Source organism: Pedobacter heparinus DSM 2366, from assembly GCF_000023825.1.
Classification (GTDB): Bacteria; Bacteroidota; Bacteroidia; order Sphingobacteriales; family Sphingobacteriaceae; genus Pedobacter; species Pedobacter heparinus.
The window spans coordinates 173,015-1,095,760 of the sequence record NC_013061.1; the positions used below are offsets into that span (position 1 = coordinate 173,015).

At 42.1% G+C, this 922,746-nt stretch carries 788 protein-coding genes, 8 tRNA genes and 1 pseudogene (1 of these 797 running past the window's edge); 516 read left to right on the forward strand and 281 right to left on the reverse strand.

Annotated features, from left to right (window positions below; all coding sequences use genetic code 11):
• The 3 genes in view from PHEP_RS00730 to PHEP_RS21395 are tightly spaced (at most 48 nt apart) and all read right to left on the reverse strand, a layout consistent with a single transcriptional unit that may run on beyond the window.
• Positions 1-671: the 5' portion of a glycosyltransferase family protein gene (locus PHEP_RS00730; protein ID WP_012780324.1), read on the reverse strand. The gene continues 286 nt to the left of window position 1, outside the view; 671 of the gene's 957 nt are visible here — the first part of the coding sequence; it begins with the start codon at positions 669-671; its stop codon lies off the left edge, out of view.
• Between the two features lie 7 nt (positions 672-678).
• Positions 679-1,530: an alpha-1,2-fucosyltransferase gene (locus tag PHEP_RS00735; RefSeq protein WP_012780325.1), complete on the reverse strand. Its 852-nt coding sequence runs from the start codon at positions 1,528-1,530 to the stop codon at positions 679-681.
• Positions 1,531-1,578: 48 nt separating this feature from the next.
• A complete protein-coding gene (locus PHEP_RS21395; protein ID WP_012780326.1) occupies positions 1,579-2,595 on the reverse strand; it encodes a glycosyltransferase family 2 protein in 1,017 nt (338 codons plus the stop codon).
• 48 nt (positions 2,596-2,643) lie between these two features.
• On the opposite strand from PHEP_RS21395, the gene PHEP_RS00745 reads away from it, so the two are divergent.
• A complete protein-coding gene (locus PHEP_RS00745) occupies positions 2,644-3,786 on the forward strand; it encodes a glycosyltransferase (RefSeq protein WP_012780327.1) in 1,143 nt (380 codons plus the stop codon).
• Here the strand turns inward: PHEP_RS00745 and PHEP_RS00750 are convergent.
• The 4 genes from PHEP_RS00750 to PHEP_RS00765 are packed head-to-tail and all read right to left on the reverse strand — an operon-like array spanning position 3,783 to position 8,720.
• Complete coding sequence (locus PHEP_RS00750; RefSeq protein WP_012780328.1) at positions 3,783-4,745, reverse strand: glycosyltransferase family 10 domain-containing protein; 963 nt, start codon at positions 4,743-4,745, stop codon at positions 3,783-3,785. The two genes, PHEP_RS00745 and PHEP_RS00750, sit on opposite strands and share 4 nt — an antisense overlap.
• Positions 4,746-4,766: 21 nt before the next feature.
• Positions 4,767-5,717, reverse strand: coding sequence for a glycosyltransferase (locus PHEP_RS00755; protein WP_012780329.1), 951 nt, complete (start codon positions 5,715-5,717; stop codon positions 4,767-4,769).
• Complete coding sequence (locus tag PHEP_RS00760; RefSeq protein ID WP_012780330.1) at positions 5,714-6,877, reverse strand: glycosyltransferase; 1,164 nt, start codon at positions 6,875-6,877, stop codon at positions 5,714-5,716. The genes PHEP_RS00755 and PHEP_RS00760 overlap by 4 nt, the downstream gene beginning before the upstream one ends.
• A 1-nt stretch (position 6,878) precedes the next feature.
• Complete coding sequence (locus PHEP_RS00765; RefSeq protein WP_012780331.1) at positions 6,879-8,720, reverse strand: ABC transporter ATP-binding protein; 1,842 nt, start codon at positions 8,718-8,720, stop codon at positions 6,879-6,881.
• A 131-nt stretch (positions 8,721-8,851) separates the two neighbouring features.
• Here PHEP_RS00765 and meaB point away from each other — a divergent pair, with 131 nt between their 5' ends.
• The 6 genes from meaB to recG all read left to right on the forward strand — a co-directional run bounded on the left by meaB (position 8,852) and on the right by recG (position 15,111).
• A complete protein-coding gene (gene meaB, locus PHEP_RS00770) occupies positions 8,852-9,742 on the forward strand; it encodes a methylmalonyl Co-A mutase-associated GTPase MeaB (protein ID WP_012780332.1) in 891 nt (296 codons plus the stop codon).
• 360 nt (positions 9,743-10,102) lie between these two features.
• Entirely contained in the window at positions 10,103-11,440 is a 1,338-nt protein-coding gene (locus PHEP_RS00775) for an OmpA family protein (RefSeq protein WP_012780333.1), read from the forward strand.
• Between the two features lie 79 nt (positions 11,441-11,519).
• Positions 11,520-11,660 (forward strand): DUF6728 family protein, encoded by a 141-nt coding sequence (locus PHEP_RS22125; protein ID WP_012780334.1) that lies wholly within the window; start codon positions 11,520-11,522, stop codon positions 11,658-11,660.
• 44 nt (positions 11,661-11,704) lie between these two features.
• Entirely contained in the window at positions 11,705-12,085 is a 381-nt protein-coding gene (locus PHEP_RS00780) for a RidA family protein (RefSeq protein ID WP_012780335.1), read from the forward strand.
• A 4-nt stretch (positions 12,086-12,089) separates the two neighbouring features.
• Entirely contained in the window at positions 12,090-13,001 is a 912-nt protein-coding gene (locus PHEP_RS00785) for an EamA family transporter (protein ID WP_012780336.1), read from the forward strand.
• A 4-nt stretch (positions 13,002-13,005) separates the two neighbouring features.
• Positions 13,006-15,111, forward strand: coding sequence for an ATP-dependent DNA helicase RecG (gene recG, locus PHEP_RS00790; protein ID WP_012780337.1), 2,106 nt, complete (start codon positions 13,006-13,008; stop codon positions 15,109-15,111).
• On the opposite strand, the gene PHEP_RS00795 is transcribed toward recG, so the two are convergent.
• Complete coding sequence (locus PHEP_RS00795; RefSeq protein WP_012780338.1) at positions 15,112-16,344, reverse strand: serine hydrolase domain-containing protein; 1,233 nt, start codon at positions 16,342-16,344, stop codon at positions 15,112-15,114. It abuts the gene before it with no gap.
• Between the two features lie 163 nt (positions 16,345-16,507).
• Here PHEP_RS00795 and fumC point away from each other — a divergent pair, with 163 nt between their 5' ends.
• The 7 genes from fumC to PHEP_RS00830 all read left to right on the forward strand — a co-directional run bounded on the left by fumC (position 16,508) and on the right by PHEP_RS00830 (position 23,344).
• Positions 16,508-17,905 carry a class II fumarate hydratase gene (gene fumC, locus PHEP_RS00800; RefSeq protein ID WP_012780339.1) on the forward strand — a complete coding sequence of 466 codons (1,398 nt, stop codon included), beginning with the start codon at positions 16,508-16,510 and terminating at the stop codon, positions 17,903-17,905.
• 19 nt (positions 17,906-17,924) lie between these two features.
• The gene (locus tag PHEP_RS00805; protein WP_036675370.1) at positions 17,925-18,419 is read left to right on the forward strand and encodes a hypothetical protein; all 495 of its coding nucleotides are present in this window, start codon (positions 17,925-17,927) and stop codon (positions 18,417-18,419) included.
• Positions 18,420-18,441: 22 nt separating this feature from the next.
• Positions 18,442-19,248, forward strand: a complete 807-nt coding sequence (locus PHEP_RS00810) for a S1/P1 nuclease (RefSeq protein WP_012780341.1) — start codon at positions 18,442-18,444, stop codon at positions 19,246-19,248.
• 2 nt (positions 19,249-19,250) lie between these two features.
• Positions 19,251-19,688 (forward strand): low molecular weight protein-tyrosine-phosphatase, encoded by a 438-nt coding sequence (locus tag PHEP_RS00815; RefSeq protein WP_012780342.1) that lies wholly within the window; start codon positions 19,251-19,253, stop codon positions 19,686-19,688.
• Between the two features lie 22 nt (positions 19,689-19,710).
• Complete coding sequence (locus PHEP_RS00820; RefSeq protein ID WP_238326525.1) at positions 19,711-20,268, forward strand: DUF1543 domain-containing protein; 558 nt, start codon at positions 19,711-19,713, stop codon at positions 20,266-20,268.
• 59 nt (positions 20,269-20,327) lie between these two features.
• Complete coding sequence (locus PHEP_RS00825) at positions 20,328-21,002, forward strand: tetratricopeptide repeat protein (protein WP_143715676.1); 675 nt, start codon at positions 20,328-20,330, stop codon at positions 21,000-21,002.
• Positions 21,003-21,163: 161 nt separating this feature from the next.
• A complete protein-coding gene (locus PHEP_RS00830) occupies positions 21,164-23,344 on the forward strand; it encodes a carboxy terminal-processing peptidase (RefSeq protein ID WP_012780345.1) in 2,181 nt (726 codons plus the stop codon).
• 76 nt (positions 23,345-23,420) lie between these two features.
• On the opposite strand, the gene PHEP_RS00835 is transcribed toward PHEP_RS00830, so the two are convergent.
• Positions 23,421-24,359: an SPFH domain-containing protein gene (locus PHEP_RS00835; RefSeq protein WP_012780346.1), complete on the reverse strand. Its 939-nt coding sequence runs from the start codon at positions 24,357-24,359 to the stop codon at positions 23,421-23,423.
• A 138-nt stretch (positions 24,360-24,497) separates the two neighbouring features.
• Here PHEP_RS00835 and PHEP_RS00840 point away from each other — a divergent pair, with 138 nt between their 5' ends.
• On the forward strand, positions 24,498-24,683 hold the full coding sequence (locus PHEP_RS00840; protein WP_012780347.1) for a hypothetical protein: 186 nt from the start codon (positions 24,498-24,500) through the stop codon (positions 24,681-24,683).
• Here the strand turns inward: PHEP_RS00840 and PHEP_RS00845 are convergent.
• The gene (locus tag PHEP_RS00845; RefSeq protein ID WP_012780348.1) at positions 24,680-25,789 is read right to left on the reverse strand and encodes a CapA family protein; all 1,110 of its coding nucleotides are present in this window, start codon (positions 25,787-25,789) and stop codon (positions 24,680-24,682) included. The two genes, PHEP_RS00840 and PHEP_RS00845, sit on opposite strands and share 4 nt — an antisense overlap.
• Before the next feature lie 105 nt (positions 25,790-25,894).
• Complete coding sequence (locus PHEP_RS00850; protein WP_012780349.1) at positions 25,895-26,449, reverse strand: C40 family peptidase; 555 nt, start codon at positions 26,447-26,449, stop codon at positions 25,895-25,897.
• A gap of 391 nt (positions 26,450-26,840) precedes the next feature.
• Between PHEP_RS00850 and pdhA the strand changes: the two genes are divergently transcribed.
• The 3 genes from pdhA (at position 26,841) to hisS (ending at position 30,998) form a co-directional block, all read left to right on the forward strand.
• A complete protein-coding gene (pdhA, locus tag PHEP_RS00855; protein WP_012780350.1) occupies positions 26,841-27,836 on the forward strand; it encodes a pyruvate dehydrogenase (acetyl-transferring) E1 component subunit alpha in 996 nt (331 codons plus the stop codon).
• Positions 27,837-27,867: 31 nt separating this feature from the next.
• Positions 27,868-29,523: a pyruvate dehydrogenase complex dihydrolipoamide acetyltransferase gene (locus tag PHEP_RS00860; protein ID WP_012780351.1), complete on the forward strand. Its 1,656-nt coding sequence runs from the start codon at positions 27,868-27,870 to the stop codon at positions 29,521-29,523.
• Between the two features lie 86 nt (positions 29,524-29,609).
• Entirely contained in the window at positions 29,610-30,998 is a 1,389-nt protein-coding gene (gene hisS, locus PHEP_RS00865; RefSeq protein WP_012780352.1) for a histidine--tRNA ligase, read from the forward strand.
• A gap of 15 nt (positions 30,999-31,013) precedes the next feature.
• Here the strand turns inward: hisS and PHEP_RS00870 are convergent, their stop codons facing one another.
• On the reverse strand, positions 31,014-31,406 hold the full coding sequence (locus PHEP_RS00870; RefSeq protein WP_012780353.1) for a response regulator transcription factor: 393 nt from the start codon (positions 31,404-31,406) through the stop codon (positions 31,014-31,016).
• A gap of 214 nt (positions 31,407-31,620) precedes the next feature.
• On the opposite strand from PHEP_RS00870, the gene PHEP_RS00875 reads away from it, so the two are divergent.
• The 3 genes from PHEP_RS00875 to PHEP_RS00885 all read left to right on the forward strand — a co-directional run bounded on the left by PHEP_RS00875 (position 31,621) and on the right by PHEP_RS00885 (position 35,538).
• On the forward strand, positions 31,621-31,959 hold the full coding sequence (locus tag PHEP_RS00875; protein ID WP_143715677.1) for a hypothetical protein: 339 nt from the start codon (positions 31,621-31,623) through the stop codon (positions 31,957-31,959).
• 162 nt (positions 31,960-32,121) lie between these two features.
• Positions 32,122-34,413, forward strand: coding sequence for a TonB-dependent receptor (locus PHEP_RS00880; RefSeq protein ID WP_012780355.1), 2,292 nt, complete (start codon positions 32,122-32,124; stop codon positions 34,411-34,413).
• 135 nt (positions 34,414-34,548) lie between these two features.
• Complete coding sequence (locus PHEP_RS00885; RefSeq protein ID WP_012780356.1) at positions 34,549-35,538, forward strand: alpha/beta fold hydrolase; 990 nt, start codon at positions 34,549-34,551, stop codon at positions 35,536-35,538.
• Here PHEP_RS00885 and PHEP_RS00890 read toward each other — a convergent pair whose 3' ends face one another.
• Positions 35,539-36,321 carry a M90 family metallopeptidase gene (locus PHEP_RS00890; RefSeq protein WP_012780357.1) on the reverse strand — a complete coding sequence of 261 codons (783 nt, stop codon included), beginning with the start codon at positions 36,319-36,321 and terminating at the stop codon, positions 35,539-35,541.
• A 2-nt stretch (positions 36,322-36,323) separates the two neighbouring features.
• Complete coding sequence (locus PHEP_RS00895) at positions 36,324-37,337, reverse strand: Gfo/Idh/MocA family oxidoreductase (protein WP_012780358.1); 1,014 nt, start codon at positions 37,335-37,337, stop codon at positions 36,324-36,326.
• A gap of 79 nt (positions 37,338-37,416) precedes the next feature.
• On the opposite strand from PHEP_RS00895, the gene PHEP_RS00900 reads away from it, so the two are divergent.
• Positions 37,417-37,758 (forward strand): hypothetical protein, encoded by a 342-nt coding sequence (locus PHEP_RS00900; protein WP_012780359.1) that lies wholly within the window; start codon positions 37,417-37,419, stop codon positions 37,756-37,758.
• Between the two features lie 81 nt (positions 37,759-37,839).
• On the opposite strand, the gene PHEP_RS00905 is transcribed toward PHEP_RS00900, so the two are convergent.
• The 7 genes from PHEP_RS00905 to PHEP_RS00935 form a co-directional block, all read right to left on the reverse strand.
• On the reverse strand, positions 37,840-38,520 hold the full coding sequence (locus PHEP_RS00905; RefSeq protein WP_081436868.1) for a YiaD family glycine zipper/OmpA-like lipoprotein: 681 nt from the start codon (positions 38,518-38,520) through the stop codon (positions 37,840-37,842).
• 165 nt (positions 38,521-38,685) lie between these two features.
• The gene (locus PHEP_RS00910; protein WP_012780361.1) at positions 38,686-39,384 is read right to left on the reverse strand and encodes an ABC transporter ATP-binding protein; all 699 of its coding nucleotides are present in this window, start codon (positions 39,382-39,384) and stop codon (positions 38,686-38,688) included.
• A gap of 7 nt (positions 39,385-39,391) precedes the next feature.
• Positions 39,392-40,864 (reverse strand): DUF5687 family protein, encoded by a 1,473-nt coding sequence (locus tag PHEP_RS00915; protein ID WP_012780362.1) that lies wholly within the window; start codon positions 40,862-40,864, stop codon positions 39,392-39,394.
• Position 40,865: 1 nt separating this feature from the next.
• On the reverse strand, positions 40,866-42,146 hold the full coding sequence (locus PHEP_RS00920; protein WP_012780363.1) for a replication-associated recombination protein A: 1,281 nt from the start codon (positions 42,144-42,146) through the stop codon (positions 40,866-40,868).
• 51 nt (positions 42,147-42,197) lie between these two features.
• Positions 42,198-43,454 carry a DEAD/DEAH box helicase gene (locus PHEP_RS00925; RefSeq protein ID WP_012780364.1) on the reverse strand — a complete coding sequence of 419 codons (1,257 nt, stop codon included), beginning with the start codon at positions 43,452-43,454 and terminating at the stop codon, positions 42,198-42,200.
• 50 nt (positions 43,455-43,504) lie between these two features.
• Positions 43,505-44,263, reverse strand: a complete 759-nt coding sequence (locus PHEP_RS00930; protein ID WP_012780365.1) for a DUF4197 domain-containing protein — start codon at positions 44,261-44,263, stop codon at positions 43,505-43,507.
• Positions 44,264-44,268: 5 nt separating this feature from the next.
• Positions 44,269-46,137, reverse strand: coding sequence for a vWA domain-containing protein (locus PHEP_RS00935; protein ID WP_036675060.1), 1,869 nt, complete (start codon positions 46,135-46,137; stop codon positions 44,269-44,271).
• Between the two features lie 128 nt (positions 46,138-46,265).
• Here PHEP_RS00935 and PHEP_RS00940 point away from each other — a divergent pair, with 128 nt between their 5' ends.
• Both PHEP_RS00940 and PHEP_RS00945 read left to right on the forward strand, forming a co-directional pair.
• Positions 46,266-46,844, forward strand: coding sequence for an RNA polymerase sigma factor (locus PHEP_RS00940; protein ID WP_012780367.1), 579 nt, complete (start codon positions 46,266-46,268; stop codon positions 46,842-46,844).
• On the forward strand, positions 46,837-48,150 hold the full coding sequence (locus tag PHEP_RS00945) for an energy transducer TonB (RefSeq protein ID WP_012780368.1): 1,314 nt from the start codon (positions 46,837-46,839) through the stop codon (positions 48,148-48,150). The genes PHEP_RS00940 and PHEP_RS00945 overlap by 8 nt, the downstream gene beginning before the upstream one ends.
• Here the strand turns inward: PHEP_RS00945 and PHEP_RS00950 are convergent.
• From PHEP_RS00950 to PHEP_RS00980, 7 genes are all read right to left on the reverse strand, one after another.
• Positions 48,147-49,157 carry an inorganic phosphate transporter gene (locus tag PHEP_RS00950; RefSeq protein WP_012780369.1) on the reverse strand — a complete coding sequence of 337 codons (1,011 nt, stop codon included), beginning with the start codon at positions 49,155-49,157 and terminating at the stop codon, positions 48,147-48,149. The two genes, PHEP_RS00945 and PHEP_RS00950, sit on opposite strands and share 4 nt — an antisense overlap.
• A gap of 12 nt (positions 49,158-49,169) precedes the next feature.
• Positions 49,170-49,811 (reverse strand): DUF47 domain-containing protein, encoded by a 642-nt coding sequence (locus PHEP_RS00955; protein WP_012780370.1) that lies wholly within the window; start codon positions 49,809-49,811, stop codon positions 49,170-49,172.
• A gap of 87 nt (positions 49,812-49,898) precedes the next feature.
• Entirely contained in the window at positions 49,899-50,924 is a 1,026-nt protein-coding gene (locus tag PHEP_RS00960; RefSeq protein ID WP_012780371.1) for a sensor histidine kinase, read from the reverse strand.
• A gap of 58 nt (positions 50,925-50,982) precedes the next feature.
• Positions 50,983-51,747 carry a TIGR03915 family putative DNA repair protein gene (locus PHEP_RS00965; RefSeq protein ID WP_012780372.1) on the reverse strand — a complete coding sequence of 255 codons (765 nt, stop codon included), beginning with the start codon at positions 51,745-51,747 and terminating at the stop codon, positions 50,983-50,985.
• Between the two features lie 3 nt (positions 51,748-51,750).
• Positions 51,751-53,007: a putative DNA modification/repair radical SAM protein gene (locus tag PHEP_RS00970; RefSeq protein WP_012780373.1), complete on the reverse strand. Its 1,257-nt coding sequence runs from the start codon at positions 53,005-53,007 to the stop codon at positions 51,751-51,753.
• 55 nt (positions 53,008-53,062) lie between these two features.
• A complete protein-coding gene (locus tag PHEP_RS00975; RefSeq protein WP_012780374.1) occupies positions 53,063-53,698 on the reverse strand; it encodes an HD domain-containing protein in 636 nt (211 codons plus the stop codon).
• 12 nt (positions 53,699-53,710) lie between these two features.
• Complete coding sequence (locus PHEP_RS00980; RefSeq protein WP_012780375.1) at positions 53,711-54,898, reverse strand: THUMP domain-containing class I SAM-dependent RNA methyltransferase; 1,188 nt, start codon at positions 54,896-54,898, stop codon at positions 53,711-53,713.
• Positions 54,899-54,970: 72 nt separating this feature from the next.
• Here PHEP_RS00980 and PHEP_RS00985 point away from each other — a divergent pair, with 72 nt between their 5' ends.
• The 4 genes from PHEP_RS00985 to PHEP_RS01000 all read left to right on the forward strand — a co-directional run bounded on the left by PHEP_RS00985 (position 54,971) and on the right by PHEP_RS01000 (position 59,709).
• The gene (locus tag PHEP_RS00985; RefSeq protein ID WP_012780376.1) at positions 54,971-55,339 is read left to right on the forward strand and encodes a DUF3127 domain-containing protein; all 369 of its coding nucleotides are present in this window, start codon (positions 54,971-54,973) and stop codon (positions 55,337-55,339) included.
• Between the two features lie 132 nt (positions 55,340-55,471).
• Positions 55,472-55,849, forward strand: a complete 378-nt coding sequence (locus PHEP_RS00990) for a nuclear transport factor 2 family protein (protein WP_012780377.1) — start codon at positions 55,472-55,474, stop codon at positions 55,847-55,849.
• Between the two features lie 237 nt (positions 55,850-56,086).
• On the forward strand, positions 56,087-58,519 hold the full coding sequence (locus PHEP_RS00995) for a TonB-dependent receptor (RefSeq protein ID WP_012780378.1): 2,433 nt from the start codon (positions 56,087-56,089) through the stop codon (positions 58,517-58,519).
• 5 nt (positions 58,520-58,524) lie between these two features.
• Complete coding sequence (locus PHEP_RS01000) at positions 58,525-59,709, forward strand: PepSY-associated TM helix domain-containing protein (RefSeq protein WP_012780379.1); 1,185 nt, start codon at positions 58,525-58,527, stop codon at positions 59,707-59,709.
• Here the strand turns inward: PHEP_RS01000 and PHEP_RS01005 are convergent.
• Positions 59,702-60,409, reverse strand: a complete 708-nt coding sequence (locus tag PHEP_RS01005) for a hypothetical protein (RefSeq protein ID WP_036675069.1) — start codon at positions 60,407-60,409, stop codon at positions 59,702-59,704. The two genes, PHEP_RS01000 and PHEP_RS01005, sit on opposite strands and share 8 nt — an antisense overlap.
• Positions 60,410-60,543: 134 nt before the next feature.
• On the opposite strand from PHEP_RS01005, the gene PHEP_RS01010 reads away from it, so the two are divergent.
• The gene (locus tag PHEP_RS01010; protein ID WP_012780381.1) at positions 60,544-62,388 is read left to right on the forward strand and encodes a sensor histidine kinase; all 1,845 of its coding nucleotides are present in this window, start codon (positions 60,544-60,546) and stop codon (positions 62,386-62,388) included.
• A complete protein-coding gene (locus PHEP_RS01015) occupies positions 62,385-63,080 on the forward strand; it encodes a response regulator transcription factor (protein ID WP_012780382.1) in 696 nt (231 codons plus the stop codon). Before PHEP_RS01010 ends, PHEP_RS01015 begins: the two co-directional genes overlap by 4 nt.
• Here PHEP_RS01015 and PHEP_RS01020 read toward each other — a convergent pair.
• Both PHEP_RS01020 and PHEP_RS01025 read right to left on the reverse strand, forming a co-directional pair.
• Positions 63,077-63,847 carry a GLPGLI family protein gene (locus tag PHEP_RS01020; RefSeq protein WP_012780383.1) on the reverse strand — a complete coding sequence of 257 codons (771 nt, stop codon included), beginning with the start codon at positions 63,845-63,847 and terminating at the stop codon, positions 63,077-63,079. The genes PHEP_RS01015 and PHEP_RS01020 overlap by 4 nt on opposite strands.
• 5 nt (positions 63,848-63,852) lie before the next feature.
• Entirely contained in the window at positions 63,853-66,645 is a 2,793-nt protein-coding gene (locus PHEP_RS01025) for an outer membrane beta-barrel family protein (protein WP_012780384.1), read from the reverse strand.
• A gap of 159 nt (positions 66,646-66,804) precedes the next feature.
• Between PHEP_RS01025 and PHEP_RS01030 the strand changes: the two genes are divergently transcribed.
• Together PHEP_RS01030 and PHEP_RS01035 are read left to right on the forward strand one after the other, a co-directional pair.
• On the forward strand, positions 66,805-68,622 hold the full coding sequence (locus tag PHEP_RS01030; protein WP_012780385.1) for a DUF4153 domain-containing protein: 1,818 nt from the start codon (positions 66,805-66,807) through the stop codon (positions 68,620-68,622).
• Between the two features lie 23 nt (positions 68,623-68,645).
• On the forward strand, positions 68,646-70,940 hold the full coding sequence (locus tag PHEP_RS01035; protein WP_012780386.1) for a helix-turn-helix domain-containing protein: 2,295 nt from the start codon (positions 68,646-68,648) through the stop codon (positions 70,938-70,940).
• Between the two features lie 19 nt (positions 70,941-70,959).
• Here the strand turns inward: PHEP_RS01035 and dapF are convergent, their stop codons facing one another.
• Positions 70,960-71,745, reverse strand: a complete 786-nt coding sequence (dapF, locus tag PHEP_RS01040) for a diaminopimelate epimerase (RefSeq protein ID WP_012780387.1) — start codon at positions 71,743-71,745, stop codon at positions 70,960-70,962.
• 150 nt (positions 71,746-71,895) lie between these two features.
• On the opposite strand from dapF, the gene PHEP_RS01045 reads away from it, so the two are divergent.
• The 4 genes from PHEP_RS01045 to PHEP_RS01060 all read left to right on the forward strand — a co-directional run bounded on the left by PHEP_RS01045 (position 71,896) and on the right by PHEP_RS01060 (position 77,253).
• On the forward strand, positions 71,896-73,449 hold the full coding sequence (locus tag PHEP_RS01045) for a trypsin-like peptidase domain-containing protein (RefSeq protein ID WP_012780388.1): 1,554 nt from the start codon (positions 71,896-71,898) through the stop codon (positions 73,447-73,449).
• A gap of 347 nt (positions 73,450-73,796) precedes the next feature.
• Complete coding sequence (locus tag PHEP_RS01050) at positions 73,797-74,477, forward strand: succinate dehydrogenase cytochrome b subunit (RefSeq protein WP_036675072.1); 681 nt, start codon at positions 73,797-73,799, stop codon at positions 74,475-74,477.
• 16 nt (positions 74,478-74,493) lie between these two features.
• On the forward strand, positions 74,494-76,473 hold the full coding sequence (locus PHEP_RS01055) for a fumarate reductase/succinate dehydrogenase flavoprotein subunit (protein ID WP_012780390.1): 1,980 nt from the start codon (positions 74,494-74,496) through the stop codon (positions 76,471-76,473).
• Positions 76,474-76,482: 9 nt separating this feature from the next.
• Positions 76,483-77,253: a succinate dehydrogenase/fumarate reductase iron-sulfur subunit gene (locus PHEP_RS01060; protein WP_012780391.1), complete on the forward strand. Its 771-nt coding sequence runs from the start codon at positions 76,483-76,485 to the stop codon at positions 77,251-77,253.
• 83 nt (positions 77,254-77,336) lie between these two features.
• Here the strand turns inward: PHEP_RS01060 and PHEP_RS01065 are convergent, their stop codons facing one another.
• From PHEP_RS01065 to PHEP_RS22130, 3 genes are all read right to left on the reverse strand, one after another.
• The gene (locus tag PHEP_RS01065) at positions 77,337-79,343 is read right to left on the reverse strand and encodes a M56 family metallopeptidase (protein WP_012780392.1); all 2,007 of its coding nucleotides are present in this window, start codon (positions 79,341-79,343) and stop codon (positions 77,337-77,339) included.
• Positions 79,340-79,717, reverse strand: coding sequence for a BlaI/MecI/CopY family transcriptional regulator (locus PHEP_RS01070; RefSeq protein WP_012780393.1), 378 nt, complete (start codon positions 79,715-79,717; stop codon positions 79,340-79,342). Before PHEP_RS01070 ends, PHEP_RS01065 begins: the two co-directional genes overlap by 4 nt.
• A 288-nt stretch (positions 79,718-80,005) precedes the next feature.
• The gene (locus PHEP_RS22130; protein WP_012780394.1) at positions 80,006-80,179 is read right to left on the reverse strand and encodes a hypothetical protein; all 174 of its coding nucleotides are present in this window, start codon (positions 80,177-80,179) and stop codon (positions 80,006-80,008) included.
• A 298-nt stretch (positions 80,180-80,477) separates the two neighbouring features.
• On the opposite strand from PHEP_RS22130, the gene PHEP_RS01075 reads away from it, so the two are divergent.
• Together PHEP_RS01075 and PHEP_RS01080 are read left to right on the forward strand one after the other, a co-directional pair.
• Positions 80,478-81,512: a sensor histidine kinase gene (locus PHEP_RS01075; RefSeq protein WP_012780395.1), complete on the forward strand. Its 1,035-nt coding sequence runs from the start codon at positions 80,478-80,480 to the stop codon at positions 81,510-81,512.
• Entirely contained in the window at positions 81,509-82,261 is a 753-nt protein-coding gene (locus PHEP_RS01080) for a LytR/AlgR family response regulator transcription factor (RefSeq protein WP_012780396.1), read from the forward strand. The genes PHEP_RS01075 and PHEP_RS01080 overlap by 4 nt, the downstream gene beginning before the upstream one ends.
• Positions 82,262-82,265: 4 nt before the next feature.
• On the opposite strand, the gene PHEP_RS01085 is transcribed toward PHEP_RS01080, so the two are convergent.
• The 5 genes from PHEP_RS01085 to PHEP_RS01105 form a co-directional block, all read right to left on the reverse strand.
• Positions 82,266-83,015 carry a lysophospholipid acyltransferase family protein gene (locus tag PHEP_RS01085; protein ID WP_012780397.1) on the reverse strand — a complete coding sequence of 250 codons (750 nt, stop codon included), beginning with the start codon at positions 83,013-83,015 and terminating at the stop codon, positions 82,266-82,268.
• A 2-nt stretch (positions 83,016-83,017) separates the two neighbouring features.
• Positions 83,018-83,572 carry an NUDIX domain-containing protein gene (locus PHEP_RS01090; RefSeq protein WP_012780398.1) on the reverse strand — a complete coding sequence of 185 codons (555 nt, stop codon included), beginning with the start codon at positions 83,570-83,572 and terminating at the stop codon, positions 83,018-83,020.
• Between the two features lie 33 nt (positions 83,573-83,605).
• The gene (locus tag PHEP_RS01095) at positions 83,606-86,020 is read right to left on the reverse strand and encodes a TonB-dependent receptor (RefSeq protein WP_012780399.1); all 2,415 of its coding nucleotides are present in this window, start codon (positions 86,018-86,020) and stop codon (positions 83,606-83,608) included.
• A gap of 22 nt (positions 86,021-86,042) precedes the next feature.
• Complete coding sequence (locus PHEP_RS01100) at positions 86,043-88,535, reverse strand: TonB-dependent receptor (protein WP_012780400.1); 2,493 nt, start codon at positions 88,533-88,535, stop codon at positions 86,043-86,045.
• Positions 88,536-88,661: 126 nt separating this feature from the next.
• Positions 88,662-88,943: an ATP-dependent Clp protease adaptor ClpS gene (locus PHEP_RS01105; RefSeq protein WP_012780401.1), complete on the reverse strand. Its 282-nt coding sequence runs from the start codon at positions 88,941-88,943 to the stop codon at positions 88,662-88,664.
• 80 nt (positions 88,944-89,023) lie between these two features.
• Here PHEP_RS01105 and PHEP_RS01110 point away from each other — a divergent pair, with 80 nt between their 5' ends.
• Complete coding sequence (locus PHEP_RS01110) at positions 89,024-90,070, forward strand: 3-oxoacyl-ACP synthase III family protein (RefSeq protein WP_012780402.1); 1,047 nt, start codon at positions 89,024-89,026, stop codon at positions 90,068-90,070.
• Positions 90,071-90,073: 3 nt separating this feature from the next.
• Here the strand turns inward: PHEP_RS01110 and PHEP_RS01115 are convergent, their stop codons facing one another.
• The 4 genes from PHEP_RS01115 to dcd form a co-directional block, all read right to left on the reverse strand.
• On the reverse strand, positions 90,074-90,949 hold the full coding sequence (locus PHEP_RS01115) for an SDR family oxidoreductase (RefSeq protein ID WP_012780403.1): 876 nt from the start codon (positions 90,947-90,949) through the stop codon (positions 90,074-90,076).
• Between the two features lie 4 nt (positions 90,950-90,953).
• Positions 90,954-91,715, reverse strand: coding sequence for an enoyl-CoA hydratase/isomerase family protein (locus PHEP_RS01120; protein ID WP_012780404.1), 762 nt, complete (start codon positions 91,713-91,715; stop codon positions 90,954-90,956).
• A gap of 8 nt (positions 91,716-91,723) precedes the next feature.
• Positions 91,724-94,417, reverse strand: coding sequence for a TonB-dependent receptor plug domain-containing protein (locus PHEP_RS01125; RefSeq protein ID WP_012780405.1), 2,694 nt, complete (start codon positions 94,415-94,417; stop codon positions 91,724-91,726).
• 79 nt (positions 94,418-94,496) lie between these two features.
• Positions 94,497-95,033 (reverse strand): dCTP deaminase, encoded by a 537-nt coding sequence (gene dcd, locus PHEP_RS01130; protein ID WP_036675075.1) that lies wholly within the window; start codon positions 95,031-95,033, stop codon positions 94,497-94,499.
• 68 nt (positions 95,034-95,101) lie between these two features.
• On the opposite strand from dcd, the gene PHEP_RS01135 reads away from it, so the two are divergent.
• The 4 genes from PHEP_RS01135 to PHEP_RS01150 all read left to right on the forward strand — a co-directional run bounded on the left by PHEP_RS01135 (position 95,102) and on the right by PHEP_RS01150 (position 97,369).
• Positions 95,102-95,743, forward strand: a complete 642-nt coding sequence (locus tag PHEP_RS01135; RefSeq protein WP_012780407.1) for a 4'-phosphopantetheinyl transferase family protein — start codon at positions 95,102-95,104, stop codon at positions 95,741-95,743.
• A gap of 10 nt (positions 95,744-95,753) precedes the next feature.
• Positions 95,754-96,449 (forward strand): lipoyl(octanoyl) transferase LipB, encoded by a 696-nt coding sequence (gene lipB / locus PHEP_RS01140; protein ID WP_012780408.1) that lies wholly within the window; start codon positions 95,754-95,756, stop codon positions 96,447-96,449.
• A gap of 83 nt (positions 96,450-96,532) precedes the next feature.
• Positions 96,533-97,018, forward strand: a complete 486-nt coding sequence (locus tag PHEP_RS01145) for a DUF5684 domain-containing protein (RefSeq protein ID WP_012780409.1) — start codon at positions 96,533-96,535, stop codon at positions 97,016-97,018.
• 6 nt (positions 97,019-97,024) lie between these two features.
• Complete coding sequence (locus PHEP_RS01150; RefSeq protein ID WP_012780410.1) at positions 97,025-97,369, forward strand: DUF2752 domain-containing protein; 345 nt, start codon at positions 97,025-97,027, stop codon at positions 97,367-97,369.
• Positions 97,370-97,399: 30 nt separating this feature from the next.
• Here the strand turns inward: PHEP_RS01150 and PHEP_RS01155 are convergent, their stop codons facing one another.
• Positions 97,400-98,143, reverse strand: a complete 744-nt coding sequence (locus PHEP_RS01155) for an RDD family protein (RefSeq protein ID WP_012780411.1) — start codon at positions 98,141-98,143, stop codon at positions 97,400-97,402.
• 91 nt (positions 98,144-98,234) lie between these two features.
• Between PHEP_RS01155 and PHEP_RS01160 the strand changes: the two genes are divergently transcribed.
• Genes PHEP_RS01160 through PHEP_RS01185 form a run of 6 tightly spaced genes read left to right on the forward strand, consistent with a single transcriptional unit; the run spans position 98,235 to position 104,318 of the window.
• Positions 98,235-99,191 carry a stage II sporulation protein M gene (locus PHEP_RS01160; RefSeq protein ID WP_012780412.1) on the forward strand — a complete coding sequence of 319 codons (957 nt, stop codon included), beginning with the start codon at positions 98,235-98,237 and terminating at the stop codon, positions 99,189-99,191.
• Positions 99,188-100,072, forward strand: a complete 885-nt coding sequence (locus tag PHEP_RS01165; protein WP_012780413.1) for a glycerophosphoryl diester phosphodiesterase membrane domain-containing protein — start codon at positions 99,188-99,190, stop codon at positions 100,070-100,072. The genes PHEP_RS01160 and PHEP_RS01165 overlap by 4 nt, the downstream gene beginning before the upstream one ends.
• Positions 100,073-100,074: 2 nt before the next feature.
• Entirely contained in the window at positions 100,075-100,800 is a 726-nt protein-coding gene (locus PHEP_RS01170; RefSeq protein ID WP_012780414.1) for a DUF4129 domain-containing protein, read from the forward strand.
• Positions 100,797-101,978, forward strand: a complete 1,182-nt coding sequence (locus PHEP_RS01175) for a DUF4350 domain-containing protein (RefSeq protein ID WP_012780415.1) — start codon at positions 100,797-100,799, stop codon at positions 101,976-101,978. The genes PHEP_RS01170 and PHEP_RS01175 overlap by 4 nt, the downstream gene beginning before the upstream one ends.
• Before the next feature lie 3 nt (positions 101,979-101,981).
• Positions 101,982-102,959, forward strand: coding sequence for an AAA family ATPase (locus PHEP_RS01180; RefSeq protein WP_012780416.1), 978 nt, complete (start codon positions 101,982-101,984; stop codon positions 102,957-102,959).
• A gap of 12 nt (positions 102,960-102,971) precedes the next feature.
• Positions 102,972-104,318, forward strand: a complete 1,347-nt coding sequence (locus tag PHEP_RS01185) for a DUF58 domain-containing protein (RefSeq protein ID WP_012780417.1) — start codon at positions 102,972-102,974, stop codon at positions 104,316-104,318.
• Here PHEP_RS01185 and PHEP_RS01190 read toward each other — a convergent pair.
• The 11 genes from PHEP_RS01190 to miaB form a co-directional block, all read right to left on the reverse strand.
• On the reverse strand, positions 104,315-105,742 hold the full coding sequence (locus PHEP_RS01190) for an L-serine ammonia-lyase (RefSeq protein WP_012780418.1): 1,428 nt from the start codon (positions 105,740-105,742) through the stop codon (positions 104,315-104,317). The two genes, PHEP_RS01185 and PHEP_RS01190, sit on opposite strands and share 4 nt — an antisense overlap.
• A gap of 57 nt (positions 105,743-105,799) precedes the next feature.
• Positions 105,800-106,456 (reverse strand): MgtC/SapB family protein, encoded by a 657-nt coding sequence (locus PHEP_RS01195; RefSeq protein ID WP_012780419.1) that lies wholly within the window; start codon positions 106,454-106,456, stop codon positions 105,800-105,802.
• 55 nt (positions 106,457-106,511) lie between these two features.
• On the reverse strand, positions 106,512-107,540 hold the full coding sequence (locus tag PHEP_RS01200; protein WP_012780420.1) for a PorP/SprF family type IX secretion system membrane protein: 1,029 nt from the start codon (positions 107,538-107,540) through the stop codon (positions 106,512-106,514).
• Between the two features lie 2 nt (positions 107,541-107,542).
• Positions 107,543-113,326 (reverse strand): PKD domain-containing protein, encoded by a 5,784-nt coding sequence (locus PHEP_RS01205; protein ID WP_238326547.1) that lies wholly within the window; start codon positions 113,324-113,326, stop codon positions 107,543-107,545.
• A 311-nt stretch (positions 113,327-113,637) separates the two neighbouring features.
• The gene (gene groL, locus PHEP_RS01210) at positions 113,638-115,281 is read right to left on the reverse strand and encodes a chaperonin GroEL (protein ID WP_012780422.1); all 1,644 of its coding nucleotides are present in this window, start codon (positions 115,279-115,281) and stop codon (positions 113,638-113,640) included.
• A gap of 43 nt (positions 115,282-115,324) precedes the next feature.
• The gene (locus PHEP_RS01215; RefSeq protein WP_012780423.1) at positions 115,325-115,615 is read right to left on the reverse strand and encodes a co-chaperone GroES; all 291 of its coding nucleotides are present in this window, start codon (positions 115,613-115,615) and stop codon (positions 115,325-115,327) included.
• A 211-nt stretch (positions 115,616-115,826) separates the two neighbouring features.
• Positions 115,827-116,171 carry a preprotein translocase subunit SecG gene (secG, locus tag PHEP_RS01220; protein ID WP_012780424.1) on the reverse strand — a complete coding sequence of 115 codons (345 nt, stop codon included), beginning with the start codon at positions 116,169-116,171 and terminating at the stop codon, positions 115,827-115,829.
• A gap of 14 nt (positions 116,172-116,185) precedes the next feature.
• Positions 116,186-117,292 (reverse strand): hypothetical protein, encoded by a 1,107-nt coding sequence (locus tag PHEP_RS01225; protein WP_012780425.1) that lies wholly within the window; start codon positions 117,290-117,292, stop codon positions 116,186-116,188.
• A gap of 31 nt (positions 117,293-117,323) precedes the next feature.
• The gene (locus PHEP_RS01230) at positions 117,324-117,827 is read right to left on the reverse strand and encodes an LptE family protein (protein ID WP_012780426.1); all 504 of its coding nucleotides are present in this window, start codon (positions 117,825-117,827) and stop codon (positions 117,324-117,326) included.
• A 2-nt stretch (positions 117,828-117,829) separates the two neighbouring features.
• Positions 117,830-119,065: a sigma-54 interaction domain-containing protein gene (locus PHEP_RS01235; RefSeq protein ID WP_012780427.1), complete on the reverse strand. Its 1,236-nt coding sequence runs from the start codon at positions 119,063-119,065 to the stop codon at positions 117,830-117,832.
• 77 nt (positions 119,066-119,142) lie between these two features.
• On the reverse strand, positions 119,143-120,600 hold the full coding sequence (miaB, locus tag PHEP_RS01240; RefSeq protein ID WP_012780428.1) for a tRNA (N6-isopentenyl adenosine(37)-C2)-methylthiotransferase MiaB: 1,458 nt from the start codon (positions 120,598-120,600) through the stop codon (positions 119,143-119,145).
• Positions 120,601-120,796: 196 nt separating this feature from the next.
• Between miaB and PHEP_RS01250 the strand changes: the two genes are divergently transcribed.
• The 9 genes from PHEP_RS01250 (at position 120,797) to PHEP_RS01290 (ending at position 131,443) form a co-directional block, all read left to right on the forward strand.
• Positions 120,797-121,804, forward strand: a complete 1,008-nt coding sequence (locus PHEP_RS01250) for a hypothetical protein (RefSeq protein ID WP_012780429.1) — start codon at positions 120,797-120,799, stop codon at positions 121,802-121,804.
• Positions 121,788-122,171, forward strand: coding sequence for a sugar 3,4-ketoisomerase (locus tag PHEP_RS01255; protein WP_012780430.1), 384 nt, complete (start codon positions 121,788-121,790; stop codon positions 122,169-122,171). Before PHEP_RS01250 ends, PHEP_RS01255 begins: the two co-directional genes overlap by 17 nt.
• Positions 122,172-122,317: 146 nt before the next feature.
• Positions 122,318-122,800: a CHRD domain-containing protein gene (locus PHEP_RS01260; RefSeq protein WP_012780431.1), complete on the forward strand. Its 483-nt coding sequence runs from the start codon at positions 122,318-122,320 to the stop codon at positions 122,798-122,800.
• Positions 122,801-122,808: 8 nt separating this feature from the next.
• On the forward strand, positions 122,809-123,417 hold the full coding sequence (locus PHEP_RS01265; RefSeq protein ID WP_012780432.1) for an RNA polymerase sigma factor: 609 nt from the start codon (positions 122,809-122,811) through the stop codon (positions 123,415-123,417).
• A 10-nt stretch (positions 123,418-123,427) separates the two neighbouring features.
• Positions 123,428-124,423, forward strand: a complete 996-nt coding sequence (locus PHEP_RS01270) for a FecR family protein (protein ID WP_012780433.1) — start codon at positions 123,428-123,430, stop codon at positions 124,421-124,423.
• Positions 124,404-126,962 carry a TonB-dependent receptor gene (locus PHEP_RS01275; protein ID WP_012780434.1) on the forward strand — a complete coding sequence of 853 codons (2,559 nt, stop codon included), beginning with the start codon at positions 124,404-124,406 and terminating at the stop codon, positions 126,960-126,962. The genes PHEP_RS01270 and PHEP_RS01275 overlap by 20 nt, the downstream gene beginning before the upstream one ends.
• 1 nt (position 126,963) lies before the next feature.
• A complete protein-coding gene (locus PHEP_RS01280; protein ID WP_012780435.1) occupies positions 126,964-127,800 on the forward strand; it encodes a DUF4249 domain-containing protein in 837 nt (278 codons plus the stop codon).
• 49 nt (positions 127,801-127,849) lie between these two features.
• Positions 127,850-129,616, forward strand: coding sequence for an AsmA family protein (locus tag PHEP_RS01285; RefSeq protein WP_012780436.1), 1,767 nt, complete (start codon positions 127,850-127,852; stop codon positions 129,614-129,616).
• A gap of 36 nt (positions 129,617-129,652) precedes the next feature.
• Positions 129,653-131,443, forward strand: a complete 1,791-nt coding sequence (locus tag PHEP_RS01290; protein WP_012780437.1) for a hypothetical protein — start codon at positions 129,653-129,655, stop codon at positions 131,441-131,443.
• A 49-nt stretch (positions 131,444-131,492) separates the two neighbouring features.
• On the opposite strand, the gene PHEP_RS01295 is transcribed toward PHEP_RS01290, so the two are convergent.
• From PHEP_RS01295 to PHEP_RS01310, 4 genes are all read right to left on the reverse strand, one after another.
• Positions 131,493-132,557, reverse strand: a complete 1,065-nt coding sequence (locus PHEP_RS01295) for a branched-chain amino acid aminotransferase (protein WP_012780438.1) — start codon at positions 132,555-132,557, stop codon at positions 131,493-131,495.
• A gap of 76 nt (positions 132,558-132,633) precedes the next feature.
• The gene (locus tag PHEP_RS01300) at positions 132,634-133,602 is read right to left on the reverse strand and encodes a tryptophan 2,3-dioxygenase family protein (RefSeq protein ID WP_012780439.1); all 969 of its coding nucleotides are present in this window, start codon (positions 133,600-133,602) and stop codon (positions 132,634-132,636) included.
• A gap of 49 nt (positions 133,603-133,651) precedes the next feature.
• Positions 133,652-134,950, reverse strand: a complete 1,299-nt coding sequence (locus PHEP_RS01305) for an HAD-IB family phosphatase (protein ID WP_012780440.1) — start codon at positions 134,948-134,950, stop codon at positions 133,652-133,654.
• A gap of 66 nt (positions 134,951-135,016) precedes the next feature.
• Complete coding sequence (locus PHEP_RS01310) at positions 135,017-135,979, reverse strand: NAD-dependent epimerase/dehydratase family protein (RefSeq protein ID WP_012780441.1); 963 nt, start codon at positions 135,977-135,979, stop codon at positions 135,017-135,019.
• A 75-nt stretch (positions 135,980-136,054) separates the two neighbouring features.
• On the opposite strand from PHEP_RS01310, the gene PHEP_RS01315 reads away from it, so the two are divergent.
• From PHEP_RS01315 to PHEP_RS01330, 4 genes are all read left to right on the forward strand, one after another.
• Positions 136,055-137,236, forward strand: coding sequence for a formimidoylglutamase (locus tag PHEP_RS01315; RefSeq protein WP_012780442.1), 1,182 nt, complete (start codon positions 136,055-136,057; stop codon positions 137,234-137,236).
• Positions 137,237-137,331: 95 nt separating this feature from the next.
• On the forward strand, positions 137,332-138,459 hold the full coding sequence (locus PHEP_RS01320; RefSeq protein ID WP_012780443.1) for a TlpA disulfide reductase family protein: 1,128 nt from the start codon (positions 137,332-137,334) through the stop codon (positions 138,457-138,459).
• Positions 138,460-138,616: 157 nt separating this feature from the next.
• A complete protein-coding gene (locus PHEP_RS01325; RefSeq protein ID WP_012780444.1) occupies positions 138,617-139,111 on the forward strand; it encodes a hypothetical protein in 495 nt (164 codons plus the stop codon).
• 74 nt (positions 139,112-139,185) lie between these two features.
• On the forward strand, positions 139,186-139,413 hold the full coding sequence (locus PHEP_RS01330) for a sigma factor-like helix-turn-helix DNA-binding protein (RefSeq protein WP_049772196.1): 228 nt from the start codon (positions 139,186-139,188) through the stop codon (positions 139,411-139,413).
• A gap of 74 nt (positions 139,414-139,487) precedes the next feature.
• Here PHEP_RS01330 and purD read toward each other — a convergent pair whose 3' ends face one another.
• The 3 genes from purD to PHEP_RS01345 form a co-directional block, all read right to left on the reverse strand.
• Positions 139,488-140,762, reverse strand: coding sequence for a phosphoribosylamine--glycine ligase (purD, locus tag PHEP_RS01335; protein WP_012780445.1), 1,275 nt, complete (start codon positions 140,760-140,762; stop codon positions 139,488-139,490).
• A gap of 276 nt (positions 140,763-141,038) precedes the next feature.
• Entirely contained in the window at positions 141,039-141,974 is a 936-nt protein-coding gene (locus PHEP_RS01340; RefSeq protein ID WP_012780446.1) for a YeiH family protein, read from the reverse strand.
• Between the two features lie 80 nt (positions 141,975-142,054).
• Positions 142,055-142,945, reverse strand: a complete 891-nt coding sequence (locus PHEP_RS01345; RefSeq protein WP_036675382.1) for a LysR family transcriptional regulator — start codon at positions 142,943-142,945, stop codon at positions 142,055-142,057.
• Positions 142,946-143,110: 165 nt separating this feature from the next.
• On the opposite strand from PHEP_RS01345, the gene PHEP_RS01350 reads away from it, so the two are divergent.
• The 9 genes from PHEP_RS01350 to PHEP_RS01390 all read left to right on the forward strand — a co-directional run bounded on the left by PHEP_RS01350 (position 143,111) and on the right by PHEP_RS01390 (position 153,709).
• Positions 143,111-143,410, forward strand: coding sequence for a hypothetical protein (locus PHEP_RS01350; protein WP_012780448.1), 300 nt, complete (start codon positions 143,111-143,113; stop codon positions 143,408-143,410).
• Positions 143,411-143,565: 155 nt separating this feature from the next.
• Complete coding sequence (secA, locus tag PHEP_RS01355) at positions 143,566-146,874, forward strand: preprotein translocase subunit SecA (RefSeq protein ID WP_012780449.1); 3,309 nt, start codon at positions 143,566-143,568, stop codon at positions 146,872-146,874.
• A 64-nt stretch (positions 146,875-146,938) separates the two neighbouring features.
• Positions 146,939-147,388 (forward strand): SPOR domain-containing protein, encoded by a 450-nt coding sequence (locus PHEP_RS01360; protein ID WP_238326526.1) that lies wholly within the window; start codon positions 146,939-146,941, stop codon positions 147,386-147,388.
• Positions 147,385-148,572: a M20 metallopeptidase family protein gene (locus PHEP_RS01365; RefSeq protein ID WP_012780451.1), complete on the forward strand. Its 1,188-nt coding sequence runs from the start codon at positions 147,385-147,387 to the stop codon at positions 148,570-148,572. The genes PHEP_RS01360 and PHEP_RS01365 overlap by 4 nt, the downstream gene beginning before the upstream one ends.
• Positions 148,573-148,586: 14 nt before the next feature.
• A complete protein-coding gene (locus tag PHEP_RS01370; RefSeq protein WP_012780452.1) occupies positions 148,587-149,534 on the forward strand; it encodes a hypothetical protein in 948 nt (315 codons plus the stop codon).
• 41 nt (positions 149,535-149,575) lie between these two features.
• Entirely contained in the window at positions 149,576-150,238 is a 663-nt protein-coding gene (locus PHEP_RS01375) for an SGNH/GDSL hydrolase family protein (protein ID WP_012780453.1), read from the forward strand.
• A 50-nt stretch (positions 150,239-150,288) separates the two neighbouring features.
• Complete coding sequence (dnaG, locus tag PHEP_RS01380; protein ID WP_012780454.1) at positions 150,289-152,271, forward strand: DNA primase; 1,983 nt, start codon at positions 150,289-150,291, stop codon at positions 152,269-152,271.
• Complete coding sequence (locus PHEP_RS01385) at positions 152,272-152,634, forward strand: YraN family protein (RefSeq protein ID WP_012780455.1); 363 nt, start codon at positions 152,272-152,274, stop codon at positions 152,632-152,634.
• The gene (locus PHEP_RS01390; RefSeq protein ID WP_012780456.1) at positions 152,615-153,709 is read left to right on the forward strand and encodes a glutaminyl-peptide cyclotransferase; all 1,095 of its coding nucleotides are present in this window, start codon (positions 152,615-152,617) and stop codon (positions 153,707-153,709) included. The genes PHEP_RS01385 and PHEP_RS01390 overlap by 20 nt, the downstream gene beginning before the upstream one ends.
• Positions 153,710-153,751: 42 nt before the next feature.
• On the opposite strand, the gene PHEP_RS01395 is transcribed toward PHEP_RS01390, so the two are convergent.
• Together PHEP_RS01395 and pgi are read right to left on the reverse strand one after the other, a co-directional pair.
• Positions 153,752-154,282, reverse strand: coding sequence for a DUF4251 domain-containing protein (locus tag PHEP_RS01395; RefSeq protein ID WP_012780457.1), 531 nt, complete (start codon positions 154,280-154,282; stop codon positions 153,752-153,754).
• A gap of 106 nt (positions 154,283-154,388) precedes the next feature.
• Positions 154,389-156,035, reverse strand: coding sequence for a glucose-6-phosphate isomerase (gene pgi, locus PHEP_RS01400; protein ID WP_012780458.1), 1,647 nt, complete (start codon positions 156,033-156,035; stop codon positions 154,389-154,391).
• Between the two features lie 59 nt (positions 156,036-156,094).
• Between pgi and PHEP_RS01405 the strand changes: the two genes are divergently transcribed.
• From PHEP_RS01405 to PHEP_RS01415, 3 genes are all read left to right on the forward strand, one after another.
• The gene (locus PHEP_RS01405) at positions 156,095-156,598 is read left to right on the forward strand and encodes a hypothetical protein (RefSeq protein ID WP_012780459.1); all 504 of its coding nucleotides are present in this window, start codon (positions 156,095-156,097) and stop codon (positions 156,596-156,598) included.
• 103 nt (positions 156,599-156,701) lie between these two features.
• Positions 156,702-157,776 (forward strand): peptide chain release factor 2 gene (gene prfB, locus PHEP_RS01410; protein WP_012780460.1). Its coding sequence is split into 2 segments (ribosomal slippage): positions 156,702-156,761 and positions 156,763-157,776, totalling 1,074 coding nucleotides; the frame shifts between segments, so codons are not numbered across the junction.
• 1 nt (position 157,777) lies between these two features.
• A complete protein-coding gene (locus PHEP_RS01415) occupies positions 157,778-158,689 on the forward strand; it encodes an alpha/beta hydrolase (RefSeq protein ID WP_012780461.1) in 912 nt (303 codons plus the stop codon).
• Here PHEP_RS01415 and PHEP_RS01420 read toward each other — a convergent pair.
• On the reverse strand, positions 158,684-159,553 hold the full coding sequence (locus PHEP_RS01420; protein ID WP_012780462.1) for a transglutaminase-like domain-containing protein: 870 nt from the start codon (positions 159,551-159,553) through the stop codon (positions 158,684-158,686). The two genes, PHEP_RS01415 and PHEP_RS01420, sit on opposite strands and share 6 nt — an antisense overlap.
• A 17-nt stretch (positions 159,554-159,570) precedes the next feature.
• Between PHEP_RS01420 and PHEP_RS01425 the strand changes: the two genes are divergently transcribed.
• Positions 159,571-160,371 carry an O-methyltransferase gene (locus PHEP_RS01425; protein WP_012780463.1) on the forward strand — a complete coding sequence of 267 codons (801 nt, stop codon included), beginning with the start codon at positions 159,571-159,573 and terminating at the stop codon, positions 160,369-160,371.
• Positions 160,372-160,394: 23 nt separating this feature from the next.
• Here PHEP_RS01425 and PHEP_RS01430 read toward each other — a convergent pair whose 3' ends face one another.
• Positions 160,395-161,525, reverse strand: a complete 1,131-nt coding sequence (locus tag PHEP_RS01430) for a BamA/TamA family outer membrane protein (RefSeq protein ID WP_012780464.1) — start codon at positions 161,523-161,525, stop codon at positions 160,395-160,397.
• 112 nt (positions 161,526-161,637) lie between these two features.
• Here PHEP_RS01430 and PHEP_RS01435 point away from each other — a divergent pair, with 112 nt between their 5' ends.
• From PHEP_RS01435 to PHEP_RS01560, 26 genes are all read left to right on the forward strand, one after another.
• On the forward strand, positions 161,638-162,618 hold the full coding sequence (locus tag PHEP_RS01435) for a deoxyhypusine synthase family protein (protein WP_012780465.1): 981 nt from the start codon (positions 161,638-161,640) through the stop codon (positions 162,616-162,618).
• 253 nt (positions 162,619-162,871) lie between these two features.
• A complete protein-coding gene (locus tag PHEP_RS01440; protein WP_036675085.1) occupies positions 162,872-164,170 on the forward strand; it encodes a c-type cytochrome in 1,299 nt (432 codons plus the stop codon).
• A gap of 46 nt (positions 164,171-164,216) precedes the next feature.
• Complete coding sequence (locus tag PHEP_RS01445) at positions 164,217-167,297, forward strand: TAT-variant-translocated molybdopterin oxidoreductase (protein WP_012780467.1); 3,081 nt, start codon at positions 164,217-164,219, stop codon at positions 167,295-167,297.
• Between the two features lie 35 nt (positions 167,298-167,332).
• Positions 167,333-168,805, forward strand: coding sequence for an NrfD/PsrC family molybdoenzyme membrane anchor subunit (gene nrfD, locus PHEP_RS01450; protein WP_012780468.1), 1,473 nt, complete (start codon positions 167,333-167,335; stop codon positions 168,803-168,805).
• Positions 168,806-168,807: 2 nt separating this feature from the next.
• On the forward strand, positions 168,808-169,344 hold the full coding sequence (locus tag PHEP_RS01455; RefSeq protein ID WP_012780469.1) for a DUF3341 domain-containing protein: 537 nt from the start codon (positions 168,808-168,810) through the stop codon (positions 169,342-169,344).
• Complete coding sequence (locus PHEP_RS01460) at positions 169,328-169,942, forward strand: c-type cytochrome (RefSeq protein WP_012780470.1); 615 nt, start codon at positions 169,328-169,330, stop codon at positions 169,940-169,942. Before PHEP_RS01455 ends, PHEP_RS01460 begins: the two co-directional genes overlap by 17 nt.
• A 15-nt stretch (positions 169,943-169,957) precedes the next feature.
• Positions 169,958-171,172, forward strand: a complete 1,215-nt coding sequence (locus tag PHEP_RS01465; RefSeq protein ID WP_012780471.1) for a hypothetical protein — start codon at positions 169,958-169,960, stop codon at positions 171,170-171,172.
• A 68-nt stretch (positions 171,173-171,240) separates the two neighbouring features.
• Complete coding sequence (locus PHEP_RS01470) at positions 171,241-172,467, forward strand: cytochrome c oxidase subunit II (RefSeq protein WP_012780472.1); 1,227 nt, start codon at positions 171,241-171,243, stop codon at positions 172,465-172,467.
• A 20-nt stretch (positions 172,468-172,487) separates the two neighbouring features.
• Entirely contained in the window at positions 172,488-174,377 is a 1,890-nt protein-coding gene (locus PHEP_RS01475) for a cytochrome c oxidase subunit I (RefSeq protein ID WP_012780473.1), read from the forward strand.
• A gap of 86 nt (positions 174,378-174,463) precedes the next feature.
• A complete protein-coding gene (locus tag PHEP_RS01480) occupies positions 174,464-175,528 on the forward strand; it encodes a COX15/CtaA family protein (protein WP_012780474.1) in 1,065 nt (354 codons plus the stop codon).
• Between the two features lie 11 nt (positions 175,529-175,539).
• A complete protein-coding gene (gene cyoE / locus PHEP_RS01485; RefSeq protein ID WP_012780475.1) occupies positions 175,540-176,442 on the forward strand; it encodes a heme o synthase in 903 nt (300 codons plus the stop codon).
• 6 nt (positions 176,443-176,448) lie between these two features.
• Positions 176,449-177,039, forward strand: coding sequence for a cytochrome c oxidase subunit 3 (locus tag PHEP_RS01490; RefSeq protein WP_012780476.1), 591 nt, complete (start codon positions 176,449-176,451; stop codon positions 177,037-177,039).
• 30 nt (positions 177,040-177,069) lie between these two features.
• Entirely contained in the window at positions 177,070-177,777 is a 708-nt protein-coding gene (locus PHEP_RS01495; RefSeq protein WP_012780477.1) for a cytochrome c oxidase subunit 3, read from the forward strand.
• A 20-nt stretch (positions 177,778-177,797) separates the two neighbouring features.
• Positions 177,798-178,157 (forward strand): cytochrome C oxidase subunit IV family protein, encoded by a 360-nt coding sequence (locus PHEP_RS01500; protein ID WP_012780478.1) that lies wholly within the window; start codon positions 177,798-177,800, stop codon positions 178,155-178,157.
• A gap of 77 nt (positions 178,158-178,234) precedes the next feature.
• Positions 178,235-178,864 carry an SCO family protein gene (locus PHEP_RS01505; protein ID WP_238326527.1) on the forward strand — a complete coding sequence of 210 codons (630 nt, stop codon included), beginning with the start codon at positions 178,235-178,237 and terminating at the stop codon, positions 178,862-178,864.
• A gap of 12 nt (positions 178,865-178,876) precedes the next feature.
• A complete protein-coding gene (locus PHEP_RS01510) occupies positions 178,877-179,413 on the forward strand; it encodes a DUF420 domain-containing protein (RefSeq protein ID WP_012780480.1) in 537 nt (178 codons plus the stop codon).
• A gap of 141 nt (positions 179,414-179,554) precedes the next feature.
• Entirely contained in the window at positions 179,555-180,166 is a 612-nt protein-coding gene (locus tag PHEP_RS01515) for an RNA polymerase sigma factor (RefSeq protein ID WP_012780481.1), read from the forward strand.
• Positions 180,167-180,246: 80 nt separating this feature from the next.
• Entirely contained in the window at positions 180,247-181,407 is a 1,161-nt protein-coding gene (locus tag PHEP_RS01520) for a FecR family protein (RefSeq protein WP_012780482.1), read from the forward strand.
• A gap of 299 nt (positions 181,408-181,706) precedes the next feature.
• Positions 181,707-185,267 carry a SusC/RagA family TonB-linked outer membrane protein gene (locus tag PHEP_RS01525; RefSeq protein ID WP_036675386.1) on the forward strand — a complete coding sequence of 1,187 codons (3,561 nt, stop codon included), beginning with the start codon at positions 181,707-181,709 and terminating at the stop codon, positions 185,265-185,267.
• 32 nt (positions 185,268-185,299) lie between these two features.
• Complete coding sequence (locus PHEP_RS01530; protein WP_012780484.1) at positions 185,300-186,745, forward strand: RagB/SusD family nutrient uptake outer membrane protein; 1,446 nt, start codon at positions 185,300-185,302, stop codon at positions 186,743-186,745.
• Positions 186,746-186,762: 17 nt separating this feature from the next.
• Positions 186,763-188,160, forward strand: a complete 1,398-nt coding sequence (locus tag PHEP_RS21400) for a putative zinc-binding metallopeptidase (protein ID WP_012780485.1) — start codon at positions 186,763-186,765, stop codon at positions 188,158-188,160.
• A 25-nt stretch (positions 188,161-188,185) separates the two neighbouring features.
• Entirely contained in the window at positions 188,186-189,514 is a 1,329-nt protein-coding gene (locus tag PHEP_RS21405) for a DUF4302 domain-containing protein (protein ID WP_049772198.1), read from the forward strand.
• A gap of 215 nt (positions 189,515-189,729) precedes the next feature.
• Positions 189,730-190,914, forward strand: coding sequence for an MFS transporter (locus PHEP_RS01545; protein ID WP_012780487.1), 1,185 nt, complete (start codon positions 189,730-189,732; stop codon positions 190,912-190,914).
• A gap of 326 nt (positions 190,915-191,240) precedes the next feature.
• Positions 191,241-191,939, forward strand: a complete 699-nt coding sequence (locus PHEP_RS01550; RefSeq protein WP_012780488.1) for a type 1 glutamine amidotransferase domain-containing protein — start codon at positions 191,241-191,243, stop codon at positions 191,937-191,939.
• A 5-nt stretch (positions 191,940-191,944) separates the two neighbouring features.
• Positions 191,945-192,883, forward strand: coding sequence for an NAD-dependent epimerase/dehydratase family protein (locus PHEP_RS01555; protein WP_012780489.1), 939 nt, complete (start codon positions 191,945-191,947; stop codon positions 192,881-192,883).
• A 15-nt stretch (positions 192,884-192,898) separates the two neighbouring features.
• Positions 192,899-193,834, forward strand: a complete 936-nt coding sequence (locus PHEP_RS01560; protein ID WP_012780490.1) for a helix-turn-helix domain-containing protein — start codon at positions 192,899-192,901, stop codon at positions 193,832-193,834.
• 238 nt (positions 193,835-194,072) lie between these two features.
• Here PHEP_RS01560 and PHEP_RS01565 read toward each other — a convergent pair whose 3' ends face one another.
• The 4 genes from PHEP_RS01565 to PHEP_RS01580 form a co-directional block, all read right to left on the reverse strand.
• Complete coding sequence (locus PHEP_RS01565) at positions 194,073-194,828, reverse strand: methylated-DNA--[protein]-cysteine S-methyltransferase (protein WP_012780491.1); 756 nt, start codon at positions 194,826-194,828, stop codon at positions 194,073-194,075.
• Between the two features lie 48 nt (positions 194,829-194,876).
• On the reverse strand, positions 194,877-195,305 hold the full coding sequence (locus tag PHEP_RS01570) for a 2OG-Fe(II) oxygenase (protein ID WP_012780492.1): 429 nt from the start codon (positions 195,303-195,305) through the stop codon (positions 194,877-194,879).
• Positions 195,306-195,333: 28 nt separating this feature from the next.
• Positions 195,334-196,035, reverse strand: a complete 702-nt coding sequence (locus PHEP_RS01575) for a DUF1349 domain-containing protein (RefSeq protein ID WP_012780493.1) — start codon at positions 196,033-196,035, stop codon at positions 195,334-195,336.
• A 119-nt stretch (positions 196,036-196,154) separates the two neighbouring features.
• Positions 196,155-196,616 (reverse strand): ester cyclase, encoded by a 462-nt coding sequence (locus tag PHEP_RS01580; RefSeq protein ID WP_012780494.1) that lies wholly within the window; start codon positions 196,614-196,616, stop codon positions 196,155-196,157.
• A 170-nt stretch (positions 196,617-196,786) separates the two neighbouring features.
• On the opposite strand from PHEP_RS01580, the gene PHEP_RS01585 reads away from it, so the two are divergent.
• Positions 196,787-197,692 (forward strand): DNA-3-methyladenine glycosylase family protein, encoded by a 906-nt coding sequence (locus tag PHEP_RS01585; protein ID WP_012780495.1) that lies wholly within the window; start codon positions 196,787-196,789, stop codon positions 197,690-197,692.
• Between the two features lie 63 nt (positions 197,693-197,755).
• Here PHEP_RS01585 and PHEP_RS01590 read toward each other — a convergent pair whose 3' ends face one another.
• Complete coding sequence (locus tag PHEP_RS01590) at positions 197,756-198,469, reverse strand: 2OG-Fe(II) oxygenase (RefSeq protein WP_036675395.1); 714 nt, start codon at positions 198,467-198,469, stop codon at positions 197,756-197,758.
• A 91-nt stretch (positions 198,470-198,560) separates the two neighbouring features.
• Positions 198,561-198,752: a nuclear transport factor 2 family protein gene (locus PHEP_RS01595; RefSeq protein ID WP_012780497.1), complete on the reverse strand. Its 192-nt coding sequence runs from the start codon at positions 198,750-198,752 to the stop codon at positions 198,561-198,563.
• A 69-nt stretch (positions 198,753-198,821) separates the two neighbouring features.
• On the opposite strand from PHEP_RS01595, the gene PHEP_RS01600 reads away from it, so the two are divergent.
• The 27 genes from PHEP_RS01600 (at position 198,822) to PHEP_RS01730 (ending at position 235,987) form a co-directional block, all read left to right on the forward strand.
• The gene (locus tag PHEP_RS01600; RefSeq protein WP_012780498.1) at positions 198,822-199,577 is read left to right on the forward strand and encodes a HEAT repeat domain-containing protein; all 756 of its coding nucleotides are present in this window, start codon (positions 198,822-198,824) and stop codon (positions 199,575-199,577) included.
• A 75-nt stretch (positions 199,578-199,652) separates the two neighbouring features.
• On the forward strand, positions 199,653-199,907 hold the full coding sequence (locus tag PHEP_RS01605; RefSeq protein WP_012780499.1) for a hypothetical protein: 255 nt from the start codon (positions 199,653-199,655) through the stop codon (positions 199,905-199,907).
• The gene (locus tag PHEP_RS01610; protein ID WP_012780500.1) at positions 199,891-200,289 is read left to right on the forward strand and encodes a DUF983 domain-containing protein; all 399 of its coding nucleotides are present in this window, start codon (positions 199,891-199,893) and stop codon (positions 200,287-200,289) included. Before PHEP_RS01605 ends, PHEP_RS01610 begins: the two co-directional genes overlap by 17 nt.
• Positions 200,286-200,948, forward strand: a complete 663-nt coding sequence (locus tag PHEP_RS01615; RefSeq protein ID WP_012780501.1) for a DUF2461 domain-containing protein — start codon at positions 200,286-200,288, stop codon at positions 200,946-200,948. Before PHEP_RS01610 ends, PHEP_RS01615 begins: the two co-directional genes overlap by 4 nt.
• Before the next feature lie 20 nt (positions 200,949-200,968).
• Positions 200,969-201,811, forward strand: coding sequence for an OmpA/MotB family protein (locus PHEP_RS01620; protein WP_012780502.1), 843 nt, complete (start codon positions 200,969-200,971; stop codon positions 201,809-201,811).
• A gap of 109 nt (positions 201,812-201,920) precedes the next feature.
• On the forward strand, positions 201,921-202,499 hold the full coding sequence (locus PHEP_RS01625; protein ID WP_012780503.1) for a sigma-70 family RNA polymerase sigma factor: 579 nt from the start codon (positions 201,921-201,923) through the stop codon (positions 202,497-202,499).
• Positions 202,500-202,579: 80 nt separating this feature from the next.
• Positions 202,580-203,746 (forward strand): FecR family protein, encoded by a 1,167-nt coding sequence (locus PHEP_RS01630; protein ID WP_012780504.1) that lies wholly within the window; start codon positions 202,580-202,582, stop codon positions 203,744-203,746.
• A gap of 180 nt (positions 203,747-203,926) precedes the next feature.
• Positions 203,927-207,244 carry a SusC/RagA family TonB-linked outer membrane protein gene (locus PHEP_RS01635; RefSeq protein WP_202901283.1) on the forward strand — a complete coding sequence of 1,106 codons (3,318 nt, stop codon included), beginning with the start codon at positions 203,927-203,929 and terminating at the stop codon, positions 207,242-207,244.
• 29 nt (positions 207,245-207,273) lie between these two features.
• Positions 207,274-208,875, forward strand: a complete 1,602-nt coding sequence (locus PHEP_RS01640) for a SusD/RagB family nutrient-binding outer membrane lipoprotein (protein WP_036675091.1) — start codon at positions 207,274-207,276, stop codon at positions 208,873-208,875.
• Positions 208,876-208,899: 24 nt separating this feature from the next.
• Positions 208,900-211,098 carry an FG-GAP repeat domain-containing protein gene (locus tag PHEP_RS01645; protein ID WP_012780507.1) on the forward strand — a complete coding sequence of 733 codons (2,199 nt, stop codon included), beginning with the start codon at positions 208,900-208,902 and terminating at the stop codon, positions 211,096-211,098.
• 221 nt (positions 211,099-211,319) lie between these two features.
• Complete coding sequence (locus PHEP_RS01650) at positions 211,320-214,337, forward strand: heparinase II/III domain-containing protein (RefSeq protein WP_012780508.1); 3,018 nt, start codon at positions 211,320-211,322, stop codon at positions 214,335-214,337.
• A gap of 169 nt (positions 214,338-214,506) precedes the next feature.
• Positions 214,507-216,624: a PVC-type heme-binding CxxCH protein gene (locus PHEP_RS01655; protein ID WP_012780509.1), complete on the forward strand. Its 2,118-nt coding sequence runs from the start codon at positions 214,507-214,509 to the stop codon at positions 216,622-216,624.
• A 26-nt stretch (positions 216,625-216,650) separates the two neighbouring features.
• On the forward strand, positions 216,651-217,085 hold the full coding sequence (locus PHEP_RS01660; protein WP_012780510.1) for a high-potential iron-sulfur protein: 435 nt from the start codon (positions 216,651-216,653) through the stop codon (positions 217,083-217,085).
• A gap of 17 nt (positions 217,086-217,102) precedes the next feature.
• The gene (locus tag PHEP_RS01665; protein ID WP_012780511.1) at positions 217,103-218,332 is read left to right on the forward strand and encodes a RidA family protein; all 1,230 of its coding nucleotides are present in this window, start codon (positions 217,103-217,105) and stop codon (positions 218,330-218,332) included.
• Complete coding sequence (locus tag PHEP_RS01670; protein ID WP_036675093.1) at positions 218,323-219,471, forward strand: plastocyanin/azurin family copper-binding protein; 1,149 nt, start codon at positions 218,323-218,325, stop codon at positions 219,469-219,471. The genes PHEP_RS01665 and PHEP_RS01670 overlap by 10 nt, the downstream gene beginning before the upstream one ends.
• Positions 219,472-219,475: 4 nt before the next feature.
• Positions 219,476-220,984, forward strand: a complete 1,509-nt coding sequence (locus PHEP_RS01675; protein WP_012780513.1) for a PQQ-dependent sugar dehydrogenase — start codon at positions 219,476-219,478, stop codon at positions 220,982-220,984.
• Positions 220,981-221,907, forward strand: a complete 927-nt coding sequence (locus PHEP_RS01680; RefSeq protein ID WP_238326529.1) for an amidohydrolase family protein — start codon at positions 220,981-220,983, stop codon at positions 221,905-221,907. The genes PHEP_RS01675 and PHEP_RS01680 overlap by 4 nt, the downstream gene beginning before the upstream one ends.
• Before the next feature lie 15 nt (positions 221,908-221,922).
• Positions 221,923-222,858: an amidohydrolase family protein gene (locus tag PHEP_RS01685; RefSeq protein ID WP_012780515.1), complete on the forward strand. Its 936-nt coding sequence runs from the start codon at positions 221,923-221,925 to the stop codon at positions 222,856-222,858.
• Between the two features lie 16 nt (positions 222,859-222,874).
• Complete coding sequence (locus tag PHEP_RS01690) at positions 222,875-223,849, forward strand: amidohydrolase family protein (protein ID WP_012780516.1); 975 nt, start codon at positions 222,875-222,877, stop codon at positions 223,847-223,849.
• The gene (locus PHEP_RS01695; protein WP_012780517.1) at positions 223,839-224,645 is read left to right on the forward strand and encodes an amidohydrolase family protein; all 807 of its coding nucleotides are present in this window, start codon (positions 223,839-223,841) and stop codon (positions 224,643-224,645) included. The genes PHEP_RS01690 and PHEP_RS01695 overlap by 11 nt, the downstream gene beginning before the upstream one ends.
• A 51-nt stretch (positions 224,646-224,696) precedes the next feature.
• Positions 224,697-226,841 carry a hypothetical protein gene (locus PHEP_RS01700; protein WP_012780518.1) on the forward strand — a complete coding sequence of 715 codons (2,145 nt, stop codon included), beginning with the start codon at positions 224,697-224,699 and terminating at the stop codon, positions 226,839-226,841.
• Between the two features lie 173 nt (positions 226,842-227,014).
• Positions 227,015-228,160 (forward strand): alpha/beta fold hydrolase, encoded by a 1,146-nt coding sequence (locus PHEP_RS01705; RefSeq protein ID WP_012780519.1) that lies wholly within the window; start codon positions 227,015-227,017, stop codon positions 228,158-228,160.
• Positions 228,161-228,369: 209 nt separating this feature from the next.
• A complete protein-coding gene (locus PHEP_RS01710; protein ID WP_238326530.1) occupies positions 228,370-231,540 on the forward strand; it encodes a SusC/RagA family TonB-linked outer membrane protein in 3,171 nt (1,056 codons plus the stop codon).
• A gap of 23 nt (positions 231,541-231,563) precedes the next feature.
• The gene (locus PHEP_RS01715) at positions 231,564-233,402 is read left to right on the forward strand and encodes a RagB/SusD family nutrient uptake outer membrane protein (protein ID WP_012780521.1); all 1,839 of its coding nucleotides are present in this window, start codon (positions 231,564-231,566) and stop codon (positions 233,400-233,402) included.
• A 20-nt stretch (positions 233,403-233,422) separates the two neighbouring features.
• Positions 233,423-234,421 (forward strand): DUF5017 domain-containing protein, encoded by a 999-nt coding sequence (locus PHEP_RS01720; RefSeq protein WP_162141679.1) that lies wholly within the window; start codon positions 233,423-233,425, stop codon positions 234,419-234,421.
• An 11-nt stretch (positions 234,422-234,432) separates the two neighbouring features.
• The gene (locus PHEP_RS01725; RefSeq protein ID WP_012780523.1) at positions 234,433-235,248 is read left to right on the forward strand and encodes a DUF4397 domain-containing protein; all 816 of its coding nucleotides are present in this window, start codon (positions 234,433-234,435) and stop codon (positions 235,246-235,248) included.
• A 271-nt stretch (positions 235,249-235,519) separates the two neighbouring features.
• Positions 235,520-235,987, forward strand: coding sequence for a hypothetical protein (locus PHEP_RS01730; RefSeq protein ID WP_012780524.1), 468 nt, complete (start codon positions 235,520-235,522; stop codon positions 235,985-235,987).
• Positions 235,988-236,109: 122 nt separating this feature from the next.
• On the opposite strand, the gene PHEP_RS21410 is transcribed toward PHEP_RS01730, so the two are convergent.
• Entirely contained in the window at positions 236,110-236,748 is a 639-nt protein-coding gene (locus PHEP_RS21410; RefSeq protein WP_012780525.1) for a DUF6266 family protein, read from the reverse strand.
• 461 nt (positions 236,749-237,209) lie between these two features.
• On the opposite strand from PHEP_RS21410, the gene PHEP_RS01740 reads away from it, so the two are divergent.
• Both PHEP_RS01740 and PHEP_RS01745 read left to right on the forward strand, forming a co-directional pair.
• The gene (locus PHEP_RS01740; RefSeq protein ID WP_012780526.1) at positions 237,210-238,262 is read left to right on the forward strand and encodes a Gfo/Idh/MocA family protein; all 1,053 of its coding nucleotides are present in this window, start codon (positions 237,210-237,212) and stop codon (positions 238,260-238,262) included.
• 42 nt (positions 238,263-238,304) lie between these two features.
• Positions 238,305-239,774 (forward strand): sodium:solute symporter family protein, encoded by a 1,470-nt coding sequence (locus PHEP_RS01745; RefSeq protein WP_012780527.1) that lies wholly within the window; start codon positions 238,305-238,307, stop codon positions 239,772-239,774.
• A gap of 55 nt (positions 239,775-239,829) precedes the next feature.
• Here PHEP_RS01745 and PHEP_RS01750 read toward each other — a convergent pair whose 3' ends face one another.
• On the reverse strand, positions 239,830-241,791 hold the full coding sequence (locus PHEP_RS01750; RefSeq protein ID WP_012780528.1) for an NHL repeat-containing protein: 1,962 nt from the start codon (positions 241,789-241,791) through the stop codon (positions 239,830-239,832).
• Between the two features lie 253 nt (positions 241,792-242,044).
• On the opposite strand from PHEP_RS01750, the gene PHEP_RS01755 reads away from it, so the two are divergent.
• Genes PHEP_RS01755 through nagA (PHEP_RS01795) form a run of 9 tightly spaced genes read left to right on the forward strand, consistent with a single transcriptional unit; the run spans position 242,045 to position 253,808 of the window.
• A complete protein-coding gene (locus PHEP_RS01755; protein ID WP_012780529.1) occupies positions 242,045-243,412 on the forward strand; it encodes a DegT/DnrJ/EryC1/StrS family aminotransferase in 1,368 nt (455 codons plus the stop codon).
• Between the two features lie 28 nt (positions 243,413-243,440).
• Positions 243,441-244,832 (forward strand): hypothetical protein, encoded by a 1,392-nt coding sequence (locus PHEP_RS01760; protein ID WP_012780530.1) that lies wholly within the window; start codon positions 243,441-243,443, stop codon positions 244,830-244,832.
• Between the two features lie 21 nt (positions 244,833-244,853).
• The gene (locus tag PHEP_RS01765) at positions 244,854-246,266 is read left to right on the forward strand and encodes a DegT/DnrJ/EryC1/StrS family aminotransferase (protein ID WP_036675411.1); all 1,413 of its coding nucleotides are present in this window, start codon (positions 244,854-244,856) and stop codon (positions 246,264-246,266) included.
• Between the two features lie 3 nt (positions 246,267-246,269).
• On the forward strand, positions 246,270-247,658 hold the full coding sequence (locus PHEP_RS01770; RefSeq protein ID WP_012780532.1) for a neutral/alkaline non-lysosomal ceramidase N-terminal domain-containing protein: 1,389 nt from the start codon (positions 246,270-246,272) through the stop codon (positions 247,656-247,658).
• A 6-nt stretch (positions 247,659-247,664) separates the two neighbouring features.
• A complete protein-coding gene (locus PHEP_RS01775; protein WP_012780533.1) occupies positions 247,665-248,672 on the forward strand; it encodes an amidohydrolase family protein in 1,008 nt (335 codons plus the stop codon).
• Between the two features lie 39 nt (positions 248,673-248,711).
• The gene (locus tag PHEP_RS01780; protein ID WP_012780534.1) at positions 248,712-250,013 is read left to right on the forward strand and encodes an NHL repeat-containing protein; all 1,302 of its coding nucleotides are present in this window, start codon (positions 248,712-248,714) and stop codon (positions 250,011-250,013) included.
• Between the two features lie 3 nt (positions 250,014-250,016).
• Positions 250,017-252,155, forward strand: coding sequence for a PVC-type heme-binding CxxCH protein (locus PHEP_RS01785; RefSeq protein ID WP_012780535.1), 2,139 nt, complete (start codon positions 250,017-250,019; stop codon positions 252,153-252,155).
• A gap of 23 nt (positions 252,156-252,178) precedes the next feature.
• Positions 252,179-252,595 (forward strand): high-potential iron-sulfur protein, encoded by a 417-nt coding sequence (locus PHEP_RS21415; protein ID WP_012780536.1) that lies wholly within the window; start codon positions 252,179-252,181, stop codon positions 252,593-252,595.
• A gap of 22 nt (positions 252,596-252,617) precedes the next feature.
• Positions 252,618-253,808: an N-acetylglucosamine-6-phosphate deacetylase gene (gene nagA, locus PHEP_RS01795; protein ID WP_012780537.1), complete on the forward strand. Its 1,191-nt coding sequence runs from the start codon at positions 252,618-252,620 to the stop codon at positions 253,806-253,808.
• A gap of 10 nt (positions 253,809-253,818) precedes the next feature.
• Here nagA (PHEP_RS01795) and rfbC read toward each other — a convergent pair whose 3' ends face one another.
• Genes rfbC through PHEP_RS01810 form a run of 3 tightly spaced genes read right to left on the reverse strand, consistent with a single transcriptional unit; the run spans position 253,819 to position 256,508 of the window.
• On the reverse strand, positions 253,819-254,373 hold the full coding sequence (gene rfbC / locus PHEP_RS01800) for a dTDP-4-dehydrorhamnose 3,5-epimerase (protein ID WP_012780538.1): 555 nt from the start codon (positions 254,371-254,373) through the stop codon (positions 253,819-253,821).
• Between the two features lie 8 nt (positions 254,374-254,381).
• Positions 254,382-254,684, reverse strand: a complete 303-nt coding sequence (locus tag PHEP_RS01805) for a DUF4286 family protein (RefSeq protein ID WP_012780539.1) — start codon at positions 254,682-254,684, stop codon at positions 254,382-254,384.
• A gap of 15 nt (positions 254,685-254,699) precedes the next feature.
• A complete protein-coding gene (locus tag PHEP_RS01810) occupies positions 254,700-256,508 on the reverse strand; it encodes a tetratricopeptide repeat protein (protein WP_012780540.1) in 1,809 nt (602 codons plus the stop codon).
• Positions 256,509-256,572: 64 nt separating this feature from the next.
• Here PHEP_RS01810 and PHEP_RS01815 point away from each other — a divergent pair, with 64 nt between their 5' ends.
• From PHEP_RS01815 to PHEP_RS01830, 4 genes are all read left to right on the forward strand, one after another.
• Positions 256,573-258,078, forward strand: coding sequence for a PAS domain-containing protein (locus PHEP_RS01815; protein ID WP_012780541.1), 1,506 nt, complete (start codon positions 256,573-256,575; stop codon positions 258,076-258,078).
• A 146-nt stretch (positions 258,079-258,224) separates the two neighbouring features.
• Positions 258,225-260,123, forward strand: a complete 1,899-nt coding sequence (locus PHEP_RS01820) for a S9 family peptidase (RefSeq protein WP_012780542.1) — start codon at positions 258,225-258,227, stop codon at positions 260,121-260,123.
• Between the two features lie 11 nt (positions 260,124-260,134).
• Positions 260,135-261,802: a sensor histidine kinase gene (locus PHEP_RS01825; protein ID WP_012780543.1), complete on the forward strand. Its 1,668-nt coding sequence runs from the start codon at positions 260,135-260,137 to the stop codon at positions 261,800-261,802.
• Between the two features lie 4 nt (positions 261,803-261,806).
• Complete coding sequence (locus PHEP_RS01830) at positions 261,807-262,496, forward strand: response regulator transcription factor (protein WP_036675418.1); 690 nt, start codon at positions 261,807-261,809, stop codon at positions 262,494-262,496.
• Here PHEP_RS01830 and PHEP_RS01835 read toward each other — a convergent pair.
• From PHEP_RS01835 to PHEP_RS01870, 8 genes are all read right to left on the reverse strand, one after another.
• A complete protein-coding gene (locus PHEP_RS01835; protein WP_012780545.1) occupies positions 262,493-263,374 on the reverse strand; it encodes a UbiA prenyltransferase family protein in 882 nt (293 codons plus the stop codon). The genes PHEP_RS01830 and PHEP_RS01835 overlap by 4 nt on opposite strands.
• 17 nt (positions 263,375-263,391) lie before the next feature.
• Positions 263,392-264,651: a metallophosphoesterase gene (locus PHEP_RS01840; RefSeq protein WP_012780546.1), complete on the reverse strand. Its 1,260-nt coding sequence runs from the start codon at positions 264,649-264,651 to the stop codon at positions 263,392-263,394.
• 21 nt (positions 264,652-264,672) lie between these two features.
• Positions 264,673-266,166, reverse strand: coding sequence for a sigma 54-interacting transcriptional regulator (locus PHEP_RS01845; protein ID WP_012780547.1), 1,494 nt, complete (start codon positions 266,164-266,166; stop codon positions 264,673-264,675).
• A complete protein-coding gene (locus PHEP_RS01850; protein WP_012780548.1) occupies positions 266,166-267,263 on the reverse strand; it encodes a vWA domain-containing protein in 1,098 nt (365 codons plus the stop codon). The genes PHEP_RS01845 and PHEP_RS01850 overlap by 1 nt, the downstream gene beginning before the upstream one ends.
• Positions 267,264-267,344: 81 nt before the next feature.
• Positions 267,345-268,226, reverse strand: coding sequence for a cupin-like domain-containing protein (locus PHEP_RS01855; protein WP_012780549.1), 882 nt, complete (start codon positions 268,224-268,226; stop codon positions 267,345-267,347).
• An 84-nt stretch (positions 268,227-268,310) separates the two neighbouring features.
• Positions 268,311-269,192, reverse strand: a complete 882-nt coding sequence (locus PHEP_RS01860) for a cupin-like domain-containing protein (protein WP_012780550.1) — start codon at positions 269,190-269,192, stop codon at positions 268,311-268,313.
• 175 nt (positions 269,193-269,367) lie between these two features.
• Positions 269,368-269,919: a fasciclin domain-containing protein gene (locus tag PHEP_RS01865; protein ID WP_012780551.1), complete on the reverse strand. Its 552-nt coding sequence runs from the start codon at positions 269,917-269,919 to the stop codon at positions 269,368-269,370.
• 85 nt (positions 269,920-270,004) lie between these two features.
• Positions 270,005-272,107: an alpha-amylase family protein gene (locus PHEP_RS01870; protein ID WP_012780552.1), complete on the reverse strand. Its 2,103-nt coding sequence runs from the start codon at positions 272,105-272,107 to the stop codon at positions 270,005-270,007.
• 121 nt (positions 272,108-272,228) lie between these two features.
• Between PHEP_RS01870 and PHEP_RS01875 the strand changes: the two genes are divergently transcribed.
• From PHEP_RS01875 to PHEP_RS01885, 3 genes are read left to right on the forward strand one after another with little or no spacing between them, the layout of a single operon-like run.
• Positions 272,229-274,223, forward strand: coding sequence for a DUF1800 domain-containing protein (locus PHEP_RS01875; protein WP_012780553.1), 1,995 nt, complete (start codon positions 272,229-272,231; stop codon positions 274,221-274,223).
• 18 nt (positions 274,224-274,241) lie between these two features.
• Entirely contained in the window at positions 274,242-275,510 is a 1,269-nt protein-coding gene (locus tag PHEP_RS01880) for a DUF1501 domain-containing protein (RefSeq protein WP_012780554.1), read from the forward strand.
• A 39-nt stretch (positions 275,511-275,549) separates the two neighbouring features.
• On the forward strand, positions 275,550-276,686 hold the full coding sequence (locus tag PHEP_RS01885; RefSeq protein ID WP_238326531.1) for a formylglycine-generating enzyme family protein: 1,137 nt from the start codon (positions 275,550-275,552) through the stop codon (positions 276,684-276,686).
• 4 nt (positions 276,687-276,690) lie between these two features.
• Here the strand turns inward: PHEP_RS01885 and PHEP_RS01890 are convergent, their stop codons facing one another.
• The gene (locus PHEP_RS01890; RefSeq protein ID WP_012780556.1) at positions 276,691-277,479 is read right to left on the reverse strand and encodes an SDR family oxidoreductase; all 789 of its coding nucleotides are present in this window, start codon (positions 277,477-277,479) and stop codon (positions 276,691-276,693) included.
• A 17-nt stretch (positions 277,480-277,496) separates the two neighbouring features.
• A complete protein-coding gene (gene hemW, locus PHEP_RS01895; protein ID WP_012780557.1) occupies positions 277,497-278,636 on the reverse strand; it encodes a radical SAM family heme chaperone HemW in 1,140 nt (379 codons plus the stop codon).
• A gap of 122 nt (positions 278,637-278,758) precedes the next feature.
• On the opposite strand from hemW, the gene PHEP_RS01900 reads away from it, so the two are divergent.
• The 6 genes from PHEP_RS01900 (at position 278,759) to porN (ending at position 285,404) form a co-directional block, all read left to right on the forward strand.
• On the forward strand, positions 278,759-279,745 hold the full coding sequence (locus PHEP_RS01900; RefSeq protein WP_012780558.1) for a DUF4271 domain-containing protein: 987 nt from the start codon (positions 278,759-278,761) through the stop codon (positions 279,743-279,745).
• An 18-nt stretch (positions 279,746-279,763) separates the two neighbouring features.
• Entirely contained in the window at positions 279,764-280,534 is a 771-nt protein-coding gene (locus tag PHEP_RS01905) for a uroporphyrinogen-III synthase (protein ID WP_012780559.1), read from the forward strand.
• Between the two features lie 169 nt (positions 280,535-280,703).
• Positions 280,704-282,071 (forward strand): T9SS ring complex lipoprotein PorK/GldK, encoded by a 1,368-nt coding sequence (porK, locus tag PHEP_RS01910; protein WP_012780560.1) that lies wholly within the window; start codon positions 280,704-280,706, stop codon positions 282,069-282,071.
• Positions 282,072-282,112: 41 nt separating this feature from the next.
• Positions 282,113-282,922, forward strand: a complete 810-nt coding sequence (gene porL / locus PHEP_RS01915; RefSeq protein WP_012780561.1) for a type IX secretion system motor protein PorL/GldL — start codon at positions 282,113-282,115, stop codon at positions 282,920-282,922.
• Positions 282,923-282,968: 46 nt separating this feature from the next.
• Positions 282,969-284,510: a type IX secretion system motor protein PorM/GldM gene (porM, locus tag PHEP_RS01920; RefSeq protein WP_012780562.1), complete on the forward strand. Its 1,542-nt coding sequence runs from the start codon at positions 282,969-282,971 to the stop codon at positions 284,508-284,510.
• Between the two features lie 6 nt (positions 284,511-284,516).
• A complete protein-coding gene (gene porN, locus PHEP_RS01925; RefSeq protein WP_012780563.1) occupies positions 284,517-285,404 on the forward strand; it encodes a type IX secretion system ring subunit PorN/GldN in 888 nt (295 codons plus the stop codon).
• Between the two features lie 53 nt (positions 285,405-285,457).
• On the opposite strand, the gene uvrC is transcribed toward porN, so the two are convergent.
• From uvrC to porW, 3 genes are read right to left on the reverse strand one after another with little or no spacing between them, the layout of a single operon-like run.
• A complete protein-coding gene (uvrC, locus tag PHEP_RS01930; RefSeq protein WP_012780564.1) occupies positions 285,458-287,254 on the reverse strand; it encodes an excinuclease ABC subunit UvrC in 1,797 nt (598 codons plus the stop codon).
• Positions 287,255-287,278: 24 nt separating this feature from the next.
• Positions 287,279-289,501, reverse strand: a complete 2,223-nt coding sequence (locus PHEP_RS01935) for a penicillin-binding protein 1A (RefSeq protein ID WP_012780565.1) — start codon at positions 289,499-289,501, stop codon at positions 287,279-287,281.
• Between the two features lies 1 nt (position 289,502).
• Entirely contained in the window at positions 289,503-292,268 is a 2,766-nt protein-coding gene (porW, locus tag PHEP_RS01940) for a type IX secretion system periplasmic lipoprotein PorW/SprE (RefSeq protein ID WP_012780566.1), read from the reverse strand.
• A 102-nt stretch (positions 292,269-292,370) separates the two neighbouring features.
• On the opposite strand from porW, the gene PHEP_RS01945 reads away from it, so the two are divergent.
• From PHEP_RS01945 to PHEP_RS01990, 10 genes are all read left to right on the forward strand, one after another.
• Positions 292,371-292,595, forward strand: a complete 225-nt coding sequence (locus PHEP_RS01945; RefSeq protein ID WP_012780567.1) for an AtpZ/AtpI family protein — start codon at positions 292,371-292,373, stop codon at positions 292,593-292,595.
• 47 nt (positions 292,596-292,642) lie between these two features.
• Entirely contained in the window at positions 292,643-293,029 is a 387-nt protein-coding gene (locus PHEP_RS01950) for a hypothetical protein (RefSeq protein WP_012780568.1), read from the forward strand.
• A 17-nt stretch (positions 293,030-293,046) separates the two neighbouring features.
• Positions 293,047-294,168 carry a F0F1 ATP synthase subunit A gene (gene atpB, locus PHEP_RS01955; protein ID WP_012780569.1) on the forward strand — a complete coding sequence of 374 codons (1,122 nt, stop codon included), beginning with the start codon at positions 293,047-293,049 and terminating at the stop codon, positions 294,166-294,168.
• Between the two features lie 42 nt (positions 294,169-294,210).
• On the forward strand, positions 294,211-294,423 hold the full coding sequence (gene atpE / locus PHEP_RS01960; protein ID WP_012780570.1) for an ATP synthase F0 subunit C: 213 nt from the start codon (positions 294,211-294,213) through the stop codon (positions 294,421-294,423).
• An 87-nt stretch (positions 294,424-294,510) separates the two neighbouring features.
• Complete coding sequence (gene atpF / locus PHEP_RS01965; protein ID WP_012780571.1) at positions 294,511-295,008, forward strand: F0F1 ATP synthase subunit B; 498 nt, start codon at positions 294,511-294,513, stop codon at positions 295,006-295,008.
• Positions 295,009-295,042: 34 nt separating this feature from the next.
• Entirely contained in the window at positions 295,043-295,591 is a 549-nt protein-coding gene (gene atpH, locus PHEP_RS01970) for an ATP synthase F1 subunit delta (protein ID WP_012780572.1), read from the forward strand.
• Between the two features lie 58 nt (positions 295,592-295,649).
• Positions 295,650-297,224: a F0F1 ATP synthase subunit alpha gene (gene atpA, locus PHEP_RS01975; protein WP_012780573.1), complete on the forward strand. Its 1,575-nt coding sequence runs from the start codon at positions 295,650-295,652 to the stop codon at positions 297,222-297,224.
• A gap of 74 nt (positions 297,225-297,298) precedes the next feature.
• Complete coding sequence (gene atpG, locus PHEP_RS01980) at positions 297,299-298,180, forward strand: ATP synthase F1 subunit gamma (RefSeq protein WP_012780574.1); 882 nt, start codon at positions 297,299-297,301, stop codon at positions 298,178-298,180.
• A gap of 160 nt (positions 298,181-298,340) precedes the next feature.
• Entirely contained in the window at positions 298,341-298,556 is a 216-nt protein-coding gene (locus PHEP_RS01985; protein ID WP_012780575.1) for a hypothetical protein, read from the forward strand.
• Positions 298,557-298,697: 141 nt separating this feature from the next.
• Positions 298,698-299,540, forward strand: coding sequence for a DUF4349 domain-containing protein (locus tag PHEP_RS01990; protein WP_012780576.1), 843 nt, complete (start codon positions 298,698-298,700; stop codon positions 299,538-299,540).
• Between the two features lie 11 nt (positions 299,541-299,551).
• Here PHEP_RS01990 and ruvC read toward each other — a convergent pair whose 3' ends face one another.
• Positions 299,552-300,115 carry a crossover junction endodeoxyribonuclease RuvC gene (ruvC, locus tag PHEP_RS01995; RefSeq protein ID WP_012780577.1) on the reverse strand — a complete coding sequence of 188 codons (564 nt, stop codon included), beginning with the start codon at positions 300,113-300,115 and terminating at the stop codon, positions 299,552-299,554.
• Between the two features lie 42 nt (positions 300,116-300,157).
• On the opposite strand from ruvC, the gene PHEP_RS02000 reads away from it, so the two are divergent.
• Genes PHEP_RS02000 through PHEP_RS02030 form a run of 7 tightly spaced genes read left to right on the forward strand, consistent with a single transcriptional unit; the run spans position 300,158 to position 307,078 of the window.
• Complete coding sequence (locus PHEP_RS02000; protein WP_012780578.1) at positions 300,158-301,135, forward strand: hypothetical protein; 978 nt, start codon at positions 300,158-300,160, stop codon at positions 301,133-301,135.
• Between the two features lie 34 nt (positions 301,136-301,169).
• The gene (locus PHEP_RS02005) at positions 301,170-302,249 is read left to right on the forward strand and encodes a glycosyltransferase family 2 protein (protein ID WP_012780579.1); all 1,080 of its coding nucleotides are present in this window, start codon (positions 301,170-301,172) and stop codon (positions 302,247-302,249) included.
• Positions 302,249-303,340: an ABC transporter permease gene (locus PHEP_RS02010; RefSeq protein WP_012780580.1), complete on the forward strand. Its 1,092-nt coding sequence runs from the start codon at positions 302,249-302,251 to the stop codon at positions 303,338-303,340. The genes PHEP_RS02005 and PHEP_RS02010 overlap by 1 nt, the downstream gene beginning before the upstream one ends.
• 29 nt (positions 303,341-303,369) lie before the next feature.
• Complete coding sequence (locus PHEP_RS02015; RefSeq protein ID WP_012780581.1) at positions 303,370-303,981, forward strand: ribonuclease HII; 612 nt, start codon at positions 303,370-303,372, stop codon at positions 303,979-303,981.
• Between the two features lie 17 nt (positions 303,982-303,998).
• Positions 303,999-305,201, forward strand: coding sequence for a glycosyltransferase family 4 protein (locus PHEP_RS02020; RefSeq protein WP_012780582.1), 1,203 nt, complete (start codon positions 303,999-304,001; stop codon positions 305,199-305,201).
• A 41-nt stretch (positions 305,202-305,242) separates the two neighbouring features.
• The gene (gene gcvT, locus PHEP_RS02025; protein WP_012780583.1) at positions 305,243-306,322 is read left to right on the forward strand and encodes a glycine cleavage system aminomethyltransferase GcvT; all 1,080 of its coding nucleotides are present in this window, start codon (positions 305,243-305,245) and stop codon (positions 306,320-306,322) included.
• A gap of 36 nt (positions 306,323-306,358) precedes the next feature.
• Positions 306,359-307,078 carry a 2-phosphosulfolactate phosphatase gene (locus PHEP_RS02030; RefSeq protein WP_012780584.1) on the forward strand — a complete coding sequence of 240 codons (720 nt, stop codon included), beginning with the start codon at positions 306,359-306,361 and terminating at the stop codon, positions 307,076-307,078.
• On the opposite strand, the gene PHEP_RS02035 is transcribed toward PHEP_RS02030, so the two are convergent.
• Positions 307,067-307,837, reverse strand: a complete 771-nt coding sequence (locus tag PHEP_RS02035; RefSeq protein ID WP_012780585.1) for a patatin-like phospholipase family protein — start codon at positions 307,835-307,837, stop codon at positions 307,067-307,069. The two genes, PHEP_RS02030 and PHEP_RS02035, sit on opposite strands and share 12 nt — an antisense overlap.
• 5 nt (positions 307,838-307,842) lie before the next feature.
• On the reverse strand, positions 307,843-308,871 hold the full coding sequence (gldB, locus tag PHEP_RS02040) for a gliding motility lipoprotein GldB (protein ID WP_012780586.1): 1,029 nt from the start codon (positions 308,869-308,871) through the stop codon (positions 307,843-307,845).
• Between the two features lie 43 nt (positions 308,872-308,914).
• Between gldB and PHEP_RS02045 the strand changes: the two genes are divergently transcribed.
• Together PHEP_RS02045 and PHEP_RS02050 are read left to right on the forward strand one after the other, a co-directional pair.
• Positions 308,915-309,568 (forward strand): porin family protein, encoded by a 654-nt coding sequence (locus PHEP_RS02045; protein ID WP_012780587.1) that lies wholly within the window; start codon positions 308,915-308,917, stop codon positions 309,566-309,568.
• Between the two features lie 39 nt (positions 309,569-309,607).
• The gene (locus tag PHEP_RS02050; protein WP_012780588.1) at positions 309,608-311,248 is read left to right on the forward strand and encodes an NAD+ synthase; all 1,641 of its coding nucleotides are present in this window, start codon (positions 309,608-309,610) and stop codon (positions 311,246-311,248) included.
• Here PHEP_RS02050 and lnt read toward each other — a convergent pair.
• From lnt to rsmI, 3 genes are read right to left on the reverse strand one after another with little or no spacing between them, the layout of a single operon-like run.
• Positions 311,245-312,864: an apolipoprotein N-acyltransferase gene (gene lnt, locus PHEP_RS02055; protein ID WP_012780589.1), complete on the reverse strand. Its 1,620-nt coding sequence runs from the start codon at positions 312,862-312,864 to the stop codon at positions 311,245-311,247. The genes PHEP_RS02050 and lnt overlap by 4 nt on opposite strands.
• A gap of 10 nt (positions 312,865-312,874) precedes the next feature.
• Positions 312,875-313,516 carry a PH domain-containing protein gene (locus tag PHEP_RS02060; RefSeq protein ID WP_012780590.1) on the reverse strand — a complete coding sequence of 214 codons (642 nt, stop codon included), beginning with the start codon at positions 313,514-313,516 and terminating at the stop codon, positions 312,875-312,877.
• Positions 313,517-313,564: 48 nt separating this feature from the next.
• Complete coding sequence (rsmI, locus tag PHEP_RS02065; protein WP_012780591.1) at positions 313,565-314,284, reverse strand: 16S rRNA (cytidine(1402)-2'-O)-methyltransferase; 720 nt, start codon at positions 314,282-314,284, stop codon at positions 313,565-313,567.
• A 42-nt stretch (positions 314,285-314,326) separates the two neighbouring features.
• Between rsmI and serS the strand changes: the two genes are divergently transcribed.
• Entirely contained in the window at positions 314,327-315,598 is a 1,272-nt protein-coding gene (gene serS / locus PHEP_RS02070) for a serine--tRNA ligase (RefSeq protein WP_012780592.1), read from the forward strand.
• An 85-nt stretch (positions 315,599-315,683) separates the two neighbouring features.
• Here the strand turns inward: serS and PHEP_RS02075 are convergent, their stop codons facing one another.
• From PHEP_RS02075 to PHEP_RS02100, 6 genes are all read right to left on the reverse strand, one after another.
• Positions 315,684-315,998, reverse strand: coding sequence for a hypothetical protein (locus tag PHEP_RS02075; protein WP_036675425.1), 315 nt, complete (start codon positions 315,996-315,998; stop codon positions 315,684-315,686).
• A 150-nt stretch (positions 315,999-316,148) separates the two neighbouring features.
• Entirely contained in the window at positions 316,149-316,856 is a 708-nt protein-coding gene (locus PHEP_RS02080; protein WP_012780594.1) for an SIMPL domain-containing protein, read from the reverse strand.
• Positions 316,857-316,939: 83 nt separating this feature from the next.
• Positions 316,940-317,542: a lipoprotein signal peptidase gene (locus tag PHEP_RS02085; protein WP_012780595.1), complete on the reverse strand. Its 603-nt coding sequence runs from the start codon at positions 317,540-317,542 to the stop codon at positions 316,940-316,942.
• Positions 317,542-317,922, reverse strand: coding sequence for a TraR/DksA family transcriptional regulator (locus tag PHEP_RS02090; protein WP_012780596.1), 381 nt, complete (start codon positions 317,920-317,922; stop codon positions 317,542-317,544). Before PHEP_RS02090 ends, PHEP_RS02085 begins: the two co-directional genes overlap by 1 nt.
• A 5-nt stretch (positions 317,923-317,927) precedes the next feature.
• Entirely contained in the window at positions 317,928-321,317 is a 3,390-nt protein-coding gene (gene ileS, locus PHEP_RS02095; RefSeq protein ID WP_012780597.1) for an isoleucine--tRNA ligase, read from the reverse strand.
• 90 nt (positions 321,318-321,407) lie between these two features.
• Positions 321,408-321,941: an NADPH-dependent FMN reductase gene (locus tag PHEP_RS02100; RefSeq protein ID WP_012780598.1), complete on the reverse strand. Its 534-nt coding sequence runs from the start codon at positions 321,939-321,941 to the stop codon at positions 321,408-321,410.
• 279 nt (positions 321,942-322,220) lie between these two features.
• Between PHEP_RS02100 and PHEP_RS02105 the strand changes: the two genes are divergently transcribed.
• Positions 322,221-323,348: a D-TA family PLP-dependent enzyme gene (locus PHEP_RS02105; protein WP_012780599.1), complete on the forward strand. Its 1,128-nt coding sequence runs from the start codon at positions 322,221-322,223 to the stop codon at positions 323,346-323,348.
• On the opposite strand, the gene PHEP_RS02110 is transcribed toward PHEP_RS02105, so the two are convergent.
• The gene (locus tag PHEP_RS02110; protein ID WP_012780600.1) at positions 323,341-323,883 is read right to left on the reverse strand and encodes a hypothetical protein; all 543 of its coding nucleotides are present in this window, start codon (positions 323,881-323,883) and stop codon (positions 323,341-323,343) included. The genes PHEP_RS02105 and PHEP_RS02110 overlap by 8 nt on opposite strands.
• Before the next feature lie 3 nt (positions 323,884-323,886).
• Positions 323,887-324,363 (reverse strand): RNA polymerase sigma factor, encoded by a 477-nt coding sequence (locus tag PHEP_RS02115; RefSeq protein ID WP_036675429.1) that lies wholly within the window; start codon positions 324,361-324,363, stop codon positions 323,887-323,889.
• Positions 324,364-324,515: 152 nt separating this feature from the next.
• Here PHEP_RS02115 and PHEP_RS02120 point away from each other — a divergent pair, with 152 nt between their 5' ends.
• On the forward strand, positions 324,516-324,782 hold the full coding sequence (locus PHEP_RS02120) for a hypothetical protein (RefSeq protein WP_012780602.1): 267 nt from the start codon (positions 324,516-324,518) through the stop codon (positions 324,780-324,782).
• A 13-nt stretch (positions 324,783-324,795) separates the two neighbouring features.
• On the opposite strand, the gene PHEP_RS02125 is transcribed toward PHEP_RS02120, so the two are convergent.
• From PHEP_RS02125 to PHEP_RS02155, 7 genes are read right to left on the reverse strand one after another with little or no spacing between them, the layout of a single operon-like run.
• Positions 324,796-326,148: an alkaline phosphatase family protein gene (locus PHEP_RS02125; RefSeq protein ID WP_012780603.1), complete on the reverse strand. Its 1,353-nt coding sequence runs from the start codon at positions 326,146-326,148 to the stop codon at positions 324,796-324,798.
• Position 326,149: 1 nt separating this feature from the next.
• A complete protein-coding gene (gene eboE, locus PHEP_RS02130) occupies positions 326,150-327,349 on the reverse strand; it encodes a metabolite traffic protein EboE (protein ID WP_012780604.1) in 1,200 nt (399 codons plus the stop codon).
• Positions 327,339-328,523 carry a 3-dehydroquinate synthase gene (locus PHEP_RS02135; RefSeq protein WP_012780605.1) on the reverse strand — a complete coding sequence of 395 codons (1,185 nt, stop codon included), beginning with the start codon at positions 328,521-328,523 and terminating at the stop codon, positions 327,339-327,341. Before PHEP_RS02135 ends, eboE begins: the two co-directional genes overlap by 11 nt.
• 18 nt (positions 328,524-328,541) lie before the next feature.
• A complete protein-coding gene (gene eboC, locus PHEP_RS02140; RefSeq protein WP_012780606.1) occupies positions 328,542-329,420 on the reverse strand; it encodes a UbiA-like protein EboC in 879 nt (292 codons plus the stop codon).
• Between the two features lies 1 nt (position 329,421).
• Positions 329,422-330,408 carry a TatD family hydrolase gene (locus tag PHEP_RS02145; protein ID WP_012780607.1) on the reverse strand — a complete coding sequence of 329 codons (987 nt, stop codon included), beginning with the start codon at positions 330,406-330,408 and terminating at the stop codon, positions 329,422-329,424.
• Between the two features lie 2 nt (positions 330,409-330,410).
• Complete coding sequence (locus PHEP_RS02150; RefSeq protein ID WP_012780608.1) at positions 330,411-331,121, reverse strand: EboA domain-containing protein; 711 nt, start codon at positions 331,119-331,121, stop codon at positions 330,411-330,413.
• A gap of 10 nt (positions 331,122-331,131) precedes the next feature.
• The gene (locus tag PHEP_RS02155) at positions 331,132-331,500 is read right to left on the reverse strand and encodes a transmembrane 220 family protein (protein WP_012780609.1); all 369 of its coding nucleotides are present in this window, start codon (positions 331,498-331,500) and stop codon (positions 331,132-331,134) included.
• 119 nt (positions 331,501-331,619) lie between these two features.
• On the opposite strand from PHEP_RS02155, the gene PHEP_RS02160 reads away from it, so the two are divergent.
• Entirely contained in the window at positions 331,620-335,006 is a 3,387-nt protein-coding gene (locus tag PHEP_RS02160; RefSeq protein ID WP_238326533.1) for a DEAD/DEAH box helicase, read from the forward strand.
• A 102-nt stretch (positions 335,007-335,108) separates the two neighbouring features.
• On the forward strand, positions 335,109-336,965 hold the full coding sequence (locus PHEP_RS02165) for a beta-N-acetylhexosaminidase (protein ID WP_012780611.1): 1,857 nt from the start codon (positions 335,109-335,111) through the stop codon (positions 336,963-336,965).
• Here PHEP_RS02165 and PHEP_RS02170 read toward each other — a convergent pair whose 3' ends face one another.
• The 9 genes from PHEP_RS02170 to PHEP_RS02210 all read right to left on the reverse strand — a co-directional run bounded on the left by PHEP_RS02170 (position 336,966) and on the right by PHEP_RS02210 (position 352,357).
• Positions 336,966-338,885 carry an ATP-dependent DNA helicase gene (locus PHEP_RS02170; protein WP_012780612.1) on the reverse strand — a complete coding sequence of 640 codons (1,920 nt, stop codon included), beginning with the start codon at positions 338,883-338,885 and terminating at the stop codon, positions 336,966-336,968.
• A gap of 99 nt (positions 338,886-338,984) precedes the next feature.
• Entirely contained in the window at positions 338,985-340,544 is a 1,560-nt protein-coding gene (locus tag PHEP_RS02175) for a calcineurin-like phosphoesterase C-terminal domain-containing protein (RefSeq protein ID WP_012780613.1), read from the reverse strand.
• Positions 340,545-340,602: 58 nt separating this feature from the next.
• Positions 340,603-342,360, reverse strand: coding sequence for an NHL repeat-containing protein (locus PHEP_RS02180; RefSeq protein ID WP_012780614.1), 1,758 nt, complete (start codon positions 342,358-342,360; stop codon positions 340,603-340,605).
• A gap of 5 nt (positions 342,361-342,365) precedes the next feature.
• Positions 342,366-345,185 (reverse strand): M16 family metallopeptidase, encoded by a 2,820-nt coding sequence (locus tag PHEP_RS02185; protein WP_036675102.1) that lies wholly within the window; start codon positions 345,183-345,185, stop codon positions 342,366-342,368.
• An 11-nt stretch (positions 345,186-345,196) separates the two neighbouring features.
• Positions 345,197-345,664 carry a hypothetical protein gene (locus PHEP_RS02190; RefSeq protein ID WP_012780616.1) on the reverse strand — a complete coding sequence of 156 codons (468 nt, stop codon included), beginning with the start codon at positions 345,662-345,664 and terminating at the stop codon, positions 345,197-345,199.
• 10 nt (positions 345,665-345,674) lie between these two features.
• Positions 345,675-347,135, reverse strand: coding sequence for a RagB/SusD family nutrient uptake outer membrane protein (locus PHEP_RS02195; protein ID WP_012780617.1), 1,461 nt, complete (start codon positions 347,133-347,135; stop codon positions 345,675-345,677).
• Positions 347,136-347,137: 2 nt separating this feature from the next.
• Positions 347,138-350,326: a SusC/RagA family TonB-linked outer membrane protein gene (locus PHEP_RS02200; protein WP_012780618.1), complete on the reverse strand. Its 3,189-nt coding sequence runs from the start codon at positions 350,324-350,326 to the stop codon at positions 347,138-347,140.
• Between the two features lie 240 nt (positions 350,327-350,566).
• Positions 350,567-351,739, reverse strand: coding sequence for a FecR family protein (locus tag PHEP_RS02205; RefSeq protein ID WP_012780619.1), 1,173 nt, complete (start codon positions 351,737-351,739; stop codon positions 350,567-350,569).
• Positions 351,740-351,808: 69 nt separating this feature from the next.
• Complete coding sequence (locus PHEP_RS02210; protein ID WP_012780620.1) at positions 351,809-352,357, reverse strand: RNA polymerase sigma-70 factor; 549 nt, start codon at positions 352,355-352,357, stop codon at positions 351,809-351,811.
• A gap of 304 nt (positions 352,358-352,661) precedes the next feature.
• Between PHEP_RS02210 and PHEP_RS02215 the strand changes: the two genes are divergently transcribed.
• The 5 genes from PHEP_RS02215 to PHEP_RS02235 all read left to right on the forward strand — a co-directional run bounded on the left by PHEP_RS02215 (position 352,662) and on the right by PHEP_RS02235 (position 360,240).
• Positions 352,662-353,336, forward strand: a complete 675-nt coding sequence (locus tag PHEP_RS02215) for a DUF6266 family protein (RefSeq protein WP_143715680.1) — start codon at positions 352,662-352,664, stop codon at positions 353,334-353,336.
• A 323-nt stretch (positions 353,337-353,659) separates the two neighbouring features.
• Positions 353,660-356,791 (forward strand): SusC/RagA family TonB-linked outer membrane protein, encoded by a 3,132-nt coding sequence (locus PHEP_RS02220; RefSeq protein WP_012780622.1) that lies wholly within the window; start codon positions 353,660-353,662, stop codon positions 356,789-356,791.
• Between the two features lie 12 nt (positions 356,792-356,803).
• Positions 356,804-358,396 carry a RagB/SusD family nutrient uptake outer membrane protein gene (locus PHEP_RS02225; protein WP_012780623.1) on the forward strand — a complete coding sequence of 531 codons (1,593 nt, stop codon included), beginning with the start codon at positions 356,804-356,806 and terminating at the stop codon, positions 358,394-358,396.
• Between the two features lie 54 nt (positions 358,397-358,450).
• Positions 358,451-359,152 (forward strand): fasciclin domain-containing protein, encoded by a 702-nt coding sequence (locus tag PHEP_RS02230; protein WP_012780624.1) that lies wholly within the window; start codon positions 358,451-358,453, stop codon positions 359,150-359,152.
• A 2-nt stretch (positions 359,153-359,154) separates the two neighbouring features.
• The gene (locus PHEP_RS02235) at positions 359,155-360,240 is read left to right on the forward strand and encodes a hypothetical protein (RefSeq protein ID WP_012780625.1); all 1,086 of its coding nucleotides are present in this window, start codon (positions 359,155-359,157) and stop codon (positions 360,238-360,240) included.
• A gap of 84 nt (positions 360,241-360,324) precedes the next feature.
• Here PHEP_RS02235 and PHEP_RS02240 read toward each other — a convergent pair whose 3' ends face one another.
• From PHEP_RS02240 to PHEP_RS02255, 4 genes are read right to left on the reverse strand one after another with little or no spacing between them, the layout of a single operon-like run.
• Positions 360,325-361,557, reverse strand: a complete 1,233-nt coding sequence (locus tag PHEP_RS02240; protein WP_012780626.1) for a glycoside hydrolase family 88/105 protein — start codon at positions 361,555-361,557, stop codon at positions 360,325-360,327.
• The gene (locus tag PHEP_RS02245; protein ID WP_012780627.1) at positions 361,557-362,006 is read right to left on the reverse strand and encodes a c-type cytochrome; all 450 of its coding nucleotides are present in this window, start codon (positions 362,004-362,006) and stop codon (positions 361,557-361,559) included. The genes PHEP_RS02240 and PHEP_RS02245 overlap by 1 nt, the downstream gene beginning before the upstream one ends.
• Before the next feature lie 6 nt (positions 362,007-362,012).
• The gene (locus PHEP_RS02250) at positions 362,013-363,296 is read right to left on the reverse strand and encodes a PQQ-dependent sugar dehydrogenase (protein ID WP_012780628.1); all 1,284 of its coding nucleotides are present in this window, start codon (positions 363,294-363,296) and stop codon (positions 362,013-362,015) included.
• Positions 363,297-363,346: 50 nt separating this feature from the next.
• Positions 363,347-364,492: a glycoside hydrolase family 88/105 protein gene (locus PHEP_RS02255; protein WP_012780629.1), complete on the reverse strand. Its 1,146-nt coding sequence runs from the start codon at positions 364,490-364,492 to the stop codon at positions 363,347-363,349.
• A gap of 281 nt (positions 364,493-364,773) precedes the next feature.
• On the opposite strand from PHEP_RS02255, the gene PHEP_RS02260 reads away from it, so the two are divergent.
• The 6 genes from PHEP_RS02260 to PHEP_RS02285 all read left to right on the forward strand — a co-directional run bounded on the left by PHEP_RS02260 (position 364,774) and on the right by PHEP_RS02285 (position 372,549).
• Positions 364,774-365,595, forward strand: coding sequence for an NHL repeat-containing protein (locus PHEP_RS02260; RefSeq protein ID WP_012780630.1), 822 nt, complete (start codon positions 364,774-364,776; stop codon positions 365,593-365,595).
• A gap of 148 nt (positions 365,596-365,743) precedes the next feature.
• Entirely contained in the window at positions 365,744-368,278 is a 2,535-nt protein-coding gene (locus PHEP_RS02265) for a phosphocholine-specific phospholipase C (protein ID WP_012780631.1), read from the forward strand.
• A gap of 60 nt (positions 368,279-368,338) precedes the next feature.
• Positions 368,339-368,815 (forward strand): OsmC family protein, encoded by a 477-nt coding sequence (locus PHEP_RS02270; protein WP_012780632.1) that lies wholly within the window; start codon positions 368,339-368,341, stop codon positions 368,813-368,815.
• Positions 368,816-368,958: 143 nt separating this feature from the next.
• Positions 368,959-370,221, forward strand: a complete 1,263-nt coding sequence (locus PHEP_RS02275; protein ID WP_036675106.1) for an MFS transporter — start codon at positions 368,959-368,961, stop codon at positions 370,219-370,221.
• 19 nt (positions 370,222-370,240) lie between these two features.
• Positions 370,241-371,635: an FAD-dependent oxidoreductase gene (locus PHEP_RS02280; RefSeq protein WP_036675438.1), complete on the forward strand. Its 1,395-nt coding sequence runs from the start codon at positions 370,241-370,243 to the stop codon at positions 371,633-371,635.
• Positions 371,636-371,637: 2 nt separating this feature from the next.
• Positions 371,638-372,549 carry an endonuclease/exonuclease/phosphatase family protein gene (locus PHEP_RS02285; protein WP_012780635.1) on the forward strand — a complete coding sequence of 304 codons (912 nt, stop codon included), beginning with the start codon at positions 371,638-371,640 and terminating at the stop codon, positions 372,547-372,549.
• A 66-nt stretch (positions 372,550-372,615) separates the two neighbouring features.
• On the opposite strand, the gene PHEP_RS02290 is transcribed toward PHEP_RS02285, so the two are convergent.
• From PHEP_RS02290 to PHEP_RS02305, 4 genes are all read right to left on the reverse strand, one after another.
• Positions 372,616-372,690: transfer RNA gene (locus PHEP_RS02290), tRNA-Val, on the reverse strand.
• A gap of 48 nt (positions 372,691-372,738) precedes the next feature.
• Positions 372,739-372,813: transfer RNA gene (locus PHEP_RS02295), tRNA-Val, on the reverse strand.
• Between the two features lie 125 nt (positions 372,814-372,938).
• The gene (gene recO / locus PHEP_RS02300; RefSeq protein ID WP_012780636.1) at positions 372,939-373,664 is read right to left on the reverse strand and encodes a DNA repair protein RecO; all 726 of its coding nucleotides are present in this window, start codon (positions 373,662-373,664) and stop codon (positions 372,939-372,941) included.
• Positions 373,654-374,013: a diacylglycerol kinase family protein gene (locus tag PHEP_RS02305; RefSeq protein ID WP_012780637.1), complete on the reverse strand. Its 360-nt coding sequence runs from the start codon at positions 374,011-374,013 to the stop codon at positions 373,654-373,656. The genes recO and PHEP_RS02305 overlap by 11 nt, the downstream gene beginning before the upstream one ends.
• A 95-nt stretch (positions 374,014-374,108) precedes the next feature.
• On the opposite strand from PHEP_RS02305, the gene rlmF reads away from it, so the two are divergent.
• On the forward strand, positions 374,109-375,053 hold the full coding sequence (gene rlmF, locus PHEP_RS02310) for a 23S rRNA (adenine(1618)-N(6))-methyltransferase RlmF (protein ID WP_012780638.1): 945 nt from the start codon (positions 374,109-374,111) through the stop codon (positions 375,051-375,053).
• On the opposite strand, the gene PHEP_RS02315 is transcribed toward rlmF, so the two are convergent.
• Positions 375,050-376,336: a DUF2130 domain-containing protein gene (locus tag PHEP_RS02315; protein WP_036675108.1), complete on the reverse strand. Its 1,287-nt coding sequence runs from the start codon at positions 376,334-376,336 to the stop codon at positions 375,050-375,052. The genes rlmF and PHEP_RS02315 overlap by 4 nt on opposite strands.
• 51 nt (positions 376,337-376,387) lie before the next feature.
• Positions 376,388-377,050 (reverse strand): metal-dependent transcriptional regulator, encoded by a 663-nt coding sequence (locus tag PHEP_RS02320; RefSeq protein ID WP_012780640.1) that lies wholly within the window; start codon positions 377,048-377,050, stop codon positions 376,388-376,390.
• 122 nt (positions 377,051-377,172) lie between these two features.
• On the opposite strand from PHEP_RS02320, the gene PHEP_RS02325 reads away from it, so the two are divergent.
• On the forward strand, positions 377,173-379,419 hold the full coding sequence (locus PHEP_RS02325) for a TonB-dependent receptor (protein ID WP_012780641.1): 2,247 nt from the start codon (positions 377,173-377,175) through the stop codon (positions 379,417-379,419).
• Positions 379,420-379,455: 36 nt separating this feature from the next.
• The gene (locus tag PHEP_RS02330; protein ID WP_012780642.1) at positions 379,456-380,598 is read left to right on the forward strand and encodes a putative sensor domain DACNV-containing protein; all 1,143 of its coding nucleotides are present in this window, start codon (positions 379,456-379,458) and stop codon (positions 380,596-380,598) included.
• A 3-nt stretch (positions 380,599-380,601) separates the two neighbouring features.
• On the opposite strand, the gene PHEP_RS22135 is transcribed toward PHEP_RS02330, so the two are convergent.
• Positions 380,602-380,760 (reverse strand): hypothetical protein, encoded by a 159-nt coding sequence (locus PHEP_RS22135; RefSeq protein ID WP_012780643.1) that lies wholly within the window; start codon positions 380,758-380,760, stop codon positions 380,602-380,604.
• 234 nt (positions 380,761-380,994) lie between these two features.
• Between PHEP_RS22135 and PHEP_RS02335 the strand changes: the two genes are divergently transcribed.
• Positions 380,995-381,351 carry a PadR family transcriptional regulator gene (locus PHEP_RS02335; RefSeq protein ID WP_012780644.1) on the forward strand — a complete coding sequence of 119 codons (357 nt, stop codon included), beginning with the start codon at positions 380,995-380,997 and terminating at the stop codon, positions 381,349-381,351.
• Between the two features lie 7 nt (positions 381,352-381,358).
• Positions 381,359-382,906: a PspC domain-containing protein gene (locus PHEP_RS02340; protein ID WP_012780645.1), complete on the forward strand. Its 1,548-nt coding sequence runs from the start codon at positions 381,359-381,361 to the stop codon at positions 382,904-382,906.
• On the opposite strand, the gene PHEP_RS02345 is transcribed toward PHEP_RS02340, so the two are convergent.
• On the reverse strand, positions 382,907-385,633 hold the full coding sequence (locus PHEP_RS02345) for a hypothetical protein (RefSeq protein WP_012780646.1): 2,727 nt from the start codon (positions 385,631-385,633) through the stop codon (positions 382,907-382,909). It lies immediately after the preceding gene.
• Between the two features lie 231 nt (positions 385,634-385,864).
• Here PHEP_RS02345 and PHEP_RS02350 point away from each other — a divergent pair, with 231 nt between their 5' ends.
• Positions 385,865-387,070, forward strand: coding sequence for an OmpP1/FadL family transporter (locus PHEP_RS02350; RefSeq protein ID WP_012780647.1), 1,206 nt, complete (start codon positions 385,865-385,867; stop codon positions 387,068-387,070).
• A gap of 18 nt (positions 387,071-387,088) precedes the next feature.
• Positions 387,089-388,375: an SGNH/GDSL hydrolase family protein gene (locus tag PHEP_RS02355; protein ID WP_012780648.1), complete on the forward strand. Its 1,287-nt coding sequence runs from the start codon at positions 387,089-387,091 to the stop codon at positions 388,373-388,375.
• A 55-nt stretch (positions 388,376-388,430) separates the two neighbouring features.
• On the opposite strand, the gene PHEP_RS02360 is transcribed toward PHEP_RS02355, so the two are convergent.
• Positions 388,431-389,585 carry a polysaccharide lyase family 20 protein gene (locus tag PHEP_RS02360; RefSeq protein WP_012780649.1) on the reverse strand — a complete coding sequence of 385 codons (1,155 nt, stop codon included), beginning with the start codon at positions 389,583-389,585 and terminating at the stop codon, positions 388,431-388,433.
• Positions 389,586-389,911: 326 nt separating this feature from the next.
• On the opposite strand from PHEP_RS02360, the gene PHEP_RS02370 reads away from it, so the two are divergent.
• Positions 389,912-392,071, forward strand: a complete 2,160-nt coding sequence (locus PHEP_RS02370) for an ATP-binding response regulator (RefSeq protein WP_012780650.1) — start codon at positions 389,912-389,914, stop codon at positions 392,069-392,071.
• 77 nt (positions 392,072-392,148) lie between these two features.
• Here the strand turns inward: PHEP_RS02370 and PHEP_RS02375 are convergent, their stop codons facing one another.
• The 3 genes from PHEP_RS02375 to msrA all read right to left on the reverse strand — a co-directional run bounded on the left by PHEP_RS02375 (position 392,149) and on the right by msrA (position 396,040).
• Positions 392,149-394,728, reverse strand: coding sequence for a TonB-dependent receptor (locus PHEP_RS02375; protein ID WP_036675440.1), 2,580 nt, complete (start codon positions 394,726-394,728; stop codon positions 392,149-392,151).
• A gap of 343 nt (positions 394,729-395,071) precedes the next feature.
• On the reverse strand, positions 395,072-395,338 hold the full coding sequence (locus PHEP_RS02380; RefSeq protein WP_012780652.1) for a 4a-hydroxytetrahydrobiopterin dehydratase: 267 nt from the start codon (positions 395,336-395,338) through the stop codon (positions 395,072-395,074).
• 102 nt (positions 395,339-395,440) lie between these two features.
• Positions 395,441-396,040, reverse strand: a complete 600-nt coding sequence (gene msrA / locus PHEP_RS02385; protein WP_081436869.1) for a peptide-methionine (S)-S-oxide reductase MsrA — start codon at positions 396,038-396,040, stop codon at positions 395,441-395,443.
• Positions 396,041-396,289: 249 nt separating this feature from the next.
• Here msrA and PHEP_RS02390 point away from each other — a divergent pair, with 249 nt between their 5' ends.
• Together PHEP_RS02390 and PHEP_RS02395 are read left to right on the forward strand one after the other, a co-directional pair.
• Complete coding sequence (locus tag PHEP_RS02390; RefSeq protein WP_012780654.1) at positions 396,290-397,252, forward strand: isopenicillin N synthase family dioxygenase; 963 nt, start codon at positions 396,290-396,292, stop codon at positions 397,250-397,252.
• A gap of 3 nt (positions 397,253-397,255) precedes the next feature.
• Positions 397,256-399,091 carry an ABC transporter ATP-binding protein gene (locus tag PHEP_RS02395; protein WP_012780655.1) on the forward strand — a complete coding sequence of 612 codons (1,836 nt, stop codon included), beginning with the start codon at positions 397,256-397,258 and terminating at the stop codon, positions 399,089-399,091.
• A 9-nt stretch (positions 399,092-399,100) separates the two neighbouring features.
• On the opposite strand, the gene PHEP_RS02400 is transcribed toward PHEP_RS02395, so the two are convergent.
• Together PHEP_RS02400 and PHEP_RS02405 are read right to left on the reverse strand one after the other, a co-directional pair.
• Positions 399,101-400,912 (reverse strand): serine hydrolase domain-containing protein, encoded by a 1,812-nt coding sequence (locus PHEP_RS02400; protein WP_012780656.1) that lies wholly within the window; start codon positions 400,910-400,912, stop codon positions 399,101-399,103.
• Complete coding sequence (locus tag PHEP_RS02405) at positions 400,899-402,533, reverse strand: amidohydrolase (protein ID WP_012780657.1); 1,635 nt, start codon at positions 402,531-402,533, stop codon at positions 400,899-400,901. Before PHEP_RS02405 ends, PHEP_RS02400 begins: the two co-directional genes overlap by 14 nt.
• Positions 402,534-402,686: 153 nt before the next feature.
• Between PHEP_RS02405 and mutL the strand changes: the two genes are divergently transcribed.
• From mutL to PHEP_RS02440, 7 genes are all read left to right on the forward strand, one after another.
• Positions 402,687-404,558 carry a DNA mismatch repair endonuclease MutL gene (mutL, locus tag PHEP_RS02410; RefSeq protein ID WP_012780658.1) on the forward strand — a complete coding sequence of 624 codons (1,872 nt, stop codon included), beginning with the start codon at positions 402,687-402,689 and terminating at the stop codon, positions 404,556-404,558.
• 6 nt (positions 404,559-404,564) lie between these two features.
• Positions 404,565-405,290 carry a rhomboid family intramembrane serine protease gene (locus PHEP_RS02415; protein WP_012780659.1) on the forward strand — a complete coding sequence of 242 codons (726 nt, stop codon included), beginning with the start codon at positions 404,565-404,567 and terminating at the stop codon, positions 405,288-405,290.
• Positions 405,283-406,143: a rhomboid family intramembrane serine protease gene (locus tag PHEP_RS02420; protein ID WP_012780660.1), complete on the forward strand. Its 861-nt coding sequence runs from the start codon at positions 405,283-405,285 to the stop codon at positions 406,141-406,143. The genes PHEP_RS02415 and PHEP_RS02420 overlap by 8 nt, the downstream gene beginning before the upstream one ends.
• Positions 406,143-407,255 (forward strand): endonuclease/exonuclease/phosphatase family protein, encoded by a 1,113-nt coding sequence (locus PHEP_RS02425; protein ID WP_012780661.1) that lies wholly within the window; start codon positions 406,143-406,145, stop codon positions 407,253-407,255. Before PHEP_RS02420 ends, PHEP_RS02425 begins: the two co-directional genes overlap by 1 nt.
• A gap of 18 nt (positions 407,256-407,273) precedes the next feature.
• Complete coding sequence (gene cysS, locus PHEP_RS02430; RefSeq protein WP_012780662.1) at positions 407,274-408,734, forward strand: cysteine--tRNA ligase; 1,461 nt, start codon at positions 407,274-407,276, stop codon at positions 408,732-408,734.
• A 76-nt stretch (positions 408,735-408,810) separates the two neighbouring features.
• Entirely contained in the window at positions 408,811-409,671 is an 861-nt protein-coding gene (locus PHEP_RS02435) for a YybH family protein (RefSeq protein WP_012780663.1), read from the forward strand.
• A 101-nt stretch (positions 409,672-409,772) separates the two neighbouring features.
• Entirely contained in the window at positions 409,773-410,654 is an 882-nt protein-coding gene (locus PHEP_RS02440) for a glycerophosphodiester phosphodiesterase family protein (protein WP_012780664.1), read from the forward strand.
• Between the two features lie 8 nt (positions 410,655-410,662).
• Here the strand turns inward: PHEP_RS02440 and PHEP_RS02445 are convergent, their stop codons facing one another.
• The 3 genes from PHEP_RS02445 to PHEP_RS02455 form a co-directional block, all read right to left on the reverse strand.
• Positions 410,663-411,625, reverse strand: coding sequence for an AAA family ATPase (locus tag PHEP_RS02445; RefSeq protein WP_012780665.1), 963 nt, complete (start codon positions 411,623-411,625; stop codon positions 410,663-410,665).
• A 6-nt stretch (positions 411,626-411,631) separates the two neighbouring features.
• Entirely contained in the window at positions 411,632-412,999 is a 1,368-nt protein-coding gene (locus tag PHEP_RS02450; protein WP_012780666.1) for a peptidylprolyl isomerase, read from the reverse strand.
• Positions 413,000-413,063: 64 nt separating this feature from the next.
• On the reverse strand, positions 413,064-413,657 hold the full coding sequence (locus tag PHEP_RS02455; RefSeq protein WP_012780667.1) for a hypothetical protein: 594 nt from the start codon (positions 413,655-413,657) through the stop codon (positions 413,064-413,066).
• 105 nt (positions 413,658-413,762) lie between these two features.
• Between PHEP_RS02455 and PHEP_RS02460 the strand changes: the two genes are divergently transcribed.
• Positions 413,763-414,269: a hypothetical protein gene (locus tag PHEP_RS02460; protein WP_012780668.1), complete on the forward strand. Its 507-nt coding sequence runs from the start codon at positions 413,763-413,765 to the stop codon at positions 414,267-414,269.
• Complete coding sequence (gene rdgB, locus PHEP_RS02465) at positions 414,269-414,847, forward strand: RdgB/HAM1 family non-canonical purine NTP pyrophosphatase (protein WP_012780669.1); 579 nt, start codon at positions 414,269-414,271, stop codon at positions 414,845-414,847. Before PHEP_RS02460 ends, rdgB begins: the two co-directional genes overlap by 1 nt.
• Here rdgB and PHEP_RS02470 read toward each other — a convergent pair.
• Positions 414,822-417,125 (reverse strand): OstA-like protein, encoded by a 2,304-nt coding sequence (locus tag PHEP_RS02470; protein WP_012780670.1) that lies wholly within the window; start codon positions 417,123-417,125, stop codon positions 414,822-414,824. The genes rdgB and PHEP_RS02470 overlap by 26 nt on opposite strands.
• Positions 417,126-417,190: 65 nt before the next feature.
• On the opposite strand from PHEP_RS02470, the gene tilS reads away from it, so the two are divergent.
• From tilS to bshA, 3 genes are all read left to right on the forward strand, one after another.
• The gene (gene tilS / locus PHEP_RS02475; protein ID WP_012780671.1) at positions 417,191-418,588 is read left to right on the forward strand and encodes a tRNA lysidine(34) synthetase TilS; all 1,398 of its coding nucleotides are present in this window, start codon (positions 417,191-417,193) and stop codon (positions 418,586-418,588) included.
• A gap of 29 nt (positions 418,589-418,617) precedes the next feature.
• Positions 418,618-419,100: a hypothetical protein gene (locus tag PHEP_RS02480; RefSeq protein ID WP_012780672.1), complete on the forward strand. Its 483-nt coding sequence runs from the start codon at positions 418,618-418,620 to the stop codon at positions 419,098-419,100.
• 112 nt (positions 419,101-419,212) lie between these two features.
• Positions 419,213-420,358: an N-acetyl-alpha-D-glucosaminyl L-malate synthase BshA gene (bshA, locus tag PHEP_RS02485; protein ID WP_012780673.1), complete on the forward strand. Its 1,146-nt coding sequence runs from the start codon at positions 419,213-419,215 to the stop codon at positions 420,356-420,358.
• Positions 420,359-420,367: 9 nt separating this feature from the next.
• Here the strand turns inward: bshA and PHEP_RS02490 are convergent, their stop codons facing one another.
• Both PHEP_RS02490 and PHEP_RS02495 read right to left on the reverse strand, forming a co-directional pair.
• Complete coding sequence (locus tag PHEP_RS02490) at positions 420,368-421,486, reverse strand: lactonase family protein (RefSeq protein WP_012780674.1); 1,119 nt, start codon at positions 421,484-421,486, stop codon at positions 420,368-420,370.
• A gap of 6 nt (positions 421,487-421,492) precedes the next feature.
• Positions 421,493-422,911, reverse strand: a complete 1,419-nt coding sequence (locus PHEP_RS02495; RefSeq protein ID WP_012780675.1) for a pseudouridine synthase — start codon at positions 422,909-422,911, stop codon at positions 421,493-421,495.
• Between the two features lie 567 nt (positions 422,912-423,478).
• Here PHEP_RS02495 and PHEP_RS02500 point away from each other — a divergent pair.
• From PHEP_RS02500 to PHEP_RS02525, 6 genes are all read left to right on the forward strand, one after another.
• The gene (locus PHEP_RS02500) at positions 423,479-424,273 is read left to right on the forward strand and encodes a lytic transglycosylase domain-containing protein (RefSeq protein WP_183873742.1); all 795 of its coding nucleotides are present in this window, start codon (positions 423,479-423,481) and stop codon (positions 424,271-424,273) included.
• Positions 424,274-424,428: 155 nt separating this feature from the next.
• Positions 424,429-425,682, forward strand: coding sequence for a sialidase (locus tag PHEP_RS02505; protein WP_012780677.1), 1,254 nt, complete (start codon positions 424,429-424,431; stop codon positions 425,680-425,682).
• 732 nt (positions 425,683-426,414) lie between these two features.
• Entirely contained in the window at positions 426,415-429,675 is a 3,261-nt protein-coding gene (locus PHEP_RS02510; protein ID WP_012780678.1) for a SusC/RagA family TonB-linked outer membrane protein, read from the forward strand.
• 13 nt (positions 429,676-429,688) lie between these two features.
• Positions 429,689-431,695, forward strand: a complete 2,007-nt coding sequence (locus tag PHEP_RS02515; protein ID WP_222831136.1) for a RagB/SusD family nutrient uptake outer membrane protein — start codon at positions 429,689-429,691, stop codon at positions 431,693-431,695.
• On the forward strand, positions 431,692-432,987 hold the full coding sequence (locus PHEP_RS02520; protein ID WP_012780680.1) for a DUF4959 domain-containing protein: 1,296 nt from the start codon (positions 431,692-431,694) through the stop codon (positions 432,985-432,987). Before PHEP_RS02515 ends, PHEP_RS02520 begins: the two co-directional genes overlap by 4 nt.
• A gap of 22 nt (positions 432,988-433,009) precedes the next feature.
• The gene (locus PHEP_RS02525; RefSeq protein ID WP_036675450.1) at positions 433,010-434,446 is read left to right on the forward strand and encodes a DUF4998 domain-containing protein; all 1,437 of its coding nucleotides are present in this window, start codon (positions 433,010-433,012) and stop codon (positions 434,444-434,446) included.
• Positions 434,447-434,602: 156 nt separating this feature from the next.
• Here PHEP_RS02525 and PHEP_RS02530 read toward each other — a convergent pair whose 3' ends face one another.
• Positions 434,603-438,607, reverse strand: coding sequence for a hybrid sensor histidine kinase/response regulator transcription factor (locus PHEP_RS02530; protein ID WP_012780682.1), 4,005 nt, complete (start codon positions 438,605-438,607; stop codon positions 434,603-434,605).
• A 529-nt stretch (positions 438,608-439,136) separates the two neighbouring features.
• Here PHEP_RS02530 and PHEP_RS02535 point away from each other — a divergent pair.
• From PHEP_RS02535 to PHEP_RS02555, 5 genes are all read left to right on the forward strand, one after another.
• Positions 439,137-440,225 (forward strand): glycoside hydrolase family 2 TIM barrel-domain containing protein, encoded by a 1,089-nt coding sequence (locus PHEP_RS02535; protein WP_012780683.1) that lies wholly within the window; start codon positions 439,137-439,139, stop codon positions 440,223-440,225.
• 36 nt (positions 440,226-440,261) lie between these two features.
• Complete coding sequence (locus PHEP_RS02540) at positions 440,262-441,275, forward strand: glycoside hydrolase family 43 protein (protein ID WP_012780684.1); 1,014 nt, start codon at positions 440,262-440,264, stop codon at positions 441,273-441,275.
• Positions 441,276-441,353: 78 nt separating this feature from the next.
• Complete coding sequence (locus tag PHEP_RS02545; RefSeq protein WP_012780685.1) at positions 441,354-442,406, forward strand: 2Fe-2S iron-sulfur cluster-binding protein; 1,053 nt, start codon at positions 441,354-441,356, stop codon at positions 442,404-442,406.
• Between the two features lie 103 nt (positions 442,407-442,509).
• A complete protein-coding gene (gene uvrA, locus PHEP_RS02550) occupies positions 442,510-445,353 on the forward strand; it encodes an excinuclease ABC subunit UvrA (protein WP_012780686.1) in 2,844 nt (947 codons plus the stop codon).
• Between the two features lie 10 nt (positions 445,354-445,363).
• On the forward strand, positions 445,364-446,308 hold the full coding sequence (locus PHEP_RS02555; protein ID WP_012780687.1) for an NAD(P)H-hydrate dehydratase: 945 nt from the start codon (positions 445,364-445,366) through the stop codon (positions 446,306-446,308).
• On the opposite strand, the gene PHEP_RS02560 is transcribed toward PHEP_RS02555, so the two are convergent.
• From PHEP_RS02560 to PHEP_RS02575, 4 genes are all read right to left on the reverse strand, one after another.
• On the reverse strand, positions 446,305-447,189 hold the full coding sequence (locus PHEP_RS02560; protein ID WP_012780688.1) for an anti-sigma factor: 885 nt from the start codon (positions 447,187-447,189) through the stop codon (positions 446,305-446,307). The genes PHEP_RS02555 and PHEP_RS02560 overlap by 4 nt on opposite strands.
• Before the next feature lies 1 nt (position 447,190).
• Positions 447,191-447,742, reverse strand: a complete 552-nt coding sequence (locus PHEP_RS02565; protein ID WP_012780689.1) for an RNA polymerase sigma factor — start codon at positions 447,740-447,742, stop codon at positions 447,191-447,193.
• Positions 447,743-447,792: 50 nt separating this feature from the next.
• Positions 447,793-448,671 (reverse strand): lipoyl synthase, encoded by an 879-nt coding sequence (lipA, locus tag PHEP_RS02570; protein WP_012780690.1) that lies wholly within the window; start codon positions 448,669-448,671, stop codon positions 447,793-447,795.
• A gap of 70 nt (positions 448,672-448,741) precedes the next feature.
• Entirely contained in the window at positions 448,742-449,161 is a 420-nt protein-coding gene (locus PHEP_RS02575; protein ID WP_012780691.1) for an META domain-containing protein, read from the reverse strand.
• Positions 449,162-449,252: 91 nt separating this feature from the next.
• Between PHEP_RS02575 and PHEP_RS02580 the strand changes: the two genes are divergently transcribed.
• From PHEP_RS02580 to PHEP_RS02630, 11 genes are all read left to right on the forward strand, one after another.
• Positions 449,253-449,657 (forward strand): OsmC family protein, encoded by a 405-nt coding sequence (locus PHEP_RS02580; RefSeq protein WP_012780692.1) that lies wholly within the window; start codon positions 449,253-449,255, stop codon positions 449,655-449,657.
• 171 nt (positions 449,658-449,828) lie between these two features.
• Entirely contained in the window at positions 449,829-450,014 is a 186-nt protein-coding gene (locus tag PHEP_RS02585) for a hypothetical protein (protein ID WP_012780693.1), read from the forward strand.
• Positions 450,015-450,229: 215 nt separating this feature from the next.
• Positions 450,230-453,469, forward strand: coding sequence for a SusC/RagA family TonB-linked outer membrane protein (locus tag PHEP_RS02590; RefSeq protein WP_012780694.1), 3,240 nt, complete (start codon positions 450,230-450,232; stop codon positions 453,467-453,469).
• Positions 453,470-453,505: 36 nt separating this feature from the next.
• On the forward strand, positions 453,506-454,924 hold the full coding sequence (locus tag PHEP_RS02595; protein ID WP_036675455.1) for a RagB/SusD family nutrient uptake outer membrane protein: 1,419 nt from the start codon (positions 453,506-453,508) through the stop codon (positions 454,922-454,924).
• Between the two features lie 13 nt (positions 454,925-454,937).
• Positions 454,938-456,782: a sialidase family protein gene (locus PHEP_RS02600; protein WP_012780696.1), complete on the forward strand. Its 1,845-nt coding sequence runs from the start codon at positions 454,938-454,940 to the stop codon at positions 456,780-456,782.
• Between the two features lie 133 nt (positions 456,783-456,915).
• The gene (locus tag PHEP_RS02605; protein ID WP_012780697.1) at positions 456,916-457,932 is read left to right on the forward strand and encodes a LacI family DNA-binding transcriptional regulator; all 1,017 of its coding nucleotides are present in this window, start codon (positions 456,916-456,918) and stop codon (positions 457,930-457,932) included.
• A gap of 22 nt (positions 457,933-457,954) precedes the next feature.
• Positions 457,955-459,106 (forward strand): iron-containing alcohol dehydrogenase, encoded by a 1,152-nt coding sequence (locus tag PHEP_RS02610; protein WP_012780698.1) that lies wholly within the window; start codon positions 457,955-457,957, stop codon positions 459,104-459,106.
• The gene (locus PHEP_RS02615; protein WP_012780699.1) at positions 459,107-460,045 is read left to right on the forward strand and encodes a dihydrodipicolinate synthase family protein; all 939 of its coding nucleotides are present in this window, start codon (positions 459,107-459,109) and stop codon (positions 460,043-460,045) included. It abuts the gene before it with no gap.
• Complete coding sequence (gene pdxA / locus PHEP_RS02620) at positions 460,032-461,066, forward strand: 4-hydroxythreonine-4-phosphate dehydrogenase PdxA (RefSeq protein ID WP_012780700.1); 1,035 nt, start codon at positions 460,032-460,034, stop codon at positions 461,064-461,066. The genes PHEP_RS02615 and pdxA overlap by 14 nt, the downstream gene beginning before the upstream one ends.
• Positions 461,067-461,077: 11 nt before the next feature.
• On the forward strand, positions 461,078-462,244 hold the full coding sequence (locus tag PHEP_RS02625) for a four-carbon acid sugar kinase family protein (RefSeq protein WP_012780701.1): 1,167 nt from the start codon (positions 461,078-461,080) through the stop codon (positions 462,242-462,244).
• Between the two features lie 29 nt (positions 462,245-462,273).
• Entirely contained in the window at positions 462,274-463,842 is a 1,569-nt protein-coding gene (locus tag PHEP_RS02630; RefSeq protein ID WP_012780702.1) for a sodium:solute symporter family protein, read from the forward strand.
• Here PHEP_RS02630 and ytxJ read toward each other — a convergent pair whose 3' ends face one another.
• Positions 463,843-464,178, reverse strand: a complete 336-nt coding sequence (ytxJ, locus tag PHEP_RS02635; protein ID WP_012780703.1) for a bacillithiol system redox-active protein YtxJ — start codon at positions 464,176-464,178, stop codon at positions 463,843-463,845. It lies immediately after the preceding gene.
• Between the two features lie 211 nt (positions 464,179-464,389).
• Complete coding sequence (ribH, locus tag PHEP_RS02640) at positions 464,390-464,881, reverse strand: 6,7-dimethyl-8-ribityllumazine synthase (RefSeq protein WP_012780704.1); 492 nt, start codon at positions 464,879-464,881, stop codon at positions 464,390-464,392.
• Positions 464,882-464,999: 118 nt separating this feature from the next.
• Here ribH and PHEP_RS02645 point away from each other — a divergent pair, with 118 nt between their 5' ends.
• From PHEP_RS02645 to PHEP_RS02655, 3 genes are all read left to right on the forward strand, one after another.
• Positions 465,000-465,461, forward strand: a complete 462-nt coding sequence (locus PHEP_RS02645; RefSeq protein WP_012780705.1) for a redoxin domain-containing protein — start codon at positions 465,000-465,002, stop codon at positions 465,459-465,461.
• 1 nt (position 465,462) lies between these two features.
• Entirely contained in the window at positions 465,463-465,984 is a 522-nt protein-coding gene (locus PHEP_RS02650) for a DsbA family protein (protein WP_012780706.1), read from the forward strand.
• A 98-nt stretch (positions 465,985-466,082) separates the two neighbouring features.
• On the forward strand, positions 466,083-466,274 hold the full coding sequence (locus tag PHEP_RS02655) for a cold-shock protein (RefSeq protein ID WP_012780707.1): 192 nt from the start codon (positions 466,083-466,085) through the stop codon (positions 466,272-466,274).
• A gap of 52 nt (positions 466,275-466,326) precedes the next feature.
• Here the strand turns inward: PHEP_RS02655 and PHEP_RS02660 are convergent, their stop codons facing one another.
• From PHEP_RS02660 to PHEP_RS02670, 3 genes are all read right to left on the reverse strand, one after another.
• A complete protein-coding gene (locus PHEP_RS02660; RefSeq protein WP_012780708.1) occupies positions 466,327-467,010 on the reverse strand; it encodes a Sir2 family NAD-dependent protein deacetylase in 684 nt (227 codons plus the stop codon).
• A gap of 28 nt (positions 467,011-467,038) precedes the next feature.
• Positions 467,039-467,281 carry a hypothetical protein gene (locus PHEP_RS02665; protein WP_012780709.1) on the reverse strand — a complete coding sequence of 81 codons (243 nt, stop codon included), beginning with the start codon at positions 467,279-467,281 and terminating at the stop codon, positions 467,039-467,041.
• 126 nt (positions 467,282-467,407) lie between these two features.
• Positions 467,408-468,079: a tetratricopeptide repeat protein gene (locus PHEP_RS02670; RefSeq protein WP_012780710.1), complete on the reverse strand. Its 672-nt coding sequence runs from the start codon at positions 468,077-468,079 to the stop codon at positions 467,408-467,410.
• A gap of 159 nt (positions 468,080-468,238) precedes the next feature.
• Here PHEP_RS02670 and recF point away from each other — a divergent pair, with 159 nt between their 5' ends.
• Both recF and PHEP_RS02680 read left to right on the forward strand, forming a co-directional pair.
• Positions 468,239-469,342 (forward strand): DNA replication/repair protein RecF, encoded by a 1,104-nt coding sequence (gene recF / locus PHEP_RS02675; RefSeq protein ID WP_012780711.1) that lies wholly within the window; start codon positions 468,239-468,241, stop codon positions 469,340-469,342.
• Positions 469,335-469,625: a DciA family protein gene (locus tag PHEP_RS02680; protein WP_012780712.1), complete on the forward strand. Its 291-nt coding sequence runs from the start codon at positions 469,335-469,337 to the stop codon at positions 469,623-469,625. The genes recF and PHEP_RS02680 overlap by 8 nt, the downstream gene beginning before the upstream one ends.
• A gap of 7 nt (positions 469,626-469,632) precedes the next feature.
• Here the strand turns inward: PHEP_RS02680 and PHEP_RS22140 are convergent, their stop codons facing one another.
• From PHEP_RS22140 to PHEP_RS02695, 3 genes are all read right to left on the reverse strand, one after another.
• A complete protein-coding gene (locus PHEP_RS22140) occupies positions 469,633-469,806 on the reverse strand; it encodes a hypothetical protein (protein ID WP_012780713.1) in 174 nt (57 codons plus the stop codon).
• Between the two features lie 50 nt (positions 469,807-469,856).
• Complete coding sequence (locus tag PHEP_RS02690) at positions 469,857-470,609, reverse strand: BamJ family beta-barrel-assembly machinery protein (protein ID WP_012780714.1); 753 nt, start codon at positions 470,607-470,609, stop codon at positions 469,857-469,859.
• 105 nt (positions 470,610-470,714) lie between these two features.
• Positions 470,715-471,134, reverse strand: a complete 420-nt coding sequence (locus tag PHEP_RS02695; RefSeq protein ID WP_012780715.1) for a nucleoside-diphosphate kinase — start codon at positions 471,132-471,134, stop codon at positions 470,715-470,717.
• A gap of 151 nt (positions 471,135-471,285) precedes the next feature.
• Here PHEP_RS02695 and PHEP_RS02700 point away from each other — a divergent pair, with 151 nt between their 5' ends.
• From PHEP_RS02700 to PHEP_RS02720, 5 genes are all read left to right on the forward strand, one after another.
• Positions 471,286-472,296 (forward strand): DHH family phosphoesterase, encoded by a 1,011-nt coding sequence (locus tag PHEP_RS02700; protein WP_012780716.1) that lies wholly within the window; start codon positions 471,286-471,288, stop codon positions 472,294-472,296.
• Positions 472,297-472,345: 49 nt separating this feature from the next.
• Complete coding sequence (locus PHEP_RS02705) at positions 472,346-473,356, forward strand: FKBP-type peptidyl-prolyl cis-trans isomerase (protein ID WP_012780717.1); 1,011 nt, start codon at positions 472,346-472,348, stop codon at positions 473,354-473,356.
• A 110-nt stretch (positions 473,357-473,466) separates the two neighbouring features.
• Complete coding sequence (locus tag PHEP_RS02710; RefSeq protein WP_012780718.1) at positions 473,467-474,234, forward strand: TatD family hydrolase; 768 nt, start codon at positions 473,467-473,469, stop codon at positions 474,232-474,234.
• Between the two features lie 2 nt (positions 474,235-474,236).
• The gene (locus tag PHEP_RS02715) at positions 474,237-475,256 is read left to right on the forward strand and encodes an asparaginase (RefSeq protein ID WP_012780719.1); all 1,020 of its coding nucleotides are present in this window, start codon (positions 474,237-474,239) and stop codon (positions 475,254-475,256) included.
• A gap of 95 nt (positions 475,257-475,351) precedes the next feature.
• The gene (locus PHEP_RS02720; protein WP_012780720.1) at positions 475,352-476,767 is read left to right on the forward strand and encodes an MBL fold metallo-hydrolase; all 1,416 of its coding nucleotides are present in this window, start codon (positions 475,352-475,354) and stop codon (positions 476,765-476,767) included.
• Here the strand turns inward: PHEP_RS02720 and PHEP_RS02725 are convergent.
• Positions 476,764-477,756: an alpha/beta hydrolase gene (locus PHEP_RS02725; protein ID WP_012780721.1), complete on the reverse strand. Its 993-nt coding sequence runs from the start codon at positions 477,754-477,756 to the stop codon at positions 476,764-476,766. The genes PHEP_RS02720 and PHEP_RS02725 overlap by 4 nt on opposite strands.
• Positions 477,757-477,829: 73 nt before the next feature.
• Here PHEP_RS02725 and PHEP_RS02730 point away from each other — a divergent pair, with 73 nt between their 5' ends.
• From PHEP_RS02730 to PHEP_RS22470, 17 genes and pseudogenes are all read left to right on the forward strand, one after another.
• On the forward strand, positions 477,830-478,801 hold the full coding sequence (locus tag PHEP_RS02730) for a polyprenyl synthetase family protein (RefSeq protein WP_012780722.1): 972 nt from the start codon (positions 477,830-477,832) through the stop codon (positions 478,799-478,801).
• A gap of 704 nt (positions 478,802-479,505) precedes the next feature.
• Positions 479,506-480,012, forward strand: coding sequence for a UpxY family transcription antiterminator (locus PHEP_RS02735; protein WP_012780723.1), 507 nt, complete (start codon positions 479,506-479,508; stop codon positions 480,010-480,012).
• A gap of 441 nt (positions 480,013-480,453) precedes the next feature.
• Complete coding sequence (locus tag PHEP_RS02740) at positions 480,454-481,689, forward strand: glycosyltransferase (protein ID WP_162141680.1); 1,236 nt, start codon at positions 480,454-480,456, stop codon at positions 481,687-481,689.
• Positions 481,673-482,251 (forward strand): hypothetical protein, encoded by a 579-nt coding sequence (locus PHEP_RS02745; protein WP_012780725.1) that lies wholly within the window; start codon positions 481,673-481,675, stop codon positions 482,249-482,251. Before PHEP_RS02740 ends, PHEP_RS02745 begins: the two co-directional genes overlap by 17 nt.
• Positions 482,244-483,371 carry a DegT/DnrJ/EryC1/StrS family aminotransferase gene (locus PHEP_RS02750; protein WP_012780726.1) on the forward strand — a complete coding sequence of 376 codons (1,128 nt, stop codon included), beginning with the start codon at positions 482,244-482,246 and terminating at the stop codon, positions 483,369-483,371. The genes PHEP_RS02745 and PHEP_RS02750 overlap by 8 nt, the downstream gene beginning before the upstream one ends.
• Positions 483,368-483,949 carry an acyltransferase gene (locus PHEP_RS02755; protein ID WP_012780727.1) on the forward strand — a complete coding sequence of 194 codons (582 nt, stop codon included), beginning with the start codon at positions 483,368-483,370 and terminating at the stop codon, positions 483,947-483,949. Before PHEP_RS02750 ends, PHEP_RS02755 begins: the two co-directional genes overlap by 4 nt.
• Entirely contained in the window at positions 483,949-484,965 is a 1,017-nt protein-coding gene (locus PHEP_RS02760) for a Gfo/Idh/MocA family protein (protein WP_012780728.1), read from the forward strand. The genes PHEP_RS02755 and PHEP_RS02760 overlap by 1 nt, the downstream gene beginning before the upstream one ends.
• A gap of 668 nt (positions 484,966-485,633) precedes the next feature.
• On the forward strand, positions 485,634-488,105 hold the full coding sequence (locus tag PHEP_RS02775; protein ID WP_012780730.1) for an alpha-2-macroglobulin family protein: 2,472 nt from the start codon (positions 485,634-485,636) through the stop codon (positions 488,103-488,105).
• Between the two features lie 33 nt (positions 488,106-488,138).
• Positions 488,139-489,368 carry a lanthionine synthetase C family protein gene (locus tag PHEP_RS02780; RefSeq protein WP_012780731.1) on the forward strand — a complete coding sequence of 410 codons (1,230 nt, stop codon included), beginning with the start codon at positions 488,139-488,141 and terminating at the stop codon, positions 489,366-489,368.
• Complete coding sequence (locus tag PHEP_RS02785) at positions 489,369-491,642, forward strand: lantibiotic dehydratase family protein (protein WP_012780732.1); 2,274 nt, start codon at positions 489,369-489,371, stop codon at positions 491,640-491,642.
• Positions 491,635-492,588: a thiopeptide-type bacteriocin biosynthesis protein gene (locus PHEP_RS02790; protein ID WP_012780733.1), complete on the forward strand. Its 954-nt coding sequence runs from the start codon at positions 491,635-491,637 to the stop codon at positions 492,586-492,588. Before PHEP_RS02785 ends, PHEP_RS02790 begins: the two co-directional genes overlap by 8 nt.
• Before the next feature lie 67 nt (positions 492,589-492,655).
• Positions 492,656-494,833, forward strand: a complete 2,178-nt coding sequence (locus PHEP_RS02795) for a peptidase domain-containing ABC transporter (RefSeq protein ID WP_012780734.1) — start codon at positions 492,656-492,658, stop codon at positions 494,831-494,833.
• 186 nt (positions 494,834-495,019) lie between these two features.
• Positions 495,020-496,186 carry an HlyD family secretion protein gene (locus tag PHEP_RS02800; RefSeq protein ID WP_238326534.1) on the forward strand — a complete coding sequence of 389 codons (1,167 nt, stop codon included), beginning with the start codon at positions 495,020-495,022 and terminating at the stop codon, positions 496,184-496,186.
• The gene (locus PHEP_RS02805; RefSeq protein ID WP_081436831.1) at positions 496,186-497,301 is read left to right on the forward strand and encodes a glycosyltransferase family 2 protein; all 1,116 of its coding nucleotides are present in this window, start codon (positions 496,186-496,188) and stop codon (positions 497,299-497,301) included. The genes PHEP_RS02800 and PHEP_RS02805 overlap by 1 nt, the downstream gene beginning before the upstream one ends.
• A 2-nt stretch (positions 497,302-497,303) precedes the next feature.
• Entirely contained in the window at positions 497,304-498,182 is an 879-nt protein-coding gene (locus PHEP_RS02810; RefSeq protein WP_012780737.1) for a hypothetical protein, read from the forward strand.
• Between the two features lie 74 nt (positions 498,183-498,256).
• A complete protein-coding gene (locus PHEP_RS02815) occupies positions 498,257-499,375 on the forward strand; it encodes a hypothetical protein (protein ID WP_012780738.1) in 1,119 nt (372 codons plus the stop codon).
• Between the two features lie 82 nt (positions 499,376-499,457).
• Positions 499,458-499,616, forward strand: a pseudogene (locus tag PHEP_RS22470) (hypothetical protein); the annotation flags it as partial.
• A gap of 211 nt (positions 499,617-499,827) precedes the next feature.
• Here PHEP_RS22470 and PHEP_RS02820 read toward each other — a convergent pair.
• From PHEP_RS02820 to PHEP_RS02840, 5 genes are all read right to left on the reverse strand, one after another.
• On the reverse strand, positions 499,828-500,724 hold the full coding sequence (locus tag PHEP_RS02820; protein ID WP_012780739.1) for a BT_3044 domain-containing protein: 897 nt from the start codon (positions 500,722-500,724) through the stop codon (positions 499,828-499,830).
• A 22-nt stretch (positions 500,725-500,746) separates the two neighbouring features.
• Positions 500,747-502,768, reverse strand: coding sequence for a RagB/SusD family nutrient uptake outer membrane protein (locus PHEP_RS02825; protein WP_012780740.1), 2,022 nt, complete (start codon positions 502,766-502,768; stop codon positions 500,747-500,749).
• Between the two features lie 21 nt (positions 502,769-502,789).
• The gene (locus tag PHEP_RS02830; protein WP_012780741.1) at positions 502,790-505,921 is read right to left on the reverse strand and encodes a SusC/RagA family TonB-linked outer membrane protein; all 3,132 of its coding nucleotides are present in this window, start codon (positions 505,919-505,921) and stop codon (positions 502,790-502,792) included.
• A 104-nt stretch (positions 505,922-506,025) separates the two neighbouring features.
• The gene (locus tag PHEP_RS02835) at positions 506,026-507,387 is read right to left on the reverse strand and encodes an IPT/TIG domain-containing protein (protein ID WP_012780742.1); all 1,362 of its coding nucleotides are present in this window, start codon (positions 507,385-507,387) and stop codon (positions 506,026-506,028) included.
• A gap of 326 nt (positions 507,388-507,713) precedes the next feature.
• A complete protein-coding gene (locus PHEP_RS02840) occupies positions 507,714-508,478 on the reverse strand; it encodes a DeoR/GlpR family DNA-binding transcription regulator (protein WP_012780743.1) in 765 nt (254 codons plus the stop codon).
• A gap of 191 nt (positions 508,479-508,669) precedes the next feature.
• Here PHEP_RS02840 and PHEP_RS02845 point away from each other — a divergent pair, with 191 nt between their 5' ends.
• The 10 genes from PHEP_RS02845 (at position 508,670) to PHEP_RS02890 (ending at position 523,236) form a co-directional block, all read left to right on the forward strand.
• Positions 508,670-510,280, forward strand: coding sequence for a glycerol-3-phosphate dehydrogenase/oxidase (locus PHEP_RS02845; protein WP_012780744.1), 1,611 nt, complete (start codon positions 508,670-508,672; stop codon positions 510,278-510,280).
• A gap of 276 nt (positions 510,281-510,556) precedes the next feature.
• Positions 510,557-513,823, forward strand: coding sequence for a SusC/RagA family TonB-linked outer membrane protein (locus PHEP_RS02850; RefSeq protein WP_012780745.1), 3,267 nt, complete (start codon positions 510,557-510,559; stop codon positions 513,821-513,823).
• Between the two features lie 11 nt (positions 513,824-513,834).
• A complete protein-coding gene (locus PHEP_RS02855) occupies positions 513,835-515,403 on the forward strand; it encodes a SusD/RagB family nutrient-binding outer membrane lipoprotein (protein ID WP_012780746.1) in 1,569 nt (522 codons plus the stop codon).
• A gap of 27 nt (positions 515,404-515,430) precedes the next feature.
• Positions 515,431-517,011: a DUF5689 domain-containing protein gene (locus tag PHEP_RS02860; RefSeq protein WP_036675126.1), complete on the forward strand. Its 1,581-nt coding sequence runs from the start codon at positions 515,431-515,433 to the stop codon at positions 517,009-517,011.
• A 183-nt stretch (positions 517,012-517,194) separates the two neighbouring features.
• Positions 517,195-517,683: a hypothetical protein gene (locus PHEP_RS02865; RefSeq protein ID WP_012780748.1), complete on the forward strand. Its 489-nt coding sequence runs from the start codon at positions 517,195-517,197 to the stop codon at positions 517,681-517,683.
• A gap of 107 nt (positions 517,684-517,790) precedes the next feature.
• Entirely contained in the window at positions 517,791-519,203 is a 1,413-nt protein-coding gene (locus PHEP_RS02870) for a calcineurin-like phosphoesterase C-terminal domain-containing protein (RefSeq protein ID WP_012780749.1), read from the forward strand.
• A gap of 44 nt (positions 519,204-519,247) precedes the next feature.
• Positions 519,248-520,216 carry a DUF6528 family protein gene (locus PHEP_RS02875; protein ID WP_012780750.1) on the forward strand — a complete coding sequence of 323 codons (969 nt, stop codon included), beginning with the start codon at positions 519,248-519,250 and terminating at the stop codon, positions 520,214-520,216.
• The gene (locus tag PHEP_RS02880) at positions 520,216-521,118 is read left to right on the forward strand and encodes a glycerophosphodiester phosphodiesterase family protein (protein ID WP_012780751.1); all 903 of its coding nucleotides are present in this window, start codon (positions 520,216-520,218) and stop codon (positions 521,116-521,118) included. The genes PHEP_RS02875 and PHEP_RS02880 overlap by 1 nt, the downstream gene beginning before the upstream one ends.
• 50 nt (positions 521,119-521,168) lie before the next feature.
• Complete coding sequence (gene glpT / locus PHEP_RS02885; RefSeq protein ID WP_012780752.1) at positions 521,169-522,515, forward strand: glycerol-3-phosphate transporter; 1,347 nt, start codon at positions 521,169-521,171, stop codon at positions 522,513-522,515.
• A gap of 34 nt (positions 522,516-522,549) precedes the next feature.
• Positions 522,550-523,236 carry a GDSL-type esterase/lipase family protein gene (locus tag PHEP_RS02890; protein ID WP_012780753.1) on the forward strand — a complete coding sequence of 229 codons (687 nt, stop codon included), beginning with the start codon at positions 522,550-522,552 and terminating at the stop codon, positions 523,234-523,236.
• Positions 523,237-523,246: 10 nt separating this feature from the next.
• Here PHEP_RS02890 and PHEP_RS02895 read toward each other — a convergent pair whose 3' ends face one another.
• The gene (locus PHEP_RS02895) at positions 523,247-524,383 is read right to left on the reverse strand and encodes a fatty acid desaturase family protein (protein ID WP_012780754.1); all 1,137 of its coding nucleotides are present in this window, start codon (positions 524,381-524,383) and stop codon (positions 523,247-523,249) included.
• Between the two features lie 273 nt (positions 524,384-524,656).
• On the opposite strand from PHEP_RS02895, the gene PHEP_RS02900 reads away from it, so the two are divergent.
• On the forward strand, positions 524,657-525,619 hold the full coding sequence (locus PHEP_RS02900) for an acetyl-CoA carboxylase carboxyltransferase subunit alpha (RefSeq protein ID WP_012780755.1): 963 nt from the start codon (positions 524,657-524,659) through the stop codon (positions 525,617-525,619).
• Between the two features lie 371 nt (positions 525,620-525,990).
• Here the strand turns inward: PHEP_RS02900 and PHEP_RS02905 are convergent, their stop codons facing one another.
• Entirely contained in the window at positions 525,991-529,020 is a 3,030-nt protein-coding gene (locus PHEP_RS02905; RefSeq protein ID WP_012780756.1) for a glycosyltransferase family 117 protein, read from the reverse strand.
• A gap of 770 nt (positions 529,021-529,790) precedes the next feature.
• Between PHEP_RS02905 and PHEP_RS02920 the strand changes: the two genes are divergently transcribed.
• The 3 genes from PHEP_RS02920 to pth all read left to right on the forward strand — a co-directional run bounded on the left by PHEP_RS02920 (position 529,791) and on the right by pth (position 532,069).
• Complete coding sequence (locus PHEP_RS02920) at positions 529,791-530,732, forward strand: ribose-phosphate pyrophosphokinase (RefSeq protein WP_012780757.1); 942 nt, start codon at positions 529,791-529,793, stop codon at positions 530,730-530,732.
• 61 nt (positions 530,733-530,793) lie between these two features.
• The gene (locus PHEP_RS02925; protein ID WP_012780758.1) at positions 530,794-531,372 is read left to right on the forward strand and encodes a 50S ribosomal protein L25/general stress protein Ctc; all 579 of its coding nucleotides are present in this window, start codon (positions 530,794-530,796) and stop codon (positions 531,370-531,372) included.
• 136 nt (positions 531,373-531,508) lie between these two features.
• On the forward strand, positions 531,509-532,069 hold the full coding sequence (gene pth / locus PHEP_RS02930; protein WP_012780759.1) for an aminoacyl-tRNA hydrolase: 561 nt from the start codon (positions 531,509-531,511) through the stop codon (positions 532,067-532,069).
• On the opposite strand, the gene PHEP_RS02935 is transcribed toward pth, so the two are convergent.
• The 5 genes from PHEP_RS02935 to PHEP_RS02955 are packed head-to-tail and all read right to left on the reverse strand — an operon-like array spanning position 532,059 to position 540,235.
• Positions 532,059-533,645 (reverse strand): response regulator, encoded by a 1,587-nt coding sequence (locus PHEP_RS02935; protein WP_012780760.1) that lies wholly within the window; start codon positions 533,643-533,645, stop codon positions 532,059-532,061. The genes pth and PHEP_RS02935 overlap by 11 nt on opposite strands.
• A 28-nt stretch (positions 533,646-533,673) precedes the next feature.
• Complete coding sequence (locus PHEP_RS02940) at positions 533,674-534,498, reverse strand: CheR family methyltransferase (protein WP_012780761.1); 825 nt, start codon at positions 534,496-534,498, stop codon at positions 533,674-533,676.
• Between the two features lies 1 nt (position 534,499).
• Entirely contained in the window at positions 534,500-537,985 is a 3,486-nt protein-coding gene (locus PHEP_RS02945; RefSeq protein ID WP_012780762.1) for a hybrid sensor histidine kinase/response regulator, read from the reverse strand.
• 43 nt (positions 537,986-538,028) lie between these two features.
• Complete coding sequence (locus PHEP_RS02950; RefSeq protein ID WP_012780763.1) at positions 538,029-538,712, reverse strand: LytR/AlgR family response regulator transcription factor; 684 nt, start codon at positions 538,710-538,712, stop codon at positions 538,029-538,031.
• A gap of 8 nt (positions 538,713-538,720) precedes the next feature.
• Positions 538,721-540,235 carry a sensor histidine kinase gene (locus PHEP_RS02955; protein ID WP_012780764.1) on the reverse strand — a complete coding sequence of 505 codons (1,515 nt, stop codon included), beginning with the start codon at positions 540,233-540,235 and terminating at the stop codon, positions 538,721-538,723.
• Between the two features lie 65 nt (positions 540,236-540,300).
• Here PHEP_RS02955 and PHEP_RS02960 point away from each other — a divergent pair, with 65 nt between their 5' ends.
• The gene (locus PHEP_RS02960; RefSeq protein WP_238326535.1) at positions 540,301-540,696 is read left to right on the forward strand and encodes an arsenate reductase; all 396 of its coding nucleotides are present in this window, start codon (positions 540,301-540,303) and stop codon (positions 540,694-540,696) included.
• Positions 540,697-540,763: 67 nt separating this feature from the next.
• Complete coding sequence (locus tag PHEP_RS02965; RefSeq protein WP_012780766.1) at positions 540,764-541,495, forward strand: hypothetical protein; 732 nt, start codon at positions 540,764-540,766, stop codon at positions 541,493-541,495.
• Positions 541,496-541,618: 123 nt separating this feature from the next.
• Here PHEP_RS02965 and PHEP_RS02970 read toward each other — a convergent pair whose 3' ends face one another.
• Entirely contained in the window at positions 541,619-542,254 is a 636-nt protein-coding gene (locus tag PHEP_RS02970) for a hypothetical protein (protein ID WP_012780767.1), read from the reverse strand.
• Between the two features lie 55 nt (positions 542,255-542,309).
• Between PHEP_RS02970 and PHEP_RS02975 the strand changes: the two genes are divergently transcribed.
• The 6 genes from PHEP_RS02975 to rpsJ all read left to right on the forward strand — a co-directional run bounded on the left by PHEP_RS02975 (position 542,310) and on the right by rpsJ (position 547,222).
• Positions 542,310-542,531: a VF530 family protein gene (locus tag PHEP_RS02975; RefSeq protein ID WP_012780768.1), complete on the forward strand. Its 222-nt coding sequence runs from the start codon at positions 542,310-542,312 to the stop codon at positions 542,529-542,531.
• Positions 542,532-542,560: 29 nt separating this feature from the next.
• Positions 542,561-543,688 carry an acyloxyacyl hydrolase gene (locus PHEP_RS02980; RefSeq protein WP_162141681.1) on the forward strand — a complete coding sequence of 376 codons (1,128 nt, stop codon included), beginning with the start codon at positions 542,561-542,563 and terminating at the stop codon, positions 543,686-543,688.
• A gap of 134 nt (positions 543,689-543,822) precedes the next feature.
• Positions 543,823-544,236 carry a 30S ribosomal protein S12 gene (gene rpsL, locus PHEP_RS02985; RefSeq protein ID WP_012780770.1) on the forward strand — a complete coding sequence of 138 codons (414 nt, stop codon included), beginning with the start codon at positions 543,823-543,825 and terminating at the stop codon, positions 544,234-544,236.
• Between the two features lie 16 nt (positions 544,237-544,252).
• Entirely contained in the window at positions 544,253-544,720 is a 468-nt protein-coding gene (gene rpsG, locus PHEP_RS02990) for a 30S ribosomal protein S7 (RefSeq protein WP_012780771.1), read from the forward strand.
• A 17-nt stretch (positions 544,721-544,737) separates the two neighbouring features.
• On the forward strand, positions 544,738-546,852 hold the full coding sequence (gene fusA / locus PHEP_RS02995) for an elongation factor G (protein WP_012780772.1): 2,115 nt from the start codon (positions 544,738-544,740) through the stop codon (positions 546,850-546,852).
• Between the two features lie 64 nt (positions 546,853-546,916).
• Complete coding sequence (gene rpsJ / locus PHEP_RS03000) at positions 546,917-547,222, forward strand: 30S ribosomal protein S10 (RefSeq protein ID WP_008244591.1); 306 nt, start codon at positions 546,917-546,919, stop codon at positions 547,220-547,222.
• Between the two features lie 66 nt (positions 547,223-547,288).
• Here rpsJ and PHEP_RS03005 read toward each other — a convergent pair whose 3' ends face one another.
• Complete coding sequence (locus tag PHEP_RS03005) at positions 547,289-547,897, reverse strand: hypothetical protein (protein WP_012780773.1); 609 nt, start codon at positions 547,895-547,897, stop codon at positions 547,289-547,291.
• An 81-nt stretch (positions 547,898-547,978) separates the two neighbouring features.
• On the opposite strand from PHEP_RS03005, the gene PHEP_RS03010 reads away from it, so the two are divergent.
• From PHEP_RS03010 to rplQ, 31 genes are all read left to right on the forward strand, one after another.
• The gene (locus tag PHEP_RS03010) at positions 547,979-548,815 is read left to right on the forward strand and encodes a sulfite exporter TauE/SafE family protein (RefSeq protein ID WP_012780774.1); all 837 of its coding nucleotides are present in this window, start codon (positions 547,979-547,981) and stop codon (positions 548,813-548,815) included.
• A complete protein-coding gene (locus tag PHEP_RS03015; RefSeq protein ID WP_012780775.1) occupies positions 548,812-549,207 on the forward strand; it encodes a DUF1634 domain-containing protein in 396 nt (131 codons plus the stop codon). Before PHEP_RS03010 ends, PHEP_RS03015 begins: the two co-directional genes overlap by 4 nt.
• Positions 549,208-549,389: 182 nt before the next feature.
• Positions 549,390-550,007: a 50S ribosomal protein L3 gene (gene rplC / locus PHEP_RS03020; RefSeq protein WP_012780776.1), complete on the forward strand. Its 618-nt coding sequence runs from the start codon at positions 549,390-549,392 to the stop codon at positions 550,005-550,007.
• A 4-nt stretch (positions 550,008-550,011) separates the two neighbouring features.
• On the forward strand, positions 550,012-550,641 hold the full coding sequence (rplD, locus tag PHEP_RS03025; RefSeq protein ID WP_012780777.1) for a 50S ribosomal protein L4: 630 nt from the start codon (positions 550,012-550,014) through the stop codon (positions 550,639-550,641).
• 1 nt (position 550,642) lies between these two features.
• On the forward strand, positions 550,643-550,933 hold the full coding sequence (gene rplW / locus PHEP_RS03030; protein WP_012780778.1) for a 50S ribosomal protein L23: 291 nt from the start codon (positions 550,643-550,645) through the stop codon (positions 550,931-550,933).
• Positions 550,934-550,957: 24 nt separating this feature from the next.
• On the forward strand, positions 550,958-551,782 hold the full coding sequence (gene rplB / locus PHEP_RS03035; protein ID WP_012780779.1) for a 50S ribosomal protein L2: 825 nt from the start codon (positions 550,958-550,960) through the stop codon (positions 551,780-551,782).
• Positions 551,782-552,048 (forward strand): 30S ribosomal protein S19, encoded by a 267-nt coding sequence (rpsS, locus tag PHEP_RS03040; protein ID WP_008244581.1) that lies wholly within the window; start codon positions 551,782-551,784, stop codon positions 552,046-552,048. The genes rplB and rpsS overlap by 1 nt, the downstream gene beginning before the upstream one ends.
• 7 nt (positions 552,049-552,055) lie before the next feature.
• Positions 552,056-552,418, forward strand: a complete 363-nt coding sequence (gene rplV / locus PHEP_RS03045) for a 50S ribosomal protein L22 (RefSeq protein ID WP_012780780.1) — start codon at positions 552,056-552,058, stop codon at positions 552,416-552,418.
• A 5-nt stretch (positions 552,419-552,423) separates the two neighbouring features.
• Positions 552,424-553,281, forward strand: a complete 858-nt coding sequence (rpsC, locus tag PHEP_RS03050) for a 30S ribosomal protein S3 (protein WP_012780781.1) — start codon at positions 552,424-552,426, stop codon at positions 553,279-553,281.
• A gap of 38 nt (positions 553,282-553,319) precedes the next feature.
• Complete coding sequence (rplP, locus tag PHEP_RS03055; RefSeq protein ID WP_008244578.1) at positions 553,320-553,742, forward strand: 50S ribosomal protein L16; 423 nt, start codon at positions 553,320-553,322, stop codon at positions 553,740-553,742.
• Positions 553,743-553,814: 72 nt separating this feature from the next.
• Positions 553,815-554,024 (forward strand): 50S ribosomal protein L29, encoded by a 210-nt coding sequence (gene rpmC / locus PHEP_RS03060; protein WP_012780782.1) that lies wholly within the window; start codon positions 553,815-553,817, stop codon positions 554,022-554,024.
• Between the two features lie 13 nt (positions 554,025-554,037).
• A complete protein-coding gene (gene rpsQ / locus PHEP_RS03065; RefSeq protein WP_012780783.1) occupies positions 554,038-554,292 on the forward strand; it encodes a 30S ribosomal protein S17 in 255 nt (84 codons plus the stop codon).
• A 1-nt stretch (position 554,293) separates the two neighbouring features.
• Positions 554,294-554,662, forward strand: a complete 369-nt coding sequence (gene rplN, locus PHEP_RS03070; protein WP_008244575.1) for a 50S ribosomal protein L14 — start codon at positions 554,294-554,296, stop codon at positions 554,660-554,662.
• Position 554,663: 1 nt separating this feature from the next.
• Positions 554,664-555,002: a 50S ribosomal protein L24 gene (gene rplX / locus PHEP_RS03075; RefSeq protein ID WP_012780784.1), complete on the forward strand. Its 339-nt coding sequence runs from the start codon at positions 554,664-554,666 to the stop codon at positions 555,000-555,002.
• The gene (rplE, locus tag PHEP_RS03080; RefSeq protein ID WP_012780785.1) at positions 555,002-555,568 is read left to right on the forward strand and encodes a 50S ribosomal protein L5; all 567 of its coding nucleotides are present in this window, start codon (positions 555,002-555,004) and stop codon (positions 555,566-555,568) included. Before rplX ends, rplE begins: the two co-directional genes overlap by 1 nt.
• The gene (gene rpsN / locus PHEP_RS03085) at positions 555,568-555,837 is read left to right on the forward strand and encodes a 30S ribosomal protein S14 (protein WP_012780786.1); all 270 of its coding nucleotides are present in this window, start codon (positions 555,568-555,570) and stop codon (positions 555,835-555,837) included. Before rplE ends, rpsN begins: the two co-directional genes overlap by 1 nt.
• 111 nt (positions 555,838-555,948) lie before the next feature.
• Positions 555,949-556,347 carry a 30S ribosomal protein S8 gene (rpsH, locus tag PHEP_RS03090; RefSeq protein WP_012780787.1) on the forward strand — a complete coding sequence of 133 codons (399 nt, stop codon included), beginning with the start codon at positions 555,949-555,951 and terminating at the stop codon, positions 556,345-556,347.
• A gap of 18 nt (positions 556,348-556,365) precedes the next feature.
• Positions 556,366-556,923 (forward strand): 50S ribosomal protein L6, encoded by a 558-nt coding sequence (gene rplF, locus PHEP_RS03095; RefSeq protein WP_012780788.1) that lies wholly within the window; start codon positions 556,366-556,368, stop codon positions 556,921-556,923.
• A gap of 5 nt (positions 556,924-556,928) precedes the next feature.
• The gene (gene rplR / locus PHEP_RS03100; protein ID WP_012780789.1) at positions 556,929-557,282 is read left to right on the forward strand and encodes a 50S ribosomal protein L18; all 354 of its coding nucleotides are present in this window, start codon (positions 556,929-556,931) and stop codon (positions 557,280-557,282) included.
• An 18-nt stretch (positions 557,283-557,300) separates the two neighbouring features.
• On the forward strand, positions 557,301-557,819 hold the full coding sequence (rpsE, locus tag PHEP_RS03105; RefSeq protein ID WP_008244566.1) for a 30S ribosomal protein S5: 519 nt from the start codon (positions 557,301-557,303) through the stop codon (positions 557,817-557,819).
• A 4-nt stretch (positions 557,820-557,823) separates the two neighbouring features.
• A complete protein-coding gene (gene rpmD / locus PHEP_RS03110) occupies positions 557,824-558,003 on the forward strand; it encodes a 50S ribosomal protein L30 (RefSeq protein WP_012780790.1) in 180 nt (59 codons plus the stop codon).
• 115 nt (positions 558,004-558,118) lie between these two features.
• A complete protein-coding gene (gene rplO / locus PHEP_RS03115; RefSeq protein WP_012780791.1) occupies positions 558,119-558,565 on the forward strand; it encodes a 50S ribosomal protein L15 in 447 nt (148 codons plus the stop codon).
• A 3-nt stretch (positions 558,566-558,568) separates the two neighbouring features.
• On the forward strand, positions 558,569-559,903 hold the full coding sequence (gene secY / locus PHEP_RS03120) for a preprotein translocase subunit SecY (protein ID WP_012780792.1): 1,335 nt from the start codon (positions 558,569-558,571) through the stop codon (positions 559,901-559,903).
• An 8-nt stretch (positions 559,904-559,911) separates the two neighbouring features.
• On the forward strand, positions 559,912-560,700 hold the full coding sequence (map, locus tag PHEP_RS03125; RefSeq protein ID WP_012780793.1) for a type I methionyl aminopeptidase: 789 nt from the start codon (positions 559,912-559,914) through the stop codon (positions 560,698-560,700).
• Between the two features lie 67 nt (positions 560,701-560,767).
• Positions 560,768-560,986, forward strand: coding sequence for a translation initiation factor IF-1 (infA, locus tag PHEP_RS03130; protein WP_008244555.1), 219 nt, complete (start codon positions 560,768-560,770; stop codon positions 560,984-560,986).
• 1 nt (position 560,987) lies between these two features.
• Complete coding sequence (gene ykgO, locus PHEP_RS21865; protein WP_008244551.1) at positions 560,988-561,104, forward strand: type B 50S ribosomal protein L36; 117 nt, start codon at positions 560,988-560,990, stop codon at positions 561,102-561,104.
• 112 nt (positions 561,105-561,216) lie between these two features.
• Positions 561,217-561,594 carry a 30S ribosomal protein S13 gene (rpsM, locus tag PHEP_RS03135; protein ID WP_012780794.1) on the forward strand — a complete coding sequence of 126 codons (378 nt, stop codon included), beginning with the start codon at positions 561,217-561,219 and terminating at the stop codon, positions 561,592-561,594.
• A 21-nt stretch (positions 561,595-561,615) separates the two neighbouring features.
• The gene (rpsK, locus tag PHEP_RS03140; protein WP_012780795.1) at positions 561,616-562,005 is read left to right on the forward strand and encodes a 30S ribosomal protein S11; all 390 of its coding nucleotides are present in this window, start codon (positions 561,616-561,618) and stop codon (positions 562,003-562,005) included.
• A 65-nt stretch (positions 562,006-562,070) separates the two neighbouring features.
• Positions 562,071-562,679, forward strand: coding sequence for a 30S ribosomal protein S4 (rpsD, locus tag PHEP_RS03145; RefSeq protein ID WP_012780796.1), 609 nt, complete (start codon positions 562,071-562,073; stop codon positions 562,677-562,679).
• Positions 562,680-562,756: 77 nt separating this feature from the next.
• Complete coding sequence (locus tag PHEP_RS03150) at positions 562,757-563,749, forward strand: DNA-directed RNA polymerase subunit alpha (RefSeq protein ID WP_012780797.1); 993 nt, start codon at positions 562,757-562,759, stop codon at positions 563,747-563,749.
• Positions 563,750-563,839: 90 nt separating this feature from the next.
• A complete protein-coding gene (rplQ, locus tag PHEP_RS03155) occupies positions 563,840-564,391 on the forward strand; it encodes a 50S ribosomal protein L17 (protein ID WP_012780798.1) in 552 nt (183 codons plus the stop codon).
• A 59-nt stretch (positions 564,392-564,450) separates the two neighbouring features.
• Here the strand turns inward: rplQ and PHEP_RS03160 are convergent, their stop codons facing one another.
• Positions 564,451-565,005 carry a 2'-5' RNA ligase family protein gene (locus PHEP_RS03160; RefSeq protein ID WP_012780799.1) on the reverse strand — a complete coding sequence of 185 codons (555 nt, stop codon included), beginning with the start codon at positions 565,003-565,005 and terminating at the stop codon, positions 564,451-564,453.
• 57 nt (positions 565,006-565,062) lie between these two features.
• On the opposite strand from PHEP_RS03160, the gene PHEP_RS03165 reads away from it, so the two are divergent.
• Together PHEP_RS03165 and dnaK are read left to right on the forward strand one after the other, a co-directional pair.
• The gene (locus tag PHEP_RS03165) at positions 565,063-566,277 is read left to right on the forward strand and encodes a class I SAM-dependent methyltransferase (protein WP_012780800.1); all 1,215 of its coding nucleotides are present in this window, start codon (positions 565,063-565,065) and stop codon (positions 566,275-566,277) included.
• 165 nt (positions 566,278-566,442) lie between these two features.
• A complete protein-coding gene (gene dnaK / locus PHEP_RS03170; protein WP_012780801.1) occupies positions 566,443-568,362 on the forward strand; it encodes a molecular chaperone DnaK in 1,920 nt (639 codons plus the stop codon).
• Positions 568,363-568,433: 71 nt separating this feature from the next.
• Here the strand turns inward: dnaK and PHEP_RS03175 are convergent, their stop codons facing one another.
• The 7 genes from PHEP_RS03175 to PHEP_RS03205 form a co-directional block, all read right to left on the reverse strand.
• Positions 568,434-569,336: a nucleotidyltransferase family protein gene (locus tag PHEP_RS03175; RefSeq protein WP_012780802.1), complete on the reverse strand. Its 903-nt coding sequence runs from the start codon at positions 569,334-569,336 to the stop codon at positions 568,434-568,436.
• A gap of 98 nt (positions 569,337-569,434) precedes the next feature.
• Positions 569,435-570,976 carry a helicase HerA-like domain-containing protein gene (locus tag PHEP_RS03180; protein ID WP_012780803.1) on the reverse strand — a complete coding sequence of 514 codons (1,542 nt, stop codon included), beginning with the start codon at positions 570,974-570,976 and terminating at the stop codon, positions 569,435-569,437.
• A gap of 48 nt (positions 570,977-571,024) precedes the next feature.
• On the reverse strand, positions 571,025-572,140 hold the full coding sequence (locus PHEP_RS03185) for a M42 family metallopeptidase (protein ID WP_012780804.1): 1,116 nt from the start codon (positions 572,138-572,140) through the stop codon (positions 571,025-571,027).
• A 51-nt stretch (positions 572,141-572,191) separates the two neighbouring features.
• Positions 572,192-572,611 (reverse strand): GNAT family N-acetyltransferase, encoded by a 420-nt coding sequence (locus PHEP_RS03190; protein WP_012780805.1) that lies wholly within the window; start codon positions 572,609-572,611, stop codon positions 572,192-572,194.
• A 2-nt stretch (positions 572,612-572,613) separates the two neighbouring features.
• Complete coding sequence (locus PHEP_RS03195) at positions 572,614-573,777, reverse strand: MFS transporter (RefSeq protein WP_012780806.1); 1,164 nt, start codon at positions 573,775-573,777, stop codon at positions 572,614-572,616.
• The gene (locus tag PHEP_RS03200) at positions 573,777-575,318 is read right to left on the reverse strand and encodes an acyl-CoA carboxylase subunit beta (protein WP_012780807.1); all 1,542 of its coding nucleotides are present in this window, start codon (positions 575,316-575,318) and stop codon (positions 573,777-573,779) included. Before PHEP_RS03200 ends, PHEP_RS03195 begins: the two co-directional genes overlap by 1 nt.
• Positions 575,319-575,353: 35 nt before the next feature.
• Positions 575,354-576,586, reverse strand: a complete 1,233-nt coding sequence (locus PHEP_RS03205) for a porin family protein (RefSeq protein WP_012780808.1) — start codon at positions 576,584-576,586, stop codon at positions 575,354-575,356.
• Positions 576,587-576,787: 201 nt separating this feature from the next.
• Between PHEP_RS03205 and PHEP_RS03210 the strand changes: the two genes are divergently transcribed.
• The 3 genes from PHEP_RS03210 to PHEP_RS03220 all read left to right on the forward strand — a co-directional run bounded on the left by PHEP_RS03210 (position 576,788) and on the right by PHEP_RS03220 (position 579,491).
• Positions 576,788-577,126 carry a hypothetical protein gene (locus PHEP_RS03210; RefSeq protein WP_012780809.1) on the forward strand — a complete coding sequence of 113 codons (339 nt, stop codon included), beginning with the start codon at positions 576,788-576,790 and terminating at the stop codon, positions 577,124-577,126.
• An 82-nt stretch (positions 577,127-577,208) separates the two neighbouring features.
• The gene (locus PHEP_RS03215) at positions 577,209-578,813 is read left to right on the forward strand and encodes a SulP family inorganic anion transporter (protein ID WP_012780810.1); all 1,605 of its coding nucleotides are present in this window, start codon (positions 577,209-577,211) and stop codon (positions 578,811-578,813) included.
• Between the two features lie 6 nt (positions 578,814-578,819).
• Positions 578,820-579,491, forward strand: a complete 672-nt coding sequence (locus tag PHEP_RS03220; RefSeq protein WP_012780811.1) for a carbonic anhydrase — start codon at positions 578,820-578,822, stop codon at positions 579,489-579,491.
• Between the two features lie 107 nt (positions 579,492-579,598).
• On the opposite strand, the gene pruA is transcribed toward PHEP_RS03220, so the two are convergent.
• Positions 579,599-581,236: an L-glutamate gamma-semialdehyde dehydrogenase gene (gene pruA / locus PHEP_RS03225; RefSeq protein ID WP_012780812.1), complete on the reverse strand. Its 1,638-nt coding sequence runs from the start codon at positions 581,234-581,236 to the stop codon at positions 579,599-579,601.
• A 78-nt stretch (positions 581,237-581,314) separates the two neighbouring features.
• Here pruA and lpxK point away from each other — a divergent pair, with 78 nt between their 5' ends.
• The 3 genes from lpxK to PHEP_RS03240 are packed head-to-tail and all read left to right on the forward strand — an operon-like array spanning position 581,315 to position 585,178.
• Positions 581,315-582,376: a tetraacyldisaccharide 4'-kinase gene (gene lpxK / locus PHEP_RS03230; protein ID WP_012780813.1), complete on the forward strand. Its 1,062-nt coding sequence runs from the start codon at positions 581,315-581,317 to the stop codon at positions 582,374-582,376.
• Positions 582,348-583,163, forward strand: a complete 816-nt coding sequence (locus PHEP_RS03235; RefSeq protein WP_012780814.1) for a purine-nucleoside phosphorylase — start codon at positions 582,348-582,350, stop codon at positions 583,161-583,163. Before lpxK ends, PHEP_RS03235 begins: the two co-directional genes overlap by 29 nt.
• Positions 583,163-585,178, forward strand: a complete 2,016-nt coding sequence (locus PHEP_RS03240; RefSeq protein ID WP_012780815.1) for a putative porin — start codon at positions 583,163-583,165, stop codon at positions 585,176-585,178. Before PHEP_RS03235 ends, PHEP_RS03240 begins: the two co-directional genes overlap by 1 nt.
• Here PHEP_RS03240 and PHEP_RS03245 read toward each other — a convergent pair.
• From PHEP_RS03245 to PHEP_RS03255, 3 genes are all read right to left on the reverse strand, one after another.
• Positions 585,175-586,437, reverse strand: a complete 1,263-nt coding sequence (locus PHEP_RS03245; RefSeq protein ID WP_012780816.1) for a hypothetical protein — start codon at positions 586,435-586,437, stop codon at positions 585,175-585,177. The two genes, PHEP_RS03240 and PHEP_RS03245, sit on opposite strands and share 4 nt — an antisense overlap.
• A gap of 76 nt (positions 586,438-586,513) precedes the next feature.
• Complete coding sequence (locus PHEP_RS03250; RefSeq protein ID WP_012780817.1) at positions 586,514-586,978, reverse strand: NUDIX hydrolase; 465 nt, start codon at positions 586,976-586,978, stop codon at positions 586,514-586,516.
• Entirely contained in the window at positions 586,975-587,208 is a 234-nt protein-coding gene (locus PHEP_RS03255) for a hypothetical protein (protein ID WP_036675470.1), read from the reverse strand. The genes PHEP_RS03250 and PHEP_RS03255 overlap by 4 nt, the downstream gene beginning before the upstream one ends.
• 181 nt (positions 587,209-587,389) lie before the next feature.
• On the opposite strand from PHEP_RS03255, the gene PHEP_RS03260 reads away from it, so the two are divergent.
• The 3 genes from PHEP_RS03260 to PHEP_RS03270 all read left to right on the forward strand — a co-directional run bounded on the left by PHEP_RS03260 (position 587,390) and on the right by PHEP_RS03270 (position 589,151).
• Positions 587,390-588,037 (forward strand): DUF4136 domain-containing protein, encoded by a 648-nt coding sequence (locus tag PHEP_RS03260; protein WP_143715682.1) that lies wholly within the window; start codon positions 587,390-587,392, stop codon positions 588,035-588,037.
• 138 nt (positions 588,038-588,175) lie between these two features.
• Positions 588,176-588,613 (forward strand): peptidylprolyl isomerase, encoded by a 438-nt coding sequence (locus tag PHEP_RS03265; protein WP_012780820.1) that lies wholly within the window; start codon positions 588,176-588,178, stop codon positions 588,611-588,613.
• A 1-nt stretch (position 588,614) separates the two neighbouring features.
• Complete coding sequence (locus tag PHEP_RS03270) at positions 588,615-589,151, forward strand: DUF5606 family protein (RefSeq protein WP_012780821.1); 537 nt, start codon at positions 588,615-588,617, stop codon at positions 589,149-589,151.
• A 69-nt stretch (positions 589,152-589,220) separates the two neighbouring features.
• Here the strand turns inward: PHEP_RS03270 and PHEP_RS22390 are convergent, their stop codons facing one another.
• A complete protein-coding gene (locus tag PHEP_RS22390; protein ID WP_012780822.1) occupies positions 589,221-589,349 on the reverse strand; it encodes a hypothetical protein in 129 nt (42 codons plus the stop codon).
• 59 nt (positions 589,350-589,408) lie between these two features.
• Positions 589,409-589,882, reverse strand: a complete 474-nt coding sequence (gene rlmH / locus PHEP_RS03275; RefSeq protein ID WP_012780823.1) for a 23S rRNA (pseudouridine(1915)-N(3))-methyltransferase RlmH — start codon at positions 589,880-589,882, stop codon at positions 589,409-589,411.
• Between the two features lie 103 nt (positions 589,883-589,985).
• Between rlmH and PHEP_RS03280 the strand changes: the two genes are divergently transcribed.
• From PHEP_RS03280 to PHEP_RS03290, 3 genes are read left to right on the forward strand one after another with little or no spacing between them, the layout of a single operon-like run.
• Positions 589,986-591,800, forward strand: coding sequence for a MutS-related protein (locus PHEP_RS03280; RefSeq protein ID WP_012780824.1), 1,815 nt, complete (start codon positions 589,986-589,988; stop codon positions 591,798-591,800).
• A gap of 37 nt (positions 591,801-591,837) precedes the next feature.
• Entirely contained in the window at positions 591,838-593,175 is a 1,338-nt protein-coding gene (locus tag PHEP_RS03285) for a GH1 family beta-glucosidase (RefSeq protein WP_012780825.1), read from the forward strand.
• Positions 593,176-593,213: 38 nt separating this feature from the next.
• The gene (locus tag PHEP_RS03290) at positions 593,214-593,627 is read left to right on the forward strand and encodes a putative signal transducing protein (RefSeq protein ID WP_012780826.1); all 414 of its coding nucleotides are present in this window, start codon (positions 593,214-593,216) and stop codon (positions 593,625-593,627) included.
• 55 nt (positions 593,628-593,682) lie between these two features.
• On the opposite strand, the gene PHEP_RS03295 is transcribed toward PHEP_RS03290, so the two are convergent.
• From PHEP_RS03295 to PHEP_RS03305, 3 genes are all read right to left on the reverse strand, one after another.
• Complete coding sequence (locus PHEP_RS03295) at positions 593,683-594,210, reverse strand: DUF3575 domain-containing protein (RefSeq protein ID WP_012780827.1); 528 nt, start codon at positions 594,208-594,210, stop codon at positions 593,683-593,685.
• Positions 594,211-594,355: 145 nt separating this feature from the next.
• The gene (locus PHEP_RS03300) at positions 594,356-596,632 is read right to left on the reverse strand and encodes an aconitate hydratase (protein ID WP_012780828.1); all 2,277 of its coding nucleotides are present in this window, start codon (positions 596,630-596,632) and stop codon (positions 594,356-594,358) included.
• A gap of 294 nt (positions 596,633-596,926) precedes the next feature.
• Entirely contained in the window at positions 596,927-597,544 is a 618-nt protein-coding gene (locus tag PHEP_RS03305) for a polysaccharide deacetylase family protein (protein WP_012780829.1), read from the reverse strand.
• Positions 597,545-597,589: 45 nt separating this feature from the next.
• Between PHEP_RS03305 and PHEP_RS03310 the strand changes: the two genes are divergently transcribed.
• From PHEP_RS03310 to PHEP_RS03325, 4 genes are all read left to right on the forward strand, one after another.
• Positions 597,590-599,041 carry a TolC family protein gene (locus PHEP_RS03310; protein WP_012780830.1) on the forward strand — a complete coding sequence of 484 codons (1,452 nt, stop codon included), beginning with the start codon at positions 597,590-597,592 and terminating at the stop codon, positions 599,039-599,041.
• A 36-nt stretch (positions 599,042-599,077) separates the two neighbouring features.
• Positions 599,078-600,439 carry an efflux RND transporter periplasmic adaptor subunit gene (locus PHEP_RS03315; RefSeq protein WP_012780831.1) on the forward strand — a complete coding sequence of 454 codons (1,362 nt, stop codon included), beginning with the start codon at positions 599,078-599,080 and terminating at the stop codon, positions 600,437-600,439.
• A gap of 75 nt (positions 600,440-600,514) precedes the next feature.
• A complete protein-coding gene (locus tag PHEP_RS03320; protein ID WP_012780832.1) occupies positions 600,515-601,513 on the forward strand; it encodes an NAD(P)H-dependent glycerol-3-phosphate dehydrogenase in 999 nt (332 codons plus the stop codon).
• 46 nt (positions 601,514-601,559) lie between these two features.
• The gene (locus PHEP_RS03325) at positions 601,560-601,913 is read left to right on the forward strand and encodes a hypothetical protein (protein WP_012780833.1); all 354 of its coding nucleotides are present in this window, start codon (positions 601,560-601,562) and stop codon (positions 601,911-601,913) included.
• Positions 601,914-601,970: 57 nt separating this feature from the next.
• Here PHEP_RS03325 and PHEP_RS03330 read toward each other — a convergent pair whose 3' ends face one another.
• Both PHEP_RS03330 and PHEP_RS03335 read right to left on the reverse strand, forming a co-directional pair.
• A complete protein-coding gene (locus PHEP_RS03330; RefSeq protein ID WP_012780834.1) occupies positions 601,971-603,848 on the reverse strand; it encodes a DEAD/DEAH box helicase in 1,878 nt (625 codons plus the stop codon).
• An 84-nt stretch (positions 603,849-603,932) separates the two neighbouring features.
• Positions 603,933-604,397, reverse strand: a complete 465-nt coding sequence (locus tag PHEP_RS03335; protein ID WP_012780835.1) for a DUF4293 domain-containing protein — start codon at positions 604,395-604,397, stop codon at positions 603,933-603,935.
• Between the two features lie 89 nt (positions 604,398-604,486).
• On the opposite strand from PHEP_RS03335, the gene truA reads away from it, so the two are divergent.
• Both truA and PHEP_RS03345 read left to right on the forward strand, forming a co-directional pair.
• Complete coding sequence (gene truA, locus PHEP_RS03340) at positions 604,487-605,272, forward strand: tRNA pseudouridine(38-40) synthase TruA (RefSeq protein WP_012780836.1); 786 nt, start codon at positions 604,487-604,489, stop codon at positions 605,270-605,272.
• A gap of 1 nt (position 605,273) precedes the next feature.
• Positions 605,274-607,040, forward strand: a complete 1,767-nt coding sequence (locus PHEP_RS03345) for an ABC transporter ATP-binding protein (RefSeq protein ID WP_012780837.1) — start codon at positions 605,274-605,276, stop codon at positions 607,038-607,040.
• Between the two features lie 6 nt (positions 607,041-607,046).
• Here the strand turns inward: PHEP_RS03345 and PHEP_RS03350 are convergent, their stop codons facing one another.
• Complete coding sequence (locus PHEP_RS03350; RefSeq protein ID WP_012780838.1) at positions 607,047-607,406, reverse strand: DUF4180 domain-containing protein; 360 nt, start codon at positions 607,404-607,406, stop codon at positions 607,047-607,049.
• A 133-nt stretch (positions 607,407-607,539) separates the two neighbouring features.
• On the opposite strand from PHEP_RS03350, the gene PHEP_RS03355 reads away from it, so the two are divergent.
• From PHEP_RS03355 to PHEP_RS03365, 3 genes are all read left to right on the forward strand, one after another.
• Complete coding sequence (locus PHEP_RS03355) at positions 607,540-608,982, forward strand: L,D-transpeptidase family protein (RefSeq protein WP_049772203.1); 1,443 nt, start codon at positions 607,540-607,542, stop codon at positions 608,980-608,982.
• 50 nt (positions 608,983-609,032) lie between these two features.
• Complete coding sequence (locus PHEP_RS03360) at positions 609,033-609,392, forward strand: hypothetical protein (protein WP_143715683.1); 360 nt, start codon at positions 609,033-609,035, stop codon at positions 609,390-609,392.
• A gap of 77 nt (positions 609,393-609,469) precedes the next feature.
• Positions 609,470-609,670, forward strand: a complete 201-nt coding sequence (locus PHEP_RS03365; RefSeq protein ID WP_036675136.1) for a hypothetical protein — start codon at positions 609,470-609,472, stop codon at positions 609,668-609,670.
• 3 nt (positions 609,671-609,673) lie between these two features.
• Here PHEP_RS03365 and PHEP_RS03370 read toward each other — a convergent pair whose 3' ends face one another.
• Positions 609,674-610,087, reverse strand: coding sequence for an OsmC family protein (locus tag PHEP_RS03370; RefSeq protein WP_012780842.1), 414 nt, complete (start codon positions 610,085-610,087; stop codon positions 609,674-609,676).
• Positions 610,088-610,441: 354 nt separating this feature from the next.
• Between PHEP_RS03370 and PHEP_RS03375 the strand changes: the two genes are divergently transcribed.
• The 3 genes from PHEP_RS03375 (at position 610,442) to PHEP_RS03385 (ending at position 615,107) form a co-directional block, all read left to right on the forward strand.
• Positions 610,442-613,672: a bifunctional glycoside hydrolase family 9 protein/polysaccharide deacetylase gene (locus tag PHEP_RS03375; RefSeq protein WP_012780843.1), complete on the forward strand. Its 3,231-nt coding sequence runs from the start codon at positions 610,442-610,444 to the stop codon at positions 613,670-613,672.
• Positions 613,673-613,722: 50 nt separating this feature from the next.
• On the forward strand, positions 613,723-614,505 hold the full coding sequence (locus tag PHEP_RS03380) for an AraC family transcriptional regulator (RefSeq protein WP_012780844.1): 783 nt from the start codon (positions 613,723-613,725) through the stop codon (positions 614,503-614,505).
• A gap of 65 nt (positions 614,506-614,570) precedes the next feature.
• Positions 614,571-615,107 (forward strand): dihydrofolate reductase family protein, encoded by a 537-nt coding sequence (locus PHEP_RS03385; RefSeq protein ID WP_012780845.1) that lies wholly within the window; start codon positions 614,571-614,573, stop codon positions 615,105-615,107.
• Here the strand turns inward: PHEP_RS03385 and PHEP_RS03390 are convergent, their stop codons facing one another.
• The gene (locus PHEP_RS03390; protein ID WP_012780846.1) at positions 615,108-615,851 is read right to left on the reverse strand and encodes a DeoR/GlpR family DNA-binding transcription regulator; all 744 of its coding nucleotides are present in this window, start codon (positions 615,849-615,851) and stop codon (positions 615,108-615,110) included.
• Positions 615,852-616,032: 181 nt separating this feature from the next.
• Here PHEP_RS03390 and PHEP_RS03395 point away from each other — a divergent pair, with 181 nt between their 5' ends.
• Genes PHEP_RS03395 through PHEP_RS03405 form a run of 3 tightly spaced genes read left to right on the forward strand, consistent with a single transcriptional unit; the run spans position 616,033 to position 618,934 of the window.
• Positions 616,033-617,010 (forward strand): ROK family protein, encoded by a 978-nt coding sequence (locus tag PHEP_RS03395; protein ID WP_012780847.1) that lies wholly within the window; start codon positions 616,033-616,035, stop codon positions 617,008-617,010.
• Complete coding sequence (locus PHEP_RS03400) at positions 617,000-618,154, forward strand: MFS transporter (RefSeq protein WP_012780848.1); 1,155 nt, start codon at positions 617,000-617,002, stop codon at positions 618,152-618,154. Before PHEP_RS03395 ends, PHEP_RS03400 begins: the two co-directional genes overlap by 11 nt.
• A gap of 18 nt (positions 618,155-618,172) precedes the next feature.
• Positions 618,173-618,934, forward strand: a complete 762-nt coding sequence (locus PHEP_RS03405; RefSeq protein WP_012780849.1) for a sugar isomerase domain-containing protein — start codon at positions 618,173-618,175, stop codon at positions 618,932-618,934.
• A 13-nt stretch (positions 618,935-618,947) separates the two neighbouring features.
• Here the strand turns inward: PHEP_RS03405 and PHEP_RS03410 are convergent, their stop codons facing one another.
• Positions 618,948-619,691, reverse strand: a complete 744-nt coding sequence (locus PHEP_RS03410) for a DeoR/GlpR family DNA-binding transcription regulator (RefSeq protein ID WP_012780850.1) — start codon at positions 619,689-619,691, stop codon at positions 618,948-618,950.
• Positions 619,692-619,862: 171 nt separating this feature from the next.
• Between PHEP_RS03410 and PHEP_RS03415 the strand changes: the two genes are divergently transcribed.
• Positions 619,863-620,306 (forward strand): hypothetical protein, encoded by a 444-nt coding sequence (locus PHEP_RS03415; protein WP_012780851.1) that lies wholly within the window; start codon positions 619,863-619,865, stop codon positions 620,304-620,306.
• 205 nt (positions 620,307-620,511) lie between these two features.
• Complete coding sequence (locus PHEP_RS03420) at positions 620,512-621,198, forward strand: substrate-binding periplasmic protein (RefSeq protein ID WP_012780852.1); 687 nt, start codon at positions 620,512-620,514, stop codon at positions 621,196-621,198.
• Here the strand turns inward: PHEP_RS03420 and PHEP_RS03425 are convergent.
• The gene (locus tag PHEP_RS03425) at positions 621,195-621,623 is read right to left on the reverse strand and encodes a hypothetical protein (RefSeq protein ID WP_012780853.1); all 429 of its coding nucleotides are present in this window, start codon (positions 621,621-621,623) and stop codon (positions 621,195-621,197) included. The two genes, PHEP_RS03420 and PHEP_RS03425, sit on opposite strands and share 4 nt — an antisense overlap.
• Before the next feature lie 181 nt (positions 621,624-621,804).
• On the opposite strand from PHEP_RS03425, the gene sucD reads away from it, so the two are divergent.
• Entirely contained in the window at positions 621,805-622,677 is an 873-nt protein-coding gene (sucD, locus tag PHEP_RS03430) for a succinate--CoA ligase subunit alpha (RefSeq protein ID WP_012780854.1), read from the forward strand.
• Positions 622,678-622,714: 37 nt separating this feature from the next.
• Here sucD and PHEP_RS03435 read toward each other — a convergent pair whose 3' ends face one another.
• Positions 622,715-623,380 (reverse strand): glycosyltransferase family 32 protein, encoded by a 666-nt coding sequence (locus PHEP_RS03435; RefSeq protein ID WP_012780855.1) that lies wholly within the window; start codon positions 623,378-623,380, stop codon positions 622,715-622,717.
• A gap of 124 nt (positions 623,381-623,504) precedes the next feature.
• Here PHEP_RS03435 and PHEP_RS03440 point away from each other — a divergent pair, with 124 nt between their 5' ends.
• The 8 genes from PHEP_RS03440 (at position 623,505) to fabG (ending at position 631,578) form a co-directional block, all read left to right on the forward strand.
• Positions 623,505-623,984 (forward strand): methionine-R-sulfoxide reductase, encoded by a 480-nt coding sequence (locus PHEP_RS03440; protein WP_012780856.1) that lies wholly within the window; start codon positions 623,505-623,507, stop codon positions 623,982-623,984.
• Between the two features lie 136 nt (positions 623,985-624,120).
• On the forward strand, positions 624,121-624,528 hold the full coding sequence (locus PHEP_RS03445; RefSeq protein ID WP_012780857.1) for a septal ring lytic transglycosylase RlpA family protein: 408 nt from the start codon (positions 624,121-624,123) through the stop codon (positions 624,526-624,528).
• A gap of 386 nt (positions 624,529-624,914) precedes the next feature.
• Entirely contained in the window at positions 624,915-625,889 is a 975-nt protein-coding gene (locus PHEP_RS03450) for a ribonucleoside-diphosphate reductase small subunit (protein WP_012780858.1), read from the forward strand.
• Positions 625,890-625,994: 105 nt separating this feature from the next.
• Entirely contained in the window at positions 625,995-628,373 is a 2,379-nt protein-coding gene (locus PHEP_RS03455; protein WP_012780859.1) for a ribonucleoside-diphosphate reductase subunit alpha, read from the forward strand.
• Positions 628,374-628,483: 110 nt separating this feature from the next.
• Positions 628,484-628,687 carry a cysteine-rich CWC family protein gene (locus PHEP_RS03460; RefSeq protein ID WP_012780860.1) on the forward strand — a complete coding sequence of 68 codons (204 nt, stop codon included), beginning with the start codon at positions 628,484-628,486 and terminating at the stop codon, positions 628,685-628,687.
• Positions 628,688-628,772: 85 nt separating this feature from the next.
• Complete coding sequence (locus PHEP_RS03465) at positions 628,773-629,648, forward strand: carbon-nitrogen hydrolase (protein WP_012780861.1); 876 nt, start codon at positions 628,773-628,775, stop codon at positions 629,646-629,648.
• 95 nt (positions 629,649-629,743) lie between these two features.
• Positions 629,744-630,793 (forward strand): agmatine deiminase family protein, encoded by a 1,050-nt coding sequence (locus PHEP_RS03470; protein WP_012780862.1) that lies wholly within the window; start codon positions 629,744-629,746, stop codon positions 630,791-630,793.
• A gap of 41 nt (positions 630,794-630,834) precedes the next feature.
• On the forward strand, positions 630,835-631,578 hold the full coding sequence (gene fabG, locus PHEP_RS03475; RefSeq protein WP_012780863.1) for a 3-oxoacyl-[acyl-carrier-protein] reductase: 744 nt from the start codon (positions 630,835-630,837) through the stop codon (positions 631,576-631,578).
• A gap of 3 nt (positions 631,579-631,581) precedes the next feature.
• Here fabG and PHEP_RS03480 read toward each other — a convergent pair whose 3' ends face one another.
• Positions 631,582-632,316, reverse strand: a complete 735-nt coding sequence (locus PHEP_RS03480; RefSeq protein ID WP_012780864.1) for a L,D-transpeptidase family protein — start codon at positions 632,314-632,316, stop codon at positions 631,582-631,584.
• 82 nt (positions 632,317-632,398) lie between these two features.
• On the opposite strand from PHEP_RS03480, the gene PHEP_RS03485 reads away from it, so the two are divergent.
• Positions 632,399-634,486: a hypothetical protein gene (locus PHEP_RS03485; protein ID WP_012780865.1), complete on the forward strand. Its 2,088-nt coding sequence runs from the start codon at positions 632,399-632,401 to the stop codon at positions 634,484-634,486.
• Positions 634,487-634,498: 12 nt separating this feature from the next.
• The gene (locus tag PHEP_RS03490; RefSeq protein WP_012780866.1) at positions 634,499-635,110 is read left to right on the forward strand and encodes a trimeric intracellular cation channel family protein; all 612 of its coding nucleotides are present in this window, start codon (positions 634,499-634,501) and stop codon (positions 635,108-635,110) included.
• On the opposite strand, the gene PHEP_RS03495 is transcribed toward PHEP_RS03490, so the two are convergent.
• From PHEP_RS03495 to carA, 7 genes are all read right to left on the reverse strand, one after another.
• Positions 635,107-635,406, reverse strand: coding sequence for an FtsB family cell division protein (locus PHEP_RS03495; RefSeq protein ID WP_012780867.1), 300 nt, complete (start codon positions 635,404-635,406; stop codon positions 635,107-635,109). The genes PHEP_RS03490 and PHEP_RS03495 overlap by 4 nt on opposite strands.
• A 49-nt stretch (positions 635,407-635,455) precedes the next feature.
• Positions 635,456-635,644 carry a hypothetical protein gene (locus PHEP_RS03500; protein ID WP_012780868.1) on the reverse strand — a complete coding sequence of 63 codons (189 nt, stop codon included), beginning with the start codon at positions 635,642-635,644 and terminating at the stop codon, positions 635,456-635,458.
• A gap of 89 nt (positions 635,645-635,733) precedes the next feature.
• Positions 635,734-637,029, reverse strand: coding sequence for a phosphopyruvate hydratase (gene eno / locus PHEP_RS03505; RefSeq protein ID WP_012780869.1), 1,296 nt, complete (start codon positions 637,027-637,029; stop codon positions 635,734-635,736).
• A 148-nt stretch (positions 637,030-637,177) separates the two neighbouring features.
• Positions 637,178-637,870, reverse strand: coding sequence for an aquaporin Z (aqpZ, locus tag PHEP_RS03510; protein ID WP_012780870.1), 693 nt, complete (start codon positions 637,868-637,870; stop codon positions 637,178-637,180).
• Positions 637,871-638,031: 161 nt separating this feature from the next.
• Positions 638,032-639,123: an ABC transporter permease gene (locus PHEP_RS03515; protein ID WP_012780871.1), complete on the reverse strand. Its 1,092-nt coding sequence runs from the start codon at positions 639,121-639,123 to the stop codon at positions 638,032-638,034.
• Positions 639,124-639,129: 6 nt separating this feature from the next.
• Positions 639,130-639,900, reverse strand: coding sequence for an ABC transporter ATP-binding protein (locus tag PHEP_RS03520; protein WP_012780872.1), 771 nt, complete (start codon positions 639,898-639,900; stop codon positions 639,130-639,132).
• Between the two features lie 97 nt (positions 639,901-639,997).
• Positions 639,998-641,110 carry a glutamine-hydrolyzing carbamoyl-phosphate synthase small subunit gene (carA, locus tag PHEP_RS03525; protein WP_012780873.1) on the reverse strand — a complete coding sequence of 371 codons (1,113 nt, stop codon included), beginning with the start codon at positions 641,108-641,110 and terminating at the stop codon, positions 639,998-640,000.
• Between the two features lie 252 nt (positions 641,111-641,362).
• Between carA and panB the strand changes: the two genes are divergently transcribed.
• From panB to PHEP_RS03595, 14 genes are all read left to right on the forward strand, one after another.
• Positions 641,363-642,178: a 3-methyl-2-oxobutanoate hydroxymethyltransferase gene (gene panB, locus PHEP_RS03530; protein WP_012780874.1), complete on the forward strand. Its 816-nt coding sequence runs from the start codon at positions 641,363-641,365 to the stop codon at positions 642,176-642,178.
• The gene (locus tag PHEP_RS03535; RefSeq protein ID WP_012780875.1) at positions 642,178-642,864 is read left to right on the forward strand and encodes an RluA family pseudouridine synthase; all 687 of its coding nucleotides are present in this window, start codon (positions 642,178-642,180) and stop codon (positions 642,862-642,864) included. Before panB ends, PHEP_RS03535 begins: the two co-directional genes overlap by 1 nt.
• A gap of 344 nt (positions 642,865-643,208) precedes the next feature.
• Positions 643,209-643,835: an RNA polymerase sigma factor gene (locus PHEP_RS03540; protein ID WP_012780876.1), complete on the forward strand. Its 627-nt coding sequence runs from the start codon at positions 643,209-643,211 to the stop codon at positions 643,833-643,835.
• A 106-nt stretch (positions 643,836-643,941) separates the two neighbouring features.
• On the forward strand, positions 643,942-645,138 hold the full coding sequence (locus PHEP_RS03545; protein ID WP_012780877.1) for a FecR family protein: 1,197 nt from the start codon (positions 643,942-643,944) through the stop codon (positions 645,136-645,138).
• Positions 645,139-645,329: 191 nt separating this feature from the next.
• Positions 645,330-648,794: a SusC/RagA family TonB-linked outer membrane protein gene (locus PHEP_RS03550; protein ID WP_238326536.1), complete on the forward strand. Its 3,465-nt coding sequence runs from the start codon at positions 645,330-645,332 to the stop codon at positions 648,792-648,794.
• A gap of 12 nt (positions 648,795-648,806) precedes the next feature.
• Positions 648,807-650,735, forward strand: coding sequence for a RagB/SusD family nutrient uptake outer membrane protein (locus PHEP_RS03555; RefSeq protein ID WP_012780879.1), 1,929 nt, complete (start codon positions 648,807-648,809; stop codon positions 650,733-650,735).
• Positions 650,736-650,764: 29 nt separating this feature from the next.
• Positions 650,765-652,012 carry a DUF4959 domain-containing protein gene (locus tag PHEP_RS03560; RefSeq protein WP_012780880.1) on the forward strand — a complete coding sequence of 416 codons (1,248 nt, stop codon included), beginning with the start codon at positions 650,765-650,767 and terminating at the stop codon, positions 652,010-652,012.
• Positions 652,013-652,109: 97 nt separating this feature from the next.
• Positions 652,110-653,300: a DUF4998 domain-containing protein gene (locus tag PHEP_RS03565; RefSeq protein WP_238326537.1), complete on the forward strand. Its 1,191-nt coding sequence runs from the start codon at positions 652,110-652,112 to the stop codon at positions 653,298-653,300.
• Positions 653,301-653,463: 163 nt separating this feature from the next.
• On the forward strand, positions 653,464-654,918 hold the full coding sequence (locus PHEP_RS21420) for a DUF4998 domain-containing protein (RefSeq protein WP_012780882.1): 1,455 nt from the start codon (positions 653,464-653,466) through the stop codon (positions 654,916-654,918).
• Between the two features lie 62 nt (positions 654,919-654,980).
• The gene (locus PHEP_RS03575; protein WP_143715685.1) at positions 654,981-656,558 is read left to right on the forward strand and encodes a putative Ig domain-containing protein; all 1,578 of its coding nucleotides are present in this window, start codon (positions 654,981-654,983) and stop codon (positions 656,556-656,558) included.
• Positions 656,559-656,560: 2 nt separating this feature from the next.
• The gene (locus PHEP_RS03580; RefSeq protein ID WP_012780884.1) at positions 656,561-657,034 is read left to right on the forward strand and encodes a hypothetical protein; all 474 of its coding nucleotides are present in this window, start codon (positions 656,561-656,563) and stop codon (positions 657,032-657,034) included.
• Complete coding sequence (locus PHEP_RS03585) at positions 657,031-658,710, forward strand: glycoside hydrolase family 28 protein (RefSeq protein WP_012780885.1); 1,680 nt, start codon at positions 657,031-657,033, stop codon at positions 658,708-658,710. Before PHEP_RS03580 ends, PHEP_RS03585 begins: the two co-directional genes overlap by 4 nt.
• A 3-nt stretch (positions 658,711-658,713) precedes the next feature.
• Entirely contained in the window at positions 658,714-659,241 is a 528-nt protein-coding gene (locus PHEP_RS03590; RefSeq protein WP_012780886.1) for a hypothetical protein, read from the forward strand.
• Positions 659,207-661,570, forward strand: coding sequence for a carboxypeptidase-like regulatory domain-containing protein (locus PHEP_RS03595; protein WP_012780887.1), 2,364 nt, complete (start codon positions 659,207-659,209; stop codon positions 661,568-661,570). Before PHEP_RS03590 ends, PHEP_RS03595 begins: the two co-directional genes overlap by 35 nt.
• Positions 661,571-661,573: 3 nt before the next feature.
• Here PHEP_RS03595 and PHEP_RS03600 read toward each other — a convergent pair whose 3' ends face one another.
• The 3 genes from PHEP_RS03600 to PHEP_RS03610 form a co-directional block, all read right to left on the reverse strand.
• Entirely contained in the window at positions 661,574-662,068 is a 495-nt protein-coding gene (locus PHEP_RS03600) for a hypothetical protein (protein ID WP_036675142.1), read from the reverse strand.
• A 55-nt stretch (positions 662,069-662,123) separates the two neighbouring features.
• Positions 662,124-662,963 (reverse strand): bifunctional helix-turn-helix domain-containing protein/methylated-DNA--[protein]-cysteine S-methyltransferase, encoded by an 840-nt coding sequence (locus PHEP_RS03605; protein WP_012780889.1) that lies wholly within the window; start codon positions 662,961-662,963, stop codon positions 662,124-662,126.
• An 83-nt stretch (positions 662,964-663,046) separates the two neighbouring features.
• Positions 663,047-663,889, reverse strand: coding sequence for a TlpA family protein disulfide reductase (locus PHEP_RS03610; protein ID WP_012780890.1), 843 nt, complete (start codon positions 663,887-663,889; stop codon positions 663,047-663,049).
• A 258-nt stretch (positions 663,890-664,147) separates the two neighbouring features.
• Here PHEP_RS03610 and PHEP_RS03615 point away from each other — a divergent pair, with 258 nt between their 5' ends.
• The 5 genes from PHEP_RS03615 to PHEP_RS03635 all read left to right on the forward strand — a co-directional run bounded on the left by PHEP_RS03615 (position 664,148) and on the right by PHEP_RS03635 (position 673,542).
• Positions 664,148-664,735: an RNA polymerase sigma factor gene (locus PHEP_RS03615; RefSeq protein ID WP_012780891.1), complete on the forward strand. Its 588-nt coding sequence runs from the start codon at positions 664,148-664,150 to the stop codon at positions 664,733-664,735.
• Positions 664,736-664,810: 75 nt separating this feature from the next.
• Positions 664,811-665,986: a FecR family protein gene (locus tag PHEP_RS03620; RefSeq protein ID WP_012780892.1), complete on the forward strand. Its 1,176-nt coding sequence runs from the start codon at positions 664,811-664,813 to the stop codon at positions 665,984-665,986.
• Positions 665,987-666,172: 186 nt separating this feature from the next.
• The gene (locus PHEP_RS03625; protein WP_051145290.1) at positions 666,173-669,541 is read left to right on the forward strand and encodes a TonB-dependent receptor; all 3,369 of its coding nucleotides are present in this window, start codon (positions 666,173-666,175) and stop codon (positions 669,539-669,541) included.
• An 18-nt stretch (positions 669,542-669,559) separates the two neighbouring features.
• A complete protein-coding gene (locus PHEP_RS03630; protein WP_012780894.1) occupies positions 669,560-670,906 on the forward strand; it encodes a RagB/SusD family nutrient uptake outer membrane protein in 1,347 nt (448 codons plus the stop codon).
• A 47-nt stretch (positions 670,907-670,953) separates the two neighbouring features.
• Entirely contained in the window at positions 670,954-673,542 is a 2,589-nt protein-coding gene (locus tag PHEP_RS03635) for a zinc-dependent metalloprotease (RefSeq protein ID WP_012780895.1), read from the forward strand.
• Between the two features lie 298 nt (positions 673,543-673,840).
• Here the strand turns inward: PHEP_RS03635 and PHEP_RS03640 are convergent, their stop codons facing one another.
• Both PHEP_RS03640 and PHEP_RS03645 read right to left on the reverse strand, forming a co-directional pair.
• Entirely contained in the window at positions 673,841-676,156 is a 2,316-nt protein-coding gene (locus PHEP_RS03640; protein ID WP_012780896.1) for a tetratricopeptide repeat protein, read from the reverse strand.
• Complete coding sequence (locus PHEP_RS03645) at positions 676,086-677,129, reverse strand: hypothetical protein (RefSeq protein WP_143715686.1); 1,044 nt, start codon at positions 677,127-677,129, stop codon at positions 676,086-676,088. Before PHEP_RS03645 ends, PHEP_RS03640 begins: the two co-directional genes overlap by 71 nt.
• 118 nt (positions 677,130-677,247) lie before the next feature.
• On the opposite strand from PHEP_RS03645, the gene PHEP_RS03650 reads away from it, so the two are divergent.
• A complete protein-coding gene (locus PHEP_RS03650; protein ID WP_012780898.1) occupies positions 677,248-677,832 on the forward strand; it encodes an HPP family protein in 585 nt (194 codons plus the stop codon).
• An 8-nt stretch (positions 677,833-677,840) separates the two neighbouring features.
• Here PHEP_RS03650 and PHEP_RS03655 read toward each other — a convergent pair whose 3' ends face one another.
• The 3 genes from PHEP_RS03655 to PHEP_RS03665 all read right to left on the reverse strand — a co-directional run bounded on the left by PHEP_RS03655 (position 677,841) and on the right by PHEP_RS03665 (position 683,482).
• Entirely contained in the window at positions 677,841-678,578 is a 738-nt protein-coding gene (locus PHEP_RS03655; protein WP_012780899.1) for a ThuA domain-containing protein, read from the reverse strand.
• Between the two features lie 73 nt (positions 678,579-678,651).
• On the reverse strand, positions 678,652-680,718 hold the full coding sequence (locus PHEP_RS03660) for a TonB-dependent receptor (protein WP_012780900.1): 2,067 nt from the start codon (positions 680,716-680,718) through the stop codon (positions 678,652-678,654).
• 49 nt (positions 680,719-680,767) lie between these two features.
• Positions 680,768-683,482 carry a TonB-dependent receptor gene (locus PHEP_RS03665; RefSeq protein WP_012780901.1) on the reverse strand — a complete coding sequence of 905 codons (2,715 nt, stop codon included), beginning with the start codon at positions 683,480-683,482 and terminating at the stop codon, positions 680,768-680,770.
• 174 nt (positions 683,483-683,656) lie between these two features.
• Between PHEP_RS03665 and PHEP_RS03670 the strand changes: the two genes are divergently transcribed.
• Together PHEP_RS03670 and PHEP_RS03675 are read left to right on the forward strand one after the other, a co-directional pair.
• Entirely contained in the window at positions 683,657-685,876 is a 2,220-nt protein-coding gene (locus PHEP_RS03670) for an NADP-dependent isocitrate dehydrogenase (protein WP_012780902.1), read from the forward strand.
• 125 nt (positions 685,877-686,001) lie between these two features.
• Positions 686,002-686,424: a hypothetical protein gene (locus PHEP_RS03675; protein WP_012780903.1), complete on the forward strand. Its 423-nt coding sequence runs from the start codon at positions 686,002-686,004 to the stop codon at positions 686,422-686,424.
• A gap of 36 nt (positions 686,425-686,460) precedes the next feature.
• On the opposite strand, the gene PHEP_RS03680 is transcribed toward PHEP_RS03675, so the two are convergent.
• Positions 686,461-688,269 (reverse strand): DNA polymerase III subunit gamma/tau, encoded by a 1,809-nt coding sequence (locus PHEP_RS03680; protein WP_012780904.1) that lies wholly within the window; start codon positions 688,267-688,269, stop codon positions 686,461-686,463.
• 93 nt (positions 688,270-688,362) lie between these two features.
• Entirely contained in the window at positions 688,363-689,235 is an 873-nt protein-coding gene (locus PHEP_RS03685; protein ID WP_012780905.1) for an AraC family transcriptional regulator, read from the reverse strand.
• 165 nt (positions 689,236-689,400) lie between these two features.
• Between PHEP_RS03685 and PHEP_RS03690 the strand changes: the two genes are divergently transcribed.
• From PHEP_RS03690 to mtgA, 5 genes are all read left to right on the forward strand, one after another.
• Entirely contained in the window at positions 689,401-689,994 is a 594-nt protein-coding gene (locus PHEP_RS03690; RefSeq protein ID WP_012780906.1) for a hypothetical protein, read from the forward strand.
• A gap of 159 nt (positions 689,995-690,153) precedes the next feature.
• Positions 690,154-690,513, forward strand: a complete 360-nt coding sequence (gene rpsF, locus PHEP_RS03695) for a 30S ribosomal protein S6 (RefSeq protein WP_012780907.1) — start codon at positions 690,154-690,156, stop codon at positions 690,511-690,513.
• Positions 690,513-690,776, forward strand: a complete 264-nt coding sequence (gene rpsR / locus PHEP_RS03700) for a 30S ribosomal protein S18 (RefSeq protein ID WP_012780908.1) — start codon at positions 690,513-690,515, stop codon at positions 690,774-690,776. The genes rpsF and rpsR overlap by 1 nt, the downstream gene beginning before the upstream one ends.
• 10 nt (positions 690,777-690,786) lie before the next feature.
• Positions 690,787-691,230, forward strand: coding sequence for a 50S ribosomal protein L9 (gene rplI, locus PHEP_RS03705; protein ID WP_012780909.1), 444 nt, complete (start codon positions 690,787-690,789; stop codon positions 691,228-691,230).
• Between the two features lie 149 nt (positions 691,231-691,379).
• Positions 691,380-692,045: a monofunctional biosynthetic peptidoglycan transglycosylase gene (gene mtgA / locus PHEP_RS03710; RefSeq protein ID WP_012780910.1), complete on the forward strand. Its 666-nt coding sequence runs from the start codon at positions 691,380-691,382 to the stop codon at positions 692,043-692,045.
• Here mtgA and PHEP_RS03715 read toward each other — a convergent pair whose 3' ends face one another.
• Complete coding sequence (locus PHEP_RS03715) at positions 692,046-692,525, reverse strand: hypothetical protein (protein WP_012780911.1); 480 nt, start codon at positions 692,523-692,525, stop codon at positions 692,046-692,048.
• A gap of 50 nt (positions 692,526-692,575) precedes the next feature.
• On the opposite strand from PHEP_RS03715, the gene PHEP_RS03720 reads away from it, so the two are divergent.
• Complete coding sequence (locus PHEP_RS03720; RefSeq protein ID WP_012780912.1) at positions 692,576-693,055, forward strand: hypothetical protein; 480 nt, start codon at positions 692,576-692,578, stop codon at positions 693,053-693,055.
• Here the strand turns inward: PHEP_RS03720 and PHEP_RS03725 are convergent.
• The 3 genes from PHEP_RS03725 to PHEP_RS03735 are packed head-to-tail and all read right to left on the reverse strand — an operon-like array spanning position 693,021 to position 695,918.
• A complete protein-coding gene (locus PHEP_RS03725) occupies positions 693,021-693,818 on the reverse strand; it encodes an MBL fold metallo-hydrolase (protein ID WP_012780913.1) in 798 nt (265 codons plus the stop codon). The two genes, PHEP_RS03720 and PHEP_RS03725, sit on opposite strands and share 35 nt — an antisense overlap.
• A complete protein-coding gene (locus PHEP_RS03730) occupies positions 693,808-694,608 on the reverse strand; it encodes a (Fe-S)-binding protein (protein WP_012780914.1) in 801 nt (266 codons plus the stop codon). The genes PHEP_RS03725 and PHEP_RS03730 overlap by 11 nt, the downstream gene beginning before the upstream one ends.
• A gap of 32 nt (positions 694,609-694,640) precedes the next feature.
• Positions 694,641-695,918: a 4Fe-4S dicluster domain-containing protein gene (locus tag PHEP_RS03735; protein ID WP_012780915.1), complete on the reverse strand. Its 1,278-nt coding sequence runs from the start codon at positions 695,916-695,918 to the stop codon at positions 694,641-694,643.
• Positions 695,919-696,129: 211 nt separating this feature from the next.
• Here PHEP_RS03735 and PHEP_RS03740 point away from each other — a divergent pair.
• The 3 genes from PHEP_RS03740 to PHEP_RS03750 all read left to right on the forward strand — a co-directional run bounded on the left by PHEP_RS03740 (position 696,130) and on the right by PHEP_RS03750 (position 698,022).
• A tRNA-Phe gene (locus PHEP_RS03740) sits at positions 696,130-696,202 on the forward strand.
• Positions 696,203-696,346: 144 nt separating this feature from the next.
• Positions 696,347-696,913: a hypothetical protein gene (locus PHEP_RS03745; RefSeq protein ID WP_012780916.1), complete on the forward strand. Its 567-nt coding sequence runs from the start codon at positions 696,347-696,349 to the stop codon at positions 696,911-696,913.
• A 20-nt stretch (positions 696,914-696,933) separates the two neighbouring features.
• A complete protein-coding gene (locus PHEP_RS03750) occupies positions 696,934-698,022 on the forward strand; it encodes a hypothetical protein (RefSeq protein WP_012780917.1) in 1,089 nt (362 codons plus the stop codon).
• 13 nt (positions 698,023-698,035) lie between these two features.
• Here the strand turns inward: PHEP_RS03750 and PHEP_RS03755 are convergent, their stop codons facing one another.
• From PHEP_RS03755 to PHEP_RS03770, 4 genes are all read right to left on the reverse strand, one after another.
• Entirely contained in the window at positions 698,036-698,773 is a 738-nt protein-coding gene (locus PHEP_RS03755; protein ID WP_012780918.1) for a hypothetical protein, read from the reverse strand.
• A 1-nt stretch (position 698,774) separates the two neighbouring features.
• A complete protein-coding gene (locus PHEP_RS03760) occupies positions 698,775-699,974 on the reverse strand; it encodes a hypothetical protein (protein WP_012780919.1) in 1,200 nt (399 codons plus the stop codon).
• A gap of 202 nt (positions 699,975-700,176) precedes the next feature.
• Positions 700,177-700,887: an SMUG2 DNA glycosylase family protein gene (locus PHEP_RS03765; protein ID WP_012780920.1), complete on the reverse strand. Its 711-nt coding sequence runs from the start codon at positions 700,885-700,887 to the stop codon at positions 700,177-700,179.
• 6 nt (positions 700,888-700,893) lie between these two features.
• Complete coding sequence (locus PHEP_RS03770; protein ID WP_012780921.1) at positions 700,894-701,625, reverse strand: GntR family transcriptional regulator; 732 nt, start codon at positions 701,623-701,625, stop codon at positions 700,894-700,896.
• A gap of 326 nt (positions 701,626-701,951) precedes the next feature.
• Between PHEP_RS03770 and PHEP_RS03775 the strand changes: the two genes are divergently transcribed.
• The 11 genes from PHEP_RS03775 (at position 701,952) to PHEP_RS03825 (ending at position 722,003) form a co-directional block, all read left to right on the forward strand.
• Positions 701,952-705,068: a SusC/RagA family TonB-linked outer membrane protein gene (locus PHEP_RS03775; RefSeq protein WP_012780922.1), complete on the forward strand. Its 3,117-nt coding sequence runs from the start codon at positions 701,952-701,954 to the stop codon at positions 705,066-705,068.
• Positions 705,069-705,085: 17 nt separating this feature from the next.
• Positions 705,086-706,570, forward strand: a complete 1,485-nt coding sequence (locus tag PHEP_RS03780; RefSeq protein WP_012780923.1) for a RagB/SusD family nutrient uptake outer membrane protein — start codon at positions 705,086-705,088, stop codon at positions 706,568-706,570.
• A gap of 39 nt (positions 706,571-706,609) precedes the next feature.
• Complete coding sequence (locus tag PHEP_RS03785) at positions 706,610-708,373, forward strand: class I mannose-6-phosphate isomerase (RefSeq protein ID WP_012780924.1); 1,764 nt, start codon at positions 706,610-706,612, stop codon at positions 708,371-708,373.
• Positions 708,374-708,383: 10 nt separating this feature from the next.
• Positions 708,384-709,748 carry a sugar porter family MFS transporter gene (locus PHEP_RS03790; protein WP_036675146.1) on the forward strand — a complete coding sequence of 455 codons (1,365 nt, stop codon included), beginning with the start codon at positions 708,384-708,386 and terminating at the stop codon, positions 709,746-709,748.
• Between the two features lie 25 nt (positions 709,749-709,773).
• Complete coding sequence (locus PHEP_RS03795) at positions 709,774-710,568, forward strand: lipocalin family protein (RefSeq protein WP_012780926.1); 795 nt, start codon at positions 709,774-709,776, stop codon at positions 710,566-710,568.
• A 17-nt stretch (positions 710,569-710,585) separates the two neighbouring features.
• Positions 710,586-711,788, forward strand: a complete 1,203-nt coding sequence (locus PHEP_RS03800) for a DUF4185 domain-containing protein (RefSeq protein WP_162141682.1) — start codon at positions 710,586-710,588, stop codon at positions 711,786-711,788.
• A gap of 4 nt (positions 711,789-711,792) precedes the next feature.
• Positions 711,793-713,766, forward strand: a complete 1,974-nt coding sequence (locus tag PHEP_RS03805) for a sialate O-acetylesterase (protein WP_012780928.1) — start codon at positions 711,793-711,795, stop codon at positions 713,764-713,766.
• A gap of 11 nt (positions 713,767-713,777) precedes the next feature.
• Complete coding sequence (locus PHEP_RS03810) at positions 713,778-716,483, forward strand: GH92 family glycosyl hydrolase (protein WP_012780929.1); 2,706 nt, start codon at positions 713,778-713,780, stop codon at positions 716,481-716,483.
• A 104-nt stretch (positions 716,484-716,587) separates the two neighbouring features.
• Positions 716,588-718,522 carry an ATP-binding protein gene (locus tag PHEP_RS03815; protein WP_036675148.1) on the forward strand — a complete coding sequence of 645 codons (1,935 nt, stop codon included), beginning with the start codon at positions 716,588-716,590 and terminating at the stop codon, positions 718,520-718,522.
• A 44-nt stretch (positions 718,523-718,566) separates the two neighbouring features.
• Positions 718,567-720,918: a TonB-dependent receptor gene (locus PHEP_RS03820; protein WP_012780931.1), complete on the forward strand. Its 2,352-nt coding sequence runs from the start codon at positions 718,567-718,569 to the stop codon at positions 720,916-720,918.
• Between the two features lie 2 nt (positions 720,919-720,920).
• On the forward strand, positions 720,921-722,003 hold the full coding sequence (locus PHEP_RS03825; RefSeq protein ID WP_012780932.1) for a PepSY-associated TM helix domain-containing protein: 1,083 nt from the start codon (positions 720,921-720,923) through the stop codon (positions 722,001-722,003).
• Here PHEP_RS03825 and PHEP_RS03830 read toward each other — a convergent pair.
• Both PHEP_RS03830 and PHEP_RS03835 read right to left on the reverse strand, forming a co-directional pair.
• Positions 721,996-722,991 carry a metallophosphoesterase family protein gene (locus PHEP_RS03830; RefSeq protein WP_012780933.1) on the reverse strand — a complete coding sequence of 332 codons (996 nt, stop codon included), beginning with the start codon at positions 722,989-722,991 and terminating at the stop codon, positions 721,996-721,998. The genes PHEP_RS03825 and PHEP_RS03830 overlap by 8 nt on opposite strands.
• Positions 722,992-723,024: 33 nt before the next feature.
• The gene (locus tag PHEP_RS03835) at positions 723,025-723,522 is read right to left on the reverse strand and encodes a DinB family protein (RefSeq protein ID WP_012780934.1); all 498 of its coding nucleotides are present in this window, start codon (positions 723,520-723,522) and stop codon (positions 723,025-723,027) included.
• 77 nt (positions 723,523-723,599) lie between these two features.
• Between PHEP_RS03835 and PHEP_RS03840 the strand changes: the two genes are divergently transcribed.
• Together PHEP_RS03840 and PHEP_RS03845 are read left to right on the forward strand one after the other, a co-directional pair.
• Complete coding sequence (locus PHEP_RS03840; protein ID WP_036675150.1) at positions 723,600-724,742, forward strand: universal stress protein; 1,143 nt, start codon at positions 723,600-723,602, stop codon at positions 724,740-724,742.
• Positions 724,743-724,836: 94 nt separating this feature from the next.
• Complete coding sequence (locus PHEP_RS03845) at positions 724,837-726,015, forward strand: putative glycoside hydrolase (protein WP_012780936.1); 1,179 nt, start codon at positions 724,837-724,839, stop codon at positions 726,013-726,015.
• 27 nt (positions 726,016-726,042) lie between these two features.
• Here PHEP_RS03845 and PHEP_RS03850 read toward each other — a convergent pair whose 3' ends face one another.
• Positions 726,043-726,819 carry a rhamnogalacturonan acetylesterase gene (locus tag PHEP_RS03850; protein WP_012780937.1) on the reverse strand — a complete coding sequence of 259 codons (777 nt, stop codon included), beginning with the start codon at positions 726,817-726,819 and terminating at the stop codon, positions 726,043-726,045.
• A gap of 217 nt (positions 726,820-727,036) precedes the next feature.
• On the opposite strand from PHEP_RS03850, the gene PHEP_RS03855 reads away from it, so the two are divergent.
• Genes PHEP_RS03855 through PHEP_RS03870 form a run of 4 tightly spaced genes read left to right on the forward strand, consistent with a single transcriptional unit; the run spans position 727,037 to position 737,114 of the window.
• Positions 727,037-730,279 carry a SusC/RagA family TonB-linked outer membrane protein gene (locus PHEP_RS03855; RefSeq protein ID WP_012780938.1) on the forward strand — a complete coding sequence of 1,081 codons (3,243 nt, stop codon included), beginning with the start codon at positions 727,037-727,039 and terminating at the stop codon, positions 730,277-730,279.
• 17 nt (positions 730,280-730,296) lie between these two features.
• Entirely contained in the window at positions 730,297-732,072 is a 1,776-nt protein-coding gene (locus PHEP_RS03860; protein WP_012780939.1) for a RagB/SusD family nutrient uptake outer membrane protein, read from the forward strand.
• Positions 732,062-735,133 (forward strand): T9SS type A sorting domain-containing protein, encoded by a 3,072-nt coding sequence (locus tag PHEP_RS03865; protein ID WP_012780940.1) that lies wholly within the window; start codon positions 732,062-732,064, stop codon positions 735,131-735,133. Before PHEP_RS03860 ends, PHEP_RS03865 begins: the two co-directional genes overlap by 11 nt.
• Before the next feature lie 49 nt (positions 735,134-735,182).
• Positions 735,183-737,114 carry a DUF1800 domain-containing protein gene (locus tag PHEP_RS03870; RefSeq protein ID WP_012780941.1) on the forward strand — a complete coding sequence of 644 codons (1,932 nt, stop codon included), beginning with the start codon at positions 735,183-735,185 and terminating at the stop codon, positions 737,112-737,114.
• Between the two features lie 48 nt (positions 737,115-737,162).
• On the opposite strand, the gene PHEP_RS03875 is transcribed toward PHEP_RS03870, so the two are convergent.
• Complete coding sequence (locus PHEP_RS03875; protein ID WP_036675500.1) at positions 737,163-737,900, reverse strand: glucosamine-6-phosphate deaminase; 738 nt, start codon at positions 737,898-737,900, stop codon at positions 737,163-737,165.
• 41 nt (positions 737,901-737,941) lie between these two features.
• Positions 737,942-739,366, reverse strand: coding sequence for a Gfo/Idh/MocA family protein (locus PHEP_RS03880; protein WP_012780943.1), 1,425 nt, complete (start codon positions 739,364-739,366; stop codon positions 737,942-737,944).
• A 200-nt stretch (positions 739,367-739,566) separates the two neighbouring features.
• Here PHEP_RS03880 and PHEP_RS03885 point away from each other — a divergent pair, with 200 nt between their 5' ends.
• The 3 genes from PHEP_RS03885 to nagA (PHEP_RS03895) are packed head-to-tail and all read left to right on the forward strand — an operon-like array spanning position 739,567 to position 743,321.
• Positions 739,567-740,892, forward strand: coding sequence for a sugar MFS transporter (locus PHEP_RS03885; RefSeq protein ID WP_012780944.1), 1,326 nt, complete (start codon positions 739,567-739,569; stop codon positions 740,890-740,892).
• A gap of 13 nt (positions 740,893-740,905) precedes the next feature.
• Positions 740,906-742,126, forward strand: coding sequence for a Gfo/Idh/MocA family protein (locus PHEP_RS03890; protein ID WP_012780945.1), 1,221 nt, complete (start codon positions 740,906-740,908; stop codon positions 742,124-742,126).
• A gap of 7 nt (positions 742,127-742,133) precedes the next feature.
• A complete protein-coding gene (gene nagA / locus PHEP_RS03895; RefSeq protein ID WP_012780946.1) occupies positions 742,134-743,321 on the forward strand; it encodes an N-acetylglucosamine-6-phosphate deacetylase in 1,188 nt (395 codons plus the stop codon).
• Here the strand turns inward: nagA (PHEP_RS03895) and PHEP_RS03900 are convergent.
• The 3 genes from PHEP_RS03900 to PHEP_RS03910 all read right to left on the reverse strand — a co-directional run bounded on the left by PHEP_RS03900 (position 743,318) and on the right by PHEP_RS03910 (position 745,417).
• The gene (locus PHEP_RS03900) at positions 743,318-744,346 is read right to left on the reverse strand and encodes a LacI family DNA-binding transcriptional regulator (protein WP_012780947.1); all 1,029 of its coding nucleotides are present in this window, start codon (positions 744,344-744,346) and stop codon (positions 743,318-743,320) included. The two genes, nagA (PHEP_RS03895) and PHEP_RS03900, sit on opposite strands and share 4 nt — an antisense overlap.
• A gap of 252 nt (positions 744,347-744,598) precedes the next feature.
• Positions 744,599-744,868, reverse strand: coding sequence for a hypothetical protein (locus PHEP_RS03905; protein ID WP_012780948.1), 270 nt, complete (start codon positions 744,866-744,868; stop codon positions 744,599-744,601).
• Positions 744,869-744,898: 30 nt separating this feature from the next.
• A complete protein-coding gene (locus PHEP_RS03910) occupies positions 744,899-745,417 on the reverse strand; it encodes a methylated-DNA--[protein]-cysteine S-methyltransferase (RefSeq protein ID WP_012780949.1) in 519 nt (172 codons plus the stop codon).
• A 164-nt stretch (positions 745,418-745,581) separates the two neighbouring features.
• On the opposite strand from PHEP_RS03910, the gene PHEP_RS03915 reads away from it, so the two are divergent.
• The 13 genes from PHEP_RS03915 (at position 745,582) to PHEP_RS03975 (ending at position 770,901) form a co-directional block, all read left to right on the forward strand.
• Positions 745,582-746,226, forward strand: a complete 645-nt coding sequence (locus tag PHEP_RS03915; protein WP_012780950.1) for a peptidase M16 family protein — start codon at positions 745,582-745,584, stop codon at positions 746,224-746,226.
• Between the two features lie 143 nt (positions 746,227-746,369).
• Positions 746,370-750,494 carry a hybrid sensor histidine kinase/response regulator transcription factor gene (locus tag PHEP_RS03920; RefSeq protein WP_012780951.1) on the forward strand — a complete coding sequence of 1,375 codons (4,125 nt, stop codon included), beginning with the start codon at positions 746,370-746,372 and terminating at the stop codon, positions 750,492-750,494.
• 65 nt (positions 750,495-750,559) lie between these two features.
• A complete protein-coding gene (locus PHEP_RS03925) occupies positions 750,560-753,652 on the forward strand; it encodes a chondroitinase family polysaccharide lyase (protein ID WP_012780952.1) in 3,093 nt (1,030 codons plus the stop codon).
• Complete coding sequence (locus PHEP_RS03930; protein ID WP_012780953.1) at positions 753,649-755,067, forward strand: sulfatase; 1,419 nt, start codon at positions 753,649-753,651, stop codon at positions 755,065-755,067. Before PHEP_RS03925 ends, PHEP_RS03930 begins: the two co-directional genes overlap by 4 nt.
• Positions 755,068-755,083: 16 nt before the next feature.
• Entirely contained in the window at positions 755,084-757,186 is a 2,103-nt protein-coding gene (gene cslA / locus PHEP_RS03935) for a chondroitinase-AC (protein ID WP_012780954.1), read from the forward strand.
• 133 nt (positions 757,187-757,319) lie between these two features.
• Positions 757,320-760,436 (forward strand): SusC/RagA family TonB-linked outer membrane protein, encoded by a 3,117-nt coding sequence (locus tag PHEP_RS03940; protein WP_143715687.1) that lies wholly within the window; start codon positions 757,320-757,322, stop codon positions 760,434-760,436.
• An 18-nt stretch (positions 760,437-760,454) separates the two neighbouring features.
• The gene (locus PHEP_RS03945) at positions 760,455-762,266 is read left to right on the forward strand and encodes a RagB/SusD family nutrient uptake outer membrane protein (protein WP_012780956.1); all 1,812 of its coding nucleotides are present in this window, start codon (positions 760,455-760,457) and stop codon (positions 762,264-762,266) included.
• 19 nt (positions 762,267-762,285) lie between these two features.
• On the forward strand, positions 762,286-763,806 hold the full coding sequence (cslB, locus tag PHEP_RS03950; protein WP_012780957.1) for a chondroitinase-B: 1,521 nt from the start codon (positions 762,286-762,288) through the stop codon (positions 763,804-763,806).
• A 44-nt stretch (positions 763,807-763,850) separates the two neighbouring features.
• Positions 763,851-765,122 (forward strand): glycoside hydrolase family 88 protein, encoded by a 1,272-nt coding sequence (locus tag PHEP_RS03955; RefSeq protein WP_012780958.1) that lies wholly within the window; start codon positions 763,851-763,853, stop codon positions 765,120-765,122.
• 231 nt (positions 765,123-765,353) lie between these two features.
• The gene (locus PHEP_RS03960; RefSeq protein WP_012780959.1) at positions 765,354-766,544 is read left to right on the forward strand and encodes a GAF domain-containing sensor histidine kinase; all 1,191 of its coding nucleotides are present in this window, start codon (positions 765,354-765,356) and stop codon (positions 766,542-766,544) included.
• Positions 766,545-766,557: 13 nt separating this feature from the next.
• Positions 766,558-767,901, forward strand: coding sequence for a putative sensor domain DACNV-containing protein (locus PHEP_RS03965; RefSeq protein ID WP_012780960.1), 1,344 nt, complete (start codon positions 766,558-766,560; stop codon positions 767,899-767,901).
• Positions 767,902-768,036: 135 nt separating this feature from the next.
• The gene (locus PHEP_RS03970; RefSeq protein ID WP_012780961.1) at positions 768,037-768,399 is read left to right on the forward strand and encodes a response regulator transcription factor; all 363 of its coding nucleotides are present in this window, start codon (positions 768,037-768,039) and stop codon (positions 768,397-768,399) included.
• A gap of 96 nt (positions 768,400-768,495) precedes the next feature.
• On the forward strand, positions 768,496-770,901 hold the full coding sequence (locus PHEP_RS03975; protein ID WP_012780962.1) for a glycoside hydrolase family 3 N-terminal domain-containing protein: 2,406 nt from the start codon (positions 768,496-768,498) through the stop codon (positions 770,899-770,901).
• 122 nt (positions 770,902-771,023) lie between these two features.
• Here PHEP_RS03975 and PHEP_RS03980 read toward each other — a convergent pair whose 3' ends face one another.
• The 3 genes from PHEP_RS03980 to PHEP_RS03990 are packed head-to-tail and all read right to left on the reverse strand — an operon-like array spanning position 771,024 to position 773,600.
• On the reverse strand, positions 771,024-772,010 hold the full coding sequence (locus tag PHEP_RS03980; protein ID WP_012780963.1) for an MlaD family protein: 987 nt from the start codon (positions 772,008-772,010) through the stop codon (positions 771,024-771,026).
• A 3-nt stretch (positions 772,011-772,013) separates the two neighbouring features.
• A complete protein-coding gene (locus PHEP_RS03985; protein ID WP_012780964.1) occupies positions 772,014-772,781 on the reverse strand; it encodes an ABC transporter ATP-binding protein in 768 nt (255 codons plus the stop codon).
• 9 nt (positions 772,782-772,790) lie between these two features.
• Positions 772,791-773,600: an MlaE family ABC transporter permease gene (locus tag PHEP_RS03990; protein ID WP_012780965.1), complete on the reverse strand. Its 810-nt coding sequence runs from the start codon at positions 773,598-773,600 to the stop codon at positions 772,791-772,793.
• A gap of 168 nt (positions 773,601-773,768) precedes the next feature.
• On the opposite strand from PHEP_RS03990, the gene PHEP_RS03995 reads away from it, so the two are divergent.
• The 3 genes from PHEP_RS03995 to PHEP_RS04005 all read left to right on the forward strand — a co-directional run bounded on the left by PHEP_RS03995 (position 773,769) and on the right by PHEP_RS04005 (position 775,549).
• Complete coding sequence (locus PHEP_RS03995) at positions 773,769-774,458, forward strand: class I SAM-dependent methyltransferase (RefSeq protein WP_012780966.1); 690 nt, start codon at positions 773,769-773,771, stop codon at positions 774,456-774,458.
• 91 nt (positions 774,459-774,549) lie between these two features.
• Positions 774,550-774,915, forward strand: coding sequence for a hypothetical protein (locus PHEP_RS04000; protein WP_012780967.1), 366 nt, complete (start codon positions 774,550-774,552; stop codon positions 774,913-774,915).
• A gap of 103 nt (positions 774,916-775,018) precedes the next feature.
• Complete coding sequence (locus PHEP_RS04005; RefSeq protein ID WP_012780968.1) at positions 775,019-775,549, forward strand: ferritin; 531 nt, start codon at positions 775,019-775,021, stop codon at positions 775,547-775,549.
• A gap of 205 nt (positions 775,550-775,754) precedes the next feature.
• On the opposite strand, the gene PHEP_RS04010 is transcribed toward PHEP_RS04005, so the two are convergent.
• Together PHEP_RS04010 and PHEP_RS04015 are read right to left on the reverse strand one after the other, a co-directional pair.
• Positions 775,755-776,876, reverse strand: coding sequence for a lipid II:glycine glycyltransferase FemX (locus PHEP_RS04010; protein WP_012780969.1), 1,122 nt, complete (start codon positions 776,874-776,876; stop codon positions 775,755-775,757).
• Between the two features lie 56 nt (positions 776,877-776,932).
• On the reverse strand, positions 776,933-777,514 hold the full coding sequence (locus PHEP_RS04015; RefSeq protein WP_012780970.1) for a thymidine kinase: 582 nt from the start codon (positions 777,512-777,514) through the stop codon (positions 776,933-776,935).
• A gap of 98 nt (positions 777,515-777,612) precedes the next feature.
• On the opposite strand from PHEP_RS04015, the gene PHEP_RS04020 reads away from it, so the two are divergent.
• Positions 777,613-778,596 carry a hypothetical protein gene (locus tag PHEP_RS04020; RefSeq protein WP_012780971.1) on the forward strand — a complete coding sequence of 328 codons (984 nt, stop codon included), beginning with the start codon at positions 777,613-777,615 and terminating at the stop codon, positions 778,594-778,596.
• On the opposite strand, the gene rodA is transcribed toward PHEP_RS04020, so the two are convergent.
• The 7 genes from rodA to purN form a co-directional block, all read right to left on the reverse strand.
• Positions 778,589-779,854, reverse strand: coding sequence for a rod shape-determining protein RodA (rodA, locus tag PHEP_RS04025; RefSeq protein WP_012780972.1), 1,266 nt, complete (start codon positions 779,852-779,854; stop codon positions 778,589-778,591). The genes PHEP_RS04020 and rodA overlap by 8 nt on opposite strands.
• Positions 779,851-781,797: a penicillin-binding protein 2 gene (mrdA, locus tag PHEP_RS04030; RefSeq protein ID WP_012780973.1), complete on the reverse strand. Its 1,947-nt coding sequence runs from the start codon at positions 781,795-781,797 to the stop codon at positions 779,851-779,853. The genes rodA and mrdA overlap by 4 nt, the downstream gene beginning before the upstream one ends.
• On the reverse strand, positions 781,797-782,312 hold the full coding sequence (locus tag PHEP_RS04035; protein ID WP_012780974.1) for a hypothetical protein: 516 nt from the start codon (positions 782,310-782,312) through the stop codon (positions 781,797-781,799). Before PHEP_RS04035 ends, mrdA begins: the two co-directional genes overlap by 1 nt.
• Positions 782,305-783,141, reverse strand: coding sequence for a rod shape-determining protein MreC (gene mreC, locus PHEP_RS04040; protein ID WP_012780975.1), 837 nt, complete (start codon positions 783,139-783,141; stop codon positions 782,305-782,307). Before mreC ends, PHEP_RS04035 begins: the two co-directional genes overlap by 8 nt.
• A gap of 45 nt (positions 783,142-783,186) precedes the next feature.
• Positions 783,187-784,209: a rod shape-determining protein gene (locus PHEP_RS04045; protein WP_012780976.1), complete on the reverse strand. Its 1,023-nt coding sequence runs from the start codon at positions 784,207-784,209 to the stop codon at positions 783,187-783,189.
• An 87-nt stretch (positions 784,210-784,296) separates the two neighbouring features.
• A complete protein-coding gene (gene purH / locus PHEP_RS04050; protein ID WP_012780977.1) occupies positions 784,297-785,823 on the reverse strand; it encodes a bifunctional phosphoribosylaminoimidazolecarboxamide formyltransferase/IMP cyclohydrolase in 1,527 nt (508 codons plus the stop codon).
• Between the two features lie 39 nt (positions 785,824-785,862).
• A complete protein-coding gene (gene purN / locus PHEP_RS04055; protein WP_012780978.1) occupies positions 785,863-786,441 on the reverse strand; it encodes a phosphoribosylglycinamide formyltransferase in 579 nt (192 codons plus the stop codon).
• A 254-nt stretch (positions 786,442-786,695) separates the two neighbouring features.
• Between purN and PHEP_RS04060 the strand changes: the two genes are divergently transcribed.
• A complete protein-coding gene (locus PHEP_RS04060) occupies positions 786,696-787,433 on the forward strand; it encodes a ThuA domain-containing protein (RefSeq protein ID WP_012780979.1) in 738 nt (245 codons plus the stop codon).
• A 183-nt stretch (positions 787,434-787,616) separates the two neighbouring features.
• Entirely contained in the window at positions 787,617-787,841 is a 225-nt protein-coding gene (locus PHEP_RS04065) for a hypothetical protein (protein ID WP_012780980.1), read from the forward strand.
• Between the two features lie 144 nt (positions 787,842-787,985).
• Here the strand turns inward: PHEP_RS04065 and PHEP_RS04070 are convergent, their stop codons facing one another.
• The gene (locus PHEP_RS04070) at positions 787,986-790,346 is read right to left on the reverse strand and encodes a glycoside hydrolase family 95 protein (RefSeq protein ID WP_012780981.1); all 2,361 of its coding nucleotides are present in this window, start codon (positions 790,344-790,346) and stop codon (positions 787,986-787,988) included.
• Positions 790,347-790,602: 256 nt separating this feature from the next.
• Between PHEP_RS04070 and PHEP_RS04075 the strand changes: the two genes are divergently transcribed.
• The 19 genes from PHEP_RS04075 to PHEP_RS04165 all read left to right on the forward strand — a co-directional run bounded on the left by PHEP_RS04075 (position 790,603) and on the right by PHEP_RS04165 (position 811,314).
• Positions 790,603-791,343, forward strand: coding sequence for a superoxide dismutase (locus PHEP_RS04075; RefSeq protein WP_012780982.1), 741 nt, complete (start codon positions 790,603-790,605; stop codon positions 791,341-791,343).
• 235 nt (positions 791,344-791,578) lie between these two features.
• Positions 791,579-792,166 carry a GIN domain-containing protein gene (locus tag PHEP_RS04080; RefSeq protein WP_012780983.1) on the forward strand — a complete coding sequence of 196 codons (588 nt, stop codon included), beginning with the start codon at positions 791,579-791,581 and terminating at the stop codon, positions 792,164-792,166.
• Between the two features lie 165 nt (positions 792,167-792,331).
• Positions 792,332-794,782: a TonB-dependent receptor gene (locus PHEP_RS04085; RefSeq protein WP_012780984.1), complete on the forward strand. Its 2,451-nt coding sequence runs from the start codon at positions 792,332-792,334 to the stop codon at positions 794,780-794,782.
• 38 nt (positions 794,783-794,820) lie between these two features.
• Positions 794,821-796,002 carry a PepSY-associated TM helix domain-containing protein gene (locus PHEP_RS04090; protein ID WP_012780985.1) on the forward strand — a complete coding sequence of 394 codons (1,182 nt, stop codon included), beginning with the start codon at positions 794,821-794,823 and terminating at the stop codon, positions 796,000-796,002.
• Positions 795,986-796,168: a hypothetical protein gene (locus PHEP_RS04095; RefSeq protein WP_012780986.1), complete on the forward strand. Its 183-nt coding sequence runs from the start codon at positions 795,986-795,988 to the stop codon at positions 796,166-796,168. Before PHEP_RS04090 ends, PHEP_RS04095 begins: the two co-directional genes overlap by 17 nt.
• A 141-nt stretch (positions 796,169-796,309) precedes the next feature.
• Positions 796,310-796,564, forward strand: coding sequence for a 30S ribosomal protein S20 (gene rpsT, locus PHEP_RS04100; RefSeq protein WP_012780987.1), 255 nt, complete (start codon positions 796,310-796,312; stop codon positions 796,562-796,564).
• A gap of 71 nt (positions 796,565-796,635) precedes the next feature.
• Positions 796,636-797,334, forward strand: coding sequence for a RadC family protein (gene radC, locus PHEP_RS04105; RefSeq protein WP_012780988.1), 699 nt, complete (start codon positions 796,636-796,638; stop codon positions 797,332-797,334).
• A gap of 23 nt (positions 797,335-797,357) precedes the next feature.
• Positions 797,358-798,203 carry an endonuclease/exonuclease/phosphatase family protein gene (locus PHEP_RS04110; protein WP_012780989.1) on the forward strand — a complete coding sequence of 282 codons (846 nt, stop codon included), beginning with the start codon at positions 797,358-797,360 and terminating at the stop codon, positions 798,201-798,203.
• Positions 798,204-798,215: 12 nt separating this feature from the next.
• Complete coding sequence (locus PHEP_RS04115) at positions 798,216-798,950, forward strand: prolipoprotein diacylglyceryl transferase (RefSeq protein WP_012780990.1); 735 nt, start codon at positions 798,216-798,218, stop codon at positions 798,948-798,950.
• Positions 798,947-800,338, forward strand: coding sequence for a radical SAM protein (locus tag PHEP_RS04120; protein ID WP_012780991.1), 1,392 nt, complete (start codon positions 798,947-798,949; stop codon positions 800,336-800,338). Before PHEP_RS04115 ends, PHEP_RS04120 begins: the two co-directional genes overlap by 4 nt.
• Positions 800,339-800,351: 13 nt before the next feature.
• A complete protein-coding gene (locus PHEP_RS04125; RefSeq protein WP_012780992.1) occupies positions 800,352-800,555 on the forward strand; it encodes a hypothetical protein in 204 nt (67 codons plus the stop codon).
• A 51-nt stretch (positions 800,556-800,606) separates the two neighbouring features.
• Positions 800,607-803,006 (forward strand): phenylalanine--tRNA ligase subunit beta, encoded by a 2,400-nt coding sequence (gene pheT, locus PHEP_RS04130; RefSeq protein WP_012780993.1) that lies wholly within the window; start codon positions 800,607-800,609, stop codon positions 803,004-803,006.
• Between the two features lie 11 nt (positions 803,007-803,017).
• On the forward strand, positions 803,018-803,308 hold the full coding sequence (locus PHEP_RS04135) for a hypothetical protein (RefSeq protein WP_012780994.1): 291 nt from the start codon (positions 803,018-803,020) through the stop codon (positions 803,306-803,308).
• 32 nt (positions 803,309-803,340) lie between these two features.
• Positions 803,341-803,631 carry a cell division protein ZapA gene (locus PHEP_RS04140; RefSeq protein WP_012780995.1) on the forward strand — a complete coding sequence of 97 codons (291 nt, stop codon included), beginning with the start codon at positions 803,341-803,343 and terminating at the stop codon, positions 803,629-803,631.
• A gap of 313 nt (positions 803,632-803,944) precedes the next feature.
• A complete protein-coding gene (rny, locus tag PHEP_RS04145) occupies positions 803,945-805,498 on the forward strand; it encodes a ribonuclease Y (RefSeq protein WP_012780996.1) in 1,554 nt (517 codons plus the stop codon).
• Positions 805,499-805,585: 87 nt separating this feature from the next.
• The gene (locus PHEP_RS04150; RefSeq protein ID WP_012780997.1) at positions 805,586-806,113 is read left to right on the forward strand and encodes an Mpo1 family 2-hydroxy fatty acid dioxygenase; all 528 of its coding nucleotides are present in this window, start codon (positions 805,586-805,588) and stop codon (positions 806,111-806,113) included.
• A gap of 112 nt (positions 806,114-806,225) precedes the next feature.
• Positions 806,226-809,027, forward strand: a complete 2,802-nt coding sequence (locus PHEP_RS04155) for a TonB-dependent receptor (RefSeq protein ID WP_012780998.1) — start codon at positions 806,226-806,228, stop codon at positions 809,025-809,027.
• Positions 809,028-809,085: 58 nt separating this feature from the next.
• On the forward strand, positions 809,086-810,585 hold the full coding sequence (locus tag PHEP_RS04160; RefSeq protein ID WP_012780999.1) for a hypothetical protein: 1,500 nt from the start codon (positions 809,086-809,088) through the stop codon (positions 810,583-810,585).
• A 195-nt stretch (positions 810,586-810,780) separates the two neighbouring features.
• Positions 810,781-811,314, forward strand: a complete 534-nt coding sequence (locus tag PHEP_RS04165; RefSeq protein WP_012781000.1) for a hypothetical protein — start codon at positions 810,781-810,783, stop codon at positions 811,312-811,314.
• Positions 811,315-811,337: 23 nt separating this feature from the next.
• Here the strand turns inward: PHEP_RS04165 and PHEP_RS04170 are convergent, their stop codons facing one another.
• Both PHEP_RS04170 and PHEP_RS04175 read right to left on the reverse strand, forming a co-directional pair.
• Positions 811,338-812,543 (reverse strand): hypothetical protein, encoded by a 1,206-nt coding sequence (locus tag PHEP_RS04170; RefSeq protein WP_012781001.1) that lies wholly within the window; start codon positions 812,541-812,543, stop codon positions 811,338-811,340.
• Positions 812,544-812,810: 267 nt separating this feature from the next.
• Complete coding sequence (locus PHEP_RS04175; protein WP_012781002.1) at positions 812,811-814,562, reverse strand: lysophospholipid acyltransferase family protein; 1,752 nt, start codon at positions 814,560-814,562, stop codon at positions 812,811-812,813.
• 167 nt (positions 814,563-814,729) lie between these two features.
• On the opposite strand from PHEP_RS04175, the gene PHEP_RS04180 reads away from it, so the two are divergent.
• From PHEP_RS04180 to PHEP_RS04190, 3 genes are all read left to right on the forward strand, one after another.
• Positions 814,730-815,629 (forward strand): ComEA family DNA-binding protein, encoded by a 900-nt coding sequence (locus tag PHEP_RS04180; protein WP_012781003.1) that lies wholly within the window; start codon positions 814,730-814,732, stop codon positions 815,627-815,629.
• 2 nt (positions 815,630-815,631) lie between these two features.
• Positions 815,632-816,159 carry an adenine phosphoribosyltransferase gene (locus PHEP_RS04185; RefSeq protein WP_012781004.1) on the forward strand — a complete coding sequence of 176 codons (528 nt, stop codon included), beginning with the start codon at positions 815,632-815,634 and terminating at the stop codon, positions 816,157-816,159.
• Between the two features lie 212 nt (positions 816,160-816,371).
• Positions 816,372-817,544: an acyl-CoA dehydrogenase family protein gene (locus tag PHEP_RS04190; protein WP_012781005.1), complete on the forward strand. Its 1,173-nt coding sequence runs from the start codon at positions 816,372-816,374 to the stop codon at positions 817,542-817,544.
• Between the two features lie 74 nt (positions 817,545-817,618).
• Here the strand turns inward: PHEP_RS04190 and PHEP_RS04195 are convergent, their stop codons facing one another.
• Positions 817,619-817,990, reverse strand: a complete 372-nt coding sequence (locus PHEP_RS04195; RefSeq protein ID WP_012781006.1) for a hypothetical protein — start codon at positions 817,988-817,990, stop codon at positions 817,619-817,621.
• 153 nt (positions 817,991-818,143) lie between these two features.
• Here PHEP_RS04195 and rpsU point away from each other — a divergent pair, with 153 nt between their 5' ends.
• The 18 genes from rpsU (at position 818,144) to PHEP_RS04285 (ending at position 833,495) form a co-directional block, all read left to right on the forward strand.
• A complete protein-coding gene (gene rpsU / locus PHEP_RS04200) occupies positions 818,144-818,338 on the forward strand; it encodes a 30S ribosomal protein S21 (RefSeq protein ID WP_012781007.1) in 195 nt (64 codons plus the stop codon).
• A gap of 124 nt (positions 818,339-818,462) precedes the next feature.
• Positions 818,463-819,347 (forward strand): tyrosine-type recombinase/integrase, encoded by an 885-nt coding sequence (locus PHEP_RS04205; RefSeq protein WP_012781008.1) that lies wholly within the window; start codon positions 818,463-818,465, stop codon positions 819,345-819,347.
• Between the two features lie 14 nt (positions 819,348-819,361).
• Positions 819,362-819,709 carry a ribosome hibernation-promoting factor, HPF/YfiA family gene (gene hpf / locus PHEP_RS04210; protein ID WP_012781009.1) on the forward strand — a complete coding sequence of 116 codons (348 nt, stop codon included), beginning with the start codon at positions 819,362-819,364 and terminating at the stop codon, positions 819,707-819,709.
• A 207-nt stretch (positions 819,710-819,916) separates the two neighbouring features.
• Positions 819,917-819,989, forward strand: a tRNA-Thr gene (locus PHEP_RS04215).
• Positions 819,990-820,026: 37 nt separating this feature from the next.
• Positions 820,027-820,109 (forward strand) — tRNA-Tyr (locus tag PHEP_RS04220).
• A 10-nt stretch (positions 820,110-820,119) separates the two neighbouring features.
• Positions 820,120-820,192 (forward strand) — tRNA-Gly (locus PHEP_RS04225).
• Positions 820,193-820,234: 42 nt separating this feature from the next.
• Positions 820,235-820,306: transfer RNA gene (locus PHEP_RS04230), tRNA-Thr, on the forward strand.
• A 121-nt stretch (positions 820,307-820,427) separates the two neighbouring features.
• The gene (gene tuf, locus PHEP_RS04235; protein WP_012781010.1) at positions 820,428-821,615 is read left to right on the forward strand and encodes an elongation factor Tu; all 1,188 of its coding nucleotides are present in this window, start codon (positions 820,428-820,430) and stop codon (positions 821,613-821,615) included.
• A 112-nt stretch (positions 821,616-821,727) separates the two neighbouring features.
• A tRNA-Trp gene (locus PHEP_RS04240) sits at positions 821,728-821,798 on the forward strand.
• A gap of 13 nt (positions 821,799-821,811) precedes the next feature.
• A complete protein-coding gene (secE, locus tag PHEP_RS04245; protein WP_012781011.1) occupies positions 821,812-822,009 on the forward strand; it encodes a preprotein translocase subunit SecE in 198 nt (65 codons plus the stop codon).
• A 9-nt stretch (positions 822,010-822,018) separates the two neighbouring features.
• Positions 822,019-822,561: a transcription termination/antitermination protein NusG gene (nusG, locus tag PHEP_RS04250; RefSeq protein WP_012781012.1), complete on the forward strand. Its 543-nt coding sequence runs from the start codon at positions 822,019-822,021 to the stop codon at positions 822,559-822,561.
• A 64-nt stretch (positions 822,562-822,625) separates the two neighbouring features.
• On the forward strand, positions 822,626-823,069 hold the full coding sequence (gene rplK, locus PHEP_RS04255) for a 50S ribosomal protein L11 (RefSeq protein WP_008243137.1): 444 nt from the start codon (positions 822,626-822,628) through the stop codon (positions 823,067-823,069).
• Between the two features lie 23 nt (positions 823,070-823,092).
• Positions 823,093-823,791, forward strand: a complete 699-nt coding sequence (gene rplA, locus PHEP_RS04260; RefSeq protein ID WP_012781013.1) for a 50S ribosomal protein L1 — start codon at positions 823,093-823,095, stop codon at positions 823,789-823,791.
• Positions 823,792-823,793: 2 nt separating this feature from the next.
• Complete coding sequence (rplJ, locus tag PHEP_RS04265) at positions 823,794-824,315, forward strand: 50S ribosomal protein L10 (protein ID WP_012781014.1); 522 nt, start codon at positions 823,794-823,796, stop codon at positions 824,313-824,315.
• 62 nt (positions 824,316-824,377) lie between these two features.
• Positions 824,378-824,752: a 50S ribosomal protein L7/L12 gene (gene rplL / locus PHEP_RS04270; protein WP_008243131.1), complete on the forward strand. Its 375-nt coding sequence runs from the start codon at positions 824,378-824,380 to the stop codon at positions 824,750-824,752.
• Positions 824,753-824,906: 154 nt separating this feature from the next.
• Positions 824,907-828,710 (forward strand): DNA-directed RNA polymerase subunit beta, encoded by a 3,804-nt coding sequence (rpoB, locus tag PHEP_RS04275; protein WP_012781015.1) that lies wholly within the window; start codon positions 824,907-824,909, stop codon positions 828,708-828,710.
• Between the two features lie 92 nt (positions 828,711-828,802).
• Positions 828,803-833,089, forward strand: a complete 4,287-nt coding sequence (gene rpoC, locus PHEP_RS04280; RefSeq protein WP_012781016.1) for a DNA-directed RNA polymerase subunit beta' — start codon at positions 828,803-828,805, stop codon at positions 833,087-833,089.
• Positions 833,090-833,180: 91 nt separating this feature from the next.
• The gene (locus PHEP_RS04285) at positions 833,181-833,495 is read left to right on the forward strand and encodes a DUF3467 domain-containing protein (RefSeq protein WP_012781017.1); all 315 of its coding nucleotides are present in this window, start codon (positions 833,181-833,183) and stop codon (positions 833,493-833,495) included.
• Here the strand turns inward: PHEP_RS04285 and miaA are convergent.
• From miaA to PHEP_RS04320, 7 genes are read right to left on the reverse strand one after another with little or no spacing between them, the layout of a single operon-like run.
• Positions 833,492-834,409, reverse strand: coding sequence for a tRNA (adenosine(37)-N6)-dimethylallyltransferase MiaA (gene miaA, locus PHEP_RS04290; protein WP_012781018.1), 918 nt, complete (start codon positions 834,407-834,409; stop codon positions 833,492-833,494). The genes PHEP_RS04285 and miaA overlap by 4 nt on opposite strands.
• Complete coding sequence (locus PHEP_RS04295; protein ID WP_012781019.1) at positions 834,409-835,059, reverse strand: IS1096 element passenger TnpR family protein; 651 nt, start codon at positions 835,057-835,059, stop codon at positions 834,409-834,411. The genes miaA and PHEP_RS04295 overlap by 1 nt, the downstream gene beginning before the upstream one ends.
• A gap of 57 nt (positions 835,060-835,116) precedes the next feature.
• Positions 835,117-836,523, reverse strand: a complete 1,407-nt coding sequence (locus PHEP_RS04300) for a CCA tRNA nucleotidyltransferase (RefSeq protein WP_012781020.1) — start codon at positions 836,521-836,523, stop codon at positions 835,117-835,119.
• Positions 836,524-836,549: 26 nt separating this feature from the next.
• Positions 836,550-837,116: an L-threonylcarbamoyladenylate synthase gene (locus tag PHEP_RS04305; RefSeq protein WP_012781021.1), complete on the reverse strand. Its 567-nt coding sequence runs from the start codon at positions 837,114-837,116 to the stop codon at positions 836,550-836,552.
• A 30-nt stretch (positions 837,117-837,146) separates the two neighbouring features.
• On the reverse strand, positions 837,147-838,193 hold the full coding sequence (locus tag PHEP_RS04310) for a glycosyltransferase family 4 protein (RefSeq protein ID WP_012781022.1): 1,047 nt from the start codon (positions 838,191-838,193) through the stop codon (positions 837,147-837,149).
• A 19-nt stretch (positions 838,194-838,212) separates the two neighbouring features.
• The gene (locus tag PHEP_RS04315; RefSeq protein WP_012781023.1) at positions 838,213-839,349 is read right to left on the reverse strand and encodes a glycosyltransferase family 4 protein; all 1,137 of its coding nucleotides are present in this window, start codon (positions 839,347-839,349) and stop codon (positions 838,213-838,215) included.
• Positions 839,350-839,353: 4 nt separating this feature from the next.
• Positions 839,354-840,172 (reverse strand): 2,3,4,5-tetrahydropyridine-2,6-dicarboxylate N-succinyltransferase, encoded by an 819-nt coding sequence (locus PHEP_RS04320; RefSeq protein ID WP_012781024.1) that lies wholly within the window; start codon positions 840,170-840,172, stop codon positions 839,354-839,356.
• A gap of 74 nt (positions 840,173-840,246) precedes the next feature.
• On the opposite strand from PHEP_RS04320, the gene PHEP_RS04325 reads away from it, so the two are divergent.
• Positions 840,247-840,645, forward strand: coding sequence for an RNA-binding S4 domain-containing protein (locus PHEP_RS04325; RefSeq protein ID WP_012781025.1), 399 nt, complete (start codon positions 840,247-840,249; stop codon positions 840,643-840,645).
• A 10-nt stretch (positions 840,646-840,655) separates the two neighbouring features.
• Here the strand turns inward: PHEP_RS04325 and PHEP_RS04330 are convergent, their stop codons facing one another.
• The gene (locus tag PHEP_RS04330) at positions 840,656-841,138 is read right to left on the reverse strand and encodes a nucleoside deaminase (RefSeq protein ID WP_012781026.1); all 483 of its coding nucleotides are present in this window, start codon (positions 841,136-841,138) and stop codon (positions 840,656-840,658) included.
• Positions 841,139-841,204: 66 nt separating this feature from the next.
• Entirely contained in the window at positions 841,205-841,792 is a 588-nt protein-coding gene (locus PHEP_RS04335; protein ID WP_012781027.1) for an OmpH/Skp family outer membrane protein, read from the reverse strand.
• Positions 841,793-842,036: 244 nt separating this feature from the next.
• Here PHEP_RS04335 and gyrB point away from each other — a divergent pair, with 244 nt between their 5' ends.
• The gene (gene gyrB / locus PHEP_RS04340) at positions 842,037-843,995 is read left to right on the forward strand and encodes a DNA topoisomerase (ATP-hydrolyzing) subunit B (RefSeq protein ID WP_012781028.1); all 1,959 of its coding nucleotides are present in this window, start codon (positions 842,037-842,039) and stop codon (positions 843,993-843,995) included.
• A 53-nt stretch (positions 843,996-844,048) separates the two neighbouring features.
• On the opposite strand, the gene PHEP_RS04345 is transcribed toward gyrB, so the two are convergent.
• Positions 844,049-844,474 (reverse strand): retropepsin-like aspartic protease, encoded by a 426-nt coding sequence (locus PHEP_RS04345; protein ID WP_012781029.1) that lies wholly within the window; start codon positions 844,472-844,474, stop codon positions 844,049-844,051.
• Positions 844,475-844,481: 7 nt separating this feature from the next.
• A complete protein-coding gene (gene mdh / locus PHEP_RS04350; RefSeq protein WP_012781030.1) occupies positions 844,482-845,420 on the reverse strand; it encodes a malate dehydrogenase in 939 nt (312 codons plus the stop codon).
• Positions 845,421-845,571: 151 nt separating this feature from the next.
• On the opposite strand from mdh, the gene PHEP_RS04355 reads away from it, so the two are divergent.
• From PHEP_RS04355 to PHEP_RS04370, 4 genes are all read left to right on the forward strand, one after another.
• Positions 845,572-846,057 carry a lipocalin family protein gene (locus PHEP_RS04355; protein ID WP_012781031.1) on the forward strand — a complete coding sequence of 162 codons (486 nt, stop codon included), beginning with the start codon at positions 845,572-845,574 and terminating at the stop codon, positions 846,055-846,057.
• Positions 846,058-846,125: 68 nt separating this feature from the next.
• Positions 846,126-850,556: a DNA polymerase III subunit alpha gene (gene dnaE / locus PHEP_RS04360; protein ID WP_012781032.1), complete on the forward strand. Its 4,431-nt coding sequence runs from the start codon at positions 846,126-846,128 to the stop codon at positions 850,554-850,556.
• A 123-nt stretch (positions 850,557-850,679) separates the two neighbouring features.
• Positions 850,680-850,997: a thioredoxin gene (gene trxA, locus PHEP_RS04365; protein ID WP_012781033.1), complete on the forward strand. Its 318-nt coding sequence runs from the start codon at positions 850,680-850,682 to the stop codon at positions 850,995-850,997.
• Positions 850,998-851,013: 16 nt separating this feature from the next.
• Entirely contained in the window at positions 851,014-851,982 is a 969-nt protein-coding gene (locus PHEP_RS04370) for a DUF58 domain-containing protein (protein ID WP_012781034.1), read from the forward strand.
• On the opposite strand, the gene PHEP_RS04375 is transcribed toward PHEP_RS04370, so the two are convergent.
• The 6 genes from PHEP_RS04375 to PHEP_RS04400 are packed head-to-tail and all read right to left on the reverse strand — an operon-like array spanning position 851,979 to position 856,574.
• On the reverse strand, positions 851,979-853,166 hold the full coding sequence (locus PHEP_RS04375) for an aspartate aminotransferase family protein (protein ID WP_012781035.1): 1,188 nt from the start codon (positions 853,164-853,166) through the stop codon (positions 851,979-851,981). The two genes, PHEP_RS04370 and PHEP_RS04375, sit on opposite strands and share 4 nt — an antisense overlap.
• Before the next feature lie 18 nt (positions 853,167-853,184).
• Positions 853,185-853,637, reverse strand: coding sequence for a hypothetical protein (locus tag PHEP_RS04380; RefSeq protein ID WP_012781036.1), 453 nt, complete (start codon positions 853,635-853,637; stop codon positions 853,185-853,187).
• 10 nt (positions 853,638-853,647) lie between these two features.
• On the reverse strand, positions 853,648-854,130 hold the full coding sequence (locus PHEP_RS04385; protein ID WP_012781037.1) for a hypothetical protein: 483 nt from the start codon (positions 854,128-854,130) through the stop codon (positions 853,648-853,650).
• A 34-nt stretch (positions 854,131-854,164) separates the two neighbouring features.
• A complete protein-coding gene (locus PHEP_RS04390) occupies positions 854,165-854,725 on the reverse strand; it encodes an RNA polymerase sigma factor (protein WP_012781038.1) in 561 nt (186 codons plus the stop codon).
• A 20-nt stretch (positions 854,726-854,745) separates the two neighbouring features.
• Positions 854,746-855,705, reverse strand: a complete 960-nt coding sequence (locus PHEP_RS04395; RefSeq protein WP_012781039.1) for a transketolase family protein — start codon at positions 855,703-855,705, stop codon at positions 854,746-854,748.
• A 2-nt stretch (positions 855,706-855,707) separates the two neighbouring features.
• Positions 855,708-856,574, reverse strand: coding sequence for a transketolase (locus PHEP_RS04400; protein ID WP_262495149.1), 867 nt, complete (start codon positions 856,572-856,574; stop codon positions 855,708-855,710).
• 225 nt (positions 856,575-856,799) lie between these two features.
• Here PHEP_RS04400 and PHEP_RS04405 point away from each other — a divergent pair, with 225 nt between their 5' ends.
• Complete coding sequence (locus PHEP_RS04405) at positions 856,800-858,089, forward strand: sugar MFS transporter (protein ID WP_012781041.1); 1,290 nt, start codon at positions 856,800-856,802, stop codon at positions 858,087-858,089.
• Positions 858,090-858,274: 185 nt separating this feature from the next.
• A complete protein-coding gene (locus PHEP_RS04410) occupies positions 858,275-859,780 on the forward strand; it encodes a response regulator (protein ID WP_162141683.1) in 1,506 nt (501 codons plus the stop codon).
• On the opposite strand, the gene xth is transcribed toward PHEP_RS04410, so the two are convergent.
• The 6 genes from xth to PHEP_RS04440 form a co-directional block, all read right to left on the reverse strand.
• On the reverse strand, positions 859,768-860,562 hold the full coding sequence (gene xth, locus PHEP_RS04415; RefSeq protein ID WP_012781043.1) for an exodeoxyribonuclease III: 795 nt from the start codon (positions 860,560-860,562) through the stop codon (positions 859,768-859,770). The two genes, PHEP_RS04410 and xth, sit on opposite strands and share 13 nt — an antisense overlap.
• Positions 860,563-860,584: 22 nt before the next feature.
• Positions 860,585-861,136, reverse strand: a complete 552-nt coding sequence (locus PHEP_RS04420) for a dihydrofolate reductase family protein (protein ID WP_012781044.1) — start codon at positions 861,134-861,136, stop codon at positions 860,585-860,587.
• Between the two features lie 222 nt (positions 861,137-861,358).
• Positions 861,359-861,817: a thioredoxin-dependent thiol peroxidase gene (bcp, locus tag PHEP_RS04425; RefSeq protein WP_012781046.1), complete on the reverse strand. Its 459-nt coding sequence runs from the start codon at positions 861,815-861,817 to the stop codon at positions 861,359-861,361.
• 5 nt (positions 861,818-861,822) lie between these two features.
• The gene (locus tag PHEP_RS04430; RefSeq protein ID WP_012781047.1) at positions 861,823-863,547 is read right to left on the reverse strand and encodes a M23 family metallopeptidase; all 1,725 of its coding nucleotides are present in this window, start codon (positions 863,545-863,547) and stop codon (positions 861,823-861,825) included.
• Between the two features lie 7 nt (positions 863,548-863,554).
• Positions 863,555-864,166 carry a fumarylacetoacetate hydrolase family protein gene (locus tag PHEP_RS04435; RefSeq protein WP_012781048.1) on the reverse strand — a complete coding sequence of 204 codons (612 nt, stop codon included), beginning with the start codon at positions 864,164-864,166 and terminating at the stop codon, positions 863,555-863,557.
• A gap of 70 nt (positions 864,167-864,236) precedes the next feature.
• On the reverse strand, positions 864,237-864,752 hold the full coding sequence (locus tag PHEP_RS04440; RefSeq protein ID WP_143715689.1) for a T9SS type A sorting domain-containing protein: 516 nt from the start codon (positions 864,750-864,752) through the stop codon (positions 864,237-864,239).
• Between the two features lie 272 nt (positions 864,753-865,024).
• Here PHEP_RS04440 and PHEP_RS04445 point away from each other — a divergent pair, with 272 nt between their 5' ends.
• A complete protein-coding gene (locus PHEP_RS04445; RefSeq protein WP_012781050.1) occupies positions 865,025-866,977 on the forward strand; it encodes a KUP/HAK/KT family potassium transporter in 1,953 nt (650 codons plus the stop codon).
• Between the two features lie 109 nt (positions 866,978-867,086).
• Here PHEP_RS04445 and PHEP_RS04450 read toward each other — a convergent pair whose 3' ends face one another.
• Both PHEP_RS04450 and PHEP_RS04455 read right to left on the reverse strand, forming a co-directional pair.
• Positions 867,087-867,638, reverse strand: coding sequence for a PD-(D/E)XK nuclease family transposase (locus PHEP_RS04450; protein WP_012781051.1), 552 nt, complete (start codon positions 867,636-867,638; stop codon positions 867,087-867,089).
• A 112-nt stretch (positions 867,639-867,750) separates the two neighbouring features.
• Positions 867,751-868,683 (reverse strand): Rpn family recombination-promoting nuclease/putative transposase, encoded by a 933-nt coding sequence (locus tag PHEP_RS04455; RefSeq protein ID WP_012781052.1) that lies wholly within the window; start codon positions 868,681-868,683, stop codon positions 867,751-867,753.
• A 284-nt stretch (positions 868,684-868,967) separates the two neighbouring features.
• On the opposite strand from PHEP_RS04455, the gene PHEP_RS21425 reads away from it, so the two are divergent.
• Positions 868,968-869,771 carry a formylglycine-generating enzyme family protein gene (locus PHEP_RS21425; RefSeq protein ID WP_012781053.1) on the forward strand — a complete coding sequence of 268 codons (804 nt, stop codon included), beginning with the start codon at positions 868,968-868,970 and terminating at the stop codon, positions 869,769-869,771.
• 154 nt (positions 869,772-869,925) lie between these two features.
• Here the strand turns inward: PHEP_RS21425 and PHEP_RS04465 are convergent, their stop codons facing one another.
• Together PHEP_RS04465 and PHEP_RS04470 are read right to left on the reverse strand one after the other, a co-directional pair.
• On the reverse strand, positions 869,926-870,759 hold the full coding sequence (locus PHEP_RS04465; RefSeq protein ID WP_012781055.1) for an NAD-dependent epimerase/dehydratase family protein: 834 nt from the start codon (positions 870,757-870,759) through the stop codon (positions 869,926-869,928).
• Positions 870,760-870,822: 63 nt separating this feature from the next.
• Complete coding sequence (locus tag PHEP_RS04470) at positions 870,823-871,674, reverse strand: helix-turn-helix domain-containing protein (protein WP_012781056.1); 852 nt, start codon at positions 871,672-871,674, stop codon at positions 870,823-870,825.
• Positions 871,675-872,247: 573 nt separating this feature from the next.
• Here PHEP_RS04470 and PHEP_RS04475 point away from each other — a divergent pair.
• Positions 872,248-875,175 (forward strand): AAA domain-containing protein, encoded by a 2,928-nt coding sequence (locus PHEP_RS04475; protein WP_012781059.1) that lies wholly within the window; start codon positions 872,248-872,250, stop codon positions 875,173-875,175.
• Between the two features lie 50 nt (positions 875,176-875,225).
• Here the strand turns inward: PHEP_RS04475 and PHEP_RS04480 are convergent, their stop codons facing one another.
• Entirely contained in the window at positions 875,226-875,471 is a 246-nt protein-coding gene (locus PHEP_RS04480; RefSeq protein ID WP_012781060.1) for a hypothetical protein, read from the reverse strand.
• Positions 875,472-875,562: 91 nt separating this feature from the next.
• Positions 875,563-875,862, reverse strand: a complete 300-nt coding sequence (locus tag PHEP_RS04485; RefSeq protein ID WP_012781061.1) for a GIY-YIG nuclease family protein — start codon at positions 875,860-875,862, stop codon at positions 875,563-875,565.
• A gap of 454 nt (positions 875,863-876,316) precedes the next feature.
• Here PHEP_RS04485 and PHEP_RS04490 point away from each other — a divergent pair, with 454 nt between their 5' ends.
• Positions 876,317-876,739, forward strand: a complete 423-nt coding sequence (locus PHEP_RS04490) for a hypothetical protein (RefSeq protein ID WP_012781062.1) — start codon at positions 876,317-876,319, stop codon at positions 876,737-876,739.
• Between the two features lie 38 nt (positions 876,740-876,777).
• On the opposite strand, the gene PHEP_RS04495 is transcribed toward PHEP_RS04490, so the two are convergent.
• Together PHEP_RS04495 and PHEP_RS04500 are read right to left on the reverse strand one after the other, a co-directional pair.
• Positions 876,778-877,242: a hypothetical protein gene (locus PHEP_RS04495; RefSeq protein WP_012781063.1), complete on the reverse strand. Its 465-nt coding sequence runs from the start codon at positions 877,240-877,242 to the stop codon at positions 876,778-876,780.
• 555 nt (positions 877,243-877,797) lie between these two features.
• Positions 877,798-878,649: an Rpn family recombination-promoting nuclease/putative transposase gene (locus PHEP_RS04500; protein ID WP_012781064.1), complete on the reverse strand. Its 852-nt coding sequence runs from the start codon at positions 878,647-878,649 to the stop codon at positions 877,798-877,800.
• Between the two features lie 249 nt (positions 878,650-878,898).
• On the opposite strand from PHEP_RS04500, the gene PHEP_RS04505 reads away from it, so the two are divergent.
• The 18 genes from PHEP_RS04505 (at position 878,899) to PHEP_RS04590 (ending at position 899,257) form a co-directional block, all read left to right on the forward strand.
• Entirely contained in the window at positions 878,899-879,189 is a 291-nt protein-coding gene (locus tag PHEP_RS04505) for a hypothetical protein (protein WP_012781065.1), read from the forward strand.
• A gap of 8 nt (positions 879,190-879,197) precedes the next feature.
• Entirely contained in the window at positions 879,198-879,764 is a 567-nt protein-coding gene (locus tag PHEP_RS04510; RefSeq protein WP_012781066.1) for a GNAT family N-acetyltransferase, read from the forward strand.
• A gap of 178 nt (positions 879,765-879,942) precedes the next feature.
• On the forward strand, positions 879,943-883,362 hold the full coding sequence (locus PHEP_RS04515; RefSeq protein ID WP_012781067.1) for a T9SS type B sorting domain-containing protein: 3,420 nt from the start codon (positions 879,943-879,945) through the stop codon (positions 883,360-883,362).
• Between the two features lie 255 nt (positions 883,363-883,617).
• Entirely contained in the window at positions 883,618-884,187 is a 570-nt protein-coding gene (locus PHEP_RS04520; protein ID WP_012781068.1) for an RNA polymerase sigma-70 factor, read from the forward strand.
• A 157-nt stretch (positions 884,188-884,344) separates the two neighbouring features.
• The gene (locus PHEP_RS04525) at positions 884,345-885,388 is read left to right on the forward strand and encodes a Fic family protein (protein WP_012781069.1); all 1,044 of its coding nucleotides are present in this window, start codon (positions 884,345-884,347) and stop codon (positions 885,386-885,388) included.
• A 136-nt stretch (positions 885,389-885,524) separates the two neighbouring features.
• Positions 885,525-886,688 (forward strand): FecR family protein, encoded by a 1,164-nt coding sequence (locus PHEP_RS04530; RefSeq protein ID WP_012781070.1) that lies wholly within the window; start codon positions 885,525-885,527, stop codon positions 886,686-886,688.
• 294 nt (positions 886,689-886,982) lie between these two features.
• A complete protein-coding gene (locus PHEP_RS04535) occupies positions 886,983-890,528 on the forward strand; it encodes a SusC/RagA family TonB-linked outer membrane protein (RefSeq protein ID WP_012781071.1) in 3,546 nt (1,181 codons plus the stop codon).
• Positions 890,529-890,532: 4 nt separating this feature from the next.
• Entirely contained in the window at positions 890,533-891,933 is a 1,401-nt protein-coding gene (locus tag PHEP_RS04540) for a RagB/SusD family nutrient uptake outer membrane protein (protein WP_012781072.1), read from the forward strand.
• A 79-nt stretch (positions 891,934-892,012) separates the two neighbouring features.
• Positions 892,013-893,236 (forward strand): TlpA family protein disulfide reductase, encoded by a 1,224-nt coding sequence (locus PHEP_RS04545; protein ID WP_012781073.1) that lies wholly within the window; start codon positions 892,013-892,015, stop codon positions 893,234-893,236.
• A gap of 11 nt (positions 893,237-893,247) precedes the next feature.
• Positions 893,248-894,465: a TlpA disulfide reductase family protein gene (locus PHEP_RS04550; protein ID WP_012781074.1), complete on the forward strand. Its 1,218-nt coding sequence runs from the start codon at positions 893,248-893,250 to the stop codon at positions 894,463-894,465.
• Position 894,466: 1 nt separating this feature from the next.
• Positions 894,467-895,198 carry a DUF4397 domain-containing protein gene (locus PHEP_RS04555; protein WP_012781075.1) on the forward strand — a complete coding sequence of 244 codons (732 nt, stop codon included), beginning with the start codon at positions 894,467-894,469 and terminating at the stop codon, positions 895,196-895,198.
• Between the two features lie 27 nt (positions 895,199-895,225).
• Positions 895,226-895,681, forward strand: coding sequence for a MauE/DoxX family redox-associated membrane protein (locus PHEP_RS04560; protein ID WP_012781076.1), 456 nt, complete (start codon positions 895,226-895,228; stop codon positions 895,679-895,681).
• Between the two features lie 49 nt (positions 895,682-895,730).
• Complete coding sequence (locus PHEP_RS04565) at positions 895,731-896,168, forward strand: hypothetical protein (protein ID WP_012781077.1); 438 nt, start codon at positions 895,731-895,733, stop codon at positions 896,166-896,168.
• Between the two features lie 4 nt (positions 896,169-896,172).
• A complete protein-coding gene (locus PHEP_RS04570; protein WP_012781078.1) occupies positions 896,173-897,225 on the forward strand; it encodes a hypothetical protein in 1,053 nt (350 codons plus the stop codon).
• Between the two features lie 242 nt (positions 897,226-897,467).
• On the forward strand, positions 897,468-898,085 hold the full coding sequence (locus PHEP_RS04575; protein ID WP_012781079.1) for a hypothetical protein: 618 nt from the start codon (positions 897,468-897,470) through the stop codon (positions 898,083-898,085).
• On the forward strand, positions 898,066-898,386 hold the full coding sequence (locus tag PHEP_RS04580) for a helix-turn-helix domain-containing protein (protein WP_012781080.1): 321 nt from the start codon (positions 898,066-898,068) through the stop codon (positions 898,384-898,386). Before PHEP_RS04575 ends, PHEP_RS04580 begins: the two co-directional genes overlap by 20 nt.
• Before the next feature lie 145 nt (positions 898,387-898,531).
• Positions 898,532-898,834, forward strand: a complete 303-nt coding sequence (locus PHEP_RS04585) for a hypothetical protein (protein ID WP_012781081.1) — start codon at positions 898,532-898,534, stop codon at positions 898,832-898,834.
• Positions 898,835-899,257 carry a hypothetical protein gene (locus tag PHEP_RS04590; protein ID WP_012781082.1) on the forward strand — a complete coding sequence of 141 codons (423 nt, stop codon included), beginning with the start codon at positions 898,835-898,837 and terminating at the stop codon, positions 899,255-899,257.
• 80 nt (positions 899,258-899,337) lie between these two features.
• On the opposite strand, the gene PHEP_RS22475 is transcribed toward PHEP_RS04590, so the two are convergent.
• Positions 899,338-899,571 carry a KilA-N domain-containing protein gene (locus PHEP_RS22475; RefSeq protein ID WP_012781083.1) on the reverse strand — a complete coding sequence of 78 codons (234 nt, stop codon included), beginning with the start codon at positions 899,569-899,571 and terminating at the stop codon, positions 899,338-899,340.
• A 226-nt stretch (positions 899,572-899,797) separates the two neighbouring features.
• On the opposite strand from PHEP_RS22475, the gene PHEP_RS04600 reads away from it, so the two are divergent.
• The 22 genes from PHEP_RS04600 (at position 899,798) to PHEP_RS04705 (ending at position 921,688) form a co-directional block, all read left to right on the forward strand.
• The gene (locus PHEP_RS04600; protein ID WP_012781084.1) at positions 899,798-900,460 is read left to right on the forward strand and encodes a cyclic nucleotide-binding domain-containing protein; all 663 of its coding nucleotides are present in this window, start codon (positions 899,798-899,800) and stop codon (positions 900,458-900,460) included.
• A gap of 85 nt (positions 900,461-900,545) precedes the next feature.
• On the forward strand, positions 900,546-901,127 hold the full coding sequence (locus PHEP_RS04605) for a MauE/DoxX family redox-associated membrane protein (RefSeq protein ID WP_012781085.1): 582 nt from the start codon (positions 900,546-900,548) through the stop codon (positions 901,125-901,127).
• 83 nt (positions 901,128-901,210) lie between these two features.
• Complete coding sequence (locus PHEP_RS04610; protein WP_012781086.1) at positions 901,211-901,471, forward strand: hypothetical protein; 261 nt, start codon at positions 901,211-901,213, stop codon at positions 901,469-901,471.
• A gap of 82 nt (positions 901,472-901,553) precedes the next feature.
• A complete protein-coding gene (locus tag PHEP_RS04615) occupies positions 901,554-902,600 on the forward strand; it encodes a hypothetical protein (RefSeq protein ID WP_012781087.1) in 1,047 nt (348 codons plus the stop codon).
• 206 nt (positions 902,601-902,806) lie between these two features.
• Positions 902,807-903,448: a DUF6266 family protein gene (locus PHEP_RS04620; RefSeq protein ID WP_012781088.1), complete on the forward strand. Its 642-nt coding sequence runs from the start codon at positions 902,807-902,809 to the stop codon at positions 903,446-903,448.
• Positions 903,445-904,302 (forward strand): hypothetical protein, encoded by an 858-nt coding sequence (locus PHEP_RS04625; protein ID WP_012781089.1) that lies wholly within the window; start codon positions 903,445-903,447, stop codon positions 904,300-904,302. Before PHEP_RS04620 ends, PHEP_RS04625 begins: the two co-directional genes overlap by 4 nt.
• 226 nt (positions 904,303-904,528) lie before the next feature.
• Positions 904,529-905,176, forward strand: coding sequence for a DUF6266 family protein (locus tag PHEP_RS04630; RefSeq protein ID WP_012781090.1), 648 nt, complete (start codon positions 904,529-904,531; stop codon positions 905,174-905,176).
• Positions 905,177-905,336: 160 nt separating this feature from the next.
• A complete protein-coding gene (locus tag PHEP_RS04635; protein WP_012781091.1) occupies positions 905,337-905,729 on the forward strand; it encodes a hypothetical protein in 393 nt (130 codons plus the stop codon).
• On the forward strand, positions 905,648-906,163 hold the full coding sequence (locus PHEP_RS04640; RefSeq protein WP_036675170.1) for a C40 family peptidase: 516 nt from the start codon (positions 905,648-905,650) through the stop codon (positions 906,161-906,163). The genes PHEP_RS04635 and PHEP_RS04640 overlap by 82 nt, the downstream gene beginning before the upstream one ends.
• Positions 906,164-906,398: 235 nt before the next feature.
• Positions 906,399-907,409 carry a hypothetical protein gene (locus tag PHEP_RS04645; protein ID WP_012781093.1) on the forward strand — a complete coding sequence of 337 codons (1,011 nt, stop codon included), beginning with the start codon at positions 906,399-906,401 and terminating at the stop codon, positions 907,407-907,409.
• Positions 907,410-907,418: 9 nt separating this feature from the next.
• Complete coding sequence (locus PHEP_RS04650; RefSeq protein WP_012781094.1) at positions 907,419-907,751, forward strand: nucleotide pyrophosphohydrolase; 333 nt, start codon at positions 907,419-907,421, stop codon at positions 907,749-907,751.
• 132 nt (positions 907,752-907,883) lie between these two features.
• Positions 907,884-909,791: a DUF2075 domain-containing protein gene (locus tag PHEP_RS04655; RefSeq protein ID WP_012781095.1), complete on the forward strand. Its 1,908-nt coding sequence runs from the start codon at positions 907,884-907,886 to the stop codon at positions 909,789-909,791.
• Positions 909,788-910,210 (forward strand): very short patch repair endonuclease, encoded by a 423-nt coding sequence (locus PHEP_RS04660; protein WP_012781096.1) that lies wholly within the window; start codon positions 909,788-909,790, stop codon positions 910,208-910,210. Before PHEP_RS04655 ends, PHEP_RS04660 begins: the two co-directional genes overlap by 4 nt.
• Before the next feature lie 159 nt (positions 910,211-910,369).
• Positions 910,370-911,794 (forward strand): DNA cytosine methyltransferase, encoded by a 1,425-nt coding sequence (locus PHEP_RS04665; protein ID WP_012781097.1) that lies wholly within the window; start codon positions 910,370-910,372, stop codon positions 911,792-911,794.
• Between the two features lie 2 nt (positions 911,795-911,796).
• Positions 911,797-912,849 carry a DNA cytosine methyltransferase gene (locus PHEP_RS04670; protein WP_012781098.1) on the forward strand — a complete coding sequence of 351 codons (1,053 nt, stop codon included), beginning with the start codon at positions 911,797-911,799 and terminating at the stop codon, positions 912,847-912,849.
• A gap of 1 nt (position 912,850) precedes the next feature.
• Positions 912,851-913,966, forward strand: coding sequence for an HNH endonuclease (locus PHEP_RS21430; protein WP_012781099.1), 1,116 nt, complete (start codon positions 912,851-912,853; stop codon positions 913,964-913,966).
• 8 nt (positions 913,967-913,974) lie between these two features.
• The gene (locus PHEP_RS04680) at positions 913,975-915,435 is read left to right on the forward strand and encodes an ATP-binding protein (protein WP_012781100.1); all 1,461 of its coding nucleotides are present in this window, start codon (positions 913,975-913,977) and stop codon (positions 915,433-915,435) included.
• Positions 915,436-915,440: 5 nt separating this feature from the next.
• On the forward strand, positions 915,441-917,111 hold the full coding sequence (locus PHEP_RS22395; protein ID WP_012781101.1) for a Z1 domain-containing protein: 1,671 nt from the start codon (positions 915,441-915,443) through the stop codon (positions 917,109-917,111).
• Between the two features lie 25 nt (positions 917,112-917,136).
• Positions 917,137-918,192, forward strand: coding sequence for a Z1 domain-containing protein (locus tag PHEP_RS22400; RefSeq protein ID WP_262495150.1), 1,056 nt, complete (start codon positions 917,137-917,139; stop codon positions 918,190-918,192).
• The gene (locus PHEP_RS04695; protein WP_012781103.1) at positions 918,185-919,186 is read left to right on the forward strand and encodes a PD-(D/E)XK motif protein; all 1,002 of its coding nucleotides are present in this window, start codon (positions 918,185-918,187) and stop codon (positions 919,184-919,186) included. The genes PHEP_RS22400 and PHEP_RS04695 overlap by 8 nt, the downstream gene beginning before the upstream one ends.
• A 1-nt stretch (position 919,187) precedes the next feature.
• Positions 919,188-921,206: an AIPR family protein gene (locus PHEP_RS04700; RefSeq protein ID WP_012781104.1), complete on the forward strand. Its 2,019-nt coding sequence runs from the start codon at positions 919,188-919,190 to the stop codon at positions 921,204-921,206.
• A complete protein-coding gene (locus PHEP_RS04705; protein WP_012781105.1) occupies positions 921,206-921,688 on the forward strand; it encodes a DUF6266 family protein in 483 nt (160 codons plus the stop codon). Before PHEP_RS04700 ends, PHEP_RS04705 begins: the two co-directional genes overlap by 1 nt.
• 18 nt (positions 921,689-921,706) lie before the next feature.
• Here PHEP_RS04705 and PHEP_RS04710 read toward each other — a convergent pair whose 3' ends face one another.
• Complete coding sequence (locus PHEP_RS04710; RefSeq protein ID WP_012781106.1) at positions 921,707-922,597, reverse strand: winged helix-turn-helix domain-containing protein; 891 nt, start codon at positions 922,595-922,597, stop codon at positions 921,707-921,709.
• Positions 922,598-922,746 lie beyond the last annotated feature (149 nt).

Sequence of the window (922,746 nt, forward strand, 5' to 3'; positions counted from 1 at the left end):
TTTGGGGTGATGTAAGAACGGCTGTATAATTTTTTTGTTTCCGCTGTTTCTGGGTTGATCATGTTGTGCTCAGTATATTCCAGGTGGTTCTTAAACTCCTTTTTTAAAGGTAAAATAACGGAGTTATAAGTGCTGAGCCTATGGCTGACATTCCCGATCCAGAGGAAATCGAATTCTGGATTCAACATGGGTTCGGTAAACCTTGTTTTATCCGCGCAATGCAGCAACTGGATTACCTTAAGCCCCAGCTCCTTTTGATAGCCAGAGAAAAATTGCTCATTAATGAGCTCCTCGTGCTGAGACCAGATTAATATATTATGCCGGGAACTGTATTTATTCAATACACTTTTTGTCTTTTCAAGTATGGTGTCAATTTGTGGCTCATAATTGCAGGGTGAGTAGAACGATCCCCAAAGTACAAGCGCTGTCGGTTTGAGTGTATTTAAAGGGAGGTAGGGGATATTATCAACTGAGGTGAATATGATATCCGGACTGAAAGCAATAAGCTTAACTTTTTCTGCGGGCCAGAAAGAATTTTCCAACTTGGCAATGTCGAAAAACTTAAAAGAATCACCCCGCTCTATAAATGCATTTTTAAAACCATTGGCTACTGTTTTTGCAGCGTAACCCCATTTGTTGTCTGTTTGATAGATATAAGCGATTTTTTTCATTAAATTATTATAAGCTGATCCAACCTTGAGGAAATGACATGCGGACATTTATATCCTTGTCATTTGTCCATTTTTCAGGAGCAATGACAATTTTATCCGGATTGGGATTTAGCCATGCTGCCCACCAGCTAAAACTGCTGTTTGCAACAATATGATGTTTGCAGCTACTCATTAGCTGCATGTCGATATAACTTGATGTTCCTTTATTCCAGGATATAAAGCTACAATCCTGGAGCTTAAGGTTAGCGATACACCAGTCGATATCATCGGAGAAAATAAAGAATCTGGCGGCGTTGACTTTGGATGTAATGTAGTTGATCGCTGTCTGGTAATACTCGGGGCCGCACAGGCCACCAAGTAAAGGGTCTTTTATGTAGTCGCCCCTTCTGATGTGGAGGGATATGCTGTTACTGAGTTTAGTCTGATCTAAAACCTCCTGGTTTTGTGCGGACAGGGGAGCCCTGAACTGAAAATCTTTTCTCAGGTCATCTGCTATGTGCTCAAAATATTGAAAATTTTGCCAGTATCCCCAATAGTAAGCGCTTTTGGGATTGTTTAACAGAGATGGATCGAAAGAAAATAGTTTTTTTTCTTCTATATAGGTATTTCGCAGGTTGAGGATTCTTCTAAGCTTTCTGTACAACCATTTTTTGTTGTAAAAAAGATCACTTGTAAAAGAGGAGACGCTGTTTACTTTTATATTGAAGATATGTTCCAGTTCAAAGCCATTGTGAAGTGTATATTCCTGGTAACCTTGTAAATCTGCCTTAACATGGGGGAATCTGTGTTGCAAGGATTTATAGAATGCGTATTGAAACATCTGGTTGCCCAGTCCACCCAGAAATCTGATAATTTTCATTGAACAAGCCTCTCGATTTTTTTTCTGTTTTTAAGTTTGCCGAACATTTTATTTGGATAAACGACCAATTCCTTTAATGGAAAGCTTAAATGCTTTTCTAAGTTGACGCGAAGTTACAAAAGACCAGCTAAAAAGATGTTTGTTTAATAATAATGGAAGGGCATTCATTTTAGCTTTTTTGGTGTAAATAATTTTGAACCAGTAATTAAACAACATTTTTTCGAAAGGGATGATGGGATATTTGTTTAATGCCCGGTTTGCGTACTTTAATTTGGTAAACAGGTAAAGATAATCAGAAAGGTCTGAATTATAGCTCCACATCAGGATGCTGTATAAGGCATCTGTAAGCCTTTTTTCGGGTTGGATCTGTAAGTTGGTCAGTTGTATTTTTTTGATCTCATAGAGTTTGGTCCAGCTTGTATCGGCATGAAGTACGGAAGTATTACTCTCGTGGTCCCTGTATTTAACCAGCACTTCGTCCAGGTTATCAACAGGATATTTTTCTGCAATGCGAATAAACAGCTCGTAATCTTCTGCCGGTGCAAAATCTTTATAGCCATGTAGTTCCTTTAGTACAGTGGTTTTATACATCACTGTGGAATTTACATAGGTATTGATAAAGAGGAGCGTCATTTTGATGTGCTCGTTTCCGGTTGGCACAATTAGGCGGTTGTCATCCAGTAACTTTCCATCTTTATCAATTACTTTACCATGCCCGCCGCATAAAGCATAGCCTGGATTTTCCTGCAGAAAACGATATTGAAGCTCGAGCCGGTTGGGGAGGGCGATGTCATCGCTGTCCAATATGGCCAGGTATTCGCCCCTTGCTTCCTTTAAGGCAACATTCCTGGTATAGACCAGGCCACGGTTTTTATCATTGTGGACCAACCTAATGCGGGAATCATTAAATTCAAGAACAAGCTGAACGGTCTCATCTGTTGATCCGTCATTGACAATTAATAACTCAAAATCTGTAAAAGTTTGGCTTAAAATACTTTTTATTGATTCATTTATATAATTTGCCGCATTGTAAGCAGCCATAAAAACGGTTATTTTTGGGGCCATATGGGCAAAGATAGTGTTAGCGTTGCACATTAGGGAATTTGGTATGATATGAAGAAAAGGATATTGTTTATTACCCAGGATCTTGGGAGGACCGGATCGGAAATGGTGTTGTGGTATTTGCTGATCAACCTGGACCGGGAGAAATATGAAGTTTCGGTTTTTTGCCTGAGAAAGGGGGCACTATATGACCTCCTGCCAGACTATATAGAAAAAAATATCCTGTATAAATCCAGCCCGGATTGGTCTGACCGTGCGTTCAGGCGCTTGATTAAGCTGTTCGGCGTACACCCTTTAACTTACCAGTTAAAGAGGATCCAGCAACGCTTTAAGGCAGATGTATGGTATGTAAATACCATTGCGGTTCCTGAGGTACTGGAGATCCCTAAACCTGAAGGAGTAAAAATGATTACCCATATCCATGAATATTTATATGCTTTTAGTGAAATTAAGGCGAAGACCCTGCAAAGGGCAATGGATTATTCCGATGCATGGATCGGCTGTTCTGATATGGTATGTGCAAAACTGGTTGACCTGAAGCAGCAGAATGTGTCCCTGCAATATAGTTTTGTGGATACGGAAACCATTCATACGGATCCGTTGAAAATTGCTGCCATTAAGGAAAAGCTGGGGATTTTACCTGGAGACCAGGTCTGGGTGGTTTCCGGGGGCACGAAATACATGAAAGGTCTGGACCAGGTTTTACCTATCCTGGAGCATTTTAAAGCGGAGCCGGTAAAGATCATCTGGCTTGGGGCACAGGTAAGTAATGCGCTGGAGTTATATGTAAGAACCGTTGCGGAGGAAAAATATCCGGGCAGGCTGTTGTTTGCCGGGGCTTTAGCTGCAGATTATTACAACTATATGTCTGCTGCAACTGGTTTGCTGCTGTTGTCGAGGGAAGAGACATTTTCATTGGTGATGATCGAGGCAGCTTATCTCGGCCTGCCCATCGTTGCTTTTGATATCGGTATTGCCAGTGCGTTTATACAAAAGGACATGGGAACTGTGGCCAAAAACCGTAACCTGGATGAATTGATCCTGGGCATGGAAAAAGTTCATGAGGGGGCTGGCTATAGTAAAGTAAGCTTAAGGAATGCAGCAATGGCCTATAGTGCAAAGCAGCAGCTCCCGCTTTATGAGCAGTTATTGGCTAAGGTCATCGCGCAGCTTACTGCTGAAAACCAGGACTAAAGGTTTTTGCTAAGCAGCCGTTGAATTTTTGACTCTAAGCTGTCAAACTGATGGATGATGTATTCTGCAGCATGTGGTTGAAACTTAGGCTGGCTGAGGAACTCCTGGTATAATTTTGGATTGCGGTGCAGTTCTTCTACCTGTTTATTTAGGCCGGCCAGGCTGTCTGGGCCATTGTAGAACAGGATCGCACCTTTATTGAGTACATCTGGTTCGGGATTGTTGTTGCTGCCCCAATAAATGGGAATGGTATTGTTTTTTATGGCCTCAAAAACTTTTTCGGTTACGTAGCCAGTTTCGTTTGAGTTTTCGGGACAGATGTTAAATTTATAATGGCCAATAAATCGTCCTTTATCATCGTTAAATACTGTTTTAAGCGCGGGAGTGTTGTTCATGTATTTGCCCCCGCTGTCTACCTGGTCAATTTTACTGAGGCTATTGAACAGAATGGTCCTGATTTTTCCATCGTCGTGGCTGCAGACTAAGGAAGTGAACTTTTTGTCTTCATCTTTGCAGATATCCCTGTTCACGAAATTTGATATCATGGTCCGGATCAGCTGGCTATCGGTTTCTGAATGGAACATATGTTCCATCCAGTAGGGAAAGCGTTGGTAATGTTCATGATCTATGTAATCAAATCCTATGGCGATATCGGCAATGTGTTTGCAATGGTCTTTGTATTCCCGGTAGCGCATGACATTCTCTCCGGTATAGAATAGTTTGATACGGCTCTTACTTTTTTTGATCAGTTCCTTTGGGCCGAAAACTGAACTGATGAGCAGGGAGTTCTCTGCCGTTAGCAGATGCGAGAACTGACGTTTAAGACGTCTGTAATGCCAGATCTTTTCTGCGTCGTTTGTCCAGCAGTTTAAGATCTCGATATGGTTTTCATCAGGAAGATAAGTATAGGGTATTGGTTTTTGGAGTCCGAGGAATTTGAACAGCGATTTTAATTTCATGAACGTTTAGGATCAGGGATGTTATTTTTTAAACAGCTTTTTTTTCAGTTTTTTAAAAAATGATTTTTTTTGTGACTGGTTGTTGGCTGTATAGTAATTAGGCATTTTGATGTAGTGTTCATATTCATTTGCCTTTAATACTTTGTGGTATTCCTCCAGCAAAGGTTTCACATCCGGGCGCATTTCCGGGGTAAATAAGGTCCATTTAGAAATGTTTAGCGGGTGGTTATAATCCCAGCCGCTAAAGTGAAAGAAAGATAGCGGGGTGGTACCGTTTACCATAAATATGCCTTCTTTTTGTGAGATGGTCCTTTCATGTAAATTCCAGTAGGCCACATTTAAGCCTGTATTTTGCTCGACATGCGCATTTTTAAAATACAGGGGAACAAAGTTTAGCCACAGCTGCTCGCCATAGTAGCCCCTTTTAAAATCATAAATGCAGTCGAGCACGGATCTTTCCCTGTGCCAGTTTATGAATGCATCAACCTGTGCCGATTTTTTCAACTTGAAAAAACCACCATTGTATAACCCTGCATTTAAAACTTCGAGTTCCTGCCTTTTCATTTCAACAGGGGGAGGAGATGAAAAGTGTGGTGTAAGGATAATTTCATGTTCATTGATCACGTTTTCTGGCAGGCGGCCAAAGAAGAGCATGTCGGAATCACCAAATATCACCTGATCGATTTCCTTTTTATCGAGAAAATGGCGCGCAAACAATATTTTGGAACTGTTTGCCAGTTGCATAGGGTTATAGTTTTGGGTAATGAAGCCAAATTCTTCTGCCTGCAGTTCATGCAGCTGAAGAATGGGATATTTACGCATCAGTTTATTTTTAGCTATGGCATCAGGTGTTAAGTAATCTGTAAGGCAAATGCAGACCTCGAATTCTGGATGCTGCTGTTTTACAGAATCGATCAGCGAAACGGCAAAGGGCAGGTAATTGGTTGTCGCAATGGTGAAAAATAAGGTCATAAAAATAGCTGGTCTAGTTTCTGATAACGGGCTTCCTGTTCGTAATCTGATTCAAATGCCTGTTTTGCATAAACAGACTGCTGCCGATAGATTTCAGGTTGTTCCAGCAGGGTAATGATGTGCCTGCTGAATTCTTTTGGATTATCGCTCACCAGGCAGCCGTTATTGGTTTTATTGATCAGGCCGTCTACCCCCCTGGTGTTGCATACTACAGGCAGGTGATGGGATAGGGCCTCAATCACTTTAATTTTTGTTCCCGTACCTGAAAGCATCGGACATATCGCGATTTTTGCCTGATGATAGCAGGTGTCCAGCTCGGTTGCAAAAGGGATAAGGGTAATGTTATTGTAATTCCCTTTAATAAAAGCAGTAACCTGTCCGATGATACAGATGTTTATAGTTTTTGGAAGCAGAGGGTACACTTGCGTCATGAACCAGTTTGCGGCCTCTATGTTATGCGGGTTTTTACTGGCCACATAGATAAGATCGAACTTCCGTTCTGCTACCGGAACTGGACTGGCCTCTGACTTTTTGATCATCATTGGGGCCAGGGCGATTTCAGTTTTACAGAACTGACTGAAAAGATATTGTTCTTCAACAGAGATGGCCAGTACTTTATCAAACAGGGACAGCCTCCTGATCTCTTCCTGAAAGGAAGCACCTATAGGATATTTTTCCTGATGCTGGGCAGTTAAAAAATCGTGGGTGTCTAATAGGGTTGTTGCTTTTCCGAGGTTTGGGTTATTTTCTATCAGGGATGACCAGCTTGCATAGTTGATGAAGATGTAATCGTATTGGTTTTGCCGGAGTATTTTATTGAAAGCCCGTTTTAGGCGAATGCTAACCAACTCCGGAAAGTTTAGCGGGAACAAGCCCCACTTTTTCTGATAGAAAAAATTAGGCAGTTTGTAACAGAAGAAGTAGTAAAGCAGATTCTTTTTAGGAGCCTTTCTGGGCAGCACCCAGGTTTGACTGGCGAGCCCGCTGTTTTCAAATTCCCGGATGTCCGTTTCGTTCCATTCCCCCCAGTAGTACTCGCTTACAAAGTGGACCTGAAAACCCCTGGATTTAAAATAATCCAGGAAGCTTAATGCCCGGATTTTGTTGCCGGCATTTTTTTTTAAAGGATTATCGGGCATGAAAAACAAAATCTTTTTCATCTTATTCTTCAAAGGTCTGCATATCTATCAGCCTTCTGTACAGGCCGTCATTTTTCATCAGTTCGTTATGAGCACCCTGTTCTACCACAGTGCCTTTATCTAAAACAATGATCAGATCTGCATTTTGTATTGTTGATAAGCGATGTGCAATGATCAAAGAGGTGCGGTTTTCCATGAGTTTGTAGAGGGCATCCTGTACCAGTTTTTCCGATTCCGTATCCAATGCCGATGTAGCTTCATCTAAAAGCATGATAGGTGGATTGCCCAATACGGCCCTGGCAATACAGATCCTTTGTTTTTGCCCGCCTGATAAGCGGATGCCGCGGTCGCCTATAAAGGTTTCATAACCATTTTCCGTATCGAGGATAAAATCGTGCGCGTTGGCAATTTTGGCTGCACGGGTAACTTCTTCTAAAGTAGCGTCTGGTTTCGCGAAAGCAATATTATTGAAAATGGTATCATTAAACAGGATCGATTCCTGGTTAACAAAGCCCATTAGTCCTCTTAAAGAATTGGTATTTACGTTGCTGATGCTGACATCATCTATATAGATATCACCTTGCTGGGGCTCAATAAAGCGCGGCAACAGATCCATTAAGGTAGATTTTCCGCCTCCGGAAGGGCCAACAAGGGCAACCGTTTTACCTTTAGGGATTTCTATGTTCACGTGGTTCAATACCCTGCGTTCGCCATAAGCAAAGGATACATCGGCAAATTTAATGGCTTTTTCAAAAGACTTTAAAACAATGGCATCTGGTTTATCTACCATTTCGGGCCTGGTATCGATGAGGTCTAATACACGTTTGCCCGCCGCGAGTCCGGTATGTATGGCACTAAAAGCATCAGATAGTGCTTTTGCCGGACGTGTAACCTGCGAGAATATGGCGATATAGGCTATAAATTCGGAGGAGGTTAGGGAAGACTGTCCTGTTAATACCATGGACCCCCCAAAATAGACAATCCCTGCCACCATCATTACACCCAGAAATTCGGATACCGGCGAGGCGAGTTGCTGTCTGCGTACCATTTTTCTGGTAATGTTGGAGTAATTTACATTCTCCTGATGAAACCGCTCTTTTACATATTCAGTTGCATTAAAAGCTTTCACGATCTTAATGCCCGACAGGGCCTCATCCAGATAGCCCAGCATGGTGGCAAAAGTTTCGTGTGCTTTGGTAGCCTGCTGCCGCAAACGTTTTACGATTTTGGCTATAATGAGGCCTGATATGGGGATAACAAGTAATGAAAACAAGGTGAGTTTTACAGAAATGGCAAAAAGAAATATGATGTATACAATTAGTGTTACGGGTTCTTTAAATACAACCTGTAAAGTGTTGGTCACCGTAAACTGCACTACCTGTACATCTGAGGAGACTTTAGAGATGATATCACCTTTACGCTGGCTGTTAAAATAACCAATATGAAGGTTCATCACATTGTTAAATACAGATTTTCTTAAGCTTAACAAAGTATGGACACGAAGGTCTTCCATGATCCTGTTGGAAAAGTATTTAAAGACATTAGAGAGCAATACCGAAATCACAATGACAATGCACACAAACTTTAAGGCCCCCTGAGGTCCGTAGTTGGTGACATAATAATTTGTCTCTTCCCTGAAACGGGCCATGATGTCCCACCAGTCCTTATCTTGAACGCCAACCGGATGAATTGCTTTGGCACTAGCTACAACGGCCTGACTATTAAATAAGGTATCTAATAGGGGAACCAGTAAAGCCAGGTTTAATGTATTAAACAGGATATACAAGAGGGTGGTGATGACATAGGGGATAGCAAATTTTTCAATTGGCCTTGCATATGCTAATAATCTGAAATAGTCTTTCATTTAAGAATTTGAAATTTTTCAAAGGTAAGGATTTACAACCATGTTTAAAATACGGGCATAATGCGCACTTTCTCTACACTATTGGAGCGCTACAAAATAAATTTTGTTTATTTGTGCATACTCAATCCGGAATGAATACCCTTAAGTCACTTATTACAGAAATTGGGCGTGGGAGCTTTAATGCTTTGGCGAGGGCGATTACGCTTGTAGAAAATGACATTGCTCCGGCCGCTGAATTATTGAGGACCATAAACACAGACACAAAGGTTCCGGTAATTGGGATAACCGGTCCTCCGGGTGCCGGAAAAAGTACCCTTGTTAATGCAGTAACTGCAGCGCTTGTTAAGCAGGGCAAAAAGGTAGCGATCCTGGCCATCGACCCGACATCGCCCTTTAATTTTGGGTCTTTACTGGGCGACAGGATCAGGATGGCCCAGCTGTTTAACCATCCTGGGGTTTATATCCGATCGCTGGCTACCCGTGGTGCATTGGGGGGGATTTCAGCAAAAACCATTGAAATTGTGGATGTGCTGAAAGCCGGGGGATTTGATCTTATCCTCGTGGAAACGGTGGGCGTCGGACAATCGGAGGTAGAGATTGCCGGACTTGCAGATAAAACGATTGTAGTACTTGTTCCCGAATCGGGGGATGAGATCCAGCAGATCAAATCGGGATTGATGGAGATTGCACAGGGCTTTGTGGTGAATAAGGCAGACCGGGAGGGGGCCGATACTTATGCGAACAACCTGAAAAAACTGGTCCACCATCAGCAAAATCAGATTCCTGTTTTTAAAACGGTGGCCGACAAAGCGCAGGGGATTGCCGAGTTATGTGAATGGTTGTTGCAGCCCGCGTTAAGGGATAATGAGCGTAAATCTTATTTGCTGACAGAAAAGGCTTTTAAAATTATACAGCATTACCGCATGGCAGATGTGGACCGTAAACAGTTGCATGGAAAAATCAGGGAGGCTTTGAAAGATCCTGGATTTAATATCTATCGTTTTACTGATAACTGGGTATAAGAACAGGCAGAGTGTAGCATTTAAATTAATGACCTGTCTTAAAAACAGGACTTCAGTGTCTGCTGCATTAGGACATTAAATAAAATATTTTGGCATTTAATTACTTTTTAAGAAACCAATAATTGTACTTTATACACGATTTACGCCTGAAATGCTTTTTTAATGCGGTATGAAAAAATATTTTTTGGGGTTTAAATACTGTTTAGATGGCCTGTTATCGTTAAATGAGCTTATTTATTTATAATTTAGAAGTTTGGAACGGAGTTTGTGTAAGTGTTTTGAGAATTTAAAAATTTGTTTAATTTTGCTACACAAAAAAATTATACAATTAAAATTTGTTTAACCTTAAAAAAGAAAATTATGAATTATTCTACTTTAAAAAAGGGTCTAGCAGCTTCTTTTGTAGCATTAATAGGAGTAACAACTCTTGCTAATGCTCAGGACGCTTCGACTTCTTCTTCTTCAGCCAAGGTATTTGGTGGAAGAGGTCAGTACAGGACGTGGTCTTTAGGTGTTAACGGTGGTGTTTTATCTCCATTTGTTGCTATCGGCGGATCAAACGACTTTACTAACTTCGACGTTAACTTAGGTTACGGTATCTCATTGAGAAAACAATTGGGTCATGCATTTGGCTTAGAAGGTAACGTTTTCCGTGGAAAAGTTTCCGGTACTAACAAAGATGCTCCAGGTGGTGCAGTAAATGGTATCAGAGAATTCGAAACTGAATTGGCTTATGCTACTGACTTAAGAGGTGTTGTTAATGTGGCAACTGTTGACTTTTTACGTCGCGAAAACTCAGTTAACTTCTTCGTAACTGCTGGTTATGGTGTTGCTGCTTACAGAACTGCATTAAACGGTGCTGACATCAAAAACTTACCAGAAAACAAAGGTGATAACGGAGACAAAAAATACATCAAAGAAGCTTATATCCCAGTTGGTGCTGGTATTAAATTCAAAGTTTCTGAGCGTGTATCATTTAACTTAGGTTATACCATGCACTTTATCGACGGAGATAACTTTGACGGAGTTTACGCTAAAGCAACTTCTAAAGATAAATTCTCTTACGGATATGCTGGTTTAGAATTCTCTTTAGGATCTAAATCTAAACCGAACCTGGATTGGGTTAACCCATTGGCTTTAATGTATGATGAATTGAAAGATCCTTCATTACGTCAGGAAGTTGAAGCTTTGAAAAACCGTGTGTCTAACATTGAAAAATCTGTTGAAGATTTGAAAAAAGACAGCGATGGTGACGGTGTAGCTGATCAGTTTGATAAATGCCCAGGTACTCCGGCTGGTACTGCTGTTGATGGTTCAGGATGTCCTCTACCTAAAGCACCAGAGCCTACTGTAAAAGACCAAAGCACTTTAACTGGTTTTGAAACTATCCAGTTTGAATTTAACTCTTCAGTTTTAAAAACTGATTCTTACCCTACTTTAGATAAATTATCTTCAGTATTGCGTGAAAACGGTGGTAAAGTAACTGTAAAAGGTTATGCTTCAAGCGAAGGTACTGCTGCATACAACCTGAAATTATCTAAAGACAGAGCAAATTCTGTTAAAACTTACTTAGTGAACTCTGGCGTTAATGCTAGTCAGGTTGTAACTAAAGGTTATGGTGAAGCTAATCCAATTGCTTCTAACGATACTGAAGAAGGTCGTATCCAAAACCGTCGTGTTGAATCATCTAGAAACTAATTATTTCTAAATAAAATACGAAAAAAAGAGGGCTTCAATTTTGAAGCCCTCTTTTTTTTATTTATACCTTTGTATAAGTATGTACCTATTCAGAAAAAAAGACCCGAACAGGCCGGTAAACACTAATATCAAAATTATGCACATCATTAATGCAACAGCCATTATTGTGTTTATTGCAGGTATTTTATGGAAGCTGATTGATTGGTTTCTTTTAGGCTGATTTCTAAAAAAGCATAGCATACACTGATTTATAACTGCATAAAAATGAAGAAGATTATCAATACCACAAATGCCCCGGCACCGATAGGCCCCTACAATCAGGCGGTAATTGCCAATGGTTTTTTGTTCCTGTCCGGCCAGGTCGCCATCAATCCTGCCACAGGAGAATTAACCCAGTCTTCTATTGTTGAAGAAACGAACCAGGTGATGAGGAATATCAAAGCGGTATTGCTGGAAGCTGGTTATGGCTTTGAAGATGTGGTTAAGACAACTATCTTTTTGTCAGACATGGGGCTGTTTGCTGAAGTGAATGATGTATATGGTTCTTATTTCGAAACTGATTTCCCTGCACGGGAAACCGTAGCCGTAAAAGGCCTTCCCAAAGGTGTGAACGTAGAAATTTCAATGACAGCATTTAAAGGCTAAGCCCTTGCAACCATCGAACTTTAGGTATTTTTTTGCGGGTATTCTGTCTTTTGCAATCTGGGGCTTTTTCTCTATCCCTTTACGAAACCTGAAAGCTTTTCCTTCGGAAGAAATTCTGTATTACCGTATTTTTACCTCAGTCATTTTCATTTGGCTGGCCATTTTTATCTTCAGAAAAAAACAGCTAAGGACTGATCTGGTCTATTTCAAATCTCTTAAATTAAAAGGAAAACGAAATGTTTTATTGCAGCTTGTTGTTTCCACTTTATTACTGACGGGGAATTGGTATACTTATATTTATGCAGTAAATAATGTCAGCCTGCAATCGGCTGCCTTTGCTTATATGGTTTGTCCGCTCATTACGGCCTTCGGCGGATTTATCATTTTAAAAGAAAAACTTTCAGGCTTAAAACTCATCTCGCTGGGAATTGCCTTACTAAGTATCCTGCTGCTGGCAACAGGTTCTTTGGTAGAGGTATCGTGGTCTGTAATCATTGCCTCGCTATATGCATTTTATCTGATTATACAACGTAAAATGCAGTACCTGGATAAACTAAATGTGCTTGCAGTTCAGATAGGCCTGGCTGTTTTGCTGATGCTGCCTTTGTATCTTGCCCGGCATGCCGGATTTCCGCAATCGTTGTGGTTTTGGGAAAATATTACGGTAATAGCTGTTTTCTTCACCATTATTCCGTTGTTCATGAGCCTTTATGCTTTAATTGGAATCCCCTCGTCAACACTGGGTATTATCATTTATATCAATCCAATTATCGCCTTTGCAATAGCTATTTTTTATTTTGGGGAGCAGGTTAATGCACATCGGCTGTTTGGTTATACATTGCTCCTGGCATCAGTATTGGTATTTAATTGGGTCATCATAAAAGATATTCTTACATTTAAGATAAAAAAAACATAGAGCCTTGTTTGCATCTACCTTAGATACGACTATAGAATTTTTAAAGGGCGTAGGGCCCAGGCGTGCAGAGCTTTTACAGAAGGAGCTAGGTATCTTTACCTATGGACAGCTGCTCAATTATTTCCCTTTCAGGTATATTGACAGGACAAGGTTTTATAAGGTCAATGAACTGGATCCTGAGCTCCCTTACGTGCAGATTTTGGGAAGAATTACCGCTAAGGAACAGATTGGGGAAAAACACAAAAAACGTATTGTAGCAAAACTGACGGATGAGACGGGCTCAATTGAACTGGTATGGTTCCAAAGTTTAAAATGGGTTGATGAGCACATCGTAAAAGGCAAGGTTTACATTGTATTTGGTAAGCCTACTGTTTTTAATGGAAGCTTTAGCATTTCACATCCTGATCTTGAAAACTATCCGCGACCGGCCACAGTTACAGGGAATTTAAGGCTGCAACCGGTTTATAATTCGACAGAGAAATTAAAGAAATCTTTTTTGGATAGCAAGGGCATCCAGAAACTTCAGGCCTTGTTACTGGAGCAACATCTTCATGAAGTTAAAGAAACCATACCTCCTTATATCCTTCAAAAATATCAGATGATTTTGAGGAAGGAAGCAATCTTAAACATTCATTTTCCCAAAGATGTGGCGAGCTTAAAAAAGGCAGAGAGCCGATTGAAATTTGAAGAATTGTTCTTTATCCAGTTGCAGTTGCTGCATAATAAGCAACTTAGGGAACTGAAATTTAAAGGGCACCTGTTTGATAAAGTTGGTGAAGGGGTGAATACATTTTACAGGGAAATACTTCCTTTTAAACTAACCAATGCACAGAAACGTGTAATCAAAGAAATCAGACTGGATACACAGCGTGGGATACAGATGAACAGACTGGTGCAGGGGGATGTAGGAAGCGGGAAAACTGTAGTAGCCCTGATGAGCATGCTGCTGGCCAGCGACAATGGTTATCAGGCCTGTATGATGGCCCCTACGGAGATTTTGGCCCGGCAGCATTATGAATCTATCATTTCCCTGTTAAAAGACCGTCTGGTTAAGGTGGCCATCCTTACAGGAAGTTCAACTAAGAAACAGAGAACACAACTACATGCGGCGCTTGAGGCTGGTGAAATTAATATACTGGTGGGCACACATGCCCTGATTGAGGATAAGGTGGTGTTTAAAAGTCTGGGAATGGTGGTGATTGATGAGCAACACCGTTTTGGAGTGGAGCAAAGGGCCAGGCTCTGGCGTAAAAATGCGATACCGCCACATATTCTGGTCATGACGGCTACCCCCATTCCGCGAACATTGGCCATGACGATGTATGGCGATCTGGATGTATCGGTAATTGATGAGCTGCCCGCCGGAAGAAAACCGATTGAAACCCGGCACCTGTATGAAGGACAACGGCTGAGGATGTTTGGTTTTATGAAGCAGGAGATCGCAAAAGGCAGGCAGGTATATGTGGTTTATCCATTGATCAAGGAAAGTGAAAAACTGGATCTGTTGCATTTGGAAGCTGGGATAGAGCAGATGGGCTACCAGTTCCCGCGTCCTGACTATCAGATCAGTATTGTGCATGGTAAAATGAGCAATGCTGATAAGCAGTATGAAATGCAGCAGTTTATAAACGGGAAAAGCCAGATTATGGTGGCTACTACCGTAATAGAAGTTGGGGTAAATGTTCCGAATGCATCGGTGATGATCATTGAGAATGCCGAACGTTTTGGGCTTTCGCAATTGCACCAGCTGAGAGGGCGTGTGGGCAGAGGTGCAGCACAGTCGTTCTGTATCCTGATGTCGGGAAATAAATTAAGTGCCGACGGGAAGCTGCGTCTGGAAACAATGGTTAAAACCAATAATGGTTTTGAAATATCAGAGATTGACCTGCAATTGCGCGGACCGGGCGACATTACCGGTACACAACAGAGTGGGGTACTGGAACTAAAGCTGGCCGATCTGGCCAAAGATCAGCTCATTTTACAGGAGGCCCGAAATACGGTTATTGAAGTACTTGCCGCAGACCCGCATCTGGAGTTGCCCGAAAACAGCTTGCTGAAAACCTATTTGTCAAAAAGAAGAACCGGCATTGCCTTCGATAAGATCTCCTGATCAATCTTCATCACTGCCAGGTAAAGACCCGGATCCTGAATAAGCTCCCTTGCGAATAATTGGCATTTTAAGATATTTGTACAGTTCATCAAGATGCATCAGGCTGCCATTGGTTAAATTGCCTAAAAAGATAACCACAATGTTCTTTTGCACATCCCGCACATAAATGTGCCTGAAACCATGCCACCAGCCGGTATGGTATACTACCTTTCTGCCGTTTTCGCCATCAAACATCCTCCAGCCATAGCCATAATTGAAATGTCCGTTTACAGCCTTGTTGCGCCCTTTATAGGCAGAATCAATGCTTTTCTGAGTAAGTAAGCGGCCGTTTTTTAAATACTTATCATATAAGACCAGATCGTGTAAAGTACTGTAAATGCCCTTATCGCCCACCGGCCCGTCTAAAAAGTTTTGGGCTACAGAATAGCGCCAGGTACGGTCGTGGCCCACAACATCCACCGGAATTTTCTCATATTCTGTTGTTGAATAAACATGCGTGTGTTTAAGCCCTGCAGGTTTAAACACATGCTCCATCATGTATTGGGAAAAGCGTTGGCCGGTTACCTTTTCTATAATAGCGCCCAGCACCATAAAGTTGGAGTTGTTGTAGTGGAAACGGTTGTTGGGTTTGGTATAGGGGTTTGGCTTTTTATCGGCAATAATTTCCATGACTTCCTGGTTGGATACCCCTTTTTTCATGTTGCGTTTTTCCTTGCGCCAGATGTCATCAATAAAATAAACATAATTCATCATTCCGCTGCGGTGCGACAACAGCAGTTCTATGGTGATGCCATCATAAGGAAAGTTGGGATAGAATTTTTTTACGTCGTCTGTTAGCTTCAATTTTCCGGCTTCAACCAATTGCATAACGGCCACGCCGGTGAAGGTTTTGGTAATGGATGCCAGTTCAAATTCGGAGTTTATTTTCAGGCTGTCGCGGTGCAGGTAATCTGCCCAGCCGATTGCTTTTTCGTAGAGGATCTTTCCATCCTTTGCAACCAGCATATTTCCGTTGAAACCATATTTTTTATGCAGGTTCTGTACAAAGTCGGCAATCCATTTATCGCCTTTGGCCGGATTATATACCAGTAAAAGACTATCGGCCTTATCATCTTCTGCAACTCTTACTTTTTTATCAGCATCTGCTTTTTTCGCTTTTTCTTCGGGCGATGAACAAGATGAGAAGAATAAAATGGTTAGGGAAAGGGCTAGAGTTAACAGACGAGACTTCATGAAGAATTGCAATACAGGTTAAAAAGTCGAAAAATAAGGATTTTTAACCCTTTTAACGCAAAAGAGTTTTAAACATTATGTCATTTGTATTTATTAATTACATAAATAGAATCCATTGAGAGACAAAAACCTTAAATTTGTGACAACAAAAAAAGTAGAACAGATGAATTTTAGAACCGAACACGATACGATGGGTGAAGTGCAGGTGCCTGCTGATAAATATTGGGGTGCTCAAACTGAACGTTCAAGAAATAACTTTAAGATTGGTCCGGAGGCCTCCATGCCTAAAGAGATCATCCATGCCTTTGGATATTTGAAAAAAGCGGCTGCATTGGCCAATACTGAACTGGCGGTTTTGACATCAGATAAGGCAGATTTAATTGCCAGGGCCTGTGATGAAGTCATTGCAGGAAGTTTGGATGATCAGTTCCCATTGGTGATCTGGCAAACGGGTTCAGGTACACAAAGTAACATGAATGCCAATGAGGTGATTGCTTACCGGGCGCATGTGCTAAATGGTGGATCACTGGCTGACGAGAAGAAAGTGCTGCACCCCAATGATGATGTGAATAAATCTCAATCTTCCAATGATACTTATCCAACAGCGATGCACATTGCAGCGTATAAGCAAGCTGTGGAAGTTACCCTTCCGGGACTGGAGAAGTTGCACCAAACACTTGTTGCAAAGTCTGAAGAATTTGCCCATATAGTTAAAACCGGCCGTACCCATTTTATGGATGCAACGCCGTTAACACTGGGACAGGAGTTTTCTGGTTATGCCCAGCAGGTAAGCAATGGTATCAGGGCGGTTAAAAATGCCTTGGTTATGATTACTGAACTGGCTTTAGGCGGTACTGCAGTTGGTACAGGTTTAAATACACCTAAAGGCTACGATGTTTTGGTGGCTAAAAAAATAGCTGAACTGACAGGTTTGCCATTTGTGACTGCGCCCAACAAATTTGAGGCTTTAGCTGCACATGATGCGATGGTGGAGCTTTCGGGTGCTTACAAACGTGTTGCAGTTTCTTTGATGAAAGTGGCGAATGATGTCAGGATGCTGAGCTCTGGCCCGCGTTCTGGAATAGGGGAAATCATTATTCCTGATAATGAGCCCGGATCGTCTATTATGCCAGGGAAAGTTAATCCTACACAGCCGGAAGCCCTCACTATGGTTTGTGCACAGGTTATTGGAAATGATGTTGCGGTAAGTATTGGTGGGGCTACCGGTCATTTTGAACTGAATGTTTTTAAACCGGTAATTGCAGCTAATGTTTTACAATCGGGGCGCCTGATTGGTGACGCCTGCGTTTCGTTTAATGACCATTGTGCCGCGGGGATTCAGCCAAATCTGCCTGAAATTAAAAAACACCTGCAAAACTCTTTGATGCTGGTTACGGCCCTAAACCCTCATGTAGGATATGAAAATGCTGCAAAAATTGCAAAGAAAGCACATAAAGAAAATAAAACTTTAAGGGATGCCGCCGTAGAGCTGGGGCTGTTGACAGGTGAACAATTTGATGCCTGGGTTCGTCCGGAAGATATGGTAGGCAGTTTAAAATAATAGTTTTAGCTGGATGGATATGCTGAGACTGGTATTTTATCTGTTGCTTATTGTATGTGTTTCTGCTGCCTGCAGAAGGCTGCCAGATGTGCAGGGAAAAGGGGAAGCTTTTTTACAGGGGATATGGAACCAGGATAGTGTTCCAAATTCAACCAAGCTGTTAAATTATACACAGCATAAATTTAAGTTTACCTGTGATTCCTTTTATGTTGACCTGACTACACACTCTAAAGTAAATTACTATGCAGATTCCTGTTTTAACGGCGGAATATGGAAAGAGTACGCTAAGGGGGTGTACGCTGTAAGGGGGGATAGTTTATTTTTGGAAGGGACCTATACCAAAGCGAATTATAAACAGAAAATATCCGGCTGTTACCAGATTGGCCGGTATATCAGAACTTTTTATATCAAATCAGCCACAGCCGAAGAATTACAACTGGAAAGCATCAATGACCAACGCGAGTGTGACCTGGTTTTAAAGGAACGGATCGTTTGTGTGCCCAAGGAATTGTAATAAAATTAATAATTATATACCAATGAAAAATTATACAGTTACTAAGGTGGGTAAGGCCCTGCTGATCCTTGCCCTTGTTGTATATCTGCCGTTAAATGCTGCTGCCTGGGGCATGCTGGGACATCGCATTGTAGGTCAGATTGCAGAAGGCTATTTGAGCAATAAGGCAAAAAAAGGTATAAAAGATGTGCTGGGAAATGAGAGTTTGGCAATGGCCAGTAACTGGGGCGATTTTATAAAATCGGACCCTGCTTATGATTATCTATACAACTGGCATTTTGTAAACCTGCCGGCAGGTTTGGATAAGCAGGGCGTTTTTGACCAGCTGGATAAAGAAACATCACCCAATGTATACAATAAGATCCCGGAAATGGCCGCTGTGTTAAAGAACAGACAAAGCACTGCAGAGGAGAAAAGGCTGGCCATGCGGTTACTGATCCATTTGGTGGGCGACTTAAACCAGCCGATGCATACGGCAAGAAAGGAAGACCTCGGGGGCAATAAAGTTTTTGTGACCTGGTTTGGTGAAAAATCTAACCTGCACAGGGTTTGGGATGAAGGACTGATTGAGTACCAGCAACTGAGCTACACAGAATACGCAAATGCAATTAATTATCCTTCCAACGATCAGCTGAACAGCTGGAGAAACAATTCCTTGAAAGATTTCGTTTATGGATCCTATCAGGCATGTAACCGGATCTATGCCGATATCAAGCCGGAGGAAAGGCTGAGTTATAAGTATAATTTTGAATTTGTAGGGTTGCTGAACGAACAGCTTTTAAAGGGTGGAATCTGTCTGGCCAATATGCTAAACGATATTTATAAATAGAAATGAAGTTATTGATGGTTTGCCTGGGTAACATCTGCCGTTCGCCGCTGGCAGAGGGCATCATGAGACATTTGGCGGATGAACAGCAACTGGGCTGGGAAATCTCTTCGGCAGGGACCGGCGACTGGCATGTCAACCAGCCGGCCGACAGGAGAAGTATTGCAGTGGCTAAAAAGTTTGGATATGATATTTCAGCGCAAAGGGCCAGGCATTTCAATGCGAAGATGTTTGATGAATTTGACCATATCCTGGTTATGGATCGTCAAAATTTAAGAGATGTGCTGCAACTTGCTTCAAACGACCGGCAGCGTAAGAAGGTGAGATTGTTTTTAACAGATGACCTTGAGGTTACAGATCCGTATTATGACGATAACTTGTTTGAGCCGGTGTTTTTAGGTATAGAAGAACGGTGTAAACAACTCATAAAAGAGATAAAGTAAGGAATACGGAATGGTGAATATAATGGAACCTAAGCTTTTTATGGTTTTGCTGGGCTGTAAACCAGAGGGAAGGCATACGGAACAACACGATGTGTTTTTTGGAATAGGTCATTCTCTTGCAGAATTAAAACAGGATATGATCGGTTTTTGGCCGGAAGCCAAGGCTAAGCTACATATTGATGCCTGGAGGGAAGTAACTGCAGTTGCTGGCCACCAGCTAAAAATAGTGCCTGCAAACAAGCAAAATGACCAGCATGCGGCTAAACTTTTTTTCATCAACCTGGGTGGATACAAAAAAGGGGAATTTGATGAGCTGCATTATAAGATGCTGATCGTGGCGGATGACCTTGCCGGCGCTACCAGGACAGCGAAAGATACTGCTTTTTATAAGCATACTGGTTTTGAAGGGGCAGTTTCCCATATTGATGATAAATACGGCGTCGATGTTGATGATGTTTTTGAAATTGCGGATGTGCTTCCGGTAAGTGTTAAACATAAATTCAGTGTGCAGATTATGCCTTTTTCTGCCGCAGTAGAAGACGGGATGCAGCTCGGTTATATGCCCTTAAGTAAGGTTTAAACGGAATGCTTTTGATTTAGTTTACAGCCGTTTACTTAAAATTGTTATATCTTTATCGAATGAACAAAACTTGTTTAATGTTGATCTGCCTGTTTTTTTCGGTTCAGGCAATGTCTCAGAGCAATACTTTTTTGTCGCAACAGCCTCCTAGCGGTGCAGTGAACATCGTTGTTTCCAATCTGGAAGAAAATGATGGCGATGATTATTTTGCAGAGGCAGAGAAGAATGAGCGGCGGGGAGATTTAAATGATGCCATTACCTTGTTCGGTAAAGCCGCATTTGAGTACAACAGTTCTAAAAAGTTTACACAATATGGCTCTGCCCTGCTGAGACTGGCCAATGTTCATTTTTTACTGGCACATTATTCGGAAGCAGAGCAGGTTACCTTAAATGTAGCGCTTAAAAACTATTCAAAGATTGGCAGTAAAACCGGGCAGATGGAATCGTATGGCCAGCTGGGGAGAATATATTTTGCTGCCAATAAGCTTACGCAATCTTTATGGTTTTATACCCAGCAGGGTATTCTTGCACAGCAAATCGGAAATAATAATGCTTATATAGATTCCATATTGGGTTTGGCACAGGTTAAAACAAAGAAAAAAGAATATACACTTGCAGCAAGAGACCTGAACAGGGCTGAACTTTTGGCCAGGTCTTCAAGTCTGACCAGGTTCAAGACCCAGATCCGAGAAGCAAGGGCCCAGATTCCGGCTAAAGCAATGGCAAAGAAATAGTTGATTATGCCAAATAAATTGTAACAGAAATAGTTTTTTTGTATTATTGATGCTTAAGTAATTGACTACTTTCGGTATGTTTACAGAAAAGAGACAGTAATAATACTGTCTCTTTTCTGTTTATTTCTGAAATTGGTATCATATTAGTGCGAAATATAAAAATGGATTTTAAAATAGTAAAAGAGATGTTGAAAAAGATATTACTGGTAACGTTTACTGCCGCTGTTCTTGCATGTCATGCTGCACCTAAACCTCAGCCAATGGTTCAGGGGGTAAACAATATCCTGCCTGATGAAAAGCAGGCTTTGGTTTGTAAAGAAATAGTGGGGTTGATTGAGAACTACAATTACAAAAAGATCAAGGTGAACGATTCTATCTCTTCGCTTGTTTTAGACAAATACATTAAGGCACTGGATCCTTATAAATATTATTTCCTGGCAGCTGATATTAAGGAATTTGAAAAATTCAGGTATACACTTGACGACGATTTTCGGAATGGGGAATTAAGTGCGCCATTTTATATTTTTAATGTTTATTTAAAACGCTATAATGAATTTATAAATTATGCATTTACCCAGATCAAGGCAAAGCAAAATTTTAATTCGACTGAGACCTATGTATATGACCGTGAGAAAATGCCGTGGACCACTTCTAAGGCAACGCTCGATGATCTATGGAGGAAACGTGTAAAATATGAACTGGTAAACCTCAAAATTGCCGGAACACCTGAGGACAAAAATGTAGAAACCTTAACAAAACGTTACGAGGCACTTAAATCGCAGGCATCCAAACTAAATAATCAGGACGTTTTTCAAACCATTATGGATGCGTTTACGGAGACCATTGATCCGCATACCAACTATTTTAACCCGGCAAATGCACAACAGTTTAATGAAGATATGGCCCGTTCTTTTGAGGGTATCGGGGCAAGGCTGCAACTGGAAAATGAGATACTTAAGATTGCCGAGGTTATTCCTGGCGGCCCGGCGTTTAAAAGCAAATTGCTAAGTGCTGGCGATAGGATCATCGGTGTTGCGCAAGGTTCTGGTGAATTTGAAGATATCATTGGCTGGAGAATAGAAAACTCGGTTTCTAAAATTAAAGGACCTAAAGGCACCAAGGTCCGTTTAAAGATTATTCCGGTAGGTATGGAAATGTCGTCCAAGCCAGTAATCATAGAGCTGGTGAGAGAGAAGATCGTAATGGAAGATCAGTCGGCCAAAAAGAAAGTCCAAACCATCGAATCAAATGGCAGGCCATATAAAATAGGTATCATTACTGTACCTGCTTTCTATGCTGATTTTAAAGCTGCAAATGCAGGCGATCCTAATTATAAAAGTACCACACGGGATGTAAAACTGCTGATCGATACTTTAAAGAATAAAGATAAGGTAGATGCCATTGTAATGGACCTTCGGGCAAATGGTGGTGGCTCTTTGGTAGAAGCTATAGACCTTACCGGTCTGTTTATTGACAAAGGCCCGGTGGTACAGGTAAAAGATCTGAGGAACAATATAGAAGTTAATGAGGATACTAACCCTGGCGTGGCCTGGAGCGGGCCTTTTGGTGTAATGGTTGACCGTTTAAGCGCTTCAGCATCAGAAATTTTTGCCGGGGCCATTCAGGATTACGGAAGAGGGATCATCATGGGGACCCAAACTTATGGTAAAGGTACCGTACAGTCGTCGATAGACATGAATAAGCTGGTGAACCCTTCCATGTTGCAAAGACTTGCAGCCCTTGTAGGCAAGAATGCCGGGCTCACAGGAACAAATAAGGAAGGTGTTCAGCTGGGACAGATCAATCTTACCATGGCTAAATTTTACCGTGTAACGGGAAGCAGCACCCAGCATAAAGGCGTGATGCCGGATATTGAGTTCCCATCTATCTATCCGATGGATAAAATTGGTGAAGATACAGAACCTTCGGCCTTACCATGGGATGAGGTCAAACGGTCTAACTTTACAACGGTTGCGAACTTGGCACCAGTTAAACCGGAACTTATTGCATGGCATAAAGCACGGATGGCAAAGTCGCTCGACTATAAAATAATGGAACAGGATATCGCGGATGCCAAAAAACGCGAGGGGGAAGTTTCGGTTTCTTTAAATGAAGTGAAACTGAAGGCAGAAAGAGATAGTCTGGAAGCAAAAAATTTGGCCAAGCTAAATTCCTTAAGGGCTTCAAGAGGATTGGCGCCAATGAAAAAGGGCGAGAAAATCAAGAAAGAGGATAATTTCGATTTTATACTGGATGAAAGCTTAAGGATAATGACCGATTTTATGCAGGTTACTGATCCGGCAAGTAAAGGATTGGTAAAGAATCAGGGTGCTTTAAATTAGCAAGCCCATTTAAAACGAAATCCATTAAAAAAGGGGATCCAGATTCTGGATCCCCTTTTTTAATGTGGCTTATGGTTTATTTGCCTGACTTGTTTTGGGTCTCTTTTTGCATCTGCATAGCCATCATTTCTTTCATAGTACGGTTCATGCCTTCTGTAGAGCCATCAAGGAAGATGACGTTGCCTTCACTGTTCTCTGCAAATTGTTTAATGGATTCTGTCCACATGGTAAACAGGATTACAGAAATATCAAGATTTGCCTCTTCCATTTCCTGCGCAGCTTTTGTCATGCCATGTGCAACTTCGGCCCTGAATAAGGCAATACCCTGTCCACGTAACTGTGCGGCTTCACGTTCAGCGGCAGCAGCAATTTTAATGGCGTTTCCGTCTGCTTCTGCACCTTTTGTTTTGGTGATCAGCAAAGCCTGCCCTTCATTCTCTGCGGCGGCTTTTAAATTATTAGAAGCAACCACCCGGCTCATAGAGCGCATGATCTCTTCGTCGAAGGTAATGTCGTTCAGTTGCAGGTCTTGCAGGTGATAGCCCCAGGTTTCCAGTACCTGATCAATCTGATGCTTCACGTGTTCTACAATCTCATTGCGTTGCGCCAGTACATTGGCTTGCTTTTGTGTAGCTACATAAGCCCTGATCGAACCTTCTATGGTGCGGATGAGTGCCTGCATTAGATTGGTTGAATCGACGAATTTAAAGGCCACGTTTTTAATGGTCTCTTCATCGTGATTGATAACAGAATAGAGCAGCATGGCCTTAAAATATACATTGGCCTGGTCCTGTGTAACCGCCTGAAAGGACAATTCGACCGACCTGTTTTGTATAGATATGCGGGAATGGATAGCTTCTATTAATGGAATTTTTAAACTAAGGCCCGGACTAAGTAATCTCCTGTATTTGCCAAAAATTGTAATTACTGCAATTGTTCCCTGTTTAACCGTAACAAAAGAACTGAGCAGGATAACCACTGCGACGAAAAGAAAAATGTAAAATGAATAAGCCATAAGATTGTTTAATAGTGAATAGATCCTTCAAGATACGAACATTTCCTGGCCATCTAAAGATTAATTGTTCAATAGGGGTATTATTCTATATGCGGGCACAGATATTGCATACAATAACTGAACTAAATTTTAAACGTTATGAATGTTAAGCGGACTTTTGGAACAATCCTTACCATATTGGGTATAATTGGCCTTATTTATGCAGGTTGGGGCTTTGTGAAACATAGTTTACAAAGCCGTGAACTGGTAGTTGCCGGTATAATCGGTATTATTTTTTTTGTGTCTGGTATTGGCCTGGTTAAAAATACAAAGGACGAGTCCTAGTTTTTCTTCAATCCGATATGTCCTGATCCGGAAAAAAGTAAACTGTGATCAGGAAAGTCGGTATTTGTTAAGAATCTGATCTTTTTGAAAGCACCCTGAGCAGGGTCTAATGTTAAACGGTTTATTTTGTCCTGTTTTACCGAAACAATATCTGCATACAGAAAATCACCATTCGCATTTATTTTAAGTTGTAACAGCGGCGCCATGCCATTGGGCCCTTTAAGGCTAAACATACCATAAGTACAAAAGTTGCCTAAGCTATAGGCAATAAATTTGTTCTTGTAAACTTCAACGGCACGGGTTACATGAGGCCCATGGCCCAACACCACATCTGCACCGGCATCGATTACAGCGTGTGCAAAAGCATAAACGTCAGCCCTGTTCTCGCCATAAAATATCTCCTTTTTTTTGGGTACATGTTCAAATCTGGCTCCCTCTGCGCCACCATGAAAGGAAACAATAACAATATCAGCCTGCTCTTTTAACCTGGCAACCAATTGTTTGGCGCTATCGGTTTGGTTAATAGAGACTGTGTTTTCATTTGGCGCAAAGGCACAAAAAGCATATTTTACACTGTCTTTTTCAAACAGGCTTGAAGGATGGGACTGAAGGCCGGCATAATGGATGTTCAGCGAATCTAAAATTGCAGTGGTACGTGTCCTGCCCTTTAGACCAAAATCCCCAACATGGTTGTTTGCTATGCTTAAAAGGTTAAATCCTGCATTTTTAATGATGCCAGCATAGCGTTCTGGCATTCTGAAGGCAAAACAGCTGTTGCTGTTCGGATCTTTGCATTTGGTGGATTTACCATTGTCAAGCAGGCAGCCCTCCAGATTGCCAAAAATGATATCACCTTGCAACAGGCTGTCTACAGCTTTAAAGCTGGTTTTTGCATCATCAGGGGGTAATCCGGATTTATCGGGATATGCAGATCCAATCATGATATCGCCAACAGCAACAATTGATATGGTATCTTTCTTCGGGATCAAAGGGGTGTCAATAGCAACCTGATGAAGCGGAGCACTTGTGGTATTGCTTGCGCAGCTTAAGCTGAGCAGGGCGATGGTAGCGGTTAGCAGTAGCAGGGGTATGACTTGAAATTTCATTCAATTTTGGTAGGGTTTATTGCGGGCTGCAATATGCGGGGTTATAAAAAAGTCCTTCTAAAATATTTTAGAAGGACCAGTATTGTTGATGTTGGGGGGCAAAGGTTATTCCTGGATCAGGTCTTCTTTAACTTCATCCAGTATCCTGCCGCCTTTATAAAAATATCTTGAGTAATAAGGTTCATTCAAATTGCTGATGACCACCCCTCTGCTGGATGAGGCATGGGCAAAACGATTGTCGCCAAGGTAGATCCCTATATGGGTAATGCTCCTGCTTTTTATTTTAAAAAATACCAGGTCGCCCTCTTTCAGTTCGTCTTTCGGCAATGGATCAACCATGCTAAAGATATCCCTTGAATTGCGCAATATGGTAGTGTTGAAAACTTTGTCGTAGATCGCTTTGGTAAATGCCGAACAGTCTATTCCTTTCTGTGTATTTCCACCAAATCTGTAAGGTGTGCCAATCCATTCGTAAATGAATTTATACAGTTTTACATTAGAAGTTGCGTCTACAGCAACACCCATAACCTGTGAAAAATACTGGGAAGCTAAATTGTCAGGATCTGCTAATTTATTGGTCTCTTTTGTTTTTGTTTGTGCTTTAACAGCCGTTAAACTGCACAAACCAATGAGGGAAGAAAACAGAAACTTTTTTATCATGTTATACTGTTAAGTTTGGGTATGAATCACTTACACTTAAACGTACACCACTAGGGCTTATTGTTAGGATGTCAAAACTATGTATTTTACAAATGTTATCCAAATGTAATATATATAATTCCAAAAGTTATTAACATTTTTGGCATAGTACTGTGTTTTTTTGTACCATATAAGTTTCGGTGAGTTCTGATTTAAGTGCAACTTATGATGGTTTATGAACAATATGTTTGCTTTAAATTTGCTGAGATGTGTATAAGTGCTAATATTGACGGGGTTAGCTTAAATGTTTGTCGCTGTAAATTCTGTACGCTTAGTGTGCATTTTACATCAATTACTTCGATATATTGCAATAAAAAAGTAGATTTGCTCTCGTAAAAAAATCAATACCCAAATGAGTGCAGTAGAAATAAATAAAGATACCTATCTGAAGTGGTTTGAGTCGATGTTGCTGATGCGCAAGTTCGAAGAAAAAACCGGTCAACTTTATGGACAACAAAAAATCCGTGGTTTTTGTCATTTATACATCGGTCAGGAAGCGGTGGTAGCCGGGGCTATTTCTGCGATGCAGCAAGGAGACTCCATGATCACTACCTACCGCGACCATGCGCATGCACTGGCCCTGGGCGTAAGTGCAGATAGCATTATGGCAGAAATGTATGGTAAAGCTACCGGTGTCTCTAAAGGTAAGGGGGGCTCTATGCACATGTTTAGCAAAGCACATCATTTTTATGGCGGACATGCAATTGTTGGTGGACAGATTCCTCTGGGTGCAGGGATTGCATTTGCTGAAAAATATAAAGGCACTGATAATGTAAACATTTGCTATATGGGCGATGGGGCTGTTCGTCAGGGTGCTTTAAACGAAGCGTTCAATATGGCCATGCTTTGGAAACTTCCTGTAGTATTTGTTTGTGAAAACAATTTTTACGCAATGGGAACTTCTGTGGAGCGTACTACAAACATGACTGATATTTACAAAATAGGTTTGGGTTTTGACATGCCTTGTGCTCCGGTTGATGGTATGGATCCTGTTGCGGTTCACAATGCAATGGACGAAGCCATTCAGCGCGCAAGAGCTGGTGAAGGTCCTACATTCCTGGAAATGAGAACGTACAGATACCGTGGCCATTCTATGTCTGACCCGGCTAAATACCGTACAAAAGACGAATTGGAAGAGTATAAAGCCAAAGATCCTATTGAAACGGTAAGAGAAGTTATCCTGAAAGAGAAATATGCGGACCAGGCCTGGATTGAAGAAATCGAAAATAAAGTAAAAGAGATTGTTGACCAGTCTGTGAAATTCGCGGAAGAGTCTCCATGGCCGGATGCATCAGAATTGTATACTGATGTTTATGTACAGCAGGATTATCCATACGTAAAAGATTAATTAAGAACGCATTTCAATAGATATTATTAGTATGGCTGAAATAGTTAGAATGCCCAAAATGAGTGATACCATGACCGAAGGGGTGATGGCTAAGTGGCATAAAAAAGTTGGCGATAAAGTAAAAAGCGGTGATGTAATGGCCGAAGTGGAAACCGATAAGGCTACTATGGATTTAGAATCATACTGGGATGGTACCATTTTATACATTGGTGTAGAAGAGGGAAAAGCTGTTCCGGTTGATGCCATTATTGCAGTAGTAGGTAAGGAAGGCGAAGATTATAAAGCTGCACTGGCAGCAGAAGAAGGTGCTGCTCCAGTACCAGCCAAAGAGGAGAAAGCTGCTGAGCCATCATCAGAAAAACCTGCTGAAGATGGTTCTGGTACAACAGCTGGGTTATCGGAAGCTGAGCTTACTGCAAAAGGGGTTACCGTTATCCGCATGCCTTTATTAAGTGATACCATGACTGAAGGCGTGATTGCTGAATGGCATAAAAAAGTAGGTGATAAAGTAAAAGACGATGATATCCTTGCTGATGTAGAGACCGATAAGGCCACTATGGAAGTGATGGGTTATGCTACCGGAACTTTATTGCATATTGGTGTAGAAAAAGGACAGGCTGCCAAAGTAAATGGTATTATTGCCATTGTTGGCCCGGAAGGAACTGACATTAGTGGAATCCTGAGCCAGGGCGATGCGCCTGCCAAACCTGCCGCAGATGCAAAATCTGATGCGCCTGTTGCAGAAAAAGCTGTTGCTGAAGTAAAAGAAGAGACTCCTGTAGCCTCTGGTAGTGGAGAACGTTTAAAAGCATCGCCGCTGGCTAAACGGATTGCCAAAGATAAAGGTATTGATCTGGCCCAGGTTGCAGGTAGTGCTGATGGTGGCAGGATCATTAAAAAAGATATAGAAAACTTTAAACCTGCGGCAGCCCCGGCAAATACAGCATCTTCATCAGCTCCGGCTGCAGAGAAAGCCGCACCGGTTATTCCTCAATATGTAGGTGAAGAAAAATATACAGAGAAACCAGTCTCGCAAATGCGTAAGGTGATTGCCAAACGTTTGGCAGAAAGCCTGTTTACTGCCCCTCATTTTTACCTGAACATCAGTATTGATATGGACAATGCCATATCAGCCCGTACTGCAATCAATGCGGTGGCTCCCGTGAAGATTTCTTTCAATGACATTGTCATTAAAGCAGTTGCCGTTGCATTGAAACAACATCCTGCCGTTAACTCTTCATGGGGCGGAGATAAGATCCGTTTCAATGAGCATACGAACATTGGTGTGGCCATGGCTGTAGAAGATGGTTTACTGGTTCCTGTAGTTCGTTTTGCTGATGGCAAATCGTTGTCTCATATCTCTGCTGAGGTTAAGGCATATGGGCAGAAAGCAAAAGCTAAAAAACTACAACCGTCAGACTGGGAAGGTTCTACCTTTACCGTTTCTAACCTGGGTATGTTTGGTATTGATGAATTTACATCAATCATTAACTCTCCGGATGGTGCGATCCTATCTGTAGGTGCTATACAGCAGGTACCTGTGGTTAAAAACGGAGCGGTTGTTCCTGGTAACATCATGAAGCTAAGTTTAGGCTGCGATCACCGTGTGGTTGATGGGGCTACAGGTGCCGCGTTCCTGCAAACGCTTAAAGGCTTGCTGGAAGAGCCAATAAGATTATTGGTTTAAGCCAGACCCGAAAATAATAAGAAGGTTGTCTGCCCATAGTGCAGACAACCTTTTTTTATGCCCGTTTGTTTTGTACTTTTGCGCTCATGTCGAATATCAAACCCTCTTTAGCAAAAGGAACCAGAGATTTTTCTCCTCAGGAAATGGTTAAGCGCAACTTTATTTTTGATACAGTTAAAACTGTTTTTAAGAAATATGGCTATGCTGAGATACAAACCCCCTCAATGGAAAACCTTTCTACCTTAACTGGTAAGTATGGGGATGAGGGTGATAAGCTGATATTTAAGATCCTGAACAGCGGAGATTATCTGGCAAAAGTGAAGCCCGATTTGCTAACCAATGCCAATTCAAATGCCATACTTCCATCCATCAGTGAGAAGGCCCTGAGGTATGACCTTACGGTACCTTTTGCGCGGTATGTGGTCATGCACCAGAACGATATATCCCTGCCCTTTAAGCGGTTCCAGGTGCAGCCGGTATGGCGTGCCGACAGGCCACAGAAAGGACGGTACAGAGAATTCTATCAGTGCGATGTGGATGTTGTAGGTTCTGATAGTTTATTAAACGAAGCAGAATTTATATTGATTTACCAGGAAGCACTGACCGGTCTGGGTTTAAAAAACTTTACCATAAAGATCAACAACCGTAAAATATTGTCGGGGATTGCTGAAGTTGTAGGTAAGCCGGAGCTCATTATTGACATGACGGTAGCCATAGATAAGCTGGATAAAATAGGGCTTGACGGTGTGGTTAAAGAACTGCTGGAACGTGGTTTTACCGATGCAGACATAGAAAGGTTAAAACCGGTTATTTTATTGCAGGGTAGCAATACAGAGAAACTGGAAAGCCTGAAAAAGGTATTGTCTGCATCGGCAGCCGGACTTAAGGGCATTGAAGAGATAGAAACTGTTTTTGATTATGTAAACAGTATGCTTAAAGCTGAACCTGCCATAAAGCCTGATGTTGAACTGGACATTACCCTTGCCCGGGGGTTAAATTATTATACCGGTTGTATTTTTGAAGTGAAAACCAATGAGGTGGCTATGGGTAGTATAGGTGGCGGTGGCAGGTATGATGACCTTACCGGTATGTTTGGTTTAAAAGGTTTGACCGGTGTTGGGGTTTCATTTGGTGCCGACAGGATTTATGATGTATTACAGGAACTCAATCTTTTTCCTGAATCGACCGTTGCAGGTACAAAAGTGCTGATCAGTAATTTTGATAAGGAAGCGGAAGAGTATGCACTGCCGGTCTTACAGCAATTGCGCAGCGCAAATATTGCTGCCGAACTTTATCCTTCTTCAGCTAAGCTTAAAAAACAAATGAGCTATGCCGATGATAAGCATATTCCCTATGTGATGCTGATCGGCAGTGATGAAATGGAAAGCGGGATGCTGACACTGAAAGATATGCAGAGCGGACAGCAGCAAAAACTGACGGCCGAATCCATTGTCGAATTGCTGAAAAAGGATTAGTACTTATTTAACGGTTTAATAGGTTTTTCCGGCAAGTATCCCTTCAATCCTGTCCAGGAGATCATCTATGTCAAAAGGTTTTGGTAAAAAGCCATTGGGTTTGTATTCACCATGCTGGATGTTCTGGGCGGTATATTTTGCAGAAATCATCAGCACTGGTATGTTCTCAGTGGCAGGGTTGGTCCTGATCTCTTTTAATAAAGTCCTGCCATCACCATCCGGTAACATAATGTCTAAAATGATCAGGTCTGGCCTCGACTCGTTGATGTGCATCATCATATCCACGCTCTTATTTAATCCATTTACTTTATAGGACTCGCTTTGAAGGATTAATGTAATGACATCTAGTATGGCATGATTGTCTTCAATCACAAGAATTTTTTTATATGTTACTGTTTTTTTTTTCAAAGCGGGCAGTTTTTTGATTTACAAATATACCAATAGATTGATTTGTTTATGTATTATTTGCTTTTTGTAAACAAAAATATCCAATAATTTTTATGATCACGCTATCTATAAGCCAGGATTCTTTAATCATAGGTTTGTAATATTAAGATGAGCTTTGTGCAGGCGGTATCATATTGGTTTTGTTATCTTCCGGAATTCAGTAGTTTTGCCTGACTTGAGAAAAAAACATTTACATATTCATCGGATATTGTCGGTATTGCTGCTGTGGGTTTTTGCCATTGCACTTACGCCCTTTAGCGTATTCCACAACCACCACGACGATGAACCTCAGTGTGTTCCCCACGAAAAAACCTGCACACATAAAATACATATTGGCAGTCATAAAGAAGAGTGTCTGATCTGTGCAGCCCATTTCGAAAAAAATTATACCACAACACAGCAGTATTTTCAGGTATACCTTGTTAATAAAGCGGTAGCCCAGTACTTTGTAACAGCCGGTGGCTTTTACACCGAATTGATAGGGCAGTCGCTTCGCGGGCCTCCTCTGGCCTAAATTTACCAAAACAGGTGTTTATCTGTTTTGTGATTCAACATAATGGGCAGCATTCATTTGCCTGTGCCAATCGTATCAACAATTTTTAATGGTTAATAATAACCTTTATCGGTTCAGGATAAGGTCATTGTTTTCCGTCACACCATAAAAAATTATATTCCAATGAAAAGAGTATATCTTTTGCTATTCCTATATTTATTTATACCAGCTGCAGGCTTTGCTGCAGAACTTGCCCAATTTAAAGGGAAGGTGCTTGATGCGGCTAACCAGGCCCCACTTGCAGGAGCAACCATTTATATTACCGACCTTAAAGCCATTACGACTACCAATGCCCAGGGCGAATTTGTATTAAAGAACATCCCTGCAAAGGGGCGGTTCTTGCTGGAAGCACGATTTGTAGGTTACAAAACCTATGCTGCTGTGATTGACCTGGGGAGTCAAAAGGAGCTGACCATCTCATTATCTCCTTCTATCATAGAAAGTGCCGAGGTAGTGATCACCGGGTCCCCATTTAGTTCAAATAACAAGACCAACAGCTTATCGGTGGTTTCGGTAGGTAAGAACAAGCTGGCGCAGTCAGGAGGTACCAATCTTGTAGATGCGATTGCCAGAATACCAGGGGTTTCGCAGGTAAGTACGGGAGGGGCAATATCCAAGCCTGTCATCCGTGGACTGGGCTATAACCGCGTACTGACCATGGTGGATGGTGCAAGAGAAGAAGCCCAGCAATGGGGGGATGAGCACGGTATTGAGGTAGACCAGTTTTCGGCGGCAAGGATTGAGATTTTAAAAGGCCCAGCAAGTTTGTTATATGGTTCTGATGCCTTAGGGGGTGTAATCAACGTAATTGATGACCTTGTGCCGGCACCCGGTGTGCGCAATGGCGAGTTTACTTCGGCGTACAGCACCAATAATGGTCTTAGTGCCTCATCCCTGATGCTTCAGGGCAATGAAAATGGTTTCGTATACCGCGGCCGTGCGTCTTATAAAAATGCCTATGGTTTTGGCTATAAGGGGGCAACTGTACCCAATTCCGGCTTTAATGAACTTAACTTTAACGGGATGCTGGGGCTAAACAAAAGCTGGGGTTATTCCCATTTAACCTTTTCACGCTTTCATACCAATATCGGACTGGTAGAAAACGGGCCAGATGACCATGGAAATTATTTAAATGAGGATGGGGAAGTCATCTCAGCCGACGAAGCAAAAGAAAGAAGGCTGGGTCTGCCTTTTCAAAACATTAATCACTACCGGGCAGCCTTAAACAGCAATTTTATTCTTGGAAAAGGGCAGCTTAAAACCGTTTTTGCCTTTCAGCAAAACATCAGAAAAGAGTTTGAAGAAAGTATACAGGAGCCTGGATTGAACCTGGACCTTAAATCGTATACTTATGATATTAAGTATTACTTTCCCAACCTTGGGAAATGGGAGCCCGCATTTGGTGTCCAGGGGATGTATCAGGACAATGTTAACCATGGTGACGAGTTTCTTATCCCTGACTATAATAGCAATAACATTGGTGCTTTTGTGTACCTGAAGCGGAACTTTGATAAGGGGGCCATTAATATCGGGGCAAGATATGACTATAAAAAAGTGGATGGAAAAGATTTGAATTTTAACGGGGAGGAGGTTTTTGGTGGTTTCAGTAATGAATTTTCAAATGTATCAGGATCCCTTGGCTTCGCTTATGAAATTGCTAAAAACCTGGTGCTTAAAGGCAATGCAGGTTCTGGTTTCAGGGCGCCAAACATTGCAGAACTTGGGGCCAATGGCCGGCATGAGGGTACCTTCAGGTATGAAATAGGCAATAGTAAATTAAAACAGGAAACCAGTGTACAATTTGATCTTGGCCTGGAGTATAATGCGGAGAGTGTGACATTTGGATTAAATGCTTACGCCAACCGCATATTCAACTATATCTATCCGGGTAATTTTAATGATGAAACCATTCCTTTCGACAATAATGGCAGCATAGAAACATTGCCGGTTTACCGTTACGTACAAACGAACGCTGATTTGGTAGGTGGAGAGGCTTCAGTGGATTTTCACCTCGTAAAGTCGCTGCATTTTGAAAACTCCTTTTCTTATACCAGGGGTGTAAACCGGGCTACTGATACTGCCCTGCCCTTTATTCCTGCTGCCAGCATCAACAACGAAATCCGTATTGAACCGAACATTAAAGGTCTTGCTGATAGCTATATTAAGGTTGGCCTAACCAATACCTTTAAACAGGCCCGTTTTGATAGTTTTGAAACCCAGACCAATGGTTATACACTGCTTGATGCGGGGTTAGGAACCAGTATCAAAACTGCCAGAGGTAAACTTAACCTTTGGGTAACCGGACAGAACCTGTTAAATAAAGAATATTACAATCATTTGAGCAGGTATAAAATCGCCAATATTTACAACCCGGGGCGTAATGTCACTTTTGGTATCAGTGTGCCATTTTTATAAGCATTAAACTTTTTCCATGCAGTCTAAACCATCTACATGGTTTAGACTGTAATTTTTAAGCCAGGGGTAATGGGGTTTTGTAAATAATGCTTAAGTTTAGAAATCACTATCTTTGATTATTTTCAGAAACCTATTATGTTAAAAAAAATAGCATTGCCCATTTTTATACTTTGCTGCACAGCCTTAACGGCATTGGCACAAAAAACGGACACTTTATCCATCACTTTGGAAAATGTCAAATACGCCTATCCTGTAAAATATTTTCCGATAACAACAGAAGGACAGGATGTACGCATGGCTTATATGGATATTGCTCCAACCCAGCTGGCCAATGGACGTACTGTAATGCTTTTTCATGGTAAGAACTTTGGAGGATATTACTGGACGGAAGTTATAAAATCGCTGACCAGCAGGGGCTTCAGGGTGGTTGTGCCAGACCAGATCGGTTTTGGTAAATCGTCCAAACCCTTTATACATTACAGTTTCCATCAGATGGCCGCCTGGAACAAGGCATTGCTGGATGCGTTGGGCATTCAGAAGGCAAGTATCCTGGGACATTCCATGGGAGGCATGCTGGCCACTCGTTTTGCGCTGATGTATCCTGAACAAACCGAAAAGCTGCTCCTCGAAAACCCGATAGGATTAGAAGATTATCGTAGGTTTATACCGTATGTGACTACGGAGGAACAATATAAATCGGAGCTGAAAACTACGGCTGAAAGCGTTCGCAAGTATTATCAGAGTTCTTATTTTACCTTGTGGAAACCGGAATATGAAGAACTGGTACGTATAGCCGGTGGTGTTACGTATAGTGCAGATTTTCCACGCTGGGCAAAAGTTGCGGCCATGACGTTTACGATGATCTATGAGCAGCCAGTGGTATATGAGTTTATCAATATAAAGGTACCCACCGTGCTGTTTATTGGTAAAGAAGATAGAACTATAGTAGGCAAAGGGCTGCTTAGTCCGGATCAACAGGCTTTATACGGACAATACAGGTTTTTGGGCAAACAAACTGCAGCTAAAATTCCGGGTGCCAAAATTATTGAATTTGACGGTTGCGGCCATATCCCACATATAGAAATCCCTACTGAGTTTACTGTAGCCCTGCTGGGCAGTTTATAGCTATCTCTTTGCAGGGTCCTGCGAAAAAGTTTCCATCAGCAGGGCATACAGTCCGGGGTGTTTGTCCCTTAACTGTTTAGGCTTTTCAAAGAAATATTCTGATACAACTGCAAAAAATTCAGCTTCATTGGTAAGGGCATAAGGATTGATATCTGACCTGCCCTTTTCTATTTGCTGCATTTCCTGATGGATCATTTTTAACCAGGGCAGGGTATATTCATGCCGCATTAAGTTTTCGGGAACTCCGTCTGTTGCACCATCTGATTTGTCCAGCAGATGCACAAACTCATGTATGGCCGTATTTTCTTTATCTTCTGGATTGGAAAATCCCCGTAACAAAGCCGATTTAGACAAAATCATCTGTCCGTTCATGTAGCCTTCTCCTACCATACCTAAAATATTTCTTTCTCCTCCCTCAAATTGAAAATCCTTATTAAAGGTATCCGGATATAACAATACACTGCTCAGGTTTTTATATTTCCAGTCTGGAAATCCAAATACCGGTATTACGGCGCTCGAGGCTACCAACAGCCTGTCAACCTGGTCAACATTCACACCAACGCCCTCCAGCCTTATATCACTTAAAAAGGTGGCGACCTTATTTTCAAAAATGAACTTTTCGGCTGGCTGTAATTGCCGGTAAAAATGGACATGTGCTAAAAGCAGACTGCGATCGGTTGCACTAAGCGCAGCAGGAGCTTTTCCGGCTTTTGAATTGCCCCTTAAAATAAAATATAAAACGATGATCAGTAAAGGGATCAGGATAAATAATATCGTATCCATGCCTAGGCCTCCAGTATCTCCAGCTGTGTGATGATCTGCTCTTCAGTTATTGGATATGCCTTATCGTTGATCAGTGATTGGTATACGGCCTCAAAGAGGCCCATATAATTGCCGTTATCAGAATCGATATAACTCACATGGGGCTTGCCCTGCTCATCCATGATGGTTAAGCGGCCTTTACTATCCGGACTTTCTATACCAAAAGCAGGGTTGCTTATTTTCATTCCTTTCAGCAGCTGTTCTTCCTGAACATCTGAACGGCCTTTTACATAAGATCCTTTAGCACCATGCAACACGAAGGCTTTCTGCGGATCTGCAACCAGTAAACTGGCAGTCAGAAATACATTAAGGTCGTTCGGATAAGTCAGATGGATCATAAAATAATCATCTACCTGGGTGTTTTTGCGGTGTTTGCCAAGAACCTTATTAAAAGACAGGGGCTTGCCAAACAGGCTAATGGCCTGATCCAGCAAATGGGGTCCAAGATCATACACTAGTCCACTCGCGGGATGTGGTTCTTCCTTAAAAGTTTTTGGCCCTATGGCACTTCTGTAACGATCGTAGCGGTAATGAACCTCATTGAGCTGGCCCAGCTGTCCGCTTTCTACCACCTTTTGTATAGCTGTGCAGTCGCTGTCCCACCTCCGGTTATGGTAAACAAATATTTTCCTGCCCAGGGTTCTGGCCAGTTCAAATAGTTCTTTTGCTTCTGCTGAAGTCGCTGTAAAGGGCTTTTCTACAAGTACATGTTTTCCGGCCTGGAGACACTTGCGTGTATAATCTGCATGTGTAAAATTGGGTGTGTTTACAATGACCAGTTCTATTTCCTGATCCGCGATCAGCTCTTCAAAAGTAGCATAGCTTTTTACACCGGGATAATCTGCTGCGGCTTTTTTTTGGTTGCGTTCCAGGACTGCATGAAATTTAAAACCAGGATGCCCATCAATAAATGGTGCATGAAATACTTTACCCGACATACCAAAGGCCAGTAAGCCTGTTACAATTGCTTTTTCCATAGGGATAAAATTAGCAATAAGGATTCAATTGGCATTCATTTATTCGCATAAGCTGTACTGCTAATTGTATCTTTGTGTTATGAAACCATCAGAAACATATGCAAAATGGAAAATTTTGCAACAGAAAATAGCGGAAGAGTTTGACGCTGATGAACCTGATTTAAAGGTCGTCCTGTTTTTGATAGGCGTACAGGAGCTTGGAAAAGGACCTGGCAAATACAGCAAACGTCAGAAAGAAGAGCTGATGCACATTGCTACCTGTCGCTTATTAAGCGAAATGGGATTTTATGAGCTGGAAGGATTGGATCAGGATGGCTGGCCACATTGGAAACTGGTTAAGCCGGTTCCTTCTTTTGCCATGATGGAGCAGGAACTGCTGCTGAAATCACTGGCCATACATTACTTTGAAGAAATCTATTGATCTATCTCATAAAATCTAAAAAACCCGAAGTACATTGTACAACGGGTTTTCGCTTTTATAGGTAGATGTAAATGTGCTGAATTATTTTCCTTGTTGCTGAGCTTCTTTTTTCAACTGATCGTTCGCAACAATCACCACTTCAACCCTACGGTTAGCAGCCCTTCCGGCTTCAGTTGAATTGTCTTCAATTGGTTCAGAAAAACCTTTCCCGATGGTGATCAAGCGGGATGACGGAACACCCTGTGATACTGCATAGGCTTTAACTGCTGCTGCTCTTCTTTCAGATAAGCCCATGTTATATGCCTCAGTACCTTTATTATCAGTATGTCCAATTACTTTAATATCTGTTCCCGGATACTGATTTAATGACCCGGCTAGAGATTTGATATTTGTTTTAGCTTGTGCTGTTAAATCAGATTTGTCAAAACCAAATAAAATACCACTGTCAAATTTAACAATGATACCTTCACCTTCGCGGATTACTTCTGCATTGGGGATGGCATTTTGTATTTCAGCAGCCTGTTTATCCATTCTTTTACCGATAAACCCACCAGCTGTACCACCAACAGCAGCACCAATAATAGCACCTACTGCAGTGTTGCCAGCTTTTTTACCAATGATTGCGCCAAGTACACCACCGGCAGCGGCACCAATACCTGCTCCTTTTTGTGTTTTTGTTAAACTATCGCAACCTTGAAATGCCATGGCACCAAGGGCTAATGCTATACTAAATGTTGCTATTTTAAATTTTGAAGTCATCATAATTACTATCATTTGTTTAGGACGAAGATAAATCAAACCTAATGCCAAGTTTTTATGTTTCCTGATTTTATTGACGATATCCTCAAATGCTGTATAAAATATCCTTACCAAAGGTGGAGACGGACGAGGGTCATGGTAGTGTGACTATAATTCTATACAATAAATTTATTCGGAGAAGTAGGCTTCCAATGCTTTTAAGGTGTTTTCATCCTTATTGAAGTCTTTAATGACCAGACCTTTTTCCAAAAGGATGATCCTGTCACATACATCGGTCACATGATTCAGGTCATGGCTGGAAATCAGGGTGCTGATCTGATGTTGTTGTTTGAGTGATTTGATCAGGGTTTTAAGCCTGATCTGAGTGGTTGGGTCCAGATTGGCAAAAGGTTCATCAAGAACCAGCAATTCGGGGTTTTGCATCAGCGCAGCGGCAATGCCCACCTTATTTTGGTTCCCTTTGGAAAAATCCCTGATGTACTTGCCCTTATTCAGGATTTCTCCGTTAAAAAATTCTTCATACCGCTGCAGGTACTCATATACATGTGCGGCAGTCAGGTTGTGCAGGCTTCCAATGAACACGAAGTATTCCTCAGGTGTCAGGTAATCGATCAAAAAGCCCTCGTCCAGAAAAGAAGCGGTATAGTTTTTCCAGGCATCGCTTTGCATTACGTTTTCCCCTTTGGACAAGACTGATCCGGCAGTCGGACGGATCAGGTCCAATATCATCCTGAACAATGTGGTTTTGCCGGCACCATTGTTCCCTACCAGTCCTATTGTTTCCCCCTGTCCAATCTGCAAATGCGTAATGTTTACAACCGTTGTGCCGTCGTAAACCTTTTTTAAATCCTTTATCTCTAAAATCATAATTATGCTATGCTCTAAATCCTTCGGCTATCTTATACCTTTGCTGTTCAAATTTTCTGGTGATGAAATTAACCCAGTAACCACGCATTAAAATCATCATTAAGCCGAACGCCGAAACCAGGATTAAGCCCAGATAGGGTTTGCCCAGCAGGCCAAAAGGCAAGTAAATTAAAATGGGGGTTAAGGCATAAGGAAACATCAGCAGCCATTGATTGGCACTTATGCCCTGATAATTAAAGGTGGCGCTTTTGTTAATGTCTATCCTTTTATAATTGAAATTGGCCAGGTAAAGTACCATTACAGTTCCGAAGCCTACATTGTACAGATAGGCAGTTAAATGCAGCAATAATAATTTTGGGCTCAGAAAACCATAAAAACTGGCCAGTAATGTAATCAGGGTGCAGGCTATAGTAAAGAGTAAAAATTTAGCCTTTATAAAATCTCTAAAATTGACCTTATTACTTAGTAAGCCATCAAAATGCGCACTTTGCCAGGCAAACATAAACTGTCCGTACATGAGGATAGAAATGCCCGTCATAAATATGGCACCAAACATCATCTGTCCAAAGGCATTTGCTGCAATCACCTCCTGCTTATAAAAGAGAAACCCGTACAGCAGAAAAAGGAAACCCATAAAAAAGGATACACGGGAGCGCTTATGTCGTAAAATCAGTTTCAGTTCTAAAGCAGCAAGTTCTCCTGTCCTGCCAAAACGGTTTAAAAAAGGATAATCTGTACTTACTTTTTTCTCATTGTCACTACCCAGTTCTTCTACATATAAATTGCGGCCCAGATAGTGGCTGTTCATCTTAAATATCAGGATGGCGGCGATGCTGAAAACCAGGGCGCTAAGGGGTTGGCCGACAATTATCCTGAATACGGCATCAGAGCCCTTCATGATAGAGATCACTTTATAGTACTCAAGTACGGCGAAACCTGCAATGATTAACAATCCTGCAATGGTGTAAAATAAGTTAGTGATGGATTTCCGTTTAATATACAGCACAAAATAATTGTTAAACACCGCAATTGAAAGTATGGAAACCAGATACATGAGGGTTACAAAACCCCCATACTGAGCTGATATTTTTGTAAAGCAGAAAGGCAGGAACAAGAGGAAAGGCCATAGGTTGAAGGCCGAAAACAGGGCCTTAATGTTTAAAAAGCCGATAATTTTGTTTTTGGGAATTTTAAGGTGCAGATAGGGGATGACACTGAGTGTTGGCAGTTCCTGTAACTGAAAACGCATGACAAGATCAAAAGCAAAGTAGTATAAAATTATTCCGTTAAAGCTTTTGATGATGTCCTGGTGTGGGAATAGCTGCAGCAGAAAATGAGCCATTCCGAAACCTAAACCTACAGCTACGGCCAGAAAATAAAGGATAAAAAAGATGAGTACAATTTGTGTTGCCAGGCTGCCTTTACGGTTTCTGGAGCGCCAGAAAGCCTTCCACTGGTGATTTAAAAAGGTAGTCAGCATATCAATAATTGTATTTGTTTTTCCAGTTCTTCCGCAGTTGTTCCCTCAGCTTATCTTCTGCAGGATTTTTTCCGGGCTCATATAATTTGGTGCCACTTAGTGGTTCCGGTAAATATTCCTGGGCTTCAAAGTTCCCCTCATAGCTATGGGCGTATTTATAGTCTTTACCATAACCAATGTTTTTCATCAGTTTGGTAGGCGCATTGCGGATGTGCAGGGGTACAGGCAGGTTGCCGGTTTGTTTTACCAGGGCCTGGGCATTATTTATGGCTTCGTAAGCCGCATTGCTCTTCACAGAAGCCGCCATATAGGTTACTGCCTGTGAAAGTATGATCCGGGCTTCCGGATAACCGATCACATTAACTGCCTGGAAACAATTGTTTGCCAGTAATAAAGCATTTGGATTGGCATTGCCAATGTCTTCAGATGCAAGTATCAATAGCCTGCGGGCAATAAACAGCGGGTCTTCACCGCCTTCTATCATTCTGGCCAGCCAGTAAACAGCTGCATTGGGGTCGCTTCCCCGTATAGATTTGATAAATGCAGAGATGATGTCGTAATGCTGTTCTCCGGCTTTGTCATACAGGGCCAGGTTTTGCTGTGCATGGGCCAAAACGTTTTCATTGGTCAGCACAATCTTAGTCCCTCCAATTCCGTTAACGGCAATCTCCAGCACATTGAGCAGCTTTCTGGCATCTCCGCCTGATAAGCGGATCAGGGCCTCATGTTCCTTTATTGTGATTTTCTTTTCCTTAAGGAGTACGTCCTGCTTTATGGCTGTTTGCAGTAATCCCGACAGTTCTTCTTCGTTCAGGGCTTTTAGAATATATACCTGGCACCTGGAAAGCAAGGCCGAGATGACTTCAAAAGAAGGATTTTCTGTAGTAGCACCAATTAAAGTGACCAGGCCTCGTTCTACGGCACCCAGCAGGCTGTCCTGCTGCGACTTACTGAACCTGTGAATCTCATCAATAAAAAGAATGGGCAAACCCATCAGGCTGTCTTTGAGCAGTGCAGCCCGGTCTATCACGTCCCTGATGTCCTTAACCCCCGAATTGATGGCGCTCAGGTTAAAAAAAGGCCGGTCCAATGTTTGTGAAATGATATAGGCAAGGGTTGTTTTGCCTACACCCGGAGGTCCCCAGAATATCATTGAAGGCAATTGCCCGCTTTGTATGGCCTTTCTTAATACGGCATCCGGTCCTACTAAATGTTGTTGCCCTACATATTCGTCCAGGTTTTGTGGGCGCATACGTTCGGCTAAAGGAGGGAGGTTTTGCATAAAAGTAAAGATACTAAAAAAAGTAGCAAAGAAAATCCTTCTTTGATCTGCTTAGGCTCCGCCTTCTTTAGAACTTGCTTTGGGTTTTTTATTCCAGAATTTACGTTTTGGCTTACCCGATCCTGATTTTTGTGCTGCTGGTTTTGGCTTTGCATGGCGTTCAGTGGTTGCCTCTGGTATTGCCACAAGGTGCTCCGGCAAAGGAATCCTGTCAATCTCCTTTTCTATCAGTTTTTCAATACTGACCAGCTTACGCTTGTCCCGGCTATTTACCAGGGTTATGGCAGTTCCTTTGGTTGCAGCCCTGGCGGTACGCCCAATGCGGTGCACATAATCTTCTGCATCATGGGGCACGTCAAAATTCACGACCAGATCTATACCTTCCACATCAATCCCCCTGCTCAATACATCCGTACCAATCAGGATGGGCAATTGCTTGTTTTTAAACTTCAGTAAAATGCTTTCTCTTTCACTTTGTCCGAGGTCAGAATGAAATGCTTCCGCTTTAAGGCCCAGGGTACGGAATACCTTGCCCAGGTTTTTTACTTTTTCTTTGGTAGAGGCAAAAATAATGATGCTCTTATATTCACCTGTTTTTAACACATCAGTTAGCAAGGGTACTTTTTGTTCATCATGAACAAAATAGATCTGCTGTAATATGCCTTCTGCGGGTTTAGACAAAGCAATGTTAATTTGTTCAGGATGCTTCAGCAGTGTTGCTGCCAGTTTTCTGATCTTCGGCGGCATGGTAGCCGAAAACATTACAGTTTGCCTTACCTGAGGCAGGTAGCTTACTATGCGCATAATGTCATCGTAAAAGCCCATGTCCAGCATTCTGTCTGCCTCGTCCAGCACCAGGTGCTGTAACTGATCCAGCTTTAATACTCCTGATGAAAGGTGGGAAATCAAACGCCCGGGAGTGGCGATAATGAGGTCTACACCTTCCCGCATCGACCTTTTTTGCTGTTCATAGGCAATGCCGTCGCCACCACCATAAACCGTTAACGAGCTGATGTTGGTAAAATAAGACAGGGCTTCTACCTGCAGGTCTATCTGCTGGGCAAGCTCCCTTGTCGGGGCCAGTATCAGGGTATTGTTATGCCGGTTTTCCGTTTCCACAATCATATTCATGATCGGCAAAAGGTAGGCACCCGTTTTTCCGGTTCCTGTTTGTGCACAGGCAATTAAATCTTTCTTATTTAAAATAAGCGGAATAGCCTGCTGCTGGATTGGGGTTGCGTTGCGAAACCCCATGGCTAATAACCCTTCCAGTAATTCGGGGTTAAAATTAAAATCTTTGAAATCCAATATACTTCTATGTTGTTAGTATTTACCGTATAAAAGTAATCTTTTTTATTCTATTTATTCTTATCCGCGTAACCAAACACTTTCTGAAGCAAGGAAGATGACCTTGCACCCAGATTATCCCTTATTTTAAGCTCTTCCTGGGCCACCTGTATAAACATACCATCAATTGCTTTTTGGGCAACATATTCCGAAAGGTCTGTATTCACCGGCTTCATCAGGGGTATTTTATTGTATTGGCCGGCGGCCTGGCCCCAATATTTGGTAGCCCCTACATTGGCCAGACTGGTGGTGATCACCGGTTTAAACTTCTCCATCAGCTGAGCCGTGGTTACCCTTTTAAAATAATTGGTTGCGGCATCTTTACTGCCCAGCAATATATTGGTGGCATCGGTAATGGTCATTTGTTTAATGGCCGAAATAAAGATGGGTTTAGCTTCTTTGGCGGCGCTTTCGGCTGCACGGTTTAAGCTTACGATCACATTGTCGGCCAGTTTACCCATGCCTATGCTGCGCAGCGTTTTTTCAACTTTCTGGGCTTCCGGCGGAAAGAGGATCTTTACCGCCATATTGCCCAGAAAGCCGTCTTTTGCCGAAAGGAGGTCGGCCCCCCTGGAGGTACCTATTTCCAGTGCTTCTTTAATGCCCATCCCAATTTCCAGTGCGCTGGGTGTGCCCGTTGTAGCGGTTGTACCACTGCCTTTTCCAGTTACCTGTTTTAAAATATTGCCTATTTTAATCTGGCTCTGGGCTTGCAGGACAGGAAATGTTAACCCTGCCGTTAAAGCCAGGTAAAGAAACTTCTTTTTCATCAGTGTTATTTTTTGGCTGAAGATAGCAATTCTTCTGCCATTAATTTTGCCGACTTAGCCAGTTTTATAAATTCTGAGCGATAACCTTCTTTGTCTTTTCCCTTCGCATTTTCTGCAATGCCGATCAACTGGCCATAAGAAGCGTCCTGTTTAAATTCTGATTGCCTGAGCAGCATCCCGAATTCTGCAACGGCTGCTGCAAACCTGAAATTGTTACTGGTATGACTAAAAGGGGCCGACTGGTCAATCACTGCTTTCGAGATCAGTTTACTCGTATGGCCATCCGGGGTTTTATAACGCAGTTTTACCGTCAGCATTTCAGCACTCCCATTGCCCCTAACCGGGGTTTTATTGAACTGATATTTTAGTTTATCTACAGAATCCAGGAAACTGCTTTTGATACCAGCAGGTATGATTTCATACAAGGCCGTTACGGTATGGCCCGAGCCCATTTCACCGGCATCCTTTTTATCGTCATTAAAATCCCTGTCCTGCAGCAACCTGTTTTCGTAACCTATTAAACGGTAGGCCTGTACTTTGTCCGGATTAAATTCCAGCTGGAGTTTCACATCTTTGGCAATGGTAAATAAGGTGCCCCCAAATTCGTTGATCAGTACTTTTCTGGCTTCACTGATGTTATCAATATAAGCGTAATTGCCATTGCCCTTATCGGCCAGTGTTTCCATTTTGCTGTCTTTCATATTTCCCATGCCATAGCCCAGCACAGTTAAGAACACACCTGATTTGCGTTTTTCTTCAATCAGGCTTTCCATATCCTTATCACTGGATGCGCCCACATTAAAATCGCCATCTGTAGCCAGGATAATCCTGTTGTTGCCGCCTTTAATAAAATTATCTGTAGCTACCTGATAGGCCAGCTGAATGCCTGCGCCACCGGCGGTTGAACCTCCGGCGCTTAATTTATTTAATGCTTCTTTAATTTTTGTTTTTTCATTACCGGGTGTAGAAGGCAGTACCAGCCCTGAATTTCCGGCATACACCACAATGGCTACTTTATCCTCAGGACGCAGCTGCTCCGTCAGCAGCTTAAATGAAGCGATCAGCAGCGGAAGCTTATTGGGCTGGTTCATTGATCCGGATACATCTATCAGAAAAACCAGATTGGATGCAGGCAGGTTATCTGTTGGTATTTTCTTTCCCTGCAGGCCAATCTGTACCAGTTTGTGGTTTGCATTCCAGGGTGCATCTGCAATTTCTGTTACAATATTTACGGGGTCATTTCCTTTGGGCTGCGGATATTCATAGTCGAAATAATTGATCATTTCTTCAATCCTTACCGCATCTTTAGGTGGCATACCCCCATTGTTGATGAAACGGCGTACATTGCTGTAGGAAGCCGCGTCCACATCAACAGCAAAAGTAGAAAGCGGGTTTTTGCCGGGGTTCCTGAATCCGTTCTCACTAATGCCGGCATAACTTTCTGTATTTCGTTCAGGCCCTACCCAAATTCCTGAAGCCATGCCGCGTATCATGACATTTGCAGGGGCAGCGCCAACAATTTCACTTTTTTTCATCGTACCATAGCCCACTGCAACTACTTCATTCAAACTTTGGACGCTATGTTCCATTACTACATTCAGGCTGGAAAACTTCCCGATTTTTACCCTAAGTGTTTTATAACCGATATAAGAGAAGCTTAAGCTTTCTGCATCCTCTGCTACAGAAATGGAATACCGCCCATCTTTGTCGGTCCGGGTATAGGTTTTACCTGTGGGCAAACTTACCATTACACCCGGCAGTCCTTTGCCATCGGCTTTATCAGTTACCTTTCCGGTAATGGTCTTTACTGCGGCAAAGCTTTCCTGGAAACCCATTACCATCAGCATCAATAGAGGTAGCAATAATTTTTTCATAATCGTTTGTTTTTGGATATGATGTCAGCTTTGCAGAATTTCCATACCTTGTCGAAAAATATTTTTATACTTGAGCAGTTTTGCTGGTTTAATTGTATAGTTTAATGAAATCAATGTTTTAGTAAGCCTTGAAGTTTATAAAGAATAACGCCCGGATACAGGAGCAGGACGATGCTGCTTTAATTGCACGCTATAAAAGCGGAAGCGATCTGGAGGCTTTGGGCGCGCTTTATAACAAGTATATGCACCTGGTATTCGGGGTGTGCTTAAATTATCTGAAAGACGAGGAGCAAAGCAAGGATGCTGTGATGCAGATTTTTGAGGAACTGGTGGTAAAGCTGAAAATACATGAGGTGCAGAACTTTAAAAGCTGGCTGCATGTGCTTACCCGGAACCATTGTTTAATGGCTTTAAGGAAACAATCAAAACATACTACCGTTTCAATTGAGGATACTTTTGTGGAAAACACAGATTTTGTGCATCTTGATATGGATGATACAAAAGAGAGGAAGCTTACCGTTATGGAAAAGTGTATGGAAACACTTCCGGAAGAGCAGCGTTTAAGTGTAGACCTGTTTTATCTGCAGGAAAAATGCTATAAGGAAGTGGCCGATATTACTGGTTATGATATGCTTAAAGTAAAAAGTTATATCCAGAATGGAAAAAGAAATCTTAAAATTTGTATAGAAAAGAAGAGCAGTGAATAAGGATTGGTTAGATATAGGGATTTTAGAGGATTACCTTGATGGTAAACTGGATGCTAAAACCATGAACAGGGTGGAGCGTGAAGCGCTTGATGACCCTTTTGTGGCCGAGGCCCTTGCCGGTTTAAGCGAATCGCCCAGGCGCTCCCTGCAATCCATTTCCCTGCTCCAGAAACAATTGCACGAAAGGATTGCCCAGCAGCAGACAGTAAAAAAGACATCAGTGGTTACCTGGCAGCGTTTAAGCATAGCTGCTGCAGCAGCGGTAATGTTTATTGCGGTCAGTATCATGTTCTGGATGAGGGAAAACAACCATCAGAAAGAACTTGCCGGACGCGCTAAAAAAGTGGAAGTGAACATTGCGCCTCTGGACAGTATTAAGGCCGCGGCTCCTGTTGTTGCAGCAGCACCGGTGGTAGCATCTGCTGATAAAATTAAAGAAAAAGAGCTGGATAAGGCGATAAAAGCAGCTAAAACGAACAGCTATGCCGTAAGGGCAAAAGCCGAAAAAACAATAGCGCCGGAAGTAGCCCCGGCTGCTGCCCCCCCTCAGTTAAATGATGTGGTTATCGTTGGCTATAACACGCAGAAAAAAAGCGATTTGGTTGGTGCAATTTCCAGGGTTTCCCCAGCCCCTGCCAATGTATGGCGTGGAAAGGTAGTTGCTCAGGACGATGGTAAACCACTGCCTGGTGTTTCTGTAAAGCTGGAAGGGACAAACCTTGCTGCAGTAACAGATGTAAACGGAGAATTTAAGATCAGTGCAGATACCTCGGTAAAAGCAGGCATGATCCGTGCAGATTATATAGGTTTTAAGCGGACAGAAGCCCTGGCCACATTGAATCAGCCGCTCAATCTGGCCCTGGTACCGGACAATTCTACGCTGAATGAAACGGTAGTTGTAGGCTATGGCACCAGGAAGAAAAAAGAAGGCATCACCGATACTGCCAACATCAGCAAAGCTCTTGCCGGCCGGGTTGCAGGTGTCAATGCCCCTAAGGAAATCCGGATCAGAGGGATGAACAGCCTGCCCAAAACAGTGACTATGGTTTCCAGCCCTGTTGATGGCTGGGATAAGCTTTTTGCCTATATTAAAGCAAACAACAGTTTTGCCCATGCAGAAAAGACCGGACAGCGTGTTGAACTGAGTTTCAGGATTGCTAAAGACGGGAGCCCTACGGACGTGAAGATCGTTAAAGGGGCAGATTCAAAATATGAAGAAGAAGCCATCCGGCTGATCATCAATGGCCCTAAATGGGAAAGGCCAAAGAAATCGGGAAGCAGGATGACTTTCCAGATAGATTTCTAAAAGAAGAGGTGGATGATGCTGAAAACGATAGCCGCCAATGTAGCAGATACAGGGATAGTCAAGACCCATGCCCATAATAAACTTACGGTTACGCCCCATCTTACTGCAGATACCCTTTTTAACAGGCCAACACCTACAATAGAGCCGGTAATGGTATGTGTGGTAGAAACCGGGATACCAAAATGTTCGGTAATCCCTAAGGTTACCGCACCTGCAGATTCAGCAGCCACACCTTCAAAAGCATTTACTTTGGTAATTTTTGAACCCATGGTTTTCACAATTTTCCAGCCGCCGCTCATGGTACCCAGCGCAATTGCTGCGTAACAGGAAATCGGGATCCATTCTGGCATAGGGTCGCCTGTATTCAATACATTAGAGGCAACCATAGATACGTAAATGATCCCCATTACTTTCTGGGCATCATTACCACCATGGGTAAAGCTCAGTGCTGCCGAAGAGATCAGCTGTAAACGTTTAAACCATTTCTCGGCTACAGAAGGCCGGGCATTTTTTGAAATGTGTAAAATAATGATCGAAATGATCACCGAGATGACCATACCGATAACCGGTGCCAGTACAATAAAGGCGACTACCTTTAAGATTGGTGCAAGGTTAATGGCCGACATGATGCCTGCGCCCATTGAGGCCGCCTTAGCCATACCTGCTCCTGCAAAACCGCCGATAAGTGTATGTGAAGAACTGGAAGGGATACCAAACCACCAGGTAAAAAGGTTCCAGGTAATGGCCGCCAGAAGTCCGGCCAGGATAACCTCCAGGGTAATAAAGTTCTCTACAACAGTTTTGGCAATGGTATTGGCAACTTTATGGTCGGTAAAATAAAAATATGCAGCAAAGTTGAATACTGCCGCCCATAGTACGGCCTGAAAAGGCGACAATACTTTTGTAGATACAATGGTTGCAATAGAGTTTGCCGCGTCGTGAAAGCCGTTTATATAATCGAAGGCGATGGCCAGAACGATTACAACAACCAATAAGGTAGTTACCATTTTTTTGTATGTTTAAGCGTTCTTTACCAAAATAGATTCCAGCACATTTGCTGCATCTTCACATTTATCTGTAGCCAGTTCTAAAGTCTGCAGTACCTCTTTCTGTTTGATCAGCTCAATGGCATTGGTCTCAAACTCAAACAATCGGGCAATGGCAAGGTTACATACATAATCAGCCTGGTTTTCTCCGCTGTTGATGCGTACGCAGGCATCAGCAATTACACGGATGTTTTTAAAGCTCCTTAGTTCTTTAATGGCTTTTTCAAGGTCAGTGCACATTTCTACCAGCAATTCTGCCAGTTTGATCATGGCATCACCAATGTTGGTTACATTGTACAATTCTATATTGCTGGCCGATGCGTGGATATAATCTGCAATATCATCTACTGCGCTGGCCAGGGCATGGATATCCTCCCTGTCAAAAGGTGTAATGAAATTTTTACTCAATTCAAGGAAAATGGAGTGGGTAATGTCGTCGCCAACATGCTCCAAACGTTCCACTTCTTTAATGTGTTCTTTCCTTTTCTCCATATCAGTTGCACTAAGCGCAAGCAATAATGCCTGGGAAATCTTTAATACATTGCTTCCTGCCTGTTCAAATAAAGGCTGAAATTTCTTGTCTTTCGGGGTAAAGAACTTAAAAATGCTATTCATATTAATATTAAAATATGATGCAAAAGTATAAGAGTAATGTTAAGTTAGTGTTAAGTGTTAAGTTTATTTTAATTTAGCGCCTTGTTGTTAACCAATCTTTTCCAGGGTAAAGGCAAAGGTAGTCCCTATCTGCAGGGTACTCCGTACAGATATAATTTGCTCATGGGCCTCAAGAATATGTTTTACAATGGCCAGGCCCAGTCCGGTACCACCTTCCTCCCTTGATCTGTGCGAATCGATCCTGTAAAAACGCTCAAAAAGTCGCGACAGGTGTTTTTCATCTATACCGATACCATCATCAGTTACTTCTATCAGGTACTGATCGTGCAGTTCAAAGATCTTAATGGCAGTTGAGCCATATTCCTTTCCGTATTTTAATGAATTGTGGATCAGGTTGATCAGTACCTGTCTGATTTTTTCACGGTCTGCCCTTACAAAGGCAGGGTGGGTATATTTGTCTTTAAAAGAAAGGGTAATGTTCCTTTTACGGGCTGTATCTTCCAGACCGTCCATTACTTCCCGGGCAAGTGGCACGAAGTCGAACTTCTCATAATTGATGGGAATTTCCCCTGTTTCCAGCTTGGAAATAGAATCCAGGTCGGTAATCAGGTAGCTCAGCCGCTCTACATTCTTTTCTGCCTTATCCAAAAATTTAGCAGCCATCTCGGGGTCTTCCGTCAGGCAGTCCTGCAAAGTTTCGATATAACCCTGTATGGCAAACAGTGGGGTCTTAAATTCATGCGATACATTGGATAAAAACTCACGTCTGAACTGTTCCTGTTTTTTCAGCACTTCAATCTCACGTTTTTTAGCACCCGCCCATTCTTTTACTTCCTGTTCCACATCATTGATGGGGTCAGAACTTACATACTCGCCCAATGCATCTTTAAGGTCCTTACCCAGTTTCAGGTTATGGATCATCTTATAGATGAGCACTATTTTTGAATAGATATATTTCTCCAGCAGATAATAAAAAACAATAAAACTGGTGATAAAAGTTACCACAAAGGAAACCAGCATAAAATACCAGCTTTGCTGGAAATAGAAATTAACCAATCCGATAGACAGGCCCACTGCAAAGGCAGCAATTAACACCAAAACACTTAACTTCATCCTATTAATTTTATGGTAAGACAGCTGTCTATGCCAGGACCAATTTACAAGATAAATTCTATATGCTGATCTTTTCTGTGAGATATTTCCAATATCTTTTTGGTACATGCTGCACGTGTAGTTTCGTGTTTTTTCTGGCCGTAATATTGGTACTTTTGAAATAGTCTTTCCAGAGAACCGCATACAATGGTTCTTTTTCAGCTTGTATTTCAGTACATGGTTTTTGCAGTCTTCTTTCTGCTTCTGGTTCCAGGTAAATTTCTTCAACCCTTTCCAGGTTATAAAACAACCCGTAATGACGCTTTAAGTCGTAAATGACCCATTGCTGATCTGCATACCTGTGCTTAAAATGGCTCATAATTAAAGGCAGGACATTAAAGTCGGGGTCTATGCCGCAATAAAATATCCCATCTGCAGCATGTTGGAAACGGATAAAAGCCTCCATTCTGTGTTTTTCACGTTCTACCTTTTTCGCGGTTTGCGCTACATGAAGTACATACGCATTGCCGTAATTGCCTTCAGCTCCCGGCCCACTGCTAAAAATATAACAGGCAAATTCAAACAGGTAGCCGTAAGCCTCCGGCAGTTCAGCAAGAAAAGTGCAGTAAAATCTGCGCATCCATGCCTTGTCCAGTTTCTTTTGCAGACCTTTCCATACCCTGTCGGCCTTTTTACTGTCGTTATGTACAGCAAATACCTTGCTGAAAGCATCTGGCTGATGGTAATGTTCCAGTTTAAGTAAAACTTTTCCGGGCTTTCTTTCAAACCACTCATAAACTGCACAAAGCAGGCCTTCCAGGCTCCCATCTATCAGGTATATCATGGTTTAAAACAGGATCAGTTGCTGAACATCGTGCTTTAAATATTTGCTCTGGCTTTCTGCCAGGATAAACGTTTTGATCTGGGTTCCCTGATAATCTTTGAGCTGATAAGGTGTGTCTGCACAGGTGATGAAATGTTTTGCCCTGTTGTAAGCTACGCCTATTTTTTTGAGCTGGTCAATCCTTAATTTCCCGAATTTGCGCGCCTGTACAATTTTTTTCGCAGAGCTTACACCGATTCCGGGGATGCGCAGGATCATTTTATAGGCGGCCACATTAATGTCTACCGGAAAATACTGCAGGTTCCTTAATGCCCAGCTTAACTTTGGGTCAATGTCAATATCCAGGTGAGGGTTCGCCTCGTTGAGCAATTCATTCACATGAAATCCATAGAATCGCATCAGCCAGTCGGTTTGGTACAACCTGTTTTCACGGATCAGCGGTGGCTGGGAACCAAGCACAGGCAGCCTGTTGTCGTTGCTGATGGGGATATAGCCGGAGTAATAAACACGTTTCAGCGAAAAATCCTTGTAAAATGCAGCTGCAGTATGCATAATGTCCTTATCCGTTTCCGGAGTCGCCCCTATGACCATTTGCGTACTCTGCCCTGCAGGAACAAATGTTGGCGTACTTTTGAAGAGTTTCTTTTCGTCTTTTAACTGGATGAGCTGGCGCTGGACAACAGCAAGTGGTTTTTTTACCTCTTCATGATTTTTTTCAGGAGCCAGCAGTTTCAGTCCGCTTTCTGTTGGCATTTCCAGGTTAATGCTCATCCGGTCGGCATACAGGCCCGCTTCCCTGATCAGTTCTTCACTGGCACCAGGAATTGTTTTCAGGTGTATGTAACCATTAAAGCGTTCCTCCAGGCGAAGTTTTTTTACCACCCTGAGCAGACGCTCCATGGTGAAGTCTGCATTTTTAAAGATACCTGAACTTAAAAAAAGACCTTCTATAAAGTTGCGCCTGTAAAAGTTGATGGTCAATGATACTACCTCTTCTACCGTAAATGCTGCCCGCTCAATGTCATTGCTTTTGCGCGAAACGCAAAATGCACAATCAAAAATGCAGTGATTGGTCAGCAGGATCTTCAAGAGAGAAACACAGCGCCCATCCTCGGTATAGGTATGGCAAATACCGGAGGCATGGCTGTCTCCTAAGCCCTTATTGTCGTTTTTCCTGGTCCCACCGCTTGAAGAACATGAAACATCATATTTGGCCGCGTCGGCAAGTATGTTCAGCTTTTCCCTGATCCGTTCAGACATAATACTATAATTTACTAACAAATATAGTGATTATGCTAATTATATTAGTTTTTATTTAAACTTCCAAATAAAACTGATCCAGGTAGGCCAGCATAAAATCATGGCGCTGCCGGGCCATTTTTTTACCTTCCCCTGTTTTCATGAGGTCTTTTAACAGCAGCAGTTTTTCGTAAAAATGGTTGATGGTAGGGGCAGTTGTATTTTTATACTCCTCCTTGCTCATGTTTAGCTTAGGCTTAATTTCCGGGTCATATAAAACCCTGTTCTTATAGCCGCCATAGGTAAAAGCCCGGGCAATACCTATGGCACCAATGGCGTCCAGGCGGTCGGCATCCTGTACCACATCCAGTTCTTTAGACTGGAAGGTAACCAGGCCAAGGCTGGTCTTATAGCTCAGGTTCCTGATGATCTGTTGTACATGCTCAATAATTGCGGGTTCCAGGCCAATGCTCTTCATAAAGTCGCCAGCTATCCTTGGGCCAATTTCTTCATCACCGTTGTTAAACTTTGCATCTGCAATATCATGCAGCAGGGCAGCAAGGGCAACTACCAGTGCATCTGCTTTTTCGATGGCATTGATGTGTATTGCATTTTTATATACCCGCTCGATGTGAAACCAATCGTGCCCGGCTTCAGCATTGGCCAATGTTTTTTTAACAAATGTTATGGTCTGGTCAATCGTTGTATCCATTGGTATTTTGTATTAAGCTTTAACCGGACGCTCCTCTTCAGGTCTGCGGCTACCGTCGTACAGTTCGTACTCCAGCATACGGCAATCCAGCTTTCCATTATAAAACTCTACTTTACGGTCGGCCTTTAAGCCTATCTTTTTAGCCAGATCAGGGTTGCCGGTAAAAATATAGCCAGAATACCCCTTGCAATGCTGCTTCATAAAATCGCCCATGCGTTTATAGGTAGCTTCCAGCTTGGAATGCACGCCTAAACGTTCACCGTATTCGGGGTTAAATACGACTACGCCTTTTCCACCTTCGGGTACCGGTGTTTCGGCAAAATCGCAGACTTCAAAAGTGATCAGTGTATCTACACCAGCTGTTTTGGCATTTTTACGGCTGATGTCGACTGCATCATCCGATAAATCTGTAGCAATGATCTGCAGGTCCGTATTTTTAATTACCTGGTCCTTTAAAATTCTCCGCTCTGCAAAAAATACCTGTTCATCATAGCCTATAATGTGCATAAAGCCATAGTTCATGCGGAACAGGCCGGGCCGGCGGTTGGTCGCAATTAAAGCGGCCTCAATGGCAAGGGTTCCGGAACCGCACATTGGATTTACGAAAGGTGATTTCTGGTCCCACCTGGTACTCAGCACTACGGCTGCGGCAAGCGCTTCCAGCATGGGGGCCTTACCAGGGATTTTTCGGTAGCCATGTTTGGCTAAGGTCTCGCCCGAGGTATCCAGAAATATATCGGCCTCACTGTCTTTCCAGTACAAATGGACCACTGTTTTATTGGCATCAGAGCCCGAATTGGGGCGGATGCCTTTTTTTTCTTTAATGCGGTCAACAATCGCATCCTTCACTTTTAAGTTTGCAAAAAGCGGGGTAGTGATGGTGGGGTTATCCACATTGGAGGTTACTGAAAAATAACCCGAAAAATCAATCAGTTCTTCCCATGGCATATCCAGCAGCTCACGGTACAGCTCTTCCGGGTTATTGGCTTTAAAGCTGTTTAAGCTATACAAAATCTGGCTGGCACACCTCAGGTTTAAATTGAGCTTAATGCATTCGGTAAGGGTAATGTTCAATTCCAGGCCAGTTGGAAAATCCCTGACAATGGTATAGCCAAGGGCCTTAACCTCATCCAGAAGATAAGGCGAGAGCCTTTTGTTACAGGTAATGATAACCTTGCTTTTTGTGTGGAAAACTTGCATAATTTATTCTGCGAAGTTATCAATAAAAATATAGAGATTTGAACTTCGTAGTAGAATAAAAGAGTATTTGTTATGGAAATAAAAGGAAAAGTGCATGAAATTGGTGCATTACAGCAGGTGAGTGAAACTTTTAAAAAAAGAGACCTGATTATAGAGTATGCAGAAAACCCAACTTATCCTGAATACATCAGGTTTGAGGCTTTACAAGATAAAACCGCTTTATTTGACAGCTTAAAACAAGGCGATGATGTTGAGGTTTCATTCAATTTACGCGGACGTCCATGGACGGATAAAACCGGCAAAACTTCTTACTTTAACAGTTTGGTAGTATGGCGTATCAACGCACTTACAAACAGTGCAGCGGCAGCAACTACTCCAGCATATGCACCTCCGGCCGATCTGAACAGCGCACCGGGCGAGGAAGATGATCTTCCTTTTTAAGAGCTTTTTTAAATAAACAAATTGAACAATTTGCCGGAAATACCTTCCGGCATTTTTTTTGGCTTTATTTTTAAAAATAGTATTATTACACCTATAACAGCCTGTATCCATAATGGCATAAACAGAAAAATCATGGATAATAAACTAACAGAAAATAGCATCCTGGAACAGGAAAACAAGCTTCATAGTGCAATCAAAAATGGCAATATCACCGCGCTTGATCAGTTGCTGCATGATGACCTTTTGTTCATTCTCCCAAGCGGGGAAACAATAACCAAGGAGATGGATCTGAATACTTATCGCAATGGAGCATTAAAGGTTGACGAACTTCTACCTGATATTGAAAAGCTAAACATTATCGATGATATGGCGGTGATCACATTGAGCATTAAATTGAGTGGAAAGTTTAATGATGTACCGTTTGAAGCTAGCTATCGTTATATCAGGGTTTGGAAAAAATTTGGTGATGGGATTAAAGTAATAGGTGGAAGCGGAATTGCTATAAGATAATATGTCTATTCCTAAAATCTGTCTTGCTTCGGCCTGCTGCGTATTTTGCTCGTAGCTTGCGCACACCTGGCTCATAAAAAGGGTGCTTTTTACGAACAAGGTACAACCAAGGTATTGAGCAGCTGATAGCAAGGTGGCAGGTAAATCCTTTATTTAGAATAATTAAAAATAATTTGCATTGTAATGTTCCTTTTACATAGATTTGCTGCTGTTTAGAATCAGTCCAAACAATGTAATATGAAAAGAACTCTACACCTCTTAAATTTTTGCGCGCTCTTTTTGCTTTGTTCACTTACAGCCGATGCCCAGCAGACAGCTACAATTAAAGGAAAGATAGTAACTGCTGAAGGAAAACCGGCCGAAGGGATTTCTGTTAAGCTGAAAGGCAGAAAGCTTGGAGATGCCACCAATGGAAAAGGTGAATATAAGATTAGTAATGTGGCACCTGGTGATTACACCATACAAGTGTCGGCAATCGGGCTTTCCTATCAGGAAAAAAGGATCAGTATAGGAGCCGGGGAAGAACTGCAACAGAATTTTTCGCTGAATGAAACCAATGCCCGCCTTAATGAAGTAAACATTTCTGAAGGGCGTAAAAATAAATTTGCAGCCAGAAAAAGTGAAACGGTAGCTAAAATGCCTTTAAGAAACCTGGAGAACCCACAGGTGTATACCAGTATTTCAAAAGAACTGCTTGCCGATCAGCTGGTGACCAATTTTAACGATGCTTTGAAGAATTCGCCCGGGCTGGATAAATTATGGACCTCAACCGGTCGTGGTGGTGATGGGGCTGCTTATTATTCCTTACGTGGTTTTACCATACAGCCAACTATGGTTAACGGGGTGGCCGGTTTAACCAATGGTGACCTGGACCCTGCTGGTATTGAAAAAATTGAAGTGATCAAAGGTCCTTCGGGGGCACTGTTTGGGGGTACTTTAACCAGTTTTGGTGGTTTGATCAATATCATTACCAAAAAGCCACTCGATACTTTAGGCGGATCAATAAGTTATACAGCTGGTAATTTTGGCCTGAGCCGTCTTACGGCTGATGTATACGGCCCTGTAAATAAAGACAAAACCCTGCTTGCCCGTTTTAATACCGCTTATCATACGCAAAACAGTTTTCAGGATGCAGGTTTCAGAAAGTCGTTTTACTTTGCTCCGGCAATTGAATACCATGCTACAGATAAGCTGACCTTAAACCTGGATGCTGAGTTTTACAGCTATGAAGGCACCAACCCCTTAATGGTGTTTTTGAACAGGGGCAGGCAATTGATTGCACGTACACCGGAGGAGTTGAACTTCGATTGGAACCGCTCTTTTACGGCTAATGACATTACGGTTAAAACACCTGCCGTGAATATCCGTGGAAAGGCAAGCTATAAAATAAATGACCAATGGGTTTCGGAAACGAATTTATCGCGCAGTTACCGCCAGTCTGATGGCTATTATCAATATGTGATGTTTCTGGGTGCTACAGATACTGACCTGAGCAGGCTGGCCGCTTATCAGAACTCGACCAGTACGGCCATTGCCGCACAGCAGAATTTTATCGGCGACTTTAAAATCGGTAACTTAAGGAACCGCCTGGTAATTGGTTTAGACTTTTTGAGCCAGCACAACATCAATAACAATTCTCCTTATGTGACTTATGATGTGCTGCAGACCAATGACCTTACCTCGCTCAATGCCAATTATTCCAAGTTCAACCGTTCGGGACTGATTACCAAAATAGCAGCCAGTACCGGAGCATCTTCAAAAAGCAGCAATGTGATGAATGTGTATAGTGTATATGCATCCGATGTATTGAATATAACCGAACAGTTACTGGCAATGGCCAGCTTAAGGGTAGACCGTTTCCATAACCAGGGGACAGACAATTACGTTGCCGCTACAAATACTGGTGCTTACCTGCAAACAGCGTTTTCACCTAAATTTGGCCTGGTTTACCAGGTTGTGCCTGATCAGGTGTCTGTTTTTGCGAATTATATGAACGGGTTTAAAAATTCCGGGAATGCCATAGTACTGAGGAATGGTGTTTTCGAAGATAGTGCCCTTAAACCGCAACAAGCTAACCAGATTGAGGCTGGTGTAAAATTAGATGTATTCAGCAACAGGTTAAGCCTTACGGCCACCTATTATGATATTGCTGTAGACAATATGCCACTTAGCTTAACTGCTTCAGATAATGGCACATCACGTAATTATACCGTACAGGATGGTACCCAAAAAAGCAAAGGCTATGAATTTGACCTTACCGCCAATCCTGCAGAAGGCTTTAATGTAGTGCTGGGCTATAGCCATAACGATAGTAAAATGACCAAAGCCAGCCCAACTATTGAAGGGAGAAGACCGGTAAGTGCGGGGCCGGAAGACCTGGTTAACTTTTGGTTGAGTTATACAGTGCCTTATGGCGTGCTGAATGGTTTTGGTGCAGGTTTTGGTGGTAACTACGCCGGCAAAAATATAATTACCAGTACCACAACCACAGGCGATTTTACATTGCCTGCCTATACTGTATTGAATGCTTCCTTATTTTATAACATGCAGAAATTCCGTATTGGCTTAAAAATGGACAACCTGACCGATAAGCAATATTTTAAAGGCTGGACAACGGTAGAGGTGCAGCAACCAAGAAGCTTTCTTGCCAATATTTCCTTCAAATTTTAATTGGTGTGCTTGCTGCAAAAAAAAATAAAAAACCAAAAAGCCGGACCAGAAAGGTAGCCGGCTTTTTGCACCTCTGGCTCGGACTGGCTTCGGGGCTTGTGGTTTTTATTCTGGGGGTTACGGGCTGTCTCTATGTTTTTCAGAAAGAGATCTCTGATGTCATATACAGCGATCAGTTGTATGTAAAGCCACCCAAAAATGCCGTTGCCCTGCCGCTTACCCAATTGAAACAGATTGCAGAAAAAGCTTTGAATAGTCCGAATGTAACTGCAACCACTTATGCCGACCCCGAAAAAGCCTGGGAGTTTATGTATTATAAAGCAGGGAACGATAGGGCCTTAACTTTTTTTGGTACAGTAGAAGCCTATAAATCAGCTTTCATCAATCCCTATACAGGTCAGGTAACGGGTATCATGGATTATGAGAAGAATTTTTTTGTCATTGTCAAATATCTGCACTGGAGCCTGTTGTTGAATACCCAATACGGACAGCCTGTAGTAGGCTACAGCACCCTTGTTTTTGTAATAATGCTGATTACAGGAATGATTTTATGGTGGCCTAAAAACCTGAAGAGGAACAATCTCAATAAGAGTTTTAAAGTTAAGTGGAAGGCTAAGTTTAAACGACTCAATTATGACCTGCATAATGTGCCCGGTTTTTATGCCATGCTGATTACACTGGTGCTGGCACTTACCGGAATGGTATGGGCCATGAAATGGTTCCAGACCCTAGTCTATGTAGTGGCTTCACAATCTATAACACCTCCAAAACCAAACCGTTTAAGTTCTGATTCTACAGCTGTGGCCATAAAGGAACCTTTGAATATTGCTTTTGAAACCGCAAGGAAACAATTTCCGGATGCAAAAAGAATTGCCCTGTCTGCCCCAGACGGGAACAGTAAAGCCGCTGTGATCCGTGCTTTTGGCTACCGCGGCAAAGAAAACTATTACGATGTGGATGCCCTGCAGTTTGACCAGTTTACCGGGAAACTGCTTGGCCGTGAAAACTTTAAGGACAAGAACAATGGCGAAAAGCTCATCCGCATGAACTATGACATCCATGTAGGGGCGGTATTGGGCCTGCCAGGGAAAATACTGGCCTTTTTTGCCAGCTTAATTGCCGCCAGTTTACCCATTACCGGCTTTATCATCTGGTGGGGGCGTGGTAAAAAGAAAAAAGCCGCTATTTAGTATTCTTGCGCCAAACCTCGTAAATCTTAGCCCCTTTACTGCTCAGACCGCTATGGTGCCAGTCGCCATTTTCCAGCTTTCCATCAAATACCAGTGCTGCGCCTACACGACTGTTGTCGCGAGAAAAGAATTCAATGTTTTCGGTGTATTTGCCATCCTTAAAGGTATAGGAGCCACCACCGGTACCCGAGAACTGCTTCTTTGCAGGATCAATAGCCACCCATTGAAACTTAGTGCCAGTCAGCATTTTATAGGTCTGCCTGGTGCCTGTTTGGTGGAGAGGGGTAATTTTTCCGTCATCAGCCATGCGGCCCGTAATGCGCCAAAGTCCGGCAAGCGGAGCCTTGCTGTCGTCTACACGGTCAAAACTCACCTGGCCTTCCGGAACATCCAGCGACAGCTCGTTTGCTGTAAGGTTAAAGGGGATATCGGTTATTTTACCCACCTTAGTAGAATCGGCACTGTTAAATAAGGAAGTGCAGACCAGCTTGCTGCCCTTTGTTTCATAGTTGCCGCCCTGGGTCATGATAAACTGTTTTCCCTGGTATACAGTGTGAAAATAAAAGCCGTCGCTAAACAGCAGCTGGTGTGTTTTATTGCCTTCGCTCAGTTGCCAGGCCCCATTAACAGCTGTGGTTTGTGCGTTTAATTTGGAAAATGCAGTGCTACAGATCAGTACAGTAAACAACAATAATTTCATGGTCTTTGGGCCATCGCTTTTAATACTGGGGCAAAAGGCATTATAAATATAACAATTAAGCATCAGGAGCGTGTTAAAATTTGTTAAATTAAGGACTTATGTGTATCCGCTTCTTTATTTTTGATGAATAGTAAATGAAAAAAAGGAGCCTTTGGCTAATTACCGGACTCATGACCGTAGCATTGCTCGGTGTGTTTGTAATGCAATTGTATTACATCAGGCAGGCCTATAACCTAAATTCCCAGCTATTTGAACAGGATGTGAACCAGGCATTAAATGCGGTGGTTACCAAAGTACAAAAACGCAATGCAGCCTTGCACATCAGCAGGAAGGACAGGCAAATGGAGCTGGAAAGGAAGGCCGAGGTGCAGGACCAGGCCAAACAGCTGGTAGAATATAAGGACCGCTTTAAAGAAGAAGCGCAAAAGCGCGTACTGGAACGGCAGCGGCTCATTGTAGCCGACCTGAACCAGACCGATCTTGAGATCAGAAAGTCATACGCCAATCCCATCCTGATCTCTGAAGATGAATTTCGTGCTGCCTCCGATCTGGGTAATCCCAATAAATCGCCGGTGCATGTAGACGTAAATGTAGGGCTTGATGCTTTTGGAAATGTAGTTGCCGGACAGATCAAATCGACCTTTGTACAGGAAAGACCGAAGCTTTTTAATGTAGCGCAGACTAAACTGCCAGATAGTATCCATTACCTGGCAGTTGATCCCGGTACCGGGAAAAATGTGCTGATCAGTGTAAGAACAGTGAGTGCTGAACTGGAAAGGAAATTTATCCTGGAAGATAACCTGGCCAAAAGGAAGTACGATGAAGGCTTGAAAAGGTTGATGTCCGATACCATTCCAATGAAGCCGGGGGCCGATATCCTGTTGCAGGACGTGGCCAAGGAGATGCGCGATGCCAATGTGCCGCTGAGTAAAATGATTGCTAAAGATGTGCTGGATACCCTCATCAAGAAGGAGCTGCTGAACAGGAACATTACACTCAAATATGATTTCTGGGTAGGCCTGGCACAAAAGGATTCCCTGGTGTATCGGAAAGCGGCCAACACAACCGGAGAATTATTACCTAAAAATACCTATAAAGCAACACTTTTTAATTCTGTGATTCGCGATCCGGGTATGTTATACCTGTATTTTCCAAATAAAAACTCACTCATATTTGCTAATCTAAGTGTAACGATGGCCTCTTCTGCGGGATTGTTGTTGGTGCTGATCTTCATTTTTGCCTATACCATTTACACCATTCTGAGGCAGAAAAAGATTTCTGAAATGAAGACGGACTTTATCAACAACATGACCCATGAATTTAAAACACCCGTAGCCACCATTATGATTGCCAGTGAGGCCCTTAAGGATCCGGAGATTGTAGCGGATAAAAGCCGCATCAGCAGGCTCGCCGGAATTATCTATGATGAGAATGTACGTTTGGGTAACCACATAGAAAGGGTGCTGAGCATTGCACGACTGGAAAAGAAAGAGTTAAAACTGGAGCATAAGGAAGTGAATATCCACGACCTGATCACGGCGGTGGTAGACAGCATGAACCTGCAGCTGCAAAAGAAAAATGCCCGGGTAACCTTAAACCTGGAAGCCCTTCAGCCAGTTATTTTGGGTGATGAGCTGCACCTGTCCAATGTATTTTATAATCTGGTAGACAATGCCAATAAATACAGTTCGGAAAATCCTAAAATTACCATCACCACCAGGAATACTGACAAAGCATTGCACATTGAAATTGCCGATGAAGGTATTGGCATGACCAAAGAACACAGCAAACGTATTTTTGACCAGTTTTATAGGGTGCCAACCGGTAACCTGCACGATGTAAAAGGTTTTGGCCTTGGGCTTAACTATGTGCAGGACATCATCGAGCAAATGAACGGCTCTATAAAAGTACAGAGTGAAAAAGATAAAGGAACTACCTTTGAAATCAATTTACCGCTAAACCATAACCACAGCAAATGAAAAGAATACTATTGGTAGAAGATGATCCCAATCTTGGATTGCTCTTACAGGATTACCTTCAATTAAAGGGCAAGTTTGATGTGGTGCTATGTGCAGATGGGGAAGAAGGCCTCAAAGCATTTAGCAAACAGGAATTCGACCTTTGCATCCTGGATGTCATGATGCCCAAAAAGGATGGTTTTACCCTGGGCAAAGAAATCAGGAAGATCAATCAGGAGGTGCCCATTATTTTTGCTACGGCCAAGGCCATGATGGAAGATAAGGCATCGGCCTATGATCTGGGCGGTGATGATTACATCACCAAGCCCTTCAGGATTGAGGAGCTGCTGCTGCGGATCAATGCATTGTTAAAAAGGGTAGCTGTAAAAGAACACACTGATCCGGGACCCGCACAAACACAATTTCAGATCGGAGATTATACTTTCGATTATACCACACAGCTGATCCATTATGATGGGCTGCAGCAAAAATTATCTACCAAGGAGGCCGAGCTGCTGCGCCTGCTTTGCCTTAAGAAGAATGCCGTGCTTACCCGTGAAGAAGCATTGCTGAGCATTTGGCATGATGACAATTATTTTAACGGGCGCAGCATGGACGTGTTTTTAAGCAAACTGAGGAAATACCTTCGAGAAGATCCTAAAGTCGAGATCTTAAACGTCCATGGCAAAGGTTATAAGCTGCTGGTAAATTAAAGGAACAGCGTTTTTAATGCATACTTTCCCCAATTACCCGATTTTGCTGCAAAAGTGCTTACCGCCTCCTGAAGACCTTTCCGGTCTTTGGGCTTCCCTTTAACAGGGGGCTTAAGCTCATTGCCGGTAACCGGCCGGTCTGTTACTTTTGTGGCAAACCAGGTTACATGTTCATGGGGCATGGCCAGGCCAAGTATCATCCCCGGTAAACCGTTAAAAGACTCGGGGCCACCTGAAACCGGGATTTTATCGGTATAAAAAGCAACAATATAGATAGAGTCGGCAACAATTGCATTTGCCCGCCGGCATTCGTAACCTGCAATGTTGCGCATTTCTCCGGTCAATTTCCAGTTGATCTTTCTGACCGTATCTTTCAGCAGAAAGGTCTCTTCAAAAAATTTTTTTTGTGAGGTAAACAAACCTGTTGTCAGATCGGTATAGGTAATGTTGTCTTGTGTACCAAAAGGGATCTGGATAAAGTTGCTCCCGGCAGTTTCGTTGGCAATGGGGCTAAAAAGTGTTTGATTCCCGGCGAAATATAAGGTACTGTTTAGTTTTTTAAACTGTGGCTGGGTTCTTTTGTAATTTTCATAAGCATCAGAAAGGTAGCTGTTGCTTTGGTTTCCTACCATCTTTTTTAAAATGGCATGGGTATTTACAGAACGCTCAAATTCGATTACGCCCTGGTTGGTAAACCTTACGTTTTGTGCCTGTATGGGTCCTATGGCCAGTAACAGGTAAATAATTAGTGCAGGTATGTGTTTCATAATGCTTATTTGTTAACTGATCCGCCCATTTTATTAAAATCCCAGATTACAGAGAACATAAAGTACCGCCGTATAGTGGTATAACTGTTCTGGATGATCCTGTTGCTCCAGGCACTTCTGCTCTGGCCGGTATTCTGGTTCAGCAAATCGTTGCCTTTAATTTCCAGTGTCAGGTTCTCCTCCTTAAAGAATTTTTTGCGGATGGACGCGTTCCAGATGGTGCGTTCAAAATTGTTGTCAAATGAGGCCGTTGCTGCTGTAAACTGATAATCGGCATCGGTGTTCAGCTGAAATTTAGCCGGCAGGAACAGGGTAAACCCGGCCCTGGAGTTTAAGTTCCAGCCATTGTTGTTCACCTGTTGTTGTAAAGAGGACTGGCTGGTATTGTAACCCGGCTCGATCCGGATGTTGAAGCTGTATTTTTTTGCGTCCCATCTGGATACAGAAAAGCTGCCCGAAAAGTTATAAGACTCAGCCTCGTTCAGGGCTTTGTTGATGTAATTGTAGGCTGTATTGCCATAGGCGTTTAGACCAAGGCCTATCCTGAGGTCCAGCGATTTGATTTTCCGGTCGCCACCAAAATAAAAATTGAAGTTCTTGGGCATCTTGCTACTCAGGTTGATGGATTGATAAGTGTTTTTACCGGCAGCATCAGTGGTCATATTGCTTACTATGGCATTGCTGGTAAAACCAAAGGAGGCACCGATATAAAGGCCTTGTTCGCTGAGCACTTTATAAGAATTGTAATTCAGGTTAAAGCGGTTTGAAAATGATGGGTTCAGGTCTTTGTTACCTATGGTAATGTTTAAGGGGTCGGTGTTTACGCGTATGGGCTGTATATCGCTTAGCTGGGGCTGGGTATTGTTGCCGTTGTAGGCGAAACGAAATGTAGCCTGCTGCGAAATCTTGAGCAGGTAGGATGCCTGTGGGCTCCAGTTGATGAAATTCCGGTCAAAGTTCCGGTCATGATAAACATCATATTGGTTAAACCGTACTGCAGTTGCCTTTGTGCCAAAGTTGATGGTGGTCTTGTTTTGTTTGTAATTAAAAACTGCACCCAGCTGATTGGTAAGCTGGTTAAGTTCGTAATCGTTACTGTATAAGGTATCCAGGAGGTTATACCTTCCACTGCCTGCCTGGTTAAAAGACTTCCTGTCGGATGTCCCATTATTAAAGCCCAGGCCATAATTAAACACCAGGGCAAGGCTTTTGGAAAGCGGTTCTGTGTAGGTGAGGTTGGTATTTAATACCGAGTTTATCCCATCATTGGTCTTGTACTGGTTGATGTGGCTGACACTGTCCTGCCCGCCTGTTTCATTAAAAAAGGTATTTACAGAATTTAAAAAGCCGGCACTGGAGTTTTTGGTGAGGGAATAGCTCATGTTTGCTGAAAAAGTGCGGCGGGGTTTTTTAAATTTTAAGGTATATAAAGCACTCATGTTAAAGAGCTGATCTTTCCCATCATTGCTCAGGTTCCTTTCGCTGGTGTTGAGCAGGCCTATGCCTGCTTTTGTGCTGCTGGAATTAAATTCGGAGTTTGTTTCAGAATTTTTGAGTGTGCCATCTACGGATATTTTTAAGGTAGATACAGAATCAAGGTTGGCAAAATAACTGAGGTCCAGCTTTTGCCTGAAAATGTAATTGTCAAAGTTCTGATCGGAATTGCTGTTTAAGATCCCATCAGGCAGGTTGTTCTGGGTAAGCGTATTTTTGGTGCCCTTTACCCCCAGCGATCCTATTTTATAATTGGTGTTGAGGCTTTGTTTGTCCTTATTCCATTTGGTGTCATAATGCAGTCCACCAGTGCGTGCCAGAGGGATACCTTCATTGTTGTACCGTCCGTCATAAGATTCCAGCTCATCACCACGGCCCCCCATTGTAATCATCATGCCGCCATCATCACTAAACTCTACTGTTGTACCCGAATTGTATTTTCTGCTGTCCTGCCAGCTAAGTCCGGTTTTTCCGGTATTGGCCAGCGTACTGTAGACCGAGAATTTTTGTTTGGCCTTAAAAACATTGAACATGCCCTGCAAACCGTAAAAGTCATCCGTTCCTGCGCCGGCATCTATTTTTCCAAAGTATCCTTTTTTCTTGTCTTCCTTTAGCTTCAGGTTAATGGTCTTTTCGGTTTTGTCGTCATCTATACCAGTAAATACGGCCTGGTCGCTTTTTTTATCGTAAAGCTGTACTTTATCTACCATATCGGCCCGCAGGTTCTTTGTTACCAGGGTCGGGTCATCCCCAAAAAATTCATCCCCATCCACCAAAACTTTAGTCACCGTTTGCCCCTGGGCCGTAATTTTCCCGTCTTTGTCTACCTGTATGCCGGGCAGTTGCTGTAAAAGGTCTTCTACCCTTGCATTGGGCCGTACGGTAAAACTACCTGCATTAAATTCGGTCGTGTCCCCCTTCATTTTGATGGCGGCTATTTTTCCTTTGATGATCACATCATTCAGCAAAGTTGATTTCAGGATCATGTTCAGGCTGCCAAAGTCTTTAATTGCATGCGCGGTATCCAAGGTAAAATCTTCGGCATAGTCGGCATATCCGGGGTAGGTAACCAGTAAAATAAATTTACCGGGACGCAGCGTTGCTAAGGAAAAATTACCTTCAGCATCGGCCCTGCCAAACTTTACCAGGGTAGAATCTTGTTGGTTTAATACCGTAATAGTGGTGTTCACCAGTTTATAGGTGGCCATACTATCTGTAACAGAACCTTTAACAGCGTAACCTTGCTGGGCAGAAACTTTCAGAACAAGGCATAAGAATAGGGCAATCAGAGCAATTAATTTCATTTGGCTAGGTGTGGTTTAATCTAAAGTTATAACTAAAACTTTAGTAATAGAAATTTTTTTTTGTTAATTTTTGTTAATTTTTTTGTAATCCTGTCCTTAGCTTAAATATTGTTACTTTTATAAAAGACAATAGTTAACCGCTTTTATCTATTTATCCTCATGAAACTCAAATTGCCTTCTGTACATTCCTTATGGTTAAGTTTCCTTAGGGTCATATCCCGGTTTCCTTTACAGGTGTTACTCTCTATAACAGCTACACTGGCCTGGTGCATTGTGGTAAACCCTACCCGGGCCGTTAAACCTATAGAAGAGCAGCTGATAGAGTTTATTGCCATATGCAACCTGGGCTTGACCTTATTGCTGGCTGCCGATCTGTATGCCGAGGTAAACCATTATAGCCGGGCAAAGCAATGGGGATTGCGTTTGCTGATGGTCCTGATTTGTACCGGCCTGTACTTTTTACTGAACCCGTATTTTTACCTGGCCGATACTTACCGTATTGCCCTGCTGGCTTTTGCCTTTCACCTGCTGGTCGCTTTTGCCCCTTTTATCAGGCATGGCAATTTAAATGGTTTCTGGCAGTATAATAAATCACTTTTCCTGAGGTTTCTTACCGCTGCCCTGTATGCAGCCGTACTTTTTGCAGGGCTGGCCATTGCGCTGGTGGCTATCGACGGCCTGTTTAGTGTAAAGATTGGCTGGCAAACTTATATGCGGTTGTTTGCTGTCGTAACCGCCGGGTTTATGACCATTTTTTTCCTGGCTGGTGTGCCTGAAAGTTTTGAAGGGCCCGATACTGAAGAAACCTATCCTAAAGGCCTTAAAATATTTACCCAATATGTGCTGATTCCATTAATGACCATTTATCTGGCCATTTTACTGGTATACGAGATCAAGATCATTTTTTTGTGGGAATTGCCTAAAGGCCTGGTCTCTACGCTGATCCTCGGTTATGCCGTATTTGGCATTTTATCATTGCTGCTCATTTATCCCATTAAGGAAAAGGAGGGCAACGGCTGGATGAAATTATTTTCCAGGTTCTTTTACGTGATGATGGTGCCCCTGGTGGTATTGCTTTTACTGGCAGTGTGGAAAAGGGTAGGCAATTATGGCATTACCGAATCCAGGTATATCCTGATCATCCTGGCGGTATGGCTTACTTTTATTACGGCTTATTTCCTGGTCAGCAAAAAGCAGAACATCAAAATTATTCCGGTAAGCCTTTGTATCCTGGCACTGCTAACTACTTACGGGCCACAGAGTGCTTTTTCGGTCTCTGAATATTCTCAGCTGGCCCGCTTAAAAAAGCTGATGGCCTCTAAGGTTAAAAAAGATACAGACCAGCGTGCATCGGTTGTGCGTTACCTGGTAGAGCGGCATGGCCTGAGTGCTTTACAGCCTTTTACCCGGGTAGACTTAAGGGCACTGGAAAGTAAAATGGAACTGAAAGCGGGAAGCCAATCGCGCTATACTTTAAAAAGTGATAAAACGGATACCGCATTTGCACTGCTGAAGATTACAGACAATAGCTACAGCACAAACATAGACAACCGGCATTTTGCACCCGAAACAGAAAACCTGGTACAGGTTAAAGGTTATGATTATGTAATTGCAGTTGAAAATTATACCGACAAACAGACCTTTAAAATAAACAACATCAATCTGGAGCTTGAAAAGGTGAGGCAGTATGGTAACCTGAGGTTGAAGGTAGGGACAGCACCTGCAGTTGAATTTGATGTCAGAAAAATGGCCAAAACTGCGGTTGCCTTATATAAGGCCGGCAAATTAAAAGGCAAACCAGACGATACAGGTTATGCTTACCTGCCGCAGGACAGCCTTTCTTTAACGCATCAGCTGGGCAATATGGAAATTAAACTTTGCATCACTTCCCTCAATAGTTCCCTCAATACAGGTGATGAGGAAGACTTTACAAGATGGCTAAATTACAATGGTTACCTGCTGATTGGGTTAAAGTAGTCAATTCTTGTTAGCTTTGCAGTATGCTGAATTCAGAAAATGCCAACCCTGCGGAGCTTGCGGCCAGATTTGTAAACTATACTTCCAAACACATTTTCCTGACCGGAAAAGCGGGCACAGGCAAAACTACTTTTTTGAGGCATTTAATTGAACTTACCCATAAAAAAGCGGTAATAGCTGCACCCACAGGTATTGCGGCCATCAATGCAAGCGGGGTAACCATCCATTCTTTATTCCAGCTTCCCTTTGGGGCTTATTTGCCCAAACAACCGGCAGCAGAGGGCAACCATTACAACCAGCAGTACAATACGCCGAAATCTATTGTCAGGCATTTAAATATGACAGCTGCCAAGCGTAAGGTGCTGGTAGATATGGAATTGCTCATCATTGATGAGGTGAGCATGCTAAGGGCCGATCTGCTGGATGCGATAGATATGGTGTTGCGCTACATCAGAAGGAACAACAGCGCCAGCTTTGGTGGGGTACAGGTCTTGTTTATTGGCGACCTGCACCAGCTGCCACCCGTGGTAAAATCGAACGAGTGGACCCTGCTTGGGCAGTTTTACAACAGCGCCTATTTTTTTGATGCACATGCCCTGCAGCAGCAGCCACCTGTTTATATAGAGCTGGAAAAGATTTACAGGCAGGCCGACGATGTATTTATCCGTTTGCTGAACAACTTACGCAACAATGAAGTCAGCCCCCAGGATGTTGCCTTACTGGAAAAATATTATAAAGCTGATTTTAAGCCGGCTATTGCCGATAAATACATTACGCTCACCACCCATAACCATAAAGCCGATACCTTAAATAAACAAAGCCTGGAAGAACTGGATAGTCCGTCCTATCTTTATATGGCCAGGGTTGATGATGAATTTAGCGAATATGCTTACCCCGCAGAGCATATCCTGGAACTAAAAAAGGGCGCACAGGTGATGTTCATCAAAAACGATCCAACGGGTGAGCAGCGCTTTTTTAACGGTAAGATAGCTACGGTAATTTCCCTGACGCCTGACAGGATTGAGGTGCAGACGGAAGGTAACAACGAAAAGATTGTAGTTGAAAAATATAAATGGGAGAACATCAGGTATACTACTGATAAGGTGAGCGGCGAGATCAAAGAAGAGCTGATCGGTACCTTTACCCAATATCCGCTTAAACTGGCCTGGGCAATTACGGTGCACAAAAGTCAGGGCCTTACTTTCGACAAGGCCATTATCGACATAGGCAATGCCTTTGCACCTGGTCAGATCTATGTGGCCCTGTCGCGGTTACGTTCGCTGAACGGGCTGGTGCTCACTTCCCAGATCTCGGGTTCAGGCATCCGGCAGGACCAGAATGTTTCTTTTTTCTCCAGGCATAAACAGGAGCATTCGGTACTGGAAAACCAGATTGTACAGGAAAGTGAAAACTTTTTAAGGTCATACCTGCTGCAGTGTTTCGACCTGACTCCCCTGGATAATTATGTATATGAGCATGTCCATTCCTATACCAAAGACATCAACAAATCGGCCAAGCAAAAGCATGTAAAATGGGCTGCACAATTGCTAAAGGACCTGTCTGAAGTAAAGGTACATTCCAGTAAGTTTTTGGCACAAATCCAAAGGCTGTACCAGGATAAATCGGAAAGGGGGCTACAAACCCTGCTGGAAAGGACTACCGCTGCCGAAAATTATTTTAAACCCCTGCTTGCGGCGTTTTCAAAAAGAATATTTGAACGCATGGAACTGGTAAAACAGGACAAGCAGGTGGTGGCTTATTTAACTGAACTGCTTGAAATGGAAGCCCTGTTTTACGAACAGCTCAAAAAGATCCGTAAAGCTACCGCTCTATTGAACGCCACCATTAGCGGTAAAGAATTTACGAAACAGGATGTAAATGCCCTGCTGAGTCAGGCTGAAAGAGCAGCCCAGATGGAAACGGTTTTTGCTATGCCCGGCAAGCTGGACTTTACCGATAAAAAAACAAAGGCTAAATCGGCCGCCAAATCGAAAGCCCCTAAAAAGGAAAAAGAACCCAAAACAGATACCAAAGAACTGTCGCTCGCCCTGCTAAAGGAGGGAAAGACCATTGCCGAAATTGCCGAAGAACGCAAAATGGTTGCCGGTACCATAGAAGGCCACCTGGCCCATTATGTAGCTAAACAGGAAATATCAGCAAAAGAAATTATAGGGGCCAGAAAGTTGGAAGAGATCCTCGCCGCCATAAAAAAACTGCAAACCATACAGATGAACCCGATTAGGGAGCTGCTGGGCAGGGATTATTCTTTTGGCGAGATCAAGATCGGGATTGCTGCGCACCTGGCTGAAAGGGAATAGGAAGACTGTCTTAAAGGTCTTACCAGTTCAGCTCGCCTTCAAACACTTTTTCGGCAGGGCCACATAAAAACACATTTGTAAACTGCCGGCCATTGTAATCAAATTCTACACTTAAATCGCCGCCCAGCACCTTAACAGGTGTTTTGAGGTGTCCGCTTTGCTGTTTGTGCAGGGCCATAGATAAAGCTACTGCTGTAACTCCTGTACCGCAGGCATAGGTTTCATCCTCTACGCCACGTTCAAAGGTGCGTACAAACAGATGGTCGCCTTTGTCTTCTACAAAGTTTACATTGATGCCCTCTTTTTTATAGGTCTCATTGTTGCGTATAGCCTTGCCTTCATGGTAAACATCATAAGTAGCCAGGTTTTCCATGCGGGCAACATAATGTGGAGATCCGGTGTTCAGCACATAAGCTTCTCCATCCCTGCCGATGGTGTCAATATCTATCATCTGCAGCTCTACCCAGTTGCCCTCAGCTGAAATTTTGGCATAGTGCGGGCCATCTACTGCCAAAAAGTTAGTTTCTTTGTCAATGATACCCAGGTGTTTGGCAAAAGCTACAATGCACCTGCCCCCGTTGCCACACATACTGCCCGGCCTGCCGTCTGAGTTAAAATAAAGCATCTCAAAATCATAATCAGGATGGCTGGTCAGAAACATCAGCCCGTCTCCGCCGACACCAAAACGTCTGTCGCATATTTTTTTAACCCATTCATAATCAATATCTTTGATTGGACTTGCACTGTGGTCAATCAGGATAAAATCGTTTCCTGCGCCCTGGTATTTGAAGAAATGGATGTTCATTGGAGTGATATACGGGTATTTAACATTTTTTAACAGTATTCATGACTGTTTACAGATGCAAATATCGGTGATATGGTATTAAATTTGAATAAATCATTGAAAAAAGAATATTAACGATTTTTTAACAGATAAATTTAAACTGATATATAAATGAAAAGGATAGGATTAATAGCGTTGGCTGCATTTATAGGTGGTGCGGCTGCAATTGGTGGCTATAAATTATTAGAGACCAAAAATAGTGAGATGTTATCTTTTGCCGACCAGCAAAAGGTGCTTTTTGCAAATAACCCCAAAATTTCTTCAGCAGGTGCTGTTGATTTTGTAGAAGCTGCAGCATCAGTTTCTCCGGCGGTAGTTCACATTAAAACTTCGTACGGTAGTAATTCTTCCGAAGGGCAGGCAAGGTCCTCTTCTCCTTTTGATATGTTTGACGATCTGTTTGGTGGTGGCGGTGGCCGCCGAATGCAGCGTATGCCAAGGGCAGCTTCTGGTTCGGGAGTTATTTTAACCCCTGATGGTTATATTGTAACCAACAACCACGTGGTAGACAATGCAGATAAAATTGAAGTGATCTTGTCCAACAAACGGAAAGTAAGTGCCAAAGTGATCGGTAAAGACCCGAATACGGACCTTGCCCTGATTAAAGTTGAGGCCAATGACCTGCCCGTAGTAAAAATGGGTAACTCTGATAATGTTCAGATCGGTGAATGGGTACTTGCAGTAGGTTTCCCGCTTGATCTGCAAACTACGGTTACTGCAGGTATTGTAAGTGCAAAAGCAAGAAGTATTGGCATTTTGGGCAGACAACAACAAGGCCTGACAGAAGAAGAGTATGAAGAATACCGCAGAACCGGTAAAGCACCGGAAAGGGCAAATACCAGTATAGAATCTTATATCCAGACCGATGCGGCCATTAATCCTGGAAACAGTGGTGGTGCATTGGTAAATACCAACGGAGAGCTGATCGGGATCAATGCAGCAATTGCTTCGCAAACCGGTACCAATGAAGGATATGGCTTCGCTATTCCAATTAACCTGGCTAAAAAGATCCTTGATGATTTTAGAAAATATGGTAGTGTGAAACGTGGTTATATAGGTGTTTCCTTTGTTCCACTTGATGCAGATAATGCTGACAAACTGAAAGTGAACGATATCAATGGACTTTATGTAAGTGAAGTACTGCCAAATGGTGGTGGTGCTGCTGCGGGGATTAAAAAAGGAGATATCATTAAAAAAGTTGAGGGCGTGGAAGTTTTTGACTCTCCAGACCTTCAGGAAAGAATAGGCCGTTTGAGTCCTGGCGATAAAGTTCAGTTGACCTTGTTAAGAGACGGTGCCTTAAAAGATGTTAAGGTTACTTTGAAAGGTGATAACAGTGTAGGCCTGAATACTTCAAAACTGGCTGAAAAATCAACCGGTACAAGCCTGAGTAAGTTAGGGGCTTCTTTTGAACCTGCCTCTGCGCAACTTAAAGCACGTTATGGGGTGAAAAATGGAGTTGTAGTGAGCGATATCGAAGCAGGTAAACTGTTCGATTCATGGGAGATCCCTAAAGGCGTATTGATCACCGCTGTGAACGGTACACCGGTAAACAGTGCTAAAGATGTGGAAAGCGCTCTGCCAAGATCAAGAAACGGTATGACTACCATTTCAGGGGTTGGCCCTCAGGGTAGGTTTACCTATTCACTGACGAACGGAAGATAATTTAAATTCATTTTTGTGAAGAGCTGCATCGTGCATAACGGTGCAGCTCTTTTTTGTATTTAGCTGTATGACAGTTGCCATTATCCAGACTTTTTCTGTAGTTTTTCCTGCCCGAGCAAGAGAATAGCAAGACAATAGCAAGAGGAAAGCAAGACAATTTTATAATGGTGTCTTACTTCAGGAAGGTTTAGGCAGCTCAAAAGACAACAGGAGATTTGCCTGATTTTCAATTATCATTGAATTGTAAAGTTAGAATGTTTCTAAATAGCTGATTTGTGCTTGGAATTAACCGATTAATTCTTTTATTAAATACTTTTGCACATAACAGAAATAAAATAAACAATCTAATGGCAAGTTTCGGAAACGCTTTTTCCTCATCAATAGGAAAAAAATTAATAATGGGCATAACGGGCCTGTTTCTCATTTCATTTCTTTTAGTGCATTGTTTTCTCAATTCGCTGATTTTTGTTAATGATGGTGGCTTAACCTTTAACATGGGCGCACATTTTATGGGCACGAACTGGTTAATCCGGTCGATGGAAGTGGTGTTGTTTGCCGGTTTGCTGGCACACATTTTCCAGGGATTCAGACTTACTTTTCAAAACCAGGCAGCAAGGCCGGTTAAGTATGCGGTAAACAATGGTGCAGCAAACAGCAAGTGGTATTCCCGTTCTATGGGTTTACTGGGTACTTTATTGCTGATCTTCCTGATCGTCCACATTTCTAAGTTTTGGGTGATGTCCCGTTTTACAGGCATCCCAACTGTAGATGCAAATGGTAACCATGATCTGTTCGCAGTAATGGTAGAGACCTTTAAAAACCCATTGTTGGTGCTGCTTTATGTACTGGCTATGGTTTCACTGGCTTACCACTTGTTACATGGTTTTGCTTCGGCTTTCCAGACACTGGGATGGAACCATAAGAAGTATACCCCAATTATCAAATCATTGGGTGTTTGGTATTCGATTATCATTTCCCTGCTTTTTGCTGCCATGCCGGTAGCAATGTACCTGGGCCTTATTAAATAATTTTAGCATAAAAGACATGTCAGATTTGAATTCAAACATACCAGAGGGAGAATTAACCACAAAGTGGACTAAGTATAAGTCTTCTGTGCCTTTGGTTAACCCGTCAAATAAAAGAACGATAGAGGTGATCATTGTTGGCTCAGGTTTAGCAGGTGCTTCGGCAGCGGCAACACTGGCTGAAATGGGTTATAAAGTGAAGTGTTTCTGCTTCCAGGATTCACCACGCAGAGCACATTCCATTGCAGCACAGGGTGGTATCAATGCAGCAAAGAACTACCAGAACGACGGCGACAGTGTATACCGTTTGTTTTATGATACCATTAAAGGCGGCGATTACCGTGCACGCGAAGCCAACGTACACCGTTTGGCAGAAGTGAGTGCAAACATTATAGATCAGTGTGTGGCACAGGGTGTTCCGTTGGCCAGGGAGTACGGTGGTTTGCTGGACAACCGCTCTTTTGGGGGTACACAGGTGCAAAGAACATTTTATGCAGCCGGACAAACCGGTCAGCAATTGCTGTTGGGTGCATATTCTGCTTTGGAGCGCCAGATCGGTATGGGTAAGGTAGAAATGTTTACCCGTCATGAAATGCTGGAAGTAGTAAAAATTGATGGTAAAGCACGTGGTATCATTGCCCGGAACCTGATCACAGGTGAAATTGAGCGTCATTTCGGCCACGCTGTAGTATTGGGAACAGGTGGTTACGGAAACGTTTTTTACCTGTCTACAAATGCTATGGGCAGTAATGTAACCGCAGCCTGGAAAGCACATAAACAGGGGGCTTATTTTGCCAATCCCTGCTATACACAAATCCACCCTACCTGTATCCCGGTTTCGGGCGACCATCAGAGTAAGCTTACGCTGATGTCTGAATCACTGCGGAATGATGGCAGGATTTGGGTGCCGAAGAAAAAAGATGATCTGCGCAAGGCTTCTGAAATCCCTGAAGATGAAAGGGATTATTACCTGGAGCGCAGATACCCTGCTTTTGGTAACCTGGTACCGCGCGATGTAGCTTCAAGAGCGGCAAAAGAACGCTGCGATGCGGGTTATGGTGTGGGCGCGTCTAAACTGGCTGTATACCTCGATTTTAAAGCCAATACAGAACGTTATGGTCGTATTGAGGCTGCTAAGGCCGGAAACCACAATCCTGATAAGGAAACCTGTATGCGTCTGGGTACTGAGGTGATCAAGGCAAAATATGGTAACCTGTTTGATATGTATGCACAGATCACAGGCGAAAATCCTTACGAAACACCGATGCGGATCTATCCTGCAGTGCATTATACCATGGGCGGACTTTGGGTAGATTATAACCTGATGACCAATGTACCGGGGCTGTATTGCACAGGTGAGGCTAATTTCTCTGACCATGGTGCCAACCGCTTGGGGGCCTCGGCATTGATGCAGGGACTGGCAGATGGTTATTTTGTATTGCCTTATACCATTGGGGCATATTTATCGAAAGAGATCTCTGTGAAGGCCATTCCTACAGATCACCCGGCTTTTGTCGAAGCCGAGGCAAGGGCAAAAGGTATTCTGGATACGCTGATCAACATCAAAGGGACAAAATCGGTAGATCATTTCCATAAACGCCTGGGTCACATCATGTGGGAAAAATGCGGTATGGCCCGTAACGAAAAGGGATTGAAGGAAGCGATTGAAGAGATCAGAGCATTGCGTGCCGAGTTCTGGAGAGATGTTCGCGTGCCGGGATCGGTTGATGAGCTGAATACGGAACTGGAAAAGGCAGGCCGTGTAGCCGATTTTATAGAACTGGGTGAGTTGATGTGCATAGATGCATTAAACCGCAACGAAAGCTGCGGCGGCCATTTCCGCGAAGAATATCAAACGGAAGAAGGTGAGGCACTGCGTGACGATGAGCATTATGCTTACGTTGCCGCCTGGGAATTTAAGGAAGGAGTAAACTTTGAACTGCATAAAGAAGAGTTGAAGTTTGAAAATATTAAAGTAGCACAAAGAAGTTATAAATAGTACAATATCATGAGTACAGGAAATATGAACTTAACGCTGAAAGTTTGGCGTCAGAAAAATAACAAGACCAAAGGTGCTTTGGTGGATTATAAGGTGTCTGATATTTCGCCTGATATGTCTTTTTTAGAGATGTTCGATGTGCTGAACGAGCAGCTGATCAATAAAGGCGAGGAGCCTATTGTATTTGATCACGATTGCCGTGAAGGTATCTGCGGAATGTGTTCGATGTTCATTAACGGCAGGCCGCATGGACCAAAGGACCTGGTAACAACCTGCCAGTTGCACATGCGTTCGTTTAAGGATGGCGATACAATTGTGGTTGAGCCATGGAGGGCAAAGGCTTTCCCGGTAATCAAAGACTTAACGGTAGACAGAACGGCATTTGACAGGGTAATTGCTGCAGGTGGTTTCATCTCGGTAAATACCGGTAATGCACAGGATGCGAATAACCTGCCGATCCCTAAAATTCAGGCTGATGCTGCTTTTGAGGCTGCGGCCTGCATTGGCTGTGGTGCCTGTGTGGCGACCTGCAAAAATGCATCGGCCATGTTGTTTGTTTCTGCAAAGGTTTCTCAGCTGGCACAATTGCCTCAGGGACAACCGGAACGTTACCGCAGGGTACAAAGTATGGTTGCGCAGATGGATGCCGAAGGTTTTGGTAACTGTACCAATACAGGAGCTTGTGAGGCAGAATGTCCTAAAGGCATATCTTTAGAGAACATTGCGCGTATGAATAGAGATTTTTATTCGGCAAAATTTGTATCTGAGGAAGATATTTAATAGTTTTATACAACGAGACAAGGTATTACACAAAGAAACCCGGCCACATTATGGCCGGGTTTCTTTGTGTAATAGCGCGCTTTTTATTCGCCTGTCTTTTTATTCGTTGCAGGGGTTTTGGTGGCTTTGCCTGCTTTTGTGGTAATGCTAATGACACCGTTTGCAGCTCTGGCACCATATAGTGCTGTTCCTTTTGCATCTTTAAAAACACTGATGGATTCAATATCATCTGGATTCATGTAAGAAAGATCTGATTTGTCCTGTATTTTACCATCTATTACAACAAGTGGTGAATTTGCGGCATTGTCACCAAATTTCATCTGGCCGCCATTGGCATCTTTGAAGATAATGCCGCTATTGTTCCCGATTAAATTGACTGCCGGGACCTGGGTAGCTCCATTGTTTAGCGTGAAGCTGATGGGGATATTGTATTTAACACGTACTGCTTTGCCGTTCTTCATCCCTGGTGTCCATTTCGGCGATTCTTTCAATACCCTTATGGCTTCTTCATCTGTGCCGCTTCCCAGTTTTCTTTCCACTTTAAAGTCACTTAGGGTGCCATCCCTTTCTACAATAAAGGATAAAAACACTTTGCCCTGAATGTTGTTCTTTTGTGCTTCTGCAGGATAGCGGATCGCTTTTTTCAGGTAGGCATAGAAATTCTGCATACCACCCTCGAATCCCGGTTGTTTGTCGATGGACACGAAATCATAGACCTTGTCTTCATTCTCTGTCTCAGAACCGCCATAAGCTACCACCATGATGTCATTTAATGGGGTATAGTCCTTTGGGGCTGCTGTATTTTCATTTATTTTAGGGGTATTGGTATCACTGAGGATATACTTGATCTTTATACTGTAATTTCCATCCATTGTGCCTTTATACATCGGAAATGCGGTGATGGTTCTCATGGCCTCAAGGTCACAGCCTCCGCCTAATTTTGCTGCGATACCTATATTTTCGAGCTGGCCATCTGCTATGGTAAATTTAATGATGGTGCTGCCCTGTATTTTTTGTTGCCGGGCAATTGAGGGATAGCGTATAATTGTTTTAATGAACTTGTAAAAATTGTTCCAGTCGGGCGTTGCTGCTGTTTGCACAGGTTTTTCGGCAGCTGGCACAAGGACAATTTCCTGAGGTGTTTTTTTAGCGGTTTTCACCCTTTCAGTTACAGCCTGTTGCAGTACGGGGGTTACCACTTCTTTAACCACCTCAACCGGATTGTTTAGGGGGATCTCGTTTGCAATTTGCTGGATCTGGACATTGTTGCGGATGGTGGCCGACGACATGATGAGTGCGAGGGCTAGAAGCGGTACAAACATACCATATTTTAAAATGGCTGTTTTTCTGGATCTTTGTTTATGGAGCATAAATATTCTCTTTTTGATCAATGACTTACTAAAAAAACTATTGGTTAGTTTGCTGGCAGGTACGCCGAAGGCACTGCTGAGCAATAACAGGGCATAAGCTTTTTTATCGCCCTGAAAGGTAGCTGCTGCTTCATCGGCCAGGTACTCGTGGATATTCTTTAAGGAACGTTTGTAAAAATAGACGACCGGATTGAACCAGGTAAATATGCCCAGCAGCTCGAAAAACAATACATCGGCACTGTGCAGCTGGCGGATATGTACTTCTTCGTGTTTGTGGATGGTTTGCAGCTGGGGCAAATTGTTATCGATCCTTTTCTGGCCAAAAAAAGAAAATGCTGTACCCGGGCCTGTTTTTTTCAGAAGTTTTCCTACGGTAAGCAATTGCCAGATCAGTTTACCCGTAAAAAACAGGATGCCTGCCAGGTAAAGGATCACGATAAGGTTGCCGGGGCTATAGCTTTCAGGCTTTTGGGGCGCCACAATTACCTGGGTCATCAGACTGTTCAGCTGGTCTACCCCAACGTAGAGCGGTTGGGCAACAGGCTGCGTGGCAAACCATTCGAACCTTAAAAAGGGAATGGCCAGGGAAAGTAAACCCGCAGCAAGCAGGTAAATCCTGTTGAGGAGGAAATAAGTTTCTTTGTCTAACAATACCTTATAGCAGCCATAAAATACAATTAAGTAGATGTTGACCTGCAGGATGTAATGTGCTGTGCTCATCGTGGTCTGTTTTTAATTTTATTGATCATTTTAAGGATCTCGTCCACATCGCTCAGGTCGAGCTTTTCTTCTTTTACAAAGAAGGAGAACATGCTTTCTACAGAATTTTCGAAATAATTATCGAGCAGCTTTTCAGTAGCGTGGCGTTTGTAATCTTCTCTGCTGATGAGGGGGTAATACTGGTGCGACTTGCCGAAGGCTTCATGCCCGATGAAACCTTTGGTTTCCAGGATCCGGATAATGGTAGATACGGTGTTATAGGCAGGTTTTGGTTCGGGTAAATAATCCATTACATCTTTAACGAAACCTTTTTCTATTTGCCAGATGATCTGCATGAGCTGTTCTTCGGCTTTGGTGAGGTCTTTGATTTCCATATTAAGTTTTGTTTACACGTTTGTAACCATTAGTTGTTCCGGGTAATGCGTAATTTCCGGTATAACTAAGGATTTAGTATAAACGTATAACTAATATTTTAGTTTTCAAAATTTTTTACAAAAAAAGAATTGGGCGCTGCTTTAACCGCGCAGATCTGCCAGAGAAATTTAAGGGCATAAAAAATGGCGGCATCCACCGCCAGATTTTATTATTAACTAAACTAAATTGCGATTTTTGGGGTTTGCTTTGAACAGGCAAACAAGTGGAGCGTGAAGGTATACTTTTTCTTATTTAGAGAAAGGGTTCAATATTTTAATAAATGCACCTTTTATAGCCGGGGCCTTAGCTGCCAGGTCTTCATGCTGGCTTTCTGTACTGCCTGCGGCAAATGTCAGTAACATCATGATAAAGACCGGCACAAGCAGGAGTAAGAATGGCGATGTATTTGCTAACTTTTTCATAGTTGTATATTTATTCTTTAAGCCTTTGTTTTAAGCCGGCTTTAATGGCTGTTTGTAATGATGAAACAAATAGAATGATTTTTAAAATGCTGTTAAAATGTTTTAGACCAATTGTATTTTATCTTAGATAAACGGTTAAAATGAATAGTTTTGTGGATGATTGGTTTGTTTGGCCAGTTGGTAGAAGAAAAACGCCCGTTGGTCGAAAGCGAATGTTTTAAAACAATTAGATTGATGTAATTTGAAAGCCGGGTTTGGACGGTGGAAGGTTAAAATGAAATAGAAAAGCGCGTATTAAATGAAAAGCAGGGGCCCCTTAGTTGTACATCTTTTTTTCTGGTTAATTATACTATCCATATTGCTTTGGGATACTTTTAGCGGTCACCAAACACCGTCGAGGTATGAAGTTGCGGTTAAACTGGGGTATTTTGCCATTATCAACCTTTCTATATTTTACATCAACTATACACTGCTCATCCCCATTCTTGTTGAACAAAAAAAGAAGTATGGCCTGTATATCCTTTCTATCTTTTTGCTGATTGCGGTAATGGTGATCATCAAAACGGTGGTGGCCAGTTTAAACAGTGATTTCTTTTTAACCTATTTTAGCCAGGATTCGGGTAAGATCGAATACTACGAGATCACGAAGTACGTCGTGTTCGCTATTTTTGTATCCGGCTTTTTTGTGGTGGTGAGTGCTTTACTGAAGTTTGCGGTCGACTGGTTTGGGAGCGAACGGGTGCAGCGCGACCTGCTTAGCGAAAAACGGGATATGGAACTGCAGTTTTTGAAATCGCAGTTGAACCCGCACTTTCTGTTCAACTCTTTAAACAACATTTATTCGCTGGCTTATCAGAAATCGGATAAAACAGCAGATGCAATATTGAAACTTTCGGAGATCATGCGCTACATGATCTATGAGAGTAATGACAGCTGGGTATCCTTAAGTAAGGAAATTGCTTATGTGCAAAGTTTTATTGAACTGCAGAAACTGAGGTTTAAAGATGGTGCCGCGGTAGAGTTTACCATAAACGGTGAGATTGATGACCAGCCGGTGGTGCCCCTCATCCTGATCTCTTTTGTGGAGAATGCATTTAAACATGGGGTTGCCAACGACCCCAGCGATCCCATCCGCATCAATATTATAGCCAATCAGAAAATATTGCATTTCAGCATTACCAATAAAAAGAACAAACATAACAAAGACCAGATGGGTGGGGTTGGCCTGAACAATGTTGAGCGACGGTTACAGTTGCTCTATCCCGAGCGATATAAATTAAATATCGTAAATTCGGCTACTCATTATACCAGTGAATTAATGTTAGATATATGACAAAGTTAAAGTGTATTGCAGTTGATGACGAGCCTTTGGCATTAGACATTATAGAAGACTACGTTTCTAAAGTGCCTTTTCTGGAGCTGATCAAACGCACGGAAAATGCGATAGAGGCCTTACAGATGGTGCAGGCAGGTGGGGTTGACCTGGTGTTTCTGGATATACAGATGCCGGAGCTGACAGGGATCCAGTTTTTGAAGATCGCAAATGGCAAGTCCAATTATATTTTTACAACGGCTTATTCCCAGTATGCCCTGGAAAGCTACGACCTGAATGTTTCTGATTATCTGTTGAAGCCCATTGCATTCGACCGTTTTTATAAGGCGGTAGAGAAAGTGCACAACCAGCTGAAGGTAGGACAACCAGCTGAAAACGCTATTCAGCCACTTTTAACACCTGCAACGGCAGTGGCCCCTGCCAATCCCATACAGGATTTTATTTTTGTAAAAACGGAGCATAAAATCCAAAAGATTGAGCTGGACAATATCCTGTACATAGAAGGGTTGAAAGATTACATTTCTATTTTTACTAAGACCGAGCGCGTAATCACTTTACAGAACATGAAAAAGATGGACGAGACCCTGCCTAAGGGCCAATTTATCAGGGTGCATAAATCGTATATCATTGCCCTGGATAAAATTGAAAGCATTGAACGCAGCAGGATTTCTATAGGTGAAAAGGTAATTCCTATCGGGGATACCTACAGGGATGAGTTTTTCCGGCACATCGACAATAAAAATATCTAAGTAGCTATTCAGCAGGTTTTACTTGGTTCAGCTTTGATCTGATCGCGTTTTCAGCTTCCAGCACAATTTCTTCAGGATTTTTATTGGTGATGTCCAGCGGTTTCAATACCGTCCATCGTAGTTTTTCGCCAAAGCTTAGGGGGTAGGTGCCATATTGTACCAGTTTCCAGGAGTTTTCGATGGCAACAGGTACGATGAGTGCATGGGGCACAACTTTTAAGAGTGTGGCAATGCCGCCAACCTGAAAGTTTTTCATTTGTCCGTCTTTTGCGCGGGTACCCTCGGCAAAGATCATGGCCGACCAGTTATGTTCTTTCATCCTGCGGCCAAGTTTGATCAGTTCCGAAACAGCCTGTTTACTGTCTTTACGGTCGATATTGGCCCCGCCACCATATTTCAGGTTGTAAGAAATGGAGGGGATACCCTTCGTAAGTTCAATTTTTGAGATGAACTTGACATGATATTTCCTGAGGAACCAGATGAGCCCGGGGATGTCGTACATGCTCTGATGGTTGGCTACAAAGATAATGGGCTGATCTGTGGGCAGCTGCTGTTGGTTTAGGAAGGTAATGGATGAACCCAGCAGCAGATCGCTGTAGGTAAGGAAAAAGTTAAGCAGGTCTACTGCCGCCTTGTGTGCCCTATACCCAAAAAAACGGTAACAGATCCATTGTATGGGATGAAAGATGACCAGCACCAGTCCAAAAAAGATATAAAACAGGGGGCTGAAAATATAGCCTAAAAACTTATTCATAATTATAAATGACCTTCCTGAATCAATATTTTAGTTTTTAAAATAGCGGCTACACTGATACTGTCGGTAATTTCTCCGTTTAGTACCATTTGGTAAGCCTCATCAAAAGGGAGTTTGCGGATGCTCAGCTGTTCAGTCTCTTCTGGGGCCGACTCGCCCTGACTTAGGCCCCTTGCTATGTAAATAATGGCAAGTTCATTGCTTACAGAATTGGAGAGGTGCATACGCTGGACCTCTATCCAATCGCTGGCCCGCAGGCCGGTTTCCTCTATCAGTTCACGCTGTGCACTTTCCAGCGGATCGGATTCCAGTGGTCCCCCACCTTCTGGGATTTCCCAGCTGTAAGCTTTCAGTGGAAAACGGTACTGGCCTACCAGCCAGGTATTGTGGTCTTCATCGAGCACCATAATACCGATGGCATAATTTTTAAAATGGACCTCGCCATATATGCCTTTGCCGCCTGAAGGGTTGATCACGTTGTGCTCTGTTAAGCCGATCCAGTTGTTCTCGTAAATCTTGTGGCTGTCTATCGTTACCCAGGGATTGCTGTTTTCCATGGCTGCAATATACAAAATTCTGATTTTAGTGGCCTAATCTGCTTTAGGCGGAGTAGGCACTTTTTTAATTTTTGTAAAGCGGTAATTCAGACTGATGGTAACGTTGCTGGTATTGCTTTCGGAAAAGCTTTGTAACCTGAAATTACTGCCTTCACTAAATAAGGTGTAGTTACGTTTTCCAAAAGGATCGCTAAGGCTGATGCGGGTGCTGAGCCTGTTTTTAAGGAACATTTTTCGGGCAGCCATGGCAGAGCTTACCGAACCTTTGGCCCGACCCTGGGCGTTTACATTGTTGGCATAGTTTACATTGGCTTCGAAAGCGGTTTTTAGGGGCAGTTGCATAGACAAGCCTACAGCACTGCGTACACTTAAACCCTTCCGGTTTAAGGCCGAATTTAAAGTGGAGGTATAACTGCTTTGTGTAAGTGTTAAATTGGCATTGGCCGAGAGTTTTTTGTTTGGCCGGTAGTTTCCGATCAGGAATAGGCCGAAAATGTTATTGGAGCCTACGTTGTAAAAGGTGGTTTCTGATTTGGCTACCCCATTTACAACACTCACTGCGCGGTAACGTTCGATGACGCCGTTGCTGGTAGAATAAGACAGGCGGGGGGTAAATGACCATTTTTCGCCAAAAGCCCCAAAGCTGATGTCCATCTGGTGGGTATAAGCAGGGATAAGATCAGGGTTGCCATAAGAGACATTTAAGGTGTCGTTGTCGTTGATCTGCGGGTTTAAGGTATTCTCTCTAGGCCGGTTGATCCTGACGCTGTAAGTAGCCCCGATATTGTATCTTTTTTTAAAAAAATGGTTAACAGAAATGGTTGGGAACAGGCTTAGGTAAGGGTTGATGTGGTAACTGCTGCCGGTAGAAAGATCGAAGTTGACATCTGTTAGTTCGGCTCTCAGACCTGTTTTAACGCCAATACCCTTTCCCCTGTAATTGTAGGAGGCGTATCCGGCAAGAATACCTTCATTGTATAAAAACTCATTGGTCAGCTTCTCGGCAACCACATATTGCTGCGCATCAAAATCAAAATCCCGGACCAGCATGTCGTTGTTGTTTTTCCTGTAACTGTACATGATCCCGGCTTCCAGCTGATCACGTTTTTTAAAAACAGGGCGGTCGTAATCGAGGTTAATGGTAAGGCCGTTATTGCCGATACCAGTGGTATTTTCGCGTAGCGAAGGCTTGGCGGTTACGGGCAGGGTGTAATGCTGGTCCAGCAAACGCAGGTTGTCGTTATCATTGTTGTTAAAGGTTAAGCCCAGGGTCAGCTTTTCACCGCTTTCTGTTGCTTTCAGGCTATAATCGGCATTAAAAACAAAATTATGACTGGTTCCGTCACCTGTACTTAGCTGGTTACGTACACGTCTCAGGTCGAGTTCTTCACTTAAAAAATTGAAATCTGTACCGGCCCTGCTGCTGCTGCTGTTGGTATTGAAATTGGTATTTACACGAAAGTTTTGCTGCGGACTAATGTCCCAGTCGAGTGCCGCCCTGAAATTACCGCCATTGCTGTTACTTTTGCTATTGCTATAATTGTCGTAATAAAAAGTAGTGTCTTTAACCAGGTCAAAGTTTTCGCGGTAGCTGTGCGAACTGCTTCGGCCTATATTGCTTCTGTAGGCCGCACCTCCGCTTAAAGAATAGTTTTTACTGCGGTAGGAAGCGTTTGAGTTCATATTGGTATTGCCTTGCAGACCAGCTGTTATACCGGCATTGCCATTAAAACCAATGGCAAAACCCTTTTTCATCACAATATTGATGATGCCTTCCCCATCGCCTGAGTACCTGGCCGGTGGGTTGGTCATGACTTCTATTTTTTCAATCGCATCAGAAGGCAGCACGTTTAACAGGTCGGCAATATTGGAAGTCATGTAATCCGAAGGTTTGCCATCGATGAAGATGCGGGTAGCGCGTTTTCCGGAAATGCTGGCATTGCCGTCAATATCGACCTGCACCATAGGGACATTTTTGAGGATATCGGTAGCGGTGCTTCCTTCGGCGAGGATAGATTTATCTACGTTATAGGTGATCTGATCTGCCGAAAACTCTATCACCGGCTTTTCGGCGGTAATGGTAACCTCGCTTAAGTTGTTCTGGTCGCTGCCCAGTTTTAAGGTGCCCAGGTTACGTTCAAAATCTTTTTCGGTAAGGATAACCTCGTTTACGGTTAGGCTGGCGAAGCCAACAAAGCTTACCTTTACCTTATAGGTACCGTATTTTAGGGCATTAAATTTAAAAATACCATTTTCGTCTGTTGCGGTGGTTACCAAAGGGTGTTCAGAACCGGTTTCATAAACGGCTATTACGGCCGAAGGTATGGGCAGACCACCCACTTCTTCCACCACCTTTCCGGTAATTACCCCCTTTTCGGTAAAGGCATATCCATTCAGAGAAACAAGGCCGAGAAGGAGGCTGAAAATTAAAAATGCGTATTTTTTCAATGTCTGGTCTGGCTATTGGTGGCTAAAAGGACTCTTCATCCGAACGCATTTCCTGCTGGTCAGATTTTTTGGTCTTTTTAAAGTTAAAATCATTTTTACCAAAACGGTAAGCATAAGTTAAACTGGCCATGGTGCCCTGCATGTAGCGCCTGAAATCGGTAATGGCATTGTTGGCACCCGTGGTCATGCTCCACCGGCGGGTGTTAAATACGTCCCTTACATTCAGGCTTAAAGAGGATTTTTTGTTTTTAAAGTCGTACCGTGCTCCTGCATCTACTGCATACATGGCATTTCTTCTGCCCTGGGCCATGATCTCCCTTGAACGATAATCGCCTTTTACCTGCATGGTGATGTTGTATGGAAGGATAAAATTATTGGTCAGGTTGGCATTCCAGCTAAAACCAGAGTTGTCTACAATCCCAAACTGGGGTACGCCATCAAGCTTGCGCTGGTATAGATTTACGTTTCCGGTAAAGTTCCAGGCTTTGGCAGCATCAACCCTGGCAATAAGTTCCAGGCCGCTCGACAATTCCCGGGTTAAGTTCCGGGGGGTGACGATGGTAATCCCGTTTTCATCAGCCTCTGTCCGTATGCGTTGGATTACATCGTTGGTCTGGCGCATATAGGCAGTAGAAATAAAGGTAATCTTTTTCCAGTATTTACTGTAGCTCAATTCATAAGCATGTACATCTTCAGGTTTCAGGTTGGGATTACCCTGGCGCCAGATCAATGGGTCTGAGACATCCAGAAAAGGATTGGTATCCCATCCCCGGGGCCTGTTTACCCTGCGGCTGTAACTGAGCTGGAGCTGCTGATCGGCATTGAATTTCTGAGTAAGGAAAATACTTGGGTACAGCCTTTTATAAGCTACCTTTCCGGGAACATAACTCAAATTCCCTGCATTGTCGTACCTGCCCAAACGGGTGTCGAGTGTGGCATCTTCGCCCCTTAAACCTATCTGGTAGCCGAAGTTTTTTACCTGGTTCTGGAAATTGACATACAGGGCATGCACCTGGTCTTTGCTGTTAAATTCGTTGGTCAGTGCAAAATTGATGTCATATTCATCGTTAAGGTGGTTAAAGTTAGTAGAAAAGGTATTGTTGTCGGCATATCGGATCTGGCTGCGGTAGCCGGCCTCAATTTTTCCTGCTTTACCAACAGGCAGGGTATAATCGGTCTGGATGTTATAACTCCTGTTTGTCCCCTTTCCATCATTGATCTGGATAGCGGGCAGCAAATTGACGTCAGAACCATTGATGTTGTAAACATCGGTCTGGTAATTCTGGTAATTGTCGTTGGTCCCGTCCGAAAAGCTGAAGTTAAAGGTAAGCTCTTCCTTGGGTTTCTTAAATTTCTGAACAAAATCCAGGCTAAGGTCGTAGCTCCCACCTGATCCCGAATTGGAATTGTTTCTTCTGCTCAGTTCAAGCGGGTTTTTTGAAGCGTTTAATTTATCGATGTTTAAAAACTCATTCCTGTCGTTGTCACGGATGTTAAACCCGCCGGTAAAGCTGAGGATACTTTTTGGGGCAAGGTAATAATCCAGCCCGGCCTTAAAATTATGGCCTTTATCCAATGATTTTGAATCGGTACTTTGATTGGCAAAAGCAGTGGGAAAGCTTGGGTTTAAATACTGGATATTGCTGTAGCCACCACCCAGGCGGTTTCCGTAACGATAGCTGTAGTTGCCATAAATGTTAACCTTATTGTTCTGAAAGCTGAGACTGGTATTTGCATTGTAATTGTCGCGGTTGCCTGCAGTGAGTGCTACAGAGCCGTTTAGTCCAAGCTTTTTATTTTTCTTTAAAACGATATTGATGATGCCCGATTGTCCTTCTGCATCGTATTTTGCGGAAGGGTTGGTAATCAGCTCTACACTTTCAATGGAACTGGCAGGTATAGATTGCAGGATCTGTGCAACGTTGCCACCGGCAATCATGGAAGGTTTGCCATCTATTAAAACTTTAACGCCGGTTGAACCCCTGAGGCTCACATTTCCATCAATATCCGATTGAACAGAAGGTACGTTCTGCAATAGGTCTGAAGCCGACCCGCCCTCACTTACCAAGCTCTGGTCAACAGAAAAAACCTTTTTATCAATACCAAGCTGCATGGTACTTTTCTGTGCTGTAATGGCCACTTCCTTTAGTGCTGTGCCTTTGGCCGTTTTCATTTTTATGGTGCCCAAGTTAATTTCCCTGTGTGCATCGGTGATGGCAACAGAATCTCTTACCATGGTCTGATAACCCACATAGCTTACCTTAAATGTGAAAGCGCCTTTAGGCAGTGCGGTCATGTTCAGGTTCCCGTTGGCATCGGTCTGCATGCCCTTTACCACTGCTTTGGTTTTACGGTTGATGATCATTGCCGAGGCAAAAGGGATGGTTTCACCGGTTTGGGCGTCCACAACTTTGGCGGTTATTTTACCATCACTGGCAGACTGGGCATTAAGGGTTATGGTGGCAGAACAAAAGGCAAGCGTTAAAAGCAGAACTTTGTAAAAGTAATTGGTCATTAATTGGTGTTTATTTGTTTGTGTGTTTAGGTAGGACAAATAAACGACTACGAAGTTTAAAAAACGCGGCGTAACTATTTTATTACAGGTCTTTCTGTCTTGTGTTACTGCCAAATGCGCGCGAGGTTAGTCGACCGTTACAGTAAGTCCTTCCTGCTGTAATATTTTCCGGTAAACTTCCATTTCCGTAAAGGAGCCTTCCAGTACGGCACATTTTCCTTTGTTGTGTACTTCCCAGGCAATTTTTTCTGCCTGATGCTCAGAGTAGTCGAGGTATTTCATCATACAATGGATGACATGATCAAAAGTATTTACGTCATCATTCCAAAGGATTAAACGGTGAATGGTTTTTAACGAAGTGAGTATTTCTTCTAACGTAAATGTTTCTTCTTTTGTTTCTGTCGACATCCTGCAAAAATAAGCTAATTTCAAAATAATGTTGCAGTTAAAGTTATTTTTGCTTAAAATTAATCGTAAAGCCAAGGATTATGCAGCGTTCAAAGATTGCGGGGATAGGTTATTATGTACCCAAAAATGTTTATACCAATAAAGATCTATCGCGTTTTATGGATACCAGTGATGAATGGATACAGGAACGCACCGGAATCAAAGAACGCAGGTTTGCCGACCGGCTGGAAGAGACGACCACGACCATGGGCGTGGAAGCAGCCAAAATTGCGATTGATAGGGCAGGTATTACAGCTCAGGATATCGATTTTATCCTGTTTGCCACGCTTACTCCAGATTATTATTTTCCGGGATGCGGCGTATTGCTGCAGCGGGAAATGAAAATGAAAGAAGTTGGGGCGCTGGATATCCGGAACCAATGTTCGGGCTTTCTGTATGCGCTTTCTGTTGCCGATCAGTTCATTAAAACGGGTATGTACAAAAACATATTGGTGGTAGGCAGCGAAAAGCATTCTTTTGCGATGGATTTTGAAACACGCAGTCGTAATGTGTCAGTCATATTTGGAGATGGCGCAGGTGCAGTGGTTTTGCAGCCCACACAAGAAGAAGGACAGGGTATTTTGAGTACACATTTGCATAGTGATGGTGCAGATGCAGAACTGCTGGCCATGTTTTATCCGGGGGCGAGCGCCAATAAATGGCTGAAGGATAAACCCGGTTATCCGGATCAGGAGCTTGGGGGACTTTTTTTAACCAGGGAACAATTGGAAGGCGGTGCCGCACTGCCTTATATGGACGGGCCGGCGGTATTTAAAAAAGCCGTGGTCAAATTTCCGGAAGTGATCAATGAAGCATTAACTGCCAATCATTTAACAGCGGGAGATATTGACCTGCTGGTTCCGCATCAGGCTAATTTACGCATCAGTCAATATGTACAGCAGTTATTGGGACTGCCGGATGATAAGGTTTTCAATAACATCCAGAAGTATGGCAATACTACCGCGGCATCGGTTCCTATTGCTTTATGTGAAGCCTGGGAAGCCGGAAAAATTAAAGATGGCGACCTGGTTTGTCTGGCTGCATTTGGTTCTGGCTTTACCTGGGCCAGTGCTTTGATCAGGTGGTGAGGATCAGCTCCCTTTAGCCGATCGTGTCATTTGTTCAAAAGCGTCCCACATTTCATTGGGTACTGCCTCCAGACCATTAAACTGACCCGCGCCCTGCAGCCATTCGCCTCCGTCTATGCTGATCACTTCACCATTGATATAGCCGGCAAAGTCGCTGATCAGAAAGGCAGCAAGGTTGGCCAGTTCCTGGTGTTCACCAACCCGTTTCAGGGGCACCCGGTTTTTGAAATCAAACTTTTTGGCCAGATCGCCGGGCAGTAAACGCTCCCAGGCACCTTTTGTAGGGAAGGGGCCTGGTGCTATGGCATTGGTACGGATGCCATATTTACCCCATTCAACAGCCAGCGAACGGGTCATGGCCAGTACGCCCCCTTTTGCACAGGCCGAAGGCACTACGTAAGCCGATCCGGTAAAGGCATAAGTGGTTACAATATTCAGTACACTTGCGGCTTGTTTCTCTTTTATCCAATGTTTGCCAAAAGCAAGGGTACAGTTTACAGAACCTTTAAGTACAATATCGATGATGCTGGAAAAGGCATTTGCCGATAGCCGTTCTGTAGGGGAAATGAAGTTGCCGGCTGCATTATTTAAAAGGCTGTTTACACTGCCAAAAGTTTTAAGTGTTTCTGACAGCACGTTTTCTACCTGGTCGTAATCGCGTACATCACAGGCTACCGCCAGCACTTTGCCCCCGGTTTCCTGTTCCATTTCTGCAGCTGTTTTTTGCAGCACTTCCTGTTTGCGGCTGGTGATGACCAGGTTGGCCCCCAGTTTCAGGAAATAAGTGCCCATGGCCCTGCCTAGGCCTGTGCCGCCGCCCGTGATCACTATGGTTTTACCTTTTAAGGCATCATCTCTTAACATCGGTTCGTTAAACATGCGCTTATTTTTTTTGCAGGTTATCAATAATTGTTTTCAGGATATTTCTTGTAGTAGGTGCCCACCATTGCTTCAGCATCTTTTGCAGGGCTTCCGACTGGTCGGCACCGGTTGATGCAATTAGCCCCTGTCTGATGTTGAGCTTACTCTGTTCCCAGGTATTGCGCTCCATGGCCATATACTTCCTGATCTTTCGCTCTGCCGCGGTTAAAATACCGGCAGGATTGACCAGCTCATCTACCAGGCCAATCTGCAAAGCTTCATCCGGACTAAAGAGTTTCCCCTCCAGTAAGCTCCGCGACGCATTGGCCTGGCCCAGCCAGAACGCGTACAGGTTAAAAATGCTGTTGGGTACAATAATGCCTACAGGCACTTCATTCAGGCCAATGATATAGTTACCCTCTGCCATGATCCTGTAATCACAAGCCAGGGCAATTACACAGCCACCGGCAGGGCTATGGCCGTTAACGGCAGCTACCAAAGGTTTTTTAAAGGCCGTAATGGCTGCAGTGAAATTCAAAAACAAGTGCCAGAAAGATTCGGCCTCTGCTTCATTATAGTTGTAAAGTTCAATCAGGTCCAGGCCTGCAGAAAAGAAATTTTCTTTTCCGGTGATGATTACACCTGCAATATTGGGGTCTCCGGCTATATTGTGCAGCATGTCGCTCAGTTCGGTGATCATTTCCCGGTTAAGGGCATTGGATTTACCTCTGTCTAACGTAATGATGCTTAAATGGTCTTTTATCGTAACTTTTATGGTGTTCATGCGCTTGTTTATTTTACTTCGTAGGTATACACTGCCCTTGCCAGGTGTCCCATCATATCTATTCCTTCTATCACAACGCGGTATGTTCCGGCTTCGTCTGTATTGAAGTAATTAAATGTTGCTTTTCCGTTAACATCTGTTACCACATGAGGGTTCCAGTATACGGTGCTCCTCAGGTCGGGCCTGTTATCTGGTGTGGCCGCATCATATTTAGGAGAGTAAAATTCCCTGATGAGGTGATAACCCCTGGGTGAATAGGTAATGATACCGGGCGTAAAGGTAGATCCGGTGAAGCCTCCCCCTCTTTTGGTAGTGATGATGAGCACACCACCGCCGCCGCGGGAGCCATATATGGCCGTGTTGCCAATCGATTTTAAAACCTCTACACTTTCCACATCACTTGGCACAATGTTGTCCAGGAAATCGGCCTCCACATTCATGCCATCTAATATAATCTGCATCGGGGCCCTTCCCCCACTTCTGGTGAGGTAAGGAACGCCCATTTCAAAGATCAGTCCGGCTACACGTCCCTGCAGGCACTGGGAAAGTGTGGCGCAGTTCTCCAGCATTTTGGCAGTGAACACAAAATCTGCCCTGCCCGAACCGTTCAGGTTGGATGAATTTGGTGCGGGGTTCTTCTTTTCCACAATATTGACCTCATTGAGCATAATGCTTCGTTCCAGTACCCCACGTTTGGTAAGCTCATCAAAGTAACTGTTACTTTTTTGAAGGTAGCCTTGCAGGGCCTCATTTACATTTACTTCAATATCGCCGGTATTTTTGTTTTTGGTAACGATCTGTCCGGGAAGAATATCCAGCTTGATGTCCACATCCTTTTTGTTTTTAGCAGTCCGGGCCTGTACAATAAACTTGGTGCTGTCGGTAAAGATCAGCTTGTCAAAATTAAACCTACCCTGGGCATCTGTTAAAGTATCGATGGCAAAAAAACCTCCGGAAGAAGAGAACAGTGATACCTTACTGTTTGGAATGGGCTTACCCCCATAGCTGGTAATGACCCCACTGATGGCCAGTGATTTTTCGGGCTGATAACGGATGATGGGTGGGGTGTTGGCGATGATATTTTTCCACAGGATCCTTCGCCAGCCTTGTGTAAGCATCAGGTTGTCCAGGGCCTGTGCGGTTTTTTCGTCACTATTGAGGAAATAATAATTGGGATCTTCAATGTACCCGATCAGGTCGGAAGTAAGGAGTAAACTGCTCAGGATGTTGGTCTCATTTTCAGGGTCAGGTTTTACCGAGGCTGTATTGGTAACGGCAACAGAAAAACTTCCCTGCAAGGGTTTGTCGCTAAATTTACCCAGCAGGTTCAGCTCTACTTTTTCCCTTTTGGCATAAGTTGGTTTTAAATTTTGAAGGGTAGCATTGATCCGGTCTTCTATGTTGTTTACAAACGCAAGTCTTTCGCATACCGGGTTATTGGCCCCATTAAACAGGGTAAACTGCACGATGCCGGAAGGGAGTTCTTTTTTAGGGATGCTGGCCGTAATGATCTGTTTTTGTGTAGGGGTCCTGGTCACAAAATATACATTGCCACTATTCTGGGCCACCAGTTTTAACTCATTTGTACCTACCAGATCAGCTGTCATCAATATTTTTACAGCAATTTTTTCGGGGTTGCTGTTGTTTACAGTCAACACATATCCGCTGGGCAGGGCTTTAGGCAGGTTAAAAATTTGTTCTGAACCGTCTTTGAACTTTACTTTGGCCGTGTATGTTTTGCCAGGCTGCGGATTGACCACAAAGCTGCCCATGCCGAGGTGCAGGCTTTCAAAATGGTTTACTTCAGTACCGTCATTATCAACAATAGCCCCGCTAACCTCTTCTCCAAGGCCGGCAGCATTTACAGCTTTTAGGGCCACCTTATTGGGCAAAGATTCGATCAGGTTGCCTCCTTCAGGGAAAAACTGTACGTCTACAGCATTTGAAGTGGCTTTTATAGGGATACTTTTTGTTATTTTCTGTTTGCCTGGCAGGGTGATGGTTGCCAGGATCTTGCCCGATTTGTACAATGCCGGCTGCGTGTTTAAATAGCTGATGCTTATTTCGCCCTGGTTGTCTGTAGTGGCTTTCCCTTTGGCCAGGTTCCTGAAGTTGAGCTGAATTTCATAGCTTACATCACTGTTGGCATAAGGGAGCCCTTTCTTGTCTGTAAATTTGATGCTGGCACTTACTTTTTCTGCGGTGTTCTCTTTACTGTAAGTATACTGGGTATTGGTAAAAACCCTGTTTGCCCAGGAGTTTCCTATTTTTATGGTTTTGTCAAAGAAGAACTCCGGGCCTGCATTTCTCATCCACTGGGTATAGGCCCTTATCCTGTAATTGCCTTCGGTAAGGGTGTCCGGCAGTTTAAAATCCCCCCAGGTGATTCCGCCGTCCATAGGCAGTTTTAGCTGGCTCTTTATGGAATCCTTTTCGTTGATCAGTTCAACATACAGGGCCTTGCTGATATTGGAAGGGGCCGAGGTTTGGGTATTGATGACATAAGCCTTAAACCAGATGTCATCGCCAATGGCATAATAAGGTTTATCCAAATGCAGATGTACCTTTTCCTGTGCATACTGTTTGTTGTAATCCTGTAATCTTTTAAGTAGGTCGTTAAAAGGGTCCTCGGCCAGTTTATAGGCAAAAGAAAGGCAGGTTCCAAGGATGAATATCCCTGGCAGGATGAATTTGAATTTCATAATGTGAGCATATATAACAAAGCCTCAATATACAAATATTGAGGCTAATTTTAATAATTTAAAAACAGCGGTCAGCACGCTAAAATTTATTCTTCCACATCATACTTTCTACAGGTTTGGTGGTTTTATTGTTGTATTTAGCATTGCTTTTGGTGTTGTACAGTGTTCCTATGCTCCCCTCAACCATAAAATAAATGAGCTGGCCTATGGGCATGCCTGCATATATGCGTACGGGCTGGGCACAGGAAATTTCCAGCGTCCAGGTGTTGCAAAAGCCGACATCACCTTTTCCGGCAGTGGCATGGATGTCTATCCCTAAACGTCCGGTACTCGATTTGCCTTCTAAAAAAGGGATATGGGCATGTGTTTCGGTATATTCGAGTGTTACACCCAGGTATAAAGTGCCGGGCTGAAGTACGTATCCTTCTTTGGGGATTTCAAAATGTTCGACCTTGTTGTGTGCTTTTGCATCGAGTACCCTGTCTTTATATGTAGCAAGATATTTACCTAAATGTACGTCATAAGAGTTGGTACCAAGGCAGTCCGGATTAAAAGGCTCGATGATTATGGTGCCTTTATCTATTTCTTCAAGAATTCGTTTGTCAGACAGGATCATTATTATATAGTATTTGGACGAAATTATGATTAATTTAAGATACTTTTGCATTGTTTTCTAAAATAGAGATGCCTGTAGTTTTTAATAAAAATATTGACGAGGATACCATACTTGCTGTATGGAAAATTGAGGAAAGTGAAGAACAGCTGCGATCGGGCTTACAACTGAAACAGCATGAGCTGGATTTTATTTCTTCATTAAATAATGGCAAACGCCTGTTGCACTGGTTAAGTACGCGTGTGTTGTTAAGGACAATGCTCAATACCGCAGAATATATTGACTGCAGGATGGACGACCACGGTAAGCCTTATTTGCCCGATTTTAATTATCATATTTCTTTAAGTCATTCTTACGATTATGCGGCGGTAATTATCGGCAAGACCAAAAAGGTTGGTGTAGATATTGAGCTGATCAAACATAAGATCAGGAGTATCAGGCATAAATTCCTGTCCGATGTGGAACTTGCACAAAAACAGATCGGGGACAATATCAATGGTTTATATGTTTGCTGGTGCGCCAAGGAAGCCATTTATAAGTGGAACGGCAGGAGAGGCCTGGAGTTTAAGCAGGACATCCATATTAAACCATTCAGGTTAAAAAATGAGGGGAAATTAAATGCGCTGGTTGATTTACCGGAAGGCAGTGCCGAACTTACGGTTCATTATTTAAAAATGGGTGATGGGTATATGCTGGGCTATGTAGTAGCGTAATTTTCGCAAAATGAACAAGAAAGTTGAATTTACAGACTGGGGCCTTATAGATTATCAGGAGGCCTGGAACAGGCAGGAAGCTGTTTTTGAGGCTACTGTTACTTTAAAAACACAGAACCGGACCAACCGTACCCAGCTGGAGACACCCAATTACCTTATTTTTTGTGAGCATCCGCATGTGTATACCCTGGGTAAAAGCGGGCACCAGGAAAATCTGTTGCTGGATGAGCAGGGACTGGCCGGGAAAAATGCTACTTATTATAAGATTAACCGGGGTGGCGATATTACCTATCATGGGCCCGGACAAATAGTGGGTTACCCGATTCTTGACCTCGATAACTTTTTTACCGATATACACCTGTACCTGCGGACGCTTGAAGAAGCGGTGATATTGACACTGGCCGATTTTGGTATTGCAGCCGGGCGCTATGCCGGTTTTACCGGGGTATGGCTGGATGCTGATAAGGAGAAGGCGCGTAAGATCTGTGCAATGGGAGTAAGGTGCAGCCGCTGGGTAACCATGCATGGCTTTGCCTTTAATGTAAATGCCGACCTGGACTACTTTAAAAATATCGTTCCCTGTGGTATTGACGACAAGGATGTGACCTCTATGCAGCGCGAGTTGGGGTATGTGCTTGATATGGAGTTGGTTAAAGACAGGTTAAAACTTCATATCGCCAGCCTGTTTAAAATGGAAATGAAATAGGATTATTCGAAAAAACATTCTTCCGCTGTTCTTGTTTTTTGTAATTAGTACTATATTTATAATAAACTACTAAAAAACAAACTATGGATTACAACTCAGAGTACGCGGCAGCTGGTGCCGGAATTGGAGCCGGCATGATTATTTTTTGGCTGGCAGTTATGGTGCTGGTATATGCATCGTTATGGAAAATCTTTGTAAAAGCCGGAAAACCTGGCTGGGCAGCCATTATTCCAATTTATAATGCCATTATTTTAATTGAAATTGTAGGCAAGCCTACCATCTGGATACTTTGGCTGCTCATACCATGCGTAAATATCGTATTTGGCATTTGGCTGACGAACTTATTGAGCAAAAGCTTTGGCAAAACTGAAGGTTATACAGTAGGCCTCATTTTGCTGCCTATTGTGTTTTATCCTTTGCTTGGTTTTGGTGATGCCAGGTATTTAGGCCCATCGGCAGCCGAAGCACAACAAGGCTTCAATAATCCGAACAACCCTTTTGGCGTAAACAACCCGTTTAACGATCCTAAAGATCCGTTCAATCAGCCACCAACCACACCAAACGCTTAATTGCTGGTGATTAAAATATACATCATTTCCGTCTGGTCTTATTTATTGGATCAGGCGGATGTTTTTTTTCTGCCCTGTCCGTTTAAAGCACTTACCGGGTTTGATTGCCCGGGCTGCGGTTTCCAGCGTGCTGTTCTGGCGCTTTTAAAAGGTAACCTGCCGGAGAGCTTTCAGTTGTACCCGCCCGCCATTCCCATATTGATTACCCTTGCAGTGGCCTTATCTGCGCGGTACCTGAGCAAAAAAAACAATCCACTGCTTATTAAAACCTTGTTTTTAATTACCGGCAGTATCATTATAGGGAGTTATTTGTTTAAAATTCTCTATCCGCATATGCATTATCCTACTTAACAGCCTGCATGTAAAACGTATGCAGCTTAGCTATTGTACCAATGAGGTTTGATAGTTGTAATCTTTAACCACCGTTTTTAAGAAAGTCATTTCATTCATACCTTCAGGACGTTCTACCGACAGAAGCGATGCTACTTTTGCCGACATGGCGTAGATCAGATCGGCATTAAAGGTTTTGTAATAGGTGTCTATGACCTCATGGATCAGTTCAACGTCCCTGTCGTTCAGCTGGCTGGTGTTGTTGAACACCGGTGTATATTCTTCTTCAACAGGATGGAAGGCAATGTGGTTAAAGTTTGTGTGCGGCACAGTTTTGATGACTGTAGTACCTGCTACCATATCTCCTATTCTTTGTTTGTTCTGCGATACTGCAATACAGATTAAGCCGGCCATTTGTGCGGTAAGGGTAAAATCGACCAGTCTGAACAACCAGCGGATAAAGTACTGGCCTATACTGGCCTGACTGCCATCCAGACTGATCACTTTAATTTTCATCAGCCTCTTTCCGATGCTTTGTCCGTTCATAAAGATCTCGCAGATCAGGTCGTAAAATACATAAGCACCGAAGTAAATGCCAATCAGTATAAAAAATATATATGGTGAACCGCCTATGACACCAGAAAGACCACCAACAAGTGCAAGCAGTACAAATATCAGATATAAACCAATAAACAGGCCCAAATCTATCAGCGCTGCGGCTATTCTTTCTCCTAAACCGGCAACGGGGTAATCGATATCGACATGCTGGCTGGTATTTACTTTAATGGTATCCATAAGTTCAAATATAATACTGATGTTCAATTAATTCTTGTAAAATTGTTTTTTGTGGTTATTTTAACAGAAAATTACATTCTTACCAAAATTTATGAGAGAGGCGTTGTTTGTTAAGCAGAATTCAGGAAAATGGAGATCCTATGAGCAGCAGCAGACCGCCAGTCCGGATGAACTTGCAGAACGTTTTATCGACATTACGAACGATCTGGCCTATGCCAAAACATTTTATCCCCAATCTAAAACCACGGCCTACCTTAATGGCCTGGCCTCAGTTTTACATCAATCCATTTATAAAAATAAAAAAGAAGATACCAACCGGTTCCTCACCTTCTGGAAGTTTGAACTGCCCTTATTGTTCCATACTTACCGGAGACAACTTCTTTATTCGCTGATCTTTTTTCTGGTCTTCTGTGCTATTGGTGTGCTTTCGGCAAAGTATGACGATACTTTTGTAAGGCTTATACTTGGTGATGGGTACGTGAACATGACCAATGAAAATATTGCAAAAGGAGATCCCTTTGGCGTATATAAACAACAGGGGCCTGTAGAGATGTTTTTTAAGATAGCAGCCAATAATACTTATGTTGCATTGCTGATGTTTGTAAGCGGCATATTTTTTTGTATCGGCCCTGTTTTCTTTATGCTGAAGAACGGTATCATGATCGGTTCATTTGAATATTATTTTTTCAGCAAGGGCCTGGGAATGGAATCTATACTGGTGATCTGGATCCATGGCACTTTAGAAATCTCAGCCATCATTATAGCAGGGGGGGCAGGTCTGGTACTTGGACATGGCTTGTTGTTCCCTAAAACCTACACCCGATTTGAAGCCTTTAAAAACAGTGCAAAGGACGGTACCAAGATCGCTTTAGGCCTGGTACCTATCATTCTCTTGGCTGCTTTTTTTGAGGGTTTTGTTACCCGTTATACCAATATGCCCGCATGGTTAAGCATCAGTATCTTAGCTGGGTCGCTGTTGTTTATCGTCTGGTACGTAATTATATATCCATCAAAAATTTTTAAACGCAATCAATTCAGCCAAGCATGACAGAAAAACTGGAATTTAAGAAACTAAGAGAATTTGGAGAGATCATCAATGATACCTTTCTGTTTATAAAACAGAATTTTAAACCCTTGTTAAAAGTGTTTGTTTACTTCTGTGGATTCTTTATCATTGCCGGTACTGTTACTGCGGTCATGCAGCAAATGGAGGTAAAACAGGTGGCGTTTGGAAATGCCGGAGGGGGCAATCCATTTGGTGTTAGCAGGGTTACGCAATTGTTTACCATTAATTATCTGCTGGTATTTGTATTTTCAATGGCCAGTTACACGTCCATTTATGTTGCGGTATTGAGTTATATAGCTTTATATATGCAAAAAGGGAAAGTAGCCCCCACACCCGATGAGGTATGGGCTTACTTTAAGTATTACTTTTTCCGTGTTTTTTTTAGCAGTATAGGAATCACTTTCTTTTTTGTCTTTTGTTTCCTGCTCTGCCTGGTGCCTGGTATTTATGTATTCCCGGCGATGTCGCTCTTCTTTCCTGTCATGGTACTTGAAAACAAGGGTTTCACCGATTCTTTCAGCCGTTCGTTTCAGTTGCTGAAAGAACAGTGGTGGGTAACTGCCGGAGCCATTCTGATCATTTATGTGATCACTTATGCCAGCATGTCGCTGGCCTCCATGCCGGCCATCCTTTTAACCATGGTCAGTGTATTTACCAAGGGGGCGAATGGATTGAGCAATACGGTTATCATTCTTTCATCTGTGATACAGCACCTGTGTTATGTATTTTTGATCGTGCCGGTAATTGGCTGTACACTGTGTTATTTTAACCTGGCTGAAAGGCAGGAGAGTGCAGGCCTGATGGACCGCATTAACCAGCTGGGCGAAAAGAAAGATGATTTTAAAGGCTTAGAAGAGTACTGACCATGCGAAAGGCGCTTGTTGTACTTTTACTTTGCTGTTTAACTTTGCCGGTCTTTGCCAGTGTTCCGGCTGCAAAAGATCCGGTACAGCCTGCAAGGCTTATAAACGACAGCACCAACTTAAAGGTTAGGCGCTTTGACCTGCAGCAGATGGATGCCTACAGGGCACAAAAAGCCTTCAGGTACGATGATGTTGCGCCGTTACATGAAGGGTTGTGGGAAAAGTTCTGGAGATGGGTGTGGCGACAGATCAACGACCTGATCAGTAATAAATATTCGGGTGGGTTTTTAAAATACCTGCTCATTGCTGGAGTGGTGGCCATCTTTGTTTTTGTAATTGTAAAAATGCTGGGGCTCGACCTCAGGATATTTGCCGGTAAACCTAAAGTTGTTGAAGTGCCTTATACGGAATCGGCCGATAACATTCATGAGATCAATTTTAATGAAGAAATAGAAAGGGCAATTGCGGCTGCCAATTACCGGCTGGCAGTGCGCCTGTTTTACCTGTATTCTTTAAAACGGCTGGATGAAAGTGCACTGATCAGCTGGCTGCCTGAAAAAACAAACCAAACCTATATTGCTGAACTTGCCGACCCCGAAAAAAGGCAACAATTTAGCCGGCTTACCACGCAGTTTGAATACATCTGGTACGGAGAGTTTTTTATAGATAAGGAAACCTTTGGCTATGTTAAAGGAGATTTTGACCGGTTTAATGGTAAGGGCACATGAAAGGATTAAAGTTATATCTGATTGGCGGTGCTCTGGCAATGGTATTGTACCTGCTTGCACAATATTATAAGCCTAAGCCAACAGACTGGACCCCCAGCTATTTAAAAGAAGATAAAATCCCCTTTGGTCTTTATATTTTGTTTCATGAAGTGGAACGGTTGTTCCCTGATACGAAAGTAAAGACCACAAGATTGCCGGCCTATAATACATTAAAAGGGAAGCATTTTAAAAATACGGCCTACCTGTTTATCGCTGGCGAGGTAAAATTTACCAGTTACGATTACCGGGAACTTGTGCAGTACATGAAGGATGGGAATGACGTATTTATTGCTGCTTTTAATTTAAACAGGGCATTGAGCGACAGGCTGAAGATCAGGATCAGCTCTTCATTGAATTATACCAAAGAAAAAAGCACCCCGGTAAATTTTGTAAACCCTGTACTGAAAGGTCATCCAGACTATGTGTTTGATAAAGGCCTGGGCGACCAGTATTTTAGCAAAATAGATACCTTGAAAGCTACTGTACTGGGAAGGAATGCCAGGGGGGAGGTTAATTTTGTAAAATATACCTTTGGTAAAGGTGGACTCTATTTATTGCCGAACCCGCAACTGCTGAGCAATTACAATTTGCTGAACCTGCGGGGCGCGGAATATGCGGCCAGGGCATTGTCTTACCTGCCTGCTCCGGAAACCCTGATCTGGGATGAGAACAATACCCGCGGCAGTACCGATGATAGTGATATCCTACGTGTACTGTTTAAACACACTCCTTTGCGCTGGGCGTATTACCTGGCCTTAACAGGTTTGCTGGTATTTGTTTTTTTTGAAATGAAACGCAGGCAACGCATCATCCCGATAGTAAGCCCTTTAAAGAACAGCTCGGTCGACTTTGTCCGCGTGGTGGGCAAGGTATATTACCAGCAGCGTGACAACAGGGACATTGCCCGTAAAAAGATCAGCTATTTCCTGGAACACATCAGGGCAGCTTACCGGTTAAAAACAACGGTGCTAGATAAAGAATTTGTAAATGCATTGGCGGTTAAATCGGGGCTTACTGAAATTGCCGTTCAGGAGCTGTTTATCCTTATTAAAAGCCTTGAAAATGCCCCTATGGTGAATGATCAGCAGCTCATTGAGCTCAACAAATCAATAGAAAAATTTTATAAACAAGCCCAATAAATTATGGAAGCGGAAATGTTTAACCAAAGAACCGATCTTAGCGAGCTGAATACAGCAGTAGAACAAATCAGAACAACGCTGGGCAATATTATTGTGGGTCAGAAAGACACCATAGATTTTTTAATTGCCGCCTTACTGGCCGATGGGCATGTATTGCTGGAGGGTGTACCGGGCGTGGCCAAGACTTTAAGTGCCAAACTGATTGCTAAAAGTATTGATGCCTCTTTTTCCCGTATCCAGTTTACGCCCGACCTGATGCCCTCGGATGTGCTTGGGACTTCGGTGTTTGACCCCCGGTCGGCCACCTTCGAATACAGAAAAGGCCCTGTTTTTGGTCATATTGTATTGGTTGATGAGATTAACCGTGCCCCGGCAAAAACACAATCGGCCTTGTTTGAGGTGATGGAAGAGCGACAGGTGACAGTAGACGGGCATACTTATCTGATGGATGAGCCTTTTATAGTACTGGCCACCCAGAACCCTATAGAGCAGGAAGGAACTTACCGCCTGCCAGAAGCGCAGCTTGACCGTTTTTTGTTTAAAATAGAAGTAAAGTATCCGAGCCTGGAAGAAGAAACGGCTATTTTATTGAACCAGCACCAGCGTAAACTGGAGGATGAGCTGGCAGCAGTTAAAGCTGTGCTAAGCATAGACCGGATCAAATCCTGCCGGGCGCTGATCAAAGCGCTGCATGTTGAACCTAAGCTGATAGAATACATAGCAAAGATCACCCATGAAACGCGGAACAACAAATCGCTTTACCTGGGGGCCTCTCCGCGGGCCTCTCTGGCCATGGTAAATGGGGCCAAAGCTTTTGCGGCCATGCAGGGCCGTGATTTTGTGACCCCCGAGGATGTGATAAAAGTGGCTGCACCTGTGCTTGCGCACCGCATTATGCTTACGCCGGATAAAGAGATGGAGGGGCTTACCACCAGTGATGTAGTTGCCCAGATCATTCAAAAAATAGAAGTACCCAGGTAAAACATCAGGATCTTGAGAAACCTTTTAAAAAAATACTATACAGACCTGTTTCTGAGCAAAAGATTTTTTGCCGGCATTGGCCTGTGCGTAAGCCTGTTCCTGTTTTCGTTTTTTCTGCCCTGGCTGGCTGATCTGGCCTACCTGTGTTTTTGGATATTTGCAGCACTGGTACTGGTAGATGGCCTGCTGCTGTACCAGCCTAAAAAGACGGTGTTTGTGCGGAGGGACCTTCCGGAAAGGTTAAGCAACGGGGATGACAATGAGCTGCACATTTATCTGGAGAATTTCTATGCTTTTGGTATCCGGGCCGGACTTATTGACGAAATCCCTTATCAGTTCCAAAAAAGGGATCTGTGGTTTAAAAGCTATCTTAAATCGGGTACACAGAAAACCATCACCTATACTTTAAGACCAACAAAAAGGGGTGAGTATATTTTTGGGCAGCTAAGGCTGTATGTTCAATCGCCTGTTGGCCTTGTGGTACGCAGGTTCAATATCGGATCGGAAGTTACCGTTCCGGTTTATCCTTCTTTTTTACAGCTGCGCAAATACGAACTGATGGCTATATCGCACCGGTTAAATGAAATTGGGATCAAAAAGATCAGGCGTATAGGGCATAGCATGGAATTTGACCAGGTAAAGAATTATGTGCAGGGCGACGATTACCGTACAGTGAACTGGAAGGCAACAGCCAGGAAGGGCGAGCTGATGGTGAACACTTTTACCGATGAAAAATCGCAGCATGTATATTGTATCATCGATAAATCGAGATCCATGAAAATGCCTTTTGAAGGATTGAGCCTGCTGGATTATGCGATTAATGCAAGCCTTATCCTTTCCAATGTGGCCCTGGTAAAGGAAGACAAGGCAGGCCTGATCACGATAGCTGAAAAAACAGGAAGTGTGGTACCTGCAGATCGCAGACCGGCGCAGCTTGGTAAAATAATGGCTATTTTATACAAAGAAAAAACGCGGTACCTGGAAATGAATATGGAAGCGTTATATACCACGGTGCGCAGCGTATTGAAGCAGCGTAGCCTGGTTGTTTTTTTTACCAATTTCGAAAGTATGTCTGCCTTAAACCGGCAGCTTCCCTATTTAAAGCGTGTGGCAAAATTTCACCTGCTGCTCATTGTGTTTTTTGAAAATACAGAACTTAAAACCTTAACAGAAAAACCTGTGCAGGATGTAGAGGACATATACATTCAAACTATAGCAGCTAAATTTGCTTACGAAAAAAAGCTGATGGTTAAGGAACTGGCCAAACATGGGATACTGAGTATCCTTACCCCGCCCGAAAAATTAACCATAAATGTAGTGAACCGTTACCTGTCTATTAAGGCGCAGCAAAAAATCTAGCATTCCGGTAAACTGATAGGGATGTTTGTCGCCAGGCCTCCATCAGATGTTTCCTTGTATTTGGAGTTCATGTCCAATGCCGTTTCCCACATGGTATTTACTACAGCATCAAGACTAACCTTGGCTTTATCCGGGTTGCTTTGTAAAGCCAGCTGACTGGCTGTTATAGCTTTAATGGCACCCATGGTATTTCTTTCAATACATGGGATCTGGACCAGCCCGCCTATAGGGTCGCAGGTTAGGCCCAGGTGGTGTTCCATAGCAATCTCGGCAGCCATCAATACCTGTCGTTGTGAGCCACCCACACACTCTGTTAAAGCTGCTGCCGCCATGGCCGAAGATACGCCGATCTCTGCCTGGCAGCCACCCATCGCTGCCGATATGGTGGCGCCTTTTTTAAAGATGCTGCCTATTTCTGAAGCGCAGGTTATAAACTGGATAATCTTCTCCTCTGTAAAACCATCACAAAAGGTGATGTAATATTGAAGCACGGCAGGTATAACCCCGGCGGCACCGTTGGTTGGGGCTGTTACCACCCGGCCAAAAGAAGCATTTTCTTCATTTACCGCCAGCGCAAAACAGCTTACCCAATCTAAAGTATAATTAAAACCATTGCCCCCGGCCCTGATGGCCATTACCCAGCTGGTATAATCGGTATAGGCACTGTCGCCCATCAGTCTTTTATTTAAAGCAGCAGCCCTTCTGGCCACATTTAATCCGCCGGGCAAAAAGCCTGAGGTATGGCAGCCCCTGTAAATACAGTCTTTCATCACAGTGTAATGCTGCAAAATGCCCTTGAGGGTTTCCTCTTCCCTGCGCCAGGCCAGCTCATTTTCCATCACAATTTCTGATACCTTTAAGCCGGTAGACAGGCACCAGTGCAGCAATTCGCTCGCCTTTTCTATCGGAAAGGGCAGGTCTACCTGTTCCTTTTCATTACCTGTATCACCTTCTTTTACCACAAAGCCACCGCCTATCGAATAATAGGTTTCTGAAAAAGCTTTGCCATCGTTGAGGAAGGCCTGGAAAGTAACCGCATTGGGATGGAAAGGCAGGCTTTCGGAGAAAAGAAAGATCATGTCTTCGTTGTAATCAAAGCTGATCAGCTTTTCCCCGGCAAGGGACAATAGCTGATCTTTTTTTATTGCTGCAATGGCAGGGCCGATGGCATTTACATCATAGGTAACCGGATCGGCACCGGTAAGTCCAAGTAATGTAGCTATATCGGTACCATGGCCTATTCCGGTCTTGGCCAGGGAGCCATATAAAAGCACTTTTACCTGCAGTACCTGTGCCAGCAGCTCTTTTTGTTTAAGTGATGCCGTAAATTGCTGTGCTGCCCTCCAGGGTCCCAGCGTATGTGAACTTGATGGGCCTATGCCAATTTTAAAAATGTCGAATACCGAGATCTGTTCCCTTTGCATACTACAAAGCTAATACAGTTTCATGATATTGTTTATATGTTGCTTAAGTGGTGCCGACTAAAAATCAAAAGCAATGATATTTTTGTCCTGAAGCATTCGGTCTACAAAGGTTTTATGGTTTTTGGGACTGCCAATGGCGATCCATGTACCGCTAATGATGCCGTTTGCGAGTTCTTGTTTTCCCCGGGATAGCTTTAGCTTAGAGGTCTTGATGTCTTCTTCATACTTTTCCAGACTTTCGCCTTCATAGCGTTTTACAATGCGGTATATCCTTTTGGTGAAGCGGCGTTCGGCCATTTCTTCCAGAAAAGGGAAGATGAGTAAAGCGAGCAGTACAACCAGTGTTACGCCTACGGCCTGTTCATAAAAGCCCGAACCTATGGCCATACCAATGGCGGCAACTATCCAGATGACGCAGGCGGTAGTAAGGCCTTTGACCTGGTTGTCCTCTTTAAAGATAACACCGGCACCCAGAAAACCAATTCCGGTAACAATATTGGAAGCGATGCGGTCGTGACTGCTTAAACCTATTTTAATGGACAGGATGGTAAAAAGAGTAGAACCCAGGCCAATCATGATCATGGTTTTTAACCCCGCCTGTTTGCTTCGGAATTCCCGTTCTGCGCCAATAAGGCCACAAAGCAGGGTAGCCATTAAAAACTTGTTTACCTCACTTTGTGTAAGGAAGTGGTTGCTGTCAAGAATGTTCTCCATAACTGTTTAAATGATCTAATATAACAAAGATTTCCTTTGGATTGTTATTCGGTCATCAATAGAAATCGTAACACCTGAGGCCGTTAAATTTGTTATAACCGGAACTGTTGGGGAAATATTTTTCGTAGCCAATGCTGGCTTCAGTAGTACCACTGGTATTGGTATAGTTGATTTTTGAGGTAGTGGCATCATGGCTTATGCCCAGTCTTAGCTTTTCGCCATTCCTGTTGCCTTTAAAGAGGTCGAATATGAGGGAAACTACAATGGCATCCGGCCCACCCTGGCTGGCACTACGGTACCAGAGGCCGGTATTTAAGCCTCTGTATTTGAACTGGGCGCCTGCGCTGATAGAGCTTGAACTGGCCTGTTTATAGTAAACCACAGAAGGGATAAGAGAAGCACCTTCATCCTGGTTATAATCGTAATAGGGACTTAGGGGAATCTTATAACTGGCATTTGCAGTGATCCGCATGGGTAGTTTGGCCACTGTACCGCTAAAAGACTCATCGGGCTTGTTGATGTGGTGAACGGCAAGGCCGACCATTAAATTCCTGAATACGATATTGGTACCAGCGGCGGCATCAAAAAAGAATTTACTGTCCTGATCAGGGGGCTGTGCTGCGGATACACTTCCGGGAATATAGCCCAGGCGCATGTCAATCTGGTCGGCAAATACGAGCTTGCTCCAATCGATCTGCCTGTTGGTAAAGCCGGCCTGTATACCAAATGAGGCTACGAAATCGTCGCCGCCTACGCTGTAGGAATAAGTAGCGGCAGCATTATTTTTAACCAGATAAGCGGTTCCCTCGCTGCTGCGGGTAAACATGAGGCCTACACCGCCTGCAAACTTAGAGATGTTGAGGTCGGCCGAAGCGGTAATGTACGACAGATCGCCACTCAGTCCAGTCCACTGGTTTCTGTAAATGAGGTTCATCCTGATATCGCCTTCAAACTGCCCGGTTAATGAGGGGTTCAGGTAAATAGGCGCATTAAAAAACTGGGAATAGATGTGGTCCTGTCCTAAAGCCCCAAGGCTTACCAGCATGATTAACAACACAATTATAGGTCTTTTTCTCCCGCGCATAGCTATCTGATTAAATGTATTGGTCCTGTTCGTTTAGGTACAGATTTGTCGTAGGTCATGCCTTTCCATTCTGTTCCATTGATCATTTGCACATCTATTTTCCAGAAGTAAACTCCCTGAGGCATAGGTTGCCCTTTAAATGTGCCATCCCAGCCTTCGGCAGGCCGGCCTTCTTCCAGCTTGGTTGTTTCCCATAACAGTTGCCCCCATTTGTTAAAGATGCTGAAGCGCCAGTTAGCGATTCCCGATCCTTTGGCGCGGAACTCCCGCAGCTCCGGACGTGTATCGCCCGGTATAAAAGAATTAGGTACAAATAAATAGCCCGGAACACCTTTAATGGTTACATTTTTAAAAGTAGTGGTAAAGCAGCCCTGCTGGTTGGTTACCTTGAGTGTCACTTTATAGGTGCCTGTATCCAGGTAGGTATGGCTCGGGTTTCTTAGTGCCGAACTGGTGCCATCGCCAAAATCCCATTCCCAGATGGTAGGGGTATTGGTACTCTGATCTTCGAAATTAAAGGTATAATCCGGAATGCTGATCAGGGTAGAAGGGTTGACATTAAAGGCGGCAACAGGAGGTTGTACGATGTGGATGAAGTTGGTTTTGGTAACCGTCATTGGGCAGCCCAGGTTGTTTACAGCTGTAAGCGTCACGGTATAGTATTCCTGGCTGCCGGTATAGACATGGGTTGGTTCAACTTCTGTAGAAGTTGGAGAACCGTCTCCAAAATCCCATAGATAGCTAACCCCGTTTTGAGTGTTGTTTGTAAATTTAACGGCAAGGCCGGTACAACCTAATTTGTTTACTGCATCGAAATCAGCAATTGGCTGGGGCAGAACAGTAACGGTTTCTGTAGTAGAGATTTCTGAGCAACTGTTGTAGGCGGTCATTGTGATGGTGAATGTGCCTGGCATAGTATACACATGGGGAACCCTGCCGGTGGTTAGCACAGTCTGGATTGGACTGCCATCGCCAAAATCAAATGTAAACCGGGATGCACCAATAGAGTTGTTGTCAAAATTGACGGTATGTGGTGCGCAGCCTTCTTTTTCATTGGCATCAACTACCAGTTCAGGCGTAATGTTTTGCGGAGCAACACGGATATTGTACGCACGGATATCGGTACCACATTCGTTTACAACTGTTAACGTGGCCCTGAAGGTAGTGGTTACCGTGGTATTGTAGGTATGTTGTACAGGAGATTTATCCGGTCGCTGTATAACAGGGCTGCCATCGCCGAAATCATAAAAATAAGTAGTACCTGCACCACCCGGAGAAGTATTAGTAAAGTTGACAAGCATAGGTGAACAACCATCTGTTCTGCTTGGTGAAAATATGGCTACGGGCTTTGCTTTTACAAGTACGGTTGAAGTAACGGAATTACTTCCGCAAGAAGTAGTAGCGGTTAAGGTTACCACATAAGTCGTGTCTTTTCCGGTTGCTTCAGCCTGGTAGGTTACAGTGCCCGGATTGGCTTGCGTTGAGCTCGTGCCATTGCCAAAATCCCATGAAAATGTTGCTCCTGCAGTAAGGTCAGAAGTGTTTACAAAATTTACAGGTAATGGTCCGCAGCCTTCGGTGGTGTTTTGTGTAAATGATGCCGGTACAGCCTGGTTGGTACTAAATACATGACTGAATTCATCCTGAGAACAACCCAGGCTACTGGTTACCACCAGTCTGATCGTCACTGATTCATTACTGTTCTGAATGGTGTAAACAGGGAATGTTGTGCCGGTTCCAATAACTGTAGTATTCGCGTACCAAGTGTAAGTCGCATTCCTATCTACATAATGCACTACTGTGACAGGGAGGGTAAAAGGAACACAACCCTTGTCGTTTGTCCAGGTAAATTCGGCTTTTGCATTCGGGTTAACGGTTATTTTAACTGTATTACTAGGAACTTGCAGGGACCCGCAGGCAAGGGTGCTGGCATTACGCCTGTAAAAAGTGGTTGTGGTAAGGGCTGTTGGCTGATAATCTATGTCATTGGCACCCCCAATGTTTGTCCATACCGTTCCATCCGGACTGGATTGCCACTGATAGGTAAATGTTCCGCCGCCACCTGTTGGTGCAGGGCCAGTAAGTAATGCAGGTGTAGTGCCACTACAGATAATTTGGTCTGCGGAGATGTTATTGCCTGTTATTGCGGGTTGAACAACAATGGAATATTCATTGCTGGTAGAAGTACAACCCCCGCTAGTTACGATTCTCCTGAAGCTGACCGTTCCAGGCGTAGTGAGGGTAATGATCAGGTCTTTGTCGGTTGCATTATTTATAAGATTCCAGGGCCCTGTATCTACTTTAATTTCCCAGGAATAGGTGTAATTAGTTCCATCGCCGCCCGTTGGTGCACTGCCATTAAGGAGTACTTCCTGGCCGTTACAAACCACAGCACTGGTACTGCTAATGTTCTGGACAATTGGTGGATTGTTTCTTATGGTAACGTCGTCAAAAGTTGGCCCGCATGGCGCATTGCCTGTTATAGTCCATACGAAACGATAAGTTTGACCTGGTGTTAATCCAGTTACAGTGGTTTTGGGATTAGCAGGATCGGTTATGACTGCAATTGGACTGCCAGAGGCATGTGTCCATACCCCTGTTTCACCTGCAGCAGGAGTATTTCCATCCAATGTAGCAGTCGGCTCATTACACAGCACCTGGTCTGCACCTGCAGTTGCAATGGTGGATGCGGGGGATACTGTGATGGTTGTTCCGGTAGAATTTTCTACTGTACAACCGCCATTTTGAACAACAGCCCTAAATTGTGTAGAAACGGTAAGGTTATTAAAGGTATAGGTCGTAGTAGTATTATTTCCTGCAATCGGGATCCAGGTATTGCCATCCAGACTGCTTTCCCATCTGATCACATTGCCAATATTTCCACTCAGGGAAATGGTTCCGGTATTGTTATTGGCGCAAACTATTGTTGGGGTTCCAGCTGTAGTTCCTGGTATGGTGGGTTCGTTAACGGTAATGGTAACTTCGTCAAATGTCGGGCTGCAGGCACTTGTGGCATCAATTGTCCACCTGAAGGTATAGCTATTTCCAGGGCTTAGGCCGTTAACCACTGTAGTAGGGCTATTGGGATTAGCAAAGGTAACACCTGAGGCATTGGCTGATACGGGTGTCCATGTTCCTGTGCCAACATTAGCCGTATTTCCTTCCATCGTATAGCTGGTAGTAGCACAAATACTTTTATCAGCCCCTGCATTGGCAACTGTTAATGCGGGATCTACATTTACGGTAACAGAAACCGGTGTACCTGGGCATCCCGTAGCGGAGAATGGTGTGATGGTATAAGTTACTGAACCTTGGGTGGTACTGTTATTAATTAGTATATCATCGATTATACTGTTTGCTGTTTGCGTATTTACACTGTTATTTCCTGTAATATTACCAGTAACGGAACTTGTCCAGGTATATCTGGTATTTAGTAAATTAGAGCTTAATGTGATAGCTGAAGATTCATTACTGCAAATTGTTGACTTGGCAGCTATTGCTGTCAGAACAGGCCTTGGAGTTATCGTAACAGTGAAAGTATATGGCACACCGGAGCAGCCGTTACTAAGTGGAGTAATAGTATAGATTACAACTGCATTCGCTGTAGCACTATTGTTGATAATGACATCCGTAATTGCAGTTCCGGATCCAGGAAGTTGACCCGTGGCATTTCCATCTGGATTACTCACTGTCCAACTATATGTACTGCCGACGACAGTTGAAGCAGGGGTGTGGGAAACAGTATTGCCTGTACAGATCTGTTGAGTTGCATTTGTACCGGTGTTGTTCGGCCGGATGTTGACCACTAGTGGGAATTCAACCCTTGCACATGCACCTTGCAAACCAGTATTTACTCTTAATATTATTGTTGTTGTACCAGCATTTCTTTCGGCAATGCTAGGCGTATAAGTCGTTGTCAAATTCCCCGTTGCAGGTGAAAAACTGCCGCCGTTACCTACCCATTCAAATGAAGCATATGCCCCACCAGTAATGCTTCCCTGCAGATTAATTACCCCATCATAACAGATAGGATTTGCATTGGTGACAACATTAGGGACTGGTGAAGGAGAGAAAGTGATAAGTTGGAAATCATCAGTTTGTCCACAGCTATTAACGTGTACGACCTTTATTCTGTAGGTTTTAAACTGGTTGAATTTAATAATTGGAAATTTGGTGTGCAAATCAGTACCGCCCTCAAAACTAAAGTCTCCAGGCGCAAGAGCGCTACCATCGCTTTCCGTAACAGACCAGGTATATGTAGTAGCCAAGTCCTGTTGTGTTCCTGTAAGAATGGTTCTTGTAGGACCGGTATTATTGTCAAAGGTAAAAGTGTTTAAGGCACATAATGTTACATTATCGGATAATGTGGCAACCGGAGCTCCGTCTGCCAATACAATTTGCTGTGGTATCTGTGTTCTTACAGTTCCACAAGATGCAGTCTGAATTTCCAGAATGATGGTATAGGTTCCCGGATTATTAAACTTGAAAATAGGATTTTTATCTCCTTGATTTGTAATTTGTACACCTGCTGGGCCATTTACAATCCAGTTGTAAGCGTTGTTTGCATTACAAATGTTATCTATAACAGAGAGGTCCCTTGCCTGAATGGTAAATGGTGCACATCCTGTTTGTGGAGCCCCATTGAAATCAAACGCTGGCTGTGGAGGATCCTGAATACAGATTTGCTGCGTTATGGCGGCACCTTCACAAGAGCCACTTGTTACCGACTCCAATTTTACATCATGAACTCCATGGGTAGGAAAAGTATGAACTAAATTGGTAGATCTTGGTACGCCTGCCAGAACAATTTGTCCGTCAACATACCAGTTGTAAGTCACATTATTATTGCTGCAGACCTGTGAATTGGATCCGGGGTCTTGTCCCAATATCGAGTTGTTCACAAAAGTTACTGGCCTGCCCGTACAAGCAGCAGCGGGGTGGGAAAATTTATTTACGGGTTTATCAACAACTCTAACATAAGTTGATATGGCTCCGCCAACTTGTCCGCAAGGACTTACAACAGAGATGTTAATGCCAAAGACGTTATAAACTGTCCCCCCTCCTGTACTATAGGGGGGATTTCCACAAGAAGATCTCAAATATTCATGTTGAACTGATCCCGATTTTAAATCGCAAAATGTATAAGTATCTGTAACGCCATCTCCCCACATTATTTGGTAGGTATTACCAGGGTAGTTATTTTGGATGCCGGTTGGACCGTTTACATCTACACCATACTGGAGAAAACCTCCAGGTAAACAAACAAATGCATTTGATCCTGAAGTGGAAAAGTTGTTAAATACATTATTATTTATAACCATGTAAGCTCTTGTCCCAATAGTACCATCGGGCATTTGAGCCTTTATACTTACTGTATAATGAGCGAATGAAGCAGTAAAGGATTGTATGGCGGTAGTGAAAGTTAGATTTGCATCAATTGAACCACTCAGTTCATTTTTAATCGTACCGGTTACCGTACTCGTAGCTGTGGATTGGTTCGTGAAGTTAAAAACAGCATTGGGCCTGCCCGGACAATAACCAAATATGTAAGGGGCGGTTATCACTGGTGCTGAACTTACCGCGGCAGTAATAGCTGTACCTGTCTTAATTTCAAAAGTATTTGATTCAGCAATAGGTGTTAGAACGGGACTAGTCGTTTTAATTCTAAGCTTGTAACCTGTTCCTGGTAATGTTCCTTGAGGTATTGTCCCATTTATAAATGTAGTATAAAAACCAGTATAACTTCCAATTGTACTAAGTTCTACTCCTGCAGGTGATACTAACACCAAATCAAACTGATTGTCACGATTGATACAGGTTGTCGGATTTATACTAAAAGTTGCCGCAATACTCGATCCTGGTGTATAAGGTCCAGCGTCAACCGTTCCAATCGTTATCTGAGAAAAAGCCTCAGATATTTGAAGAAATAGGAGAGCAAATGTAAAAAAGAGTAAACGTTTTACCATATATACAGGATGCTGTATAAAAGTAAATAATTTTTTGCTCTAATTAATTATATTGTAGTAAAACGGTCTAAAATAAAAAAGCCACAGGAATTTTCCTGTGACTTTCTTTATATTCAATGAAGGGGTGAAACTTACATCATACCACCCATGCCGCCGCCGCCCATTGGAGGCATACCAGCACCACCGGCAGGAGCTTCTTCAGGATCGTCAGCCAATACAACTTCAGTTGTTAACAGCATAGCTGCAATTGAAGCTGCGTTTTCAAGTGCTACACGACCAACTTTAGTCGGATCGATTACACCAGCTGCAATTAAGTTTTCATAAACGTCGGTACGTGCATTGTAGCCAAAGTCGGCTTTACCTTCTTTAACTTTTTGCACTACGATAGATCCTTCGATACCAGCATTCTGGCAGATCTGACGTAAAGGCTCTTCGATAGCACGACGAATGATCTGGATACCAGTAGTTTCATCATCGTTAGATCCTTTCATGCCTTCCAATGCCTCAATAGCACGGATGAAAGCCACACCACCACCTGCTACAATACCTTCTTCAACCGCTGCGCGGGTTGCATGTAAAGCATCATCAACACGGTCTTTTTTCTCTTTCATCTCTACTTCAGAAGCAGCACCAACATAAAGAACAGCAACACCACCAGCTAATTTAGCCAAACGCTCCTGTAACTTTTCTTTGTCGTAATCAGATGTAGTGGTCTCAATCTGAGCCTTGATCTGGTTCACACGGGCTTTAATGTCTTCCGACTGACCAGCACCGTTGATTACAGTAGTATTGTCTTTATCAACAACAACTTTCTCAGCAGTACCTAAGTAAGTAAGGTCAGCATTTTCTAATTTATAACCTCTTTCTTCAGAAATAACAGTACCACCAGTTAAGATAGCAATGTCTTCCAGCATAGCTTTTCTGCGGTCGCCAAAACCTGGAGCTTTAACAGCAACAACTTTCAGTGAGCCACGGATTTTGTTTACTACCAATGTAGCCAGGGCCTCACCGTCTAAATCTTCAGCAATGATCAATAAAGGCTTACCAGTCTGAACTTGTTTTTCCAGAACAGGCAGCAATTCTTTCATGTTGCTGATCTTTTTGTCATAGATCAAAATGTAAGGGTTTTCTAATTCCGCTTCCATTTTATCGGCATTGGTTACAAAGTAAGGAGATAAGTAACCACGGTCAAACTGCATACCTTCAACTGTTTTAACTTCAGTTTCAGTACCTTTTGCTTCTTCAACAGTAATTACACCATCTTTACCAACTTTGCCCATTGCTTCTGCAATTAAAGCACCAATAACCTCATCATTGTTAGCTGAAATAGAAGCTACCTGTTTGATCTTGTTGTTGTCTTCACCTACAGTTTGCGACTGGGCTTTCAGGTTTTCAACAATGGCAGTAACTGCTTTGTCGATACCACGTTTCAAATCCATTGGATTTGCACCGGCAGCCACGTTTTTAATGCCAGCAGTAACAATTGCCTGTGCCAATACAGTTGCCGTAGTTGTTCCGTCACCTGCAATGTCTGCAGTTTTAGAAGCTACTTCTTTAACCATCTGGGCACCCATATTTTCAATCGGGTCTTTCAACTCAATTTCTTTTGCTACAGTTACACCATCTTTAGTAATTGCAGGTGAACCAAATTTTTTATCGATAATTACGTTGCGGCCTTTAGGACCTAAAGTTACTTTTACTGCATTGGCCAACGTATCAACACCTCTTTTCAGGGCATCGCGGGCTTCTACATTATATTTTACTTGTTTTGCCATTTCTTAAATGTGATTAAGTTTTAATGTTTAAATGTTACTCCAATTATCCTACGATAGCGTAGATGTCGCTTTCGCGCATGATCAAATAGTCTTTACCGTCAATAGGAAGTTCTGTGCCGCCATATTTGCCATAAAGCACTACATCGCCCACTTTAACTGCTGGTTTCTTACCTTCTGAATCTTCTTCCGAAACCGAAACAACAGTTCCTTTTGATGGTTTTTCTTTTGCAGTGTCAGGGATATAGATTCCTGAAGCTGTTTTTTCTTCTGCCGCAGCAGGTTCAACAATAACTCTGTTTGCTGTACCTGAAATTGGTTTAAGGTTTAAAGCCATAACTTGATATTAATTTATTTTTTAAGTTAAAATTTAAATTCGTATTGTACGTCAGTAATTACATCAGTTTTTATGCCAATGCAATTAGGGTTGACAAATTTGCACTGCATTGTCAGCTAACAGATTTTGTTAAAGTGTTTTTGTGTCAGAGTGGCAGAACATAAAAAAGCCCGGTACACTGTACCGGGCTTTTCTCTATAACCTTTAAGGTCTATTTCTTTGTGGTATCTGTAGCAACAGGAGCAGCAGCTGGTGCCGTTCTGTTTCCTATCGGAGATGGTGTTGGGGTTTTGTCCAGGTGTTCCTGGATTTTTGATGCGCCGCCGGTAGATGAACCTCCCGATTTTGCAATTGTGGTAATAGATAAGGTGATCACAACAATTAAAGTTAATAAAACCCAGGTGCCTTTTTCCAGTACATCACCTGTACGTTGAACACCAAACATATTGCTGCCCGCACCACCGGTAGCCAGACCACCACCTTTAGGATTTTGTACCAAAACAAACAGCCCTAAAGCAACACAAACAATGATCAATAAAATAATTAAAAAAAGCATAATATGTTATGTTGTTAAATTTTCTTTTCTATAGATTGGATAAGGTCGGCAAAGTAACGGCTTTTTTCTGGAAACTTCAAACTTAATTTTTCGTAGGTCTCAATTGCCTTGTCATAAAGCATCTGCTCGATATAAATTTTAGCTAAGGTTTCAGATACCAGATCGTTATGGTCTTCTGCACTTTTCTTGGCCTTGTTCTCATTGTCGATCTGCTCCGGTTTTGGCGGGCTGATCTGCGGATCATTTTTAATAAAGCTTTCTATAATTTCAGCGCCCTTGGTTGGCTTCCTGAAACCTTCGGTGGTATAGCCTTCTTCTTCCTCAAAAGGACTTTGTATATGAAATATATGTTCTACATACTGATGTTGCAGTTCACTGGGCCTGTGTTGCCTGTTATGTTGCTCAGGCTCCTCAGTTTCCTTTTTTTTTGGCGAGGCATAAGGCTGGAAGATCTGCTGATGCTCTTTCCTGGTCTTGGCCAGCCACCATAAAAAAGTATAAGGCAGCTGATCATCATCATATTTGCTGATCACCACAGGCTCTTCCTGTTTTAACGGTGCGGTCTGCTGTTCCGTCACAGGTGTCGGGCTTTCTTCTTCAGAGGCTTCTACAGTGAAATTATCCTGGAAAGCAAAGAAATCAGACGATACAATGTTTTCGATCACAAAATCATCTTCCGGCTTTAAAGGGGTATCATTTTGCCCAAATTCTTTAATGTTTACCTCTCCGATTTCTTCAAAAACCTCCTGTTCGTCCGCATTGCTCAATTTATTTTCTGATTCAGCAGGCACCTCATCAATCACATCCACATCAATCGGCTCCGGCTGTATACCTGCCAGGTCAACAAAAGGTACCGGCTGAAGATCGGTTTGCAGCAATTCTTCGGGGGCATAAAGCAGATTATAGAGCAGCTGCCCATTGGTGTATAAGGCTGCGGTGGCCAGGTTGTTGTTTTGTTCCGGACCTTCAAGTGTTGCTTTGGCCAGCAACAGGTGCAGGGGCTGGAAATAAGGATAGCGTGCTGTTAAATCCTTTAACAGGGCCTCATTTTCCCGGGTTACCTTTTCAGGTGCCGCAAGTAATACTGCCAGTTGTTGTTTAATGTCTAATTCCTGCTCCACGTTGCTAAGTTAATAATTGAAACGCCAAATTCTACCAATTTGCAAATGCACGGTTAAAAATGTCTTCAGTGAGCTGTGCGGTTACGTCTTTGATCAGCCCCTGTTCTATGCTCTGCAGGCTTTGTCCCTGTAGTTTAAAGTCTTTAAAGCGTTCAAAAGACTCCTCAAAACTCAATTTAGGGTTAAGGTTATTGGTGTACTTTACATTTACCCTGATGCTGAGCCTGTTGGCACCTGCTGTTGGTGCGTTGTTGTCCTGTATGGCAACCGGGCTTATGGAGTAACCCGAAATGTTGCCCGAAAAAACGGCATGGGCATCATTCTGTGTAATGCTCAGGCTGGTCTGGTTTCTGATCCTTGTTTTCAGCTCCTCTGTAAACTGTGAACTTAAATAAGGGACAACCAAAGGTGCGTTGTTTTCAAAAACAAGGACGTTAACGGTTTTCATCTCTGCCGGAATGGAAGCCCCGTTCAGCGCTATTTTACACCCGCTAAGTACGAAAGGTAAAAGCAACAGTATCAATACTTTTTTCATCACTAGTTTAAGTTCAGTTCCTTAATTTTCCTGTATAATGTACGTTCCGAGATACCCAGCTCCTGTGCAGCAAATTTGCGCTTGCCCTTGTGCTTTTTTAAAGCTTTTTTGATCAGGTCTGATTCTTTGTCGATCAGCGACAATGATTCTTCAACTTCCTCTGCATCCTGCGTATAGTTATATTCTGAGGGGGAGTTTTGTAAAGGGTTTTTAATGGTCAGGGTCGCCTCATGGTTCATTGTCTGGTCCACATCCTGGTAAAGCTGATTGATGTAATGTGGATTGTCGGCAATCACATGAGAGGTATTGCCCCCGCTTTGTATAATTTCAGCAACCAGTTTTTTCAGTTCCATCATGTCCTTTTTCATGTCAAAAAGCACCTTGTAAAGAATATCCCGTTCAGAAAAATCATCTTTACTGCCACCATTGCTGATCGCCATTGGCAGATTGCTCCCGCTTTCATTAGGGATATAGTTCAGCAGGGCTGCTGCGGTTACGTTCCGGTCTTTTTCAAGCACGCAGATCTGTTCGGCTATATTTTTCAGCTGCCTTACGTTTCCGGGCCAGCTGTAATTGCTCAGCATCTGTATGGCATCCGGCTCCAGCTGTATACCCGGACTTCTATACTTATCGCTAAAGTCGGCAGAAAACTTTCTGAACAGCAGGTAAATGTCTTCTTTACGTTCATGCAGTGCAGGGATCCGCAAAGGAACCGTGTTTAGCCTGTAGTAAAGGTCTTCACGGAACTTACCCGATTTTACCCTGTTGTATACATCTACGTTGGTGGCTGCAATGATCCGTACATCTGTTTTTTGTACTTTTGACGATCCTACCCTCAGGTATTCGCCACTTTCTAATATCCTGAGTAAACGCGCCTGGGTGCCTAATGGCAATTCTGCCACTTCATCTAAAAAGATCGTACCTCCATTGGCCACCTCAAAATAACCCTTACGGGCTTCATGAGCACCGGTAAAAGAACCTTTTTCATGACCAAACAATTCCGAGCCTATGGTTCCTTCCGGTATGGCACCGCAGTTTACGGCAATAAATGCCCCATGTTTCCGGGTGCTCATCTGATGGATAATATGAGAGAAAACCTCTTTACCACTACCACTTTCGCCGGTAATCAATACAGACATATCGGTTGGTGCAACCTGTCTGGCTATATCTATTGCCCGGTTCAGCAGCGGAGAGCCTCCTATAATCCCGAAACGGTTTTTAATGTCCTGTATATCCATTTATTATATACTTTCTTCCTTGTTTTTTGTTCCGTCATTGTGTTAAGCTTCAGCAACGAAGCAATGACGGAGGTTAATTAAACTGCTGCCTCTTCTTGTACCACTACAGTTCCAAGAAGTGTTGCAGAGGTACAACGGTCAATATGCACATTTACATATTGCCCGGCTTTAATTCCTGCAGTAGCAGGGAAAACAACCATTGCATTCTGATCATTTCTGCCACAGAAATCCCTGTCAGATTTTTTAGAGGTACCTTCTACCAAAATCTTAACAGTTTTTCCAACAAATTGTTGCAAACGGAACAAAGAAGTTTCCTGTTGTTTAGCTAAAATTTCTGCCAGCCTGCGTTTTTTTACTTCTTCAGGAACATCGTCCTCCAGTTTTCTGGCGGCCAGTGTTCCTGGTCTTTCCGAATAGCTGAAAGTAAAGGCAAAATCATAGCCCACATAGTCCATGATACTGAGTGTTTCCTGGTGTTCTTCTTCTGTTTCCGTACAGAATCCGGCAATGATATCCGAAGAAATGGCACAATCAGGTATAATCTGTCTGATGGCATCTATCCTGTTGATGTACCATTCTCGTGTATAAGTCCGGTTCATCAGTTCCAGTACCCGTGTACTGCCCGATTGTACCGGCAGGTGGATATAGTTACAAATGTTTTCGTATTTGGCAATGGTGTATAACACCTCGTCTGTAATGTCTTTAGGGTGTGAGGTAGAAAACCTGACCCGGAGTTCAGGACTGATCAGTGCAACTTTTTCCAGCAGCTGGGCAAAGTTCACTTCAATTTCCTGCGCTTCCCTGTTTTCATCAGTAGCGGCACCCTTCCATTTGTAAGAGTCTACATTCTGTCCCAGCAGAGTCACTTCTTTATAACCACGGTCAAATAAGTCCTGCGCTTCGGCAAGTATAGAGTGTGGGTCACGGCTTCTTTCACGGCCCCTTGTAAAAGGCACCACGCAAAAGGAACACATGTTGTCGCAACCCCGCATAATTGAAATAAAGGCCGTAATGCCATTTCCGTTCAAGCGGACCGGACTGATGTCTGCATAAGTTTCCTCACGTGATAAAAGGACATTAATGGCCTTATGACCGCTTTCAACTTCATTCAGCAATTGCGGAAGTTCGCGGTAAGCATCAGGGCCAACCACCACATCCACCAGTTTTTCTTCTTCCAGAAATTTAGATTTCAGGCGTTCGGCCATACAGCCCAGTACCCCAACAATAAGCTTTGGGTTTCTGCGCTTCTCTGCGCCAAACTGCGACAGCCTGTTGCGTACCCTTTGTTCTGCGTTTTCCCGGATTGAACAGGTATTAATGAACACCACATCCGCTTCTTTATAGTCGCCCGTAGTTTCAAATCCCTGGTCTAATAAAATCGATGCAACAATTTCACTGTCCGCAAAATTCATCTGGCAACCGTAACTTTCAATATACAGCTTCCTGCCATTGCGCACTAAAGGTGCCGCTGTAACCAAAGCCTCTCCTTGTCGTGCTTCATCGTGTTTCTTATCTGTCAGCTGTAAATCAATCATAAATATTAAACTTTTATGGGGCTTCAAAAATACGGAATAATATTTATAAATGACAAATTGGCAGAAATATTAATTACAATAGAATTGAGCCGGTCCTTTAAAAATTCTGAATCGTATAGGACTTTTTTAATAAAGCATTGTCTTGTAGCAAAAGGAATAATTAAAAAGGGTTTTTACTTGGTTAATTTATTGGTGTATGCTTAAATTTTGCACTTTATTTAATTCTGCTTATTTATCACGTGGTCTGGCCATGTACAATTCACTGGAGCAGCATTGCGACGATTTTCACCTGTATATTGTTGCGTTTGATGAAGATTGTTATGATGCACTTCTGGCACTTCAGCTAAGTCATGCAAGTGTTATCGCGCTAAAGGACTTCGAAAATGAAGCACTGCTGGCTGTAAAAATGGGCAGGACACCAACAGAATACTGCTGGACCTGTTCTTCATCTGCCATCAAGTATTGTATAGAGACCTACCAGCTTGACCATTGCACTTATGTAGATGCAGACCTGTTGTTTTTTAACAATCCCAAGGTTTTATATGATGAAATGGGGGATAAATCAGTCCTGATTACAAAACACAGGTTTACCCCATGCTTTGACCAGTCGGCAACCAGCGGGGTCTATTGTGTACAATACCTTACTTTTAAGAACACCCTGGAGGGCATGACCGCGCTGAACTGGTGGGTTGATGCCTGTCTGGAATGGTGTTTTTGCAGAATGGAAGATAATAAATTTGGTGATCAGAAATACCTGGACGACTGGACAGCAAGATTTAAGGGGGTGCATGAACTGAAACACCTTGGTGGTGGAGTAGCGCCATGGAATGTGCAGCAGTATGCCTTTAAACGTGTAGCAGGCAAAATACGCGGGACAGAGTTTTTTAGCAACAATAATTTTGACCTCGTTTTTTACCATTATCACGCCTTTGCCTATACCTGGAACAACAGTTACAGGTTAACCAATGAGATCTATCCCCTGAACAGAAATCAGATCAGGCACATTTACAAACCTTATGTGCTGGCACTCCTAAAGGCAGAAAAGACAATCGGAGCATTGGGTGAACATGTAAGGGCATACAAAAGAACTGAAGAAGGAATATGGATCAACCGGGTGATTGGCCGCTGGGCGGTATTCTTCCTCAAAGGTTTTTACAAACAGTATTATTCTAAACGCTTTTTTCAATATGGCATCTTTAATTAACTTAAAAACATTTACGGATAAGCGTGGCAACCTTACCGTTATCGAAAGGGCTGTACCTTTTGATATCAAAAGGATCTTTTACATTTACGGGGTGGATGATTCTGAACGCGGTGGCCACCGCCATCATAAAACGATACAGGCCGCCATTTGTATTCGTGGTAATTGTACCATTTATAACGACAATGGCCGGGATGAATGCACTTTTGTGCTGGATTCGCCCGACAAATGTCTGCTCATCCGGCCGGAAGACTGGCATACCATGTACGATTTCAGTGAAGATGCCATTTTAATGGTATTGGCTTCAGAATATTTTGACGCAAATGATTACATCAGCACACCTTATGTTTATCAATACAGCAGAGTATGAATACGATCATCATCATTAAAGACCAGGCTAAAAGGGGGCCTTACCCATATCAGTGCACATTCTGGGTAAAGGTTTAACCAGTCTGTTTTAACTAGGCATAAAAAAAGCTTAGAATTTAGTATTTTAGTCCTGGTTAAAATACTAAGATGAGCAAAAATATAACAGGTGGACTTGAATGGAAAGTTATAGCGGTGTGTATACTGTTGTGTGGACTGGGTTGTAAAAAAATAGACGGTATAGCGGATACGAAGATCAAACCCCCTGTCAGAACTTATGTAGTAACAGCAAGAATTGATAAAAAAGGCACCAATAGCAATTCTGAAGGTACAGCGGTACTTAAAGGCACTTATGATGAAGGTACGAAAGCGTTAAGCTATACCTTGGAATACAAAGATCTGGTGCCGCAGGTCATCACCCTTAGAAGCGGAGCTAAAGGGTCGGTTGGAACTTTGATACAGGAAATTTATAAAAAAAGCACTGAAAAAGAGGCTTCATTGCCTATAAAGGGGGGCTTTACATTGAGTCCTTTACAGGAACGTAATTTATTGAAAGGGCAATGGTTTGTTGCTATAGGCACTTTAACGTTAAATCCTGAAATTTCGGGCATACTTACACTAAAGCAAAAATAAGAGCAATAATGGAAAGGGAGTATGCGCGTCTTAATGAAGAAGATCAAAAGCTGGTTAACGCAATTGTGCAGCGCGATAAAAAGCTGTTTGAAGTGCTCTATAAAAAATATTATCAGCAGTTATTTGCTGTGGCCTACCGCTATGTAGGCCAGGCAGAAATTGCAGAAGAGATTGTTCATGATGTGTTTATAACTATATGGAATAAAGCAGATCAGTTAAATATTCAACATTCAATGAAAAGTTATTTGTTTAAATCGATCGTAAATTCATCCCTGAACTTTATTAAAAAAGAGAAGGTCCAGGCAGAAAAACAGCAGGTATATATGGCCATAGTAGATAAAGAAACTGCTGATGAACCGGATACGGATAGGGAGGAAGCACTGCTTAAAGACCTTGCACAGGCACTGGAACTGCTGCCCGATAAATGCAGACAAGTGATGTACCTGAGCCGTTTCGGGAAACTGAAACAACAGGAGATTGCCACACAGATGAACATCTCCATTAAAACAGTGAAAAATCACCTCACTTACGGTTTTCAAAAGTTAAGGGAACAGCTTGAGAAACGAAAACATATTGCAATTGTGCTGTTCCTGCTTTTAAACATTTTAACGCCTTAAAACTCTCCTTATGAAGCAATTTGAAACTAATGAAGAATTGATATACGCCCTGATCATTGATGATCTGGATGGATCAATTACAGCCGAAAATAAGCTGCTCCTGGAACAATGGAGAACCGCTGATGCGGACCATGAAAAAACTTATCAGGATTTTCTAGATGTACAGACAGGTATGGATAAACTGTACAAAAAAAACGGATATGACCCACAGGAATCCTGGAAATCGCTGGATAAAAAAATAACCCTGCTGGAGGATGACCGTTTTGCAGCGGTTAAACCCTTGCGCCATAAGGGTATATGGTATAAAGTTGCGGCCGCTGTGCTGCTTATTTGTGGATTGGGGTATTATTTTATAGTACAAAACGGGTATGTGGTGATCTCGACCGCCGGGAATGCGGCAATAACCCGTATTGTTTTGCCCGATGGCACAGAAGTAAACCTCAATGCAGCAACAAAAATAAGGTACAATAAAAATAATTTTGCAGGCGACAGAAAGCTCGAACTGTTAACCGGAGAAGTATTTATTCATGTGGTAAGCCATACTTCATCCCGTTTCAGGGTTGATTTAGGGGACATTGAAGCCGAAGATATTGGCACAAGTTTTAATGTGATCAGAAATGATGATAAAATAGCTGTAGTTGTTGAAGAAGGAAAAGTGGCTTTAAAGCACCTGGATTTAAACCGGGAAATCCTGTTAACTGCCGGAAAACTTGGTGTATATGATACAAAAAGAAAAATGCTGGTTGCGGCCGATAATTTAAATGTAAACTATAAAGCCTGGGTAGATAAGGATTTTATTTTTCAGGAAGTTCCGGTGGATCAGGTTGCAGAGCAGCTGGAAAAGGTATATCAGATCCCTATCGATATCAAAGGAGCGCTGAAAGATAGAAAGTTAACAGCAAGGTTACATTATCAAACTTTAGATAGTGCACTTGCCGTAATTTCCGCATCTTTGCAATGCAAAGTAATAAAGGAAAAGGACACTTATGTTTTATCGGATAATTAGACAGCAATCTTTTTTACCTGTTCTTTTTTTATTTGTATTATCCGGACAAAGCCTGTTTGCACAACAAAAGAACCTGCTTGCAAGTAAGGTGACGATAAGTTTACCAGCAGATTCGCTGATTAAAAACCTGCTGAGGCTGGAGCTCAAAACCAGGAACAACTTTGCCTTCGACCCGGATCAGCTGCGATCCATAAAAATACCTGAACAGTTTTTTGTACAAACAGCCTTAAGCACTGTCCTTGAAAAAATATTATCAGGTACCAACCTGGTTTTTAGCCAGATTGGGAACGATATTGTAATTGCCCCAAAAAAAGGGGTAATATGGACGATTCACGGACATGTACGCGATAAATCAAGCGGGGAAGAACTGATGGGGGCAACCCTGCAGATCCAGGCCCTGGAGGTCGGGGTAAACACCAATCAATATGGGTTCTATTCTATTTCGGTTCCCGAAGGTGATTACCTGATAAAGGTTTCCAATCCCGGGTACCTGGATTTTGAAAAACGGGTTAAATTAAATGGAAACCGGCAGGAAGAGATAGAATTGCTGCTTAAAGAACGTCAGCTGGAAGAAGTGGTCATCCGGCAATCCATCATTACCCCCAATCCGATATTGCGGAATGAACTGAACTTTGCCGCAAAACAACTGAACAATACACCTTATTATGCCGGTGAGACTGACGTAATGAAACGGCTGCAAATGGAAAATGGTATCAAAGCGCTAACGGAAGGCAGCTCGGGCTTGTTTGTTAGGGGTGGCAATGCCGACCAGAACCTGATCCTGCTGGATGAAGCCATTGTGTATAATCCTTCCCATTTGTATGGACTGGTTTCTGTTTTTAATGCCGATGCAGTTAATAATTTACAGGTTTACAGAGATTATATGCCAGCCAACTATGGGGGACGGCTTTCATCAGTAATTGTAAACAGGATGGCCGAAGGGAACAGTAAAGAATTTCATTTAAATGGGGGCATTAACCTGATGTCGGCCAGGTTGGCTGTTGAAGGACCAATTGTAAAGGACAAAGGCTCATTCATTGTAGCCTACCGCCGCAGCTTGCTGGATGTTTTTCACAGTAAGTTTAAACTGTTTAACCCAAACTCTGTTTATTACGACATCAATGCCAAGGCAAACTATAAGCTAAACAGAGACAACAGCGTATTTTATTCCGTATACCTGGGTAAGGACCACCTGCTTTCAGAGAATTCATATACAAACAACTGGGGAAATTTAACTTCTACACTGCGCTGGAACCATGTTTTTAGTTCAAGAGTGTTTTTAAATGTTTCTGCCATTTACAGCAATTACAGCAATCTCCTGGATTTGAACGCCGATACCCTGTCGCAGAAAAGCCAGTGGAGTACCGGTGTAAAAGACCTTACCCTGAAAGCCGATTATACCTATTACAGAACGCCCTCAAATCAGATCAAGTTTGGACTCTCGGGTATTTATCATCAGTTCTCGCCCGGCGAAATGTTCAATCAGGAAGCTTTTGAGTTTAATATATCCCGGGACAAATCGTTTGAATCCGCACTTTATTATTCCCAGCAGATTTCTCTGAGCAAGTTGTTCGAGCTGAATTATGGCCTCCGCCTTGGCTTTTTCAGGAATTCGGAAGAAAAGCGGAATATTTTTGATGCGGAGGGAAACAGGCTGAAGAAGTATGACCATAAATTTTTTGTTAAGCCAGAGCCAAGGGTCAACATCAGTTATCTCCCCACAGCAAACCAGCGTTTTTTTGTAACTTACAACCTCAATTATCAATACCTGCAACTGATCCAGAACAGTACACTGGCCTTTTCTTCACTTGAACCATGGGTGCCGGCATCGGCAAATATCAAGCCGCAACGCTCCAATCATTTTGCACTGGGCTATCGCTACTCTCCGGCCAATTATCTCTTTTCCATCAGTGTTTACTATAAGAAACTGGACAATCAGCTGGACCTGATAGGTCATGCGCAGATCATCAGGAATCCTGAAGTGAGAGATCAGCTCAGGGCAGGTACATCCAACGCTTATGGAGTAGAAGTGGAGATGAATAAAACTGCAGGTAAATTTTCAGGGACTTTAGCTTACAGCTATTCCAGGGTATACCGGAAAATCTCCGATATTAATTTCGGAGAACGGTTTGTAGCCAATTATGATATCCCCCATGAACTAAAACTAACGGCCAGGTACGAGTTTAACAACAGCCTCTCCGTCCAGTCGTTCTTTACCTATTCTACCGGCAGACCGCTTACCTTGCCCGTGGGCTATTATCAGCATGATGGCTTAAATGTGCCGATTTTTGAAGGAAGAAATACTTCCCGTTTCCCCGATTTTAGCCGCCTGGATGTTTCGGCCCAGTACCGCTTACAAAGCCACTTATCGGGGCGCCGCTCCCTGCAGCATACCATTTCAATAGGTGCATATAATTTATATAACCGAAAAAATCCCTTATATTACCATTTAAACTCCTCTTCGTTTGAGTCGAAGGGAAGTACAATTGAATATGGGTTCGGTTTTTATCCCTGGGTTGCCTATAGCTTTAAAATTTAATATGAAGGGTTTCAGGAATTATTTGGCTGTGCTGCTGTGTTTGCTGGTTCTTGCCGGTTGCAAGAAGATTGCAATGGATGATTCGTTCTTAAAACCCCGCAGGGTTTACGACCTGGCAGTTGAAGGAGGTTTTAATACCCTTGGCACAGCGCAGTACATCAGGCTGACCAAGCCGGCCTTGCATCCGGATTCTATACCAAAACCTATCGTAAAAGCCTCTGTTGTGGTGAATGATGGAAAAACAGATATTGTGTTCAGGGAAACCACTACACCCGGGGTTTATCAGGGCACCAACAGAAATGACCCTAACTATAACAATGCCTATACTTTAACCATTAAATACAACGGTAAAACCTATACAGCCGTAGATACACTAAGGCAGGTAGTGAATATTGTAGACGATTTTCTACCATTGTCTACCCACCTGCAAGCCGATAAGACCATACAGGGAACTATTCCTAAACATACATTTGGGTACCTTAATCCCAACAAATGGTTCATTGCTTACCAGGATATCCCTTTGTGGAACCCTGCAAAATTTGATCAGACCAAATACTATAGCTATACGCATCTTCTGGGCTCACCAAATTCGCTGTATCCGCTGAATAACCTCAAAAGGACCTTCACAGTAGGCCAGGAAGATTTTATCACCATTTATAAGATCTCACTTTCAGAAAATTATGCCCGGTATCTATATTCTGTATTTATGGAAACCGACTGGAGCGGGTTATTTTCCAGTGTACCGGTTAATGTGGAAGGTAATATATCGGGTAATGCACAGGGATATTTTTCTGTAAGTGATGTAGATGCCAGGCGATACAAGGCCAAAGAACTGTAGATTTAAACTTTGTGGCCCTGGTGTTGTTATTATTTTATAATTTAATCGCATGACAGATCATAAATCCGGAAAAAATAAAGTTTGGAAATGGATAGCAGGTATTTTAGCTGTACTCATTATTGCGGGGACAGGAACTGCCTTGTACCTGAATGCAAAATGGAAACCCATCCTATCACAGAAATTAAAAGATGCGGTCTTTAACCGTAGTTATAAACTGTATAAGCTTGATTTTAATGACATCAGCTTTAACCTGCTTACAGGAAGTGCTGCACTACATGAAGTGTCGCTAAGCCCCGACACGGCCGTTTACCGTCAACTGAAAGCCCTGGGCCTTGCCCCGGCAAATATTTTTCAGGTAAAGCTGAAAAAACTGCAGTTAAACAGGATTGCACTTTTAACAGCCTACTTTAAAAGAAAGATCGAAATGAATGCGGTAATACTGGAAAAGCCCTCTATCAATATGATCCATTACCAGGTAAAAAAAAGGCCGGAACTGGAAAAGGAAGCGCCAACACTGTATGAAATGATTTCCAACCGTGTCCGGTCTGTTGATGTGAAAGCCATCAGGATCATTGATGCTGATTTTGACTACATCAATGGGGAAAGTTCAAAAAAGATGCATTCTGTTAAACATTTAAGTATTCAGGTAAAGCATTTTCTGCTCGATTCCCTGTCGCAGTTTGATACTACCCGCTATTGTTATGCAAAAGACATCGGTTTTGAACTAACCGGTTACCGGGCTTTAAGCAAAGATAAAATGTATACCATGAAGGTAGATACCGTAAAGGGCTCCACGGCAGATCAATCCATCTCGGTTACCGGTTTTCAAATGATCCCTATGTATACGGATCTTCAATTCTCCCGTAAATATACTTACGGCAAAGATCGTTACGACCTTAAATTCAATAAGATCAGTCTTGAAGGGGTAGATCTTGTCCGACTGAATACTGAGGGCAGCATCCGGGCAAAATCTTTAAAGATTGGCCCCGCAAAAGTAAATATCTTTGTAAACAGGGAGATGCCACCGCCACCAGGCTTGGATAAAGTGAGAAATTTCCCACATATGGCGCTAAAACGTCTTTCGGTACCTGCAAGTATAGACACAGTGCAGTTAACCAATATCGACGTGGCTTATACAGAATATAATCCCATCAGTCAGAAAAGAGGGACTGTTTATTTTCAAAACCTGGCTGGCAATATCCGGAACCTTACGAACGATTCCCTGCAGCTGGTTAAAAATAACCATGCGATAGCCAACCTGGAGGCCTTAGTCATGAAGATCAGTAAAATAGCGGTTCAGATAGACTTTAACCTGACTGATAAAAATGCTGCCTTTCATTACAAAGGAAATGTAGGCCCGATGGATATGAAGGTGTTAAACCCGATGGCCAAAGATATGGGCCTGGTCGAGATTGAAAGCGGGCAGATGCAAAGCGCTGCTTTTGATATATATGCAAATGCAAAAGGTTCTTCCGGTAAGGTAAATTTCCTTTACAAGGATTTGAAGATCAAACTGCTTAAGGAAGGTGAAGATGGCGAGCCTGCCAAGAAAAAAGGCCTGCTTTCCTTCCTGGCCAATAGCTTATTGATAAAAAATGACAATCCTTCAAAGGGCGAAGCGCCCCGGACAGCAAAGGTCACTTTTCAAAGAACGCCGGCAGCTTCTTTTTTTAACCTGATGTGGAAAAGCTTTTTTATAGGTATGCGCGAAATTGTGGGCATTGGGGCCGTTCCGGTAAAAACGCCTGAACAGGCGATGGAAAAAGTAAAAGACAAGAAAAAGGAACGCCGGGAAAAAAAAGCAAAAAGAAACTGATAAAAATGTATATTAGGCTAAACTACCTTATTGTCTATGGTCTTGAAAGTCAGCAAGAAATACATGATACTAAAATGGTTTGCCGCGGCAATACTTTTTAGTGCCTTAATGTTAGGGGCAATAACCTGGTACCTTAGTATCAAGCTTAAGCCCATTCTTACTGCAGAAATTCAGGAACTGGTGGTAAAATCAACAGATAGCCTGTACCACATAGAGTTCTCTTCTATCAGTACCAATGTTTTAACCGGTATATCTGCCCTGGAGGATGTAAAGATCAGTCCGGATACCAATATCTACCATAAGCTTATTAATCTAAAGCGTGCACCCAATAACCTGTATAAAATAAAGCTTAAAAAGCTTGCGGTAAGAAATTTTCACGCTTACCGGATGTGGCGCCATAAGAAGCTGAACATCGACCTTTTGCTGTTTGATAATCCTTGTGTAGTGATGACCAACAGGCAGTTCGACTTTAATGAAGATAAGCTCCCTCAACCAAAAAAATCACCTTATGATTATATCTCCAAATACCTTAAAGAGCTCCGCATCCAGACAGTGGAATTTAAAAATGCGAGTTTTAAATATGTAGATAACAATGCTGCCAGGCCGGTAATAGATTCTGTTGCCAATCTGAACGTAACCCTGAAAGACTGGCTGATAGACGCCCATTCTGCTACAGATAAAAGCCGGCTTTATCTGCTGAAAGATGTACTGATCAATTTAAACAATTACAATTTTGCTACACCAGATAGCTTATACTACCTGAACCTCAACTATCTCGATTTTTCTGCCTCTTCAGGCAAGCTAAACATTAAAAGCTTTAACCTCAGCCCGCGTTATGAAGAAATGAAATTTGCTGATACAGCCGGCAATGCAAAAGAGCGGTATAGCATCCAGATGAGCAATATCAATTTAACAGGTATTGATTTGCCCCTGTATATCTTAAAACAGGAACTTTTTGCAAAAGAAATGAATATTGCAAATGGAACGCTGTCGGTGCTGAGCAACAACGCTTTCCCTAAAAAGCTGACAGTGAAAACAGGGCAGGACCCGCATCAGCTGTTACAAAAATTAAACGGACAGCTCTGCATAGAAAAATTAAACCTAAGCAATGTGGATATCAGTTATGCCGAGTTTAACCCGAACAGCGGACATAAAGGGGTCATCACATTTGAACAAACCTCCGGTACGGTTACCAATGTAACCAATGTTGAAAAGACAAAGGCCAAAAATCCGCTGATGGTGGCCGACTTAACTTCTTATTTAATGGGATCAGGTAAACTGGAAGTGAACTTTAAGTTTAACCTGAATGCTGCAGACGGGGCTTTCTCTTATTCTGGCGTACTTTCTAATATGGATGGCAGGACACTGAACCGCATGACCAAACCACTGGGGATGGTAAGGGTGAACAGTGGTGACATTAAAAAGCTTGAATTTAATATCGATGCAAACGATGAGCAGGCAAAAGGTAAGGTAAGATTTGCGTATAATGATTTATCAGTGGCTTTGCTTAAACGCGTAAAAGGGGAAGACCGATTGGTAAAACAGGGACTGATGTCTTTCCTGGCCAATGCGCTGATTATGAATTCAGATAATCCCAATGCTGCAGGTGTATTTGTGAGTGCCCCGGTAAGTTATACCCGTGTTAAAACGGCTTCTTTTTTCAACTTTATCTGGAAAACTCTTTTTCAGGGTGTCAAATACAGTGTAGGGCTTACACCTGAAAAAGAAAAAAAAGTAAAGGATCAGATCGCTAAATTCGGAAAGATGAAGATGGACAGGGAAGAGCGGATCAAAAGAAGAGCGGCACGCTTAAAAGGAAATAAATAAAGGATACCCGATAGGGTACCCTTTATTTATTTATTTTTTGCGATGCCAATTACACTACCCAGTTCCAGCCAAACTCATCCGGAGCCAGACCATAACGGATATCGTTTAACGTTTTGGCGATACCTGCAGAAATGGTACGGGTTGCAGGATCAGATAACTTATAAGTTTTACCCTGGTAGCCAATTTCACCTATTGGGGTAACTGTTGCGGCAGTACCTGCTGCAAAAGCATCAGTCAGGCTTCCGTTTTCAATTCCTGCAATTACTTCTTTTACACTTACCCGTCTTTCTTCTACTTCAATACCGGCTTTTTTGGCCAGCTGAATAATAGTATCCCGGGTTACCCCGTCTAAAACTGTACTCCTTACAGATGGGGTAACCAGTTTACCATTGATCACAAAGATCAGGTTTGCTGTTCCGGCCTCTTCAATAAATTCATGTGTAGCTGCATCTGTCCAGATCAGTTGGTCAAATCCCTCTTTCTGTGCCTCGGCAAAAGGGTATAAAGAACGGGCATAGTTTCCGGCAGTTTTGGCATAACCAACACCACCATCATCTGCACGGGTATATTCAGTTTCAATCTTTACTTTTAAAGCCTTGCTGTAATACGCCCCTGTTGGGGTAGTTAATAACGCGAAAATATACTTATCTGATGGTTTAACGCCCAAATAGGGGTCGGTAGCAAACATTACCGGACGGATGTATAAAGAGTAGCCATCCTGTGCAGGGATCCATTTTTCATCAATATCAATTAAAGCAGCAATCCCCTGCATGAAAATCTCTTTAGGAATCTCGGGCATAGACATACGTACTGCCGATTTATTAAAGCGTTCAAAGTTTTTCTCCGGTCTGAAGACACTGATTTTGCCATTGGCCTGACGATAAGCTTTCATCCCTTCAAAAATCGCCTGTCCGTAATGCAGCGCAGAAATTGCCGGGCTCATTGGAATAGGACCGTAAGGAACGACCTGCAGATTACCCCAGGTTCCGTTATCAAATTCCGCAATAAACATATGGTCAGAAAATACCTTCCCAAATGGCAACTGAGAAAAATCAGTTACCGTAAGCCTGCTCTGTTCGGCCTTAGTGATCGTCATATCAAGTGTATCATTCATTGTAATAGTAATTACCTGCTGCAAATTTACGATAAATATCTATGTTGTAGGTAAGGCAAAGGCAAATATTTAAGTGTTAACCCTTTAATTCTTTTAGTACAGCAAGTACCCAGCCCTTGCCCCATTCTTCCATTTGTTCAGTCGTCCACAAAAAGGGGTAGAAAATCCTTTTCTGAAAACGCGGTGGCAAGTATTGTTGCCAGTTGGTCCCACCGGTTGCGGCAATATCCACAGGATCACGTTCCAGGTACCTCACTGCCGATTTGTAATGCGATAAGGGCCATTCTACATTTACATAAAGGTCCAGTTTCCTCAGTTCAGCAGCAAGCGCGGCAAGTGCGGTCGCATCTGCGTTCGGAGCCGCCAGCTGATGGTATAGGGCCGAGAAGTTGCTTTCCTTCCGGTCTTTGATCAGTTGTAAAAACTGAGTAGCATATTTGCTGATAAACTGTTTCAGCGTAAGCGTCTGTTTTCCGCTGGCCAGTTCAGTTGCCCCAAACTTCCAGTAAATGTATTCAAACTGTTCTTCAATGCTGGCATTTGCCAGTTCTGTTCTTTTGCTTTTATCAATCAGGCGGTTAAAATCTGTGGCGCAGATCTCGATCATGCGGTACTGGGCCGACTGAAAGCCACTGGCGGGTAAAAGCGACATGCGGAATTTCAAAAACTGGTCCTTTTCCATACCGTTTACCATCACGTCGAATGAGGTTGTCAGGGCATGGAAATACGCATTGATGCGTTTTACCCTTTGAGTAAAGAAATCAAGGGTTAAAGCAGGATGTGCTGCAATTTGTTTACACTCGTGCAGGGAAAGCTTAAAATACAGCTCTGTGATCTGGTGGTACATGATGAAGATCTCTTCGTCCGGAAAAGGGGTTTTCGGGCTTTGTAAACTCAGCAAAGTATCCAGATGGATGTAATCCCAATAGGTCAGGAAATCTGCATACAACAGTCCGTCCAGATAGGCGGACATATCCTGGCCCATAGCCGCATACTTTTCCTGCAGCCGGTCTAATTTCTCCTTTATTTGTGGTGTAAGTTCCAATTTAATAAGTTAGTTTAACTCAAAGGTAAACAAAGGAACATTACCGCTGTTAATAAAGTACCCGGAATTTTATGGTATGCTCAATCTTTTTGAGCGATTTAAACAACTGCTTGTCGTATTGCGCATTGATGTCGGTAATCACATAGCCAATGCTTGGATTGGTCATCAGGAACTGCCCCACAATATTAATGTCATGTTTCGCAAAAATGGTATTTACCTTGGCCATAATGCCCGGTACATTTTTGTGGATGTGTATCAAACGGTGCGATTTATCAATCCTTGGCAACTGTAAATTAGGGAAATTGCTGCTCAGGTATGTAGTGCCGGTATTCATGAAATCAATCATCCTTTTAGGGATGAAGTTCAGGTTACGCGGGTTGTGCTTCACATCATCAAATACAACAATGCCCTGTTCGGTACAGGTACTGATGTCCACTTTTCCTTTTGCATTGCCCAGATAGCCCAGGGTTTTCAGCTTTACCGCCCTTTTTAATTGTTCCAGCCCCAGTTTTTCTCCATCTGCAAGCAGCATCATGTGTACATCAGCTACATATTTTTCTTCAAAAGTAGTCTTGTGGCGGATAGAAAAGCCGTCCTTTTTCAACAGATCGATACTCTGCGGGTCCACATCCCCGATCACCAGGCATAAAATCCTGTTTTTTGGATAAGAGATTGCCCTTGGCAGGTTATTTACATATAAAAACTCATCAAAGCTCGGTGTAACATGGTCGGCTTTTTTGACAATGCTTTCTCTTGAAATATTTTCTGTAAAGGCATAAAATTTCTTGATCAGACCACTTTCACGCAGCTGAAAATCCGAATACCCATCGCCAATACCATAAAGGTCGCCCTCCAGGTTCATTTGCTGCATCAGTTTAACCTTTCCACCTTCTTCACTTAAAGGGTTCGAATGGTCGTAATCTATAATTTTGCCGTCTCCTGTAGTTACAAAAGTGTTGGCATAAATGTTCTCTTTTTTGATGTGGTACTGGCTCACCACAGGGGTGATAAATTCTTTAAAGCCACCGGAAACGATCAATACCTCATCGGCATGTTTCTTAAAAAATGCGGCATTACGTGAAAATGAAGCCGATACTTTTTTCTTCAATACTTTGATCAGCTGTTTTAAATGGTCTTCCGTGGCTTCCAGCAGTTTTACCCTTTGGGCCAGGCTCTCCCCAAAAGAAAGCTTACCTTCCATAGCCAGGTTGGTATAATCTTCAATTTTCTGGAAAATGACCTCTTTTTCAGGGTGTTTTTTCAGGGAAATACGGGCCAGCTCATCTAAAGCTTCAACTTGTGTAAAGGTGCTGTCAAAATCAATGATGTAAAAATTCTTTTGCTTCATCCTTGTAGGAGTAATGATATTTTTAGGTGGTTTCAGGTTGTCAATAACCGGTCAAAGATATAAAATTCAATACTGCTGTTTACAGATTTCTTCAATACTTTGTTGCAATGGCTTAAAGTTGATGCCAATTGCCTTTTTTATCTTTTCGTTGCTGTATAAACTTTCATTTAAACTGCTGCGGGCAGCATCATTGGTTAAAGAAGCTGGTTTCCCGGTAAAGAGCGAGGCCAGCCAGGCTGCCCGCCAGGCAATACCCAGCATCCAGGGCCTGGCTTCTTTTGCAGGGGCTTTAATGCCATAAGCCTTGGCGATTTCAGCAAACAGCTGTTTATAATGGTAATTTTCTGATGAGATCGTGAACCGTTCGGCAGTTTCGCTGCTGTTCATCAGGGCAATCATGCTTTTTGCCACGTCTTCCACATCAACAAGTCCGGTAGCACCTCTGGTATAAAAGGATAAGCCATCCTTTACCAGTTTAAAAATGGCACCGCTACCCTTAAAACCCGCTCCTGCACCAATAATTACCGATGGGTTTACAATTACCGCATCCAGCCCTTCTGCAATACCCCGCCATACTTCCATTTCTCCTTCGTATTTAGAAATGGCATACGTGTGCGACTTCGCATCATAGGCCCAGAAATCTTTTTCGGTAATCAGGGCCCCCTTTTTAGCTTCGCCCAATGCGGCCACCGAACTCACATGCAGCAGTCTTGCCCCATAAGCAGCACAAAGGTTTACCACATTGCTGGTCCCTTCAATGTTAACGTGTAAAAGTTTTTGTTTGTCTTTAGGATTAAATGAAACCAGGGCTGCACAATGATATACCTGCTTAATCCCTGCATAAGCATCTTCCAGATCAGAAATGTTGTTGATGTCGGCAATAACCCATTCAACAAGGTCATTCTGCCTGATTAAATCAGGGATAACGGAACCCTCCCGTTTCAATGCCCTGACCTTTATGCCCTGCCTGCACAGCTGGCTTATCAATTCTGAACCTAAAAAACCAGTGGCACCGGTAACCAATATCATTTCATTTTTTTTAGGATGTTCATTAAAATATGCGCTCAAAAATAGATATTTGATGTCATACATTTATACTAAGATATGTCTTTATCAGATTTTTTTTCTCCGGTCAGTCCTGACAAATTTACGCCAAAACAGGGATTTTATACCAGTCAGCTAGGTTTAAAGGCAGGGTTTTTTACCGATAAATTTCCAGACCTGGAAGACAAACAATATGACATTGCAATTTTTGGGGTGCAGGACGACCGCGCTGCGGTAAACAATGAGGGCTGTGCACTTGCACCTGATTATTTCAGGAGCCAGTTTTACGGCTTAAACGAAGGACCGTTTACGTCCAGGATCATTGATCTTGGAAATATCAGGGCCGGGGCCTCCATTTCAGATACCTACGTGGCAGTAAAGACTGTAGTAGCTGAGCTGATTAAACTTGACATTCTGCCGGTAATTATCGGCGGGGGGCAAGACCTTACGTACGCCCAGTACCTGGCTTATGAGCACCTGGAACAAAAGGTAGATCTGGTGGTGGTAGATAGCAAATTCGACCTGGATGAGGAAGATCAGGAAGGATTAACTGCCAAATCAGATACTTATTTAAACAAAATCCTGTTACATCAGCCCAATTACCTTTTCAATTTCAGCAATATTGGTTACCAAACCTATTTTGTAAACCAGGATAGCCTGAAGGTGATGAGCAAACTTTATTTTGATGCCCATCGTTTGGGTGAGTTTGCCAGTGACATCACTTTAACCGAGCCGATCATCCGCAATGCCAGCATGATCAGTTTTGACATCGGTGCCATCCGCTCTTCAGATGCCGGCGCAAATGCCAATGCCAGCCCAAATGGTTTTTACGGCGAACAGGCCTGCGCCATTAGTCGTTATGCGGGCATGAGCGATAAGCTGACTTCAATAGGTTTCTATGAATTTAATCCGGCATTTGATCAGAACGGACAAACGGCCATGCTCCTGGCTCAAATGGTCTGGTATTTTGTAGATGGCTATTATAACCGTAAAAAGGATTTTCCGCTGAGCCCGAAATCACAATACCTGATTTACAGGGCCAGCTTAAACGATGGCTCTGCAGAAATGCTCTTTGTGAAAAGCAAAAAATCAGACCGCTGGTGGATGCAGGTGCCCTATCCTGCGGGAATTTCCAAAAATGAACGTTACCACCTGGTGCCTTGCCGTTACGACGACTATACTACGGCTGTGAATGGGGAAATGCCCGATCTGTGGTGGCGGACCTTTCAAAAGCTACTATAATATTACATTCATCCTTACGTTATAATTTTGGTCTATTAGTACATTTGGCCCGGAATAACCAAACTTTAACTTATTTTTTAATAAAAACTAAAATTATGAAGAAGATCGTTCTGATCGCAGCCTGCCTGTTGCCAGTAGCTGTTATGGCGCAGGAAAAGTTTACAATAAATGGCAAGGTAGGTAATCTGGGAGCCCCTGCAAAAGCCTATTTATATTATGGCCCCCGTGCTAACCCTGTTGTAGATTCTGCAGCAATTGTTGGCGGTAAATTTATGTTTACCGGCCCAATATCCGGAATAACGCAGGCTACTGTGGTCATCAGACACGACCTGGCAGCGCCCTCGCGTACCGTCGCCCCTGATGGTTATGCTTTGTTTCTTGAACCTAAAGTACTGGAGCTGGTATCGGCTACCGATTCAATAAAACACGCTGTGGTTAAAGGCTCAAAAGTAAATGATGACAATGCAAAGTTTAAAGCGCTGACCAAATCCGTAAACGAAAAGAACGCTGCTTTGATGGCCGAATACCGTAGTAAAACGGAAACCGAGCGTAATGATGAAGCCTATATGAAAACAGTGATGAGCCGTGACGAGGCCAACAGAAAAGAGATGGAAACGCTGAGCAAGCAATTCTACACTGCAAACCGGGATTCTTATATTGGTCTGCTTGCTTTTCAGGGGACTGTTAATGTGGATAAGGACCTTAGCGGGGCAGAAGCAGAGCTCAATAAATTTTCTCCTGCTATAAAAGCTACAGAGCTTGGTAAAAGTATAGCAAAGACTATCCAGTCGGCAAAAAGTACGGGTGTTGGACAAATGGCAATGGATTTTACACAGAATGATGTGAATGATAAGCCGGTTAAATTGTCTGATTTCCGTGGAAAATATGTATTGGTAGATTTCTGGGCTTCATGGTGCGGACCATGCCGTGCGGAAAATCCTAACGTGGTAAAAGCTTATACAACTTATAAAGACAAGAATTTTACAGTTTTGGGTGTTTCTTTAGATCAGCCTGGTAAAAAGGATGCCTGGCTGCAAGCGATTGAGAAAGATGGCTTAAACTGGACTCAGTTGTCAGATTTAAAAGGATGGAGCAATGAGGTCGCTGTTCAATATGGTGTTCGGTCTATCCCTGCAAATTACCTGATTGACCCTAGCGGGAAGATCATTGCTAAGAATGTAAGGGGTGAAGAGCTGCAGAAAAAACTTGCAGAGGTATTGTAAATAAGCTGATTTACTTTTTAGTCAAATAAAAGCGGTTAAGGCACAGTGCTTAACCGCTTTTTTTGTCGGCATTGGCCCCCTAAAATGGCGTTATAACACCCTGTTTGTTAGCATATATGTAGTTAACTTTAATTGTTCATTATTAAAACAAAAGATTATGGAAACTAAAACAGTTAGCAGCAAAATGCATGCGCTGGTGATCTTGTATGACATGCATACAGATTTTTTTATCAGGGCTTTGGACGGTATTTCTGATGAAGATGCACACAGCCGCTTAAATACAAAAGCCAACCACATTGCCTGGCTTACGGGAAGTTTGGTACAGCAGCGATATGAAATGGCCAAAGACTTTGGTATTAAGCAGCAGCAAAGTGCGGATGAATTGTTTAAGAACCATAAAGGCATTCAGGATGATGTGACCTATCCTCCGCTGGAAGTATTCAAAAAAGACTGGAAAAGCATTAGCCCACTTTTGAGGGATGCGCTGGTCGGTGCTACCGAAGAAAAGCTGGCCACTATGGTCGAAATGCCTGGGATGGAATACAGTTTATATGAATTTCTTACTTTTTTGATCTACAGAGAAGCAAATTGTATAGGACAGATAGCATTGTGGAGGCGTTTATTGGGGTATGAGGCCTTGAAATATGAGTAAATAGCGCATTTGGTATATTTTTTGTTAATATTTTGATGGGTTAGATAAGGTACAAACATTTACTAATTCTCTCTATGGCAACAAAATCTACCGATTTGAAAAAAGAGCTTTATCCTTCCCAGGATGAATGCTGCCCCGTATTTATTAAATACTTTGAAGGCTACAATTACAGGGAAATTGCAGAAGCCTTAAATTTGCCACTCACTACGGTAAAGGAAAGGCTTAAAACGCATAAAAGAAGGTTGAGGGTCAGTTTAAAATTGTTTGCCCGGCATTTCAGGGCTGCTATGCAGGAACTATAAATACAAAGAGGGCCAATTTATACCGGCCCTCTTTGTGTTTATATTCCAAAATAAATCCTGTTTTCGGAGAGAACTTAGGAGATCAGGTCAAATCCTATATCTTCCCTGAAATATTTGCCATCAAAATAAATGCGTGCCGCATCAGCAGTTGCTGACTGCAAAGCTTCAAACTGACTGTCCTGCAAACTGGAAACGGCGAGTACGCGGCCCCCATTGGTTTTGATCACACCACCTTCCAGGGCAGTTCCGGCATGGAACACCAGCGACTGGCGTACATTTTCGATGCCAGTGATGGTTTTGCCCTTTTCATATTCGCCAGGATAACCCCCGGCAACAATCATTACAGTAGCGGCATTTTTATCACTGATGTTTAATTTATAATCTTTTAATTTTTTCTTTGAGGCCGCAATAAAAAGATCTACCAGGTCATTTTCTATCCTTGGGATCACACTTTCCGTTTCAGGGTCGCCCATGCGGCAGTTGTACTCTATTACCAGTGGTTTTTCGTTTACCTTGATCAATCCGAAAAAGATGAAACCGGTATAATCAATTTGGTCTTTCTTTAAGCCATTGATGGTTGGGATGATGATGTCGCGTTCTATCTCGGCTAAAAAAGCTTTGCTGGCAAAAGGTACCGGAGATACAGAACCCATGCCGCCCGTATTCAGGCCGGTATCCCCCTGTCCGATGCGTTTGTAATCTTTCGCCTCCGGCAGGATCACATAATTGTCCCCATCGGTAAGTACAAATACCGAAAGCTCTATGCCGCTTAAAAATTCTTCTATTACAACGGTCGTCCCTGCGTCGCCAAACTTGCCGCTCAGCATCAGTTTCAGTTCCTCCTGGGCTTCGGCAGTATTGTCTAAAATCAGTACCCCTTTGCCGGCTGCAAGTCCGTCTGCCTTTAAAACAACAGGCAGGGCATGCGATTGCAAATAGACCAGTCCTTCCTCCAGTGTTTCCTTTGTAAAAGAGCGTGAAGCGGCAGTAGGAATTCCATGACGGGCCATAAACTGCTTTGAGAAATCTTTACTGCCCTCAAGGATCGCACCTTCTTTTTTAGGACCGATAACCGGGATGCCGGCCAGTTCCTCATCTGCTATAAAAAAATCGTGGATTCCATTCACAAGCGGCTCTTCAGGGCCAACTACCACCAGGCTTATATTTTCTTTAAGTACCAGTGCCTTAACAGCCTCAAAGTTATTGGGGTTAATGTTTACATTTTTACCGTAAGCATTGGTGCCGCCATTACCTGGCGCGATAAACAGTTGTGAGCATTGCGAAGATTGACTGATCTTCCAGGCAAAAGCACTTTCTCTGCCACCGGAACCTAATAGTAAAATGTTCATCTATGTTTGATTTGTTGTTTTAATTGTAGGATGGAATCTCCATCCCCGGCAAATATACCGCTTTAGCTAAATATACACAGTGAAAAATGACCATTCTCTTCACAAGCTGTGATAAGCTGCCATGAAGAAGGACAATAAAAATAAAAACCTGTATCTCTGTTTCCTTTTCCCTGGTAATTTTTTGAATTTAACCTGCCTGAGCAAGAGGATAGCAAGACAATAGCAAGAGGAAAGCAAGAGAAAAGCAAGACAATTTTATAGTGGACCGGCTGCTGATCAGGCTAATGTTAGGATTGCATAAAGACTCACAATTGATATGATTATCCATAAGGCAGCTCCCTGGACCAGCGGACTAAGACCTACACTTTTCAGGGTTTTAAAAGAAAGCCCCGAACCAATGAGGAATAGTGTTAAGCTTAATCCTGCCTTAGCTAAGGTAATCAGGTAGTGACTGTTTTTTGCGATAAATGGAATGTAAGTGCTGGCTATTACGGCTAGTACAAACAAGCCGATAAAATAGGGTATCTGCACTTTACTTTTTTCTGTTTTAAAAAGATAGGCCGTTACAATGGATACTGGGATGATCCATAATGCACGGGCAAGTTTAACGGTTGTCGCAATTTCCAGGGCCTGATCGCCATATTTGCTGGCTGCCCCTACAACAGAGCTGGTGTCGTGTATGGCTATAGCACACCAAAGACCAAATTGCTGCTGCGATAGCTGAAACCAGTGACCTATGGCCGGAAAAAGGAACAAGGCCAGGGAATTGAGGATAAATACCGTACCCAGTGCCACAGAAATCTGTTTTTCACTGGCTTTTATTACCGGAGATAATGCGGCAATGGCACTTCCTCCGCAGATGGCTGTGCCTGCTGAAATGAGTGAGGATGTTTTAAGGTCTATGTTGAGCCGCCTGCCTATAAAATAACCTAAGGTTAAAACGCCGAATATAGACGCGATGGTAAATAGCAGACCTTCTTTGCCTGCCCGAACGGCGCTAAAGGCATTCATGCCAAAACCAAGACCAATAACAGATATTTTAAGCAGGATATGGGTCGCCTTTTGGCTGGTTTGAGGGTAAGGGTGTTCCAGCACCTGCGCCAGTACAAGGCCAATTAACAGGGCTGCGGGTGCCGAAGTGGTTAAGGCTACCGCCGCTGCAATAAAAAAGATGACTTTAGGGAGTAAAAGGTTAGGTTGCTGACTTTCCATGGATAATTGTTGTATTTCTACTACAAAACTAGTTGGTAGTCTGCCCGGATGCTTATTCCCGTTATTTATCTATCATTACTTCAGGTTATAATGATTTTGGCAAAACGCATTAATTTCTCTGCCAGAGGATCTGGCTGGCCTTGTAAATGAATAAAGTAGAAACTCCTGGTTATATTGAGGCCTTTAACCTCTATCAATCTAAGTTCTCCGTTTAACAGTTCCTTTCCAATGGAATGTATCGATAAAAAAGCCAGGGCAGTGGAATGCATCAGGTAAGATTTAATACTTTCTGTATTGCCAAGTTGGATTTCAACCGGAAGATCGGCAATTTTAAGACCAACCGCCCTTAAGGCATGGTCAATTACCTGTCGTGTACCGGAACCTTGTTCGCGTACTACAAAGCGATAGTCGGTAAGCATGGCCGGGTCAATTTCTGCTGTTTTGGCCAGCGGATGGCTTTTGTTGCAGACCAGTACAATTTCATCCTTAATAAAATCAGAATAACTGATCTTCTGGTTTTTTGAACGTCCTTCTACCAGGCCGAGTTCGATTTCCTTGTCAATCAAGGCTTTTTCAATCTGTTCCGTGTTTCCTGTAACCAGCTGTATTTCTATGTCATTGAATTTCTTTTTGAAACCTGCAAGAATGGGTGCAATCAGGTATTGCGATATGGTGGTGCTGGCGCCAAGGTGCAGTGCTCCGGTGTGCTTCTGCAGCAGGGCATTCATGTCAAAATCTATAGCCCTGTAAACGGACAAAAGTGTTTCAGTGTGGTTCAATAAGATCAGTCCGGCTGGGGTAAGCTGTATTTTGTTTCCATTACGGTCAAAAAGCTTGCTGTTGTACTGTTGTTCCAGTTCGCGGATATGTTTGGTAACCGCTGGCTGGCTAATGTACAGTTCCTCGGCAGCTTTGGTAAAACTGAGTCTTTTGGCTACGGTATAAAAAACATTTAAGCGAAAATCGGCCATAGGCATTTTGGTATTTACAGCAATTTGAGGGCAATATCTGCAATATTTATGCTAATTTTAAGGTTTGTCAGGAGAATTTAACAGCGGGAGATTTCTTTATGTAAAAGATTAAATTTAGCTTTGGACCCTGAAGTATTGCATGTTAAAAGATTTTTGCTGCTGTAAATGAGACATATTGTTACTTTATCGTTAGTGTTTTTTAGTCTGACCCACCTTGCAAAGGCGGAGCGGATGGAGAGCCTGCGTGTGGTTACAAGGTATTGCAATAGCCAGCAGTCAGACAAGAAAACAGCTGCAATAAGGTTAGCCCAGCCAGACGATCAGCACCATCCTTTCTTTTTATCTTACAGCGCCTTAACGGCTATAGGTTTATTACCCGAAAGGCATATAGAGAAACATAGGATGAACAGCTATGTGATCGTTGACCTTACTATAAAGGAGCAGACCAAAAACAATAGCCCCTAAGCCCTGATCTTTAAAATACACCCCGGCTTTCATCAAAATACGCCCGTATTTTATAGGGTTAGCCATCTACAACTGCCATTGTGGCTTATTGAACTATATGGCCTGGTTGTTGTAATTTGATCATTTTAAAAAAAATATAAACACAAAAACATTATATGTTAGGATTTTTAACCAAGGTATTTGGAAGCAAATCAGAAAGAGATATCAAGGCTTTACAGCCTATAGTTGTCAAGATAAACCAGGAATACGAGAAACTGTCGGCATTGAGCAATGACGAACTGCGTAATAAAACAGTATATTTTAAAGATGTTATTGCCAAAGCTTTAGCAGAAATTGATGGCAAGATCGGTGGCCTGAAGGCAGATGCCGAGAGCCAGGATTTATCTTTGCCGGAAAAAACGGCTTTATATGATCAGATTGATGCTTTGATCAAAGACCGTGACAAGGAACTGGAAGTGGTTTTACAGGAGATCTTACCGCAGGCATTTGCTGTGGTGAAGGAAACTTCGAGACGTTTTTCTGAAAATGATACGCTGGAGGTTACGGCTACACAGTTTGACCGTAATTACGCGGCACGTAAGAAAAATGTAGAGATCAAAGGCGATAAGGCCTATTGGGCCAACCGCTGGGAAGCTGCCGGTGTGGAAGTATTGTGGAACATGGTGCATTACGATGTACAGCTGATAGGTGGTATGGTTTTGCACAGCGGTAAAATTGCCGAGATGGCAACTGGTGAGGGTAAAACTTTGGTAAGTACTTTACCTGCTTACCTGAATGCTTTGGCCGGACAAGGGGTGCACATTGTAACGGTGAACGATTACCTTGCCCGTCGTGACTCGGAGTGGAATGGTCCGCTGTTTGAGTTCCATGGCATTTCTGTAGATTGCATTGATAAGCATGAACCCAATTCGCAGGAGCGCAGGGACGCCTATCTGGCCGATATTACTTATGGCACGAATAACGAGTTTGGTTTCGATTATCTGCGTGATAACATGTCGCAAACCCCTGACCAGCTGGTACAGCGCAAGCTGCATTTTGCAATGGTGGATGAGGTCGATTCCGTTTTAATTGATGATGCCCGTACGCCTTTGATCATTTCGGGGCCTGTTCCTTTTGGTGACCAGCATGAGTTTCATGAGCTGAAACCAAGAATAGAACGTTTGGTTGCTGCACAGAAGGAATATGTGACGCGTGCCCTGAATGAGGCGAAGAAACTGATCAATGAAGGTAAAGCCGGAACCGAAGAAGGTGAAGGTGGTTTGGCCTTATTGCGTGCACATCGTGGCTTACCTAAAAATAAAGCATTGATCAAGTTTTTAAGTGAGGGCAGCGTGAAGCAGACCTTATTGAAAACGGAAAACCATTATATGGCCGATCAGTCTAAAAACATGCCTAAGGTTGATGCCGAGCTGTTTTTCTATATTGATGAGAAAAACAACCAGGTGGAGCTGACCGAGAAAGGTATTGAGCTGATTACCAAATCGGGTGAAGACCCGCATTTCTTTGTTTTACCTGATGTGGGTACAGAGATTGCAGATATTGAAAAATCGGCTTTGAGCAGTGAAGAAAAAATTGCACAGAAAGATGCTTTGATGCGCGATTATTCGATTAAAGCAGAGCGCATCCACTCTGTGAACCAGTTGCTGAAAGCCTATACCTTATTTGAGATTGATGTGGAATACATCATTGATGAAGGAAAGATCAAGATTGTAGATGAGCAGACCGGCCGTATTATGGATGGCCGCCGTTATTCGGATGGCTTGCACCAGGCGATTGAGGCGAAAGAGAATGTGAAGGTAGAAGATGCTTCACAGACTTATGCTACGGTTACTTTGCAGAACTTTTTCAGGATGTACCACAAGCTTTGTGGTATGACGGGTACTGCCACTACTGAAGCGGGGGAGTTCTGGTCGATCTATAAACTGGATGTGGTAGAGATCCCTACGAACAGGGTGATCTCGAGAAAAGACCATCAGGATTATGTATACCGTACCATCCGTGAAAAATACAATGCAGTAGCAGAAGAAATTGTTTCGCTTACCCAGGCGGGCAGACCGGTACTGGTAGGTACTACTTCGGTAGAGATTTCGGAATTACTGAGCCGGATGCTGAAGCTGCGCGGCATTAAGCACAATGTACTGAATGCGAAGATGCACCAGAAAGAAGCCGATATTGTGGCCGAAGCCGGACAGGCGGGCCAGGTAACGATTGCCACCAACATGGCTGGTCGTGGTACGGATATTAAATTAGGCCCGGGTGTTAAAGAAGCCGGTGGTTTGGCCATCGTGGGTACAGAAAGGCATGAGTCGCGACGTGTAGACAGACAGTTACGTGGCCGTGCCGGTCGCCAGGGAGATCCGGGTTCGTCACAGTTCTTCGTATCGCTTGAGGATAACCTGATGCGTTTATTCGGATCGGAAAGGATTTCTAACATCATGGTGAAAATGGGCATTGAGGATGGAGAAGTGATCCAGCATTCGATGATTACCAAATCTATTGAGCGGGCACAGAAAAAAGTGGAAGAGAATAACTTTGGTATCCGTAAGCGTTTGCTGGAATATGACGATGTGATGAACTCACAGCGTTCGGTGATTTATGCGAAACGGAGAAATGCCTTGTTTGGCGACCGTTTGGATGTAGACATGAGCAATATGACTTTTGATGTTGCCGAGGATATTGTGACCGAATACAAAGAAGAAGGCAATTATGAAGGCTTTAAGCTGGAGGTGATCAAAAACTTTTCGGCCGATACAGCTATAGATGAGGCGGAGTTTACTTCGAAAGGCATCCATCATTTAACCGATAAGCTGTTTGAAGAAGTGACTGCATTTTATGCCAGGAAATCGGATGCCATCATTGCCCAGGCGATGCCGGTACTGAACCAGGTTTATGCAGAGCGTGGTGAGCAGATTGAACAGATTGTTGTACCATTTACGGATGGTTTGCGCAGCATACAGGTTCCTGTTGGCTTGAAAAAGGCAATAGATAACGGTGGGCGTGAGATCAATAAATCATTTGAGAAAACGATAGTGCTGGCGCTGATCGACGAATCGTGGAAAGAGCACCTTCGTGAGATGGATGAATTGAAGCAATCGGTACAGAATGCGGTTTACGAGCAGAAAGATCCCCTGATCATTTACAAGATGGAAGCCTTTAACCTGTTCAAAAACATGCTGAATGCAGTGAACAAAGAGGTGGTAAGCTTCTTGTATAAAGGGGGCATCCCGGTGCAGACAGATCCTAATGATGTGCGGGAAGCGCAGGCACCAAGATCTGCACCAAGCAGGTTAAAAATGTCTAAACCAGAATTCGGACAGCAAGGCAGCAGTGCAGATGTGATGGAAGATACACGTGAGCTTGCTCCGCAGCAGCCTATCCGTAAGGAAGTTACTGTGGGCAGGAACGAGCCTTGTCCGTGTGGCAGTGGCAAGAAATTCAAAAACTGTCACGGTGCAGGATTGTAATTTGTAATAAACATATAGAATGCCGAGTTTTGTAAAAAAAATTCGGCATTCTTTTTTTATCCTCATGAAGAAATTATTTACTGGCCTGTTGTGTTGTTTTTCTGTTGCGGTATTTGCCCAGACAAAGGGTGTTGTTGCAGTAGTTAAAGACCCTATGATAGACAGTTTAATTGCCAAACGTATTGAACTCAATACAAAAGCGGCCGTTGCCACACCGGCAGCAAGTACGGGAAAAGTGGGAACTGCCATTGTTTCGCAAATGGGCTACCGGGTGCAGGTTTTTTACGGATCTGACAGACGGGAAGTTTTTAATGAACAGAGCAGGTTCAATTCAGATTTTCCGGAATACAATACCTACATTACATATAAGCAACCCAATTATTATTTACGGGTGGGCGATTTTAGAACACGGTTGGAGGCCCAGCACTTTATGAACGAGCTGAAACCCATGTACCCTACTTTATTTATTTTCAGGGAAAAGATCAATGCACCTAATTTAGAACCACATCAATGATAACCAAAGACAAGATACAGGCACTTTCAGGTAATATATTTGAACAGGTTGTTGGCTACCGCCAGCATTTACATGCCAATCCGGAACTTTCTTTTAAAGAATACCAGACTTCAGCTTTTGTGAAAGGCATTTTGACGGACTGGGGCATTCCATTTACAGAAATGGCTGATACGGGTGTTGTGGGGTTGATCAAAGGTGAACTGGCTTCGGATAAGATCATCGCCCTGCGTGCCGATATGGACGCATTGCCGATAATAGAGGCAAACGATAAACCTTATGCGTCTAAGAACCCAGGTGTGATGCATGCCTGCGGACATGATGTGCACACCTCTTCTTTGCTGGGAACGGCGCATATTTTAAATCAGTTAAAGTCGGAATTTGGGGGTACAGTAAAACTGATCTTCCAGCCTGCTGAAGAGATTTTACCGGGTGGTGCAAGCATTATGATCAAGGAGGGCGTGTTGGAAAACCCCAAGCCGCAGCACATTATCGGCCAGCATGTGATGCCACTGATTGATGCCGGTAAGGTAGGTTTCCGTTCGGGCATTTATATGGCCTCTACAGATGAGCTGTATGTAACGGTACGAGGCAAAGGCGGACATGGTGCGCAGCCACATCAGAATATAGATCCTGTACTGATCGCTTCGCATATTATTGTGGCTTTGCAGCAGATTGTAAGCAGAAATGCAGATCCACGTTTGCCTTCGGTACTTTCCTTTGGTAAGGTAATTGCCAATGGGGCAACGAACATCATCCCGAATGAGGTAAAACTGGAAGGGACTTTCAGGACATTGAATGAGGACTGGCGCAAGGAAGCGAAGCGCCTGATGAAAAAGATGGCTGAAGGTATTGCGGAAAGCATGGGCGGGAGCTGTGAGTTTACCATTATGGATGGCTACCCCTACCTGATCAATGAAGAAAAGGTAACGGCCAATACGCGCGCTTTTGCAGAAGATTACCTGGGCAAAGAGAATGTACTTGACCTGGACATCTGGATGGCGGCAGAGGATTTTGCCTATTATTCGCAGGTTACAGATGCCTGCTTTTACCGTTTGGGTACAGGGAACAAAGAAAAGGATACCTGTTATTCGGTGCATACGCCGAATTTTGATATAGACGAGGATGCACTGAAGGTATCTACTGGTCTGATGGCTTATGTAGCCCTGAAACAACTGGGCAATTAATTTAAATCGTTGCTATGAAGAAAATACTCTTGCTGATCCTGTTTATGGGGCCCTTTTTGAAGGGCTTTACGCAAGAGATCCCACGTTTTAATCCCGATACGATCAGGACCATCCAGCTGGATTCGGCAGTAAATATTACTACGCAGAAATTTGGTGTGGAGACCTTTATCAATGCGATCATTACAGATAAAAGTTTTTATCAGGCTTTCAGGAACATGAAACGCTATAACTTTATTGCTGAAAACCGTATTTATACCTACGATAAAAAAAATAAGGTAGAGGGCCGTATTTACCGCAAGATCAGGCACAATGGCGAAGGGCCCGATAAAATGGTATTTCTGGCCAGACAGGATACGGGAAAGGTGTATAAAAAGAATGGCAAATACCAGCTGTATACCATTGAAATGTTTGATTACATTTTTATGAACGCTTATCAAACCGACTTTGTAGCAGAACCGGAGATGGGCGAAGGAAAAGCCGGTGATAAAAATGAGAGTTATAAGGATAAACTGAAAACCTTGATTTTTGCGCCGGGAAGGCCGATTAAAGGCCTGCCCTTTATTGGCAGCAAAACCCAGATATTTACAGCCAATATGCGCCAGTATTACGATTATACTTATCATAGTGGTACTTACCTGGACTCGATACCTGTTTACCGTTTTAAAGTTACCCTGAAGAAGGATCTGAGTAACAGCACCAAAGATGGCCTGATGATCAAAGAGCTGACCACCATTTTTGACAAACGTAATTTTGAGATCCTGGGCCGGTATGTGGATATGAAATACAGCAATATGCTGTTCGATTTTGATGTGCAGATGAATATTGAGACCAGCTATTTTGGGGAAGATAAGCTGCCTACCAAAATTGCTTATCAGGGCAACTGGGACTATCCCTTTAAGAAAGAAGAACGGGCAAGCTTCCTGATTGTACAGAAAGACTATACACTTGGAAAGGGCAGGTAATTTTTTAACTTAGTTGTGCTAAATACAAACATACAAATAGGATGAAAAGAATTAAATTGTTATTGCTGCTGCCGGTTCTGATGATGGTACTGCTGTTTTCTGCCATGAATTACAAACCCAAAAAGGTGATCTTTTTTGGGGATTCCATTACTCAGGCAGGTGTGAAGCCCGGTGGCTACGTTGATCTGATAAAAAAGGATCTGGACCCGGCAAAGTACGAAGTAATTGGAGCGGGCATTGGCGGAAATAAGGTGTACGACCTGTACCTGAGGATGGAAGAGGACGTGTTGAATAAAAAACCAGACCTGGTGGTGATCTATATAGGGGTAAACGATGTATGGCATAAGCTGCAGCATAGAACGGGAACTGACTATCCAAAGTTCATTCAGTTTTACCAGGCCCTGATCAATAAGATGCAGGCTAAGGGAATAAAAGTTGTGCTTTGTACGCCAGCGGTAATTGGAGAGAAAAAAGCAGGGGCCAACGAAATGGATGCGGAACTGGATAAATATGCTGGTGCAATAAGGGAGCTGGCAGCTAAAAACAACCTGCCAATGGCTGATCTGAGGAAAATATTTACAGGTTATGACCAGGAAAACAATCCGGAAAATGCAGAGAAAGGCATTTTAACAACAGATGGGGTGCATTTAAATGAAAAAGGCAACCGTACACTGGCAGACACTTTGCTGCCACTTATAAAATAATAAATTAAAATTGCTGAAGGCAAGGTAAAGCAGGATAGGGAAAAGTAGAAATGATTAACCAGGATACCATAAACAAGATAATGGACACCGCCAGGATTGAAGAGGTGGTGGGCGATTTTGTTGCGTTAAAAAAGAGGGGTACCAGTTTAATCGGGAATTGTCCGTTCCACAATGAGAAAACCCCATCTTTTAATGTTTCGGTAACTAAAGGGATTTATAAGTGTTTCGGTTGTGGTAAGGGTGGAGATGCGGTCCATTTTATTATGGACCATGAGAAGTATTCCTATCCGGAAGCACTGAAATACCTGGCCCAGAAGTACAATATTGAAGTTGAGGAGACGGTACAGTCGCCCCAGAACATTGAGGCCCAGAATGCCCGTGAAAGTCTGTACATTGTATCAGAATACGCGGCTGGTTATTTTGCGAACGAACTTTGGACCGGCAATGATGGCCGTGCCATAGGCTTAAGTTATTTTAAGGAGCGGGGCTTCAGGGAAGATATCCTAAAGAAATTTCAGCTGGGTTACTCGCCCGATGTATGGGATGCGCTGATCCAGAATGCAGTAGGTGCCGGGCATAAAGAAGAATACCTGGAAAAAACCGGGCTTGCGATCAGGAATGATAAGGGTAAGCTGTACGACCGTTTCAGAGGGCGTGTGATGTTCCCGATCCACAACTTTACCGGCAGGGTAATCGGTTTTGGTGGAAGGACATTAAAGACGGATAAAAATGTTCCTAAATATGTAAACTCTCCGGAGAGTGACATTTACCATAAGTCCAACGTGCTTTATGGTTTGTACCATGCCAAAAAAGCGATCAGGGATCAGGATAACTGCTATCTGGTAGAAGGTTATGCAGATGTGCTGGCCGTGCACCAGGCAGGAATTGAGAATGTGGTGGCTTCTTCCGGTACTTCTTTAACCACGGAACAGATCCGGCTGATCGGACGGTTTACAGAAAATGTAACGATTTTGTATGATGGGGATGCTGCCGGCATCAAAGCTTCGCTGCGCGGACTGGATATGATCCTGGAAGAGGGGCTGAACGTGAAAGTGGTACTTTTTCCGGATGGGCACGATCCGGACTCGTACATGCACCATGTAGGCTCCGGAGAATTTAAGCAGTATATAGAAGGTAACCGCAGGGACTTTATTTTATATAAAGCTACGATTTTACTGAAAGAAGCCGGTACCGACCCCATAAAAAGGGCTGGGATTATCAGGGACATTATAGAGAGTATTGCGAAGATACCAGATGACATTAAGGCCGCTGTATTTATACGTGAATGCAGTAGCTTATTGCAGGTTGAAGAAAGGATCTTGCTTTCAGAGCTCAATAAAATGAGAGCGGCAAAGCTTAAGAAAGCTTCAGGAGGCAGCTCAAGTCCGCAATCACAATCTTTTCAGCAGCACCAGCAGGCACAGCAGCATGCAGAGGGGCCACCTGATAATCTTTTTGAAAATCCGGGCCCTTATGAAGATCCGGGTCCGGAAACTGCAGCAAGCAATGATCTCATTCAGGAACAGGAAATCGTTCGACTGCTGCTGGCTTATGGGCATGAACTGGTAAACTGGGACGGCATAGACAATATGTACATTGGTTCGTTCATTATACAGAACCTGACAGACGTGGTATTTGAAGACCAGCTTTGCAGCGGCATCATAGAGAATTACAGGGAAGAAATCGAGAACGGGCATTTGCCTGTTGCCAGCCAGTTTATCAAAAGTCCGGACCGTAATATTGCTGAACTGGCGATTACACTATCCACATCCCCTTATATATTAAGTGAGAACTGGGAAAATAAGCATAACATTTATGTAAGGGACGAGACCGTAAACCTGAAGGCAACGATTTTGGGCGGCTTGTTTCACCTGAAAAAAACGAAAATTGCCGGTATCCTTTCGGCAATTTCCAAAGAAATAAAAACAGAAACAGATCCGGTGAACCTGGAAATCCTGATGCAAAGGTTTGTATTGATGAAGGGCGTTGAGCGTGAGATTTCCAAGCACCTGGGCATCACAATTTTAAAATAGATGGCTACACATAACGACCTGGGCTGGCGTGGAGAACAAATTGCCGTTGAATACCTGGAAAACCTGGGTTACCGTATTTTAAACAGAAACTGGAAATGTGCCAGAGCGGAGGTAGATGTGATTGCAGATCAGGAAGGAAAGCTCATTTTTGTAGAAGTAAAGACCCGGAGCTCTACAGATTATGGCCAGCCTGAAGAATTTGTAAGTTATAAAAAGGAACGGCAGCTGGAGTTTGCTTCATCAGCTTATATTGAAATGAGGAACCATCAGGGAGAGATTCGTTTTGATATTATTGCAATTGTTTTTGAAAATAAAGACATTTATAAAATTAATCATATAGAAGATGCATTTTGGCCAAGTTAAAAATACCATAGGCAGGGCGGCACTGCCGTTTTGTTTGCTGTTTAGTTTATTGTTTGTGATCGCCTGTAAGGACAGCGCAACTGTACCGGGAATTGCGTTTAAATTTCCTGAGCAGGGCCAGTCGTTCGGACTTGGCGAGGACGTAAAGATTGGACTGGATGTTCCTGAAGGGACAACTATCACCTCTGCTACCTATTTGCTGGACGGCAAAGCAGTGGCCACAAAGCCCAATGGCGAAGCGGTTTCTGTAAATACCAAGGGGCTTTCATTAGGCTACAAGCTGATTACAGCAGTAGTGGACAATGGCAGTAAAAAAGATACGCTGACGATTAATATAGAACTTAAATCGGCCCTGAAGCCTGAACTGTATGGTTACCAGGTGGTAAAGACCTTGCCGCATGATACTTCGGCCTATACCCAGGGCCTGGAATATCATAATGGCCGGTTTCTGGAAAGTACAGGTCAGGAGCAGCATTCGACCTTACGCTGGGTTGATGTTGCATCAGGAAAAGTATTACAGCAGATCAAACTGGAAGACCAGTACTTTGGTGAAGGCTCGAGTCTGGTTGGGGATAAAGTGGTCATGCTGACCTGGCAAAATAAGCTGGGTTTGATATTTGATGCAAAATCATTTAAACAATTGTCTACTTTCCCTTATCAGTCCAGCATGGAGGGGTGGGGCTTGTGTTTTGATGGAATTCAGCTGATCAAATCAGATGGCACGAATAGACTCTGGTTCCTGAATAAAGATACCTATAAGGAAGAACGTTCGATAGAAGTTTATGACAACAATGGCCCTGTAGATTCGTTGAACGAGCTGGAATACATAGATGGTAAGATCTATGCGAACGTGTATACCAAGAATATCATTGTAGTGATTGATCCTGAATCAGGAGTAATTGAAAAACAGATTGATTTTTCAGGTCTGCTGCCTGCAGATTATTTTAAAACCGATGACGAGCGGGGGAACAATGTGCTGAACGGAATTGCCTGGGACAAGGCAGGTAAACGCTTGTTTGTGACGGGGAAAAAATGGCCACATCTGTTTGAGGTGAAGCTGGTTCCTAAGAAATAAGTATAAAAAAAGCCCTGCCAACCGGCAGGGCTTTTTTTATACTTATTTCTTTTTCTCTTTAGGCTCAGTAAGGTAGCCGTTAAAAGATATGGGCTGCCTGTTGTTGCTGTTCACGCTCAGGGTTGCATAACCGTTCTGGGAGACATTCAGAACCATTGACTGTGTGTCTTTAGCGTCTTTTGGAGTAATGGTAATGACCCAGGATCCTTTTTTCTTCTTGTCGGCCTTATATTTAAAATCTTTGGATTTAAATTTAATGCCCGAATCGTCGGGGTTCATGGATGCGGTATAAGCTCTGCCATAGTAAGGCAGGTAAGCTTCTATACTGTCTTTGGTTACAACCAGCTGGTATTGTGAGCCGGTAAGCTGTATCATCCCCGAGCCATTTCCGCCGGGCATTCTGCTCATTACCCTGTTCACATCGGCATTGGCCATTGGCATGGCAGAACTTGCGTTAAATACATAGTGCTGCGCATTGATGATCTTAATCGTTGTTTCCTTATCGGTTTGTGCATATAGCTGCGTTGTAATCAGTAGGGCGGCAAATGCCAGCATGTTTTTAATTGTTTTCATCAGCGTATCATTTTAGTTTTTTAACTATTTTAATGTTATGATGCGAACATCAGCTGTTTTCCATAAACAACATACCTAAAGATAAGAAAATCAAGGGATAATTTCTTTACCTCCAGCTTTTATATTGATTGATCAGTCCGTTTGTTGAGCCATCATGTGAGGCTACTTCATTATCATTGTCCAGTTCAGGCAATATGCTCTTGGCCAGTTGTTTGCCCAATTCTACACCCCACTGGTCGAAGCTAAAGATATTCCAGATGATACCCTGTACAAATATCTTGTGTTCGTATAGGGCAATGAGGCTACCCAGACTAAAAGGTGTAACCTTTTTCAGCAGAATAGAGTTGGTTGGCCTGTTTCCTTCAAACACTTTAAAGGGAGCCAGTTTTTCAATTTCTTCGGCTGTTTTACCTTCTTTTTTAAGCTCTGCAACAACTTCCTCCTTGGTTTTACCATTCATTAAAGCTTCGGTTTGTGCGAAGAAATTGGATAAAAGAATCGGATGGTGGTTGCCAATGGGGTTTAAGCTTTGTGCCGGTGCAATAAAGTCGCATGGGATAATTCGGGTACCCTGGTGGATGAGCTGGTAAAATGCATGCTGGCCGTTGGTGCCGGGTTCGCCCCAGATGACCGGACCTGTTTCGTAGGTCACATCATGACCGTTACGGTCTACATGTTTGCCATTGCTTTCCATATCGCCCTGCTGGAAATAAGCCGCAAAGCGGTGCATATACTGGTCGTAAGGCAAAATGGCCTGGGTTTCTGCATCAAAGAAATTGATGTACCATATCCCTATTAAAGCCAGTATAACAGGAATGTTGATCTCGAATTCAGCATTTTCGAAATGTTCATCGGCTGCATGCGCACCTGCCAGGAGCTGTTTAAAATTGTCGTAACCCACACTCAGTGCGATAGGGAGTCCGATGGCGCTCCATAAAGAGTACCTGCCGCCTACCCAGTCCCAAAACTCAAACATGTTATCGGTGTCGATACCGAAAGCAGAAACGTCTTTGGCGTTGGTAGATAAGGCGGCGAAGTGTTTGGCAATGTCTTCTTTTTTAGCGCCATTTGCCAGAAACCAGTCGCGCGCTGTATTGGCATTGGTCATGGTTTCCTGGGTAGTAAAAGTTTTGGAGGCGATGAGGAACAATGTAGTTTCCGGATCAACCTTTTTAAGTGTTTCTGCAATGTGAGTGCCGTCGATATTGGAAACGAAATGCATGTTCAGGTGGTTCTTGTAGGCGCGCAGTGCTTCTGTAACCATTACCGGCCCCAGGTCTGAACCGCCTATGCCAATATTGACCACATCGGTAATGGCCTTTCCGGTATATCCTTTCCAGCTACCTGAAATAATCTGGTTGCTGAATTTTTCCATTTTATCGAGCACAGCATAGACTTCAGGCATCACATCTTTGCCATTTACCAGGATCTCTTTGTTGCGCTGATTGCGCAAAGCAATGTGGAGTACCGGCCGGCCTTCTGTCTGGTTGATCTCTTCACCGCTGAACATGGCCTTAATGGCTTCATCAAGTTTACATTCGCGGGCCAGCTGGATGAGCAGCGCAAGGGTGGTGTCATCAATCCTGTTTTTGGAATAATCGACAAGGATCTCCTCAAATAAAAGAGAAAACTTCTCAAAGCGGGATTCATCTTCAGCAAAAAGTTCTTTCAGGTTTTTTTTATTGATGTCGATGAAGTGATCGGCAAGGTATTTATACGCAGAGGTTTCGGTAAAATTTATTGTAGGAAGCATAATAATAATGTTATATTTATTCAGCGATACAAGATAGTAAAACCTTTAAAAAAACACCTATGTTAGAAAATTTAAATCAACTCGTAAAAGAAAACGTTCAGGACGCTATTGTGAACAATAGTGCAGTGCCTGACGAACAAAATGAAGCCGCTATCAGTGCAGCTTCGGGGTCCATAATTGATGCACTTAAACAACAATTATCTTCAGGGAATATTGGCAGTTTGGTGGATGCATTTAAGGGGGGGAATGCAGAGGGGAGTGCTGTTGCCCAGGAGGCTACATCTGGCTTTTCTGATAAACTGGCTGCAATGGGTATCAATATGGATACAGCAAAAAGCATAGCCGCATCTGTTATTCCTTCAATTGTAGGTAAATTTGTGAACAAGACAAATGATCCGGGCGATAGTTCTTTCAATATCCAGGATGTAATTTCGAAGGTCTCAGGGCCGGATGGGAAATTTGACCTTTCGGATGTGACCAGAATGTTTACAGAAAAGACAGATGTAAACGGAGATGGTAAGGATGATGGTATTATTGATAAATTAAAGGGACTTTTTAGCTAGGGTAACAGCATATTTTTTTTAAAAAAGGCTATTTAATGTTATTAAGTGGCCTTTTGTATTTTGTACTTATGGATACTTGTATAAAATAATTAAGTTTGTGCTTATGACAAAAGAACAAATTCAGGATTTAAGGGACAGAGTAGCGTCGCTGAGGAGGTACCTTTGACGTCGAGAACCGATTAGAAGATATACGTATTGAGCAGGAGCTTACCCTGCAGCCAAATTTTTGGGATGACCCGAAAAAGGCGGAGCAGCATATAGCAGAAATCAATTCAAAAAAGGTATGGACTGATGCCTGGCAGCAGGCAAACAGTTTGCTGGAGGATACACTGGTGCTTTTTGACTTTTTGCAGAGCGGAGACGCAACGGAGGAAGAAATGCAGGAACAGTACGATGCTTGTTTGAAAGCGATAGAAGACCTCGAGCTCAAAAATATGCTGAAGAGCAAGGAGGACCAGTTGCCTGCGGTGATGCAGATCACTGCCGGAGCAGGCGGAACGGAGAGTTGCGACTGGGCTTACATGCTGATGCGGATGTACATGATGTGGGGCGAAAAGAACGGCTATAAAATTACGGAACAGGATTACCAGGAAGGTGAGATTGCCGGTGTCAAATCGGTTACGCTACAGTTTTCGGGCGATTTTGCCTATGGCTATTTAAAAGGAGAGAATGGTGTACACCGGCTGGTGAGGATTTCCCCATTTGATTCGAATGCCAGGAGACATACTTCTTTTGCTTCGGTGTATGTTTATCCTTTAGTGGATGATACGATAGAAATAGAAGTGAAAGACTCGGAGATTGAGTTTGAGACCTTCAGGTCTGGCGGGGCAGGCGGACAGAACGTAAACAAAGTGGAGACTGCTGTACGGCTGTACCATAAGCCATCGGGGATCATCATAAAAAACCAGGAGTCCAGGTCACAGTTACAAAACAAGGAAAATGCCATCCGTTTATTGAAATCGCAGCTTTACGAAGCGGAAATGCGTAAGCGGATGGAAGCGACAGCGTTAATAGAGGGAAATAAGAAGAAAATAGAATGGGGATCGCAGATCAGGAGCTATGTGCTGGATGACAGGAGGGTAAAAGATCACCGGACAAATTTCCAGTCTTCCAATCCACAGGCAGTTTTGGACGGGGAGCTGAACGACTTTTTGAAAGCATATTTAATGGAATTTTAAAATGAAATATTTAAGTGGATTATTCATGACAGTATTGATGTCGGCCGGAAGCCTGATGGCCCAGGAAGTATTACCAGTTTATCCGGGCGCTGTTCCTGGTGCAAAACCTACACCTGCTACTTACCAGGAAACTACGGTAATGCGTGAAGGGCGGGGCGCAAGCATTACAAAAGTTTCGGTACCTACGCTTACGGTATACCGGGCGGCTAAAGAAAAAGCAAATGGCACGGCGGTGATTATTTGTCCGGGTGGTGGGTATTCGGGACTGGCCATAGGCCATGAGGGTTATCCGGTTGCAGAACGGTTTGCGGCAATTGGCGTAACGGCTTTTGTGCTGAAATACCGTTTGCCAAGCGATGAGATTATGACCGACCGCTCTGTTGGACCTTTGCAGGATGTAGAGCAGGCGATATACCATGTAAGGAAGGATGCTGCAAAATGGGGGATTAACCCGGCGAAGATAGGCGTTATGGGCTTTTCGGCAGGTGGGCACCTGGCCTCGAGCTTAACGGTACATTATAAAGACCTGAAAATTGAAAATAAAGAAGGGTTGAGCTTACGTCCGGACTTTTCTGTTTTAATATATCCGGTAATTTCATTTACAGAATCGGAGCATAAAGGTTCTGCCCAGAACCTGGCAGGTACTGATGCGAAGCTGCGTGAGTATTTTTCTAATGACAAATATGTAAATGCAGAAACCCCGCCTACATTTTTAATCCATGCCAACGACGATAAGACGGTTCCGGTGCAGAACAGCATTTTGTTTAACCAGGCTTTGGTGAAGGCCAATGTAAAAGCGGAAATGCATATTTATCAGGCAGGCGGACATGGTTTTGGCCTGAACAACAAGACTACGGCAGAAGATTGGTTTAAAACCCTTGAAAACTGGATGCGGGGCAATAAGTTTTTATAGGTTATCGCTGCTCAGGATATTCTGCAGTTGTTTTAATTCTTCTACTTTTTCTGCAGAACCAAGGTTTTCGTAGGCAGATACCAGGTTGCGTATAATCCGCCTGATGATCTCTACATTGCTGCAGGGGGCGTAAAAGCCGGGCAAGGGCTCAAGATTAAGCTGACGCAGGAACTGGTCTACATCATGCTTGCCAAAAATGGCACCCTTATTAAAGGCATTGATATAAAAAAGCACGCCAAATTCATGTTCTTCGCGTTTGCTTTCGTCGATATAACCCAATATAAAGTGTTGGGGCAGGTTTACACCATAAACCGGGATGTCGAGTTTTTGGGCAAGTGTGGCATAAATAATAGCCAGCGAGATCTGGTTGCCTTTTTTGCTTTCGAGTACCTGGCTGATATAGGAGTTTTGGGGGTCGTGATGGTTTTTGGTGTTTCCGCTGAAGCCATATACACTGTAAAACACATGGTTAATAAGTTTGATCTTTTCAATTGAACTCATTTCATATTGGAGGCCCAGCCAGATTTCCCTTTTGATCTCTTCTATCTGCAGAATAACTTTTTGTTCGTCCAGATCAGGATACTGGTAGCGGTTAATGACCATTGCACCCTGTAAAAGATCGAAAGCCCCGCTCTGGTACCATAGGTTAAGGTCTTCTTTTACACTGCGAAACTGGATTTTGTGTACAATGTTTTCTATGCGTTCCTGTAGGAGGGTATCTAAAGAATGTTCCCATTCGTTTTCCAAATAATCGACTACCTCGGTTCCATACTCCAGCAGGCGTTTTTCAACATGCTCGTAAATTTCCAGATCAGGATCATCCAGTAATTTGACCAGTGCGCTTATTTCTTTACTATTTTCCATTAAACATGCAAATTTGAATGCCTATTTTTGCGGCTATGGTTTTTAATTTTATCAGTGATTATTTAAAGCACCGTTTTACTGCCAAAAGCAGACATGGTACCCATTCCCCATTTGTATACAAACTTACTGATGAGGTAATTTACGATTTTAAGTCCAAAACTGATTACAAAAGTATTGAAGCGCAGCGAAAAAAACTTTTCAATGACGGTTCATTGATCACAGTGACCGATTTGGGGGCGGGTTCCCATCTGAACAAGAACAGGACGAAGAAGGTAAAACAGATTGCTAAAAATGCATTGAAGCGTCCGCGGCTGGCCCAGCTGATCTATCGTTTGGCTAAAGACGTTAAGCCTGCCAGCGTTATAGAATTGGGTACCTGCCTGGGTATAACCACTGCATATTTAAGTAGGGCTTGTCCCGATGCAGCGCTGATCACGATTGAAGGTTGCCCGGAGACAGCTAAAGTAGCCTATCGTAATTTTCAGGAACTGGGACTGGATAATGTAGAACTGCTGGTAGGGAATTTTGATACTTTACTGCCAGGTGTAATTGCCGGGCAGCAAAAGCTGGATTTCGTTTACATAGACGGCAACCATAGAAAAGAGGCTACATTAAATTATTTCAGCTGGTGTTTGCCTAAAGTTCATGAAGGTTCGTTGCTTATCTTTGACGACATCTATTGGAGCAAGGGTATGAAGGAAGCCTGGGAAGAGATAAAAAACCATCCCGATGTTACAGTAACTATAGATTTGTTTTGGATAGGGTTGGTTTACTTTAGGAAGGGCCAGGTTAAAGAGCATTTTAAAATTAAGTTTTAAAAAGCAGCTATCCGGGCGAAGCCTTAAAAGGCCTCTGCCAGGCTGATGTAAAATCCGGTCTGGCGTTTTTCGTTAGGGCGTTTCTCACCGATTCCATAATCAAGGCGCACACTAAGACCTTTTTCGGGGTCAAAGAAATAGCGGCCACCTGCACCATAGGAAGGTTTAAAGTTTCTGACTTCGAAACCCCCGTTTTCAAATACCTGTCCGCCGCCACCAAAAACTACTGCACCAAAGCGGTTGTTGTACCGGTACCTGAGTTCGGCCTGTGCGGCCAGGAGGTTCCTGTCGCGGTAACGGCCGGTATAATAACCCCGCATCATTTCGTCGTTACCCATTTGTGGCAATAAGTAGAAAGGCGTGTTTTTACCCTGGATGGTATGAAAAAGTCCGTTTACACCGATCACAAATTTTGGGGAGAGCGACCAGAAACTGCGGACATTAGCTTTAATGAGGCTGCCGGTAAAATTTTCTTTGCCCCAAAAATCCGGTGCGTATTGAAAAGAAACTTTTGCCGTCATCCCTTTTGTGGTGTAATTGTTAGAATTCCTGGTATCATAGGTTTGGGAAATGCCTGCATAAACTACAGAGCCGCCTGTTTTGTGCAGGATAGCCTGATCGGTGGTAAATATACCGCCGACCTCTTTATCGGTAAAATGATAATTTTCAAATCCGAGGGAAAAGCCGGTATACATTGCCGGCCAAAACCTTTTTTCGGCTTCCAGAACCACCTTTACAAAACCCTGTACCAGCCTGTCTTTATTTGCTTCATCTGTTTCGTTACCTATGCCATAAAAATTAAAGGGCATCTGTTTGAAGCGGATTTCTGAAATGTAATGATGTGTATTATTTTTGGTCCAGATATCGCCTTTTAAGGATACATTATACTGGCCTTTGGTAGATGCTGACACTACACCTGAGAAATTGGAGCTGCGATTGCTGAGGTCCTTTCTGTCTAAATAAGTAGAATAAAGGAGGCCGGCACCAAATTCAACACCTATTTCCTGGCTGTACCTGAAAATTGGTACAGGCATAAAGCTGGGCCTTCTTGAAGAGTCTGTTTTATTGGATAAATAACGTTCTATCAGTTTTTTTTGTGCGAATGCATTTGCAGTGATCAGTACAAAAAGGGTACAAATTGAAAGTTTCTTCATCGGCCTAAAATAGGGGAAAGGATTTAATTACCGGTGTCTTTATCAACTTTAAGGCCAAATGGCTTTAAATAATAATATTTATCTATTTTTGCGGCTACAAAATTAGATCAAGATGAGTACAACAAGAGGACCGATATCTCAGTTTATGGAGCGCAATTATCTCCATTTTAATGCGGCAGCCATGATGGATGCAGCAAAAGGATATGAAACACATTTGGATGAGGGTGGTAAAATGATGATTACCCTTGCAGGGGCGATGAGCACGGCGGAGCTGGGTATTTCGCTGGCAGAAATGATCCGTCAGGATAAAGTTTCGATCATTTCATGCACCGGGGCCAACCTTGAAGAGGACATCATGAACCTTGTTGCACATTCACATTATAAGCGCGTGCCGAATTACCGCGACCTGAGTCCGCAGGACGAGTGGGACCTGTTGGAAAACCATTACAACCGGGTTACGGATACCTGTATTCCTGAAGAAGAAGCTTTTCGCAGGCTACAAAAACACATTTATAAGATCTGGAAAGATGCAGATGCTGCCGGTGAACGGTACTTTCCCCATGAGTTTATGTATAAAATGTTGTTGAGCGGCGACCTGGAGCAATATTATGAAATTGATCCTAAAAATTCATGGATGCTGGCTGCAGCAGAAAAAAACCTGCCTATTGTAGTACCGGGTTGGGAAGATTCGACGATGGGAAATATTTTTGCTTCGTACACCATGAAAGGGGAAATTAAGGCGACCACAATGAAAAGTGGTATTGAATATATGGGCTGGCTGGCCAACTGGTATATTGCGAACAGTGCGGGTAAAGGAATAGGCTTTTTTCAGATTGGTGGTGGTATAGCAGGTGATTTTCCGATCTGTGTTGTGCCTATGCTTTATCAGGATATGGAAATGGAGAACATTCCTTTCTGGAGTTATTTCTGCCAGATCTCGGATTCGACTACTTCTTATGGATCTTATTCAGGAGCAGTGCCGAACGAGAAGATTACCTGGGGTAAGCTGGACATCCACACCCCTAAATTTATTGTAGAATCGGATGCTACAATAGTGGCACCACTGATATTTGCATGGATATTAAAAATGTAATTTAAAATAACAAATCCGGCGGAAAGATGTTGCCGGGAGAAGGTCACTAATTTTTATAAAAAATTGGTGATTTTCTTTGTTTAAAGCATTAAAATGACATTATTTAGATTGATTATAAATTGTATTTACTGTCATTTCTTTGTCATTGGTACGTTAATAAATTTTACTTTTGTGGACGTTTTGGTGAAGGACTCAAGTTTAAACATCAATTACGTTTATAAAGTTTTTTAAAAAATAGCATAAAATACTCATTATGAGGGATATCTCATTGATCATTAGAAGAGTTTGGAAGTCGGCGTTCATGTTTACGGCTCTATCTGTTTTAATCGTTTCTGCAACACAAGCGCAAGATGTAGTGGAGGGAAGAAAAATATTTAAAGATAAATGTGCTTCTTGTCACCAATTAGACCGCAACAGTACAGGCCCTGCTTTAACACCTAAGCTGAATGAGCTGGATGAAGCCTTTGCCATTAAATGGATCAGGAACTGGAAAGCCCTGGTTGACGCTGGTGATAAAACTGCGATTGAGGCTGCGAAGTTCTCTCCGGCAGAAATGACCACTTTCCCAACTTTGACTGATGAGCAGATCAAAAGTGTGATTGCCTATGCAAAAGCAGGCGAGCCTAAAAAAGCAGAAGATCCAAATGCAGCGAAGGCCAGTGCGGGTTCCGATGAGGTTTCTAACTTCTCTATTGCAGGTATTGCTTTAATTATCCTGATCTCTATAGCCGTATTGGTTGTTTTAGGCCGTGCAGTGAAAATGCTGGAGCGTTTAATTCTTCAGAAACAAGGTGTTGAAATTGTTGAAGAAGACAATGTTTCCTTCAGCGTGGGTGTCCGCAGGTTGTTTAAAAACAAAAAATTCATTTTGTTCTTTATCCTGTGCATTGTTATTGCCTTAGGTTCATTTGGATGGATGGGGATGTGGAATACCGGTGTGCATACCGGGTACCAGCCGGTTCAGCCGATCAAGTTCTCTCATGAGCTGCATGCCGGGGTGAACCAGATTGACTGTCAGTATTGCCACGCAGGTGCATTTAAATCTAAGAATGCAACAATTCCTTCGGTGAATGTTTGTATGAACTGTCACAAATCAGTACAGGCTACTGAAAAATATAACGGGGAGATCTCTCCTGAGATCCAAAAGATCTATACAGCTATTGGTTATGACCCAAGTACACTGACTTACGACAAATCGAAAGAAAAACCAGTAGAGTGGGTTCGTGTACACAACTTGCCTGACTTTGCTTATTTCAACCACTCACAACACGTTGTGGTTGGTGAGGAAGCGATAAGAAAAGAAAAAGGTTTACAGCCAAATGAGCCGGTATGTTTTGCTTGTCACGGACCGGTTGACACGATGGAAGAGATTTACCAGTATTCTCCGCTGACGATGAAATGGTGTATCAACTGCCATAAAGATGCTGAGATCTCGGGTAAAGACAATGCTTTCTATACCAAAGTGATTGAAGCCCATGAGAAAATCAAAAAAGGGGAAAAAATTACGCCTGCATTGTTAGGTGGATTAGAGTGTGGTAAGTGCCACTATTAATAGAGTTTAATAACAAAGAACGTTCGATAACAGTAATATAGCTTAAATGGAAAGCAATAAAAAATACTGGAAAGGCTTAGAAGAGTATAACAACACTCCGGATTTTGTTGAAAACAACAAAAACGAATTTGCTGAGCCCCTTCCAATAGAAGATGTTTTAAATGAAGCAGGGTTAAGTACAGTAACTCCACGCCGCGACTTTTTAAAGGCTTTAGGCTTTGGGTTAGGTGCGGTAACACTTGCAGCTTGTCAGACCGCCCCTGTTCATAAGGCAATTCCTTATGTGATTAAACCTGAAGAGGTTGTGCCGGGTATCCCTAACTATTATGTGTCAAGTTTTAACGGGCAGCCTGTACTGGTAAAAACCAGGGAAGGAAGACCTATTAAAATAGAGGCAAATCCTAATGCAGGTGTATTTAACTGTGGAACTGATGCACAGGCACAGGCTTCTGTACTGGATCTGTATGATGTATCTAAACTAAAATCGCCTTTATTAAAAGAGAACGAAACTACCTGGGCAAAAGTAGATGAGTTTGTAAAAGGAGAATTAAATAAAGCACAGGCTTCGGGTAAAAAGATCAGGATTGTTTCTTCTTCTGTAAACAGTCCGTCTACCAAGGCTGTTATTGCTGATTTTGCTGCTGCTTATCCGAATACGAAACATGTACAGTACGATGCAGTTTCTTATACAGGTATCATTAAAGCGAATGAAAGTACTTTTGGTAAAGCAGTTGTTCCAAAATATAAATTTGATAAAGCTGATCTGATCGTAAGTTTTGGGGCAGACTTTTTAGGTACCTGGATCAGTGGAGAGGAATTTACGGCCCAGTATGTATCCAACAGGAACCATACTTCGTTGAAAAACGGTAAAATGTCGCGCCACTTCCAGTTTGAGGCAGGGATGAGCCTGACAGGTACCAATGCAGATACCAGGGTTCCGGTAAAATTATCGGAAGAGGGACCTGCACTGATTACCTTATACAATGCAATTACAGGGAGTAATTTAGCAGGAGCAGCGCTTCCTAACAATGTTACTGCCGATAAGGCGCTTAAATTAGTTGCGAAAGAATTACTGCAAAATAAAGGAAAAGCACTGGTTGTTTCCGGTTCGAATGATATATCTACCCAGATTCTGGTAAATGCGATCAATTCGGCAATCGGCAGCTACGGTACCACTATCGATCTGGATAATCCGAATAAGCGTTATGCAGGTAATGATGCCGAATTTGCTGAGTTCATTAATGAAATGAACAAGGGCGAGATTGCTGCGGTATTTTTCCTGGACAGCAATCCTGTTTATGATGTAGCAAATAGCAAAGCGTTTACTGAGGCTTTGGCTAAGGTTGCTTTAAAAGTATCTTTCTCTGACCGTAAAGATGAGACTTCAACTTTATGTGATGTGATTGCGATCAATCATAATTACCTGGAAGCATGGGGTGATGCCAATATATACGAAGGATACTATTCTATCGTACAGCCTACAATTAACCCGGTATTTAACTCGCGCCAGGCAGAAGAAAGCTTGTTAACCTGGTCTGATGCCCCTGTTAAAGAATACTATCAATATGTACGCAATAACTGGGAAAAAAACATACTGCCTACTTTTGGTAAAGGATGGAAAGAGGTATTGCAAGCAGGTGTGTTTGCTGCTGCAGAGAAACCTGCAGGTGCATATAGCGTAGGTTTATCGCTTGATGCAGCCGCTGCAGCTATCGTAAATAACAGTAAGGCACTGGCTAAGAACAAAGTAGAGTTACAGGTATACGAAAGTATCCCGATGCGTGACGGTAAACATGCAAATAATGCATTTTTACAGGAATTGCCAGATCCGGTTTCTAAAGTAACCTGGGACAATTACATTGCCCTGGCACCTAAATATGCTGAAAAGCTGGGTTATAAAGAGTTTGACATTGTTACTGTAAAAGGTGAAAATGGTTATACAATTGAATTGCCTGTGCTGATCCAGCCCGGACAAGCTATGGGTACTGCATCTATTGCTTTAGGCTATGGACGTACTAAGGTGGGTAAGGCTGGTGATAACGTTGGAAAAAATGCTTTCCCGTTTGTAAGCCTGGTTAACGGGACTTCAAAGTACACCACCACGGTAGAGCTTTCGGGAACGGGAAGAAGAGAAGAGCTTGCACAAACACAAACGCACTATTCTTTTGAAGGCAGGAATGTAATCCGCGAGGCTACATTTGCAGAATATAAAAAGAATCCGGCAGCTGGTTCAGGTAATGACCACGCTAAACATAAAACTTACGATTTATGGGATAAATACGAGAAACCAGGCAACAACTGGGTGATGGCAATCGATCTGAATGCTTGTACAGGTTGTGGTTCTTGTATTGTTGCCTGTAACGTAGAAAATAACATTCCGGTTGTAGGCAAAGACGAAGTACGCAGACGCAGGGAAATGCACTGGATCCGTATTGACCGTTACTACAGCTTCAACCAGGAAGGTGATGCCCATGCGGAGCATGCAGCACCTGGTCATGGTAATGGTATTAATGCCGTAACTAAAGAAAAAGAGATTGCGCACCTGGACGAGAACCAGATGAACAATGTTTCTGTTGTACATCAGCCGATGCTTTGTCAGCATTGCGACCATGCACCATGTGAAACAGTTTGTCCGGTACTGGCAACGGTACACTCATCGGATGGTTTGAACCACATGGCTTATAACCGTTGCGTAGGTACCCGTTACTGTGCAAACAACTGTCCATATAAAGTACGTCGTTTCAACTGGTTCAACTACTGGAACGATTCACGTTTTGACAATTACCTGAACAATGAATTTACACAGCTGGTGCTTAACCCTGATGTAACTACACGTTCAAGAGGTGTGATGGAAAAATGTTCGATGTGTATCCAGCGTATCCAGGCTGGTAAACTGCAGGCCAAAATTGAAAAACGTCCGTTGAAAGATGGCGACATCAAAATGGCATGTCAGCAGGCTTGTTCGGCAAATGCCATCATATTTGGTGATTCCAATGATCCGGAATCGGAAGTTTCCAAAGCATTACGTAGTGAGCGCATTTACTATGTTTTAGAGGAGATCAACGTTCAGCCGGGAATCGGTTATATGACGAAAATTAGAAATACAGATACAACAGTACAAGCGTGAGAGCGCGTAAGCTGATATTAAAAGAAATATAAATTATGTCAGGACATAACGAATCAATATTAAGAGAACCATTAATCACCGGCAAGGATATCACGTATGCAAAGATTACGGATGATATTTTAATGCCGGTTGAGAACAAGCCAAACAGGGCATGGTGGATAGGATTTACCGTAGCACTTTGCGGAGCCTTACTATGGGTGGTAGCTGTGAGCTATACCTTCTGGTTTGGTATAGGTGCCTGGGGATTAAATAAAACAGTTGGATGGGCATGGGACATCACCGGCTTCGTATGGTGGGTAGGTATTGGTCACGCAGGAACGCTGATCTCTGCAGTACTGTTGCTTTTCCGTCAGAACTGGCGTAACTCCATTAACCGTTCGGCAGAGGCGATGACGATCTTCGCCGTTATTTGTGCCGCAACCTATGTAGTTTCCCACATGGGAAGGCCATGGCTGGCTTACTGGGTATTGCCATTACCAAATCAGTTCGGTTCATTATGGGTTAACTTTAACTCTCCGCTGGTTTGGGATATGTTTGCGATCTCTACTTACTTCTCGGTATCACTGTTGTTCTGGTATACAGGTTTACTGCCTGATATCGCGACGATCCGTGACCGTGCAACAGGCGTAAAGAGAAAAGTTTATTCTATATTGTCATTTGGATGGGCAGGAAACGTAAAGACATGGCAACGCTTTGAGGCTGTATCTTTGATTCTGGCCGGTATTTCTACACCACTGGTACTTTCGGTACACACGATTGTATCGATGGACTTTGCAACCTCGGTAATCCCGGGATGGCATACTACGATCTTCCCTCCATATTTTGTGGCCGGGGCGATCTTCTCCGGATTTGCTATGGTACTGACGCTGTTACTGGTAGCACGTAAAGTATTGGGCCTGGAGAACTACATCACCATGTTCCACATTGAGTCGATGAACAAGATCATCATCTTAACGGGATCTATTGTAGGTGTGGCTTATTTAACAGAGTTCTTTATTGCCTGGTATTCAGGTTCAGAATATGAACAATATGCATTCATCAACCGTTCGACCGGTCCTTACTGGTGGGCATACTGGATGATGATGACCTGTAACGTGATCTCTCCGCAGTTGTTATGGTTTAAAAAGATCCGTACCAGCATCCCGGCTACCTGGATTTTGTCTATTGTAGTAAACATCGGTATGTGGTTTGAGCGTTTTGTAATTATCGTGACTTCATTACACCGTGATTATATCCCTTCAAGCTGGGCCATGTTCTATCCGTCGTGGGTAGATGTGAGTGTCTTTGTAGGATCGATAGGAGTATTCTTTACCTTGTTCTTATTGTTCCTGCGGGTTTTACCTTCAATTGCAATTGCAGAGGTTAAATTGCTGCTGAAGAGTGCAAGTGAGCAGGCTAAACTGGAGCAGATTAAAGGTGGACATTTAGATAAAGAACATGTATCGGAATACGTGGAGTCTTTAGAAAAATTTGATAGTGTTAAACAAGAAGAATACGCAAAAATATAACAATGAATAATATCAAATATATTTTAGGCAGTTTTGGTGATCCTGATGAAATGATGCATGGCATCGAAAAGCTGCAGGAAAACAACATTAAGATACATGATGTTTATACACCAATGCCTATACACGGCATAGAAGCTAAATTAGGGGTTAAACGTTCAAGGCTAGATATTGCTGCATTCTTTTTTGGAATAACAGGAACCTGTACCATGCTTACGTTTGTATATTTTGCAGCTGCTTACGACTGGCCGATCAATATTGGTGGTAAGCCACATTTTGCCCTGCCGGATTTTATTCCGATTACATTTGAGCTAACCATATTATTTTGTGCTTTTGGTTTGGTAGGCTCTTACTACGCATCGACACATTTATTTCCTGGAAGAGCACCGAGGGTGATGGATTTAAGGGCAACTGATGACAGGTTCATCATTGCGATTGATGCAAAAGAAAATACCGAGCACAGTAAGATAGATGATTTATTAAAGCAAGCGGGTGCTTTGGAAGTAAAGCATAATGAAAGGAAGTATGTTAGCTATGAATAAGAATAAAGTAGTTTTAGCCTCATTTTGTATTCTTGCAGGTGCTGTTATGTTCACAGCATGTAAGGATAAAAGAAGTACAGGTTTAGAATACGCCAGAAACATGTATGATCCGATTGCGCTTAATCCGGACCAGCCAGTTTCTACTACGAATGACTATTTAAAAAGTTTTAAAGGTCAGACTGCCCAGACGCCACCGGCAAATACTACTCCGGTAGGGTTTGATCGGTATGATGACTACCCGAATACCAAGGAAGGTTATGAAGCGGCCGGAGCCAATCTGGTTAATCCTCTTCCTGCGACAGCAGCAAATCTGGAATCAGGTAAACACTATTTCAAAGTATTTTGTTCTCCATGTCATGGTGAGCAGGGCGATGGACAAGGTCACCTGGTTAAAATTGAAAAGTTCAATGGTGTTCCTTCTTATCATGGTGATGCAGCTTCTTCACGTGGCGGTCTGATGAAAGATTTAACAGCAGGAAAAATTTATCATACAATTGAGTATGGTTTAAATAATATGGGATCACATGCCTCTCAGCTATCTCCTGAAGAAAGGTGGAAAGTAGTGATGTATGTTCAACAATTACAAAAAATACAATAGAAAAGCACAATATAAATGGGAACTCACAATTATAATTTAACTGAGCAGTTTGAGTTTACAGGTAAAGCCAAAACTTTAAGCATCGTTGCTATTGTAATAGGTATAGCAGCTATAGGTTATGGTTTTTCGGCAGAGGCGCTTCATGAGCGTACTTTTGCCAACTTGTTGCTGATGGCTTATTACTTTGCATGTGTATGCATGTCGGGAGCATTTTTCCTGGCTGTTCAATTTGTAGCACAGGCGGGTTGGTCTGCTTCTATACTACGTGTACCTCAGGCCATGGCCAGAGTTTTACCTATAGCCGTAATCATCTTATTGGTGGTAATGGGCTTAGGTTTATATACACATAATTTGTACCATCACTGGCATGCTGATGGATTAACAGATGTCAATAGTCCGAACTATGATAAACTGATTGACGGTAAGTCGGCTTTCTTAAACGTGCCTTTCTTTATGGCGCGCCAGGTGATCTTCCTGGGGGTTTATTCGATATTTGCCATGTTGCTATCCAAGTTATCTGCAAACGAAGATCTGGAAGGCGGTTTGAATGCTTACAGAAAAAGCTTCAAATATTCATGTATTTTCCTGGTAATTTATGGATTTACTACACCAATATTTGCTTTTGATACCGTAATGTCTTTAGAGGCACACTGGTTCTCGACCATGTTTGGCTGGTACAATTTTGCTGCCATGTGGGTAAGCAGTCTGGCTACCATAGCGATCATTATCATCCTGTTGAGAAAAGCAGGTTATATGAGCTGGGTAAACAACAGTCACCTGCACAATTTAGGACAGTTTATATTCGGTTTCTCTATTTTCTGGACCTATGTATGGTTTGCACAGTTCCTGTTGATTTACTATGCCAACATGCCTGAAGAGACTGTGTATTTTTACAAAAGGTTTGAGCACTATGAGTTCTGGTTTTACCTGAACCTGATCCTGAACTTTTTAGCGCCTGTATTGCTGTTGATGGATAGGGACAATAAAAGACAGGAGAATATTTTACTTACCGTATCGATAGTTGTTTTATGCGGTCACTGGGTTGATTATTATCAGATGATTATGCCAGGAACAGTGGAAGAACACCATGGGTTTGGTATAATAGAAGTGGGTACTGCAATAGGTTTTGTAGGTTTGTTTACTTTTACTGTTTTAAATGCGTTGAGTAAGAAACCATTGATTGCAAAGAACCATCCGTTTTTACAAGAGAGTTTAAATCATCACTTGTAGCAGGCGGCTTTATAGCGTATAATAAATAATAGTATAAATAGAAGTACATCGTTACTACTTTTAAGGAAATGAGTTTAAGAAAATTTATAAGTAACAAAACAATAGCGGCACTGGCAGTAATCATGACTGCATTTGCAAATACCAGCGCATTTGCCCAGGCTGCAGCTGCTGAGACCGCTAAGAAGCCCGTAGATATGGGACCGGTTTATAAATCGGCAATATTTTATGCCATGGCCTTCCTGCTGCTATGTTTATTCATAGCTATTATCGGAAAGGCATTAAAGGTATATGAGTTGACCAGAGCGGCTCAGGATAAACCTAAAGGCATCAACTGGAATGCAGTTAACGGAGTACTTTTTGCATTGTTCCTGATTGTAGGTTTATATGGTGTATATTGGGAATATACGGTTCATGGCAATATGATCCTCCCTGATGCAGCATCAGAACATGGTGAGAAGATTGATCAGATGTTTAACATTACGCTGATCCTTACCACCATCGTTTTTATCGCTACACATATTCTTTTATTTGGTTTTGCTTATATCTACAAACACAGTGGTAAAAGAAAAGCTTACTATTATCCACACAACAATACTTTAGAACGTGTATGGACAATTATTCCTGCACTGGTATTAACAGTACTGGTATTGATGGGCTTCCTTACCTGGAGATCAATCTTTTATAAGATTGAAGATCCGAACAACAAGCCCATCAGTATTGAGATTACTTCTTCACAGTTTGCATGGGCGATCCGTTATCCGGGAGCAGATGGAATTGTTGGTTTAAAGAACTACAAGCTGATCAATTCTATCAATGCATTGGGTATTGACTTTAAAGATAAGAACAACCTTGATGATCAGTCGGCCGATGAAATGGTAATTCCTGTGAATAAACCAGTTCGTTTAATCCTGACGAGTAAGGACGTGATCCACAGTTTTTACATGCCGCATTTCAGGGTTCAGTTGAACACTGTTCCGGGTATGACCTCATATTTTGAGTTTACGCCAACCATTACTACAGAAGAAATGAAGGCTAAGACCAATGACCCGACTTTCAAATATTTGTTCTTATGTAACAAGATTTGTGGTGATGGTCACTATAAAATGCAAAAGGAAGTTAAGGTGGTTTCTATGGCTGAATATGAGGCATGGGTGAAAAAACAACCTGCTTATTTAACTGACGATTTGAGGAAAGAATTTAACCTGCCCGTAGCAGCACCTGTTACTGCACCGGCAGATACAGCAGCAAAGGATACATCTGCAGTTAAAACCAATCAATTAGCTTTAAAAAATTAATAATACTGGAATAGCACATTATGTCAACTATATCATTACACGATACACATAACCACGATAACCATGATGATCATGGGCATCACAAAGAGACCTTCTTAACGAAGTATGTCTTTAGTCAGGATCATAAAATGATTGCCAAGCAGTTCCTGATAACGGGTATTATTATGGCTGTTATTGCGATGGGCCTTTCGATTCTGTTCCGTTTGCAACTGGCCTGGCCTGATAAAGACTTCCCTATTCTGGAGACTTTCTTAGGAAAATGGGCTGAGGGTGGACGTATTAAACCCGACTTTTATCTTGCATTGGTTACCATACATGGTACCATTATGGTATTCTTTGTACTGACAGCAGGATTAAGTGGTACTTTCAGTAATTTATTAATTCCGCTTCAGATTGGTGCAAGGGATATGGCCTCGCCCTTCCTGAACATGCTTTCTTACTGGTTCTTCTTCATGGCCTGTGTGATCATGATGAGTTCATTCTTTATACAAACCGGACCAGCGAGTGCCGGATGGACAGTTTATCCGCCATTATCTGCCTTGCCAACTGCGATTAGCGGCTCAGGTTTAGGGATGACACTCTGGTTGATCAGTATGGTGCTTTTTGTGGCTTCATCTTTAATGGGTGGTATCAATTATGTAAGTACGATATTGAACATGCGTACCAAGGGGATGGACCTTTGGAAAATGCCTCTGACGATCTGGGCATTCTTCCTGACAGCTGTGCTGGGTATTTTATCTTTCCCTGTATTGGTTGCGGGTGTGGTTTTATTGATCTTCGACAGGAGTTTCGGTACCAGTTTCTACCTTTCTGATATCGTTATGGGTACGCAGATCCTTCCCAATGAAGGGGGATCACCAATTTTATGGCAGCATTTGTTCTGGTTCCTGGGGCACCCTGAGGTATACATCGTAATTATGCCGGCCATGGGATTGTCTTCAGAGATCATGTCTGTAAATGCAAGAAAACCAATTTTTGGTTACCATGCGATGATCTATTCCCTGATCGGTATTACCATCTTATCATTTATCGTATGGGGACACCATATGTTTGTAACGGGAATGAATCCGCTGCTTGGTGGTGTATTTATGATCACTACACTGATCATTGCAGTGCCGTCGGCAGTGAAGACCTTTAACTGGCTGGCCACCTTATGGAGGGGTAACATCAGGTTTACACCTGCCATGTTGTTTGCCATTGGTATGGTTTCTTTCTTTATTTCAGGTGGTTTAACAGGTATTTTCCTGGGTAATGCTTCCCTGGATATCAACCTTCACGATACTTATTTTGTTGTGGCCCACTTCCACCTGGTAATGGGATCAGCAGCTATCTTTGGTATGCTTGCGGGTGTGTATCATTATTTCCCTAAGATGTTTGGAAGGATGATGAGCAAAAAATTAGGTTATCTGCATTTCTGGATTACTTTTGCCTGTGCTTACCTGGTATTCTTCCCATTGCACTTTTTAGGATTGGATGGGGTTCCGCGTCGTTATTATGCATTTACTGAGTTTGAATTTATGCACAAATGGGTTACAGTGAACATTTTGGTGACCTGGTCGGCCATTATCGCTGCACTGGCTCAGGTAGCTTTCTTATTTAACTTCTTCTATTCTATCTTTAAAGGTAAAGTAGCTACCCAGAATCCTTGGGGAGCAAATACTTTAGAGTGGACTACCCCGGTGGAGCGTCTGCATGGTAACTGGCCAGGAGAGATCCCAACAGTTTACCGCTGGCCTTACGATTATAGCAAGCCAGGAGCGGAGGAAGACTTTATTCCTCAAACTGTTCCTTTCTCGCAAACAATGAACTCAAATATGCCGCATGATTTTGAAGGCAACAGCGAGTCGGAACGCATACAAAGGGAATGGGAAGCAAAGAACACTCCTGAAGATGCGCCAAAATTAGATTAATACGTAGTATCTATATACAATGGGGTATCTGCAGTAGGTAAATACTTACAACAGGTACCTCATTTTTTTTTAATCAGACACATACCATGGTTCCTAAATCTGAAACGAGATTTATCAGGCTAAACCTTATCACAATAGTTGTAACCTTACTGCTTATTTTAGCTGGTGGTATAGTACGCAGCACTGGCTCTGGTATGGGCTGTCCCGACTGGCCGAAATGTTTTGACCAGTATGTCCCACCCACTTCTGCATCACAGCTTCCGCACGATTATAAAGAGAAATATGTAGCAGAGCGCGTTGCTAAAAATGAACGCTTTGCGAAGACGCTGGATAAGATGGGAAAAGGACACCTGGCCGACAGCATCAGACATGATGAATCTATTCTGATGCCGGAAACGTTTAATGCGGCGAAAACCTGGACAGAGTATATTAACAGGTTGATGGGTGCAACAACAGGTTTGCTGTTATTGGGGCTTGTAGTGTATTCATTTACTTACAGGAGCAGGGCCAGAAGGATCATTGTGCTCAGTCTGCTGAATCTGGTAGTTGTTGGTTTTCAGGCCTGGCTGGGTTCTATTGTAGTATCTACCAATCTGATGCCATGGATTGTAACTGTACATATGCTGCTTGCCCTGGTTATTTTAGGGATATTGGTTTATACCTATAATTATGCACGGGAGCTGGACAGGCAGGCCATCATGATTATGGGCAAGCTGGTTTGGCTTAAAGCGCTGATTTTTGGGGCCATAGTGTTAAGTGTGGTCCAGATTGTATTGGGTACAGAGGTTAGGGAAGCCATAGATGCAATAGCCAAACAGCTGATGTATAACAACAGGGCCAGCTGGGTTGCTAAAGTGGGGGATGTATTTTCTTACCACCGTGACCTGGCTATGCTGGTACTGATCTTGAATATTATTGTTTATAAAATAGTAAAAGATAAGTTTAGCGGTAAGGCTACGGCATTGCGGGTTGGTGGGGCTGTTGGGATAGTTTTGATCATTCAGATTGTAACCGGACTATTATTGTCTAACTTTGCGCTGCCGCCTTACGCACAGGCGATGCATATTTTATTTTCGACACTTTTATTTAGCTTACAATATTATTTGTATTTGTTGGTTTACAGAACAAATACCTATAACCAACAGGATTAATTATATATAAATTGAAACATTTTTTTTCAGATTTCTCTAAACTCATCAAATTCAGGCTCACCTTTCTGGTGGTGTTCTCTGCATCAATTACTTTTTTAATTGGTCAGAAGGCGCAGATCTATAGGGGGGAACTGGATGGGATTAACTGGATGAACTGGCTGATATTGGTTGCAGGAGGGTTTTTAGTGACGGGGGCAGCGAACTGTTTTAATGAGATCATAGAAAAGGATCTGGATAAATTGATGACCCGGACTAAAGACAGGCCTATGCCTGCAGGTCGTATGACTACCGGACAAGGCCTGGTACTGGGTTTAATTATGGGTATGCTGGGCACCTGGCTTTTGGGTAAACTTAATCTGGAGACAGGGATCTTGTCTGTATTCTCTATCCTGTTATATGCTTTTGCTTACACGCCTTTAAAGCGTAAATCGCCGGTAGCTGTATTTGTTGGCGCTATACCAGGCGCATTGCCGCCTTTACTTGGCTATCTGGCCTCATTTGGCAATGCCACACATTTTGTACCGATGGACTATACGATAGCAGGCATTTTGTTTCTGGTGCAGTTTGTATGGCAATTCCCACATTTCTGGGCAATTGCATGGGTGCTTGATGACGACTATAGCAAGGCCGGTTTCCGGCTTTTGCCAACTACCAAAAGGGATAAGACAAGTGCTTTTATTACTTTTTTAAGTACGTTGATATTGATTCCGGTAAGTTTGCTGCCAACGTTTTATGGCTTTGGTGGCTATTATATCGGAGGGGTTTCATTGATGGCAAGCCTTGTTTTTGCATGGCTTGGTTTTAAATTGTGGGTAAAACTGGATCTGGCGAGTGCAAGGAAGGTGATGTTTTGTTCCTTTTTTTACCTGCCCCTGGTACAGTTGGTTTTATTATTTGATTTTTTAGCTAAATAGATTTAAATGGTACATACACTGAAAGAGCAAGATTTAAAGATGGGAACGGAATTTAATGCAAAGCCAAAAAAATTCGTTCTTTGGTTATTTGTTGTCTCGTCGACCATTATGTTTGGTGGATGGACGAGTTATTATATCGTGTTCTCTGCCTCGAAGGGCAAAGGGCATGGATTGGTATTGCCCGATGTTTTTATATACAGTACTGCGGTATTGGTGGCCAGCAGCATCTGTCTTTTTTTAGCCTCTAGGGCCTTAAAAGTAGGGAATACGGGTAGTCAGAAGTTATTTTTATGGGCAACAATGGCTTTAGGCTGTGTGTTTGCCTATCTGCAGTTTGATGCCTGGAGCGTCTTGTTCCATACCGGTGCAGCCATGGTGAACAACAATGCGGCCATTTCTATGATCTATATTGTGTCTGGCTTTCACCTGTTGCACATTTTTGCGGGTTTATGTATTGTATTGAATGCCCTGATCGGGGCTTATAAAGAGATGTCTTTAGAGCAGCGCAAGTACCGGATGGAAATCGCTTCTATATTTTGGCATTTTATAGATATATTATGGATATATCTGTATGTTTTTTTACTTTTGAACAGTTAGAATTTTTAACAAACTATTACTATTTACAAAATGAGTTCATTATCACAATTAGATCAGGTAAAAACCACTCCATGGAGCGGAGGCCGCTCGCCGTGGTCTGTAGAGTACGGCAAAATAATGATGTGGTTTTTTCTGGTTTCTGATGCATTCACATTTTCGTCATTACTGATCTATTACGGAGCGCAGCGCTTTAGTAAGTTTACCTGGCCAGATCCGGATCTGGTTTTTCAATCCATTCCGGGTATAACCGACAGTGGTGCACCACTTGTATTCGTGGGTCTGATGACTTTCATCCTGATCATGAGCTCTGTAACAATGGTACTGGCAGTTGAGGCCGGGCACAGACGTTCTAAAAAAGAAGTGATCTGGTGGATGGTGGCAACCATTATAGGTGGTTTAATGTTCCTTGGCTGTCAGGCTGCTGAATGGACGCATTTATTCCACGAAGGTTTTGGATGGGGTAAAATTCCTCCTATGGAGACTTTGCACCACCTGTTTACCGGTGAAGTATCTACGGTATCTGCACTGCAGTTCTCAAACCTGTTTTTCACAATAACCGGATTTCACGGATTTCACGTATTTAGTGGGGTGATCATTAACATCATCATTTTATGTATGACCATTAATGGTTCATTTGAAAAACGCGGTCACTACCTGATGGTTGAAAAAGTTGGTTTATACTGGCACTTTGTAGACCTTGTTTGGGTATTTGTGTTCACCTTCTTCTATTTAGTTTAATTTTTCTCAATCAAGATATTATGTCAGAATTACATAACGAACACGCACATAACGAACATGCACACGGGGAGCATGCAGGTTTAGACAAAAAGAAAATTTGGCAGGTATTTGGAATTCTGCTGGCCATTACTGTAATTGAGTTTATCATTGCCTTATGGGCAATTCCAGGCGGACATATGCCTCAGCATATCGGTAATTATGTTTATATCGCTTTAACTTTATTAAAGGCCTTTTATATAGTTGCTTATTTTATGCACCTTAAATACGAGAAGGTTGGGCTTCAGGTTTCACTGACTGTCGTTTTTATTTTTATCTTTTACTTTATTGTATTGATGCTAATTGAAGGCGGATACTTACACCTGCATATGCCCTTGGTTTAATGAAGGCAGCTTCCATAAAGAAAATTTTAATCCTGGTCACCATATTAGCGGTACCAGGATTTTTATATAATTTACTAGTGGAAAAGGGTAAGAACCGTTATAAGCCACTGCCTTTTTTTGGGCCTAAAGAAGTGGCTTCAACATTCCACTCTGTACGGGGGAAACAGGTGCCGGATACCGTTTATCACCAGGTGGGTGATTTTAAACTGCTGAACCAAAATGCGGACACCATAACGGTAAAGCAATACGATGGCAAAATAGTTGTGCTAAACCTTTTTTACACCCAAGGCGATACCTATAGTGTTAATGTAGCAAACAAAGCCATGAAAGCTTTTGAAACAACTTACCATAAAAATAAAGTTGTGAATTTTGTAGGCTTAAGCATTGATCCGAAAAACGATACGCCTGAGGTTCTGAACAAATACGCTACTGTACTTGCTGCAAAACCCGGAAAATGGGATTTACTTACCGGAGACAGCACAACCATATATAACCTGATCAACAAGGGCTTATTTATAGATGCCCATAAGGAAGTTGTAAACGGCCTGCCGAAATTTGTATACAGCAATATGTTTGTTTTGCTGGATTATCAGCACCGGATCAGGGGGTATTATGAAGCCAGCAGCCAGGAAGCCCTGGCCAAACTGGATGATGAGATCAAGGTATTGATTACCGAAGAATTAAGAAACAATGAGGACGGAAGATAGTGTGTATTAAATATGACAGCAAATAACAATTCAGTTGAACAGAAATATAATAAATGGATCATTTTGTTATCTATTGTTATCCCGGTAGCCGTAGCGGTATTGTTCTATGTTAAAATCCCCAATGCAAGCCCTTTGCCCTTTTTGCCCCCAATTTATGCGACCATAAATGGCATTACCGCGGTATTGCTGGTGATGGCCGTAATGGCGGTTAAGAAGGGAAAACGGAAACTGCATGAGAACTTAATGAAGCTTGCCATTGGCTGTTCGTTATTGTTCCTGGTCATGTATATCGCTTATCACATGACCACCCCATCTACAAAGTTTGGCGGAGAAGGTACCATCAAATATGTTTATTATTTTGTTCTACTGACACACATACTTTTATCTATTGTCATCATACCCCTGGTGCTGATCACTTATGTAAGGGCTTTGGCCGAACGTTTTGATAAGCATAAAAAAATTGCAAAGATCACTTTTCCACTCTGGTTGTATGTTGCAGTTACTGGTGTTGTAGTATACCTGATGATCTCTCCTTATTATAATTTTTAGGCCTGGCTGTTTTTTAATACACATTGAAATGGTTTTTAGCTGGCACATGCCGGCTTTTTTCAAAATATTACTAAATTGCGTTTATAAGGGGGATTGTCTGTTGATTTCTTCCGCTATCGTATTAACGAAATAATAAGACTCATGGCTGCCCGCGGTGTAATTTATGATTTAGCAGGCGAGCAACAATTGTTGCAACAGATTGCCATGGGTAACGAAACTGCTTTTAAACTGATTTTTGAAACTTACCGGTCCCGCGTCTTTACATTTGTAGTCAATTTTATCCATTCTACAGCAGATGCGGAAGAGATTGTTCAGGATACCTTTCTTAGCCTCTGGCAAAATAGAGACAGCCTGGTAAAAGTAGAGCATCCCAGAAATTACATTTATACGGTAGTTCGCAATAAAACTTTACGTTACCTGAGTAACGTTGCCCGCGACGAAAAAATGTTAAAAGTTGTTTGGGCAAATATGCAGGTAGAGGTTAACCCTACCGAAGAGGCCCTGTTAATGAGAGAAAGCAGGGCGCTGATAGACAAGGCGCTTTCTACACTGCCTGCGCAAAAACAACAAGTATTCAGGATGTGCCGGGAAGAGGGGATGAGCCACGAGGACATTGCGCTTGAAATGGGCCTGTCCAAAAGCAGGATAAAAAATATCATGGTAGAAGTATTGCGGTATATAAAAATATTTCTCAATCAAAATTCAGCGATTCCAGCCATCATTCTGGCCTTTTATCTTTTTTTTATAAAATAATTCAATTCCAGGCGGTCCTTTAAGCCCTTCTATGTAACTATACTATATAACCCACACCAATAGCGGGTTATATATTCTTGATGAACAGAACAAAAGAGCAGTTTGAAAAGCTGTTAAATAAATACATTGATAAATCCTGCAGCCTTGAAGAACTTAAGGAGCTGTTTTCCTATATGGAGCTTCCGGAATACGAAGAACGTCTGAAAATCATCATGGATGAAAACTATACAAGCCTGGTGCCGGGAACTGCTGCTGAGCAGGTAGACTGGGAGGAGATGTTTGCTACGATTACAGGTACTTCGACACCTAAAAAAGTAAGACCATTATGGGCAGTAATGATTCCGGTGGCCGCCGCTGTTTTGCTCATTTTGTCTGTCGGCATTTTGATATGGGGCAACCAGGGACAAGTTAAAGATAGCAGTGGGGCCCCTGCGGCAAAGCTAAAAAAGGATATTGCCCCTGGTGGAAACAGAGCTGTTTTAAAACTGGCTGATGGAACAGAAATTGTATTGGACGGGCATGCAACAGGTGTGCTGGCCAATGAGGGTAAAACTAAGATCAGTAAAACAAAAGATGGAATGCTGCTGTACGATGCAAGTGGAACGGATGGTACTGAAAGTTCAGTTAATATCAATACCTTAAGTACGCCAAGTGGCGGACAGTATATGCTGATTTTGCCAGACCGTACCAGAGTTTGGTTAAATGCGGAGTCTGCCATATCCTATCCCTCGGTTTTTTCTGGTACTGAAAGAACGGTTACTTTAACCGGAGAAGCATATTTTGAAGTTACTAAGGATAAGCAGCATCCCTTTAAAGTTAAGACAGGAGCTGCAGAAATAAAGGTCTTAGGTACGCATTTTAATATCATGTCTTACGCTGATGAAGGACAGACCCAGATTTCTTTGGCTGAAGGATCTGTTCGTGTAGAGCTGGGTAAGGCTGCCCAGATTTTGTTTCCTGGCCAGCAGGCGTTGATTAAACCGGGGACTACACATATTGCTTTAAAGCAGGTTGACATTGATGAGGTGACCGACTGGAAGAATGGTTTGTTCCAGTTTGACAATACTCCTATTGAACAGGTGATGCGGCAGATTAAAAGGTGGTACAATGTGGATATCGTATACGAGGGCATTAAGCCTGATCTGTATATAACCGGAATGGTTTCAAGAAGTAATAATGTCTCGAAGATCCTGGAGCTGATAGCTGAAACCGGAGGAGTGAATTTCGAGATAGGCGATTAACAGATTATTGTTAAAACTAACAAAAGGAGGTAACGATGAGGAGATAAGTACTTAATCCCAACATTTACAGGTTAACCAAAAATAACCTTTCCGGATTGCGCTCCGGAAAGGCCTGAAATCCTGCTTGGCGGCAGGTTATAGGGTTACCCTTATTTAATCGTGTCAATCAACTAAACACCTTAACCCTACATTTCAAATATATGAATGATTATTCACATTCAATAACGGGCTTTATTGCTCATTTCTTTTCTGGTTTTGACCGAAAAAGAACAGTCATTGGAATAAAAAAACTGATCCTGATGATGAAATTAACTGCTATTGTTATTCTGGCCCTGACCTTCCAGGCAACAGCCTCCAGCTTTGCCCAGAAAGTCAGTATCTCAAAACGTGGGGCCAGTTTAAAAGAACTATTTAAAGAAATACGCCGGCAAACCGGTTACGATTTCATTTATAACAATGAAGTCATTGAACGCGCAGGAACCGTGAGCGTTCAGGTAAAAGAAAAAGACGTTTCTGAAGTGCTGATAAATGTATTCAGTTTAAAACGCCTTTCTTTTGCTATTGAAGACAAAAATATTATCGTAAAAGTAAGAGATGCAGCTCCCGAAAGGATCATTAACGGTAAAATTGTGGCTGAAGAAGATGGCTTGCCATTGCCAGGCGTATCCATTAAAGTTAAAGGCTCCACAAAATCGACTTCAACCAATTCGAACGGGGAATTTTCCATAAGTGTAAATGAAGGAGATGTGCTGTTGGTATCAATGATTGGTTACGTTATGCAGGAAATCAGTACCAATGGGAAAAACAATGTTAATGTACGTTTACGGCAGGATACCAAAGCCTTATCTGAAGTGGTGGTTACGGGTTTTCAGAACATCAATAAAAAACTATTTACGGGATCGGCTACAACCATCACCGGTACAGATGTAAAGCAGGATGGTGTGATAGACATTAGCCGGATGCTGGAAGGTAAAGTTGCCGGTGTTTCGGTACAAAACGTATCGGGAACTTTTGGTACGGCACCAAAAATCCGTGTACGTGGAGCAACTTCTATATCAGGAGAAAATAAACCATTGTGGGTTATTGACGGGGTAGTACTGGAGGATGTGGTGAACATTTCCAATGACCAGCTATCCAGTGGGGATGCGACTACGTTATTGGGCTCATCAGTAGCAGGGATCAATGCGGACGACATAGAAAGCTTTAATATTTTGAAAGATGCATCTGCTACAGCTTTGTATGGTGCCAGGGCTATGAATGGCGTAGTGGTAATTACGACTAAAAAAGGTCGTTCAGGAAATACACAGGTTAGTTACAGCGGTAACTTTTCTTCTTTTTTGAAGCCGAGCTATAATTCCTTCAACATCATGAACTCTGCTGATCAGATGTCGCTTTATGCAGAGATTTACCGTAAAGGCGGGTTCTCTCCCAATATAGTGAATGATATGAATGGTGGTGTATTTGCTAAAATGTACCAGAAAATTAACGCCTATGATGCCAGTTTGGGTAAATTCGGTGTTGAAAACACACCCGAAGGTCGCTCAGCCTATTTAAAAAGATACGCCTTAGCCAATACAGACTGGTTTGATGTGCTTTTTAAAAACTCATTTGTTCAGGAACATTCAGTGAGCATTTCATCCGGATCAGAAAAATCTCAGCATTATTTTTCTGTAGGTTATTACGACGACAAAGGCTGGACCCTTGCCGATCAGGCCAAACGTTATACTATGAATTTAAGAGGTAACTACACACTTTCTCCTAAATTGAGCGTAGGGATATTGGGAACAGGAGCTTTAAGGAAACAGCGGGCTCCTGGAACACTTGGCCGTACCAGTAATGTGGTAGAAGGAAAATATACCAGAGATTTTGATATCAATCCTTTTAGCTATGCCTTAAATACCAGCAGAACATTAACACCTTACGATGAGCAGGGTAATTTGGAATATTTTACCCGCAACTATGCGCCTTTCAACATTATTCAGGAATTGGACAACAACTATATTGACCTGGATATGATGGATATGAAATTGCAGGGCGAACTAAATTACAAATTCATTAAGAACTTCGAATTTAAGTCGGTTGCTGCGCTGCGTTATGTTAAAACCACACGCGAACATAAAATAACCGAATATTCAAATATGGCAAATGCCTATAGGTTTATGCCCAATTCAACTATTGCAAACAACAATATATTTTTATATGACGACCCGGATCAGCCACAGCTGATCGACAAAGAAAGTGTTTTGCCGCAGGGTGGTTTTTACAACAGGAATGACGATAACCTGATGAGTTATGACATCAGGAACCAGGTTGACTGGAAGCAAAAATTTGGCAAGCACGATGTTGGTGCGTTTATCGGACAACAAACCAAATTTGCTGATCGTCAGAATAGTTTCAGCAATGGATATGGGTATCAATATGACAAGGGAGGTGTACCATTTACGGATTACCGGATCATTAAGATGTTGTTGGAAGGGAACTACAACTATTATGGGATGAATAGGTTCTACGATCGGTATGCTGCGTTTTTCCTAAATGCCAATTATGCTTACGACTCCAAATATATATTTAACGGAACAGTAAGATATGATGGCAGTAACCGCATGGGCGAATCTGCTACAGCCAGATGGCTGCCTACCTGGACATTAAGTGCAGCGTGGAATGTTGATCAGGAAGATTTTATAAAGCAAATAGAACAGGTCAGTTATTTAAAATTGCGTGGTGGCTATGGCTTAACTGCCAGTCTGGGGGATGCAACCAATTCTTCCGTGGTGCTTAAAAACAGTACGACCCTTCGTCCAAGATTATCGGAAGTTGAACCCCGGATTGTGTTAGATGCTTTAGAAAACTCACAGCTTACCTGGGAAAAACAATATGAAGCCAATGTTGGTCTTGATGTAGGTTTGTTCCAAAGCCGTTTAAACTTTAGTGTTGATTATTATAACCGTAAAGGTTTTGATCTGATTGGCGATGTGATCACTTCCGGAATTGGTGGTGAGGCAACCAAAACAGCCAACTTTGCGGATATGAAATCTCATGGTATAGAATTTACATTGGGCGGATCGCCTGTTAAGACTACGGATTTCAGCTGGTCGTCAAATTTAACTTTTGGATATAATAAAAATAAGATCACCAGCTTAAAAAGTAAGCCAAGGATTTACGATTTAATTATCTCAGAAGGTGGAGCACTGGAAGGAGGACCGGTAAGAGGCTTGTACTCTATTGATTTTAAAGGCTTAAATGGTCTGGGTGTACCTACATTTATTAATGAAAATGGTACGTTGAGCACAAATGTATATGTTCAAAGTACCACTCCTCTATATTTAAAATATGAAGGACCTGTAGACCCGTTGTACACGGGTGGTTGGACCAATACTTTCAGGTATAGAGATTTTACCTTCAACTTTTTTGTTTCCTATCAGGCAGGTAATAAAATAAGGTTAAACAATGTATTCTCTGCCCGATATGATGATAGTGATGCCTTGCCAAGGGAGTTTTTAGACCGATGGACCTTGCCACTGGATGAGAATGTGACCAATGTTCCTTCCATTGCGGATTATCTGGTTAGAAAAGATATCAACGGAACCTATCCTTATACTGCTTATAATTACTCTACTGACCGTGTTGCAGATGGTTCTTTTGTCCGCCTTAAACAGGTGTCTATGATGTATAGCTTACCAAAAAAATACAGTGATGCCATTGGTGTAGGGTCTATGTCGTTAAAACTGCAGGGAAATAATATCTGGTTGCTGTATGCCGATAAAAAGCTAAAAGGCCAGGATCCTGAGTTTTTTGGATCCGGTGGTGTGGCACTGCCTATACCGAAGCAATTGACTTTATCATTAAAAGTTGGTTTCTAATCATTAACCCATCATATTAAATAGAATTAGAGATGAAAAAATATACGATATACTTCTTCCTTTTCATGGCCATTGCCGGTGTTGGATGTAATAAATATCTTGATCATGCTCCTGATGATCGTACCAAATTAAATACGCCCACTAAAGTTGCTGAGCTATTGGTTACTGCTTATCCACGAGGTAATGCTGTTTTATTGTCCGAATCTATGTCCGATATTCCGGCATTTGTGAGTGCCCTTGGAATAGACTTCCCGGTAAACCAGAATGGCTATTACTGGAAGGATGTAGAGGCTGTTGATCAGGATAGCCCAACATATTACTGGAACGCTTGTTACACTGCAATTGCAACGGCCAATCAGGCCTTGGATGCAATTGAAAAAGCCTCGGATCCCCAGCAATATGCTGCGCAAAAAGGTGAGGCCCTGGTTGCAAGGGCGTATGCACATTTTATGCTGGTAACGTTTTTCTCGAAATGTTATGACCCTGCAACAGCAGAAACCGATCCCGGTATTCCTTACGTCACCACGCCGGAATCGGTTGTTTTTAAAAGCTACGAGCGTAAAACAGTGGCTTATACTTATCAGCAAATTGAAAAGGATCTGTTGGAGGGTATTCCACTGATACAGGATAAATACACGGTTCCTGCTTACCATTTTACCCGTAAGGCCGCCTATGCTTTTGCCTGCCGGTATTATCTGTTTAAAAAAAATATGGACAAAGTGATTGAGTATGCCAACCTTACCTTTCCGGCAAATAATTTTGCAGATAATGTAAGGCCATGGAAATCTTATGCTGCCTACAATGTCCAGGAATTGGAAACGGCTTATATGAATGCTGGTAATCCTGGCAACCTCTTGATCGGGGAAACTGTCTCGCGTTTGGCCAGAAACTATAAAAGGCCGATATATTCGATCAGCCAGAACCGTTTAAGGATCATATTGGCACCTGTAGGGGTAACATTTACTGCATTACCTATTTATTCCAACAGCTCAACCTATTATTACCTGATCAAATTTGCTGAACATTTTGTGCGTACCAGCATCAATGCTTCCAGTGGCACCGGCTATACTATGGTACCTTTGTTAACCACCGAAGAGGTTTTGTTAAACCGTGCTGAGGCTTATATTGTACAGGGTAAATATACAGAGGCGCTGGCGGATATGAATACAATGATCAGTACCCGCGTAACTGCCTATAGCCCGTCTGCAAATGACTTAACCGAAGCAAAAATAAAAAGCTATTATGCCAATGTAACCACTGATACCAAGCAGGCCTATATCAATGCGCTACTGGATATTAAAAAAGCTGAATTTGTACATGAAGGGATGCGCTGGCTGGATATTTTAAGACATAAATTACCGGTAGTTCACCGTGATGCCGCTGGTAACGAATTTAATTTAGCTGCCGAGGATAAACGGAAAGTATTGCAGATCCCTTCACAGGTTACTTTATCAGGTGTTGAACAAAATCCACGTTAACGAATAAATCAAATAACATGAAAAACTTTATATATACACTGGGTATTTTTTCTCTTCTGGGCTTAACGATAAGCTGTAAAAAGAGTGAGAACCTGGATAAGGAAATTGTTGGCCTTGGGGGCGACACCTGGGTGCAGGGAGCACTTGATCAATGGTTGTATACTAACTTTACGCAGCCTTTTAACATGTCTGTTAAATACAGATGGGATGGTACGGAATATGATCCTGCAAAGACGCTAACACCACCAAAAGTTGAAAGGGTTCAACCCTTAATGGAAATGGTAAAAGCAGTCTGGATTGATCCATATGTATCGGAAAGTAATATGGATTTCATCAGAAAATACGGCCCAAAAAACTATGTGCTGGTAGGGAGTTTACAATATAATGTAGGTGGTACAGTAACTTTAGGGGAAGCAGAAGGAGGGGTAAAAGTAACCCTGTTTAATGTCAATAACTTCTCAAAAACCAACAGGGAGGTTTCTCAGCGGGTACTTAAAACCATCCATCATGAGTTTACGCATATTTTAAACCAAACCATTAGCTATCAGAAAGAATTTCCGCAGGTTACACCTGCAGGTTATACTGCCGACTGGAACAATACTACGCTGGTAAATGCCAATAATGCGGGATACATTACCCAGTATTCCCAGGCTTCACCAAATGAAGATTTTGCAGAAATGACATCAGTTATGCTGACAGAAGGAAAATCCTCTTACGATGCAATTGTAAACAGTATTGTAGTCCCTAAGCTCGATTCTATTCCCGATCCGGCCAATCCACCCTTCATCATTGTCAGGGAATTACCAAATACGGCTGCCCAGGCGGCCCTCAGGAAAAAAGAGCAATTTGTAGTTTCTTATTTCAAAAGCAGTTACGGAATTGAATTCGCCCGTTTGCAAAACAAAGTAAACTATGCTTTGGCAGCAAATGCACCTTCTGATTTAGCTACATTATTCGGTAACCGCAAAAAGTATACTTCAATTTCTGTCGATCCTGACAATGTTCCTGGCATGTCGGCAAATTTTATGTCTACCTGGGCAACAACTAAAACAGGTCTTGCAGCGGTTGGTGGTCAAGGCAGGGTATTAAATAATTTTGTGCTGTTTTTTTATCCCAGAGCTGGTGAACTGGTGTTGCGTATCAACTATGCCAATTCAACCGGTGTACTGGCCGCAAACTTTGTGTATAAGGTAGCTTATAACGCAAACAATCAGTTAACCCTGACTTATTTAAGGCGGGATGGAAATGCTGAGGTGATTGCACCGGGAGTGGTTGCATTAACCAATTACCTTACTTCAGGTAGTTTCGCGGTCAGCTGGCGTTATGATGCCAATTTCCTTGAATTCGGACAGTGGACAAAAGTTTCAGATCCTACTTCATCGTTTTTCGGGAATTTAGGTGTAATAAAATATTAGTCGTACATAACTAAAGCTAATGAAGATGAAAAAAATTTTAACATATATATTCCTGTTAACCGCTCTGATGTACGGTTGTAAAAAGGATAACGATCCGATTTTAGAGGATCCTGATACAAGACTTAGTGCCGAACTGGAAAAAGACCAGGCTTTATTGCTGTCTGCAAACGATGGCTGGCTGGCCACCATCTATCCCAAAGGGGGAAAGGGTTTTTCTTTCTATTTTAAATTTGCTGCAGATGGTAAGGTAACCATGCTGTCAGATTTTAACACCACTACCGCAGGAACCTCTGCCGAAAGTAGTTACAGACTTAAAGCCTTGCAACGGCCAACGTTGATTTTTGATGGCTATAACTATATTCATTTGCCGGCCGACCCAAATTCAGCAGTTAGTGGCGGTAGCAGCACGGCATTGGGCCTGACTTCTGATTTTGAGTTTGCATTTACCGGGCAGGCCGGGGATACAGTCAAATTTGAGGGGACATTTAATAAGAATTATATGTCTATGGTAAAATTGTCAAATGCCCAGGCACAGACGATTTTAGCTGGCGGATTAAAAAAGATGATCGATGATGCCAATGCAGCGGTAACAGGAAAGATCCTGTTCATCATGCTGGATAATAAGCAAATCCCTGTGTCACTTAGTGTTGCCGGCAAATCCGTTTCTATTGCCGGACAGACCAGTTCTGCCTTTGCTTTCGGTTTGAATGAACTGACGCTGAAAAACCCACTTAAATTTGGATCCTATAGCTTCGATAAAGTTTACTGGGAGCCTACAGACAAGTATTTTTACTTTTTAAACGGAAATGCAAAGGTTAAAATCGAGATTTCACCTGCACCGCTTCCATTGGAAACTACGCCTGCATTACATACCGTTTTGGGTACCCGCTGGACATCTATGCAAATAAATGTTGCCAATTTATCTGAGCTATCAGCCGACTTTCTGGCTAAATACAATGCAGCCAATACGTCCCTGGGTACTTTGCCTACCAATGGTGCACCAGGAGGAAGATATATAGAATACATCACCCTGTTGTTTAACCCTAATGGTACCGTCACGTTCCAGATCAGGTATAGAAATCCGGCGTCTCCATCCAGTTTCTTTAATGCAGATTTTATTTATAATATGGCGCTGGATGCGAACACAGGAATTGCGAAGTTTACCCTGGCAGCTACGCCAGCAGGGAATGCAAGTACCATCAGAACGTATGTTACTGCATTAACTGATTATTTTGCAGGTGCTAATTTTAAGATTGCTTACATCGCAGCAGGTGCTCCTTCGGGCGCAACTGTTGGCGGATTCTTAAATCAGAACAATCCCGCATCTTTCTTTTATGGGGTGTTGCAGCAATAACTGCTAATTAAAAATGGTAATAACGCGCTTAGCCAATAATAAAGCCCCGATTTGCATAGGGGCTTTATTATGAGAAAAAACTTATATATTCAGCCCATAGCTTTTTATGATTTAAATAGGTTTCAATGTCTTTAAATCGTTATTGTTAAAGATTGCAGACAGGCGAATAGATGCCTTGGTATTTACTTTTAAATAAGTGAGGAATTTATTACAAAATGAAAAAGAAACTTCTACTGGTTGTTATATATCTTGCTTTCGTCAGCCTTGGTTTACCTGATTCGCTATTAGGCCCAGCATGGCCGGCTATGTTTCGGGATTTACATGTTCCAATCCACTTTGCGGGCATCTTATTTATGATTATCGCTGGTGGTACTGTTATTTCCAGTTTGTTTAGTGGTCGTATTATAGACCATTTTGGGGTAGCTGCTGTTACTACTTTCAGTGTATTAATGACAGCGATAGCTTTATTGGGTTTTTCCCAATCTCAGCACTTTATATACTTGTGTTTACTTGCTATACCTCTTGGCCTTGGTGCCGGTTGTGTGGATGCCGCGCTTAATAATTATGTAGCACTGCACTATAAAGCAAAGCACATGAACTGGTTACATTGTTTTTGGGGTATTGGCGCAGCAATAGGTCCGATTATTATGTCAAAATATCTGGCGTTAGGCGGATCATGGTCAGAAGGTTATTTGAGCGTTGGCTGGATACAAATTGTACTTGTCGTAATATTGTTTATAAGTACACCACTTTGGATTAAAAACATTGAAGAAAACCCAACCAAAGAAGGAATAGTGAGTAAATTATCGTTTAAAAAATTAATCAGTATTCCCGGGCTTAAACAAGCTTTGATTGTCTTTTTTTGTTATTGCACTATTGAAGCAACTTTCGGGTTATGGGGAGCAAGTTATCTTGTTTTTATTCGAAACTTTGAGCCTGAAGAAGCGGCTAAATTGGTTTCTTTATATTATGCCGGAATTACCATAGGCCGTTTTGTTTCTGGCTTTATGACCGAAAGAATAAGCAACCGACAATTGGTTTATACCGGGCAAGCAATTATCGCTCTTGGCCTGATTATAATCTTTTTGCCTTTCAAGAATGCATTACTACCTGGCTTTTTTCTCGTTGGTTTAGGCTGTGCACCTATCTTTCCAGGCTTACTGCATGAAACGCCCCGTAATTTTGGCGAAAAATATTCGCAGTCGATTATGGGAATACAAATGGCAAGTGCTTATATCGGTATCATGTTGATGCCTCTGCTGTTTGGAGAATTGGCAGGCCATGTTGGCTATGGCTTTTTGCTGTGGTTTATCGTAATGGTTTTGATAATCATGTTTTATATGACTAACCGCCTAAATAAGACCGTACAAAACAAGGAAAACAGTATAATTGATCGATGAGGCCAAGGATAAAATATTTGATGCTTCCAAATCCATTAACGATATAGCCCAATGAGTTGGGTTTCAAATATCAGCAACACTTTACCAGGCTTTAAGCAAAAAAACAGGATGATACCAAATGAATACAGGAGTATGAATTAAGTATGTGCTATTGATTTTTCTGTGTTTTCTTCTTCATTTTGTAACAACCCGTCTAGTGCTTCAATTAAGCTGTATTTGTGTTTTTTAGTATTGGGCAAGTCAGAGATTTTGTTACAAAGTCCCGTAATTGGGTTACATCGGTCTTAATTTTCATTCAGACCTTTGTAGTACTAAAAAGTGTCAATATGCGTATTTTGAGGATTTTAATCGTTGTAACCAATATCAATATATATGAAAGCGGCAAATTACGAACAGGTTTGTGGCTGGGTGAACTTACGCACATTTACCACGAAGCAATAACCAATGGATACGAAGTAACCATCGCCAGCCCAAATGGTGGCAATGTACCGGTAGACCCTGAAAGCCTGAAACGTTTTACGCTTGATAAAATCTCCAGACGATATTGGGAAGATTCCTCATTTCGGAAATTGCTAAAAAACAGCAAAAGTTTAGCAAAAGTGTCGGGGCAACAATTCGATTGTGTGTACTTAGCAGGCGGACACGGAACCATGTATGACTTCCCGAACAACACTACTTTACAGAACATTATCAGAACGCATTACGAAACGGGCAAAATTGTTTCGGCAATCTGTCACGGGGTTGGCGGACTATTAAACGTCAAATTATCAAACGGAGAATATTTAATCAGAGATAGGACTATCACAGGTTTTAACTGGTTTGAGGAAAGTTTAGCCAAACGTAAAAAGGAAGTACCGTTTAGCCTTGAAGCCGAATTGAAAAAACGGACTTCAAACTATAAAAAAGCACTTATCCCGATGACCTCTAAAGTTATTGTGGACGGGAATATAATAACCGGACAAAATCCTTTTAGTTCAAAAGAGATGGCTAAAGTTATAATAGATGAATTGAAGAATAAAAGATAAACAATATGCAAACGATATTAGGTGCAAATGGACAGATTGGTGAAGAACTGGCACGGGAATTAAAAAGAAGCTATACTTCTGACATTAGGATTGTAAGCCGCAATGCTAAAAAAGTAAATGATACCGATACAGTTTTTTCGGCAGACCTTTCTATTAGGGAAAAAGCCATTGAAGCTGTAAAAGGTAGTGAAATCGCTTACTTCACTTTGGGGCTTCCGATAAGTTCTGAATTGTGGGAGCATCAATTTCCGTTAATTACCCAAAACGTGATCGATGCCTGTAAAATCCATGGTACAAAACTGGTATTTTTTGACAATACCTATATGTACCCGCAAGATGACCGTGTACTTACGGAACAAACGCCTTTCGCTCCTGTGGGCAGGAAAGGTAAAGTAAGAAAAGCAATGGCAGAAATGGTTTTAAGGGAAATGCAGACAGGCCGGCTGGAAGCCGTGATTTGCCGTGCACCGGAGTTTTACGGTCCCGGCAAAACACAGAGCATTACCAATACCTTACTTTTCAATAACATCAAAGAGGGGAAAAAATTGAAAGTACCGCTAAGCGATACCAAAAAAAGAAGTTTGATTTGGACACCCGATGCAAGCAGGGCAACGGCCTTAATTGGCAATACACCCGATGCCTTCGGACAAACCTGGCATCTGCCTGTGGATGAAAGCCATCCTACCTACAAAGAATTTATTGAATTGGCTGCCAATGTGTACAAGAAAGGACTGAAGCACGCTGTTATGCCGAAGTTCCTTTTTAAGATAGGCTCGCTTTTTAGTAAAAGGACAAAGGAACTGTTGGAGCTATTGCCAAGATACGAACACAATAATGTGTTTGACGACACAAAATTCAGAAGTCGTTTTCCTGATTTTGCGGTAAGTACGTACAGAGAAGGTATAGAACAGATTAGGGACGAACAGCTTTCATTACAAAAATAAATTGATAATTTAGTGATGTATAAATCTGAAAATCAACAAATGAAAGCCCCGGCAAAAGTTTCGTCGATAAGTGCATTGCATCAGTTTTTAGGATTAGCGAAACCGTCCAATCCTCTGATAAGCCTGTTTAATTTCGACGATGTAATATTGGAACCTGAAACGATTTTGAGTGCAATTACAACCGAATTTTATGTAGTTGCTTTAAAGAAAGATTGTGCGGGAGGAAAATGTAAATACGGACAGCAATATTATGATTTTGATGAAGGGATTATGTACTTTATTGCTCCGCATCAAGTGTTACAATTTGAAGATGTATTACTCAATGGTGTAAAAGGTTTTGTTTTGGTGATACACCCTGATTTTTTTCACGGCTATCCCTTGGCATCTGAAATCAGAAACTACGGCTATTTCTCGTATGTGAGCAATGAAGCTCTGCACCTCTCCGAGAAAGAAGAAAAATCCATAATGCACATTGTAGAAAATATCAGCAAGGAGATAGATGCCAATATGGATGCTTATACACAAGATCTGTTGGTGTCGAATATTGATTTGTTGCTGAAATATTGCGACCGTTTTTATAACCGTCAGTTTTTGACAAGGAAGAAAGCCAACAACGATTTGTTGACAAAACTGGAAGCCTTACTGGACGGGTATTTTAAAAACGATGTATTACCTGATAAAGGCATTCCTACAGTCAATTTCGTTGCAAGCAAATTAAATTTAAGCCCCAATTATCTTAGTGATATGCTAAGGGTGAATACAGGGCAGACAACACAACAACACATTCAGAACCGTGTCATCGAAAAAGCAAAAGAACTGTTATCAACTACTTCTTTGTCCGTGTCAGAAATAGCCTATCAGTTAGGTTTTGAACATTCACAATCTTTTCATCGCCTGTTCAAAAACAGGACTGCTGTTTCGCCCCTGGAGTTTAGACAATCCTTTAACTGATTGAAAGGATACAACAGTAAACGGGTTCCTTCATATTGTTTACTGTTACAGCAAATATTCAAAATGAAAATCTGTTAAATTTAAGAATTCAAACGGATTAATCATTTAACTGTAAAACGCGATTTATTTTTGGTGTTTTTGATTAAGAGTTTAGGTTTAACAAGATAAAACACATCTAATAGAAAAGCCCGTGCAATTTCCTGCACAGGCTTTCATATCAATTGAAAAAATTATCGGTTTAAATGTGATGTTGCAGGGCGGCTTCCCAACCAATGATTGCATGCTTACGAACTGACCCCCAATGATACTGACCAATTTCGCCAGTAGATTTAATCACCCGATGGCAAGGAATAAGGAATGCGACAGGGTTGTTTCCAACAGCGGTTCCTACTGCCCTTGATGCACCATCGTGACCTGTATTAGCAGCCAGATCACCATACGTTGTAAATCCGCCAGTCGGTACTTTAAGTAAAGTTTCCCATACCTTAATCTGGAAGTCTGTTCCTTTCAGGTGCAGCTTTATTTCATCCAGCCTGCTCCAGTCCTGTGTGAAGACAAATAAAGCATTCTGCTGCATCCTGTCAACCATTTGGACATACTTTGCGTTCGGGAAATTAGCTTTAAGCGCATCCAGTGCCATCTCACGTCCATTATCAACAAACATCATGTGGCACACGCCTTTTGCAGTAGCAGCTACAAGCATTTCACCAAAAGGACTATCGGCAAATGAGAAATTGATTGTTAATGCTTCCCCGCCATTTTTAAATTCTCCGGGCGACATCCCCTCCACTTTGATAAAAAGGTCATGCAGTCTGCTTGTACTGGATAGACCAGCTTCATATGCTGCATCAAACAAACTCATTCTTGTCGTTTTCAGCATATTTTTTACGTGTTCCGTAGTAAGGTATTGTAAGAACTGTTTGGGTGTTACACTTGCCCAATTCTGAAACATTCTTTGAAAGTGAAACGGGCTAAGGTGTACATGCTCTGCCACATCTTCCAGTTTGGGTTGCGACCGCTTTAATTGTCCTGAAAGTGATGTTTATCCGGGGCTTAGTAATGGAAATCCACCTGCACCATACCCAAGAATTAATGCGGTAGCTTTCTCTTGCCCGTTCTGCTTACATTGGTTAATAAACTCTTTATGTATTTCAGGATAACGGGTCTTTATTTTCAACACCTCAAACCATTTATTGGCAACAGGGGCGAGATAAGTATAAAAATTCTCTCTTAATTCCGTCAGAATGTTAGGCAGCGGATAATTGAAATATTTGTACACACCTTTGCCAAAACGATAACGTTCCATAACGACAGTTTTTCTGTACCGGTATTCTTCTTTAAATTCATGAAGCAGTTCTGCACATTCTTTATCGTTGATAAGGTCAGGGACAATTGCAAATCCTTTCCTGCTCAATTCATCAAGAATTACATCCCATTTTTTTGTCTTTAATCTTTGTTCTATGGTATTCATGACTACTATAATTAAAAATTGAAATTGTTTATTGATCTTCTGCTATATTGCGAATACTAAGGTTCTCAAATGAAGCATCGAAGCCTGATGACATTGGAGAGTCTGCCATTAAGCCTACCTGTGCAGACTTATAACCTGCTGGCATATTTAAAATACGGACCGTTTCGTATGCCCGTCCGTTGGTGGAACATTTTAAGCGAAGCACTCCGTTGTTACAGCTTACCTGTAACCATATCTTATTATCGTTGGAATGGAGCAGAGAAGTAGAATAATCTATATGGGTTGCATCACTGGCATAAACGGTATTGAGGCGCAGCACATTCGTTTCTTTGATTATGTACAGCTTTATCCAATTCGATTGCGATAACTTAATAAGCAAGCCAGCGTTCCCGTTTTTCCAGTCGTCTGTTAGCATTACTGTTGTCTGTGCCGTGAAATTGCCAGCTATATTCCGGTAGTAGGAATGAGAATATGGAAAGTCAAAATCAAATTCGTGACTATCTCCCCAAAGGTATTTTGCACTATTGGTACGCATGGTAACCGATTTTCCCTTGACTGTATAGGTTTCCGGTTTGTTTTCCCAATACATAGTAGTGTCCTGCCTAAAAGCAATGTTTGGTTGATTTTTCAAATTGAGCCCCGGGGCTTGTCCAAAGGAAAACTGCGCCAAAGAACATACTGCGGTAAAAGCTATAATGACCGCAAAGTGTCTAGAAAATATTGTGTACATAATGCTGTGTTTTTCTTGATTAATTCAATGGTACTATTGTAAAACAGTAGTTTAAATTTTTGAATGGCGGCATAAAAAAGGCCGGACTTTGCCCGACCTTTCTTTCACAAAAACTTTCCTTAGACAGTTTTCATCAAACCCAATTGAGTTAAAGCAGTAACACCATCATCAAGACCAATTTCTTCAACGATTTTTCCGTCTACCACTTTCAGTACCGTTGTTCCTGTGAAGTGCATTTTCCTTCCGGTTGCTTCGGGCAGTGAACCTGCAAGGAAATCGCCAAAGGCAATACCGGTATGGGTTCCGCCACCTTCCCATTGACCAACCACATAGTCTCCTTCAGCAATCAGGTCTGCAGTACCCCAAAAATTCAAGTCAGGGAATGCAGCACGGAAGTCCGTCATGAACGCCTTAATATCTTCACGACCGTTACGTGGCTCATGCAATGAATATTTTAACAGCATATCTGGTGCAGCAATTTCATCAACAATTGAAAGATCAACTGTTTCTCCCCAGAAGTGTGTAAACCAACGTACAACTACTTCTTTGTTCAGTTCTTCTTTTGATTTCTGATTTTCCATTTTTTTTAAAATTTTAGATTGTTTAAAAGTTTTTTACTCGTTTGATAATCTAAAATTAGCTTGCCTCTATGTCGTATGAAATCCGTTTCTTGCGGTTTTAAATCGACTTTTTTTAAAATAATAGCAAATTTCGGATTGTTTATTTCAGAGATAGACTATTGCTTTGGAGTATGGAGAATAAAAAGGTAGAAATCCCCGTATCGGGTTTGTTTAGTAAAGCGGAATGCCTATGGTTTTTAAGCCGTGATTTTGATGATTGCATGTACAGCGTTTTTGAAGACAGGGTTCGGCGGGGCTTTAGGCAGGGTAGCGGAATAATGATAGTGGACATTTACCCGATGTCAGATAAACTGATCTTAGAGTGGCTTAACATTTCCCCTTCGGCTGAAGATATAACGGCTGTAGTGCAGTTCGTTTCTGAATGGTTCGATTTGAATACCGACCTGATACCTTTTTATAAGACCATTGCAGCAGACAGACGGATCTCCTACATGGCAGAGGATTTTGCCGGATTAAGATTTATTGGAATGCCTGATTTCTTTGAGGCATTGGCATGGTGCATCATCGGTCAGCAAATCAATTTGTCCTTTGCCTACAAAGTAAAACGCAGGCTGGTAGAACGATATGGAACGTGTACCCAATTTGATGGCCAAAAATATTATTTGTTTCCTGGGCCCGAAATAATAGCGAAAGCAAGCATCAGCGACCTGCGGGAGCTTCAATTTTCCGAAAAGAAAGCCGAGTATATTATTGCCATAGCGGAAGCCTTTTTGAACGGTATGTTGAATAAAGAATTGCTACAACGGCTTCCAGATCTGGAAAGCCGGATAAAATTTCTGACCAATATAAGAGGCATTGGACAATGGACGGCTAATTACGCCTTGATGAAAAGCCTGAAAGAACCTGCCTGTATTCCTTACGGGGATGCCGGTCTTTTAAACGCATTACTCAATCACGGTATCATCAAATCAAAAGACAATAAGCCTGCAATAGCCAAATTCTTTAAGGCATTTGAGGGCTGGCAGTCGTATATTGTATTCTATCTGTGGCGAGCCCTATCTAAACCCAAAGAATGATATAGAATAAAAGCCGGAGCGACGCACTTTACTTCAGGCATTTTGCTGGCTTAATCTTGTTTGTTAGCTAAGCCCATCATGGAAGATGATACCAAGACTATGCCTGTTGCCCTCATGGAGCGGACTAACGCCATGTTTCATGTTCACCCGGTAATAACCTTTAGTGCCCTTCACCGGGCGGAAGTTCGTAGTGAAAATAACCATATCGCCACGATCAGGTTTTAATACATTTGCCTTAGATTGCGCACGGGGTATTTGTTCGGTTATCACAAATTCACCACCTGTATAATCCTGACCAGCCTGGTCAAGCATAAAAACCATTTGCATCGGGAAGAAAATCTCACCGTACAAATCCTGGTGCAGCGTATTAAAGCCACCCTTACCATATTTTAGGATTAGGACGGTAGGTTTTTCCTGCCCGTGTTCCCTGCAAAGTTCCTTCATCGCTTGATGGGTAGCGGGGAATTTTTTGTCGATGTTCAGTTCCTGCATCCACTGGTTGGCAACGGGCGCTATTTCGGCGTACACTTTTTCCCGCATGGTGGTAATCAGTTCGGGCAGTGGGTACTGAAAGTATTTGTACTCACCCAGACCAAAACGATAACGTTCCATACTGATTGTTTTACGGTAGGTGTCGTCTGCATCGTATTCCGCAATCAGCGCATCGCATTCCTCTTCATTCAACACATCCCGGACAATAACAAAACCCTTATCATGCAACTCCTTTGTAATTTCCTGCCAGTCCTTAACAGCTAACCGTGCTTCTATATTTCCCATAATCATGATTTTTAATGGTATAAAATTAGCTTTAAGGCATCGGGTAGGAAATCCGAAACTTGCGGTATTTATTACCTGTTCTCAATCCAATCTACCAACAGAGCTTGCGCCCTGAAAAAAAACATTGGCCGTTAAGCTTTACAAACTTGTCGTGGTAACGAATGGTGGCGACCATAAATTTTTGTCTGCCATCCTCGATGGTTAAATGATGGGCCATACAATAAGCGATACCTGTTGCAAGGTCGCCATTTAACGCTACCGAACTTTGTCCGTTAAAGTGCATGGTAGCGTTGATTTCAACTTTAATACCAAAGGCAATCTAAGGATAGAAAAAAACTTATATATTCAGCATATGGCTTTTTACGATTTAAATAAACAGGAGCGCTTAAACGTTGTGGCTGAAATTAGCAACAACATGCTTATTGAACTGGGTACAGCAGATTTGAAAAATACAATTCAATATTTTTCAGACGAGGATACCTATATCAGAAAATCGGCCTATTTATCTCTTGGTAAAATATACCTGGCTAAACCCATTCTTCGACCTAAAATAATAAGCAGCCTGGAAAAACTTCTTCCATCAACAGATTATAAAATCCGGCAAACGGTGATCAATGCGGCAGGAGAGATCGGTAAAACGTATTTTGAAAGTGTTCAGCATTTTTTTGATAGGGGTTTGTTCGATGAACACCATTCACCACGCAATGCCGTGATTGGTTCCATAAAAAAAATGGGAGAAGTAAACCCAGTTCCTGTGCTTGGATGGGCAAGGCTGTATTTGCAGCATGAAGATAAAGAGATCCGAAGAGAAATCTGCCATGGTATAGAACTGAGGGGACGCAAATATCCCGGAGACATTTTACCGCTGCTGCAGGAGCTGCAACATGACAAAACAGCAAGAGTCAGGAATACGCTGGTACATGTAATTGGGCAGATAGCTTATAAAAAGGGTTGTATTCAAACTGTAGTTGAACACCTTAAACAATGGGAAAACAAACAGCTTGTAACAGCTGCACTGGAAGAAATTATTGATGTTCATGACCGTTATAAGGACTTTGCTGTTTTAACACAGGAGCAGGCCAGACAGTATATTGAAGATAATTTTTAAATTTCTTCGGAGTGGGGAGAGGCAGCCTATAGCCAGGCCCTACCAAAGCTGCTAAACTTTCCTTATCTTTGCCCTATGAAAAGGATTGCATTTGTCTTCATTTTTATAGTGCTATCAGCAATAGCAGTAAGCAATACAGCCAATGCGCAATGTGCCATGTGTACGGTTAGTGCCGAACAAAGTGTTAAAAATGGCAATACCCAGGGTAAAGGATTAAATTCCGGCATACTCTATCTGTTAGCGATCCCTTACCTTTTAATTACCGGGATTGGAATATTATGGTATGTAAAATATCGTAAAAAGTCGGTAAGCTATGCAGAAAACATCTAAACTATATGCCATAGTACACGGCAAATGTCCTCAATGCCGCCGTGGCGATATCTTTACCGGAAGTTTATACGGTTTCAATGTACAGCGTACCAATACGGTTTGCCCGCATTGCGGACAGCGGTTTGAAATAGAACCCGGATATTTTTATGCCGCAATGTATGTGAGCTATGCGATGAACTGCGCAGAGATGATAGCCCTTGGCGTGGCCACTTATGTATTATCAGGCGGAAACCTTGAATTTGAATCGTTGTGGTTATACCTCACTGTAATTTTTACAGGATGTTTACTTTTGGCACCTTTTAACTATCGCTATTCACGGGTGATTTTATTACATTGGCTTTCTCCAAAAATAAAGTATAACGCCTATTACGATAAGCCATGATTAAGCAAGAAACACTCGCTTTTATAACCGACGTAGCCCAGAATAACAACCGGGAATGGTTTGCTGAGCACAAAGAAAGATATGAAGTTGCCAAAGCTGATGTGCTGTCTTTTGTTGAGCAGCTCATACCGAGGCTGGCGGCAGTAGATCCAGCTTTTTCTATAGATACCCCTGCTAAAAAATGTTTACTGCGCATTTACAGGGATGTGCGTTTCAGCAAAAATAAGGATCCCTATAAAAATAACTTTGGGATTTCATTTAACGTTAAAGGCAATGATATACATGGTCCGGGTTATTACCTGCACATACAGCCTGGCGAATGTTTTTTTGCTGCCGGATTTTGGATGCCGGAAGCTGCTATCCTGAAAAAGATAAGAGAAGAAATTGATTACAATGCTACCGAGTTTCTGGACATCATCAATGACAAAAGCTTTCAAAGTATCTATCACCTAAGCAAAGAGGATACCCTTAAAAATGCACCTAAAGGCTATGAAACAGATCATCCCCAAATCGAATTTTTACGGTTGAAGAGCTTTATCGCGATTTACCCTTTAAAAGATGAAGACTTTTTAAAACCGGGAATCGTTGATAAGTTGAAAACTGCTTTTGAAAGTGTTTATCCATTTCTCTTATTTTTGAGGAAAGCTGTTGACCAGTAAAGTTTATTATACACACACAAATGAAGAAAATCCTTTTATTTTTATTTGCCGGATTACTGGCCAGTGCTTTCAGTTCCTGCGTGATCCTTTCTCCGAAAAAATACAAGTCTCTGCTGGCCAAACAGGATTCCCTGAACAAGGGCTGGAATGAGTCGCAATTGATGAACGAAAACCTGGAAGGCCTGATTGCTAAACTCAGAAAAGATACTACTGGACTGAGCAGTGCGCTAAACGACATGAAGAGCAGGTATTCAGAAATGGACAACAACTATTCAAAATTACGCAGCAACAGCTCTACTGAGATCAACAAGCTGTCTGCCGATCTGAAAAAACGTGAGCAACGGCTAAAAGAAGTAGAAGAAATTTTGCGGAAGCGCGATGAAGCTACCAATAAGCTCAAAGAGAAACTACAGCAGGCCCTGCTTGGATTTACCCAGAGTGGTTTAACTGTAGAAATCAAGAATGGCAAGGTGTATGTGTCCTTAACCGATAAGCTATTGTTCCCTTCGGGAAGTATCATTATAGATGAAAAAGGTAAGCAGGCCTTAACGCAGCTGGCCGATGTATTGAAGCAACAGCCGGAAATAAATATTGCGGTTGAAGGGCATACGGACTCACAAAAGATTACCAACCTGGGGCAGATCAAGGACAACTGGGACCTGAGTGTGTTAAGGTCTACTTCGGTGGTGCGGTTCCTGACCGAGATCTGTAAAGTACAGCCGGTAAGGATGACTGCTACAGGCAAGGGAGAGTTTCAGCCATTGGGACCAAATACCAGCGCCGAAAGCCGCAGTAAAAACAGGAGAATTGAGATTGTACTTTCTCCGAAACTGGATGAATTGTACGACCTGATCAAGCAGTAAGAACAGCATTGATTTATAGAAATGAGCCGGTAGAGCAGAAATGCTTTTACCGGCTCATTTTTGTTTTATTTAATTTGTTTTTATATATTCGGGTACGTAACCAATCAACATGACCAGATCTACCTATGCTGATTTAAGTGACAGGCAATTGCTTGATTTATTACAGGAAGGTAATGAACGGGCCCTGTCTGAAATATATGAGCGCTACTGGTCTAAATTATATTTACAGGCTTACAATGTCATCCGGGACCGGCAGGTTTCAGAAGATATTGTCCAGGAAGTAATTGTACAGCTATGGGTAAAGCGTTCGGTAAACCAAATCGATTGTTTAAAGGCTTACCTGTACACTTGTGTCAAATATCAGGTCTTTAAAGCATTACCGCTGGTAAAACACAGACCTGTAATCTATCCTGATCACTTTTCTTTTGTGAACGACACAGATAGCCCGCTGATTACCAAAGATATTCAGCGATTATTGGACGAAGCAATAGCAAACTTACCTTTAAAATGCCGTAACGTATTTAACCTGAGCAGAAAGGACCACCTTTCTACCAAGGAAGTGGCCATGCGTTTGGGGATTACCCCAAAAACAGTTGAAAACCAGCTGACAATTGCATTAAGGCGCATCAGGTTTGCATTAGATAAAGTGCTGTTACTTGCCCTGGTAATTGGTAGCATCAGGCTGTAACAATTTCCTCAACCAATTTAAAATATTTTAAATCTCTTTTGGGGGTACAGACCATTATTTAGTACTTACAGTAATTAACCATGAACAGAACCGAATTTGAACATTTAGCGAAAGAATATCTGGAGGGTAGTATTAGCCCAGGAGACGAAAAACGTTTGCTTGCTTATTATGATGCCATACAGCAAAAGGATATGGACTGGGACGAGGAAGAAATGGGTCCGCAGCAACAGCTGAAAATGGAACTGTACCAGAAAGTGCTGGAGGATATTGCCCGACATGAGGAATTAAAGCCTGCAGGCAAACCAGGCCTTGTCCGGTTGAACTGGATTGCTGTAGCTGCCGTACTTGCGGTGGCATCGATGACCTTCTTTTTTTATGTTAAAAAAGCATCATTGCCTCCCGTTAAACATGTTAGTGCTGGTATAGAGGATGTATTGCCAGGAGGGAACAAGGCCGTTCTGACACTGGCCGATGGCTCTGAAGTAAGCCTTGACGATACCGAAGATGGCGTGGTAACCACCCAGGGGAATATCATTGTAGATAAAAATAAGGATGGACAACTGATTTATCGTGTCCGATCAGCAGGAGGAAACAGCGCCGAGGCGAAACCGGTTTACAATACCATCCGGACACCTCATGGTGGCCAATATCAGCTGGTGCTATCAGACCAGACAAAAGTATGGCTCAATGCAGGTTCGTCTATTAAGTTCCCTACGGTCTTTATAGGTAATGAAAGGTGTGTAACGGTTAAAGGTGAAGCATATTTTGAAGTTGCCAAAGATAAACGAAGGCCTTTCAAAGTGTTTAGTGCGCAACAGCAGATAGAAGTATTGGGCACCCATTTTAATGTGAATGCTTATGAAGATGAGGCAGAGGTAAAAACTACCTTGCTTGAAGGGGCTGTAAAGATAGTTTATGGCAATTTAAGTCGTGTGATTAAACCCGGACAGCAGGCCCGTTTATTGGAAGAAACCGGCAAAATGGAGTTGGCCGAGGTGGACATAGAAGAGGCCGTTTCGTGGAAAAACGGATATTTTATGTTCGACAATGAAGACATCCATAGCGTTATGCGCAAAATATCGCGCTGGTATGATGTAGAGGTAGTCTTTTTAAATAATCAGATCAGCGAAAGGTTTGGGGGTACGGTTTCAAAATTCGAAAACGTATCGCAGGTGCTTAAAATATTAGAAGTAACAGGAACTATTCATTTTAAAATTGATGGAAGGAGAATAATCGTTATGCAATAAAAAAAAATACCTATAAAATCGGGACAAAAAACAGGGGCGGTTGGAACGCCCCTGTAAAATTGAGCTCCCATTAAATAAAGCAAGCATTAATCACAACTCAAATTATTCAAATGTATGAAATTTTATCTATTACACTTATCGGGTGAAAGGTTGCCCGTATACCATAAATTTCTTTTAGTGATGAAACTTACAATGATTTTACTTCTGGCCGCAATAATGCATGTAAACGCTACCGGTTATGCTCAAAAAATCACTTTGCTAAAAAAAGATGCACCACTTGTACAGGTACTGAAGGCCATCAGGCAGCAGAGCGGCTATAACTTTGTATATAATCAGAAAAGTTTAAAGATTGCGAAGAACGTTAATATAAATGTAACAGACATTGATATTGAAGAAGCGCTTAAATTAAGTTTTGCCAACCAGCCCTTTACTTACGAAGTACTGATGAACACGGTAATTATTAAGCCGCTTAAAAGGGAAAGTCTGGTCATAGCCGATATCAGGATAACGGGAACGGTTACCGATGCAAACGGAGGGCCTTTGCCTGGTGTAAGTATCAAAGTAAAAGGAAGTACCGCAGGTGTTTCGACCGACCCTTCGGGTAAATATCAGCTCAATGCTCCGGCAAGTGGAACGCTTATATTCTCTTTTGTTGGGTTCATTACAAAGGAAATTGCTATAAATAACCAGAGTACCATCAATGTGAAGATGGAAGAAAGTTCGGGTGAATTGACGGAAGTGGTGGTTACTGCCCTGGGATTGACCCGTCAGAAAAAAACACTCACTTACAGTACCCAGAGTGTAAGTACGAAAGAACTTTCGCAAAGCCGGGACCTGAATGTGGTGAATGCCCTGCAGGGTAAGGTTGCCGGATTAAACATCGGATCGGGCTCCAGCGGGGTAGGTGCTGCAGCCAGGGTGATCCTGAGGGGTAACCGATCTATAAATGGCAATAGTCAGCCCCTGTATGTTATTGACGGGGTACCGGTGCGGGGGAACCCGGCCGACCTTAACCCGGACAACATTGCAGCCATTAACGTGCTTAAAGGTGCAAACGCCGCAGCATTATATGGTAGCGCGGGACAAAATGGAGTAATTATTATAGAGACCAAAAAGGGCAGGCAGGGTGAAAAGTCTGTTGATATTAGCCTGAACGCTACCTATATGGGCCAGGAACCTATCCAGTCAATTCCTTTTCAATATCAGTACGGACAGGGGGCGGGCGGCATTTACAACCGTTCGTCTGAGGAATCCTGGGGCCCTGCGCTTGATGGAAAAATGGTAGCTACCTGGTCGCAAGACCCGGCAAAGGCTGGCACTACTTATCCTTTTCTTGGGCAGAAAAATGTAAGGGAAGGCATTTTCCAGACCGGTCATAATTCGGCAACCAATCTATCTGTGGCCACTTCGGGCGAAAAAACACAGACTGCTTTTAACTATACTTATACGGATGCTACAGGCATTATTCCGAACAATGCTTTGCAGCGGCATAACCTAACAGTTAGGATGACCAATCAGCTGTCAAAAAGATTAAGTCTGGACAGCAAGCTTGATTATGCAAAACAAAATATTGACAACAGACTGGATGAAGGGGAGTCGAGCTACAACCCCATCCGTCAGATTTATACCATGCCCCCAAATATACGACAGGAGGACGTTGAAGATTTTGAATATGTTGATCCTTCTCTGGGTGTTACCAAACAGGATTACTGGGCACCTGGATCGGTTACCAGCGCCAACCCTTACTGGGCCTTATACCGCAATTTAAGATACAATAAATCGGATAGGGTAATTGCGCTGACCTCGCTTTCCTATCTTTTTACCGATGACCTTAAGCTGATGCTTAGGGGGTCTTATGATGGTGAATCTGTAGGTAATGAAGAGAAATCCTATTACGGTACCTACCGTGACCCGCTGGGGCGCTATGCTTTAGGTGCAGGAAATTCACAGCAGGCTATCGGTGATTTTCTGCTCAGTTATACAAAAAAATTCAGTGCCGACTGGTCGGTACAGGCTAATTTTGGCGGCGAGATCAGAAATAACAAAAGCAGTTCAGTTACCGCTTCAACAGGAGCGGGCATGAATGTTCCCAACCTGTTTGCGCTGAGTAACACCAGTTTGCCTACTGCCGTTAACACGTTAAGTAAATTTGAAACGCAATCGCTCTATACCAATGCACAATTTGGCTGGAAAGATGTTTTATTTTTAGATGTTAGTGCACGTAACGACTGGAATTCCACACTTCCGGCAAATAACAGGTCTTACTTCTATCCTTCGGCAGGTGTAAGTGCCATTATTTCCGAAATGGTAAAATTGCCCCAGGCCATTTCTTACCTGAAGTTAAGAGGGTCCTGGGCACAGGTAGGTAATGGGGCACAACCTTATCAGTTGCAACGTTATGGATCCGGACTGGCAGGTGGTCCGCTGGGTTATATCCTGTTGAATTCTGTATTGCCAAATACCGAGCTTAAGCCTGAAAGGACCACTTCAACCGAGATTGGCTTGGAAATGAGCATGTTTAGCAGCAGGATTGGCCTGGACCTTACTTTGTATAAAACCAATACAAATGATCAGCTGTTCCCGCAGGCCTTACCTGTAGGCTCAGGCGCGGCCAGCTTTTTTACCAACGGTGGTGATGTACAAAATAAAGGTATAGAAGTCATTTTAAATACAACGCCTGTAAAAACCGGGAATTTTACCTGGAACCTGAACTTTAATTATGCGGTGAACGAAAATATTGTAAAGAAATTATCAAAAGACCTTCCCAGATTGGTTGTTGGCAGCGACTCTTACATGCGTGAATTTGTTTTAGAGGAAGGAAAACCTTTTGGATTGATCTATGGCAAGGGTTATCTGCGCAATGCTCAGGGAAATGTACTGGTTGGTACCAACGGCCTGCCGCAGTTTACCGCAGGACGAACGGTATTACTGGGTAATATCAATCCGAAATGGACCGGCGGACTGTCGACTTCCCTGTCTTATAAAAACTGGACTGCCAATTTTGTGATCTCCCATAAACAGGGCGGAGTGGTAGCTTCATTTACAGATGCCATATTGTATGGCAACGGACTTGTTGAAGAAACATTACAGGGCCGTGAAGGCGGACTGATCTTCGGGCAGAATATTTTTACGGGCATTACTGCTGTAAAAGCAGCCGATGGTACACCCAATGACATTAAGGTAAACGCAGAGACCTTATGGAAAGGAATGGGATCGAGAACTGCACCTGTGGGAGAGGTTTTTACTAGAAGTGCCACCAATACCCGTTTAAGGGAAATGAGCATTGGTTACAAGCTGCCGCAATCTTTATTTAAACGTCTGCCATTTTCTGCAGTAGAAATTTCTGTAGTAGGCCGTAACCTTTTCTTTTTATACAGAGAGGATTCAAATATAGATCCTGATTTTACTCAGGGCATAGAAACCATCTCTGAAGGCTTCCAATCGTTCGCGCCACCTACTACACGTTCCTTTGGTGCAAACCTGAGAATTAATTTTTAAGTCAAATGCTATCCTTAAAATTTAAGAAAATGAAAGAAATATTGAAACATTATAAATCCCCGGTGATGGTTGCATTGTTGCTCTTTATCAGTGCGTTTATTGGCTGCACAGATAAGTTTGATGAATTGAACACACCCGAAAATCAATTACCGGAAGAAGAGATTAATTCTGCAACGGTTGGACAGGCCTTTGGTTATGCACAATATTACGGGCTGGGTGCTACTTATGTTCAGGTGCAGGAAAACCTGCATGCCCATCTGTTTGCCCAATATTTTACAACCAATGTAGCTACCTTCAGTACGGAACGTTATGTACCTAACGGTACCTGGGTAGATCTTTTCTGGAAAGAATTTTATACCAAGCCGGCATTAATGCAGTTTACCACAGAACAGGTAACTAAGGCCAACAATATGGTACTGGCCAATGCCATAGCAAAAGTTTGGCGTGTAGTGATCTACCATCGCATGACCGATTATTTCGGGCCGGTTATTTATTCAAAATTTGGCAACCAGCAAACCAGTGTGGCCTTCGATTCGCAAAAGGACATCTACTATGACTTTTTTAAAACACTGGACGAAGCCGTTGAAGTATTTAAACAAAATCCCTCGGGCAATGCATTTGGTACTTACGACCAGGTTTACGCCGGCAGTGCTGCTAAATGGTTAAAATTTGCCGGTTCTTTGCGGTTAAGGCTGGCCATGCGCCTGGCCTATGCAGACGGGCCCAAAGCGAAAGCAGAAGCTGAAAAAGCAATTGCTGACGGTGTTATCTTAACCAATGCCGAAAATGCAGGGGTATTATCCACCCTTAACAGCACCAATATCCTGTCACGCATTACCTATCTTGTAAATGATTTCCGTGCAAATAGCAGCATGCTGAGTGTGTTAAAAGGCTATAATGATCCGCGTTTAAGTATTTATTATTCTCCCGCCGCTACCGGCGGACAATATGCCGGGTTGCGCAATGGGCTGGCTGCTGCTGACAGGGGTGCTGTTGTAGCACCAACTACTTCATTTGTAGGCCCGCAATGGATTGGTAATCCGCCAAGGCCGGGAACGGTAAACCCTACACTTGTACTTACGGCATCCGAAGTTGCATTTTTGCGTGCGGAAGGTGCTTTAAGGAACTGGAACATGGGCACGGGTACAGCCCAGAGCTTTTACAATTCAGGGATCAGTCTTTCCCTTACACAAAATGTAACCGGTATCACCAATACGCAGATTACGGCTTATCAAAATACCCTTACCACACCAGTACCCCTGGCAGATAAATGGAATTCCCCGGCAATGAGCAATATTCCGGTATTGTACAACCTGGCTGGAAGTTTTGAACAGCAACTGGAGCAGATCATTACACAAAAGTGGCTGGCCATTTATCCCGACGGTTATGAGGCATGGGCAGAACGCAGGCGCACAGGCTATCCAAGGGGTTATGCACTCATCGGATCAGATAATCCCGACCTGTCGGCCACAGATCTGGCCAGAAGGGTAATTTATGCACCCTCAGAAGTTACGACCAACAGGGATGCTTACCAGGCTGCCCTGGGCTTACTGGGTGGGGCCGACAATATGAAAACAAGGGTATGGTGGGATCAGAAACCATTATCGGCTTATCCAACACCAACAAATTAAAATCTAATTTAAAATTTATGAGTTATGAAAACTTTAAAAAATAAGATTATAATGCTGTTTTTCCTGGTGCTGTATATTTTTACAGGCTGTAAGCAGGCAGATCTGCGTGAGCAAAAAGGTGCTGATGTAGCAGGCACAATGGCCGGGCCAATGGGCTTATTATCGGTGGTCAGCCCTGTTCAGCTCAAAAATTTTGATTATCCGGTGGGCAGCACCAACCGGCTTTTTCTGGGGGTGGCCTGTGGAAATTTTGATGGCAGTGGCATCGCCACCATGGCAATGGTCAAAAGGGCAACCAGCCATGTGATATTTATGCGCTCGGCAAACGATGGCAGTCATTACCAAATCCCTTTTTCTTTTGATGTGAGCACCGCTGGCAATGATTTTAAAGGGATTGCAGCCGGAGATATGAATGGTGATGGAGTTGATGAACTGATCATACTAAGAAATGGTGCCGGGATTACCAATATCCTGGTTTACAAAATCCCGCTTAATTTCTCGGGAGCTGTTACTTTGCTGGCTTCCATACAGGTAGGTTCCGGCCTTTACAATTATAAAGGAATTGCTGCGGGTGATTTTGACGGCGATGGCAAAGCTGAACTTGTGGTAGCAAAAGATGCACACTCGCAATTCATTTTTTATGCACTTTCTGGCAGCTCCCTGGTCTTGAAAGGATACATTAATCTTCCGGATGGAGCAGCGGTAAATCAATGGGGAGGGGTAGCGGCAGGCGATCTGGACGGCGATGGTAAAGCAGAATTCATGGCAGTACGAAATGGCAGCGGTAGTGATGATGATATCCTGGTTTATAAAGTTTCCGGTACAAGTACCTGGACTGTTAACGCAGCAGGAAGTTTTAATTATGCAGGTGGCACTACCCATTACCCATGGTTAGGAGTTACAATTGGTGAATTTGACCAGGATAAAACCAATGGAAAAGAATTTGTCCTGTACAAAAACAGCAGTTCTTATTTTAGCTATCATCATTACAATGGTACAGGAACTGCACCCAGCCTGCTGAGTACGCAGGATTTCTCCAGTGAAACAGCATGGCCCTGGACGGGTATTGCGGCCGGACAGACCATTATTAATGTGGGTGGCGACCAGCTGGTAGGTGTAAGGCAAAAAACGGGGGGTACTACCCTGGGTGTGTTCGGAGATATACAGACCAGATTTAATGCTAAAAAACTGAATTTATCCCGTAACGGTTTCAGTTTTGGGTCTTATCACCAGGCATTTATGCGAAATGCAGACGGCAGCCTGAATGTGGCCGGCCTGAAAACATTTTGTGAAACCAATAAAATCTACACTTTTGCCTTTATGGTAGCAGATCGCTGGATTGATCCCTCTACTGGTACCTACCCTCCCAAAGGGACGGAATATAAGGCCTTGATTGAATTTTTAGAACTGCTTAAATCCAGTGGATCGCCAATTAAGGTAATCCCTGTATTGGTTCCCCCAAGTGAAAGTGGCCCTACCCCAAGTTACCTGCCGCAGCCGGGAGATTCACCTTATATTGGCAGTACCGAACTTGGTGGCAGCATCAACGATGAACGTGCCCTTTTTTCTGGTGGCCCCGGCAATCCTAATGCGAATGACTTTGCTGCATGGTTTAAACTGTTGGGTATACTGGCCAATAAGTATCCAAATCTTGCCGGAATCAATATTGATGATTTTGACCACAATACCAATGAAACTGGGACGAAGATTTTTACCCGTGTAATGCTGGGTAAAATGATAAAGAACCTGCGTGAACAAAATCAGGATATTGCTTTTATACCTACTGCTTATTATGCGGTTACCACAGGTCAGAACTGGGTAAGGGAGTATACAGATGGTTTTATCTTCTACTTTAGAAATGAAAAAACAAAGAACCCCACTACAATAATCCCTCCTGATGTAACAAGGACAGGTACCGCATGGAATATGCACGGGGCAGTGGTGCTTCCTTCCTCAGATATTGCTGGCGGACAGAACCTGGTCAATACAGAGATTAACGATTTTTCAGCATGGCAGGCCAATGCATACAGACTGCTGTTTCTTGGCATTTATGCCTCTACGCATAGCCAAAGTACCACTGCACCCACTGCTTTTACAACAGATAAGTTGATGGGGGTTGCAAAAACGAATGCGAAGGTACACGGACTGATGATCTATACCACGCAAAGCCCCGGTACACCAATTGGCTCAGCGGTATATGCACGGTTTAATTCCTGGTGGTAAAATAATTTAATTTCGCTTTCAGGGGTGTCCGGTTTACCGGGCACCTTTTTTTATGATTTACGTACACGTTTGTGTAACAACTTAGTTTATTTTCGAAAGAAATGGTAGGCAAGCCTTTGATTTTTAAATTATATGATTATTTTCGGTAACGTTAACGTATTCGATTAGGTAACGAATACGGACGGTTATTAAAAAATAGTTTATCATTTAACACACCCCAAATGAAACTAAAATTTAGCCTGATCCATGTATTCATGGTCCTGATGTTATTGGGACATACTAATGCCCATGCCGGCCGGATCTATGGTGGCTTCTATACCGCTGAAAAAATAGCCAATGTAAGAAGCAATTGTAACAGATATGATTGGGCTGCAAAACAAAGGGACCGGTTTATTGCCCAGGCAAAATACTGGCTGGCCAAAGATGACGAAACGCTATGGGCCATGGTTCCCGGACAGGACCTGCCGCGATGCATAGATGTTACCTTTGACAGGCTGACCGAGGGCCCTAAATTTTTAGGTTGTCTGAAATGCGGACACAACATTTCAAAATATGGTAATTATCCATACAATCCTGAATTCGAGCAAAAGCCCTGGAAATTGACCTGCCCTTCCTGCGGCACTGTTTTTCCTACCAACGATTTTGGTAAATATTATAAAAGTGCCATTGATGAACATGGTCTTTTTAATCCGGCAAGTGGCGACAAGAGCCTGCTTTACAACCTGGAACATCCTGATCCAAAAGATCCGCTGCATAAATATGGTGTAGACGATGGATTTGGTTATGTAAATGAAAATGGGCGGTCGTACAGGTTCATCGGATATTATACCTGGAAGTACTGGGACCATATTAATGCAGGACTCAACGCCCTGGCAAATGCATTTTTGTATACCGGAGATCAGCGCTACGCACATAAGGCGGCAATTTTGCTGGACCGCATAGCGGATGTTTATCCCGACATGGATTGGGCGCCTTATTCAAAAAAAGGCTGGTACCATTCGGATGGAGGGACAAACAGAGGTAAAATAGAGGGAGCCATCTGGGAAACCGGTACAGTTCAGGGCTTTGCAGATGCTTATGATAAAATTTTAAGTGGTACGGTTAATGATGCTTCACTTTATTCATTTTTAAAAAAGCAATCGTTGAAATATAAACTGCCCGGGGCCAAAGGCACACGGGACCTGTTTGTAAAAAATGTTGATGACGGAATCTTGCGTACAGCTTTTAAAGGCGTGCTTTCAAAACAGATCTGGGGCAACCAGGGTATGCACCAGTTAACTGTTGCCAGATGTGCAGTAGCTTTAAATACGGCCCCTGAAACTACGGAATGGCTCGATTGGTTGTTTACCCATGATGGAGGAAACATTCCGGGCCTGATGATCCGTAACCTGGACAGAGATGGTACTACCGATGAAGGTGCTCCGGGGTATACTTATATGTGGGGAAACCTGATCGCCAAACTCGGGGTGCTCCTGGCTGACTACAAGAGTTATACCAAGCACGATATTTTTGCCGAATATCCTCAGTTCAACGCTACATTTATGGCGGCCTACCGCATGTCTGTATTAGGGATTTCGATACCTAATATCGGCGACGCAGGCGCTACAGGTACGGTTACCAACAGTTATATCGACCCCAATTTTATTGCCCTGGGGTATTTTTATACCAGAGATCCGCAAATGGCAATTGCAGCCTACCGGGCAAATGGTAATTCTGTAAAGGGGCTGGGAATGGACATCTATTCCAAAGATCCTGAATCACTGAGCCGGGAGATCAAAAGCGTTGCAGAAAAGAACCCCGCAAATGACGGAAGAGGGGGATTGATGAGCGGATTTGGCCTGGCCTCACTGGAAATTGGTAAAGGCACATCGGGCATTGCACTGGCCAGCAATTTTGGACGGAGCATTAAACATGCACATCCGGATATGCTCAATTTTGACCTGCTGGCTTATGGCAACTGGCTTGCGCCTGATCATGGATACCCCGAATATGCAACAAAATGGCCAAGTAACAACGAATGGACAGGCAGTACGCTTTCGCACAACCTGGTATTTGTAAACGGGCTTCCGCAAAAGGAAGTATGGGGCGGACATACCCGGATGTTTAAACAGCTGAAAGGATTTGGGGCTTTTGAACTTGATGGAAAAAAGGCCTATCCGGATGTAAAGGAATACAGTCGGACAATGTTGTTGATCGAAGGACCCGATACCGGCAATGCCTATGCAATAGATATATTCCGGGTATTGGGTGGTCATGATCATCTGTACAGTTTTCATGGCCCGCCAGGAACGATCAGTACCGAAGGATTAAAGTTAAAGCCCCAGCAGGGAGGAACTTATGCCGGAACTGAAGTAGCCAAAGGTACGCTTGCCAAAGGTTTTCCAATTGGTTATTCACATTTATACAATGTTAAAAGAGACACCATTCCTCCCCCACAATTTATGCTCGACTGGAAAGTGGAGGATGGCTACAGAAATGTTAAAGCAACAGACCATCTGCATTTGCGTATGTACGCGTTGAACCAGGTGGATGATGTGGCCTTGGCCGATGGTGATCCACCACAGAATAAAACGGGTAATCCTAAAACGCTCGGTTATGTTTTAATGCACCGCGCAGCACCAGCGCTAAACAGTAATTTCGTTAACCTGATTGAACCTTATAAGCAAAACCCCTTTATCAAATCCGTAAAACGTTTGGATGAGGGGAAAAACATGCAGGTATCGCTAAAGATAGAACATGTAAACGGAGAGATAGATTATATCCTTTATAATCCGGATTCAACACAAACTATGCAGACTGCAGATGGATTGAAAATGGATGGGACCCTTGGCTATGTGAGACAAAAGGGGGGTAAGCCTGTTGAAGGGATCCTGCTGAATGGCAAACGGCTCAGCTATGCAAACATGAACCTGATAGCTGCAGGACCGATCAGGGGAAAAGTGGTGAAAATGAACAGGGAATTAAAGGGGGGAGGATGGCTGCTGGTTGATCAGCAGCTACCTGTTGATGGAAGTTTAAACGGATCTCAGCTCATGGTCAGCACAGAAGGGAAACGCGATGCCTGCTATTCAATTGTCGGCATTGAGCGTCAGGGCAATTTAACCAGGGTTTACTGCGGCCCCATTACTTTTGTTAATGATTATAAAGGTGAAAATTATAAAGAAGGATTGATGTATGACTTTGAAGAAGGCGCTGCATTTACCATTACTTCTCATAAAATATGGAAACAAAAAATTTGATCAGCCGGCCTTTTAGAAAATAAATTTGAAAATACAGAATTTACTCCCTACCTTACGGGTACGTTACCGTTTTGTGCAGCTTTCTCCGTTAGCGTATGCTTGAAGATGGCCCTGCAGAGAGCTGGTTTTGAACGTTTTTTGACACATAAATAAAATTAAAACTAAAAAAATGAAGAGTGTTTTTGTTGGCAGACATGTCCGTTTATCCGTTCTGTTTACTTTATTCGGTGCAACCTGTCTGGCACAGCGTTATCCAGGGCCGCTTTCTCCGGAGCAGTCGTTGAGCAAGTTAAAAATTGTGAACGGGTTTAAAGTGCAGTTATTTGCTGCCGAACCTTACGTGCTAGATCCGGTAGCTTTGGAATTTGATGAACAGGGCAATGCCTATGTGGTAGAAATGCCCGATTATCCTTATGAGGTTGAGCCTGGAAAAGGAAAGGGCCGTATCCGTCTTTTAAAAGATACCAATGGCGATGGCCGTGTAGATAAATCGACAATATTTGCGGAAAATGTTACTGAAGCTACCAGTATTTTGCCCTGGAAAGGCGGACTTATTGTTACTGCAGCCCCCAATATCCTTTACTTGAAAGATACTGACGGAGATGGCAAAGCTGACGTTAGGGAAGTGCTTTTTTCCGGCTTTTTTCAGGACAATTCAGAAGCACAGGTTACCAGTTTGCGCCTGGGCATAGACAATTGGATTTATGCAAACAACCGTGGACAAAGTGGGATGGTCACTTTCAGCAAAACTCCCGGAGCCCCACCTGTTTCTGTACGCGGAGCAGATTTCCGGTTCCGGCTGGATAAAAATAAATTTGAGCTGGAAACCGGCCCGGGTCAGTTTGGCCAGGCCATTGACGATTGGGGACACCGGTTTTTTACAGAAAACTCTATTCACATCCAGCAATCCATCATTCCGTGGAGATATACGCACAGACACCCTTACCTGGGCCTTTCTAAATTTGTGGTAAACATTTCTGATCATCAGGAAATCATGTTCCAAAAAACTGAGGCACCATACTGGAGGGCCGAAAGGACCAGACGCCGTAATCAGAACTTCAAGGAAGCAAACGTAAATAGAGTAGAGTACGCCGATGGCCACTTCACTGGTGCCTCTGGCGGAACCATTTATACAGGTGACGGTTTTCCAAAAGAATACCAGGGCAATTTTTTTGTAACAGATGTATCAGGTAACCTTGTACATAGAGATATACTTAGTGCCGTAGATAAAAGCCCGGTTATGGTGGCTAAACGTGGCGCGCAGGAAAAAGATGTGGAGTTTTTATATTCTACTGATACCTGGTTCCGTCCGATCACCTTTACAACAGGTCCTGATGGATATTTGTATTTACTGGATTATTACAGACAACATATTGAGACTCCGGTTTCAATAGATGACGACCTGAAAGCGGATATGGATTTCATGGCCGGAAGTGATAAAGGCAGGATTTACCGCATTTTACCTGATAATGCAAATGTTAAAAATGTAAAAGTAGACCTTAAAAATACGAGCAGCGCCAAACTTGTTGCAGTACTTGCCCATCCCAATGGCTGGTGGCGCAGCCAGGCTCACAGACTCCTGATCGAGCGTGGCGATAAATCTGTAGTTCCGGCTGTTAAAGCCTTGCTGAATACCAGTAGGGATGCAAGGGCCAGGCTTCATGCCATCTATGTGCTGGAAGGATTAGATGCATTAGATGCAGCGGTGGTAAAAAAAGGGTTGCAGGATGCTGAGCCCGGTGTACGCGAAAATGCCGTTATACTGGCCGAACGTTTTCCTGAATGCTTGCCGCAGGTGGTACAGAAAATCAATGATCCGGCAAACAGGGTAGCCTTTCAGGCAGCCCTAAGTTTAGGCGAGTTCAATGGTAAAGACGTTGTTCCGGCACTTGCAAAGGTAATTGCCCAATATGGACAGGATTCATGGTTCAGAATAGCTGTTTTAAGCTCTAATGCAGGTTCTTCGGCAGAATTGCTGACTGCATTGGTTCAGCAGCCGTCTTTCTCCCAGAAAGAAGAGGCATGGAAACTTGGTTTTCTTGAAGACTTATCGGCAATTGTTGGTGCAAGAAATAACAAAGAGCAGGTGCATGCTTACCTCGAAACCTTATCACAGCCGGCCCTGGAAAAAGGAGCATGGCAGACAAGCCTGTTAAAGGGATTGAAAAAGGGCCTGGGTAAAGCTACTGGTGCAAATGCCGCATTAAAAGACGCTGTTGGCAATATAAAAACGGATTCTGGTGCTGATGTCAAAGCTTCAGTTTTGAAGTTGAAAACTCTGTATTAATCGTTAAAAAATTAAACTATACCCAAATGAAAGATCATAAATACTCACGCAGAAAATTTATAGGTAAATCCTTGTCCCTTGGTTCAATATGCTTTGGCGGGGCACTTTTACTTGGATCCAGTGCATTTAAGTCGGTAGCCATGGGCAGTAACACCAGGCCAGACTTATCGGATGATCCTGCGTCACTGAAGGATAATTTAATTAAGCCAACTCCTCAGGATAGTACCAAACAAACCAAAATAGATCCGTGTGACGACATGACCGGCGTAAGTCCGGCTGAACTTGCCAAACGGAAAAAACTGGCTTATGTAAACAAATCCCCAATCGAAGATAGCCATTGCAGCAATTGTGCACTCTATCTTCCTCCTGGAAAAGGCAAGTCCTGTGGCGGATGTGTACTGTTTAAAGGTCCTGTTCGCCCTACGGGTTATTGTGCTTACTGGGCTCCCATCAACAATTAGTTATAAAACCCATAAGGATGAAGAAAGTACTTTTAATGTTGTTTTTAAGTAGCGGTTATTTTTCGGTTTCTGCGCAAAATAACCGGTCATCATCATATGCTGATAAATCCAACACCGTGGTTAAACATATTGGAGCAGCTAAGGCAACCGGTGGCGCATCGGCTGTAGTGGTTAATGAAGTAGCCCTTGCGCATACTTCACAGTTTTTACCGGTAGATAAAACCGGGCAGCTGCTGGGCAAAAATGATCCTAAAAAACAGCTGGACCAGGTTTTTGAAAACATTGGCGGGGCCCTGAAAGCTGCGGGCAGCAGCCTGGACCAGATCGTAAAGATCAACATCTGTATTGCAGATGCCGGATTGATGCCAGAGGTTAAACGCTATCTTGGCAGCCGTTTCAGTGCCGGGAAAAAGCCGGCGGTTAGTTTTGTGTCGGGCGATCTGGTCCACCCCGATGCACTTATTGGTATGGACGTAGTTGCCGTAGCCCCATCTGCAGCAACAAAGGTAAAATACCTGCAGCCTGCAAATCTATGGAGCGCCAAACAGCAGGCATCAGTTGCCATTTTACCGGCCGGAGGTGTGGTGTATGTATCGGGGCAAGCGGCACAAGGAAAAATTGCGGAAGCAACACGGGAAACACTGAAGCAGCTCGAGGCAACCTTACATCATTTAGGATTAAAAAAGGAAGACATTGTGCAGCTCAAATCATTCATTTGTCCAGCAACCGACATCCGTATTGTGGAACAGGAAATGGCGGATTTTTTTGCAGGCATGACCATTCCGCCAACTGTGTATGTCGACTGGCTCAGCACTAACCCGGTGGTCGAAATAGAGCTCATTGCTGCGGCTCCCAAAAGTTTACAAAAGCCCGGAAAGCAGATTGATTTTATTACACCTCCGGGGATGACGGCATCACCGGTATATGCCAAAGTTACCCGGGTCAATTATGGCAAAAAAGTATACTTTTCCTCATTGTATGGCGAAAATGCAACCCATGCAAAAGCAGAAGTGGCAGAGATATATACCTCGCTGGAAAAAATAGCAAAGCAGTCGGGTACCGACCTCAACCACCTGGCCAAGGCTACCTATTATGTGGCCAACGACAGTACCAGCAATGAATTAAACGAGATCAGGCCAAAGTATTATAAAGCCGATAGTCCTCCGGCAGCCTCTAAGGCTAAGGTAAAGGGGGTAGGTTTAAAAGATAAAGGGATTTGTATAGATATGATCGGCGTATGTTTTTAATAAAGAGGCTTATACCGTTGCTGTTTTTCTTTCTGCAGGCCATGCAGCTCATGGCGCAGGGCAATGATGGCGTAACTGAAGTTACACTGAAAGTAATGCCGGGTTTACAGTTTGATGTGGTCAGGTTTACGGTAAAACCAGGCGCATTGGTAAAACTCAGTTTTACCAATACAGACGATATGAGCCATAATTTATTGATCACAAAGCCCGGAAAAAGGCTGGCAGTGGTCAATGCAGCACTGCAGCTGGAGGAAAAAGGCCCGGCAATGAATTATATCCCGAAATCTTCCGATGTTTTGTGGTCTGTTCCGATACTGTCGCCTGAACAAACTAAATCCCTTAGCTTCAAAGCACCGCTGCAGGCCGGGGCATATCCTTACGTATGTACCTATCCCGGGCATGGTTTTGTGATGTATGGCGTAATGTATGTAAATGCTGAGGGTAAGATGCCGGAGCTTAAAAATGATCCAAATATCCCTCCTGCAAGACAGGAGGACAAGCTTGCTGACGCCGGTAAACACGACATGCACCATGCACACCAGCAAGAAATGCCCAAAGCAGATCATCCTTATGCAACAGTACCACCCTATTTATACCGCATATTTATGGAGGATGCCAGCCCAGCGGCCATAGCGGTCAGCTTGCCCCAAAACCTGTCCTACTGCTGGGATGCCGGTGTATGCAGGTTACGGTACGCCTGGAAAGGTGGGTTTGTAGACAATACAGCCCTATGGAAGGGACATGCCGACGCTACGGCAAAAATAATCGGGACAATCTTTTACCGCGATAAAACCACCTATCCTTTGAGGGTCGGAGATCCGGATGCCATCCCTGTAACTGAATACAAGGGCTATCGGTTGGTTGAAAAATATCCGGAGTTTCATTATACACTCAATGGCATTGATGTATATGAGCTTATTTTACCAAAAGAAGACGGCAAAGGACTGGTACGGAAATTCAGGATCCCGGATGCAAACAAGGAGGTCTGGTTTGCCGCTAACCTACACGATGAGGCTGTCACATACGAAGCCTCGGCAGGTAACTGGGACCATGAAAAACTGCGGCTCAATCCGCAGCAGGCCCGCGAATTTACCCTCATCATGACCAGCTATCCTTTAGTTTACAGTAGAAAAAAGTAATCAGATGAAATTAAAGACCCTAGCCTGCCTGGTAATTCTGTTTTTTATAAGCGCTGTTCCTGCTGACGATAAAAAAGCAAAGGAAGCGTATACCGTTGAGAACATTCCTATGCCTGAGGGGCTGACCAGCGAAACCGGGGGTATCGATTTTTTACCGGATGGCCGTTTGGTAGCCTGCTTTATCCGGGGGGAAGTCATGATCTACAATCCAAAAAGCAGGCAATGGACTTTATTTGCAGAGGGCCTGCACGAACCGTTGGGCATTATGGCGGTCAGCAATTCTGAGGTTTTGGTGATGCAGCGTCCGGAACTTACGAGGATTAAAGATACAGATGGCGACGGCAAGGCCGATGTATATGAAAAAGTGACCGACGATTTTGGGCTGTCTGGCAATTACCACGAATTTAATTACGGACCTGTAAAAGATAAAAAGGGCAATCTTTTTATTGCCTTGAATACGGCGTCCCCTGGTGGGGCAGTAAGGCCCGAGATCAGGGGTAAATTTAATCCCCTGGGCAGGGATTTGCAGACTGGGTTATATGAGATGTATGCTGTAGTACCTTATCGTGGCTGGGTAATGAAAGTTACACCCGATGGAAAACTGCATCCTTACGCTTCAGGAATGCGTTCGCCAAATGGCCTGGGCTTTGACCAGGAAGGAAACCTCTTTGTTACGGATAACCAGAGCGACTGGGTAGAAACCAGTACGCTGTATCATGTAAAGGAAGGCAATTTTTATGGCCATCCTGCCAGCCTGGTCTGGAATAAAAACTGGCCGGCTAAAAACCCCTTCGCTTTACCCATTAACGAATTGGAACAGCTGCGTACAAAAGCAGCAGTTTTGTTTCCCCAGGGAATTATGGCCAATTCACCATCGCAACCACTCTGTGATGTTACAGCTGGTAAATTTGGTCCTTTTAAAGGGCAGTTGTTTATTGGCGAAATGAACAGGGACCGTATTGTTAGGGTTATGCTCGAAAAAGTAGGTGGCGAGCTTCAGGGGGCCTGCATCCCATTTATAGATGGGCATGGCTTAAGAAAAGGGAACAACCGGCTCGCCTTTGCCCCTGATGGGAGTTTATGGGTAGGACAGATCGCTTTTGGCTGGAGTGGGGATCTGGGTATACAGCGCATTGTTTACAATGGAACACCTCCTGCTGATGTTTATACCATGACCCTGACCAAAGATGGTTTTGACCTGAGCTTTACGCAACCCATGAATAAAACGGAGGCGATGAATCCTGATAATTACAAGTTCAGACACTATTATTATAAGTACCAGCGCAAAGCAAAAAACGAAGGCGCTGATAATTCCAGACAACTTGATGTTCAGGATGTAGCGATAACCGGTATAAAACTATCATCCGATCAAAAAAAGGTATCCATAAAGCTGTCGGCATTAAAGCCAGGCTATGTATATGAACTGAAACTGGGTAACCTGAGCAGTAAAGAAGGTACACCTCTGGCCAATAAACTCATCTGTTATACACTCAATAAACTCCTTAACAATTGAACCCAGTAACCCGGCTTTCTTTCATCAGAAATACGGCTGTTTCCACAGCCGATGCTATGCTGGGGAACAGGTTTGCCGGGCTGATGTCCGATAAGGTTGCTGCTGCCCGTTACGATGTAATGAAGGAAGCTTTAAAATATAGAAAGATCGATGCTTATGCCCATGCCTATACTCAGGATGCGCAGGCAAAAGTACAACTGGCCTATGCGGATGATCTGGGTATCGAAAAACTCATCATCTCTGTGCCCATAGCCAAAAAAATGGGCGAAACACCTGCAGAATTTAAAGCTTATAACAACCAGGTACTTCAGGCCATGAAGCGGTATCCCGGCAGATTGATCGGACAGGTGACCATTAATCCCGTATATCAGAAAGAGTCGCTGGAAGAGATCCGTCGCTGCACAGACCAGGGCATGATTGGTATGAAACTTTATAACCAGGTGAGGATCAATAACCCGGTTTTTTATCCCGTAATTGAAAATTTTATAGATTACAACATGATCATCCACGTACATGGCGAAAGTCAGCTTGGTGTTGGCGGTTACCGGATGAAATATGATGTAAAAACCACACCAGAAATATCCCTGCCTGAAGATTTTGCCGACATGGCAAAAAGGTATCCTGAGGCCATGTTTCAATATGCCCATATTGGCGGGGGCAGTGACTGGGAGTATGCCTGTAAGGCATTTAAAAATCTGCCCAACATTTATGTAGATACCGGGGGTAGCAACAATGAAGAGCACATGATTGATTTTGCGGTAAAAACACTGGGTGAAGACAGGGTGCTTTTTGGATGTGACGGAGCTTACTTACAGGGACTGGGCAAGATCATTTCGTCAGGCTTAAGTGAAAACCAGAAACAAAAGGTCTTTTTCGGAAACTACAATAACATTTTAAGAAAATCGGGACGAAACATCAGGTAATTTAAAACAGAAGCTATGATCAACCGAAGGAAATTTATTAATGCCAGTACCCTTTCTGCCGCGGGCATGCTGCTGTCCGCCGCATTGCCGGAAGAAGTCAGGGCCAGTGAAAAGTCCGGTCTATTTGCAGATAAAAAGCCGGCTTATGACCCTGTAAAAGAAATTTTAAAGTATAAAAAGATCGATGCCCATAACCATGTCCACCTGTTTGATGGCGGGCCCGAAGGGAATATCGAATTTGCCGAAAAATTTGGCATCACTAAAATGATCATCTCCAGGCCAATAACCAGCGGGGAAGGCACACCCAAAGATTTTAGAGGCTATAACGATCTGGTGCTGAAAGTGATGAAACAGTTTCCCGACAGGTTTACCGGGCAGCTTACCTTAAATGTAAACTATCAGAAAGAATCACTGGAAGAAATAAAACGTTGTGTAGGCGAAGGCATGATCGGCTTAAAAGTATATCACCAGGTTAAAATCAACGATCCGCTGTTTTATCCCATCATTGAAAAATTTATCGACCTTAACATGATCATCCATATGCATGCCCATTGTCAGCTGGGCTTTGCCGGCTACCGGATGAAATACGATACCAACAGCAAACCAAATACATCTATTCCAGAAGATTTTGTAGACATCGCCACACGGTATCCCGAGGCTATGTTTCAATATGCACATATCGGTGGCGGCGGCGATTGGGAATATGCCTGTAAATCGTTCCGGAACCATCCCAATATTTATGTAGACACCTCGGGGAGCAATAATCCCGAAAATATGGTAGATGCGGCATTGGAGATACTTGGGGAAGACCGTTTGTTTTTTGGATCGGATAACTGTTATTATCAAAGCGTTGGCAAAATCCTGTGTTCCGGTTTAACCGAAACACAAAGAAAGAAGATCTTTTTCGACAACTATAACAACGTCCTGAAAAAGTCGGGCAGGAATTTTTAATCTAAACACATTGCAAATGAACCGAAGGAAATTTTTTGCCAGTACCGGACTTTCAGCGGCCGGGCTGATCGTATCAGAAAGCCTTTTTGGAATAAATTCAAAGGTAGAAACTGCGCAGGCCAGCACCAGTGCCCTGGCTGGCAGGTACGACATCATGAAAGAAGTGATGAAGTACCCTAAAATAGATGCCCATGTGCATGTTGATCTTGGAAACAGTGATCCGGCGGCACAAAAGAAGTTTGCTGAAGTGCTGATCGATTATGCAGACCGGCTCAATATCCGGAAACTGGTCCTTTCAAAGCCGGTAACCAGGCTCATCAAAGGGATTCCGGATGGCAGCGTGGAAGCATTTATCGACCACAACAACATCATACTTGGTGTGATGAAGCTGCATCCCGACCGGTTTACCGGGAGCTTTACCTTTAATCCGGTACACCTTAAGGAATCCATGGATGAAATCAAGAGATGCGTTGACCAGGGGATGGTTGGCGCAAAAACCTATTACCAGACAAAGATCAGCGATCCGGCATTCTATCCGATAGTGGAAAAAATGATCGACCTGAAAATGATCATCCATACCCATGCCGAAACGCAGCTGGGCGTGGGCGGCTACCGCATGATATACGATGGGCGCAAACCCCTGAATGTGTCTATCCCGGAAGATTTTGTGGCCATTGCCAAAAGATACCCGGAAGGTATGTTCCAGCATGCGCATATAGGCGGTGGAGGCGATTGGGAGTACATGTGCAAAGCCTTAAAACACAGTCCGAATGTATATGTTGACACTTCGGGAAGTAACAACGAAGAATGGATGATTGATTTTGCATTGCAGGAGCTTGGAGAAGACCGTCTGCTTTTTGGTTCTGACAATATGTATTACCAGAGTGTAGGCAAGATCCTGGCTTCTAACCTGAATGAAAGCCAGAGAAAAAAGATATTTTTTGAAAACTTTAACAATATTTTAAGAAAAGGAGGACACCATGTTGATTGATATCAATGCGTATGTTGGCCACTGGCCATTTCAGCAGCTTAAGTACAATACCTGCGAGGGGCTATTGGGCCGGATGAATAAGTTTGGGGTCGATAGCTCTGTGATCAGCAACCTGAATGGCATTTTTTATAAAAATACAGCCTCCGCAAATGAAGAACTATACGATGAGATCAGGTCTAACCGGAAGTTTGGCGATCGGTTTATCCCTTTCGGTGTCATCAACCCCATCTATGCCGGCTGGAAAGATGACCTGGAGGTTTGTGTAAAGAAATATGGCTTTAAGGGCATCCGGATCTATCCCAAATACCACGATTTTGGCATTACCGACCCGGCATGTATTGAGCTGGTAAAAAGGGTGCGCGACTACGGCCTGCCGGTGGCATTCAATTTCCGGATGGTCGACAGCCGGCAGCGGTCCTGGATGGACATCGATTATGTGGTAGGCACGCCGAAACCAGAATGGAACCTGAAAAACATTTTGCCGATAGTAAGGGAAGTCCCGGATGCCAAATACATGATCCTGAACTTTGCCAACAATGCAGCGCTGAATGATGAAGAAATGGGCCTCGTAAAGAAAAGCAATTTGCTGTTCGATACTTCGGGACGGGCCATTACCAATATGGCCGAATTTATTGACCGCTACGGTAAAGATAAGTTTGCTTTTGGCACACATGCACCCATTTTAGATTACCTGACCGGACAATTGCGCATAGAATCTATGGGACCCTCTGAAACAGATGCACAGACCAAAGAGCTGTTAAGGTCGGGGAACGCAAAAAAGATGCTCGGAATATAAGGCTCTTTTTATCCAATTAATTTATAGCATTTAAGCAGATCAACAAGCTCAATGAAACACACAAATGACCGCCGCGATTTTATAAAAAAGATTTCTTTAACAGGTCTTGGCCTGGCGCTTACCAACGGCTTTACTAAAACGTATGCCGGCACAACCGGAAATACACTTGTTGACAGGAGGGCAACGATAGTTGGCCTGCCACAAAACCCTTCCGTACCTTTTGTGCCCCAGCGCGCTGCAAGCTGGTGGGTAACCATAGAAGACCTGCAATGGTCGCAAAAAAAGATCGTCGATAAAATAAAACGAAGAGCAGCCGCTTTTGCCGAGGCCGAAATAGATCTGGCCATCAATTACGGCTGTCATATCCGGTTCGACTTTTCAAATTATTTTGGGCAGCTGCACGGTTATATGGCCAATGTATGCGATGAACTCCATAAATACAACATCAAGTTTATGGACCACTACTCCTGTAACCATGTCGAAAGACCAAGAGGCGAGGAGGAGTTTAAAAAATTACACCGGGGGCAGCGCCATCATGTATTGTTGTTCCATGATCCCAAAGCCGCAGCATTTGCCCAGTATGAAGGCCATTTATTTAATGATATCTGTGAGGTCGACATCCGTGATGGCAGCAGGGGTTATGCCCGGCAGTATCAGATGGAAACTTTTTGCCACAACAATCCTGGTTTTCTGGACATGCATGCCAGGTACCTGGAAAGGCTTTTCAAAGAAGTACCTATTGATGGCATTGAAGTGGATGACATGTGTGATTACTCTGGCTTAACAACTTGTGGTTGTAAATATTGCCGCGACCGCTTTAAAAAAGATTACGGGCATGAAATCCCTGCATTTGGCGAAAAAAGCTTTTGGGGAGACGTTAAGAAGCCTATGCTGCAATGGGGCAATTATGAAAACCCTGCATTCAGGGATTGGTTAAGGATGAAAACGGATGTGATTGTTGACCATGTAAAAATGGTGAAAAGGATTGCAGGTGATAAGCCTTTGATGTCCTGTTGTTCCAGTACCGGCCCTATCGTGCTGAACGGCATCTCGCTCGATCTGGAAAAAATGGCCCCTTATCTCGACTTCTTTATGCTCGAAAATGTGGGTACCAATGTGAAGAGTGTCGACTGGACGCACATGGATGCGGAGGCCCTGAACCAAAAAGATATTGCCGATAAACGGGGTAATGCGCCTGCAATGGCTTTAAGTTATACCATTTACGAGAAAGGCGGATATTTTGGCTGGGCGTTAAGCCGCTTCTGGGGGGTAGCCAACTGGAGCAGTACGCACAACCAGCGCCTGGAAGAAGACCCTGCCGATGCCATGGAAATGGAGGATGTAATCCGCCCTTCTAATTTATGGGAAGTTAAGCACAGCCCCATGAAAGCAAGGGAAGGTAAAGATCTGGTAGAGGTAAGAGTGGTAAACAATAAATTGTGTAAAGACAATGGCTGGCGGGATGATGAAGGACAGGAGCATTGGACCCATGCCAAAACCTGGTCAAAAAAACTGCTCGAAAACAACATAGGTTACCGCTTTGTGCGCTATGAAGAACTGGCTGATGCTGCTGCGTTGAAAAAAGATCAGACTCCCCTGGTCCTGGACGGGGTAGGCTGTGTTTCTGATGCCCAGTTTAATGCCATAAAAAGCTATCTGGCTGCCGGGGGAAAGGCATGGCTGGCCCTTCCGTTTGGAACCCATGACGGAAAAGGATTTAAACGGACTGTTCCCCTGTCGGATGAACTGCGCAGCACAAAATATAAAAACCTTGTTTTTATCGATTCTATTACCAGATCAGATGTGCTCAGTAAACTCATTGCCCAGGGAAACCTGAAGCCGGTTATCAGGCAAATTGCCGGCGATAAAGGCTGGGTGGCAAGGATACGGATCTACAAGAATAAACCGGTTATACATTTGATGAATACGGCACTTACTGGTATACCGCACCCCAGCATAAAAGACAACTCTGGTATCAGTATACTGGCCGATATCAGCTCTAAGATAGAAAACAACAAACTGCAGTACGAAATACATACAGAACGGATAAAATTAACAGACCTAAAGGTATCAAGCCCTGAACTGGCCGAAAATCAAAGAAATGTAGCTGTATTTAAAAGTAAAAAGGGGTATTCTACTTTCAATGTTGACTTAAATGGCATTAAGGTTTATGCAGAACTGATAAACGCTGTGTAGGTTAGCTTATTTTTTGTTATAAAAACTTACCTTACAAAGTGTTAATTGTAAAATAATATTACTTTTCATTTGTTTTATAAAAATATTACCTATATTAGGGTACGTAACCGTAACTATCTAAACCATTCATATTAACATTAAGATGTACCATTGGGCATGTAAAATTATTTCCTATGAAAATTATTAATTTTACTAAAAAACTATTTGCAGCGGTGCCTTTACTGTTCTTTTTTGCAGGGGCTGCACTTGCTATAGCTGTCCCGATAGCATCATCAGGCCCGGAGCTCCTGGTTTACGTTAATAGATCCGGTCAGAAAAAGCCTGTCAGTACCAAGGCCGAATGGCAGATCAAGCGACAGCAAATCCTTGAGCGTATGCAGCAGGTAATGGGTAAATTGCCTGGACGTAAAGGTTTGCCTGCAATGGATATCCAAATTACAGATAGTCTTAAAGAAGATGGTTTTACCCGTTATACAATTAATTTTACTGTTGCCGAAAACGAAATTTTACCTGCCGACCTATACATTCCCCATCAAAGCGGGAAACCTAAGCGGCTGCCCGCTATGCTGGCGCTGCATGGAACCAGTGCATTAGGAAAAAGATCCATTGGCGGGGAAAGTCCGCTGGCCAACAGGGCTTATGCCAAAGAACTGGCCATGCGGGGTTATGTGGTAATTGCGCCCGACTATCCGAGTTTTGGCGACCTGAAAGACTATGATTTTGAAAAGGACAGGTATGAATCCGGTTCCATGAAAGCCATATTTAACCATATGCGCTGTGTTGACCTGCTGCAAGCCAGAAAAGACGTAGACCCCGAACGGATCGGGGTGATCGGGCATTCGCTCGGCGGGCACAACGCCATTTTTGCAGGTGCCTTTGATACCCGCATCAAAGTAGTGGTATCCAGCTGTGGCTGGACCCTTTTTGGCAATTATAACGCAGGCAACGAAGTAAGCCAAAAACATGGTGGCCGGTTAGGCCCCTGGGCACAAATGCGTTATATGCCCCTGGTAAGAGATAAATATCAGCTGGATGCAGCGCAGATGCCCTTTGATTTTGACGAAGCAATTGCAAGCCTGGCCCCAAGGCCTTTCTTCTCCAATTCGCCAAAAAGTGACGCCAATTTTGATGTAAAGGGTGTAAAAGAAGGAATTTTAAATGTAACTAAGGTATATAAATTTTTAAATGCTGATGATAAGCTCCAGGTAGATTACCCTGATGCAGGGCACGATTTCCCTCCGGAAGTCAGGCTAAACGCTTACGCATTTATTGACAAGGAACTAAACCATACAAGTATTCACAAAAAATTATTGTTTTAACCACTGGCGGCGCTGAAAAATAGGATAAGTTTCGTCCAAAACAATATAATTAAACAAGTAAATTAGGTTAGATATTTTTATTGGAGTAGATGGATAGGGGTCAGCAGTATAAATGGCTGGCCGGCCAGAGCTATTTAACTATCCGGATTTTTATACTATATTTCGGGTACGTACACTTATTAATAAAACTTAAAATTAAACCATATAACATGCTGAAAATTTACAACAAAACCAAACGACCATGGCGAATTCCCTGCTGGGGAATAGCCATGCTGATTTTCCTGACCTCCTTTATGCCGGGGCGGGTTTTATCACAAGATTTAAAATTAATTACCGGTACAGTTACTGAAGCTAACGGAGCACCACTTCCGGGTGTAAGTGTTAAAGTAAAGGGTACACAAAAGGCGACTTCAACAAGTAATGCCGGAAAATACAACATCCAGGCTAAAAGTACTGATGTTTTAGTTTTTTCTTTTGTTGGCTCAGAAACACAGGAAGTCACTGTTGGTGCCAGAACAACAATCAATGTTAAACTGGCTGATGATGCGAAATCATTAGACGAGACCGTGATCATTGGTTATCAGACGGTAAAGAAAACTGATTTAACCGGTGCAATCGGCCAGGTTAAAATGTCTGACCTTAATAAAGCTCCTGTGTCCTCATTTGCTGAGGCGCTTGCCGGACGTGTATCTGGCGTACAAGTGTCATCAGGAGATGGACAACCGGGTAGCAACATGAGCATTATGATCAGGGGGGCGGCATCAATCAATAACAGTACGCAACCTTTATACGTTATCGATGGTTTCGCTACGGAGGCGGTTGAAAGTACCAGCTTGAACCCTGATGATATTGAATCCATAACCATATTGAAAGATGCAGCTGCTACTTCTGTTTATGGATCAAGAGCAACAAATGGTGTTGTAGTGATTCAAACTAAAAGTGGTAAAGTTGGGAAACCAGTGATTTCCTATAACAGTTCATATGGTGCCCAGATCGTAGCTAAAGAAATTGATCTGATGAGCCCTTATGAATTTGTAAAATACCAGTTTGAACGTAACCCAACAGATGCAGCGGCAAACTATCTTACCAATGGGAAAACATTGGAGTCCTATAAAAACGACAAGGGTATTTACTGGCCCGGACAAATTCTTCGCACCGGTTCTGTGTTTATAAATAATATTGCGGTAAGAGGCGGTAGCGAAAATACCAAGTATGCCATATCGGGTGGGGGCTTTGATCAAAAGGGAGTGCTGATTAACACCGGTTACAAAAGATATCAAGGAAGGGCAAAACTTGATCAGACCATAAGTAATAAGCTTAAAGTCGGTATCTCTGCAGATTATATGGATGTTTCTGCTTTTGGGGTGCAGGCTTCCAGTATTCCTACCGGCGGTGGTGCTTCCAGCGCAATCTGGTTTAGGACCTGGGTTTACAGACCCACCGGCGGAAGTGCAACCACCTACGACATTTTGAATGAAGACGGAGATCCCGAGAGCATTAATAGCAGTGACATCAGGTTAAACCCAAGGGTAACCGCAGAAAATGAATACTCGTATAATACGTATGTGAACTTTAACGCGAACGCCTATCTTACCTATAATGTAACAAAAGATCTGATTTTAAAAGTTACAGGGGTAAAAAATGCACTTAGAAGAGGTCAGGATCGCTTTTATAATTCAAAAACGCCACAGGCAAGCCCATTAAATCCACTGGCTACTCAGGGTATATTTGGATCCGTGCTTCAATCTTTTGCCGACACCTGGTCGAACGAAAACACCCTTACTTATAACAAACTTTTTAATGATACCCATTCTTTAACGGTAATAGGAGGTAATAGTCAAACATCTTATAAAAGTAAGTCTAATGGATTTACCTCTACCTTTTTACCAGAAGAAAGTCAGGGTATGGCCGGCCTGAATGAAGGAACAGTTACCGCTCCTGTGGCAACAGCCAGCAGCAATACACTTTCTTCTTTTTTCGGGATCGTAGATTATAATTATAAATCTAAATATTACCTCAAAGCAGGATTAAGGGCCGATGGATCTTCAAAGTTTTCACAACGCTGGGGATATTTTCCATCGGGTGCAATTGCCTGGAATATGCATAAAGAAGACTTTATGAAAGACCTGACTTTTATTTCTAATTCTAAATTGAGGTTAAGTTATGGCGTAACAGGAAACAACAGAATTGGTGATTTTGACTGGTATGCCAAGCTGGAACTGGATGCCGGAGCTGGTTATTCCTACAATAACTCACCCAATATAGGGGCTTACATATCAGGCGTTGAAAACAGGAATTTGAAATGGGAGAAAACTGAAAGCTCTGATATTGGCTATGAACTGGGTTTATTTGACAATAAGATTGAACTTACGGTAGATGCCTATCGGAGAACTACAAAAGATTTGCTGATCACTAATGCCCCTATTGCGGCACATACAGGATTTGCAACGGCCACTAAAAACATAGGTTCATTGCGTAACCAGGGACTGGAATTTGGTTTAAATACGGTTAATATAAAAACCCGGTCATTCACATGGGAAAGTAGTTTTAACATCACTTTTAATAAGAATAAAATTATTGCATTAAACAGGGATCAGGGATTTATACAAACCACTCCTTCATTTGAAACTGCTTTTACCGATATGTATCTTTCAGAAGTTGGGCAGCCCTTGGGCATGATGTATGGTTATGTATGGGACGGTAATTACCAATATGCCGATTTTGACAATCCTTCACCGGGTACCTATATCCTTAAGCCATCAGTACCTACAAATGGAGCTTCAGTGATCCAACCTGGAGACATTAAATATAAAGATTTAAATGGGGATGGAACAGTAAATTCATTGGACCGGACAATTATTGGCCGTGGCCAACCCATTCATTTTGGCGGGTTCTCTAATAACTTCGGTTATAAGAATTTTAGCCTGAATGTTTTTCTACAATGGTCTTATGGAAATGACATTTACAATGCCAACCGGCTTATATTGGAAGGTAATGCAAACGGAAGAACGGATTTGAACCAGTTTGCAAGTTATATTGACCGTTGGTCCCCAACAAACCAAAACAGTAAAAACTATCGTGCCGGAGGCCATGGGCAGGTGGGTTACCATTCTTCAAGAGTTGTGGAAGATGGCTCATACCTGCGGTTAAAAACGGTTTCACTGGCTTATGCCTTACCAGCCAAATACATCAAAAGATTATTTCTGAGTTCTTTAAGTCTGAATGTTTCAGCACAGAATTTATTTGTTTTGACCAAATATACCGGTATAGATCCTGAAGTTTCAACACGCGGGCCATTCTCCGTATTGTCGCCAGGATTTGATTATTCTCCATATCCGCAGGCCAGAACAATTGTGGTAGGACTAAACGCAGCATTTTAATCATTATTTATAAAAGTATTGATATGAAAAAGAAATATTATTTATTAACCTTACTTATTTTAGTAAGCATAAGCTCATGCAAAAAGTTTCTTGACGGCCCGCAGCCAGAGGACAGTCTTGCCCCCGAGACCTATTATAACACGGCAGCACAGTTAGATTTTGCACTGAGAAGCGTATATGACATTCTTCAGAGTCCAGAAATATACAGAACCAAAATTCACTATTTGAAAGGGTTTGAAGCTGATGAAGGCTATGCCAGGGCAAGCAATTTTAATATTTATCTCAACAGTAATACACATACGGCCTCTACGGCCGATGCATTTGCTTATTGGAGAGATCTGTATAAAGGAATTGCCCGCGCAAATGTATTGTTGGCCAATGTAGATAAAAATACAGGAATCCCTCAGACTTTGAGAGACCAGATCAGGGGAGAGGCTACTTTTTTACGAGGCTATTATTATTTTATGCTGGTGCAAAGCTATGGCGGAGTACCTCTGGTTACCGAGCCAACAACTTCCATTGTCAATACAGATCTGGCAAAATCAACCGATGTAGAAATCTATGCACAGATTCTGAAAGATATGGTTGCTGCAGAAGCGTTGGTTCCTAAAATTACAACGTTGGGCTTCAATGGAAGGATCAGCAAGTCCGCTGTTCGCGGTATACTGGCCAGAGTTTGTTTATCAATGGCAGGAAATCCTATCAAAGATGTTTCCAAATATGAGGATGCAAGAAAATGGGCAAAAATGGTAATGGATGATGGGGAGGCGGGCCATCAGCTCAATCCTGTGTATTCGGACATTTTTATTAAAGTAGCCCAGGACAAATATGATATAAAAGAAAGCCTTTGGGAAGTAGAATTTTCGGGTAATGGCACAGGTACCTTTGGTGGAGATGCAGGACAGGTTGGATATAATGCCGGAGCTGTGCAACCGGCAGCTCCGGCAACAGTAGGTGCTGCCCCGGGTTACATCTGGACAACTGCAAAAATGTATAATTTATACCAACCTGGAGACGTACGTAGAGGATGGAATATCATGAATTATAGTTTTGTAGGTACAACTGATGTTAAATCTTTTAGAGCTGCGCCTGCAAATCAGGCGGCTATTTATAGCTTGCCGATAGCAAAGTGGAGAAGGGAATACGAATTAGTTTCACCTAAAAATGCAGCTTTAACACCTATTAACTTTGCTATTTTGCGTTATTCTGATGTACTCTTGATGTTTGCAGAAGCCGAGAATGAGATAAGTGGCCCTACACAAGCTGCAAAGGATGCATTAAATCTGGTTAGGCGCCGGGCATATGCAATTGGTGGTATTAAAGCATTTACCATAACCAATGGTGGAACTGGTTATACCACCGCTCCTGTGGTGACCATTACAGGCGGGGGAGGAACCGGAGCCGTAGCTACAGCTGTTGTTGCTGGCGGTACGGTAACTGGGATCAACTTAACGCCAAATGCGGTAACAGGGTTCAATTATGGTACTTATACATCGGCACCTACAATTGCCATTGCCGCTCCTCCTGCGGGTGGAACAACTGCAACTGCAACCAGTAGTTTGTATATGAATGCTGACGCTGATATATCTCCAACGATAAGCAAGGACGATTTTCGCCTATTTATCCGCGACGAAAGGCCAAGGGAGTTATGCTATGAGGCATTACGCAAATTTGATCTCATACGATGGGGAATATATGTGGAAAGTATGCAGGGGATTGCGAATCAGGCGACATTGGACGGACTTACCTCACACATGATAGCCTGGTTCCGTGCAACTAGCGAAAAACATCTTCTTTTCCCAATACCTGGTCAGGAACTCATCAACAACAAATTGTTAGTGCAAAATCCAGGATGGAATTAACTGAATTTAAAACGAAGATTATGAAATTAAAATATTATAACTTATTGGCAGGCGTATTACTAATGATATCCTGCGAAAAAGAATTACCAGGAGTGGATACCCCGAGTTTTGATGTTTCAACAGAGGCATTATCGTATAAAGTTGGAAGTGTGGTAAAATTTAAGATCACCGGAAGTGCAAATATCGTTTCATTTTACTCTGGAGAGCCTTTAAAAGATTATGCTTTCAGGGCAGGCCGTCTGGTAGATGCAGGCAATGCAGGTGCGAAGCTCTCTTTTATGAGCGCTGTAACGGGGGGCACACAAGGAACGCTTAGCAATACCGTTCCACCACACCTTAAGGTGGTAGCTTCCACAAACTTTAGCGGCAATTATGATATGACTAGTATCCAGGCTGCAACTTGGTTGGATATCACTTCCAGGTTCCGGTATGCCATTAACAATACGGCTGTAAGTTCCAATCCTACCCCTCCTGGTGTACCTGTGGATATTTCTGACCTGATTGTGGCCGGTAAACCAATCTATATTGCCTACAAGTATGTAACGCTGCCGCAGGCCGTAAACGGAACAGCAAGAACGTGGTCAATAACCTCTTTTCAGATAACAAGTAATAAGGATATCAGTGTTGCAGGGCCTGCTATAAACCCCATAGTAACCAATTACCTCAGCGCCGGTTTCAGATTGGTTGATCAAAATCCGCTTACTGCACCAGCAAGATCTTCCCTTACTACTACTACAATTAACCTTTTGGGTAATCTTTATGATGCTGTTAACGATGCCGGGAATGATCCTTTAAGTGAAAACTGGGCGATTAGTAAACCAATTTTTACAAATACGATTGATTTGGGTCCAGACAAACCGGTAGCGATAAAAGACCAGGCCAAGGCTACAGCTTTAGTAGAACATACCTATACTTACACGCAGCCAGGTACCTACAAAGCAACCTTTGTAGCTTTGAATGTTAATTTAGATAACAGGAAAGAAATAGTTAAGGAAATAACTATAACTGTAACGCCATAAAAGGAAAATCGATGAAAAAATTAAGCTTAAGAATCGAAAGCGCTCCAAGATCGCTTTCGATAAAGTCAACTTTGCTGCTTATGCTGGCTATTGCTTCATCTGTGATATCTTGTAAAAAGGAGAAAGACGCAGGTGAAGAGCAGATAAAGGCGGCAACAAGTATACGCCTTGTACACAGTTCATTTTTAACCAGTACTTCTACTGCCGATCTTTTTGTAGATGATGTTAAACTGAATAGTGGTGGCGCCATTACCTTTTCCGGGGCATCTGCTTATTTCCCGGCAACGGCCGGATCCAGGAAAATTGTAGTAAAAAATGCGGCAGGAGTTTCGCTGGCAGATACAGTATTAACGATTTCAGATGGACGGCAATATTCTCTTTTCCTAAAAGACCGTTCCTGGGCTGATGCAGTTACCCAAATCGTATCTCCCCTTAAAAGTGGATTAATTCCGGTTATTGACAACAATACCGGTATTCCTGCCAAGGGAAAAGCAAAGATCCGGTTTGTGAACATGAGTTCGCAGCCATTAAATTCGCTGGCTGCGCAAATTACCTTTTCCAGGTTAGATAAAGTGGGAAGCACAACAGTATCTACAACCCTCACTCAAACTCTTGGGGCTGATGCGCTAACCTTTAGTTCCGATTATACTACAGAAGAGGCCGGAGAGATTACGATTAGGGCATTAGGCGCCAACAGTAATACTGTCGACTTAACAACAACATTGGAAGCAGATAAGCTATATACTTTCTATGTGGTGTCTACACAATATACCGTGAAGACCCCCACTAAGTCGCCCATATCATTAATTGTAGTGCAGAACAAATAACTATTGCATACCAGGAGATTGTTTTTATCAACGCTCTAACAATCACCTGTCATGGTCACAACTCATAAAGATGTTTACCAAACACAATAGGCCGCCTACTAAAAAAACATAGATACAGTAGCGCTTATAGTTTAGCAACGTATGGACGAGTTGAACAGGAATATGCCCGGAAGAAAACTACGGTTTAACAACTGAATTCAAACAATTTGAAGATAGGGAAAGGCTCCGCCCGATCAAATGAAGCCGTTACTATTAACCATTTAAAACAATTATGGAAAATTTAATCAGTAAGTCGAAATTTATTGTAAAGTCAACTCTTGTAGCACTTGCATTCCTGTTTATGAATGCGATAAGTACAAGCGCGCAAACGGTCTATGTTCAATTGGGCTTTAGCCCCGATTATAGTAACTGGAGTTCCAGTTTCAATGGGTACACCACACATGTTCTTTATTGGCAAGATGCCGAAGCTACCATCCCGGCCTCAGATCCTTATGTTGACATTAACGTTAAGTATGTATCGCGCACCAATTGCGGCTATAAGTCTGAACAAAATTTTACAGGGAGTACAGCGCAGATTGAGGCGAATGGTTTTGGACAACCGTATTGGGCTGAAGACTATGATTACATCACACATGAAACGACAACCACTACTGCCTGGTATGAGTTAAGGCCAGGCACGGGGTATCAGATCGCTAACGAGCCATACCTGCTTGGTGGCCCGGCTGATTATTGTCCTTAAACGGATATCTGGTTACCCCGTAAGGGGAGAGAATGATGGATTTTATCAGTTATTTATCAATTCAATTAAAAGATGGGGGATGATTTACATGATCCCCCATCTTTGTTGTTAAATAAGCGCTGTTAAACCACTTCAACTACCCCTAAATATTCATTAGTAGCGGCAATCTTCATACTTTCCGAATAAAAGCTGATATAGCAATGTACCCCATGCCCTTTAAACGTGTCGGGAAGAATCAACCTGGCCGCTTTTTCACTTCTTAGCGCAGCATTTTCCAGTTTGCAAAACTGTTGAGTCACCGGGTCGTAAACAACTACCGTTACCTGGTCGGCAGCAGAACGCATGGGCGTAAAATTTCCATTTTCCCAGCTAAAGTCTATCGCATTACTGGTTGTCGACACTGCATTTGGCAGCCATGAACCCAACAACTCCCCTTTGCTGAACAACAATTGATCAAAAGCGATGCTTTGATCAGGATAAACACCTGCAATGGCATTTTTCATGTTGTAAGACAGCGCATCATTCATTGGGGTGTACTTTTCTATGTTTTGAAAACAGCGCGCTATGATGTCGTCCAGTCCCAGTAGAAAGCCCCTGAACAGGGCCATCTTATTTTGTTGCGCAAGTTGAGCTGTGGTAGCAGCTTTTTTACTCTTTTCAGGTAAGCTGCGCATATAATCAACGCCACGCCAGCTGGCGCCCACCACCGCGCCCACCTTCCCTGAGAATCCGCCAAGGATTCCTTTTTTTATTCTTCCCATGCTTTTTATGAATTAAGTTTTAATGTGTTAGTTATTAGCAATATACAAATATTATGCCTGTCTTATGAATTTCTATGATTTGGATCAGGTAGCCAAAAAAGCAAGGTCTTCCTGATAGCAAGTCCTCACGTCGTCCACACATTCTACACACTTTCTTCACAAAAAGGTACCTGTTTGTGGGTTTGGTGTGAAGGATAGGTGAACCAGGTGTGAAGAATGACTTTCTTTGTGAAGAACCAGGCCTTTCCAGGATCTGTACGGCTACCAAAGCGCAAAAAATTATTTATTTAAAGAATAAATAGGTGATCTGATTTAAAAATTATACATTAGTGCTGTTAACGTGTACGTACCCTTAACTATGATATCAGGGTTATTACCTTAAATTACCTGCTTGAAATGGTTATAATTTAGCTTATTTTAAGCCCTAAAAACAGCAGGTGTTTAACTTATAAAATAAATGAATGGACAATAAAGTAATAGGTTTTGGAATTGTGGGCACAGGTGCCATTGCTGGCATCCATGCCCAGGCCATTGCTGCCCTTAAAAATGCAAAGCTTTTGGGCGCTTACAGCTTAACAAAAGCTAAAGTAGATGAATTTGCTACCCAGTACAATTGCAGGGCTTACGATTCGCTGGATGAGTTGCTCAAAACAGAAGGACTGGATATCGTATGTATCTGTACCCCTTCTGGTGCACACCTGGAGCCTGCCCTTAAAGCCATAGCAGCAGGCAAGCATTGCCTGATCGAAAAACCGATTGAGGTTACCCTCGAAAAAACCGACCAGATCATTGCCGCAGCAAAGCGTAAAAATGTACAGGTGGCCGTTGTGTTCCCTACCCGTTTTTATCAGGCAAGCCAGCATTTGAAAAAAGCCATCGACAGCGGCAGGTTTGATCAACTGGCCCTGGCCAGTTCTTATGTAAAGTGGAGCCGTACCCATGAATACTACAGTTCAAACCCATGGCGTGGTACCTGGAAACTGGATGGAGGGGGTGCTTTAATGAACCAGGCCATTCATTCCGTGGATATGCTGCAATGGTGCATGGGCCCGGTCCAATCGGTAATGGCCATGTCGGGCAATGTAAAACATAAAAATATTGAAGTAGAAGATACCCTGGTTGCTGTACTGAAATTTGCGAATGGGGCTATGGGCACCATAGAATGTTCAACGGCTGTTTACCCGGGGGCTTATAAGAAACTTGAAATCATGGGCAGCGCTGGTACGGTAGTGATGGAGGACAACGACATTAGCCAGTGGCAGTTTGAACAGCAAACCGAACAGGATACAAAAATCAGCGAAGGGCCTTCCGAGCACCTTTCAAAAGGTGGTGTTGCCGATCCGAAAGCCATCAGCTATTCGGGGCATCAGAAACAAATGGAGAACATGATCGAGGCCATTTACAACAATGGCCAACTGCTAATAGATGCTGAAGAAGGACGTAAATCAGTAGAGATTGTACTGGCCATTTATAAAAGTGCCCAGACAGGACAGCTGGTAAAGCTGCCATTATAAAAACTGCCGATAACCAATTATACAACCTAAACTAACACATTAATGGAAAAAATAGATTATATCGTACTGGCCGGTTATTTTTTAGTCCTCGTTTTAATGGGGATATGGGGATATACCAAAATCAAATCCTCGGCCGATTTTTATACTGCCGGTGGTAAGTTGCCCTGGTGGCTTTCGGGTATTTCGCACCATGTTTCCGGCTATAGCGGTGCGGTATTCGTGGCCTATGCAGCCATAGCCTATAACTATGGTTTTACACTATACATGTGGTGGGCCCTCAGTATAGCCATTGCCATGGTGGGTACCGTATTTTTTATTGCACCAAGGTGGGCCAGGTTAAGGTCTAAAGCAGGTATACAATCGCCTACTGAATACCTGGCTACCCGTTACAACCTCAGTACCCAGCAGGTGATGGCCTGGAGTGGGGTAATCATTAAAATATTTGATGTAGGTGCAAAATGGGCGGCTATTGGCATCCTGTTAAACGCTTTTACGGGTCTGCCCATAGCTACGGGCATTTTAACAGCTGGTGTGGTCAGTATGGTATACATTACCATGGGTGGCCTTTGGGCCGATGTGGTGAACGATCTGGCTTCCTTTCTGATCCAGTTTACAGCGGGTATCATTATGATGGTGATGGTGCTGATCCAGCTGGGCGATGGTTTAAATGGTATATTTACGATGTGGGACCGCCTACCGGCGGCACATGGCCAGCTGTACAATGGCCCCTATACACCGGCTTTTGCCATTTCTTTTACGGTCATCTGCTTTTTTAGTTTCAGCGGGGGTACCTGGCACCTGGCCACCCGGTTTATCTCATCGCCATCTGGTACTGAAGCCCGTAAGGCGGCAACGCTTTCCATGCTGATGTACCTGATATGGCCATTGATCCTGTTCTTTCCCATGTTTGCCGCACCAATCTTTATAAAAGACCTGGCCGACCCCACACAATCTTATGCCATGATGGCCATAAAATTCCTGCCCCATGGTTTGGTAGGTCTGTTGCTGGCCTCTATGTTTGGCAATACCCTGGCCATGACAGCTGCGGATGCCAATACCATTTCGGCAGTAATTACCCGCGATATTATGCCGGTACTGTATAGAAAGATGAGCACCTTCAATCAGAAAAAAATGTTGGTTATTGCAAGGGTAACCACTTTTCTTTTCATCCTGACCACACTGATCATTGCCTTTCAGTCCAAATCTTTTGGTGGGGTGTTCGGACTGATCATTACCTGGTTCTCGGCTTTGGTTGGCCCTACTGCTATACCAATGATCCTTGGGCTGTTGCCTGCATTTAAACATAGCGACAGCAGGGCAGCATTACTTTCTATTTTTGGGGGACTGATCACTTTTGCTGTAATGAAATCGTTTATGACGGTAAGCTTAACGGCAGAGCTGGCCTCGCCTATTGTTACCTCTATGATTATTTATATCGGCTGCGGCCTGTTTTTAAGGAGCAAAGTGAAACCGGAAGTTGAAGCCCTGCTGGCTTCACTGAAAGAGGATTAAACAAAAGGCTGTCCGAACACACTTTTTCGGACAGCCTTTTTATATGGGTATGGATTTACAGTTTGTAACTGAACAAATGAGAACCGCTGACAAAGAAAATCCGGCCATTGGCATAATCCCCGCCAGCTTTGATGTTTGATGGGGAAGTAGCAATCAGTTTTAGGTTATAATTGTCGGGATTGATCTGTACAATTGCCCCATCGTTGAAAAGCAGGTACATTTCACCTTTAGGTCCTTCAACAAATATCCTCGGGCTTTGCTCTGCGGTTGTACGGCCATATTTAGGCAGCAGGTCTTCTTCATGGATAACCTGTTTTTTCGCCGGGTCGAATACAAAAAATACCTTTTTATCTTTAATGCCGTAAACCATCCCATTGGGCATTAAGCGCATGTCGCTGTATTCCTGTGCCTGAGGGAACAGGGCCTTTTGCCATTCTATTTTTTTGCTGCCCATGTCCATGATGTACACTACGGCTTCGGTAGCCTTCTTTTCGCCACCGGAACCTGGCGTGGTAGTGGTGCCACCGAGTATTTTGCCATTTTTAAGGGGCACAATGCTCATGGTCGACTGGTCCAGCACTACTTCTTTGTCGGTAAGCAATTTCTGTTGCTTGGTCTTATCGTCCCAAAACAACAGGCCGCCGCCTGTAGCACCATATTCCGGACTGCCGCTCATGATCATTGTTTTTCCATCGGGATGGGCCACCAGCCGGAATGGCCTGATGACAGTAGGTGATGCTACGGAGAGATACTGGGGGTTGGAAACAGTACCTTTTTTTGGCCAGCCTTTCCAGGGTTGAAAGGGGTTCCAGTCTATCAGGTAGCCCCCGTTATATACCGCGAAAAACACTTTGTTGTTCTGGTTTGCCAGTGCATTAAACTGCCCCAGGGCAGGGCGGTTTACCCAATTGTCGTTTTTCAAATCGTAATTAAAAAAGCGCATCGGAAAAGCTGTACCACCTACTATAGTCCCATCTGGTGCAGTACCCACGCCCATTACAATCGCGCCATCGCTGGAATAATTAAAGGTCACAGTGTTTTTTTTCCTGGTTCCCGGGTTTTCGGTAACCAGCACCCTGTTTACCAGGTCCAGGCTTTTCAGCAGGCTGCCATCCGGAAATTTATCATGAACAAGTACTTGTGAACCTGTAATAACAGGTTTTGGTTTCCGTGTCTGGTATTGCCCCACCTTGTTCGCTTTGCCTTTGTACAGTTCATACCAGGGGCCGTCTCCGCTGCTCAGGCTTTGTCCATAAACTTTTCCGTTTAAATCCCTGGATACAGACGCTATGCCTAATTTTCTTTCTGCCGGGGGGAGTATGCTTGTAATTTCGGCAGATACGGGATTAAAAGCAAAAATCTGGCTGGCGGCATTGCCTAGCCCAAAATAGATCCAGCCGCTGTCATCTGCTGTGATCGACCTCGGGTATTGTGCCCATTTTTCTTTGTTTACAGATTTATAATCTTTAAACTCACGGGTTCTGGGATCAAAAGAAACCAGGCCGCTGCTGGGATAAGTTGCCGCCCAGATCCTGCCGTCATCATCGGCGGTCATGGACATTGCCATTTGTGGCGTGGCCTTGCTCACAAAGGTAAATTTCCTTAATACGGGATCAAATTCTACAAAGTGGGAGCCATAAAGGCTATAGAGTTTGTTCCCTTCAGACAAGATGGAGGAAAATGGTGTATCCCCCTTGGTGTCAAAAGGGACCGGGAATTCTTCACTTTTGCCGGTCAGCGCATCAATCATCAATAAGGCATAGCCACCACGGTGGTCAAAAAGCCAGACCAGGACAATGTTGCGGCCCTGGCCATCTACGGTTGCGACCACGCCACGGTGATTGCTGATGGGCGAGGCAACACCATGATCGTAAAAACCGCCGCCCAGGTCTTTGGTCTTACTTTCAACGGTAAAACCACTCTGATCGGGAAGCGGGCTTACCTGGACATTTTTTTGTGCATGGGCAATGGGGATCAGGGCCATGTAAAGGGTAAAAAACAGGATTGCTTGTTTCATTTTAGTATGTGTTATGGTTACGTACACGTAAATATAAATATCCTGATTATTAAAGCAGTATAAAATCTGTAAATCGCGTAAATTATTTGATATATATATTTTTTTGTTTCAAAAGAATTCCTACCTTAGATATAAATCGGGTACGTACACTAAAATAACATCATTTATACTTCATACCCGATAAAAGAAATTCCATCATAAGAACCATTACAGAAGAGGGAGTTTCATTATAAATGACCAAAACTATATCCAAATGAAAAAATCTGATTTTTCGAGGAGACATTTCATCACTGCTGTTACCACCACTTCACTGGCAGCGGCGTTTTCCAATGTTATTCCCGCGTTCGGGCATTCTATAGCAAAAGACTATGGTAAACTGGCCATTCTGGGCGGTACACCGGTAAGGACCAAAGGATGGATCAACTGGCCGGCTGTTCTGGCCGATGAAAAAGTGATCGCTTCTATTGTAAATACCACCAAGAGTGGCAAATGGAGCCGTATCCAAAATGCTGCAAATGGTACTGTAGCCACATTCGAAAAAGAATTTGCGGCTTTACTGGGCGTTGGTTTTTGTGTAGGTACTGGTTCGGGCACGCAGGCACTGAGTACTTGTGTAGAGGCCCTGGGCATCGGCCCCGGCGATGAAGTCATCACTTCGCCCTACACCGATTTTGGCACGATATCTTCCATTATAGGCAGTCGTGCCCTGCCGGTGATGGCCGATCTGGACCGGGCATCTTATCAGCTTGATCCTGATGATGTGGAAAAAAAGATCAATAAAAATACCAAAGCCATTATGCCGGTGCACATGATGGGCATGCCTGCCGACATGCAGCGCATTATGGGCATTGCCAAAAAACACAATTTATATGTCATAGAGGATGCCTGTCAGGCTAACTTCGCACAATATCAGGGTAAGCAGGTGGGCACCATTGGCGATCTGGGCTGTTTCAGCTTTCAGGCCAGTAAACAGATTTCCTGTGGTGAAGGCGGTGCGGTGATTGGGAATGATGCCGCGCTGATGGACAAAGTATTTACGGTACAGAACCATGGCACAGACCGTAAGGGTAAAAATGTAACCATTGGCCCTAAATACCGCATGAACGAATTGGAGGGCGCCATTTTAATGGGCCAGCTATCGGGTGCCAAAGAGCGGTTTGCCCGCAGAAACGAAAATGCAGCCTATTTAAGCGCTAAGCTCAAAGGCTTCCCGGGGCTTATACCCCAAAAACAATATACGGGTACGCAAAGCAGTGGTTATTACCTGTATGCCATGAGTTATCAGAAAGAACATTTTAACAATGCCGACCGTAGCAAATTTCTGAAAGCGATAGCAGCCGAGGGCGTTGCACTGAGCCCTTATATTAAAGGCCTGCATACCGAGCCCTGGGTAGACCATATTTTAAGCTTAAAGGAATATAAAACGATGTATACGCCGCAAAGGCTTGTACAATACCGAGAGCAGGCCTTAAACCTGCCGAAATGCGATCTGGTTGGACAGGAAATGGTAGTATTGGGAGGCTCAGCGCAGTTGCTGGGCACTAAAGCGGATATGGATGATGTAATTAATGCGATTATGAAGGTTTATGAAAATAGAGACAAGCTGAATGCAATTGAATAACTATACTATACACTAACACAACACACACATGAACCTGAGTATTAAATGTTTTAGACTATTGTTTTGCCTGGCTGCGTTATGCTGCCTTGTGAACAATGCAAATGCCGTTCCTATTGATTCCTTAAAGCATGTACAGGCTGGTCAGCTAAGCTTGAGCACCTTTGATGTAGATGCTACGCCTCCGGTGGGCAGCGACCTGGCCTACGACCCCATGATCAATTCCTGGGACATGAGCCTGCGTGCCAAAGGCTTTGTACTGATGGGTTCGGGCAAACCAATTGTGGTATGCTCGGTAGACTGGATTGGGATTTCCAATGATAGCCAGGATGAATTTAAAGCTGCCATAGCCAGCGCTGCAGGTACGACCACAGACCGGGTAGCGGTACATGCCCTTCATATACACGATGCTCCGGCATGTGATTTTGGTGCAGAGCGGATTTTGCTGGCAGCAGGGCTGAAGCCAATCAGCTTTGAAGGCAGTTTTGCACGTGAAGTGATCAGGCGTTTGGCTGTTGCTGTACACAACTCAATAAAAAAGGCCCAGCCGGTTACCCATCTGGGACTGGGAAAGGCAGTAGTTTATAAAGTTTCTTCAAACCGCCGTATTATTGGGGCTGATGGTAAGGTAAAGGCCAGCCGTACTTCCGCTACCAAAGATTCGGCCATGAGGGCAGAACCCGAAGGTCTGATCGATCCGGAATTGTCGCTCATCAGTTTCTGGAACAAAGATAAACCGGTAGCCGTACTGAGCTATTATGCCACCCATCCTCAAAGTTATTACCGTACCGGGGTGCCAAACCCCGATTTCCCCGGCTTAGCCAGGTTTATGAGGCAGCTGGCAGTGCCAGATGCCCTGCACATCCATTTTAATGGTGCCGGAGGAAACATTACTGCGGGAAAATACAACGACGGGGCACACATCAACAGGCTGATCCTGGCAGAAAGACTTGCCGATGGAATGAAACGCGCCTGGGAGGCCACCAAAAAAGAGCCCATTGACGCTGCTGGGGTAGAATGGACAATTGAGCCCATCAAAATCCCTTTAAAAAAGGACGTGGTAACGATGGAACAGAAAATGTATACAGAAACCCCGGTTTTCCTATCCAACAATATGTCTAAACTCGTATTACTGCGCAGGGAAGAAGCGGGTAAAAAGATTGATATAACCTGCCTTAAACTGGGTAATGCACGCATCCTGCACCTTCCAGGTGAACCATTTGTAGAATATCAGCTGGCGGCCAAAGCCTATCGTAAAGATCTTTTTGTAGCGCTGGCCGGTTATGGGGATTATGCCCCGGGTTATATCTGTAATGAAGAAGGTTACCGCCAGGGCGGCTATGAGGCCGGACAAGCCTCGGCAGCAAACCCTGACATAGAAAAAGTACTGATGACAGCCATTCACAAGCTGTTAAAAAAATAAACAAACCAAATGACAATGCTGATGAAACCTAACACAAACAACCAAAACAATGAAACCAGAAGGAAATTTATCAAGTCGACCGGTATTTTTGCTGCTGGTTTAGCTTTAGTTCCCTCATTTTCCATGGCATCCGCTAAGGATAAAGGCGTATGGAGTTTTCTAACCGGAAAGCAGGACGATAAACTGGCTGTTCTTGGCGGTAAGCCGCTCCGTACCAAAGCCTGGCAAAAATGGCCCATCTGGAATCCGGAAACCGATGAAAAACGCGTTGTTGATACCATCAGGAGCGGCGTTTGGTCGCGCGCCGGGGTAGCCAATGAATTTGAAGCGGCATGGGCCAAAGCGCTGGATGTTAAACGCAGTTTAACTGTAGCTAATGGTACAAATGCGCTAATTGTTGCACTTCACCAGATGAATATTGGTGCAGGAGATGAGGTATTGGTACCACCCTATACTTTTATTGCTACGGTTTCTGCGGTACTGCTAAACGGTGCCATCCCTGTTTTTGTGGATGTGGACCTCGAAACTTTCCAGATGGACCCGGATAAGATAGAAGCAAAAATTACTCCGCGTACCAAAGCGATACTACCTGTACACATTTTAGGCTTGCCATGTGATATGGACCGAATTATGGCGATTGCCAAAAAACACAATCTTTTGGTACTTGAAGATGCCTGCCAGGCGCACTTGGCAGAGTACGATCATAAAAAAGTAGGTACCATAGGCCATGCCGGTTGCTTTAGTTTCCAAAACTCTAAAAACCTGCCCATTGGCGAGGGAGGCGCAATTGTGAGCAACGACGAAAAATTTATCGACAAATGTTTTTCTTATACCAATTATGGCTATCCATATGGAACAGCTGTAGGTACAGTAAGCGGCGGGAGCGCTATGCTGGGTACTAAAGTCCGAACTTCTGAATACGCATCGGCCATCGGGCTGTCGCTACTGAAATACCTGGACGCACAAACCACCACCAGGAATGAAAATGCAGCTTACCTGAAAGCACAGATTGCCAAAACCCCGGGTATTGTACCTTATAAACTATATGATAAAGTGACCAGGGCAGCCTATCACCTTTTTCCTTTCAGGTTCCAGAAACAGAACTTTAAAGGCCTGTCGAGAGATAAATTTTTGAAAGCGTTAAGGGCAGAGGGCATCCCATGCTCCAGCGGATATACCCCTTTGCTGGAAATGAACTTTATAAAAGATGCTTTTGAATCGAAGAATTTTAAACGCATGTATACAAAAGGAGAGTTGGATTACAACAAGTACCTGAAAAACAACAAATGCCCGAATAATGACATCCTGTGTCATGAAGAGGCTGTATGGTTTTCGCAGAGTATGCTTTTAGGCAGCAAATCTGATATGGATGACATTGCTGCAGCGATTGCAAAAATTTACAAAAATGCGGATGAACTTAACAAAATGGGCTAAACGATGAAGAGACCAATTTTATTTTCAACGCTTTGCTGTGTTGTTTTTTTAATTACTTCAGTATACGCACAAAAAACTGCTCTTGCTGAAGCGGCCGACTGGAAAGCTGGCGTTGCCAGGGTTGTAATTACCCCAAAGCAGCCCATGGCAATGGCCGGCTTTGCCAGCCGTAACCATCCTTCTGAGGGTACCCTGCACGACTTATGGGCCAAAGCACTTGCCCTGGAAGATGCCAATGGCAAAAAGGCCTTACTGATTACCACCGACCTTTTAGGTTTTCCAAAAGATGTGTCTAACCACATCAGGGACAGGATTAAAAGCAAATTTGGTTTAGACCGCGACCAGGTATTGCTGAACAGCTCACATACCCATTCGGGTCCGGTTTTACAGGATGCGCTGACAGACATTTACCTGCTGGATGCTGTACAACTGGAAAAGATCAAGCAATATTCACTTGCACTGGAAGACCAGATTGTTAAACTTGCAGGTGAGGCCCTGGGTAAAATGGAGCCTGCTGCACTTTATGCACAAAATGGGGTAACCAGATTTGAGGTTAACCGTCGCAACAACCCTGTAGCTACTTTAACCAAGGTTACAGAATTGAAGGGGCCAAGTGATTGGGCAGTTCCGGTAATCAAAGTAGTGAATAAAAAAGGAGAGCTGAAAGCCATTGCTTTTGGTTATGCTTGTCACAATACCGTTTTGGAACGCTATGAATGGTCTGGCGATTATGCCGGTTTTGCCCAGATAGAGGTTGAAAAATACCATCCGGGAACTACGGCCATGTTTTTTCAGGGTGCTGGTGCAGATCAGAACCCCCTGCCTCGCGGTACTGTACCTCTGGCCAAACAATATGGCCGGGAACTGGCAGCTGCGGTTGACCGTGTAATTGAAGAGGACATGCGGAAATTACCTGCTACCCTGTCTACCGCCTATTCGGAAATAAATTTGCCATTGGGTGCTGTTCCAAATAAAGAAGAGTTGACCCAAATTGCTAAAACAACGCCGGTAGCTTATCAGAAACGCTGGGCCGAACGTATGATCGGTAAGATAGATAAAGGAGAGCAACTGATCCGCTCGTACCCATATCCTGTACAGGTGTGGTCAATTGGGGGTCAGGCCCTTGTAGCCTTAGGGGGCGAACTCACTGTAGAATATTCCATTATCACTAAGCAGATGTTTGGCCAGGACGCCTTTGTTTTGGGCTATAGCAATGATGTGATGACCTATATTCCTTCCTGTTCCATTTTACAGGAAGGCGGCTATGAAGGTGATGCTGCCAGAATGGTATATGGTATGCCCGCAAAATGGGATGTAACAGTTGAAACCAGGATTTTAAACGAAGTGATTTTGCAGGCCGAAAAAGCTGGCGTGCCAAAAATTGTCAGATAATGAATTATGGATTTTAAAAAATCAAAAACGAAACCATCCGCATCCCTGTCCCGGCGCAAGTTTATTGCCGGGACAGGCCTGCTGCTGGCCGGAACTGCCTTAAAACTACAGGCGAACCCGCTCTCTACGCTCTCTACGCATTCTCCGCTCGATTCACTTTTTGCTGAGCCGATTATTGACATCCACCAGCATACCGATTACATGGGGCGTACTACCGAACAGCTGATTGCGCACCAGCGGGCCATGGGGATTACCAAAACCATTCTTTTGCCTTCAGGCCGTCCGGTTAATTCGGCCAGTACACACTTTGGCGTAGGCAACGGCTTGCAGGCCAAAGCTACCGGAAACACCATTTGCTACGGACTGGCAAAAAAATATCCTAAAGAATTTTTGTTTGGTGCCAATGAGGTGCCCGACCTGCCGGATGCCCTTCAAGAAATTGAAAAATATTTAAAGCTGGGTGCTTCTGTTATAGGGGAGTCTAAATTTGGGGTAGAATGTGATTCGCCGGAGATGCAGAAGATCTATGAGCTGGCACAGGCCTATAATGTTCCGGTGCTGATGCACTGGCAGTATGAAATGTACAACTATGGCCTGGAGCGCTTTTATAAAATGCTGGAAAAATATCCTAAGGTGAACTTCATCGGGCACTCCCAAACCTGGTGGGCTAATATTGACAGGAACCACCTGGACCAGAAGGTGCTTTATCCGAAAACAAAGGTGACCCCCGGCGGATTGACAGACCAGCTGCTGAGCAATTACGACAATATTTACGGCGACTTGTCGGCAGGTTCAGGACTAGGTTCCATGACCAGGGATGAGGACCATGCGCGTGCCTTTATAGAAAAACATCAGGACAGGTTGCTTTTTGGCAGCGACTGTACCGATATAACCGGGCATATAGACAATTGTTTCGGGGCAAAAATAATTGCCGAGGTAAGGAAATTATCGCCCACAAAAAAAATAGAAAGAAAGATCTTATACCACAATGCAAAAAAACTGTTCCGCCTGTAATGCCGCCATTACAGAGGAACACAATAAAACAGATTTAAAATGAGCAATACCTTAATAGCAAAGCGATACTACTCCGGATTTGAACTGGCCCACGATACTTACAATGCAATATCGGCCGCCAGTGATGGCAGGGTTTATTATGTGCTTTCATCAGAATCTTACGATATCGGCGGAAAAATTTATGTTTACGATCCTGAAACAGATACGACGGCATTACTGGCCGACCTGACCGAGATCTCCGGTGAAAAGGACAGTAAGGCTATTCCCCAGGGCAAAAGCCATGTGCGCTTTTATGAAAGTAATGGCAAACTGTATTTTGTGACCCATGTAGGCGTTTATGATATGATAGATGATATGGAACGCCTGCATGTAAAAGCACCTGAGGGTTATGCGCTGTATCCGGGCGGACATATCCTGTCGTACGACCTGGCTGAGGGTAAATTTGAAGACCTGGCCATTGCGCCGGAAGGCGAAGGGCTGCTTACCATGGCTATCGATAAAGAAAGGGGCCATATTTATGCACTGACCTGGCCATTGGGCTATCTGGTCCATTATGATATGAATACCGGCAAATTGCGGAATATCGGTTTACCCTGCGGCCGTGGCGAAGCGGGGGAAGTGGGTAAAGATTACCGGGTGATCTGCCGTTCGATGTTTGTAGACCCTGCCGATGGTACCTTATATTTTTCTACGGCCGAAGGCGATATCCTTACCTTTAAACCTGAAGAGACTACTTTTTCAAAGCTGGAAGATATTGACCTTAAACTGGACTATTTTGGCAGTTATGATGCTACCAGGCCAGGAAGCATGGGCTATAACTGGCGCAAAATATTCTGGCATGCTGCAGAAAAAGTTGCTTATGGTGTACATGGCAATTCGGGTTACCTGTTTCGTTTTGACCCCAGAAAACGAAGCATTGAAATTGTAGACCGCATTGCTTCAGCACCCTCTCAAAAGAGCGGTATGTTCGACCAGTTCAGCTATGGTTACCTGGGCTTTCAGCTTGGGCCGGATGATAAAACCATTTATTACCTTACGGGAGGGCCAATTTACATTGATGGCAAGCGTCTTAAAGGGAAAGATGCCATTGCCAAAGGTGCAGCCAAGGGATTAGAGAACCTGCACCTGGTTACTTATAATCTTTCCAACAGAAAATATACAGACCATGGACCCATTTTTTATGAAGACGGTTCCAGGCCAACCTATGTAAATTCAGTTACCATTGATGCAGCAGGGAATGTGTACACCCTAGCCCGGTTTATGCACAATGGAAATGAAATACAGGACCTGATCAAAATTCCGAATCCTTTTTTAAACACACATAAAACAGTAAATGCTTAAAATATGAAAGCTCTGAACCTTAAAAGAAACCTGATATGGATTACTATGGTGGCAGTTGTATTTGCCTCCTGTTCAAAAAAGAAAAAGTATGAAGAGTCCCGAACGGCCGAGGAATCTATCAGTACTTTTGATATGCTGAATGGTTTTAAAGCCGAAGTATATGCTACCGAACCGAATGTCACCGATCCTGTTGAGCTCACGTTTGATGAGGAGGGCAATGCTTATGTCATTGAGATGGGTGATTATCCGTATAAGGCGGTAAAAGGACAGGGTAAGGGCCAGATCCGTAAGCTGATCGATAAGGACCACGATGGAAAAATAGATACCTCTGTTATTTTTGCCAGCAAACTTGAAAGTGGCACCAGTATATTGCCATGGGAAGGCGGCTTGCTCGTCACCGCTGCACCCAATATTTTCTTCATGAAAGATACCACTGGCGACGGTAAGGCTGACATTAAAGAAGTGCTGTTTACCGGCTTCTTTGAAGACAATTCTGAAGCTCAGATTACGAGTTTGAGGTATGGTATCGACAACTGGATCTATGCCAATAATGGCGGGATGGCCGGTGAAATTACTTTTAGCCGTAAACCAAATGCCCCTGCCTTACAGATCAAAGGGGGCGACTTCCGGTTCCGACTGGATAAAGGCCTGTTTGAAGTAGAGTCTGGTGCCGGTCAGTATGGCTTGGATATGGACGATCTTGGACACCGGTTTTATACCAATAATTCCAGGCACATTTCCAATTCGCCCATTGCCGGCAGGTACCTGAAACGCCACGATCATATGAACTTTAAGTCTGTAGTGAACATTTATGCTGCTGAACCGATCATGTACCAGGCTACCCCTGCACCATGGTGGCGTGCAGAACGTACAAAAGCACGCAATGCGAATTTTGAAAAAGAAAAACTGGATAGAAAGGAATATGCTGAAGGACGTTTTACTGCAGCTTCGGGCGGAACGATTTATGCCGGCGATGCCTATCCGAAAGAATTTTATGGCAGTAGTTTTATTGGCGATGTAGCCGGAAGCCTGGTGCACCGCGATATTATTGAAATTGGCAACGACGGGCCTTTTTTTAATGCAAAACGCAGCGCAAAAGAAGAGAAACGTGAATTCATAGCTTCAACAGATCCATGGTTCAGGCCATGTAACTTTACCCTGGGCTATGATGGTAACCTGTATATGGTGGATATGTACCGTCAGCACATCGAAACACCAGTATCTATTCCTGATTCCCTGAAAATGGATATGGACTTTATGCGTGGCAATAATTTTGGCCGCATTTACCGTATTGTTTCTACTGAAGCAAAAGCACAGAAATCATTGCCACCGCACATGCGGAACCAATTTGGTCAGGAACTGGTGGCTTACCTGGGTCATCCAAACCGCTGGTGGCGTTTAAATGCCCAGCGCATCATCATTGAGCGTAAAGACAAATCGGCTATCCCGGCTTTGGTCAAAATGTTCAACGAGGATAAAAACCCGATCAGCAGGCTGCACGCCCTGTATACTTTAGAAGGCCTGGATGCCCTGAATGCCGAGCTGGTAGGTAAAGCATTAACCGATGCCAATGCAGGTTTAAGAGAGCATGGCGCCATCCTTTCAGAGCGCTTCCCGGAACTGGCGGGTCAGCTGGTAAAAACCATTGCTGATCCTGTAGGACTGGTTTCTTTACAGGCAACATTAAGCGCCGGACAGCTGAAGGCTGGACAGGTAGTACCTGCTTTTGCCAGTCTCATAGAAAAGAAATATAAAGACATGTGGTTCAGCAATGCCGTGTTGAGCTCAAATCCCGGTTCATCATTTGAACTGGTAGATCAGCTGGCCAAAAATGGGGCTTTCTTTACTGCTCCCGATTCTGCGAAACTGGCTTTTGTAAAAAATATTTCGACCATTATCGGCTCCCGGAAATCGGGTGCAGAGGTATCAAAACTGCTTGCTTTCTTCTCTTCGCCTGCTGTAAAAACAGATCAGAAATGGGTGCAGGAAGGTTTGAATGGCCTGGCTACCGGATTTAAAAAATCTAAAAACAAGGAAGGTAATGCAGCCATTGCCGCTACGCTTAAAAAGCTGGAAGGCAGTGCGGTTGCAGAAAATAAAAAGGCATATCAGGATGCTGCCGAAGCTTTAAAAGGAAGTTGATTTCAGACCTAAAACAGATACAGATGAAGATTCAAAATAACTCACGCAGGGCTTTCCTGCAAAAATTTCTTTCGGCCGGACTGGTGGTAGTTGCCGGTGGTGCAGTTTTAAGCAGTTGTAATGGTGACAGCCCTAAAGAAAGCGGAACAGTAACCGGGGAAACCCCTAAGGCAGGGGCGGATACCGCAAAATCAGCTTCGGCAGGGAGCGGTGCCGACGATTTTAAATGTGGTGATTATTCTAATGTAAGTCCGGAAGAGCTGGCCAAACGTAAGAAACTCGGCTATGTAGAGAAATCCCCTGATCCGGAAAGAGAATGCCAAAAATGTAATCTTTTTATTCCAAAAGGTGCGGAAAAAACCTGCGGAGGATGCATTCTTTTCAAAGGACCTGTTAACAAGGAAGGTTCCTGCACCTATTGGGCTGAACAGGTTTCCTAAACATATATAAAAACATAAATTAATGCTTCAGAATACTTATAAAATAGTTGGCGGAAAGATCATTACGCCTTATCGCATCATTGATCAGGGAACACTGTTAATTACAGGAGATAAAATTGCACAGATCAGCGAAGGGGATATCCATGCCCCCGGTGCTATTGAAATTGATGCCCGGGGGAACTATGTTTCCCCGGGTTTTATAGACATCCATATCCATGGGGGTGGCGGTCATGATTTTATGGATGGCAACGAAACGGCTTTTCTTAAAATTGCTGAAACGCATGCCAGGTTTGGTACAACGGCCATGGTACCTACCACGCTGACCAGCACCCGTGAAGAGCTGCTGAATACGCTGGATATTTATAAAGAGGCAGATAAAAAGAATACCATGGGTGCAAAATTTATCGGTATGCACCTGGAAGGGCCTTATTTCTCGCCAGATCAGCGCGGTGCCCAGGATCCGCGTTTTATCCGTAACCCTGACCCGAAAGAGTATGAAGCCATTATAGCCCATTCTGATGTCATTAAACGCTGGAGTGCTGCCCCTGAATTACCAGGGGCCATTCCATTTGGCAGGTACCTGAAAAGTAAGGGCATTATTGCTGCAATTGCACATACCGATGCCATTTATGAGGAAACACTGGAAGCCTTTGAAAACGGTTACACCCTGGCCACCCATCTTTATTCCTGCATGTCGGGCGTAACCCGCCGTAATGCTTACCGCTATGCGGGTGTGATAGAAAGCGCTTACCTGATTGATGAGATGGATGTAGAGATCATTGCAGATGGCATACACCTGCCTGCAGCCCTGCTGCAACTGGTGTATAAAATAAAAGGCACAGTAAAAACGGCATTGATTACAGATGCCATGCGGGGTGCCGGGATGCCGCCTGGCGACAGCATATTGGGCAACATTGCTACCGGTATGAAGGTAATTGTGGAAGATGGGGTAGCCAAACTGCCCGACCGCAGTGCTTTTGCCGGAAGTGTGGCCACTACAGACAGACTGGTACGTAACATGGTCCAAATGGCACACGTACCCTTAACTGAAGCTATAAAAATGATCAGCACTACGCCTGCGCGCATCATGGGTATTCAGGACAGCACAGGATCACTGATTGAGGGCAAACAGGCTGATGTGGTCATTTTTGATGAGAACATCGATATCCGGATGACCATGGTAAATGGCCATATAGTGTATACAAAGCCTTAAGATAAGAGCATCAGAAAGGGCTTTTAAAATCCTTAAAAGCAGAAAGGAGGAGGTCTTTATCAGACAAGAGCAGGTCCTGTTCAGGAATGCTGGCATTCCAGTTGATGTTCAGGTCAGGATCGTTCCACATCACCCCGATTTCTGAGGCCTTATCATAGTAATTGCTTACTTTGTAAGTAAAAATGGTCTGGTCTTCCAGCGTTAAAAAACCATGCAGAAATCCGGGGGGTACCCAAAGCTGTTTGTGGTTTTCGCTGCTCAGCTCAACACCAAAATGCTGACCATAAGTAGGGGATGCTTTTCTGATGTCGACTGCAATATCCCATACCGCACCCTGCAGTACACGGACCAGCTTTCCCTGCTCAAAGGGTGGACTTTGTGCGTGCATTCCGCGCAGTGCCCCTTTTTGTGAGAAGGACTGGTTGTCCTGCACAAAATTAGCACTGATGCCGGCCTCAGCAAATAGCTTTGCATTATAGCTTTCGTAAAAATAACCACGGTTGTCTTTCCATACCTTAGGCTCAATTACTAAAAGGCCGGCCAATGGTGTTTGTGTAATTTGCATAAAATTGATTAATCGATATATTCCATTAAAGTGCGGAAGGCAACAAACTGATTTTCGAAATGTTTGTTCACATCGGCCTGCAAGGCAGGGGCAAACTTTTCCTGATAATCCAGGTAATCGGCCATCTGGGCTGCAACGTACTGGGCACAATAAGTTACCCCTTCATTTGGGGAGTCCAATACCCTGAGCAAACGGTGTGAAACAAATTTTCCGGTGCCCATTACCTGTGGTATATGTACTTCTTCCATCCATTTCAGCCAGCGTTCGGCCGCGGCATCTTCAACTATTGTAGTTACGTTGTATAAAAACATGCTGCAAAGATAATATTATGTACCCACATTGTCTCCCCTAAGTTTTCTGAAACGTTTGCGTGCTTCAGCAGTATACATACTGCCGGGGTAGTCATTGATCAGTTTCTGATACAGATTTTTGGCCTGTTCATTGTCCTTCCCGCTTTTCTCATACAGATCGGCCAGGGTAAACAGGGCATCATCTGCCCAGATACTGCTATCCTTTAAATCTATAATGGCCTTCAGGGCCGCAACAGCCTTATCTGTTTCATTGCTTTTGATATAGATTTTTGATTTGGCCATTAAAATATCATCGGTGAGGCTGTTGTTTGGAAAGGCGATGTTGATGCTGTCCAGTTTGGCGATTGCTTTCATGGGCAGGTTCCTGAACTGCAGCATTTCGGCATCGGCATACATTTTAAGTGCATTGCTGTCTGTCGGAGTTTGCAGGTTATCAGCTATCAGCAGGCTCAGGTTCAGTGCATCATTGGAAATCAGTTGCGAGGTAGAGGCTTTGAGCACATCGGACTGCGACTTGGCGTAGGCAAAATTGCCCTGATAAAAGGATAAGCGGGCAGAGCGGTACCGGGCTTCGTTGCCAATTTCCTGGTTATCGAACTGTTTAGCTACCTGTTCATAGATCAGGAAGGCTTCCCAGGGCTGCTGAGTAAGGATATAAATGTCGCCCAGATCTAATTTAGCCTGACCTGCCTCGGTGGCCGGAATGCCAGGCGTTTTGAGTAGTTCTTCCAGTGCATTTTCAGCTTTGGGCAGGTCGTCCAGGTAATAGGCCTGCAGGTTTGCCCATTTCTTCAGGGCAAAGATCGTCTGCCTGCTCTTGCCATATTCGTCGATAATGGCCTGGTATGCTGCGGCCAGCTCGGTAATTGCTTTTTTATCAAAATGCCCGGCGATAACCAACTGATATTTGGCATTGATCATTTCCACTTTTGCAGGCAGGTACCAGGGGCTTTCCTTACCTTTGCTGAGGATGTATTCGTAAGCCTCAATGGCTGTTGGATAAGCTTTATTGTCTATAAAGGTACCGGCTGCATTAAATAAAGTTCCGCCGTCATCTCTTGTGCGTTTATCCTGTGCCATAAGCTGTCGCAGTGCCATTTCATATTCCTGCTGCTGCAGGTATTGCCAGATGAGCAATTTGGTATATACCTCTGTCTGCGGCTCTTTTTGTATCTTTTTGAGCAGGGCCGACTGCAGCAGCTGGTAATCGCTGTTGTCTTCAAATACTGTTGCCAAAACACTTTCGGCCTGTGGCAGCAGCTGTGGCATTTGTGGCAGTGCATTCAGGTATTCCTGCACCAGCATATGCTTGTCCTTTTTATAACGGTAAATGCTCAATAGTTCGTAAGTAAAAGGCTGCTCGTTGTTCAGTATTTTCCGGCCCTGTAAAAAAGCAGAAATGGCCAGGTCGTAGGCCTGGAAACTGTAAAAATGATTGGCAATTTCCCTGATCTTAAATTCGTCGGCAGGAAGGTTGGCAATCACCTGCATATATAACTTATTGGCAGCGTCGGTCTGGCCTTTGTCCTGATAAATACGTGCAAGTGCAATACCGTACTGCAGGTTTTTAGGATTTTGCCTGATCAGTTTCTTAACTGTTTTTTCTGCATCGTCAAAGCGTTTAAGTTTTAACAGTGAATTGAAATAAAGTTCAAAATAGGCATCGCTTCTGGTATTATTGAAGAGCTTTTCCAATAGGACAACAGCTTGCTGATACTGGCCCTGCTGGTAATACTGATAGGCCAGTGCATCGTCTACATTGTCCTGCGCCAGGCAAAACAAGTGTGCAAAACACAGCAAAACAATTACAGCTACTTTTTTCATTCTGTGAACTAAGATCGGGAATTTGGCTAATAAAATAGTAAATTCATTTTCTAATTCGTTCGCTATGCCAACAATAGATGGATTATTCGATCTTGAATCGCTTGAAAAGAAAGTTTTGGAGTTAAATTCAAAGTCCGATGTTTTACTTACGCGGGTACTGTCGCATTATGTGCAGGGTATAGAGTTGTTGTTCCCTGAAATGCATTGTACCATCATGCAGGTGAAAAACGGCAGGCTGTATAGCTGGGTTGCTTCTTCTTTACCTAAAGATTATGCTGAAGAAATTGAAGGAGGCCAGATTGCAGATAATGTGGGTTCCTGTGGCACAGCGGCTTTTTTAAAGCAAACGGTAATTGTAGCAGATATTGGTAAGGACCCGAGGTGGGAGGGCTACAGGGAAATTGCATTGGCTTCCAATCTGCTGGCCTGCTGGTCCAGGCCAATTGTGAATTCGGTGGGTGAAGTTATGGCTACATTTGCCATTTATTACAACGAGGTTAAAGTGCCAACTGAAGATGAGTTAAATATCATTGAACGGGCCAGTTCCCTGTTGCAGATAATTCTGGAGAGCAGGCAATACGCTGAAGCCTTGAAATCGAGCAATGAGCTGTATGATTATGTGAACAAGGCTACTAATGATGCCATATACGACTGGGATATCATTACCAACAACCTGGAGTGGGGAGGCGCTTTTTTCAGGATATTCGGCTACCTGCCTGATGGCGAAAAGTTTCCCATTCAAAGGTGGATTGAAATGATCCATCAGAGTGATATTGATCCGGTTACCAAAAGTTTGCGTGAGGCTTTAAGGGAGGTCACTACAACCCACTGGACGGCGCAGTACCGGTTTAAGCGGGGTGATGGGAGCTATGCATTTATAGAAGAAAACGGATACATTTTAAGGAATAATGATGGTGAGGCCATTAGAATGATTGGTGTTTTACGTGATATTACGCAGCGCACACAGCACGAACTGGAAATAAAAGAACATCTGGAACGTTACAATGCGGTGTCTAAGGCAACCAGCGATGCGATATGGGACTACGATTTGCTGAGCCAAAAAGTGATCTGGAACAATGGGGTCAAAGAAATTTTTGGCTATGAGCAGGTAGAAGAGGTTTACCAGTGGTGGTACGATCATGTGCACCCGGATGATGTATTGGAGATTACGGCTCTTGTAGATGCCTGTAAAAGTGAGAAGCGCTCGCGCTGGACTGCCGAATATCGCTTTAAGTGCAGTGACGGCAATTATAAGTTTGTGCTGGACAGGGGATTCTTGTTGTTCGACGACAATGGTGAGGCTGTAAGGATGATTGGGGCCATGCAGGACATTACCGAGCGCATTAATTATATCCATACCATTGAAACCCAGAACCACAGGCTTCGTGATATTGCATGGGCACAAACGCACCTGGTTAGGGCACCCCTGGCACGTATTATGGGCTTGGTGCAATTGCTTAGGGAACCTGGAGGTTATGTTACCGATGAGGATCAGCTGCTCAGTTACCTTCATGATTCAGCAACTGAACTTGATAAAGTGATCAAAGGGATCATTGAGAGAAGTGTTTAAGATGTTTTCCAGGAAATAGCCACCCTAATTGAAACAACACATACCTTCGGTTATTTTGCGTAACATTAAGGCTTTAAAGTAACAATATTGGTGTATTGCCTGCATACAAAGCCGGTGTTGCGTAGATTTGCGGGCTAGTAACTGTTATGATTGGACTAAAAAGATGTTTTTTCCTGGTACTGATGGTTCTTGCTGCTGGCTGTCGGCAGAAGGAAGTGTTGAGGACCATACCTGTTGATGATTTCTTTAAATCGCAGGATAAAATAGGCTACAGGCTATCGCCAGATGGGAAAAATCTTTCTTACCTTAAATTACAGGGGCAGGACCAGAACATTTATATTGAGGATATTGAAACTGGAAGAGGCAAAAATATTACCCGGTTAAAGGATAAAAAAATCGTTTTTTACTTTTGGGTAAGCAACCATGAACTGATCTATTATAAAGAGGTAGATGCAGCGAGCCGGCAATCGGATGTGTTTATTATTGACAAGGAAGGGAAAAATGAACGCCAGCTGGTAAACAATGAAAAGAGCAGGTTAAAGGTGATTGAAGATCAGCTGATCGACGATAAATACCTGTTGGTATCTTCTAATAAAAGGGATTCGACTGTTTTTGATGTTTACCGTTTAAACGTGCGGAACGGACAGATGGAAATGGCCGCTAAAAACCCGGGAAATATCATCGACTGGAGAACAGATGCCGAAGGGAAGCTTCGGCTTGCCATAAGCAGTGATGGGGTAAATTCTACGATCCTGTACCGGGCAAATGAAAACCAGCAATTTAAAAAAGTACTGACCAGCAATTTCAAGGACACGTTCTACCCTGTTGCTTTTAGTCATGAAAGACCCAATGTAATTTATGCCATATCGGATGTAAACCGCGACAAGACTGCCCTGGTTGAAGTGGATTGCAACACCGGCAAAGAAATAAAGAATATTTTTTGTAACGATAGCCTGAACATTACTGATGCCCAGTATTCAAAGAAAAACCAGCGGATTTCTTTCGTGGTGTATGAAACCTGGAAAAAAGAAAAGCATTACCTGGATGACTCCGTAAGGCAGGTTTACAGCAATCTCGACAAGCTTTTGCCAAAAACAGAGACCCGGATATTTGACAAGGACAAGGCAGAAACGGTATTCATACTGAGGACATTTACGGACAGGAACCCAGGTTCTTATTACCTGTATTTTGCCACTACGGGTAAATTGCGAAAACTGAGTGATTTTAATGCCTCGATTCATGAAAGCGAACTTTGTGAAATGAAACCAGTGGTTTATACCTCAAGAGATGGCCTGAAAATTCATGGATACCTAACCCTGCCCCTGAATGTAAAAGCGGAGAACCTGCCCGTGGTAGTGTTGCCGCATGATGGGCCGGGACAAAGAAATTTATGGGGCTACAATCCTGAAGTACAATTTCTGGCAAACAGGGGCTATGCGGTATTCCAGATCAATTACAGAGGCTCATCAGGTTATGGTAAAACCTTTGTGGCTGCTGGTTTTAAAGAATGGGGTGGCAAAATTCAGGATGATATCTACGATGGGGTAAAATGGCTGATCGACCGTAAAATTGCTGATCCTAAGCGTGTTGGTATATACGGTACCGGCTTTGGTGGTTATATAGCATTAAATGGCCTGTATTTAAATAAAGGTACTTATAGCTGTGCCGCATCAAATTCAGGCGTGATTAACCTGTTCACCTATTTGAAATCGATCCCCCCGTATCAAAAGCCAAATTTGCAGATGTATTATGAAATTATCGGTAATCCTTTAACAGATATTGACAAGATACGTAAGGTATCGCCCCTGTTTCAGGTAGATAAGATCAACGCACCTGTATTGCTGGCCGAGAACATTAAAGATCCGAACAACAATTCCGGCGAGGCCATACAATTTGTGAAAAACCTTAAAAAACGCAATGTCAGTGTTACTTATCTGGAAAATGACGGCGATATAAATATCTATTACGCCAGGAATCCGGAAGGAAGACGTAAATTTTATGATGCCCTTGAAGAATTTTTAGAAGTTAACCTGAAAAGGAAGTAAATTCACGTTTAATGGCTTCAGAGAAAAAAGACGGTTACCGTAAGAATTTTTCATTGATACTCACCTTCATCGTGCTGATGTCTGTCCTGTTCCTGCTTTCGCTGGGCCTGGCCTATAGGTTCAGTACAAAATACATTGAGAATGAGTTTGTATCGGAGAAGGTAAACGTGCTTGAAGAGAGTATCAAGGCGTATAACGACTTTTTTCAAAAGAAACTACCGGAAGTGTCTTATTATAATGGCTACCTGGATTCTGCAACGGCAGCCAGTTTTGTGGATACCGTTTTGCTGGAATATCCTTTTGTTTCGAAAGTTGTTTTTTATGATTCGGAAGTGAGCAATGCGCCGGTCAGCGATGGCTTAAATATTGGTAGATTCTCTTTCGGCCCTAAAAACATTTACCAGTTTGGCAGCCTGGTGCCCCTGGATTCAGTACAGTTGTTCTCGAGGAACAATACCCGTAATTTTATTGTTGGGGACGATTTCAATACCCTGGGTTTAAAGCTGGTGTCTTATATAGAAGGCCTGGATACTACCCGTGTACCAGGGCAGGATGAGCTGTTCAGCAATTTCAGTATTGTCAGGTCCAACAAGATCACCTACCTGAACATCCCCCGGATGGAGGACTTGAAAGTGTATAAGAAAATGATGCGCAGCCGCCTTGCAGCGAATCCTGTTTATCAGCAGGATATGCTGTCGTTCCAGCTGGATCCTTATAAAATAAAGATCAAAAATACCCGCCCGCTTTTATATCAGTACATTAAAATAGAGCCGCTTACTTACGACCCTTTGGATACAACCGAAGTATACCTGAGCACGGAGATCACTTTACCGGGCCCGTTTTCTGATTATAAACTATATTTTATTTCTTCAAAGTCTTTTATTGAAAAGGAAGTGTTTAGTTATTTTCTTCCTATTGCAGTGGCAATCCTGTTGTTTTACAGTATTGTGGTATTGGTAGCCTTTTTAATTTACCGCAACCTGAACATTAACCAGAAGATGTTTAAACTGCAATATGATTTTGTAAACAACCTTACACATGAGTTTAAGACACCGGTTAGCGTGATAAAGATTGCAGGGAACAACATTAAAAGTGCTGCGGCGCTGACAGACAGGGAACTGAAGATGTATGGAAAAATACTGGATGAAGAGGCCGACAAGCTAAATGGACTGATGAATAAGCTGCTTGCCTTTACACAGATAGAAAATAAGGCGATTGCCCTGAACAGGGATGAGATCAAGATGCTGGACTTTTTGGAAAGTACTGTTGAATCACATCGGTTAAAACACCCTGATTTCGACTTCAGTTATGAGGTTTCAGGGTTTACTACTTTTGTGACCGATCCGGTACTGCTGGGCAGTTTGTTTGATAACCTTGCTGAAAATGCCTATAAATATTCGCCCGCAGAACGTAAAAAACTACACATCAGTGCCAGGCTGATTAAAGGGAAAGTGGTGTTTAGGTTTACAGACCAGGGCATTGGTATACCTGCATCAGAAATTAATAATATATTTAAGAAGTTTTTCCGGATACAAAATCAGTACAACCAGAATGGGAGCGTTGGCTTGGGGCTGGCTTTTTGTAAGGAACTGGTTAATTTTATGAAGGGTGAAATTACAGTGAGAAGTAAGGTGAACAAAGGAACAGAATTTAAGATTGTACTACCATATAATGATTAATACTATGTCGAAAGGAGTTAAAATACTGATAGTTGAGGACGATGAGAATTTACGCTTTTTAGTTGTACATCGTTTAAAGGCCGAAGGCTACGAGGTTTCGGAAGTGGGCGATGGTGAGGCTGCGGAACGCATGATCCTGGCTGAAAAACCGGATATTGTATTGCTGGACTGGATGCTGCCCGGTAAACAGGGTGCAGAGGTGTGTGAAGAAGTAAGGAAACAGGGTTTTGATAACCTGATCATTATGATGACTGCCAAGGCACAGGATGTGGACAAGATTGATGCTTATAACTTTGGGGTTTCGGATTATGTAACCAAACCTTTTAACATGGATGTGCTGGTGGCCATGCTGGACAGTAAAGTGAAGTTTATTTTAAATAACGACCGTTCTGAAGTACACCGTTTTGGCAATATGGAACATCATCCTAATATCCATACTTTGTTCAGGGACGGAAAGAAAATAGAGCTGACCATTCTGGAGAACAGGATATTGCTATACTTTTTGCGGAACCCGAATAAGGTGATCAACAGGGATGAACTGATGCTGGTGGTATGGGGCTATAATTCTGATGTAAATACGCGTACGCTGGATATGCACATTGTGCGCTTGCGCAAAAAGATAGAACTGAACCCCGACAACCCGCAGCTGTTGCAAACTGTAAGAGGCGTGGGCTACCGTTTTAACCCTTCCTAAAACCGGAGGTTGATGAGTACCAGGGTTAAATATTGCAGCAGCATGGTGCCATCCAGAAAGAAGAAATAATAATATTCATTCTTTTTAATGTTGGATTTGAAAATTAACCAGCCTGTAAGCAGAATGGTTAAGGTTAAGGCAATGATGTCTGCATTTATGGCCTGATTGAAAAGGATCAGCAATGCCAGGTAACCCAGCAGTAAAAACTGGCAGAAGAGATAGGCTTTCTTCTCTCCCAACATTACAGGAATAGTTTTTAATGCATATAGCTTGTCCTGAAAAAGGTCCCTGATGTCAAATGGGATGGTAATGGCAGCAATGAACAGGAAACGTTTGGCTACCAGCAGCAGTGTTTCTGCAGAGGAGATGCTGATCTGGTAATTGTGTTCCAGTTCTACAATAGGCAGCAGCACACAGCTGATAGACCATACCAGTGCAATAAGGAAAAGTTTTATACCAGGGATGTTGCGCAGGCCTATCTTCTGGTTGTTGAGGGTAAGAAATGGAATGTTATAGCCCAATGCCAGTACAGCCGTAAAGATCATCAGCAGCTTGGCTTCAATGCTCAGGTAAAGCAGGCCCAGCGGGATCAGGCAAAGCATGGAGATCAGTGTGATGGAAATGATGAGCCGGTGATGGGAAAAAATCCACCTGACCCTTACATATTGCGAGTTCTCCGGGTTCTTAGGTTTGGACAGCAACATGCTGAAATTGTAAATGCCTATGGTACCAAAAAAGATAATGGCAAGAATGTACTTGTCGGGCTCGGCCTTTAATAAATGATAGGTGATCAGACCCTGGGCTACTGCACAGATGGCAATAAACAGGTTGCTGAACAGCAAAAAATCAAGAATAGACAAGAGCACTTTTTTGATCATCTGGAGAAAGCAATTGGTTAGGCGCGCTTCAGTTCAAATATCGTTATTTCCGGCAAAATTCCAACGCGGCCAGGGTAGCCTAAAAAGCCATAACCTACGTTGACATACAACTGCTGGTTTTGTTCCTGGTATAGACCTGCCCATTCTTTATAGATGTATTGTACAGGACTCCATTGAAAATGTTCCGTTCTTACCCCAAACTGCATCCCATGGGTATGACCGCTAAACATGGCGTCTATTTGCGGATAGCTGCCAAGCACCTGGCCACGCCAGTGCGAAGGGTCGTGTGACAGCAACAATTTAACAGGCAGGTCATCCGTATTTTTAACGGCCAGTTCCATCTTTCCATATTTAGGGAAACGGCCCATGCCCCAGTTTTCGATACCCAGGATGCCGATTTCTTCGCCATCTACCTTTAGCCTCCTGTTTTCGTTCATCAGCAGGTCCCAACCCATCAGTTCATGTGTTTTGATTACAGCCTGCAGGTTTTTTGCTTTTGCAGGCGAAGGTGTTCTGCCAAAATGGTAGTCGCCATAGTCGTGGTTCCCCAATGTGGAATATACGCCTAAAGGTGCTTTGACCTTCGAGAATATATCCTGGTAGTTGCGCATCTCGCTGGCCATGTCATTAACCAGGTCGCCGGTGAAGAATATAAAGTCTGGTTTTTCGCCCAGTAGCATTTCTACACCACCCAGTACCGCTTTTTTATTGTAAAAACTGCCCGAGTGGATATCGGATATCTGTGCCATTTTAATGCCGTCAAAAGCTTTTGGCAGGTTAGGGAGGATCAGCTTACGGCGTTTTATCTTATAATCATAGGCGCCTGATACCACACCCCAGCTTAAAGAGGCCAGGGGAATGGCCGCGGTTACCATTCCTGCTTTCATCAGAAAAGCTGAGCGGCTGATGGGTTCTCCGGTTGCAGCCTGTTTAGCCGCAGTTGCAGGCAGGGAGGTCTTTTTATTGGAGCGGGTGAACCGGATCAGGCCTCTGCGCAGGTCATCAATTAACAGGAAGGGCAGCATTACAAATTTGCACACCACAGTTAAAAAGAAAGCAACCAGGATAATGGCCCTGATGGCCAGATACAGGTTCAGGTAAATGCTTGCAAAAACGCCTATCAGCAATGCAATGGTATAGGCCCACCATAAAATACTGAATATTTTTTTTGTACCGGGCTTCCATTTTTTGAATACAGATAAAATGGCCCTATAGCAATAGTAATCAAATACCAGTAGAAAAACACATAAAAAAAGGATCACAGAGATTCTGCCCATAAAGCTGTTGTTGCGGTTTAATTAATAGTTGTCATCTTCGTCCTCTTCTTCCAGGTCGACGTTGAACAGGCTGTCGAACATATCGGAGAAGCCAAAGCCGCCTTCCAGATATTTTTTGTTAAGCTGAGAGTATTCGGCAAGACCATGCAGTGCAAATTCCATGAGCAGCAGCGTTTGATTGTCGCTTACTTTAGGGTGAAGCTTTTTGACCAGATCGTACAGGCCTGCCACCTTCATCAATTCTTTTTTATACTGTGCGTTGCTCAGGTCGTCGGAAATATCCAGGGTATGCCCTTCTGTAAACCATTCTGTAATGGCGGCATAAGGATTGGCGGTTCTGCTTTTCTTTGCCTTTTCAGGATCGGGGAAGTAGCGGGCAAAGAGGCTTTTGATGGCTTTACCGATCAGGGTATTGGCTACCTTTGCGGGGCCTTCCAGCTCCCCTTCGTAAACCAGCTCAATTTTTCCGGTTACTGCGGGGATAATACCAGTCAGATCGGATAGTCTCACCATAGTGTTTTTTTCTCTGTTAATGAGCATTCTGCGTTCTGCAGTGCTGATCAGGTTTTCGTAGGCAGAGATGGTGAGCCTGGCAGATACACCTGATTTCTGGTCAATAAATTCACTTTTCCGGGCTTCAAAAGCCACCTGTTCTACCAGGTCCTTTACCAGTCCGTCTGCTTCAATGTTTTTATTTTGTTCCGGACTGATCCTGGCTTCCTGGAAAGTGATTTTCCTGGAAATTGCTATTGTTTTAGGATAGTGGGTCAGGATCTGGCTTTCAATACGGTCTTTCAGCGGAGTAACGATGGAACCACGATTGGTATAGTCTTCAGGATTGGCTGTAAACACAAACTGCACATCAAGTGGCAGCCGCAATTTGAAGCCCCTGATCTGGATGTCCTTTTCCTGGAGCATGTTAAACAGGGCTACCTGTATGCGTGCCTGCAGGTCGGGTAATTCGTTAATGACAAAAATGCTGCGGTGTGCCCTTGGTATCAGCCCGAAGTGGATGACGCGCTCATCGTTATACGTTAATTTTAAGGTAGCCGCTTTAATAGGGTCTACATCGCCGATTAAGTCGGCCACCGTTACATCAGGTGTAGCCAGCTTTTCGGTATAACGTTCAGACCTGTGCTGCCAGCTGATGGGCGTATTGTCGCCATGGATCAGGATTTCATGTTTGGCATACCAGGAAATGGGGTTGAGCGGGTCATCGAAGATCTCGCTGCCGCTTATATAAGGGATGTACTCATCGAGCAGATTAACCATTAAACGGGCGATGCGTGTTTTGGCCTGTCCGCGTAAGCCCAGTAAAAGGATATTATGACGGGACAAAATTGCGGTTTGCAGTTCTGGTATTACCGTTTCATCGTAACCCAGGATACCATCAAAGCCTGCATCTTTATCCTGCAGCTGTCTGATCAGGTTTTTGCGCAGCTCATCTTTTACAGAAATTGAGGTATAGTTTGAGGCCTTTAGTTCGCCCAGTGTTTTTATGTTGATGTGATCCATTATCTAACTGTCTTTCTTCGGTTTTTAATGTAGTCTTCAAAAATGTATTCTCCCAGTCCGTTCAGTGAGCTATAAAACGCCCTGCCCCCGTTGATCTGTGTAAATTCACGTACAAATTGCTGCAGATAGGGGTCCTGGGCAATCATAAAGGTAGTGATGGGTATGCCCAGGCGTTTACATTGCGCGGCCATGTTTAAGGTCTTATTGATGACCTTTCTGTCCAGCCCCATACTGTTCTTATAATAACGGCCGTTTTCCTTTAAGCAGGTAGGCTTACCGTCTGTGATCATAAAGATCTGTTTGTTATGGGTCTTGCGCCTGCGCAATAGATCGGTAGCCAGTTCCAGACCTGCAAAAGTATTGGTATGGTAAGGTCCTACCTGTAAATAAGGCAAATCTTTTACGGTAATGGGCCAGGCATCGTTCCCAAAAACGACAATGTCTAAAGTGTCTTTGGGGTACCGGGTTTTAATGAGCTCGGCAAGGGCCATGGCTACCTTCTTTGCAGGTGTGATGCGGTCTTCACCGTAAAGGATCATGGAATGGGAAATGTCTATCATCAGCACTGTGGAAGTAAGGGTCTTATAGTCTTTCTCTTCTACTTCCAGATCGCGTTCGGTAAGGGTGAAGTTGCCGATGCCATGATTGATCTGGGCATTGTGGATGGAAGCAGTCATGTCGATCTGGTCCAGACTATCGCCAAAGGTATATTCCCGTCTGTCGGCATTTTTTTCTTCCCCTATGCCCGAAATGTTGCTGTTGTGGTTTCCTTTACCGGCCTTTTTCAGCTTGCCAAAAATCTCTTCCAGAGCCGATTGCCGGATGGTCTGTTCTGTTTTGGCGGTAATGCTCAGGTCGCCATTAGCAGGATTTTCCTGTAAATAACCCTTTTCTTTCAGGTCATCTATAAAATCGCCCATACCATATTCATTATTGGTAAACTTATACTGCTTATCCAGCTCGTTCATCCAGGCAAGGGTTTCCCCTGCATCGCCCGCGGTATAGTTGAGCAATTGGGTAAAGAGTTTGAGCAATTCATCAAATCCGCCTTTGGGCAGATCATCAGGTTTAAAATCAGAAAATTGGAACCCTCTCATGTATTCAGTATAAACGAATTATCGAAGGTAAAAGTTTGTAGTGGCAGTAATGTTAAACGGTTGTAAAAATACCTGCCAGGATTATTTAGGACTGCCTTCGGCCATTGCACTTTCAGCCCTTTTAACAGCCAAACGTTCCCGCCATTTTGCATAAGGTGCTTTAAAGGCCATTTTTAGCACGCTGTCGAGCCCGCCTTTTACAGCCAGGTTAAACACACTTTGCGCTTTTCGGGTGATGGAAGCATCCCAGGCCCTGAGGCTCAAGGAGAAAGAGCCATCCAGGTATTTCATCCAGTGCCACATTCCGGTAGGCATAAACAGGGTATCACCATGTTCAAGAAAGACCTCATAGCCCTCTACACCTTTTAAAGCAGGGAACTTTTCGAAGTCGGGATTCGCCACATCGTAATCTTCCAAAGCATAAGTGGCATTGGGTATGCAGTAAAGGCGTTTTTTCCATTTGTTGTCAAACAATATGATGTGTTTTCTGCCACCAAAATGGGTGTGAAAAAGATGGGGCAAATCGATGTCGTAATGTAAAAAGGTAACGGAGTTGGAACCACCAAAAAACATGGCTGGCATGCTTTCAATAAAGCCACCCATCAGGTCTTTAGGAATCACGATGTCATTTATAAGGTCGGGATAGTGTTTAAAAAGGTTAAAAAAGAAAATGCGCAGTTCTGTAGGCTCTTTTTTGATGAGGTCAAGATAATCGCCGAACTTCATTTCTGCTACCGAGGCGTTGATGGGTTTGGAGGGGTCGGCCTTTGAATTGTCCATCAGGCTTACAGTAATGTCGCCCCCAATCTGTTTCAGGTAGTCGGTTGTCCATTTTTCTCTGGCTGGCCAGGTTTTGGTTAAGCCTTTGATGATCAATGGACGGCGTGCATCCAGGTAATTCTTTTTAAAATCAGCAGGGCTGATGCTTTCAACGGTATCTACCGGCTTTAAAATAAAGCTCATATTGTTTCGTCATAAGATACCAGGAACGGCTCAATGCCTGTTGCCGATCTTATTTGCTAACAAATGTAAAATAAATTTACAAGATTAGTAAGGTTGCTGTCTGGCCAGGGCCCTGTTAGCCCTTTTAATGGCAAGGTCTTCTTTCCAGTTCATGTATTTTTCCCTGAAATTGGCCTTCATGAAATCATCAAACTTGCGCTGCAGGGTAAGGTTATATAAGCTTTTGGCCTTTACTGCCCAGGATTTATCCCAGGCACGCAGACTGATGGAAAAAGAACCATCCAGGTATTTCATCCAGTGCCAGTATCCGGTAGGCATAAACAGCGTGTCGCCATGTTCAAGGAATGCCTCTACACCCTGCACTCCTTTTAGGGCAGGGAATTTCTCGAAATCCGGACGTTCCACATCATAATCTTCGAGGGCATAGGTTGCATAAGGGATTTGGTACAAACGCGCTTTCCATTTGTTTTCAAAAAGGATAACGTGTTTGCGGCCATTAAAATGGGTATGAAAAATATGGGCAAGGTCTATGTCGTAATGCAAAAAGGTTACAGAGCCTTTGCCACCAAAAAACATATTGGGATAGCTGTCCAAAAATCCGCCCATTAAATCTTTAGGGGCGCGATAATCTTCAAGCAGTTTAGGAGCCTGTTTAATGGGGTCGAACAGGAATATGCGGAGATCCGTTGGTGTGGTTTTAATGAGTTCTATATAATCTTCAAACTTCATTTCTGCAGCAGAAGCGTTAATGGGTTTAGAAGGGTCGGCTTTGGAGCTGTCGTACAGGGGCACTGTTTTATCGCCAACCACAGTTTTCATATAGTCCAGATTCCATTTTTCATAAGCTGGCCAGCTTTTAGACATGTTTTTAATGATCAAGGGCTTGCGAGGGTTCAGATAGTGCTTTTCAAAATCTGTTTTGCTGATGTCATTAACGATATCAATAGGAGTCAGGTTAAACTTCATATAAATAAATTGTTAAGATGAAGCAAAATTATACAATCCGTTATCCGGAAGGTAAAGTTGGATGAAAAATTAAAATACCCTGACAAATGGTGTAAAAAAGTCAGGGCTTAGCGAAATAAAAAGCCGGGACTGTTAAAGTCCCGGCTTACACATATCCCCCTCAGCTTTTCAATTTTTATTTTGGCATCAATACGGTATCAATCACATGGATCACTCCATTTTTTTGCATTACGTTGGCAATGGTAACCGTTGCAGTTCCGCCTTTTTCATCCTTAAGTACTAATTTTTTTCCTTCCATCCATGCCCAGAGTTTACCGCCTTCAACAGTAGTCAGTTCTGTTTTGCCTTTTCCTTTTTTGATGGCTTTGTCAATGTCTGCCGCAGTCCATTTACCGGCAACAACATGATAAGTTAATACTTTGGTTAAGGCGGATTTGTTTTCAGGTTTCAGTAGGGTCGCTACCGTTCCGGCAGGCAGTTTGTTGAATGCAGCATTTGTTGGGGCAAAAACAGTAAATGGTCCTGCTCCTTTTAAAGTTTCGACCAATCCGGCTGCTTTAACGGCAGCAACAAGTGTAGTATGGTCTTTAGAGTTTACTGCATTGTCTACAATGTCTTTTGTGGCGTACATTGCAGCACCACCTACCATCGGATTTTTTTGAGCGTAAACCTGTGTTGTGAATGCCAGAGCTACTATGGCAATTGCTGATAAAATAATTCGTTTCATAATTTTTTGTTTTATACAGGCAGATACGAAGAAAAAAATGGTACGGATTTTTTCTTTATCAGATTTCTAAAAAAAGAGGAAACGACTATTCTATAATTTGGTAATGATAGAGGGCATAACTGTTGTTTGCAGGCAGGCTAAATGTTACCCGGCCTTCTTTATCCACATTGGCTGTGGTATTTTTGCCCTGCCCCAATTCGGTTTGCAGCCTTATTTTTTTACCGGCGGGTAACCAGGTTTGAACGGCGCATGTAGCTTGGGCATTGCGTTCCCTGATGACCAGCAGGTAACCCTGATTGCCTAAGATGGATTGAAAGCCGGTCCAGGAGGTGCCGCTGGGTTCTTCGCCGATAGGAAATATTTGTCCGGAATGCAATTTTGACTGAATGTCCCGGTATTTTTTCAGGGTTGGTGTGATGCTGTATGCCTTTTCGGGCAAACCACTTGCTTCCATCCAGGCCAAAGGTTGGGCCATCATGGTTAAAGCAAATTCGTAACCGAAACTTACGGTTGAGGGAGCCAGCAGATCATCTTTTGCATACTTGTCTGTATTTCTGAAGTTGTTCAAAAATTCTATCTGTAAATTTTGCGGAGGGACGTATCTGGACAACATCCATAGATTTCTCAGTGTCCAGGAAGGATAATAGCTACCAAAATCGGTATATCTGTTTTCAAGAAATATATTTCCATATTCATTAAAATAATGATAGCCATACCTTTTGCCAGCAGTTACATCCAGGTTAAAAACGGCTTCATTGTTTGTGACTTTCATCACGCTGTCCAGCATTTTCCGGATATTGATGTCGCTCTGTTTATCCATTACATGGACACCGTCAATTTTAAAAGTACGGATGCCATATTTGTTATATAAGCTGATCAGTGCCCCTGCATCATCCTGCCAGTGCACATAACTGCTGTCCTGACTGGGATTGAACCATACACAGATCTCTATTCCAAGTTTTTTACCCAAATTGACCAGGGGACTTAAGCCATCGGGGAATTTTTTGATATCTGGCAGCCAGTAGTCCCGTCTTTTCCAGATGCCTTCGAAACTTCCTTTAGACAAAGCAGAGGCGGCTGAACGCCCGGTTTGCCAGCCATCATCGAGTTGAAAATGGGTAATGCCCAGTTTATGTGCTGCCCTGATCTCGTTCAGGCTAAAATCGAGGCCAATCTTTTTATCCTGACTGCGGTCGCCCCAGGTATTTAACAAGATCATGTCGTCACGCCCCGGCAGGTGTGTGCGCAGGTTTTTCTGATAGCTGCGTAAAGCTGAGAGCCTGTCCAGTGTGCTTCCGGCAGTAACGCCGGTTACAAAGCCATAACAGCGTACCCACTCATTTTTAGGGATGTCAGAAGGCAATACACCTATGCCGGCGGCCTGGATATTTCCCCAGCGTGCCAGAAAATCAAATCCGGGATAGGCCAGTTGGGCTTCAGCGGTAGGGCTTTCTTTTAGAATAAAAATGCCTTTATCGCTCAGTACATCATTTATAAATAAAAGGTTGCCCTTCATCCTGCTTTCGCCATTGTACAACAATTGCTGATATTCCTGAACCAGGTTGTTGCGTCGGTCGGTCACATCAAAAAATTCGACTGAATTTAAACGCCAGTGTTTACCCGGTAGCGACAGATTTTCTATGACCGGTGCATTGGCTTTGCCTTGAGCTATGGCTTCAATTTTTTCAATATTGATGAGGTCGCCTACATTTACATTTGTGGAGGCCCATTTTTCGTTTACCGAGCCTTTTAAATAGAAATCGCAGGCAATGGCAGGGCTTTCCGGATATATTCTGAAAACCCTTCTTACAAAAAGCGACCCAAATTTGACCTCTACCTGTGCCCTTAAATAGGCGGGCGCAATAGAGGTTGCAGCCACTGCTTCTACGTGCAGACTGCCACTTTCAGCTTTTCCGCTGCCTGGCAAAATGCAATCGGGCTTGTTTCCGTTTAACAACCAGCTGTGTTTATTTTTTTTATCGGTTAGCTGTGTGCTGATCAGGTCGCCATTATTCCAGTTGTAACTTCTGCTCAGATAGTCATTTTCCAGGGTAAGTACATTATTGATCAGTATAGCCTTACAAGTGTTCAGTTCTTTTGGGGTACGTACCCGAGAATAGCTATAATTAAAAATGCCGGTAAAAAGAATAAGAAGGGAGATATGGAATAAATTGCCTGGTTTAATCATGGATTAGATTTTGCTTTGTGTGTATCCACCGAAATTAGGATTATAATACATCAATTACAAATATTGATTAATCCTTATCAGTTTTCTGTTGTCCTATCGTTATAATCAAAATAAACAAGGTATGAAAACACCGGTAAAAGTTATCTATTCATTTGTATTCCTGCTATTTATTGCAGGATTGTGTTCTTCCTTTGAAAAGGAGAAATCTGCTGCTGTGAGATTTTCTTTTCCGTATAAGCAGGCCGGACTGGATGAACGGCAGGCAGCTGCACATCTTTTAAGCAGGTTTACTTATGGGGCCAGGGCCGAGGACATTGATGAGGTTGTTAAAACTGGCCTGGAAAAATGGTTTCAACAGCAATTGGATGGGAAGCTTAAAGACGATTCCTTAAACAGGATGTTAAATCAGTACGAAGATATTAACCTGAGCAATACGGAAGTGGAGAACAAATATCCGCGTCCGGGTCAGGCTGTCCGCATGGCTGTTAAGGATGGGATCATCGATAAAGACTCAGTGAATAAGGCTGATGGCAAGGAATACCGGCAGAAGATAAAAGCTTTTATGGATTCCAAAGGATATAAACCGCAGCAGGAGCTGTACCGCCAGTTTTTTAACCAAAAAATATTAAGGGCTGCTTACACCAACAACCAGTTGCATGAATTGCTGACCGATTTCTGGTTCAATCATTTCAATGTTTCTTTAACAAAAAACCAAAGTGCTTCTTTTATTCCCGCCTATGAACGGGATGTGATCAGGCCAAATGTAACAGGTAAGTTTGAAACGCTGTTGCTGGCTACGGCAAAATCTCCTGCAATGCTGATGTACCTGGATAATTTTTCGAGCAGCGGGCAGCAGGTTGCCGATAATGATGGCATGCAAATGCAGATGGGAGAAATGCAGACCATTAAAAATCGCCAGGCTGCAAGGGCAAAACTAATGGCAAATTCTCCTGCTTTCAAAAAACAGCAGCAGAAAAAGAAACAAGGTGGGCTGAATGAAAATTATGCCCGTGAGGTAATGGAACTGCATACCTTAGGTGTAGATGGAGGATATACGCAAAGCGATGTAACCCAGGCAGCAAGAGTTTTAACGGGCTGGACCATTGCACCAATGGGTGATAACGGATATGGTTCTGCTGCAAAAAACCTGTTGAACAGGGTAGACGAAAATACACTTGAAAAAAGAGGCTTTGTACATGAGGGTGATTTTCTTTTTATACCTAACCGCCATGACAATGGAGAAAAGGTAGTTTTAGGAAAGCGCTTTCCGGCACATGGTGGATATGAAGAAGGGGTAACATTACTATCCATGCTTGCCCATCACCCTTCTACTGCGAAGTTCATTTCTAAAAAGCTCGCTACACGGTTTGTGAACGATAATCCTTCGCCGGCGCTGGTGGACAGAATGGCCGGGACCTTTACGAAAACTGATGGCGACATTAAGCAGGTGATGATTGCTATGGTAACAGCTCCGGAATTCTGGGGCAAGGATGCATTGAGAGAAAAAACAAAATCGCCATTTGAACTGGCCATTAGTGCTGTACGCAGTTTGGATGCCAAAATTACACAACCCTATCAACTGTATACCTGGATCAATAAAATGGGGCAGCGTATGTATTATTACCAGGCCCCAACAGGTTTTCCGGACAGGGGACAATACTGGATCAATACCGGTTCTTTGTTAAACAGGATGAACTTTGGCCTGGCCCTGGCTACACAACGTATACCAGGTATCAAAATTAACCTGGCTTCACTAAATAACAACCATGAGCCTGAAAGTGCGGATGCGGCCCTGCTTATTTACAGTAAGCTCATTATGCCGGAACGTAACCTGGATGAGACGGTAAAACGGTTAAAACGAATGTTAAATGATCCTGATCTGGTGAATAAAGTGGAAACTGCTGCTGCTAAGGCTGCACCGCCCCAGGTTGTGGAAACAAACATGGCAAGTTCTGATTCCGGAATGATGAATCAGGAAGATAAGGCGGGGGCTAAAGTAGCCAACAGGGGATTTGGTAAGAAGGCAAATAAGATCGCAACTGCTGCAGGCAACAATACCATGCTGGCACAGGTAGTAGGGGTAATTATCGGATCACCTGAATTTCAACGTAAATAAACCTTAAAATATATCATCATGACTTCAAGAAGAGGATTTATAAAAGCAGGGGGACTGGCCTTATTTGGAATTGGATTGGGCGGGATCCCGGGGTTTTTGGCAGAAGCGGTTGCCAGTACAAAAGCACCGGGTTTGTTTAAAAGAAAAAAAATACTTGTTTGCATTTTTCAGCGTGGGGCAATGGATGGGCTGATGGCTGTAACCCCATTTACAGATCAATACCTTAGGGCAGCAAGGCCAACATTGTTTATGGATGCTGCAAGAGGTAATGGAAAGCGCACTCCGCTGATTGATCTGGATGGCCGTTTTGGTTTGCACCCCTCTATGGCTGCATTTGAAAAAGTGTTCAGGGAAAAAAGAATGGCTATTGTACATGGCATCGGTTCACCAAATACTACCCGCTCGCATTTTGATGCACAGGATTTTATGGAATCGGGTACACCTTTCAGAAAGGGTACAGATAGCGGCTGGTTAAACCGTGCCGTAGGCTTACTGGGACATGAAGCGGCCACACCATTTCAGGGGGTGAGTTTAACCTCGTCACTGCCAAGGTCATTTTATGGTGATAATCCGGCGGTGGCCATCAGTAATCTACAGGATTTTAACATCCAGCTGCGTGGAAATGTGAAGGGGGCCAATATGGCAGCTAAAAGCTTTGAAGACTTATATGATACCACTTCGTCTGGTTTGTTAAAAGAAACCGGTAAAGAGAGTTTTGATGCGATAAAAATGCTTCAAAAGGTGGATACCAAGAATTACTCTCCTTCAAACAACGCCATATATCCAAATACAGCATTGGGCAATTCATTAAAACAAATTGCCCAGTTGATTAAAATGGATGTTGGGATGGAGGTTGCTTTTGCTGAATCTGGTGGCTGGGATACCCACTTTAATCAGGGTGCAGAAACCGGGATTTTTGCAAGAAATGTGAACGACCTGAGTAATAGTATAATGGCGTTCTGGACTGATATGGGAACTTATCAGGATGATGTTACAGTAATGACCATGACCGAGTTTGGCCGTACGGTAAAACAGAACGGGACTGGGGGAACAGATCATGGCAGGGGATCCTGTAACTTTATTTTGGGGAACGGGGTGAGCGGCGGCCTGGTGCACGGTTTGGTAAACCCGCTGGCAGTTGAGAACCTGGAAGATGGGCGTGATCTGGCCGTTACTACAGATTTTAGAAGTGTTTTTAGTGAAGTAGCGGATAAGCACCTGAACATCAATAACGATAAGGTGCTTTTTCCGGACTGGGATGGTAACAAAATTGGTGTAATGCGCTAGCTTATTTCCTGGTATTCATTTTATCGCTATTTTTACAAAGTGAAAAGAGTTATTTTATCCTTGCTGGTGGCGATGGGGATTGCCTCATGTAATCAAAAAAATGTTAAAACAACAGCCACCGGAAATGAGGCCGAAGGTATGGCTGTAAAAACGGATTCCAGTTGCTGCAATGCCAATCTGCCTAAAAGGTTTGGATCGATTGGTGCAATTGATTCTTTGGGTGCAAAGGATCCGAAGGCAAAAGCTTCGCATGAAGGGATGAAATTTATTCCGGCCGGAAGTTTTGCAATGGGTGCTGCGGACAATGAAGGCCGGCCCGATGAGTATCCTGCACATGAAGTGGTGATGGATGGCTTTTGGATTGATGAAACAGAAGTAACGAATGCACAATTTGCGCGTTTTGTAAAGGCTACGGGTTATGTAACGCAGGCCGAACGCAAACCAGACTGGGAAGAGCTGAAAAAACAACTACCGCCAGGCACACCCAAACCTGCTGATGAGTTGTTACAGCCTGCATCTTTAACCTTTTCAAAACCCACCAAGCGTGTAAACCTCAATGATGTTTCTCAATGGTGGCGCTGGACAGTCGGAGCCAGCTGGAAACATCCTCAAGGCCCTAAAAGTACTATTGTGGGTAAAGACAATTATCCAGTTACTCAGGTTTCCTGGATAGATGCTTCTGCGTATGCCAAATGGGCGGGTAAACGCCTGCCTACTGAAGCGGAGTGGGAATATGCTGCCAGAGGTGGCTTGCAGCGTAAAAAGTATCCATGGGGCGATGAAAGTCTGGATAAGGGAAAAGTTAAGGCGAATACCTGGCAGGGTGAATTTCCTTATACAGACTTAAAAACAGATGGTTTTTCAAGTACAGCCCCTGTAAAATCTTTCGCTGCAAATGGCTATGGCCTTTACGACATGTCTGGGAATGTATGGGAATGGACCGCAGACTGGTATACCGCCGACTATTACAGGGGCCTGAAGGGAAAAGTAAATAATCCGAAAGGACCAGCCGAAAGCTACGATGCCGATGAACCTACCATTCCTAAGAAAATTATCAGGGGCGGTTCGTTTATGTGCCACTCTTCTTATTGCAAGGGATATAGGGTAAGCTCAAAAATGAAGTCCTCTATGGACACAGGCCTGGAGAATACCGGTTTCAGGTGTGTAGCTAACTAAAAATTTACCTGGTTACTTTTGCTGTTCTCATGTATCTGGAAAACCGGAGTGGAAAGAAGCGCTTAAACCAGACACCTTTTATTTCTTTACCACCAATATATACCTCTTCTTTCTGCTGCTGAACAGCCTGAACGATTTGCCTTGCACATTCTTCAGGTAACATGCCGTTTTCCTGACCACTATCCATCGTACCTTGTGGACTGCCATTGGCTGTCAGGGCATTTATGGAGACCTGAGTTTTGATGAAGCCCGGGCATACGATAGTGATCTGTATGTTCTTGTCGAATACTTCTGAACGCAATGAGTCGAAATATCCATGCAGGGCATGTTTGGAGGCCGAATAGGCTGACCTTAAACGTGTGCCAAACTTTCCTACAAGACTGCTGATACAAACGATCTTTCCACCACCATGGGCAATCATGTTTTTGATGACAGCCTTGCTTAATATAACGGTTCCCCAGAAGTTTACGTTCATTAACCGTTGTTCTGTCTGCATTTCTGTGGTTAATGCCAGGCTTCTTTGACTAATGCCTCCACTGTTGATCAGCAGGTCGATGTGTCCGTAAATCCGTATGGCTTCTTCAGCTTTGCTCTCGAGAGCAGCGGTGTTTTCCAGATCTAAAGGCAGTACATGGATATTCACCGGACTTTTGCAGGCGTTTTTAACCCTATATAGTTCGTCGCGATTGCGTGAGGATAAGATCAGCTTTGCGCCCATTTTATCATAGGCATATACGAGGGCTTCTCCAATACCGGATGATGCGCCGGTAATCCAGACAACTTTGTTCTTCATGTTTTCTAAATTGGTGGTTAAAGATGGTCATCTTGTATCAGAAATAATTCAGATGCGATGTGATCAGCAAATAATTTACCTTCCTGTGTCAGAATCAGTTGTTGGTTTTGGTTTATGAGCCATTGTTTTTCTATAAAAGGTTGTATGCTTTTTAGGGTGCCGGTTAAAAATTCCTTTCCAAAATCTGCCATGATCTTTTGCAGACTGGTGCCCCAGACGGTACGGAGAGAAGTCATGATGTATTCATTAAATCTGTCGTATGTACTCAATTCCTCAATTGTTTCGGCCAGGTTTCCTGCCTGTAAGGCACTTAAATAAGCAGCATTGTTTGCTATGTTAAGGTAGCGGTTCTGCCCATCAAATCCATGCGCAGCAGGGCCGATACCCAGGTAAGGTACACCGCGCCAGTAATTGGTATTGTGCACCGCATATTTGCCCGGCTGACTAAAATTGGAGATTTCGTAATGTTCAAATCCCCCCTCTTTTAATTTGTTGATCAGGGTAAGGAACTGGGCAGCACTTTGTTCTTCATTAACGGGAACCTGTTTCCCCTTTTTAATGGCACTGGCCAGGGCAGTCCTGGGTTCAACGGTAAGCGAATAGGCTGAAATGTGCGGGGTTTGGAACTCAATCGCTTTTTGGATGTTTCGCTGCCATTTATTGTCGGTCAGTAAAGGGTAGCCGTAAATGAGATCAATGCTCAGGTTTTCAAAACCGGCATCCTGACTACGTTTGATACAATCTTCAGCTTCCTTGGCACTATGTGCCCGGTTCATCCAGATCAGGTCTTCTTCAAAAAAAGACTGGATGCCGATGCTGAACCGGTTTACAGGGAGCTGTCTCAGTTCAGTGATTTTTTTGGCATCCAGATCGTCAGGATTAGCTTCAATGGTAATTTCTGCCTCAGAAGAGATCGAGAAATGCCGGGTTAGGGTATGAAAAATCTTTTCGAACGATCTGGCCGGAAGCACCGAAGGAGTTCCCCCACCAAAATAAATACTGCCCACCTGTCCGGTTATCCTGTCCTGTTTTTTAATGATCTCTGTACATATCGCATCAGTCATTTCATCTATATATTTTAAAGAAGTGCTGAAATGAAAATCACAATAGGTACAGGCTTTTTTGCAGAATGGGATGTGGATATAAATTCCGGACATGGGACAAAGATAATAAAAGTAAAACTGTAGATGACCATAAGGATACCCTTCATACTGATGATACAGATGATTGGAAAAAAAGCCATGGTGAATTAATGCCGGAATAAGCTATTTTTGCGTTAATGATTTTAATGCGGATTGTTTTATTTGTTGTTATATTTTTTGGAACAAACTTTAGCCCGGTGCTGGCCCAGGAAGGTATTGCTCTGCCTGATACCACGGTTGCGGTTAAAAAATATTATACACAAAGAATAGTTAAGGATTCTGCCTATTTTGCCAGACAGAAATTTGTAACGGATTCAATCCTGATGCACACCTGGATCATACCAGATTCTTTACTGGATAAAAATATCATCATAGACAGTATTTTAAAGGCAAATACTTATGGCCGGTCAGGTCTGTTTACACGGTATAGGGAGTTTGAATCAAAGGTTAATGTAAACCCGTATCATACGGGTACACCAGTCCCTAAAGGAAATTTATGGGTACTTGGGGTAATTGCATTGTTGCTGGTTTTGTTCGCCTCATTAAAAGTTTCCTTTTCCAAACAGCTGCAAACGATAGTTCAATCTTTTTTCAGCAACCGGATATTGAATAATTTAAATAAGGAGGATAATCTGTTTACTTCCTGGCCATTTTTACTCTTGTTTGTGCAGTTTGGTTTTACAATAGGAATGTTTTTTTACCTGGTTACCCAATATTATCATCTCTCATTTTCTGACAGTGGGTTCCGTTTTTATATAAGCATATCTGTTTTGATTGTACTGCTGTATGTATTGAAAATCGTTTTGCTGCGCTTACTGGGATATCTTTTCAGCATCCAGAAAGCGATAAACGAATATGTTTCTATATTATATTTAAGTTATTTTAATATCGCATTAATGTTTATACCTCTGGTGATCGCTTTTGCCTTATCTCCTTTAAAGTATGGACCTTATTATATTGCTATTTCATTTATTCTGTTAATTATTGTATTTGTTTTTCAATTTATTAGAGCGGGAGTAAATATTTTATCTCATTATCGGTTTTCAAAAGTATATTTATTTTTGTACTTTTGTGCCCTCGAAATCTGCCCTATATTAATATTAATCAAGGCGATAGGATTATAAAAGCGGTAATTAGGTAAAATGCAAGAAATGACAGACGATAGGTTACGTAAAGTGAAAAGTATATTGGTAACCTTACCAAAGCCAGAAACAGAGAAGTCTCCTTATTTTGATTTGGCAAAGAAGTACAACCTGAAAATTGATTTTAGATCATTTATTCATGTTGAGGGGGTCCCAGCGAGAGATTTCAGAAAAGACAAAATTACTTTAAGTGATTTTACTGCCGTAGTATTTACCAGCAGGAATGCAGTTGATCATTTTTTCAGGATCTGTGAAGAAATGAGGTATGATGTTCCCGCTGATCTGAAATACTTTTGTATTTCTGAGTCAACGGCCTTATACCTGCAGAAATATATTCAATATAGAAAACGCAAGATCTTTTTTGGTAAACAAACTGCGGCAGATTTAGCTGAAGTGCTGAAAAAACATGCAGATGAAAAATTCCTTTATCCTTGCTCTGATGTTGCAACTGAAGACACAATGAATTTTTTACAGAAAAATGGGTACGATTTTACACCCGCAGTTCTGTTTAGGACAGTAGTGTCTGATCTTTCTGATCTTGCTGAAGTTTTTTACGATATTATTGCTTTCTTCAGTCCTTCAAGTATACAGTCGCTGTATACAAATTTCCCCGATTTTAAACAAAATAACACTCGAATTGCCGCCTTTGGGGTAAATACCCATAAAGCGGTTAAAGATGCCGGGTTAATTGTGGACATAGCAGCTCCTTCACCGGAAGCGCCTTCTATGATTATGGCAATTGAGAATTATATAAAAAAATCGAACAAATAAAGTTTCTCTGTTAGCTAATAGTTTAAAATTTTTCTTAAAAATATTCATCTTGGCAATAAAAATGCCAGACTTTAGTTTATTTTTATTTTAAGTCACATTTTTATGACTTAATAATTGTTTATATCAATCAAAATTGATAAAATTGTTATAAAATTGCTTGACGCTATATATGAGAAACGTATACTTTGTTGCTTTTATTACTATCGCTGCATTATTTTCGAGTTGTGGAAAAGGAGGACAGGGGGAGTTGGTTGGAGTTTATAATAGGAAATTCAGGAACAACAGAATCCCTTTGGGAATGGTATATATCCCGCCTGGAAGGACTTTAATTGGGATGTCTGATGAGGATATTAACAATACGCAAAGCTCTCCTGCCAGGATGACTTCTTTTAGTGCTTTTTTTATGGATCAGACTGAAATTACAAATGCTGAATACAGGCAGTTTGTATATTGGGTGAGAGATTCCGTTGCGGTAACTTCGTTAGGCCCGTCTGGGGCTCCTACATATTTTAAACCGGCACCTACGGGACCAGGTGGTGGGGCTGCCCTGGGTGCAAACAGAAATATAGACTGGAGAAAGATCGGTAATGGGTCTGCACTGTGGAGCAAAAAAAATAATGGATTAGGGAATAAGCTGACCGATATGTATTATAGTGGTGCAGATGCCCTGCCTGGGAGAGATGAGATTGACATCAGGAAATTAAGGTATGCTTACAGTTATGTAAGCTCCGATCTTGCCGTTGAGGGCAGGAAGGACCCATCCAAAAAGAGACAGGATTTTATCATTACTTATACGGACAATCCAGATCCAAGTAATCCAAACCATCATCCTTCTGTTCCTGTTTATCCTGATACTTTGGTGTGGAAAGTGGACTACTCTTATTCTCAGAATGATCCAATGGTTAAAACCTATTTTAACCATCCATCATATGATGACTATCCGGTTGTTGGGGTAACCTGGGAACAGGCCAGTGCTTTTTGCGTATGGCGTACCCGTTTTTATGAATCGGTTGCTGTATCCAGGAAACAGCCGATTAATGCCAGACCAGAATATCAACTGCCAAGTGAGGCTCAGTTTGAATACGCCGCCAGGGGAGGTAATGTAAAAACCAAATACCCATGGGGTGGCCCTTATGTACGCAATACAAAAGGATGTATGCAGGCAAACTTTAAGGTTGGCCGTGGAAATTATTCAGATGATGGTGGACTGTACACGGTAAACGTAAAGTCTTATTTTCCTAACGATTATGGTCTTTATAATATGGCTGGTAATGTTTCGGAATGGACAATAACAGCCTACAACCAATCTGCAGCCCCTATGCTGCTTGATTTTAACCCTAACTTTACTTATGTAGCCAAAACCGGTGACAGTAAATACATGAAACGTAAAGTAGTAAGGGGCGGATCATGGAAAGATATTGGCTTCTTCCTCCAAAATTCAGTGGGTACTTATGAGTACCAGGACCAGGCCAGATCTTATATAGGCTTCAGGTGTGTTTCTGCATATCCTGGAACTGACATCACTTACAGAAACTAAAAAACTAAAAATAAAATCTTAATCCTTTATTAACGAAGACAATGGCAGCAAAGAAAAAATTCGATTGGTTACATGTGGCAATATCCTGGGGAGCCAGTATTGTAATTTTAGGTGCATTATTTAAAATATTACATATTGGTGGTGCATTGGGTAACTACGCGATTGGTATAGGTTTGGGTGTTGAGGCTTGTTTGTTCTTCCTGACGGGTTTCAGACAACCAGAACAGGAACTTCCATGGGAGCGGGTATACCCAGAACTGAGTGCAGATTTTAGCGGTGAATTGCCTAAATCATCGGCAAGACCTGTTGCAGCTGCTGCAGGTTTTTCTTCTACTGCAGCATTGGATAAAATGCTGGTAGATGCTAAGATTGGGCCTGAACTGATTGAAAGTCTGGGTACTGGTCTCCGCACATTTGGGGATAAGGTTGCGGCAATTTCGAATGTTGCAGATGCTTCATCGGCTACCAACGAATTTACAGGGAAGCTAAAAACAGCTTCTGCAAGTTTTGATACGCTGAACGGTGCTTTTGAGAAAGCTACTTCACAGCTGGTAGAAATGGGGAACAGTAATACAGCTTCTACAGCTTATCACGACCAGGTAAATGCGCTTGCCAAAAATCTGTCGGCTTTAAATGCCGTCTATGAACTGGAACTCCAGGATTCAAGTGCACATTTGAAATCGATGAACAAGTTTTATCAGAACTTATCATTGACAATGAATAATTTCAATGAATCTATGGAAGACTCAAAACAATTTAAGGAGGAGGTTGGTAAACTTGCCAAGAATTTATCCTCATTAAATGCCATTTATGGCAATATGCTGTCTGCCATGAACCAGCCACGTGTATAATTAGTAATCAATTAGTTATTATTTAACCAAACAGACCTAATTAAAAATGGCCGGAGGAAAAGAGACAACGAGGCAGAAGATGATCAATATCATGTATTTGGTATTGTTGGCTATGCTTGCTTTAAACGTATCAGATACTATACTTAATGCTTTCAAAAACATTAATGACAGTTTGGTTACGTCTAAAACTAATGTAAATACAAGCATTGACCAGTTATTCTCATCGTTTCAGAATACAAAATTAAAGGATGAACCAGCAAGGGCCCAACCTATATGGGAAAAGGCCAATAAGGCTAAAGCTTATGCTGATGAACTGAACAGTTATGTTCAGCAATTGAAAGATAAATTTGTTACAGCTGGTGAGGGAATTAATGAGGAAACAGGCGATATAAAACTGCGGGAAAATATGGACATTGCCCAGGGAATTATGATAAACCAAAAGGAAGGGTTTAAGTTGAAAGCCAAAATTAATGAGACCCGTGAAAAGCTGATTGACTTATTGGACGAAAAGGATCGTGCTGGTGTAACCTTTTCTTTGGAAGCAAAGGATGCTGTAAAACAGGTAAATGGAAAAAAGGAGTGGGTAGACATTAATTTTGGTGAAGGAACCCCATTAACTGCTGCCAATACAATATTAAGCAAGATCCAGTCGGATGTAAAAAATGCTGAAGCCGAAGTAGTTAAGAAACTGTTTGGCAATATGGACAAGGCTTTGGTTAACCTGGATCAGTTTGATGCTGTTGCAGTAGCCCCAAGTTCGTACGTGATACAAGGTCAGCCTTATACTGCACAGGTATTTTTAACTGCAAGTGATTCCAGGTCCAACCCTGTTATTACTGTTAACGGAAGTTCGCTGGCTGTTAAAGATGGCAAGGGAACTTATACAGGTGGTACAGGAAGCGTTGGTGTTTTTAAATGGTCGGGTGTAATTAGGGTGAAACAAACAGATGGTCAGGTAAAGGAGTACAAAACTCCTGAACAAAGCTATCAGGTGGCCAAGCCTTCGGCAACAGTTTCGCCAGATAAGATGAACGTAATTTATGCCGGAATTGCCAATCCTTTTTCTGTTTCGGCAGCAGGCTTTGCTTTGGAAAGTGTGAATGCAAGCATCTCAGGCGGATCAATAAAAAAAGTTGGAAGCGGCCAGTATTCAGTGATGGTTGGTGGGGATCAGGTTGGCAAGACCTTAAGCATCAATGTTTCTGCAAGTAACGGGGGAAAGTCATTAAACCTGGGGTCGCAGCAGTTCAGGGTTAAAGCATTGCCTACACCAAGGGCCTATATTAAAGGTAAGTCAGGTGGGAATGTTCCTCTGGAATGGATTGAGGGAGCTGGTGCTATTGAAACGCAACTGGAAGATTTTGTATTTGATGTGAAATTTAGGGTGGTACGCTTTTCGGCTACTTTTATTAATCCACGTTCAGATGCTGTTACCATTGCAAACAACGGCGGTGGTTTTGGCGGACAAATAAAAGGGGCTTTAAACTCAATTAAGCCGGGTGCTACCATTATATTTAAAGATATTGTATGTGAAGGACCAGATGGAAGACAAAAAGTTTTAGATGGTATTACATTTGTAGCTAAATAATAGAATATGAAGAACATTGTAGGTATTATCGTATTTCTGTTGCTGAGTGTAAGTGCTTTTGCGCAGGTAAACAATACAGCAGCACCTGTGGATTCTGCTAAGAAGGCGAGGTTGAAGATAAAAACCCCGCCAAAGGACGGATATTCGGTTAGAACAGATGTGGATAGTGCTGTAATGGTTCCTTATGCAGATGTAAGGGAAGAAGATGTTTACTATGCAAAACGTATATGGCGTGAAATTGACTTGAGGGATACCATAAATTCTGTACTGAAAGCAGAAGATGCCAAATTGATTGACATATTGCTGGAGGCCGTAGGGAATGAAGAGCTTACCGTATATTCTCCAAAGGATACCACCTCGGGTAAAATCCTGGAAGATAACGATTCATTTAAGATTGCACTTACTGCCCAACAGGCTTTGCAAGGGGCGAGAGGGGTAACAGAAGGTGTAGCAGATTCGGTAACCGGTAAAATTGCAGAACCAAAACTGAGAAAACTAAGATCTGATGAGTTTTTAAAATTCAGGATCAAAGAAGATTGGATCTTGGATACCAAGCGCTCTATCTTTGAACCAAGAATAGTAGGTTTGGCTCCTATGAAGATGGTAGAGGGGAACTGGCAGCCGGTATTCTGGATCTATTATGACGATGCAAGGGAATTATTGAGTAAAAAGCGTCTGGTTAACCCCCTTAACGATGCTTCACAACTTACCTTTGACGATTTTTTTGTAAGGCGTTTATTTTCAAGTTACGTAGTAAAAGAAACAAACCCCGCAAATAAGAATATAGTGGATATTTTGGGCCAGACAGATCCTAAGGACACCAGAAAACTATATGAGTCTGAGCGAATCAAAAAATCCATTTCAGATTATGAGCAAAGTTTATGGGAATATTAATTTTTGTTTTTCATTAGATAAAATAAAAGCCTCAATGCATTACATTGAGGCTTTTATCTTGTAAAGTAATCTAAAAGGGTTTTTACCTGAGTTTTATTAAGTACCATAGTTAACTCTTCTTCTTTAGCCTCTTTTATTTTTTTAACAGATTTGAAATGCCTGAGTAGTTTATCGGCAGTGGTTTTACCAATGCCGGGAATTTGTTCCAATTCTGTTTTCAGTGTGCCCTGATCTCTCTTTTTTCGGTGGAAGGTGATACCAAAGCGGTGAGCCTCATCGCGTAGCTGCTGAATTACTTTTAAGGTTTCCGATTTTTTATCCAGGTATAAAGGATATGGATCACCGGGGAAAAACAATTCTTCCAATCTTTTAGCTATTCCGATTACAGTAACCCGTTTTTCTATGCCCAGTTTCTTTAAACTGTTCATGGCAGAGGAAAGCTGGCCCTTACCTCCATCAATGATGATGAGTTCAGGTAAGGTGTTCTCTTCTTCCAGCATGCGCTTATAACGCCTGTAAACAGCCTCTTCCATGGTGGCAAAATCATTTGGTCCTTCTACTGTTTTCACATTGAAATGCCTGTAATCTTTTTTAGAAGGTTTGGCGTCCTTAAAAACAACAATGGCAGAAACCGGGTACTTGCCCTGGAAGTTGGAATTGTCAAAGCATTCGATGTGTTTGGGGCTTTTTGTAAGCCCAAGGTCTTTCTGCATCTGACTAAGGATCCGGTCTGTTCTCAGATCAGGATTTAATTTCTCGTACTGGTTTAGCTTCTCTTTTTTAAAGAACAATACGTTTTTCTGTGAGAGTTCAAGCAGTTTTTTCTTTTCCCCCAGTTTGGGTAAAGTAAACTTAAGATTTTCATCCGTTAATGTAATGTCAAAAGGGACAATGATCTCTTTTGAGGTACTATTAAACCTGGTGCGGAATTCCATTATGGCAATAGTAAGAAGCTCTTCATCAGTTTCATCCAGGCGTTTCTTAATCTCAATGGTTTGTGTTTGAATGATACTTCCGTTCATTACTTTAAGGTAATTCACAAAAGCGTAACGTTCATCAGAAGCGATACTAACTACATCTACATTGGTGATGGCACTGTTTACTACCGTTGATTTGCTCTGGTATTTTTCTAATACCATCAATTTACGCTGGTACTGGTGGGCTAGTTCAAAATTTAATTCATCTACTGACTTTTTAATAACCCGTTTTACGTCTTTAATGACATTGCCGATTTTTCCATTGAGAATATCTTTGATCTCTTCAATATTTGAATCGTAATCGGGTTCGGTCTGATAGGCCTGACATGGCCCTTTGCAGTTCCCGATCTGGTATTCAAGGCATACCTTGAATTTACCATCGTCAATATTTTTTTTGCTGAGTGGCAGGTTACAGGTTCTTAAGGGATAGGTTTCTTTAATAAGGTCGATGATGGTGTGCATCATACCAACAGAAGCATAAGGGCCAAAATAAGTTGATCCGTCTTTTATCATTTTCCTTGTCCAGTATACCCTGGGGAAAGGTTCTTTTTTAATGATGATCCAGGGATAGGTTTTATCATCTTTGAGCAGGATGTTATATCTTGGCTGATGCTTTTTGATCAGACTGTTTTCCAGTAGCCAGGCGTCTATTTCTGTATCAACAATGGTAAAGGTAATTTTACGGATCCGGGAAACCAGTACCCTGGTTTTTCCGTTCATCTGATTGTCTTTGTTGAAATAGGAGCCTACCCGGTTTCGTAGATCTTTAGCTTTACCGATATAAATAAGCGTACCTTCTGCATCCCAGTACTGGTAAATACCAGGTTTATGTGGTATGTTGGTCAGGGCCTTTTTATGATCGAAAGCACTCATTGGGAAATAATATGTTTAAGGCTATTAAAAACCTAGTTTTTCGTCTAATTCTGTTTTTTGTTCCTGCTGTTGCTGGTATTGATTGCAATCGTATATAATTGATACACCGCTTTTAGGAGGCTCAAAATCGGCCTGAGAAATTTTTAACTTCGGATTGGCATAAACCCGTTTCATGAAACCAGCAAAAATTGGAAGCGCGGTAGTAGCTCCATCACCCTGTGCAGTGCTGATGAAATGAAAGGCACGATCCTCGCAGCCCGTCCACACACCCGCAACCAGTTGTGGACTGATGCCCATAAACCACCCATCTGAGTTATTTTGCGTGGTACCTGTTTTTCCGCCAATGGCAGCCTTAACCCCAAACCTTCCGGCCAAACGCCAACCTGTACCATTGGTAACCACACCCCTTAACATACGGGTCATTACATAAGCCACCTCTTCATTCATAGCCGGCACCGGAATCGGTTTTTCGCTATATAACACTACGCCGTTCCTATCTTCTATTCTTACAATATAGGTTGGTTTAGTCCACACACCCTTATTGGCAAAAACGCTGTAAGCACCAACCATATCGTAAACGGAGGCATCAAAAGAGCCCAGTGCGATAGATGGATAGGCAGGAACATCTGAAGTAATCCCCATTTTCTTAGCGAGCGTCGCCACTGCAGTTGGTCCAACCTGTTTCATTAAATAGGCCGCAATATAGTTCTGGGAAAGTGCCAGGGCTTTCTGCAAGGTTAAGTACCCCGGAACGGTTCCTGATGACCTTGGTATCCAGGGTTTACTTCCTGGCACCTCAATGGTTACAGGCTCATTAAGTACACTATAACAAGGAGAATAACCGTTCTCTATGGCAACTGCGTAGGTAAATGGTTTTGCCGTAGAACCAACCTGTCGCGTGCCCATTTTTACCTGGTCATATTTAAAGTGTTCATAATTGATGCCGCCAACCCATGCCTTTACCAATCCGGTTTGGGGATCCATGGCCATCATGGCATTCCTCAATAGCATTTTATAGTACCTTACAGAATCGATAGGTTTCATTAACGTGTCAATATTCCCTTTCCAGGTGAAAATTGTCAGCCTGGTTGGTGTATTGAAATCGGCTTTGATTTCCTGCTCTGATTTTCCTTCCAGCTGAAGTGCTTTATATCTATCGGATCTTTTAATCCCCTGTTCTATCTGCATTTCCTTACCTTTAAAAGGATCCCGGCCTTTCCAGCTTTTTATAAATGAAAGCTGCAGGGTTTTCATGTATTCTTTTTGTGCTTCTTCAGCATAGATCTGCATGTCGTAATTTAAGGTCGTATAGATTTTAAGCCCGTCCCTGTCCAGATCATAGGGAACACCATTGTTTAGTATAGAGCGTTCCTGAAAAATTCTTTTAATATCACTTTTCAGTACTGCTCTGAAATAAGGAGCAATGCCATCATTTACAGTTGCTGCACTAAATCTTAGGCCAAGTGGTTTTTCTTTCTCTGTATCCAGTTGCTGTTGGGTAAGTAAATCTGCTTTTACCATTAAACCCATAATTGTATTTCTGCGGGCAAGCGAGCGGTCGGGGTTACGCGTTGGAGAATACCGGCTGATCCCTTTCAGGATTCCAATGAGGGTAGCCGACTGCGCTACCGTCAGTTGATCGGGCGTGGTATTGAAATATACCCTTGCGGCTGATTTTATACCATAAGCCTGGTTTCCAAAATCAACCGTATTCAGGTACATAACAAGTATTTCTTCTTTGGTATAATTGCGTTCCAGCTTTACTGCAATTACCCATTCCTGAAATTTTTGGAGGATACGCTTTAAAAAATTCTTTTGTCTGCCCTCTTCCGAGAACAGGTTTAATGCGAGTTGCTGGGTAATGGTGCTGCCACCTTGTTTTTTACCTACAAGTGCATACAGAAATATCGTGAATGTACGTTTGAAATCTATACCCGAATGCTCTTTAAAACGAATATCTTCTGTTGCGATTAATGCATTGATTACATTGGGTGAGATTTCCTGATAACTTACATTAGAACGGTTCTGTACAAAATAGGTGCCCAGTACCCTGCTGTCATCCGCAAGGATTTCTGATGCCTGGTTGCTTTTTGGGTGCTCAATATCTCTGAAAGATGGCAGTTCTCCAAATAATCCGAATCCAATTGCCATAATGAACAGTGCAAACAATACCATCCCTCCAATCAATAACTTCCATAATCTATAATTATACTTCCTGATGTCCTCTTGTGAAAGTTTTTTGTTCATTTTAATAATTGTTTTTATAGAATTCCAGGTATTTGTTCAGAATATCTTTACTGGTTAATTTATCGAAGTTTTCTTTGCTGATCACGAAACCAGTATAAATACTAGCTGGAACCTTCATTATTTGTTTTAGCTGAGGGCTTATGCCATCTGCATAAGTTTTAGCCTCGTCAAAATTACTAAAGTTCCCTACATATATGAGCTGGTCATTGTCAAATTCTTTCAATTGATGCCTTAAATTCTGGCCCGAATAGTTTCCCCTGTTAAATTGCCCGATACCGAAACGTGAAGAGCTAAGCGTTAATGAGGCATCGGCTACATCAATAACATAATAATATACTGTCGAAACCGCAGTACTAAACATACCTTCTACTTTAATAGGAACGGCTGGTATTGGTTTTTCTGTTTTGGGTACGTTTGTTACTGCCGCAGATTCAATTTTATTGTTTTGCTGAACTGCGGGAATCACCTCTTGCCGGGCAGTTACACTTGGTGCAGGTGCCTGACGGATGGCAAAAGGAGGTTCATTCGGATCAAAGTCTATCAATGCAATTTTTCTTTTTTGAAAATCCTGGAGGTGTTCATTGATATAAGCAATATGATCTTTGACCAGGGGAGTGATCAGCTTGTCGTCTGGAAATGAATTCGTTATTCCATTAAATGTAGTTAAAAGTGTGTCCACGTGGTTTGTCCTGCCTATGGCTATTGCTTTTAAATAAGCGTATTGTGGGGACAGGTAATTTTCCTCTTTATTTTTTAGAACCTGATCAGCCATTTGCATTACACCTGTAAAATCTTTTTTCTGGTATTGTTCAAAAATGCTATTGTATTCTTTATTGAGGGTAGTTTCCAGTTCCGTTTGTTTTAAAGAAAATGAGGGATCAAGAATTGTTTTTGCATATACAGTGCCAGGAAATTCTTTTAAAATTTTGTTTTTATAATTTGTTGCTGCTGTTTGGTCTTTATTTTTATAAATGAGAAATAGGCCATAATAGGAAGCTGCCAGATGGTTGTTGCCTGGAAAACGGTTTAAAAGGATCTGGTATACCTCTTCTGCTTCTTCAGGGTCGTTAAGTTCCTGTAGATAGAAACTGGCAATATCGTAATAAGCATCAATGATTTTTTGATTGGATTGAGCAAGTTGTCCGGCAGTTAAAGGCAGAGCTGTCGTGTAGGCTTTTATTTCAGCCGTTTTATCAGAAAGCCCAGGATTGTCAATTCCTGCATTATTGGCCAAGGCGGTAGCCATGTTATTTGTAATGTCCTGATTGGTGGTCTGGGCAGATGAACGAATACTCTGGCGCCAGTTGTTTTCCAGTTTTCTGTTGCCCCATTTTTTCTTAAAGTCCGAATACCCTTTACTGAGTGCAGCAGCATTGCTAAAATAAAAAGTGCTGGAAGTTTGGGGCTTATTGCTTTCCGACAGGTTAAAGGCCAATGGGCTGGTATTAGGGCTAACCTGTGTATTTACAAGATCAGGTCTGCCAACAGGATTAAAGATTGCCTGTATTTTTGCCTCACGTTCCTTTTCAGGTAACCGGGCAATGTTTTGCAGCGTATCTTCCTTGGCAATGGTCTCATATCGTTTGGTCAGGTATTCTAGGTTTTGATTCTTTTTTACAATAAGTTCAAAACCCGGGTAGGTTTTAGGCAATGTATTAACAGCACTGTCATAATATAGTTTTGCATTCAGATAATCATGGAAATGCTTAAAATTCAGGTCGGCAATTTTTAAATAGGAAAGGCCTTTCTGATATTGGTTTTTTGTGCTTTTCTGAATCGACAGGAGATCGTACTTTTTAGCTTCCGCATAAGCTTCATCTGCAATTAAACTCTCTGCAATCTGATAATAGATCTGGTCAATATAATCGGTATTCTTATCGTCTTTTAACAATGCGAGCAATTCATCCTGTTTGTTAATTTTTTTGCCACTTAACAAGGCATTAATTTTAATGCGGTTCAGATTGGCATTGAAATACATTTCGAAAGGTGCATTGCTCTTTTGCACCTTACGGTAACTTAATAACGCTTCGGAATAGTTCTTTTGTTGTTCGGAAAGTTGGGCCAGGATATAGGTCCACCTGATTTTGTGCTGGCTATCATGGCTTGCCTTCACGGCATCTTTTAAGTAGGAGATTGCTACTGCATTTTTATGATGATATATGGATAGCTGGGCAAGTGTCGCTAATGGTTCAGCCGTATTTTTCTTTAAGTCGGGGATCATATAGGCAAGTGTATCTAGTGTTAGTTTGGCCTCATTTAACCTCCTCACCTGCATCAGGCTCCTGGCTTTCCAGTTTAAAGCCTCCACATAACTTTTCGTGTTGTTTTTATAATTCTTTATGACATAATCAAAATATTCGGCTGCATTAAAGTAATTACCTTTAAAAAAGTTGGCCTTTCCCAGCAGGATATAAGCATCATCCAGGTAGTTACTATAGCTTTTCTCAAGAATAATAATCTGTGCTTTTTTGATAATATCGTCCATTGTTTTAGCCCCGTTACCATCTTTCACTATAAAATTGCTATCGATTTCCGGACCAAGATAAACCGGCAAAACCTGGTCGTAATTTTCAGGGTATGCTTCGGCAAGCTCTTGCTGGTGTGTATTTAATATGACTTTGGCATTATAGATATAGTTATATCTGGCGGTTAAGTTTTGCATGCTTCTGGTGGTCGCATTGTCTTTTTGGGAACCGCAAGCATATATTATGCAGCTGCATAAGCTAAATAATATTACCTTTAAATTGTGGGTAGCGTAATTTTTCAATAGGACGAGTTAAAACTTATAAACAACAATATATATACAAAAGTATTTTATTCATCAATAATTTCTTAACAAAACACGTTTTTATTTATAGCACATTTGTTTATGAAAGACCCTAATCAAAGAAAAAAGAACCTGAATGCTTTTGCGAAATACTCTTCTATTAGCTTTCAAATGATAGTTGTTATTGGCGTGTTTGCCTTCATTGGACATAAAATTGATGTTTATCGCAATGCCAAAACACCAATCTTTACTGCGGGGTTCAGTTTGTTAGGTGTAGCCATTTCAATGTACCAGGTTGTAAAGCAACTAAATAAAAATGACTCCTGATTGTTGAAGCCAATAGTTATGTCTACTTTTGTGAAAAAACATAAAAATTGAGCCTGACCAAATTTACTTTTTTATATTTCTTATACGCTGCCTGTTTAGCAGCAGTTGCCTATTTTCTTCCTTTTTTTTTACCTGATGTGAAGTTGTTTGTTTCGAGCTTCTGGACTTTGTTTATTTTTTTTTCTGGTGTTACTTATATTGCTTATGTACTGGCTTATTTGGGGATAAAACGCCATCCGGAAACGGGAATCATGGCCATTATGGGATCTATTACACTGAAAATGCTTTTTTCTATGGCTTTTGTGCTGATTTACAGTCTAAACAGTAAAGAAAAAGGATTAATTATGGTGCTGAATTTTTTTTCTTTATATTTATTGTTCAGCTTCTTTGAAATATACGCTTTGTTACGTAACTTGCGCCACCAAAATAAATAGTAAAAATCTGCGACTAAATGGATTGTAGCCACGTTTTTGAGTTTAAAGTGAATAGGTTAATTGTTGTTTTTACGCTTTTTTTAGCGTTTTTTTCTGTTACGCCGCCGGCTTTTGCTCAGGTTGACAGTGTTGTTGCCGCTCAGGATACTGCTGCACTTGCCGCTCCTGAAGGTGTTTCGCATGAGGCGAAACATGGAAAAGAAAAATTTGAGCCTACTAAGGTAATTATGGAACATATTGCGGATTCGCATATGTGGCATTTTTGGGGACATGTTTCTATGCCGCTCCCGGTAATTGTATATACCCCTGCAGGATTTGATGTTTTTTCATCTGGTCGTTTTCATCATGGTGAACATGATTACACAAGTGCGAAAAATACTTACCGTTTGGTTGAAGACAGGATTAAAATTGTGGGTGCTGATGGTTTGGTTGATGAAGCCGCTTCTGCGAAGCTGATTGATATTTCAATTACAAAAAATGTTGCGGCGATGTTTATAGCCATCGCGGTTATATTGATCATTTTTATTTCGGTAGCAGGTACATATAAAAAACGTACGGGTAAAGCACCTAAAGGATTACAGTCTTTTGTTGAGCCTATCATCGTTTTTGTTAGGGATGATATTGCCAAGCCGAACATTGGTCATAAATATGCGAAGTTTATGCCATACCTGCTTACTGTGTTTTTCTTTATCTGGATTAACAATTTACTGGGCCTGATACCTATCTTTCCAGGTGGGGCCAATGTAACCGGTAATATTGCTTTAACTTTTGTATTGTCGCTATTTACTATGATTGTTGTAAATATCAATGGCAACAAATACTACTGGAAACATATATTCCTGCCTGATGTGCCTTGGTGGTTGTATCCCATTATGATTCCGGTGGAATTAATTGGTATCATTTCAAAGCCCTTTGCTTTAATGATCCGTTTGTTCGCGAATATTACTGCCGGTCATATTATCGTGTTGAGTTTAATCTGTTTGATTTTTATTTTTGAAACACTGGCTATTGCACCGGTTTCAGTTGCCTTCGTATTGTTCATGGATGTGCTGGAGCTATTGGTTGCATTTTTACAGGCCTTTATTTTTACATTACTTACTGCCTTGTTTATTGGTATGGCAGTAGAAGAGCATCATTAATTAGAAAACTATTTTTTACAAATTATATAAATTAAATTAGTTATGGTAGGTTCAATCGCGGCAATTGGTGCCGGTTTAGCAGTAATTGGTGCCGGTATCGGTATCGGTCAAGTAGGTGGTAAAGCAATGGAAGGTATTGCCCGTCAACCTGAGGCTGCATCAAAAATTCAAACTGCAATGATTATTGCTGCTGCCCTTATTGAGGGTGCTGCTTTATTCGGTGTGGTAGTTGCTTTATTAGGCTTACAAGTTTAATAGCAATTCAGAATTATTTAGGACCGGGAATTTAACGGTTGGTTATTTTTCCGGTCTAATTAAATTACATTAAGAATTTAAAAATATATGAACCCTTTAGTTCTCCCAAGTATAGGATTGGTTTTTTGGACAGCGATAGCATTTATCTGCTTGTTGATTTTGCTTAAAAAATTTGCATGGAAACCTATTTTAGCCTCTATTCACGAACGTGAGCAAAGCATTGATGAGGCTTTGAATAAAGCTGAACTGGCTAAACAGGAAATGGCACGTTTAACTACTCAGAACGAAGAGCTGCTTAAGCAAGCTCGTTCAGAACGTGATCTGATCCTTAAAGAAGCGAAAGCCCTTAAAGACAGTATTGTTAATGAAGCAAAAACACAGGCGCACAATGAAGGTGCTAAACTGATTGAAAAAGCAAAGATTGAGATTGAGAATCAGAAAAAGGCAGCTTTGGCTGAATTGAAAACCCAGGTTTCAACTTTATCATTGGATATTGCTGAGCGCGTATTGCGCAATCAACTCCAGGATAAAGCTAAACAAGAGGATTTAGTCGCTAATCTTTTAAAAGATGTTGAATTAAACTAGTTTTTAGTTTGTTTAGCAAGATATATCGTAAAAAATGTCAGAAAATAAAGCAGCATCGAGATACGCCAAATCATTAATTGATCTTTCAGAAGAGCGCAATGCCCTTGAAGAAATTAAAAATGATATGGTTTTTTTAGAGCAGGTAATTGATCACAATCCTGAACTGGAGGCTATCCTTAAAAATCCTATTGTCCCTTTGGATAAAAAAGCCGGGATTCTGGAGGATGTGTTTGGCGCAAAGGTCAACGAAGTTACTAGAGCTTTTTTTAAGCTAATGGTAAGTAAAGGCCGTTCTGCAATTCTATTTGACACATCAAAAGCTTTTGTTGCACAATATAATGCACTTAAAGGAATTGTAACTGCTTATGTAACCAGCGCTACTGAACTTACTGCTGAAAGCAGGGCCGAAATTATAGCAATCGTTAAAAAAGAAATCGGTGCCAATGAGGTTGTGATTAAGGAAAAAGTGAATGACAAACTGATAGGTGGCTTTATTTTAAAAGTGGGTGACAGGCAATTTGATGCCAGCATAGCCAGCAGTTTAAGTAAACTTAAAAAAGAATTTGCCCAGGGTGTTGTTTAACCTTAGGGAAGATATAAGATAACAAATACTGAATTTACAAAAGAAATAATATAAAATTATGGTAGAGGTAAGACCAGACGAAGTATCGGCAATTATCAGGCAACAATTGGCGGGCTTCAAATCAGAAGCAGAACTTGAAGAAGTTGGTACTGTATTGCAGGTGGGCGATGGTATTGCCCGTGTTTATGGTTTAACTAAAGTTCAATCGGGTGAATTAGTTGAATTTGAAACCGGCTTACAGGGAATTGTTTTGAACCTTGAAGAAGATAATGTGGGTGTGGTACTTTTAGGCCCATCTGACACGATCAAAGAAGGTGATACGATAAAACGTACTAAAAAAATTGCCTCTATCAAAGTTGGTGAAGGTATGCTAGGGCGTGTTGTGAATACATTAGGCGAGCCTATAGATGGTAAAGGACCTATTATTGGCGAGACTTATGAGATGCCTATTGAGCGTAAAGCTCCGGGAGTAATCTATCGTCAGCCAGTTACTGAGCCTTTACAAACAGGTATCAAAGCTATCGATGGTATGATTCCAATCGGTCGTGGTCAGCGTGAGCTGGTTATTGGTGACCGTCAGATAGGTAAAACTGCGGTTTGTATTGACACCATCATCAACCAAAAAGAATTTTATGAAGCAGGTAATCCTGTATTCTGTATATATGTAGCTTGCGGACAAAAAGCAAGTACTGTAGCAAATATTGTACGTACGTTGGAAGAAAACGGTGCAATGCCTTATACAGTAGTTGTTGCAGCTTCTGCTGCCGAGCCGGCTCCACTACAATTTTATGCTCCTTTCTCTGGTGCAGCTATCGGTGAGTTCTTCCGTGATACAGGAAGGCCTGCTTTGATCGTTTATGATGATTTGTCTAAACAAGCTGTGGCTTACCGTGAGGTGTCGTTGTTACTTCGTCGTCCACCGGGTCGTGAGGCTTATCCAGGTGATGTATTTTACCTGCATAGCCGTTTGTTAGAGCGTGCCGCTAAGATCAACTCAAATGATGAAATTGCACAGGCAATGAATGACTTACCTGAATCATTGAAAGGTATTGTTAAAGGTGGCGGGTCATTAACTGCGCTTCCTATTATTGAAACTCAGGCTGGTGACGTTTCTGCATATATCCCTACCAACGTAATTTCGATTACTGACGGTCAGATCTTCTTAGAGTCTAACTTATTTAACTCTGGTATCCGTCCGGCCATTAACGTAGGTATCTCGGTATCACGTGTGGGTGGTAATGCCCAGATCAAATCGATGAAGAAAGTAGCCGGTACTTTAAAACTGGACCAGGCCCAATACCGCGAATTAGAGGCGTTTTCTAAATTCGGTTCTGATCTTGATGCAGCTACTAAATCTGTATTGGATAAAGGTGCGCGTAACGTAGAGATCTTGAAACAAGGGCAGTTCTCTCCTATGACTGTTGAAAAGCAGGTGGCAATTATTTATGTAGGTACCAAGAACTTAATGCGTTCTGTCCCTGTAAATAAAGTGAGAGAATTTGAGGCTGAGTATTTACAACAATTGGAATTGCGTCATCCTGATACACTGAAAGCATTAAAGGCCGGAAAGTTTGATGATGCGATTACCAGTGTACTGGAAACTGTAGCAAAAGAACTTTCAAGTAAATATTAATCAGAAATATTAAACTGGCAACCGGTATCTTACATCTGTAAATTCAGATACCGGTTGCCAAATGCTAACAATAAATGGCTAATTTAAAAGAAGTAAGAATTCGTATCGCATCGGTGCAGTCAACACAGCAGATTACCAAAGCCATGAAGATGGTTTCGGCGGCTAAGTTGAAACGTGCAACGAATGCTATTATACAATTACGTCCCTATGCAACAAAGCTGAAAGAAATTTTAGGAAATCTTTCTGCTAGCCTGGAAGGATCATCATCACCTTTTATACAGGAACGTGAGCCTAACAAGGTATTAGTTGTAGTAGTTTCTTCTAACCGTGGTCTTGCCGGTGCGTTTAATATGAACGTAATTAAAACTGCCAATAATTTAATTGCAGAAAAATACAGCGAACAACTTAAAAATGGTAATGTAAGCATCGTTGCTATTGGCAAGAAATCGCAGGATTTTTACGAAAAGCGTAATTATAAAGTGGTTGGAAACAATAATGAAGTATATGCTGCGCTTACTTTTGAAAATGTAACTAAAATTACCGACGCCATTATGGCCGGGTTTGTAAAAGGAGAGTTTGACAGAGTGGAGCTGGTTTACAACAGGTTTAAGAATGCAGCGGTACAACTTTTAACTACTGAGCAATTGTTGCCTTTGCCAAAACCCGAAAGCGCTGAGCAGACAAAGACTTCTAATGTTGATTATATCCTTGAGCCTTCTCAGGAAGAAATTGTAGCACAGTTGATCCCTAAATCCGTTAAGACCCAATTGTATAAAGCAGTACTGGATTCTCATGCTTCTGAGCATGGCGCGCGTATGACATCGATGGATAAAGCAACTGAGAATGCTGGAGATTTGTTAAAAGCATTAAAACTGTCTTACAATCAGGCACGTCAGGCTGCGATTACCACAGAGCTTACAGAGATCGTAAGTGGTGCGGCAGCATTGAACGGTTAATACAGAAAAAATATTTTAAAGTCCCTGTCTCATCGACAGGGGCTTTTTTTATGGGATGAAGACCATTCAGAGATGCAGATGATAACTTGTTCAAAAAAGTAAGGGGTTATACTGCTTTTTAGCTAATAAATATTATTTTTGTGCCATAAATAAAAATAACATGGAACAGACACCAAAACACAATACAGAAAGCATGAAAAGAGCTAATGAGATCTCAATCTACAAATTGATGGTTGTAGGCATCTTAATTAGTATTTTGGGCGTTTATCTGCGTTTTGCAGGCGATTCGACAACCTTGTCAATTGTTTCATGGGTAATCCTTTTTGTAGGTTCTATCGTAGCATGTAAAGGTGTATTTAAGATACTGGCTGCATAAGCTGGATAAATAGTTTTTAAGAATTTAGACCCTCAACACTTATGCTGTTGAGGGTTTTTTGTAATATTTTAGTGAACAGAAATATTTTAAGGTTACTTCAGCCAGCCCTTGGTATTAAGGAGAAATCTAACCTTTAATATTATGAAATCATATTTTGTTTATCCTGTAATAATTTTTACTTTTTGGAGCTGCAGTAATACAAATAAGTCTTACGAAAGTGCAGATGTAACTGCTGCCAATCTGGAAAATGCGGATACTGCACTTACTAAGAAGATCATTAAGACTGCAGATATGCGTTTTAGGGTCAGGGATGTGCAAGATACTAAAGCACAGTTAAGTGCTGCAATAAAAGCTGAAGGCGGGGATATTGCAGAATTTACTATTCAAAGCAATATCCAGCAAACTGACAAAGTTAAATATTCTGCTGACTCCCTACTTGAGCTTACAGCTTACAGAACGGAGGGAGCCGTTACGGCGAAAATCCCTTCAGACAAACTGGATGAGTTTACCAATAAAGTGGCTAAAATGGCTGTCTTTGTTGATTTCCAGTCCATGAAACTTGATGACCAGAGCCTGGTTTACCTGAGTAACAAGCTCAAAAACCAAAACAGGGCAGAGGCTGCGAACCAGCTGGACAAACATGCCAGTAAGAAAAGCAATAGTGTAGGGCCGGCTTTAGGTGTTAAGGATGATTATGTGGATAAAAAGATCCAGAATATGCAGATTGACAGCCGCGTGCAGTACAGCAACATTACCCTTAACTTTTACCAGGACAATACCGTTAAAAAAATGATTGTAGCCAATGATTCACTTTATGATTACAAACCTGATTTTTTAAGAAGATTTGTACTTAATATTCAAAATGGCTGGATGATTTTTAAAGAATTTATCCTGATCCTGACCAATTTATGGATGCTGATCCTGTTGCTGCTTGCAGGTTATTTTACTTTCAGGTATTACCGGAAAAGGAGAGCCCAGGCATAGAATGAACGCTTCTATTTCAAGCGTTTTCCATTGTCTTTCACAAAAGATTCCCAACCCGAGTAGGTTTTGCCCTTACCGGCAGTACCTATTTTTTGAAAAGAGTGGCAAACTGCCACAGCCAGCCCGTCTGTCGCATCTAAAAACTCTGGGGTTTCTTTAAAATTCAGCAGTCTTTGCAGCATTGCAGCCACCTGTTCTTTACCGGCGCTGCCATTCCCTGTAATCGACTGCTTGATCTTTCGGGGTGCATATTCGTTAATTGGGATATTTTTTGATAAGGCCGCAGCCATGGCAATACCCTGTGCACGCCCTAATTTTAACATTACCTGAATATTTTTTCCGTAAAAAGGGGCTTCCAGGGCTAAAATATCAGGCTTATATTCATCAATTAATCTTACTGTTTTCTCAAATATCCGCTGAAGCTTTAAGAAATGATCGTCCAGATGATCCATCCTTACAATCCCCATGGTGATCAGTTCAATTTTACTGCCCCGTTCAAGTATTACTCCGTAGCCCATTATTGAAGTACCGGGATCTATGCCCATGATCACCCTTTCCTTTTTTTCAACCAACATAAAACAATATTAAGCATATTTGCACAGAGTAAATTAAAAAAGTTGACATCCAATTATAAAAAGACATTATCATACTTTCTTAAAACCGCAATTGTAATCATTGCATTTTGGTTTGTATACAAAAAACTGTCTTCCAATGAAAACTTACGTGCTTTTGAAGATCTTTTAAAACAGATTCCCCAAACTGAAATTATCCTTATCCTTGGTATAGTTTGTTTATTGATGCTGGTTAACTGGGGTGTCGAAGCATTAAAATGGAAAAGATTAATAGCCCGTATTGAAAGTATTAGTTTATGGCGGGCTATTGAATCTGTTTTTTGCGGACTAACCTGGGCTGTATTTACGCCTAATCGCATTGGCGAGTATGGGGGCAGAGTATTTTTCCTTTCGCCTAAACGGCGCATTATAGGTGTTGTAGCCATGGCCGTTGGAAATATTGGCCAGATGGTGCTGACAAATGTTTTTGGAGCAATAGCGATAAGCATATTTATTTATCGGTTTGTTCCGCTTGATTACAGACTGTTCTATGCTTTAATCGTGCTTTCTGCAATGTTCTGTGCTTTTTTTATGGTGTTTTACTTTAACATCAAATGGCTGAACGGGATTTTGCTTTCCATGCGGTTTACGCGCAAATACAAGAAATTTTATAGCATTCTGGCCAGGTATAGTAAAAAAGAACTGCTGTATATCCTGTTGTTTTGCCTGGCAAGATATTTTGTATTCAGCTCACAGTATTTTATTCTTTTCTTCTGGCTGATACCCGGAATCCATCCTCTGGATATTTTAACAATGGTATGTATATTATTTTTTGTCCAATCTACACTCCCTTCTCTCGATTTGTTTGATATAGGCGTAAGGAGTTATACCGCTGCTTATTTCTTTAGTTTTGTTACCGATCATGATGTAGCTGTTATTGCATGCACAGCAAGTATATGGCTGATAAATATTATAATTCCTGCTATATTAGGCTCTTATTTTGTGTTTAAACTTAATTTTTTTGGAAATACTCAACGCAATTAGCCTTATATCGTCTTTTTTAACGGTTTTATATGTGATGGTGGTGATCACCTTCATAAGAGGATGGCATAAACTGATAAATTTTAAACCGCAACCAGTAATTTTAACCACAAAAGTTTCTGTACTTGTTGCTGCCCGTAATGAGGCCCCGAACATTGCTAAAACAATAGAAGATCTGATTGCCCAAAATTACGCCAGGGATTTAACGGAAATCATATTTATTGACGATCACTCTACCGACCAGACTGCTGCCATTATCAGTTCCTATTCTGATAAAGGAGTGAAACTCATTCGTCTGAATGAAGATCAGCCCCTTAATTCCTATAAAAAGAAAGCTATACAAACTGCTATTGCCCAGGCTAGAGGTAGTTTGATCATTACAACTGATGCAGATTGCAGAATGGGACCAGATTGGCTTAAAACCATAGTTAGCTTTTATGAGGAGAAGAAATATAAGATGATCTCCTCTCCGGTTGCTTATTTTGAAGAAAAAAGTTTTTTTGAAAAGGCACAAACGCTTGAATTTTTGTATTTAATTGGTTTGGGTGCTTCAACTATAGGCAATAGAAAACCATCAACCTGTAATGGGGCCAACTTAGCTTACGAACGGGAAGCTTTTTACGAGGTAGGTGGTTTTAAAGGAATTGACGATCTTGCCTCAGGGGATGATGAGCTGCTGTTACATAAAATGGCCGCAAAGTTTAACGGCCATATCGGATTCTTAAAAAATGAGGATGCTGTAGTATACACACATCCAAAAGCCACATTAAAGGAATTCATTCAACAGCGTAAACGATGGGCATCAAAAAGTACCCGATATAAAAACAAATCGATCATCGTATTGGGCGTTTGCATCTGGCTATTTAATTTAAGTATTCTTTTAAATGCAGCTTCAGGTATTTTTAACTGTTTTTATTTTAAGCTGGCAGTGGTTCAGCTATTGGCGAAAATGACGATTGAATTGTTATTTTTATACGATGTAACCGCCTTTGCCAAAAGACGGAACCTGCTGATATTATTGCCTGTACTTAATGTATTGCATATTTTATACATTGTATACATAGGCGTTGCCGGAAATACCGGAAAGTATAACTGGAAAGATAGAATGGTAAAATAATGGAGATCAATAACAGTCCTTCAAGGAAAATATGGAAGCGCTTTAAGAAGAATAAGATGGCTTTTGGTGGCCTGCTGTTTATCTTATTATTAACCATTATGGGGATTTTAGGTTACCTGATCACACCAGATCAAACCCCGATGGCCAATACCATGCACCTCCAGTTAAGCAATAAGAAACCTGGCAGAACATTTAAATTTTTAATTGTCAGCCGGAAAGAGAGCGTTAAACAGCTGAACTTCATTGAACGGATGTTATACGGTCAGGAAGCTGATTTTAAAAGCGTTCCCATTACCTCCGGAAGGATAGATGGAAATAAGATCTATGTAAGGGAATATATAGGGGATGATGAGCTGGCAGAAGAATCTGCATACCCTTTATTGGGACAGGATCAATTGTATGAGCAAACCTTTTGGCTGGGTACAGATATTTATGGCCGCGATTTACTAAGCCGGCTTATTCTTGGTATCCGGGTGTCCTTATCGGTCGGCCTGATGGCTGTACTCATTTCCCTCTTTATTGGGGTAAGTCTGGGTGCCCTGGCCGGTTATTTCGGTGGTAAAACTGATGCGGCCATCAGCTGGTTCATGAATGTGATCTGGTCACTACCCTCCCTGTTATTGGTTATTGCCATTTCTTTTGCATTGGGGAAAGGCTTCTGGCAGATATTTATTGCCGTAGGGCTATCTACCTGGGTAGATGTGGCCCGTTTGGTACGCGGACAGGTTATGGCCTTAAAAGAAGTCGAATTTGTTGAAGCTTCAAAAGCACTCGGGTTCTCTACTTCCAGAACAATTGTAAAACATATCCTGCCCAATATTGCAGGGCCAATTCTGGTTGTTGCTTCAGCTAATTTTGCTTCAGCTATTTTGCTGGAAACAGGATTAAGCTTTTTGGGATTCGGTGCCCAGCCCCCTATGCCCAGTTGGGGCGGAATGATCAAGGAACACTACGGTTACATTATCATGGATGCCGCCTACCTGGCCATTTTGCCGGGCCTGGCCATCATGCTTACAGTATATGCATTCAACTTGCTGGCTATCGGCCTGCGTGATGCTTTTGATGTTAAATCGCAAAATATATCTGTGTAGCTAAAGCCGAATTTATTAACTTTGGATGTATGCTATTGAACTGTTATCAGCAAGAATTTATAGAAGCCGGATGCGATGAAGCTGGGCGGGGCTGTCTGGCAGGACCTGTATTTGCTGCTGCAGTGATTTTGCCGCCAGATTTTATTGCCGGGGAGCTGAATGATTCAAAACAGCTTAATCATCAGCAACGTAAAAGACTTAGGATCATTATAGAAAAAGAGGCCATCGCATGGGCAGTTGCTGAAGTTGACAATATAGAAATTGATCAGATCAATATTTTGAATGCCTCCTTTCTCGCTATGCACAGGGCCATAGAGAAATTACTGGTTAAACCCCAATATTTAAGTATTGACGGCAACCGGTTTAAAAAATATCCTGATATCCCCCATGCCTGTATTGTTAAAGGAGATGGTAAATACCTGAACATAGCAGCGGCCTCCATATTGGCCAAAACTCATAGAGATGAGTTTATGGAACGTATTTCAGATGAATATCCGCATTATCAATGGCATCAGAATAAAGGCTACCCAACAGTGGTACACCGTTCTGCTGCACTTGAGCATGGTTTATCGCCATATCATCGTAAAACTTTTACAGTTAGTCCCCCTCAACTTAACCTGTTTTCCGAAATAGAGGGATAATTAGTATTTTCACATAATTGAAAACACTGATTCTTACAAACAGAGTTCCCTTTCCACCCAACAGTGGTTACCCTATAGTGGTTTACAATACCATTAAAGGCCTGCTAAACCTTGGGGTAGACATTACCTTGTTCAGTATCAATACCAGTAAGCACAGAATAGATGTAGACGATATCTATGATCCTGTTTTTGAAAAGATAGAATTCCATTCTTTCAGCATTGATACCGAAGTAAATGTATGGGGGGCACTCCTCAACATCTTTTCCAATCAATCCTATAATGTATCCAGGTTTTTTGATGAAGATGCCGGGCGTTTACTGGAAGATATTTTAAAGGAAAATGAATTTGACATCATTCAGTTTGAAGGACTTTTTGTAGTGCCATATCTTGATACTGTTAAGGCCAACAGCAATGCCAAGATAATTTACCGGGCACATAATATAGAATTTGATGTTTGGGAGCGTATCGCGATGAGGGAACAGTTTACGCCCAGAAGGAGATATCTGCAGTTTTTAGCGCGTCGTTTAAAACACTACGAAACAGAACAGCTTAACCGTTTCCACCAGGTATTTGCCATTAGTGAACCTGACCGACAGCATATACTTAAATTTGGTTGCCAGGCTCCTTTGGATGTTTTTCCTGTTGCCCTTGATTTTGAAAAATACATTATTGACCAGACTAAAACCAGTTTCCCTACTTTGTTTCATCTGGGGGCTATGGATTGGCGGCCCAATAAAGAAGGTCTGGAATGGTTTCTGGATGAAATATGGCCCGATATAGAAAAACTAAATTCTGAACTTCGTTTTTATATTGCAGGCAAGAGCATGCAACGTCAGTTTTTTGAATATGATTCTGAAAACCTGGTTGTTGAAGGTGAAATTTTTGATGCCATAGAGTTTATAAACTCTAAAGCCATTATGATTGTCCCGCTATTGTCCAGCAGTGGAATGCGTGTTAAAATTATAGAAGGAATGGCTATGCGGAAATGTATAATTGCTACCAGTATGGCTGCCGAGGGGATCAGTTATGAGCATGGAAAAGATATTCTCATCGCCAACACTGCGGATGAGTTTTACAGGTCTATTTTACAATGTATCACCAATCCCAAAAAATGGCGCGAAATTGGCGATAATGCAAGAAAAACAGTAGAAAGGGATCATGATATCCATGCCATTTCTAAACGGATGCTGGATATTTACCACAAATTAATTAGTGCCTAAATTTATATACCTTTGCCACGCTTTTATTTATATTAAACTGTATGAAGAATACCGCACTAACCAATAAACACATTTCTTTAGGCGCCAAAATGGTGCCATTTGCCGGGTACAACATGCCTGTACAATACGAAGGCATCAATGCAGAGCACGCTGCAGTGCGCAACAGCGTTGGCGTTTTCGACGTTAGCCATATGGGTGAATTTATTCTGAAAGGTGAAAATGCTTTAGACCTGATCCAGCGTGTAACCAGTAACGATGCCTCAAAACTATATGACGGTAAGGTGCAGTATTCCTGCTTGCCAAATGAAAATGGTGGTATTGTAGACGATCTGCTGGTTTACCGCATTGATGAACTTACTTATATGCTTGTGGTGAATGCTTCAAACATTGAAAAAGACTGGAACTGGATACAAAAGTTCAATACCAGAGGCGTGGAAATGCATAATATATCTGATAAAACATCTTTATTGGCCATACAAGGGCCTAAAGCTGCCGAAGCCCTGCAAAGCTTAACAGATGTTGACCTGGCATCAATGGACTACTACAATTTTGTAAAGGGCAAATTTGCAGGTGTTGATAATGTACTGATCTCCGCAACAGGGTATACCGGTGCCGGAGGCTTCGAGATCTACTTTGACAACGAACACGCAGATGCCATCTGGAATGCCATTTTTGAAGCGGGAAAACCATTTAACATCAAGCCCATTGGCTTAGGTGCCAGAGACACCCTGCGCCTTGAAATGGGTTTCTGTCTTTACGGAAATGATATTGACGACCATACCTCCCCAATTGAAGCGGGACTGGGATGGATCACCAAATTCTCTAAAATATTTACCAATTCAGAAGCACTCCTTGCACAAAAAGAAGCCGGGGTGGCCAGAAAGCTGGTTGGTTTTGAAATGATCGACAGGGGTATACCACGTCATGATTACGAAATTGTTGATGGAGAAGGTAATGTAATCGGTAAAGTTACTTCTGGTACCCAATCGCCCTCCCTGCAAAAAGCAATAGGAATGGGATATATAGATAAAGCTTTTGCCAAAGAAGGAACGGAGATCTTTATTCATATCCGTAGCCAAAAAATACTGGCAAAAATCGTAAAATTCCCTTTTTATAAATAAATACTTTAACTGCCCTAAACCCTCAATTGTCTGTGTATGCATAAAAAAAGCATAGAAGTTTGTTTAACTCCTGCATTATTAAACCTGTACGATATTAAAGAAAGCGTTGTTGTCGTTATTGATATTTTAAGGGCAACATCTTCCATTGTATATGGTATTGACAATGGAGCAACTGCAATTATTCCGGTTGCCCATGTTGAAGATTGCTTAAACTATGCAGATAAAGGCTATTTATTGGCAGCAGAAAGAAATGGAGAAGTTGTAGCAGGTTACGACTTTGGCAACTCTCCATTTTCTTACGTTAGTGATAAGGTTAAAAATAAAACAGTAGTGCTGACTACCACCAATGGAACAAAAGCATTGCACCTTGCCCAGGTAAATGCGCATCAGGTAGTAATTGGTGCTTTTCTCAATTTAAAGGCACTATGTAGCTGGCTTAAATCCCAGGAAAAAGATGTACTGCTGCTTTGTGCCGGCTGGAAAGATAAATTTAACCTGGAAGATACCCTTTTTGCTGGTGCAGTAGTAAATGAACTTCGTAAGGATTTTACACATTTTGATGATTCATGTGTTGCGGCAGAAGACTTGTACCTGCTGGCTAAAGATGACCTTAGAAATTATCTTCATAAATCATCACACAGTCACCGATTGGCCGAGCTGAACATTGAAGAAGATGTGAAATTTTGTTTACAGCTTAATATATGCCAGGCAATCCCTGTACTGGTAGGGGAGGCGCTGGTAGCCTTAAAGGCTTAGCTCACTTAATTTCTCGTTGTTTTTTATGGTCTTTAGGGCTTCTTCATAAGCCAGCCAATAAATGGTTTCAGCTTTCGCCATGTCAAAAGTACTGATGCTCCCCATTCCTTTTGGCTCTACCATAATGTTACAAAGTGCAGTTTTTTGCTCCATGTCTTTGTTAATAGACATGATTCCGGCCCTGGTCACTAATGATGTGATCCCGGTCATCTTATCAACAGGATTTAAATGATTGCATGAAGAACCAATAATAAAATCACAGTTGTCAAGCAAAGGCTCAACAGGGAAATTATTCAATATCCCTCCATCTACATACATTTGCCCTTCAATCATAATCGGTTTAAAGATACCTGGAATACAGCTTGACGCCTGTATCGCCCTGATCAGTGGGCCTTTGTTAAAGTAAACCAGTTTGCCTTCGCTAAAATTGGTCGCCGCAATGGTAAGCGGAATCTTCAGGTGTTCTATTCTGTCATCAGGAAAATAGGCCTTCAGCAAGTCGGCAGTATGCTCTATATTGATGAGACCCAAAGCACCAACAGCAGGTCTTACAAAGCGAAGGAGTTTGGTTTTGATAAAAATATTTAAGCCTTCTTCAGGGTCGATGCCGGCGGCATAAAAAGCTCCCGCAATTGATCCTGCGCTTGTACCGCTGATGTGGCTAAACTGTATACCCGCATTAATAAATGCTTTTAGAACACCTAAATGTGCAATGCCACGTATGCCACCACCCGATAATACAATTCCAATTTTAGCCATATCAATTATTTAGGCTTGTATTTAGCAGCCTGTAATATCTTTTGCATATCTTTTTCCGTCATCAGCTGTTGCAACGTAACTGTGGGGTTTTCCCGCATATACTTTTTAACAATTTGCCAGCCTATCCATATACCTAGCTTTGGGGCCGACTCATTCTTTTCACCCAGTCCCGGGGTAAAGGGACCCTCACTTAAAAATACCTGTATTTTCTGATAATCAGTTTCAAATAATAAATCGTTTGCCAGATAATAGCCCCAAATGTCACTTTCAAAAGTTTTGCACCATTCCAGCTGTTTCGATGTATAGCCAATCTTAACAGAATCAGGTACTTCATCGGCCAATACCTGATCCATAAAATACAGGATTTTGCCATTGTATATCATTTTCGACAGTAATGACCGGTCTTCATCTTTTTCCCGAAAAAGTTCTTCCCTGGCGTAAGTTTCTGTAACTCTGGGTACAATATATGTGGGGGTAAAACGTCTGGACAAATACAAAGGCACACTTTCTACAATGGCCATATAAAATTTGCTGTCCTTACCTAAAAACATGTCCAGGCCAATCCCCATATAATTATCCCCAATGGGGGTTTGTACGGCAAAACCCGAGATAAACGAAATGAACCTTGGTACCTCAGCTTTAGGGTAGTAATATTTAATATATTTAAAAGTTTGTGTAAGGTCTTTTTCTATTGGAGTAAGACTACTAAAAACACTATCTTTTTCCTTGTTCAAATCGTAGTAAGCCTGGTCTTTATACAATGTAGAAAGAATTTCCTCATTGCTGTAATTAAAATTACCTACCATTCGGTGTACATAATCATCATAAAATACACCATATTTTTTTTGCAGCAACAAGTCTGTCTGTTTAAGGTCTTTTTCTTTTCCGGCATATAAATCCTGATCAAAACGTTCAATTTTTACATCCAGATGTATGGTGCTTACGTCAGGTTTACTACTTTGCTTACAGGAAAGAAAAGTTATTATAAACAGAAAAAATAGATAGCTTTGACTGATTTTTACGTTATGTATCATTAATCACAAATATAAATTAAGTAATAGAAAATATATCTATATTATGAAAAGACTATTTCCAGGCTTATTGCTATTGTTTTTAACCGGTAACCTTTTTGCGCAGAATTTAAGAATTCCTGATTATAGTTTCAGACTGGGTTTAACGGCCCATCCTACAATAGGCTGGATAAAACCAGAGGTTGGCAAGAGCAATAGTGTTTCACTTGGCTTCTCTTATGGACTACTTGGTGATTTCAATTTTGCAGAGAATTATAGCTTTTCAACCGGGTTAACCATTACGACCATCAATGGTAAAAGTACCGAGGTAAGGCAATTGGGAACACCTTCCAGTCAGGCCGAATATGAATTTAAGTACAAGCTTCAGTACATTGAAATCCCCTTAACGGTAAAGCTTAAAACAGCTAAGATGAATGAAATGCGCTGGTACGGACAGTTCGGGCTTTCGAATGACTTTAAGATTGGGGCCAAATTGGACAGTAAAGCTGCCGGCCAGCCGGAAATCAAAAACGGCGAAGCTAATGTTAAGTTTTACAGGGCTGGTTTAATTATTGGGGCAGGTGGTGAGTTTGACATCTCAGGCAACACCAGTATTATGGCTGGTTTAACTTACAACAATGGATTTACAGACATTACCAGCGATAAAAATACATCTGCGCGTAACCATTATCTTAGCCTGAATTTAGCCGTGTTCTTTTAAAATCATAACCATTAAAAAGAAATCAATCATTATAAACTCATGAAAATCGCATTAGCACAGCTCAACTATCATATCGGTAACTTCGAATACAATACCCATAAAATCATTGACCATATTGAGCAGGCCAAAATCCAGGGGGTTGATCTTATTGTATTTGCCGAGTTGGCTGTATGTGGTTACCCCCCGCGTGATTTTCTTGAATTTGATGAGTTTATTGAACTTTGTGAAAAGTCGGCCCAGCAAATAGCGGAGCACTGTAAGGGCATAGCCTGTATTGTAGGTCTGCCCGTTAAAAATGATGTACTTGCGGGTAAAGACCTGTATAATGCAGCTTATTTTATAGAAGATGGCCGTTTAAAAAGAGTAGTAAAAAAAGCATTGTTGCCCAACTACGATGTATTTGATGAATACCGCTATTTTGAACCCGCAAGTCATTTTGAATGTATCGATTTTCAAGGCATCAAAATAGCTGTTACCATCTGTGAGGATCTTTGGAACATCAACAACAATCCTTTATATATTGCTTCTCCAATGGATGAGCTGATCAGGCAAAAGCCCAAACTGATGATCAATATCGCAGCCTCTCCATTTTCTTATTGTCATGATGAGGAAAGGGTTGTGGTACTGTCAGACAATGCCAGGAAATACAATTTGCCATTGCTGTATGTAAACCAGGTAGGTGCACAGACAGAGATCATTTTTGACGGAGGCTCTCTGGCTTTCGATGCCAAAGGCAACCTGATCGACGAGATGCCTTATTTTAAGGAAGCCCTCCGCGTCTATGAATTTGAGGATAATAGGATTAAGGGCTATGTGCCCATGCAACACCAGGCCATTCCTGACATAGAACAGATTCACCAAGCACTGGTAATGGGCATTAAAGATTATTTTGCCAAATCAGGTTTTAGCAAAGCTGTTTTGGGTTTGTCCGGTGGTATCGATTCTGCTATAGTTTGTGCACTGGCCTGCCGTGCCCTGGGGCCGGAAAATGTAATGGCTGTACTGATGCCCTCAAAATATTCTTCAGACCATTCTATCCAGGATGCCTTAGATCTGGTGAAAAACATTGGCTGTGAGCATGAGGTCATTCCTATAAAAGAAGCTGCTGATGCGTTCGACAATATGATGGCCCCCGCTTTTAAGGACCTTCCATTTAACCTTACCGAAGAAAATATCCAGGCCAGGTGCAGGGGTATCGTCGTTATGGCCATGTCCAATAAGTTCGGCTATATTTTGTTAAATACATCCAATAAAAGTGAATGTGCTGTGGGGTATGGCACATTATACGGCGATATGTGCGGTGCTATCGGGGTAATTGGCGACGTGTACAAAACACAGGTTTATCAGCTGGCCAATTATATCAATAAAGACGGCATTGTAATCCCCGAAAACTCTATTGTTAAGCCACCTTCAGCAGAACTCAGACCAGGCCAGAAAGATTCTGATTCATTGCCCGACTACGATATCCTTGATAAAATCCTGTTCCAGTATATTGAACAGAAACAAAGCTCATCTGCTATTATTGCACAAGGCTACGACGAAGGGTTGGTCAGGCGGATCATCAAAATGGTAAATACAGCTGAGTTTAAACGTTACCAGACCCCACCAATCCTGCGTGTTTCACCTAAGGCATTTGGCATGGGCCGAAGAATGCCAATTGTAGGTAAATACCTTTCCTAGCCTGCTTTTTTTATCCACTTTTTATATGGAATAATAAGGGCCAGTAAAAGTGCGACAACACATAAAACTTTGGCAATCACATCACCTGTTTTGGTGTAAAGGGTAAGCTCGTCATTTAAATTGATGTCGGCCTTAAGCGCAGTCCTTGTCCACCATCCAGCTTGTTTAATTATATCCCCTTTCTGGTTAATGAAACAGGAAATTCCCGTGTTGGCCGACCGGACCACATACCTGCGGTTTTCTATGGCCCTTAATCTGGCATACATCAGGTGCTGGTCTTTTCCCGAAGTATTGCCCCACCATCCATCATTAGTTAGGATGGCAATAAACTGGGCTCCGTTTTTAACGGCCTGGCCAATCCAATCGCCCCAGATAGATTCATAACAGATCACCGGTGCCACGCCAATTCCGCTGTAAGCATAAAACACACCCGGCTCTTTTTGCGAGCCATAACCACCCACCGTACCGCCAAAGCCTTCAAAAACAGGGGCCAGTACAGCCAGTGCTGTAGGGAAAGGCATTTTTTCTACGCCGGGAACCAGTTTAGACTTATGGTAAAACTGTACATTGGCAGAATTTTCTATTTGTATGGCACCATTAAAAACATCAACATAATCGTTGTTGTACTTTCTGGCCGATAAGGTTTGCTGATCCGGATAAAACTTTATACTCTCTATGCCGGTAATCAAAGTGCCGTTCTTATATTTCTCCAGAAAGCGCTGTGCGGTCATGAAATCGGCATCACTACGGATCCTGTCCTCGTCTACCCTGCTTGGTATGGCTGTTTCCGGCCATATGAAATATTCCGTGTTGGGTTGTGCTACCGAATCAGAAAGCCGGGTAAGTATCGCTAACTGCTCAGCTGAAGAAAGTCCTCCGAATTTTAAATAAGGGTCTATATTGGGTTGTACAGCTACCACATTTACAGGAACTTCCTTTTCCTTATACTGGCTGTATTTTGTCAGCGATAAACCCGCAGGTAACAAAATAAACAGGGCCCAGCCTAAAACAGGCCTTAACCTGGTGTAACCTTTAGACACCGTTTTAAATTTCTTATAAGCTTCAAAAGCTAAAATATTGCTCAGCAATATCCATACAGAGCCTCCGTAAACACCAGTATATTCATACCACTGTGCCAGCTGGTGCATACCAGATAAGCCATTTCCCAGTGTCATCCATGGAAAAGCCAGGTCCCAGCTCTGGTGCAGGTATTCCATGGCAACATAAAAAGAAAGCAGGCCCAGGTAAGCAATGTTTTTACTGGCCACCCTGCTTAGCCGGTAATACAACCAAAAGGCAAAAGTCATTAGTAAAGCCCCCAGTCCAAAGGGGATGAGCGACACAAACGCAGCTACCACCGCATTGTTAACGGCACTAATGGCATTGTAAACCCAGTAAATACTGGCGGTATTCCAAACTAAAAAAGTTAATCCAGCCGTCAGGAATATCTTTTTACCTGTTTTCCCTTCTGCCTTAAGCATCAGCTTATCCAATGCAATCAATAAAGGAACCAGCCCAACTAACAACAGCGGGGTAGTATAAGGGATAGGTGGCCAGGCCAGCCACATTAAAAATGCACTTAACAGGGCCAACAGGGCAGTGTTTCCAGATTTCATCAACCGCCGCTTATAAACTGTCTAAAATATCCGCTTTTTTTGCTTCATATTCTTCCTGTGTAATCAGGTGTTTATCATATAAGCTCTTCAGTTTTCTTAATTTTAAAGTGGTTTCGTCTTCCGGTTCTTCCACAGGGGCAGAAGGTTGCGAAAATAAGGCATGAGACACCTCATCTGCTACAGGCTCAGCAGGAACAGTATTTACCGTAACCGGTGAAGTTGAAGACCGTCTGTCCTCCAGCTCTGCTTGTCTTAACTGCTCTTTAAAAGCTTCCAGCTGTTCATAAGCCGCCTGATATAATTTACGGGCCTGCGCTTTAGGTATATACTCTGTAATGATATTTTCACCATGTAGAGGCACACAAATAAATTTAGAACCAAAAATTTCTTCTTTAAAAGAGACCTCTTTAATGCTTTTCCAGGAAATGTCCTTAAAATTCATGGTGATGCCAAAATTGCCCGGCTCACAATAAAAAATACGTTTGTTACTTACCGCAATACAATCAGGAAGCAAATTTACAGCCGGTTTCTTCTGTACTGCCATATAAATCAGTTCCTCATTGCTGGTTAGCATGTCATTTAGTTTTCCTAAAACCTTTTCAACGGCCTTCGGATCCTGTTCGTCACTTAAAAATCTATCTATTAAAATCATGTTGTTGCTTTATAATAATTCTTTATACCCATCAAAAATTGAACCCAATTAATCCCGTTCATCTTTATATTTATTCTTCTTCTTCACCGGCTCTTCGGCTCCGGCCACACAAATTACGAATTCCCCCTTTAATATATTGTTTTCAAAATGTGATTTTATTCCGGCCAGGGTACCTCTTACGGTTTCTTCATATAGTTTGGTCAGCTCCCGGCTTACCGAAGCCTGTCGCTCAGGTCCCATATAGTTTATAAATTCTTCAAGTGTTTTTAACAGGCGGTGCGGACTTTCATAAAGTACAATTGTGCGTTCCTCTTCCGCCAGTTTTTTCAGGCGCGTCTGCCTTCCTTTCTTTACCGGCAAAAAGCCTTCAAAAACAAAAGCATCAGATGGCAATCCTGAATTCACCAATGCCGGTACAAAGGCCGTAGCGCCAGGTAAACATTCTACCTGCAGCTCGTTTTTTAAAGTTTCCCTTACCAGGAAAAACCCAGGGTCTGATATTGCCGGCGTTCCTGCATCAGAAATCAGGGCCACATTTTTGCCCTCTTTCAAAAAGCGGATAATCTCGGCAGTTGCCTGGTGCTCATTGTGTTGGTGATGTGAGTAGGCCTTTTTATCAATTCCAAAATGCTTTAATAAAGGTGCGCTGGTCCTGGTGTCCTCTGCCAGGATCACATCAGCTTCTTTTAAAATTCGGATGGCCCTCAAGGTCATGTCCTCCAGGTTGCCGATTGGGGTTGGCACTAGAAAAAGTTTTCCTGTTGTCATTTTTAAAGCTTAACTCTACTATCTTTGTCTAAAAAATAAATAATGCTGCAAGTTAACTATATCCGCGAAAACAGAGAGAAAGTTTTAGCAGGCTTAAACCTGAGAAACTTTAAACAACCAGAGCTGGTTGATGAGATTATTAAAACTGACGAAGAAAGAAGACAATTTCAAACTTCATTGGATAACCTCTCTGCTGTTGCAAATTCGAGTGCCAAACAGATTGGTGAGCTGATGCGCAATGGGAAAAAGGACGAAGCTGAAGTACTTAAAGCAGAAACAACAGCCAATAAAGAGCAGATCAAGACCCTGTCCGATGAACTGGCAGCAGCTGAAAGCAAACTGCACAACCTGCTCGTACAATTACCCAACCTGCCATACCATCTGGTAAAAGCAGGAAGTACGCCTGAAGAAAATGAAGTGGTGTATGTGCATGGCGCACCTGCAGCCATTACAGAAACTGCGTTGCCGCACTGGGAGCTGACCTCAAAGTACGATATTATAGACTTTGAACTGGGTACCAAGATTGCAGGTGCAGGATTCCCGGTTTATAAAGGTAAGGGCGCACGCTTACAGCGCGCATTGATCAATTTCTTTTTAGACCATTCTACTGCAGAAGGGTATCGGGAAATGCAGGTGCCCCACCTTGTAAATGAAGCTTCAGGCTTTGGAACCGGGCAATTGCCAGATAAAGAGGGACAAATGTACCATGTTGGTATCGATAACCTGTACCTGATTCCTACAGCAGAAGTACCGGTTACCAACCTTTACAGGGATGTCATTTTAAAAGAAGAAGAACTGCCGGTAAAAAACACAGGTTATACACCATGTTTTCGTCGCGAGGCAGGATCTTACGGTGCACATGTCCGCGGCCTAAACAGGTTGCACCAGTTCGATAAAGTAGAGATCGTACAGATTGTTCATCCTGAAGCATCTTATGAAGTACTCGAACAAATGAGCGCTTATGTACAGACCCTGTTGCAAAAACTAGGCTTACATTACCGTGTGTTGCGCCTATGTGCGGGCGATATGGGCTTTACTGCAGCCATGACCTATGATATGGAAGTATGGAGCGCTGCCCAGCAACGCTGGCTGGAAGTATCTTCTGTATCTAACTTTGAAACCTACCAGAGCAACAGACTTAAATTACGTTTTAAAGGTGCAACAGGAAAAACACAACTGGCCCATACTTTAAATGGTAGTGCTTTGGCGCTACCACGTATTGTTGCAGCCATTCTGGAAAACAATCAGACAGCTAAGGGAATTAAAATTCCAGAAGTACTGGTTCCCTATACAGGCTTTGAATACATTGATTAAAACATAAAAAGCTTCCCGGAAGGGAAGCTTTTTGTTTCTAACAGGTAGATGTTAGCTTGTTTATATATATGGGTAGTTAATAATACTATAGAATAAGGATCAGCAATAAAATAATAATGATGATTGCACCTACAGAAAGGTAAACACCACCACTCATTGCACGTGCCTGCGTTTTTAATTCTTTCAACTCTTTACGGAGTTCTTTTTTCTCCGACCTGGATAAATGTGACTTATCCATATCCCTGATCTCTTCAACACGGGTTTTAATCCTTTCCAGCTGAACTTTTTGCTCAGCAGTCATTTCTGTATTGGCCTTATTGTTTTTATCTGCAGCTGAAACAGTATTAGCCGTTGCAGTCAGTGTAAAAATGAGTACCAGTGCGTAAATTAATTTTTTCATAATCTTCATTTTTTTTGGTTTAATTGCATGCCGCTGTTATCTGTATTACAACAACAATCTTTAAATAACAAAAAACCTACCAAACTTAATTGATAGGTTTTTTTAATCATTTTTTATTAAAACTGTATACAGTTCTGGTCAGAATTAAATTTATTTGATCTCAAATACTACATTCATCACATAGTTCAGTTTTATTTTCTTAAAATCGATCTCTGCTGCACCTGCACCAGCCATATCTGCACTTTCAGCTTTCATCATTACATTAGAAGCACGGTACATGGCCTGAGGATAAACCTGGTTTTCAATTTCCTGAATATCCAGGGCACTGCCCAGTTTATCACCAATTGCTTCTACCAGATACGTTGCTTTTGCTTTAGCAGCCTGTAAGGCCTTAATTTTAAGCTCCTGTTTTAAGCTGCTGATCTTTGAATAATCGTAGCTGTCTATATTGGTATACGCTACGCCTTTGGCATCAATTGCACCGATAATCGCATTCCATTTATTCAGATCGTTCACCTTTAAGCGGTACTGTTTGCTGGCCAGGTAATCCGGATTTTTTTTCTTTTCTGTAATGGTCGTATAGCTCGACAGGTTATTGATCGTTAGGTTTTCTTTCTCCAGTCCGGCTTTCTGAACCGCACTAAACAGTTCATTTTCCAGTGTAGTAATGTCAACTTTTTTCTTGCTGTTGCCATCTTTCAGGTATTCCTTTAAAGAAATGCTGATGTAAATGATATCTGGGGTAACTTCGGTTTCTGCAGACCCGCTAACACTGATCTTTTTACGCAGGTCTACTTGTTGGGCCATAGCACTAACACTAAACAGGGCAACAATGGCAAGGCTTAATAACTTTTTCATAATGTAAATTTTTCTTTTGTGTATTTGATATATAGATGAAACTTTCATACCAATTCCATATCTATACGCATAATATTTACCAATTATTCTTCAACCATCTCATTATTAGGCCCAATTTCTTCAACTACTTCTTCCTTGAAATAAGATTTCTGGAATACAAGTATGAGAATCACGCCGACAGATATGGCTGCATCAGCAATGTTAAATACAGGTCTGAAAAATATAAAATCTTCACCGCCCCAAACAGGCACCCATTTAGGGAAAACACCTTCAATCAGCGGGAAGTAGAACATGTCTACTACACGACCATGAAACAAACTGGCATAACCATATATTTTACCATATAATACCGAATCGATGATATTTCCAAGCGCCCCGGCAAAAATCAATGCTACATTCAGGATCAGTCCCCTGTGGTATTTCCGCTGGATCAGATAGTGCAGGCCATAACCAATTCCCGCAACAGCAGCAATCCTGAATAACGACAAAGCCAGCTTGCCAAATTCACCTCCAAATTCTAAACCAAAGGCCATTCCGTTGTTTTCTGTAAAATGGATAATGAACCAGTTCCCAATGATCTTGAATTCCTGACCAAGATACATATTGGTTTTTATCCAGGTCTTTAAAAGCTGATCTGCAAGTAAAACAAAGAAGATAACTAATAAAGGTTTTGTATAGCCTTTCATTACGACTGCTTCAGTTTAGCTTCCATACTTAAAGTGGCATGTGGAACAGCGCGTAAACGTTCCTTTTGGATCAGTTTACCGGTTTCCCTGCAAATGCCGTAAGTTTTGTTTTCAATGCGCACCAATGCTGCCTCTAAATTTTCAATGAACTTTTTCTGACGGGCTGCCAGTTGGTTCAATTGCTCTTTTTCCAATGTTGCCGAACCATCTTCCAATGTTTTATAAGTACCAGAAGTGTCCTCAGTTCCGTTAGAGTTAGGGCTGCTCAATGAGTTGGTCAGGTCAAGAAATTCTTCTCTTGCCATTCTCAATTTCTCTAGGATCAATTCTTTAAATTCCTGTAATTCACTGTCAGAATACCTTGTTTTCTCTTTTTCCATAATAATTATTGTTGTGCAATCAAAATTTGTAGTTCAACCTCATCGATTACTATTTTGTTTCCGTTATCTAAAGTTTCCGTTAAGTTAATGTTATCCGCCAAAATTTCAGCGCAAATGTATGTTTTATTTTGTGCTACTGCTTCGTTTACCAGGTTATGATTTTGTAAAGTCACCGTAATTCTGTCTGTCACCTCGTAACCCAATTCTTTTCTTAAGTTCTGGATCCTGTTGATCAGCTCCCGCGATAAGCCTTCCTGTTTTAGCGCTTCAGTGATCGAAACGTCAAGTGCAACCGTTAAACTGCCCATATTGGTTACCTGCCATCCCGGAATGTCCTCTGCAATAATTTCCACATCGCCAAGCTCAATCACATAATCCGTGCCGCTAACCAGATATTTGCCTGTGTTTTCAAAATTTGCCAGCTCTTCCTGGTTCATATTGCTTACCCGTTCGGCAACCATTTTCATGTCTTTGCCAACCTTAGGCCCCAATGCTTTAAAATTAGGTTTTATTTTTTTCTTGATAAAGCCCGCAGTATCAGTGATGTACTCAATCCCTTTGATATTGGTTTCCGATAAGATGAGTTCTTTTACCAGCTCTACCCTTGCCGCAAATTTGTTGTCCAGTACGGGGATTAAAATTTTTGCCAAAGGCTGGCGCACATTGATGCCTGTTTTTTTGCGGAGCGACAATACCATGGAAGAAATGTCCTGCGCAAGCTGCATCCTTTCGTTCAGTTCAGTGTCAATTAATGTCGCATCAGCTTCTTTCCACAAAGCAAGGTGGATAGATTCTGCTGCATTGTTTTCTGTAGCCGAAAGGTTTCTATACAGCCAGTCTGCAAAGAACGGTGCCACCGGTGCCATCATTTGCGCTACACTGATCAGGCAGGTATACAGCGTTTCATAAGCTGCTTTTTTATCTGCAGTCATTTCGCCTTTCCAGAAACGACGGCGCGATAAGCGGATGTACCAATTGCTCAGGTGCTCATCCACAAAAGCCTGAATGGCCCTGGTTGCTTTGGTAGGTTCGTAGCTGTTATAGCTTTCGTCAACCTCTGCAATCAATGTCTGTAATAAAGATAAGATCCAGCGGTCAAGCTCGCTGCGTTCTGCCACCGGGGTAAGGTTATCCTGGTCAATTTCAAACTTGTCAATATTTGCATACAGGGCAAAAAAGGCATATGTATTGTAAAGTGTACCAAAAAACTTACGGCGGATCTCGGCAATCCCTTCTATGTCAAACTTCAGGTTGTCCCAGGGGTTTGCATTACTGATCATGTACCAGCGTGTGGCATCAGGACCGTATTCTTCCAGGGTTTTAAACGGATCGGCAGCATTGCCCAGGCGTTTAGACATTTTTTGTCCGTTTTTGTCCAGCACCAATCCGTTCGACACTACATTTTTATAGGCAACTTTATCAAAAACCAATGCGCCTATGGCATGTAAGGTATAAAACCAGCCACGGGTCTGGTCAACACCCTCTGCAATAAAATCAGCGGGGAAATCCGTGCCACTGTCAACTTTATCTTTATTTTCAAACGGATAATGCCATTGTGCATAAGGCATGGCGCCGCTGTCAAACCATACGTCGATCAGGTCACTTTCGCGTTTCATCGGTTTTCCTGAAGCAGAAACCAGTACAATCTCGTCTACCACATTTTTATGCAGGTCAACCAGCTCATAATTTTCTTCTGTCATGTTCCCGATCTCAAATCCTTTAAAAGGATTTTCCTTCATGAAGCCTGATGCAACAGACAGCTCCATGGCCTGGTACAATTCTTCAACCGAGCCAATGATCACCTCCTCCTTCTTGTCTTCAGTTCTCCAGATCGGTAGTGGGATCCCCCAATACCTGGAACGCGAGAGGTTCCAGTCGTTTGCATTTTTCAGCCAGTTCCCGAAACGGCCTTCACCTGTCGATTTTGGCTTCCAGTTGATGGTCTCGTTCAGTTCAAACATCCTGTCTTTCACATCTGTTACCTTAATGAACCAGGAATCCAGCGGATAATACAACAGCGGCTCATCAGTTCTCCAGCTGTGCGGGTAACTGTGTACGTATTTTTCAACCTTAAAGGCTTTATTCTCTTCTTTTAAGCGGATGGCAATTTCTACGTCTACCGATTTTTCCGGGGCCATACCAGCTTCGTAGTACTCATTTTTCACGTATTTCCCAGCCAGTTCGCCAACATGCGCAGTAAACTTGCCCTGTAAATCTACCAAAGGTACAGGTATCCCATTTTCATCCAATACCAGCATTGGAGGTACTTCAGGTACAGCTTCTTTTGCAACTTTCGCATCATCCGCGCCAAAAGTTGGGGCAGTGTGCACTATACCCGTTCCATCCTCGGTAGTCACAAAATCTCCGGAAATTACACGGAAAGCATTTTCAGGATTTTGGTAGGGCAGGGTATAAGGTAAAAGCTGTTCGTATTTAATCCCAACCAGGTCTTTACCTTTAAAACCTGCTAAAATCTGATAAGGTATTTTTTTGTCGCCTGTCGCAAAGTTGTCAAAATCTTCTGCAGCCTGGCTTTCAAAATAAAGCTTGCCAAATTGTTTGGCAACCAGGCCTTTGGCTATAATTACATTTACCGGAAGGAAAGTATACTGGTTAAAGGTTTTTACCAGTACATAATCGATTTTGGGTCCAACAGTAAGCGCCGTATTGGATGGCAATGTCCAGGGTGTCGTGGTCCAGGCCATCAGGTGGATGTCGCCAAACCCCCGTAAAAATACGGGTAATGTTTCAGGCAGTGCCTTAAACTGTGCAACAATAGTAGTGTCTGTTACATCACGGTAAGCGCCTGGCTGATTCACTTCATGTGAACTTAAACCTGTACCTGCTTTTGGCGAGTAAGGCTGGATGGTATAGCCTTTATACAGCAGGCCTTTATCATAGATCTGTTTTAAAAGCCACCATACAGACTCCATGTATTTCGACTTATAAGTTACATAAGGATCGCTCATGTCAACCCAATAGCCCATTTTCTCAGTCAGGTCGTTCCAAACATCCGTGTAACGCATCACCGTTTTTTTACAGGCTTCATTATAGGCTTCAATAGAAATGGTCTTGCCAATGTCTTCCTTGGTAATGCCCAGTTCTTTTTCTGTACCCAGTTCTACAGGTAATCCATGCGTATCCCAGCCTGCTTTTCTTTTTACCTGAAATCCTTTTTGTGTTTTGTACCGGCAAAAAATATCTTTAATGGCCCTGGCCATTACATGGTGAATGCCAGGCATTCCGTTGGCCGAAGGAGGGCCTTCATAAAAAGTAAAAGGGTTAGATTTTGATCTCGTTGAAATGCTTTTTTCAAAGATGTTTTCCGCTTTCCAAAAATCAAGTATCTCTTTGCCTATTTTGGCTAGTTCCAGTTGTTTAAATTCCCTATACATCAATCAAGTATCTCCAAAAATTAAGGATGCAAAGTTAAGGTTTTCAAATGAAAAATTGAAGTGTTTCTGATGTCCTTGTTTTATAACGTCTTAATTGTTTCTACGTTCAGCAAGAAGTATTTTAAACCCAGCAGAAAATTTAACGAGAGCCTGCAGTACATCTGAATCTAAAAGTACACCCTGACTGTCAAATTTGCCTTTAATACCCTTTATCAGCAATTGGGCATCTTCACTTAGTTTTGCGCCAAGGGTATGCATAATTAGTTGCAATTGTGCATGTCCCTGTTCCCCATTTGCTGATGCGGTAATTATGCCAACCGGTTTGTCTGTGAATACGGTTGTAGCGACACACCATTCCAGTAAGTTTTTTAGTCTGGCAGGTATACTGAAAATATATTCAGGCGTGCAGAACACGACACCATCTGCCAGTTCAATTTGCGATAGTATTGCAGCAACATTGGCAGGAAAAGATGAGGTTAACGAAGGATCAAAGTGCGGAAGGCTTTCCAAATCCTCCCAAATCCTGATCGTAAAATCCGGGACGGTAAGTTCCCCGAACATTGCCATCAGCCTGCTGCCCGAAGATTGCTTACCTGCACTTCCGATAATAACCAGTACATTCATTTTTAGATTATTTAGCTATCCGGTATTTATCCTGGTGTATTGTTTTGGAACTCTTTTGAAAGTTATAGGAATAAACTATTGGGATAATTATGATAAAACCAGTGACGTTTAAACAATTATCTAAATATTAATTCAAACTTCCAAATTGTCGCCATAAAAGATGACAGGATGCTATTCGGTGTTTACCGCACAGGGGCCTTGTTTCTGACATTGCTATATTTGCGTGCATTGATGGTATAAACGCCTGTTTTTTTTAAATTAGCAAACAATTGGAATGCTATGCAAAAAGAGATGACGGAACAGCAATGGTATGCTATAAACAATACCGACCAGTTGGATACACCAGCCCTGGTCGTTTACCTGGATAGGGTCAAAACAAATATTCAGCATGCTATCGATATCATTGCCGATCCAGCACGCTTAAGACCCCATGTTAAAACACATAAAACAAAGGAAGTTAGCCGTTTGCTAATGGATGCAGGCGTAAATAAATTTAAATGCGCCACTATTGCAGAAGCCGAAATGCTGGGAATGCTTGCTGCAAAAGATGTTTTACTGGCTTATCAGCCCTTTGGGCCTAAACTGGCCAGGCTGATCTCTTTGATCAGAAAATATCCGGATACCAGGTTCTCCTGCCTGATCGATAACCTTGAAACTGCAAAAAATATATCGGCTTTGGCCAGTTCCGAACAGTTAGAACTCCCTGTTTATATCGATCTGAATGTAGGAATGAACAGGACCGGCATCCAGCCGGATCATTGTGCCATACAGTTATTTGAGGATGCAGTTAAATTAAATGGCATTCAATTGCTTGGCCTTCATGCTTATGATGGGCACATACAGCAGGTCCCTGTTCAGGAAAGGGAAACCTTATGCGAAGAGATATTTTTGATGGTCGAATCCTTAAAACAGGAATTGGAAAAAAGAGGATACCAGCAGCTAAATATCATTATCGGGGGCTCCCCTGGTTTCCCGGTCTACGCCAAAAAGCCTGGTGTCGAATGTAGTCCCGGTACTTTTGTTTTTTGGGATAAAAGTTATCTGGATGACCTTTCTGAACAAGGCTTTCTTCCGGCTGCCCTGGTATTGAGCAGGGTCGTTTCCTTACCCGGCAGTACAAAAGTATGTATGGATCTGGGCCATAAATCTATCGCAGCTGAACGTGTTTTGTCGCAGCGGGGCTACTTTCTGAATGCTCCCGATTTTAAAGTTGAAAGCCAGAGTGAAGAACACCTGGTGCTCGACGCAGCTGAAAACCATCCCTGGAAAATTGGTGATCTTTTTTATGTCCTGCCCTATCATATTTGTCCAACCTGCGCCCTTTATGAAGCCGCAACACTGATTGAAGACAGGAAAGCCACCGCTAGCTGGAAGATCATTGCAAGGGACAGGAAAATATTTACATAAAGCCTGCTGTGGTGTTGCTTAATTTTTTTAAACGCATCATCCATATCCTGCCCAGTACAACCAGCTGAACAACAAAGATCGTAACTGCTACTATCAGCAATACATACTTACTGCCGGTAAAACGAATGTTATACGTAAAAAATAAAATAAAACCCGTCCAAAGAAATACCCTGGAAGCAACAGATGTAAGGGCATAAACTTTCAGCTTCAATAAATAATGCGCCAATGCTTTTTTAACTGAAAGGTCTGTCTCAAGGTACTTGGCCAGGCCATAGCCCATCAGGTTGTGAACAATTGAAAAAAGCACCCCTGCTATTAGCAGCAGGTTAATCAGCAAAGGTTTCTGCCCCCCATCAAACATGGTGTAATAAACCCCCAGAAAAAAAGACCAGCCCAATACCTCTATCGTTAACTGTTTCCTGATGCCCTTTAATACGGGATGATTGTTCTCCTTTAGCATAAAAAGGAGCTCGTCGGTTGTTTTTGCTGGTGCTGCTGCACGGTTCCAGGTAGATTTTAAATCGTCTAATTCCATGGTTTATAATTTTAAAAGTTTTTGAATCTTGTTTTTAATTCTGTTGAGCTTAACACCAACATAATTTTCATTAATGCCTGTTACTTCCGCAATCTGCTGGTAACTGAGTTCTTCAAAATAGAGGGTAATGATAGCCTTTTCACTCTCGTCCAGCTGTTTTAAGGCTGCAAATAAGCGCTCCTGCCTTAATGCCAGCTCTTCACTTTGCGGTTCTTCCAGTAAATCGGGTAAAGCAATAGTGTATTCAATTTCCGGTTTCTTTTTTCTGAAAGCGGCAATAGCAGTGTTCAAAGCTACACGATAGATCCAGGTACTTACTTTGGCTTCGCCTTTAAAAGAAGGGATCCCCCGCCATAGCTGATAGATGATCTCCTGGAACAGGTCTTCCTGATCTTCCGGGCTGTCACGGTAAAGCCTGCAAACCTTATGGATAATACCCTGGTGCCCATCAATTAATGTGAGGAACTGCTTTTCATCCATAACCTGCATTTTTATTAAAGATATCCATATCAATTGTTTTATCTATAAGTTGCAGAAAACAATGCTTCCTTACAGTTTGGTCAATAAATAAGATATTAAAACACTATTGGTTTGATTTTTGTTAATTATTCGGATCTAATCATACTTGCGCCATGATAAAAGTATTGAAACTTCAGAAAGCCGTATATGTCATTATTTTAGGCATTATCGGACTCATCGCATTTAAAATTATGGAACCCTCCAACTCTGCAGCCAGCGTTTGGGTGTTAAAGGTTTCGGGACTGTTGTTTTTAATAGGGGCCCTATGGTTTGTATACCCTATCCTGTTTGCTAAAAAAGTAAACGACGATGAGGTGCAGCTGGATCCGGAGAAACAACCTGAAACTACAGAGCCTGCTGCAACTACGAACAGGCCATAATCACCTGTTTTTATTAGGTATTCAGGGCTTTCCAGATCAGTTCATAAACGGCTGTAGCTTCCACATTTTCTGAATTTATGGCTTTGTCCGTAATTAAAACAGGATGAAATTCAACCGGGGTATTTATGCTGCCATGGGAACCCCTGATCAGCGTAGCATCCAGAGGGATCACATCCATCACATAGCGGAAACCGGCCTTTTTTCTTAACAGCTTATAAGCTGCACGGGGTTTGGAAGACATAAACATTTCAACCGGGTCATATCCGGGTTTTTTATGGATGTCCACACACCTTGCATAATCGGGTGCTTTTGCATCATCCAGCCAGAAATAATAGGTAAACCAGCTTCCCGGTTCTGCAACCAGTACAAAATCTCCTGCCCGCGGATGGTCCATTCCATGTGCTTTTTTGCCTGCGTCATCTAAAATTAAAGCAATACCCGGCGTTTTTTCAAGAAGGCTTTTAACCTGTACCCTTACCGATGGGTCATTAATGTACACATGTGCCACCTGATGGTCGGCTACAACAAAAGCCTTTGAAGCCCCGGCGTCCAGTAACTCCAGTCCACGCTCCACCCGTATCTGTAGCAGGCCGTTTTCCCGGAACACCCGGTTCAGGTGTACCGGTTTACTTACTGGCGTAATGCCATATTCGGAAAGTATCAGGATATGGGTATCCTGCTGCTCATAATATTGTACCAGGTTTTTCAGCACCTCATCTATTTCCCTGAGTTCTTTTCCGATCTGATCAAAATTGTGACTAAATTTTTGTAAACAATAATCAAGATGTGGCAGATAGATAAGGGTCAGGGTCGGGTCATACAGTTCATCTGTAATGAGTGCGGCATCGGCGATCCATTTTGAGGATTTAATGTTGGCACCAGGCCCCCAGAACTGAAATAAAGGGAATTGCCCCAGTTTCTCCTGCAAAATATCGCGCAGCTCGGCAGGTTCTGAATAACAGTCGGGCATTTTCCGTCCGTCGGCCAGGTAATTGGGCCTTGGGGTAACCGAATAATCGGCATTGGAATACATGTTATACCACCAGAACATATTGGAGCAGGTAAAGCCCGGGTTTTCTTTTTTTGCCCGGTCCCAGATCTTATCGGCCAGTACCAGTTTGTTGGATTGTTTCCAGAATTTGACCTCTGCATCGGCATGGTCGTACCAGCCATTGCCCACTATACCATGTGCTGAAGGTTGTTTACCTGTTAAATAGGTCGATTGCACCGCTGTAGTTACTGCTGGCAGCATGGGCGCAATAGCAGCAAGGCTTTTGTCCTGGATATACTTTTCCAGGAATGGGGTATATTTTCCAATCAGGTTTGCCGACAGGCCAACTACATCAATAACTACAGTTTTCTTCATTTTAGATCTCGGTATTTACAACCCATTGCAGTTCATTGCTGATGGATTGGGTAATGGGTAATTTTAAAGATTCGGGCAATACTTCCCAGGTATAGGTCTCTACCTCCAGGTGTTTGGTAAAAGGCTTTTGTTTCTGAATTTCCAGTACGGTTAAAATATCATCCTGCGTAGATTCCAGCAGGCCGATCTTCTTTATAGAAATGGGTACATGGAAATGTGCCCGCCATTGTGTAACTCCCTTTTCCAGCCCGGCTAATGCTTCCGGCAGGTCGGGATAGCGCAACAGGCTGCCATCATTTTTAAGCGCCACCACCTGGTGTAAATAAGTAGGTTCATTAAATGCCTCAAAGCTACGTTTAATGTTTTCCGGGGCCGGACCGGTCAGATCTGCCTTTAAAGCAGCACTGATCTGTATTTTCCCTACTTTAATGCCTTTTTGCTCCAGCGCTGTTACCACTGCTGCATGGTCTTCGTAGCCAATGGCAAAATGGCAAACATCATAACAAAGACAGAGGTGGTTTTTAATCAGTGTTTCTGCTTCTGCTGACGATAATTTAAACGCAGCCCGGATTTCCGGTATGCCCAGGGGCAGCAGGTCGTTTTCAAACCAGTCTATAAATTCCCTGCCGGTTTCCAGGATACCGTCCGGCTCAGGTTCAATGTCCAGGTGCATGTTCCGGCCTGTTTCCCGGTGTATCACAATGAGTTCCTTCAGTACTTCAACAAGGTGCAGCGTCGCTGTTTTCCTGGCTTCTTCCAAAGCTTCAGTACTTTTAAACCAATGCCTGTAACTTAGGGGCGAGGTGGATATGCCACCCTCCATTCCTTCGGGCAACAGCTGTTTTAAAATATGGAACAGCCTTAATGTATAATTTTTACGTTCTTCAGTAGTCCAGTCGGGCGCATGTACCTGCTCCTTAACAATGGTATGGTGAAATTCCCCGTAAGGAAAGCCGTTCATCGTAAAAACGTAAGCACTATTTGCTTTAAGCCATTGCGAAAAAGCCATTAATGGTGCTTCTCCTATCAACTCCAGGCTGGCGGCATTGGACAACCTTAAGCCCAGGCCCATTGGTTGCTCAGGGCTCAATGCAGCTTTTATGACAGGGAAATTTTGCTGCAAGGACTTAAAATCTTCTGCCCAGTTTTTACCGGCATGTATGTTCGTACAATAGCTCAGGTGTCCGGTATTAACTTTCATGGCGGATGCTATTTAATGCGGTATTTTCTTTTGTGAAACCAGCAATATAAGCGCTGGCATTGATCAGTTGCTGATGATCCATTTCATGTACTTCCTTTCCGGATCCGATATCGGTAAGGAGGGTAATGGTGAGCAGGCCACCCAGGTGCTCCTGGAATTCTGCCAGCCCTTTCAATATGGCTGAACCGCTGTCTTTGATCTGGATGATAGGGTCTGAGATACTGAAATTCAGTGCGCTCAGTACCTGGAGGATGCGCAGCGCTTTTTCTTCAGAGAGCAAACCCGTTAAAAAGGAATATACACTGTCAAGGGCAATCCCCATGGCAACAGCCTCGCCATGCAGCACTGTAAAATTACTCAGTTGTTCCAGTTTATGTGCACTCCAATGTCCAAAATCCAAGGGCCTGGCCGATCCGGTTTCAAAAGGATCATCACCGGCAATATGGTCCAGATGAAGTTTTGCACAGCGCCTGATCAGGTAGTTCATGCTTTCCGGGTCACGCGCAGCCAGGGCTGCGGTATGGGCCTCAATCCAGTAAAAGAATTCAGGGTCCTTGATCAGCGCTACTTTTATCGCTTCCGAAATTCCGGACCGGTAATCACGGTCGTTAAGTGTTTCCAGAAAGCGGTCATCGTTAAACACGGCAACAGGAGGGGCGAAAGTACCAAGGAAGTTCTTTTTACCTTTATAATTGATGCCGTTTTTAACCCCGATACCTGAATCGTTTTGCGAAAGTACCGTAGTAGGAATGCGGATATGTTTAATCCCACGGTGCGAAACCGCCGCAGCATAGCCCACCAGATCCAGCACTGCGCCTCCGCCAATGGCGGCAATATAAGAGTGCCGGTCTATCCCATATACATTTACCGCCTCTACAAGCTGCTCAAATAATGCAGTATCATTTTTTGAAGCCTCGCCACCAGGAACAATCCTGATTTCAGGGACCAGTTGGACCTCCTGGCATTGGTTAAAGTAAGTTTTAATGGCTTCTTGCAGATTGGGATGCTTTTCGGTAACGCCCCCGTCTATAACAAAAAATATTTTGCGCAGGGCTGCCGATGGCCTGCCCTTAAAAAAATCTGCCAGCAAGGGGTTTCCCAACTCAAATAGGGAAGAGGTAAAGTAGATTTTATAGTCAAATTTTACACTAAACGACTGTTCTAAATAATTCATGTCCTACGAAATTCTTGGCTAGGTTACGGCAAATGCCTTACCCAGCATTAACGATACTGGTAATAAAATAACAATAAATAAGGCTATCTGTACCATTCCAAATGCACTTGCCCAGGCTGCATTCATTAAAATTAAAGCAATTACACCTGCCTTTACTGCTTTGCCAATGTTGGGGCCAATGGGATTTTTCATCGCCCTTAACAATGGAATAAATATCATCAGTGCAAAGCCCAGTACAAATACGGCGGTAAGTGGCAGGTTGCCTTGTCTTATGCCAAAAAACAGGATGCTGGAAATGACAAGCGTATATAAAAGTGCGGCAAAATAAAGCATTTTCTTACTTCCGCCATGCACTTCAGCCCGGCTTACCATGGTAACCGAGGCAATGTAAATAATGGGTACTATAGCCAAAAACCACCATTGTTGTATAGCAGAGGGGATAATGCTCATGCCCAGCAGCAAATTCAGGCCCCGGCAAAGCCCCATATTCAAAGGTCCGAATATTGCGCTGTGCTTCAGGAATTTATCGTAAATGAGGCAGGAGACCATAATGGCCGCTGCCAGATACTGTGAAGCCGGGTTGTAAAGCCCTGCTGTAAAAATGCCGATAAAGAAGAATATCCCGCCAAATAGGGTGGCTGCTTTTTTTGAGATCAGACCGCTTGGAATTGGCCGTTCCGGCCGCTCCCTGGCATCCAGTTCTGCATCAAAAACATCATTTAAAATAATGCCCCCGCTATACAGGCCTATGGTAGATAAACAAAGCAGCAGGACGGGCAGGTAGCTGGCGGTGCCCATAAAATACCCTGCCAGGGCCATCCCCGCCAGTACATCGGCCACAGCAGTAACTACATTGGCCGGTCGCATCAGCCTGATATATCCTAATAATTTCTTCACGCTATGAAATGATGATGGAGTTTTTGTCTATTCTTGGTTGCTGCCCGCCACGTAAGATGGAATTGCTGGCAAACTTCTGGCTCTGGTCAATGTTTTTCACCCTTAAAAAGTCATTCTCATCAATCTGTCCGCTCTGTGCAAAAGCTGTAATGGCATTGCGGTAGGTAACCAGTTCAATGTCCTGAAGGCTAATGCCCGATCTTTTCATCAGGGCTGCAGTTTTAGGAATGGCCAGCGGATCACTGATGCCCCAGTCGGCCGCCGAATTGATCATGATCCTTTCCGATCCATATTGTTTCAGCACCTCTACCATGCGCTCATTCCCCATTTTGGTAAAAGGATAAATGGTAAAAGCAGCCCAAAAGCCCCTGTCCAACACCTCTTTTACGGTCTCCTCATTGTTATGGTCTACAATCACCATATAAGGGTCAAGGCCCTGCTCTATGGCAATATCCATACTGCGCTGGGTACCTTTTTTCTTATCGCGGTGTGGCGTATGGATCTGTACCGGCAAACCCGCTTCTTTTGCCAGGTCAAGCTGTAAGCGGTAATATTTCTCTTCAGCTGCAGTCTGGTCGTCAAAGCCAATCTCACCAATACCTACCACACCTTCCTTAAAAATAAACTGTGGTAAAATTTCCATCACCTGTTCTGCCAGCTGCTCATTATTGGCCTCACGGGAATTTAAGCCTATGGTACAATAATGCTTGATGCCAAACTGGGACGACCTGAACCGTTCCCAGCCAATCAGGCTGCTATAGTAATCGGTAAAACTGCCTAACTGGGTACGCGGCTGCCCCAGCCAGAAAGCCGGTTCAATCAGGGCAACAATTCCCGCATCGGCCATAGCCTGGTAGTCATCGGTAGTACGTGAAGTCATGTGTACATGCGGATCAAAGAACTTCATTCCGCTGATCTCGCTCAGGTCAAGCGAAGTCTGTATTTTTTCGCCTTTATTTCTCTCCTCAAAATTCTCATTACAGCACATAGTTATATTTTTTGGTTCATTAGTTCTATCAGTTCATAAATTTCCGGTGCCACCGTTCTGTGGGCGGCCAGCCGCTCCTGTACATAATCCTGTAAAGTAAATGCCAGGGCCTCGTTCATCCTTGTCTGCAGCCCAACAATAAGCTTAACGTTCTTTTCAGTAAAAAATGCTTTCAGTACCAATTGGTTCCATGCCTGTTGCGACAAAAAGCCGGCAGGGTAGGGATTGTGGTACATGATGGCCTCCAGTACAATGCCTATATTGCTCCTGATCCCTTCTTCACACCTGCCGATCCATTCTTCCGGATAAAAGTAAAGCGGCAAAGCCGAATAGAGCGCCACCTGCTCATTCATTTCTGCAGCGGCAAACAGGCCGTTTATTTTTTTCAGATAGGTTTCCTTATCATCCGAAGGCAGTTGCATCAGCAGCCATACCCTGCATAGCCGGTCAATGGTCCAGTTTTCCAGCCCATAACCTGGCAACAGCTTAACGATTTCCTGTGTTTCCAAAGTAGTAAACGTAACCGGAGTTTTCGATGCGATACGTGGCAGATGTGCAAAACAAAGATGCAGCTGTACCGATTTGTCTTCCGATACAACCAGTTTCGCTTTATCCTGTAACCATTGGAAAGCCTCGGGCTGCAGGTTTTGTTTAATGAGCTGCAGGAAAAGACCACTGAGCTTATTTATCCCCTCTCTATCTATTAAAAACATATTTATTTCATTAAACTGCAACAAAATAGTTAATGCCCAGCGCTGCACTGATGATCAGTAAACCAAAAAACTCCCTGGTTTTTTCGATATAAGGTTTTGTAGCCTGCATACTCTCTACCAGGCTCGGTGTCCGGTACTTCATGATCCAGTCGCGCACCCCATCTTTGGCAAAAAACAAAATGATTGCATAAATCAGATAGAAAGATATGGCAACCAGGTATACCGTAGGATAAAAATGATTAAAAATGGCAAATCCACAACAAATGGAAGCTAACATATAAATGGGTACCCAAAGCCAGGAATCGTTGTCGTTTAAATTTACATAGGCAAATCCGACAAATGCAACGCAAAAAATAGAATTTAAAATGCTCAACAGCATAACAATAAAGGTTAAGTTTGTGTGTTTTGTTTATTACTAATACAAATAAACAGATTATTAAGTCGATTTAGCAAGATCATATGTATTTTAGTTTTTTTATTGGTCATTAAACATTGCAGGTGGAGAAAGTGGTTTATACCCCGGCACACGATTATATTTTAGCAGATTTTAACCTGTCGGCACTAAACCTGTCGGATATTTTAAAGCACAATAAGGTTGGGGCAGATACCAGTGCCAAGGGTTTTTATGAACTTGTACCGGCAGAGATCAGCCTGAATTTTGCAGTTTTTGGAGATGCCGGGGGCGAGATGAACAATCCGCTTGTAACGGTCACACAAACACCCGACCGGGTATTGCTGTCCTGTTCCTGCCCCTCTGCTGCCGATGGCTTATGTGAATTCCAGGCCCGGGCCTTGTACAACATTATGGAGCGACAGCCATTGCGCCTTTTTTTTGATGCACCGCTAAGACATAAAAAATTAAAAGAGTTTGCGCAGGATTACGGGCTGGAGCAGGAAAAGAATCCGGATGATCATTTTGAGCTCAGCTATATAAAAGGTAGTCTCGGGATCAGCCCCAAAGTCAAAACCCTGTTTCCGGTTACCCAAAAAACAAAAGCGGAACTCGCAGCGTCCCTGCTCCCAAAAAAAGAATTTAACCTGCCGGTATCCGGTGGCCTCATCAAAAAGGAAATGCAGACGATTGTGGTGTTTAGCCAGCACCGTTATTACAGTCACCTTAACATCTCACTCTATGAAGGCCAGGCCAGTCGCGATGGCAAAATAAAGAACCCCTTAAAAGCCATTGATCCTTCCGATCTGCTTTGGACTACCGAGAACATCAGTGAGCTTAAATTTCTAAACGGTGTCCTTAAATTTCAGAATAACTACAATGCTGAAGCTTCCGGGTCCGACCTCGAAGGTTTAAGGGCACTGGCCAGAAACCCACTGGGACTCGACATCTACCTGCACGATCCTAAAATTTCGCCCAACATATCCGCCACTTCCATCAGCAGGATAAAACTTAAAATATTAGGGATAGACCTGGTCCTGTCGGTCAATGAAAAGGGCGATTTCTATGAAGTGTCGGGTAAGCTGATGCTTGATGATCAGGCTATACCTCTTGAAAACCTGAGCATCAAACATCATTATTTTATCCAGCTCGATAAAACCCTGCACCTGATCGATAAGCCCGATTTTTTAAGGGTGATCGAATTTTTCAAAAAGCATTACGATAAAATGCTGATCCACAGGTCTAAGTTTGATGATTTTTATGAAAACATCCTTTCTAACCTGGAAGAAAAGGTTCGCATCAATTATGCTTACCTGAAGCCGGCTACCAAAAAACAGATAGAAGACAAAGGCTATGACCTGGAAAACGAACAGCTGATCTATCTGTCAGAGTCGGAAGATTTTGTGCTCATCACCCCCGTAATGCGTTATAGCAATACCGAAATCCCGGTGCTTTCGCGTAAGCAGATCATCGCAAAGGATAAATACGGCCATACTTTCAGCCTGCGGAGGGATGAAGCCGCAGAATTGCAGTTTATTGCCGACATTGCAAAGCAACATCCTTTTTTTGAAGAACAACAGGATGAAGACCTGCGGTTAGATTGTTTTTACATGCACCGCAAGCATTTTTTGGATATAGAGTGGTTTTTAAATGCCTTTGAAGCCTGGCGCAGCAAAGGGATAACCATTCTGGGTTTTAATCAGCTAAAAAACAATAACCTGAGCCAGTACAAGGCCAACATCTCCATCAAGGTGATCAGCGGGGTCGACTGGTTCGAGACCAAAGCAAAAGTAGAATATAACGACCAGGCCATTTCTTTAAAGCACCTGCACAAATCTATCCGCAACAAGAGCAAGTTTGTAAAGCTGGATGATGGCACAATGGGTATTTTACCGGATGAATGGATAGAAAAATTTACCAGCTATTTTAACGCAGGAGAGCTTGTTGAAGAAAGCATCCATACCCATAAGATCAATTACAATAAGATTGCCGAGCTGTATGACGAGCAGCTCTTTGACGAATCGGTAAAAGACCAGCTGGCCTTATACCGGGCCAAACTTTCCGGCCCGGAAAGCATCCTGCCTGTTCCTGTGCCGGAAGGACTGAATGCAGAATTGCGGGGCTATCAGCAGGACGGCCTAAACTGGCTTAACTTTTTAGATGGCTTTAACTTTGGTGCTTGTCTGGCTGATGATATGGGCCTCGGAAAAACCATACAGATCATCGCATTTATATTGAGCCAGCGCAATAAGGGCCATCAGAATACCAATCTTGTGGTGGTACCGGCCTCTTTAATTTTTAACTGGCAGGCCGAGGTGGCCAAATTTGCACCTTCGTTAAAAATCCATACCGTTTATGGTGCCGACCGGCTAAAGGATATCCATCAGTTTGATCAGTATGAAATTGTGCTTACCTCTTATGGGACACTACTGGCTGATATCCGTTTTTTAAAGTCCTACTACTTTAATTACATATTTTTAGATGAGTCGCAGACGATAAAAAATCCGGATGCCCAGCGTTATAAGGCGGTGCGTTTATTGCAATCGCGCAATAAAGTGGTATTAACCGGCACGCCGATAGAAAACAATACCTATGATCTTTATGGGCAGCTTTCTTTCGCTTGTCCCGGCTTATTGGGTTCCAGACAACAGTTTAAAGAGTTGTATGCGGTGCCCATTGATCAGTTCAAAGACAGCAAACGGGCAAAGGAACTCCAAAAAAAGATCAGCCCTTTCATTTTGAGGCGTACCAAAGAGCAGGTAGCTAAAGAGCTGCCCGATAAAACCGAAATGGTCATTTACTGCGAAATGGGGACAGAGCAACGTGAGGTTTACGAAGCCGCAGTGCAGGACATTAAAGAATATATTGAGGGCAAGGCCGAAGATGAACTGGCCAAAAGCAGCATGTACGTTTTGCAGGGCATCACCCGCTTACGGCAAATCTGTAATTCGGCCACTTTATTAAAAGACGATAAGTTCTATGGCAATGCCTCTTCCAAAATGGAAGTGCTGCTGGAACAGATCGAAAGTAAATCCCCTAACCACAAGATCCTGGTGTTTTCTCAGTTTGTAGGGATGCTGGACCTGATCCGGGCCCAGCTTGGAGAGCGTGGCATTGCACATGAATACTTAACCGGCCAGACCCGCAACCGGCAGCAGGTGGTCAATTCTTTTCAGGACAATCCCGAGATACGTGTATTTCTTATCAGCTTAAAAGCCGGCGGGGTAGGGTTAAACTTAACCCGTGCCGATTATGTATACCTGGTAGACCCCTGGTGGAATCCGGCGGTAGAAAACCAGGCGATAGACCGGACTTACCGCATCGGACAGGAAAAAAATGTGGTGGCTGTACGTTTAATTTGTCCGGATACCATCGAAGAGAAGATCATGAAACTGCAAAATACCAAGAGAGACCTGGTAGATGACCTCATCAAAACCGATGTTTCCATCTATAAAACACTTTCCAAAAAAGATCTGCTCGGTTTGTTCAGTTAAAATTGTTGTTTCATTTTTTTAATAAAATACCTGTTTGTACAGCATATTTTTTTATCTTTAATTTTTGTCGTTAACGTACACGAGTAAACCAAACATAACAAAATGATGATCAAAAGAATGTTTTTTATGCTGTGCCTGATCTGGATGAGTGCAGCGAACCCGGCATTTAGCCAGCGGGTATCCATTATTCCGCAACCTTTAAGTGTTGCTGAACTTCCAGGAAACTTTAAAATCAATTCCCTTACCAAAATTACTTATGATGCGGGCAATTCCGACCTGAAGTCGGTAGGCCTTCAATTTTCCGATCAGCTAAAAAAGCTGTGCGGTTACGCCTTAAAAGTACTTCCGGCTACAGCTGCTACAGGGAGCAATGTAATTGTGCTGACCACAAAAAACGCCGTAGACAGTCTGGGTGATGAAGGTTATACCTTAATTGCCAATGCAAAGGGCGTTACCATCAGCGGTAAAAAAGCACATGGCGTATTTTATGGGGCCCAAACCCTGTATCAGCTTTTGCCGGTAAAAGGAAAAAATAATACCCTTGTTGCTGCACCGCTAATTCCGGCGGTAAAAATTGCCGATAAGCCACGCTTTGGCTGGAGGGGAATGATGCTTGACGTGGGCCGTTATTTTTACTCCGTGGAGTTTGTTAAAAAATACATCGACAACCTCGCTTTACATAAACTGAATGTGTTTCACTGGCATTTAACCGAAGACCATGGCTGGCGCATCGAGATTAAAAAATACCCCAGACTCACTTCAATAGGCGCATGGCGCAATGGAACGCAGTTTGCCAACAACCAGATCGATAACAACCCGCATGGCGGGTTTTACACGCAAGACCAGATCAGGGATATCGTTGCCTATGCGGCAAAACGTTATGTAACGGTGGTTCCCGAAATTGAAATGCCGGGCCATGCTACGGCAGCCCTGGTGGCCTATCCTAACGTTTCCTGCACAGGCGGGCCTTTTAAAATGCTGACAGGATGGGGTATCCAGAAAGAAGTTTTCTGTGCCGGAAAAGAAGAGACCTTTAATTTCCTGGAAGATATCCTTTCGGAAGTTGTAGCACTCTTTCCCGGTAAATTCATCCACATCGGCGGAGATGAATGTCCTAAAGACCGTTGGAAAGTTTGCCCAAACTGCCAGGCCAGGATGAAAAAAGAAAACCTGAAAGACGAGCATGAACTGCAAAGCTATTTCATCAGGCGCATAGAAAAATTCCTGACCACCAAAAATAAAAGCATTATTGGCTGGGATGAAATTCTGGAAGGCGGCCTGGCACCTAATGCTGCTGTCATGTCCTGGAGGGGCACCGAAGGTGGTATTGCTGCAGCCAAACAATTGCATGATGTAGTGATGACCCCCTACGATTTTCTTTACCTGGATTATTATCAGGGCGAACCCTATCTGGAACCAAAGGCAATAGGTGGTAATCTGCAGCTGGAAAAGGTATACAACTATGAGCCTGTACCAGCAGTGCTTACTGCCGAGCAGGCAAAATATATTAAAGGCGTACAGGGCAATGTATGGGCAGAATTTATCCATTCGCCCGAAAAAGTAGAATACATGGCCTTTCCACGCGCTGCTGCGATGGCCGAACTGGCCTGGACCATACCAGCCCGGAAAAGCTGGACTGATTTTAGCCGCAGGATAGAAAAGCAATACCAGCGCTACGATGACCTGGGCATCAATTACGCCAGAAGCGCCTATAATGTATGGCATACCGTAACGGTCGACAGTGTGGCCAATAAAGCAAGGGTATCCTTTAAAACCAATAGTTATCAGCCGCAGGTGCGCTATAGCCTGGATGGTTCAGAACCAACAGTAAATTCGCTGGCCTACAGCAAACCCTTCGAAGTTAAATTACCGGTCACCATTAAAGCAGCTACTTTTAAAGATGGCCGCCGCATGGGGGCAATCAGTTCAAGGTCAATATTTGTAGATCAGAATAAATAATTAAAACAAAGATAAATTGGTCGTTTGCTGTGCTGCAACCGCAGCAAACGAACCATTTTTGCTCTTAGGTTTAACGTTATGCTGATCAATCCATGCTGCATAATCCTCTTTTTTAATCGGCCCTGCCAGCAGCCCCGAGGCAAGCTGTATCAAAGCCAGTTTGTTTTCAATTACCTGACGGTATTTCTGTAACAGGTGCACAATTTGCTGCTGGATTTTATTCTTGGGCTTAATCCTGATGTTCTTGTTCACCGGATTTAAAAGCTGCATGGTAAGCTCTTTGGTAAAATAAGTATGTGCCGAAGTAATCCTTTCCTGCAAGGCAGTTAATGCTGCAAAACCTTCTTTTTGGTGCAATTGCCTTACCTGTGTTTGAAAACGTTCTGTCAAGGTCATCAGTGCCGTAAGCGAAGTATTCAGCTGTCCCATTAAAGCCTTAAATTCAGATAGGTTTGCTTTGTTTATTTCAGCGTTGCCCGAAACAACGTCCAGCCCCCTTAAAACACTGTTCAAAGAAAAATGATCAAGTACCAGCTGCAGGATAAATTTTTCCTGTTCCCTGATCAGGATGGCATCCAGCTCCTCTTCCTTCACCGGTTTCATATAATTGATCACCTCGGTATTCGACCTTAAACTTTCCGTGCCGATCCTTGATTTTAACACCAGTCCGTTCAGTGTTCTTACACGGCTTAAAGCCACATATACCTGGCCTGCTACGAAAGATTTGCCTGCATCAATCACCGCCTGGTCGAAGGTCAGGCCCTGGCTCTTGTGAATGGTTACCGCCCAGGCCAGCTTAACCGGATATTGCGAAAACTCGCCTACCTGCTGCTGTACAATGGCTTCTTCAGTATCGGTTTTGTATTCGAAAGAGGCCCATGAAGTTTTTTCAAGCAAAAGATCTTCCTCCTGTGGAAAGGAAATCCAGATCCCGGCCCCGTTTACCGACTTTACCTTGCCGATCTTTCCATTATAAAATTTTCTGTCTTCGCCGGTGTCGTTTTTGATGAACATGACCTGTGCACCCTCTTTCAGTTTTAAGGTTTGTTCGGCCTGCAGGCTCAGGTCCCTGAACTCTCCGCTCACTTCGGCTTCAAAAGTATATTCGGTGCCGGGCAGCTCCTCCAGCTTCTCTTTATTGATGGCATTGGCTTCCGCATTATGGGAAGTGATGATGATGGGGTTCAACCCATCCACAGCACTGAACTGCGGGTCGTACCTTTTATTTAACAGGGCCAGGCCGCTTTCATCGATCTGGTTGTTCCTGATGTCATTTAAAATCTGGATAAATTCTATTTCCGTTTGCCTGAAAACTGTGGTCAGCTCTATTTGTAGTAGTGGATAACGGCGGATCACCAGGGCATCGAAAAAGTAAGGTGAGGGGTAGGCGCGACTTAAAAACGACCAGTCTTCCCTTTTGGTTACCGGTGGCAACTGGTACAGGTCGCCAATAAGGAGCAATTGCACACCCCCAAAGGGCATATTGTTTTTTCTTACCGAACGGAGGATGGCATCAATTACATCCAGCAGGTCACAACGTACCATGGATACCTCATCGATCACCAGCAATTCCAGTTCATTAAACAGGCTGAGCTTATCCCTGGTATAGCTCAGGTCGGCAACCATCGACTGTATAGAAAGGAAACCCGACTGCAGGTTTTCCAGGCTAATGTCGCCCGGGAAAAAGGAACCCGGGGGCAGTTGAAAAAAAGAATTGATGGTACTGCCTTTCGCGTTCATGGCCGCAACACCTGTAGGGGCCACAACTGCCATCTTTTTGCTGCTGCTTTCTTTGATGCGTTTCAACAAAGTAGTTTTTCCGGTTCCGGCCTTTCCGGTCAGAAAAATGTTCTGATTGGTAAAGTCAATGAAAGATAAAACCTTGTCAGAAATTGAATGGGAAGCCGCACCGTTAGTCATGCCTCAAAAATAACTATTCTTGGGCAAGACTGCACAAATTCATTTTTTTCTATAGAAAAAAAAGCCCCCTCAGTGTTGGTCACTGCGGGGCTTTTTAATCTACTCAATTGTGTAGCTGCTTTTTTGTATAAACGAGCGGTTAAACATATCGGTAGCTTTTACTTCAATGCTGTGCCTGCCCGTTTGTAATCTGGTAGATATAGGGCCCTTCCACAAATGTGTACTTTTTGCCGGGTTAGAGGGGCGCCTGGCTTTTTTGGTTTTATCGGTAATGCTTTTCCAGGTCGCTACTTCGGCTATATAAAAAGGATCAAATTCAAATGTATGCTGTAAAGGCATCCAGCTGCCATCATCTATCCGATACTGCAGGATGTCATTTTTGGCACCTGTGTAAAAATTCACATACACATAGGCTGCGGTGTCCGTATCCTTTTTTAATTTTTCAGGTGCCGTAATGCGCATCTGGGTTGTTGCACCTTCACCGGCTACTTTATAGTCAATAATGTATTGATTTCCTTTAAAATGGATAAATCCATAACCTTTGGGGGTTCCATCCCGCATGGTAGAAACGGGCGTTCCGTTTTTATCGCTAAGCCCGGAATAAAAATCGCCCGAGGCCGTCCCGATATTGAAATGGTGATGGGGTTTGTCCTGCAGCCATTCTGAACCCTTTACATAAAAATCCTGGCGCTGCATGTGCGTATGCGCGGATATGGAAAGGGTATGTGGAAAATCTTTCAGCAGGTTGAACAACTTAAGCCGGGTAGTCGGGCTAAACAGGAATTCGGGTTCGCTAAGGGGGATATGCATGGTCATTACCACCAGGTAATCTTTAGGCACATATTTCAGGTCCTGCTCTATAAACTTCAACTGGTCGTCCCTTAAGCCACCGTAATAACCCCTGCCGTCGCGCGGGTCAGGATACAACACATCATCCAGCACCACAAAGTGTACTTTTCCATAATTAAAAGCATAAGTTGTGGGGCCAAAATGCGCTTCAAAAGATTCATCAGATAAAGAATCTGCAGGCGCATCTGCATTCAGGTCGTGATTACCCATCATGTTGTACCATGGAATCCCTACCCGTTTAACCGCTGCGGTATAGGCAGGGAAAAGGTCAAGCTTGTCGCCCACCTCATCGCCCATACTGATGCCGAAAGACATATTTTTAATGCCTTCTACTTCGCTGATGACGTCCTTTACAAAATAATCTACCTGCTCCTGGTTATATACCTGCGGATCACCAAAAATCAGGGCCGTATAGTTGTCCTGTTCCCGAACAGGTTTCAGGGCAAAATTTACAGCTGCCGGCAATGGGCCGGTAGGGGCTACACCTTTGTATTTGAATTGTGGGGAGCCCTGAGGTTTGTGGATGTAAAAGTATTGGGGCAGGTTGTCTGCATTCAGTGGAACCTGGTAGCCAGTGGGTTTGATGACACTGATGATGTTGTCGTTCCCAACCGGTAAAGTGTAATAACCCTTGCTGTTGGTTTGCACCACTTCCTGTCCGTTGGTCACCGCAACATTGGCAATTCCCTTTTCGGTTTTGTCTTTTTTGCCATTCCCATTGGCATCGGCAAACACATAGCCCGAAGCCGTGTTTTGGGCTTTTAACGCACAGGATAGGAGTAAAAACAGGAAGAAACTGAGTGGTTTCATTTGACTTTATATTAAAAGCCCTGTCTGGGTACCGAAGTGCCCAGGCAGGGCCGGGATGTTATTTCGTTGCCGAATATTTATAAACAATTACTTTATTGTCGCTGCTCGGACTTACAGCAAGATAAGGAATGCCATCCGGGGCAACCTGAAGGTCAAATGTGTTGATCTTCCCTGAAAATACTAACCTTGGTGTATTCCAGTTTTTAGTATGGTCGTTAAAAGTGCGCACATATAGTCCGGTCGTATTGGCAAAGCCGAAATATAATTTACCATCAGGGTCTATTGCCAATGCATACTTCTCGTTCTGGTCCTGGCTGTTTCCGGCCGAACCAAGTTCTTCCCAGGTGGTACCATTAAACTTCATGATCCGGTTTAAGCGCTGGTTGGCTGATACGGTCTGGAAACCAATATAAACGGTACCATCGGCCGATGCCGCACCAATTACAGAAGTATATCCCGGCAAACCGTCAGAAGTTCTGAAGCCTACAGGCCCAACCGGCGCCCAGGTATTGTTAGTTAATTTATACATACTGAAATTAGAGTTCCTGTCCAGCACAGCCATGTAACCTTTTCCGTCCAGCCCTCTGAATACCTGTACAGCACCAATCAGGTTGTTTGCGATTGCAGGGGTAATGTCATTCCAATTGTTATTGGTATAATTGCTTGCGTATATGGCACGTTTTAAATAGCCCGTAATGGCGGTAAAGGTAGAAGCACCTATTAATGGCTGATTGTTTTCACCTACAGTAAATGAAAATTTATCTACCCGCATCGGACTGAAATTTTTAGCCCCTACTGCAGTCCAGCTGTCATTGGTATATTTCAATACGGTTGCTTTCTGCAGCCCATCTAAATAATCTTTATAGCCTACATAAGGCGCTCCCTCTTCATCGAAAGCAATGTTAATAATATCTACCTGTTCGTTAGAAATCCCCATTGCACTGCCAATGTTTTTCCATATGGTTCCATTGAGGGCAATGACTGCAATTTTTTTCTCAGTGGCCGGAATAACAGCACCGCTTTCGTTTTTACCCGTTCTGATATAGGCCAGGTAAGGCTGTTTGGTAAAAGGGTGGATGGCCATTTTTACGTCAGTGGCTTCACTACCTATAATACTCTTATCGCCAATCATCCACCATTGTGCCCCTATAAATGAGATTTTCGCAGTAAAATCCAATGCTGTGGCTAAACCTGCTGCATTAAATGTGTAGATTAAATTACTGCTAAAATTGTTTACTGTTTTCTGGCTCTCCTGTGCTACGGCACCGATCTTTAAGGTAGCGCCAGCTGTAGTTTGAAATCTTGCAACCAGCTTTGTCAGGTCAACAGATTCAGGAATATCAATGTCAATCGTCAGGCCTCTTATTACGGCCTTGTAATCTCCTTCAAGTACGCCCGGGTTATCCTCCTTAAAAAAGCCAAACGATTGAAGGGCGATCTTTTTTTCTACCCTTACCGTATAACTCCTCCTGCTTTTGTCTTCAGCCTTTACACTATACGAAATCGCATTTGTAAAGTCCATTTCAGAAATACCCGACTCCTGCACCTCAGCACCAACCTGTACAATAGTTCTCGGATTATCCACTACAAAGCTGGCTTTCAGGTTGGTCACATCAACTTCTATAGGGAGTGAAACAACGATTTCATCACCGGTGATGACGCCTGGGTATTCTTTATCTGCACCTTGTGCATCCTTAACAACGAATTTGAAGGACTCAATGCCCTTGCCATACATCACAGGATCTTTTTTACAACCTGCATGTATACCTGCTACAATAAGCAGGAGCAGGGTTGTGATATTTTTAATGTTCTTCATAACAATTAGTTTAGGGTCTTAAAATTTTCAGGCATCAATACGGCTTTGATACCCGGCGTTTCAATCATGTATTTTTTTGCATAATCAGCTACCATAGCCGGACTGATCTTATGGATCATGTTTTCGTAGTCGTTAAAATAACTGTAGTCCTTAAAACCAAAGTAAAACTGGTTCCTCAGGGCCGAGCTCCAGAACAGGTTTTTATCGGCTTGTTTTTTATAGCTGTCAATTTGCTGTACTTTAATGTTTACCAGGTCGCTGGTAAAATATGATGGATCGGCAGCTACTTTTTTAACTTCTTCCTGTGCCTGTTTGATCAGGAACGCTGTCGATTCTGGTGCACAGGTAAAAGTAATTCTGGAACGGATCAGTGGAGCTGGTACATTGGTTGCCGAAACAGATACGCCAACACCATATACGCCCGAATTTTCTTCCCGCAGGTTTAAACGCAGTTTTACCTTCAATACTTCCTGCAACAGGGTCTGCACCAGAATTTCAGGGTAATCGTAGTTTACCTTATTGCTCTGGTAAAAGAGGTTCACGGTGCTTTTTGGCGCTGCACCGGCATACATTAAAATATCCTTAGCGGTATGACCGCCAACGGGGCCCTTGTATTCAAACTGTTTATGATAATCACCGGCAGGTAAACCACCAATATATTGTTCTATTAAAGGTTTAATGCTATCCGGCTCAAAGCCGCCAACAACCACAAACTGAAAATCCTTTGCTGAAGCAAACCTGCTTTTAAAAACAGGGATAATGTTTTCAAAACGGAGTTCTTTATTGATGCGTTCTTCCGATACCGCTGAAGCGTAATCATCATCGCCTTTTAACAGTTCACTGATGGCTTTATTGTAAGCATAATTTGGCGATAGCTTGTTGTTTTCCAGCTGTTCTATGGTCTGGCGTTTGGCCTGTTCAAAAGTTACCGGGTCAGCATTTGGGTACATCCATTTCAGGTACATTAACTGGAACATGGTTCTTGCATCTTTCCAGTCTGCACTTGTAACCACACCTTCTCTGGTACCCGAAAGCACCAGTGTGGCCGAAGCCGAACTACCGGTAAGGAACTGGTTAAGGGCAGGGCGGCTAAAAGGACCTGCGCCACTTAAACCGGTTACCGGCTTTACAAACTGGGCGGTGATGTATTGTGTAGAATCCAGTGCGTAAATACCACCTTTTCTAAAGCCAGATAAAGAAATGTAATTTTTACGTTCTGCAGTAGGTTTCAGGTAAACAATGGTACCATTGCTCAGGGTCCATTTGATGCCCCCCACAGCCTCAATTTTTTCTTCTCTGACTACTTTACCCGGTACAGGTTCCTTTGCCAGCAATTGATCAGGAACGCTAAGCTGATCTGACCATGGCCCAACAGGTTCTGCTGCGGCTTTGGCAAACATGGCTTTTAAAGCAGCCTCATCCGGTAAGCTGCTCTTGTCCTTTTCAGGGCCGGTAAGCAATACTACCGTATTTCCTGGCTGGTTTACCGATCTTAAAAAGTTCAGTAAACTTAAAGAATCAATTTGTGCTGCATATTTTAGCGCCAGCCTGTTGCGCTCTGTTCTGGCCAGCATGGTACTGCCATTGTAAAACACATCGTGGATCTCATTTACATAAGTTTCCGGTTGTGTTTTATCTTCTGCCGCTTCCGAACGTTTGATGGCCGCAATATATTCCGACTGGTATTTTTTGATCTCCCCGGCGGTAAAACCATAGCGGAAAATGCGCTGGGCTTCTGTAAGGTACTGGGCAATGCCTGCTTTAACCTGATCGTGGTACAAAGCTGCACCACCAGAAACAATGCCGTTCTTTAAAACAATGTTGCCGACCGATAAACTGCCTTCTTTAAAGTCGTTTTTTAGCTGCGAAACCCTGCTGAAGCGGCTTTTGGCCAGGGCATTGAAAAATGAACGCGTAAGCTGGGCCTTATAGTCCTGTTCGGTTTTAATGCCCTTAAAGGATTTGATTTTATTGAAAACACTCAGTTCAATGGCATTGGCCTCCTTATCCGTAAGGATAGAAAATAAGGTGTCCCTGTGTGCCGGCAGCTCATAATAAACCCTTGGGGCCTTGCTTTTGGCCTTATACTGGTTAAACTCATTTTTAATATAAGTTTCTACCTTTTTAGGGTCTATGTCTGTTACAATGGCGATAGACATCAGATCGGGCCGGTACCATTGCTCATAAAAATCAACGATGGTCTGGCGCTTAAAGTTTTTCAGGATGTCTACTTTACCTATAGGCAGGCGCTCAGCATACCTCGATTTATTGAATAACACCGGCAGGTACTGTTCCCGTAAACGGTTTGCCGCACCTTGTTTGCTGCGCCATTCTTCTATCACCACACCCCGTTCTTTATCAATTTCATTGCTGTCGAAGGTCACACCAAAGGCCCAGTCGGCCATAATGTCAATAGATTTCTCCAGGTTTTTCTCATCTTCAGTATTGATGCTGATCTTGTATACCGTTTCATCAAAACTGGTATGGGCATTTAAATCGGCACCAAACTTTACCCCTTTGGATTCCAGGAACTCAATTACATCATTTTTCGAATAATGTTTTGTCCCGTTAAAGGCCATGTGTTCAATAAAATGGGCCAAACCCAGCTGATCCGGGTTTTCCTGTAATGAGCCTGCATTCAAAAACAACCTTAACACCGAATTTCCGGGTGTTTTATTGCTTTTGTAGATGTAATAGGTAAAGCCATTTTTAAGCTTCCCTGTTACCAGATTGGGGTCTTGCTGTAATGGCTGGGCATAGCTGCGGGGACTTAAAAATCCCGTTCCGGCCAGCCACAACACCATTAAAATTATTGTCTTCCTCATCCTGTTGTGCTTTACTTTTTGATGATCAATAATTCCCTTTCCAACTGATCCGGACCCGGCATTCCGAGCGTAAAGTTCCGGGTGTTGCTAAGCAGGCGTATGGTTAAAGTGTTGTTTTTAGCGGGGTCAAGAACAGATTCCTTCCAGGCGATTTTAATAGGACGTTCGAAGATGCCCTGAGGGAAAGTAAGTGTTGGTCCTTTTGTAATCAGCACAAAGTCGCGGTTCTCCTGAAGCCCGTCACCTACGATCACTTCATAGGTCAGGTCTATAGGTTCAAACTGAAGACTGGAGCTCAGGTAAACTTTGTAACTCACGGTATCTTTACGGTTAGACAATACCTCAATCCTGGACCGGCTGTCGAAATTAATATGAAAGAAAGGGTGATCATAAGGAACCGTTTCCTTAGAGCAGGAAGAGACCAACACCAGCAGTAATAAGATTGCAGGAACTAATAAATATGTTTTTGTATGCTTCATTTTCTTAAAATTAATTGAAACCCGGATTTGGGATAAGTGCTTTATTTGCATCTGTTTCCTTGGCAGGAATTGGCAGGACAAATTTATCGTTGGGATAGGTAAGAAGGCAGGTAGTAGAATTACAATCGGTTCCTCTTACCATGCTTTCCTTGCGTCTGGCAAGGTCAAAGAAACGATGTCCTTCAAAACAGAGTTCGCGGTTCCTTTCATCAGCAATCTGTCTGTAAAGTAATGCAGGATCTGAATTGTAGGTAATGGTTACCGGCGATTTATGTGCCCGCTGTGCAATGACCGTCAGGTCTGCTGCTGCTTCAGGATATTGCTTTAAATTCCATTTTGCCTCGGCACGGTTTAAATAAAGTTCTGATAACCGGATAACCTGTATCATTGGCGGATTAACCGAACTGACTAGCCCGTCTCCATATTTTTTTGTTAATGAACTGCCTGCATTTTGTCCGCTTGTCGGAACGGTAAACATTTCCGTAAGCCTGATGTCATCATTGTTATTGCCAAACGATGATTTTATTTTTACCGAAGCTGCATATCCGGCAGTTGCGGCATCAGAAAATGTAGAAAATATACTTGATACCCCGCTGGTAAGTCCGTTATTGGTCAGTGCAAAAATATTTTCAATTTTAGGACTGGCATCAGCCTTGGGTGTCATCAGGAATACCGATTTGTACTCGGCCTGGGTAGCCAGTCTATACGCGTTATCGTTAATCACCATATTGGCATAATTGATACACTGCGTCCAGTCGCCTTTATACAGGTATACCCGCGAAAGCAAGGCCAAAGCCGCCTGGTAGGTAATTTTTACCTGGGTGGTGTGGTTGGCATATTTTTGCAGTAAAGGCAAGGCGTCATTAAGGTCCAGGATGATCTGGTCATAAGTCTGCTTCATCGTTTTCCTGGCAACGGGCTCGCCGGGGCTGGGTGTTTTGAGCAATACCGGCACACCTAAATGTGAGGCATCTGTGGTAAAATTATAAGGTTGTGCATAGGCCCTGCTCAAATCGAAATGGCATAGTGCACGCATCACCAGCGCTTCTCCTTTTATGCCGTCCAGGCTTGCTGCCTGATCCGGGAATTTTGAGGATAGCGATGGGATTGCAGCCAGAATATTGTTTGCACCATTTAAAGCTTCAAAAATATTTAACCAGATGTGTCCAACAGCAAAGGCATCGTCGCCACTTGAACTTTGGAAATTAAATTGTGGCAGCATTACCGATGTGCTGTTTCCGCGGATCAGGTTATCCGATGTAACATCGGCATACATGCCAAATTCATTTTTATAATAAAACAATATGGAATTATAGGAACCGTTAATGGCCAGTTTTGCACCATCTACTGTTTCAAATAAGGTATTTTTTCCAGTTTTTCCAATCGGTTCTTTTTCCAGGAATTTTTTGCAGGATACCATTGTAATGGCTACAATGACCAGCATAGATAGGGTATAGCTAATTTTTTTCATCTCTATTTTAAGCTAACATTTAAACCAAATGAAAGTACAAGTGGCTGTGGATATGGATTGAAAGAGTTTTTATAATCGTTGCGGTTTGAGGAAGTGGTATAGGGTGTCCAGAAACCTACATTGTCGGCCTGCAAATAAACATTCGCACGACTTAAACTGATCCGCTTCAGGAATGCTTCTGAAAAGTTGTAGTTTACACTTACGTTTTGCAAACGCAGACTGGTTTTTTTATGCAGGAACCGTGTAGAGTTACGTGCATTGTTCGCATTTTCGTTAAGTACGGTTTTGGGAATGTTGCTCAGGTCTCCGGGCTCTCTCCACCTGTCTAAAAGGTTGGTCGACTGGTTGTCGTCTTTGAGGTTACGGCCATCCGATTCTGAATCCCGCTGCAGGTCGCTAAAGGCATAACCACCCACGTTATAGATCATCAGGGCAGAAAGCGTAAATTGCTTATACTGGAAGGAGTTGGTCATCCCCCCAAAAAAATCAGGGGTAGAGGAACCTACAGTAACCCTGTTGGCCAGATCAAATGTTTTGGTAAGGTTACCACGTGTATCATACCAGAGCGGTCCCCCGTCGGCCGGGTCTACACCGGCCCATCGTACCAGGTAAAAAACATTCACGTCCTCTCCAACCTGACGGATCACTTTATCCAGTACCTTGGTATTGTTGTTGTACAACTTCAGGATCCGATTGGTGTTCCTGGCCAGGTTGAATCTGGTATTCCAGGTAAAATCTTTTTTAAGGATATTTTGTGTATTTAAGGTCAGCTCTATTCCCTTGTTTCTTACTGATCCTACATTCTGTAAGATATAGGTAAAACCAGTGGTACGTGAAACGTCTACATCATTCAGTAAGCCTTCGGTTACATTTCTATAGCCTTCTATCTCCAGTGAGATTCTTTTGAACAAGCCCAGGCTAAGCCCTCCGTTGATGATATAAGTGGTTTCCCATGATAAAACCGGATTTTCGCCACTGATCATTTTTGCACCCAACTCACCGTTATAGGTAGCATTGTCGGCATTGGTACTGTAAATACCTTTAGACCTGTAGGCCCCGATTCTGGAGTTTCCATTGGTACCATAACTCATTTTAAGTTTGGCAAAATCAACTTGTCTTATTTTCCAGAAGCTTTCATTGCTGATGGTCCATGCCGTGCCAATTGAACTGAATTTGGCCCACTTCACGTCAGACCCGAAGTCAGAATTACCATCGTTACGGAAACTGCCCAACACGCTGTACCTGCCATCAAATGTATACCTGAGCTGTCCGTAATAAGACAATGCCGTCTTTTCGTCGCCCGAAGTGGTATACCGGATTTTTGTGGCTTTATTGGCATCCCTGATGTCATCATTTTCAAAACCATTGCCGATGATGGCATTGGATTCCCTGTCCTGGCTTCTGGCTTCTGCACCCAGCAATGCCGATACGTCATGTTTACCGAAGGTTTTGTCGAAATTAAGGCGCTGCTGACTGTTCCAGTCGAAGTTCCTGGTTTTTGAAAACGCGGCCATACCTTCGCCCCTGTCGCTGTACGCAAACTGGGAGCTGTAAAAATCTTCTTTGATGGATTGATAGTCAATCCCATTTGTGCTGGTAAACGTAAACCCTGGCAGGATATTTATTGTTCCGCCGGCATTGCCCTGAAGCACATTTGCTTTTTGCCTGTTGTCGTTGTGTTCTGCTTCAAGTAATTTATTATAAAATGCCAGAATAGGCGTGCCGTCAGGGCGGAACGGGCTATCCGTAGGCCTGTTTGTATAATAATTAGTGCCAGGACTAAACATATTGTTGATGTTATAGGACGCGCCCACCCTCAGGAATAAATCAATGGATTTATTCACTTTCTGATCCAGGTTAATCCTGCTTGAAAACCTTTGGGTCCTGTTTTTGATCATGATAGGGCGCTCATTGTAATAGGCACCCGATACATAATACCTGGTGTTTTTGTAGCCGCCCGAAAAAGAAAGGTCATGTTGTGTATTTACTCCCGTACGGAAAAATACATCATACCAATCGGTATTGTTGCTGCCCAGATCGGGCATTTCTGCCTGGTTTAAAGCCGTATTGTTTCTATAAGATTCTGCATAAAGTTCCCTGTATTCATTGCCGTTAAGTACATGGAAACGATTGTTATTGATCAGGTTTATCCCTGTTCTGAAGGCATAGTTAATCTTTCTTTCTCCGGCTTTACCCTTTTTAGTGGTAATCAATATTACCCCGTTTGATCCATCTGCTCCGTAAATGGAAGTCGCAGTTGCATCTTTTAATACCACAACCGATTCAATATCGGCAGGGTTGATATAGGTTAACGGACTGATACTTGTATTTACGCCAAGCGTCATGTTGGTTTCATTACCGGTATTTATAGGAATTCCGTCCAGTACCCAAAGTGGCTCATTTGATGCCCCAAAAGAGGCTTCGCCGCGAACCCGGGTCTGATATCTTGGTCTGGGGCTGCTGGTACCCCCGCCTTGCACCTCATATTGTAAGCCTGGTACTATACCTTCCAGCAGCTCATCTATCCTTTTTGCCGGCCTGCGCTCCAGTTGTTCGCTGGTTACCTGAAATGCACTGCCGATCTGATTTTCTTTTTTCTCTGATGTACCGTAAGCAGTCACAATAACTTCCTGGAGTTCACTGGCGGTTTCCTGTATCAGTACATTAATGGTTTTATTGCCATTGACAGCGATTTCCCTGCTGCCGTAACCAATCATAGAAAATACCAGGGTTGCATTCGCCGGCGCCTGTATGGTGTAATTACCGTCGCCATTAGTCACTGTAGCTTTTTTAGTGCCCTTTATGGTCACCATTACTCCCGGCACCGGCATATCAGCCCGTCCCGAGCTTTCTTTGGATTTTACCGTTCCTTTAATGACGATCTCTTCCTGGGATACTTTGAGCTTAGAGATGATCACGGTCTGGTCTATGATTTTATAGCCCAGCCCTTTTCCTGAAGTCATTTTACTTAAGGCCTCGGTCAGGTCGGCATTTTTGAGTTCCAGACTAACATTACCCGATTTTTTAAGCACATCAGCGTCGTACAGAAAAAAATAACCGGTCTGATTTTTTATAGCTATGCATACGCTTTCTATACCTGCATTCTGTACAGATAAGTTTACTTTTTGGGCATATCCTGAAGCTTGTACAGCCAGGCAGCCCATGATTAATAAGAAAATAGTTAACCTCATAACTAATAGTAATTTTCTATTAAATGACCTGTATTTTCCCGCACACTTGCCGAGAAGGATTTGTTTCATATTTTTGTATGTGTTGGTTTTGAAAAATTGGTTGAATTCGATAACGATCAAATGCACACAGCCACACTTTTCCGGGAACACTGCAATGTTTCCGGATTTTTTATGCCTGCATTTTTAAATTTTGTGGGTTGTTTAGTAAAGTTATTTCATCTGGTTGTTGGGTTTAAGTTGTCAATTGTTAAAATCTACAGTTACTTTGCGGTTTTCCAGACTAAACCTGGCGCCGCTTACCGCATTCAGCATTTCCAGTACCTGGTTTAAAGTAGCCTGCCTGCGGATGTTCCCGCTATATCTTTTTGTATCAGGTTTCCCCTTATAAACGATCTCTACATCATACCACCTGAACAGCTGGTCCATGATGTCAGTCATTGAATCTTCTTTAAAATAGAAAGTGCCCTCTTTCCAGGCAATTGATTTGTAGGTGTCGGTCTTGTGAATGTTAACAGCGCCGTTGTCGATTACGGCTTCCTCGCCTGGCCTTAATAGCTGCTGACGGCCATTTTCTGTTACTTTAATGGAGCCTTCAACCAGTGTGGTCTTACTTGTTTTTCCATAGCTGTTGATGTTAAAATGAGTTCCGAGTACCTCTACTTCCGTTTGGTTAAAGGCGACTTTGAAAGGCATGGCCTTATTGTGTGCAACTTCGAAATAAGCTTCTCCGGTAAGCTCAACACGCCGCTCCGTTTGATTAAAGCTGGTTGGGAAGCTCAGTGTAGATACCGCGTTTAGCCAAACCTTTGTTCCGTCGGGCAATACCATCCTGTATTCTCCGGCCCGGGGGGTCTCTAATACATTATTGCCCGCAATGTTATTCCTTTTCCCTTTTTTCCCAAAATACAGCACGCCTTTTTTTGCCCCTAAAGCTATTCTTCCATTATCACCTACCAGCCAGAACGAAGAAGTGCCCAGATCCATTCTGGAACGGTCCGCCATCCTCAGTGTTGCTCTCTGGGTTCCCGGCATAATGTCGTGCACAGCTGCGCTTTGATTAAACTGCCGGGTTTTAGCTGTCGAAAGGTAATTGTAAAGCCCAAAGCCCAGCGCCACTACCAATACGGCGGCGGCGCTGTATTTTGTGAGCTTATTCCAGGAGAAGGTTTTTGCAGGCTTAACCTGAATTTGCTTTGAAACTTCTTCCCAGCCTTTGTTGATGTCGACAGCAGCTATATAATTGAGCTCGTGTTGTACGGTTTCTGTATTCCGGAAAGATTCTACCAATGCCCGGTTATCGGCCGATGCGTTGAGCCAAAGCTCAAAATCTTTCTTTTCCTGAGGGCTTAATTCGTTCTTAAGGAACTTAATGATGAGTTCAGCAGTTTGCTTAATGTTGTTTTGCGTTTCCATAGACAACTATAAGAAACCTGAAAAAGAAAAGCGGGTGAAAGAAAAGGGGATTATTTTTAAATATTTTGGTTATTTTAGCAAAAACAGAGAAATAAGCGCAAAAAAATCTGGATTTAAGCGCATGCGCAGCAATTGCAGTCCCCGTTTTTTCTGTGTTTTAACCGTATTTATGCTCAGGCCAAGTTCGGCCGCAATCTGTGGGTTCTTTAAACCTTCCAGATAGCCCATCCGGAAAATTTTCTGGCAGTTTTCAGGTAAGGTGGTGATCACTTTGTGCAGTTCGCTGATCACTTCTGATCTGATCATTGAATTCAGGGCCACAGCATCTTCTGATGGATCAGCATCCTGGGCATTTAGAAAACCATATTCCAGTTTTTGCCGGCGCAACTTATTGAGGCAGGCGTTTCTAACCGCGGCATAAAGAAAGGAGCTTATCCTGGAAGGATCATCCACCGGTTTTTCATCCATGTTCCAGTAACTTACAAAAACTTCCTGTACAATATCCTTGGCGGCATCATCGTCTTTTAAAAACTGCAGGGCAAAATGACACAGCCGGGCATAATTGTCCCTGAACAATTCTTCGAATGAATAAGCAGTATGGTGTGTTGATCCCGACAATTCAATTGATGTTGAATGAATTGCAAAAATAGTGTTTATGTAGGAGCAATACAAGATTAAAAAACAATGGGGCCTGGGCCTTCCAGAATGCTGACAGGAATAAGACAGTGTTATACAGTTGTCTTGCTTTTCTCTTGCTTTCCTCTTGCTATTGTCTTGCTATCCTCTTGGTCGAACAGTATAAAAGCAATTTTTTAGCAGCAAATCAGAAAGTATTTATAAAGATTACCTTATGGTTTATGTAAGTATTATTTGTTATCTTTACCTATAGGTGTCAATGCAGATGCCTGATAAACAGCTAAATATGGCGCGCTTAAAATTCGGACCATTCGGTCCGCTTATCGGTAAATTAGGCAATACTGTTGGTTACATCCGCAAAGGTGCGGCAGTATTGAGAATGATTCCCCACAAATCAAATAAACCCAGAACAGTTGGCCAGAAAACAACGACCCAGGCTTTTGGCCTGGCTATAAAATTCATTGCTAAAGTAAATCATTTTACCAATGTAGGTTTTAAACTGGCAGCAGATGGCACCACAAAAACTGCTCAGAATGTAGCGGTATCCTATACCATGAAACATGCCATTAAAGGCGAATACCCAAACCAGGAAATTGACTTCACCAAAGTGATGGTTTGTAAGGGTATGCTGGAAGGCCCGGTAAACCCGGTAATGAGCTATGAAACGGCGGGAGATACCATCGCCATAAAATTTGAATGGGCGGTTGATCCGGATGCTGACCGTAACAGGAAACGCGATCAGGTCATGATGCTGGCTTATCTTCCCGATAGCAAAAGGGCCTTTTACCTGGATAGCGGTGCACGCAGGTCTGCTGGTGTTGATGTGCTGGAGGGTAAATTTAACCTGGTAGCCCGTGGGAGCGATAAAAAGGATCATTTTGTAGAAACCTATATGGCTTTTATCTCTAACGACAGAACGCAGATTTCCGATAGCGTTTATATGGGACAGATTGTTTTGTAAATACCATTTTTTATAATTCTTATTTACAAAGAAAGCTTGTTAAAGCTGTCTTATGGGATTGCTATGCCCATTAACCATGCCGGGGAGAACGGCATATTTTTCAGGGAATGCCCTCTGCCAATATGATATACAAGTAAGCTAATTTGATTAAGCAATGCTCTGCTTTTTTTTTGTCAATTGCATCTACCAAATATTTTAAATTAACTAAACAGGTATGATGTGAGAACACATATGAATCAAGGTATAACCCAGGCCGTTATACCCAGCGGGGCAAATCCCCGAAAATCTAAATTTTTAATGACACAGCTTTATTTTTTTAAAGTATGAAAAAAGTTTTACAAAGAATACTAATGGGCATATTGGTGTTACTGTCAGCTTCAACATCAATTTATGCGCAGACTATCAAGATCTCAGGAACTGTAACTGATGATAAAGGAGAAGTGATACCAGGGGTAAGTGTACAGGTAAAAGGTACAAAAACGGCTGTCCAGACCGGACAGGACGGTAAATATTCGATTGCGATAAATGATGCGCAGGCGGTATTGATTTTTAGTTATATCGGATTCGATAAGAAAGAAGAAACAGTTGGTTCCAGACGTACGATCAACACTAAACTGACATCCTCATTATCAGATCTGGACGAGATAATTGTAGTTGGCTACGGGCAACAGAAAAAAAGGGATGTAACCGGGGCAATCAGTTCTATCAGTGCAAAAACTATAGAGGAAAAACAACCCATATCTATTTTTGATGCCATACAGGGAGCGGCTCCGGGTGTAAGGGTAATGAGTAGCTCTGGTGCGCCGGGAGACGAAAGTGACATTACCATTCGGGGTATGTCGACGCTATCGGATGATGGTGTTAAACCTTTGTACATTGTGGATGGGGTTCCTATGAAAAATATTATGTCTATCAATCCTAAAGATATATTATCCATCGAAATCCTTAAAGATGCCGCATCGGCAGCCATTTATGGTTCCCGTTCGGCAAATGGTGTAATCCTGATTACGACTAAACAGGGCGAAGATGGTAAACCAAGAATCAATGTTGATTACCTGAGAAGTTACAGTACGCTGTCGCGTCACATTCCGCAGTCCAACCGTTTGCAACGACAAATGTTTGATCAGCGAGGCAAAATCAGTCTGGACCCTCACCCGGATGATTCAACAGCTTACAATAAAAATGCAGATAATGATTACCAATCGTTAATTACACAGACCGCCATACGCAATCAGTTTGATTTGTCTATGAGCGGTGGAACACAGAAACTGAATTACTACAATAGCTTGCAGTATCTTGATGAGGAGGGGATTGTATTGGCTAGCTTTAACAAAAGAGCCACAATGCGTACCAACCTGAAATATCAGCCCTCTAAAAAGGTAGGCTTGTCTACACAGCTCAGTTTTAGTTACCAGAATAAAAACAACATTAACGAGGGTAAGGTCATTCAGCAGGCCCTTCAACGTGGCCCGCAGCAAACCCTGTATTTGCCCAGCGGAGAGTTGATTTATGACAATGGGGGAAGGAAAAATCCGATAGCAGAAGCTTATCTCAGAGAGAACCTGACTTCCATCTACAGGGCGGTGATTTTTCAGGGCTTTGACTATTCCTTTACGAACGACTTAAAGTTCCATGCAGATGCATCGGCGGACGTACAGTTTAACAGAAATACCACGTTCAACTCCAAATTATTGGAAAACGGGGCCAGCGCAGCCAGTACGGGTAAAGACGAAACAACTATACCAGTCAGGACCCAGGGAAATGCGGTGCTGAACTATAAAAAAACAATTGCCGTAAATCACAACCTTACGGCAATGCTGGGGGCCAACTTTGAAAAAAATAACCTGAGTGAAATACAAATTACAGGCAGAAAATTTGTAAGTGAAAACGTACATACCTTAAACGCCGCAGGCGAGTTGACGCCATCTGATACTTATTCCAAAGGCAGCGGATCGGCACTGGTAGGTTTCTTTACCAGGGTCGGTTATGACTATAAAGGACGTTACCTGTTGAATGCAACGTTAAGAAGGGACGGGTCATCTGTATTTGGTACAGAAAATCAATGGGGCTATTTCCCTGCAGGATCAATTGGATGGAGGTTTAGCGATGAGAACTTCATGAAATGGTCTAAAAAGATATTAACTGATGCCAAACTGAGAGGTAGCTGGGGTATTACCGGTAACCAGCAGATTGGTGATTTTGACGCTGTTCAGCAATTTATTTTTGGTAACTATTATTACAATAATGTTAGCGGGGTGCGTACCGATACCAGGTTGGGGAACAGTAGCCTGAAATGGGAAGAGACTACCCAGTCAAACGTGGGTATGGATTTAACCTTCTTTGACGGTAAATTGAGTTTTGTGGGTGATTACTACATCAAAAAAACAAAAGATCTATTATATGACGCACCACTTCCTTTAGAATCCGGCTTCCCTAACAAAGCCAGGATCAATGCGGGTTCGCTTCAAAACAAAGGTATCGAACTAATGGTTTCAGGATATCCTGTCCAAACCAAAGAATTTACCTGGCAAACATCCATCAACTGGTCAAGGGTAAGGAACAAAATCCTTAGCCTGCCGGGTGGTGATTATGTAGATGACAACTGGATTGTTGCACAAGGTAAAGAAGCCGGGAACTTCTTTGGTTACAGATTCCTGGGCATTTATCAGTACGATCAGTCCAATGCCTATACAGATGACTTTAAAGTCAGACTGATCCCACAATTTCAGAAAGATGAATTGGGTAATGTGGTCATCGGGAAAAATATGCAGCCAAATTTATTAGGTTATACTTATCCTGACGGGACACCTTACAGCGGAACGCCAAAACAATTGACTACCAATGGTAACATTTCTAAGGGTGGTGATGTGATCTGGCAAAATCAGCCCGATGCCAATGGGGTTTTAAATGGCAACATTGGTAACGAAGATAAGATTGTAACCGGATACGGACAGCCAAGATGGAGCTTGGGTTGGAGCAATAACTTTACTTACAAGAACTTCTCTCTGGCAGTTTCTCTGTACGGAAATTTTGGAAACAGTATCTATAATGAAAACAGAAGAAATACTGCTTCTTTTTCCAATAGCAATACGACTCCCGAGCCTTATTATATCCTGAACATGTACAAATATCCGGGACAAATTACCGAGTCATACATTGGTGGGACCCAAGGTTCTGATAACGTGCGTAAAACCAACGATTACTATCTGGAGGATGGTTCCTTTATACGTTTGCAGAATGTCAGACTGGGATATCAGCTGCCAAGAAAACTTATTGAGCGGTTCCATATTGCTAACTTTAACCTGTATGTTTATGGTAACAATCTGTTGACCTGGACAAAATACACAGGTTTTGACCCGGAAGTGAAACAAAATAGTGTGCTTAAACCTGGGCTTGATAACGGACAATATCCGCGCAAAAGAGAGATGGGATTAGGACTTGGTATAACATTTTAATCGTAGAAGATCATGAAACAGATTAGATTCACAATATTATTATTCGGGGGATTATTGATCCTGCTAACTGCTACAAGGTGTAAAAAGTTCCTGGAGGCTGATCCGATCTCGACCATCACGCCCGGAAGCTTCTGGAAAGATAAGGCAGATGCTGATGCCTGGATGGCGGGTATATACAACGCTGTGCAAACTACATTGAATACCAATTGGTTTGACTGGGGCGAAGTTCGTGCCGATAATGTTAAAGGTGCGGGCACGGGAACTGCACAAACCAAATTTTTAAATAATGCCTTATCGGCAAGTGATCCGGATATTGTGGGCTCAAATGGCACAACCGGCGCGGCCAGTTGGGCAAGCCTTTATACCACCATTTCGCTTTGCAACTATGGCATTAAATACTATCCGCAAATGACCAGCGAGAATATTGGTGGGGCTACGGCAACTTATACCGATTATCTGGGCCAGTGTTATGGGCTACGCGCTTTGATGTATTTCTATGGCCTCAGGGTATGGGGTAAAATGCCGCTGATTACTGAGCCGCTGGAAACCTATGGCCAGCCAACCCAGTTTCCCAGATCGCCTATAGCTGACGTGAAGAAAAGAATCCTGGATGATATCGATCTGGCATTGAAAAGTATAGGTACCAATAAAACAAATAAATATAACATGCAGAAAGCTGCGGTTTATGCTTTGCAGACTGATGTATACATGTGGTTTCAACAGTATGACCTTGCCCTGGTGGCTTCGCAAAATACAATTACTGAAAGTGGTTGTACCTGGGTTACCAATGCGCAGAGCTGGAAGAATATGTTTACTGATCCTTCAACTTCAACAGAAACCATTTTTAACCTGTACTGGGATAATATTGAACGTGGTGGTGGTGTAGGGGTATGTGGAAGACTTGCTTCTGGTTCCAATACCAATAATTACATGATTACGCCCCGGATTTTTCAGGAATTGTTTGACAGAACTGATCCGGCAACTTCATTACCCTCTGACGGCCGTTTAACCACAAGTTTCGACATGATCAGTTATAAAACCCCGGTCGAATATAATGCATTGAACGGTGCGTTTGGTAAATTTACCTTATATGATCCGGCTGCAAAAAGAAGTGATGGCCAGCCTGGTGGTGCATTTGTATATCAGGCCAATGGCGAATGTAATGTGAAACTGCCCATCTATCGTTTTGCTGATATCATGTTGTTAAGGGCCGAGGCCCTGGCCCATACAGGGAAATACCAGGACGCCCTGGATATTGTTAATACTGTGAGAGGCCGGGTAGGATATAAAACCCAGGCTAAGTTGACCGATTATACGGGGGATATTGTAACCGGTATTGAGCGTACCATTCTTACTGAGCGCCAGTACGAGCTGTTGGGCGAAGGTAAAAGATGGTTTGACTTATGCCGTATTGGAAAAATGTATGATTTTACCAATGGCTATACTTACTTAACCGGTATCATGAACCCAATTTTGGCCGGAAGATCAGGTGCAACCAAATACGAAGGAACAAATATCGGAAGAATCATGTTCCCGATTGCCTCGGCAGCATTTAATGCTAACCGTCAATTGGTGGGCGACCAAAATCCCCCTTATGATGAGTAAGGTATTGTACCATAAAAATGAGCTTACAACAGTTGAAAAATAAAATATATACTGATGAAAACTATTAAAAAACTAATCGCGCCGGCAGTCATCATTTCGTGCTTAGCATTTGCTGCATGTGATAAGCTACCGCTACAAAAAAATGATAAGTACGTACCGTCATATTATGATAATAAATTAAATTCAAATGTGATGGATTTTATGAAATCACGTCCCGATCTGTTTTCGGGAATGCTGGAGGCCATTGAATACGTAGATAAAAACCCGAATTATAAGGATGTAAAACCGATGTATACGGAATCTGGCAACACTTATTTGCTGCTTACAAATAATGCAACAACTAATATTGAAAGTGCCAACAGTTACTATTCAAGAAATCAGTTTTTGGATACCGATCCGACAAGTCCGACTTACAACCAGACCGTTAAAGGATCCGACTGGAGCCAGTATTCTGTTGACAGGATTGCTGCCTGGCTGAAGTACCACGTATTAAAAGGTACTTATGACTTTAAGAACCTAAATTCAATTGGGAAATGGGTTGATACTTATGGTTTAAGTGCAACAAATGATTCTGCAAAAGTCTGGATCTATATGCAGGCCAGCAGGGACGGCTACTTGTTTATTAATAATTATGTTGGCGGAACAGGCGAAAACAGGCCCCGTACACCAGACTTGCATGCTACCAATGGCGTGGTTCATGTAATGGACCGTTATTTTAGTGCACCAACCAGAAAAGATATTATCAATAATAAATAATTATGAGAAAGTTATATCATACAGGCATATTCATGATACTTTGCATAGTTGCAGTGTCGTGTAAAAAAGATGACAAAGTTGAAATTGTAACTTTAAGTAAGGCCGGAGAAGAGTTTTATTTTGGGGAAAAGGTAAAAGTATGGGCCGGAACACAAGGCAGTGACAATACCAAACTTTCCTATAAATGGGAAGCAACCGGTGGAACATTTGATGGCTGGCGTACCCAGAATTTATTTGAAAACCTGTGGATTGCGCCGGCAGCGGTTGGCGACTATACCGTTACAGCTACGGCTGATCTGAATGGTAAAACCACTTCACGTTCTACAAACCTGAAAGTAACCAGGTATTTCTTTGATGAGTTTCAAAGTAAATTCGCTTTTGACGGAAACGGCTGGTCTATTGCGGATGCTACTGCCAATCAGATTTTGGATAACGACCCCTTAAAAAGTATTATGGAACTTACGGCGATAACTGCTAGTAAGACTGCAATTTTAAGAAGGGATCTGAACCTGGCCGACTTGAAAATACCTTTTTCAATACGTACTAAACTGGGTTGGAAAACATTTTTCAGAGCCGGACAGCCAGTTATCATCTCGCTGTTTTTTAAACAGCCTTCAACACATACCGATTATCCTTTCCTGAGAGAGATCAGATGGGAATATTATCCAACAGTTGATCCGGCTACGACGGACAGCTATCAGATCAGGTATGAAACATTTGTACCTGCAGCCAATAAATCCGTATTTAGCACCAATACAGCTGTATTGCCAAATCCGCTGCCATTGATCAATCCGGTAAAGGGAAAAAGCCCGATATTTAAATCCTTGGCGGGTGTAGAAAAAAGTATAGCTTTTGCAATTGACGCAAATAATGTATTCACTACCTATGTTGATGGGGTGCAATGGTTCTCGAGCAATGGCATTAAAGATTGGCTCGCTTACTGTAAAACAACTTATCCTGGTTTCGAAGCTCCATTGGCTAGTCGTTTTCAGATTGCTTACCCTGGTAAGGCTAACGCCAACGAAACCGGTACCGTTGGGTTTGTAAACAGTGTATTCATTTCTAACGATGGAACGATTCTGAAATAGAACAGGAGATTCGTTAAAATTTTCAAATGAAAAGCGGCCTGGATCCATAGATCCAGGCCGCTTTTGCTTTAAACAGCTTGCTGTTTACTTTTTATCTTTTGCAGCATTTCGCTCTGCAATAACCATTTCTGTTCCGGCCAGTAAAAATGCCCCTAAACCGTGTGTATCATTCAATTCTGTGGGGCGCGTATAGTAAAACTTAAGGGCTTCGTCCATATTGGTGCCGATGCAAACATCCTGCATCTGACCATCGGGAGTAATTTTGGTAACCAGCCCTTTCCAGCCTTCATTGGCTATGGAAATATATTTCGGATGGATCCATCCCTGGTTTACCGCATGGGCCACTGTATAAATGTACATGGCCGTTACAGAGGTTTCCAGGTAAGAGTCGGGCTTGTCAAGCAGCTGATGCCATAAGCCAGTCTGGTCCTGGTAACGTGCAAATCCAGAGATCTGGCGCAACAGGAGTTTGATCAATTCCGGTCTTTTAGGATGGTTGGCCGGCAGCTGATCTAGCAGCTGCGCCTGTGCCACTGCAAGCCAGCCGTTGGCACGGCCCCAGTGGCCTACGCCCTGCAGGTTTACATCTTCATAATAGTTGTGAAAAAACAAACCTGTATTGGTATCGTACAGGTATTTATTAAAGCTTTCAACCTGCTTGATGGCATCATCAAAATACTTGCTGTCGCCTGTAACTTTCCCCATTCTTGCCAGCAGGGGTACACTCATGAACAAGTCGTCGGCCCACATGGTCCTGTAACGTGGGTTGGGCCGTGCCAGCGTTCCGTCGGTCAGGCGCAGCTGTTTGTTGGAAATATAATCGGCAGCCCTTTGCAGGTAAGCTTTATATTCCGGTTTATTGGCCAGGCCATTTACATCAGAAAGACCGGCCCCCATAGCACCGCAGGCATCTAAATTGGTGATGTTAAAGACAGCGCCAAATTCAGTCCTGGGGTTTTTTGCCTTGTACAGGGTCTCAAAATAACTTAGATTGTTAAAAATGAATTCAAAGTTATGTAAGGAGTAATCGGCATACTTTTTATCTTTCAGCACATCGGCCATTTGGATCATGCCGATAGTGAGCACCCCGTTCACATACATCCATTTGTTAAACTTGCTGGCTACTTTAATGTCGGGCGAAGATGCAAGTCCCTTTGTAGATTCGTAAGTTTCATTGGTTTTTGTATTTACAAATTTAAATGAAGTGTTTGCGATGATGTTATCGGCCACCTTACGGACAACCGCTTCTGTGTTGCTTTGTGCAAAAATGCTGCCTGAGCTTAAAGATGCAAGCAGGAATAGACAGGTTTTTTTCATTATTTTTTTGTGTTTTTTGCCCTTATGGCTTTTACTTCCTGCATAGAGATGGCTGCTGCCTTATTCTCAAAACTATTTCTCACAAAACTCAATACATCGGCAATTTCCTGGTCTGTTAAAAAGTTATGCGCAGGCATCACATTGGTATAGGTCTCTCCATCTATTTCTTCACCTGTAGCCAATCCGTTCAAAATTACTTTGATGAGCCTGGTTTTGTCGCCCAGCACATAAGACGTTTTGCTCAATGGCGGGTTCATGTTGGGTACACCTGCACCATCTGCCATATGGCAGGCCAGGCAGTATTTATTGTAAATCTTTTTTCCGTTGGCCATAACTGCCGCTGTAGCCATTTGTGGTTTAGCGGCAGTTGTTTTCTTCCCTTTTGTCTGCGCAGATAACTGTAAGCCGGCTGCGCTTAAGATCAATAAGGTCAATAAAATTTTTTTCATTGCTGTTTATTTCTTGTTGTATAGGATGCGATAGATCACTCCTTTGGAATCATCTGTTACATAAAGTGAGCCGTCGGCACCCTGAGCCAGTCCGCATGGGCGATGGTCGGCTTTATTCATTGCCGCTTTCTCCGGCGTACCCGCAAAATTGTCTGCAAATATTTCCCAGTCGCCCGACGGTTTACCATCTTTAAATGGTTGGAAAACCACAAAGAAACCTTTTTGAGGTTCTGGTGCACGGTTCCATGAACCATGGAAAGCAATAAAGGCCCCGTTTTTATATTTTGCCGGGAACATGTTGCCGGTATAAAACAATAAACCATTAGGTGCCATGTGCGCCGGGTAGGCCCTGGCAGGTTCTAAATATTTTGGATCTGCTTCTTTTTTCTTGTCACCCCCGTATTCAGGCGCAACAATTTTTTTATGTTGTATGCCATCGTAATACATAAAGGGCCAGCCGGCATTGTCGCCTTTTTTTAGGGCATACAGGCATTCTGCAGGCAGTTCTGCCGATTCTTTGGTATCATAAAGTTCCGGCCATGAGCTGTTCAGGTTATCGCGGCCATGCTGCATTACAAAAAGCTGGTTGTTTTGCTGGTTCCAGTCCAGGCCTACTACATTTCTGAGGCCTGTGGCATAACGTACACCTTCGGCATAGCTCTGGTTCAGTTTACTGGCTTTAAACTGCCAGATGCCTGCTGCAGAGTCTAACAGCGGGCAGCCTGGAATGCCTTTAGATCTGAGGCCCCGGTCTTGTTCCTGACATGAGTTTGAAGGCACACCGATGTTCACATAGATGTTCCCGTCATTGTCCAGTACCAGTGATTTGGTTTCGTGCTGGCGGCCCATTTTTAAGCCCTTAACAATCATTTCAGGTTTGTTTGGATCGATGACTTCATTTTTGTCGTTCAGCTTGTACCTGAATACTTCTTTGTTTGAAGAGGCGTAAAGGTAGCCATCTTTCATGTAAATGCCGGTGCCGCCATAATTGCCAAATCCACCGGTAATTTCGGCCCTGCCTTCACTGTTTTCTTTAAGTACGATGATCCCTTTTTCATCTTTTACCCTGGCAAGTTTCACATAAATAGTGCCTTGCGGGGTAACCACCAGGTGCCTTGCTTTGGCGCCTATATCGGCAACTTTTAAAGCGCCGAACCCTTCCGGTAGTTTTAAGCCTACATTGTCGGCGTCAGGTTTAGGCCCCCTCAGTGCAGAAATGTCTTTAAAGGCATAAAGGGTAAAAAAAATGAGGGCACTAAGTAAAACGGGTATAATGAGTATTTTTTTCATTTGATTTTTTTAATTAAAACTATTCATTTTGCTCCGGTTTTTATAGTTATTTAACGTAATAAAGCAGTTGCACACCATAAAAGAGGTGCCTGTCCGTGTAAATCCCCGATATTCCTTTTACGGTCCAGGTAATACTGCAGGTCGTCTTTTTTATTTGTGCCTTCGCAAACCTCTGTAATGTCGTTGTTTTCATTGATATAGGTGATCAGTTTAAGCCATGCTTTACGGGCAGCTTTTCCATAAACTTCTTTATCCAGCCATCCGTTTTTTACACCGGTGATAAATGCGAAGGTGAACATGCCGGTAGCCGAAGTTTCAGGCCATGATTCGGGCTTATCAATAAGCTGGCGCCACATCCCTTCTTCGGTCTGGTATTTGAGCAGGGAGGCCATCATGTCTTTATAGCCCTTCATGATCCTTTGATAATTGGGATTATTTTTTGGTACAGACCTTAGCAATTCGGCCATGCCTACTGCCATCCAGCCATCGCCACGTGCCCAGTAGTAAGGCACATCGGGAGCGTGGTAGAACAAGCCATTCGGTTTTTGGAGCTCATCCAGGTAAAATACCATTTCTTTGGCTGCACGGTCTATGTACTTCTGGTCGCCCGTAGCACGGTAAGCCTGGGCCTGTAAGGCGGTGATCATGAACATGTCGTCTATCCAGAGCCGTGTTTGCCAGGTATAGCCTTTGTTATAAAATTCGTGTGATTCAGGTTTAACCCTGGGGCCTTCCGGTGGTCCCCATTGTTTATCCGCAATTGAAATGCCCAGGTCAAGGTATTTTTTGTCCTTGGTCTGCATGTACAGTTCCAGCGGAACAGCGCCGAACACACTATAATCCACATGGTCCGGAACCGGGATCATTTTAGCTTCTACACCAAAAAGCGGCTCAAACCTGTCTTTCAGCTGTCCAAGTAGTTTAGCGTCCCTGGTTTCTTTGGCAAAGGTAAGGGCACCATACCAGGTACAGCTTTCCGGATAGGTAATTACTTTAGGAGGCCCCGGGCGGTTAAAGTTAGAATGGGGGGTGGTTACAAAACGTCCGGCTATTCTTGCTCCTATTTCTTTCGGGGAGCTGCCTTTAGGCCAGCTTTTTAAGTCGGCCGCTTTTGATTGTGCATGCGTACTTGCTATCCCCGTCAGGATCAATGAGGAAGCAAGACAGGCCATGCCTAAAATAGAATTTTTGTTCATAATTACTGCTCGGTTTAAGCTTCTTTGCTTATTGTGTTGTTTATTTATGTAATTAAAGTTAGCCGTTTATTTGAGGGTTTAAAAACGGCCCGGGGCATGTTTAGGCCGGATAGCGGCATTAGGGGCTATAATTTACCATTAATGGTAAGATTGCATATAACCTGGCTAAATTCGGACAATATTTTTTAGGTGATGATCAGGCAATTGTAACAACAAATCACGAATTTTAAGAAATTATGTACTTTAACACAATAATTACCTAATCTCTAATTTCAGCCAATATGAAACAATACCTTGTCGTTATTTTTATGGTTACTGCGTCACTGAGTTTGAAGGCCCAGCACAGCCTCGAAAAACTTTGGGAAACAGACAGTGTGATCAATTTACCAGAATCTGTTTTGCCCGATATAAAAGCGGGTATCCTGTATGCTTCTGTAATGGGCAATAATCCGAACGATAAGGACGGCATTGGTGGCGTTGCCAAGCTGAGTACTACTGGTAAAATGATTGATCATGACTGGATCACCGGTTTAAATTCGCCAAAAGGACTGGGCAGGTTTGGGAATACCCTATATGCTGCAGACCTGAGTGATGTAGTGGTGATTGATATGGCGAAAGGAAAGGTAAAACTCAAAATACCGGTAGACAGTGCAAAATTTTTGAATGACATTACAGTAAGTGATAAGGGCATTGTATATGTTTCTGATTCGAGGACCAAGCGTATTCATCGGATTGAAGGCAATAAGGTATCCTTATATATGGAAAATGTGAACGGCGTGAATGGACTAAAGGCAGTGGGTGATGAACTGTATATTGCCGGAGGTAAAACGCTTTGGAAGGCTGATGCAAATAAAAAACTGACCAGGATAGCTGAACTGCCCAATGGTGGCGATGGTATAGAGCCGGTTGGGAATGGCGACTGGCTGTTTTCCTGCTGGGGTGGTTATGTTTATTATGTGCATGCCGACGGCAAATACGAGCTGCTGCTGGATCTTCACCTGGAAAAAAAGAATACGGCTGATATCGGTTATGATCCGGTTAATCGTATCGTTTATATTCCTACGTTTTGGAAAAAGAGTGTAATGGCTTATCAGTTAAAATAACAGGTATTTTAATTTTGGTAAAGTATATTTAATATTTTTTAATAAAATATAACAAGAATTTTATACTAAATAAATGGTTTCGTAATTTAAAAGTGTGAAATTAGAATTCTTATTTAAGAATAAGTTTTCAAAACACACAACACAAATTATGGAATCAAGAAGAGAATTTATCAGGAAATCCCTGTTGCTATCCGGTGCTGCCGGGCTTTCAACTATGCTGCCCGCATCTATACAAAGGGCACTTGCCATTAACCCCAGGTTGGGCAGCAGCTTTCTTGATGCAGAACATATTGTGATACTCATGCAGGAAAACAGGTCGTTCGACCATTGTTTTGGTACCTTGCAGGGCGTAAGGGGTTTTAACGATCCGCGTGCAGTTACCTTACCTAATAAAAAACCTGTATGGATGCAAACCGATGCTGCAGGAAATACTTATGCCCCTTTTCGCTTAAACATTAAAGATTCTAAGGTTACCTGGATCGGTTCCCTGCCGCATTCGCGGGCAAGCCAGGTAGATGCTTATAACAAAGGCAAGTACGATGGCTGGCTGACCGCGAAAAAATCCGGCAACAAAAAATATTCGGGCATGCCTTTAACTTTAGGGCACTACAACCGGGAGGATTTGCCTTTTAACTATGCTATGGCAGATGCTTTTACGGTTTGTGACCAGAATTTTTGTTCGGGAATGACCAGCACTACACCCAACAGGTCTTTTTTCTGGACAGGTAAAATCAGTTATGACCTGGATGGATTGCAAAAGGTGAACATCAGGAATGATGATTTTAGCTATGGTAAATTGCCATGGCGCGCTTTCCCGGAGCTGCTGGAAGAAAACAATATTCCATGGAGCTTTTACCAGAACGACTTAAGCTGCGGTGGCGGTTATAAAGGCGAAGAGCGTGCCTGGCTGGCCAATTTTGGCTGTAACCTGCTGGAGTTTTTTGCTGCTTACCATGTTAAGTTCTCATCACGCTATGTAAAAAACCTGCAGAATCTGGTAGAGACCCTGCCTGAAGAGATCAATAAACTGCAGGAAGCAAGCCCTTCAAGTGAAGCCGCTGCAAAGAAGATAAAAGCCGATCTTAAAAATAAACTGGAGGCGCTGGACAATGCCGCTGCAGAACTGAAAAAATGGAGTACGGAGGAGTACAATAAGTTGTCTGATAAGCAAAAGCGCCTGTTTAAAAATGCTTTTGTGATCAATTCAGGAGATCCGGATTACCGCAGCATCACCACTTTAAGCTATAATGACGGCGACACCAAACGTGAAGTGACCGTGCCTAAGGGGGATGTGCTTTACCAGTTCAGAAAAGATGTGAATACGGGTAAATTGCCTGCCGTATCCTGGCTGGCCGGACCACAGAATTTTTCGGATCATCCCAGTGCGCCCTGGTATGGCGCATGGTATGTTTCGGAAATACTGGACATCCTGACCAAGAATCCGGAAGTCTGGAAGAAAACAATCTTTATCACTACTTACGATGAAAATGATGGTTATTTTGATCATGTAAAACCATTTTCTATCCCTGACAATAAGGTTGCTGGAACCGGCAAGGTATCTGCAGGGATTGATACAGAGGTAGAACATGTAAGGCTGGCCAATGAACTTAAACAGGGCATACCGGAAAAGGCCGCAAGAGAAGCACCTATTGGTCTCGGTTTTCGCGTGCCTATGCTGATTGCTTCGCCATGGAGCAGGGGGGGCAGGGTATGTTCAGAAGTATTTGACCATACATCTACCCTGCAATTTCTGGAAGTTTTTTTCAGTAAGAAGTTAAATAAAGAAATAAGAATTGAGAACATCAGTAAATGGCGCAGGGCGATATGCGGCGACCTGACTTCGGTGTTTACGCCTTTTAACGGGGAGAAAGCGGATCAGATAGCTTTTCTTAAAAGGGATGCTATGGTGGAAAGCATTTATAATGCTAAATTTAAAGACGACCCTTCAGGCTTTAAAAAGCTAAGCAATGGAGATGTTGCTGCTTATGTGGCCAATCCGCTTTCCGGAAAGGTTATGTCGGTACAGGAAAAGGGGATACGACCTTCCTGCGCATTGCCTTATGAGCTTTATGCCGATGGACAATTGCAGGCCGATAAGCAGAATTTTGAAATAAAGTTTAAGGCTGGTAATGCGGTTTTTGGCAAAAAAGCTGCAGGTTCTCCTTTTACCGTATATGCACCTGTTGCGTTTAGTGATGCCGAAACGGGTACGCAGGTGTGCCGGAACTGGGCTTTTGCCGCTGTAGCTGGCGATACAGTAACCTACAGCTGGCCGCTGGCAAACTTTGAAAATGGCAAATATCACCTTAAAGTCGATGGGCCAAATGGTTATCACCGGGAATATATAGGCTCGGGTAACAATCCGGATTTAACAGTGCATTGCGAATATGAGGCTGCAAATGGCAAGCTGACCGGTAACGTACTGTTAAAAGTAATCAATGCAAACCGATCAAAAAGTTATGCCATAGTGATTAAAGATCTGGGTTACCGTAAAAATGACCTTAAAAAGAACATTGCTGCGGGCAGCAATCAGGAGATTGTACTGGACCTGAAGCAGATGCATGGCTGGTACGACTTTAGTTTAAGCGTAGAGGGCGCCGAAAATTTTGTACAAAGGTATGCAGGAAGGGTAGAAACCGGTGTGGCCAGTTTCAGTGATCCGGTTATGGGAGGAATTGTTTAGTTTACTATAGCATTGATAAAGAAGAATGTTTAAATTGGTGGAAACAATAAAAACATCTTTATGGCTAAAGTACATCAATATCAGGCGACACTTACATGGGCGGGGAATAAAGGTTCGGGAACAATGGACTACCGGTCGTACGACAGAAGTTACATTATTTCTATTGCCAACAAGCCGGATATCCTGGGCTCTTCAGATTCTGCATTTCTGGGTGATAAAACGAAACATAATCCGGAAGACCTTTTGCTTGCCTCACTGTCTTCCTGCCATATGCTATGGTACCTGCACCTGTGTTCACAGCAGGAGATCATTGTAATGGAATACAAGGATACACCCATTGGGAGTATGCTGGAAAAACCTGATGGGAGCGGCCATTTTACAGAAGTTACTTTAAATCCTGTTGTGGTCATAACCGATGCATCGCAAATTGAAAAGGCAAATGCCCTGCACGAACAGGCCAATAAAATGTGCTTTATTGCCAATTCATGCAACTTTCCCATCAAACACCAGCCTAAGTGTATTGTAGAACGCGGTTAGCCTCGTTCTACATATGCTTTCAATTTGTTTAGTTTAATTTTATTTTGTTTTAAAAGTTTTAATTTAGTTATTTTAGGTATTCTTTCTTTAAAGTTTTAAACAGGAATTTTAAAGCGGACCAGATATATTAACCGGATTAGAACATGCCTGCACTACTTATGCCGAATAAACGGCGATGGTTTATTATTTTTATCATATTTCTGGCCATCGTATTTAACTATTTTGACAGGCAGATCGTATCTATTCTTAAGCCGGTTATTAAAAAAGAATTTGCGCTGAACGATGGCGGCTATGCGCTTATCCTGAATATTTTTACCGTGTGTTATGCCATTATGTATCCCGTTTCGGGCTGGCTGGTAGACAGGTTTGGCGCTAAAAAGGTCATGTTTGCAGGGATTATCGGCTGGTCGGTAGCCTGTATTGGGGGCGGTATTTCCAGGACATTTGGTCAGTTTACTTTTTTTCGTGGTTTACTCGGGATGTCAGAACCCACCAATTTTCCTGCACAGTTAAAGGTGGTTACCGTTTGGTTTCCGGGCAAACTGAGGGCTACGGCCAATAGTCTTTGTGTTGCAGGCAGTTCCATAGGTGCCATTATTGCCCCGCCATTGGTAGCCTGGCTGGCCATTACCTATAACTGGCATACTGTATTTATTGTTGCAGGGGTGGTTGGACTGATCATTGCATTGCTCTGGCTGTTGGTTTACCGCGACCCGCCTGCGGAGATTGCCCTTGAAGCTGCCGGAACTGCTAAAATTGAGGAAAGCCCTTCCTTTACCTGGAAGCAGCTGTGGGGAAGAAAAAGCTTATGGGGCATTTTGCTCATCAGGTTTGTAAGTGATCCGGTATGGTATTTTTGCCTGTTCTGGCTTCCCGGATATCTGCAGGAACAATCTGGCTTTTCCCTTGCCCAAATGGGCATGTTTGGCTGGATCCCCTTTCTGGTGGCCGACCTGGGGGCTATAGGTACAGCGGCCTGGTCGGACAGAATGGTAAGAAAAGGAAAGGAACCATTAAAGGCAAGAAAAGTGATGCTGACCAGTGTAGCTGTATTGGCGCCGCTCTGTGTGCTTACGCCTTATATTCCCAATCCCTTTGTCACCTTGTTTATTTTTAGCATTGTAGCGGTAGCTTGTTTAAGCTGGTTATTTACCATCAGCGTGGTTATAGCTGAAGCTTTTCCTGTCAAAAATGTAGCCAGTGTTTTGGGTATTGCCGGTGGTTTTGGCGCCCTGGGTGCAGTAGGCTTTAATTATTTTGTAGGTCAGTTTATGGGCACATTGGGTGCTGAAAAGATATTTATTGCCATGGCTTTCTTACATCCGGTTGCGGTATTGATACTGTGGACAATGGTAAGGCCCGAGAAGCCGGCTGTAGCTGTGGCAAAATTGGATAGTATAGCATAAGTTTTAAAATAGAATGGAAATGGAAAATAGAACGATGATTACGGAGCCGGCCAGAGATTTGCCGGTACGCCTGGACGTTGATGTATTGGTGGTTGGTGGGGGCCCTTCAGGAATCATTGCAGCCCAGGCTGCTGCTGAAGATGGGTTAAAGGTTACCCTGATCGATAGCCGGAGTTTTGTAGGGGGTAACATGACGATAGGTTTGCCGGTACTCGGTTTTCTGGGACAAAAAGGAAACCAGATCATCAAAGGCATTCCGCAGAAGTTTATAGCGCGCCTGAAAGAAAAAAATGCGGCCAGTGAACACAGGCCTTGTCCGCTGCACATGAGCCTGACCCTGGTGGAACCTGAAGCAGTAAAAAATGTGGGCCTGGAGATGCTGGTGGATAGTGGGGTGAATGTTTTGCTGTATGTATTTTTTGCGGGTGTGGTTATGGAAGGTAACGCAATTAAAGGGGTAATTATCGAAAGTAAATCGGGCAGGGAAGTTATCCTGGCCAAAACTATAATTGATTGTACTGGCGATGCCGATGTAGCCTTTAAAGCAGGGGTGCCCTGTGAGCAGGGCAATGAACATGGCGGTGCACAGCCTCCAACTTTAATGTTCTGTATGGCTGGCGTGGATACTGAAAAGTTGCGGATGTCTATTGCCCAGGAGCCCCGTACCTATTTAACCGATTTTATCCCTGCTGAATATTTCGGACAAAATAACCAGTTTATTGTAGTGGGCTTACGGAGTGTGATGGAAAAGGCCCGGGAAGCTGGGTATCATTTGCCGGTTGAGCGTACGATTTTGATCACCGGTTTGCGTGAGGGCGAAATATGGGTCAATATGTCCAGAATTAACGGTGTGGATGGTACCAATCCGGAGAGTTTAACCTATGGGGAAATTGAAGGGCGTAAACAGGTAGAGGAGATCCAGCGTTACCTGAATGAGTATGTACCCGGTTTTGAGCGGGCAGTGTTCACCAAGATGGCCCCGTTTTTGGGGATCAGGGAAACCCGTCGCATTGTGGGGCAGTATGTGTTGACTGCTGATGATATTCTGGCTTGCCGGCGCTTTGATGATGCCGTTGCGGTGGCCAGCTATCCTTTGGACATCCACCATCCTGAAGGCGGTGGCTGTACCCTCACCTGGTGCGGGGATTGTTACGACATCCCTTACCGTTCACTGATCCCGGAAAAGATAGAGAATCTGATTGTGGCAGGCAGGTGCATTTCTACTACCCACGAGGCCATGTCGGCCATCCGGGTAATGGCACCTTGTATGGCGATGGGTGAAGCTGCCGGAAGGGCTGCAAAAATGAGCATCAGAAAAGGCGTTTTACCTGCTCAGTTGAATGTGGCGGAATTGCAGGCTGAATTGCTGGAAAAGGGCGCTTACCTGAATCCAAAACAGCTGGTCACTTCATAAGTATGGTTTCAAGAAGAAATTTTATCAGGGCTGCCGGCCTGCTTGCTGCCAGCCCTGCAATAAGCAGGCTCGGCTATGCCGCTAAACCTTTGCTGCCGGCCATTGCTGCCGGAAAGCATAAAATGCTGACCTGCAACATCCGGGTCGATCTGCCTGAAGATGAGCAGGCAGGTTTTGGCTGGAATGGCCGTAAAGAGATTTGTGCCGCAATTATGCTGCAGCAAAAGCCCGATATCATTTGCATGCAGGAAGTATTGCGAAACCAGAATGAGGACCTAAAAAAGGCATTGAAAGGCTATTTTTCCTTTGGCTTTGAAGGCCCGGAAATGGATGCCTTTACAACCGGGTATCATGGCATAGCCAAAAATCCCATCTTCTTTTCAGAAAAAAGATATGAACTGCTCTCGGCTGGTGGTTACTGGTTGTCTGAAACCCCACTTATGGCCGGCAGTTTATCCTGGGATTCTGCCAGGGCCAGGAATGCCAACTGGGTAAGGCTGAAGGACAGGCAATCGGGCAAAGATTTCAGGGTAGTCAATCTGCACCTGGACCATAAAAGCCAGCCGGCCAGAGAGAAACAAATGGAGATGGTGCTCGCAGATGCAGCGCAATACCCAAGGGATTACCCCCAGCTGCTGGCAGGTGATTTTAATGCATCTGCCGAAAATAAGGTTTATGAGCTGGTGATATCAGCGAAATGGAAAGATATCTATACCACCTTGCATGGGGAAGCAGAACCCGGATATACTGTTCATCAGTTTCAGGGTGAAAACTATTCAAAAAAAGGAAAGAAGATAGATTTCATTTTTTGCAAGGGGGAGGTAACCGCTCAATCGGCAGGAATTTTAAAGGATAACGTTAAAGGTAAGTATCCAAGCGATCATTATTTTGTATCTGCTGAAGTGATGATCTGATCAGATCCGAGAAAATTAAGGTGCAATAAAAAAGCCTTTCAGAATAGCTGAAAGGCTTTTTTATTGTGGGAGATACTGGGTTCGAACCAGTGACCCCCTGCTTGTAAGGCAGGTGCTCTGAACCAGCTGAGCTAATCTCCCTCTGGGTTCTGCTCTTTTTTATTTGAAACAGCTGAGCGGCTGTTTTTGTGGGAGATACTGGGTTCGAACCAGTGACCCCCTGCTTGTAAGGCAGGTGCTCTGAACCAGCTGAGCTAATCTCCCCTTGGTTCTGCTCATTTGTTTAAAAAACCAGCTGAGCATGCTGTAAATTTATATCAAGGATCCCCTTGATTTGGGATTGCAAATATACATCCTAAAATGATTTTTGCAAAAAAAGATATCGTTTTTTACGAGAGCACATCCTCAAGGACCTGGTGCGAACGGATTTCTCCAAAAGACGCGGTATGTAAAGTGTAGTAAACCAGTATTTTATCTAGGATGGATCGTCTGGTTTTGTTTTCCAGGGTTATTTCATTTATTTTTTCAAGAGGCAAAGAAAACAGGGAAATAAATAATGCCGCATCGTCTTTATCCAGGAAATGGGCATGCACAGGGGCTGAAGATCTGAATTCCCCTTCTTGCAGATCGAAAAAACTCTGGTTACTTTTGGTTAGGGTGCTTGGTGCAAATCCCAGGAAACGGGAAAGCTTTAATAGGAAAGAAAGATGAAAATTTACGTTTAATTCTTCTGTTTCATCAAACCAGCATATCGCATTAAAAATAAAATCAAATAAATGCTCATCCGTGGTTTGCTGCCTGATGCTTTTGTACAATACTTCATTCAGGAAAAGTACAATGGTACTTTTAATGATGTCGTAAGGAATGCTGCGGAAAACCGGGGATGGCCTGAGCGCTGAAACACGCTGTATATTTGTATTGGCCTTATGGTAAACAATCATGTCTACCAGGTGCAGGGGCTGTAACATGTTCATACTGATTTTGGCCCTCGGTTTTTTAACTCCATTGATGATATAAGATTGTATGCCGAATTTTTCTGTAAAAATCTGCACGATCACACTGCTTTCACTGTATAAAGTGGTTTTTAAAACAATGCCCCTGGTTTTATGCAACATGATCAAGCAGCTTTGGAATGAATATGACGAGGCCTATAATTAAAGCAGTACCTGCAGCCAGCAATACTGCCGCTGCGGCCACATCTTTCACTATCCTGGCTTTTTCATGATAGGCAGGCGAAACGAGATCCACCAGTACTTCTATGGCTGTATTAAACAGTTCAGCAACGATCACCAGGCCCGATGCAGCGATCAGCCAGAGCCATTCGCCGGATGCCAATTGAAAATACCAGCCTGCAATGCCCGCAATAAGCACCGCTACTACGTGGAACTTAAAATTAAACTGCGTTTTAAAAGCGTAAGCAATACCTGAAAATGCATAGCTGAAGCTTTTAATAAATTTTTGCATCTTAAAGACAGATTAGGATTACAAAGTAAGGCATGCTTTCTTACATATCCAATTGTTTGTACAGAAGCTTTATCTTTGGTTAATTTTTAAAAGGAATGTCTGAAGAAAAAACCATCCTGCATCCAAGAAATAAACACCGTTCAAGATATAATTTCCCTGAACTGATCAAAACCTTACCGGAGTTGTATCCATTTGTTGCTGTCAATTCCTATGGCGGCGAATCTATCGATTTTTCTGATCCGGTAGCGGTTAAGCTATTGAATAAAGCGCTGTTAAAACATTTTTATGGAATTGACAACTGGGATATTCCAGCAAATTATCTGTGTCCGCCTATTCCGGGCAGGGCAGATTATGTGCATTACCTGGCAGATCTGCTTGCCCGGAATAATAAGGGAATTGTGCCAAAAGGCAACCGTGTAAAAGGCCTGGATATCGGCATTGGTGCAAATTGTATTTATCCGATTATTGGACTGCGGGAATACGGATGGAGTTTTGTAGGTTCGGATACAGACCAGGGAGCCATTAAGACGGCTAAAGCTATTGTTGCGGCGAATTCTTTGCTGACCGGTGCTGTAAGTTGCAGACTGCAGCCTAACCCAAAAGATATTTTTAAGGGTATTGTAAAGCCGGGAGAGCTATTCGACTTTACGATGTGCAATCCACCTTTTCATGCTTCGGCAGCTGAAGCGCAATCAGGGACCAAAAGAAAACTGCAAAATCTGGGCAAACATACAGGAAAAGAAACGGTGCTGAATTTTGGGGGCCAGCAGGCTGAATTGTGGTATGATGGTGGAGAACTCGCCTTCATCAGAAATATGATCAATGACAGCATGGCTATTGCCAATCAGTGCCTTTGGTTTAGCAGCCTGGTTTCAAAAAGCAGTAACCTGTCTTTTATCTATAAAGCGCTTCAGGGTGCCGGGGCTTTGCAGGTAAAAACAATAGAGATGGCACAGGGCCAAAAGATCAGCCGTTTTGTGGCCTGGAGCTTTTTAACTGAAGCCGCACAGCAGCAGTGGATGGGAACAAGGTGGCGCTAGTCGAGCATTAAGGGTTCATCGTCCTCATCTGTCAGGCTCAGCTGGATACTGTCTGTACCGGCAATACCTTCAATAGAACCACGGATGTGGGCGGCATTCAGCATCACCTTTTCAAGTTGTTTTTCCCTGGCTTTCCATAGTTTTTCCATAGCATCGCGCTCCCGCTGAATGGAAAGTTTCATGCTCATGAAGCCTTCACGTATGGCCTTCCATTGTTCAGAAAACTCATTACTGGTCAGGTAATCGTATAACATATGCATTTTATCGCCCCTGTTTTCCTGTGATTTTGCGGCGCTGAAGAGTTTAACGATGCCATCCCTTAAGATATAGGAAACGGCCTTTACTTCATCAAAAGAACAGATCCATACCCCATCTTTTTCTCCAAAACAATCCATTCCTTTAGGGTATGCCTGTGTTACAATTACGGCTACATCCACGCCCATACTGCGCATGTCCCTTTTCAGCTTTTCAATCCATTCCAGCGAGAAGTCCTTGGTACGTTTACTTTCATAGATGATCTTACCACATTCCTGTCCAAACTGGTTCCTGATGTGGTGCACGCAATCTGCACCCCTTACGCCTTTACCAACTTCAGTAACCAGGTCGAAGGGAAAGGCGTTGCGTAACAATTCTTCCAGGATCAGTTCCTGTACTTCGCCCTGTAGCTGCATAGAACCTTGTTCAGCTTTGCGCTTCATCTCTTCTGCAAGTTTCTTCTGATCGTCAAGCTGCTTTTCCAGTTCTTTTACCCTCAGCTGGTGTTCTGTATCCTTTAGGCTGGTTTTTTCTGCCTCCTGTTTACGGATCTGCTCTACCATTTCTGCCCGTTGTTCCTGCAGTTTGCGCTGGATCTGCAGTTCCATCTCGGCTTCCCGCTCCTTCATGGCCTGTTCTTTTTTCAGGAAGTCCAGTTCTTTTGAGCGGGCCAGCTTTAGTTTTTCTTCGCTATCTTTATTCGCGTTATCGAGCATTTGCAGCTTGTTCTCAAAATCAGCTGCAATACTTTTACGTAAATTCTCTTCTAGTATATGCTGTAACTGTTTTTTTTCTTCTTCCAGCTTTTGTTCAAAAAGCTGGGCCTGTTGTTTTTTCTGCAGTTCAAAAGCCTGTTCCTGTTGCTTTTGCTGCTGGGCAAACTCATTCAGTTTTTTGCTGTATTCCTCATCCTTTTGTTTGGTAAAAGATACCATCTTTTCGCGAAGGTCTTTCTTATACTCCTCTGCCATGACTTCCTCAATAGGGAAAGTATGTGAGCAATTAGGGCACTTTATTTCTGTCGACATATATTCGGTGTTATAGGAATTTAACGCTATCAGATCAATACAAATTTACGACTATCTCTTTACAAAAAGGCTTTCGCCAAATTTCATAGATACACTTCTGGATTCTTCTTTTTCAATCTGTATGTTCAATGAACCATCAAAATCTATCACTTCCAGTACTTTTATTTTTGTGCCTATGGTGATCTTTAGTTTTTCCAGGTACTGTAAAAAAAGAACGGAGGTATCTTTAACGGCTACAACTTTGCAGGTTTCTCCGGCCCTTACTTCTGCAAGTAAAATCTTGTCCACTATAGGGATATCTCCGTTAGCCTTCGGAATAGGGTCTCCGTGAGGATCGAATTCAGGAAAATTCAGGAACTCTTCGAGTTTGTCTACCAGTTTGGCCGAGTGGATATGTTCCAGTTGTTCGGCTACTTCATGTACCTCATCCCAGCTAAAATCCAGTTTTTCATACAGAAAGGTTTCCCAGAGCCGGTGTTTCCTCAATATGGCAATACCTTTATTTCTGCCCAGTTCTGTCAGCAATATCTTTCCGTATTTCTGATAGCTTACCAGCTCCTTTTCTTTCAGCTTTTTTAGCATATCGGTAGCTGTGGCTGGTTTTACGCCCAGGTGCGCCGCCATTTCGTTCGTACCTGCTTCCGGTCGTTCTTCGTTCTGGAAACTCAACATCAACAGGGCCTTTAAATAGTTTTCTTCAGTATAGGATAGCATGCTGCAAACTTAGATGAAATTTTCTTTTAATAAAATATTAAATATGTCAAATTATATTTGTTAGGTTTATCTAACTTTAATAGTTTTGTAAAATTGAATTTTAAATTAGATAAATAAAAAATATGCGTATTGTCCTTACTTTTGCTCTTTTTGTTAGTTATTTCCTGTCTGCTTCAGCCCAATCGGGCAGTATAGGCGGACAGGTCATTTCCGAAGGCCAGCCGCTCCAGGCGGTTACCCTGATTTTGCAGGGCAGCACTCTGGCTACAAAAACAGACAGTATGGGAAATTATGTTTTTAGCAAAATTGCCGCGGGTACATATCAAGTTCAGGCCACTGCAATTGGTTTTAGAAAAACACTTAAATCAGTTGTATTGAAAGCAGATGAGTACAGGGCACTGAATTTTGACCTCAGTAATTTTCAAAACGACCTGAATGAAGTAGTGGTTACGGGGACTTTAAAAGAGGTGAAGCGTTTGGAAAGCCCTGTTCCGGTAGAAGTATATACCCCCGCTTTTTTTAGGAAAAACCCTACACCAAGTATTTTTGAGGCACTTCAAAATGTAAACGGTGTAAGGCCGCAATTGAACTGCAACATCTGCAATACCGGGGACATTCATATCAATGGCCTGGAGGGCCCTTACACCATGATCCTGATTGATGGGATGCCTATTGTAAGCAGCTTATCAAGTGTATACGGACTTTCGGGGATCCCGAACTCACTGGTAGAACAGATAGAGATTGTTAAAGGGCCTGCATCGTCCTTATACGGAAGCGAGGCGGTAGGGGGCTTAATCAATATCATTACCAAAAAGCCGCAAAATGCCGCTTTATTTTCTGCTGATATTTTTACTACCAGTTATCAGGAATGGAATGCCGATCTGGGTTTTAAGTTTAAAGCGAATAAAAAAACAGATGTGCTGACCGGTGTAAATTACTTTAAATATGGCCATCCCGTAGACCATAACCACGATAACTTTACCGATGTGACCCTGCAGGACCGCATTTCGGTATTTCAGAAATGGAATTTTAAAAGGAAGTACAACCGGATCTTTACATTGGGTGGCAGGTATGTGTATGAAGACCGATGGGGTGGCGAGATGCAATGGAACAAATCTTACCGGGGTGGGGATCAGGTGTATGGGGAAAGCATTTATACCAACCGCTGGGAGCTGATCGGAAATTACCAGTTGCCGGCAGCTGAAAAACTATTCCTTGCTTTTTCCTATAATGAGCACAATCAGGATAGCAGGTATGGAACTACCTCTTATATTGCCAAACAGAAAATCGGCTTTGCCCAGCTAACCTGGGACAAGCAATTGCGGAACCACGACCTGCTGTTTGGCGCTGCACTGCGCTATACTTATTACGACGACAATACGCCGGCTACAACCGGATTGAACCAGGACTTAAAAAGCAATACCTGGCTGCCCGGATTTTTTGTTCAGGACGAGATCAGCCTGGCCGCGAAGCATAAATTTCTTGCGGGCTTCCGTTACGATTACAATTCTGTACACGGAAATATATTTACGCCCAGGCTGGCCTATAAATGGAGCATCAACGATAACAATATCCTGCGTTTAAATGCTGGTACAGGTTTCAGGGTAGTCAACATTTTTACGGAAGACCATGCGGCTTTAATCGGTGCCCGGGAAGTAAAAGTGGCCCATGAACTGAAACCTGAAAAGACCTATAATGTAAACCTTAATTTTTTGAAAAAGATGTATATGGAAAACGGCACTTTCTTTGGCATTGAAACCTCGGCTTTTTATACCTATTTCAATAACCGGATCATTGGTGATTTTGACAGCAATCCCAATGAAATTATTTATGACAACCTGGACGGTCATGCGGTAAGCAAAGGTTTCAGTGCAAATATGGATCTGAGCCTGAACAATGGGCTAAAGATCATCTTTGGCGGTACCTATCAGGACGTTGCTACTTATGAACATGGGCTTAAAAAGCAACAGATCCTGACGGAAAAGTTTTCCGGTAACTGGGCTGTTTCCTATAAGATTTCTCCGCTTAAGCTGAACGTCGATTATACCGGAAATATTTACAGCCCGGTGCGCCTGCCTTTATTGAGTGACACGGATCCAAGAAAAGAATATTCTCCAACCTGGAGCATTCAGAATATCCAGCTTACTTTTACTGGTTTCAAAAAGATGGAGCTGTATGGAGGGGTGAAAAATCTACTCAACTGGACACCCAATAGGGGAAATCCTTTTATCATTGCGCGTGCAAATGATCCGTTTGACAAACATCCTGAGGTAGACAACCCTTATCATCTGACTTTCGATCCTACTTACGTTTATGGGCCCAATCAAAATATAAGAGGTTTTCTGGGTATTAGATTGACAATTAAATGATGTGGAGGTTTGCCTTAAATCAATTAACTTTATGGCATGATCTACCGTACCACTTACCAGGCTGCAAGAGTTATTGCCCCAAAAATGGAAGCTATTTTTGCGCAGCATCTTAATGCGGCCAGTGAAAGCGGTGAGGAAGATCTGGCTCCGCTGCCTACAGCAAATGTAGTAGAAGCCATTATTGATGCTACTTTCTGGGCAAGTTTACGTAAAGAAGAAGGGCATTCCCCAAAAATATCTCTTGCTTTTTTACCACCGCAACAAGCCGGCAACCCCCTTCTTTTTAAACAGCGGCTGCCTTTAAACCCAGGTACACTTACTAAAATTGCACCAGGTGTAGAGCGTGCCGGTATCCACCTGGGTATCTGGATAGAAGAAGGAGAATTATATGTCTGGGGAACGACAGTCAGCATTCCTAATTTTTGTTTTGTAGTAGATGTTTCTGAACCAGCTTTACTGGTCATTAAACACCGCAGGATCTATGGTTTCGGAAAATTCACCAATCTGGCAGTTTTAAAGGGCGATCAGGTTAAGGTGGTTGATGGGCATCCGATCAGTTTACCCGATTGTCCGCCTGTGCTTTTGTCGCTGCTCGACCTCACTGCACCTTCCTACTGGAACGATTCGGTGAATGTGCTGATTCAGCTGGCCGTTTCTATGCGGGCGCATGGGCGTGGCGGTACTTTGCTGGTTGTGCCAAATGAAACCAGGAACTGGTTGCAATCCATTATCAAGCCCATACAGTATGGAATACAGCCCTCTTTCACCGGTTTGTCCAAATTGTTACAACAGGACAGAAAAGAAGCCAGCCAGATCTTTTGGCAAACAGCTCTGAAACGGGAGGTGGAACACCTGGCCGGACTTACTGCTGTTGATGGGGCGACGGTGATCAGTACAGATTATGAACTTTTGGCTTTTGGCGCTAAAATAGGCCGTGCCAAAGGCAAAGAGAATGTTGATGAACTCTCTTTCTCGGAACCGATTGTGGGGGGCGCTGCAATTGTCATGCACCCCGCAAAAGTGGGGGGTACGCGGCATCTTTCTGCTGCACAGTTTATTCATGATCAAAGGGATGCTACTGCATTGGTAGCCTCTCAGGACGGGCATTTTACCATTTATACCTGGTCGCAACACCAAAACCGGGTACAGGCACACCGGATTGATACTTTACTGCTGTAAGTTTTAAGAAAAAATTATTGCCCCAATGATCACGCTGAGGAGCAATGCGATCATTACCATGCGATCTACATTAATCCAGTCTTTTCGGCTCAGGGGTTTTTCTTTTTTTTCTTCCTTTTGCCTTGCAAAAACCTGAAGAATAGAATGGAGTTTGATTAACATAGGTAAATGTATTTAATAGATGTATTCAGATAATATCAAACTGTAAGCCATAATTCTCAAAACCTGTGGAATTGTTGATAACTTTTATTTTTTTATTTTTTCTCTGATAAAATCTGCTTTTTTTATTTCCATAATAAAATTATTGTACTGATAATCAGACTTCTAAATCTTGTTTTGTATTTTATATAGTACTATGTATTGCATATTACTATATAAAACATATAACTTTGTATAATGATAGCAGAAAATACGCAAACACAAATGCGGAAGGGCATACTGGAATACTGTGTGCTGCTTATAATATCGAGAGGTGAAATTTATGCTTCCGATATCATTACCGAATTGAAACAGGCTAAACTGTTGGTAGTAGAGGGTACGCTTTATCCACTGCTTACCCGCCTAAAGAACAATGGTTTACTGAGCTACAATTGGGTAGAGTCTACTTCCGGACCACCACGTAAATATTACGTGCTCACTGAAGATGGCAAGGCCATTTTGAAACAGCTTGACAATACCTGGCAGGAACTGGCTTATGCCATCAATACTTCAAAAAAAGTGGCTGACCAGAATTCAAAGGATCAATTAATTTAACCAGACCATGAAGAAAACACACAACATAAATATTGGGAACTCTATTGTTCATATAGAAGAGGACGCCTACGAAATGCTTACCCTTTACCTGAACGAAGTGAAGCAGCATTTTGCAAGGAATGCAGACGATTTTGAGATTGTAAAGGATATTGAGAATAGGATAGCCGAAATGTTTGCCGAAATGCTTGCTGCACAGCAAAAGCAGGTGATCAGTACAGCAGATGTGCAGGCTGTAATTCAACAGATGGGTTCTGTAAAGGATTTTGAAAACTCTGAAGAATCCGATGAGGGTTATACGGCCCCGCCAGAATTTGACCCGATTAAAAAACTATACAGGGATACAGACCAGGCCATGATAGCTGGTGTTTGTGCAGGTATGGCGCATTACCTGGATATAGACGTGAAGTGGACCAGACTGTTTACTTTTCTGATCATTTTTCTTTTCGGGGCAGGTATACTGGCCTATATCATTTTCTGGATCATGGTACCCAAGGCTACAACCAGATTTGAACGCATGTCTATGTATGGCGAAGAACCTACCCTTCGCGGCTTTGCCAACAGTCAGCACCCCCTCGTTAAACAGTCGCGCGGCTTTATTGCCGAATTTTTTGATGTGCTGGCCAACTTTCTCCAGGGTAGTGGTAAGCTGATCCTTAAAATTATTGCAGTGGGCATAGCCATTTTTGGATCGATGGTATTGTTAGGCCTTATTGTGACCATCGCTGCTTTATTTGGCTTCTGGGATGCCAATGTGTTTACTTATTTTCCACTGAACATCATTAACCAGGAATATATTCCGGCCATTTTCTTAGCCTTCTTTACAGTAATCGGCATACCTGTTCTGGCCCTTATCCTGTTTTCTATACGCGTGGCCTTCAATGGCAGGGCCATTCATAAAACCTTTTCTTTTGGTTTACTTATCGTCTGGCTTGGCGGTGTGGTGTTCAGCATCTTTTATATCGCTAAAATATCTTCTGAATTTAAAGAGCATGCCGAGTTTACGCAGGTGACTGAATTTAAACCTTATAAAGTCTATACCCTGGAGATCGACAGGTCGCGCTTTTTTACGAAGGAAGACAGCCTGAACTATCGGATAGATCCTAAGGATTATAAGGGAAGAAGAATCTTAAATGAACTTGATGGGGCTTTTGACATTCCCAGAAACATTAAACTGAAGATTGAAAAAAGTGAGGATGGTAAAGTGACTTTGGTCCAGAATTATAAATCTCAGGGAAAGACTTTTGAAATTGCCCTGCAGCATGCCAAGAACATTCAATACAACTACCTGCAGCAGGATTCCCTGCTTACCTTTAGCCCGATACTACAACTCAAGCCTGGACTGAACTGGCGCGGACAGGAAATAGAGCTGCTGCTTAAGGTTCCTGCAGGTACCATTTTGAACATCAGGCGCGAACTTGAATGGTACCTTGCCGGTTACGACTATGGGCGTTGCAATGAAGAGGCAAGAGGTGACCAATACAACGAATGGATCATGACCCCATCTGGCCTGGAATGTAAAAATCCAGTTGTGGCGCCTTCAAAACACGAAGATTAATTATTTAACAGTATAGCGGTAGACATAGCGGCCAATATTGCCATGCTTGTCTACCCCTTCAATTACAGCCTTATAAGTGCCCTTGCCATCTGCATTGTAAAACTCGAATGAAAGTCCCCCTTCAGCCGTGGTAACCACCTTAGGGTTCCAGTAAATGGTGGTCCGCAGGTCGTTAAAGTTATAGGTAGCAGCAGCGTTCACGTATTTCGGAGAATAGAATTCACGCTGTTTGCTGTAGCCTTTAGGTTTAAGCTTTAATACACTTGGGTCAGGAATCAGCTTTTTAAACTCTTCCATACTCATTTTGGTTCCCTTAGGAATTTTCTTGGTATTGATGACCAGTACACCATTGGTATTGTACATCCTGTTTACCGTACCCAGTTCGTCTTTTGTAAATACCTCTACATTTTCCACATCAGCAGCCTGTACACTGGAAAGTCCAAAGTAATCAATTGGCATGCCGTTCAAAAATATCTGTACAGGGACCCTGCTACCTTGCTGGTAATCCCTGCTTACATAAAAATTGTTCTCGTAAAAGGTTAAACCTGTAGCCATGCTCTGTAAACAAAGTGCCAGAATGTTACATCCCGAGAAACGTTCACCCTCTATGACAGTTCCTGAAATGGAGCTGAGACCCGATAAGGCGGGATAATCAGCATGACTGGGCCTTTTGGCTTTAGCGCCTTCAATTTTTACCTCTTTAAGCGTACGGAGGTAGTTGTATTTTCTTTTGCTGTTGTTCAGGTAGGAGGACATGGTACTGTCAATGTTGCTGATCTCATCAGCAGGATAAGGATTGCCGGATACCTGCGGGGCTGGCTGTCCATCCAGCATGATCATCGGCCCCTGTCCGTTAACACTATATTTTGCGTTGATCACTACATCTGATGAATCCTGAAAAGTAAGGTTCTGAAAGGCAAAGATTCCGGAAGGACTGGTTTGTATTTCTGCTGCCTGGGTGGTTCCGGGAACCGTTAAGCGCAATATCCCTTTTCTTACGGGCATACCCGTCCTGTCCCTCAGGGTTCCCGTCAAAGTCATACTTTGTTCAGGTAAAAAGGTAATCGGCGGATATTTATTGGCCAGGATCTCCTTATAGGCATAACGGCGAAAGCCCTGCGTCAGCATCAGTACATCCAGATCGGCCAGCTTCTTCGCATTGGTTTTGTTGAAATAATAATTTGGTTTTTCTACATAACCCTTCAGGTCAGAAGTCAATAACAATGAACTTAAAATGGTGATCTCTGAATTCTCGTCTACCGGAACTTTTTGCTCATCGGTAACAGCGATTGAGAAAAATCCTTCCGACAGCTGTGCACCATTTTTGGCGGTTACAGCAAGTTTAACTTTCTGGCGTGGTTTGTAAGTTGGCAAATCACTTTTAAGGCCCAGTTTCAGCCCATCCGGCTGATAGTTAAAGGCCAGCCTTTCACTCACCGGCTCACCGGCCTCATTAAACAAAGTGATCTGAACAATGCCTGCCGGAAATTTATCTTTAGGGATCTTTGCTGTAGTTACCTGTGTATTTAACCGGGTTTTTGCAGCGTAATAGATAATGGCACCATTAGTGGCTACTATAAAGAAAGTTTTGCCTTTACCGGCCTGAAAGTAGGCGTCGTTGGCAATGATCTTTAAATTAAAAGCAGTAGAATCTGTATTGTTTACCTGGGCTGTTATCCCGGATGCTATACTTTTAGGCAGGTCGAAGCTTTTGGTACTGCCATCATTAAAAGTAACATTTGCTTTATAAGATTTTCCTGCTTCTGCATTGATGTAAAAAGAACCCATACCCAGGTGGGTAGAACTAAAATCGATGAGCTTATTGCCCCCCTCATCTGTCACGCTACCTTTCAGATCAATGCCCTGCCCTTTGCCGTTAATGGCTTTAAAGCCGATACGTGAAGCAATGCCCGTAATCAGTTCGCCCCCTTCCGGAAAGAACTGGAGGTCGTTGGCTGCAGCAGTTACAGGTTTAAACTTAAAAGAATTGGTAACTATGTCTTTCTCTGTAAGACTAAGATCGGTGATCAGTTCTCCGTTTTTAATCTTTTCGCTCTTGCGGGGATCTATCTTGATCCTTAAAATTCCATTCTGGTCCGTTGTGCCTTTACCTTTTGCAATAACATCATAATTCGACAGCACTCTCCAGTTTACTGCTTTGTTGGTTTGCACTACATTGTCGCGGTTTTTAAACTGAATGGTCGCATCTATGACCTGGCTTTTGTCGGTCTCGGTAGCTTTATAACTAAAATGGGTGTTCAATTGTTTATCAATCGCCTCGCCAATGGCCATGTTCTTACTAAAAAAATAGTCCTCTCCAAAGTTCAGCATCCAAAGGGTATAAGCTTTTATGTAATAGTTCCCCTGCTGGTAAGTACCCACATTAAGCGGTATATTTCCGTAGGCCATACCACCCAGAACCGGTAGTTTTAAACTCTGTACCAGGGAGTCGCGGTCGTTGATCACATCAACATAAACGATTTTGCTAAGTTGGGAAAGCAGATTTTGTTCCATGGTAAGGTAGGCCTTAAACCAGATGGTATCTGCCACACTGTAATAAGGTTTATCAAAATGGAGGTATACCTTTTCTACAGGCCGCTCATCGGTCAGTTTTTTTGTTTTCTTTATGATGTTGTCTAAAACAACGCTATCCTGTTGCGCAAAGGCTGAAAACTGCAGGGTAGTAAAAAATATCAGAAAGGCAATTGTAAATTTTATAAATCTCATCAAACTGGGTATGTACAATTAATATTGCTAATATATTCATTTATGGAATGAATAGGTTAATAACCTTGCATCTTTAACATTTTTTGACAGTTAATTATTTTTTATTATGCATGCATAGTTATATATTAGCTAAAACATACCTCAGGCAAATATTGTTGTAAGGTATAATGAACAGATTTTTTTATTAACTAACCTAATTCCTAACAAAATCCATCTCTAACACAAATACCAATGAAGACAATTTTACTGAGTTTTTTACTGATAATTCCTGTATTGGGGTTCTCACAATCGTTCCAGGTTAACCTTCAGGGACAAAAGCAAACTGCAATGGGCGGCGCTGGTGCAGGTCTGGCACTCGACGAAGCTGCTGTATTTTTTAATCCGGGAGCGGTCTCTTTTCTCAAACAAAACGGGGTGCAGGCGGGGGCACATGCCATTTTCCTTAAAACGGCCTTTAACGAAACCGGCTCGCCGCTAACCGAGTACAATAAAAACAAGGTGCCGACACCTTTTGCAGCCTATGCTGTTTTTGGTTCGCCGGAAGGTCGTCTACGTTTCGGAATTGGCGCCTATACACCTTTTGGGGGTGCCATGCACTGGAACGAAGACTGGACAGGAAAATATACGGTTACTTCGCTTGATCTGCGTGCCATTTATATACAGCCTACCATCAGTTTAAAAATTACCGACAATATAGGTATTGGTGGTGGTTTGGTTTATGCACTGGGGCATGTAGACCTTAAGAAAGCCATACCTTATACAAATAACGGACAACAGACCACTGCCCAGTTAAAAGGCGATTCAAAAGATTTTGGCTGGAATGCCGGTATCTTTATCAAAACTGTCTCAGGAGTGTCTGTTGGTGTTACCCACCGTTCGCAGGTAACGGCCAAAGTAGAAAATGGAGAGGCCAATTTCTTTAATCCACCAGCTTCGGTTGTTCCATTGCTGCCCACTAAGTTTAATGCAACTTTACCCCTGCCCGCTACCAGTACCGTTGGCTTTGGCTTTTACCCTTCGGCAAAAACAACCATTGCACTGGACGTGAACTGGGTATGGTGGCATACTTATAAAGACCTGGGTTTTTATTATGACAATGGTACACAAACCGTATCGCCACGCAATTATCACGACGCTGCCACTTTTCGTGCAGGCATCCAAAATGAGACTACCTCTTTCTTAACCTTAAGGGCAGGTGTGGGTTATGCCTTATCTCCTGTCGGAGAAGGCTATGTTACGCCGGAAGTACCCGATGCAAACAGGTTATTGTTAAGTGCGGGTATTGGTCTTAAACCATCTGAGCGGTTCAATATTGATTTTTCTTTTCTGTATGAAAACGTAAAATCCAGAACTGAGACCAATATAGAGACCAACCTGAGCGGTACATTTAAAACCGTAGCCTATATCCCGGGGATGGCTTTATCTTATAAATTTTAATTTTCAAAAAGCAACATCATGAAATCAACATACTTTTATAAAGGACTGCTGGCACTTTCCATTATTGGACTTGCATCTTGTAAACCTACTATTGACACGGTTGCCCCCGTTAAAGGCAATGCCGATTTTACCCGTTATATTGCATTGGGCAATTCGCTTACAGCAGGTTTTGCAGATGGGGGCCTGTATTTGGAAGGACAAAAAAATTCTTATCCTGAAATGATTGCCGCACAAATGAAATCAGTTGGCGGTGGCAGTTTCAGTACCCCTTTTTTCCCGGATGCCCAATTTAACGGATCGGGTTACCTTAAGCTTACTGCCCTGACCAATGGCGTGCCTACCATTGCGAAAGAAACTTCCAACCTGGCTATCCGTGCGCAGGTGGGGGGTGTTAACTTATTTACACGGTATACCGGCAATATCGAAAATTTTGGTGTGCCGGGCATTAAACTGATCCATGCCAATATACAAGGGTATGGAACGCTGAACAATTACTTTGAACGTTTACTAACCGATGCTACGGTAGGTACAACTACCTATATGGATTTTGTAACTGCAAAGCCCTGGACATTTTTTAGTTGCTGGCTGGGGAACAACGATATCCTGAGCTATGCCAGTTCGGGTGCGGCGGCAGATGCGCCTACACCTAAAGCTACTTTCTCTGGTGCTTACAGTGCTGTAATAACCAAACTGACTTCAAAGGGTGCAAAAGGAGTGGTAGCTACCATTCCGGATGTAACGAATATTGCTTATTTCAGGACCGTAACTTTAAAAACATTACTGGCGGCCATTAATGCAACTCCGGCAGGAGCTGCCGTAAAAGACATTTATATTCAGCCAGGTACCGGAGCGGCAAGGGCGGCTACGGCAGAGGACCTGTTTACCCTGCCACTAAGTTCTGATAACGTAATGGGTAAGCCAAATGGTCTGGGTATTCCTTACGGTCTGGATCCGCGCAATCCGGTTGAAAGTAAGTATGTACTGGATAAAGCAGAAATTGCTGTTGTGAACGATTATGTTGCAGCTTACAATACCAGCATCAAAAGTATAGCCAGTGCAAATAATTTAGCCGTTATGGATGCCTATGCCTTGTTAAATGAGTATGCGGCTGGAAAAGCGATTAATGGCATACCCGTTAGCGCAGCTTTTATCCAGGGAAACATGTTTTCGCTGGATGGGATCCACTTAACCCCACTGGGTTATGCCATAACAGCCAACGGGTTTATTAAGGCCATCAATGCCAAATACGGTTCAAGTATTCCAATTGTAGATGTAACCAGGTACAGAGGGGTTAAATTTCCTTAATTTTTTATTGTAAATATAAGAAAAGCCCCTATGCGATGCGCTTAGGGGCTTTTTGCTATCTGGCAGTTTCGCTGTACCCGCTCAGGTTATAAGTAACCGGGACCGTGCTGTTACCGACCCTGTAAATTCCAAATTTGAAGTAATAGCCATCGTCATCGTTACGTCCGATCAGGATTTCCTGCTGGTTTACGATATGCGCTTTTTGTGGTTTCTTATTCTTGGTATAAGTCATCATCACATCCAGCTTACCGGGTTTCAAAATTGTATTGGCCTCTTTTCCATATTTCGTCCAGTCTATGGCGACATCAAAAGTAATCCAGCAATCTTTAGGGAACTGGGCAAAGGGCATTTTATAGGCAATGGTAGAAGTTTTGTATTCCGAGGAATAGGGCTTCATTACTTCACTATTCTCGGGATTGGCATTGTTACGGTCGGCTTTGTCGGTAAGCCACTGCCGGTCGGAGTTTGCCTTGATGTAAAAATACCCTTTAGAAAAACCAAAGGCCAGCGGTGGATAACCACCTTGTTCTACCTTCCAGCCATTTGGCTTTCCGGCTACATAAGTAATTTTTCCGTCCTTATCTTTTTTTTCAACTTTATCATGGGCGATATTTTTTTTGAAGATCATGCGGTCGTATAAGGCCAAAAACTCTTCTATGCTCAGTGTTTTAATTTCTCCCTCTGGTGTAGCTACAAGCGTTCTGCTGGGTGCACCATGCCATTGGGCAAAAATAGTAGTCGCATTGTCGGGGAAGGAGGAGGGTATGTACACTGAAAAGGTATAGCTGCGGGAGCTCCCCTGTTCACAAATCCCTTTGCCGTAATGATAAACGGTTTTTAGCTTTTGCGCATTTTGGTATACGCTTGGGGGAAATTTCTTAAAATCATTGGTGGTTGCATAGCTGTACGACAATTCTATACGGCCCTTTGTTTCTCCTGCAGCATAACCTTCAAGCGAATTGTCTTCGGCTTTAAGCTCAAAGCGATAGGATGGTTTTCCATTAAAGCGCAGTTTATCGTCATATTGTAATGCATAAGGTTTATTGATGCCTACTGCCACCCATTTGTTGTCAATAATCTCGCTCTGCTTAGCACTGTCGGCCTGCACATTTACCCGGTAAGGGATGTTACCGGATTTTTTTTGCTGGGCGTAAGCCGAACAGAGGAACAGTTGCTGAAGTACAATCAGATATAGAATTTGTTTTTTCATCCGTCTTTAGTTTTTATTGGTTATTTACCCAAAAATACGCTGAAAGGGAAATGCGACATTCTGGTATTGTATTAAATGCTTTCACTTTGGTTGAAAGCGGATGAATTGCTGTCTGTTTACAGGCTGGTTCTGCCTTTGTTCGGAGATGGTTCTGCCTTTGCTCCCAAAAGGTACCTTTTTCCAAAGCAAGGGCTAAGGAGAGGTAAACTAAATAATTGGTTGTCTGGCATGGTGCCTGTTTTTAGCTTGTCCAAAAAACAAAGCCACCAAAGATATGTTTTGGTATGAGGGTGTTAAAACAATAACCGATATATCTTTTTTATCCTATGGAAATCAAATACACTAAAGTATTAGCTCGAAACATCCTGCTTACTTTTCTGGTCTTCTCAATTATTTTTGCGGTAGCCGCACTTTTTTTATACAATAACATTACTAAAAAACTGGCGGGTATTTCTGAACTGGCCAGCCATATTGATCGTGAACAGGAAAAACCCGAACGGGCGCTGATCCTGCTCCAGCAAGCAGAAGATGATTTCCAGCAGTACCTTTTAGACATCAATAGCAAGAAGGATATAGATTACAGGAAGAATTTGTCTCTGGCTTTTTATGAAGTTGATGCATTGCTTCATGAAAATAAGAATATTGCCTACTTAACGGTGGCGCAAAGGGATAAAATGAAACAATTAAATCAAAAAAGGTTAAAACTATCGAAAGAATTTATCCTGCTCAAACATGATTTTGATTCCCTATTGTCGGTATATGCTAAATTTAACGATAAAACAAACTCAGATCTGAATGGTAAAAAACCAATCCTTTCACCGGCGAAAATAAATCAGACGGATACCATTAAAAAGCTAATACCGCTGGAAAAAAGAAGCTTTTTTAAAAGGATAAAAGATGCGATACTAAATAGAGATACTTCAAGAGCAACCAGGGTTATAGAAATTCGCCCTAAAGATTCCGGTAGCGCTGCCTTTATCGGCAAAAATACGATAAACATTTACGGGCAGGCTTATGCAAAAAGATTATTGCAATTGAACAAACAGAATGCTAAGCTTTTAGATATGCACAGAAACCTCATTTCTCTTAGTATTCATACGAGCAGTGAACTCAGGCGCATCAATAATGGTGTCAGAGAGATCAATGCTAATATGGCCGAAAACCTGAAGAGAATGGCTTTTAAAAACTACCGTGAAACTACAGCGCTGCTTACCAAGGTTCATCTTGCTGCGTTATTACTTTTGCTACTGTTCGGGACCTTACTGATCATATTTATTATTCAGCTTAACAGGTCGGAACAACATTTGAGAAAAGAAAATAAGCGTTCAGGGATTCTTGCCCAGCAAAAAATGGATTTGTTAAACCGGATGAGCCATGAAATACGTAATCCTTTGAATGCCATTAAAGGATTTCTTTACGTATTTAGCAGAACTAATCTTTCTAAAGAGCAAACAACGATGATCGACTCCATAAAACTCTCGTCAGACATGCTGCTTCAAACCCTTGACGATACACTGGATGCGTCAAAAATGGAAAACAGTGAGTTTAAGATAAACAAGGAGCCCTTTAATCCAGACCTGACCCTTCGAAAGGTTATACAAAATATGGAATATGGGGCAGCTGAAAAGAACCTGAACATAGCTTATTTTTATTCCGGAAACTCTGAGGCCATAGTTAACGGAGACAGTTTCAGACTTAAACAAATCCTGGTTAATCTACTCAGCAATGCTATAAAATATACTAAAGAAGGAGGGATTATTGTGACCGCAGAAATGAGCAATGACAAACTATATGTTGCAGTTAAAGATACAGGCGCCGGTATCAGTTTAGAACAACAATCCGGACTGTTCTCCAAATATTACCAAACAAATTCCTCAAAAGGACAAACAGGGACAGGATTGGGTTTATTTATTTGTAAACAACTCGTGGAATTACAAAATGGAAAGATTCATGTAGAAAGTACACCAGGCATTGGCAGTACTTTTAGCTTTTATATACCATACAAAAAAGCTGAACATAAGTTACCTATTAAGCATGATCAGGAAAATCCTTTGTTGTTTGCTGATGATTTGCTATTCCTTAATGAACGGAGTGTTTTGTTTGTTGATGACAGTAAGCTCAATCTGATTTTTCTTAAAATGATGACCAGCAAATGGAATTTAAAATTTCGGGAAGCCTCTAATGGCAAGCAGGCCTTGGCTATTATTGCTAAGCATAAAATAGATATTGTCTTAACTGATATTCAAATGCCTGAAATGGACGGATATGAATTGTTATCGGCTATAAGATCATTGGCTGAACCTTTTAACCGTTTGCCTGTAATCGCCGTTAGTGGAGAATCTGGTCTTGAAAGCGAAAAAAAACTCATTAAAAAAGGCTTTTCAGGCCTGATAAATAAGCCGGTTGATGAACAAATTTTGAAACAGCAACTACTTAAGGTAATAAAATCAAACTTGAAAGATCAGCTTTCTAAGTTTAATGTATAGCTATTTCAGGATAAGACATAGGCTTAAATAAAAAATTCCCGACACAAGGCCGGGAATTTTTTTATACAAGGGCCTGTTTAAAAAGCATAACGCAATGTAGCCCCATAAGTTCTTGGGTCGCCAAGTACACCTGCATACAAACCGGAGTTACCTGCTGCTGCCTGCAATTGTTCGAAGTACTTGGTATTTCCAATATTTCTGCTCCAGCCAAAAATGGAGATTTTATCCGATTTGAATCCAATTCTTGCGTTCACCAGGGTATAACCATCAACATTTAATACTTTTGAAGGTGTTGGGTTTGAAGAGTATTCTGAACGGTAGCTGATATCACCTGCAATAAAAAACCTGCCGTCTCTTGTACCTACTTTGCCAGGAGTACTAAACTCGGCACCACCGGAAGCATTCCATTTAGAGATCCCCGGCAATCGTCCTCCGGAAGCATCTTTAAAGGCCACCTGGGTAGCTACGCCATTAACAAGTTCTGTATGGCCGGTTTCTTCCAAAGGTAGCGGTGCATTGGTAAATTTTTTATATTTACCATCCAGGTAAGCTACAGCTGCATTTAAAGTTAAAAACCTTTCCAGCTGGTAACTTCCATCAACTTCCAGACCTTTTACGTTCACTTTTTCTGCATTTGCAAGATACCCCCTGTTTACACCCAGCTGAGGAGATTGTACATTGGTTTGGTAATCTTTAATATCTGTATTAAAGGCGGTTAAATTTACAATCGCACCTTTCACAGGTTTTGTTTTTAAACCGAACTCATAGTGCTGAACATATTCCGGTTTTACGACAGCAAGAGATAGATCTGCTTCTCCGGTGCTGGTAGTTGGCAAGCCCCCAACATTTACCCCAACTGGTTTATAGGCGGTAGAGAAAGTTCCATAAACGTTTAACTTGGTAGTAGGACGGTAGGACAAGGTAATGTTTCCAGACAAATTATTGTTATCTGTACTGGTATTGAACTGCTGATTGGCATACACAGCAGCTTTAAGGGCAAGCAGAGCAGGGTCAGTAGTTTGAAGACCACCATAAGTTACCCTGTCATAATCCACATCTTTTTTATCGTAAGTGAACCTTAAACCAGGTAAAACATGCAGGTGTTCTATAAATTCCCAATCGGCCTGTGCAAAGATAGCCGCACTTAACGATTTAATGGTTGAATTGGTTTTGATGCCAAAGCCATCCAGCAGACCAGGTGTAGTGTACCCTGCCTGAGCACCGGTTGCAGCTGTTTGTACAAATCTCCATTGATCTTTACCCACCTCTTCAGTCTGGGACAGACCCTTCAAATTCTGGGCAAGCGCAAATACACCGATCACCCCGCTTAATTTTTCTGTGAGATTACCAGCATATCTCACTTCTTGAGAATACTGGTCATGACGCGAGTTACCTTGTGATTTGGTTAGGGCCGACAACTCAGAGAAATCCCTGTCATTTGTAGGATCCCAGTTCCAGAATCTCCAGGCGGTAGTTGAAGTAAGTGTTCCGTTTCCGATCTTATAATCCACATTTAAAGATATCCCGCCAATTGACTGATCCTGTTTCCATGGCGTATTGGTGTTGATCTCTCTTGAAAAAGGGTCTATTTTAGGTTGCTGATATCCTAAATCAGAAACAATTTTGGCATACTGACGGTAAGCGCTTCTTTCTGTAGCAGTTACACCGGCAATTACCAGTGGATAGCCTGCCGGGTGCTGAATGCTTACATCACTGCTTAACAACACCTGTAATTTATCTGAGGGCGTAAAATACAAAGCGCCTTTAAAACCAAGATTGTTTTGGCCGCTGTATCTGCGTTCTTCTCTGGTATTGTAAATTGTACCATCTCTTTGAGTACCCGATATGGCTAACTTTGCTGCAAGATTTTTTGCTACTGCACCTGAAACCGAAGTTTTTGCTTGTATAAAATTGTAGTTTCCAACATTCAGTTCAACTTTTGCTGTTGGAACCAGGGTCGGTTTTGTGGTGGTGATGTTGAAGGCACCCGCGGTTGTATTTTTACCAAATAAGGTGCCCTGTGGGCCACGCAGGATTTCTATCTGTTCTATGTCAAGAAAATCTGTAGAAGTAGCTGCAGGACGGGCCTGGTAAACTCCATCAACATAAAAACCTACTCCCGGATCAATACCGTCATTGGTTAATCCAAATGTTGAGCCCAATCCCCGGATGTTAAGTGTAGTGTTTCTTGCGTTTGAAGCATAGAGCTGTACTGAAGGTACCAGTTCTTTTAAACGGTTAACGTTAAATGCCCCTGCGTTTTCTGCAGCCTGACCACCAATAACTGTGATTGCGATGGGCACATCCTGTAAAACCTCCGACCGTCTTCTTGAAGTTACAACAATTTCGTCCAGCTCTGCATTTTCAACCAGGGTTAATTCCAAAGGCGTATCCTGAAATTTCAGGATCTGAAAATCCTGGGCTTTATAGCCAACGGAGCTGACTTGAAGATAGAATGGGGGCTCCTGTTTTGTACTGATGCTGAATTCACCTTTATCATTAGCCAGTGTAGTGATTTTTGTGCCTCTGATGAGCACAGTGGCATTGGGTACAGGAGCACCATTCGCCCCCTTTATAATACCCGTTATCTGGCTTTGAGCAAAAGTAAAGCTTGCCGAAAGCAAAAATGGGAGGATGAAAAGTAATACTTTTTTCATAATTTGATATTTGATTGTTTGTTTAGTGATGCGGAAGTCCATAAAAAATCCATTAGGATATTTAATATCCTTTACAGGGTGTCTAAAAATTTGTGAATTGGGTTGGTATGCGTATCCGGTTATAGCTGATAACGGATTGCTATATGCTGCCTCAACAACAACAGTACTGGAGGAAGTTATTTAAAACTGCTTTCATTATCATTCTTTTTTTGAGCATTAAAACTAACATAGTGAGGCAAATGTATTAACATTTTTTGTTATTACAAATAAAATCTATAGAAATTGTAGTTTTTATTTAAAGCAGCTCTTGTTTAATGATATATTTTCCTTTATAAATGGGCAGTTACCTGATTTCTACTTCTAATAGCTTATCGATCTCTTTTGCAAGGTTTCTGTCTTTTTCTGTAACCACATCACCCGCGTCATGTGTATAAAGCCAGATTTCCACTTTATTCCATTCATTGGTCCATTTGGGGTGATGGTTGTTTTTCTCGGCCAGAAAAGCTACACGGATCATAAACAGAAAAGCTTCCTGAAAATCTTTAAATATGACAGCTTTATATAGCTTTTTATCTTTTTCTTCCCACTGTTTTTGCAAAATCCTTTCCATGGCTCAGCTGCTAAAGAATTGCCGGATTGCAATCCACAGCATAAAACAATGTTCAACTTCATAAGTTTTATGAAAGTTGCAAACAGATGGGGACAGGGCTTTTCAGTGTTTTAATTTTGCTTTAAAAACCTTTTCCAGCTTTTCCAGTTTTGGCAAAATCACCATCCTGCAATAAGGCTGGCTGCCATTCTTATTGAAATAATCCTGGTGATAGTTCTCGGCTTTATAAAATGGAGCTGCTTTTTCTATCGCGGTAACAACGGGTTTACCATAAGCATTGGAGGCATTGAGTTCTTTTTTATACTTTTCGGCAGTTTGTTTCTGCTCATCGTTGTGATAAAATACTACAGACCGATATTGTGTACCGATATCGGCACCCTGGCGGTTTAAAGTGGTCGGGTCATGACTTTTCCAGAAAACCTCAAGCAGTTCATCATATTTGATTTTAAGCGGATCGTAAGTAAGCTCTATCACCTCGGCATGGCCGGTTGTTCCGCTGCATACATCCTCGTAAGACGGATTGGGTACCTGGCCGCCTTCGTATCCGGAGCGTACGCTAACCACGCCGTTAAGCCTTTGAAATAAGGCCTCTGAACACCAGAAGCAGCCCATACCAAATGTTGCCTTTTGTAATTTCCCGGATTGTGCTTCGGCACGGTTTAAGGATAAGAGAACTATAATCATAATTGATAAATACTTCATGATCGTATCATTATAAAGGAGAACCATCTCTCTCCTGTAAAGTTACGTAACCTGGAGGCTTATGGTTTTAGCCATTAACCAGGTGGTAACTAACTTTACAATCAACTGATAATTTAAGCCATTTAAGTTTGCTTGTGGATAACTTAAAGCATTTGATTGCAGTTATTTATGCAAGATACGTTTTTGAAGGTAATGTTTATTAACAATAGTTTTCTTAAATTTAAATGTTGTTACCTATAAAAAAATACTATGTCAACACCTTATATTCCCTGTTTGGATCTGGGTTCCTACATTGATGGAAACGAAGCCCAGCGTAAAAAATTTTCTGATGAACTGGGCAGGGCCTTTAATGATTCGGGTTTTGTGACCATCACCAATCATGGATTGGACCAGGAGCTGATCGATAAGCTCTATCAAAATATACAGGCCGCATTCAGGCTATCGCCCGAACAAAAAGAGAAATACGAAAAAGCAGAGCTTGCAGGCCAGCGTGGCTATACCAGCCCGGGTAAGGAAACTGCAAAAGGTGCAAAAACTGCCGATCTGAAAGAATTCTGGCAAATTGGTCAGGAAGTGGAGGATGGCGACCCTATAAAGGAACAATACCCCGATAACGAATACCTGGAAGAAATTCCAGGGTTTAACGAGGTAACCAGAGAGATTTACCAGCGGCTGGAAAGCAATGGCAAACACCTGTTGCGGGCGATTGCAACTTACCTGAATCTGCCTGTTGATTATTTCGATAAGCATGTGCACAATGGCAATTCCATTTTAAGGGGGATCCATTATTTCCCCATTGAAAATCCGGATCTGTTGCCGGATGATGCGGTAAGGGCGGGTGCACATGAAGATATTAATCTAATTACTTTACTGATCGGAGCCAGCGCCGATGGACTGGAAGTGCTGACCAGGAGTAACGAGTGGTTGCCCATTAAGGCACACCATACCGATATTGTGGTTAATGTGGGTGATATGCTGCAGCGTCTGACCAATAACAAATTAAAATCGACCACACACCGCGTCGTAAACCCGCCACGCGAACTGATGAAGACTTCACGTTTTTCTGTCCCTTTCTTCCTGCATCCAAGAAGTGATATGGATCTGACAAGTCTGGAGTCCTGTATAGATGCCGCACATCCAAAAGTGTATGAAGACATGACTGCCGGTGAATACCTGGATGAACGCCTGAGGGAGATCGGTCTCAAAAAGTAAACTTTGGCAAAGCAGCTGAATGAAATAGATGCAGAATCGCTGACTTTTAAAGCCAGGGTAGCTGCACTGGGCAACCTGCCTGAATTTTTTAAGCTGGTATGGCAAACCAGCAGATGGATGACCATTTGCAATTTTTTGCTGCGCATTGCCCGTTCAATGATGCCACTGGCCATTTTATGGGTGGGTAAGCATATTATTGATGAAGTGGTGCTGCTGGGCACCGGCAGGGCTGGGGTTTCCCAGGAATTTCTCTGGAAACTGGTAGGGTTGGAGTTTGGTCTGGCCATTTTAACAGATATTTTAAACAGGTCTATTAACCTGATGGATGGCCTGCTGGGCGACCAGTTTGCCAATTACACCTCAGTCAGGATCATGAAACACGCAGCAACGCTAGACCTGGACCAGTTTGAAGATTCCGTTTTTTACGATAAGATGGAACGTGCCAGGCAGCAGACAGTAGGACGTACCGTGCTCCTGTCGCAGGTGATGGGACAAATCCAGGACCTGATCACGATGGGTTTTCTGGCAGTAGGCCTGGTGGCCTTTAATCCCTGGCTGATCCTGTTGCTACTGGCTACCATTTTGCCTGCATTTATTGGGGAATCTTATTTTAACGACAGAAGTTACGCCCTCTCGCGCAGACGTACACCTGAACGCAGGGAGCTGGATTATGTGCGTTACCTGGGCGCAAGCGATGACACGGCAAAAGAAATTAAGGTATTTAACCTTTCAGGATTTATCATAGACCGTTTTAAAACACTGTCAGAGAAATTTTATACAGAGAACAGACAATTGTCGCAACGCCGGGCAACCTGGGGAACATTTTTTTCTTTTCTGGGTAGCACGGGCTATTACCTGGCCTATGTTTATATCATTTATAAAACCATTAACGGGGCAGTTACCATTGGTGAACTTACGTTTTTAGCTGGTTCTTTCCGGCAAATGCGGGGTTTAATGGAAGGGGTGCTGCTGCGTTTCACGGCCGTTTCACAGGGTGCCATTTACCTGAGCGATTTCTTTGAATTTTTCGAGATTGAGCCCAAGATCAGGAAATTGTTAAATGCAAAGCCATTTCCAAATCCGATCAGGCTGGGTTTTGTTTTTGAAAACGTAGGCTTTCAGTATGCCCATTCATCCCGCTGGGCAAACCGGCATTTGAGTTTTACCCTTCATCCCGGAGAAAAGCTGGCCCTGGTAGGTGAAAACGGTTCGGGTAAAACAACACTCGTTAAATTGCTGGCCCGGCTTTACGATCCCACCGAAGGTCGGATATTGCTGGACGGGGTAGACCTGAAAGCATACGACCTGGATGAACTGCGCTTAAATGTGGGCATCATTTTTCAGGATTACCTGCGTTATCAGATGACCCTTGCACAGAACATTGCTGCCGGGAACATTATAGAGCAAGATAACAGGGCATTGATTGAATCGGCAGCGAAACAAAGCCTTGCGGATACCTTGATTGAAAAGCTACCTGCAGGTTATGATCAGATGCTGGGCAAGCGTTTTGCAAATGGGGTAGACTTATCGGGGGGCGAATGGCAAAAGGTGGCGCTGGCCAGGGCTTATATGAAAGACGCACAGCTGCTGATCCTTGATGAACCTACCGCCGCCCTTGATGCCAGGGCAGAGTATGAAGTTTTTGAACGTTTTGCCGAATTGACAAAAGGGAAATCAGCAGTGCTGATCTCCCATCGTTTTTCTACAGTAAGGATGGCCGACCGGATCCTGGTACTTGATAAAGGGCAGCTGATCGAGATCGGTAGCCATGAAGAGCTGATCCTTAAAAAAGGCCGCTATGCAGAGCTGTTTGAACTGCAGGCCAAAGGCTACAGGTAAACAGCCGGCTTAAATTCCCGTATCAATGGCCTTATTGACGGCATCCTGAATCCTTCCCCTGATTTTGAGTGTACCTAACTTTTCGCTTACGACAGGGTTTACACGGTTAGAAAGGAATATGTAAACCAGACCCCGTACAGGATCTACCCATACGCAGGTCCCGGTGTAACCGGTATGACCATACGTTTGTGGCGATGCCAGCGCTGAAGGATATGTTTTGGTCAGGTCCGGATCCCAGCGATCGAAACCAAGCCCCCGGCGGCTGATGGTAGATTGTTTGGAGGTAAACAACTCCACTGTTGGGCGTTTTATGTATTCTTTACCCCCATAACTGCCTTTATTCAGCATCATCTGGTAGATAATGGCGATGTCATTTGCATTGCCAAATAAACCGGCATGTCCAGCTACACCACCCATCAGAGCCGCAGTAGGGTCATGTACATAACCGTCAAGCAGTGCATTGCGGTCTTTGTCGTTTTCTGTTGGGATGATCTGGTCCGGGCTAAAACGCTTAAGCGGTAAAAAACCGGTTGTCTGCATACCAAGGGGTTTATAGAAATGTTCATCAACATACAGGTTTTCCGGCTCCGAAGTAATTGTTTCTACAATTTGCTGCAGCAGGCACATGCCAACGTCGCTATATACATATTTTCCTCTGGTCCTTAAAGGAGAGTTCAGCATATCAGGCTGCATCACCTCTTTAAAATAATTTTTTCTGAGGTAATAATTTTCATTGACCTTGGTAGGAAAGGACGCTGAAGAATCTCTGCTGTGATCTGAAGGTTTCACTTTGCCAAAAGTTTGAATATCCGGGATCAGCCCTGCCTGATGGAGCAGTAATTCACGTACGGTAAGGCTGTTTTTATCTGTTGGCCGTGCAAGTGCCACATAGCTGCCAAGTGTAGAATCCATACTTAATTTTCCTTCGTCGCTGAGTTTCATACACTCCATGGTAGTCGCAGTGATCTTGGTCATGGAAGCAAGATCAAAGATGTCCGTCAGGCGGTTAGGCTGCAGCTTATCATAAGTATGGTGTCCGTAAGCTTTATTAAAGATCACCTTACCATCTTTAGCTACCAGTACTACCATGCCGGGAGTGGCACGTTCTCTTATTGCCTCCTCAGCAATCTTATCTATCTCTTTCAGGTTGTTTGAATTCACGCCGGCGTCTTCCGGTACCGTATATTTGAGGCGGGTGGCTACCGTAGTGAAGCCGGATCCCCCGATATATTTGGGAGAATAACTGGCAACCAGTTTTTTGCTGACACCAATTCCACCAAAGATTACCTGGGGCAACACCATTGCTGCCAGAGGTGTGTTTTGATCGGTCCAGATCAGTGGTGCTTTCAAGTCGTCAAAAGCAGTTAAGCTGCGCCCCTCTCCGAGTAAACATACAATTACCTGCTTGTTTTTAGTCAGGCTCCTGATGAACCCCAGATTTCTGGCATCGCCGGTTGCTGTGGAAGGAATGGTAACGACAACTGTATTAAAATATTTCAAATCATCTTCAAGACTGTTTAGAGTGGTCTGGGTTTGATAGTCTGCCGATGAATAAGAGGCAACCTTTGCATATTTGTTGAGCAGGCTGTCAAATACCTGCTGACTGCCAAAGCCGAGATTAACGGATGCAATGGTTTTCTTTTCCAGGTCTAATAGCGGAATAATGTTGTTGTGGTTGTTTAACAGGATGGTATTGTTGCTGATCTTGTTTAAAGCAGCAAGTTGCTGCTCATTTTGCCGGTGGTCCTGTGCGCAAGCGCTAAGCCTGAACAGGACCATAAAACTGATGGTCATTAAGCCGAACAGATTATTTTTTTTCATATACTTTTTCTCCGTTAATATAGGTTTTTAGAACTTGTGTGTTAAGGATTTGTGCAGGGCTGGCCTTAAGAAGGTCCTGGTCAAGGATCACAAAATCTGCAAACTTGCCCGTTTCGATACTACCTTTCTCCTGCTCTTCAAAATTGGCTTTGGCGGCCCAGATGGTCATACCCCGCAGGGTCTCTTCTTTGCTTAGCCCATTTTCTTTTTGGAAACCACCTTCGGGATAATTGCTGGCGTCTTTGCGGATGGTGGCGGCATAAAAAGTAAGCATAGGGTTAATCTGTTCTACCGGAAAATCTGTGCCTAAAGGAATCCAGCCATTTTGTTTCAACAACTGTTTAAAGGCATAGGCCCCCTTAATGCGCTCGGGCCCCAGGCGGTCTGCAGCCCAATACATATCTGAAGTAGCATGTGTAGGCTGTACAGAAGGAATGATATTGGCCTTGCCAAAAAGATCGAAATCTTCGGGGGCAATTACTTGGGCATGTTCTATGCGCCAGCGCTTGTCATTTTTGCCCCCCAGCACCTTGTTGTATATTTTAAGAATGGTACGGTTGGCCGAATCACCTATGGCATGTGTGCACATCTGGAAATTCTTTTCAGCAAGTTTTTTTGCAATGGCTTCAAAATGTTCAGGATTACTGAGCAGAAAGCCACTTTTATCAGGCATGTCGTGGTAAGGATGCAGCAGGCAGGCACCCCTGGAACCCAAAGCCCCATCGCCCATTACTTTAAAAGCCCGCACGTTTAGCCGCTCTGTTTTAATGGCACCCCGTTTAAACAGGTAATCATAATTGGGCTGATGATCAGACAGCATCACATACATTCTCATTTTGAGCTTATGGCCGGCCTGCATTTTCTCTATTAAATTTACCAGTTCATAATTGCTGCCGCAATCATCAATGGTTGTCAGTCCTGCTGCAAAGCAATTCTGCTGGGCATCCATCAGTATCTTTTCCATTTGCTGCGGTGATGGTGCCTGTATTTTATTTTCAACAAGCGAAGTGGCATTGTCTATCAATAAACCTGTCAGTTTGCCGTTTTTACTTACAATTTCTCCGCCGGTCAATACATAACTCTTGGTAAGTCCGGCTGCATCAAGTGCTTTCTGATTGGCAATGGCCGCATGGCCGTCTATGCGGGTAAGGAATACCGGCCGCTCAGGAAACAACTGGTCAAGTTTCGTTTTATCCGGGAACTGTTTGCCCGGCCAGTCGTTCTGGTCCCAGCCATTCCCGGTCAGCCAGCCGTCAGGATGTGTTTTGGCAAATTCGGTCAGTCGCCCGCATACCTCTTCCCAGCTTTTGGCTTCTCTGAGGTCTGCATCCTGCAGGCTTTGTCCGTAGCCAAAAAAATGTGCATGGGCATCAATAAAACCCGGGTAAACTGGCTTTCCCAAGGCATCAATTTCCTCCGGAGCAGTATAAGATTTCCTGATTTCTTCTGTATTGCCCGTGGCAAGGATCTTCCCGTCTTTTACCGCAAAAGCCTGAACAGTGTCAAAAGCACCGTTAACGGTATAAACCTGTCCGTTGTATAAAATAAGATCGGCCTTTTGTTTGCTGCATGAAACAGAAAGCAATGCTGCGGCAGATAAAACTGTAAGAAAACCTTTCATAATTTAAAGATAGTAAAACCTTGCAAAAACACGCAAAGTACGGCAAATAAGTGCAGACTGATTTTTTAACTGTACGCCGACAAAATATTATGGAATGAAATAAAGGATGCGTCTTATTTTGCCTAAATTAGCAGCTTTACCGAAGATAGATAAATGTCAGATATTATACAGCTTTTACCCGATAGTGTGGCCAACCAGATCGCAGCAGGCGAGGTGGTACAGCGGCCTGCGTCGGCTGTAAAAGAGTTATTAGAGAACGCGATTGATGCGGGGGCAAATAAAATACAGCTCCTAGTTAAGGATGCCGGAAAAGCCCTGATCCAGGTGATAGACAATGGTTGCGGAATGAGTGTAACCGATGCCCGGATGTGTTTTGAACGCCATGCAACCTCTAAAGTACGTAAGGCTGAAGACCTGTTTGCGATCCGCACGATGGGTTTCAGGGGCGAGGCCATGGCTTCTATTGCAGCCATTGCCCAGGTAGAGATGAAGACCCGCAAGCATGATGAAGAGCTGGGGACCGTAATAGAGATTGAAGGCTCTGTTTTCGTAAAACAGGAGCCTGTTGCCTGTTCTGAAGGTACCAGCATCAGCATCAAAAACCTTTTTTACAATACACCCGCCAGGCGCAATTTTCTGAAAAGCAATCCGGCCGAGATGCGCCATATTATTGATGAATTTCAGCGGATATCACTGGCACATCCTTCAATCGCCTTTAGTTTGCACCATGATGGCGTAGAGATCTATCGCTTGCCTGCTTCGGTATTGAAACAGCGGATTGTGCATTTGTTTGGTAATAATTACAACGAACGGCTGATCCCTGTTGAAGAAGAAACCAGCATCATTAACCTAAAAGGATATATTGGCAAGCCAGAATTTGCCAAAAAGACTAGGGGTGAACAGTTCTTTTTTGTAAACAACCGCTTCATTAAAGACGCTTATTTAAACCATGCGGTTAACAAGGCTTATGAAGAGCTGCTTGCAGATGATCATTTTCCGCTGTATGTGCTCTTTATAGATATAGATCCGGCAAATATTGATGTAAACGTACACCCAACAAAAACAGAGATCAAATATTTAGATGAAAAATCTATCTATGCCATTCTGCATTCGGCCATAAAAAGATCTTTGGGCAGGTTTAACATTAGTCCGACTATAGATTTCGATCAGGAAACCGGCTTCAGCAATATGATCACGCATAAAGCCCCTGAAGAAATTGTGCCGCCAAGCATTAGTTTCAATCCTGATTTTAACCCCTTTGCTGAAGATAAACCTAGCCCATCCAGGGATGCGGCTTATGCAAGTTTCCCTAAAAGTTATGGTGGGGGCGGGGGTAATATCAAGCCCAGCACAAAAAACTGGGGCTCATTGTATGAGATTGCAAACCATAATCCTGAAACCCAATCGGCACTTGACCTCCCTGCCGATCCTGCCGGTCATCAGTTTAGTCCTGTGCAAAAGCAGCTGATGCAACTGCACAACCGTTATATCATTTCACAGATCAAGTCTGGATTGATGCTGATCGACCAGCAGGCTGCGCATGAAAGGATACTTTATGAGCGTTTTACCCTGCACCTGGAAGACAGAAAGGGTGCTTCACAGCAAAGCCTGTTCCCACAAACGGTAACTTTAAGCCCCAACGATTACGAACTGGCCAAAAGTTTGCTGGAAGACATTAAAAGCTTAGGTTTTGAAGTAAGAGAGTTTGGGAAAAATACCCTGGTGATTGAAGGGATACCAGTTGATCTGGGCGGAGGAAATATCAACGAAACGCAATTGTTTGAACACCTGATAGAAGGATTTAAAAACTCGCAGCAGGAACTAAAACTGGACAAAAGAGATGCTCTTGCCAGAAGTATGGCCCGGAACAGCGCCATAAAAAATGGCACCGTACTGGGACAGGAAGAGATGAATACGCTGATAGAGCAACTTTTTGCCTGTAAAACCCCTAACTTTAGCATCAGTGGCAAGCCGGTTATCCAAACCATCGGCCTTGCAGAACTGGATAAAAAATTTGATAAATAGAGCCGAATGAACAACATCCATATACCTCCTGTAGTAAAGAACCTGCTGATTATAAATGTAATTTTTTATGCGGCTATGTTCATGTTCAGAGATGGACAGGGTAATTATTTACTTGTAGAAAAACTCTCTGTATTTTACTTTGATTCGCCCCATTTTAAAATCTGGCAGCCCATTACCTATATGTTTATGCATAGCCCCGGAACTTTTATGCATATCTTTTTTAACATGTTTGCCGTTTTTATGTTTGGAGGGGTACTGGAAGCCAGGTGGGGGGCAAAGCGGTTTTTGAACTTTTACCTGATCACTGGTCTTGGTGCATTGGGCCTGCAATGGGCAGTACAAGCTTTTGAAGTGCACCAGATTGTTGGTACTGCCATTCCCGGAGAGGCGCTTTTCCAGATGAAAAATTTTACACAGGCACAGGCAGAAACATTAATGGGCATTTACAACGGCCCAATGTTGGGTGCATCCGGAGCCGTATTTGGTTTGCTGGTGGCATTTGGGATGTTATATCCAAATACCGAGCTCTATATTATGTTTATTCCCATTCCGATAAAAGCCAAATACATTATCCCGGTATACATCATTTTTGAGCTTACCATGGGTGTAGCACAGGTACAGGGCGACTCGGTAGCACACTATGCCCATTTGGGGGGTGCATTAATTGGCTTTATTTTGGTTAAGCTTTGGGGAGATAAAAATAACGATAGATTTTATACCTACTATGAATAATAACCTGTTTAAAGATTTAAAGTATAAGGTATTCCAGTCCGGCAATCCTGTATACTTTTATATAGGCATCAATGTCATTATTTTTGTGGCATTTGCGCTGATCAATATCCCTTTCTTTCTTTCTGGAAATGGTGGTGGCATTTACAGCGGATGGATCAGGGAATATGCAGGCTTTCCGGCCGATTTGGCCAAACTGCCAGTTCGGTTTTACGCCATTTTAACCTACCAGTTTTTTCATGATGGCCTGCTGCACATTTTATTTAATATGTTGTGGCTGTTCTGGATGGGAAGAATTTTTCTAGACTTTTTAAAGCCACGTCAGTTTCATTTTGTATACCTGGCAGGTGGTTTTGCCGGGGCATTGCTGTATTTGCTGGCCTACAATATTTTTCCTGTATTTGCAACTGCTTTGCCGCAGGCCACAATTATAGGATCCTCAGCTTCAGTAATGGCCGTTATAGTGGCAGCCGCTACCTTAGTGCCCGATTACAGCATCAGGCTGCTTTTTTTAGGTGATGTAAAATTGAAGTATCTTGCATTGGCATATATCGTATTGGACCTGATTGGGATGGCAACTACAGATGCGGGCGGAAGCTTTGCCCATCTTGGCGGTGCTGTATTGGGTTTTACGTATATTAAACTGTTGAGAAAGGGGACAGACTGGAGCAGCCTGTTTAAACGTAAACCAAAATTAAAAGTGGTTAGAAATGAGTTTGCAAAACAGGGTGCTAAAAAGGCAGATGCCGTAAACCAGGAAGAGATAGACAGAATATTGGATAAAATCTCAAAATCTGGTTACGATAAACTAAATAAGGAAGAAAAGGAAACTTTATTCAAGGCGAGTAAACATTAATGAAGCGTTCAAAACCAACATTTATAGATAAGTTAGTCCGATTAGGGGCTATAGGGTTGGCCACTGCACTTGCGCTGGGGATTTTGGCAGGTAATATAGATCCGCGCAGTTTTCAACTGATCGCTTTTTTTGGACTGGCCTATCCTTATGTCCTTTTGCTCAATATAATAATGATTGCATGGTGGTGCATTCGGAGAAGGTGGCTGTTCGCCGCCACTACACTTGTCCTCATTTTGCTGGGCTGGCATTCATTGACCACTACTTTTGGATTTATTGGTGAAAAAGGGCTCGGTCCCAAGGCAGATCCGGGACTGATCCGTATGATGACCTATAATGTGCATAGTTTTAAGCCTTATGGAGAGGGAAACATTGAATCTGTAAAGCAGCAGATGTTAGATCTGATAGAAAACGAGAATCCGGATATCATCTGTTTTCAGGAGTATTTTACCCGTAAGAAAGGCCCGTATGACATTACAGACAGTCTGAAAAGGATATTAAACAAACCCTATCATTATTTTGAACCCATTTCTCAAAATGATTATGAAGCTACCGGGCTGGCCATTTTTTCCAAATATCCTATTAAAAATAAAGGTACCATAGCTTTTAATAAAGTTTACCGGGGCAATAGCAGTATTTATGTTGATGTTACAGTTAAAAATAAAATGTTCAGGATTTATAATGTCCACATGCAGTCTATATCCTTTCAGGAACAGGACTATATGTACCTGGACCAGGTAAAGTACCAGATGGATCCTAAACTTTATGCCTCAAAAAGAATCCTGGTAATGTTAAGAAACGCCTTTTTGAAGCGCAGTGAACAGGTGGACATCATGAAGGCTCATATAAAAACCTGTGAACTGCCTTTCATTATTGCCGGTGATTTTAACGATACCCCTGCATCTTACGCCGTAAAGCAAATGACAAAATCATTAAAAAATACTTTTAAAGAACAGGGAACCGGCTTTGGGAAAACTTATAATGGTAAATTTCCAAACTTCCAGATCGATTATATTGCCACTACACAAAACTTTGATGTGATGAACTACCGCATCATTGAAGCTAAATTATCAGATCACTTCCCTGTTCGCAGCGACCTTAGATTAAACCCCTAAAATATTTACCTTTGCAATATGGATAAAGGCTTACACCTGTACAATACACTTACACGAACAAAAGAACTTTTTGAACCGCTGCACGCGCCTAATGTAGGCATGTATGTTTGTGGACCAACCGTATACAGCGACGTTCATTTGGGCAATTGCCGTACCTTTATCTCCTTCGATTTGATATTCAGATATTTAAAATACAGCGGATATAAAGTACGCTATGTGCGCAACATTACAGATGCCGGACATTTGGAAGGTGACCGTGATGAAGGGGATGATAAATTTGCAAAAAGGGCCAAGCTGGAGCAGCTGGAACCTATGGAAATTGTACAAAAGTATACCCTTGGTTTTCACGATGTGCTGCGGATGTTTAATACCCTGCCGCCAAGTATAGAACCCACTGCAACCGGACATATCATTGAACAGATAGAAATGATCAAGGTGATAATGGACAATGGTTATGCCTATGAAGCCAATGGAACGGTTTATTTTGACGTAGAAAAGTACAGTGCCAGTTACAACTATACCATATTGACCAACCGTAACCTGGAAGATATGCTGGCCAATACCCGGGAACTGGGCGGACAGGACGAGAAACGCGGTCGCCTTGATTTTGCACTGTGGATAAAAGCCAAGCCCGAAACCATTATGCGCTGGCCATCTCCGTGGGGTATAGGTTTCCCGGGCTGGCATATAGAATGCTCGGCCATGAGTGCCAAATACCTTGGTGAAGAGTTTGATATCCATGGTGGTGGTATGGATCTGGCCGCTACGCATCATACCAACGAAATAGCCCAGTCGGAAGCCTGCAACCACAAACAACCGGCAAAATACTGGATGCATACCAATATGCTTACCGTTAATGGTGCCCGCATGTCTAAGTCGGCAGGCAATGGCTTTTTGCCAGGCGAACTTTTTACTGGCGACCATCCGCTGCTCGATAGGGGATACAGTCCTATGACCGTTAAGTTCTTTATGCTTCAGGCACATTACCGCAGTACACTCGATTTTTCCAATGAAGCATTGGATGCCTCTGAAAAAGGCTTCAGACGATTAATGAACGCCGTAACCCTACTCGATAAACTGGTTCCTGCTGCAGAAAGTGATTTTGAAATAGATCCGATAGCCAGCAATTGCATCAGGGCTATGAACGATGATTTCAATAGCCCTGTGGTCATTGCCGAACTGTTTGAAGCTACCCGCATCATCAATATTGTATACGATGGTAAAGGAAAGATCTCTGTTGCAGAACTCGGTAAGCTGAAAAAGCTGGTAAAGGATTTTGTATTCGATATTTTTGGCCTGAAAGATGAAGAAGCATCCAATACCGAGTTAAATGATGTACTGGAAATGATGATCGACATCAGGAAGGCGGCAAAAGAAAATAAAGATTATGCCACCTCTGATAAAATCCGCGTTGGCCTGCAAAGTATGGGCATTCAGCTTAAAGACAGTAAAGAAGGCACCACCTGGAACAAAGTGTAGCATTGTGTAATTGTTAATTACTTTTTAAACCAACACAAACATCCAAACCCTATATTCGTATCCTAACTATTTAAACATGATGATGAACAAGTTTTTTTATACCCTTATTGCGGCAGCTTTTACAGTAAGTGCATACGCACAGAAATCTGATGGGAGCACCAAATCATTAATAAAAGCTGAAAAAGAATTTGCAGATAGCTTTGCAAAGCATGGCTCTAAAACGGCATATACCAGTTTTGCCGCTGCCGATGGTTTGGTATTCAGGCCAAATCCTGTAAATGCAAAAACCTTTTATAGCGCACAGCCGGAAAGTAAAGATGTAAGCTGGACACCAGTTTATGCCCGGGTATCAAGAAGTGGCGACTGGGGCTTTACCACCGGTCCTTATACCATTGGGGGTGATAAACCTGCTTACGGGCAATATTTAACTGTATGGAAAGCAAAAGATGGAAAATGGGAATTGGCTCTGGACCTCGGCACCTCTACCAATAAACCCTTAAATAAGGTAAGCCCTGAATACATTGAACCTAAGGATTTTTATAAGCCTAAATTTTTAAATGATAAACAAAGGGCAGCAGCAGCAGATATCATTGCCACTACCGAGAAAACCTTAAATGCTTCTCTGAAATCTTATGGCATTGCTGCTTTTGGTGGCTTTTTAAACCCTGATGCAAGATTACTGTTTCCTGGCTATGAGCCCATCGTGGGTAAAGACAAGATCCTGCCTTTCTTTAACAGCATGATCAGCAAAGTATTTTTTAAAACCACCAAGGTGGATAAAGCAGATGGGGGCGACCTGGCTTATACTTATGGTGTGGCTACTGTAGATTACAAGGCTGAACTAAGAGAAAGCTTCAATTATGTGTTCATTTATGAACGTCAGGCAGACCACAACTGGAATATCATTTTACAGGTATTTGCTCCGGCAGAACGTTAACCTGATTACCTGAAATATACAAAAGGTCTCTTAAGTATTTAAGGGGCCTTTTTTGTGTTGCTCCCAATAAATCCTTATTTTATGCCGTTATTACCTGATAAATGAAGAAGATACTACTGACGATTATACTGGGGATGGCCCTTCAGGCACAGGCCCAGAAATTTATGCTGATAGGGCACCAGGGTGCCAGGGGAATTATGCCGGAAAATACCATCCCGGGAATGATCAAAGCGCTTGATCTGGATGTCAATGTGCTCAATATGGGAGTGGTGATCTCTAAGGACGGAGAGGTTGTGCTTTCTCATGAACCTTACTTTAACAATGAGATCAGCACCAGACCCGATGGTAAACCCATTACCTTTAAGGATGAAAAGAAGTACAATATGTTTGAAATGGATTACGAAGAGATCAGGAAGTTTGATGTCGGCACCAAGGTCCATAACCGTTTTCCGGGACAGATGAAAATGAAAGTCTATAAGCCTCTGCTGGCTGAAACGATAGATTCTGTGGAAGCCTATGTAAAGGAAAAAAATCTGGAAAAACCTGTTTATTGTATCGAAACTTCGTTGATCAGGAAGGGTGACGGCATATTTCAGCCCGATGCAACAGTGTTCATTGAAAAGATCATGGAAATTATAAAAGAGAAAAAACTCAGCAAAAGGGTCATCATCCAGTCGCTCGACATGCGTACCCTGCAATACCTGCATGAATATTTCCCCTCTGTAAAAACAGCATTGATGATCGACGAGAAACAGGATTTTGAAGAAAGCATTCAGACACTGGGCTTTACGCCAACCTATTACAGCCCTTATTATGTGCTGGTAGGAAAGGGGCTGGTAGACCGTTGCCATGCTGCAGGCGTAAAAATTATCCCCTGGACGGTGAATACGGCCAAGGACATGAAATATTTAATTAACCTTGGTGTAGATGGCATTATTACCGATTATCCCAATCAGTATACCCGCGTTATGCAGGAACAATAAAAGACTGCTTAGTAAAGATTTTTAATGATGTGCTCTACCGACAGGCCTTCGGCCTCTGCACGGTAGTTGCGCACTATCCTATGGCGTAAAATGGCTTCGGCCACCGCCTGTACATCTTCTATATCTGGTGCATATTTACCCGAGATTGCGGCATGGCATTTTGCGCCAATCACCAAAAACTGCGAAGCCCTTGGACCGGCACCCCAGTTGATGTATTTATTTACCTCTTCGGTTGATAAGCTGGTACCCGGACGGGTTTTGCTTACCAGTTTTACTGCATACTCCACTACATTGTCTGTTACCGGAATATTCCTGATCAGCTTCTGAAAGAACTGGATCTGACTGGCATTAATGATCTTGTTTAAGCTAACTTCATTATTGCTGGTGGTATTTTTTACAATGGTCAGCTCATCGGCAAAACTGGGGTAGCTTAAATGTACATTAAACATAAACCTGTCCAGCTGTGCTTCAGGCAGGGGGTAAGTGCCTTCCTGCTCAATCGGGTTCTGGGTAGCCAGTACAAAGAAAGGGTTGGGCAATACATGTCTCAGGCCCGCAGCGGTTACCGCTTTTTCCTGCATGGCCTCCAGTAAGGCAGCCTGGGTTTTTGGGGGTGTCCTGTTGATCTCATCCGCAAGGATGATGTTCGAAAATACCGGTCCGTTGATGAATTTAAAATTCCGGTCCTCACCCAGTATTTCAGCCCCGATAATATCACTGGGCATCAGATCGGGTGTAAACTGGATCCTGTTGAAGTTCAGGTCCAGCACATTTGCTACGGTTTGAACCAATAACGTTTTAGCCAGCCCGGGAACACCAACCAGTAAACAATGGCCATTGCTAAATATGGATATCAGTACTGATTTAATGATGTCATCCTGGCCAATAACAACCTTTCCTATTTCGGCTTTAATGTTGTTGTACGACTGATGCAGGGCATCAACGGCTTTAATGTCATTGTCAAACTGCATAAGCGTTTATTTTTTGGCAGACTTGGATGCAGCTGTCCAGATTTTCAGTTCATCACAGTCATCATAATCCTCGTCAATCCGGATGTAAGTATTTTCCCTTCTCTTCTCAAACCATTCACTTAAAACCTTATCGGTTTTTTCCTGCTGTGCCTTTTCTTTAAACTTGGCATAATCCTGGTCAAGGTTTCCTTTATGGGGTGGGATCTTTGATTTCAGGTAAAGGATTTTGTAACCGTCCTTGCCACTCTGGTCTGTAAAAAGTGTTGGTGCAGAAATCTCTCCAACTTTCATCGTATCCACAATCAGGAATACCTTAGGGTCAAGTTTATCTGCAGGGATAAAAGTTGTTCTGGCGGTCACATTGTCGGCATAGAGCAACATTCCTCCATTATATTGTGATTCCTTATTGTCTGAATATAAAGATGCTGCAGTAGAAAAAGGGATTTTTTTGCCTACCAGGTTTTTATATATGGTATCGGCCTGCAGCTTAACCCGGTCTAAACTAGCCGGTGTATTTTGTGGCCTGATCAGGATATGACGGGCCTGTACCTGCTCTCCGCGACGTTCAACTACCTGTAAAATATGGAAGCCATGCTCAGTTTCAAATACGGGCGACATCTCACCCGGTTTTAATTTAAAAGCCCATGCCGTAAATTCTTTTACCATTCTGGTACGGTCAAAAAAGCCAAGGTCACCACCATCAGCAGCCGATCCGGGATCTTCTGAGTACGACTTGGCAAGGAAAGCAAAATCTTCACCGCTCTTTACCCTTAAACGCAAAGCATCAATTTTATCATAATACTTCTGTTTCTCTGCTTTGGTAAGTTTTGGGTACATCACAATCTCACCAATCTCAAACTCAGTAGGGATATCAGGCAGGCTATCCTTTTGGTAGCCGTCAAAATATTTTTTAACCTCCAAAGGAGTGATGCTGACATCCTGGGTAATCTTAGCCTGCATCTTGTTAGAGATCAGCTGTTCCTTGATGTCCGGTCTGATCTCATCCTTATATTGCAATACCGACCTGTTCAGGAACTGCTCCAAACGCTCCTGTCCGCCCGCACGCTGTATCTGGTAGCGCATACGTTTTTCCACCTCTTCGTCTACCTGCCCGTCATCTACCATTACCGAATCAATCTCTGCCTGTTGCTTCAGGAGTTTCTGGGCCAGCATCTGCTGTAGGATATAACATTTTACCTTTGGATCATCCGTATTGCCCGAATTCAGGAATTGTGCATATTGCTGATTTAAATCAGACAGCAGGATAATGTTGCTTCCAAGCACAGCTACCACTTTGTCTATATTTTTCTTTTGTGCCTGCGCATTTAAAAACAAACAGATAAATCCGCTTGCAATCAAAAAAATTTTCTTCATTATATATTTCTTACAGTTGTATTCCTTTTGCAAATTTAATATTCTCAGTCGGAGAATGGCAGGTTTAATCTAATTTTGCCAGTTTCTTTACTTCCGCCTGGTTAATTTTTACCGTATATTTTTTTCTCAATGTATTGATCCATTCCTTTTCAAGACGATCCTGATAGTCTGCAATTACTTTTCCTTTAACTTCTTCAAAGCTTCCGGGTAAATAGCTGCTTTTGTTTTTATCATAAAAAACGCGGAGTTGTGCATCGTCATTCTGTGCCTTGTCCCATATTTTTATTTCAGATACGTTAAACATCAAAGCCGCATCCCGGTATTCATTCCTGATCAGCTCATACTCCGGATTGGTTTTCGCTGGCCTTTTCTGAGCAGCAAGGGCTGTTTCATAATGCTGTACCTCTGCCAGATAAGCGGTATCTTTGTCCAAGCCCATTTCTTTAGCATCCAACACTTTAAGTTTGAAGTTGATATATTGATTTAAATAAGCATCCAAATCTTTATATGCAACACCTGTATTGCCCAAATGATTTTTTTTGTAGAACCAGATGAACTCTTTATTACTTATAGGCTTTCCATTAATACTGGCTACATTTTGTGCAAATGCAGCGCCAATAAAAAGGCATAAAATAATAGCGCAATAAACTTTTCTCACAAAAGCGTGTATATTTTTAAGGCATAAAAGTAATAAATAAAGGCACTATAATAAGATATTTAACTAATTTTAACAGAAAAAAGATTCCCAGTAAAATTAGCACGAATGGATAGCCCACTAACCGCCGATAGCAGCGCCCTGCATATGTTTTTTACCGATGACGTTTATTTAGTGAATGAGCCCGGCAAACAATTGGATAAAGTTATGGAACCAATGCCGGAGCAGGTCACATTTAAATTCCTTGGAAAAAATAAGCGCAATATACTGATCCTGGTAAATGATGCACAGCATGATGTAAGTGATGAAGCCGGGCGCGAACTGCTCAGAAAGATAGTGAAATCTGTAAACCTGAGCGCAAACGATTTTGCCTTACTGAACTATGCCGGCTATAAGGGTGCTGATTTTAAACAGTTAATGGATTTTTTCTCCTGCAGGCTGATCTTTGCTTTTGGGGTAACACCATCCCAGTTGTCAGTAACAGACCATCCTCAAAATACAATCGTAACCCAGGGGGATGTAAAAATGATCTTTTCCGCGGAACTCAGAGCACTTGATCAGGATCCGGCCGGTAAAAAAGCTTTATGGGGCAGTCTGCAAAACCTTGGATTATAATGAAAGAACTAGTATTTGCTACCAATAACGAACACAAAACCCTCGAGGTCCGCGAGCTGCTGTCCGGCCGGTATAAAGTGCTTAACCTGCGTGATATTGGTTGTACCACTGATATACCTGAAACCGGAAATAGCTTTGCCGAAAATGCAGCGCTCAAAAGTCAGTATGTGATAGATCATTATAAAATAGACTGCTTTGCCGATGACAGTGGTCTTGAAATTGAAGCCTTAAACCAGGAGCCGGGAATTTTCTCGGCCAGGTATTCCGGAAAGAAAGACGACCGGGAAAATTTAAAGCTGGTGCTACAAAAAATGGAGGGCCAGGAAAACAGAAAAGCCCGTTTCAGAACGGTGATCTCTTTGGTCAGGAACAACGAACATTTTCTATTTGAAGGGATTATTTACGGAAACATACGTGAAACCCCTTCGGGAGATCAGGGTTTTGGTTACGATCCCATTTTTGAACCTTTAGGTTATACCCAAACTTTTGCTGAAATGAGCATGGTCCAAAAAAATGAGATCAGCCACAGGGCATTGGCCATGTCCAAACTGATTACTTTTTTAAAGGAACAGGCCTAGCCGTATTGGCTTTTAACGTGTCTTTTTGTTTTGCAGGCAATGTTTTCATCAGGCTATCTGCTTTCAGTAAAACAGGCTTAACCGCAATGCTATCTTTTTTAGATACAGGAATGTTTTTAATTAAAGGTTTGTCCTTTGCGTTCAGTCCTTTGCCAATTGTTTTTGGGTGCGTTTGTACCCCAGCGGCTTTCTTAGCCACAGGTTTGGATTTGGGCTTGCCATTGATCACTTCTTTTTTAGAAAGCGGCCTTTGCTCAGGCCTCCAGATAAATCCGGTAAGAAAAACATCTTCTTTTAACTCCGGCATCGGCGTCCTCACCCCTTCAGGGTCTCTTATGGTTACAATTTTTTCAATCTGCTTTTCTTTAAATAGTATTTTTATCCGGCTGCTTACCGTCTGGTTCATGTCGGTATAAGCATTTTTGTCGTCCTGGTTGTAATAAATACTCTCCGCATTCCCGTCTACAAACATGTTTTTTAATTTCCCATCTTTAAAGAAGGCAGTGATGAGCTTTCCTTTGATCTGGTTATGCCTGGCCGAATCGGCATTGACGTTGACCAGAAAAGCTTGCTGCAACACCTGCAGTGTATTTAATTTTTTGTTTTTCAGTTGTAAATAAATGGTGTCACCGGTTTGCTGCGAGCCTTCCGACCACAGGATAGGGTTTTTGTACCACCGCAGGGTAGAGTCGGCACTGGTATAAAACAATGAATCGGCTTTGGCCTGCATGTTCGCTTTGTATACCCGAACATTATGGTAAGCTTTAATGACCCTTGTCCTGACCGTGTCTTCAGGGTTAAAGGGGATCGAATCTTTGAGCAGGGGCTTTTTAGCCTGCGCCTGGTTAGCCAGTTGCTTTGCTGCCGGAACTGCATTTTTCAACTTTTCAGCACTGGCTTTTCCTTTTGTCAAAGTGTCGGTCCTGGCATTCAGTGCAGGTACAGCTTTCAGGGATTTTGCCAGGCTATCCTTTCCGGTCTTAACCAAAGCATCAGCCTTTGAAATCAGCAGGGAATCTTTTACCTGCGGAGGGATTTTATGAAGAATGGTGCTGTCTTTCGAGACACTATCTTTCGATATGCTCTCTTTTGTCAGGGTATCTCTGGCTTTTTCAGGCAGGTTTTTATTCTTCTCTTTATCCGTTTTACTGTTCTTTTTATCGGGTTTGTCCGGTCGCTTCTTTACGCCGGTATCTTCTGTTACCGCTGCTTTTTTAGTTGCGCCCACCTTGGCTTCTTTTTTCCCCTCTTCTTCTTCAGCCTCGCCCAGTTCATTGTCCTTTTTGATGACCGGCGAGGAAATCAGTACCAGTGATTTCTTCAGCACCATTTGTGTTTCCAGCGTATCAGCGCCCATCCATAAGCTGTCTGGTTGCAATTTGTTGTTAACTTTTATAGAATCAGCGGTACCCATACCTACGTAAGGATTTTTGGTAACCAGAGTCCTTTCATCTTTTTTGTAATAAAAGCCGAGCTGTCCGTACATCACTGTCTTGTCTGCCGTATCCTTAAATACAATGTTCCTTACCGCTTTTCCATAGCCGGCAATGCCGTCATAGTACAAGCTGTCCCCTTTTAACGATTTGGTATTCATCGTGTACAGGTTTTTTTTCCCGAAATAGGCATATTGGGTACGGGTGTTGTAAGCTCCGTTTTCTGTATATAAATTATCGTCCTTGCCTTTAATATTGGTAGGCCCGTAAAAATAAGTCCAGTTGGTTAAGGTATTGTACCTCAGTGTATCAGAAGTGATCCGCGATTCAGGGGTTACCACCACCACATTGTACCTGAAATAGGCATCGCGGCTATTTGAAAAATAATAGCCGTTCTTGCTTGTGAGTGTTACGTCCTTATTTACAATTTTGCCACCACTAACGTACGTCCCAACTTTCGAGGCCATGTTATAATCCAGGATATTGGTGGTCAGTACATTTTCATTATCTACCATCCGCACATTACTGGTTAAATGCGCCATCTTGGTATTTCCGTTATAATTTAAGCGGTCGGAATAAATGTTGATGGTATCAGCCTGGTTGATGTGTACATTTCCGAAGGCATCGAAAATATTCTTGTCGGGATAAAAAACAGCGCTATCACAAAATAACCTGGCATTGTCCTGCCGGAAGACGGGTTTTCTAAAATAAGAAATTCTATTGGCCTTATCTGCAGCATTGGTTGTAGTGGCATCCCATCGCTCAACAATGATCTTGGTCTTCTGCTGCGCCAGCACAGAGAAGGGGAATAGCAATGCGATCAGGAAATAACGTAATGTATGCACGCTGCAAATTTAGTTTTTTAATGTGTATAAAGTCGCCATGAATTTTTATTCCTTATTTTTGAAACATGATCCTCCTTCAAAACCTTGAATCATACATCCGCAAGCATGCGCTTTTCCAGCCAGGCGATAAAATTCTGCTGGCCGTTAGTGGTGGCAAAGATTCCGTTTTGATGGCGCATTTATTTAAACTCTCCGGATTTAATTTTGGTATAGCACATTGCAATTTTAATTTGAGGGGAGCTGAGTCGCAAAGGGACGAAGCTTTTGTGAAAATGCTGGCTGCCAGTATGGATGTCCCTTTTCACCTGGTCCATTTTCATACCAAAGCTTATGCAGCCCGGCATAAAGTTTCTACGCAAATGGCGGCCAGGACCCTGCGTTACCAATGGTTTGAAGAGGTCAGGTTAGCACAGGGTTACAAGGCAATTGCCCTGGCACAGCACCAGAACGACGCGATTGAAACCGTATTGCTCAATCTGGTACGGGGTACGGGAATTGCCGGTATGCATGGCATACTCCCTAAAAGAGGCTGGCTGATCCGGCCATTGCTTTTTCTTTCCGGCGGGGATATCGCTGCACTGGTTAAATCATTTGAGCTCGACTATGTAGAAGACAGTTCCAATAAAAGTACGGATTACGTCAGGAACAAACTCCGGTTAAAGGTCATCCCTTATCTTAAAGAGATGAACCCCAACCTGGAACTTACTTTTGAAAACAACATGCAGCGCTTTGCAGAAACAGAATTGGTTTTACAAACTACGGTAGCTGCACTAAAGAAAAAGCTGTTTGCAGAAAAGGAAGGGAAATATTATCTGGCAATGACCAAGGTAAAGGAACTGAAGCCCCAGCGTTTATTGCTCTTTGAGCTGCTCAGGCCGTTTAACTTTACAGAATCGGTTGTTGATGAGCTTATAGCTTCGCTAAACAAACAAAGCGGCACTTCATTTTACAGTAATTCGCACCGCATTGTTGTAGACCGGGCCAGTCTCATCCTCAGCTCAAGGTCAGGCGGGCAGCCAGGGTTATCCCATCAGTTAATTCATCCCCAGGATGAGCTAGTGGACCTGAAGGCCGGTCGGCTGCTGATTTCCAGATCAACCCATACTGGCTTTGAACCAAACCCTGACAAAGCTTATGTTGATGGGGATAAGCTCCTTTATCCGCTGGTGCTGCGAAGCAGGGAGCCGGGCGACAGGTTTAAACCAATGGGTATGAAAAGCTTTAAAAAACTGAGCGATTTTTTTATAGACGAGAAAGTGCCACTTAGCCACAAAGATGAAGTCCCTATACTGGTTAATGGCAATGGAGAGGTGATCTGGGTGGCAGGCCTAAGGCAGGACAACAGATACCGGCTTACAGAAGGCACAAAAAATGTAACAATCTTTGAGCTGAAACATCTACTTATTACAATTCCTAAACAAAATAAAACTGTTGCAGACAAGGATGGAACTAAAAAACCTTAACTTTATTGCAGTACAATAAACACATATAAATGAGTAACCGATACGCTTTTTTTGAAAAACAGTACATAGGCCGCGATTACATCAGGATCTGTATCAGATTGGTAATGGCTGCATTCTGTTTTGCTGCCTATGTTTATGAACGTGACCGCGACAATACACAAGACCTTTTTCTGATTGTGGGCTTCGGTATCATTGGTGTTTCTATCCTGTTGCTTTTCCTTATCCAGTATAAAACCACTATAGACCGGAAAAAGATCATTATAGACGGGCTGTGGTCTGCAAAAAAAGTAGAGATTGACCTGAATACCATTGTTAAAGTCAGAAAAGACATCTATAGCAATTACCTGTTCAACAATCCGGTATACAACCTGCACCGCAAGGGAAGCGTCAGGTTTTATTCATCAGGAAAAGATGCCGTGGTGTTAACAGACCGCGATGGTTTCGAATATTACATCGGTACCCAAAGACCCAACGAGATGTACCTGGTGATACAGGAAGAGATGAAAAACTAGTTCGGCAGCAGGATTGCAGTTCAGTTAAATAATTGCAATTGTTTAACATAAAGCTCAGTTTAAGTACAGTACTTTGCAACATTTCATCACCATTAAAAAGAAATATGTATTCATGAAAATAGGTATTGTTTGTTACCCAACTTTTGGAGGGAGTGGCGTAGTGGCTACTGAACTTGGAAAGGCGCTTGCCGATGAAGGTCATCAGGTGCATTTTATCACATATAGCCAGCCTGCACGACTCGACTTTTTCTCTGCCAACCTTTTTTATCATGAAGTTTCCGTAAGGGATTATCCTTTGTTCGATTATGCACCTTACGAATCGGCACTGGCCAGCAAGCTGGTAGATGTGGTGCGTTTTGAAAAGCTCGATATCCTGCATGTACATTATGCCATCCCGCATGCTTCGGCGGCCTTTATGGCCCAGCAGATCCTGGAAACGTATGGTATTTTTATCCCTTTTGTAACCACATTACACGGAACCGATATTACTCTGGTAGGTAAAGATCCAACCTATAAGCCGGTAGTTACCTTCTCTATCAATAAATCTAATGGCGTAACCACCGTGTCCGAAAGTTTAAAAAAAGATACAGAAGAGCATTTTGAAATTACCAATGAGATTAAGGTAATCCCCAATTTTATAGATTTCAGCCGCTTTAGCTTAAAACCTAAAGATCATTTTAAAAAGGCCATTGCGCCAAACAACGAGCGCATACTGATCCATACTTCCAATTTCAGAAAGGTTAAACGTACTGCCGACGTAATCAGGATTTTCCAGAAGATCCAGGAAAAGATCCCTTCCAAATTGTTAATGGTAGGGGATGGACCTGAACGTGCCTATGATGAACAGCTTTGCAGAAGCCTGGGCATTTGCGAGCATGTCCGTTTTCTGGGCAAACAGGATGCAGTAGAAGAAATTCTTTCTGTGTCTGACCTGTTTTTAATGCCTTCAGAGTCTGAGAGCTTCGGTTTGGCGGCATTGGAGGCCATGGCCTGTAAAGTTCCGGCTATTACTTCTAATTCTGGTGGTTTGCCGGAACTCAATATAGATGGTTTCTCGGGCTTTATGAGCAATGTCGGGGATGTGGAAGATATGGCCAATAAGGCCATACATATTCTGGAAAGCGATGGGGTGCTGCAGCAGTTTAAAGAAAATGCATTTGCAAGGGCACAGGATTTTGATTTGAAAAAGATCCTTCCGGATTATGTAAATTATTACAATAAAGTTATTGAGGAATCGCACAAACTACACAAAGTGTAGAAAGTTGTCTTATTTAACCGGTGTAAAAAGCAGACAGACCGGCGCACCTATTTCCATTCTTTTACCGGTATCCTTTAAGGTGCCGGTTTTTTTATTGCGCTCAAAAATTACGATGTCGTTGGTATATTGATGTCCAATCAGCAAATATTTTCCCGAAGGGTCAATAACAAAATTTCTTGGGCCTTTGCCCATCGTGCTAATGGTTTCTATAAAAGACAGCTTTCCATCGGCCTGAACAGCAAAAGCAGAAATGGTATTGGCATCCCCACGGTTGGTCTCGTATAAGAACCTGCCATCTGGCGATACATGGATATCTGCCCCATCAATTCTTCCCGAAAAATCTTTGGGTGCAGTACCGATCTCCTGGATTTTGTTAAGGTTGCCGCTGGCATAGCTAAATGCTGTAATGCTGCCATTAAATTCATGCGCCAGGTAAGCAAATTTACCATTGGGGCTAAAGGCAAGGTGTCTTGGTCCGCTACCTGGGGTTGTTTTTACCGTGTTTTTTACCCTTAGCAACTGGTCTTTTCCTTCAGGATGATAATTGTAGATGTATACCTGATCCTCACCTAGGTCTGTACATACCAGATATTTGCCATCTGGTGTAAACTGTACCTGGTGTGCGTGTGCGCTTTCCTGACGTTTTTTAGGGTCGATACTTTTACCGGTATGCTGTACAAGCTGTTTCAGGGGGCTTAGCGAACCATCTTTTTCTATGCCAAAGACAGACATACTGCCACCACCGTAATTGGCAGAAAAAACATTTTTACCGTTGGTGGTTACAAAGCAGGGGCCCTGACTGTTGGTGGCCTGCTTATTTAAAAATCTAAATTGGCCTTTAACGCCGTCAAAGCCGAATGCAGCTACTGCACTGATGCCGGGGGCCTCTGCTACCGAGTAAACAAATTTGTTATCCTTGCTTAGGGCAAGATAGCTGGGGTTGGTTACATCTTTAGCTACACTCCTGAACTTGAAATCAGCAGTGTTCACATCAAAGTTATAGAGGTAGATCCCCTCACTTTTACCCGGACTGGTGTAGGTGCCGATAATTAAATTATAGTTATTTTTCTGTGCAAAGCTTTGCAGTGTAAAAAAGGTAACCAGTAAAAGTGAGCAGATCTTATTCATATTTAATTACTTTATCAGGTGTTTGATCTGGATCAGCTCATGCTCTTCCAGGTAGCGCCATCTTCCACGGGGAAGGTCTTTTTTGGTCAGGTTTCCATAAACCACGCGGTCTAGTTTCACCACATCATATCCAAGATGTTCGAATATACGACGTACAATCCTGTTTTTTCCGCTATGGATCTGGATACCTACTTCGCGCTTAGAACCCCCGGTTACGTAAGATACAGAATCAGGTTTAATGATCCCATCTTCCAGCTCCAATCCGAACTGAATTTTGTTCAGGTCGCCCTGGCTTAAACTCCTGCTCAGTTCTACATGATATATTTTGGTGATTCCGTTTTTAGGATGGGAAAGCTTATCGGCCAGGTCGCCATCATTGGTCATCAGCAATAAGCCTGTAGTATTCCTGTCTAACCTGCCTACAGGATAAATGCGTTCGCGGCTGGCTTTTTCTACCAGTTGCATTACTGTACGGCGTTCCTGTGGATCGTCGGTTGTGGTGATATAATCTTTAGGTTTATTGAGCAGTACGTAAATCTTTTTTTCACGTTTCAGCAGTTCGCCATTATAGCGTACCTGATCTTTTACCGGGTCTATTTTGTGGCCCAGTTCCGAAACCACTTCACCATTTACAGAAACTACGCCAGCTTCAATCAGTTCATCGGCTTTACGGCGGGAGCAGATGCCTGAATTTGAAATGTAACGGTTTAAACGGATCAGGCCGTCATCTTTCTGGACAGGGGCATTTTTTCTGCCCCGCATGGTAGGTGCCTTTTCCGGGCCGTTCCAGGTATTGTTGCGTTCCTGGCGGCTGCCACGCTCTCCACGCTCTCCACGCTCTCCGCGTTCTTCCCGCTCGGGACGGCCTTCCCATGGCTTAAAGCCTTGTTTGGCTTGCTCATCTTCCCTTTTTCTAAAGGGCCTGCTGTCAGTACTTCTTGGGCTCTGACCTTTTTTATCATCGAATTTCCGGAAAGGTTTATCCCCTCCGGTACTAAAATTATCTTTCTTTATATAGCTGCGTTTACTTTCTCCGGCAGGATTTTCTCTTGAACCGCCATCTTTAGAAGAGCGGGGTTTAAAATCCCTGTTGTCGCTGTCTCTGTTGCCAGGTTTAAAGTCTCTAGAGCCTGTGCCTCTTGAACCGAAGCTTTTTGAATCACCGTCTTTTCCTGCTCTTGGTTTGAAATCCTTTCTGTCACTTTCTTTTGGGCCTCTCGAAGCACCAAATGCTCCTGGGGTTCTCGACGTTCTCGGTTTAAAATCCTTTGAGTCACCAAATTTATTGTCTTTCCCCTCTTTATCGTCAAACTTGCTTTTTCCCTTGTATGAAGCACCTGCTCCATCTGGTTTTTTGCCTGTTGTGCTTCGGTTTCCCGGTTTGGACTTGTCATCCCGACTGTTCCTGTTGTTGTTTTTGATCATGATACGCTTTTAACCGCATAATTTATGCGGCCACAAAATTACATAAAATTGCGCTGATTCGCAATTTTAGTATGTTACCCGGTGAGTGCCTACTTAGGTAACTGACAATTCTATTGCCCTAGAGGTATGGTGGAGCGTTATGTGTTTTTTGAATTTTATTAGGTCCTTACTAGGACGTTGCTAGGTCCTTGCTAGGTCGATTTGACCTAAGTAAGATTTAAAAATGATCTAAAAAAAATCTAATAAGGACCAAATATTTAGCAGCACAGCTAAAACACTATTTTAACTGTTAGATTTCTGGTTCAAAAGCGCGGAGTCTGCCTTGGCAAGTCTATATTTTTTATGGGTTTCAGGGAGTAGACCTGGCATTTTGGGAGGGCTGTTTTGGCCTTAAAAAGTAGAACGCATAAGCAGGCCAATATCGCTTGCTGAAGATAAATATAAATCATCGTTTAAAGGTATATAAACCGTGATTTTAGCGCTTTAATTTGTAATTACTTGATAATTAGCCAAATATGTTGTATGTTTGCAGGCGTTTTAAAATTGTTAACCAAAAGAAGGAGGAAAATGATAAAGAAACACATCATACCATGTACGGTAATTATTGCATTACTGGTTATGGCAAAAGTGTTTGCTTACAACATGCCCCAAGCAGCGGAGAGTATTTCAAAAGAAGAAAAAAGTACAACAAAAAAAGACACAGTAACAACAAAGATCAGGAAGCCATTATCTCTTATGGCTCAGTTAAATTTTGCAGAAGAGTCGCTACCTATTGGTGATGCCAGGGTAGAGAAAAAAATGAAAAAGACACTCGCTGCACATTATTTCAGCAATTTACAAACCAATATGCTGCACAGAAAGGCAGCGGAATGGTTTCCGATTATCGAACCTATCCTGGCCGCTTACGGCATTCCGGAAGATTTTAAATATATGCCTTTGGTAGAGTCGGGGTTAAATAGTGGGGTTTCGCCTAAAGGTGCTGCAGGTTTCTGGCAATTTATGCCCGGAACTGCCCGAATGTATGGCTTAAAAGTGAATTCAAAGGTAGATGAGCGCAACAACTTACGTAAATCTACTATCGCGGCAGCCAAATACATTAAAGAGCTTTATGGCATTTTTGACAGCTGGACACTGGTTGCTGCTGCTTATAATGTAGGCGACAGCCACATGAAGCGCCAGATTAACAGGCAAAACCAGGATAATTATTTTAAGATGAAGCTGAACAATGAAACGGGGGGCTATGTTTATAAACTGATATCCATGAAAGAGATCATGAAAGATCCGGTTCGTTATGGCTATAGGGCCCCAAGGGCCTTGCTGGCTTATAATGCAGAAAAAGCTGAAGAAAAACGTTCAGAATAAGAAATAGAAATACACGCAAATGGGGAAAGAGGTTGTATCATCGATAGAAGATGATCAACCTCTTTTTGTTTTTTAGATCGTTTCCATCAGCAGATTTGTTTTACCGCGAAAGGTGATTGTTGGATTTTATTAAGTAACTTTAAGCAATAAGCATAATGAAAGGTAGTATTTTTCTTAAATTTTCTTTTGTACATCTATCTGGGGTAATTCTTTTTGTCTTTTCCTATTCAATGGGTTATGGTCAGGATGCTGGTCGGGAGCCACGTCCATTATTGGATTATAAAATACAGCTGGATGTGGTCAGTTCCGGTTATAATGGTATCGACAATTGGTTTCATCCTCATGCTGGAATTGTTCCTAAAAAGGGGCTGAATGAGGTCGTCTTAACCATGCAAAAATGGCTGATTGGCAGGAGTGACGTTTTTTTTGCCCTGTCACATTTAAAAAGTAAAGACCTCGGTAAAACCTGGTCGGATCCTAAGGAAGATACGCAGACGCTAGGTCGCGTGCCCATGGGAACTGAGCTTGAAATGGGATTGTCAGACTTCAGTCCAAAATGGCATAAAAAAACAAAGAAATTACTTGGAACCGGCCATACGATCCCATACAGAGACAATCATCATGCTCAAAATGAGAAGCGTTACACCGCCTGGTCCATTTATGACACAAAAGACAACTCCTGGTCTGCATGGGCAACTTTGAAGCTGCCAGATACCAATAGGTTTTATAATGCCGGTGCAGGAAGTACACAGCGGCTGGATTTACCCAATGGCGATATTTTGTTACCCATTTATTTTAAAGCAAAAGACGTTAATGTGTATAGCGCGACGGTCTTGCGCTGTAAATTTGATGGCAAACAATTGAGCTATTTAGCCTATGGAGATGTGCTCAGTTATCACATCGGTAGAGGGTTTACAGAACCATCCCTTACATTTTATAAACAAAATTTTTACTTGACGTTACGTAATGACTCTGCGGCATATGTAGCAGTGAGTAAGGATGGCTTGCATTATTCCAAGCCAAAAGTCTGGCGTTTTGATAATGGAGAAGATGTAGGAAGTTATAATACACAACAGCACTGGGTAACACATAATAATGGTTTATTTCTAGTTTATACGAGGCGCAGTACCGACAATGAAAACGTAGTTCGCCACAGAGCCCCGCTCTTTATTGCTGAAGTAGATCCTGAGCGGCTGGTAGTTATACGTGAATCTGAACGTATTTTGGTGCCAAATAAAGGTGCACAATTGGGCAATTTTGGAGTGGTCAATGTCAATAAGAACGAAACGTGGATTACCACCTCGGAAGGGATGTCGGGACGTCAGCCAACAAAATATGGCGCAGACGGAAGGGTATATGTTGCGCGGATCATTTGGTCTAAACCCAATAAAAATTGGGATAAATACTAAGTAGAGATAAAATAAGTTGGCACCAACAAGATGCCCGTCAAATGCATTCCTTCTTTAGAATTTACTTTTAGAAAGAGGGTTGAGGAAGCTAAAAACATTGGACTAAAAACGTAGGTAACATAAACAGCATCGCTTACGATCTGGGATTATCTTCTTCACAGCACTTTGCAGGGTAGAAAGCTGGGAGCAGCTGATCCATAAGTTTTTGCTGCTGGTCTTCCGGAGTCCTGTAAAAAAAATTACTTTGGAAACCGTTTTTTGTAGTATACCTGGTAAAGCTAGCCCGGTTAGTGGGCTATATGAGAAGAGCCTTATGATGCGGGAGCATCAGGTACGGTCTATGAGAATCTCAGGCTGAAATGCCTGGGTTTACTTGACAGATTTTCGGCATATTCGCTACATTTTGAGACAAATTGCACAACATTTGATCAGCTGGATCAAAAATTAATTCATCTATTAGCGTTACCAATTCCTAATCAAACCAAACTAAAACTGCCATCATGAAAATTACGATACCCAGTCTTACTCAAATTTAACAGCCCGGAAGAAGGCGGAAGTTTATTCCCGTGATTTTATGGCAGTGTTTCCGGCAACGATCTTATTTTTCAAAACCGGGTACGTAACCATAAATACAATTTCTTCGACAGATATTTAAATAAGCAATTAAAAGAACATGATCCGCTCTTGAAATAGACAGTAAAACCTAGTAATAAACCATATAAACAATTAATTATGACAAAAAAAACTACAAAATTTAGTCGAAAGGACTCAATCAGGTGGTTAGGTACAGTTCTATCTATGGCTGTAGTAATCGTGCCGCCTTTTATTCCCCTTTCACTTAGTGCAAAGGCTGTGGATATTGGTAAAGTGGCGTCCGTTACCTATGGTCTTAATGAACGCAGGTCCTTGTTTCAGGAGCGTGTCATAACCGGCCGGGTCAGCGACGTTAATGAGGCTGGAATAATCGGAGCGGGTATAAGGGTTAAAGGGACAAAAATTGCTACTGTTTCGGATTTGAATGGAAACTTTTCTATCACAATTCCGAACAACGATGCCATACTGGAGTTTACCTCTATTGGCTATGCCTCAAAAGAAGTGGCTGTTAAAGGCTTAAAGGAAGTTCGTGTCACCTTGCAAGAGTCAACATCTACGATGGACGAGGTTGTCATCACCTCTTTTGGTACACAGAAAAAGGAAAGTGTGGTTAGTGCTATTTCAACAGTTCGACCTTCTACCATGAGAAATTCGTCAAGTAACCTGACGACCGCTTTGGCAGGAAGGGTTGGTGGTGTGATTGCCTATCAACGGTCTGGAGAACCAGGACTGGATAACGCCGAATTTTACATCCGTGGCGTTACGACTTTTAGTACATCGGGTAAACGGGATCCGCTGATCCTGATTGATGGGGTAGAAATGGCAACAAACGACCTTGCCCGGTTGAACGTAGACGACATCGAATCCTTTTCCGTACTAAAGGATGCCAGTTCTGCGGCACTGTATGGCGCACGTGGAGCAAACGGCGTGATTCTCGTGACAACAAAGGTAGGAGCGGTAGACAAACTGGCGATCAGTGTAAGAGCTGAACAGTCCAACTCTTATAATTCTAAGTTAGCCCAACTGGCCGATCCTATTACCTACATGAAACTTCACAACGAAGCGGTGCGAACGCGCAACGCCCTGGTAGACTTGCCCTATTCTTCTTCGAAAATCAGGGAAACAGAGCTGGGCACCGACCCGCTTCGATATCCATCCGTAAACTGGTATGACTATTTAATAGACGATAAGGCGATCAACCGCCGTCTTAACCTGAACCTCAACGGTGGGGGACAATCTGTACAATATTACCTGGCTTCCAACTTTCAGAATGACAAGGGAATACTAAAACAAAGCGAAGAAAATCTGGTCGAGAACAACATCAATATCAATCGGCTTCAGATACGCTCGAATGTGACCATTAAGTTTGCGCCAACCACTACTGGTGTTGTGCGTGCATACGGATCATTTGATGATCGGACTGGCCCTTATATTCCTAATATGGTAGACGAGGATAATAAGACAGTATCGGGCGGCGCTGCAGTATTCCGCGCTGCCCGAAATGCGTCGCCGGTACGGTTCCTCCCATTTTATCCGGCAGACGCAGCCAACGAATATACTAACCATATCCTTTTCGGGATGAATCCGGAAATGAGTTTTTCCAACCCCTGGGCGCAAGTGGTGAGCTCATTCCAGGAATCAAAAGAGTCCATGATGCTGTTGCAAATGGAAATGGATCATAAATTTACCGGGAATCTGGAGGGTTTAAACGTAAGAGGAGCATTCAACGCGATGCGAAAAGCGTATTATGCGCAAACCCGTGGCTATGTTCCATTTTTTTACAGTCTTGCCAATACCATAGACGGTTCCTACCAATTGACACCGCTCAATCCAGACAGTGGTACTGAGTATCTGAACTTTGTAAGTCAGGGCAGGACGGTCAATGCGTCCCAGTACGGTGAACTTCGCCTAACGTACAACAAAATCTTTAATAAAAAGCATGATCTCAATGCCACATTGGTTGGTACGATCAGGAATGAAACTGGTACCATTCAATATGATGCGAGAGTGTCTGATGACCTTCAGGCCTCTCTTGCACGAAGGAACATCTCTTCAGCGGGCAGGTTATCTTATAATTATGATACCCGCTACGTTCTGGAGCTAAACTTTGGATATAACGGTACCGAACGTTTCGCCGAGAAGAACCGTTGGGGATTTTTTCCTACTGCCGGAGTTGGGTGGATGATCAGCAACGAACCGTTTATGAAAGGTGTGAAGGATGTGATATCTAAATTACAATTACGTGCTACGTATGGTAAGGTTGGAAACGATCAGATAGGGTCTTTGTATGATCGGTTTTTCTACCTGTCTCAGATCGATATGAACGGGACCGGATATTGGTTTGGTTTGAACAGAAACTACCGTTCGGGTATTTCAATCAATCGGTATGCCAACGACCTGATCACCTGGGAAGTTGCAAAAAAGTTGAATATAGGTTTAAATATTGGATTGTTCAACGATCTGACGCTTATCGCTGACTTTTTTCAGGAAACCCGAAGTAATATTCTTCAGGACCGGGTAGATATACCAACTACTATGGGTCTTCGGGGGATCCCTCAGGCAAATGTTGGAGTGGCACAGGGAAGGGGATTTGATTTGGAGCTAACCTACAACAAAATGTTCAATAACGGTTTATCGTTAATCGTAAATGGCAATTTCACTTATGCAGCCAGCACAGTTAAGAAGTGGGAAGAACCTGATTATAGTGATGTTCCCTGGCGTACCCGCGTTGGACAGAAGATCAATCAGAAGATAGGTTATATCGCCGAGCGACTGTTCATTGATGAGGAAGAAGTAAACAACTCGCCCAGACAATTATTTGGAGAATACGGTGCAGGAGATATTAAATACAAGGACATCAACAATGACGGTCAGATCAATACGGACGATATGGTAGCCATTGGTTACCCGACTGTTCCTGAGATCATTTACGGAAACTCGATCTCGTTAGCTTATAAAGCCTTCGACATCAACTTCTTTATTCAGGGGTCTGCCAGATCCTCGTTCTTTATAAACCCCGCTGGTATCTCTCCCTTCCTCAACCAGGGACAAAAAGCGCTGATGCAGACGATCGCAGACGATCACTGGTCTGAAACGAACAGAAATATAGAAGCATTCTGGCCCCGCCTATCTGAGTACACCATCTCAAATAACAATCAGACGAGTACGCATTGGCTGCGAAACGGAACCTTTATAAGACTAAAACAGGCGGAAATAGGTTATACTTTACCCAATCGCCTGACTAAAAGAGCCCGCATGAGTATGATGCGGGTGTACCTTAGCGGAACCAATTTGTTTTACCTTTCAAAGTTTAAGATGTGGGATCCGGAAATGGGCGGGCTAGGCCTGGGATATCCGGTTCAGCGCGTGTTTAACTTAGGTTTGAATGTTAAATTTTAATAACGATCTAAGAATGAAGAATATAATGAGAATAATAGTAGCCTTTTCCCTGATGGGAATGATGAGCTGCAAATACCTGGATGTGGTACCAAATGACACAGCGACATTGGACCACGCCTTCTCCAATCGCTCCGTAATGGATAAGTTTCTGAGGACATGTTACTCACACTTGCCAGATCCGACCAATCCATTTTACTACCCTGCCTATTTTACCAGCAGGGACGAGTTTGACTGGAGGAGCGATAGCAGGGCTGGAAATACGCCCGCCGGCCAGATTTCCCGTGGACTTCAAAACACCAATAATCCACTGCAGGATTACTGGACGGGAGGTCAGGGAGGTAATTCAATGTATAGGGCCATACGTGACTGCAATATTTTTCTGGAAAACGCACATATTCCCCGTGATATCGATGAACTGGAACGCGCCCGATGGATCGCTGAAGTGAAATTCCTAAAGGCCTATTACCATTTCTTTTTAATGCAATTGTATGGCCCCATCGTGTTGGTGAAAGAAAACCTGCCCTTATCGGCTACTCCTGAGGAAACGAAAGTATATCGCGAACCAGTGGATGAATGTGTAGACTACATCGTGCAGTTGCTGGATGAGGCTGCGGTTGATTTACCATTGGCACTTCCAGATCCGGCGACAGAACAAGGCCGGATTTCCAAAACTATTGCATTGGGCATCAAGGCGAAAGTCTTAGCCTGGGGAGCCAGCCCATTATTTAACGGCAATCCGGATTATGCAGGTTGGATCGATAAACGCGGGAAACAATTGATATCCACTACTGCTGACCCTAAAAAATGGGAGAGAGCTGCTGTAGCCATAAAGGAGGCAATTGATGCTGCCCATGCTGCCGGACACCGCTTATATGAATTCAACAAGTTCGCGGGTGGCGCCCAAACATTCGCGATGAATGACAGTTTGGTGCAGTTGATGACTGTCAGAAAGGCGATCACTGAATCGATCGACCGAAATACAGGAGTAATCTGGGCCACACAGGAACAATTTGCAAATGGTAAAGGTGGTTCCAGCTTTGCTCCGCTAGGAAATATGCTTGCAAGTCTTTTTCCGGTATTGTATAGTACGGATCAGCCTAGTTATGTCAACTACATGTCTGCTTCCTGGCATATGGGTGAATTGTTTTATTCCAACAAGGGTGTTCCGATTAATGAAGATAAAACGTATGACTACAATAACAGATATAGCTTAAAACGGGCAACGTTGGCAGATCATCATGAATCTTATATTGCTACCGGCGAAGTAACCGTCCTTCTTCACTTCTTCCGGGAGCCGCGTTTTTACGCCAATTTAGGGATCGACAGAGGATTCTTTGAGCTATCCACTACTACAACCAATGGCGGTGTCTCATTTGCCCCCTTCATTAAGAGTCGTCCCGATGAGGTTGGACCTGCAGCGGGCCATGGTGCATATACGCCTAAAAAGATTATCCCCTTTGAGTCATCCGCCAGCCAGGGAGATGTGAATAAGCGATATACAGCATATCCTTATAACTTTCCTTTACTACGCTTATCAGATCTTTATCTCCTTTACAGCGAGGCACTGAACGAAACAAAGGGCCAGCCAGATGCAGAGGTCTACAAATGGATTGACGAGGTGCGCGCTGTGGCGGGATTGAATGGCGTAGTACAGTCGTGGCAGCAAGCGGCCTTTAATCCTGACGCACCATCAAATAAAAATGAGATGCGTAAAATTATTCAAAGAGAGCGCCTGATCGAGCTCTCATTTGAGGGACAACGCTTTTGGGATATACGTCGATGGAAAATGGCTGCTCAGTATTGGAACCTCCGTCCAATGTCCTGGACTCCATCAAGAGAAACTGAAAAATTTTATGTTCCTTTCGTCTATAGTCCAGTCGTACGCCAGGTTACATTTAGAGATTACTTGTATCCAATCAGAGACTACGACTTACGGATTAATCCAAATTTGGTTCAAACATATGGTTGGGTAATAACGCTAAGTACAGCATTGGAATTATTAATAAAGATTAATTTATGAAAAAATATACATTTATAATGGCGGTATTGGTTTTATGTACCTTTTTCGCCTGCAAAGAGGAAATTGACAAGCCGGGCGGTAAATGGTCTTCCGGACCGATAGAGGTTGATCAGATCACTCCTATTAACGGGGGAGCGACGATTACCTACAAACTCCCGAACGACCCCAACTTACTTTACGTGATGGCAGAATATGAGCGGAACGGGAAAATGTTTACCGAGAAATCCTCTGTTCATAAAAATATGCTTACGATCGAAGGATTTAACACAATGGGCAAAGTGCCATTCCGCCTGTACATGGTTAATAAACAGGAACAGCGTTCAGAGCCTCTTGAATTGGCGTTTGAGCCCCTGGAGTCACTGATTAGCATTGCCAGGAATTCCTTGAATATGGTGCCGGGATTTGGCGGTATTGTTGCGGATTGGAGTAATCCAAAAAAGACAGAATTTGGTGTCCGGTTGATGGTTAAAGATGAAAAAGGCGCTCTGGTAACCAAGGAAATGTATTTTTCCTCGAGCGAAAAGGAACGCCGTTCGTTTCGGGGCTTTAATCCAAAAGAGACTACTTTTGCGATCGCTTTTGAAGATAAGTGGGGAAATATATCGGACACGACATTGCTTAAGACAACTCCATTTTTTGAGACGGTGGTACCGAAACCATATGCGGATTTTCGGTCAAGTATCCCTTATGACAATGTCACAAATCTTTCTGGCAGAAACATTAGTTCACTATGGGACAACATTGTTAATACTGCTTCTCACGGATGGTTGACCCAATCCGGAGGCGGTAGCGGCATATCTATGACTATTGATCTCAAACAAGTTGTCAAGCTCAGTCGGATTGTTATTCATGGTTATCATGTCAACTCCGTTTACGGACAAGCAAATATTACTCAATTTGAGGCATGGGGATTAAAAAAAATAGATTTTGCCAAATTAGCTGACCGTCCGTACTGGCTGGACGAGTATGCCGTTCGCAATAAGAACATCAGCGGCCTCGATGGGATTACCGAAACCACCCAGCTTCCTGCCCGGACATTTAAAGATGACTGGCAATATTTGGGTTGGCATGCCATACCTCGCTATGACAGAATGGTTCCGCCAGATCCCCAGGGCGCATTAAACCTTGCAGCAAACGGTACGGAATACGAAATTCCACTGGAGGCCGGCCCCGTGCGATATATTCGGATATTTGTACGTGAAATTGCAGGCGCAATGCCACCTCCCGTAAACAACTATTGGTCTATGGGAGAGATTACTGTTTATGGCGATAACACAGTTCCACAACAATAGAAATGGAATAAACTTTATACAGATGAAAAAGATAACTAAAATAGTTCCAATAACACTAGCCTTCGTAGCGGTCGTTTTATTATTCTTGTCCTCTTGCGACAAAATGGACGACATTCAGCGAAAATATGCTGAGAAAGAAGAGCAAGTCTATTTAGGAAAAGTAGACTCCATTAAATATTTTTCGGGATTCGGAAGAGCAAAGATAACATGGTATATCGGTTCCGATCCCAAGGTAGAAAAGACCATTATCTACTGGAATAGGAGGAAAGATTCAATTGTGAAAGAATTTGTACGTAAAGGAGCAGGAGTCCAAAAGGACTCGGTGATCGTTGAAAACCTTCCTGAAGGCTCCACACTTTTCGAATTCAGGAATGTAAACAACAGAGGAGAAACGTCATTATATTCGTCTTCAACCATCAATGTATGGGGTTCAGAATTTGCAGATGGCTTGCGTGCGAGAAATTTAACAGCATTTAATTTCGACTATGCAAAGTCGCTTTTCACGCTAAACCTTTCGCCATCGACCCGCGGGGATAGTGTTATCTATTCAGAAATTGTTTACAAGGACAAAGCCGGCGCGGAAAAAACAGTGAGAATAGAACGGGCTACAGTGGAAGTTCAATTACCTAACTTTCCCGATGCCGGTGAGTTTAAATTCAGAACTGTTTTCTTTCCACCTCAAGGCTTAGATATCGTTTACAATAAGTTTAAAACCTATCGGGCACCAGATGCAATCTCTACCAGAGGTACAAAACTTTCAGTTACAGGAAGGATTGCAAGTAAATATTTTACGGGTGAAGGGCAAAGTTTATATGAGTGGAATGCTACAGGCGGCATCATTCGTTATGCTGTAAACGCAGACGGATCGTTAACCCAAACAGCATCCATGGCTTCGCTCGTTCCCCGCGCTACTTATCGCGATTTCTTCTACTACAATGAGGATCGGTTTATCGGTATTAATACTGCCGGTGCTGTATCCATGCACCAAATTCAAAATGCTCAGCTAATTTTTGTAAAAGCGACTTCCACCTCAGCAAACACTTTCGGAACCGGATTTACTATGCCAAGGTTTGTACCCGGTAACGGCTTCTTCTTATCAGTGTTAGCCGCCTCGGCAGACCCATTGACCTCAGGGGAGGTTAAGGCCTGGTATGCAAAAAATGACGCTACATTTGGCGCGCCTAACGGAGTTACCGTAGGAACAGGGTATGCTATTTATGAGCCCCTTACTATGTTCAATAATCAATCTCTTTTGGGGGTTGACGCCAATGGAATTTTATGGAGCATTCCAGTTACGGCGAACGGTGCTCTGGGTTATAGAAGTCGTATTGGTACCGGCTGGAATCGATTCAAAAAAATAGTAGCTGTTGGAACATCGTTGATATGCATGGAAGAAAATGGTGATTTTTATGTGTTTAATAATTTTAATTCTACTGATAAGTATTGGATTGTAAATTAAGGAATAACTAACAAGTATGGTTCATATGAGGTATTCTGTTGATTCTCATATGAACCGTACTCTGTAACGGAGATTTAACAAATGTATGCACAAAACACATCTTGTTGACCCCTTCTCGCCAAAACTGAAATGACCCCATTTGATTTTTATAATGAATCAGTTAGGACTGCAAGATTGACCAGCTATAGTCAACTGCTTCGAAGCAGCATATTCAGAAGGTGTCATACCAAACTGTTTAAGAAAAGATCTCCCAAATTGGGTCTGAGAACTGAAACCCGTCATGGAAGCGATTTTCAGGATCTTATGGTTTCCTTCAGCCAGCAGTTCGGCTGCCCGTTTAAGCCGGGTGATGTTGATGAGCTCGTGTGGTGAAAGGTTAGAAATGGCCTTGATTTTCCGGTATAGTGTTGGTCTGCTCATGTGCATGATTTCTGCCAGTTGATCTACATCCAGGGATTTGTTGTCCAGGTTTTTATGGATGGCCTCATAAAGTGTTTCCAGAAAAGCCTCATCTGCTTTATTGTAGGCCATACTCTTGATGTGAACCAGCGGAGAACTTGCAAAGTAGTTTTTAATTTTATCCCTGCCTGCCAATAAATTGGAAACCTGGGTTAACAAATGATCCGGAGAGAAAGGTTTTTCCAGATAGGCATCTGCACCAACCTCCAGGCCTTCTATTTTAGACTGTAAAGTATTTTTTGCGGTGAGCAGGATGATCGGTATGTGTGCATATTCCAGGTTCTCCTTCACCGCTCTGCACAATGCTATTCCATCTAAAACCGGCATCATGATGTCGCTGATGATCAGATGAGTGCTTTTTTCTTTTAAGATATCCAGCGCCTCCTGTCCGTTTCCAGCTTGTAATACCTCAAAATCTTTAGCCAGTTTACCTGCAATGAAGGTACGGATCTCTGTATTGTCTTCTACCACTAAAATGACGGGACAATTTGTCGCATCTTTTTTTTGTGAGATGCTTTTTGCAATAGGGCTTGTTTCTGTTAAACTGATTTTAAATTCTTGTTCATGGCGTATGGGTAGGGTCAATACAAAGTTGTTGTATTTTTTATCCTCATTTTTTAGCCCCAAAGTCCCCTCGTGCAATTCAGTAAGGGATCGGGCCAGGGCCAGGCCAATGCCTGCTCCTCTTTCCGATCCTGCACTGGTCATTCTGAAGAAGGGTTCGAAGATCTTTTCCCGGAAATTTTCTGGAATAACTTTACCGTCACTGGCTACGGTGATCACGAAATTGTGCTCATAGGTGACCAGCTTTACCGAAATTTCGCTTCTGGAATATTTTACCGCATTATCGATCAGGTTACTGAATATCTTGTTTAGTGCTTCTGGATCGGCATAAGCATAGAGGGGCATCTCTGGTAAATCTACAGTTAATTCCAGTTTTTTATGTTCAATAGCTGTTTTGAACCTGGAACAGTTCTCTTTCAGGATGTCGTTGATGTTTACATTTACAAAACTGAGGTTAAAGCCTTCAATCTCAGTTTTTCTGAAGCCCAGGAGTTGATCGGTCAGTTCTATCAGACGATTGGTGTTTTTTTCCATGGTCGTTAGGTTTTCTTTGACCTGGGGTAAGGCTTCTGCATGGCGCATCACTTCCTCTAAAGGACCTTTGATCAGGGTTAGGGGTGTTTTAATTTCATGGGTAACATAAGTGAAAAATTCGATTTTAGCCTGGTAAAGCTCCGTTTCCTTTTTAGATTCCCAGCGCTCGATCCTTCTTTTATTTCTATCGCTGGTTCTTTGATGGTAATATTTTATGCCGTAGTATATGGCAGTTACCACAATGATGAAGTAAAGCAGATAAGCCATAGGACTTGCCCAATAAGGAGGGCTGATGACAATTTTAAGGCTGGCCACATAGGGATTCCAAATGCCACTGCTGTTCGTGGCCTTCACCTTAAATGTATACGTACCCGGCGCGAGGTTAGTAAAATATACTTTCCTGTTTGTTTTAAGATAGGTCCAGTTTTGGTCCAAACCTTCCATTGTATAGGTGTATTCTGTCATTTCGGGTGCCGTGTACCCTAGCGCAGCGAAATCAATACTAAACGTGGATTGGTGGTGTTCAAGGTTCAGTACCCTGGTAAAATTGATCGATTGGGCCAAGGGAGAATTCTTTTGACCGATTTGCAGTTCTTTGTTGTACACCTGGAAGCCTGTAATGTAAATTGGCGGAACAAACTGGTTTTTTCTAAACTCATCTGGCAGGAAGCTGATCATTCCTTTAACGCTGCCAAAATACATCCGGCCATTCTTATTCTTATACGCCGAACCATAGTTGAACTGATCGTTCAGCAAGCCATTGGATCTGGTATATAGTGTTATCTTTTCATCCGGACTAAAACACACAAGTCCACGAGAGGTACTGATCCACAGGTTCTGCTTTTGATCTTCGAGGATCCTATAGAAAACATTGCTTGGAAAGCCATTTTTGGTAGTATACCTGGCAAAACTTTTGTCTTTTTCATTAAAGCGGTTGAGACCATTTTCTGTTGCAACCCAGATGTTACCTTGGCTGTCCTGGAAAATGCTATTTATGGCATTGCTGCTCAGGCTTTTGGTATTATTTTCTTCGAACTTATAGGAAGTGGATCTTCTGTCGCCATTATTATAAATATACAGGCCATCCCTTAATGAGCCTGCCCATATATTGCCGGAATTGTCTTCCATTAAATATTGGTAATGCAGATTTCCCGGCACTTCATTCAGCAGGCTGAAGTCATCGCTATGTTTATTATATCTGTACAGTCCATAAGAACTGCCCAGCAGTATGTCTCCTGAACGGGTTTTTAATATGGATTCAATAAAATTGCTTTTTAACTGGTTGGGCTTATTTCCTACCTGGTAATGCCTGATTACTTTTAAGGTATTGATGTCTATGACGTCCAGTCCACGTTCAAAAGTTCCTACCCAAAGTTCATCATCTGTAGCCAGCAATCCGTGGATATTGGTATGGCTAATGGTGGTTTTGCCTCCACCTGGTTTAAAATGTTCAAATACCCCGGTTTTAGCATTCAGCCTATTTAAGCCGGCATCTTCTGTGCCAATCCAGAGGTTCCCATATTTATCATTGCATATTTCTTTAACCGCATAGCCGCTTAGACTATTGCCGGAAGCCTGTGGGAAAAATTTATCAAAGGAGGTAAATTCCTTTGCATAATAGTTTACGCCCCCGAAATACGTTCCTACAAAAATCCCGCCTTCTTTGTCTTTACACAGGGTATAGACTGCATTATCTGAAATAGAATAAGGATCGTTGAATTTATTGCGCAGGTTTTTATATTTACCTGTCTTCATATCATAAATAAACAATCCTGATTCTGTCGCTATCCAGTATCTATCATTTCCTATATCCATAAAATCTCTTGCATAGATGGCTGTGTTGTCGGGATTAGAGGTTAACAGGTCCCGGTAGGACAACGTATGGATATCAAATATTTTTATTCCCTGATTTGAAGTCCCAACCAGTAGATATCCTTTATTGGTATGATATACCTTTTCTATCCACGGGGAGATGGCCGGTTTGGATTTATCAAATACCTTATAACTAATAAATGAGTCGGTGGCCGGCTGGTATCTTTGGATGAAACCATCAGCTGATGACACCCAGATATCATCTTTTTCACTGATGCTGATAGAGGTTGTACCGGTATGTGATTTGTTCCTGTATGTGATGTTTTGCTTTGTTTTTACATTATATCGTGAAAGGAACAAGCCTGTTATATACCATATATTTCCGCGGCTGTCTGCACTTACATCTCTGATGTCATATCCTTTTGAAGGGGGAACCAGGCTAAAACTTTCTTTAAGTGGATCGTACTTATAGAGCCCGGTAAGTGTGCCAATCCAAATGGTCTGGTTCTTATCTTCATACAGGCTATGGATAAAATTGTTCCCGATGCTTTCCGGATTATCGGGATCATTTCTAAATATTTTAAATGTATAGCCATCAAATCTGTTTAAGCCATCTTTTGTGCCAAACCACAAAAATCCTTTCTTGTCCTGTAAACTGCAGATCACGGAGTTGTAAGATAGACCATTCTCTACCTGGTAGTGCCTGAAGGAGTACGACTGGCTGTAGCCAATGCTTACCACACTGAACAGCAAAAAAAATACAAGGAATAGTTTGGTTAGTTTGGTGTACATATCTGGTTTGTTGTGGTTATCCTAAAGATAGTTCTAAAACTCAGATAAACGAAGATAAAATGTATCAATTACTTGATTAGACCAATTATAGATACATTTTTGATACAAATTGTACAACATTTGATCAGCAGGATCAAATGTTAATGCTTCTATTAGCACCATTAACAAATAGACAACTAAACCAAATAAAAAATGTCAGTATGAAAAAACTACTACAAGCAAAGGTTTTCACGATCTGAATTAATTCTATTAAAGTGGCCAGGCATACGCTGGTCCGCATTGGTTTTAATTGCATCTGGTATAAAGGTTGTCAGCATGGCCAATCCTGATGCATTAAAACCGGCGGATCATCCGTTTGCCTGTCTGCTATTACTGCAAAATGGGATTATATAAAGCCAGTTACCAGTTGAAATGGAAGTATACTTATCCGCGCATACGGAGATATGGATGATCAAAGGACGTGTAGAAACGGACACTGATCTGTTATAATTAGAAAATAATAAACGAGAATAAATAAAAATTACAAACAATGAAAGACCTAAAAACCTATCTATCACTGCTGATATTTGTCCTGATTTTTCAGGCCTGTGCGCAAAAGCAAACCGGACAAACAGATCAAAAACCAAGAGAAATATGGACGGTAGAAAAAGCTAACAAATGGTATGAACAATGGGGATGGCTGCGTGGAGCGGATTTTATTCCGAGTACAGCAATTAACCAGCTTGAAATGTGGCAAAAAGAAACTTTTGATGCGGCTACAATAGACCGGGAACTTGGGTTTGCAGAAGGTATAGGAATGAATTCTATGCGGGTATATCTGCATCATGCGGCCTGGCAGCAAGACAGGGAGGGTTTTAAAGAAAGAGTAAAAACCTATCTGGATATTGCCGATAAGCACCATATTTCTACCTTGTTTGTGCTGTTTGACGATTGCTGGAACCCAACCTATAAAACAGGTACGCAGCCTGCGCCTAAGCCAGGTATACACAATTCGGGCTGGGTTAGGGATCCGGGAGATCTTTATCATCAGGACCCTAAATTGGTGGATACGCTGGAAGTTTATGTGAAGGATATCCTGACCAGTTTTAAAGATGATAAACGCATTGTGCTATGGGACCTTTACAATGAACCTGGTAATTCAGGTTATGGCAATAAGAGCATGGACCTGCTTAAAAAAGTATTTGAATGGGGACGTACCGTTGATCCTAGTCAGCCACTTTCTGTAGGGGTATGGAAGCGTGACCTGAAAGAACTTTCAGATTACCAGATCCAGAATTCTGATGTCACCACATATCACAATTATGGAGATCCTAAAGACCACCAGTTTTGGATTGATACCCTCAGAAGCGTATCTAAACGACCACTGATCTGTACGGAATATATGGCCAGAACAAGAAATAGTCTGTTCAGCAATATTATGCCTTTGCTTAAAAAAGAAAATATAGGCGCTTATAACTGGGGCTTGGTAGCGGGCAAAACCAACACCAAATATGCCTGGGACACTCCTCTGCCCAATGGTGATGAACCAAAAGTTTGGTTCCATGATATATTTAATCCTGATGGAACACCTTATAAAAAGGATGAGATCGATCTGATCAAGTCACTAACGGGAAAATAAATGAGTCTGCAAGCTTAATTTAATAAAAAGAACAGAATGATTAGATATAAATTGCTTCAGCTAATGTTGTTGTTGGGTTTTCCTTTGCTTGTCTGGAGCTGCGGCAGGGATAAAAGGACGGAAGAGGACAAGAGCAACAAGGGTATAATTAACCCGGTGCTCGATATAAATTTTCCTGATCCAACAGTGATTAAGGTGGGTGATAACTATTACGCGTACGCTACCAATACCTATTACAAAAACAAGAATTATAATATCCCTGTTGCAGTATCTACAGACTTAAAGACCTGGAGAGTTGCAGGAGATGCTTTGCCGAAGAAACCGGATTGGGCCACTAAAGATTTCTGGGCACCACATGTACTTTTTGATAGCAAACTAAATAAATATGTGATGTTCTACTCGGGTGAACTGGGACCCAACACCGGCAAATGTATCGGGGTTGCTTTTTCCAATACACCAGAAGGACCTTTTACAGATTCCGGAACACCGATCATCAGTGGAACCGGATTTATTAATATTGACCCTTTTGCTTTTATTGATCCTAAAACAGGGAAGAAACTGCTTTACTGGGGTTCTGATTCTAAACCAATTAAAGTTCAGGAACTTACTGATGACTGGAAGGCCTTTCTGCCTGGCAGCGTAGCAAAAGATGTAATCCCAACAGGTAAAGAAGCAAAATATGACCGTTTGGTTGAAGGTGCATGGGTAGATTATCAGGATGGTAAATACTATATGTATTATTCCGGAGACAATTGCTGTGGGGCAGGTGCCAGTTATGCGGTTTTGGTTGCCCGTGCTGATGACGCATTTGGGCCGTTTCAAAGATACGGAGAAGCCAATGGTACAGGTAGCAGTGTCATTCTTGAAAAGGATACCAAATGGATGGCTACCGGACACAATTCTATTTTTCGCGATGGGAGTGGAACTGCATACATTGCTTATCATGCTTTACCAGTTAACCAGACTACCGGAAAAGCTGTGGGAACCGACCGGCAGATGCTGATCAATAAAATTGAATATGTTAACGGCTGGCCAAAAGTAATCAAGTAGTTTAAATTTCTAGTAGCGTTTGTAAGCGTTCAGAGACCCAGGGTTTCTGAACGCTTTTTTTATTATTTTTACCAGCCTATGGTATTGATACAACTGCGCATTACTGAAATGACATTTTGTCCAGGTGAAACACTGATTATAAGTTTTGAACCTGTGGATGGAATAAAACCCAAATATCTTGCAGGCCAGTTCTTAACACTCGTTTTTAAAGTGAATGGCAGAGAATTGAGAAGGTCTTACTCTTTATGCAGTTCGCCTGATGTAGACGAGCCGCTTTCTATTGCCATAAAACGGGTTGAAAATGGCGAAATATCCAGGTTGCTGCACCATAAAACGGCCGTAGGGGATGTGCTTACTGCAGTTGAACCCAATGGCCGTTTTAGCTATGTACCTGAAGTGCAATTGAAAAGAACAGTTTTTCTTTTTGCTGCGGGTGTAGGCATAACCCCATTGTACGCCATTGTTAAAACTGCACTCATTGCTGAACAGCATACAAATATCATTCTGATCTATAGCAGCCGCTCGGCCGATCAAACCCTGTTTTATAAAGAATTAAACAGTTGGCAGGTGCAATATCCAGGACGTTTCAAGATTGTTTATGTGTTTAGCCAGTCGCAAAACCTCCTGATGGCCCGTTTAAATGGACCACTAATAGAAAGGCTGGTGGCTGAGCATCTGGAGTTCAATAAGGAAGATGCTTTGTTGTATACCTGTGGTCCGGTCGACTACATGGACGTATGTCGTATTACACTGCTCAATTTAGGATTTGACCAGGACCAGATCAGGAGGGAGACCTTTGTGCTCCCCGAAGATGAGCAGGACGAAGATGATGCCACCGAGAAAAAGGTAAGACATACCAATACCTATTCGGTAGTTTTGAATTTTAAGAACAATATATATCATTTAAGCGTTCCTTATAACCAAACCATACTGGATGCAGCATTGGAGAAAAACATTAAACTACCCTATAGCTGCCATGCGGGAATATGCAGCACCTGTACCGCAAATTGCATTAAGGGTGGTGTAGAGATGGATTATAATGAAGTACTGATGGACGATGAAATTGCAGCTGGAAGGGTGTTGGTTTGTACCGGCCATCCTACGGAAGACGGTACCACAATTGTTTGGTAAATTTTTAGTTTTGGTACAATGTTTTGATAAAATTTTTAGCAATTTTGTGCCGTAAAAAAATGTGATCTTAAACGTTTAAAATCAGTATCATTTTTAAATATATATGAGCAAAAATACTGTTGACCTTGGCGAGCAAAAAGATGTGGAAGTGTATGGGGCCAGGGTGCATAACCTTAAAAATATAGATATCTCCTTTCCGCGGAATAAACTGGTAGTGATTACAGGTCTGAGTGGGAGTGGTAAATCATCTCTGGCTTTTGATACTATTTATGCCGAAGGGCAGCGTAGGTATATGGAAACCTTTAGTGCCTACTCCCGGCAGTTTATGGGCGGGATGGAAAGACCTGATGTAGATAAGGTATCTGGTTTAAGCCCCGTTATTGCCATAGAACAGAAAACGACCAGTAAAAACCCACGCTCTACAGTTGGTACCATTACCGAAATCTACGATTTTATGCGGCTCCTTTATGCCCGTACAGCCGACGCTTTCTCGTACAATACGGGTGAAAAGATGGAGCGCATGAGTGAACACCAGATTCTTGAAAATATATTCGATAAGTTTGGTAATATGCCTGTAAATATTCTGGCCCCGGTAGTAAAAGGACGTAAAGGGCATTACAGGGAATTGTTTGAACAGATCCGCAAACAGGGTTATGTGAAGGTGCGTATTGACGGAGATATCCAGGATATTACACCAAAGATGCAGGTAGACCGCTATAAGATCCATGACATTGAGATTGTGGTAGACCGTCTGATCATTGACCGGAAAGATGTAAAGCGCTTACAGGACTCTTTACAAACTGCCATGCGTTTGGGCAAAGGCATCATTAAGATCAGTGATAAAGACAACAATGTATCACATTTCAGCCGTTTTCTGATGTGCCCCACAACCGGCATCTCTTATGATGAACCCCAACCCAATAGTTTCTCATTCAATTCCCCATACGGTGCGTGTGAAAACTGTGATGGCCTGGGCTATATATTTGTGGTAGACAAGGAATCGGTAATGCCCAATCCTAAGCTGAGCATTATGAACGGAGGATTGGCCCCATTGGGTGAGTACCGCGATATATGGATGTTCCAGGTATTAAAGGCATTGGCCAAAAAATATAATTTCTCTTTGTCTACCCCGATAGAAAAGTTGGGTGATGATATCATCAATATCATTTTAAATGGATCACATGAACTGATTTCTGTAGCGGTAGAGTATAATAAATGGAATGTACAAAACTATCAGATCACTTTTGACGGCATCATTAAACTGCTGGAAGAACAGCAGGAACGCAAAGGGGAGGCCGCAGTAGATGATATGGAGGCTTTCAGAAAACTGAAGACCTGCCCGGTGTGTAATGGCGCGCGGTTAAAGAAGGAGAGCCTACACTTTAAAATTGATGGCAAAAATATCTTTGAACTTGCAGAGATGGACATCAGCAGCATTAAAGAATGGTATGTTGATTTGGAAAGCAGATTAACGGAAAGACAAAATACCATAGCTAAAGAGATTTTAAAAGAGATCAGGTCCAGACTTGGCTTTTTGAGTGATGTTGGGCTTAATTATTTGTCGCTGGACCGTACGGCACGGACCCTTTCCGGAGGGGAGGCGCAAAGGATCAGGCTGGCCACACAGATCGGTTCTCAGCTGATGAATGTGATGTACATTCTGGATGAGCCAAGTATCGGGCTTCACCAGCGGGATAATGAACGTTTAATAGGAGCGCTAAAAAATCTGCGGGACCTGGGCAATACGGTGCTGGTGGTAGAACATGATAAGGACATGATTCTGGAGGCCGACCATGTGATCGATGTTGGCCCGGCTGCTGGTGTACATGGCGGGCAGATTGTCGCACAGGGTACACCTGCCGAGATTTTAAAGTCTGATACGCTTACAGCAGCTTATTTAAATGGTAAAAAAGGGATAGAAGTACCTAAAAAGCGCAGAAAGGGAACCGGGCATAAACTTTCTATCATCAAGGCAAGCGGGCATAACCTGAAAGACGTGTCTGTTGATTTCCCTTTGGGCAAGTTTATTACCGTAACAGGTGTATCCGGTAGTGGAAAGTCGAGTTTAATCACCGAGACTTTGTATCCAATTTTAAACCATCACTTTTTTAGGGCTAAAAAACATCCTTTACCCTATGAAAAGATCAATGGCTTAAAAGAAATAGACAAAGTGATTGAAATTGACCAGGCACCCATCGGGCGTACGCCGAGGTCAAATCCCTCTACCTACACAGGTGTTTTCTCTGACATCCGGAACTTATATGTGCAATTGCCCGAGGCTAAAATAAGGGGTTATAAGCCCGGCCGCTTCTCTTTTAATGTGAAAGGCGGACGTTGTGAAACCTGTCAGGGCGGTGGAATGAAGGTCATAGAAATGAATTTCCTGCCTGATGTACAAGTGCCCTGCGAAGAATGTCAGGGAAAAAGATATAACCGGGAAACGCTGGAAGTACGTTACAGAGGTAAATCCATCAGTGATGTGCTGGATATGAGTATAGAAGAGGCCTGTGATTTTTTTGAGAACATGCCGGCCATTTATCGCAAGATCAAAACCCTTAAAGATGTGGGGCTGGGATACATTACACTGGGCCAATCGTCTACCACCTTGTCGGGCGGTGAGGCCCAGCGGGTTAAACTGGCTACGGAACTTTCTAAAAAAGATACAGGTCGTACATTTTATATTCTGGATGAACCCACAACTGGCCTGCATTTTGAGGATATAAACGTATTGCTGGGTGTGCTGAATGAGCTGGTAGAGAGAGGAAATACTGTACTGGTTATTGAACATAACCTTGATGTAGTAAAAGTAGCGGATTGGGTAATAGACCTGGGCGAGGAGGGTGGTGCCGGAGGTGGAAAGATCATCTTTGAAGGTACGCCGGAAGGCCTGATCCAAAATCCGATAAGCTTAACCGGCAAATTCCTGAAAAAGGAAATGGGCCTGTAAATTAATTATTATGGCAGTCTTTTTAAGTACTTTTCTGCCCGATTCAGATGCTTCAAGCAAATTGCAGGTTGTAGATGAAGGACTGGGCAAGTTAAGTTCCGAAGAAGAAAGTTCGCCCTATAAGCTAATAGGCGATAGGGATATTAAAGCGATCCTAAAGCCAAGAAGGCCCTTTTCTCATAAGGGTAATTACGGACACGCCTTGATTATTGCCGGCGATATGAAAACCATGGGTGCTGCTTTATTGTGTGCCAGCGGTTGTTTACATGCAGGTGCGGGATTAACTACAGCAACTGTCCCCGAAAGTGGACTAACTGCCTTAAATTCGGCGCTTCCTGAAGTCATGTACCTGGACAGAAAGCACCTGGTTAAAATAAAATCATTAAAAAAATACGATGCTATTGCTGTTGGCCCGGGGCTGGGTAAACAGCTGGAAGCAGTATGTATCCTTGAGGAACTGATGGTATTAAAACAAGCTGTAATCGCAGATGCAGATGCTTTAAACATCCTGTCGAAAAGGGAGGACCTGCTTTTTCACCTTGCCAAGGATTCGATCTTTACCCCGCATTTAAAGGAGTTTGATATCCTGTTTGGTAAACATAAAAACTGGTGGGAAAGGCTGCAGACGGGCAGAACGATGGCAAAAAAGCTGGGATCTGTTATTGTGCTCAAGAACCAGTACACTTTTATCATTGATCAACAGGGCGATGTGCTGATCAATTCTACAGGAAATCCTGCTATGGCACAGGGTGGGATGGGTGACGTGTTGACCGGTATGATAGCAGCTTATGTGGCCCAGGGCTACAGTGCAAAGGCAGCAGCAATTCTTGGCTGTTATTTCCATGGTAAGGCCGGAGATGAGCTGGCTACGGGCCGTTACAATATCACTGCTTCAGAGCTTGCTGCACAGGTGCCTGTAACGGTTAAAACATTCCAGGATAAAAGCGGATCTTAGATAGAGACCCCACCCATTACGATCATCTGGTCCATAGTAGGAGCAACACTACCACCACGTTTTTCAATGGTTACTGCAAAAGCCTGGGCACCTGTAATTTCTTTCATCTTTAGCAGGATATGTGTACTGTCTGCCTTCACATCAAATACACCAAGGTCTACAGGTTTGCCATTTACCAGGGCCCAAAGCTGATACTGATGGTTTTGATCGTTTACAGGTAAGGCCATTTTTGCATTGTCGACCATTACATGCTGACCGGTTTTATGCCAGTACACTACCATTTTTGCTTTGGGATCCATAGCAGTGCCTGCAAGTTTAACAATTTTCCAGTCCGGATCATCTGGCATGTCGGCAATCTTTTGAAGATCTGTATTACTTTCTTCCAGGTGACTTACAGTAGCTGCAAATTTTTGCTTATCGAGGTTAAGTGCGAGGATTTCACTTTTAGCTGCACCCAGTTCTGTACGGGCAGAGAACAAAGCAACTACACTGATCGCCAGCAAGGCAATACAAGCCACCAGGGCTACACGTAAAGTTCTTATTTTTGATTCATAAGCTTTGGTTTGCAAAGGTATAACAATACTTTCTTTTACGGGTTGGTGCATTTGTTTCGTATTATCTGCAACCTGTTCAGGTTTTGTTTCAACCGGTTTTGCTGTACCGATCTGATCCAGAATTTTTCCTTTCAAATCTGCAGCAGGCTCAACTGCATGCCTCAATGCATATTGTTCCATAGCAATTTCAATGGCATCGATTTCCTGTTTTACTTCAGGATATTTCGCTGCCATCGCTTCAACTTCATGTTGCTCCTGAACGGTTAATTGTCCAAGAACATAAAGTTCAAGAATGCCTGATTCGATATATGCTTTTCCTTCTTCCACCTTAATTAAAATTCTTTCTTAATTCCATAATAGCCATCCGGATTCGTGTTTTTACGGTACCCAATGGCAAATTTAATTCTTCTGCCGCTTCTATATGCGTATATCCCTTAAAATACACCATGTTCAAAACTGCATTAAACTCAGGTTTAAGTGCATTGACCATGTCTTTTACGCCCAAAGTATCTGCATTAAAAGTAACTTCTTTCTGCGCGTCAATGAAATCTACGTTATTTTCTATATCCTGGTTTTTACCAGCATTCTTAAAATCTTTTGAACGCAATTTATCGATGGATAAGTTGCGGGTAATATTTAACATCCAGGTAAACAAACGTCCTTTTGTTGGATCGTAGCTATCAGCCGAATTCCAGATTTTTATGAATGCCTCTTGTAATAAGTCTTCCGCTACTTCCGTTTGTACTATAATTCTGGATATAACGCCTAGTAATGCGCCTGAGTACATGTCGTACAGGGCTTGAATAGCAACAGTGTCGCGTCTTTTTAGGGCGCTAACCAGCTCTTCTTCGGAGAGGGATATTTTTTTTGCTGTTGCCAATGATCTGCTAATATACAGAAAACAACAAAGAAAAAGTTAAAGTGTTTTGGCTAAAAATTGAACAGGTGTTTTTCTGCGTGATAAGAGGAACGTACAAGCGGCCCGCTCTCAACATACCTTAACCCTTTGGCCAATCCGATTTCTTTATATTTGGCAAACTGGTCAGGATGTATCCAGTCTACCACAGGGTGATGGTTACGTGTAGGTTGCAGGTATTGTCCGAGGGTTAAAATGTGTACTCCATTGGCTACCAGATCGTCCATTGCTTCCAAAACATCTGCTTCAGTTTCACCTAGTCCAAGCATGATGCCAGTTTTGGTTCTTAACCCGAATTCAGATATGCGTTTCAGTGCTTCGAGGCTCCTGTCGTATTTGGCCTGGATACGTACCTGTTTGGTCAAACGTCTTACAGTTTCCACGTTGTGCGACATCACTTCCGGGCGTTCTTCTAAAACCCGGTAAAGGTTATCCCACTGACCTTTAAAATCAGGGATAAGGGTTTCCAACGTAGTTTCAGGACTTTCTCTTCTAATCGCCTGCAGGGTCTCGGCCCAGATGATGGATCCGCCGTCTTTTAGGTCGTCCCTGTCAACCGATGTAATTACACAGTGTTTTACCTGCATCAGCTTTACAGAGTTTGCTACACGATTGGGTTCATCAGTGTCAACTGCCAAAGGCCGGCCTGTGGCCACTGCACAGAAGGAACATGACCTGGTACAGATGTTGCCAAGAATCATGAATGTTGCTGTTCCTGCACCCCAACATTCGCCCATATTGGGGCAATTGCCGCTTTCACATATAGTGTGCAGCTTGTGGGTATCTACAAGGCTACGTACCTGTGCATATTCTTTGCCAACAGGAAGCTTTACTCTAAGCCAATCTGGTTTACGTTGTACTTGGTTTTCTGAAACAACCGGTAATGCGATCATGGTACAAAGTTACGCAATACGGTTTGAATTTTATAAATATGAAATGTTTACCTGATGTAAACTTGATAAACTACTTTTTTGTAAAGCGCATCAATGGCAGATCACCTTGCAGCATAGTCAGTGTATTTTCTTTAACTTCATAGGCATTCACTTTTTTTAGCATATCTAAAAAAACCTTTTCCCCTCCGCCTTCACAGTACCGCATGGTCATTGGACCTGGTTCAGCAATAGTCATTTTATTGCCATCGATGGTTAGTTTGCAGCTAAAACCGTTACAGCTGGTATTGCCATTGATCTCTTCGGGGTTCTCTTTAAAATTAATGATGGGCTTGGCGTTAGGATATAATCCGTTAAAGGCAATCCTTGGGCCGGTAATGTAATTTAGTTCCCACTGGCCGGTTAATTTTTGGGCCGACTGGTCGTGTTTTCTCATGTTGCAGGCAGTTAATGCACTTACACTGAAGAGCATAACAAAGATGATTGTTTTCATAGTATTTGTTTATTCTTACTTAAAGTTAATAATTACCGCTATACTTTTTCATATAATGTTTGATTTGCATTGTATTGCTTAATTTTACAGCATGAGCACTTCAAAAATAACTTATAATGGTGGTTTAAGAACCACGGCTGTACATCAGCGTTCCGGTAAGGAGATAATTACCGATGCACCGGTAGACAATAAAGGAAAAGGAGAAGCTTTTTCACCAACAGACCTTTTGGCTACATCGCTTGGAAACTGTATGCTGACCATCGTAGGGATTGCAGCTAATGAACATGACTTTAATATTGACGGCACTACTTGTGACATCACGAAGGTTATGGCGGAAAATCCACGAAGGGTAGCCGAAATTGTAGTTAATTTCCAATTTCCTGCAAATGATTATTCCAATAAGGATAAAAAAATCATTGAAAGGTCGGCAAATACCTGCCCTGTGATGTACAGTCTGCATCCTGACATTAAGAAAACGGTTACTTTTAATTATTAATCCCAAATAACCGCCTGATAACCTTTCAGTAATTTTTTTGTTAACAACAGACATTTTTGTCTGTTGTTAAGATTTTTTTGTTGAATTAAATTTGGAAAGCAAGAATAAATACTTTTATTTGTAATGTAAACGATTACAATTTTGTTTTTCGTTAACCTAACCAAATATAGTATGAAGACAAGAAGCGATAATGGGGCATACTACCCAGGTGCAATAAGTTGTACCATCCAAAAGAGCAGCAGTAATTTCCCTGAATTTATAATAAATCCAAGGGAATATGGTGATGCAGTAGAGAAAATGTATGAGTTTCTATTTTTTATCTACCAAAATGTAATCGATTACATTTTAGAGAAATGATTTAATCTATATTGCTAAAGAGCAGTTTAAGTTAGGCTTATGAGCAAGCTAAACAACCAATAACCAAATATAAATCAGACTATGAGTAAAAAATTTCCGCCTTAGGGCCTTACATCAGTTGATGCAAATTGATGGCGAACCACCATATCTCTTAACGCAAATGCTAATGTTTTAAATCGCATAACCTATCTGGGTTATGGTATTACTTAATTAAAATGATTGAAGAAAATAATAAGCAGCTTTTTATAAAAGCTATACGCAAGCTGGCCCTGATGATGGGTTTACTGATAACTGCCATGCAGCTGTATGCAGGTGTACGTGTTGAACCTGGTTTGGTTAATGGGCCTACAGTTCTTTTTGCGGATATAAAAGTGAGCGGACGCGTATCTGATGATAAAGGTTTAGGTCTGCCTGGTGTAAGTGTAAAGCTTAAAGGTACAAATACCGGAACGGTAACAGATGCAAAAGGGAATTACAGTTTAATTGTACCGGATAATGGTATTTTGGTATTCAGTTTTACAGGTACCATAACCAAAGAGGTACAGGTTAATAACCAGAAAACTATTGATGTTAAACTGGCAGAAGATGTGAAAACATTAAATGAAACCGTAGTAATAGGCTATGGAACCCAGTCTAAAAAAGCAGTTACAGGTTCTGTGGCCTCTATTGGTTACGATAAATTTAAAGACCGTTCTTATTCCAACGTTACCCAATCCCTTGCCGGACAGGTAGCAGGTGTAAACATCAGTCAGGGCCAGGGCGCACCCGGCGTAGCTCCAATCATCCGGATCCGGGGTGTAAGTTCGATTACCGCTGGTACCAACCCGCTTTTTGTAGTGGATGGTGTACCACTGGAAAATTTTAACCTCAACCTGATCAATTCCCAGGACATTGCTTCAGTAGAAGTACTAAAGGATGCTTCCTCTGCAGCTATTTATGGATCAAGGGGTGCCAGTGGGGTTATCCTTGTTACTACCAAAATGGGAAAATCGGGTAAGACTGACATCAATGTTAACCTGGAATACGGCAGCCAAAAAGTAGCGCGGATGATCGATATGATGGATGCCCAGCAATGGATCCAATACTACATTCTGGCTAAAAACAACTCCTGGACGGATCTGGGGGGTGGCAGAAAGGCTTCTGACCCAAATAGCTTGAGGGGAAATGCTTCTACGTATAAAATTCCTGAAGAATTTATCAATAGTCCGGAGCAGTTCGGGAAAGGTACAGACTGGCAGGACGTGATGTTTAGGGTGGCCCCGATGAAAAGCGGGCAGTTGTCCGTTTCTGGGGGTACAGACAAAACACAATTCCTCTTCTCGGCTTCTTATTTAGACCAGGATGCGGTACTCGACCAAAATTATTATAAGCGTTTATCCTTGCGCTCAAATGTAAAACACAATGTGTCTGACAAATTTACCCTTGGCATGAACCTGAGCTTTACCGGGATTTACGACCGTACTGACGGCACCCAGGGAAAAAGTGATGTAATTGGCTTAGCCCTGCAAAGCGACCCGTTTTTTCCATTGTACAATGAAAATGGAAATCTGGGAATGGCCGACCCTAACTCCATCTGGAACCGCTACCTGCAATATAATCCGGTCAATTTATGGCACCCTTATGCCACCACCCGGTTTACCGATAAGCAAAATAAAGCCTTCAATACGCTGGCCATCGGTTATGCAGAATATAAAATACTCAATAACCTGAAGTTCCGCACCAGTTTAAACGGAAACCTGGGCAACAATCGGTACAACTATTACCTGATCAAAAACCAGGGATATGGGTTCAACCAATCGCTGACACCTTCTACAGGAACGGCATCCAGTGGCTACCTGCTCAACTGGTTAAATGAGAATACCCTGAACTACGATCTGAAAGTTAAAGATCATACCTTCAATGTGCTTGCAGGGTATACCGTTCAGAAACAACACGATGAGTTCCAGTCGGCCACGGCAACCAATTTTCCTAACGATCTGGTCCATACCTTAAATGCAGGCACTGTCACCTCCGGAACCTCTACCATCTCTGAATGGTCGATGATCAGTTACCTGGCTCGTTTGAATTACAACTACAAAAACAGGTACTTTTTAACTTCCACTATCCGAAGAGATGGCAGTTCCCGTTTTGGTATCAACAACAAATGGGGTTATTTCCCATCGGTATCCGGTGCATGGATTGCATCTGACGAAAGTTTCCTGGCAAACATCAAAACAATTTCCTTATTAAAATTAAGGGCAAGTTACGGTGTGGCAGGTAACAACCAGATCCCCAATTATGGCTCGAGTAGTTTGCTTGGTCAGGGCAATTATGTTCAGGGTGATGCGCTTGCCAGTGGTCTGATTACCCTTAATATCAATAATAAAGACTTAAAATGGGAGAAAACGACCCAGCTGAACCTGGGGCTTGACCTTGGTCTCTTCAGCAACCGGTTGAACTTTTCGGCAGAGTACTACAAGTCCATTACCAAAGACATGCTCTTGAATGTGCCTGTACCTGATATTTCTGGATTTGGAACACAACTTACCAATATTGGTAAGATGCAGAACGCAGGGGTAGAACTGAACGTCAATACTAAAAATTTTACGGGTGACTTTAAATGGAGTACGGACTTTAATTTCTCCCATAATAAAAACAAGGTGCTTCAATTGGGGCCTAACAATGCGCCGATCTATTTTACAGATAATGAAACGATGGTAAAAACGGAAGTTGGACAGCCAATCTCAAATTTTTACGGCTATAAGTTCGATGGAGTATACCTCAACCAGGCGCAAATTAACAACAGCGTTCATGAAGCCAGTACCGTTCCGGGTGATCCGATCATACGGGATGTGAATGGCGATGGTAAAATAACAACCGACGACAGAACAGTTATCGGTAATTACCAGCCTAAGTTCACCGCGGGTATCGTCAATACCTTTTCTTATAAAGGAATAGAGTTATCCTTCATGTTCCAGGGATCTTATGGCGGAGAGATTGTGAACCAGAATTATAGGTTCCTGGGGTACTGGAACAGCGGCAGAAACCTTTATGCAAAAGTAAACAATTATTATAGATCCGAGGCTGAACCTGGCGATGGCGTCAACCCAAGGCCAACTATGGTCCGCAAAGCCTTTCAATCTGCATTCTCTACTTTATGGGTGGAAGATGCTTCTTACCTGAGGCTAAAGAATATTAACGTTTCTTATGCCCTGCCGGAAAGGCTGTTAAAGGGTACCTCTCTAAAAACATTGCGTATTTACGCAAACGCAGACAATGTTTACTTATGGAGCAAGTACACGGGGTATGATCCGGAAAACACCACTTTCAGCGCCACCTCTTATTCTTCCAATGGTACGGCTGCCAATTCGGGTACAGTTTCCTCAGCAACCCCTCCGGGTGCACTGATCGGACTGGATTATGGTTCTTATCCGGTACCACGTGTGATTACAGTTGGCTTAAGGGCCAGTTTTTAATAAATGGTTTTATCAATTGAACATAAAATGAATGTCATGAATATCAAACATAAAATCCTGTTGATGGCCCTGGTGCTGCTATCTGCTTCGGGTTGTAAAAAGTCTTTTCTTGAATTGGCACCGGAATCCAATGCAAACGCCGAAACGTTCTACAAAACGAAAGCAGATATGGACCTTGCTGTAAATGCCGCCTATTCTACACTTTATAATGTCTATGATCCTGAAGGTCCGGTATCCTATACTGCAGAAATGATGGGTGACAACACCACACTGTACATCATTGCCGGAAATCAGACAGATAAATTTGCATTTAAAGATTACAACCTGCAAACCAACAATACGATGGTATACAGTTTCTGGAGGACCTATTATTCCTCTCTGTACAGCATCAACATTATTTTGAGTAAACTTGATGATTCGGAGCTGACGGCGACAGAAAAGGAAAGTGTAAAAGCGCAGATGTCTTTTCTGAGGGGATTGTATTACTTCAATATGGTGCGTTTATGGGGAGATGTTCCCATCGTAACGAAACCGCTTTCAGTAGAAGAAACCTATAAGGTAGTCCGTTCGCCCAAAGCAGACGTGTATAAGTTGATTTTGGACGATCTGACTTTCGCTGCAGAAAAATTACCGCCGACTGCAGTTGGAAGAGCTACACAAGGCGCAGCTTTAACCGCTAAAGGAGAAGTTTACCTCACTTTAAACGATAAGGCCAATGCAACAACGGCTTTAATGTCGGTATACACCAGCCAGAATTATAAGTTGCAGGGTACTTATGCCGCGGTATTTGGTCCGACAGTGAAAAATACTAAAGAATCCATCTTTGAAATTCAATATCTTGGCGGGGCAAGCAGCATATCGACTGGTACCTACAGCAAATATTACCGCAATTATTCTCCAAATGTAAATGTATTTGGGTTTAGTGGGATTGGTATGAACCAGGTGACCGACGATCTGTACAATGAATATGAAACGGGCGATCCAAGACGTGAGCTCAGTATAACCCTGGGTTTTCAGAACGGGGCGGTATTCCAGGAACAGAAATATCCGATCAAATGGATAGATCCAACTGCGGTTAAAACAGATAACAATGTGCTGGCCAACAACAATTTCATGGTTTATCGCTTTGCAGATGTCTTGCTGATGCTTTCGGAAGCGACTGACGATCCGAAATACCTCAATGAAGTCAGGACAAGGGTAAACTTGCCTTTATTTGGAACGCCGGGTTATCCTTCTGCAAAATACCCTACACTGGCCCTCGCCATTGAACATGAAAGAAGGGTAGAGCTGGCCATTGAGTTTCACCGCTGGTTTGACCTGAAAAGAACGGGTCGTGCGGTCGCTGTTTTAAGTGCAAAAGGAAAGCCGGTTACTGAGAAAAAGCTTTTATTGCCGATTCCGGAGACCGTTAGGTTGCAAAATGGAATTATTACACAGAACGACGGCTACAACTAAACATCAATAAATCATGAAGTCATCTTCCATTAAATTTTTAATTGCTGCTTTTATACTGCCCTGCAGTTTTGTAAATGCACAGGATACACTCAGATATACCGGAAAAACGATTGTTAATGTTGATTATCACCATGGTCAGCTTCCTCCGGCAGTTGGAGTCCATAATATACAGGTGTTCCGGGCCGACCGCTCCAATCCGGACAAGGCCACTGGGTTAAACTGGACTTACAGTCACCAGCCCATGCTGGCTTACTGGAACAATAAATTTTATCTGCAATACCTGAGTAATCCGGTTGGGGAGCATATCCCCCCCGGACAAACACTCCTGACCACTTCTTTGGATGGAAAAACCTGGGAAACACCCAGGGTAATTTTTCCACCCTATAAAATAGCCGATGGTACCAGGAAAGCGGGGATTGATCAGGTGGCAAAAAACCTTACTTCGGTGATGCACCAGCGGATGAGCTTTTTCTTATCCGGAAAAAAGCGTTTGCTGGCACTGGCTTACTATGGGATTTCTTTTAACCCTAAAGATAGCCCGAATGATGGAAACGGGATAGGCCGTGTAGTGCGGGAAATTTTACCGGATGGGAAATTCGGTCCGATTTACTTTATCAACTATAACCACCTGTACAGTGAAAAAAACACAAACTATCCCAATTATAAACGTAGTAAGGATAAGGGCTTTGTTGCAGCCTGCAACGAGCTGCTGGGCAATGCTTTGATGGTGCAGCAATGGGCCGAAGAATCTGATGACAATGATCCGCTGATTAAATTAAAGGGTGATTATAAGGCTTTTAGTTATTACCACCTGCCCGACAACAGGGTTGTTGGGCTTTGGAAAAATGGCTTGACCAGTATCAGCAAGGATGAAGGCAAAACCTGGGAATATAAACCTTTGAGGGCGCCTAAAGTGGTAAACAGTAATGCCAAGATCTGGGGGCAGCGTACCTCAGACGGAAAGTTTGTTACCGTATATAATCCATCAGAATTCAGGTGGCCGCTTGCCCTTTCTGTGAGTAATGAAGGGTTGAATTATGATGATTTACTGCTGGTGCATGGAGACATTACCGCCATGCGTTATGGCGGTTCATATAAGTCCTACGGCCCCCAGTATGTAAGGGGAATTGAGGAAGGTAACGGCGTGCCGCCGGATAAAAAATTATGGGTTACCTATAGCGTTAATAAGGAAGATATCTGGGTATCTTCCATTCCCGTGCCAGTAAAAGCAAAGGCCGATCAGCAGGCAAATGAAGTGTTCAATACCATGCCGGATGCTGAAGAACTTGTAAACTGGAATACCTATAGCCCCCTAAGAGCACCTGTAAAAATAGTTAAAATGCCCGACGGGAATAAAGGACTTTCTTTGGCTGATTTTGACCCTTTTGACTATGCCAAGGCAGAAAGAGTTATTCCTGCGTCCAAAAAACTGATTGCTGCCTTTTCAGTTATTCCGCAGCAAAATGACAATGGGCTGCTGAATATAGAATTTCAGGATGCCAGGGGAGCTGCTGGTATCAGGCTTTCTTTTGATGATAAGAAGGTCTTAAAGCTAAAGGCGGGTTATAGAGATAAGCACCTGATGAATTATGTGGCCGGACAGCGTTATGATATTGAGGTGAAACTGGATGTGGATACCAGATTGTATACCGTAACCGTAAACGGGCAGCAAATGGGAAACAGCTTTTTGTTTGCACCATTGGAAAGTGTTTCCCGCATTGTTTTTAAAACTGGTGACGTGGTACGTTTTCCAGATGCGGATACGCCTACCGATCAGAATTATGATCTTCCGGATGCCGATGGCAAAACTAAACCTGCTGGTTTTTATATTCCATCCCTTCAAACAAAAACTTTTTAACTATGTGCACCAGATGCTTTTAACATTGAAATACGTACACCTATCGGTTCTCCTGTCAAAATGTTTTTTAAAACAAACACCTGATTTTAGAAAAGTAAACGATTACATTTAGCATGTCTATAAAAAATATATTATGTCAAGTCTAAAAAATGTAGCCGATCTGGCAGGTGTTTCTGTGGCCACTGTATCCAGGGTTTTAAATTCAGATGAAGTGGTTAAGTATGAGACTAAGGTGAAGGTGATGAATGCGATAAAAACACTGAAATATTCGCCCAATCGGGTTGCCCAGCGTTTGCGTACCACCAGGAAAAGCAGCAGGTTAATTGGTTTGCTAATCCCTGATATCCAAAACCCTTTTTATGTAGATGTGATCAGGGGGATAGAGGTTTTTGCTTATGCAAATAATGCCGCTGTGGTGATTGGTAACTTCTCTCAGGATGAAAAAAAGGAAAAGCTCTACCTGGATATCCTAAAATCAGAATCGGTAGATGGTTTTATTGTAGCGCCTTCAAATGAAAAGGACATTTACATTAAAGAGCTGGTGAAAGATGGGTTCCCTGTTGTTTGCATTGACCGTGGGCTTAGCGATATTGAAGTTGACCTGGTGAAAGTGGATAACCAAAAGGGCGCCTTTAATGCCATTGAACATTTAATTAAATTACAACATACACGGATCGGGCACATTACGGGAAATCAGCTGATACCGACAACAATGGAGCGTTTGGCAGGTTATGAACAGGCATTGAAGCAATACAACATTGCTATAGATCCTGAAATTATTGTAAGCAGGGAATCAGATTATGAAAGTGGTGCTGAGCTGGCCGCTTATCTGCTGGACCTGGAAAATCCCCCGACCGCTATTTTTACAGGGAATAACCTGCTCACACTGGGCGCTTTGGAAACCATTAATAAAAGAGGTTTAAAAATTCCGGAGGATATAGCCATCATCGGATTTGATGATGTTTATTGGGCAAATTCTTTAAATCCGCCCCTCACGGCGGTCAGACAGCCGGGTTTTGAGATCGGCAAACGTGCAATGGAATTGCTGATCCAGAGGATTCTCTCGCCGGAGCGCGAAGTGGCCAGTATCATTTATAAAACGGAACTCATGATCAGGAAATCCTGTGGAAGTAAAGAAAAACGACTGTAATATCAATAAGCAAAAATATAATATGCATCATACATCAGTAATAACATTGTTAAATCCTAACAGACTGGTTTTTGGAACAAATTGTTTTGATCAGTTTATACAAGACTATCTGGAACTGGGCCTGAAAAGGCTATTTGTTTTAAGTTTCACTGGTCTGGAAGGGCAGCTGGCAAAGAAAATGGAAAAACTGGATGCTGCCGGAATAGTGATTAAACAAAATACTTCCATTGCCAAAGAGCCTTCTTTTGAGGATTTTGAGGAAATTCTGGAAGAAGCAAGGGCTTTTAAAGCGGACAGTGTAGTGGGAATAGGCGGGGGAAGCATATTGGATGTAGCTAAACTGGTAGCTGCACAACTGTTAAACACACAAAGTACCACAACTGTTATAGGAAAAGGAAATCTGGCAGAAAGAGCAACCTATTTAGCCTGCATCCCTACCACATCGGGTACAGGAAGTGAGGTTTCGCCCAATGCCATCTTTGTAGATGCAAATGGAAATAAAGTTGGTGTAATCAGTCCTTTCTTAGTCCCTGACGCAGCTTATATTGATCCGGTACTAACTGTTTCTGTTCCGAAAGCGATTACGGCCGCAACCGGAATTGATGCCCTGACACATTGCCTGGAAGCTTATGCCAATAAATTTTCGCATCCGGTAACCGATTTGATTGCCCTGGAAGGGATAAGCTTAGTGGCTAAATACCTGAAAAGGGCATGTGATGACGGGACAGATCTTGAGGCAAGGTCGCAGGTTGCCCTGGGCAGCATGTACGGTGGAATGTGTCTGGGCCCGGTTAATACCGCTGCTGTTCATGCACTTGCTTATCCGCTCGGGGTGAAATTCCATATCAATCACGGCTTATCTATAGCGCTTTTACTCCCGGCAGTTATGGAGTTTACCCTTTCCGCTGCACCGGAACGCTATTCGGCGATCGCTATAGCACTCGGTGCTGAACCTAAAAGTACAGCCCTGGAAACGGCAAGAGCTGGGGTAGAGTTACTGAAAAGACTGATCCGGGACTGCGGTTTACCAGCTTCACTTGCTGAGGTAAATGTGCCGTTCAGCGCCATTGAGGCCATGGCTATAGATGCCGTTAAAATAGAGCGGCTACTGAAAAATAATTTAAGAGAAGTGGCATTGGAAGATGCAAAAGAAATTTACAAATCGGCATTTTAAATGATGATGGAGAAAAAATTTAATGGAGTAGTGGTGCCTATGATCAGCCCATTTACACCAGCGTTTAAAGTTGATGTAGCAGCTGCAGCCAGGATAACCGAACATTTATCCAGCTATGGGGCACACCCGTTTTTATTGGGTACAACCGGAGAATCGGTTTCTATAGCGAAAGAGGAAAGGGCCAGGTTAGTTTCGGCTGTAGTGAAGGCTAACGCAGGAGCAAAAACAGTTTATGCAGGTATTTCGGGAAATTGCTTTTCGGAGGTAGTTGCCGAAGCAAAGCTGTTTACCGACCTTGGGGTGGATGCCCTGGTATCTACCATGCCCTCCTATTATCCGGTAGAGCCTGACCAGCAGTTGAGGTATTTTGAACAGCTGGCCGATGAGGTACCCCTGCCTTTGATCATTTATAACATTCCGGCCACTACACATCTGAGTATTCCGCTTGATGTGGTAGAACAATTGAGCCATCACCAAAACATATTGGGATTTAAAGATTCAGAAAAGGGCGAGGAACGTATGATTGATGCCATTTCCAGATGGAAAGACCGTCCTGATTTTGCTTACTTGCTAGGCTGGGCATTAAAATCGCAGCAAGCCCTGTTTTTAGGTGCTGATGGCATTGTGCCCAGTACTGGAAACCTGGCCCCCGGACTTTATCAATCTATTTTTGATGCGGCTGTAGCTGGGAATAAAGTACTGGCAACTGCTGCGCAGGTCAAAGCAGATTACCTGTCAGAAATTTATCAGAAAGACCGCGTATTAAGCAAGGCGCTCCCGGTACTCAAAATCATGATGTCTGCTTATTCACTTTGTGGAACAGCAATGTTGCCGCCTTTATATCAGTTGCCGGCCGAAGAAGAAAAGTCAATTGTAACCAGGATGAGGGCGGAGTTTGATCACTTAATTAATGTAAACACTAGTAATGAAAACGAATAATAAAAAACCTATTTTAGGTATAACGATGGGAGATCCCGCAAGTATTGGCCCTGAAGTAGCTGTAAAAGCGCTGGCTAATGCTGGTATATATGAAATCTGTAAGCCACTATTGGTGGGTGATGCAGAGATCTGTAAGGACGCGATCAGATTTTGCGGACTGGATCTGGTTGTCAACGCTGTAAAGGATGTTAAAGATGCAAAATTTGAGTTTGGCAGTATTGATGTATATGATCTTGAATATGCAAGTGCCGATATTGTGACCGGACAAAATTCTGTTGCAGCAGGTGCTGCCGCTTTCAATACAGTAGTTAAAGTGATTGATCTGGCGATGAAGGGTTTGGTAGATGCTACGGTAACCGGACCGATCAATAAAGAATCTATTCATCTGGCAGGGCATAAATTTTCAGGGCATACCGAGATTTATGCACATTATACAGATACGAAGAAATACGGGATGTTGCTGGTGGAAGATGACCTGAGGGTAATCCATGTGTCTACACACGTTTCCTTAAGACAGGCATGCGACCTGGTAAAAAAACAAAGAATACTGGATACCATTGAACTGATTGTTTCTGCCTGTCGGCAATTGGGCATCAGCAATCCTAAAATTGGGGTTGCCGGATTAAACCCGCATGCCAGCGATGGCGGCCTGTTTGGCGAGGAAGAACAGCTGGAAATCATTCCGGCTATTGAGGAGGCAAGACGCAGAGGATATACGGTAGAAGGCCCGGTGCCCGCCGATACGCTATTTCCTAAAGCCATAGGTGGCGTATATGATGGGATTGTAGCGATGTACCATGATCAGGGCCATATCCCTTTTAAAGTGGTTGGGTTTAACTGGGATAAGTCCGCCAGGCAAATGAAAAGTGTTAGGGGAGTAAACATTACCTTAGGGCTGCCTATCATAAGAACTTCAGTAGATCATGGTACAGCAATGGAAATTGCCGGAAGGGGAATAGCCAGCGCCGACGCGATGAATTTAGCAATCGAGTATGCCGTTAACATGGTGCGTACCAAATAAAAAGAAAGTATATGATAGCAGTTATTGCGGATGATTTTACAGGAGCGGCAGAAATTGGGGGAATTGCTTTAAGACAGGGTTGGAATGCTATTATAGATACACGCGTACAAAAAGGCACGGAAACAGATATCCTGATCATTGCAACAAATACCAGGTCAAAACCTCCGCAGGAAGCAAGAAAAACCATTCGTGAGCTTACTTTACAGCTCCTCAGTCTTAGTCCGGAAATCATTTATAAAAAAATAGACTCCGTATTGAGGGGCAATGTAGGGGAAGAGCTTTTAGAGCAGATGGCTGTTTCCCAGAAAAGAAGGGCTTTATTGATTCCGGCCAATCCATCTTTAAAACGTGTTATTAAAGATGGAATATACTATTATGAAGGGCTGCCTTTAAAAGACTCAACCTTTGCCCGCAATGTGAAACACCAGATTGGCTCTTCCAGGGTGATAGATCTGATGGGTGATGGGGCTGGTAAGGATACTGTTGTCATTTCAAGAGCTGAACTTATGCCAGACAAGGGCTTGATTATTGGCAATACTACTGATGAGGCCGACCTGGACCATTGGGCGGGCCGGGTTGATGAGGAAACCATAATGGCAGGCGGATCCAGTTTTTTCAATGCGCTACTGAGAAAAATTAAAGTACATCCGTATACCGACCCTGCCGGTTTTGCATTTGGAAAGAAGGTAATTTATGTATGTGGAAGTGCTTTTCCATTGAGCAGAAGTGTAGTAGAGGATGCCCGTCAGGCAGGGCAATATGTTTCATACATGCCCTCAAGGATGTTTTGCAAGCCAGCAGAAAAATCGGCATACATGGCGCATTGGGAAAGAGAAATTCTAAAAGGGGTTCAGCAGTCGGGAACAGTGATAGTAGCCATTAATGTTATTGAAGAACCCAGGGTAGAAAATCTTTCGTCCGAGCTGGGAAAAACAATTGCAACAGTAATAGCCAATGTCATGCAAGGTGTTCAGCTGGAGGAACTGGTGATAGAAGGAGGGGCAACAGCATCTGCCATCATAGAGAAACTGGAATACAGAAAATTTCATCCTACACAAGAACTGGCTCCTGGTGTGATCAGAATGAAGGTTGAAGAAAATAAAAGTTTACACCTAACAATGAAACCTGGCAGCTACACCTGGCCATCTTCCATATGGAAGTATTCACATAAACCCTAATCAATAAAACCTTATAACCAAAACCAAGTATGAACTCATCACTGCATGTATTAGATTACATCATTATTATAGTATTTTTGATAGGAACGCTCGTGTTCGGACTGGTATTTGCCAGGGGACAGAAAACGACAAAAAATTATTTCCTTGCGAAAGGCAAGATCCCTTCCTGGGCAATAGGGATCTCGCTGCTCGCCACATTGATCAGCAGTGTAACATTCCTGGCTTACCCGGGTACGGGATATTCTTCTAACTGGATCTTACTGGTTCAGGGCTTAATGGTACCTGTAGTGCTGCTTGGCGTAATCTGGTTTATTGTTCCCTTATACCGGAAAGTGATCAATTTGAGTACTTACGAATATTTTGAGCAGAGATTTGGTTCTTTTGCCCGATATTACAGTTCACTGGCCTTTGTGCTGAGGCAGTTTTCTGGTATGGGCACAGTTTTTTTTCTGCTTGCGGTGGCCTTAGGTAGTATGATCCATGTCAATACCGCTATAATTATTCTGGTTGTGGGGGCTATAATTATCATTGTCAATTTACTGGGAGGAATTGAGGCAGTAATCTGGCTGGATGTATTTCAGGGCTTTATGCTTTTTGCCAGCGGGATCATTTGCATCAGTATATTGCTCTTTTCTGTAGACGGAGGTCCGGCTGAAGTCTGGAAAATTGCTTCTGCTAACGGCAGAACAGGTTTTGGACCTTATGAATGGGACCTTACCAAATTGACTTTTCTGGTGATGGCTATAAACGGGGCTTTTTATGCGGTACAGAAGTACGCAACAGATCAGACGGTGGTGCAGCGTTACCTGACTGCAAAAACTGACCGGTCGGCCATCCGCGCATCACTGCTGGGTATCTTGTTAACCGTTCCGGTATGGATCTTGTTTATGTTTATAGGAACTGCATTGTTTGTGTTTTATAAGCAAAACCCAATTCCGGCAGATATAAGACCTGATGCTGTTTTCCCTTATTTTATTATGACCAAACTGCCAACAGGTGTCATAGGGTTAATTCTTTCCGCAATGATTTCTGCAGCCATCTGTAGTTTAAGCGCCGATCTGAATTCTCTTGCTGCAGTGGGGGTAGAAGACTATTATAAGAAATTAAGGCCCGGCAAAACAGATAAGGCTTATTTAAAGGCATCGAAATATATTGTTGCCTTATCTGGGCTGATCTCTATAGGAATAGCCATGTTGTATCTGAATGCCGGAAATGAAGGGGTGCTGGGGATCGTATTTACGCTGTACGCCATATTTTCAGGCGGCATTGTAGGTATGTTTTTACTGGGTTTATTTAGTGCCAGGGCCAATAATCAAGGAATTACCATTGCCATTGTAGTCTGCATTCTTTTTACGGCATATGCATTTTTAACTTCTACAGAAATCGGAATTGGGGCAAATAAATCGCTGTTGTTAGATTTTGGTAAGTATAACTTTACACACCATAAGCTGATGCTGGGTGTATACAGCCATCTCATCGTTATTGTTGTGGGTTATGTGGCCAGCTTATTTTTTCCAAAACCGGTTCTGGATACCAATTTGCTTTATAGTGGCTGGCTGGCGGTTAGACGGGAAGAAAGGGCAAGGGCAGACAAATAGCTAATTGTTGTTGATCACTTCGGCAACTTCTTCTGCCGAGATATCGCTGTGTGAAGCATCTAATATGCAGTCGCCGTTTTTCACCACCAGGATTTGCGGCGACTCATGCTGCACCTGGAAGGTATCAGCTATTTGTGCAGAAATAGCCCGGTAGCTGATGAGGTCTAAAAAATAAAGCCTGGTATTTTCGGGGATAACAGACCAGTCCATTTCAAAGCGTCTTTTAGCCATTGAGCTTACGGAGCAACGCGTACTGTGCTTAAAAATTAAGCTGTATCCTTCTTGTTGCTGTATTTCGCTAACTTGTTCCGGATTAGTAATATTTTTCCACTGCATCTTTATCCTGATTTTAGTAATTACCGGTTTTATCCCCTTCTTCTTTTGCCTTCCGGATACGAACTGTAAGCCGGGCAAATTTTGTTAGAACAGGCTTCCAAAATGGTTATTGCAAAAAACACGCCAAGCAATAGTATTGCAACTTTTTTCATTTGTTTATAATTGAATATGACTACTAATCTACAGTTTTTAATAAAAGAATCAAAGTTTGTTATACTGTAGCTAAAAGTTCTGCCATTTTTAATGCTGTAATGGCCGCTTCATCACCTTTATTTCCGTGTTTACCACCGGCCCTGTCTATCGCTTGCTGCTGGTCGTTGGTGGTCAGTACACCAAATATCACTGGCTTGCTGTGCTTAATACCAACATCGGTAATGCCATTGGCTACCGCATCACATATGAAATCGAAATGTTTGGTCTCACCTTGTATAACACATCCAAGACAGATTACTGCATCAAGATCTTTGTGTTTTTGTAAAAGAATTTCTGCAGCAGCAGTTAATTCAAAACTGCCGGGTACAGGTACAGAAATGATGTTTTCTGCAGGTACCCCATGTTTAAGCAGGGTTTCCAGCGCACCCTTATAAAGGCTGCCGGTAATCTCAGCATTCCATTCTGCTACGGCAATAGCAAATTTAAAAGTACTGCCATCAGGTACTGTAGTATGAGAAAAATCGGATAGGTTTTTTAATTGTGTTGCCATGCCGCAAACTTAGGGAAAAATCAGTTAAACTACACTTTTGTTTGGATTTTGCTGTTAAACATTTTAAGCCTGGCGCTGTTATTAACGTGGTGATTTTGCCAACCTAAAAGAAAATTAAATGCTGAAAAAAGGAGAGAGGGCACCAGATTTTACATTGTATGCCACACCCGATCAGAAAATTGTATTGAGTGAATTAAAAGGAAAAAATGTGATCCTTGCATTTTATCCGGCCGACTGGAGTCCGGTTTGCAGTGATCAGATGGCACTTTACAACGAAACCCTGAAATATTTTTCAAAACATGATGCGATGCTATTGGGTATATCTGTGGATAGTAAATGGTGCCACCTCGCTTTTTCACAGTCGAGAAACCTACATTTTCCGCTACTGGCTGATTTTGAACCTAAAGGTGAAGTGTCAAAAAAGTATGGGGTTTATGATGACGAAGAGGGAGAATGCAAAAGGGCATTATTTGTAATTGATAAGGAAGGAAGGATTGCCTGGAGCTATTTGTCACCCACTGCAATTAACCCAGGTGCTGACGGCATACTGGATGCACTTGAATCATTAAAGAAAAAATAATATGGGATCTTTATTAAAACCCCCGGTAGGGCCGGGTGATCATGTCATTGGTCATGCTGATGCTGCTGTAGAAATTGTAGAATATGGTGATTTCCAATGTCCGCATTGTGCTGCGGCACATCCGGTAACTAAAGAAATACTTAAAGTATTTGGTGACCAGGTCAGGTTTGTATTTAGAAATTTTCCTTTAGCTGAATCGCACAGATATGCAACAATCGCTGCTATTGCTGCCGAAGCCGCAGGGCTGCAGCATAAATACTGGGAAATGCACGATATGATATTTGAACATCAGGCTTCATTAAGTTATGATAGTTTATTTGTGCTGGCCGGTAAGCTCGGTTTAAACCCCGAGCAGTTTGAAAGGGACCTGCAAAATGAGGCCCTGCGTGATAAAGTAGAATCAGATTTTGAAAGCGGTATCAGAAGTGGGGTGAACGGTACGCCTTCTTTTTTTGTAAATGGGAATAAGTTTGATGGCGCTGCCGGCGATCTGTTCGCTATGCTGAAAGAAAGCAGTAATTAGTGCCCTGTAGGCATTTATAAAGCAGTTTTAACGATTGTTGAATATAAATACTTGATTATCCGATAATTATATTTACATTTGAGGATAAATTAAATACAATGCAACAAGGAACAGTAAAATTTTTCAATGAAACAAAAGGTTTTGGATTTATCGTACCAGCTAATGGTGATAGCGAAATCTTTGTACACTCTTCAGGTTTAATTGATAGCATTCGCGAGAATGATTCAGTTAGCTATGATGTTGAGCAAGGTAAAAAAGGCTTAAATGCCATCAATGTTAAGATCAGCTAATCAACTTATTTTATAATTGAAAAAAGCATCCATTTTATGGATGCTTTTTTGTTTACGCCAGGTTCATCAGTTCCTTTACCATTTCTGGTACCCCTATGGTGGCCGCCTTCTCTATTCTTTTAAAATTGCCCTTTATCTGAGGGATATTTGGATCTACGGCGTATTTAAGCGCTGTGTCCGGTACATAATCTGTAAGCCCGGCAGCCGGATAAACCACAAGAGAGGTTCCGATAACTGCAAAAATATCAGCTTTCGCACAAATTTTTGCAGCTGGCATCAGGTTAGGTACATTTTCTCCAAACCATACTACATGGGGGCGTAATGGCATACCGTATTCACATACAGCTGAAGGTCCGATCTCCCAGCCCTCAATGGGATAGGTTACCGCCGAATCCACATCAGACTGTGAACGGGTGATGATCCCATGCAGGTGCAGTACATTTTCAGCACCGGCCCTTTCATGCAAATCATCTATATTCTGGGTAATGATGTGAACATTATATTTCGTTTGTAATAGAGTCAGTGCTTTATGTGCCGCATTTGGTTGCGCTTCTATTACAGATTTACGCCTTTCATTATAAAAACGTTGCACCAGTTCCGGATTGCGCTTCCATGCTTCCGGAGTTGCAACATCTGCTATGTTGTATCCTTCCCACAAACCATCAGCATCCCTGAAAGTCTTTAGACCGCTTTCAGCGCTGATGCCCGCATCAGTTAGTATCACAACTCTTTTCATGCAAGTAGAAATGGTATGTTTCGTGCTTTTATTTTTGGTTATCCAGATAAATCGTTAGCAGGTGTTTTAAATAGAGTTCTGGTTTGGGCATTTTAACAACAGTTCCTATTACTTTATCCTGATTTTGTTTGATATAATTTGCCTTTATCTTACCCCAGTCCCGGGAATAGAGCTTAATAAACATGGCTACAAAATCTTTATCTGTATAATCCTTAGGAAGTTCTTTTAATACCGCCTCAATTTTCTCTTCTTTTCTATTTAATACTGCCATCTGATTTTAATTGCCGCTAAGTTATGGAATAATTCTCTTATACTTAGAACAGGCTGATGATCATGTTTACTGCAAAAAAAAGGCCCTGCATACAAACGTATACAGGGCCTTTTTAAAGTGTCTCTTTTATTTTACCTGCGCAGCAGCACGTGCAATGTATTCATCTATCATTGCTGCTTCCTGACTTTCAGGATACTGTGTTTTTATCTTGGTGTAAGCCTCTTCAGCCGATTTAAAATCCTTGTTATTTTCATAAACCAAACCTAGTTTTTTAAGAAACATTGGTGAAGTAAATTTATTGCTGGCTTTGTCGGCCGCTTTTTTATAATAAGTGGCTGCCTGCTTGAAATCTTTCAGCTCACTGTAAGCATCGCCCAAAAGTCCCAGTGCCAGCGGATCTGCAACTACACTTCCGGTTTCCGAATATTTTCCTAAAACTTCAGTAGCTTTTTTATACTCACCTTTACGTAAATAAATACCGCCAAGATATAGATTGGCAAGATTTGCAGATTTGGTATTGTCATACTCATCAGCTATTTTTTCTAAACCCGGGTAACCACCTTCACCATTTATAGCCTTGTTGGCCAGTGAATCCGGACCACCAATGTATTGTTCTGCCCTATACATTTTTGCAGAAGCTTCTTCAGCTCTGTTTTTAAGGTATACATTCTGGTACCAAAAGTAAATGGCTACCAATACAACAACTGCACCTGCAATGAATAAAAGACTTTTCGAATTTTCTTCTAAAAAAGAGCCTTTTCTTACCGGTTGATTTATTTCTTTTTCTGCTACAGACATTTTATTTAAAAAAATTAAGGATTGCAAAAATACGTTTTTACATCAAAGTATCAACCCCTTTTTTAAGTATTTAACTAAAATTAATGAACTGAGTGTGAATTCAATAAAAACAATTCATAGAATTCACAAAGCTAAACGGTAACTTTGAGTATTGATACTATGTGGTTAAAAAACATTACCCTTCTTAATTTTAAGAACTATACAGATGCAAATGTTAGTTTTTCAAAAACAGTAAATGCTTTTGTAGGGGATAATGGAGCGGGTAAAACCAATTTACTCGATGCCATCCATTACCTTTGCCTGTGCAAAGGGTACTTTAATCCAATCGATACACAGCAGATCAAGGCGGGGCAGGACCTGTTTTTAATTCAGGGAGATTTTGATCGTCAGGAAAAAAATGAAAAGATCACCTGCGGGGTAAAAAGAAATCAGAAGAAACAGTTTAAGCGAAATAAAAAAGAATACGACAAACTGGCCAATCATATCGGACTTTTTCCACTGGTCATGATCTCGCCCTATGATACCAATATTATTATGGAGGGAAGTGAGGAAAGACGGCGTTTTATGGATAACGTGATTTCGCAGACTGATACAAATTACCTGGATGAACTGATTCTGTACAACCGACATTTGTTGAACCGGAACGCCCTGCTAAAACAAATAGCGGTAACCAGAAGTTATGATCCTACCTTGCTGGAAATCTATAACGATCAGCTTGTGGCTTCAGGTTTAAAGATATATGCCAAACGGCAGCAGTTTATGATTGAATTTATTCCCTTGTTTGATAAATATTACCAGTTTTTAACAGAAGATCAGGAAAGGGTAAGTTTGCAATATCAGAGTCAGCTGAATGATGCTGCCTTTGAGCAATTGCTGCAGCAGTCTGTAGAAAAAGACAAGGTGCTGGAAAGAACGACTACGGGTATTCATAAGGATGAGCTGATATTTACCATTAGCGATATGGCGTTAAAGAAGTTTGGCTCACAGGGGCAACAAAAATCTTTTTTAATTGCACTGAAACTGGCGCAATATGCTTATCTTCAGAAATATAAAGGCTTTAAACCTTTGCTGTTGCTGGACGATATTTTTGATAAACTGGATGATAAGCGGATGCATAAACTGATGGAAATGGTATCACACCATGATTTTGGACAGATCTTTATAACAGATACGGGGAAGGAAAGGGTGCTGGCGGTATTTAATAAAATTCAGGTACCGGTAACTTTGTTTGAAGTCAATAACGGGGCAATCAACCATGCGTAAACCTAATGACATTACACTTAAAGAGGGCATTGGCAAGCTGCTAAATGTATATAAGCTTAAAGGTAAGTTTGATGAAACTTCTGTAGTGGCTTTATGGCCCGAACTTATGGGGAAAGCTATCGCAAACCGGACTACTCAAATCTATGTTTCACAGAAAAAACTGTTTGTCAGGATCGAGTCCTCAGTGATCAAAAATGAGCTGTTAATGGTCAGATCCGGCATCATTCAAAAAATAAATGAACGTGCCGGATCAGAAGTGATTACAGATATTGTATTTCTTTAATAGTTGGCTATCCACCAAACACTTTACTGATCAGCCAGATAATAAGTGCCAGTACCAGGACAACTACAATTACGCCTGTCCACATCCCAGCTTTAAAAATGCCCTCTATCAACTTGCAGCTCATCAGTGTCGTAGATAAAAAGGCAATGAATGCCAAAGGAAAATATTTTTTTGTTGTCATAGGTTTTATGTTTTTCTACAGTGTTTAACAAAAAACAATGACAATGGTTTTTATTCCGCTTGTTTTCCGTTTACCTTAAGCAATTCAATTTCGAATATCAGGGTGCTGTATGCAGGTATGTCATCCCCCATTGCACGTTCTCCGTAGGCCAGGTTATAAGGAATAAAGAACTTATATTTTGAACCTGTCTGCATCAATTGAACACCCTCCGTCCAGCCTGCAATTACTCCATTTAATGGTAATGAAAGTGGTTCTTTTCTATCATAAGAGCTGTCAAATTGTTTGCCGTTCAGCAGGGTTCCCCTGTAATTTACCAGTACGGTATCTGTAGCTTTAGGCCTGATGCCGGTACCCCTGTTGATGACCTGGTACTGCAAACCGCTCGGTGTAACCTGTACGCCGGCCTGTTGCTTGTTTTTTTCTAAAAAAGCTTTTCCTTCAGCAATGGTAGGGGCATTTTTTTGCCTGCTTACACTAACAAACAGGTTATTTATGGCGGCCTGCGACTTTTCTTTGCTGATTAGCGGGGTAGCCCCGCCAAAAGCATCTTTCAGGCCTTTGATCAGCAGGTCGTAATTAAGGCTGTTTAAACCATCGTTTTTCATACTGCTGGCCATGGTATTACCAAAAGCATAGCTGGCCGAATCTAAAGTGGATTTAAATACCAGGGTTGTTGAGTTACTTTTTGCCGGTGCCTTGGCGGTTGTTGTCGTTTTTTTCGGACTTGTGTTTTTTGCTTTTGTTTGTGCATTTACAACAAATACGCAAAAAGGGAGCGCAAGTGTGATGATGATCTTCTTCATTATATTTATTTGTTCTGGGTTGAAAGGTACAAACTTTAAAAAAAAATAAGCATCTTTTTGGGATGCTTATTTTTAATGGGTTAGTGACAATAATTGCGATAATGTTTAAAAACGTTCTGCAGCAGTAAAAAAGAAGTCTCCTTCAATTTGTGCATTTTCATCAGAATCTGAACCATGTACCGCATTTGCGTCGATGGATTTAGCATATTTCTGACGAATGGTACCTTCAGCGGCTTCAGCGGGATTGGTAGCACCGATCAGTTTTCTGAAATCTTCAATTGCATTGTCCTTTTCAAGAATGGCAGCCACAATAGGACCCGATGACATGAAGCTTACCAGATCTGCATAAAAAGGGCGTTCCTTGTGAACAGCATAAAATTCACCAGCATACTCTGGCGTTAATTTAGTGTACTTTAATGCAATTATCTTAAAGCCGGCAGTAGTAATGTCATTGATTATAGCACCAATATGGCCATTAGCAACAGCATCAGGCTTAATCATGGTAAATGTTCTGTTTGTACTCATCTTTTATATTAATTTTTGCAAAATTACGTTTTATACTGCTAATATTAAAGCTGGAAACCCAGATAATTGGGCCTGCCTTTAAATATAGATTTACAGGTTAAATATTATAAGCTTCAATTATCATTAAATTACTAGCTTTGCACCGAAACTTATGCTATCTATTTCAGAATTAAAATCTTTACTGGCCACGCCCCAGAAAATTGTAATTACGACACATCACAAACCTGATGGTGATGCGATGGGTTCGTCTTTGGGGTTATATGCCTATCTGATCCAGAAGGGACACCATGTTAAATTGATTACCCCAACAGACTATCCTTACTTTCTGCATTGGCTGCCAAATAATGCCGATGTGCTTATTTATACAGAAGATCAGGAACAATCGGCAAGACTGGTAGAAGAAGCTGCAATTATTTTTTGTCTTGATTTTAATACCCTGTCAAGGATCAATGAGCTGGGTGAACTGGTGCGTGCTTCCAATGCTTTTAAAATCATGATAGACCATCACCTGGAACCTGAAGATTTTGACGATTACCGCCATTGGAGCATTAACGCATGTGCTGCTGCCCAGCTGGTTTACGATTTTATTGTGAATGAACTGGGAGATGGGGCGATGATGAACAAAGACATTGCTACCTGTCTGTATACTGGTATTATGACAGATTCGGGCTCATTCAGATTTGAATCTGCAAATGCTGCCGTATATCGCATCGCGGCCGATCTGATTGATCTCGGTGCAGAACACTGGAGAATCCATCAGCTGGTATACGATAATGCAACAGAAAACCGTTTACGCTTTTTGGGTTATTGTTTAAGCGAGAAACTGGAAGTGCTGAGAGAGTTTAATACCGCGGTTATTACGGTTACAAAAGAAGAACTGAACAGGTACAAAATCGTAACCGGTGATACAGAAGGTATTGTAAATTATGCATTGTCAGTTAATGGTATTAAATTGGCTGCATTTATTATTGAAAGAACTGATAAAGTTAAATTATCTTTGCGCTCCACAGGGGATTTCCCTGCGAACGAGATTTGTAAGAAATACTTTAACGGCGGAGGGCACAGAAATGCTGCCGGAGGTTTTTCGGATAAAAATTTAACAGATACTGTACAGGAGTTTAAAGCACTTTTGTCAGATTATAAAAATCAGTTATTGCAATAAAGAGTGACAATAAAAAGAAACATATAAAAAAAATAATTTAAAAAACCACATGAAGAAAGGTATAGTAATTCTCTTCGCAGCTGCACTTGGTTTAGCTGCCTGTAACAACTACAAAAAAGGTCCGGGTGGCCTTTCGTACATCATCCATAAAGATGGTGGTAACGCAAAAATTAAAGAAGGTGATATTGTTAAATTAAACTTTATCCAGAAAAGCGAAAAAGATTCCGTGATGTTTAACACTTGGGACATGGATCAGCCTCAGGTTTTTCCTGTTGCTAAAAAAGTGTATGCAGGTGATATGAACGATGTTTTAACCTTGTTTGGAGAGGGTGACAGTGCTACATTTAAACTGGATCTGGATACTATGGCCAAACATTCCGGTCAGCCAAAACCTCCGGGCACAAAAGATAAGTTCATTGTGTTTACCATTAAAGTAGAAAAGGTATTGGCTAAAGCAGCCAATGAGGCAGATTCTACCTTCCAGAAAAAAGCAAGGGATTTCTTTGAAAAAGATTACAAAGCCAGCATTGAGAAAAAGAAAGGTGCTGAAGCCGGAAAGATCAAAAAATATATTGCCGACAATAACCTTAAAACAACCACTACGGCTTCTGGTTTACAATATGTGATCAGCAAACCGGGTGATGCTGTAAAGCCAGTTTTAGGTGATACCATGATGGTTAACTATACTGGTAAATTAACTACTAAAAAATCTGATGGTAAAGACAATATTTTTGATACCAGTGATGAAAAAGTAGCTAAAGAATCAGGTAAACACAATGCTATGGCTCAGTACGGTCCGCGTCCTATTACCCTTGGAAGAGCAATTCCGGGATTTGACGAAGGTTTACAGCTAATCGGTAAAGGTGGAAAAATCACCCTTATCATCCCTTCAAACCTGGCCTATGGCGAAGGTGGTATGCCTCAGGGTGGTATCAGTCCTTTTTCTCCGCTTGTATTTGAAGTAGAGTTAACTGACATCAAAAAACCTGTTGCGGCACCAGCAGCAGCTCCGGGAGCAACAATTTCTCCTGTTACCCCGGCCCCGGCTACAAAAAAATAATCAAATAGCTCTGCCCCCGGCAGCAGATGAGGAAATAAAAAACCCTGCAGGCAAAAGCCCGCAGGGTTTTTTTATTTGTTAAGCTCGGATGGTTTTTATTAACTTCGCCAATGCTTTTAACAGATACCCATACACATCTGTATTATGAAACAGATGAGGAAAAACTGAACCGGCTCATGCAGCGCTGTTTTGACAATCAGGTCGGACGGTTGTTTCTGCCAAATGTAGATACCGCCTCTATTGCCAAAATTGATGCGCTGGTACAGGAATTTCCACAAAATTGCTTTGCCATGGCAGGCCTGCATCCATGTGAGGTAAAGGAAGATTATGAAGATATTTTAGACGAGATCTGTCAAAGTATGGTAGATCGTGATATTTATGCCATTGGAGAGATCGGTATTGATCTTTACTGGGATAAAACTACACTGGCTTTTCAGCAGGCTGCTTTTCGTGAGCAGATCAAATGGGCTAAGGACCTGGAACTGCCTATTGTAATCCATTGCAGGGAAGCATTTGACGAGATCTTCGAAATACTGGAGGAAGAAAAAGGAGAATTGCTGCGGGGAATTTTTCATTGTTTTACAGGAAACCTGGAGCAGGCCAATCAAGCCATCGCACTAGGGTTTTACCTGGGAATAGGTGGGGTGGTCACCTATAAAAAGGCCGGGTTAGATGAGGTATTAAAGCATGTACCCCTTAAAAATCTGGTTTTGGAAACCGATTCTCCATATCTTGCACCGGCACCTTACAGGGGTAAACCCAATGAAAGCAGCTATCTTGTACATATTGCCCAAAAGCTTGCAGAAATATACGAAACCAGTATTGAAGAAATTGCAGCAGTAACCACAGCCAATTCCATCAGTATTTTTAAAATTTAAGAATGACCAAAATACTCATCATATACACCGGCGGAACCATAGGTATGGTAAATGATGCGGATACAGGCGCGCTGATCCCTTTCAATTTTAAGCAGATCCAGCAAAATGTACCGGAACTGGCAAGGCTAAACTATAACCTGGAGGTTTATTCTTTTGATCCAATAATGGATTCGTCGAACATGCACCCGGATATCTGGGCCGAAATGGCACAGCTGATCTTTACCAGATATGATGAGTTTGACGGATTTGTTATCCTTCATGGTTCTGACACCATGGCGTTTACCGCCTCTGCACTTAGTTTTATGCTTCAAAACCTAAGTAAACCGGTAATTCTTACAGGTTCTCAGCTGCCTATCGGAGAAATCCGGACAGATGCCAAAGAGAACCTGATCACTGCACTTGAAATTGCTGCAACCAAAGAAAATGGTAAAGCAAAAATACCTGAGGTCTGCATTTACTTTGATTCCCAGCTGTTCCGTGGCAACCGCTCTATTAAGTACAATTCTGAGAAGTTTGAAGCTTTCCGTTCGCCAAACTATCCGGTCCTGGCCGAAGCTGGTGTGCACCTCACTTTTTTTAACAACTATATACTACCCCAGCCAGAAAAGGAACTGCAGGTATTGTTGGATTTTAACTCCAATATTGGCGTTTTAAAAATGTATCCCGGCATTTCAGAACAGGCGGTAATGGCCATTACCCATTCTTCGGTTGATGCCATAGTTTTGGAAACTTTTGGTTCCGGAAATACCACTACTGCCGAATGGTTCATTGCTTGTTTACAGGAAGCCATCACTAAGGGCAAAATCATAGTTGATATTTCTCAGTGCCAGCGGGGGTCGGTGGAACTGGGTAAATATGAAACCAGTAAAAAGCTGCAGGAAATGGGCGTAATAAGTGGTTATGATATGACCTTTGAAGCTACTGTTACCAAGTTGATGTACCTTTTGGCACAGGGCCATGGCAAAGATGAGGTGATTAAATTAATGGAGCAATCGTTACGTGGAGAGCTAACGCTGAGCTAAAATACTGATTTATGGCCATCAGAAAGCCATAAATCAGATGTCCGTATTCCTTAATACCCGAATTAAGCTTATTTTTGTATTTCATAAGAAAACAGATGAAAATAGAGCAAATTTATACCGGTTGTCTGGCAGAAGCTGCCTATTACATTGAGAGCAATGGCGAGGCTGCAATTATAGATCCTTTGCGTGAAGTAGGACCCTATCTGAAAAGGGCGGCAAAAGACAATGCGGTGATCCGGTATATTTTTGAAACTCATTTTCATGCTGATTTTGTTTCCGGCCATATAGACCTGGCCGAAAAATCTGGAGCTGAAATAGTATATGGCCCTACTGCTAAAACCTCTTTTAAATCTCATATTGCCAAAGATGGAGAACAGTTTAAAATAGGCGAACTGACCATTACGGCTTTACATACTCCCGGGCACACGCCGGAATCAACTACTTATTTGCTTACTGATAAACATGATCGGCCTTATTGTATTTTTACGGGTGATACCCTGTTTATTGGTGATGTGGGGCGGCCAGACCTGGCCCAGCAGGGCAACCTGACTATGGAAGATATGGCGGCGACTTTATACGATTCTTTACAGCAAAAAATATTGACACTGCCGGATGAGGTGCTGGTTTATCCGGCACATGGCGCAGGTTCGGCATGTGGTAAAAGCATGAGTAAGGAAACGTTTGATACCCTTGGCCATCAAAAAGAAGTAAATTATGCATTAAAGGCAGGCAGCAAAGCCCAGTTTGTCAAAGAGGTTACAGATGGCATTTTGCCGCCGCCACAATATTTTGCCAAAAATGCAGCCATGAACAAGCATGGCTATGAAAGTGTAGATGATGTTTATGAAAAAGGGCTTAAGCCCTTAAATCCAGAGGAATTTGAGGCGCTTGCCAATTTAACCGGCGCCCTGATCCTGGATACCAGAGATCCGCAGGTATTTGCTAAGGCCTTTGTCCCATCTTCTATAAATATTGGTTTAAACGGGCAGTTTGCTCCATGGGTAGGTGCTTTGATCACTGATCTGCAACAGCCTTTATTACTGGTTTGTGAGGATGGAAAAGAAGAAGAAACCATTACCCGTTTGGCCAGGGTAGGGTACGACAATACCATCGGTTATTTAGCCGGAGGCACTGCTGCCTGGCAAAAGGCAAATAAAGAGCTGGATACAGTTAAATCCATAACTGCAAATGAATTTGAGGCTATCGCAAACGAGGATCCATCGGTTCAGGTACTGGATGTAAGAAAGCCAGGGGAATATGAGTCGGAACACCTGGAAATGACCCTCACAAGGCCCCTGGATTACATTAACGACTGGACAAATGAGATTGACCATGATAAAACTTATTACGTACACTGTGCCGGCGGTTACCGGTCAATGATTGCCGCCTCTATACTTAAAGCAAGAGGAATAGAGCAGGTGGTCGACATTGCCGGCGGATATGGTGCCCTCAAAAACACAGATTTGAAGCGTACAGATTTTGCCTGTCCCTCAAAAGCAATGAAACCTTAAGGTTTTATCTTCAAGGTATTGTGTACAAAGCCATCTATCGCCCCTTCTACCCCAGGGATATCTTTCGAGGTAATGTAAGAGCCTAAAACATGATCTCCTCCATTCGGGATAGCTACCTTTGTTTTTAATCGAGCAGGGGTGCCTAGCTGGTCGAACATCCAGAGTTCAGCACTTACCTTAACGGTTTTATCCTGCTCTTCTTCATTTTTATAATAATACAATAACAATGTGGGCTGCTTTACTTTTTCAAAGGTTGCCTTGTTCATGCTGGTCTCTACCAGTTCCTGTAGCTGTACTGCCGACTCTAAACGGTAGCTGGTGTACCAGTATTTTGCATATTCGGGTTTTTTCTCTTCCGAAGTCCTTTCCTTGCCTCCAATTACTATCCTGGCAATCTGTAGCCCCCAGGGATTATTGAGCATAAAGGCCAGGTTGTCATTTATCCTGACATTGGGCGAGATCAGGATGAGGCTATATACCTCGGGATAAGTCGCTGCAAGCTTAAGCGCCAAAGTCCCCCCAGTAGATGTGCCTACAAGAATAACTTTTTTGCCTAGCTGTTTTCCTATTTCGTAGGCCTGTTTGGCACTTCCCCAAAGCCGGTCTGCTGTCGAATATTCCATTGCGGCAACGGTATCAATACCATGGTCGGCAAGTCGTGCAAGGTACAGGTTGGCATGAATGTTTTTGGCCAGGTGGTAGTGTACAGGGTTTCCTTCTTCCTTAGAAGCAGTATAACCGTGCAGATATACGACGGCATATTCAGATTGCTGTTTTAAGCTGCTGTCTGCCCAAACGATCTCGGCCTCATTACCTGGTTTTATTTTATGTTTCGACTCCAGTTGCCTGACATAATCGTCAAGCCGGGCAATTTCCGGAACAGCCGGAAGATCGGTATTGTAAATGGGGTGCTGTGGCCTTGGGCCTGATAAATAAATGATTGCGCCTATTAAAATGACTGCAATAAGAACCTTAAGTGCTTTTTTCATTTTAAACTTTTTACTAAAAGTACGCTTTTAAAGATATTTAATTTATGTTTGCACACATATTTTCGTAACCTGAATGCCGGGAATAAATCAGATAAAACTACCAATAGCTGCAGACATAGCTGCCTTCGAAGAAAAATTCAAGGCCTCCATGCATAGTGATGCACCTTTGCTTGACCGGATTACCCATTATATTGTGAAGCGGAAAGGTAAGCAGGTCAGGCCAATGTTCGTTTTTTTTGCGGCTAAGCTTTGCGGTGGGATCATAGAATCGACCCATAGGGGAGCTGCACTTGTAGAACTGCTGCATACTGCCACACTTGTTCATGATGATGTGGTAGACAATGCCTATGAACGCCGTGGCTTCTTTTCTATCAATGCCTTATGGAAAAACAAGATTGCGGTTTTAGTAGGAGATTACCTGCTGGCCAAGGGGTTATTACTTTCTGTTCATAATTCCGAATTCCGTTTACTGCAGATTGTTTCAGAAGCGGTAAAGCAAATGAGTGAAGGAGAGTTGTTGCAAATAGAAAAAGTCAGAAGAATGGACATTAGCGAAGAACTGTATTTTGATGTTATCCGTCAAAAAACGGCTTCCTTAATTGCTTCCTGCTGTGCATGTGGTGCTGCGTCTGCAGGTGCTGATGAAGCAACTATCGAGAAGATGAGGCTTTTTGGTGAAAAGGTAGGAATCGCTTTCCAGATTAAAGACGATACATTCGATTTCGGTACGGATGATGTAGGCAAGCCACTTGGGATTGACATCAAGGAAAAGAAAGTTACCCTCCCTTTGATCTATGCCTTGAACAGGGCAGAAAAGTCGGAGAAGAAAAGAATAATTAACCTGGTAAAGAATCATCAGGACGATCCTGTTAAAATACAGGAAATCATCGATTTTGTAAATGCCCGGCAAGGGGTGCACTATGCCAATGAAAAGATGATCCAGTACCAGCAGGAAGCTTTTGATATTCTGTACAGCTTTGAACCTGGTGATGCCAGGACTGGTCTTGAACAGTTGGTACGTTACACTACAGAGCGGAAAAAATAGTAAACCTCAATACACTATTTTTTAACAGTTTTTGTAACTATTCAGGTTGTTGTTATAAGAAGTTCATAAGGAATTGGAAGCTAAAAAGCAATATCATCAAAATATTTCACAGAAAACATTTTTAAATATTATTGTAAACTTGAAACCTGTGAATTTATTCGTCTAAATAAAATTTTCATTTACTGGTACGATACAATCAAACCGACTCACTCCTTCAGAAACTACAGAAATATTTTTTTAAGTTGATGCCAAAAGTGAGTATTGGTTTATTCATAAATAGCATTTAATAAACGAGTAATTTCTAATATAGATATCTAGTCATTAGATATTAGTTAGTTGAAAATTTTCGAACCATTAAAAGACTTTCTGGCGTAGACGTTGACATTAATTAACCTCCCAGATTTTGTTGAAAATCATATAGCATTATACTCTCTCCCGGCCCCGAATAAAAAAGCAACAGAAAGGAATGTTCTATCTTAAGACATAAAGCCATTTTTTCCCGACACATATAGCTGAGATTTGATGACACGTCTCATTCTTTGTACATTTTGTCTCAAAACGTTGACAATGTTTCTTAACCATCTGATATTTTAGTATGTTTAGCTAAACCAAATATCACTTAACATAAAGATATTCCTTTTTCTTAATCAGCACTCCATTTCTGTGAGTAGCTGTAGCAACGCTTTAACCCCCTCTTAAATATTATGGAAAACGCTCAACAAGAAAAAAACTGGTATGTTGTGGTTACGTACCCGAATCTGGAAAGAAAAGCTCTTTTAAACTTATTAAAAAACAATTTTATTGCCTTTTTACCCTTGCAAAAGGTGCAAAGAAAATGGAGTGACAGGAAAAAAACTATAGAAATTCCGTTGTTCCCTAATTATTTGTTTATCAACATAAATGAAAAAGACCGGTTCGAGGCGCTAGATATTTATGGAGTAAAACGCTATGTCACTTTCGGTGGTCGTCCGGCTTTTATTTCAGAAACAGACATATTAAATATTAAAAGAATTGTGGAGAGTGTTGATTTGTATATTGAGCACTCTTTAGTGAAAGGAGACGCGGTTAAAATAATTGGAGGGCCTTTTAAAGATATGATTGGGATTTTGTTTAAAAAAAGCGGTCAAGCCAGATTTGGAATCAGGGTAGAATCGATGAATCAAACACTTTCTATTGAAATATGTCATACTTTAATTAGAAAGGTTTTTTAAAATCTTGAGATAATAAATTTGTAAGCATTAATCAATAAAATAGTGTTGTTATACATTTTTTTAAAAATTGGTTTAATTAAAAAAAAATGTAAATAGCATATAAATAGTAAATTTATAATTAAACGCTTTAGTGGCACTCCATTCTGTGAGCAGCTTTAGCAACGCTTTTATCCACTTCTTTTTAAAATTGATAAACAGCTCTCATCCAAGAAAGCACGCATGTTGTTTGTGCGTTGCCGAATCTTGAGAAAAGAAATATTCATTTTTGTTAAATGTAGTTTAATTACATTTTAGTAGCAGAAGGAACGAAGAGATCTATTTTCAAAATATCTACATAAAGACAGTATGACGCAGCCAACTTTAAATGAACAGCGATGTCAAATCAGCATTGTATCTCCACTGCACCTAAATAGACTTGACTATAAAAGTAGCTACAATCACATGTTAGTCCTGATAGAAGGTCAATCGGAAAACATTGAGGTGAAAATTTGCAATAACCGTAAATTACGTATTAACCTGGATCACATTGGTATGCAATATGTGGTAAAATATTATGTCTTTCTATCTTTAGGCGATCAGTTTAAAGCTGAAGATCTATTTAAAAAGATAACGCACTTTTTGAACCAGCCGGTTCATGAAATTATCTTATTATTACCTTATCTTTTAGCACCATCCGAAAATTTTAGGATAGATAGTAACGTACGTTCGTTTATAATCTCGAAAAAAGTATTCGACAGTAAGATTTTCTCGTTGATTAATCCTGCCAGATTTATTTATGAAATGGTAAATTTCTATCTCAATTCGCCGCAAAGCAACAACATTGAAATTGTGCAGGTTGGTAAGCCCGAGCCTCTTTCTGAAGTTAATGAAAATGGTATTTCAACCGAAATAAATGAGTCTTCTGTGCAGATTACTCATAAAGGACCGTTAAAGCTTTTAAAGCGGTGCCTGACCCATTTAGATAAGACAAAAATGCTCCCTCAAAAAGTGGAAATATGTTTTGATGACAATTCTTACAAAAGGTTAGATCTTAAGCAGTTTAAAAACATTATTGATAACACAACGCTGTACAAAAACTCGCCTTTGGCAGTAGGCCCATTTCTGGCCAGACAGTACATGGTAGAACAATCAGCCAATGAATATATTTATCTCCTGGATTCTGATGACATATCTGTACCATCGCGTTTCAGTAAACTAATGCTGGAGCTTAAAGAAAGAAATTTAGACCTTTTAGGTTCTCACGAACTAAGAATTGATCAGATCGGTAAGAAACTGGTTATTGCCAGATTTCCACTTAACGTAAATTATGCCTTAGCTAAAAGATCCTTCCATCCCATGTTACATGGCACCTGTATCATGACAAAAGCCGGGTTCCTGAAAACGGGCGGATATTCAACAGAAGGAAAGTTTGGTTATGATACACAGTTCCTGTTAAGGGCAGGTTTTTTTCTTAAAATCGGCAATGTGGACGACTTTCTTTATCTAAGGTTCCAACGCCCCAACTCCCTCACTACTGCTAAGAAGACGATGTATGGAACCAAACGGAGAAAATTTATGGGCTGGCGGTGGCAGGTCGATTTTAACCTGGTTTGTTCGGGAAAATTAAATCTATCCGATTCATCTTTACGTGAAAGAAAGCATGACTTCAATTTTAAAATAGATGAAATTACCAAATAAAAAGGATATCCGGTTAAGCATAGTAAACCAGAAAAAAATTTACGCTTTCCTGTCCAAAACAATTTATAATGAACTGATCGAATACGGCGTGGAGGAGGAGTATACCTTCCCGTTTTTATTGTATCTCCATTGGACTGTGATAAAAAAATATACTGACGTATCCAGAAACACCATTATTTATAATACGGAAAAAATCCTCCATAAACTCCAAAACACAATTGAGGCTGAAAAAGAAATATATAACCAAGAACTGACTGATTTTATTGAGACTCTTTTTGCAGATAATTCAGAAATTTTAATCTCTATATATCAAGATGTCTGTGAAACAGACTCGCCACCGATATGGCTGCAGGAATGGCAGAACCTTTGCGAGTTTTGCTATACTACAAAGTCCCAAAGACTAATATGTCTAAGCTTATTGAAAATAGTCAATGAATGTTTAAATATGCCGCATCATAAAACAAATATTTCGCTCAACATTCTACTCAAAATCGAAAAAAACAAGCAGGACATGATGTGCCCGGATCGCCAGGTCGGTTATATTTTAGGTAATTATGGATAACATACAAATGGTTGATCTTAAAGGTCAGTACCTGAAGATTAAAGATGAGGTCGATATGGCTTTATTGCAGGCCGTTGAACGATCGATTTTTATTAACGGTGCAGAAGTAAAGATGTTTTCTGACAGTCTGAAGTCTTTTTGCAGAGCGGAGCATGTGGTGACATGTGCTAACGGCACCGACGCACTTCAAATAGCGATGATGGCTTTAGGGTTTAAGCCGGGAGATGAAATTATTGTGCCAACATTCAATTATGTTTCGTCTGTTGAAGTAATTGCATTACTGGGACTGGTACCCCGGTTTATTGATGTTCGGGAAGATACTTTTAATATCGATGATCAGCAGCTAGAGGCAGTTATTTCTCCAAGAACGGTAGGCATTGTTGTCACCCACCTTTATGGACAATGCTGTAATATGACAGCAATCATGGAGATTGCCAGACATTACAAGCTGAAGGTAATCGAAGATACCGCTCAGGCGTTGGGTGCTGAATACATTCCTGCAGACGGGAAAAGGACGTTTGCCGGCACAATAGCAGATATCGGTACAACTTCTTTTTTTCCATCAAAAAATCTGGGATGTTTTGGAGATGGCGGAGCAATTTTTACAAACGATGAGGCGCTGGCTCAGCGCATCTACATGATTGCCAATCACGGACAGGGGCAAAAGTATCTCCACGATTATGTCGGTGTTAATTCCAGGCTAGACACTATTCAGGCTGCGGTACTAGGCGTGAAAATAAAATACTTGAATGAATATACGGTTGTGCGACAAGAAGTGGCGGCAAAATATGATGAATTGGAAAACATAGATGGATTAACAATACCAGCAAGAGCCGGTTATTCTTCACATGTATTTAATCAATATACCTGCCGGATAGCTGACGGAAAAAGGGATAAGCTGAAAGCTTATTTAACGGGAAATGGTATTCCATCTATGATTTATTACCCGATGCCTATGCATTTGCAAAACGCTTATATCACTTATAATAGTACAGGCAGAATCTTTCCTGTAGCTGAAAAATTATGTAAGGAAGTAATATCACTACCAATACATACAGAGATGACAATGGAAAAGCTAGAGTATATCGTTGAACACATCAGGACATTTTTCAAAAAATGAGTTTAAAAAAATATTATTGTCATCCTACAGCAATTGTAGATGAGGGTGCCATTATTGGTGATGATGTGAAGATCTGGCATTTCTCTCATATTATGCGGGATGCAAAAATTGGTAGTCGTTGTAATATCGGGCAGAATGTAATGATTGCAAGCCAGGTAGTTTTAGGTCAGAATGTAAAGGTTCAAAATAATGTATCTATTTATGAAGGTGTGATATGTGAAGATGATGTTTTTCTGGGGCCTTCTATGGTTTTTACCAATGTAATTAATCCTCGTAGCGCCGTTAACAGAAGAGGTAAGTATTTAAGAACACATGTTGGAAAAGGAGCAAGTATTGGAGCCAATGCAACAATTGTTTGCGGCCATGATATTGGTAGTTATGCGTTAATTGGAGCGGGGGCTGTGATTATCAAACCAGTGTTACCCTATGCCTTAGTGGTTGGAAACCCGGCTAAACAAATAGGTTGGGTAAGTGAATACGGTCATCGGTTGATTTTTGATGAAGGATTTAAAGCCATTTGTCCGGAAACTCAACAGCAATATGAATTGAAAGGTAATCTTATCATCAAGATCAGCTAATGGCACATATAAGCTCAAAAGTAAAATTTGCAGTTATCGGTTTTGGCTATATAGGAATGCGGCATGCAAATACCATTTTAAGTAACGAAAGTTGCGAATTGGTCGCTTTGATTGATGTTAAACAGCAGGATCCTCTGGCGATTGAGAAATATGATGTGCCTTTTTTCTTTTCTTTAGATGCCTTTTTTGATTCCGAAATTCAGGCAGACGTCATAACTATTGCCTCGCCAAATGGATTGCATGCAGAGCATGCAATGAAATGCTTAAATAGAGGAAAGCATGTCGTTGTGGAAAAGCCGATGGCATTAAACAAATCTGATGCGGAAAAAATGATCTCCACTGCGCTTAGTGTAAACCGCCAGATCTTTGTCGTGATGCAGAACCGGTATGCTCCTCCTGTTACCTGGATTAAGGGATTACTTGAAAAAGAGCAGCTGGGAAAAATTTACCTGGTCCAGGTAAATTGCTTTTGGAACAGAGACGAACGATACTATAAAGCTGGCGGATGGCATGGTAAACAGGATATGGACGGTGGCCCTCTTTTTACGCAATTTTCACATTTTATAGATATCATCTATTGGCTTTTTGGTGACATCATTAATATTCAGGGCAGATTTAAAGATTATAACCATCAAACACTTACCGAGTTTGAAGATAGTGGCTTTGTGAGCTTCGATTTTATAAATGGAGGCATGGGAACCTTAAATTATTCAACTGCTGTTTGGAACCAGAACCTGGAAAGTTCCATGACAATTATTGCAGCAAACGGATCTATAAAGATTGGTGGTCAATACATGGATAAGGTCGAAATCTGCAATGTAAAGGGTTATGAAATGCCAGAGAATGATCATGGGGCCTCCAAGGGTTCAGTGGCTAATCACCAGTATGTGATCAGGAATGTGGTGGATGTACTAAACGGACGGGCTTCAATTGCAACCAATGCATTGGAAGGGCTGAAGGTTGTGGATATCATTGAACGGATTTACAATTGCAAAATTCACATTTATAATCAATAGTGGGTTTATATATTGGAGCCACACCTCCTTAATGAAATCCCGGAAAATACATTTTTCCATGTGACGCATTTAATTGAGAAAATCAAAATCAGAACAGGGAAACTTGGTGCATTTCTGATAAGCGAAAAATCCTGGACGGACATCGGAGGATGGGATTTTTATTCCAAATTTCTAAACAATAACATATTGATCTAAATAGCTAGCTATATAGTTGCCCCGGATGCCGAAAAGGGTTTAGAGTAGGCAAAACTTAGACAGAAAACAATGAAAAAATTAAGATTAAACAAGAGTTTTATTTCGAATCTTACCAGGGATGAAGCAGGTAAGATTATGGGAGGGAATGACGCAACCTGGGAGGAATGCTCGGACAGGTGTTCTGATTATTGTACGACTCCTACTTACGGTGATGACGCCACTTGTTATACTGCAGGGGCTGGATGTCCAGGAACCGGCAGCTATGGCTGTGCTACCGACAACGGATGTCAGTCAGACCTATGTCCGGATTCATTACAAATGACCGAATGCGGCCCGATTTGCTAATCATGTGAGCGAAGTAAATACCTCAGGGTATTTACTTCCTAAAATTATTGTAAATTCATTTTATTAGCTTTTTCAGATCAAAACTTACATTTGATATTAATCATAGGTTTATTAAATACGAATACATCATGAAACAGCTTATCTTCGTTCTATTATCTGTAGTCACAGCACTATCTGCGAAAGCTCAGGAGAATGATCATGGCGCTGAGCAATTAAAAAAGCAGCTATCCCTTTTCTTAACCCATCACCCATCCAGCAATCTTTATCTGCAACTGGATAAGAACATTTATTCACCCGAAGAAACCATCTGGTTCAAGGCGTACCTGCTCTCTGATACCGTTACTGCCAACAAAGTATTATATGTGCGCATTACCGACGAGGATAAAGAAATAGTGCTCAACGCCCAGTTTCCCATGTACGATATCCGCTCGCATGGCGATATTCAGCTGCGCAGCAATCTGGAAGAGGGCAAATACACCCTTTATGCCTATACCGACCGAATGATCAGCTATGGAGATACGAATGTGTTTGTGCAGCGCATTCAGATTAAAAAGATGACCGGCAAGAAACTGGAAGCCGAGGCCCAGGTAAGCGACACCACCCAACTGGTAAGAGGCGGTAAGGTGCAAGTGGTGACTGTTATCCGTGAAAGCGGCAAACCGGCAAAAAACGTTAAAGGCGAATACGAGCTGCTTGCAGGAGAAAAAGCCATTAAATACGGCAGGTTGAGTACCAATTTGTTTGGCGAAGCCTTTATCAATTTCACTTACCCGGAACTAAAAGACAATCAGTCGCTGAAAATCAATATGCTCTTTTGCCGGGATAATGATTACGCCGAGCTGTCGCTGAATCTGCCCCATGAAGGCAATCCGCTGAAAGTAAGTATTTATCCCGAAGGCGGACAGCTACTGGCTGGTGTCAGCGGCAAAGTAGCCATCGAAGTACTGGATATCCATCAGAATCCGATACCTACCGAACTGCTGGTAAAAAACGCGGGTCGACTTATAGCCAAATTAAGAACCAATAAACAGGGAATCGCTACCCTGAGCCTGAAGCCTGAGCTTGGTGCCACTTATACTGTAGAAACAGCAGGCAAAAAGAAGCAAACAATTGCCTTTCCAGAAATTATAAAACCCGCAGGCTATAGCCTAAAGCTGCACAGGAATAAAGAAGAGATAGAAGTAACGGTCTACAATAAAAACAAAGCAGGCAATGCCTTACTGGTACTTCGCTCAGCAAAAGAAGTGCTGTGGAGTCAATCCTTAAAGATTCCACCGGACGACTCGGTAAAAGTCACTATACCGGCAGCAGGTTTCCCCAAAAATATCCTGAGCCTGGCGGTACTTGACGGGGAGAATAAACCGCAGACAGAGCGTCTCTTTCTGAATAAAGCCCAGGAAGATTATAGGGTAAGCATCAGCACCGACCGGAAAGATTACGGCCTTCAAAAGAAAGTGACAGTTACTGTAAAGATATCCGATACCCGGGGTAATCCCGTTGTGGCTAATCTTGCAGTAGGAGCTACGGAAAAGAACCGGATCGACAGCGCGGGTTACCGGACCATTTTACAGTCCTGGTATTACCATCCCTTTGAGCATGCCAGCAGGAACAGGTTGCTGTCGGCCAAATCAGCAAACGAGACGGACGCTTTACTGATGGCAAACACCTGGGGCAACAACCAGTGGAAAACCATCAGTGATTACCAGCCCACAAGCCCTCCATTGCGCCTGGATAATACAGATGCTGCAATTGGAATGGTGATACCGACCGGTAAGAAGGAGATAGAGGAGATTGACATCAAATCCACCGATATTAATTTCTCTCTAGCGGAGTTAAACAAAAGAAATATTCTCCAAACCAGGCGATTTACCATTAAACTCGATAAAAATAGGATGTTTATGATACCGGCTTCTGAACTGTTGTCCCGTAAAGGGAAAGAATGGATGTTGGATATATACAAAGTAATAAAACCTGCTCCCCAGGTCAATTTTGAGGTGCAATGGAAGGATCATGATATCCATTATGATAACATTGTAGTAAAAGGAAGATCACTATTCGTGCCGGAAATTGTAACCTTTTTTTCGAGGCTCAAAAATCCTGGGGTATCTGATTTCAAAATGAACGGGATAAACCAATTAGCAGAAGTTACTGTAGGGGGTAAAGATGAGATAATCAGAAAGAGGCTAAAAGATAAATGTGCAGATTGGGTGTGTGGATACAATAACATTAATTGTTCAAGACATCCCACAGGTACCAAACCAGTAAAGGGCCAAACTTATTTTAAAAGGTCTAAAGGCATAGTGAACCTAGTCACCAATATAGGTTGCGACAACTACAGAGATGTCAGTTATATCAAAAATATCACCATTCCGGAGGAGTTTTATTTGCCCGATTATGATAGTGCACCATTTGGAAAATTCGATCCCCGTTCCACTATTTACTGGAACCCTAATTTGGTTACCGATGCAAACGGAACGGCAACATTTAGTTTTTTTACCTCAGACATTATGGGCGAATTTGAGATCATAGCCCAAGGACTGGAAGTAAATACTTTTACACCGTTAATGGGGAAAGGAAATTTTAAAGTTGCTGGTCAATGATTTTAAAAAAACATACTTAATAATAGATACGGAATGAATAACAGGAAATGGGAACCCCTATTTAAAAAAGGAGAAAAGCAATTGGGGGTAATTATCAATGTGCTTGAAAATACAGTATTTGAGAAAAGCTACTCCTTGTTAGGAATTGGAAGTACAGGAGCGGCCATTTTACTATATTATTATTGGCTGTATTCGAAAGATGATAAATACCTTGAAAAAGCGAATGCCATTATCCTGAAAAATTTTGAATTATTACCCCACAGCACACATATTCATAGTTTATGTAGTGGCACTGCAGGATTTAATTGGGCCGTAAATCACTTAATCAGTAATGGGCTTATTGAGGGAGATAGCAATGAATTATTTTCTGAAGACGATCCTTTTTTATATTCGGTAATGAAAAAGGATATCAACGAAGGCAAGTATGATTTTCTTCATAATGCCTTAGGTATTGGCCTGTACTTTTTAAATCGAAACACCACTCAGTCACTGGCTTATTTAGAATCGTTGATTTCAAGTCTCGAAAAAAGTGCTGAAACAGACATTAAAGGAATAAAATGGCGATCATTAGTTAACCAGGAAGGACCAAAAGAAAAAAAAGAAGTTTATAATCTGAGCTTATCTCATGGTATGGCAAGTATCATTGCTTTTTTGAGTAAAGCATGCCAGGCTGATATATTCAGGGAAAAAACAAAAGATTTACTTTGCAGGGCAACCACTTTTATTTTAAGCCATAAGCGGGATGCTCCGGATCCAGAATATGGTTCATACTTCCCTTCTACTATTTCTGTGAATGGAGATCCACCCATTAGCGCTAGTAGGCTGGCATGGTGTTATGGTGATCTTGGGCTTGGCTATGCTTTATGGCAGGCTTCAAAAATTATACAAAATACTGAATGGGAACGTCTGGCTTTAGACGTATTAGTACATACTACTATCCGAAAGGATGTTGTTAAAGAACGTGTCAACGATGCAGGGATTTGCCATGGGGCTGCCGGCATTGCCCATATTTATAACCGTCTTTATCAACACACGGGCATCAGCCATTTTAAAGATGCTGCCATCTATTGGCTTGAAGATGTGCTAAACAAAGCTGTTTTTACTGATGGGCTGGCAGGCTATAAATCATGGCATCCACCTCAATATGGAGGATGGAAAACTAGTGTAGGATTACTGGAGGGTATTTCAGGAATCGGCTTAGTGCTTCTTGCAGCGGTGAGCGATATAGAACCTAAGTGGGACGAATGTTTATTATTGAGTTAAATGAAAAAAACGAATCCTTACCTGCCCTTTGAGCAGTTTGTTTATAGAAGTCCGCTTTTACCGTTCAATACATTTATTCAACACCTGACCGAAATTTCTGCTTCGGAAGAGCGCTTCAAAAACCTGTTATCCAATAAAATAATCTGGGAAGCTATTTATTTGGCCTCTCCGGTGCTTTTTGAAGAGCTGCTGAAATACTTACAGAAAGGTTTACCGGATAAAAAAGAGGAGGAACGGATCAAATATTCTATGGTTCGTTACCTTGGCCGGATGTCTACAAGATGTACCCCATTTGGGCTGTTTGCAGGCTGTTCGGTGGGCCGCTTCAATGAACAAACAACTATTGCATTAAATAAAACAGAACAGTACCAGCGCCATACCCGCTTAGATATGACTTACCTGTGCGCCCTGGCACAGGAGCTGGCCGGTTCGCCGGAAGTAAAACCATACTTCCGCTATTTCAGCAATACCAGTATTTACAGATTTGGCGACAAAATCAGGTATGTTGAATATTTCTACCGGAGTACGAGGCGAATTCATAGAATTTCGGCTGTAGATTATTCGGAATATCTTGACAAGATTTTGCGCGAAGCTTCCCAGGGAAGAAAAATAAACGAACTGGCTGAATTAATAGTAGATGATGAGATCAGCATGGAAGACGCTTCAGCGTTTATTGACGAACTTATCAATTCTCAGTTGCTGGTGAACGAAATGGAACCCTCGGTTACCGGAAAGGAATTTCTTTATCAGGCCATTCAGAAATTCGAAGAAATAGAAAAAACTATTCCGGGCAAAAAAGAATATATATCCGGTTCGCTTCAGCTATTAAAACAGGTTAGCAAGGTATTGGAAGATATAGATAAGAACGTTATTGGTAATACACTTCATCTTTACGGCGATATAACTTCAGAAATAAAAAGATTTAAAACCACGTTTGAACCTAAGTACCTGTTCCAGACGGATATGATTAAACCCGCCGATACATCGTTCCTGGGAAGAGATGTAATTGATGATCTGAAGGGAGCCATCGAATTTTTTAATAAAATTACAGCTAAGCCCGGGGAAACAAATTTGTCGAAATTTCGGGAGGCTTTCCGGGATCGGTACGAAGACAGGGAAATGCCTTTGCTACAGGTGCTGGATAATGAGGCCGGTATCGGGTACACTCAAGCTGGAAGTACAGGCGATATTAACCCACTGGTGGATGATTTAATGATTCCCCAGCCAGGTAGCAGTAATGGCAATAAAGTTATATGGAGTGGGTTACAATCTATATTGCTTAAAAAGTATATAGAGGCAAAAACAACAAATCAATATACTATTGAGCTGTCAGACAAAGAGTTCGAACATTTAACGACCCAATGGAACGACTTACCGCTAACTATATCTGCTATGTTCCGGATAGTACAGGACGATAAGAATGGCAGGACAGTTTATATGAAAACAGCAGGAGGATCGAGCGCCGCCAATCTTTTGGGCCGCTTTTGCTATGCCGATAAACGGATTGAAGAACATGTACTGGATATTACGCAGAAGGAAGAGGAGCTTAACCCCGATGTCATATTTGCTGAAATCGCGCATCTGCCCGAATCACGTACCGGGAATATTTTATTGCGCCCGGTTTTACGTCCGTACGAAATTCCGTATCTCGCCAAACCGGGAGTCGAAAAGGATTATCAAATTGCTTTGTCTGACTTAATGGTTTCTGTACGAAATGGCAGAATTCTGCTTCGTTCAAAGCGTTTGAATAAAGAAATAATACCACGACTGAGCAGCGCGCATAATTATAGCTTTAAAGCCATGCCGGTATATCATTTTTTATGCGACATGCAGGTACAAAATGGCCGCTCTGCTGTAGGATTTAACTGGGGAACTCTGGCGAATGAACACAATTGGTTACCCAGGGTAAAATATAATAATATCATTTTTTCGGTAGCAAGGTGGACCATAAAACGCGAGGAAATTAAAGTCTTTATAGAAACAAAAGATGACCAGGTTTTAGTGGAATCAGTTACTGCATGGCGACTGCCATTGCAAATACCAAAGCATGTGGTGTTGGACGATGGCGACAATGAACTCTTTGTTGATTTAACCAATGCGCTAAGTGTCAGGACTTTATTTTCTGTTGTTAAAAAGCGAAATTCTTTCTTATTGGAAGAGTTTCTTTTTAACCCTGAGACAGCGGTAGTTAAAGGTGAAGAAGGGGTTTTTACCAATGAATTTATTGTATCTTTTTATAAGGAGAAACAAAATAACATCAATAATTATGGATAAGGGGATAAAAAGGACATTTATACCAGGGGATAAATGGATTTATTTTAAATTGTATACCGGGTATAAAACAGCAGATAACATTTTAAGTAAAACATTACCGGCTATTATCTCTCAGCTAAATACCGAAAATGTGTTAGATAAATGGTTCTTTATCCGTTATTCTGATCCTAAATTTCATTTGCGGCTGCGGTTCTGCTTAAAGGATGCAAAAAACATTTCCTCTGTAATCTCCCTGTTTAACCGGGAAATGAGCCCTTACATTGATGAAGATCTGATATGGAAAGTGCAGATAGACACTTATCAGCGGGAACTGGAACGTTACGGTACAACAACCATGGAACATTCCGAATCTATGTTTCATTTTGATAGTGAAGCAATACTTAGCATACTTAGTATACTTAGTATCCCTGAATATAATGAATCCGATCAACAACGATGGCTGCTGGCATTAAAAATACTCGATGCCCTGCTCTTTGATTTTGAACTCGGCATGGACCAAAAAATTGCATTATTAACTGAGTTAAGCGAAGATTTTAAAAAAGAGATGGGATTTACCATAAAAGGATATAAACTGCAATTGGATAAAAAATTCAGGACTCATCGTAAATTAATAGAAGAAATAATGGGCACACCCGAACAAGCATCATGGGCAATCCCTTTAATGGAAATTATCAGACAAAGATCCTTAAAAGTAAAGCCAATTGCCGGGACATTGTTGCAAATGGAAATGAATCAGAAATTAGAAGTTTCGTTACATAGTTTATTGAGAAGTTATATTCATATGACGATCAATCGCTTGTTCAGGTCAAAGCAACGTGTATATGAGCTGGTTATTTATGATATGCTGGAAAGATATTATTCTTCTTTAAAAGCAAGAAGCAAAAATACTGCAGGCAAAATGCACCGGGCTTCCATTGAGGCATTACCACAGGTTGTGATAACTTAAGTCGCTGTAACGATCGTATAAAATAAATAAATTAAAGCAGCAATTTTACAATTCTAATAATACTAAATTGAAGTTTCCTCATTACAAACAGCACGACAAAATGGACTGCGGCCCTACCTGTTTACGTATGGTTGCAAAATATTATGGACGAAACTATAGCCTTCGGCGTTTAAGAGAGCTTTGCCAGATTAACCGAGAAGGAGTTTCTTTGCTGGGAATCAGCGAAGCAGCAGAAAAGGTCGGTTTCCGCTCTTCCGGTGTTAAAATAGATCTGGAACAATTAAAAGAGGCCGAATTGCCATGTATCTTGCACTGGCGCCAGAATCATTTTGTAGTGCTTTACCGGATAGAAAAGGGGATTTATTATGTAGCTGATCCGGCTAAAGCATTGATTTCCTATACCGAAAAAGAATTTACCAGAAACTGGGTAAGCAATAAAGAACTTTACGATGGGATAGCGCTGTTTATTTCTCCTACACCTAAATTTTATGAAGAAGAGGGAGAAAAAAACAGAGGGCTTAGCTGGTCATTCCTGTTGCGGTACCGCTATGCTTACAGCCGCCTGATTGTTCAGCTATTTTTTGGTTTAGGTATTGGCAGTATCTTGCAATTAATCACTCCCTTTTTAATGCAATCTGTAGTTGATATCGGTATCAACACCCGGAATATTAACTTTATTTACCTTATTCTGATTGCCCAGGTGATGCTTTTTTTAGGGAGTGCCAGTGTTAATTTTATTCGTTCCTGGATCATGTTACACATGACCACCCGCATCAATGTGTCCATATTAACAGACTTCCTCACCAAGCTGATGCGGCTGCCCATGAATTTTTTTGATACAAAAATGACAGGCGATATTATGCAGCGGATGGGCGACCATAAGCGGATAGAAGGTTTTTTAACCGGTACTACTTTAAATACTTTGTTCTCTTTCGTTAACCTCATTGTATTTGGAGTTGTATTGGCTTATTACAATACTGGTATCCTGCTTATCTTCCTGATCAGCACCTCTTTGTATGCTGCATGGATACTCCTTTTTATGAAACGCCGCCGTGAACTGGACTTTAAGCGTTTTGATAACTCGTCTAAGAATCAAAGCAATATGATCGAGTTAATTGGCGGTATACAGGAAATTAAACTTCATAATTGCGAACAGCAGAAACGCTGGCAGTGGGAAAGCATCCAGGCTACTATGTTTAAAGTCAGTATTAAGAGTCTGGCATTGAGTCAGTACCAGCAGGCCGGGTCGATGTTTATTAACCAGGCAAAAAACATACTTATTTCCTTTATAAGTGCCAAAGCCGTTATCGACGGTCACCTCTCACTTGGAGGCATGATGGCTGTGCAATATATGGTTGGGCAGTTAAATAGTCCGATAGAACAATTCTTAGGATTGATCCAGAGCTTTCAGGATGCTAAGATCAGCCTTGAGCGATTAAATGAAGTTCATCAGATGGAAGATGAAGAATCTACTAATAAGCACTGGAACCAGGCGCTTCCAACAGATAGAAGTATCCGGATTGCCAATCTAACATTTCGTTACCCGGGGGCAGGTAATGAGCCTGTTCTGGAAAAGATTAATTTAGATATTCCCCAAGGTAAAACCACTGCCATTGTGGGGATGAGCGGGAGCGGTAAAACTACCATATTGAAGCTACTCATGCGTTTTTATGAACCGGAAAAAGGGGAGATAGAAATAGGCACTGCCAAATTAAGTCAACTTAGCTTTAAAGTATGGCGGAACCATTGTGGAATGGTAATGCAGGATGGTTTTATTTTTTCGGATAGCATAGCGAATAATATTGGCGTAAGCGATGAATATCCTGACCTCGATAAACTTCAGCATGCAATTAAAATAGCTAATATTGAGGAATTTGTGGATAGCCTGCCGCTTGGGCTCAATACCAAGATTGGTTCCGGTGGGAATGGCATCAGCCAGGGACAAAAACAACGGATACTCATAGCCCGGGCAGTATACAAGGATCCGGAATATATTTTCTTTGACGAAGCCACCAATTCGCTTGATGCTAATAATGAACGGGTGATTATGGATAATCTGCAGGACTTTTTTGCCGGAAAAACCGTAGTTGTGGTAGCGCACCGCTTAAGTACAGTTAAAAATGCCGATAACATTGTTGTACTGGATAAGGGCAGGATAATTGAGCAGGGAACCCATGCTGAATTATCACTGCTTAAGGGCGAGTACTTCGGACTTGTTAAAAATCAATTAGAACTGGCAATGTAGACGCGGATACATTTAAGGCCGGAGCATATTGATTCACAATGATTAAAATTCAATAAATAAATTATGCCAATTCTATATCAGGAGCCCGAACAGTGCCATTCTGAAGAAATGCAGGATATTATCTCAAAACCCCCAGCCTGGCTTTTAAGATGGGGGCTTTCAGTAATTTTTGCTGTTTTAATATTAATGATTAGTTTATCGGCACTGATAAAGTACCCTGATATAGTAAAAACACAGCTAAAAATAACTTCTGCCAATGCTCCTAAATCGGTTATAAGTAAAATTTCCGGTCAATTGGTTAAAGTAACGGTTCAAGAGAATCAGGCTGTCATAACAGATCAGCCGCTTGCTTATATTGAAAGTACGGCAAGCCATGAGCAGGTCCTCCAATTATTGGATGAATTGAAAAACTTGCAAGCCAATCTGTCTGAAGGGATGATTCCGCTAAAATTATTAGCTACTCCAAAAAATGTATTCTTAGGAGAATTGCAGAATGCATACCAAAGTTTTTATCAATCGTTTTTAATGTATCAATCTTCCATTGCAAATGGATTTTATTTGAAAAAGAAAGTGTTTTTACAAAAAGATCTCTTGTCGATCCTTGATCAAAAAGAACAATTGCTGGTACAACAAAAGCTTCAGGAAAAAGACTATGAATTGGGAAAGAAGGAATTTGAAATGCACCAAAAGCTTTTTGAACAAAAAGTAGAAGCCCCAATGGAATTGAAACGGGAGGAGAGTAAATTTATAGCTAAAAGATATCCGCTTCAACAAACCGAATCGGCATTGCTTTCCAATAGCATCATCTATTCTGCTAAGGAAAAGGAGATTATGGAACTGGAGAACCTGATCAGCGAAGAAAAATTAAAGTTTATTCAAGCGCTGAATAATTTTATAAGCAATATAGAAGATTGGAAGAAAAAATATGTTCTTACAGCACCACAACCCGGTAAAGTAGCCTTTTTGGGGATAGTACAAGAAAAGGAGTTTTTAAATGCCGGGCAGGAAGTACTATATATCAACCCGGGCAGCACTGATTTTTTCGGCGAGATACATATACCGCAATATAAAATGGGAAAGGTATATAAAGACCAGGAAGTGCTGATTAAATTAAAAAGCTATCCCTTTGAAGAGTATGGAATAATCCGGGGAAACATCCAATCTATAGCTGATATACCTTATAAAGACAGTGTTTTTGTTTCGAGAGTAAGTATTAGCAACAAAGGCATGTCTGGCCTTAAGAGAAACATCCGGTTAAAAAATGGCATGATAGCAGATGCCGAGATCATTACAGAAGACGCCACTTTATTAAAAAGATTAATACATAATATCATTAAGATCATTAACAAGTAATGAGGGACTATAAAATATCATTTTGTACCGTCTGTATGAACAGGCTGCACCATCTGAAACAAACACTACCTGTTAATTTGCTTGATAACCAAGCTTACCTCAACCTGGAGTTTATACTACTGGATTATAATTCTTCTGACGGACTTGAGCATTGGGTTAAAAAAAATATGCAGGAACACCTTGAAAGCGGAAGGCTTGTTTATTACAAAACCTGTACACCTATGCACTTTAACAGAAGTCATTCCCGTAACCTGGCTTATAAATTGGCTGATGGCGATTTAATTTGTAACATAGATGCTGATAACTACACGGGAGATGGCTTTGCCGCTTATATAAATGAGGAATTTAAAAAGAACGAGAATATATTTCTGACTACGCTTAACTCCATTGAAGCCAGAGGGAAAGATGTATTGGGAAGGATGTGTGTCAAAAAAAGTGACTTCTATAAGATTGGAGGATATGACGAACGAATGGTTTATTACGGTTTTGAAGATTATGATTTTGCAAACCGATTGGAGTTCAATAATGTCAGAAGGACCTTCATAACAGGTGATCAGGATTATTTCAGGGCTATTACCCATTCCAATACGGAAAGGCTCTCAAATGAGTATGCATATGGAAATCTGACAACCTTATTGGTTAATTATCTTAGTCCCTGCAGTACAGATTTTTTATTCTTGTTTAGTAACAAAGAATATAGGAGAAATATTATTATTGATCCTAAGGCTTACCCATTTTCTGAACCCTTATCAGAATTTCAGAAATCTCAAATAAGGTATCCGCAATCAACTTTAAACGCTTTGTGGCTGGAAGGAGAATGGAGTGGGGATGAAAGCGAAATAAATTTGAAAAGTAAAGAAGGGATTCAAGAACGATTATCCTTTAACGAAGAAAGAAAATGTTTTATTTCTGATTTATGTACCGAAGCATCAGACTTTTATAAGATTCTTAATCCGATGTTTATACAGCAAGCCATTATGTTTTACAGTCAATTCACTAACAGAGTAATCATGCATCAAAATAAAATAGAAAGGCGGATTATTGTGAATGGGCTTAGATTTGGTAATGACGTAGTCTATAAAAATTTCGATGATCAAACACCTATCACTACCTAATTATGGATGTATTGCAAGAAGCTGTTATCGTAGCTGCTATTTATTATAACCGATCATCCTGGCATGAGCTGATTAAATTTATAAACCCTCTTTTAAAGGAAGCACATAAAAATGGGATCCTTGATACTTATTATATAAATTTTGGCCTTAATGGAGGAGACCATATAAAGCTTATTCTGAAGCCTTCAGGCAATGGAAATGAATTTGAGAAAGAAACCGGCTTGTTGATTAAACAGTTTCTATTAGGCAATCCTTCTGAAACAAGGGGCATTGAGTATCCGCTCAATACCTTTTTCATGGACCATCCTAATAATTCAGTCAGGTTTTATCAAACCAACGAGTCTACTTTTTTCAATTCAATTGCGTATAAAGATTCGGAAGATATGCGATGGCAAATATCACAAGCTTTACTGGAAGCATTTGGGAGTGAGGAAATTGATTTAGCAAGTATTTATACATTTATAAGCTATATGCAAATTGGGATTCTTAAAGCTGCTTATCCGGACATCAAACTAGCACAAGCTAAATCTACCGACCTGATCTGCTACTTGAATGAGCTCAAAGATTTAGAAGAAGTTGAAACAGATATTAGAGGGGAAAAAGACAATCAGTATTTTAAACAACTGTTTGAAGAAAATCAGGATATTTTGCTTGAAATTGTAAGAGATATATGGGAACCTGGTGGCGCTGATTCCGAATTAAAATGGATGGAAGTCTGGGAGGCTGCTTGTAAAAACTTTTTAACAGGGGTAGACTTTAAATCTTCCTTTATTTTGTTAAGCAATCTTGTCTATGAACAAATAGGTTTTATGCACAATAAAAATTCAGTTCGGTTGTCACTAAAGCTTATATCTGCATCGTTTCGGACCGGTGGCCGGTAGAAAGTATTTTACAATAAAGTAATGAAAGAGTTTAATGAAATTTTATAATTCAGGTTAAAATAAAATCATCAAATATGCAGTTATTAGTTATTGGCGATGCCTTTAGTCCATACACAGTTGCCTTTTCCCGTTTCTTGAAACAGCATTCCCCAATAATCACGATTGATATTATTAATACTCGCCATAATGTATCAGATATTGACCTGACGGACCATATCCGGGGCGCCTATGATCAATTTTATCCAGGTCAGTCCATCAGTGCTATAACTAGCCAGATAAATGAAAAAATATGCCAATACGATGTTATTTGCCTGCATGGTTTTTGGGATGTAGTTTTATCCATTTATGAAAGGCTAAACCATAAAGATCTATTTACGGTAGGCGTGATATGGGGATCCGATTTTTATCGAAGAAATCATGATACGATGCCTCTGTCCGGCATATTTGACCGGTGCGATCGTGTTCTGGTGCAGACAGATGAAATGGAAGCGGATCTCCTAAAAGTTTATCCCCTTCTTCCGAAAAAAATACGCAAGTGTCTGTTTGGTATTGAGCCGCTAGAAAGTTTGACGGCTATGAGCGGTATATCTTCTGCAAAGGCTAAGCGTTCTCTTGGCTTGGCGTCAGACTCTTTTGTTTTAACATGTGGATATAATGCCAGTCCTTTTCAAAATCATACAGCAATCATTGATCAGCTGACTGCCATAATATCAAGGCTACCGGCGAACCATGTTTTAATTTTCCCCTTTACCTATCAAAAAGATACGCGCTATATGTCTCTTATTGAAAATGTAATGAAGAAATCACCACTTACTTATTATTTTATTGAGGACTTTATGGATAGTGAGCAAGTAAGCTTATTATGTTTAGCTACTGATATTTTCATTCAGGTTCAAACAACCGATGCATTATCTGCTTCAATGCGCGAGCACCTGTTTGCAAAAAGCATTGTAATTACTGGAGGGTGGCTTCCATACCAGATTTTAGTACGAAATGGTTTTTATTTTGAAACGATTGATGAACTGAATTCTTTAGGAACGACGATTACCGGCATTTTAGATAATTATACCGAAGTGAAACGAAAAGTTGAATTATACAATACGCCTGATAAATTTGAACAGTACAGATGGCCTAAAGTTATCCAACCGTGGTATGAAGCCTTTTTGGAATATCAAACGGAGAAACGGGATTAGTATGTGTATCAAATTAATCGGTTATGTTTAGCATCATTACACCACTTCATAATAACGCTTCAACACTGTTAGAACACTCTATTCTTTAAAGAACCAATATTATCAAAATTGGGAGTGGATTATTATCGATAACTATTCGGAAAATAGCGGCTTAGTACTTGATCGTGACCTTTCACATGCTGATAAAAGGATCAGCATATACCAAAATAGTGTAAGAAATGGTGCTTGTGTGAAACTTTAATGCCCATACTTTGCAGGCTCTTCTGGTCTGTTCAGGAATACCGCTGTCTGAAGATGTAATCCACTTCTTCTAGCCACCAATTCTTCCGACCATGCTTACCGAATTTGGTAGAGTTGGCAAAGAGAAGGGGCTCCTTCGCAGTAGCCCCCCAAACTGGATAATTTTAGTGTTAACATGCCCAATTAGCCGTTGATAGTTAAAAAGCAGTTAACTACCGAACGATCTCGATCCGTAATTCCTCCTGCATCGTCTTTACCACGTTATTAATGGTGTACTCATACGACAATAAAAAGACATTGAATTTTCGGCCAAAGGATTCTTCAATCCTAAATACATTGGGATATCTTGCATCACCATTAATTTGCTTCACCTTTATATCCTTATATGGTTTAATAGTGACACTTTTGTCAGCTGCCACTTCTAGTACGATGGAAGTCTTATTGATCATGGGTTCTGTACTTTCAAATGATTCCGTTCCGGCAATTACGCGAACACTATTTGCCGATAAAGGGAACAGCTTCTTATTACCCGCTGTTACCATTCCGTTTACCAGGCCAGTCATGGAATAAAAAGTATTTTGTGCCTGAGAAGCATAATCGTTCTTGATGAGCACCTGGTAAAGAATCGTGGTTTTCTTCGAGTTGATCTCAACTCCAGGGCCAGCTGTAGCTTTTAATCCGATAAAATAAGTCGAATCCGGTGATAGGCCGTCTGGGCGCAGCTTAACCATGGTCCTTCCGGTACGGTCTCCGGCTTTGATCTGGATTTTTGGATCTAAGATTTCATATTTGTTCCGGGGCAGCAGTTTTGCATATAATTTGGTGTCAAAATCAAAAAGAGACCGGTTATAAAAATCCAGCTGCGTAAGGTCGTCTTCCAATTGGATCACCAGGTCCTTTGTAGATGCATGTGTCCCTCCTGCAGAAGCTGCGATATATCCGGTTACTTCATTGCCTGTCAATGGAACGATTTCCTGAAAGGTATTGTAATAGCTGCTACTGATCAAAGCAACATCATTTTTGTACATTTCCTTTTCGAACAATTCATTGTCTTTGCACGAAGAGAGCACGGTAGCGAGTGCGAGCATCGTTATATACTTTTGTTTCATCTTTTTATATTTATAATTTAACCTAATAGCCCGGATTCTGATCTAAAGAAGGTAACCTTCTCATTTCGGCACGTGGTATGGGTACAAAAACGGCTTTTTTGTCTACTACACGTGTCATAAATGACGATGTTCCCGGTATAACACGTTGGTAATAGGCATCTTTGGTAGCGCCATCCGGATTCATACCGCGCATAGGTTCGCGTTCTGTTTCTTCATAAATGCCCCAGCGACGTACATCATAATAGCGTCTGTTCTCCCACAGCAGCTCTACCATGCGTTCACGTTCAATCTGTTTTTGAACTAGCGCAGCAGTACTGATTTGGGTGGCGCTCAATCCAGGCAGCCCGGCACGATAGCGAACGAGATTAAAGGCACCCTTTATCTCTTCCTGGTTTCTGGATAGGGTATATTCTTTATCCCCAAGCTTTACCGTGTGACTACCTGTCAAATTATTAAGTGCCTCGGCATAGGATAAGAGTATCTCCGCATAGCGGATGATGGAGTAAGCTTTTTTGATGTGACGTGCACCTGTACCTGAAAAAGCATCCATCGGGTGATTGAATTTTTTGATCACGTAGCCCGTGATCGGGTAGTTGGGTGAAGTAGCAGCCACTCCGCCACGACCATCGGGGGCCTGGTAGTAGTATTTGGCAGTATAGTTGTTGATGGTCGTACTGGACTGTGCCTGCCATACGGCCTCGTTAAATCCAATAGATGCATAAAAACGCATTTCGCGGTTAGCATACATATTGTAAACTCCGGAATTGAGTGGATATCCTGAAAAATTTTTGGCCTGTGTAGTATAGCCTGTTTCTGAATAATACCCATTGCTGGTGGCCTCTTCTTTGGTACGGCCGTCGGCCATCAGATAGGCATCAACCACTTTCTGTGTAACGCAGAAACGCCCCCAGCCACCGAGAGAAGGCGGCATAGAGCCCTGACTGATGGTTGTTACCATATAACCTGTATTTCTGCCCCAGATGATCTCTTTATTAATTTCAGCAACAGCCTCGCCATTAAAAATATCCGAATAGGATCTTAACGGATCTATTCCTCCTGCTCCATTTGGATAATCAAGATAGAAATTTGGATCCGAATTGACTCCGGCAGGAAGCGCAGGGGTTTTGTCATCTTTCACTGCGGTATATAACCTGTACTGACCAAGATCCATCACGCGCTTGGCTGCGGCTGCAGCTACTGCCCATCTTGCTTCATTATATTGCTGTGATACGTAATTGACATTATCGGTTTTGCGTTTCCAGTTGCCAAAATAAGAACTGGCTACCGGTCCGCCATTAAACAGCGGACTTGCATGGATCAGCCGCAGGCGGGCAATCAAAGCAAGTGCAGCTCCTTTACTCGGGCGGCCAAAATCCAGTAGCGAAACTTCTGCAGGCATAAGCATTGCTGCTTTTTCAAGCTCATCGCAGGTGTAGTCCATCGTTTCATCATAGGTCGCTCTGGGACGGTCATAATATTCAAGGGATTCATTGGTGTTGATCACTTCATCACCCAGCAGGATCGCAGGACCATAATCTACTAAAATGTTGTAGTAAGCATATGCACGGATAAAACGCGTGTATCCTTCAATCCTGAGCCGATCTAAATTGCTCATGCCCTTAGGGCGATCAAGGTTTTGCAGGACACTGTTACATTTACGGATAATCTTGTAGTATTTTGCCCATTGATTTAAGTTAGGGTTGCTGTCTCCATAGAAATCTGAAGTAATGCGTCCGGTGGCAAAATCCATTCCATAATACACATTGCTCGAGCCACCTCCGGTAAGCCCGTTCAAGGCTTCATCGGTTGCCATAGGGCCAGGTGTATAACCAAAGCGAATGGTATTTGATTCATCTGGAAACATGGCCGCTGCACCCCACATATAAGCTTCCATATTTCGAGGGTTGGCAAAAGCGGAATCGATGTTAAATTCATCGTCAAAATATTCATCGATATTTAGGTACTTCTTACAGGATGTTGTCATCGCAATCAACTGGATGATGACCGCTACGAATGCTAATCTTTTTATGATTGACGTTTTCATATCATTAATTTCTTGTTTGTATTAAAAATTGACGTACACTTGAAAGGAATAGGTTGTTGGTATCGGGTATTTACGCCCGTTCCAGGCGGCTTGTTCCGGGTCATAAAGCTTAACATTATCCCATATGTATAAGTTATTGCCCACAAATTGCAGGTCCATAGACTTAATTCCAAGGCGTTTCAGGATCGATGGATTAATGTTATAATTCAACGTAATTTCCTCCAGGCGTATATAGCGCGCATCTCCCTGCCAGAAGGACGACAACTGGCTGTTGTTGGTGTTATTCCCGTATTGCAGGCGTGGGTAGCGGGCATTTGGGTTTTCGGCCAATGCAGGGTCTATTCCGTTTGCCAGGGCATAATCCCTCGGGATCCAGCGGTTTTTAGGATCGGCAGCCAGGCTGAGTACGTTGCCCAGGTTACCATTAAAGAATGGCATATAACCCATTCCGTTAGTTACCGTTACATTGTTTATTGTGGTTGGCTGTCCTACATAGAAAAAGGATGTTTTTCCTGTTCCTTTAAACAATACACCTAATGTCAGCTTTTTATAGCGGAACTCGCCGCCCATGCCAAACATCATCAAAGGATAGTTGCTGTGGGTTAAAGGAACCATGTCCAGTTTGTCGATGATGCCATCACCGTTTACATCCTTGTATTTGATGTCGCCAGGCAGTACATCTCCAAACGTTTGTTTAGGGCTATATTTGATGTCGTCTTCGTCTTTAAAAAGTCCCAGCGACTGGTAGCCTCTTATAGAATTATAAGGGAAACCATTGTACTCCAGGTAAGGATATTCCAGGTAAGCTTGTTCCCAGTTCTGTACTAGGTTTTTGGAATAGGTGAAGTTACCTCTTAAGGTAAAACCTATGTCTTTGGAAAGATTGCCAGTATAGCTGATGTTTCCATCTATTCCGGAACTTTTCATGCGGCCCACATTGGCGAAAGGATTGGAAATGACGCCCACGTAATCAGGAACCTGTACCCTTTGTTGAAAAATACCGTTACGCTGATCTTTGAAAAAGTCTACCACAAAATCTACTTTACTATCAAAGAGCTTACCTTCAATACCTAAATTGGATTTAATCGCTTTTTCCCAGGCCAGGTTATCTGCACCAATCCTTGTCTCATTAATTGTCTCGATATCGGGCACGCCCCATACCGTGCCATTACCCTGGTTAGCCTTGGTCAGGTAAGGGAAACGGATAGTTGAAATCCGGTCGTTACCCACCGTACCGTAGGAAGCCCTGATCTTAAAATAATTAAGCCATGGTGCGGCTTCTTTTACAAATTTGTAGCCAGTAGGTACCCATCCCAGGGCTATTGACGGGAAAAAACCATATTGCCTGCCGGGCTGGAAGTTCTCAGAACCGGTATAGCCAAAATTGACATCTAAAAGGTAAGTGTCCCGGAAACCATAGGTCAACCTGCTCGATACACCCTGATAACGTAAGGGGATGGCGTCCAGGTTACTGGTCGCGTCTTCGGTATCTTTGGCATCGCTAATGTAGTAATAGACCAGTGCGGAGGTCCTGTGGTCACTGTTGAATACTTTATCATAATTGATAACAGATTCAAAGTGGTATTTACGGTATTGACGGGTAGATCTGGTGTAACTCGCTTTTTGTTCTTGTACGGTTTGCAAAGTAATGAGCGAGCCATCGTAGGCCCGTCCTAAGGCATTATAAAGCGCTGGCTGTACACGCCTACGCTCGCTAAAGTAACTGTATAGATCGTAAGCTCCCTGAACCCGGAATTTAAGTCCCTCCAATACACTGGAAAGGTCTTGGTTTAGGGCTAATGTGGTTTTGCCTTTATACACCTCATCTGAAGCCTTACCTGTGCGGTTGATCATGACATAAGGCGATGACTGCTCTCCACCTCCCAGGCCTGGAAGCAGGCCATTGGAATATCGTGTAGGGATGGTCACCGGGGTAAGTACGGATTGTGCTCCCCATATGTAATCTGTATTTGCTAACCCAGGCTGAGCCAGTTTAGATAGAAACCCATCAGAACCCAGGAAAATTTTAGTGGTCTTGGTCAGGTTAACATCCAGATTGATCCGGTAATTATAGGTATTAAAACCCACATTAGAACTGTATTGGCTATTTTTGTCTACTTTGTAAGCTGCACTTTCACTTTTGCCGCCAAGGCTAAGGAAATAGCGTGCAACCTCAGACCCACCACGGCCACTCATGTAATAGCTCTGGCGCCAGGAAGTCTTATTGAGAATTTCATCCTGCCAATCTACATCTGGATACATATCCGGATCCAGTCCATCGCGGATAATACCTAATTCCGTTTGATTGTACAAAGGACTCTGCCCACGGACCAAACTTGCTTCATTCGCCAGCTGTGCATAATCATACGCACGCAGATATTCTGGTAAGCGGTTGAGACTGGATAAAGTGGTATTGGCGCGTGCGGTGAGCTGCATGCGGTCTACCTGACCGCGCTTAGTGGTAACCAATACTACCCCATTGGCTCCCCTAACGCCATACACTGCGGTAGCTGATGCATCCTTAAGGATCGAAAAACTTTCCACATCCGCCGGATCAATGGTATTCAGGTCGCCCTCCAAACCATCGATGAGCACCAATGCACTACTGTTGGCTCCAAATGTACCGATACCACGTACCCAAAACTCAGAAATGTTCTTTCCTGGTTCACCACTGCCTAATCTGGAGATTACACCGGCTGCCCTTCCGCCAAGAAGGTTTGCAATCGATGGTGCAGGGGATTGAAGGTCCTTAACATCTACCGTTGTGATGGCTCCAACCGAACTTATCTTCCGTTGTACATTTCCCAGTCCAACTACCATTACTTCCTCCAGGGCCTCGTTATTGTCTTTAAGTACTATGGTTAAATTCTTTTTTGTTTCGACAGCAACATGTTCTGCATTTTTAAAGCCGATATAGCTAAATGCGACTTTATCGCCATACGAGACCTGAATGCTGAATTTTCCTTCATTATTGGTAGCGGTACCGGCTGAGGGCCGATCTTTAATGTAAACAGATACCGCTGGGATAGCTGCTCCCTTTTCATCGGTAACAATACCGGCAATGGTGAGTAACTGCTTGGTTTCCTGTGCATGTAATGTCGTCAGGGACAGACACAGCGACAGCAAGCACAAAATTCTAAAAGTCTTTGTCATCTTATATGTGTATTATACTTAATATGTTCTAATGGGATAGTTTAAAGCACATTATTTCTGCCTTTAAGCAAAAGCTCATGAATAGGATAAATGCTTTGTAGTGATTATTCAATAACTAATTTGCGTATCCTGGCGTTACTCCAGTCTGCAATATAAATGTCACCTTGCTCATTGACAGCCACTCCCCAGGGTTGGTTAAATAGAGATTCTACCGGTCCGCCATCTTTATAGCCTGATTTGCCCGGTTGGCCTGCTACCGTTGTTACGATATTATCAGCCGATACCATACGGATACAATGGTTGCCATAGTCTGCAACAAACATGTTTCCGCTGTTGTCAAACTTAATCTCTTTAGGATCGTTGAACAGTGCGTCTGCCAACGGCCCATCGCGGAAGGCACTACCTCCAGGGGCATTGAGGCGTTTAAAGCCGCCTGATCCATTAGGGTCACGAAGATCCAGTACCATAATACCTTGTCTGAAATTGGTCGGTGTGGCATTGGTAGTGAGCGTGATGTACAGGAGCCATGGTTTTACTGGATTAATGGCCTGACCATACTGCGATCCATAAGGTCCCTGGTGAACAATTTTTGCTTCGAATGTCTGAGGATTTATTTTGGCAACCTTTCCATCTCTGTATCTCGTGTAAAGATACCCATCATACGGACAATAAGTCACGAAGTTTTTGTACAGATCCGCAGTAACAATGGAATTATAATCTGCCGTAGAGTATTTGATGTTACGCTGACGCGGGTACCAGGCCTCCCTGGGGTCGAATGTAAAAATAACCTCCTTTGTAGACTCATGAGCGGCTGTTAGCATACCAGTAACACGATCCACAGTTAAGCCGTTGGCATATAAGATCCGACCGGCAGCGACCGACTCGATCAGTGGAGTAACTATATTTTGCTTTTCATTTATCCTGGCTACACCAAATGTAGCCGGATTGCCACCATCCCGCCAGGACATAAATATATTTCCCTCGGCATCCAGTTCCAGGTATTTACCATAAACTTCAGCTTCAGAGAGCGTTCCGGGTTTAAAGTTTTTTTGCCCGTTACCCGTAACTGTGCTTACCTGAGCCTGAATATGGTAAGTAAAAGTGTCTTTATAAACAACCGAGTCAGTACCCACAACCACAGAAATCTTAGGATTATCACCTGGAAGCCGGGGTACAATGGCATAGATCCGGTTACCACTTGACGAGATAACTGAAGCTTTTGCATGGTTAAAATAGACTTTGATTTTACTTGGGTCATTTCCAAAGTTTTCCCCGTCTAAAAGTATTTTATCGCGCGCTCCTCCCTCATTCGGAGAAAAAGAGGAGAGTACAACGGGCTTTGAAGAATCATAGGTTTTACTAGGGCCTTCCTTTTCGCTTTTACAGGAAACAAAACAACAGGAACTGAAGCATACCCATAGGAAGGCGGCAAAACACCTATCCATACTCTTTCGGTAGTTTTTCATTTAAAAAGGTTTAAATTTGGTTAGTATTTGGTTTATTGAAATCGAATATATTAAATAAAAAACAATAAAACGAAATAAAAGAAAAGAAAAAAAGGTTTTAAACGTCATAATTAGTAATTTGATCAGATAAGAATAGTACAAAGTAAAGGCTTTGTAATTATCTTAATATTAAGATAAAATCAACTTACAAATTGAAAATTGCGGGGTAAGAGAATATGATGACAGTAGTTGTCGAATGAAAAAACTATGGTCAGCTTAGTAAATTACTGATAGTTCGCGTTTTATAGGAAAAGTAAATTGTGTGCAAGCTAAAATTGCATTAACCATTAAATAATAGAAACCTTAATGCCCATGCTTTGCAGGTTTTTCCTGGTCTGCTCGGGGATGCCACTATCTGTAATGATATGATCTACTTCTTCAATGCCGCATATTCTTCCGAAGCCACGTTTTCCGAATTTGGTAGAGTCGGCAAGTACAATTATTTTTTGAGAGGAATCTATCATCTGCCTGTTTAAGTGAGCCTCATAGGCATTTGTTGTCGTTAATCCAAATTCCAGATCAATGCCGTCAACACCCAGGTATAATTTGCTGCAAAAAACATTGCCCAATACATTATCGGAATAAGGGCCTGCAACAGAAGAAGAGCTTTTCCTCAACAGGCCTCCCAGCTGGATGATCTCAATATCATTGTGGTGCAGCAATTCGAGGGCAACATTTAATGCAGAGGTAATAACAGTTAAATTTCCTTTGGGTTTGATGCAGCGCGCCATGGCCAGAACCGTTGTTCCCGATGCGATGATAATGGAATCATTTTCTTCAATCAGTTCAGCAGCCATTGTGCCAATCTTCATCTTTTCTGCCGATTGCAGATGTTCTTTTTCATTTACAGGTTTATCAACCGTATAAGGGTTGTTTAGTGTGGCTCCTCCATGGGTCCTGAACAAGAGGTTCTTGTCTTCGAGTAGTTTCAGGTCCTTCCGGATGGTAACCGACGAAACTTTTAACTTTTTACAAAGTGACTGTACATCAATAGTGCCGTCTGTTTGAATTTTGTTTAATATATATTGGTGTCGTTCAGCTATGTTAATCATTTATCGATATATATGGCAATATTAAGATAAACATAATTTTTAAATTACGTTTTCAACAAACTTAATGCTAAAAAATAAATTTCCCAATTTGTTTTTTATAATAAAATACTTTTTTTAGTTTCGTTTAGGTATATTTGTCCTGTAAACGAAAGTTTACGAAATATCAGTATTTTAAATTGAAAACAAACGAAATGGTGTTTAGTCGCGAATCATTCATAAAGCAGGTAGAAGAACGGAACAGTTGGGATGTGATAGTTGTTGGCGGTGGTGCTACAGGGTTAGGAACCGCTGTGGATGCGGCAAGCAGGGGTTACAGTACTTTGTTGCTGGAACAGTCGGATTTTGCAAAAGGAACCTCCAGCCGTAGTACAAAATTGGTGCATGGCGGGGTAAGATATTTGGCTCAGGGAGATGTTGCGCTGGTTTATGAGGCATTGCACGAACGTGGTTTGCTGTTAAAAAATGCACCTCACCTGGTTAAAGACCAGGAGTTTATCATTCCTGTTTATTCCTGGTTGTCTAAATATAAATACCTGATCGGCTTAAAACTTTACGACTTGCTGGCGGGGAAAAGCGGTTTTAAAAAATCTTCCTTTTTATCAGCGGATAAAGTATTAAAAGCAATACCTGGATTAAAACCTGATGGCTTGATTGGTGGGGTGAGTTATAGCGACGGACAATTTGATGATGCCCGCTTGGCTTTAAATCTGGCGCAGACGGCTGCCGAATATGGCGGGGTGTTACTGAACTATGCGAAGGTTACCGGGTTAACGAAAGAAAACGAAAACATTAGCGGACTAAGTTTTGTAGATACCGAGACCAATAAAAGCTATACCCTGAAAGCGAAAGTAGTGGTCAATGCTACCGGAGTATTTGTAGATGAGATCCTGAAAATGGATGTTCCCTCAGGAAGAGCAATCGTCCGTCCAAGCCAGGGTGCCCATGTTGTTTTAGATCCTTCATTTTTGAAAGGGGACAGCGCCCTGATGATTCCAAAAACACCGGATGGAAGGGTCTTGTTTGCTGTGCCATGGCACGGAAAAGTATTGGTAGGAACAACAGATACCCCATTAAATGAGCATAGCCTGGAGCCAAGGCCCTTGGATGAAGAGATAGAGTTTATATTGACAACGGCAGGCAAATACCTGACAAAAGAACCTTCAAGAAAGGATGTATTGGCTGCATTTGCAGGTTTAAGGCCATTAGCTGCCCCGGGTAAGGATACCGATAGTACGAAGGAAATCTCCAGAAGCCATAAGCTCATCATCAGCAAATCAGGAATGATTACGATTACCGGGGGCAAATGGACCACTTATCGTAAAATGGCTATGGATGTAGTAGATAAAGCTATTGAATTGGGCAAGCTACAGGCAAAAAAATGTATTACCCAGAATGTTAAAATCCATGGTTATGTTGCTAAAATGCAAACCGGAGATCTGGGCTTATACGGTGCTGATGCTGCTGGTATACTGGAGCTGATAAGCCTACAGCCTGAACTTGGCGCCCGTTTGCATCCTGATTACAAATATCTGCAAGCTGAAGTGATCTGGATGGTTAGAAATGAAATGTCACGTACGATTGAAGATGTGCTTTCGCGAAGGATGCGTCTGTTATTCCTGGATGCGAAAGGGGCTTTAATACTTGCTCCGGCTGTTGCACAGGTAATGGCTGCCGAATTGCAAAAAAATGAGGCCTGGGTGAAAGAACAGATTGAAGCCTTTACTGTGCTGGTAAAACAATATTTGTTGTACGCACCCGGAAAGGAAACTGATAATGTTCATCAGGTGAAAGTTACGGCCTAACTTAATGAATGCTTAACATAAACTTAAAACTACAACCTTGATATTTGCAGCAAATCAAGGAGAATCGAAATGAAACGAAATGCTGCAAAACAAAAAGAACTAACCAAATAATAAAATCTGATGAAGGAATATTCCTGTATATCATTTAATTGTACCCAATCGGCTATTCAGAGCTGCTGGGAGGTTTTTTCTGTGCTAAGAAAAAGAAGTCATCATGTCGAAAAGCATAAACAAAAATATTGCAACTAAAGGGGGAACACCAAATTAATTAAGATTATGAACAAAAAATCTACTCACAATGTGCAATTCAAAAAACCACTCACCTACCTTGCTTATGCATTGGTAATGGTTTTTATGCAATTGCCGCAAATGCTCAAGGCAGGAACAGTACCTGTTGTAGCGAACCTGTTTTGGCAGGAAATAGTTACTGTAAAAGGAACGGTCAAAGATGCAAAGGATGGCGGTGGGCTACCTGGCGTTACCATTTCAGATGGGCAGAGAAAAGTGCTCGGCGTAACCGATGGTAACGGTGCATTCACTATTAAAGTAGCAAAAGGGACTGAAATCTTGTTTAGTATGTTGGGCTATACCCAGGTTAAACGAACAGTTACCATGGCTACCATAACAATGGCCGTCAATATGAACAGCTCAAGTGCAGATCTGGATGAGGTAGTTGTTACTGCATTAGGAATCAAACGTGAAGAAAAATCATTGGGTTATGCTATTACTAAGGTAGACAGTACACAGCTTACAGATGCGGTATCGAGTAACTGGACTGATGCTTTGTCAGGAAAAGTAGCTGGTTTAAACCTGGTGCGTAACGGTGGCCCGGCCGGATCCAACAAAATTATTCTGCGTGGCGAAAACAACCTTACAGGAGACAATGAAGCACTGATCGTAATTGATGGGGTGGTGGCCAGCAGCAGCGCCAGGCGTACAGCGGCCTCGTCGGGTGGTGTGTATGGAACAAGCGGTGATGTTATGCCTGCAGATTTTGGTAGTGGCCTGAATGACCTTAACCCAGAAGATATAGAAAGTGTTACGGTATTAAAAGGCCCGGGCGCATCAGCTCTTTATGGTCAGCGTGGTGCCAATGGTGCAATTATCATTACCACGAAATCTGGCAGTTCCAAAAGAAAGGTAATGGGGATTACTTTTACATCTAATACCGCATGGGAAAGTGTAAACCGCGGACCAGACATTCAGAGTGAATTCGGTCAGGGTCAGTTTGGAGTCCCTTACTTTTCATATGGCAATACGGAAGATGGGGCTAGTACAAATTCAACAAGTGCCTCATGGGGAGCACCATTTGTATCTGGGGGCATGTTTTATCAATATGATCCGGCTACCAAAACAAAAGGTACTACACGTACACCATGGATAGCTTATCCAAATCCTATCAATGCTTTTTTTAGAACCGGACTAGAAACCACCAATTCTGTAACCTTGGATGGTAGTGTGAAAAATGTAGCTTTACGTTTTTCTGCAAACCATGGAAGTAATGAATGGATAGTTCCTAATACCGGGCTGGAGCGTACATCCGCATCCTTATCTGCCAATTCTCAGATAACTAAAAAACTCAACATATCGCTAAAAGCAATGTACAACAATAGGAATAGCGATAATTTACCAGCAACAGGATATGGCAACCAGTCGTTAATGTACTGGTTTATGTTTGCACAACCCAACGTAAATGTCGACTGGTATAGAGATTATTGGGCACCTGGAAAGGAATTTACCCAGTTTGTAAATATTACTACTACAAATCCCGAAAGTCCTTATGCCATATCAGAGCAATACCTAAACGGACAGAAGCGTAATGGTGTTACAGGGAATGTCCAGGCTACTTATAAATTTACCAATGAACTGAGCTTGCTGTTGCGTACTACACTCGATCAGGTATGGGACAACCGTACAACAAAACGGCCGTGGGATGCTGCGGGTAATAAGTTTGCACACGGTTCCTACCGTGAACAGAAGATCAACTCTTATGAGTGGAGTGCAGATTTCATGGTAAAATACGATAAGAAGATCAGTAATTCGGTTAACATAGCTGTTACCGCTGGTGGTAGCCAGTTAAGAAATGAATACCGTAAAGGTGAACTTAGGGCCGACGGACTCATTATCCCTAATGTTTACAGATTAGACAACAATGAAAATCCGTTGATATCAGTTCCAGATACAGCCAGGTACAGACTCAATAGTTTTTATGGTGCAGCTTCTATCACGTTCAAAAACTATCTTTACCTGGACCTGACCGCCCGTAATGACTGGAATAGTGTTTTGGCAACGCCAACCCGTACAGATAACGTGGGCTTTTTCTATCCATCTGCCAGTTTAGCTTTTGTAGCTTCCGATTTCTGGAAAATGCCTAAAGCGATCAGCTTTGCAAAATTAAGAGCTTCGATTTCTCAGGTTGGTAGTGGTACGACAGTTCCCTACCGCACGGCTTATAATTACAACCTCGCATCAAATGGAATCTATCCAGATAGTGCCATGACCAATCCAACAACACTACCAAATCCGAATTTAAAGCCACTCAAAACAACAACCATTGAATTAGGGGCCGAAATGAAGTTATTTAATAACAGGCTTGGTTTTGATTTGGCTGTTTATGCTGGAAATACGAAAAACCAGATTCTTAGTCGTTTGGTTGATCGTGCTACCGGATATAACGTAGGTATTTTCAATGTCGGTCGGGTAGACAATAAAGGTATTGAGTTGTCAATTAATGGTACACCATTACAAACCAAGAATTTTAAATGGACAACCTATGCTACTTTTTCGGCAAACAGAAATAAAATTAAAGAGTTGGCCGACAGTGCAGTAGTATTGCGTACAGGAGCATTGGGAGGCGGTCAGGTTGTAGCCAATATAGGTGGTAGTATGGGCGATTTATATGGCATTGGCTTTTTACGCTCTCCTGATGGCCAGATCGTATTTGATGCAGTAACCGGTAATGCCAAAGCCGATAAAACCAGTGTTATTTACTTAGGTAATACTATGCCTAAATTCAGGTTTAGTTTTGGTACAGGGGTGAGCTATAAGCAGATCAGTACAAATATATTATTTGATGCGCAGATTGGTGCTGTAGGACACTCACTTACATTTTCCAGGATGGCGGCATTGGGTAAGTTAAAAGCAACCCTTCCAGGCAGATACAATGGTATCATCGGGCAGGGGGTAGTGCAGAATCCTGATGGCAGCTATCGCCCTAACGATGTGATTGCAACTGATTTCGAACAATATTATACTTCAGTTTATGGGTCAGACCAGGCAGAGGGTAGCGTATTCAGAACCGATTACCTGAAATTCAGGGAAGCAAACATCACTTATACTTTTAACAAATCATTCGTAAAAAAATTGGGCATGAACAAGATCACCATAGGTGCTTACGGACGTAACCTGTTTATCTGGTCACCATGGCCGGCATTCGATCCTGAATTCGGTACTTTATCCGGATCAGATATCGTTCAAGGTTTTGAAACAGGTCAATTACCTTCTACAAGAACTATAGGCGCACGTTTGGTTGTTGGCATTTAATTATAAAGGAAATGAAAAATATTAGAATTAAAATCAGTTATATAGTGTTGCTGGCATTTGGTATCGTGCTTTCTTCCTGTGACAAGGACTTTCAGGAAATTAACACTGATCCTATTGGAAAAGGAACCACTACGGCAAATCAGTTACTTGCACCTGCGCTAGTAAATGTTTTGTCTGCTAATATGTTGCGTAACCGCAATTTTAACAATGAACTCATGCAGGTTACAGTTACACTTAGTGATGCGGAGGCCCAGGTATTCAGGTATGATTTCAGGCGAAACTGGTCTGATTATACCTGGAATGTATGGTACCCTGAACTTACTAACCTTGCAGATATCTATACCATTGCAAGTAAACCGGAAACGCTTAATAAGTCATACCAGGGTATTTCACTGATCACTCAGGCCTGGGTTTACTCTTTAATTACCGATGCGTATGGCGATGTGCCCTACTCTCAGGCTAATAAAGGTAAGGAAGGCATACTTGAGCCTGCTTATGATAAACAAAAAGACATTTATCTTGATCTTTTTAAAAAACTGGAAGAAGCAAATACGCTGTTGAGTGCAGGTACCGCAATTGTTCCTACGGGTGATCCTGTCTTTAACGGAGATGTGAGTAAATGGCGCAGATTCGGCAATTCATTGTACTTACGTTTGTTATTGCGCATTTCACGTAAAGCGGAAGTTGCTACCACTGTTATTGCTAAAATTAAGGATATTGTGGATACCAACCCGGGTAATTATCCGATTATGCAAGATAATACCCACACTGCAAAAATACTTTGGAATGGAACCAATAGCAGTTCGGCGGTTTATTCATCCCCATATATGGTAAGCGTTAGGGCTGTTGATTTCAGGGGGACTGCGATTACCGATTTCTTTATCAACAACCTGATAAACTGGAACGATCCAAGGATAAGACCAGCACTAGGTAAAAGCGGCACACCACGCTGGGGTATTGCCCAGGGGCCTAATGGTTATGTTGGTGTACCAAGTGGGTATGCGCCAGGGTCTGGAATTATAAAACAAGCTTATTTTTATTCAGACACACAAACTGCAGGATATATTTTGCAAACAGATCCCTATACCGGAATTCTGATGAACTGTGCTGAAGTAGATTTCATTTTAGCCGAAGCAGCTGCAAGAGGGTGGATAAACGGAACCGGTGAGGCTTATTATAACAAAGGAATTGTAGATGCCATTAACTATTGGATTCCATCCTATATGTCAAAAACTACAGATGCAAACTTCCTTAATTTTATAAATGAAGCAGAAATTTACTGGCTTGATTATTTGCCTTTAGAAAGTACTGCCCCTGGAAGTAACAGTAAACTGGAAATGATACATAAACAAAAGTATTATGCCATGTTCCTGGTTGATTTTCAGCAATGGTTTGAATATCGCCGTACGGGCCACCCATTCTTACCTAAAGGAGTTGGATTGGCAAATGGCGGCGTGATGCCTGCAAGGTTGGCTTATCCGGCTATCAGTCAGTCTACCAATCCTACCAGCTACAAAAATGCTGTTGCGGCCCAGGGCCCGGATGAGATCAGTACACAGGTTTGGTGGCAAAAACCTTAATTTTTGGATGATATTAATAACATAGTTATGAAAAAGATATTAATAAATTGTTTCATCATAGGCGCCTGTGCTGCTGTCTTGATGGGCTGTAAGCGGGATAGTGATTACGTCGCTGCAACCCCTAGTATATATATTGCCAATTTTGATTTAAGAAAAATATACACGGGTACAGATGTAACCCTAACTACAGAAAATATGCGTGGCGCAACCTATTTAAGAGGTCAGGTCATTTCAGATCACTCAGGTAATAACATGCCTGCTGGTTTGCTGGTAATTCAAAATTTGAGAAAGACCGGAAATGGCATAGACTCACTTAGAGGGATGTCTGTAAATATTGGTGCAGATGCAGCCAAATATGTTCCTGGCGATTCAGTACATGTAAAAATTGAAGGAGGAGTGTTGAAAAGAGTTAACGGGATTTTACAGATTACTGGGGTCTCTGCATCAGATGTCACTAAAATTGCTTCAGGTAAACCAATTATGGCACCGAGAGGATTTGCTAATCTGATCGCGGCCCTTCCGGATAGATATGAAAGTACATTGATTAATATTGTAAAAGGGACTTATAATCCATTGCTAGGCCCGAATGATATATTAGCCGGGGATAAAATACTTAATGATGGGTCATCAGACATTATTTTACATACGGAAGCCAATGCTACATTTGCAAATATCAAGCCCCCTTTTAAGGGCAATTACCTTGGAGTGCTTTTTAACAGAGTGGGTCAGGATGGCAAGCTGATACCGGAACATAGGCTTCGTACGGCTTCTGATCTGATTGTACGTGGTTCTACGGCAGATGTTCCTGAATTTGTGATTACAGGATTTATTAACGATCCGGCCGGTACAGATGCCAATAATGAATACATCCAGTTCAGAGCTACTAAAAATATAAATTTTGCTGTTACGCCATTTTCTGTTATTACCACAAACAACGCGGGCTCAGCACCACCAACAGGTGCCCCTGTAAATGGATGGGCCACCGGACAGCTTAGAACTTATAAGATCAATTTAACATCTGGTTCTGTTGTAAAAGGTGAATTCTTTTATGTTGGAGGTAATAAAAAATTGATTAACAGTACAAGTTCTACCTCTATGGCCGCATCAAAGTGGATTAGCGCAATTGATTATAATAAAGCGAGCGACAGGTTTAATTCAGGCAGTACCACAACAGGGACAGCAACAACCAACCTCCTTGCAAACAGCGGGAATGCATTTGGTATGGCGGTATTCAGGGGCATAGAAGTTACGCTGAACACTATACCAATTGATGTTGTATTTGTCCACGATGGAGGCTCATTGTACCAGGCCGGTCCTGCACCAAGTTACGGAGTTGGATACCGCATTGGTGATACCGATGTTTATGATGTGATAGAGCCGGTTTCAGGTACACCACAACCTTATTTCCTTGCAGGTACAAATAAACAGAAGTTTACTTATGTAACTCCTGGTGTTTCAAATGATGATGGGTATTTCTATATACTTGGAGGTACTTTTGATACGGTACAGGGAAAATGGGTCAATGCGAGATCGCAAACAATCTATCAGCTAAGTAAGACTTCAACCGTAGCTGAGATTGAAGGTGGAAATGCTACTGTAATTAAATAAATATTCCTATAGCAGAAATTGCTTTCAGGAATAACAGTTAATGGAAGCCATTGCCATGGCTTCCATTAACTTAATTATTAAAGAAGACAATTGTTGATCGGATAAAGTGTCGTAAGGACATAGTGTGGTGTTAAAAAGATACTATTAATGATAATTAACCTAACATTTTAATCAAAAACAGTTATGAAAAAATCATCCCTTATGAAAGCCTGTTTAAACATAGGCTTCCTTTTTACTCTGTTATTCCTTTTTTCATTTGAATCTTTTGCTTCCGTGCCAGTTGGCAAACCAACCGGTAAAGTTATTAAAAGTGCAAGATGGTTCAACTATCCTTATGCAATCAATGGGCAAAGGGCAATGTCCTTTTGTTCAGATGTCGTTAATGAATCCACCGTTGGATTCCAGTCCAATGATTTACAAGATGGAGCGACTGTTTGCCGGTGTCAGCTTTATCGCATAACCGTGCCAAATTTATCCTGTGCCCCTATATCATGGGGGGTATTCAATGCGACGATAGCGTATTCTTATTCTAATTACGACAAACTGGTTCAATTTACCAACGGCATTCTTGTAGATGGCTATGCAAATGTTTGGATTACTGTTACAGATCCTGTAACAAGCGATCTTTATTCTGTTGAGTGGGCATTTTCTGGCGGTTATTGCTGTGAATAAAATTTATATGTAATACAATATCGGAGTTCTTATTTTTTAACATCATTAATGGTTGTTAAGGAAGCCGATATCTGGCTTCCTTAATGTTTAATTAAAATTATACAATTGTGAACAGAAGATCCTTTTTACAAAGCGTCGGTTTTATAACCGGCAGTGCTTTTATCAGCCTCCAATCCAATGCCTTCAATAAACTTAGCCGCGATAAAACCGTAACGGGCAGGGTAACCGATGGCAAAAAAGGGATAGCAAATGTAGTGCTCTCTGATGGTTACAGTGTTGTGTTAACGGATAATAATGGAAAATACAGCATCACACCTGATGCAAAAGCAACAAACATCTTCATGAGCACGCCTGCCGGCTACGAGTTTAAAACGGATTACAATGTGGCCCGGCAATACGAAACACTGGGCAGTCGCAATGCATACGATTTCACCCTTAAAGCGCTTAAAAGGAACGACAATAAGCACAATTTCATCATCTGGGCCGACCCTCAGGTAAAAAACAAAAATGATGTAAAACAGATGATGGATACTGCTGTGCCTGATGTACAGCAACTGCTGAAATCGATGGGCCCTGATGCATTGGTACACGGTGTTGGGGTGGGCGACCTGGTATGGGACAACCATGCCCTGTTTCCTGATTATAACAGAGCTGTGGCACAAATGGGCATCCCTTTCTTTCAGGCACTTGGCAATCACGATCAAGATTACAGACTGGGTGGCGATGAAACGGCTGATAAAACATTTAAAGAAATATACGGCCCTACCTATTATTCTTTTAACCGTGGTAAAGCACATTATGTGGTGCTCGATGATGTACGCTATCTTGGCGTAGAACGTACATACGATGGCTATATTATGGAAAACCAGTTGAACTGGCTTGCCCAGGACCTGAAACATGTAAACAAAGATCAGCTGCTGATCATCTGCCTGCACATCCCTGTTCACAATGCCGTTAAAAATAACACTGATTTTTATGCCCTGCTGGAAGGTTATACAAATGTACACATCATGTCGGGCCATACCCACTATAACCTCAACAACATTACCAATGGAATATACGAACACAACCATGGAACGGTTTGTGGCGCATGGTGGACTGGCCCTATCTGTAGCGATGGTACACCTCGCGGCTATGGTGTGTATGAGGTAAACGGCAATGAACTGAAATGGTATTATAAATCGACCGGTTTCGACAAAACCAAACAGCTGAGTGTCTACACAGAGGAACTGACCAACCAGAAAAGACTGATTGCAAATGTATGGAACTGGGATCCGGAATGGAAAGTTGAATATTTTTTAGACGATAAACCAATGGGAGCACCCGAACAGCAAAAAGGATTTGACCCCCTTGCTGTGCAGTTGTATAAAGGTGATAAGCTGCCTGTTAGCAGGCCTTTTGCCGAACCCAAAAAGATGGACCATTTATTTGTTGCCCACTTTAGCCCATCAGTTAAAAAAGTTAAAGTAACGGCAACAGACCGTTTTGGAGAAAAATATACCGTGATCACCGAATGCTAAAAAACAGTATAAAACTGCTTCAAATCAACTAACAACCTGAATCAATGAAAAAAATCGTAACCTTACTTTGTGTGTTGTCCTTTTGGATAATTGCATGCTCTTCAAAGAAAGCGGTATCTGTACCTGATCATTCAGCGCCATCCCTTGATTATAAAAATACCAACCTGATCATTACCGATCAGTCGCAAAACCGGATAGCCAAGGTAGACCTCAAAACGCAGGCCATCGTTTGGGAATGGAAGGCCGCTACAGGCATTCCGGCAAAAGATGTGGCCTGGTTTAGCAACATCAGCGAAGGGAAACTGGTGTACAGCGGAAAATATATGCTCATCACCGCTTCTGGTGGCGGTGTAGCCCTGGTTAGGATTTCTGATAAGGCAACCGTATTTTATTGTTATGTAGGTGGCAATACACATTCGGCCGAGATCCTTCCAGATGGAAATATTGTTACTGCTTCGAGTACAGGAAAACTGCTTACCCTCATCCATGTAAACCTGAACAGCTTCCCCGATAATGTTTATAAAAAAACAATGGTACTGGATGATGCCCATAATGTAGTATGGGACAAACAGCGCCAGATACTTTGGTCGGCAAACAAAGACAAACTTGTAGCCTATACTTATAACTTTAACTGCAACGCTCCCGACCTTACCGTAAAAGAAAGTATAAATTTGCCGGCTAGTGGTTGCCACGACCTGTTTCCTGTATATGGCGAAGATGCTTTATGGGTGTCTACAAGTACCAAAGCCTGGAAAGTTGACCTTAAAACCCGGAATATAAAAGAATCATCGGCCCTGCCGCGGATTAAAAGTGTGGATTCAGGCCCTGAAGGCTATCCTGTAATTACCCTTCAGGGAATAGATACCGACCAGCAATGGTATAACGATAAGGTTCAGGACCTAAATGGTAAAACCATTTTTCAAATGGCTGGCTTAAAAATGTACAAAGCAAGGTGGGATCTTAAAAATGATTTTAGTTATTCCGCAAATGATGATATAAAAACCTGTAACTAATGAAAAATATAATCTGTGTAACCAGCCTGGCGCTGTTAAGCCTGTCGGGATGTAAAACCATGCAAAACACCAAGTCAATCACCAAAGCTGAATTCCCGGCTTTCAGCACCGAAGCCCATAGGGGGGGCAGGGGGCTAATGCCCGAAAATACCATTGTAGCGATGCGCAATGCCATCGATATTGGGGTAACTACCCTCGAAATGGATACCCATATCACCAAAGATGGCCAGGTGGTGGTTACACACGACGATTACCTGAGCCCGTCCTTTATGCTTACACCCGAGGGTAAGGAAATCCCTAAGGCCGATGCTAAAAAATACCCTATCTATCAGATGGACTACAATTTGCTGAAACAGTTTGATCTGGGCAGCAAATTTCTGGCAGCTTTTCCTGAACAGAAAAAGATAAAAACGAATATACCTTTGCTGGCCGATCTGATTGATGAGGTACAAACTTACTCTAAAGGAAAAAGGCAGCTATTCTACAACATAGAAACCAAATGTAGCGCAAAAGGTGATGGCATTGTAAACCCCGGGCCAGAGCAATTTGTAAAACTGCTGATGGATGTGATACAGAAAAAAGGTATTACCCCTTATGTAGTGATCCAGTCGTTCGACAAAAGGACCCTGCAGATCCTGCATAAAAAATATCCCGAAGTAAGAACATCCTTTCTGGTAGACAACAAAAATACAGTAGCCGAAAACCTGGCCGACCTTGGTTTTAATCCATTCATTTTGAGCCCGGCCTTTAAAATGGTAAATGAGGAACTGGTTAAGCAATGTCACGACCGGAATGTTAAAGTTATTCCCTGGACACCCAATACCAAAGCGGATATCGACAATTTAAAGCAGCTAAAGGTAGATGGCATCATTTCCGATTACCCTAACCTGCTGGTCAATTAGCCGCAGGCAAACCAATTAAATTAAACAACTAACCAAAATAAAAGAAATAAATGGGCTTTAACCTTTTCCCGCCACCCGCTCCACACAAACCTTTGCTGCCAGAAGAGCAAGTTAATTCCAGCTACTGGAAACTTCGTTTACAGGTCTTTGCTGGGATATTTTTAGGATATACCGCATACTATTTTGTACGCAAGAACTTCTCATTCGCTATACCGGACCTCATTAAAAATGAAGGTTATACCAAAGGGGAACTGGGATTTGCGTTCTCGGCACTTTCTATCGCCTATGGCTTTAGCAAGTTTTTAATGGGTAACCTGTCCGACAGGAGCAATGCGAGGATATTCTTATCGGCAGGACTGATATTGTCTTCCCTTACCATGGTTTGTATGGGATTTTTCCCTTTCGCAACATCGTCTATAACCGTCATGTTTGTTTTGCTGTTCATAAATGGCTGGTTTCAGGGAATGGGATGGCCACCTTGTGGCAGGGTAGTGGTACATTGGTATTCTGTAAGGGAACGCGGAACGGCAATGTCCATCTGGAACCTGGCGCACAATGTGGGCGGTTTTTTGGTAGGCCCATTAACCATTTGGGCCATTGAAATATTTATGGATTGGCAAAGCAAGCTGTATTTTCCTGGCATGGTTGCCATTGTATTTTCTATAATAGCTTATTTCCTTGTCAGGGACACCCCTCAATCCTGTGGGTTGCCGCCTATAGAGGAATACAATAATGACTATCCGAAAAGTTATGATGCAAGTCAGGAAAAGGAATTTACAGCCAAAGAGATATTTTTTAAATATGTGTTTAACAATAGGATGCTTTGGTATATAGCCATTGCCAATGCATTTGTTTATTTGGTCAGAAATGGAATTGTTAACTGGGCGCCAACTTTTTTAGGAGAGGCAAAAGGTTATACCCAAACACAGGCAGCCTGGGCATCTTCAGTTTATGAACTGGCAGCAATTCCGGGTACCATATTGTGTGGCGTGCTGAGTGATCGTATTTTTAAAGGGAGAAGAGCCCCGGTAACGATTATTTATATGGCCTTAACATTGGTGTTTGTGCTGGTGTACTGGAAAAACCCTTCAGGTAACCAGTTGTTGCAAAACATCTCTTTATGGGGTATCGGCTTTTTGATTTACGGACCTGTAATGCTGATCGGCGTGCAGGCCCTAGACCTGGTGCCTAAAAAAGCTGCAGGTACGGCAGCTGGTCTGACAGGCTTGTTTGGCTATTTCATAGGAGACCTGATGGCCAATGCAGCAATAGGTAGCCTGGTTGACAAATATGGTTGGGATGCCTGCTTTATTGCCATCGTAATTGCCTGTTTACTGGCTATATTCTTTACTTCGTTTACCTGGAACAGAGAAAAACGGAACCTTGCATCCAAATAAAATCATTAATTTGTTGTCCTTAAAATATAGACTAATGAAACATACATGTTTTAAAATTGTACTGGCCCTTATATTTACCTTTACCTGCTGCCAGTTAAATGCCCAGGAAGTTAAATACGACAGTACTTACCGCCCGGGTGCTTACGTTAAAAAAATAGAGGAATTTAAGAAGGAAGGCATCACCAAAAAGGATTTTGTTTTTCTTGGGAACAGCATTACTGCAGGTACCAACTGGGCAAAATTACTTGACCTTCCCAATGCAAAGAACAGAGGCATATCCGGAGACATCACTTTTGGTGTTTTAGAACGGCTGGACCAGGTCATATCCGGTAAACCTGCAAAGGTCTTTGTACTGATCGGGATCAACGATATATCCAGAAATATCCCGGATAGCCTGATCCTCAGAAATTATAAAAACATCATCAGCAGAATCAAAACAGGCTCTAAAAAGACCAAAATCTATTTTTATACCCTACTTCCGGTTAATGCATCGTTCAATAAGTTTAAAAACCACTATGGCAAAGACGAGCACATTTTATGGTTAAACTCAGAAATCAGAAAGCTGGCCGATAAAAAGGTAACGGTTATAGACCTGTATACACATTTTATTGATGGAGAAAATCATTTAAAAGCAAATCTGACACACGATGGATTGCACCTGAAGCCCGAAGGCTATCAGGTTTGGGCAGAGGTGCTCAAAAACGGTGGTTATTTAAAATAGCCGCCGTTCATTATTTTTCAACAACCAATAGCACGGGTATCTGCCTGTTGATATAAGGTGTTTCCAGGTAGGTTTCCCTGCCCAGTCTTTTCAGGGTTTTGTAATGTGATATCAGCGCAGTTCCAAACGAAGAACTTTCTATATAGTCCAGGTTAAACTCTGCAGCGGTCTGCTTTACGATAGCCCCGATGGCAGGGTAGTGAATGTGACATATTTTAGGAAACAGGTGATGCTCAACCTGTCTGTTTAAGCCCCCGCATAAAAAGCCTGTCAGCTTACATTCTACGGCAAAATTTGCAGTTGTCCGCATTTGGTGCACAGCCCAGGCTTCTTCAATATTGCCTTCGTCATTGGGAAAAGGAAAGCTGGTGCCTTCAACCACGTGTGCCAGCTGAAAAACCAGGCCCAATACCAGTCCCTGAGCAAACTGCATCACCAGAAAACCAATCACAAACTGCCACCAGCTAATGTTCATGACCAGTAATGGCAGTACGATAAACAGGAAGTAATAAATGGCTTTATAAAAGAAAAGGTTGAAATATTCAATTTTTGGATGGTTATGTACATGCTCGCCAATTTTTTTCTGAAAAAACTTCTTGTAATCTTTTCTGAATACCCATGAAAGCATGGCGAAGCTGTACAACACAAATGCATAATAATGCTGATACGATTGCACTTTGCTTACTGTTTCAGCTTCCGAAAAGCGGATAAGTCCGGGTGCAACATCGATATCCTCATCATGCCCTGCAATATTGGTGTAGGTATGGTGAACAATGTTATGGCATATATTCCATACATAGGGGCTTGCGCCAATTAAATTAAAAATAAAACTAAACAGTTTGTTTATTGTGGCATTGGAGGAGTAGGCTTTGTGAATGGCATCATGACAAACATTAAACCCCACAAAGGCTCCAAACATACCAAGCAGTACACACAACAGGATGCTGATTGTGGCGTTAAAGCCACCCAGCAATATCAGTAAATAAATGCTAAGCAGTCCCGTCAGAAAAAAGATGGTTTTGAACCACATGGCCCCGTTGGCATGTATCGAAATATCATTTTCAGTAAAATAAGCATCTACCCTTTTCCGCACAGTCACATAAAATGTTGATTGCTCAACATTCGTGAACTTAATCTTTTTTCCCATAAATTCTTTTATCCCCCCTGGGTTGACGACCTCATCTTTATTTGTATTTGGCTAATGTACCATAATAATATATATATCAGGGTAATGTCATGTTATATTTAAGATCGTCCTTGTTATTATTTAGTTACGAAAATACAGCTTGCCTGGTTTTCATCATATGGATTTTCAATTTGTGTGTAAAACTCCTGTGGATTCATTTATATTTAACTTAAATTAATGCTGTATGGTCAAAACTGTTTTTTAAAATAAAATGTCTATTTTTACAGCCCGATTATGGAACAGATAAAAACATCATTTGATTTTGAAAAGCCTATTGCTGAGCTGGAACAGCAAATTGAAAAGGTTAAACAAGTTGCCGATAAAACCAAAGTAGATATGTCTGCTACCTTAACTGAACTTGAAGAAAAGCTGGACAAGACCCAGCAAACACTATATAGCAACCTTACGGGGTGGCAAAAAGTTCAAATGTCCCGTCATCCTGAAAGACCGCAGACCCTTGATTATGTCAGTATGATCTGTGATGATTTTATTGAGATGCATGGCGACAGGACCGTTAAAGATGACAAGGCTATTATTGGTGGTTTTGCAACTATAGATGGCCAGACCGTAATGATCATTGGACACCAGAAAGGTAAAAACACCAAAGAGCGGCAATACCGGAATTTTGGTATGGCCAATCCGGAAGGTTATAGAAAAGCACTTCGGCTGATGCGCCTTGCCGAAAAGTTCAATAAGCCTGTGATCTCTTTTATTGATACCATGGGAGCCTACCCGGGCCTTGAGGCAGAAGAACGCGGACAAGGAGAGGCCATTGCCCGCAACTTGCTGGAAATGTCGGTACTAAAGGTGCCTATTTTGTGCTTTGTAGTAGGTGAAGGTGCTTCTGGTGGGGCCTTGGGTATTGGTATTGGCGACAGGGTGTACATGCTTGAGCATACCTGGTATTCGGTCATCTCTCCAGAATCCTGCTCATCTATCCTTTGGAGAAGCTGGGATTATAAGGAACGCGCTGCTGAATGCCTGAAACTGACATCTGAAGATATGTTTAAAAATAAACTGATCGACGGAATTATTAAAGAGCCACTGGGCGGTGCACATCAAAATCCTGAACTGATGGCACAAACTTTAAAGCAACAGATCCTGGATGATCTGAAAGTATTAAAGAAAGAGAAAACAGAAAAGATGATCACTGCCAGGATTGATAAATTCTGTGCAATGGGGGTTGTTAATGAGTAATAAGCTCCTATACTGTTCTCCGGCTGCATAATTTGGCTCTGAAGGGAGCCAAAAGACGCCAGGCCGGTTCACAGCATACTCGCTTCTACCGAACAATAGCATGGCACAAAATTTAATTGCTTTTACCGAACTATGATGGTAGAAAATAATGGATAAGGACAGAGAAAATAAACGAAAGCGGCCTGTAGTATACAACTACAGGCCGCTTCATTTTATTACGTGTCATTATAAAAACAAAGTGCAGTGATATAGAAAGCACTGCACTTTGTTTTTATGGTGAGCAGAAAGCGAGTATGCTGTGAACCGGCCTGGCGTCTTTGCGCCCCTTCGGCGCAATTATGCAGCCGGAGAACAGTATAGGAGCTTTCTTACTATTGCCCCTGTGAGAAATACATTGAGAACCTGGCTTCCATTCCTTCAAACTGACGGGTTAAGCTTTCACTCAGTTTTGTCTGCTTATACTGGGCAGTAGTTCTGGCCATCTGGTTCAGGAAGGATAATCCGAGCTGAACATTCTGATTGCCTATAAACCTCCGCTTGCTTTCAGAAACATCGGCCAGATAGGTCAGTTCTTTCTGGATATAAGCGGCCGATTTTTCAATTAATGCATTTGCCCTTGGTGCTTCGTTAAGCAGGTAAAGGTTTTCAGCCATAAAATAAGTGCCCATCATAGAACGCATGCCATAAAATCTTTCCGGCATTACTTCAAAATAACGGTTTACAACTTTCTTTGCATCTGCTGTTTTACCTTCTTTAATTAAACCGGTAATGGTATTGTTGAATACATTGGTAAAGATCGAGATGTCATCAGAAGATTGTGGATCAAGATATTTTGCATTTTTTACATTGCCCCAAACAAATTTGTCCATTACATTTTTATAAAGTACAGGGGTATTGATCAGTTCTGATCTGTTTGCCGCTGTATCAGGTTTTAAAGGAAGCAGGCGCAGGGCAAGACCTTCATTATATAAATACTGGTCCAGGCCATTGTATTGGTCTGAAGGCACCGTGCTGGCAAAGTAAACAGGCCTTTTCCAGTCATTATGCACCAAAATATCAATCATGGCCAATGTACCTTTGGTTACATAGTTTTTGTTAAAGGTCCATTCCAGTGCCGGTGCGATTTTACTGGAGTCGGTAGCGCTTACCACGCCATTTTTAAGTACATCAGCACGGTTTACAGTAAGTTTGAAGTTTTTGGTAGGGATGAAGTTTTCCTTGCTGCCATCCTGCAGTGGTAATTTATCTTCCGGATCATCTGATAAAAGGATGGCAAGGATATTACTTAATTCTACAGGGCCGGCAACTTTGTAATCCTGATAATACATCACATCTCTTACGCCCTGCACATATTGCTCAGGCTTCATGGATATAGGTAAAGGAGCCGACTCATTTTGTTTATGCCGCATACCATTGATGTACCAGTCGGTATCAAATAAACTTAAGTTTACCAGGCGGATATCCGGGCGTATATTTTCTACCTCCTGGGCATACCATAAAGGATAGGTATCATTGTCGCCATAAGTGAAAAGAATTGCATTTGGGGCACACGACTGCAGATAATCGACTGCAATGTCATGGGCTACCATTTTGGTTGAACGGTCATGATCATCCCATCCCTGGGCCGCCATGATCACGGGTGCTGCAAATAAACCCGCTACGGTAGCCAGAACAGCCCCGGTTGCAGGGCTTAATTTTTTGAACAACCATTCCCTTATGGCCAGTACACCCAAACCTACCCAAATGGCAAAGGCGTAAAAAGAGCCTGCATAAGCATAGTCCCTTTCTCTCGGTTCCATTGGTTTTTGGTTAAGGTAAAGTACAATGGCCAGTCCTGTAAAGAAGAACAGGAGGGCTACTATTCCGGCATCTTTCTGGTTGCGTTTAAAATGCCATATGGCACCCAATAACCCCAGTATTAATGGTAAAAAGAAGAAGCGGTTATAAGCATTACTGTCAGTTATAGAAGGGGGCAGGTTTTTCTGATTGCCCAGCATTAAAGCATCAATAGGTTTTATGCCGCTTAACCATTGTCCTTCATACAGGCTGCCCTGTCCCTGATCGTCATTTTGTCTGCCTACAAAATTCCACATAAAATACCGCATGTACATCTGACCTATCTGGTACTTGAACAGGAATCCAATATTGTCAAACAGATTAGGGAAATGATCATCACTAAAGCCCATCATGTCTTTATAATAACCTATATGCCGCTGGTCATCACTATACATCCTCGGAAAAGGCGTAGTTCTATCGTACTCATAATCTGTTTTTCTGCCCGCTGCTTCATACTTCTCGGCACCTTTTCTATATAAAGTTTTGCCTTGTGTAAGGTTAACCTTCTGAGAATTATAGTTAGGGCCAAACAACAGGGGCCTGTCGCCATATTGCTCCCGGTTTAAATAGCTCAGGAATGAAAAAGCATTATCAGGATCACTGTTGTTCAGGTTTGGATCAGCTTTGGCCCGAATGATGATCATGGCAAAAGAGCAGTACCCAAATATGATCAGAACTGTAGAAAGTAAGGCGATATTCAGCACCCTTTTCTGGTGTTTGATAGAATAACGGATGCCCCATACCAGGCCGCCGATTAGCAGGATGGCAAAGCACATTACCCCGGTACCAAAGCCCATTCCCAAGGTGTTTACAAAGAAAAGATCGAAATAGGCGCCAAATGAAACCAGGTATTGTATAATTCCGTATTGGATAACAGCAAGTATAAGTATTCCTATAATTCCGGTTTTAATGATGCCGCTGGTAGTTGTTTTTGATGTCTTTTTGAAATAATAGACAAAAGCAATGGCAGGGATGGTTAGTAAGTTTAACAAGTGAATACCAATGGAAAGCCCCATGATATAGGCAATAAACAACAACCATTTGTCGGCACCTTTTTCATTGGCATGGGCTTCCCATTTTAAAATGGCCCAGAAAACTATAGCTGTAAATAAGGATGACAAGGCATACACTTCAGATTCAACAGCAGAAAACCAGAAACTGTCAGAAAAAGTATAAGCCAATGCACCTACGATTCCTGCACCCATGATAGAGATCATTGTAGATCTGCTGATCTCTTCATTTTCTTTAACCAGCAGTTTTTTGGCCAGGGCAGTGATGGTCCAGCATAAAAACAGGATGGTGGCAGCACTGGCTATGGCAGAACCTACGTTCATAAAATAAGCTACTTTCTGAACATCGCCCAATGCAAACAAAGAAAAGAACCTTTGGATCATTAAAAACAATGGGGCACCGGGCTGATGAACAACCTGCATTTTAAAGGCCGAAGCAATGAATTCGCCACAATCCCAAAAACTAACGGAAGGCTCTAATGTTAAAATATAAGTTACAGCGGCTACAAGGAAGCAAAACCAGCCGGTAAGATTATTGATTTTTGAATAATTCATTTCTTTATTGAATAGTTAATGTTCTGTTGAGGCGATTAAAATGCAGCCGAAAATAAAGAATAAGATTGAGAATAGCACAATTTAAGCTTAGTTTAACATTTTTAATAGCCATGTATAACTTATTGTTACAAAAACTTGCTGTTTGGGCTTGGGCTGGATAAGGTTTGAAAAAGGATTTGGTTGGGCTTTGTTCGGAAAACAGGTACCTTTTTCCGAAGCCACCTGCACGCAATCCCGAATCAAACCTTAATCTGGTGTATGCTGTCTGTGCAGATAGCCGAATGGAAGCCGTGTGCCTGGCTTTCTTGAGCTATGATCCAAACATGATAACAAAATGGAATAATATTGCTGTAATCCGGCTTTTGTCTTGTCCGAGCAAGAGGATAGCAAGACAAAAGCAAGAGGAAAGCAAGAGAAAAGCAAGACAATTTTATAAAGGTGTCTTATTCATATATAGATTAACGATGTTTTTTTGCTGCAATCAAATTGCTCATTTTAAAGACTTTATTTTACGCCCGAATAAAAAGCTTAAAAATATTTTATTTTTTTTCCGATGGCGCTTGCAAAAACGAAAAATCTGCGTAGATTTGCATTCCATTTCAAAGGAAGCCTTTTAAAATGGAAGATTGTCCGATAGTATAAGGGTAGTACAACGGTTTTTGGTACCGTTTGTCTTGGTTCGAATCCAGGTCGGACAACTAACAATATTCGGATTGTGGGTTTTATTCACAATCCGATTTTTTTTAACCAGCATTGATATACCTTTAATCATGCCATTGCAATTTAATCCAGTTAAGCTTTTTGCCGGTACCGGTACTAAAGAATTAGCAATAAAAATTGCCGAACATTACGGCAAGCCATTAGGCGTTGTAACCCTGAACAAGTTTAGCGATGGTGAGTTTCAGCCTTCTTACGATGAAACGGTGCGTGGTTGTGATGTTTTTTTAATCAATTCTACTTATCAGCCTAATGACAATTTGATGGAGCTTTTGTTAATGGTTGATGCTGCAAAGCGGGCATCAGCACATTACATTACTGCGGTTGTTCCTTATTATGGTTTGGCAAGACAGGACAGAAAAGATAAGCCAAGGGTGGCAATCGGGGCCAAGCTGGTGGCTAATTTATTAAAATCGGCAGGAATACACCGGATCATGACGATGGATCTTCATGCTGCCCAGATACAGGGATTTTTTGATATTCCGGTAGATCACCTGGACGGTTCTGTCATATTTGTACCTTATATAAAAAGTTTAGGACTGGAAAACCTGACCATTGCTTCACCAGATATGGGGGGCTCTTACAGGGCACGTACTTTTGCAAAATTCTTTAATGCAGAAGTGGTAATTTGTGATAAAAGGCGTAAACGTGCCAATGAAATAGAATCGATGTCTATCATTGGTGATGTTGCCGGTCTGGATGTAGTGCTGATTGATGATATATGCGATACTGCTGGTACTTTGGCCAAGGCTGCAGCTTTAATTATGGAAAAAGGGGCCAACAGTGTAAGAGCGGTTTGTACACACCCGGTATTGTCTGGTAAAGCGTATGAAACAATAGAGCATTCTATGCTGACCGAGCTGATTGTGACAGATACTATTCCATTGAAACAACAGAGCCCTAAAATAAGGGTTTTGAGTACAGCACCTTTGTTTGCAAAGGCAATTGCCAATGTAAATGAACATGGGTCTATCAGCGACCTGTTTAATGTTTAATATTAATAATTATATATAAATGAAGCAATAAAGCTTCAGACAATTAAAGCAAATAAAAAAGATGAAAACAATCGCAATTAGCGGTTCTCCAAGAGAGAACGTAGGGAAACGCGATGCTAAAGAGCTTCGCTACGAAGGTAAAGTTCCCGCAGTATTGTATGGTGGCAAAGAGCAAGTGCACTTTGCTGTAGTAATCGCAGATTTAAGGGATGCTATTTACACTCCGGAAGCGAATTTTGTAGAAATTGCCATCAATGGCAATAAAATTAAAGCAATCATTAAAGAATTGCAATTTCACCCATTAACAGATGTATTGTTACACGTAGATTTTCTTCAGTTGTTTGACGATAAGGAAATCTTAATGGAAATCCCTGTTAAATTGACCGGTACTTCTCCAGGTGTTAAAATGGGTGGTAAACTGGTTCAGAAATTACGTAAACTTCGTGTTAAGGCTTTCCCTAAAGATATGCCTCAGGCTGTAGAAGTAAGTATTGCTAAATTAGAAGTTGGTAACCTGTTCCGTGTACGTGATCTTGAGAAAGGCAAATACACAGTAACCAATACAGGTGAAGATACTATCGTTTCTGTAGGTATGTCAAGAGCATTGAAGCAAGCAGAACAAGAGGCTAACAAAAAATAATCAGTTTAGCTTGAAATAAAAAGCAGCACCCAATCGGTGCTGCTTTTTTTATGGATTCATTTCGGTGAACGCTGATGTCGTGTAAACTATTATCTTTGCAGGTAATGAACAGGGCTGATCAAAAGATAATTTAAAGATGAAGTACTTAATTGTAGGTTTAGGAAATATTGGCCCCGAGTATGCCTGTACACGTCATAATATCGGTTTTATGATAGCAGACGAGCTGGTGAAACAACAGGAAGGTACATTTACCAATACCCGGCTGGCTTATTATGCTGAAATTGGTTTTAAAGGCAGAAAGCTGCATGTAATTAAGCCCACTACTTATATGAACCTGAGTGGAAAGGCCGTAAATTATTATATGCAGGAATTGCGTATCCCGCTGGAAAACGTACTGGTTATTGTAGATGACCTTGCTTTACCATTGGGTAAGCTGCGCCTGAAATTGCAGGGCAGCAGTGCAGGACACAATGGGTTAAAAAGTATAGAAGGACTTTGTGGCGGGCAAGGGTATCCACGTTTGCGGTTTGGCATCAGTGATAATTTCCCGAAGGGCAGACAGGTAGATTATGTGCTGGCACCCTTTGATAAAGATGAGTTACCCGAACTGCCAGGACTGATAGATAAGAGCACCGAACTGATCAAAAGCTTTGTAACCGTAGGCCCTGCCAAAACGATGACGGCCTTTAACCAATAGTATATTCCTGTATTTTTTTGTACAGTACAGCCGGTTCAAATGGTTTGCTGATCACATCATTGGCGCCGGCCGCTATTGCTGTTTCTTTATCGGTGTCGAGTACTGCCGCTGAAAATGTGATGATGGGAATATTTTCCTTTCCGGGAGCATAACCTTCCCTGATCAATCGGATGGCTTCCAGCCCGTTCATCACAGGCATAAAAGTATCCATTAAAATGAGGTCGTAATGCTTTTCCCTGAGCTTGTCTAGGGCTTGCTGTCCGTTTTCTACCACTTCCAATTGTACCTCCCAGTTCTGCAGGATTTTAATGATCAGGAATTTATTAATGGGATTGTCTTCCGCTACAAGAATATTTAAATTTTTAAATGGCATCAGTTTTTCTTCCAGTTGTTTTTCGGGTACATCAGCGTCTTTTAATACTTCATACCAGTTGCTGAAACTAAAAGTACTGCCAATATTTTCTTCACTTATGACTTCGAGCGTACCTCCTTTTAATTTGGCCAGATTTTTAACTATAGATAAACCCAGGCCTGTACCACCAAATTTAATGGTAGTCTGCTCATCTGCCTGTTCAAAGGTTTCGAAAATTTTGTCAATATTCTCTTTGGCTATCCCTATGCCGGTATCTGCAACAGAAAACCGGAGTTGAAGGTTGTTTCCCTTTCTGTTCAGTATCTCAACCTTTAAGGTTACACTACCCTGGTGGGTAAACTTAATGGCATTTCCGATTAGGTTCATCAGGATCTGGTTGAGGCGGAGGGAATCGGCCAGGATCATTTTTGGCAGTTCAGAATCGAGCGCCAGCTTAAGGTCGAGTTTCTTTTCGATAGATGGGATCCGGAGCAGATCTACCACCGATTCACATATTTTAATGATATCGGTTGCAGTACGGTTGATCTTGAACTTACCCGATTCAATTTTTGACAGGTCGAGTACATCATTGATTACGCCCAGTAATGAGTTGGACGAAATTTCAAGCAGGTTAACCATCTCCCTTTGTTCATCTGTCAGCTCCGTCTTCTTTAAAAGCTGTGCAATACCGATGATTCCATTGATTGGGGTCCGGATCTCATGGCTCATATTGGCCAAAAAATTATCCTTAATTCTTTTACCTGTTTCGGCAAGTTCTTTGGCCTTGATCAGTTCTTTCTGATAAGCTTCAAGCTCTTTGTTCTTCTTTTTTACTTCTCTTTGGTTTCTGATAAACTGGATAAAAGAATCCACTTTTGCTGCTGTAACATAAGGGTCGAGGGGTTTATACAGGTAATCAACCGCCCCGGTGCTTAGCCCTTTAACGGCATATTTGGTTTCTTTGGATATGGCAGTAACAAATATGATCAGGATCTCTTTGGTCCTGGGATTGCTTTTTAATATTTCTACCAGTTCAAATCCATCCATTTCCGGCATTTGAACATCAATCATGGCAATGGCAATATCCATTTCCCAGGATAAGCGGAGCGCTTCATTGGGATTGGTGGTGCTGATGATATTGATGTCATTTCTTTGCAGCAATGCTTCGAGGGCAATAATATTTTCGGGTCTGTCATCAACAATTAATATGTTAATTTTTTCCATGTTTTTGTTCTTGATATGATTTAAGCCTCTAAGCTATTTTCTGATAAATGTTATTTTTTTTGTCTATTATTTTAAAGCGCCCCAGCTCTGTGCTCCTCAATGTTTCTTTTGAACCTAAACATAAAAAACCAAAATTAGCCAAACTATTGTAAAATAATTCAATTACCTTTTTTTGAAGTTCTGTATTGAAGTAGATCATTACATTGCGGCAGGAGATGAGTTGAAATTCATTGAATACACCATCTGAGGCTAAGTTATGTACAGAGAAGAGCACGTTCTTTTTTAAGGAATGGTTGATGGAGGCTGCGTCGTATTTTGCCGTATAATAGTTTGACAAGGTATTTGTTGTTCCCGTTTTTTGAAAATTTTCCGAGTATTGCTTCATTTTCTGTAAATCATAGATGCCTGTTTTTGCATGTTCCAGCACATCAGCATTGATGTCGGTACCATAGAAGAAGCACCTCTCGTATAGGTTTTCTTCGGAAAAAAGTATGGCAAAAGAATAAAGTTCTTCACCGCTGGAACAACCTGCATTCCATATTTTAATGCGTTGATAGGATTTGAGATAGGGGATGATGTTAAGGCTTACAGATTGGTAAAATGCAGGGTCTCTGAACATTTCGGTCACATTCACCGTTACCTCAATTAAAAAAGATTCAAAGTAATCCTGATCGTTGGTTAGCAGTATACGAAGATCAAAAAGGCTAAGTCGCTGCAACTGCATAATTCTGCTTACCCTTCTTTTTAAGGATGCTGCAGAATAATCGCCAAAGTCAAATCCATGAATGTTTTTGATGAGCGCGACCAGGTTACCCAGTTCCTCATAAGTGATGATGTCAGTTTCTTTATGCATATTAACTTAACCATACCCTCAGCATGGAAAGTAATTTGTCCATATCAACAGGTTTGGAAATATAATCATTTGCTCCTGCTTCAATACATTTTTCTTTATCGTTTTTCATTGCTTTTGCTGTTAAGGCAATAATTGGCAGTTTGGCAAACTCTTTTTTACTGCGAATGGTTCTCATGGCCTCATATCCATCCATTTCCGGCATCATGATATCCATCAATACCAGGTCTATCGGTTCAGTTTCTTCCAGTTTGCTGATGGCTTCTCTGCCGTTGTTGGCGATTACAATTTTCAGGTCATAGGCCTGCAGTGCGCTGGATAAAGCAAAAATATTGCGCATGTCATCATCAGTGATTAAAATAGTCTTATCTTTCAAAACCTTTTCCATGGTGGATGAAGCTTTGTTTTTAGGTGGCCTGCCATTGGCTGAAGTGGGCGGGGGACCTTCTTTTTTCAGTTTGTTCATGAAGAGGCTCACTTCGTCAATCAGCCTGTCATTCGATTTGTTAGACTTTAACACCATTGCCTCTGTATACTGCATGATGTGCGCCATTTTATCCTGATCAAGCTCCATTGCAGTATTGATAATTACGGGTACCTGTACCAGTTTTTCCTGCGACTTAATGCTGTCCAGCAGGTCGAAGCCCGATATGTCCGGTAGTTTGAGATCCAGGATGATGCAGTCAAATGTCTGTTCATCAAGCAGTACCAGGGCTTCTTTTCCGGTGAAGGCCTGTTTTACATCGACTCCTTTTTCTGTTAATTGCTGGGCGAGCAATTTGCTGTGTAGTTCCTGATCTTCAATAAGGAGTACTTTGTTCAGGTTATATTTTAGGTGGGCGGCACTGAGCAGATCAAAAGCTTCGTCGAGCTGTTCTTTTTCGATTGGTTTTTTTAAAAATCCGATTGCTCCCTCTTTTTTGGCTTTGCCGGCTTTTTCATTTCCTGCCGACATCATGTGTACGGGTATGTGTTTGGTTCTTGGATCGGCTTTTAATTTTTTAAGAATGGTCCATCCATCCATAACAGGGAGCATAATATCGAGAACAATGGCATCGGGTAATTCTGAAAAGGCCATTTCCAGTGCCACATCACCGCTGTGGGCAAGTATGGGTTTAAAACCTTTTTCTATTGCATAATCATTAAGTACGTCTGCAAAAACCAGATCGTCTTCTACAATTAACAGCTTCTGCGCATCTTTGTGACGGTTTACAGGCATTAAAACAGGATCCGGAACTAAAGGTATAATTGTCGCTTCTTCAATTTCCGATATGTTTTCCTGATTTTCAGGGGCAGTGGCATTGTTTTTTGGAAGGTACAAGGTAAAAGTACTGCCTTCGCCCTGTTTACTGTTTACCTGTATCTCGCCGCCAAGGATGTGTGCCAGTTCTTTGCTGATGGACAGGCCCAGACCGGTGCCACCATACTTTCTGCTGGTTGAGCCGTCTGCCTGTTGAAAAGCCTCAAATATCAGTTTTTGCTTATCGGCAGGAATACCTATCCCTGAATCTTTTACACTAATGGCAATGATATCTTCAGTTGTGGTTTTTAATTGCCGGGAGAAGAAGAGGGTCCCTGCGCTGGCCTTGCTGATGGTCATTGTAATCTCGCCATGCTCTGGTGTAAATTTGAAAGCGTTGGAAAGGAGGTTTTTTACGATCTGTTCCAGTCTAGACTGATCGGTAAGCAGCGTTGCTGGCAATTCTTTATCCAGAACCGTATGAAAGCTGATCTTTTTGCTTTTTGCAAGCTCGTTAAATAAGGCTTCCATATCTTGTTTGATGACAAGAGGTTTTAAAGGCAGGATAGAAAGATCAAGTTTTCCGGATTCAATTTTGGAAAGGTCCAGGATGTCGTTGATCAGGGTAAGCAGATCGGTGCCTGCATTGTGAATTACACCAGCGTATTTGATCTGGTCTTCATTCAGGTTTTCCGGTCGGTTCTCTTTTAATATCCTGGCCAGGATAAGAATGCTGTTTAAAGGGGTTCTGAGTTCGTGGCTCATGTTGGCCAGGAATTCAGATTTGTACTTACTGGAGATTTCCAGCTCTTCGGCCTTTAAACTCATGGCCTCTTTGGCCTGGTTTACAGCAATGTTACGTTCTTCCAGCTGCTGGGCCTTTTCTTCGAGCTCCGAATTGGTCTGGCGTAATTCTTCCTGCTGTACCCGTAGTTCCTCTTCCGAAGCCTGAAGCTGCTCGGATTTATAGACCAGTTCTTCATTGGTGGTGCGCAATTCTTCCTGCTGACTTTCCAGTTCTTCTGCCTGTTGCTGGGTTTGCTCAAATAAAGCCCTTAATTTTACACGTGCTACAGCACTGTTTACGCCTACCCCTATACTTTCGGTAATGGCCTGAAGAAATAACGAAATCGAATCGTTGGGTTGCTGATTTAATCCAAGTTCAATTACAGCCAGGGTCTGATCTTCAAAAACGATAGGCATGAGATAAATGCAGGCCGGCGGGGCTTCGCCTAAACCTGAATTGACCTTAATGTATCCGGCAGGTACGGGTTCCAGTAGTTTTCTCTTCTTTTCAACGGCAACCTGACCTACAAAGCCTTCCCCAAAATGATACTCCTGCCGAATGCTTTTTGTATGTTGATAAGCATAACCACCTTCAAATCTGAGCGTCTTTTTTGAAGGGTTGGCCAGGAAAAAAGCACCAATGGGCGCATGGATATAATTGCAGATCTGTGTAATGATATTTGAAGCCAGCTCTTCGATTTCCTGTTCTCCCCGCATGGCCTCATTAATTGCTGTAGTGCCCAGTAGCAGCCAGTTTTTTTGTTCATTTTCTGCCGATATCCTTTCGAGCTGAAGATTAGAATCCCTGATCTGGCTTTCGGTTTCTTTTTGCTGATCAAAAGTACGCCTGATATAAGAAAAAAGAAAAAGGATGAGGCAAAATATGATAAAGGCGCTAAGCAACACCACAAACTCGCTCTGTTTACTGCTTTTGATAATGTCGGCTTTCCTTTTTTGGAGCAATTGCTTTTCTTTACTGATGATTTTTCCACTCAGTTCAAGGATTTTATTTTTAAAGAACTGGCCTTGCCCGGCCATTACACGAAATGCAGCAGCATCCTTTCCTTTTGCATCATAAAGTTGGAGCACAGCCTTCATTTCATCTACTTTTTCGTGGGCGTAATAGTCGAGCGAATCGATTAATATTTCCTGTGCAGTATCCTGGTCCAGTGTCCTCTTCAGTTCCTGGATGGTGGGCAGGATTTTGACCGAATTTTTTTTGTAGGGCGCGAGGTATTGTGGCTTTCCGGCCAGGATGAAACCTCTTACCCCCGTCTCTGAATTCAGGACCTGGCCTTCTACGTCTTTGAGCAGGCTGATCACATCATAAGTATGGCTTTGCCATTTTGTGTCGCTGTTCAGCTTATCAATGCTGAAATAAGAGGTTATTGCAGAAACAAGAACAAACAATAAGGAAACAGTAAAACCTGTTAATACTTGTTGTTTAAAAGTCAGTTTAAACATCTGGTGTATTGGTTAAGATCAAAATCTTTTATAGCCAACAATATTAATAAAAATCTAGCAAACATTGTGCGTAAGTGGAACCTATGGGTATAGTCTGACTACCTATCCATACCTGAGCGCGGTCAAACTTACTGATCTTATCCCTTGAAATGATAAAGGCACGGTGTGTTCTGATGAATTTTTTTGCAGGGAGCAGCAGGAGCATTTCATTTAGGGGGACTCTTGTGCTGAGTAGCTTTTGCTCGTTCAGGTGTATCTGGGTATAATTTCCGGAGGCTTCGATATATTCAATGTCATTGATCAGGACTTTGATCTGTTCATAACCATCTTTAATGAAAATATAAGCAGGGTCTGTGATTTCGGTATTGTTCCTAAGTGTATAAAGTTCCTGCGCTTTATTGCAGGCTTTTAAAAAACGGGAAAGGGAAAATGGTTTTAATAAATAATCTATGGCATCGAGTTCAAAGCTTTTTACCGCGTGCTCTGAATAAGCGGTAGTGAAAATGACCATTGGCGGATTGCTTAGGCTGTTCAGGAAGTCGATCCCATTAATATCCGGCATTTTAATGTCCAGGAAGATCAGGTCGGTTTTGTTTTGCTGTAAAAAGCTAATGGCATCGAATGCATTTGTAAAGCAGGCTTTTAATTCAATAAAAGGGACTTTGGAGGCATGGGATTTCACTACATCCAAAGCTATGGGTTCGTCGTCTATTGCAATGGCAATCATTTTTAAAATTAACTATTTCTTTGTAATTGCAGGGTAAGGTGGATAAAAAACGTTGTAGCGCTTTCACGGATGAGGAGTTCGTGCTGATTTGGATAAAGCAGTGTTAGCCGGCGTTTTACGTTTTGCAGGCCGATACCGCTTTGCAGTTTCTCGGGATCATTGTCGCCTTTTAAATGGATGGAATTCTGTACATCAAAATATAGGGTACTTTCTTTAGTCTGCAAAGTGATTTTTATATGGGATGGCTCCTGCAGACTGATCCCGTGTTTAAATGCATTCTCTACAAAGGGGATCAAAAGCATGGGGGCAATGACAAGATTGTTTAACTGCTCATCAATCTGGGTTTCGATCACTATTGAGGATGAAGGGGAAGTCCTGAGTTTTTGGAGGGCGATGTAATTGTTGAGGTAGTCTATATCGCGTGTTAAAGAAATTTTATCCTGAAGGTTTTCCTGTAGCATGAAACGCATCATGTCGCCCAGTTTTTGTATGCCTTCTCCTGTGCGTTCGGCTTTTTCCTGTAAAGCAGTTCCATAAAGGGTATTTAATGCATTGAATAAGAAATGCGGATTGATTTGCGAACGGAGGAAACTTAAACTGGCATCTGAGCGGCCGAGTTCTGTTTTTAAACTGGTCAGTTCTGCATGGGTGGCACTGCGTTTTTTGTAAATAAACCAGGATAGGGATGTACTGACAATGAGTTGAGTGGGGACATGAAAGGCGATAACTGCTACAGCCATTTCCGCACGGTTATTATACAGGAGTGCGAGCAGGACCAGTGGCACACTGGATAGGATAGCAATTAAGCATATTTTCCAAAAATAGTGACGAAAGGTCTTGCCTTCACGTTTTACCTGAGGAATGAGGTAATAAATGGAAAAGATGATGATGCAAACAGTGGAGCAGGTAACCAGTGTCCAGCATAACATTACTGCAAAATTGCCGTGACCTGCAATCAGCAGGAGCAGGCCTACAAACCAGAATGCGCCGCCAAATACTGCCTCCAGCTTCATGCGGTTATTGGGTTCATACTGAAGGCTGTCATTATCGTTAAAATAGATGATCAGTTTTTTAAGGGCCGCGTAAATGCCGATGATCAGAATCAGCCAGGTGGAGTAGCTAAATCCTCTGAGAAAAAAATAATTATAAGCCTCGTTTAAGGTACTAAAGTCAGAAAACATATATTCCTTACTATAGGTATAAACAACGCTGGTAACCAGTCCGGTTACCAGAAACAGGCAAATTAGCATGATTATTGCCATGGCCCTGTCTTTCGGCTTAAACAAGGCGGGCAGGATACAAAAGTTTAAGAGCAAAAAGCTGAAGTACAAAATAGAAAAACGGAACAATTCAGGGAACAGGTAATTGGAGATATAGGAATAGTGCAGATTTGCTCCTTTCATGAGGGACTCCGTATGGTTGGGTGTTCTTTCTCCGGAGTTGGAGATCAGTAATAAAATGGCGAAGCCATAAAGGCCTGTAGCAACCCAGAATTCTATTTTTGAAAGATCTTTTAATTTCATTCCTACCTTTTTTTGTTTGTCGGCACAATAGTACAAAGACTATAAGTTTCAAATTCTAAAATGTGATGAAACCTGCGAAAAAAGTGATGAAATTAAATCCTAATTTTGTAAACATGATCATATACGGAATACCCAATTGCAATACAGTAAAAAAAGCCAGGACCTGGCTGGAGGAAAATGGTTTCAATGCTGAGTTTCATGATTTTAAAAAGAAAGGCATTACTGCGGAAAAATTGAATGAGTGGTGTAAGGTTTTTGGCTGGGAGCAGGTTTTAAATAAAAAGGGTACTACCTGGAGAAGTTTAGGGCCCGATGTACAGCAAAGCGTGAAAGACCAGCCGACGGCCGTGGCTGTGATGCTGCAGCATAATAGTGCCATTAAACGTCCTGTGATTGAGGTTGAGGGGAAGGCTCTGCTGATCAGCTTTAATGAGGATCAGTATGCTGCAGTTTTGAAATAGGCTGAACTTTTCTTGTTAATTTTTGTTAAATTATCATTTTACCTGCTAAACAGCCTTACATTTGAGTATGCTTAAAAAATTGTTTCTGTTGCTGATATTGGTTGCGCCACTTTGGTTAATGGCACAAAGTTCTGTTTCGGGAACAGTATTCGATTTTGACAACAATACTTTTCCGTTGCAGAATGTAAAAGTCAGAAACTTAAGCAACAATCAGCTAACTTTAACCAAAGCAGCGGGCCAGTTCAATATCACTGCTAAAATGGGCGATCTGCTCGAGTTTTCGTTAATGGGCTATCATACGGATACTTTATTCCTGATCAACCTTTCGCCAAAAACCATATATCTTCCTGGCAATTCAACCGCTTTAAAAGAAGTAGAGATTGTTGGTTCAAAAATAAATCCTTCTATTTTATCTCCGGATCCTTTGGCCAGACCCTATAAACGTCTAGCTCCGGATGGGCTTCGGGGTAAAGGGAACAACGACCGGGCAGGGGGCTTGCTGTTTAACCTGGGCTATGGGAAATATAAACGGCAGCAGGAAAAGATCAGGGTGCTGGAAGAGCGTGACCGTTTCCAGGCAGAGATCAATGAAGTTTTTACAGAGGCTTATGTAAGTGATCTGGTAAAGCTTAAGGGACAGGAGCTGAAAGATTTTATGGCCATGTACAGGCCACCTGAAGAACTGGTTAAAAGTGAACGCCCGTTTAATTATGATTTATATACCGTTAAAGCCTATCATACCTGGTTAAAGTTGCCGCCGGAACAAAGGAAGGTAGTGCCGATCTCTTTCCAAAAATAACCATTCTCTTCATGCACTGATTTTTAAGGCGCTGAAGGGCGCATAAAAATGATGTGCCTTCAGAGAAGGTAATTTTTGTTTTATACAGGGAATAAAGAAATGTGTTAGATTGGAATTTTAGCGTTATTTAAAAAAGCTTGCCTTTAACTTTTCAGCATCAATAATCGATTCAGGTTCCTCCAGACTGATTAACCATCCCTTTTGTTTAAGTAATGTGATCTCTTGCTTGGCGACAGAAAGGTCTTTCCCTTTAATGTTTTTGTTAAAAATGATGGGTGCTTTTGGTTCCACATTTGCGGTAGTACTGCTTAATATCTCCAATCGGAACTTAGGCCAGAGCTGTATATCACCCAGTTGGGCGGAGTAGATCTTTTTTGTGGTGTTTGGCGCAACAATGCCGGCAAATTCTCCTTTAAAGGCACCTTGTTTTTCGGTGGTCAGACTGGTGAGGAGCTGGTAGGAGGTTTCATTGATCAGGTGGAAGTGGGCGACAGAGCTGCTGTGCTGGTCTGTTACAAGGGCGAGATAAATCCCTTCTTTTTTAAATTCTGCTTCAGGAACGGCAGGAGCAGGTTTATTGCTGACCACATCATTGTCATGGACGTCGCCATATACCAATGTTACTTTAGAGGCCAGTACAGGTATTTCAAAATCGTTGGTGTCTGTTACGCCAATGGTGTCCTTATCGATTATCCTGGTAATGTATCCTTCAATGTTCTCGTCTACAAAACGAACAAAATCACCTAATTTTAAATTCATGGTACGTTGGGATTGTTTTTTATACAAATCTAGTTATTCTTATTATTTTTGCGCTATGGCAGTACAGGAACAGGCAAATAATCCACTACATGGTAAAACGCTGGAATTTATATTGAAGCAGCTGGTATGGCATTATGGATGGGAGGAGCTGGGGCAACTGGTCCGCATTGCCTGTTTTAACAATAATCCAACTATGAACTCCAGCCTGAAATTTTTAAGGAAGACCGACTGGGCACGTAAAAAGGTAGAGAAGTTATACCTGAACACTTTTCATTAAAATCCATGTTTGAGCCAGCTAAATTTAAAATGAGCATTCGAAAATCAAGTAAACCCTATATTCTTGTTTTATTTTTAAGTTTTTTAATGGTTGCGGGGGATTTGCATGCCCAGGAAACAGCCGACAGCAGAAATAGTATAGAGTTTTCTCCTCAGGTATCGCTGGGTGTATTTACAGCCCAGAATAAATTGACGGGAACGGCTTATGGTGGTGAGCTGATTTATCATATGAGCACCATCGCCCATCCGAGGCCATGGATGAAAATGTTGAATTTAAAGAGTCTTGACCTGGTATTCAATTATAAGAATATGGGTGATATTGTGATGGTCTCGGATCCGAGACCTCGTAGATTTGGGGATTCTTATGCTTTGATTGCTGCGCTTAATTTTTCGCTGTTTAAAACAAAAAGTACAGAACTGTTTGTTACACCAGGACTAGGAATGGGGTATTTGGGGGAAACCTGGTTTACCAATCAGAATGTGCTGGTGGGAAGCCACCTGAATTTTTCTTCGAGGATTGCGTTAAAGCTGGCTACACGTATTGGCCCGTCTACAAAACTGGCGGCAGGCCTGGATATTCTTCATTTTTCGAATGGGGGAACCCGGGTGCCGAATAATGGGATGAATATAAGCAGCGTGAGTTTTGGACTGGTTCAATCTTTGAAAAACAGTTTGGACCGGGATACGGCTTCCTGGAGAAAACCAATGGATTATAAGAAGCACAGTATAGATATTGGGATTAATATTGGGCGTCGTGGGGTTTACAGGAGTAAGGATGGTTTATATAAAACAGGCTTATACGCAGGGTACAATTATCGGTTGAATACTGTTTTGGGCTTTGGGGCAGGAGTTGATGCTGTTTACTACCATACCATTTATGATCCGTTACGAAATGTAGAGACTTTTCAGTCGAAAGCCAGTTCTTTTGACAGGTGGCGTATAGGCCTGGCGGTGGGTCCGGATTTATGGATGGGCCGGATGGGCCTGATGGTTAAATATGGGTATTACCTGCATTATAACAGTTTAATGGAAAATAAAACCTACTGGACGCCCGGATTGAAATACAATGTACTGGACTGGGCAGCCGTTCAGGCTAAAATATATATACACCAGACAGAGGCAGATTTTGTTGGTTTTGGATTCATTTTTACCCCATAGTAATTATGCCTTTGTTTTTTAAGGGATTAAATTTCTGTTAACCCCTTGATTTATAAAATGTATTGTCTTACCTTTGCAGTCCCTTATTGAGGGGTATAGTTTTTAAACATAAATAAAAAAGTAAAAAAGGAACAATGCCAACCATTCAACAATTAGTTAGAAAAGGTAGAGTAGCACTGGAGTTCAAGAGTAAGTCTCCGGCGTTGGACAGCTGTCCACAGCGAAGAGGTGTATGTACACGTGTATATACCACTACCCCTAAAAAACCAAACTCAGCAATGCGTAAAGTTGCACGTGTACGTTTAACCAATGGTAAAGAGGTTAACGCTTACATCCCTGGAGAAGGTCACAACTTACAGGAGCACTCGATCGTATTGATTCGTGGTGGTCGTGTTAAAGATTTACCAGGTGTACGTTATCACATCATCCGTGGAGCATTAGATACTTCAGGTGTTGCGGGTCGTAACCAACGTCGTTCAAAATATGGTACTAAACGCCCTAAACCAGGACAAGTAGCTGCGGCTCCTGCAAAAGGTAAAAAGAAATAATTAGGAGGAAAGAAAAATGAGAAAGTCAAAACCAAAAAAGAGAATTATCCTTCCTGATCCAAAATTTAACGACGTTCAGGTAACAAGGTTTGTAAACAATATGATGTTTGATGGAAAAAAATCTATCGCTTATTCTATTTTTTACGATGCTGTTGAACTTGCTGAGAAAAAAGCAGGTGAAAATGGTTTAGAAGTGTGGAAACGTGCTTTATCTAACGTGATGCCAGCTGTTGAGGTAAAATCACGCCGTGTAGGTGGTGCAAACTTCCAGGTTCCTACCGAGGTAAGACCTGACCGCAAGATTGCATTGGGCATGAAATGGTTAATTTCATATGCACGCAAACGTGGTGAAAAAACAATGAAAGAAAAATTAGCAGGTGAAATTGTTTCAGCAGCTAAAGGTGAAGGTGCAGCGGTTAAGAAAAAAGAAGATACGCATAAAATGGCTGAAGCTAATAAAGCGTTCTCTCATTTCCGTTTCTAATCATATAGAATCATAAAATGTCAAGAGATTTAAGATTTACAAGAAATATTGGTATTGCCGCGCACATTGATGCGGGTAAGACCACCACTACTGAGCGTATTCTTTATTATGCCGGTGTAAACCATAAAATTGGTGAGGTTCACGAAGGTGCATCTACAATGGACTGGATGGTACAGGAAGCGGAACGCGGGATAACCATCACGTCTGCAGCAACTACTGTTGGCTGGAAATACAGAGGACAGGATTATCACATCAATATTATTGATACCCCGGGTCACGTGGATTTTACCGTAGAGGTAAACCGTTCATTACGTGTATTGGATGGTTTGGTGTTTTTGTTTTCGGCAGTTGATGGTGTTGAGCCTCAATCTGAAACGAACTGGCGTTTGGCAAACAATTATAATGTTGCCCGTATCGGTTTCGTAAACAAAATGGACCGTTCAGGAGCTGATTTCTTAAAAGTTGTTGGACAGGTTAAAAGTATGTTAGGTAGCAATGCAGTTCCATTGCAATTGCCTATCGGTGCTGAAGATAGCTTTAAAGGTGTGGTGGATCTGATCAACAACCGTGGTATCGTTTGGAATGAGCATGATAAAGGTATGACCTTTACTGAAGTGCCAATTCCGGAAGATATGTTAGACGAGGTTGCGGAGTGGAGAGAGAAATTACTGGAATCGGTAGCTGAATACGACGAATCTTTAATGGAGAAATTCTTCGATGCGCCTGAAACGATCACTGAACGTGAGGTTTTAGATGCATTGCGTCAGGCTGTTTTGGATGCCAAAATTGTACCTATGGTTTGTGGTTCATCTTTCAAAAATAAAGGTGTTCAGACCATGCTTGATTATGTGATGGAATTATTGCCTTCACCTATGGATCAGGAAGGTATTGTAGGTACCAATCCAAACAATGGTGAAGAAGTTTTACGTAAACCAGATGAAAAAGAGCCTTTTGCAGCTTTAGCATTTAAAATTGCAACAGATCCTTTTGTTGGTCGCTTATGCTTTATCCGTGTTTATTCAGGTAATCTTGAAGCGGGTTCTTATGTATACAATGCACGTTCTGAGAACAAAGAGCGTATTTCACGTATCTTCCAGATGCACGCCAACAAGCAAAACCCGATTCCTAATGTAGGTGCCGGAGATATTGCTGCGGTAGTAGGATTTAAAGATATCAAAACAGGTGATACACTTTGTGATGAGAAAAATCCGATCATCCTTGAATCTATGAATTTCCCTGATCCGGTTATCGGTTTGGCAATTGAGCCTAAAACTCAGGCAGATGTTGATAAATTAGGTATTGCTTTAGGTAAACTAGCTGAAGAGGATCCTACATTCAAGGTTCAGACTGATGAAGAAACTGGTCAGACCGTAATTTCAGGTATGGGTGAGCTTCACCTGGACATCCTTATCGATCGTCTGAAACGTGAGTTTAAAGTAGAAGTAAACCAGGGAGCGCCTCAGGTTGCTTATAAAGAAGCAATTACAGGGACTACACAGCACCGTGAAACTTATAAGAAACAAACTGGTGGTCGTGGTAAATTTGCTGATATTCAGGTGATCATTTCTCCTATTGATGCTGATTACGAAAAAGGTGGATTACAATTCGTAAACGAGATTGTAGGTGGTTCAATTCCGCGTGAGTTTATCCCTTCAGTTGAGAAAGGTTTTGCTGCAGCCATGTCTAACGGTGTTGTTGCAGGTTATCCGCTTCCAGATATGAAAGTTCGTTTGATCGATGGTTCGTTCCATGCGGTCGATTCGGATGCGCTATCTTTTGAGATTGCGGCACGCTCTGCTTTCCGTGAGGCTTTACCTAAATGTAAGCCGGTATTGATGGAGCCGATCATGAAAATTGAGGTGCTTACACCAGAAGAGAACATGGGTGATGTTATGGGTGACTTAAACCGTCGTCGTGGTCAGCTGCAAGGTATGGACACGCGTAACGGTGCACAGGTTATTAAAGCCCTGGTTCCACTTTCGGAAATGTTTGGGTATGTGACCCAGTTGCGTACCATTACTTCGGGACGTGCAACTTCTACTATGGAGTTTGATCATTATGAGCCAGCTCCTAAGAATGTTCAGGAAGAGGTGATTGCAAAATCAAAAGGAAAAGTTAAATCATTAGATTAATTTTTAAATAAACTTGCTGCCGGTTATTAATAGCTCTAACCGGCAGCTTTAATTCATATATATCATGAGCCAAAGAATCAGAATCAAATTAAAATCTTACGATTATAATCTGGTAGATAAGTCTGCCGAGAAAATCGTAAAAACTGTTAAGCCGACAGGTGCAGTGGTTAGCGGACCAATTCCCTTGCCTACAGAGAAGAAAATTTTCACTGTTTTGCGTTCACCACACGTGAACAAAAAAGCACGTGAGCAGTTCCAATTGTGTGCTTATAAGCGTTTGTTAGATATTTATAGCTCTAACTCAAAAACAGTAGACGCTTTAATGAAACTTGAATTGCCTAGCGGTGTTGAAGTAGAAATCAAAGTATAACGATATTGAAGTATCAAAAAAGCCTTCCCGAGATCATCGAGGAAGGCTTTTTAATTGTTTAAGTTTTTATCGCCCCCGGCTTTTCAGTTCTTCGAGTTTGTTGCGCTCATCCTGCAGTTCGCGGGCAAGTTTCTTTTCTTTATCGTTTGCCTTGGTTTTATAGCTCTGATATTCCTGAGAAATCTCTTCATATAATGTACTCCGGTACTTCGCTTCATGTATGTGTTTGGCCGACCTTAATATCACAACAGTCAGGGCTGCCGCCAGGCCGATGATGAGGCTCCATACGATCGTATTGTAGGTGCCTTTTGTAAAGGAAATGCCTAAAAAGCTGATTTCATTTACTTTGGCATTTGTGCTGGCCAAAGAACTTTCCTTTCCACTGATCTGGGTTTTTAAATCAGCTATGCTCTTTTCCTGTTCGGCAATTTTTTGGGTGGCTGAGCTCAATTGCCGGCGTTCTGTACTCAGGGTATCCCTTACATTTTGCCAGAAGGATGACATCCGGTTTGGATTTACCAATTTATAGCCATCCAGGGTTTTTGATTTGGAAAGTATGAGCTGGTATTGTCCTTTCAGACTTGGATCAACTCTAGCTGAATCCTGGGTAATCTGGCCCTGGGCACTTATGCTAAGTATTAAAGCCGAAATAACTGGGAATATAATTTTCTTCATATCGGATATTGGTTTATGTCTAATTTAACAATGATATTTTAATTTTATTGTGTTCGGACTGTAGATAGTATATTTGTAGCAATGTCGGTATTACTCTTCACAATCATCGTTTTGGCAGGGGCTTTTTTAGCCGGACTGGTTGGCTCACTGACAGGACTTGGAGGTGGGGTGATCATTATTCCACTGTTAACACTTGTGCTTGGCGTTGACATTCATTATGCTATTGGTGCATCTATTATATCTGTGATCGCGACTTCATCGGGTTCGGCGGCAGCCTATGTTAAAGAAGGGATTACGAATATACGGATAGGGATGTTTCTGGAAATAGCGACTACAATAAGCGCCATTATCGGAGCTGTGGTTACTGTATTTATCAATCCAAGTTATATAGCTGTTATTTTTGGACTGATCCTTTTGTTCTCTGCCGTAATGATGGTAAGGAAGAAAGTAGACCATTCTGATAACGATACTTCGGGCAAACTGGCTGTTTTCTTGAAATTGAACGGCACTTACCCTGTTGATGGAACTGTTAAAAAATATGCAGTGCATAATGTGCTGGGTGGTTTTTTAATGATGTTTGTGGCTGGTATCATTTCAGGTTTGCTGGGGATTGGCTCGGGCGCCCTGAAGGTGGTGGCTATGGATAACATCATGCGGATCCCTTTTAAGGTCTCGACTACCACCAGCAATTTTATGATGGGGGTTACGGCAGCGGCAAGTGCAATTGTTTACCTGCATCGCGGACAGATTGATCCGGGGATTGCCATGCCTGTAACCATAGGTGTATTATTTGGGGCTACAATCGGATCAAAGATTCTGGTGAGGACCAATACAGATAAATTAAAGGTGGTTTTTGCAGTGGTGGTTACTTTTTTAGCACTTCAAATGATTTATAATGGCTTATCGGGCAGATTATGAGTAAAAGCAATAAGAATTTTTTTGCGGACAAAGATATACAGATCATTCTGGGGACACTGTTGCGTGTTGGGGTGATCGCATCAATGAGCGTGGTGCTTATAGGAGGGCTTATTTACTTGTTTTTTAACCATAATCAGGTAGTTGACTATAAGGAATTTAATCCGGGAAGGTCTGGCTATTCTTCAATAGCAGCCATTCTTCATGGCCTGACCAAGATGGATGGTGCGGCAATTGTGCAGTTTGGAACGGTTTTGCTGATCTTTACGCCTATTGCACGGGTGGTTTTTTCAGTTTTTAGCTTTCTGATTGAGCGGGATTATCTGTATGTTGTGATCGGATTATTCGTTTTGTGTATTATCTTATATAGTTTAAGTGATAAGTTAGTTGGATAAAACTTACTTTAATTGCTTGCTACCCGGTCAAAACAAATTTTTAGCATTTATTTGAAAAAATAATTAGCTAACTATTTGAAAATTAAGATTTCTTTCCTATTTTTGCCGTCCCTTAACGGGGATGTGTATCCACCTTGAACGAAGCCCTACTGCTTCGATGGGTGTTAAATTAAAAAAAGAAAATGTCAGGTATTATTGGAAAAAAAGTAGGAATGACCAGCATTTTCGACGCCGATGGTAAGAATATACCATGCACGGTGATCGAAGCTGGGCCTTGTGTTGTAACACAGGTAAAGACCGAAGAGAAAGACGGTTACGTTTCAGTTCAGTTAAGTTTCGACGAAGCTAAAGAAAAGAACACTACCATGCCGCTTAAAGGCCATTTTGCGAAAGCGAAAACTACACCAAAACGTAAGCTGGTTGAATTTGAGCCGTTTGAAGAGTCGTTGAACTTAGGTGATACGGTAACGGTTAACATCTTTAACGAAGGTGATTTTGTTGATGTAGTTGGTACATCAAAAGGTAAAGGATTCCAGGGTGTTGTAAAACGTCATGGTTTCGGTGGTGTTGGTGGGCAAACTCACGGACAGCACAACAGGATGCGTGCTCCAGGTTCATTGGGTGCTGCTTCGTATCCTTCTCGTGTATTTAAAGGTATGCGTATGGCGGGTAGAATGGGTGGTGACAGGGTAAAGGTTCAGAACTTACAGGTTTTGAAAGTTTATGCTGATCAAAACCTGGTTGTAGTTAGTGGTTCCGTACCAGGAGCTAAGGGTTCTTACGTAATCTTAGATAAGTAAGCAGATGGAAGTTAAAGTATTAAACATTTCAGGAAAAGAGACAGGTGCCAAGGTGCAGCTTCCTGAGTCGGTATTTGGCATAACGCCTGTTGACCACGCAATTTATTTAGATGTTAAGCAATATCTGGCCAATCAACGTCAGGGAACGCATAAGTCTAAACAACGTAATGAGATTGCTGGTTCAACCCGTAAATTATATAAACAAAAAGGTACTGGTGGTGCGCGTGCCGGAAGTATTAAATCTCCATTGTTTAATGGTGGTGGTCGTGTGTTTGGTCCTCAGCCACGTGATTACAGCTTCAAATTGAACAAGAAATTAAAATCACTGGCACGTAAGTCAGCTTTATCTTATAAAGCAAAGGACAATAACGTAGTGGTTTTAGAAGATTTTACTTTTGATACGATCAAAACTAAAAACTACATCAATTTGGTTAGCGCATTAAATCTGACTAACGAAAAGACATTGTTGGTTTTACCTACGCAAAATAACAATATCTATTTATCAAGCAGAAACATTCAGAAAGTGAAAGTGATTACTGCAGATCAGTTAAATACTTATGATGTATTGAACTGTGGCAAGCTTTTGTTGACTGCAGATTCTGTTAAAACACTGGAGGAGGCATTTGCCAAGTAATATGGAATTTTTAAAGAAACCAATATTAACAGAGAAAGCTTCTGCATTAACAGAAAAGTCTAACCGCTTTACTTTTAAAGTAGAACACAAAGCAAATAAATTGCAGATTAAGCAAGCCATAGAGAAAATGTACGGCGTAAACATTTTAGCCATTAATACAATGGTTGTAAATGGTAAAGTTAAGTCCAGAAATACTAAAGGTGGATTAGTTACGGGACGTAGCCCGAAATACAAGAAAGCGATTGTAACCCTGGCAGCAGGAGAAACGATTGATTATTACTCGAATATTTAATAAGAATTGAATTATTTATAAACTATGGGCTTAAGAAAATTTAAACCAGTCACTCCGGGAACCCGCTTTAGAGTAGGTGCCAGTTTTACGGAGATTACAGCAACCAAGCCCGAAAAATCATTGGTTGTATCTTCTAAGAAATCGGGAGGACGTAACAATACAGGAAAGATGACTATGCGCTATATGGGTGGTGGTCACAAGAAATCTTATCGTTTAATTGATTTTAAACGTGAGAAATTTGATATTCCTGCAACAGTAGCTACTGTTGAGTACGATCCAAACCGTACCGCTCGTATTGCATTGTTACATTATGCAGACGGTGAGAAGCGTTATATTATTGCACCGGAAGGTTTGCAAGTTGGGCAAAAGGTAGTGTCGGGTGATACTGCAACTCCAGAAGTAGGAAATACATTGAAATTGAGCAATATTCCTTTGGGTTCTATTGTACACAACGTGGAGATTCATCCTGGTCGTGGCGCTCAGTTGGCACGCAGTGCCGGTGCTTATGCACAATTGGCTGCCCGTGACGGTAAATATGCTACATTAAAAATGCCTTCAGGTGAAGTAAGGTCAATCTTAGTTACTTGTTTGGCAACGATAGGAGCTGTTTCCAATTCAGATCATGCAAATGAAGTATTAGGTAAAGCTGGTCGTAACCGTTGGTTAGGCCGTCGTCCGAGGACACGTCCGGTAGCAATGAACCCGGTAGATCACCCTATGGGTGGTGGTGAGGGTCGCTCATCAGGAGGTCAGCCCCGGTCAAGGAACGGTGTTTATTCGAAAGGATTTAAAACCCGTCAACTTAAAAAATACTCAAATCGTTTCATCATAGAGAAAAGGAAGAAATAATGGCTCGTTCGATTAAAAAAGGACCTTATATTGACCATAACGTAGAGAAGAAAGTAGTCTCTATGAATGATTCAGGCAAGAAGTCTGTAATTAAAACTTGGTCTCGCAGATCAATGATCTCACCAGATTTTGTGGGTCATACATTTGCAGTACACAACGGTAACAAATTTATACCGGTATACGTAACAGAAAACATGGTTGGTCATAAGCTGGGAGAGTTTGCTCCAACCAGAACATTTAGGGGTCACTCTGAAAAGAAAAAATAATTAAGAGATGGAAGCAGTAGCGAAATTAAACAATTGTCCAACCTCACCACGTAAAATGCGTTTGGTTGTAGATCTTATCAGAGGTGAGCGTGTTGAGAAAGCTTTACATATTTTAAAGTTTACCAATAAAGATGCAGCAATAAGGGTTGAGAAACTATTATTATCGGCTATCAAAAACTGGGAAACTAAAAATGAAGGTTCTCGCCCTGAAGAAAACCAGTTATACGTGAAAACGATAATGGTAGGCGGTGGTCGTCAGTTAAAAAGATTAAGACCAGCACCTCAAGGACGTGGTTACAGAATACGTAAGCGTTCAAACCACGTAACTTTGATAGTAGATAGTAAAAACGTTGAAACTCAAACTAATTAACAGAAATGGGACAAAAAGCACATCCAATAGGTAACAGGTTAGGAATCATCAAGGGTTGGGATTCTAACTGGTTCGGTGGCAACAACTATGCTGATAAATTAGTTGAGGACGAAAAAATAAGAAAATACCTTTCTGCACGTATCGCAAAAGGCGGTGTAGCTAAAGTGGTAATCGAGCGTACGTTAAAACGTATCACTGTAACGATCCACACAGCTCGTCCGGGTATTGTGATTGGTAAAGCAGGACAGGAAGTTGACAAGATCAAAGAAGAGTTGAAAAAATTGACTAAAAAGGAAATTCAGATCAACATATTTGAGATTAAGCGTCCTGAACTTGATGCACAATTAGTAGCAGAAGGTGTTGCAAAACAATTAGAAGCAAGGATCTCATTCCGTAGAGCAATGAAATCTACTATCGCATCAACTATGCGTATGGGTGCTGAAGGTATCAAAATTATGACTTCTGGTCGTTTAGGTGGTGCTGAGATGGCTCGTAGTGAACAGTATAAAGAAGGAAGAATTCCTTTGCATACTTTCCGTGCAGATATTGACTATGCGCTGGCAGAAGCTTTAACTACTTATGGAAAAATAGGTGTTAAAGTATGGATCTGTAAAGGTGAAGTTTACGGTAAACGTGACCTTTCTCCAAACATCGGTGCAACGAGCAATGCTCCTGGCAAAGGTGGCAGACCAGAAGGTGCTTTCGGTGGTGGAAGAGACAGGGATAACCGTGGCGGTGGCGACAGAAGAAACGATAACCGCGGTGGTGGTAATCGTGGCGGAAGAGGCCCTGGTCAAGGTGGTCCGGGTGCAGGAAGAGATAATAGAGGTGGAAATTCTCAAAACAGAGGTCCTCGTAAATAATTAGTTAACAGATCGTTTAACGATAATATTAGAATAAAATGTTACAGCCAAAAAGAACGAAGTTCAGAAAGATGCAAAAGGGCAGAATGAAAGGTTTAGCAACTCGTGGTGCTGAATTGTCATTCGGATCTTTCGGGATCAAATCTCTAGAGTCGACCTGGATCACCAGTCGCCAGATAGAGGCAGCCCGTATCGCGGTAACTCGTTTCATGAAACGTGAAGGTCAGGTATGGATTAGGATATTCCCGGACAAACCGGTAACTAAGAAACCTGCTGAGGTACGTATGGGTAAAGGTAAAGGTGCGCCTGAGTATTGGGTAGCTGTTGTTAGACCCGGACGTATTATTTTTGAAGCTGAAGGTGTGCCTTTGGAAATTGCCAAAGAAGCCATGCGTTTAGCCGCACAGAAATTACCGATCCAAACAAAATTTGTAGTACGTAGAGATTACGTAGAAGCATAATAAGGGATGGGTTGAATGTTGTAAGTAACTTGTTATTATAACCGCTGGACCCACAATATAAAAATTAATAAAATGAAGAACTCAGAAATTACAGGGCTTTCACAAGAAGAGCTAGTAGCCAGGATTGCAGAAGAGACAGAAAACTTAGTAAAGTTAAAGTTTGCGCATACAATTTCGGCTATAGAGAACCCAAGCCGCATTAGCAAGGTTAGGAGAAATATTGCCCGATTAAATACTGAAGTGACTAAGCGTAAAGCTCAGTCTGCTACTGAAACTAAATAACTTTAGAGTCGAAATGGAAAGACAATTAAGAAAAACAAGAACCGGGTTGGTGGTAAGCAACAAGATGGAAAAATCTATTGTTGTAGCGGTAGAACGTAAAGTGAAACACCCGATCTATGGTAAGTTTGTTAAGAAAACTACCAAATTTATGGCTCATGACGAGAAAAACGATTGCGGTATTGGTGATACAGTACTGATCATGGAGACTCGTCCGCTGAGTAAAAACAAGAACTGGAGATTAGTGCAAATTTTAGAAAGGGCTAAATAACATGGTACAACAGGAATCAAGATTAAACGTAGCCGACAATAGCGGCGCAAAAGAAGTATTGGTTATCCGTGTACTTGGTGGTACTGGAAAGCGTTATGCTTCTATTGGTGACAAGATCGTTGTTACCGTTAAGAGTGCTTTGCCTTCCGGAAACATCAAGAAAGGAACAGTTTCTAAAGCAGTTGTAGTAAGAACAAAGAAAGAGATCAGACGTAAAGATGGTTCTTATATCCGTTTCGACGACAATGCAGCAGTATTATTAAATGCACAAGATGAGCCGCGCGGTACACGTATTTTTGGCCCGGTAGCAAGAGAACTGCGTGAAAAACAATTCATGAAAATTGTATCATTAGCACCGGAGGTATTATAAAATGAAAAATAAAGTAACTACACCAAAAATAAAAATCCGTAAAGGTGATTTAGTAAAGGTTATAGCCGGAGATTCAAAAGGTCAGCAAGGCACTGTGCTTTCAGTATTAATTTCTAAAAGCAGAATACTTGTAGAAGGTGTTAACCTTGTATCAAAACATACAAAACCAAATGCTGCTACCCCTAATGGTGGTATCATTAAGAAAGAGGCTGCTCTTCATATTTCTAACGTGGCGTTAATTGACCCTAAGACAGGAGCAACTACACGCGTTGGCAGAAAGCTTAATGCTGATGGGAAATTAGTTAGGGTATCTAAAAAATCAGGAGAGGAGATCAAATAATGGCTTACGTACCAAGATTAAAAAGTAAATATAAAGAGGAAATTGTAACTGCACTTAAAGATAAGTTCAATTACAAAAGCGTTATGCAGGTTCCTAAGTTAGAGAAGATTGCTATCAACCAGGGGGTTGGTCGTTTCTCTGTAACTGACAAAAAGATTATGGACAGCTCTATTTTAGAGATGACCACGATCTCAGGTCAGCAAGCAGTTGGCGCAAAATCTAAAAAAGATATCTCAAACTTTAAATTGCGTAAAGGTATGCCGGTTGGTGTACGTGTAACTTTACGTGATAACAACATGTATGAGTTCTTAGATCGTTTAATTTCTGTAGCTTTGCCACGTATCCGTGACTTCAAAGGTATCAACGATAAAGGTTTCGATGGAAAAGGAAATTACACTTTAGGTGTAACTGAGCAGATCATCTTCCCTGAGATCAACATAGATAAGATCAGCAAGATTTTAGGTATGGACATTACTTTTGTAACCACTGCGACTACAGATGTTGAGGCATTGGAACTTTTAAAACAATTTGGGTTACCATTTAAAAATCAAAAAACAGAGCAATAATGGCAAAAGAAGGTGTAAAAGCTCGCGAAATTAAGCGCCAGAAGCTGGTTGCTAAGTATGCAGAGAAACGTGCAGAACTTAAAGCTGCCGGAGACTATGAAGGATTAGACAAGTTACCAAAAAACTCATCGGCTGTACGTTTGCACAACCGTTGTAAATTAACTGGCCGTCCTCGTGGTTACATGCGTACTTTCGGTATATCAAGGGTATTGTTCCGTGATATGGCTTTGGCAGGTAAAATACCTGGGGTAAGAAAAGCAAGCTGGTAAACAGCTGATGTGTTTAAGGTTCAATTCCTTAAACTGCAAATAAAAGAATTAACCGATGGCAGGTCGTTCCGAATAGGTCGGAAAGGAAACCACTATCACAATTATATAAAAATGAATACAGATCCAATAGCAGATTATCTTACAAGAGTAAGAAATGCCATAAAGGCAAATCACAGAATTGTAGAGATTCCTGCATCAAACCTTAAAAAGGAAATTACTAAAGTACTTTTTGACAAAGGTTACATTGCTAACTACAAATTTGAGGATACTACAACTCAAGGCACTATTAAAATTGCATTGAAGTACAATGCGATCACTAAAATCCCGGCGATCCGTACGTTAACACGTATTAGCAAACCAGGTTTAAGGCAATATGCCGGTGTGGATAATATGCCAAGAGTATTAAATGGTTTAGGTATTGCAATTTTATCTACATCTAAGGGTGTTATGACCGATAAAGAGGCTGCTAAACTAAACATTGGTGGCGAAGTTTTGTGTCACGTTTATTAATTAAAGGAGGATAGCAAAATGTCAAGAGTAGGAAAAGCCCCAATTAATGTACCTGCAGGTGTAACGATTACCGTTTCTAAAGATAACGTAGTAACTGTTAAAGGCCCTAAGGGAGAATTAACTCAAGCAGTAGATTCAGATATCACTGTAAGTCAGGAAGATGGCGTGTTAACAGTACAACGTCCGTCAGAGCAAAAAAGACACAAAGCATTACATGGTTTATACCGTGCTTTGATCAATAATATGGTTGTTGGTGTAACAGAAGGTTATAAAATTCAACAGGAATTAGTAGGTGTGGGTTACCGCGCTACAAACCAGGGAAATACACTGGATCTTGTTTTAGGTTATTCTCACCATTATGTTTTCCAGTTGCCGGAAGAGATTAAGGTGACCACAACCTCAGAAAAAGGTCAGACACCTAAAATCATTTTAGAAAGTATTGACAAACAATTGATAGGACAGGTAGCAGCGAAGATCCGTTCGTTACGTGCACCGGAACCATATAAAGGTAAAGGTATCAAGTTTGTAGGCGAAGTGTTAAGAAGAAAAGCAGGTAAATCAGCTTCTAAAAAATAATCATCATGGCAGGGAAAAAATTATCTCGTAGAGATCGTATAAAAAAAGGCATCAGAAAAAGATTAACAGGTTCTGAAAGCCGTCCACGTTTATCGGTTTATAGAAGCAATAAAGGGATTTATGCTCAAATTATTAACGATGTAACCGGTAGCACAATTGTATCAGCTTCATCTTTATCTAAAGATTTTTCAGGTACAGGCAATAAATCTGAGCAATCAGTTGCCGTAGGTAAATTAGTAGCTGAAAAAGCTATCGCAGCAGGTATTAAACAAGTTGTTTTCGATAGAAATGGCTATTTATACCATGGTCGCGTTAAATCGCTGGCAGATGGTGCCCGCGAAGCTGGTTTAGAATTTTAATCTGAAAATTAGATAAGAATGTCAACTATCAATATAAAAAGAGTTAAGACTAGCGAGATCGAATTAAAAGATCGTTTAGTTAGCATACAACGCGTAGCCAAAGTAACCAAAGGTGGTCGTACTTTCAGCTTCTCAGCAATCGTAGTTGTTGGAGATGAGAACGGAATCGTTGGATACGGATTGGGTAAAGCAAAAGAGGTAACAGAAGCAATTGCAAAAGGCATTGATGATGCTAAAAAGAACCTGGTAAAAGTTCCTTTGTTGAATGGTACTGTTCCTCACGAGCAAATCGGTAAATTTTCTGGAGGTTTTGTATTGATCAAACCTGCAGCTGTAGGTACCGGAGTTATTGCTGGTGGTGCGATGCGTGCTGTATTGGAGAGTGCTGGAGTACATAACGTACTGGCAAAATCAAAAGGTTCATCAAATCCTCACAACGTGGTAAAAGCAACTGTAGATGCTTTAACTAAAATGCGTGATGCTTACACTGTTGCACAACAGCGTGGTGTTGATTTAAATAAAGTTTTTAACGGATAATATTATGGCTAAGATCAAAATAACCCAGGTAAAAAGCATTATCGACAGAAGTGAGCGCCAGAAAAGAACAATGCAAGCTTTAGGTTTAACTAAAATGAACCAAAGTGTAGAAGTTGAGGCAACTGATGCCATTATTGGAATGGTAAGAAAAGTGAATCACTTAATCGCGATAGAGCGCATATAAATTATTTTAAAGGTTGTAAATGTAGTTAATATAATTACATTTGCAACCTTTGTATATTGTTTAACCGTTGACCCTGATTAGTGAAAGCGAAGGGCAACACAATAAGTTTCAAGAAATGAACTTAAGTAATTTAAAACCTGCAGCAGGTTCTGTTAAAAATAGTAAGAGAATTGGTCGTGGTACCGGTTCTGGTCGTGGCGGTACTTCCACCCGTGGTCATAAAGGGGCCGGATCACGTTCAGGACATTCAACCAAGGTTGGATTTGAAGGCGGTCAGATGCCATTACAGCGTCGTGTGCCTAAAGTAGGTTTCAAACCTATTAACCGTGTTGAATACGTAGGTGTAAATTTAGATGTGTTACAAGGATTGGCTGAGAAGTTTAACTTAACAAGCATAGATTTTGCTGCCTTACAACAACATGGTTTAGCATCTAAAAACGATCTGGTTAAGATTTTAGGTCGCGGTGAAGTTAAATCTAAGATAGAAGTTAAAGCACATGCTTTTTCTGCAACTGCACAAAAAGCTATTGAGGCTGTTGGAGGCTCAATCGAAAAATTGTAATTAATGAAGAAGCTGTTTACTACTTTAAGTAATATTTGGAAAATTCAAGAATTGAAAGAGCGTATTATTTTTACGCTCATGATTCTTTTAGTTTATAGGTTTGTATCTCATGTGGTATTACCAGGTGTAGATGCAACACTTTTAGGCGATAATACGAAGTCTGGCATTTTAGGTCTGTTGGATATGTTTGCGGGAGGATCATTTTCCCGGGTATCTATCCTGGCCTTGGGTGTTATGCCTTATATTTCTGCCTCTATTGTAGTTCAGCTATTAGGTATTGCGGTTCCTTCTTTTCAGAAGATGCAAAAGGAAGGTGAGAGCGGAAGAAAGAAACTCAATCAGATTACCCGTTATTTAACCGTAGCCATTACAGCTGTTCAGGCTGTGGGTTATGTTAAAACACAGGTTCCAGCTGAGGCTATCATTATAGACCACACCTTATTTTTTGTGCTTGCAACATTTGTTTTATCTGCAGGTACATTATTTGTAATGTGGTTAGGTGAGAAAATCACTGACAAAGGTATTGGTAATGGTATATCACTGATCATTATGGTTGGTATTATTGCCCGTTTGCCTATTGCGCTGCAACAGGAGATCAGTTCAAGGTTTGTAGGTGACGGGGGCTTAATTGCCCTGGTTGTTGAGATTGTTGCGCTTTTTGCTGTTGTAATGTTTACGATCATGATTGTACAGGGCGTTCGTAAAGTGCCTGTACAATATGCAAAAAGGATTGTAGGCAACAGACAGTTTGGTGGGGTTAGGCAGTATATACCTTTAAAAGTAAATGCTGCTGGTGTGATGCCGATCATTTTTGCCCAGGCATTAATGTTTATTCCCGCAACTTTGACAGGATTTTTTCCATCCTTGCAGAATACCTGGCTGATTCAGTTTAGTGATTATACTTCTTTGGCCTATAGTTTAACGTTTGCATTTTTAATTATTGCATTTACATTTTTCTATACTGCGATTACAGTTAATCCTACTCAGATGTCTGATGACATGAAAAAGAATGGTGGGTTTATACCGGGCATAAAACCGGGTTTATCTACTTCATCATTTATTGATGATGTGATTTCCAAGATCACCTTTCCAGGAGCAGTTTTCCTGGCGATCATTGCAATTCTTCCTTCTATTGCAGTTAAATTTGGGATTAAATCTGAGTTTGCACATTTTTATGGAGGAACGTCTTTGCTGATTCTGGTAGGGGTTGTTCTAGATACCTTACAACAGATTGAGAGTTATTTATTAATGCGTCATTACGATGGATTAATGAAAACAGGTAGGGTTACTGGTCGTACGGGAATTCCTGCAGCGAGTGGTAGCAATGCTGTGATTTAGTAAATACAATGTCTAAAATCTATTACAAATCTCCGGAAGAGATAGAGTTAATAAGAGAAAGTTCTTTGCTGGTATCAAAGACCTTAGCTGAAGTTGCTAAGGTCATTGGTCCGGGAGTAACAACAAAGAAGCTTAATGATCTGGCTGAGACATTTATAAAAGACCATGGTGCGATCCCTGCTTTTTTAAATTATAATGGATTTCCTTATTCTTTATGTATTTCACCAAATGAACAGGTTGTTCATGGATTTCCTGGGGATTATGTAATTCAGGAAGGAGATTTGATCTCTGTAGATTGTGGTGTGATCAAGAATGATTTTTTTGGGGATTCGGCATATACTTTTTCTATTGGAGAGATCGACAGCGAGCGTCAGAAACTTGTGGAAGTAACACAGGAATGTCTGAAACTGGCTATAGAAAAGGCTGTGGTTGGTTCGAGAATTGGTGATGTGGGATTTGCAGTACAAGCTTATGCAGAGGCAAATGGATTTGGAGTAGTGAGAGAATTGGTTGGTCATGGTGTTGGAGTTAAATTACACGAAAAACCCGAGGTGCCTAATTATGGCAAAAGGGGAAGTGGAATTAAACTGGAAGAGGGAATGGTGATTGCGATAGAGCCGATGATCAATGCAGGTACGGCAGGGGTTAAATTTTGGTCTGATGGATGGACTGTAACCAGTAAGGACAATAAGCCATCGGCACATTTTGAGCATACTGTTGCGGTTAAAAAGGGGAATGCAGATGTTTTATCAACCTTTTCATTCATTGAAGAAGTTTTAAAGAAAAAAAGTAAATAATTAAATTTTTTTATTTAATTTTGCATCCCTGTTGAACAACAGCTAATTAAGTAAAAATCAATATTATATGGCTAAACAAGCCTCAATTGAACAAGACGGTGTAATAAGGGAAGCATTATCGAATGCCATGTTCCGTGTAGAACTGGAAAATGGTCATGAGATTATTGCTCATATCTCTGGAAAAATGAGGATGCATTATATCAAAATTTTACCGGGGGACAAAGTCAAATTAGAGATGTCGCCTTACGATTTATCAAAGGGCAGGATTACTTATAGATACAAATAAAATGAAAGTTAGGTCATCAATTAAAAAACGTAGTGCGGATTGCAAGGTTATTCGTCGTAAAGGTAAACTTTACGTAATCAACAAGAAGAACCCTAAATTTAAGCAACGTCAAGGTTAATTAAATTTTAGATTTTAGATTTACGAATTAAGATTACGTAATTGGGTTGCACAGCTTCCTGATCGTGAATCGTAAATCAAAAGATCGTAAATCAAAATCGCTAAATACAAATATGGCAAGGATATCAGGTATAGATTTACCAAGAAACAAAAGAGGTGAGATCGGGTTAACCTACATCTTCGGAGTAGGAAGAGCAACTGCGCAACGTATATTAACGGAGGCAGGTATCGATTTTAACAAAAAAGTACAAGATTGGTCTGATGATGAGTTATCGGCAATTCGTACCATTATTAACGACGGAGTAAAAGTTGAAGGTGCTTTACGTTCAGAAGTTCAGTTGAACATTAAGCGTTTAATGGATATCGGTTGTTACCGTGGTTTACGTCACAGAAAAGGTTTGCCGGTACGTGGTCAGCGCACTAAGAACAACTCTCGTACACGTAAAGGCAAGAGAAAAACAGTTGCAAACAAGAAAAAAGCTACTAAATAAAATTAGTACTGAATAATAATTATGGCTAAGAGTAAAAAAGTTACCAAAAAGCGTATTGTTGTTATTGAGCCTGTTGGTCAGGCACACATCAATGCTACTTTTAACAATATCATTGTTACCTTAACAAATAACAATGGTCAAACTATTTCATGGTCTTCTGCAGGTAAAATGGGCTTTAAAGGTTCTAAAAAGAACACGCCTTATGCAGCAGGTCAGGCTGCATCTGATTGCGGTAAAGTAGCATTTGATCTGGGGCTGCGTAAAGTAGATGTTTTTGTTAAAGGTCCGGGTTCTGGTCGTGAGTCTGCAATTAGAACATTGCAGGTTTCAGGTATAGAAGTAACCTCTATCAAAGATATTACCCCGCTTCCACACAATGGATGTCGTCCTCCTAAGAAGAGAAGAGTTTAATTTATTAATTTTTAAAGCTAAGAGTCTGCAGCGTAAGGTTGCATGATACTTTAAAACAAAAAACAATGGCAAGATATACAGGACCAAAGTCCAAAATCGCCCGTAAGTTCAGAGAGCCAATTTTTGGCCCTGATAAAGTACTAGACAGAAAAAATTATCCTCCTGGGCAGCACGGTGCTTCAAAAAGAAGAGGAAAACAGTCAGAGTATGCTGTACAGTTAATGGAGAAACAGAAGGTTAAATATACTTATGGTGTATTAGAGCGTCAGTTCCGTAACTTATTTACCAAAGCGTCTTCACGTGGTGGTATTACAGGTGATAACTTATTACAATTATTAGAAGCTCGTTTAGATAACACAGTTTACAGATTAGGTATTGCTACAACACGTTCAGCTGCCCGTCAGTTAGTTAGCCATAAACACGTAACAGTTAACGGTGAAGTAGTAAATATTCCATCTTATCAATTGAAAGCTGGTGATGTTATCGCAGTGCGTCAAAAGTCAAAAACTTTAGAAGCTATTACCAATTCAGTAGCAGGCAGAGTAATCAATAAATTCAATTGGTTAGACTGGAATGCAAGTGAATTATCAGGTAAGTTTTTAGCTTATCCTAATCGCGACGAGATACCAGAAAATATCAAAGAAAATCTTATAGTAGAGTTATACTCTAAGTAATATATTTAGTTAACTGTTACAAAGCAGTTAACTTTTTTACGTTACATAATTTTAATAACGATCTAAAAACATTATAAATGGCAATTTTAGCATTTCAGAAACCCGATAAAGTAATCATGCAGAAATCAACTGATTTCGATGGTACATTTGAGTTCCGTCCTTTAGAGCCCGGTTTCGGTGTAACAATTGGTAATGCCTTGAGAAGAATATTGCTTTCTTCTTTAGAAGGTTATGCCATTACAAGTATTCGTTTTTCAGGGGTATCTCATGAGTTTTCTACCATAAAAGGCGTTGTAGAAGATTTAACAGAAATCATTCTTAATTTAAAACAAGTGCGTTTTAAAAAATCAGGAGATGCCGGTGACTCAGAGAAAGTTTTTATTTTAGTTAATGGACAGGAGCAGTTTGTTGCTGGCGACATTACTAAATTCTCTAATAACTTCGAGGTGCTTAACCCTGATTTCGTTATTTGTAACATGGAGAAATCTGTTACTTTAGAAGTGGAATTGACCATTAATAAAGGACGTGGTTATGTACCTGCAGAAGAGAATAAAATAAATGATGCTGTTGTTGGTGTGATCGCAATCGATTCGATTTTCACGCCAATGAAAAATGTAAAGTACACTATAGAAAACTATCGTGTTGAACAGAAAACAGATTATGAAAAATTAATATTGGATATCTCTACAGATGGCTCAATCCATCCGGAAGAAGCATTAAAGGAAGCTGCGAAAATCTTAATCCAGCATTTTATGCTTTTCTCTGATGAGAATTTGGTATTGGAGTCTCAGGCGAAAGAAGAAACGAAAGAGGTTGATGAGGAAATCTTGCACATGCGTAAGATCTTAAAAACTGAATTGGTTGATTTAGATCTTTCAGTACGTGCATTGAACTGCTTAAAGGCAGCTGATATCCGTACGCTTGCTGATCTGGTTTCTTATGATGTGGCTGATATGTTGAAATTCAGAAACTTCGGTAAAAAATCCTTAACTGAGATCCAGGAACTTGTTAAATCTAAAAGTTTATCGTTTGGTATGAACTTGTCTAAGTTTAAACTGGACGAAGAATAATAGGTATAAAAAATAAATAACATATTGTTAATAGTGTATAATTCCCTCAGATAAAATCAAAGAGACGGTATACACTGAATAAATTAAAAAATGAGACACGGTAAAAAAGTAAATCACTTAGGAAGAACAGATTCACATCGTAAAGCGATGCTGGCTAACATGGCTTCATCGTTAATTAAACACAAGAGAATCTCTACTACACTGGCAAAAGCTAAAGCTTTACGTATGTATGTTGAGCCGATCATTACAAAATCTAAAAATGATACTACACATTCACGTCGTATTGTATTTGGTTATTTGCAAGATAAAGAAACTGTTACTGAATTGTTCCGTGATATTGCTGCAAAAGTAGCTAACCGTCCGGGTGGTTATACCAGAATCATTAAATTAAACAACCGTTTGGGAGATAATGCTGAGATGGCATTGATCGAACTGGTTGATTACAATGAGGTTTATGGTAAAGAAGCAGAATCTGCTGAGAAGAAAACAACCCGTCGTGGCAGAAGCAAAGCTAAAAAAACTGATGCACCTGCTGTTAAAGCAGAAAAAGCAGAAGTTGTAGCTGAAGAGGCACCTGTAAAAGAAGAAGTGGCTCCGGAAGCGCCTGCAGCTGAAGAAAAAACGGAAGATAAAGGCGAATAATTATTCTTTTATTCCTGATAAAGAAAACCCTGACCAGAATTTGGTCAGGGTTTTTTGTTTTATAGGTTCATTTTATATTGTTCTTCCTGTGGTCTGGATTCAAATTCTCTGAACAGGTTCCACTTCTTTCCGTCATGCTTTAACAGTGCAAATTTACTGACCGTAAAATGAGCGTTAAAACGGCGTTTGCTGTAGGCTTCCATGATCTGTTCGTAAATGATTGGTTCAACGTCTCTATAAGCAATAGTGATGTGTGGCTTGATTGAGCCAGGGTCTTTCTCCAGATATATTTTTAGGTGTTTCCTGAGTATTTTATGTAAGGCTGTAATCCCAGGATTTTTTAAGGCGTTGATGAACACGACTCTGGGTGAGAACCCGGCATAGTCCTTAAGTTCTTGTTCGAATGGCTGGAAATTTCTGCACTGTTCAAGGCTCGAGATTAATTTGTGTTCAAGCACCGGCGCTAAGTTGAACGGAGGGATCAATGTAATGTGTACGGGCGGCTTAAGTGCACTATAAACCCTATAATCCATTGCGCATTGTTTCCTGATTTCATCGATAGCGTTACTGATTGAGCTTGGTGGAAGAATGGCGATGAAAAAAAGGGATTGCATAAAGCGAATTTACTATTCCTTTTCTAAAAGGCTATCTTTGTGGGGTAATCAATTTTCATGTCCAATCAAGTCTATTTACAGCAATTTAAAGATCAGCTTTCGGAAAGCATCACTGCCGGCGTATTTGTCAAAATTTCAATGGGTAATTACCAGGGGAATGAAAAAGAATTGAAGAATATCTATGTGCGGCTGGTTGAAATTAAAAGAACAGCTATGCTTTCGTTTACTTATCGGTATAAAACCCGGGATATCATCAAAAATTTTCCGATAACAGAAGGGATCACGTTAATGGGCAATTTTATAAGTAATGACTTTAGAATAGCGACTTTATTTACTACTGAAAAAGAAGTGATCCTTGAACATGGTAAGAAACAACTGATCGCTTTAAGGGAAAAAAAAGTGAAAACTGCAGTACAACCCACATTGGCTCATAATAAAGAAAAGAAACGCATTATTGTACCAGCCGGAAAGACTTATTTACAAGAACTGAGGATTAGTGACGCGGACGGGAATGTATTTAAAAATGCCCAGGATAAATATCGTCAGATCAATCAGTACATAGAGATCCTGAGTTCTCTCATGAGAGAGTTACCTGGAGAGGTAAATAATGTGGTAGACATGGGCTCGGGTAAAGGATATCTGACCTTTGCTTTATATGATTATCTGCATCATGTGCTAAACCAAAATGCTAAAATAACAGGGCTGGAATACAGGGAAGATCTGGTTGCTTTGTGTAACAGAATCGCGGAAAGTTCGGGATTTGATAAACTTGATTTTGTTCAGGGAACGATAGCAGATTATGCGCTTGAATCCATCGACTTATTGATCGCCCTTCATGCCTGCGATACAGCAACAGATGATGCGATATACAAAGGAATCCTGGCGAATGCAGGGCTGATTGTTGTGGCGCCATGCTGCCATAAGCAGATCAGAAGGGAAATGGAAAAGAACAAATCGAAAAATGAAATTTCATTTTTAACAAAATATGGTATTTTCATGGAACGTCAGGCAGAGATGGTAACAGATGGGATCAGGGCTTTAATTATGGAATACTTTGGTTATAAAACCAAGGTATTTGAATTTATCTCTGATGCGCATACGCCTAAGAACGTGTTGGTAGTAGGAGTCAAGACCTCGGGTTCAGATACCTTTGCTAAAGATGGGGACGCCAGGAAAGCAGAGATCAAACAAAAGATCCTGGAATCGAAAGCTTATTTTGGTATTGGCTATCATCATTTGGAACGATTATTTGGCCTCGATAAATTGTATTAAAGACTGATTTCTGTCATACTGTCACATTTTTGTAACAGCTTTCGGCCATAAATTTCTTTAATTATTCTTTGTAAGTAATATTTTCTGCCAAAAACCAATTGGCACATTGCTTGTTAAACAGATACTAAATAATAAGATTTCATAACATAAACAGAGATAAATAGCATGTCAAAAATTATTGGTATAGACTTAGGAACAACAAACTCTTGCGTAGCCGTAATGGAAGGTAACGAACCTGTAGTTATAGCCAACAGTGAGGGTAAACGTACTACGCCATCCATTGTTGCATTTGCAGAGAATGGTGAGCGTAAGGTAGGTGAGCCGGCTAAACGTCAGGCCATCACTAACCCAACAAAAACAATTTATTCAATTAAGCGCTTTATGGGCAGCAGCTTTGCTGAAGTTTCAAAAGAAGCTGGCCGTGTACCTTATAAAGTTGTAAAGGGCGACAACAATACACCTCGTGTAGAGATTGACGACCGTAAATATACGCCGCAGGAAATTTCCGCCATGATCTTGCAAAAAATGAAGAAGACTGCGGAAGACTTTTTAGGCCAGGAAGTGACTGAAGCTGTAATTACGGTTCCTGCTTATTTCAATGATGCGCAACGCCAGGCAACAAAAGAAGCAGGTGAGATTGCGGGCTTAACTGTAAAACGTATCATCAATGAGCCTACAGCTGCTGCTTTGGCCTACGGTTTGGACAAAGCACATAAGGACATGAAAATTGTTGTGTTTGACTGCGGTGGCGGTACACATGACGTTTCAGTACTTGAATTGGGTGATGGTGTATTTGAAGTTAAATCTACCGATGGTGATACGCACTTAGGTGGTGATGACTTTGACCATATCATTATCGAATGGTTGGCTGAAGAATTTAAAAATGAGAACGGTATGGACCTGCACCAGGATCCAATGGCTTTACAGCGTTTGAAAGAAGCAGCTGAAAAAGCAAAGATTGAACTCTCAAGTACTACTTCAACCGAAATCAATCTGCCTTATATTACTGCTGATGCTACAGGACCTAAACACCTGGTAAGAACACTAAGCCGCGCTAAATTTGAGCAATTGGCCGGAGATCTGATCAAACGTACAATTGATCCTTGTAAGTCTGCATTAAAAAATGCTGGTTTAAAAACAAGTGATATTGATGAGATTATTCTTGTGGGTGGTTCTACACGTATTCCTGCTATCCAGGATGCGGTTAAAGCATTCTTTGGCAAAGAACCATCAAAAGGTGTAAACCCTGATGAGGTTGTGGCTATTGGTGCTGCAATTCAGGGTGGTGTTTTGACCGGAGAGGTTAAAGATGTATTGTTATTAGATGTTACCCCACTTTCATTAGGTATTGAAACCATGGGTGGTGTAATGACTAAATTAATTGAGGCCAACACCACTATCCCGTCTAAAAAAGCAGAAACTTTTTCTACTGCTGCTGATAACCAGCCATCTGTAGAGATACATATTTTACAGGGTGAGCGTCCTATGGCTGCTCAGAACCGTACAATTGGCCGTTTCATCTTAGACGGTATTCCGCCGGCTCCACGTGGAGTTCCTCAGGTAGAAGTCGCGTTTGATATTGATGCCAATGGTATTTTACACGTAAGTGCAAAAGACAAAGCCACTGGTAAAGAGCAGAAAATCCGTATAGAGGCCTCCTCCGGTTTGACTGATGAAGAAATCAAGAGAATGAAGGAAGAAGCTGAAAAGAATGCTGATGCAGACAAAGCTGCGAAAGAAGAAGCTGAAAAAATCAATAGTGCTGATGCTTTAATCTTCTCTACAGAGAAACAATTAAAAGAATTTGGCGATAAACTTTCTGCTGATAAAAAAGCACCTATTGAGGATGGTTTGAAAAAACTTAAAGATGCGCATGCAGCAAGAAACTTTGCTGATATTGATGCTGCTCAGGAAGCTTTACAGAATGCATGGAATGCTGCTTCTGAAGAGATGTACAAAGCTGGTCAGGATGCTGGACAACCAGAGGCTGGTGCTGAAGCACATGCTGATGGACAACAAGCAGCCGATGGCGGTGATAACGTTACAGATGTAGATTTTGAAGAAGTGAAAGACGATAAAAAGTAATTGTTAATCCTATATAAAACAAAAGGCCCTGATCATTATGATCAGGGCCTTTTGTTTTATATCATCAGGTATTAATTATTCCAAAGATTTTCAGGATATGTACCGTCTTTTACCAGCTGGTCTATACTGTTTTGCACAAAGGGCTTGTCTTCTTTGTAGGTTACACCAAACCATTGGTTGTCTGTTGGGATCACTTTAAAGCTGGCCGTGTTGGTTTTAACCAGGTTTTCTCCAATTAAGGGAATAAAGAATTCTGCTTTTGGCTTGTCTTTATTTTCTAAAGCAAATACTTTAAATAAATCCTCAGTCAGTTTAAAAACAGCAGGTGTAAATCCCCAAAAGTTCATAGAAACAGGGGTATTGAATTCTAAAGGATATTCTACCCCATTTTCTTCATATACGATACCATCGCCTTTTTTATAAACCTGGGTGCGTTCAGTGATTTCTTCCAGATAACCTGCAGCATTGGTTTTACAAACACCACGGGAAACTGATCCGAAGTCTGATAAGGTTTTTCCGATCTGATAACCTACAATAGAATAATTGCTGTCTGTAGCCTCATTATTTAAGAAATCTACCATTTTTTTGAAAGCATCAAAGCCATAATAATCATCTGCATTGATTACGCAAAATGGTTCTTTGATTACTTTTCTCGCAGAAAGAATGGCATGTGCCGTTCCCCATGGCTTTTCACGGTAAATTTCTTCTTCGATACCAAACTGCTTTAAATCGAAATTTTGGAAAACGTAGTCGGTTTCAATTTTTCCTGTTAGTTTTGGTTCAAAAATCGCCTTAAAATTATCTACAAATTCTTCTTTAATAATGAATACTACTTTGCCAAAGCCGGCTTTTATTGCATCATAAATAGAATAGTCGATAATGGTTTCGCCATTTGGACCAAAGCCATCAATTTGTTTCATACTGCCATAGCGGCTGGCCATACCGGCTGCTAATATTAATAAAGTAGGTTTCATTCAATAAAAATAGTAATTAGGTTAATATTCAATGTAGTAAGGTAATATTTTATGTGCGCTAAAATACATTTTTTGATTTAGTAAAGGTAGCTTTTTATTTAAAATCCAAACATACCTTTACCTCCGCTTCTTGGTTTTTTACCAGTAAGCATACCAAATATACCACGCACAATTTCTTTCCCTATCTGTCGGGTTATGGTAGCGCCCATTACTTTCTCTATGATACTTTTTTCGTCTTTTGCAGGTGTTTGTATTTCTTCAGTTTCATCCTGTACTGCCAATCTATCATTTATTCTTTTGGTAAGTATTTCGTAAGCACTTTCCGGGTCAATCGTTTCCTGATATTTTGCTGTCATGGCACTCGACCGGATAAGGTCGTTATATGCTGCTGCTGTTAACGGCCCCATAATTGCCCTTGGCGGAGTAAGCATGGTTGCTACCACTTCTGTAGGGATACCTTTTTCGTTTAATACTGTGATGAGTGCCTGCCCTGTTCCCAGAGCAGTTAATATTTCATCGATCTTATAAAAGTCTGATCTGGGATAAGTATTGACTGTTTTTTTCAATGCATCTGCATCATTTGGGGTAAACACTCTTAAGGCATGCTGTATGCGGTTCCCTAGCTGAGACAATACGCTTTCTGGTACATCTGTGGGTGCCTGGGTACAAAAGAAGACACCTATGCCTTTAGATCGGATTAATCTTATAATGGTTTCAATCTGCTCTAAAAATGCTTTGGAAGAGTTTTTGAACAGCAGGTGCGCCTCGTCAAAAAAGAAGACCAGTTTGGGTTTATCAAGGTCGCCTGCTTCAGGCATACTATAGAATATTTCTGCCAGCAGGCTCAATAAAAAAGTAGAATACAATACTGGCTGATTCTGTACATCAGAAATATTTAGCAGACTGATGGTTCCCTTACCATCAATTTTTTCAAAAAGATCTTCAATGTCAAAGGAACGTTCGCCAAACATAGCAGCGAGCCCCTGTTGTTCTATGGCTACAATCTTTCTTAAGATGGTGCCTGAAGTAGCCGAGGATATTTTTCCATATGTACCTTTGATCTCTTCGGCACCTTCTCCTTCCGATAAATAAGAAACCAGTTTTTTGAGGTCATTGAGATCTATAACGGGCATTTTATTGTCATCTGCATATTTGAAGATCACTGCCAGAACCCCTGTTTGCGTATCATTCAGGTCCAGGATTTTTGCCAGCAAAGTGGGGCCGAATTCCAGCACGGTTGCACGCATCTGTGCGCCAAGCTTACCAGATAAGGAATATAGCTCAAGTGGAAAGCCAGCAGGGGAGAATGGCTTATTGAGTTGCTGTGCCCTTTCTTCAATTTTAGGATTGATCGGCCCGGGTTGATTTAATCCTGAAAGATCACCCTTTACGTCCAGCATAAATACAGGGACACCAGCATCCGATAACTGTTCGGCCAGTAGCTGTAATGTCCGGGTTTTTCCGGTACCGGTTGCACCGGCAACCAGACCATGTCTGTTCATCATCTGCAGCGACAAGTTTACTTCAGCTTCGGCCAATACCTCGCCATTTAATATGCCGGCACCCAGGTAAATATAAGATCCTGTGGGTTGATAAGCGGCTTTAACCTTTTCTGTAAAATTTGCTGACTGATTGCTCATAGGAGGAATTCTTTTATGGGTAACGAAAATAAAATACCAGGGTTTTTATTACTTTGAGTACCTGAAATCATGGTCTTTTTTGATGTTCAACAGCGAGTGATAGATCAGGCTGATCACATTGTCTACATCTTCTTTATGGATCATTTCAACAGTTGTATGCATATACCTGAGCGGTAGTGAGATCAAAGCCGAAGGAACACCTCCGTTAGAGTAAGCAAAAGCATCTGTATCGGTACCAGTTGAGCGCGATGAAGCCTGGCGTTGAAAAGGAATATTGTTCTTCTCAGCGGTCTCGATCAGTAATTTGTTCAGATTGGTTTGAACAGCAGGTGCATAAGAAACAACAGGTCCTTTACCACAGGCCAGGTCGCCCTGTGTAATTTTATTGATCATTGGGGTTGTGGTATCATGTGTTACATCGGTAATAATTGCAACATGTGGCTTAATGCTATCAGCAATCATTTCCGCTCCCCGTAATCCGATCTCTTCCTGTACCGCGTTTACGATATAGAGACCAAAGGGTAATTTTTGCTTATTCTCTTTAAGTAAACGGGCAACTTCGGCAATCATAAACCCACCTGCACGGTTATCTAAAGCCCTGCCCACATAATAACGGTCGTTCAATGTCATGAACTCGTCTTCGTAAGTGATAACACATCCTACATGGATACCCAGTTTTTCTACTTCTTCCTTGCTGGTGCAGCCACAATCTAGGAATATATTTTTCAGTGCAGGCGCCTCTTCTTTGTCGCCGCCATTACGGGTATGTATTGCAGGCCAGCCAAACACCGCTTTAACCATTCCTTTATCTGTATGGATATTAACCCGTTTAGAGGGTGCAATCTGATGATCAGAGCCACCATTACGGATGACGTAAATAAGGCCATCAGCAGTGATGTAATTTACAAACCAGGAGATTTCGTCTGCATGTGCTTCGATAACTACCCTATATTCAGCTTTAGGATTAATTATGCCCACAGCAGTGCCATAGTTGTCTATAAAGCTTTCATCTATATAAGGTTTTAAATAATCCAGCCATAATTTCTGGCCTGGATATTCAAAGCCTGTAGGAGAAGGATTGTTGATATATTCTTCAAAAAACTGGAGCGATTTTTTAGTAACTACAGCAACATGCTTCTGTTTGTCGTCTTTCTTTTTAGCCATTATTTTGTATTTAAGATAAGCAAATATATAAATCGGGCATTAAGCCACGGGTTAATTGTCAAGTTGTAACTCCATAATGACAAAGTCGATCTCCTTGCTCACAGATCGCTGATCCGTTTGCACAAAGCCAAATTTGCTGTAAAAGTTTGCCGCCGACAGCCGGGAATTACACCAGAGTTTTTCGGCACCCATAAGTTTTACATAACTGATGATGTGTTTTAACAGAAATGTCCCATAGCCTTTGCCCTGTGCGCTAACGATTGTTGCAAATTTTCTGAACCGGTACACTTTACCCTCATTAAAGAGGGAAACCACAGCGGTTAGCAGACCATCAACAAACAGGCCAAAATGTATACCGTTTGGATCATCTTCCAGTTTAATCACCTCATAGGGCAAGTCGGGATACATTACCTCATGTCTGATGCGCCAGGTTAAATCGAATCTGATCTGTTCAATCTGCAGGGTCTCCATGGTCAGGTTTTAAGCTTGTGGCTGTAAAAATTGTAAATTAATATATTTAACCCAACAACCAAAGCCGTGCCCAGACAAAATAATGGCCACTGGCCTTTTTCCCATAGCCATAAGCCAAATGCTGAGCCAACTGATGCACCGACAAAACTGACAGACATAAAAATAGTATTCAGTCGGTTGCGTGCTTCGGGAACCAATGCATAAATCCTGGTTTGGTTGGTAACATGAATGGCCTGTTGCCCTATGTCAATCAAAATTATTCCGGCAACAAACAGATATAGATGGCTGCCAGTAAAATAAAAGGCAGCAATACTGATTAACTGTAAAATAAGTCCTGTTAAGAGGTTTTTGCGCGGATTTTTACCAGTGCTCAGTTTACCTACCAATGGAGCAGCCATGGCCCCGGCAGCACCTGCAATGCCAAATAAGCCGATCTGCAGACTTTGAAAACCAAAAGGCGGATTGGCCAGGAACAATACCATAGTAGTCCAGAAGCCACTAAGTATAGCAAAAGCCAAAAAATTAATAATTGAGGCTTCACGAAGAACAGGTTGTGTTTTGATATAATGCCACATGGATAACATCAGTGCTTTGTAGCTACCATTAAAAGCTGGTCTGCTTTGCGGAAAGCGTTTGGCCATTAATAATAAAAGGAGCGAGCAGATACCTGCGGCAATAAAATACATGGTACGCCAGCCCCATAAATACCCCACACTACCACTCAATGCCCTGGATGCAAGTATCCCTATCAGCAAGCCGCTCATGATCACACCAATTGTCTGACCCCTTTTTTCATTGGAGCTGAGGTTGGCCGCCATCGGTAAAATTAACTGTGGGATGATGGAACTGGCCCCAATTAATACGCTGGCCACCTGCAACAGCAGGAAAGTATGAGCAAGCGCTGTCAGCAACAATGCGGCTATAGCTATAGCTGTAATCAGCAGTATTTGTCTGCGGCGTTCAAACATGTCACCCAGCGGGACAATTAAGAACAGGCCCAGTGCATAGCCGGCCTGTGTCAGATAGGTGATCCGGCCGGCATAACTTTCTGTCAGGTTAAACTCACGGGCTACCAGTATGACCAATGGCTGGCAATAGTAAATATTGGCAACAATAAGCCCTGTGCAAAAGGCCATCAATAAAACATCAGACCGTTTCAGCTCCATTATAAAGGGATATTTCCGTGTTTTTTACGGGGGTTGTTCACCACCTTGTTTTCTAACATTTTAAAAGCCTTGATCAGCTTATTCCTGGTTTGAGCGGGTTCTATCACCTCATCTATAAATCCCCGTTCTGCTGCGCGGTAAGGATTGGCAAAAGTGTCCGAATAAAGTTTTTCTTTCTCCAGCCATTTTTCTTCAGGCTTTTCAGCTGTGCTGATCTCTTTTTTAAAGATAATTTCGGCAGCCCCTTTTGCACCCATAACTGCTATTTCAGCAGTTGGCCAGGCATAATTTAAATCGGCACCAATATGCTTGGAGTTCATTACATCGTAAGCACCGCCATAAGCTTTTCTTGTAATTACGGTAATACGGGGTACTGTGGCCTCACTAAAGGCATAAAGTAGCTTAGCCCCATTGTTAATGATGCCATTCCATTCCTGATCCGTTCCCGGTAAAAAACCTGGTACATCTTCAAAAACAAGCAGAGGGATATTAAAACAGTCGCAAAAGCGTACAAACCTTGCGGCTTTGGCAGAGGCGTGGTTGTCTAAAACCCCGGCCAGGTAAGCCGGTTGGTTGGCTACAATACCGATACTTCTGCCTGCTAAACGGGCAAAACCGACTACTATGTTCTCTGCATAAGCGGCATGCACTTCTAAAAAACTCTCGCTATCTGCTGTTTCTGCAATTATACCCCTTACATCATAAGGCTGATTGGCATTTTGGGGCATGATGTCGTTCAACACTGCCCTGTTTTCGTCTGTTGCTTCATAAGGTAGCCGTGCCGGAATTTCCTCGCAGTTTTGCGGCATATAGCTCAGTAACCTTCTAACATGATCAATGGCATCCAGTTCATTTGCGCATGCAAAATGCGTTACACCAGATTTAGTTGCATGTGCAGATGCCCCTCCAAGTTCTTCAGCGCTTACTTCTTCATGGGTTACCGTTTTAACCACATTTGGCCCCGTAACAAACATGTAAGAAGTATTTTCAACCATTAAAATAAAATCTGTAATGGCCGGGGAATATACAGCACCCCCGGCACAGGGCCCCATAATGGCAGACAGCTGGGGCACTACTCCTGAAGCCTGAACGTTCTTGTAAAATATATCGGCATATCCGCCCAATGAAACCACACCTTCCTGTATGCGTGCACCACCACTGTCATTTAAGCCAATAACCGGCGCCCCATTTTTCATGGCCATGTCCATAATTTTACAGATCTTTTCGGCATGAGTTTCAGATAATGAGCCACCAAATACGGTAAAATCCTGTGAGAATACATAAACCAGGCGACCATTAATATTGCCATAGCCTGTTACCACACCATCACCCAGATATTTTTCAGACTCCATTCCAAAATCGGTGCTTCTATGGGTAACCATCATTCCAATCTCTTCAAAAGAGTTTTCATCCATTAAAAAATGGATCCTTTCCCTGGCTGTTAATTTCCCTTTTTTATGTTGACTATCAATCCTTGCAGCACCGCCACCAGCATGAGCTTGTTTAATCTTATCCTGTAATACCTCTATTTTATTCTTCATTTAAAATGATTTTGTCAAATATCATCAATATATCATTACCAGCGGTATTGCAGTCTTACTGTAAAAACATCGTCTTTAAGGTCATTCATATACCCTGGCAACTGCGTAGGATCATTTACAACATGTTCATTGTATACAGTGAGCTTAACCCTTGTGTTAACCAGGCAGGTCATGCCATAGCCCAATGTATTAAATTTAATGTCTGCAGCGGTTGTATTGTTGTTTGCCCCAATTTCTGTTTCTTTCACATCTTTATTCGGATCATAAACATCATAAGCAAGCAAAGCTGTAAACCTGCTTTTGGCTATACGCTGGGATAGCCAAAGGTAATATCCTTCAAATGGGCGCAGGTACAGATCAGTGTTGGGCTGGGTAGAAAAGCTGGTACTGGCTGCGGGCCCCGTTATGAGTGCTGTGCTGGCTACACCGGGTTGTGTTCCACCAATGTATTCTGCTTTAAATGAGGTGGCACCAAAAGTATTGTCGTATTGCAATTGCAGGTTTGCCCCATAATAATCGCGTTTTGCATTCCAGTCTATATTATCCGGGCTTGTATTTTTAAAAAAGCCATTTCCATTGCTTGTAAAATAACTCTCCGTGTCGCTACGTACAGATCCTTTATAAAAAGAGCCTCCAAAGCCCAGCTGAAGTTTTTTATTGGCAAGACTATCAAATTTAAAGCCGAGGTTGCCTACAAAATCCTTTTTTGAATCATAGTCCCTGGCCGAATGCCCGCTTCCGTTTATTACAGCCAATTCGGCAGTAAGAAAATGAAATTTGCCATCTGGCCTGAACGTCAGCATTGCTCCCAGATCCCTTTCACGGGGCATCAGTGTTTGGAATACCCTTGCCCTTTCAGGGAAATCCCTGTAACCTGATGAATAAACAATAGAATATCCAAAAGGACGGTTAAACAATCCGGCTGTAAATAACAATGCTTTTGACTCCGGTCGGTGTAACTGTATAAAAGCATCCATTAGCTGTACTCCGTTTTGGGTAGCATCAATCTGAAAAACAATGCTCGAATACTTATCTGCCCGGTCAATTTTTAACCTTCCCCTGCGGATCATAAAACGATCTTTCGAGTTTTTTGCAAAGTCGCCTCCAGAAAAGGAAGAAATCCCCGCCGATTGTGCCCTTTGATATTGTGTTTGCAGATAGCCGGTAATGGCAATTTCATGCGGATCGTAAGTTGATGGTGAGTTATTGCTTTGCCCAAAGGCAAAACATGAACAGAAAAGCAATAAAACGGATAAAACCTGTTTCATAAATGACCGAAAGTATTTGAGTGCCCTAAATTACGCTTAATGCTTTATTTTCCTATAATAAGCCAGCTGATTTTACAAGTTTAACTGAGCGCTTCTTACATTTGATAACAACTAAATTACATTTTTATTACACGACAATTTGTTAGTTAGCCTATTTTGGCGTTATTTTTGGAGAATAGCAATAAAAAAACACGGATATAAATGTTCCTTAGGAAATATCGCTTATTGATTATTATAGCCTTTCTGGGCATCTTTTCAGCAAAGATGATCATATCTGGCGCGCCTGTGTTTTTTAACCATATCGACAAAGAGATCATGAATTCCGTGATTATGCAGATAGAAGCGGAGCATAGTGCAGATGGAGATAATGGCAAAGCAAAAATAAAACTTTGTGATTTTAAGATTGATATGCATTATGACTATAGCTTTTCGGCTGTACTGAGTCATTTTGGCATCAACAACAGTTTTATTGATCACTTCAAACGGCATGTTGATCCATTTCATCCCTCTGTGCCAACACCGCCTCCTAACAGGTGCTAATTTTGTAAGCATCATGTTCCTTTAGCAGGATCATGATGTAATGATTAAAAAATTAGTTTAAAACATTATAAAACTTAGTTTTATGCAAAGCGGAAACTCAATCTTTTCAAGATTGGAAGTGAAGAAGTATATATTAAAAAAGAATTTAAAGCGTGACCTGCCATCCAGTATTGTGGTATTCCTGGTGGCTTTGCCACTGTGTTTAGGTATAGCATTGGCTTCGGGGGCGCCTCTTTTTGCAGGCCTGATTACAGGTGTTGTGGGCGGGATAGTTGTTGCAAGTGTAAGTGGTTCCCAGTTAAGTGTAAGTGGACCTGCAGCTGGTTTAACGGCTATTGTGTTAGGTGCAATTGGTCAGCTTGGTGCCTATCAGACTTTTCTCCTTGCTGTAGTGCTTGCAGGGGCAATGCAGTTGATACTTGGGCTATTAAAAGGCGGTACAATAGGTAATTATTTTCCTTCAAGCGTAATTGAAGGTATGCTGGCTGCAATCGGGCTTACGCTTATTCTGAAACAACTGCCGCATGCGCTTGGTGTGGATTCGGATTTTTTTGGGGATGAGAGTTTTTTTCAGAAAGATCATGAAAATACATTTTCGGCCATTGGGGGCGCATTAAGCCATTTTAGTATAGCTGCGATAGTAATCAGTGGTCTGTCTATTGGAGTTTTGTTGTTGTGGCCGAAATTTAAAAAATTAAGTGCTGTTCCGGCACCACTGGTGGTAGTTATCCTGGGTATCGGGTTAAGTGTTGTCTTTCAGGGAACCGGCTATGCCCTTCAGGATGCGCAAATGGTTAAAATTCCCGTTGTAAATGGATGGTCAGAATTTACTGCCCTGTTTACCGCACCCGATTTTTCTCAGCTACTCAATGGTAAAGTATGGATGGTAGCTGTAACAATTGCTGTAGTAGCCAGTTTAGAGACATTATTGAGCATCGAAGCTGTGGATAAAATAGACCCCATCAAAAGGGTCTCGCCTACAAATAGAGAGCTGATGGCACAGGGCACGGGAAATATTGTAAGCGGATTATTGGGTGGTTTGCCCATGACCTCGGTAATTGTACGCAGTTCAGCCAATGTGAATGCTGGTGGAAGGACCAAAATGTCGGCCATATTTCATGGTGTCTGGTTACTTTTATCCCTACTTTTCATTCCAGGTCTGATAAATATGATACCTTTGGCCTGTTTAGCAGCTATACTATTGGTAACAGGTTATAAACTTACAAGAGTAGCTTTATTTAAGCATATGTACCATAAGGGCTGGGACCAGTTTGTGCCCTTTGTGATTACAATTATAGCCGTTCTGCTTACCGATCTGCTGAAAGGTGTAGCCATAGGTATGCTGTTCTCGGTATTTTACCTGCTGCGAACCAATATGAGGAACCCTTTCTTCTATAAGATCCAGGAAGAGGGTGATAAGAAAAACATCAGGATCAAACTGGCCGAAGAGGTATCATTCTTAAACAAGGCTGCCATACAGGTAGTGCTCAATAAAATTCCAAAAGAGACCAATGTGATCATTGATGGAACCAATTCCCGGTATATAGATCCGGATGTACTGGAAACCATTTTTAATTATAAGCATAATGCTTATACTAAGGGTATTATTGTAATTTTAGAGAATATCAAAGAGCAATATACCGTGCCAAAACTGAACAATAAAGTCATTGAAGAAATTAATAATTAAATTATCATGTGCGCAAAATTAGAAAAACTAGAAAGTCATCAAATCACATACGAGAGTTTATTAAAAGGTAATAAAGAATGGGTTGCGGAAACGCTTAAAGAAGACCCTAAATTCTTCGAAAAGTTATCCGCGGGCCAGGCGCCTCCAGTATTGTGGATAGGCTGTTCAGACAGCCGTGTGCCTGCCAATCAAATTACCAATACCATGCCTGGAGATATCTTTGTGCATAGGAATATTGCCAATGTAGTTACCCATACAGATATGAACCTGCTGAGTGTACTGGATTATTCTGTAAACGTATTAAAGGTAAAACATATCATTGTATGTGGTCATTATGGCTGCGGCGGTGTAAATGCCGCCCTGGGCGATAACCAGGTTGGTCTGATCGACAACTGGTTAAGGAACATCAAAGATGTGATCCGCTTACACGAAAGAGAAATGCAAACCATTAAAGATCCTCAGAAAAAGTCTAACCGTTTGGTTGAGCTGAACGCAATAGAAGGAGCGGCAAATGTAATGAGTACTTCAATTGTACAGAACGCATGGGCTACGGGACAGGAGCTTTCTGTTCATGCCTGGGTATATAGCCTGCAAACAGGTTTGATTACCGACTTACAGGTTAGCGCTTCTAATGCGGATGATATTTCTCCGGTGTTTAAAATGAAGACGGGAAAATAACCAGAAGGTAATTTTGCGGTTAAACAGGGTACGGATAGTATGGTACCTAACTGAACGAATATTGTCATAAAAAAACTCCAGGCCATAAGCCTGGAGTTTTTTTACTCTTATTTTTCCTCTTTTAAAAAGGGATACCTGTAATCTTTAGGCGGGTCAAAAGTTTCTTTTATTGCACGGGGAGATACCCAGCGTAAAAGATTGATCATAGATCCGGCTTTATCATTGGTTCCGGAACCTCTGGCACCTCCAAAAGGCTGTTGACCAACAACTGCCCCGGTACATTTATCATTGATGTAAAAATTTCCGGCCGCATTTCTCAAAGCATGCGTTGCTTTTTCGATAGCATAACGGTCCTGTGCAATTACTGCACCCGTTAAGGCGTATATGGAAGTGGTATCAATCATGTTTAACACCTTATCGAATTCTTTGTCTTCATATACATAAACGGTTAAAACCGGTCCAAAAAGTTCTTCACACATGGTGGTGTATTTCGGATCGTCAACCACCAGAACTGTAGGTTCAATGAAATAACCTTTAGTCTTATTATAGTTTCCGCCGGCAATAATTTCTACACCTTTATCTTTCTTTGCCTCGTCAATGTATGTGGCCAGTTTATCAAAAGAATTCTCATCAATAACTGCATTGATAAAGTTGCTGAAATCTTCAGTACCACCCATTTTGAAAGTGGCCAGGTCACGCTGCATAAATTCTTTTACTTTTGGCCAGATGCTTTTAGCGACATACACACGCGACGCTGCCGAACATTTCTGCCCCTGGTATTCAAATGCTCCACGGATAATTGCCGTGCTCGAAGCTTCGGCTTCCGCAGATCCATGTACCAGGATAAAATCTTTACCACCTGTTTCACCAACTATTCGCGGATAGGTTTTAAACTTGTGGATATTGTTGCCTATAGTTTTCCAGATGTTCTGGAAAACCCCTGTAGAACCGGTAAAGTGTATGCCGGCAAAATCAGGGTGGTTAAAAATAACATCCCCTGCATCAGGGCCTGAAACATACACCAGGTTAATTACCCCATCCGGTAATCCCGCTTCCTTAAAAATCTCCATCAGCACATTGGCTGCAAAAATCTGTGTATTGGCCGGTTTCCATACCACTACATTACCCATCATTGCTGCCGATGTGGGCAGGTTTCCGGCAATGGCTGTAAAATTAAAAGGAGTTAACGCAAATACAAAGCCTTCAAGTGGGCGCTGTTCAACCCTGTTCCAGGATCCCTTTGGCGATACCGGGGGTTGCTGTTTGTAAATGTCGGCCATATAACTTACGTTGAAACGCAGGAAGTCGATCAGCTCACATGCCGAATCAATTTCAGCCTGGTAAGCATTTTTACTCTGGCCCAGCATAGTGGCGGCATTTAATTTATAACGGTAAGGCCCAGCAATTAGCTCTGCCGCTTTTAAAAAAATGGCGGCGCGGTGTTCCCAGGCCAGGTTTTCCCAATCTGCTTTAGCAGCCAGCGCAGCATCAATAGCCTGGGCTACGTGTGCTTTATCACCTTTGCTGTATTGTCCCAGAATATGTTGATGATCGTGCGGCGGGCTAACCTTTCCTTTATTATTGGTATGGACCTCTTTCCCCGCAATGTGCATTGGTATTTCTATTTGTTCTGAACGGGCCTTGGCTATAGCAGCCATTAAAAGTTCACGTTCTTTACTTCCAGGTGCATAACCCAAAATGGGTTCATTAACAGGGATTGGTACGTTAAAAAATCCTTTAAGCATGATATAATAAGTTGTTTCAGCAAAGGTAAGGTAATTTTTAAATAGGCACTTAATAATTGCTATTTTTGGATTCTGAATATGATCAAATACCTTAGGCTAATATTGCTCCCTTTTTCTGTGTTTTATGGCCTGGTGGTTGTATGCAGAAATCAGCTGTACAACATGGGGCTGTTTAAATCAACCAGTTTCGATATTCCGGTAATCTGTGTAGGAAACCTGGTTGTAGGCGGTTCGGGTAAAAGCCCCGTAACCGAATACCTGGTTAACTTATTGGGCGGTTATAAAATAGCTATTTTAAGCAGGGGATATGGCCGTAAAACCAAAGGTTTTATCCTGGCCGATGAAAGGGCCACTGCAGAGACTATTGGTGATGAACCCATGCAGTTTTATCATAAATTTGCCCATGTTACCGTGGCCGTATGTGAAGACAGGGTAAAGGGAATCCGTTTGCTAAAAGACCAACATGATGTGATTATACTGGATGATGCCTATCAGCACCGCGCAGTGCGGGCAGGTTTCAACGTTTTGCTGTTTGAATACGAAAAGTTGTTAAAACGCCAGTTTTTGTTGCCAGCAGGAAACTTAAGGGAGCCCTTTAGCGGCTATAAAAGGGCCGATTTGCTGCTGGTTACCAAAGCACCTGGGCAGCTTGACGCTATAAAACGATCAATGTGTAAGGATAGATTTAATGAAGGGCCACCAAAGCAGCTGTTTTTTTCATTTATTACCTATGGCAACCTGAAGCATTTATTTTCCGGGCAGGAACAGGTGTGTTCGGCATTGCCGGCCGATACAAGTATTTTTTTGCTTACCGGAATAGCCAATCCAGCTCCTTTAGTATCGCATTTGAAAAATTATTCGGCCAATATCCGGCACTATGACTATCCCGATCATTACCAATTCGGCAAACAGAACATCTTGCAGCTGGTAAATGCCTTTAACAGTGATCCTAAAAAAGAAAAGATCATTGTAACAACAGAAAAGGATGCACAGCGTTTATTAGCTATTACCTTAAAAGAATTACTGTTAAATTTACCCGTCTTTTATTTGCCAATTAAAATAGCCTTACAAGACGAAGATAAAACTACCTTTGATCAAAAGATTTTAAATTATGTTTCAAGCACTACACGAAACCGTTGAATATATAAAGCGTAAGACGAATAATTTTCAACCTGAAATTGGAATTGTTTTGGGAACTGGACTGGGAGCCCTGGTAACAGAAATAGAAGTGGAATACAACTTGATGTATTCCAATATTCCTAACTTCCCTATTTCAACGCTGGAATTTCATTCGGGAAAGCTAATCTTTGGAACATTAAAGGGCAAAAAAGTAATTGCCATGCAGGGTCGTCTGCATTATTATGAAGGCTATAGCATGCAGCAAATTACCTTTCCCATCAGGGCCATGAAGGCATTGGGTATACACTGTTTGTTCGTTTCAAACGCAGCGGGGTCCTTAAATCCCAATTTTAAAAAAGGCGACCTGATGATCATCAATGACCACATCAATTTACAACCTGAAAGTCCGTTAAGAGGACATAATGATGCAGATATGGGCCCGCGCTTTCCTGATATGAGCCAGCCCTACAGCCGCGAACTGATTGACAGTGCTATGGCAATTGCCGAAAAAGAAGGGATCAACTGTCACCAGGGTGTATATGTTTCTGTAACCGGGCCTAATTTAGAAACAAAAGCAGAATATAAGTACCTTAGGATTATAGGTGGGGATGCCGTAGGCATGAGTACAGTACCAGAAGTCATTGTGGCCAAACATTCGGGGATTCCTGTATTTGCCATTTCGGTACTTACCGATGAAGGCTTTACAGAAGTACTGGTGCCGGTTAGCCTGGAAGAAATCCTGGAAACCGCAAGAGAGGCAGAGCCTAAGATGACTAAAATATTGAGCCAGTTAATTTCAACATTGTAATGTATAAACGCATTGTTTTATTTGTTTTTTTGCTGATCAGTTTGGGTATTGGGCAGGTAACTGCGCAGGACTTAAAAACTACGGTTAAGGACAATAAGGAACTGGACTCTTTAAGAAAAAAGGAAGAGGAGGGGCAGGATTCAGTAGTGTTTACTTCTAAATATGTACGGTATACAACACTTAAACTTACTAAAGACAGCATACAGACCCTGGCCCTGGATACCAGTTTAAACGGCTTTCAAAACTTTAGTGTGCTTGTTCAGCCACGCAGGCCAACAGTTAGTACCGGAAACCTAGGCCTGGCTGCCATGCCCATGTTGTTTGAACCACTTAAAACAATAGGCTTTGATGCCGGATTTCATGCGCTGGATTATTATGCGATGACCCAGGATGATGTGAAATATTATCAGGCCCGAACCCCCTTTACCAGTCTATACTACGTTGCTGCGAGCGATGTGGAACAGGTTTTTAGGGTTATCCATTCTCAAAATGTAAAGAAGAATTTTAATATTGGCGCCAATTTTAACCGGATAGGTGCCAATGGTGTTTATGCCCGGCAAAGGGGCGACGATTTAAATGGTGCACTTTTTACCTGGTATCAATCGCCCAACAAACGCTATAACCTGTGGAGTAATGCTATATTTAATACACTAAAAGCAGCAGAAAACGGGTCCATCACCAACGACAGCATTTATACCAGTGCTTCGCAGCTTGGCCTTAACCGGATAGCCGAACGCATAAGGTTAAACAATGCCAGGCAAATATGGCGGCAAGGTTCTTTTATGCTTAAGCAAACCTACTTTGTTGGCCGTATAGATAGCCTTGCCCAGGAAATATCAGACAAGATACTGCCCACTAACAAAATCTCTTACACATTTAAGTACAGTAAAAATTCTTATGCCTTTCAAAAGGATGAGGCTGATGACCACTCAGTATTTCCGAAAGGCTATGCCGACAGTACCTTTACAAATGACAGTACCAGTTACAAACACATCCAGAACGAATTCATTTATAGCTTTTTTCTCAGGGCCAAGGCCAGTACCATCATAAAAAATGAGCTGAAACTGGATGCCGGGATAAGGCATGATTATTACGATTATACCCAGCTTGGACGGTACAGGGATAAAACCAATTTTTATAATTACACCTCTTCTTTTCAGAACATTACCCTGCTGGGCGCTGCCGGTTACAGGTTTAGCAACAGGATAGACCTGAATGTTGATGTTGAACAGATTTTTCAGGGCCTCAATACCGGCGATTTCCTTTATGAAGCAAAAAGTAACGTATTGCTCAGCAATTCCGTGGGTAGGGTAGTTCTGGGGACTTATTTTCAGAATAAATCACCCGAAGAACTTTACAACAGATATGTGGGCAACCATTACAGCTGGTTAAACAATTTTGACCGCACCAAAACCATTAACCTTTCTTTTAAATATTTTAATGATAGGCTGAAATTTGACGCTACCGCCGAATACTACCTGATCAATAATTACCTGTATTTTGAGCAGGATACCCTGGGTTCAGTTACCAAAAATGGCATTAAACCAGTTCAGCTAAGTGGCAGTATCAACCTGCTTAAAATTGCATTAGGCAAGAAATTTAAATGGGGTAAGTTTCATCTGGACAGTTACCTGGTTTATCAGAAAACCGATAATCCCGGAATTCTGCGTACACCTGAGGTCTATACTTTTAACAGCTTTTACCTGGACCAGACTTTTTTTAAGGTGCTCAAAACCAACGTAGGTTTTGATGTACGTTACAATACCTCCTATAAAAACTATTCCTATTCACCTGCAGCAGGGCAGTTTTATGTGGGCAGCAACGACAAGACCTTTGATACCACGCCAATTGTTGACGTTTGGGTAAAGGCCAGTTTAAGAAAGGCCAATCTGTTTGTAAAATGCGATTATGTAAACCAGGGCTTCCCTGTTAATGGCTATTATACCATTAACCAATATCCTATGCAGGATAGGCTATTGTTCAAATTTGGTGTACAATGGAATTTTTACGACTAGGTTTTTTGCGGTTTCTTTTTAGCCGCGGGAAACAGAACATTGTTTAAGATCAGGCGATAGCCCGGAGAATTCGGGTGCAAGTTCAGGTCTGTCGGCGGATCGCCCACGGCATGCTGATAATCTTCCGGGTCATGGCCCCCATAAAAGGTGAACTGTCCCTTTCCAATTTCTCCATTTAAATACCTCACTTCTTCTGCACCTTTATTTTCGCCAAGTACGGTAACCCCGGGTTTTACCAGGCGTTTTCTGAAAGCTGTAGTCTGCCCCATAAAGCCTTTGATCACTTTGTCGTGGTTCTGGGTCAGCATGGTAGGCACCAGGTCCCATTTGGCCGAAAAATCGAACAGCGTAAAGTAGTCATTACTTTGGGTTAAGGTGCGGGTCTGGGTAACATCAATATCCGAAAACTCATAATTGGCCGGGTTCAGGTCCAGCTGAAAATCCTTAAAGGCGAAAGTCTGGTTAAAGTTTAGTTTTGACTGTGCCTGGGGGTCGGCGGCATCCCCGTCAAACATGCTTTCGCATATATCTACCCCTTCAGCACTCAGGGCAATGTCAAAGCTGTCGGTTCCGGAGCACATGGCAAACAAAAAACCTCCTCCTGCACAAAACTCTTTTATTCTTTTTGCTACAGCCAGTTTCATCTCCGAGACTTTTTTAAAGCCATTTCTTTTTGCAGCAGCCTCCTGGTTCTTTACATCTTCCCGGTACCAGGTGGCATTTCTGAAAGCGCTCCAGAAACGGCCATATTGTCCGGTAAAGTCTTCATGGTGCAGGTGCAGCCAGTCGTACCCCGTTAGTTTATCTTTCAATACTTCATCGTCGTATACCACATCATAAGGAATCTCGGCATAAGTGAGCACCAAGGTTACGGCATCATCCCATGGTAGTTTGCTTTTGGGCGAGTATACCGCAATTTTAGGTGCTTTCTCCAGTTTAACCATTTCCATGTTTACCTGTGGATTGCTGATCTCGTTTAAAATTGCAGTTACTTTTCCATCAGGCAGTATCTGGTAAGATACCCCCCTGGCCTTGCATTCATCTTCTACTGCTTTATTGTATTTAATTAAAAAACTGCCGCCCCTGTAATTTAAAAGCCAGCTTACATCGGCCTGCTGTTTAATACTCCAGTAAGTTATGCCATAAGCTTTTAAATGATTTTTCTGATCCTCATCCATATAGATCAGGATAGATGATGCCCTTACCATGATGCTGCAACATAACAGAAAGAATAAAAGAGGGATTTGTTTAGCGGTCATAAAAGGCGTATTGATACGAATGTAACGATATAACGCTATAAAAAAAAGTAAATTATAGGCTTCGGGTACCGCTACATCAGATGTTGTTTTTTGCCAGGTTGCTAAACTGCTGCAACAGGTCCTGCTGCTTTTCATTGATCAGTTTGCAGGCTTCTTCAAAGCAATGCCATTCTGCACGATCTATTTCAGGGAAGACCTGTTTTTTTGCCGAATGTGGCGGCCATTCCAGTTCAAAAGTGTTGCTGCGGATGGCTGTAGCGTCAAGGTCGCCTTCAACGGCCCAGCAATGCACCTGTTTGCCACCTTTCTGGACAATAGGGGTTAATGGAATAAAATGACCAGATGGCCGATAGCCTGTTTCTTCCTCAAATTCCCTGATGGCCGTATGTAGTGGGGCTTCGTCCACGTTGGCCTCACCTTTAGGGATGGTCCAGCTTCCGGCATGTTTATTTACAAAGAAAGGGCCGCCGGGATGCACCAGAAAAAATTCTGGTTGGCCCGATCTCCACCTGTATAACAATATGCCGTAACTCTGTTTCATTTAGCATAAACAACTTCAAACCCACCATATAAAGCCATCTCGGCAGAATGGTGAACAGTTAGTTTGAGCTTCATTTTTTCAATCAGTTCTTTCGCAAAAGTAATGCTGCGGTGCAAGTCATTGTTACCCCTGATCTCAATTCCTCTGGCCAGCAGCTTAAACTTGTTGGGTTCAAATTTTTCAATAAATTTTTGAAGGTCTGTACTCGTGTTGGTCTCTTTTTTCTGCATAAAATCTGAAAGTTTAATATGTGTTAAAACTGAAAGCAACATAAAATGTTTGAATGATGTTTTGAACATTGACAGTGTTATCCACATTTAGGCAGAAGTTTCCGCAACGGAGTAACGCTATTTTTACCGGCAAATCTTAAACCTTTTTGTATTTCTTTTGTTCTACACTAAAATCTAGATCATGAAACGAATAATGTTATATATCATGCTGCTGATCAGTGGGATGATATGGTCTTGCAGCCCCATTACCAGGGTTACAGGATCCTGGGTGGATACTTCTGCAAGGGGTAAGACCTTATTGAGCGGACAAACCATTTTCATCACCTCGCTAACCCGGAATATGAAAGTGAGAACAGAACTCGAAAATGGGTTTAGCACATTGGTTGGAGAGAAAAATGTAAAAACAGTAAAAGGAAACGATTTCTTTAACCCTGAATTTTATCAGAAAATACCGGCAGAAAAACAAGTGCTTTCAAAAATCAGGAACTCGGGTGCAAACTATATCCTTACGATATCTCTGATCGACAAAAACAGTGAGACCAGGTATGTTCCCGGAAATAATATGTATGCTCCCTATCCTTTTTACAGATGGTATGGCGGATTTTATAGTTATTACAATTACTGGGGCCCCAGGTTTTACGAGCCCGGTTATTACGTAACCGACAGAACTTATTTTATGGAAACCAATCTGTATGATATAGACGGAAATAAGCTGGTATGGTCTGCACAGTCGGAAACGGTTAATCCTGGTTCTATTGATAATTTTGTAAGAACTTATCCTAAAGTAATGGTAGATCAGCTGGTTAAAGATGGTTTATTAGCTAAATAAAAGTATTTTTTGGTATCTGATCCTAAAAAAGCGGCCATATCAATTGATATGGCCGCTTTTTTATATTTAACGCTTTTTAACATCATTCGCTTCTGTAATCGTATGATTTTACTATTTTTGCCATTTACAAAAATGATCATGAGCAAAGCAATAATTAAAACAGATAAAGGTGACATGACGGTTCAGTTTTATGACCAGGATGCACCAAATACAGTTGCTAACTTTTTAAAATTAGCAAAAGATGGTTTTTATAACGGTGTAACCTTTCATAGGGTAATCCCTAATTTTGTTGTTCAGGGTGGAGATCCTACCGGAACAGGTGCAGGTGGCCCGGGTTATAAAATTGATTGCGAGCTGACGGGTGAAAACCAATATCATGACCGTGGTGTATTGTCTATGGCACATGCCGGAAGAAATACGGGCGGTTCGCAGTTTTTTATCTGCCACAGCAGAGACAATACCGCGCACCTTGACAGAAACCATACCTGCTTTGGTAAGGTAATTGAAAATGTTGATGTTGTAGACGACATCAGACAAGGTGACAAAATTTTAGGAATCGAAGTAATAGAAGATTAATATGAATTTAAGAGGAATTGTAGCAGTATCTGGAAGACCTGGTTTATTTAAACTGGTTGGTCAGAACAAAGCAGGATATGTTCTTGAAAGCCTGGATGCCCAGAAAGTAAAAATTGTAGCTAATATCACTACAACCAAACTGGCATCGTTAGAAGACATTACAGTATACGGCGAAGATGAAGATCTGAAGTTAACGGATGTTTTGGCCAATATGGTAGCTGCAAAAGGAGAGGTCCCTGATGCAAAGGCAGATCCTAAAGTGCTGAAAGCATTTTTTTCAGAAGTAGCCCCAAACCACGATCAGGAGAAAGTTTATGCTTCTGATATGAAAAAAATTGTGAGCTGGTACCATTTGCTTAAAGACCTTCCGCTATTTAATGAAGAAGCCCCTGCAGCCCCTGCAGAAGGTGAAGCCGTTAAAGAAGATAAAGCAGAGAAAAAACCTAAAGCTACACCTAAGCCGGCCAATGCAAAGGCCCCGAGTAAAACGGCCCAGCCAGCTAAAAAGGCCAATATGACGAGCAAAAAAGGAGTTTAATTACCTCCTGATGAAATATAAAAGGGCGCCTTTTGGGTGCCCTTTTATATTTACATCCTTTTTGTTTTACTAAAACAGGTACCAGATCAGCAAAAAGGCAATAATAGAGACCACAATTGCTATAATATAGCTGAGCCTGTCTTTTTTGGTGTCACTTTTAAACCTGTAATCCCGCTTATAATCCGATGGTAAACGCATAATAACCTCCTTTTATGTCATGATGTTTTGCGGCTCTGATTTCCACAAAACCTTTTTTATTATTCGTGGTGATAGGGCTCACCTTTCAATATGCTAAATGCCCTGTAAAGCTGCTCTACAAAAAACAAGCGCACCATCTGATGCGAGAAAGTCATGTCTGACAGCGACATGCTGCCGTTGGCCCGCCTGTAAATACTTTCGTCAAAACCATAAGGCCCCCCAATCATAAAAACCAAATGCTGAACACTTCCAATCATCTGTTTGTTTAAATAATTTGAAAAAGAAACGGAAGTATACTTCTTTCCTTTTTCATCCAGCAAAATTACCGAATCCAGATTACTGACCTGCTTTAAGATCAGCTCTGCTTCCTTTGATTTTTGCTGGGCCTCTGTCAGGTTCTTTGTATTCTTCAGTTCAGGGATCACTACCAGGTTAAAACCAATATAGTGTTTCAGCCTGCTCAGGTATTTTTCAATCCCCTCAACCAGGTATTTATCCTCTGTCTTCCCTACAACCAGTAACGTAATCTTCATTTAATTGATCTATTGTTTATCTTAGCACCTAAACGTTCCGTAACACTTTGTCCTGATTCTGGTCAAAGTACAGCGCGATAAATTATTCAGGAATTCAAATATAATGGTAAAAACAAAACATAGCATCCTTAACGGTTATCAAAATAAAGCTGCACAACAACAAAAGCAGATTGACGGGCTTAAACGCAAATTAAATAACATCTCCTTTTCGAGGTTAGGGCTCTTTATTGCCGAGATCCTTATGGTAGCCCTGATCATTAATTTTGGTTTCGAATGGTTTTTTGGGGTATTACTTTTTGTGCCGCTGGTACTTTTTCTGGTCCTGGTCAAAAAACAAACTACCGTTCAAAAAGAGCTAGCTTATACCAGGGCCTTGTTATGGGTTTATCAGAACGAGATAAACCAGTTAAGCGACGGTAAGAACGGATATGACAATGGTAACGCTTATGCTGATGAATACCATCCGTACGCATCCGATCTGGATATTTTTGGACAGGGTTCGCTGTATTCGTATGTTAACCGTTGCAATACCAATGACGGACTAGACCTGCTGGCTGCCAATCTGAGCAGGGCAAACGATAAAGCTACCATCCTGCAAAGACAGGAGGCCATAGCCGAATTGATAAACCACATCGCACAAACCTTTCATTTCAGGGCCGAGTTACAAGACCATAAACCGGAACAGCTGCGTGTGATAAAAAATAAACTACAGCACGAATTGCCAGGGCAGCTTAAGTTTGCCCGCAACCGGACCCTCAGGTTATATGTTAAACTTGTTCCCTTTGTAACCATGGGTATGCTGGCCCTGGCTATAGGGTATGGTGGCTTGTTGTGGCAGTTTTTTGCCCTGGTCCTGCTTTTCAATTCCGGCCTTACTTTTTTTAACCTTGCTGCCATTAACCGGGTTTATAATGGGTTTGGTAAAGGATCGGCCATGCTCAATGCATTTGCTGGTACCGTAAAATGGACTGAGGATGTAAAATGGAACAGCACTTACATCAAAGGCTTTTTTGACAGCAGTAAATCCGATCAGCCGGTGAGCGCACAGATCAGGAGCTTGTCGGCCATTATCCAGGCTTTTGATGCCAGACTAAACATCATTGTCAGCGCATTCCTGAACCTCTTTTTACTATGGGACCTGAAGTGTTCCATTAACCTGAGCAACTGGCACGACAAGTCGTCCATACAGTTGATCAAAGGGATGCTGCGGATCAGTCAGTTTGAAGAACTGATCTCTTTTGCTACCTTAAGTTATAACCAGCCCGACTGGAACTTCCCTTTAATTGAAGACAATTTTCATTTTAGCGCCAGCAAACTTGGTCATCCGCTCATTCCTGAAAAGGTACGTGTACTAAACGATTTTAATGTAACCGCTAATCCAACTGTTGATATTGTAACAGGCTCTAATATGGCCGGAAAAAGTACTTTCCTGCGTACAGCGGGTATCAATATGGTACTTGCTTTTACCGGTGCAGCGGTTTGCGCAGCCCAAATGTCGGTATCCATTTTCAATATCCTGTCGTATATGCGGATCAAAGACTCGTTAAACGACCAGACCTCTACCTTTAAAGCAGAGCTGAACCGCTTAAAAATGATCCTGGATGCGATACAGACCAACCAGAATTCTTTTGTGCTGATAGATGAAATGCTGAGGGGAACCAATAGCAAAGACAAATACCTCGGCTCCAAAGTGTTCATAGAAAAAATGATCGAACAAAAGACCCCTGCATTATTTGCTACACATGACCTGCAACTGTCTGAGATGGAGGAAGACCATCCGGAAAAGATCCGTAATTATCATTTCGATATCCAGATCTCGGAAGGAGAGATGAACTTCGATTATAAGTTAAAACATGGGCCCTGTAAAACTTTTAATGCAGCTTTGCTGCTGAAACAGATAGGCTTAACGTTAACTTAATATAGGATTACCATATTGCCTTTTAATAACAACAGATATGATCAGGGCCTCAGATTTTGGAAATGATTTTTTATGGGGTGTGGCCACGGCTGCGGCACAGATTGAAGGTGCTGCCGAAGGGTATGGTAAAGGTTTGTCTATATGGGATACCTTTTCCAAACGATCCGGGAAAATCAAAAAAGGACATCTGCCAACTCATACCTGCGATTTTTATCACAGTTATAAAGCAGATATTGCCCTTGTAAAAATGCTGGGTTTCGGTATTTTTCGTTTCTCTATTTCCTGGCCTCGCATCCTGCCCAACGGCAAAGGGCGCATCAATCCGGAAGGGATTCTGTTTTATCATCAGGTTATAGATGAATGCTTGCTGCAGGGTATTGTACCTTACATTACTTTATACCATTGGGACCTGCCCGATGCACTGGAAGATGAGGGTGGATGGACGGCTTTTTCTGTCAACAACAGCTTTAACCACTTTGTTACCGTATGTGCAAAAGCATATGGTGATAAAGTGAAAAACTGGATCGTATTGAACGAGCCTTTTGGCTTTACTTCACTGGGTTATATGCTTGGTGTACACGCTCCAGGCAAAACAGGACTCACTAATTTTTTCTCTGCCGTTCATCATACGGCAATTGCACAGGCCGACGGAGGCCGGATATTAAGAGCTGAAGTTCAAAATGCACATATTGGTACCAGCTTTTCCTGCTCCGAAATTATTCCCTATACACAAAGTGATTCCGACCTGCTGGCCTCAAAACGGGTTGATTGCCTCATGAACCGTTTGTTTATAGAGCCAGCATTGGGTATGGGTTATCCGACGGCCGACTGGGAGCTGATGGAAAAGTTTTCTATCCAGCATTCTACCTGGAGGCATACTGAACGCCTGGCCTTCGATTTTGATTTTATAGGCCTGCAGAACTATTTTCCACTAACCATCAAATACAATGCTTTTATTCCTGTGGTACAGGCCTGGGAAGTAAAGGCCAAAAGCCGTAAAAAGCCGCATACTGCCATGGGCTGGGAAATTAATGCCGGCAGTTTTTACAACATTATCAAACAGTTTAGCGCCTATCCCAATATCAAAAGTTTAATGATTACCGAAAATGGGGCGGCCTATCACGATAAACTGATCCATAACCAGGTGCATGACCAGGACCGGATTGATTATTTTCAGCAATACCTGGGCGCGCTGTTAAAGGCAAAGCAGGAGGGGCTCAACATTACCGGCTATATGGCCTGGACACTGATGGACAATTTTGAATGGGCAGAAGGTTTTAATGCCCGCTTTGGCCTGGTGCATACCGATTTTAAGACCCAACAGCGTACTGTTAAAGATTCCGGACTTTGGTTTAGGGACTTCCTTCGCCGTTAAGGTTTTTTTAGGTATATTTAGCTAAAAGGCAATAAAAAATGGATAAAATTGTAGTATTTGAGACCTATTATAACCCTATAGAAGCCAATATTGTAAAAGCAAGATTAATAGATAGTGGTGTACAGTGTTTTTTGTCTGACGAAAATACAATTACGATTAATCCGCTGTATACACAGGCATTGGGTGGTGTAAAGTTGCATTTATTTGAAAAAGATGTGGAACTGGCCAGAAGTATACTACAGGATGAGCTGGCCGAAATTCCATTGACAGCAGAAGCCGAAGCTGCTGATATTGAAGTATGCCCTAAATGTGGTTCCTCTAATGTGGGTTATGTACAGGCTACCAAAAAGCGCTTTGGTATATTTACTATAATTGTTTCTTTACTGTTGATGGTTTATCCTTTTCATGCCAGAAAAACCTATCATTGTTTCAATTGCGAAAATGAATTCTAAAGTAAAAACCCTCCAGGACGCAGTCATGAAGGGTTTATTAAATAATTTTTCTGGTCTAGAAGCCGAAACCAATGGCAACGCCGGTGCGAAGGCCAAAACCTTCTATGCCACCTTTGATATCCGGTTCATTGGCGCCTGAAGTAGCTTTGTACTTACCGTTGTTGTAGCTGGGGCCGAAGAAGAGGTCTAAAGTAAACCCACTACCATATACCCACTGATAGCCCATCAGCGCACCTCCGCCAAATGAAGTGTATTTACCTTCATCTGATCCGTCAGAAACAGTATAATTCTGATACCTTAAAAACGGTGCAGCATAAAGACCGGCAGGTGCATTTTTTTTGAGATAAAAGCGCAGTTCTGGTGTAAGGGCCAGGCCCGTAAATTTGGTATCACTGATTTTGATACCAGTATAGGCAACACCAAGCTGTGCAGACATACCATCGCTGATTTTGCGTTCGTAAAATACCGATCCGGTTCTTAACAGCGCACTTAGAGGATTAATTTTAATGGTATTTTGTACGTCCTGAGCTTTCGCACAAAAAAAAGTGAGTGCCGTTACAGCACACAACAATAACTTTCTCATAATTTTAATTCGTTTGATTTAATTTGTTTGAGCCGCAAAAATAATACTTAAATCGATTAACGCAAATAAAAAGCCTCAGCCTGGTTTATCAGGCTGAGGCTGTACGGTATTGTAATTCAATTGAACTACAGGATTTTTGTTGTTGCTATGCGTTTTTAGCAGCAGCTTCTCTGCGGATGATATTTAGTGCACCACCTGCTTTAAACCATTCAATCTGTTGTGCATTGTAGCTGTGGTTAACAGAAATTTCCTCTTTAGAACCGTCAGCATGGTGCAATACCAGTGTTAAGGGAACATTAGGGCTAAAAGTTGTCAAACCTACAATGTCGATAGTGTCGTCTTCCAGGATCTTATCGTAATCGTCCTTATTGGCAAATGTTAAACCGAGCATACCTTGTTTTTTAAGGTTGGTTTCATGGATACGGGCAAAAGATTTTACCAGTACGGCACGTACACCAAGGTGACGTGGCTCCATAGCTGCGTGCTCGCGGCTTGAACCTTCACCATAGTTTTCATCACCTACTACAATAGAACCTATTCCTGCTGCTTTATAAGCACGTTGTGTTGCCGGAACCGGACCATATTCGCCAGTCAGTTCATTCTTAACGTTGTCAGTTTTGTCGTTAAAGAAGTTTACAGCACCGATCAGCATGTTGTTGGAAATGTTGTCCAGGTGGCCACGGAATTTTAACCATGGGCCAGCCATAGAGATGTGGTCTGTTGTACATTTTCCCTTTGCTTTGATCAGGAGTTTCAGGCCTTTAAGGTCCGTGCCTTCCCATGGTGTAAACGGATCAAGCAATTGCAACCTGTGCGAAGTAGGAGAAACAAGCACTTGTACACCGCTGCCATCTGCAGCTGGCTCCTGATAACCCGCATCTTCAACAGCATAACCATTTACTGGCAGTTCATCACCTTTTGGCGGATCTAATTTAACCTGTTCGCCTTTATTATTGGTTAAAGTATCAGTTAAAGGATTAAAACTAAGATCGCCGGCAATAGCAATTGCAGCCACAACTTCCGGAGAGGTCACAAAAGCAAAAGTATTGGGGTTACCATCGGCACGTTTGGCAAAATTTCTGTTAAACGAGTGTACAATGGTATTTTTCTCTTGTTTTTCGGCACCAACTCTGTCCCACATCCCAATACATGGTCCGCAGGCATTGGTAAAGATGGTAGCATTCAGATCTTCAAAAGTTTTTAATAAACCGTCGCGGTTCGCTGTATAGCGTACCTGCTCCGATCCGGGATTGATCCCGAAGTCGGCCTTGGTAGTTAAACCTTTGTCGATGGCCTGTTTGGCAATAGATGCGGCTCTCGACAAATCTTCGTAAGATGAATTGGTACATGAACCGATCAGGCCCCATTCTACTTTTAACGGCCAGCCGTTTGCTGCTGCAACCTCTTTCATTTTAGAAATAGGGGTAGCCAGATCCGGCGTAAAAGGACCGTTCAGGTAGGGTTCCAGTTCAGAAAGGTTGATCTCGATCAGCTGATCAAAATATTTTTCAGGTTCTGCATATACTTCTGCATCACCGGTCAGGTGTTCTTTGACTGCATTTGCAGCATCAGCCACATCTGCCCTGTTTGTTGCACGTAAATAACGCTCCATGCTCTCGTCGTATCCAAAAGTAGAAGTGGTTGCGCCAATTTCAGCACCCATGTTACAGATGGTGCCCTTACCTGTACAGCTCATGCCTGTTGCACCGTCACCAAAATATTCAACGATGGCGCCAGTGCCACCTTTTACAGTTAAGATACCTGCAACCTTAAGGATTACATCTTTTGGCGAGGCCCAGCCATTCAGCTTTCCGGTTAATTTAACACCAATCAGTTTAGGGAATTTAAGTTCCCAAGGCAAACCAGCCATTACATCGCAGGCATCAGCACCACCAACACCAATGGCAACCATACCCAAGCCACCCGCGTTAACGGTATGTGAGTCGGTACCAATCATCATTCCACCCGGGAAAGCATAATTTTCCAGCACCACCTGGTGGATGATACCTGCTCCTGGTTTCCAGAAACCAATACCATATTTGTTAGAAACAGATGCTAAAAAGTCGAAAACTTCTTTACTCTCTGTATTTGCAGCAGGTAAATCAATTGCTGCACCAAGTTTAGCTGTAATCAGGTGATCGCAATGAACGGTAGAAGGAACCGCTACCTGAGGTCTGCCTGCCTGCATAAACTGCAGTAAAGCCATTTGTGCAGTAGCATCCTGCATGGCCACACGGTCAGGAGCAAAATCTACATAATCCACACCCCTGTTGTAAGAAGTATTTGCAGTGCCATCCCAAAGGTGGGTATAAAGTATTTTTTCTGAAAGTGTTAAAGGTCTGCCTACTAATTTACGGGCCGCCTCTACACGGGGGCCAAAGTTTGCATACACCTTTTTGATCATTTCTATATCAAAAGCCATTGATAATATGTATTAAAAGGGTAAGTTATTACAATAATTGGTAGCGAATTTACAAAAAAAAACAGCCCTTCATGATCATCCGCAGATCATTATATTATTTATACCTATTCTAAATAACGCAGGGCGGATTTTCTGCTGCTGCACAGCGGGCGGCGGGCTTGTGGTGCGTGGTAGCATGAGCCTGTTCATATCTCGGGATTTTCCTGCTTTAATCCTGGTTTTATCCTGTCCGACCAAGAGGATAGCAAGAGGAAAGCAAGAGAATAGCAAGAGGAAAGCAAGACAAAAATACCATCAGAGTAAGGCAAACTCAAAACCCTTTTCCTTAAAATACTGCAGGCAGCGGGGCAAAGCATATTCCAGCCTGTCAAAAGCCTTCAGGCTGTCGTGGAATACAATGATAGAACCATTACGTGTATGTCTGATCACATTTTGGTAGCACTTTTGGGGCGATAGGCCGGTGTCAAAGTCCCCGCTCAGTACATCCCACATGATCAGCTGCATTTCCGGCATTAAAGCCCTGATGCCCGAGGCCTGTGATTTTTTGATGCGGCCATAAGGGGGGCGGAATAAGCTGGTACCCGTGAGTTCCTGACATTGCCGAAAATTATCGAGGTAGTATTGGTCCTCAGTTATCCAGCCTTTCAGGTGGTTAAATGTGTGGTTGCCAATCTGGTGTCCTGCTCTTTTAATCTGTTCAAAAATATCAGGATGCTTAACGATATTGTCACCGATGCAAAAAAAAGTTGCCTTAGCATCAAAATTTTTTAAAGTTTTTAAAACAAAAGCTGTAACATCGGGTATGGGTCCATCGTCAAAGGTTAAATAAATAACTTTTTGATCGCGGTTTTTATTCCATGTTAACTTTGGGTAATACCATTTTAACAATAGTGGTGATTTGACCAGGTACATATCCAAATGTAAGTTGTTTGTATTAATATTGTGAAAAAAAAATCTATGAAGACAGTCATCTCCTATAATACATTACTTAAACTTAGCTTTGCTTTGTCTTTTATTTTACTGCTGGGCCAGCCACAAAAATCGGTTGCGCAGGAAGTAATTACCATTCAGCAGGCAATTGAAGAAACATTGCACAATAACCTTCAGATCAAACAAGCTAAGCTTACCGAAAGCCTTTCCGACGAAAACCTCAGTCAGGCCAAGAATGCGCTTTTGCCAACACTAAATGGTAGCGGGAGTTTCAATACCAATTTCGGACGAAGTCTGGATCCTTCAACACAATCTTTTAACAGCCAGAAGTTCTCTTCTTTTAATGGTGGAGTTTCTACTAGCGTAACTGTATTTCAGGGCTTTCAGAAGCTCAACCAGATTAAGCAGAACAAGCTTTTACTGGATGCCGACAAAACTAATGTAGAAAAAATTAAAAATGACCTGGTGCTGCAGGTGGTTACGGCTTATATGCAGATCCTGTATAACAAAGATTTTTTACAGGCAGCAAAGCAGCAGCTTACTGTAGCCCAGAAACAATTGAAACAGCAACAGGAATTACTCGATGTAGGCAATAAAACACTGGCCGACCTGGCTGAATCTAAGTCGCAGGTGGCAACGGCAGAACTGGATGTAACTACTGCTGAAAATGCGCTCACCATTTCTTATTTAACCCTGGCCCAGTTAATGGATATTCCGTCTTCAACTAAATATCAGGTTAAGGCCCCTGATGTAGCTAACTTTGAAAATTCGGCATTCATTTATGATCCTGAACAGGTATATACAGATGCACTTTCTTTTTTCCCGGATATTAAACTGGCTGGTTTAAGAAGTGAAGCCGCTAAGAAGGGGATTACGATAGCCAAAGGGAATTACTACCCAAGCCTGTCTTTTGGGGCAGGTCTGAACTCCAACTATTCAAGTGGCAGACAGCGGATAACTTCTATACAGGCGAACGGCTTTAAAGAAATTGGGAGAACACAGACAACAAATGAGGCTGTAGTAACGCCCGATTTTACAACGTTTGCAGAAAACTATAAGTTTAAAGACCAGCTTACAGATAATTTTGGCCAGTATGTTGGTGTAAGGCTGGAGATTCCGATTTTTAATGGCTTTACTGCGCGGTCCAGTGTAAGAAAGGCAAAAATCAATTACCAGCAAAACCAGACTGATGAGCAACTGACAAAGAATAACCTGAATAAAGTAATATATCAGGCTGTTGCAGATTTAAAAGCTGCCCGGAGTACTTTTGAATCTTCAACCAGAACGTTTAATGCCAGAAAAGAAGCTTTTTCTGTAATTGAACAACGCTATAATGTAGGTCTGGTAAATGCATTGGATTACAGTACTTCCCAAACCAATAAAAATAAAGCAGAAATAGACATGATCAGGGCTAAATACGACCTGCTTTTCAAAGCAAAGGTGATTGATTATTACCTGGGTAAACAGATTGTTTTTTAACCGTTCACAAGAAATTATTATATAACACACATCAGCATGAAATTAAAAACCATATTAATTATAACAGGCGTTCTCATCGCCCTTCTGGCTATCGGTGTATTTACCGGGGTGATTGGCGGCGACAAGAGTGAAAAGATTACCACAGAAAAAGCTGCAGAAAGAAAAGTTGTGGAAACCGTTACCGCAAGTGGAAAAATACAGCCCGAAACAGAAGTAAAACTAAGTTCAGAGGTATCGGGAGAGGTAACCGAACTGCTGGTTAAAGAAGGTGATGTGGTAAAGAAAGGGCAGTTGCTGGTCAAGGTCCGCCCGGATGTATTGAAATCTGGCTACGACAGGGCTATTGCTTCAAACAGCTCGCAAAAGGCCAGTGTGGCTGCTGCGCAACAGATGTTACAGCAAAATCAGGCCAACTTTATAAATGCGGAAGCTACTTACAAAAGAAATGTAGAACTGTTCAATAAAAAGGTAATCTCTGCATCCGAGTTTGATGCTGCCAAAGCGGCTTACCTAACTGCTAAAACAAATTTAGGACGATCAAAAGAGGATTATACTGCTGCCAAATTTTTATTGGAACAAACAGGGGCAAATGTACAGGAGGCAAGTGCCAACCTGGCAAAAGCAACCATCTTTGCGCCGGTAGACGGGGTGATCTCCAAATTGTCTGTTGAACTGGGCGACCGTATCCTGGGAACCATCCAGAATGCAGGTACCGAGATCATGCGGATCTCCAATCTTTCTTCTATGGAAGTGAACGTGGATGTAAATGAGAACGACATCAACAGGGTTAAAGTGGGTGATAGCGCTGCTATTGAAGTAGATGCTTTTGCAGATAAGAAATTTAAAGGGGTGGTTACAGAGATTGCCAGTTCTTCGAAGGATGTTGGTTCGGCCACCAGTACGGTAGACCAGGTAACCAACTTTAACGTAAAGGTGCGTATCCTTGCAGAATCATACAGCAACATTACCGGTGGGGCCAAAGACCTTCCTTCGCCATTCAGACCAGGTTTGTCTGCTACTGTGGATATAGAAAGCGAGACTGTAAACGGGCTTTCTGTTCCTATTCAGGCTGTTTTTACAACTGATAAAAAGAAAGAGGGGGATAAGAACAAAAAAACTGATGACAATCAGGAAACTGCTGATAAGCAGAAGTCTAAATTAACAGATAAGAAAGTAAAACAATATGTTTATCTGTACAATACAGACCAGACCGTTAAACAGGTAGAAGTAAGCACAGGCATCCAGAACGATCAGTTCATCGTTATTAAATCCGGACTTAAAGCTGGCCAGGAAGTGGTAACCGGTCCATATTCTGCCATACAGAACAAATTAAAGGACGGAATGAAAGTAAAGAAAGTAACTAAGGATCAATTGTTTGCTGAACCAGGCAAGAAGTAAACTTTTTCAATACTTTTTAAATAAGTAAATTGTCCCGGTTTAAAACATTAAGCCGGGATTTTTTATTTATAATGTATGATACCTAAAGTCGCAGTGATTGGTGGGGGTAGTTGGGCTACTGCTATTATAAAAATGCTCTCAGATAATTTTTCAACAAAAGAGATCTATTGGTGGATGCGGAATGCGGATGCCATTAACCATTTGCAAAAATATAAGCACAACCCGAATTACCTGAGTTCTGTAGAGATCAGGATACCGGAGGACAACATCTCTGATGATCTTGCCACTATTGTTAACCTGGCTGATTACATCATACTGAATGTTCCGGCTGCATTTCTTAAAGAAACACTCAGTAAGATCAGCCCGGAACAGTTCAAAGGCAAAAAGATTATCTCGGCAATTAAAGGCATCGTTCCAGAAGAAAACCAGATTATTGCCGAGTTCCTGAACCAGAAATACCAGGTTCCTTTAGAGCATATCCTGGTCATCAGCGGACCCTGCCACGCAGAAGAAGTAGCGCTTGAAAAGCTGTCCTATTTAACCATTGCTTCTGTAAATGTAGGCCTTGCGGGTTTTTTTGCCAATCTGCTCAACACCAGATATATCAAAACCAATGTTTCGGACGATATTTTTGGTACGGAATACGCTGCTGTCCTGAAAAACATTTATGCAGTAGCCAGTGGAATTTGTCATGGTATTGGCTATGGTGATAATTTTCAGGCTGTTTTAATTTCAAATGCGATCAGGGAGATCAAAAGGTTTGTAGATGCTGTACATCCCATTTCGAGGGACATTAAGGAGTCGGCCTATCTTGGCGATCTGCTGGTTACTGCCTATTCACAATTTAGCCGTAACCGTACATTTGGCAATATGATAGGGAAGGGCTATACGGTAAAATCGGCACAGCTGGAGATGAATATGATAGCCGAAGGTTATTACGCGGCCAGCTGTATGCATGTGATCAATAAAAAGTATAAAGTAGATATGCCAATCAGCCGTGCAGTATATGCCATCCTTTACGAAAAACATTCCCCTCAGATTGAAATGCGTTTGCTTACTGAACAGCTAAACTAAGCTGCAAACAAAATCATAGGTTGTTTGTTATAAGAGACAAAAACTTATGATGATGAAAACAAAGTATTTATCAGGGATATTAACCCTGGCTATTTGCGCCGCTCTTACTTTTAATGTTAAGGCTCAGGAAAAGAAAGAAAGCGGAGTAGGCAAAGCACTTGATAAAACCGGTAAAGCCATTGGCAAAACGGCTACAAAAGTAGGTAATAAAACGGCGGAGGTTGCGGTAAAGGGGACTTCTAAAGTTGCCGATCAAACGTTTAAAGGCAAAATGGCACCCGACGGATCTGATGTATATATTGATGGTAAAAATCAAAAATACTACATCAATAAAAAAGGGGCAAAGGTGTATCTGAAAGCTTCGCAGATTAAAGACAGGCCAGAGCCTAAAAAGAAATAAAATAAAAAGCCCTTCAGCAAATACCGAAGGGCTTTTTTTATAAAGAAGATCTGTATGTTATGATCTGCGCCTTCTGTCGCTTCCGCCTTCGCGTCTGCCGGCACCACCAGCACCTCTGTCTTCACGGCTCCTTCCGGAAAAATCCCTGAAACCACCGCCACTGCTACGTTCTCCGCCTTCACGTCTTCCGCTGCCATAGCTTTTTCGCTCAGCACCGCCGCTTCTTCCGCCCCCGTAGCCGCCGCCTTCGCGTCTGCCACCGCCACCAAAGCCACCACGGCTACGGCCACCGCCGCCGCCATCAGTATCAGCAGTTTTTTCGATCCTTACTCCGCGGTTGTTAAATTCAACGCCTTTAAAGTTGTTGAATAAAGATTCCACAGTTGCATTTTCAACCTCAAAGAAAGAATAAACCCCTTTCAGGTCAATCTTGCCAATTGCTTTTCCGCTGATCTTACCATTGTTGCAAACAAAAGACAAGAGGTCGCCACGGGTAAAATCGTCAACAGAACCCAGGTTAATGAACAGACGGGTATAACCTTCGCTCGTTCTTGATCCTCTCTCGCCACGTTCACCGCGCTCGCCACGTTCACCGCGCTCGTCTGTAGAAGAGTTCAGGTCGGGTGCGTTTTTGTAATACTCTAAAAAGCGGTTAAACTCTAAAGATGCAAAACGCTTGATCACGTCCTCTTTGCTCAGTTCAGCAAATTCATCCATAATTCTGGGGATGTATTGCTCAATCTGGTTTTCGTTTACTTCTACATTGTGTACCTTGTGTACCAGGGCAAACAATTGTTTTTCGCAAACGTCGAAACCTGTAGGCAGGGCCGCTTTGGTAAACTGCTTTCCTATGATCCTTTCAATCTGACGAATTTTGCCAATCTCTTTCGAGTTTACGATACAGATGGAAATACCCGTTTTACCAGCACGACCGGTACGGCCGCTACGGTGGGTATAACTTTCAATTTCATCCGGCAAAGAGTAATTGATTACGTGAGTTACATTGTTTACGTCTATACCACGTGCAGCTACATCAGTTGCAATTAACAATTGCATGTTGCGGTCGCGGAAACGTTGCATGACCTTGTCGCGTTGTTGCTGAGAAAGGTCGCCATGCAAAGCATCAGCATTGTAGCCGTCTTTGATCAGGTGTTCAGCCACATCCTGCGTATCCAGTTTGGTTTTACAGAAAACTACTGCAAAAATTTCCGGATTGAAATCCACAATGCGTTTTAAAGCAGCGTATTTATCTCTTGCACGTACAATGTAGTACTCATGCTCAATATTTACGTTACCCGTGTTTTTCGTACCCATGGTCAGCTCAACCGGTGAGTCCATGTAGTTTTTAGCTATTCTCCTTACTTCAGGAGGCATAGTAGCCGAGAATAACCAGGTTTTTTTGTCGTCAGGTGTAGTAGACAAAATGTCGTTAATGTCTTCCTGGAAGCCCATGTTCAGCATTTCGTCAGCCTCGTCAAGTACTACATATTTCACATTGGTGAAATCTATAGCCTTACGGCCAATAATGTCTAACATACGGCCCGGTGTAGCCACTACAATTTGTACACCGTTTCTAATTTCACGCAATTGCTGCATAATGTTTGCACCGCCATAAACGGCTACAACATTAGCACCAGAGGTGTTCTTTGAGAAATTCTTGATGTCGCTAGTAATCTGCAAGCAGAGCTCTCTTGTTGGGCATAAAATCAATGCCTGAGGCTTATTGCTCTTGAAGTCTATCAATTCTAACAGCGGCAAACCAAATGCGGCTGTTTTTCCTGTTCCTGTTTGGGCCAAACCAACAAAATCGTTATTGCCCTCTAACAGCACAGGAATACTTTGTTCCTGAATAGGTGTTGGATTTTCGAAACCTAAATCCTTTACAGCATTAACAACGTCATCACTTATCCCCAATTTACTAAATGGGTTTATCATGTATTATAATTTATTAAGCCGCAAAGGTAAGTTTAATTTTTGGTATTTTATTGATTCGTAACTAAATAAAAATCAATCAATTAATTATCTGAGCCTGTCGGCCGACCTGAGTAATTGCTCATCTTTTCTGATTCCGCGGATAGCAAGTGTACAAAACAGGAGGGCAAGGACAAACAGTGCAGAGCCTATATGCAGGGAAGAACCGCTGATTCCGCCGGGGAATAAAGATGCATTTAAAGCCGATAATACAGCTGTAGCAGCAATAAGTACCATGTTGATCATGATCAACCGCTTTTGCATCGGACGGTTTCTGAACTGAAAGATACAAACAAGGCATAATAAAATGGTTATTCCGTTTAAGACCATTGCGCCTATAGGTGTGGTTGAAATGCTTGTTCCATTTGCCTCTTTTACAGTTTGATGGTGTCCATCTATATAGAGTAAATATTCGGTATTGTTTACACTTTTAAATAGCAGAGGAAAAAAAAACAGGCAAATCAGCGTTAGGGCCGCCAATAAAAGCCATATAGATTGCACGCGTTGTATCATATCAGTTCAATAATTTTAACAAATATATCAAAAGGCAGATACTAAGCAATCCGATATCCGATTAAAAAGATAATTTTGTAGCCTTGAACATGCAGCGTTATTTTATCGAATTGTCTTACGACGGCACCCCATATCATGGCTGGCAGATCCAGCCAAATGCGACCACTGTGCAGGAATATTTGGACAGCGCACTGACTGTTTATTTTAGGCAGCCGGTAAGTACGTTAGGCTGCGGACGTACAGATACCGGTGTCCATGCCAGCCAGTTCTTCGCACACTTCGACCTGCAAACTGAAGCCGAACAAAGTGAGGCCACAGGTATACCGGCCTCAAAATGCCCTGACCCATTGCGTTCAGTTAATGGTATTAATGCCCTGCTGCCTTACCAGATTGCAGTAAAACGTGTTTTTGAAGTTGCAAATACCGCCCATGCCCGTTTTGATGCTACAGCGCGCGCCTACCATTACCACATTCATTTTCATAAAAACCCTTTTAAGCTGAACCGTTCCTGGTTCCATAAAGGCGAACTGGATATGGATGCCATGAACCGGGCTGCCAGCATACTTTTAGCTCATAGCGATTTTTCCTGCTTCAGCAAATCACATACCCAAACCTTTACCAATAACTGCAAAATAACGGAGGCCTTTTTTGAAGAGATGGAAGATGGCGCTTTGCGGTTTACCATAAGGGCCGACAGGTTTTTAAGAAATATGGTGCGGGCAATTGTAGGTACACTGATCAGAATTGGCAAAAATGAACTTAACTTAGCAGAATTCGAACAGATTATTAAAAGCAAAAACCGCAGCAATGCCGGGCAATCTGTTCCCGCCTGTGGTTTGTATTTAGTAAATGTAATTTATCCCTTTGTGAAATAATATGTCTAAAATAACTGGTGATGCGTTTAATGTAAGCTTATTGAAAAGGGTTTTTCAGTACGTAAAACCTTACCGCAGCATTTTTATATGGTCTGTTGTACTTACTATCCTGCTGGCAGCCATTGCTCCGCTCAGGCCTATTCTTATTGGCTATACGCTCGATCACCACATTCTTACCGGAGATGGTCATGGTTTATTGAACATGACCATACTGATGCTCGTACTCCTGGTACTTCAAACGGTATTCCAATATAGTCATACACTGCTTACCAATACCCTTGGACAATCGGCCATCCGCGATCTGCGCATCAACGTGTTTAACCACATTACCAAATTAAGGCTGAAGTATTTCGATAATACACCTATAGGTCAGCTCATCACCCGTACGGTATCGGACCTGGAAACCATTGCTGAAATCTTCTCCGAAGGCCTGATTGTCATTATCGGGGATGTGTTGATGGTAATTGTCATTATTGGTGTAATGGTGTATAAGGACTGGGCACTTACGCTTGTTGTATTGTTGCCTATGCCGCTGCTCATTATGGCCACTTCAGTTTTTCAGAAAGCGATTAAGTCGGCCTTTCAGGAAATCCGGACAGAGGTATCCAATTTAAATACCTATTTACAGGAACACATTACAGGCATTTCCATTATCCAGTATTTTGCCCGGGAAGAGCAGGAATATAAAAAGTTTGTAAAGATCAACGGTCGTTACCGCGATGCGAATATCCGCTCTAACTGGTACTATTCTATATTTTTTCCAGTTGTAGAGATCATTTCTGCTATGTCGCTCGGTTTACTGGTATGGTATGGGGCTAAAACCATATTGAACGATTCAACCATTAAGCCAGGCATCATCACAGAATTTATCATGTATATCAGTATGCTGTTCAGGCCTATCCGCGAGCTTGCCGATAAGTTCAATACCCTGCAAATGGGAATGGTAGGGGCGGAGCGTGTTTTTAAAGTGCTGGACACCGATGAGGTTACGGTAAATGAAGGTTCTTTTGTACCCGAAAAAATGAAAGGTGCCATTGCCTTCGATAAAGTGTGGTTTGCCTATAATGATGAAAATTATGTGCTGAAAGACATTTCCTTCCAGGTACCAGCTGGAAAAACCATTGCGCTTGTTGGGGCTACAGGAGCCGGAAAGTCTTCCACCATCAACATCCTGAACAGATTTTATGAGATACAGAAGGGAGAGATCAAAGTAGACGGGGTGAAGATTCAGGATTATGAGCTCAATTTTTTACGCAGTAATATTGCTACCGTATTGCAGGATGTTTTCCTGTTTTCTGATACCATTTTCAACAACATTACTTTAAATAATGCCGATATCAGTATGGAACAGGTGGTTGATGCAGCAAAAAAGGTAGGGGCACATGATTTTATTGAGCGCCTGCCCGGCGGTTATCAGTACAATGTAATGGAGCGGGGTGCTACACTTTCTGCGGGGCAGGCCCAGTTGATCTCCTTTATCAGGGCGCTGGTGTATAATCCTGCAATACTGGTATTGGATGAGGCTACTTCTTCGGTTGATACGGAAACGGAAATGCTTATTCAGCGGGCTATAGAGAATCTGATGCAGGGGCGTACCTCCATTGTAATTGCGCACAGGTTGTCTACCATACAAAAGGCAGATAAAATACTGGTGCTGGATAAGGGGGAGATCAAGGAAATGGGGACGCACCAGCAACTGCTGAAGCTGAACGGCTATTATAAGAAACTGTATGACCTGCAGTTCAATTCTACCGGCATTTCTGCATAATAGCCCTTACCTGGCCAGTTTTGCCTTGGCCAGTTCTGCTGAGGCTAAAAAGTTTACTAGTTTACCCTTGTTACTCTCGTAAATAAAATCCTTTATACTTTTTCCCGGATACTTATCAAAATCGCCGATGATGAACAATTGCATCCTGTAATTGGAAAACTTCTGCAGAATTTCTCCGGCAATGCCGGTTTTAAGGTCAAAAAAATCAGGTATGATATGCTGCTCGCCAATAATGATGGCATCAAATTCCTGATAATAAAGATCTGCCATGAGTTGTAAGGCTTCTTCAACATTACTGATCAAAATAGTTTCGGCGCTAACTTCGGCAACTTTTTTTGTGCCGGTTTGATGTGTTTCTATATGCATGGCTAATTGGTGCTGTTTTTTGAGGAGACAAAGATATCATACAATTTTTTAATATTTTGTTTGGACTTTTGAGGGGGCGGCGGACTAAACAATTTCTGTTCCGGTTTGTTAATCAGATAGATGCGTTTGTCTGATGAAAATACAGCTCAATATATGCCTTATGCTGCTGGGGATATCAATTCTTTTGTCCTGTACCGTAAAGCGTGCTGTCGTAAATCCGCCTGTCAGCAACCAGTCGTCAGACCCGGCGCCCCAAAAGTTTGCGATAAAACCAGATTTTCCTGATTTTGAGCTGGAATTTAAAAAGATACTGGAGCAGCATTCAGCTGATTTAAGTTACCCTGAAGTTATTGAGGCCTTTTATCAACTCCACAAGCTACAGCCTGTGCTGGTTCGGCGCTTTATGGCTGAAGGCCAGCTGGATACCCTGTTGTCCAGGCTGGAAGAATCGGCAGAGCATGGCCTGGATCCGGAACTTTTTTTTACTGCCGGCCTTAAAAAGATGAAGAATAGGCTGAGCAATAAAAAAGCGGGGAATGTATTGAGCAAGTACAGGGACACTGTTGAGCTGGAATTGAATGTGGCCAGTTCGCTGTTAAAATACAGCAATGCGTTGCAGTTTGGCCTTACTGATCCACTGAAGATTTATAAGGAATATTTTGCTGAAACCGCCAGGCCTGATAGCACTTTTATGATGCAGGTACTGGAGCACAAAGAACTTAAAGGTTATCTGGACAGCATACAGCCAAAATCGGGGCAGTATCTGGCCTTACAGGCGGCTTTAAAAGCACAGGTGCAAGCTCAGGAAAAGACCATATCCCAAACGGGGGAACTTTTAAAGCTGAACCTGGAACGCCTGCGGTGGAAAAACAGACCTCCAGGCCTAAAGTATGTTAGGGTCAACATTGCCGATTTTAGCCTGGATGTGATTGATAAGGGGAAGCTGGTACTGCGCATGAAGGTTTGTGTAGGTGAGGCTGCCAGGCAGACCCCACAGTTGAGCAGTATGATTTACAGCGTACAGGTAAACCCGGTTTGGAACATTCCTGAAAGTATTGCCCGGAATGAGATTATAAAATATGCTTCCCGTGATAAATATTACCTGGCCAATAACAGCATCAATGTATTCAAAAATGGTAAGCGGGTGTGGGACCTAGAAGCGATAGACTGGGGTAAGGCCGAGCCGGGCAGTTACTCTTTTAAACAAAGGCCCGGAATGAAAAATTCACTGGGAAAGATCAAATTTCTGTTTAAAAACGAAAGTAGTGTTTATTTGCACGATACGCCTGTTAAATCAGCTTTTAACCAAAAAAACAGGGCCATAAGCCATGGTTGCGTAAGGGTAGAAAAGCCATTGGAGCTCGCTTTTGTCCTTTTCGGTAAAGGCCCCAAATATGATCAGGTCAAAAATGCCATGCAAAGTGGTTATCCACGCGAAAAATATATTGGCCTGCCAACGGCCATCCCCATTTCCATTGCTTATTATACCGCACTTGCTGATCAGCAGGGAAAGGTGATCTTTAACAAAGATATTTATGGATTGGATGATATGCTGGCTGAAGAACTTAAAAAATGACCGATGGTAATTTTTTGCCGGGCAATACCATAAACCCTTATCTTTGTTTCATGAAAAATGTCAGGTGGATCATTCTCTTTTCGGTCTTATCGCTTTTTAGCGGGGTTTTCCCTGTTGGCCTGTCTACTTTCAAAGCCCAAAAACATATCACTGAGCGTGTATGGTCTGCCAGGAAGGAAAGTGTTTCCCGCAGGGCCGGTTATCATTGGTTACAAATTCAGACAGCCAAACCACCCCTTCATGGTACTTTAAGTGCCAACCACTGTACAGCGCTTTTGCACTATGCCCAACTGACCGGCGTTCGGTTCATTCATCAGCAAGAGCAGTTTAAGGAGTTGAAAACCAGTGTTTTGATGGTTATACTTTTCACCCCAGCTGCAAAATATCCATGCAGGCCAGCCTTTGGCTAATTAATTTTCTGATACCTCAGGTAAATTAATTCTGGTCTCCTTACAGGAGGTCATTGCTGAATATTTAAATCTTAAAAATGGAAAGTTTAAAAAAAGCTTTCAGGTCATTCTGTTTTATATTGATGATCCTGCTGGCTGCTACAGGGATTGGTTTAGCCGGTGGTGTGCCGCTGCCAACCCTCAGAAGACGTGAAGATAATCCCGTTTCTATTGAATTGTTTGAACTGGATAAAGTAAATGAACAGGCCAATCTGGATGAAGCAGAAGAAAAAACTTAAGGATTAAATACTTATCGAATAAGTGATCTCAACACCTCCTGCTACCAGCATATCGTGTACCGAACAATATTTCTTTACGGCCAGTTCTGCTGCACGTTCTGCCTTTTCCCTGTGAATATCCCCTGTAAGGGTAAAAATCATATGGATTTTAGTAAAGATGGTTGGGATCTGTTCCCGGCGTTCGCCTTCTACTGACACGGAAAAATCCCGGATGTCCTGTTTCTGTTTTTTGAGAATGTTAACCAGGTCGAGCGAGCTGCAGGAAGCCAGTGCCATCAGTACCATTTCCATTGGCCTTACACCCAAACCAAGCCCGCCAATTTCCGGTGAACCATCTATTTGAACTTTTACAGTTGACGATGGGGCTGAAGCTTCAAAATGTACCGCATCGTTTACTCTCTTTAAATCTACTTTCATCTTTTACTGCTATCGTATAATATTGTTTAATTGTCTTCAGGCTGCTTTTGACAGTTGTTCAGCCAGAAATTGATTGTTCAATGTTAAAATTTCAGCTAAAATACGGGAATTTGGCCTTCATATCAAGTTTGTATGTGTAATCTTAATTTAGTTGAAGATACTGGTTTTGCTGTTTTATGCGTTGTTTAATTTATGGTTTGGATGTTTTGCAGCTTTTTTTAGTTAATTTACGGGTCTGATTGCGTTTTTTTGCGATATTTAAATTATTTAATTAATTTAGTTCAGCTTTTAGGATGTTTTTCTTATAAGTAGTTGTCCGGTAGTTGGTCAGAAAGAATGGTTATTTAATAAATTATGCACAAATATATGGTGATGTACATCCGCAAAATGAGCTTATTTTTTTCTTTCTGCTTTCTGCTCTATACTTCTCAGGCTGCGGAAAGCAGCGGAGCCTGGATCAGGATCAATCAGCTTGGGTATTTGCCCAAAGGAATTAAAGTAGCCGTATGGGTAGGTAAGCAAGGTACAGCAGCAGAAACTTTCCAGGTATTGGAAGCCAAAACATCGGCCCTGGTTTTTAGGGGTAAAACAAGTGCAGCCTACGGAGCTTATGGTCCTTTTAACCAATCTTATCGTCTGAATTTTAGTGCTTTTACCAAACCTGGTCATTATTATATCCAATGTGGCGAGGTTAGATCCCCTGTCTTCCGGCTGGCGGATAACATTTATGAAGGAACAGCAGATTTTAGCCTCAGGTACATGCGGCAGCAGCGCAGTGGCTTTAACCCCTTTTTAAAAGATTCCTGCCATACTAAAGATGGTTTTACGATGTATGGACCTATGCGGGACAGTACACATATAGATGTATCGGGTGGCTGGCACGATGCAACGGATTATCTGCAGTATGTAACCACTTCGGCAAATGCTACTTATCATTTGCTTGCGGCTTACCGGGATTTCCCGGAAGTATTTTCCGACCGGCACCAGGCCAACGGCCTTGAAGGGAGCAATGGCACTGCTGATGTATTGGATGAAGCAAAGTGGGGACTGAACTGGCTTTTAAAAATGCATCCTAAAAAGAACTGGATGTTTAACCAGCTGGCAGACGACCGTGACCATGCAGGTATGCGGCTGCCCAATAAAGACCTGGTTGATTATGGCATGGGCCAGGGAAATGCAAGGGTGGTGTATTTTGCCAATGGAGAACCACAGGGATTGGGCAAATATAAAAACCGCTCAACGGGCCTGGCCTCTACAGCTGGTAAGTTTTCAAGTGCCTTCGCTTTGGCGGCTTCAGTCTATCAAAAAACTGATCCGGGCCTGGCCAAGCTGTTCCGGGAAAAATCATTGTCGGCCTATAGCCTTGGTTTGGCCAGGCCCGGTGTAAGCCAGACAGCCCCAAACCGGGAGCCTTATTTTTATGAAGAAGACAATTGGGTGGATGATATGGAGCTTGCATCGGCTGCTTTGTACAGGTTAACCGGTGGGCAGCACTACCTTAAGCAATCGCTCCAATACAGTTTAGCAGAACAGGTTACGCCCTGGATGGGTGCCGATACGGCAAGACACTACCAATGGTACCCGTTTCACAATTTCGGGCATGCAGAGCTGGCTGCTGCTACCGATGGAAAAACAAAGGCGGCATTGATCGGTTATTACCGGCAGGGAATTGAAAAGGTGCTGGGCAAGGCAAAGCAAAATGCTTTTTACCGCGGTGTGCCTTTCATCTGGTGTTCCAATAATTTAACTACCTCTTTTGCCATTCAATGTGCATTGTATAGAAAACTGAGTGGAGATGAACAGTATGCCGAGCTGGAACAGGCTTGTGTTGATTGGCTTTTTGGCTGTAACCCATGGGGAAAATGTATGGTATATGGGATGCCGGCCATGGGAGATACCCCTGGAGATCCGCATTCTTCCTTATCCTATCTGTATCATTATCCCCTGGACGGGGGGCTGGTAGATGGCCCGGTATACGGGAGTATTTTTAAGCACCTGCGCGGACTGACATTGAGCAAGCCTGATGCCTACGCCGAATTTCAGTCAGACCTGGTGGTTTACCACGACGACAAAGGCGATTACAGTACCAATGAGCCTACCATGGATGGCACCGCTTCGCTGGTATACCTGCTGGCCGGCAAAGCCAGTGAAGCCAGACACAACATTACCTTTCCCGAATCTCATGGTGCCATCATCAGAGGAGATACGAGTTCAAAAAAACTGGCCCTGGTATTTACAGGTGATGAGTTTGGTGATGGGGCTGCATTTATTGCAAATGCTTTAAAACAGGAACAGGTACATGGCTCTTTCTTTTTGACAGGTAATTTTTACCGCAACAAAGATTTTAAAAAGGTGATTGCACAACTGAAACAGGATGGGAATTACCTGGGCTCACATTCGGACAGGCACCTGCTGTATTGCGACTGGGGCAAAAGGGACAGCCTGCTGGTCACAAAGGCACAATTTGAAAAGGATATTGCAGCCGGATATCTGGAATTGAAGAAGTTTGGGATTGAGAAAAATCAGGCCCCTTATTTTTTACCACCTTATGAGTGGTATAACGATACCATTGCTTCCTGGACCAGGAGCTTGGACCTTCATCTGGTTAATTTTACACCGGGTACCCGTTCCAATGCCGATTATACCTATCCGGAAATGGGGGCTAAATATATCAACAGTGAAACGGTGCAGCAATCTATTCTCAATTACGAACAGAAAGACAAGAACGGGTTAAATGGTTTTATTTTATTGGTACACATAGGAACAGACCCCAGAAGGAAGGATAAATTTTATTCCAGGTTGCCCCGGCTGATCCCTGCTTTAAAAAGCAAGGGCTACCAGTTTGTGCGGATTGACGAATTGCTGAAACAAGAACCCGCCGGTATTCCGGCAGCTTACTTAAAAGACAGCCTTCCCGCATTGGTTGCAAAATGTAAAAACCTGTTGGACCATGCTTATATGGCCCAGACCCTTATTGCTGAAACGGATACCTTGCCAGGCTGGGAAGGTTTGCCTGTAAAACTGTATGCCTATAAAACAGGGAAAGACCTGTATACGGGGCAGCCCAAAACAGGTAAGGTATATCTGCTGAACCCTTCGGCAGAAAAGCTGGCCACCTGGATCATGACCACCTGCTGGGAAGTTAAGAAAAGTGTGGAAGCAAAATACATCAATAAGGTATTTGAAACCATACGTGGACAATCGGGTGCCCAATTTCCGGTAAAGGGGGTGGTTTATGAAGACCAGTATACCCGTAATTTTCAGGAGCCATACATTTTTAAAGATGGGGTAACGGTTTATGTGGCCGACAGTACCATGTTCCCGAGAGATAAAACCTGTACCCCCGCGCAGCTGGATTTTTATTTAAGGATTGAAAACAAAGATTTAAAGGCGCAGACCGGAAGGTACGGCCGCATCATCAGTACCACCAGGGAAATGTATCTCGCCAATGGCGGAACGGCAGATGTGGGCGATGCAGAACACAGGAAAATAAAATGGCTGGATATTGTAAAAGACCTTTATAAGAAAGCATGGCGGTCGGACAAAAATGAGCTGATGATTGCCTGGGCCAGACAAAACCTGTAAATTTCTTTCATTTTATCATTATACTTAGCTTTGTTGCAAAGATGTAGCGTATGCGTATACAATTATATGATATTGTTCCCGCTCTGCAGCCCTATATAAAGCTGATATGTGCTATGGAATGTGACGAAGAGGCAGATACACAACATATTAGGGTGCTGCCCGATACCTGTGTTGAACTTTTTGTGAATTATACGAGTTCACCGGTAGCAATTATTGACAACAAATTGCATAAGCGGAGCATCATTACCTTTCGCATGAGCCGTCATACAGACGTGCAGATGCGTAAGGGAGCTGGTTGCCTTGCGATATGTTTTTATCCGGGAATGGCATGCAGCTTCTTTCAGGTTCCGATGAATCTGTTAACTGATACTACCCTGGCCTTATACGATATATGGCATGAAATGGCTACAGAAATAGAGGACAGGCTGGCAGGCAGCCTTAATGATGATGAACGTGTAGAGATAGTGCAAAAATATTTGTTGCAACAGTTAGTTCTGGACAAACACGATGTGCATGTGGCCTATTGCCTGAGCCGGGCACAGCTTTCGGGTGGACTAATGTCTGTAAGCATGCTCGCGAATGATACAGGCCTCAGCCAACGGCATCTTTCACGAAAGTTTCAGCATTGTGTAGGCTTATCGCCGAAAGAATATTTGCGTGTATGCAGGTTTATCCGGTCATTGGATCATTTGAAAAAATATCCTGAGCACTCACTTACTGAAGTTGCTTACGAAAGTGGATATTACGACCAGGCACATTTTAACCGCGATTATAGAACCTATACTGGCCATACACCGGCTGAGGTGGCGAATTCGCAGTACATACTGTACTAATGTCCGTTTTGTACAATTTTTGATCATTGAAACTATGCAATTTTGATGTTTAAAACATTAACGATATGCGTAAAATAATATTAGGATTAGCTGTAACATTGGATGGCTATATTGAAGGGCCTAACGGAGAATTTGACTGGTGTTTTACAGACCAGGACTATGGTTTGAAAGCGTTTTTTACCCGTATAGATGCTATCTTTATTGGCCGTAAAAGCTACGAAATGGCTCAGCAATATGCGGATAGCAACAATGGGGAGTTGGTGCCGGGTATGCCGGCAATGGTAGAGTATGTATTTTCTAATACGCTGAAATCGGTAAAAGAAGGTGCTGAGCTTATAGCTGGGGATAGTATTGCCGAAGCAGGAAGGATTAAGGCGCAACCAGGGAAAGATATATGGTTATTTGGTGGTGCCTCGCTTACCGATGCCTTAATGAAAGAAGGATTGGTAGATGAGTTATGGATGTCGGTGCATCCTATACTCCTTGGTAACGGTAAACCCTTATTCCGTACGCAGGATACCCGTACGCAATTAACGCTGCTGGAAAGCAAAACTTATGAAACCGGCCTGGTATCGCTTCGTTACAGCATCAAAAAAGAGTAACTATAACATGATGATGTTGTTACGGTATCCTTCCAGCTGTTCATCTTCAGGATCTAATTCTGTAATCAGGTGATGGATTTTTTTGCTGTCGCATACCCGCATTTTATGTGTGGAATTCAGCTTCTCGGAAATGGTCAGCACTACCAGTTTGGCAGCAGATTTGATCATTGCTTTTTTTACCTGGGCAACCCGCCAGTCTATCTCGGTTAGACCTTCATTTGCATCAATCGCATTTGCTCCCAGAAAGCAGAGGTCAACATTGATGTCATTGAGCTCAGTGACCGGTTTTTCACCGATGCAGATCTGTGCCGACATGTCCAGCTGTCCGCCAATCAGCACTACAGTCAGTAAAGGGTATTCAGCAAGCTCCAGAGAGATAGAGGGACTAATGGTGAAGAAGGTGGCTTCAAGCGTCTTGGGAATGAGCTTTACCATTTCCATCATTGTCGTGCCTCCTTCTGTGAGTACGATGATGCCATTCCTGAGTAATGAAACCGCTTTTTTTGCAATTTCCTGCTTGGCTTCCCTGGCATAGACCCGGGCTTCCTGTTTGGGGAAATGGTAGGAAATTGACAATGCCCCGCCATGGGTTTTGATGACCTGTCCCTGAGCTGCCAGTTCAGACAGATCGCGACGGATCGTGTCTTCAGATACTTTAAGCTCCACGCTAAGATGAGAAGACAACACCTTGTTGTGTAAATTTATCTGTTTAATGATTTGGGTATGACGCTCTTTTTTTAACATATACTTAACGCAAACTTTAAGCTAAGTTAATATTATTTATAAAATGTTATTGTTTTTTGAGGCTTAATGTTTGCCTTGCATTGTCTTTTTGCTGTTTTGTGCGGCTATCAAATAAATATTTGCTGTTTTATGCTGCTTTATAAAATAATGTATTTATATTTATAAGGTAAGCAGCAGCATTATGAGATTATTAGCAATTGATCTTGGAGGAACAAAATTAGCCCTGGCTACATTTACAGCAGATGGCAATGTGACCAGTAAGGATACTGTACTTTTAAGTGGGAGACAAGGTAAACAGGTTGGAAAGCTGATTGTAGATCTGGTTGCTGACCAGATTGCTCTTGCCGACCGGCAGGCTGATGAAATTGCAGCTATTGCGGTTTCCATTCCAGGTATCAGTAATGTTAAAAACAGCACGGTTTGGGCACCGAACATCTCCGGATGGGAAGCTTATCCGCTTTTACAGGAAATCGAGACCGTTAGCGGACAGATTCCTGTAACTATTGAGAGCGACAGGAGCTGTTATATTTTAGGAGAGGTATGGCAGGGGGCTGCAAAAGGCTGCAAGGATGCTATTTATTTGTCGGTAGGCACCGGGATAGGCGCAGGAATAATGGCAGGCGGCCAAATTTTGCGCGGTGCAAATGACATTGCCGGTGCCATAGGCTGGCTGGCTTTGAGGCCTCCTTATCATGAAAAATATAAAAACCACGGGCATTTTGAATATTATACTTCCGGAGAAGGTATTGTAAGGCTGACAAGGGAGCTGCTTCATACAAAGCCAGCGTATAAAGGAGGCTTACGCATGAAGGATCCTGGCGAACTTACTACACAAAAGGTGTTTGCCGCTTTTATGGCAGAAGACGAAATCGCAATCCAGGTTTTTAAACATTGTATTGAATACTGGGGAATGGCAGTAGCCAATCTGGTCAGTCTGTTCAATCCGGAAAAGATCATTATAGGCGGCGGGGTATTTGGCCCGGCAAGCGCTTTTATACCTGCTATTTATGAAGAGGCAAAAAGATGGGGCCAGCCTATAAGTGCCGGTTTGTTTGTCTTGGAAGGGTCGGCATTAGGAGCAGATGCAGGTATATACGGTGCAGGTTATGCTGCCTTAAAAACTTTCAGGGAATTTAACGCCAAAAACAATGTTCAATAAAAAGACCGTCTTTCTCTCCGCCTGTTTTGGTATGCTGTTGTTTGGCATTACACTTATCACGCTCGGTTCGGTTGCCCCCATGCTGACCAGCAGGTTTAACCTCGACCAGATTGCTTCAGGCACCCTGTTTTCTATACTTCCTTTTGGTGTGCTCACCGGTTCCCTGTTGTTTGGCCCTTTTTGTGATAAGTACGGCTATAAGTATTTACTGGCTTTTTCGGCTTTGCTGATCGGCATAGGTTTTGAGGGGATTGCATTTTCCGCTTCCTTTTTATTGCTCAAGGTCTGTATTTTCCTGTTTGGTTTAGGTGGTGGAGCAATTAATGGGGCTACCAATGCAGTAGTCGCAGATATCAGTACAAAAGATAAAGGTGCTAACCTTAGTCTGATTGGTGTGTTTTTTGGAATTGGTGCCCTGGGCATGCCTTTTATCCTGGGTTTTCTGGAAAATACAGTTTCTACCCGGCACATTGTAGCAAGTGTTGGTTTCCTTGCTTTTCTGGCAGCGGCAGTTTTTGCCTTTATTACCTTTCCGCTGCCTAAACATATCAATGGTTTCCCCATCAGGCGTAGCCTGTCCTTATTAAAAGACCGTGTGCTGATCATTGTTGCACTTTTTCTGTTTTGTCAGTGCAGTTTTGAAGCCATTGTCAACAACTGGACCACTGCTTACCTGATTAAACAAGTTGGGGCTTCCCAAAGCATGGCCCTGTATGCCCTTTCTTTATTTGTGGTGGGTATGACGGTTATGCGCCTGCTCATGGGCAGCGTACTCAGAAATCTGAGTGTAAAAGCAATACTTGCTATTTCCTTTGTGTTGCTGCTGGCCGGAATTGCCTTATTGAATACCTCAGTTTACCTTAGGGCTGTTACAGGTCTCGTGCTTGTTGGCGGTGGACTGGCAGCAGGTTTTCCGGTAATGCTGGGTATTGTGGCTACGCGTTATGCCGACCTTTCGGCAACGGCTTTTAGCCTGGTACTGGTTATGGCTTTATTTGGAAATATGCTTGTCAATTACCTTATGGGCATAGCTGCCAATGCTTATGGAATTCATTACCTGATTTATGTAGCTCTTGCAGAACTGGTGCTGATGACCACATTGGGAATGCTGGTATTGGGGCGCCACAAAAGTAAAACATCTTAAAATTTAAAAATAAATATTATGCTAGCAAAAGAATGGCTCAATAATGCACGTGCAATTATGACCCAAATTGAAGAAACACAAATGGACAATATCCGCAAAGCAGCAGAGATCATGGCCGATTCCATTGAAGCCGGCCGTTGGGTTCATACTTTTGGATGTGGGCATGCGACCATACCCATAGAAGAGATGTATCCCAGGATAGGAGGTTTCGTAGGCTTTCACCCCATGATCGAATTGCCGCTTACCTTTTTTACCAGGATTACCGGAGAGATGGGGGTGCACCAGTTTGTTTTTTTAGAAAGGGTAGAAGGTTATGGCATTGAGATCATGAAGGGCTATAACTTTGATACCCGTGATACGATGTGGTTGTTTTCGCATTCGGGGATAAATAATGTGAACATAGATGTGGCCCTGGAAGCGAAGAAAAAGGGGATGAAGGTAATCGTTTTTGGTTCTGCTGCAGAAGCTAAGGGGAAACAGACCCGCCATTCAAGCGGAAAAAACATATTTGATATAGCCGATCTGGTAGTCGATTCCTGTGCACCCATCGGCGATGCTTCTGTATCGCTTAAAAACCACCAGGATAAAGTAGGGCCTGTTTCTACAATGGCCTTTATTACCTGTGTATGGATGACGGTGACCACTGTTGCCGAGATACTGGCAGAAAGAGGAGTAAAGCTATATATCCATCCTTCGCACAATGTTCCGGGCGATGAAACTGCAAAGGACCGTCTGGAAGAGGCTTTAAGGGTATACAAAGAAAGAATTACAGGGGTATAGCAACCCCTTTTTGTTATTTGACTTTGAAGAGCTGCCGGTATTTTTCCAGTTTTGGATCGGCTGCTGGAAGCTCTGTAATAAGGTAATCAACTGCATTTAAGTTGCAGACCGTTAAATTTTGTACAGAGCCGATTTTTTCTGCAATGGTTAAAATGGCCGTCTTTCTGGCCGAACGGATCATTTGTTGCTTCACCTGTACCACTTCCCAGTCCATATCTGTTACCCCCTCCTCTATAGAAATTCCATTGGTACCCAAAAAGCAGAGGTCTGCCCTGATCTCTGATAACTGCCTGATTACAGTAGAGCCCATGCAGATGTAAGAGTTTCTGGAAAGTTTGCCCGCCAGCAGGATCACATTAACTGTTGATCTTTGGGTAACTTCCAGTGCAACCAGGGGGCTAACCGTAAAAAAGGTACCTTTTAAATCTTCAGGGATCATTTTTGCCAGTTCAAGCATTACCGTTCCCCCTCCGGCAAGAATGGTCATCCCGTCCTCGATCAGCTCTAAAGCCTTTCTGGCAATTTCTTTCTTTTTTTCTTTTGCATATACCGCTGGTTGCTGAAAAGGATAATGAAAGGATTTTGAGATTGCACCTCCGTGCACTTTAACCAGTTTACCTTCATTTTCCAGATCGCTAAGGTCCCGTCTCACTGTGTCTAACGAAACATCAAGCGCTGCACAAAGGTCGGATGTATGAACCTTGCTGTAAATGCTGATCTGATTTAATATGTAGTTTTGTCGCTCTTCTCTTAACATGATGTTTTATCTCTCCTAAATTGTGCTCATTAAAAGAGCGCAAATATAATTCAGTTTGGAATCTAAGATGCATTTTAATCCCAACCAATAAAGATAATTATTTTGAAACAGATATTTCTTTCGTGATAAGGGGATAATTTTTTAAATTGCGGGGGTAGAGTGCATATCATCATGAAGAAATATATTTTAATTGCGTTAGTGCTATTGGGCATGAATACGCTTGCAATGGGCCAGCAAAATAAAATGCCTACAGCTCAGGAAATGACAGCAAAAAATGTCGATGAGCTGGAAAAGAGGTTGAAACTAAGTCCGACCCAGAAAAGCGTAATCTATACTTATGTTTTTGACATGTCGAAACAGCAACTCGATCTGATCAAAAGGCAGCAGGCCGGAACTTCGAAAGAAGATGATGTAACTAAATTTTATAAACTTCAGAACGAAACAAACGATAATATCCGTACTATTCTTAAAGGCGATCAGTTGCCTGAATTTGAAAAGGTTTTGGAAGAAAGGCTGAGTGGTGTTGACCGTAAAAAGAAAAAAAATAAAAAAGGGAAACAAGATAAAGAAGAAGAGGTAGTTTCGGATATTTCTGGCTTAAAAATGAAACCTTAGGGCTGTGATTTATATTTTTTGCAGGTATTTTTCTGGTTTTGTTAATGTATTGGTGTTTTGTGAGCGTTTTTTAAGTAAATTTTGACTGATATTTTTATTTGTGCTTTGATTTTTTGAAATCATATAGTTTTTTTGCTTCCGTCTTTGATCGATCGCTGTTTTTATAAGGAAAAAAGGATAACTTTGCGATGCTAACCCTTATTGTATGGTCAACAAAAAAGTACTAAAGGTCGGATTGGATTCGGCAGCACCATTTCCAATGCATTCCGATTATAATGCAGAAAATTTTCAAGGATTTGAGGTTGATCTGCTCGGGGCCATTACCAACCATCTCGGACTGGCCATTGAGTACGAAGTTTCACTGTGGTCTACCATACTCGAAAAACTATTTAAGGGCGAATTGGATATCATCTGCTCTGCTGTAACCGTTACGGCTTCGCGTCAGCATATCCTTGAATTCAGCAATCCCTATCTGCACTTCAGGTTATGTGCTGTAGTGGGGCAGGAGGATACTTTGAACAGTTTACATCACTTTAAAAACAAGACCATTGGTGTAAGGGAGGCTACTGAAGCTGAAAAATATGTGAGAGAGCAGTTTCCAGCCAATAATATTGTTTATGCTGTAACCAATAAAGAATTGTACCGAAAGCTGGCTTCAGGTAAAATTGATCTGCTGGTTGATGATTCGCCAATTGCCGGAGGCTTTCTCCAGAAGAATAAAAAGTTAAAGATCGGCATGTTCCTGCCCAAAACGGATTCATCTTATGCAATAGCGATGAAAAAAGGTGATGTACAGCTTAAAGCTCAGTTCAATGAAGTCTTAAGGTTGCTGAAAGAAAACGGCACCTATCATACCATATACAAAAAGTGGTTTAGCGACATCCAGTTTTAATCTTCCACCACCACTACAGTGATGTCTTTTTCAAGTTTAATGGTGTGCAGCACTCTTGTCTTTTCACTATACACCACCACTTTGTTTTCATCAAGGTATTGTACCAGACGGTAAGGTGCTGAAATCTGGACATAGCGCCATTGGGTATAGAACTGCTCCTGGATGGCTTTTTCTTCCGGTAAAAAAGTCACAATTACTTCTATGTCTGTTACTTTGCTGATAAAGAAGCGGCTGCTGGTTTGTAGTACTGGTTGTGCGTTATTGCTGTGGAATTCTTCGAGTGCGATTTCACGGAGCCGGTTTGCTGGTTTGCTGGGGTTGCGGTTAATCACATCTACAATCAGGTTGTTCACCTCATCTTTGGTTTTCAGGAATTTTCCGTTTCCCACTTTCAGTATTTTAAAATAGATTTTTAATGGCTTCATGTATGGCTGTAATTGTGTTTACAAAGAAATGAGTATTTAGTTAAGTTTAGGAATTAATGTGGCTAAATGTGTGCATAAAAACAGACTGAAAAAGCAATTGCCCAATAAATGTAATAAAATTGGGATTGCATTTGACATTGCATTTCAATTACCTTAGCTTTGCACAAAAAAATAGAGATACATGAGTGTTTTAGTAAATAAAGATTCAAAAGTTATTGTTCAGGGTTTTACTGGAAATGAGGGTACTTATCATGCTTCGCAAATGATTGAGTACGGTACGAATGTTGTTGGTGGAGTAACACCGGGCAAAGGCGGACAAACTCATTTAGATAAGCCGGTATTTAATACGGTAAAGGATGCGGTTGATAAAGCCGGCGCAAATGTATCTATCATATTTGTTCCCCCAGCTTTTGCTGCAGATGCCATTATGGAAGCTGCAGAAGCGGGAATTAAAGTTATTGTTTGTATTACTGAAGGTATTCCTACAAAGGATATGATTCAGGTTAAAGAATATATTTCTGACAGGGACTGCCGTTTAATTGGTCCTAACTGTCCTGGTGTAATTACTGCTGATGAAGCTAAAATTGGCATCATGCCAGGTTTTATCTTCAAAAAAGGTACAGTAGGTGTAGTGTCTAAATCAGGTACTTTAACTTATGAAGCAGTAGATCAGGTAGTAAAAGCCGGGTTGGGTATTACCACTGCAATTGGTATTGGTGGCGATCCGATTATTGGTACAACTACCAAAGAAGCAGTTGAGCTATTGATGAACGATCCGGAAACGGAAGGGATCATTATGATCGGCGAAATTGGTGGTGGCATGGAAGCTGAGGCTGCTCGCTGGATCAAAGCAAACGGTACAAAACCTGTAGTTGGCTTTATTGCCGGACAAACTGCCCCTGCAGGACGTAGAATGGGTCATGCTGGTGCTATTGTTGGCGGTGCTGAGGATACTGCTGCAGCTAAAATGAAAATTATGGCCGAATGTGGTATCCATGTTGTAGAAAGTCCTGCAGAAATAGGTGCAGCTATGGCGGCCCTTTTAAAGAAATAATAAAGATCTTCTTGTATAATGTAAAGGCTCTGGTGATTTATTCATCGGAGCTTTTTGCTTTTAGTACCATAGTGACCTGTTCCATTTTTTTCCAATGTTGTGATCCCTTATAAAGTAGTTTACTAAAAGGGAGGCGGGGCTTGATGGCTTTCTGATAATCCTGTCCAAAAATGCGGTATTTTATTTCCGGATCCTCTGTTATGCATTCCAGTATAGCTTTAGAATAAGCTGTGGGACCTGTCATCCAGTGTACACTATTGGGATAAGCATTCTGCTGGATGTTCTGGATCACAATATCGAGTGTCCTTTTTAAAAAGGGGTGTCCCGGTTCGTAAATCAGTGCCCATTGTACAAAGATATTGGGGAACTTTTCTCTTGAAATAACGGCAACATCACCGGGTTTAATGATATTGTCCAGTTTGCCCAGCACATACGCGTCAATGTCCAGGTAAACTCCGCCTTTTTTATAAAGAATGGCATACCTGAAAAAATCGGCCTTGGCTGCGCCAATATTGAGTTTGTCGTATACGTCAAGTACATCCTGTCCGTACGCTGTTAAAATAAATGTCCTGATCCGTGTATCGTCATAAAACTCATAGATGTAGTCTTTATTTCTTAACTTTAACCATTTAATGGCAAGCCTGTTAATAAAGGGTAGTTTGGTATTTTTGAAGGTTTGATAAACAACTTTGGGTATAGACATTGTGAAAAATTAAAAACCAAATGTAATATGTTTTACTGCTTTATTACAATGTAATGATGCCGATTTTTGAGCTTCGACAAACCAAAGCCATATTTTGAGCGTATATTGTATAAAAACTACGAGGATGAAAACCTGGATTGATAAAACATTTGTGCTTGCAGGGCTGTTGGTGTTGTTAAACCTGGCAGCCTGTGGCCAGCAGCCTAAAAAAGAGGATATAAAAAAAGCAACCAATACTATGGAATGGAATAAATTAACTAAGGAAGAAGAAGATGTGATTGTACGTAAGGGTACAGAATACCCGGGCACAGGGAAGTTGTTGAACAATAAGGAGAAAGGGACTTATGTTTGTAAGCGCTGTAATGCGCCGCTGTACCGTTCGGAATCTAAATTTGAATCGCATTGCGGATGGCCCAGTTTTGACGATGAAATTAAAGGTGCTGTAGAAAGAATTCCTGATGCTGATGGAATGCGAACTGAAATTGTATGTGCAAATTGTAAGGCACATTTGGGCCATGTTTTTTTAGGAGAAGGCTTTACCGCTAAGAACACCCGCAACTGTGTAAACTCTATCTCTATGAATTTTGTGCCTGATAAGAAATAATATTCCTTTTAAGGAATATCGTTGTATGCCCGGTGATAACTTATCGGGCATTTTTTGTTTTTAAGGATTTAGTTTACTTATGTTTGTCGGTTCACCAACTATAGTAAATATGAAGTATTGTTTATTGTTATGTGGTATGCTAATTTCTTTTATGGGTTTTACCCAGGATTTTTCAGACGGATCAGGCGCAGTGCCGGTATCTGACATCTCAGCAGCCACCACATCCAATCGCTCTTCTAAATTAATCTCAAAAACAGTTTACGCAACCTATTACGCAAGGAAATTTGAGGGCCGCAAAACAACAAGCGGAGCAAGGTACCGCAGAAGCAAAATGACGGCTGCACACATGACTTTGCCTTTTGGGACTATAGTAACGGTTACCAATCCTGAAAACGGCGAATCGGTAGACGTTGAAGTAAATGATCGGGGCCCGCATTCTCGGAAATTCAAAATAGATCTTTCTGAAGCTGCGGCAAAAGAACTTGGTATTTACGGAAAAGGGGTGGCAAAAGTTGAAATCAGTTATTTGCCCGACGAAGACTAAGCTGTTTAACTTTAATGTTGTATTAGTCAGTTTCTTGAATTTATTAACACATTCTTTTAAGGATCCTCATTTCTGAAAAGAAATAAATACCAAATTTCAGGCGTAATTACTGTGTCAATTTCTCCTTTTAGTGTTGATAAAAATGCCCGCTTGTTAACAACTATTGTTCTCTTATCAGGGGTCGGTACTTTATATTTGTTTACATAAAGTTCTTTAATAAATCACACATAGATTTTTAGTTAAAGTTTTAATATTTAGTTGTTTAAGGTTGCCGGAGAATTTCGTGTCTTTTTAAACTTTATAAACTGGGTACGGATAGTCTGGCTACTGGATTTATGGAGGCTTTAAGAATCAAAATATACATTTACCCTATTAAATAGATGCTTATGCAAGAAGAAGAAGTATTATTAAAAGAAAACAAAGACAGGTTTGTTCTTTTGCCGATTAAATATCCTGAAATCTGGGAAATGTATAAGAAGAGTGAGGCCAGTTTCTGGACTGCCGAAGAAATTGATCTTTCAGATGATCAGAAACACTGGGATAACCTGAATGATGGGGAAAGACATTTTATTTCTCATATTCTGGCATTCTTTTCGGCCAGTGACGGTATCGTAAATGAGAACCTTGCCGTAAACTTTATGAGTGAGGTGCAATTGCCGGAAGCACGTTGCTTTTATGGCTTCCAGATCATGATGGAAAATATCCATTCTGAAACTTATGCCTTGCTTATTGACACATATATTAAAGATCCTGATGAAAAGGACAGGCTGTTCCATGCCATTGAAACCGTTCCATGTGTAAAGAAAAAAGCAGAGTGGGCCCTGCGCTGGATTGATAATGGCTCTTTTGCAGAACGTTTGGTAGCTTTTGCTGCGGTAGAAGGAATTTTCTTTAGCGGTAGTTTTTGTTCTATCTTCTGGTTAAAGAAACGTGGTTTAATGCCGGGATTAACTTTCAGTAATGAACTGATCTCGAGAGACGAAGGTTCGCACTGCGAATTTGCCTGTTTATTGTATGGCATGCTGAAAAATAAATTAAGCCAGGAGCAGGTACATGGTATTATCCGTGATGCGGTTGAGATAGAAAAAGAATTTGTTACCGATGCATTGCCGGTTGCACTGATTGGTATGAATGCAAAGTTAATGTCGCAGTACATTGAGTTTGTGGCCGATAGATGGTTGCAGGAATTGGGCTATAGCAAAATATATAATGCCACCAACCCGTTTGATTTTATGGAAATGATCTCTTTACAGGGCAAAACTAACTTCTTTGAAAAAAGGGTTGGTGATTACCAGAAAAGCGGAGTGTTGACTTCAACAGAAGATAAAGCAGCAGCTTTCTCTTTAGATGATGACTTTTAGTACTTATTGGGGTTAGACAATAAGAAAATAGATAATAATTAATTCGGTGCCGATGCTGGTTTTTTTCGCTCTGAAATCCAATATGCACCATAAATACCTGAAAATATGTTTGTAATAAAAAGAGATGGCCGCAAGGAAGCGGTAAGATTTGACAAAATAACAGCTCGTATAGAGAAGTTATGCTATGGTTTTAATGCCGAACTTGTAGATCCGATCGATGTTGCCAAGAAGGTGATTGAGGGTTTGTATGATGGGGTTACTACCTCGGAACTGGATAATCTTGCCGCAGAAACAGCAGCTTCTTTAACTACAAAGCACCCTGATTATGCTTTGCTGGCCTCCCGCATAGCGGTATCTAACCTGCATAAAAATACCACAAAGTCTTTCTCCAAAACAATGGAGATGTTATATAATTACGTAGATTCCAAGACAGAAAAACCGGCATCTTTAATTGCAGATGATGTATGGGAGGTGATTGAGAAAAATGCGGATATTTTAGACAGCACCATTATCTATGACCGGGATTTTGGTTTTGATTACTTTGGCTTCAAAACTTTAGAAAAATCCTATTTACTGAAAGTTGACGGACAGATCGTTGAGCGCCCTCAGCATTTATTTATGCGTGTTGCTGTTGGTATTCATAAAGGAGATATTGATAGTGCCATCGAAACGTATAACCTGATGAGTGAGCGTTGGTTTACCCACGCTACCCCAACCTTGTTTAATGCAGCTACACCTAAACCTCAAATGTCATCCTGCTTTTTGCTAACCATGCAGGACGATAGCATTGAAGGTATTTATGATACGTTAAAACAAACAGCTAAAATTTCTCAGAGTGCCGGTGGTATTGGCCTGAGCATCCACAACATCAGAGCTACAGGTTCTTATATTGGTGGCACCAACGGAACCAGCAATGGTATTGTGCCCATGCTGAAAGTATTTAATGATACTGCACGTTATGTAGATCAGGGTGGTGGTAAGCGTAAAGGCGCCTTTGCCATTTATTTAGAGCCTTGGCATGCTGATGTACTCAGCTTTTTAGACCTGCGTAAAAACCATGGTAAAGAAGAACTGCGTGCGCGCGACCTGTTCTATGCCCTTTGGGTATGCGATTTGTTTATGAGACGTGTAGAAGAGAATGGCGACTGGAGCTTGTTCTGTCCGCATGAAGCACCAGGCCTGGCCGATTGTTTTGGAGAAGAGTTTGATGCCTTATACGAACGTTATGAACAGGAAGGACGTGCCCGTAAAACCATTAAGGCACAAGAGTTATGGTTCGCCATCCTGGATTCACAAATTGAAACCGGTACACCATATTTGTTGTATAAAGATGCGGCTAATAGTAAATCTAACCAGCAAAACCTGGGCACCATTAAAAGCTCCAACCTTTGTACCGAAATTATAGAATACACCTCTAAAGATGAAGTTGCGGTTTGTAACCTGGCTTCACTGGCCTTGCCAAGATTCGTGATCAATGGTGAGTTTGACCATCAGAAATTATACGATGTAACGTATCAGGCTACTGTAAACCTGAACAAGATCATCGATTACAATTATTATCCGGTAGAAGAAGCCAGAAACTCCAACATGCGCCACAGACCAGTTGGTTTAGGTGTGCAGGGATTGGCCGATGCATTTATCTTAATGCGTTTGCCTTTTGAAAGTGAAGGGGCCCGCATCTTAAATAAAGAGATCTTTGAAACGATCTATTTTGCTGCCATGACTGCTTCTCATGATCTTGCCGTTAAAAATGGCCCTTATGAAACCTTTAAAGGTTCTCCTTTATCGCAGGGTAAGTTCCAGTTTGACCTTTGGAAGGTACAGCCTGACAGCGGCAGATGGGATTGGGAAACTTTACGTGAAAAGGTAGTAAAAGACGGGGTATACAACTCTTTACTGGTTGCACCAATGCCTACAGCTTCTACTTCGCAGATTTTAGGTAACAACGAGTGCTTTGAACCATATACTTCTAACATTTATACCAGAAGGGTATTGAGCGGAGAGTTTATTGTGGTAAACAAGCACCTGCTGAAAGACCTGGTAGCTTTAGGCTTATGGACCCCGGCCATGAAAGACAGGATCATTTTAGCCAACGGCTCTATTCAGGACATTGCCGAGATTCCTGACTACATTAAAGAGTTATACAAAACAGTTTGGGAGATCAAAATGCGCAGCATTATTGATATGGCGGCCGACAGGGGTGCATATATCTGCCAGTCGCAATCGCTAAACTTGTTTATCAATGCTCCAAATACATCAAAACTAACTTCAATGCATTTTTACGCATGGAAGAAAGGGCTGAAAACAGGCATGTATTACCTGCGTACGCAGGCGGCTTCGCAAGCAGTTAAGTTTACTGTAGAGAACCAGGCAGGCAAGAACATGGAACCGGTAATTCCGGAACATATTGAACAAAGTGCCGAAGAGATCGTTGAAGGTCCGGTTTGTTCAATGGAAGAAGGCTGTATCAGCTGTTCAGGTTAATCGTTCATATTGAATATATATATCGCGAAGGAGTAAGGATTCATTCTTACTCCTTTTTTATTACCTGTCCATGAAAAAGTATATCAGATACTTCCTGTATCTTTGTACCGATGGCAAAACACGAGATCATACCTTGCGAACGTTGCAATACTCCTATAGAATGCAAGGCAAACTCTTATACCAAATGCCAGTGCAGCGTGGTTCAGCTGAACCTGAATGAGGTACAATACATCAGTGAGCTTTATGATGGCTGTTTGTGTGCAAAATGCTTGTTCGAATTGCAACAGGAATACCGTGAAGGTATTGCTTCCTGATACGCTACAGCTTGCATTCTTGATAACAGGGCCTCATTTTTGTTTTTTTTGGCTAACTTTGCATCAAATTATTTGTTGATAAAGTATGGCTAAAGTAAAGGTTGGAATGGTACAGATGAGCTGTACCGGCAATAAACAGGAAAATTTAGATAAAGCGATTGTAAAAATCCGGGAAGCTGCAGCAAAAGGCGCACAGATTGTGTGCTTGCAGGAACTTTTTACTTCATTGTACTTTTGTGATGTTGAAGATTATGCAAACTTTGATTTAGCAGAAGCAATTCCAGGCCCTTCAACAGATAGCTTACAGGTTGTAGCAAAGGAATTGGGGGTAGTGATCATAGCGTCGTTATTTGAAAAACGTACGGCAGGGTTATACCACAATACCACAGCTGTGCTGGATGCCGACGGGGCTTACCTGGGTAAATATCGTAAAATGCACATCCCTGACGATCCCGCCTTTTATGAGAAATTCTACTTTACACCCGGAGATCTGGGCTATAAGGTTTTTCAGACAAAATTTGCTAAAATAGGGATCCTGATCTGCTGGGACCAGTGGTATCCTGAGGCATCGCGTATTACTGCGTTGATGGGTGCAGAGATCATGTTTTATCCAACTGCTATCGGATGGGCTACAGATCAGGATGAGGAAACCAATAAAGACCAGTACAATGCCTGGCAAACCATTCAGCGCTCACATGCAGTTGCAAACGGAGTACCTGTTGTTAGTGTAAACCGGGTGGGTTTTGAACAAAATGGCGCCATGAAATTCTGGGGGGGGAGCTTTGCCGCAAATGCCCAGGGCAAAATACTTTATTTAGGTTCACACGACCAGGAAGAAACTGAAGTAGTGGAGCTGGACCTGACGGAGTCTGATTTTTTCCGTAAGCACTGGCCTTTTTTAAGAGACAGAAGGATAGATTCATATCAGCCAATTACCAAGAGGTTCATTGATGAGGACTAGTGTATTTATTATATTGACCAGGATATTGCTGTTCAGGACATCTGGATAACAACAGGCGCTTTGGAAAAAACTTTAGAACTACTAAAAAATAAAAATTGAAGGATATAAATTTTTCAGCTTCCCCTAAAAAGCAGGGCTATTCATTTCCGGCCGAATGGGTAAAACATGAAGCAACGTGGTTAAGCTGGCCACATAAGGAAGCTTCATGGCCGGGTAAAATTGAAACGATTTATGCACCTTACTGCCAGTTTATAAAGATTGTTGCGACAGCTGAAAAAGTGCGCATTAATGTAAAAGATGAAGCCATGAAAGCAGAGGCTGCCCGTCATCTGCAGGAAGCCGGTGCAGATTTGACACAGATTGAATTCTATTTTAATGAAAGTAATGATGCATGGTGCAGGGATCATGGTCCGGCCTTTGTATTAAATGGCCGTGAAAAGGCGGTGGTAGACTGGCGCTATAATGCCTGGGGTAATAAATACCCTCCTTATGACCTGGATGATGTAATACCAACTAAAATTGCCCAACATTTTGACCTGCCCTTATATACACCAGATATTGTAATGGAGGGGGGCTCGGTAGAATTTAACGGTGCAGGTACCATCCTGACCACTACGGCATGCCTGCTGAATGAAAACAGGAACCCAGAGCTGAGCAGGGAACAGATTGAACAATACCTGCTGGAATTTTATGGTGCAGAGCAGGTATTATGGCTGGGCGATGGAATTGTAGGCGACGATACGGATGGCCATATAGACGACATTACCCGGTTTGTAAACGAAGATACTGTTTTAACGGTGGTAGAAAGTAACCCCCTTGATGAAAACTATCTTTTGCTCCAGGAAAACCTGGAAGCTTTAAAGGCCATGCGCTTACTGAACGGTAAGCCGTTGAACATTGTCCAGCTGCCAATGCCCTCACCTGTAATCCATGAGGATACCCGTTTACCTGCATCGTATGCCAACTTTTACATTGCCAATGCTGCAGTAATTGTTCCTACCTTCAGGGATGTAAATGATGAAAAAGCATTGAAAATTATTCAGGATGTATTTCCTGACCGGAAGGTCATAGGGATAGATTCAACAGATATCATCTGGGGGCTGGGCAGCTTTCACTGTTTAAGTCAGCAGGAACCAGCAATTTAACCATACGAACAGCTAAAATATAACCAAACATAAAAATACAGATGAAGTTATTAGAAGGAAAAACAGCACTTGTAACAGGTGCATCTAAAGGAATTGGCCGCAAAATAGCCGAGAAATTTGCAGAACAGGGTGCCAATGTGGCTTTTACCTATTTGTCGTCAGTTGAAAAAGGACAGGCTTTAGAGCAGGAACTGCAAAGCTTTGGTACTAAAGTTAAAGGCTACCGTTCTGATGCTTCAAAATTTGATGAAGCCGAAAAACTTATTACAGATATTGTTGCTGATTTTGGTGCCCTGGATATTGTGGTCAACAATGCAGGGATCACTAAAGATGGCTTATTGATGCGCATGAGCGAAGAGAACTGGGATGAGGTGATCAATGTGAACCTTAAATCGGTATTTAACGTGTCTAAGGCCGCGTCTAAGGTCATGATGAAGGCACGCAAAGGCTCTATCATCAATATGAGTTCTGTTGTTGGTGTACAGGGGAATGCCGGCCAGGCTAATTATGCAGCGTCAAAAGCCGGTATTATCGGATTTTCGAAGTCGCTGGCCAAAGAGCTAGGCTCGCGTAATATCCGTACCAATGTAATTGCCCCAGGTTTTATCCGCACAGAAATGACAGATGTACTGGATCCGAAAGTCGTGCAGGGCTGGGAAGAAGGTATTCCATTAAAAAGGGCTGGAGAGACAGAGGATGTAGCTAACGCCTGTGTGTTCCTTGCTTCGGATATGAGTGCATACATTACCGGGCAGGTATTGTCTGTTTGCGGCGGAATGTTGTAAACTTTATTTAAACAGGTATTTACCCTCCTTTTCCGTCACAACAGGAAGGTTGTTGTGCTTTTCAAAATAACGATATCCGGTCTCAAGGTTTGTCCACAATGCCCGCTGGGCCGGATATTGTTTCAGCTGGATATTCAAATTCACACTGGTCATTTTAAAAGGAAAAATATGAACCGGGATCGGGTCCTGACCGGCGTTTTTTGCTTCAACAGCCAGCACATAAACTTCTTTAATTTTATCATCTGTTAAGGGGATGCAACCTACCGTTACACAGTTGCCATGTATATAGATGTCGCCACCCGGCCTTTCCTTTCCACTTCTTCGTTCATCAACCTTATTTGGATAATTTACCCCCAGGGAAAGGTGAAAGCTGCTTTTGGGGTTAAAGACATTGATGTAATAAAAACCCTCAGGTGTTTGCAGGTCGCCCTCTTTTACCTTTGGGCCCAAGGTTCCCGAATGGGCACAGAAGTCGTATATTTTGAACAATTTATAGGCTTTCTGCCCGTTTGTTTTTAACCATAGCTCAAGCTTGCCCTCATTTTTATAAGCGGCGATATATAGTTTAAATGGCCTGGTTATACCTGCAGCACTGAGTTCCGTTTGCAGATTTGCCCATTTTTCATCATAAGCAGCTTTTACCCTGTCAAATGTTAACTGCTCCGTTTTAAATTCAGATTGTGCAAATGCAGGGATAGTCATGGTCAGCAATAAAATGAGTTTAAACAATAGCTTCATATTAATGGTAGTTTATAAAAACAAACTTAAATAAAATGCCTAGCAGTTTATTTTAAAATTTAGCATCTTTATCCAAATAGATATGAGCGATTCCTTTACGATATACAGTCTGCTGACCTTAACCGGAGCCCTGATGATAGGTGTATTATTTGCCTGGTTATTGTATGGTAAAACATCATATCTGAACACAAAGTTGCGTTATGCGCTGGCTGCAATGCGGGTTGTAAGCCTTACTGCAATTGGTTTTCTCTTGTTTTTTCCCTTAATCAGAAGTATCTCTTATACACCAGAGAAGCCATTGATCATTATTGGGCAGGACAATTCATTGTCGATAGGCAATATAATACCCGCAGGCTTTAATAAAGCGAAGTATGAACAGGATATACAGCTGCTGGCCCGAAAGCTTGGCGAAAAGTATGAAGTGAAAATCTATAACTTTAGTGACAGTATAAAAAATGGTTTTGATTTCTCCAATAAGGGCAAATTGAGTAATGCTGCCAGATTGATTGCAGGGCTGAATGATGAATATTTGAACCGGAACGTGGGGGCTGTAATTATTGCCTCAGATGGGATATTTAACCGTGGAGGTAGTCCACTTTATGAGGTGAATAAACTAAAGGCGCCTGTATATACCATTGCTTTGGGAGATACCATTCCTAAAAAAGACTTGCTGATAGCCAATATTAACCATAACGACCTGGTTTACCTGAACAACGAATTCAATATTGAAGTTCAGGTGCAGGCTTTTGAGGCAAAAGGGGAAGAAAGCAGTATTGCTGTATTGGAAAACGGTAAAAAGGTATATGAAGAGCGTTTGTCCATTACCTCAGATGCTTTTGTGAAAAATATTCCTGTCAGACTTAAAGCTTCAAAATTAGGCCTGTTAAAATATACAGTTCAGCTGCGTCCGGTACAGCACGAGGTTTCGGAAAAAAATAATGAACAAAACCTGTTTGTTGAAGTCATTGATACCCGTATGAAAGTGCTTATTGCGGCGGCCGGCGCTCATCCCGACATTGCCGCATTGAAGCAGGCCATTGGCCTGAACAGAAATTTTGAGGTTAAAATTGCCCTGGCAGAAGAGCTGAATGCGCTGAACCTTAATGATTATGGTCTGTTGGTGCTGTACCAGCTGCCATCTCTGGCATACGATGCCAATCTGTTCATGAATAAAGTTGCCGCTGCTAAAGCTGCAGTATGGTATATATTGGGTGGCCAAAGCAATATTAATGCTTTTAACCAGGTTCAGAAACAGGTGAATTTTACCGGAGGGAACAATACCATGCAGGAAACTTATAGCCACGTTAACCCTGGTTTTACTGCATTTGATCTGGATGAGACCATGAGAAAAAGGATCGAGGTTTTTGATCCCTTGTTTGCTCCCTTTGGAAAGCCGGTGGTTCAGGGTAATGCTGCCATTGTCCTGAACCAGCGCATCGGCAAGATCAGTACCGATTATCCCCAGTTGTTTTTTATGACAGAAAACGGGCGGAAAATGGGGTTCTTAATCGGCGAGGGCTTGTGGAAATGGAAACTTTCTGAAGCAGGAGAGTCCATGCCGGAAACCCCTGTTTTTAACAGCCTTCTGTCAAAAGCGGTACAATACCTGTCGCTGAAAGACGATAAACGTAAGTTTAAGGTGTATACTTCAAAAAACACTTTTGACGAGAATGAAAACGTATTGCTCAATGCTGTACTTTATAATGACAGCTATATTGCCATAAACGCACCCGACGTTAGTATATCCATTAAAAATGATCAGGGAAAGGAGTATAAATTCTTGTTTTCAAGAACTGAGATGGCCTATCAGCTTGATGCAGGGGCCTTACCACCAGGTAATTATACCTATGTGGCCACAACGGCATTTGGTGCCCATAAGTATAGGGCACAGGGTATATTTTTTGTAAATACCATGGTTGCAGAATACCAGCAAACAACAGCCAATCATCAGCTATTGAATAGTATTTCGGTCCAAACAGGTGGTAAAATGTACATGCCCCAGCAATTATTGGGACTGGTTGATGAGATAAAAGAAAATCAGGAGATCAGGACTTTGAGTTATGAAGATCGTAAATACGAGGAATTGATTAACTTTAAGTGGTTGTTTGGATTCATCATGGCTTTACTGGCCCTCGAATGTTTTTTCCGGAAAAGAAACGGCGAAATTTAAATCAGACCGGATATGCAGATCAATACCATGGAAACAATTGAAACGCTGGGAACCATCTCATTTGCGATATCAGGTACTTTTGCGGCCATGCAAAGAAGACTGGACCCCTTTGGGGTATTGATCATTGCTTTTGTAACCTCTATTGGCGGAGGAACGGTACGGGATCTGTTGATAGGGGATACGCCGGTAGCCTGGATGAGGGATGTGAACTATTGTCTGCTGATTTTGCTGACTTCCATCGCTACCATCTTCTTTAAAACACATATTAAGAAATTTAAGGTCACACTTTTTCTTTTCGACTCACTGGGGCTGGGCCTGTTTACCATGCTGGGTATTCAAAAAGGGATGATGTTCGGGTTAAGCCCGGGTATTTGTGTTGCCCTGGGTACAATTACCGGATGTTTTGGAGGTGTGATCAGGGATACGCTTTTAAATACCATTCCTTTAATCTTTCATAAAGAGGTTTATGCTACGGCCTGTATTTTAGGTGGAATCCTTTATTACGCTTTAAAATATTTCCACTTGAAAGATGATATCGCTACCATTGCCGTGATCTCGTTTATATTTATATTAAGGATAATTGTAGTGCGTTATAAGCTGGCATTGCCTAAATTTGTGTATTAATCTTTAGGTGCTTCTTTAATGATGACAAATACATCCTCATTGTCCTTTTTCATGAAGTATTTTTCACGGGCAAACTTTTCAGCTGTATTTAAATTGGTGCTAAGCTCATTAAGGTCTTTTTTAACCTGGGAAATCTCTTTTACATAGAAATCTTTTTCTTCCTGAAGTTTGTTCACTTCAGCCCTGAACTCATATTGGGAGATCATATCATTCTTATCAAAAAATAGCATCCATACCACAAAAGCAGCTACAGACAGGAAGTATTTGTTACGAACAAGTTCTAATATGCGGTTCATAAAGTAAAGATATAAAAAATAACTATCCGGGATAATTCTAACAATTTTTTTATACCTGGTACAACTGTACGATAAATACGATACTGAATACAATTGCTGCTATTGCACAGACAAGGGATAAGGTGTTTATCCTGTTTCCCTTAAACCATCCAACTACAATAAATAGCAATGCCAGTGGTGGAAATACACTGAGCAGTGAGGGTATAGCTGATATTTCTTCTTTTTTGCTTTTAACCATGATCACAGAATTAGGTAGTAGTACTGCAATATAACAAAAAAGTCCTGCAATTGCTTGCAAGACTTTTTTGTCTGGTCATTTAACCAGGTTTATTTCTTAGCGTATTTGAAATCTTTACCAATAAATTTCGCAGCGGCACCTAATTCTTCTTCAATGCGCAGCAACTGGTTATATTTTGCAATCCTGTCCGAGCGGGAAGCAGAACCGGTTTTAATCTGACCACAGTTTAAAGCTACAGCCAGATCAGCGATGGTCACATCTTCAGTTTCTCCAGAACGGTGAGACATTACCGAAGTATAGCCATTGGTCTGGGCCAAAGTAACTGCATTAATGGTTTCAGTTAATGAGCCGATCTGGTTTACTTTTACCAGAATAGAGTTCGCTGTATGGTTGTCTATCCCGGTTTGTAATCTTTTAACATTGGTTACAAACAAGTCATCACCTACCAGTTGAACACGGTCCCCGATTTTCTCGGTTAACAATTTCCAGCCATCCCAGTCATCTTCTCCCATTCCATCTTCAATAGAGATGATCGGGTACTTTTCTGTTAACGAAGCCAGGTAATCTGCTTGTTCTGCACTGCTGCGAATGGCACCTTTGTTGCCTTCAAATTTAGTATAATCGTATTTGCCATCTTTGTAAAACTCAGAAGCTGCACAATCAAATGCAAGGCAAATTTCTTTACCTGGTTTGTAACCCGCTTTTTCAATCGCTTTAAGAATGGTTTCTACCGCATCTTCAGTCCCGTCAAAAGTTGGTGCAAAACCACCCTCATCACCTACTGCTGTAGAAAGACCTCTGTCGTGTAATATCTTTTTTAAATTATGAAAAACTTCTGTTCCCCATCTTAATGCCTCAGAAAATGAAGAAGCGCCAACCGGCATGATCATGAATTCCTGGAAAGCAATAGGCGCGTCAGAGTGTGAGCCACCATTTACAATGTTCATCATCGGAATAGGTAGTGTATTGGCATTTACGCCGCCAATATAGCGGTATAATGGCTGACGGCTTTCCTGGGCAGCAGCTTTGGCAACAGCTAAGGAAACACCTAAAATTGCATTTGCTCCCAGTTTACCTTTGTTTTCTGTTCCGTCAAGTTTGATCAATAAATTATCGATGGCATTTTGCTCAAATACGTCAACACCCTTTAATTCAGCAGCAATCTTATCGTTTACATTGGCAACAGCTTTTAAAACACCTTTACCCATATATACAGCTTTATCATTGTCGCGAAGCTCTACAGCCTCATGAATGCCGGTAGAAGCACCTGAAGGTACTGCCGCACGACCAAGGATACCATTTTCTGTAATTACGTCTACCTCTATGGTAGGATTGCCGCGGGAGTCAAGTATTTGCCGCGCATGAACATCGATTATTAAACTCATTTTTATTGGTTTTTATTAGTTAATCTGCCTTAGTGTAAAAAGTACAATTACTAAGACAATATCCAAAGTTATAATAAATTTTAAATTATAAGTAAAAAAGGCCGTAATTACTTACGGCCCTTTATTTTAATATGTTTTCTAAGTGTGGTTAAGCAGTTTCCGAACCTGCTGCGAAAAATGCCTTATATACGATTCCAGCTAAAATAGCACCTACAATAGGGGCTACCCAGAACAGCCAGAGCTGACTAAGCGCCTCGCCACCTACAAATATAGCCTGACTGGTACTCCTTGCCGGGTTAACAGAAGTATTGGTTACCGGGATACTGATCAGGTGGATCAGGGTAAGACACAAACCAATGGCCAGACCGGCAAAACCTTTTGGCGCACGGTTATCTGTTGCACCTAATATAACCAGTAAGAAAATAAAGGTCATAACAATTTCACAGACCAGGGCTGCAGTCATGCTGTATTTCCCTGGCGAAAGATCGCCATAACCATTGCTGGCAAAACCACCAATGTTGCTCCCGTTTCCGGTGGCAATTACATACAGAATGCCTGCTGCCGCAATACCTCCTAATACCTGCGATATAATGTATGGAATAAGGTCTTTACCATCAAACCTTCCGCCTATCCACAGCCCCACAGATACTGCCGGATTTAAATGTGCTCCCGAAATGTGTCCCAAAGCATAGGCGATGGTTACGACAGTTAATCCGAAGGCAAGTGCAACACCCAGAAAGCCGATGCCTGCATTAGGATAGTTACAGGCTAAAACGGCACTTCCGCAACCGCCTAAAACCAACCAAAAGGTTCCAATAAATTCTGCTGCTAATTTTTTCATAGTTAGGATTTTTTTAGGTTAGGCATCCATCCACTACAAAAAAAGCTGTTGCATAAGATGGGTCCATAACAGTTTGTTTGTTAAATAATTAAGGTTTATCTTAATGAATTTAACAACAAATAATCAATATTCCTAATACAAAATTTCAGACCGTATTTTGCTTATTCCCACTTAAATACTTTAACTGCAACCGTATAAATGCCAATACCCCAGATCAGCATGATCAGGATCTGGTGTTTTACATCCCATAGTCCAGCACCTTCAAAGGCTACTTTTCTCATGGCATCGTTTAAATAGGTAAGTGGTAAGGCATGGCTGATTGGTTGTAACCACGACGGAAAAGCATCAATGGAAAAAAAGGTGCCCGAAAGTAAAAACTGGGGCAGGGTAATGATGTTTGAAATGGGTGGAATGGTACTTTCACTTTTCGCTATGCCTGAAACGACAAAGCCGAAGCCCATAAATACGATAAGTCCGATCACCGAAAGCAGCAGCATGTTTAGCACCGTAACCACTCCATGTATCAAGGTAAAATGGAAAAAGAAATGACCGATAAGGATGATAAAAACAGCACCCAGTAAAGCAAAACCTATCCTGGCCAGGCCTTCTCCAAAAACAATGCTGGAGCGTTTAACAGGTGTTGCAAAAAAACGCTTGATCACCAGGTTTTGCCTTAAACTGAAAAATACAAAGGCGGTTCCAAAAACACCTGTACTCAATAAGGAAAAACCAAGCTGTCCGGGTAAAATAAAGTCTATGGTACGGTAAATCCGCCCCTGTACTGTACTTTCATTCAGCTGTGCAACAGTAGGTTTTACATCCCTGGCATTCAGGTTATATAGTAAATTGTTCAATATGGATTTCAGAATGCTGCCTTTATCCAGGGAAGCAGAAGTGTATTGCACATTTGCGAGATAAGCAGGGGTACCGGCTTCATTCTTTTTTACATCGATCAAAGCATCAATATTGCCTTTTTCCAATCCGGTCTTTATTTCTTCCCGGGATTCATCTTTAACCAGTTTTATAACGGGTATCTGTTCCAGTGCCAGTATAATGGGGTTTTGCAGGTCAGACCCTGGGGCTACAGCCAGTTTAACTTTTACACCACCATTGCCCAGAAAGCCAAAGACAAGAATAAATATTAAAGGGAAGGCCAATGTAAACACAACTGCAGAGGGGCTCCGCATAATGGAACGGAAGCTTGCTTTGGCAAGGGCCAGTGTAGCTTTAGTGTTGTTGTAAGGTTTGCTCATGTCTATTTAATTGTCCTCCCGCCATTCTTTACCGGTAAGGTTAATAAAAACATCTTCCAAGTTGGCTTTTTTAACTTCTTTTTTTCTTTCAAAACCACTGTTGACCAGTTTGTCTATCAGATTGTCAGGGGTGTCCAGGGCAATGATCTCCCCGCGTTCCACAAAGGCAACACGGTCGCACAGTTGCTCAGCCTCGTCCATGTAATGGGTTGTGATCACTACGGTTGTCCCGTTGTTCCGGATATCAATAATGAGGTCCCACAAATTGCGCCTGGCCTGTGGGTCCAAACCAGTTGTAGGTTCGTCCAGGAAAATTATTTTGGGCGAATTGATTAGTGTGGTAGCGATAGAGAAACGTTGTTTTTGTCCACCCGACAAAGCTTTGTATTTGGCTTTGGCCTTATCCTGCAGGTTTACCTTTTCCAGCATTTCCATCGGTTTGATATCAACATTATACAATCCTGAAAAGAGTTCCATCAGTTCAACCAGGTTCAGGTTTGGATAATAGCCTGCGGCCTGCAGTTGTACGCCAATGATCCTTTTGATTTTGCCGGCATCCTTTTCTACCGAATACCCATCAACAATGATCTCTCCTGAGGTCTTTTCACGGAGGGTCTCAATGATTTCCAGGGTTGTCGTTTTTCCTGCTCCGTTAGGACCTAAAAGCCCGAAAATCTCGTTTTCATATACGTCAAAGCTAAGGCCTTGAACGGCAATAAAATCGTCGTATTTTTTTACCAGGTTCTTTACACTGATAATGGCATTTGTTTTATCCATGTTATAAATGTAAGAAGGTTTAGCCAAACAGAAAATGCGATTGGGCTAAACCTTCTAAAATGTCGGTAATATGATAGATGATGTCGGTAAACAGGGATTACCAGGTCAGTTCGCCCTTAATCATTCCAATGAAATCATCGAAAAGGTAGCGCGAATCGTGAGGGCCCGGAGAAGATTCAGGATGATATTGTACTGAAAATGCTTTTTTACCTTTTACACGGATACCTTCGATAGACTGGTCATTTAAATTAACGTGGGTTATTTCTACCTTGTCAGAGCTTCTTACTTCATCAGGGATTACACCAAAACCATGGTTCTGCGAAGTTACCTCGCAGTGATTTTTAATGATGTTTTTTACAGGATGGTTTAAACCACGGTGACCGTTAAACATTTTCATGGTACCAATTCCATTGGCCTCAGCAAGTAACTGATGGCCTAAGCAAATGCCAAACATCGGCTTTTCGGCTGCTAAAACTTTTTTTACCGTCTCTATGGCATAAGGCATAGCCGAAGGGTCGCCGGGACCGTTAGAAATAAAATAACCATCTGCACCCCATTTGTCCATCTCTTCAAAACTGGTTTTTGCCGGGAAAACCTGGACATAGGCATCCCTGCTGTCAAAGTTGCGCAGGATGTTCTTTTTAATACCCAGATCTAACGCTGCTATTTTATAAGTGGCCTCAGGCGAACCATAGAAATAAGGTTCTTTGGTCGAAACCTGCGAAGACAGCTCCAGTCCGTCCATAGAAGGCACTTCAGCAAGTTTAGCTTTTAGTTCTTCCAGATCAGTAATTTCAGAAGAGATGATCGCATTCATTGCTCCCTTATGCCTGATGTGACGTACCAGTGCACGGGTATCTATATCGGAAATACCAACAATGTTTTCATTCTGAAAATAATCCTGTATAGATTCTGAAGCTTCTTTACGGCTGAAACCGATGTTGTAGTTTTTACAAACCAGTCCTGCTATTTTAATGCTGTCCGATTCGATCTCTTCTTTGTGTATCCCGTAATTTCCAATATGCGCATTGGTGGTTACCATGATCTGACCGAAGTATGAAGGATCAGTAAAAATTTCCTGATATCCAGTCATTCCGGTGTTAAAACAGATCTCGCCAGTGGTAGTGCCTATTTTTCCGGCAGCTTTACCGTAATATACAGTTCCATCGGCCAGTAACAAGATAGCAGGTAACTTGGTGTAGTTAGTCATCGTAATTATAATGAGAAATTAGGGGTTTGAAAAAAGATAAAAAGGGGGATTCTGCTGCGGTTTTGATGCCGTTTATGTCTTTAACAAATGTGCTGTTAATTAACCCCTTCATTTCAGGGTACAAAGATAGGAGTTTGTGGGGTTTTATTCAAGATATTTTTTGAGATAGTAATAGTACATTGTCACAAAAACAATAAAACAGTCTTTATTTCGATTGTAAAAACTAATTTTGCTTTAACAAAAAATAAAAGTATGTCGGTAAATAAAGAAGTAAAGCGAATAACGACTCATATATTACAGGAAATGAAACAGCATGGCGAAAAAATCTCTATGTTAACAGCTTACGATTTCTCTATGGCAACCATTCTGGACGATGCCGGACTGGATGTCTTATTGGTTGGGGATTCAGCTTCCAATGTAATGGCAGGTCATGAAACCACACTTCCGATCACCCTAGACCAGATGATTTATCATGCGGCTTCTGTTGTCAGGGGTGCTGCACGTGCTTTTGTAGTTGTAGATCTTCCCTTTGGTTCCTATCAGGGAAATTCTAAAGAAGCCCTAAACTCTGCCATCCGAATCATGAAAGAGTCCGGTGCACATGGGGTAAAGCTGGAGGGAGGAACAGAGGTAGTGGATTCTATACAACGCATCATTACTGCAGGTATTCCGGTGATGGGACATTTAGGCCTTACCCCCCAGTCTATTTATAAATTTGGTACTTATACCGTTAGGGCGAAAGGTGAGGCTGAGGCTGATAAACTGAAAAGCGATGCCCTGGCCTTACAGGAAGCCGGTTGCTTTGGTATAGTCCTGGAAAAGATCCCCGCCAAACTGGGCGCAGCAGTTTCCAAAAGTCTTCATATCCCAACTATAGGTATTGGTGCAGGGCCTGATTGTGATGGGCAGGTACTTGTGGTGAACGACATGATCGGCCTGACCAAAGGGTTTAAGCCCCGTTTTTTACGTCAGTATTTAAATCTCTATGATGGCATTAAAGATGCAGCGCAGGCTTATATCAGGGATGTTAAGGGCAATGATTTTCCAAACGAAAAGGAACAGTATTAATGCCGGTAACTGATAAAGATGTATTGTATGAGGATAATCACCTGATTGCAGTATGTAAAAAGGCGGGGGATATTGTACAGATTGACGAAACGGGGGATGAGCCTTTGGATGAGCAGGTAAAAAAATACCTGGCGATAAAATACAATAAACCCAATAGTGCTTTTCTGGGTGTGGTACACCGGCTGGACCGGCCCGTTAGCGGCGTAATTTTATTTGCTAAAACCAGCAAGGCCCTGGAAAGGATGAATGCCATTTTTAAAAACCGGGAAGTAAAAAAGACCTACTGGGCCATAGTACGTAAAAAGCCGGTAAAAACATCGGGTACCCTGATCCACTGGCTGATCAAAAACCCTCAGAAGAATGTGGTCACTGCTTATGCCGAAGAAGTTCCGGGCAGCCAGCGTTGTGAATTGAGCTACCGGTTAATCGGAACTTTAAACGATTATTATTTAATTGAGGTAGACCCGCTTACGGGGCGTTCGCACCAGATTAGGGTCCAGTTGTCTACCATGGGCTGTCCTATTGTAGGCGACAACAAATATGGTTATCCCAGGGGAAGCCGCAAAGGCAGTATCTGCCTGCATGCACGACGGCTGCAGTTTATTCACCCTGTAAAAAAGGAGCCGGTAAATATATTTGCCGAATTGCCTGTTGATGGCTTCTGGGAAAAGTTTGAGGGATTTTAAACATCCCTTTTTTATTGCCTTAAAATTCCTTTCCATTGCTTCTTTATTGGCCTGTTTTTCTGCTGTTCTGTAAAAAAATGCCAAGATGTTTGAGAACTAAGCACATTAAGCAGAATTTTATTCCTGTGCCGATATGTAATTTTATTTTAATTAACCAAATGTAAACCATTCCTTATACCTGAGTGCTCCTGCATTGGTATAAAGAATATGATTTTATTGCCTATGCACGCTTTTTCTATCTAAAGATAATGAAGGCTTTCCGGATATTATCTGGAACAGCTGATTGCCTGAATAACCAACAGGTACTTTGAACAATAAATCCTAAACTAAACCAAACCAAAATTATGACGTTGTGCTTTGAAAGCCTTAATGTAATTAAAAAAGGCAATGACGCTTTATCGATCAAAGCGTTGTTGATTAAATTGACCAACCATGATCATCATTCTTTTCATGAACTTTACAACAGGTTTAGTGTGCAGCTCTATGCAAATATCTTAAGAATGGTAAGGGATCAGGATCTGGCACAGGAGATTTTGCAGGATGTGTTTGTAAAAGTATGGGAAAAACGCGAACTTATTGACCCAGAAAAGCCTTTTAATGCTTATTTGTTCCGGATTGCCAAAAATACGGTTTACGATCATTTCCGAAAAATAGCGATGGAAAAGAAGCTGGAAACACATATGCTTAGCAATGGCACCGAAACCTACAGCCATATCGAAGAAGAACTTATTTATAAAGAAAGCAGTCAGCTATTTTTAAATGCTATTGATAAGCTTTCACCACAGCGAAAACAGGTATTTACTTTATGTAAACTGGAGGGTAAGAGCTATCATGAGGTGAGTAACCTGCTGAGCATCTCTACTTCAACAGTGAGCGACCATCTGTTGAAGTCAAACAAATTTATCCGGGCCCAGTTGCTGATCTCAGATCCGGTAGTTTTTGTGCTGATAGGGTATGTGTTAATATCATGAATTTTTAGGCGCATTCAGGTCTGGAAAAAAAAAGAAAAAAAATAACATTCAGAGCAGGGACTTTGTCGCGCCCAACCGTATTATCTGTAAATGGCATATATACCAAATGGATAAACAGCGGGAAGAGCTCACATTATTATTTAAACGTTACCTGGCAAATGAATGTTCTGAAGAAGAAGAACAGGTATTTCTGGAACTGTTAAGGTCTGGGGAACATGAAGTGTTTTTCAAGGATTTGATCGATAGCGAGCTAAAACAGCAGCCTGATCCACAGTTTAAGGATTTGCCCCAGGTTAAAGAAGATTTAGCGCAAACGAAGCGGCAGATTCTTCTGCAGATCAATGCCGGGAAAATTCATCAACATCCTGCTAAAAAGAGATTATGGTTTAAAATAGCGGCCGTATTCTTATTGTTTGCCGGGGCCATATTCTTTAAAGTACATTTTGACAAACAAAACCTGCAGGCAGACGTGGCACCTGGCGGAAATAAAGCCATTTTAACCCTCGCCGATGGATCGGAGATCATCTTAGATCAGGTAGGTAAAGGTAACCTGGCTCGACAGGCCGGTGTTCAGGTTGTTAAAACTACAAATGGGCAGCTGGTATATACCGTCAAGGAAATTTACGATTCGGGTAAGGGTATCGCGGGCAATTTAACCAATACCATTTCAACACCAAGAGGTGGACAATATCAGGTAAATCTACCCGACGGTACCCGGGTTTGGCTCAATGCCGCGTCCTCACTCAGATTCCCTTTAAGTTTTGCTAAACTGAATGAGCGGAAGGTCGAGTTGAAAGGAGAAGCTTATTTTGAAGTAGAAAAGGATGCTACAAAGCCCTTTATAGTTCGGTCAGACCGGCAAACCGTACAGGTATTGGGTACTCATTTTAACATCAATTCTTACGAAGATGAGCCAGATACCAAAACTACCTTATTGGAAGGTGCTGTAAAAGTTACTGCATTAAGCGGAGCAAAGAGCGAACAGGCTTTCTTAAAACCCGGACAACAGTCGCGCATCAGCGCTGGTTCAAAACCTATAAATGTCATGCGGGTAGATCCTATGGCCGAGATCGCCTGGAAAAACGGGCAGTTCTTTTTTGAAAATGAATCTATTGAAAATATTATGAAGCAGATTTCGCGCTGGTATGATGTAGAGGTGATTTATGAGGATGATGTAGCAGGCAAAACTGTGTGGGGTTCAGTAACACGCTACGCCAATGTATCGAAGGTATTGTCCATACTGGAATTAACAGGGGAAATCCATTTTAAAGTTGAAGGAAGGAGGATCATTGTGCACAAATAATTTTACCTAAAAATAGTACAAATCCGTGACTCAGATTGCCCTCGGAGCCACGGATAATATCAGGCTTTTGCTAAAAATGTCTTTACAATTAACAATTATAACCAATAAACCCAATAACCAAATGTATGAATTTTTACGATCTATTTAGGTCTGCATCCAGTGTACGCAGAGCTAATCAAATATTGCGTATTATGAAGTTGATCATCATCATCATGACTACACTGTTAATGGAGGCAAGTGCCTCAGGCTTTGCCCAGAAGATAACTTTTTCTCAGAAGGGCAGCTCCATTAAAACAGTATTTAAAGAAATTACAAAACAAACCGGCTACCAGGTAATCTGCGATGGCGAACTGATTAAGGCCGCCCGGGCAGCTGATGTCAGCTTTACAGATGCCAGCTTACAAGAGGTATTTGACGAGTTTTTTCCAAAAAGGTCCATCAAATGGACCATCGCTGACAAAACACTCATTATCCGAAAAGACAGCAGTCAGACGGTAACTGAAGTACCTGTTGTGGTCAAAAAAACAGACCGGGTTTATCCTGTCATGACCATTGCCAAAGAGATCAGGGGTACGGTCAGAGATACCGTTGGCCCTTTACCAGGTGTTTCTATCTCTGTTAAAGGAAAAACGCAGATCGGAACCACAACCGACCTGAATGGTAAATATATCCTTGATGTACTTGATGAAAGTGCTGTGGTTGTGTTCAGTATGGTAGGCTATGTTTCACAGGAAATTCCGGTAAGAGGGAAGACCATTATTAATGTAACCTTGAAACCTACTGATAACCAGCTTGAGGAAACTGTTATTGTTGCTTTTGGTAAACAGAAAAAAGAATCTGTTATCGGTTCCATTACCACCATCAATCCTGGTGAATTGAAAGTGCCTTCAAGTAACCTTACCACAGCCCTTGCGGGGCGTTTGGCAGGGGTTATTGCTTATCAGAGAAGTGGTGAGCCCGGAGCTGACAATGCCGAGTTCTTTATCAGGGGCGCAACCACTTTCGGTTACAAAAAAGATCCCCTGATCCTGATTGACGGTATGGAATATTCTACCCAGGATCTGGCCCAGCTTACACTGGATGATATTGAAAGCTTTTCCATTTTGAAAGATGCTTCTGCAAATGCTTTATATGGTGCAAGGGGTGCCAATGGTATCATCCTCATCACTACCAAACAGGGTAAAGAAGGTAAGCCAAAAATTAATATCCGTTACGAGAATTCTATATCTTCGGCAACAAAGAATGTGGAACTGGCCGATCCGATTACCTATATGCGCCTGCACAATGAGGCCTATATTACACGCCAGCCCAATGTCCCTACCCCTTATTCAAGAAGCAAAATAGACAATACCATTGCCGGTACAAATCCGGTGGTATTTCCGGCTGTAGACTGGCAGGACCAGTTGTTAAGGAACAACACCATGAACCAGCGTGTCAATTTCAATCTGGGTGGTGGCGGTCAGGTCGCAACTTATTACGTTGCAGGTGCACTTAACCAGGACAATGGTATCCTGAAAGTAGACAACCGCAATAACTTTAACAATAACATTAACCTTAAAAAGTACAATATTCGTTCTAATGTGGGGCTGAATGTATCCAAATCTACCCATGTAGATATCCGTTTGAACGGTAACTTTGAAGATTACAACGGACCTCTGGACGGTGGTCAGGGAATATACCGTAAAATTATGCGTACAAGTCCGGTACAGTTCCTGCCTTATTATCCGGTTGTTCCGGGTACCGGCGGAACGGCCAAACACATTATGTTTGGAAACCTGGAGCAGGGGCAATACCTGAACCCTTATGCCGACATGGTAAAAGGGTATAAAGAGTCTGCAAGGTCTTTAATGCTGGCACAGATAGAATTGAAGCAGGACCTGTCCTTTATTACGCCAGGCCTGGCTGTTAATGCTATGGGTAACATTAACCGTGAGTCGTTCTTTGACCTCCGGCGTCAGTATGTTCCTTTCTGGTATACTGCCGGAAGCTATGATAAGCTAACGGATACCTATAAATTAACCCCTTTAAATCCTGATTTTGGTACAGATTACCTGAATTTTGTACCAGGAGAAAAAAAGGTTTCTTCTGTTATCCATCTACAGTCGGCATTTACTTATAACAGTACCATTAAACAAAAACATGCTTTAGGGGGTACACTGGTCTTGCTGATGGATTCCAAACTGGATGGAAACTCAAACGATTTACAGGAATCGCTGGCCTCACGTAACCTGGGGGTTTCTGGAAGGGCAACCTATAGTTACGACAACCGCTACTTTGCTGAATTTAACTTTGGTTACAATGGTTCGGAACGTTTCTATAAAACCGAAAGGTTTGGTTTCTTCCCTTCTGCAGGTCTGGCCTGGCAAATCTCCAACGAGAAATTCTTTAAACCTTATACTGACGTGATCAGCAAGCTGAAGATCCGTGGAAATTACGGACTGGTAGGTAATGACGCCATAGGTGGCAAGGACGAACGCTTCTTCTACCTTTCTGAAGTAAACATGAACAATGGAGCTATGGGGGCCACTTTTGGATCAAATGGTGGTTATTCAAGGCCAGGTATTTCTGTTGGCCGTTACGAGAACAGGGACATTACCTGGGAAACTGCAGCCAATTCCACATTCGGACTGGAGCTGGGTTTATGGAACAAGCTTGACATCATTGCAGAATATTTTACAGAACATAGATACAATATCTTAATGTCAAGAAGCTCTATCCCTAAAACCATGGGATTGCAGGGGGCTACGCCTAAAGCAAACGTTGGTGAAGCCAATTCCAAATCCTATGAACTGCAGCTGGACTACAACAATAATATTGGAAAAAACCTGATTTTAGGAGTAAGGGGTAACTTTACTTATGCTAAAAATCATTACCAGGCTTATGAAGAGCCAGAGTATGAATATCCGTGGAGGTATAGAGTGGGTTATTCCACTTCACAAACCTGGGGCTATATTGCCGAACGTCTTTTTGTAGACGATGAGGAAGTAAGAAGCTCCCCTAAGCAGAATTTTGGAAATAACCCAACAATGGGCGGCGATATCAAATATCGCGATATCAACGGAGATGGCGTGATCAACATTAATGATCAGGTGCCGATAGGTTTTCCTACAAGGCCCGAAATTATATATGGATTTGGTTTTTCCGCATCTTATAAAGGCTTCGATTTTAATGCTTTCCTGCAAGGCTCGGCACGCTCTTCCTTCTGGATAGATCCTGAAGCTACTGCACCATTTGTAGAATACCGGTCCAGCAGTACAGATCTGGTGGGGTATAAGCTTCAAAACCAATTGCTTTCGGCTTATGCCAACGACCACTGGTCTGAGCAAAACCGTAACCTTTATGCCCTATGGCCACGTTTAAGTGCTTATCCTGTGCAAAACGGAACTGGTGGATCTTTATCTTCAAACAACACCCAGACAAGTACCTGGTTTATGCGTAACGGATCATTCCTCAGAATAAAACAGATCGAGTTTGGTTATTCGCTTCCTAAAAGACTGATACAAAGGGCTAAAATAGACCGATTAAGGATTTACGCAACCGGTAGTAACCTTTTTGCCTTTAGTAAATTCAAACTATGGGATGTGGAAATGGGTGGCGAAGGATTGGGCTATCCTGTACAAAAGGTGCTGAATTTTGGTCTACAGGTAGGATTTTAATAAGAAACGATCATGAAAAAAATTAATATCATATTGCTCATTACCCTTATAGGCACTTTCATGTCCTGCAAAAAATTTCTGGATGTTGTTCCGGATAACGTTGCTACGATAGACTATGCCTTTAACCTGCGCTCATCTGCAGAAAAATATTTATTTACCTGCTATTCTTATATGCCGGCCAATGGTCATTTCAATACCAATACTGGTTTTTCGGCTGCTGATGAGATCTGGTATCCAAATCCACCAATGGATGTGAGTACCAATTTTTACAGCATCGCGTTAGGTCTGCAAAATTCCGACAACCCTTTTGGTAACTATTGGAGTGGCAGTCGTGGAGGCAAACCTTTGTTCCGCGGTATACGGGACTGTAACATCTTTTTGGACAACATCAATAAGGTAGAAGAGATGAATACCTGGGAAAAGGAACGCTGGATTGCAGAGGTGAAATTTCTGAAAGCTTATTATCATTTCTATCTGTTAAGGATGTATGGCCCCATTCCGCTGATGAAGGAGAATTTGCCAATTGCCTCTTCTCCCGAACAGGTTCAGGTACGCAGGGCACCTTTAGATAGCTGTGTAAACTATATTGTCCAGCTATTGGATGAGTCATTTGACAATCCCAATCTGCCGGAAAGTGTTGCCTCAACAGAAGTTTCAGAGCTCGGAAGGATCACCAAACCTATTGTAAAAGCTTTAAAGGCTAAAGTACTGGTTACTGCAGCAAGCCCCCTGTTTAACGGAAATCCTGAATATGCAGGTTTCAGCGACAAGCAGGGTGTACCACTTTTTACACCTGCTTATGATGCAACCAAATGGCAACGCGCTGCCGATGCTTGTAAGGAGGCTATCGACTACTGTCATGCTCAGGGCTACAGGTTAAGCACTTTCCCGGGACTGGCTACTTATGTGATCAACGATACGATCAGGAAACAACTGGAAATCCGCACAGCCATTACCCAGCGTGAAGCTAACCCGGAAGTAATCTGGGCAAATACCAACAGCAGGGCCGATGTAAACATGCAACGCTGGTCTATGCCTATCATTGCAGGTGGTGCTACCAGTGGTAGTGGCCCTAAAGGTATTCTTGCCCCTACATTGAAAATGGCTGAAATGTTTTATACGGAGCACGGACTTCCGATTAACAGCGACAAAACCTGGGACTATGCCGGACGCTATGAACTTAAGGTTGCTGCAGATAAAGACCGGTTTTATGTGAAACTGGATTCCAATACTGTAAAACTACATTTTGACAGGGAACCCCGTTTTTATGCCAGTATCGGATTCGACCGTGGTATATGGTTTGGCAACTGGGTAAACAACAACGATATTACAAAAAACCTCAATTTTGTACAGGCCAGGGCTTCAGAAATTTCGGCACGCCAGGGTATCAGTAATTTTTCTATCACAGGTTACTGGATCAAAAAACTGGTAAATATCGAGACTTTTTGTGCTGCTGACGGAAACATTACCAGCAATACCGTTACCTACCCATGGCCGGAGCTGCGGTTATCGGATCTGTATTTATTGTATGCAGAAGCATTAAATGAAGTAAATGGCTACAGTCCTGCAACAACAGCATACCTGAACCTGGTAAGGGAACGGGCTGGCGTCCTATCTGTTGAAGAAGCCTGGGACAGGTTCTCTACACAGCCTGGGTACTACAACGATAAGACTAATTTAAGAAAGATCATCCATCAGGAGCGCAGCATTGAGCTGGCTTTTGAAGGCCAGCGTTTCTGGGACCTGCGCAGATGGAAAGAGGCACATAAAGATTTGAACCAGCCGGTAAAAGGTTGGGACATTACCCAAAAAAGTGCGAATTCATTTTACCGTTCGGTCTTGCTGTACAACCAATACTTCACCATGAAGGAATATTTATGGCCAATAGAGCTTGGAGAAATGCAGATCAACAAAAATCTGGTCCAAAATCCAGGCTGGTAAACAAATTATTGATCCTAAAAATTAAAAATATGAAACAGTTTAAAACGATACTTACCCTATTCATGCTGGTATCGGTGGTGATGTCTTCCTGTAAAGAAGAAACCCTTAAGCCGCTTTACGGTGAAAAAGGTGCACCCAAACCAGTTACAAATGCTTCGGTTGAAAACATTGCTGGGGGGGCTATAATTAGTTATACCCTTCCCGATGATGCAAATCTTTTATATGTAAAAGCAGAATATGAGCGCCAGGGTAAAATGGTGGTCTCGAAATCATCTTTTTACAAAAAATCAGTCCTTATTGAAGGCTTAGGTGATACCAATCCGCGCGAGGTTAAACTTTATGCAGTTGGAACCGGTGAAGAAGCATCCGCACCAATTAAAGTAACCATTAACCCCTTAGCCCCTCCAATCTTTGGCGTGATGCAGTCCCTGGCCATCAGAGAGTCCTTTGGTGGAATGAATGTGAAGTTCCTGAACCCGGCATCTACAGGCGAACGCCCCTACAATATTGTAATTGGTGTAGTGGTATGGGACGACAAGCTGAGCGAATGGAAAGATGTAGATGCCTATTATACAGGTTTGGCCTCAGGTGGTTTTTCAGTACGTGGCCTGGAAGCTAAACCCCGTAAGTTTGGTTTTTTCGTAAAAGATACCTGGGACAACCGAACAGATACTTTGCAGAAAGAAATGACGCCAATATATGAAGAGCAGTTAAAAGCAGCTGTAGATGTCAGGAAAAAATTTCCGATCCCGCAGATAAGACCGCTTCCTGTTGACGGTTCCCTGCTGGCAGAACCTGGTAACCTGAGTTCATGGCCGTTCACCAATTTATTCGACAATCAGATCGGTAACAATGGTTTTCATTCCAATGAGAAAAATCCCTTACCAGCCTGGTTCCCTATGGATTTGGGTAAAGTTACACGTTTAAGCCGCTATAAGATCTGGCAACGTATGCACGATGACAACTCGACTTATTTTTATAGCCATGGAAACCCCCACGAATGGGAAATATGGGGTACCAATACACCTGCCGATCAAAACAGCTGGGTAATGCTCGATCACCAGATCATGGTAAAACCTTCAGGATTGCCAGTCGGACAGGTATCCAATGATGATGTGGAGATTGCCCGTGCCGGTCATGAATATGAATTCCCGCTCGATGCGCCTGCGGTAAGGTATATCGCCTGGAAACACATTGATAACTGGGCATCCATACAGGGTACACTAGGTTTTCTGCATATGTCCGAGTTAAGAATATGGGGACAGATTCAACAATAAATACACTTAGATTAAAAAGATCATGTATATAAAATCAATTATCCGAAATTTCCTTTTTCTCCTGCTAGCGGGTGTGTGCTTTACCTCTTGTGAGAAAATGGACGCCACCTACAAGGATTTCCTGAATGGCGGCGAAATCGTTTACAATGGTAAGCCCGAGCTTTTACAGGTTTTTTCAGGTAACAAAAGGGTTAAATTAAAATGGTATATCGTATCAGACCCAAAAATAACCTCTGCAAAAATATACTGGAACAATCCGGCGCATATAGAAGGAGAACCTGTTATTCCGGGTCAAAGACCTGCAGGCCGCGACTCTGTTGTTCTGGCTATACAGCGGGGCAGTGGTACCGATTCAGTGCAAACATTTATTGACAGGCTGAAAGAAGGAATCTATACCTTTAGTGTTTTCATGTACGACGATAAAGGACATTCTTCAGTTAAATCTGAAGTTATTGGCGATGTATATGGCGATAATTATCAGGCATCCATTACCAACAGACCCCTTGATATGCCCCAGCTCAATATTTTAAATGGTAAGAGCGACTTATACATTCCATGGTACGGAGTAGCCCAGCAGGCAGTAAGGATAGACCTTATTTATACCAATACTGCAGGCCAGGTTAAAACTGTTCAGAAGAAAAAGATTCCCAATCCTGCCGATGCCCGCAGGGGGATGATCTGGCTGGACAGGGATACCCTTTTCAACTTTAAGGATGCGCCAGGCGCAAAAGTAAGATACAGAACTGCTTATTTGCCGGAAGAAACGGCTATCGATACTTTTTTTACAGCATATACAGATATAGGTTACAAGTATTATGTACCGCCAACCCCTCCGTCAAAAGATGAAAACCTTGCGTTAAAGAAAAAGGTAACCACCAGCAGTGGAACAGGGACTACGCTTACCGATGGAGATCGTACAAATGCAACTGTTTGGCAGCCAAGTAGTTCTGAGCGTGCTGATCTGAACGTCTGGTTCTATGTCGACCTGGGCTCTGCTGTTGATTTTAATACGGTACAGACTTATTTTATTAAAGATCCGGGTAAGATTACCTATTATGAGGTATTGTATACTGAAGCCGCAACTATAGCAACGGATACGAAATGGAAAAGAGCTTACATCAAGTTCGGTGCACCTGAAACAGAAGATATATTTGTTTCCACAAATGCAGATAATACAGCGCTTGTTAACCTGAAAGGCCGGTTTATAAAAATCAATATTGGTTTAAGAGATGAGGCCACAAATATTAACGTCTCTGAAATTGAAGTTTATAAGAAAGATAAACTATAATTAACAACCTCAGATTTTGAACGCACCGGAAATACCCGATGCATCATGCTTAATCATTAAGGCCTGTAGGATCACCATCCTATAGGTCTTAATGCTAAGCTTATGGTTTTCCCCACATCAGCCGGCCTTTTTGTATGGAAAATTCTAATCCTGATTAAAAATTATGAAACTAAAATATTTTTTTCCAGCCGTACTCCTGTTAATGTTTTTTTTCCTGGTGAGCTGTAAGAAAAAAAAGATTGACCCTATTGATGAGTCAGCCGCTGCAACAATAGGAAATGTTACAGCACTAAGCATTAACAGTGGAAAATCCCGTGTAAAATTAAGCTGGAAACAACCCGCTGCATCTGCTAATGTCAGCATCGCTAAATACCGCGTATTCTGGAACAATAATACCGATTCTCTTGAACTGCCGGCACCTGCCCCAACAGAAAATGTAACAACTATAATCAATAACCTGACCGAAGGAAATTATAGTTTTTTTGTATATGCCTACAATAACAAGGGTAATAAATCACAAGGCACATCTGTGAGCGGACAGGTTTATGGTGACAAGTATGAAGCGTCATTGGTAAACCGGCCTGTAGACCAGGTAGCTCATACTGCGACAAATGGTGCAGCAATCATCAGCTGGAAAAATGCAGCAGCAGGAGCTGTTCATACAGAAGTTACCTTCACTGACAGTCAGGGCGCCAACCATAAAGTAAATGTTTTACCAACAACAGCCAGTACTACACTAACAGCGTATAAAACTGGCAGCGCTTTCTCATTCAGAACAGCATACCTGCCACAAACATCTGCTATTGATACATTTCATACTGCTTACAGCACTATGGTCGTAAATCTTGCAGGGCAGGTTGAAGAAGATAAATATGCCTCAATGATTAACCTGGAGGCAGATGGCCCTGGTGATACTTACGGACTTATAAACCGGATATTAGGTGGTACAGCTTATGAAGTGCCTGATTGTGGACACCCGGTTCCACACATTACAGAAGAATTTGAGAATGGGCTAAATAAAAATGTATTTGCTTTTTTTGCCCATGTAGCCCTTGATGACGACCGTTGTGGTGCTACTGACAGGCAAAGAACAGAAATTAAAACATATGGGTCTTCTCCATCAGCCGGAAAGGCATTTAACGGTGATGAAATGATCTTTAAATGGAAGTTTAAACTGGATGCAGCTTTTCAGTCCTCATCTGGTTTTACACATATACATCAAATCAAGGCCGGGGATGGTACCAATGAAGATTCTCCGTTAATTACCATTACACCACGTTATGGCAGTCCGGATAAACTGGAAATCATTCATACCGGCAATACTGATGCTACTACGCTTGGCAAGGTTAAAATAGTTGACCTTGCACCATTCAAAGGGAATTGGATTGAAGCTACAGAAAAAATAAAATTTGGTACACATGGTACTTATGAGCTGGTATTGAAGAAAGTAAGTGATGGATCGGTATTGTTATCGTATGCTATAAGCGATATGGATCTGTGGCGTACAGCGGCTACATTTTGCCGTCCGAAATGGGGTATATACCGCAGTTTAAGTAATGCGGTTCGGTTGAGGGATGAAAAAGTCCTTTTTGCGGATTTTGCAATTGGAAAAAAGTAAAAAGAAATTGTTGATGTTGAAAAATCAAAGGGGTTAGAAGAATGAATTGTGTTAAATCAGGTATGAAAAAATTAATCGGGTTGTTATGGGTATCCCCCTGGTATAAATGTTTTGCAGGTATACCCATATTTTTACTTTGTGCATTAAGTGCAACAAATTTATGGGCGCAAACAAATTCAACATTTATTTTAACACCGGCAGCCAAACCGGAACCCCGTATCAACGGCCCCAGAGTATTTGGTGTCCGGCCCAATCATCCCATCTTGTTTACCATTCCGGCATCAGGCAACAGGCCCATGCAGTTCTCTGCTAAACCCCTGCCCAAAGGTGTAAAGGTAGATGCTAAAACCGGGCGCATTTCAGGATCAGTTGCCAAACCGGGTACTTATACCCTCAACATCGAAGCTTCCAATTCTCTGGGTAAAGCCAGCCGGGAATTCAAAATAATAGTAGGAGAAGAAGTGGCGCTTACGCCGCCAATGGGCTGGAACCATTACAACATCTATGGCACCAGGATTACCCAGGAACAAGTATTGACGCAGGCAAAAGCCATGGCCAGTACCGGTCTGATCAATTATGGATGGTCGTATATGAACATTGATGATGGCTGGCAGGGCAAACGTGGTGGTAAACATCATGCCATTCTTCCGGATAGCAGCCGGTTTCCGGATATGCAGCAACTGGTGGATGAGGTTCATGGTCTTGGCCTTAAAATTGGCACCTATTCTACCCCCTGGGTAGAGTCTTACGGTCACCGTACAGGTGGTTCGGCCATGAATGCCGAAGGAACATTTGAACGCACTAAAGAGAACATCCCCAGAAATAAAAAGCAGCTGCCTTATGCAATCGGGACCTATCATTTCTGGGATAATGATGCCAGACAATTTGCAGAATGGGGCTTTGATTACCTGAAGTACGACTGGAACCCTATAGAGTTAAACGAAACAAAGGCCATGTATGATGCACTCAGGAACAGTGGCCGCGACCTGGTTTACAGTTTATCCAACAGTACCCCCTTTGAAACCATTGCTGATCTGTCACAGGTATCAAATGCATGGCGTACGGGTGGCGACATTAAAGACAACTGGAAAAGTTTAAAAAGCAGGATTTTTACACAGGACAAATGGGCAAAGTTTGCCCGGCCGGGTCACTGGAACGATCCGGATATGATGATATTGGGGGTGGTAGGCTGGAACTCGGCAGAAAAATGGCCCTCCAAACTAAGTTCCGATGAGCAATATACTCACATGACGGCCTGGTGCCTGATGTCGGTACCCCTGTTGCTGGGGAACGACATTTCAAAACTGGACAACTTTACCTTAAGCCTGCTCACAAACGATGAAGTGAATGCTGTAAACCAGGATCCATTGGGTAAACAGGCCATTGTAATTGCCAAAGAAGGGGATATTGGCGTAATGGCAAAAGATATGGAAGACGGGAGCAAGGCTGCAGGTCTGTTTAACCTGGCTGACGATGGAAGTCAGCAGCTAACCCTAAAATGGTCTGATCTGGGTATCAAAGGTAAATATAAGCTGCGCGACCTGTGGCGCCAACAAGATCTTGGAATTTTTGAAAATGAATTTAAAACTGAAGTAGCACAACATGGAGTGGTTATGCTACGCTTGTTTCCTGTTAAATAATTATGATGAAAAAATTGTTGCTAATCGCATTTATGGCAGTAGCTGTTATTGGATGCAAAAAAGATAATTCCCAGGTGGTAAAAATGAACAACAACCTGATGGGCAAATGGTCTGTGTTGTCAAACAAGATCATTTACTATGATCAGTCTGGCCAGAAAGAATATGAAGAGGTACTGGAAAGTACCAGTATAGCAGAGCAGCTCAGTTTTATGAAAGAGCTGAAAGCCAGAGTGGTTACCCGTAGTGCTGAGGTTTTGGATACCAGGTATAACCTTGTGGAAGAGAACAATGTCATCTATATTGAACTATATGATGCAGCAATTTTTGATGCCCATATCTGGAAGATAGCTGCTGCAACCGCTACTGAGATGACCTGGACTGCGGGTTTCACAAACATCAAATATGAAGACAAGGATACGGGTGAAATTATAGAAGCACCAAAAGCTACACTTACATTAGAATTTAACAAACAATGATCAATCAGGAATCATCAGACCAGCTTTCGCGCCGCGCCTGGCTGGGCAAAGTTTCTGTTCCGGCCTTAGCACTTGGGGGAGCAGCGATGATCAGTGCCACAATGCCGCAGGAAATACCTAAACAGGATATTTATAACATCAGGGACTACGGAGCAAAAGGGGATGGGGAAAGCCTGGATACTGTTGCCATACAAGCTGCAATTGATGCCTGTAATGCGGCAGGGGGTGGCACGGTGTTCATTCCCACAGGTGTATTCTTATCCGGAACCCTGCAGCTTAAATCCAATGTAACCTTTCATTTATCAGCCGGGGGTAAATTACTTGGAAGTCCGAAAAGAGCCCATTATACCGCAGGCAAAGGTGTGCCGGCAGGAAATGGCAACATCGTTTTTCTGTATGCAGTAAATGCAGAAAGGTTAAGCATTGAGGGTAAAGGTACCATAGACGGGAACGGACTGGCATTCTATAACGGAAAAGGCGACAATACCGGGCCCGGACAAAAAGGCATTGATGGCAATTTCGACCGTCCGCATCTCCTCATTTTTTATCAATGTACCGAACTCCGTTTACACGATGCCTTTTTACAGGCCAGCGCCTACCACTGTATCCGTTTACTGCAATGTAAACAGGTATATATAGATGGTGTAAGAATTTATAACCGTGTAAATAAAAATAACGATGGTTTTCATTTTAGCAGTTGCCAGTACGTACACATTACCAATTGCGATGTACAATGCCAGGATGATGCCTGCGCTTTGTTTGGCAGTAATAAATTTGTAACCATTACCAATTGCAGTTTTAGTACCCGCTGGTCTATATTTCGTTTTGGCGGTGGCGAATCGCAGAATATTGCAGTATCCAATTGCCTTATTTACGATACTTATGGCTGCCCGATAAAGATCAGTGCAGGGAGGGCCAGTATAGAAAATTTTAGCTTCTCCAATATCATCATGAAAAATGTAACCGGGCCCATCGGGATTGGCTTTAGTGGTACACCCGGCAACATTCAAGGAGGCAGCAATCAGGTTGCCGGCAAGCCCTTTATCCGCAACATTTCGTTTAATGGTATAAGGGCCTCTGTAGTGGCGGCACCTGTCCCTCATCCCGATATCCATTTTGAACTCAACTTTAAAGAAGGAGAAAGAAACTCCTGCATTACCCTGAATGCTATGGACGATCATTACCTCGAAAACATCAGTTTTACGGATGTGCATGTAACCTATGCCGGGGGTGGTACACTAGCTCAGGCCGGTAAACACGATGTTCCGAAAATTGCTGCCGAATATTTTGGTGTCTGGGATACGGCGCCGGGAGGTCCCCCCGCCTATGGCTTGTATGCCAGAAATGTAAAGGGTTTAACCCTGCAAAATGTACGGTTCGAATTTGAGCATAATGACAGTCGGCCCGCTATTGTTTTTGACAATGTACAGGATGCAGCTATCAATGGCTTAAGTCTACAGGGCAGTACTACTGCGCCATCCCTGTTAAGAATAGTGAATTCAAAAGACCTGCTGTTTACCGCCACCAGGGTGTTAAGCCCTTGTAAGGTGCTGCTCAGTTTAGAAGGAAAATCCAATGAAGCCATAACCATTGACGGGGGCGAATTCATAAAGGCAATTACAAAAGTAGTTTACAGTGGAGGTGCGAATGAAAAATCTCTGAAATTAAGAACCTGAAATATGAAAAGAATAATGCTCCTGGTATTGTTTATGCCGCTTATGGGCCTAAGCCAGATCAAAACGGTCCCGGCACCTGTAAAAAAGAACCCCATTAAAAAACAGCTCATGGATTCGGTACTTTTCAAAGGCGTAAACAAGCTCCTGATAGAAAATGATAAGTCCGTTAACCAAAACTTATTCCTCCTGCAAACAGCATTGGTAAATAGAGGTTATCAGGTAAGCATTAACCGGAAGTTGTTTAGGATTTCAACAAAAGATTCTATTATAGAAGGCGGCAGGGCGGCTTATGTTTTCAATGGACAGATCAATGCCAATAGCATTGAATTAAGTGGGAAATACAATTTAAAGGCCGTAACTTCCATATTGGGAGAAAGCGATCATATTTTTAAATACGACATTGAATATTCGGGTGCAGAAAAGGCACTATCCAAAAAATTATTCGCACTTTTAATGGAAATAGCCAATGACATACATGGTAAAAAGATTTATATAGATGAAACAAGGAAAAAACGCGGTACGATTTTTTAATTTACTTGTTTTATTTATAATCCTGTTTTCCAATAACGCTGTTAAGGCACAAAAACAACCCGTTTATAGCATCTCCCAGGCCAAACAGTTCAAGACGCTGATGGATACGGTAAGGAAAGATATGCCGGTAGAGAAACTATACCTGCACCTGGACAAGTTCAATTACCTTGCGGGCGATACACTTTGGCTTAAGGCCTATTTACTGGAAGGACCTTTTTTAATGCCATCCAGCAAAAGTGGACTGTTTTATGTTGAACTGGTAAATGCTGAAAATAAAGTATTGAAACGGATGAAATTTCCGGCTAAATATGGGATGGGTTGGGGTAACATCAGCCTGGATGAAAGGGACTTGCCAACAGGCAATTACCTGCTGCGCGCCTACACCAACTGGATGCTTAATTTTGGTGAGGCCGCTGCTTATACCGCAAACATTTATATCAGTAATGCAACGTTACCGGGCAATGCTGCAGTTTTAAAAAAGGCTGTTAAAAACCTCAATACACCTCTTATTCCAAACACCGGAACTACTTTAGGCATAAATAGTTCTCCGGAAAAAGCAGATATGGAACTGACCATTACTGCTGAAGGGGAAGCTAAAAATTTATCAGGTTATTACCTTGTTGGCCAGTCCAGAGGTGTAGTTTGCTATGCCATTCCGGTTAACTTAAAAGACGGAAAGATTGTAAACGCTGTTCCAAAGAGCCTGTTCCCTACCGGTATTGCAAGGTTTACCCTTATTGATAAAAATCTGAAAGCACTGAATGAAAGGATGATCTATATTGATCAGCACGACCAGCTGAAGGTCAACGTCAATACGGTGCAGGCCGTTTACAAAAGCAGGGACAGTATTGCGCTGCGGATAAAGGTTACAGATAAGAACAATGAGCCTGTACAGGGAAGTTTCTCCCTGTCGGTAACCGATGACAGCCAGGTTGCTCAGGGCCCTACTAAAAACGGGGACCTGAATACCTATATGCTGCTTTCCTCAGAACTGCGCAATCAGCCTAAAAGTGCAGATGCATACAGCAACGGTACTGTTGCTGCCCAACAGGCATTGGATAGTCTGGCACTTACCGCTGGTTGGTTGGGCTATAACTGGAACGAGCTGTCAAACTATAAAATACCTAAATATAGCGCCGAACCGGAATTTATGATTACAGGAAAAGTAAGCTCAACTTTTTCAGGATTGGCGGGGGCAAAAGTTAGTTTATTTGTAAAAAAACCTCTACTGTTTATGGATACCGTTGCCGGCCCAGATGGAAGGTTCATTTTCAAAAACCTGCCCATTGCAGATACGGCAGTTTATAAAATACAGGCCACTAATAAAAAAGGTAAAAACTTCTTTGTGAACCTGGAAGTAGATGAATGGAAACCGCCCGTGTTCAGCCCTTTACTTGTAAATTATTCAACCGAGGCCCAGGTAAAAGACCCCGCTCTTGAGCAGAAGGTAGAAAAAGCCCTTGCGCTAAAACAACAGCAGGATAAATCTACCGGAAAGCTATTGAATGAAGTGAACATTGAAGCAAAAAAGATAGTCAAGGGTTCACATAATTTGAATGGATCAGGCGAGGCCGATCAGGTTTTAACGGAAAGCGACCTGTTAAAAGAGGGTAAAAGGCCATTATACGAGTTGCTAATGGCACGTATACCCGGTTTGGTTATGGGCAGCTATTTATATCCCCCATCTAAAATAAGAAAGTTTGGCTTGAAGCTTAAAAATCAGCTGGTTAAAATTATCATAGATGGTATAGACCTGGACCAGAGCTACGAGTACTGGCAGCTGATGGCAGATGCCGATGATTCCGCAGAAGGTTTGCAGGAGCGATATACGCACATCAAAACGAACCTTGACAATTTTACAGCCGAAGATGTGAAAGGAATAGAGGTAATGTACAATGCTTCTTATAATGTAAAATACAACAATAAGTTTTTAAGTACGGCCGAAACCTCATTTAGCGGAAAAGGTGGGCTAACCGGAGTTGGTGGTGCTTCGGGCATAGATTATACCTATATAGAAATCACCACCCGAAATGGCAGAGGGCCTTTCATGAAACAAACACCCGGAACTTACCTGTATAAACCGCTCGCTTTTTCACTGCCAAAAAAATTCTATAGCCCAAAATACCTTAACAAGGATAGTAGTGTAACCGATATCCGTTCTACTATTTATTGGGAACCCAATATCATTACCGATGAAAAAGGGGAAGCCACTGTATCATTTTATGCCGCAGGGCAACCGTCCAGTTATACCATTGTTGTGGAAGGGAGCGATATGAACGGACAGCTGGGCTCGGCACGCATGCCTGCCCTTATAAAAATAGCGCCTTAAATACTATTTGCAGTTTGTTTTTGTAAACACCATTGCAGGGCTGAACTTTAAGGCCGAGCGGTTTTTAAAAACCATTTTTCCACTTTTTTCCATCACCTCACCCGTACCTTCATAAATGTTGCCATCGTCTTTTTTAACAAATACAACTTCCCTCACAGATCTCATTCCTTCAGAGTCAAAAGTGTACTCGGCAATAATGGTATCACCTTTCATTTCGCCTGCAATTTTACCCTTATTGCTGTCTTTTTCAAATAGTTTATAGTCCAGCTCACCTGTCAGTTCTTCGCCTTCTATATTCAGTTTAAGCGAGGCGGTGTCCCGGTTTTTTATATAGACATAGCAGTCGCTACTGCTCTTTTTGGGGTGTGCAGCAGTAAAAGTCGTATCTACGGCAATTACTTTGGACGAACTGTCTACACGCTCTTTACCTGCATTGTCACTGTTACAGGCTGCCGCAATCATTATAAAGCAGGCCAGTATTAAAATGGAAGGTCTCATATCTTATCTGTTAGGTTTACCAATTAAAACAAGCCTGTCGTTCAATTGTTTTTGGCTAGCCTATCTTTGCGGCTTCCCAGCCAATCATGGCTGTTTTCCTGGTATTGCCCCAATGGTATTCACCCAGTTCACCTGTCGACCTGATCACCCTGTGGCAGGGAATTAAAAAGGCCACGGGATTGTTGCCCACTGCTGTTCCAACGGCCCTGCTGGCCTTGGCGCTGTCAATACTCCCTGCAATGGCGCCGTAGGTGGTCAGCTTCCCCATGGGTATTTTAATAAGCGTTTCCCATACCTTAAGCTGGAAGGGCGTTCCCTTTAAATGCAGCCTGATCTCCGAAAGCCGTTGCCAGTCCTGCGTAAATATATACAGTGCATTTTGCTGTATCCTATCCAGCACCTGCCGGTATCGCGCATTGGGAAAGCTCTTTTTCAGTTCTTCAACAGCCAGGGTTTCATCGTCTGCGAATGCCATATAACAGATACCTTTTGCTGTTGAAGCAACCAGGACTGAACCAAAAGGACTTTCAGCAAAACTATAATTGATCTGCAGCTGTGCTCCGCCATTTTTAAATTCTCCAGGGGTCATGCCCTCAATATTGATAAAAAGATCGTGCAGGCGACTGGTGCCAGATAAGCCTGTCTCATAAGCAGCATCAAATAAAGTGGCTTGCTTATCTTTTAAAATCCTTTTTGCATATTCCACACTTAAATACTGGAGAAACTTTTTAGGGGTTACCCCGGCCCATTCCTTAAACATCCTTTGAAAATGAAAAGGGCTCAAATGTACCTGTTCAGCAATGGCTTCCAGTGAAGGCTGTGCTTTAAAATTAACCTTTAAATACTCAATCGCTGCTGCAATTCTGTTGTAATCAATTGTATTCAAACTTTCCATGATCAGAATTTTTAAACAAAATTACCATCATAAAGAAAGGGATAAAACCCGAAACTTGCTAAAATGTGCCAAGCGCTTAAGGATTATAAGGCTATTTCCTTTTCCAAAGCCTCGGCAAGCTCAGTTTCATTGTGTAGTGCCCTTACCAGTTTACCGGCTTTATCAATTAAAAAATGAGTAGGGTAGCCTGTAACGTTTAATTTTTTGCTCATATAGTTTTCCTGGTCAGGAATGGTGGCATAATCAAACCGCGTCTTGGCTAAAAACTGCTGTAACTCTTTTTTACCATCTATTGCCAGGCTGATAAACAAGATGTCTTTCCTGTCCTTGTATTTTTTTACCAGATCATTTAATGCGGGCATTTCCTGTACACAGGGCAGGCAGCTGATAAACCAGCATTTAAACAAAACGATTTTTCCCTTGGTATTTTCCGATGTATAAGTATTCCCATCTATAGCGGTAAAATTAAAGGAAGGAATGTTTTTGCCCTGCATTTTGTAATAGGTCAGTTCCTGCTTTGAAAACTGCTTCATATAAGCCGGGATCATGGTGTCTGCTGTGGCCGGAATTTCCTGGAGCTTATAACCCAGTTCTGCAGATTTGGTGTAAACTCTTAAAGGAAAGTACAGGCCGCTGTTTAAGTTTTTTAAGAAAATTTCTTTAGTAATTAATGTGCCCTTGACGTCGTACGCTTCAAAATCCTGATTGAGCTTTACATTACCGGAATAATAGTTCCAAAAAGTCATAAAATCAGTCAGCAGCTCGCGGGCTGGGGCAACAGGCTTACCTGCTTTTGAAGGGTCGGTAACAGAGGGGCTTGTGCTGGTTTTACTTTCCCCGGGTATTGGAGGCGATTTTTTAGCATCCTGGTTACAGGATAAAGTTGAAACTGTAAGTAAGAGCAGGAAAGCGTAAAAGGGTTTCATATACAGGATATTAGGTTTACCTAATTTAGTATAAAGTATGTATATATCCTGATCCGGTTAAATATTATCCAAAAAAAGAAGCGGGAATGATCATACCGATACATTCCCGCTTAATCTAAATTAACGCTCTCAGATATATAGACGCTATATCAGACAGATTATTGTGCAGCCCTGAATTTTTTTTGCAATCTGCTTATTCATCAGACAAATAAGCACTATTTATAAAATTCGTATCTTCGTGTGGGGGAATAATAATGTATGCTTGAGTATCACAAACTCAATGATAACGAACTGACCGACCTGGTCAGAAAAAGTGATGAACTGGCATTTGCCGAAATTTACCAGCGTTACTGGACCATCATGTACATGCATGCCCTTAAAATGCTGAAAAATGAAGAAGATGCCAGAGATGTGATACAGGAATTATTTACAACACTATGGAGCAAATGCCAAAGCCTCACTTCCAGCATTAACCTTTCAGGCTACCTTTATACCATTGTCAGAAATAAAGTGCTGGACCTGATTGAACAAAAAAAAACAAGAAGTATCCACCTGGAATCTTTGGCACTTTATCTGGAAGAACACCACAATAAAACACTGGAAGACCTTACAGAAAGAGAAATGATGCAGGCACTTGACCATGAGATCGGTCAGTTGCCCGGTAAAATGAGGGTGATCTTTCAGATGCGTGTAAAAGAACATAAAACTTATAAAGAAATTGCTGAAGCGCTTGAAATATCAGATAAAACGGTGAAAAAGCAGGTCAGCAATGCCATTAAGCTCATTAAACCTAAATTAAGCGGCTTTACAGGCTGGCCCCTGCTGCTCTATTTTTTAAGCAGGTAAAATTTATTTTATTTTTTCTACTACTTCCGTTCTCGTCATCCGTTTATATAATAAACACCACAACAATAAGGGAATATGGAGCAGGATGTACAACAACTACTCAGTAAATACAAAGCAGGAACCGCCACGGCACAGGAAATTGCCCTGGTTAATCGCTGGTATGCCACTGAAGCAGCCCGCTTGAACATGCCGGAGGGCCCTCCAGAACCCTTGCTGGAAGAACAGCTGATCTGGGACCGCATCAAAGCGGCTATCCCGCTAAATTCCGAATTACCTGTAAAGGAGGCAAAGCCGAAAAAATTGAATGATCTTAAATGGCTTGCCATCGCTGCGTCCTTGTTGATATTGCTTTCTGCAGGCTTCTACCTCTACAAAAATACCTATAACCATGAGGCTGAAATGGCCAGGTTAAGAGCACACGATATTAAACCTGGTGGGAATAAAGCAACGCTTACCCTGGCCGATGGAACTCAGCTTGCTTTGGATGATCAGGCCGATGGAGAGATTGCGAAACAAGCGGGTACCAGTATCAGTAAAACTACTAATGGTCAACTTATTTATACGGTTAAAGACAACCCTACCGGGGAAGTGACCAACAATACCATCAGTACACCGAGGGGCGGGCAATACCAGGTCAACCTTCCTGATGGTACTAAGGTATGGCTAAATGCCCAGTCGTCTTTAACCTTTCCAACTGCTTTTACCGGTAACCGGAGATTGGTCAATCTTAAAGGAGAGGGATACTTTGAAGTAGCTAAGTTAAAAAAAATGCCTTTTATAGTGGTAGCTAATAAGCAGACCGTATTTGTTTATGGTACACATTTTAATGTAAACAGTTATGTTGATGAGGAACGTACAAAAACAACGCTATTGGAAGGCAGTGTGGATGTATTAAGTACAGAGCGTGAACAAGCTCCGAAAGCCATATTTAAAATCGCAACGCTCAAACCTGGCCAACAAGCAGAATTCAGCAACGGACACCTCAAAGTTCAGCAGGCGGATGTTGAAGAGGCCATTGCCTGGAAAAATGGTAAATTCAAATTCAGCAACGAAAACATAGAAAGCCTGATGCGTAAAGTAGCACGCTGGTATGATGTAGATATTGAATACAAGGGCAAGATATCTAAAGAAGGTTTCGGCGGACAGGTTTCCCGCTCCCGCAATGTTTCTGAAATTTTAGAGGTTTTACAATTAACCCGATTGGTCCACTTTGAAATAGAAGGAAGGAGGATTATCGTTTCATCAGAATAAATACCTGGTAATCCTGAAAAAAGGGCCAGATTCCGACGGCCATCGGAACCCGGCCAATGTCTGGTTTATCATTTACTATTGCGTCTAAACAATTTATCAACTCAAACCAAAACGTATCAAATGTACAAAATTTACTTACTGATTTTATGCAGGCTTAACGTTTGCATGCCTAAACTTTTAAGGGTTATGAGATTAGCGATCCTACTGCTTATTGCTGCTGTTTTCCAGGTCCAGGCAGGTACCTATGCACAAAGAGTAACCTTAAATGAAAAAAACAGCAGTCTTACCGAGGTATTGGAAAAACTGGGTGCACAGAGCGGTTACGACTTTGTGTACGGACATGCTCTGCTAAAAACTGCAAAACCGATTACCGTTGAACTTAAAAATGCGCAGTTTGGCGAAGCCCTGAAAAAAGTATTTGAAGGGCAGGATTTTACCTATACCGTCCGGAACAGGACCGTAGTGGTGTACCAAAAGGAAAATTCTCTTTTTAACCGTATCAGCGATTATTTTAAGGCCATTAGCATCAACGGCAAGGTAACCGACGAAAAAGGCGGTGCCCTGCCCGGCGTAACTGTACAGTTAAAGGGTACATCTACGATTGCCTATACCAATGCTGCTGGTAACTACGCCATTACTGTGCCCGATGAAAATGCCGAACTGGTATTTACCTCTATTGGTTTTACTACACAGGAAATTAAGGTGGGCAATAAAACTACTATTAACCTAACACTTAAAGAAAGCACCAGCCAGCTGGAAGAGACCGTGATTGTTGCCTATGGCAGCCAAAAGAAAAAAGATCTTACAGGATCTGTTTCTACCATTTCCGGCGAATCCCTGCATGATCTTCCCTCTACCATTAATCTCGAACAGGCTTTACAGGGCCGGGCTGCAGGGGTGCAGGTGATCCAGGAAACGGGTCAGCCAGGTGCAGCTACAAAAGTAAGGATCAGGGGTTCTTCTTCGTTACTGGGCTCTAATCAACCCCTCTATATCGTTGACGGTGTTCCTGTAGTAGCTGAAGGAAACATTCCCGCTAATGGAAATGTGATCAATAATGACCTGATCACGCAGGGATTAAGCAGTCCGCTTAATAACCTCAGTCCGAATGATATTGAAACCATAAGTATTCTTAAGGATGCTTCTGCTACAGCTATTTATGGTTCGAGGGCAGCAAACGGAGTGGTCATCATTACTACCAAAAAAGGTAGTGAAACAAAAGGCCCGGTATATTCTTTTAATACCTCTATAAGCTATCAGAAAGCACAAACGCTGGATGTACTGAATGCCGACCAGTTCAGGGAACTATGGACAGAGGCTGCCAACAATTCTACTTCTACTGCATTGGTAGTACAGCAAATGCGAAACGGTACTTACTTTAAAGATGCAAATACCGACTGGGAAAAGGAACTGAGTCCCATTAACCCGCTCTCCAGAATTATAAACTTTTCCGCTTCCGGGGGAAATGAAAAAATGCGGTATTATGCCAGTATTGGTACAACCGCACAGGATGGAACCTTTAGAAATTCAAACTTCGACAGAAAAAACCTATTGGTCAACCTTGATTTTCAGGCAAGCTCTTCACTCAAATTTGGCACATCTATCAATCTCTCCAACTCTGGTCAAACTTCGCCAGATGCTAGTTTATTTGCCAGAATGTATACCTACAGACCAGATATGCCGGTTTATAATCCTGATGGGACGTTTACATTTTCTGATGGTGGCGTTTCTGAAAACCCGGTTGCACTGTCAAAATCGAGTAACATCAATAAGACCAATCTGTTGATCGGATCGGCTTTTGGAGAACTGAACTTTGCCAGACATTTTGTACTGAAGTCTACGCTTTCTATCAATTACAATACGGGAAATTTAAAAAGCTTCTACCCAAGTCAGACTGTTAAGGGAGGCTGGGCAAAGGCCACAGGCGATGGCACAGGTTTTGGACAGCAAAACAGTAGCCAGGCTCTTTCACACCTGTGGGAAAATATATTAACCTATAACCAGAGCTTTGGTAAACATGTGCTGGAAGGTATTGCCGGTGCTTCATGGCAAGGAAATGAAAACGAATATATGTCGGCTTCGGGTATGGGTTTTCCACAGGACGATATCCTGAACAACCTGTCTAGTGCCACCAGCAACTTCCTTATTTACTCCGGAAAAACACAAAGTGGCCTTGTATCCTTTTTTGGCCGTGTAAACTACAGCTATGCCGATAAATACCTTTTGTCCGTTTCGGCACGAACCGATGGTTCTTCCAAATTCGCAGTTGAAAACAAATGGGCATTTTTCCCTACAGTATCGGCAGCATGGCGACTTTCAGAAGAGAATTTCCTTAAAGATGTTAGTTTTTTGGATGAGCTGAAGATCAGAGGAAGTATAGGGCTTACCGGGCAGCAAAACTTTGGTGTATACCAATGGAGGGCTTTATTTGCTGCCGATCAGTATGGTGATAATCCGGCAGTAATACAAACCCAGCTGGGCAACAACCGCCTTAAATGGGAATTGACTACGCAAACTGATATTGGCCTGGATTTTTCTTTGTTTAAGGGACGTTTAAACGGTGCATTGGATTATTATGTAAAAAATACCAAAGATTTGCTATTTACCGCTTTGTTGCCGGGTAATGCAGGTTTTGCCAACGCTATCAGCAACCTGGGCAGGTCACAGAATAAAGGCTTTGAACTTGCCCTGGATGGTGACATCATCCGAAGTAAAGATTTTACCTGGAACCTGGCTATTAATGTGGCAACAAATAAAAACAAACTGGTTTCCTTAAACAGCGATTTCCTGAACCCAGCCAATGGCAACATCACCCCCCCCTCAGGTGGTGGAGTATTAAGGGTTGGAGAATCTTTAGGTCTGATGTACGGACGCGTGGCAGAAGGGATCATTCAGAACAAAGCGCAACTGGATGCATTAAATGCACTGGCGCCTGATGGTATTTACCAGGTGGCTGGGACAGCACCCGGTGATCTATGGTACAGGGACCTGAATGGAGATGGAAAAGCAACTACATTGGACCAGACGGTTATAGGTAACGCTTTGCCGGACTTTTCAGGTGGTTTTACCAATAGTTTCAAATATAAAAATTTCAGGGTAAATGCCTTATTTACCTATTCTGTGGGGAATGACCTGAACTGGACGGCCCAGGCTGCAGCCATTACTTTTCAATCCCAGGCTTCCAGTGAAAACAAACTGGCCATTGCCATGAACAGGTGGACGCCGGAGAAACCCACCAGTCAGCCACGTGCAGTATATGGCGATCCCAATTCCAATTATTTTGGTTCAAGTTACTTTGTATATGATGCCTCCTTCCTCAGATTAAAAAACCTTACAATCGCCTATGCTTTGCCCGCCAGACTGTTACAAAAAACCAGGTTTATTAAAAACATAGAAATTAATGCTTCAGGTACCAACCTGCTTACGTTTACCAGTTATCCGGGTGCCGATCCCGAAACAAGCAACGCTTCCGGAAACGACATCAATGTTGGTTTGGATGTTAGCAGGTATCCAATAGCAAAAGTTTATACACTTGGTATAAGAGCTGGTTTCTAAAAATTAAAACTCATCACGATGAAAAGAATTCTATATATACTCTTGCTCAACATCCTTTTTTGTGGCTGCGGGAAATTAACAAACGTGCTGGACGTAGATCCACCAAATAACCTTACACCGGAAAACGTTGCAAAAAATAAAGAAGGATTGCGCAACTTGCTGAATGGTGCTTATGCACAGTTACACAACCAGAACTATTACCTGCACGTTGAAGCTATTCCGGCTACGTTGGGCGGTACCATGCAAAGAGGGGCAAGCTTTCCTGATGTGCAGTATCAGGATAACAATTTAAATCAGACTATTGCCAACGTAAATAATCTTTGGATGGCTTTTTATAAAATGATCAACCAGGCCAACTGGGTGATACAACTGGCCAACGAACTTCCTGCCGGGGAAATTTCCGATATAGAAAAGGAACAGATCATTGCCCAGGCACAGGGATTAAGAGGAATGGCCACATTTGATGCCTTGCGTTTTTTTGGTCAGTATTACGATGTGAACAGCCCGTATGGTGTGTTGGTTAGGACTGAAGTAGTAGATTTTACCAACAGGCATCTTAAAAGAAGTACAGTGGCTGAAACATATACGCAGGTTTTAACCGATCTGGACGAGGCCATTGCTAAAGCGCCAAATTTTACTAAACCTATTTACATTTCTAAAACAGCAGCCAAGGCCTTTAAAGCCAGAGTGATGCTGTACAAAGGTGATTATGCCATGGCGGCCCAGCTGGCGGAGCAGGTGATTACAGATGGCACGCGGAGTTTAAGCCCAACTTTTGCAAGGGTGTTTTCTGATGGCTTTAATTCTTCAGAATTGATCTTTATGCGGGCCACTGATGCGGTAACTTATACCGCCGATCGGAAAAAGCTGACCTATTCTAATGGTGGGGTGTTGGTAAGTGCATGGCTGAAAACTTTCATGGCTGGTGATCCGAGAGCTGCATTGTCATTCAATGCCACCAGTAACCTAGTCTTAAAAGTAAACAATACTACTTTCTTTGCACCTACTTATTTCATCAGGATGGCCGAAATGTACCTGATCAAGGCCGAAGGCCTGGCCCGTACTGATGCAGCCCTGGCTGATGCCAAAATACCTTTGCAAACGGTACGTTCCAGGGCTTTTGGCACCCCGCAACTTTCGCTGGCTACTACCAAACCGGCTTTACTTGATGAGATCCATGCCGAGATTATCAAAGAACTGTGCTTTGAAAATGGGAGCGACTGGTTTGCAAATCAGCGTTTTGATAAGATCAAGACCATTAAACCCAAGGTTACCAGTGTAAATCAGTACATATTGCCTATCCCGCAGTCTGAAATCTTATCCAACAACCTTTTCGGCCCCCAAAATCCGGGTTACGAACAATAAGATTAATATATAGGCACTCCCTTTTAATCAACCTAACACACAATTGAATGAACAAAACCTATTTATTGCTCCTGTCTGCGCTACTATGTTTTAGCCTTCAGGATACAAAGGGGCAGGCGGGTAAAAAGAAGACCGATACGGCCGGCTTTACCAAAGCCCCTGCCGATGCCATTAAATCCTTTCAGGCATTTTTTAAGGATGGGGTAGCTTCTGATACCGGGCTTTTTATAAGCCATCGTGCCCAAAACACATACTTTTTCGAGATTCCCGACAGCCTGTTAAAAAGAGATATGCTGATGGTAGCCACCAGGATTTCTATGAGCAGCAGCGATTTTGAAAACATGGTTGCCGGAGAAAGGGCCCAGCCCGGAATGATGCTGCAATGGGACAAGTCACCAGATGGCCGGTTTATTTTCCTGCGGAAAGTGACCTCAAGACTGGCCATCCGCTTTTCGGGTGCCGACAGTGCCTTCCGTAATGCAGTGAACCTACAGACGCTCGATCCGATTATCATGTCCTTCCCGGTTAAGGCCAGGGGCAAACAAGGCAAAAATGCCATTATCGATATACAGCAACTCTTCCTGGCCGATGTAAAAGAGATCAGCCCCTTCGCACAAAACCCGATCCAAAAAGCAATGGGAGTACCCGATAAAAAGTATAAGGTAGAAACGGACCGCTCCTATATCGCCTCTGTGCAAAGTTTTGAGAAAAATATAGAGGTGCGCAGTATGATCACTTTTACCAATGCTGAAGACGTATATACCCTGCTCATTAACCGCTCTATGGTACTGTTGCCCAAAAAACCGATGATGGGCAGGTATGCCGATGACAGGGTGGGTTATTTTACCAAATCCTTCAGTGATTTTAACGAAAGTGAACCGGTGAAAGATAAAGCCTTCATCAACCGTTGGCGATTGGAACCTAAGGAAGAGGATAAAGCTAAAATGGCGCAGGGTCTGTTGGTAGAACCCCAAAACCCGATCGTATTTTACCTGGATGCCGCTACCCCGAAAAAATGGAAGGAATATATCCGCAAAGGTGTAGAGGATTGGAAAACAGCCTTTGAATCCGCAGGCTTTAAAAATGCCATCATTGCTAGAGATCTACCTGTAAATGACCCCTTGTTTAATGCCGAGGACATTCGTTATTCAGTAATCCGTTACACTGCATCGGCCATCCCCAATGCCAAAGGCCCTTCAGTTATTGATCCCCGTTCGGGCGAAATCCTGGAATCCGATGTGATCATTTACCACAATATCCTGCAGTTGCTTACTCAATGGCGTTTTGCACAAACGGCGGCCAACGACCCTTCCGTACGTTCGGGAAAATTAACCGATGATGCCATGGGCGAGGCCATCCGTTATGTGGCCGCACATGAAGTAGGTCATGCCCTGGGTTTAAGACATAACATGGGTGCTTCCTACGCTTTTCCAGTCGATTCTTTACGCTCGGCCAGCTTTACCCAAAAGTATGGCACCACACCTTCCATAATGGATTATGCCCGTAACAACTATGTGGCGCAGCCTGAAGATAAGGGTGTAAAATTAACGCCTCCTTTATTGGGTATTTACGATCAATATGCCATCAACTGGGGTTACAGGCCAATTGCTGAAGCCCAATCGCCAGGTGAAGAACTCAAAACATTGAACAGCTGGATTGCCAGGCATCAGGGCGACCCGCGCTATCGCTTTGCTGAAGGTGACCTGAATGGAAGTGATCCCTCGTCGCAAAGGGAAAGTCTGGGCGATGATGTGGTCAAAGCTAGCAGATACGGGGTGAAAAACATCCGCTATATCCTGCTCAACATGAAAAAATGGATGACAGTGCCTGGTGCAAAATATGATGAGTTGGATGATGCTTATCTGGCTGTATTGAGGCAATATGAAAGGTATTTAGGCCATGTTGGAACTGCCATAGCTGGTGTTTACCAGAATTATCCGGTGCAGGGACAGCAGCAGCTAGCTTATCAGTATTCCTCAAAAAAGGAGAATAAAGCCGCAGTGGCCTTCATGCTGGAACAGTACCACAATTTTCCTTTGTTGCTGGAAAGTCTGCCTAAAGACATGATCATTTACGATAAGGCCGGGGGTGCGAAAAGGGAAGTGCCTGTAAGTACGTATATAGAAAGGCTGTTCAAAAAACAATTTCAGGCTGAAGTGCTTAATTTTGGTAAGCTGGCCTTTTTAACAGATAACGGGTTGCAGGATGGGGATGCTGCTTATCAGGCCACAGATTTGCTGAATGACATCCGTAACGACCTGTTCAGCGCGGAACGGGCTGTACCTAAATACTACGATCAGTTGCTGCAGGCCCTGTACCTGGACCGGGTTATCGGACTTTCAAGTTTAAACAAAACGAATGTGGGTACAAAGGCCTTTGCTGAGGCAGCAATAGCTAGAGTTCCTGAAAGCGCTTGCTTTGACTTGGACGATCTGGTACTCCCTTCTTCCAAGGAGCTTTATTTTCAGTTCATGAGCATGGCTGTAAATGATAAACAGTTTAAAATTGAAAGTCTGGCACTTGGCGAGATCAAAAGGATTAAGGCCATTGTAGAGCAACGGATACCCGGAGCAAAAGCTGAAGTTCTAGATCACTATCAATACCTGCTTAAAAGGATCCAGTTGTTCCTGAAATAAATAAAAAGAAGCGGGAATGATCATACCGATACATTCCCGCTCATCTAAATTAACGCTCTCAATTATATATACGCTGTATGATGCTTATTATTGTGCAAGCACTGAAATTTAATCATCCTTTTATACATTTTAATAATCTGCTTAGACCTGTTCCGGCACGACCATGATTACCTTTGATATGCATGCGTATCTAATGCGTAATGGCTAAGACATGAGTCCGCCTTTTCTGTGGAAAAAGTCGGACTCACCTCGGACTCATGTCGGACTCATACCGGACTCATTCAAAAGACAGATCAGCTCAATACTTGTTATTATAACTTTTAAAATACCCACATTCTTTTAAGATTTCCTGATAAAACCTCGTGTCTTTATACTGGTTTTTTAAGGCTGCGAAATGCCTGCCAAAAAATACCGGTTCAATGTCTGAATTCCAGTAGTTCATGTCTTTTTTATCGGGATTGATATAACCTTTGTTGTAGCTTTCGTTTCTTTCACACTTGCTGGCCATAAATATGCACCTGGCTTTCTGTTCCTTACTATTGGCAGCACTTGCGGCAAGTAAATAATATTTTTCGGCTATTTTAGCCGAAAGCAGCATAGGTTTAAAAACTTCCGGGATGTCAAAAGGGGTAGCCCCATCGGCATTCATGATACGGGTCTGAAAAAAGGTCCTTGCATTACCATAAAAGGTAATGTTATAAAAAGCATTGGCCAACAGGAAAGCATTGTTGTACACATTTTTGCCTGCTTTTATTTCTGCTTCCATTTTTTGCATGGCTTTTAGTACATCAAGTGCATACAGATCTTTTGACTGTTTCAGGGCATGGTCACAGTCGTGACAATCATTTATTCGCATGTTAAAAGGATTTGAGGGCATGAGATAACCACTGCTCTTGCTTTTGTTCATCAGGGTAATGGCAGCATCAATTTTGTCCTGATAAACCTGTACGAGCGACTGGTGGTAATAAAGATCGTGTTGTTCAAAAGGATAATAACGGAGCATGGTCTGCTCAAAAGCTGTTTTACCTGGCTTTTGCAAAAAGGCAATCATCTGCACAATGTTCTGGTTATTCATGTAAAACTCATGATAACTTTTAAAAGCATTTGCTTTCACAACATCTCCCTGTTTTTTGTAAAGTTCGGCAATGTCACTGATACTTTCCCGCAGTGCTTTATTAAATCTCAGGGAAGCAATGGTGTCCTTACCCTGGTAAAGGTCCGAGAACCAGTTTAAAGGTTCGATCATTTTTATTTCAGCATTAGCGTCAATCTTTTTTAGTTCCTTTACAAATAAAGTCCAGTCCAGTATTTTATATTGGGCCATGACCAATTTATCCCCTTTGGGCAGCTGTTTTTTTGCGGTCTGATAAAAGGTTCTGCTTGCAGCATAATTGCCGCCCATGAAGTTCAGGTAACCTGCGGCCAGGTTCCAGAAATAAGGTTTTGCAGTATTGTTTTTTAATGCAATACTGCTTACCAAAGTTGTATTTTGTTTAAGTGTGCTTTTGGCTGCGGTGTCGGGTTCAGTCTGGTAATAATTGTCGCCCTGATACTCGGTGATGTTGATGATCCTGGCCAGCAAAAGATCAAGCTTTTCTGATTTCGGATCCAGCCGGACAATTTCGGTAACTGCCCGCTGGGGATCGTAATTGATGCCCAGCATCTGCCAAAGAGTGGCCTTTTCGGAACTGGTTTTAGCCAACTGAAGGGTTTTTTGCCAGTCGGCCTCTTCCTGGGGATGAAAACTCCATTCGCTCGGGATTTTTGCTTCCGTTGAATAATCGTAACACAGACTATTCAGGTAATTGGATAGCGCATAATTTTTGTGTTTGTAGTGCCAGCCAGCTACATATCCCAGGGTTCTGTAATACATCATGTTATGTGGAAAGGCATTTTTAAAGGTATCAAAGGTTTTTAATGTTTTAGAAACCGCTGCATGCTGGGTTGAATCTGATTTTTCGGCAAAATAATAATACCTGACCAGCTGGAACCACAACCGCTGCTTTATAAAAGGATCTTTGGCCTTTTTGAAATGATCTAGCAATTGCACTTCTGCCGAGCCGGGTAGGCTTGGCTGGGGTTGAGGTTCCCAGGAATAAACAACATCAGTTGCAGCAAAGCTTTCGCAAGACTTGGCCAGCAGCAGGTAGTCGAAAAATGCACTTGTTTTTTTCTTGTTTAATTTTACCGCATCTAGCACCGGGGCAAGCCCGGGCAGTTCTTTTATTTTTCCCTTAAAATTGTTGTAAACAGAATCAATCCCGTTATATGATGCTTTAAACAGCAGATATTCCAATGTGGGCTTTTCAATTTTCTGGTCAAAATAGCCATACCAGTCGTTGATCACCTGGTCGTTGTACCGGGAAGGATTGTTCTCATAGGCCGAGCCCCAGCCACCGCCATAATAAGAAATATATTCTGTGTAAAAGAAAGGGGTGTAGTCTTTTGCTACGAAGGCTTCCGGACTAAAGCTGGAGTATTCGTAATCGAATCCATAGTCGGAACAGGCCCATACCAGACCACCTGCAAACAGGCTCGAGATGCTAAAAATAAGCAGAAATTTCTTTGAAATCAGTTGCTTTATACGCCGATAGGTTGAGGTTGCCAAGTTCATAATAGATAATTGTTCGTTTGTGTTTTTTATTTAAATGTGCCGACAGCTGCTGTGCTGCCTGGTCTAGGGTGTTTTTATCAGTTTGTTCCAGTTTAAAAATATCTCCGGTTTTTATGTAAATGCCCCCGGTAAAAAAACTGCTTGCAGCACGGTATACCATTTTGCCTGCTGGTGTAAATTTTGCCGTGTTGCTCAGTTCGGCGCTTCCTATTTTTCCATACACCTGTATGATTTTGCCGTCCCTGATTTGCAACGACCACGAAAATACAGGTAAAGCAATGTCTAAAGGCAAAAGATACCGGGGTAAACTGCTGATGTAAGTTGCTGCATCCCCTGGGTTGTAAATAGAATTTGGTGCTGCAGGATCGGGCGAGAGTTTTCCCATATTGTAAAACATCAATATGCCCCTGTCTACCGGTGGTATGCCGGTTTTAAACTGGTATTTTACCTGGTGTAGTCTTATCGTGGCTTCGAGTTTTTTTTTACTGATGGCTTTTAAGGTACTTAAAAAGCTGAAATAACTTTCCTTGCTACGCATTGTCCAGTCGCAGTCGACCTGAATGGCCTGGTAAGCAATATGCTGATTTTTTGTCAGACGTTCAATAAGGGCCAGGCTTTTTATGGCCAGACTGTTGATGCTGTCTTTATCCAGTTTTTCAAAAGTCTGGTTGGTAATGAAGATTACTGGTGTAATGTTTTGAGCGGGTGTCAGGCCGTTAAAATTTACGATAGCTTCGGGATAGGGACGATTGTTTTTTGTATCCCATTTAATGTCGAAAAAGCGTATGTAAAGTTTATTGCAACCTGCATTTTTTAGCAGTTGGACCTGTTTTGTGCCTAATGCAAAATTTTGTTTCCAATAATAAAATGCAGTAGGGGCCTGATCATTATTTTTACAGGAACTACAATAAATTGTCAGAAAAAGCATACAGCTGATGAGGCGAAAGTGTAAACCCGCAGAAATAATGACCATAAATTTAAATTGCTCAATAACTTCGCCAAGTTATGTGAACAATGGCCTTGAAACAAAATAATTTAGACTAGAGTATTGCTGGATTTAATCTTAATTTTGCGGCGAATACAGAAAAGAGATGCCCGGAAGAATCATTAAAAAACAATACCGCAAAGCCAGATACATATTATATCGCGAAACTTTAATCGATGCTAAAGAGCATGTGCTTACTTTTCTCGGTTCTTTTGTTGGGATCGGCCTGATTGGTTTACTGAACAGTCAATACCTGGTGGCCAGCGATAATTTATTCCTGATCGGGTCATTTGGAGCCTCCTCTGTATTGGTATATGGCCTGATCAACAGTCCCCTTGCCCAGCCCCGCAACCTTATTGGAGGGCATGTGATCTGTGCTATTATTGGTGTTACTGTTTTTAAGCTCTTTTCGGCCGAACTCTGGTTTGCCTGCGCACTGGCGGTTTCTTTATCTATTGTAGCCATGCAGATCACCAAAACCCTGCACCCTCCGGGCGGGGCTACTGCGCTCATCGCAGTAACCGGTGGAGAAAAGATCAGGGCACTGGGTTATATGTATGTATTGTCGCCCGTATTGTCGGGTGTACTGATCCTGTTCCTGGTGGCACTGATATTCAATAACCTGAGACACCGTAAATACCCTTCAAAACCAATTTTGAAAAGACGGAAAGCCCCCAGGTTTGCCCGATAGGTGCTTGTTTACTCCATCTTTTTTACACCCATGGCATATTGGATGCCACCCAGCAGATGCTGTAAAAAAAGCGGGTCGGTATAAGATTCATCCACATGGCCCAGTTCAGTATAGAAAGAACGGCCACCTTCGAAATCATGGTACCAGGCCATGGGGTGAACAGGCGAATTTTTACCACCTTTATAGCTGTTTTCGTCTATGGTAATGAGTACTTTAACCTCTGGGTTCAGGTCTTTGAAATTGTACCATTCATCTTTTCGTTTCCACACTTGGGGCAAATGTCTGGTGGCGATGGTATTTCTGTTTACCACATTTAATACGGCTTCCTGCTGGGCGGGGTGGTTGATAAAATAAGCACCGGCCAGTTTACCGTACCATGGCCATTCATATTCAGTATCTGTAGCGGCATGAACCCCAACGTAACCACCACCGTTTTTAATGTATTGTTCAAATGCGGCTTGCTGTTCATTGTTCAATACATCGCCGGTTGTGTTCAAAAAGATAACTGCAGCATATTGCTTCAGGTTTTTTGCGGTAAACTTGCCCGCATCAATAGTGCTATCCACTTCAAATTTATTTTCCAGGCCCAATTTCTGGATAGCAGGTACGCCAACCTTTATGGAGGCATGATGATAGCCCGCTGTTTTAGAAAATACAAGGACCTTTTTTTTCTTTGCAGCAGCAGGACCGACAAAAAATAATACCAATAAGGTGGCAATAACAAGGGTATGAAAGTTTTTAAACATGGTTCAATTTTTGAGGCTAATGTAGTAAATCTTTTAATGATGACAAGGACCTGTTTGTGCGCCTGACTGACAATTATAAGTGGTTAAGCCGGAGCAGCAGGCCGGCATAAAAAGTACGTTTGGCGGCTGCATTGTAATAGCGGTCGTTAAAGGCATTCAGGTCATTGCCCAGGCTGTATCTTTGGTTGAGTATATTGTCTGCACCGGTAAAGAGTTCTGCAGGAGTACGGCCGATACGTAAATTTTTCCAGCTGATTTTGGCCTGCAGGATGTGGTATTTTTTTGCATAGGCCGTATTGGCATCATTTAGCGGGATCTGCGAAGTAAAGCTATGCTGCAGAAAGATGTAAACCTGATTGGGCAATTGTATGTCGGCGCTGCTAACCAACATGGTTTTAGGTACTCCGGTAAGGGCATTGCCCGAAAAGTTATTGGTTTTGTCGATGTAGTTGTCAAATTTAAAGCGACTAAGGGTATAGGTATTGCGGAGTTGCAAACCTCTTACAGCGCCTGAGGTACGGGTAGGTATCGGCCAGAATGAAACTGTGCTTTCCAGGCCAGGTTGTTTTGTACCGCCGGCATTGATAAAATATCCTGCATCATTTTGGTCCAGACGTCTTACTATTGCATTTTTCAGGTTGTAATAGAAAGCAGTAACATCTATGAGCAGCCTGTTGTTCAGGGCCTGGTACCTTAGTCCAGCTTCGTAATTCCAGCCATATTCTGGCTGCAGATCTACATTGATCACATTGTTGGAGGCTCTTATTTCGGCCAGACTAGGGGCTGAATAACCTTTGCTTATGGAAGTTCTGACTGAAAACTGTGTGCCGATCAGATAAGATAGTGCTGCCCTTGGCATAAACTGGGTATCAAAGCTGTTTTTTCGTTCGGCAATGGCCACAGGGGCAATGCTCTGATAGGCATATTGGTATAAATTGGCGCTTGCCGAAAGTTCGAACAGCCATTTCTGCCGTACATCGATACTTAAGTGTGCGAAAGCAAAACTGGAAGCAGCCTTTAATTTATCTGAGGCTTTCAGTGCGGCAGTCAGCCCCTTGTTATTGTCGTAATTGCTAATGTCTGAACGGGTTTCCATACTTTCTATGCCCAGGTCAAATTTCCAGTTTGCTTGAGTTAGCTTCTTTTCATATTCCAGGAAGGTGCGTAAGCCCAGGGTAAACTCTTTGCGTTTTTCGTAATTGCTGATGAAGGGATTTTTAAAATCGGTATAAGAAGAAAATATGGAGACTATATGTTTAAACCGATCGCTGAGCTGCCAGTTATGGGAAAGCCCCCCATAAAGGGTTTTGCTGTAAATGCCCGCCTGCTGTTCTATTGCACTTTTTGAAGGGCCGGCAGCGGGCCTGGAGAGTTTAGGGTTTTGCAGATATTCGGCTGGGGTAAGGCCACCGGGAGTATTGTAATGTAAGTCGGAATAAAATAACAAAGCCTTCAGTGCGGCATTTTTAGTATAGTCCCATTTGTGCAGGGTTTGAAAATACTTGCGGTCCATAGCACTATGGTCGCGGTAGCCATCGCTGCGCTGATAGGCCTGGGTAATGTTCAGGCTGTATTTGTTGAACTGCTGGTTTAGGGACAGGCCTTCCCTGAAGGCACCATAAGAGCCGCCTTCCAGGTTTAAAGACAGCGCAGTGCTGTCGGGCTGACTGCCCCGCGGCTGGATCAGGATTACACCGCCCGAATTGGCGCCAAATATACTGCTGTGCGGACCTTTTAATACCTGTATTCCGGAGGCTGCCGATACATCCAGCGCATTTAAGTAGCTGTTGCCACCCGCATCTGTTAAAGGAAAATCGTCAAAATAGATTTTTACATTTCTTATCCCAAAAGGAGAGCGCAATAAGCTGCCGCGGATAGACAGACGGTAACTGCCCGGAGAGCGTTCTTCCATCCGTACACCGGAAATGGTATTGATGGCAGAGACGAAGGATCCGGCAGGCTGTTTGTCCAGTGTGGTCTGATCCAGTACCCCAATGGCTCCTGTTGACCGGATCAGTGGCTGGGCAGAGAAGTAGGGGCGGATCACAACCTCATTAAGTTTTTTTGTGCTGTCGGATTTGACCTGGGCTATCCCTGAAAAACAAAGTGCAGTTAAACAGCCGGTAAAAAATGTTTTCATCTGAAACAAAGCTATAGTTTAGATTTTAAAATCTATGCTCAGAATCTGGCTATTTACTCTTAAATATATTCAGTTTGTACTGGTAAGTAAGCAGGAAATACCTTCTTAAGATTTCATTTTCAGATGTACTGACCACATTATTGTAGGCATAGCGGTATACAGGAATGTTCTGATCGAGCAGATCATAAACAGATAGTTTCAACTGTCCGCGGTCTTTTTTCAGCATTTGAAGGGTAAGGGACAGATTGAGGATATTGGCACTTTTTGAAAAGCCCTGTGCCACCTGTGGGTTGTAATTGAAATTGTATTTTCCATCAATGATTACTCTTTTTGGCCATCTTAGGCTTAAATCGGCACCTAAAGTATGGGTATTGGAGCTGATGTTCCTGTAATTTACCTCTTTATATTCAGTGCTCGAGTTTCTAAAATTATAACTGGTATTGATGCTTAAAAGTTCATTGTAGTTAAAATTAATGCCCTGTCCGACATTAAAGTCATAATTGTACTGAACACCCTCGTCGGCATTCAGAAAAAATGCGCTTTTACGCATGTTCAGGTAAATGTTGGCATTGAGGCCGATCTGCCAGTGCCGTGATTTTTTAAACTGCTTACCTGCATTTCCGCTAAGATAGGCCCTTAAACCCCCGTTTCTATTGACATAGGTTGAGCTGGTTGCCCCATTGCCATCTACTGTAGCTTTTTGTACGATGTTATTTTCGGATAAGGTTACAGAAGAATAAGCATTGTAGTTGAATTGACTGGCATAATAGTATTTATAGAGGTTGCCGGAAAACTGATGTACACGGCCTGCTTTCAGGTCGGGATTACCGGAAAACCTGTACAGCTGGCTATATTCTCTTACTATGGGTTGCATTTGACTGATCGCAGGCAGGTCCAGCCGCTGGTTATAGCCGATGGAAAAGCCCGGCCCCCTGAAATTAAATACAGGAAAAAAATTGTAATACTCCTTATTGATATCGGTTACGGTGCTGTTGAACTTATTGCTTACATTTTGATATTCAGCATTTACACCTGCGCGGAGGCTGTATTTTTTATTGAGCTGATAATTTAACTGGGGACGTAGCGACTGGGTAAATGTAGTCCTGTTCAATTCATTACTTTGGTTGGGCAGGGAGAGGTCGTATGTATCGTTCAGCTTATTTTTATCAAAGGTCTGCAGGATATCGGTATTGCGGGCATACCTGCTGTCGGCACTGAATTCTGCTGTAATTTTTTTGGTCAGGGGCAGGTTATAATTTAAGGATATATTTCCTGAACTGGTTTTGGTATGGTGATCCGCAAAACGGTCCAGGATCTCTGATCTGATGCTGCTGGTAAAAGAAATCAGTTCATTATAGGAAAAATTGTCGGACGTGTTCTGGTTGAGGCTTAAATTATGATTAATGCTGAAAGATTCGTCTTTTCGTTTGAGCCTTTTGTGAAAGGAAAAAGCATGGGAGAAGCTGTTTTGGCTAGTGTTTTCAGTTTGTTTGGCATTGGTTTCGTTTAGTTTTGGCGTAAAATTGTTAAAGCTGTTGCCGAAGCTGGTATTTAGGTTTTTATTGGAGGAAAGGTTCAGTTTAGGCTCATACCTGAACCTGAGCAAAGTATCGGGCTTCCATTCGATGAGACCGCCAATGGCATGTTTGTTTTCTGTACGGTCTGAATTGTACAGAGATGAAGAGGAGAGCAGGGTATCTGTCAGTGTCCGTTCGTTAAAACCTTTCTGGTTGTTGATCCTGTTGGTATTGGTATAAAAATAGAGCAGGTTCATTTTTAATTTTTGCCCGTAATCGTTATTGATGTTGACACCTGTGGAGGCTACTTTTTCCATGCCGCCCCAGCTTTGGCCACCAAATGTGCCGTCGTAGACCGGATCGCCGCCCGACCTGCCAAAGCCGCCCATACTGTACAGTTCATTTCTGGAAAAGCCTGTTTTAGAGAGGTTGTTGGCCATGCCTATTAAGCTGACCTGCAGGGTATCCCTGAAATTGCTCAGGATTCCTGCGGCCTCATACCTGTCGCGGCTGCCCCCGCCTGCATATATTTTTCCGAGCGTGCTCTTCTTGATTTTACTTTTAAGTTTCAGGTTGATGATCTTTCCGACTTCCGTGTCGCTGAGCTTATGGTCGGGATCGTTCTCCCTATCGTCATATACCTGGATCTTATCGATCAGATCGGCATCAAGGTTTTTTGTAGCCACCCTTGTATCGCTGCCAAAAAACTGTTTGCCATCGATGAGGAGTTTGTTGATGGACTTGCCGTTCACTTCGATGGAGCCGTCTACGTTGACCTGCACGCCGGGCAGTTTTCTGAGCAGTTCCTCGACCACGGCATTGGGCCTGGTCTTAAAAGCTTCAGCATTGAATTCAATGGTATCTTTTTTAATTACCACCGGCGATCTTTCGCCATGGATCACAACTTCTGTCAGGTTTTTTCCACTAAGCAGCAGCTCGCCGAAATTTTTAACAGGTCCGTTTCCATAATCAAGATGCTGCCGGAAGGTATGGTAACCCACATAAGAGATGATGATTTTAGTGGCGGTATTGAGGGGTAAGTTGTTGAGGGTAAAAGTTCCCTTATTGTCGGTCAGCGTATAAGCAATCAGGCTGGTATCTTTGGCATGCACAACGGCAACTGTTGCATATTCCAGTGGGGCATGGGTAACAGAGTCGACAAGCCGGCCCTTAACAGAGGCTTTGTTTTGTGCAAAAGCTGATGTAGCTGCAAGCCATAACAGCAGGAGAGCGATAATTTTAAACATGTATTCAGGTTCGTTTGTGGTTCCTCAATATTACAAAAATAGAAAACAAATAGCGAGCTAAAAATTGTTAAAAAATCATCTGTTTATCCTATCTTTAGGCGATTTAATCGAAAGCGCGTTTTATCCTAAACAATCAGCTTTTATTTTCATTCACATAATCGTATTTATAAAAATATGTCAGACACATCAAAAATTATCTATACCAAAACAGATGAAGCGCCAATGTTGGCAACCTATTCACTTTTACCGATTGTACAGGCTTTTACCGCCTCTGCAGGCATTGATGTAGAAACCAGGGACATTTCTCTGGCCGGAAGAATTTTGGCGAACTTTCCTGAGTTTTTAAAGGAAGACCAAAAAGTTGGAGATGCATTGACTGAACTGGGGCAGCTGGCCACCACACCGGAGGCCAATATCATTAAACTGCCAAACATTTCAGCTTCTATTCCACAGCTTACGGATGCAATTGCCGAATTACAGTCACAGGGATTTGCCATTCCAAACTATCCGGATAATGCACAAACTGAAGAAGAGAAAGCGATAAAGACAAAGTATGCAAAAGTATTAGGTTCCGCGGTTAACCCTGTTTTGCGTGAGGGTAACTCTGACCGCAGGGCACCTAAAGCAGTTAAAAATTATGCAAAGGCCAATCCACATTCGATGGGTGCCTGGTCTGCCGATTCTAAAACAAGGGTAGCCAGCATGAGTGAAGGTGATTTTTACGGATCTGAGAAATCGGTTACTGTAGCAGAGGCTACGCAGTTTAAGATCGAATTTGTTGGTGCCGATGGCACTGTAACGGAATTAAAAGGGCTGTCGCCTTTAAAAGCAGGAGAAGTGATCGACAGTTCTGCACTGAGCTTATCGGCCTTAAAATCATTTGTAGCCAAAACCATAGAAGAGGCCAAAGCAGCCGGGGTTTTACTTTCAGCACATTTAAAAGCAACGATGATGAAGGTTTCTGACCCGATCATTTTTGGTGCGATAGTAGAAGTTTATTTTGCAGCAGTTTTTGCCAAATATGCCGAGCTGTTTGCCAGTCTGAACATAGATACCCGTAACGGATTGGGTGATGTGTATGCTAAAATTGCAGGAAATGCAAGGGAAGCAGAAGTAAAAGTAGACATTGAGGCGGCTATTGCAAACGGGCCTGCACTGGCGATGGTAAATTCTGATAAAGGCATTACCAACCTGCATGTACCTTCTGATGTGATTGTTGATGCTTCTATGCCGGCAATGATCCGCACATCTGGTCAGATGTGGAACAAGGACAACAAACAGCAGGATACGATTGCGATTATTCCTGACCGTTGTTATGCCGGTGTGTATACGGCTACCATAGACGACTGTAAGGCACATGGTGCTTTTGACGTAACCACCATGGGTTCTGTTCCGAATGTTGGTCTGATGGCACAGAAAGCAGAAGAATACGGTTCTCACGATAAAACTTTTCAGGCGGCTGCCAATGGCACTATTCGTGTAACGGATGCCGATGGTAAAGTTTTCTTTGACCAGAAAGTTGAAAAAGGCGATATTTTCCGCATGTGCCAGACCAAGGATGCACCGATCCAGGACTGGGTTAAACTGGCCGTAAACAGGGCCCGTTTATCGGCTACGCCGGCTGTTTTCTGGTTGGACGGGAACAGGGCGCACGACAGGGAGATTATTGCGAAAGTGAAAAAATACCTGGCAGATCACGATACTTCAGGTTTGGATATCCGTATTTTATCGCCTGTTGAGGCTACTAAATTTACTTTGGAAAGGATCCGTAAAGGAGAAGATACCATTTCGGTAACTGGTAACGTATTGCGTGATTATCTGACCGATCTTTTCCCGATCCTGGAATTGGGTACTTCGGCAAAAATGTTGTCTATTGTTCCTTTGATGAATGGCGGTGGTTTGTTTGAAACCGGAGCTGGAGGTTCGGCACCAAAACATATTGAGCAGTTTATCCATGAAGGATATTTGCGCTGGGATTCATTGGGTGAGTTCCTGGCACTGGCGGTATCATTGGAACACCTGGGCCAAACGCAGCACAATGCGAAAGCATTGGTGCTGGCCGAAACTTTAGATGCTGCAACAGAGAAATTCCTGGCCAATGATAAATCGCCCGCACGTAAAGTAGGGCAGATTGACAACAGGGGCTCACATTTTTATCTGGCTTTGTATTGGGCACAAAACCTTGCTGCACAGACCAAAGATGCCGATTTGCAGGCCAGGTTTACTGAACTGGCTAAGGTGCTGACTGAAAACGAAGCGAAAATTTCGGCTGAACTGATTGCTGCACAAGGCAAACCGCAGAACATTGGGGGTTACTATCACCCGGATGACCAGCTGGCCGCTGCTGCAATGCGCCCTAGTGAAACCTTAAATACTGCTTTGGCGGGATTGTAGGCTAAGGCACATCATCTTGTAAAAAGGCTGTTCATGTAGGTGAACAGCCTTTTTTGTTTTAGTGCTGTTGAAAGCAAAACATTCGGTCTTTGTTGGGTGTTATATTTGATATAAAACTTACCATTATGATGACGGGCCCAAACGATGAGAAAGGTGCTGGAAAAGCAACCGACAAACTACACCCAATGAATCTGGGAGAGACAAAAGATTTTGAAAATTTATCGTACGACAAAGATAAAAACAGCTTTGAATTTGACGTAAGGGGTAAAGATGAAGATTATGACCACCCATTGCCCTATGACACCTCGGCACCTAATGGCGAGGATAGCATTTCTACTTATGACGAATCCAATCCTTACATTGGTACGGAATATGACAATGAAAAAGAGATGAGTGAGCGGCTGGACGGGGCGGGGATGCGGATAGACAACAACGGGGAAAGTATTGAGCTGAGCCCAGAGGATGAAATCCTTTCACGCACTCCTGAAGATGACCGTGAAGATCTGGATGAAGAGGGTTATCCTGTAAATGATAAACCGGGCAGGTGATATTTAAAGCATCTTGAAGAGCGTATTTGAAGAGGCTTAAGGGTTTACATCGAGGTTGAACCTTCTGCGCATTTCTTCCAGCTTTGGATTTTTTTCTACCAGGTACTGGTATTTTTCGGTGCTGGTATATAGACGGTTTACCACTTCTTTTACCACTTGTTTGGTTTTGATATAGATGCTGAAGTTTTTAAGCCTTGGCCTCAAAAAATTGAGCAGGTCTATCATTTCTTCCTGAAGCAGGTCTTCCTGTAGTTTGTGTTCTACCTGTACCAGGATTTCATCCGGTTTTTCGAGGATGGGAACTGAGGTACTCATCAGGGTATATACATTGATCCTGTTGGCTTCTTTCACCATACTGGTGTATTGGTTCCAGTAAAGCAGCAACTGGTCCTGTGTGAAAATTTCTTTATCACTTCCGGTGATGTATTTAGGTTCATCGCCATCTGCTCCTTCTGCGTTGTTCTGGATGCCGTTTAATGAAGGTACAAGCATGGCAACCTTACTTTGCTGTGCCAGGGATATTGGGTTTAATACAATTTTGGAAGATGGTGGGGGCGTTTTTTTAGGTATATTGACTGTCGGGTTAACTTCAGCGGGTATAACAGGGGGTAGATTTACAGGGACTGGACTTTCGGCTACCGAAGTGGCCGGAGCTGTAAATGAGGATTGTTCAGTACTTATACTAGTTTTTTTTTTAATCTGATCTGGGTCAGTCGCGGTATTGGTTAAGGGTTGGCTGGCTAATTGGAGTACCGATGGGATGTGGCACATCTTGATCAGGGCCATCTCTACCTGGAGCCGCTGGTTTTTACTGTTTTTGTAGTTCAGATCGCACTGGTTAGCCAGGTTTAAGGCCGTCAGAATAAATGAAACCGGCGTTTGCTGGCTTTGGCTAATGTATTTTTGTTTGATGTTCTCGCTTACTTCCAGCAGTTTGGTGGTTTGCGGGTCTTTGGCAACAAGCAGGTTTCTGAGGTGGCTGGCCAATCCGTTGATGAAGTTATTGCCATCAAAACCATTGTTCAGGATTTCATCAAAGAGGATGAGTGTATGGCTTACATCTGTAGCCGTAAGGTGTTGGGTAAGCTTAAAATAGTAGTCGTAGTCGAGGATGTTGAGGTTGTCGATTACCGATTTATAAGTTAAGTTCTTATTGGTGTAACTTACAATCTGGTCGAACATGGAAAGTGCATCCCTTAAGCCACCATCTGCCTTTTGGGCAATAATGTGGAGCCCATCAGCCTCTACGGCTATGTTTTCGCGCTGTGCAATTTTATTTAAATGGCCTGATATGTCCTCTACCTGGATGCGGTTGAAATCAAAGATCTGGCAGCGCGACAATATGGTGGGCAGTATTTTGTGCTTTTCGGTGGTAGCCAATATAAATATGGCATAGGAAGGTGGTTCTTCCAGTGTTTTCAGGAAGGCATTGAAGGCATTTGCCGAAAGCATGTGCACCTCATCTATGATATAGATTTTATATTTTCCTGCCTGCGGCGGGATTCGGACCTGTTCGATCAGGCTCCTGATGTCGTCGACCGAGTTATTAGAAGCCGCATCAAGCTCGTGAAAGTTAAAGGAATGGCCGGTTTGAAAGGAAACGCAGGACTCACAGGTGCCGCAGGCTTCCTGTTCGGCGGTTAAGCTGGTACAGTTGATGGTTTTGGCAAGGATACGTGCGCAGGTTGTTTTACCTACTCCCCTGGGTCCGCAAAATAAAAAAGCCTGTGCCAGCTGGTTGTTTTTAATGGCGTTTTTTAAAGTGCCGGTAATGTGCTGCTGGCCAACAACGGTTTCAAACGTTGCCGGACGGTACTTACGGGCTGATACTATAAAATTCTCCATTCGCCTACGAAAATAGGAATTTTTGTTGAGCTTGGAATGCCGGAAATCCGGATTGTTGAAAATTTGACGGAAAGAAGAGGGGTAGGGCCTGTTTTATTTGAATACTGACTTTAATTCTTTTCGGTATTGTGAGGCACTTTTGCCGGTAAATTCTTTAAACAATTTATTAAAGTGGCTGAAATTATTGAAGCCGCTTTCGTAGCAAATATTGGCAATGCTGATCTGTTTTTCGGCTAAAAGCTTTGAGGCGTGTACAATGCGGTATTCATTTACAAATTGTGTTAAGGTTTTTTTAGTGATTTTTTTGAAATACCTGCAAAAGGAGGGTACGGTCATGCTGGCCATTTCTGCTATGACCATTAAATTTAATTCTTCCTGGAAATGATCTTTTATATAATTAAAGACCATATTGATGCGATCGTTGTCCTGGAGCTGCATTTCCATAGCAAAGCCCGAGGCATTTAAGATTTTATAGTCGCCGGAACTATCCAGTTCCTTTAAAATGTTCAATAAGGTCAGAAGCCTTTCAAATGGTTGCTGGTTGTCCATCATTTCAATCTGACGACCCACAGTTTTTTTTGTTTCAGGCCCGAATGCAATGCCGCCCCTGGCTTTATCGAAGAGGTCAGAAATGCATTTTATTTCTTGTAGCTCTAAAAAAGAGCTGCCAAGAAAGTCTGGCTTCATCTGGATAACGGTTTCGTTTTTATTGCCGGTATTGGTGTTGGTAAAGCCGCAGTGGGGCAGGTTGCTGCCAATCAGGATCAGGTCGCCATCGGTGTAATAGGATACATAGCTACCGATTTGTCGTTTGCCCGTTCCGCCATTTATAAAAACCATTTCAATTTCCGGATGGTAATGCCATACATGCGCCTTATTGTTCAAGTTTTCTTCGTATTTTGAGTAATAAAAAGAACTTCCGAACGAAGGTTCGATGATTTCGAAGCTTGGTTTTGAATTTTTCATGATATTTAATATCAAAAATACGAAATTCAATGTTAATTTGTTGTTAACTAATGAATTTGTAGTGTTAATCTAGCATATATATTGGAAAATGTACTGGTGATTTTTGGTTTTTATGAGTTTTATCTTTGGTGTATGAATTAGTTGTTAAAATTAAACATTACAGCCATGAGAAATTTATTTAAAATCGGTGTTTTTGTAGTTTTTTTGTTGAATTCTGCAATGTTGCATGCAAATGATGATGGTTTTTCGTTCAAAGTTAAGCGTGTGGATAAAAAATCAGTCTCTTTTTTCATTGAAGGGGGGCAGACTGTTGCCCTTTCCCTGTATGATGACACTTATGAAGTTTTATATCAGCAAACCATAAAAGCGTTGGGTTCTTCCACTAAAATATACAATCTGGATGCTTTTCCGGATGGTAATTACGTGTTCAGGTTAGTAACTGAACAGCGGAGTGCCGAATATAAGGTGTTGATTGCCGATGGTAAAGCTATAGTTGCTGAGCCAGTAGTGGTGGAAAGGTTTAAGCCGGTTTTTAGCAGGGACAATGAATTTGTAACCCTTGAACTGGAGAATGCACCTGCTGATCAGATAGAGGTTCAGGTTTTTGATAAATACAATGACCTGTTGTATAGCAAGATTTTTGATGTAAAGTCGAAATTCATTAAAAAATTTAATGTTGCACAGGTATATGCACGGGATTTGACTTTTACGGTTAAATGTAAAGACCAGGAGTTTAAAGAAGTAGTTTCTATGTATTAGTACATTGGAAAGATACTTTGAAGAGATTGCCTCAAAAGGGCAGTCTCTTTTTTTTAAAAACCTTTGTATTTTAGAGATTTATCACTACTTTTGCATCCCCTCATTGATGCGCGTTGAGCACATCAGGAGAGGATTAATTAAAAAAACAAATAAATAACAATGAATCAGTACGAAACTGTTATCGTTCTAACCCCGTTGTTGTCAGAAGAAGTTGCGAAAGAGGCGATTGCCAAATTCAGCAAGATCATCGCTGACAGCGGAGCCGAAATTGTTCAAGAGGACAATTGGGGTTTGAGAAAATTAGCGTATCCGATTGAAAAAAAAGCAAGCGGATTTTTCCACCTTACAGAGTACAAATCTTCAGGTGAATTAATTAACAAGTTGGAGTTGGAGCTTAAGCGCGATGAGCGTGTGCTACGTTTCCTTACCATTAGATTAGACCGTCATGCGGTTGCCTATAATGAGAAGAAACGCAGTGGTGCTTTTAACAAAAAACCTAAACAGGAGGCTGCAGTATAATGGCAAAGGATCAGATACAATATGTTACCGCTCCAAAGGTGGACGATAACAGAAAAAAATATTGCCGTTTCAGAAAAAACGGGATTAAATATATCGATTATAAAGACGCAAACTTCTTATTGAAATTTATCAATGACCAGGGTAAAATTTTACCTCGCCGTTTAACCGGTACTTCATTGAAGTTTCAACGTAAAGTGGCTCAGGCGGTAAAACGTGCACGTCACATTGGTTTGTTACCTTTTGTTGCTGACCAATTAAAATAGGAGCTGAGAGATGGAAATTATTTTAAAACAAGATATCAAATCCCTAGGGGAAAAAGATGATATCGTGAATGTAAAGCCAGGATACGGCCGTAACTACCTGATTCCTCAGGGATTTGGTGAGCTGGCTACTCCTTCAGCTAAAAAGGTATTAGCAGAAAACTTAAAGCAGGCTGCTTTTAAACAAGATAAAATTAAGAAAGATGCGGAAGGCATTGCAGAGCGTTTAACTGAGGTTAAATTAACTATTGGTGCTAAAGCTGGTGAGACAGGTAAGATTTTTGGTGCAGTAAATACCATTATGATTGCTGAGGCATTGAAACAAAAAGGTTTTGATGTTGACCGTCGCCGTATCACTTTCGAAACTGAGCCTAAGTTTGTTGGCGAATATGTAGCCAACTTAAACTTGCACAAAGAGGTGAAAGTTAAAGTTCCTTTTGAAGTTGTAGCTGAATAATTAGCTGTAAACAGAAATAGAAAAGCGCCCCATAACCGGGGCGCTTTTTTTATAGGTATTTTTTGCAATTAAGCTTTACCTTTGCACTGATGTCAAAACGTAAACGGACAAACACACGAAAGTCCGCCCCCTCTCTGTTCAAAAGGACCATGTCGGTCGTAACCCGGGTTTTTCTCTGGTTTTTAATGGTAAGTGTATTGTGGGTATTGATTTACCGCTTTGTGAACCCGCCCATTACCCTATTGATGGTGCTGCGCAATATAGAGCTTACAACCGATGGTAAGCCGGCTAAAATGGAGAAAGAATGGGTGGATTTTGAGGATATTTCGGATAACATGAAGCGCGCCGCTGTTTCTGCAGAGGATCAGCTGTTTTTAAAACATATAGGTTTTGATGTAAAGGCGATAGAAAAAGCTTTTCAAACGAATAAAAAAGGGAAGAAGATAAAGGGTGGCAGTACCATTTCGCAGCAAACGGCCAAGAATGTTTTTTTATGGCCGGGTCGTTCCTGGCTGCGTAAAGGCTTTGAAGCTTATTTTACCTTGCTGATTGAAATGCTGTGGAGCAAGGAACGAATCCTGGAAGTTTACCTGAATGTAATTGAAATGGGGGATGGTATTTATGGTGCTGAAGCCGCTGCACAAGCCTATTTCGGTAAATCATGTACTAAGCTGAGCCGTTCTCAGGCTGCATTGATTGCTGCCTGCTTTCCGAATCCCAGAAGGTGGACACCGGTGAGACCGACGCAATACATCAAACACCGCCAGTATCTTATCCTTAAGAATATGAGAAGGTTAGGTCCGCTTGATTTTTAATTACAGTAAATGTGCAAATACTTTACTGTGCCAGCTTTGTTCAAATGGCGTTTCCCATTTGTCTTCAAACTCCTGACGCGTTTGTACCAGATTGTTGAAAACTATAGTCTCGGGCGTAACGGTTTTGATGTTTACCAGGGTCTCAAAATCTTCTTTGTTCGTTACAATTACCTTATCGTCAATTTTGTAGGCAATGTTAAACCTGTCGAACAGGTCTACATTATAGGTCTGTTCAATTTCTTTAATGATGCGGACAGAGGCGTCTATAGAACATCCGGTAACACCGGCAGCGGCCTCATCAACGGTAAATACGATAAAGAAATTGTGCAGTATTTCGGCTTTTGCCTTTAACTGATGTCCATGCGCTTTCCAGGCCGAAGCAAAGTCGTCTAATTTTTGTTGTATAGCAGTTACTTCGTCATTTGTGAATGCGCGGTTACTTTGGTAGATCCAAACTTTAGATTGTGGAGAAAAACTCATGTTCAAATTTAAGAAATTATTTAAATTGATACTGCTAAATTCTTAACGTGATGAATAAGTTTACATTGAGCTTAAAAATGTCCTTCTTTTTGCTGATTTGCCTTGTTTTTATGGGCTTTAACGAAAGGATATCAGATGAATATACGGTTTATATTCAAAAAAAGCTGGCAGAACATTACGATAGCCGTCTGGATGAAGCACAAATTAAGCGTTATGAATTAAATGTTACCAACAGAGGCTTTTGCCGTTACAAACGCTATTTTAACAGTGGAAAAGTAGAGTATTTTTCTTTTAACCTGGTGAAATTTAAAGATCTTGACTATTACGGGACAGACAAAAGTGGGAAACTATACCTGCGTACGAAGGGAGAGGATGTAATTGTGCAGACTTATAACGATAAAAGTGGCGGTGATATTGACAGTATGGCGGCTTATATGATGATCCCCTTAAAAGATATAGAGCCGCAGGACCTGGCGGATCTTTCGGAGCGGCTGGTTAAAATGAATGCGCAGCTGCTGGCTCAAAAATAGTATACACCTGGGTTTCTTCATACCTGGAGGCCACGATGATTTCGGTGCCATTGGCCTGTTGCCGGAACAGCTCCAGGGCCAGATCGGGGCAGTTGTTGTCTTTAGACAAGTGGGCGAGCAGCAGGTGCGTCATGAAAGCAGGCCTATGGCTGCTGAAAAGATCAAGTGCTTTTTTATTGGATAAGTGGCCCTTGCCCCCGCTGATGCGCTTTTTAAGGAAATAAGGGTAAGCACTTTTTTCCAGCAGGGCATCGTCATAATTGGCTTCGAGGAAAGCTGCATGACATTGTCTGAAATGAAATATGAGCTGGTCGCAGGCTTCTCCGATATCTGTAAATACACCAACTTTGGTTTCCCCGCAGGCCACCACAAAGCTGTAGGGCTCTGAGGCATCGTGTATTTTAAGGAATCCTGTAACCGTAAGGCTGCCTATCTGAATGGTCTCGTTGTTGTTTAAATAGTTGATGAGCTCTTCTCTAAGGTTGAAGCGGCAGCCGGAAAGGGTACCAGGGCTGATGTAAACAGGCAAGTTATATTTCGCGGCCAGGGTACAAAGACCTTTAACGTGGTCGGTATGTTCGTGGGAAATGAATATGGCTTTTACCTTTTGCATAGATAAGCCCAGCCGGAACATTCTCTTTTCAGTTTCCCGGCATGAAATACCGACATCCACCAATATGGCTTCCCTTTCGTTACCCACATAGTAGCAGTTACCGTTACTTCCGGAATTTAAGGAGGCAATAAAGAGGTGTTTACAATCCATTTGCCCTGGCGGTGATTTCTGCAATGTCCAGCACCTGTACATTCTGTTCCTGTTCTTTCATTTTTACGCCGTCCCTAAGCATGGTCATACAGAAAGGGCAGGAGGCTGCAATAACCTGGGGCTGGGTTTCCAGTGCTTCCTCAATCCTTTCTATGTTGATGTCTTTGTTGCCTTTTTCTGGTTCTTTAAACATCTGGGCACCGCCTGCACCACAGCACAGGCCGTTTGATCTGCAGCGTTTCATTTCCACAAGCTGGGCATCCAGTGCTTCCAGTGCTTTTCTTGGCGCTTCGTATACGTCGTTGCCCCGGCCCAGGTAACAGGGGTCGTGATAAGTGATCTTTTTGCCTTTAAAGCTTTCTCCCCCTTCAGCTTTGAGCTTTCCCTCATTTATAAGCTGCTGGATGAGCTGGGTATGGTGGATCACCTCATAATTGCCGCCCAGCCCCGGGTATTCATTTTTGATGGTATTGAAACAATGCGGGCATCCGGTAACTATTTTTTTTATGTTGTAGGCATTCAGTACTTCTATATTGGTCATGGCCTGCATCTGGAACAGGAATTCATTTCCTGCGCGTTTTGCCGGATCGCCGGTACAGCTTTCTTCGGTACCCAGTACAGCATATTTTAAGCCTACATGATGTAATATTTTACAGATATCGCGTGTGGTTTTCTGTGCCCTTTCATCATAACTTCCGGCGCAGCCTACCCAGAACAGGATTTCAGGTTCTTTGCCTTTGGCTATCATTTCTGCCATTGTTGGCACTTCAAAATTTAGTTGTGCGCTCATGTTTAAAGCTATATTGTAGATTTAAAATTCAATTAACTCTCTTTTGCCCAGTTGAACCTGTCGGACGGTGAATATTTCCAGGGTGCCCCATTGTTTTCTATATTGCCGAGCATGGTATTGATGCTGGCGGGCGATTGGGATTCTTCCATCACCGCATACCTTCTCAGTTCGGTGATGATGGACAGTGGGTCTATATTGATAGGGCAGGCCTGTGTACAGGCGTTGCAACTGGTACAGGCCCAGATCTCTTCACGGGTAATGTAAGTATCGATCAGCGATTTGCCATCCTCAAGTCCATTCTTTCCAACTTCTTCCATTCTGTCGCGGGTATCCATCATGATCTTTCGGGGTGAAAGCAGTTTGCCGGTGATGTTTGCAGGGCAAACAGAGGTACACCTTCCGCATTCGGTGCAGGTATAGGCATTCATCAGGTTAACCCAGGTCAGGTCGTTTACATCTTTAGCACCAAAGCGGCCCGGAGCAGCCTCTGGCGGTGTAAATGATGGGTCCAGCATAGCCTTTACCTCATTGGTTACACTTTCCATATTTGTAAATTCACCTTTAGGTTCCAGGTTGGAGAAATAAGTGTTTGGAAAAGCAAAGATGATGTGGAAGTGTTTGGAATAGGGCAGATAGTTTAAAAAGGCAAATATGCCAATAATGTGGAACCACCAGCAGCCCCTTTCTATAGCAATTAAGCCTGCCGCCGTATCGGGTAAAAGGTTTTGCAGGAACTGGCTTACCGGAAATGCACCAGCGGCCGTATAATGTCCAAGGCCCATAGCCTGTAATTTTGCGTCAGCTGCATTCATGGTTAAAAAGGCGGTCATGAGTAGGATTTCTGTGATCAGGATGTAATTGGCATCCGATCTGGGCCAGCTTTTCATTTCTACACCACTGAACCTTTTTAATTTAAGGACGTTTCTGCGGATTAAAAAGATGGCGCAGGCCAGCCATACGCCAAGGGCCAGGAATTCAAATGAACCGATGAGTATATTGTATAGGGTGCCCAGGCCACCAAATATGCGGTGGGTGCCAAAAATACCATCTATCATAATTTCCAGTACCTCGATATTAATGATGACAAAGCCAGCATAGACAATGAGGTGCAGGAAGGCCGGGATAGGCCGGAAAAACATTTTTGTTTGCCCAAATGCTACTTTGAGCATGGTCATCATTCTTTTTTGTGGCTGATCGGAGCGATTGGCAGCTCTTCCAAGCCGGATGTTACGGATAACTTTTTTTAAGTTATAACTGAACAAGGCGATGGCAGCCAATGTAATGACAATAAACAGGATTTGTGACACCATTTGAAATATCTTTTATTGTGTGGCTAAGTTAAAATATTTAGCCCAAAACAAATTATTATGCATGCATAAAACTGTAAAATTTAGAAGGGATTTAAATAAAAAGGGTTTATTTTAAATTATTTTGAAAAAAGATTTTGATGTTCAAAAAAAGACACTACATTTGCACTCCCAACCGAGGGGAACATGGTAAAACATGTGGAATAAATAAGATGGTACGGTAGCTCAGTCGGTAGAGCAATGGACTGAAAATCCATGTGTCGCCGGTTCGATCCCGGCCCATACCACACTTAGATAAAAAGGCCTTTATTCGAAAGATAAAGGCCTTTTTTGCGTTTAACACGCTATATTTGTTCGAACTCCACGTGCGTCTATTCAGACTTATTTTACGAGTTAAATTGCTATATTTAGCCGTTTATATCATCCCAGCTATGACAGAAAATCGAGGAAGACCTAAGCAGGTTTCAACAAGCCCAGTTCTTTTTTTATCCTGCATATTAATATTCCTTTCCGGCTGCGCATCGCTTCAGCAGGCCTCTACCACAGGAATTAAGAACATATCAAGCCTGAATGCCTTCGACGGCATCTATGAGAATCTGTCCATCAAGAAAAGCGAGTCGGAATTCTCTTCGCTATGGAACCAGCTCAACCTAAGCGGGAAATCCGATACCCTTGATTTCAGCAAGGCAAGAATAGGGCTCAAGGCCGTAGGGAAAGACCAAATCAGGGCTACCTGGGTGGAGGGCGGCATCGAAAAAAAGAGTGTCGTTCTGAAAGGGAAGCTCAGGGACAATTATTTCGTGTCGCGGCATAAGCGCACCGTCATACCCATACCGCTGATATACGGACAGCTAAAAAATAACCAGTTCCAGCTGTGGCTGGACAAGGACAATCAGCTCCATGCCGACAGGCTGCAGAACAGGTGGGGATGGGTATTCGTGTTCCTTGCCAGCAACGACAATACGAGTAGCCATGAATATAAAAGGAAATCCGAGTAGGGACCATTGACCAAGATAAAATGGACAAGATTATCAGAAAGCTTATGATGGCAGCGGCCTGTCTGCTGTTGGCAGCATCGGCGGATGGACAAGAATATAGAAACGATACGCTGAGATTCGATATGGATCTCGACCGAAGATTGGATACTGTAATTTTTGACAAGGCCAAGGGCATAATCGTATGTAAGCTATCAACCCAGGCATTCAGGGAAATCAAAAGCATGAAGCTGATTTTTGACGGGCGGCAGTCGGGTATCGAAAAAAAAGGAAATGGGTTTACCTACACTGTTCCGCATATGCGGGCGGGCTACCACTGCGATTTTGCGTACAGCAAGGCGCTTAAGAAAGTACAGATCATCGGAATGAACCGGTACGAATTTGGCCCGGCCAATAATGACGGGAGCGGAGAATCAAGCGTCAATCTGCTGACGGACAGCTATTCTGGAATATGGAATTATTATGACATGGAAAACAGCAGGCTGGTTGAAATGCCGACAATAAAAAGAAAAATGGTGTTACCCAAGACTTATCTGGAAACTTTTGACGACAAGATCATCAACCAGTACATCAGCCGGTGCGTAAAGCTTTTCGAAAAGGAAAAAGCAGATCGGATAGGACAACGCAAGACAGCAAACTTTAAGCATTCTTTTTCAGATGCATCGGGCAAAAACATGGTATCGGTAAAAGTATATAATCCCTGCGATCTGGCAGCACCGCCCTGGGATGCCGATAAAAATTTTATAGAAGCCAGCCTTGTCAACAGAAAAAATACCCTGGCGGTAAGATACGATAATCCTGCGCCGGAAATGAGCCTGATATTTTACGACCACAAGGAAATATCCGTTCAAACCATAAACGGCATCAATGCCGTCTTTATCCCATTTTATTACTGCGGAAACAGCGAGGACCATGACAAGGCAGTTTCTTACCTGATTTTTTACAATGGCAGATCCTATGCCCGTCACTTGGCCTATGCATGCACGAAAACGGGATGCAAACTGCAGCAGGAACAAAAAACAATAAAGGGACTGCCTGTCGCGTTAAGCAAGCATTTGATCAAATATTCAAACTCCAGGCACAAAAACAAAAGAAGCTTTCACCAGGACTGAGCCGAAAGTAACCCTAATTGTGTCCGGTTTTATCGTCGGCTGGGTCCAGCCTTCCCAGATAATAGGTGTACTTCCTTGTCCTGTTCTGGCCCGCAATTTCTACGGTATATGCTTTTACGATAAAGGAGCTGCTGCCAGCCCACCTGATATTCTCGACGCCCCAGTCTTTAGTCTGGAAGCTCATCAGCTCCGAAATGTGGCCTTTCGTGTGGCTGTCTTTGGCATCCACTGCAAGAACGCCTATAAAGGAACTGTTTCGTTCATAAATTGGATTATAATAGTAGGCGAGGAACCGCCCATCTGGCGAGGGTATCGGTACCTCCACTGCATCATCCCCGATGGAAACGATGGAGTAGCGGTCAGCAGTAATGCTGTCTATGAGTACCAGATCGCTGAACCCGATGTGTTCGGAAACACTGTGGCTGAAAAGCGCATGCATCTTTAGCAGCGGAAAATACCCCGCATATTTCCAGCCGCGGAACCCGTCGCCCTGTCCCGGTGAACCGTTGTATTTCTTGAGCCTAAGCCTGCCTTTGCCGCTGGGAATAGCAAGCATGCCCTTATCCATCGCAATAGCCTTAGGAATGAGCTGTCCTTGCTGGGGAAGCCTATCAAAGCTTTCCTTCGATGTCACCTCAAAGCGTATCTTGGGCAGGCTGTCATAGCGGCCGGCATAGCCTACCTTTATTTCGCGGCTTCCCTGACCGTAAGCGGTACCTATAGACAAGAGAAAAATGAAGATCAGTCTCATGTTATTTTTTCTTTGGTTTGACGATATAATAAGTTTTCTCATCCAGCCTGAGGAGTGCAAAATCCAGGCCCTTGGCAGGGTAATAATCTACTGGGCGCGCCCCGCATCCGCCATCGGCATTCTGAGCGTACAGGTTGTCAATCCTGAACCTCGCCGTATCGCCATGATGAAAAATCTGGAAGTAGCCCGTACCGTTCCACTGTATCTTCGAACCGCTCCCGCATTCCAGCCTGGCGGTCTTATGGAAGTGCTCCAGCCTGATCGCGGCCATGTCTTTCTGCAGTTCAGCTATCTTATTTTTGCTGTCTTGTCTGCTTTCCTGCACCAGCGTCTTTGCGCCGTCGAATACCCAGAAATATGCGTTCTTGGAATTCGCCGGCCTGATAAGCCCCTTGTCGAATATCAGGCTTCCACTACCGACAGTCAGCTCTTCCGCATCCAGACTGTCTGCGATCTTGCCCTGTCTGTCGATTTTGAAGACCTTGAAAAGCGGGGCATTCTTATTTGAACTGGCGTAGTGCAGGCTAATAATGAACTCGCCTCTTTCCTCGAGGTAATAGGGCTGCGAGGCGGTATAGTCTGGACCGGCATCCAGCAGGAGCGATATTTCCAGACCCTGATACTGAACGTCCTCGCCGAGGCTTTTATAGGCAGTATATTTCGGATCAAGCGCGGGCTGGCTTATTTTTTTCGCCCAATAGAAGCCCGCAACGCTCAGTACGAATGCCCCTGCCATAGAAAGCGCAAACAGTAGGTTGGCATTGAAAAGAGACCTGGCCGCTGGGATATCCTTCGGAAGCGAAAAATATAAACCGCCTCCTATGATGACTGATACAACAGCGATATACAGCAGGTGCGACTGAAAAAAGCCTTTCAGGATGGCCGAATATCCGGGGAAGTCTGCGAACGCAGGGATGGAAGAGGTTCCGTATGCCAACCAGAAGAGCAGCAGGATGCACAGGAATGGAAGCAATACCATAGAGACTGCGTTCGGATAAATCAGCCCGGAAATGGCCATATGGGCAACGAGCCTTACCATTAGCGTGCATAGGACAAGCGCCGCGCCGCATAAAAGCCAGAATACGATTGCGCTGCCCATGCTCAGGAAGGAACCGCCCTTGCCGGAGTAATAGAAATAGGTGAACAGGAGAATAGCTGCCGCAAGCAGGGCTGACTTGATATTCATGCTGAGATTGTCCATACACAGGAGTTTATTTGGCAACAGGGTGCTTTTTTAGTTTAAAATGGCTGCACGCGTACAGGCCAGTCTGTATGCTAAGTTAAGGATCAGATTGTGATTTTAGCTATCGCCTTCGTATTTAATGGGAATACACCCATGTATGTGCCATCGTTTTTTTTAATGGGGGATTTTTTCAAAGATCATACAACATGTAAGTTCAGGTCTATATCGCAGAATTGTTAAGGGCCTTAAAGGCTGAGATGTACTTGTCTATATAAAACTGTTTACTGGCCGTTTTATATTGCATGATAAATCTTGGATGTTCCAGTGCTACAATCCTTTTAAAGAATTTGTATTGGGCATTAACCTTCATCAGGAACTTCTCGTTTTTGCCGGTACCTAAGCAAAAGCAGGTATCGGTTGTGATACCGAGTGTTAGCTGCTTGCGGATATTTTCAATGATAAATTCATAAACTGCTTTTTCCAGCGCTTTGCTATCGTAATAATTATAGTTTTTTTCTTTCCCGTTTGCGGCAATAGAAGTAAAGCCAAGGGGGCAGGGTGAACTGATGTAAAACTGTTTGTAAAAAGCTTCAGCGCCACCAAAAGCATTGATCATTTCATAGATAAATACTGAGGAAGGTTCGTGTGATAATTTGCCGGAATAGGGGATGTTACATTCCGTGATCAATCGTTTTGGGTCGGTAAAAGGAATTCCGGTCAGTCCCGAGCCAAACCGGCCAGGGTTGATGCCTAAAATGAGGTATCTGGACTGATTGTCGTTGTAGTATTTATGATAAAAGGCTTCTACAATGTGCATCGTTTGCTCATGTTCCTTAAATGGGTTCATGATACGTATGCCGGGAGGTAATGTGCTGCCGGTATAGGACAGGTCTTTATTGAACTGGATAACTTTGTCTGCAAAGGTCATCATTATGTCTTACTCTTTTCGGCTTTCAACGGTATATACAAAACTATCGGCCTTATAATAGCCCAGGTTGTATTCTATAGGCTTATCGCTCTGGTCAAACACAAACCTTTTACGGAAAAGAATGGGGCTGTCGGGCTCTATTTCCAGTTTGGCAGCAATAAATTTGTCGGCCGCTTTTGCGCTGATCTCTTCTTTGGACAATTGGGCAATTACATGGTGATCTGCTTCCAAGATTTCGTATAAAGGTCTTCTGAACTCCTCCTCGCCTGTTAAGCCGATCCGCGGATGAAAATATGAAACAAAATAAACAAAGGGCCCTTCCATCCGGCCTCTTAGCCTTTCCAGTTTAAGGATTTTCTGGTCTGTCGAAATTTCGAAGAAGGCAGCGATTTTATCATCCGGATAAACCCAGCTGACATGCAGTTCGAAGTTCTTGATGGCAATACCTCTGGCCTGCATTTCCTGGGAGAAGCTTAGCCAGTTGTTGGATTTGGAGCTTACCGGCATATCGGCAACTTTGGTGCCGACACCTTTTTTTCTGATCAGGAGTCCTTCATATACCAGTTTATTTAGGGCTTGCCTTAAAGTAGTCCTGGAAATACCTAGCTGCCTGGCCAGTTCAACCTCATTGGGCAGTAACTTACCATCCTTAAACTGAGGGTCGTTGATCAGTTTGCGTACAAGTTCTTCTGCCTGCAGATGTAAAGGAACCTGACTTTTGTGATTGATTGTAAGTTTCATATTAAAATGTTCATCAAAATCTATGCAATAATATTAAAAATATATGCAAGTACATATTATATTTATATGTGTGTACATATTATTGTTTTTAATGGTTTTTATTTTTTGTTACTGAATTTATAGAATTATTTATTTAATGCTTTATAGAAGTGTTTTTTCAGCTTTAAATTGGTAATTGATTAATAAATAGATAGTAGCAGGTGTTTTGTTTAATGGAAATTGTTGTAAAGAATATTTGTTTTTATAAAATATTATAATTAACTATGTATGTACAAACCAAATATAAACTTTAGCCTGTTAACCAAATTCTTTACTTAATCTCCACGATGATGTGTATTAGATTTATAAACGAGCATGAACGGAAAATCCTGTTTTCTTTTTTTCTGCTCCTTAATTATGCCTTTCCGGCCTTCTCCCAGTCTGCCATTACCGTGCAGGGTAAAATTACAGGTGCCAAAGGGGAGGCCCTTTCTCAGGTCACTGTTGTTGTAAAGGGAACAAAGGCCAGTACCAGTACAAACCCTGATGGCAATTATGCCATCCAGGTGCCTGGCAACAATGCAGTTCTCGTATTCAGTTCAATGGGCTTTTTGAAACAGGAGATTCCGGTAAACGGCCGGAAACTGATCAATATTGAACTGATGCAGGATGTTAAAGCGCTGGAAGATGTGGTGGTGATCGGTTATGGTATAGCCCGGAAAAGCGATCTTACCGGTTCCGTATCTTCTATAAAAGCTGAAGACCTTAAAAAAACACAGGTAACTTCCTTTGATCAGGCCCTGCAGGGGCGTGCTGCAGGGGTGCAGGTAACCCAGATTTCGGGTAAGCCAGGTGCTGAAACTTCCATCAGGATACGGGGCACCAGTTCTATCAATGCCGGAAATGAACCTTTATATGTAATTGACGGGATGCTGGTGAGCAGCGATGGTGCAGATATGAGTACCGGTGCAACCCGGGGCCCCAGGATCAGTCCGCTGTCCTCCATCAATCCCAGTGATATCGAATCCATAGAAATATTGAAAGATGCTTCTGCAACGGCGATATATGGTTCAAGAGGTGCGAACGGTGTAGTGCTGATCACGACTAAAAGGGGCCGTACTGGTGCCGGCATTGTCACTTTTGAAAGCTATTATGGCATTCAGGAAATCTCTCACAAAGTAGAGGTGCTGGATGCCGAACAATTTGCCAACCTGGTGAACGAAGCAAAGCTGAATTCCAACGCAACGCCCATATATGTAAATCCTAAAAACCTGGGCAAGGGAACCGACTGGCAGGATGAGCTGCTACGTACAGCACCTATGGCCAGCTATCAGCTGTCGTTTTCAGGGGGCGATGAAAAAACAAAATATGCGGTATCTGGTGGTTACTTTACACAGAAGGGTATCATTTTAAATTCTGATTTTAAAAGATATGCATTCCGGGCCAATATGGACCGTGAGGTGAGTAGCAGACTGACCATTGGCAACAGTTTAAGTTTCTCAAGAATAGCTTCAACAGGGGTGCTGACCAATTCAGGAACCATTGTTCCGGGGGTAACCAGCGCTGCGCTTTTGTTCAATCCGGTATTGCCTGTTTATGATGCCTCGGTGGCAGGTGGTTATACCTTCGAGAACGACAGGGGTAAAACACTTGGCAATCCTATTGCAGAAGCTAAAGAATACAATTCTTACAGTACCATAGCGCGGTTGCTGGGTAATGTATACGCCAAATACAAGATTGTTGAGGGACTCGATTTTAAGACCAGCTTTGGTATAGATCAGTTTACTTCCAAGGAAAATGCTTTCGGACCAAACTTCCTGAAAAGAACACAGGCCAGTAAAGGTGAAGCTTCTGTTGGTGATATCTCTGGGTTAACCTGGCTAAATGAAAATACACTTACCTATCACAAGACGATTAAGGAAGATCATGTATTTGATATTCTGGGCGGTTTTACCATGCAGCGTTTCAATAACGAAAGCCTGTTTGCCTATGCGTTTGATTTCCCTGATAACCTGACGGGCTATCATAATCTGGGTACTGCCCTGAACCCGCAGAAGACAACCAATAATGAATCTCAATGGAGTTTGATCTCTTACCTGGGCAGGATCAATTACAGCCTGAAAAACAAATACCTGTTTACAGCAACAGGTCGGATAGATGGTTCTTCCAAATTTGCGGAAGGAAAAAAATATGGTTTCTTCCCATCGGGAGCGTTTGCCTGGAAGGTGGTGGAAGAGGACTTTATGAAAACAGTAAAACAGCTCTCTGACCTGAAACTAAGAGTAAGTTACGGACTGATCGGCAACCAGAATATTGCGCCCTATCAGTCGCTCGCCCTGGTGGGCCCTTATGGAGAGGGTGTTTTTAACGGTTCGGAGATCTATACCGGACGTGAGCCGCTTACCTACGTCAATAAAAACCTGAAATGGGAGAGTACACGTCAGTTTGATATAGGGATGGATGTGGCCTTTTTTGACAACCGCATTGCGCTTACTGCCGATTATTACCATAAAAAAACGAATGACCTGTTGCTGTCGTCGCCCATTCCGCTTACTTCCGGCTTTACTTCAACCCTGTTAAATATTGGAAACATCGTAAACAGAGGCTTTGATTTTGACCTGCGTACGGTAAATACTACCGGGGCATTAAAATGGAACAGCTCTGTCAATTTTTCTATCAACAGAAATGAGATAACCAGTCTGGCCAATAAAAATGCTGATATCCTTTCTTCCGGTAGTCTGCTACGTGTAGGGCAGCCCGTAGGTACATTTTACGGATATATCTTTGAAGGCATCTTCCAGTCTGACGCAGAAGCTGCAGGCAGCCCTGTGTTAAAAGGACAGGAAGCCAATTCGGCCAATGTGGCCTCGAGGGCTAAGGCTGGCGACAGAAAATACCGTGACATCAACAAAGACGGGGTGATCGATGAGGGTGACCGGACGATCATCGGCAGTGCGCAGCCTGATTTTACCTGGGGATTTAACAACACGCTTTCCTTTAAAAATATAGATCTGAGTTTCTTTTTTCAAGGTTCTCAGGGCAATAAAATGGCCAATCTCAACTCCTACGACCTGCTGAACTTTAACGGGCAGACCAATGTGCTGAAAGAAGGGGGGCTGAACAGATGGACACCTGAAAACCACAGCAACAAATACCCGAGGGCGGTATCCGAAGGCAGTCTGGACCAGGGCGTATTTTCTACTGCCATTGTGGAAGATGCTTCTTATATCAGGTTAAGAAATGTGACGCTGGCCTATAACCTGCCTAAAAGCTGGGTACAGAAAATAAAACTGAACAACGTAAGGGTGTATGCCAGTGCAACAAATCTCTGGACACATACCAAATACAGTGGCTACGACCCTGAGGCCAATACTTTTGGACAGAACAGCTTTGTAATTGGCTACGACCAGGGCGGTTACCCCATTGCAAAAACATACAGTCTTGGAATTAACGTTGGTTTTTAACCTTAAATACAGCAAAGATGAATTGTTATTTAAACTATACCAGAACAGCAGCCCTGCTTCTTTTAACTGTGCTGATGGTGCCATCCTGTAAAAAGTTTTTAGAGGAAGACCTTAAAAGCCAGGTTTCTGTAGGCAATTTTTATAAAACAGAAGCCGATGCCATTGCCGCAGTAAATGCGGTGTATGCCTATTTAAATTCTACCAGTACAGGTTCAACTGCAGGTGTTTACCATAGCTCTTTCTGGGTTACTGCCGGCCTGGCATCGGATGAGATGCTGAACAATCAGTTGGGTACGCCCGATCTGGACCAGTTGTCTTCCTTTACCAATGGCCCGCAAAACAAAACGCTGCTCGAGATCTGGCAGATGAATTATAAAACCATTACGGTGGCCAATATTGCCATTGAAAGGATCCCGCTGATCAATATGGACCCTACATTAAGGACCAGACTGGTTAATGAGGCTAAATTTTTAAGGGGCCTGATGTACTTTAACCTGGTGCGTTTATTTGGGGATGTGCCGCTGTTAACCAAAGAAGTGGAAACGCTGAAACCTTCGAGAACCGCTGCAGCGACGGTGTATGATCAGGTGATTGCCGACCTTAGTGCTGCTGAAGCTTTACCACTGAGTTATCCTGCGGGCAATGGAAAAGGCCGTGCGACTTCGGGCGCAGCAAAAGCCATTCTTGCTAAAGTTTACCTGACCAGGAAGGTGTATGATAAGGCTGCAGCAAAAGCTTTGGAAGTGATCAATTCCAAACAATATCAGCTTTGGGACGATTATGCTGATGTATTTAAACTGTCGAGCCGCAACGGCAAAGAGGCTATATTTTCTGTAGGGTTTGGTGATGGCGGCGGTGCAATTTCCTTTTGGGAAGTAGGACAGTTCAATGTGCGTTTGTTGCCTGCAGCATTGAGTGAAGAAGGGGTAGAAAATGCCCAGGGCTGGCAAATCCCGACGTTGAACTTATACAGCACTTATGACATCGACGACCGCCGCAGGTCGGTTACGTTTGTAACCGAGATCCACAATAAAAATAGTACCACCAGCCAGATCAGGCCTTATATCCAGAAGTATTGGGACAGGGTTGCAGAACCTAAAGCAAATGGTTCGGCCAATGATTTTCCGGTCATCCGTTATGCCGATGTATTGCTGATCTATGCCGAGGCATCGAGTGAACAGAATGATCCGGGAACGGCGGCACAGTACATCAATATGGTGCGTAAAAGGGCGCGCTTTAATGGTACGGTGTACCTGAATACAGTACCCGATTATGGTAATTTAAGCAAAGAGGCCTTCCGGACAGCGGTCTTAAAAGAAAGAAGGATGGAGTTTGTGGCCGAAGGGCAGCGCTGGTTTGATCTGGCACGTACCGGAACACTTGAAACTTTGGTACCCCTGGCCAAGCCAGGTGTAACGCCAAAAGCAAAAAATTACCTGTTCCCGATTCCACAGCAGGAGCGGGACATCAATGAAAATCTTACCCAGAACTTAGATTTCTAGGCAATGGATCTGTTAAACAATAAATTATAAAAACCGGTTTTGAAAACATCAAACTTTGAAAAATTTCCAGCGTTAACCATTAAAGGGCATGTCTGCATTTCGGGATGGACAGCTATATGCGCGTTCATCACCAGCCATGTGGAACAAAAAAATAAAAGTATCATTGCTATAGATACTTATCAGGGGGTATACGCCAATGAAATAGAAAAACAATTACAAGCGGCGCTGGCTCCGGTTAAGTTACTGCCTGTTGCAAAGACTTTTCTTTCAGCAGAACAAATCAATACAATGGTACAGCCTTTTGTAACTGATGATCCTGTTTTTGGCTATGTGAGTGCATTTACCGTCAAAGACTTTTTAGATCCGCAAAAAGTGCAGGATCTGCAAAACGAACTTTCTGCTGTAACAAATGGTCTTGTTGTAGTCATAGGTCCGGGAGCTTCTTTAATCGCGCCGGATGCGGATCTGTTGATCTATGCTGATATGCCAAGATGGGAAATTCAGCAAAGGTTCAGAGCAAATACAGTTAGTAACTTGGGTATTGAAAATCAAAATGATAAGTTTTCTTATCAATATAAGCGTGCTTTTTTTGTAGACTGGAAGGCATTAGACAGGCATAAAAAAGAAAGCTGGTCTTCTATTGATTATTTTCTGGATACTACTGTCCCTAACCAGCCAAAAATGATCAGCAGTGCTGCAGCAAAGCAGGCATTGGATACGGCTGTAAGTCGGCCGTTCAGGGTGGTCCCGTTTTTTGATCCCGGACCATGGGGCGGCCAGTGGCTTAAAGAGGTTTGCGATCTGGACAGGACCAAATCCAATTATGCCTGGGGCTTCGATTGTGTGCCGGAGGAAAACAGTTTGTTGTTCCGTTTCGAAGATCAGGTGTTTGAAATGCCAGCCATCAATCTGGTATTTATACATCCGGAAGCTTTGCTGGGCGAAAAAGTTTTCGATGCTTTTGGTGATGAATTCCCTATCCGTTTCGATTTCCTGGATACGATGGAGGGTGGAAATCTGAGTTTACAGGTACATCCTTTAAAGGCCTATGCAAAAGAACACTTCGGAATAGCCTATACGCAGGACGAGAGTTATTACTTTATGGAAGCCCGGGATCATGCCTTTGTTTATTTGGGTTTAAAAGAAGGGATCGAACCAGAAAAAATGCTCGAAGGATTGCAGCAGGCCCAGGAAGGTGATCAGCCTTTCGATGCAGAGCGTTTTGTAGAGAAATGGCCGGTTAAAAAACATGACCATATCCTTATTCCGGCAGGTACCGTACATTGCTCGGGTGCTGATAGTGTGGTACTGGAAATCAGTGCCACGCCATTTAATTTTACTTTTAAGCTTTGGGACTGGGGACGTATGGGACTGGATGGTAAGCCAAGGCCGATTTCACTGGAGCATGGCAGGAATGTCATTCAATGGGACAGGACAACCGATTGGGTTAAAGATCATCTGATCAATCAGGTTGTGCCTATTGCAGCAGCTGAGGGCTGGAAGGAAGAAAGGACAGGTTTGCACGAAGGTTTATTTATAGAAACCAGACGCCATTGGTTTACAGGAACAGTGCCGCACAATACCAATGGGATTGTGAACGTACTGAACCTGATTGAGGGTGATGCTGCGCTTGTAGAAAGTCCGACTGCAGCTTTTGAACCATATATCGTACATTATGCTGAAACCTTTATTGTGCCGGCCGCGGTAGGCGCTTATACCATCAGACCATATGTTTCCGGTAAACCTTGTGCAACCATCAAGGCTTATGTGCGGACAGAAAATTTAATGAATTACAAACTTTAAACACATCCAGGTGGAAAAACAAGGAAATATGAGTTATGTATATAAGATCACGATTGTTGCGGCAGTAGGTGGCTTATTGTTTGGTTACGATACGGCAGTTGTGGCCGGAGCCATTGGTTTTATCCAGCAGCGGTTCGACCTTTCGCCGGCTATGATGGGCTGGATCGCCTCCTGTGCCCTGGTAGGCTGCATTACAGGAGCAATGTTTGCGGGGTACCTGAGCGACCGCTTTGGCCGTAAAAAGATCCTCATCCTTTCCGCCATCCTTTTTGCGGTATCATCTGTAGGTACTGCGATGCCGCATGAACTCAGTTGGTTTGTGGTATTCAGAATTTTAGGCGGACTGGGTATCGGCATTGCATCTATGATCTCGCCCATGTACATCACAGAATGTGCACCGGCAGCTATCCGTGGCCGCCTGGTTTCCATTAACCAGTTTGGCATTGTAACGGGTATCCTGCTCATTTATTTTGTAAATGCGGGCATTGCCGGCTTGTATGACGAAGCCTGGAACATCCATACCGGCTGGCGCTGGATGTTTGGCTCGGGCATCATACCTTCAGTGGTTTTCTTTATCCTGCTTATGTTTGTACCTGAAAGTCCGAGGTGGCTGATACAGGCGGGGAAAGCTAAAGAAGCAGAAGAGATCCTGACTAAAATTAATGGGGCAGCAAAGGCTAAAACAGAATTAGCTGAAATTGAAGCGGCTATCCATACCGAAACGGGTACCTTCGCCGAACTCTTTAAACCGGGATTAAGAACCGCACTGATCATCGGTATTATCCTTTCTATCGTATCACAGGTTACCGGCATCAACGCCATCATGTATTATGCACCCGAAATTTTTAAATCTACCGGCGATGGATCTGGTTCAGCCTTATTGCAGACTATACTGGTTGGGGTGGTCAACCTGTTGTTTACCATAGTGGCTATTAAATATGTAGACCGCGCCGGTCGTAAAGGCCTGCTCATGGCCGGCTCAGCAGGCATGGCCATTTGTCTGGCCATTATCGGCATGGCATTTCATATGGATGCCGTTAAAGGATACCTGGTATTGGTAGCTATCCTGGCCTATATTGCCTGTTTTGCCTTGTCATTAGGGCCTTTGACCTTTGTGGTTATAGCCGAGATCTTTCCAAACCGGGTGCGTGGCCGGGCCATGTCCATCTGTCTTTTCTTTCTCTGGGCCTCCGTTTATTTCGTATCCCAGTTTTTCCCCATGTTGTTAAAATCTATCGGCAGCGCTTATACTTTCTGGATCTTTATGGGCACTTCTATCGTCGCTTTTCTGTTTGTATGGAAGCTTGTTCCGGAAACCAAAGGGAAAAGTCTGGAAGAAATTGAAAAATCATGGCACAAAACCGGTACTGTTTAATTATAAACAATAAAAAAAATTGAAGATGAAAAGAGCTTATTATTTGATTACTGCCCTTGCACTATTTGCAACTGTTGTTTTTAATTCCTGTAAAAAGGATGCTGAACCAGACCCAAACCAACCTAAAATTACCCTGTCTTCCGAGAAATTTTTAGGAAAATCAGGTCAGGAGCTTGAGGTAACTGTTAATGTAACGTCACCCAATGGCTTATCGGCCCTTTTGATTACCAAGGGGGTAAACCTGAAACCCGATAATACCTTTGGAACTGCTGGTGTATTGAAAGTTGCCGGTACTGGCAGTACGTTAACATACATCTTTAAATATACACTGCAGCCCGAAGAAGTAGATAAGCTGGTTGGTTTTAACTTCAGGGTCGAAGACAGCAAAGGACTGGCCTCAGAGAAAGACTTTACATTGAATACCACTGTTTCGGCCGCCCAGCTTTTGTACAGTTACAAATGGAACCTGAAATCCAAGATGTGGCAGAAAAATCCCCCCATAGAAAATATCACGGATTGTGAAAAAGACGATGCTTTTCTTTTTAACCGCGATAGAACGATGTCTGTAAATTATGGTACATCTGCCTGTACTTTTGATGGATTTAATGTCTATGACGGCTGGAGCTTATCTGATGATGAGAAAGAACTGACCATTACTTATCATGCGTTGTTTAATCCGGCACAAATAACAAATGATAAATACAAGGTAATTTCTTTAACCAAAGAAAAACTGGTGATGAGCATCACATATGACCTTACAGCATTTGGTGAAACCGACCATGAACTTTTTGTTTTTACCTATGAATCCAGTGGTCGTTAATGTTAAATTTATTGGTGATGAGGCATAGCATTTTAAAAAATAGCAGACTGGGACTTATAGCAATACTTGTGTTTTGTGCGGGTATTGCGGGCAAAGCACAGCAAAAGCAGCACGAGCTTACACAGGTTAAGTTCAGTGTAGAAGAGGCGCCCGAATGGAGCAACATTTTTAAGCGACAGCTGGGCTGGTTTGGGGGAGATGGAATTTTTGCCATTCCGGCAAACGGGAACGATAAAGCCGTAGGCGGTGAAATTACGCTATTGTTTAGCGATACTATGGTGGGCGAAATTAAAGCAGACCAACTGAAACCCGGTTTTGTGATGACTCATAATTCTGTGGCCACTTTTAGAAAGGGCACCGTACCTAAGGGAAGTATTAAATTTCATATCGATAAAAAAGCAGACGGCAAACCGGAATCGCTTTTTATCCCTAAAACAGCACGTACCAAAGCGGGTGATTATTACTGGCTGGGCGATGGTTTTGTAAATCAGGAACTAAAGGGACAGACCTATATTTTTGGGTATCGGATCAGGGATATTAAAGGAAAGACCCCTTTTGGTTTTGAGCATGTGGGTACTACCCTTATTGTATTGCCTAAAGGCAGTAAACCACCTTATAAAGACCAGCGGCAATTGGATGTTCCTTTATTTGTTGCGGCTAAAGACGGTGGAGAGCCAACTGCTTATGGCAGCGGTATATTTGTAAATACTGCAAAAGCTGGCGCTAAAAACCCCGATGGTTATGTATATGTATACGGGGTTAAGGGACCAGGTAAAAGCCTGATCGTTTCCAGAGTACTGCCAAAAGATTTTGAGGATTTTAAGAAATGGCGTTTTTGGGACGGAAAACAGTGGAATCCGGATATCCAGGCCTCTAAAGGGGTTACCGACAGGGTGTCGAACGAGCTGAGTGTAAGCGAAATCCCTGATGGGCGCTATGCCCTGGTTTTCCAGGTAGATGGGATCAGCTCAGTGATCGGCATGCGCCTGGGTAGCAGTCCGGCGGGGCCTTTTGGCCCCATCATCAATTTATACGATAGCAAGGCTGATCTGCTTGCACCCAAAATATTCTCCTATAATGCGAAGGCACATCCCAGCTTATCCAAACCCGGTGAACTGCTGATCAGCTATAATGTCAATTCCTTTGATTTTGATAAGGACATCCTGCTGTACCCTAACCTTTACCGACCAAGATTCATCAACGTTAAATTTAAACCTTAAAAAGATGGCTGCGTTCAGGAAAGTTTTTCTGCTGATATTGATGGGTAGTATGGCTGCAACTGCTCATGCAGGGTTAAAACTTGCGCAGCTCTTTCAAAGCAATATGGTATTGCAGCGCGATAAACCAGTACCTATATGGGGTTTTGCGGCTGCAGGAGAAAAAATTACACTGCGCTTTAAGGCGCTCAACTATACTGCCATTACCGGTAAAGACGGGAGCTGGAACATTAAATTGCCCGCACAAGCCGCAGGAGGACCTTATGAAATACTCATTAAAGGGAAATCAAAAAGCATTACTTTAAAAAATGTACTATTTGGCGATGTATGGATTTGTGGCGGACAGTCGAACATGCAATACACCTTAAATCAGATCGGCTACACTCCAAAAGATACAGTTGCAGCCAATAACCCTAACCTGCGCTTGTTTACTGCAAGCATAGATATGGATTATGTGCCTAAAAAAGACCTTGCCGGTGGCAACTGGACAAGTGCCTCAGCAGCAAGTATCCATAATTTCTCGGCCACTGCTTATTTCTTTGGCCTTGCGCTGGCCGATTCACTTCATGTGCCGATTGGACTGCTGAGCATTAACCTGGGGGCTACCAGTATAGAAACCTGGATGAGTGCTGCTGCACTTTCTCCCTTCCCGCAATTTAAGCCTTATGCCGATGCTTACCTGGCACCGGCCAAAAGTTTTAAAGAAATTACTACGGCATTTGAAAAGATGAAGCCCGAATGGGAGCAAAAGTATTATTGGAAAGGAAAGGGGATGGAAGAAAAATGGTACCTGCCCGAAACTGACATTTCAACATGGAAAACCATAGAAGTCCCCTCCTGGTGGGAAGACCAGGAGCTGCCGGGTTTTGATGGGGCGGTTTGGTTCCGTAAATCATTCGATCTGCCTAAAGATTTTAAAGCTGAACATTTCCTGCTCCAGCTGAACCAGATAGATGATTATGATATGGTCTGGATCAATGGTGTAAAAGTTGGCGAAGGTTTTGGTAACCAGAACTGGCGCAATTACCAGGTGCCTGCCCATATGCTAAAACCAACGGATAATGTGATTGTAATAAGGGTCTTTGACATTGGCGGTAAAGGTGGAATGTATTCAGGTGCCATCTGGGGCAATCCCATTTTGCTGGGTAAATGGAGTTACCAGCAAGACCTGAAAATAGATGCTGCTACCTTTCCGAAACCTCATGTGGTAAATGTAAGCCCTTTTTCTACACCTGCAGTGTTGTATAATGGTAACATTGCCCCGGTTACACAAATGGCCATTAAGGGTTTTATCTGGTATCAGGGCGAATCCAATGCTGGCCGTGCAGTTGAATACCGGCAGCTGTTTCCGGCTATGATCAGGGACTGGCGGAAACAATTTAAACAGGGTGATGTACCTTTTATATTTGCCCAACTGGCCAATTATATGGCGGAAAAGCCTGAGCCGGGAGAAAGCGACTGGGCAGAACTGCGTGAAGCCCAGGCAAAAGCTTTGGCCTTGCCCAATACCGGTATGGCCGTGCTTATCGACATTGGTGAGGCGGGTGATATCCACCCCAAAAATAAAATGGATGTAGGCCGGCGGCTGGCACTTGAAGCTTTGCATACCGCCTATCATAAAAATATTATCAGTAAAGGCCCAACCTATGCGGGTATGGAAATCAAGGGGGATTCTATTGTCGTCCATTATGCGAAGGGGACAGATCAGCTTTATAGTAAACATGAATATATCGAAGGTTTTGCCATCGCAGATAGTAGCAACAAGTTTCACTGGGCAAAAGCCTTTATCCGGAACAATAGCGTGATCGTGTATTGGGATGGGATTAAAAAACCTGTTTCAGTGCGCTATGCCTGGTCTGACAATCCCGGCGAACTTAACCTGTACAACAGCAGCGGATTGCCCGCAGCTCCTTTCCGGACAGACCAGCTGCCCGCCAAAACAGCTCATAAATTATTCTCTGAAGATCCCTGGGTCTTTTAAGTACGCACATTATGTTAAGAAAATTCCTACAACGGGCCATTTGCCCTGCAGTCTTATTTTTAATTAGTTTTACTGCTGTGGCAGGTACAGATAATATTGCTCCGCTGGCCAGCATTTCTGCTTCCTCAGTGCTGAATGCCAGCTTCAGCGCAAATCATGTTAAGGATGGCCTCACCGGCATTGAAAATAAAGGTGAATGGGCTTGTGAAGGTGTAACAACAGATTGGGGGTATGTGCGTTTCCCATGGATCAGGCTAGACTGGGATAAAAATTATACCATTGACAGGATAGTGCTGTACGACCGGCCTTCATTGAGTGAACACATTGCAAGCGGCCGGCTGGAGTTTAGCGATGGCACAGTAGTATGGGTAAACCAGATCCCCAATAACGGAACCGCCAGGTTGGTACAGTTTAGTCCCAGAGCCGTATCCTGGGTAAAATTTGTCGTAACCGATGGCAAGGGCAAAGACCTGGGTTTTTCTGAAATAGAAGTGTTTACGGCCAGAACCGCGCAAAGCGATTATGTAAGCTGGGTTGATCCTTATATAGAAACGAACAGGGGGCGGTATTTTTATTTCATAACCGGATCCAGGCCGTTTGGAATGGTAGGTGCTGCCCCGCATACCCGCAATAAAAACCAGAATGGCGGGGGTTACAATTATAACGAAAATGAGATCCTGGGTTTCGGGCAGATCCATACCTGGATGATCTCAGGTATTGAAGTGATGCCGGCATCAGAAGCAGTTGATCCGCGGGGCGGGGAACAGACCTGGAAATCGGAATTTAGCCATGATGACGAGATTGTCCAGCCCGGATATCAGCGGGTATACCTGCGTACACCCAAAACCTGGGTGGAGCTGACAAGTACAGAAAGGGTTTCTTTTTACCGGTTTAAATATACGCAGGATATGCAGGCCCAGGTTTTGGTAAATCTGGGTGGTTATATGGGCAACAGTACTATGGCCGATGCCGAACTGAAAAAGATCAATAACCGGGAGTTTCGGGGTTCTTTCAGTTCTGTAAAAAGGTATTGGGGCGGCCCAAAGGATGTCAAAGTTTTTTTTGTGGTACAGTTTAACCGTGATGTGGATGCACTGGATGGCTGGAAGGGGAAAGACCTGTTGAAGAATATAGCTGCTTTACAGGGCGATGAGGCAGGTGTGAGTGCAAAATATAACGTAAAGGCGGGCGATGAAATTAAAATGAAGGTTGCCCTATCCTATACCAATATAGCCAATGCCCGGAAAAACATGGATACAGAATGCCCGGGCTGGGATTTTGATGCAGTGCGGCAGGATTCGAGAAAGGTATGGAACGAATGGCTGGGTAAAATTGAGGTGGAAGGTGGCGCCCAGGATCAGAAAATCAAGTTCTATACAGATTTATGGCATGTTTTGCTGGGCCGCCAAAAGCTTGATGATGTATCCGGTGATTATCCCGACCGCACTACCGGTAAGCGGGAAGGCAATTTTACCGATGCCATTTTTAAAGTAAAAACCTTGCCTAAAACTAAAGAAGGCAAGGTAAAATACCATATGTACAATTCGGATGCTTTCTGGCTAAGCCAATGGAACCTGAATATTTTATGGGGGCTGGGTTGGCCTGAAGTACAGGATGAACTGTCGGCCTCTATGATCCAGTATGCGGATAATGGAGGTTTGCTGCCCCGAGGGCCTTCCGGTGGGGGTTATTCATACATCATGACCAGTAACCCGACGGCCAACCTGGTGGCAGGAACCTATCAGAAAGGGTTACTGACAAAAGTGGATGCCAGGCATGCTTTTGATGTTTTAAAACGCAACCAGATGCCAGGCGGAATGCTGGGCAGCAATACTGATGTTGAATTTTACATTAAGAACGGCTGGTGGAAAAACAATGCGGGAATTACCATTGAGGCTGCATTTCAGGACTGGGCAGTTGCGCAGATGGCGAAGAAGCTGGGCCGCAAAACCGATTACAATTATTTCTTAAAACGTTCTGAAAGCTGGAAAAACTGTTTTAACCCTGCACAGAACCTCTTGTTTCCTAAGGATAGCCTTGGGCATTTTACAAGTAATGATCCTTTAAGTGGCGCCGGTTTTATAGAGGCAAATGCCTGGCAGGCTACCTGGGGTGTATCACATGACATTCCCGGCCTGGCAAAACTAATGGGTGGCAATGACAGTTTGTGTAATAAGCTGAATTACGCTTTTGAAAAAGCAGCCCCCCAGGATTTTGTTTTTGCCTATAACGATGGTTATGTAAGTTATGCCAACCAGCCTGGTCTTTCCAATGCGCATGTGTTTAACTATGCGGGTAAGCCGTGGTTAACACAATACTGGGTACGCAGAGTAAGAGAGCAGGCTTATGGAGGTACCAGTCCGGATCTGGGCTATGGCGGACATGATGAGGACCAGGGACAAATGGGGGCACTGAGTGCGCTGATGGCTATAGGTCTGTTCAATCTGCAGGGCAATGCAGCAGTTGCGCCTGTTTATGAAATCACCAGTCCAATTTTTGACAGGATAAGGATCAGCCTCGACCCCAGGTATTATACCGGAAAAGAATTTGACATCATTACCTATAACAATTCCAGAGAAAACAGGTATATCCAGAAAGCAACACTAAATGGTAAGGCGCTGAACCGTTTTTGGTTTAGCCATGCCGATTTTGCAAAGGGAGGTAAGCTTGAAATCTGGCTTGGGCAGGAGCCCAATAAAGAATGGGGGACTAAATGAGATCAGCACAGATAAAACACAGTTAAAAATTCTGAAGTTTAAAACAATTTTGGGTAAATGCAGTTCAATAAATTAACTTGGCATTAAATCCATTTTTTGTAAAAATGAAGCATCCCCTTTTTTACGTTCTTTTTTCCTTAATAACCATGGCTGCCTGTGGCCGCAGTGCTGACCAGCGCCAGCCACCCAGGATTTCGAAAAAGGACAGCTTAAAGATTCAGCAATATATTCAAAAGAGTATTTTTTATCAGCAGGGCAAGCCTGATTCGGCACTGCATTATGCCCGGGAAGGCCTGCAGCTTTCCCAGAAATTGCATTACAGGCTGGGCGAAGCTTTGTTGATCAACCAGCTTTCGGCTATTAATGAAGTGTATGGGAACCTAGAACTTGCCAGCCGTTACCAGAAAGAGGTACTGGTCATCTATAAGCAATTAAAAAACCGATCCGGGCAGGCTGCGGCACATGCACAGCTGGGCATGCTGGAAGCCGGGCAGGGGCGGACGAAATTGGGAATGAAGCAATTGGGGCAGGCTTTAGCCCTTTATAAGACCCTGGCCGATACACCGGGTATGGTAGCTGTTTATACCCGGCTTGGCGAGGTAAATGAACTTGATCACCAATTGAAGCAAGCTATGGCTTTTTACATAAAAGCCAAACAACTCAACAAAGACCAACCAGTTAAAGACGATTATTTTGTGTTGCTGAACAATATGGCCCGCCTGAATGTGAAAAAAGGACTTCCGCGGGAAGCTTTGCGGTATTATAGGGAAGGAATTGAAAAAAGCAGTAGTCCGGCAGCTGTTAAAACACACATCCGGTTTTTGCACAGTGCAGGCCATATGCTGGATACGCTTGACAGTGCCAAAGAAGCCTTAGTTTATCACCGCATGGGTTTGCAAAATGCCAGGGCTCACAACCTGAAGGAGGATGAAGCAAGGTCTTTGCTGGTAATGGCAAGAGCGGTGAAAGATGAAGATGCACAAAAAGGAATTCAGCATTTGAAAACTGCATTGGACCTTGCACAGGAAATTGGCCATAAACAATTGTCGGCAGAAATTTATAAAGGCCTTACCGAACTGTATAACCAGCAGTCTATGCATAAAGAAGCGCTAAATGCTTTAGAGATGCACCACCGGTTAAACGATAGCCTGTCCAATATAAACAAAGCACATAAGCTCCTGGTATTGCAAAACAGTTATGAACTTGCGGCCAGAAGGGCGCATATTGAAAGCCTGGAGTTAAGCAACCAGGAAAAAACCTACCAGCGCAACATCGGTATCGGATTGGCCATTGCAGCATTTGTTATTTTGGCAATTACAGCTTTCTATTTTTATAAGACCCGTATGTTGAACAAAAGGCTTATAGAAAGCAACAGGATCAAAGATCAGTTATTTTCTATTATAGGGCACGACCTGCGTAATCCTGTGGGGGGGATTACCCAGCTGCTTGCGGTAATGGACGAACAGGAACTGAGCCTGGAAGAGCTCCATCAGATGATCTCGGCCATGCGGAAACAGGGCGATGTAGCACTTGAGATCTTGAATGCCTTGCTGAACTGGGGAGAAGCCCAGCTTAAAGGTGTCAATGTGAAAGCCAGCCATTTTAGTCCCCTTACCTATATCCAGAAAAATCTGGCCGCATTGAATAAACAGGTTACAGATAAGTCTTTGCGGATAGAAAATACCGTTGCAGCAGAGCTTAGGATCAGTGGTGATGCAGACCACTTTGATTTTATCATCAGGAACCTGCTTTCCAATGCCATCAAATTCAGTTATCCCGGAAAGACAATATGGGTCAATGCAGATGTATCTAATCCGGAAAAGGTAATATTTTCAGTAAAAGATGAGGGCAAAGGAATTACTGAAATGCAGCAAGCCCTGTTTTTAAAACAAAATCTGGACATTACCTACGGAACAAGCGGAGAAAAGGGTACAGGGATAGGTTTAATGCTTTGTCTGGAGTTTATAAAAGCCAACCATGGCAAGCTGTGGCTGATCAGTACTCCTGGAAATGGCACTACTTTCTTTTTTTATTTTTAATAAATCTAAATAGGTCTATATTTGCGCGCAGATAAAATCAACGCATGAAATATATTCAGGTTAACCTTGCGCTCTTCCTTCTCGTGTTCATCCTTCCTATAAATATCATGGCCCAAAGCGGTAGGGGTACGGTAAATGGCAGTCTTACAGATTCTTTGAAAAATGCGATTGCTTTTGCCAATATCCAGGTAAAAGGATTAAAGCTCAAAACCACTTCCGACAAATCGGGAAAGTTTACTTTAAATGATGTTCCCGCAGGAAACCGAACTATCCGTGTTTCTATTACAGGTTACAACAACCAGGAACAGCAGTTGCTTGTAAATACAGATCAGGTTTCGACAATTGATTTTACACTTACAGAAGCGAATGCAGATTTACATGAAGTCATTGTTTCTGCAAGCAGAAGGGCAGAGTCCCTGGCTCAAACGCCATCTTCGGTTACTGTGCTTACAGCAAAAGATATTGCAACACAATCCATTATCAGTCCTAACCTTGCCAATATCCTTTCTTATAGTGTACCCGGACTAGGTGCATCAACCAATCAAACGGGTAATTCGGGGCAAACGTTGCGTGGCAGAAATGTACTGGTACTGATTGATGGTATTCCGCAGTCGACCCCATTAAGGGCTGGAGGCAGGGACATCCGGAGCATAGACCCATCTGTTATTGAGCGGGTAGAAGTGATTAAAGGCGCTACTGCTATTTACGGCAATGGTGCAGAAGGGGGACTGATCAATTATATCACTAAAAAGGCGAACACAGGAAAATCTTTTGGCGGGTATTCGCAAATTGGCTTAACAGGCAACCTGAAGGGAGACAGTACCATTGGTTATCGTGCAACCCAGCAGTTTTATGGTAAAGTAGAGCAGTTCGATTACGTTGTAAGTGGTATGTTTGAGAAAACAGGGGTGTTCCGTGATGCGGAAGGACTGGTTATTTCGCCGGAATACGGACTTGGAGAAACAAAATCCTATAACGGCTTTGCAAAAATAGGCTACGACATTACGGCCAAACAAAGGCTGGAGCTGATGTATAATTATTTTAGTTCCAGGCAGGATTCCAGGTATGTTACCAAAGCAGGTGTTTATGGAGAATCTCCTGCCATTGGCGTGGCGGGCAACAGGCTTGGCGTAGATGAGGGAACCCGATTTAACCACAATGCAAACCTTCAGTATAGCAATCGCGAAATTTTTGGGCATACCGATCTGACAGCGAACCTGTATTTTCAGGACTTTTATACCATTTATTCTAATTCAACGTCTTTTTATGAAGGCGGGCAATCGGCCATCACCTCTACAAAAAAGGGTGCACGTGTAAACCTGAATACGCCATTTAGGCTTAGGCCATTGGTTCCGATGCAAATCAACTATGGCCTGGACCTGATGAATGATAAAACCGCCCAAAACCTGGTTGATGGGAGAAGCTGGGTGCCAAAAATGAACATGGTAAACTTTGCACCTTATTTTCAGGCATCGGCAAACCTGTTTACCGACCTGACTTTAAAAGCGGGGGCAAGAGCAGAGAATATCAATATTGACGTGGATGATTTTAATACCCTGGCAACGGGGGCCAATGGCGCCGGAAGCATTGCTGTAAAGGGAGGTGCTTTAAACTACAATGCGCTTGTGTTTAATGCAGGTGCGCGGTATTCTAAATTTAAGTTTTTTAACCCTTTCATCAGTTATGCGCAATCGTTCTCTGTATTTGAACTGGGCAGGGTGCTTAGGGCAGCAGAAAGCAATACCCTTGCCCAGCTGGAAACCAAGCCGATTATTGTAAACAATTATGAGGGTGGTTTTAGCAGCACTATTGGCAAGTTTAACTTAAGTGCAGCTTATTATTACAGTACTTCTAAACTGGGTGCAAATTTACTGGAGGTTAATGGAAAGTATATTTCTCAAAGGATTCCCGAAGAGGTTTATGGTTACGAGATCCAGGCCGACTACCAACTGCTGGAATCGTTAACGATAGGAGGTAACTACGCAAAAGTGGAAGGAAAAGGTGATGTTGACAATGATGGAAAGTTTGATGGACCCACAGATGTTTATTTAAATACGACCCGTATTCCCCCGGCAAAAACTACTGCTTATGTGAAGTATTCCGGGCTTAAAAATCTGCTTATTGATGTAAACTGGATGCGCATAGGCAGCAGGGACCGTTTTAAACCCAATGCCAGTGGCAAATACCTGATTGGTGAAGGGCCCGTAAAGGCATTTGACCTCTTTAATATCGCTGCCTCGTATCAGCTTATTCCTTCTTTAAAAGCAAATCTGGGCATAGAAAACCTGTTGAACAAAAGCTATTATCCGAGCATATCCCAATTTTACGGAAGTGGTATCAATTATGTAAGGGGAAATGGCCGGAGGTTTAACCTTTCCATTGGCTACGCTTTTTAGGGATGAATAAAAGGTTCAAAAAAATAATCAGACAAATACACTTGTGGCTGGGCTTAGGCACCGGTCTAATTGTATTTGTGGTTAGCATTACCGGTGGCCTGTATGTTTTTGAAGAAGAGATCAGGGAAGCTACACAGACTGATCGACTGTATGTTCCGCTGCAGCAAAAACCCTTTATAGGACTGGATAAAGTGATTGGCAATTTTGAAAAACTGGCACCAAAAGAAAAGATCACCGTTTTAAGAATTACCAACGGACAAGCAAATGCTACGGTAGAAATAGCAGCTAAAAATAAAATCTATTACTTTAATCCTTACACCGGAGAATTGGTGTACAAAGGTGGACGCGATTGGCTGGAGACGGTTAAAGAGATCCATATGACCCTGTTGATGGGTGAAACGGGCAAATTTATTCAACGCTGGTCGGTAGTCATATTTGTATTCATGCTGATCACCGGTCTTGTTTTATGGTTCCCCCGTCAGTTAAGGCTGCTAAAACAGTCGCTCAGCATTAAATGGAAAGGCTCATTTAAACGGATAAATTATGACCTGCATAATGTATTGGGCTTTTATGCTTCCTGGCTGCTGCTCGTAATTTCGCTGACAGGTCTGTTCTTTGCCTTTAAGGAAGTTAAAATGGTGGCCAGTTTTTTTACCGGCTCAAAACTCAGCAGTGGAAAAGTGGAACCCTCCCTTAAGCCTGCTGTAATTGAACCGCTGGCAATAAGGTACAATAGGCTTTATGAAAACATGATGATTAAATATCCTGGTGCTGTTACAACCAGTATTTCGGTAAGAAAAGGAGGTGAACTTCGGCTCAGGATGATCTACCCATACCGATGGGCGCGTAACCAGAATACCTTTTTCTTTGATGAGGCAAGCGGACAGCTGTTGCGTGCAAAGCTATACAAGGAGTATAATGGGGCTGATCTGGTAGAGGCCACAAATTATGACCTTCATACCGGCAGGTTATTCGGCTTGCCCGGTAAAATTATTGCTTGCCTGGCAGCACTGATCTCGGCCAGTTTGCCGGTTACCGGGTTGATCATCTGGCTGAAAAAAAAACGTAAGCGCAGGTTTATCTGATGTCTATCCGTTTGATGCAGCCATTAAAACCAGTCACAGAATCGGGCAGGCTGCCTAATGCTATAGGCATATTGTTTTCAGGCATAAAAGTATTGAAGCTGAAATTTTTAGGCGTTTTAACTGGTATTTCAATGATAGAATAGGCTTTTTTTGCAGGCTCCTGATGACCTAGGATAGGACGGGGGCCATTGCCAATACAGCCGGCATTGAACAATATCACCCCATTTTTATGTGCCGGGAAATAGGCATGCTGATGGCCGCTGATATACATATCAATGTTGTTGTCTTTAAAGAAATTAAGGCTCTGGTCTGCATTTTCGTTTACTTCACCAGGCTTGTTTTTATCAGCCACAATTGCATAAAGCGGTAAATGACCCAACAAGATGCGAAAGCCTGCGTTTGTAGCTGCTTTGCTTTTCAGCTGCACCTTCATCCATTCCAGTACTTCGGGTTTTATTTTTGCCGATGAGGCATCCCAGCTGACGAAGAATACATTATTGCTCACGTAGCTAAAATAAAAAGGATAATGCGTATTGTCGGCAAAATCAAGATGGGTAGCTCCAATGTGTTTGTCCCAGAATTGTTTGGCGGCTATACGGTCCTTTACAAATCCCGGGGAGGCATCATGGTTCCCCAGAGTAAAGCCGAAAGGGATTTTTAAATCGCTGATAGGTTTTAAAACAGTTTGATCAAAAACTGTCCACATACTGTCAATGCGGGTTTCCGTAAGTGAAGCTTTCTGGCCGGCTACCATATCCCCACCACACAATATGATATCAGGTTTAATGGTTTTGATGCGGTCAATTACAGTTCTGATATCGGGGCTATAGCTAAGTGCGCCATAACTGGCATTCAGATCGCTGATTACCATAATTTTTAAGGCTTTCCCTGGTTTGGGTTGACCGCTGTTTTGCTGTACTTTGAAGGCCGTAATTATGGTAATGCTAAAGACCAGAAAAGCTGCTTTAATGAGGTTTGAGGTGGTCATGCCTTAAAGATACAATTCGGATTCCTTAAGCTTTTATATACTTTCTTCATACGTTGGACCGTACATACCTGGTACTTTATTTCCTGTAGCACGCAGGTAAACAATCATTTCACCACGATGGTGGTAAATGTGGTTAAAAAGAAATCCACGCGATACAATGCCCCTTGGCATAGGACCGAGAACCACCTGCTCACCTATTTTCATTGTCCAGTTGTCCTGCAGCTTCTCTTCAGTAAGCGATTTTAGTGCAGCCCTGGCCTTCTCTACATTACTTTCAAAAAGTGCAAGGGTAGCTTTGATATCATTAGGATCGCCGCGCTCAAGATGGTCACCTGCCATGTCGTACACATCTTTAGTGAGTGTACCCACATACCAATAGTAAATAATGGCAATATGCTGGGCAAGCTGGCCCATAGTCCAGGAAATTTCTGATGGTTTATAGCCTAGGTCTTTTTGAGGGACCGCCTGTAATAATTTGCGCGTGCTGGTTACTTCATGCTCAAATTCTTGTGTGAGGTATTGCAGTATCATATCATCATAGATTAGAATAATAAAGATAGTGAATAAATTGTTTAACCTTTAAAGATGTAAACCATTTTCATGCTGAATTGTTATTTGATCACATCGATCTGTTGCTTGTTGATCTGCTTTGGTTAATTGAAGGAGGAAATACTGTGGAAACATTTTCTGTTGAGTTTAAAGTGGGTAGTCTGGAGCTGGAGGCCATAGTAACGGCTTTTGACTACCATCGCCGTTTTAAAGTTGAGTTTGTGACGAATGAAGATAACCCGATCATCCTGCTGCGTTCGGAGGCTGGGGAATGGAAGGTGGAACAACCCGGACAGCGAACAATCCCGGAAAAGGGTTTTCAGGAGCTTGGAGAGGCCATAGATAAGCACCTTGATAAAATATACTCCATAAAAAACATATTGGTGCTGATCGACTTTTCTGCGGCTGCATTGAATGCTGCAAGATATGCTGCTGTAATTACGACAAGGTTTAAAACTTCCAGTATTATTTTATACCACTCCGTTTCAGTCCCGCTGGCTACCGATGTTCCTTTGCAAAATCCGCCGCCTGCTATAGATTTTCAGACTGAAAGTATTAGGGAGCTGAACAAGCTAAAAAAGGAAATAGAACTGATGGTTGCTGATGACATTACGGTAACTGTACGTTGCGATGAGCGCCCGCTGGCAGCAGCGGTGAATATCCTTGCCGAGCAATTACAACTTGGCCTTGTGGTTATGGGTACGACAGGCAAAAGTAACCTTGAAAAAATATTTATAGGTAGCAATGCCGTTCATATAGCCGATGCATGCAGGGTGCCCCTGCTTATTGTACCTAAAGAGGCTGTATTTGCAGATATACAGCGGGTGCTGTTTGCCTGTGACCTTAAAAAGGTAATTGAAACTATACCCACACGGCCTATAAAAACCTTGATTCATGCGCTGAATGCAAAGCTGTATATTTTAAATGTTGCGAAAAATACCGCCAGCTTTAATCCTGATACCATAGCCGAACTGGCGGCCCTGCACCGCCTGTGGGACGATGAGGAGCCTGAATATCATTATACTGACCATGAAGATCTGGTAGCCGGAATTATGGAATTTGCCAGTGAGCAGCAAATTCAGCTGTTGGTTACCGTGCCCAGGGCTTATGGTTTTTTTGAGGGATTGTTTCACCGTAGCCTGACCAGTAAATTGGCCTATCATACCAACCTTCCCCTGTTGCTGTTCCGTGAAGATAAATAATCCTCCTGCCTGCAACGTTCTCCCGGCAACGTTCTCGCTGTTTTTATTACTCTTATCCTGAAAATGACAAGGTGATATCAATATTTTTGAAGCTATGAAAACTTTACTTTACAGCTTCCTTATCCTTTCAGGAACCACCCTGTTTGCACAGCATAAGCGCTCAGATCCATTTCCGGAAATCCCTTCGGGAGGAATAGCCCTGGCACAGGTCTTTGATTCTAAAGTTACTGATCCCAGTCAATATACAGCCCATCTGTCTAAGGTCTGTTACATCTGGGGTGCTTTGAAAGCTGAACAGCCGGCGGGTGTTATCGCAAGTAAGTATTTTCCCTCTATCCGTACCCCAGATAAAAAACTATCCATAGCCTGGTATCAGGAATATCATCCCGACTGGGTCATGTACCAGGAAGACAGGATTACACCTGCTTATGGCTACGTTTATAGTTATGGCGGTTTAACGCCACTGGATGTTTCCAATCCGGAAGTTCAGGAGTTTTATTTCAATACGTTTATTTTACCTGCTGTAAAAAGTGGCTATAAAATGGTTGCTATGGACAATGTTGACCTGGGCAACTGGCCAAAAAGTGCAGGCCATTTTAAAGGGAAAGAATGGGTGCAACTGTATACCGGTAAAAAGGATGATCCTGTTTTTCAGCAGAACATGATCAGTTGGATGCAGTATTTAAGTGCTAAACTCCGGCCCCTTGGCGTCCGTGTCTCGGCTAATATCAAGGCCACCACTGCCAGTGCAGAAGTGATATTAAAAGTAATTGATGCTGTTGACATGTGGGTTGATGAAACTGGTTTCTGCCATCGCGGAGAAAACATTACAGGTGGTGCCTGGAAAAAAGCCTTCCTTTTTTTAAGAAAGGTAGCACCTGTAAAGGCTTATGTATCCATTAATCAGGTAAAGGGGCTGGTGCCGCAAGCACCGGCAGCACAAATAGAATGGGTATTGGCCAACTACCTGTTATCGCGTGGCCCTCAAAGTTTGCTTGCGCTTGCAGAATATGGAAAAACTACTGTTTATCATTATTTTGATTACCGTAAGGAAATGGATGTGGCCATTGGTGAACCCGTTGCCGAGCCTGAAGAAAGCGGCAGCGGTGCCTGGATCCGGCCGTATACCAGGGGACTCTGTCTGGTAAATCCATCTGCGGTTAATGTCGCTGCAGTTCAACTCCCCAAAGGCAAATGGAAAACATTGCGGGGAAATGTAATAGAGAACGAGGTAAATATGGATCCGGCTTCAGGACTTGTTTTAACCAGGTAAAGTTCAGCCCTGAAGCCGGCCAGAGCATTATTTCAGATAGCCGGCCAGCGGCGATTTTATTTCTTTTAGCCCTTGTGCGGCAAGACGCGCCATTTCGGTAGCACCAAATACACACAAATGGCTGTCGTCTTTTTTACCTTCAGGCAGTTTGGTAAATTTTCCCGGTTCAATATACAGGAATAGTTTTTTAGATTCCTCAGGACCATACCCTTCAACAAGGTCCCACGATTTTTGATACATATCTATCAAAGGGACGTTGATTTCTTTGGCAAGGTTGCGTACCGCTGTCACATAATCTCCGTAAGTATCGCGCAGCTTGCCATCTTTACCAAAGCTTCTGCGTACCAGTGAGGTAAACAGAATGGGATATGCCCCTTTAGCCTTTGTTTCATTTACATAATTCAGCAGGTTTTGCCTATAGGTGGTTTGCGGATCTGTATGTCTGGCAGTATCGGGTTTCTGGTCGTTGCCGCCAAACATAATGAATACATAATCACCGGCTTTTACCTGGTCTATAACCGGTTTCCAATGACCTTCGGTCCTGAAGCTTTTAGAGCTCCTACCGCTGCGGGCCGCATTATGGATCAGCACTTGATCATTAAAAAAACCGGGCATCATTTGCATCCAGCCCCTGATGGGATAATTGTCGCCACCAAATTGTGAAAGGTAACTGGGGGCAAAATCGCACATGGTAGAGTCGCCGATAGAATATATGGTTATCTTTTTCCGCTCGTTCTTAAAGCTGACCAGTACAAACAATATTATTAATGAGGCGATTAAGGGTTTTAATGTCGGTTTCATCATGATTTAAATTTAGGGTTTTAATCTTTACGAAGATACTTTTCAGGCCCTTGCCGAAAGCCAATCCAATGTATAAAATTAATGAGAACGCTATCGATAACGTTCTCGGTAACGGTTGCATACTTTTTTAACCTCAAATCGGTTATATCTTCATCAGAATAATGTAATCTTGTTATAAAACGATAGGTCAATCGTGCTAAACCAGCTATAACCAAACATTATGAAAAGATCTATACCACTACTTTTTATTTTGCTGCTCTTTGCAGGCATTTCTTTTTCACAGCAACAGAACCGTACAATCTCGGGTAAAGTTATGAGCCAGGCAGAAGATGAACTGCTGGCTGGCGTATCTGTGGGTATAAAAGGAAAACCTACGGCAGTGAGCACAGACATCAACGGGGCTTTTAAAATAACCCTTCCCTTAAACGGAGAAATAACGCTTGTATTTAAATACATGGGCTACAAACCCAGAGAAGTAAAAGTTACAGATGAAAAGGAGCTGACGGTAAGGATGCAGCCAGAAGCCTATATGCTGAACGAGGTGGTTAGCATTGGTTACAAAACCTTGCAGCGCAAAGACATTACGGGTGCAGTGGCTTCAGTAAATGCAAGGCAACTGAAAGATATCCCCATTAACTCGGCAGCAGAAGCGCTGGCAGGCCGGTTGGCTGGAGTTCAGGTTACCGCAAATGAAGGTATGCCCGGCTCGGATGTGAGGATCCTTGTTAGGGGTGGAGGTTCCATTACGCAAAGTAACGCGCCTTTATACGTCATAGACGGGGTGCAGGTAGAGGATGGGCTGTCGAACATTGCACCATCAGATATAGAATCTGTTGAGGTTTTAAAAGATGCTTCAGAAACTGCTATTTATGGTGCAAGGGGCGCAAACGGAGTAATTGTGGTGACTACCAAAGGGGGGCGGGAAGCTAAGACCAGGATCAGCTATGACGGTTTTTTCGGACTGGCACAATTGCAGCGTAAACTGGAAGTGATGAGCCCCTATGATTTTGTACTCAGACAATATGAAAGGAGCCGTGGCCTGACCAATAATGAAACTGCCTTTCAGCAGGTTTACGGCGATTTTGCAGATCTGGGCCAGTATAAAAACATTGCAGGAATAGACTGGCAGGAAAAAACCTTTGGCCGCGATGCAGTTTCGCAGACCCATACAATTGCCCTAACCGGTGGAGGAAAGGCCACCACTTTTAATGTGAGCTATACCAACAATGCGCAGCAGGGCATCATGCTGAATTCGAAGTTCAACAGGCAGCTGATCAATTTAAAGCTAGACCACCGTGCCAGTGAAAAGCTGAGGGCAGGCTTCGGCATGCGGTACAACGATCAGAAAATCAATGGCTCTGGTGTTTCCACCAGCGAAACAACAGCTACCTACAGCCTGCTTAGGCATACCATTAAATACAAGCCTTTAAACACCACCGGTTTAAGTGATGACGTACAGGACGAGGATTATTTTAATGATACCAATACCGGCAATGGCCTGGGTGTACTGAACCCTATTCAGTTGAGTGATGCCCAATACCGGAACCGGCCTTCAAACAACCTGAACATCAATGGTTACCTTAATTATATATTAACCAAAGGCCTTTCTTTCAGATCTACCGCAGGAGTTAATTTTACCAATACTACCATCAATTCCTTTGATGATTATTTTACTTCCAATGCCCGTCAGAACGGTGGCGGTCTGCCCATTGTTAACATTAACAATACCAAACGTTTCAGCCTCAACAACTCTAATGTATTCACCTATACTTTAAAAAAGAAGGCCCATAACTTTAGTGCATTACTCGGACAGGAAATCTATAATTTAAGGGACGAGGTGAAGCTGGACCAGCTGAAACAGTTTTCTATGGGCATTACACCCGAAAAGGCTTTGGGCCAGCTTAGTCTGGGCGTCAGCTCGCCACTGTTCCCGGCCAATGTCATCACCGAGAGCCACCTGCTTTCGTTCTTTGGTGGCCTGAATTATGCCTACAATGATAAATACCTGGCAAAGCTGACCTTCCGTACCGATGGTTCTTCAAAATTTGCAACAGATAAACGCTGGGGCTATTTCCCTTCCGGGTCAATAGGATGGCGCATCTCAAAAGAAGATTTTATGAAGGATGTGCATTTTATTTCTGACCTGAAACTCCGCGCCAGCTATGGGGCTTCGGGCAATAACAGGATTGACGATTACCTTTACCTGACCACTTTTACCACCAATGCCAAATATGCTTTAAATGAGATCGTAAACGCTGGTTTTACCTCTTCTTCATTGGCCAATAAAAACCTGAAATGGGAAACTACAGTAACACAGAATATCGGTTTGGACATCGCCCTTTGGGATAACCGCCTGCAACTGAATATTGATGCGTATAAAAACAAGGTGAAAGACCTTTTACTGAATGTGCGGATACCATCTATTTCCGGTTACACCACACAACTCCAGAATGTAGGGCAAACCTCTAATAAAGGACTGGAATTTCAGTTAAATGCCATTCCGGTACAGAACAAGAATTTCTCCTGGACAACCAATTTCAACCTTGCCTTTAACCGGAATAATATTGACAGGCTGTCTACCGCCTCCAGTTATCTTCCTGCACCAGCCGTATCTTTTGTTTCCGGTCAGCCTTCCGACTATATCGTTAAAGTAGGTAAGCCCGTAGGTTCTATGTACGGTTTTGTATCGGATGGTTTTTATAAAGTAGATGATTTTAACTATGATCCAGCTACGCAAATTTATACGCTTAAAGCAGGGGTAGCCGATGTATCTGGTGTAATTGGTACAGCACAACCGGGCTGGATGAAACTGAAAGACCGTGATGGCGATAACATCATTACGGAAAATGACAAGGACATCATCGGCAATGCCACACCTAAATTTACAGGGGGCTTTAATCAGCAGTTTACTTACAAAAATTTTGACATGAGCATGTTTGTGAACTTTGTTGTTGGCAATGATATTTACAATGCCAACAAAGTGGAGTTTACCAACAGCTATACACCCAATACCAATATGCTGGCCATTATGAACAACCGCTGGAAAATGATTGATGCCAATGGTGTGGTAGTACAAAAGGTGACTGTAACAGGTGGGGTGGCCCAGGTAACCGGCATAGCACCGGACCAGCTGGCGGCACTGAACAAGGATGCGAACATTTGGATGCCCATCAGTGGTACAGGTGCTTTTTATCCTACCTCATGGGCAGTTGAAGATGGTTCTTTTCTACGACTCAATAACATTACCCTGGGGTATACTTTTCCGGTTAAACTGCTGAGCAGGGCAAAAATAAACAAGCTTCGGGTATATGTTACGGCAAATAATGTGGCCGTTATAACCGGCTATTCCGGTTTTGACCCCGAAGTGAATGTCCGCAGTTCCAATCCGGTAACGCCGGGGGTAGATTATTCCGCTTATCCGCGCAGCCGCACTTATCTGTTTGGCATTAACCTTTCCCTTTAACCTCAACCACACAAAAGATGAAAAAGAAATCATTTTTATCCGCAATAACCTTTCTTTTTTTTACCAGCATACTTGGCCTGGTTTCCTGTAAAAAGTATCTTGACCTGTCGCCACCATCCGCATTTGATGAAAAGTTTGTGTTCAGCAATGTGGCCAATACTACCAGTGCCCTGATGGGTGTTTATGAACAGCTGACCGGCGACAATGGCTATGGAAGCAGGTTGAGCATGATGTACCCCTACGATACGGACGAATTTATAGGTGTTACCAATGCTTCTGCACCTGATAACAATTCGCGCGACCTTTCGCGGTATAACCTGCAACCTACAAACGGACAGCTTACCCTGCCTTTTCAACAATTGTATACCGGAGTGGAGCGGGCCAATATCTGCATCAAGAACATTCCGGCAATGGCCATGTACAGCAGCGGCTCGGAAACTGAGAAACAGCAGCTCCGCAGGTTATACGGCGAGGCGCTTACCCTGCGTGCGCAGTTTTATCTGGAACTGCTCAGGAACTGGGGGGATCTTCCGGCCATATTTGAACCGGCAATTGACCAGGCAGATCTTTACCTGCCAAAAACAGATCGCGATGTGATTTACGACCGTTTGCTGGATGATCTTAAATTGGCCGCCGAGCTGGTGCCCTGGCGTAATGATCCGGGTGTGGTAGCGGATGAACGCATTACCAAAGGAGCTGTAAAAGGCTTAAGGGCACGTATTGCCCTTTTCAGAGGTGGATATGCGTTAAGAAGGGAACCACAGCAGATGGAACGGAAAGCAGATTACCTGAAATATTACCAGATTGCGCGCGATGAATGTAATGAGGTGATGCAGCGCCGGGATAAACATACACTCAATCCGAATTTCCAGGATATATTCAAAAATAATATTGATGCTTTTAAAATAGAGCCCAACGGTGAAGTAATGTTTGAAGTGGCCCTGGGTAAGGACATTAGCGGACGTATTGGTTATTATGACGGCCCGCGCTTTTATGTTTCTTCTACCACTGCTCAACAGGGTAACAGCTCTGTTAGGGCTGTGCCCGTATATTTTTATGCATTTAATGAATTGGATACCCGAAGGGATGTTACGCTGGCGCCTTATTACAACAATGCCGACAAGACCAAAGCGGTGCAAACCATGGTAAACATGACCTGCGGTAAGTTCAGGGCCGACTGGTGGAATCCGGCGCCAACTTCTGCCAGTCAGCAAACCGGCATCAACTGGCCTATTCTTCGGTTCTCGGATGTACTGCTGATGTTTGCTGAAGCTGAAAATGAACTAAACAATGGTCCAAGTCCGGCTGCAAAAACAGCGTATGAAGAGGTGAGAAAACGTGCTTTTAAAGGCAATGAAAGTGCTATAGGCATTACCCCGGGTGGTAAAGCCGATTTTTTTAATGCCATTGTAAACGAACGGTATTTTGAGTTCGGCGGAGAAGGAGTTAGGAAATATGACCTGATCCGCTGGAACCTCCTGGCTGCCAGGATCAGTGAGACAAGGGCAAATTATACCAAAATGCTGAACAAACAGGCCCCTTACAATAATCTGCCACAGAATATGTATTATAAAACAGCCTCTCCGGATGTGATTTTCAGCAATTCATTGTATGCTCCAACTCCGGCAACTTTACCTACCGGATATACCAGGGTAGCCTGGGTAAGTTCCATTACAACTACCTGGATTACCAATTTTGCCCAGTATTTTAAGCCCGATCACAGCGAACTGATGCCTTTGCCACAATCTGTGGTAGAATCGAATCCAAAGCTAAAGCAGGATTATGGCTACTAAGGTATGGTGCTTTTTTCTCTGCTGGTTTACACTGGGTAATTTGCATGCACAAAGTCCGGCTACGGTAAGCTGGGCCTTAACAGCTAATCAAAGTGCATCCGTAACGGGCAACATTACAGCAGCTGTTCAGCAGCTTGCGGGCTTAACCATCCAGGACTACATCAGCGGGGGACAGCGGACTTTGCCTCCTGGGGGTACTTGGCCTGCCCAGACTGTGCCAGATACTACACGGTTTATGCAATTTGCATTGAGCCCCCTTAGCGGAAATGATTTAAATGTTAGTTCGGTAGCCTTGATGATCAGTTTTTATGGTTCCAGTGCCGGACGTGTAAACATGGCCTGGTCTACCGATAGTGTTCATTTTACAAACCTGACCTCAAACTTTTCACTGGTATCAGGTACAACACCTACATCCTATACTTTTGGCGGACTGAACATTACTGTGCCAAGCGGCAAAAAGTTGTATTTCAGGATTTCTCCCTGGACAGCCAGTGTCATAAATAATAAATACCTGCTCATCAGGAATGTGTCCATCAGCGGAACTACCAATGTTTCCCCATTTGCCAGCTGGAGCTTAACTGCAAACCAGACAGCCAGTGTTACCGGTCAGGTTACTGCACCGGTACAGGTGCTTTCCGGACTTAAGGTAAACAATTACATTTCCGGCAGCGGAGGTCAGCGCATTTTACCGCTGAATGGGAACTGGCCTGCTAATACCGGTGCAGATAGCAACAGGTATGTGCAGTATGCTGTAAACCCGGCCGCGGGCTATAATTTTGTGGTAAGCCAGGTTAAGGTGCCCCTTAGTTTTAATTCCTCTGCTTATGCACATGCGCGGATCTGCTGGTCAACAGATGGGACCACCTTTACCAATTTAAACCCCGATGTAACACTGACATCTGGTTCAGTACCTGCTGTAATTACCTTTGCAAACCTGAACATTCCGGTTACAGATAACCGTACTTTTTACCTCCGGGTATATCCATGGACAACCAGCGGATTCAGTGATGGCAGATACCTGGTCTCAAAAGATGTTGTCGTCAGTGGCAGTAGCGAGGTTAGTCCGCAGCTGGCCTTTCCAGGAGCGGAAGGTGGAGGACGTTATACCAAAGGCGGTCGCGGAGGGGATATTTATTATGTGACCAATTTGAACGACAACCTGGCCGGAAGCCTGCGCGATGCGGTATCGCAACCCAACCGTACGGTACTGTTTAAAGTATCTGGCACGATCAATCTGCAAAGTGCCATAACCATTACTAAAGATAACATCACTATTGCTGGTCAGACTGCTCCGGGAGACGGTATTTGCCTGAAGAATTATGGACTGGGCATACGTGCAAACCAGGTTATCGTAAGGTATATCCGTTCCCGTCCGGGAGATGTGATCACAGTGCCGGGTGATTCTTCTAAAGTGGTGGATGCGATGTACAACAATTTTGGCAGTCCCATCAGTCAGCCTTACAACAACATCATGATTGATCATTGCTCTATGAGCTGGTCTACCGATGAAGTAGGCTCTTTTTATGCGGTTTCGAAGTTTACCCTGCAATGGAGTATGCTGAGTGAAAGCCTGTACCAGTCGCTCCATACCAAAGGTACCCCACACGGATATGGTGGAATATGGGGTGGCCAGAACGCCTCGTTCCATCATAATTTACTGGCAAGTAACTCTAACAGGAACCCGCGTTTTTCCGGGAGCACTACCAGTTTACAGCCGGAACTTGAATATGCAGATTTTAGAAATAATGTGATCTTTAACTGGGTAGGATCGCCTTATGGCGGTGCCGGGGGGCATTATAACATGGTGAACAATTACCATAAGGCCGGGCCGGCAACTACAGGTGGGGCTGGCAGTTCGGCCACGAACCGTAAAAACCGCATCCTTTTATTCCCCAGCTTCAGCACTACCCTGGCGGGGGACACTGTGTTTGGTGCTAAATTTTATATTGACGGCAATTACGTACATGGCTTTCCGGATGTTACAGCTGATAATTGGACAAAAGGTGTGCAGTTAGATAGTTATTATGATGCTGCAGCAATGAAGGCTGCAGGAAAGGTATCGACCGCTTTTCCTTACAGCCCTGTAGTAACGCAAACCGCTGAAGCAGCTTTTGATGCGGTCATGAACAGTGCCGGAGCCATTTTGCCCCGCCGCGATACGGTTGACAGACGGATCATTAAAGAAACCAGAACGGGCACCGCAACCTATGAGGACAGCAGCTATGTGGCTGCAGGTATGGGACACCCTTCGGGTATCATAGACAGCCAGAACACTGTTGGAGGCTGGCCTGTACTGAGCAGTACCACTTATGCTAGAGATACTGATAATGACGGCCTGCCGGATTGGTGGGAAAAAATGACACAGGGTTCTGCTACAGATTCGACCGGGCTGGATAGGAATACCTATGCTGCAGATGGTTATACCCTGCTTGAAAAATACCTTAATGGTATACCCTCACCCGATCAACAGGTTACGTTTATGGCAATCAATGCCCAAAAAGGCGGACTGGATACCGTTAAGGTCGATTTTAATATTGACTGGGCAAAGGACCAGTTTAAGCTCGGATTATACAGGTCTACAGACAGCCTGTCATTTACAAAAATTACAGAAATTACGGCTTCAATAAATCAAACTGCTTATCTGTTGAAAGATAATGCCGCACCCGGGCAAACTGTTCATTATAAAATTGGGAGTAAACGCATCGATGGTACGGGAAGCACCGTTTACAGCAATACGGTAAGCATTCACCATAACCCTTTAATGCTGAAACGTAGTTCAACACTGCCTAAAATGCCGGATACCAGTATTGTAAAAGAACTGAAAAAATTAAAGCTGTATCCAAATCCGGTGACAGGCATATTAAAGGTTAACCATTCAAAAGCCAACCCATCGGCAATGATGACTGTTTATACCATAACCGGCCGAAAAGTAATTGTCAAATCCATTCAAAATGGCATAATGCAAACTGAAATAGACGCTACTGATTTGCCGCAGGGCTCTTATATCATCGAGTTCAATAATATCAGCGAAAGGCAAAGCGGGCTTTTCATAAAAATATAACCTTAAACTTTATTGAGGGTCTTAACGTTATATATAAAAATAAACTGTTATGAGAACGCCTGCCAAAATTGTCTGTTTGTTTGTATTCCTGTTCATCGCGACTGTATTCTGTACTGCTTTTCAAAAGGGAAGGCCAGCAGCAAAATCTGTCTTTCCTTATAAACAGGCAGGGTTAAACATACGGCAGGCTGCGGCACATCTTTTAAGCCGATTTACCTATGGGGCTACACCCGGTCAAATTGATGAGGTAGTAACCATGGGACTTGAAAACTGGTTTAACAAACAACTGGAAGGAAATTTGCCGGATGAGGGGCTGCAGGGCAGGTTAAGAAGTTATGATGCCATTCAACTTAGCAATACAGAGGTGCTGAGCAAATATCCGCCGGGCTTTGTAGTATTGCAAATGGCACTGAAAGACAGTGTGATCAGTAAAGATTCTGTGGGAAAGGCCGTAGACAAAAAAGCTTACAACGAGCAGATACAGGCTTATATGGCCAGTAAAGGGCTTAAGTCCGATCAGGAGCTGTATAAGCAGTTTATATCACAGCACATATTAAGGGCTGCCTATACCAATAACCAGTTGCAGGAAGTGATGTCGGATTTTTGGTTTAACCATTTTAATGTCTCATTTACCAAAGGGGAGTGTGCGCAGTTTATACCTGCTTATGAAAGGGACGTCATCAGACCAAATGCGCTGGGAAAATTTGATCAGTTGCTGATCGCTTCTGCCAAATCTCCGGCTATGCTGTATTTTCTCGACAATTTTACCAGTCAGGGTGCAGCAGTTCCTGCCAGTCAGCCTGCTATGGGTATGATGATGGCATCCGAAAGCCCGCAAAAGACAAAACCGGTAAATATGGCAGCTGTGCCGCCTAAAAACGTGCCTGGGCTGAATGAAAACTATGCCCGGGAAGTAATGGAACTGCATACTCTTGGTGTTGATGGAGGTTATACCCAGTCGGATGTTACACAGGCCGCCCGCGTTCTGACAGGCTGGACCATTTATCCGATCAGCAGTTCAGGTTATGGCAGTGCGATGAAAGGCCTGGTCGCTAAAATCGGGGAAAATAACCTGGCTGCGGAAGGCTTTGTACATGAGGGTGACTTTTTGTTTACACCTAACCGGCATGATAAGGGAGAGAAGGTGGTATTGGGAAAACGTTTTGAGGCAAATGGTGGCTATGAAGAGGGGGTAGCACTTTTAGAGATGCTGGCCCATCATCCGGCCGCTGCTAATTTTATTTCCAGGAAACTGGCTGTACGTTTTGTAAGTGACAATCCTCCGGCCAGCATGATCAGGAAAATGGCCAAGACATTTACCTCGGCAGATGGGGACATCAGGCAGGTGTTGCGTACCATGGTAAATTCGCCTGAATTCTGGGATGCCAAAGCATTGAGGCAGAAAACCAAATCGCCTTTTGAACTAGCTATAAGTAGTGTACGGGCCGTAAATGCCGACATTCAGCAGCCTTATCAGTTGTTTACCTGGATTTCAAGAATGGGGCAGCGGATTTATTATTATCAGGCCCCTACCGGTTTCCCCGACAAGGGGCAATACTGGATCAATACGGGTTCCTTACTGAGCCGGATGAACTTTGGCCTGGCACTCAGCTCAGGACGCATTCCGGGGGTGGTGGTAAACCTTGCTGCGCTGAACCCGCAAAAGGGTACTGAAACTGCAGGAAAGGCATTGGTCAGTTATAGTAAAGTAATGATACCTGAGCGAAACCTGGATATGGCTTATCAACAGCTGATCCCCTTGTTGCAGGTGCCCGTGCCAGCGGCTAAGATGAATAATGAAGCTGGTAAAACAACCGCTGTCTCCCAGCCTGTGTCTAATAAGTTTTCCGGCATGGATGCCGTATCAGGAGCAGAAGAGCTAAATGAGAAGAAGAAAGAAGTTGTTCCGGTAGTGAATAACAACATGTTGGCCCAGGTGGTGGGTATTATCATTGGTTCTCCGGAATTTCAAAGGAGATAAGCTATAATAAAGAATGATAAAGGCGCTTAATAAAAGCGCCTTTTTTATTTAAGCTTCACTTAACAGTTCGGCAGATGCCTTGTCGAAGAAAAATCTGCAATCAGGGTGCAGCTGTAAGATGCTTGAAGGGTATTGATTGCTGACAGGCTGTTCCAGGCTATCTTTTACCGCCTGTGCTTTTCTGCTGTCGGGTACAGAGCATATAATGTGTTTTGATTTTAAGATCTGTTGGACAGACATGCTAATGGCCTGTGTAGGTACTTCCTCAATGGTTTTAAACCAGCCTTCACCAAACTGTTGTCTGCGGCACTGCTCATCTAAATTAACGACCAGGTAAGGTCTTTTGGTCTCAAAATCGGCCGGTGGATCATTAAAGGCCAGGTGGCCGTTTTCGCCGATACCTACCAGGGCAACGTCTATTGGGTTTTGGGTAATGATCTCACCCAGTCGCTGGCATTCTGCTTCCGGATCGGTTTCTCCGTTAACCAGGTATGCTGCTTTTAAAGGGGATACTTTTTCGAGAAAACGTTCTTTCAGGTATTTTCTGAAGCTGGCTGGTGCCGATTCTGATAATCCTATGTATTCATCCAGGTGAAACATAGTCACTTTGCTCCAGTCGATCTCTTCGCTGATCAGTTGATTTAAAGTTTCAAACTGGCTTGCCCCTGTGGCAAGAATGATGTTTGCTTTACCATTTTTTGCAATGGTTTCCCTGATCAGCGCTGCGGCAGCTTTTCCTGCAGCTTTTCCCAGCTCAACAGGGTTGTTTGTTACACTTGTTTCCATTTTTATTGTCATCCGTATTTTTTCAGTGGTTGTATGCTTTTTTAAATTACACCTGTTGTTCCTCCTTTAGAAAGGGAAATGTCTACCGGCAAATTTTTCTTCCAGGACCCGCCGGTAAAATCAGGCACATCGATAGAATTGGAACGGTTGTTTACAGACCATTCACTAAGTGGAAGAATAGAACTCCATAAGGCTGCATCGTAAACATCCTGATCAAGCGGCAGGCCGTTGCGCAGGCAATCTATCGTCCGCCAATCCATTAAAAAGTCCATTCCCCCATGTCCACCAACCGCTTTGGCCATTTCACCGATCTTCCGAACCAGGTTTGGCGTATACTTTTCTTCCAGTGCTTTCATTTCAGCATCTGTAAGCCAGCCTTCATGACTGTTAGAAATCCGGCCCGGCAGGGGGTATTTTTGTGCCGTACCTTTTGTTCCGCTTATCAGGTGCAGGCGGGAGTATGGCCTTGGCGAAGTCACATCGTGCTGCACCATAATGGTACGCCCAAGATGTGTTTTAATTGTGGTGGTACTCATGTTTCCCCTATAGGCTTTACCTACATAAGGTTTGTAAAAAGGATCCTTAGCCGCCAGTTCTGTAGCCATTTCGTTCATCATAAAGTCATTGCTCGAAACAGATACCAGAAACTTCATCTGGTCGCCACGATTAATGTTCATGACCTGACAGATTGGACCCAGACCATGGGTAGGATAAAGATTTCCCTTGTGTTTAATGTTTTCTTTCAACCTCCACATCTCGTAGTATTTGGACTTCGAAAAGTTCCCTTCCAGCAGGTCGTGGATGTAAGCACCTTCACCATGGATGATATCGCCAAAATAACCTTGTCTTGCCATGTTTAAGGTCAGCATTTCAAAAAAATCGTAGCAGCAGTTTTCCAGCATCATACAATGTTTCTTTGTACGTTCTGAGGTGTGTACCAGTTGCCAGCATTCTTCAAGTGAAGTAGCTGCAGGCACTTCAGTACATACGTGTTTACCATGGTTCATGGCATATACAGCTATCGGGGTATGTAAATCCCAGGGTGTGGCAATATAAACCAGGTCAATGTCATCACGTTCGCACAGTTTTTTCCAGTCTTCTTCCTTTTTGGTATAAACTACAGGCTTATGTATGGTGTTTTTTAAGTTCTGAAAAGAGGTATCCGTTCTTTCCGGGCGGATATCACATAGGGCATTGATGCTTGTGCCGGCAATCCTTGCCATTCGTTTTACAGCTGCGGTACCCCTGTTGCCCAGGCCTATAAAACCAATGCGCACCGTATCCAGTTTTGGGGCCGCGTAGCCACTCATGTTAAATTCCTGTTTGTGCAGCTTTGTGGCCAGTTTTAGGGTCTGGTCTGAAGTTGGCAGTTCCCGGCCGGTATATGCAGATAAAATACCCGAACCTGCCAGTCCCAGACCTGCCATACCACCGAGCTTTAAAAAATCTCTTCTGTTGTTCTTCATTAACTGTATGATTAAAATGATGGTTGAGTTTTGATTCAAAGCTATTAAATGACTTTTAAGAATCTGACCATATCAGGGAATAAAACAGCGAGAACGTTATCGGTAACGTTGCCATTCATTTATCTGTACTATAGCCTTTTATTGTGTATTGATATCATTAGTTTCGTTTTTCAAAAAAATTATAAATAACCTATTCCAAGATGAACCAACAAGTCAGTTCTGTAGCTGTAAGTTCGCTAAGTAAGCGTGATACCCTGATCTCGATCCTGATTATAGGATTGCTGTTTTTTATATTCGGTTTTGTTTCATGGGTAAATGCCATTCTGATCCCTTATTTTAAAATAGCCTGTGAGCTAAGTAACTTCGAGTCTTATCTGGTTGCTTTTGCCTTTTACATTTCTTATTTCGTAATGTCGGTACCCTCTTCCTTTTTGCTAAAATCTGTAGGTTTTAAAAAGGGGATGATGATCGGTTTCTGGACAATGGCCCTGGGCGCTTTCATATTTGTTCCGGCTGCACTTGGCCGTACTTATGAGGTTTTTTTACTGGGCCTTTTTTCTCTGGGGGCGGGTCTGGCCATCCTTCAGACTGCGGCCAATCCTTACATTACAGTTTTAGGACCAAAGGAAAGGGCTGCCCAGCGCATCAGTATTATGGGGATCTGTAACAAAGGGGCTGGTATACTGGCACCCCTATTATTTGCAGCAGTAATTTTAAAAGCTACAGACGGAACACTGTTTAAACAATTGCCGCTGATGAATGCAGCAGAGAAAAGTGTGGCACTGGATGAGCTGATCAGGAGGGTAATTGTTCCTTACACCTGTGTAGGTATTGTATTGGTTGGCCTGGGGCTGATGGTGCGGTATTCGCCATTGCCGGAAATTGATACCGAACAGGAGAGTGAGGCGGTGGCGGCGGCAAATTCAGGAAAGACCAGCATCTTTCAGTTCCCGCACCTGATACTCGGTGCTATTGCCATTTTCCTGCATGTGGGTACGCAGGTAATTGCCATTGACACCATCATCGGGTATGCCGGTTCTATGAACATCCAGTTGCTCGAAGCAAAGGTATTTCCTTCTTATACATTATTTGCAACCATATGTGGATATACCATAGGTATTCTTATTATCCCAAAACTGATCAGTCAGGTAAACGTACTGCGCATCTGCACCATACTGGGGGGGCTATTTACCTTACTGATCATTTTCGGGCATGGACCGGTACGCATTCTTGGGCATACGGCCGATATATCTATTTGGTTTGTAGTGTTGCTGGGACTTGCCAATTCGCTGGTATGGGCAGGTATCTGGCCTCTGGCCCTTGATGGGCTGGGCCGGTATACGAAACTTGGGGCCTCTATTATGATCATGGGACTTTGCGGCAATGCAATTATGCCACTTTTTTATGGTTACTTTGCTGATCTTTATGATCTTAGGACGGCCTATTGGGTATTGTTCCCATGTTATCTATATTTAATGTTTTATGCGTTTAAGGGACACCAGCTCCGCAGCTGGGGGTTGAAGTAAAAAAGAGCAGGATATGAAAAAGGAAGAACTTTCGAGAAGACAGTTTTTAAGCAAAAATGCGATTGCGCTATCAGGGATCGCCTTAAGTTATGCTGGTTTGCCTTTATGGGCACAGGCAAAGGCTAAAAATGAAGTGATCAGGGTTGGACTGATCGGCACGGGGTCAAGGGGCACAGGTTTAATAAAGCTGATACAAGGTATTCCCGAGATGCAGGTTGTTGCCTGCTGTGACCCCATTGCCGAACATCTTGCAAATGGTATCAAACAGGCTGCAAGAGGGGCCAAAGCTTATACCGACTACCGTACGTTACTGGAAGATAAAAATATTGACGCCGTAATTATCGCAACACCACTTTATTTGCACTATCCGATGGCTGTAGCTGCTTTGTCTGCAGGAAAACACATCTACCTGGAGAAATCCATGACTTATGACATAAGCCAGGCCATAGAGCTGGAAAAAAAAGTGAACCAATCTAAACTTGTATTCCAGGTAGGTTATCAGTACCGTTACTATGGCCTGTACCATAAAGTAAAAGAAGTTATGACCCAGAACTGGCTGGGTAACATCACACATTTTGAATGTCAGTACAACAGGAATTCCAACTGGAGATTTCCGGTGAGCGACCCTAAAATGGAACGGGCCATCAACTGGCGAATGTATAAAGCATATTGCGGGGGACCATTATCAGAACTCTGCGCCCATGCCATAGATGCAGTACATTACCTTACAGACAGCCATCCTTTAAAGGTGACGGCCATGGGCAGTGTGAACTACTGGAAGGATGGCAGGGATACCTACGACAACATCAGGGCCATTTATCAATACCCTAAAGACATTAAAGTGAGTGTTACTTCTGTACTTTCCAATGCCTATAATGGCTACGGCATCCGCATTTTAGGTGACAAGGCCACATTGGAAATACAACGCGATAAGGCTTTTATTTATCCGGAGGTGCTGAGCAATAAACGGGGCACGGTTGATGGAGTAACCGGGGCAACTATTGCTGTAACTACGCAGGGCAAGGGCAATGAACTGGTTTTTGAAAAACCAGGAGAAAAATCCTTAGAGCCAACGGTGTATGCATTGAAAGATTTCGTAAATTGTATTTTAACAAAAAGCAAACCTGCATCCAATGCGACTACAGCGAAGGATTCGTCCATAGCGATTCACATGGGCAATACAGCGGCCGAAACGGAAACGATGCAAATTTGGAAACCTGAATATTCTAGCTAGTTAATTTATGGACCATAAAAGGTTAAAAATATATAACGGAAAACTGATCACACCCTATAAAACAATTCAGCAGGGAGTCCTGCTGATTGAAGATGGAAAGATTGTGGGGCTGCAGGAAGGCAATGCAGATTTTCCCGACGCCCATGAAATTAATGCCAGGGGAAATTATATTGCACCTGGTTTTATAGACCTGCACATCCATGGTGGTGGCGGGCATGATTTTATGGACAATACAGTGGAAGCTTTTTTAGGCATTGCTGAAACACATGCCCGCTATGGAACTACGGCAATGTGCCCTACAACACTGACCAGCGAAAAGCAAGATCTGCTGGAAACCTTAAGGATATATGAAGAGGCTGCTCAATTAAATGATAAAGGGGCACAATTTATAGGGATGCACCTGGAAGGCCCTTATTTTGCGCTGAGCCAGCGAGGGGCACAGGATCCACGTTATATACGTGATCCAGATCCGGCCGAGTATAAGGAAATACTGGCCGCTACCCGGGTGATTAAAAGGTGGAGCGCTGCACCTGAATTAAAAGGGGCTATTGAATTTGGCAAGTATTTAAAGACTAAGGGAGTACTTGCTGCGGTTGCTCATACGGATGCCATTTATGAAGAGGTGCTGGAAGCTTTTGAAAATGGCTATACGCTGGCTACGCATTTCTATTCCGGTATGTCTGGCGTTACCCGACGGGAATGTTTCCGTTATGCAGGGGTAATTGAAAGTGGTTACCTGATTGATGAAATGGATGTAGAGATCATTGCTGACGGCATTCATTTGCCTGCACCCTTGCTAAAGCTGATCTATAAAATAAAGGGAGCATCCCGTACGGCACTGATTACAGATGCAATGCGTGGAGCTGGAATGCCGGCAGGCGAAAGTACCCTGGGCAGTTTAAAAAACGGATTGCCGGTGATTATAGAGGATGGGGTAGCCAAGCTGCCCGACAGAAGCTCTTTTGCCGGTAGTGTAGCTACTGCCGACAGGCTGGTCAGGAATATGATCAATATGGCAAACGTTTCTATAGAAGAGGCGGTGAGGATGATCACTAAAACCCCGGCCAGGATTATGGGGATTGAAGATATAAAAGGCTCACTTACTCCTGGGAAAGATGCGGATGTGGTGATATTTGATCAGCAAATCAATATTCAGTATACCATTGTAGGCGGGCGGGTGATTTACAGCCGTTAATGTTTAGCTTTTCTCATACTGGATTCCCTCACAATCAGCTTGCCTGGCAAAACAATTTCTTCGCCATGAAAGTATTTGGGTTTGGTGATGTGTTTGATCAGCAGCTCGCAGCTTAATTTGCCAATTTCGAAAGCTGGCTCTGCAATGGTTGACAGCGCAGGAGAAATGATGGTAGACATGGGGTCATTGGTAAAACCAATTACCCCAAACTCTTCTCCAACTTTTATGCCTTTGTTTTTAAGTGCAATCATGGCACCAATCGCTTTTCTATCATTTACCGCGAAAAGGGCATCGGGCTGTTGTTTCAGCTGCAGCAATTGATAGGTATCCTGTTCACCATATTCCTGTGAAAAGCCGGAGTAGACAATCCAATCTTCATTTATCCTTAAATGGTGCTTGGTCAATGCATCTATATATCCTTTTAGCCGTGCTTCTGTAAAACTCATGCCTTTTGGGCCGGCAATATGCGCTATTTTTGTATATCCGTTCAGGATCAGGTGTTCTACTGCCTCAAAAGCACCATTGTAATCGTCCTGCATTACTTTTGAGGTGTCAATTTCGTTGGCTACCCTGTCAAAAAACACGACTGGTACTCCTTCATCTATGATTTCCTGAAAATGGTTACAGGAGTCGGAATCGGAAGAAATAGAAACCAGCAAGCCATCCAGACTGGAAACAGAAAGATTTTCCATAATAGCCAGTTCCCGCTCCGGTGAATCATTGGTTACGAACAGCGTGATGTTATATCCATTGTTATAAGCCACCTCCTGGATGCCGGTGATAACGGTAGAAAAATAATAATTGGTAATAAAAGGTAAAATTACGCCTAGGTTGTGCGTGCTGCCTTTGGCCAGCCCGGTTGCATTAAAATTGGGTTTGTAGTTCAACTCTGCAGCCAGTGCCAGTACTTTTTCCTTGGTCTCCTGGTTTACATCATAAGTATCTCTTAAGGCCCTGGACACTGTAGAAACAGAGATGTTTAAAATTTTTGCAATATCCTTTATTGTTACATAATGACGGGCCATACTGATGATACGGGAATTAAGGTTTGGTTACAGTTGTTTATACCCGAAGTTAATAAAAAAAAGGAAAAGCGTTAAGTAATTGTTAGGGGCTGACTATATGATGAGCAGGTATTGGCTAAGCCTTTCTTAAGCCTGGGGGTATAGCAAGGGTTAACCAACCCTTGCTCAATGGTTATTCAAGGCATACTCAACATTGAGTGGATAACCAATCAAATCCTAGTGATGGTATGGATATAGAATTAGAATAAAATACTAATTGTAAAATACGGCTTTGAAAGCGTTTCTGCAATCTTTGCCAATTTCAAGGGGCAGACCCTCTTTCAGGTAGAGTTGAATTTCTCCTTCAGAATTATAAAAATAACGGTAATAATTATTGAGTTTATCAGGCCCGTCCGAAAATGCACTTATCCGGCTATTGAACCATCTCGAATATTTGCTGTCGATTTCCTGCATCTTTTCTTCAAAAGCCAGTTTCTTTTTATCGGTATTTCCGATTTGCGTTGTAGGTGTATTTTCGCTCATGTTGTGAATAAGGCACAAGGTAGTGTTTAATTACCAGAGTGTTGGGTTTTTTCTTGAATCTTCCATCTGAAGTAAACGGGCTTTGTTATCAAGTCCGCCAGCAAAGCCGGTTAACTTACCCGATGCACCTATTACACGGTGGCAGGGTGCAATAATGGAAATCGGGTTTTTACCATTGGCAGCACCTACGGCGCGCACTGCTTTTATGTCACCCAGCTCCCTGGCGATTTCACCATAAGTACGGGTTTCCCCGAAAGGGATGTTCAATAAGGCTTCCCATACTTTCTTTTGGAATGGCGTGCCTGAAAAATCCAGCTTAACTGTAAATACGGTTCTCTTTTTTTCAAAATATTCGTTCAGTTGTTTTTCTGCTTCCTGTAATATCAGGTTGTTGCTGCTTGCTGTACTGTCGCCAATTGGCACCCTTTTAGGATCATCGTTTTCCCAAAGTACTGCTGCAAGGCCTTGGTCACTTGCAACCAGTTTTAATTCTCCTACAGGTGACTTTATGATTTTATGGTAATATTTCATGGGCTTCTTTTCTTTCATAAAGATAAGTATAATTCATAAAACAGCCGGTAAAACCCGTCTTGCTGATTTACCATTTCGTCGGGTGAAATTGCCTTTCTGCCTATTCATCATTTCAGGGCTTATTGGGCCGGTCTATTTTTGACCCATCAATTAATTAAAATATAAAACTAAATATCCCTATCATGAAAATTTTAAAAACAACTACAACTGCAATTGCACTGTTAATCGGTATCTCATCTGGCTTCGCCCAGTCGGACGTGATGAAAGATCCGGTAAGCTATACTTTAAAAAATGGAATGACCATTATTGTTGCTGAAAACCAGGCCACACCTAAAGTATATGCCAATCTGAGCTTTGAAGCTGCAAAAGTATATGTAGCTGAAAAGGCTGCAGTACAGGAAGTGACTACCACTTTATTAAACCAGCAACTGACTGCATTAGATGCAGGTTTAAGCTACAGCGATAAGGGCCTTAACCTGGCTACAACAAGTGCCGGCCTTGAAGCTGCACTGCAAACAATGTATGCTTATATCAACGCACCTGGGTTTACAGAAGCAGCTTTAGCCAAAGCAAAAGCTGAGTTACTTGCCCACCTTACTGCACAGGACAGGTATTTTCCTGAAACGGTAAATGCAGCGAGTCTGAACAAACTGAGCCTTGCCGATGTAAATGCTTATTACAATGAGATCAATAAACCGGCCCTGACTTTTCTGACCATTGTGGGAAATATTAACCCTGCTGCTGCTAAAAACTATACTAAAACGGTAATGAATCAAGTGAAACCGGCTGCCGACCTCAGCAAAAACTATTTGGTCTCAATTAATTAATTTCAGCAACAAACCAAACAAAATAATATAGGGTGTCTGAGGCTTAGGCCGAGGACACTTTTTTTATGTCGCTTTTTTACTCTTCATGCAGGTGACAGGTTGTACCTGGATATGTTTTTTTTGCTTTATCTTTATAACCCGCAATGAGAAGGTACTTAACCAGAGAGCTATTAACCAAATGGATGGTATTTATGCTATTCCTGTTGCTTGGCAATACCGCATTTGCCCAGCTCTCATTTGACCATTTATCTGTTGGCAATGGCTTGTCCCAAAGTACGGTTTTGTCTATTTGCAAAGACAGCAGGGGCTATATGTGGTTTGGAACACGCGATTGCCTGAACAGGTATGATGGTAAAGGTGTGAAGATCTACAGAACAGATCCTGATGATCCGTCCACCATAAGTGCGGAAGATTATATTTATGCGCTGCTGGAAGACCGGCAAAAAAACCTATGGATTGGTACCCAGAATGGGCTTAACCGTTATATCCCCGAAAAGGATGCTTTTGAAAGGATTGCATACGAACCTAAAAACCCAAACAGCATCAGTGATAAAATTGTTCTTTCTATACTGGCAGATAGCAGAGGACAGGTATGGTTTGGGACCAATAACGGGTTAAGTATGCTGGAGAATCCGGCCTCAAGAAAATTTAAAAAGTTTCATCAGAAGGATGGCATAGCGGGAAATTCGGTATATACTGTATTTGAGGACAGTAAAAGAAATATATGGGTAGGCACTACGGAAGGGCTGACGATGATGACACTAAAAAACGGGCGTTATACATTTACTTCCTTTCGTCATGACCCCGCAGATCCGAACAGCATTAGTGGCAGTTCAGTAAAAGCCATTGCAGAAGATAAACAGGGCAGAATCTGGATAGGATCGGAAACCGAGGGGCTCAACCTTTATGTGCCGGTATCGGGTTCCTTTGTCCATTTTAAATATAACCCTCTTATTGCTGATGGTTTAAGTAACAACATCATCCGCAAAATTATGGTGGCCAAAAATGGCAGTCTATGGGTAGCCACAATGAATGGTCTGAATATATTAGATCCGCAAACATTCCGTTTTACGGCATATAAGCATGATTCCGATAGCCGGAAAAGCCTGAGTGACAATTCCATCAAAGAGATCTATGAAGATGAACAGGGCTCGGTATGGGTAGGTACCATGTTTGGAGGGGTTAATGTTACCCATCACAATACCATTCCTTTTACGGTATACAAATATAACAAGTACCGGAACAGTATCAGCAGCGACATCATCAGTGTGATTGAAGCGGATGCACAGGGAAACCTTTGGATTGGTACCGAAGGGCAGGGACTGAATTATCTAGACCTTAAAACAGGGCTGTTTAAAAAATATATAAATGACCCCGGAGATCCTGGTAGCTTAAGTAACAATACGATTAAGGCTATTTTTAAGGATAGCAAAGGCAGGGTATGGATCGGACTATATCAGGGTGGACTGGAACTTTTTATGCCGGCAAGCGGTAAGTTTAAACACTATCCGCATGATCCGCGCTATGCCAACTCTCTGAGTTTTGGTTACGTGAGCAGCATTGCTGAAGATGAACATGGCCGTTTGCTGGTGGGCACTTCTTCAAAAGGCCTGAATATTTTTGATCCTGAGCAGGGAGTACTTAGCCTGCTCAGCGATTTACCAACCAAAGGATTAAAACTCAGCAGCAGTTATATCAGATTTGCTTATCAGGATAGTAAAAAGAATGTATGGGTAGGTACACCAAGAGGACTGAATCTTTTAACACCCGGAGCTGCTCAGTTCAAGGTTTTTTTCAGGGGTAGTCATACGGATAGCCTGAAGTCTAATCAGATCAGTTGTATCAGGGAAGATCACCGGGGGAATATCTGGATTGGTTCGTTACGTGGCGGCCTAAGTTTATACCATCCTGAAAGCCGTTCTTTTACTACCTATTCCAGGGCGAATGGTATGGCGAGCGATAACATTATTGACATTTTGGAAGACAATGAGCGTAACCTCTGGATCAGTACAGACAGGGGGCTGACCAAGTTTGATGTGCGCAGAAAAACTTTTAAGAACTACAATACGGGGGATGGCTTACCTACTAATGAATTTAATATCAATTCGGCCTATAAGGATAAGTCAGGCAAGTTATATTTTGGTAGTTATAACGGACTGGTGACTTTTACACCACGTGACATCAAAGAAAATACAGCTTTGCCTAAAACCGTATTCTCAGGTCTGCGGCTGTTTAACAAGCCAGTAGCCATTAACGGACCGGATAAACTTTTGAAAGAAGATATCAGTTTTACTAAACAGATTACATTTTCTGCCGATCAAAACATTTTTACCATCGATTTTCTGGCACTTAATTATATCCAGCCACAGCGTAATAAGTATGCCTATAAACTGGAAGGTTTTGAAAAAGACTGGAACTACGTCAACATTCCGTCTGCAACCTATACCAACCTGCCTTCAGGAAAGTATAAACTGCTGGTAAAAGGGAGCAATAACGATGGTTTATGGAACAATACGCCAACCGCTATGGAAATCCGTATTCTGCCACCCCTGTGGCAAACCTGGTGGGCCTATTTGCTTTACTTTATTGTGGGCAGTGCCTTGCTGTACTTTGTACTGCGTTTTACCCGGCGGCAGCAAAAGCTGGAATCGGAATTGTATTATGAGCACCTGAACAACGAACGGCAGCAGGAGCTTTACCAGATGAAGCTTGATTTCTTTACCAGGATCTCGCATGAGATCCGAACACCACTGACACTCATTTTTGCACCATTGGAGAAACTGATTCAGCTGACTAAAGAAAACGATACCGTTAATCAGCAGTTATTGGGTATTAAAAGAAATACTGACCGGTTGTTACGGCTGATCAGTGAGCTGCTCGACTTTAGAAAGATAGAAAGTGGCAATGCCAGTATGCAGGTCTCAGAAAATGATCTGGTGGCTTTTTGCCGTAACATTTATAATGCCTATCAGAGTCTCGCAGAGGTTAAAAATATCACTTATAGTTTTTATAGTCCCGAAGAGCGGATCCCGGCATATTATGATATCAGTCAGCTGGAGAAGGTCTTTTTTAACATCCTGTCGAATGCTTTTAAATATACACCCGATGGCGGAAAGATCAGCTTTAACCTAACAAAAGAAAATGACCGGGTAAAAGTGGAGATTACTGATACGGGCATCGGCATCCCTGTGGATGCACAGGCAAAGATATTTACTAACTTTTATCAGGTAAAATCGGGTACTACTGCTGCTGAAGGCTGGGGTATAGGCCTGGCCCTGGTAAAAAACATAGTGGACCTGCATAAAGGAGAGCTTACTGTTTTCAGTGAACCTGCAGCAGAAGGTAAACCAGGAAAAACCAGTTTAACCGTAACATTGTCTTTAGGAAAGGCTCATTTTAAGGCTGAAGAGCTGACTGATACACCCCTGCTGATAAAAACTGTAACAGATGTTCCTGTAACAGAAGGTCCGGTACCGATGGAAGAAGGCGGGCTGGAGGTACTTGCGGAGAAAAAATATACCGTCCAGGTGGTAGAAGATAATGACGAACTCAGGGGTTTTATTGTACAGTCGCTTCAAAATACTTATCATATACTGGAAAGTATCAATGGCTTACAAGGTTGGGAAACTGCAATTGAAAATGTACCTGATATTATCGTAAGCGATGTGACCATGCCTGAATTAAACGGACTGGAACTTTGTTTAAAATTAAAACAGGAAGAAAAGACCAATCACATTCCGGTGATCATGCTGACGGCCATGGCCTCACATCTGCACCAGGTAGATGGGCTGGAGGCAGGAGCAGATGTATACATTACCAAGCCTTTCAGCATACAGGTGCTGGAACTGAGCATCAGGAATCTGTTGCAGGGTAGGGAAGGGCTGAAACAAAAATACATGAAGCAGATCATGCTGAGCCCCAGAAAGCTGGAAATTGAATCTCCGGATGAGAAGTTTTTGAATAAACTCATGCAACTGGTGGAGGATAAGATGGAAGATCCGGATTTTAACGTAGGTAGTCTGGTTGAAGATATTGGAATGAGCCAGACCGTGCTGTATAAAAAGATCAAAGCGCTTACCGGTTTGTCCATTACTGATTTTATCAAATCACAGCGTTTAAAAAGGGCAGCTCAGTTACTGTCAGACCATCAGCTGAACATTGCTGAAGTGGCCTATTCTGTAGGATTTAACGATAGAAAGTATTTTAGTAAAGAATTCCGCAAGCAATTTGGCGTTGCTCCTTCAGATTATCACGGAAAAACAGATTAGTACCCCCTTTTGAACCGATCTGTCGCCCGCCGCCCAAGCAGATTAATTCAATATTTGGATCTTGTATGAACACAATTTTCAGAGAAAGACCAGATATGAACCGCCTGTTGTTTGTTTTTTTATTGATTTGCAGCATCACTGTAAATGGTTATGCGCAAATGCAGACCGATATTTGCGAAAATATACTGCCCAAAAACTGGCAGGTTGTGAATGGGAAATTATCGCTTAGCGACCAGCATTTTAAGCTGGGCAAACAAGCTGTAAAATGGTCCTGGACAGCAGGACAAAAAAGCCGGTTGCACATTAGTGATAAAGCTTTTGAAGCGGTTGCCGGCAACCCGAGAAGTACTTTTGTAGTTTGGATATACAATGAAACACCAATAAATGACAAGTTGTTGTTTCAGTTTGGCAATGGAGTTAAAACCGCCTCTGGTTTTGAATTTAAGCTGAACTTTAAAGGTTGGCGTACGGCATGGGTAATGTATCACAGGGATATGCAGGGTAAGCCTGTTGAAGGAATGAATGCCATGCAGGTCATAGCGCCTGCTTCCGTAAAAAACGGGACCGTTTTTTTAGATCAGCTGATGTATGATGTAACCATCAACCCCCGCTCCCCCATGCGTGATGAACAATTGCCGTTTATTAATCCCGATGCCGATAAAGCGGCCAATGCGCATTGGAACGCACTGTATAATTTTAGCCATAGTCCTCATTATTTAACACTTGCAGAAGGAGTAACCAGGCAGGAACTGCTCGACCTGGAGCTGATCAGCAGTCGGTACATAGACATGATCATGCCTGTAAAAGGTACTTTGGTAAAAAACATGCTTGAAGAGATAGAAAAAGGTTTTGCCTACTGGAACATTCGCCGCGAAGGCAGCAGAATAAGTGGCAGGCCGGTCTATTCCATGAACGATACGGAACTGGTATCTTTATCACCTGCAGAAAATGTAAAGGAAGCCAACCGCTTATCTGGCATCAAGCGGTATACACAATTGATGTTGCAGGTAGCACAGGCTTTTCATGCCGGTACTGATGCGAAAGAAAAGCTGCGGCTGGAAAATATTTTTATGGATATGCTGGACCATCTTGAAGATCAGGGATGGGCCTATGGCAGTGGGATGGGGGCTTTACATCACCATGGTTACAATCTGGAAGGCTATTATCCGTCGTGTTTGCTAATGAAAGACGTAATTAAAAGACAAGGTAAACTGGAACGTACTTTTCAGAGCATGAGTTGGTTTAGTGGTTTGGGCCGTACTTTACAACGGCCATTGCCATCGTCCAATATAGATGTATTTAATACACTGCTGGGCAGTATGCTTTCCAGCATTTTAATTATGGACAACTCGCCCGAAAAACTGCGTTATCTGCATAGTTTTTCCAATTGGTTGTCGGAAAATGTTAAGCCAGATCATACCATAGAAGGGGCCTTTAAACCTGATGGGGCTGTGTTTCATCATGGAAACCTGTACCCAGCCTACGGAATTGGTGGTTATACAGGCATTTCGCCAGTCGTTTTTGCACTAAGCGGTACAAGCTTCCGGATGGACCAAGAGGCCCATGAAAGTTTAAGGAATAGTTTGCTGATGATGCATTATTATACCCATCCATTTAAATGGCCGGTTAGTGTGGCAGGGCGGCATCCTACGGGCAGCTGGCGCATTGCCGATCTGCCTTATGCCTATATGGCCATGGCAGGTACACCCGACGGAAAAAACAAAACCGATAGCCTGATGGCGGCAATTTATTTAAAGCTGAATGAAGGCAAAAAAAACAGGTGGATTGCTGCTTTTAAAGCAGCTAAGATTAAACCGGCTGGCTACAGCAGCGGGCACTGGAACCTGAATTATGGCCTTTTCGACATTCACAGGAGGAAGGACTGGTTGCTGACCATCAGGGGGCATAACCGCTATCTGATCAGCAATGAATCCTACCCTGGGGCAAATGTATTTGGAAGGTATGTAGCCTATGGACAGCTGGAGGTGCTCTTTCCGGAAACCAAAACGGATGATGGCAGCAATTTTCGGGATGAAGGCTGGGACTGGAACAACATCCCCGGTACTACTACCCTGCATGTGCCCATCGCAAAGCTGAGGGCAAACATCATCAATGCGGATGATTTTAGTGGCATTGAAGAAATGCTGATCACTGATGAGCGCTTTGCCGGAGGAACCACATTTAAAAAACAAGGTATGTTTGCCATGAAACTGCATGGACATGATAAATATGATATGGGAAGTTTCAGGGCTACAAAATCCTGGTTTATGTTTGATAGCCTGGTGGTATGCCTGGGCTCGGATATTCGCAATACTATCCCTGATTATCCTACACAAACTACCCTTTTTCAAAACTATTTGAAAAAAAACAGTGATACGGTCGTGGTTAATGAGCGGGTAGTAACTGCATTTCCCTATAAAGAAGAAGGACAAAAAGGGAAAGCCTTAAGTGTGATAGATAACCGGGGTATTGGTTATTATCTTCCAGATGCTACAACGGTTTTACTTACAAAAGCAAAACAATTGTCGAGAGACCAGAAAGATACACGTGAAACTACTGGTAATTTTGCTAAATTAATACTTGAACATGGAAATGCACCTGTAAATGCAGGCTACGAATACGCCATGCTGGTTAAAACAGATAAGCAGGAAATGGAAAAAATGGTCTCGTTGATGCAAAGCAAACAACCTTTGTATAAAGTGCTGCGGAAAGACAGTATTGCCCATACCGTATGGTATGCGCCGGAACAACTTACCGCAATGGCTGTTTTTAACAGCAACAAACAGTTGAATGATTCCCTGCTGATCGGCAACAACAGGCCCTGTCTGCTCATGTACCATAAGGAGGGCAGTAGTTTGTCTTTGTCGGTCACCGATCCTGACCTTGCTTTTTATGAAGGGCCAGATGATAGTCCGATTAGTCCATCCGGCAAAAGAGAAGAAGTAAGTATTTATTCGCGCAGCTGGTACAGATCACCCTCAAAGCCTTCGGTAGTAAAGCTGCTGATCAAGGGCAGATGGACTGCAGATCCAGCTAACAAAGCATTAAAAGCAATACCTCAGGCTGGCGGAAACACCCTTGTCAGTATAAATTGTAAAGATGGCCTGGTGTCATCTGTCCAACTAATTAAAAGTAATAATAAGGAGAATGTAAAATGAAAGGAATAAAAACGATAAGTACTTTGTTGCTGGCCCTTTGGACAGGCATTAGTGCTGCACAGGTAAAAACTGCGGCCAAGCCCAACGTGATTGTCATTGTTAGCGATGATGCCGGATATGTAGATTTTGGTTGTTATGGTGGTAAACAGATCCCCACACCCAATATTGATGCCATTGCCAAACAGGGTACGCGGTTTACTGATGCATATGTTTCGGCTTCAGTATGTGCCCCCTCAAGGGCCGGAATTTTAACCGGACGTTACCAGCAGCGCTTTGGCTTTGAGCACAATACATCAAATGTTTTGGCCCCGGGGTATAAAATAACTGATGTAGGAATGGATCCTTCGGAACAGACCATTGGAAATGAAATGCAGGCAAATGGGTATAAAACCATTGCAATTGGTAAATGGCACCAGGGTGATGAACCTAAACATTTTCCGCTAAACAGGGGCTTTAACGAATTTTATGGTTTTACAGGGGGGCACCGTGATTTTTTTGCCTATAAAGGCAAAAGAACCAATGAACATGCTTTGTACAACAATAAAGAGATCGTTCCGGAAAATGAAATTACCTATCTGACGGATATGTTTACCGATAAGGCTACGTCTTTTATTACAGCAAATAAAGACAAGCCCTTTTTTATGTACCTTTCTTACAATGCAGTACACACGCCGATGAATGCGAAAAAAGACCTGATGGAGCGTTATGCAAGTATAGCCGATACCGGGCGCAGGGCCTATGCAGCCATGATGACCTCATTGGATGATGGAATTGGTAAGGTAATGGCCACACTTAAGGCAAATCAGCTGGATAAAAATACACTGATCATTTTTATCAACGACAATGGTGGCGCTACAGTAAACTCTTCTGATAACGGGCCGTTAAGGGGTATGAAAGGGTCAAAATGGGAAGGTGGCATCCGTGTGGCCATGATGATGAAATGGCCTGGACATATTGCTGCAAATAAAACAGATAGCCGTCCGGTAAGCTCATTAGATATCCTGCCTACGGCCATTGGTGCCGGAAAAGGTAAACAAAAGGGTACAAAAAAGCTGGATGGGGTAAACTTACTTCCTTATTTAAGTGCGGGTAATAAAAAGACACCCCACGAGGCGCTATATTGGCGAAGAGGCGTAGCCGCAGCCATGAGAGAAGGGAACTGGAAGCTGATCCGGGTTAAGGAAAGCCCCACCGTACAGAATGTATTGTTGTTTGACCTGAGTAAGGACCTTTCAGAGACTAAAAACCTGTCGGAAAAATATCCTGCCAAAGTAAAAGAGCTGCTTGTCAAACTTGCTGAATGGGAAAAAGGACTGGACCAGCCGCACTGGTATAGTTCTTACGGCGACCAGAACCAGATCATGAAGCACCGTATGGAAACTACAGGCCGCGAGATGGAGAGAATGTACCCTTAAACCAATAAACAAATCCATGAAGAAATTATTTGTAACCTGTATAGTCTTTTTCTCTATTTTAAGTCCTGCTCTGCTTATTGCACAGCAGACCGGTACTGCAGAACTGATTATGAAGCGGGTGATGCTGGACCTTAAAAAGCCTTTGCGCAATATGGATAAGGTGGCGGAAAAGAACCTGAATACGCTGCAGCCTGACGGTAGCTGGAAGGATGTGCCTTATAAAGATGATGCCATGACCAATTGGTTGCCAAACAACCACCTGCTACAATTGGAAACTATTATACAGGCTTATATTGAAAAAGATAGTCACTATTATGGCGACGATAAAGTGTTTGACCAGATTTCCAAAGCTTTTAAGTATTGGTATGACAGCGACCCGAAAAGCCGCAACTGGTGGCACAATGAAATTGCCACTCCGCAGGCCCTTGGTGAAATGCTGATCCTGATGCGTTACGGTAAAAAGCCGCTTGATGAAGCATTGGTGCATAAATTGACCGAAAGAATGAAGCGGGGCGAACCGGAGAAGAAAACGGGGGCCAACAAAACAGATATCGCCCTGCATTACTTTTATCGTGCTTTGTTAACGTCTGATGAGGCTTTGCTTTCCTTCGCCGTAAAAGAATTGTTTTATCCCGTACAGTTTGTACACTATGAGGAAGGCCTGCAATACGATTATTCCTACCTGCAGCACGGTCCGCAATTACAGATATCGAGCTACGGTGCCGTATTTATTACCGGGGTACTGAAACTTGCCAATTACGTTAGGGATACCCCTTATGCTTTAAGTACCGAGAAACTGGCTATATTTTCAAAGTATTACCGCGACAGTTATCTGAAAGCTATCCGTGGAAGTTATATGGATTTTAACGTAGAAGGCCGCGGAGTAAGCCGGCCAGACATTCTAAATAAAAAGGCAGAAAAAAAGAGGTTGCTGGTGGCGAAGATGATCGATCTTAAGCATACTGAAGAATGGGCTGATGCGATAGCCAGGACAGATAGCACAGTTGCGGCCGGCTATAAGATTGAGCCCTATCACCATCAGTTCTGGAATGGTGATTATGTGCAACATTTAAGACCTGCCTATTCTTTTAATGTTCGTATGGTGAGTAAGCGGACCCGACGCAGTGAATCCGGCAATAAAGAAAACCTGCTGGGCAGGTATTTATCTGATGGGGCTACTAACATACAATTGCGCGGACCAGAATACTATAACATTATGCCGGTATGGGAATGGGACAAGATTCCTGGCATAACCAGCCGTGATTATTTAACCGACAGACCTTTGACGAAGCTTTGGGGAGAGCAGGGGAGCAATGACTTTGCAGGAGGGGTGTCTGATGGTGTATACGGGGCCAGTGCCTACGCATTGGATTACGATAGCTTACAGGCAAAGAAAGCCTGGTTCTTTTTTGACAAAGAGATTGTATGTCTTGGTGCCGGTATCAACAGCAATGCCCCTGAAAACATTACCACTACCCTTAACCAGAGCTGGTTAAATGGCCCGGTTATAAGTACTGCAGGTAAAACCGGCCGGGGTAAAATAACAACGTTTAAAGCACAGGGACAGTTCTGGTTGTTGCACGATGCGATTGGTTATTACTTTCCTGAAGGGGCCAACCTTAGTCTGAGTACCCAGTCGCAAAAAGGCAATTGGTTCCACATCAACAATTCACATTCAAAAGATGAAGTTTCTGGTGATGTATTTAAGCTTTGGATCAACCATGGTGCCAGGCCAGAAAATGCGCAGTATGCTTATATCGTTTTGCCGGGAATAAACAAGCCGGAAGAAATTAAAAAATATAATGGAACGGCACCGAAAGTCCTTGCCAATACCAACCAGCTGCAGGCAGTTTATCATCAGCAGTTAGATATGGTACAGGCTATCTTCTATACAGCTGGAAAATTAAGCGTAGCGGGCATAGAAATTGAAACAGATAAGCCATGTGCAGTGCTGATCAAGCACATCAATGGCAAGCAGGTAATTTGGGCTGCCGATCCATTGCAAAAAGAAAAGACTGCAGTGTTGAGCATCAGGGATTTAAAAACAGGAAAAACAAATCGGGTAAAAATTGATTTTCCGCAACAGGAATTTGCAGGTGCAACGGTTGAACTGAAATAGAGCCCAATATTAACTGATTATTACCCTTATATAAATTAATCTGTACCCCCTTTTTCCATGGGTTCATGCGCAATTTTGATGGTAGTAATCTAGGGGGATTATTACGAGAAACCAAATTTTAAACTTTTTAAGTATGAGAAAGATTTACCTTTTTTTAATGTGTATGATCTGTGCCTTTAGTGTTCTTGCCCAGCAAACACGAAAGGTTGAAGGGAAGGTGACAGACCAGACCTCGGGCGATCCTTTAATTGGTGTCAGTGTGCTGGTTAAGGGAACTAAAACAGGCGCAACTACGGATAGGGATGGACGTTATGCCATCCAGGTTCCGTCGCAGGGAAACAGCACACTTGTTTTTAGTTATATCGGCTATCTTCAAAGGGAGATGAGCGTAGGCGATAAAGGTGTGGTTAATCTAAGCCTTGCCGAAGATAGTAAAGTGCTGAACGATGTAGTGGTAATTGGTTATGGTACGGTCGCAAAAAGAGATCTTACTGGTGCTGTAGGCAGCGTAAATATGAAAGACCTGCAAAAGGCACCTGTTAAATCTTTTGATGAAGCTTTGGCGGGCCGGGTTGCAGGGGTGCAGGTGGCATCAAACGACGGGCAGCCTGGTAATTCATTTAACATTGTAGTACGTGGACAAAACTCCATCACTCAGGACAATTCGCCATTATACGTGGTAGATGGTTTTCCTTTGGAGGTATCTAACAACAATGCCATTAATCCTGCAGATATTGAATCTATTGAAGTATTGAAGGATGCATCAGCAACAGCAATTTATGGAGCAAGAGGTGCGAATGGTGTGATCCTGATCACAACAAAGGGCGGAAAAATAGGTGCGCCTGTTATTTCGTATACCGGTACTGTGGGCTTTCAGCAAAACACAAAAAGAATGGATGTGATGAGCCCATACGAATTTGTACGGCTGCAGGAAGAGATTGACCCGATCAATACCCCGCTTCTTTATTATAAAGACGGAAAAACACTCGACTCTTATAAAGACATTAAAGGAATCGACTGGCAGGACCAGGTATTCAGGACGGCCCCTTCAACAGAGCATAACCTGTCTTTAACTGGTGGAACCGAAAAAACACAATATGTTATATCAGGGTCTATCAATTCCCAGGACGGAGTGATCATCAATTCAGGCTTTAACCGTTACCAGGGCAGAATGGCCATTACTCAAAGAGTTAATGATAAACTGAAGGTTTTCGCGAGTATCGATTACAGCAATATCAAGGCCAGCGGTACTATTCCTACTTCCGGAACCAATTCGGCTACCAACAACCTGTTGTATAGTGTATGGGGCTACAGACCTGTTATGGGATCGGACGGTAACCTGCTGGACCAGCTGTTTGATCCTGATATTGATGGGTTGAATGATTACAGGATAAATCCGGTATTGTCGTCAAACAACGAATTGCGGAATGCAACAACCAATAATTTACGCATAAACTCTTATGCACAATATGCTTTCAATAAAAACCTGACCCTGAAGGTTTCGGGTGGTATTTCCAATAACCTGCGCAGAAATGATGTTTTTTATAACAGCCAAACTTATTATGGTGGACCAAGCAGTACCAATAAAGTAAACGGATCTATCATTTATACACAAAATACCAGCTGGCTAAATGAAAACATCTTAACTTTTGCCAAAAGATTTAATAAGGTTCACAACCTGAACATAGTAGCAGGTATTACCATGCAGGAGGATAAATATTCGCGATATGGTTTGGCTGCTATACAGTTACCGAATGAGTCGGCCGGTTTGGATGGTTTATCTCAGGGTACACCGCTGCCGGTTACAGCAGAAAGCTCGAACAGCAAGCTGCTCTCTTTTTTAGGCCGGGTTACCTACGATTATAAGTCTAAATATTTATTAAGTGCTTCTTTCAGGGCCGATGGTTCTTCTAAGTTTTTACCAGGTAAGCGCACCAGTTATTTTCCTTCGGGATCAATTGCCTGGAGAATGAGCAACGAAGACTTTATGAAAGCCCTTCCATTTGTAAATGATGCCAAACTGAGGGTGGGCTATGGCGTAACCGGTAATAACAGGGTGGGCGATTTCTCTTACCTTTCTGTATTGGGATTCCCTATTGGTGGGTCTTATGGTTTTAACAACACGGTGAGCATAGGTGCTATTCCTTTAACTTATGGCAACCCTGACCTGAGATGGGAAAGTACAGCCCAGGCCAATATTGGGTATGACCTGAGCCTGTTTAAGGACAGGATAGGTTTTACTGCCGACGTTTACCGTAAAAGCACTTACGATTTATTGCTGAATGCTGATTTGCCTTATACTACCGGTTATGAAACAGCATTTAAAAATATTGGTAAAGTAAGAAACGAAGGCCTTGAATTTACCTTAAACACAAGGAACATCGACAATAAAGATTTTAAATGGTCATCCAGTTTTAACATCAGCTTTAACCGTTCAAAGGTAATGGCCCTGAATGCGGGACAATCGTTTAAAACCACACCGATCAGCTGGGAGAATTCCTATAATGCCACACCATTGTATATTGCAAATGTTGGCCAGCCAATTGCCCAGTTTTATGGCTATGAGTTTGATGGTGTATACCAGTACAGTGATTTTAATGAAAACAGTCCCGGTGTATTTACACTGAAAGATGATGTGCCAAACAACGGGAATGCGAGAAACAGCATTAAACCTGGCGACATTAAATACAAGGATCTGGATGGGAACCTGGTTGTAGATGCTAAAGACCGCAAAGTAATTGGTCGCGGCCAGCCCATTCATGTAGGTGGTTTTACCAATAACTTTACCTATAAAAACTTTGACCTGAGCGTATTTTTGCAATGGTCTTATGGCAACGATATCTACAACGCCAACAGGATGTTGTTTGAAGGAAATATGCTGGACAAAAAGAACCTGAACCAGTTTGCGAGCTATGCAGACCGCTGGACACCAGATAACCCAAGCAATACACTTTACAGGGTTAAAGGACAAGGCCCGGCAGTATATTCTTCAAGGGTAATAGAAGACGGATCTTTCCTGCGGATCAAAACAGTTTCCCTGGGATACAATTTTAGCGCTGATGTGCTGAAAAGGATTAAACTGAAAAGTCTGAGGGTTTCGGCTTCGGGGCAAAATTTATACACTTTTACAAAATATACCGGAATGGATCCTGAAGTATCTGTAAGGAATTCGGCATTGACCCCTGGATTTGATTACTCGGCTTATCCAAGGGCAAGGGCAGTTGTTTTTAGCCTGAATACTTCATTTTAATTTTAAAAAACTCAAGATATGAAAGCTTTAAAATATTTATCGATCCTGCTGATTATAGGATTCAGTTCCTGTAAAAAGTTTTTGGATACCAAGCCTACAACCGCTGCTCCTGAATATTATTATTCTACTGAGTCGGAAATGAATGCCGCCCTAACTGGTGTTTACGATGTGATGGGTAGTGAAAACGTATATGGAAACTCAATTTTTACCCGGATCACTGCAGCAACAGATGAAAGTTATTACCAGCGTAATACCCAGTCGACCGGTATCCAGGTACTAAACTTTGATGCATCAGATACCGATGTAAGGCTATTATGGAAGTCCCTTTATGAAGGGATTGAACGGGCCAATCTGGTGCTGGCAAATATCAATAAACCTGCAATGGATGAAACAAAAAGAGGGGCAATAGAAGGCGAAGCCTTATTTTTAAGGGCGTATTATCATTTTTTACTGGTAAGCAACTGGGGCGATGTGCCTTTGATCATCAAACCTACCAGCTCTATCACCACTACAGATGTGGCCCGTACACCTGCTAAAGAGGTGTATAATCAGATTATTGCAGATATGACAAAGGCCGAAGGACTGGTCAAATCTATTTCTGATATTGGTTTTGGTGGCAGGGTAAGCAAAAGTGCAGTTCAGGGCATCCTGGCCAGAGTAAATCTGTATATGGCTGGTGCCCCTGTAAATGATGTTTCCAGGTATGCAGAAGCATTGAAATGGGCAAGGAAAGTGGTTTCCACAGTTGGTTTACATAGTTTAAACAACGACTATAAGCAAATTTTTATCAATTATGCCCAGGATAAGTACGATGTTAAGGAAAGCATCTGGGAAGTTGAGTTCTGGGGTAACCGCATCGGCAACGCCTATACAGAAGCAGGTAGGGTAGGTAATACCAACGGTATTTTATGTTCTAATGAAAAAGAAGGTTATAGCTATGGTTTTATTGCTGCTACACCTACTTTGTTTAAATTGTATGAAGCTGGCGACCTGCGCAGGGATTGGGCAATTGCGCCATTTAAATATGTGGGAGCCACTACTGCCAGAACAAACTGGACACCTGCAGAAATCTATCAGCGCAATACCGGCAAATTCAGAAGGGAATATGAGTTGCTTGAAAAGCAAAAAAACTATACACCTGAAAATTTTCCTTTATTACGCTATGCGGATGTATTGCTGATGCTTGCCGAGGCTGCAAACTATGTAGACGGGCCAACAACAGAGGTCATTGATGCCATCAACCAGGTAAGAAAAAGGGCTTTTGGTAAAGTACTGGCTGGCGAACAGGTCCGCAGCATTAACGTTACTAACGGCGGTACAGGTTATTTAGCTACTAATTTACCTACTGTTACCATTAGTGGTGGTGGTGCTACACGTAATGCAACAGCTACTGTAACCATAACAAGTGGTAAAATTACAGCCATAACCCTTACAGACAATGGTGCTTTTTATACTTCTGCACCTACGGTAACGATATCTGGTGGCGCCGGTAGCGGTGCTGTGGCAACAGCTACCATTTCTGTTGCCAATGATGAAGTGCTTAAACCAGCTCAAACAGCATCTAAAGCAGCTTTACTGACAGTAATTAAAAATGAAAGGGCCAAAGAACTTTGCTTTGAAGCTTTACGCCGGAATGACCTGATCCGCTGGGGTGATTTCATGACCAATATCCAAAGTACAGCCGCAGAAATTACTGCAGGTGCACCAACGGCATTTAAATATGCAGCTCTTGCAGGCAACAATGCCAACGTCAGACACCTGTTGTTGCCGGTACCATTATATGAAACTTCTGTAAATCCGGCTTTGCTGCCTAACAATACAGGCTGGTAATACTGGTTAAGAAAATTGGATGAAGATGCTGAATAAACTAGCCGGATACTTATTGCCGATCATGGTGCTGCTGAATGTGGCACCATGCTTAGGTCAGGTTGTTGCTTCAAATGAAACTTTATACCAGGTTGTAAAGGAGGTAAAACCCGGTGGTCTGGTACAGATTGCCGATGGGACTTATAAAGATGTTCAGCTGATTGTCAGCAATTCAGGAAAATCTGGTTTGCCCATCACTATTAAAGCCCTGAACCCGGGTAAGGTTTTTTTTACCGGAGATGCTAAAGTAGAGCTGAGGGGCGAGCACCTGATACTGGAAGGCATCTGGTTTAAAGACGGGAACAGAGCTATTCAGGCATGGAAATCACATGGACCCGGATTGGTGGCTATATATGGTAGCTATAACCGCATTACCGCATGTGTATTTGATTGTTTTGATGAAGCCAATTCTGCTTACATTACTACTTCGCTTACCGAAGACGGAAAGGTACCTCAACATTGCCGCATAGACCATTGCAGTTTTACCGATAAGATCACTTTTGACCAGGTAATTAACCTGAACAATACAGCCAGAGCTATTAAAGACGGTTCGGTGGGAGGACCGGCGATGTACCATCGTGTTGATCACTGTTTTTTTTCCAATCCGCAAAAACCGGGTAATGCCGGAGGGGGAATCAGGATTGGCTATTACCGTAATGATATAGGCCGTTGTCTGGTAGACTCTAACCTGTTTATGCGTCAGGATTCGGAAGCAGAGATCATCACCAGCAAATCGCAGGAAAATGTTTATTATGGTAATACTTACCTGAATTGCCAGGGCACCATGAACTTTCGTCACGGTGATCATCAGGTGGCCATTAACAATTTTTATATAGGCAATGACCAGCGATTTGGATACGGGGGAATGTTTGTTTGGGGAAGCAGGCATGTCATAGCCTGTAATTATTTTGAGCTGTCCGAAACCATAAAGTCGAGGGGGAACGCCGCATTGTATTTAAACCCCGGTGCTATGGCTTCGGAGCATGCTCTTGCTTTCGATATGTTGATAGCCAACAACGCTTTCATCAATGTAAATGGGTATGCCATCCATTTTAATCCATTGGATGAGCGCAGAAAAGAATATTGTGCAGCCAATAGGCTTAAGTTCGAAACCCCGCACCAGCTAATGTTAAAAGGCAATCTTTTCTTTAAGGATAAACCTTATGTTTACCCATTTTTTAAAGATGATTATTTTATAGCAGGGAAAAATAGCTGGACTGGTAATGTAGCCTTAGGTGTGGAAAAGGGAATCCCTGTTAACATTTCGGCCAATAGGTCTGCCTATAAGCCGGTAAAAATTAAAGATATCCAGCCCATAGAAGGAATCGCTCTTGATCTCAATGCGCTGATCAGCAAAGGCATTACAGGAAAGCCCCTTAGCTGGGATGAAGTAAGGCCCTACTGGTTAAAAGAAATGCCCGGGACGTATGCTTTAACGGCCAGGCTTTCTGCAGATAGGGCTGCAAAGTTTAAAGCCGTAATTAAAAGAAATAAAGAGCACTGAGATAGATCATCCCGGTGAATTGATAACCTATAAAACAAATACAAATGAAACCAATCAATTTCAATGGTAAAAGGCGTAGCCTTCTACTGGCTTCTGCGCTTGCTGTCTCGGTATCGGCTTCTGCATTTTTATGGCTTTCGCCGAAGACGGAACTGATCAAAAAAGATTTTACCGTTGCAGAAAAACAATATACCCAGCTGCTCAAAACATCAACAGATCTTACAGCTTTTCCCCGCACGACAAACAAGGATGGCTCAGTAAAGACGACCGATGTTTGGGATTGGACACAAGGTTTTTTTGCAGGTAGCTTGTGGTATATTTATGAATATACGAATAAACCGGAATGGAAAGCTGCAGCGACCAAATGGACAGAAGCATTGGAGCAGGCACAATTTTTAACGCAGCACCATGATGTGGGTTTTGTGATGTACTGTTCTTATGGCAATGCCATGAAGTTTGAAAAAGACCCTGTGAAGTTAGCACAATACAATAAAATATTGATCCAGTCGGCCGAATCGGCTTTAACCCGCTTTGATCCTAAAGTAGGCTTAATTAAATCCTGGAATGCTAAAAAATCATGGGACAATAAAACGACCTGGCAATACCCAGTGATCATAGACAATATGATGAACCTGGAGATGCTTTGTTATGTGTCTAAGTTAACAGGTAATCCGAAATATAAGGATGTGGCCATCAGTCATGCCTTAAACACCATGAAAAATCATTTCAGACCCGATTTCAGTACTTATCATGTAGTAGATTATGCGCCTGATGGAAAAGTGCTGCACCAGCAAACCAATCAGGGCTACGCAGATAACTCTACCTGGTCGAGGGGACAGGGATGGGCCATATATGGTTTCACTATGATGTACAGGGAAACGAAAGATAAACGTTTTCTGGAGGCAGCTCAAAAAGCGGCCGATTTTTACATCAGCCACCCTAATTTGCCAAAAGATAAAATTCCTTACTGGGATTTTAATGCAGGACAAAAAGGTTATACTCCGGATTTTGATTACAATGCCAATAAGCTGTCTTATATTCCGCGTGATGCTTCGGCCGGGGCATTGACCGCATCTGGCTTGCTGGAATTAAGTACTTTTGCTAAAAACGGAAATAAGTATTTCAAATCTGCGGAGCAGATGCTGAAATCTTTATCCGGAAGTGAATACCTGGCTAAACCAGGTACCAATTCAGGTTTTATCCTGAAGCATTCAGTAGGCAGTCTGCCACATAATTCTGAAATTGACGTACCCTTAATTTATGCCGATTATTACTTTTTAGAAGCCTTGCTGAGGTATCAGAAATTGCAGGGTTAAACTTTGCTGAAGCAATGAAGGCGAGGTATAAAAATACCTCGCCTTTTTTGTTTGGGGCAAATAAACTTGTTTTTGTAACCTGATTCCACCTTTGTTCGGGGATGATTCGGCCTTTGTTCTCAAAATTACCTTTTTGCGAAGAAAAGGCCGAACCATAGGATAATCAAGAACGAAGGAGGGAGCTAAAATGTGATAAATTATTACGTTCTTTATGCGTTACAAAAATTGATCATGGAAACTGTTAACATCCTGGACGATCTTAATGCTACCGCCCGCATTGCTGCAATAGATTCAATATTGGAAATTATTTGCCGCGCTACTGGTATGGGCTTTGCCGCAGTGGCAAGGGTTACCGAAACGCAATGGGTAGCCTGTGCGGTAAAAGATGAAATCAGTTTTGGATTGAAACCGGGAGGGGAATTGGTATTGGAAACTACCATCTGTAATGAGATCCGCAGGCACCACGAGGTAGTTGTGATTGATCATGTAGCCATAGACGCTGCTTTTGCAGATCATCATACACCAAAAATGTATGGTTTTCAAAGCTATATCTCTATGCCGATTATGTTAAGTAACGGCACTTTCTTTGGCACACTGTGTGCCATCGACCCCTTGCCCCGAAAACTCAGGAATGAACAGATCATGGGTATGTTTAAGAACTTTGCAGAACTGATTGCGGTACAGCTGGAAGCTCAGGAAAGGGTTGATGATACAAGGTCCAGTTTACTTGAGGAAAGAAAAACCTCTGAACTCAGGGAGCAGTTTATTGCTATTCTTGGTCATGACCTGCGTAATCCTGTAGGGGCGGTATCGAATGCTGCACAGCTCTTACTCAGGATGCCGCTGGACGACCGGATGAGAAGACTTGCAGGTATCATACAAGATTCTTCCTTGCGCATTAAGGGGTTGATTGAAAATATTCTTGATTTCGCCAGAGGCCGGCTTGGCGAAGGGATCCAGGTTAATTTCAAACCAGAACGTTCATTGGGAACAATGCTTTTTAACGTCATTACAGAACTCCAGCTCAGCTATCCCGACAGGAGTATTGAAACTGATTTCAGGTTAAGTTCAGTGGTAAGCTGCGATGGGTTAAGGATAGCCCAGCTGTTTTCAAACTTGTTGGGAAATGCATTAAGTCATGGCGATCCGGAGCAACCTGTTAAAATCAGTGCGGTTACAGGGCAGGAAATATTTACACTTTGTGTGTCCAATTTTGGAGAAGAGATTTCCCCGGCAGCTATGGGACGTCTTTTTCAGCCTTTTTCCCGCGGTGAAGTAAGACCAGGGCATGACGGCCTTGGGCTAGGGCTTTTCATTTCTTCAGAAATTGCGAAAGCACATGGAGGGACACTTGAGGTCGTGTCGGAAAACTATCAAACATCTTTTACTTTGAAAATCCCATTGGTTAAGGAACTGGACTAACTTACAATAAAATATGGTTAAACATTTTACTCCGAGCGACCTCGCTGCTTTTGTTTTTAAAGAACTGAAGCGCGCTAAGATCAGGGAAGAAAAACCTGCTGAGGCCATCCTGAATGAGTTGTTTAATACGTTGTATTATACCAGTCTGCAGACTGAAGAAGGGCAGTTCATCAGAGTTACTGTCACCTTGCTTGACCATAAAACTATTGATCTTTCTGAAGAGGGAATGGAAAGGTTTGACAACTGGAAATTTTTCCCTTTTGAACCTGCTATAGAATTTTCAATCAAAAATCTGGTAAAATTGTCAAAAGCCGCTGATCCATGGAGCTCGAGCCTGTCCGTTTATTATGATGAGCACAATAAGCTTTTTATTTACGGTATGGTTGATCAGACAGTGCATTATCAGAGCTTTCTGAATTACGAGCGGGAAGAAAAACCTTTATATCCGGGGATTATTCAAACGATGATCAATGGCATTGGTATTCTGAACGTGATGTTGGATTACCATCCTCTTGCTACGCTGAACCAGCATTCGCTGGTCAAACTCTATCCTAATGTTTTTGAATATGGTCCGGTCTCGACATTTATCCAGCAAAAAGCTGAATATTCAAATGCTTTTCTGGAAAAAAAGTTTGAACATCGGCTAAATGCAAATGAAACCGAAATATTTAACGACATTATTTTTGAATATGTGATCCAGTCGATCAGCAGGATCCTGCTCAAAATAAAAAATTATGATCATGGCGGCGCAATATTAATCACGGAAGATTTTGAAACGGACCTGAGTACCAAGTACCGGCTGACATACGACAGGATTGAATCCGCGATCATGAACATCCTCACCAGTGTTACGCACAGCGATCTGCTCGCAGAAGAGATTAAAGCACTGAACCGGCAAAAGGGATTGATGCCTGTAATATTACACGAAGAATGTGAAGATAATGAGCTGGACATAGAGGATAGCTATAATGAGCTGATCGGGGCCATCAGATTTGTATCATCCTTAAGCTGTGTAGATGGTTTGGTACTGATGTCACCCCACCTGGAAGTTAAAGGCTTTGGCACTGTCATTACTGAAAAAGAGCAACCACCCCAGGTTTGGGTAAACAGATCTTCTAAACCCACACAGGCCAGTATTAAAATTGACCCGTCCCATTTTGGCACCAGGCACCAGTCTATGTTTGCCTATTGTTATAAACATGCCGATAGTCTGGGGTTCGTCGTTTCACAGGATGGGGAAATCAGGGCAATAAAATGTGTAGACGGTAAAGTTATGATGTGGGAAAATATTAAGGTTTACCAGTTCCTGAGGAGCAATAAAATGCCTAGGCTGACATCAAGAAAGTTCTCCCGCTAAAGTTGATAACTTACCAAAGGTTGAAAAGTATTGTAAACATCTAAAATTTAGCAATGTTAAGCTTATACATCAAATTCATGATGTGTTGAAACCATTATAAAGACTTCAACACCATTGGACATAAATTGTATAGAGATGAAAAAATGTATTTATGTTGTAGAAGACAACGCGGCAATCAGAGATATCATTGAATACATGCTGACTGAAGATGAGTATGAAGTAGTGGCATCGCCTACTGTTAATGATTTCTGGAAACAGATGCAAAAGCGTAATCCCGACATGGTAGTTCTTGATATCATGCTGCCGGATGGGAGCGGACTGGAAATTTGTGAAACACTGAAAAGAAATGTAAAGACCCATGACATTCCGGTAATGATGATGTCGGCCAACAATTACCTGAATAAGGTAAAGGCGAAATGTATAGCGGATGAGTTTATCAATAAGCCATTTGACCTGAATGATTTTGCCAACAGAATTGAGCATTATGTGCACAATTAATTTCATTAATGCCAAAATCACTGAAGCTATAGCCAATTTGAAAAGCGGTTAATATATTAATTTAGAGATTTCTATTAACCGCAATTTAATGGCTGTATGAAGTATAAATCATTTTCTACGCTGGCTTTTTTGTTTTTGGTAACAACTGCCGGTGCGCAGCTCAAAAATATCTATCATAAGGGCTGGGTAGATTTTAATAAAAATGGGAGGATGGATGTTTTTGAAGATCCGTCAAGGCCTGTTGATGCAAGGGTGAAAGATTTGCTGGGGCAAATGAACCTGGACGAGAAAACCTGTCAGACAGCAACACTTTACGGTTACGGAAGGGTTCTAAAAGACGAAATGCCGACAGCGGAATGGAAAACGAGTATCTGGAAAGATGGTATCGCAAATATAGATGAGGAACTGAATAGCCTGCCTTATAATAAAAAGGCCGTTACACAATATTCTTTCCCTTTTAGCAAACATGCCCATGCCATTAATACCGTGCAGAAGTGGTTTGTAGAGGAAACCCGCCTGGGTATTCCGGTAGATTTCAGTAATGAAGGTATTCATGGTTTATGCCACGATCGGGCTACCCCTTTTCCGGCCCCTGTGAATATCGGCAGTACCTGGAACAAAAGTATTGTGTACCAGGCAGGAAGTATTGTTGGCCGTGAAGCAAAGGCATTGGGCTATACCAATGTATATGCACCGATCCTTGATGTTGCCCGCGACCAGCGCTGGGGAAGGGTAGTGGAATGTTATGCAGAAGACCCTTTTTTGATTGCAGAATTAGGTAAACAAATGACCATGGGTATCCAGGACCAGGGAACTGCTGCTACCTTAAAGCATTATGCTGTATATAGTGTGCCTAAAGGCGGACGCGACGGACAGGCACGTACTGATCCGCATGTAGCGCCAAGGGAAATGCATGAAATGTTCCTATATCCGTTCAGAAGAGTAATCCAGGAAGCTAAACCTATGGGCATCATGAGCAGTTATAATGATTGGAACGGAGAACCTGTAACCGGAAGTTATTATTTTCTTACAGAGCTGCTGCGTAAACAATACGGTTTTGATGGCTATGTGGTTTCGGACAGTGAAGCGGTAGAATTTATTTCGGGTAAACATCATGTGGCAGAAGATTACAAGCAGGCTGTTAAACAGGCTATAGAGGCTGGCTTAAATGTGCGTACCCACTTTACCAAGCCCGAAAACTTTATCCTTCCGCTAAGAGAATTGGTTAAGGAAGGTTCGGTATCTATGAAAACGCTTGATGAACGTGTGGCTGATGTATTGCGTGTAAAGTTCAGACTGGGCCTTTTTGATGACCCTTATGTAAAAGACCCGGCCGCTGCAGACAAAAAGGTGCATACCAGGGCGGATGAAGAGCTGGCGGTACAACTGAACAGGGAATCTATGGTATTGTTAAAAAACGATAAAAACCTGTTGCCACTTGATATTGCTAAATATAAGCGCATCCTGGTTAGCGGACCATTGGCTACCGAGATAAATTACACCACCAGCAGGTATGGCCCCTCAAATAACCCTATTGTTTCTATCCTTGATGGAATAAAAGCTTATGCAGGTAAAAATTCAACAATAGCCTATAGTAAAGGCTGTGAGGTGATTGACGCCAAGTGGCCGGAAAGTGAGATTATTCCTGTCGAACTTACCACTGAAGAACAGCTGCAAATTGACCAGGCTGTGGCAGCTGCAAAAGCATCAGATGTTATTATTGCTGTAGTAGGAGAGACCGATGAACAGGTTGGGGAAAGTAAATCCAGAACCGGCTTAAATTTGCCGGGGCGCCAGTTAATGCTGTTACAGGCCTTGCATGCTACAGGCAAGCCTGTAGTAATGGTTATGGTGAACGGACGTCCTTTGACCATCAACTGGGAAAACCGCTACTTGCCGGCCATCCTGCAGGCAGGATTTCCCGGGCCATCAGCAGGTAAAGTAGTAGCCGAAACATTATTCGGTGATAACAATCCCGGAGGTAAACTGACAATGACCTATCCAAAATCTATCGGGCAAATTGAGCTGAATTTCCCTTTCAAACCAGGATCGCAGGCTGGTCAGGGTAAAAATGACGATCCAAACGGGAACGGAAAAACCAGGGTGCTTGGTGCGCTGTACCCATTTGGATACGGCTTAAGTTATACCACTTTTGAGTTCAGTAATTTAAATCTGGACAAGAAAGAAATCCATAACCAGGCCGATGTACAGGTCAGTGTTGATGTGAAAAACACCGGTCAGCGCAAGGGTGATGAAGTGGTACAACTGTACCTGAAAGATGTAGTCAGCAGCGTGACTACCTATGAATCTGTATTGAGGGGATTTGAACGTGTGAGTCTGGCACCCGGTGAAACCAAAACCCTTAAGTTTACCCTTCATCCGGACGATCTGGCCATCCTTGATAAAAACATGAACCGGACTGTTGAACCCGGAAAATTCATTGTCATGATTGGTAACTCTTCAGAAGATATTAAACTGAAAAAGGAATTTACAGTAAAATAGAACCCGAGCAGATCATGCAACCTGCAGGACCTCTCTGCTTTGAAACAAAAATTACCTTCTCAGAAAGAGCCTAAGCGTTCTTCGCTTCTTCAGCGAAGTAATGCGGCTCTTGAAAAGCATGGTTATTTTTGACTTGCCGCTGCTGCCTCTGCTTTAGCTTTTTTCTTAAAGAATCCCCTCAACAGGAAGTTATGCTGCAGTGCCTCCATATTTTCGTCTAATTTCTGGCTGCTGGTTTCCAGGTTTTTCATAATGCCTTTTATGTGGTCGGCGGTTTGCTGGTCATTGATGAGTAAACCTACTGCATTATCTGTCTGGTTAAATTTTGAGGTTGCCTTATTCAGGTTCTCTGTCATTGCAGAAGCAGATTCCGCAGTTTTTTGCAATTCATTTACCGCAGTTTGCAATTTTGCAAAAACAGCCGTATCTGTCATAAGTTTATCTGTTAAGCCACCCTTGGTGTTCAGGGTTTTGGTAAACGTATTCATCTCAGCAGCCATTCTGTTTGCCGATTCAGTTGTAGTTTTCAGATTTTCTACAATAGCTTTAAAATTCTTTGCAATCTGCTCGTCAGTAAGCAATGCACCCGCGGCGCCTTTGCCCTCTACAAGATTTTGTGCCAGTACTTTAAAATCAGAAGTTACATCAACCAGGTTTTTATTGTTCACCTGGAAAGTTTTCATTATATCGTCTGTAGACAGTGTGCTGGCCACCTGAAGCTGATCTCCATCTTCAACAAAAGGAAATTTCGGATTTCCTCCACTGATGACTACAATTTTGTTTCCGATCAATCCGTCAGAGCTGATGCTTGCTGCCGCATTTTTATGAATATATTTGTGGGCATCCTCTTCGATGTTCATAAACACCTGGACCTGGGAAATGCCATAAAACTGGATCTTTTTGATCGTTCCGATCTTAACACCTGAAAACCATACATTATTTCCGGCTTTAAGACCTTGTATATCGCTAAAAACAGCATTCACAGTAAAGCTTTTTACAAACGCTTTTCGTTGGCTTCCTAAAGTGAAAACCCCTAAAACGAATATGACCAGGCCCAGGAGTATAAAAACTCCTACTGTTATCTGTTTACGGTTGTCTGTTACTTGCATATATTATTGAATAAAATTATAATCGTAAAAGGGTTTCACCCTTTCATCGTTTGTGTTAAATACTTCTTCAAATGTACCCAGGCGCTGAAATTGCCCGTCCAAAAGCATGGCCACCCGGTTTCCTACCGCTTTTGCGCAGGTAAGGTCGTGTGTGATTACAATTGAACTGGTATGGAAACGCTCCTGTACCTGGTTAATCAGGCTATTGATCTCCAGGCAGGTAATGGGGTCAAGACCTGCTGTAGGTTCGTCGTACAGCATAATTTCAGGCCGTAAAATAAGTGTGCGCGCTATACCAATCCTTTTTCTTTGTCCACCCGATAATTCAGATGGCATTTGATTGATGGTTTGCAATAGGCCAACGGCATCCAGCATTTCTTCCACAGCAAGGTTTACTTCAGCTTTGCTGAGGTTTCTCTGGTTTCTTACCAGTGGGAATTCAAGGTTCTGCCTCACAGTCATACTGTCATAGAGGGCACTGTTCTGGAAAGAGAAACCCACTTTTAGCCTTAAGGCCAGTAGTTCTTTATAAGTGATCTGATCTACATACTGGTTCAGTACTTTAATCATACCGGCGTCTGGAGTAAGCAATCCTACTATGATTTTAATCAGTACTGATTTCCCGGTTCCGGATTTTCCAAGAACAACCAGGTTTTCTCCTTTATACAAATCCAGGTCTACACCTTTAAGTACATGGTAGTTGCCGAAAGATTTGTTCAGTCCTTTGATCTCTATTACCTTTTCGTTCTGATGAAATGATTTCTTTTCCATAATTTATGATCAGCTTCTGAATAAACCAAAAAATTGTACGGAAACCACTTCTTCTATAAAAATGAGGAACATGGCAATCACCACGGCAGAATTAGCCGCTTTACCAACACCTTCAGTTCCTTTAGACGAATTATAGCCCTGATAGCAGCCAACCATACCAATGGTAAAGCCAAAAAGAATAGCTTTAACTGTGGATGCAGTGATATCCAGGAAAGTGATCTGTTCCAGGGAGGACTGAAAAAAGGCTCTTGCACTGGTACCCTCACTTAAAGAAACATTAAGTAAAGCACCCAGCATCCCCACCATCGCAGTATAAAAAGTAAGAATGGGTATGGTAATGGTTGCTGCCAGTACGCGTGTAGAAACGAGGAATTTAAAAGGATTGGTTGCCGAAACTTCCATGGCATCAATTTGTTCTGTAACGCGCATAGATCCAAGTTCGGCCCCTATACTTGAACCCACTTTACCAGCTGCAATCAAACCGGTTAATAGGGGGGCCAGGGTTCGCAATAAAGCTATTCCAACAAGAGAGGGCAGCCATGAAGTGGCACCAAACTCAGATAATGAAGGGCGGGATTGTTTGGTAAATACAATACCGGTAATGAAGCCTGTGGTAGAGATGAGCAAGGCCGAGCGATAACCAATTTCATAGCATTGGCGGAACAGTTCTCTTGCTTCATAAGGTGGAAGAAAACCCTCTTTAAAAAAGCGGGCAATAAACTTATAAACATCATATAAGGTTAAAAACATTCGGGCTAATTTGCCCGGTCCCTTAACTTCTTCTTGCATTAATGCTGGGCTTTCGGCTTTTTTCTCCATGAATCAGGCTCTTGCTTTAGGGCGTTACTATCAAACCATAAGCCAGAATTTTGTAAAGTTAGTGCTTGCATTATAAATTGAATGTAAATTTATAGTTTGGTTTACCGTTTTTTATTTATTTAGAATGATTATAAAAAGTTGGTAAGTTTGTATCAGAATCAGCTCATTATGAAAGAACCACTTAGTGAAGAAGTATTGATGTATATTGCCAGCCAGCTGAGCAAGCCGGAAGGGGCAGATGGTATTTTAACCGCCGAACGTATGGCGCATACCAATAATAACATGACAAATGCAGCCATTAAAGCATTGAATATTGTTGATAAAAATGTAGTGCTTGAAATAGGGCCGGGTAATGGCAGACATGTCATGCATTTAATGAGCACTGCGGCCGGTTTGCGCTATTATGGGGTGGATATTTCCGATACCATGATTACCGAAGCGCATAAAATAAATGAAAGGATAGTGAGCAGCGGACAAGTTTCTTTTGGACTGACCAGTGCTGCCCAACTGAATTTTACTGCCGGGTTTTTTGACAGGATTTTAACAGTAAATACGCTTTACTTCTGGGAGAACCCGCTTTTGTATGCCCGGGAAGTGCTGCGGGTGTTAAAGCCTGGTGGTGTGTTTTGTCTGGCCATTGCAACAGCCGCTTTTATGAAAGGACTGCCCTTTACAAAATATAAGTTTAAGCTGTATGAGAAGATGGAAGTTGAGCAGCTTTTGAAGACAGCAGGTTTTGCTATCTTAAATATAGTGGAAGAAAAAGACCTGACCACCAGCCATACCGGAGATGAGGTAGACCGCGACATTATTCTTGTAACGGCGACAAAAGACAAAAGATTAAAAAATAAGTCCTGAACTGATTTTTTTAAAAAAAATACAAAATTCTTTCAGTTGATTTGGAATAAATCTAAATAATAATCACCTTTGTGTCAATCCATAATGATCAATGCAAAACTTAACCATTCAGTCTTCAGTCGATTTTGTTGAGGTGTTTAGTACTAGTGCCGGTGCTATTTTTCAATCGGATAGCGAGAACTGCTGGTATGTAGACTTTGCAGGCAAGCTGGCCCGTTTTGATTATCGTAACATATTGAAGCTAAAAAAGGCAGTATACCATATCGATATTGAGGCCATGCTGCTTGATAACACCAAATCGCCCGATGTAGAGATCATTTTTATATGTGCCTGCGATCACTGCTATGTGTTGTCCTTAATACAGATCATTGAACTGAAGGAATTGTTGCAGGGCATGTTCGTTATGCTTGAACTTAACCACATCATTCATGACCGGCTTTGCCGCCTAATCAGCTGATCAGGCTGGAATTAGATTCTTTCCATATTAACCTTATTTTCACCATTGTAAATTCTTAGCCGTATTTTTGTATAAGGAAATAAGAAAATTAATATATAGTATTATGAAAGACATCATGCGTGTTAAGTGTTTACTCTCTTCAGATGTAGAGACACTTATAAACCAACAAATAAAAAAAGAAGCACACTCATCGGCTATTTATCTTTCAATGGCATCATGGTGCAACAGAAATGGCTATGATTTTTCTGCTGATTATTTCTTTAAACAGGCAGAAGAAGAAAGAATGCACCAGCTTAAATTCTTTAAGTATGTACTCGATATGGGTGGCAATGCTGTTTCTCCTGAAATAACAAATGTTAAAGCTGAATACAATTCTTTCCGTGAAGTTTTTGAAGAGGCCCTGGAACAGGAGATTAGCGTTACACAATCCATTAAGAACATTGCGGCCCGTTGTCACAAAGAACAGGATTATGTAACCCTGGAATTCCTGAACTGGTTCTTCAGAGAACAAAGAGAAGAAGAATACAAAGCACGTCGTGCCCTTGAATTGTTTGATGTGATTGGCGAAGAAGGAACGGGAAGATGGCAGATTGACAAGCATGTGGGACAAATTACCTACAGCAGCGAAGCCTAATAAATATTGTTCCCGGGTTTTCCGGTGATAAAGGTACATACTCATGCAACAGGCAAAACAGTATGTACCTTTTTTTGTTTATAATTTATCCATGGGGCCATGTCAAAGAAAAAAGATAAAAAGAAGAAAAAGGATAAAAAGAAAAAGGAATGCTGTGAAAAGTATCTGACAGGAAAAAGGTGTAAAAACTGTCCAAATGCCTAGATTAAATGTGATAACCCTGGCTGTGCATTTCTGTTGCAATAAAACGCTGATATTGCTTGTTGTTTAAAGGATAATCCCAGCAACCCATTCTGTGGTACAGCTGTCCGCCAAAACCACTTTTAAACTTATACAATCCATACAAGGGATGAGCAGGGTCTGGCCTGGGCGCCACACCAAACAAATCATATTCTATGCAGCCTTTTTCTTTAGCAATTTTCATGGCTTCCCACTGCAGGGCGTAGGTGGCCATGTAGTTGCGGTTTGAAGAAGAAGAGGCCCCATACAGATAGGTACCTCTGTTGCCAGAGATCACCAGGAACATTGCGGCCAAAGGCTGTCCATCCAGTTCAGCCAGCAAGAGTTCCACATCGGCAGGTGAAGCGGTATTTTCGGCGCGTGCAGTTAATACCGTTTTGAAATAGGTAATGTCGTTGATATGGATGCGGTTGCGCAAGGCTGTTTCCTGGTACAGTGCATACCATACCTGCAGGTTCTCCATCCCTACTTTTTTAACATTAATCCCTTTTCTGTACGATAGGTTAATGTTGTATCTTGTTTTTGGCTTCATGGCGTCGAGCAGCAGGGTGCTGTCGCCCTGCAGATCCAGGAATATAGTGTTTGACGGAAGGATATCCGAATTTGCTTTTCTCAGGTTCCAGTTAACCGTGTTAAAATTAAAGCGGAATTCCTGGTATTTCTTTTCAGGAGGTCCATTCCAGTTACCCAACTGATCAAAATCATTATTGTCTTTAGCCCAATGGGACTGCCAGGCCAGATCGTACCTGATCAATATGCATTTTGAGGGCAGATGGGGACGAAGAGATTCTGAAAGTTCTTCCAGAAATTTGCCCTGGTATTCTTCATTAGGTTCTATTTCCGGGCCATATGGTACATAGGCCACAGTATGTTCACGGTCTAAAGGTTGTAACAGTACCAGGAAATCGGCATGGGTATAGGTATTGTTTAAGGCACTGGTATAAATGCTTCCATCTTCTACCTTAAAATTAAATGCTTTTGATTGCAGGCCTTGCTTGGCTTTTACTTCAGACCAGAATGCTGTTTGCTGGATAATGGCAGTTTCATAAACTTCTTTAATGTCTTTTTTCTCAATAACAATATTCATCTCATTTGCTTAACCTGCAAAGTTCGGGAATATAATTGTGATAAGCCAATAATCACCTAAGCCATGTCGCCCAAATGATAGCAATGCCTGCACCTGGGTTCATAACTGTCCTTTTCGCCTAGCAGGATCGTACTTTCACTGGCAGCTGTACGGTAAGAGTATACAGCCGGACTTCCACAACGTACACATACTGCATTTACCTTGGTTACCAGCTCGGCAATAGCCATTAATGCGGGTACTGGGCCAAAAGGTTTGCCCTGAAAGTCCATATCGAGACCAGCAACGATTACCCTGATCCCTTTCTGGGCAAGTTTATTACAAACTTCAGGCAGGTTATCATCAAAAAACTGTGCTTCATCAATACCAACAACCTGTGTATTGGCACCCAGCAGCAGAATTGCAGCAGAGTTTTCGACCGGTGTAGACTGGATGGAATTCAGATCGTGCGAAACTACAGCGGTTTCATCATAGCGGGTATCTGTTTTGGGTTTAAAGATCTCTACATTCAGTTTAGCAATCTGCGCACGTTTTAGCCTTCTTAACAATTCTTCGGTCTTACCCGAAAACATAGAGCCACAAATCACTTCAATGCTGCCGCAATACTCACCCCGCCTGTAATTTTGTTCGCTGAATAACATTTATAATAGGATCTTAAAGCCTGCTAATATCGAAATTTTGTAGTACTTTTGAGTGTCAAGTTACTAACATAAAACATCAATTCTACCGTTATTAAGTTATGATGAACCAAGAGGATATTTTCAAAAAAGTAGGGCAGATATTAAACGAACTTCAGGATCAGTACGAGTTTTTAGCTCAAAATCCGAAGCAACTCAATGAATTAGAACTGGAGCTCTTTCTGGCGAATGCAAACTTTTTATCAGATCATGTTCAGATAGTAAGAAAAATTAATAGCAATAAAGTAATAAAAGCAATTCCTGAGCATACGGCTGCTGAGGTTAAAGAAGAACCTCAGCAGAAGGTTGAAAATGAGATTTCTTTACCTGAACCTGTAACAGCAACAGAAGAAGTACCTGTGCAGGAGGCTGAAGAAATTGTTGAAGAGGTTTATGAAGAAACACGGGAACCTTTAAAGTTTGAATTTATATTAAGTGAAACACCGGAGACCGATAAGTTTGAGTTTGAAGAGAAACCAGTTGATGCTATTTTTGACAGGCCCTTAAGTAAAGAAGAAGAACAGATCATTGCGCAAAAACAACAGCAGATGTACAGCCGGGTTGAGCCGCATACAGAAAAAGAACCTGAACTTTTCCCGGCATCAGGAAAACCTGAACCCATAACAGAACTGATACCCGATAAGGTTGAGGAAAAAATTGTGCTCCCGGTTACACCAGAACCCTTAATGGATCAGGCAGCAGAAAAAATAATTGAACCCAATCCGGTAAAACCGACTTTAAACGATCTGCTGGCGGGTAAAAATCACCAGCCTGCCAGTTTTAATGAGGGCAGCAGCAAGCCGCCGATAACTGATCTGAAACAGGCCATCAACCTTAATGAGAAGTTATTATATATTAAAGATCTTTTTAATGGCTATAACCTTGCTTATGCAGAGGCCATTGAACTGATCAATAAAATGCCTGATTTTAAAACGGCCGATGCTTTTTTAAAGAATAACTATGCCGTTAAAAACAACTGGGCGGCAAAACAAGGCACTGTTGATCAGTTTTATGAACTGCTGAACCAGCGTTTTCCTTCTAAATAAAACCCATCCTGTTTGAATCAAGTTTCAGGAAGATAAAGAGCAATACGGTAAAACTCCATAATGAAGAACCCCCATAACTGATAAAGGGCAGGGGAATCCCTATTACAGGTACAATTCCAATGGTCATACCGATGTTGATGAATACATGGAAAAAGATAATGCAGGCTACGCAGTATCCGTAAACACGTGAGAAGGTAGAACGTTGCCTTTCTGCCAGGTTGATGATCCTCAACAGCATAAACAGGTATAAGGCAATCACAACGAAGCAACCTGCAAACCCCCATTCTTCCCCGATAGTAGAAAAAATAAAGTCTGTACTTTGCTCAGGTACATAACCATATTTGGTTTGCGTACCTTCTAAAAATCCACGGCCGGTAAGCTGTCCTGAACCAATGGCTATTTTTGACTGGTTTACGTTATATCCTGCCCCACGTGGATCAGTTTTAAGGCCAAGTATCAATTCGATCCTTGTACGCTGGTGCGGTTGCAATACATTCTCGAACATTAATTTGGCAATAAACAGATAGCCTATTGCCGCAAGGGTAATTACACCGATGGTAATCATCCTTTGCTGTTTTCTTTTGTTAAAATAAATGAACAGGCCGCCAATAGCCAGAATGGCAGAGATCAGTATCCAGGGGGTAAGGAAAAGGTTAAGAATAAACAACAATACCATTCCCCAGAAAATCACCAGCAGATAGCCTGGTAAGCCTTCACGATAAAGCGGAAACATAAACGATAAGAATACCAGCATAGAGCCTGCATCCGGTTGCAGCATAATAAGGCACATGGGCAAAATAATAATTATTGCAGCCATCAGCACTGGTTTCAGGGTGGTGAGTTTTGGGCTAAAGGAGCTGATATACCTGGCCAGCAGCAGGGCTGTGCCAAATTTGGCCAGCTCAGAGGGCTGTAACCTAAAAGAGCCCAGTGGGATCCAGGCCTGGTTGCCACCCACATTGCGGCCTACAACCAGTACTATAAGCAGCAATAGCATGGTAACCCCATAAATGATGGGCGAGAAAACACTGAAAAATTTGGCATCAAGCAGTAATATAGATAAACCCAGTATCAGGCCGGTGATGATAAAAATAAGCTGTTTGCCATAGTTGGACGCGAAGTTGAATGTGGCCGACTCATCAGGGTTAAATACTGAAGCATAAATGTTTACAAAACCAATTGCACACAATGCGATATAGATCAGAACGGTTACCCAGTCTACATTAAAAAAGAACCTGTTGCTTTGCTGATTGCTCATTTTGTAGTGGGTTTGTTTACCGTTTTTTCTGTTGATTTATTGTCTGGCTTTATTACCTGCGGAATTATTTTTAATGTCGAGTCGGTTGTATCTACTTTGGGTTTTACCTTTGGCTTAGGCGGTACCGGAAGGATCACCTGTTTTTTCATCCATTCTACCTGGGCCAGTTTATTTTTAGGCAGGCTTCCTTTCAGGTATTGTTCTGCAATATAGCTGGCTATGGGGGCAGCGTAAGTGCTGCCATAACCAGCATTTTCCACAATTACGGCAATCGCAATTTTTGGATTGTCCCGCGGGGCAAAACCAATAAATACAGAGTGGTTTTTACCACGTGGATTTTGTACCGTTCCGGTTTTACCACACATCAGAATGCCTTCGATCCTCGATTGGATAGCGGTTCCCCATGGTGCATTTACAGCATCCTGCATACCATCAATTACAGGGTCAAAATGTACCGCATCCACATCTACGTAATTCTTTTTGACGTATTCTTTTTTGATCACCTTGTCTTTACCGATGGCTTTTACCAGGTGGGGTTTAATGTAATAGCCCCTGTTGGCGATAATGGCCATAATATTGGCCATTTGTAGTGGGGTAGCATCCATTTCTCCCTGTCCTATGGCCAGGGAAATCACTGTGCCAAAGTTCCAGTATTTACTGTATTTTTTAGAATAATAGGCGGCGTCGTATAAACGTCCAGCACGTTCAGATGGCAGGTCTATCCCTGATTTTTCGCCCAGACCAAATTTTCTGACCTTCTTTTGCCAGTCGTCATAGGCAAGCTTCTGGTTTGCGTATTTCCGCTGTGTAATCAGCTTTTGAAACACATAGCAGGCATAAGTGTTACAGGATCTGGCAAGCCCCCTTCGCAAAGCGATATTGCCATCTACGTGCTCACATTTTACTGTGTGGTTCCCTACGCGGAAATATCCGGGACAGTTGAATGTGGTGTTTGGGTCTATAACACCTTCCTGCAGACCGATCAAAGCGTCCAAAGGTTTGAAAGAAGATCCAGGTGAATAGTAACCTTGTATCGGACGTATGGTGAAAGGTCTGTTCGGTGCAACCAATATTTTCATATAATTATTGCCTGATTGTCTACCTACCATCAGGTTGGGGTCGTAACTCGGACTGCTTACAAAAGCCAGGATTTCCCCGGATGCTGGTTCTATGGCTACAATGCTGCCCACTTTATTGTGCATCAGCTCTTCACCAAGCTTCTGGAGCTTAAGGTCGAGAGAAGAGATGAGCCTGTCGCCAGACACCGCTGCAGTATCAAACCGGCCCTCTGCGTAGCTTCCCTTAGGAACATTCCGGGCATCGTACAGCATGTTAACCACGCCCCTTTCTCCCCTTAACAAAGTCTCGTACGATTTTTCTACTCCTGATTTACCAATGTAATCACCAGAGCGGTAATAGCCTTCAGAGTTTTGAATGTCGGTAGAAGATACTTCTTTAATATACCCAAGGAAATGGGCGGCTACACTATCAGGATAATGCCTGATCGTTCTGCTTTGTACAAAAAAACCGGGAAACCTGGAAAGCTGTTCCGATAAAGTGGCATAAGTTTCGACGGATAATTGCCGCTCAAAAATGCCTGGCTGATACCTCGATTGGTTGGAAACTTTTTTCAGGTTTTTTCTGAAAGCGACCGTATCTATACCTATAATATTGCACAGCGCTAATGTATCCATTTCCTTTACCTGGTTGGGAATCACCATTAAATCGTATACAGCTTCATTCTGGGCCAGTGGTTTTTCATTACGATCAAATATTACCCCCCGTGCCGGAAAAGTATAGATCTTGCGCAGTACGTTAAATTCTGCAGAAAGAAAATATTTATCACTCGCTATCTGAATATAAAACAGGGTACCCAGCAAGATTAAACCAATGGCAATGAATAAACCCTGTATTACATATTTACGGCCAAACAGATTATCCATCAGCGCATCTTTCTGTTATAGAATATGAATTCTATCAATACAACACTAAACAAGGTAAATATACTGCTAAACAAGCACCTGATCAAGGTGTAAGAGAACTCTGCCAGTCTGAATGTTTCTAAAAAGAACAGCACCAGGTGGTGGGAAAAAGTGCAGAGCAGGGCATAGATGATAAACCATTTAAAGCCCATGTTACCTAAAGTTGGTTCAGGCTCATCAAAGCCATCTCGGTTTACGGTTACTGATATGAACAGGATGCGTACAAAGGCCAGAGCTATGCAGGCAGCAGTATGAACACCAAGGGTATCGTAAAAAGCATCCAGTGCAAGGCCGGTTATAAAGGCAATCAGGTACAGCAGGAGGTTAGGGATACCAAAGGGCAGCAATAATAAAAACAGGATGTATACAAAGGGTGTAGCGATGTTGTAAAAGCTCAGGTTCCTCAGCAACAGGATCTGAATTAAAAGGAGTACAAACCACCTGACTATGTTTACCAATACTAATTTACTATTCATTTGGCAATTTTGCTTCTAATTCTTTCTGTTCTGCGGCATATTTATCAAGAATTACGTACACATATTGTAAGGTACTAAAATCGTTGAAAAGTTTAATTTCTACGGACATAAAATTATCACCCGTTGGTACTGCTGTATTGGTCACTATTCCTACCGGGATCCCCGGAGGAAAAGATGAAAAACCGGAAGTTACAATGGTATCTTTCAGGTTTACCTTAAAATGATTGGGTACCTCTTTTACATAAGCCTTTGTAAAATCGGAATTGCCAATGCCCCAAACCAATGAGCCAAGGGCATTATTACTTTTTATATTTACACTTATTTTGGTATCCTTGTGCAGTAGGGAACGTACTGTTGCCAGGTGTTCCGAAACATCCATTATAAAGCCCACTACCCCTTTGCCCGGCGATATTACCGGCATATTGCGTGCAATCCCATCTGCGGTACCTTTATTGATAGTGATGACGTTGTTTCTGAGTGTAATGGAATTCTTAATTACCCTGGCCGACAAATAGGTGTATTGCGGATTATTTAGCGTATCCTTAACGGTAATTTTTTTAGCGCTGTCTATACTTTTGAGTGTAAGCAGTTCTGTTTTCAGCTTTGCATTTTCCTGAGCAAGACTGTCGTTCACATTTCCCAGGTTAATGTATTTCTTCAGAACATTCAGGTTTTGGTATACCTCGCCAACTACCTCGTTGGTAGAGTTAACAGTTACACTGCGCTGGTAGGCGTTGTTTTTTACGGTAAGGATAATTCCAATTGCAAAAAAGATAATGAATAGAAAAAATGCGTTATATCTGTTTATGAAAATCCAAAGGTTACGCATTTTGATTTACAGTTTAGGCAGTAAAGTTTGGGTTAAACCCAAACTTTACTGCATTAAAAATTTAAAACCGCCAATGTTTTTTAAAGCTATACCTGTTCCGCGTACCACGGCACGAAGCGGATCTTCGGCAACGTGTACGGGCAGTTTGGTTTTAGCCGCTACACGTTTATCTAAACCACGCAGCAATGCTCCACCACCTGTCAGGTAAATACCTGTCTGATAAATATCAGCAGAAAGCTCGGGTGGCGTGATCTCTAAGGCTTTAAGGATAGCTTCTTCAATTTTAGAGATTGATTTATCCAGGCAATGTGCTATTTCGGTATAGGAAACGGTAATCTGCTTAGGCACACCAGTCATCAGGTCACGACCTTGAACGGCAAAATCTGCCGGTGGATCTGCCAGTTCAGGCAATGCAGCACCAACCTCTATTTTAATTTTTTCGGCAGTCCGGTCGCCAATCATGATGTTGTGCTGGCGACGGATGTAATTTACAATATCGGAGTCGAAATTGTCACCCGCAACGCGGATACTCTGGTCGCACACAATACCCGATAAGGCGATAACTGCTATTTCAGTAGTACCACCACCTATATCGATGATCATGTTTCCCATTGGTTCTTCTACATCAATCCCTATGCCTACTGCAGCAGCCATAGGCTCATGGATCAGGTAAACCTCTTTGGCACCGGCAATCTCTGCCGAGTCCCTTACCGCGCGCTTTTCAACTTCTGTAATTCCTGAAGGGATACAGATTACCATTCTCAGCGAAGGGAACATCCAGCCTTTACCACCGTTTAGCATCCTGATCATTCCTTTGATCATGGCTTCAGCAGCATTGAAATCTGCTATCACGCCATCTTTAAGCGGACGGACGGTACGGATATTATCATGGGTCTTACCTTCCATCTGCATGGCCTGCCGGCCAATTGCAATAATTTTATTTGTCTGTCTGTCAAAAGCAACTATTGAAGGTTCATCAACTACTACTTTGTCATTATGTATAATCAAGGTGTTTGCCGTGCCTAAATCGATAGCAACCTCTTGTGTAAACCAATTAAATAAACCCATTTATAGGTGATAATTTAAGTATTAATAATTCTGTGTACTATAGTAATGTAAAACTACGGCTTTTTATTGTATTCGTGGATAAATAAATTAGTGTTTAAAATGTCTTACACCTGTAGTAACCATGGCAATTCCTTTTTCATTGGCCATATTTACAGAATCGGCATCTTTAATAGAACCACCCGGCTGTAAAATGGCAGTAATCCCTGCTTCGGAAGCAATTTCTACACAATCAGGGAAAGGAAAAAAGGCATCCGAGGCCATAACTGAACCTTTCAGGTCAAAGCCAAAGGCATCGGCCTTAACAATAGCCTGCTTTAAAGCATCAACTCTTGAAGTCTGGCCTACACCGCTGGCCAGTAACTGATTGTTTTTAACAAATACAATGGTATTTGATTTGGTATGTTTTACAATTTTATTAGCAAAATAAAGGTCTTTTAATTCCTGTGTGGTCGGCGCCTTATCAGTTACCGGGCTCATTTGTTCAGGGCCTTCAATAATCAGGTCTTTATCCTGCTCAATCACGCCGTTCAATAAAGTCTTGAACTGTTTTTTGCTCAGTTCAACATCATTACGCTGCAAGATCACCCTGTTCTTTTTAGCGCGGAACAGCTCAATTGCTTCAGGTTGGTAAGATGGGGCGATCAATACTTCGAAAAATAATTTATTGATCTCGGTAGCCGTAGCCAGGTCAATTTCCCTGTTGGCGATCAGCACACCGCCAAATGCCGATACCGGATCGCAGGCCAAAGCCACATTCCATGCATCCAGCAGGTTTGGTTTTGAAGCCACACCGCAGGCATTGGTATGTTTTAAGATGGCAAAGGTAGGCTCCTCAAACTCATCAATTAAGGCAACGGCTGCATCTACATCAACCAGGTTGTTGTACGAAAGCTCTTTACCATTCAGTTTGGTAAACATGGCTTCCAGATCACCATAAAACACGCCTTGCTGGTGCGGATTTTCGCCGTATCTTAACGTCTGTGCCTGTGCAATGCTGTGTTTAAATACTGTAAGTGGTTCTTCTGTATTAAAATAATTAAAGATGGCCGTGTCGTAGTTAGAAGAGGTATGGAATGCTTTTTTAGCAAAAGCCTTACGCTGGGCTAAAGTCGTTTCACCATTTTGTGCTTCCAGCTGTTGTTGTAAAGTGGAATAATCATCTTTAGAAGCCAGGATCACCACATCATTAAAGTTCTTGGCTGCAGCCCTGATCAATGAAATGCCGCCTATATCTATTTTTTCGATGATCTCTGATTCAGAACCACCAGCTTTAACAGTTTCTTCAAATGGATAAAGATCTACAATAACCAGATCAATTTCAGGTATTTCATATTGGGCAATCTGCTCCTGGTCCGATCCGAGTGCCCTGCGGTTTAAAATGCCACCAAAAACTTTAGGGTGCAAAGTTTTCACACGTCCTCCTAAAATAGAAGGGTAGCCGGTAAGGTCTTCAACAGCAGTAACAGGTATATCGAGGTCTTTAATAAACTGTTCTGTACCTCCGGTAGAGAATAGCTGTACACCCTGGCTGGCAAGTAAACGAACCAGAGGTTCTAAACCATCTTTATAATAAACTGAAATTAAAGCGTTTTTGATCTTTTTAGATTGACTCATTGGTGAAAAATTTTGAGCCGCAAAATTAAGATTTATTTTTTACTTTTTTATCTTCCTGACAATTGAGTCAATTATACGCGGATAATGCTGATGTTCAAGTTGCTGTCCTTTAAATTTGACCATCTCCAGATTGTCGTCTTTTTCAATTTTATAACGTGCCTGGTAAATGTATTCACCTTCATCATAATTTTCATCCACATAGTGTATGGTAATGCCCCCTTCGGATTCTCCGGCTGCCATCACGGCATGGTGTACATGGTCGCCATACATGCCCTTACCACCATATTTGGGCAACAATGCGGGATGAATGTTGATGATGCGGCCCGGATATTCTGCAATCAGGTTTTTAGGAATCAGCCATAGAAAACCGGCCAGTACAATCAGGTCTATTTCTAAGTTTTTAAGCATATCAATCACGCTGTCTGTTTGATAAAATTCCTTTTTATCAAAAATATGTGAAGGGATCTCAAAGTTATCTGCGCGCTGTAATACATAGGCATCGGGGTTGTTGGTCAGCACAAGTGCAATTTCCACATCAGGACTTTTTTTATAAAGTTCCATAAGTTTTTGAGCATTTGATCCTGATCCTGAGGCAAATATGGCGATGCGCTTTTTCATATAGAGATGGTTTTTAGGCTATATAGCAATAATAGGCCCATTTATTGGTGTCCAAAGATAAAAATTTATCACAATTTGAAATAGTTTTCGGGCTGATTAGGAATTTCCGAAGGTTTGTTGGGCTTTTAAGGGTTAAAAGTACCTTTTATCCCCACAGTATCCCGGCCTTCCATTACCTTAACTGAAAATGGAAAAAACAATCAAATACAAATAAAAGATGGTGGAACACCAGCATTATTGTTAAATTCACAATTATGAAAAAACTAGGTATAACCATTATATTGTGCATCATTTGTGGGACTTGTTTTGCGCAGAAAAAGATACACATCCTGATCATTACCGGGGGACATGGATTTAAGCAGGTACCGTTTTACCAGATGTTTGATTCATTAGGTAGTCATATTAGTTACGATAAACTGGAACAACCGGCAGCCAATGCACTGATCGCCTCAGCAGCTGTCGACAAATATGATGCACTTGTTTTTTATGATATGTACAATTCTATTACTGCATCACAAAAACAGGCTTATCAGCAATTGTTAAAGAAAGGAAAGGCAATGCTATTTCTGCACCATTCTTTGGTATCTTACCAGGATTGGGATGAATTTCAAAAGATCATTGGGGGTAAATATTATGAGCAGGCAACACTTGTAAATGGTGATACCATAAAATCGAGCTACCAGCACGATGTCATTATCCCGGTGAAAATAGAAAGCCCTAAGCACCCTGTTACCAGAGGGCTTAAAGATTTCGAAATCTACGATGAAGTATATGGGCATTTTGGTACGCAGCCAAATATCAGGCCATTGCTTAGTACCACTCATCCGGGGAGTTCCCGTTACATCGCATGGATCAATACTTATGGTCGCACTGATGTCCTGTTTATCCAATTGGGACATGGACCGGAAGCCTTCAAGAATCCCAATTACAGGAAATTGTTAAAGCAGGGTATTGAATGGTCGGTATTGCGGCATAAAAAAAATATGGATTAAACAGTAGGCTGGTTGAAATGCCCACTGCAAATACAAAAAAGGAAATTTTTTGTATAGGGTTTGTTACAGTTGCTGTTTTTCGGCCCAATTTGTTATTTTTATAGGTAATCAATTCTTTAAGCGTATGGAAGATCTAAAAGAAAAAAAGAAAATTCCGGCTTTTCTTAGCAGGATCAGGGCAGAATGGCCGGGAAAGATGAACGTTTTGAGTTTAAGACCGCTACAGTGATCTATGTGTATCTGAAAGAAGGGATCTCGAGCCTGGATTTTTCAGAATCCCTTTCTATGAAAATGGACCGATTGGTTGATTTTAGTATCCCGTTGATTCTTTATCATGTAGAAAGTGATGGATTTAGGTTAAGGTCTCAGCCGGTAAACTGGTATTCTAGTCTGGAGGTTAGAAGGTAGGTATTCCTTTAAACGATACTATTCATTGCTGGCAGCATTTTGTAAATGCCGGGGGGAACGTTGTAAGTGCAACTGTTTATTTAGGAGCAATGGTGCTTGTTTGAATTGTTAAACTGCCTCCAGGTTTAAGCTGAATTTCTTTTTTTACTCCGTTATAGACCAATTGTGTCTTTCCTCCTTTTTTTGAGTGATGGTATATTTTTTTACTGACTTGTTTTGCCACTCCATCTCGATCTCAAAACCTCCGCGGGCACAGATGCCCTTAATTTTTCCGGTATCCCAGGCATCAGGAAGTGCAGGAAGCAGTCTGATCTGGTTTTCGTTTGATTGCACCAGCATCTCGGCTACAGCAGCTGCCCCACCAAAATTTCCATCTATCTGGAAGGGGGGATGTGCATCCAGCAGGTTAGGATAAGTGCCTCCTCCTGTCTTTTTATCAGGGCCCTTATATTGATCAGGATCTACATAGCTCAATAAAGTACGGTACATCTGGTAGGCATGATTTCCATCAAGTAACCGCGCCCAAAGATTGATCCGCCATCCTTTAGACCAACCTGTTGTTTCGTCTCCTTTAATTTGCAGTGTTTTTTTACAGGCATTTGCCAGCTCAGGGGTTAACCCGGGCGTGATATGGTGTCCGGGAAACAGACCAAATAAATGAGACTGATGCCTATGTTTTGGATCGGCATCGTCCCAGTCGTAATACCACTCCTGTAAATTGCCGTTTTTCCCGACCTGATAGGGCTGAAGTTGCCTGAGTGCAGATTCAACTTCCTTTCTGAAAGTGATATCTGTACCTAAAATTTGCGATGCCCTGATGGTTTGCAGGAAACATTCTCTGATCATCGCAAGGTCGGCAGTTCCACCATACAATGTTGAACCTTTAGAACCATCTGCTGTAATAAAGCTCGCTTCCGGTGAGGTTGAGGGTGAGGTGATCAGGTTTCCTTTTTTGTCTTTTACCAACCAGTTCAGGCAAAACCGGGCAGCACCTTTCATCAGGGGGTATGCCTTTTGTTTTAAAAAATTCTTGTCAAGCGTAAATATATAATGCTCCCATAAATGTGTGCTAAGCCAGGTACCGCCCATATTCCAGTTTGCCCAGACCGGATCGCCCTGGCCAAAGCCCCCAACCGGATTGCTCATTGCCCATATATCACTATTGTGGCAAAGTGCCCAGCCCTCAACACCGTAGAATGTTTTTGCCGTTACCTTACCGGTATGGGCCACATGCCCTATAAATTTCATCAATGGTTCATGAAGTTCAGAAAGGTTGGTGTTTTCTGCCAGCCAGTAGTTTTCCTGCAGGTTGATGTTGGTGGTGTAGTTGCTGCTCCAGGGTGGCCTGATGTAAGGGTTCCAGATGCCCTGCAAGTTAGCGGGTACACCGGCTGTTCTGGAGCTGGATATAAGCAGGTAGCGGCCAAACTGAAAATAAAGGATCTCAAGGTTTTTGTCTTCTTTTCCTTCTGCATATCGTTTCAGCCGTTCATCAGTGGGTAGTTCAGGAGCATTTGTTTTTCCCAGATTGAAGCTAACCCGGTTAAAATAATTTTGATAATCGTTGATGTGGGCATGCTTTACGGACTCATAGTTGACTGGGACAACCTTTTTTAAACAGCTGTCGGCCAGTAAGGCATCACTTTTGCCTTCAGTGGCAGGATTTTTATCAAATCCATTAAAACTAGTTTCAATAGCGATGTATAGGATTGCTTCAGTACCATTTTTTAACCCTATAGATCCATGCTGTATAATGACTTGTCCATCTGTATTTTTAATACGGAAAAGACTGCTGAAACGGGTGCCGCGGTTTTCGTCAAACTTTACTGAATTTGCGATGTTGCCCCTATATACAGGTTCTGCATGATAGGGGGCATAACCTTTAACCCTCAGCGTGTTTCCCTGGTTTGTTATTTCAAATTTTAAAAGGCTTTCAAAATCGACATTGAAGCTCAAGGCCCCCTTCTTACTACTGGTAAGTTTTATCATCATTACCCTGGCTGGTTTTGAAATAAAGTATTCTCTTGTAAAAGTGACTCCCGATACATTATATGTTATTTTTGAAAGGGATTTACTGATATCCAGTTCTCGGCGGTACATGGATGCAGAGTCGGTATGGTTAAATTTAATGTGCATAGTACCTAAAGGTGCATAGGACTGGGAGAAAGCGCCCTGTACTTTCCTGTTCAGTTCGTTTGCAAGTTTGTAATTTTCGTTTTTAAGTGCCTCTCTTATTGACGGAATTTGCTTATAAGCCTCAGGGTTCATATATGGATTTACGGGTTCTCCAGACCAAAGGGTTGCATCGTTCAAAAAGATCTTATCAGATTTTATACCTCCAAATACTGCCGCACCAAGCTTGCCATTGCCAAGCACCATAGTTTCTTCAAAAAATTGAGCAGGTTTGTTGTACCAGAGGAGGTGATCAGATTGTGCGGAAGCTGGATTTTCTATTCCAACAAATAAGGTAATTGCTGTAATTATCAGGTGAATCCGATTAATCATCTTCTATAATTTAAGGTATTTTATTGGTCCTATGATCGAAATGGTATAAACCGCTGTTAAAATACCCATTATTACTATAGAACCCAATGCAAAACTGGTACTCATTTCATTTTTAGGTTTGCCGGGGTAAAATCAGGGTGTTTAAATTAGAATGCTTTTGGAAAATATTGCTGATGTTTTGTAAAAATTATAAGATCAAAGAACATTTTACTGTAAAATAAAGTTACTTTGTTTTATACCCATAAATATATTGATCATGGAAACAAACACGCGTAGAAATTTTATTAAAAATACATTAACTGCTTCTTTGGCTGTTGCCATAGGGACACCTGTTCTGTTAGAAGGGGGCACTGCTGCGGCTGCGGGCCTTGCTGCTGAAGAAAAATATACAGGTGCTGCATTGAAGTTTACGCAGCTTCCTTTAAAATATGCATACAATGCTTTAGAGCCTAATATTGATGCGTTAACTATGGAAATTCATTATACCAAGCACCATACGGCTTATATTAAGAATGTAAACGATGCCATTGCAGCTGAAAATATACCTTATGCAACAGAAAAAGAATTTTTTGACAATGCTTCCAAACTTTCGGCCAAGGCACGTAACAATGGTGGTGGTGCCTGGAACCATAATTTCTTTTTTGAAACATTAAAATCAGGCCCTTCGGCCGGCCCGCAGGGAAAACTGAAAGCTGCTATAGATAAAACCTTTGGTTCTTATGATAAATTTAAAGAACAGTTTTCGGCAGCTGCAGCTTCGCGTTTTGGCTCTGGGTGGGCCTGGCTGGTAAATGATAAAGGAACTTTAAAAATTACTTCCACAGCCAATCAGGACAATCCTTTATTTGACAATGCAGAGGTAAAAGGTACACCTTTGCTGGGACTTGATGTTTGGGAACATGCTTACTATTTAAAATATCAGAATAAACGTCCGGATTATATTTCTAACTGGTGGAATGTAGTAGATTGGGATGTAGTAGCAAAAAGGTTAAAATAACATAAGCTAATTTAGCTTCAAACAAAAGGGCTGGGCATTTTTATGTCTGGCCCTTTTGTTTTTACCCTAAGAAAGCCTTGGTTTTTGTCGGTTATGTTTCGGGTTTGTCGAGAAGTTTCGGGAGTTTGTCGTGAGGTTTAGATAGCTGGTATAATGCGACAGAAGAGGCTGAAACGTTTTGCTGTTGATGTGGTCTTAATTACAAACAATTAGGAAAAACCTTAAAACATAAATTATGAAAACCCTTACAAAAACATTATTCGCAACAGTATTCGCAGCAATACTTTTAACCTCTTCATCTATAGCAACCTTAGCTGCAGGTAAAATAGAGCTTGTAAAACCTGCCAAAGGATTTAAAAAAATATGGGTGAGCGGAAACGTTAAAATCATATTGACACAAAGTGAAAAAGAAGGCGTATTTGTAGGTGAGGACTTTAACGCTGAAAAAACATCAGTGTTGAGTAAGGGAGAAACATTATATGTCAATTCTTTCGAGCGTCAGCAGGTGATCATCAGGGTTGCTATGAAAGATCTGCTTAGGATACAGGCGGCGGGAATGGCAGTAGTGGTTACAGATAACAATTTTAATTTAAAATGTTTGCAGGTGATATTAAGCCAGAGTGCTGTTGCAAAAGTAAATGCTGTAACAGGGAGTTTGTACACCAATATAAGTGACGATGCCAAATTAAGAATGAGTGGCACGACAGATCAGCATACTTTAATTGCCAGTAACCCGAAAAATGTGAGGTTTGATAATTTTGTATGTCTGGGTGTAAATCAGCAAGATACACTGCTGGCACTGGCAGTTAAAAGTAGATTGTAATTAGATAAGATGAGTGGATAGAGCGGGTAAGTATAAAGCGGCAGGTGAAAATCTGCCGCTTTTTTATTTTATTGCCATGAATTAATTTTATCTGGATTAATTTTAAATAGTGTTGTTTAGAATTGTTTTAAATAGTAGGTTTGTGCCAATCAAACAATATTCACCATGATAAAAATCATTACCAATTGTATAGCCTTGGTCTTACTTTCTGCAAGTCTGTCCTTTGCACAAACAGGAAATATCAAAGGTTCCGTAAAAACTTCAGATGGAAAGCCAGCTGAACTGGTGACGGTAAACATTAAAGGCACAGGAAAAACAGCGTTGACCGATAAAAGGGGAGCGTATCAGCTAAAGGGCATTAAGCCGGGTACATATAGCTTAATTGCAACATTTATCGGTTTGTTAAAACAGGAACAGACGGTTGAAGTGAGAACCGGTGAAGCAACAGCAGCCGACTTTATCCTGAACGAAAATTCGGATCAGTTGCAAGAAGTGATCATATCTTCAAGAAATGTAAATAAAGTAACAGCTTCGATAGCAAAAATGCCTCTAAAAAACCTGGAAAACCCACAGGTGTATAGTTCTGTTTCTTCAGAAATATTGAAACAACAAGCCATTAGTAACTATGATGATGCGATGCGGAACATCCCTGGGATATCGAGAACGTGGGAATCTACAGGAAGGGGTGGTGATGGCGCCTCTTATTTTGCCTTACGTGGTTTTGAAGCACAGCCAAGCCTGATCAATGGGTTGCCGGGCTTAACCAGCGGTAACCTGGATCCTGCCAGTGTAGAAGATATACAGGTAATGAAAGGCCCTTCAGGTACCTTATTTGGCGCAAGCTTTTATGGCTATGGCGGGATCATCAATACCATTACCAAAAAACCTTATGATCACTTTGGTGGGGAAGTGGCCTACAATTTTGGAAGTTTTGGATTAAACCGGATTACGGCAGACATTAATGCGCCTTTGAGTAAAACGGAAAAAATAGCACTGCGTGTAAACACGGCCTACCATACAGAAAATAGTTTCCAGGATGCAGGGTTTAAAAAATCTTTTTACATTGCGCCGAGTTTAGCTTATGAGGTGAATGACCGGCTTTCTTTTCATGTTTTTACTGAGATTTTGCAAGAAGAAAGGGCAGTTGCACCGGTATTTTTCAACTCCAATAGAGACACTACACTCATTTTTAAAAACCTGAAGGAGTTGAACCTGAACAGGAACCTCTCTTTTACCAGTAATGATGTTGGGATAAAGAATCCGAGGTATAACCTTCAGGGCCAGATGCTGTACAAATTGTCGGATCACTGGACCTCACAAACTGTGATTTCCAGAGGAAATGTAAAATCAGATGGCTATTATACCTATATCTGGGATGACGCATATCTGGAGACAGGAGGTGCCAACAGGGATAATTATTTTGACCAGTATTTCCACAAAGAACAGCAAACTACCAATACCACAGACATACAGCAAAATTTTAATGCTGATTTTAAGATCGGAAACCTGAGAAACCGGCTGTTGATAGGCCTGGATTATTACAGCCGCAATGTGATTGACAATGGCTCTGGATGGGCAGCTGTAAGACAGATTACTCCTCAAAGCAGCGAAGTTGAACTTGATAAAGATGGCCATGAAATTGACCCGGTATTTTTAACCCAGGCGGTGGTAGACAAAGCATTGGCAGAGGCCGGGGGTGGAAGCCACACCAATATTAAAAACAGTATATCTAGTGCTTATGTATCGAACGTGCTTAATTTTACCCCTTCGTTAAGTGTAATGGCTAGCCTTAGGATGGATTATTTTGATTCTAAAGGCGATATCAACAAGCCTAAAGATCCTACAGATGCTTATCACCAGTTGACGCTGTCGCCTAAATTTGGCGTGGTTTTTCAGCCTGTTCTGGATAAGGTATCTGTTTTTGCGAATTATATGAACGCATTTTTTAATGTAAATCCACGTGAAGTATTTGATGATAATAAAGTAAGCCAGGGCGTAAGGTCATTTAAGCCGGAACAGGCCAACCAATGGGAATTTGGTGTGAAAGCCAATCTGTTTGCTGATAAGTTGTTTGCCACTTTCTCTGTATATGACATTAAGGTATCAAACAGGGTTTATGATACGCCCATTACTGCTGTGCAAGGTGGAAAAACAGGAAGTAAAGGTTTTGATTTTGATTTAAGTGCAAATCCTTTTCCTGGTTTTAATGTGATTGCAGGAGTTAGCCATTCGAGCATTAAGGTGCTTAAAGGTAATACAGGTACGCCTACAGATTTTTACAACGAGGTGGGCAGAAGTCCGGGCGGACAAGGCCCTCAGGACCTGGCCAATTTATGGGCCACCTATAAATTTGGCTATGGCAAATTGAAAGACTTTGGTATTGGGTTAGGCGGAAACTATGCCGGGGTATATAAAGTAATAGACAATAGTGTAACGGGAGTTTTTGAATTGCCAGGTTATACCCTGATCAATGCCAGTTTATTTTATAATTCAGATAAATACAGGTTTACTTTTAATATGAACAACCTGACCAACGAAGATTACTATATTGGTTACTGGTCTGTTAACCCGCAGAAACCAAGAAACTTTGCTGCTAGTTTTGCTTACAAGTTTTAATTAGAATATTACATAATCCATGTTCCTATCGTGTACATATGAAAGCTAAAACAATAAAGAAGTGGTTTGATGTTCATAAATGGACCAGTCTGATATGTACGGTCTTTTTGCTCATGCTGTGCCTGACGGGTTTGCCGCTTATATTTTATGAGGAAATTGACCATTTGCTGGGCAGGGAACTGGAATTGCCTGCCGTTGCGCCCGGAACACCGGCAATTTCGAAAGATGTTGTGCTGGAAGAGGCTGTAAAACAGGTGCCCGTAAAGGCGGTGAAGTATGTGTCATGGGACCTGAAGGAGCACCCTGGTCAGATGTTTGTTGTGGTGGCAGACTCAAGTGAGGCACCTGTTCAGGCCGACCATTATTTGACAATGAATGAGTATACGGCAAAGGTAATGGCCACGCCGCCTAATGAAATGGACTTCATGCTGGTGATGTATTACCTCCATGTTGAAATGCTGGCAGGTATACCCGGTAAACTTTTTCTGGGTTTAATGGGCTTACTTTTTATTGTGGCCATCGTTTCGGGTGTGGTGTTATACGGTCCGATCATGAGGCGTTTTGATTTTGGTATGATCCGTACGGAGAAATCATTAAGGTTGAGATGGCTGGACCTGCATAACCTGCTTGGAATTGTAACACTGGCCTGGGCATCGGTTGTAGGGCTTACGGGAGTGATCAATACACTGGTAGATCCGGCACTGGACAGATGGAAGGCAAGTCAGCTTGCTGAAATGGTTGCCGGATACAAGGATAAACCAAAGGTAACAGGCACATTAAGTTCCCTGGATGCAGCTGTTAAAACAGCTAAGGCTGCAGCGCCCGGCATGGATGTGTCTTTTGTAGCTTATCCGGGTACGCTATATTCCAGTAAATATCATTATGCGGTGTACATGACAGGGACTACTCCCTTAACTTCAAGGATCATTAAGCCCGCTTTAATAGATGCCAAAACAGGGGAGCTGACAGCTATTCGTGATCTTCCCTGGTACCTGAAAACAATCTTTATCTCTCAGCCTTTTCATTTTGGCGATTATGGGGGAATGCCTATGAAGGTGCTTTGGGCTATTTTTGATATCGCTACCATTATCGTATTGATTTCAGGGATTTATCTCTGGCTTGCCAGGCGCAAATCGAGGTCCGCACAGCTGAAAAGACTGACGGGGGAATCCGGATCGTTAACTTTATCAACCGTTCATGAAAATGCAGAAAAAAAATAGATCGTTTTTTAAAGTATGGGGTGTCCCTGTTTTGTTGTCGGTGATCACCTTTATAGGTCTGTTGCTGGCTATAATGGGTATAGGCATATGGCATGTTTTTTCATGGACGGCACTAAGTATTCCGGTTTACATCATGGTCAGGTATGGGCTAAGGTTTTTTAAATAGCGGACATGGTATGTTTTTCTACAGACAAAAAAATATTTGCATAATGCTTTTGCATTTTAAAAACATTAATTCTATATTTGCAGTCCGAAAATTAGAACAATAAAAGGGCGTAAGCCTGAATTAAAATATTAAGAACAAAAAATGGCAAATCATAAATCTTCACTAAAAAGAATTAGAGCTAACGCAGCTAAACGTTTACGTAACAGGTATCAGGCAAAAACAACGCGTACGTTTATCAAAAGATTGCGTGCTGCAGAAGATAAAAAAACAGGATTAGAATTACTTCCTAAAGTAGTTTCTATGCTGGATCGTTTGGCCAAAAAGAATGTGATCCATAAAAACAAAGCAGCTAACAATAAATCTAAGCTGACTAAATTTGTTAATGGCTTAAAATAAACATAGTTTTACAATATGATAAACGGGATATGCATTGCATATCCCGTTTTTTTTGTTCTAAGAAATTAAAAATGAAGCCATATACGGAGAAATTAGGTATTAAACTATGGGCAGAAGCCGACAGGCCCCGAGAAAAATTATTGCTGAATGGAAGGCGGCACCTTACCGATGCAGAGTTGATAGCCATTTTAATCGGTTCGGGTAATAAGAACGAAACGGCGGTTGACCTGAGTAAGCGGGTGCTTTTGTTTTATAATAACGACCTGGACGCCTTGGGTAAGGCCTCGGTAAAAGACCTTTCTAAGTTTAAAGGGATTGGCGGGGCAAAAGCAATTTCCATAGTGGCGGCTTTGGAGCTGGGCCGGAGAAGAAAAGAAACCGAAGGGCGGGATGTGGTTAAAGTGTTTTCTTCAAAAGATGCCTTTGAAGCTTTGATTCCGGTATTTGCCGACCTGAACCATGAGGAGTTTTGGATATTGATCTTAAACCAGGCCAATTATATCATCGGCAAACAGCTGATCAGCAAGGGTGGAATGGCCGGTACAGTAGCAGATCCGAAGGTTATCTTTAAAACTGCGCTGGAACATAATGCCACTTCTATTATTCTGGCACACAACCATCCTTCGGGCAACCTGAAGCCGAGTGCGCAGGACCTGAGCATCACTAAAAAAATGGTTGAAGCCGGTAAAATGCTGGATTTACCAGTGCTTGACCATCTGATTGTAACGAATAAATTATTTTTTAGTTTTGGGGATGAGGGCTTAATTTAACATTGAAGCTGTAAATTGGCATTATGAAGATCAAGATTCAATTGTGTATGGCTATGCTGTTGCTGGTGGTAACGGTAAAGGCCCAACGGAAACCCGCTGATTATATCAATGTAATGAGTTATAACATTCGTTATAACAATGATAAAGATGGGGAGAATGCCTGGCCAAACAGAAAAGATGAGGTAAAGGCACTCGTAAGGTTTCATGATGCCGATATTTTATGTGTGCAGGAGGCCCTGGCTTTGCAGGCAGACCAGTTGCTGGAAAATACAAATTACGAAATGGCCGGTGTAGGGCGCACTGACGGAAAACGTGAAGGGGAATTTTCTGCTGTTTATTTTGACAAAACCAGATTTGTTAAAAAGGATGGAGGTACCTTCTGGCTGTCGGATACGCCCGAAAAACCATCTAAAGGCTGGGATGCAGCCATAGTAAGGATCTGTACCTGGGTCAGGCTATATGACAAATGGAATAAGAAGGAATTTATGGTTTTTAATACCCATTACGACCATGTTGGTGTACAGGCCAGAATTGAATCGGCCAAACTTATTAAAAAGAAGATCCAGGAAATTGCACCAGCTTTGCCGGTCGTTTTAACAGGTGATCTAAACGTTACACCTGAAACAGAAGCCATAACTACCATAAAAACTTTTTTAACGGATAGCAAAGAAGTGTCGGAAGAGCCAGCTTATGGGCCGGAGGGAACCTTTAACGGCTTTAAGTTTAATGCCCCGCTTAAAGAGAAAATTGATTATATCTTTATAAATAGAGGTTTTAAGGTGCAAAAGTTTGCCGTGCTTACCGATAGTAAAAACCAACGCTATCCATCCGATCACCTGCCTATCATGGCGCGTCTGTTTTTTAAGTAACAGGCTGGTATTTTGACTTTCCCTGTTCAGTTTACTATTTTCGGTGAAACCTATCACTGGCACTACATTTTTGAAGTGATTGCCTTTTTTGTGGGAGTACGGCTTTACTATTTTTTAAAGAAAGGGATTAAAGATCCTATTTCTGATGAGGATCGGTTGTGGATTATGTTAGGTGCAATGCTTGGAGCCCTGATTGGTTCGCGAATAGTTGCTGTACTGGAAGACCCCGCGCATATAAGGCAGATCAGCTTTTTTACCTTATACCAGAGTAAAACCATAGTGGGGGGCTTGCTGGGCGGTTTGTTTGGGGTTGAACTGATCAAAAAGATCATCGGGGTAAAAATAGCCTCAGGTGATATTTATGTTGTTCCCATAATTGTAGCACTGTTTATAGGTCGGATAGGTTGTTTCCTGATGGGGGTTGATGAGCCGGTATTTGGCAAGGAAACCTCTTTTTTTATGGGAATGGACCTGGGGGACGGCTTAAAAAGACATCCTGTAGCGCTATATGAAATGATTTATATGGTGCTGTTGCTCCTCTTTTTTATTGGGATAAGAAAGAAAGAGCTGCTGAATGGCGACCGCTTCAAGCTATTTATGGTACTGTATTTTTCGTATCGTTTTGGTATTGAATTTATTAAGTCTTACCAGTCGCTGGTGTTAAATTTAAGCAGCATCCATTGGTCTGCTTTGTTTATATTGCTGTATTATTATAAATTCATCATCCGCATTGTGAAACAATTATGAAAGTAAGAGATTATATTTATTACGATTATACCAAAAGTTTGTGCCCGGAATGTTTACAGCTCTGTGATGCCAAAATTGTGTTTCAGGACGCAAAGGTATTTATGCTGAAGAACTGCAGAACGCATGGTGACAGTAAGGTAATGATTGCTGATGATGTGGAATATTATAAACAGATCAGGAATTATAACAAACAGTCGGAAATGCCTTTAAAATTTAATACAAAGGTGCATTATGGCTGTCCCTATGATTGTGGCCTTTGTACAGATCATGAACAGCATTCCTGTTTAACCATTATAGAGGTAACCGACCGATGTAATTTAAGCTGCCCGACCTGTTATGCCATGTCTTCGCCAAATTATGGCCGGCACCGTAGCCTGGAAGAGATCAATAAAATGATGGATGTAGTGGTGGCCAATGAAGGAGAACCGGATGTGGTACAACTTTCCGGTGGAGAGCCTACTGTACATCCCGATTTTTTCAGGATATTGGACCTGGCTAAAACCAAGCCCATCAAGCACCTGATGGTGAATACCAATGGGATCAGGATTGCGAAGGATATTGGTTTTGTAGAGAAGCTTGCAACTTATATGCCCGATTTTGAGATTTACCTGCAGTTTGACAGTTTTAGTGCTGAGGTGCTGGAAAAATTGCGTGGGGAGGACTTAACGGAAGTAAGGAAAAAGGCAATCGACCATTTAAACCAGTTTAATGTATCGACCACCCTGGTAGTCACTCTTCAGAAAGGGGTAAATGATCATGAAATTGGCGATATTCTGAATTATGCCCTAAAGCAGAAATGCGTGCGGGGGGTAACTTTTCAGCCAACCCAAGTTGCGGGAAGGAATGACAATTATAACGACCAGCAGGGCAGGATCACCTTGACAGAAGTACGGCGGAAAATTTATGAGCAATATCCTTTATTTACCCCTCAGGATCTGATTCCGGTGCCCTGCAACCCGGATGCCCTTTGTATGGCCTATGCATTAAAGCTGGATGATGAAGTGATCCCGATGACACATCTGGTTAATCCGGAAGACCTGCTGAACAATTCAAAGAACACGATTGTATTTGAACACGATGAAAGGTTAAAAGAACATCTGCTCAATTTGTTCAGCACGGGCGTCTCAGTTGATTGTGCAGAAGGTACCTTTGGTGAACTGATGTGCTGTTTGCCGAGGGTACAGTCGGACCATTTAAATTACAATAACCTGTTTAGGATTATCATCATGAACTTTATGGATCCACTTGATTTTGACGTGCGGGCCGTTAAAAAATCATGTGTGCACATTGTGAGCGATAAGATGAAGATCATTCCTTTTGAGACCATGAACATTTTCTACCGTGATCATAAAATAGATACCATCCGTGAAAAATTAAATCTCAATTAATTATATTTACCATATGGAAGGCATTGTTTTATTATCTGTGATTTACTGGATTGTTGTTGCTGTGATTTTTTTAATAGGGATTATTAAGATTATTGTAGCTTCTGCAAACAATAAGCCTGTTAAGCCTGCCTTAAAATTGGTGATCGCTTCAGTCATCATGCTGGTTATTGGTGTGGGTGCATGTGCTGCCATTCTTGGTGGTATTAGTGTCAGATAGGCTTTCTGCTTTCAGCATTAAATAATATCTTTGCGTTTTACAGCATAAAAAATGAAGATATCATACAGTTGGCTTAAACAGTTCATTCAAACAGATCAAACACCACAGGAACTTTCATTAATATTGACCAATATAGGTTTGGAGGTGGAGAGCCTTGAGACAGTACAAGCTGTTGCAGGTGGATTGGAAGGGCTGGTTATAGGTCATGTACTGAGCTGTGTGCAGCATCCGAATGCCGACCGCCTGCGGGTAACTACAGTTGATGTTGGCGGACCGGAAATTTTACAGATTGTTTGTGGAGCTCCTAATGTGGCCCAGGGCCAAAAGGTAGTAGTTGCAACAGTGGGCACTACAGTTTATCCGAATGAAGGGGAACCTTTTAAGATCAATAAATCAAAAATAAGGGGAGAGGTCTCTGAAGGTATGATCTGTGCCGAGGACGAGATCGGTTTGGGCATTTCTCATGATGGCATTATGGTATTGCCGGAGGATGCACAGGTAGGTACCCCCGCTAAAGTATATTTTAAGCTTGAAGATGATTTTCTTTATGAAATTGGCCTTACCCCAAACAGGGCTGATGCCGCATCGCATTTAGGTGTAGCCAGAGACCTGGCTGCTTATTTCCGTACGGACATCCGGATGCCTGATATTTCCGGCTTTAAGGCAGATGAGGAAAGTTTGCTGATAGACGTTAAAGTTGAAGATACTGCTGCCGCCCCAAGGTACAGTAGCGTAACCATTAGTGGAGTTACTGTTAAGGCATCACCAGACTGGTTGCAGAATAAATTAAAAGTAATCGGTATCCGGCCAATCAATAACATCGTAGACATTACCAATTATGTGTTGCACGACCTTGGTGTGCCACTTCACGCTTTTGATGCAGACCAGATCAAAGGAGCTAAAGTTATTGTGAAAAAATGTGCAGCAGGAACACCTTTTGTAACACTTGACGGTGTAGAACGCAAATTATCTGCAGAAGACCTGATGATCTGTAATGCGGAAGAGCCGATGTGTATTGCAGGTGTTTTTGGCGGAAAAAGCTCTGGTATAAGCGACACCACAACCAACATATTTTTAGAGAGCGCCTATTTTAATGCGGTATCGGTTCGTAAAACCTCGAAAAGACATAGTTTAAAAACCGATGCTTCTTTCAGGTTTGAGCGTGGTACCGATCCGGATATGACGGTTGTTGCTTTAAAGCGTGCTGCTTTGCTCATCGCTGAACTTGGGAATGGGAAAATCTCCTCCCCGGTTTCTGATATTTATCCTGAACCGGTAAAACCTTATGAGGTAGATGTAAATTACAGCAATATCAACAGGTTAATCGGTGCCGAAATTCCTGCTGAAGAAATTAAAGCCATTATCATTGCACTAGGAATTCATGTTGCAGCTGAAACTGCAGATGGCCTTAGCCTGAAGGTTCCTGCCTTTAAGGTAGATGTGACAAGGGAATGTGACATTACCGAGGAGGTGCTCAGGATTTACGGTTACAACAATATCGAAATCCCAAGCAAAATAAATGCTTCCTTATCCTACAGCTCGAAACCTGATAAAGAGCAGACACAGCATGTGATTGCAGATATGCTTACTGCAAATGGCTTTTTAGAGATCTGGTGCAATTCATTAACTAAAGGGGCCTATTCAAAAGCTCCTGATGAAGCCGTACAGATCTTAAACCCTTTAAGTTCAGACCTGAACGTAATGCGTCAGGAACTGTTGATGCCTGCATTGGAAAGTGTTGCCTATAACCAAAACAGGAAAACAGCCGACATTAAGTTTTATGAATTTGGTAAAACTTATCATTTAATAGCTGGTAAATACGTAGAGCGTCCGCGTTTATTGATATTGCTTTCTGGTAATAACCAGGCCGAACAATGGAACCAAAAACCGGCCCCGGTTAGTTTTTATCATTTAAAGGCTGCTGTTGATGCTGTTATTGGTCGCTTGGGTATTGCTACTTATCAGCTGGAGGAAGTAAAAGATGAGCGTTTTGCTTTCGGGCTTAGGTATTTCAGAGGGGATAAAACGCTTGTAAGCTTTGGTGCGGCAACAGCGGCAGATAAAAAGAAAGCCGATGTAGATAAGGATGTTTATTATGCAGATTTTGACTGGGCTTTGCTTTTAGACCTGGTAAGGAAAAATAAAATTGTAAATAAAGAAGTGCCGAAATACCCGGCAGTACGCAGAGATCTGTCTATGCTGGTGGATACAGATGTAACGTTTGACACGTTAAAGTCTATCGCATTTAAGACCGAGAAGAAGCTGATCCGGAATGTACAGGTATTTGATGTATACATCGGAGATAAACTGCCGGCGGGTAAAAAGTCGTACGCCCTTAACTTTACACTTCAGGATGAAGAGCAGACCTTAACCGATAAACAGATTGATGCAGTTATGCAAAAAATTATGCATAACTTAGCACAAACAGTTAATGCAGAAATTAGAAAATAAAAAATACTTTCATGTCATCAGTTGCAGATCAATTAACCTCCGTATTGCAGAAAACAGCTCGCTTAATAGAGCTTTGTAGTGCATTACAAGAAGAAAATGACCTGTTGAAACTGGAAAATGAATCGGTAAAAGTAGCGCTAAATGCTTCCAGAAATAAGCATACAGATCTGGAAGAAAAGCTCAGGGTTTTAAAGTTGGCGAAAAGTATTGAAGGTACAAGTGAAAAGACACTTGATATAAAGCAAAAAATTAACGATTTTGTGCGTGAAATAGATAAGTGTGTTGTATTGCTTAAAAAATAAGTAATATCAGAAAAGTGAAACAAAGCTAAGAAATGGGAGAAATCTCGATAAAAATAACTATTTCTGATCGTATTTATCCTTTAAAGGTGAATACGGAAGAAGAAGAAATTGTAAGGCGGGCAGCCAAAATTATTAATGAGCGCATAAAAGACTATCAGGAAAATTATGCGGTCAGAGATAAGCAGGATTTACTTTCTATGGCAGTATTGCATTACGCAACGGCAGTACTGAGGGTAGAGAATAAAGTTCAGCACCAGGATACAGCTGTTGCCGAGAAGGTGGAAGAACTGGATAGTTTATTAAACGATTTTTTTTCTAAATAGAGGTACGTTCTTTATATAAGTTAAGATTAGCACAAAGATATAGCCGCAGCTAGGTTTTTGGGTTTCACTATTTTTAAAACTTAACACTTCAATATTTATAGGATTGAGAGGGTGTATTTCATCTGCATTCGTGCACCTGAAAATGACTTAAATCCTAATTTTAATTAGTTGAGGTTTTTAAAACGAGGGGCCCAAGGAATTAGTTGCGGTTTTTTTTTAAATAAAATATAAATGATCAGATAGGATTAACGTCCCGGAGGGATGATACTGCTCAAAGGATTGTATCTGATTAAACAATAAATAAAAATAGAGAATGGAAATATTAGGATATGTACTGGCCGGCCTTGTGGTTGGTGTTCTGGTGGGGAGGTACCTGTTAAGGAACCTGCTCAAAGCGCAAGAAATTGCAGCCCAGACCAAAGTAAAAAAGATGCTGAAAGATGCTGAAAGCAAGGCTGAGATTTTAAAAAAGGACAGGCTGCTGGAAGCAAAAGAGAAATTTTTACAATTGAAGTCGGAACACGAACAGGAAGTAAATGCAAAAAATAACCTGATCAATCAACGCGAAAACTCACTTAAGCAAAAAGAACAATCTTTAAATTCTAAACTGGAAAATGCCAGCCGCAAAGAACAGGAACTGGATAACCATAAGAAGAATCTGGAAAAGCAAACTGAAATTGCCATAAAGAAACAGGAAGAGGTTGACTTACTAAAAAACCAGCATGTTACCCAACTGGAAACAATTGCCGGTTTAAGTGCTGAGGAAGCCAAAAGCCAATTGGTAGAGACCATGAAACAGGAAGCCCGTACGCAGGCCATGATCCAGGTAAAGGACATTGTGGATGAGGCTAAACTGACTGCGACTAAAGAAGCTAAAAAGGTGGTTATCCAGACCATACAGCGTACTGCGGTAGAGGCTGCGATCGAAAACACGGTGTCTATCTTTCATATTGAAAGTGATGAGATCAAGGGCCGTGTAATTGGCCGCGAAGGTCGTAACATTCGTGCACTTGAGGCTGCTACAGGAATCGAGATCATTGTAGATGACACTCCTGAGGCCATCATTTTATCGGGATTTGACCCGGTAAGGAGAGAGATTGCCCGTTTGGCCCTGCACCGTTTGGTAACAGATGGCAGGATTCACCCTGCGCGTATTGAAGAAGTGGTTGCCAAAACGAAGAAACAGATTGAAGATGAGATTGTAGAGATTGGCGAAAGGACGGTTATTGACCTAGGTATCCATGGTTTGCACCCTGAACTGATCAGGATGGTTGGACGTATGCGCTACCGTTCTTCTTATGGACAAAATTTATTGCATCACTCGCGTGAGGTAGCAAATTTTTGTGCTACTATGGCGGCCGAGTTGGGTTTAAATGCTAAAATGGCCAAGCGTGCCGGATTGTTGCATGATATAGGTAAGGTGCCTGATGATAATCCTGAATTGCCACACGCAATTTTGGGTATGCAGCTGGCAGAAAAATATAAAGAGCATCCGGAAATATGCAATGCCATTGGCGCTCACCACGACGAGATCGAAATGACTTCAATGATCTCGCCGATTATCCAGGCTTGTGATGCCATATCCGGTGCCCGTCCGGGTGCCCGACGTGAAGTTGTTGAAAGTTATATCAAACGTTTAAAGGAACTGGAAGAACTGGCACTTTCTTATCCAGGAGTAGAAAAGACCTTTGCCATACAGGCAGGTCGTGAGCTTCGTGTAGTGGTAGAAAGTGAAAGGGTAACAGACCAGCAGGCGGAACTGCTTGCTGCAGATATCTCTAACCGTATACAAACGGAAATGACTTATCCCGGACAGATTAAGGTAACAGTAATCAGGGAAACAAGATCGGTAGCTTTTGCAAAATAGCGATCTCCTGAACTGCAGATAAGATTTAGTAAAGCGATGGATTATTCCATCGCTTTTTTTATTTTTACATACCTAAATTAAAATAAGATGAAGAAGGCGAAAAATAAAGGAACGGTTGCTGCAGCACCTAAAAAGGCTGTGGATGTGCTTTTTGACAAGTATGCAGAAAGTCACCAAAACCCTACCAATGAATTGATTCACTGGATTTGTGTTCCGCTAATTGTTTTTAGTCTGCTTGGTTTGGTATGGGCAATTCCGTTTCCATATCTTGAGTTTCTGGGTAAGTTTAATGGCTTTCTGAACTGGGCATCATTTCTGATTGCATTTTCCCTGTACTATTATTTTACTTTGTCGCCCGTATTGTCTTTTTTGATGCTGTGGGTAATCAGCCTGATGAGTTATCTCATCGTTCAGCTGGAATATTGGCAGGCCGGTGGAGGCCCTGCGGTCTGGTTAGTTTGTCTGGTGATTTTTGTACTTGCTTGGATCGGACAATTTATCGGGCATAAAATAGAAGGAAAGAAGCCTTCGTTTCTGGAAGATGTTAAGTTCCTGTTAATTGGCCCTATTTGGTTATTGCATTTCATCTGCAAAAAAGCAGGCTTGAGGTATTGATCTGAAATGGTATTAATATTAAATTAACATTTGGGTAAACGAATGGTAATTTGTTGCTAACACATAGCTAACATTGTGGTAATAGCTTTGCTGGAAATTAATATACGGCAAATTGAAATCACAACTACACCTCAAAAAAGCATTAATTACGGCTCTATTTGTAATTATCGGCGCAACGGTATTTGCGCAAACTGGAAAAATTTCGGGTAAAGTATCGGATAAGAAAACCGGTGAAACACTGATTGGTGTTACGGTTAAAATTAAGGGTACAACAAAAGGGATGGCTACCGATGTAGATGGAAAATATTCTATAACCGGATTGGCAACAGGAAAATACATCCTGGTTTTTCAATATGTAGGTTATACGGGCAAAGAGATTAGCGGGGTTGAAGTGGTGACAGGAAAGAATACCATATTTGATGTGATCCTAGATGAAGCTGGAGGGCAGAAGCTGAATGAAGTTGTGATCCAGGGGAGCTTTAAAAAGGAGAGCATCAATGCATTGTATGCACAACAAAAAAACAGTGCGGTAATTTCTGATGGTGTTTCATCTGAGATTATTAAACGCTCACCAGATAAGAATACATCGGATGTTTTGAAACGTGTAAGCGGAGCAACAATACAAGACAATAAGTTTGTAGTGATCCGCGGTTTAAGTGACAGATATAATACTGCCACACTTGACGGTGCTTCATTGCCAAGTACAGAACCTAATCGTAAAGCATTTTCTTTTGATATTGTCCCTTCAAACCTGGTAGAAAATTTAATAGTGAGTAAAACGGCTACACCCGATCTTCCTGCCGATTTTACGGGTGGTGCAATCCAGATCTCGACTAAAGATATTCCAGATAATAACTTCATCAGCATTGGTGTGGGTGCAGGTTATAATTCTGCTTCTACTTTTAAAAATTTTAAAAGCGGAGTAAGAACAGCAACCGATTATTTCGGCTTTGACAATGGCGATAAATCATTACCTTCAAATTTTCCGTCACGTAATAGGATTATAGGTGGAGCATTAACAACAGAACAGGGTATTGCCGCGATGAACCGTCTTCCGTCTGATTGGAAAACGTACAATAATACTGCTTTACCCACTCAAAACTACCAATTTACATTGGGTAGGGTTAAGGATTTTAAAGATAGCAACAATAAGTTTGGTGCGCTAATCTCGTTGACCTACAGAAATTCGCAGACAATCAGTAATGATGTAATACGCGATTATGTAAATGTTGATTATCATGATAATATTTATAAATTCTCAACCAATATAGGTGCACTGGCAAATTTCGCTTATACCTATGGTAAAAGTAAGATCACATTTAAAAATATCTATAACAGAACTTTTGATGATCAATATTTGAGTAGAGCTGGGTATAATAGTGATAGAAACCGGGATATCAAGTTCTATGCATTCGATTTAATGCAAAAATCGTTATTTAAATCTACATTAGAAGGTACACATGCATTGGGTGAAAATAATTCAAAAATCAATTGGTCCTTGAGTTATGCCAACATTTTAAACGATCAGCCAGATCAGAAGAAGATTTCTTACCAAAGAAATCCGTCAGATATCGGTACTGATAACTATGCTTATATAGCAAGTACAGGTACAGTAAGTAAAGAAAATTCGAGGTTGTTCTCAAAATTAAATGAAAACAACTTTAGTGGTGGATTAAATTATACGCTACCTGTAAAGATGTTTGGTCAGGGGGCAACATTTAAGACCGGCTTAAATTCTATCTATCGCGATCGTAAGTTTGATGCAAGATTCATAGGGTTTAGGGCAAACTCAAGTTCGCCAGATGCAGATGCGATAAGCAGAAGACCGTTAAGGAGTTTGTATGCTAAAGATGCAATCAATAGCGGCGCCTATTTTTTGGATGATATTTCGGCGGATGCAGATAGTTATACTGCTCATTCATTAACCAATGCAGGTTATTTAATGTTGGATAACAAATTCGGAGAAAAATCCAGATTGGTATGGGGTGTAAGGGTTGAACAATTTAATGTAGTATTGGACGCTAAAGTTCCTACTCCACAAACATCAGTTGATGACAATTATATAGATGTTTTACCATCGGCAAATTATACTTATAGCTTAACAGATAAAATCAACTTAAGGGCCTCTTATTACCGTACCCTGGCAAGACCAGAGTTTAGAGAGTTGGCTTCTACTTCTATTTACGATTATGAATTATTGGCCCTGCAACAAGGTAATCCAAATCTGAAGGAGGCAAAAATTGATAATGCTGATATTCGTTTCGAATTCTATCCACAGGCAGGGCAAATCATTTCGGTATCTGCTTTTTATAAAAAATTCAACAATGCTATCGAATCATTTAACAGCGACGGCGGCTCATCAAGAATCATCACTTATATTAATTCAGATAAGGTGAATGTATATGGAGTTGAACTGGAATTCCGTAAATCCCTGGATTTTATTGCCAAAACCGATTTCTTGGAGAAAACTATTTTTTATACCAACCTTTCCTTAATTAAATCGAAAGTTGAAACAAATAATACGGGTATCAACCTAAAAGATACAAGCAGACCAATGGTTGGGCAAGCACCATATATTATCAATGCTGGTTTACAACATAGTTTTTTAAGCGATAAACTGAATTTTAACGCACTTTATAATAGAGTAGGCCGTAAGTTAAATGTTGCTGGGGGTGTTTTGTTTCCTGCAATTTGGGAAGCACCTAGAAACGTGGTCGACTTACAGGTGGCGTTGAAAGTAATCAAAAACAAAGGGGAAATTAAATTTAACGCAGGCGATATTCTGAATAACCGTATTACGCAATATTACGATAACGATTCGGATAAAAAATACAACCGAGCTAAAGGTGATGAAACGATCAGCAGCTACAAGCCAGGCAGCAATTATTCTGTATCCTTTAATTACACATTCTAATGTTAAGTAAAGATTAATAGTGACCGGTAATATTTAATGATTATTTAAACAGCTATTAATGTCTGATTTACATCTAATTAACAGTTTTGTATATAATAAATTAAAACATATAAAAATGAAAAAACAGTTACTAGCTTCTATTTTTGGCCTGCTTGTATTCTTAACAAGCTGCTCAAAAAGCACTGATGATGATGGAGATATAAATCCACCTGCCACGGGTACGGTTGAGGTTTCAGGAGATATTACGACAAGCACAACATGGAGTGCAGATAAAATCTACCTTTTAAAAGGAAATGTTTTTGTAACCAATAATGCTACATTAACCATTGAGCCAGGGACAATTATCAAAGGTGATAAAGGTACTAAAGGTGCTTTAATCATTACCAGAGGCGCTAAAATTATGGCTGTTGGTACAGTTGAGAAACCAATTGTATTTACTTCAAGCATTACTGCTGGTGCCCGTAAAGAAGGAGATTGGGGCGGTGTAATTTTATTGGGTAAAGCGCAAAATAATTTGGGTACCTCAGTGCCGATTGAAGGTATTTCTGATGCAACTGATAAAGGTAAACACGGTGGTACCGATAATACTGATAATTCGGGTATAATGAAATATGTACGTATAGAATTTGCAGGTATTGCGCTAAGTCCGGATAACGAAATCAACGGTTTAACTTTTGGGTCTGTTGGGTCTGGTACTACAATCGATTATATCGAGGTGTATCGTTCGGGTGATGATGCTTACGAATGGTTCGGTGGTGCCGTTAACTGTTCTCACTTATTGGCTATCGACAGCTGGGATGATGATTTTGATACAGATAACGGTTTCTCTGGTAAAGTTCAATTCGGGTTAGCACAGCGTTTAGCTGTAACTGCCGACGTTTCTGGTTCAAACGGTTTTGAATCAGATAACAATGCCGCTGGTGATAACGCTACACCACAAACATCAGCTGTGTTTTCAAATATGACCATTTTAGGTCCGGTAGCCTCTGGTGGCAGCAGTATTAATGCTAACTTTCAGCATGGCGCTCAAATCCGTCGCAACTCTGCAATGAGCTTATTCAACTCAGTAATTGTTGGTTACACAGAAGGTGTGTTTTATGATGATGGATTGCCAACTACACCTGTAGGTGGTGTTCTTTTGAATTCCTCCCTTAACCTTACGGCGGGTAGATCTGTATTTGCTAACAACTTAGTTTATAACAGCAATAGTAAAAACAATCAGATTAAAGCATCTAATGCAACAGCGCTAGGTGTAATTACTCCATTGTTAACAGTTGCGAATACATTTGATGCAAGTGCTACAGCAGAGAGTATCTTTATCAGTCCTTATAAATATTCTGCAGATTTAGTTGCAGCCGCCAGAGTTGGTACACCAGATTTTACTGTAAAAACTGGCTCTGCCGCAGCTTCAGGTGCTGCATTTACCAACGCAAAATTAGCGTCAGGATTTACATCTGTAGCTTACAGAGGTGCTTTTGGTACTGATAACTGGGCTGCAGGCTGGGCTCATTTCGATCCGCAATCTTTACCTTACACTACGCCTGGTGCTGTAAAATAATATTTTAAACTATATAAAAAGGGCCTTCATGCATTTACATGGAGGCCTTTTTGTTTATCCTGCAGGATATATATAAAAGTAGTGGATGAATACCTATACGGCTGTAGTTAGTAAAACTTAATATAAGCTTAACACAGCAACTGTAGCATTAACAGGCATACTTGCGTATAAGCTATAAATAAATCAAAACAAATTATGAAAAGAACACTTATTCAGCTGGCAATGCTATTCACCATTGTTTTAATCAGCTTTTCCTGCAAGAAGAAAACGGAGCAGGAACCTAAAATTGAAATTGATGAAACCAATTTAACTGTATGTCCGGAAAAGGGCACCTGTCAATACCTGTTTACAGAGTATGCCGATGTCAGCGAGCAGCCTGCAATATTTAAAAGTGGCGACTACAGGATATTCTGGTCCGAAGTTCAAAGTCCGGGAATGACTGCAAGAATTTATGTTAAGGCACCTATGCATAGCAACACATTTTTGCTGGGAAAAGCTGATATACTGGATGGTAGGGTGGAATTGTTCACTTCATGCCCTGCTTGTTTAACGGCCCCTTTTAAACCTGTAGACGGATATGTTAAAGGAATTAACTTAACGCCAGACAGACCTGCCGATCAGACAAAATGGCTTTTGGAGATAAAGATAGTCAGCAGGATTGAGGGATCTCCAAATCTGGAAACGTTACTGATTAAACAATATTTTTATCCGAATTTTGTTTACAATTAAAACAATAAAGGGGCGCCGCCCCTTTATTGTTTTAAACCCGGGTCATAAGCATAAACAACCTTATAAGGTGTATTTTTTAATTTAGTTGAGATTTGTCCTATGCTCAGGTCCTCTTTTTGCGGGGTAGGTTCACATACAGAATAAGTTTTGCCATTGTAAAATATAGGTAAACCAACAGGTTTGTCAAATTGAACGGCCATGGTAATGTGGGTAGGATATAACAAGGCAATCATAGGTAGGTTATAAATTTCTTTTACCAGGTAAAAGAACAAGGCTGCCCTGTCATCGCAATCACTGTATTTTGCAAACAGCGTTTCTTCGGGTGATAAGCGTTTCTCTTTACCAAAGTTTTTATCATCATCTTCATATAAAAAAGAGTACCGCGTAAAATGCATCAGATAGTCAATACCCTTTTTCTGGTTCATATCTTTTACATTCTTTTTTAAGATTGGGATCAGGGAACCGTAGGTCTCCTTGCTTAATGGGATATTAAAATATGATTCAAAATCTACAACCGGATAATTGGCAAAAATGGTTTCAACTTCAGGGTTTAGTTTAACGTTGAAGTGGTAAACTTTGTGTTTGTAGCTAAACTGCAGTTGTTTTTCATAATAGGCTTCAGGTTTAAAGTCGGGCATGCGGGTTACTTTGTAAGAAAAGGCACCCTTTGCTTCGGGCATACTGATCATGCCGTAAGGTGGGACCTTATTTAAATCGGCATAGGCATAATCATGATGGTTTAAACACATATATTTTTTGTTTTCAAACATCACAAAAGGAATATCCGAAATGTCCTCATCGTTGTATACATAAAATATGATCCGATTTTCGGCAATGGTTAGCCTTGCATCATAGCCAGATTTGCACAGTAAAAACCATTTATAAAAAGTATAACGTTCATAATTCTCCTTCTTTGGGCTAATGGCCTGGGCGGTTTTCCGGATCAGTTGATAATACATCCAGTCGTTTAACTGTTGCCGGTTTTTGTAAGTTAGCAGGGTGTTGACTATATCCCTATACCTGCCCTTACTAGCCTTTTCGTAGCAGGTATTAATGTATTGTTCGGATAGCGTTGTGCTGTGATCAACAATTATTGAAGAATCAACCTCAAGGTTAAACGTATCATTATAAAAGTCAAAGCTTGTGTAATAGCCCGATTGCTGACCAAACACCTGTTGCAGGGCCAGTATCAAGCAGAGCGAACCGAATATTTTGAGCAAATGGTTCATGATACATTGTTTTAATTATAAGATAACATTAAATATACATAAAAGTAACACGATATGTGTATTAAGCTTTCAGTTGCTTATTGGCAATAGTTAACAAAAATTTAATGAGCTTTTTATTAACACACAGGAAATCTTTATCATAATTAATTTTTAACAAAGCCTTAACATCATGACCTTACTTTTGTGATATAAATATTTGGTTAGTATTTATAAAGTTTAGGTTTAGTTGATACAAAAAAGCCACGATGGATGTCGTGGCTTTTTTGTTTAAAAATTCTTTCCGATCTTCTCCAGCATTTCGGCTGGGATATTCTGCATATCAACTACCAGAAAGCCATCCAGGCAATCGGAAAACTTAGGGTCTATATTGAAGCAAATAATCTTGGCATTCAGGTTCATGTACTGCCTTAACAGTACGGGAATTTTGATGTGAGAGTTTTCAATATCAGAGATCAGGCTGTCAAGATCTTTTAAAGATTCACTGCTTTCAATCAGCAGGTCCTTATCAATGGCGGACAGGTCGGCCTTAAATTTGTTCTTTGGTTTTACGTAATGGGCCAGTTCGTAATCAAAGTGGTTTTTAGTGATATAATCAACGATCAGCGATTTAGAGAACTTGGAAAAGTTGTTGCTGATGCTAACCGGCCCGAACATGTACCGGTATTGGGGGTTATCCAGCAGGTACTTTAAAATGCCTTTCCACAATAAGAACAAGGGAAGTGGCTTTTGCTGGTATTCTTTACGGATCCAGGAGCGTCCGAGTTCAATGCCTTTTCTTAGCAAGGGATAAAAAGGCTCTTTAATTTTAAAAAGCTCAGAAAGATAAAAACCTCTTCTGCCCATGGTGTTTAGGATCTCATCTCCTTTACCAATGCGGTAAGCCCCAACAATATTCTGCAGCTCTTTGTCCCATATAAATAAATGGTGGTAATAGATATCGTAATTGTCGAGATCTATTTTTTTATTGGTACCCTCACCAACCTCCCTGAAGGTGATTTCCCTGAGGCGGCCAATTTCCCTTAAAACGTTAGGTATGGCTACTGTAGGTGCAATATATACCTCATAATTTTTTTCCTGCCATACCCTGAAACCTTCCAGCTCTTCAATTTCGTTAACAATTAAGTTACGGTCTGTTTCCTCAATAATAGGCTCTGGTTTTTTCTTGATTTTAAACAGGTTGATGGGGTTGAACAGTTTTTTTTCTTCTTCCAGTCCGGTACCCAATGCATAAGTACGCGCACGTAAAAAATCGAGCAGCTTATTCGTATTTTTATGGTAAGAGATGTCTTCTATATTTATAGGTTTGCCAATTCTGACCTTTATTTTAAGTCCCTGTTTGTTTAAAAATTCAGAAGGTAGTTTTGCTGTTCTTAAGGTGGGGTGTATAAAACTTAATATATTAAACAATACCCCATTGTTGCCATGAAAATAGATGGGTATTACAGGCACTTTTGCCCGGGCAATCAGTTTACCCACTACAGGATGCCATAACCTGTCGGTAATTTCCTGTTTATCCAGGCTAAAAGTAGAAACTTCGCCTGCGGGGAAGATGCCAATGGGTGTGCCACTCTGTAACAGGTCGAACGTTGCTTTTAACCCGCTGATGCTGGAAGTGTGCTGCACGTTTTCGAAGGGATTGACCGCAACAAAGAACTCACTTAGATTGGGGATCTTTTTTAGAATGAAGTTGACCATAACCTTGGCTTCTGGTCTGACTGTACAAAGTAGTTTTACTAAAGCAAGTCCCTCAACACCACCATAAGGGTGGTTGGCAATGGCTATAAAGCCCCCGGTTTTTGGTATATTTTTAAGGTCATCTTCATCAAAATCGATACTTACACCAATAGTTTCTAATATTTTGTCGACAAATTCAAGTCCGTTAAAATGTTCATTCTGAGAAAAAACTTTGTTGATGTCGTTTAATTTCATCATCTCCATGAGCAGAGCTGCCAAGCCTGGTACACCTAATTTATCTATCTTTGTGGCTTTTGCAAACTCTTTGGTAGTTATGATCTTCATTTAAATTTTGATTAATGAATCGTAAAGCAATTTCAAAAATAAGATTTATATTTTTAAAGATCATGACAAGCTAAAAATAACCTGGAAATAACAGTATAAAATGCCGGAAGCTGTGGAGGGTGTTAAATTATCTGGTTAGATTAGCTATAGTTAATCAGGTTGCAAAGATGATGAAATGGCTAAACCTTTACTTTGATTTTACAAGACGGGAATTTAATGGGCTGATGGTGTTGGTATCGCTTATTTTTCTGGTGATGCTGTGGCCATACACTTATGGATGGATAAGGGGGGAGGAAACCTTTACTGAGGAGGAACAGCTGGCTGTACTGAAACTTTTGGCAGCCGAGAAAGAAAAGCCGGCGTACAAGGGCTATGACAAGAAATATTTTAGATACCCGGCAAAAAAGAAACACAGTCTGTTTGTTTTTGATCCGAATACCATTGGGCAGGCCGGTTGGGAAAAGTTTGGCCTGTCGCCTGGACAGGCCAGGGCAATTTTAAAATACAGGGATAAGGGTGGGAAGTTCAGGAAAGTAGAAGATCTGCAAAAAATGTATACCATAAATGATGCTTTATATGCAAAACTGATTCCTTATGTAAAGATTGTAGCCGCGGAAGTACCTGATCATCCGGGAAAATTTAATTTAAAAACTAAGTTTGTAAAACCTGATATTGTTGTGGAGATAAACGGGGCCGATACTATTGAACTGGATAAAATAAAAGGGATTGGGATGAGCTTTGCCAACCGGATTGTGAAATACCGGGAGCGCCTGGGTGGATTTTATAAAAAGGAACAGCTGATGGAGGTATTTGGTCTGGATTCTGTAAAGTATGAGGAGATTAAAGGGCAGATAAAGGTTGATGCCGGCAGGGTTAAAAAAATAAATGTCAATGCAGCCCTGTTTGACGATTTCAAAAACCATCCTTATATAAGGTATAAACAGGTGAATGCACTGATACAATATAGAAAACAACATGGAAATTATAGTAATATTGCAGATTTATATAAAGTTCTCATTATGAACCAGGAAACAATAAACCGTTTGGCACCTTATCTTGAATTCTAACCATGATCGAAACAAAAATAAAATCCACTGTACGGGATGTGATCGATTTTCCGAAACCTGGAATCGTTTTTAAGGACATTACCCCGATATTAAAGGATCCGGCTTTGTGTATAAACATTACAAGGGAACTGGCGGAACAGCTTAAGGGGATTGAAATAGATGTGGTTGCCGGTATTGAAAGCCGGGGTTTCTTGTTTGGGCCTGCGCTGGCGCAGCTGTTAAATGTGCCTTTTGTGCCGATACGTAAAGTGGGAAAGCTGCCTTATAAAACCGTGCAGCAATCTTACGACCTGGAATACGGCAAGGCAACGATTGAGGTTCATGAAGATGCCCTGTTGAAAGGGCAAAAAGTGTTGATCCATGATGATCTGCTGGCTACCGGGGGCACTGTTGTGGCGGCATCTAAACTGATCATGCAGCTGGGAGCAGAAGTGACCGGTTATTCTTTTATCATCGCGCTTGACTTTTTAAAGGGAAGGCTGCGGCTGGAGCCTTATACCAAGCAGATCTTTTCGCTGGCTTCCTATTAAAAACTTCCCTTTCCACTTTTGTGCAGTGTCAGCTGTTACTAACCGCCGGGAAAAAAATAATAAAAATCTTTTTTGGCTGTAATTATTTTGTCTAAAATAACAGGGTAAGGTTAATGGACTAAATACCATTTCGTTCTATCTTTTAGCGAATTTTTGACTGGTGATGCTCTGGTTTTATTTGTTTATAATTGCCTGGATTCAAACAATAAGATATGTTAGAAATGATGGATGGTTCTGTAGGATACAACTTTAGTATCTCAGAAAATCAGGAGATGATCAGGGGCATGGTAAAAGATTTTGCCGAAAAAAATATCAGACCAAAACTGATGGAATGGGACGAAGCACAATATTTTCCTGTTGAAGTTTTTAAAAAGCTTGGTGAACTTGGACTGATGGGTGTATTGGTTCCGGAAAGCTACGGCGGTTCGGGGTTCGGCTACCAGGAATATGTAGATGTTATTGTAGAGGTAGCAAAAGTTTGTGGTTCCATAGGTTTATCTGTAGCCGCACATAATTCTTTGTGCACAGGTCATATCCTGGCTTTTGCCAATGAGCAGCAAAAACAAAAATGGTTGCCTAAGCTGGCAACTGCAGAATGGATAGGGGCCTGGGGATTAACAGAAGCAAATACCGGATCGGATGCTTTAAGGATGATGACTACTGCCGTATCTGATGGTGATGAATATGTAATTAATGGCGCTAAAAACTGGATTACGCATGGTAAAACAGGTGATGTGGCTGTGGTAATGGTCCGTACCGGTGAAAAAGGTGATTCAAAAGGAATTTCTGCTATTGTTGTAGAACGTGGTACACCTGGTTTTTCGGCAGGTAAAAAAGAGAATAAACTTGGCATGAGAGCCTCAGAAACGACGGAAATGATATTTGACAATTGCAGGGTTCCGGCAGCAAATCTTTTGGGGAAAGTTGGTGAAGGCTTTAAACAGGCGATGAAAGTATTGGATGGTGGCAGGATTTCGATAGCTGCATTGTCTTTAGGTATTGCCAAAGGTGCCTATGAGGCTGCAGTTGCATACGCAAAAGAACGTCATCAGTTTGGACAGCCTATAGCCAGTTTTCAGGGGATTAGCTTTAAGCTGGCAGATATGGCCACTGAGATTGAGGCTGCGGAGCTGTTGATCAGACAGGCGGCCGATTTAAAGAACAGAGGACTGCAGATGACGAAGGAATCGGCAATGGCTAAATATTTCGCCTCGGAAGTTGCCGTAAGATGCGCTACTGAAGCAGTTCAGATTTTTGGGGGCTATGGGTATACCAAAGATTTTCCTGTTGAGAAGTTTTATCGCGACAGCAAATTGTGCACAATAGGAGAGGGAACCTCAGAGATTCAGAAAATTGTAATTGCACGGGAAGTACTGAAAGACTAGTATTCCATTTGCATTATGCTGATTCGTATAAAAAGGGTACATCCGGCTATTTTACACGCCGGATTTATCCTTTTTTATTTTACTGAAATGATGCTGTCGACCACAAAGGGGCTATATCCTCTCCAGGGTAAGCTGCTTACATATTCTTTATAATGCAGTTCGAATACTTTTCCGCTGTTTAACATCATTTTTTCGGCAACGGCCTTATCTGCAACAGAAAATTCAAACTCATTGGACTGGATGGCTCCAGGTTGTCCGGTGCGGAATCCACTTTGGATAAGCTTGCCTTCATAAGTTTTAAACATATAGCCTTTTTTTACTACATAATTGAGTTGACCGGCTTTTACGCCTTCTCCAAATACAAAATAGTACCGGTAATACAGAAAGCCTGCTAAGATCAGGAAAACTATGCCGAGTACAATGAACAGTGTTTTTTTAGATTTCATAGCTAAACAAATTGACGTTTTATAAAGATATATAAATAATATAGTTATAAGATGATGGATGGTTATTAATTAAAATGAATTTATTGTTTTGATTATCGTATAAAAGCTTTATCTTTGCAGTCCTAAAAACAACGAGAGGAGGTATTTTACGTTATGATCATTATTAATATTAAAGACGGCGAATCATTAGATAAGGCGTTAAAACGTTTCAAAAAGAAATTTGAAAAAACAGGGGTGTTAAGAGAATTACGTAGCCGCCAAGCTTATGAGAAAAAATCTGTAGCACGTCGTACACAGGTGAAACACGCCATTTACAAGCAAAACATGCAACTTGAAGGAACGATCTAGTTCTGAATGGTTTATATAATATTAAAAGGCCGCCGGATTTAGGTGGCTTTTTTTTTACTTTAAAAAAACGCTTATTAAATTATTGTTTTGTATATTCACTTAACGAGCATTACTAAGCGTTTCTATGACTGTTGAGCATTTTCTGACCTACCTTCAGCACGAGAAGAGATATTCTTCACATACCATCCAGTCTTATCAAACAGATCTGCTACAGTTTACTGATTTTATGCAGCAAACTTTTGAACTGCCCTTAACTGAGGTGAAGTATGTGCATATAAGAAATTTTATTGTTGCACTGATGGAAGATGAAATTTCTGAGAATTCTGTGGGCCGGAAGCTATCTGCCCTACGCAGTTTTTATAAGTATCTGTTGCGCGAAAATGTATTGTCCTCAAATCCAATGGCGCTTGTTAAGGCACCAAAGGTACCTAAGAGATTACCTGTATTTGTGGATGAAGGTAAACTTGACCTGCTGCTGGATTCAGAAGAATTTTTTGATGGTAGCTTTCCTTCACTGCGCGATAAAACGGTTATAGAAACTTTATTTGGTACCGGGATCCGTTTGGCCGAACTGCTCTCGTTAAAGGAAACAGATATTAATTTTTATGAATCTACGATCAGAGTGATGGGGAAAAGAAGTAAAGAGAGGATCGTTCCAATAGGTAAAACGCTTAGGGAACAGTTCAGGGTTTACATGGAACTTAAAACATTACAAAATTTTGATAACAAAACGACCATGTTATTCGTTACTGATAAAGGAGCTGCTGCTTACCCTAAACTGATATACAGAACTGTGCAGCGTTATTTGACTTATGTTTCGACACAAGATAAAAAAAGTCCCCACGTGTTGCGCCATTCTTATGCCACTAGTTTATTGAACAGAGGGGCCGATTTGAATGCCATTAAAGAATTATTGGGACATGCAAGCTTAGCGGCAACGCAGGTTTATACGCACAATTCAGTAGAAAGATTAAAAACAATATATAAACAGGCCCATCCAAAGGCGTAAAAAAGGAGGAAAATATGAAAATTACAGTTCAATCGATCCATTTCAATGCAGACCAGAAGTTATTAGATTTTATTCAGAAAAAAGTGGATAAGTTAGATCAGTTCTTTGATCAGATTATCAGTGGTGAAGTGTATTTAAAATTAGAGAACGTAGAAGATGAGGCCAATAAGATCAGTGAGATCAAACTGATTGTTCCTGGGGGTACGATGTTTGCGAAAGAGCAGTGTAAGTCGTTCGAAGAAGCGACGGATTTGGCGATAGAATCCTTGAGAAAACAAATAACCAAACATAAAGATAAGACAAGAATTAAGCTGAGTGAGCACAAGGTGCTTTTGAATGAGAATGAAGTGTCTGATTATTAGATACATATTTTCAAGCTTTTTAATATGAAACTGGCAGATTTACTTCTGCCAGTTTTTTTTTGAAAATAATTTTGTGTAGTATATAAATTCTTGTAGATTTGCATTCCATTTCAGAGAGGGCGTTGCCCTGGTAAGAAAAAGGGAATGTTCTGTGAAAGATTAATATTGTAGAATACATTGCTTAAATTGACGCAGTGGATAATATAAGCCTCCTTAGCTCAGCTGGTAGAGCAACTGACTTGTAATCAGTAGGTCATTGGTTCGATCCCGATAGGAGGCTCTTTTAATATAGTATAGGAATATGCGATAATTAAAAGGGGGAGATACCAGAGTGGCCAAATGGGACAGACTGTAACTCTGTTGTCGCAAGACTTCGAAGGTTCGAATCCTTCTCTCCCCACAATAAAGAAGCGGAAGTAGCTCAGTTGGTAGAGCGATAGCCTTCCAAGCTATAGGTCGCGAGTTCGAACCTCGTCTTCCGCTCAAAATGGAAAAAGCTGGGCAGATTGCAGCGAAGAATAAAAAGCCGAAGTAGCTCAGCGGTAGAGCACTTCCTTGGTAAGGAAGAGGTCGTGGGTTCAAGTCCCATCTTTGGCTCAAAAAAAAGAGATGCTTTGTGAATCTGTTTATAGACAGCAGCTGAACAAGGTTTTTCGTGTTGAAATAGTATCAAAACAAATAATAAATAAAAAGTTAACCTACTAATAAGTATAAAAACATGGCAAAAGAAAAGTTTGACCGCAGCAAGCCGCACTTAAACATCGGCACAATCGGTCACGTTGACCACGGTAAAACAACCTTAACAGCAGCTATCACTAAAGTGTTATCTGATGCTGGTTTATCTGAGGCGCGTTCATTTGATTCTATTGACTCTGCTCCAGAGGAAAAAGAAAGAGGTATCACCATTAATACAGCACACGTTGAATATTCAACGGCTAACCGTCACTATGCACACGTTGACTGTCCAGGTCACGCGGATTATGTGAAAAACATGGTTACTGGTGCTGCGCAAATGGATGGAGCTATCATCGTTGTAGCGGCTACAGATGGTCCGATGCCACAAACTCGCGAGCACATCCTTTTGGCTCGTCAGGTAGGTGTACCTTCATTGGTTGTATTCATGAACAAAGTGGATATGGTTGATGATCCTGAGTTACTAGAATTAGTAGAGATGGAAATTCGTGAATTGTTATCTTTCTATGAATTCCCTGGTGATGATATTCCTGTTATTCAAGGTTCGGCTCTAGGTGGCTTGAACGGAGATCCAAAATGGGTTGCTAAAATCATGGAATTAATGGACGCTGTAGATAGCTATATTCCAATTCCTCCGCGTTTGACAGACCTTCCATTCTTAATGCCTGTTGAGGACGTATTCTCGATCACTGGTCGTGGTACTGTTGCAACTGGTCGTATTGAGCGCGGTGTAATCAACTCTGGAGATCCTGTTGAGATCCTGGGTATGGGTGCTGAAAATCTTAAATCAACTGTAACAGGTGTTGAGATGTTCCGTAAGATCCTTGATTATGGTGAGGCTGGTGATAACGTAGGTTTATTATTACGTGGTATTGAGAAAACTGATATCCGTCGTGGTATGGTTATCTGTAAACCAGGTTCGGTAAATCCGCACACTGATTTCAAAGCTGAGATCTATGTATTGTCGAAAGCAGAAGGTGGACGTCACACTCCATTCTTTAATAAATACCGTCCGCAATTCTATTTCCGTACTACAGACGTAACTGGTGAGATTTCACTTGCTGAAGGAACTGAAATGGTTATGCCAGGTGATAACGTTACGATCACTGTTAAATTGATCAACGCTATTGCAATGGAAAAAGGTCTGCGTTTCGCTATCCGTGAGGGTGGTAGAACAGTAGGTGCCGGTCAGGTAACTGAAATTTTGAAATAGTCAATATCTCCTTAGGGAAATAGAGATGATAAAGCAAAGTACTTGGGCTTTGATTGCCTGAGTACTTTGTTCTAAAAAAAGTTCTGATTCTTAAAATAAGAATTTAATACACACGGGAATAGTTCAATGGTAGAATAGAGGTCTCCAAAACCTTTGATCAGGGTTCGAATCCTTGTTCCCGTGCAAAAAAATAATTATGGCTAAAGTAGTTCAATTTATTAAAGAATCATACGAGGAAATGACCCAGAAGGTTACCTGGCCTACATGGGGAGAATTGCAAAATTCTGCAGTGCTGGTTTTGGTAGCTTCGTTAATCATTGCATGTGTTGTATTTGCAATGGATAAAGGGTCTACTTTTGTGTTGGATACTTTTTATAAATCACTTTCTAATTAATATAGCTAGATGGACGGTCAGTTGAAATGGTATGTAGTTAGAGCTGTTAGCGGTAAAGAGAAGAAAGTAAAACAGTATATAGATTCTGAAATCAGTCGTTTAGGTTTTTCTCATCTGGTACCTCAGGTACTGATACCGATGGAAAAATACTATCAGATGAAGGACGGGAAAAAGATTGCCAAAGAGCGCAACTTTTATCCGGGTTATGTTTTGATAGAAGCTATTTTAGATGGAGAATTGGAACACATTATTAAGAATATTAATAGTGTGATTGGCTTTTTAGGGGATAAGGGCGGAAATCCGGTTCCTATGCGCCAGGCGGAAGTTAACCGTATTTTAGGTAAAGTTGATGAGATGAGCCAGCAAGGTGAAACCATGAATGTTGCTTATTATGTTGGAGAGAACGTTAAGGTTATGGATGGACCATTTAATGGTTTTACCGGCGTTATTGAAGAGGTTAATGAAGAGAAGAAAAAATTAAAAGTTATGGTTAAGATTTTTGGAAGGAAAACTCCGCTGGAACTTAACTATATGCAGGTAGAAAAAGAATAAAGACCTTAAATGTTACATGCTTCCAACATTATAACATTGAGTATTACTATTAACAAAACAGAAAATGGCAAAAGAAGTCAGTGCGCTTGTTAAATTACAGATCAAGGGTGGAGCTGCAAATCCATCGCCGCCGGTAGGACCTGCATTGGGTGCTAAAGGGGTGAATATCATGGAGTTTTGCAAACAGTTCAATGCTCGTACCCAAGATAAGCCCGGTAAAGTATTACCAGTTGTAATTACTGTTTATGCTGACAAGTCTTTCGAATTTATCATCAAAACCCCTCCGGTTGCTATCCAGTTAAAGGATGCTACTAAATTACAGAGTGGTTCTGCTGAGCCCAACCGTAAGAAAGTTGGTTCGGTGACTTGGGATCAGGTTAAGTCAATTGCTGAAGATAAAATGACTGATTTAAATGCATTTACTATCGAATCGGCAATGAGTATGGTTGCCGGTACAGCACGCAGTATGGGAATCACCGTTAGCGGTGATGCACCTTGGACAAATTAATTAACAAAAAACAGTTTACAACAGTGGCTAAATTAACAAAAAATCAAAAAAAGGCACATGCTAAACTAGAATCTGGTAAAACGTATTCTTTAAAGGATGCGGCTGCTTTGGTAAAAGAGATTACTACAACTAAATTTGATGCATCGGTTGATATCGATGTAGCTTTAGGTGTAGATCCGCGTAAAGCGAATCAAATGGTTCGTGGTATCGCTACTTTACCGCACGGTACAGGTAAAACTGTACGTGTATTAGTTCTTTGTACTCCTGATAAGGAAGAAGAGGCTAAAGCAGCAGGTGCAGATTTTGTAGGTTTAGACGAATATGTAGCTAAGATTGAAGGTGGATGGACTGATGTTGACATTATTATCACTACTCCTGCTTGTATGGCAAAAGTAGGGAAACTGGGCCGAGTTTTGGGTCCACGTAACCTTATGCCAAACCCAAAATCAGGTACTGTAACCAATGAAGTTGGTAAAGCAGTTACTGATGTAAAAGGCGGTAAGATTGATTTTAAAGTTGACAAAAGTGGTATTATACACGCTTCAGTAGGAAAAGTATCATTCCCGGCAGAAAAAATATATGAAAATGCATTAGAAGTACTTCAGGTAATTTCTAAGCTAAAACCATCTGCTGCAAAAGGAACTTATTTTAAGAGCATTCATGTTTCTTCAACTATGAGTCCTGGGATTGCAATCGAAACTAAATCAGTAGCGGGGATCTAATTATGAACAGAGAAGAAAAACACGAATTAGTTTCTGCGCTTCAAGTGAAGATGCAGGAGTTTGGCAATTTTTATATTGCTGATACATCGAGCTTATCTGTTGAGAAAGTAAACAGTATCCGTCGTAAATGTTTTGAAAGCGGGATTGAAATGCAGGTTGCAAAAAATACTTTGATCAGAAAAGCGATTGAAGGATTGGAAGGCGATGCATCAGAGATTTTCGTGGCACTTAAAGGTCAGTCAGCCTTATTATTCTCAACAGTAGGCAATGGTCCGGCTAAGCTGATCAAAGCGTTGAGGAAAGGTTCTGATAAACCTGTGCTTAAAGCAGCTTATATCGATTCGACAGTATTTATCGGTGACAACCAGTTAGATACTTTAGTAAGCCTGAAATCAAGAGAAGAGCTTATTGGAGATATCATTGGATTACTACAGTCGCCAGCTAAAAACGTTATATCGGCATTACAGTCTGGTGGTAGCAAAATTGCAGGAATTGTTAAAACTCTTCAAGAGAGAGAAGGTTAAGGACACCTTAAAAGTTCATATTAAATAATTATTTTTACGTAAATTTTTAAAAATCTATAAAAATGGCAGATTTAAAAGCGTTTGCTGAGCAATTGGTAAACTTAACAGTTAAAGAAGTTAACGAATTAGCTCAAATCTTAAAAGACGAGTATGGTATTGAACCAGCTGCTGCTGCAGTTGCTGTTGCAGGTCCTGCTGGTGATGCTGCTCCTGCAGCTGAAGAAAAATCTACTTTCGATGTAATTTTGAAAGAAGCTGGTGGTCAGAAGTTAGCAGTTGTTAAATTGGTAAAAGACCTAACTGGTTTAGGTTTAAAAGAAGCTAAAGATTTAGTTGATGGTGCACCAAAAGAATTAAAAGCTGGTGTTGCTAAAGACGAAGCTGAAGCTTTGAAAAAACAATTAGAAGAAGCTGGAGCAGTAGTTGAAATTAAGTAATAGCTTAATTTTAATATAACTTAAACATAGACTCCGACTATATAGTCGGAGTCTATACCTGTTTATAAACATTTCATTTAGTTTGATTGATGAGATGCATTTAACGGCAAATCAAACAAATAGTTTATTCTTAAAGTAAATTAACTTTAGTCCATTGGCAAATAAAGTCGACCAAAGAGTAAATTTTGCACGTAGTAAGCATATTATAGATTACCCGGATTTTCTAGATGTGCAGTTGCAATCATTCAGAGAATTTTTTCAGATAGAAACCACTTCGGATAACCGTCATACAGAGGGTTTATTTAAGGTATTTGCTGAAAATTTTCCAATCACAGATTCCAGAAACATCTTTGTTTTGGAATTCCTTGATTATTTTATTGACCCGCCGCGTTATGATATACCTGAGTGTATTGACCGTGGGTTAACTTATAGTGTTCCGTTGAAAGCTAAATTAAAGCTTTCGTGTAATGATGCTGAGCACGAAGATTTTGAAACCATTATTCAGGATGTGTATTTAGGGACCATACCTTATATGACCCCAAAAGGTACATTTGTGATTAACGGAGCAGAGCGTGTAATTGTTTCACAATTGCACAGGTCGCCAGGTGTGTTCTTCGGCCAAAGCCGCCACACAAATGGAACTAAATTGTACTCAGCCCGTGTAATTCCTTTTAAGGGTTCATGGATCGAGTTTGCTACAGACGTAAACAACGTGATGTATGCTTACATTGATCGTAAGAAAAAGTTCCCGGTTACCACCTTATTGCGTGCTATTGGTTACGATTCTGATAAGGACATTTTGGAGCTGTTCGATCTTGCCGATGAGGTAAAGGTCAGCAAATCCGGCTTGAAAAAATATATCGGGCGTAAGCTTGCAGCAAGAGTATTGAGGAAGTGGGTAGAGGATTTTGTAGATGAAGATACTGGTGAGGTAGTTTCAATAGATCGTAATGAAGTGATCTTAGACAGGGATACTGTATTGGAAGACGACCACATTGATATGATCATTGATGCTGGTGTGAAGACGATCATCTTATCTAAGGATGATGGTGCTAGCCAGGCTGATTATACCATTATATATAATACTTTACAAAAGGATACATCTAACTCTGAAAAAGAGGCTGTTGAAAACATCTATCGTGCTTTGCGTAATGCAGAACCACCTGATGAGGAAACTGCAAGAGGTATCATTGAGCGTTTGTTCTTTTCGGATAAACGTTATGACTTGGGTGATGTGGGCAGGTACCGCATTAACCGTAAGTTGAAAATGGATACTCCCGATCATGTAAAAGTTTTAACGAAGGCTGATATCATTGCCATTGTTAAGTACCTGATCAAACTGATCAACTCTAAAGAAGAGGTGGATGATATTGATCACTTGTCGAACCGTCGTGTTCGTACAGTAGGTGAGCAATTGTACGCTCAGTTTGGTGTTGGTCTGGCACGTATGGCAAGAACCATCCGTGAGCGTATGAACATCCGAGATAACGAGGTATTTACACCAACTGATCTGATCAATGCCCGTACTTTATCATCGGTGATCAATTCATTTTTTGGTACAAACCAGTTGTCACAGTTCATGGACCAGACGAATCCTTTGGCAGAGATTACGCACAAACGTCGTTTGTCGGCCTTAGGCCCAGGTGGTCTGTCGCGTGAGCGTGCAGGTTTCGAGGTACGTGACGTTCACTATACGCACTATGGCCGTTTGTGTACAATTGAAACGCCAGAGGGACCAAACATTGGTTTGATTTCTTCTTTGTGTGTTCATGCGAAGATCAATAATTTAGGTTTCATTGAAACTCCTTATAAGAAAGTAGAGAACGGTATTGTTTCGGTTGATGAACCGGTGATTTACTTATCTGCTGAGGATGAAGATGGTAAAACCATTGCGCAGGCAAATGCAGCTTATGATGATAAAGGTAATTTCACCACTTCACGTGTAAAAGCACGTTATGAAGGTGACTTCCCGGTTATTGAACCAGAGAAACTGGACTTAATGGACGTGGCGCCGAATCAGATTACTTCAATTGCAGCTTCCTTGATTCCTTTCCTTGAGCATGATGATGCGAACAGGGCCTTGATGGGATCGAACATGCAACGTCAGGCCGTACCATTGTTACGTCCTGAGGCTCCTATCGTTGGTACAGGTTTGGAAGGTCGGGTAGCCCGCGATTCAAGAACGCTGATTAACGCTGAGGGTGACGGTGTGGTGGAATACGTTGATGCAAATGAGATCACCATTAAATATGTGCGTAATGACAGTGATCGTTTAGTTTCTTTTGAAGGTGACAGTAAAACCTATAAGTTAATCAAATTCAAAAAAACCAATCAGAATACCTGTATCAATTTAAAGCCAATTGTTAAAAAAGGCCAGAAGGTTGTAAAAGGACAGGTGTTGTGTGAAGGTTATGCTACTGAAAATGGTGAGTTGGCATTGGGAAGAAACTTAAAAGTTGCTTTCATGCCTTGGCAGGGATATAACTTTGAGGATGCGATTGTAATCAGTGAGCGTATTGTCCGTGAAGATATCTTTACTTCTTTACACATCGAAGAGTTTGAGCTGGAAGTACGCGATACCAAACGTGGGGAAGAGGAATTGACTCCAGATATTCCTAACGTTTCTGAGGAAGCAACTAAGGATCTTGACGAGAACGGTATCATCCGTATCGGTGCTGAAGTGAAAGAAGGTGATATCCTTATTGGCAAGATTACCCCTAAGGGAGAATCTGATCCTTCACCGGAAGAGAAGTTGTTGCGTGCTATATTTGGAGATAAGGCAGGAGATGTTAAAGATGCATCTTTGAAAACCCCTCCATCTATCAGGGGTGTGGTAATTGATACCAAATTGTTCTCAAGAGCTAAGAAAACTACTAAAGCAGAAGAAAAATCTGCAATAGAAAAACTAGATAAGAAATATGATCTGGCTGTTTTAAACCTTAAGAATGAGCTTGTAGATAAATTGTTCCAGATTGTGAACGGTAAAACGTCGCAGGGGGTATACAATGTTTATAAAGAGCTATTGTTCCCTAAAGGTGCGAAATTTACGCAGAAAAGCTTATCAGACCTTGAATACGCACACATCAATCCATACAAATGGACTACTGATGACGACAAGAATGAGCAGATCAAAATGTTGTTGCACAACTACGGTATTCGTGTAAACGAGGAGCTGGGTGCTTACAAACGTGATAAATTTGCCATTAGTGTTGGTGATGAACTTCCATCTGGTATTGTACAGATGGCCAAGGTTTATGTTGCCAAGAAACGTAAGTTAAAAGTAGGGGATAAGATGGCCGGACGTCACGGTAACAAGGGTATTGTAGCCCGTATTGTTCGTGATGAAGATATGCCATTCCTTGAAGACGGAACACCTGTTGATATTGTGTTGAACCCACTGGGTGTACCTTCACGTATGAACTTAGGTCAGATCTATGAAACTGTACTGGCATGGGCAGGTAAAGAATTGGGTGTAAAATTTGCTACTCCGATTTTTGATGGTGCCAAACATGACGAAGTAGAGGATTGGATCGCTAAGGCAGGAGTACCTGCTTCGGGCAGAACTTATTTACATAATGGTTTAACGGGTGAGAAATTTGACCAGCCAACAACTGTAGGTATCATCTACATGTTGAAATTGGGGCACATGGTTGATGATAAGATGCACGCCCGTTCAATCGGACCATACTCATTGATTACACAGCAGCCATTGGGTGGTAAAGCCCAGTTTGGTGGTCAGCGTTTTGGTGAGATGGAGGTTTGGGCATTGGAAGCATTTGGTGCGGCCAATATCCTGCAAGAGATCTTAACCGTTAAGTCGGATGATGTGATCGGAAGGGCCAAAACCTATGAAGCGATTGTAAAAGGCGAGAACCTTCCTACTCCAGGTGTACCGGAATCATTTAATGTATTGGTACATGAGTTACGTGGATTAGGTTTAGATATTACGTTAGACTAAGTATTTAGTATGAAGTAGTTGGTATTTAGAAATAGGCATTTAGCTGATCTAACTACTAACTACTAACTACTGGCTGCTAAAACAAAAGAGCTATGTCTTACAAAAAGGATAATAAATTAAAAAGCAATTTCACCTCGATTACCATTAGTTTGGCATCACCGGAAGCTATCTTAGAGCGTTCAAGTGGTGAGGTGTTGAAACCTGAGACTATTAATTACCGTACTTACAAACCTGAACGTGATGGTTTGTTTTGTGAGCGTATTTTTGGTCCGGTAAAAGATTACGAATGTCATTGCGGTAAATATAAACGTATTCGTTATAAGGGTATTGTTTGTGACCGTTGTGGTGTTGAGGTAACGGAAAAGAAAGTACGTAGAGAACGTATGGGACACATCAATCTGGTGGTTCCTGTTGCGCATATCTGGTACTTCCGTTCATTACCAAATAAAATCGGATACTTATTAGGCTTGCCAACAAAAAGACTGGATCTGATCATTTACTACGAGCGTTACGTGGTAATCCAGCCTGGTTTCATGGCAGAGGAAGGTATTCAGTATATGGATTTCTTAACTGAAGAGGAGTACCTGGATATTCTGGATAAGTTACCTAAAGAAAACCAATATCTGGATGATAAGGATCCCAATAAGTTCATCGCTAAAATGGGCGCTGAAGCATTAGAGGATTTATTAAAACGCATTGATTTAGATAGTTTATCGTACAATCTTCGTCACCAGGCTGCAAACGAAACTTCTCAGCAACGTAAAAATGAAGCTTTAAAACGCTTACAGGTTGTTGAGGCTTTCCGTGGTTCAAAAACGCGGATCGAGAATAACCCTGAGTGGATGATCATCAAGATCGTTCCGGTTATTCCACCGGAATTGCGTCCATTGGTACCATTGGAAGGTGGTCGTTTCGCGACGTCGGATTTGAATGATCTATACCGTCGTGTGATCATCCGGAACAATCGTTTGAAGCGTTTGATCGAGATCAAGGCTCCGGAAGTTATTTTACGTAACGAGAAACGTATGTTACAGGAAGCTGTAGATTCGTTATTCGATAATTCACGTAAGGTTAATGCGGTAAAAACTGAAGGTAACCGTGCTTTGAAGTCCCTGTCAGATATTTTGAAAGGTAAACAAGGTCGTTTCCGTCAGAACTTATTGGGTAAACGTGTGGATTATTCGGCCCGTTCGGTAATTGTTGTAGGTCCTAACCTTAAATTACACGAATGTGGTTTGCCTAAAGATATGGCAGCTGAGCTGTTCAAACCATTTATCATCCGTAAGATGATAGAAAGGGGTATTGTTAAAACAGTGAAATCTGCAAAGAAAATAGTAGACAGAAAAGATCCTTTAGTTTGGGATATTCTGGAAAACGTTTTAAAAGGACACCCTGTATTGCTTAACCGTGCTCCTACTTTGCACAGGCTAGGTATCCAGTCTTTCCAGCCTAAACTGGTTGAAGGTAAGGCGATCCAGTTACACCCATTAGTGTGTACAGCTTTTAATGCGGATTTTGACGGTGACCAGATGGCGGTACACTTACCATTGGGACATGCCGCAATTTTAGAAGCACAGGTATTGATGCTTGCTGCACACAATATCCTGAACCCTGCAAACGGTACACCGATTACTGTACCTTCCCAGGATATGGTTTTGGGGCTTTATTACATTACCAAGGGCCGCAGAACTGATGCATCCCGTATTGTTAAAGGACAGGATTTCTCTTTCTATTCTCCGGAAGAGGTAATCATTGCTTATAATGAAAAGCGTGTTGATCTTCATGCATTTATCAAAGTTAAGGTAAATGTGAAACTGGAAGATGGCACGATTGCAAATAAACTGATTGAAACTACTGTAGGACGTGTATTGTTTAACCAGATGGTACCGGAAGAAGTAGGCTATATCAATGAATTGCTAACGAAAAAATCTTTAAGGGATATTATCGGTGAGGTAGTTAAGATTACCGGTATGGCACGTGCATCAAGATTCCTTGATGATATTAAGGAACTAGGTTTCCAAATGGCATTCAGAGGTGGTTTATCATTTAACTTACAGGACGTAAATATCCCTGTAGAGAAACAGGCTTTATTGGAGCAAGCTTCTGCAGAAGTTGATGAGGTAAGGAATAACTATAACATGGGATTCATTACCAATAACGAACGTTACAATCAGATTATTGACATCTGGACACGTATCAACAATCGTTTAACCTCATTCGTGATGAACCAGTTATCGAGCGACAATCAAGGTTTCAACTCGGTATATATGATGTTGGATTCAGGGGCTCGTGGTTCGAAAGAACAGATTCGTCAGCTATGCGGTATGCGTGGTTTGATGGCTAAGCCCCAAAAATCAGGTTCAGGTGGTGAAATTATCGAAAACCCAATCTTATCTAACTTTAAAGAAGGATTGTCAGTATTGGAATACTTTATTTCTACCCACGGTGCGCGTAAAGGTTTAGCTGATACCGCTTTAAAAACTGCCGATGCTGGTTACTTAACACGTCGTTTACATGATGTAGCCCAGGATATGATCGTTAATTCTGAGGATTGCGGTACATTGAGGGGTATGTATACTACTGCATTGAAAGATAATGAAGACATTGTAGAACCATTATATGACAGAATTTTAGGTCGTATTTCTCTACATGATGTATTCAATCCTTTAGATGGAAAATTATTAGTTGGTGCAGGACAGGATGTAACTGAGGAAATTGCGAAAGAAATTGAAGAATCGCCGTTGGAAGGTATTGAGATTCGTTCGGTACTGACCTGCGAAAACCAAAGGGGAGTTTGTGCACTGTGCTACGGGCGTAACCTTGCAACTGGTAAACGTGTTCAGAAAGGTGAAGCTGTAGGTGTAATTGCTGCACAGTCGATCGGTGAGCCAGGTACGCAGTTAACCTTACGTACTTTCCACGTTGGGGGTACTGCATCTAACATTGCTGCGGAATCTCAGATTATTGCCAAGTTTGATGGTATCATCGAATTTGAGAACGTTCGTACGGTAGCTACTAAAACTGAAGAAGGCGATACACAAATTGTACTTGGCCGTTCAGGTGAGTTTAAAATTGTTGAGCCGGGAACAGGTAAAGTGATTATGACCAATAATATTCCTTATGGTTCGTTCTTGTACGTTGAGGATGGAGCAAAAATCGCCAAAGGTGACAGGATTTGTTCATGGGATCCATACAATGCGGTTATTATCTCGGAATTTGCTGGTAAGATTGAATTTGATGCCATTGTTGAAGGGGTAACCTTCCGTGAGGAATCAGATGAGCAAACTGGTCACCGTGAAAAAGTAATTATCGATACCCGTGATAAAACGAAGAACCCTTCTGTAAGAGTTGTAGATAAAAAAGGTGAACTGATCAGAGGATATAACATTCCTGTTGGTGCACACATTGCGATTGATGAAGGTGAGATGGTTCAAACCGGTCAGATTTTAGTTAAGATACCTCGTGCAACCGGAAAAACAAGGGATATTACAGGTGGTTTACCGCGTGTAACAGAATTGTTCGAAGCACGTAACCCATCTAATCCAGCTGTAGTAACAGAGATTGATGGTGTGGTAACTTTGGGCGGTGTGAAGCGTGGTAATCGTGAGATGACTATTGAATCTAAAGATGGAGAGGTTAAAAAATACCTGGTTCCATTGTCTAAACATATCCTGGTACAGGATAATGACTTTGTTAAAGCAGGCATGCCTTTATCAGATGGTTCAATTTCTCCTGCTGATATCCTGGCCATTAAAGGTCCGGCAGCTGTACAGGAATACTTAGTAAATGGTATTCAGGAAGTTTACCGTTTACAGGGTGTGAAGATTAACGATAAACACTTTGAGGTAATTGTACACCAGATGATGCAGAAAGTTCATATCGAAGATCCGGGAGATACCAGTTTCTTAGAGAATAACTCTGTTGACCGTTGGGACTTTATGGTTGAGAATGATGAGATCTACGACAAAAAAGTTGTGGTTGAGGCTGGTGATTCCAATACTGTAAAACCTGGTCAGATCATTTCATTACGTAAATTAAGAGATGAAAATTCTCAATTGAAACGTAAAGATCTGAAACAAATAGAGGTTCGTGATGCAAGACCTGCAACTGCGAGTTCTATGCTGCAAGGTATTACACGTGCTTCATTAGGTACTAAATCATTTATCTCTGCTGCATCGTTCCAGGAAACTACAAAAGTGCTAAACGAAGCTGCAATTGCCGGTAAACGTGATAACATGCTTGGATTGAAAGAAAACGTAATTGTTGGACACTTGATTCCTTCAGGTACTGGTGTACGTGGATATGAGCGTATTATTGTAGGTTCTCAGGAAGAATACGATAAATTATTAGCTTCAAAACAAGAAGAAATAGAAGCTTAATTATCAAATACATTTTTCTAAATCCCCCGGCTTTAAAAGCCGGGGGATTTTTTTTGAAACCCAATACTAAAATTTTATCTAAGTTTGCTTTATGGAAGAACAAAATAACGACAATCAACTGAATATTGAGCTTTCTGAGGAAATCGCAGAAGGTATATTCTCTAATCTGGCTATCATTACACACTCTAATACAGAGTTTGTACTTGATTTTATCAGGGTAATGCCTGGTGTACCCAAGGCCAGGGTAAAATCAAGGATTATACTTACACCGGAGCATGCGAAACGGCTGGTAGCAGCGATGCAGGACAATATTGAAAAATATGAAGCAGTAAATGGAAGGATAAAAACGCAGGAAGAGCCCCCAGGTTTTCCAATGAATTTTGGTGGGCCCACTGCCCAGGCTTAATTTTTATTTTCTATGATATATTTGATGACAGCAGCACCCTGTCCGGGTTGAAACCAGGCAGTGCTGTCATCTCTTCTAAACCAGGTGAGCTGTCGTTTAGCAAACCGGCGTGTATTTTGTTTGATATGGTCTATAGCTTGCTGTAAAGTGATTTCACCATCCAGGTAGGAGAACAGTTCAGTATAACCAACTGTGTGGAGTGCATTATATTTTCTGTACGGCAGTAAACTTTTCACTTCATCCAGGAGACCCATTTCCATCATCTGATCTACACGTTGGTTGATCCGCTGATAAAGTTCGGGACGCTGCATATTCAAACCGATCTTTATGATGTTAAAAGGTCTGACTTTTTTACTGTTGGTGAGATGGGCAGATAGTTTTGTCCCTGTTGACAGGTAAAACTCCAGGCCCCTGATGATACGCTGGGGGTTTGACTGGTCGACTTTCTGATAGTATTCAGGATCGGCTTCGCTCAGCATTTTTTTTATAGATTCCAGGCCTTCTGCTGCCAATTGCTGGTTCAGTTGTTCCCTGATGTTGAGGTCGGTTTCAGGCAAATCATCCAGTCCTTTACATACGGCATCAATATAAAGACCAGAGCCTCCTACCATGATCAACAAATCATGTTCTTTAAATAACTGACTGATGAGCTCAATTGCCTGTACCTCAAAATCACCAGTACTGAAAAAGGTTTTTATACTATGGGAATTGATAAAATGATGGGGTGCTGCACTAAGTTCTTCGGCTGAAGGTTTAGCTGTGCCAATTTCCATCTCTTTAAAAAATTGTCTCGAATCGGCCGATATAATTTCAGTGGAAAAATGCCTGGCCAGGGAAATGGCCAGCGCAGTTTTTCCTATTCCTGTAGGGCCAACAATTACAATTAATGTTTTATTTTGTGCCATCGCTGGCATTAATAATCCTCTTCTTTGTATTCTTCGTCTTCGTAATTGTCATTTTCGGAGAATTCATCGCTATCATCAGCTTCTTCATCGGTATCATCATCAGCTTTTTCTTCTGCATTGATACCTCTCCCGCCCATTGCTTCAAGTTCTTCAGTATCTTCCGGTACAAAATCCATTTCGTTAAGGAAATCAAACTCTGTAGACACCGGGTTTGCCGATACTGCAATAGCACCAGTATTATTTTTGTCGATTATTTTAGGTGCTTCACCTGTACTTTTTACTAAAAAAGGATATTCGATATTCGGATCTGTTTCCAAGATGATCTTAATCAGTTCTACATGGAAATCAAAGGGGCGATCGAAATTATAGATATAATAGAATTTCTGATGAGGATCTTCAATAAATTTATTCAATTTAGAGTTTTCCATTAATGCAACGCCCCTATCTATTTTGCGTTGAACCGGCAGATAGGCAATCTCATCACCTTTTATCCAATTGTCTGTACTTACAAAGAATGAAGAAGATTTTTCAGCGGAATATCCGGTTGAACGATGAACTGCCTTGTGTAAATCTTCAAATGTTTGGGTTGATTTGATATCTATTTCCCTTACTACTTCATCGAAATCTTCGAAACTTATTCTAAATCTATAAATTGCCATTTGAGCCTCTTTTCTAGGTATAAAATTAAAAAATAAAATATACTTTATACAATTGTGTTAACGCTTTATTGGATGAAGTCCGAACTCTTTAGCTTTTTCGAGCATAAACTGTAATGCGTTATCATACGTATTGGTTATTTCGCCTTCAAGAATCGCTTCTCTGATGGCATTTTTGATTAAGCCCACTTCCTTTCCTGCGCTTAACCCGAATGTCTCCATAATATCATTGCCTGAAATAGGAGGCTGCCAGTTCCTGATCTTGTCGCGTTCTTCTACATCCCTGAGTTTTTGTTTAACCAGTTCAAAATTATTACGGTATTTTTTTACCTTATATTCATTCTTTGTAGTTACATCAGCATTGCAGAGCAGCATGAGGCTTTCAATATCTTCTCCGGCATCAAATAATAATCTTCTTACTGCCGAATCTGTTACCACTTCCTGGGCCAGGACAATGGGACGGAGGTGGAGTTGTACCAGCTTCTGCACAAACTTCATTTTTTCATTAAGTGGTAGTTTAAGCTGTGCAAAAATTTTTGGGACCATCCTTGCGCCTTTGTCCTCGTGACCATGGAAGGTCCAGCCATGGCCTTCTTCAAAGCGTTTGGTAGCAGGTTTAGCAATATCATGTAAAATTGCTGCCCAACGGAGCCAGAGGTCTGAAGTGGTTCCACAAATGTTATCCAGCACCTGTAAGGTATGATAGAAATTATCTTTATGTCCTTTTCCGTTAATGATATCAACGCCATAAAGGTTGGCCATTTGAGGGAAAACCAGTTGCAAAAGTCCGGTGTCAAATAGATACTTAAAACCAATGGATGGGACTTCAGATAAAATTATCTTATTCAGTTCGTCGGTAATCCGTTCTTTGGATACGATGCCAATGCGTTCTTTTTGTTTTTTAATGGCATTTATTGCTGCAGCATCTATGGTAAAATTGAGTTGGGTAGCAAACCTGATTGCGCGCATCATGCGCAGGGGATCATCAGAAAAAGTAAGCTCAGGATCTAAGGGTGTCCTGATCAGCTTATTGTTCAGGTCGGCTATTCCATTAAATGGGTCAACCAGTTGCCCGTAATTTTCCTTGTTCAAGGATATGGCAAGCGCGTTAATGGTAAAGTCCCTTCTCAGCTGATCGTCCTCAATTGTTCCATTTTCAACAATTGGTTTGCGGGAATCGGAGCGGTAAGATTCTTTTCTGGCACCCACAAACTCTATTTCCAGATCCTGATATTTTAACATGGCAGTGCCAAAATTTTTAAAAACCGCTACTTTACTCTGAAGCTGTTTACCAACAAGCTCGGCAAATTCAATACCATTTCCCAGCACAACAATATCAATGTCCTTAGACGGCCTGTTCAGAAAAATATCCCTTACATACCCGCCAACAATATAAGCCTCGATGTGATGCATGTCGGCTATACGGGCAAGAGATTTAAAAACAGGGTGTTGTAAATGTTGTTCCATTGATGAGTTTACAAAAGTAGTAAAACTTACCTTCTAATAAAGGAAAATTGCCCGCCGGGAGCCAATTTCATAATAGTTGATGGTTTTTTACTGATTTTTAGCTCCTGTTCCCAATCAATCACATAATCCACAGCTACTTTTATTTCTTCACTGATTTCGTCAAAAAAGCCTGGAGTTGCTGCACCTGATACATTGGCAGAAGTAGAGGTGATGGGTTTTCGAAAACGCTGGATAAGTTGCTGACAGAATTCATGTCTGGCAATTCTGATCCCAACGCTGCCGTCGGCATTGATTACATTTTTTGCCAGGTTTTTTGCGCCTGGAAATACCAAGGTAAGCGGGTTTTCTGCATACTCGATAAGGTCATAAGCTACATCAGGTACTTCAGTAACATAACTTTGGATTTTAGCGTCAGTATCTAAAAGTACAATAAAACTCTTATCCTCCGCACGGCCTTTAATTGCATTTATTTTTGCAGCAGCCTGTTCATTTGTGGCATCACAGCCCAGGCCCCATACGGTATCGGTGGGATAAAGTATAACGCCTCCATCCTTTAAAACAGCAAGTGCTTTTTCAATTTCTGTTCTTAGCATAAGGTAAAATTACAATTTTATACTTACTGTTTAGACATTCAGGCTTTCGTAAATTGCCCAATATGCTTTTGCACATTTTTGCCAGGTAAATTGCATGGCATGACTGATAATAGCCTGTTGGGGATTATTTTGCTGATAATGTTCCAGGCCATTTACCAGTACTTTTTGCATGGCCTCCGGATCAAAGCTCTCAAAATAATAGGCCAGGTTGCCGCCTATTTCCGGAAGAGAGGTTTTGTTGGAGATAAAAACAGGCTTCCCAAAAAACATGGCCTCAATAACAGGTATGCCAAAGCCTTCGGCAATGGAAGGGAAAAGAAAGGCTTTACAGTTCTTATAATACAGGTATTTGTCCTGGTTTGAAACCGGGCCGATTATTTTTACCCGTTCGCTTACCCCATACAATTCAGCCTGTTCCATGATCAGGCATTTGTAAGCTTCATCGGCTTTACCTGCAATGATCAGCTCAAGATCATTATTTTGAAGTAAAGGAACCAATACGTGGAAATTTTTCTTTGGTATTACTGTGCCCAGGGCAAAAAAGAATGGTTTTGCATCCGTAATTTGTGTGTTTTTATAGTCGGGAAAAGATTTTACCTCACATCCGTTATAGACAACAGAGATGGGTTTATTTCCAACTTTCAGATGTTTGATAACATCCTGTCTGGTAAATTCAGATATGGCAACAATGTGATCTGCCCGGTTGATATTCTGTTGAATTTTTTTCAGGTATTTTTGTTGCTTTTGAACGGTTTTTTTTTCGTACAGAAAATTAAGGTCGTGTATAGTGAGTACTTTTTTAATCTTCTTATCCTTAGGGATGTATGAGGTAGACTGGTAAGTAGTATGCCAGATGTCTATATGTTTATACCCAGGAAAAATAAACTTGTGGAAGCTTTTTTGGTTTAATGTATGAATGGGATGACCAAAATATTCCTCATCTTCCCTGCGCATGTAAAATGCAAGTCTATCGTCTTTAGGTTTGATCTGAAGAAGGGATTCACCCAATTGCAGGCAATATTCGAACAGTCCTGTAAATGGATATTTCATTCTTTCTGCATCAAAAACAATTTTCATAAAGCATTTTTTGAGTTATTTATTTTCTAATTGTCCTGATGTTATGGAGCGTTTTGAGATATAATTGCATCAACTGCGCACTGATGTCTTCATTGTTAAATTTCTGAACATAAGCACTGCCTTTTTCTTTCATCTCCATTTGCAGTTCAGGGTTATCCAGTATTTTATTTATAGCCTGGGCTAAAGCCTTATCATCTTCAGGGGCTATATATAAGCTACTTTCACCACCCGCTTCTTCCAAACAGGAACCCCGGGCTGCGACTACCGGAACCTTACAGTACAAGGCTTCTATAATCGGAATGCCGAAACCTTCATATAGAGAGGGATAAATAAAAGCTGTAGCCAGCTGATATATGGCAGGAAGGTCGGTAAATGGAACATGCTGTAAAAAAAGAACCCTGTCTTTCAATCCGAGCAGTTCTATTTCATTTTCAACCAGTGTGAAGTATCCTGTTTTTTTTCCGATGACTACCAGTTTATAATCCGAATTGACATTTTTAAGTGCTTTTATTAAGGTCAGGAGGTTTTTTCTCTGCTCAATTGTACCCACATTTAAAATGTATTGATCAGGTAAAGTATAATTTTTTTTAACCTGCTCTTGCAGCGCTTCAGTAGCGGGCAATTTAAAGCTGTCATCGCAACTCTGATAAATTACTTCTATTTTATTTGCAGCTATGTTATATAATTCAATAATATCCTGTTTGGTGCGCTCGCTGATGGCAATGATCCTGTTGGCGTGTTTACAGGCATATTTCGTTTTAAATTTATAAATAAGCCGGTCAATGAACCCATAATACTGAGGGAACCTGATAAAAATAAGATCGTGTATGGTTACGATGGATGGGATGCCCGTTTTGTGGATGCCGATTGGAAGTTCATGGCTAAGGCCATGATAAAGGGCAAGCCTATCTTTTTGCAGCTGGGTTTTTATGCCCAGGCTTCGCCAGAACAGTCCTTTGGATTCAGGTAGTTTTAAATGAACCTTTGGTGTTTCCTTAAAAAGCCTGATCTGCGGATGGTCTTTTACTTTCGGGCTATAAACAAAATATTGGTTTTGAGGGAAATGTTTTGCCAGATGAGCAATTAATGAGCGGCTGTAATTGCCTAAACCCGTCAGGTTATTTGCCGCTCTTTTTCCATCAAAACCAATATTCATCAGCTTATACTGCTACATTATTTTCTCTCAATGCATCATTAAGCGAAGTTTTTTTATCTGTTGATTCTTTACGCTTACCAATAATCAGCGCACAGGGTACATGGTATTCTCCTGCAGGGAATTTTTTTGCATAAGAACCAGGAATAACCACAGAGCGGGCCGGCACAATGCCTTTATATTCAACCGGAGTCGGACCAGTAACATCTATAATCTTTGTAGAAGCTGTTAATACTACATTGGCACCCAATACCGCTTCTTTTTCTACTTTTACACCTTCAACTACAATGGCCCTTGATCCAAGAAAACAATTGTCTTCTATAATTACCGGAGCAGCCTGTATAGGTTCTAAAACACCCCCAATACCCACGCCACCACTCAGGTGTACATGTTTTCCAATCTGCGCACACGAGCCTACTGTAGCCCAGGTATCGACCATGGTACCCTCATCCACGTAAGCACCAATGTTGACATAAGAAGGCATCATAATTACCCCTTTTGCTAAATATGCACCGTAACGTGCACTGGCACCCGGCACTACTCTTACACCCAATTCTTTATAATTGGTTTTAAGTTTCATTTTGTCGTGATAAACAAAAGGGCCGGTTTCAATCACCTTCATTTGTCTGATAGGGAAGTAAAGAATAACTGCTTTTTTGATCCATTCATTTACACCCCAGGAGTTTAAAATAGGCTCTGCCACACGCAGTTCTCCTTTATCCAACTGCATTACTACAGTTTCTATTGCTTCGCAATGCTCACTATATTCTAATAAAGTTCTGTCTTCCCAAGCGGCTTCTACTAACTTTTTTAATTCTGCTATCATGATTGTTTGTTATTTTTTTGACAAAATAAATGAATTTTATCATAATCCTTCAATATTATCTACTTTTGAATGTTATGACTGAGCAGGAAAAATTAAGAATAGATAAATATTTATGGGCAATAAGACTGTTTAAAACAAGGAGCCTGGCAACGGAGGCCTGCAAAGCAGGGCGCGTTAAATTTAAAGGTCAGAACCTTAAACCTTCGGCCATAGTGAAACCCGGCGATGTGTACCAGGTATCAAAAGGAATAGAAAAAAAAATGATTGAAGTGGTGGAGTTACTGTACAACAGGGTGGAAGCAAAAATTGCAGTCACAAAATATAAGGACGTTACACCTGTTGAAGAGACACATGCATTTAAATCGATGTTTCATGCCCCAACATTAAAAAGGGACCGGGGCACGGGCAGGCCAACCAAAAAGGACCGCCGTGAAACGGATGACCTGATTGGCGGGATGTTTGAAGGAGAGTAAGGAAACGGGATCAGTAATCTGCACGTCTGGCCGATTTTTCCCACAACCTGAATGCATGCATGGCCTCATCCCTCATCATTTGTTTAATGGGCAACTTCCTTTTGTGCATAGATTTATCCAGTTCATCGTAAATGAATTTGTCGCTAAAACCAATATTAGCCGCATCGTCTTTGGTATTGGCAAAATAAATCGCATCTATTTTGGCCCAGTATATGGCGCTCAGGCACATAGGGCAGGGTTCACAACTTGTGTAAACGGTACAACCGCTCAGGTCGAATGTTTTTAATTTTTTACAGGCCATCCTTATGGCCGATACCTCTGCATGTGCCGTAGGGTCGTTGGTTGAGGTTACTTTGTTGGCACTTTTTGCAATCACTTTTCCATTTTTCACAATTACTGCGCCAAAAGGGCCGCCAACTGTATCCAGCACATTTTCTTCTGAAAGCTGTATGGCCATTTTCATGAATTTTTCGTGTTGATCCCTCTTCTCCATAATTATAAATATACAAAAAAAAATGCCTCCGGTTTTACCGGAGGCATTTCATATCATTGTGAGTGTTTATTTTTTGTAAGCTTCATTTAAGCCAATAATAACTTCGCTGGTTACATCTAGGCTTTCATCGGCAAATAGAATTGTACCGTTTCCTTTTGAGTAGCCCAACACCATTTTATAGCCTTTCTTTTTTGCGTATACTTTCAAATAATCAGCCACTTTATCATACAGTTTTTCATTTTCGGCGGCCTGTTCATTTTGAAGTGCAGCACCTGCATTTTGCGAATAGGCCTGTAATTCCTGTTGCTTGCGTGCCAGTCTTTCTTCTGTGGCGGCGCGCTGATCCGCAGGTAGGGTATTTGCCTGCTGCTGATACTGTGCTACTTCGCGTTTAAAAGCATCCTGTTTGGCTACCAGGTCTGATTGTGCTGTTTTAGATTTTCCATCTAATTTTACTTTCAGGTCCTTAAAATATTGATATTTTGTTAGCAGTGAGTCTGAATTTACGTAAACAATTTTCTCACTGTCAGAAACAGCCACAGCATCAGTTGTTTTAGTTGTAGTGCCTTTTGTTTCTTTGTTCTGACACGATGCCATCACTGAAACTATGGCTACCGCAGTAGCAATGCTGCTTAATTTTAATGTTGTCTTCATCTATTTAAATTATTCTAATTGTCAAATGTAGCGTTCTTTATAAGCCCTGTGGCGCTCATTTGAATCCCGCATGGTATATCCTTTACCGATAAATTTCAACAAATATAAAATTTCAAAATTAGTATCCTAAGGAATATGTTTTTTAGCGCGTTTTTCAATCCTTATTTACTCAAATAGTTATCCACATTTGCCTTAAATTGACCATAATTGGTTAAATTTGAATCTTATTGTTTTATTAAAAAATATGAGCGAAGAAAAAGATCCAAAGTCAAATTATTCGGCAGATAATATACAGGTATTAGAAGGTTTGGAAGCGGTGCGTAAGCGCCCTTCGATGTATATAGGAGATACCGGAATTAAAGGTTTGCACCACCTGGTGTATGAGGTTGTAGACAACTCTATAGATGAAGCACTGGCAGGACATGCTGATACCATTTATGTAAATATTTTAAAAGATAACTCAATCAGGGTTGAAGATAACGGACGTGGTATCCCTACCGGGATCAACACCAAGGAACAAAAGTCGGCTCTTGAAATTGTAATGACCGTATTACATGCCGGTGGTAAATTTGATAAGGATACTTATAAAGTATCCGGCGGATTGCACGGTGTAGGGGTAAGTTGCGTAAATGCCTTATCTACCCATTTAAAAGCCGAAGTTCATCGTGAAGGAAAGATCTGGGTACAGGAATACAATATCGGTAAACCACTCTATGAGGTAAAATCTATAGGTGACACCGATAAACTCGGTACCATTATAACATTCACTCCCGACCCAACCATCTTTACCCAAACAACAGAATACCGTTATGATACACTGGCTTCAAGATTAAGAGAGCTTTCTTTCCTGAATAAAGGTATCAAACTTACGCTGACTGACGAGCGTGAAACCTTGGAAAACGGCGAGTTTCTTTCCGAACTTTTCCATTCCGAAGGCGGCTTAAAAGAATTTGTCCAGTTTCTGGATGGTACAAGACCATCTCTGATTCCTGAGCCTATTTATGTTGAGGGCATAAAAAATGGTATCCCAGTAGAGCTTGCCCTGCAATACAATGACAGTTATTCCGAAAATGTGCACTCTTATGTGAACAACATCAATACACATGAAGGCGGTACACATATTGCTGGTTTTAGAAGAGGCTTAACCAGAACATTAAAAGCTTATGCCGATAAATCAGGCCTGCTGAAGAATGTGAAGTTTGAGATTACCGGTGATGACTTTAGGGAAGGCTTAACCGCAGTAATTTCGGTTAAAGTACAGGAACCTCAGTTTGAAGGGCAAACCAAAACCAAGCTGGGCAACTCTGAAGTGATGGGGGCAGTTGATATTGCCGTTGGTGAAGCTTTGGGTATTTATCTGGAAGAGTATCCTAAAGAGGCCAGAATGATCGTTAACAAGGTTATTCTTGCCGCTACAGCACGTGCAGCGGCCCGTAAGGCCCGCGAAATGGTACAACGTAAAAGTGTAATGGGTGGTTCGGGCTTACCAGGTAAGCTGGCCGACTGTTCTGATAGTGATCCGGAAAAATGTGAACTCTACCTGGTAGAGGGTGACTCGGCCGGTGGTACTGCCAAACAAGGGCGCGACCGTAACTTCCAGGCTATATTGCCTTTGAAAGGTAAAATCCTGAACGTAGAAAAGGCAATGGAGCATAAGATCTATGAAAATGACGAGATCAAAAATATGTTCACGGCACTGGGTGTGAGTATTGGTACTGAAGAGGACGATAAGGCTTTAAATTTAGCCAAGCTGCGCTACCACAAGATTGTGATCATGACGGATGCTGATATTGACGGCTCTCACATTACTACGCTTATTTTAACCTTCTTCTTCCGGTATATGAAAGCCCTGATTGAAGCAGGTTATGTATATATTGCTGCACCACCGCTTTACCAGGTTAAAAAAGGTAAGGAATTTGAATATTGCTGGAACGATAAGCAGCGCGATGACGCTGTACAGCGTTTAAAGGGTGCAGGAAAGGAAGAAAGTGTGCACATCCAACGTTATAAAGGTTTGGGAGAGATGAATGCAGAACAATTGTGGGATACTACCTTAAATCCGGCTACGCGTACATTAATGCAGGCTACAATTGAAAATGCTGCTGAGTGTGATCATACTTTCTCTATGCTGATGGGGGACGAAGTTGCACCACGCAGGGATTTCATTGAAAGAAATGCGAAGTATGCGAAGATTGATGCTTAGCAAAATTTATTTCAATTTATAAAAAGAGGGGTGCTGATCAGTACCCCTCTTTTTTATGCTTCGTAAAGAAAAAGTTTCATCTTTTTGTAATTGATGGTGGCATTATATTTCAGTAAAAGATCACTGCCAATAATAGCTTTAATGGTCGGGTGGCCCAGACTTTCATAAGCCTGGTTAACCGCTTCCAGGTCCAGTGCCACAGCTTCATAGTCCTTTAAAACCAACCTGCCTATCTTTATTTTGGGAATGACAGCCTGTAAGGTGCTCGAAGTGGTAAACAGGGTAGTGGCCTGGGTTTCTTCGGTATGCTCCAGGTCTCTGATATGGTTTTTGACCAAAGCCATGTCAAAAACAGATCTGGAAGCTCCGGTATCAACCACAGCCAATAATTTTTGTCCAAAAACAACAATTTCCACCAAAAGGTGGAAACCGTCGTCTTGTAAATTTATTAATGTTAAGGGAATTGAAACAGACCTCATTTATTCCCTATATCAATTTCATATCTGTAAGTACATTGTTCATTGCGCGTACAGCATCGGCACTTTGGTTAAAAGTGGCCTGCTCTTCGCTGCTCAGTTTAAAGTCAAGGATTTTCTCTACCCCGTTTTTGCCTAATATTACAGGTACCACCAACGAAATATCTTCCTGTCCGTATTCACCTTCCAGATATACACCAGAAGAAATCAGTTTTTTCTCATCCCGTACAATGCTCTCAACCATTGCAGCAGTACCAGCACCAGGAGCGTACCATGCAGAAGTGCCAATTAGTCCTGTTAAAGTAGCGCCGCCTACCATTGTAGCTTTTACCACTTTATCCTGTTGTTCTTTGCTCAGCAATTGTGTAACCGGGATGCTGTTCCAGGTAGCGTGGTTTATTAAGGGGATCATGGTTGTGTCACCATGTCCGCCAATAACCACTGCATTCAGGTCAGAAGGGGAGCAGTTCAGCTCCTGGCTCAGGTAATATTTAAATCTTGATGAATCTAAGGCACCACCCATACCTATAATCCGGTTTTTAGGAAGACCGGAAGTTTTTAAAGTTAAATAGTTCATGGTGTCCATTGGATTGGAAACAACAATGATAATTGCACCCGGAGAGAATTTGAGGATATTCTCGGTTACCCCTTTTACAATCCCCGCATTAATACCTATCAGTTCTTCTCTTGTCATTCCAGGCTTACGAGGCAATCCGGATGTAATTACAACTACTTCCGAATCCGCAGTACTTGCGTAGTCGTTGGTAACACCTTTGATTTTGGTGTCAAAGCCCAGTAAAGCGGCTGTTTGCATCATGTCTATTGATTTACCTTCGGCAAAGCCATCTTTAATATCCAGTAAGATCAATTCTTCAGCTAGTTCTTTTCTGGCAATATTATCTGCACAAGTGGCACCTACGGCACCGGCACCTACAACCGTTATCTTCATATAAGTAATTTTTTTTATGTATGTTACCTTCCCTTCGAAGTTATAAAATTACATGAGTTTAAAAAATGGTTTTGAAAACTTTATTCTTCCTTGCGGGTTTTATGATAAAGAATTTACATTTGCCAAATACTAGATCATCGGAGGAAAATTTATGGAGAACCAACCTGTACAACGAGTAGATATTATGGCATATGCGGGAAAATGGTATTCGCTGTATTCTATTCCAACCTTTATGGATAAACATTGGAGAGAAAAGGTAGAAACTTATGTAATTCACCCTGATGGATATTATGCCGTGTTTACTACATATAAGGTTACAGGTCAGGACAAACGCAAATACATACGGTCCAAACTTTTTGTGGTAAGGGGCAGTAACAATGCGGTATTCAAGGCCCAGTTTGTATGGCCTTTTAAGGAAGATTATTGGGTTATAGAGCTTGCAGATGATTATTCCTATGTAGTAGTTGGGCATCCCAAACATAAGCACTTATTTATCATGGCCCGGAAGCCTGAAATATCTGCAACATTGTATGCAGAAATTACAGAACGCTGTACAAAAAAAGGCTATGAAACTTCTAAACTTGTATCGCAGGAACATAAGGCCGTTCAGCAGGCCCCTGAGAAAGAACATGTTTAAATCTTTTCCCATATAAATTAAAACCGCCAATATAAGCGCAGGTAAAATTCTGTATTTTTGTTCCTGCTATGTATTTAATATTTGACACCGAAACCACAGGTTTACCACGCAATTGGAATGCGCCAATTACCGATACTGACAATTGGCCAAGGTGTATTCAAATCGCCTGGCAATTGCATGATGAGCTGGGAAATATGATAGAGCATCAGGATTACCTGGTGAAGCCCGATGGTTTTAATATACCCTATGACGCCGAGCGTATTCATGGAATCTCTACAGAGCTGGCTACAGAGCAGGGGATAGAACTGGCTGAAGTTTTAGAGAAATTTAATATTGCTTTATCCAAAGCTAAATTTGTTGTTGGCCAAAATATAGGTTTTGATGTCAACATTATGGGCTGTGAGCTTTACAGGCTGGGTGTAGAAAGCCCGATGGCGCAAATGCCTGTGCTGGATACCTGTACCGAAATTACAGCCGAGTTATTGAAACTTCCAGGTGGGCGTGGGGGTAAATTTAAACTGCCTAACTTAACAGAGCTTCACCAGTATCTTTTTGGTGAGCCTTTTGCCGAGGCCCACAATGCTACAGCCGATGTTGAGGCTACTACCCGTTGTTTTTTACAGCTGATCAAAATAGATGCCTTCAGACCAGAGCAGTTGCAGGCCGATCAGCAATACATAACCCGTTTTAAACAAAATACCCCGCAGGTATTTGAACGTGTTGGCCTGAACCACATCAACCTGAAAGCGGCCTCTGATGAGATCAGGAAACGCCTGCAAAAAGATGATGGAGGAAAAATCTCCAAACGTACTTTAGAAGAAAATAAAGAAGCGCTAAAAGATGCTGCTTTTGTGCATTTGCATAACCATACCCAATTTTCGGTATTGCAGTCTACCATCAACATCCCTTCCCTCATCAAAGCTACGGCAGCCCATAAAATGCCGGCCGTAGCCATAACAGATCATGCCAACATGATGGGGGCATTCCATTTTGTAAGCCAGGTGCTTAACCACAATAAAGGGGTAGAAGCCAGAAATGCTGCTGCAATAGAAAAAGGTGAAACGGCAGAGGAGCAGACCATTAAACCAATTATAGGCTGTGAATTTTTTGTCTGCGAAAACCATGAAGACAAAAAGAGAAAAGACGATGGTTACCAGGTGGTTTTCCTGGCCAAAAATAAAGCCGGTTATCATAACCTGGCTAAAATGTCGTCCATTGCCTATACCAGGGGTTTTTATTACATCCCCCGGATAGATAAGGCCATAGTTGAACAATATAAAGAGGATATCCTGGTTTTATCTGGTAACTTATATGGAGAGATCTCCAGTAAGCTCTTAAACATGGGTGAAAAGCAGGCCGAAGAAGCACTGCTCTGGTGGAAATCCCAGTTTGGCGATGATTTTTATATCGAGCTGATGCGGCACAACCAGGAAGATGAAGATATTGTAAATGCCACACTTGTAAACCTTGCAAAAAAACATGAGGTAAAGCTGATCGCTACCAATAATACCTATTACATCAATAAAAAAGATGCCAATGCGCATGATATTTTATTGTGTGTAAAAGAAGGCGAGAAACAGGCTACCCCAATAGGGCGCGGAAGGGGTTACCGTTTTGGTTTACCTAACCAGGAGTACTATTTCAAATCTCCTGAAGAAATGAAAAGCCTGTTTGCTGATTTGCCGGAAGCGATTAGCAATATACAGGAGGTAGTAGACAAGATCGAAGCCTATAAACTGGCCCGGGAGGTACTTTTACCTAAATTTGATATTCCTGAGGAGTTTTTAGTTAAGGAAGATGAAGAAGACGGAGGCAAAAGAGGGGAAAACAAATTCTTAAGGCACCTGACTTATGTTGGGGCAAAAAAGAGATACGGAGAAATTACAGACGACATTGCGGAGCGGCTGGATTTTGAGCTGCAGACCATTGAAAAGACCGGTTATCCCGGATATTTTCTCATTGTACAGGATTTTATTGCCGAAGCACGGAACTTGGATGTATCTGTAGGCCCCGGAAGGGGATCAGCTGCAGGTTCTGCTGTGGCCTACTGTTTGGGTATCACCAATATAGATCCAATTAAATACGATCTCCTTTTTGAGCGTTTCCTTAACCCCGATCGTGTATCCATGCCCGATATTGATATCGACTTTGACGATGAAGGCCGTGGAAGGGTTATGGATTATGTAATCAAAAAATACGGATCTAACCAGGTTGCCCAGATCATCACTTATGGAACCATGGCCGCCAAATCTTCTGTAAAGGATACGGCCCGTGTGCTCGACCTGCCACTTTTTGAGGCAGAGAAGATCGCCAAGCTGATTCCGAATATGAAGCTGGCTAAGATTTTTACCCTCGATGAAAAGAGTTTAAAAGAGGCACTTCGTGCTGATGAATATGAAAAGATCCTGGAGCTTAAAGCCCTGGCGGGTGCCAAAGACCTGGGGGCGAAAACACTGGAACAGGCGCAGATTTTAGAGGGCTCTTTAAGAAATACCGGTATCCATGCCTGTGGGGTAATTATTACACCAAGCGACATTACCAATTTTGTTCCGGTTGCTACCGCTAAGGATTCAGATCTGTATGTTACCCAGTTCGACAACTCGGTGGTGGAAAGTGCAGGTCTGTTAAAGATGGACTTTTTGGGGTTAAAAACCTTAACCCTCATTAAGGATACCGTTAAACTGGTTAAATCCAGGCATAACATAGACCTGGATCCCGATAATTTTCCGATTGACGATGAGCGGACATACGAGCTTTTCCAGCGTGGGGAAACCATTGGTATTTTCCAGTACGAAAGTACGGGGATGCAAAAATACATGAAAGAGCTGAAGCCTACTGTATTTGGCGATTTAATTGCCATGAACGCCTTGTACAGGCCGGGCCCCCTGGAGTATATTCCGAGTTTTGTGCGCAGAAAAAATGGTGAAGAGGAGATTAAATATGATCTGGATGCCTGTGAGGAATATTTAAAAGAAACCTACGGGATTACGGTATATCAGGAGCAGGTGATGCTTTTGTCGCAAAAGCTTGCTGGCTTTACCAAAGGCGAGGCCGATGTATTGCGTAAGGCAATGGGTAAAAAGCAAAAGGATGTACTGGACAAGATGAAGCCGAAATTTATAAAGCAGGCAGCAGAGAAGGGCCATGATGCGGTGATATTAGAGAAAATCTGGAAAGACTGGGAAGCTTTTGCCTCTTACGCCTTTAACAAATCACACTCTACCTGCTATGCCTGGATTGCTTACCAGACCGCCTATTTAAAGGCCCATTATCCTGCCGAGTATATGGCGGCAGTACTGTCCAACAATATGAGCGACATCAAGCAGGTTGCATTCTTTATGGAAGAATGCAAGCAAATGGGTGTTCAGGTACTGGGCCCTGATGTAAATGAGTCTGACATTAAATTCTCGGTAAATGCACAGGGCGAGGTACGCTTTGGCCTTTCGGGTATTAAAGGGGTAGGAGAAAAAGCCGTAGAAAGTATTATAGAAGACAGACTGGAGAAAGGCATGTATAAAGACCTTTACGATTTTGCCAGAAGGTCTAATACCCGAACCGTAAATAAAAAAGCCTACGAAAGTTTTGTGTATAGCGGGGCTTTTGATGCATTTGGATATCATCGTGCCCAGTATTTCTTTGTGGGCATTAACGATAAGATGAATGGCATAGAAAAAGTAATTAAATATGCCAATGATTTTCAGAACAATGAATCTTCTTCCCAATCTTCCCTGTTTGGCGGTTCTGTAGCCGATCTGATCCTGGAGCCAGCTTTACCTGTTGCGCCTGAATGGAGTTTAATTGATAAGCTGAAGTACGAAAAAGATGCCATCGGAATCTTTTTGTCCGGGCATCCCCTGGACAATTATAAGCTTGAATTAAAAGAATTCTGCCAGCATAAAGTAAAATGCCTGTCACTGGTAAATAAAATCAGGACAGGCGATACCAACGAAGAGGTACTGGCCGAGTTTGAAAGCATAAAAAACAGGGAGCTTGTGGTTGGAGGCCTGGTGGTAGTGGCTGCACAGCGCATGACAAAAACAGGAAAGCCTTTTGGCACATTGGTGTTCGAAGATTATGACGACAGTTGTGAACTGGCTTTATTTGGCGATGATTTTATCAAATTTAAGCAGTTTTTAACCGATGGTTATTTTTTACAGATCCGTGGAAGGGTAGCTGAACGGTTTAGAAAAGAGGGCGACTGGGAGTTTAAGATTACTTCCATTAATCTTTTGTCAGAACTAAGGGATAAACTGGCCAAAAGTGTAACCATCCAAGTACCTATTGAACGTGTTAACGACGACTTTATGGGGCAGATCCTGGCCATTCTGGAAAATAATAAAGCAACTACCGAGCAGCAAAACTGTCAATTGCTGTTCGATGTGTACGACAGGGAACAGAATGTGATGGTCAAATTGCCTTCAAAATCGTTAAAAATTAACCCCACCAACGATTTTCTGAGTCAGATAGAAGCCTTAAATGTGAGTTCTAAGTTGAACTAATGTCATAATGGCACTGGCCGGATTGATGGCATCACAATTGATGATATATTTGTAGTCTGCAAGACCTGCATGTAAACAGATCGGGCAAGCTAAATAAGAGAACTAATATTAAAAAATAGAATTATGGCTTTAGAAATCACAGATGCTAACTTCGAGGAAGTTGTATTAAAATCAGATAAACCCGTTTTAGTTGACTTTTGGGCAGAATGGTGTGGTCCGTGTCGCATGGTAGGTCCGGTAGTAGATGAAATCTCAAAAGAATACGAAGGTAAAGCGCTTGTAGGAAAAGTGAATGTTGACAACAACCCTCAGATCTCTACTCAGTTTGGCATCCGTAATATCCCTGCTTTATTGTACTTTAAAAATGGGGAAGTGGTAGACAAACAAGTTGGCGCCGTGCCTAAATCTGTACTGGCCCAAAAATTAGACAAACAGTTGTAAAAACAATTATATACGAATGAAAAGCGTTCATAATTATTATGAACGCTTTTTTTATATTTACAGCATGCAGTCGCCAATTGATGAAACAACCTTACATTTTAATGGCAACCTTGAATTACTGGCCAGGCAGGTAGTGGAAGGTTTTATTACCGGATTGCACAAAAGCCCTTTTCACGGTTTTTCTGTTGAATTTGCAGAACACCGGCTTTATAATGTTGGCGATAATGTTAAAAACATCGACTGGAAACTTTATGCCAGGACCGACAAGCTTTTTAGCAAACGCTATGAAGAAGAAACCAATCTGCGCTGTCAGTTCATCATCGATGTTTCTTCGTCCATGTATTTCCCTTTAAAAGCATACAATAAGCTTAATTTTTCTGTACAGGCGGTTGCTGCATTGGTTTATTTGCTAAAAAGGCAGCGCGATGCCTTTGGCCTAAGTCTTTTTACCGATCAGCTGGTATTGAATACCCCGGCTAAATCTACCACCACCCATCAAAAATACCTGTTCGCAAGACTGGAAGAAATTTTAAAAGCCGAGCAGATGAACGTAAAGACCAATCTTGACCAGGCTTTGCACCAAATTGCAGAGCTGATCCATAAACGTTCCCTGGTGGTTGTGTTTAGTGATCTGCTCAGTACTGCTCAGGATGAACATCAGATCGAAGGTTTATTCTCGGCCCTTCAGCACCTGAAGTTCAATAAACATGAAGTCATCATTTTTAATGTGACAGACAAAGCAAAAGAAGTAGATTTTAAATTTGAGAACCGTCCTTATCAATTTGTTGATATGGAAACGGGTGCTATACTAAAAGCACATACCTCAAAAGTTAAAGATGCCTATCTGTTAAAGATGCAGGCCTACAGGCAGGCCATTCAGCTTAAATGTGCACAGTACAAAATTGATATGGTTGATGCAGATATTGCCAAAGGATTTTACCCCATATTACAGGCTTATCTAATCAAGCGTCAAAAAATGAGTTAAACCAGGGCGTCTGCATTCTTCAAAATCACTGCACAGGCCCATTTTATCTCTTCCTCGCTAATGATAAGCGGTGGCGCTATCCGCATGGCATTGCTGCAATGTAAAAACCAGTCGCTGATCAGCCCGTCTGCAATACAGGCATCGATGATCTTTTTATTGAGCTCAAAATTTTCAAATGCTATGGCGATCATCAGACCTTTGCCCCTTACTTCTTTAATTGCCGGGTGTACCAGTAGTTTTTTAAACAGTTCAGCTTTAGCCGTAACCCCCTCTACCATGTTTTCAGTAATGATGGTCTGTAAAGTTGCCAAACCTGCTGCACAACTCACCGGATGCCCTCCAAAAGTGGTGATATGGCCCAGTATTGGATTTGTTGCCAATGAAATCATGATCTCCCGCGAGCTGATAAAAGCACCTATGGGCATACCGCCACCAATGCCTTTTGCCAGCAACAAAATATCCGGAACAATGCCAAAATGTTCAAAGCCAAACATTTTACCCGTCCGGCCAAAACCACACTGTATTTCATCCAATACCAGTAAAGTTCCTGTTGCTGTACATTTTTTTCTCAGCGCTTCAAAATAAGATGGATCAGCCACCCTAATCCCTGCCTCACCTTGTACGGTTTCTATAAACACTGCCGCGGTGCGGGTAGTAATCTGGTCCAGATCCTCAATCCTGTTGTAATTTATAAATTTAATGTCTGGTAAAAGCGGCCGGTAGGCCTGTTTAAATTCTTCGTTGCCCATCAGGCTTAGGGCACCTTGTGTACTGCCGTGATAAGAATTATGGCAGGCAATAATTTCTGAACGTTGTGTATATCTTTTGGCCAGTTTCATGGCACCTTCTACAGCTTCAGCTCCCGAATTAACAAAATAAGTGCAGTTCAGGTTTTCCGGTAAAACAGCTGCTAGTGCTGCTGCAAAATTTACCTGCGGGTTTTGCACAAATTCGCCGTAAACCATAATGTGCATATAGCTTTCTGCCTGTTGCTGTACCGCATTTACCACAGCTGGGTGGCAGTGGCCAACATTACTTACCCCAATACCGGCAATTAGATCCATGTATTTTTTGCCATCTGCATCATAAAGATACATTCCTTTGGCCCTGTTAAATGCCAGTAGAAGCGGATCTAAAGTGGTTTGGGCATTGTGCTGCAGAAATAATTGGCGTTGTGTAAGCATGGCCAAAAATACAAAAATTTAATTTGGCTGCGGTTTGTTGTTAAATCTGTATTTAGCTAAAATTTCCTTTTTAAAAGTCTCCTGGGCCCTGTAAAACTTACCTACTATTTTAATTGGTAAATTCGATTTTAAGCGGTAATAATATTTTTTTTCCAGATTTAGTTCACGTTGCTTAAAACTAAAGTCGTTCACAATCAGGTTCTGTACCTCAGTGTCCGACAGTTCTTCAATTTCGGTGAGCTTTCTAAAGCTGATCATTTTTTGCACACGCTCTTTACGTAAAGCGGTCTGTTCTTTTTGCCAGTCGTTATAAATGGGCCAGAAAATCTTCGCTTCTTCACTCGAAAGGTCAAGTTTCTGGGTTAAATAACCTATTTTGTACGATTCAATTTCATTGTTGCGTTCTCCATACTTTTGCGCAGTTGCAATAATGGGGAACATGAATAGAAAAGCAATAATTACCTGTTTCATTTGATGATATTTATAAACCCGAAGCAATGTCACTCTGCGTATAGTTGTTAAGGATATAATTTTCCAGCGCTACTTCAGTAGGCGATGGTTTTGTTTGTTGTAAATCGTTGGCTTGTATATGGTCAATGATAACCTGTTCATCTATATCATACAACAGCTGTTCAGTTGCAAAATCCCTGTAAACTGTTTTTTTATGTGGCTGCAGTATATCGTAAAAATAAAAACCGGTTGCACTTAAGATTACAAAACAGGCAGCTGAAGCATATTTTAACAGGCCGGAACGCCATAAACGAAGCACCTTCTTTTCCTTCGTTGTTTTATTTAATATGCTGGCCTGTAGTTGTTCAAAATAATTTTCAGGAACACTATAACCATCGCTGGCTGCAACAGCTTTAAGCCGTTCCGTTACAACCTTAGCCTGTATGGCATTGCCAAGTTCACTAAAATAGTTGTCGGGGGTAGTAAAACCGCTTTCTGTTAATTTCTCATCCATCTCAGATATATTGATACATTATAGCTCAAAAGGTTTAAAAGGTAATGTCTTCATTTAGCATAAAAACTTCAATTTTCTTTACAGCGATATGAAAGGATGCTTTTAAGGCACCTACACTAGTCCCTGTTATTTCCGAAATTTCTTCATACTTCAGCTCATCAAAATACTTCATGTTAAAAATCAGGCGTTGTTTTTCCGGTAGGGTAAGTAAGGCCTGCTGAAGTTTTAACTGAACTTTATCACCATTAAAATGAGAAGAAGCAATCAGGGTTTCTGAAAGTTCGGCCGATACTTCATCCAGGGGTGTATTGTTTCGTTGTTTCTTTTTGTTTAGGAAAGTGATGGATTCATTGGTGGCAATCCTATAGATCCAGGTATAAAGCTGCGAATCGCTGCGGAATTTTTCAAGGTTCTTCCAAACCTTTATAAAGGTGTCCTGCACCAGGTCGTCAGCGTCATCATGATCGATGACCAGCCTTCTGATGTGCCAGTAAATCTTTTGTTGGTATTTATTTAGAAGCAGGTTAAAGGCTTCATCCCGAGTTTTTATATTGGAGAACTTCTCTAAAATCTCTGAATCTTCAACCTGCTTCATTATGATGTGCTTGTCGCTTATTATTTTTTGGCTCTTTTAATGACCTTTTGTGCAGCTTCAACAATGTTTACACTGTCTAATCCGTATTTGGTCATCAATTGATCAGGTGTTCCGCTTTCTCCAAAACTATCGTTTACGGCAACAAATTCCTGTGGTGTAGGCAGCTCTGTTGAAAGTAACCTTGCAACACTTTCTCCTAAACCACCATATTTATTATGTTCCTCGCAGGTAACCACGCAACCAGTTTTCTTTACTGATTTAAGGACTGCTGCTTCATCCAAAGGTTTAATCGTGTGGATGTTTATAATCTCAGCATCAATGCCCAGTTCAGCAAGTTTCTCTCCGGCCTCAATAGCTTTCCAAACCATATGGCCGGTAGCAATAATGGTTACATCTTTGCCTTCATTTACCATCCAGGCCTTTCCAATTTCAAATTTCTGGTCAGGATCTGTAAATACAGGGATTACCGGGCGACCAAAACGCAGGTAAACAGGGCCATGGTGTTCAGCAATAGCAATGGTAGCAGCTTTAGTCTGGTTATAATCGCAGGTGTTGATTACTGTCATACCAGGCAGCATTTTCATCAGGCCTATATCTTCCAGGATCTGGTGGGTTGCACCATCTTCGCCCAGGGTCAAACCTGCATGCGAAGCACAGATTTTTACATTTTTGTCAGAATAAGCTACCGACTGGCGGATCTGGTCGTAAACCCTTCCGGTCGAAAAGTTAGCAAAGGTTCCGGTAAAAGGAACTTTTCCTCCAATGGTTAAGCCAGCTGCAATACCAATCATATTGGCTTCAGCAATACCGATCTGGAAAAAGCGTTCAGGAAATTCCTTAATAAATGCATCCATTTTTAATGAGCCTACCAGATCAGCACAGAGTGCTACTACTTCAGGGTTCTTTTTTCCGGCTTCAAGCAATCCAGCTCCAAAACCAGAACGCGTATCTTTTTTTTCAGTGTATGTATACTTCTTCATGCTTAATAATCTTTTAGGGTACTACTTAATTGCGCCAAAGCTGCGGCAAGCTGCTCATCATTAGGGGCAACGCCATGCCATTTGTGCGATCCCATCATGAAATCAACGCCATAGCCCATCTGTGTGCTCATTAAGTTCAGGATTGGTTTACCTTTACCAGTCAGTGATTTTGCATAATGTAATGCTTTAACAATGGCATCCATGTCATTACCATCAGAGTTGATCACATGCCATCCGAAAGCTTCAAATTTAGCTTGCAGGTTTTCCAGCGACAATACCTTTTCAGTAGGGCCGTCAATTTGTTGTCCGTTATAATCAATTGTCGAAATCAGGTTGTCTATCTTGTTAAAGGGAGCATACATAATGGCTTCCCAGTTCTGACCTTCCTGTAATTCGCCGTCTCCGTGTAAAGAATATATAATTGAATGATCTTTGTTCAGCTTTTTTGCCTGGGCTGCGCCAATAGCTACCGACATGCCCTGGCCCAAAGAACCAGATGCTATCCTTACACCAGGAAGCCCTTCATGTGTAGTAGGGTGCCCCTGTAATCTTGAATTTAATTTTCTGAAAGTAGCCAGTTCACTTACCTCAAAATAGCCTGATCTGGCCAGGACACTGTAAAAAACCGGTGAAATGTGTCCGTTTGAAAGAAAAAACAAATCTTCGCCTTTTCCATCCATTTTAAAATCAGTAGAGTGGTTCATGATTTCAAAATACAATGCAGTCATAAAATCTGCACATCCTAAAGATCCTCCCGGGTGTCCCGATTGGCAGGCATGTACCATTCTAACGATATCCCTTCTTACCTGAGCAGCGATATCTTCTAATTCATTAATTGTATGTTTCATTAATTGGGGTTGTTGATTAATAAGGCAAATGTAATTAAAAATACTTTGGGCTTAAGCTATTAAGTCGCAAAGTTCAGTTGATAGCAGTGAAATCCGGGGAAAAATTCTGTACTCCTTCATTTTAAACAAACGTTTGCGTTAAAAAAGTTAATTAAGCACGGAATTCCATGAAATTTTATATTTTTAGAGCTTCAAGTTTTTAAAATAGTTAAAAAAGTAACCAACACCCAAAAACTAAATCTAATCATGACAACCCAAACAAAATCGACTGTAATTTCTCCCATTGTAACCATAGGAGCCTTGTTTTTTATTTTTGGCTTTGTAACCTGGGCCAACAGTACCTTAATTCCTTTTCTTAAGCTTGCCTGTGGTTTGAAAACCGATTTTGAAGCCTTTTTAGTTACTTTTGCTTCCTATATCGCCTATTTCTTCCTGGCTTTACCTTCCTCATGGATATTAAAGAAGCTGGGATTTAAAAACGGATTGGTAACTGGTCTGCTTATTTTGGGTATAGGCTCCCTTGTTTTTATTCCTGCTGCAAGTACCAGAAGTTTTGGTTTGTTTTTAACCGGCATCTTTATTCAGGGTGCTGCCCTGTCGTTATTGCAAACCGCATCCAACCCATACATCAGTATTATAGGCCCTATAGAAAGTGCCGCAAAACGGATCAGTATTATGGGGCTTTGCAATAAATTTGCCGGTATCATTGTACCTATCATTATGGGCACGCTGTTCCTTAAAAATGCTGCCGGTATAGAGGCAAAGATCAATGATGCAGCTACTACAGTTGCCGAAAAAGAGGCTCTACTTGCCGAAGTTTTAGGCCGTGTTTACACACCTTATATTGTACTGGCAATTGTATTTGTTGCTTTCGCGCTATTCATTAAATATTCAAATTTGCCAGAGGTAGATGTGGATAAAGAAGAAGTAATTGAAGGAGAGGAAGTGAAGACTGCCAAAACCTCTATCTTCCAGTTCCCCCACCTGTTCCTCGGCGCCTTCTGTATTTTTGTTTACGTTGCTGCCGAAGTAATGGCAGGAGATATCATTGGGGTATATGGTAAAGAATTGGGCATCAGTGCCGATATCAGCAAGTATTTTACTACGCTTACTTTAACCAGTATGCTTGTCGGTTATTTCATCGGTATTTTTACCATACCAAAATACATTACACAACAGGCGGCATTAAAAATATGTGCCATTATAGGCGTTATCTTTGTTTCGGCAGCTTACTTTACAGATGGTTATACTTCGGTCATCTTTGTAGGTCTTTTAGGTTTGGCAAACTCTTTAATGTGGCCGGCTATTTTCCCTCTGGGTATCAAAGGCCTGGGTAAATTTACTAAAACAGGCTCTGCCATCATGATCATGGGTATTGCAGGTGGTGCCATCTGGCCTTTAATTTATGGATATCTAAAAGATTATACCGGTATGCATTTTCAGCTGGCATTTTTCGTTAGTGTATTGCCTTGTTACCTTTATATCTGGTATTTTGCCGTTGCCGGCCATAAAGTAGGAAAACACGCCTCAGCGTAGTTGAACAAAATGAACAGCTCTGGCACGCCTGCTATTATGCGGTAAAAGATTACTTTTATCTATATTGTAATAAAATACAGGGGATTTTAAAACTATTAACGAGCTTGTCTATGTTCATTTCTGTTTTATTCAGGAGGTTGAATGATATATCTATATCAAAGCGATTACTTTTTATAAGCGGCCTTGTGGCCTTATTGCTCATCGGCGGACTTTGTGCTTTGTATTTTCCACAAACAATAGCCCGGACCTATCTGGCTATATTTTTTTTAGCGGGCACTATCGCCAGTTTAATTTTTATATATTCCATAAAACTGAGCCTTAAAAACGGGATCAGCAGCATTGTAACAGGAGCCGGGCAAATTAAAAATGGCTTACTTAAAACCAGAATTGATGCTTATGCCAAAAACGAGATCAATATTCTGGCTTTTACTTTTAACGAACTGGCTACTAAACTGGAGCAAAATATAGATAAGGTAGAGCGGATTAGTTTAAGCCTGGAAAAGGAACAACAAAGGGCAGAACATTATGAAAAAGTAAAACAATATTTCCTGGTAAATATGAGCCATGAGATCCGCACACCTATGAACGCCATATTGGGCTTTGCGCGACATCTTCAGGAATCCCTTAAAGATAAAGATCAGATGGAATCCATTAAGATGATCATCAAATCGGGCGATCATTTGCTGGTTACCTTAAATGATATTCTTGACTTTGCCAATATAGAGACCGGAGAGATCAGTTTTGTGTGTCTTCCTTTTAATTTAAGGGATACCATACAGTCTATCTGCATGCTGATGGAGTCTAACGCAAGGCTTAAAGAAATAGGATTGAGTTATACCATAGATCCCAATATCCCGGATTCTATTTATGGTGATTCCGTAAGACTTACCCAAATTTTACTGAGCCTTACTTCTAATGCAATTAAGTTTACAGAAACAGGTGGGGTTTCTATCTCGGCAAAGGCGGTAACAGATCATGATGACCATGTTGTTGTTGAATTCAGGGTTAAAGATACCGGCATTGGCATACCTTTAGATAAACAGGAAAAGATCTTCAACCCTTTTGAGCAGGGAACTAATCATATGAAACGGAAATTTGGCGGTACTGGGATTGGATTGAGCATTGTAAAGCATTTAATTGCCCTGCAGGATGGGGTAATACAGTTAAACAGCCTGCCCGATGAAGGTTCTGAGTTTTATTTCAGGTTGTCTTTCCTTAAAGCACATGCGGGTAAAGACTGGCAGCAATCGGCACACAATGAATTTAACCTGACACCAGAATCAGAAATCGGAAAGGACATCAATGTGCTAATTGTAGAAGACAATGCCATTAACCAATTGCTGGTAATTAAGTTGTTGCAAAAAAAGGGATACCATACTACTGTAGCCGAAAATGGAAAGATAGCGCTGCATAAATACGCCAGCGCTGATTTTGACATTATTTTAATGGATCTTCAAATGCCTGAAATGGATGGTTATGAAACAACTATCCACATCCGTAACATGAAATCCGGTAAAAAAGACATTCCTATTGTAGCCATGACGGCACATACCATAAAAGGGGAACGCGAAAAATGCCTCAGCATTGGTATGAACGATTACATCTCGAAGCCTTTTCATGCCAGTGAACTGTATGAAAAGATACAAGGGCTGGTGGCAATAAATGTTGCGGGTAGAGATCACTTCGCCTGATCGGGGAGATGATCCTTTAGGACAACCCATACCGGTGCGTGGTCGCTGGAATGGTCCCAGCCGCGTACATGTTTGTCAACACCAGCCGCGTCCAGCCTGTCTACCAATTTGTCATTCAGCAAAAAGTGATCGAGCCGCAGGCCAGCATCACGATGATAGGCATTGCGCAGGTAATCCCAAAAAGTATAAATGCGATCCTTGGGATAAAGCTTTCTAAAGGCATCGGTCCAGCCTTGCTTTAAAAGTGCAGTCCATAATTTTCGCGCTTCGGGACGGAACAATGCATTTTCCAGGTATTTTTCTGGCTTATACGTGTCCAGATCAGTGGGTATAATGTTGTAGTCGCCAACCAGGGCTACAGGCAAACCAAATGCATTCAGCTTTGCTGCATGTTTAGTAAGCCTTTTGATCCAGTTGAGTTTATACTCAAACTTAGGTCCGGGAAAGGGGTTGCCGTTTGGCAGGTATAAACAACCAATCACAACGCCATTTATAAATGCCTCAATATATCGGCTGTGCAAATCTTCAGGATCTCCTTCTAAGCCCCGCCGGGTTTCCTTGATCTCAGCGTACCGGGATAGGATAGCCACCCCGTTCCAACTCTTTTGTCCATGCCAGATGGCGTGATACCCGGCATCCAGCAGCAGCTGAGCGGGGAACCTGTTATCTGGCGCTTTAAGCTCCTGCAAACATACCACATCGGGCCGGGCCTCTTTAAGCCAGCGTAGTAAATTGTCCAGACGCGCGTTGATACCGTTGATGTTATAGCTTGCGATCTTCATCTTTTACTTGAAAGGGTTAGCATCACCCGGCGCCCCGCTCATAATAAAGCGTTACTGCACCACCGCTAAAAGTTTTTGTCTTTATCAATTTAAGAATGGTCCTGTCTTTTAGGTTTTCAAATAATGGCAAACCTGCTCCCGCTATAACAGGGTAAATACAAAGCTGCAACTCATCAATCAAATTAAGTTTCATGAGCTGTATAATTAAACTCCGGCTGCCCACTAAAATGTCTTTACCCGATTGTTGTTTGAGTTCTAAAACTTCTTCTTCAAGAGTTCGATCTGACAATTGAGCACTGTCCCAGTCTGTGCTTTTAAGCGTATTTGAAAAAACAATTTTTGGAATTTTGTCTATAGCAATGGCAAAATCATTCATTGATTTTTCATCGGAAGGATTTTTTAACAGTGTTTGCCAAAATTGCATGAGTTGATAGGTTATCCTTCCATATAGAATGCTGCCTGCGTTATTTAGCAGGTTAGTATAATGATAGTGTATTTCTTCGTCGGGAATTCCTGCTGTATGGTCACAAATTCCGTCAAGTGTCATATTGAATGCGGCAATTACTTTTCTCATTGTACTTTGTTTTAAATCAATTCCTTATTCTAATCTATATATCCAAAATCCCACCCGTAGCGGGTAGTGTCTCTTAGGTTAATGATCACCCAAATTTAAAAAAGGCGAGTTACACAAATGAGGGGCAAACGCGACAATATGAGGGGGTTTTACAACCTTGCTTACGGAAAATACCTTTTCGATATAGCTGATGAAAAAGCTGCTCCGAAAAGGTATTTTTGATTAAGCCAGTGCTAAAACCTGTGCTGTTGAATTTGCTGTATCTACTTTTTTAATGATGTGTGCAATATTGCCCTGTTCATCAATCACAAAAGTAGTTCTTACGGTACCCATATATTTTTTGCCATACATATTCTTTTCAGCCCAAACACCATAATCGGTTACTATTTTCTGATCCGTATCGGCCAGTAAAGTAAAAGGCAGGTTGTGTTTGGTTATAAACTTCTGATGCGATTTTTCATCATCAGTGCTTACGCCTAAAACAACATAGCCCTTAGCAGTTAAGCCCTGGTAGTTGTCCCTGAAATCGCAGGCTTCAGCCGTGCAGCCCGGAGTATCATCTTTAGGGTAAAAGTAAAGCACAACTTTTTTACCGGCAAATTGTGCCAATGTTACTGTGTTGCCATCCTGGTCTTTTGCAGAAAAGCCTGGTGCTTTCTGGCCCTCTTTTAATTCGCTCATTGTTTTTATCTATAAAAAGTAATTGTATAATTCTTGTTGTTATCTTTCATATCAGTAACAATTACCTCCAGGGTATGTTTTCCAGGAGGTGTCCTGTCGTCAAAAGTATGCCATAAGGAAGCGGTTTTGGTATCAAATTCCATTAATATCCATTTGCCGTCAATATAGCCATTAAAGCTTTTAATACCCGAAAGGTTATCCCTTATTTTGAAAGACATTTTGCCAATACCGGCCATGCTTTTGCCATCGGCAATATTTACAGGTATAATGGTAGGTGGAATGGTGTCTATCGCAATAAAAAAGCTTCCAAAATTGCGTGGTTTTGCTTTAACATACCCATTTTCAAAATAACCGCCCTGCGACGATCTGCCTGTATTCACAATCAGCGCCTTTTCCTTGTATTTGTTTAAAGCACTGTCAGCCTTAATCCAGAGCTCGAAACCTGAGTGCAGTGGTGTAAGCGTATTGTGGATTTGGTGTACTTCAGAATAAGCATTGCCCGGTGGCTTTGGCAAACGTTTATATACAAAATTCAGGTCGTTGTATAAACTGCCTTTAGGGATAATTACCTTAACTGCATCATTGTTAAACTCGTTTTGATTTGCATAAGAAAAGCTTAGGGAGCCGGCAGCAGGTTCCGGTACATTGATCACTGCAGCAGCGTTTGCCTGTACATTAAAGGCCAGGGTGCTTTTATTGCCTGCCCCATCGGTAACTGTATATTTTAATTTGTGCAAGGCCCCGTCGGTAAATTCGATGCGGCCATTGTTAACCAGGTTGCTGTAAATTTTAAGGGGATTACCAGGGTCTACAAAGCTTTTTTGTATGCTTCGTTTGGTATTCAGATAAGTAGGATAGTCTATATGTGAATTAATGGCTTTACTGTTCTCAAAAGAAAATTTTTCAAGGGCGGATACGTAAACCAGCTTGCCATCCAGTTCAAGTTCTATGGAATATACACCATTGGTTCCTGATGCACCATTGTGCTTATCGGTAGTAATGATGCCAAAGCCCACTTCGCCACTTAAATTAATGGTGCTCACTTTATTCAGGTGGTAAGTGCCTGCCCCGCCAATAACCTGAAAGTATTGTTTCGGAATAAACTCGTTAAAGGGCCTTTTGTTTAAGCGATATACATACATGGAATAGATAACCGGAGAGATGTTGTCGGGTATTTCCAGTCCAAATAGCAGCGGGTTGATGGTGGCTTCTGTTTTGGTGTCCCTGATCTCGAAATGCAGGTGGGGGCCACCCGAGCTTCCGGTATTGCCGGTATAGGCAATTACATCTCCTTTCCGTACCGGTATTTGTATGGAATTTGGAAACTCATCTATTTCGTATGATTTTTTCTGATACTGGATGGCTTTTACCTGCTGGGCTATTTTAGGGTTAAAACGTTGTAAATGTCCGTAAACTGAAGTAAAACCATTTGGATGGTTAATGTATAAGGCCAAACCAAAGCCACTGTTCTGTACACGCAAGCGTGAGATATAGCCATCGGCTATCGCATATACCGGATAGCCTTCGCGCTGGTTGGTGCGGTAATCCATTCCCGAATGGAAATGATTGGCCCGTAATTCGCCAAAAGAGCCTGCCAGGGCGGGTGGTACAATGTCTAGGGGCGACCTGAAATCTACCAGCGGATATTTGCTGCCACTAAAGATTTGCTGACTGTATGCGTTTATTGAAAATAAAACGATAAATGCAATAATTATATTTCTTTTAATCATTAAAGCACTATTTTATATCAAAATTAAGTAGTTGTTGGCCCTGCAGCCAGCCTTCCAGTTTATCACCTGGTTTAACCTGGCCAACCCCTTCCGGGGTACCGGTAAAAATCAGGTCTCCCTTTTTAAGGGTAATGTATCGGGATACAAAAGCGATTATTTTTTCAAAGGAGAATAAAATATCCCTGGTATTGCCATTTTGCCGGGGTTCTCCGTTAATGTTTAAGGTAAAGGAAAGGTCAGAGAGATCTTTAATGGCTGTTTTAGGAATAAAATTGCTGATGGCTGCTGAATGGTCGAATGCCTTGGCCAGTTCCCAGGGCAATCCTTTTGCTTTATGTGCACTTTGGATATCCCGGGCGGTAAAATCTATACCCAAACCCAGTTCTTCATAATACTTGTGCGCAAATTTTTCAGCAATGTGCTTTCCTTCTTTTGCTATCTTTAATACCACTTCAATCTCGTAATGGATGTCGGAAGAGAAATCGGGAATGTAAAAAGGTTTGTTGTCTTTTAAAACGGCGGTGTCGGGTTTTAAAAATATAACCGGCTGATCGGGTATGGGGTTATTTAATTCTTTGGCGTGTTCTGCGTAGTTGCGTCCTATGGCAATTATCTTCATGCGGGATCGGTATTTTATATGAAATAGCTAACAAGGATTAAGCCATGATAGCATGACATTACAAAAATAATTATAAAACTGAGATTCGTTTTACAACTGTTTCTGCGCCGGACATGATTTTTAGAAAATATATACCGCTGTTTAAACGGTTTGGAATGGTATAACTTTTGGTTTGCTCACCTGCAGGAATCCGTTCGTTAGAAAGTGTGACCACTTCATTGCCCAGCAGGTCCATGATTTTTACAGAAAGGTTGGATTCCCTGTCTATACGCAAGATCAGGTTGATCTGATCATCAACCGGGTTAGGATAAACTTTTAAAACTGTAAGTATCTTTTCCTGTTTAGGATTGGTTAAACTCTTATTGCCAGAAATTAAATCATTGTATTGCAGGTATCCTACGGCATATTTAGGCTTATAAGTGGGTACACTGGCTTTAATCTGAGGGGTTTTATTGATTTTTTTTGCCCTGATACTGGTGGTTGAACTGTCTGTCCGCTGACCGAAAACACTAACGCTGCACAAAACACTCATGCTTATTAAGCAGGAAATATTCAGGAGATGCGCTATTTTTCGTTGTATCTTCATGTTTGGTAGCCAAAAATATAAATAATAAAATTAAAAAGTCAATGATTTTAGATACTAATTTAATATTTAACAATATTTAACATGTTTAACCGTTTAATAGCCTTATTGTTTTTTTTAATGGTTTCTGCTGTTAAATTTCTTCTTAAATATTAATAGGCTGAATTTTATTTATTTACTGTACTTTTGCGCTCTGATTTTGATGGTAATCTAATCATTTTTAAGAACAAAAACGCGATGGTTTTGTTAAATAGTGTCAATTATATTATAAAATAGTGTCGAGTCATAAGAATTTTAACACGCTTTCCGCCGGTGGATTATTAGTAAGTTTAGGTATAGTATATGGCGATATTGGTACTTCACCACTCTATACCCTCAAAGCAATTTTCAATTCAGTAGTAGGGGGCGGGCAGGAGGTTACATCCGATCTGGTTCTTGGCGCGCTTTCCTGCATCATCTGGACACTCACCCTCCAAACCACCATTAAGTATGTTGTTATTACATTAAGGGCCGATAATAAAGGTGAGGGTGGTATATTTTCATTGTATTCCCTGGTGCGTAAAAACGCCAAATGGCTGGTCATCCCTGCCGTCGTTGGTGGATGTGCCTTATTGGCAGATGGAATTATCACCCCAAGTATTACCGTAACTTCGGCCATAGAGGGTTTGCAGTTAAAATTTCCTACAGTAAGTGTTATTCCTATTGTACTGGCCATCATTACTGGACTGTTTGTAATACAGCAGTTTGGTACCAACCTGGTTGGAAAGCTTTTTGGCCCCATCATGTTTCTCTGGTTTGGTGCACTGGGATTGGTAGGTATCTTATTTGTGGTGCAGGATTTTAGCATTTTTAAAGCCCTTAACCCATATTATGCATTTAATTTACTGGTAAACAATCCTATGGCCATGCTCATTTTGGGTGGTGTATTTTTATGTACTACAGGAGCCGAGGCACTCTATTCAGATATGGGGCATTGTGGCCGCTCCAACATCAGGGTAAGCTGGATCTTTGTTAAGATCATGCTGATCCTGAATTACCTGGGACAAGGTGTATGGATTTTACATCATGGCAATTATGATACGGGTTTAAACCCCTTTTTCGAGATAGTCCCACCTTCTTATCTGTTGTTTATGGTTGCGCTTGCTACTGTGGCTGCAGTAATTGCCAGCCAGGCCATGATCACAGGTTCCTTTACCCTGATCTCTGAAGCGGTAAGATTAAACCTATGGCCCAAAGTACGGATCAACTATCCAAGTAACCAAAAAGGGCAGATCTATGTACCATCCATCAACTGGATCCTCTGGGCAGGATGTATTGCCATAGTTTTAATCTTCAAAAATTCAGGCGCAATGGAGGGGGCTTATGGTTTGGCCATTAACCTCACTTTCCTCTCTACCACTATATTGATCGCTGCGTACATGAAACGCAAAAAGGTACCGGTATACGTTATTGGCATTTTCCTGTTCATCTATGTACTGCTCGAAATGACATTTTTAGTAGGTAACATGGCTAAGTTCCTTCATGGTGGCTGGGTAACTGTTTTAATTGGTTCTGCACTGTTTACCGTAATGTGGAGCTGGTATGTATCCCGGAAAATTAAAAACAGGTTTGTTAAATATGTGGAGATTGAAGACTATTACCAGATCATTAAAGAATTGAGTGAAGACATTTCTGTTCCAAAATATTCCTCTCAGCTGGTTTACCTGACCAGTGCCAATTTTAAAACAGAAATTGAATCTAAGATCATTTATTCCATCATTCAGAAAGAACCAAAAAGGGCTGATGTATATTGGCTGGTACACGTTGATGTGGTTGATGAGCCTTTTACAAGAGATTATAAAGTTGAATTTCTGATCCCTGGTAAACTGATCCGTATCGATTTTAAACTGGGTTTCAGGGTAGAGCAGCGGGTTAACCTTTTGTATAGAAAAGTGATTGAAGAACTGGTTAAAAATGGAGAAGTAGACATTACCAGCCAGTACACCTCATTAAACAAGCATAAAATTGCAGGCGATTTCAGGTTTGTACTGTTGGAAAAACATTTGTCCAAGTTCTCTAAGCTGAGCCTTTATGAGCGTACCATCATGGATTATTATTTCATACTAAAACGCTTAAGCCTTTCGGAAGAGAGGAGTTTTGGCCTGGATTCCAGTTATGTTGATGTAGAAAAGGTACCACTTATTTTTGTTACACCGGATGATATAGAACTGAACCGCTTACCGGTTTAGGGAATCATAATTAAAGGTAGTTCTATTTTCAAGTTTATTCCAAACGATAGAGTTGGGTTGTTTTTCCCAATCCCAATTTATATAAGTTTGGCTGTTTAATGTATGGTTTTTACTTTTGAAGGGCCTGGATTTCTTCTTGACTTAAGCCTGTTGCTTCAGAAATGATGTTGAGATCAATGTTCTTTGCTAATAAAGCTGTTGCAACTTCAATAACTTTTTTGTGTTTTGCTTCTTCTACAGCATAATCCAACACATTTTTACTGTCCCATTTCTGCTTTAAACTTGTATTGTACATATCTCTTTCCTCCTTAGTCAGGTTGGCGTATTTAGCTAATGCAAAAAACTGATCAAATTCCGGGCCGGATAAATATGCAGGACGCTGTTTAAATTCTGTTAAATGTTTTAATGCATATAACCATTTATCCAGTTCTGTATGCAGTTCATGAGGCTTCTTCACAAAGTTAAGCATCTCTATAAATATAAAGCTGAGTTTATCGTAAAATATTTTTCCTGTATGCCTGTTGGCCAGGCATATATCCTGCAGGTATTCATATCTGGGGGTGTCGGGGAGGTTAAAGTTTTCCAGGAAGGCCAGCAGGTAAACTTCTGAGATGTTATAAGCCTCTGAAGAGTATGATTTTTTAAGGAGCCAAAATGGCACCTTGAAAACAAGGAGAGAATGTCAAATGGATTGGTTGTAACAAATAAATAAAACATTTTCCTTTAATAGAAAGTGGTATAAGCAGGAAAGTTTATACCCCTTAAGACCTAATTTACAGATTTTTTATTTCTGTAATGCTGAGTTCGGTTAGTTCCTGGATTTCTGTAAATGGAACTCCTTTGTTTTTAAGCTTGATGGCTATTTGCGCTGCTTTTTGATGAGCTCCTCTGGTTTCTCCCTCTTCGCGCCCCATTATCTTTGCCCCGTCAATTGCATAGTAGTAATCCCAGCGGGCTTTAGTTTTTGCACTAATCATATTCTTTTCCTCCTTTGTTAAGTTAATGTATCTGGCAGCCTGGCAAAACTGGAGCAATTGGGGCTCTGTAAATGCAGCAGGTGCCTGTTTTAAATGTTTCAGGTTTTTGAGGGCGTAAATCCATTTTTCCAGGTCGGTTTCCAGCTGGTTTTCTGTTTTTTTAAAGCTGAGCAGTTCAATGTAGGTAAAACGCAATCTTTCGTTAAATACCTTTCCTGTATCTGTATTGACTAGTGCTATATCATGCAGCCATTTACCTTTGTTTCCGGCATTAATAGTAAATTTTTCAAGCAATGCAATTACATATACATCTTTCAGGGAGTATGCCCATTCTTTGCGATTGCCGTGTGGCGCCTGTTCGGTAATAAGCCTGGAGGCATAAAACAGGGATCGTTCCTTAAAGTTTTGATTCCAGCTTTTTTGCATTTCGACCAGAAAGAAAGCCCCAATCTGGTCTTTGCATACGATATCAATTATCACTCCGCCTTCTTCCTGGGTTTCGCCGGGATATTCGTTCTTTAGAAATTCGAGCGATACAACCTCACGTTTTCCTTTGAGTACATGGTTCAGGAAAGTTATGGTAATGTCTTTGTTCTGCTCGGCACTAAACAGGCGTTTGAAGCCCAGGTCTTCCAGCGGATCAATAAAATAAGGCCTGCCGTCCTGGCCTTTGCTGTAAACAACAACAGGTTCGGCAAGCAGATCTTCTGTAGCATCTTCTCTGCGCATGACTAGATTGTTTTAAGCAAAAGTAAATCATTTCTATCGTATTTACAAGTTAAAATACACTTTAATGATTTAATATTTCTTTATGATTAATGCTTTGAGGTTTATTTCGGAATTCTGGAGCAGAATTCAAAAATTTGATGCTGTAAACGCAGAGGGTAGCATACCTCATCATCGATTCATTTATCTATTATTGAATTATTAGCTAAATAATTTTCAATTATTTTGTTTTTTGAATTAAATTCTTAAAATTTGAATTAATCAGATAACCAAGACGCTACTCCTTCATGAAAAATCTTTCTTTATTAGTACTGCTCAGTTGTTTTCTTTGTTTGGCAAGCTTGTCGGCATTTATAGACACGACACATATCGACCAGCACGCAATATCAAAAAAGGGGATGGTATTGGTTAAAGGTGGAACTTTTTATATGGGATTGGATAGTAGCCAGCTAAAGGATCTGGTTGCTAAATTAAATGTACCTGCGTCTTCATTCTCGCAGGAATTTCCGGCTAATAAAACAATGGTACGCTCTTTTTATATGGATAAGCATGAGGTTACCAATGCCGATTTTAAAAAATTTATAGATGCGAATCCGGATTGGGCTAAACGTTATATTTCTGATAGTTTCCATAATGGTAATTACCTGAAGGAATGGGATTTGGACAGCTATAAAAAGGGAACAGAAGACCAGCCGGTAGTTTACGTATGCTGGTATGCTGCCAAAGCTTATGCAAAATGGAAGGGTAAGCGCCTGCCCGTGGAAGCAGAATGGGAATATGCCGCTAAAAATGGTGTTGGCTTGCAAGATATGGATGGTAGTGTTTCGGAGTTTTGTGTAGATCAATGGAAGAAGGATGCTTATGCTGAGCGAGCAGAACGCGTAAAGGAATTACTTTTATCTGGTAAAAGATATAATTATCAGCATAGAAGCCTGAAGGCATACAGCGCTGATAGTATAGTTATTCGTGGAGGTAAGGTGAGCGGCCCCGCGGCAAATCATCATCATACCTGGCGCCAGGGTTATGGTAATAAAGACTGCTCTGCAACAGTAGGGTTCAGGTGTGTGGCAGGTAATGATAGTCAAATCTAGACTATGTTGAATATCATCATTAGCCTATTATTAATCAGTTATATGATTTATGGAATTGCCAATATTGTAAAGAATAAATCTTTAAACCGAGGTCAGAAAGCTATTTGGATTGTTATAGCAGTTTGTATACCTGTACTTGGTCGGTTAGTGGACCTTACAAAATATCCAGATCCCGGGCTACATAAAAGCTGGGTACCAAAGGCCTGAAGCCAATTTTTCGAAGTTTGGAAATATCCATGATTCCCTCGAATGGATCGGCCAGCGGCCCTTCGTTACCATCATAGATTTCGGCCGCTTTTCCAACGGAATCAGCTAACTCATATAAGGTGATGGGCGCGTCATCTACGATGTTAAATATTTCGCCGTTGAGATTATCCTGTTGTAATAATAAAAACAGGCCCTGTGCTACATCCAGGTGATGTACCATGTGCATTCTCGAACCAGAGTGGCGTCCCCAGTTTTTCAATATGGGTATGATCTCTTCAATATGCGGATCCTTGTCGCCATAGACAAAACCCAAACGCAATACGCGCACATCAAGATCAAGTTTCAGCAATGCTTGTTCGGCTGCGATCTTGCTGGAAGAGTAAGGCCTGGGATCATTGATATTGACGCTATCGTCTTCTCTGGCGGGATGGCCATATCCTGAACCATATACATTGCTGGTGCTCACAAAAATGAATCGTTTAACACCTGCTGCCATCGCAGCCTGTGCCAAAGCCACCGTGCCGGTATGATTGGTCTTAACGATGCCTTCATTATCCGTGAAGGTACGGAATAAGGCGGCTAAGTGAATAACCGCATCCATACCTGCAACCGCAGGTGGCAGCGTGTTGGCGTCATATAGATCGCCCACCACCACTTTGGCTCCCGGTAATGTTTTGGCCGCATCCCTAACCAATATCGTAACGTCATAACCTTTCGCTATAAGGCGGGGAACAAACCTGCTCCCAACCTTTCCTGTTGCTCCTGTAACTAAAATCTTCATGAAACAAAGCTCCGGTTAAAACATACACCATGTTAACAACAATCAAACCAATAACTATGATTTTCAAACTTTCCTAAAAGAATTGGGTGTGGTTCCGGTAACACGTTTAAAGTAGTTGTTAAAATAAGCCGGGTATTCAAAACCTAAAGCATAAGCAATGTCGGCAACGTTCCAGTCGGTATGCTTTAAGAGCGCTTTTGCTTCTGCTGTGATGCGAGCTGCGATATGTGTTGAGGTAGGTTTACCCGTCACCTCCTTTACAGCGCGGTTAAGATAGTTAACATGGACAGCAAGTACTTTTGCAAAGGCCTGTGGGTTTCGATACCTAAGCGGATCATTGCTGCGCTCGATCGGGAATTGCCTTTCCAAGAGGTCCATAAAAAGGTGTGTGATGCGGCCCGTGCCATTTCTTAAAGGCGTGGTTTGTTGCGATGGCTGTAACCGCAACGCTTCGTGAATCACTAATGCGATGCAGCTCTTGATCAAATCCCCTTTATGAGGATAATCGCCATTATAGGCCGTCAGCATTTTATGAAAGATTCCTTGCATAAATAGCGCCTCGTCGCTATCAAGCGGAATTACCGGGCTATCACCCACACGGAATAGTGGTGAGTCCTTCATTTCCCGGCTGCTGATAAAGCTTTCGGTAAATATGCAGGCATAGCCGCTGATCCGATTGATGCGGCGAACAATGGAATGAGGTACAGCTGGATTCACAAAAATGAGGAAGGCACCTTTAACCTCAACTAACCGGCCATCCTGATCTATCGTCATGTCACCATATACCAGGCCCATTTTGTAAAAGTCGCGCCGGCCTGTCCTGACCGGCACATCTACCGAGGCCGATAGCTCATGTACCTTAAAACCTTTGAGCTTCAACTCGTCCCAGCTCAATCCGGGGATTCCTGTTTCCATGCGTCAAAATTAAGAAAATCAAACGTTTTATCATTTTTATAATTTATTTAAAAATTTACAATTGACGCTAACCCGGGGCAGCAACCATGAGATGAGTGATAACTGACGAATAATTTTTGATGACGCTGAAGCAGAAAGGTATTCCATCATAAATGAAGATCACGGAAAAGAGTAGGTTTTACCGTAAGGAGGGTGACCTCTGGAACGCTGATTACTGGTACAACAGGGCAGGGAAGCCTAGCGCTCAGGTTTCACTTGAAGAGGAGTGGGAAAATTTGGTAGTGTTATATAGTCAATAATACCGCATAAGGTCACTTTCGCTTAAATTTAAAGCCACAGCCTTCAATGCAAGGGGGATTTAGCTCCAGATCTTTAGCAGAAACTTTGTACCTGTAAATGACCGGTTGAGGATTATTTGTATAGGTAACTAATTCTTCATGGTTGAATGGTTTTTTTATATAAACGAGAGGGATGGAATAAACACTACATATCAACAGTCTAAAACCATCGATAGAGCAGAAACTCAAATCATTTCTTATTTTGCATTAGATAAGAATCCCTAACGCAAGATGAATGGACATATTAAAATGGATTAAATACTGGCGTGATAGTTTGGCCGATGCTGAAAGCATCAATGTAGATGTTTCAAAAATAGATGCCAAATACAAAACTGAAGCTTATAACTTTGAGCAAGCAACGCTTCCTGATCAACTATTTAAAGAACTTTGGCCAAAAAATGAACTGGAAGCCCTTAAAGAAGGCCAGGTTCTGGATAAAGAAATACTCATCTCGCCATTGTCACTTGTTCCGCGGTTAAACCATGCCATTCCCAAAGCCAACGAAGAAGAAATATCACCTTTCTGGATACCTGCACTGCTGAGTTCTGAAAATGAACTGAAACCCAGGCAAGACATGTATCCCCTGATCCCAAGAAAGATATTAGACCCCGTTTCTTACAGGGATATTGTATTTTCAAATGTAGATCAGGTAGACGAGGCACTAGCCAAAGTAGAATTGAGCACCGATACCTGGAAAGTATACCATCAATCGCTCAATAAAATTTTCAATTATATTACCGGCACAGACATCCAGGATTTTAAAGCCCAGGAATTCTTTGAAGTAAAATACCAATGGGTTTTTATACCCGATGAAGTGGTTAAAGGCACATCACATCATATTCTTGAGCTGTACAGAAGCCTGATCAAACAATCCAGCTTTCCAAGGCTGTTGAAAACAATCATTAAAGAAGCACGCCCCGTTCTTAACCAGCAATACACAAAAGATGAAGTTTTTAACAGATCAGCAGGCCACCTGGGGCAAATGAACAATGGTTTTGGTTTATCACCATCGCAACGTAAAAGTCTGGCCCATAACCTTGATCTGAAACACGGTGAAATATTGGCTGTCAATGGCCCTCCCGGAACAGGAAAAACCACATTGATCCAATCTGTTATTGCCGATAATTTCGTTAAGTCTGCCATGACCGGGCAAAACCCGCTGATCACCGTGGCCAGTTCTACCAACAACCAGGCCATTACGAATATCATTGACAGCTTTTCCAAAGGCAATTCCGGAACTTTGCTTGAACAAAGATGGCTGCCAGATATCACTTCATTTGCTTTATATATGGTTTCCGGCGATCCCGAAAAGATTAAGAAATCGAAGGAGCGGAACTGGATGTACCATAGTTCTAAAAAAGGGGATAGCGTACTTACTGAAATTGAGAACGAAGTTTACCTGCAAACCGCCAGAGCCTCGTTCCTCGAAAAACTGTCAACTTTCAGCGGCATTGATTTTACCGACATTACCACTTCGCAGAAATACCTTCAAAAGCAGATTAAAAAATCATCTGAACTGATTGCAGAAGGACTTAAAGTCTGGAAACAGTTCAAATCGGTTTATCATTTGCTGGTTGATTATGATGCTGCAGCATACGAAGGGAAAGACTTTTCAGGAGTTAATGACCAGTTTTTTGAAAGGGAAATCTCGGATGTCAGCAAGCTGATCACAAAGCTTGTGGAAGCCAGGCAGAAAGAACCCTTTTATTTTTGGTTGCTGTCCTTTTTAAAACCAGTCAAAACACAACGCAAATTATATTATGAATCCATATTTGCAGATTGTTCTTTTGATACCTCAACCTGGGATTTTTCTTCCTTTAGTACGCTTCAACCCAATTTAATAGGTAAATCTGAAAAGATAAAAAAAGCTTTTTCACACTATAAAGCCTTCTTCAAATGGCTGAATTCAACAGAAGGACTTAAAAATGAATATTTTTATATAGACGATTATACCGAAGATGATCGCTTTCTGGATAAACTGGATACCAAAATCCGATACCAGAACTTCCTGTTTGCCGTACATTACTGGGAATCCAGGTGGATTGAAGAAACCTCATCGGCACTTCAGGATGATTCTAACTGGAAGAATACAGAAGCTGGTACAATGAACAGGTTACACCGTTTTGCCATGCTCACACCTTGCTTTGTATCCACATTTCACATGCTGCCCAAAATGATGCAGTATACCAGATATCCTTCCAGGCAGATTGACTACTTATACGATTTCATTGATCTGCTTATTGTAGATGAAGCAGGGCAGGTAAGTCCGGAAGTTGGTGCCCCATCCTTTAGCCTGGCCAAGAAAGCATTGGTAGTAGGAGATAACTATCAAATTGAACCGGTCTGGAATATTGACGGACGTACCGATGAAGGCAACCTGTTAAGAAACCAGTTGATAACAAAAGGAGATAACAACAGAATTGAGCAATTGATGGCTTCAGGCTATATGTCTTCAAACGGAAGTTTGATGAAACTTGCTCAAAAGAGCTGCAGTTTTGCCTACAGCAAAAAGGACCGGGGGCTGTTGCTTACAGAACACCGCCGTTGCCTCAACCAAATTATAGCGTTTTGCAATGAGCTGGTTTACAACAATCAGTTGGAGCCGCTTTCCAGCCTGAGGTACGAAAAATCTGACTTCCTGCCACCCATGGGCTTTTTAAAAATTGCAGGGCAATCCGATAAGTCTGGTACCAGCAGATTTAACCGGGCAGAGGCGCAAGGTATCATCAAATGGCTTAAAGCAAATGAAAGCAAAATCGTTGAATTCATTTACAGTAAAGAGCTGAAAGAAAGTAAAAGCCCTGAAAAAGTTAAACGTAAAGCCCTCCATGATCTGGTTGGAATCGTTACCCCTTTCAGCGCTCAGAAAAGGTTTTTAACAGAGGCCATGCATTTAAATGGCTTACAGCCTTCATTATTTCAATACGGTACTGTACATTCCTTACAAGGAGCCGAAAAGGATATTGTGATCTTTTCTCCGGTATATACCAGTGATGTAAAATCAGGTTATTTTTTTGATATGGGGCCCAATATGTTAAATGTAGCAGTATCCAGGGCCAAAAGAAGTTTTATTGTAGCCGGGGATAAGGACATATTTCGGCTTGGTAACAAAAACGTGCCATCCAGTTTGCTTACAAAATATATTAAAGATGAGATAAAGTAAGCTGGTTTCCTTGGTTATGCGATTTGAAGTTTTTCCAATTGTTATAAAATTTATAATTTTTCTATTTCGTCAATAGAAAGACCAGTCGTTTCAGCGATTATTTCAAAAGCTATTGCTTTGCTCTTGAGATTGCGGGCAATTTCCAATTTCTCTTCCAGCTTGCCTTCTAGCTTACCTTCCAGCTTACCCTCTTTCTTTGCCTTTTTTTCTGCGTAACGAATACCCGCATTCCAATCAGATTTTGCTTTCACATCTGATTCGTACAATTCACGTTCTTCTTTAGTCATTTTACTCATCTCCGCAATTTTAAAAATTTATAATCATTTTTGTTTTCTGAAGCGTCCTCTCGACGACAGGAGAGATCTCTTGAAGTAGCCTGTAAATAAGTTACCATTGCTGTATCTCCTCCCAAAGGTCATTCCATTTAGGGTTCAATGTAGTTATCAGTTTAATTTTCTTGCTTCTACTCCATTTTTTGACCTCTTTTTCTCTGGCTATTGCTTCTTCAATTGATGGCTGCATTTCATAGTAAATGCAAAAATGTAATTTATATTTTGCAGTAAATGAATTGGGATACTTTTTAGTTTTGTGCTCCTGTATTCTGGCGTATAAATCTGAAGTGACACCGATATAAAATGTTGTTCTGGCAAGATTGGACATGATGTATATGCAGCCGCCTCTATCCATGATCTTCAGTCATTACGTCATCTCGACGACAGGAGAGATCTCTTGTTTGAGCATGCTTTAACGTGGATTTGCATAGTTCAAGAGTTTTCTCGTCGCTTCGCTTTCCTCGAAATGACGTGAAATACTCGACGTCGGTAGGGCTGTACCTGCCAAAATCAATAAAAGCTACCGAATAACCGAGACGCAGGAGAGCTCATGAGGACCAAAGTCAATAAAAGCTACCGAATAATCGGTGAGTGGATCAATGTAACGGCTGTTCTTTTTTAATACAGACTACCTTAATACGGTAGCCATAACAGCAATATCTTCATAAGATGCGCCCAATCCAATTGGTCATGATATCTAATACCTCTGGAGAAATCGTTTCTTCGATAACAGCATATTCGTTTACTTTTGGTCTTATAATTTTCCCATTTTTTTAAATAATTCATCATAGATATGCTATCTTCATGGCATGAAATACCTGATCACTTTTGCACTCCTGACATTATGCCTGAGTTCTAAAGCGCAAAAAGATGCTTCTTTCTTAATTGGTAGCTGGAAAGTGATAGATGCCTACGTGCCAGAAAGTACCAATGCCCGTCAAAAACAGGCTTTAAATATCGTTAGGGCAAATCTGTTAAAAACACTATTTAAATTTGATAATGATGGTAATGGGAAATTTAAGTTCCCAATGACCAATGTACCTATTGATAAAACAATTATTCCTTCGGAAGATATTTCCTGGACATATTCTGCAGCTAAACAATATGTAGAAATTACAGAAAGATCAAAACCCAAAGAACTTATTGCACAGCTTCATGTAAAGGTAGAGAATGGAAATACCTATTTTATTATAGGCGAGACTTCGGTAAAATTGAAGGTGGTGAAATACTAAAGGAAGGGAATTGGAGCTGCCTATTTTAATGATCCACTTTAAAAAGCCCTGAACCCTGGGCGGCTTGTTAGTGGCGAAAATGACCAGGGAATGGAAGAAAGGATCAGAACCAATCCGATAGAAAACCATAAGGCCATGATCCGATATTTTTGTTCAGAAGTTTTTGCTTTGCTGACTTTCTCTGCTCCGATAGTAATCACGAAAACTGCGATGGTCATCATGGTGATGTGTTCCATTCCAAAAAACCTCATTTCCCTGAGGTGTACTGCTGTTTTAAAATTATTCAGAAAATACCTGACGATTGGACTGATAAAATATAAAGTAATACCGATGCAAAACTGAATCTGCAAAATTTTTACAGCGATGTGCATAATCGTATTGTCGAAAGTAGAGAAATCCAGTTTTTTGAACCTTCCGTAATATGCCCTGTAAATGGCAAAAAGAAGAGAAATAAGCACCAGCCAACGGATCAACGAATGTAGAGGAAGCAATATCTGATACATGCTGTAAATATAAAAATATATTTTTCCTGATCTTTATCGAAAGGCTTGCAATCACCTTTCCTGGCATGGACTTAATCAAGTCCAGCCAAAGTAAATCATTAAACCCAGAACATTAACTATTTTAGGCAGTGGTAAGGCTGGAGCCAAGCCCTTATTTAAGTTTTATTCTGAAGAATCTTACATTGGTTTTGTAAGGGGACTAAATATTGGAATGAGTGTAATTTCTGCACAGTCGCACTATATTGAATATACCAATTAAGCGGGGAAGTTATTTTCAACTGACTACGACAATGATGGTATATATCTTTTCATAGCAGAGGTTTCTTATGTGGCCGGAGGAAGTATAAAAGGATCATTTACCGGAACTGCTAAAACAGCAAACGGTGAAATGGTTAAAATTACTGATGGAACCTATAACGTGAAGTTTGTAAACTAAGTTACATTATGGATCGTATAAGCCTGCCCCAGTAAATGGAACTTATATCATCCAAATGAGAAAAAATTAGTAATCTGAATTCCATGGATCATTCCATGGAATTCAGATTGTTATAAAATTTATAATTTTTCTATTTCGTCAATAGAAAGACCAGTCGTTTCAGCTATTATTTCAAAAGCTATTGCTTTGCTCTTGAGATTGCGTGCAATTTCCAATTTCTCTTCCAGCTTACCTTCTTCCTTTGCCTTTTTTTCTGCGTAACGAATACCCGCATTCCAATCAGATTTTGCTTTCACATCTGAGTCGTACAATTCACGTTCTTCTTTAGTCATTTTACTCATCTCCGCAATTTTAAAAATTTTCTGGAACACCCTTTTGTCCAAAAAATCAGGAATTTTATCCAGATGGCTCAGGTTCTTTAACAAATAAAACCATTTGTCCAACTCTGTTACCAAGTCGCTTTCTTTTTTATCAAAGTTAGGTAATTCAAGAAACTTATAGCCCATTCCTTTGTAAAAAACCTTACCGGTGTCTCTGTTCATGAGGGCAATGTTGTGCAGGTAATTGCTGTTGATGTTGTTAAACTGGAACTCCATAATACCAATCAGGTAAACCTCTTTGAGCGGAACATCCCAATTGGATGTACCCCTGGGTAGCTGGGCGCTGATGAGCCGTGACATGTAAAACACGCACCTGTCTCTGAAAAATTCCTGGTCTGCCCGCTGCATCTCGATGATGAAAGTCTCACCGTCGGCGCCGGTACAGGTTAAATCGAAGAGTACCTTTTTTTCTTTGACATCTTCTCCGGCATGTTCGGTGGGGCTGTATCTGATGTCGATGACGATTTTTTCGCCTTCAAACAGGGCATTTAAAAATTCGATCATAATGTCTTTGTCTGGTTCGTTTCCAAACAAGCGTTTAAATCCGTAGTCGGTGAGTGGATCAATGTAACGGCTATTCTTTTCTGTCATAAATTATAAGATTAGTTTAGGTGAATCTAGACAGATTTGAATTGTCGAACCACAGAAAATGCGATATTTATTTTTGTAAGGTATTGATATATAGCAATATGTTGTGACGAAAATCAATGTTTTGAGATGAGTGATAACTGACGAATAATTTTTGATGACGCTGAAGCAGAAAGGTATTACATCATAAATGAAGATCACGGAAAAGAGTACGTTGGTACAACAATATGATCTAAAATATTAAATTTGAACATGATTGATGCAATTGATTTTAAACAGTCTATAATGAACAGGCAATTGCCAGAGGGTTTAGCTTTGCATCTGCAGGCTTTATGGTATGACGGAACTGGAGATTGGAAAACTGCGCATGATTTGATTGACCAGTTAACAGACAAAGCTGCGGCTCATGTTCATGCATATCTGCACCGTAAGGAGGGTGACCTCTGGAATGCTGATTACTGGTACAACAGGGCAGGGCAGCCTAGCACTCAGGTTTCGCTTGAAGAGGAATGGGAAAATTTGGTAGTGTTATATAGTCAATAATATTAAAAATGGAAAAAGGGATCTCAGACAGGATTATGGTTGAAACTGACCGCATCATTTTAAGGGAGATTACTATAAACGATGCTCCGGCAATGTTTGAAATGGATGCGGACCCCGAAGTGCATACCTATTTAGGCAAGTCTCCTATTCAAACTATAGATCAGGCCATCAACCAGATTAAATACATCAGGCAACAATATCTTGATTATGGTATCGGCCGTTGGGCCATTGTTGACAAAAGCACAGATAATTTTGTTGGGTGGGGAGGTTTAAAGTTCAGGACTGAAGAAGTAAATGGCCATATTAACTTTTATGAGGTTGGATATCGGCTGCTTAGAAGGTATTGGGGGCAAGGCTTTGCTACAGCATCTGCCAGAGCAAGTTTAACTTATGCATTTAATGAATTGCAGCTTGATGCGGTATATGCCATGGCCAATGTAGAAAATCTGGCGTCAAAAAATGCTTTGTTAAAATCAGGCCTCGTCATTACCGGCCAGCTCAGTCATGAAGAAATTGATTGCGATTGGTTTGAAATTAAACGGGAAGACTGGCGAAGTTCCTTGCAATTGTTTTAGTCTACCCAATATTCATAGAAAACGCTGCCATTAAGTTTAACCAGCAAAGTATCCAATCAACGCTGACTAACCGTCCAGTTATATAAGAAAATTACTAAATTAGGCTGCAATTTACATTAGCGCTTTTAATTTGAAATTACGATTATTTCTACTATTTATTTTTCTTTGTCAAAGCCATGTGGCTTTTTCAGAAATTTTTGTGGTAATTAGCAACGCTGATGCGGGAGTAGGCACTTTAAGAGAGGCATTAACAAAAGCGGCCTCAAATGGCATAGCAGAAAAGGATTATATTCATTTTAACTTATCTGGAAATACTGAAGCTGACAGGACAATAACATTGGCAACGGCGTTGCCCTATATCTCTTCAAATCTTGTAATAGACGGGACAACGCAACCTGGCAACAGTTTTGGAGTAAGTAATGCAAAAGTTGTTTTACAACCACAAAATAGTTCATCACCATATAATGCATTTGTACTAATAGATATTGACGGGTTTGAAATCTATGGATTTTATGTACGAGACTTTATGGGACCCATTTTAAACGGGCCAACCCAGAGCATCTATTCAATATCTGCAGTACTATACGTAGAAAATGCCAGAAACATTCAAATTGGTGCACCAGGAAAAGGAAATGTATTCGTCAACAATGGGTTAATTTTATCGACACTTTATGTTTCCTTAAAAACAGGAGTTGGGGTGCCACCGATGGGGGTAGAAAACCTTAAGGTTTATTCAAATTTCTTTGGGTTTGAACCTGACGGGAAAACATTCCGCGGAACCCCAAGGGGATATCTAGGGGGGATTGACCTGGCCTATTGTAAGGGAATTATCGAAATTGGTGGCAAAGAAGACAGTAAGCGCAATATATTCGGAAACGGAACCCATTATATTAGTGGTAAAAACACCACACCTGACAAATACTTTCCGACCGAATTTCTCATTGAAAACAATTACTTTGGGTATTCAGTAAATGGCGATCCCGTACTTTTACCAAATTTTAATGGTAGTACGATTAATGCAGTTCATTTTAGTTTGAGCGGTTATATTGGTTACACTGCCTATGCTCCTTATTCATTTAAAATCCTGAATAATAAAATTCAGGGCTCTCATAGTATTATGATTGAGGATGTCCTTGGGCAAATAATCTTGCAAGGAAATGTAATCAAGCGCGAGGCATTACCAAACAACCCTTCTTATAAACCCTTTTTTTGGTTGTTCACAAAGGATATAGTAAAAATAGGAGGGCTGCTTCCTGGTGAAGCAAATAGCATTGAAAACGGTCAACTCATGTTGGATGCCGTCAAGTCTCTCCTTGTTCAACGAAACAGTCTTTATTGTGTAGATATTCGCTTAGGTGAAGAGGTTTATAATGGTCCTGTTAACTTACTTCCCCATATAGAAATTACCAATGTATCCGCTGGTTCAGTATCAGGAACCGCTACTCCGAATTCAAAGATAGAGCTGTTCTGGGATGATGATTGTGAGAAATGTCACCCATTAACTTATTTTGCCACAGTAACAGCAGATGAAAATGGATTGTGGAAATTTGAAGGTGCTATTGAACGTGGAGTAATTGCATCAGCTACATATAACGGTTTTACTTCCCAGTTTACAATTACTTATAATAACCAATACGCACAGATTCTGCATAGTTCTTGTGGTGAAGCGAACGGCTCTATTATTGGCCAGCGTTACAAAAATGCAGGAGGTTATGAATGGCGTAATGAAGCTGAGGAAATAGTAGGTTCTGATGCAGATATTTCAGGGCTTTTGCCCGGTAAATATGTGCTTTCGGTGTTAAACGGTAGCTGTACACAACGATTTACCTTTACCATTTTAGATGGAACTCCAAAATTTAATACCTCATCAGTTTATAAGATAAATCCTTCATGCGGCATCAGTAACGGTGCTATAACAAATCTTTCCATTAATTATAATGGAATAAATTATTCCGTAAAATGGTATGATCAGGAAGGGAAAATCAGAGGGACAGACTATAATTTAAGGAATGTGGAGGCTGGTACCTATCATGCTGAGGTAACTTATAACAATTGTACTGTAAAATCCCCATATTATACCTTATCCAACCAAACAGGACCTAATATCGATCAATCCGCACCAGATATTAAGGGCAGTTTATGTAATAGCCCTACAGGATCTATTAAAAACCTGGCAGTTACAGGATCAGGAACATTAATTTATAAATGGAAAAATGCCGCAGGTCAACTTGTAGGTAGTTCATCCGAACTCTTAGATGTACCAGCAGGATCGTATACCCTCGAAGTAAAGGATGGCAGTGCCTGCCCGGCATTGGTATCGGCGCCTATAATGGTTCCCGAAATCAATGGCGTTACCGTCAATACGGCAAATAAGGTTATTGGAAAAGCTGCCTGCAACACCAGCAATGGCAGCATTACGGGAATCATTGTTGCCGGCGCTACCAGCTATCAGTGGATTGATGCAGGTAATACCCCGGTGGCCAATACACTGAATTTGACCGGTATGCCTGCGGGTAAATACCGTTTGGTGGCATCAAATGCTACTTGCAATAAAACCAGCGAAGAATTGACGATAGAGCTGGTACAGACTACTAAGGATTACGCTACTACAAAAGTCAGTACATCTGCTACCTGTGCGTTAAACAATGGAAAAATTGAAGCCATATTTACAAAGGACCAGCCTGCCGCATGTTTCTGGAAAAATAATGCCGGTGTTGTTGTAGGGCATTCCAGGATACTGGAGAACCAGGGGCCGGGCACTTACGACCTTTATGCGATAGACGACTTGGGCTGCGAACATCTATTGCAGCAATACAGCATTGGAAATATTTCGGGGGCAACAATTAACAGGAACCTGGAACAGATAACTAACGACCAATGCGGATTGGGAAGAGGCCGGATCAAGGCCCCTGGATTAACTGGCGGGCAACTCCCTTATTTTTACCAGTGGAAGGATAAAGATGGGCATGTGATCGGTTCAAATGCTGTACTTGACGGACTTAAAGCCGGAGATTATCAGCTTACCATAGGTGATGCGCTGGACTGCAGCCGGCAGATCATCCCTTATAGCATTGAAAATGAAAGCAGCACATTGCCTGTTCCGGTGGTAAACGATGTAAAGATCTGCTCATCGGGCAATGCATTGATCCAGGTGCAGCAGGCCCAAAACGGAACCTATGTACTGTACAATGCCAATGGAACGTTAATCGCCCAAAATATTACGGGTGCATTTAATGTAGAGATAAAGGAAAGCCAGCACTTTAGCATTGTGTTGCGCCAGGGAACCTGTGAAAGCCTGGCCGCAAGTGCTAAAATTACCATAGAAAACGATGGAATTGGTGTATTTGCCAATGCCTTTTCGCCAAATGGTGATGGCCATAACGATGAGTGGCTGATCCCGGGGATGCAGAGCTATCCGGAGGCTACCATAGCCATCTATAACAGATACGGACATAAGGTATTTGAATCTACAGGATATAAAACCCCATTTAATGGTCGATGGAACGGTGCAGAATTGCCAGTAGGTACTTATTATTACATTATTGATCTCAAAAGAGGCTGTGGTTTACAAAAGGGGAGTTTATCCATTATACGGTAGAGAAACTGGCAGCGAATAGCCTCTACTTCTGCACAGGCCACACTTACCTGCTTCAGGGTATAAGGTAAATTTTACCTCAGACGATGCCCGATGAAATTTATTTTCTTTTAAAAACAGGCTTTGAATAAACCTAAAGGCCTGTTTTGTGGCTAAGTGCCTGAGTGTCAAAAGTACACCATTTGGTTTATTTGCGTAAAAATGTATAGAATTGCAGAAAATATTCAGTAATTTTAATAGGGAAAAATAGAAAGGGAAATGGGTGCTTACAGTACTTATACTGATCAGGAACTGACGGCTTTGTTAAAAAGTGGGGACAGCCATGCGCTTACTGAAATTCATAGCAGGTATTATGCGGTATTGTATGCCCATGCTTACAAACGGTTTCCATATCGTGAGGAAGTGCTGGATATTTTGCAGGAGCTTTTTACTTATATGTGGGATCACAGAATGCAATTGGTTTTTACTACAACATTGCCGGGTTATTTATATGCTGCTGTTCGTAATCGTGTGCTTAATTTGCATAGGAGCCAAAAAGTGCGGGGAGAATATGCGGTTTCTTTACAGGAGTTTTCTGAGCAGGGTGAAAGCATTACCGATAACCTGATACGGGAGAAAGAACTTTTACAAATGGTAGAACAGGAGATTGCAAAACTGCCCACCCAAATGCGGATCATTTTTGACCTTAGCCGTAACGAGGCCCTTAGCCATAATGAGATTGCAAAAAAACTCAATTTAAGCCCTCAAACCGTGCGTACGCAGGTACGTAATGCCTTACGTATTTTAAGGGTAAAACTTGGTGCTAACATATTTTTAATCTTTTTGTAATTTACATTTTATGATGGCGCGTATTTACATCTTTTAGTGGCCTAGTTTTACATTGTTTAATGACCCAAATAAACTTAATAGTTATCTTATGGATATTTATGGATATTCTTTTGGGTGTTAATATTTTTATGGGTATTTTTGGGTATATTTTTGGATAATGAAGATTAACTCACTTAATATAACGTCCGAGATTTTAAACATTATTGCCGGCATAGACGAATTTAAAGGCAGCTGGAAGGTATTAGGCAATCTCGCACCTGAACAATTAATATCGTTGCGTAGGGTTGCTACTATCGAAAGTATAGGCTCATCAACCCGTATAGAGGGGAGTAAGTTAAGTGACAAGCAAGTGGAGGTACTGCTTTCTAATTTACAAATTCAAAAATTTGAAAACCGAGACGAGCAGGAAGTTGCAGGATATGCAGCTGTAATGAATACTCTTTTTGAAAATTACCAGGAAATTCCGCTTACTGAAAATTATATACGTCAGTTTCACAGAGATTTATTGAAATATAGTGATAAAGACTCCCGACATCGCGGTGAATATAAAAAGCATAATAATCAAGTGGAAGCATTTGATGCAAGTGGAAAAAGCGTGGGAGTTGTTTTTGTTACGGCCACGCCATTTGATACTCCATTACGAATGCAACATTTGATCGCATGGACAAATGATACACTGGCTAATAAATCCTTGCATCCAATATTGGTGACGGCTATTTTTGTTGTAGAATTTTTGGCCATACACCCGTTTCAAGATGGCAATGGAAGGCTTTCAAGAGCATTAACTACTTATTTATTGTTATCAGCAGGATATGCTTATGTCCCATACAGTTCATTGGAATCTATTATAGAACATAGTAAAGAAGGATATTATCTGGCACTTAGACAAACTCAGGGTACCTTAGAAAATGATAATCCTGACTGGCAACCCTGGATCATGTTTTTCCTGAAAGCTTTGTTAAAGCAAAAGCAAAGACTGGAAACTAAACTCGACAAGGAATATCTGCTATTGGGTCAACTTCCCCAATTGTCTTTAGATATTTTAGAACTGGTAAAGTCCCGGGGTCAACTAACGATTAGTGATATTGTAGTGATTACAAAGGCCAATAGAAATACAATTAAAAAGCATTTAGAAAATCTGGTATTGCGAAACCAGATTCAAAAACATGGAATAGGCAAAGGCACCTTTTATACCCGATAGATTTCTAAACCTGGAACAGGCCATTAAGTATGTAAAAATGGGCCATTAAACAATGTAAAAACTTTTTTTTAATTCATCTACCCCATAAGGCGGTATGTGGTGTCTTTAGAGTATAGGAGTTAATATAACCTGTGCAATGAAAGAGATTAACAAAGAAGAGTTATTAGACCGTTATGTTGCCGGTACTGCTACCGAAGCTGAAAAAGCTTTGGTAGAAAGCTGGTATATTAAAGCTCCGTTTTCTGCAAAGGTGCCAGATGCAGATCAGCTATTAATTGATCAAAAAGTAAGCAGAGATGAATTGGTTAAATATATGCAGCCGGCAGGGGTTTTTAAACTTTGGCCACGCATTGCAATTGCTGCCGCTGCGGTAGCAGCGATTGTTTTTGGTGTATTCCTTTTTAAAGCACCCCGCAATCCTAAGCCTGCTCAAGGAGCTACAAACTATACAAACGACATTGCCCCGGGTAAAAACACCGCAACCCTTACCCTTGCCAATGGTAAAACCATTCTCCTAAGCGATGTTAAAACCGGGGTAATTGTTGATGCGAACAGTTTGAAGTATAATGACAACACTGTTATCCCGACCGAAGGGCGAGATCTCTCGTCGCTTCGCTCTGTAGAGATGACGATTTTAAGCACCCCGCGTGGCGGCACCTACCAGATCACCTTGCCCGATGGCACACGTGCCTGGCTAAACGCCGACACAAAAATTTCTTTCCCTTCACAATTTATTGGTAAGGAACGCAAAATTTTGCTAATAAATGGAGAGGTGTATTTTGAGGTGGCGAAAAACAAGGAGAAACCGTTTATTGTAGAAACCAGCAGGCAAGTTGTAGAAGTTTTAGGAACACATTTTAATATCAGTGCCTACAAAGAAGAAGGCAGCACTAAAACTACCTTGCTTGAAGGCAGTGTTGCTGTAACCTCTACCAGGGCGCGGCCTAAAAAGCCAAACGAACGGGCAATTGTTTATCCGGGTACTGTGCTCAAACCCAATCAGGAATCCGTTTTGAATGAAAATAACGAGCTGGTTTTGAAACAGGTTGATGCCAGTGAAGCCATAGCCTGGAAAAACGGTGAGTTTATTTTTAACGACGAGCCTTTAGAAAGTATTATGCGAAAACTGGCCAGGTGGTACGATGTAGAGGTAATTTATCAGGGTGTGGATAAAGACAGACTCTTTGGAGGTGGGGTATCACGCTACGACAACATTTCAAAAATCCTGAACAAAATGGAAAAGACAGGTGGCATACATTTTAAAATTGAAGGGAAAAGTGTAACGGTAACAGGTAAATAAATTACTATACAACAAAAACATTAAATATTTAACCAATTAAAAAAGTCAAGAGAATGATGAGATTCGATTACTGCCGTAAAAACGACCCTTAACCGGGTATAAAAAACAACCAGACCTTTGGAAGACCTGGTTGAAGTTTGGCATCAGCCAATAAAAATATCAACTATTTAACCGCAGCATGCCTGGTTTTCGACGACAGGGGCATGATGCAAGAACCAAACTATAGCGTAAATGTACGATATTAAACCACGAATTGGTAGGCCTGTACGGCTATACCATAAAATATTGCTAGTTATGCGACTAACCACCGTGATATTAATAGCATCCCTTATGCAGGTCAGCGCAACAACGCTGGCCCAGCGTATCACTATAAAAGGCAATCCAATAAGCCTGAAGGCTATTTTTACCGAGATTAAAAAACAAACAGGCTTTCAGGTACTGTACCAATCTGCACAATTGAATAAAGCTAAACCCATAAAGATAGCCTTAAACAATGTCCCTCTTGAAGAGGCCATGCCACAGATTCTTGCTGATCAGCAGCTGGATTTCGAAATAGAGGATAAAACCATAATTATAAAAGAAAGATCCCCTTCTCTGCTTGATAAGCTTAGTAACGTCATCTCGAACATGGTGAGGAATCTTACCATAAAAGGCCGGGTAGTTGATCAGGACGGGAAGCCACTCCCAAACGCCAGTATCCGGGTAAAAGGGAAAAGTGCTGTTACGAATACTAATTCGGAGGGCGAGTTTGAGATCAAAGGTGTAGATGAAGATGCGGTTTTGCTTGTGAGTTATGTGGGGTATAAAACTTTGGAGATTGCGTTAAAGGATGCGGTGATGCCATTGGAGATTAAGCTGAATGCAGCGACTGGCGAACTAGAAGAGGTGAAAGTTGTTTATAATACCGGTTATCAGGAGCTGAATAAAGAACGTGCGACGGGAAGTTTTGTTCAAATTGATAATAAATCAATCAAACGTGGAGTGTCAACCAATATTCTCGATAGAATCTCTTACCTGACAAGTAGTTTGAGAAAAGGAGGAAATGGGGAAGCCAGTGTCAATGGGACAGATATCAGTATAAGGGGATTGAGTACGGTTAATGCAAATCAAAAACCACTTATAGTCATTGATGGTTTTCCTTATGAGGAGTATATTTTTGGTTTTGGAGGACAAATTATTTTAAACAATTTAAACCCAAATGACGTAGAATCAGCAACAATACTTCGTGATGCTGCGGCAGCAAGCATTTGGGGTGCTAGATCCGCAAATGGGGTAATCGTAATTACAACCAAGAAAGGTAAGTTCGATCAGAAAGCTAATGTGTCGTTTTTTAGCAATACAACAATTGGAGAAAGGCCTGACTTGTTTAAAGCAAATATTATGTCTTCTAATGATATGATCGACTATGAGAAAAAGCTTTTCAAGATTGGAGTATATAACGATTACGATGATTTATATCCTTCTTCTAACAGTTTTCCTTCATTGTCTTCAGGCATTGAGCTTCTTCTAGCAAATCGTCGAGGTGAAATTAGTGATTCACAGACTATTATTAATCTTGAGAAACTTAGAAATAATGATGTGCGCAATGATGTAAATAAATACTTGCTAAGATCGTCTGTAAATCAGCAATACAATTTAAACGTAAGCGGTGGTAGTAATAAGATGAATTATTACGGTTCTATTGGTTATGATAAAGAACTAAAGTCAGCAATCGGGAATGAATACAATAGATTAACATTAAGATTAGACAACAATTATCGTATTACTAATAACATAGAATTAAATACATATGTATCTTATACTCAAAGCAAAACTCAAAATAATGGTATAAGTTATGACCAATACATTGCCAATGGGATTAACCAAGTTTCTCCCTATACTATGCTAGCCGATGAAAATGGAAATCTACTATCGGTTCCTAAAAGATTAAGATCCTCATATATCGATACTGTTAAAACTAGAGGTTTGGTGGACTGGCATTATAATCCAATAGAGGAAATAAGTAACCAAGACAATACAGATAAATTATCCACCATAAGATTTGGGGGTGGCTTAATATATAAGATCATTCAAGGATTAAATTTAAACCTCAAAGGTCAATACGATCATTCATTATCAAATTCAGAGGATTATAAAAGTATTAGAAGCTATGAAGTTAGAGATAATATAAACACCTATATGTTTCTCAATGCTCTGGGACAACCACAATATCCAATTCCCCTTGGGGGCACTTTAAACTTCAGAAGTATGCGCCAAACATCGTATAATTTGCAAGGTCAGTTAAACTTTAGCAAAACTTTTGATGCACATGCTATTTCAGCTATTGGTGGTTTTAATGTTAATGAGTCTCAAAGAGATTTGAATTCAAATAAAAAATGGGGGTATGACCCTTTGACTTTAGGCTTTGCCAACAATATGGATTACAACACAAGGTATGCCATGAGAGCATCCTCAGGCAATACCGGAACAATCCCCAAAGATAATGGAAGTTTGAGTGGCTCCTTAAATCGAAGTTTAAGTTACTATAGTAACGTGGGATATACATTGTTAAATAAATATACGTTAAATGCTAGCGCCCGTATTGATGCCGCAAACCTTTTTGGTGTTAAAGCTAATTTAAAAGCAAAACCGACATGGTCTTTCGGAACTGGTTGGAACATAAGTAAAGAAGATTTTTTTGATGTTGGTTCTATCTCTTCTTTATCATTAAGAGCGACTTACGGTTATAATGGAAATGTAGATAATAATGCAACTTCTTTTCCCGTGATAAGGTACCAGTTGGCCTCGTTGCCATATAGTATTCCTCAGCAATATGCAACTTCAGTCAGTCCTCCTAACCCAGGATTAACATGGGAGAAGGTCAAAGTCATTAATTTAGGTTTGGATATATCGATGTTTGGTAATCGTTTAATAGGATCTGTTGATTATTATATTAAAAAGGCAGGCGATTTAATAAGTTCCCAACCTGTTGATCCAACCGTTGGAGTAAACTCCTATACTGGCAATTTTGGGGCTTTAAAAGCGGAAGGTATAGATTTAAACTTAACAGCACTTGTTTTAAATTACGGTATTAAAGTAAATTCTGCCATTTCACTAAGTTATAATAAGGAAGAAATAACTGATTATTATTTAGCCCCCAGTTTACTTATTCAGCCTTTAAATTATTTAAGCAACCAGGTACTAGCTGGAAAACCTCGTAACTATTTATATAGCTATCGTTGGGCTGGATTGAATAGTCAAACTGGAGATCCAATGGGTGTTGTCGATGGTCAGATAGTTCCCTTCACAACCGTTCTAGGGTCTACCGGAGTTGCTCCCAATACACATCCTACAGATCTTATCTATCATGGAAGAAGTACAGCACCTGTTTTTGGGAATATGCTAAATACTATCAGCTATAAAGGCTTTTCTACTTCCTTTAATATTACCTATGCTTTTGGATATTACTTCAGAAGGCCATCGGTAAATTTTAGCCTGATTCAATATACTTGGGGAGGACATGGAGATTATAAGAACCGCTGGCAAAAACCAGGTGACGAATTGTTCACAAATGTGCCTTCACTACCTTTAATGTCAGACGGTAGAGATGAATTTTATGCCTATTCGGAAGTATTAGTTGAGAAAGCAGATCATATACGTTTACGCGATATTCGTTTATCTTACGATCTAAATAAAGGACAAGTAAGAAAATTTCCTTTTACTAATATTTCCTTTTATGTGTTAGCGAATGACTTAAACGTTCTCCTGTGGAGGGCCAATAACCATAACATTGATCCTGAAAATCTTAACAAAGTTCCCAATCCACGTTCGATATCTGTTGGTTTGACATTAAATTATTAAAGCTATGAAAGTAAATAATAAATATATGAAATCCATTTTAAAAGTAATTGGATGCATGTTTGTGTTGATATTGGTAGTTTTTTCGGGCTGCAAAAAAGAATGGCTGGATGTTAAGTCTGATAAGATGCAGACGGTACCAGAGACAGTAGTAGATTTTCAGGCAATATTGGATAATTTTACGCTGATTCTAGTTGGGTTGGGAGAAGTTGCCGCCGACGGACATTATTATACTGAAAGTGATTTCACGTCGATGTTACCACTCAATGCTCATATTCAAAATGCATATGTCTGGACTTCTATAAATCAACACGAAAATATAACTCAAAATACTACTTTCTATACTTCGATTTATAGACGAATCTTAGATATGAATATTATTCTAGACTATGTCGAGAAATCAAAGGACAAGGACCATGCGGGGCTGGGACAGGTAAAAGCCCAGGCATTGTTCAACCGAGGTCTACTATACTTTGAACTTGCGCAAGTTTATGCTCCTGCATTCAAGACGAATAGTGCCAATTCAGATCTTGGACTAGCACTGAGATTGTCGACTGATATCACTGAAACATCTGTTCGATCAACCGTCAAACAAACCTATGATCGAATTATTTCCGATCTAACAACTTCAAAAGATGCTTTACCTAATACATCTGAGTATTTATCAAGAGCATCAAAATCGGCTGCTTTAGGGCTACTTGCCAAAGTATATCTTTCTATGGGGGATTACTCAAACGCATTTACTTATTCAAATGAGTATTTAAAGATCAAAAGTGAGTTGTTAGATTATAATACACTTTCAGTTGTAGCGAATTTTATCGGAGTAAACAAAGAAGTCGCATTTTTAAATCTTTTGAGTGCCAGTTCTTATCTAAATAGTCGTTACAGAATAGATCAATCATTATTTGATAGTTATGATAATAATGACTTAAGAAAGAAAATATTTTTTAATGTCACTTCATCAGGAATACTGTTTAAAGGCCACTACAGCAATAGTGCCTCTCATATGTTTATCGGGCCAGCAACAGATGAAATGTATTTGATACGAGCAGAATGCAATTCGAGGGCGGGAAAATTATCGGATGCTATGAAAGATTTAAATGACTTGTTAAGGACGAGGTACGCAAAGAATCCTGATGGCTCAAGCAAATATGTTGACAAGATAGCGTTAAGTGAAACCGATGCTTTAACTAAGATCTTTGCAGAACGAAAAAAGCAATTGATATTGAGGAATGTGCGTTGGTCTGACTTGCGGCGTTTAAACCAAGATTCTAGGTTTTCGGTAACATTGAACAGAACTATTGGTGGCAAACAGTATACTCTAGAACCAAACAGTAACGCCTACACATTTCCTCTACCTTATGAAATCATTCGGCTATCGGGAATGAAACAAAATCCTGGTTGGTAATAACAATCCATTTGCAAAAAATAACAAATCCAGTATTTGGCTGATGATATAACGGCAATAATCTTTTTAAAGAAATAACATGAAAAAAATAAAATTAGTAATTGCACTGCTATTTAGTGTGATTAGTATGGTCTCTATTGCTCAGGAAAAGCTAAGCAATAGTCACAAAAGCGAAGCGGATCAATATTGGGAGACAAAACCTATATGTTATCCTCCAGCAAGCGGGGTTACGCTTCCTGATAAATATAATCAAAAGGATTTTGATAGATATATTGAATCAAAGACAGAGGTAAATATCTATGACGAATTGTTTAGACGTACATTGAGAGAATGGGGAATTAGATTTTGGACTCTTTTTCCAAATGATCAGAGAAGATTTGAATGGCTAGTTACCTCTAGACTATACGAGCCCGCCTATTTCGCAAATGTAAGAGAGGGCGCAAGAGCTAAAGCTGAAAAGAAATATGTTGTTCAATTAGATACATTAGCGAAAAACGGATGGAAAATCCTCTATTGTCAATATTTAAAAGAGTTTTTATCTTCTAATGAAGTAAGTGAGCAGCGGAAGGAAATATTGTTTAGACAGGAATTATCCTTTGGATTTTTTAATAAAAAATGGCGCAATTCTAAACAAGAAAAATTTGATTTACAGCAACATGTTTTGCAATCTGTGGATTTTGCAAAACGATATGGGGCGGAGGGTCCTGTTGTAAACATGTTAGGCGTACTATATCGCGATAGAAATGATTTTGGCTTGGATGACCAGGATATTGATAAATACTTGGCCTTATTAAAGGCTACAGAATTCTCTGCCTTCCATCAGCAAGCAAGAGGTATTGAAAGCGTTAGGAAGCTTTATAAAATTCCTTTGAAATTGCAGACAAAATCCGTTGATGGAAAGTTGGTTGATCTTGAAAAATATAAAGGGAAATTGGTATTGGTTGATTTTTGGTCTTTGGGGTGTACCGTTTGTATTGAGAAGATGCCAGAAATTAAGCAAGTCTTTGACAAATACAATTCAAAAGGATTCGAGGTAATTAGTGCTTGTATTAGTGGATATATTAATGAGGATAAGAAAAAAATTGAACAAATACACCAAAAAACAGGCGCGAACTGGCCGCTTGCCATTTTAGATTTTCGACCAGGCGGCTTAGGAAGAAAGATCTTTGACACTTACGGTTGGCAAGGAGTTCCACAATTATTGTTGCTGGATGAAGAAGGTAAGTTATTAAGTTCTGGTAGTGAGTTTCGCACGAAAGGAAGTTTAGAAAAGTTGGTAAAGCAACACCTAGATAAAAATTAAGAAGATAAATAATGGAATTTAAATTAGAAAATATGATGAATAGTAGATGTATAGTGATATTAGTTGCTTTGTTGTTTGGCATTTCAACCCACAATAAAGCCCAGACAAAAGATGAGTTCATCCTAAGAGGAGAACTTAGAGGCCTCCCAGATAAAACTAAACTTTATTTAATAACACAGGAAAAGGACACTGTTGCTGGTACAATCTCTAATGGAGAGCAATTTTCCTTCAAAGGAACACTACTTAAAAATGGCAGATTTCATTTTATCCGTATGGATACTTCTGTATCTAAATTGTTTTATGGTGAAATATTTATAGTTAATGGCGATATGACCGCCTCTGGCGTGTTAAACCAGAGACAATTAGTAATAACCGGATCTAAGGGGCAGGATGATCTTAATTACTTAATAAGTAAAATGGCTTTTGTTAAGATTAAACAAATCGACAAGCAACTAGAATCGATGAACACTCAATTGGACAACAGAGGTAAGAATGTTGATTCCACTCAGATCAAAATCGAGAAGAATAGGTTATTAGTCAAGAGAGAGCAATTATTTGAAGACTGTAAGAAAATGGCACTTGAGTGGCTCACCGATAATCCTGCATCTTTGTATGCTCCGTATTTTATAATTCAATGCAAGGGACTTTTTGGCTCGAAGGCGATGGGGAAATTGTATGACCAATTGTCAGCGCAAGCCAAAAATAGCTACTATGGAGATAAATTAAAGAAGGAAATTATGTCATTGAATCTGTCTTTATTGATACAAGAAGGTGCCTTGATTAACAATTTTAGTATCACAACTCCGGAAGGTAATCAACTACTAATTCACGATATAGCAGCTAAAAGTAAACTTACTCTTATTGACTGTTGGGCTTCGTGGTGCGGGCCTTGTCGCCAAGAAATCCCAGAGTTAAAGAAACTGTATAATACTTATAATAAAAATGGATTTAATATAGTAGGAATTTCTTCAGATAATAAAGAGAATGATTGGAAAAAGGCTCTTGCTGAAGATGGCACTCCTTGGATACATGGTATAGACGGAAAAAATAAGACGGTTCTACACATGTTTGATATAAGAGCTATCCCCGCATATATTCTGATAGATGATGAGGGTAGATTGATTGCTTTTGATTGCCCACTCTCGAATGTGCCTTTATTTGGAGGTAGATTGAGGGGGAATGATTTGGAGAATAAGATCAAAAATTTGTTAAATGTAAAAGGAAAATGAAATGAGAAATTTTGTCATTTATTTATTTATCATAGCTCTTTTGTTAGGTTGTAAAGATGAAAAGACGAGACCTGAAGAAATTGGAACTATCCTGGTAATTAACGCAATTACAGGTGCAGGGGCAGTTAAAGTTAATCCGACAGGAAAATCAAAAGCCTGGAGTAGTTTCGTTTTGCAAACGGCATATCCGGCAGGTACATTATATTATGCAACTACAGGGAATGCGAACTTTACAATAGTTCCTGTTAGCGATACAACAAGAATATTGTTCAACAGGTCATTTAGCCTGAAAGCCAAAATGTATACATTGTATTTAAGCGGTACGAGCGCAGCAACTGATACCATGTTAAGGGAAGAAGTAAATTACCCGAATATCATAACGGCAGGATCAAATATACCGTCATCTGCTGATAGTATTGTCAACGTCCGGTTTGTGAACTTGTCAGCTAACAGCCCTAATTTGAAGGTGAGGTTATCTACCGTAACAACTAATGAAGTTGACAATTTACCTTATAAGAGTATTACTGCATTTAAAGCCTATCCTGCCAGGTTAGCATCAACAGTTTACAGTTTCCAGATCAGGCGTGCGGATACGGATGCGTTGATTACCACCTTTAATTTTAGTGCTACATCCGCAAACAGGTTTAAAAATGTAGTATTGGTAATGAGGGGCGTATTTGGGACGACCACTGGGACGGCTCCATTTGGAATTACTACTATAAATTACTTTTAAATAATAAACCTTCTGAATTAGAAAAACATGATCAAAATCAGGATGGCGAGGGTAATATCTATTGAGATTATAACTGCGCTTTTTGTGTTGCTTTGGTTCTATACCGGATTAAATAAGATACTTGATTATAACAACTTTAAGTCTCAATTGGAGAAATCACCTTTTGTTGAATACTTCGCTTCATTAATCAGTTGGACACTACCTGCAGGGGAAGTATTCATTGGAGCGATGCTGGTTTACAAAAGAACTAGGTTACTTGGTTTATACGCATCTTTTACCTTAATGCTATTCCTTACGGGGTATATATGGATGATGTTACGATATGCTTACGATTTGCCCTGTAGCTGCGGGGGCGTACTGGCCCAACTTTCTTGGGATGATCATTTATGGTTTAACAGCGTTTTTGTCCTGCTGTCTGTTATTGCAATAATATTTGAAACTGAAACTTTATTCATTCCTAAAAGAAAGGAGGTTGTATTCTGAACAGCATACCAGAACTAATTCATTAACGATTAAAAAACAAACTTAAATCATGAACAAAATAAGAAACTCATTTACATTAATAGTAGCACTGGCCACTATAGGAATTACCTTAATGTCGAACAAAGCTGTCACTGAAAAGAATAACCATCGAGAATCCTTTAGGTGTTTTAAAGGCCCTGTTACTGTTAAGTTATTCTGTGCAGGACCTTCTCAAGTACTTAGTTCCAGTACTACCTGTGAAGATGCCCAAACTTCAGAATTTTATAAAGCGCATGTATTCAACCTTGATCCAAATAATTACATAGAAGACGCTGATATACCACAAGAATGTGGTGGTGGAGATGTTTTTTGCTGCGTACAGGTACTGCCAGATGTAAACTGGTCTGGAGGGAATTTTGAAGGCCCATGTTCAGGACAGCCCTATTTTGATTTAGAAGGAACATATGCCCAGTATGAAGTATGGCAGGTACACTGTAAATATAACTAGTTAAATGAAAAACAAAGTTATTCTCCGGTTGCTGTTAATTACCACATTGGTTCTATTGATTTTGGCTTGTTTATATGTATTTACCGATATGCCTAATAAACACAACAACGGCTTTTCAAGAAATATGTTGACTTCAGATTTGAAAGTTTTAAAAGAAACAGATTTTGTTGAGCCATTGAACAAGATCTGGAGTGTTTCTGGCAATCAGATTTACCTTACAGGTGAAACGCCAAAATCCATCCTGATGATAAGTAAAGATCTGTTGAAAAAAGATACCATAGGCATTAATTTAACAGCACCGGAGGATAAACTTGTTCCCTATACCATCTGTGTGGATACCCCTTTCCTGTATGTACACATGAATAACCTGAAATCGGTTATACATGGTAAATATCCGGACCAAAAATTAAACAAGAGGGAACTAAAAACCCAGGTGTTTACCAAATCGGTACAGGTATCCCCGGCCTCAATGGTGATCAGGACCTTTGACCGTTTCGGTAAAAAGCAGGTGTTTCAGAAGATTAGTACCATAAGTGGCGAGGTCGTCAAAGAAGCGGACATTGTACCGGGCCAGGGTGAAGATCTGGGAATGGCCAGTGATGGGGCTATGCATTATGAGAAAAGTACTGGCACCATCAGCTATGTAGAATACTTCCGCAACCGTTTTTATTTGATAGATACCAACCTGAATGTAAAGGTGTCTGGCAAAACCATTGATACAGTAGCATTTATTGATGTAAAAAAACAAATGGTAGATGAAGGTGGAGGTAAGAGTAAGATCATCCCAGGTAAAGCCAGGGTAAAAGTGAACAAGGATAGTTTTATGGATGGAGCTTATTTGTATGTGGTATCGGCATTCCGCGCAGATAATGAAAGCAGGGGCGATTTTAACAGGTACAGTGTAATAGATAGGTACAGACTAGCGGATGGTAAATATGGCAGCAGCTTTTATGTAGATAAGGTAAAAGAGAAGCCATTTAAATCGGCGATAGTCAGCGGAGATACTTTGTTTACGCTGTATAATGGTAAAATGGTGTTGTACAAGTTGCCGAAATAGAAAAAACAACCTGGATTAACACTCTCTAGGTGGTTAAGCTAAGAATGTCCGGAGCAGTAAACGAGCGTGCTGTTCCGGCTTCTTAAAAAAATAAATTATGAAGGAAACTCCAGGCAAGAGGCGAATGCGCTGCTCCGGAAAATACTTGACGATGACATCATAGACCTGATACCCACGCTGGGTGGCTGAAAGTCGGGGTGGTAAAGAAGAATTTAATGCTTTTATAATAAAATTTGAAATTAATGGGATCTGAAAAAATGAAATATATCATAGCAAAGCCAGTTCGGTATGATATTGACCGGCATGTCACGGTATTGGAAAAGGTACTTTCGGCATTGCCCAACAATGGGCATTTAACCACGCTACTGGAATATGCGGTTGATGATGAAACCTTACGGTATAAAATGGTAGCGCGTTTTGTACCGCTGGATTATCTTGAGACTATTGCTTTACTGCAGGGCTTTGTCCAGAATGAAAAAAACGGTGGGCATACCATTACCGAGGATAGTGAGGATGAAGTGGAAAAAATTACAGAGGCTTTGCTCTTAAGGGCTGCAAGCTGCAGTGCTGATGGCAAGATTGATGAAGCAATGGATATCGCTTTTGCGATACTAAAGGTGATTGAGCCTGCAATGGAAAATGTATATGATGAGGGTTACACTTTTCAATGCATCATGGAGGAAGCCTTTGATTTTATCACCAAGATGATTGATGAGCAGAGTTCTGTTAAAAAACAACAGCATTTACGTAATCGGTTATTGAAACAGCATGAAGAAAGGACAGATGCGGAGCGGTATTGCGACCATATGTGGGATGAGAATTGTTGGTTAAACGGTGAAGATGTCCGGAGCAGTAAATAACATCAGCCAAAAACTAAGGGCCTTGCGAAAAAATCGGGGCTGGACACAAAGCGATATGGCAGCGCAGCTGGACATTTCTGTTCCGGCCTATTCGAAGATAGAATGTGCACAGACGGAATTGACGTTGAGCCGCTTAAAACTGCTTGCTACTATACTGAAGGTAAAGGTTTGCTGGTTGCTTGACGAAGAAGAAGCTGTGTTGCACCAGGAGAATGAGGAGCTGAAAGAGAAACTGAGGATGAGCAATATAGAAGTGATGGGCTTGCAGAAAAGATTGCTGGCTTGTTTTGAACAAAGGTAAAATTAACGTCTCTCCTTTCATAAACGGGTGGGTTTATATTGGAGCCGGGGGTGTAAGCAACTCCCGGTTTTTTTAATCGCATCACATCAAAATATTGGAAATACAGACAGAAAAATTATGATAAAATGTATAACAAATTAAACCTATGATTGATAAAAACATTTTACTGGCCCGTTTCTGGGCAAATGCCAACCAGTTTACAACTGCCGACGGAATTGAGATTGACCTGCATGGTGATGACATCGTAGTGGTATCTACCACATTGAAAAATACAGCCGGAGCGCTTCGCGAAATACAGATGATGGCAGAGTTTGCCCTGGATGCTTTTTTAGCGGAAATGGAAGTTCAGCTGCTGGATGATGTAATGGAAATTGACCTGAACATGTTGTTTGCCTGGCTGATTGGCGGCACAGCAGGATACCATATCATGAAGGGAAACACTGAATAAATGAACATACTGCCATACATTGCTGCTTTGGAAAAGGTACTTGCAGAATTGCCGGAAAAAGGGCATTTGCTTACCCTGCGTGAATATGCCATGGACGACCGGATCTTGCTGCACAAAATGATATTCCGTTTTTTAGACTTTAGCTACGCGGAAACAGTTTACCTGCTGAAAGGGCTGATCATTTATCAGCAGCGCTGGGGTGAGTTAAATGAAATAGCAAAAGAAGGGATAAGAGAAGTAAGCACAGTGCTGATGCGGCGGGCCAGGGAATACCAGCAAAGCGGAGAGCTGGTAAAGGCTATGGAACTGGCCTTTGCGATACTGGTTACCGTTGAACCGGAAAAGGACCCTGAAGACCTGGTTTACTACGCCGTAGTAATGGATGTGGTTGGCTTTATCACCGAACTGGAAAAAGATTACTGATAAAACCCTGGCCAGGAACAGCTGGGAAAGTTCTTTGAAAAACAGCCTCATCGGCATAAATGAAGCTTTTTTGCTGTGGGCTAAGGGTAGCAGGGATTAATTGTGGCGAATTCGCCATAATTAAAATTTGGATTATGAACCTTTTCCCAAATACCTAAAAACTCAATGGTATTTCTGTTCCTTAGCCAATCCGAGATAAAGAAATCGCCGTCCTTAGCTTTAATCATATCTGTTAATGATATGTAATCTGACTCATTTTTCTGAAAGATAGAGATTTCTATCCCCTTTACTGTGATTCGTTGGTTTGCTCTCATGTTGATACTATAATATTTATGCTTATTGTGAATCTGAACTATTTTGTTCAATAAGTGGTCAGGAATCGAACAATTTATTTTTAAACAACATCAATTAAAATATCTATTCATTTAAAAAAACAAGGATTATGGAAAACACTTAACTCAAATGATTGACGGGAGATTTTAAGGGAACGTTTGTACAAGGGGAAATAAACAACAAACGATTAAATTTTCTAATTAAATTATGAATAAAAGACCATTTAAATTAACCGAAGCTCAAATGACAGCCTGGAAACAGGAGGTAGTAGATTACTTACGCTCTTTATTGGACAACCCGCTTTTGCTGGGTAAGCTGTCTGTAGTACTGATGAATAGTTTAAGGCCGCATTTTAAACGGAAAGGCTATATGTTATTGCAGCCTGACATGTTGATGACCGAGGCCCATTACCTTAGAAAAGGCCTGATTAAACTGTATAGCATTGATGCACAAACAGGCGAAGAAAAAATCCGCTTTATATGGAAAGCCGGTAGCATTGTTGTTTTACTGGAAGCTTTTAGGGAACGCCTGGTAAACGAGGTATTGTATATAGAGCTGATAGAAGATTGTGAACTGGTAAGCATCAGCAATTTTTGCATGGACGATATTTATGAAGGACATACTGTTGCCTATAAACTGACCGAGAAAATAAGGGCAGCCGAAATGGCACGTAAGGATTTGCAAACAGAAATATTGCAGATGGTGGATAAGAAACAGCGCTACTGTGTGTTTAAGGGGAAATTTCCGGAATTTTTTGTTGACGGGGAATGGAGATTGAGCAATAAGGAGATCTGTAGTTTTACCGGTATTACTAAGAGCACATTGATTGATGCTAGATTGTTATGCCCGGATACGCCAAAAAATACCTGAAAAGGTAGTTTTAAGTACCTAAATCGGTTTTTAGCCTTCCTTCGGGGAGGCTATTTTTGGTTTAAAACTAAATGTTATTGATTTAATGAAGAAGTTAAATAAAAGATTTTGGTACCTGCTGTTGATTGATGTGATCAGGTACTTATTTATCCTGCTGTTTTTATATGCAGCATTTAGCAAAGTTTGGGACTTTCAGAAGTTTAAAGTGCAGCTGGGGCAGTCGCCTATATTATCAGATTTTACTTTGCTGGTTGCCTTGTGTATCCCTGCGGTTGAGATTTTGATTGCTATAGGTTTGGCGTTTAGACGGACTTTGCTGCCGGCCCTTTGGGCCAGTTATGGCTTGATGATCATGTTTAGCTTGTACATCATAGTGATTTTGAAGTTCAGTGACAGGTCGGTTTGCCATTGTGGTGGTGTTTTAGAACAGATGCAATGGTCGGAACATTTATGGTTTAATGTAGGGTTTGTGGGGTTGGGGATAGTTGGGTTGTGGTTGGGGTTTTACCGCCGGTTTCGTAATGCTGGTACGTCACGTCATCTCGAACCGCAGGGAGAGATCTCTTGTTTAGGCATAGTTCAAGAGATCCCTCGTCGCTGCGCTTCCCTCGGCATGACGGGGTGTGTTAAGGACGACCGCTTTAGGCATGACGACGAGGTGTGTTAAAAATATTCAATGCGCGTTGAACAGGTGGAAGCCGAAAAACCTGATTGAAACAGAGTAGGCATTAATCTTATCATTCAAACAAAATGAAAAAACAATTTTTCACATTCGTTATTGCGGCCGTATGTGTCGTAAGCACTGTATTTGCCACGGCAAAACCAACAACAAGTGTTTTACTGGGATCGCCTTACAACGATCAGGGTGAGTGTACTACCCCGGGCAATGTAATTGGCACCTGTGATGTAAACTACACAGGCAATGCCTGCCAGCTACTGGCAGGTGGCGATGCTTACCTGCAGGATACAGAGACTGGCCTTTGTACCATTCCACTGTACAGACAAAACTAGATCTCCCAATTTAGTTTGACCTCCTTAAACGGCCCGCTGCATTAGCGGGTCGTTTATTCCAAAGCTTGTAATCCATTAGCCTATGAAAAAATTCTACTACTTACTGATCATTGTTGCTGTACTTTCATCTTTACCCGTCCTGTATCTGACCATCCGCTATGCGCTTAAACAGCGTGCAGCTACCTATAACTTTAAAAGGAACCTGCTTGGGGTGGTTAAGGGCCATAAGGCCATCGATATAAAATACAATTCCTATTACCTGGCCGGTGAGGCCGGAAGTTCCGTTTACCTGGCCAGCGCAACGGCCATAGGCCATTTGCTGAAGGTTGGCCCTTTGTTAAGGGATACGGTAAGCATTAACCTTGAGCTGAACAGGCAGGAGGTAAAAGTAAAGGGCAGCTATAAGGCTTATGTAGATTCGGCTTCTTTTTACCTGTACAATGGATTGGAACGCAGCATCCTGAAAGGCAAAACAGGGATTTGGAAGGCATCGGTTTATGGGATAAAGGCGCCATACTTTGCACAGCTGCAGCCCTTAGGCACACAAACGATGGTTTTCCGTTTTATAGACACCGATACCCGGGCCAATAGTTTGCGCAAGGTAAGTGTACGGGGGGAAAGCATGAGCAATACCGGGATATTTGAAAAGCAGGTAGATGGTTTGTTTTGTACAGACGGCATGCTGAGGTATAACCGGCAGTTGCACATGCTGACCTATGTGTACCATTACCGCAACGAGATCTTGCTGATAGATACGAACCTGAACCTGGTAAAGAAAATAAAGACCATAGACCCGATTGATTCGGCCCGCTTTAAGGTAGACCAGCTGCGTGCTGAAAAGTCTTTCACTTTTGCTTCGCCCACTTTAATGGTGAATGCAAACTGTTCAAACCAGGGCAAATATTTGTTTGTGCAATCGAAACTGATGGGTAAAGGTGAAGACCTGACCTTGTTCAGGAAAAGTGCGGCAATAGATGTGTACGATCTGGAGAAACAGGTTTACTGCTATTCCTTTTACCTGCCCAAATATAAGGATGTACCCATAAGCAGTTTTAAAGTATTGGGGAACAGCTTGTATGCAGTGGCAGGGCAATACCTGACCAGGTATGCGCTGAAATTGCCCTATTGAGGGCGCCCTCGGTTGCAGTGTATTATTAATAGGATTTTCATTCGGGTATCCAAGGCCTCTCAAAGGCCTTGCGTAGGACAGTCATGGCCTTTGAAAGGCCTTGCTGATCCGGGTATGGGGCGATTGTTCAGATCGGCAGAACAGCAGGCCATCACCCTGTGAACTACAAATGGCAATTATCATAAACCTTATAAAAAACAAAAGATATGGCAAAATTAAAGAAAGGGATTTTCGGCCCTTTATCCGGAAAACTGGGCGCAATAGTAGGGGCCACCTGGATGGGGATCCCCTACATCCGTCAGGCACCCAAACAAAAAACTGATCCTGCCCCGCGGTCGGCCGCCAGGCTTGCCAATGAGGAAAAGATGAAGTTTGTAAACAACCTGCTGGTGCCCTTCCATCCTTATGTAAATATCGGCTTTGCCAACCTTGCCATTGCCAAAACGGCTTTAAATGCAGCTTATTCGCGCAATTTTCATCAGGCAGTAACCGGTGTTTATCCCAATTTGGGGGTTGATTATACCAAAATGGTGATCAGTGCCGGGGATTTGCCGGGCTTAAATAATCCTGTGATGGCCTTAACCGCCCCCGATGTGATTGGCCTGACCTGGGCACACAACACCGATGCAAGGGCTGCCTTTGATGACCAGCTGATGCTGATGTTGTATTGCCCCGCACTGAAGCTGGCCGATGGCTTTATTGGTGGGGTTAAGCGCATAGATGAACGTTTGGTGTACCGGTTTTTACCGGCGCTGGTTGGTAAAACCCTGGAGGTTTATTTGGGGCTAACGTCTTTAAACCGCAAAAAAATAGCCGACAGCGTTTATTTAGGGAGGATTGTGCCATGAAAACGCATACTAAAACCAGCCTGCAAAAACTGGTGTTGGAAGCTTTGGATATACAATATCGCAAGGCCACGCAGCAACTGCAAGCGCAGTTGGATGCAATGGTGGCCGGAATGATGCGTTGCCAAACCGACAAAACGCTGCAGGCATTGCTGGTAAGTAAAATGGCCCGGCTGGTACAGCAGGAAAGTACGAGCTATCAGCAGGTCGGCTATCTTCAAAACCTGCAGCAATGGATTCTGGAACAGTGCGAGGGTAGTTGTACAGGAGACATGACTGGCAGCTTATACCGCCAGCTGATCAGGACAAACTTTAATGCCAGCTCGTTTATAGCTTACTGTAAAGCAAGAATTGAAGAAGAGCTGGCCGGTATTGCCGGGGTTGAAAGCAAATATATAGCGCTTTGTAAACATGAAAGGGATTTTGGCCACCTGATCTACAAAAAGAAGAGCTTAAAATTTGAGCCTGGTTTAGCCGATGTAAAAACGGTAATGCTTAGGTATGTACGTACAGAACTGGCTTATCTGAAAAAAATACATGAGTCAATTGTGGTAAAAATGCCACCCGTTGCTGCACCATTGCAGGCGGATAAAATAGCGTTCAGCTTTTCTGTAGATGCCCTGGCCTATTTTTTTAAACTGCTGGTAAATGCCGGTGTGGTTGTGGCTGAGCCCAAATCGCAGTTGTTCAGGTTTGTTGCAAAAGTATTTACTACCCCCGGCACTGCTGATGGGGGCATTGCCGAACATAGTTTTACCAATAAATACAACCAAACGGTACAGGCTACAGCCAAAATTGTAAGGGCGGCACTGGTTAGGATGCTCAGGTTGGTAGACAAGGAGTTTGACCTGGCCTGAATTTATCACTAAAATTTAATGGCGTTTGCAGCTTGCTGAGCCTGTTTTTGGCACTTTCGGGGTAGGGGTGTTGCCACCCCCTGACACTACCTGCCGCCTGCCTGATTGCCTTTCTTTGTGGTGTTGTTGCTGATGTTTTACAGTGCTGCTATCCCGGGTTTGCAGCAAAAGTACAGACAGGAACAACGAGACAACAGATTTATTAACCTTTTAATCCTTAAAAATCATGGGTATTATCAGACAGGGGATCCTTGGCGGGTTCCGAAACAAAACAGGAAGTGTGGTGGGGGCTTATTGGCGCAACCGCGATGTGATCAGGGGTTTGCCCCGGGTAAGCAACAAGCCGGCAACCCAGGCGCAGATTAACCAGCGGTTTAAATTTGGCTTGGTTACGGGCTTTTTGGCACGCCTTTCCAGCTTTATTGACCTGGGCTTTGGTTCGGGGAATGGCTCAGTAAGTGCGATGAATGAGGCCGTATCCTATCACCTGCGTGAAGCCATTACCGGTGCAGCGCCCAATTTCAGTATCGACTACAGCAAATTGAAGATCAACAAAGGCAAGCTGTTGCTGGCCAATGGCATAGAAGTGGCCATTACCGTGGCTGCCCGTATTGACTTCAGCTGGCTGAACACGGTGCCCGACGGCAAATACAAGGATGCGACAGACAGGGCCAATGTGGTGGTGTATAATCCGGCAAAGAACAGCTTTGTGACTTTGCCTGGTGCTGCTGCCCGTTCGGCCTTAGGTTACAACTTGTTGCTGCCCGCCGATTACAGTGGCGATGAGGTGCATTGCTACATCAGCTTTAGCTCGGTAATCCACAAAAAACTGGTATCTGATACCTTTTATGTGGGAGAGTTTATTGTGCTGTAAGCTGAATTGAAATGGAAGGCTGTTTGGCTTGCTGATTTGCAGTTTAGGCGGACACAGGGTGACGTGCAACGTGCAAACAGCGCCCGGACAGCCTTCTTTATTACAATCGTCATCTCGAACATTGTGAGAGCTCTATAATCTTAAATTAAAATTGAAAAAGATGAATACTTTGAAAATAATAAAGAATGGTGTTGCGGAAAGCGAGCCATTTGTAAATAGATGGCCCGGTTATACAGGGTATGTATTGCTGGGTATACTGCTGTTGCTATGGCCCTTGGTAAGGCAGTTGCTTATGCATTCGGATCCTACGGCTGGTTACATCGACCAGAGCATCTGGTTGCTGGTACTGTTTAGCATGATCTGCTTTATGCTGGTTACCGGATTATGCTGGTGGTTGCTGCAGCGGTTTTGGCTGAGTTTGGGTTTGCCCGCTTTGGGCGATATGGTTGAACAGTTTAATTCGCTTGTGTTATGGCAAAAATTGGTTTTTTATTGGGCATCGTTTGGCTTGCTGCTGCTGGCAGCAGTTGGAGCTTTGGCCGCAATATTATAAGTTATGAAAAGAATAATTTCATCGAAATTGCCCGTTCGCAAATCGGGATTAGGGAAACAAATTGTGAAAATTGCGGTGTCGCTGTTAAGGGATATCTTAGTTACGTGGGTATCAAATCGCCTGCGCCCTGGTGCGCGGCGTTTGTGAGCTGGTGTTTTGGGCAGGCCGGTTATGCACGGCCCCGAACGGCCTGGTCGCCCGCGCTGTTTCCGCGTTCTAGGCTGGTTACTGCAGCTAAACCGGGTATAGTGTATGGAATTTTCTTTGCCAGTATGAAGCGTATTGGTCATTGTGGGATAACGGAGCGGTTACAGGGAGATTTTATAGTTGGTTTGGAGGCGAATACCAGTCTGGCCGGATCAAGGGAGGGCGATGGGGTGTATAGAAAAGTAAGGCACAAGCGCAGTATTCATCGCTATGCGGATTGGTTGTAACAAATAAAAAACTTATTCTTTTAAAAGAAAGGGGTATAAGCAGGATGGTTTATACCCCTTAACTATTTACAGATTTTTTATTTCTGTAATGCTGAGTTCGGGCAGAATTCAAATGCCTCTCTGGGCAACAATTCTAAAATTCTGACCATAAACTTTATTTTTTATACATTTATCTCAAAATATTGGATAAAGACTCAATTATCTGTGCGTCTTCATCTATATAATTTGACGCTAAATGAACAGAATAATTTTACAGCCTGCTGCCAATAAGCCTTCTCAGGAGAATTATAAGAATACGGTGATTAATTCGGTAAGTATTGCCAGTATTGTTAAATACATCAGGCCAGAACAAGAGGCTGAATTGAGACAGCTGTACCCTTCTGGTGAGCTAAGGGTATGGGGTGTAGACCGAGACGCAAAAGGCAGAAGCACCAAGGTTAACGATTGGAACAGAATCACAAAAGGAGATATAGGTCTGTTCGCAAAGGATAAGTTCGTTTACGCTGCGGCAACAGTTACCACCAAATTTCAAAATGAAGCACTTGCGGTGTTTCTTTGGGGTTATAAGGAGCCTGGGATTACCTGGGAATATCTTTATTTTTTAGATGAACTTAGGCCGTTAAACATCCCATATGCAAGTTTGAACGGTGTTATTCCCAAAGGGAAAATCAAAGACAATAAGTTTTACGAACCCAATAAAAATATTCAGGGCTTCCAGGTTTTATCCGACCTGCAGAGTGAGTATGTGTTTGCTGCTTTTGCTGATCTGGAAAGCGAGACCTATTTTGATGATACCATTACCGGCAACAGAGACGCTACAATAGCCAGGTTAAATAACCTGGATGGTACCGATAAAAACCAGGTTACAAAAGCACGGAAAGAGCAAAGGATCTTGAAGGAATGGTTGTTTGGAAAACGCAAATACGCTATCTGTGGAATTTGCAATAAAGAATACCCGGTTTCTTTGCTGGTTGTGGCGCATATTAAAAAGCGCTCAAAATCCAGCCATGAAGAAAGAATAAACCTTGACATTGTGATGCCTATGTGCAAAATGGGCTGCGACGAATTGTATGAACAAGGATATATTGGTGTTAAAGATGGCAAGGTAGTGGCCATTAAGCAGCCTTATACCACAGCAGCCATCAAAACCCTGACAGAATCTTTAAAGGGCAATACCTGTACGCATTACAACGATCAGACAAAGGGATATTTTGAATGGCAGCTAAAAGAGAATAAATTTCAATAAATTAGCCTGATGAGTAACTGGAAAGAACTACAAGAAGCTTTAATTAAATTCAGGAACGAGCGTGACTGGGAGCAGTTCCACAATCCGAAGGACCTGGCTTTGGCTTTATCTATAGAGGCAGCGGAGTTAAATGAGCTTTTCCTTTGGAAAAAGGCCGAGGATGCTGACCAGGAGAAGATCAAAGAAGAACTGGCCGATGTGCTTGCCTATGCCATATTACTTGCCGAAAAGTATGATCTGGATATCAATGAAATTGTATTGAACAAGATCAAGAGTAACGGGGAGAAGTACCCGGTTGAAAAAGCCAGGGGCACTGCCAAAAAGTATGATGAATTGAAATAAACCCTGGTATCAGTGGGCACATATTTGTCCAGTGGTCTCAATATTCTGATTATTATTTTATAATTTAGAATTTTAATCATTGTTTAAATGATAATCTCATTTTATTGGTTATCATTTTAAAGATTCAGACCTATGAGATTATACGCTGGCTCCTCAACTGAATTTATAGCCCTATGCAATAACAATAAAATCGCTGATCTTCTGGAAGAAGCATACTTAGCGGAATTTTTGTGTACACCCTCAAAATCTGAAATAACTTCCTGGAAAAGTTCATTATGCCATTTGGCGGAGCTGCTTGACCGTGCAGGCCTAAAAGACCTGGGTATAATGCTGGAGTACAAACTGCCACTGAGTGGCAAAAGAGTTGATGCCATCCTTTGCGGTACAGACCATGCACAAAATAAACAGGCTATCCTGATTGAACTTAAACAGTGGGAAGAGTGCAGGCTCACAGATTATGACAGTGATTATGTGGTAACCTGGATTGGAGGGAAAAACAGGTCTGTGCTCCATCCCAGTGTTCAGGTAGGTAATTACATGTATTACCTCTGGAACAATAGTGAGGTTTTTTACAGGTCCGACAGGCCTGTGAAACTTTCAGCCTGCAGTTATTTGCACAACTATAGCCTTTTAGACGATGACGTAATACTTGATAAGCGTTTTGAAAATGCCATCAGAAAGTTTCCGCTGTTTACTGCTGATGAAGCAGCAGCCTTCATTGATTTTATTGCCGAAAGGGTGGGTTCGGGAAAGGGGATGGAGGTGCTGGCGGAAATTGAAGAGAGCGAACTCAAGCCATCGCAGAAGATTCTGGATAAAGTTTCTACAGCAATCAGGCAAAAGCTAAAGGGCGAACTCACTTTATTCGGGAGATGTAAATCTAAAAAGGATTACATATTACTGGATGAGCAACTTGTGGTGTACGACCTTGTGATGAGCCTTGCGCTCAAGGACATAAAAGGTAAGCATGCAGTTGTGGTAAGAGGCGGGGCTGGTACGGGTAAATCGGTGATTGGCCTGCAGCTCCTGGCCGACCTGACTGCTTCCCGGTTAAATGCCCAATATGCCACCGGATCTAATGCATTTACAGAAACCTTAAGAGAAATACTGGGCCAGGGATCATCGTCGATACTCAAATATTTTATGTCGTACACTACTGCTGCACCTCAGTCTGTTGATGTTTTGCTTATGGATGAGGCACATCGGATCAGGGAGAAAACCGCAGGATTTTCTAAACGTACAGACCTTCTTCAAATTCAGGAATTGCTAAATGCAGCTAAGGTCTGTGTGTTTTTTGTTGATGATTACCAGGTGGTCCGCCGCGAGGAAATAGGAACATCAGGCTTTATCATTGAGCAGGCGGAAGCTGCAGGGTTTAAGGTTTACGAGTTTGACCTGAAAGCCAATTTCCGGAATGGAGGGTCTGAACGGTATAGCCATTGGATTGACCATATGCTCCAGATCAGGGAAACAGCCCATACAGAATGGGTAGATGAAACAAATTTCAAATTTGAGATTGTGGATGCTCCGGAAACCCTGGAACGGATTATCCAGGAAAAGGCTATGGAAGGATCAACTGCAAGAATTACCGCCGGGTTTTGCTGGGACTGGACGAAACGACTGGATAAAGACGGGCAATTGGTTAAAGATATAAGAATTGGCAGCTATCACAGGCCGTGGAATGCCTACAATAATTTAGAGGGACTACAGAAAGAAATTCCCAAAGCCAAATTCTGGGCCTATCAAAGGGGAGGAATTGATCAGATTGGGTGTATTTTCACTGCACAGGGATTTGAGTTCGATTATACAGGTGTCATCTTTGGTAAGGATATCAGATATAATCCAACTACGGGCCAGCTGGAAGGTTTTGAAGAATTTAGCTATGACTATCAGGTTAGAGGAACACATTTTCTTCGCTTAATTAAAAATACTTATCGGGTGTTGTTGGGAAGGGGAATGAAGGGTTGTTATGTGTATTTTATGGACAAGGAGACGGAAAGTTATTTTAGGAGCAGGGTGAGGGAAAATAAAGGGTTATGACAGACGTACACTCAAAGGAAACCCGCTCTTATAATATGAGCAGAATAAAAGGGAAGGATACTAAACCTGAACTTTTAGTGCGTAAATTTCTGCATAAAAACGGATTTCGTTACCGTATTCATGTTAAAGATCTTCCGGGCAAGCCAGATATAGTTTTACCAAAATATAAAACTGTTATTTTTGTGCACGGTTGCTTTTGGCATGGTCATGCTGGATGTCGGTACTACGTCATTCCAAAGACCCGAACTGATTGGTGGTTAAATAAAATCAATGGTAATGTAACTAAGGATCTTAAATCCAAACAGGCACTAATTGATAGTGGATGGAATATAATTGAAATTTGGGAATGTGAGCTTAGGAAGGCCAGGATTGAGAATACGCTCTTAGCTTTAAAAGAAAGTTTTGGTATAATCAAATAAAAAGTTTAGCTTTCCGGATAGAAATACGTAAACGCTATAGTTATGTATACCAACGAATTAAGGCTCTCACCTGAACGAAAAATATATTCATTCCGGTTCCGGTCTTTCATTAGACGGATTAATCCATATTCTATAAAACAAGCTAAAAGAAAGTACTCCATGTTAGAGTTTTATTATAAATTTCATAACAAAAAGTTTAAAATCAAATCAGAAGAGCTAGCCAATGAAATTGAAAAAATTCTTATTAACGAAAATCTGACTGTTATTGAATCTTCTGATAATCATATCCCATTAGGGTACAAATCTCTTCTTGGTGATTCATTATTCAGGCGTTTGAGTAATATTTACTATACAATCAGGCAAAATGATGGTAAAAACCATTTTTTGCTAAAAAAATATTTACCTGAAAAAAAACGAAAACCGAGATCTGCCAATCAATTTGCAGATTTTTTCAGTGGCGCCGGTGGGCTGAGTCAAGGGCTTATCAATGCAGGTTTCCAACCCGTATTTGTAAATGACAATTATACTGATGCATTGGAAACCTATTATTTCAATCACAGTTTGCCTCTCAACCAGTTTTATAACGGTGACATTAGAAAACTGGTTGAGAATTTCTCTCAGTATAAACATTTATTCAAAGGAGTGAAAATAATTTGTGGCGGGCCACCTTGCCAGGGTTTTTCAACTGCTAACAGGCAAAACTTTGAAGTTGAGGAAACAACAAAACAGAAGCGTTTTATTGAAGATGAAAGAAATGTTCTTTATAAGTATTTTGTAAAGCTCATTGGTCTTATTCAACCCGACTATTTCATTATGGAAAATGTAAAAGGGATGATGAGGGTTGAAAAACAAATTGAAGAGGACATACAGCGTGAAACCAATCATGAATATTCATTTATTCCTTTGGAGCTTGATGCGCAGAATTTTGATATTCCGCAAAGCAGGAAGCGATATATTCTTATAGGGGGTAAGAACTTTATGTTTATTGAACAAATTAAAAAGAATATTTACAGTAAAAAAAATGGAACCAGCAAATATAAACTTGCTGATGCTTTATACGGTTTGCCTGGTATTAAAACAAATCCCTATAAACTAAATCCGGATTACGAAAGCGAGGTTCATGGATATGCTATCAGAAAGCTGAAATTGGAGCAGAACAAATTTTTGAAGGAGATAAATGGAAGTAAGGAAATGAATTACCTCTTTAATCACAAGTCAAGATACAATAATGACAATGATCTGGAAATATTCAGGACCTTACCTGAGGGAGAGAACTCATTGCATCCCAGTGTACAGAAATTGAGTAACTATAATAACCGCAATCATATTTTTAAGGATAAATATTATAAGCTCAAACGGAATGAAGTATCTAAAACCATTACATCACATATGAAATATGATTGTCACATGTACATTCATCCGGATCAAGCGCGGGGATTAAGTCCACGAGAAGCAGCACGGATACAAACATTTCCGGATGATTATGTATTCAGAGGATCACTAAATGACTGGTACAAGCAAATTGGCAATGCCGTTCCAGTAAAAATGGCCCAGGTAATAGCGCAAGAATTGAAGAAATTTTAGAAATGAGATATATAGAATTATTTTCCGGTATTGGAGGATTCAGAAATGCGGCTGATCACCTAACTGTTGATACTGATCAACCATTTGAATGTATCGCTTTTTCAGAGATTGATAGACATGCTAAGTCTACCTATCTGGCAAACTATAATACGGAGGGGGAAGTCCAGATGGATGATATTATCAGTTTTACGGATGAAAAAAAAAATATCGAAAACTTACCTGATTTCGATCTATTACTCGGAGGATTTCCGTGTCAGGCTTTCAGCTTATTAGGAAAGCAACTTGGCCTGGAAGATGAAAGAGGAAAAATACTTTTCAGTATACATGAAATTCTAAAGGAAAAACAACCTGAGTTTGTAGTTCTCGAGAATGTCAGAAACATCATTAAACATGATAAAGGTAAAACCCTGGAATTGATAATTAATTTCTTTAGGGAACATAAATATAAATATGTAAACTATGTAGTTCTCGACACCCAATCGTTTGGACTCCCGCAAAGACGTAGCCGGATCTTTTTTGTCTGCAGTAAGAAGGAATTGGAAATTGAGCTTACAGAAGAAGCAATAGTCAGGAATTTTAACAATATTGATCATCATGGTTTACATACTTACTCGAATGTCCTGGATATCCTTGGAAAAGATGCTGATCAGAAATATTATCTGTCCGAAAAAATAAAACACACTATATTGGATGGTGGCTCTAAAAATTTCTGGAGTAAATCACAGATTGATCTGGATATAGCCAGAACGCTAACTGCTACAATGGTGAAAATGCATCGTGCCTGTCAGGATAATTATTATTCCGATGACTATATATTAACTGGCCAATCCCATATGGATACTTCGAAAGAAGTGTTATTTAAAAAGCCTGTAAGAAGATTAATGCCGTCAGAAGCTCTGAAGCTTCAAGGCTTCGATCAGGTTTTTTTTGATAGGGCCAGAGCAGCCGGTGTAAGTGAGCATCAACTTTATAAGCAGTCAGGTAATGCCTTGAGTGTTAATACAGGTTATGCATTATTACATTATTTATTTGTTCATCTTAGAATCCAGGATTAAAATGATACGTTCTCAAAATTTTTGGCTGGTAGCTTTGTTTCTTTCAAAATTCGGAGATCTTAATAAAGCAAACAAATCTGTTCCTCCTCAGGAAGTGGGCGGAACTTTATGGAAGGATGCCTATCAATATTTTTTTAATGATTTGGGAGAGGGTAGAACGACCTCTTCATTTGAACACAGTTTGAAGAATGCCAGAGATGCATTTGACAGTCACCTGAAAAAATCAACACGGATAGGATGGAAAGATTTAAGGGGCAGGGCGGCTATTTTACCCAAAGAAGCATTATATGTTTTTAAAAAATATAAAAATGTAGAGAGAAATGATTTGTGGAAGGAAATTCAATTATCAGTTCTGAAAACTAAAAATAATAATTCACTAAAAACTGAGCAAATAGCTAGTCCGAGTAGTAAAAATCCTAATTGGGTCAGACAAGAATTGATTCTTGCGCTTGATTTGTACTTCGATCTTGATCAGGGACAAATGCATAGATCAAATGAAAAAGTTATTGCGCTGAGCGATTTGCTTAGAAAATTGTCCGTACATAAGCATATTCCAGATATAAAGAAATTCAGAAATCCGAGTGGAGTTGCCAGAAGATTAGGCAATTTTAAAGCAATGGACTCAGGTTATACGGGTGATGGTTTGTCAAATTCAGGTAAGCTGGCGAAAATAATATTTGATGAATTCCGTATGCATCGTGGGAGGTTGAAAGAGGAGGCTGAATTAATTAAACAAATTGCAAATAAGGCGGTAGAGGGGAAGTTAGCCGAACCAGCTGTATCATACACTTCATCCAAGGAACAAGAATTTAAATACAATTACCATAAAAATCTGGAGTTGAATCCACTAACTTTCAGAGTAAAAAAGCAAAGCATTAACAACAGCGAACTAATCACCTGTTTTTTATGTAAAATGAATTCACAGGATGTATATGGTACCTTGGGAAGTGACTTGATGGAATTACACTATGTCGGCAACATTGATGAAACATCGTTAACAAGTGGCTTCAATCCTGAGGATTTTATATTAGTCTGCCCTAACTGCCATAAGCTGCTTGATACCTATTACGCAATTATAACATATGATGACTTAAAGAATATTCTATCAAGTAAATAACGATTCTCATGAAAGATAAAGATGCGAAATATGATATTGTAAGGCCGGAGGCAGAATTCCAGTTTCAAGCAGCAAGATCTTATGGATATTCAATAGAAACATCCATCGCTGACTTGATTGATAATAGTATTTCTGCAAAAGCAACGAAAATAAATATATCCTTTGGCGTGGACCGCTACGCATCTTTTGTAAGAATTGAGGATAACGGCACTGGAATGAATGAAAAACAATTGCGGGATGCAATGAGACTGGGTAGTTTAAACCCTCTTACTGAACGAAGCGATGATGACCTTGGTCGGTTCGGCCTGGGTCTTAAAACGGCGTCATTTGCACAATGCAGAAGATTCACGGTTAAAACGAAAAAAGCCAGGTTAAGGGAGTATGTGAGGTGTTGGGATTTGGATTTCGTTTCTAAAAAAAAGGACTGGGTGTTATTGAAAGATTGTATAGATCAGCATTCCAGGACTAATATGGGCGAGCTAACACTTGGCAATAATGGTACAATTGTACTTTGGGAGAAAATGGACAGACTGATGGAGTCCGAGGAACATAATCTGGATAAAGAAAATTTCTATAGAAAATTTGAAAATGTTAAAAGACATCTTGGATTAATATTTCACCGATATATAGAGCGGGGCAATTTGGAAATTACAGTGATGAATGAGATTGTCAACGCAATTAATCCATTTGATATATCTCCTGAATATCCCTCTCAAGAATTACAGGAAGAAAAATTATCAATTAAGGGGCAACCCATACTTATTCAGCCTTATATTTTACCCCATGAATCTAAATTGTCTGCAGAGGAGAAGATACAAATTCAAATGATAAAAGGATGGACTGCACATCAGGGGATTTATTTATATAGAAATCAACGGCTAATTTCTGATGGTGGTTGGTTGGATTTAGATTTCAGATTAAAAGAAAACCAACGTCTGTGCAGAATTTCCATTGATTTACCAAACACTTTAGATAAGGAGTGGCAAATCGACGTCAAAAAAGCATCTGCTAAAATTCCGGATTTAATCCGGAAAAGAATTAAAGAAATATGTCTTTCTGCAATTGAGAAAGCTGTTAAGGTCTATACACACAGAGGAGCATATATAAGGAGGAGGGGTGAAAAAAAAGATACAACCTTTTTGTGGATTGCAAAGCAAAAGCAAGGAGTAAAGACATATTCTATCAATGAACAACATCCTTTGTACGAGCTGTTATTCAACCACCTTGGTACTCAATCACTAATCTTTAAAGATTATGTGAAACTTCTTGCTGAAGCGATCCCGGTTAATCTGATAATAAATGACTTTGCTGATCCGAGATTGACAATAGGTACTCCTTTGCAGAATAAAGTGGATGTCCTTGAAGAAATATATAAATCTGCTCTCAAGGTATTAGTTGAATCGGGATCTTCTGAAAAGAATGCAATAGCCCAACTGAATGCAATGGATGTATTTCAGAAATTAAAATAATATATATGATACATTTTAACCAACTGAAAGCAAATATAAGAAGTCTGTTTGAGACGTTTAAAAAAGCAATGAACTATGATAGTGCTATGTCGCAGGCAATTGATGCGGTATGCTCTCCTTTCTCCTTTGAAGATGTAATTCTTCAGGGAAAGGCATTTGCGTCATTAAATGAGTTAAAAGACTATATCCGTGAAGAGCTTGAAGAAGAGGTAAACCTGATAGTAGATGATGGAACACATTTTTCATTAACAGATAATGAAGGACATATAGACTGGTACCGATCCAAAAAGGCTGATGATGAAATCAGATTTCGTTTCTGGAACAGATACCGTAAATATCTCACACACATCAAGGGATGGGCTGAATCTTCGGTCGATAAAATCGATACTATATCTGACGAAATTTTGGAGAACATTGAGGATCCCACTATTCCTAACCGGGCGTTTGACCGCCGGGGGCTTGTTGTCGGATACGTGCAATCCGGTAAAACAGCAAACTTTATGGGCATTGTCAATAAAGCGATAGATTCTGGTTACAGAATCATTATAATACTTGCCGGTACGCAGGAAAGTTTACGACAGCAAACCCAGGAAAGAATTGACGAAGAAGTGTTAGGTATTGACACCAATCCTGAAGAGAAACAGAAAAGAATAGGGGTGTCCACGCTTCCGGGAGAAGCTTATATTCCGATTGATTATTTCACGGAATCCAACCTGAAACCCAATAAATCAGGTGATTTTAATATCAGGAAATCAAGAGGAACGCCGCCAAGCAGTGAACGGCCGATTTTGTTTGTAGTGAAAAAGAACAAATCCATACTTACCAATCTCAGGAAATACCTGGAGCACTGGATTAATATTTTTGACGATGATCTTACGTATAAAAACGATACGGTTAATCAGTTCAATAATCTACCCTTACTGATCATTGATGATGAGTCTGATCAGGCCTCAATCAATACCAAGAGAACCGTCAGTCCCGATGGGGACGAAGTTGACCCCACTGCCATCAATTACTGTATAAGAGAAATTCTGAACCTTTTCCGTCAAAAAGTTTATATAGGTTTTACTGCCACACCGTTTGCCAATATATTCATCAGACATGATATGGATCACAGGGTACTCGGAAAAGATCTTTTTCCTTCAGCTTTTATTAAAACCCTGGGTGCCCCATCCAACTATTTTGGTCCAAAGGAAGTTTTTGGCTTAAATAACGATGCTGATTCCGGATTGCCAATCTATAGAAGTGTTGTTGATGCGGGAGGATTGCATACTGTTTTACCAATTGGCCATAAAGCAGACTATGTATTGACGGAGCTACCACAAACATTAAAGCTGGCATTGAAATCCTTTCTGATTTCATCTGCTGTACGCTGGTCAAGAGGACATGATAAAAAACACAATACAATGCTGGTCCATTGTACCAGGTATAATTTTGTACAATCTGCACTGGCAGAACTGATCAACGACGAAATGAGTTTGATCCGGACAGCTATTCTGGCTGATGACGTTGAGGTTTTATCAGAAATGCAGCAATTATATATCACCGACTTTATCCCCACTTCCGGAGAAATGGATAAGAACACGCCTGAATGGATAGACATAGTCCCGTTCATTAAAAAGACCGTGAAAAAACTGGAACGGGGAATGCCGCATTATAAATGGTACTGTAGGTGATATATTTGATTATAAAACCAAAGCTATTACCGGCTTGTGGAGCATTGCAATAGGGGGAGATAAGTTGTCCAGAGGGCTTACGCTTGAAGGACTAACGGTGAGTTATTTCACAAGAAGTACTTCATTGTACGACACGTTGATGCAGATGGGAAGGTGGTTTGGTTACAGGAATGGCTTTGAAGATTTGTGCAGGATATATACTACCCCCGAGCTATTCAGATGGTACCGTCATATATCAACCGCATTTGAATCATTGCGGGAGGAATTTATCGAAATGTCCCGCCTGCAACTCACGCCAATGGATTTTGGCTTGCGGGTTGAGGATCATCCGGATATGATGGTAACAAGCGTAATGAAAATGCGGGCCGCAGATAATATGCGGCTAAACTACCAGGGCACCCTTACAGAAACATCGACACTCCCTGCTTCTGATACCATACTCAAATCCAATTTTGAAGTGGCCGAGAACTTTATTTTATCCCTGGGCGAAGCTGATGCAGATTTCCGACCTAAAAAGGTATGGTTCAACATTCCGGTCGCCCAGATACAAGAGTTTTTAAAGGGGTATCAGACCTACAAAGGCTTACCCACCGTAAACTCCGCACGAATAAATAAGTATATTGACATACAAAGAACAAAACCATTGCCGGAATTTATGGAATGGAATGTCGCATTGATTTCACTGAATGAAAGTACTGACCTGGAACCCGTATCATTTGCCGGTTTCAGCATTTACCCACACTCCCGCTCAGTGAAAGAAGAGCGGACAAACAGTCTTTTTATAAAGAGAATGATTGACCGGAAGGACGAGATAGAAGATTTTAATCCTGTTGAGAGGAAAGCTGTTGAAAACAACAATCTGTCCAACATAGAAATCAGAAGTATTAGTCCCAGAAAACAAAGGCCTTTGTTAATGATATATGTTTTAAATATTACAGATAAAACAAAGTCTGAAAATATTCCCTTTGAAAAACAACCGGTTGGATTTGCTATAAGCTGGCCTGTGTCAGAAACGGCTGTGCCAATGAATTATGTAATTAATTCAGTTTATGCGGAACTTGAATTGAGTGAAGATGATTAACTACCAGGAAATATGGAAATCTATCAATGAAGAGTCGGCCAGTAACCCTAATAGGGTTCAGATTGCCAGGATGATTCCTTCAAAAGGTGCTTTCTCTGCTTTTTTGGCTACAGATTTTAAGAAAAAAATACGATTACTATACGTCAAACTGGATAGAGATGTGTTTCTTACCATAAATGATCTTCCGCGATTCAGGGGTTTTGATATTTCATGTGTTATATCATCAATAGGGAGATTTAAGAATACAGAATTTCTTAAATTGACACAGGCGATTCCAGAAACTGACAGTATTTTTGAATTAGTAATTTCTGATTTGTGTGATCATATCATCAGGATTGAGGAAAAACAGAGTCTCAAACCAATATTGGTCAACGTTCTTACGGAATGGAAGTTTTTTTTCGACCGTTCAGAAGACAAAATTCTTACTCTTTCTGAGCAGAAGGGCCTTTTTGGTGAATTGACTTTTCTGAAAAACTATCTTTTAAAAATTTATACCCCAGAACAAGCATTGGTTTTCTGGACAGGAGGGAACAGAACAAACCATGATTTTCAGCTTGATAAAAAGGCAGTTGAAATAAAAACCACATCAGGAAAAATGCCCTGGAAATTTATGGTTTCATCTGAAAAACAATTGGATAATACGGGCTTGGAGTTTCTGTATCTGGTGTTATTTATCTTAAATGTGCATGATAACAGGGTTTCTGACAATCTTTCTACGCTTATTGATGAAATTTTCAATATGATTAGACAAGATAGTTCTGCTTTATTACAGTTTGAAATCAAACTTGCCAAATATGGTTACAATATTTTATACGCCGGAAAATATACAACAGGCTTTTCAATAACCCAGGCGAAATTTTTTGAAGTCAGAAACGACTTTCCCCGTTTAATAAATACTAATATTCCTGCTGGAATAGGTGATATCAAGTATACCATCATGGCATCAGCATGTGCTGAGTTCGAAACAAAAACCGATATAATTAATCTCATATAAAATGACTCTTTCAGATTTTTCCGTTGATTTTTTAGAAAATGCTTTATTAACCGTTGAGGATGAGAAAATCTCTCAGGAAGACGCGATTACCCAGGATATATTGGAGTACACCATTGATTCGGGCGATGTAGTTGCCGGAGAGTTATGTCATTATAAAGTTAGGGGGATTAAGATTAATGCCTGGAATTATGATGAGGAAAATGAAGTTATTGATTTGTTTGTAACAATTTTTAAATCAGAAGCGAAACTTCAGAAGGTCTCTGATAAAGATATTGAAGATGCATTTAACAAAGCCAGGAACTTTTTTTGGGCCGCAAGAGAAGGTAAACTCTTAACAAAGGTGGATGAGTCAGAAACGATTGTTTTTGATCTTGTTCAGATAATTGAACAAACCAGAACTACCGTTAAAAACGTACGTATATTTGTGTTTACAAATGGACAGGCATCCATTGATGTAATTCCTGAAGCTGGAGAAGAGAAAAATATATATTTTGATTTTCAATTATGGGACATTGAAAGACTGTACCAGCAATACCTTATACGGAGTGATAAACAGCCAATTGAGATTGATTTCATATCAGACTATAATTATAAACTTAAATGTCTGTTTATGGATAATGTTAGTGAAAACGTAGACTGTTATCTCGCTATTTTACCTGCAAGTATTCTGGCGAAGATATATGGAAAATATCGTCAAGGCATTCTGGAAAAGAATGTCAGGAATTTTTTGCAGTTTAAGACAAAAGTTAACAGGGGAATTCGTAAAACCATTATAGGTTCATCAGACATGTTTCTTTCTTATAATAACGGGATCTCAACTACAGCAGAAAAGGTTTACATTCAACATGATGATAATATTCCATACATTACAAAAATTGAAAACTGGCAGATAGTAAACGGTGGACAAACAACTGCATCTATTTTTGCTACTTCTATGGAAAAAGGGATTGACCTGTCGAAGGTATTCGTACAGTTAAAAATTTCCAAGATTAAGAATGTCGAAGAAATGGATACAATCGTCGGATATATTTCGCAATATGCAAATAGTCAGACAGGGATTAAAGATTCGGATTTTGAAGTGAATTCTGAGTTTTTTGTAACTATTCAGCAATTTTCACGGTCGGAGTGGGTACCAACATTGACTGGTGGCAGAGCAACATCGAAATGGTATTTCGAACGCACAAGAGGTCAATATCTGGAAGATAAGGCAAAACTCACCTCTTCTGAGTCTAAAAAATTTGATAAAGAATATCTTAAAAACAGAAAATTCACTACGCCTGATATAGGTAAATATGAAATGAGCTGGCAACAGAAACCTTACGATGTATCAAAGGGGGCCGAAAACAATTTCAAAATATTTATTGAGGAAATAAAAAATGATAAACCAGTTGTTGATAAACGTTATTATCATCAATTAATAGCAAAGGCGATTCTTTTCAAAGAAATTGATTCTATTGTTGCTAAAGAAAAGTTAGGCGGATATAAGGCCAATATGGTTGCATATCTGATCGCATGGATATCTTACAAAACCAATAAAAGGTTGTCACTTGATTATATCTGGGAAAACCAACGAATATCTGAAGGTCTAGCCGTTACATTAAAAAGTATGATTCCTATTGTATGGGATCATATAAATTCGCCGGCAAAGGCAGGTACAAATATAGGAGAGTGGTGTAAAAAGCCCGAATGTTGGGTCGCACTCAAAGACAAAGCGGCTGATATTGAGGAGCTGACAGCAGAGTTAACAGAAATAAACACACAACGTTTAAATGAGCATATTTCTGAACAGTATACCTCTGAATTTGATGTTAAAGTGATTGAGGAAGCATCTTCAGTTGATGCGGAAGTTTGGTTTAGTATATCAAAATGGGCTAAAGAGAATAATAAATTTACCCCTTTTGATCGTAAGCTACTTTTTAATCTTGGTGTTCTTGCCAATAGAAAAGCTGCTTTAACTCTTAAGCAAGCAAAAAATGCAATTCGATTAATAAAATCTTCGAAAGAACAAGGATTTGTATAATGCTTGTAGTAAATAAATTTATTAATACCATGACTACCTTTGTAGGAATTGGTTTTGCGGGTATAGCACAAGGACAGGCTTTTTCGGCCAATAACGCGGTCAAATCCTATCAGTTAAAAAATGCGCTGGACGGAGCATATCCTGATTTGGTTATAAATTACAGTAAGGTAATGCTGAGTATGGGCACTTTACAGTCGGCAGAAAATGCGGCTGTTGAATGGGATGGCAATCGGTTGAGGTTTTCCTGGCACTGTGACGCCATTAGCGAGCGTTTTTACAATCAATCGGTAGCCATGCTTTTGGTGCATTGCCGCGAATTGAACAAGAGTTTTTATGACCTAAGCGGGGTAAAGCGCTTAGCAAAGGAACAGTTTGTTGAGCTACCCTCAGATTTTAACAGTCGGGTACTGCATGCTTACCTTACGTTTGTAACGGATGACAGGGTAATGGTTTCGGATAGTGTGTATGTAGGGGAGAGCTAGGGGGCTAGGAGGTTCTTCTTAAGCGCTTATTTCAAGCTTATATCCTTTGCCGCGTATAACAACAATGTTGATATTCGGATCATGTTCCAGTTTTTTTCTCAGTTTTGATATGAACATATCCAGACTGCGCCCTACTATAACACCTTCATCTTCCCATATCTCTTTTTGTAACCGGCTTCTCTCTATAGTCACGTTAGGAGATAATGCAAAAATGCGTAGTACACGGGTTTCGGTTCCAGTTAAGTCTGTTGTTTTTCCGTTTATTATGAGCTTACGATTCTTCGCGTCGAACCCCACTGTGCCTAAAGTTAACATGTCAGTATACTGACCATTAGGTAAGGCTCTTTGCGGCTTAACAGAACTCAAAAATATAAATCCAACAAATGCTAACAAGGGGAGGCCACCGAGAATACAACCTTTTGTTGTTGCATTTATACCTGTCGGTTTGAATTTAATGCTAATCCTGTAACATGCTCTCGGTTGCACTCTTCCTCTACAGGCTACAATATCATCATTTTTATTTTTGGATATAGCATATCCGTAGGCTACACTAGCGTTGCCGCAGTTCAGTACGTTGACCACATAATCATGTGCCAGCGGGTCTTTGACCAGCAAACGCCGGGTGGTATTCACCAGGGAGTCCGGTAGAAAAGTAAGCTCATTCTCAAAGCTGATCAGGTATTCGTTGTCAGCAATCTTTTTTATCGGAAGTACCCTTGATTTACTATCACCTGACTGTAAGAGCAGTTCATGTCCGATCCTGCGCAGCAAAACTTCCCTTCTGGAGATATCAAAATCTTCATTGTCCACCATACTGAAAGCCACGCAGATTACAGAGATAAACGAGAGGAGTAATAATCCATACAGGTATTTGCGTTTTCCGGAGAGGCGATTTCGGTTAAGATCCATAAGATCAAGTTTTTATTTACAAAGTTTACATTTTTATTTACAATACAAATTACTCAAGCTGAAAAATATCAAAGTAATTTTGCTGAATCAAATTGATAGCATATTCCGATCCGAACTTATCAAGAGAATCTATATGTAATTTAATAAAC

What these genes read in the sequence shown, in the direction of transcription:
- PHEP_RS01935 (WP_012780565.1), bottom strand. Translation starts at nt 289,501, where the DNA reads ATGAACAAAAAACTTTCACAAGAGGACATCAGGAAGTATAATTATAGA.
- PHEP_RS04545 (WP_012781073.1), top strand. Translation starts at nt 892,013, where the DNA reads ATGAAAAAAATAAAATTAGTAATTGCACTGCTATTTAGTGTGATTAGT.
- PHEP_RS03890 (WP_012780945.1), top strand. Translation starts at nt 740,906, where the DNA reads ATGAAAAAGGAAGAACTTTCGAGAAGACAGTTTTTAAGCAAAAATGCG.
- PHEP_RS03165 (WP_012780800.1), top strand. Translation starts at nt 565,063, where the DNA reads ATGTCCAATCAAGTCTATTTACAGCAATTTAAAGATCAGCTTTCGGAA.
- PHEP_RS04165 (WP_012781000.1), top strand. Translation starts at nt 810,781, where the DNA reads ATGAAAAGAACACTTATTCAGCTGGCAATGCTATTCACCATTGTTTTA.
- PHEP_RS00990 (WP_012780377.1), top strand. Translation starts at nt 55,472, where the DNA reads ATGGATAATAAACTAACAGAAAATAGCATCCTGGAACAGGAAAACAAG.
- nagA (WP_012780537.1), top strand. Translation starts at nt 252,618, where the DNA reads ATGCTTCAGAATACTTATAAAATAGTTGGCGGAAAGATCATTACGCCT.
- PHEP_RS01660 (WP_012780510.1), top strand. Translation starts at nt 216,651, where the DNA reads ATGAAAGATCATAAATACTCACGCAGAAAATTTATAGGTAAATCCTTG.
- PHEP_RS01610 (WP_012780500.1), top strand. Translation starts at nt 199,891, where the DNA reads ATGCAGAAAACATCTAAACTATATGCCATAGTACACGGCAAATGTCCT.
- PHEP_RS03835 (WP_012780934.1), bottom strand. Translation starts at nt 723,522, where the DNA reads ATGATACTGCAATACCTCACACAAGAATTTGAGCATGAAGTAACCAGC.
- PHEP_RS03235 (WP_012780814.1), top strand. Translation starts at nt 582,348, where the DNA reads ATGTTTCAAGCACTACACGAAACCGTTGAATATATAAAGCGTAAGACG.
- PHEP_RS04600 (WP_012781084.1), top strand. Translation starts at nt 899,798, where the DNA reads ATGAATAAAAGACCATTTAAATTAACCGAAGCTCAAATGACAGCCTGG.
- gldB (WP_012780586.1), bottom strand. Translation starts at nt 308,871, where the DNA reads ATGATACATAACGTAAAAATCAGTCAAAGCTATCTATTTTTTCTGTTT.
- PHEP_RS03640 (WP_012780896.1), bottom strand. Translation starts at nt 676,156, where the DNA reads ATGAACTTGGCAACCTCAACCTATCGGCGTATAAAGCAACTGATTTCA.
- PHEP_RS02715 (WP_012780719.1), top strand. Translation starts at nt 474,237, where the DNA reads ATGACCAAAATACTCATCATATACACCGGCGGAACCATAGGTATGGTA.
- PHEP_RS02790 (WP_012780733.1), top strand. Translation starts at nt 491,635, where the DNA reads ATGGATAAGGGGATAAAAAGGACATTTATACCAGGGGATAAATGGATT.
- lpxK (WP_012780813.1), top strand. Translation starts at nt 581,315, where the DNA reads ATGATCAAATACCTTAGGCTAATATTGCTCCCTTTTTCTGTGTTTTAT.
- PHEP_RS02810 (WP_012780737.1), top strand. Translation starts at nt 497,304, where the DNA reads ATGGATGTATTGCAAGAAGCTGTTATCGTAGCTGCTATTTATTATAAC.
- PHEP_RS01125 (WP_012780405.1), bottom strand. Translation starts at nt 94,417, where the DNA reads ATGAAATTCAAATTCATCCTGCCAGGGATATTCATCCTTGGAACCTGC.
- PHEP_RS02960 (WP_238326535.1), top strand. Translation starts at nt 540,301, where the DNA reads ATGAAACCTGCGAAAAAAGTGATGAAATTAAATCCTAATTTTGTAAAC.
- PHEP_RS01990 (WP_012780576.1), top strand. Translation starts at nt 298,698, where the DNA reads ATGAAATCATATTTTGTTTATCCTGTAATAATTTTTACTTTTTGGAGC.
- rpmC (WP_012780782.1), top strand. Translation starts at nt 553,815, where the DNA reads ATGAAGAACTCAGAAATTACAGGGCTTTCACAAGAAGAGCTAGTAGCC.
- xth (WP_012781043.1), bottom strand. Translation starts at nt 860,562, where the DNA reads ATGAAGATCGCAAGCTATAACATCAACGGTATCAACGCGCGTCTGGAC.
- PHEP_RS02380 (WP_012780652.1), bottom strand. Translation starts at nt 395,338, where the DNA reads ATGGAAAGGATTTTGCAAAAACAGTGGGAAGAAAAAGATAAAAAGCTA.
- PHEP_RS02035 (WP_012780585.1), bottom strand. Translation starts at nt 307,837, where the DNA reads ATGGCTAAAATTGGAATTGTATTATCGGGTGGTGGCATACGTGGCATT.
- PHEP_RS03730 (WP_012780914.1), bottom strand. Translation starts at nt 694,608, where the DNA reads ATGAGCGCACAACTAAATTTTGAAGTGCCAACAATGGCAGAAATGATA.
- PHEP_RS04120 (WP_012780991.1), top strand. Translation starts at nt 798,947, where the DNA reads ATGAAAGTAAGAGATTATATTTATTACGATTATACCAAAAGTTTGTGC.
- PHEP_RS01035 (WP_012780386.1), top strand. Translation starts at nt 68,646, where the DNA reads ATGCTGAATTCAGAAAATGCCAACCCTGCGGAGCTTGCGGCCAGATTT.
- mtgA (WP_012780910.1), top strand. Translation starts at nt 691,380, where the DNA reads ATGTCGGTCGTAACCCGGGTTTTTCTCTGGTTTTTAATGGTAAGTGTA.
- ribH (WP_012780704.1), bottom strand. Translation starts at nt 464,881, where the DNA reads ATGGCAACACAATTAAAAAACCTATCCGATTTTTCTCATACTACAGTA.
- PHEP_RS02285 (WP_012780635.1), top strand. Translation starts at nt 371,638, where the DNA reads ATGGTTTCAAGAAGAAATTTTATCAGGGCTGCCGGCCTGCTTGCTGCC.
- PHEP_RS03960 (WP_012780959.1), top strand. Translation starts at nt 765,354, where the DNA reads ATGGAAACTGTTAACATCCTGGACGATCTTAATGCTACCGCCCGCATT.
- PHEP_RS00965 (WP_012780372.1), bottom strand. Translation starts at nt 51,747, where the DNA reads ATGATATACCTGATAGATGGGAGCCTGGAAGGCCTGCTTTGTGCAGTT.
- rpsC (WP_012780781.1), top strand. Translation starts at nt 552,424, where the DNA reads ATGGGACAAAAAGCACATCCAATAGGTAACAGGTTAGGAATCATCAAG.
- PHEP_RS01600 (WP_012780498.1), top strand. Translation starts at nt 198,822, where the DNA reads ATGGCTTTTTACGATTTAAATAAACAGGAGCGCTTAAACGTTGTGGCT.
- PHEP_RS02320 (WP_012780640.1), bottom strand. Translation starts at nt 377,050, where the DNA reads ATGCTATCCTATACTGAAGAAAACTATTTAAAGGCCCTGTTGATGTTG.
- PHEP_RS03780 (WP_012780923.1), top strand. Translation starts at nt 705,086, where the DNA reads ATGAATTGTTATTTAAACTATACCAGAACAGCAGCCCTGCTTCTTTTA.
- PHEP_RS00880 (WP_012780355.1), top strand. Translation starts at nt 32,122, where the DNA reads ATGAAAAGAGTATATCTTTTGCTATTCCTATATTTATTTATACCAGCT.
- PHEP_RS02185 (WP_036675102.1), bottom strand. Translation starts at nt 345,185, where the DNA reads ATGAGGAAGACAATAATTTTAATGGTGTTGTGGCTGGCCGGAACGGGA.
- meaB (WP_012780332.1), top strand. Translation starts at nt 8,852, where the DNA reads ATGAATACCCTTAAGTCACTTATTACAGAAATTGGGCGTGGGAGCTTT.
- PHEP_RS04560 (WP_012781076.1), top strand. Translation starts at nt 895,226, where the DNA reads ATGATCAAAATCAGGATGGCGAGGGTAATATCTATTGAGATTATAACT.
- PHEP_RS04430 (WP_012781047.1), bottom strand. Translation starts at nt 863,547, where the DNA reads ATGATTAAAAGAAATATAATTATTGCATTTATCGTTTTATTTTCAATA.
- PHEP_RS02660 (WP_012780708.1), bottom strand. Translation starts at nt 467,010, where the DNA reads ATGAAAAGAGTTGTGATACTAACTGATGCGGGCATCAGCGCTGAAAGC.
- PHEP_RS01030 (WP_012780385.1), top strand. Translation starts at nt 66,805, where the DNA reads ATGAAACTCAAATTGCCTTCTGTACATTCCTTATGGTTAAGTTTCCTT.
- PHEP_RS02520 (WP_012780680.1), top strand. Translation starts at nt 431,692, where the DNA reads ATGAAAAAATATACATTTATAATGGCGGTATTGGTTTTATGTACCTTT.
- PHEP_RS01015 (WP_012780382.1), top strand. Translation starts at nt 62,385, where the DNA reads ATGAAAAGAATACTATTGGTAGAAGATGATCCCAATCTTGGATTGCTC.
- PHEP_RS22130 (WP_012780394.1), bottom strand. Translation starts at nt 80,179, where the DNA reads ATGAAAAAGTTAGCAAATACATCGCCATTCTTACTCCTGCTTGTGCCG.
- rplB (WP_012780779.1), top strand. Translation starts at nt 550,958, where the DNA reads ATGGGCTTAAGAAAATTTAAACCAGTCACTCCGGGAACCCGCTTTAGA.
- PHEP_RS01550 (WP_012780488.1), top strand. Translation starts at nt 191,241, where the DNA reads ATGCGTATTTTGAGGATTTTAATCGTTGTAACCAATATCAATATATAT.
- PHEP_RS03385 (WP_012780845.1), top strand. Translation starts at nt 614,571, where the DNA reads ATGCGTAAAATAATATTAGGATTAGCTGTAACATTGGATGGCTATATT.
- PHEP_RS01275 (WP_012780434.1), top strand. Translation starts at nt 124,404, where the DNA reads ATGTTTTATCGGATAATTAGACAGCAATCTTTTTTACCTGTTCTTTTT.
- PHEP_RS03435 (WP_012780855.1), bottom strand. Translation starts at nt 623,380, where the DNA reads ATGTCTATACCCAAAGTTGTTTATCAAACCTTCAAAAATACCAAACTA.
- PHEP_RS02235 (WP_012780625.1), top strand. Translation starts at nt 359,155, where the DNA reads ATGAGAAAGTTATATCATACAGGCATATTCATGATACTTTGCATAGTT.
- PHEP_RS02125 (WP_012780603.1), bottom strand. Translation starts at nt 326,148, where the DNA reads ATGAAGAAAACTGTAGTTATTGATGTAGTTGGCCTGTCGGCAAACCTG.
- PHEP_RS02490 (WP_012780674.1), bottom strand. Translation starts at nt 421,486, where the DNA reads ATGAATAAGATCTGCTCACTTTTACTGGTTACCTTTTTTACACTGCAA.
- PHEP_RS01905 (WP_012780559.1), top strand. Translation starts at nt 279,764, where the DNA reads ATGCAAGAAATGACAGACGATAGGTTACGTAAAGTGAAAAGTATATTG.
- PHEP_RS03220 (WP_012780811.1), top strand. Translation starts at nt 578,820, where the DNA reads ATGTGCGCAAAATTAGAAAAACTAGAAAGTCATCAAATCACATACGAG.
- PHEP_RS00985 (WP_012780376.1), top strand. Translation starts at nt 54,971, where the DNA reads ATGGAAATAAAAGGAAAAGTGCATGAAATTGGTGCATTACAGCAGGTG.
- PHEP_RS01445 (WP_012780467.1), top strand. Translation starts at nt 164,217, where the DNA reads ATGGAAAGCAATAAAAAATACTGGAAAGGCTTAGAAGAGTATAACAAC.
- PHEP_RS01865 (WP_012780551.1), bottom strand. Translation starts at nt 269,919, where the DNA reads ATGAAACGAATTATTTTATCAGCAATTGCCATAGTAGCTCTGGCATTC.
- PHEP_RS03265 (WP_012780820.1), top strand. Translation starts at nt 588,176, where the DNA reads ATGAGCAAAGCAATAATTAAAACAGATAAAGGTGACATGACGGTTCAG.
- recO (WP_012780636.1), bottom strand. Translation starts at nt 373,664, where the DNA reads ATGTTGCATAAAACCAGGGGCATTGTTTTAAAAACCACTTTATACAGT.
- PHEP_RS01395 (WP_012780457.1), bottom strand. Translation starts at nt 154,282, where the DNA reads ATGAAAACAATTAAAAACATGCTGGCATTTGCCGCCCTACTGATTACA.
- PHEP_RS04135 (WP_012780994.1), top strand. Translation starts at nt 803,018, where the DNA reads ATGTCATCAGTTGCAGATCAATTAACCTCCGTATTGCAGAAAACAGCT.
- rplO (WP_012780791.1), top strand. Translation starts at nt 558,119, where the DNA reads ATGAACTTAAGTAATTTAAAACCTGCAGCAGGTTCTGTTAAAAATAGT.
- PHEP_RS03450 (WP_012780858.1), top strand. Translation starts at nt 624,915, where the DNA reads ATGCAAGAAGAAGAAGTATTATTAAAAGAAAACAAAGACAGGTTTGTT.
- mutL (WP_012780658.1), top strand. Translation starts at nt 402,687, where the DNA reads ATGTCAGATATTATACAGCTTTTACCCGATAGTGTGGCCAACCAGATC.
- PHEP_RS03610 (WP_012780890.1), bottom strand. Translation starts at nt 663,889, where the DNA reads ATGAAACCCTTTTACGCTTTCCTGCTCTTACTTACAGTTTCAACTTTA.
- PHEP_RS03285 (WP_012780825.1), top strand. Translation starts at nt 591,838, where the DNA reads ATGATCAGGGCCTCAGATTTTGGAAATGATTTTTTATGGGGTGTGGCC.
- PHEP_RS02105 (WP_012780599.1), top strand. Translation starts at nt 322,221, where the DNA reads ATGCAAAAAGAGATGACGGAACAGCAATGGTATGCTATAAACAATACC.
- PHEP_RS04300 (WP_012781020.1), bottom strand. Translation starts at nt 836,523, where the DNA reads ATGGAACAACATTTACAACACCCTGTTTTTAAATCTCTTGCCCGTATA.
- PHEP_RS04495 (WP_012781063.1), bottom strand. Translation starts at nt 877,242, where the DNA reads ATGTATCAGATATTGCTTCCTCTACATTCGTTGATCCGTTGGCTGGTG.
- secG (WP_012780424.1), bottom strand. Translation starts at nt 116,171, where the DNA reads ATGCTTTTTTTAATTATTTTATTGATCATTGTTTGTGTTGCTTTAGGG.
- PHEP_RS04315 (WP_012781023.1), bottom strand. Translation starts at nt 839,349, where the DNA reads ATGAATATTGGTTTTGATGGAAAAAGAGCGGCAAATAACCTGACGGGT.
- PHEP_RS02625 (WP_012780701.1), top strand. Translation starts at nt 461,078, where the DNA reads ATGATAGCAGTTATTGCGGATGATTTTACAGGAGCGGCAGAAATTGGG.
- PHEP_RS04310 (WP_012781022.1), bottom strand. Translation starts at nt 838,193, where the DNA reads ATGAAAATTGTTTTTGATGCAGAAAGAATGAAATATCCATTTACAGGA.
- rpsT (WP_012780987.1), top strand. Translation starts at nt 796,310, where the DNA reads ATGGCAAATCATAAATCTTCACTAAAAAGAATTAGAGCTAACGCAGCT.
- mrdA (WP_012780973.1), bottom strand. Translation starts at nt 781,797, where the DNA reads ATGGATAATCTGTTTGGCCGTAAATATGTAATACAGGGTTTATTCATT.
- PHEP_RS04440 (WP_143715689.1), bottom strand. Translation starts at nt 864,752, where the DNA reads ATGAAGATACAACGAAAAATAGCGCATCTCCTGAATATTTCCTGCTTA.
- PHEP_RS01890 (WP_012780556.1), bottom strand. Translation starts at nt 277,479, where the DNA reads ATGAAGAACAAAGTTGTCTGGATTACCGGCGCATCATCCGGTATTGGA.
- PHEP_RS02350 (WP_012780647.1), top strand. Translation starts at nt 385,865, where the DNA reads ATGAAGACAATTTTACTGAGTTTTTTACTGATAATTCCTGTATTGGGG.
- PHEP_RS02965 (WP_012780766.1), top strand. Translation starts at nt 540,764, where the DNA reads ATGCTTAAAAAATTGTTTCTGTTGCTGATATTGGTTGCGCCACTTTGG.
- PHEP_RS04540 (WP_012781072.1), top strand. Translation starts at nt 890,533, where the DNA reads ATGAAAGTAAATAATAAATATATGAAATCCATTTTAAAAGTAATTGGA.
- PHEP_RS01250 (WP_012780429.1), top strand. Translation starts at nt 120,797, where the DNA reads ATGCTTAAATTTTGCACTTTATTTAATTCTGCTTATTTATCACGTGGT.
- PHEP_RS01730 (WP_012780524.1), top strand. Translation starts at nt 235,520, where the DNA reads ATGGAAAATTTAATCAGTAAGTCGAAATTTATTGTAAAGTCAACTCTT.
- dcd (WP_036675075.1), bottom strand. Translation starts at nt 95,033, where the DNA reads ATGATCCTGTCTGACAAACGAATTCTTGAAGAAATAGATAAAGGCACC.
- PHEP_RS01145 (WP_012780409.1), top strand. Translation starts at nt 96,533, where the DNA reads ATGGATTACAACTCAGAGTACGCGGCAGCTGGTGCCGGAATTGGAGCC.
- eboE (WP_012780604.1), bottom strand. Translation starts at nt 327,349, where the DNA reads ATGAAAGTTAATACCGGACACCTGAGCTATTGTACGAACATACATGCC.
- PHEP_RS21420 (WP_012780882.1), top strand. Translation starts at nt 653,464, where the DNA reads ATGAAACTAAAATATTTTTTTCCAGCCGTACTCCTGTTAATGTTTTTT.
- PHEP_RS03515 (WP_012780871.1), bottom strand. Translation starts at nt 639,123, where the DNA reads ATGAGCAAACCTTACAACAACACTAAAGCTACACTGGCCCTTGCCAAA.
- PHEP_RS02980 (WP_162141681.1), top strand. Translation starts at nt 542,561, where the DNA reads ATGAGCATTCGAAAATCAAGTAAACCCTATATTCTTGTTTTATTTTTA.
- PHEP_RS04080 (WP_012780983.1), top strand. Translation starts at nt 791,579, where the DNA reads ATGAAAACCCTTACAAAAACATTATTCGCAACAGTATTCGCAGCAATA.
- rplR (WP_012780789.1), top strand. Translation starts at nt 556,929, where the DNA reads ATGGCAGGGAAAAAATTATCTCGTAGAGATCGTATAAAAAAAGGCATC.
- PHEP_RS03620 (WP_012780892.1), top strand. Translation starts at nt 664,811, where the DNA reads ATGGAGCAGGATGTACAACAACTACTCAGTAAATACAAAGCAGGAACC.
- PHEP_RS02170 (WP_012780612.1), bottom strand. Translation starts at nt 338,885, where the DNA reads ATGACTAACGGTGCGGCTTCCCATTCAATTTCTGACAAGGTTTTATCT.
- atpH (WP_012780572.1), top strand. Translation starts at nt 295,043, where the DNA reads ATGTCAGAAAATAAAGCAGCATCGAGATACGCCAAATCATTAATTGAT.
- PHEP_RS04420 (WP_012781044.1), bottom strand. Translation starts at nt 861,136, where the DNA reads ATGAGAAAAGTAATTGCCGCATTCAATATGACACTTGACGGAATTTGT.
- PHEP_RS03325 (WP_012780833.1), top strand. Translation starts at nt 601,560, where the DNA reads ATGATGATGAAAACAAAGTATTTATCAGGGATATTAACCCTGGCTATT.
- PHEP_RS03190 (WP_012780805.1), bottom strand. Translation starts at nt 572,611, where the DNA reads ATGGAGACCCTGCAGATTGAACAGATCAGATTCGATTTAACCTGGCGC.
- PHEP_RS01435 (WP_012780465.1), top strand. Translation starts at nt 161,638, where the DNA reads ATGAGTACAACAAGAGGACCGATATCTCAGTTTATGGAGCGCAATTAT.
- PHEP_RS03715 (WP_012780911.1), bottom strand. Translation starts at nt 692,525, where the DNA reads ATGAGTTTTTCTCCACAATCTAAAGTTTGGATCTACCAAAGTAACCGC.
- PHEP_RS01490 (WP_012780476.1), top strand. Translation starts at nt 176,449, where the DNA reads ATGGTACATACACTGAAAGAGCAAGATTTAAAGATGGGAACGGAATTT.
- PHEP_RS02690 (WP_012780714.1), bottom strand. Translation starts at nt 470,609, where the DNA reads ATGAAGAAGATCATCATCACACTTGCGCTCCCTTTTTGCGTATTTGTT.
- PHEP_RS01065 (WP_012780392.1), bottom strand. Translation starts at nt 79,343, where the DNA reads ATGAGCACAGCACATTACATCCTGCAGGTCAACATCTACTTAATTGTA.
- PHEP_RS03590 (WP_012780886.1), top strand. Translation starts at nt 658,714, where the DNA reads ATGAAAAGAATAATGCTCCTGGTATTGTTTATGCCGCTTATGGGCCTA.
- PHEP_RS02860 (WP_036675126.1), top strand. Translation starts at nt 515,431, where the DNA reads ATGAAAAAGATATTAATAAATTGTTTCATCATAGGCGCCTGTGCTGCT.
- PHEP_RS03250 (WP_012780817.1), bottom strand. Translation starts at nt 586,978, where the DNA reads ATGAAACAGAGTTACGGCATATTGTTATACAGGTGGAGATCGGGCCAA.
- PHEP_RS02495 (WP_012780675.1), bottom strand. Translation starts at nt 422,911, where the DNA reads ATGATCAAAAACAACAACAGGAACAGTCGGGATGACAAGTCCAAACCG.
- PHEP_RS03150 (WP_012780797.1), top strand. Translation starts at nt 562,757, where the DNA reads ATGGCAATTTTAGCATTTCAGAAACCCGATAAAGTAATCATGCAGAAA.
- PHEP_RS01650 (WP_012780508.1), top strand. Translation starts at nt 211,320, where the DNA reads ATGAAACTAAAATTTAGCCTGATCCATGTATTCATGGTCCTGATGTTA.
- PHEP_RS00840 (WP_012780347.1), top strand. Translation starts at nt 24,498, where the DNA reads ATGAATGTTAAGCGGACTTTTGGAACAATCCTTACCATATTGGGTATA.
- PHEP_RS00905 (WP_081436868.1), bottom strand. Translation starts at nt 38,520, where the DNA reads ATGATGACTTCAAAATTTAAAATAGCAACATTTAGTATAGCATTAGCC.
- PHEP_RS03750 (WP_012780917.1), top strand. Translation starts at nt 696,934, where the DNA reads ATGGACAAGATTATCAGAAAGCTTATGATGGCAGCGGCCTGTCTGCTG.
- PHEP_RS03280 (WP_012780824.1), top strand. Translation starts at nt 589,986, where the DNA reads ATGGTAAAAACAAAACATAGCATCCTTAACGGTTATCAAAATAAAGCT.
- PHEP_RS01745 (WP_012780527.1), top strand. Translation starts at nt 238,305, where the DNA reads ATGGAAAAAATAGATTATATCGTACTGGCCGGTTATTTTTTAGTCCTC.
- PHEP_RS03185 (WP_012780804.1), bottom strand. Translation starts at nt 572,140, where the DNA reads ATGGCTAAAAAGAAAGACGACAAACAGAAGCATGTTGCTGTAGTTACT.
- PHEP_RS01545 (WP_012780487.1), top strand. Translation starts at nt 189,730, where the DNA reads ATGAAAAAGAAACTTCTACTGGTTGTTATATATCTTGCTTTCGTCAGC.
- PHEP_RS00850 (WP_012780349.1), bottom strand. Translation starts at nt 26,449, where the DNA reads ATGATAAAAAAGTTTCTGTTTTCTTCCCTCATTGGTTTGTGCAGTTTA.
- PHEP_RS03655 (WP_012780899.1), bottom strand. Translation starts at nt 678,578, where the DNA reads ATGTTTAAAAACTTTCATACCCTTGTTATTGCCACCTTATTGGTATTA.
- fabG (WP_012780863.1), top strand. Translation starts at nt 630,835, where the DNA reads ATGAAGTTATTAGAAGGAAAAACAGCACTTGTAACAGGTGCATCTAAA.
- rpsS (WP_008244581.1), top strand. Translation starts at nt 551,782, where the DNA reads ATGGCTCGTTCGATTAAAAAAGGACCTTATATTGACCATAACGTAGAG.
- PHEP_RS02940 (WP_012780761.1), bottom strand. Translation starts at nt 534,498, where the DNA reads ATGCATAAAGAAACTGACATCATCACTTATGAGGAACTGGGTAACCTG.
- PHEP_RS02895 (WP_012780754.1), bottom strand. Translation starts at nt 524,383, where the DNA reads ATGGGAAAAAAGATTAAGTTCACGAATGTTGAGCAATCAACATTTTAT.
- PHEP_RS03015 (WP_012780775.1), top strand. Translation starts at nt 548,812, where the DNA reads ATGAGTAAAAGCAATAAGAATTTTTTTGCGGACAAAGATATACAGATC.
- PHEP_RS01110 (WP_012780402.1), top strand. Translation starts at nt 89,024, where the DNA reads ATGCAGCGTTCAAAGATTGCGGGGATAGGTTATTATGTACCCAAAAAT.
- PHEP_RS01475 (WP_012780473.1), top strand. Translation starts at nt 172,488, where the DNA reads ATGTCAACTATATCATTACACGATACACATAACCACGATAACCATGAT.
- PHEP_RS02720 (WP_012780720.1), top strand. Translation starts at nt 475,352, where the DNA reads ATGAAAATAGAGCAAATTTATACCGGTTGTCTGGCAGAAGCTGCCTAT.
- PHEP_RS02015 (WP_012780581.1), top strand. Translation starts at nt 303,370, where the DNA reads ATGCTATTGAACTGTTATCAGCAAGAATTTATAGAAGCCGGATGCGAT.
- fusA (WP_012780772.1), top strand. Translation starts at nt 544,738, where the DNA reads ATGTCAAGAGATTTAAGATTTACAAGAAATATTGGTATTGCCGCGCAC.
- PHEP_RS01385 (WP_012780455.1), top strand. Translation starts at nt 152,272, where the DNA reads ATGGCTACACATAACGACCTGGGCTGGCGTGGAGAACAAATTGCCGTT.
- rsmI (WP_012780591.1), bottom strand. Translation starts at nt 314,284, where the DNA reads ATGACAACAGGAAAACTTTTTCTAGTGCCAACCCCAATCGGCAACCTG.
- PHEP_RS03735 (WP_012780915.1), bottom strand. Translation starts at nt 695,918, where the DNA reads ATGGTGTCACAAATCCTGTTTATTGTCATTACATTGGCTGCCATCGCC.
- PHEP_RS04505 (WP_012781065.1), top strand. Translation starts at nt 878,899, where the DNA reads ATGATTGATGCAATTGATTTTAAACAGTCTATAATGAACAGGCAATTG.
- PHEP_RS01285 (WP_012780436.1), top strand. Translation starts at nt 127,850, where the DNA reads ATGACAGATCATAAATCCGGAAAAAATAAAGTTTGGAAATGGATAGCA.
- rplN (WP_008244575.1), top strand. Translation starts at nt 554,294, where the DNA reads ATGGTACAACAGGAATCAAGATTAAACGTAGCCGACAATAGCGGCGCA.
- PHEP_RS03260 (WP_143715682.1), top strand. Translation starts at nt 587,390, where the DNA reads ATGAAACGAATAATGTTATATATCATGCTGCTGATCAGTGGGATGATA.
- PHEP_RS04485 (WP_012781061.1), bottom strand. Translation starts at nt 875,862, where the DNA reads ATGGATAGAGGCGGCTGCATATACATCATGTCCAATCTTGCCAGAACA.
- PHEP_RS03690 (WP_012780906.1), top strand. Translation starts at nt 689,401, where the DNA reads ATGAGAAATTTATTTAAAATCGGTGTTTTTGTAGTTTTTTTGTTGAAT.
- PHEP_RS01900 (WP_012780558.1), top strand. Translation starts at nt 278,759, where the DNA reads ATGATTTTAATGCGGATTGTTTTATTTGTTGTTATATTTTTTGGAACA.
- PHEP_RS01165 (WP_012780413.1), top strand. Translation starts at nt 99,188, where the DNA reads ATGACAGAAAAACTGGAATTTAAGAAACTAAGAGAATTTGGAGAGATC.
- PHEP_RS03605 (WP_012780889.1), bottom strand. Translation starts at nt 662,963, where the DNA reads ATGGAAAGTTTGAATACAATTGATTACAACAGAATTGCAGCAGCGATT.
- PHEP_RS04295 (WP_012781019.1), bottom strand. Translation starts at nt 835,059, where the DNA reads ATGGCAATTTATAGATTTAGAATAAGTTTCGAAGATTTCGATGAAGTA.
- PHEP_RS02695 (WP_012780715.1), bottom strand. Translation starts at nt 471,134, where the DNA reads ATGAGTACAAACAGAACATTTACCATGATTAAGCCTGATGCTGTTGCT.
- PHEP_RS03315 (WP_012780831.1), top strand. Translation starts at nt 599,078, where the DNA reads ATGAAATTAAAAACCATATTAATTATAACAGGCGTTCTCATCGCCCTT.
- PHEP_RS02740 (WP_162141680.1), top strand. Translation starts at nt 480,454, where the DNA reads ATGTTAGTCCTGATAGAAGGTCAATCGGAAAACATTGAGGTGAAAATT.
- PHEP_RS03345 (WP_012780837.1), top strand. Translation starts at nt 605,274, where the DNA reads ATGTCTAAAATAACTGGTGATGCGTTTAATGTAAGCTTATTGAAAAGG.
- nagA (WP_012780946.1), top strand. Translation starts at nt 742,134, where the DNA reads ATGGACCATAAAAGGTTAAAAATATATAACGGAAAACTGATCACACCC.
- PHEP_RS03410 (WP_012780850.1), bottom strand. Translation starts at nt 619,691, where the DNA reads ATGTTAAGAGAAGAGCGACAAAACTACATATTAAATCAGATCAGCATT.
- PHEP_RS04680 (WP_012781100.1), top strand. Translation starts at nt 913,975, where the DNA reads ATGAAAGATAAAGATGCGAAATATGATATTGTAAGGCCGGAGGCAGAA.
- PHEP_RS03395 (WP_012780847.1), top strand. Translation starts at nt 616,033, where the DNA reads ATGAGATTATTAGCAATTGATCTTGGAGGAACAAAATTAGCCCTGGCT.
- PHEP_RS03635 (WP_012780895.1), top strand. Translation starts at nt 670,954, where the DNA reads ATGAACAAAACCTATTTATTGCTCCTGTCTGCGCTACTATGTTTTAGC.
- PHEP_RS01755 (WP_012780529.1), top strand. Translation starts at nt 242,045, where the DNA reads ATGAAAAAATCTGATTTTTCGAGGAGACATTTCATCACTGCTGTTACC.
- PHEP_RS02825 (WP_012780740.1), bottom strand. Translation starts at nt 502,768, where the DNA reads ATGAAAACGTCAATCATAAAAAGATTAGCATTCGTAGCGGTCATCATC.
- PHEP_RS00970 (WP_012780373.1), bottom strand. Translation starts at nt 53,007, where the DNA reads ATGTCTGAACGGATCAGGGAAAAGCTGAACATACTTGCCGACGCGGCC.
- PHEP_RS02110 (WP_012780600.1), bottom strand. Translation starts at nt 323,883, where the DNA reads ATGGAATTAGACGATTTAAAATCTACCTGGAACCGTGCAGCAGCACCA.
- PHEP_RS02900 (WP_012780755.1), top strand. Translation starts at nt 524,657, where the DNA reads ATGGAACAGATAAAAACATCATTTGATTTTGAAAAGCCTATTGCTGAG.
- PHEP_RS02345 (WP_012780646.1), bottom strand. Translation starts at nt 385,633, where the DNA reads ATGAGATTTATAAAATTTACAATTGCCTTTCTGATATTTTTTACTACC.
- PHEP_RS02875 (WP_012780750.1), top strand. Translation starts at nt 519,248, where the DNA reads ATGAAAAAAATCGTAACCTTACTTTGTGTGTTGTCCTTTTGGATAATT.
- PHEP_RS04060 (WP_012780979.1), top strand. Translation starts at nt 786,696, where the DNA reads ATGAAAAAACTAGGTATAACCATTATATTGTGCATCATTTGTGGGACT.
- bcp (WP_012781046.1), bottom strand. Translation starts at nt 861,817, where the DNA reads ATGAGCGAATTAAAAGAGGGCCAGAAAGCACCAGGCTTTTCTGCAAAA.
- PHEP_RS03955 (WP_012780958.1), top strand. Translation starts at nt 763,851, where the DNA reads ATGAAACCAATCAATTTCAATGGTAAAAGGCGTAGCCTTCTACTGGCT.
- PHEP_RS04550 (WP_012781074.1), top strand. Translation starts at nt 893,248, where the DNA reads ATGGAATTTAAATTAGAAAATATGATGAATAGTAGATGTATAGTGATA.
- PHEP_RS03870 (WP_012780941.1), top strand. Translation starts at nt 735,183, where the DNA reads ATGAGAACGCCTGCCAAAATTGTCTGTTTGTTTGTATTCCTGTTCATC.
- PHEP_RS03585 (WP_012780885.1), top strand. Translation starts at nt 657,031, where the DNA reads ATGATCAATCAGGAATCATCAGACCAGCTTTCGCGCCGCGCCTGGCTG.
- ykgO (WP_008244551.1), top strand. Translation starts at nt 560,988, where the DNA reads ATGAAAGTTAGGTCATCAATTAAAAAACGTAGTGCGGATTGCAAGGTT.
- PHEP_RS01710 (WP_238326530.1), top strand. Translation starts at nt 228,370, where the DNA reads ATGCTGAAAATTTACAACAAAACCAAACGACCATGGCGAATTCCCTGC.
- PHEP_RS02855 (WP_012780746.1), top strand. Translation starts at nt 513,835, where the DNA reads ATGAAAAATATTAGAATTAAAATCAGTTATATAGTGTTGCTGGCATTT.
- PHEP_RS00860 (WP_012780351.1), top strand. Translation starts at nt 27,868, where the DNA reads ATGGCTGAAATAGTTAGAATGCCCAAAATGAGTGATACCATGACCGAA.
- PHEP_RS03195 (WP_012780806.1), bottom strand. Translation starts at nt 573,777, where the DNA reads ATGGAGCTGAAACGGTCTGATGTTTTATTGATGGCCTTTTGCACAGGG.
- PHEP_RS00805 (WP_036675370.1), top strand. Translation starts at nt 17,925, where the DNA reads ATGCTGAGACTGGTATTTTATCTGTTGCTTATTGTATGTGTTTCTGCT.
- gyrB (WP_012781028.1), top strand. Translation starts at nt 842,037, where the DNA reads ATGAGCGAAGAAAAAGATCCAAAGTCAAATTATTCGGCAGATAATATA.
- PHEP_RS04140 (WP_012780995.1), top strand. Translation starts at nt 803,341, where the DNA reads ATGGGAGAAATCTCGATAAAAATAACTATTTCTGATCGTATTTATCCT.
- PHEP_RS04005 (WP_012780968.1), top strand. Translation starts at nt 775,019, where the DNA reads ATGAAAGACATCATGCGTGTTAAGTGTTTACTCTCTTCAGATGTAGAG.
- PHEP_RS03685 (WP_012780905.1), bottom strand. Translation starts at nt 689,235, where the DNA reads ATGAAAAATTCAAAACCAAGCTTCGAAATCATCGAACCTTCGTTCGGA.
- PHEP_RS03630 (WP_012780894.1), top strand. Translation starts at nt 669,560, where the DNA reads ATGAAAAGAATTCTATATATACTCTTGCTCAACATCCTTTTTTGTGGC.
- PHEP_RS02650 (WP_012780706.1), top strand. Translation starts at nt 465,463, where the DNA reads ATGGGATCTTTATTAAAACCCCCGGTAGGGCCGGGTGATCATGTCATT.
- PHEP_RS04285 (WP_012781017.1), top strand. Translation starts at nt 833,181, where the DNA reads ATGGAAGAACAAAATAACGACAATCAACTGAATATTGAGCTTTCTGAG.
- PHEP_RS03945 (WP_012780956.1), top strand. Translation starts at nt 760,455, where the DNA reads ATGAAAGCTTTAAAATATTTATCGATCCTGCTGATTATAGGATTCAGT.
- PHEP_RS02240 (WP_012780626.1), bottom strand. Translation starts at nt 361,557, where the DNA reads ATGAAAAAAACCTGTCTATTCCTGCTTGCATCTTTAAGCTCAGGCAGC.
- PHEP_RS02670 (WP_012780710.1), bottom strand. Translation starts at nt 468,079, where the DNA reads ATGTCTGTAGCAGAAAAAGAAATAAATCAACCGGTAAGAAAAGGCTCT.
- PHEP_RS02080 (WP_012780594.1), bottom strand. Translation starts at nt 316,856, where the DNA reads ATGAAAAAGTTATTAAGCCTTGCCATTGTTGCCCTGTTTAGTGTTAGT.
- PHEP_RS01560 (WP_012780490.1), top strand. Translation starts at nt 192,899, where the DNA reads ATGTATAAATCTGAAAATCAACAAATGAAAGCCCCGGCAAAAGTTTCG.
- rdgB (WP_012780669.1), top strand. Translation starts at nt 414,269, where the DNA reads ATGAAAGAACTAGTATTTGCTACCAATAACGAACACAAAACCCTCGAG.
- rplI (WP_012780909.1), top strand. Translation starts at nt 690,787, where the DNA reads ATGGAAATTATTTTAAAACAAGATATCAAATCCCTAGGGGAAAAAGAT.
- atpE (WP_012780570.1), top strand. Translation starts at nt 294,211, where the DNA reads ATGGTAGGTTCAATCGCGGCAATTGGTGCCGGTTTAGCAGTAATTGGT.
- PHEP_RS01295 (WP_012780438.1), bottom strand. Translation starts at nt 132,557, where the DNA reads ATGAATGATACACTTGATATGACGATCACTAAGGCCGAACAGAGCAGG.
- pruA (WP_012780812.1), bottom strand. Translation starts at nt 581,236, where the DNA reads ATGCTTAAAGGATTTTTTAACGTACCAATCCCTGTTAATGAACCCATT.
- secY (WP_012780792.1), top strand. Translation starts at nt 558,569, where the DNA reads ATGAAGAAGCTGTTTACTACTTTAAGTAATATTTGGAAAATTCAAGAA.
- PHEP_RS04150 (WP_012780997.1), top strand. Translation starts at nt 805,586, where the DNA reads ATGAAGAAGGCGAAAAATAAAGGAACGGTTGCTGCAGCACCTAAAAAG.
- PHEP_RS02085 (WP_012780595.1), bottom strand. Translation starts at nt 317,542, where the DNA reads ATGAAAGGCTATACAAAACCTTTATTAGTTATCTTCTTTGTTTTACTT.
- PHEP_RS03920 (WP_012780951.1), top strand. Translation starts at nt 746,370, where the DNA reads ATGAGAAGGTACTTAACCAGAGAGCTATTAACCAAATGGATGGTATTT.
- PHEP_RS01190 (WP_012780418.1), bottom strand. Translation starts at nt 105,742, where the DNA reads ATGCAAAGGGAACAGATCTCGGTATTCGACATTTTTAAAATTGGCATA.
- PHEP_RS01315 (WP_012780442.1), top strand. Translation starts at nt 136,055, where the DNA reads ATGTCTTTATCAGATTTTTTTTCTCCGGTCAGTCCTGACAAATTTACG.
- PHEP_RS02605 (WP_012780697.1), top strand. Translation starts at nt 456,916, where the DNA reads ATGTCAAGTCTAAAAAATGTAGCCGATCTGGCAGGTGTTTCTGTGGCC.
- PHEP_RS00735 (WP_012780325.1), bottom strand. Translation starts at nt 1,530, where the DNA reads ATGAAAATTATCAGATTTCTGGGTGGACTGGGCAACCAGATGTTTCAA.
- PHEP_RS01050 (WP_036675072.1), top strand. Translation starts at nt 73,797, where the DNA reads ATGGCAAGTTTCGGAAACGCTTTTTCCTCATCAATAGGAAAAAAATTA.
- PHEP_RS01580 (WP_012780494.1), bottom strand. Translation starts at nt 196,616, where the DNA reads ATGGAAAATCAGAAATCAAAAGAAGAACTGAACAAAGAAGTAGTTGTA.
- PHEP_RS01655 (WP_012780509.1), top strand. Translation starts at nt 214,507, where the DNA reads ATGAAGAGTGTTTTTGTTGGCAGACATGTCCGTTTATCCGTTCTGTTT.
- PHEP_RS03720 (WP_012780912.1), top strand. Translation starts at nt 692,576, where the DNA reads ATGAATAAGTTTACATTGAGCTTAAAAATGTCCTTCTTTTTGCTGATT.
- PHEP_RS21410 (WP_012780525.1), bottom strand. Translation starts at nt 236,748, where the DNA reads ATGGGAAGAATAAAAAAAGGAATCCTTGGCGGATTCTCAGGGAAGGTG.
- PHEP_RS03900 (WP_012780947.1), bottom strand. Translation starts at nt 744,346, where the DNA reads ATGGCCCGTCATTATGTAACAATAAAGGATATTGCAAAAATTTTAAAC.
- nrfD (WP_012780468.1), top strand. Translation starts at nt 167,333, where the DNA reads ATGTCAGGACATAACGAATCAATATTAAGAGAACCATTAATCACCGGC.
- PHEP_RS03940 (WP_143715687.1), top strand. Translation starts at nt 757,320, where the DNA reads ATGAGAAAGATTTACCTTTTTTTAATGTGTATGATCTGTGCCTTTAGT.
- PHEP_RS01420 (WP_012780462.1), bottom strand. Translation starts at nt 159,553, where the DNA reads ATGGAAAATAGTAAAGAAATAAGCGCACTGGTCAAATTACTGGATGAT.
- PHEP_RS22395 (WP_012781101.1), top strand. Translation starts at nt 915,441, where the DNA reads ATGATACATTTTAACCAACTGAAAGCAAATATAAGAAGTCTGTTTGAG.
- PHEP_RS03365 (WP_036675136.1), top strand. Translation starts at nt 609,470, where the DNA reads ATGGAAAGTTTAAAAAAAGCTTTCAGGTCATTCTGTTTTATATTGATG.
- PHEP_RS03380 (WP_012780844.1), top strand. Translation starts at nt 613,723, where the DNA reads ATGCGTATACAATTATATGATATTGTTCCCGCTCTGCAGCCCTATATA.
- radC (WP_012780988.1), top strand. Translation starts at nt 796,636, where the DNA reads ATGAAGCCATATACGGAGAAATTAGGTATTAAACTATGGGCAGAAGCC.
- PHEP_RS03490 (WP_012780866.1), top strand. Translation starts at nt 634,499, where the DNA reads ATGCAGATCAATACCATGGAAACAATTGAAACGCTGGGAACCATCTCA.
- PHEP_RS03875 (WP_036675500.1), bottom strand. Translation starts at nt 737,900, where the DNA reads ATGGAAACAAGTGTAACAAACAACCCTGTTGAGCTGGGAAAAGCTGCA.
- PHEP_RS03455 (WP_012780859.1), top strand. Translation starts at nt 625,995, where the DNA reads ATGTTTGTAATAAAAAGAGATGGCCGCAAGGAAGCGGTAAGATTTGAC.
- PHEP_RS21395 (WP_012780326.1), bottom strand. Translation starts at nt 2,595, where the DNA reads ATGGCCCCAAAAATAACCGTTTTTATGGCTGCTTACAATGCGGCAAAT.
- PHEP_RS03415 (WP_012780851.1), top strand. Translation starts at nt 619,863, where the DNA reads ATGAAGAAATATATTTTAATTGCGTTAGTGCTATTGGGCATGAATACG.
- PHEP_RS01870 (WP_012780552.1), bottom strand. Translation starts at nt 272,107, where the DNA reads ATGATTAAACCAGGCAATTTATTCCATATCTCCCTTCTTATTCTTTTT.
- PHEP_RS03820 (WP_012780931.1), top strand. Translation starts at nt 718,567, where the DNA reads ATGAAATATATTCAGGTTAACCTTGCGCTCTTCCTTCTCGTGTTCATC.
- PHEP_RS03615 (WP_012780891.1), top strand. Translation starts at nt 664,148, where the DNA reads ATGCTTGAGTATCACAAACTCAATGATAACGAACTGACCGACCTGGTC.
- PHEP_RS01675 (WP_012780513.1), top strand. Translation starts at nt 219,476, where the DNA reads ATGAAATTAAAGACCCTAGCCTGCCTGGTAATTCTGTTTTTTATAAGC.
- PHEP_RS02555 (WP_012780687.1), top strand. Translation starts at nt 445,364, where the DNA reads ATGGCAGTCTTTTTAAGTACTTTTCTGCCCGATTCAGATGCTTCAAGC.
- PHEP_RS04330 (WP_012781026.1), bottom strand. Translation starts at nt 841,138, where the DNA reads ATGGAGAAGAGGGATCAACACGAAAAATTCATGAAAATGGCCATACAG.
- PHEP_RS02335 (WP_012780644.1), top strand. Translation starts at nt 380,995, where the DNA reads ATGATAGCAGAAAATACGCAAACACAAATGCGGAAGGGCATACTGGAA.
- PHEP_RS02905 (WP_012780756.1), bottom strand. Translation starts at nt 529,020, where the DNA reads ATGAATTATTCAAAAATCAATAATCTTACCGGCTGGTTTTGCTTCCTT.
- PHEP_RS00830 (WP_012780345.1), top strand. Translation starts at nt 21,164, where the DNA reads ATGGATTTTAAAATAGTAAAAGAGATGTTGAAAAAGATATTACTGGTA.
- PHEP_RS01760 (WP_012780530.1), top strand. Translation starts at nt 243,441, where the DNA reads ATGAACCTGAGTATTAAATGTTTTAGACTATTGTTTTGCCTGGCTGCG.
- PHEP_RS03725 (WP_012780913.1), bottom strand. Translation starts at nt 693,818, where the DNA reads ATGGATTGTAAACACCTCTTTATTGCCTCCTTAAATTCCGGAAGTAAC.
- hpf (WP_012781009.1), top strand. Translation starts at nt 819,362, where the DNA reads ATGAAAATTACAGTTCAATCGATCCATTTCAATGCAGACCAGAAGTTA.
- PHEP_RS01460 (WP_012780470.1), top strand. Translation starts at nt 169,328, where the DNA reads ATGTTAGCTATGAATAAGAATAAAGTAGTTTTAGCCTCATTTTGTATT.
- rplX (WP_012780784.1), top strand. Translation starts at nt 554,664, where the DNA reads ATGAAAAATAAAGTAACTACACCAAAAATAAAAATCCGTAAAGGTGAT.
- PHEP_RS04475 (WP_012781059.1), top strand. Translation starts at nt 872,248, where the DNA reads ATGGACATATTAAAATGGATTAAATACTGGCGTGATAGTTTGGCCGAT.
- mreC (WP_012780975.1), bottom strand. Translation starts at nt 783,141, where the DNA reads ATGCGTAACCTTTGGATTTTCATAAACAGATATAACGCATTTTTTCTA.
- PHEP_RS01630 (WP_012780504.1), top strand. Translation starts at nt 202,580, where the DNA reads ATGAACAGAACCGAATTTGAACATTTAGCGAAAGAATATCTGGAGGGT.
- miaB (WP_012780428.1), bottom strand. Translation starts at nt 120,600, where the DNA reads ATGATTGATTTACAGCTGACAGATAAGAAACACGATGAAGCACGACAA.
- PHEP_RS02230 (WP_012780624.1), top strand. Translation starts at nt 358,451, where the DNA reads ATGAAAACTATTAAAAAACTAATCGCGCCGGCAGTCATCATTTCGTGC.
- PHEP_RS04195 (WP_012781006.1), bottom strand. Translation starts at nt 817,990, where the DNA reads ATGAAATCTAAAAAAACACTGTTCATTGTACTCGGCATAGTTTTCCTG.
- PHEP_RS03600 (WP_036675142.1), bottom strand. Translation starts at nt 662,068, where the DNA reads ATGAGACCTTCCATTTTAATACTGGCCTGCTTTATAATGATTGCGGCA.
- PHEP_RS02805 (WP_081436831.1), top strand. Translation starts at nt 496,186, where the DNA reads ATGAGGGACTATAAAATATCATTTTGTACCGTCTGTATGAACAGGCTG.
- PHEP_RS03595 (WP_012780887.1), top strand. Translation starts at nt 659,207, where the DNA reads ATGAAACAAGGAAAAAACGCGGTACGATTTTTTAATTTACTTGTTTTA.
- recF (WP_012780711.1), top strand. Translation starts at nt 468,239, where the DNA reads ATGTGGTTAAAAAACATTACCCTTCTTAATTTTAAGAACTATACAGAT.
- PHEP_RS02725 (WP_012780721.1), bottom strand. Translation starts at nt 477,756, where the DNA reads ATGAAAAAAGCACTTAAGGTTCTTATTGCAGTCATTTTAATAGGCGCA.
- PHEP_RS01160 (WP_012780412.1), top strand. Translation starts at nt 98,235, where the DNA reads ATGAGAGAGGCGTTGTTTGTTAAGCAGAATTCAGGAAAATGGAGATCC.
- PHEP_RS03985 (WP_012780964.1), bottom strand. Translation starts at nt 772,781, where the DNA reads ATGGAAAAGAAATCATTTCATCAGAACGAAAAGGTAATAGAGATCAAA.
- uvrC (WP_012780564.1), bottom strand. Translation starts at nt 287,254, where the DNA reads ATGAGTGCTTTCGATCATAAAAAGGCCCTGACCAACATACCACATAAA.
- PHEP_RS03420 (WP_012780852.1), top strand. Translation starts at nt 620,512, where the DNA reads ATGGTCAACAAAAAAGTACTAAAGGTCGGATTGGATTCGGCAGCACCA.
- rodA (WP_012780972.1), bottom strand. Translation starts at nt 779,854, where the DNA reads ATGAGCAATCAGCAAAGCAACAGGTTCTTTTTTAATGTAGACTGGGTA.
- PHEP_RS01330 (WP_049772196.1), top strand. Translation starts at nt 139,186, where the DNA reads ATGGCAACAAAATCTACCGATTTGAAAAAAGAGCTTTATCCTTCCCAG.
- PHEP_RS02755 (WP_012780727.1), top strand. Translation starts at nt 483,368, where the DNA reads ATGAGTTTAAAAAAATATTATTGTCATCCTACAGCAATTGTAGATGAG.
- atpA (WP_012780573.1), top strand. Translation starts at nt 295,650, where the DNA reads ATGGTAGAGGTAAGACCAGACGAAGTATCGGCAATTATCAGGCAACAA.
- PHEP_RS03305 (WP_012780829.1), bottom strand. Translation starts at nt 597,544, where the DNA reads ATGTACCTGGTCAAATCACCACTATTGTTAAAATGGTATTACCCAAAG.
- PHEP_RS01825 (WP_012780543.1), top strand. Translation starts at nt 260,135, where the DNA reads ATGGCTTCAGAGAAAAAAGACGGTTACCGTAAGAATTTTTCATTGATA.
- PHEP_RS03005 (WP_012780773.1), bottom strand. Translation starts at nt 547,897, where the DNA reads ATGAAGAAAATTATATTCCCAGTTATTTCGGCTTTAATACTTAGCATA.
- PHEP_RS02700 (WP_012780716.1), top strand. Translation starts at nt 471,286, where the DNA reads ATGCTATCTATTTCAGAATTAAAATCTTTACTGGCCACGCCCCAGAAA.
- lnt (WP_012780589.1), bottom strand. Translation starts at nt 312,864, where the DNA reads ATGAAATCTGGAAACACTGCCCTGTTGGCCCTGTTAAGTGCATTTTTA.
- PHEP_RS02440 (WP_012780664.1), top strand. Translation starts at nt 409,773, where the DNA reads ATGAAGAAGATACTACTGACGATTATACTGGGGATGGCCCTTCAGGCA.
- PHEP_RS00885 (WP_012780356.1), top strand. Translation starts at nt 34,549, where the DNA reads ATGTTAAAAAAAATAGCATTGCCCATTTTTATACTTTGCTGCACAGCC.
- PHEP_RS01875 (WP_012780553.1), top strand. Translation starts at nt 272,229, where the DNA reads ATGAAAACACCGGTAAAAGTTATCTATTCATTTGTATTCCTGCTATTT.
- PHEP_RS04320 (WP_012781024.1), bottom strand. Translation starts at nt 840,172, where the DNA reads ATGATAGCAGAATTAAAAAAGTTAGTAGAAGCCGCTTGGGAAGACAGA.
- ytxJ (WP_012780703.1), bottom strand. Translation starts at nt 464,178, where the DNA reads ATGCAGTGGAAAAATATTACTAATCCGGAACAAGTTAGCGAAATACAG.
- PHEP_RS04535 (WP_012781071.1), top strand. Translation starts at nt 886,983, where the DNA reads ATGCGACTAACCACCGTGATATTAATAGCATCCCTTATGCAGGTCAGC.
- pdxA (WP_012780700.1), top strand. Translation starts at nt 460,032, where the DNA reads ATGAAAACGAATAATAAAAAACCTATTTTAGGTATAACGATGGGAGAT.
- PHEP_RS03500 (WP_012780868.1), bottom strand. Translation starts at nt 635,644, where the DNA reads ATGGTTAAAAGCAAAAAAGAAGAAATATCAGCTATACCCTCACTGCTC.
- PHEP_RS02845 (WP_012780744.1), top strand. Translation starts at nt 508,670, where the DNA reads ATGGTGTTTAGTCGCGAATCATTCATAAAGCAGGTAGAAGAACGGAAC.
- PHEP_RS01750 (WP_012780528.1), bottom strand. Translation starts at nt 241,791, where the DNA reads ATGAAACAAGCAATCCTGTTTTTTACCCTTTACATGGCCCTGATCCCC.
- PHEP_RS21425 (WP_012781053.1), top strand. Translation starts at nt 868,968, where the DNA reads ATGAAAAATCTTTCTTTATTAGTACTGCTCAGTTGTTTTCTTTGTTTG.
- PHEP_RS00960 (WP_012780371.1), bottom strand. Translation starts at nt 50,924, where the DNA reads ATGAAGTTAAGTGTTTTGGTGTTAATTGCTGCCTTTGCAGTGGGCCTG.
- PHEP_RS03330 (WP_012780834.1), bottom strand. Translation starts at nt 603,848, where the DNA reads ATGATAAACCCATTTAGTAAATTGGGGATAAGTGATGACGTTGTTAAT.
- PHEP_RS00910 (WP_012780361.1), bottom strand. Translation starts at nt 39,384, where the DNA reads ATGATTTTAGAGATAAAGGATTTAAAAAAGGTTTACGACGGCACAACG.
- PHEP_RS00765 (WP_012780331.1), bottom strand. Translation starts at nt 8,720, where the DNA reads ATGAAAGACTATTTCAGATTATTAGCATATGCAAGGCCAATTGAAAAA.
- PHEP_RS01785 (WP_012780535.1), top strand. Translation starts at nt 250,017, where the DNA reads ATGAAAGCTCTGAACCTTAAAAGAAACCTGATATGGATTACTATGGTG.
- PHEP_RS02275 (WP_036675106.1), top strand. Translation starts at nt 368,959, where the DNA reads ATGCCTGCACTACTTATGCCGAATAAACGGCGATGGTTTATTATTTTT.
- rpsR (WP_012780908.1), top strand. Translation starts at nt 690,513, where the DNA reads ATGGCAAAGGATCAGATACAATATGTTACCGCTCCAAAGGTGGACGAT.
- PHEP_RS03580 (WP_012780884.1), top strand. Translation starts at nt 656,561, where the DNA reads ATGATGAAAAAATTGTTGCTAATCGCATTTATGGCAGTAGCTGTTATT.
- PHEP_RS03210 (WP_012780809.1), top strand. Translation starts at nt 576,788, where the DNA reads ATGTTCCTTAGGAAATATCGCTTATTGATTATTATAGCCTTTCTGGGC.
- PHEP_RS04605 (WP_012781085.1), top strand. Translation starts at nt 900,546, where the DNA reads ATGAAGAAGTTAAATAAAAGATTTTGGTACCTGCTGTTGATTGATGTG.
- PHEP_RS21415 (WP_012780536.1), top strand. Translation starts at nt 252,179, where the DNA reads ATGAAGATTCAAAATAACTCACGCAGGGCTTTCCTGCAAAAATTTCTT.
- PHEP_RS01515 (WP_012780481.1), top strand. Translation starts at nt 179,555, where the DNA reads ATGGCTGCCCGCGGTGTAATTTATGATTTAGCAGGCGAGCAACAATTG.
- PHEP_RS02260 (WP_012780630.1), top strand. Translation starts at nt 364,774, where the DNA reads ATGAAACAATACCTTGTCGTTATTTTTATGGTTACTGCGTCACTGAGT.
- PHEP_RS01575 (WP_012780493.1), bottom strand. Translation starts at nt 196,035, where the DNA reads ATGTACACAATATTTTCTAGACACTTTGCGGTCATTATAGCTTTTACC.
- PHEP_RS02405 (WP_012780657.1), bottom strand. Translation starts at nt 402,533, where the DNA reads ATGAAAGGTTTTCTTACAGTTTTATCTGCCGCAGCATTGCTTTCTGTT.
- PHEP_RS04085 (WP_012780984.1), top strand. Translation starts at nt 792,332, where the DNA reads ATGATAAAAATCATTACCAATTGTATAGCCTTGGTCTTACTTTCTGCA.
- PHEP_RS00950 (WP_012780369.1), bottom strand. Translation starts at nt 49,157, where the DNA reads ATGGTAACTACCTTATTGGTTGTTGTAATCGTTCTGGCCATCGCCTTC.
- PHEP_RS04620 (WP_012781088.1), top strand. Translation starts at nt 902,807, where the DNA reads ATGGCAAAATTAAAGAAAGGGATTTTCGGCCCTTTATCCGGAAAACTG.
- PHEP_RS01945 (WP_012780567.1), top strand. Translation starts at nt 292,371, where the DNA reads ATGAAAGACCCTAATCAAAGAAAAAAGAACCTGAATGCTTTTGCGAAA.
- PHEP_RS04670 (WP_012781098.1), top strand. Translation starts at nt 911,797, where the DNA reads ATGAGATATATAGAATTATTTTCCGGTATTGGAGGATTCAGAAATGCG.
- msrA (WP_081436869.1), bottom strand. Translation starts at nt 396,040, where the DNA reads ATGAAGTATTTATCAATTATGATTATAGTTCTCTTATCCTTAAACCGT.
- PHEP_RS02500 (WP_183873742.1), top strand. Translation starts at nt 423,479, where the DNA reads ATGATAAAGAAACACATCATACCATGTACGGTAATTATTGCATTACTG.
- PHEP_RS01090 (WP_012780398.1), bottom strand. Translation starts at nt 83,572, where the DNA reads ATGGAAAACAGCAATCCCTGGGTAACGATAGACAGCCACAAGATTTAC.
- PHEP_RS02425 (WP_012780661.1), top strand. Translation starts at nt 406,143, where the DNA reads ATGAAGCGTTCAAAACCAACATTTATAGATAAGTTAGTCCGATTAGGG.
- groL (WP_012780422.1), bottom strand. Translation starts at nt 115,281, where the DNA reads ATGGCAAAACAAGTAAAATATAATGTAGAAGCCCGCGATGCCCTGAAA.
- rplK (WP_008243137.1), top strand. Translation starts at nt 822,626, where the DNA reads ATGGCAAAAGAAGTCAGTGCGCTTGTTAAATTACAGATCAAGGGTGGA.
- PHEP_RS02745 (WP_012780725.1), top strand. Translation starts at nt 481,673, where the DNA reads ATGAAATTACCAAATAAAAAGGATATCCGGTTAAGCATAGTAAACCAG.
- PHEP_RS03215 (WP_012780810.1), top strand. Translation starts at nt 577,209, where the DNA reads ATGCAAAGCGGAAACTCAATCTTTTCAAGATTGGAAGTGAAGAAGTAT.
- porM (WP_012780562.1), top strand. Translation starts at nt 282,969, where the DNA reads ATGGCCGGAGGAAAAGAGACAACGAGGCAGAAGATGATCAATATCATG.
- PHEP_RS01620 (WP_012780502.1), top strand. Translation starts at nt 200,969, where the DNA reads ATGAAGAAAATCCTTTTATTTTTATTTGCCGGATTACTGGCCAGTGCT.
- PHEP_RS04695 (WP_012781103.1), top strand. Translation starts at nt 918,185, where the DNA reads ATGATTAACTACCAGGAAATATGGAAATCTATCAATGAAGAGTCGGCC.
- PHEP_RS04580 (WP_012781080.1), top strand. Translation starts at nt 898,066, where the DNA reads ATGTCCGGAGCAGTAAATAACATCAGCCAAAAACTAAGGGCCTTGCGA.
- PHEP_RS04525 (WP_012781069.1), top strand. Translation starts at nt 884,345, where the DNA reads ATGAAGATTAACTCACTTAATATAACGTCCGAGATTTTAAACATTATT.
- PHEP_RS04435 (WP_012781048.1), bottom strand. Translation starts at nt 864,166, where the DNA reads ATGAAGATAATTGCCATAGGACGCAACTACGCAGAACACGCCAAAGAA.
- PHEP_RS04160 (WP_012780999.1), top strand. Translation starts at nt 809,086, where the DNA reads ATGTCTGATTTACATCTAATTAACAGTTTTGTATATAATAAATTAAAA.
- eno (WP_012780869.1), bottom strand. Translation starts at nt 637,029, where the DNA reads ATGAGTTTAATAATCGATGTTCATGCGCGGCAAATACTTGACTCCCGC.
- rpsL (WP_012780770.1), top strand. Translation starts at nt 543,823, where the DNA reads ATGCCAACCATTCAACAATTAGTTAGAAAAGGTAGAGTAGCACTGGAG.
- PHEP_RS02180 (WP_012780614.1), bottom strand. Translation starts at nt 342,360, where the DNA reads ATGAAGAACATTAAAAATATCACAACCCTGCTCCTGCTTATTGTAGCA.
- PHEP_RS02090 (WP_012780596.1), bottom strand. Translation starts at nt 317,922, where the DNA reads ATGGAAAAAGAGAAAACAAGGTATTCTGACAGTGAATTACAGGAATTT.
- PHEP_RS02270 (WP_012780632.1), top strand. Translation starts at nt 368,339, where the DNA reads ATGGCTAAAGTACATCAATATCAGGCGACACTTACATGGGCGGGGAAT.
- dnaG (WP_012780454.1), top strand. Translation starts at nt 150,289, where the DNA reads ATGATTAACCAGGATACCATAAACAAGATAATGGACACCGCCAGGATT.
- glpT (WP_012780752.1), top strand. Translation starts at nt 521,169, where the DNA reads ATGGGCTTTAACCTTTTCCCGCCACCCGCTCCACACAAACCTTTGCTG.
- cysS (WP_012780662.1), top strand. Translation starts at nt 407,274, where the DNA reads ATGGATAAAGGCTTACACCTGTACAATACACTTACACGAACAAAAGAA.
- PHEP_RS00975 (WP_012780374.1), bottom strand. Translation starts at nt 53,698, where the DNA reads ATGGATACAACGATTGACCAGACCATAACATTTGTTAAAAAAACATTG.
- PHEP_RS04480 (WP_012781060.1), bottom strand. Translation starts at nt 875,471, where the DNA reads ATGAGTAAAATGACTAAAGAAGAACGTGAATTGTACGAATCAGATGTG.
- PHEP_RS03770 (WP_012780921.1), bottom strand. Translation starts at nt 701,625, where the DNA reads ATGAAACTTACAATCAATCACAAAAGTCAGGTTCCTTTACATCTGCAG.
- PHEP_RS02730 (WP_012780722.1), top strand. Translation starts at nt 477,830, where the DNA reads ATGCCGGGAATAAATCAGATAAAACTACCAATAGCTGCAGACATAGCT.
- PHEP_RS04020 (WP_012780971.1), top strand. Translation starts at nt 777,613, where the DNA reads ATGATGAACCAAGAGGATATTTTCAAAAAAGTAGGGCAGATATTAAAC.
- PHEP_RS03465 (WP_012780861.1), top strand. Translation starts at nt 628,773, where the DNA reads ATGGCTAAAGTAAAGGTTGGAATGGTACAGATGAGCTGTACCGGCAAT.
- PHEP_RS03765 (WP_012780920.1), bottom strand. Translation starts at nt 700,887, where the DNA reads ATGATGACCTTTGCAGACAAAGTTATCCAGTTCAATAAAGACCTGTCC.
- PHEP_RS03795 (WP_012780926.1), top strand. Translation starts at nt 709,774, where the DNA reads ATGAAAAGAGCTTATTATTTGATTACTGCCCTTGCACTATTTGCAACT.
- PHEP_RS01640 (WP_036675091.1), top strand. Translation starts at nt 207,274, where the DNA reads ATGAAAGAAATATTGAAACATTATAAATCCCCGGTGATGGTTGCATTG.
- PHEP_RS01815 (WP_012780541.1), top strand. Translation starts at nt 256,573, where the DNA reads ATGCCAACAATAGATGGATTATTCGATCTTGAATCGCTTGAAAAGAAA.
- PHEP_RS03880 (WP_012780943.1), bottom strand. Translation starts at nt 739,366, where the DNA reads ATGAAGAACAACAGAAGAGATTTTTTAAAGCTCGGTGGTATGGCAGGT.
- rpsE (WP_008244566.1), top strand. Translation starts at nt 557,301, where the DNA reads ATGTCAACTATCAATATAAAAAGAGTTAAGACTAGCGAGATCGAATTA.
- PHEP_RS01855 (WP_012780549.1), bottom strand. Translation starts at nt 268,226, where the DNA reads ATGAGCTTTATTTTAAAGCCGGTAGATACCGTTGAAAGCATCAGCCCT.
- pgi (WP_012780458.1), bottom strand. Translation starts at nt 156,035, where the DNA reads ATGCTTCCTACAATAAATTTTACCGAAACCTCTGCGTATAAATACCTT.
- PHEP_RS03200 (WP_012780807.1), bottom strand. Translation starts at nt 575,318, where the DNA reads ATGAAGAATAAAATAGAGGTATTACAGGATAAGATTAAACAAGCTCAT.
- serS (WP_012780592.1), top strand. Translation starts at nt 314,327, where the DNA reads ATGCTGCAAGTTAACTATATCCGCGAAAACAGAGAGAAAGTTTTAGCA.
- PHEP_RS02400 (WP_012780656.1), bottom strand. Translation starts at nt 400,912, where the DNA reads ATGAAAAAAAATAATCTGTTCGGCTTAATGACCATCAGTTTTATGGTC.
- PHEP_RS04520 (WP_012781068.1), top strand. Translation starts at nt 883,618, where the DNA reads ATGGGTGCTTACAGTACTTATACTGATCAGGAACTGACGGCTTTGTTA.
- PHEP_RS01810 (WP_012780540.1), bottom strand. Translation starts at nt 256,508, where the DNA reads ATGAAAAAAGTAGCTGTAATTGTTTTGCTGTGTTTTGCACACTTGTTT.
- PHEP_RS02120 (WP_012780602.1), top strand. Translation starts at nt 324,516, where the DNA reads ATGATAAAAGTATTGAAACTTCAGAAAGCCGTATATGTCATTATTTTA.
- PHEP_RS01430 (WP_012780464.1), bottom strand. Translation starts at nt 161,525, where the DNA reads ATGAAGAAACTTTCAATTTGTACCCTTTTTGTACTGATCACTGCAAAT.
- PHEP_RS02750 (WP_012780726.1), top strand. Translation starts at nt 482,244, where the DNA reads ATGGATAACATACAAATGGTTGATCTTAAAGGTCAGTACCTGAAGATT.
- PHEP_RS01695 (WP_012780517.1), top strand. Translation starts at nt 223,839, where the DNA reads ATGTTGATTGATATCAATGCGTATGTTGGCCACTGGCCATTTCAGCAG.
- PHEP_RS02325 (WP_012780641.1), top strand. Translation starts at nt 377,173, where the DNA reads ATGCGTATTGTCCTTACTTTTGCTCTTTTTGTTAGTTATTTCCTGTCT.
- PHEP_RS04455 (WP_012781052.1), bottom strand. Translation starts at nt 868,683, where the DNA reads ATGCGCAGAGAAGATGCTACAGAAGATCTGCTTGCCGAACCTGTTGTT.
- PHEP_RS04380 (WP_012781036.1), bottom strand. Translation starts at nt 853,637, where the DNA reads ATGAAACAGGTAATTATTGCTTTTCTATTCATGTTCCCCATTATTGCA.
- PHEP_RS01135 (WP_012780407.1), top strand. Translation starts at nt 95,102, where the DNA reads ATGCCTGTAGTTTTTAATAAAAATATTGACGAGGATACCATACTTGCT.
- rlmH (WP_012780823.1), bottom strand. Translation starts at nt 589,882, where the DNA reads ATGAAGATTACGTTACTGGTTGTAGGGAAGACAGAGGATAAATACCTG.
- PHEP_RS00995 (WP_012780378.1), top strand. Translation starts at nt 56,087, where the DNA reads ATGAAAAGAACTCTACACCTCTTAAATTTTTGCGCGCTCTTTTTGCTT.
- PHEP_RS02975 (WP_012780768.1), top strand. Translation starts at nt 542,310, where the DNA reads ATGGCAGTACAGGAACAGGCAAATAATCCACTACATGGTAAAACGCTG.
- PHEP_RS04665 (WP_012781097.1), top strand. Translation starts at nt 910,370, where the DNA reads ATGTTAGAGTTTTATTATAAATTTCATAACAAAAAGTTTAAAATCAAA.
- rplP (WP_008244578.1), top strand. Translation starts at nt 553,320, where the DNA reads ATGTTACAGCCAAAAAGAACGAAGTTCAGAAAGATGCAAAAGGGCAGA.
- PHEP_RS03855 (WP_012780938.1), top strand. Translation starts at nt 727,037, where the DNA reads ATGAAAAGATCTATACCACTACTTTTTATTTTGCTGCTCTTTGCAGGC.
- PHEP_RS02370 (WP_012780650.1), top strand. Translation starts at nt 389,912, where the DNA reads ATGGAAATCAAATACACTAAAGTATTAGCTCGAAACATCCTGCTTACT.
- PHEP_RS02190 (WP_012780616.1), bottom strand. Translation starts at nt 345,664, where the DNA reads ATGAAGCATACAAAAACATATTTATTAGTTCCTGCAATCTTATTACTG.
- PHEP_RS04500 (WP_012781064.1), bottom strand. Translation starts at nt 878,649, where the DNA reads ATGACAGAAAAGAATAGCCGTTACATTGATCCACTCACCGACTACGGA.
- PHEP_RS02865 (WP_012780748.1), top strand. Translation starts at nt 517,195, where the DNA reads ATGAAAAAATCATCCCTTATGAAAGCCTGTTTAAACATAGGCTTCCTT.
- PHEP_RS02880 (WP_012780751.1), top strand. Translation starts at nt 520,216, where the DNA reads ATGAAAAATATAATCTGTGTAACCAGCCTGGCGCTGTTAAGCCTGTCG.
- PHEP_RS02435 (WP_012780663.1), top strand. Translation starts at nt 408,811, where the DNA reads ATGATGATGAACAAGTTTTTTTATACCCTTATTGCGGCAGCTTTTACA.
- trxA (WP_012781033.1), top strand. Translation starts at nt 850,680, where the DNA reads ATGGCTTTAGAAATCACAGATGCTAACTTCGAGGAAGTTGTATTAAAA.
- PHEP_RS01495 (WP_012780477.1), top strand. Translation starts at nt 177,070, where the DNA reads ATGAGTTCATTATCACAATTAGATCAGGTAAAAACCACTCCATGGAGC.
- PHEP_RS01625 (WP_012780503.1), top strand. Translation starts at nt 201,921, where the DNA reads ATGACCAGATCTACCTATGCTGATTTAAGTGACAGGCAATTGCTTGAT.
- PHEP_RS04575 (WP_012781079.1), top strand. Translation starts at nt 897,468, where the DNA reads ATGGGATCTGAAAAAATGAAATATATCATAGCAAAGCCAGTTCGGTAT.
- PHEP_RS01375 (WP_012780453.1), top strand. Translation starts at nt 149,576, where the DNA reads ATGAAAAGAATTAAATTGTTATTGCTGCTGCCGGTTCTGATGATGGTA.
- PHEP_RS04705 (WP_012781105.1), top strand. Translation starts at nt 921,206, where the DNA reads ATGCTTGTAGTAAATAAATTTATTAATACCATGACTACCTTTGTAGGA.
- PHEP_RS02165 (WP_012780611.1), top strand. Translation starts at nt 335,109, where the DNA reads ATGATGATCAAAAGAATGTTTTTTATGCTGTGCCTGATCTGGATGAGT.
- PHEP_RS04190 (WP_012781005.1), top strand. Translation starts at nt 816,372, where the DNA reads ATGTTAGAAATGATGGATGGTTCTGTAGGATACAACTTTAGTATCTCA.
- PHEP_RS02935 (WP_012780760.1), bottom strand. Translation starts at nt 533,645, where the DNA reads ATGGAAAAAATTAACATATTAATTGTTGATGACAGACCCGAAAATATT.
- PHEP_RS02030 (WP_012780584.1), top strand. Translation starts at nt 306,359, where the DNA reads ATGCATAAAAAAAGCATAGAAGTTTGTTTAACTCCTGCATTATTAAAC.
- panB (WP_012780874.1), top strand. Translation starts at nt 641,363, where the DNA reads ATGTCGGTAAATAAAGAAGTAAAGCGAATAACGACTCATATATTACAG.
- infA (WP_008244555.1), top strand. Translation starts at nt 560,768, where the DNA reads ATGGCTAAACAAGCCTCAATTGAACAAGACGGTGTAATAAGGGAAGCA.
- PHEP_RS04660 (WP_012781096.1), top strand. Translation starts at nt 909,788, where the DNA reads ATGACAGACGTACACTCAAAGGAAACCCGCTCTTATAATATGAGCAGA.
- PHEP_RS01700 (WP_012780518.1), top strand. Translation starts at nt 224,697, where the DNA reads ATGAAACACACAAATGACCGCCGCGATTTTATAAAAAAGATTTCTTTA.
- PHEP_RS02615 (WP_012780699.1), top strand. Translation starts at nt 459,107, where the DNA reads ATGATGATGGAGAAAAAATTTAATGGAGTAGTGGTGCCTATGATCAGC.
- PHEP_RS01175 (WP_012780415.1), top strand. Translation starts at nt 100,797, where the DNA reads ATGAAAGGATTAAAGTTATATCTGATTGGCGGTGCTCTGGCAATGGTA.
- rplL (WP_008243131.1), top strand. Translation starts at nt 824,378, where the DNA reads ATGGCAGATTTAAAAGCGTTTGCTGAGCAATTGGTAAACTTAACAGTT.
- PHEP_RS01860 (WP_012780550.1), bottom strand. Translation starts at nt 269,192, where the DNA reads ATGAAGTTTAACCTGACTCCTATTGATATCGTTAATGACATCAGCAAA.
- PHEP_RS01880 (WP_012780554.1), top strand. Translation starts at nt 274,242, where the DNA reads ATGACTTCAAGAAGAGGATTTATAAAAGCAGGGGGACTGGCCTTATTT.
- PHEP_RS01555 (WP_012780489.1), top strand. Translation starts at nt 191,945, where the DNA reads ATGCAAACGATATTAGGTGCAAATGGACAGATTGGTGAAGAACTGGCA.
- PHEP_RS04390 (WP_012781038.1), bottom strand. Translation starts at nt 854,725, where the DNA reads ATGAAGCAGGTTGAAGATTCAGAGATTTTAGAGAAGTTCTCCAATATA.
- PHEP_RS01605 (WP_012780499.1), top strand. Translation starts at nt 199,653, where the DNA reads ATGAAAAGGATTGCATTTGTCTTCATTTTTATAGTGCTATCAGCAATA.
- PHEP_RS01340 (WP_012780446.1), bottom strand. Translation starts at nt 141,974, where the DNA reads ATGGAAAGTCAGCAACCTAACCTTTTACTCCCTAAAGTCATCTTTTTT.
- PHEP_RS01345 (WP_036675382.1), bottom strand. Translation starts at nt 142,945, where the DNA reads ATGGCCGATTTTCGCTTAAATGTTTTTTATACCGTAGCCAAAAGACTC.
- PHEP_RS03540 (WP_012780876.1), top strand. Translation starts at nt 643,209, where the DNA reads ATGACGTTGTGCTTTGAAAGCCTTAATGTAATTAAAAAAGGCAATGAC.
- PHEP_RS03295 (WP_012780827.1), bottom strand. Translation starts at nt 594,210, where the DNA reads ATGAGAAAGTTATTGTTGTGTGCTGTAACGGCACTCACTTTTTTTTGT.
- PHEP_RS03800 (WP_162141682.1), top strand. Translation starts at nt 710,586, where the DNA reads ATGAGGCATAGCATTTTAAAAAATAGCAGACTGGGACTTATAGCAATA.
- purN (WP_012780978.1), bottom strand. Translation starts at nt 786,441, where the DNA reads ATGAAAAAGCGCATCGCCATATTTGCCTCAGGATCAGGATCAAATGCT.
- PHEP_RS03645 (WP_143715686.1), bottom strand. Translation starts at nt 677,129, where the DNA reads ATGGTCATTATTTCTGCGGGTTTACACTTTCGCCTCATCAGCTGTATG.
- rplC (WP_012780776.1), top strand. Translation starts at nt 549,390, where the DNA reads ATGTCAGGTATTATTGGAAAAAAAGTAGGAATGACCAGCATTTTCGAC.
- PHEP_RS01075 (WP_012780395.1), top strand. Translation starts at nt 80,478, where the DNA reads ATGAAAAGCAGGGGCCCCTTAGTTGTACATCTTTTTTTCTGGTTAATT.
- rpsF (WP_012780907.1), top strand. Translation starts at nt 690,154, where the DNA reads ATGAATCAGTACGAAACTGTTATCGTTCTAACCCCGTTGTTGTCAGAA.
- PHEP_RS02100 (WP_012780598.1), bottom strand. Translation starts at nt 321,941, where the DNA reads ATGAATGTACTGGTTATTATCGGAAGTGCAGGTAAGCAATCTTCGGGC.
- PHEP_RS04095 (WP_012780986.1), top strand. Translation starts at nt 795,986, where the DNA reads ATGCAGAAAAAAAATAGATCGTTTTTTAAAGTATGGGGTGTCCCTGTT.
- PHEP_RS04470 (WP_012781056.1), bottom strand. Translation starts at nt 871,674, where the DNA reads ATGGAAACAGGAATCCCCGGATTGAGCTGGGACGAGTTGAAGCTCAAA.
- PHEP_RS03320 (WP_012780832.1), top strand. Translation starts at nt 600,515, where the DNA reads ATGATACCTAAAGTCGCAGTGATTGGTGGGGGTAGTTGGGCTACTGCT.
- PHEP_RS01180 (WP_012780416.1), top strand. Translation starts at nt 101,982, where the DNA reads ATGGAAGCGGAAATGTTTAACCAAAGAACCGATCTTAGCGAGCTGAAT.
- PHEP_RS02225 (WP_012780623.1), top strand. Translation starts at nt 356,804, where the DNA reads ATGAAACAGATTAGATTCACAATATTATTATTCGGGGGATTATTGATC.
- sucD (WP_012780854.1), top strand. Translation starts at nt 621,805, where the DNA reads ATGAGTGTTTTAGTAAATAAAGATTCAAAAGTTATTGTTCAGGGTTTT.
- PHEP_RS04110 (WP_012780989.1), top strand. Translation starts at nt 797,358, where the DNA reads ATGAAGATCAAGATTCAATTGTGTATGGCTATGCTGTTGCTGGTGGTA.
- PHEP_RS04185 (WP_012781004.1), top strand. Translation starts at nt 815,632, where the DNA reads ATGATCGAAACAAAAATAAAATCCACTGTACGGGATGTGATCGATTTT.
- PHEP_RS04625 (WP_012781089.1), top strand. Translation starts at nt 903,445, where the DNA reads ATGAAAACGCATACTAAAACCAGCCTGCAAAAACTGGTGTTGGAAGCT.
- rpsU (WP_012781007.1), top strand. Translation starts at nt 818,144, where the DNA reads ATGATCATTATTAATATTAAAGACGGCGAATCATTAGATAAGGCGTTA.
- PHEP_RS02830 (WP_012780741.1), bottom strand. Translation starts at nt 505,921, where the DNA reads ATGACAAAGACTTTTAGAATTTTGTGCTTGCTGTCGCTGTGTCTGTCC.
- PHEP_RS02280 (WP_036675438.1), top strand. Translation starts at nt 370,241, where the DNA reads ATGGAAAATAGAACGATGATTACGGAGCCGGCCAGAGATTTGCCGGTA.
- PHEP_RS02420 (WP_012780660.1), top strand. Translation starts at nt 405,283, where the DNA reads ATGAATAATAACCTGTTTAAAGATTTAAAGTATAAGGTATTCCAGTCC.
- PHEP_RS01835 (WP_012780545.1), bottom strand. Translation starts at nt 263,374, where the DNA reads ATGATCAAAAAAGTGCTCTTGTCTATTCTTGATTTTTTGCTGTTCAGC.
- PHEP_RS01530 (WP_012780484.1), top strand. Translation starts at nt 185,300, where the DNA reads ATGAAAAAATATACGATATACTTCTTCCTTTTCATGGCCATTGCCGGT.
- PHEP_RS02330 (WP_012780642.1), top strand. Translation starts at nt 379,456, where the DNA reads ATGATCTACCGTACCACTTACCAGGCTGCAAGAGTTATTGCCCCAAAA.
- PHEP_RS02735 (WP_012780723.1), top strand. Translation starts at nt 479,506, where the DNA reads ATGGAAAACGCTCAACAAGAAAAAAACTGGTATGTTGTGGTTACGTAC.
- PHEP_RS00825 (WP_143715676.1), top strand. Translation starts at nt 20,328, where the DNA reads ATGAACAAAACTTGTTTAATGTTGATCTGCCTGTTTTTTTCGGTTCAG.
- rpsM (WP_012780794.1), top strand. Translation starts at nt 561,217, where the DNA reads ATGGCAAGGATATCAGGTATAGATTTACCAAGAAACAAAAGAGGTGAG.
- PHEP_RS02250 (WP_012780628.1), bottom strand. Translation starts at nt 363,296, where the DNA reads ATGAAAAAAATACTCATTATACCCGTTTTACTTAGTGCCCTCATTTTT.
- PHEP_RS01570 (WP_012780492.1), bottom strand. Translation starts at nt 195,305, where the DNA reads ATGAATACCATAGAACAAAGATTAAAGACAAAAAAATGGGATGTAATT.
- rplF (WP_012780788.1), top strand. Translation starts at nt 556,366, where the DNA reads ATGTCAAGAGTAGGAAAAGCCCCAATTAATGTACCTGCAGGTGTAACG.
- PHEP_RS03300 (WP_012780828.1), bottom strand. Translation starts at nt 596,632, where the DNA reads ATGGCTTTTGATATAGAAATGATCAAAAAGGTGTATGCAAACTTTGGC.
- gcvT (WP_012780583.1), top strand. Translation starts at nt 305,243, where the DNA reads ATGAAGAATACCGCACTAACCAATAAACACATTTCTTTAGGCGCCAAA.
- PHEP_RS04170 (WP_012781001.1), bottom strand. Translation starts at nt 812,543, where the DNA reads ATGAACCATTTGCTCAAAATATTCGGTTCGCTCTGCTTGATACTGGCC.
- PHEP_RS00955 (WP_012780370.1), bottom strand. Translation starts at nt 49,811, where the DNA reads ATGAATAGCATTTTTAAGTTCTTTACCCCGAAAGACAAGAAATTTCAG.
- rfbC (WP_012780538.1), bottom strand. Translation starts at nt 254,373, where the DNA reads ATGCAAATTACACAAACACCATTGGCCGGCCTTTTAGTAATTGAGCCT.
- lipA (WP_012780690.1), bottom strand. Translation starts at nt 448,671, where the DNA reads ATGATCGCATTACCGGTTGTTTCAGAAAACCAAGTACAACGTAAACCA.
- PHEP_RS03825 (WP_012780932.1), top strand. Translation starts at nt 720,921, where the DNA reads ATGAATAAAAGGTTCAAAAAAATAATCAGACAAATACACTTGTGGCTG.
- PHEP_RS01010 (WP_012780381.1), top strand. Translation starts at nt 60,544, where the DNA reads ATGAAAAAAAGGAGCCTTTGGCTAATTACCGGACTCATGACCGTAGCA.
- PHEP_RS01200 (WP_012780420.1), bottom strand. Translation starts at nt 107,540, where the DNA reads ATGCGCGGGAGAAAAAGACCTATAATTGTGTTGTTAATCATGCTGGTA.
- hisS (WP_012780352.1), top strand. Translation starts at nt 29,610, where the DNA reads ATGTCGAATATCAAACCCTCTTTAGCAAAAGGAACCAGAGATTTTTCT.
- PHEP_RS02655 (WP_012780707.1), top strand. Translation starts at nt 466,083, where the DNA reads ATGCAACAAGGAACAGTAAAATTTTTCAATGAAACAAAAGGTTTTGGA.
- PHEP_RS02785 (WP_012780732.1), top strand. Translation starts at nt 489,369, where the DNA reads ATGAAAAAAACGAATCCTTACCTGCCCTTTGAGCAGTTTGTTTATAGA.
- rpsK (WP_012780795.1), top strand. Translation starts at nt 561,616, where the DNA reads ATGGCTAAGAGTAAAAAAGTTACCAAAAAGCGTATTGTTGTTATTGAG.
- PHEP_RS03815 (WP_036675148.1), top strand. Translation starts at nt 716,588, where the DNA reads ATGAAGCATCCCCTTTTTTACGTTCTTTTTTCCTTAATAACCATGGCT.
- PHEP_RS04700 (WP_012781104.1), top strand. Translation starts at nt 919,188, where the DNA reads ATGACTCTTTCAGATTTTTCCGTTGATTTTTTAGAAAATGCTTTATTA.
- rplV (WP_012780780.1), top strand. Translation starts at nt 552,056, where the DNA reads ATGGAAGCAGTAGCGAAATTAAACAATTGTCCAACCTCACCACGTAAA.
- rpsH (WP_012780787.1), top strand. Translation starts at nt 555,949, where the DNA reads ATGAATACAGATCCAATAGCAGATTATCTTACAAGAGTAAGAAATGCC.
- PHEP_RS02580 (WP_012780692.1), top strand. Translation starts at nt 449,253, where the DNA reads ATGAGCACTTCAAAAATAACTTATAATGGTGGTTTAAGAACCACGGCT.
- PHEP_RS04555 (WP_012781075.1), top strand. Translation starts at nt 894,467, where the DNA reads ATGAGAAATTTTGTCATTTATTTATTTATCATAGCTCTTTTGTTAGGT.
- PHEP_RS02060 (WP_012780590.1), bottom strand. Translation starts at nt 313,516, where the DNA reads ATGATTTTAATAGATAGATTTTTAAGTGACGAACAGGATCCGAAGGCC.
- PHEP_RS02820 (WP_012780739.1), bottom strand. Translation starts at nt 500,724, where the DNA reads ATGAAACAAAAGTATATAACGATGCTCGCACTCGCTACCGTGCTCTCT.
- PHEP_RS01635 (WP_202901283.1), top strand. Translation starts at nt 203,927, where the DNA reads ATGAAACTTACAATGATTTTACTTCTGGCCGCAATAATGCATGTAAAC.
- PHEP_RS02680 (WP_012780712.1), top strand. Translation starts at nt 469,335, where the DNA reads ATGCGTAAACCTAATGACATTACACTTAAAGAGGGCATTGGCAAGCTG.
- PHEP_RS03565 (WP_238326537.1), top strand. Translation starts at nt 652,110, where the DNA reads ATGGACGCCACCTACAAGGATTTCCTGAATGGCGGCGAAATCGTTTAC.
- PHEP_RS02505 (WP_012780677.1), top strand. Translation starts at nt 424,429, where the DNA reads ATGAAAGGTAGTATTTTTCTTAAATTTTCTTTTGTACATCTATCTGGG.
- PHEP_RS02545 (WP_012780685.1), top strand. Translation starts at nt 441,354, where the DNA reads ATGGTATTGATACAACTGCGCATTACTGAAATGACATTTTGTCCAGGT.
- PHEP_RS00835 (WP_012780346.1), bottom strand. Translation starts at nt 24,359, where the DNA reads ATGGCTTATTCATTTTACATTTTTCTTTTCGTCGCAGTGGTTATCCTG.
- PHEP_RS02815 (WP_012780738.1), top strand. Translation starts at nt 498,257, where the DNA reads ATGCAGTTATTAGTTATTGGCGATGCCTTTAGTCCATACACAGTTGCC.
- PHEP_RS02945 (WP_012780762.1), bottom strand. Translation starts at nt 537,985, where the DNA reads ATGTTTAAACTGACTTTTAAACAACAAGTATTAACAGGTTTTACTGTT.
- PHEP_RS02220 (WP_012780622.1), top strand. Translation starts at nt 353,660, where the DNA reads ATGAAAAAAGTTTTACAAAGAATACTAATGGGCATATTGGTGTTACTG.
- aqpZ (WP_012780870.1), bottom strand. Translation starts at nt 637,870, where the DNA reads ATGAAAAAATTAGCAGCAGAATTTATTGGAACCTTTTGGTTGGTTTTA.
- PHEP_RS04645 (WP_012781093.1), top strand. Translation starts at nt 906,399, where the DNA reads ATGAACAGAATAATTTTACAGCCTGCTGCCAATAAGCCTTCTCAGGAG.
- PHEP_RS03865 (WP_012780940.1), top strand. Translation starts at nt 732,062, where the DNA reads ATGGCTACTAAGGTATGGTGCTTTTTTCTCTGCTGGTTTACACTGGGT.
- PHEP_RS02850 (WP_012780745.1), top strand. Translation starts at nt 510,557, where the DNA reads ATGAACAAAAAATCTACTCACAATGTGCAATTCAAAAAACCACTCACC.
- PHEP_RS02135 (WP_012780605.1), bottom strand. Translation starts at nt 328,523, where the DNA reads ATGAATTATTTAGAACAGTCGTTTAGTGTAAAATTTGACTATAAAATC.
- PHEP_RS00915 (WP_012780362.1), bottom strand. Translation starts at nt 40,864, where the DNA reads ATGCTGACTACCTTTTTAAATCACCAGTGGAAGGCTTTCTGGCGCTCC.
- PHEP_RS02150 (WP_012780608.1), bottom strand. Translation starts at nt 331,121, where the DNA reads ATGTTTTTAATAGATAGAGAGGGGATAAATAAGCTCAGTGGTCTTTTC.
- PHEP_RS04465 (WP_012781055.1), bottom strand. Translation starts at nt 870,759, where the DNA reads ATGAAGATTTTAGTTACAGGAGCAACAGGAAAGGTTGGGAGCAGGTTT.
- PHEP_RS01425 (WP_012780463.1), top strand. Translation starts at nt 159,571, where the DNA reads ATGCCTATTTTTGCGGCTATGGTTTTTAATTTTATCAGTGATTATTTA.
- PHEP_RS01170 (WP_012780414.1), top strand. Translation starts at nt 100,075, where the DNA reads ATGCGAAAGGCGCTTGTTGTACTTTTACTTTGCTGTTTAACTTTGCCG.
- PHEP_RS00895 (WP_012780358.1), bottom strand. Translation starts at nt 37,337, where the DNA reads ATGGAAAAAGCAATTGTAACAGGCTTACTGGCCTTTGGTATGTCGGGT.
- PHEP_RS01590 (WP_036675395.1), bottom strand. Translation starts at nt 198,469, where the DNA reads ATGGGAAATATAGAAGCACGGTTAGCTGTTAAGGACTGGCAGGAAATT.
- PHEP_RS01310 (WP_012780441.1), bottom strand. Translation starts at nt 135,979, where the DNA reads ATGATATTGGTTACCGGTGCCACTGGTTTTTTAGGTTCAGAATTGATA.
- PHEP_RS01415 (WP_012780461.1), top strand. Translation starts at nt 157,778, where the DNA reads ATGAAATATTTAAGTGGATTATTCATGACAGTATTGATGTCGGCCGGA.
- PHEP_RS01270 (WP_012780433.1), top strand. Translation starts at nt 123,428, where the DNA reads ATGAAGCAATTTGAAACTAATGAAGAATTGATATACGCCCTGATCATT.
- cslB (WP_012780957.1), top strand. Translation starts at nt 762,286, where the DNA reads ATGAAGATGCTGAATAAACTAGCCGGATACTTATTGCCGATCATGGTG.
- PHEP_RS02145 (WP_012780607.1), bottom strand. Translation starts at nt 330,408, where the DNA reads ATGTGCTGTAATGAGAATTTTGAGGAGAGAAATAAAGGCGAAAAAATA.
- rpmD (WP_012780790.1), top strand. Translation starts at nt 557,824, where the DNA reads ATGGCTAAGATCAAAATAACCCAGGTAAAAAGCATTATCGACAGAAGT.
- PHEP_RS04125 (WP_012780992.1), top strand. Translation starts at nt 800,352, where the DNA reads ATGGAAGGCATTGTTTTATTATCTGTGATTTACTGGATTGTTGTTGCT.
- PHEP_RS03240 (WP_012780815.1), top strand. Translation starts at nt 583,163, where the DNA reads ATGTATAAACGCATTGTTTTATTTGTTTTTTTGCTGATCAGTTTGGGT.
- PHEP_RS04710 (WP_012781106.1), bottom strand. Translation starts at nt 922,597, where the DNA reads ATGGATCTTAACCGAAATCGCCTCTCCGGAAAACGCAAATACCTGTAT.
- PHEP_RS02645 (WP_012780705.1), top strand. Translation starts at nt 465,000, where the DNA reads ATGCTGAAAAAAGGAGAGAGGGCACCAGATTTTACATTGTATGCCACA.
- PHEP_RS03460 (WP_012780860.1), top strand. Translation starts at nt 628,484, where the DNA reads ATGGCAAAACACGAGATCATACCTTGCGAACGTTGCAATACTCCTATA.
- PHEP_RS03670 (WP_012780902.1), top strand. Translation starts at nt 683,657, where the DNA reads ATGTCAGACACATCAAAAATTATCTATACCAAAACAGATGAAGCGCCA.
- PHEP_RS00780 (WP_012780335.1), top strand. Translation starts at nt 11,705, where the DNA reads ATGAAGAAGATTATCAATACCACAAATGCCCCGGCACCGATAGGCCCC.
- PHEP_RS01365 (WP_012780451.1), top strand. Translation starts at nt 147,385, where the DNA reads ATGATAACCAAAGACAAGATACAGGCACTTTCAGGTAATATATTTGAA.
- PHEP_RS02955 (WP_012780764.1), bottom strand. Translation starts at nt 540,235, where the DNA reads ATGAAATTAAAAGATCTTTCAAAAATAGAATTCTGGGTTGCTACAGGC.
- PHEP_RS03480 (WP_012780864.1), bottom strand. Translation starts at nt 632,316, where the DNA reads ATGAAGCTATTGTTTAAACTCATTTTATTGCTGACCATGACTATCCCT.
- PHEP_RS01840 (WP_012780546.1), bottom strand. Translation starts at nt 264,651, where the DNA reads ATGGGCAGAATCTCTGTGATCCTTTTTTTATGTGTTTTTCTACTGGTA.
- PHEP_RS04385 (WP_012781037.1), bottom strand. Translation starts at nt 854,130, where the DNA reads ATGGATGAGAAATTAACAGAAAGCGGTTTTACTACCCCCGACAACTAT.
- PHEP_RS02665 (WP_012780709.1), bottom strand. Translation starts at nt 467,281, where the DNA reads ATGGCAGTATTAAATAGAAAAGAAGAGAAAATTGAGGCGGTATTAAAA.
- dnaK (WP_012780801.1), top strand. Translation starts at nt 566,443, where the DNA reads ATGTCAAAAATTATTGGTATAGACTTAGGAACAACAAACTCTTGCGTA.
- PHEP_RS01985 (WP_012780575.1), top strand. Translation starts at nt 298,341, where the DNA reads ATGGAACAGACACCAAAACACAATACAGAAAGCATGAAAAGAGCTAAT.
- rpsN (WP_012780786.1), top strand. Translation starts at nt 555,568, where the DNA reads ATGGCAAAAGAAGGTGTAAAAGCTCGCGAAATTAAGCGCCAGAAGCTG.
- PHEP_RS04530 (WP_012781070.1), top strand. Translation starts at nt 885,525, where the DNA reads ATGAAAGAGATTAACAAAGAAGAGTTATTAGACCGTTATGTTGCCGGT.
- PHEP_RS02920 (WP_012780757.1), top strand. Translation starts at nt 529,791, where the DNA reads ATGCCATTGCAATTTAATCCAGTTAAGCTTTTTGCCGGTACCGGTACT.
- PHEP_RS03550 (WP_238326536.1), top strand. Translation starts at nt 645,330, where the DNA reads ATGAAGTTGATCATCATCATCATGACTACACTGTTAATGGAGGCAAGT.
- PHEP_RS04325 (WP_012781025.1), top strand. Translation starts at nt 840,247, where the DNA reads ATGACTGAGCAGGAAAAATTAAGAATAGATAAATATTTATGGGCAATA.
- PHEP_RS03255 (WP_036675470.1), bottom strand. Translation starts at nt 587,208, where the DNA reads ATGCAGAAAAAAGAGACCAACACGAGTACAGACCTTCAAAAATTTATT.
- PHEP_RS01265 (WP_012780432.1), top strand. Translation starts at nt 122,809, where the DNA reads ATGGAAAGGGAGTATGCGCGTCTTAATGAAGAAGATCAAAAGCTGGTT.
- PHEP_RS01305 (WP_012780440.1), bottom strand. Translation starts at nt 134,950, where the DNA reads ATGAAGCAAAAGAATTTTTACATCATTGATTTTGACAGCACCTTTACA.
- PHEP_RS01085 (WP_012780397.1), bottom strand. Translation starts at nt 83,015, where the DNA reads ATGAATAAGTTTTTAGGCTATATTTTCAGCCCCCTGTTTTATATCTTT.
- PHEP_RS03660 (WP_012780900.1), bottom strand. Translation starts at nt 680,718, where the DNA reads ATGAAAACATTTTTTACCGGCTGTTTAACTGCACTTTGTTTTTCAGGG.
- PHEP_RS01235 (WP_012780427.1), bottom strand. Translation starts at nt 119,065, where the DNA reads ATGGATATACAGGACATTAAAAACCGTTTCGGGATTATAGGAGGCTCT.
- PHEP_RS02195 (WP_012780617.1), bottom strand. Translation starts at nt 347,135, where the DNA reads ATGAAAAAAATTAGCTATACCCTATCTATGCTGGTCATTGTAGCCATT.
- PHEP_RS02595 (WP_036675455.1), top strand. Translation starts at nt 453,506, where the DNA reads ATGAATATCAAACATAAAATCCTGTTGATGGCCCTGGTGCTGCTATCT.
- PHEP_RS01155 (WP_012780411.1), bottom strand. Translation starts at nt 98,143, where the DNA reads ATGGATACCATTAAAGTAAATACCAGCCAGCATGTCGATATCGATTAC.
- PHEP_RS01670 (WP_036675093.1), top strand. Translation starts at nt 218,323, where the DNA reads ATGTTTTTAATAAAGAGGCTTATACCGTTGCTGTTTTTCTTTCTGCAG.
- PHEP_RS01480 (WP_012780474.1), top strand. Translation starts at nt 174,464, where the DNA reads ATGGTTCCTAAATCTGAAACGAGATTTATCAGGCTAAACCTTATCACA.
- PHEP_RS03980 (WP_012780963.1), bottom strand. Translation starts at nt 772,010, where the DNA reads ATGCAAGTAACAGACAACCGTAAACAGATAACAGTAGGAGTTTTTATA.
- PHEP_RS01105 (WP_012780401.1), bottom strand. Translation starts at nt 88,943, where the DNA reads ATGTCGACAGAAACAAAAGAAGAAACATTTACGTTAGAAGAAATACTC.
- PHEP_RS03370 (WP_012780842.1), bottom strand. Translation starts at nt 610,087, where the DNA reads ATGAAAGTAGATTTAAAGAGAGTAAACGATGCGGTACATTTTGAAGCT.
- PHEP_RS04640 (WP_036675170.1), top strand. Translation starts at nt 905,648, where the DNA reads ATGGCAAAAATTGGTTTTTTATTGGGCATCGTTTGGCTTGCTGCTGCT.
- PHEP_RS03175 (WP_012780802.1), bottom strand. Translation starts at nt 569,336, where the DNA reads ATGAAACCTACTTTATTAATATTAGCAGCCGGTATGGCCAGCCGCTAT.
- PHEP_RS04635 (WP_012781091.1), top strand. Translation starts at nt 905,337, where the DNA reads ATGAATACTTTGAAAATAATAAAGAATGGTGTTGCGGAAAGCGAGCCA.
- PHEP_RS01080 (WP_012780396.1), top strand. Translation starts at nt 81,509, where the DNA reads ATGACAAAGTTAAAGTGTATTGCAGTTGATGACGAGCCTTTGGCATTA.
- atpF (WP_012780571.1), top strand. Translation starts at nt 294,511, where the DNA reads ATGAACCCTTTAGTTCTCCCAAGTATAGGATTGGTTTTTTGGACAGCG.
- PHEP_RS02450 (WP_012780666.1), bottom strand. Translation starts at nt 412,999, where the DNA reads ATGAAGAAAATTTTTTTGATTGCAAGCGGATTTATCTGTTTGTTTTTA.
- PHEP_RS03910 (WP_012780949.1), bottom strand. Translation starts at nt 745,417, where the DNA reads ATGAAAGAAAAGAAGCCCATGAAATATTACCATAAAATCATAAAGTCA.
- lipB (WP_012780408.1), top strand. Translation starts at nt 95,754, where the DNA reads ATGAACAAGAAAGTTGAATTTACAGACTGGGGCCTTATAGATTATCAG.
- cslA (WP_012780954.1), top strand. Translation starts at nt 755,084, where the DNA reads ATGAAGAAATTATTTGTAACCTGTATAGTCTTTTTCTCTATTTTAAGT.
- rplJ (WP_012781014.1), top strand. Translation starts at nt 823,794, where the DNA reads ATGAACAGAGAAGAAAAACACGAATTAGTTTCTGCGCTTCAAGTGAAG.
- PHEP_RS03845 (WP_012780936.1), top strand. Translation starts at nt 724,837, where the DNA reads ATGAAAACTTTACTTTACAGCTTCCTTATCCTTTCAGGAACCACCCTG.
- secA (WP_012780449.1), top strand. Translation starts at nt 143,566, where the DNA reads ATGTTAGGATTTTTAACCAAGGTATTTGGAAGCAAATCAGAAAGAGAT.
- rplD (WP_012780777.1), top strand. Translation starts at nt 550,012, where the DNA reads ATGGAAGTTAAAGTATTAAACATTTCAGGAAAAGAGACAGGTGCCAAG.
- PHEP_RS01500 (WP_012780478.1), top strand. Translation starts at nt 177,798, where the DNA reads ATGTCAGAATTACATAACGAACACGCACATAACGAACATGCACACGGG.
- PHEP_RS04610 (WP_012781086.1), top strand. Translation starts at nt 901,211, where the DNA reads ATGAAAAAACAATTTTTCACATTCGTTATTGCGGCCGTATGTGTCGTA.
- PHEP_RS01120 (WP_012780404.1), bottom strand. Translation starts at nt 91,715, where the DNA reads ATGAACACCATAAAAGTTACGATAAAAGACCATTTAAGCATCATTACG.
- PHEP_RS01805 (WP_012780539.1), bottom strand. Translation starts at nt 254,684, where the DNA reads ATGTTTTTATACAACGTAACTACAATAGTTGAAGATGCCGCGGCCGAA.
- PHEP_RS04570 (WP_012781078.1), top strand. Translation starts at nt 896,173, where the DNA reads ATGAAAAACAAAGTTATTCTCCGGTTGCTGTTAATTACCACATTGGTT.
- PHEP_RS22390 (WP_012780822.1), bottom strand. Translation starts at nt 589,349, where the DNA reads ATGCGTTTACCATCGGATTATAAGCGGGATTACAGGTTTAAAAGTGAC.
- PHEP_RS04305 (WP_012781021.1), bottom strand. Translation starts at nt 837,116, where the DNA reads ATGCTAAGAACAGAAATTGAAAAAGCACTTGCTGTTTTAAAGGATGGA.
- truA (WP_012780836.1), top strand. Translation starts at nt 604,487, where the DNA reads ATGCAGCGTTATTTTATCGAATTGTCTTACGACGGCACCCCATATCAT.
- PHEP_RS04175 (WP_012781002.1), bottom strand. Translation starts at nt 814,562, where the DNA reads ATGAAGATCATAACTACCAAAGAGTTTGCAAAAGCCACAAAGATAGAT.
- PHEP_RS03970 (WP_012780961.1), top strand. Translation starts at nt 768,037, where the DNA reads ATGAAAAAATGTATTTATGTTGTAGAAGACAACGCGGCAATCAGAGAT.
- PHEP_RS02355 (WP_012780648.1), top strand. Translation starts at nt 387,089, where the DNA reads ATGAAATCAACATACTTTTATAAAGGACTGCTGGCACTTTCCATTATT.
- dnaE (WP_012781032.1), top strand. Translation starts at nt 846,126, where the DNA reads ATGTATTTAATATTTGACACCGAAACCACAGGTTTACCACGCAATTGG.
- PHEP_RS00750 (WP_012780328.1), bottom strand. Translation starts at nt 4,745, where the DNA reads ATGAAATTAAAATCGCTGTTCAAATTCCTCGGACTCCAAAAACCAATA.
- PHEP_RS04335 (WP_012781027.1), bottom strand. Translation starts at nt 841,792, where the DNA reads ATGAAGACAACATTAAAATTAAGCAGCATTGCTACTGCGGTAGCCATA.
- PHEP_RS03390 (WP_012780846.1), bottom strand. Translation starts at nt 615,851, where the DNA reads ATGTTAAAAAAAGAGCGTCATACCCAAATCATTAAACAGATAAATTTA.
- PHEP_RS01690 (WP_012780516.1), top strand. Translation starts at nt 222,875, where the DNA reads ATGAACCGAAGGAAATTTTTTGCCAGTACCGGACTTTCAGCGGCCGGG.
- PHEP_RS02600 (WP_012780696.1), top strand. Translation starts at nt 454,938, where the DNA reads ATGAAGTCATCTTCCATTAAATTTTTAATTGCTGCTTTTATACTGCCC.
- PHEP_RS01780 (WP_012780534.1), top strand. Translation starts at nt 248,712, where the DNA reads ATGAGCAATACCTTAATAGCAAAGCGATACTACTCCGGATTTGAACTG.
- PHEP_RS02760 (WP_012780728.1), top strand. Translation starts at nt 483,949, where the DNA reads ATGGCACATATAAGCTCAAAAGTAAAATTTGCAGTTATCGGTTTTGGC.
- miaA (WP_012781018.1), bottom strand. Translation starts at nt 834,409, where the DNA reads ATGCCAGCGATGGCACAAAATAAAACATTAATTGTAATTGTTGGCCCT.
- PHEP_RS03860 (WP_012780939.1), top strand. Translation starts at nt 730,297, where the DNA reads ATGAAAAAGAAATCATTTTTATCCGCAATAACCTTTCTTTTTTTTACC.
- PHEP_RS01520 (WP_012780482.1), top strand. Translation starts at nt 180,247, where the DNA reads ATGAACAGAACAAAAGAGCAGTTTGAAAAGCTGTTAAATAAATACATT.
- PHEP_RS04205 (WP_012781008.1), top strand. Translation starts at nt 818,463, where the DNA reads ATGACTGTTGAGCATTTTCTGACCTACCTTCAGCACGAGAAGAGATAT.
- PHEP_RS02950 (WP_012780763.1), bottom strand. Translation starts at nt 538,712, where the DNA reads ATGATTGCCATTGCAATAGACGACGAACCCATAGCTTTGGATGTAGTG.
- PHEP_RS03405 (WP_012780849.1), top strand. Translation starts at nt 618,173, where the DNA reads ATGCTAGCAAAAGAATGGCTCAATAATGCACGTGCAATTATGACCCAA.
- PHEP_RS01070 (WP_012780393.1), bottom strand. Translation starts at nt 79,717, where the DNA reads ATGGAAATCAAAGACCTCACCAAAGCCGAAGAACAGCTCATGCAGATC.
- tilS (WP_012780671.1), top strand. Translation starts at nt 417,191, where the DNA reads ATGATCCTCCTTCAAAACCTTGAATCATACATCCGCAAGCATGCGCTT.
- PHEP_RS02840 (WP_012780743.1), bottom strand. Translation starts at nt 508,478, where the DNA reads ATGATTAACATAGCTGAACGACACCAATATATATTAAACAAAATTCAA.
- PHEP_RS04510 (WP_012781066.1), top strand. Translation starts at nt 879,198, where the DNA reads ATGGAAAAAGGGATCTCAGACAGGATTATGGTTGAAACTGACCGCATC.
- PHEP_RS02530 (WP_012780682.1), bottom strand. Translation starts at nt 438,607, where the DNA reads ATGTACACCAAACTAACCAAACTATTCCTTGTATTTTTTTTGCTGTTC.
- PHEP_RS03425 (WP_012780853.1), bottom strand. Translation starts at nt 621,623, where the DNA reads ATGAAGCCATTAAAAATCTATTTTAAAATACTGAAAGTGGGAAACGGA.
- PHEP_RS04180 (WP_012781003.1), top strand. Translation starts at nt 814,730, where the DNA reads ATGATGAAATGGCTAAACCTTTACTTTGATTTTACAAGACGGGAATTT.
- PHEP_RS03850 (WP_012780937.1), bottom strand. Translation starts at nt 726,819, where the DNA reads ATGATGAAACCGACATTAAAACCCTTAATCGCCTCATTAATAATATTG.
- PHEP_RS00775 (WP_012780333.1), top strand. Translation starts at nt 10,103, where the DNA reads ATGAATTATTCTACTTTAAAAAAGGGTCTAGCAGCTTCTTTTGTAGCA.
- PHEP_RS02255 (WP_012780629.1), bottom strand. Translation starts at nt 364,492, where the DNA reads ATGAACAAAAATTCTATTTTAGGCATGGCCTGTCTTGCTTCCTCATTG.
- PHEP_RS02360 (WP_012780649.1), bottom strand. Translation starts at nt 389,585, where the DNA reads ATGAAAAAACAAATTCTATATCTGATTGTACTTCAGCAACTGTTCCTC.
- PHEP_RS04650 (WP_012781094.1), top strand. Translation starts at nt 907,419, where the DNA reads ATGAGTAACTGGAAAGAACTACAAGAAGCTTTAATTAAATTCAGGAAC.
- PHEP_RS02535 (WP_012780683.1), top strand. Translation starts at nt 439,137, where the DNA reads ATGAAAGACCTAAAAACCTATCTATCACTGCTGATATTTGTCCTGATT.
- PHEP_RS02305 (WP_012780637.1), bottom strand. Translation starts at nt 374,013, where the DNA reads ATGCAAAAATTTATTAAAAGCTTCAGCTATGCATTTTCAGGTATTGCT.
- bshA (WP_012780673.1), top strand. Translation starts at nt 419,213, where the DNA reads ATGAAAATAGGTATTGTTTGTTACCCAACTTTTGGAGGGAGTGGCGTA.
- PHEP_RS02575 (WP_012780691.1), bottom strand. Translation starts at nt 449,161, where the DNA reads ATGAAAACAATCATCTTTGTTATGCTCTTCAGTGTAAGTGCATTAACT.
- PHEP_RS02415 (WP_012780659.1), top strand. Translation starts at nt 404,565, where the DNA reads ATGAACAACATCCATATACCTCCTGTAGTAAAGAACCTGCTGATTATA.
- PHEP_RS04065 (WP_012780980.1), top strand. Translation starts at nt 787,617, where the DNA reads ATGGCCGGGAAAGATGAACGTTTTGAGTTTAAGACCGCTACAGTGATC.
- PHEP_RS02205 (WP_012780619.1), bottom strand. Translation starts at nt 351,739, where the DNA reads ATGGAAACGCAAAACAACATTAAGCAAACTGCTGAACTCATCATTAAG.
- PHEP_RS03180 (WP_012780803.1), bottom strand. Translation starts at nt 570,976, where the DNA reads ATGAGCAATCAGTCAGCAAATTTTACAGAAAAGGTTAAAGCCGCTTAT.
- PHEP_RS02045 (WP_012780587.1), top strand. Translation starts at nt 308,915, where the DNA reads ATGAAAAGACTATTTCCAGGCTTATTGCTATTGTTTTTAACCGGTAAC.
- rplQ (WP_012780798.1), top strand. Translation starts at nt 563,840, where the DNA reads ATGAGACACGGTAAAAAAGTAAATCACTTAGGAAGAACAGATTCACAT.
- PHEP_RS00820 (WP_238326525.1), top strand. Translation starts at nt 19,711, where the DNA reads ATGGAACCTAAGCTTTTTATGGTTTTGCTGGGCTGTAAACCAGAGGGA.
- PHEP_RS00980 (WP_012780375.1), bottom strand. Translation starts at nt 54,898, where the DNA reads ATGCAAGTTTTCCACACAAAAAGCAAGGTTATCATTACCTGTAACAAA.
- PHEP_RS03520 (WP_012780872.1), bottom strand. Translation starts at nt 639,900, where the DNA reads ATGGATAAAACAAATGCCATTATCAGTGTAAAGAACCTGGTAAAAAAA.
- PHEP_RS01770 (WP_012780532.1), top strand. Translation starts at nt 246,270, where the DNA reads ATGAAGAGACCAATTTTATTTTCAACGCTTTGCTGTGTTGTTTTTTTA.
- PHEP_RS04075 (WP_012780982.1), top strand. Translation starts at nt 790,603, where the DNA reads ATGGAAACAAACACGCGTAGAAATTTTATTAAAAATACATTAACTGCT.
- PHEP_RS04355 (WP_012781031.1), top strand. Translation starts at nt 845,572, where the DNA reads ATGGAGAACCAACCTGTACAACGAGTAGATATTATGGCATATGCGGGA.
- dapF (WP_012780387.1), bottom strand. Translation starts at nt 71,745, where the DNA reads ATGAACATCCATTTCTTCAAATACCAGGGCGCAGGAAACGATTTTATC.
- PHEP_RS02590 (WP_012780694.1), top strand. Translation starts at nt 450,230, where the DNA reads ATGATTGAAGAAAATAATAAGCAGCTTTTTATAAAAGCTATACGCAAG.
- PHEP_RS03575 (WP_143715685.1), top strand. Translation starts at nt 654,981, where the DNA reads ATGAAAAAATTAATCGGGTTGTTATGGGTATCCCCCTGGTATAAATGT.
- ruvC (WP_012780577.1), bottom strand. Translation starts at nt 300,115, where the DNA reads ATGTTGGTTGAAAAAAAGGAAAGGGTGATCATGGGCATAGATCCCGGT.
- porK (WP_012780560.1), top strand. Translation starts at nt 280,704, where the DNA reads ATGAGAAACGTATACTTTGTTGCTTTTATTACTATCGCTGCATTATTT.
- PHEP_RS02480 (WP_012780672.1), top strand. Translation starts at nt 418,618, where the DNA reads ATGAGTAACCGATACGCTTTTTTTGAAAAACAGTACATAGGCCGCGAT.
- rpsJ (WP_008244591.1), top strand. Translation starts at nt 546,917, where the DNA reads ATGAGCCAAAGAATCAGAATCAAATTAAAATCTTACGATTATAATCTG.
- PHEP_RS01100 (WP_012780400.1), bottom strand. Translation starts at nt 88,535, where the DNA reads ATGACCAATTACTTTTACAAAGTTCTGCTTTTAACGCTTGCCTTTTGT.
- PHEP_RS01195 (WP_012780419.1), bottom strand. Translation starts at nt 106,456, where the DNA reads ATGGAGAACATTCTTGACAGCAACCACTTCCTTACACAAAGTGAGGTA.
- PHEP_RS01845 (WP_012780547.1), bottom strand. Translation starts at nt 266,166, where the DNA reads ATGGATCACATCAACATAAAAACACTGGGCGAACTAAAGGCCTCAAAC.
- PHEP_RS01320 (WP_012780443.1), top strand. Translation starts at nt 137,332, where the DNA reads ATGAAGAAGATCGTTCTGATCGCAGCCTGCCTGTTGCCAGTAGCTGTT.
- purD (WP_012780445.1), bottom strand. Translation starts at nt 140,762, where the DNA reads ATGAACATTTTACTATTAGGTTCCGGTGGCAGAGAAAGTGCTTTTGCC.
- PHEP_RS03775 (WP_012780922.1), top strand. Translation starts at nt 701,952, where the DNA reads ATGATGTGTATTAGATTTATAAACGAGCATGAACGGAAAATCCTGTTT.
- PHEP_RS00845 (WP_012780348.1), bottom strand. Translation starts at nt 25,789, where the DNA reads ATGAAATTTCAAGTCATACCCCTGCTACTGCTAACCGCTACCATCGCC.
- PHEP_RS01350 (WP_012780448.1), top strand. Translation starts at nt 143,111, where the DNA reads ATGAGACATATTGTTACTTTATCGTTAGTGTTTTTTAGTCTGACCCAC.
- PHEP_RS04630 (WP_012781090.1), top strand. Translation starts at nt 904,529, where the DNA reads ATGGGTATTATCAGACAGGGGATCCTTGGCGGGTTCCGAAACAAAACA.
- PHEP_RS00935 (WP_036675060.1), bottom strand. Translation starts at nt 46,137, where the DNA reads ATGAAAAAATTATTGCTACCTCTATTGATGCTGATGGTAATGGGTTTC.
- PHEP_RS22135 (WP_012780643.1), bottom strand. Translation starts at nt 380,760, where the DNA reads ATGTTAATCAAACTCCATTCTATTCTTCAGGTTTTTGCAAGGCAAAAG.
- rpsQ (WP_012780783.1), top strand. Translation starts at nt 554,038, where the DNA reads ATGGAAAGACAATTAAGAAAAACAAGAACCGGGTTGGTGGTAAGCAAC.
- PHEP_RS01720 (WP_162141679.1), top strand. Translation starts at nt 233,423, where the DNA reads ATGAAATTAAAATATTATAACTTATTGGCAGGCGTATTACTAATGATA.
- PHEP_RS01595 (WP_012780497.1), bottom strand. Translation starts at nt 198,752, where the DNA reads ATGCACTTTAACGGACAAAGTTCGGTAGCGTTAAATGGCGACCTTGCA.
- PHEP_RS01510 (WP_012780480.1), top strand. Translation starts at nt 178,877, where the DNA reads ATGACAGCAAATAACAATTCAGTTGAACAGAAATATAATAAATGGATC.
- PHEP_RS00795 (WP_012780338.1), bottom strand. Translation starts at nt 16,344, where the DNA reads ATGAAGTCTCGTCTGTTAACTCTAGCCCTTTCCCTAACCATTTTATTC.
- PHEP_RS04345 (WP_012781029.1), bottom strand. Translation starts at nt 844,474, where the DNA reads ATGAGGTCTGTTTCAATTCCCTTAACATTAATAAATTTACAAGACGAC.
- PHEP_RS01005 (WP_036675069.1), bottom strand. Translation starts at nt 60,409, where the DNA reads ATGAAATTATTGTTGTTTACTGTACTGATCTGTAGCACTGCATTTTCC.
- PHEP_RS04590 (WP_012781082.1), top strand. Translation starts at nt 898,835, where the DNA reads ATGAACATACTGCCATACATTGCTGCTTTGGAAAAGGTACTTGCAGAA.
- PHEP_RS03745 (WP_012780916.1), top strand. Translation starts at nt 696,347, where the DNA reads ATGACAGAAAATCGAGGAAGACCTAAGCAGGTTTCAACAAGCCCAGTT.
- PHEP_RS03555 (WP_012780879.1), top strand. Translation starts at nt 648,807, where the DNA reads ATGAAAAAAATTAATATCATATTGCTCATTACCCTTATAGGCACTTTC.
- PHEP_RS01740 (WP_012780526.1), top strand. Translation starts at nt 237,210, where the DNA reads ATGGACAATAAAGTAATAGGTTTTGGAATTGTGGGCACAGGTGCCATT.
- PHEP_RS04070 (WP_012780981.1), bottom strand. Translation starts at nt 790,346, where the DNA reads ATGATTAATCGGATTCACCTGATAATTACAGCAATTACCTTATTTGTT.
- pdhA (WP_012780350.1), top strand. Translation starts at nt 26,841, where the DNA reads ATGAGTGCAGTAGAAATAAATAAAGATACCTATCTGAAGTGGTTTGAG.
- PHEP_RS03375 (WP_012780843.1), top strand. Translation starts at nt 610,442, where the DNA reads ATGCACAAATATATGGTGATGTACATCCGCAAAATGAGCTTATTTTTT.
- PHEP_RS02315 (WP_036675108.1), bottom strand. Translation starts at nt 376,336, where the DNA reads ATGTCGACAGAAATAAAGTGCCCTAATTGCTCACATACTTTCCCTATT.
- PHEP_RS00815 (WP_012780342.1), top strand. Translation starts at nt 19,251, where the DNA reads ATGAAGTTATTGATGGTTTGCCTGGGTAACATCTGCCGTTCGCCGCTG.
- PHEP_RS00900 (WP_012780359.1), top strand. Translation starts at nt 37,417, where the DNA reads ATGAAACCATCAGAAACATATGCAAAATGGAAAATTTTGCAACAGAAA.
- rpoC (WP_012781016.1), top strand. Translation starts at nt 828,803, where the DNA reads ATGTCTTACAAAAAGGATAATAAATTAAAAAGCAATTTCACCTCGATT.
- PHEP_RS01290 (WP_012780437.1), top strand. Translation starts at nt 129,653, where the DNA reads ATGGTCTTGAAAGTCAGCAAGAAATACATGATACTAAAATGGTTTGCC.
- ileS (WP_012780597.1), bottom strand. Translation starts at nt 321,317, where the DNA reads ATGTATAGGGAATTTAAACAACTGGAACTAGCCAAAATAGGCAAAGAG.
- PHEP_RS02265 (WP_012780631.1), top strand. Translation starts at nt 365,744, where the DNA reads ATGGAATCAAGAAGAGAATTTATCAGGAAATCCCTGTTGCTATCCGGT.
- PHEP_RS00760 (WP_012780330.1), bottom strand. Translation starts at nt 6,877, where the DNA reads ATGAAAAAGATTTTGTTTTTCATGCCCGATAATCCTTTAAAAAAAAAT.
- PHEP_RS22140 (WP_012780713.1), bottom strand. Translation starts at nt 469,806, where the DNA reads ATGACAACAAAAAAATATTTTCCTTTGGCATTCATTGCCTTTTTATCT.
- PHEP_RS03485 (WP_012780865.1), top strand. Translation starts at nt 632,399, where the DNA reads ATGAGCGATTCCTTTACGATATACAGTCTGCTGACCTTAACCGGAGCC.
- PHEP_RS01455 (WP_012780469.1), top strand. Translation starts at nt 168,808, where the DNA reads ATGAATAATATCAAATATATTTTAGGCAGTTTTGGTGATCCTGATGAA.
- PHEP_RS21430 (WP_012781099.1), top strand. Translation starts at nt 912,851, where the DNA reads ATGATACGTTCTCAAAATTTTTGGCTGGTAGCTTTGTTTCTTTCAAAA.
- PHEP_RS02710 (WP_012780718.1), top strand. Translation starts at nt 473,467, where the DNA reads ATGCTTTTAACAGATACCCATACACATCTGTATTATGAAACAGATGAG.
- PHEP_RS01230 (WP_012780426.1), bottom strand. Translation starts at nt 117,827, where the DNA reads ATGAAAAAAGTATTGATACTGTTGCTTTTACCTTTCGTACTTAGCGGG.
- PHEP_RS03360 (WP_143715683.1), top strand. Translation starts at nt 609,033, where the DNA reads ATGAAAAATGTCAGGTGGATCATTCTCTTTTCGGTCTTATCGCTTTTT.
- PHEP_RS00920 (WP_012780363.1), bottom strand. Translation starts at nt 42,146, where the DNA reads ATGCAAAACCTCCCTCCTTTAGCCGAACGTATGCGCCCACAAAACCTG.
- PHEP_RS03915 (WP_012780950.1), top strand. Translation starts at nt 745,582, where the DNA reads ATGAAAATTTTAAAAACAACTACAACTGCAATTGCACTGTTAATCGGT.
- PHEP_RS02005 (WP_012780579.1), top strand. Translation starts at nt 301,170, where the DNA reads ATGGTGGTGATCACCTTCATAAGAGGATGGCATAAACTGATAAATTTT.
- secE (WP_012781011.1), top strand. Translation starts at nt 821,812, where the DNA reads ATGGCTAAAGTAGTTCAATTTATTAAAGAATCATACGAGGAAATGACC.
- rpsG (WP_012780771.1), top strand. Translation starts at nt 544,253, where the DNA reads ATGAGAAAGTCAAAACCAAAAAAGAGAATTATCCTTCCTGATCCAAAA.
- rpsD (WP_012780796.1), top strand. Translation starts at nt 562,071, where the DNA reads ATGGCAAGATATACAGGACCAAAGTCCAAAATCGCCCGTAAGTTCAGA.
- PHEP_RS02835 (WP_012780742.1), bottom strand. Translation starts at nt 507,387, where the DNA reads ATGAAAAACTACCGAAAGAGTATGGATAGGTGTTTTGCCGCCTTCCTA.
- PHEP_RS03830 (WP_012780933.1), bottom strand. Translation starts at nt 722,991, where the DNA reads ATGACCACCTCAAACCTCATTAAAGCAGCTTTTCTGGTCTTTAGCATT.
- PHEP_RS02200 (WP_012780618.1), bottom strand. Translation starts at nt 350,326, where the DNA reads ATGAGGTTAACTATTTTCTTATTAATCATGGGCTGCCTGGCTGTACAA.
- PHEP_RS04000 (WP_012780967.1), top strand. Translation starts at nt 774,550, where the DNA reads ATGCAAAACTTAACCATTCAGTCTTCAGTCGATTTTGTTGAGGTGTTT.
- PHEP_RS02780 (WP_012780731.1), top strand. Translation starts at nt 488,139, where the DNA reads ATGAATAACAGGAAATGGGAACCCCTATTTAAAAAAGGAGAAAAGCAA.
- PHEP_RS01765 (WP_036675411.1), top strand. Translation starts at nt 244,854, where the DNA reads ATGAAACCTAACACAAACAACCAAAACAATGAAACCAGAAGGAAATTT.
- PHEP_RS04615 (WP_012781087.1), top strand. Translation starts at nt 901,554, where the DNA reads ATGAAAAAATTCTACTACTTACTGATCATTGTTGCTGTACTTTCATCT.
- PHEP_RS01470 (WP_012780472.1), top strand. Translation starts at nt 171,241, where the DNA reads ATGAGTTTAAGAAAATTTATAAGTAACAAAACAATAGCGGCACTGGCA.
- PHEP_RS03625 (WP_051145290.1), top strand. Translation starts at nt 666,173, where the DNA reads ATGAGATTAGCGATCCTACTGCTTATTGCTGCTGTTTTCCAGGTCCAG.
- PHEP_RS02970 (WP_012780767.1), bottom strand. Translation starts at nt 542,254, where the DNA reads ATGAATTTAAAATTAGGTGATTTTGTTCGTTTTGTAGACGAGAACATT.
- PHEP_RS03905 (WP_012780948.1), bottom strand. Translation starts at nt 744,868, where the DNA reads ATGAGCGAAAATACACCTACAACGCAAATCGGAAATACCGATAAAAAG.
- rplE (WP_012780785.1), top strand. Translation starts at nt 555,002, where the DNA reads ATGGCTTACGTACCAAGATTAAAAAGTAAATATAAAGAGGAAATTGTA.
- PHEP_RS04370 (WP_012781034.1), top strand. Translation starts at nt 851,014, where the DNA reads ATGAAAAGCGTTCATAATTATTATGAACGCTTTTTTTATATTTACAGC.
- PHEP_RS01325 (WP_012780444.1), top strand. Translation starts at nt 138,617, where the DNA reads ATGGAAACTAAAACAGTTAGCAGCAAAATGCATGCGCTGGTGATCTTG.
- PHEP_RS03990 (WP_012780965.1), bottom strand. Translation starts at nt 773,600, where the DNA reads ATGGAGAAAAAAGCCGAAAGCCCAGCATTAATGCAAGAAGAAGTTAAG.
- PHEP_RS01260 (WP_012780431.1), top strand. Translation starts at nt 122,318, where the DNA reads ATGAGCAAAAATATAACAGGTGGACTTGAATGGAAAGTTATAGCGGTG.
- PHEP_RS02540 (WP_012780684.1), top strand. Translation starts at nt 440,262, where the DNA reads ATGATTAGATATAAATTGCTTCAGCTAATGTTGTTGTTGGGTTTTCCT.
- PHEP_RS00810 (WP_012780341.1), top strand. Translation starts at nt 18,442, where the DNA reads ATGAAAAATTATACAGTTACTAAGGTGGGTAAGGCCCTGCTGATCCTT.
- PHEP_RS04010 (WP_012780969.1), bottom strand. Translation starts at nt 776,876, where the DNA reads ATGAATATTGTTATTGAGAAAAAAGACATTAAAGAAGTTTATGAAACT.
- PHEP_RS01215 (WP_012780423.1), bottom strand. Translation starts at nt 115,615, where the DNA reads ATGGCTTTAAACCTTAAACCAATTTCAGGTACAGCAAACAGAGTTATT.
- PHEP_RS01685 (WP_012780515.1), top strand. Translation starts at nt 221,923, where the DNA reads ATGATCAACCGAAGGAAATTTATTAATGCCAGTACCCTTTCTGCCGCG.
- PHEP_RS04015 (WP_012780970.1), bottom strand. Translation starts at nt 777,514, where the DNA reads ATGTTATTCAGCGAACAAAATTACAGGCGGGGTGAGTATTGCGGCAGC.
- PHEP_RS02705 (WP_012780717.1), top strand. Translation starts at nt 472,346, where the DNA reads ATGAAGAAAGGTATAGTAATTCTCTTCGCAGCTGCACTTGGTTTAGCT.
- carA (WP_012780873.1), bottom strand. Translation starts at nt 641,110, where the DNA reads ATGACTAACTACACCAAGTTACCTGCTATCTTGTTACTGGCCGATGGA.
- PHEP_RS04405 (WP_012781041.1), top strand. Translation starts at nt 856,800, where the DNA reads ATGACAACCCAAACAAAATCGACTGTAATTTCTCCCATTGTAACCATA.
- PHEP_RS02215 (WP_143715680.1), top strand. Translation starts at nt 352,662, where the DNA reads ATGGCGCGCTTAAAATTCGGACCATTCGGTCCGCTTATCGGTAAATTA.
- PHEP_RS03440 (WP_012780856.1), top strand. Translation starts at nt 623,505, where the DNA reads ATGAAAACCTGGATTGATAAAACATTTGTGCTTGCAGGGCTGTTGGTG.
- PHEP_RS01390 (WP_012780456.1), top strand. Translation starts at nt 152,615, where the DNA reads ATGCATTTTGGCCAAGTTAAAAATACCATAGGCAGGGCGGCACTGCCG.
- PHEP_RS01045 (WP_012780388.1), top strand. Translation starts at nt 71,896, where the DNA reads ATGAAAAGGATAGGATTAATAGCGTTGGCTGCATTTATAGGTGGTGCG.
- atpB (WP_012780569.1), top strand. Translation starts at nt 293,047, where the DNA reads ATGGATTGTAGCCACGTTTTTGAGTTTAAAGTGAATAGGTTAATTGTT.
- PHEP_RS02775 (WP_012780730.1), top strand. Translation starts at nt 485,634, where the DNA reads ATGAAACAGCTTATCTTCGTTCTATTATCTGTAGTCACAGCACTATCT.
- PHEP_RS04090 (WP_012780985.1), top strand. Translation starts at nt 794,821, where the DNA reads ATGAAAGCTAAAACAATAAAGAAGTGGTTTGATGTTCATAAATGGACC.
- PHEP_RS03350 (WP_012780838.1), bottom strand. Translation starts at nt 607,406, where the DNA reads ATGCATATAGAAACACATCAAACCGGCACAAAAAAAGTTGCCGAAGTT.
- PHEP_RS01820 (WP_012780542.1), top strand. Translation starts at nt 258,225, where the DNA reads ATGATTGGACTAAAAAGATGTTTTTTCCTGGTACTGATGGTTCTTGCT.
- PHEP_RS01440 (WP_036675085.1), top strand. Translation starts at nt 162,872, where the DNA reads ATGAGGGATATCTCATTGATCATTAGAAGAGTTTGGAAGTCGGCGTTC.
- nusG (WP_012781012.1), top strand. Translation starts at nt 822,019, where the DNA reads ATGGACGGTCAGTTGAAATGGTATGTAGTTAGAGCTGTTAGCGGTAAA.
- PHEP_RS03495 (WP_012780867.1), bottom strand. Translation starts at nt 635,406, where the DNA reads ATGAACCGCATATTAGAACTTGTTCGTAACAAATACTTCCTGTCTGTA.
- mdh (WP_012781030.1), bottom strand. Translation starts at nt 845,420, where the DNA reads ATGAAGATAACGGTTGTAGGTGCCGGTGCCGTAGGTGCCACTTGTGCA.
- PHEP_RS02460 (WP_012780668.1), top strand. Translation starts at nt 413,763, where the DNA reads ATGGATAGCCCACTAACCGCCGATAGCAGCGCCCTGCATATGTTTTTT.
- PHEP_RS03975 (WP_012780962.1), top strand. Translation starts at nt 768,496, where the DNA reads ATGAAGTATAAATCATTTTCTACGCTGGCTTTTTTGTTTTTGGTAACA.
- PHEP_RS03445 (WP_012780857.1), top strand. Translation starts at nt 624,121, where the DNA reads ATGCTAATTTCTTTTATGGGTTTTACCCAGGATTTTTCAGACGGATCA.
- hemW (WP_012780557.1), bottom strand. Translation starts at nt 278,636, where the DNA reads ATGTCCGGAATTTATATCCACATCCCATTCTGCAAAAAAGCCTGTACC.
- PHEP_RS22475 (WP_012781083.1), bottom strand. Translation starts at nt 899,571, where the DNA reads ATGAGAGCAAACCAACGAATCACAGTAAAGGGGATAGAAATCTCTATC.
- PHEP_RS02075 (WP_036675425.1), bottom strand. Translation starts at nt 315,998, where the DNA reads ATGAAAAAATTAATTTACGCACTGGTACTCATTTTTACACTGACTGCA.
- PHEP_RS01705 (WP_012780519.1), top strand. Translation starts at nt 227,015, where the DNA reads ATGAAAATTATTAATTTTACTAAAAAACTATTTGCAGCGGTGCCTTTA.
- PHEP_RS02390 (WP_012780654.1), top strand. Translation starts at nt 396,290, where the DNA reads ATGTCAACACCTTATATTCCCTGTTTGGATCTGGGTTCCTACATTGAT.
- PHEP_RS02375 (WP_036675440.1), bottom strand. Translation starts at nt 394,728, where the DNA reads ATGAAAAAAGTATTACTTTTCATCCTCCCATTTTTGCTTTCGGCAAGC.
- PHEP_RS01615 (WP_012780501.1), top strand. Translation starts at nt 200,286, where the DNA reads ATGATTAAGCAAGAAACACTCGCTTTTATAACCGACGTAGCCCAGAAT.
- PHEP_RS03675 (WP_012780903.1), top strand. Translation starts at nt 686,002, where the DNA reads ATGATGACGGGCCCAAACGATGAGAAAGGTGCTGGAAAAGCAACCGAC.
- PHEP_RS03560 (WP_012780880.1), top strand. Translation starts at nt 650,765, where the DNA reads ATGAAACAGTTTAAAACGATACTTACCCTATTCATGCTGGTATCGGTG.
- PHEP_RS04035 (WP_012780974.1), bottom strand. Translation starts at nt 782,312, where the DNA reads ATGAATAGTAAATTAGTATTGGTAAACATAGTCAGGTGGTTTGTACTC.
- PHEP_RS01725 (WP_012780523.1), top strand. Translation starts at nt 234,433, where the DNA reads ATGAAAAAATTAAGCTTAAGAATCGAAAGCGCTCCAAGATCGCTTTCG.
- PHEP_RS02510 (WP_012780678.1), top strand. Translation starts at nt 426,415, where the DNA reads ATGACAAAAAAAACTACAAAATTTAGTCGAAAGGACTCAATCAGGTGG.
- PHEP_RS01280 (WP_012780435.1), top strand. Translation starts at nt 126,964, where the DNA reads ATGAAGGGTTTCAGGAATTATTTGGCTGTGCTGCTGTGTTTGCTGGTT.
- PHEP_RS01020 (WP_012780383.1), bottom strand. Translation starts at nt 63,847, where the DNA reads ATGAAACACATACCTGCACTAATTATTTACCTGTTACTGGCCATAGGA.
- PHEP_RS01060 (WP_012780391.1), top strand. Translation starts at nt 76,483, where the DNA reads ATGAGTACAGGAAATATGAACTTAACGCTGAAAGTTTGGCGTCAGAAA.
- PHEP_RS01370 (WP_012780452.1), top strand. Translation starts at nt 148,587, where the DNA reads ATGAAGAAAATACTCTTGCTGATCCTGTTTATGGGGCCCTTTTTGAAG.
- PHEP_RS01465 (WP_012780471.1), top strand. Translation starts at nt 169,958, where the DNA reads ATGGGAACTCACAATTATAATTTAACTGAGCAGTTTGAGTTTACAGGT.
- PHEP_RS03760 (WP_012780919.1), bottom strand. Translation starts at nt 699,974, where the DNA reads ATGGACAATCTCAGCATGAATATCAAGTCAGCCCTGCTTGCGGCAGCT.
- PHEP_RS02050 (WP_012780588.1), top strand. Translation starts at nt 309,608, where the DNA reads ATGAAAATCGCATTAGCACAGCTCAACTATCATATCGGTAACTTCGAA.
- PHEP_RS02175 (WP_012780613.1), bottom strand. Translation starts at nt 340,544, where the DNA reads ATGAAACCACTCAGTTTCTTCCTGTTTTTACTCCTATCCTGTGCGTTA.
- PHEP_RS00745 (WP_012780327.1), top strand. Translation starts at nt 2,644, where the DNA reads ATGAAGAAAAGGATATTGTTTATTACCCAGGATCTTGGGAGGACCGGA.
- PHEP_RS01715 (WP_012780521.1), top strand. Translation starts at nt 231,564, where the DNA reads ATGAAAAAGAAATATTATTTATTAACCTTACTTATTTTAGTAAGCATA.
- PHEP_RS01850 (WP_012780548.1), bottom strand. Translation starts at nt 267,263, where the DNA reads ATGAGAGGGTTCCAATTTTCTGATTTTAAACCTGATGATCTGCCCAAA.
- PHEP_RS21405 (WP_049772198.1), top strand. Translation starts at nt 188,186, where the DNA reads ATGAAAAAAATTTTAACATATATATTCCTGTTAACCGCTCTGATGTAC.
- PHEP_RS03885 (WP_012780944.1), top strand. Translation starts at nt 739,567, where the DNA reads ATGAACCAACAAGTCAGTTCTGTAGCTGTAAGTTCGCTAAGTAAGCGT.
- PHEP_RS03995 (WP_012780966.1), top strand. Translation starts at nt 773,769, where the DNA reads ATGAAAGAACCACTTAGTGAAGAAGTATTGATGTATATTGCCAGCCAG.
- PHEP_RS02610 (WP_012780698.1), top strand. Translation starts at nt 457,955, where the DNA reads ATGCATCATACATCAGTAATAACATTGTTAAATCCTAACAGACTGGTT.
- uvrA (WP_012780686.1), top strand. Translation starts at nt 442,510, where the DNA reads ATGAGCAAAAATACTGTTGACCTTGGCGAGCAAAAAGATGTGGAAGTG.
- porL (WP_012780561.1), top strand. Translation starts at nt 282,113, where the DNA reads ATGGCAGCAAAGAAAAAATTCGATTGGTTACATGTGGCAATATCCTGG.
- PHEP_RS03665 (WP_012780901.1), bottom strand. Translation starts at nt 683,482, where the DNA reads ATGTTTAAAATTATCGCTCTCCTGCTGTTATGGCTTGCAGCTACATCA.
- PHEP_RS02340 (WP_012780645.1), top strand. Translation starts at nt 381,359, where the DNA reads ATGAAGAAAACACACAACATAAATATTGGGAACTCTATTGTTCATATA.
- PHEP_RS01255 (WP_012780430.1), top strand. Translation starts at nt 121,788, where the DNA reads ATGGCATCTTTAATTAACTTAAAAACATTTACGGATAAGCGTGGCAAC.
- PHEP_RS03650 (WP_012780898.1), top strand. Translation starts at nt 677,248, where the DNA reads ATGCCCGGAAGAATCATTAAAAAACAATACCGCAAAGCCAGATACATA.
- atpG (WP_012780574.1), top strand. Translation starts at nt 297,299, where the DNA reads ATGGCTAATTTAAAAGAAGTAAGAATTCGTATCGCATCGGTGCAGTCA.
- PHEP_RS01830 (WP_036675418.1), top strand. Translation starts at nt 261,807, where the DNA reads ATGTCGAAAGGAGTTAAAATACTGATAGTTGAGGACGATGAGAATTTA.
- PHEP_RS02010 (WP_012780580.1), top strand. Translation starts at nt 302,249, where the DNA reads ATGGAGATCAATAACAGTCCTTCAAGGAAAATATGGAAGCGCTTTAAG.
- PHEP_RS03335 (WP_012780835.1), bottom strand. Translation starts at nt 604,397, where the DNA reads ATGATACAACGCGTGCAATCTATATGGCTTTTATTGGCGGCCCTAACG.
- PHEP_RS00890 (WP_012780357.1), bottom strand. Translation starts at nt 36,321, where the DNA reads ATGGATACGATATTATTTATCCTGATCCCTTTACTGATCATCGTTTTA.
- PHEP_RS03245 (WP_012780816.1), bottom strand. Translation starts at nt 586,437, where the DNA reads ATGACCGCTAAACAAATCCCTCTTTTATTCTTTCTGTTATGTTGCAGC.
- PHEP_RS03310 (WP_012780830.1), top strand. Translation starts at nt 597,590, where the DNA reads ATGAAGACAGTCATCTCCTATAATACATTACTTAAACTTAGCTTTGCT.
- PHEP_RS03205 (WP_012780808.1), bottom strand. Translation starts at nt 576,586, where the DNA reads ATGAAACAGGTTTTATCCGTTTTATTGCTTTTCTGTTCATGTTTTGCC.
- PHEP_RS02800 (WP_238326534.1), top strand. Translation starts at nt 495,020, where the DNA reads ATGATTAGTTTATCGGCACTGATAAAGTACCCTGATATAGTAAAAACA.
- PHEP_RS01025 (WP_012780384.1), bottom strand. Translation starts at nt 66,645, where the DNA reads ATGAAATTAATTGCTCTGATTGCCCTATTCTTATGCCTTGTTCTGAAA.
- PHEP_RS03545 (WP_012780877.1), top strand. Translation starts at nt 643,942, where the DNA reads ATGGATAAACAGCGGGAAGAGCTCACATTATTATTTAAACGTTACCTG.
- PHEP_RS01115 (WP_012780403.1), bottom strand. Translation starts at nt 90,949, where the DNA reads ATGTTTAACGAACCGATGTTAAGAGATGATGCCTTAAAAGGTAAAACC.
- PHEP_RS02525 (WP_036675450.1), top strand. Translation starts at nt 433,010, where the DNA reads ATGAAAAAGATAACTAAAATAGTTCCAATAACACTAGCCTTCGTAGCG.
- PHEP_RS03010 (WP_012780774.1), top strand. Translation starts at nt 547,979, where the DNA reads ATGTCGGTATTACTCTTCACAATCATCGTTTTGGCAGGGGCTTTTTTA.
- PHEP_RS02630 (WP_012780702.1), top strand. Translation starts at nt 462,274, where the DNA reads ATGAACTCATCACTGCATGTATTAGATTACATCATTATTATAGTATTT.
- PHEP_RS04490 (WP_012781062.1), top strand. Translation starts at nt 876,317, where the DNA reads ATGAAATACCTGATCACTTTTGCACTCCTGACATTATGCCTGAGTTCT.
- PHEP_RS21400 (WP_012780485.1), top strand. Translation starts at nt 186,763, where the DNA reads ATGAAAAACTTTATATATACACTGGGTATTTTTTCTCTTCTGGGCTTA.
- PHEP_RS01585 (WP_012780495.1), top strand. Translation starts at nt 196,787, where the DNA reads ATGGAGAATAAAAAGGTAGAAATCCCCGTATCGGGTTTGTTTAGTAAA.
- PHEP_RS02155 (WP_012780609.1), bottom strand. Translation starts at nt 331,500, where the DNA reads ATGCTGTTGAGCATTTTAAATTCTATTTTTTGCGTTGCATTTGTCGGA.
- PHEP_RS03535 (WP_012780875.1), top strand. Translation starts at nt 642,178, where the DNA reads ATGCCGGTAACTGATAAAGATGTATTGTATGAGGATAATCACCTGATT.
- purH (WP_012780977.1), bottom strand. Translation starts at nt 785,823, where the DNA reads ATGAGTCAATCTAAAAAGATCAAAAACGCTTTAATTTCAGTTTATTAT.
- PHEP_RS02445 (WP_012780665.1), bottom strand. Translation starts at nt 411,625, where the DNA reads ATGCAGTTTGACAATGACATTAAAGCCGTTGATGCCCTGCATCAGTCG.
- PHEP_RS01405 (WP_012780459.1), top strand. Translation starts at nt 156,095, where the DNA reads ATGTTAGAAAATTTAAATCAACTCGTAAAAGAAAACGTTCAGGACGCT.
- rplW (WP_012780778.1), top strand. Translation starts at nt 550,643, where the DNA reads ATGGAATTTTTAAAGAAACCAATATTAACAGAGAAAGCTTCTGCATTA.
- PHEP_RS04655 (WP_012781095.1), top strand. Translation starts at nt 907,884, where the DNA reads ATGAGATTATACGCTGGCTCCTCAACTGAATTTATAGCCCTATGCAAT.
- PHEP_RS03965 (WP_012780960.1), top strand. Translation starts at nt 766,558, where the DNA reads ATGGTTAAACATTTTACTCCGAGCGACCTCGCTGCTTTTGTTTTTAAA.
- PHEP_RS03680 (WP_012780904.1), bottom strand. Translation starts at nt 688,269, where the DNA reads ATGGAGAATTTTATAGTATCAGCCCGTAAGTACCGTCCGGCAACGTTT.
- PHEP_RS04565 (WP_012781077.1), top strand. Translation starts at nt 895,731, where the DNA reads ATGAACAAAATAAGAAACTCATTTACATTAATAGTAGCACTGGCCACT.
- tuf (WP_012781010.1), top strand. Translation starts at nt 820,428, where the DNA reads ATGGCAAAAGAAAAGTTTGACCGCAGCAAGCCGCACTTAAACATCGGC.
- PHEP_RS01665 (WP_012780511.1), top strand. Translation starts at nt 217,103, where the DNA reads ATGAAGAAAGTACTTTTAATGTTGTTTTTAAGTAGCGGTTATTTTTCG.
- porN (WP_012780563.1), top strand. Translation starts at nt 284,517, where the DNA reads ATGAAGAACATTGTAGGTATTATCGTATTTCTGTTGCTGAGTGTAAGT.
- PHEP_RS02585 (WP_012780693.1), top strand. Translation starts at nt 449,829, where the DNA reads ATGAAGACAAGAAGCGATAATGGGGCATACTACCCAGGTGCAATAAGT.
- fumC (WP_012780339.1), top strand. Translation starts at nt 16,508, where the DNA reads ATGAATTTTAGAACCGAACACGATACGATGGGTGAAGTGCAGGTGCCT.
- PHEP_RS03925 (WP_012780952.1), top strand. Translation starts at nt 750,560, where the DNA reads ATGAACACAATTTTCAGAGAAAGACCAGATATGAACCGCCTGTTGTTT.
- PHEP_RS22125 (WP_012780334.1), top strand. Translation starts at nt 11,520, where the DNA reads ATGTACCTATTCAGAAAAAAAGACCCGAACAGGCCGGTAAACACTAAT.
- PHEP_RS01525 (WP_036675386.1), top strand. Translation starts at nt 181,707, where the DNA reads ATGATGAAATTAACTGCTATTGTTATTCTGGCCCTGACCTTCCAGGCA.
- PHEP_RS04585 (WP_012781081.1), top strand. Translation starts at nt 898,532, where the DNA reads ATGATTGATAAAAACATTTTACTGGCCCGTTTCTGGGCAAATGCCAAC.
- PHEP_RS03400 (WP_012780848.1), top strand. Translation starts at nt 617,000, where the DNA reads ATGTTCAATAAAAAGACCGTCTTTCTCTCCGCCTGTTTTGGTATGCTG.
- PHEP_RS01645 (WP_012780507.1), top strand. Translation starts at nt 208,900, where the DNA reads ATGAAAACTTTAAAAAATAAGATTATAATGCTGTTTTTCCTGGTGCTG.
- PHEP_RS00755 (WP_012780329.1), bottom strand. Translation starts at nt 5,717, where the DNA reads ATGACCTTATTTTTCACCATTGCGACAACCAATTACCTGCCCTTTGCC.
- PHEP_RS04045 (WP_012780976.1), bottom strand. Translation starts at nt 784,209, where the DNA reads ATGGGTTTATTTAATTGGTTTACACAAGAGGTTGCTATCGATTTAGGC.
- pth (WP_012780759.1), top strand. Translation starts at nt 531,509, where the DNA reads ATGAAGTACTTAATTGTAGGTTTAGGAAATATTGGCCCCGAGTATGCC.
- PHEP_RS02890 (WP_012780753.1), top strand. Translation starts at nt 522,550, where the DNA reads ATGAAACATACATGTTTTAAAATTGTACTGGCCCTTATATTTACCTTT.
- PHEP_RS03355 (WP_049772203.1), top strand. Translation starts at nt 607,540, where the DNA reads ATGAAAATACAGCTCAATATATGCCTTATGCTGCTGGGGATATCAATT.
- PHEP_RS01775 (WP_012780533.1), top strand. Translation starts at nt 247,665, where the DNA reads ATGGATTTTAAAAAATCAAAAACGAAACCATCCGCATCCCTGTCCCGG.
- rlmF (WP_012780638.1), top strand. Translation starts at nt 374,109, where the DNA reads ATGTCTGAAGAAAAAACCATCCTGCATCCAAGAAATAAACACCGTTCA.
- PHEP_RS03805 (WP_012780928.1), top strand. Translation starts at nt 711,793, where the DNA reads ATGGCTGCGTTCAGGAAAGTTTTTCTGCTGATATTGATGGGTAGTATG.
- PHEP_RS03930 (WP_012780953.1), top strand. Translation starts at nt 753,649, where the DNA reads ATGAAAGGAATAAAAACGATAAGTACTTTGTTGCTGGCCCTTTGGACA.
- PHEP_RS02925 (WP_012780758.1), top strand. Translation starts at nt 530,794, where the DNA reads ATGAAAACAATCGCAATTAGCGGTTCTCCAAGAGAGAACGTAGGGAAA.
- PHEP_RS03810 (WP_012780929.1), top strand. Translation starts at nt 713,778, where the DNA reads ATGTTAAGAAAATTCCTACAACGGGCCATTTGCCCTGCAGTCTTATTT.
- PHEP_RS03160 (WP_012780799.1), bottom strand. Translation starts at nt 565,005, where the DNA reads ATGCAATCCCTTTTTTTCATCGCCATTCTTCCACCAAGCTCAATCAGT.
- PHEP_RS03270 (WP_012780821.1), top strand. Translation starts at nt 588,615, where the DNA reads ATGAATTTAAGAGGAATTGTAGCAGTATCTGGAAGACCTGGTTTATTT.
- PHEP_RS01055 (WP_012780390.1), top strand. Translation starts at nt 74,494, where the DNA reads ATGTCAGATTTGAATTCAAACATACCAGAGGGAGAATTAACCACAAAG.
- PHEP_RS01360 (WP_238326526.1), top strand. Translation starts at nt 146,939, where the DNA reads ATGAAGAAATTATTTACTGGCCTGTTGTGTTGTTTTTCTGTTGCGGTA.
- pheT (WP_012780993.1), top strand. Translation starts at nt 800,607, where the DNA reads ATGAAGATATCATACAGTTGGCTTAAACAGTTCATTCAAACAGATCAA.
- PHEP_RS02245 (WP_012780627.1), bottom strand. Translation starts at nt 362,006, where the DNA reads ATGAAAAAAATTTTATTGACCTTATTGATCTTAAGCGCAGCCGGCTTA.
- rny (WP_012780996.1), top strand. Translation starts at nt 803,945, where the DNA reads ATGGAAATATTAGGATATGTACTGGCCGGCCTTGTGGTTGGTGTTCTG.
- map (WP_012780793.1), top strand. Translation starts at nt 559,912, where the DNA reads ATGTCTAAAATCTATTACAAATCTCCGGAAGAGATAGAGTTAATAAGA.
- PHEP_RS04395 (WP_012781039.1), bottom strand. Translation starts at nt 855,705, where the DNA reads ATGAAGAAGTATACATACACTGAAAAAAAAGATACGCGTTCTGGTTTT.
- PHEP_RS02515 (WP_222831136.1), top strand. Translation starts at nt 429,689, where the DNA reads ATGAAGAATATAATGAGAATAATAGTAGCCTTTTCCCTGATGGGAATG.
- PHEP_RS03290 (WP_012780826.1), top strand. Translation starts at nt 593,214, where the DNA reads ATGGATAAAATTGTAGTATTTGAGACCTATTATAACCCTATAGAAGCC.
- PHEP_RS03755 (WP_012780918.1), bottom strand. Translation starts at nt 698,773, where the DNA reads ATGAGACTGATCTTCATTTTTCTCTTGTCTATAGGTACCGCTTACGGT.
- PHEP_RS00930 (WP_012780365.1), bottom strand. Translation starts at nt 44,263, where the DNA reads ATGAAAAAGAAGTTTCTTTACCTGGCTTTAACGGCAGGGTTAACATTT.
- PHEP_RS04375 (WP_012781035.1), bottom strand. Translation starts at nt 853,166, where the DNA reads ATGCTTACACAACGCCAATTATTTCTGCAGCACAATGCCCAAACCACT.
- PHEP_RS02115 (WP_036675429.1), bottom strand. Translation starts at nt 324,363, where the DNA reads ATGGATGAAAAGCAGTTCCTCACATTAATTGATGGGCACCAGGGTATT.